Origin of the sequence: Staphylococcus sp. IVB6214 (genome assembly GCF_025558585.1) — a bacterium.
In the GTDB taxonomy this organism is placed as follows: domain Bacteria; phylum Bacillota; class Bacilli; order Staphylococcales; family Staphylococcaceae; genus Staphylococcus.
The window spans coordinates 115,344-1,038,089 of record NZ_CP094723.1 but is presented as its reverse complement, the minus strand read 5'-3'; the positions used below and the strand labels follow the sequence as shown (position 1 = coordinate 1,038,089).

Sequence of the window (922,746 nt, the reverse complement as noted above, 5' to 3'; positions counted from 1 at the left end):
ACCCAGATCGATGAAGTAAATTCTCATATTCTAAATGAACCTTAACATCCGCCAGCGCACGCTTATGTTCATAATAAAAGTTTAAAGAAGGAAGTGTCATATGGATATCATATTTTCTTAATGTCTCAAATTCACGTGTGGGATTCATTAAAAATATTGTCGCAGTAGGGGACAATTGTCGAATTTTTACCGCTTCATGCAATGAGGTTGTACTGAAACAACGAATACCCGCTTTCCAAAACTGTTCAACTGCAAATGACAAACCATAATTGTAAGCATTATTTTTCACAACAGCTATCAACGGTTGATCATTTTTTACCTGTTTAATATTTTTCTGAAAGATTTCACTGTCTACACGCCATATCGCTGTCATTCTATCACCTCACCATAATTAAATAGTAGGCGTTCATAATAATCTGCGACACGAATAAGTATTTGTTCATCAAAGTTTAATTTCGGCGTATGCAAACCATGTACAAATTCTTGTTCTTCATTTCTCGTTCCTACAAAAACAAAATAAGATGGGGCGATTTGTTGATAAAAACTGAAATCTTCCCCGAATAAGTACGGTGTTTTAGGTTCAATCACTTGTAAGCGATGATGTGTTAAACTTTCCACAACATATTTTTTTAAGTCTGGGTCGTTGATTGTTGGTGGATAACCTTCTTCAAATTTTACTTCACACGACACGTCAAATAACAGTTCGATACTTTGCGCAATTTTATTCATCTGCTGTTGTACCTGTTGTAAATCATGCATATCATATGTTCGAATTGTTCCTTCTAAATACCCATTACTTGGAACCGTATTGATTGCTTCTCCTGCATGAAAACGACCGATATGGACAATATTACGCTGTAAGCCATTTAGATGATATTGTTGAATTTGTGATAATTGTATCAACAAGTGTTGCATCGCTTCTCCCGTTGAGTGACCTTGCTCCTTGTTCGCAACATGACTTGATTGTCCTTCTAAATAGAAACGATACTCCGTTGCACTTGCTGTTATTTCTTCGTCACGTACAATCACTGATCCTTCATCAACAAATGGCATGATATGCACGCCATAAATCGCATCGATAGCATAGGGATCAAGTGCGCCTGTTTTTATTAATAAGTTTGCACCACCACCGGATTCTTCTGCTGGCTGGAAAATAAAAACGACATTATGAGGAAGTTTACCAGCATCATAAAGTGCTTTACATCTTTTTACATGTAACATTAGCGCCGTTGTATGACCATCATGACCACAAGCATGCATGACATCATCTATTTGACTACGGAAGGGGATCTCATTTTCTTCATCAATTGGAAGTGCATCAATATCTGCTCTAAATGCGATTGTTTTATCAGAATTTCCTTCTAGATAAGCTACAACTCCCGTTTCTAATGGTCTTTCGAAGGGGACTGCTTCAGATTCTAAAAATTCAACAATATACTCAGTCGTTTTATATTCTTGCAAACTTAATTCAGGATGCATATGTAAACATTGTCGATGTTGTGTGACAAACTCTAACTCACTCATTTTATTCACTCCTTGGTATTTAAACAAAAGAAGTGGGGCACAAAGCTTTTGACTTTTGTCCACCCACTTCGATCGTTGTCTACTACACAATACATGCTTTGTTAGGAAAAGCTATAAAACTCTTTCATACCGTTCACTTTATTCATCCAGTTTGCGTAATGCAGCTACAATTTCACGTTTTGTATCTGCTACATCACTCGCCTGTTTAATAACCTTAGCAGGTGTTCCTGCAACAACTGCACCTGCAGGGACATCTTGTGTCACAATTGCACCTGCAGCAACGATTGCACCTTCACCGACGCGCACGCCTTCTAATACGACTGCATTCGCACCGATCAGAACGTTGTCTTCGATCACAACAGGTGCAGCACTTGGTGGCTCGATAACACCGGCTAGCACAGCACCTGCACCGACATGTACATTTTTACCTGTCGTTGCACGGCCACCTAACGTCGCATTCATATCAACCATCGTACCTTCACCAACAATCGCACCGATGTTAATTGTTGCACCCATCATAACAACCGCACCGTCGCCAATCACAGCGTGTTCACGAATAAATGCACCCGGTTCGATACGTGCATTTGTATTTACTAAGTTTTTCAAAGGAATAGCCGAGTTGCGACGATCCATTTCAATCTCTAATTCTGTAATAACAGATTGGTTTTTATCACAAAAAGCTTGCCAATCATTTGCTTCGCAGAAAATGACTTTCGAATCGTCTGAACCAAAAACTTTGAATTGTTCTGGGAACGTAACATTTGAAAAGTCACCATTCGCATAGACTTTGAGAGGGGTTGATTTTTTTGCATCACTAATATATTGAATAATTTCTTCAGCCGTAAAATTTTTAACCATCTTTTCTTACACTCCTTATAAGTTATCAAATGTATAATATCCTGGTACTTTCTGAACAAGTTTTTCTGCTGCTTTTAATGCACCATTCGCAAAAATATCTTTAGATTGTGCACGATGTGAGAGTGTGATTGTCTCATCAACACCAGCAAATAACACATCATGTTCTCCGACAATTGTACCACCACGTAGAGAATGAATACCGATTTCGCTCTTTGTACGTTTTTCAGTATGTTGACTACGATCATAGACAGGTTGGACTTCATCTCGTAATTGTTCAATTACATCATATAGTTTAACTAATGTACCACTAGGCGCATCTACTTTTTGATTATGATGAGCTTCTGTCAACTCAATATCATATTGTTCGAGTAACGGAACTGCTACTTCTAATAATTTCGCAAGGACGTGTACACCGTAACTCATATTTGCACTGAAAAATACTGGCATTTTTTCAGCAAGTGCTTCAAGTTTTGTCGTAATTGCTTCTTTTTCTCCAGTCGTTGCAATGACTAATGGCAAGTTGAATGATTGATCAAGCACTGGCAATAATAACTCAGGATGTGAAAAGTCAATTGCAACATCTGCTTCAGTTGCTGCACTAATTTCGTTTACGATAGGATAGGGGATATCATCATGTTGTCGATTAGGAATCACCGCTACAATTTTATGACCTGCCGCTTCTGCTAGACGTGCCACACGCTGATTCATCGCTCCGTAACCAATTAATAATATGTTCATGCTTGAACCTCCGCTTTGAATTGTTCATACGCTGTTTTTAACGTTGCTTGTTCTTCATTGTTTAAAGCAACTAATGGTAATCGTACTTCATATTGGCCAAATCCTTCTAATGCTGCTAAATATTTAATAGGAATTGGGTTAATATCCACTGACATCGCTTCTAGCAGTTGGCCAATCGGTTTAAAGTGATCTGCTCGATTTTCAGCATCAGTAAAAACTCTTTGAAATGCTGCTGGGATGACATTTGCAGCCACAGAGATCAGTCCGTGACCACCTTCATCAAAATACTTAACAATATTTTCGTCATTCCCACTGTATAGTGCAAATTTTGACGTGTCGATGCGTGATTGAATTTCAGCCAAATAATCAAAATCATTTGTTGCGTCTTTTAAAGCAACAATATAAGGATTTTGACTCAATCGTTCCAATGTTTCCGGTTCAATCGTACTATTTGTTCGGGATGGCACATTATACAATACAACTGGCAACTCAACTGCATTCGCAATTGTTTCAAAGTGTGCAATGAGCCCACGCTGGCTTGTTTTCAAATAGTAAGGAGTAATCAGCATAATCGCATCAGCACCTAATTCTTTTGCACGCAATGACGCTTCCAATGAACGTTGTGTATTATTCGTGCCTGTTCCGACAATCACCGGTACACGTTCATTATTTTCATCAATCACAGTTTGGATGATTTGATCTTTTTCATCTTCTGTCAATGTTGGATTCTCTGCTGTTGTTCCATTTACAATGAGCGACTGAATGCCATTATCTATTAAAAAGTTGACTTGTCTACGAATCGCATCAAAATCTACATGATTATCATTAAAAGGGGTGATTAATGCTACACCGGTCCCTTCAAAAATATGTGTCATAACATTTATTCTCCTTTCAATTCTAGAACTTGTTCTAACACTTGTACTGCGTTTAATGCTGCACCTTTCAATAAGTTGTCTGAAGTCACCCAAATATGGAATGTATTGTCTAATGAATCATCTTTACGAATACGTCCTACAAAAACTTCATTTCGTCCTGTTGAATGAATTGCAAGTGGATACTCATTGTTTGATGGATTGTCTACGAGTACAACACGTGGGTCTTTATCGAACAATGATTGAATTTCTTCAACCGTTGCTTGTCGATCCAACGTCACATTGATATGCACACTATGGCTGTCCTGTACTGGCACTCGTACACAAGTCGCAGTTACATTTAATGTTGGTTCATTTAAAATTTTCTTTGTTTCATCAATCATTTTTTGTTCTTCTTTTGTATAGCCATCTTCTAAGAAAACATCGATATGTGGTAAGACATTATTATAGATTGGATGTGGATACGCTTTTGGCTCTGCACCGTGCACGCCATCTTCTAAATCTTTTTTACCTTGCATACCAGAACCTGAAACAGCTTGGTATGTTGTATATGCAACACGTTTCAATCCAAATTGTTCTTGTAAAGGTTTCAAAGGAACAACTGATTGAATCGTTGAACAGTTTGGATTCGCAATGATCCCACGAGTAAATGTCGGTTTGTTCACTTCAGGAACGATCAAGTCAACATCTTCTGTCATACGCCATTGACTTGAGTTATCTATGATAATCGCACCATGTTGTTCAAAAAGTGGGGCGAAGCGAGCACTTGTTGCGCCACCTGCACTCATTAATACGTAATCGAAGTTGCCATCCGTCGCTTCTTCAGTAAGTTCTTGTACAATATATGTTTTTCCTTGGAATTCAATTTCTTTTCCCGCTGATCGTTTTGAAGAAAATAGAACGAGTTCATCAAACTGAATACCTTTTCGATCAATTGTTTCTAAAATTTTAGAACCTACTAAACCTGTTGCACCTGCGACTGCTAATTTTACCATGTCATTCACTCCATCTTCTTTTGTAATTATTTTTAAATTGATTCATTTCTTATAATTCAGAAAATAAATGCGATTTTTCATGCTTGAATTCACAGATACCTTCTTTTCAACGAACGATTGATTCATCGTCATTTAAATCGACCTCCTCACAAAAGGGGAGTCACGTGATATATAAAAAAGCAAGTTCGGTGTGCGAACTTGCTTACTTTATATACAAGTGATGCACTCCATTATCTCTAGAATAATGACAGATTCTTAGCTCTTAACCTGTGAATCCAATAAACAGATTCTGCAATCTCTGTTTATTTCGGCATCGCACCCTTTGGATATAAGTTGTTTGCAGACAAATTCATTATATCTACTCATGATTGATGCGCCTCATCAATAATTATTAAATTAATATGTCTCATATTATACATACTGAAATACTAACTGTAAACACCAAATGCTTAATTTTTTAAATTCACAGATAATTCCTTCTTCAAAAACAAAAAGAGTAGGGCATGTTTATGATGAACGCATCACACCTATGTCCCACTCCGTCTGTCTAATATCACTATTTAGATTTCAAAATCCCTTTTTCTTGTAAATAACTTTCATAAGTCATTTCTTTTGATAATCCTGTCGGCACATCAAGATCAATGACACGATTTGCAATCGTATTGATAAACTCAAAGTCATATGATGTAAAGATAATTGAACCTTTAAATGATTTCAAGCCTTCATTGACTGATGTAATACTTTCTAGGTCTAAGTGGTTTGTTGGTTCATCTAAAAGTAATACGTTTGCACTTGATAGCATCATCTTACTCAACATACAACGTACTTTTTCGCCACCTGATAACACGCTCGCTTTTTTCTTCACTTCTTCACCACTAAAAAGCATACGTCCTAAGAAACCACGTAAAAATGTTTCTGTTTGTTCATCTTCTGGCGCGTATTGACGCAACCAATCAACAAGGTTCATATCGACACCTTCAAAAAAGGCTGAGTTATCTTTAGGGAAGTAACTTTGAGATGTCGTCACACCCCATTTAACTGTGCCTTCATCAGGCTCTAATTCACCTGCAAGAATTTTTAACAATGTTGTTTTTGCAATCTCGCTGCTGCCCATCAATACTGCTTTATCATTTGGATTCATCGTAAATGAAATATTGTCGAGTACTTTTTCACCGTCAACTGTTTTGGAAATACCTTCAACAAATAATAAGTCATTTCCAATTTCACGTTCTGGCGAGAACTTTACAAATGGGTAACGTCTCGATGATGGTTGAATGTCGTCTAATTCAATTTTTTCTAATTGTTTTTTACGACTTGTCGCTTGTTTCGACTTAGAAGCATTGGCAGAGAAGCGTGCAATGAATTCTTGTAACTCTTTAATTTTATCTTCTTTTTTCTTATTTTGTTCTTGCGCCATTTTTTGTGCAAGTTGACTTGATTGATACCAGAAGTCATAGTTTCCAACATAAATTTTAATTTTACCGAAGTCTAAGTCAGCGATATGTGTACACACATTATTTAAGAAGTGACGGTCATGTGATACAACAATCACTGTATTATCAAAGTTGATTAAGAAGTCTTCTAACCAGCTAATTGCTTGGATATCCAAACCATTGGTAGGCTCATCCAGTAAAAGAACGTCTGGAGCACCGAATAAACTTTGTGCTAATAAAACCTTCACTTTTTGATTGTTTTCTAGTTCAGACATTTGTTTGTCATGTAAGCTTGTATCAATGCCTAAACCAGATAATAAAGTCGCTGCATCCGATTCAGCATTCCAACCATCCATCTCTGCAAACTCTCCCTCAAGTTCAGCAGCACGAATACCGTCCTCATCGCTGAAGTCGGGTTTCATATAGATGGCATCTTTTTCTTGCATCACTTCGTATAAACGCTCATGCCCTTTGATCACAACATCGAGAACTCGCACATCTTCATATGCGAAGTGGTCCTGTTTTAACACCGCAAGACGCTCATCTTTTCCTAATGATACATGTCCTGTTTGAGAATCTAATTCTCCTGATAAAATCTTTAAAAAAGTCGACTTACCTGCACCATTTGCTCCGATTAGGCCATAACAGTTGCCTGGTGTAAATTTAATATTAACGTCTTCAAACAATTTACGATCACCAAATCGTAAACTAACATCCGTAACTTGTAACATGCACTTTCTCCTTTATATATATTCTTAACGCATGCATTATACCATATAACACACACTGTTTCGATATGTTGCGGTTGAAACCGATCTTACATTCAATCCTTTGATGCTTATCAAACTAACGCATGCTATAATAGAGATAACTAACAAACAAGAGGAGAACGTTATGTCTTTTAAAGAAAATGAAATCGTTGGCACAATAGAGTTTTTAGAAGTAAAAGCACTAGAAGGTTCAACATATATCCTTGAAGGCCCGAACAAAGAGGTCATCAAGCTGAATCAATCTGAAGTACAAGAATCTGACGAATTAGAAATAGGGGAATCTTATAGCTTTTTTATATATCCTAACCGCTCTGGGGATTTATTCGCCACTCAAAATATGCCTGATATAACAGTAGGGCGCTATGACTTCGTACGTGTATTAAGCACAGACCGTGACGGTGCACGCGTAGATGTTGGATTACCACGTGAAGTCTTAATTCCATGGGAAGACCTTCCTAAGTTGAAGTCTTTATGGCCAGAAAAGGGCGACTGCGTATTAAGTACGCTTCGTATTGACCGTGAGCGACAAATGTTTGCACGACTTGCTTCAGAAACAACGGTTCAACAAATGTTTACACCCGTCCATGATGATCAATTTCAAAACGAAGTGTTAACAGCACGCCCATATCGCTTGTTACGTGTAGGTACATTTTTACTGACTGGAGACGGTCATAAAATATTCGTACACGAATCCGAACGTCAGCAAGAACCACGTCTTGGCCAAGAAATGTCTGTTCGAATTATCGGTCACAATGACAAAGGTGAATTGAATGGATCATTTTTACCACTTGCACACGAGCGTTTAGATGATGATGGCGAAACAATTTTCCAACTACTTGTGGAGTATGATGGTACATTGCCTTTTTGGGACAAATCAAGCCCAGAAGCAATTAAAGAAGTATTTAATATGAGTAAAGGTGCATTTAAGCGCGCGATTGGACATTTATATAAACAACGTATTATCAATATTGAAACAGGACAAATCTCACTTACAAAAAAAGGGTGGGCACGTGCTCAAGATCAACAATAATAACTGCAAATAAAGGACGAATGGCATGTGGCCATTCGTCCTTTATCCTCTTATCCATTCAATTCATCTGTTAATGTTTCAAGTTGATCTACAAGTGAACCGATATATGAGATTGTTTCTTTTAACGGTTGCTCAGTTGTAATATCAATGCCTGCGATATGTGCCAATTCAATAGGTGAGACACTATCGCCAGCACTTAATGCTTTAAGCCAATCTTTTACTGCTGATTGACCTTCTTTTTGAATACGCTGTGCCATCATCGTACCAATTGTTAAGCCTGCTGAATATGTGTATGGATAAAGTCCCATATAATAGTGAGGTTGTCGCATCCATGTCAATTCAGCACCTTCTGTCAACACGATATCGTCACCCCAGAAGTCTTTAATAACTTGACGCTTAATATCATTTAAAAGTGAGGCAGTGAGTGATTCACCTTGATCCACTTTAAGATAAACTTCACGTTGATACGCAGCTTCAAGTAAATGCGTCACCATATTATGATAATATGTACGTGCAATAATCGAACCAATCGCCCAGCGTTGAAATGCTTTTTCTTCACTGCTTTCAAGTAGATAGTTCAGCATTAACATTTCATTCATAGTCGATGGCGCTTCGACAAAATACATCGAAGCATCTGCTTGTAAGTAATTTTGATGACGATTCGCTAAGTTAAAATGACCAGCATGACCTAATTCATGCGCCAACACAAACACTTCAGTCATTTTACCTGTCCAAGAAATAAAGATATAGCTGTGTGAAGCGTATGGCGATGCACAATAAGCACCTGTTTCTTTTCCTTTATTTTGAACAAAGTCAATCCAGCGATTATCATATGCTTGTTCAAGCATATTTTGATAATCTGAACCTAATATACCCAATGCCCCAAAAATATATTTTTTAGATTCTTCAATTGTAATATCTGGTTCATAATTATGATCAATAGATATCTTCAAGTCTTCAAAGCGCATTTCCTCTAATTGATTTGCACGTTGAATGACTTTGGCATAACGACGCATAATAGGAGCTAAGTCTGACATAATAACGTCTATTTGACGGTCATACATCTCACGTGTCACATCTTGTTCTGCTAATAGGAAATCTATCACTGAGTCATAGCCACGCATATCAGCTTCTAACTTTTCGCCTTGAACATGGGCATTATAGGCTGCTGCTGTTGTATTTTCATATTTGCGTAATGTATCACTAAAATGACGAAAGCTTGTACGACGAATGTCTGTATCAGCATGATCTTCGTAAATACCTTCAAAAGTCGTATAATCCATAGCATATTTTTTGCCATTCACTTCAAATTGTCCAAAATCAATATCCAACATTTTTGTCACACCATAGATATCACTCGGTGCTTCTAAGACAGGGGACAAACGTGCAAGTGTTTCTTCAGCTTGTGGATGTAGTTGATATGGTTTTAGTCGTTTTAACTTTGTTAGAAAATGACTGTATGTCGTTTTTTCAATTGCCTGATCTAACTGAGTATCATCCAATGATAATAGTTCAGATGTTAAGAAAGTTAAATAACCATTTATTTTACCGTATAAAGTTTGGAATAAAGCTGCAAGTCGTTGGCGCTCAGCATCCGTAACATCTACGCTTGCTTGTATTTCAGAAAAGTTATCGGCGCGATCAATATCAATTGCTAAAGTACAATAGTCATCTAAAGCTTTTTGAATTGATTCAGTATCCTTTAACTTACCTGAATACTGTTTTTTAAATGCTTGTGCACGATCAGGCAGAGCTTTTACAAAAGACTCATACACCTGATTATCTGTAAATAAATCTGTTAAATCCCAAGTTTCTTCCTGTGGTACAGCTGATCTTCCGACTAAAAAATCCTCCATCTAAAAACCCCCTTAAATTTCACTATTTATATCATATCATATATAGTATTGTAATTATTTAATGTCTGTTTGGTTAATTTCTAGTATAATGAATTGATATAACTAATGGATTAAGGAGCGTTATAAGAAATGAGTATTTTAGAAATGCCCAATTATTTGTGGATGACACTTGTTGCAATGCTTGTCATCACACTATTTTGTACACTTGTATTAAATAAATGGTTTGTAAGCGCCATTATTATGTTTGTTGTATTAGGTGTCTTATCATTTATTTTGCCGAATTTTTACCCAATCACGTATGAACCATTATTAGGTTACGCAGCATTCGTCGGAATCTTAAGCTTAATGATCAGTTTAATTGTATGGTATTTAACACGTGATATGCGCAAACGTCGTCAACAAAAGAAATACGAAAAAGAACTTGCACGATTTGAAAAACAACATGAACCTAAGTAACTTATAAATAACAAAAATGCCACTCAATAACGCGAATATTGAGTGGCATTTTGTTGATAAAATCATTGTCGTGAAAGTAGGCAAGAAACACATGATGTCATCTAAAATCTATATCACTATACAACTTCCTATAATATATATTATGTAAACTAATAAAACGATTTCTATTTATATAAGCAATACACCGTTAATTTAATTCATATAGCATTAGTTATTATCAATGGATTTATGAGTTGTGTTTTCTAGTTAGTGATTGGTGATTTAATCAGTTCAATTATCATAAACTATATTGTGAATGAAGCGTTTAGTATTTAGCGATGTGTAAAACCGATTTTTGATTTTATCGAATCATGAATTTCTACTTCTGGAACAATGACAATTGATTTCATAGAATGCGAATTTATATGTCTCAGACCTAAGTTGTGAATTAACTTTTACATAAGTTTTGCAACCATTAATTAGATTCCATTAAAATATCGACACATACCACTAAAAAATTGATACAAAGTTTTACACTTAATAGCACTAAAGCCACCAGTAATTATTTGCAATTAATGACTGTCGCTTTAATTTCAATCAATTAGCTAGTCATTCATGTTTAATTTGTTAATAGACAATAAAATATTCTCTCATACATTTACGTTCTATTAGAATCCTATATATCCTTATCTGATAACTCGTATTTAGCTGTAAGTTTACATAACATAGTTATACTCAATAATTGTTTCCTCAAACATTTAGATTTATTAATATTTATAAGTTTTTATTTTTGCATTTTAGTCACTTCTCAACGATTTTTTTAGTGTATTTTTACTATTCAAAAGTGATTGTTCTTGAAGAAAAGTTTTGCTAAGATGTCATTGTAGTGAAACACACCGTTCTATCACACTTATATTCCTTCTGTGAGTAATGCATTCTTCTTCTCCTAAGCAATCATTTCTTCACGATTGCAAAAAGTCATCAAAACATCGTTCAATCCACAGTGTTACTCATACCGAACTGTGTTCTCTTGATGACTTAAATTAATAAATGCAGAAATCCCTACTTGCATCATGGTTGGTATAACGACGATGTGTCTTTCACTACACATGGAGGTATGATTGAGTCATCATCTCCAACTGTGCAAAAAGCCGATTATTATAATCTAAAGGTTTCCAGCCGTGATTATAATAATCGGTTCATTTTTTGTATTATTTTTTAATTTTCGCTCTCAGCTTGTTCATCAATTCGAATAGCATATATTTAGGTTTATTAATTGGCTTGTAGAAGTCACCTATTAACTCTTCAATTTGTACATTGAAACCACGTTTAAAACGATAAACACCGTAATCTTCACCATTCTCTGTGAAGTCACCTGATAGTCCATAAAAATTATAACGTTCATAGCCATGCTCTAAGCAGTAGTTAATCATATGCCAATGCATCGCATATGGTCCCATAAACTGGTTATATTTCTCACTTGATCCACCAGAGAAATAGTTAATTTCATAAGCATTTGCGAAAAAGAGTCCTGATGCAAGGTTTAGTACTGTGCCATCGGTTTTTCTCAATTCGCTCGCTTTTAACATTTCTTGTTGATCGTGCGCAATTTGTTTATCAAGTTCTGCAATTTTTTTCAATTGCTTATCACTTTTTTGCTCTCTAGCCATCATCTGGTCACGTTTTGTTTCTTTATCATTGAGTCCTTCTTGTAAAGATGTAATATATTCGTCTAAGTCAATATATGCCATCGGTACAATAGCTTTGTCACCATAGTTATGGAAAAAGTTTTTCATATATTCATCCGTCTTGGAAACAAACCCAGCACGTGCTTCTGTTTCTCGATATAATTCTAAAAATTGATCATAGTCATCCGCTGTCAAGTAGCGTATTTTCACGCCAAAGTTGATTGCTTTGTTTACATTACGTTTACGTTGACTATCAAAGTTCTTTTTGATAGTTGCTGGTGTCTGTTCTTTCAAGTCTAAAACGCCCATCCATCTAACTTGACTTGATGTATCATATTTTGTTGTAAATCCATGATGCTTATAGCCATGTGATTTAAGCAATTGTATCAATCGCTCTCCTGCTTCTGAAGACCCTAATTTATTAATGTCTTTGTCGTAAATTTGATACATCCAGTATGGATCTAATTTCACGTATAAACATTTATTTTTCGCTAAATATTCATCTAATGATTTTAAGTAAAAATCTACAAGACCCAAGTCACTATAATCCATGACTGGTCCTCTATTTGAATAATATACATAACTTCCCATTGTTAGTATTTTTGAAAATAAACTTGCTGCAATCACTTGATTATTTTCATCTTTAACACCTAATAAAACAACTTTAAAGTCATCCGCCTCACGCACATCAATATTTTCCTTCACCTGAAAATAATGACTTTCTAAAGTCGGGTCTTGAACAAATTGATCAAATTCCTCAACCGTTAGTTCTGTGAATTTCATACGATAGTTCCCTTCTCTCTACGATAACTTCTTTTGGACTTTTTTCAACGTTGTATATAAAGCATAAGCTGGTTTATTGATTGGTTTTATAAAGTCACCAACATACTCTATGACATCCGCATTAAATCCTTTTTTAAACTTTATTACACCTGCATCTTCTGCATTTTCTGTAAAATCACCACTAATACCATAAAAATTATATCGGTCAATTTGATGATCGAGTGCATAATTAATCATTTCCCATTGAATTGCATAACTACCGGCAAAGTGACGGAATTCATTCGCTGTGCCACCTGCATAGTAAACCACTTCAAACGGATTGATAATAAAGAAGCCAGCAGAAATCGGCAATTCATTGCCATGTTTTTGTTGTAAATCGCGTGCTTCCGTAATTTTAGCTTGGTTTGCTTCCAATTGTTTTTCTAAATTTTGTTTTTTATTCACTGCTTTTTGATTTTCTGGTCGTTTCGCAATATCTTTTTCCGCTTTATTAATCTCTTTTTGCAGTTGCTTCTCTTCAACTTCTAGTTCAGCAATGTATTCTTCAAAATTAATATAAGCGAGTGGGACTAACACGCGATCTTTGTAGTGCTTCATACGATGATAGTAAAACGCATCTTCACGATCTACAAAATCTTTTGTTTCAGATGTTTGTTCCATGAATGATCTAAAAATTGGTAGTTCATCTTCATTCAAAAATCTAACTTTCACACCATTTTTTTGAACTTTTTTTGTATTTCTCTTCCGCAAACTGTCCATGTTATTCAGTACATCTTTCGCCGTTTTATCTTTTAAATCCAAAATAGAATGGAAACGGATTTGACGTGTTGTACTGAAACCTGTCGTGAACCCTTCATGTTCATAACCGAGTGCGGCAAACTTATCAAAGAGCCACTCTCTTTGATAATCTTCAAGTATGTTACCATCATGATCTCTTTTATACATTGGTAAGTAAGGGTCAATACGTAAATATAATGCTTTTTGTGTTTTAACATACTTTGACAATTCATTAAAAAAGAAATGGACTAATTCTTGATTTTCAAAGTCAATCACAGGTCCTCTATTTGTATAAAAATACTTGAAAAATTTCATTACAGGTACTGCAGTTAATAAACAAGCTGCTAACACTTGGTTATTCTTATCTTTTACGCCGACAAGGTGTGTTTCAACGCCTTCTGCAACTTTTAATTCATAGTTACCCGCCATCTGTGTAAAGTGACTATAAGGCATTTCATTCGCAAATTGTTCAAATTCTGCTGTTGTTAAATTTGTAAACTTCATATAAAAACTCCTAATTTCTCTATATTATTCCGTTAAATAACTACCGCTTATTTTATTTTGCTGTTTTTAATATGCATCGAACTTTTCCCTAATCATTCGAATCGCATTCATTTACGTGTCATGGAAAGACAAAGTTTGACAATATACATCATTGAAGTCCTTTTTCTCTTCAAAATAGAAAAACAATATCTTTCATCTTTATCATACCATTTTTCTTTAAATAAGTTGTTTATTTTCTAAGACGAAACCATGGTATATTTTAACGTATCACAGATAATTTAGCCATTCTCATGGTCAAAAATTATTTTTAATTTTTGATAGCCCTTACATTCTTTTTTTCTCATTTTCCATCAAGAGTCATTGCATGATAGCACTTTAAAATGTTAAAATGTCTGAAAATTAACTTTATTACACGAGGTGACTTCATGACAGATGTCTTTTTTATAGGTCTCGGCCTGATTGGCGGTAGCTTAGCAAGTAATATTAAAGCTGCACATCCTGAAATGGTCGTGTCTGCATACGATGCTGATCCAAAACAACTAGAACGCGCTTTATCTATCGGAATTATCGATAGACCCATTGCTTCTTTTGAAGAAGGTGCAAAGCAAGCAGATATTATGGTTTTTGCAACACCTGTTCAAACAACAGTGAAATTTTTAGAGTTACTACCGACAATTCAAACAAAACCCGGTCTTATTGTGACAGACACAGGCAGTACAAAGTCAACAATTCAAGCGCATGAACAGCGATTATTACAGCATGATATTCATTTGATTGGCGGTCACCCTATGGCGGGCAGCCATAAAACAGGTGTCTTAAATGCCAAAAAACATCTGTTTGAAAATGCTTATTATGTACTCGTCCATGATTTACAAGAAAACGACGCAGCACATCAACGTATGACACAATTATTAGAACCGACGCATGCAAAGTTAATCGAGATGACTGCCGAAGAACACGATTATGTCACGGGTGTTGTGAGCCATACGCCACATCTGATCGCTTCTAGTCTTGTTTCTTTAAATGCACATTACGCTCCTCACTCCCCACTTGTTCAAGAATTGGCTGCGGGTGGTTTCCGAGATATTACACGTATCGCAAGCAGTAGTCCCGAGATGTGGAGAGATATATCTTTGGAAAACAAATCACATATTTTGACCATTATGAAGCAGTTTCAATCTCAAATAAATGATGTCATTCATATTTTAGAAGAGGAAGACGCATCAAAGCTGTATCAGTTTTTTGCTGAGAGTAAGACTTATCGAGATGCATTGCCTATTCAAAGCAAAGGCGCACTGAGAAGTACTTATGACCTTTATGTCGACATTCCGGATGAAGCAGGAACAATTTCAAAAATCACACACTTATTAAGTTCACATAATATTTCTATTAGCAACTTGAGAATTTTGGAATTACGTGAAGATATATATGGTGCTTTACGCATTAGCTTTAAAAGCTCCGATGATCGTGAGCAAGGGCGTATGGTCCTTAATGACTATGAAACATATATCGAATAATATACGTATTAAATAGAATGAGCATGTGCGTGTGACAACAGTATTTAGGACTTGCAACATCCTTTATCAGTTTTCTAGAGTCACATTTATTCTCTCATCTTCACTGCTACATTTTATGACCGGCCATCAATCCCAATCTGCCATGTTTTGTTGCAGCAGACGTATAGGAGATAGCTTTAGAGACGATGCCTTTCCCATATTTTTGATGAAGGGCGTCAATCGTCTTGGCTAAGCGTATTTCACGCTCTTGTTGTAGTGGATCGACAAAAAGATTCAATTGTTGCACTTGTTCAGGAATGAAATGTGACGCCGACACACTCAAAGTGCGATACCATTCAGATTTGTCACAGAACTTATCAGCTAAATATTTAATGTCTTTCATCACAACACGTTCGAGATTCGTCCCTTCCTTCATGGTATATTGTTTAGATATACCATCTCCTGCGCTATAACCAAGAGAAAAGTGAATCGTTTTGGCTAGTAAACCTTTGACTCTTAAACGACTCATCACATCTTCTACTAATTCTTGCATCACCACCATTGCTTCAGAATATTGATAATCACGCATTAAAATTTGACTTTTACATATTGAAGGCATTCGTGTGATATATCGTTCACTGACTCTACTCTCATCAATTCCATGAGCATGCAGGTGGAGTTCCGTACCGATAATACCAAATTCACGTTTTAAGTTTGCATGTGGATACATCGCTAACTGACCAATATTAAAAATGCCGCGGCGATTTAATTTTTTGGCTGTACGATTGCTAATCCCCCAAAAATTTTGCAAAGGTGCAATCGGCCATAGTTTTTTAGGCACATCTTCATAGCGCCACTCTGCGATAAAAGTTGGGTTCGACTTCGCTTCATTGTCTAAAGCAACCTTGCTCAACAACATATTCGACCCGATACCAACTGCACAATGCACACCTGTCTCTTGATAAATTTCGGCAATTAAACGCTGACAAAATGCTTGAAGATCCGGCGCAAAAAGATGATAGCTTTTTGTTACATCCATAAAAAACTCGTCAATACTATATTGATGCAAATCCTCTGCCGGGACATATTTCAATGCAATTTTAGAAATTTTCAATGATATGTCTAAATAACGACGCATACTCGGATTAATAATATAAATATCACGTCTCTGTGGAATTTCAAATAGACGTGACCCTGTTTTGATTCCTAAAGCTTTCAAAGGGGGTGTTGCTGCAAGAACGACAGATCCCTGTCGCTTCGTATCTGCAACAACTGCTAATTTCGTCGTCATTGGATTCAGCCCTTTATCTATGCACGATACACTAGCAAAAAAACTCTTTTGATCAATGCACAATATATCTCGATCCTCTAACAAATGATAATCATACATTTGTATCACCTATTTCAATTATTCTACTTCCAATATACCGAACATACGTTCTGTTATCAAGTAGAATTTCTCGCTCGTTCACAAAAAGAAACAGATGACTGAAAATATATCGTACATCCATTCAGTCATCTGTATTCAAAGTAATTTTATCGCTGATACGGTACTTCCGCTTCTACCTCTTCATCAATACCTAAATCAATATAAACATGTGTATTTAAAAATACTTTACTTGTATTTGATCTAAAGTTTAATGACTCTGGTGTCAGCGTAAATGGTATTTTTTTCTGCTCTTTAACATCAATTGTGAATGATTCATCAATGACAAAGCGATCAAGTTCATTTGTTAAGTAAGTGAATTCACTTGTTTCATCATCATTCTCATACTTTTCTAGCAATTTTAATTCGATATGTGTCACATTTTGATCACTCATACCTGCTTTTAGTTTAATGTATCCTGTGATTTTCTCATCAACTGAATACGACTGTTGATCCAGATGAATCAATACTTTCATGCCTTCTATACCTAGTGATGTCAAGATGTTATCGAAGCCCATTGTAAAACCCTCCATATTTTTTCTATGATCTCCCTACTATCATACGAGTTTTTCATAATTCTCCGCAACCATTAACTAAAAATGCTATAATATAAGTGATTTTATACAGAGAGGAGCTACTCATATGCCAATTGTAACAGTCAAATTATTAGAAGGTCGTACAGATGAACAACTTAAAAACTTAGTTACTGAAGTAACAGATGCTGTCGAAAAAACAACAAATGCCAAACGTGATGCTATCTCAGTCGTTATTGAAGAAATGAAACCTACACATTATGGTTTAGGCGGTACACGTAAAGCAGATCAATAGAGACTCTCGGACATCGCTTATCAATTTCATGAAATACCAAGTGATGATGTCTCAAATTCATAAAAAAAGTAGTGAAGCTGTCTACAAATGTAGATTTGCTTCACTACTTTTTTCGTATCCGTTCGCTTATTCTTCGTTTAAAAACTTCTGAATACGTTTTTTATTTTCTTTTTTATCAATGCCTAATGCCGCACCACCATCATTAGTTGTAATATTTTCATAGCTTCCTTCAACAGGAACGCTCAATGTTTTGATATTTTTATCTCCACGAATGATAAAGCTCACCCCTGTCTGATAAATGGCTGAATCAGGCATATTCGTACTTACATACCCACGCATAATACCCGCAATTTTTGGTGCTTTTATGATGGAAGACGGTTCTGTTAACTGCTGTTTCAATGCTGCCATCACTTGTTGCTGTCGACGAACACGACCGAAGTCTCCTTCTTCATCATTTCGGAATCTTGCATATCCTAACAACTCTTTACCGTTTAAGTTATGCTTTCCTTTTTTTAACGATACGCCAATCTTTTCTGACATATCTTTTTCAACGTCAATTGGCACACCATCCGGGCTCAATTCGTCAATCATTGCTTCAAATCCCTTAAAGTCCAATGTTGCGTAATACTCTGGCTCAATGCCTAAGTTTTCTTTCAAAGTTTTGCGCATCAATTCTGCGCCACCAAGTGAATAGGCTGTGTTAATTTTATAACTATTATAGCCTGGAATATCTGCATAAATATCACGCATAATTGAAATAATCTTCATATCTTTCTTTATATAATCGTACTGTGCAATCATAATAGAGTCTGTGCGAGAAACACCGCCATCCTCTAAGTCTGCTCCTAAAATAAGCACTGTTGCTTTACCGTCATTTTTAGAAACACCATTAAACTTATGTAGTTTTGGGCTTTCGTTATGCTGTTTTGCAACTTCTAATCCTTTATGGTAGCTGCTCACACAATAAATAACCGCTACAACAATAAATAGAATCACTGCTAAAATAACAAATGGTAATTTACGTATACGTCTCTTTTTTCCACGCTTTAAATGTTGCTCGGATCTGCTTGAGTTTTTACGTTTAAAATTATTTTCCATTATCTGATCAACCTTATATCTTCAAAATTAGATAGCTATGTACTATAATAAACACATATTAACGGTATAGAAATTCAATTTAAAAAGCAAGTGAAAACATGTAAAATAATAAAAAATAATGCACTAGGAAGGGTGTTTGAATGAATATAAATACAGCTTACTTCGCTGGCGGATGTTTTTGGTGTATGGTGAAGCCATTCGATCAATTTGAAGGCATTGAAAAAGTCACTTCTGGCTATATGGGTGGACATGTTAAAAACCCAACATACGAAGCAGTGAAAACCGGTGAAACAGGTCATTACGAAGTGGTCAAAATAGAGTATGATGTGGCATTATTTTCTTATCAAAAATTATTAGAAATTTTCTTTTCGGTCATTGATCCTACCGATGCAGATGGTCAATTTCAAGACCGTGGTTCACAATATCGGACAGCTATTTTCTATACAAATGATGACCAAAAAGAAGTAGCAGAAGCACATATTGATCAATTAAAAAATACTTACGATCGTGACAAAGCCATTGCGACTAAAATCCTTCCTGTCTCTGAATTTTATGAAGCAGAAGCGTATCATCAAGATTTTTACAAGAAGCAACCAGAACGTTACGCACAAGAACAGCAACAACGTGCTGCAATCAAACAAGCACGCCAATAATATAAATTGGACAGCCACTTTGACGCATAACATCAAAGTGGCTGTCCATTTTTATACTTTATATCTTTTTCGAATAATGCGTGTCACTCTTAATAAAGAGAGCCAAACTGTTTGTGAGCGATGATAGATCAGATAGCGTGATTCCCACTCAGGGCCATACTTACTCTTGTATTGGCGTAACCCTTGAAAACTGTACAAGCCGTTAAAATGTTCATAAAAACGGCCGACAACCTTTTCCTTCGCATGGCCATACGGTACTTGACCGACATTAGATAACGTTGCCATCCCCATATTGAAACGTGCATAGCCCTCTGTCTGTGCCCACAGAATCATATGTAAGTATAGGCCATCCATAAATGGTAAATCAATCTCTCTATCCCAACGTATCAAATCGACAGAGACAGTTGTTTTTTGATCCACAGGCATCAATGTTGCAAATGCATCGATTTGTCCATTGCCATTTCGTAAAACAGCAACAGGTGCTGAATTCACATACGCTCTGTTAAAATGTCCAACCGAAAAGTAGAATTCTGACTGTTGACCGAGCCATTTATCACTTATTTTTCTTAAGCGCTGATATGTCTCTTCATCAAGTGGCGCATCTAATATTTCAAAAGTATAGCCTTGCGTTTCGAACTTATTAAGCGTTGCTCTAAAGCCACGCCTTTTCTTTCCAGCCACACTAAAGTTTTGAACATCAATTAATGCTTCTTCTCCGAGTTTGAAGAACTGGTTTCCAAAGTCATGATACAGCGGTAAATGTTCTTCAGATACTTGATAGAACATCACATCTGCACCTAGATAAGTTGCATGATTGTAAAAAGTTGTCAGCAGCGAATGGAACCCATCTGGATCACCCACCGGGTCACCGAGCACAATGAATGATTCTCTTGTATGACGATACATAAGAAACGCATTCTTTTCTTGATTTACAAAGACATTTTTGTCACCGCTATAAACTAAGTGACTGAGCAAATGCCCACCATGTGTTTTCAAAATTTCTTGTGCGACTGTTAAGTCATTAAACGCATTCGGACGGAGATGATGCCATTCGAAATATTTAATTATTCCAGCAATCAGCACAACCATTCCAAGAAATGATAACCAGAAAGAAGATCTTAATAAAAACAGGTCTATCTTTGGAATTTCAACACCTAATGCACTAATAAAGCTACTGACTAAAAACTGATTGAAATACAATACGATAAAAGTCATCAGCCCAAGACGTAGTAATGACTTCAATGTCACAGGACGCTTCAATATACGTGACTTGCGATAAGCAAAAACAAGTGCAGCAACTAATAAAATTGCAAGTACTAACGTAATAGACAAACCATATACATACGCATTTGAAGTGATAATAATCAGTGCAGCAACAATTGCAAACAGTATAGCACGTTTACTTCTCATAATGATGCCACTTATATTCAAAAATAACATCACCGTCGCACTGACATTCAAAATATACAGTGTAATATATAGCAGATGGTGTTTAGATGTCGTTGCATCAAATACAATACCGAAATTATTGATCAATGTGACAAAACTCATAATAAGCACTAAGAAACTTAAAGCGAAGGAAGGAATATAGCTCGCGGCATCCTTTTGAAAAGACATTAAAAATGCTGTAACTTCCTTCGCTGGTTGTATATATTTCGACTCATTAATAAATTTTTTGGCTGCTGTGCCAAATTCAAAAACCGTTAAGATGAGTGCAACGAAGAGTGGAAAGAAGTAGTATGCAATACGGTATAACAATAATGCTAGTACAACCTTCTCTTCCGGTAAACCAAAGTATTTAAACCCTAGTAATATCAACAAATCGAATGCACCAAATCCACCAGGTATGAATGAAAGCAGACCAGAAATGGCAGCTACGATAAATACGCCTAAAACGATAGAAAACGGCACAGATGCCCCTACTAAATGAAGTGCATAATAAAAGACGATCGTTGCCATTAACCATTCGACACTTGAAATAAGCGTGAAGCTTGCACCGAGCCATCGTGCTGTTTTGTCAATAGGCCATACCCATGAAACGATGATGAATACAGGTAATAACCCCGCAATCACATAGAGAAATACTGTTACCCATATGGTTGTCTGATTCAAAAAGCTGACATCTAAGACGTGTGTTACAACGAGTAAAGATAGGAAACTCAAACCAGTTAGCATAGATGTCAACATATAAGTGACAAACTGTACAAGCTTCTTCTTTTTATCCGTGTACTGTTGATAAAACCACAGTCGAACACTCGCACCAATAAATCCACCGAAACCAATAATATTATTGAAAGTATTGATAATATAACCGACACGTAATGCTTTAAACTTTGAAAGTGCTAGTTTAAAGCGCATCGTCAAAATCACATCGTACAGTGACAATAAGACAATAGAACTCGCTCCTAACAAGAAGAGCAACATCAGCTCTAAACTATTAATCTGATTAAATAATAAAAATGTTCTTTTAAAATCAATATGTGATAATTCTTTAACTAATACGAAGATAACAACGCTTAGTAATGCAATCACAAAAATTACTTTTAAGCCTTTTAATAACTGCTGTTTCGTGACACTCAATGGTCGGCTCCTTTCTATCCCTCAATTACACTAGCGATACGAGAATCATTAGACATTCACACATGACATCTTATTGATGTTCATCTTGAGCACTTGTATCCTTAATCACTTCACGATGATGTGTGCGCTGGTCTTCAATGATTTCATACGGTCCCGCATCATCTGCATAATATTTATTGTAGCGTCTTTTGAATAACATAAAGAGATGTGATACCCATACTTTAATAATGGCATAAGCTGGAATCCCTAAAATGACACCGACAATACCTAATAAGTTACCCGCACATAGCAAGACAAAAATGATCGTTAACGGGTGAATACGCATCGTTTTACCCATAATGTTAGGTGAAATGAAATGCCCTTCAATAAACTGAACTGCTGTCCAAACGAGAACCAATTTTACAAGCATGAATGGTGATGTAATGATTGAAATAATAATTGCTGGTGAAATCGCAATTGTTGGTCCTAAGTATGGAACAACACTTGTCACTGCTGCAATACTTGCAAGAATTAAGGCATAATCGAGACCGATAATTGAATAACCGATAAAAAGCAATACTCCGATGCAGAAAGATACGATGATTTGTCCTTGAATGTATGAACCGACTTGTTCGCTCATCTTATCCAACAAATCATGTACGTCTTTTCGATACTTTGGTGGGACGATTTGATTTGAAAAATCTTTGAAGCGGTGTCCATCTTTCAGCATGAAGAACAACACGAATGGCACTGTAACGATAACAACTGTTACGTTGACAACAGCTTCGGCAAAGATTTTAATTTTGTCACTAAAACCATTGGCAAAAGTTGGAATCTTCTGTTGTAATTCTTTTAGCCAGTTCACAATATCACTATAATAATCCGACACGAATGGGATGTGCATCATATTATTAATAAACCCTGTTAATTTATTAATATATGTTGGAAAATTATGCATTAAGCGATCGAATTGATACGAAACGACTGGGATGAGTAAGTTGACTGCTAGCGTGATAAGACCGACAATTGCTAAGAAAAGCAGCGTAATTCCCCACACTCGCTTAATATGATATCGTTCTAAAATATTAATGATAGGATTAAATAAATAATAAAGAATCAGTGCAATAATAATCGGTGCAGCAATCGTATTTAAAATGATAGTAAATGGTTGAAAAACATAAGAAACACGATCAAAAATAAAAATAACAACACCAATTAAAATAAATATTGTGAGCGCATATAATAAATCCTGACCACCAAAAAACTTCATAAAGCGGCTTTCATGAATTTCTACACGCTTTTTTTCTCCAGATTTAGGAGATATCTTTTCTGACATAGTATTCACCAAACCTTTAGGAAAGTAATTATAGTTTATACTTTTTCACTTAAAAATCAAACTGGAAACATATATCTACTAGGAAAATAGATAGCCAATCACTTCTGAAACTTATCTTAGCACCTTCATCCTAGAAGATGCGCAATCCCCAAAAAAGAGGGGCTGGGACATAATTCCCAGCTCTTTTACAAAAAAGGTCTGATTTAGTGTTTTTCGACACTAAATTAGACCTTTTTTATAGATATCATTTAAAAAAATAAAACACTTCCCGTATAATTGTTAATAACCACAAAAACAATGAAAGGAAGTGCCTTATATGTATAAAGAGTATAACATTTCTCAGCTTAGTCTGCCAATTGAAACTGAAATTTCTTTTCCCGAGAGTGATATTGCCCTCATTATTAATAAACTTGTAGAATCTATTCCCCAAGAAACTTTTAATCAATATTACAACCATAGAGGTCCTTCATCTTATCATCCTAAAATGATGTTAAAAATCGTTTTATACAGCTATACACAGTCTGTCTTTTCTGGTAGAAAAATGGAATTTCTACTTAAAGATAGTTGTCGTATGATGTGGTTAGCTCAAGGACAAGTCCCTTCATATCGTACAATCAATCGCTTTAGAGTTAATCCACACATGATGGATTTTATACAAGTTCTATTTGTGGGTCTTAGAGCACAATTATTAGAAGATAAAGTGATTACAGAAGACGTCCTTTATATAGACGGAACGAAGATAGAGGCTAATGCCAATAAATATACTTTTCAATGGCTAGGTAGCACTAAGCATTTTAGTAAAGGGGTTATTGAAAAATCCAATGCGGTGTATAAACAATTAATTTCAGAGAAGATCATTCCTGAAATTAAGAGAGAATCTTCTGATGAACTAACAAAAGAAGAATTAAATCGTATTGAGATGCATTTAGATGATAAAAATGAAACGCTCACTTCTAAAATTGAAGCATCCCAAAGTGTAGAAACGAGAAAGACATTAAGAAAACAAAGAAGTAAAGTTAGAAAATATAAAAAAGCAATCAAAGATTTTAAAGATCGTAAAATAAAATATGATGAGCAGATGGAAATTTATGGTGACAGAAAAAGCTATTCTAAAACAGATCATGATGCGACTTTTATGAGAATGAAAGATGATCATATGAAGAATGGACAATTAAAGCCTGGCTATAATCTGCAGATTGCGACGAACAATCAGTTCATTTTGGCATTTGGTGTGTATAGTAATCCGGGTGATACGCGAACACTTCCTTCTTTTTTAAAATCAATCAAAGAATTATACGGTGACATTCCAGAGTACATTGTAGCTGATGCGGGATATGGTAGCGAACAAAACTATACGATGATTCTTGATGAATTCGAGAAAACACCACTCATCACATATAGTATGTATTTAAAAGAGAAGAAAAGAAAATATAAAAATAATCCGTTCATAACAGCTAATTGGAAATATAATGAAATAGATGACTATTATGTATGTCCGAATAACAAAGAATTGCATTTCAAAAGTTATAGAAAAAGAAGAGACGGATATGGTTATCAGAGAGATTTCAAATTATATAAATGTGAAGATTGTGTTGGGTGTCCTTTACGAAATGAATGTATGAAGTACAGAACCAATCCAACTACAACAAAAAGCTTATATAAAAATCCAACTTGGGATTATTTTAAAGCATTCACAAATAAGCAGCTTTCAGATCCAAAAACGAAAGGCATCTACAAAAAACGAAAAATAGATGTCGAATCAGCATTTGGAAATCTGAAGGCTAATTTGGGTTTCCAAAGGTTATCAGTTCGCACTCAATCAAAGGTTGAATGCGAATTAGGAATCGCACTTATGGCAGTAAATATCAGAAAACTAGCCAGATAAGTGCTAGTTTTTTAGTAAATAATAAGAAAAAAGCCGTTAAAATCTTAAAAAAGAATTTTAACGGCTTTTTTTTGAAGGGAAATTGAGCGCCTATGTCTCAGCCCCTTTTTTTGGATGTTAAAGTTGATTATATCAACCTCATATGTTAATTTAACATTATAAAAAGGGCATGCGTCTACATGCCCCACTGAGCCCGTTAAAAAGACGGTGGCTTTCATTATTTTCAAACCATCTAATTACTTACCAAAGTTTATGATTAGATGGTTATTTTTTATGGTTGTTTTGATTCATCATTACTAAGCTAATAATTGTTAGTACAACCATAAGCATTTCATAATCTGTCATGCTATTCCTTCCTAGGAGTAACATCTATAACCATAGGCATCACCCCTTTTTCAAGAGATTAGCCACCATCTATCCAACTTGCTCATTCAATATATATTTTATTATATTAATATCATTTAATTTTATAGGTATCATTCAAGAGAACTTTATATTCGTCGTCCCCTTTTTTAATTTTCAAACTGTCTAGATGCAATGAGAGTTTATCAACGTCTGAAATATATACAACACGCCATCCCATAGCACTTATCCTTTTTTAAATACAAGCTGTGGTGTTTTTGGTCTTTGTTGCTTGTACATATTTCCTAAAATATCAGTGTGGTATTTTTCAATGCTAGTTACTTTTTTACCAATAGTTAGTAATAAACGTCCAGATTCTTTTACATTGTTACTCTTAACATAATCTGTTTGTCTAATATGAATTTTATCAACTTCAATCCGGTTAGTTTTATTATTATTCACACCAATAACTCTATATCTATCTCCATTAATTGCAATAATATCATTTGTATAGAAACTCCCAATAAAAATATCATTTTCAAAAATTTTCTTTTCTTTTTTCAGATGATTATAATATGTTTGGTCAATTACATAATAATTTTTTTTATTTTCCAAATCAATATATGGAATACTAATCATTTTAAAGCCCTTTTCGCCCTTATAGATATCAAATCTAAAAGAACTTTTTGAAAGCTGAACCACTTTATTTTTAGTTGAATTATAATTTTTAGTTATATCTAAATGCTCACCCAATCTATCGCCGTAATATTTCAACTTGTGAACAGCTGGACCATTGTCTTTTTTAGCATATTTTGTTAAATAGTGCCCTGTTTCTTCATAATATTTTGCGAGTGGATTTTTCTCATTACTATATTGATCCATAATAGTAGCTAGTTTTTTAAAAGTTTGTAGATCGTGATGATACATTAAAAAGTTTTCTGGATTCTTATTATAAAGTTTTTTCACTTTGTCATTAGACTTATCATATAGATTTTTCAATGTATTAATCACATATGTTTCATCATTCTTTGTTCTTGTTGAATATATAGTGTCATTTATTAATTGACGATTTGGTTTTTTATCTACACGATGTGAAAATTTAGTGATATTATAACTTTTTATATCTTCTATTTGATTGTATCCACCAAATACTTCTTCATACTGATCTTCACTTTTCACCTCTGAAGTGTTTTCTGCAACAGCCAATTCCGATACATCTTTAAGTTCTTTTAATAATTTATGTTCTTTAAAAAGGAAATCTGCTTTTGCGATGATAAGGGCATCTTCTGCATGATGTTTATATCCTTCATTTCGATTTTTCTTAAAGCGCCATCTTTTACGTAAAAAGTCAGTAAAGCTACCATTGATGGTCTTCACCTTCACATCAAGATTATTAATACTGAAATAAGCTTTTAACAACGTTGTCAGTTCTCTTGTCGTGTAACGTGTATCTACAAGATTTCTATTGACAAACTCTTTTTAAATATCGTATTTATTGATATTTCTTTCTTCCAGTAGATATTCTCGTTTTTTCTTACTCATCCTATCTTTATTCTTTGCAAGGTTTAACACATGTTGCTTAAATTCTGCATATCTGATATCTGCATCGGATGATGTTAAATATTGATATGGTGTACGATTATTCTTTTTTGCGTTTTGATCACTGCGCACCAACACTTTATTATGCATTGAGTCATCAAATGACACTGATCTTGGAATGATATGGTCTACTTCATAATTTTTAGGATTACGTAATAAATCCTCAAGAGGAATGGCTTTTAATGAATATAAACACTTTCCTTCTTGTGCGTCATGTAACCTAATTTTTTGAACAAGCCTTTTTGCATTTTCATTCCCATATTCTTTAATAATTGCTTCAATTCGTTTTCTTGTTTTTTCATTCTTCTTTTGAATGTCGTTTAAATATTTGCGTTGTTCAGCTGAGTTAGACTCTCTTGCTAATTCGATAACAATATCTTTTGGTAAACCATACTTTTTAATAACCGCGTTAACGACACCAATTGCTTGTTTAAAAGATCTTTTAACAACTGGTGATAATATCGCATCTTCAATCATATCAGTTGGAATGCGTTTCAAACCTTCTAGTTCAAACTTTTTAGGACGTATATTTAAGTATGTAAAAATTTCCATTTGGTTCATTGGAGAATGCCATAATTCCTCAATAATCATATTCATACATTTAAGTGATAAACGATGCGTACCTGTATAACCAGTAAACTCAGCAATTGCATGCTTATCACTTTCACTTAGTAAGTGATCCAGTTGTCCGAGTTCTTCAATAATAGAATCTTTATCTTGATAGATCGTTAGAATCTCAGCTATTTGATCCATTAAAGAAATATCTTCTAAAATTGACTGATCCTTTACAACATTTTTTAAGTCATGAAATAATTTAAAGCTTGTAAACTGCGGTTTTCCTGACTTAGTAATACGATATCCAGAAATATCAATTTCATCTACACCAATTTCTTTGGCAATTTGTTTTAATGATGGATTTTTCTTTTGTTTAAATACATTTTCAATAATATGATACTTTTCAAAATACTCTAGTTTGTTATTTTCATCTCTTGAAATCATTAAATTATTCAGGTCATTAAGCGCATTATATAAGTCAGCTGTATATGCATATTTAACACTTCGCAATTCTTCTGGAAAATAGGTACAACGTCCCATCATAAGTTGATACCATTTTTTTTACATCAGCATCCCAACCATATGGACTTCCTTTTCCTGGCCCTTCGAAATATTCACGACGCGTTTCTACTAGTGTTATATATTTATTTATAAAATCATCATCAATCTCTGAATGAAATTGTTTTTGCGTATCTAAAAGTTTTTTGACTTCGCGAATAATATCCTTAGTATGAAATCTATTTTCCACACCACGAACTTTTCCTTCAGTATCTAAACGCTCTTTTTGAAGCTCACATACATATCGATTTTCAAGTACTTTGGCATTTTTATTAAGCTGATCTTTAGTTGATAAACTATCTGAAGACGAATCATCATCACTCATTGCAATATTAATATTATGAATTCCACGACGTTTAGCAATATGTAATAAAGCTACTGCAAGTTCATCTTTAGATAATGCTTCAGTTAAACCTTTGACTCTTATATCATATGGCTTATTATTAACTGGTTGTTCTTCTGAAATGATTTTATATTCTGACAATAAATCTTTAATACGCTCTAAACGATGTATACGTCTTCTCTTCAAACGCCTAGCACCACGTTTTGCTCGACGCCCTAAGTTGTTATCTGCATTTGCTTCAGGAAATAAACGTACACCTGCGTCTATAATTTTTTGAGTCTCAAAATCGATTAATCCATAGCCTACTGAGCCAATCCCAATATCAAGACCTAATATGTATGGTTGTGACATCATATAACCTCCTAATTCAATATACAACTTTATTATAAATGAGTTGAATGCGTTTTCAAATATAATATTTTCCTGCCCTGAAATAGATTGTTAACTCTATATTCTAGAAAGAAAAAAATCCCATCTAAAAAATAGATGGGATAAACACGACATATAGTCTTGTTTTAGTAGGTTCTGTAATTTTTAGGTATAAGTATAGGCCGTCGCCTATACTTATACCTTACCAACTCATTAACAAATCGTCAATGTTTTCTTTAATAATTCTGAATATATTTTTAATGATGGTAAATAGTTCCATACATAAAATTAAGCATTAAACAACTTAGCTTCAATACACATGAATAAAAATCATTACACTCATACCTAAAATTACAGAGTACTAAAACTGGGTTTATGAACTATTTCGTAGATTTCATGTTTCACTTATACCTAAAATTACAGAGTACTAAAACGCCATTTTTAATGACTCTGCGAAGTAGTCTGTTTCACTTATACCTAAAATTACAGAGTACTAAAACCTCTAGCATCATTATAACGCACCTTTTTTATTAATTCAGCTTTAATTTATAGTAAATTCATAGAAATTTATCTACATTACTATAAATATGTAGTATTAATAGATTAAAACAATCAATACCGTTACGGATAAAATCTTATAATCAATTTAAAAATGGTTAGAAGGTGGATTTTATAATAACAAATAAAAATCGAGACATGTAGCACCTATACTATTTCGTGTTTATTATTAAGGCTTCTCTCTCCTTCTCTTTTTAAAGTATAGCTTAGCTGGTTGTAACATTGCTTTTGATAATAATGGAACATCATCTTACTGAGACGGTGGCGTTTTTGTGTATACAAATAATATTTCACACCTGAATGAAAGCGTATAGCATTTGAATTTTAGATTTCATGTCAGGTTTTCTAACATATTTTTGAAATGCAGAAAATTTTGTGCTAATGTTAAAACAGTTCAAAAGTTCAAGGAGATGGCGTAGATGAGCAATGATACAATTCGGCGTAATATGCCAGTCTTTCCGATGCGTGTTGTCAGTCAGTTGACGGAACTGTCACCAAGACAGATTCGTTACTATGAAACACATGAACTAATTCACCCCTTTCGTACAGAAGGCAGTAAACGGCTCTTTTCGTTAAATGATGTAGAGATATTACTATCTATTAAACATTTATTGGAAAAAGGGTTTAATATGAAAGGGATTAAGCAAATTATGTTAGCAGAAGAAAGCGAAGTATTAAATGATGAAGAAGAGCGTCTAAGAAAACAAATGATTGTGGATACGACGCAAAAACCGCAACATGAATCCATTCCACTCAATCGTGGTGACTTATCGCGCTTTTTTAAATAATTTTACTGGGGGACAGAACGCAATGACAAAGCAAAAGTTTACGAAGGATGACATTAGAAAGTTCGCAAAAGAAGAAGATGTACGTTATTTACGATTACAATTTACAGACATCCTTGGAACAATCAAAAATGTTGAAGTGCCTGTGAGACAATTGGAGAAAGTATTAGACAATGAGATGATGTTTGATGGTTCTTCTATTGAAGGATTTGTCCGCATTGAAGAATCAGACATGTACCTATATCCAGACTTAGACACTTGGGTAATCTTCCCATGGACAGAAGGTAAAGGCAAAGTTGCTCGTTTAATCTGTGATGTATACACAACAGAACATAAACCATTCTCTGGTGACCCACGTAGTAACTTGAAGCGCGTCTTGAAAGAAATGGAAGAACTTGGCTTTACAGACTTTAACTTAGGGCCTGAGCCAGAATTCTTCTTGTTCAAACTTGATGAAAAAGGCGAACCAACAATGGAATTGAACGATCATGGTGGATACTTTGACCTAGCACCAACAGATTTAGGTGAAAACTGCCGTCGTGATATCGTACTTGAACTTGAAGATATGGGCTTTGATGTTGAAGCATCTCACCACGAAGTTGCGCCAGGACAACATGAGATTGACTTCAAATATGCAGATGCTATCACAGCTTGTGACAACATCCAAACATTCAAACTTGTCGTAAAAACAATTGCTCGTAAGCACAACTTACATGCAACATTTATGCCAAAACCATTATTCGGTGTAAACGGTAGCGGTATGCACTTTAACGTGTCATTATTCAAAGGGAAAGAAAATGCTTTCTACGACGAAAATGGTGAAATGCAATTAACGAAAGATGCATATCACTTTATTGCAGGTTGTATGAAAAATGCACGTGGCTACACAGCAGTATGTAACCCACTTGTGAACTCATACAAACGTTTAGTCCCAGGATACGAAGCACCTAGTTATATTGCTTGGAGTGGTAAAAACCGTTCACCATTAGTTCGTGTTCCAACTTCACGTGGCTTGTCAACACGTGTTGAGATTCGTTCAGTCGATCCAGCAGCCAACCCATACATGGCACTTGCTGTTATTTTACAAGCTGGTTTAGACGGTATTAAAAATAAATTAGAAGTGCCAAAACCAGTAAACCAAAACATCTATGAAATGAACCGTGAAGAACGTGAAGCGGTTGGTATTGAAGATTTACCATCAACACTTTACACAGCATTAAAAGCAATGCGTGAAAATGAAGTAGTAAAAGATGCGTTAGGTGAACATATCTATAACCAATTCATCAACTCAAAATCAATTGAGTGGGATTATTACCGTACGCAAGTTTCTAAATGGGAAATCGAGCAATATATGAAGCAGTATTAATACTTTAAACCCTTGAGACTCTATGTCTTGAGGGTTTTAATTTATTGTTGAATCTGCACTATTGATCTCAGTGATGTGTTAAAAACATCTAAATCTTTGATATATTATTCAACATCGGTACATTTTTCAATCAATTTTGTCACTAATAATCACAAAAACGCCACCTTTTCACAAAGATGGCGTTCTTTCATTTATATCGTGATTAGCCCTGCATTCAACATTTTTTCTACGGCACGTGTCACTGCAATTTTCACGTGTTCATACGTTAATCCACCTTGTACATAGACTTCATATGGCGCACGTATTGGGCCATCTGCAGTAAGCTCGATAGAAGCACCTTGAATAAATGTACCTGCTGCCATGATCACATCATCTTCATATCCCGGCATGTAGCTAGGTTCTGGGTTAAAATGGGCATTGACAGGCGACGCTGCTTGGATACTCTGACAAAACTGAATCATCTGATCAGCATTATCAAAAGAGACTGTTTGAATTAAGTCTGTTCGTTGTGCATCATAACTCGGAGTTGTTTTCATATTGCAACGTTCTAATAACAAACTTGTAAATAAGGCGCCCTTCAAACTTTGACTTACAACATGTGGGCTCATAAAGAAGCCTTGATACATTTCATGTAAAGCGTTGAGTGATGCACCTGCTTCTTTACCAATACCTGGTGCAGTTAAACGATAGCCACAACGTTCAACCAAATCTTTACGTCCAGCAATATATCCCCCTATTTTTGCTAGACCGCCACCTGGATTTTTGATCAGTGAACCTGCAATGATATCCGCCCCTACTTCGATTGGTTCACGTGTTTCAACGAACTCACCGTAACAGTTATCTACAAATACAATCATCTCTGGATAAGCTGATTTGATTTCGGCAATAGCTGTTTCAATTTCTCCAACTGTAATCGACGGACGTTGATCATAGCCTTTTGATCGTTGGATTGCAATCACTTTTGTTTTAGGAGTTATCGCTTCAACAACCGCTTTCACATCAATTGTTCCTTGATTTAGCGGTACTTCTTGATAGTCAATGCCATATTCTTTTAGGCTTTCAACACCTGATCCATTTACACCAATTACTTCAAGCAACGTATCATAGGGACTGCCTGTGATATACATCAATGCATCCCCCGGTTTCAACAAGCTTTGAAGCGCCACCGTAATAGCATGTGTTCCAGAAATGATTTGTGGACGGACTAATGCATCTTCTGCTTTGAAGGTCTCTGCATAAACCGCTTCAAGGTGATCACGTCCAAAGTCATCATAACCATATCCTGTTGATCCTAACAAATCAGTTTCAGTAATTTTGACATGGTGAAATGCATCAAGTACTTTTGTTTGATTGTGGTAAGCAAGTTGCTCAATTTCTTTAAAGTATGGTACCAAAGTTTGTTCTACTTCTTCAATAATATGTGATAACTCTTTCATTTTTTCGCTACTTTCTATATTTTTTATATCCTTCAATTTTATATACATTTGCTTGTTCATCAAATGCAAGATATGTGACCAACGTCTGTTGCTTCAAGTCATACAATCGTTTTGCATCATGACTTGGTACTTCTAATCGATAGTATGTCATCTGTTCTTTCATTTGTGCGATTAAAATCGACTTAACTTTTTCAATATCATCATCATTTTTAGAAGAGACAAATACCATTGGTTTATTCGTTATTGGACGTGTCCCTGTATGTAGGTCTCGTTTGTTAAACAGCACAATTTGTGGGATATTGTCCATGTTCAACGTTTTAATCAAGTCATTCACCGTATCGTACTGTGCTTTATAGTCAGGATGACTTGCATCGACTACATGAAGTAACATATCAGCACGTTTGGCTTCTTCTAACGTTGATTTGAATGCTTCTATCAATGTCGTTGGCAGTTTTTGAATAAATCCAACTGTATCTGAAATCACAACTTCAAACCCGTCATTCAACTTCAATTGTCTTGTTTTTGGATCGAGCGTCGCAAATAATTGATCTTTTTCGTAAGTGCCTGCTTCTGTAAGTGTGTTAAACCAAGATGATTTGCCTGCATTTGTATAACCGACTAAGGCAATTTGAAAGACATCGTGTTGATCACGCTTTTGTCGGTAACGTTCACGATGTGCGGATACTTCTGACAATTTACGACGAATTTCTGTCATGCGTGTACGAATATGTCGACGATCCGTTTCCAACTTCGTCTCACCCGGACCTCTCGTTCCGATTCCACCACCGAGTCGAGACAAGCTTTTACCGTGCCCCATCAGACGTGGCAACAAGTAGTCCAATTGCGCATATTCCACTTGTAGCTGACCTTCTCGACTCTTCGCTCTTAACGCAAAAATCTCCAAAATCAGCTGTGTTCGGTCAATAATTTTAATGTTCAGTCTATCATTCAAGTTTTTAGACTGTGCCGTTGTAAGTTCATCATTTGTGATCAACACATCAATATCATGAAAATCAATATAATCTTCAATTTCTTGCAGTTTCCCTTTACCAACGTAATAGCGTTGATCAACGAAATTTTTACGCTGTGAAAAATGACCTTTCACGTCAAGCTCACATGTATTTGCCAATGCATCTAACTCTTGCATCGTGCTTTCAAAGTTGTATTCTGACTGGTAGAGATCTACCCCGATTAATACTGCTTTTTCTTGTATTTTTTCGGTTGAAATCGATTTTTGTTTTTGCATGCGTATCACCATTAATTATTAGACATAGTACACATCATTGTATCACAGTGTGCGTATTAAGACTATCCTACTGGAATGTGCTATATTTATAGTAAAGGAGTGGTAGATATGAGTTTATATGATATCGAAGTAACAAAAACAGATGGTACCACTTATCCTCTTTCACAATATAAGGGTGATGTTTTACTTATTGTGAATACTGCGAGTGAATGTGGATTCACATCTCAATTTGGTGGCTTAGAAGAACTATACCAAACGTACAAAGATCAAGGCTTTACCGTTTTAGGCTTTCCATGTAATCAATTTGGCAAACAGGAACCAGGCATAGGTCAAGAAGCAGAAACAAACTGCAAGTTGAATTATGGTGTCACGTTCACTATGCATGAAAAGATTGATGTAAATGGTGAAAATGCACATCCATTATTCGAACACTTGAAAAAACAACAATCAGGTATTCTTGGAGAAAATATTAAATGGAATTTCACAAAGTTCTTAATCGACCGTAATGGTGAAGTTGTCCATCGCTATTCTCCACAAAAAACACCTGAAAAATTAAAAAGTGATATTGAAAAGATATTATAATGGACACGATAAGCAAGTGATCCAACAGTCAATGTATTCTGTTAGGAGTGCTTGTTTTTTTGTTGCTGACTGAAAAGAGCATCACGCAATGGCGTGATGCTCTTCAATATGACATTTTTCATACTCACTTCAAATCATGATTTGAAGATGTGTGATGTGTTATCAGCGACATGGTCATTGTATTTTACACATGTCACGATTTTATGCTGTGATTCCTGCTCACCAGGTGTCTACGCCCCTTCTACAAACGTACTGATCGCATGTTTATAAATGATATGGTGTCGATCTTGTGAGTAAAAGTCAATGACATACTTATCGTAGTCATATAATGTGCCACGTAATTGGAAACCATTCGTCAAAAAGACTGTCAGCTCCTTCTCCTCATTCTTGAAAGTTTCAAGGTACTCATCTTGAATGTTTCTTTTCTCAACCATTTTAAAATCTCCTTTTGTTTATTTGGGTTGTGAGCTCAGATAACATTGAAGTAAGTGACATCTTCTCTCTATCTAACCAATGAACATCTAATTTGTTTTTGAACCAGGTCATCTGCCTTTTTGCATAGTTGCGTGAATGTTGCTTCAGCTGTTCAGTTGCAGTTTGAACATCCATATCTTCTGTTATTACAGGAATCATTTCTTTATATCCTATCGCTTGCATACTTTGACACGATATATACCCTTGATCAATCAGTTCTTGCACTTCATCCAATAAACCTTGAGACAACATGATATCGACGCGTTTATTTATTCTTTGATATAATGTTTCGCGCGACATTTCTATCCCTGCTATTAATGTATCATAATTTTCTGTTAACTGGGTACTTTTCTTGCGATTACTCATAAGTTTTTTTGTTTTATAGTAATATGCAATGGCTCGTTCGACTCTTTGACGATTGTTTGGGTGAATGGCTTGTTGAGATTCTGGATCAAAAGTTCCTAAATAGTCATGCAATGCTTCATTTGAATACGATGATAATGCTGCCATTTTATCCGCAACAATTTGCGCTTGTTCAGGCGTAACTGCTTCATCATCAAATTGATAGTCGTATAAAACAGATTGTATATATAAACCTGTTCCGCCTGCAATAATCGGCACTTTGCCACGAGCTGTAATCTCTTCAATTAATGGCTTCACACGTTTTTGAAAGTCAAAGGCAGAGAAGGTCTCATTCGGTTCTAAAATATCAATCAAATGATGTGGGATATCTGACATTTCTTCTTCAGTAATTTTTGCTGTTCCAATATCCATGCCTTTATATACTTGCATCGAATCGCCACTGATCACTTCGCCATCGATTGCTTTCGCCAATTCGATACTTAATGCAGTTTTACCACTTGCCGTTGGTCCGACAATGACAACGACGAAAGGTTTTTCTTCACTCATTCAATTCACTCACTTCTCGTTTTTTGTATAATTTGACGACTCATCCACTCAAGCATATGTTTCCATACCGTTTCATAATCTTGATCGAATAAGACTTCATGTCGTTTATGTGGATACAACTGAACCGTAATATGCTGAATACCACCCTTTTCAAATTGTTTGGCAAGTCGACGAATCCCTTTGCCATTCTCACCAAACGGATCATCTTTTCCTGAAACTAACAAGACTGGCATATATGGATCCATCTCTTGAATGTGTTTTAGTTCTCCAGTCTTCATCATCGCTTTAGTAACACTGTATACGAGTTGATTCGACACATTAAATCCGGCATACGTATCTGCGATGAACTTGTCGACTTCATGTGTATCTGTACTCAACCAATCACTTGGTGTTCGTGGCGGTTTGAACTGATTATTAAAACGTCCAGTAACAAGATGGTTGACCCAATCCATTCGTCTTTTGCCACCAAATACAAGCGTCACAAGCTTTAACAAGCCGACCGCAGGATAACCTTGCCATTTCGTATAATAACCTGTTCCACTCAAAATAAGTCCTTGAAAAGAATCGGGATAGGTTTGTGCATATTGACGTGCAATGATGGAACCCATTGAATGGCCTAAAACAATGCATGGAAGATGTGCATCGAAGTCTCCACGTAACGTTGTTTGTACTTCATAAGCATCTTTCACGACTTGTTCCATTGAGTCATAATGTCCTCGAATGCCTTCGATATCTTTGCCATGACCTCGATGATTATGTCGGATCACATGATAACCACGATCATTAAACTTCTCAACAAGTGCTGTATATCGATCCATATGTTCTGCCATACCATGAAAAATATGAACAATGCCAACTGCATCTCGGCTGGTACGATCAAGTTTTGTTTCCAACATCACACCATCTGACATCGTCATCTTCATTGATTCATGTTTCACCATTTTCCGTACTCCTTTCGCTTATGTTGTTACTTCTACTTTACCATATTGTAGGGTTTGACGGGAGTCTGATGGACTTCCAAACAAAAACCATCCGTCTGGAAATTACCAAACGGATGGTTTCAATATAAGTTCTATGCTTCGGCAGGTTGATGTTGTCCGAAACGTGCTTCATCGATTGCTTTTTCAAGTTCTGCTTTGTAGCTTGCTTTCGTTGCTTCATCATAACCGACTAAGTCAGCAAGACCATCTACAACGATATCTTTATAGCGAATTACAGCATCGATGTTGAAGTAAATATCTCCCGTACGACGAACGAAGAAGTCTGTTGGTTTCACGACTAATTCATGTTGAACACCATAAACAAGTTCAACATAGAGTGCTAATGGTAAGCCTGTATTTTGATGTTGTGCCATATGTGCAATTTCAAAGAGTGTATCTACGTTAGAACCGTAACGACGTGCAAAGAATTCAGCGTCTTCTGCGTCTATGTTGAACTTGCGTGCTGCTTCAACTTTTTCTTGAACGAAGTTTTCGAAGTTTGCACTGCCGCCTACGTCACCACCAGAAATAGTAATGTGTTTCGTATTCACATCTTTGAATTGATCACCATATTCTTGTTTCAATCTTTTTTCAACTAGATCCATAATGTCTGCAGCCATATGACGATAACCCGTCAACTTACCACCTGCGATTGTTAAAAGACCTGACTTCCCTTCCCAAACTTCATCTTTACGTGAAATTTCAGATGGATCCTTGCCTTCTTCAAGAATAAGCGGACGAATACCTGCCCAAGTTGATTCGATGTCATTATCTGACACATTCACTGTTGGGAACATGTAGTTAATCGCATCGATGAGATAGTCACGGTCTTCTTGATTCACTTGTGGATTTGCTTTGTCATTGTCATAGAACGTATCTGTTGTACCAACGTATGCTTTGCCATCACGTGGAATTGCGAAGATCATACGACCGTCATTTTCTGTGTCGAAATAAACCGCTTGTTGTAATGGGAATTTTGATTGATCAATAACAACGTGAACCCCTTTTGTAAGGCGTAATTGTTTGTTGTTTTTAGAGTAATCTGCACGACGCACTTCGTCTACCCATGGACCTGTCGCATTAACAACTTTTTTCGCATGGATTTCAAATGTTTCATTTTCTAATAAATCAGTGACTGCAACGCCTGATACTTTTGATTTATCGTTATATAAGAAGTTGGTTACTTTCGCATAGTTAATAATATCTGCACCTTGTTCAGCTGCTTTTTTCATAACTTCAATTGTTAAGCGGGCATCATCAGTACGGTATTCAACGTAGTAACCGCCACCTTTTAAGCCTTCTTGTTTCACTAATGGTTCTTTATCCATTGTTTCTTGTTTGCTTAACATTTTTTTACGTTCTGATTTTTTAACACCTGCAAGGCGATCATACATTCCTAATCCGATAGATGTTGAGAATTTACCGAAAGTACCACCTTTATGCATTGGTAACAACATCCATTCTGGTGTTGTTACATGTGGACCGTTTTCATATACGATCGCACGTTCTTTCCCTGTTTCTGCCACAACGCCCACTTGTAGTTGTTTCAAGTAACGCAAACCACCGTGTACAAGTTTTGTTGAACGAGAACTTGTTCCTTGTGCGAAGTCTTGCATTTCAACAAGTGCAACTTTCATGCCACGTGCTGATGCGTCAAGCGCGATACCTGCCCCTGTAATACCTCCACCGACTACGACAACATCATACACACCTTGTTTCATATTTTCTTTCACTGAATGACGTTTTACTGTTGATAAACTCATCTATAACTACCTCCTATTTTTACTAAAAAAAGAGAGACTCCTCCTACGACTTATTTTAAAGTTGTACGAAAAATCTCTCCAAATCTCGAGTGCTTCTATTAACTTAGCTTTAGTATAACAGAATTACTCTGCATCGTCTAACTTGAATACTTGAGTTGCTTCTACTGCTTTTTTCCAACCTTTATATAAATGTTCACGTTTTTCTTCTGACATCTTAGGTTCAAAAGCTTTTTCCAACTTCCAATGATTGCTGACATGTGATTGATCTTTCCAGAATCCTGTCGCAATACCTGCTAAATATGCAGCGCCTAATGCTGTAGTTTCCGCAACTTCTGGGCGTTCTACATCGATATTTAGTAAGTCTGATTGGAATTGCATTAGGAAGTTGTTTTGAACGGCACCACCATCGACACGAAGACTGTTCACATCGATACCTGAATCCTGAGCCATCGCTTCGATCACATCACGTGTTTGGTAACACAATGATTCTAATGTTGCACGGATGAAGTGTTCTTTCTTCGTACCACGTGTTAATCCAAAGATTGCGCCACGTGCTTCTGAATCCCAATACGGCGTTCCAAGACCTACAAATGCCGGTACAACATACACCCCTTCAGTATCATCTACACGTTTAGCATAGTCTTCTGATTGTGGTGCAGATTGAATCATACGTAACCCATCACGTAGCCATTGAATGGCAGATCCTGATACAAAGATAGAACCTTCCAACGCGTAATTCACTTTGCCATCGATACCGTATGCAATTGTTGTTAATAAACCATGATCTGATAATACCGCTTCTTCACCTGTATTCATTAACATGAAGCCACCTGTACCATACGTATTCTTCACGTCACCACGTTCAAAACATGCTTGTCCGAACAGTGCAGCTTGTTGGTCACCCGCAATACCCGCAATTGGTACATTTTGACCGAAGAAATGATAATCTTTCGTTTCGCAATAAATTTCACTTGAAGGGCGCACATCCGGTAACATTTGTTTTGGTACGTCTAATAACTTAAGCAATTCGTCATCCCATTCAAGATCATGGATGTTGTACATTAACGTACGACTTGCGTTAGAGTAATCAGTGACATGCGCTTTACCGCCTGAAAGTTTCCAAACGAGCCATGAGTCAATCGTACCGAATAATAAGTCGCCATTTTCAGCTTTTTCACGTGCACCGTCTACATTGTCAAGAATCCATTTCACTTTCGTCCCTGAGAAGTATGGATCTAACAATAAACCTGTTTTTTTACGGAATAATGCTTCATGCCCGTCTTTTTTCAATTGATCACAAATATGTTGTGTTTGACGTGATTGCCATACAATCGCATGATACACTGGACGACCAGAATTTTTATCCCATACAACTGTTGTTTCACGTTGGTTCGTAATACCGATACCTGCTACTTCTGAAGCTGAAATATCATTTTCATTTAATACAGCAGCCATTACTGAAATGACTGATGTCCAAATTTCATTTGCATCATGTTCTACCCAACCAGATTTTGGAAAGTGTTGTTTAAATTCTCGTTGTGAAATACCACAAATTTCTCCATTTTCATCAAATAAGATTGCTCTTGAACTTGTTGTCCCTTGGTCGATTGCTAAAATATATTTTCCCATAATTAAGATGCCTCCCTGACGCATTCGTCTTTATCTATTATTGTAATGTTAAATTTTACCGATGTCATCGCGTGACGACTTTTTATTCATTACTTGACCGAGAATCAATGTACATGCCACTAATACGATAGAGATGACTGACCATGCATTGAATACATTTTCAAATACAAGTAAGTAAATCGCTGCTCCAAGCATACCACCTGCGATTGGTCCGAGAATTGGTACGATGGCATATGACCAGTCACTGTTACCTTTGTTATGAATTGGTAAAATGGCATGCGCAATACGTGGACCTAAGTCACGAGCTGGGTTAATGGCATAACCAGTTGGCCCACCTAAGCTGACACCAATTGCAACAATCAATGCCCCAACAATTAGTGGATTCAAGCCATCAGTAAATTTATTCGCCCCAATGAATAACAAACCAGCAATTAGAACAGCTGTTCCAATAATCTCGGCTAAAAAGTTCGCCATATAGTTACGAATCCCAGGTGCTGTTGAGAACACACCTAGTTTTGAACCTTGATCATCTGTTGCACGCCAATGTGGTAAATATGTCAACCAAGTAAGGACAGCCCCAACAATACCACCCAATAACTGTGCAATGATATAACCCGGTACTTGAGACCAAGGGAAGTCACCCGTCATTGCAAATGCAACTGTAACTGCTGGATTCAGATGCGCTCCAGAAAATTGTCCAACTGCATAGACACCGAGTGTTACTGCCAGACCCCAGCCGACAGCGATAACAATCCAGTCTGCCGCCTCACCTTTTGACTTTCTTAATACAACGTTAGCAACAACGCCACCACCCATTAACAGTAAGAGCGCTGTCCCAAAAAATTCTGCTAAGTAAATATTCATTTCTCTTTTTCCTCCTTTAGCAAAAAAGAGATCGCCACAAGACGCACTACACCCAATAGATATAATACGAACGCAGAAATCTCTTAGTCTCTATTCTAATATTAACTTGTTATTTATAATACATGCATATGAAAACGCTGTCAAATTAAATTTTTGATATTTTGTAATCATTTTCAATCATTGCTTTGATACATTAAATAACAAAGTGGATTACCATAAATTTCGGTCCCTTGTTGTCACATGTGTTGCGCCATGTTTTACTGCACGCATCACTTCATCTTCTGTGTTAATCAAGCCACCCGCAATCACTTGCGCACCCGTCTCTTGTTGAATCTGTTGTATCACTTTATCCGCTATTCCCGGCAATACTTCAACATAATCAGGTTCCAAGCGCTGAATCAATTCGATACTACGCTCTAATGCATGACTATCGATAATAAATACACGGAAGATCGTTACAACGCCCAATGCCTTCGCTTTTTTGATTACTTTCATTTTCGTTGAGACGATGCCTTTAGGACGATATGTTTGAATGATATATTCACATGCAAATTCGTCATGGCTCATCCCTTTAATCAGATCAATATGAATATACGGTTGTAATTGGTGCTGGTGCATAAATTGCATCACACCTTGTAGATGACCGATATGTGTATCCAATAAGACACACGTTTGATAATCTGTTTTTACTAATTTTTCAAGGTCTTTCATCGATCGAATTGCTGGTAAGATGTGTGGTTTCACTCGGTCAAATTCCTTTCGAATCAATTTATTGAATGCGCTTAAATAAACGCTCTAATTCATAGTTTGTAAAGTTAATAATGATCGGACGTCCATGTGGGCACGTAAATGGATCTTCCATTTCTCTTAATTGGTTGATCAACGAAGTCATATCTTCTTTCGTCAAATAATGATTTGCTTTGATAGATTTTTTACAACTCATCATGATTGCGGCTTCTTCACGGAACTTAGCAATATTCATCGTTTTATGTGACAAAACATATTCGATAAGATCTTTGATAATCTCTTCCACTTCTTGTGGCGGGAACCAAACCGGATAACTATTGACGATATAATCATGCCCACCAAATGGCTCTAAGAAAATACCGACCTTTTCTAGCTCGTCACGAAATTGTTCAATCGTCAATTGCTCATCTTTTGAAAAGTTAAACGTCATCGGGATGAGTAAACTTTGGTTTTCATTCGTTACTTCACCAATTTTTTCTCGGAAGTATTCATACTTTATACGTTCTTGCGCCGCATGTTGGTCAATCAAAAACATTCTCGTGTCATTTTGTGCAACAATATACGTTCCATGTACTTGTCCAACAACTTCCATATAAGGCACACGTGGGGCTGATTCTTGTGCAGTTTGCTCGTATACAGCATTATCCTTGTGCTCATCCACTATATGATGTGTCTCCACTGATGTATCAGGTAGTTCAACATCGAATATGTCTTCGTTATCTTGTGGTTGTACATCAGACGATGCTGTTGCATTGTATATACCCGCAGTTTCTTCAACAGGCGTTGTTTGAGAAGTATCATCTGCTGTATCTGGTACAGAGTGTTCTTGACGTATACCTGTTGTATCAATGTTAGAATCAGTTCGGACATCCTCTTTATTGTATGCTTTCTCAGTAACTGGTTCATCTTGATTCATTTGCTGACGTTGTTCAAAAGCTATTTTTTGCTGTTCAAACTTTTCAAGTACTTTTTTGGGTTTGTTCTTATCAAAATCATTTTTAGGAATCAAAACTTTATCTTGAAAAGCTGCTTGTATTTTCTCCACGATTAAGGCATATAACTGGTCTTCTTTCGATAATCGGACTTCCAGTTTTGTTGGGTGGACATTGACATCGACTAATATGGGGTCCATTTTAATATTTAGGTATACAATCGGATAACGCCCAATCGTTAGTAGCGTATGATAGCCTTCTACCACTGCTTTATTTAAGACAAAGTTTTTAATATACCGGCCGTTAATAAACAGAGAAATATAATGACGATTGCTACGAGAATGTTCTGGTTTTGCGATAAACCCTTCGATTTGATAATCACTTGTTTCACCCGTAATGTGTAGTAAGTCACGTGCGACTTTCATACCATAAATCTCAGCCATTACTTCATTCGTACGCCCTGAACCATTCGTCTGAAGTATTTTTTTGCCATCACTCGTTAATGACATACGAATATCCGGATGACTCATTGCCATGCGATTCATAATATCTGTAATCTTGCCAAGTTCTGTGTACAGACTTTTAATATATTTGAGCCTTGCCGGCGTGTTGTAAAATAAGTTGCTGACTAAAATATCTGTCCCTTGACGTGCTTTGGCTGGTTTTTGGGATAGAATAGCTCCTTCTTCCGCATACACTTCATAACCATCAATACCATCTGTTGAAGTTTTTAATGTAACCTTGGCCACTGACGAAATACTTGCCAATGCTTCTCCACGAAAACCGAGTGTACGAATATGGAACAAGTCATCATCTTCGTATAGTTTACTCGTTGCATGTCGATGAAACACAAGTGGCAAATCATCTTCGCCTATCCCTGATCCATTATCTACGACACGGATGGCATTCACACCGGCTTCTTGTACTTCAACATTGATTTCGGTAGATCCTGCATCAATACTATTTTCAAGCAATTCCTTCACAACAGAACTCGGACGTTCGACCACCTCACCTGCTGCAATTTTATTGGCAAGTGACGTTTGTAGCGCTTTAATTTTTCCCATATTGTCACCTTCTAAATTAATCGATTTTGTAACTCACGTAGTTTATCAAATGCATCTAATGGGGTCATTCGCGACAAGTTTAATTGTTTAATCTCTTGCTCAACTTCACTTTGTTCAGCTGGATGAAACAAATCAAATGTAGGTTGTTCAAATTTTGTTTCTGATGACGTTTGAGATGACGTTGGTTCTGACACCGTTTCTTTCAACGCTTCATTTTCATTTATATCAGAAGTAGCAATCGCGGTTGGTTTATCGTTTGATTCAAATGCTTCGAGAATCACTTTGGCACGCGCAATCACTGGTTCAGGTAAGTCCGCCAACTGTGCGACTTGAATTCCGTAACTGTTTGCAACGGCACCTTCTTTCACCTTATGCAAAAAGATCAGTTCGCCTTTGTATTCGTTCGCTGCAACGTGTACATTTTGTAAACACGGTAATGACGTTTCTAGTGCAGTCAATTCATGATAGTGTGTCGAGAATAGTGTTTTTGCTTGTGATGTTTGTGCAACATATTCAATCATGGCTTGCGCGAGTGACAAACCATCATAAGTTGAAGTTCCTCGTCCAATCTCATCAAAGATAATCAAGCTATCTTTCGTCGCATAACGCAAAGCTTTTTGTGCTTCCAACATCTCAACCATAAAGGTACTCTTACCAGACACCAAATCATCTGCCGCACCAATACGTGTAAAGATCTGATCAAAAATGGGTAATTGCGCAGACTGACAAGGAACAAATGCCCCCATCTGTGCCATAATGCTAATAATCGCCACTTGTCTCATATACGTGGACTTCCCGGACATATTTGGTCCTGTGATCAAATAAATATACGTCTCATCATCTAAATGACAGTCATTCGGGACATAGTCATTATAGTCCATTACACGTTCGACAACCGGATGTCGAGAATCAACTAATGAAAGTGTGCGATCATCACTGAAAGTTGGACGTACATAGTTATATTGTTGTGCGATTTCCGCAAAACTTTGTAAACAATCTAACTCCGAAATAATTTTCGCTTGTTGCTGCAATCTTTCAGTAAATTGTTTCACATATTGACGCAGTTCCGTAAACAAGCGATACTCTAACTCAATCGCTTTATCTTGTGCACCAAGAATCATACTTTCCTTTTCTTTCAACTCATCTGTAATAAATCGCTCAGCATTTGATAATGTTTGCTTTCGTTCATAACCGAATGCTTGTGGATCGAATTGACTTAGATTTGCACGTGTGATTTCGATATAGTAGCCAAATACTTTATTGAAGCTAATCTTCAAAGATTTGATACCCGTGCGCTCACGTTCACGTGCTTGCAATTCTGCCAGCCATTGCTTGCCATTTCGTGAAGCATCTAAATAACTATCCAATTCTTCGTTAAATCCTGTTTTGAATAGTCCACCTTCTTTTACTGATAACGGCGGTTCATTAACTAAACTTTTTTCTAAGACAGCCAACAAGTCTTCCAACGGTTCTAACGCATTAAAATGTGCGATTGCTTCGTGATCAATGGTCTGTAATAAGCCTTTAATCGCTGGTATTTGAGCGATAGAATGTTTCAACTGCACAAGGTCTTTCGCATTGACATTTCCAAAGCTGACACGCCCGACTAGTCGTTCAATGTCATACACTTCTGTTAAATAATCTCTTAATGTAGATCGTTCGATAAAATAATTTAAAAATTGCGTCACTGCTTCATGACGTTTTTCAATTTCTGTTCGTTGAATCAACGGACGATCAATCCATTGTTTTAAGCGTCTTGCTCCCATTGGTGTCTTTGTCTTATCCATTAACCATAATAACGTCCCTTTTTTCGACTTTAATCGAATACTTTCTGTCAGTTCAAGGTTGCGTTTCGCATAAAAGTCCATTTTCATATAGTCTAATGCACGATAAACAGCCGCCGGTTCAATATGAGACATATCACGTTTTTGCGTATCATAGACATAATCTAATAATATTTGAACAGCTTTATGCATCATAGGCTGATCCAACTGATTCACTTGATATGTCGTGTCTGACACTACTTCACGTACTGTAATCGTTTCCGTTATCATGCTAAACTGGCGCTTCAATTGGTCTGGCAGTGGTTGTGTCACAACAATTTCATTCGGCTTAATCGTTGTCACTTCGTTAATTAACGTACTCTCATCTTCAAAATGCGTCACTTTGAGTTCACCAGTCGAAATATCACAATAACTTAAAGCATAGTCACCTTCATGTACAAAACTTAATATATAATTGTTTTGCGTTTCATCCACGCCACCTTGTTCCATCACTGTACCTGGCGTGACAATCCGAACGACTTCACGTTTTACCATTCCTTTTACTTGTCTTGGATCTTCCACCTGTTCACAGATTGCTACTTTGTAACCGTTTTGTATCAATGTTTCGATATAGCCATCTGCAGAATGGAACGGTACACCAGCCATCGGGATAGGGTTCGCTTTTTTGGCATCACGTTTCGTTAACGTTATCTCGAGAACACGTGCTGCTGTCACTGCATCTTCATAAAACAATTCATAGAAATCACCCAACCTAAAAAACAGCAATGCATCTTGATGTTGTGATTTGATTGAGAGATACTGTTTCATCATCGGTGTCACATTTGACATTTATATCACAATCCTTTAACTCTCTTTTTTAATATATGTATAAAGGCTAGACGATACGCAACATTCGATTCGCCTAGCCTATTCGTCATTTTAACTTGTGCTTCGTATATTTTTCCATCTTCGTTAATAAACCGCGTCGTTTTAAGACAATCAATAAGGCATAGCTAACAGTAGCACCGATCATACTTGAAACGATAAATGCCGCCATCAACGGCTTGATAAGGAAGTCGTCCATGTGTAAAATCCATGCAAGAGGAATACAAATGAGACTTCCGATGATACCCGTCCCAATTACTTCTCCAATCGCTGCAACGAACAGGTGACGATTCACATAATAGAACAAGCTAGCCAGTAACACGCCAATCATGCTACCTGGAAAAGCAAAAGCTGTACCTGTTCCAAACATCACACGAATACATGATGAAAGGAATGCTTGTGCTAATCCATACCATGGTCCTAACAGTACAGCGCTCAACACATTGACAAAGTGTTGTACAGGTGCCGCTTTTATAGGGCCAACAGGTATGATGATCATTGTACTTAATACAACATTGAGTGCGATTAGTAACGCAGTTAACGTCAACTTTTTATGGTTCATCGTGTATCCCCTTTTCATGTATTTTACAGACAGTCCATCTTATTCATCATCTTGTTGCGAGTCAAGTTGACTGATATCAATACCGTCTGCTAACGTTTCAATAATGAATTGGATCGTATCATTCGCCTCTCTCTGTGCTTGGCGAAATTCTGAGACAATTGGCATATCATCGATTTCTGCTTGAATCGCTTGAATAGTCGCTTCAGAACGTTGATACGCAATAGGTTTATCGTAATTTTGTAAGTTCACAGATTGCTTTTGTTGTTGTTTCAATGTTTTCATTTGTTTAGCAATATGCTCATTTTGATGAATTTGTGTCTCTACTTGCTTGTAATATTGGATTGTTTCCAAATCTTGAATCGACTGTTGCAGTTCACGTGCCTTACGCAACACATCTTCTTTATTGGTCATTATTGACTCACCAGTGTGGCATCGCTCACACCTACAAATTCACCATTCAATGAGTATTGCTTCGCTTCAACAATCTTCACATCTACAATCTTACCAATCATTGATTGTGGCGCTCGGAAGTTGACAAGTTTATTTCGCTCTGTATAGCCTGCTAACACTTCGTCATCTTTTTTACTTGCACCTTCACACAATACTTTGACTGTTTTTCCTTCGTATGCTTTTAATGCTTCTGCTGAATATTTACCAACAATTTGATTCAAACGTTGTAAACGTGCTTTTTTAACATCTGTTGGTACGTTATCTTTCATTTTCGCAGCTGGTGTCCCATCACGTTGTGAATAGAGATACGTATATGCATGTTCAAAGCCAACTTCTTCATATAACGTAAGTGTTTCTTCAAACTGCTCTTCCGTTTCATTTGGATAACCTACAATAATGTCTGTCGTCAATGCAACATTAGGAATCGCTGCTTTAATACGACTTACAAGATCCAAATACGCTTCTCTCGTGTATTTACGTCCCATGATTTTAAGGACTTGATTGTTCCCAGATTGAACTGGCAGATGAATATGTGGCACAATATTTCCACCTTGTGCAATCACTTCAATCATACGATCTGTGAAGTCCCAAGGATGACTTGTCGTAAAACGCACACGTGGAATATCAATTTTTGCGATATCTTCTAATAAATCACCAAGACCATATTCAATATCGTCTAAGTCTTTTCCATACGAATTAACGTTTTGACCGAGTAATGTAATCTCTTGATAACCTTGACGTGCAAGGTCTCTCACTTCATCAATAATGTCTTGTGGACGACGACTACGTTCTTTACCACGCGTAAATGGTACGATACAGTACGTACAGAACTTGTCGCATCCATACATGATATTTACCCAAGCTTTAATACGTCCTTCACGTACTTTTGGTAAATTCTCGATGACATCGCCTTCTTTGGACCAAACTTCGACTACCATTGCCTTAGAAAGATATGCCTCTTCTAAAATTTGTGGTAAACGATGAATATTGTGTGTTCCAAAAATCATATCGACATTTTGGTATGACTTTAAGATTTTGTTGACAACGGATTCTTCTTGCGACATACAACCACATACACCGATTAAACAATCCGGACGCTCTTGTTTAATGTGCTTTAAGTTACCAATCTCACCGAACACTTTGTTTTCAGCATTTTCACGAATCGCACACGTATTCAGTAAGATAACGTCCGCTACATTGACATCTTCCGTAGGGGTATAACCAAGTGCTGACAAAATACCTGCCATGACTTCTGTATCATGCGCATTCATTTGGCAACCATATGTTTTAATTAAAAATGTACGCCCTTTCCCCATACCACGATATTTTTCGTCGATTTGGAAGTCGCGATTATATACTGTTTCTTCTTTACCACGCTTTTTCGCCTCTTTCAAACTTGGCGGTTGGTAGACGTGATCAAAATACTTACTGTAATCTTTTTCTTCTTTATCTTTACGATTCGCTAGAACATCTAACGTCCCAGCTTTTCTTTGTTCTTCATTCACATGCAAAACCCTTTCTGCCCTTATATCATCTCTTCATTATATTAAAAAAATTAGTAAAGTGCAATTTGTCGATGGTTATAACTATACCCAAAACAAATGAAAAGCTGAAATCCTTTGTTAGGACTCCAGCTTTGGGTTGGTACTTTTATACAAATTGTTTTGTTAACGATTCAAATTGTTCGGACGTCAATTGAATATCTTTATGCGCTAAAGGTGTCTCACCTAAAGATTCAATTTGTGACTCGTATGATGGGGTTTCTGTATCTTGATATACAATGCCTTTTATGAGTGAATGGTGTTCAACAACCGTTTGAATTGCACGTTGTTTGTCAGATGTATCGTAGTCTTCAATATCATTCAAGTCAGTCAAATGTTCCTTGAACCAGTCGTAAGTATTCACCTTGTTATATGTTACACATGGTGAGAAGACGTTTACGAATGAGAAACCATCGTGATTAATCGCATCTTCAATCATTTTTGTCAATGCTTTAATGTCACTTGAGAATCCTTGTGCAACAAATGTCGCACCTGATGATAATGCTAATTCTAAAGGTGCAACATTTTGTTCAATATTCCCTTTAGGTGTTGTTTTTGTCACAAATCCAGGTGCTGATGAAGGTGATGTTTGTCCCTTTGTCAGACCATAAATTTGGTTATCCATTACGATGTAAGTGATATTCATATTACGTCGCAACGCATGAATTGTATGACCCATACCAATCGCATAACCATCACCGTCACCACCTGACGCAATAACCGTTAAATCACGATTTGCCATTTTCACACCTTGCGCAAGTGGTAATGCACGACCGTGAATTGAGTGAACGCCGTATGAATTCACATACCCTGACAGACGTCCAGAACAACCAATCCCTGTAATCAATGCAACTTCATCCGGTTCTAACCCGACGTTTGCAGCCGCTTTTTGAATGGCCGCCTGTACTGAGAAGTCACCACAACCTGGGCACCAGTTGGGTTTGACATTATTTCTAAAATCTTTGAAAGTAGCCAATTAGATTCTCTCCTTTTGTGAATTTAAAAGTGTTAAACCTTTTGATTCGATTTCATGTGGTAGGAATGGCGTTCCATCATATTTTGTTTGGTTTACCAATTTATCGCCTAAATTCACATTCATTTTAATGATATTTGCAAGTTGTCCTTGATAGTTATGTTCAACAACAACAACTTTTTGTGCACGATCAACCGCTTCTTGAATAAGATCTGTTGGGAATGGGTACAATTGACGAATTTGTAGATGTTCTACTTTGTGTCCAGCAGCTTCTAAACGTTCTACACCTTCTTGAATGGCACCTTTTGTTGAAATAAATCCAAGATATAGAACATCTGATTGTTCATGTTTCAACGATCCTTCTACTGGACTTTCAATGCGTAAGTTTTCTGTCTTACGCATACGTTTATCCATTTGATCTTGACGGTTTTGTGCCGCTTCACTTGGTTTACCTTGTTCGTTATGTTCAACACCCGTGACATGGTGAATACCACCTTTGACTCCTGGAATTGGTCTTGGTGATACACCTGACTCTGTCACTGCATAGCGTTTGTAGTAATCTTTATCTTCCGGATCACGTTCGATGTCTTCTGTAATTGTAGACCCTCGATTAATTTGAATTTTATTGAAATCTAAGTTTTTAACTGTTTGTTTACCAAGTGATAATTGTAGGTCACTTAATAAAATAACTGGGCATTGATACATTTCAGCTAAGTTAAACGCCTCAACTGTTAAGTAGAATGCATCTTCTGCATCAGTTGGTGCCAATACGATTTTTGGAATATCACCATGTGTGCCGTAAATCATTTGCATTAGATCAGACTGTTCTTGCTTCGTCGGAAGACCTGTTGATGGACCACCACGTTGTGTATTCATAATGACAAGTGGTGTCTCCGTCATACCTGACAAACCGATTGCTTCCATCATCAATGATAGTCCTGGGCCTGCAGAGGCTGTGAACGCTCTCACACCACCATAGTTTGCACCGATTGCCATCGTCGCAGCCGCAATCTCATCTTCTGTTTGAATCACAGTGCCGCCTACTTCTGGTAAATGATCAATCATATATTCCATAATTTCAGAGGCTGGTGTAATTGGATAAGCTGCCATAAAGCGAGAACCACCTGCAATCGCACCTAAACCAATCGCTTCATTTCCAATCATATATAGATGTGGTACGTTATCACTTTCAGCTAAATCAAAGTCCCCTTCAATATGGCTGAGTTCCTCATTCATTAAACGGTGTCCTTCATGTAATGCCTGAATATTTAAGTTAACTACTTTGTCACCCTTTTTCTCAAACATGCCTGTAATCAACGCTTCAAAAGGCTTGATATCTAATGACATTAAAGCAGCTGTCGCTCCAATTGCGACCATGTTTTTCATTAAAGTAGTACCAAGTTCTTTTGCTGTTTCTGTAAATGGCATAACAATTAATTGCGCTTTACAATCTTCTGGTTTTTCTGGTTTTGCTTTCGCATCTGCTAAAATCACGCTGTCTTCACGCATTTCATGATGATTGAGTTCAATCGTTTCTTGATCGAACGCAATTAATATATCTAAATCGTCACTAATCGCATGTACAGGTGTTGTCGACACACGAATTTTGTTGTTCGTATGGCCGCCCTTAATGCGGCTAGAAAAGTGACGGTAACCGTATAAATAATAGCCTTTGCGGTTCATCGCAGTCGCAAAGATTTCACCCGTAGATTCAATCCCTTCACCTTGCTGGCCTCCGACTTTCCACGATACTTGAGATTTCATTCAAATAGCCTCCTAGACGTTTATCTTCTTTGTTTATCATATCAAAAGAACCCACTATATGTGCAATAAAATAGTGGGTTTTATTAAAAATCATACTAATGGACGATACATCAATATTTCATCGGATGATCATCATTGATGAGTACACGTTCAATATGTTTTGCTGTCCCATCCGTGCGAAGTTCAACAAACACACCTGACAAGACACTTCGCCCTTCATCCGGAACAACATGACGTTGTGGTAAGCTCGTAATAAAACGTTCAATTACTTCATCACGATTAATACCTAAAATACCATCATAATAACCTGTCATACCAACATCTGTAATATACGCTGTGCCTTTCGGTAATATTCGCTCATCTGAAGTTTGAATATGTGTATGCGTTCCAACGACTGCGCCAACCCTACCATCTAAGAACCAGCCCATCGCATTTTTTTCAGAAGTCGTTTCAGCATGAAAATCAACGAAGATATAGTCTGTCTCTTTTCGTGCTTCAGCAATAAGTTGATCTGCTTTTTTGAATGGGTCATCAATATCTTGCATAAAGGCACGACCTTGCAAGTTAATGACTGCCAATTTTTTATCATTTAATTGGATTGTTCTCATACCGATACCTGGCGCTTCTTCAGGAAAGTTTGCTGGTCTCACCATACGTGTCGCATCATCAATAAATTCATATATTTGACGTTGACCATATGTATGGTTTCCCATTGTCATGAAGTCGACGCCTTCACGTAAAAGTTCTTTGTAGATTTTTTCAGTGATACCTTTTCCATGCGCTGCATTTTCTGCATTGACAATCGTAACAGTGGGACGATAATGTTGCTTCAATTGTGATAAATAATCACTGATCGCTTGTCGGCCGATTTTGCCCACGATATCTCCTATAAACAAAATTCTCATTCGAAACGTCCTCTCTTTATTAACACAAAGTCGTATCACAATGATTCATTTACAAAGTGATACTATGAAGTTCAATGTGACGACCTTGATTAAAATACTCACTTATCTATTTTAACGTGCCACTACCCGATGTCAATGCGATGTTACATCTTTCACATATAAAAGTCGCATCGCATTCAATGTAACGAGAAGTGTCGCCCCCATATCAGACATAATTGCAATCCATAATGTCAACCAGCCAGGGATCACTAATAATAACGCTAGAATTTTCAATCCGAGTGCAATGCCGACATTCCACTTAATCGTACGCATCGTGAGACGACTTAAACGCACTGCATAGGGTAATTTCGACATATCGTTACTCAACAGCGCAACATCTGCCGTCTCAAGTGCTGTATCTGCACTCGCACCACCCATTGCAATGCCAACGTTTGCACGGGCAAGTGCTGGTGCATCATTGACACCGTCTCCAACCATAGCAACCGGCTGTATTTCAGCTAGTTGTTCAATATATCTTAGCTTATCTTCAGGCATTAAGTTCGCATATACATCTGTGATTCCAACTTCATCACCGATTGTTTTCGCCGTAAATACATGGTCTCCCGTTAACATAACTCGTTTTGTGACGCCAAGTTTTGATAATTGCGAAATCACCTTTTTGGATTGTGGACGAACTTGGTCTTGCAATGCAATCAACATGCATAACATATCATCTTGTTTGACTAAAACAACAGTTCTTCCAAGTTGCTGTTGCATTTCTATTTGTTCATGAACATCAGTTGCGAGTTCTGTTTCAAATAATTGTGGCTGTCCAATCGTCATTGTGTGTCGTTTAAATACACCACGAATACCTTGGCCAGTGAGTGTTTGGACTTGCTTTACAGTCTGATTCATTGTGATACCTGCATCTTCTACATATGCAACAATTGCACGAGCAAGTGGATGCTGAGTCGTTTGCTCCAACGCAGCCACACGTGCCATCACATCTTCATACGCATAGCCATCTGTTAGCTGAACTACATCAACGACATTCGGTGAACCTTTCGTCAACGTGCCTGTTTTATCGAATGCCATAGTTTTAATCTTACTCAATTGTTCTAGGTGAATGCCGCCTTTGATGAGTACACCATTTTTAGCTGCCGTACTAATGCCTGATACAATTGAAACAGGCGTTGAAATAATTAATGCACATGGGCAACCGACAACGAGTACGGAAAGCCCTTGATACAGCCAATCAGACCAGTTTTCCCCCGTCACAAGTGGCGGTATGATAGCAACGCCTAACGCAATTAACATAATCAATGGTGTATAATAACGTGCAAAACGCTCGATAAAGGCTTGTGCCGGCGCTTTCTTAATCTGAGCCTCTTCCACTAACGCAATAACTTTAGCAATGGTCGTCTCATCTGAACCTTTTGTCACTTCTATTTCTAGGTGTCCATCTTGGTTTAAGGTCCCTGCAAACACTTCATCACCGTTCGTTTTTTCAACAGGGATAGATTCTCCTGTAATTGTTGCTTGATTGACTGTCGCTTGACCTGAACGTACAATACCATCCAACGCTATCTTTTGTCCTGCCTTTACATATAAGAGATCTCCAACATTTACATCTTCCACAGGTACATCAATCAGTTGTTCCTGACGTAGGATTGTAGCAGTGTCCGGTGCAATCTTCATTAGTGACGCCATCGATTCTCTTACTTTATCCATTGAAAAGCGCTCTAAAGCTTCACTTAATGCAAATAAAATAACAACAACTACAACTTCTCCCCATTCACCGATTAACACACCACCGGTAACCGCTATTGTCATCAAAGCGCGCATATCAAAGTCAAAATGTATCAAATTACGAAGTCCTTCTTTTATAAGCGACCAGCCACTCATCGCAATCGCTGTCACAAATAATAAAAGACTCAATCGTGTATCTACCGGATGCATCCATTGTGATAAGTAACCAAATACGATAAGTAGCGTTGAAAACCATAGCGTTTGATTATTTATAAAAAATTGTTTCACCATTTCAAACATTGTGAGATTTTCAGATGTTTCTTGCTGTTGCGTTTGTTGATGTGATTGATCATCATAAACCGCAATATTTTCAAATGCACCAGCAGCTTCAAGTTCTTCAATCGTTGGCGTACCTTCAACATAAATTTTTGACGCACCAAAATTCACAGTCGCAGATGTTACAGAAGGGAGTCCCGTAACATTCCTTTCAAATTTTGCTGCACAATTGGCACATGTCATTCCTTCTACATGATAAGTTTTGTTATTCTCTGTCATCAGTCATCACTTCTTCCTTATGCGCAATCGAAATCATCATTATTTGCCGGATATGTTCATCGTATATACGATAAAAGGCCCGCTTACCTTCTTTGCGATAAGTCACAACACCACTTTTATACAATAAACGTAAATGATGTGACGTATTTGCGACTGTGAGATTCAATACTTCAGCTAAATCACAGACACATAACTCATCATGCACACACAGCAGATAGGTCATCTTTGCACGATTGATATCTGCAATGCTTTTAAACATAAGACTGACATTCTCAATATTTGTTTTTGATAGTGATTTTTTCGCTTCTTGGACATGCTGCTCATCTATGATAAAAGCATCACATCTCATGTTATTCTCAGTCATTTAACATCCCACCTTCATTCAAATATCCACTTGAATATAATATATCGAATTGTGCTTTTTTATTCAAGTATTCACTTGAATGTTCATTATGTGTTTGTTTGGTAGAATAAACTTATAACTGATTAAAGGAATGGAGCACGTTAAGAATGAAGATTCTCGTCACAGCTTTCGATCCATTCAACAATGAAAAGATTAATCCCGCTTTAGAAGCAGTTCAACGATTACCAGACGTTATCGGTGAACACACCATTACTAAAATTGAAATACCGACCATTTTTCATGAATGTTGCACCGTGTTGCAACAACAACTGCAACTAGAATCGTACGATGCTGTGTTAGCAATCGGACAAGCAGGTGGTCGATATAATATAACGATTGAGCGCATTGGCATTAATGTAGATGATGCCAGAATTCCAGATAATCAAGGGAACCAACCTATCGATCAAGTCATACAAGAACATGGCGCACCTGCATATTTTTCAAACATGCCAGTCAAACGTCTCACACAAGCAATGATAGATGCTGGTATTCCCGCATCACTCTCAAATACTGCTGGCACGTTCGTATGTAATCATCTATTGTATCAACTTGGATATCTACATGCGACATCTTATCCGAAGATGCAGTTCGGTTTTATACAAGTCCCTTTTGTCCCCGAACAAGTGATAAATAAGCCGAATACACCTTCCATGTCATTAGATATGATTGTGAAAGGACTAAAAATTGCAATTGCCACCTTATCAAACGACTCTCGTGACGACTTAATCGCACTAGGTGAAACACATTAAATGCCAAAATAAAAACAACCCCACATTTAGTAGGGTTGTTTGTTTATTTTGCATATTCGACCGCTCTCGTCTCACGGACAACTGTCACTTTGATATGACCTGGATATTGAAGTTCGCCTTCAATTTGGTCTTTAATATCTCTTGCTAAGCGATGTGATTGTAAGTCATCAATTTCTTCTGGTGATACGATCACGCGAATTTCACGACCAGCTTGAATAGCAAATGCCTTCTCAACACCGTCATAATTCTCTGAAATTGCTTCTAAACGCTCTAATCGCTTGATATAGTTTTCTAATGTCTCTTTTCGAGCACCTGGACGTGCCGCTGACAATGCATCAGCTGCCGCCACTAGAATTGAAATAATCGAAGTTGGCTCTACATCACCATGATGTGAATGAATCGCATTAATAACAGTTGCTGACTCACCATATTTCTTCGCAAGTTCCACACCTATCTCAACATGACTACCTTCAACTTCATGGTCAATGGCTTTACCAATATCATGTAATAGCCCTGCACGTTTTGCTATCGTTACGTCTTCATTCAACTCTGCTGCTAGCATTCCTGAAAGATGCGCAACCTCAATTGAATGTTTCAAGACGTTTTGACCGTAACTTGTACGATAGTGCATGCGACCTAATATTTTAACAAGATCCGGATGCATATTATGTACATTCAACTCGAATGTCGCTTGTTCACCCGCTTCACGAATGATTTCATCGACTTCACGGCGTGCTTTATCAACCATGTCTTCTATACGTCCTGGATGGATACGACCATCTGATACTAAGTTAATCAATGCTGTTTTAGCAATTTCACGACGTATCGGATCAAAACCTGATAAGATAACTGCTTCAGGTGTGTCATCGATGATTAAATCGATACCTGTTAACGTCTCTAGTGTGCGAATGTTACGTCCTTCCCGACCGATGATACGTCCTTTCATCTCATCATTTGGTAAGTTGACAACGGAAACTGTTGACTCTGATGTGTGTTCAGCTGCAAATCTTTGTACCGTTGTCGCTAGCAATTCTTTCGCAGTTTGGTTCACTTTTTCTTTTGCTTCACGTTCTTTTTCTTTAACAAGCACTGCAATATCTTGTGACAATTCATTTTCAACACGCTGTAATTGCTCATTACGTGCTTCTTCTTGTGTGAGACCGGAGATGCGTTCTAATTCTTGTTCGTGTTTCATTATTATTGATTGAACACTACTCTCTTTTGCATCTACTTGTTGTTGTCTTTCTTCAAGTTTAGATTCTTTTTGCTCTAAAATCTCATCCTTCTTATCGAGTAAATCAGATTTTCGCTCCAAGTTTTCCTCTTTTTGAAGAAGTCGGGATTCTTGTCGTTGAAGTTCACCACGACGTTCTCTAAGTTCGCTTTCAACTTGTTCACGAATTTTTTGATTCTCTTCTTTCGCTTCAAGCAACTTCTCTTTTTTGAGATTTTCAGCGTCTTTTTTCCCCTGTTGAACAATATCTTCAGCAGTATTTTTCGCTTGTACCTGCTTCTGATATATTAAATTTTGAGCGATAAAATACCCCGCAACAACTCCTAGAATAATACCCAGCAAAATGAGTGAGAGGGTTAATAAATTCACACAAACACCTCCTTTTTCTAGGATTTGATTCTGTATATAAACACTTCTATATGATTATATGAATATCACTAAAAATCATACATACATAATTGTACGGTTTAAAATCGGAAAAATCAAGACTTGCGTCCGTATAAACTCTGCAATTATTCAGTTACTGTACATGCGTTATGATCAATTATTCAAATTTCATTCTAAATATGTAACACATCTATTTGTTCTAATTAAAACAACAAAAGATGGAATAGCCAGTGCTACTCCATCCCTTAATTCTATAAGCTATTATGCATCAAACAATGTGTCTGCATCTTCTGATTGTTCATCAGCTTCAGCGTCAACATCACCAGCAATGCCAAGTTTTTCACGTAATTTTTGATCGATTTCCGCTTCTAATTGTGGGTTCTCTTTTAAGAAAAGTTTTACATTTTCCTTACCTTGACCCATTCGTTCACCATTGTAAGAATACCATGCACCTGACTTATCAACGATATCATGTGCCACACCTAAGTCGATTAATTCACCTTGTCGAGAGATACCTTGACCATACATAATATCAACTTCTGCTACTTTGAATGGTGGTGCCACTTTGTTTTTTACAACCTTTATCTTAGTGCGGTTACCAACGATATCTTGTCCTTGTTTCAACTGTTCAGCACGTCTTACTTCTAAACGAACAGAGCTATAAAACTTCAATGCACGACCACCTGGTGTTGTTTCAGGGTTACCAAACATAACGCCAACCTTTTCACGAATTTGGTTAATAAAGATAGCTGTCGTTTTTGATTTAGAAATGGCTGCTGATAATTTACGCAACGCTTGTGACATCAAACGTGCTTGTAAACCAACGTGTGTATCGCCCATTTCTCCTTCAATCTCTGCCTTCGGTGTTAATGCTGCAACAGAGTCAACAACCACAATGTCAACAGCACCACTGCGTACAAAGGCTTCAGCAATCTCTAAGCCTTGCTCTCCGTGATCCGGTTGAGAAAGATATAAATTATTAATATCTACACCTAATGCCTCTGCATATACAGGGTCTAGTGCGTGCTCAGCATCAATAAATGCAGCAACACCGCCGTTTTTCTGTACTTCTGCAATCGCATGTAACGCAACGGTTGTTTTACCTGAACTCTCTGGCCCGTATACTTCGATAATACGTCCTTTCGGGTAACCACCTACACCTAATGCATGATCTAATGTTACAGATCCTGTTGAAATGGTTGAGACATTGCGGTCTTTGTTATCACCAAGCTTCATTACCGCGCCTTTACCGAATGACTTCTCCATATTTTTGATTACTGTATCTAATGCTTTCTGACGTTCATTATCCAATGATTGTACCTCCTAGAGTGAGTTGATTTATACGCATGCTCTATGCTTTATATGTGTGATTCGTTCTATTTGCCTGTCTTTATTTTTAGATTTATATATACTATACAAGCTTCAACTTAAAATTACAAGTAGTTTAGCGAATATTTGTTCGTATTTTTGTTGTATTATGATGTACATGCGAACAAACGTACTTTTTATTTCTGTAACCATCGCAACCATTCAATAAGTACATAATTTTGACTGCGGTCACGTATTAAGTTGCGATATGACGCCATTTTAAAATTTTTCATTTCAAATGATTGGCCATCTAAAAACCCAATATAAACTGTTTCGTTTTCTGCGAAGAGACTGACCGCTTGTGTCGTCTCAAATAGTGATTGGACGAACAATGCACTCGTGCGTACTTTGTCTTCAATGGAGACGTCCATATCAATATATGTTGAATGATGTAACATGTAGCCTTGCATGCGATTCTGCTGGTCTGCTTGTTTTAATCGTGCATTCAAATAGCCATCTGTCACTGCATCGTATACGGCTACTGTTTCTTGCTGGGCATGCATCACCGCTTCTTCGGGTTTAATATTATCTGAGCCATAATAATATGTGCCAATTCTAGATAGGATTTCTGTTTTAATAGGTGCGATAAGTTGTTGACATATTTCTGTATTTTTACCGCTTGCCGTTAAACGAATTGTCACTTCATGCTTCCCGGCTAAGGGCGCAATTGTAGGATTCGTTTGCGCATCGATTAAGTCCAAAAGTTCTGTTTCGGCTTGTGACTCCCCAATTCCACAAAAACGGAGTACTTCTGAGAATATCGTTTGATTCGATTGTACGAAGAATGGCATCATTTCATTGTCTACCATCGGCTTCATCTCACTCGGTGGTCCCGGTAACATAACAATATGTGTATCGTCATACACAATATACATACCTGGTGCCATGCCGACACGATTCGCCAACACATCAGAGCCTTCAATAACGAGCGCTTGTTGTTTATTGTTCGGTGTCATCACCTTGTCTTGTGAAGCGAAATAAGATTCAATAAATGCTAAAGCTTCATAATCCATAACTAACTGTCTACTCATTACTTCTGCAACGGTTTGCTTCGTTAAGTCATCTTTTGTCGGTCCGAGACCACCCGTAAAAATCACGGCATCATATTGCGCAATCGCACGTTCTGTCACACGTCTCAAACGATCCGGATTATCTCCCACTACAATATGTTCTAATACGTGATGACCTGCTTCGTTCAATACACGTGATATATACTGCGCGTTCGTGTTCGCAATCTGACCGAGTAGCAGCTCCGATCCCACACCAATAATACAAACTTTCATTCCCGTTTCCTCCTTGTTCAACTACTTAATACTATATGACGTCATAAACTTCTGCTCTAAGAACCTGATAATCCATGTCCCTACTTCTTGGCTTGTTTATTATACCTTACACTGGATGATACGACTAATATCAACTTACAATTTGTTGATTTCCAAATGAAAAAGGTATCCAAAACCTTTAATATGTATAGGTTTTGAATACCATATATTATATTCTATTTTCAGGACACAATTATTGTTTGTCTTGTAAAAAAACGTCTCGACCTTTGTAGAAATATTCGATACCTGATAAGATCGTGAAGAATACGCCGATATACAATAGCACTTGTCCGAGTGAGAAGCCAATCCATTGACTTAATGGCTCGCCTAGTAAAATAAACACTAAAGCAACCATTGTCACAGCTGTTTTAATCTTACCTAATTGTCCTGCTGCACTTACAAAACCTTGTTCAATTTGAAGTAATCGTAGGCCTGTCACCGCAAATTCACGTGCAATAATAATGATTGCAACGACCGAATTCGTTAGCCCTAGTTCAACAAGTACGATGAGTGCGGCAGAAACAAGTAACTTGTCAGCAAGTGGATCCAAAAATTTACCCATATTCGTCACAAGCTGCCATTTACGTGCTAAGTATCCATCTACAAAGTCACTGATTGATGCCACAATAAAAATCAATCCACTGATCAAAAATTCAATTCGTACCTCTTGTCCACCTAAAAATGTCATCTGTCCCATGCCAAAATCAACAAGTGCAAACAACATAAAGAGAGGAATTAATATCACTCGAAATAATGTGATCTGATTCGGTATGTTCATGATTCATCCTCTTTTCAATAATCTTTTTATATCGCTACATTATAACACAAGTGCTAAAACAGCCCAAAAAACACCAGATACTGCCATAAGACTTGCAATAATCATTGCCACTTGCTTTGTTTCTCGATCTCGGTTTTGAACTGTACCAAGTTGTGTAGAAGCAGAGAGTTGTCGTAATGCCTGTGATGCAAATTGGTTTGTTTCCGGCAATTCTTCTTGATGTTTTTCAAGGAGCAGAACACTGTCCGTATTTACTGCTTGTGCATACTTACGAATAAAACCAGCCACATATGCAGGTTGTTGTAAAGCATCAAATTGATTTTTTTCAATTGCAATCAATGTTTCGCGCTGGATGTGTGTGCGTGTTTCTAGTTCAGATAAAGTCATCCCTAAACGCTCTCTCTTACTCTGTAATACTTCACCAATCAATTTCAATGATTCAACCTCCTACTTAAAATCCACCAAAACCATCTCCGAATCCACCAAATGGATCGCCAAAGTCTAGGTTGTTTTTACTTTTCACTGTTTTTTGCTTCATTTCTTCATATGCAATCTCTTGATTCTCTTCTGCTCGTAGTTCGATAATATAGTCAAAATCTTCCATTTGATAGTCACTTGCTTCAACGAACAAGTCTGGATGCTCAACGACCTTAACGGATGGTAGGGTCATCACTTCCCGCACTAACTCTTGATGCTTAGGGTTTTGCTCTCGTGCTGTAACTGCACCATCGATGATATATACATGGTCTTTATCGTACTCACCTTTGATCAGTGAACTGCGTACGGTTTGTTTGATCAATGTTGAACTGATGAACAACCAACGCTTATGTGCAGATACACTTCCTGCTACAATCGACTCAGTTTTTCCAACACGTGGCATGCCACGAATACCGATTAACTTGTGCCCTTCTTCCTTAAACAATTCTGCCATAAAGTCTACAAGCAAACCGAGATCATCCCGTTCAAAACGGAATATCTTTTTATCCTGTTCATCCTGTTTTAAATAACGTCCATGTCGAACCGCTAATCTATCTTTCAATTCAGGTGGTCGCAAAACATTTAAAGAAATATCATCAATTTCTTTTAACAAAGTTTCAAATCGCTTCACCTTTTCTTCACTATCGGATTTGATAATGAATGCACGTGTTGACGTCTGAATCCCATTGATTGAACCAATGTTAATCCCCATCATACCGAGCAAACTTGAAACATCACCAAGCAAACCAGCACGGTTCTTATTGATATCATATTCCAAATACCATTCTTTTTTTTCAGTCATCGACATCCCTGCTCACCCCTTTAAGCAATCATCTCTTTTCTCATATTATAGCAATTATGTGTACCAGCCACCATTAATACGTTGAACTGTTCCTGTCACACTTTGTGCACGTGGAGACAACAAATAATTAACCGCATGTGCCACTTCTTCTGCTGTAACGAAACGATTCTGCGGCAATTCCTCTAGCAATGCTGTGCGCGTCTCTTCATCAAGCTGATTGGTCATATCACCTGACACGACACCTGGTGCTATTGCATTGACTGTAACAGATGTCAGTGCTAACTCTTGACTTAATGCTTTTACAAAGCCAATCTGTGCTGCTTTCATCGTTGAATAGATTGTCTCAAAACTTGCGCCTGTCTCACCCCATATCGATGACACAACGATAATACGCCCATGTGGCTGTGCCATCAGTTGACTGACAAAGTGTTGACAGAGCTTAATAAAGTTAAACACATGTATGCGGTATGTTTTATCTATTTGTGCGTCTGTCATATCTTGTAACATACCAAATAGACTACGACCACTTACATAAATGAGCGCATCTAAGTTGCGAATAAATGCTAATTGTTCAAAATCAATATTTTGAGACGTATCTAGTTGAACGAGTTGAACAGGTTGTCCTTCATATTGTTCTTGCAGTTGTTCATACGGCGCCGAATAATACGTAAGAATGACTTCGTAACCTTGTGATAATAAATCTTGTACAATCGCTTTACCAATTGTACCGGAGCCACCTACAACGAGTGCTTTCATGATGACTTAATCTCCAAACGACTATCCACAACATTCTCTATATCAAGACGTTCTCGAACCGTTTCATTCATTGAGTCTAATGTAATCTCATCAATGATATCTAACAGTTCAAACAATGCGACACCGTCAAAATAATATTTCGTTGCTTGATTTGCAATGTGTTCTGGTGAATTCAGACTTGAAATATATTCACCGATAAATTGACGTTTCAACAATTCAAAAGCAGTTTGATCGTCAACACGTCCGATTTTCTCTTGTAACTCAGCTAATAATTTTGTTTTTAACTTGTCTGGTTCATCAGTCGTAGATGTAACGAGTGAAAAACTATATGTCGGTTCTATCACAGTTTGATAACTAAATGTCGCATCAATCAAGTGTTCATTCAACAATGTTTGGTAGAATGCTGTTTCTTCACCAAATACTAATTCAAAGAAAAATGACATTTCGATATCTTCTTGTACACGTCGTCTTTGTGACACGTCTAATTGTTTGTTTTTAAATCCCAACATGAGTCTTTGTGATTGCACTTGTAACGCCTCTCGCATTTCTCGTTCGAGTACTTCATGCTTCTCATGTAATGGATCACGTACAATCTCCGGCTGTGCTTCAATATGTCGTGCATCTTCATGTGTTTTCACAAGATGATAGATATGTTCTGGGTCAACATCACCTACAACGAAAAGCACCATGTTCGATGGATGATAAAAGGTTTCATAGCATAAATATAAATCATCTTTTGTAATGTCATAAATACTTTCGACGCTACCTGCAATATCGACCTTTACAGGGTGCTCGTGATACATCCCACGCAACGTGTTAAACATCAAACGGTACCCAGGTTGTTCTTGATACATTTTGATTTCTTCAGCGATAATTCCTTTTTCTTTCTCGACTGTCTCTTCTGTAAAATAAGGTGATTCTACCATTTTTAATAGACGAATAATATTTTCATCTATATAATTCGTCGCACTGAATAAATAACTTGTGCGGTCAAAACTTGTAAACGCATTGACTTGTGCATCATATTCTGCAAAGTCTGTAAACAAGTCGCCCTCTTCTTTTTCAAATAATTTGTGTTCTAAAAAGTGCGCAACACCGTCAGGCACTGTCACAAATTCATCTGACTGATGCGGTTTGAATCGAGAATCTAATGAACCAAAGTTTGTTGTATAAGTGACAAAAGTTTTTTGAAAACCTTTCTTTGGAATGACAAATAACGTGAGCCCATTATCCAACTGCGCTTGGTATACAGTCTCATCAATTTGTTTATAATATGTTTTATTCACCTTGATCCACCGCCTTTGTCATAATGTATATCGTGTCAAGTTGTGCTTTCTGACATAGCTGTTGAATATCTTCCTTCGTCACCGCTTGAATACGCTCAACAAAAGATGATTCGGGTTCTGGGTTATCAACTAATATCTTATTATGTGTTAGCTCAATCATCTGTTTAGGACGATCTTTTAATTCTTTGCGATGTGATAAAATGATCTTCTTCGCAAGCGCCATTTTCTCTTCAGTAAAATCACCTTGTTTAAATTGTTCAAAAGCTTCGATAATCGTATTTTTCGCATCATCGAAGGCATCGCTAGAAACACCGCTTAATACGAAAAGAAAACCATTTTTGCCATCAATTTGTGAATGGATAGAATACGCTAAGCTTTTCTTCTCACGTACTTCATTAAATAAGACAGACGATGGATCCCCACCGAACATCATATTAAAAACGATCAAAGCAGGATAATCTGGCGCACCATACTGTGTTGGAAAGCGGAACCCCATATTTAACTTTGCTTGATCAATATCCGCCATTTCAACCACTTCATTAATGGCTTGTTGTGGATTCACAGCTTGCAATGTATCATCACGTTCATACACGAAAGGCTTGAGTTCAAATGCAGCTTGAATCTTATCTTTAGTCGTGTTTTCATCCACATGTCCTACGACGTAAACCGCACAACTATCTTGTTCAATCATTTGTCGATATGTATCATAAAGTATTTCAGGTGTGATACTTTCAATTTGTTCCAGTTGACCCACTGCTGGATAACTATAAGGATGGTCTCCAAACATATTTTTCAATAAATGCAAATAAGATAGTTGTGTTTTGTTATCTTCAATTGCAATTAATTTATTTTGTAAAAGACGTTTTTCTTGCTGTAAAAAGGTTTCATCAAAAGCCCCTTCATTAACAAGTGGGTTCAAAATGACTTCTTTAAGAAGATGAATCCCTTCATCCATTAAAGGCAATGAATCTTGTAAAAAGCGTTCATTGGCAATTTCCAAACTCATTGTAATGACGTGATGATCTTTAAACTTTGATACGTGACTATTCAAATAGGCACCATACAAATAGGATAAGTGCTGATTAAATGCTTTGTCTGTCGGATATTTCTTCGTCGCACGTACAAGCATCTTGCTGAGTAACGATCTCGCTGTCATTGACTCAACATCTAAGGGTGCCATAAATTTAAATGTTATCGTTGTTGTTTTAAATTTGTCTGTCGGTATCACTTTTATCGGTATATCTTCATATAAACTCATAATCTGCCTCCTTCTGTCATAGCATTATTGGCGTTTTCTCACCGTTTTAAACTTTACCAAGCTACTTTTAAAGTAATTCAATGAATAGAGTATCGGTTTACCTGCTGCTGTATAGTGGACTTGTTTTAGAAGCATTAAGCCATCTTGCGGGTGCGCATCAAGTGCTTCAGAGATATATGGTTCATAACTGATCGCTTCAATTTCCGTTTCAGCGTATGCAATTGTTTGTTGTGTTGCTTGTTCAATTGCTTTAAAAATAGAAGTCTGTTGATCGTGAGAACCGAAACATCCCAAAACATTCTCCGCTACCTTGTCCAAACAATACACGACAGGTTGATCATCAGCCGTTCGGATACGTTCGATGACTGTAACCGTTGCATTATCTTCCAACTTCATCACACGTCGGTCATCACGAGAAGCAGGTTCTTCATCTAAACTAATAAAAACCGTTCCTTCTCGATAGCCTTTATCCGTAATCATTCGACCAACACTCATCAATTCATCTAGCGGATAGAAGAAAGGCTGTGTTTTTTTAACACGGACGCCTTCCTCAAAGTTCTCCGTTACAATTTGTTCAGTGACAAGTTCGTGAATTGCCCCTTGAACATCATCTGTTTTGACATCACAGGTACGTGCCATTGTTAATAAACTTGGCAACATGTCACTCGGTTTCAACTGTCCGCTTTCTATTTCTGCTAATATCCATTCTTTTACTCTATTCACGTTAGGATTAATAGACATGTATTACACCTCTTTATCATTTAAATCTACTAATATTTGTCTCGGTTTACTTCCTTTTTGTGGTCCGATTACTTGGTTACGCTCCAAATCATCCATAATACGAGATGCGCGATTGTAGCCAATTCTAAATTGACGTTGTAAAAGAGACGTACTTGCTTTCTGCTGTTCAATAACAAATAGATATGCATCGTTATATAACGGATCGTCACTTTCTGCAGCTGAAGCATCTGTCTGAGCATCTGGTGTCATTTCTTTAACATAGTTGGCACGCTGTTGTGCAACGACGTAGTCAACTACTTTTTGCACTTCACCATCACTTAAAAACGCCCCTTGGACACGTGTTCTCGTTGAGCCACCGTTTTTAATGAATAACATATCCCCTTTGCCTAACAACTTCTCAGCACCACCACTGTCAATAATTGTACGTGAATCCGTTTGAGAACTTACTGCAAATGCAATGCGTGATGGAATATTGTTTTTGATGAGTCCAGTAATAACATCCACAGATGGTCTTTGTGTTGCAATAATCAAGTGAATACCCGCTGCACGCGCCATCTGAGTTATCCGTGTAATTGCTGTTTCAACATCTTTACCAGCCACCATCATCAAGTCAGCCAATTCATCCACAATAACAACGATATAAGGAAGTAAAGGGTGTTTTTCGCCTAACTCCTTATTTTGTCTTTCGATATATGCGTTGTAACCTTTAATATTACGTGTACCCGAATGTTGGAACAAGTCGTAACGACGTTCCATCTCACCCACTACTTTCTCGAGCGCTTGCGCCGCTTTATGTGGGTTCGTTACAACCGGTGTTAATAAGTGGGGAATACCATTATAAACATTCAACTCTACCATTTTCGGGTCAATCATCATCAATTTCACTTCATGTGGCTTTGCATTTAACAAGATACTTGTAATCATGCCATTAATACAAACTGACTTACCACTACCCGTTGAACCTGCAACAAGTAAGTGGGGCATTTTGTCTAACTCGGCTGTGATCGGTTCCCCTGAAATATCTCGACCAAGTGCAACTTCTAACTTATTTTTAGCCGGGAATTTCTCATCTAAAACTTCTTTCAACGTCACAAGTGAAATATGATCGTTTGGCACTTCGATTCCGACAGCTGATTTGCCACGAATCGGTGCCTCTATTCGAATATCCTTCGCCGCAAGTGCAAGTGCCAAGTCGCTGTGTAAGTTGACTATCCGACTCACTTTCACCCCTTGTGCTGGTTGAATTTCATATTGTGTGACTGCAGGCCCGATACGAATCTGCGTCACCTTCGCATTGACGCCAAAGTTTTTCAATGTTGTTTCGAGTAACTTCCCTTTGCGCTGAACTTCTGACTTAGCAACGGATTGCTGTTTTGTCGGCGCATTGAGTAACGAAATGGGCGGCAATTTGTATGCCTGATTCTCAATCTCACCTGCTTCAGATATGGATCCTTCTGCTTCGGTATCTTCACTGTCAGTTGGTTCACTTGGTGTTGGTGATGGTTTTGTCAATACTTCACGAGTTGGACGGGTCGATGTTTTCTCTTCATCATTCATATGTTGTGTCTGATTCGAAGTCTGATGTCTCAATATAGGAATAGATGGTATATCGTCTTCCTCATCTTCTTGGACTTCTTCAAAGTCAGAGACATCTTTTGGTTCATCCTTTTGTGCAGCAGCACGCTGTTGTTGCTTTTCACGTCTTCTCTCAGAGCGTTTCATGCGACTTTGTTCAAATCGTTTCGCCAATTTGAAATACACATTTCCAACAAACTGCTTTGTATTTTCAAACCATACTTTCAATACATCACGGTGACGTTTTTTCTTTAACAAGATACCCGTTGACACGATAAGCATCAAAGTAAGCAAAAACACACCAACCATAGAAATCAATGGTGCAAATAATTCTATTAAATAATACCCAAACACACCCCCACCAAAGTTAGGGAATGTATCTGTTTCATATTGTTGAAACACGTGTGATAGAACAGGCTCACGTCTTGCCTTCATACCTTCAGTGATACGATAACTGATCTGTGCCACAAATAGCAATGCCAATTGTCCAATAATGGATCCTGTTAAACGTCTTGTTTTTGGTAGTCTCCCATTATAAGCTAAAAACCCGGTAGCTAAGAGTATTAAGATATAAGTTACATATCGTGTCCAACCAAATAAGTAATTAAAAAAACTGTCTATTCCGACACCAATCATACCGAGCTGAAAAACCCCTAACATGATAATCACAACAGCTACAATTGCGAGAACAAAGCGAATGGGCGAGTCTTTTTGTTTTTTCTTTGGTGCTCGTTTCTTACTGCGCGACGTTTGTGTTTTACGCTTATTTGTTTGCGCCATACATCGTCACCTACTACTTTCTTTCAAATTATGTATTATGCAAAAAAGCGAACCCGCTCTTCAAAACGAGTGAACGTTTCAAAGAGTAAGATTCGTTTTTTTGAGTCGTTTTCATCGTATTTAACGCATTGTTACTTTAAATCTCAGAAATAACCGGAATAATCATTGGACGTCTGCGTGTACTTTCAAAAAGTAACTTACTAATTTGATCACGCATATTTTGTTTCATGTCTGACCATTCAATACGTTTTTCTTGTAATCCTGCTTCAACAATTTCACGCACTTTTTCTTCAGCTTCTTTTAGTAATGCTTCACTTTCACGAACATAAACGAAACCACGTGATTGAATTTCAGGACCTGCAGCAATACGACGGTTTTTCGGATCTAACGTGACAACAGCAATAAAAATACCATCTTCAGCTAATAAGTGACGGTCACGCAACACGATGTTCCCTACGTCACCTACACCAATACCATCAATCAATACATTACCTGCATTCACTTTTTCATTTAACGTCATATCGCTACCATCAAAGTTGATGACATCACCTGACTCGACTAAGAAGATTTTTTCTGCTTCTACACCCGCTTCGCTCGCTAACTTCGCATGGGCAATTTGCATTTTAAATTCACCTTGTACTGGAATGAAATATTCAGGCTTCATCATATTCAACATTAATTTGAGTTCTTCCATACAACCATGACTGGATGCATGAATCTTTTTGTTATTCGGAATGACAATCGCACCTGCACGAGCTAGTTCGTTTAATGTGTCTCCGATAATCACTTCCATATTTGCTGATGCTGTAATTGCTAAGAATACAGAATCACCACGCTGGATGTTCATAATTTTATGTTTGTTTTGGGCCATTTGACTCAATGCTTCTACGGGCTCACCTTGCATACCTGTCGCAATAATAATAACTTCGTTCTTCGGATAATTTTCAACTTCGTTAATTGGAATAAGCAAATCTTTCGGAATATCGAAATAGCCCATTTTACGTGCAATGCTAAATGAACTTTCAAGGGAGCGACCCAAGAATGATACTTTGCGGTTCAAACGGCTTGCAATATTCAACACTTGTTGAATACGAATAAAGTTAGACGCATAACAAGATACGATAATGCGACCTTGTGCATTTGTAAAGGCATCAAACATATGACTTTCGATAACATTCTCAGGCGTATTATAGCCTGGCTTTTCCGCTTCTGTTGAATCACTCAACAATGCGAAGACACCTTCGTCACCAATTTCAGCCATTTTCTTAAGGTCTGGCGCATAATGACCATGTAAACTTTGATCAAACTTGAACTCGCCTGTGTACACAATTGCACCGTATGATGTGTGAATACATACACCTAAACTATCTGGAATACTATGCGTTGTGTTGAAGAATGTAATATTCACACTCTTGAAACGCATAACAGATTCATTATTCACAACATAATAGCGTACTTTTTTATCAACTTGACGTGCACGCATATTTTCTTTTATCAGTCCTATGGTCAACTTAGAACCATACACTGGTGCATCAACTTGCTCTAGCACATATGAGACAGCACCAATCGCATGTTCATGGCCATGTGTTAAAAAGATTCCTTTTAATTTGTGTTTATTCTCAATCACATATTGGATGTCTGGAATAACGATATCAATACCGAGCATTTCATCTTCTGGGAACTTTAATCCCGCATCCAACATAAACATTTCATCGTCTACTTCTACGATATACATATTTTTGGCAATCTCACCAACACCGCCAAGCGGAATAATACGTATATTTTTATTTTTCTTTTTTACTAAATTCAAAATGTTACCTCCTAATAAATATAACCCGTCCATATTACAGTCATACTTCATTATAGTAGATATTCAGCACCGTGTACACTGTTTAAGGAATATATAGATGATAAATCTTGCTCTGGTGTTCAACAGAATCGATGACTTGTCCCAAATATTGTATAGATTTTGGGACAAAGTAATCTATAAAAGCGTCTTCAAAAATAAGTATTGTATTTGTTCATTATTTAGAATGTCAAACCGGTTGAGAAATTATCAATATACCATTAAAAAATGATAAATAGTATCTCAAAAGCTAGACTATCTGTAAAATTTATAAAACATTTTCAATCATCATTCGATTACACGTTATAATTAATCGTATTGTACTAGCCTTTAAAATTCACTTTGACTTTTTTAATATTTTATTGATTGAAATATATTATGGCGCTTTTACTCAATTAAGCAACATTAAATAGAATAATACCTTATTTAGTAATAATTTCCCTCTTCACTGAGTTTATAAAACCAAAAAACAGATGACTAAGGGCTTATGCCTTAATACATCTGCTTTTAAGATTATTATTTATCATAATTTATTAATTGTGGTTATAGTAAAGCTTTATGTGATGCGTTGACACGACCTTGTTTATCGATTTCAGTAACCTTAACTTTAATCACGTCACCCATCGCTAATTTATCTTCTACTTTTTCAATACGTTCTTTTGAAATTTGTGAAATGTGTACTAGGGCATCTTTACCTGGGAACAACTCAACAAATGCACCAAATTTTTCAATACGTTTGACTTTGGCATCATAGATTTGACCTACTTCTGCTTCACGTACGATACTTTCAATCCAAGCACGTGCTTGGTTAATCATTGCTTGATCAACAGAACCGATGTACACAGTACCGTCTTGTTCGATGTCTAATTTAACACCTGTCGCATCAATGATTTCATTGATTTGTTTACCACCTGGTCCAATGACATCACGGATTTTCTCAGGTTTGATTGTCATAATTTCAACTTTTGGTGCATATGCACTTAATTCAGCACGTGGTTGATCGATTGTTGATAACATGTGATCTAAGATAGCAAGACGACCTTTACGTGCCTGTTCTAATGCTTCCTCAATTACTTCTTTTGTTAGTCCATCAATTTTGATATCCATTTGAATTGCAGTGATACCCTCTTTTGTACCCGCAACTTTGAAGTCCATGTCACCTAAAGCATCTTCCATACCTTGAATATCCGTTAAGATTGTGTAGCTTTCTTCACGTGTCACTAATCCCATCGCAATACCAGCAACAGGTGCTTTGATTGGTACACCAGCATCCATTAATGCAAGTGTCGAACCACAGATTGATGCTTGTGAAGATGAACCATTTGATTCTAATACTTCACTCACAATACGTACTGTGTATGGGAATGTTTTCTCGTCTGGAATAATATATTTCAATGCACGTTCACCTAATGCGCCATGTCCAATTTCACGGCGCCCTGGTGCGCGTACTGGTCCTGTTTCACCGACTGAGAAGTTCGGGAAGTTGTAGTGATGCATAAAGCGTTTTTGTTCTTCTTCTCCTAAACCATCAATCAACTGATATTCTGAAATTGATCCAAGTGTTAAGACTGATAACGCTTGAGTTTGTCCACGAGTGAATAACCCTGAACCATGTGCACGAGGCAACAACCCAACTTCAGAAGATAACGGACGAATCTCATCCGGTTTACGACCATCTGGACGAATCTTTTCATCTGCAATAAGACGACGTACTTCTTCTTTGATCAACTTATTAATGATTGAATTGACTTCTTTAAGCAACGCTTCGTTCTCAGGGTCTGTTTCATCTTCAAATTGCGCAAGTACACGTTCTTTGATTGTATCTAAGTTCGCTTCACGTTCTTGTTTATCAAATGTTAAGATTGCTTGGTTCAGACCTTCTTGTTGTGTCAACTCTACAACACGGTCGATAAGTGCTTGATCCTTTTCAACAGGCACGAATTCACGTTTTTCCGGTTGTAATGTGTCGATGATTTGTTGTTGGAAGTCACATAAGCGTTTAATCTCTTCATGACCGAATAAAATCGCTTCTAGCATTTCTGCTTCAGTGATTTCACTTGCTCCTGCTTCAACCATGTTCACTGCATCTTTATGACCAGCCACTTCTAAGTCTAAGCGTGATACTTCTTTTTGCTCAAGGTTTGGATTGATTACATATGCCCCATCAACATAACCTACATTCACACCAGCAATCGGACCTTGGAATGGAATATCCGATACACTTAACGCCATAGATGAACCAATCATCGCCGCCATTTCAGGTGAGCAATTTGGATCTGCACTCAATACCGTATTGATAATTTGTACATCGTGACGGTAACCATCTGGGAACAATGGTCGAATTGGTCGGTCAATGAGACGTGCTGTTAATGTTGCTTCATCTCCAGGACGACCTTCTCTCTTTTTGAATCCACCTGGAATTTTCCCTGCAGCATACATTTTTTCTTCATAATTTACTGTTAATGGGAAAAAGTCGCCGTCGCGTGGTTCTTTTGATGCCGTTGCTGTTGATAAAACAACTGTGTCACCATAACGAACAAGTACAGCACCATTCGCTTGTTTTGCGAGTTGTCCCGTTTCAATTGTTAACGGTCGGTTCGCCCATTCCGTTTTAAAAACCTTTTTTTCTTGAGACATGATGAATCTCCTCTCCTACTGTTTAAACATTTCGTACCTTTTTTATCCATACAAACATTATAGCTTACATTTTTCTTATTTAATAGTTAAAAAAAGAAAGAAACCAAATCATTGGTCTCTTTCGATTTAACTTTATCTCTAAAGATATTTTGCGTAAAATTAACGACGAATACCTAAAGACTTGATAAGTTCACGGTAACGTTGAACATCTTTGTCACGTAAGTAGTTTAATAAGTGACGACGACGTCCTACCATTTTTAATAAACCACGACGTGAATGGTGGTCTTTTTTGTGTGTACGTAAGTGCTCGTTTAATGCAGTGATTTCTGCAGTTAAAACAGCGATTTGTACTTCTGGTGAACCTGTGTCTGTTTCGTGTGTGCGGTATTCTTTGATTAATTCGTTTTTGCGTTCTTGTGAAATTGCCATGTGTCAATTTCCTCCTTCAAATTTGTAATATGCCTTAATCTGAGTAAGGCGTCGGAGTCTCAACCTACCAAGACTAAGGTCTCTATCGATTTCAATCAATAGACTTTATATAGTATATGATACATCATCTTCAAAATCAACTGATAACAAGTATTTTGCACGTTCTTTGTCTTGATTGATTTGTGCAACTAACGGGTCAATCCCATTAAATTTCATTTCAGGGCGAATATAATGGTGCCAAGTCACTATGACACGTTCACCATAAATATTTTCTTCAAAATCAAAAATATTCACTTCAATGACAATTTGTGGCAGGTCATCATGAAATGTCGGTTTGACACCCACATTGCAGACTCCACGGTAAACTTTATCACTCGTTCCAATCTTCAAGCTCACAGCATACACACCTTTAGCAGGTAATACATAGTCATCACTCAAATGTATATTCGCTGTTGGGAATCCGATGGTACGGCCACGTTTTTCTCCTTGTACAACAGTTCCTTTCACTTGATAACGATAACCGAGTGCTTCATTGACTGCAGCCAAATTACCTTCAGTAAGATCACGGCGAATGGCTGTTGTTGAAATTTTTTCATCATTAATATCTTGTTTTCCAACTGTGATACATTCAATGTTATCTGTATATTCTTGTAGCATCGCCATATTGCCTTTGCCATATTTACCAAATGTAAAGTCAAACCCTGCGACTGCTACTTGTACATGGTTGTTTACGAGATATTCTTTTATAAATGCTTCAGGAGATACTTCGGCAAAACGACTTGAAAAGTTGACAACTAGGCAGTAATCAATACCTTTACAGCGCAATAATTCAAGCTTATCGTCCAGTGGTGTTAAATAAGTTGTGCGCTTCTGTTTAGGATTCAAAACGACAGATGGATGCGGATCAAACGTCATCACTGCCTTTTTTAATCCGCGTTCTGCCGCAACTTCATCCAGACGCTCAAACAACGCTTGATGTCCACGATGTAAGCCATCAAAAAAGCCCAGTGCGATGGCAATATCTTCTTGAATATATTGTTCACTTTGAATTGGATGTGTAATTTCAATAACTTGCATTTTACGTCATACTCCTTCTAGTTAAATACCTTTTTCGGTTTTATTTCATTATCACGTGACGGATGCACCTCGTATATCGCTAGTACTTTTTTTGTTTCAGCTTCCATCATAACTAGTGACTGTTCAAAAGCAACATCAAATTGCTTGCGTTCAAACTTCTGACCATTTTTAATTCTTGCAATAAGATTCGCATCCTTTACTTCATATGAAGGTAACGCTTTTAGCCCGTAGCGTAAAGGTAATAGCATTTCACTTAACGTTCCTTCATCATGGTGTAACTGAATATCTTCTAACGTAAGTGCTTGAGCCACATCAAAACCACCACTATTTGTGCGTGTCAATCGTGACATATGTGCTGGATAGCCAAGTGCTTTTCCGATATCTGTTGCAAGTGTACGAATATACGTCCCTTTACCACAAGTCACTACAATTTCAAATGATGCCTTTCCGTCAGAATATGCAACGTCCGACACCCGTTGTATACTTTCGATATACACTTGGCGTTCAGGTCTTTCTACTTCTATTCCTTGACGTGCATACTCATACAGTTTTTTACCTTTAACTTTCACTGAAGAATACATCGGTGGGATCTGTGTAATAACACCGATAAATTGCTTCAAAACATCATCAACCGTATCATTGGTCAGAGTAGCCACGTCAACTGCTCGTTGTTCAATCACGTCCCCTGTTTGATCTTCAGTTGTTGTAGAAACACCTATTGTAACTTCGGCGTGATAGGTCTTCCCCATATCCATGACATAGTCACTCACCTTAGTAGCTTGTCCAATACAAATAGGCAAAACACCATCTACTTCTGGATCCAAGGTACCTGTATGTCCTACTTTCTTTGTTTTGAGAATTTTACGCAGTTTAAATACAACATCATGACTCGTCAAACCACGTGGCTTAAAAACCGGTAATATACCATGATACATAAATATGGCTCCTTATCCGTATAAATTTCAAAAATATTTATAAAATAAAAGCTAGGATATATGATTCATCGGTTTAGACCGCATGACATATCCTAGCCTTATCACTGTTAATCTTGTTTGTGTAAACCTTGAATTAATTGTTCGATACGATTACCGTATTCAATCGATTCGTCATATTCAAATTGTAATTCAGGAATAATACGAAGACGCATACGTTGACCTAGTTCTGATTTTAAAAATCCTGTTGCTTTTTCTAGTCCTTTGAATGTATCTTGACGTTCTTTGTCATTACCAAGTACTGTGAAATACACCTTTGCTAATGACAAGTCATTCGTAGGTTGTACATCTGTAATTGTTAAAAATCCAACGCGCGGATCTTTTAATTTATTGTTGATGATATCCATTAATTCTTTTTTCATTTGTTCACCAACACGTTCAGCTCTCATGTTCATTTATTTCACCTCTTTATGTGTTGTTTCGCCGTTCACTTCAATATCTCATTATATATGACGGGGTGAGTCAACGTCAATCATTGGCGATTGACCTATTCTAATAACATTATGCAAGTAATTGATTCATGGGAGTGGGACAGAAATCCTTTTTGCTATAAAAGATTTCGTCGTCCCACCCCGGCAAGGGTGACTAGAAGTTTTGCAGTAGCTGATTGATATGTGACTACGTTTACTTAATAAACTTGTCACACATCTAATCATCTTTGCAGGGGCACTACTACAAAATCATTATAAATGTTTATGATTTTTGTAGTGCTCCCAAAGTTTGTAAAAATGCATTTTCACTTCATACACCTACTGCCATTACACTTATTTTTACATCTTAAAAGCGAGGAGCTGAGCACTATGTCCCAGCCCTTCTTCTTTCATAATTCAAAAATAGATACTCCGTTTATCAAAATCAATATTTTGTTTCTTAATATTCAACACTTCGTTAATTTTGCCGAATGTGTCCAAAAGAACATGTACTGCTACATACATTCTGAAATCTGTGTAGTATTGCTTATCTAACGAGTTAAGTAACTTATTAATGTCTTGCGGTGGAATTGTTTTGATTCTTTCGTTCTGTCTTTTTAAACATTTGATTGATTGATCGGATTCTCTTGAATGTATTCTAAGTCTACTAAAACCTGATATATCGTTTTGCATACCTTTATATAAGTGTTAATTGTGCTTGGTTTCAATCCCCTTTGTTCTTGTTTTTCTCGCAACTTGTCCCGATAATGCACATGCTCAAATTTTAAATATTTGATATACTCTCTAGCTTCTTTAGACGAAATATTGATAGAGTCGTCATAGTCGTAAAAAAATACTTTTAGTGAGTTAAACACTTTTTGGTAATTATCAATAGTTCTACGAGAAAGATTCTGCATTTCTTTTTCGTCAAAAACAATGCGCTCTATTGTGCTAAAATTATCAAGTTTCTTTTTGGATTTTAATCGTCTCGAATTTAATTTTTTCAAAATAAAAAAAACACCCCGTTATTTAATATTTTTAAATAACGAGATGATATAAAAAGTATTTACCATATATGTCTTCTTTGATAAGAAGAAGGGTATGAATTACCGCTTAGCAAAATTAGTTATAAACACGTGAATGTGTATTATTACAATGTGGTAACCCCCACTTCTTTCATAATTCAAAAATAGTTCAATCCCTAGATAATTCTATCTCTCAATTTCAACCATAATGAATGCTTCGATAACGTCGCCTTCCTTAAGGTCGTTGAACTTCTCGATTGTGATACCACATTCGTAACCTTGTGCAACTTCTTTAGCATCATCCTTGAAACGTTTTAATGAATCAAGTTCACCTTCAAAGATAACGATACCGTCACGGATAACACGTACGCCAGCATCTCTTGTAATCTTACCGTCAGTCACATAGCTACCTGCAATTGTACCGACTTTAGATACTTTGAATGTTTGACGAACTTCTGCTTGACCGATCACTTTTTCTTCGTATTCAGGGTCAAGCATACCCTTCATTGCTGATTCGATTTCTTCAATAACGTTGTAGATAACACGGTGTAAACGCATATCAACGTTTTCAGCTTCAGCTGCACGTTTCGCACCAGCATCTGGACGAACGTTGAAACCAATGATGATACCATTAGACGCGTTTGCTAATGTTACGTCTGATTCATTGATCGCACCTGTCGCTGTATGAATGATGCGGACATTTACGCCTTCAACATCAATCTTCATTAATGAGGCTGCTAATGCTTCAACAGAACCTTGAACGTCCCCTTTAATGATGACATTTAAGTCTTTCATTTCACCTTGTTTCATTTGTTCAAACAAGTTATCAAGTGAGACATTTTTGCTTTCTTGACGTTGTTGAATAATGCTTTCTTGTTCACGTGCTTCACCGATGCGGCGTGCTTTTTTCTCGTCTTTGAAGACTACAAAGCGATCACCCGCTTGCGGTACTGCACTCAAACCAGTGATTTCAACTGGTGTTGATGGACCTGCTGTTTTAATGCGTTTACCGAGATCATTTACCATAGCACGTACTTTACCATGTGTATTACCCACTACGATCGCATCTCCAACATGTAATGTACCGTTTTGAACAAGTAATGATGCTGCTGGTCCACGTGATTTATCTAATTCAGCTTCGATAACTGTTCCGACTGCTGCTTTATCAACATTGGCTTTTAATTCTTGTACTTCAGAAACAAGAACGAGCATTTCTAATAAGTCATCGATACCTTCACCACTTAATGCTGAAAGTGGTACGAAAATTGTATCGCCGCCCCAGTCTTCAGGGATTAAGTTATATTCAGCAAGTTCTTGCATGACACGATCTGGATTTGCTGTTGGTTTATCAATTTTGTTTACAGCAACGATGATCGGTACTTCAGCTGCTTTTGCATGGTTAATCGCTTCAATTGTTTGTGGCATGACACCATCATCTGCAGCAACAACAAGAATGGTAATATCTGTTACTTGCGCACCACGTGCACGCATTGTTGTAAACGCAGCATGTCCAGGTGTATCTAAGAAAGTAATTTTGTTACCTTTATTTTCAATTTGGTATGCACCGATATGTTGTGTGATACCACCCGCTTCTCCTTCAGTAACGTGCGTGTTACGGATAGAGTCAAGCAATGTTGTTTTACCATGGTCAACGTGTCCCATGATTGTAACGACTGCAGGACGTACTGTTGCGTCTTCGTCTTCTTCAACATCTTCAAAATATACATCTAAGTCGTTCGCATCAATGACAACTTCTTCTTCAATTTCAACACCATAATCTGATGCAACAAGTTCTAATGCTTCTACATCTAATGCTTGGTTGATGTTCGCCATAATACCAAGTAAGAATAGCTTTTTAATAATTTCTGATGCATCAACGCCCAACTTACCTGCAAGTTCACCGACTGTAATGCCTTCTGTGTATGTGATCTTAGATGGCATTTCTTTGGGTTCAGCTGGTTTTGGTTGTTGCTGTTGTTGTTTCTTCTGTTGATTATTTTTATTATTGCGTTTGTTTTTCTTGTTGTTTTGTTGATTACCTTTATTATTTTTCGGTTGTTGTTTGTTTTTACCTTGTTGATTATTATTAGAAGGCTTGTTGTCTTTCTTAGGTGCTGTTTCCTTTTTCTCACCTTCAGCTTTTTTATTGAAAGCTTTGTCTAAAATTTTCACATGATCCGCTTCTAACGTTTGCATGTGGTTTGACACATCAACACCATTTTTCTTTAATTCATCAATGGCATCTTTACTTTTGATGTTTAATGATTTTGCATATTCATAAATTCTTTGCTTACTCATTCAACCACTCCTTACTCTTCTTCATCGATCATTGCTATTAACTTCTTAGCAAAACCGTTATCTGTAATACCGATATTCACACGTGATTCTTTGCCAATCGCCACACCTAACTCATGACGACTACTCACAACGCGATAGGGTACTTTATAGGTTGTACATTTGTTCATTAACGTTTTCTTCGTATTCGCCGATGCATCTTCAGCAATCAGTACGAGTTTTAAACGCTTTTTTTTAATTTCTGCTAACAAGACAGATTCGCCTGTTTTCACTTTGCCTGCACGCATCGCAAGTCCTAAAAAGTTTAAAAATTGTTGTTGGTTCATTTCGTAGGTATCTCTTCCCGATAAATTAATCGAATAATCTCTTTATACACAGGTTCTAAAGTTTCTTGAGATGCTTTAAAGAACTGCTCAAGTTTTTGTGCTTGTTGTGCCTGTTCTACTAACGCAACATCTTTGCTGACATACGCACCACGACCTGGTAGTTTACCTGTCGCATCTGCAGCAATGTCACCTTCTTTATTTTGTACGACACGAATCATGTCTTTTTTCGGTTTCATCTCGTTGGACAAAATACATTTTCTCATAGGAATTTTACGTTTTTTCATGAAAATCCCCCCTATTTTTCTTCTGTTTCATCCTCTAATTCTGTGATGTCTTCATTTACATCTTCAACAACTGGTGTCTCATTGTTTGCTTCATCCACAATCTCTTCATCTTCAACAGCTTCTTCAACTTTAGGTTGTGGTTGATCAAGTCCAAGTGCTTTCGCATCCGTTTCAGACTTAATGTCAATCTTCCATCCAGTTAACTTCGCAGCTAAACGTGCATTTTGACCACGCTTACCAATTGCAAGTGATAACTGATAATCTGGCACAATAACAGTCGTTGATTGATTCTCTTCATCTACAATTACATCTACTACTTGTGATGGACTTAATGCGTTGCGTACGAATACTTTTGGATCAGCATCCCATTGAACGATATCAATTTTTTCGCCACCAAGTTCTTCAACAACTGCTTCAACACGTGCACCTTTTGCACCAACACATGCGCCGACAGCATCAACGTCATTATTTTCAGCGTACACACTGATTTTAGAACGATCTCCCGCTTCACGAGCAACAGACTTCACTTCAACCGTACCTTCGAAGATTTCAGGCACTTCTTGCTCAAATAAACGTTTCAATAAGCCTGGATGACTACGTGATACAAAGATTTGTGGTCCTTTTGTTGTTTGTTCAACTTTGTTCACATACACTTTAATGCGTTCGTTTGGCAAGTATGTTTCGTTCGGACTGCGTTCTGCTTCAGATAAGACAGCTTCAGTTCTACCTAAGTTTACATATACATAACGATGATCGACACGGTCAATAACACCTGTAACGATATCATTTTCTTTATCAATGAACTCTTCGTATAAGATTTCACGTTCTGCATCTCTTAAGCGTTGCATAACAGCTTGTTTAGCTGCTTGAGCCCCTACACGCCCGAAGTCTTTAGGCGTTACATCTTCTTCATAAATGTCACCGATTTCGTAGGCTGGGTTTTTGACTAATGCTGTTGATAAATCAATTTCTTCACGATCATCGAAAACTTCTTCAACGACTTCTTTACGTGCGATGACGTGGAATGTACCACTGTCCAAGTTCAATTCAACTCGTACGTTACGCGCGCTCTCATAATTCTTTTTGTAAGCTGTAATTAATGCTGCTTCAATCGCATCAACTAATACTTCTCTCGGAATTCTTTTTTCCTTTTCTAAATACTCAGTTGCTAATAATAGTTCGTTACTTTTCACGAATCTTCCTCCTTACATCATTAAAGCATGACTGCATGACGTGCTTTCGCTATTTTATCTCGTGGAATTGTGATGACTTTTGTTCTCGCTTTAATCTTCACGGTCATTTCAATTGATTCATCCGTTACTGCTGAGAGTGTACCGAGCCATTCTTTGTCACCATCAATAGGTGCATATAGCGATACGAAAACAGGTTGTCCAATTGCTTTTTGGAAATCTGCTTCTTTCTTAATCGGTCTTTCCGCACCAGGTGATGCAACATCTAAATAATAAGCTTGAGCAATCGGATCATGTGCATCCATGACTTCACTTATATGCTCAGATGCACGTGTACAGTCATTAAGATCTACGCCACCCGGTTTATCAATTGAAATACGCAAATAATGATCGCGTCCTTCTTTTACAAACTCTACATCTACTAATTCATACCCTAAGTCGTCAAGGACAGGTTGTATCAACACTTCTACTTGCTCTGTAATTTTACTCATACGTGCCCCCTATCAGTGACATACAAACAGAAAAGAGCGGGTAACACCCACTCTTTCTGCTTGAGTCCATTTTTATAAGCAACATTATTATAGCACATATCACGCGAGACGACAAATGCGAATCTACATGTCGAAAATCGATAGCTGTGCTTTATCTGGCATATTTGGTAATGAACCTAATTCATCCAGATATTCAATAATCTTCGCTGAAACACCCGCTTTTTTGTTCAGGTCCTCTTTTGATAAGAATGGACCTTCTTCACGTGCTTCAACAATACGTTTTGCGACGTTTTCACCTAATCCTGGTACTGCAATGAATGGCGGAATCAATGTATCACCCTCGATAATAAATTCAAAGGCTTGACTCTTCTCAAGGTTTACAGGCTGCATTTTATAACCACGATGTGCCATTTCATTCATGATTTCTAAAACAATTAAGATATCTTTCTCTTTTTTGCCTAAATCCATATAGCGACTATACATATCTTTTACCGTATTACGAATGCTATCCTTATCTTTGATCATCGTCAATAAGTCGAAGTCGGATGCACGGACTGTAAAGTAGCTTGCATAGTAATATAGCGGATGATGTACTTTGAAGTATGCGATACGTACGGCCATTAATACGTAGGCTGCTGCGTGTGCTTTCGGGAACATGTATTTAATCTTTTTACATGAGTCCAAATACCATTCGGGTACATCGTTATCTCGCATCGCTTGTTCAAACTCATCAGTCAGCCCTTTCCCTTTACGCACTGATTCCATGATTTTAAAGGCAAGTGCCGGTTCAAGTCCTGCATACATTAGAAATACCATAATGTCGTCACGACAACCGATACAACTAGACAGCGTACATGTACCGCTTCGTACAAGATCTTGAGCGTTACCGAGCCATACGTCTGTACCATGTGATAATCCTGAAATTTGAACCAGTTCTGAAAAAGTTGTTGGTTTCGTATCTTCTAACATTTGACGAACGAATCCTGTACCAAATTCAGGAACACCAAACGTACCTGTCTTAGCGAGGATTTCTTCTTCAGTTACACCCAGTGTTTCTGGCGAACTGAAAATACCCATCGTTTCTTTATCATCAACTGGAATCGTTTTAGGATCAATACCTGATAAGTCTTGTAACATACGAATCATAGTCGGATCATCGTGCCCGAGTATGTCGAGTTTCAATACGTTATCATGAATCGAATGGAAGTCAAAGTGCGTCGTCATCCATGCTGAGTTTTGTGCATCGGCTGGATATTGTATCGGTGTAAAATCGTAAATATCCATATAATCTGGCACAACGATAATTCCCCCTGGATGCTGTCCGGTTGTACGTTTTACGCCGGTACACCCTTTCACTAAGCGATCAACCTCTGCACCACGCTTATGCATACCTTGATCATTTAAATAACCTTTTACAAAACCAAATGCTGTTTTTTCGGCAACTGTACCAATTGTCCCTGCACGGAACACATAATCTTCACCAAAAAGTACTTTCGTATAGTTATGTGCATGTGGTTGATATTCACCACTGAAGTTCAAGTCGATATCCGGTACTTTATCCCCTTTAAAGCCTAAGAACGTTTCGAATGGGATGTCTTGTCCTTCTTTAATAAGAGGTGTCCCGCATTCACACGTTTTATCAGGAAGGTCAAACCCTGAACCAACCGAACCATCATTAAAGAATTCACTTTTCTTACACTTCGGACAAATATAATGCGGCGGTAATGGATTCACTTCGGTAATTTCCGTCATCGTGGCAACAAAACTTGAACCAACCGATCCCCGTGATCCTACTAAATAGCCATCTTCTAATGACTTTTTAACCAATCGTTGTGAAATCAAATAAATAACCGCAAAACCATTCCCGATAATACTGTCTAACTCTTTCTCCAAGCGGTCGATAACGATCTGTGGCAAATCTTCACCGTAAAGCGCTTTTGCATTGCGATAGCTCATCTCACGGATCTCTTCATTCGCACCATCCATATTTGGTGTATATAACTTATCTTTAATCGGTACGACTTCTTCAATACGATCCGCAAGTGCACGTGTATTTGTCACAACTAATTCCTTAGCACGTTCTTCCCCTAAGAAATGGAAATCTGCTAACATTTCATCTGTGGTACGGAAGTGTGCTTCTGGTAATGTCGAACGATTTAACGGATTCCCCGGTTGTGACGCAATCAAAATTTTACGAGCAATCCCATCATGTTCATGTAAGTAATGCACATTCCCAGTTGCAATGACTGGAATTTGATTCGTTTCACCTACCGCCAGAATACGCTCATAAATTTCTACCAATGTTTCATGATCTCGAATAAGCTCTCTGTCTAATAAGTCTTGATACAAGGCAGGTGGTTGTATTTCAATATAGTCATAATACTTCGCAATTTTTTCGACTTCTGCTTGATCACGTTGCATCACTGCTGTGAATACTTCACCTTCGTCACATGCTGTACCAACTAGAATGCCTTCACGATGCTCATCTAACACCGAACGTGGAATACGTGGTGTTCGATAGAAATATTTTACTAGTGATTGGCTGACAATCTTGAATAAGTTTTTCAAGCCGGTTTGGTTTTGTACAATAAGCGTCACATGTTGTGGACGTGCTCGTTTGTATGCATCTTCATTTGATAACTTTTGATTGATATCTTGATGATTATGAACTTCTAATTCTTTTAGCTGTGCTAACATTTTTACGAAAATATACGCCGTCGCTTCTGTATCGTAAATCGCTCTATGATGTTGTGTTAGTTCCACGCCATATTTTTTGGCTAAGAAGTTCAAGCCGTGTTTCCCGTAACTCGTATTAATCGTTCTTGAAAGTTCCAATGTATCGATCACACCGTTCGTCGATGGACCAAAGCCAAGGCGTTCATAGCCTGTATCGATGAAGCCCATATCGAATGATGCGTTGTGTGCAACAAATATCGCATCACCCACCCATTCTTTGAATTCTGTGAGCACTTCTTCAATTTCAGGCGCATCTTTCAACATGTCATCATTAATGTGCGTTAAGTTTTTAATCGTCTCTGATAACTTTTCATGCGGATTGCTGAAACGCTCAAACTTATCAATGATTTCGCCGTCTTTCACTTTTACAGCAGCAAGTTCAATAATTTTGTCATATTGATTAGAAAGCCCTGTGGTCTCAACGTCAAATACGACATAAGTTGCTGATTGAAGCGGAATATCCGTTGGTTTGTATGCAATCGGCACACCATCATCAACAAGCATGCCTTCCATACCATAAATCATCTTAATACCATGTTTCTTCGCAGCAGCATAAGCATCAGGATATGCTTGCACAACATTATGATCGGTCACTGCAATCGCATCGTGTCCCCATTTTGCAGCTTGCGCCACATAATCACCAATATTTGTTACACCATCCATCTGGCTCATCGCAGTGTGTAGATGAAACTCAACACGCTTCTCTTCAGCTTTATCTTGTTTTTCGCTATGTTTCACTTCTTCAATATCTGACATCATCATGACAAGGTCACGAATATACATATCTTCTTCGATACGCCCTTGTGCACGTACCCATTTCCCTTCTGATAATGCTTTGAAATGTTCTAAGTCATCTTTGTTTTTACGTGTAAACATTTTTAATACGAGTGAGTCCGTATAGTCTGTCACTTTCAATTCGACAATATGTCGGCCACTCTTCAATTCTTTCAAATTAATATCAAAGATAACCCCTTCAATCGCCACTTTGAACTCTTCTTCAATAATATCGGAAATAGGTCGGATATTTTCGACTTGAATCGGTTTTCCAATCTGGCATTTATCAATCGAAACACCATTTTCTTCTTGTTTCACACGTTGCTCTTTCATTTTTTCAATTTTTTCAGTTGCTTCACGTGCACTTTTCTCATCTTCTTGTTGAATATGCGCTTCTAATGATGCAAGATCATCATCTTGGCCTGACGTATCTGTTTCAAAAACTACCTTATAAACATCAAAACCACACTGTTTGAGTGCTTTTACAAGGCTACCGTTACATACTTTATCAAAATGATTACGTTCAATATCATTTTGGACGAGTACTTTAACGATATTCCCTGAAATAATGATACGCTTCTGACGCAATTGTCCTTTTACTTTTGGTGATAATGCTGTTTGATCAATACAATCACCAAAGTATTTTAACAAGTGTTCATCTTGATTTGCTGAAGACTGTACACGAATTTGCCAGTTTACTTCTACAATATCTTTAAAGGTTTCCTTCATCGCATGTGTAAATACAGCATAGTCTTCATAACGCATCACGTAAGGTAACGTGATATGAAATGTCCATTTACGTGTTTTTTCAGAAACATCCACTCGTGTTAACGCACTTTCAGCAACCATCTCTTCATCAAAATGATCAAGCATATTCAGTTGTTTGAGCAGAATTCTAAATTTTTCTTGGTTCTGTATGTCCATATTTCAATCCACCTTATTGATCGAATAGATAAAGCTACTATATGTATAAAAATATGAATAGGAGTGGGACAGAAATCTTCATATGAACAAGAGTTCGTGACCCACCCCAATTAGGATGCTTTCGTTCAAGATGTTTAAGCATGGTGTGAGAGATTACACCAAACTTATCCATGACATCTTACGTAACAATTATATTCTATTATAACAAACTCAAATCTTTGAAAGCTTACAATTGCTCATAAAGGTCTGCGATGTAGTCAACAAGTGCATCAACAGTAACTTCTTCACTATCACCTGTGTCACGACGTTTTACTTCAACAATCCCCTCTTCAGCGTTTTTACCTACTACAACACGAATAGGCAAACCGATTAAGTCGGCATCATTGAATTTAACACCTGCACGTTCTTGACGATCATCATATAACACATCATATTTTTCTTGAAGTGTAGCATAAAGTTTATCTGACAATTCGCTTTGAGCTTCTTTTTTCGGATTCACTGTAATCAAATGTAAATCATATGGTGTCACTGACTTCGGCCAGATAATGCCATTGTCGTCATGATGTTGTTCGATAACTGCACTCAATGTTCTTGACACACCGATACCATAACAGCCCATTGTTAAGTTTTGCTCACGACCTTGATTATTCAATACTGTTGCATTCATAGCCTCAGAATATTTTTCACCCAGTACGAATACTTGTCCGACTTCAATACCTTCTGCGAACTTGGCTGGTCCTGAACCGTCTGCAAGTGGTTCGCCTTCTAAGATGAAACGGAAATCACCAAAACCGTCTACGGTGAAGTCACGATCAATTACTGCATTTACAAAGTGATAACCGTCTTCATTCGCACCGACTGGAATATTGACTAAGTCTTGGACTGAATGATCAGCGTATACTTTAATGTCACGATCTGTGACGGGACCTAATGACCCTGGTGTAGCACCTAATAAGTTACGAATTTCATCTTCTGTTGCCATTTCAATATTATCTGTGTTGAAGTAATCTTTTAACTTCACATCGTTGATTTCATGATGTCCTCTAATAAGAATCATCACAAAATCACCATCAACTTTAAATACCATTGATTTTGTTGTTTGTTCTAATGGTAATTCCAACAACGCCGCAAGTTCTTTTACAGTCTTAATATTTGGTGTTGCAACTTTTTCTAGTGATTTTGGTGCTTCCTTGTCTTCAGAAGAAGGTGTATATACCACTTCTGCTTTTTCAATATTAGCAGCGTAATCACTATTTTCACTATAAACAATTGTATCTTCACCAATTGCACTTAATGCATGGAATTCATGTGTATAGTTACCGCCGATTGCTCCAGAATCCGCAACTACTGGACGCACATTTAAACCAACACGTTTGAAAATACGCTTATATGCATCATACATATCTTGATACGTCTTCATTAACGATGCTTCATCTGTATGGAAAGAATACGCATCCTTCATAATGAATTCACGACCACGTAATAATCCAAAGCGTGGACGTTTTTCATCACGGAACTTCGTTTGAATTTGGAATAACGTGAGTGGCAATTGCTTATATGAACGTAATTCATCACGAACCAAAGAAGTGATTACTTCTTCATGTGTAGGTCCTAATGCAAATTCACGTTGGTTGCGATCACGTAGACGCATTAACTCTGCTCCATACGCTTCCCAACGCCCAGATTCTTGCCATAATTCTGCATGTTGTAATACTGGCATAACGACTTCGACTGCATCAATGCGCTCCATTTCTTCACGAATGATGTCTGAAATTTTATGAATTGCTTTTGTAGCAAGGGGTAAATAGCTATATACACCTGCTGTATTTTGTTTGATCATACCTGCTTTCAACAGAAGTTGATGGCTAATTGCCTCTGCCTCTGCAGGAACTTCACGTAGTGTCGGTATAAAGACTTTCGATTGCTTCATCGATTATGTGCCTCCTTGATTGTGTATTATAAGAAATATCTTTGTATGTCATTCCATGTTACTAAAACCATAATAATCATCACGAATACAGCACCCGCTGCAATAATAACTGTTTCTGCTTTTTTATTTGCTGGCTTTCTAAAAATTGCTTCGTATAAAACGAATAAAATACGACCACCGTCTAACGCTGGAATTGGCAATAAGTTCATAATCCCCAAGTTGACACTTAATGCAGCTGTCCAACCAATTAAGTTAATGATTCCTGTTTTTACGACTGTGTCGACATTTTTATAGATACCCACTGGGCCATTGAGCATATCAAAGCTAAAATCACCTGTAAAAATGCTGCCAATCATGCTGACGACTGCAACGAAGATTAACTTTCCATATCGTAAAGTTTCTTCTCCTGCATAAATAATTGGATTGATTAAAGAATGCTCTTTTTTAGGCAATATCCCTAGCTTAAATTCTGTATGTTTTTTATTCTTTGATACTGCTACCTCATATTTTTCTGGTTTAAACGTTTTTGTGATCACTTTTCCATTACGTGTCACTTTTACTTCTGTTTCTTGTCCATCTGTTGCTTTTAATGCAGACTGCACATCACGAAAACGGTTGATTTTTTTGTCGCCTATTTCAGTGATTGTATCACCTTTTTTTAGACCGATTTGTTCTGCGGCCATCCCTTTCGCAACTTGGTCAATTGTTGTCGTTGGTGTGCCTTGGTAGTAGGCTAAACCAAGTAGTAACACAAATGCTAATATAAAGTTAAACAATGGACCTGCAAACAATGTCAAAAACTTTTGTAATGGTTTTTTATGTGTAAATTGACGGTCACGGGGTGCGATTTGAATCAAGCTCCCATGCTCGACATAGAAAGCTTTTTCAGCAATTGTATAGCGGTGACGTGTCTCATCATAGGCTGCAATGCCTTCAATGTACATATCATCTTCCAAATCGACTTTTTTCACTTCAAGTGCTTCAATTTGTTGAAACTTATGTTGATCGTCAAGAATCACATGTGTAATCTCATCTTGATCATTCAACTTAATGCGAATATGCATACCTGGTTGAACAGGTGCATCTTCTAATCCATCTCCTGCCATGCGGACGTACCCACCGACAGGTAATAGACGGATTGTGTACAATGTTTCATTTTTACGAAAAGATAGTATTTTCGGCCCCATACCGATGGCGAATTCTGGACACATAATGCCTGCACGTTTTGCAAAGAACATATGTCCATATTCATGCACTGTTACAAGCAAACCGAAAACAATAATAAATGCAATAATGGTTATTAACACAGGTTGCTACACCTCATATTCCTTAGTTTTATAGTGATGATCCACTGCTAATATTTGTTCAAGTGTCGGCTGTTGAATCACTTGGTGTGCGTTCATTTCTTTTTCTATGAGGCGTTCAATGTCTAGAAAGCCTATTTCGCTATTTAAGAACTTCGCAACAGCCACTTCATTGACCGCATTCAACACGACTGGCATTGTACCGCCTATTTTCAATGCATCATATGCGTATTTTAAACATTTATAGCGTTCTAAGTCCATTTTTTTGAAATTTAATTGTGCCACTTCTGCTAAGTTTAGTGCAGGTGCATCGTGTTCAATACGGTTAGGATATGTAAATGCGTATTGAATCGGCATGCGCATATCTGGTGTACCCAATTGCGCCATCACACTTGTATCGACAAATTCAACCATCGAATGGATGATGCTTTCTTTATGCAAAATCGTTTCAATTTGATCGATTTCTAAGTCGAATAACCATTTCGCTTCAATCACTTCAAACCCTTTATTCATCATCGTAGCAGAATCAATCGTAATCTTCTGACCCATTGACCAATTCGGGTGATTCAATGCATCTTCAACTGTCACATTCTCGAGTTGATCACGTGTAAGGTCTCTAAAGGATCCGCCACTCGCTGTGATTGTTATTTTTTTAACTTGGCGTTGATCTTCACCGTTCAAACATTGAAAAATCGCAGCATGTTCAGAATCAACAGGTAAGATATTCACACCATGCTTTTTGGCATGTGCCATTACAAGCTCTCCCGCAACAACAAGTGTTTCTTTGTTTGCAAGTGCAATGTCAATACCGTGTTCAATTGCAGCTATCGTTGGTGGCAGACCCACACTACCGACTAGCGCATTCAACACAAGATCATTGTGTGAAGCAGTTGCTACTTTTTTTAAGCCTTCATCGCCATAAACTACCTGTACATCTAAATGTGAAAAACGCTCTACATCTTTCTCATATTGGACAGATACAATGCGAGGTTTGAGACGTGTCGCAATTGCAACAGCGTCGTCAACACGTCTGCCAACTGTTAGCCCAACTAAGTTAAAGTGTTCTGGATGGCGTTCAATGACATCAATCGCTTGTTGACCTATTGATCCAGATGCACCGAGAATTGCAATATTTTTCATTGATTTCACTTCACTTTACATTTGAATTAAAAGAATGTTCATTAACGGCAATACGAACATAAAACTGTCAAATCGGTCTAGAATTCCACCGTGTCCTGGCAATAAACGACCCGAATCTTTGACACCGAAGTGACGTTTAAAACCGGATTCCACAAGGTCTCCAAGTTGTCCGAAAGCACTTAAAATAACTGTTAAAACAAGGATCCATACCATGTGCAAGTTAAAGGGTACAAAGAACATAAAAGTTAATGGTACGAGTAGACTACATAAGAGCCCCCCAATAAAGCCTTCCACTGTTTTATTCGGACTGATGACTGGCCATAACTTGTGTTTACCAAAAGAACGACCAAATATGTATGCACCTGTATCCGTCAACCAGACAATTAAAAGACCGAATAAAATGAAATGCAATCCTGCCTCACGTGTTTCGTAAAAATACATAAACCCGATACCTACGTATGCAACAGACATCAAACAAAATGCAGAGTCTATGAAGCTGAATCGGTTTTTAGACATGACCGTATAACTTAAAATAACAAAACTTAAAATAATGAGCCCTTTTTGTTGTAGTACCGGAACCCATGTGCCAAATTCTTCAGGCAGCATAATAATACTTAGCCCTACCGCACTAATCAATCCTGGAATTGATAAAAAGCGAATTCGATTCATATTTAACAATTCTTTCAAGGCAATTAATGAGAGTGCGAACGTAAAATACATTAACGCTCTACCACCTAGTAACAAAATAGGCAAAAACACAATAAGTGCAATTATTGTTGTAATCGTTCTAACCTTCATCTCAATGCTCCTATCTACAATCCTCCAAATCGTCTTTGGCGCGATTGATATGTTTTTATACACGCTTGTAAATCTTCTGCGTCAAATTCTGGCCACATCTTTTCATTAAAAATAAATTCACTGTAAGAAAGTTGCCAAATCAAAAAGTTACTAATACGTTGTTCACCCGATGTACGAATAAGCAAGTCAGGATCTGGAAAGTCAGCTGTCATCAAAAAGCGTGAAAAATCTTTTTCAGTCAACTGTGCAATCTCACTCTCTGAGGCATGTTTAAAATGATTGATTGCATTTTGAATGCCGTGCATAATCTCTGCACGTCCGCCATAGTTAATTGCAAAAATGAGCGTCAGACCCGTATTATCTGCTGTTTTCAACTTCGCTTCTTCAATGGCTTGTATTGTTTTCGTCGGCAACTCATCCACAAAACCAATTGTTTCTACTTTGACATTTTTCTCAATGAGTTCTGGTAAAAATGTATTTAAAAAGTTTACAGGAAGTCCCATAATATAATTGATTTCTTCTTGTGGACGCGACCAATTTTCTGTTGAGAATGCATAAAGCGTCAAATATTTTACACCTAATGTACTCGCTTCTCTCGTGATTGTTTTGATCGTTTCCATACCTTGAAAATGACCTTTTATTCTTGGCATTTTTCGCTGTTTCGCCCAACGTCCATTGCCATCCATAATAATCGCAATATGCTCTGGTATATGTTGTAAATCTAATGTATCACACTGCGGTTGATTGTTGTCATTCTTTCTAAATTTCTTAAACATGCGTGTTCCTCCGAGCGTTTAGTGTCTCTTAAATATATCATCTTACAAGTAAACATTCATCTATCATTCTACCACACTCATTTAGCTCGTTAAATAAACATTAAAAAAACTGTACCAAAGTCTGATTCGGTACAGTTTAAGCATTTTCATTCCTATTGATGACCTGTACAACCGTGTTGATACCCATTCGTATCTTACAGTATGAATAGTATCTCACGTCGTTGGAAACCCTTATACATCATTACGATGTTTATTGGCAATCACAGATCAATAACCACACTACATTTTATCTATACAGATAGAATATCTTTTTCTTTATCTGCAACGAGTTGATCGATTTCTTTGATTGCGTCATTTGTAACGTCTTGAACTTCATCTGAAGAAACACGTAATTCATCTTCTGAGATTTCACCATTTTTCTCTTGCTTCTTCAATGAGTCGTTGGCATCACGACGAATATTACGAACAGAAACTTTCGCATTTTCCCCTGCTTTTTTCACATCTTTAACGAGTTCTTTACGTCGCTCTTCTGTTAAAGCTGGGATTGTGATACGAATAACTTCCCCGTCACTTGTAGGGTTCACACCTAAGTTTGCAGCAATAATTGCGCGTTCGATTTCTTTCAATGATGTTTTGTCATATGGAGAAATCACTAATAAACGTGCTTCAGGTACATTAATGCTCGCCAATTGTTGAACAGGTGTTGGCGCACCATAGTAATCTGCGTTCACGCCTGCTAATAAGTTAGAATTTGCACGACCTGCGTTAATTTGTGCTAATTCTCGTGATAAGTTCTCAGCAGATTTTTTCATACGATCTTTTGCGTCTTTAATAATTGCATTCATTAATAACTCACCTCTAAATTATTTCGTAATGATTGTTCCGATATCTTCACCTAATACAGCACGTTTGATATTTCCTTCTTCCATAATAGAGAAGACTTTTAATGGAATATCATTGTCCATACAGAATGAAGAGGCTGTAGAATCCATTACTTGCAATCCTTCTTGTAGTAATTGAATATAAGTTAAACGCTCATATTTTTGTGCGTTAGGATCTACCTTTGGATCTGCAGAATAAACACCATCTACGTTATTTTTACCCATCAAGATTACTTCAGCTTCTACTTCAGCCGCACGCAATGCAGCAGTAGTATCTGTTGAGAAGTATGGGTTACCGATGCCGGCAGCAAAAATAACAACACGTTTCTTTTCTAAATGACGAATTGCACGACGACGGATATATGGTTCTGCGACTTGTTTCATCTCAATTGATGTTAATACACGTGTATCGCAGTCAAGTTGCTCAAGGCTGTCTTGTAATGCTAATGCATTCATTACTGTTGCAAGCATTCCCATATAGTCCGCTGTTCCACGATCCATACCTAAGTCACTGCCTGTTTTACCACGCCAAATGTTTCCACCACCGACAATTACAGCAACTTCTGTGTCTAGTTTGGCAACTTCTGCAACTTGTTGCGCAATACTTTTAATAATGATTGGATTGATACCAAATCCTTTTTCTCCTGCCAATGCTTCTCCACTAAGTTTTAAGACTACACGCTTATATTTTGAAGTTTCAGTCATCATTCATTAACCTCTCTATTCGTATTATATGGAACAATACAAGTAAAGAAGACACAATAGGTATCTTCCTTACACACGGCTTCAATATCAATGCATTGAAGTCATGCAAAGGAGGACACAACAGGTGCCTTCTTTCTTATACAAAACCGTGTTGATTATTTCATTTGTCCTTTTACTTCGTCAGCGAAGTTTTCTTCACGTTTTTCTAAACCTTCACCTACTTCGTAACGAACGAAGTCAACTAATTTACCACCTTTAGCTTTAAGGAACTGCTCAACTGTTTGGTCTGGATCTTTAACGAAATCTTGGTTAACTGCACAGATTTCTTGTAAGTATTTACGTAAACGACCTTCAACCATTTTTTCTACGATATTTTCTGGTTTACCTTCGTTTAATGCTTGTTGTTTCAATACTTCTCTTTCGTGTGCGATTTCTTCTTCACTTACTTGTTCAGAAGAAACATATTTAGGGTTGATTGCTGCGATGTGCATTGCAACATCTTTAGCAGCTTCTTCATCAGTTGAACCTTCAACAACTGAAAGTACACCGATACGTCCACCCATGTGTAAGTATGCACCGAATGCATCATTATCAGTTTTAGTTCTTACTTCAAAACGACGTAAGCTTAATTTTTCACCGATTGTTGAGATTGCTTCTGTCATATGTTCAGATACTTTTTTACCATTTGGTAATGTTGTATCGTTTAACGCTTCAACTGTATCCACTTTTGTATCAAGGATTTGGTTAGCGATTTCTTTAACAAGTTGTTGGAAACCTTCGTTACGTGCAACGAAGTCTGTTTCAGAGTTGATTTCAACTACAACAGCGTCGTTACCTTTAACTTCTACATGTGTAATACCTTCTGCTGCGATACGGTCTGCTTTCTTAGCAGCTTTTGCGATACCTTTTTCACGTAGGTAGTCAATCGCTTTATCGATGTCACCTTCAGTTGCTTCAAGCGCTTTTTTACAGTCCATCATACCAGCGCCAGTTCTTTCACGTAATTCTTTTACAAGTTTAGCTGAAATTGCCATTCAGTATTCCTCCAATATCGATTGATTGTTTATTTTAAAAAAAGGGAGATAAGCATCAATATCTTATCACCCATTTTAAGATTCTACTTACTTAGATTCAACAGATGCTTCAGTTGATTCTGCTTCAGTTGTTTCTGCTTTTTCATCTTCGTTTAAGTCGATGTTTTGTTCAGCAGCTACTTCGTCGTTAGATACGCCTTGTTGACCTTCTAAGACAGCGTCTGCCATTTTACCAGTTAATAATTTAACCGCACGAATCGCATCGTCGTTCGCTGGGATTACGTAGTCGATTTCATCTGGGTCACAGTTTGTATCAACAATACCAACGATTGGGATGTTTAATTTACGTGCTTCTGCAATTGCGTTACGCTCTTTGCGTGGGTCAACTACAAACAATGCTTGTGGCATTGATTTCATATCACGAATACCGCCTAAGAATTTGATTAAACGGTCATATTCTTTTTTAAGTTCAACAACTTCTTTTTTAGGAAGTACATCGAATGTACCATCTTCTTCCATTTTTTCAATTTCTGAAATGCGGTGTACACGTTTAGAAATTGTTTTGAAGTTTGTTAAGATTCCACCTAACCATCTTTGGTTAACGTAGAATTGTCCAGCACGTTCTGCTTCAGCTTTCACTGATTCTTGTGCTTGTTTTTTAGTACCAACGAATAAGACTTTGCCGCCTTCTTCAGATACTTGTTTCACAAAGTTGTATGCTTCTTCAACTTTTTTCACTGTTTTTTGTAAGTCGATAATGTAGATACCGTTACGCTCAGTGAAGATGTACTTTTTCATTTTTGGGTTCCAACGGCGTGTTTGATGACCGAAGTGAACACCAGCTTCTAACAATTGTTTCATTGAAATAACTGCCATAATAAAATTCCTCCTATTGGTTATCATCCTCCACGTTAACTCATATAAAAACGATCTTGTGAATCGCACCCATTTATATGCGCGTTAAACGTGTGTGTTTTGGCTTTTAATAGCCGCATATAAATATACCACATTGACACTTTATATGCAATAGTTAAAATTGACTATTCCATGCGTTCCAATTCATCAAGAAATGCATGTTTTTTTACCTTGATAAATGTCCCTTTCATACCAAGTGAACGTGATTCGATAACGCCTGCACTTTCCAACTTGCGCAATGCATTTACAATAACTGAACGTGTGATACCTACACGATCTGCTACTTTTGATGCAATCAATAATCCTTCTGTACCACCAAGTTCTTCAAAGATATGATCAATCGCTTCTTTTTCTGAATATGATAAAGAGTTAATCGCCATAGAGATTGCTGCTTTATCACGAGCTTCTGCTTCAATTTCAGAATGCTTTTCACGCAAGATTTCCATACCGATAACGGTAGCTGCATATTCACCAAGTACAAGATCATTTTCCTCAAATGGATCAGTCAAACGACCTAACACTAATGTACCTAAACGTTCTCCACCACCGATAATTGGGAAAATCGTCGTTTTTGAATCTTCAAATAAGCTTCTGCTCTCTAATGGGAACACCGATAATGGATCTTCAATATCAATATTAGATGTCGTTTCATAAACATGCATCAATTTTTCAGTATAAGCATCTGGAATATGCTTATCGTCTAACATTTTGATAATACGGTCATTTTTTAATAATTCATTTAAACATGATCCTAAAATTTTCCCTCTTCTCGAGACAATAAATACATTTGTAACTGTTACTTTACTAATCGTTTGTGCAACATCTTTAAAATTAACTGAAATTCCTTTATGTTTTTGTAATAAGCTACTGAGTTCTCTAGTCTTTGTTAATAAGCTCATATTTCTACTCCTTTTTATAATATAAATTCGCTAAGATCTTTATTCGTTGAAATTGTCTTCAATTTATCATCGACATATTGTGGTGTAATATCTACATGCGCATGTGGCATATTGGCTGCTTCAAATGATAAATCTTCTAGCATTTTTTCTAATATTGTATGCAAACGTCTCGCACCGATGTTATCCGTTTCTTGATTCACATGGTACGCCATTTCAGCCAGACGTTGAATTGCCTCATCTGTAAAATTCACAGTAACCTCTTCTGTCTTCAGCAATAATTCGTATTGCTTAATGAGTGAAAGTTTTGGTTCTGTAAGAATTCTTACAAAGTCATCGACTGTTAAGCTTTCTAATTCAACACGAATCGGAAAACGCCCTTGTAATTCTGGGATAAGATCACTAGGTTTCGATACGTGGAAAGCACCCGCACCAATGAATAGCACGTGTTCAGTACTCACCGTACCATATTTCGTTTTGACCACGCTACCTTCAAGAATAGGTAGGATATCTCGCTGAACACCTTGACGTGATACGTCTTGTCCGCCGCCGTGACTACTTGACGTCGCCACTTTGTCAATCTCATCGATAAAAATAATGCCCATTTGTTCTGCTAACTCCAACGCTTCTTGGTTTGCCGTTTCATGGTCAATCATTTGATCTGCAAATTCATCCGTCAAAATTTTACGTGCTGTTTTTACCGGAACTTCTTTTTCAACCTTTTTCTTAGGCATCAGTTGATTCATCATTTCTTGCATTTGCTCATTTTGTTGCGTCCCTAACATACCGAGTGCACCAGGGTCTTGCTCAACCTTCACACGCACTTTTTCTTCTTCCAACTGTCCTGCTAACAATTGTCGTCGGATTTCAGAACGCTTCGTTTTAATTTCTTCTGTTGGTGGCTCTTCCTCTTCTTCTTGCTGTTGACCAAAATTAGGAAGTGAACCACCAAACAATGACTCTAATGGGTTGTTCATATTTTGTGCTGCTTTTTTCTTCATGCTTGGAACAAGTAACTTTACAAGCTTGTCATTAGCCTTTTCAGATGCTTCATCTTGAACTGCTGCTTTCTTCTGGTCTTTAACAAGACGAACAGCAACGTCTACAAGATCACGCACCATACTCTCGACATCACGACCAACATAACCCACTTCTGTAAATTTTGTTGCTTCTACTTTGACAAATGGTGCACCGACAATTTTAGCCATACGTCTTGCAATTTCAGTTTTACCCACACCTGTCGGCCCCATCATCAAAATGTTTTTAGGTGCAATCTCTTGCTTCGTCTCGTCATCTAATAAGCTGCGACGATATCTGTTACGCAATGCAATTGCAACCTTCTTCTTCGCTTCATCTTGTCCAACAATATACGTATTTAATTCTGAGACAATATCTTTCGGCGTTAACTTGATACCGTTTGTATCCATCAAATAAAAACCTCCATTATAATTCTTCAACGATGATATGATCATTTGTAAATACACAAATCTCAGATGCAACTTTTAAACTTTCGTAAGCCATTTCACGTGCAGAAAGATGTGATGCATGGCGTTTTAACGCACGACCAGCACTTAGTGCAAAGTTACCGCCTGACCCAATCGCAATCAAGTCGTCGTCAGGCGCAATAACTTCTCCAGTCCCACTAACAACTAGCAGATTGGATTCGTCCATTACGATTAACATCGCTTCTAATTGACGTAATTGTTTATCGCCACGCCATTCTTTTGCAAGTTCTACTGCTGCTCTTTCAAGATTGCCACTGTATTGTTGTAACTTCATTTCGAATTTTTCAAACAATGTGAATGCGTCTGCCACACTACCGGCAAACCCAGCGACAACTCTACCATTATAAAGCTTCCTCACTTTTTTCGCTGTATTTTTCATGATGACCTGTTGACCTAATGTCACTTGACCATCCCCAGCCATTGCAGCTTGTCCGTTATGTCTTACTGCATAAATTGTTGTTGCATGAATTGATGAACTCATAAATCATTTCTCTCCTTTTGTTGCACGTGGATGTGCTTGTAAATAAACATGCCGTAGTTGTTGATTCGTTACATGTGTATACCGTCCTGTCGTCGATAGGTTCACATGCCCTAACAAGTTTTGTACAGTTCTGAGATCGGCTCCTGCATCTAGTAAGTGTGTGGCAAACGTATGGCGCAACTTATGTGGGTGAATTGAAGTGACGCCTGTCGTTCGTTTTACAATATCATTCAATAGATAGCGGATACCTCTTTCTGTAATTGGCTTACCTTGCATATTCACAATGAGATAATCATGTGAGGCGTGTTGTATCGGACCGAAAGAAGAAAAATAGTCAATGATACTTTGACGACAAAACTCTCCAAACGGTATGATGCGTTCTTTCTGTCCCTTCCCCATTACTTTGAGTAAAGACATTGACAAATCAACATCTGACTTTTTAAGTCCTACGAGTTCAGATACACGTATGCCTGTCGCATAAAGCAACTCTAGAACAACGCGATCTCTTAAACCCTTTTTTGAATCTTGAATCACTGTTTGAAATAGCGATTCCATCTCTTCCGCATAAAAAAATGATGGTAAGTATCGTTCTTTCTTCGGGTGTACTAGTTGTACAAATGGATTTGTGATATGCTCGTCTATCGTCATCCAATACGCATAGAAGCTACGCAACGTCGAAATTTTACGTGAAACTGTCGTACGTTGCAACCCCATGTCATATAACAATTGTAAAAAGCCCCTTGCCTCTTGGTAACTGAAAGATCGCAATGTCAGTTGCTCTTGTGCCAAGAAGCGATTAAATTGAACGATATCATCACGATATGCTTTTAAAGTATGTTCTGAGAATAGGCGCTCATATTTGAGCATATTAAGAAATTGTTGTTGGATTTGTTCCAATATAAAAACCCCTCCATCATTTGCATTGTAGCACAATGATAAGGGGTCCTGCATAGATAAACCATAAAATATTCACATTTATCTAAATTTTAGTATTTTTCAAGAGTGACGCTACGATTTATTTTGAAATAGCAGCGTTTATCCACTCCTAACAGGTGATTCAGAAGCGAAAGCTCTATTCACTTCTATCACCTTCTGACCTCTCTATGACTGTGCTTTATCTGTTACAAATTATCAGTTTCATTTAATTCAATGTTTTTTTAAAGCTATCAAGATAAGTCAATGCGCGATCTGCTAGTGCTTCATAACGTTCTTTCTTATCTTTAATGCGTTCAGGTAATGTAGGCACTAAACCAAAGTTTGCATTCATCGGTTGGAAGTTTTTGTTGTTCTCTGCATGAGAAATATAGTAAGCCATACTTCCTATCATCGTTTCTCTCGGGAAGATAACATCACCTTTGCCCAGCATACGATGTGCCATGTTAATACCTGCAATCATGCCACTTGCTGCACTCTCAACGTAACCTTCAACACCCGTCATCTGACCAGCAAAGTATAAGTTTGGACGTGACTTGAACTCATAAGTTTCTGATAAGACACCCGGCGAGTTGATGAAAGTATTTCGATGCATCACACCATATCGGACGATGTCTACATTTTCGAGTCCAGGAATAAGACGTAACACTTCTTTTTGTTCGCCCCACTTCAGTCGTGTTTGGAACCCTACAATGTTATACAGTGTTCCCGCTGCATCATCTTGTCGCAACTGTACCACTGCGTATGGGCGCTTCCCTGTCTTTGGATCTTCAAGCCCGACTGGCTTCATCGGTCCAAATAACAATGTTTTTGGCCCACGACTTGCCATCACTTCAAATGGCATACACCCTTCGAAATACTTTTCTTTTTCAAAGTCTTTCATCGGTGCTGCTTCAGCTGCCAATGTCGCTTCATAGAAACGTTCAAATTCTTCTTTTGTCATTGGGCAGTTAAGATAAGCTGCTTCTCCCTTGTCATAACGAGACTTCAAGTATACTTTATCCATATCTATTGAATCTTTTTCGATAATTGGCGCTGCTGCATCATAGAAATATAATTGATCTGCACCTGTCAATGAGACAATCTCTTCTGCCAGTCCTTCCGTTGTTAAAGGACCCGTCGCAATAATCGTTGGTCCTTCTGGAATCTGCGTTATCTCTTCATTTTTAACGGTTACATTCGGATGATTTTTTAATGTATCTGTAATATAGCCAGCAAAGTCATGACGATCAACTGCAAGTGCCCCACCTGCTGGGACACGTGCCTTATCCGCTGCTGCAATAATCAATGAATCCAAACGACGCATTTCTTCTTTTAGAACTCCGACTGCATTTGTGAGTGCATTCCCTCTTAAAGAGTTGGAACACACAAGTTCCGCAAACTTATCAGTATGATGCGCTGGCGTTTGCTTCACAGGACGCATCTCATATAAATTCACTTTCACGCCACGTTGAGCGAGTTGATAAGCTGCCTCCGACCCTGCCAGTCCGGCACCTATAATGTTGACTGTTGTCATTGAAATGCTCCTTTTCTCTTCGTTATTTTACTGCTTCTTCTTTATAGTCACAGTTCGAACAAACGACTTGCGTTGTACGACCTTTTTTCTGTTCTACTAAATAATGATTACATTTCGGACAATCACGTCCTACCGGTTTATCCCATGAAACAAAGTCACATTCTGGATAGTTTGAACAACCGTAAAATAGACGATTCTTCTTAGACTTACGTTCTACGACATCGCCGTCTTTACATGTTGGGCATTTCACACCGATTGGCTTAACGATTGCTTTCGTGTTTCGACAATCCGGAAAGTTTGAACATGCCATAAACTTACCATAACGTCCCATTTTAATAACCATTGGTGATCCACATTTTTCACAATCTTCGCCTGCTGGTTCATCTTTAATTTCAATCTTTTCCATCTCTGACTCAGCACGTGCCACATCTTGTTTGAAACTATTGTAAAAATCACCGACCACTTTTCGCCAAGCAATGTCGCCATCAGCAATTTTATCCAGCAGTGTCTCCATGTTCACCGTAAAATCGACATCGATAATTTCTGGGAAGTACTCCTTCACTTGCTCATGTACAATTTCCCCCAGTTCAGTTGGTACGAAACGCTTACTTTCACTTTTAACATAGTTACGTTTTTGAATCGTATCAATCGTTGGTGCATATGTCGAAGGACGTCCAATCTTCAACTCTTCTAAAGTTTTAACAAGTCGTGCTTCCGTATAACGTGGTGGTGGCTGTGTGAAGTGTTGCGCAGGATCGATATTCGTCGCAATCACTTCATTGCCTTCTTCAAGTTTAGGAAGACGGTTTTCTTTCTCTTTCGTCGCATCATCGTTTGCTTCAACATACAATGTCATGAAACCTTTGAACTTAATCGTTTGACCGTTTGCACGGAACTTGATGTCACCTTGCTCTAAATCAACGGCTACTGTATCAAGAATAGCTGGTGCCATTTGACTTGCTACGAAACGTTCCCAGATCAATTTGTACAAACGAAATTGATCACGTGTTAAATAGTTCTTTACATCGTCAGGCGTACGCAATGTACTCGTTGGGCGAATGGCTTCATGGGCATCTTGGTCGCCTTGTTTTCCTTTGTTGACTGACTTAGAAATATATTCGTTACCGTATTGGTTTTCAATGTATGATTTCGCTTCAGCTTGAGCATCTTTAGAAATACGTGTTGAGTCCGTTCTCATATACGTGATTAAACCAACTGTTCCTCCACGTTTTAAATCGATACCTTCATACAACTGTTGCGCAATCATCATTGTTTTACGTGCTTTGAAGTTCAGTTTACGTGCAGCTTCTTGTTGCAACGTAGATGTCGTAAATGGGTTCGCAGGTTTGCGCGTACGTTCCTTCTTCGTCACCTTCGTCACTTCGAATCGATCACCGTCTAAGGCATTCGTAATCAACTTCACATCATCTTGATTCGTCAGCTTAAATGGTTTCCCTTTATAATGAAGAAACTTTGCTGTAAATTTTGATTTTTGATATCGGAATGCCCCTTCAATCGTCCAGTACTCTTCTGGTTTGAAGTTCCTAATTTCGTTTTCACGATCAATGACTAGTCGAAGTGCCACTGATTGCACACGACCTGCCGATAAGCCCTTTTTAACTTTTTTCCATAATACTGGTGAAATGTTATATCCTACTAATCTATCCAAAATACGTCGTGCTTGTTGAGCATCAACGAGCTCCATTTCGATACCACGTGGGTTTTTGAAACTTGCCTTTACTGCGTCTTTTGTAATTTCGTTGAATACGACTCTATTATCTGTTTGATCTTGTAATTCAAGTATATTTGCCAAATGCCATGCAATTGCTTCACCTTCGCGGTCAGGGTCACTTGCAAGGAAAACTTTTTTTGCTTTCTTTGCATGTCGTTTTAATTCTTTTACGACCGGTCCTTTGCCTCGAATTGTAATATATTTAGGCTCATAGTTATCTTCTACGTCCACACCCATTTGACTGCGCGGTAAATCTCGCACATGTCCCATAGAAGCGATGACTTTATATTTTTTCCCTAAATATTTTTCGATTGTTTTAGCTTTTGCAGGCGATTCAACAATGACAAGATTCTCTGCCAATGGAGATCCCCCCTTGCAATTTCTGATTACAAATGTAAATGATAAATGCTCAATTTTGTTTTTGTCAATGTTTTACCATTATTTTGCAAGGCTTTTCCAAAATTACTGACAATAATCCTTCAAAATATCATTTTCTGACAAGACGACTTCTGCTCCTTCTTGAATTCTCAACATATTCCCTTTTGTAAATGGATTATACATATCACCCGGCAATACATATACGTTGCGATTTTGTTCAAGTGCGTGATCGACCGTAATCAGTGCACCACTCCGTTCTTTTGCTTCAGTGATAAATACACCCTTGGAAAGCCCACTAATAAGACGATTCCTTTCGGGAAAACGAAAAGCTGCTGGTGATACAAATGGTGGATATTCACTTATCGTTAAATGGACACGATCCATATAGTCCCGTATGGACTTCGTTTCTTTCGGATAGTGATGATGATGCCCGAATCCTAACACACCAATCGTCGAACATCCATGTCGAATCGCCAATTGATGTGCACATGCATCTGCACCTTTAGCAAGCCCTGATACAATCGTTAAATGTGCTGAAGCGAAATGTGGCATGATATTATTTAATACTTTGTTCGTATATTGAGTATGCTTGCGCGAACCCACAATGGCAAGTGTTTGAGTATGTGTTAAAAGTTGCAGTTGTCCACGACAAAAAAGAATAGGTGGAGGATCATAAATGTGTTTTAAATGTGGCGGATAATTCGGAGCGTTTAAACTGATGATACTGATATATTCATTTTGTAGTTGTTGCTCAATCATTCGTAAGTCTATATCACGTAATTGATTGATTTTTCCTTGAATGCTTTTATCTCGATGTGACTCTAGTGTGTCAATTAATGTCGATTGGTTCCCCTTTATTGACTCTACGTTCGGGAAAAATTTGTGGATTTGTCGTGTCGTAAATCCACTATATACTAAGAGCAAAAGCAATTGTTCTAATGTTAAGTTATTTGTCATATGTTACCTCCAATCACAAAATACAAAAAAGCAGGGCTTATCCCTAATGCAAAAGGATAATGCCCCACCCAAATATTTGTTACATGTGTTAATATATCTTATTTTTTAACTGTTAAAAGTGATTCGTAAATACCCGCTTCTTTTGCAGCATCGATTAATGTTGCACCAATTTCAGATGGTGTTGCTGCTGTCTTAATACCACAGCTATTTAAAGTTTTAATCTTTTCTGCTGCTGTTCCTTTACCACCAGAGATAATCGCACCGGCATGACCCATGCGTTTTCCTGGAGGTGCTGTTTGACCACCGATGAAGCCAACAACTGGTTTAGTCATGTTTGCTTTCACCCATTCTGCTGCTTCTTCTTCAGCAGTACCACCGATTTCACCAATCATAACAACAGCTTTTGTTTCTTCATCATTATTAAATGCTTCTAATACATCGATGAAGTTTGTACCGTTAACTGGGTCTCCACCGATACCAACCGCTGTTGATTGACCAATGCCTTCTTCAGTTAATTGATGAACCGCTTCATAAGTTAATGTACCAGAACGAGATACAACACCTACGTGACCTTTTTTATGGATATACCCTGGCATAATACCAATCTTCGTTTCATCAGAAGTAATGACACCTGGGCAGTTAGGTCCGATAAGACGTGTCTTTTTACCTTCTAGGTAGCGTTTTACTTTCACCATATCTACAACCGGAATGTGTTCTGTGATACAGATTGCTAAATCTAACTCTGCATCCGCACATTCTAAAATTGCATCTGCAGCGAATGGTGCTGGTACGTAAATAACAGAAACTGTTGCACCTGTTTCATTTTTAGCTTCTTCAACTGTGTTGAATACAGGCACACCTTCTACCACTTGTCCACCTTTACCTGGTGTAACACCTGCTACGATTTGCGTGCCATATTCTAACATTTGTTTAGTATGGAAAAGGGCAGTTGACCCTGTAATACCTTGTACGATAACTTTCGTATTCTTATCTACAAATACACTCATTTTAGTTGTCCCATCCTTTCCTTACGCTTCGTTTACAAGTTTAACGATTTTTTGTGCACCTTCAGCCATTGTGCTTGCAGGTTCAATCGCTAAGCCTGATTCTTCCAAGATTTGTTTACCTTGTTCTACGTTTGTACCTTCTAAACGTACAACTAATGGTAATGTAAGGTCTACTTCCTTAACAGCTGCTACAATACCTTCAGCGATGACATCACAACGCATGATACCACCAAAGATATTTACGAAAATACCTTTAACATTTTCATCACCTAAGATGATTTTGAATGCTTCAGTAACTTTTTCTTTTGTAGCACCGCCCCCTACGTCTAGGAAGTTGGCTGGCGTACCGTTGAAATGGTTGATTGTATCCATTGTCGCCATTGCAAGACCTGCACCATTTACCATACAACCGATGTTCCCATCTAAAGCGATGTAAGAAAGGTCATATTTTGATGCTTCGATTTCTTTTGGATCTTCTTCTTCTAAGTCACGTAATTCTTGAATGTCTTTATGACGGAATAATGCATTATCATCAAAGTTAATCTTAGAGTCTAATGCTAATACGTCTCCTTCACCTGTTAAAACAAGTGGGTTAATCTCAACGATTGAGCAGTCTTTTTCAATGAACACATTGTATAGTGAAATTAAAAACTTAACTGCTTTGTTGACAGATTCTTTAGGAATATTGATGTTGAATGCGATACGACGTGCTTGGTATGGTGCAAGACCTACCACTGGATCGATTGTTTCTTTGAAGATCTTCTCTGGAGACTTCGCAGCTACTTCTTCGATCTCAGTTCCCCCTTCTTCAGACGCCATTAAAGTTACACGATCTGTTGCACGGTCGATAACAAAACCAACATAGTATTCTTTCTTGATGTCTGCGCCTTCTTCAATGTAAAGACGTTTCACTTCTTTACCTTCTGGACCTGTTTGATGTGTTACTAAAACTTTACCTAATAACTCATTCGCATAAGTTTCCACTTCTGATAAAGACTTGGCAATTTTAACACCGCCTGCTTTACCACGGCCCCCTGCATGGATTTGTGCTTTAACAACATAAACATCTGTGTCTAATTCTTTTGCCTTTTCAACAGCTTCTTCAGCCGAGAAAGCAACACGCCCCTCTGGTACTGCTACGCCCATTGAGCGAAAGATTGCTTTTCCTTGATACTCATGGATATTCATACTCCATCCTCCTGTTTCTTAAGGTTAAGTTCATAATCAATTATAAAAAATGTAAGCGCTATTGTAAACAGATACATACTACTTTCATATGATTCGTTTTTTGTATCCCCAATCATTCAAAACACAAATCTTCCTAAGTATTATGTCCTACATGACATTGCACAAATAAAAACAACACCTTGTTATGTTGTTCACAAAGGTGTTGTTCATCATTCATGTTTATTTTTCAGTTTGGAATGTCACTTGTGTATCTTCATCCATAGGAACACTTACGATTTTTTGATCGTCTTCGGCAGACTCTACGACAAAGTTGTGTTCTTTTAATACACGAATAAGATCTAGTTGTGACAACTCTTCTACTGATACATTTAAATTTTCTTCAATTTCATTTTTGATTTTTGCTAATGCTGATTCATCTTCAGTAATCTCAGTTTCTTTCTCTTCAAAGTGTACTAAGACTGAATAAAGCTTTTGTAATGTTTCATCCATAAATTAACATATCCCTTTCTTTTTGGCATGTATATATTTAGTAAAACATAAAATGACTTGTTTGAAAACTATTTAACATGATAACTTATTCAGCAATTTCCACTCGACCGTGATGGTATTGCACTTTTTGGCCTTTTTGTATTTTTTCATAATCTGACTTTAGTAACACAATTAATCTTTATCCACAACTTCACCTTTCAAACTATCATCACCAAATGTCATGTATGGGGACGATATACGTGAATATCTTTACCGTCTTTGACAAAGAATGGTGTCATCTCATCTTCAATAATATGTTCATATACATCATCTAAGTTGGTATAGGTATGTTTCAGTTCTCCTTTTTCTTTGTATGCGCTATCTACTTTCGGATAATCTTCGTCTCCATTGTTTAACACTTCATAATACACGAGTTCATGTCTGTGTTTTTGATATGCTTCATCATCTGGTGCAGAAACAGGCGCTTCTCTCCCACATGCACGCTATAAATAAAATGCCAATTGTTGTAATTTTTTCATTATATCTAAATATGGTTCAAATTTCGAAAAACAAAAAGATCCTATCTCTCTGTGTTTAGATACAAAGAAACAAGACCATTTAAACATAATTATTTATTGATACTTTGATTTGATTGGTTCAAAAGACAGTCGATGAATTGGGCAAACACCTTGAGTTGCTAAGCCGTCCAAATGCTTTGCTGTGCCATAGCCTGCATTGTGTTCAAAATCATAACCGGGATAAGTTTTAGCATATTCGACCATCATTTCATCTCGATAGACTTTGGCAATGATACTCGCCGCAGCAATAGAGACACTATTCGCATCTCCTTTTATAATATTTTGCTGAGGTGCGTCAAGATTCTCCAATGTCATCGCATCAATTAAAAAATGCGTAGGTTGCACTGATAGATCATTGATTGCACGATACATTGCAAGTTTTGTTGCTTCATAAATATTGAGCGCATCAATTTCTTCAACTGTCGCAATACCCATTCCCCACGCACAAATATTATCTTTCAATGATTGGTTCAATGCTTCACGTTTCGTTGCATTCAACTGTTTGGAATCATTAATCCCAATATGTTGATGGTTCGGCTCCAAAATGACAGCACTCGCTACAACTGGACCTGCCAAGGGGCCGCGTCCCACTTCGTCAATGCCACATATCAAAGCATTTGGATGTTTTTCTAGAATATCTTGTTCATATCGCGACATTCTTTCATACTGTTCCAACAATAGCGCTTGCTTCTCTAATTGTTTTCGACGAGATCGAAACGCTGCTTGCACACCTTTTCGTGTATCTTGAGCATCAGGGTGATTAGCTAACCCTTCAATTGTTTGCACATTTGCAAGTAACTGTTTAATTTCTTGAATTGTTTTCTTATGATTCGCCGTCATCTTGTGTATCCTTCATTTTGTCATATAAGTCAAAACAATAAGCACCAATTTTCGCATTTCGGATATCATTGATAATCAATTCAATGACCGCTTCATAATCCACTTCATTTCCACGTTGTAAAAGACCACGTTTACGGCCGATTGCATCAAACCATTCTAAGTTTTCTGCATCTCTCGGTATATCCACTTTATAATGCTTAATCAAGCTGTCATAATCATGTTCAATCAAAAAGTTTAAACCATATATCGCCACTTCATCTAAATGCACGATGCTATCTTTAATCGCACCAGTCAGACTGAGTTTTTTACCGATCAATTGGTCTTCAAACTTCGGCCATAAAATCCCCGGTGTATCTAACAATTGTAATGATTTCCCAACCTTAATCCATTGTTGTTGCTTCGTCACACCCGGTTTATTTCCCGTCTGTGCAATAGAGCGATTCGCTAACTTGTTAATTAATGTTGATTTCCCTACGTTTGGAATCCCAACAATCATTGCACGAATCGCACGGGGTTTCAGGCCTTTTGCCTTTTCACGTTCAAACTTCTCTTTTGTCGCTTCGATTGCAGCTGCTTCGACTTGTTTTAAACCTTTCCCATGCTTAGCATCTACCGCAACTGAAAGTGCACCTTTCTCCTTGAAAAAAGCAAACCATTTGGACATTTCACTTTCTTTAGCCATATCTTTTTTATTTAAAATCACAACACGTGGTTTCTGTTGAATCACTTCATCTATCATAGGGTTTCGTGAACTATATGGAATACGTGCATCCACTAATTCAAATACGACATCAACTTTTTTTAGTTGTTCTGTCACTTCACGTCTTGCTTTTGCCATATGTCCAGGGAACCATTGGATTGTTGCCATGATATATCTTCCTTTCATTTTTAAAACTAATATATCTAATTCATCTCAATATTTTAGTTCATATAAAAACTGTTTACACTACCATAATATGCTATAAATCCCCAATAACAGTTTCTATTAACTTAGATTATATTGTATCATGATTTGATTCATCATTCTTTGCAATTTATAGACATATCGGAAGTTTTTATTTCAATTATTCATAGCACGCTCTCTCTTAATATGTAGAGGCAATTGTGTCGACGATTATCCATTGTGATTCATGCTTTTCCAAATGTAACACTAATTGTAGTGGCCATGTATGTCGGCTACCATATATACGAGCATCAACTAGATTTCTAGAATGGACTGCTGCTTGATCAGCATCCATCATTATTTTTACGTCTTCTTCTTTTGCTGAAAAATACCTCATTCTTTCATTATTAATTTCAGACAACCATTCCTTCTTCGGCTGTGTATAACCTGTCATATGAACGAGATAATAATCATCCGATAATATTTTATTTAAAGTATTTGTATCTTTATCAATCATACTTTTATAAAATTCTTTATAAAGTTTTAAAATATTTGTTCGTTCTTCAGACATGATAGACTCTCCTTCTGTTTATTCTGGTCTATGAATACCAACACTATCATTAATATAACTCTCCGGATTCTTGAGCAATTCTAATACAAAATTTGCAATTGCTTGACGTGAAATATTATGACCTTCAAACAACTGACCCTTTGTTGAAATAGTATATGTATCACTTCCATTATCAAACCATCCTGGACGTATAATCGTGTAATCTAATCCACTTTTTTCGATGATATCTGCCGCTTTACGATAAGGGGTTAAAAAAGAGTTAAATTTTAAGTTACCATTACTTCCAATATGGTTAGGAATTTCATTATAAATACCCATTGAAGAAATAAAAATGATACGTTTCACATGTAGTTCATACATCGTATCAGCGATCACTTTTGCCATTTCATCTAATCTTCCTGATAAAGCTACAAATACAGCATCTTGCCCTTCAATCGCTTTACGTAATTCTTTTTTATTCAATACAACGCCATGCATTGCAATTTCTCTAGTTGTATCAATATTGAGGCGATCTGAATGTCTTGAAAATAATGTAAGCTTCCAATTTGTTTTTTCAATCAATGTTCTTCTCAATTGTTAACCTAGCGATCCTGTTGCACCAATGATTGCTATTTTCATAAAAACATCACCTTTCAAAAATAATTTACTTAATGTATATATTTATTGTAAAATAGCTTTATAAAAAAATCTAATCGATATATTTGATTACCGATAAAATATTCTTATTAGGATGAGCATAATGAATTCCAAACAAATTGATTGTACTTTAGAACTTGCAAAAACCAAAAATTTTAATCAAGCAGCTAAAAATTTATTCATCACACAACCTGCACTCTCATATCAGATTAAAAGTTTAGAAAATGAAGTTGGCTTCTTGATTTTTGAACGTTCTACAAAAGGGGTTCAATTGACGTTGGCGGGTATTGAATTTTGTGAGCGAGTCGCCTATATCAAGGAGGAAGTTAAAACATGTATTGAAGATTGTTTAAATATTAATCATAATTACAATGATGTTATAAGAATATGCGTACCATATCGAACAGCCATTCATTTTCTTTCAGATGCTATAGAAAGTTTCAAAATATCACACCCAAATATTTTTATTGAGGTAACAATAGATCCTCAACCATATCAATACCAACAATTCATTGAAGGTAAATATGATTTATTTTTTGGAATACAATCTACTTTAACTTCACATAAAGAGATTAATATCATTCATTTATATGACAGTCATATATTTTTAGTTGTAAATAAGGACGATACATTAGCACAATTTGAAAGTGCGTCTAGTCGTGATCTTATTAATCATACCTTACTCGTAGGGGGTGGAAGTCCTCCCGAATTAAGACAGCTTCAAAATAGCATTATGTCACAATTCCAAATATCTACATTAACAAGCGCTAATCATGAAACAACGCTAATTAATATTGCAGCAAAACGTGGTGTTTGTTTGATACCTGGACTGCTGAATGATTTTAATCAAGAATTTTCTTGGATTCCTTTTGAAACTTCAACTACAATTCCATGTGTCTTATGTCGACATCAAAATGATTCAAAGGAACACATCACAGACTTTATTGCATTATTGCAAGATTTCTATATAAATCACAAAACAACTAAATTTTAAATGAAAGTATAAAAGCAACGACTATCACATTTTTTATGCAAGTCGTTGCTTTTATATAGATTACATTTTGATTAAAGAAACGAAAAATTATATTACTTATTAGTCATTCATATCTATCGTAAGATTATATCAAAATACAATATCTTAAAATTTAAACATGACTTACTACTATTTTGTTAGCTTTTAGCTATGTTTTATGTTTGCTTCCTCATATTCTTTATTGCTAACTGATTCATAAAATTCACTTGACCCTGCTGTAATAGCAATATGGCTAAACCAAGCATCATTTGTTGCACCATGCCAATGTTTAACACCTTTTTCTGTTACAACGACATCCCCAGCTTTTAAAATGCGTGCTGTTTTACCTTCTTCCTGATACAATCCTTCTCCACCTGTTACCAATAAAATTTGATAACCATCTAAATGTACATGCCAATTATTACGACACCCTGGCTCAAAAGTAACATTTCCAACACTTGTTGAATCATCTGGAGATTGTGCCAATAACGCTAGATAGGATTGGCCAATAAAATAATCACCGTATGGATTATCTTCTCCTAGATTAAATAATGGCTTATTTTTAACTTCTTCATGTTTCATGACTCATCATTCCTTATATTTATATTTTTAGGTGTTATATGATTGCGTTACTAACATTTCCTCTGACAAAACTTGTAGTTCTTTATAATGAACCAGATCTTTACTTTTCTGGATATACGCTTTAAATTGGGCTGTTTCTAAATGAGCATCATATGCCTCATCATTTTGATATATCTCAAAGAAATACCATGTATTTGGGTTTTGGTTATCAATTCCTGCATATAATAAAAGTGTTCCTTTTTCAGCCGCAATACTCCATTTCATAAATGGTAAAACCATATCAGCAAACTGATGATTATTAGAAACTTTAACCGTCGCAAGTCGAACTGACAAATCTGTTTGTTCATATATATTTAATGGTTCAGACTTTTGAAGAAAAACTTTCGGATTTAACGTAATGACTTCACTGCTTTTAACTGCTACTTTGGCTAAATCACTGAACACTTTAAAGTGAGATGAATTTATATGTTTTTGATATGCTTTATCACTTTCATAACGTTCAACGACAATTTTTTGATTAGATTCAGTTGGTAAGTGTGCAGTAAACATACCAAGTGTACCTTCTTCTAACTGTATAGATTGTTTAAAATTATTTTTTCCAACTTCAAAAAATTCATCTTGATAGCTATCTTTTATTTCCAATTTGAACACTCTAAATATTTCTGTCATATCCATCACCTAATTTTAAAGTTTCGGACTGCTCATATTTTTTAACAATAATCTAATTTTTATAGAACATTTAAGATAATTCATTTAGACGTTTAACATATTCTTTTGAAGCTTTTTCTAAGTCATCATCTGCCAAATTGGAAGTACCTGCTACCACAAACGGTGCTTCAAATTCTAAACCTGTTAGGTACTTGATTGTAAAAATAGGTTTTAAAAGTTCTTCTGTTGTCGCTTCAACTCGTCCACTTTTTGTATAACTTTCAGCAGGAGAACCTTGAGAAACTGCTAGTATCACCTTCTTACCTTGTAACGCATTGCCTTCCGAGCCATAAGCCCACCCATACTCTAAAACTTGGTCAAACCATTCTTTCATTAATGATGGTGTTGAATACCAATACATTGGAAATTGGAAGACAATACGGTCAACATCTTTTAACACTTCTTGCTCTTTTTTAACATCAATTTTCCAATCTGGATAAAGGTCATAAAGGTTACGCACTTCAATTCCTGCTTTTTCAGCTGCTGTTGATAATGCGCGATTCACACGAGATACATTTATATTTGGATGAAATAAAAAAATTGTCGTTTTCATAATATGCCTCCTTTGTATGTATATCTTCACTTTACTAATTATAGTTAAATATACGTCAATCATCTTATATTTTAATATATTTATATTGAAATTATTAATGTTTTGTTTTCAAATTCAATCTTGTTCTCAGACTATAATTTTAAGACGCTAAAAAAGATGTCATAACCATTCACATATACTTTGCAAAGGTTTTGACATCTTTAATCAGTTATTCATATATTTTCAAGTTCTTCTACATCTACAATTGAAATGTTGCGCCCTTTTCTTTTGATACAACCGAGTTGCTCCAAATACTTTAACTTTCGAGATAACGTTTCGGGTGTTGTTCCTAAAAATGTCGCAAGGTCTTTCATCGACATCGGAATAACCACCTTATCACTCTCTTCAGCAGTCATAAGATCTATCAGATATGATGCCAACCGTTCTTCTACCTTCTCCATTGAAAGGAATTGCGTTTGTTGCTCTAATTGAAGGACTTTCTGCATATTAAATTCTAATAGTTTCATTGAAAGTTGTGGATAGTCTACTAATATCTCATTAAAATCTTGTTTACTAATTGAACAAATTGTCGTTTTGTTTAATGCTTCACCAAAGCGCGTATCATTCTCTACACCAAACAGTTGGCTTTCTCCTTCATAACTCCCCGGTTCTACAACGCGTAATAGTTGTTCTTTACCATTACTCGATAACTGGTAAATTTTCATATTTCCATCAGCAACAATATATAATTGTTCATCACCTGGCTGGAAAATGACATCTCCTTTTTCATAATACGATACCTTTGCACGTGCATTAATCTTCGCTAAATCTTCATGATCGAGTTGATGGAATAATGGGACCAATGATACACATAGATGTTCTGACATCAAATCCCTCCTCTGAGCTTGTTTATCTATCTTTAGTCTACCGCACTCAAACTTTAAATTGAAACATTTGATATCAATGACTCATGTATACACATGTGGTTATTTTTCAGTTGCTTTTAAAACTTCATATCCCATTGATTCGATCGCATTTACAATTTGATCCAACTTCAATATTTCTGCGTCAAAGTCTGCTTTTACTTTGCTTGCATTGAACATTACTTTTACAGTTTCTGCATGAACACCTTCTAATCGTTTCATTACAGCTTCTATTTTCTGAATACATGATGGACAAGTTAGCGTTTCTAATTTTATTATTGCTTTTTTCATAATAATCTCCCTCTCATATTTGTTATATTTATCGTATCAATTCTTCATCAATATAAAATTGATATCTATTAAGTTTTCATTATTTTTGTTTAAAATTTAATAATCGCATTCCATTTAATATTACGACCAATATACTTGCTTCATGAACAAACATCCCAATTGCCATATTCATCCAACTACTGAAAATAATACTCAAAAGAAGAACGAGTACGACGAGTAGTGCAATAATAATGTTCTGTATCATATTTCTTCTAATGGCTTTGGCTAATCCAATCGCATGCGGTAAGTGCTGAAAGTCTTCATTCATTAGGACAACGTTTGATGTTTCAATCGCAACGTCCGTACCCGATCCCATTGCAATACCAATATCAGCGACTGCAAGAGATGGGCTATCATTAATCCCATCACCAATAAATGCAACTGTTTCACCACTATCTTGCAACTGACGTACAACGGCTGATTTTTCATCAGGCAGCATGTTGCCGTATCCATCTGTTAAGTTCAACTTTTCAACTACACGATCAACAGTTCCTTGATTATCCCCTGACAGAACAATACGTTTTTTTACACCTAGTTTATTTAATCGTTCCAAATCTTTTTGAAGACCTTCACGAACTTGATCTTGTACACCATTGATTAATGCGATGTGTCTATCAATCACTGTGATAATAATTGTATGTCCTTCATTTTCAAGTCGTTTTATGTCTAACTTGATTGATTCCGGTATTGTTATTTCATATTGTTCTAAGATTTGACGATTTCCAATGATAACTTGTTGTCCATTGATAGTTGCAGTCATACCGCCACCTTTTACAACAGTTAAATCATCGATATCATACTTTTTAGCTGAACCATATTGATCTATAATGGCTCTAGCAAGCGGATGATTAGATGAGGCTTCTATACTCACGAGATATGACATGGCTTTCTCTGGGTCATCAGTATAAAAGATTTCTTCGTTTACACGTGGCATTCCATAAGTCAAAGTACCCGTTTTATCAAATAAAATTGTATCAATATGACTCAAGCGGTGAATCACTTCACTACCCTTTAACAGCACACCATTTTTAGCACCGTTTCCGAGTCCAGCAACATTTGATACAGGAACACCGATAACGAGTGCACCCGGACAGCCAAGTACAAGAATTGTAACAACTAATTCTATATTTCTTGTCATTATCCAAATAACCATTGCCAAAATTAGAATGAACGGCGTATAGTATTTCGCAAAATGATCGATAAAACGTTCTGCTTCTGATTTTGAATCTTGTGCCTCTTCAACTAACTCAATAATTTTTCCAAATGTTGTTTCTTCTCCTATGCGTTCTGCTTCCACATGTAACATACCGTCTTCTAAGATTGTACCTGCAAAAACTTTTGTACCAATTTTTTTCGTGACAGGTATTGACTCTCCTGTAATACTCGCTTCATTAACTGTGCCGTTTCCGTATGTGACAACACCGTCTACGGGCACACGCTCACCTGTTTTAACAAGTAACGTATCTGTTACATCTATCTCATCAATATCTGTCTCGACAAACTCTCCGTTTGACTCCTGTCGAAGCGCTGTTTCAGGTGATAGTTCTACAAGATTTTGAATGGCAGAACGCGTTTTATTTAACGTTCGTTGTTCTAGATATGATCCGAGCAAGAAAAGAAATGCGACTACTGCCGATTCTTCAAAGTTCTTAATAAAAAGTGCACCAATAATAGCAATTGAGACAAGTAAGTCAATACTGACTATTCGTACTTTCAACGCCTGAATGGCTTGTACGAATATCGGTGCACCTCCAAGTAGCGATGCAATAATTAATAGTATCTGAACGATAGTCTTATATCCTGAGACCAAATGAATGAAAATTGCTAAAGCAAGTAAGATTGTCACAATAAGTAGTAATTGATATTTGTATTTCAAAATAGCCTTTTGCATATGATGACCTCCTTGTTATCTCAAGGATAATCAATTGCGCGATGAAAATAATTGTTTAGTATCAAGTTTTAAATAATTTAACAAAAAAAGGGAGTGGGACAGAAATCCTTTTTGCTATAAAAGATTTCGTTGTCCCACCCCGGCAAGGGTGACTAGAAGTTTTGCAGTAGCTGATTGATATGTGACTACGTTTACTTAATAAACTTGTCACACATCTAATCATCTTTGCAGGGGCACTACGACAAAATCATTATAAATGTTTATGATTTTTGTAGTGCTCCCAAAGTTTGTAAAAACGCATTTTCACTTCAGACGCCTACTGCCATTACACTTATTTCTACATCTTAAAAGCAAGGAGCTGAGCACTATGTCCCAGCCCCTACGAGTTAATCGTTTATATATCATAAATGTGTATCCTGAACAATGATGTTAAAAACACGATTCTATTCCTTTAAAACTTCCCATTTTTAATTCGATTAAAAAGCGTAATAATCATTAAAACAAAAGTACTCATTAAAAATTCTTGAAAAAACAGACCAATGATATTGATTAGTGTTGATTTTCCACAACCAGACGTTCCAACAATCGCCACAAAGTCCTCTTTTGCAATTTCCAATTGGATACCTTTTAATACTTCTGTTTGTACTTGTCCTTGAGTATATGTCTTGATCACATTACTTAATTTAATCATCATACATCACCAATCAATTTCTCTTATAACAATGAGTTAACCCGAAATGTAAACGTTTACAATATTATTATATATTTGCCTTCATTATACGAAAAGGGTATGTTTTACAACCTAGAAGAAGCATTACAATATAAACTAAGTTTATATAGACATTATATTTTATTATATACGTAAATCACATGCTACTTCTTTATTCAAACACAACATAAGATATTTGAACAATAATACCGTCAAGATGACAATATATAGCACATAAATAATACCCCTTTTAGTATGGTTTATGTTATATTTTATCAGTAGGTTTCGATTCTTTAACGCATTGATATATCTACTATTCTTTATGAAAGCAGGATTTTTGAATATGACTTCAGAACGTTTTTTTGAAATCATTCGTTTTGTTATTGTAGGTGGTATTAATACTGTCAATTATTATATCGTCTACCTGATTTTATTACATATATTCCACATCCAATATTTAATCAGTCATCTTGTTGGATTTGTTGTAGCTTTTGTTATTTCATACTATTTAAATTGTTATTTCGTCTACAAAGTGAAACCAACACTGAAAAAGTTTTTCGCATTCCCGTTTACACAAGTTGTCAATATGAGTGTACAAACACTACTCATATATGTGTTTGTAGATGTTTTCAATTTCAATGAGTCTATCGCACCATTTGTCGGTCTCATTGTGACAATTCCAATTACTTACCTGTTATCAAAGTATATCTTAACGAATCGCATTTAATTTTAATGAATGAAGAAAGAGTGAACAAATTTGAAGATTAATACTCGTATCCCACATTGGGTAAAGATTATACTGATTGCTTGTTGTGTCGGCGCCATTGTGTATGCGCCTGTCGTTGGTCGTTTTATATTACACGGTGCGATACACAGTGGTGAAGGTGACGGCTTTAAACAAATGATGCCGTTCCAATTATTTCTCTATGAACGCATGTCTAATTTTTCATCTTTTTATGACATCGGTTTAGGGTTAGGCGGAGATTATTTCACAGATTTATCCTATTACTACACGACTTCTCCTATTATGTACATTAATTTTTTATGCATTAAACTTTTACAATTATTTACCTCTATTGATCCATCTCACATTGATTTTTGGCCTGCAAATCAAATTATCGTTGCATATTTCAAATGTGTTCTAACATTCCTAATCACTTATGGGATGTTTAAAATGTTTAATATTCGTAATCCCTATCGCTTTTTAGGTGCGATGCTATACAGTACATCAACGATTCTATATTATTTTAATTTTACATGGTCATTTTTTGGGGACATCATGCTCTATCTCCCACTATCAATTTGGAGAATAGAACGTTTCTTTAAAACACGAAAGATTGGATTATTTATAGTTGCCATCGCGCTTACATTGTTTTCTAACTTTTATTTTAGTTATTATGAAGCATTGGCTTTGGGTGCCTATTTCATTTATAGGATGATTTTCACACATCCAGACGATATTATCTCACGTTGGAAAAAGCTATGGTTACTTGTACCAGCTGTTATGATCAGCTTTTGTATCGCATCATTTGGTTTTTTAACAGGTGTTCGTTCATTTCTCAATAACGATCGACAACTCAATGATTTTGATATTGCACCATTGATTGATTTTACACAGAAATATCATATTTTTTCTAACGGCTTTTACTTTACGATTACATTTATCGCACTCGTTGCATTATTTTCGTTCAAGTTATACCGTTACTATTACTATCGCATGTTTTCAATTTTGACTTGGATTCTGTTAATTGGTGCCTTAACCCCATATTTCGATAGCCTTTTTAATGGCTTTTCTTATCCACAGAGACGTTGGGGCTACCTTCTCGTCCTATCAACGAGTATCTTGATTTCAATTTGGTTGAAACATATTACTGAATTGACATGGCAAGATTATATGATTTCATTGCTTCCATTGATACCTCTAGCCATTGCAACTGTGCTATTATCAGAGGGACGGATGTGGTGGATGATTGCAAGTAGTTTGATCTTAGTCATTCTTGCATATTTTGTTTATCATCAAAAGCCACTCACACAACGATTAACTTATATGATCGTAGGATTGTTTATCATCCAGCAGTTTGTATTATTGTTGAATTATCATTCAAACAATATTATTCCGCACCAAGCCGGCACTGATCGCTTACAGTCCGCAAAGTACCATAGTCATGAGCTACAAAAAACAATTGACACTATTACAAATAGACAATCACCACTTGAACGTATTGACTATATGAGCAACTACGCAGTCAATTCCAATATGATTTATGGCTTTAATGGTGTGGCGCTCTATTCTAGTATATTTGATGGGGAAATATTAAAGTACTATGATAAACAAATGCAGATTAATATGGAGTACGACAGTAACAGTACGTACCGTTTACTTGGAAATCGTGCCAACTTATATGCATTATGGGGTGTTTCAGATCGTATCAAAAAAGATGACGACCCATCTATCCCTTATGGTATGCATAAAGAAAATACCATTCATCATGGCAATACAACATGGACACATAGCCGTAATACCATTGATTATCCTGCTGCACATCTGACATCTAAAGTTTATGATGCGTCAGATTTGAAGTCACCTTTAGATCGTGAACACGCAATGCTTCAAGGTGTCGTACTAGATGATGTAAAAGGTAATACCTCTTTTCAATCAAACCCAAATCTTGTGAAGTCTGCGAAGATTACACCACGTGATGCAGTGCAACATGGAGATCGCCTAACCGTTAAGAAACAATTCGGTGGCCTTGATATATCAGTGCCATCTTCTGCACAAAAACAATATAAAGACTACTATTTAGAAATGGATGTAGAATTGTTACATCCAGATCAACCACATTATTTAGAAGTGGATGATTTTCACCAGCGACGAACAAGACTTGACTACAAGTATAAACGCTTTGTGACACCTATAACTGTTCGTGTTCCAGCGAATGATCCAATGCAACTGAAGCTAAAAAAAGGGACATATCGTGTGAAGATAAAAGGTATCTATGGTGAAGATTATGAGACGGTAAAAAAAGCAAAACAAGATGTAACACCAGTTAAGGTAACAAAAGCAAATCGGCATATGAATGTTGAGATGAGACCAAGTAAAGATTCATACCTTGTACTTCCTATTCCGTATAGAGACGGAATGAAAGCAGAAGTAAATGGTGAGTCACGCGTTGTTAAGCAAGGTAATGGCTTACAATCTGTAATTCCAGTTCATAAAGGAGATCATCACCTTACATTAAGTTATGAATTACCTTATTGGCGACTCTACACTGCCATGACAGTCCTTGGTCTAATCAGTGCATTCATCTATCGATGGTGGTTACGTCGCAATATTTAATGGAAGTCCATTTTTTGTGGTGGGCAGATAATAAAAAGTAACTAATTTTATTTTTAACTTAATCATAACATGTAGTCATCTCTACATTCATTTAAGCGTACAGTTTAATTATTAATTGTGCGCTTTTTCTATACCATCATTTCTTTAATACTCGCTTGCCAAGGCGCCTCACTTCAACTAATTTTGGCTTTATTGAATAAAAGAAGCCAAAATGGATTTTCCGTTCGGCTTGTTGCCTTAGGCGTCTCGTATTAGAAATGATTTTAGATACACATCTCTAAGTGTGTTAGGACATATTAGATAGCGATTACTACGTAATATATTTATGCAGCGTTATTTATTAGTAAACTATCCTTTTTACGTCGTTGATATAGCTTAAAAATAATCAGTATCCTTGCCTTGAAGTTATTAAAGTTTCGATAGCCATATGATACACGTTTAATAAGCTTAATTTTATTATTGATACCTTCAATCGCTCCATTGTTTAACTTAGGGTGTTTAATTGTTGAATAAAGGATATACTCGTATTTTTTATAGAACCGAATGACACGCCAAACACCACGTGATACATGCTTCTTTTCAACACTCATTAAAGTTTCTTTGAAACGTAACCAATCACATTGTTTTAATGCTTCTCGAAGGTGATGAACTAACATATATGTGTCATAGAGCTGCTGATCAAGATTTAATAGATACTCTAAAATATCTCTTGATGTCGTATACGTTTTGAAGGACTTCGACCAAAAGTATTCATAGCTGTTGATATCTTGTCTGTCAGAAAGGAAAAGTTTCCAGTGTTTTTTCATTTTCGTGTAATCTGTTGATGACTTATAGCGACAAGTATTCATTATAGAAATACGTTGCTTATTAAGTTCACGGTTAAGGTGCTGAACAATGTGAAAACGATCAAAGATTAAAATCGCATTCGGGAATACTTCATGAATGAAGTTAATGTAGGGTTCATACATATCGGCTGTGACCGTTTTGACAGCTAATCGTTCACGACGATCAAAACGATAGAAGTACTCTTTAAGTTTGTGAATACGTCTATCTTCTAAGATATCGATAATCTGATTCGTTTCATTATTTATAAACAGAAAACTCATCGCTGTTGTCACATTTTTAACGCTTTTAAATTCATCTATGGAGAGATGTTTAGGCAATCCAGATGAAGGTTTTACTATTAATGATTGTGAGATATGGTGAATACATCTCTTAACTGTGCTTGGTGAAACACTACAATCATTAGCAATGTCTATCTCAGACTGTACACGTGTGAGTTTGTCCTGAATCGCTAATTTCACACGGTTAGTAATAAAGCAATTACTATCAACAATGTTTGTTTGAGCCGTAAAAGTCTTTAAACAATGTAGACACTTAAAGCGTTCTTTCGCTAAATTAAGATAAACATTAGACTCTTGAGATTTTAATAGTGTTAAACGCGAAACACGTTTACCGTGCTTATGTATTTGTCCGTCATTGACACAACCACACTTCATACATGCCTTTGGTGTATAAGAAAGTGTTCCATAAACAACCGTAGAAAGCTGACCACGCACTTCTACATCTTCTTCCACTTTAAGAACTTGAATATTTTCATCTTTTATTTTTAATAGTTTTAATATATCATTACACATAGGCGCATCATGTCTCCTCTCATTTTTTGTTTAGGCACTTAAAATTATAGAGGCATGAGCGCTTTTTTTGTATCAAAATGATTTAAAAAACAAAAAAGGGCGGGACAGCAGTTCATGCCATCCCACCACAAAAGATTAAGACCCTATTTAATCGATATAACAAGCCATGACAATTCTGAATCAACATGAATTGTCATGGCCTTTTTACGCAAAAAAACAGGCTTGATACCTGCTGTACAGATATCGAGCCTGTTTTATGTGAGTATCGTACTGTTTGCGTACGATATGATTAACGAATCTCTTGGATACGTGCTGCTTTACCACGTAAGCTACGTAAGTAGTAAAGTTTTGCACGACGTACTTTACCACGACGTTTCACTTCGATTTTCTCGATTTTTGGTGTGTGTACAGGGAATGTACGTTCAACACCAACACCTGAAGAAATTTTACGAACTGTGAAAGTTTCTGAAATACCGCCACCGCGACGTTTGATTACAACACCTTCGAATACTTGGATACGTTCGCGAGTACCCTCAACGATACGTACGTGTACACGTAAAGTGTCACCAGGACGGAATGATGGGATATCATCACGTAATTGTGATTGTGTTACTGCTTCGATTAATTTGTGGTTTGTCATTATTTATTCTCTCCTTCAACCTATGTTCTTGCCTTGACAACTGATTAGCAGCGGATCATAGTGATATTTGTGCTTTCACACTTAGACTATACTAGCATACTTCTATTAATATTTCAATTACCTTTTGAAGTGTTCAATTACTTTTTTGTCTGCTTCAGTGAGTGGATAAGACTCTAATAGATCTGGACGTTTTTGATACGTGCGATATAGCGATTGTTCATGGCGCCATTTTTCAATATTTGCATGGTTTCCTGATAACAACACATCTGGGACATCATGTCCTTCGAAAGAACGAGGACGTGTATATTGTGGGTACTCTAACAACCCACTTGAAAACGAATCATCTTCATGTGACACTTGATTGCCAAGTACATCTGGTAGTAATCGGACAATCGCATCAGTCATCACCATAGCAGGTAATTCTCCACCTGTTAAGACATAGTCACCAACTGAGATTTCATCAGTGACTAATTGTTCTCGAATGCGTTCATCATAGCCTTCATAATGTCCGCATATGAAGACGAGATGCTCTGCTTCAGATAATGATTCTGCAAGCTTCTGGTTAAATGGTTGACCTTGTGGCGTCATCAAAATAACACGTGTCTCTGAAGTAGTATCAAGATCACGCATCGCATTGAATATCGGTTCTGGCTTTAATACCATACCTTGTCCACCGCCAAATGGATAGTCATCCACTTGATTATGCTTGTTGTTTGCGTAATCCCTGAAGTTAACCGTCTGTGTTGTCAACTGCCCTTTTTCACGTGCACGTTTTAATATCGATTGATTCAGTACCCCTTCAAACATTTCTGGAAATAATGTTAAATAATCAATTCTCATTCATTTAACAATCCTTCCATCGGTGTAATCACAATCTTTTTCCCATCCACATCAACACTTTGAACAACATCTGCAATATACGGAATCAAATGTTCTTTTTCACCTTTGACTACCCATACGTCATTCGCGCCTGTTTCAAATATTTCTGTTACGCGACCAATCGCTTCCTCTCCATTAAACACCGTACATCCGATAATATCAGAATAATAAAATTCATGCTCTTCCAGTTCAATGGCTTCATGGTCACGTTCTTGTGTCAGCTTTGCACCTTTAAGATGCTCAATATCGTTAATATTATGAATCCCTTCAAACGTGAGCATGTGCAAGCCTTTATGCATGCGATGTCCTCTGACAGTTAGATCTGTTGTTTTTCCGTTTAATTCTGCTTGTAGGATCTCCCCCGGCTGAAAACGAACATCTGTAAAGTCAGAATCAGATTTTACCTTTACTTCGCCTTTAATCCCATGCGTATTAACAATTGTTCCTACTTCGATTTTCACACAAACAACCTCCTTACAATCTTTCTATTACGAATGCGCTTCTTTATGTCCGTATTCCAGAAGCAAAATTCTCGGCAGAACTTCTCAATTCAACAAAATAAAATACCTATTTTGCGCATTGCTTCTGTTCTGTTCGAATTTAAAACGCTTCTTTCATATCTTCTTTATCTTCTTTATGTCTAATAAAAACAGTGAGACAAAACCACTATTTGATTTGTCCCACTGTTAAAGTGTTCTTCGTATTATTTTGAACGTTTTTGTTCGTCGAATGTTTTTAAGATACCTTCACGAGATAAGATGTTGTGAACTGTATCAGTTGGTTTCGCACCGTCTTTTAACCATTTTAAAGCTAATTCTTCGTCGATTTTAACTTCTGGTGCGTTCACTGCTGCTGGGTTGTAAGTACCGATTTGCTCGATAATACGACCATCACGTGGTGAACGTGCGTCTGCTACAACGATACGATAGAATGGGTTTCTTTTTGAACCTAAACGTGTTAAACGAATTTTTACTGCCATTTATAATTCTCTCCTTCAAAGTCATAAGTTTTGTTATCTACAAGAAATAATAATAACAGGTATAAGGATTTTTGTAAAGAGAAAATACTTTACCTTTTTATTTTCTTTTCAATATCTGGTTAGAACGGTAAGTTCATGCCCTTTAACATGTTTTGTAATTGACCTTGTTTACCTTTCTTGCCTTTTCCGCCACCTGTAAATTGTTTCATCATTTTCTTCATATCATTGAATTGTTTGATGAGACGATTCACTTCTTGCAATGAACGTCCTGAACCGTTAGCGATACGGCGTTTTCTTGAAACATTTAATTTCTCAGGATGTTCACGTTCATCCAATGTCATTGATTGGATAATCGCTTTAATATGATCGATTTGTTTGTCGCTCATATTTAGTTGGTCTAAGCCTTTCACCTTGTTCATCCCAGGAATCATTTTCATAATATCATCCAATGGACCTAAGTTCTTCACTTGATCCAATTGTTCCAAAAAGTCATCCAATGTGAACGATGATGTTCGCATCTTTTTCTCAAGGTCTTTCGCTTTCTCTTCATCCACGTCTTGTTGTGCTTTTTCAATCAAACTCAAGACATCACCCATACCGAGAATACGTGATGCCATTCGTTCTGGATGGAACAATTCCAAACCGTCCATCTTCTCGCTCATACCGACAAACTTGATTGGTTTCTGTGTCACGGCACGAATTGACAATGCCGCACCACCACGTGTATCACCATCTAATTTTGTTAAAGTAACACCTGTTACATCAAGTTGTTGGTCAAAAGACTCAGCAACATTGACAGCATCTTGACCTGTCATCGCGTCTACAACGAGCATAATTTCGTTCGGTTTTGCAATTTCTTTTACTTCTTGTAGTTCATTCATCAATGCTTCATCAATGTGTAATCGACCTGCCGTATCGATGATTACAAAGTCTAAATGTTCTTCTCTTGCATGCTTCAGAGCATTTTCAACGATTTGTTGAGGCTTGACTTGGTCTCCTTCTGAATAGACCGGAATGTCAATTTGCTTACCAACTGTTTGTAATTGATTAATGGCAGCTGGACGATAAATATCTGCAGCAACTAGCATTGGTTTTTTATTGTATTTCTTGCGCATTAATAAGGCTAACTTACCTGCTGTTGTTGTTTTACCTGCCCCTTGCAAACCAACCATCATCACAACTGTTGGTGGCTTTTTGGCCATCGTAATCGCACTGTTGTCTCCACCCATTAGCGTTGTCAATTCTTCTTGAACAATCTTGATGACTTGTTGTCCAGGTGTAAGTGATTTCATCACATCGGAGCCGAGTGCACGTTCTGAAACTGTCTTTACAAAGTTTTTCACGACTTTGAAGTTAACGTCTGCTTCGAGTAACGCAAGACGTACTTCGCGCATCATCATTTTGATGTCAGCTTCAGTCACTTTACCTTTACCTTTAATTTTTTGCATAGTCGCTTGTAAACGATCGGATAATCCTTCAAACGCCATAAAGTGACCCTCCTTATTCTAATTCTTCCAATTCTTGTATATATTGATCGAGTCTTTCTGGTTCATGAATATGATCACGCAGCGCGCGATATAACTCTTGGCGCCGAGTAAAACGACGGTATAAGCCGAGCTTTTCTTCATAATCTTCGACAAGCTCACCCGTTCTTCTTATGTTATCATACACGGCTTGACGGCTCACATCAAATGTATCTGCAATTTCACTCAAAGCATAATCTTCCAGATAATACAGACGCAAATAATTACGCTGTTTTTCTGTGAGTAATGATTGATAGAAGTCATACAAATAGTTCATGCGTAATGTTTTGATTAAATCATTCTCTGCCATCAGTGTCTGCCTCTTCATCCGATACATTTTCTTCAATCATATCTGCGAACAATCCGTAAACGTAGCTTTCCGCATTAAATGGTTGTAAGTCGTCCATTTGTTCACCAAGACCGACATATTTTACTGGAATGTGCATTTCATTACGAATTGCGAGCACAATACCACCTTTTGCAGTTCCATCTAATTTTGTAAGCACGATACCTGTTACGTTAGTCACTTCTTTAAATGCTTTTGCTTGTGCTAAAGCATTTTGACCTGTTGTTGCATCTAAACATAACAACACTTCATGTGGCGCATCAGGCATTGCACGGCCGATCACTCGTTTTACCTTTTCAAGTTCGTTCATTAAGTTTTGTTTGTTTTGTAGACGACCTGCTGTGTCACAAATCAAAATGTCTGCACCTTTATTCTTCGCCGCATTCATCGCATCGTACATGACAGCTGCAGGGTCTGCGCCTTCACCTTGTCGAACAACTTCTACACCGACACGTTCACCCCAAACTTCGAGTTGCTCAATCGCACCAGCACGGAAAGTATCTCCAGCTGCTAACATCACTTTCTTACCTTGAGATTTATAGCGATGTGCCAATTTACCGATTGTTGTTGTTTTACCAACACCGTTGACACCTACCATTAATATGACGTTTAAACGCCCGTCTTCAATCGCCATTTCTTCTGATTTGTCATCTTCTTGATGATAAATTTCAACGATTTTTTCAACAATTGCTTCACGTAGGTCTACTGTTTCTGTAATGTTGCGACGCTTTGCTTCCATGCGCAATTCATCAACAAGTTCCATCACTGTATTGAATCCAACATCTGCTTGAATTAACATTTCCTCTAATGCTTCAAAGAAATCTTCATCAACTTTTCTGTAATGTGCCAATAAGTTGTTCAACTGATTTTGAAAATTCTCACGTGATTTTTCAAGTCCATCACGGAACTTCGCACCGATTTTTTGTGATTCAAGTTCTTCAAATTCTTCAATCGAAATTAGATCATCATCAAAACTTTGATCTAACCATTGATTATCCGTTGATTGCGTTGGCTCAGACTCTCTTTTGTCGGACTGTGGCTCTCCTTCTGTTGTTGAATCTGATTGGGGCTCAATCTGTTCTTCTTGTGGTTTTACTTCTTCAGATTTTGCAAATTTATCTTTTAGTTTTTTAAAAAAGCTCATGTTATTGTTGCTCCTCCTTCATCACTTCATCAATTGTATTCAAATTCACACTGACTAGCTTTGAAACACCGAGTTCCTGCATTGTGACACCATACAGTCTATCACACATCTCCATTGTTCCTTTGCGGTGTGTAATAACGATAAACTGTGTTTGTTCGGATAGCGTCTTTAAATATGATGCATAACGCATCACATTTGCTTCATCGAGTGCTGCTTCAACTTCATCGAGTATCACAAATGGTGCTGAGCGCACTTGTAATATCGCAAATAATAAGACAATCGCACTGAGTGCACGTTCACCACCACTTAGTAATGACAAATGTTGCAGTTTCTTTCCTGGTGGTTGCACTTTAATATCTACACCTGCTGTCAAATAGTCATTTTCAGTAAGTAGCAGTTCTGCTTGTCCACCACCGAACAATGTCTGAAAAACTTCTGAAAAATGCTTTTGTATCGCATGGAATGTTTCACTAAATCGTGATACTACTTCTTGGTCCATCTCATTAATCAACTGTTCAAGTGTGGCTTTTGCTTCACGTAAGTCATCACGCTGTGCACTTAAAAATGTATAGCGCTCATTGACTTCTTCATATTGAGTGATTGCATTCATATTCACTGGTCCGAGTTCGTCGATCGACATTTGCGTCAATTTAACCTTTTGTCGTAACGCATCTATGTCTTGATCACCTATCGGATATGCTTTTGCTGCATGTTCATAAGTCATATGATAACGTGTTGACAGATGGTCCATCGCATGATCAATCAATACATCCAAACGTGATTGTGCACCCTTTATTTCTTGATATTGGTTCTCAAGCATTAACAATTGCTGATGTGTCTCTTCTAATGCATGCTCATTTGCTTCTATCAATTGTTCAACCGATTGGCGTTTTGTACGCAACGTATCTTGTTCACTCATCAGCGTCTCTTTTTGTGTTTGTGCCGTATGGATCTCAGTCTCTAATTTGCTCAAAGTCGTATCATCATTTACTTCATCTGAATTGATAATAGACAACTGCATCTCTAACTTCTGCTCTTGATCTGATATTTGATCAAGTGTCTGCTTCAAACGTGTCTCCGATTGGCGTTGAGTACGTAATCTTTCATTCAATACTGCTAAGTCGGATTGTTTTTGGTGGAGTTGTTGTTGGCATTCAGCAAGTTGTGCTTTGCCTTCTTTACTCTCAGTCGTCAATTGCTTAATTTGACGATCCAAAGTTGCTAATTGGTCTGCAATTTCTGATTTTCTTCGTTCTTGTGCAGCCAACGTTGCTTCACCTTTATCACGTTGATAACCATCATTTTTCTCGAATTCAAATGCTTCATGGTCATTTTGCAGTCTTTGAACAACCTCTTCATAACGGTCATATTCCAAATCCAAGTCATGTAACACTTGTTTCAAATGATTATATTGCTGTTGTAATTTGACATACTCATCACTATGATGTGTCTGTTCCGCTTTCTTTTCAGCACAAAAACGCTCAAGTTGTTGTGTCTTTTGTTGATAATCTGCCAATTGTACTTCCAACTGTTGTACTTCGTCTTTTTGTCGTAACAATGATTGACGTTGTGCTGTACCGCCACCTGTCATTGAACCACCTGGGTTTACGACATCTCCATCTAGCGTAACAATACGTACTTTATATCCAATACTTTGTGCCACTTCATTCGCATGTTTCAAATCATCAACAATCAAGATGCGTCCTAACAAGTAATCAATGATGTGCTGATATGACTGTTCTGTCGATACAACTTGATTAGCGACTGCTATAAATCCTGCATGTTGTTGCGCCTTCTGAATTAAGTACTGATCTACTTGTTTCGGTTGGATAACAGAAAGTGGTAAAAATGTCGCACGTCCAAGTCTTTTCGCCTTCAAATATTGAATTGCTTTGCGTGCTGCAGCTTCATCCGTTGTAATGATGTGTTGCATACTTGCACCGAGTGCTGTTTCAATGGCTGTCGTATATTTGGACGGTACATCAATTTTTTGTGCGACTGCACCGTGTAACCCAGTCAAAGTGTCTGTTGCTTTTAAGACTGCTTTTACCCCTTGATAGAAAAAGCTCAAGTCATCTTCTCGCATTTTCATACTATCAATGCGTGATTTCAACTTATCGTTATATCGATATGCTTGGTGCAACTTCTCTTCTGATTCAGCATGCAATTGTTTCACTTCTGTTAATGCGACTTCTGTTTCTTTGCTTCGTGAGATGACACTTTCAAGTTGCTTTCGCTTCTCTTGTCGTTCTGATTCAACATGTGTCAGTTGCTTTTTTGCTTCATTCAATTTCGCATAGGATTCAGACATACGTGAGTCCAAGCGTGTTTGTTTTTTCTCATGCTCTTCAAGTGTTCTCGTTAGAAAACGAATCTCATTATTAATGTCTGACTGCTCTGTCATCAGTTGATAATATTGATCTTTCAACTGTTCCACATCTTCATCCGTAATAGATTGAGATGTTTCAAAAGTTGTTTCCAATTCATGAACTTCTCGTGTCAACTGTTGTTTTTGCTGTTTTAATGATTCAAATTGCGCCTTAACCTCTGTTAATTCGTTATTTACTTTTGTACGTTGCGTCAACAAGTCTGCTTGTTCTTCTTCTATTCGGGCATTTGTTTGAGATTGGTTTTTTTGACGCTCTTCAATCAAATGATATTGTCCAGTCAACTTTTCAACTTGCTCAGTCACTTCAATCAGCTGCGCATTCAAACTTTCTAATTGGCTATCAATATCAAAACGTTCACCTTTATTCGTTTTGATTGTACGCATCATTTGATGTTTTTTAGTTTGTGTGCGTTCTTGTTCGCTTTTCAAACGATTCAATGACACATCATGCTCTGCAATTTGTGACTGATAAGATTTTATGTCGTGAACCGTCACACTCACATCACTTTCCTGTAAAATATCAGAAAGCGCTGTGTATTCTTTCGCAATCGCCGCTTCTTCTTTTAACGGTTCTACACGTGCTTCTAAGTCCACCAAAATATCTTCGACACGCATCAAGTTATCTTCTGTCTGTTCCAACTTATCAAGTGATGCTGCTTTGCGTTTTTTATACTTCAAAACACCTGCAGATTCTTCAATGATTTGACGTCGGTCAATTGGTTTTGCATTTAATACTTCATCTACACGTCCTTGTGAAATGATACTAAATGCTTCTTTTCCCAACCCTGAATCAAGAAACAATTCGGTGATATCTTTCAAACGTTGTTGATCATTATTTAAAAAATACGCACTTTCACCACTGCGATACAACCGACGTGTTACAACGACTTCGTCCGCATCTATATTCAACTGACGTTTCGTGTTATCAAGCTTCAATTGTACTTCCGCATAGTTTTGTGCATTTCGATGCTTGGCACCTGAGAAAATAATGTCTTCCATCTTACTACCACGCAATGAACGTGCAGATTGTTCTCCTAGCACCCATTTGATCGCATCTGTAATATTACTCTTACCACTACCATTCGGACCAACAATAGCTGTAACACCTTGATCGAATTGTATTTGCGTTGGCTCTGCAAAAGACTTAAAACCATGTGCATCAATAGACTTTAAATACACCATCGCTTACTCCTTATCGTTCATTTTTACATAGGCACGCTCTGCAGCCTTTTGTTCGGATTCTTTCTTCGTTCTACCATCACCAATCGCAATTGCTTTGTCATTCAATAACACTTGTGATGTAAATTGCTTGTTATGTGCAGGGCCTTCTTCTTTGGCAATGCGATAAGACAATGCACCTAAATGATGTTGATGGATATATTCTTGTAGCTTTGTTTTGAAATCTACAACACCCATCAATGTCTCATCTTCAATGTGTGGGAATATCGCATATTCTGCAAATTGTCGTACCGCTTCTAACCCTTGATCTAAATACAATGCCCCAACAAACGCTTCAAAAGCATCAGAAACTAACGCAGGTCGTGTACGCCCTCCTGTCTTCTCTTCTCCATTCCCTAACAGGATGAGTGGATTCAAATCAATATTCGTCGCAAATATCACAAGTGAGGGTTCACACACAATGGTTGCACGCATCTTTGTCAAATTCCCTTCCGGTAGATGTGGATATTCATCATATAAATAGCGTGATACCGTCAATTCTAATACCGCGTCGCCTAGAAATTCTAAACGCTCATTATGCATCAAACGTGGCATATTAAAGTCGTTAATAAAACTCGAATGTGAAAATGCCTGTTGATAAATTTCAATCTGGTTGTATGACAATCCAAGTTCTTTCATCTTGTCGTCAAATCTTTCTCTAAAAATACGAACTAATGTCTCTTTACTCAACTTAGCCATATTGCTTGCCTCCTTAACCTTGTTGTTTAATTATTTCACTTGAATCTTATTGCACCATAACTCCCCTACATAATTCAAAAACATATAGTAAAAAATCTGAGCCGATACATATCGGCTCAGATGAAAATAGTTATTTTTCAAGTGTATTAATGAAATTAACAGCGTCGCCTACTGTATTGATTTTTTCCGCTTCTTCATCCGGAATTTCTGTACCGAATTCATCTTCTAATTCCATCACTAATTCTGCGATGTCAAGTGAATCTGCGCCTAAATCGTCTTTGAATGATGCACCTTCAGTGACCTTGTCAGCATCTACGCCTAAACGGTCTACGATGATGTCTTTTACTTTATCGAAGTTTTCCACAGTCTGTCACCTCCTTTAAAAATTCAAGGACTCTCCCTTGGTCGACTGTAGTGATACTTGTAATTGATCATACCCGACTGTTATATTTTGCCATGATATTGTCAGAATTACAAGCCACGTCATCATTGCCTTTTCACACGGGGAGCTTCCTGTATATTATAGCATGGTTCCTGCAACAACGCAGGTTATTCCATGTGCATACCACCATTAACATGAATCGTTTGACCGGTAATATAGCTTGCCTTTTCTGAAGCTAAAAATGCGACTGTATGTGCGATGTCAGTATCTTGACCGAAACGACCGAGTGGAATTTGTCCTTTCATCGTTTCTTTCAACTCATCGCTAAGTGCATCGGTCATATCAGATACGATAAAGCCTGGTGCAACAGCGTTTACTGTAATATTACGAGATGCCAATTCACGCGCTGCCGTTTTGGTCATCCCAATAACACCTGCTTTGGTCGCAACATAGTTGATTTGTCCTGGATTTCCTACTGCACCCACAACACTTGTTAGGTTGATAATACGACCTTGACGTTGTCTTAACATTTGTGGCGTCACTTTTTGAATGCAGTTAAAGACACCTTTTAAGTTCGTATCAACTACATCATCCCATTCATGCTCTTTCATACGCATGAGCAGATTATCTCGTGTGATTCCCGCATTATTTACTAGAACATCAATAGATCCAAATGTTTGAACGACTTCCTTCATCATCGCTTTCACTTCATCACCATTTGCGACATTCGCTTGGATCGCAATACTCTCTTGTCCTTTTTCTTGAATTTCCGCTACAACTGCTTCAGCCTTCTCCTTATTGCCAGCATAGTTTACAACTACATTATAGCCTTCTTCTGCAAGTTGCAATGCGATGCTACGACCAATACCACGTGACGCACCTGTTACTAATGCTACTTTAGTCATTATTTAACCATTCCTTTACATCTTCGAGTGTTTGAATCGAAGTAATTTTCACATCTCTATCGATTTTCTTTACAAGTCCTGAAAGCACCTTGTTAGGCCCAATTTCTACAAAGTGTGTAACTCCTTGTGCAATGAGCCATTCGACCGAATCAATAAATTGTACTGGTGAATATAACTGTTGAATCATGTGTGCCTTAATTGTTTCAGCAGATGTTTCTCCTTGTGCATGGACATTCTGTACAACGGGAACTTTGGCATCATGCCAATCAAATTGATGAATATACGATGAAAAATCATCGGCAATCACCTTCATCATTGATGCATGGAATGGACCCGAAACTTGCAAAGGCATCACACGTTTTGCCCCTAATGATTTCCCTTCTTTGACAAGTTGATTAATCGCAGTCGCATGTCCAGATACGACAATTTGTCCGGGACAGTTAATATTTGCAGGTTCAACCACTGCTTCATCTGTTGAGATTTGTTGACAAATGTCACGAACTTCTTCAATTGTTAAACCAAGCACAGCCGCCATGCTTCCAACACCACTTGGGAATGCTTGTGCCATCAGTTCCCCACGACGACGTACAATTTTGATTGCGTCTTCAAATGCCAATACACCATTTGCGACGAGACTTGAGTATTCGCCAAGACTATGTCCGATAACGTAATCAGCAGTCGGTTCCCCCATTGCTGTATAAAGTGCCATACTATGTGCTAACAGTGCCGGCTGTGTATTTTCTGTTTGTGATAAGACACCATCAGCATCGTTAAACATTGTTTCCAATAAGTCAAAGTTGACACTTGACTGGGCATTTTCTAAAACAGCTTTCGCTGAAGCGTCTCCTTCATACAAGTCTTGCGCCATTCCAACTTTTTGTGCCCCTTGACCCGGAAACATAAAAGCTGTTTTACTCATCCGCATCACCAACCATTTCTCGCATATTATCAACAATTTGTGTTTCACAAGCAATCTTAGCTTGACGAATAGCTGAATAGAAAGCTTTAGCACTTGAGCTACCGTGTGCTTTTACAACAACACCGTCTAAGCCAAGTAACACAGAACCGCCATATTCCGAATAGTCCATTTGTTTTGCTATACCTTTTATATCCTTCTTCAAGACAAGTGCTGCCAACTTATTTTTGGCACTTGATAAAATGTTTTGCTTAATCACTTTGCCGAATGACTTTGCAACGCCTTCTAGGTTTTTCAAGATCATGTTACCCGTAAAACCGTCCGTCACAATAACATCTGCTTCATCTTCTAAGATCGACTTCGCTTCAATATTTCCAACAAAATTGAACTGATCTGTTGCTGCCATCTGTTTATAAGCTGCTTTTGTTAGATTATTTCCTTTTTGAGCTTCCGTTCCAATATTCAACAATGCCACTTTTGGATTTTCAATCCCACGCAACTTTTTAGCATAGACATGTCCTAAAATAGCATTTTGATACAGATGTTCTGCTTTTGCATCTGCATTTGCTCCTAAATCTAATAACACCGTTCCTTTACCACTCACAGAAGGAATCGTCGCAACAAGTGCTGGTCTGGCAACTCCTGGTAATCGGCCTACTACAAATAATCCAGCTGACATCAATGCGCCAGTATTTCCAGCTGACACACACCCTTCTGCTTCACCGTTTTTGACAGCTTCTGCCATGCGTACCATAGAACTGTCTTTTTTTCTTTTGATAGCACGAACAGGCTCGTCTTCCATTGTAATCATCTCTGAAGTATGACGGAATGTAATACGTGGGTGATTCAACGTATATTCTTCTTCATCGCCAAACAATAAAATCTCTAGATCTTCAAAGTCATTGATTGCTTTTTCTACTGCTTCCAAGACGATTTGTGGTGCATCGTCCCCACCCATCATATCTACAGCTATTTTTACCATGTTATTCATCCTCACTTATATAGTACATTTTGAATAATCCTTCAAAAACTTTTTCTTCACCTACGTATGAACTTACAGTCATTTCATAATATTTATCATCGCGATGTGCAACTTCCGCCTCAGCCACGACACTATCCCCTAAATGAACAGGTTTTACGAAATGAATGTGGCTTTCCTTCGTTAAGACAAAACCATGTTTAATCATTGCAACACACAATGAATTGGCCTGCGCAAACACAATATGTCCACGTGCAATGTTATTCCGAGAAAAGACATCATTTCCTGATATCACTAACAAAGACTTGGCGGAGTGATTAGGTTCGAGTGCAATAATATCACCAATGATATCTTGATTCTCCAACGAACTAATATGTGGATATTGCTCTTCTGCGACCTGCTTCACACGTACACGTAGTTCAGGAATATGTAATTGATTTCGATCAAGGCGAATGGTCTGAATGCTCACTTCGTACATCTCGCTCAAAGCTTGATCGGTAATAAATGGATTTTGTTCTATCGTTTGTTGTATTAACTTACGTCTTTCATTTTTGTTCCTTTTCACTTCATCGCCACCATCATTTAGTACCAAGTCTTAATTGGTTCTTGTATATTCTAACATGTTCTAACTTATCTTCAAAATGATTTAACAGATGTACATAAAAGGTATGCATTACTTTTCATTACTTGCGTGTAAAACTAGGTAAACGCTTCTTTCACAACATCGTCATGCCGGGGCACTACGAACCAGTCTCAGACATATTCATTTTATGTACTGAGAAACTGATAAACGGTGTCCCAAAAGCAGGATTTTCGGCAGAACTACCACGGTTTCAACAAAATTTGAAAAGCAATTTTGCTCATCGTTCTCTTCTACTCAAATCCTAAGCGCTTTTGTCCCAACCTAGCCCCTAATCAAAGCTTTGATGTAACATGTTTCGTTCTATAAATTCTCTCAAACGAGCAAATTCTTCTGTAAAGAAACGACCGGATTGAATCATTTCTGCTGCTTCATCCCTTGCAACTTCCAACATGCGATAATCTTCAACAAGATTAGCGACTAAAAAGTCTGGCAAGCCACTTTGTTTTACACCGAAGAAGTCACCCGGTCCACGCATTTCCAAATCACGCTCACTCAATTCAAAACCATCTGTTGTTTGTGTCATAATTGTCATTCGCTCGATACCCGTTTCTGTTTTAGGAGAAGCGATTAATACACAATAACTTTGATGATCACTTCGTCCAACACGACCACGCAACTGATGAAGTGTTGATAGACCAAATCGATCTGCATCGTAAATCATCATGAAAGTTGCATTTGGTACATTAACCCCTACTTCAACAACAGTTGTTGAAACGAGTATGTCCAATTCATGCGAACTGAATTGCTGCATCACTTCATCTTTTTCGTCCGATCGCATTTTACCGTGTAATATCCCGATACGACGCTTCGGCAACTGCATTTTCAAACGCTCATATAACGCAATTACGTTTTGTACGTCTTCTAGATGTTCTGAGCTCTCAATTAACGGAGAAATTACATAAGCTTGTCGCCCTTTTGTCAACTCTTGTTCCATTTGTGCAAGAACGTGATCGTACCCTTCATGTTTAACCCAATGTGTGATAATCGGTTTTCGTCCTTTTGGCATACTCTTAATGGATGATACATCCATCTCGCCAAACACAGAGATGGCTAATGTACGCGGTATTGGCGTAGCTGTCATAAACAAGACGTTACTCAGCGCCCCCTTCTCACGCAACGTTTGCCGTTGTGCAACACCAAAACGATGTTGCTCATCTGTAATGACAAGACCGACATCATGAAAGACAACATCATCTTGGATAAGTGCATGCGTCCCAATCAAACAGTCGATTTCACCATCTGCCAGCTGCTCTAAAAGCAATTGTCGTTTTTTTCCTTTAACAGATCCTGTTAAAAGTGCCACATTCATTCTGTCACCAAACAACTCGGACAAACTTTCCGCATGTTGTTCTGCCAAAATTTCTGTCGGTACCATTAAAGCTGATTGATACCCCGCTGTTTTAAGTGCATACATGCAAATAGCGGCAACTACTGTTTTACCAGAACCTACATCACCTTGGAGCAAGCGGTGCATGCGAATCGGCGCTTTCAAATCACGAAAGATTTCATTGATGCTTTGTTTTTGTCCGTCTGTTAATTCAAAAGGAAGATCAGCAATAAACGCTTTGACCGCTTCGATATCGTATTGAACTGCGACTGCCTGATCAGAACTTTTTTCCAAACGATTCAACCATTGCATCCGTAGTTCAAACATGAAAAATTCAGTGAAAGCAAAAGTCCGTCGTGCTTTTAAAATACTTTCCTGATTCGGTGCATCATGTAATGCATGAAGTGTATCATGGAGTGTCTCCAACTTGTATTTTTGTCGAAGTGCTTCTGGTAGCCACTCATGAATCGTGACATCTTTTAAGGTTGTTTGAATCATATCTCGTAAGTTTTTCTGTTTGATGCCTTCTTTGACACGATAAATTGGCGTGAACTGCGCATCAGCCAACTGTGTCACATCTGTAAACATCTTTTGTCCATTAATTTCTTGTTTACGTCGTGACCATCTCCCCTTCACTACAACGGTGTCATGCAACTGTACTTTATTTTTAAGATAGTGCTGATTGAAAAAGACAACTTTTACAGCGATATCGTTGACCATCATATGAACAGTTAATTTTGACCGATTACGCCCTAAAAATGCCACTGTTGGTGTTGAATAGATTTGCCCTTGTACGGTTACTACGGATTCATCTTCAGCTTGGGTCAAATCTATCACCGAATTATCCTCATAACGTGTTGGTAAATGCAATATCAAATCTTGCACAGTGTGAATATTCATTTCATTGAGTAATGTTAAGCGTTTAGGTCCTAAACCTTTAATTGCCTTCAACTCGTATGGATTTTCAATTATCGCTATTTTTGTCATGTTTAATCACCAAATATTTGTTGTTTTAAACGTTGTCCTGTTGGCGTACCGGCCAATCCACCACGTCCTGTTTCACGCAATTCAACTGGCATTGTTTGGCCGATACGGTGCATTGCGTCAATCACTTCGTCTGTCGGAATACGTGAAGTGATTCCTGCGAGTGCCATATCCGCCGACACAATCGCATTGGATGCACCTGCTGCATTACGTTTGACACACGGGACTTCAACAAGTCCAGCCACAGGATCACATACGAGACCAAACATGTTTTTCATACAAATCGCAAACCCTTCTGCTGATTGTTGTGGAGTCCCACCAGCAGCTTCAACAATTGCTGCAGCTGCCATTGCACTCGCTGAACCCACTTCGGCTTGACACCCACCGGCAGCACCAGAAATAGATGCATTATTCGCTACAACAAAACCAAAAGCACCTGCTGTTAGTAAGAAATTCAACATGCCTTGTCGATCAAGTTGCAACTTGTCCTTGAGTGCAAACAATACTCCCGGTACAACTCCTGCTGAGCCCGCAGTAGGTGTTGCGCATATTTTTCCCATTGCTGCATTGACTTCATTCGTTGCAACAGCTTTACTGATAGCATCAAGCACGAGATTGCCAGCTAACGCATTGCCACTTGCAATGTATTGTTGCATCAAGACGGCATCGCCACCTGTCAATCCAGTCTTAGATGTAACGCCGTTTAACCCCTCTGCCACGGCGTTTTCCATCGTTGTTAAGTTTCGATCCATATGTGCATATACATCTTCTTTCGACATTCCTGTTACGGACATCTCTTGTTCAAGCATAATTTCATAGATTGCTTTATTTTCTGCTTTACATTTTGAAATTAATTCTTTCACACTTTTAAACATTAGTACCCCTCCAATCAACTTTCTCCCATGAGTGACACAGTAATAATCCCCGGTATCTTGCGTATCTCTTCAATCATTGCAGGACTGACAGATTCATCTAGTTCGCATGTCATTAATGCTTGGTCTCCCTTTTCTTTTCTCGAAACATGCATGCTACCTACATTGATACTATTCTCGCCCAAGACATTCGCTACTTTCCCAATTGTACCGAATGTATCTTTGTGAAAAACGAGCAACGTTGGATAATTTCCACTAATATTGATTGGGAAGCCATTTATTGCGACAATTTCAATCTTACCGCCACCAATCGATACGCCTTCAACTGAAATGGTCGTTGCACCATCAGTCATATCAATAATTGCTGTATTAGGATGTGAACGCTCTTCAGACATTTCAATAAAGTTCACACGCATGCCAAGTTCTCTTGCCGTTTCAAGACTATATTCGATGCGACTATCGTCGGTATCATAGCCGAGCAGTCCACCTACTAGTGCGACATCGGTACCATGCCCCTTATAAGTTTCCATAAACGATCCGAACAAATAAATATCGACTTGCGTCGGCTGACCACCGAATAAAGAACGTGCTACAAGTCCGATACGAACCGCACCTGCTGTATGCGATGATGATGGGCCAACCATTGTTGGTCCAATAATGTCGAATACACTTTTAAATTTCATAGTATCCCCCCTGAATCTCCCCATAAAATATAATGCTATTATAACAATTCTAATTTTTATATTGAAACTTTTGTCACCGATTTCTAAATAATATGAATTTAAATAATAATAACCTACAAAAAATGGGACATTTCCTCAATATCATTAAGAAAATGTCCCACTTGTTTATCTCACATCATCCTATATTTATTACTCAACTGAGAATAAATAAGGATAAATTGGTTGTTGTCCATCTTGAATTTCAATTTCAACATCTTCATAGTGTTCTTCAACAAATGACTCAATAAATGTTGTATGTTCATCTGTTGCTTCTTCACCTGCAATGACTGTTAAAATTTCACTGTCATCATCTAACATCGCTTCTAAAGTTTGTTGTAACGTTGCTTTTGCATCACGATCACTGACAACAATTTTGTCTTCAACTAAGCCCATGTAGGCATCTTTTTCAATCTTGATACCGTCAATTTTTGTATCACGTACGGCATACGTAATAGAACCTGACTTAACATTAGATAGCGCATCTGTCATGGCTTCTGCATTTTCTTCCAATGATGCCGTTGTATCATAACTGAACATTGCAGCAATACCTTGTGGCACTGTACGTGTTGGTACAACTACCGCATCAACATCGACGATTTCCGCAGCTTGTTGACTCGCCATTTGAATATTTTTGTTATTCGGTAAGATAATTGCACGTTTGCATCCACTTTCTCGAATAACCGTCACGATATCTTCTGTCGATGGATTCATTGTTTGACCACCGCTAATGATATGTGTCGCACCCATTGATTTGAAGAGCTTCGTGATACCGTCCCCCATCGAAATCGTAATGATTGCTGTTTCTACTTTTTCAGTTTCTGCAGGCGCAGTTGCTGACTTCTTATCAGCACTACCTGCTTCTTTTCTCAATACTTCACGGTGTTGTTCACGCATGTTTTCAGCTTTTACCTTAATCAATTCACCATACTTTTGACCAAAAGTGAAAACTTCACCCGGTGTTTCAGTATGTACGTGAACTTTAACGATTTCATCATCGCTAATCACAAGTAACGAGTCACCAAAACGACTCATATCTTCTCTGAAAGTTGCTTCGTCAAATGGTGCTTTGCCAGATTGGAAGCGTACCATCATTTCAGTACAGTATCCATAGATGATATCTTCTGTGTTAATGACACCATGGAAGTCATGGTCATCATTGAAGAATTCTTCCTTGTCTACTTTCGGCGTTTTCGCTTCAATTGTTTCGCCTTTCATCGCTTTAATAAAGCCTTCGTATACTAACGTTAAACCTTTACCACCGCTGTCTACAACGCCTACTTCTTTCAATACAGGTAATAAGTTCGGTGTATTCTCTAAAGATTTTTGTGCCGCTTCATATACAGCTGTCATTACTTCTAAACAGTCATCCGTTTTTTCGGCTGTATCGACCGCTGCTTTGCCGGCATCTTTTGCAACCGTTAAAATTGTCCCTTCAACAGGTTTCATAACTGCCTTATATGCTGTTTTAACACCAGCATCAAAACTACGTGCAAATTTCTTAGCGTCAATTTCACTTTCATCTTCAAGCGCCTTTGAGAAGCCGCGGAAGATTTGTGACAAGATGACACCTGAGTTACCACGTGCTCCCATCAACAATCCTTTCGAAAATGACTTACCTAAGTCACCAATATGGCTCGTCGGATTGTTTTGTACTTCTTCTTTCCCTGAAGTCATCGATAGATTCATATTCGTTCCCGTATCCCCATCTGGTACTGGATATACGTTCAATGAATCCACTAGATCAGCATTGTTTGATAAATTTTGAGCCCCTTGTATAATCATATCGGCAAATAGATTACCGTTGATTTTCGTAACCATGCGAATGTCCTCCTATTTGTCGTTCCCGTCATTGTTAAAACGTACGCCTTGTACGAATATATTAACTGAGTTTACTTTTAATTTAAGTGTATGTTCTAATGTATATTTCACAGTTGATTGGACGTTTTGTGCAACTTCTGAAATTTTCACGCCATAGCTAACGATAATATACATATCTACGTCTAAAGTGCCGTCATTTTCTCTTACAACAATCCCTTTTGCGTAATTTTCATGACCTAATATTTCAGCAATACCATCGCGTACTTGTTGACGAGAAGCCATGCCGACAATCCCGTAACATTCCACTGCTTTACCGCCTACAACAGAAGCGATCACCTCATTTGAAATATCGATACTACCGTAATCATTTGTAATTTCTAATGCCATATCGTTACGCCTCCTATTCTAATAATTGCTTATCGTTACATCTCGTTGTTAAGTTAGTTGTTCAAATCAATAGTTCTAATTAAACATACAATTGCACATATTACAATTAGTTATATTTTACTATGTAGAGAATATGTACGCTACTATAATGAATAAACTAAGACAGTTTAACCGCTAAAATCAAGCGCTTAACTACCTTATATGTAATCACAATAGTAAATTATAACAGAAACTTAAAAAGACACAAAGTGATTTATAAAATTGTGCCGATCTTTTTATTGCACACACACTTATATTATGGTATATTACCTTAGTATGTAGTAGCAAAGTGTATTTGTATTTCTTAAAGGAGGTACGATGATGGGTAAAGAATGTTTCGTAACAGGACGTAAAGCATCAACTGGTAACAGACGCTCACACGCATTAAACTCAACGAAACGTCGTTGGAATGCGAACTTACAAAAAGTGAGAATTCTTGTTGATGGTAAACCTAAAAAAGTTTGGGTTTCAGCACGTGCTTTAAAATCAGGTAAAGTAACACGCGTATAATTTTAATATTATAAGAAATAGAACGAGACTATATGTGGCAGTCTCGTTTTTTTTTTGTAAAAAAACGACTCGACATCACAATGTAGTGAAATCAAGTCGTTTTCTTTGCATTTTATGAGTCAGTCATATCTCGACTGCGTATTTGATATACATCTCCTTTATGTACCTTAACGTAGGCACATTCATGATGAAGCTCATTGGATATAGTCAGAGTCGACCCCGTTTCTAACACTTCTTGTTCCAAATCATATTTAAAGCCTTCTAAAGATAACGTTACTTGATCACTCGCAGGTACGAATGAAATATATGGATACTTAGGATTACATACAACTTCATGTTCTCCCTCAGTTAGTAACAAAATCTCATTCTGTATATCAATCAATTCAATGCGTTGCGATTGATAAGCAGGTGCCTTCAATAATTGCATGGCGCCCATAAAATGATCTAGTCGACCACCAGTCGCCCCGTAAATTGCAATTTCTTGATATCCAAGTGCTACTGATTCTGCAACAGCAAGTCCCAAATCTGTGTCTGCTTTTTCTGCTGGAACAGGTGAAATGTCGATGCGTTCCGATATCCATGCACGCTCTTCATCGGTAACCGAATCAAAGTCCCCTACTGTAAAAATAGGTTGAATCCCTTGTTCTAAAAGAATTTTTGTGCCACGATCGACACCGCCCCATTCTGCATCTTTTAGTGTTTCAAAGAGTCCTTCAGGCAGATAACGATCACTACATAATAAATGAATACGTTTAGACATTAAGATAAAGCCTCACCTTTTAACGTCGCAACAGCTTGTCCATAGTGATCTTGATTGAAGAAGTATGAACCTGCTACGAGCCAATCTGCACCTGCATCAACAACTTGTTGTGCTGTTTTCGCATTCACACCACCGTCTACTTCTATGCGAAACGACAACCCTAACTCCTCACGCAATAATTTAAGTTCACGAATCTTATCAAGACTTGATGGTATAAACGCTTGTCCACCAAAACCAGGATTCACTGACATGATTAATACGAAGTCGATATCTTCAATGATGGGGCGTATCGCTTCGATTGATGTACCTGGATTCAGCACAACACCTGCTTCTTTACCATATGCATGAATTTTTTGAATGGCACGATGAATATGTGGCGTCGCTTCAACATGAACAGAAACTTTATCGGCACCTTTCTCACAGAAGTCATCAATGTATGATTCTGGATTATCAATCATTAAATGCACATCGATTGGCAATGATGTCCCACGTCGAACTGCTTCTAATATCGGGAATCCAATTGAAATATTTGGCACAAACTGTCCATCCATTACATCAAAATGGACACCGTCGACACCTGCTTTCTCTAGTGCTTGCAATTCATCTTGTAACTTTAAAAAATCTGCAGATAATAAAGAAGGGAAAACTTTTGTCATTAGTATCGTACCTTTCGATTAGAAATTTCTTGTAGTAATTGTTCATAATGCTGGTATCTGAAATCAGCAATCTCACCAGAATCTACCAATGCTTTTACGTGACATTTTGGCTCATTCGTGTGCGAGCAATCACGGAACTTGCACTGCTCACTTGCCTCACTGATTTCAATAAAATAACGATCTAACTCATACTTTTCAATGTGATCAAAATCCAGCGCACTAAATCCAGGCGTATCCGCTATATAACCATTGGAACGTGGATAGAGTTCTACATGTCGCGTCGTATGGCGTCCACGATTCAAAGATTGTGAAATACTATTCGTTTCAAGCGCCAATTCTGGTCGATAACTATTGAGTAGTGTTGACTTACCAACTCCTGATTGACCGCTCAGCACCGCTATGCCTGACTCCCACGTACCAAATACCGCTTGAACATCATCATCCTTGCCAATAAATTGTGTTTGATAACCAATGTTTTGATAAATCGCTAACAAACGTTCAATGTCTGCTTGTTGTGTATCAGTTGCCAAATCTTTCTTCGTAATGACAATACGTGGTGACAAACCATAAGAGTGAGCAATCACAAGAAAACGATCTAACAATTGTGTTGAAAAGTCCGGCTCTACCGCACTCATCACAATAACAAGTACATCAATATTACTCACTGGCGGTCGTTTCAGTTCATTTTTCCGTTCATGCACATGTTGTATATAGCCTGATGCATGTGTTTCAAAGTCGATATCTACAATATCACCGACTACTGGTGTTATTTGTTTTTTTCTAAAGAGTCCACGTGGCTTCGCATCAAATTGTTCCCCTTCCACGTCAACTCGGTATACACCACTGATAGACTTTATAATCTGTCCTGTTTTCAAATTCACACCTCATCTTAATCTTCTTTTTTCAAATTACGTTTATTATACCAAAATACGTCATCTCATAACAGTTACGCATGTCATATTGCTATACATTAATCTTTATTATATATTATGTTTTAAATATAACTTAGTTTATGCTGAAGCATTGTACTTTTTGCCTACTAAAATTTTTGTCACTAACTACTGGAATCGTAAATTTAAGAATCTCTAAAAAATATCCAGTGTTTCAAAATATGGAATAGATTTATGACTAAAGGGGCGACTATCTATGATTACTATTAAACAAATTGCTACGATTATCGGTGGCAATACGATTAACATTGGCACTCATAACGAACACAATGTGATTAATGATTTTGAAATGTTTTTTTCACGTATTCACTCTAAACAAACAGCTTATTTTTCTCCTAATAATGATACTTGGGAGAAATATTTAGGCAGACCAAAGGGTTCACCTGATGGTAACGAATTAATTGATCCGTCTCATAAAGATATAGGCTTAATTATTACGGAACATGAAGCAAAGCATCTCGAACACCCTATCCCTCAAATCATTGTTGATGACTCAATTAGCGCATTAAAAACTTTAGCAATACACATCCGCAATCAATATACGAATCCTATCATCGCAATTACCGGATCGATGGGTAAAACTTCCACAAGGACAATGTTGACATCACTGTTAAGAGATTACAACGTATTAGAGACTTATGGTAACAACAATGTTCGTACCGCAACATACATCAATATGCTGAAGTTAATCAAAAACCCTGATTTTGCGGTGATTGAAGTATCACTGAATGTCATTGATTATATTGAAGATACGATGCTAAACTTACGCCCTGATATTGCTGTTGTAACTGGGATCGGTGCTGCACATATGCGACCAAAGAAAACAATTGAAGACATTGCAAGATTAAAATCAAGAATTTTTCATGGGATGAGTGAAAACGGCATTGCTATTATTAATGATGATACGTTATGCGCAGATTATTTGATCGAGAAAGCAAAAAATCATACACAAAACGTTTATACGTTCTCAATTGCTACATCGTCTCATGCAGATATTGCACCTGAATATATACAGTATCAAAAAGGACATATCCAAATAGGTATACATAAAAACGGAGAGATACAAACCTACAACCTTAATACAATCAGCTCTGGTATGGTATCTAACCTACTAGCGGCACTTCTCGTATTGAAAAAGTTAAACATCACAATACATGGTGAATATTTGAAAGACTTTCAACCATTTTCAAAAGTATTGAAGATGAAAGAAGTTCAAACAACTCACCACAAACTCACACTCATCGATGATACATACAATGCATCGTTACCTGCCATGATGAATGCAATACGCGCTTTTGATACACAAGTTCGTTTTTTCAAAGGAAACAAAATTATTGCACTTGGCAAAATCAATGATTTAGGTGAAAATTCACAAGTTATCCATCAAGCACTTATTCCAGTATTGGAAGAATCTCAAGCAGATTATATTTTGTGTCTTGACGGTGATTTACGCTCTGTTGCTAGCAAAGTAAAGCATAAGCACATCACTTGGTACGCTAGTATAGAGATGATGATGAATGATTTGAAAATTTTATGTAACGCAGATTCACTGACGCTTTTGAAATCATCTAGTGGTGGGACAATGTTTCCTGATCTTGCCAAAAGACTGCCAGATGCTTTGGCGTCAAATACGTTAAAATACGAAGAATCTACGTTATTCGATGAGATTCGCCACATAGGACAAAGTTTTTTAATTATTGATAATGAGACACTGAGTATTGATAAAGCAGTCAATACAGAACACTCTATGACGACGGATGGTTTAGGTCCACTCATTTACTATACATATGCAATGAATGAACATGTGACGAATTCAGTTCGTGATCTCAACGAATGGCCAACAAACAATAAACAATATTTTACGGGTAGAGAGATGGAAACATATGAACTTTTAAAACACATCACACATAGTACGCACCCATCCGTTTTATATGAATTAGCCGATCGATTGTTTGAAAACTTTATCAATCGAAAACGATACGTGCGAGCATTTATTAAAAAATACGAACTTGATCCATCAGTTGCGGTCAATTTGACAGGACGTTCTATGATGCGAGAACGTCAAAGTTATTCAGTACATGACTTATATAAAATTTTCAAAGATTATCAATTTGAGTTATTCCGCTTCAACAATTCTTTTATAATTGGAGACAAATCTAAAAGTGGCTACATCCGTGGTCGTGATAAAACAATTATTTTCACATCATATGATAATCCAGCTGTACTCAAAGCGTATATGACATTCTAATTGAATCCTATTTGACATTGTCTTATACCTGTTTATACTATATTAGAAAAGTATTTTCACAAAAGGAGCTCTTTATGAATTGAAAAAACAACCTTTCCTTATATTTATAGGCTTGTTATTTGTTTGTTTCGTCGCATTTTTCACGATTACCAATCGGCCACAGTCAAGCAATGTTCAAGTTCATCCGACAAATGACCCTAACGATGCCTATGTCACGAATAATGCAATGAATAAACAATCCGGGAGTCAAAAGGCATTCCAGTTGGCACAACGTATCGATGATGATGCTGTGACAATCAAAACAGTTCCATCACCTATACCCAAACCGTATCAATCTATTGGAAGACTCATTAATCATAAAAGAGATATTGCAGGAACAGCCGTAGCAATAGATGATCACACATTATTGACGAATAACCATGTCGTTGAAGATTCAAAAACTCAACCTGGAAAACGAAACTATCGTCCTGCCAAGCCACAATTTTTACGCTTCAAACCGATGCAGACACCGAATCAAACGCCCTATACTTTTAACGTGCGTTCAGTTCATATGATAAAAGGTGTCGACTTGGCCGTTGTTCATACTCATGAAAACCTTAGTGATGTTATGACACCGATGCCAATTGCAAGTGAACATAGTATTAAATCTATGTCATTCAAGGAACGTATTAAGATTGTTGGTTATCCTGATCCTAAATACTTCGAATCACGGTACCCATCACTTGCGAAGATCCCCAGTCAGCAAATGTTTATCACACAAGGCTATTATTTAAATAAAGCAACCACGAAAGAACCTCAGATTTATTTCAATGCAGTTACGAGAAAAGGTAATTCTGGGAGCCCTATTATGAATCAAAATAATGAGTTAATTGGCATTTTCCCAAATGGCTTCAATAATTCAGGTCATTCTACTTTCAAATACAACAAAGAAGAAATGGGTTATGGCGTTGCAATGACAAAACATGTAAGAAAAGAGATAGACAACTTAACTTATTAAAAATGATTATTAATGAAACATCACCTATGTAAAAAGCACGTGCCGTATATTTTCGAATATACATCACGTGCTTTTCGTCAGTTAGAAGTCATCATATTTAATTTCTTGACTCTCCACTTCTTTACCGTCTACAACAACACGATAACTTGCGCTTCCACCATCTTCAATTGTGAAGTTTAACACTTGAGGTGTGCTGTTTTTAATATGGAATGTACGTGGTTTTTTGCCATCATTATTTTTGTCTTTAATATAGACTTCAACTTTTTGCGGCTTTTTATCTTTACCAGTATATGGAATTGTTAATGATTGTGTATATGTCTTATCATAAGAAGGTTTGTCATCTGAGTTGTCATCTTCATCACCTTTGTCATCGTCTTTCGGTTTGTTTTTCAGCTTATCTTCTTCTGAGGCCCCTTTAGAAACAATGAACTTAACTTCGGAACCTTCATCAACTTCTTTGTTTTTAGGTGACTGTCGGATAATATGATTTTCTTTCACTTTATTATCTTCACGTCGTTCAATCACTGTCACTTTCAAACCTTCTGATTCTAGATCTGAAGTTGCTAACGCAATATCTTTGTACGTATAATCACTGACATATACTTGGCGTTTACCGAGTGATTCCGTAATCTCAATCATTTCTTTTTTCACAGAAACTTCCGTACCTGGCGAAACATTTTGTGCTTCAATATGACCTTTCGGAATGTCATTTTGCGTATAAGACGTTGTATAATGCACCTTCTCAAAGCCTAATTCACCGAGTTCTTTTTCAGCTTCTTCACGTGATTTACCCACTAAATCTGGCATTTTTTCACGATGTTCCCCTTTTGATATCACAAGATTAACTGTGCTATCTTGTTTTACTTTTTCGCCTTCTTTCGGGCTGAGTGAAGCGACTTGACCTTCTTCATATTGATCATTATATGTTTGTGAAACTTTGCCTACTTTGAGATTTTTCTCAGCAAGCATCTCTGTCGCACGCTCTTCCGTTTGACCGAGTACGTTTGGAACTTGGCTATACTTATTCCCCATCATTGCTGCAGTCACGAAGAAAAATAAACTGACAAATAGCAACAACAAAATCAATCCTGCAATGATTTTCTTCTTGCGTGAACGTTTCGGTTTACCCGTATACGCACTTGCCATTGCCGCACGATGCGTTCTCGGCGGTGGTGTTGGTCGTGTGGTCTTTTGTTCTGTTTGGACAACTGGAATACTCGCAGTCTCATTTGTTGTAACTGATTCTTGTTGTTGTTTCAGCGCATTTTTATCCACTGCGACTGTTTTCGTGATAGATTCATCCGCTTGGTAAATCGGTTCATCCGCTCGGCTATCATCAAGCGCTGTTGCGACATCATGTGCCATTTCAGACACAGACACATAGCGATTTACAGGCTCTTTTTCCGTTGCTCTTAAGATAACATTACTCAAAGCTTGCGGTATGTCTGGATGATGTTCTGTTATGTTGGGGATAGGTTCTTGAATTTGTTTAATCGCAATACTGACTGCGGTTTCACCGTGAAATGGTGCTGACCCAGTCAACATCTCATACAAAACAATCCCAATCGAATAAATATCTGTACGTTCCCCCGTTTTTTCACCTTTTGCTTGTTCGGGTGATAAATATTGTACAGTCCCAATCACATGATTTGTTTGTGTCATCGTTGACTCACTCAATGCTTTCGCAATACCAAAATCCACAATTTTCAATGTGTTATTGGGATCAATCATAATATTTTGTGGTTTAATATCACGATGTACAATACCTTGTTCATGCGCATGTTGAATCCCTTGCATCACTTGTTCAATATAGCTGATCGCTTTCTCAGGAGTAATCGGCCCATGCGTTTTAATATATTCGGACAACGTTGTGCCTTCAATGAATTCCATCACAAGATAGAAACAATCGTCTTCTTCTCCGACGTCTAAAACACTGACAATGTTTGGATGCGATAATTGCGTCGTATTCTGAACTTCTCTCTCAAAACGATCAATCGTTGCCTGCCTCTCACTTGCAGGTACCTGTATCATTTTGACTGCAACTTTGCGATTCAAGATTGTATCCATCGCTCCGTACACTTTCGACATGCCTCCGCCGCCTAAAACATCTTGAATCTCATAACGTTCATCGATGATTCGCCCAATCATACTGGATCACCTGCAATTTCTGCCAGGATGAATGAAACGTTATCTTTAGCTGCACGCGCTTCTGCACGTGCTAACAAGTCATCACCTAATTCACGCAGTGCTTTGGGTTCAACAAGTAATTCTTGAATTTCTTGTTTTGTGACATAATCTGTTAGGCCATCAGTATTTAATAATAAATATTGATAAAACTGAGTACGTCTCGTATAAACATCTGGGCTCACAAGTTTATCTGTTCCCATGACTTTCGTAATAAGATGTCGTTTAGGATGGTTAAAAGCTTCTTCTTCGGTAATCTGCCCAAGCATTACGAGTTGGTTGACAAATGTATGGTCCATTGTGACTTGATCACATGTTCTGCTGTTCACCAAATAAGCACGTGAATCACCGATATTCGCAACGATGATATGATGATCATACACAAGCGCACAAACACAAGTTGTTCCCATACCTGTGTAGGCTACATTTTCTTGAGCCAAAGCATACAGCTCAAGATTCACTGCTTGTAATGTATCTTTCAACCACGCTTCTGCTTGTTTTTCTTCAATGAAATTTTCCTGTTCAAAACGTGTTTGAAGTGCATCTACAACGAATTGCGATGCTACTTCACCCGCCAAATGACCACCCATACCATCACACATGACAAGTAACTGTTGATCTGTCTGATTGTAAAAGACACCAGCCGCATCTTCGTTCTGATCACGGTAATCTCCTGTTATCGAATAAAGTTCTGCATTTAACATCACTCTCTACCTCGTTTCTGCTTCTCGTTCCTTCGCGCGCAACTGTCCACATGCTGCATCGATGTCAGCACCTTGTTCACGACGAATCGTCGCATTGATACCAAGACGTTTTAATTCTTTTTCAAACTTAAAGATATCTTCTTTCGGTGTTTTCACATAGTTACGTTCAGGCACATGATTGACTGGAATTAAGTTCACATGACAGTTCAAATGTTTGATTAACGCTGCCAGTTCACGTGCATGTGTCAATTGATCATTCACACCACCAAACAAACCATACTCAAATGTAATACGACGATTCGTTTTCTCTTGATAGTATTCAATTGCTTCAATTAATTTGTTTACATCATAAGCACGGTTGATCGGCATGAGTTGTGATCGAATATCATTGTTCGCTGCGTGTAGACTAATCGCAAAGTTGATTTGTAATGATTCATCCGCAAAATCATAAATACGTGGAATAATACCTGATGTCGATACCGTAATGTGACGTGCACCAATATTGAGACCGTTATCATCATTAATGATTTTTAAGAAATCCATCATCTCATCATAGTTTTCAAATGGTTCACCAATTCCCATGATAACAATTGATGAAACACGTTCATCTGTCTCATCAAGTGCTTTTTGCACCGTTAATACTTGAGAGACAATTTCCCCCGCTTCTAAGTTACGCTTCAACCCACCTAATGTTGAAGCACAGAATGTACAACCGATACGACAACCAACTTGTGTTGTCACACATACTGAGTTGCCATATTCATGGCGCATTAAAACAGTTTCAATAGTATAACCATCTTGCAACTCAAATAAAAACTTAATCGTACCGTCACGACTTTCTTGTCGTACAACCGTTTCTAATGTCGTCATTGTAAAGTTATCTTCAAGTAGTTGGCGCAAGTCTTTCGATAAGTTCGTCATCTCATCGAATTGGTTGACACGTTTGTCATATAGCCATTCAAATATTTGCTTTGCTCTAAAGCTTTGTTGTCCATGTGTTTTCAACCAATCTTTCATCTCGTCAAAGCGAACAGAATAAATTGATTGTTTCTCAAAGTCAGGCAAGAATTTATTTTTTTTCTTCTTTTCTGCTGTAATCATCTCACTGATCCTTTCTTCTTATCTTCGTTATAAAAAAGCCATCTGCATCAAAATCTTGTGGTAACAGTTGCAATGTTTTCACTTGTTCTTTCGTTCTTGGATCTTGTATTGTAACAAATTCAAATTCAGGATGTGCTTTTAAAAAGGTATAAATCACATTCTCATTTTCCATTTGTTCTATTGTACAGGTTGAATAGACAAGCTCGCCACCTATTTTTAAATTTTGCGCAACATTGTTAAGGATTTGTAATTGAATTTTAACTAATTGATCGACCGTTTCTTGGGTCATCGTATAGCGAATTTCTGGTTTGTGTCGCAATACGCCAAGTCCACTACATGGTGCATCGACTAATATACGATCAAATACCCCATCATAAGGTACTGTCGCATCATGTTGCTCAGCTTGAATACCAGATAGACCTAACTTATCAATATTATGTTGAATCAATCCAATTTTATGATCATGGATATCTGTCGCTAGAATATTTCCTGCTCCATCTAATATCTCTGCCATATGACACGACTTACCACCGGGTGCACTGCAACAATCTAACACTTGATGTCCCTGTTGTAAGTCCATCATTTCTGCTACAAACATTGAACTTTTATCTTGAATGCTTATCTTACCTTCTCTAAAGAGTTGTGACTGCATCACACCTATGCCTTCAACAATCAAACAGTGTGCAATATCGTTATCTTGTTCGACACGGTATCCTTCTTGTTCTAGCTGTTTAATCGCTTCGTCAGGTGTTATTTTCGTACGATTTACACGCACCGTCTGTATAGATGGGCGCAACATCTGAGCGGCTATTTCTTCTGTTGTTTCAAGTCCATAGTGCGTTTTCCAATGACGAATTATCCATGTTGGTAGGCTATATCGAATGGACAGCTGTTCTTCCTTGTTTTTAATACTATCGATACTTCTTAACGGTTGCGTGGTTGCTTGGCGAAGAATCGCATTCACCGTATTCCCTGTTTGTTTACCACCTCGTTGTTTAGCGATTTCAACTGCTTCATTGATAATCGCATGCGTAGGAATTTTGTCCATATAGACATATTGGTATAAACTCATCCAAAGTAATCGTCTAACCCATCCTTTGATTTTTGTTTTGACAAACGGCTTCAAATAAAAATCTAAAGTGAGTTTTCGTTTTAATGTTCCATAAACCAACGCTGTATATAGACCCCGATCAGCAGGACCCAATGGATATTCCTGCAACACTTCATTCATTTTTAAATTACTATATGCGCCATCTTTTAATACCGCTTCTAGTGTTTGATAACTCAGTTCACGCACAGTTGTCATGAGTGTAATTCCTTTCCAACAAGTGTTTCTTGATAACCACTCAAGAAGTTTGCAACGGGCATTCTTTTCTTCCCTGCAAGTTGAATTTCTGTCAATGCAATCGCATCTTCAGAACCCGTTCCGACAATGATTTGTTTTTTTGTCGTTTCAATAATTTGTCCCGGTGCACCTTGCTTACCAATCACAATGTGTGCATCGTATAGCTTCATGACTTTATCATCTAGCTTAGTATATGCCACTGGCCAAGGTGATAAACCACGAATATGGTTAAAAATTGCACGTGCATCTTTCGTCCAATCAATACGCTCGTCTTCACGTTGAATGTTCGACGCAAATGTCGCCTTCTCACCCTCTTGTGGTGTACGCGTATTTGTCCCATTCAACAAGCTTGGTAATGTTTCACGCAATAATTGTGTACCGAGCGTGCTTAACTTGTCATGTAATGTTCCGACATTGTCCGTATCTTCAATTGGAATAGCACGCTGTGTAATGATGTCACCTGCATCTAACTGCTTCACCATGTACATGATTGTTACACCCGTCTCTGATTCACCATCAATAATTGATTGGTGGATCGGTGCACCCCCACGATACTTTGGTAATAAGGATGCGTGGACATTGACTGCCCCATAAGTTGGGTAAGTCAATAACGATTCAGGGAGTAATTGACCGAAAGCGGCTGTCACAATTAAATCACAAGGCAGCGTCATTAAAGTTGCCAGTTCTTCAGAGCCCGATAGTTTTTCTGGTTGATATACTGGAATATCATGTGCCAAAGCTACTTGTTTCACCGGCGGGGGGGTCATCGTTCTTTTTCTTCCAACAGGTCTATCTGGCTGTGTTACAACTGCAACGACTTCTTCCTGTTCGATTAACATTTCTAAAATTTGCGTTGAAAAATCAGGTGTTCCCATAAATATGATTTTACTCATCTTCCAAATACGCCTCCAATTCTGCTTCTGTCACTTCTTTTTTCATTTTATCAATAAATAAAATACCGTTTAATGTATCAATCTCATGCAAAATCATACGTGCAATATCATCATATGCTGTAAGTTCCACTTCATTGCCATGCAAATCGTGGCTTTTCACAACAATCATGCGACTTCTTTCAACTTCACCATAACGACCTGGCACACTCATGCATCCTTCTAACTCGATCGCTGTTTCCGAACTTGAAGAAATAACTTCCGGATTGATCAATTGCAACAAACCATCTGGTCCCATATCAATTAAAGCTACTTTTTGATTGACGCCAATTTGAGGTGCTGCAATTGCCTGACTGTCCATTTCATACATCGTATCTTCAAGATTTTCTATTAAAGTTGTTAGCTTTTCATTAAATATTGTTACCGGTCGCGTCTTTTGTCGCAAATTAGACGTGCGATAATTTAAAATTTTTTTTACCGCCATGATGCCCACTCCTCATACAAAATTCATCATTTCATTATAGCTTAAATCTCAGTCAAACGATAGTTCTGTGTCATGCGCTAACGTTGAAACCCTTTCATATCAACTGTTTAAGACCATTTCTTTCTTATTACTTTGAAACATCAAAAATCAACATATTAAACACTTCATAACATCAATTATCAATATCTTAAAATAGTTATTAGGTTTTTATTTTAATTAAATTTCGATGTTGTTTTTATAAAAATCTTAGCATATAATCTCCTTAGCAGTATGAATATACGCTAAATTAAACGTATAGGGGTGTAAATATGAATAAGAAGTACGATTTTATTCCAAATCGGCTGAATAAGTACTCTATTCGAAAGTTTACCGTGGGTGTTGCCTCCATATTAGTCGGCTCCACATTGATTTTCGGATTAAGTGATGACGCCAAAGCGGATGAAATTGAAACGCAGGAATCTGCTACTGCGATCCAAAGTGATGATGATTCTGACCCTACCGAAGGCTCTTATGATACTTCAACGCCTGTCAATGATGAAGTATCTGATAGCAGTCAGACTTCTCCATCACCACAAGCAGATCCATCACTTTTAGAAAGTGATACAACAACAAATGTTCAACCAGAAGAAGTCACACCAGTGACAGACAATGCAACATACTCTTCACTAGAAGCAACGGATGAAACAGCTGAAGAAGATGTTGCAACATTATCAAATGACGTTGATGAAGCAACAGAATCTACGACGGATGATATTTCCACACCAAACACTTCACCTACTCCAACAGTTGATGTCCCTCAAGCAATCGACGAAGCAGCAACTCCAGAACATCGACTTCCTACACCAGAAGAAAACCACTTAACAGAACTTACACCACAATCAGAAGATATTAACAGAAACTCAAATATCGTAGGTACAGACGTTCCAGCAATTGTAAGAAATTCATGGCCACTTGGTAATATTCCGACAAACGACAACTTTATTGCGCATACATTGAATACGGGCGCTGTTTTCCGTTCAGCCAATCAAGTGCATTCTATTGGTGACAAAGTTTGGGAAGATACAAACAAAGACGGTATTCAAGATCCGGATGAACCAGGTATTCCAAATGCAACTGTTATCTTATACTCATATTACCCAGGTGGTGAATCAACTGAACTTCGTCGTACAACGACAGATGAAAACGGTCATTACTCATTCGACAACGTAGAACAAGGTGTCTACAGAATCGGATTCGTCACACCTGATGACTATCTGACTTCACCAACGCGTGTAGGTAGTGATAGAAATATTGATTCCGATGGACCTAATGGATTCGTATCAGTATATTTTAGAGATTTAACAGATATTGATGCGGGATTTTACAAAAAGCCAACGTACACAGTTGGTGATCTTGTGTGGGACGATGCGAATATCAACGGTATTCAAGACGAAGGCGAAACAGGTATTCCGAACGTCACTGTTGTCCTTCATGAATATGTAGGCTCTGAAACATTCGAAGTCGCACGTACGACAACAGATGAAAATGGTCACTACCATTTCGACAATGTTTTTGATGGACTCTATCATGTAGAATTTGTCACACCTGACGGTTATCTTCCTACTGAAGCGAGAGCTGGCGATGATGAATCGATTGACTCTGAAACTTTCAATAATACGGTCAGTGTTAGTGGTGACGATGTGACAGTAGATGGTGGGTTCTATAAACCTTTAAGTCAAATCGGTGATAAAGTATGGGATGATACGAATCACGATGGTATTCAAGATGAGAATGAACCTGGTTTAGCGGGTGTCACTGTTATTCTTCATGGTAGTGTTAACGGTGTCACAACTGAGATTGCCCGTACAACAACAGATGAGAATGGTCATTATTTATTTGATCACCTCAATCACGGTAACTACACGGTGGAATTTGTGACACCTGACGGTTATCTCCCTTCTCCTAAAAATGTTGGAGATGATGATAATGTCGACTCTGATGGTAAAAAGGTCTTTGTAATCGTTACTGCTAACCAACCTGTTGTATCTGTTGATACCGGTTTCCATCTCCCACCGACTTATTCTATCGGTGACAAAGTTTGGGAAGATACAAACAAAGACGGCCTTCAAGATGAAGGGGAAACAGGTATTCCGAATGTCACTGTTATCTTATCTTCATACAAAGATGGTGAGGCGACAGAACTTCGTCGTACAACGACGGATGAAAACGGTCATTATTCATTCGACAACGTCGATCCTGGTATTTACCGTATTGAATTCCTTACACCTGATGGTTACCTTAGATCGCCACAACGTGTTGGTAAGAATAAGCACATTGACTCTGATGCCCCACTCGGTTTTGTTGGCGTAAACTTTACTGACGAATCACATGTTGACGCTGGCTTCTACAAAATACCGACATACACTATTGGCGACTATGTATGGGATGATGCGAATATCAACGGTATTCAAGACGAAGGCGAAACAGGTATTCCGAACGTCACTGTTGTTCTTCACAAATATAAAGGTACTGAAACATTTGAAGTCGCACGTACGACAACAGATGAAAACGGTCACTACCATTTCGACAACGTTGTTGATGGACTTTACCATGTAGAGTTTGTCACACCTGATGGTTATCTTCCTACGGAATCGAAAGCTGGCGAAGATGAATCGATTGATTCTGAAATTTTCGATAATACGGTCAGTGTTAGTGGTGACGACGTCACAGTAGATGGTGGGTTCTATCAACCTTTAAGTCAAATCGGTGATAAAGTATGGGATGATACGAATCACGATGGTATTCAAGATGAAAATGAACCTGGTTTAGCAGATGTCACTGTCATTCTTTATCAGAGTGTCAACGGTGAAAAAACTGAGATTGCCCGTACGACAACAGATGAGAATGGTCATTATTTATTTGATCACCTCAATCACGGTAACTACACGGTGGAATTTGTGACACCTGACGGCTATCTCCCTTCTCCAAAAAATGTTGGAGATGATGATAATGTCGACTCTGATGGTAACAAGGTCTTTGTGACTGTTACTGCTAACCAACCTGTTGTATCTGTTGATACTGGTTTCCATCTCCCACCGACTTATTCTATCGGTGACAAAGTTTGGGAAGATACAAACAAAGACGGCCTTCAAGATGAAGGTGAAACAGGTATTCCGAATGTCACTGTTATCTTATCTTCATACAAAGATGGTGAGGCGACAGAACTTCGTCGTACAACGACGGATGAAAACGGTCATTATTCATTCGACAACGTCGATCCTGGTATTTACCGAATTGAATTCCTTACACCTGATGGTTACCTTAGATCGCCACAACGTGTTGGTAAGAATAAGCACATTGACTCTGATGCTCCACTCGGTTTTGTTGGCGTAAACTTTACTGACGAATCACATGTCGACGCTGGCTTCTACAAAATACCGACATACACTATTGGCGACTATGTATGGGATGATGCGAATATCAACGGTATTCAAGACGAAGGCGAAACAGGTATTCCGAACGCCACTGTTGTTCTTCACAAATATAAAGGTACTGAAACATTCGAAGTCGCACGTACGACAACAGATGAAAACGGTCACTACCATTTCGACAACGTTGTTGATGGACTTTACCATGTAGAGTTTGTCACACCTGATGGTTACCTTCCTACGGAATCGAAAGCTGGCGACGATGAATCAATTGACTCTGAAATTTTTGATAATACGGTCAGTGTTAGTGGTGACGACGCCACAGTAGATGGTGGGTTCTATCAACCTTTAAGTAAAATTGGTGATAAAGTATGGAATGATATAGACCAAAACGGTATGCAAGATGACATCGAGCCTGGTTTAGCGGATGTCACTGTCATTCTTTATCGTAGTATCAATGGTGAAAAAACTGAGATTGCTCGTACAACAACAGATGAGAATGGTCATTATTTATTTGATCACCTTAAACACGGAAACTACACGGTTGAATTTGTGGCACCTGACGGCTATCTCCCTTCTCCTAAAAATGTTGGAGATGATGATAATGTCGACTCTGATGGTAACAAGGTATTTGTGACAGTTACTGCTAACCAACCTGTTGTGTCTGTTGATAGTGGTTTCTTCCAACCAGTAGGACAAATCGGTGATAAGGTCTGGGTAGATACGAATAAAGATGGCATTCAAGATCCAGAAGAAATAGGACTTCCAGATGTTACTGTAATTTTGAAAGATGAGAATGGCAATGAAGTAGCACGTACAATAACAGATCCAGAGGGTCATTATTTATTCGATAAGCTTGCGAAAGGTATGTATATTATCGAGTTTATTCCACCAGAAGGATATGCACCTTCTCCAATTGAACAAGGTGATAATCGTGAAATTGACTCAGATGGCGACAAACTTGCTGTATTCCTTGACGAAGATCATTTATCTATTGATTCTGGTTTCTATCGTACAAAATTCAAAATAGGAGATTTTGTATGGAATGATATTGAAACATATTATACTGCAATTGAATACTATGATTTATCTCTAGGTTACCAACTTGATTATGAATTTGAAGGACCATTGCCAAATGTCACTGTTATCTTAAAAGATGCAGAGAATCGCGAAATTACTCGTACAACGACTGATTCAGATGGTCACTATGTATTTGATAATTTGGATTCTGGAGACTATTTTGTAGAATTTGTGACACCTGATGGCTACATTCCAACATTAGTACACCATATCCCTAATTCTGAGCAACGACCAGGTAATTCAATTCCACCAAACGAAGATCCTTTAGATCCAACAGTAGACTCTGATGGCTTAATCGTTCCTGTTCATCTGACTGATGATGACTTCACAATTGATTCTGGTTTTATCAAAGATGACTTCTTGATTCACGGTAAGATCGTTTCAGATGGCAATGATGATGGTAAAACTATTTACTATGAAGACTTCGTTGGTGAACGTAAAGATGGTGATGACAATATGGAAGGTGTAACGGTTATCCTAAGAGATGAAAACGGTGTAGAAGTTGCACGTACCGTTACAAATGGTCCAAACAATCAAAATTATACTGGAGATTATGACATAGATCGCTGGAGAGGAACAGGAGAATATTCCTTTGATCATTTAAAACATGGTCATTACACAATTGAAATTGTACCACCTGAAGGCTACCGTGTAACATCGTATCAACCTATTAACACTTATGATAGTTATTCCGACAGTGAAGATCGATCATTCCCAATTGATCAAGATGGTATTTCTATTCCAGTGAACTTAGATCGAAGTAGTTTGTATCATTATACTGTTCTTACACCTGCTGTTAAGATCGGTGATAAAGTATTTGAAGATACGAATAAAGATGGTATTCAAGATGCAGATGAAGCTGGAATTGCAAATGTCACTGTTATCTTAAAAGATGCTAATGGTACAGAAGTATCTCGCACAACGACTGACTCAGATGGACAATATCTGTTTGATAAACTTGCGAAAGGTCGCTACACTGTTGAATTTGTGACACCTGATGGCTACAAACCTTCTCCATCAAACCAAGGTGATGATGATCAAATTGATTCAGATGGCACTTCAGTTGACGTTGATTTACAAGAAGATAATTTGACAGTTGATTCTGGTTTCTATAAAACGCCTACTTCACTTAGAATCGGAGACCGTGTATGGAACGACTTAAACAAAAATGGTATTCAAGATGATGACGAATACGGTATCTCAGGTGCTGTTGTTCGATTGATTAACAGCAATGGTGAAGTTGTTGCTGAAACAGTAACAAATAGCAATGGTAATTATGAATTTAATGGTGTACAACCTGGAGATTACACAATTACATTCTCTGTACCGTCTGAATACAAACCAACATTGACTAATCAAGGTGATGACGACGGTGTTGATTCTGATGGTTATGAAATAAATGTTACTCTTGAAGAAGATGATTTAACAATTGACTCAGGTTTCTATGTAGAACCACCTGATGATAATGATGCCGATGCTGATGCAGATGCTGACAGCGATTCGGATTCCGACAGCGACTCTGATTCCGACAGCGACTCTGACTCGGACAGCGACTCGGATGCAGATAGCGACTCGGACTCAGACAGCGACTCGGATGCAGATAGCGACTCTGACTCGGACAGCGATTCGGATGCCGATAGCGACTCTGATTCCGATAGTGACTCTGACTCAGACAGTGATTCGGATTCGGACAGCGACTCGGATTCGGACAGCGACTCGGATTCTGACAGCGACTCGGATTCAGATAGTGACTCGGACTCAGATAGCGATTCTGACTCTGATAGTGATTCTGATAGCGATTCGGATTCTGACAGCGATTCGGATTCTGACAGTGATTCTGACTCAGACAGTGACTCTGACTCGGATAGCGACTCGGATTCCGATAGTGACTCGGATTCCGACAGCGATTCTGATTCCGACAGTGATTCTGACTCGGACAGCGACTCGGACTCTGATAGCGATTCGGACTCGGATAGCGACTCTGATAGTGATTCTGACTCTGACAGTGATTCGGATTCCGATAGCGACTCGGATTCTGACAGCGACTCGGATAGCGATTCGGACTCAGATAGTGACTCTGATTCGGATAGTGACTCTGATTCTGACAGTGATTCTGACTCCGATAGCGACTCTGACAGCGACTCTGACTCGGATAGCGACTCGGATTCCGACAGCGACTCCGACTCGGATAGTGACTCTGACTCAGACAGCGATTCTGATTCGGACAGCGACTCTGATTCCGATAGCGACTCTGATTCTGACAGTGATTCTGACTCCGATAGCGACTCTGACTCCGATAGCGACTCTGACTCCGACAGCGATTCTGACTCCGATAGTGACTCTGACTCAGACAGCAACTCTGACTCAGACAGCAACTCTGACTCCGATAGCGATTCAGATGCTGACAGCAAAGCTGGTACAAGTTCGAATGATACGTCATCAGATGACAGTCACGATAAGAAGGCGTTACCTGACACTGGTCAAGACGATGCAAACACAGCTGCACTCGGTACATTGTTTGGTGGATTAGGTTCATTACTTCTATTCGGTCGTAAAAAGAGACGTGAAGAAGAATAAATTTAAGCATTAAAAAAGAGGGGTGCTCCCCTCTTTTTCTTTTTAAAACGATAAAAAGCTACAATTCATTACAAAATAGTAATCAATTGTAGCTTTTTTGTTCTATCTTTTTACATCATCATATATGGACCGATATCAATGCGTAATGCGAGTTTATCTTGTTCATAGCGCTCATGATAGTAATCATCTAAATAGCGTAAGGCATCAATCAATCCTGGCTCATGTTTGTATTTCAATAATATTTGGAATCGGTACTCGTTATTAATTCGAGATAGTGCAGCGGGTGCCGGCCCAAGAATAAATGACTTTTCTGTGACATGTTGTAACAATGTTTGATGGACATGTGTTGCTGCTTGCAATGCGACCTTCATCTTTTCATGCGTCACCGTAAAATTAATCAAAAAGAAGTATGGTGGATACTTGGCTAACTGACGGAATTGCATTTCTTTTTTATAAAATGCCAGATAATCATTGGCTTGTACGTCTTGAATAGCATAGTGATCTGGATTATATGTTTGTATAATCACTTCCCCTGTTTTTTCATGACGTCCCGCACGACCTGCGACTTGGGTCAACAGTTGGTATGTTCTTTCACTTGATCTAAAATCAGGCAAGTTTAACATCGTATCTGCGTTTAATACGCCGACTAAAGTAATATTGGGAAAATCTAACCCTTTTGCAATCATCTGAGTCCCCAGCAAAATATCACCTTTGCCATCACCGAATGCCTTTAATAACTTTTCATGACTCCCTTTCTTACTCGTCGTATCCACATCCATCCGAATAATTCTTGCAGATGGAAAGCGCTCGTGAATCAACTCTTCAACACGCTGTGTTCCTGTCCCCATCTGTTGAATATGTTCACTCCCACAACTTGGACATTGGAACGGGGCTGGTTCATGGTGTCCACAGTAATGACACTTTAATTCATGTGTCGTCTTGTGATATGTCATAGAAATATCACAGTTTGGACACTGTGGCACGTGCCCACAATCTCGACATAACATAAACGAAGCGTAACCTCGACGGTTCAAAAACAATACAACTTGTTCCTGTTTTTGTAAACGCTCTTCAATTGCTGTCGCTAAATCTTCAGAGAATATTGAGCGATTGCCATTAGCGAGTTCATCTCTCATATCACGAATTTTAACTTCTGGAAGCTGTTGATTGTTGACACGTGTTGGCATGGATAACAATGTATAGACGTTTCGAGTTGCTCGTGCATAACTTTCTAGGCTCGGTGTTGCACTCCCTAACACGAGCGGACAATGATGATAACGACTCCGCCATTCTGCGATTTCTCTCGCATGATAACGTGGATAATCTTCCTGCTTATATGTTGCTTCATGTTCTTCATCGATAATAATTACACCCAGATTTTTAAATGGGGCGAAAACACTTGAACGGGCGCCTACACTCACACGAGCACGTCCATCACGAATCTTTTGCCATTCATCGTAGCGTTCGCCATGTGACAAGCCTGAGTGAAGCACTGCCACTTCATCACCAAAACGACTTTTAAATCGCTGTACCATTTGTGGTGTCAAGGCAATCTCAGGGACGAGCATCATCGCTTCTTGCTGACGTTCAAGAACTTGATCGATGATTTGTAAATATACTTCTGTTTTTCCTGAACCTGTCACACCGTGTAATAAGAATGTCTCTGCTTCTTGCGCCATTGCTGCACTGTTAATCTGATCATATGCGACTTGTTGTTCATCTGTAAGTTGACGCTTATCTTCTTGTTCGAATATGCGTCCTTCATATGGATCACGTGCAACAACGATATCATATTTCTCGATGATACCGTTTCGCTCTAGCGTATTGATGGCAGACGTAGAAAAGTTCATATCTTTTAATTCTCGTAACAATACGGGGCGATGCTGTTCATCTAATAAAAAGGCTAACAGTTCATATTGTTTCTGCTTTTTTTCTAAGTCCATCAATAGACTATCACCCATTTCTGGATCAATCACACGCACCGCACGTTGCTTCTTCCTCGTCGTGTGTTGTGACAACAACGTTACTTCTTCCACAATACCTTGTTTCATCAGCGCTAACAATGTCGCAACGTCTTCTTGATTTTGGGCGGCTTTATAAGGATACAGGCCATCTTGATTAAAGCGTAACCGCAAATACTCAGGGAGTTGTTCTGGATGTTTGACTGAGAAAGCTTTCGTATATTTTGCTTTAATCGCACTCGGTAACATTGCCTCTAATATCGATATCCGCTTCGACACGAAATAATGGCTATACCATTCACTTAACTTCACAAGCTCTTCCGTTAATTCTGGTTGAATATCCTTTACTTCAAAAATTGGTTTTAAACGATGTAACTCAATGTCCGACTGTTCATCGGGGACAATTCGCATCACGTAGCCTTGAATTTTACGTGGACCGAATGGGACGAGTACGCGAACGCCCGATTGAACCACATCTTTTAAATCATCTGGAATAAGATAATCAAACGTACGATCAACACTTTTGGCTGCAACGTCTACGATGACTTGTGCAATCATTCATGCCATCTACTTTCCAATGCATTTAAAATTTTGTAGGCAAGTTCTGTTTTCGGTCCTTTTTCGATTGGTTGCACATCCCCATCTTTGAAATACATCGTTACTTCATTTTGATCAGAACTGAACCCGATTGTCCGATCCCCTACATTGTTCGCAATGATGACATCCGCATTTTTACGTGCCAGTTTTTCCTGCGCATAATGTGCCACATCACGTGTCTCCGCCGCAAATCCAATCAACCTTTGATGCGTCTTATGTTCACCTAAGTATTTCAAAATATCCTTCGTACGCTTGAATTCGACTGTCAAGTTACCTTCTTTCTTTTTCACCTTATGTTCCAACTTCGTGACAGGTGTATAGTCAGAAACTGCAGCAGTTTTGAATACAAAATCTTGTTCATCATATCGTGAAACAACCGCTTCAAACATATCTTCAGCACTGTTTATTGAAACACACGTCACACCTTCAGGAACATCTAAATGCGTCGGTCCTGATACTAATGTAACGTCGGCACCTTGACTGACGAGTGCTGCTGCCAATGCATAGCCCATCTTGCCTGATGCACGGTTTGATACGTAGCGTACTGGATCGATCTCTTCTATTGTTGTTCCAGCTGTAATTAAAACCTTTTTCCCCGTAAAGTACGAATGAACCAATGGTGCTTGATTCTCCGGTTGAAGTTGTTTGAGTGAAGCGATGATATCTAATGGTTCTGCCATACGACCTTTTGCGACATAACCACACGCTAGGAAGCCTTCTCCGGGTTCGAGAAATTGATAGCCATCCCCTTTTAATATCGCCATATTATCTTGAATACGTGGATTTTCATACATATGTACATTCATTGCAGGTGCAATTAGTTTTGGAACTGTCGTCGCTAACACAGTCGTCGTCACCATATCGTCCGCAATCCCATGACTTAGCTTAGAGATCGTATTGGCTGTTGCTGGCGCAATAATTACTGCGTCTGCCCAATCCCCCAACGTAATATGTTGAATCTCCTTTGGATTCTGTTCAATAAACGTATCTGTATACACAGCATTCCTACTGATTGCTTGAAACGATAACGGCGTAACAAATTGTTGTGCATGTTCTGTTAACATGACACGTACATCATAACCTGCTTGCGTAAGTTTGCTCGTCAAATCTATCGCTTTATACGCTGCAATCCCACCTGTCACCGCTAATAATATGTTTTTCATAGTTTCACTCCTGATTTTTATACTCTTATGTGCATTATAATATATTTACTCTTACTTTTGCTAAATCAACATATCAAAAAAGACTCAGTCTCATTCAGAGCCAAGTCTTCATACGTTTTATCTTAATAATCTTTTAGGTCTACATTCGGCTTAACTTTGCTTGAAGCCATCTCTTCCAAGGCACGTCCCACCGTCTTCTTGCTCGTGTAATCATCGAGCAATAATCCTTCAGGGTCTTCTTGAATCTCTCTCGCACGTTTTGCTGCAGTAGTTGCAATTAAGTATTTAGAGTTAACTTTATCTTGTAAATGATGTAACGGTGGATATAACATTACTTTTTGGCCTCCAATAACATTTTTCGATATTTTGCTTCGATGCGTTCACGCTTTAGATGTTCTGCTTCCACAATTGATTTTATACGATCTTTCGCTAAGTCTACTTCGTCATTCACAACGACGTAGTCATACAAGTTCATCATTTCGACTTCTTTACGTGCTTCATCCACACGACGTTGAATCTTTTCAGATGACTCAGTACCACGACCAATCAATCGCTCTTTAAGATGGTCCAGACTTGGTGGTGCTAAAAAGATAAACAATGCATCAGGAAACTTCTTACGCACTTGTTTCGCACCCTCTACTTCAATCTCAAGAAAGACATCATGTCCTTCATTCATTGTATCTTTTACATATTGAACAGGTGTCCCATAGTAGTTCCCTACATATTCTGCGTACTCAATAAATGCATCTTGTTCAATTAATTGCTCAAACTCATTACGTGATTTGAAGAAATAGTCCACGCCATCTTGCTCGCCTTCTCGCATATCACGTGTCGTCATTGAGATTGAATATTTGTAAGATGTATGGGGATCATCAAAAATACGTTTTCTCACAGTTCCCTTCCCTACACCAGACGGGCCTGAAAGAACGATAAGTAAGCCTTTTTCAGTATCCATGCCTAACGACCTTTCTACGATATTCTTCTAGTTATTTACATATCTTAACATAAGTTGATTTCCCTTGTATAGGGCGAGTATTACAACACTTCATATTTTACACTACCTAAAAATAATTAGAAACACATTTTATTAAAAAGCACGCGACTTAAAATGAAATTCAATCAAAATGTAAGTAACTTAGATTTGAACATATCGTAATAGACTTACGAAGTGTCATGCATACGTTCCATTCCATCGATATGTTATAATGATGTGACGAAATAATAGAAAGGTGGCAATATTTTATGGCTTTTGACGGCCTCTTTACGAGAAAAATGGTCGCTGATTTACAGAGCTTAGTAAGTGGGCGTATCCATAAAATTAATCAACCTGAGAATGATACAATCCTGATGGTTATACGACAAAATCGTAAAAATCATCAATTACTATTATCCATCCACCCTAACTTTGCACGTATTCATCTCACATCTAAAAAGTACGATAATCCTTTTGAGCCACCTATGTTTGCACGCGTATTCCGTAAACATCTCGAAGGCGGGATTATTCGTGCGATACGCCAAATCGACAACGATCGTCGTGTCGAAATTGATGTTGAGAGCAAAGATGAGATTGGCGATACGATTCATAGAACAGTCATCTTAGAAATCATGGGCAAACATAGCAATCTCATACTTGTTAATGAATCATATAAAATCATTGAAGGCTTTAAACATTTGACGCCGAATACGAATCAATATCGAACGGTCATGCCAGGCTTTCAATATGAGGGTCCCCCTGCTCAAAACAAACACAATCCTTTTGAATATTGTGGACAAGAGATATTACAATTTATTGACTTTAACGCAGGCCGCATTGATCGCCAATTGTTACAATCCTTTGAAGGTTTTTCACCATTGATTACGAAAGAGATTGTATCGAGACGTCACTTTATGACTGCGCACACTTTGCCTGAAGCTTTTGATGAAGTCATGGCAGAAATCGATGCGCCAGATACACCTGTATTTCATAAAAATCATGATACAGGCAAGGAAGATTTTTATTTTATGGCGTTGTCGCAATTCGATGATGATATTGTACGTTACGAATCACTTCATGAGTTACTCGACCGTTTCTACGATGCACGTGGAGAACGTGCGCGTGTAAAACAACGTGCAAACGACTTGGTAAAACTTATACAGCAGTTATTACAAAAATATCAAAATAAATATAGTAAGTTATTGGAAGAACAACAAGGGACACAAGAAAAAGAACTACAACAGTTGTACGGTGAGCTGATTACCGCAAATATTTATCAGTTAAAACAAGGAGATAAAACACTCAATGCATTGAATTATTATACTGGAGAACAAGTAACGATACCGTTGAATCCGACGAAATCTCCGGCTGAAAATGCACAGTACTACTACAAGCAATACAACCGTATGAAGACACGTGAACGTGAACTGACGCATCAATTGGCATTGACGGAAGAAAACATCCAGTACTTTGAAAATATCGACCAGCAACTGGCACATATTACGGTAGATGATATCGACGACATTAGAGAAGAATTGGCTGAGCAAGGTTTCATTCGCCAACGTAAGCAGCATAAGAAGAAAAAAGCAAGCATGATTAAGTTACAAGCATATCAATCAACAGATGGCGATACCATTCTCGTAGGTAAAAACAATAAACAAAATGACTATTTGACGAATAAGCGTGCCCAGAAGTCCCACTATTGGTTCCATACGAAAGATTTCCCTGGCAGTCATGTTGTTATTTTAAACGACACCCCATCTGATCAAACAATAGATGAAGCCGCAATGATTGCAGCCTATTTCTCTAAGGCGGGGCAGTCAGGTCAAATCCCTGTTGACTTTACACAAATAAAACACGTGCATAAGCCGAGTGGTGCAAAGCCTGGATTTGTCACATATGATCATCAACAAACACGCTATGCCACTCCGGATTATGACAAGATACAAGCATTAAAACAAACAGAATCTAAATAAGCATTATCTCAAATACCAACGAACAAAGAGCCATCCTAATCCAAGAATTGCTAACATTGCAAGTATCGGAATCACTAAGTGCATACTAATCATAAACAATAACCTCCATATATGATTTATTCTTATTGTAACTGGTTATATTGAGAAGTGAAAGGATTTCAAATGATATGATAAAGGAGTTAAGACGATGCAAATTCCAAAAATAACGACGTTCTTAATGTTTAATGGCGATGCAGAAGCAGCGATAAAAAAATACACATCTCTTTTTGAAGACAGTGAGATCGTGACGATGGTCAAGTATGACGAGTCTGTTCCTGAACAAGCAGGCAAAGTACAACATGCTATCTTCACATTAAACAACCAAGTCTTTATGGCGATTGACAACATTAATGGGACGCCAATCGAAATGACACCTGCAACATCACTTTATGTCACTGTTAAAGATGTCTTTGAGATGGAACGACTATTTAATGGCTTAAAAGACGGCGGCGCTATCCTGATGCCGAAAACATCTATGCCGCCCCAATACCGCGAATTCGCATGGGTGCAAGATAAATTTGGCGTCAACTTTCAACTAGCCTTACCAGAAAAACAAAAATAATAACAAAACCCGCTCAACAAGTTCTTATGCTGAGCGGGTATTTTTATCCGTATTATAATTCGTTACGCCATGACACTAATGTATCAATATCTTCTGAAGTAATCTTACCTTGTGCTTCTGCTACTTCAATCAATTCGTCGTAGTTACTGATTGTATAGAATGGTACTTTTGCGTCACCAAACATATCATCAGCTTTTTGTAAGCCATAAGTGAAGATGGCAACAACACCTAATACATCAGCACCTGCTTCACGCAGTGCTTCTACTGCTGTAATTGAAGAACCACCTGTTGAGATTAAATCTTCAATTACAACGACCTTTTTCCCTTTGCTATTAGCGCCTTCTATTTGATTTTGTTTCCCGTGACTCTTACTTTTTGAACGCACGTAGTTCATCGGCAAGTTCATCTTTTCTGATACGTATGCTGCATGTGGAATACCTGCTGTTGCAGTACCCGAAACAATCTCTACTTCTGGAAAATGTTGCTCAATTAATTCAACGAGTCCATCACGAATCGCTTCACGCACTTCAGGAAATCCTAACGTGACACGGTTATCACAATATATCGGTGACTTGATACCTGAACTCCATGTAAACATGTCGTTCGGTGATAATGAAACTGCTTCAATGTCTAATAATGATTGTGCAATTGCTTTTACCATTTACCTAACCAACTTTCTGTAATTTGTTGATAACTTGCGACCGGATCGTCACTTTGTGTAATCGGTCTACCTACCACGATGTGTGTCGACCCAAGTGCTCTCGCCTGTTGGGGTGTCGTCACTCGTTTCTGATCGTTCACAGCGGCATTTGCAGGTCGCACACCCGGCGTTACCTTCAAAAAGTCTGCCCCGCAGTGTGCCGTAATCGGTGCCGCTTCCAGTGGTGAACACACCACACCGTCCAATCCTGAATCCTGTGCCAATTTTGCGTAATGACATACCGCTTCTTCCATCAACATGTCAATCTTTTGCTCATTATGAAGCTGTTGTTCCGTTGTCGATGTCAGCTGTGTCACCGCAATAATTTTCGTATCAGGATTGGTACGTCGCAACCCTTCGACCGCACGCTGCATCATCACTGAACCACCCGCAGCATGAACATTCACAAGATCAACGTTCAAGCGACCAAGTCCCTCCATCGCCTTTCCGACTGTATTCGGAATGTCATGGAGCTTCAAGTCTAAGAATATATCATGACCTTGTTGTTTGATTACATCGAGTAATGTCGGACCCGTTTGATAGAACAGCTCCATACCTACCTTCACAAACAACGGCGTGTCGAACTTCGCCAAAAATGCCATTACTTCATCTTTCGTCGCAAAGTCCAATGCGATAATCGGTGTATTTTTCATCTATGCACGTCCTCCTTGTGTACGACCTTTCAATTCATGGATATGTGTCACACCCAACTCATCTAAGCGTGCTGGCAATGCATCAATGATATCTTTACATACCGTTGGATTTTGGAAGTTGGCTGTACCGACTGCGACCGCATCTGCACCGACTGAAACGAAGTCAATGACGTCTTGTACATCTTGTACGCCACCCATAGCGATAATTGGAATATCTGGCAATGCCTTACGCACTTCGTACACCATGCGCAGTGCGACAGGTTTGATTGCAGGACCACTCAAGCCACCCACCACGTTATTGATAATAGGTTGACCCGAATTGGCATCAATACGTAAACCAACAAGTGTATTAATCATCGTTAAACCATCTGCATATTCCGCAATTGCAGTCGCCATTTCAACGATATTCGTCACATTCGGAGACAATTTCACATACACTGGCACAGAAGAGACAGCTTTCACTTTGCGTGTCAATTCGGCTGCTACTTGTGGATCCACACCAAACTGCATGCCTCCTTCTTTTACATTCGGACATGAAATATTTAGTTCGAGTGCCTTTACATTCGGTGCTTTTGAGATGTGCTCTGCGACATAGACATAGTCATCTTCAACAGAACCTGCCACATTAGCGATAATCGGTACATCATATTGCTCCAAGGCTTTCAATTCATGCTCCAAAATGTGGTGAACACCTGGATTTTGCAACCCGATTGCATTGATCATCCCACTATCTGTTTCCGCAACACGTGGTGTTTCATTCCCGAATCGCACTTCTTTTGTTGCGGCTTTAATCATGATGGCTCCTAACTCCGATAAGTCATAAAACTGACTATATTCTTTTCCAAAGGCGAAACAGCCACTTGCAGGCATGATTGGATTCTTAAGTGATAAACCTGGTATTTCTACATTCAGTCGACTCATAGTACCACCGTTCCTTTTTCAAATACTGGCCCATCCGTACATACTTTGACATAGTCTGTCGGGCTATCAGGCACATGACAAACACATGCAAAACAAGCCCCTATACCACAGCCCATACGCTCTTCCAATGAGATATAACCCGGCACGTCTTTTAATGTGTACAATTCTGTCAATGCTTTTAACATAGGTTTCGGTCCACATGTGTAATAGATATCGTAATCGACAGGTAGTTTATCAATAACTGTTGTCACAAAGCCTTGCGAACCAAGTGACCCATCTTCTGTTACGATGTGTGTATCTCCTAAAGCCTCGAACTTTTCTTGGTAGAACACATCTTTTTTAGAACGAAATCCGAGTACATGTACCGTTTCTATCCCTTGCGCATTAAGTTGTTTAGAGAGTTCATAAAGCGGTGGCACACCAATACCGCCACCTACAAGCAATGCTTTTTTCTTCGCTTTTTCGACTGGGAAGCCATTGCCAAGCGGTGCAAGAATATCTAATGCATCCCCTTCACGCAATGCTGCTATTTTTTGTGTCCCTGCCCCTTCTGCACGAAACAACATCGTAAAACTTTGATTCGCTGGATCAATCTCACAAATTGATATCGGGCGTCGCAACATATGTTGTGACCCTTGGCCTGCTTTGATGTGTACGAACTGACCCGGTTGCTTTAATGATGCAACAACCGGTCCAGTCACCTTCAATTCATAAATACGATCTGCTATCTGTTCATTCGAAATGACTGTTAATTTTTCCACCGCTTTCGTCCCTCCTACATATTACGCATTGAGAATGTCATACTTTCAATAACGTTCGTTAATGCATTCGCTGTATCTAATGATGTTAAACATGGTACGCCGTTTTCTACTGATGTACGTCGAATTTGGAAACCATCTCGTGCAATTGCCTTACCTTTTGTCATTGTATTGATCACAATTTGGACATCACCGTTTTGAATTTTCGAGATCAAATCATCTTGACCGCCAATTTTGCCAACCGTTTCAACTTTAATACCATGATCTGCTAATTTTTGTGCTGTCCCTGCCGTTGCAATAATTTTATAACCAACCGCATTGAGTCGTTGTGCAATTTTCACCATTTCGTCTTTGTCTTTATCACTCACTGTAATCAGTGCTGTACCGTAGTCTTTCACAGTCATTCCTGCCGCTGTTAATCCTTTGAACAATGCTTTTTCAAGTGTTAAATCACGACCCATGACTTCACCTGTTGATTTCATTTCTGGTCCGAGTGTGATATCTACATTTTTCAACTTGTTAAAGCTGAATACTGGTGCTTTAACGAAGACGCCTTCTTGATATGGTTGAACGCCTTGTTCAAAGCCAAGTTCTGCTAATTTTTCACCCATAATGGCACGCATTGCAAGTTGTGCCATTTGGATACCTGTAATCTTACTTAAAAACGGCACTGTACGACTAGCACGTGGATTTACTTCTAGAACATATACACCATCATGCGCTAATACAAATTGAATATTGATTAAACCGACAATGTTTAAACCTTTTGCTAACTTCACTGTGTACGCTTCAAGTGTGTCGATCTCATCTTGTGTCAATGTTTGTGGTGGGTATACGGCAATTGAGTCACCTGAGTGCACACCTGCACGCTCAATATGTTCCATAATACCTGGAATAATGACTGTTTCACCATCACAAATGGCATCGACTTCAATTTCCTTACCTGTTAAGTAACGGTCTACAAGCACTGGATGATCTGGGCTTGCTTTTACCGCTTCAGTCATATAGTTATGAAGTTCATCATCATTGTAAACAATCTCCATCGCACGTCCACCAAGTACATATGACGGTCTTACGACAACTGGGTAACCAATTTCACGCGCATTATCTAACGCTTCTTGTGCGGATGTTGCTGTTTTACCTTTTGGTTGTGGCACATCGATGTTACGCAATAACGCTTCAAATTCTTTACGGTCTTCTGCTCGGTTCAAGTCTTCTAATGATGTACCAAGAATTTTCACACCGTGTTGCGCTAACTTATCCGCTAAGTTAATCGCTGTTTGTCCACCGAACTGTACGACCACACCTTTAGGTTGTTCAAGATTGATGATGTTCATTACATCTTCTTCTGTCAGTGGCTCGAAGTATAATTTATCAGAAATTGAGAAGTCAGTTGATACCGTTTCTGGGTTATTGTTCACGATAATCGCTTCGTACCCTGCATTTTGAATTGCCCATACTGCGTGTACTGTCGCATAATCGAATTCTACCCCTTGTCCGATACGAATAGGACCAGAACCTAGTACAATGATTTTCTCTTTGTCAGTAACGATAGATTCATTCTCTTCTTCATATGTGCCGTAGTAATACGGTGTTGCCGATTCAAATTCCGCTGCACACGTATCCACCATTTTGTAAACTGGGTGAATGCCATGTTCTTGTCGTAGCTGCGCAACCGCTTCTTCAGTCATTTCAAAACGATGTGCAATCGTACGATCACTGAATCCGTAGCGTTTCGCTAGTCTCAAGTAATCAATGTCATTTTTGTTCTCTTTAAGCGTGTGTTCGATATCAATGATGTTTTTGAATTTATTCAAGAAGAAGTAATCGATTTTTGTCATCTCATGAAGTTCTTCTAATGTTGTACCTCGACGAATCGCTTCTCCGATGAAGAAGAGACGTTCGTCATCTTGTGCTTCGATACGCTTTTTAATGTAATCTAGGTCGAATGATTCACCATTTGGTAATCCAAGATGATGTACACCATATTCAAGTGAACGAATGGCTTTCAATAATGATTCTTCATACGTGCGCCCCATCGACATGACTTCACCCGTCGCTTTCATCTGTGTGCCGAGTTCACGTTCACCTTTTTCAAACTTATCGAATGGGAAACGTGGAATTTTAGAAACGATGTAGTCTAAGCTTGGTTCAAATGCCGCATAGGATGTGCCTGTCACTGGGTTTTTCATCTCATCCAATGTTAAACCGACTGCAATTTTCGCTGCTAACTTCGCAATTGGATAACCTGTTGCTTTTGATGCAAGGGCTGATGAACGTGATACACGTGGATTTACTTCGATAATGTAGTAATTCATTGAGTGTGGATCTAATGCAAGTTGCACGTTACAACCACCTTCAATACCTAAGGCACGAATGACTTTTAATGACACGTCACGCAACATTTGGTATTCGACATCTGACAATGTTTGGCTCGGTGCAACAACAACTGAGTCACCTGTATGAATACCAACTGGGTCAATGTTTTCCATGTTACATACAACAATTGCATTGTCGTTCTTATCACGCATCACTTCATATTCAATTTCTTTATATCCAGCGATTGATTTTTCGATTAAACATTGTGTTGCTGGGCTGTATTTCAATCCGTTCGAGACAACTTCATGAAGTTCTTCATCATTGTGACAAATACCGCCACCTGTACCACCCATTGTGAATGCAGGGCGTACAATCAATGGATAACCCACTTGTTCTTTGAATGCAAAGGCTTGTTCCAATGTATTGACAATGTCACTTTCAGGTACTGGCACGTTAAGTTCGTTCATCAACGTACGGAACAACTCTCTGTCTTCCGCTTGGTTGATTGATGACAGTTCTGTTCCAAGTAATTGCACATTGTTTGATTCTAGAACGCCACTTTCGTGCAATTCAATCGCCATATTCAAACCAGTTTGTCCGCCTAACGTTGGAAGGAGTGCATCTGGTTGTTCTTTACGAATGATACGTGCGATAAAGTCATGTGTTAATGGTTCGATATATACTTTATCTGCAATTTCTTTATCTGTCATAATCGTTGCAGGGTTTGAGTTGACTAAGATGACACGATATCCTTCTTCTTTTAAAGCGAGACATGCTTGTGTACCTGCATAGTCAAACTCTGCTGCTTGACCGATAATGATTGGACCCGACCCAATTACAAGAATTGTTTTAATATCATTTCTTTTAGGCATTATGAACGCGCTCCTTTTGTTTATTTTCTTCCATCATGTCAATAAATTGATCGAATAGATAGTTAGAATCTGTTGGACCCGGACATGCTTCTGGGTGATATTGAACTGAGAATGCAGGCAATGTTTTATGTTTCAAACCTTCTACTGTTCCATCATTCAAAGCGATATGTGTAATTTCAAGATCCGTATTCGCAATCGATGCTTCATCAATCGCATAACCATGGTTTTGACTCGTTAAAGCGATCTTGCCAGTTGCTAAGTCCTTTACAGGATGGTTGGCACCACGGTGACCGAACTTCATTTTGAATGAAGTGGCTCCTTGAGAGAGTGCAAACAACTGATGTCCTAAGCAAATACCGAAGAATGGAATTTTGCCAAGAATACCGTTAATCATGTCTAGCGCAACTTTGACATCATCTGGATCCCCAGGTCCGTTTGATAACATCACCCCATCCGGAGACATTTTCAAAATTTCTTCTGCCGATGTGTCATAAGGTACAACTGTGACTTCACAACCACGTGCATTTAATTCACGAACGATATTTTGTTTCTTACCGAAGTCTACAAGTACCACACGCTTGTCAAAACCTGTTGAGACATATGGCGTTTTCGTTGATACGGTCGGCACCTCTGTTCTTGGAAGCTTCACTGCTTTTAGTGTCTCAACCATTTCATCAATTTCATCTTTGTTATCAACAAATGCTGCTTTCAGTACACCATGCTCACGAATTTTTTTCGTAATGCTACGTGTATCTACACCGCTAATACCCGGAATGTCATATTCTTTAAGTACTTCATCAAATGACTTTTGCGCACGGAAGTTACTTGGGTATGCACACGCTTCTTTCACGACAACGCCATTTAATGTCGGAGTCAGTGATTCGAAGTCGTCGTAGTTCACACCGTAGTTTCCGATTAATGGATACGTGAATGTGATAATTTGTCCTGTATAAGAAGGATCCGAAATCGTCTCTTGGTATCCTGTCATTGCTGTGTTAAATACAATTTCACCTTTTGTTAAGTTATCTGAACCTAACTTAAAACCTGAATAAAATGTACCGTCTTCTAGAACAATATAACGTTTCTCAAACATTATGCGTGTTCCCCCTCATATCGAATGTCGCCTTCTACCATTGTTAATACTGGGTTACCATAAACCTTCTCACCTAAAAATGGTGTGTTTGTTGCTTTTGATAAGAAGTCTTCTGCTTTAATCTCATATTCATCTTCCAAGTTGATTAATGTTAAGTCAGCGAGTTCACCTTCTGCCAAACGACCGTATGGTAAGTTGAATGTTTCCGCCGGTTTGATGGTTAAGTAATCAACCAATTGTTGTAATGTCCACTCTCCTGTTTTCACATAATGTGTATACAATAATGGGAATGCTGTTTCACTACCGACAATACCGAATGGTGCACGTGTCATCGTTTGTGCTTTTTCATCTGCCGCATGTGGTGCATGATCTGTTGCGATACAATCAATCGTGCCATCCAATAAGCCTTCGATCAATGCTGTTTTATCCGCTTGACTACGTAACGGTGGATTCATTTTATACATCGCATCATCACCCGGTACATCATCTTCTGTTAATAACAAGTGGTGTGGTGTTACTTCTGCCGTCACATGAATACCTGCACGTTTTGCATCACGAATCACACGCACACTTTCCTTTGTAGAAACGTGACAAACATGATAATGACAGCCTGTTGCTTCACTGAGTAAGACGTCACGTGCAATTTGGACTGACTCACAAATATTTGGGATACCTGGAATGCCTAATTCTGCACTGCGTTTCCCTTCGTGCATTGCGCCACCGTAAATCAAGCTATTATCTTCACAGTGTGCCACGATTGCTTTACCTTGTTCTTTCGCTTTTTGCATTGCCTCATACATCATTGCCGCTTCTTGTACACCGACACCGTCATCTGTAAACGCAAATGCTCCTTCTTCAGTTAAAGCTTTGAAGTCTACATGTTGTTTTCCTGCTTGACGTTCTGTGATCGCTGCGTATGGTAATACACGAACATGTGCATTATCTGATATTAATTGATTCAATCGTTCCATATTCTCTATTGAGTCTGGGACAGGCTTTGTATTTGGCATTGGACATACCGTTGTAAAACCACCACGTGCAGCTGCTAAAGTTCCTGTTTCAATCGTTTCTTTATGCTCGCCACCCGGCTCTCTTAAATGAACATGAACATCGACAAATCCTGGTGCTAAAAATTGCCCTTTTGCTTCAATCACTGTCATCTCATCTGTCACTTCGATCTCTGGTGCAATTTGTTTTACCTTTTTACCTTCGATTAAGACATCTACCTTTTTCAATGATCCTGCTTCTAAAATTTGTGCATTTTTAATTAATTTCATCTTGTCTCGCTCCTTTAAGATTGTATTGTTTCAGTTAATACAGCCATACGAACGTATACGCCGTTTTCCATTTGCTTAAAAATTCGTGACTTCGGTGCTTCTACAAGGTGATCCGCAATTTCAACACCTCTATTAACCGGTGCTGGATGCATGATGATCGCCTGCGCCTTCATTTGATCATAGCGTGCTTGCGATAAGCCATACTGTTCGTGGTATGCATTGGCTTCAAAACCTTGTTCACCATCACCGTGTCGTTCGTGTTGTACACGTAACAACATGACAATGTCTACATCTGATATCACTTCATCTAATGCAACATACTCACCCGGCATGTCATCATCTTGCCAAATTTCAGGGCTAGAGAAGACTACGTCAGCCCCAAGTGACGTTAGGCTATGATAATTGCTACGTGCTACGCGTGAATTTTTAATATCACCACAAATAACTACTTTCAAGCCTTCAAAACGTCCAAATTCTTCATAAATTATCATCAAGTCAAGCAAACTCTGTGTTGGATGTTGTCCGCTGCCGTCTCCAGCATTAATAATCGGTATCCCCATTTCTAACAGTTGATTGTAGTAATCATTTTCCTGGTGACGGATAACGAGCGCATCACAACCGATGCTTTGTAACGTACGACATGTATCATACAGTGATTCCCCCTTATTCACAGATGAAGTTGCTGTATCAAAGTTGATACGTTTCATATCCAATCGTTGCTCTGCCATCTCGAAACTACATTTTGTGCGTGTAGAATTTTCGAAAAACAGATTGGCAATATATGTGCCATTTAAACTTGGTTGAACGGCACCTGTTTTATATTGTATTGCCGTATCGATTAGATGCTGCATTTCTTCAATAGATAAGTTTGCCATTGAGACAAGATGCTTCATGATGAATCCTCCTCTAATTCTTACCCTTTGGTAGTAATAAGTTTAAGATGATACCTGCTGTTGCCGATAATGCCATTCCTTCAATCGTCAAGTTCACACCAACATCTGATAAGTTCAACATCATGTTACCAATACCGATGACTAAGATAACTGATGCTATGACTAAGTTACGGTTTTTCGCAAAATCAACTTGGCTTTCAACAATCATGCGTAACCCACTTGCTGCAATCGTACCGAACAATAGGATGGACACCCCACCCATAACCGGCGTAGGAATAGAAGATACGAGCGCCGTGAACTTGCCAACAAATCCCAAGATGATAGCAATAACTGCCGCTCCACCGATAACATAGATACTGTAAATTCTCGTGATTGCCAGTACTCCGATATTTTCACCATACGTCGTGCTCGGTGGTCCACCTATAATACTTGAGAACATCGTAGATACACCGTCACCAATGATTGAACGATGTAACCCAGGATCTTTGAAGAAGTTACGTCCAACAATTTTGTTAATAACCATTTGGTGACCGATATGTTCACTTACTGTAACGAATACGATTGGTAACATAACAGCGATAAGTCCAAGGTGCAATGATGGTTGATAGTCTGCGAATGGAATGTAAATATCTGGGAATTGGAACCATTTTGCTTCTGCGACTGGTTTGAAGTCAACAATTCCGAAAAGGATCGCTGTGATATAACCTGTGACAATCCCAATCAAAACTGGGATAAGTGAGAAGAATCCTTTTGCAAATCCTTGTACAAGTAATGTCACAATTAATGTGATCCCGGCAACTGCAACATACGTTAAGTTATAATCTTTCATTGCACTTGAATTTTCAAACATTGCCATATTAACGGCAGTTGGTGCCAAGCTCAAACCAATAACCATAATCACCGGTCCTACAACAACTGGTGGTAACAAATGCATCAACCAGTTCGTACCACTGAAGCGGATTGCAATCCCGATAATGATGTACATCACACCACTCATGAAGAGTGCCACTAACATATCGCCAAGACTATTCGTACTCAAGCCTGTGATAATCGGCGTAATAAATGCGAAACTTGATCCGAGATACGCAGGAATTTTCCCTTTTGTGATTAAAATATATAACAGTGTCCCAATCCCTGATGCGAGCAACGCAGATGACACAGGTAATCCAGTTAAGAATGGTACTAATACCGTCGCTCCAAACATTGCAAATAAATGTTGTAAGCTTAAAAACGCCCATTGCCCTGCTTTCGGTTTTTCATTCACATCGAGTACAGGTTGTACTGTACGTTTAAACATTTGTTCATTTTCCATGTTGTTCTTCCTTTCGTTATAAAAAAAGTCCCTTAACTTGATTCGTTAAGAGACTGGTGGCGTATGACATACTGAAGGGAGTCGAATCATATGAGAGAGGCAGCGTAACACCCCTATCAGCTTATCGACTTGTCGTTCTTTCCTTCTTCAATTATCATACAATACCTTTGCCAGTCTCTCGTACTGAATTAAAAGGTTTTATGTAATTTCAACCGCATTGCGATCGTCTGTTTCTGTTAAATACACATTCACGGATTCATCACGTGACGTCGGGATATTCTTCCCTACGAAGTCTGCGCGGATTGGTAACTCACGATGTCCACGGTCAACCAAAGTTGCTAATCCAATCTTCTTCGGACGACTGTGTAACAAAATCGCATCTAATGAAGCACGTACAGTTCTTCCAGTATATAGTACATCATCCACAATAATCACTACACGATCCGTCAAATCTGTATCAATTTGATACGTCTTGTCATTGACAACATGACGTGTATGCTTATCATCACGAAAACTTGTAATATCAATTGTTCCCGTTGGCACTTGCACATCTTCAATCTGCTGAATTTTTTGTTGAATGCGTTTTGCCAAAAATTCACCACGTGTTTTCACACCGAGTAACACAAGATTTTCAGAGCCTTTGTTGTATTCTAAAATTTCATGCGCAATGCGTGTGACTGTACGATTGATTGCAGATTCATCTAAAATAATACGACTTGTCAACGTAATCCCTCCTTCACATACAAAAAAACTCACGTCTCTAAGACATGAGTTTACTTAAATTACAATCAAGTTCACCATATAGGTGGACGTCTCTCGTACGTCAAACCAATATGCACTGATTGCTTCATCTCGTATATTTCATGTCTTTTGAGCCTCTCTGGACTCCCTATTAAAGACGATATCGTTTTGTTCGTTGTGTTGATAATATCTTACCTTTTTTTTACGTACTTGTCAAAAAAATTTAAGTACCTGCTATGAATCATAATTGTACATGCAGAATTAAATCTCATTCTGACCTCATCATTACACTATATTTCTTCACGTCGTGCTTGTTCAATCACGGATTCAAATGACTCAGGTAATGGTGCTGTACGTTCAATGTATTCGCCCGTACGTGGATGTTCAAAACCAATCACACCTGCATGAAGTGCTTGTCCACCAATATCCGGTGTTTTCTTCGGACCATATTTCGGATCACCCACTAATGGATAGCCAATATACTTCATATGTACACGAATTTGGTGTGTACGACCTGTTTCTAATTGGCAAGATACCAACGTATGGTTTTTAAAGTTTTCCAAAACATTGAAGTGCGTTACAGCTGGTTTACCATCATCTTCAACAGCCATTGATTGGCGATCATTTTTATTGCGTCCAATTGGCGCATCGATTGTACCGAATTCATGCGGAATATGCCCGTGTACAAGTGCAGTATACTTTCGTGTGACTGTTTTTGCCATTAATTGTTCTACGAGTGCACGGTGTGCGACATCGTTTTTCGCAATCATCAGTAAACCTGACGTATCTTTATCAATACGATGAACAATACCTGGTCGAATCTCACCGTTGATCCCTGACAAGTCTTTAATTTGATACATCAAGCCATTTACAAGTGTTCCTGAGTAGTGCCCTGCTGATGGGTGTACCACCATACCTTTTGGTTTATATACGATGGCAACATCTTCATCTTCATAGTAGATATCTAAGTTTAGATTTTCTGGTTGAATATCTGCTTCGATAACTTCTTTTTCTGTGACAACCACTTGGTCATCTAACTTTAATTTATAGTTTGATTTGACTGGTTTGCCATTCACTGCAACCAAGCCTTCTTTGATCCAATCTTGAATCTGACTGCGTGACCATTCACTATTGAATCCGGGTAAAACCTTATCTATACGTTGTAGATGATGTGCTGCATCTTCTATTGTAAATTGATGTTGTTCCATAAATTACACCTTTCTCTTATCGTTTGTTTTATCTGTTAATAGGAGAATAACAAGAATCGCTACGCCAATTGTTAAACTTGCATCTGCAATGTTAAAAATTGGAAAATCATAGCCAAAAATAACGGTATCGACAAAGTCAACAACTTCTCCATTTAATACACGATCTATAAAATTCCCCATTGCTCCAGCAAGAAGCAATGTAATCGCAACTTGCATCGTCATATGATTCTGAGCTTCTTTGATATAAAAAATAATCAATGCAATGATAATCACAATCGTAATCAAGTAGAAAAAAAACATTTGTCCACTTAAAATACCCCATGCTGCACCATCATTACGATGTGATGTAATATTTAGGAAGTGCGGAATGACATTGAACGATTCACCAATCGTCATCTGTGTCGCAATGACCCACTTCGTTAATTGATCTGCAATGACTACGATGAAAAATATGATAAGTGATAACCCGATATAATATTGTCGTTTCATCCAAATTAATCCTTTCTATATGGATTCATTGCTACATTATACCATTTGAAACGTCAGAAAGGTACTTATCATATAGAAACATGCATCTGAAAACATACAATCAGATATTTTTACTTTCTTTGTGATTCACAATGAATACGATGTTGTCTTGGAATTAATGTATGTGGATGACGCTTTTTATGCTTTTGATACGTGTAATCTACAATTTTGTCTCTAATTTGACTTAACCACGAATCATCCGTATTCTCAGGTAAATGTATCATATCCAGCGAATTATTAGGTTTCTGCACATAAATACTTCCATCCATATCATCGACAATTTCACATCCTCCATGAACTGCATATTGCGGTGTATCATGGAACATAATATAAGCGATATAGATGATTACTAGTAACAAAACAATAAATGAAAAACATCCTTTTCTCATAATCTCATCCATTTCGCCTTGTCATCAATTCAAATTATAATGGCATCTAAATCAATTTCTTTACTACCAATATCAAAATACATAGGCTCATGTGTCGCTAATACAACCGTAACACCTGATGCATTCAATGCTTTAAATATCTCAATCACGGTATCGCTGTTGCGGTCATCTAAATTACCTGTCGGCTCGTCAGCGATAATAACACTCGGATTTTTTAAAATTGCACGTGCAATAGCAATGCGCTGTTGCTCCCCACCACTACACGTATAAACTTTTGTATTGAGTGGTAAGTTTGCTAATCCTACACGTGTCATCACTTCTTCGATACGTGCTTGATCTTTTTTATGCACATTCAAAGGCAACGTTAAATTCTTCAACACAGATTCATTTTCTAACAGGCCATAGTGTTGATACACATAAGCGATATCATCACGTTTAAAGGGTAACTTATCTTTCTCTTTTTGTATCACTTTATCTTTAAACGTAATTGTACCTGAATCAGGATTTTCCAATAAGCCAATAATATTCAATAACGTTGACTTTCCTTTTCCACTGGCACCATGTATAACAACAAAGTCGCCTTGTTGAATTGTTAAATCAAAATTTTCAAAAATGCGCTTGTGACCGAACGACTTATTAATATTTTGTAACTTAATCATCTTTCTTCCCCTTCAATACGAGATTGACATTTTCACGGTTTAACTTCATAAATGTGTACACGACAGATAACAATTCAATCATAGTGATTGCCCAAAAGACGGAAATCGCAATGATATTATGACTCGGCAACAAAAGAACTCCCATGAACACATGTAAAGATACAATAAAAAGTATCATCCACTTATGAATCGACCAGTAGCTATACCCCAAAGTTCGTTTGAGAAAAATTAAAAATTGGAATGACTTGAAGTAGATTTGAATAAAAGTCAATGTCGTAAGTATGAAGGTAATACTTGTTAACAAAGCTAGTCCTGTGTATTTGTATATTTCCTTCTGCAACTCTTTTACAATATCTACTTTCGTGTCGTAAACAGAAGTTACGCTTCTAATCACACCATCAAGTTTATGTTTTTTCAAACCTTCATGGATTGTTTCATACGGATTATCTAAATAACTTTTAAAATAATAGTCATTTGAATAATAATGCTCATAATCTAATGGATCTAAATTTCCTGTTTCAATCACAGCAATTGGTGCAACAACTGTATTCTTAGCCCCACCAATTTCAGCATTATACGTAAAGTAATCTGTATCATTTTTTACCCATATAATGTTGATATTTAATGATGGATCTATGCCTTTACGCCTATGTTCAATATTTTTTTTGAATGTAAAATATTCCCTAAAGTTTGTTTTAATTTTTTGTTCATACCGCTTTAATTTAATAGGAACAAGTATATTTAATGTTTTGTCTTCTTTCTGCATATATCGCATAACATTATCACCTTGATTCGTTTTAATAGGATGTCTTTTTAAATAATGCATATCAATAACAATAGTTTTACCATTGGATTCAATATCAGCATTCTCTTTTGCATTCAATTGATATAAAAAGTAATTACCATCAAAATAAAAATTTTCAATATCGACAATGAACCCTTGGCTATCTGAGCTTAAAAAATAGTTCTTAGTTTTAACACTGATAGCTTTATCTATACTTCGATTTTTAACTTGCCCTACTTCATACATATTTGTTGTATAGATATTTTGTGTAATGTCCCAATGTTTTAAAGAAACTATTTGTTTTTGATAGTCTTTGTAGTTAGAAATAATCTGCAATGTTGACATTGTGACCAAAACAATCGCAATTACTGAAATCATCATATACATGGTTATCAATACATATTTACTGAAACTATGGCTGTTTCTAGCGTAATGAATCACAAAAAAATGAACAATTACTGTGATAAAAATAGACAACAATACAATTAATAACACTTCTATCAATATAACAATAAATAATGCAATATGAATGTAGGTATCTTTGTATATCATAATATAACTTAATAGTGCCAAAATCATACTGGATACTATATATATCCATATATATTTAGATAAGCCATGAATTATAAATTTTACAATTTGAGATTTTCGGTATCCTAAATCATAAAGAATCTTTAATTGTTCTTTTTGATTTAATAAATCATGCAACAGTACAGCGAATAATAGCACGATTAAAAACACTGTTAAAAAAGTACTAAAGAAGTCTAAGGACAAGCTATCAAAAAATGAATGATCCATAATATATGTCGATCCTACATTTTGATTTATGAGTGTATTTACTTGTCGAACACCATCCTCATTCCCTTTTAAATAATATATTCCTTCTTCGGTAAGATTCGTTTTATTTAAAGGGAAAACTTTAATCTGTAATTCACTATCAAAAAGTTTTAAATTTTTATTTTTGCCTGCTTCTTGTCTTAATTGATGATCTGTTGTATTAATCAATATTTTATAATCATTAACATATGTAACTTTTGTTATTTCGACATTATATTTCTTTGATAAATATGTAAAATATGACCATGCATCTTTAGCATGTTTTTTAGGGACAGTATCAAAATAAAAGTTAATCTTTTTAGTGTCTTTCTCAATATGATTATAAAAAGCATTCGATTTAGCCGAATCTATCACTATCAAACTCAATGTCAATGAAATTGCCACACATAAAAATAAAATGATTTTTTTCATACAATCCACCTCAAATCTATCAGATACACCATTTTTATGTAGATGTATGAATAGAAAGCGATACTAAATATGCTTTCTATTCATTACATCTAACCTGTTAATTACTCATTACAATTTCAAATTGTTTTTTCCTTTATTTATGATCATAATATGCTTTGTTGCCATGTTTTGTTTTCTTTAGTTTTGCAGTTGCTAAAGAACCTGGTTTATGCCAAGGAGTACCATTATAGCCTCCTTTACCATTAACAACAGATGCTCTTGCCTCTTTTTTATAATGTTTATATCTGGAAATGACATACGCGCTATTAGTGCCACGAATCCAATAACCACCATTCACCGGTCCAGCCGCAATATACTTGAAAACTGTGCTGTCTTGGTTTGAAGGTTGATCTAAAATTTCTGAGCGAACTAAACCGTTATAGTTGTCTACATTTTCTGAACCACCATTGCTACTTCCTTCATCTGCATTTGCAATGCTACCAAGTCCTGAAATGCCAAGTGCTAAGAGTGAAGATAAAAGAATTGATTTTTTCATAAAAATCTTCCTTTCAGAGTTTAATACGACAATTGTCTGTAAAGAAAGAACTTTCTGAAAGTATTGTATATCATTATAAATTTAGTTTCAAATGATATCAAGATTTATGATTACTAGGTTATTGAAGAATTTTTATCATTTCAATATACAAATCTGAATTTCTGATATTTATTGCCATACCTCACGTAATTTTAGTGTAAAATTATATTTAAATGGTTAAAGATACGTATAAAGCCCATAAAAAAAGACAGATAAGTGTTTTTTTACATCCACTTATCTGTCTCAATTCAATATTATTTCATGTATTTAAGGTTACTATTTTTACTTTTCTTCAAAAATTTGGGCGTAAAAGTCATCAATAAATAATTGTAATATGTGTTGAGCAAAGCGATTCGCATAATTCTCGCTTTGAACTTCATCTTCAAACCACATACCATTAATATATTCATGGTAGTGTCTATTTCATGGGCTAAAATTTCCAATATATTTAATTTAACACAGCAGCATAAATTCCTTGTGATTTCTTTATGCGTTGATAGTCTTGTAATGATATTTTTATTTTAGGGTACATTGTTAAACGATTTGGTAATTCTATATAGCCATCACAATTTTTTAAAGTTTTCTTTGTGAATGTAACTGTCAAACGAATTGGGAACTTCAATTGTTGGTGCAAAATGTTTCAAACAATTGCATCACTTTAAAAATTCTCTTAGGAAGGTCTTTTTTATACTTAATTTTCAACCCATGTTTTAAGTGTCTTTGATACATAGGTATCATAAAGATATATTGATGAAACATTGCTTCTTTTTCTTGATACATTCTTTTTTCATATTGTGAATACTGACGAATGTATTCTTGAGCATCACAATCTTCTTGATCCATCACATAAAACTTACTAATTTGTAAAGCTAAGTCTCCTAGTACATCAAAAATAATTGATTTGAATACATCCTGCCCTAACTTTTTTTTCATTTTTATATCTCGTTCTATATCATATAAAGAATAATAAATTTTTCTATCTTTCATATCTACATGACAATCATATAAATAACCGTATGACAGAATAGGATGGTCATGAACAATTATTTCTATTGTTTTTTTGAACTGACGATGACGATTGAGCCACTTGATATAGTCATCTATTCGATTAATAAAATGTACATGTTTTTTTTCTACATGTTTGGTTAAAGTGATCATCTATTTCCCCTTTCTATCGGATTTTATTACTTTTTAACAAATTGTTTTTCTAATTCAAAATTTTATTGATTAACTCCCTATCGTGTAACTCCAATATTTTGTATTAATAGCCGATCTATATGTGTTTACAAAGATAATATACTAAATTATTTTATGTGTAAATATTCATTCATAGATGTTATTAACACAATACATTGCCAATTTTTATGCCATAGAAAATGATAGGCGAAAATAATTCTATGAATCCTAAAAAGGAGCCACCCTTTAAACAATACTTTGTTTAAAAGGTGGCTCGCTTATTAATCTTTAATGCTAATATTTCTTAGCCAAGTGTTTTTACAACTTGTTGACAGCGTGGACATAAGTTTGTTAACTCGCCTACTGTACCTAAGCTATCGCTGTAATTCCAGCAACGTTCACATTTTTCACCGTCTGCTTTTGCAATTTCAACTGTTGCATGTTGATATGCTTGACCTGTCGGAGCATCAACAACTTCAACTTGAGAAACGATGAACAACTGATTCAAGTCACTGAAGTCTTTTAAGAATTCGACTGTATCGAATGATTCGCTGTTACCGATTCGTACTTTTGCTTCTAATGATTTACCGATAACTTTTTCATTACGTGCTGCTTCTAATGCACGGTTTACATCGTCACGTAATGCCATGAATTGTGACCATTTGTCTAATAAAGCTTGGTCTACTTCTTCTGCTTTTGGCATATCTGTCAAATGAACACTTTCTACTGTTTCTTGTTCGATGTGTGACCATACTTCGTCAGCTGTATGTGGAATGATTGGTGCTAATAATTTTGTCATATTGACTAAGATTTCGTATAACACCGTTTGCATACTGCGACGTTTGTGTGCTGATTGTGCTTCGATATATAGGATATCTTTACCATAGTCTAAGTAGAAGTTACTTAATTCCACGTTGATGAAGTTTTGGATTTCTTGGTAGATATCTAAATAATCGTAGTTATCAAAGTGTTCTAAAGTACTGTTTGTGAACTCACGTAGACGGTTTAAGATGTAACGATCAACTTCTAATAAGTCACTTTCAGCCACTTTATCTGTTTCAGGATTATAGTCACTAACGTTACCAAGTAAGAAACGTAACGTATTACGGATTTTACGGTATACATCTGCAACTTGCTTTAAGATTTCTTCAGAGATACGAACGTCAGCAAGGTAATCTACTGAACTCACCCATAAACGTGCAATGTCTGCACCTTTCTGTTTCACAACTGTATCCGGAACGATAACGTTACCGAGTGATTTACTCATTTTTTTACCTTCGCCGTCCATTACGAAACCATGTGATAATAACATTTTGTATGGTGAAACGTTACGTGTCGCAACAGAAGTTGTGATTGATGAGTTGAACCAACCACGATATTGGTCACTACCTTCTAGGTACATATCTGCCGGGAAGCTTAACTCTGGTCGTGTTTCTAATACACCACGATGTGAAGAACCTGAGTCGAACCATACATCCATGATGTCTTCTTCTTTTGTGAAGATACCGTTCGGGCTACCAGGATGTGTGAATCCTTCTGGTAATAAGTCTTTTGCTTCACGTTCGAACCAAATATTTGATCCATGTTCTTCAAATAAATCTGCTACGTGATAGACTGTTTCTTTCGTCATGATGATGTCACCATTTTCAGCGTAGAATACTGGAAGTGGTACACCCCAAACACGTTGACGTGAGATTACCCATTCGCCACGATCACGGATCATGTTGTAGATACGTGTTTTACCCCAATCGACCTTGAATTTTGTTTGATCGATCGCATCAAGGATATCTTGACGAACTTTTGAAATTGAAGCAAACCATTGTGGTGTTGCTCTGAAAATAACTGGTTTTTTCGTACGCCAGTCATGTGGGTAACTATGCGTGATGAAGTCTAGTTTTAATAACGAACCTTTCTCAGTTAATAACTCAGTAATTGCTTTGTTTGCTTTATCATAGAACATACCTTCGAATTGACCCGCTTCTTCAGTGAATACACCTTTCGCGTCAACTGGGCTAATCACTTCTAAGTCGTATTTTTGACCCACGATATAGTCATCTTCCCCGTGTCCAGGTGCTGTATGTACACAACCTGTACCTGCATCTGTTGTAACATGTTCACCATTGATCACTAATGAAACACGATCGATGAATGGATGTTGTGCTTCTACATATTCAAGTTCTGAACCTTTGACTTCTTTTTCACGCACAATTGTTTCCTTATCCCAGCCAAGTTGTTCTGCAACTTCATCTAATAATGCTTCAGCAACAATATATTTTGTGCCTTCCACATTCATTTGTACATAGGTTAACTCTGGATGCACACTGATAGCAACGTTTGCTGGTAATGTCCATGGTGTTGTTGTCCAAATAATGAACTTCGCATCTTCATCTACAACGCCTTTTGCATCTTTGATATCGAATGCAACGTAAATAGACGCTGATTGTTTATCGTGGTATTCGATTTCCGCTTCTGCAAGTGATGATTCACTTGATGGTGACCAGTAAACAGGCTTTTTACCTTTGTAGATTAAGCCACGATCAGCCATCTCACCAAACACACGGATTTGTGCGGCTTCATATTCTGGTTTCAACGTGATGTATGGATTATCAAAGTCTCCATTTACACCTAAACGTCGGAAGTCTGCTTTTTGATTTTCGATTTGTTCCATCGCAAAAGCTTCACACATTTTACGGAACTCAGCTGTTGACATTTCTTTACGCTTGACGCCCTTTTTCGTCAATGCTTGTTCAATCGGTAAGCCATGTGTATCCCAACCTGGTACATACGGTGTGTAAAAACCTTGCATCGTTTTATAACGTACGATAAAGTCTTTTAAAATTTTGTTTAGCGCATGTCCCATATGTAAGTTACCATTCGCATAAGGTGGGCCATCATGCAAAATGAAGTGTGGTTTCCCTTCATTTTTTGCTAAAAGCTTGTTGTATAAATCTTGCTCACGCCACTTTTCCTGAATTTGAGGTTCTTTGTTCGGTAATCCCCCACGCATTGGAAATTTTGTTTTTGGCATTAATAATGTATCCTTGTACTCCATATTCTATACACTCCTTTAACTAGAAAGAACTCTAAGCTCAATAACAGGGACGGCTATACCGCGGTACCACCCTGATTAACTCAGCTTAGAGTTCTCTCGTAAATATATATTCATCTTAAAAGCCAGTGATACAAGAAAAGGTCCTCTACTAGGCTCCCACCAACCCTAGCTCGCTGTCATCATGACTTATTTCTCTTGCTTGTCTGTCTCTTTTTGTTCTTTTTGTTCTTTTTGTTCTTTGGATTCTGAACTTTTTTCTTTGTCAGCTTCCGTAATATCTTGTTCACTTAAATGTGCAAAGTTTTCCTCAGTGACTTGTTGTGCATCCAAATCATAATTGAGTAAGTAATCCCAATCATCATTTTTTAACAAATCTAACTGCGCTTCAACAAGCATCTTGAATCGTGAACGAAAGACTTTTGATTGACGCTTCATATCTTCTGTTTGGAATGAAATACGACGTGCCTTTTCAAGGCTATCATTCACAATACGGTCACCCTCAGCTTGTGCTTTGGCAATGATTGCTTCTTGTTCTTTTTGTGCAGCGGCTTTTGTTTCATCTGCAGCACGCTGTGCACTCACAAGTGCTTCCCCGACTGACTTTTCAACTTCTTTGAATGATTGAATGTGTGAATCACGCTCAGCTAAAAACTGCTCCAATTGCTTTTTGTCTTCTTTTAAGCGTTCAATTTCACGAGATAATTCACTCAAATATGATTCGACTTCTGTCGGTTCAAAACCATTTTTAATTCGTGTGAATGATTTATTTTTAATTTCACTTGGTGTATAAGCCATGATAAGTGTCCTCCTCCATCATACACTATTTAAATAATGTTTGATAGGTTATTCTCAATTTATCTTTTTTTGTACGATCACCAACTGCGGTAATACGTGCTCTCCCAAAACCTTGTATGGATAATAAGTCACCTTGTTCCAATTGATAATCAACTGCTTCAATCACAGTGTGGTTCACTTTTACACGTTTACGCTGTATCAGTTCTTTTGCAATCGACCGAGATTTATGTATCATTTCTTTCAATACAACATCAAGACGCAGTGCGCTTACAGTCGCATCTACTGTTTGCCAGTATGCTTTAGATTGTACCATATCTTGCAAGGAAACGATATGAAGTTTAACTGTTGCCCCTTTAATCTTTCTTAATTCCATCATAATATAAGATTCTAGCTGATTTGTCAAAACAAACTGAATTCGATCTCCTACAATAATATCTCCTACTTGTTCTCGCTCAATTCCAAGTGACATGATTGTCCCTAATATATGACGGTGTTCGAGTGTCACAAACTTTTCAGGATAATCTACTTCAATCACTGTCAGTTCAAAATCCGCTTCTTGTGGAACATAGTAGTCAGGCGCAATAACTGCACGACAACGTTCTGCATTTTGTCCTCCATTGAAGTGAACATTCATCTCTGGAAAACTCCCCACAATCACTTCTAAAATATATTGACTTCTTGGATCTAAAAAATATGTTAGAACAGGGGCATATTGTTGTGATGCAGTACGTACTTTATCTAACAAATTATCAATAATCGGACGTTCTTCCACCCTAAAATGTTGATATATATCGATTTTAGACACTCCTTATTCAACATGATGTTATCGTCATACGTTATGTGAAAAATCCCGTAATAAGACAAAGTGTCCTAGTACGGGATCAATCGTTTAAGCAACTTTACGAAAATATTTAGACAAATATTCATCTTAATATAACATTACTGTTATATTAATAAAATTGATTGATAATAAAATAATATATCGCAATGATACCGCGAGAAAATAAATTCAAGACGATAAAAGCGACAACCGGTGATAGATCAAGCATGCCTCCTAATGGCGGAATAAAACGACGGAAGATTCCTAAGTATGGCTCATATAATTTTGCCATATATTGTCCGACAATACTTTCCCTTGCACCAGGTATCCATGACATGAAAATATAAATAATCATCCCGATTGAGTATATACGTACAACAAATAGAATGAATTGTACGATCGTTTGTAATAATTCTACACTCATGTTTATCTCCTTATTCGTATTGCGTCTCCATTGATTCGATTTGATCCGTAATACTACCAGCAACTTCTACATTGTCAGGTGTACATAAGAAAATATCCGCACCTACGCGTTGAATATCGCCACCAATCGCATAAACAGTCCCGCTAAGGAAGTCGATAATACGCTTCGCAGACACTTGATCAATACGTTGCAAGTTTACTAAAGTGGCACGACGATTTTTAAGTTCGTCTGCAATGTCTTGCGTGTCAGAAAACACACGTGGCTCAAACAAGCACATTTTCGAGCTACCATTTTGTTCCACTTCTTGAGACTGATTCATACTTACCACGTTCCCCTGTCCTTGATTATTCGATTGCTGCGGCACTTGATGTAAACGTTCGTTCTTCGGTGTTTTGATACGTGTTGGTTGCTTTTTAGGCACTGATTGAATCGCACGTGGACGTTCATGTGCTGGCTTCGACGCTTGTGCCGTCTCAGACGCTTTACGCTGTTGTTGACGTGCTTCTTGTTCTTCTACAAACGTATCCTCTTCTTCTTCAATTGTAAAAAAACCGTTGAACAAATCTTTAATTGCCATGAGTTCACTCCTCTTTTCCTACTAGACGCGTGCCGATCCTAACAAATGTTGCGCCTTCTTCTGTTGCAAGAGCATAATCATTACTCATTCCCATAGACAGTTCTGTACATGGGGCATGAGATAAATGTTGTGCTTGGATCTCATCACGTTTATGTTTAAGTTGTTTAAATATTGACTTCAAATATGCTTCATCATCCGTATAAGGTGCCATCGTCATTAACCCTACAACACGGATGTGTTCATACGTCTCCAGCATCTCAATAAACGGCAAGACTTCGTCGAGGCTGACACCGTGTTTTGATGCCTCACCTGATACGTTAACTTGTACAAAGCATTTAATTTCATGTTCCGCGCGTTTATTGATTTCTTTCGCTAAACTTTTTCGGTCTAACGCATGTAAGTAATCGATCTCATTGATGACATCTTTTACTTTTCGTGATTGTAATGAACCGATAAAATGCATCGTTACATCATCTGGTAATGCCGCCTTTTTCTCTAAAAAACCTTCCAGACGATTCTCACCAAAGTGACGTAGCCCTGCATCATAAGCTTCTTGAGCTCGCTCTATTGTAACATATTTTGTAACGGCAATCACGTTTGGCAATGTGCCGTCACCATCATGTGAAATATGTTGTTTCAATGTGTTTTCAATTTCATTAAAGTTCTCTTTAACTGACATTTTGATTCATCGCCCCTTCGCTAGATTGTGATATGAAGGCAAGCATGCGTCCGGTATTTCCTTTTTCAATACGATATGAGAAAAACCGATCTAACTCCTCTGATGTCGCATGCTCTGTACAATAAATATTGGATTCAGATACCCCATAATACATACACAGTTGTTTGTTAATATGCTTCAAGTCAATCCCATGTCTATCGTCATCACGTGTATCGATCATCGGTGTGACATCTATTGGAAGTTGTTTGAACTTTGACAGGATATCATCATTAATCTCATAAGAATTTGATGTAGCTGGTCCAATGACAACATGTAAGTCTCTCGCATCATATGAAAACTGTTTTATCAATTCATAAACAATTTGCTGAACTGTACCACGCCAACCTGCATGCACAAGTCCGATAAAATGATGTTTGGGACTGTAAAAGTAAATAGGAACACAATCGGCATAGCACATTGTTAATACTGTATCTGTATCAAAGGTATACATACCATCGACACCATACAGTACATCATCTGACAATTCATGAATATTTTTACCTTGGTCAGCCGCTGTAATTTCAACAACTGTATGACCGTGTGTTTGAATTGGAAAGACCCACTGTTGACGAGAAATACCTATCTCTTCAGCCAAAACATTTTGATGGTGTGTAATATTCTCTGGTGCATCGTCTATATAACGTGCCATATTAAACGCATCTTTTGGATATGGACTAACGCCACCATGACGTGTCGTAAACCCAAGCGTGATGCCTTGTGTAAGTGCCGGTTCATAAGATAAGTAATGTCCACGTTGAACAAATGCTTCCATACATATCACTCCCTTCTGATCATTGATGTCGTGAAAAACGAAATGCTAGGACAATGAAGTAATGACATTTGCCCTAGCACTTTCGTACGTAAATTCTGTATCGATTGCCAAAGAATATTCTTCGCAATCTCATATTTATATTGACGTTAAAGATTAGCGACGTGTTCTTCTTGAGCGTCGTTCTTCTCTGTTACGGATGAAGCTTGGAATATCATCTTCAGCAGTGCTGTGTGAACGTGTTGTGTCAGCTTCTTTATCTTGAACTGATGTTGAACCACCAAAGTTAGATTCTTTAGCTGGAGTTTGTGTCGCACTCGCTCCGAAACCAGAATGACCTTGTTTGCGTGCTTGTGAAGATGGTTTATCTTCAAAACCAGTCGCAATAACAGTCACAACAATCTCATCTTGTAGCTCTGGGTTAATTACAGTACCGAAGATCATGTTCACATCTTCATCAGCTGCATCTTGTACGATATCAGCCGCTTCTTGTGCTTCGAATAATGACAATGATTCGCCACCTGTAATGTTCATCAGCACACCTTGTGCACCTACGATAGATGTTTCAAGCAATGGTGATGAAATGGCTTTCTTCGCTGCTTCAACAGCACGGTTTTCACCAGAAGATACACCGATACCCATTAATGCTGAACCTTGGTTAGACATGATTGTCTTAACGTCTGCAAAGTCTAAGTTTACTTCACCTGATACAGCGATTAAGTCAGAGATACCTTGTACACCTTGACGCAATACATTGTCTGCTTCTTTGAACGCTTCCATCATTGGTGTTGACTTATCAACGATGTCTAATAAACGGTCATTAGGGATTACGATTAATGTATCCACAGCAGCTTTCATAGATTCTACACCTGCAGCTGCTTGTGTTTGACGTTTACGACCTTCAAAGCTGAATGGACGTGTCACAACACCTACTGTTAATGCGCCCATTTCTTTTGCGATTTTGGCTACAACTGGTGCTGCACCAGTACCAGTACCGCCACCCATACCAGCTGTAACGAATACCATATCAGCACCTTGAATGGCATCTTCAATTTGTTCACGTGATTCTTCTGCAGCTTTTTTACCGATTTCAGGGTTAGCACCTGCACCTAATCCACGTGTTAATTTTTCACCGATTTGAATTTTCGACTCAGCTCTAGATAAGTTCAAAGCTTGGCCGTCTGTATTAATTGCGATAAATTCAACATTGTTCATACCGTGATCGATCATACGGTTTACAGCGTTGTTACCGCCACCACCGACACCAATAACTTTAAGTGTCGCTAAATGATTAAACCCTTGTTCAAATTCTAACATTTAATTTTCCTCCTAATCTTTGTAGCCAATCAATCAAACAGAGATTTCATAATTTTTTTGAATTTACTTTCTTCTTGCTTCGGTTCACCGTTTTCAGCGTCTGTATGTTCTACATGTGTATCAGCACTTGTATCATCTTCAGCTAGATCTGATGATGCTTGCTTTTTCGGTTTTCTTTTAAAGAATGATTCAAATCCATTTGGTTTTGCTTCGTGAGATTTTACGTCATTTTCAATAACTTCTTCTTCGATTTCCTCGTTATCATGATTACTAATTGTAACATAATCTAATAACTCGTCAAAAGCAATACTGCTAGAAATTGTTGAAATCGCTGAAGAAAATTCTGGTTTACGTACACCCATTTGAGATGGTGTATGAATACGTACCTTCTCACTTACCATATCTTGTAAAAGTTCCTTCACACCTAATAAGTTGGCTGAGCCACCTGTAACGACAAATCCGCCGTTAACCTTCTTCAAGTCGAGCGCTTCTAAAATATCGAATACGGCGAAGAAGATGTCTTCAACACGTGCTTCGATCACATCACTTAACTCTTTCTGTGTATACTGTGCGACTTCATCCGAATCGAGCGGTTCAACAGTAAACACATCTTGGTCGGATGCTGAATCGTAAAATGCATGTCCATATTGTTGCTTAATCTTTTCAGCTGAATCGTGCGTCGTATTTAGGAATTGCGCAATGTCATCTGTAATGTGACGTCCTGCCATCAATACAACGTCTGCATCTAACAATTCACCACGCTCGTAGTAAGAGATTTGTGTTAAATCTTCACCAATATCAATCACACATGCACCGAGTTCTCTTTCTGTCGGTGTCAAAATTGAGCGATAATTGTAGGCGTCAGAATAGACATCAAACACATCTACGCCACTTGACTCAACACATTTAATCATGTTGATAAGATCAGATTTGTTGATGGCGATCACACCTGCATCGACTTGTAAAGAATGACGGGCAACAAGTTCTTTTGGATCTGACACTTCATTTGTTTCGTCAACTACAAAGCGAAGTGGATATACGTTAACGACTTCTGTGTCTTCAACATCGTTCTTATTGCGAATAGCTTCTAGAAGTGTTTCAATATGTGTTCCTTCGATTTCCGTATCTTGATGAAATTCCATTGTGTGTGTTTCATCGTATACTTCTGTTCTTACAATTGGTAACTTCAAAAATACTTCTTTAATATCTATGCCTGAAGCAATAGATGCTTTTTTAATTGTGTCTTTAATCGCTTGTTTCGCAATATCAAAATCATCGATCAAGCCATTTTTTATTCCATTCGTATAGGTTTGCCCTGTACCTATCACGTTAATTCCGTTATGAAATTTTTCACCAACGATTACTTTCACGCTTGATGAGCCGATATCTACACTCACATAATAATGCTCTTCCATAGATAGGCACCTCCTGACAGTTGTTTACATATTTACACTATTATAAGTTTACAATAACACTCTACTAATGTGAACTATAAACCTATTGAAAATCTAACTTTTTTCCGGCAATAAGCGACAATAAAATGATATGTACACTCATCATCAGAATGAGATGAAAGATTGCATTGTTGAACTTCATCAACTATCGTCCAAATCGAGTGGTGATACACCCGACCTTATTGCGCATCTTCATCGCGCTCTTTAATCTTATTCAAAGCTTTTTGCAGTTCATTTTTCGCTTCATCTTCTAATTGCGTTTTGTTCACTACTTGTTGTGAACTTGCTGAATCATCATTATCCTTCTCATCGTTGTCATATGGGATAAATGTGGCACCTACTGATAAATCAATATAGCCTGATCGTTTTAACTGTCCTGAATCATACTTATCTAACGCTTGAGACATGCTCGGATAATACTTTAACTTTTGTGCGATTGTTTTCGTATTACCGAGCACTTCAATGCCATCACGCATATACAAACGAATTAAGTGTGGCTGATTCTTCTTTGGCTCATAAACAATTTCTGAGATTTGCGCACGTGTTGTACGATCCATTTTTTCAAGTGCTTCAACAAGTTTTTGTTTTTCTGTACCTTTGAAGCCCTGAAGATATGGTGCTTCATTCGGAATTGCTTCGTTATAAGACTTCAATATCCGTCCATTTTCAACAACAGGCACATCTTTGCCTTTTACATTAACAATACCGACAATGGTATGTTCTGTAATTTGAATATCTAACGAATCAAATAATCCTTTCCGAATGTTTGCTTCCTTGATGAGTGGATGTTTTTCAATACGTGTTTCAGCTTGTCCGCTATCGTACGAATAAACTCTCGTCTCTTTGTTAAGCTTTAAGTCTTTTTTAATTCGCTCTGTTGCAACATAATGATTGCCGTGTACATTCACCTGTTTAACGAGACTTATCGGCGTATACATATAGGCTAAAATAATAATGACAATTAAAATCAAGCCTAACACGACACCTAATTGAATGCGACGGCGCTTTTTCAATTGACGAAGGCGCTTTTCTTTAAGAAACGTTTGATCAACTTTTGGGATTTTTTCAGTCATTTCATCCACATCCTTAATGTGATGGCAAATGACTGCGGAATGCAGCCGTAAACATGTCACCACGTTGCTCAAATGTATCATATTGATCCCAGCTTGCACACGCAGGAGATAGTAGCACAACATCATTCGGTTCGATGACATCTTGAATCTTCTCGACAGCATCGACGACATCAATTGCTCGAATGACAAGTTTACCTTGACTCTCACCTAACTTCACAAATTTATCTTGTGTTTCACCGAATGCAACCATGACACGAACGTTGTTCATGTATGGTATCAAGTCGTCAAAGTCATTGCCGCGATCCAATCCACCACACAACCAAATAATTGGCTGCGTAAATGACTTTAATGCAAATTGTGTCGCTAACGTGTTTGTCGCTTTTGAATCATTATAATATTTGTTCGTTTTGTTATTACCGATATATTGAAGGCGATGCGCAATACCAGAAAATGTCGTTAATGATTGAATGATCGCACCTACTGATACCCCTGATAAAATGGCTGCCAATGTCGCTGCTAAAATGTTCTCTAAGTTGTGCTTGCCTGGTAAAACAATATCATCTAAGTGAATTAAATGAATACCTTTGTAGACGATATAATCATTTTCAACATAAATGCCATCGACTGGTTGGTCTGTTGAAAAATATAAAATATTAGATTTAATTTCAGCAGGATTAATTAAATGACGTTGCTGATAATTAAAAATTAAATAATCACTTTCTGTTTGATTACGGAAAATTTGCTTTTTAGCATCCTGGTAAGCTTCCACAGAACCATGATAATCAATGTGGGCTTCGTAAATGTTTGTCACAATCGCAATGTGCGGTCTGTAATGTTCAATACCCATTAATTGGAATGATGATAATTCTGTGATCAAATATTCATCCGCACGTACATCTTGAGCTACTTTTGAAGCAACATAGCCAATGTTACCTGCTAAGTGACCTGTTTCTCTACTCTTATTAAACATATCTCCAAGCAGTGATGTCACTGTTGTTTTACCATTTGTTCCTGTAATCCCAATGATAGGTGCTTCAGAAATTAAATAACTCAACTCAACTTCCGTTAAAATTTTCAATCCTCTTGCTTTTGCTTCTTGTAATAAAGGGACGCTATAAGGTATTCCAGGATTTTTCACGATAACGGGACTTTCATCTAACAATGCAATAGGATGCGAACCACTTACTACATTAATACCTAGTGCTTCCAAATCTTTTGCATGTGGATCTTGAGACAGATCTTTACCATCATTTATCGTTACGTCTGCACCGAGTCGATGCAATAGCTTCCCTGCTTCGTATCCACTTTTCGCCATGCCGAGTACAAGTACTTTTTTATCTTTTAAGCCAGTATAGTTAATCAATTAGCTCACTCCAATCCACAATCCGATAAGACCTGTAATCAAACCAACTGTCCAGAATACAGTCACAACTTTCCATTCACTCCATCCTTCAAGTTCAAAGTGGTGATGTAAAGGGCTCATTTTGAAGACACGTTTTCCTGTCAACTTGAATGACGTCACTTGAATCATCACTGAAAGTGTCTCCAATACGAAAACAAGACCAATGAATAATAATGACAACTCTTGGTTCAACATAATTGAGATTGTCGCAAAGATACCACCGAGTGCCAAGCTACCCGTATCTCCCATAAACACTTTTGCGGGATTGATATTATACGGTAAAAACCCTGCAAGTGCAGCAACCATGATAATACAGAATAGCCCGATTGCTGGCTGATCTAGCACAAAACTCATAATGGCATACATCGTAAAACCAATGATAGATAACCCTGTTGCGAGACCATCTAATCCATCTGTTAAGTTAACCGCATTTGAAAAACCAACTTGCCAGAATACAATAAATACCACATAAGCATATGACAGCGGAATTGTTACATCTGTAAATGGTAAGTTAATATTTGTTGAAAATTCAACTGCATTAAATCCTTTGGCAACAATAAAGAAAATAACTGCAATCGCAATTTGTGCCAAAAACTTCTGTTTACTCGTTAACCCTTGATTGTTCTTTTTAACAACAATAATATAATCATCGATAAAGCCGATAAGTCCGAATCCAATCGTTACAAAAAGTAACAGTAACAACGGACTTGCGGGTTCAACAAAAATACTTGCAATGATAGTTGTCACAATCGCACCGATAAGGAATGTTAATCCGCCCATTGTCGGTGTTCCTGTTTTCTTCATGTGACTTTGCGGTCCTTCTTCACGAATACTTTGTCCAAACTTCATTCTTTTCAATGTTGGAATTAAGATTGGCACTAAAACTGCTGTGATTACAAATGCAATAATTGCGCTAATAATAGCCATAATAGTCTCCTTTTTGATATGTCATATTTTCACTCAACTGTGGGAGTAGAACAATCAATATCACCGATGTCCCACTCCCCTAGCTGTTTTATTCTTCTTCCTGAGATTTCATCTTCACTTCAATCTCTGTCTTCTTATCTATTGCTGCTTGTGCACCCACTGATTGTGACGTCACAAATCCGCTTCCCGTTACTTTTAATTTCACACCTGTAAGTGATTCAAATGCAACGAGATCATCTCGTGTCCATCCAGTCATGTTCGGCATCGTCAAATCACCGTCTGTCAGTAACAACACATGGCTGTTCGGTAATAATCTAGTACGAGATGAAGGACTTTGGTTTACGACTTTTTCACCTTGCCCGATAACGACTGGGTTTAATGACTTATCAGCCAGCGTTTTTTCTGCCTTATCAACTGATTTATCTGTCACATCAGGTACTTTTTTAATCGTAACTTTATCATCCAGTTTTTCTTCACCTACGTTTAAATATTGTAGTGTATTTTTCATAATTGGGATAAATGCACGGCTCACACCCATCTCATACGCTTCTTGATCGCGTTTTTGAGCAAGGCTCATACCTGCATAGACGACAACACGCGGATTTTTACTTGGCGCATGTCCCATAAAACTTACAAAGTACGGATTAGGACCTTTTACATAACCACCATTTTCAGGGTCAGCCACTTGTGCTGTTCCTGTTTTACCAGCAACTCGATAACCTTCCACCTTATAGTTCGAAGCATGACTTTTTTTACTGTTTACAACCTTATCTAATTCTTCCTTCACTTTGTCAGCTGTTTCAGGGGTGATTGGTTTCCCTGTCACTTTACGCTTACCTTCAACAAACTTTTCATCAGTCACTGGATTCATGACAGAAGAGATAAAGTAAGGTCGTACCATCTCTCCTTTATTGAAGAATGCTGACTGTGCTTGTAACATTTGTGCCGGCGTTACAGTTGTTGATTGTCCGAAAGCACTTGTTTTTTGCATCAGTTCATTTTCCCATGCAATATTCCCGCTTTGTTCACTATCAAACAAACTTCCTGTTGATTTACCAAACCCAAATTTTTCATACCATGATTGCATTTTATCTGCACCTACAAGGTCTTGAAGTTTCATCATCAATGTATTTGAAGAATAGGTAAAACCTAAACTCATTGGGATGTCTCCCCACCCTTTTTTGTTCCAGTCGTAGATGCGTGACCCTTGAATATCACGGTAGCCCGATTCATATTCTTCTTTCGGTTTGAACTTCCCTTCTTGTATCGCCGCAGCAAGACCGAACGACTTGAAGGTTGATCCCGGTTCATATAAGTTTTGATACAAGTTGTTTGCCCATTTTTTACCGAAGTCCTCTCCTGTTTCAGGATTAAATGTCGGTCTTTGACTGTATGCTAAGATCTCACCTGTTTTCGCATCCATCACTACCGCAAATAGATCTTTAGGTTCATATTGTTTTACCATATCATCTAACGCTTCTTCCACAAACACTTGAATGTTTGAGTCAAGTGTTAGATGAACGTCATCGCCCCGTTTTGGTGCTACTTCATTTTTAGAATTTGGAATAATATAGCCCCAAATATCTTTCGTATAGGAAGCATGTCCTTTTTCTCCAGACAGATAGCTATCAAAGATTTTTTCAACACCGAGTGCGCCCTTTAACTCTCCCGTTTCTGGATCCTTTTGTGCCATTCCTATTAAATGGGAAGCAAAGTTACCATTTGGATAGAAACGCTGCACTTCTGGATACATCGTAATCCCAGGTAAATTCATATTTTCAATTTTTTCTTTATCATGATATGTCAAATTTTGACCGGCTTTACCAAACTCAACTTGGAAAGCTTTTTTCATTTTCAAGCGTTTTTTAATATCTTTTTCTGACATATCAATCACTTTTGCGAGTTGTTTGGCTGTTTTCTTCTTATCAACGACATGTCTTGGTTCTTTTGACTCTTCGCTTGCACGTTTATCAATCACTGCTGCAAGACGAAAACGGTCAACATCTTCTGCTAGAATTTTACCGTTTCGATCATAAATCTTCCCACGTTCCGCAGATTGATCTAATTGTGCCAAATATTTCTGATTGGCGCGCATGATCAAATCTTCTCCGGATGACTGTCCAGATAACATCACATAACCGTACCTTAAAACCAATGAAAAAAAGAGCAGCCCAAGTACAACTGTCAGGAGGACTGCTCCTAGTTTATTTTTTTTAATTTTAATTTTTCGCTTCGCCATTATTACGCACTACCTTTACATTCTCATTCTGGAGACTCATGCCTTGCTTTTGAGCTTTGTTATAGATGCGTTCATAAGATGCATTCTTCATCGTTTCAGACTTCAATGCACTATTTTGACTTGATTGCTGTTCAATTTTTTGATCTAATTCTGCAATTTTCCCTCTCGTATCATACGCGTCCATTTTAAGAGACAACATAAAAATACTGATTGCAGCAATTAATGCTACCATCGATATGTATAGTAGTTTTTCAAAGCGTGTAAACTTAACAACGACTTGCTTTTTGATCGTTTGTTTCTGCGGTGTAGTCGCTGGTTCGCTTTGTGGTTCTGCCATGTGCTGTTGGTACGGTTCATAAATATTTTCTACAGCCATAATAATCTCCTTTATTTTAATATTTCTGCAACGCGCAGTTTGGCACTTCTTGCTCGATTGTTATCTAGCAAGTCTGAATCGCTCGCTACGATTGGCTTGCGATTGACACGTTTCAATTTCGGCGTATAAGCTTCAGGAAGTACAGGTAACCCTCTTGGAACATCTGGCCCCTTCTCATACTCTTGAAACATCTGCTTACACAAACGATCTTCTAACGAATGGAACGTGATCACTGAGATACGTCCCCCCACCTTCACACATTCAATCGCTTGCTCAAGTGAATCTTCAAACGCTGCCAACTCATCATTCACCGCAATACGAATTGCTTGGAAAACACGTTTTGCTGGATGACCACCTTTGCGTCTTGCTTTGGCAGGAATGCCTTCTTTGATGCACTCCACAAGTTCTAACGTTGTTGTGATCGGTTGCACTTCACGTTTTGCTTCAATTTTCCGTGCGATTTGTTTAGAAAACTTCTCTTCTCCATATCGGAAAAAGATTTTGACTAAGTCTTCATAAGACCATTCATTCACAACTTCATATGCTGAAAGCGCCTGTGTTTGATCCATTCTCATATCGAGCTTGGCATCGTGATGGTAACTAAAACCACGTTCTGGCACATCAAGTTGCGGACTTGAAACGCCCAAGTCGTATAAAATGCCGTCAACTTTCTCTATCTCTAAATCAACTAATATTTGATTTAAATGTCTAAAATTACTGTGTACAAAAGTCACTTTATGCAAGTGATCTTGCAACTTGTCTTTTGCATGTTCTATGGCTGTTGTATCTTGATCGATGGCGATTAAACGCCCTTCATCAGACAGTTGACTCAAAAGGTATTGCGAGTGTCCAGCACCACCTAGCGTACAGTCAATATAGACACCATCTTCTTTGATATTTAGTTGATCGACTGTTTCTTTAAGTAAAACGCTAATGTGATGAAACACGCCAAAACCTCCGTTGTATTAAAAATCAAAATCAATTAAATCTTCTGCGATTTCTTCAAAATTCTCTTCAGATTCATCGTAAAAATCATTCCAAGTTGCACGATCCCAAATCTCGATACGATTGGAAACACCAATAACGGTACATTCCTTATCAAGATTGGCATATTCGCGTAATTTCGCTGGAATATTTATACGTCCTTGCTTGTCTATTTCCACTTCGACAGCACCTGAGAAGAACATACGCATAAATTTACGCGCATCACGTTTTGTCATAGGTAAGGTTTTCATTTTGTCTTCTATCGTTTGCCATTCTTCAAGTGTGTAACCAAACAAGCATTTATCAAGGCCTCTTGTGATAATGAAACGTTCATTTAAGTCATAACGAAACTTAGACGGAACAATCATTCGCCCTTTAACATCAAGCTTATTTTCATATTCGCCCATGAACATTTCTTCTCACCTCACCTTATTTATAATTTACCACACCTCACCACTATCCACCACTAATTCTGTAAAAATCGTCAAATTTTATCTAAAAAACCAAAAAAAGAGGATGAAACGCATTTAGCGAATCACCCTCAAAAGGTTGCTATATCTAGAGTTTTATAATGATTTGATCAAAAGTGTAGTGAAGTGGTGGGAAAGTGGAGGACGCATACACATCTAACCCATTTTCATTCAAGATTTGTAATGGATTCCAAACACGTTCTTGTAATCCACCCATTGGATGGAGTGTTTGTGTCAACACTTCAAAATGACGCATACTAATTTTATTTTCTCGTGCAATATTATTTAAATAACGAGATTTCAGAAATTCTAACTGATACATTTGAATTTCTTGATTTTTCTTCACTAGATTTTTGTTATCTTCAGTATCAGACATCTCTTGCGTCAATGTCTCATAAAAAGCTTGATGCTGATCTTGCATCGCTTCAATTTGCTCAAGTACAACTTCTGATGCGTTCGCACGAATAAAGCGTTCTCGTGCTGGTTGCGTTCCTGCTTCCATTACTTCTTCCAATGCCAAATCATATTTCTCGAGTAACTTCTCAGTATTTGATGTCAAATAAGTCATTCTCATACGTGGTAAAACAATTGGCATTTGAACATCAAACAGTTCAAAGACACCTTGTAACTCTGCCCAGTATTTAATCTCACTTGGTCCCCCTACAAACGCTACCGTATTAAATAACCACTCTTGCATCAGCGGACGTGTCACCACGTTGTTAGAGAAACGCTCCGGCGATTCTTCGACAAGTGCTATCAATGCTTCCATTGAATAAGTATTCTCACTCTTACTCAACTTAAAGACCCCATCAGCATATGTGAGCAATTGACGTTGATCATCTTCGTGCAAGAATAGATGCACATTCGTATCAGTCTGAATCATCGCTGTCAATCCCGCTTCAGTAGTCTTACGCTGTACATCACGGAAAGCTTGGTCTACCAATGCATGTCGTTGAATAATCTCTTTAAACAATGTTTTTTCAATATTTCTCAGTTGCATATCTTGTGCATCGATTAATAGAATCCCGCGCTCACCAAAACACATTTGTATCATTTGTTTGAAAACATCTATCCATGTCGTCGACTGTTGAATCATATCATCAACTTGATCAAATAAACGTTTTGAATACGCCGTTTCAGGCATTGATTCAAAAAATTGAACGAGTGTTTGATGTAATACTTCACGATCCGGAGCATAACGAGAAACCGTCGTTTCTGGTGGTGTCATCGTATGATATTTAACCTTATTAAGATGCCCCGTACGCTGATTCATCACATACGTATGATTCACTTCGTCAAAGTCGTGATCTTCCCCAGCAATCCAAAACACAGGTACAACACGTTCATTATATTCTGATGATAATTCATCTGCTTTCGTTAATATCGATAAAATTTTATGAAATGTATAGAGCGGCCCCGTAAACAATCCAGCTTGTTGTCCCCCAACGACAACCTTTGCACCTTCAGATAATGCTGTCATATTATCCAACTGTGTTTGTGTCAATGATAAGTCTGACATATAATCACGCACAACTTCTGCAACCGCCTGTTCACGTCCATTATTATGGTGCGCCATACGCTGTTTATAACTTTCCACTCTATTCGGATCATATGTGAAAAATTGTAGGATGTCCGCATTGTGATTCGTATATTCCTTAATAAATGAATCATTTTCCTTCATCGTGATATTTAAACAATCCATGCTCGTATCTCCTTATACTGTAATCATTACCAGTATAATAGTTACATGTCTGTCTGACAATTTTACGGCTTACTTCAATAACTTTCAGAATTGCGTTATAATAGAAGAAAGTCAACGGAGGGGGTCATCCTATGGCAAAAGTTACACATCTTGATATCAACTATAAAACAGAAGAATTATTTGCAGCATTTCGTGAAAACTTTGGAAATAAAGACTTATACTTAGTGGATGAATTACATGGAGAAATGATTGATGCAAGTTCCGATTCGCCGTTTTACGGCATCTTTGTCGGTGAAAAGCTTGTAGCAAGAATGGCACTTTATCGCAAAGGAGAAGTTGAAGAAACTTACTTCCCAGAATATGATGATTATCTTGTTATTTGGAAAGTAGAAGTGTTGAAACCATATTGGGGTAAGGGCTATGGTTCTGACCTACTCGAATTTGCAAAATCATTCGGTCATCCAATCAAAGCCATCGCTCGCTTTGAATCAAAAGGGTTCTTTGTGAAAAATGGTTTTGAAGACTTAGAAGCACAAAATGATGATGGACATGATATTCTCGTCTGGTCACCCAAAAACAGTTAATGATCAACACGAGGTTATGAAAAGTACAGTTAGAATTTAAGCAGAACTAGAGCAGCGATCAAAATCGCTTTTTGATTTTGGAGCATTGCGACGTTCTGTCGAAAGCCTTGCTTCTGGGATGCCAAATTGGGTTTCCCAGAATATATATTTATGATGTCTCAGCTCGTTTTTTGTAAAACGGGAGAAGGCTAGGAACACATCTACATGTATTCCTAGCCCTTTTTATGTTCATTTAGATAAAACTCACTAATACGCAACACTTTTCTACTGCAACGATGCCAGCATTGTCATCGTATGATAATACTACTTCAGTTCAAGATTCGACAATATGAATTCAACTGAAACCTAGCCAAAGAAACCAGAGATAAGACCAATACCTTGTGCAACGATATCCGCAATACCTGTTCCCATTGTTACCCAGTCTTGATCTAATCCTGCTTGTACCGTATCTTTAATTGCATTAATAAATTCTGACATAAGTATGTACACTCCTTAAATAAGACTATTTCAAAACCAAGCCGTCGTGTTTGATGACTTCGTTTTGTTAACTACACTGTATCGCATCTTTTACAATATCAGGTCGTTTTTCCCCAACTCGTCAGATTTTATGCGTAAGTGTTGAATCAACTATTATTTTTAACAGTTACGTTGCCCAACTGTTAAAATTAGCGAAATATCGCTTTTCTTTTATGCGTCATCATGTAGAGACTACACTTGGGCATGCCTAACTGTTTATCATTAAGAAAAATTGTACGGATATGCATGCATTCTATTAAGTTACGCAAAACCTCACTTTCAATTAAATGAATCCGTTAAACTAGTATTAAATTAACAAAGAGGAGGTCACTATCATGACTTGGGCGAGTATCATTCTAGGTATTGTAAAATTAATCAAAGGTTTGGTAGACATATTTGCGAAATAAGATATTGACTTAGCGTTGAGATGTAACGAACATGTCTCAGCGCTTTTTTGATATTAATGAAAAGCTTCATATTAGGTATATAATAACTGAACAATAAGTATCTAGATAGTAGTCACTGAATTACACACTTATTTAGCAGAATGTAAAATTTCTACATATAAGTTAAATGGAAAGAAAATTCCCTAGTAATCTGTTGCTTTATTCAACAGACTTGGTTATAATAAGTTTTGTGTTAAAAAGTCCTGGTAGCTCAGCTGGATAGAGCAATGGCCTTCTAAGCCATCGGTCGGGGGTTCGAATCCCTCCCAGGACGTTACTTATAGAAATTTAAAGACATTTTAATTTTAAGAATCCCGTAAACACGGGGTTCTTCTTTATTTTGTTTAGAATTACATGCCATATCTCACTAATTTTTAGGGACTTTTTAGGGACCCAAACTTGTATAATTAACCCCACCCAAATTAATGAGTGGGGTGCCGCTACAACTTCATTTTTTCGTTCAATAGAATCTTTAAAATCTACCTCATGTTGACTATCATGGGCGATTACTTTAGACGGAATACATCCTACATTAATACATGTCCCGCCATACAGAGAATTCTTCTCTACTACAGCTATCTTTTTGCCACTTTGCGCTTCTTCTTTTGCGAACATTTTGCCACCTTGTCCAAAACCTAAAATAACATAGTCAAAATTCTTCATGATCCATTCTCTTTTTCAATAATGTACACATTAATTAAAGTAGAAAAGAGATACAAAGTAAAATATTCTGCTTAAATTATCTATAATAAGTTTTATCGTGTTATAATTAGTGAATAATATCACAAATAGAGAGGCTGTATGTCATGAAAATCCCCAAAACACCTTTAGTAACAGCTGCCCTTATTTTAGGTTTATTAGGGCTAGGAAATCTTTTAAAAGATGTATCCATAACACTAAGCTTTATATGTGGCACATTAGCTATTTTAGTTTTCATTCACCTCTTATATAGTGTAATCATTGACATTAACGGCGCAAAAGATCAGTTAAACAACCCTTTAGTTTCATCAGTGTTCACAACATGCTATATGTCTGGTTTTTTAGGAACAACGTATTTGTATTCGTTTTTTAAAGATTACACTTTCATACATAAACTTGCAGTATTTATTTGGTTCTTCTGCCTTGTAGCAATCATTTTTCATATGACAATTTTTTCGTTTAAATATTTGAAAAATTTTTCTATTGAAAATGTTGTTCCATCATGGACTGTACTATATATAGGAATTGCTATAGCAGGTTTAACAGCACCAATAAGCGGTCAGTATTGGATTGGGAAGATAACGGTTATTTATGGTTTTATAGCAACTTGTTTGGTTTTACCTGTTTGTTTCAAACGATTAAGACTATATCCTTTACAATCATTAATCAAACCTAATACTAGTACTATTTGCGCACCTTTTTCTTTAGTTTCTGCAGCTTATGTTGTAGTTTTTCCTAATACAAATCTATTAGTTCTTATTATCTTGCTGATATTATCACAGTTTTTTTATTTTTATATTATTATTCAGCTGCCCAAATTAATAAATAGACCTTTTTCACCAGCATTTTCGGCTTTTACATTTCCATTGGTCATTTCAGCAACTGCTTTAAAAAATAGTATGCAAGTATGGACATCCTTTGAATTTTTGAGAATCCTTTTATTTTTTGAAATTTCGTTAGCAACACTAGTAGTAACAGGTGTGTACTCAGGTTACGTCTATACCTTTTTTAATGATTTGAAAAATCAAAGAAACTCTATTTAATTGATAAATAAAATTTATTGCACAAAAATAACCGCACCAGTTAAGGTACGGCTTTAGAATAAATCCATTGTGTAAGTCTCAAAAATAGATTTAATTTCATCAAAAACATCAGGTCTTAATTTACTTAAATCACTAATAGTATTCTTACTAACTTCACTACAATGGGCGGTCCCCACTTTATGACATCTTATAAAAGAGGGGGTATGATGTAAGTTTAGATGACTGCCATTATTTTCATCAATTTCAAAGTCATAAAATAAATGCCTATTAGATTCACTAGTAACTTTTGAAATGGGTAAATAGGTAAAATCACAAGGGAATTGCTTCTTCTCACAGCCAATTATTAAAGCTGGTCTACTTTTGTATGACACCTGGTTCGTTTTTGAATTGAAATATGGCAGTCTTATCTTAACAATTTTCCCTACATACTCTTGAGGAGAATTAATACGCACTAACAAAATCCTCCTCTTCAAAATCTTCAAACTCATCTAAATACATATCATATTGGAAATCGTACAATCTAACCTTACTTGCATCGACTCTAATATCTTCAATTGAAAGTTCTCTGTGGCCTCTCTCGCCTTCTTTCAATCCTTTTCGACTATTTATCCATGAAACTTCTTCATGAGATTTGTCTCGTAACGCCCATGTTGCATATTGACCATATTGATATATAGTATTCTCAATTATGAAAATGTCGGTATCACTTAAGCCTTCTCTATAGGTATCATCTTCAACAAAATAATCAAATAATCCTCTTAAAGACGGTAACACAGGACCATGAACCCACCCCTCAAACTTTTCATCAATCATGGTTTTTCCAGTTAGAGCTAAAGATGTCTTTTGAATATAATACATCAATTTTTGTACTTTCATCTCATCGCCCATTATACTATTACCAGTAATTTCTTGATACATAGAGATTAGAGTTTGGGCAATAACAAGACTTTTATCAGGTTGTCTCATATGGAAATACCTCCTTTCACAAGCTAGTAAAATGCAATAAACTACTCACTGCAAGACACTAGTTTATTCCTCTCTTTTCTTCTTTCAACACAATAATAATACTTTCTACTATATACTCGCAATAGAAAACGACTATGAACTTTAAATTTTTGTTAGGTTTCTTTAGTTTTGTTGGCGCTAGTTAGCATCTACTATTAGTTTTCCTACTATATTTCTGCACAAAAAACAGGGCGACCATTATGGCCGCCCTAATATATTTAAATCTATTTAATTGTTCCCCACAGTTTACCAACCTCTCCAGTTTTAGCGTTCCATGTGCGTACCGGCATATATACCGTTTCGCCCTCAAACGTTTCCCAAGAAACCCATACGTGACCATCAAATTTTTGAACTTCATCATATTTAATCGTTTGACCTTTTTGTAATATGCCTGCTTGTGGGTGACCAGTCCAAGGACCTTTGTAACGAGTAATAATCCCCTCGCTTGCTGTCACTGTAAATGAAGCGTGTTCAGCTTTGTACCAAATACCGTCTTTATTTTGTTTCCAATCTGACGCTTTAACAACTTGCTTAGCTTCTTGCTTTTTAACTTCTTGTTTAACGTCAGATTGTTTGATAGTTGCTACTTTGCTTACTTCTAGCTTTCCACCATCATAATAGTGTTTAATACGTTTAATAAAGTAGTCCTTCATCTTATTAATATTTACAGTAGTGTACGGTGCATTTTTTCCAACATGTAACTCCCACGATCTATGCGGACATGAAGTGCCAAAGAATTCATTGTGCAATCTTACTGTCGTTCTGTTTACCGGTAATCCATATGATTTCATCACATCTGCTGCAACTTTTAACGTTGCTTCTTCGTTCTCTAAAAATAAAGCATCTGAAATACGTCCCGGATAGCTTTCACACACTTCAAAGCCGATTAAGTTAGCATTTGCCCATTGATTACCACAATGCCACTCTACGTAATCTGTCGGATGATACCAAAGCACTTCGTTTCTATTTGCATAAACACTAGCCCAACCGTTAACGTGTGTGCCGTTATTCTCACGTGCATATAACCATGGTAAGTATTGACTAGGTGTCATACTACCATAATCATTGTGAATGACTACGCCTTGAATACTAGGCTTTGGTGCTGTAATCTTATTACCTTTAATATGGTTTGAATAAATATGTTTCAATTCTTTTCCACTTCCATTCTTAGATTTATCTTGTTTTGCATTTAATTTTGAAATATCGTATTTCTCCATAGGTAAACCACTACACACTTGTGACTTCTCATCTTTAGGAGCATCTTTAGGACGTAATTGTAAATGAAGATGTGCAGACATTGGATTGTCATAATAGTTACTGCTACCTTGTAGCCCTACAATGTCACCTTGATTGACTTTATCGCCCACAATAAACCTCATTGAACCACGTTGTAAATGACCATATATCCACTCGTTACCGTTAGCGTCTTTTATTACTAAAGTACCGCCAAAATTACCATAATCATTTGATTCTACGACTGTGCCACTTGTGACTGATGGAACGTCATTCGTTTCATTTGAATACAAGTCAAAAGCTCTGTGATACCCGTCACAAAAGCTATCATAGTTAATACCATTAGCTTGATAATTACGATAGCCATAATTGTTTGGATAACCATTGTATGTGCGTGGGTCTGACGATATTTTCCAACCTTTTTTAGTTAAATAATCAATAGCTGTTAACACTTATTTCCCTCCAATAAAAAAAGAACCGACATAAGTCAGTCCTTTTTCTCGATTTTGATATTCATTTCTGCTGTGTCACCTTCAAGATCACGAGAATGCTTGCTTGAAAATTCTTCTTTGATTTCAGTTGTGACAGATGTGCCTTTTTCTTTTTTGATAACCGCTAATTTTTCAGCTATTTCTTGCGGTACAAAAACGCCCATTTCAGCACAGTTTTCCACAATGGATAAGCCTTCGTTGGCAATGTAGAAAAAGATTGTAATTACTAAAATCCCACCGTTAGTCCCTAAAATTTGATCGATGATATTAGCCAATACAATTATGCAGAAAATCAATAACTTCCGAGCATAACCGAATAATGATTTACGGCTCCATAACTTTTTGTTTTTGATAGCTTTTGCGATACCTGTGATGATATCTAAACACATCAATATCATCAAGAAGTATAGAAGCTTAATCTCTCCTGCGTATATAAAGGTTCTGAATGCTTCACTTTCTGTAAAACTCACTATGACTGCTCCCAACATTATTCGCTAACTCCTTCAACTTCATGGTCAACTTTAGGTTTAACGTATGGTTCACCAGATTCATCAAACTTAGTACGTTCAATCGTCTGTTTAACGTAGTAAGTGGTTGTATTGTTTTTAAAGATTTTAGCCAACATGTTTTGTAAGTGACATGCTTCTTTTGCTTGATCTTCTGAATCAAATTTAAAAGCGCTATCTACCGTCGCACCACGTGTAAAACCATTGCTAAAATTCCGCATAAGTGGGCTTTCTTCCCCATTTTTGTTTACTTCTACTAAATAAAATTCTTTTAATTGTTCCATCTAAAACATCTCCTTTTTTATTGTTGTATTAAAAAAACGCCTAACCTATTTGTTAGACGTTTGATTATTAAGTTTAGCCATTCTTTCTTGTGTCTCATAATTCGATACTTCTAATGTGAGTCGAGCGTTTTTGTTAAGTATGGTTTGTAATAGCTCGTTCAAATATTTAACTTCGGTAATAAGTTCTTCTTTGCTTAATGATTCTAAGTCTTGCATCATTTTATCATCTCCAATATCATTTGTAGTTTCACTTGCATATCAGATAATTGTTTTTTTAATTGATCATTTTCCGTAGCGAGTTCTTGAATGGCTTTTGTATTCCACCATAAAACTTCATTCCCATCAAAACCGTCGCCATTTCTCCACTCAACTGGGAACGTTTCTTTACTACTGTCATATCTAATAATAATTCCGTGTCGATATCTGTCGTATTGTGTGTCCAAATCATTTTTAACTTTATATTTGTGTAACTTTAAGTCATTTTTAAATATGTCTAATACTTTATAGTCCCACTCTTTAATGTCGTGTTTATATTTTTCGTGCGACATTGAGTGCCATTCGCTAAATCTAATCGGCATATAATTGTTTGTTGTGCCTGGCTTAACAATTCTGGCTTCGTAGTTAGTTTGGATAAATACAAATCCGTTTCCTGCACGTAACGTTAAATATCCACCAGATGTTCTGATTTGCTCATTAGACGGGAGTAGTATGTTACCACGTACATCTATCCCAGTTCGCATAATAATAGATGAGTAGCTGTGTGGTATTAACTCGTCCACATAAAGTCCACTCATACGTGCGTTCCCATAAACTTTTCTTGATGATGTCACATCTCTAACTACTTGTACTTCTCCGTTTAACGACCCGAGATATAAATTTGTTCCAGGGTTCGCACCGCTAGAATTTACTTGTAATCCATGCACAAAACCTATCGATCCTCTAAATCTGTTATAAATGGTGTTTCCGTCGTTGTAAAACTCACGGTTAGTAAATCTAAATTCATTTTCAAAACCTGCATATAGATTTGTTGTTTCTCTCGGCATTAGTATGTGACTTTCAGTATATCCGTCACCAGCACCCTGTGATACTTTTAAAACACCTACTGTTGTCACTTGAACGTTTCCTGATGATTTTAGAAGTATATCTTGTGCTGATGTTCGAGTTTCTAAAGCGACAACACCTGTGTTTGATACGAGAGTCACTCCACGAGCGTTGTTAACAGAATGTGTAGTGTCAAAGAAAGATAACGTACCTGACGAAGTACCTTCGCCATCTCCGTCTTTGAACGTTGATACACCGAAGTCGGAAAACCATAATGAGCGGTTATCCACTGAATTAATGAAGTTTATACCACCGTCAAATAATTCTGTTTTTATTTGTCTAGTTGATCTAATTCCGCGCCACGTTCTGTCATATGTTCCTGATAGTTCGATTTTGTCCGACACGATTTTTAAGTAACTGCTCCCGTTATTCCCATATGCACTCGCTCTATTAAAGTCAATATCTACTGCTTTTAAATTCTCGATAAAAGCCGTCTTAGAAAATAATTTATCAATATAAGCATCTTTGATAGTGGTACGACCATTTTGTACGATTACGTCACCATCATTGATATTAATAAGTTGAGAATTTAATGAAATGCCTTGACTGTTTAAAGTAAAATCTGATACCGCTCCATTATTTTCATACGTTAGCGCAACTCCCGATGTTACACTTGTAACAATCTCTGCTAACGTTTTGTCGAGTAACTTTTTAGAAGCATTGTACTCTTGTTTTGTTGCTCTCTGCTGAATCTTTTGGCCATTTTGAGATATACGCGTATCGTAAGTCGTAAGCACTTTTTCCTGGTCTGTTTTTAACTTATCAGCATAACCTTTTGCATTTTGTTCTGCTGACTCTATGTTGCTTTGAATATCAAGTGGATTAGGTGTCCAATCAAGCGCTTTAGTACCTTTATACAAACTTATTTTGCCGACCAATTGGTTATCAGCCTTCGCCAAAAATGACATTCTGAAATTTTGATGATCTTGAGTATTAAACTTAATAATCCTATCGGTTGTATATCTTTGAATCACGTTTTTTCCAAAATCACTTACAACTGCCATAATAATACCTTCATCAGCTTCATGTAGCTGTAAAACATAATCAGTGTTAGGTTCTAATTGTTTCGCAGAGTCTTCATACATATAAAAGTGAATTGTTTTGCCTTGAGATAATCTAGTTGCATAATCACTTTCAACAGTTCCGCCATTCCAGCCAATTTTATGCTTGAAACTTCTAATTAGGTTAACATTACCAATCTGTAAAGCTTCTACCTTATCATCAGCGTATTGTTTTGAATTATCAATGCCATTATTAAACACCGATAAAGTAACGCGATCACTTATCTGATTAGCCAACTGCTCTCGTGCGGAATCTGCATTGTTAAGACGTCGTACAATGCCGTTTTTATCCGTTGTGTAATCAGACTTACTGACTTTTGAATCAATAGAATCTGACATAACTTTTAACTGCGCCTTTTGATTATTCACGTCTGTTTTAAGGGGCGTCAGTGCATCAGTTAATAAACGATTTACTTCTGTTTTAGTAGCAGACAACAACAAACTATCTTGTAACTGTTGTAAACCACTTTCAGCTGTTGTCATGCGTATTTTCAGGGGGTCTGCCACATTATTGATAACATCTTCTTTTACTGCGTTGATAGAATTAGATAACTCATCTTCAGTGAGTTTTAACTTATTTGTTACTTCATCACGTAAATTCAAATTGACGGTATCCACATACTGCCTAATATTTACTCTTTCATTGTTTATCCTTTCAATTAAATCCCCGTTAACAGTGTTTAGCCTTTCCCCGACTTCATTAACTGAATTCTGGAGACTTTCAACTGCACTTTCCGTAATACTAGCTACAATCTCGTTTATTCTAGCTTCGTTTGGCACTTCGGATGTAAGCACTTGGTTAGCAGAATCCCAATTACCACCAGGAATTGATGAAGCTACCTTATTCATAGCATCATTAAACTTTGCATCAGTGTATTGTGATTGTAATAGTTTAAAGCGTGCATTAATCGCACGTTTAGCAGTTTCTACTGATGTGTATAAAGATTGCAACTTCTCACGATACTCTAAGAAAAAAGACTGCGTATCAATCAACTTACCAATTGTTGCGGTTTCAGACGTCATGCTATCCAAGTTCGTTTTAATTTTGTTATAGACCGTGATAGTCTCATCTAAATTATTTTGCACATTTGCTTTCAAAGTAGTACTTACAAAGAATTCGGAATTAAGAACTCCGAGCACTTCTTTTAGCAACTTTGCATGTTGAATAGTTAGATTGGTAAATGCATTTGTAAGTTCGCTATACAACGCTTGTTCTCTTGTGATGGCTCCTACATCGCTTGCTTTTTCAGCAGTGGCATTATGCCATTCTCCGTTAAAATAACGACGTAACACAGCTACATTAGGATTACTTGTGTCTAGCCACATCGTGTCATTGACGGGGTTATCAGGGGCAGTTTCACCTTTAAAAATCTTACGTTCAAAATATTGTAGTTCAGAATCCAAACTGTCACGTACAATCGTATTAACGTTTGTCAGATTGTCATTTAATTTTTGTTGAATATAACCCAGCTTGCTTTCAAAATAGCGACGTAAATCACTTTCTTTATACTCAACAATCTTACCGAATGTGTACGTACAATCGCCACTGATTAAATCTAAGTCAAAGCCAATCACTTCGCTTTCTGCATACAAACTAGGTGTGAAGTCAGTGTTTTTAATTCTAACCAAGTCACCAAAATGGATAGTCTCATGTGGGTATTCTTTTTCGATGTTAACAACACTTACTTCATATGAAATCGCAGCCGATTTATGCTTGTTCAGTTCTGTTCTGGCAAGTGTTTCTAGCCTTTTTTGTGTCATGTCGTTATCTTCTGTTTCAGGCTCATAGACACCCCAAATATAGCGCTGTGGCAAGCCTAATTGTTGTTGTGCCTCATCATCATGTACAACCAAACTGATACGCTTACCATTCTCGTTTTCGGGGCCAAAAGCAAAAAGCGCCGTTTTAACTTCTGAAAAGTCAACTGTGCGCTTCATACTTAGTAAGTCTTTACCATATTCTATTTCCTTACCTTTAAATAAAGGCGTTGGTTTACGCATATTAACTAAACGCTTTACCACTTCATAGCCATCAATGATGATTTCATAATCGGCAACAACGTCATGCGCTGTTTCAAGTTGACTAATCATCTCCAAAGGCGTTCTGACGGATGTCCACGAATTTGTTTTAATACCTGCATAATCACAATCACCAACTGTCCAACCACTATCACGTAACGTTTCTGACAGTTTTTGATTGACTGTCATTTTTTCGTATTTCCCAGCTGGTATAGGTTTAGACGAACTAATATCAACTAAATATGAAGCTGTACATTCAACTTCAATATATTGTCCGCTATCTCCCACATGGTCTACAATAAATTCACGATAATTTTCGTTTTTATCTTGGATCAAAATACGATTACGTTCTTTAAAGGGAACCCCACGACTACTTAATACAATAAGTTCCAACGTTTCGGATTCAGACGTACGGCTATACATTGCTTTGATAATCGAACTATCATCTTGACTAAAAAAATCAATAATCTGCCCACTGTAATTTAAAACATGAATCAAGTTATTCCCCCCTTCCTATAAAAATCTATCTTGCCATTTAACTGTTGTGTCAAAAGTTTCAGGTGGATATATGACTAGTTCAGATGTGCCCGCATCAATATTAAGATAATTTGAACCCAAATCTTTGAGATGTAATGCGTTTTCATCGTTGATTGTTACTAACTTCTGACGTGTATCAATCATAATATCATCGCCACTTCGGATTACGATAGGCGTAATATCTTCGCTGTTCGGTAACAATTCTTGTATGCTAAACCCTAACAAAGAAGCATATAAACTTTTAGCGTATTTAGCATATTTCCCGGAATACAAACGTGCTATGCGTACTTTACGTTGGTACAAATTACCACGATCAATAATCACACGTTCATCTTTCCCGAGTGGTTTTTTTCGTTTGGGATCTTTGTATAAATCATAAAAAAAGCTAGTAACCTTCAAATTATTGCCTTTTCTTTCTAAAAACATAAACGGATGAATATATTTACGTTTTTTGTATGTGATAGGCACGTCACGTGTGTATATCTTTCGGGCGCTTCCATGCTCATCATAAGCGAAAACAACAATTTTTGAGTTATTACTATTTGCCCTTGTGTTAACATACACAACACTAAATTGCGTTCTATTGTTCTCATCAACTAAATATGCAACTGATTTACTTGTGCCAATACCTAAATATTGACGTACCGACAGTTTGAACCGAATTCTAAAATCTTGAATTGATCGATTAAGTGACTTGTATATAGCCGCTCCGTGCCAACCTGTTTTAGTGTTGTTCCCCCACGTATATGGGTAAATACTTTCATTTCCTTCCATTACTTTTAGACGACCACCCATTGCATCACCACCATCTAGGTATGGACCAAAGCTTGTGTCATTTGGCATATACGCCCAGTTACCAATGCCATTTTTATTAAATTCATCGTTAAAAAGGTAAGGTGATACATCTTTTGTCGTTTTTTCAGCATCTTCTGATTTACCAATCATAAAATAATCTTTATCCCCATTGGCAATCATAAAGTTCGTGCTATCTTTTAATGCTCTAGCTTCGACGGTAATTGGTGTTGGTGCAGTACCTAAATTTACAACAGATACTGCGTCACCAATTGCTGTATTGGTGTTACCAGTTGCAGAATATTTGTAGGGATCTGTTAAAACTACTTTGACATTCACAACATTGATGTTGTTTTCTGTCTTATTGTTGATTTCAAAAGGACCTTCGAATCGTGCATTCCAGTACCAATCTTTAGATTTAAACTGTAACTTAACCGCTTCATCGTAATCAAAAAACTTAGTAAGTGCGTTGTTGATGTCGTCATATGATTTGATGCCTTCTGACGCTAATTTATCGTTGTGAATAACCAATGGTAATTCAAACCGATATTCAGATAATTGGCGTCTTTTAAAAACTGAACCTGCACGGCCATCTACCTTTTCTGTTTCAATTTCAAAATTAAAAGAGGGGATTTGGAACCCCCTTTGAACATAAAGCCAAGACAGTGCCTTGTTATTAACTTTGATAGTATCATTCATTAAATTAAAGCACCCCCACTTTTGAATTTATTTTGTCGTGCATTTGTGCGCTCACGCTTATCTATTGTTAAATTGATAAAGTCCGCTAAACCAAAGGTATCGATCACTGGTGTGTAATCTTTATCAGCAATGTTTTCGTTAGAACCTACTAATTTAGTAAGCAGTGCTATCATAACGTCTAACTTACTTTCGAGTTTACTAGTGCCACTTTCATTACCAATTGCACTATTACTAAAGTTTTTAGGACGTTTATTCTTACTGATGTCTTTACTAGCCAAAGCTAGTAGTTTAGCTGCGTCACTTGCACGTGCGGGATCAGTTGGAATTACCCACTCAGGGTAACCTTCTTCACCCAAACGATATAAGCCGTTATGCACTAAGCCACCAGTAGCATACTTTTTACCGCGTAAAAAGACTTCTGGGTTTATAGTGTTACGGTTTGTTAAAGATGCAGAAGGCGGTGATTCAACTTGGTAATGTAAGTGCGGACCCGTCGTCCACGCGCCACTGTTACCCGTTCTAGCAAACGGCTGCCCTTTTCTGACACGTCCTGTTTTAATAATACTTGATAGATGAAGAAAATATTCAGCAAACTTCCCAGCAACCAACCTAGCAACTAGTCCGCCGCCGTGATTGTATTGTCTGCTTACAGTACCACTACGAGTCGCTCTTAGTACTGTACCCACTGGAGTTGCATAGTCGATACCATAATGTCGACCACCATTAAAACCATATCCTGGTACGGGACCACCTGGTGAGTAAGGCGTTGTCTTTGTATATTTTGTGAATGATGAGCCGTCGCCACCCATTTCTCCTTCTTCGAGAGCCTTTTTGAAAATACCTGTAATAGACCTTGTCAAAGTTCTTAAAGCGGCATTCATAAAATCTCTGAATAGCGAACCTTTCAGGTGATTGAAACTAACACCAAATTTATCAAGCATTAATTTTACTAATCTACCTGGTGACTTAGCAAATTCAAAAATATCTCTGCCAAACGCAGTTGCGTTGTCTATCACATCAGTTACTCGATCTAAAATACTACCTGCACCAGTTCCTTTAGAAAATCTTGGAAGTCCTTTAGGAATTTTGCTGTTAGTAGGGCTTAAAAATTCTTGGGTTTGCTTACCGCTGTACACTTCACTACCTTTAGGTAACATTGTCAGTGTGTCAGTATCAGGCGTAACAACCATATTACCATTTGGGTAACGAATCATTTCATGTCTAAATCCATTTGATCCATTACCACGACCTTTGTCGCCAACAACCGCTAACGTATCATCGTTAACTTTGCCGTTAGTAACAACATTGTGCGTTGTCGTGTGTGTAGTACCAGTTGAGAAACGAGGTATTTTAGATAACCCTACTTTACCTCCAACCCAGTTAATACCATCTATTAATTTATTCAAACCACGTTTAACAGCATTGACCATGCCAGTAATATGACCTTTGATTCTACCGATGATTGATTTCAAACCACTGGCCATATTATTGAACGTTCGACGCACACTTCGCCATAAATTCCCTGCTATACCTGTTACAGAACGATAAATAGCGTTCCATGTGTTAATTAACCATGACCTTACACTTCTAAAAATAGAACGTGTTCTGCTCCATAAAGCATCCCAAGTACGTCTAACGCCGTTCCAAAGCCTTGAAGCTTTACCAGTGACTGAACGTCTGATATTTTCCCACGTATTAGCCAACCATGACCTTACACTTCTAAAAATAGAACGTGTTCTGCTCCATAAAGCATCCCAAGTACGTCTAACGCCGTTCCAAAGCCTTGAAGCTTTACCAGTGACTGAACGTCTGATATTTTTCCACGTATTAGCCAACCATGACCTTACTCTGCTAAAAATAGAACGTGTTCTGCTCCATAAAGCATCCCAAGTACGTCTAACGCCGTTCCAAAGCCTTGAAGCTTTACCAGTGACTGTGCTTTTTACATTTTCCCAGACGTATGCAGTATAGTCTTTTATGGCTTTCCATTTATCGCTAATAGACTTCCAGATGTTGTTGACAGATGTCGTAAACCATATCGTAAAAACATCCCATAAGAGCCTTGTTTGACCCCACAGGTTTTGTAAGAAGAATAGCGTTCGGTTCCACCATTTTTCAGAGTTAGAATAAACCCTGCCATTTGATAGATCCATTTCAGTCTCAATTTCTTGGTTATTCTTCTTAACCCCACCAATAATTTTCTGATGGTTCTCATCAGCCTTTTGATTTGCCTGATCATATCTATCTTGAGCATTTTGAAGAAGACGTTTCTTCTCATCTTCAGATAATCCGACCATCTGGTTAATGTTATCTACTTCTTGGTCATAGCGTTTCTGATTTTCTTTCTTGGCTACATCTCTTGCTTTCACTGCATTTTTTACGATAGATTCTGCTTCTTTCAGACCATAAGCTTCTCTGTTAGCTGACATTACCGATAAAATACGCTCTTGCTCTTTATGTGTTGAACTTAATGTGCCAACAGCTAAGTCTCGCTGTTCGTCATATAACTTGTTCAACTCTTTCATTTCTCGGGCAGTTAATTTACCATCTTTAGCTTGCTTATCTACAAGTTCTTGTATACGTGCGCTGATTTCTCTAATCCTAGCTTCGCTTGTCGCAAATTGCTTTTTAGAGCGCTCCATAATTTCTCGTTCATGTTTTGCGGTCAATCCGTTATTCTGTTTAAAAACTTCCACTTGAATATTCCGTTGCTTTTCAGCTCGGATGTTTAACTGGTTAACGAGTTCATCTGTCATACTTTTTTGGATGTTAATCAGTTCTGTTTTCTCTTCAGAAGTAATACGACCATGGTTGTTTTTAATCTTAGCTAAGATTTTATCCGAGTCTTCAGAGTACTTCACAAAACCTTCTAGTGCTTTTTTAGTGCTTTTTGAAACCCCTGAACCTAGAGCATCACTAACATCTGTAGCCTTATCTTTAGCCGAAGCGAGCACCTTCATGAATTTTTTAAATCCAGATTTATATACGTCTAGTGCAACAGCGCTCTTTTTCAATGAGTCATCTTTAGGTAGACTATCTCGCCAGTCTTTGAAGTGTTTGACAGCACCTTTCACTGTATTCGTCAATCCTGACAGAATTTTACCCCCAAAGACTTTGATAACATCTACAAGACCGTCTATCCCCTCTCTAAACCAGTCAACTTTTTTATAAGCGACTACGAATGCTGCACCAATAGCAACTACTGCTGCAATAGCCCAACCAATTGGACCGGATAAAGCTGTAACTGCTCCGCCAATCATTGGTATTTTAGTGATTAATTGCCCTATCTTAGGCAATGCGGATTTGATACCCCCATTAAACAGTCTAAAAAAGGTTGCCCCACCTTTTGTGCCATTTAAGAAAATAGCTGCTTGAGCTATATTAGTAATCGCACTTCCTAGTAAACCTGCACCGATGAGTAACGGGGGTATTGCAGCAGCCATTAAAGTAAAGGCTGTAATGACAATCTTAGTAATGTCGCTTGTATTCTGGAGACGTTTAAACAGCGCGGTAAGAGCATCTGATACTTTTATGATAATTGGTGCGAAAGCATCGCCAATTGTTCTTAAGAAGTTGATAAAAGTGTTTTTTAGAATCTTTAATTTAGAGCCCATTGTCTCGTAACGGACGCCTGCTTCTTTAGTTAAGGCGGTGTTCTTTTTCCAACCTTCAGCGCCTGTCTTTAAAGCGTTATCAAGCACTTTGTGATTGTTTGCCATACGACGAATTGTATCTGCTTCACGAATACCTTTAATTCCGACGTCATCAAGAGCTTTTAATACTCCTTTAGCTCCGCCTTCTGTTTTAGATAAACCTTCAACAAACATCGATAAGGCTTTAGATGGGTTGTTTTCCCATGCTTGTGCAAACTGTTCTGCACTTACGCCTGAAGTCTTAGCAAAACTGTCTAACGTGCCTCCACCTTCAGCAATAGCCTTAGTCATCTTATTGAAAATTTGAGTCATAGCTGTCCCGCCGGCTTCTGACTCAATACCTACACTACTCATAGCAGCCGATATACTCATAATTTCATCAGCACTAAAACCTGCTTGTGCACCCGCACCTGCTAAACGTTGCGCCATTTCTACAATCTCTTTTTCAGTTGTAGCAGTCGAATTACCAAGAGCTGTTACCGTACTCCCCAGTCTGTCGACATCTTTGATAGGCATTTTTGCAGCATTAGCGAATCTTGCGAATTCAGTGGCCGCTTCTTCTGATGTAAGGTTAGTCGCTACGCCTAAATCAAGCATGGTTTTAGTAAAGGCTGTTATATCTTTCTTCTTCACACCTAATTGCCCTGCCGCTTCAGCTACTCCAGCAACTTCGCTAGCAGCAAATGGCAATTTGTTACTCATGTCTGTAATTTCTTTGCCCATATTGTTCAATTCGCGACCGGACAAATTAGTCGTCTTAGCAACACCTGCTAGAGCTTGTTCCCATTCAATTGAAGATTTAATAGCTCCGCCCATCGCTGCAACTGCAGGTAAAGTCATATAGATAAATGCCCCTGAACCTACAGAACGCATTGTACTGCTGATACTGCTAATAGAGTCCTTATATTTGTTAACGGATTGAACTCCTCTGCCAAAAGCTGTAGCGCTTAATCTTTGTGCTCTTTGCTGCTCAACAGAAAGACGTTTATACTCCGTAGAAGTCTGTTTGATTTCAGACTCTAATTCATTCATCTTAATTTTCTGCTGTGTAATAGCGCTCGCTAATTCACGTGCTTCTTTGCTATTTTTTCCTTGAGATTTCACTATGAAATCATACTGTCTATTTAGATTCTGCACGATTAGCTGTTGTTTCTTCATAGTGTTATTTAATTCAGATATATGTGCTTCATAAGCTTGTGTAGTTTTTCCAGCTCGTGACAAATTGCTTCGAGATAAAGAAAGAATGTCATTAAAACTTTGCATCTTTGCACGTATTTCTGCCATTGTTGAAATACCTTGTTTTTGCCGCAGCGTAAATCGACGTAGCTCATTATCAGTTTCGGTCAGTTGGCGTTTGTACATATTCAAAGCTCTATGATGTTTACTATACTCGGTTCGTAAACGTTCTGCGTGAACGCTCGTCTGTTGCTCTTCTTTAGACATCTTCTTTAACTGAGCTTCGATATCCTTCATGGAGTTTTCTGTAACCTGAATACCTTTAGCCAATTCTTTAGAGCGTTGTTTCAAACTAGCCATAGACTTATCTGTATGTGCAAAATCATTGGAAGATCGTCTCATTTCAGTACTCAAAGTTCTAAATTGAGATTTGATTTGGTTTAAGGTTCTCTTTACGCCAACGTCTTCCATATCCATTAAAATAGAGAAACCTCTAACGTCATTAGTCATATGTCTTTAACCTCCTCTCTCAAAAAAAAATAAAGGAGCTTGTAGCCCCTTATAGTGCACTTAGTATCGCATCAGCTTTAGTATCAGATATAACTTTATTAGTATGTCGTTCATCGAGAATTTGCAGTACATAGTAGAAAGGCATTTTTAACACATCATTTATATCTTTGCCTTCCTTAATCAAATCTCTTATGACAATATCTAAATTTTTTAGCATACCTTGATAAGTCAAATCTTCGTCTTTAATTTGCTTTAACTGATGCTCCGAATAAACTTTTTTGTTTCTTCATCTTGTTGACCATTAGCAATAAACTCAACTTGTTTTTGTAGTGAATCTAAAGCATCAGGTGCATGTAAACGTGTTTTAATGTCTTTTTTCGTCAATTGTTTTCCGTAAATCTTTACGACAATATCAATCAACTTATCAAGTTGCTCTTTAAATGACATTTCTTTCTCGCCTGTCTCGACTTGCTCTAATTCTGCCATGATGTCGATGGCTTCATAAAGTACATCTAACGGAATAAAGTGAGGTGTTAAAAATGTTTCTAATTTGATTTCTTCTGCGTTTGGATTTTCTACTAATTGGATGTAATTACGTTTTAATTTATTAGCCATTTTGGCACTCTCCTTATTTATCTAATCTTTCAAAAAACGGCAGTTCGTATCCCGCTTCTTGTATCTTCTTCTCATGTTCTTTAATGTATTTAACAGTTTTTTCGATTGTTTCGCCTTGTTTGAACAATTCCTGTGTCTTCTTGTCCTTGCTAGATTTTAAAACTTTAAATTTTGCCATATTAATACTCCTTCACTGTCAATATTTTTGTATACAAAATAGGCGACTGTGCAAAAGTCGCCTATTGATCCTATTATACAGATGGCACTTCTTCTGTGTCAGAAGCTTCTTCAACTTGGTCCAGACCATTTTCATTGCCTAGTAAACGTTTGAAAAACTCTTTTTCGTCAGCACCTTCTAGCGCTGAATCAAACATAATTTTACGCTTACCGTCAGCAATACGGTGCATTGCAACGCCTTCAGATTCCTCTGAACTGAATTCCCAGTTTTCTTCTGCAGTTTTCCCTTCAACTTGTGGGTCAGAGAACATAACTTTTGTTAAACCTACACGTTGGAATGTGCCGTCTCTGCGTTCACGTTTGAACCAAACAGCAACATAGTTGTTCTGTTTACCTTGTTCTTCTGAATATACCCCTTTTTCATCGTAAATTTCATTAAAGATCAATTCACGAATTTCTTTCGGGAAAGCATGCATTGTCATACTGATTTTGCCTTCGCCATCAGTATTACCAGATTCAATAATACCTCCATCAGCGTATGCGTTCTGCACTTCTCCGCCTGTTTCTACCGAAATCTCTTGAAGACCTCGTGTCTGTGTAATCTTTTCATACTTGATTGTGCCGTCAGGCTCATCTTGTTTCAACAAAGCAAATCCTAAATCTTTGATATTGATATACGCCTTAGGCGTTTTTGCATAGTTTACCATTAAAATTCCTCCTAATAATTTTCATCATAAAAAATAGCCTCATACCGTCTAGTAGAGCGGTATAGGCCGAATTTTTCATCATATTCATTTCCTAAATTTGAAGTAAGCTTAATCTTGTCTGACTTCCACAGGATTTCACTAATCAAATTTGAAAGTTCATTGCGCAGCGTTCTCGCATTATGTTCAACAGAGACATTAACATACACGTCTACTTGAAAAGCATAATTATAGGCAATCCTTTCGCCATCTGAGTGCGTTTCAGGGATTGGGTCATCATATTCATCCAGAACTATAGTAGGGCGTGTTATATTTTGGGCATCAGGCGTCTTGGTAAAATGTATATCCTGACTGACAACCTTTTGAGATAAGGATTCATCAGATATAAGTAAATCCCGCACATGTGTTAACACGTCAATCATATGTGTTTCTCAATTTCTTCTTTGATTTTTTTATAATAACTCTCCCTAGCAGAGCGCATAGCTCTATCAATAGAACCAAAGCCTTTTGGTTTGAAGAATTTACCATTTACCATCCTAAATCCTTTCTCATTTAAATGGACTACTTTATAACGGTCTTTTTCACCTTCCCAATAAATGGAAACTGCTCTTTTATCGCCTTCCCATTTCGGTTTAGACAGTTTTACCTCTCCGTGTTCGGCTCCTGTATATCGAAAGTGACGTATGTTTGATTTAACTGTATCTAGCACGATTTGACCTGCTTCTTCTAATGCTAAATCAAAAATTTTGCGCATTTTTGTCGGTCCAACTTTACGTGTTAAGTAGTCCATAACTTCTTTGTCGTCAAAATGCACGCCTGATTTTCTCCCTGCTTTACTAAACTTTACTGCCATTCTGATTCACCTACAATTTTCAAATAGTTATCAAATGTCCTACCTACATGCTTGATGTCAAAACGTTGGTTTTTATACATACCTGTCTTCAACTCTAAAAAATTAGCAGTATGAGCATTTATACCTTTGGGTGGCTGTCTTAGAATAAGAGTTACAACTTTATTAGATAGCTCTAAATTACCCAGTCTGTAATCTTTTTCTGTCGGATCATAAACTAAACATCTTGATTTATAGAAAGATATAGTACTTTCATCAAACGTTTCAGGTCCGTTAGACATCGTAGTAAAAAATTCTACTTGGTCTTTAAACTCATTGAATTTCAAAATACCGCCACCTTACCAATTCTTTAACTTCAATATCATACTTTTCAATGCTTTTTCATTGAATTGTTTATTATAAGAATTGCTTTCAATGAAACCTCGTGTTTCAAAATCTCGCGCAATAATGTATCTGATAGCAATGCAATAAAGCGGGTACCCCTTATCATCTTTCGAATATTGTGGTACTCCGCTCAATTCTAATTCAGATTCTGCTGATGCTATCAAAGTTTCAATCAATTTATCATCTAAATTGTGGTCAATATACAACCATTGCTTGATTTCTTCTAAACCCATATGATAGCCCCCTATACTTCAGGAACGTCATGCGTATCATCGCTCTCTGTTTCTGGAGCGCCTAATACCTCACTGTTCTCTTCAGCTTTTGGGGGTTTAGCTGGGATTTACTTTAGCAATACGGAATGCACTATCAAGTGTGCGTTGTTGATCGTACCAAGCAGTTAACACAAATAGGTATTCTCCTTTTTTGACATCTTTATCAGTATCGTAAGTTGTACCATCATAGTTAATGCCAAAGTAGTTAAAATCTCCAACAATTGGCTTGACTGCCGCATCTGTAAATACAACAGGTTTGCCAAACACTTTTTCAGCCGGAGCATCAAAGAAGTTTGTAGTCCCGTTTGATAAGATTTTTACAATTTTCAAATAGTCCGTGTAACGCATGTAAATAGTTGCATTCTCACGATAATCTTCATGTAAGTCTGCTAAAGCATTTAAGATTGCTTCATAAACATCCGTGCCTTCTACCTCTTGGATTTTACCATTATAGAATGACATGTGTTCTAACCCCGAAGCTGGAGAAGTAGCAAAAGCATCTTTACGCTCTTTTGCAGCTAAACCTGACTGTAATGCATTTTCAACCCAATTGACTAAATCTACATCTGAGCCGTGAATAACAGTATCAGAAATAGCAGAAAACACTTTAAATTTGTTTGTACCAAACTTTACAGTATCGCCTTTCAACTTCAATTCTTTTGCAGTTTCAACGTCTGTAATAAAGTTATCATCGTCCAATGTGAACGAGATACGTGGGATTTCTAACCCTTTGATATTTGTCAGACGAGCTTTCTCACGTAATTGGTTTTTAGCAAACGGTTCAGACACAATTTCTTTTGATAACGTTTTTGGCAGTAATTTATCTCCGCCTGAATCATTGCCAGTTGGTAAGGCATGCAATAAACGTTGTGCTTCTGTTGAAGGCTTTGAGAACTCGTTTGGTAATAAAGCATGACGATAGAACTCAGCTTTTGCTTTTACGAGTTGTTCGTCTTTATTCAAAGATTGATATGCATTTCCTTCTCCTTGTTTTTGGGCTTTTGCCTTTTCCTTTTGCTCAATGCTGTCCACTTGACGCTCAACAATAGAAAAACGGTCTTGTAAACTCGTTTTTTCAGCTTCTAATTGTTTAATATCATCCATGCTTACATTTGGGTCTGTCGCTTTTCGGCTTAGTTCGTCATTTTTAGCTTTTAATTGCTGTCCAATCATTCCTAGAGATTGTTTTAATTCGTACAATGTTGTCATTAAATGTTCCTCCTAAAAGTTCATTATAATTTTTAAGCTTTCGCAGCTTTTTTTAATCTTTTCTCGTGCGTCTTTTTCTTCTTTTGACATAGTTTCTTTAGGTGTTTCAACCATAGCGTTTTTCTTCGCATCATCAATAGTCGTAATCTTATCAACGTCTTGTTCAATAGACTCAGGAACGTGTCTAAACAGCTTATATTGTTCTTTAGAGATACTTGCAGCAATTTCATTAGCCTCTAGTATTTCATCAACAAATCCTTTCTCTAAAGCTTCGTCAGCCGTCAGCCATGTCTCGGCTTCGAGCATTTGTTGTAGCTCTTCTTCTGAAAGTTTTTTTGCTTTAGATAAATAACTAGTGTTGCTTGCTTTGTCGGTTTTATCCAACAAATCAGCGGTCTCACGCAACTGTTTAGCGTTACCCATCGTCATAATCCAACTGTTGTGAATCATGAGAAGGCTATTTTTGTGCATAAAAATAGTGTCACCGCTCATTGCGATAACACTTGCAATAGATGCAGCTAATGCATCTACGTAGATATTTACTTTTGCTTTATGCATTTTTAGCATATTGTAAATTGCATGTCCCGCAAAAACATTTCCGCCTGACGAGTTGATATGGACGTCTATTTCAGATACGTCGCCAAAATCATCTAACGCTTTTTTGAAATCTGTTGCCGATACGTCGCTATCGTCCCATTTACTACTGACAATATCTCCATAAATGTAAATTTCAGCCTTATTATTTGCCTTCTTGTTCATTTGGAAGTATGTTTGATCGCTTTTCATTTGTATCACCACCTTTCAATGACTTACGCATCTCTAATGGCGTATCAATAGGGTATAAGTCCCCACTAATTAAAGGTTTGTCGCCGTTTTCAACTGGCGGTAAATCTTCCCACTCACGTATCTCATTAATTGTGTAATATCCACTTCTTAACGCTTTAAAATACACATCAGCCTGCGTTGCGCTGTCAGCACGTAAATACGATTTAACATTAAATTTAAAATATCGACCTTTTTTTCTATCGTCTATTGTCAATAATTTCCTGTTAAATTCTTCTTCATACTGTTTAATGATAGGCAATAAGGTGTGTTGTAGAAAGAATCTATTCAATTCCTCATTTTTGCTGAATGTAGTTTTTGAATCGGCATTTAAAAACACTGACGGTATTTGAAAAACGTTTGCTACGCGCTCTCTAGTTAAATTTTCAGATGCAACAATATCTTCTGAAACATATTTCCTAGGCAATTGATCTATTGTAACACCTGGTTCTTGGAATAAAATGCCTCCATTTTCTTGATAAAAAGCTTTGAAATCATTGATAACTTCGTTTCTTTTGTCTTTGTCTACATTACTTCCGTAAGTTAGGACGAAAGAGTCAGGTTTATCCATTTCTCTTAAATTGAAAGAGCGTAAGGCTTTATCGAAGTCCATTGTATTCTTAAGAACATCGATTGGACTAATTCCTTTAACCATATTAGAAGCAACAATATGTTTAAAATGCATCATATCTGTATTGTGCACATACAAATGTTTACCTGTTGCAGCGTGTATAACGAAATACAGCTCATTCGAATTGTTTTCAATTGCCATTTCAACAACATCAGGATTAAGCAAGAATAATTTTTTAGGTTGTGCAAAAATATCTCTTTCAATCAATACATATGCGTTTCCTTTTTCGTTTCTCACTGTTTCGATTTGATTTATAAAATCAAAACTACTTAGAGAGTTGTTAGGCGATGTTGTTAGCAAATCTGACACTTCAGTATTAATTATCTCGTAGTTTTCATACAATTTAATAGGCATACTTGCTAATGAGTTAGATAATTTAGTAACAGCAGCAAAGATGGTTTCGTTAGTCTCTAGGCTATTATTAATGACGCCCCAAAAACTCTTATTACGCCAAGGTGAGAAGTCATAAATGTTATCAACTGTTTTGTCTATCCAATTCCCAACAAGTTTTTGCTTGATTTTTTGAAAGATACTATCTGCGATTTCAGCCACCTCCTATCTTCTTAAATCTTTAACACTTATAAACTCAATGTTACCTTTTACATTTTCGTTAACAATTTTATGCATTATGTCTGTATGAGTGTTCAATAAAGCGGCAAAACCATCAATTTTACGATATCTACCTTGCTTAGAAGGTAGCCAGTTACCATTACGATCCATTTTGAGTTGGACATTATTGATATACCACTTCATTAACGGGTTATTGTTAAATACAACTTTGCCGTCAAGGAACATCTCTTTTAGGTCTTTTAAAGCAGGACTTAGCGTTAATGAACCTTGTCTTGTTTCTTCTGTAGAAAACCCATAATTTTTTAACTCTTGGTTCAACTTATAGGCGTTAGCTCTGTCATAACAAATTTTATCAACAGGATAATGTTTATTGATCTTTAGTATCCAATCAAAAACATCTTGATAATCTATATAAGGCTTATCTTGAATAGTTAGCAATCCTGCATCTTCCCACTCTCTGTATGGTATACGTTCATTAGACATTTCAACTTTGTGTTTTGGTATCCAGGAATGCGAAAGAACTGCTATCCTACCATCGTCTAACGCAAAAGTTGCGACAGCTGCTGTGAAGTCTTCTGTTTCAGAAAGATCGTATCCAATAGTACACGAACGCCCTTTTAGTTCATCGAAAGAGATAACATCATTATTCTTTTTCAACGTATCATAATCTATAAAGCCCATCTCGTCATTATTAGCGAATATATTAAAACGTTTAGTAATGAAATCTCCTCGTTCCGCAGGCACACGTTTCGCTTTTTTCCATTCTTCTTCCATATCATCTAAATTTATTGATACGCCTAAATTGGGATTAGCCTTAACCCAGTTAGTAGAATCGTCCAAGTTATCAGAGTCATCTAATGAAGCTAAATAGTAAAAAGTACGTTCGTCATCAATAACTCCATTCAATACATCTCTTCCTGCTTCGACCATAGTGATCAATGGACCATCTAACTGATATCCTGCGGTCGTGATATAAATCAATAAGGGCTGAATTCTTGCACCGCGTGAGTTTTTTATGACTGAAATTAATTTATAGTCTTTGAATTCGTGTATTTCATCAAAAATACCTATATGAGTGTTTAAGCCATCAAGCTTTTCACTATCTGATGCTTGTGGCATTATTTTAGAAAAAGTAGCTTTATGCTTTATCTCATCTCTTTGTGGTGTTAGATTCTTTGCAAGTTTAGGACTTGCTTGAATCATAGCTTTAGACTCGTCAAACAATAAACGTGCTTGTTTCATAGTATTGGCTAACATATGCACTTCAGCACCATTCTCCCCATCTTCAGCTACTCCATAGTTGGAAAGAGCAGATATGAGGGTGGTTTTACCATTTTTACGCCCAACAAAGACTAGCGCTTCTTTAAATCGACGGACTTTTGTTTCTTTATGAACCCACCCAAACAAACTGCCAATAATAAAATGCTGCCAAGGTTGTAATACTAATTGACGCTTAGCACCTTTAGAAGGCTTGCAAAACTTTTCAATGAACCTTATAGGACGATGACCTAACTCTTCATCAAATACCCAAGTACCCCCGTTTTCTAAATACCTTAAGTGCCTTTCACATTCTTTTTTTACGTATTCACTAGCTATCATTTTCCCTTCAACAACTTGCTTAGCGTACCAAGTAGTTAACAGTTTAGGTGAAGGCTCGTTTAAAATTTTAATAGTCACCAAATCCTACCTCCTGTTGTACAATTTTTTCACGTTGAGCTGCAGTTAATCCTAACGATTTAAGCAAATTATTTAAAGTTTGTACTGTTTTTGTAAGCTCAATGCTTAATGGGTTTTTGACGATGTTGCTGGCGCCAGCTTTATTTGTGTGTTCAATCATCAAATCTGATTTTTTCAATTCGTCACGTAATCGGCAATAAAATTCATAAGTTTCAATATAAAGATTAATTAATAAGTCATCAGATTTTTGGTAATCGTCTAAGTAACTAATCAATTCTTTTTTAGTCAATTTCATAGGTTCTTTACCCCCTTTCATAAAAGATGCTCTTGATTGCACAGGAGGACCCCGCCTCGCTCCCACTCAAATCCTTTTAAATGGGCATTGGTGGGGGGGCTTCTTTTACAATCATCCGTTTAAATCTCCAAAATACGAACTTTATATTTGTTTTTATTATTAAAGTTCGCATCTTTAGCGTGTATTTGATTGTGGCATTTTTGACAAACTGACATTAAATTGTCTAGATTCAAAGCTTTATTGAAATCTTGGTCGACATAAACTATATGGTGGACAATTTTTGCATCTGTTATCTTTCCATCTTCTAAACATTTTTGGCATAGATGATTATCTCTATCTAATGCAACCTCTCGAATCTTTCTCCATGCTTTAGATCGATAGAACCAGTCGTACTCATAAGTGTATCTCCCATTCTTATGAACATTGTCATGTCTTGTCATAAATATATGAAGCAGTTGTCATCACGCTTCATCTCCTTTCATCGTATATAAAAAGACACCGCACAAATTAATGTGTGATGTCTCAATAGAGTACATGTTGCTAAAACAATCTTATATGTTTAATTCTTCTTTCAATGCTCTCTGTAATGTCTGACTAAAGTTAATACCTTTCTGTTTACCCAATACTACCATGTACTGCGGCAATGTGACCATCTTATTGACAGTCTTGTTCTCTTCTTTTATCCTGACGAGTTTAGTATCGACAGCGACTAATTGTAACTGCTCGTTAACTTCTAGTTTATTGACGAGTTCCTTATATTCAGATGGCGTAGGTATATCATCACCGTCATCTTCCATCACTAGCAAGTGACCTTCTAACGCATCCTGTGCCATAAACACAGCGTCCTCAATGTCATTGCCAAATGTTATAGCACCTGGTAAGTCTGGAAAGTACACATTATAGTCATTACCTTCTTGCTGTAATACTGCATAGAAATGATATCTCATATTTATCCCTCCAAATCAAGAAGATGCAAGAGGACTATAACAGTCCTGCTTGCTTCAAGATTGAGCGCTCTGTTCCACGTGGTAAATCTTTCTTCGGATGCGGAACAGTGACTTTGCCTTTGCGTGTTGGATGTTTATAATGATGGTGGCTACCGACCACTCGTACAAGATACCATCCGTCTTGCTCAATCTTTTTAATAACTTCTTTTGATGAGCTCATCTTGATTTACCTCCTACATATATTATAACATATGTCTAAAAGCGAGGGAATGGTTTAATACAAAAAGACACCACTACATGTGATGTCTAAAGAATGTAGAGAATGAATATACGATTAAGGATCAAGAGATGACATGCGCTTTTCTTGCACACTACCATAATATCACGAAATAATACGCTCTATGCACACTGGATGCACATCGCTATTTCATACCGACCTCTAAAGCAACAGCTTTCACAAAGTTCTTGCGTATTTTACCTGCGGTGTTACGATGCATGTGACATTCATATGCAATATGTTCCATCTTCATTTTTCGGTTAGGTGACCAATACTTTAGTTGTACGACTCTCTTGTGATCGTCAGGTAACTTACTATACGCATGTTCAATGGCTTGCACCATTTCCTCCATGTTACGCAACATCTTATTTGTCATAAGCCTTGTTGCCATAATCTCTGTAGTACGTGTTGGTTCTCCGGATTGAAGCGGACCGTAGACTACATTCTCATCTTCGCTCTTTGTTGGATTGAGTATCTCTAAACGCAATCGTTTAATCTCTCTCTTTGTAGCTTCTAAATTGTATATCTCACTTTCAATATATCTGAAAGTACCAGCTTTAATATCGGTCATCACTTACCTCCCTGATTAATCTATAAACTCAACCTCTGTATTGCCTGGCATGGTTATAATTCTGTACGATTTATACTTAGACTCTAAGTACTCTATAAATTCTGCTGTCGCTTGTTTAGATGGAAAATCCCTCGGTAAATCGTAGTTAAAAGGTGTCACAATAATCTCTTTTAGATTTGTTCTAAATATCACTTTAAACATTACTCACTCACCTCTGGTTTGATACTATTTAAGTCGAATTGATCTAACATACTGAAGCTTTCATCCACTTCATCATTCGCAGTAAGATGAATATAAAACTCGTATACCAAGCAAGATAATACAGTCTCCTCCGTAATTTCTTCCTCAACCTCTACTTCAAAAATTTCGTCAGGTTCTATTAAATCAGTCCGCACCCATCCTCTAAAGTCAAATTCCACTATTCCGTTTCTACTTCCAGTAAACTCCTTATGCTTAATACTGTTCTCCCACGCCCATTTGATTAATTCGTGTAAGTTCATTTCTTTTTTAACTTTAATCTTCATCATCGTTCCTCCCCAAAGCTTTCTCTCCAGTTGCATACAGAAGCAATGTGGTACATTACATCTTGTAAATTATCCAATATTTCACCATCTTCATCGATATAACTTTCGAATTCCAGATACTCTGTTGAATTGCTCCCCTCAAAAGTAGCGCCAAAACCATTTTTAATACATTGAAATTTAAAATCATACCCCGCATATTTCACATGGCATTCTAGTTCCTCGTTCTCATTTTTATAAATTTTAATCATTTTCGTTCCTCCTTGTTTTTTATATCCCAATTTTCTTGCATATCCTTTACTTGATTAGTTACCTTATCCAAAACTTTTTGCTCACGTTTCAAATCTAGTTCACTAGCATTCGGACGGTTTATATAATATTGCAGTGCATGCTTTACTATTTGCACGTCTCTGTACTCGTTAGACATCTCATACACTCCTTATTCCGTTTTACATCGCGTCTGTCTACTAACATCGTTACGCGATTGTGATTTACGTTTACGACAAAACCTTTTACGCCACGTTTGCGTAACTCCTGATTAATTTCTGTCGGCGTTTTGCCTGTTGTATTTACACGATAGCGTTGTTTTACGTTATTAGTTAAATCACGCATTGTACTGCTCCAACTCTTCCGCTGTGTATAAGTCGTGTTTATTTTTAAATCTCTCGAATTTTCCCTCAATATATAGACCATTGTGTTTAATATACGAACCATAACCTATGACATTTACCCGTCCCTTTGCTGGTATAACTAACAACGCTGGATGACCTTCTCTATCATATAAACGGTAACTACTTACCGATGAATAATTACTTCTCATTTGTTTCAGCCACCTTTTTTAAGTGATCACGATAACGTGTTGAATAATCTATAATCTTGTCTAGTTCATCGATCTCATCATCTTTGTAACCTAATCGGTCAGCGTATTTTGATAATTGAGATTTAAATGCCCCACGCAACTCTTCTTTTGAGTATCGTGCACACCAATAATCAATTAGATCAAATTCAGCATCTCCGTAATGCTTAGGGCGCTTCTTATTTTCTAGTTTTTTACTGGATGGAATCTTTTCCCATTCTGAACTATATGGAACGTACGCTGAGAACTTCTCATCCGTACGTATCAAAAATGTCTCAGGATACAAGTTTACAATCTCTCCAACCATGAAGCCGTTTTTAACATTAACCTTTACTTTATTTCCGATTTTCAATCCGTGCATATCCATCACTCCTTTAAATTAGTTGTGTGTTACCGTACATATCAGTCTTCACACGTGCTATAAGTGGTTGATCCATTAGGTATCTACCGTAGTGGCTCAACTTTACTTGTTGTGGTATGCCTTTGATTCTATTCATTTTCTCTTGCGCTTTTTCTTCTCTATATCGTCTTAAAGCTTCGGCGCACTTCAATTCTTCAATGCTTTGCGCATATTCAAAATTAGTATTTAAACCTTCTAAGGGTGTGTGCATCGCATCGTCCAGCGACATACCTTTACCTACTCTCACACAAATAGTTCTAGCCGTAATCCCCATTTCTTCTAACTCCAATAGCTTTGTATAAGGGATCTCAATATCAATCCCCCCCGCTTCTGTTTTATAGACAATATTGTCTGCGGGACCTACATATTTTTTACTTAGACTCAGTGCTAAATCCATATCCCAACCGTTATTTAATCGACTCTCAATTGTCTGAGTCGTTAACTTAAGGGTATCTTTCTTTAGCGTTTGGGCTTTGGTAAGTTTTAATCTTGGGCGTTGGTTCAAAATATCCCCAACAGGCACGCCGTTTCTCAACTTATGTCTAATTAAAGGTGTACCCAACCCTGTAATTGCTGCCAGCTGATTCACGCTAATCTCTTGTTTTCTATATTTATATTTTCTTGATTTATCATTTTTAATTACCGGCAGTTCCATGTTATCCCTCCAATTCTTCGATGATTATGACTGTTCGTGGTATACTTTCGTATTTTTTGAATGTTCTGATTTCCACAATTTGATTATCGTCTTTCCACAACTTACCGTTACCTGCATCTAATACAGTTTTAAGTAAGTTATCTAGGTCTGGTTTAGTGCGCTTATATGAAAACAACCTTTCTCTCAATCGTTTTTCAGACCAACTTCGCAATGGTGGGAAGTAAAGCTCTACCGTCAATTTAATAGGGGTCTCAATCTGTAAATCAGGCATTTGCTCTGCTATAAAGTGTTTATGCTTTGTGTAACTGTCAGGCATATACGTTCTGACAAACCGTCCTGCTCTAGTAAAACGAGGACGTGGAGAAGCCATTGGTTTGTTTAAGTGTTTTTCGTCTTTATAAAAGATTTCGATTCTCGTCTCTTTCATATGCCCCTCCTTAAATAAAATCAAAAATTGTCGTTTGACTTTTTGGTGCTATATTGTATTTTTGTTTGACTCGCTCAAATTCTGTTGCGCTTAATATATATTCGCTGAACCCAAATGAGTTTTGTAGACCATAAACTCTAAAGCGATTACCAAATAATTTGACGTACGATCCAACTGCATTGCCGTTCGCATCATAAAGCATGATTTCTTTGCACATCATTTAAACCACTCCGTAAAACGTCACGGCGGGTCGTGTACGACGTTCTTCCAATTTCTGACTAATTATATTAACCAGCTCTTTTTCGTCGCCCTGAGCGTACTCTATGAGTTTCTGGGCGTATATATCGCTACATTCTAAAATTTGTTTGATATTTTCGATTGTCACCAGGCCCCACGCTCCCTATAATCATCACCAATTACTTTTACAGTCCTAGCATTATGCTTCATTCTAGAATTGATACGTTGCCAACTCACATTCTGATTTAACTCTTTATTGCTAAAATTCGTGGTGAATATGTTATTCTTACCAACACGATTGTCCACAATGCTAAATAGCTTGTTTAATGTATGTTCGGTATTCTCTACTCCCATGTCGTCAAGTACAAGTAAATCAATATTGCTCAAAAGATTTACAAGCTCATCTGTCGTCTCACCCGCATTTTTGTTGTAAGTCGCTTTGATACGATCCATTAACATCGGTATATGCATAAACGCAACTGAGTATCCTTGATTTTTAATCGCCTTAGCTATTGCATATGCTAGATGTGATTTACCTGTACCATAAGACCCTTGTAAAATTAGTGATTTAGGTTGTTTAACTGAAAACGACTTTACATATTCAACTGCCGTCTTTTTCGCTTTATCTTGTGCTTCATTTTGAGGCTGGTAGTTGTTGACCGTTGCATCTTTTAAAGATGCATTCACATTAGACTGATTAAATATATTGTTGATTGCCTGTTGTTTACGTTTTTTCTCAGCTTCTTTACCTGCTTCAATCATTTTGCAATCACAACCATGCTTGAACACTTGACCGTTGCTAAACTTGTAATAGTCATAGATGTTGCCACATCTTTCACATTTAAGGTTATGTTCTTCTTCTACAATGTTTCGATTAGGTTTGATATTACGTGCTAGACTTCCCATTGATTGCATCTAATCACCTCAATCCCAGTAACTTTCGTCGTACTTCATTCTTTCTAGTTGATCCATGCCACTCGGTTGTAATTCTTGATTAAGGTAACCCTCAAATTTTGTACCGAATAGCGTTTCAGGGCGTAGGTACTTCTCCATATCTGTGCCTTTCCATTCGGCTACTTTGTTATCAATAACCTTCTTAAAGTCGTCTAGTTTAAAACCTTCATCAGTTCTTGCACGTATGACTGTTTGGTTTTTCTTAGTCGTAGATTTGTAGTGCTTATCTGTCTGTTGGTTAAGATAATTAATTACATCACGGTAAGGGTACGCAGTCGACGAAGGAGACAATATATTCTCGTCATTATAAGTACCATCATTTTTATTTAAATCATTATAAGTTCTATTATTATTAGTAGTTTGCCCTTTTCGGTTTTCCGATTTTCCGTTTGCCGAAAACCCGTTTGCCGAAAATCCGTTTGCCGAAAATCCGTTTGCCGAAAATGGCATTTCGGTTGGTTTCTCATAAACATGATATTCATAACCACTAAACACTCCAGCTTTAGTGCGTTTTTGAATTCTATGCACATATTTATTTGCCATAAGTTCTTGAATGCCACTGTTGATTGATTTTTGTCCATCATTCATATGTTTAACTACTTCAGATGTGTATATCTGCCAATTATCTGGTCTACTAAGGAAATACAGTAATATACCTTTTGCTTTAGCGCTTAAATTGGAGTCATAAATAAAGTTTTTGTGTACCGTGACGAAGTCGCCACTTTCTTTTATTGTTCTAAAGGTTGCCATTATTGCATTCTCCTTTCTGGTATAATCTTTCTGAATGCTTTTGCAATAGCTTATTCACTTTGTTCAGTAACTGAGCAAAATGAATACAATCATTACTTAACTACTCTTAAACATCTATCAGCTTCAATAACAATAATGCATGAAAAGATTATTAGTTATAGAGGCTATGAAAAGTATTTAGAATTTTCTTTGAAATCACAATAATTTATTCAGGTGTGTAAAGAGGCTCCATCTCACAATAACCAAGTAAAGCTTTACGAGTTTTTCGAGCGTCTTCTCGATACTTTCGAAGAATTACCGATTCCAGATTCCTTTCGTTCACATTGATTAAGTTACCTAACAATATATTTTCTTTTGCAATCGCAAATCTAAAAAAGCTCCACGCATCCGCTGTAGGATGTTCCAACATCTTTTCATAAATTTTTGTGCTGATTAATTCAACGTTAGAATCTGTTATTTTAGTGTTACGTAATCCGAAGAGGAGATTCAGAACTTCTTTTTCGGATTCTAATTTTTTAATCGCTTCCATTTTTTCTCTCCTATCTATTTTTAGAACGGTAAGTCATCATCACTAATATCTATCGGGCCATTCGCATTGCCAAATGGATTACCACCAATTGGTTGCTGTTTTTGTTGATAGCTATTAGTTTGTGGTGGCTGATTGTATTGATATGTGTTACTTGTTTGCGTGTTCTCACTGTTTTTAGGCTCTAAAAACTGAACATTATCACAAACAACTTCAGTAACATAGACGCGTCGGCCTTCTTGGTTTTCGTAACTGCGTGACTGTAAGCGACCATCAACACCAGTCAAATTACCTTTTTGTAGATAGTTGTTGACGTTCTCTGCTGTTTTTTTGAACGCTATGCAGTTGATAAAGTCTGCTTGACGTTCACCTTGCGCATTTGTGAATGTACGATTGACTGCTAATGTAAAATTAGCTATTTGTACGCCAGACTGTGTCATACGCATTTCTGGGTCTTTTGTCAATCGCCCTGTTAAAACTACTCTATTGATCATCTATAAACCTCCTACATAAACAGGTACACCACTAACACGTTGTACCTCTTCTTTTATTGTTTGTGCATTTGAATTGCTACTACTCAAATGAATCAAATGTATTTCTTGTAACTTTGATAAGTCATTAGCTTTTAAAAATTGAAGTGCATATTCCAAACTAAAATGCGACTCCATAATTCTGTTTGCCAATGCTTGGTGGATCGTGCCATTTTTAACGTTCTCTTGCATTTTTTCGTATATATAATTCACTTCAAGCAACATGTGTGTTACCCCAGTAAATTTGTACTTAACGTATTTTGTATCTGTCACATACAAGACTTTATAGCCATTATCACTCTTCATCAGAAAGCCCACTGGCTCAGCTACATCGTGTTCAATCTCAAAAGGTAGTATTTCCCATGAACCTAACTTAAACGCTCTCTTAGCCTTTATTACGTGTAATCTATGACTAGTAATACCTAGTTGATTTAAAGTACCTAATGTCGCATAACATTCCACACCGTTTTCCACAAATTGTTTTGTGTATTTGGCATGGTCGCCATGTTCATGCGTAACGAGACAGCCTGCAATGTCTCTAGTTTTAAATTTCAAAGCTTTTTGTACCTTTTGATAATTAACACCTGTTTCGATTAGTAGAGACGTACTACCGTCATTCAAACGGTAGCAGTTTCCACTGGATCCTGTTGCAATGACTTCTATGTTTAAAATGGTTCTTCTTCACTTTCTGTTTGTTGTGTTTGTACAGGCTCTTGTTGAACTTCGACAAAGTTATCTACTTCTTTGACCTCTTCAAAATGCGCATCTTCTACGTCAGAATCTTGGAAGTCTAATATCTCTTGATTTGCATTTTCTTGAACTTCTGCATCAAATACTTCTTTTCGTTGACGTTGTTCAGATTCTTTGGCAAATTGTAGTAATCCCTCATCAGTTGATGAATTGATATAACGTTTAGCTGCACGATTAATCACAGTCTTCTTGGCCATCTCTTCTTTAAAGTTGTTATGTGTTTTTGAACGTTCTAATGCCGTTTCGTCTTTGATCATTGATGATTGCAACCATGCTTGTTTAATTTGGTCGATAGTCATTATTTCAATATAGTTTTCACGATTGTCATCAAAAACAATTGTGCAGTATGCACCAATGATTTTATCTTTACTGATATTGAAAAAATCTTGTTCGTGTTTAATCGATTTAACGCGACCAACACTGTCTAATTCTTGCTTGAATGAATCACCTTCATAAATAACTTGTGCCACAACATCTTTTGCTCCAGCATCACGTTTTAACATCATGATATTCCCGTGATAACTACGTTGAAGTTGCATTTTATTACCATATGGAATGAAGTAACACTGTTTTTTGGCTGGGTTTAACCCTTGTGTTACCATGTCTAATAATGCATTAGCTTTGCTAGTATCATTACAAGCCATTAGTTTATTATCTTGACTGATTTGTAGCCATGCTTGTTTCATAGCGTTACTTGGCGAATAATCATTAGGTAACTCTAAATTCCCTTGCGCTTCCAGTACTTTCACTTTGTTCAGAACGTTGTCACTGACGTTTTTCTCTTCTAATAATTGTTGTTCGACCTTTTGTAATTGGTTACTTGTCATCCCTAATTCCTCCGTTATTTCAATAATTTGTATGCTTCTATCTCTAACTTGTTTGCAATACGCTCAAGCATTGCGATAGATACCTCTTTCTGACCTCTTTCGATACAGCCCAGATGTTGGCGAGTTGTATTAACTCTTTGCGCCAACTCTTTTTGCGTCCATTTTTTGTGACATCTATTCGCTTTGATATTAGCGCCAATTGTTTTGCTAAGACTCATGCGTCATCATCAAATTTTTATGATTTTCTGAAACGATCAACTGGATTTGTTGCGCTTCTGTTTCAATCACATCAGTTACCGATTCTGCATTATCTATGAAGATTGGTGCTGTTACGTTGTAGTGTTTAGACAGTGTGTTAATAATGTCTAAACCAACATTGATACGTGCTGCATTGTTTAACCCAGAACCATATTCAACGCCGTCATACGTCACAACACACGTTTCTTCATGCTCTCCGTTAACCAACTGGTTGAACAATTTAAAGCTAGCCATTTCGAACTTGTCATTGACGTTGCCTTCCAACGCTTTAATTTTCAATTGAGTGAACAAATTCAACTGATAAAGCTGATAAGACAATGTCTCTTTCTCATTAAGCAACTCGTCCTCTTTATTTCGAAGTTGCTCAATACGTTCTTGCGCTCGTTCATTTGACTTAATAAGCATCAACTGTTCGTCGTACGACCCTTTTTGCTTTTGTAGACCTAAAATTTTATTATCAATATCGTCTAAGCTTTCTTGGATAGATGCTGTAATGTTTTGGCGTTCTGTTTCGATTTTGCCAATTTCTGATTCAATCGATTTATATAAGTCAGTTGCTGTAACGTCAGTCTTATCAGCTTTTAACTGGTCGATTTGACGTTGAAGTTTTTCGGACTTATTATTTGCATCTTCAACAAGCTTTTGATACTTATTGATTTCTTTGTTTATATCTTCAATAATAGGCTTGATTTTTTTGCCGTCTTCCAACATCGAAGATCTACGTTTTGCTAGCGTCTCAAGTTCAATTGATTTGTCTTTATTGAATTTTTCTAAAGCACGTTGTTTCATGGACTCAATTTCGTCATCTGGTAACTTCTGACCGCAACATACACAAGTATCACTTTGTGTATACTCGAACTGCTTTTCTTTTAGTTCGTTGTAATTAGCATCAACTGACTTATAATCAGCCAGCAATACTTTGCGTCTTTTCTCTTCGTGTTCAACTTCTTGTTGTTTAACACGAATTTTGGATGTGTAGTTCAATACTGTACTTTGTTCAGCGTTGAACTCATTTGTTAAACTGTGTATCTTGTTATCTGTTTCAGCGTCATGATTTGCTTTCAGACGCTCCAATTCGCCTTTCTTATCAGCCAATTTGTTTTTGAGCTCAATCTCTTTACCGCCATTTTGTAATTCAATTTTCTGTGCTTTTAACGACTCAATTTCATTTTCAACCCTATCTAATTCTTCTTGGTTGATTGGCTCAACTTCTTGTAGCCCTAAAACTTCTTGATTTATACGTGTGGGAATATCCTTGATTTCTTTGTTTATTTGCTTGATTTTATCCCCGACAATCTTCTTTTTTGCCTCAATATCGTGATCAACCAACAAATCTTTTAAACCTTTTAATTCATCGCTACTATTGATAATATCGTCATCAGAAATTGGGTCAGCGATGTCAAACAGAATTTCACGTCGCTTCTTCCAATCTAATTTATTGAAAGTAGACGGATTAGTGATGAGTTTGAACACATCTTCATCGACCAGATTTTCAATATAGGCTTTGAAATCTGTAACTTTTACCGATTCTTCGTTGATGAATTGTTTTTTAGTACGACTTCGGTTGTATTCTTTACGGTTTGTCTTCTGATTAGTTGTGTACTTGGCATGACTCTCTTTTTTCAAAGTCAGCGCCTTACCATCAACTTCAAATACCGCTTCTACTGTTGGAACAAGTTCGTATTGCTCTTGATTTTCCGAATCTACAGGAACTGGATTAAGCGATTTCCCTTCAAGATTTTTATCGAACAAGAGCCACTGCAATGCCGTAGCAGTAGTTGTTTTACCACTGGCATTAGCTCCGTAAATTTTCGCATTTTGGCCATTAAATTCGAATATCTCTTGTTCAGTACCAGCAAAGTTCTCAATTCTCAACTTATTCAATTTAATTTCCAAAACTACCCACTCCTTTCGTGTAATAAGCCATGATTTTATCCAATTCATCGGCATTGCGTTCAATATAGTTATAAATTGACTGACTCAATAGTTCGTCTACTTGCTCAATAAAATAAATGTCTAAAACCGTCATCTCATCAACAAGTTGACCATCTAAAGTTTTAATTTTTACGGACACTTCATACTGACATCTCGTTACTTCTTTTTTAAATTTGAACCCATCAACTTCAAAAGTTGATGCATATTTCTGCCCTTCTTTAAAAATCATTTGTACATCTCTCCTAATTTGTTATAATTAGGGTTGAAACTATTTCCAACATTTCAACCCTTGACTGTTTGCTAATTGCCGTTAGCATTCAGTCTTTTTTATTGCATTTAACATGTAATGTGTGCCGTGATAAGTCACTGCACTACTGATTAGTACTGATGCTATCAGTGTGGTAAAATACGCTCCGCCGAATATTAATATGGTCGATAATATGGCGCTTACTGCTACAACCATTGCGTACGCAACTAATTCTTGTCTCATGTTAACCACCTCCTTTTGATTTGATGATTTCCGAAAAGTTGTCATCTATAAATCGACTCATCTTCCTAGCATTAAAACGCCACCGATTAAAACTGTCGTCAGGATAATGCGCAATCCCTAATTTTTTAAGTTGCTTTTCAAATTTTGGATTGTATAAGAGTTTATTTTTTATTGTGTCATCAGAAGACATCTTTAATTTCTTTTTCAAATCGTTCATATTCCAAACTGGATTTAACGTCATCTCTAATAACTCGAGATATTCCGATTTTTCTATTAAAACGTGAGATTCAGGGATTGAAACTGAAACTTGTATAGTTTGTGTCATTCAAACACCTTCTTTCTAAAAGTCCTTCATGTAATCCATGTCTTTGCCTAGACCGGTAACTTCCCAATCGTTAGCCGTTAAGTCATCTGCTGAAGGTTGCCACCTCTGCGCGTAAGTCTTTTTTTCTGGAACGGTGTACAACATTCCGTGATGTACATCGTTTGTAGGTAATAGCTCCCCTCTTAACCCCTTTTCTCTCATGTCTCTTCTATAAATAGCTTTACCTTTCTCCATCGCTAATTTTGTTGCTTCTTGAATGTTCATTGTGCGTTTCCTCCTTTTAATATTTAATTAAAGTCAAGTAACTTTTACACCTAGTGGTTGTTACAGCAACTGCTAGGTATTTTAATCTCAAGAATTACTTCAATTGCTCGGGTCAAATCTAAAATCGCCTCAGCATCATCAGTTTGTTGTACCTTTTCCAATAATGAGATTACTGTTTCTTCTTTTGCTTTTTGTAATTCATTCATGGATAAGTCCTCCTTAAAATCTTTAATCTGGCTCTTTAAAGACTTGGCCGCTTTAGAGAGTAATGCCATAGCGTCATCTTCGTAATTCGTTTCTGATGGAATGCTAAACTTTAAATGTGATCCTTCAAATTTACCTGTATTTTGTCCTTGCATATTTTGTATGCTCCTTTCTGCTATAATCACCTTTAAGGAGGTGAATTAATATGAAATTAAATCATGATTGTGTAAGGTTATTATTGTTAGAAATTGAGTCTAATAAAAAACTTGGAGAACCACTTACCGAACATAATTTCAAAGATAATATTGTCTTTGAAAAATATGGTTTTGATACCGTCATGTACACGCTTTTAAAACTAAAAGAGGCTGAATACATTAATGTTCAGTTGCTTTGGGAGTCCGGTTCTGTTGAAAGTTTTTTAATCAATGACATGACTTGGGAAGGTCATGAGTTCTTAGACAATATCCGAGACAATAATACTTGGAAAGAAGTTAAAAGAGTTGCAAGTAAAACCTCTAGTGTGTCATTGACCCTGATGAGTAAACTAGCTGTTCAATACCTTTCGCAAAAATTTAACTTAACTTAAACTCATAACCATCAACTAACGCATATAAGTTGTTATCTAAATTAGGATTGTTTTTTAGAATATGTTCAATGAAATGGTTTTGAGTCATCAATCCATGACCGTCATTAATTTGAATGTCAATTGGTCGTCTATTTCCTGCTTTATCATAGTAGTAATAGATGACTTTTTTATTTTCTTCTTGCATTGTTCGTCCTCCTTTAAGTTGGTTGTTCGATTGTGGGTTTTGTTAATAAATTTTTCTGCTATACTCCTGTTAAGGAGGTGAATAGCTATGGGTGTAATTGCAATTTGTGTATCTATTTTCAGCTTTGTGTTAACTGCTCTGAAATACTATTTGGATTATATGAAGGACACACTTAACATCGAAGTCGTGCCTACTAGAAGCTCTACATATCTTCAAGCTGATAAATCTAGTTATAACGATATGACTTTTGTCAACTTCACAAAATTCCCGATTTCCATAATCGATGTTGAATTTGATATTGAAAACACAATTGGAGAGCGGAAAACTTTTAAAATTGTTCCTTATGAAAATAAAAACTATTCAATGCCATTTACTTTAGGTCCTTACGAAAGCTTAGAATGTAAGTTTTTACTTGATGAATATTCCGTGATATGGCAATGGGATGTAACTATTAGAGTCATAACCAATAAAGGTACTTACACAAAACCTGTTGTTATAGAATCATTGAGAGAATTCCGAGAATCAAACCAATTAGTGACAGAGATAACATCAATAAATAAGGTAAGTGCTCTTTCCAACCCCAAGGGTGGTTTTCTAAAGAAGTTTTTACATCATTTAAAAACTTGAACATCTATAACTCTCCTCTGTGCCACTCTTGAATTGGGGTGGCATCAATTTTTTTCTCAAGTATTTCTTCTGCTTCTTTGTAAATAGCGATAAGCGGAATTTTGTCTCTAATCATACCTGAATGTACTCGAAGTTCTTTTAACTTTTCTTTCGCTTCTTTGAGCGTTTTGCTTCTTGAAATAACTTCGTTAAGTACATTGTCTATTAAACAATTTAACTGATTAAGATGAGCTTTTTGTACTGAATTTAATAACTCTAGTTCTTCTTTGGCTAATGTAATTCGTTGCATTGTTAAATGCTCCTTTCGTGTATAATTTAGTTATCAACCTAAGGAGGTGATAAAGTATGGATATAAAATTCTTACAATCTTTAGATTTTTTAATTCAAACAGCGGATAAAAATCCTGAAACGGAAAAATTGAGTATCGTTTTCGAGTTAAACAAAGAGCTGTTTACTGCCAACTTCATCAAAGGTTCTTCTAGAGAAAATGCTATTTTTAATAGCATTAAATCCTATGAGGATGAAGAAGAGACAATACCTTTAATGTCTGCAATTTCCTATCGCAAATTACGTATTGGTGACAATTCAGAAGGTGTTGAGGCGCCTTTAAAGAAAATAGCTCGATATTTAGAAACAAAAGATTCTTTTGACACATATAGACTGTTAAAGTTTTACATCAAAAAGTTTGACATTGGCTCACCACAATTGGGTAATTTCGCTTTCAACGTTAAAAATCTAAAAACAGGAGAGTATTTTCCGTTTGTAGAATTTGGTGAATCTTCAAGAGTACAATTCGTCACATTGGCTACTGATGAAGATTTACAAACTCTGACTCATGCTTCAAAGTAATATGAACTAATTGAAGGGCTGCGTATGCTTCTCTATACGTAAGTTCTTCTTTTTTTAGTTCGTTTAAAATTTTGTCATGTATTTCAAATGTTCTCGGTGTATTTTCTTTTCTTGCCGCTTTAATTGCTTTTTCATAATCAGATTTCAGACCGTAAATTCTCCATTCAGCATCATTCATATATTCTTGGTTTTCTTGCATTGTTCTCCTCCTTAATTTGGTTGTTTTTCTATCATCGGTAGGATGTTGTTGTCCTTTAACAAGTTATATAAAAAGATACGACCTTTCTGTGTCCACTTAGTATGCAATCTGAAAGATTTAGAACCGTCTTTTTTGACATACTCTTGTGGTTCTGAATGTGTGTAACCTTTGTCATGATATCTTGCGTATAGTAGCCATTGACCCGATTGTTTAAATTGCACTTTTAAATCATGAAGTATTTTGTTTAATGCTTGTGCTGACATTCCGTAATCTTTAGCAATTGCGCTGATTGTTATCAACTTTTTATTTTTTAAGATTTGGTCGTAGTAGTCTGCTTTAGGTTTCAGTTCTCCAATTTGTTGTTGAAGTAGCATTCGCGTCTCTTTTTCTTTCTTATATTCTGTAAGAACGTTGATAATGTAATCTGGATTTTGTAATGTCTGCTCAATTACACTATCTGTTGCGTAGATACCATGTTTGCGAATGGATGGTAGTACTTCTGATGTGACAAATCGTTTGAATCGTTTAGCTTTAGCTTTAATCTCTTCACTTTTACTTTGCTTAGATGCGTCAAATATTAAACTGTACAACCCAGATTCGTTAATAATTATTACGTTTCTATTCTGACCTGATAGAACAACTCGTTCAGTCAGCTTATCTTCATTGTCTATGTGGTCGCGTATCGCTTTTTGTGGATTTGAATATCCTAAAATCTTCGCCACATCCGAACCTACGAAAAATTGTTCTCCTTCAATTTCTAACTTTCTTACTGGTAGCTCTTCAAAATTGAAAGTTTGTAAATCTTGCATTGGTTATATCTCCTTTAAATTTTTATTTCATTTCTCATTTTTGAGACATTATCCACAAAAAAATAATCGTCCATTGAAACATTTAATGCATCGCAAATCATACTTGCTTCTTGTAATGTGAAATCACTTTTATTGCGGTTAATTTTCTGGCTAAATTTAGACGGTTTCATACCTATCATTTCTGCTACTTCACGGTGCTTTAACCCTCTATCTTCAATCAGCAATCTCAATTTCTTGTGACGTTTCTCACTCATTTAAGCACCTCCTAGCGTCTCATTTATGAGATTGCAAAACTTATTCTACATTCTCATTTATGAGATGTCAACAATTTTATTCTTGTTTTTGAGAAAAAGTTTGTAAAATACGTTGCAAAAATGAGAACAAACTTATATAATAAGTTTGTAAAATACAAACAAGGAGCGGTGAAAATGTCTGATTTTAGTCAAAACCTAGCATCTTTACGTCAAAGCAGGAACTTATCTTTAGTTGAATTAACTAAGCAACTTAACAATAGATATGATGTTGTATTTTCAAAAGCGACTATTGATAGATGGGAAAAAGGTTTAACCTCGCCTTCTGTTGCACACGCTTCTGCCCTATCTCATTTTTTCAACGTTAGTCTTGACGAACTGAGTGGTCGTACCGAAATGAAACAACCACAACAAGATACTCTTGCTGCACATTTAGATGGCGATTATACAGAAGAAGAGCTAGCAAAAATTAGAGAGTATGCCAATATGGTAAGAAAATCAAGAGATAGATAGGATGATTTTATGGGGAAGTACGAAGATACGTTAATCTATTATGATGACCTAGACATCAAAGATACCTTTGCCCTTCCTGGAAAGTTTAAAGGTTTTTATGATAACGGTGTGATATTAATAGATAGAGATTTACCAACTTCTATTAAGTACGAAACTCTAATTGAAGAAGTTGGCCACCATAAATATACATATGGAAACATTGTAGATCAAAGTAGTATTTCTAATAAAAAATACGAAATGAAAGCCAGACGATACGCTTTTGAAAAAATAGTGAGTCTACAAGGGTTGGTTGATGCCTTTAATCATGGTGTGCAAAACCTTCATGAGCTCGCTGAATTTTTTGAAGTATCTACTACTTTCGTACAAGATAGTTTAGAACACTATAAAACCAAATATGGTTTACAGGTTAAATATGGTGATTATCTAATCAGATTTGAGCCGTTAACAATATATAAAGGGTATGAAAAATTTGAAAAAGTATGACATTGCAGTTTTAGACTTTGAAACTATGAATGAACACACTAACAGTCCATGCGAAGTTGGTATTTCACTTATTAAGGGTTTATCAATTAAAAAAGTATATAGCTCCTATATTAACCCACCTAATAACAGATACAGTAATGAAAACGCTAAAATTCACAATATTCCTAAAGATAAAATTTTGAAAGCTTCTAATTTTGAAGCTGTATTCAAAGAAATTGAAATTTTACTAGAAGAAGCTTTTTTTGTGATAGCACACAATGCTAATTTCGACATATCCGTTTTAAATTATACGGCAGAAACCTGTAACCTAGCCTCGAAGAATTACATGTACATTGACAGCGTTAATATTTTCAGGTACTACCATAATGAAAACTCTATTAGTATGAACAGTTTATGCGATGTATACAATATTGATAAATCTAACTTACACTCTGCAAAAGGTGACGTTATTGCACTTTCAAGAATGTTAATCGCCTTAGTTGAAAATAACGGTTTTTCTAATTTTTTAGAACTCATTCAAAATATAGATGAGCAGTATGTCAGGTTCAGTCATTTGACAAACGTATATCGAACTATCCCTAAACGAAAGCCTGCTTTTGATAAAGTTTCTTTAAAAATTACGGATATCAATAAACTACCTATTGAATATGACAATTTAATGCTAAAAAACAAAAACATTGTTTTTACTGGTATGTTTGGGATTTCAAAAGAAAAATTGATGCTCTTATCAAGAAAAAATGGGGCTAATATCAAAAGCGGAGTTTCAACTAGAACGAATATTTTAGTTGAAGGCTCTCAAGATGATAGATATACAGATGAAAATGGTTTAGTCTCAAAACAGAGAAAAGCAAGAGCTTATATTCGTCAAGGGGCGGATATTCAAATTATTGATGAAAAGACTTTATTATCTTATTTGAAAGGAAATATAGACGATGATTAAAAAAATCACTACTAATAATCATGTGTTTTTGGTCGAAGAGACCCCAACAAAATATAATAAAGACGCCATATATGGGAGATCGCTTCTCCTTTCTATTTACATCGGGATTAATATTAAGAGTGGAACTAAAACAGGTCAATATTATTTTTCTGACACTCCTGTTAGAATAGCTGGTAAATCATCTGTTTTATCAATTACAGAACCGACAAAAAAAGAAATTGAATTTTATAATCTTGTGAAAAAATGTAAAACTATTAACTATTCTAAGAAACTAGTTACACGGTATAACATTAAACATTATTTACGTTCTTATTTTGTTGTTCCAAAAGAAGAAAGAAACGATAGCCCTAAATGTGTTCTTTATTTTGATTCCAGCATTTTGTGAAGATGAAGTACCAAAAGGTGCTGACTTACTTCTGCGTGTTGGTCAATGGCGATTCAATGGAGCCTGTTTTTAGAAACGGAGAAATCATCTTCGTTGAGAAAAGCCACGAAATTAAGAACGGTCAAATTGGTGTATTTATTATCAATGGGGAAGCTTATGTCAAAAAAGTGCGTGTAGAAGATGATAGGTTAACCTTAATATCATTAAACAAAGATTATGAAGACTTACACTTCTACCAAAATGAAGGTGTTCAAATTGTTGGAAAAGTGATTTTGTAAATATATAAATTAATAGGATAAACACATATGCTGAACTTTATGGAAACATAAAGAAACCACGGATAAAAAGCCGTGGTGGTAACAATATGAGTAACGGAACTACTACTAACGTTAAGTCAGATTATGCTTCAGAGATTTTAAATAAATATACTAATGAAATTGGAGAGATGCCATCAATGAAATTCAACTCAGAGCTTTCTGATTTCACTATCTCTCGTATAAAACCTGCTGAATTTAATACGCGTAATATTTCGCTACCTGGTAAATTTACTGCCCTTCTATACAGTAATGTATAGTTTGCATCGGGTGAATTCAAAGAAAGCCTAAGTCATATGATATGGTAACTTTGAGCCAAACCTTAACTAAGGAAGGTGCAACGCATAGTTTCTGAAATAATGAAACCACGAGCGCCCGATATCCTATTAATTATATTCTAACATATATTGTGATTACCTTATCAGATTTGAGCCATTAACAATATATAAAGATGTATAACTGATTAAACAGCTTTATGCGTTTAATATAACTTAAAAAAATAGGGAGAGATTTATTATGAAGAAACTAATTGGCATGGCGTTAGCTAGTACTTTAATTTTAGGTGCGTGCGGAAATGATGAAGGTCCCGAGAGTTCTAACTCTGAAAAAGAACTAAAGAATCAAGAAGATACGGCTAACAAAACTTTTAAAGTTGGTGACACTATCAAAGGTGACGGCGTATCGTATACTTTAGAAAGTGTTGAATACGCAGATACTTCAGGTGAATTTTCAACAGCAACAGATAATGGTGTGGCACTTAAAGTCAATTTAAGCTTTAAGAATGAAAATGAAGAGCAAGTTTTAGTCACTGACACAGATGTAACTATGAAAGTTAACGGCCAAAACTACCAACAATGGTATGGCTGTGATGATGTTAGAGGAAATTTCGCTCATCAATTAAATAAGGGCAACACAGCTACTGCTTATGTTTATTTTGATGTTCCTGAAGCAGATGAATACACTTTAGAATTAAATGCAATGCCTGTATTTAAGGAAGTAAAAGGTAAATGGCAAATTAAATCTTCGGATATAAAATAGTTAAGCTATTCGGGCACACCACGTGCCCTTCTTCGTATGAAAGTTATCGGCAAGGTAGTTTTGTAGTAATTGATTAAATTAGGAAGTGAATGTATTGAAAAATTTAAATTCGATAGAGTTATTTGCAGGTGCTGGTGGATTAGCTTTAGGAATTGAACAATCTGGATTTAAACACAAAGCTTTAATCGAAATGGATAAATACGCTTCAGCTACACTGAGAAAAAACTTTACATCAGACATAGTATGGGAAAGCGATATTACAAAACTCGACCCAGCAAGTTTAAAGCTAGAAGATACTATAGACTTAATTTCGGGTGGGTCTCCTTGTCAAAGCTTCAGCTATGCAGGTTTAAAGAGAGGCATAGAAGATGCGAGAGGCACTCTTTTTTATGACTATGCAAGATTTGTAAATTATTTCCAGCCTAAAATTTTTGTTTTTGAAAATGTTAGGGGCATCATCAATCATGATAATGGCGCTACTTTGAAAACAATTTTAAAAGTGTTTGAAGAAATTGGCTACAAGGTTACTTGGAAGCTTTTAAAAGCTGTAGATTATGAAGTGGCACAAAAAAGAGAACGTGTTTTTATCGTGGGTATAAGGCAGGATGTTTATCAAAATTTAGGCGAGTATACGTTCCCTTCTCCTAAAGATAAACGTCTAACTTTAAAAGATGCTTTGAAAGACGTGCCCAAAAGCGAGGGAGCTAAATACCCTGAATCGAAAAGAAAAGTACTTGAATTGGTACCTCCAGGTGGGTATTGGAGGGATTTACCAGAAGATATTGCAAAAGAGTACATGGGAAAAAGCTATTTTTCAGGTGGGGGTAAAACTGGAATGGCGAGACGTATGAGTTGGGAAGAACCTTCTTTGACATTGACTACCTCTCCACAACAAAAACAAACGGAACGATGCCACCCAGATGAGACTAGACCCTTCACAACTCGCGAGTATGCAAGAATCCAAACTTTTCCTGATGATTTTGTTTTTGAAGGTTCTATCAATAATGTTTACAAACAGATTGGGAATGCGGTACCTGTAAACCTTGCACGTTATGTGGGAATGAGTCTTAAGGAATACCTGTGTAAGGAGGCGTTTAATGATGGTTCGGGAACAGATTGAAAAAAATTGGGACCTTGAGTTCATATCTTGCTCGGATTTCTTTGCTCATGTTGACGACACTCTTAATAAGATGTACAAGAAGCAAGTTATAAAAGATTTATCTCAATTCAACAAAAGCATTATAGATCCAACTAAGATGATTTTCGACTCGTTCACTAATAATTTTTCTAAAGAAGAACTTATCGATGCTGAGATTTATCGTCAAGTAGACAAAGGGATTAATAATGATATAGGTTATTTCCATCAAAATTTATTCAATTATATAGATAATTGGACTGTGCCTAATTCAGGATTTGATTTAGAAAACCCAGAGCACCATATATATGCAGAAATGAAAAATAAACACAACACAATGAATTCTTCAAGTAGTCAAAAAACATATATGAAGTTACAGCAAAAGATACTAGAAGATTCTAATGCAACATGTTACTTGATTGAAATAATAGCAAAACAAAGCCAAGACACTAATTGGAAATGCAAAGTTGATGGTACAAATTATAGCCATGATAAAATAAGAAGAATTTCTATCGATAAATTTTATGCTTTGGCAACTGGAGATGACTTAGCATTCAAAAAAATCTGTGAGTGGCTACCTATTGTAATACATTCTTTGAATAGTGAGAAGAATGTAGAAAGTACAACGATGAATATAATAAAAGAGTTAGAGATAATAGACAAGTCATTTATAGAAGCTATTTATAAGTTAAGCTACCCTACTTATGAGGGTTTTTCAAACCTAAATATCCGATTCAAAGAATTATTGCCTGATATATAAGTTCTGATTAGTACGATTTGATATAAATAAAACGCCTACTATGCGTAGACGTTCACGGGAGGTGATATTGTGAGTGAAAACAAATCTGACACACAAGAATTTAGAAATCAAGAAACGGGAAAGTTGCAGTCTAAGCCCGTAAAACCGCCAACACCACCAAAGAAAAACTAAAAATGAATTAATATCATTTTGATCTTTCTTTCAAAATCAATATACACATCTCTGTTTAAATTAGAAGTTGCATTGTACACACTAATAGCTTGTTCATATGTGGTTGTAGCGTCTATTTCATTTTCTATGGATATTTCAGGCGCATTATACGAGAATTTACCGATACACCCTTCTAACACCAAATCATTGTTAAAGTCAAAAATGTAGGCTTGTGTATACTGCTTGTCGTCCGGTCTTTCATGTAAGATTCTTGGTAGCACTTTGTAATTTGATTTTACTGAATTGACTCTGTTAACTCTTTTTTCAATTATGTGTTTTTGCATTATCATAAATACAAAGGGGTAAAAATAAACAGATAAAATGAATATTACAACTACGCTAACTATAAAAGATATTAGTAACTCTAATAAAGATGTACTGGTTAAAGATAAACCTATTACTGACAAGCAAATGTACACAACGAATATATTTAATAAAGACAATGAACTCAACAAGATTGTTTTTTCAGATTTCTGGTTATTATTATAGTAGACGATATCTAATTGGGATAAGACCCAATAAGAGAAAAGTCCTGGAAACCCTACTGCAATAATTTGAACTACAATATTTGAAATCAATTTAACACCTACTTTTCTTTTATTATATCATATTTAGTACCAGGTGTTAAATGTATAAGCTACCATCAAATCTGGTTATCAATATATTCATTCAATCAGATTTGCTTAAATAAACTTGTTATAATATACTTAAAGCACAGGAACTGAAAGCCCTCAACAAAGTGGGCCGAATATTTAGATTCAGCCCGAATCACCCAAGTGCTTGTATTAGCATTTGGGGTTTTTTCGTTTTAACATAGAAAAAGCGTCATCTTCCGCTGACCAAAGCAAAGATAACGCATAAACAATATATAAAATGGAGGGATTGCCCATGTTCGACCTCGAAAACGATGACGAACTTCTTATTTTAAAAAGATAACCCCAGGGTCATAGGAATTCTCAGCTTTCGCCTACCCCCATTCGGGGACCCAAAGCTAATCCTTCTCGAGTTATCTTAATGTCATTGTAATTCATATTGTAACGAAATTCAATAAAAACATACTGGGTAGCCCGCCTACCCTTTTAAATTGGAGGTTGAGAGATGGAGAAACTTGATTTACACAATCTTAATGATGAGCATGTAAAATTAATAATAAATGAATTGAAATATCCAACAACTCATATTGATGAAAATGAACTAAAAACATTGGTAGCTAGTAGAATTAACGAAAGACAAGAAATAGTAAGTTTTAAATTAGGTATAAAGTATTTTTTGACGATAAAAAGAGGAAATGTAGAAAGGGATAGATTTTCAATTTCAATTATTTTTGAAGATACTTATCATACACTAGTTAGAGTAGATGTCAACGGTGGTAAACACGAGAACCCAGACGGAACAGTTGCTCCTAAAAGTCATATTCACATTTACAATAATTCATTTGATAAAAAAGACAAGTTTGCTTATGAAATCAATCTCGCAGACTTTCCAGATATTTATAACGTTTATAGTGCTTATATATCTTTTTTAGACTATAATAATGTAAAAGAACTAGAGTAAAAGGAGGGATATCATGACTGCATTTGATGCAAATAAATTGAAAAAAGAATACCTCGATTGGTACAATGAAGAATTAGAGTTTTCTAATTTGTCAAATAATGTAGTTAGAATAGACTCTCCTTTTAAAGATAACACTTTAGATAATTTGATTATATATGCTATATATGATCAGACTCGTGATTTTATTACTTTAACAGATGACGGTTATACTATTTTTGGTTTGGAAAATAATGGTATTTTCATAAATAAATCGAAGAAACGTAAGAAAATATTCGAAGAACACCTTTCGGCTTATGGTGTTAAATATAATGATATAACACATGAAATTTATGTTAAAACTAATTTTAAAAACTTTAATAAATCTAAACATAGCCTATTACAATGTCTTATATTCGTTAATGATATGTATATACTATCTCAACCTAAAGTTCAAAACATATTTTCAGAAGATGTTGCTAATAAACTAGATGAGCATAATATTTCTTATGGAAGAGATTTACCAATTGTAGGTACAAGTGGTGTCGTTCATAGTTTTGACTTTTTTATAAGCGCTAGAAAGAACCAAAAGGAAAAATTTATTAATGCTATTTCGAACCCAAATAATCCTATGATTATAAAATCGAAAGTAACAGACGCTATACAAGCTAAAAAAATCAAAAGACATCGACCAAATAAATTTATATTCATTTTAAATGATTCTAATAAAGAAATTAACGAGCATCACAAAAATCTTCTTCACGAAAATGATATTAGCACTATAGATTTTAGTGAATTAGATGAACAAATTGATTTATTAACTTAATAACCAAGGGTACTCCCACGTACCCTTACTAATATGCCATGGTTTGCTGAGGAATATATGTCGAACAATACCTATGACCTTTCAGAGTTAAAAAGCACTATTTATATAAAATCACCAGGAAAGCAAGAATTTGAGGGGAGTGGCAAATTTTTGAGATAGATATATTTGAGGTTAATATAATGTAACGCCAATATCCCTAGATGATTCGAAAAGGGGCAAATAGGGATATTTCAAACATAAAATATCTTATCTTTTTATGTTATTTATAAAATGTTCTTGCCAACACAGTAATTATTAATGTAATTTAAATATAAACACTAAAACATCTAAGGAGATTGCTTATGAAAAATTTAAAATTATTATTTGAAGATAACCACTTAGTCAACAATGATGTATACTGGAAGGCTATTTTAAAAGCTTTATTTCTCTCTTATATCTTTTATAATGCATTCGCATTAAGTGATTACGTTACAAAAAACTATATATTTGCAATCATTGCAATTATTATAATTATAATAGGAGTGTGGGCTACTAACAGATTAAAATTTAATTTATTGCAACTTAAAACATTAAACAGAAAAGAGATATTAATTACTATACTAGGTTTCATTCTATTGTACTCTTTCGATGAAATATTTGAATATTTGAAACCCGGACTATCCCCTAACGACACATTAATTGTTCATGAATTCTCAGGAACACCTTTTATACTGCTAATAATTAGTATCGCAATTATTCCTGCGATTGTAGAAGAAATTATTTTAAGAGGATTTCTACTCCGAGTAGTTTTTAGAGGACATTTATTTATAGGGTTAATTATTTCAAGTATTATTTTCGCGTTATTACATGAAGGGAATACTTTTATAGACTATATCCCTTATTTTTATTTTGGTCTTATTGTTGGTATATCTTATCTTATTACTAAAAGATTAGAAGTTGCTATAATTATTCATTTCTTAAATAACTTTATAACTCTTTTTGAATATTTCAACTAATCTAATTGGATACAGGGTACCTTCCACGTACCCTTATTATTTTTTACTTTTTTTGAGGGAGGGATAGTATGCAAACACGATGTTATGACGGGAAAAAGTGGCAATATGAGTTTAAATACGAGGGTAAAAGATATCGTAAGAAAGGTTTTAGGACCAAACGTGAGGCTAATTCAGCGGGATTAGATAAGTTAAATGAGTTGAGGCAAGGCATTGAATATGAGCCTAATTTAACACTTTACGACTATTTCAAAACATGGTGCGAAACGTTCAAGAAATCCACTGTGACACCTAAAACTTATAAGTCTTACGCTTCTGCTATAGAACATATCAATAACCACCCTATCGGAAAGAAAAAATTAAAAGACTTATCTAGGTATCACTACCAAGATTTTATTAATGAATTTTCAAAAACGCATTCTAAAGAATCTATCAGAAAGCTAAACGGCTATATTAGGACATCTTTAGACGATGCTGTTTATGAAGGACTTATAGCAAAGAACCCTACTTTTAAAATAAGTTATCGAGCAAATAACCCCAATAAAAGCGAAGAGAGTAAGTATATCAGTCTGAAAGACTATGAATCGTTAAAACAATATTTAATAACTAAAAACAATGCATCATCACTCGCATTATTCATTATGATTTGTACTGGTTGTCGAATTAGTGGCGCTTTAAATTTAAAACGTGAATATATCAATCAAGTTAAAAATGAAATATATATTGACGAACGTAAAACAGATTCATCTCCACGTTATGTTTCTGTTAGCTCAAAAGATATGCAACATATAGTTAAATCAATTGATCAATTACCTAGAGCAATAGACGGTTCTATATTTGGTCATCTGACAAATAATGCGGTTAACAAACGGTTGAAAATCTATTGTAACAATCTAGGTATGAAAGAAATAACTTCACACGCACTACGTCATACACATTGTTCGTATTTATTAGCAAAAGGTGTTTCAATTCACTACATTTCAAAAAGATTAGGCCATAAGAATATATCAGTAACTACCGAAGTTTATTCACATTTACTTGAAGAGACATACAAAGAAGAAGATGAAAAAGCAATTCAAATAATTAGCGCCATGTGATTTTAGGGACCCATTAGGGACTCTAAACCCTATAAAAGCCATTGTTATAAGCTTTATAGTATCCCTCCCAGGACGTTAATAGGCTATATTTAGTTGATACACCGTTATACCTCGTGAACATAAACGTTGATATGACGGTGTTTTGTTGTATTTCGTTGATTTTAGTTAAAACTGGTATTTTGACCTGAACGTCCCCGAAACGTCCTTGAATTTTCTATTAAACACCCCACGATGAATACATCTTATGGAAGAAGAATCTACTCCATTATTTCTCTCACTAGTGTTTGTATCAATACTTAGTGCTATTAGTTTTTTGTTCATTATTATGATTCGTATGATCAACTTGAATTTTCATTTAACTAATCAAATCCCCCCTTACTTTTCATTCAATAATTTAAATTATAATGCTATAATCAAATAATAATGAGTTCATTCATGTGAGCTTAGATTTATAAAATAAAGGGGGAGGGCAAAATTGAAAAGAGAAAAAGCACACGAAATAATAGACGAAACTAATATCAAATATAAAAAGATTTTTGACAGTAACAAAGAAAAATATACTTCTCTACCATACTGGTTACGGTCTCATTCTAATATTTTATACAAAGAGATAACAGGGGAAATAAGACCAAATTATAATCTTTTTAAAAGAGGAACCATCGTTTATGTTGATTTTGGAGTAAATATTGGTAGCGAAATATCAGGCGGACACTTCGCAATTGTATTAAATCATTCAGATAGTAAAAAAAGTAGTACTATAAACGTCGTACCGCTTAGTTCAAAAAACAAAAAACATTATTTACCTATCGATAAAACAGTTTTTGATAATGCTGCTAATACATTATTAGAGTCTGAAAAATCATTATACAAAAAAGAACAAGAAATAGATGGATTAAAATCAACAATAGAGTCTCTATTAATAGATATTGAAAAAAAACAAGCAAAAATAGATGAGACTATCCACCTTAATGAAAAAATCTCTAACGAAAAAGAACTTGAGAATACAATAATAGAAATGAACATATTTGGCAAAACGGTTGATGAACTAGAGAATTTTGTTGAAAAACATGATAAATTAATTAATGAAATTAAAAAAGATAGAGAAGATATCTCAAAAGTATTTGCAAAGTACTCCAAATATAACAAGCAAACATTTGTCTGTTATAAAGCCATTCAAAATATTAGCAAATTAAGAGTTAGAAAAATAAATAAGTTTGACCCTTCCGGAACCATAAAGGTTGATAATAACACTTTAGATAAGTTAGATACAAAAATTATAGAAGAATATACAAACAAAAAGGTTGATTAATCTTCTTCTAATTATTATACTTATAGTACAAGGGTCTAGCACCCAGTTAAAACAGATTTAAAAAGGAAATTAAATTTTCCATAACGGGCAAATTATTGCCCGTTTTTTATTGTTCTGACTAAGTAAAACTAAGCTAGTGAAAAGATCGGGTCTTAATCTTTTGTGGTGGGATGGCATGAACTGCTGTCCCGCCCTTTTTTGTTTTTTAAATCATTTTGATACAAAAAAAGCGCTCATGCCTCTATAATTTTAAGTGCCTAAACAAAAAATGAGAGGAGACATGATGCGCCTATGTGTAATGATATATTAAAACTATTAAAAATAAAAGATGAAAATATTCAAGTTCTTAAAGTGGAAGAAGATGTAGAAGTGCGTGGTCAGCTTTCTACGGTTGTTTATGGAACACTTTCTTATACACCAAAGGCATGTATGAAGTGTGGTTGTGTCAATGACGGACAAATACATAAGCACGGTAAACGTGTTTCGCGTTTAACACTATTAAAATCTCAAGAGTCTAATGTTTATCTTAATTTAGCGAAAGAACGCTTTAAGTGTCTACATTGTTTAAAGACTTTTACGGCTCAAACAAACATTGTTGATAGTAATTGCTTTATTACTAATCGTGTGAAATTAGCGATTCAGGACAAACTCACACGTGTACAGTCTGAGATAGACATTGCTAATGATTGTAGTGTTTCACCAAGCACAGTTAAGAGATGTATTCACCATATCTCACAATCATTAATAGTAAAACCTTCATCTGGATTGCCTAAACATCTCTCCATAGATGAATTTAAAAGCGTTAAAAATGTGACAACAGCGATGAGTTTTCTGTTTATAAATAATGAAACGAATCAGATTATCGATATCTTAGAAGATAGACGTATTCACAAACTTAAAGAGTACTTCTATCGTTTTGATCGTCGTGAACGATTAGCTGTCAAAACGGTCACAGCCGATATGTATGAACCCTACATTAACTTCATTCATGAAGTATTCCCGAATGCGATTTTAATCTTTGATCGTTTTCACATTGTTCAGCACCTTAACCGTGAACTTAATAAGCAACGTATTTCTATAATGAATACTTGTCGCTATAAGTCATCAACAGATTACACGAAAATGAAAAAACACTGGAAACTTTTCCTTTCTGACAGACAAGATATCAACAGCTATGAATACTTTTGGTCGAAGTCCTTCAAAACGTATACGACATCAAGAGATATTTTAGAGTATCTATTAAATCTTGATCAGCAGCTCTATGACACATATATGTTAGTTCATCACCTTCGAGAAGCATTAAAACAATGTGATTGGTTACGTTTCAAAGAAACTTTAATGAGTGTTGAAAAGAAGCATGTATCACGTGGTGTTTGGCGTGTCATTCGGTTCTATAAAAAATACGAGTATATCCTTTATTCAACAATTAAACACCCTAAGTTAAACAATGGAGCGATTGAAGGTATCAATAATAAAATTAAGCTTATTAAACGTGTATCATATGGCTATCGAAACTTTAATAACTTCAAGGCAAGGATACTGATTATTTTTAAGCTATATCAACGACGTAAAAAGGATAGTTTACTAATAAATAACGCTGCATAAATATATTACGTAGTAATCGCTATCTAATATGTCCTAACACACTTAGAGATGTGTATCTAAAATCATTTCTAATACGAGACACCTAAGGCAACAAGCCGAACGGAAAATCCATTTTGGCTTCTTTTATTCAATAAAGCCAAAATTAGTTGAAGTGAGGCGCCTTGGCAAGCGAGTATTAAAGAAATGATGGTATAGAAAAAGCGCACAATTAATAATTAAACTGTACGCTTAAATGAATGTAGAGATGACTACATGTTATGATTAAGTTAAAAATAAAATTAGTTACTTTTTATTATCTGCCCACCACAAAAAATGGACTTCCAAAAGATCCCAGGTTATAAAAACCTGAGATCTTTTTTGTTATTTTTCAATTGAATTACGACGGAAAGTACGGAGAGTTACAATTCCTATTAGCATTGTTATAAGTCCTGTAAACATCGTTGTTTGTTGTTCTTGACCTGTATTTGGTAATGCCTTCACATTCTTATTTGATTTATCTTTATTTGTTTCCGGTATATTATTTGAAAGCTTTTCTGTTTTTGGTTGCGTTGTACCTACAATATTACTAACTGGTTTGGCAATTAGATTCGTTCTATCTGCTTTCTTCGGAATTGTCACTTTGTCACCTGTTGGTAATGTCACTTGAATACCCTTTGTTCGCACTTCAGATTTATTTACTTTAGCCACTTGATTTGGTTTATCGTATTTTGGTGTTACGCCTGTTTTAGTCTTACTTGGTGCATGAGCACTCAGTTTATGTTGCTCCGTTTTAACTTTAATTGTTTTTTTACTATTAGCCTTAACTAGCTTTGATGTTGTCGGTTTAGTTGATTTTGACGGCTTTACTGGCTTTGATGTCGTCGGTTTAACTGATTCTGACGGCTTAGATGGTTTTGATGTTGCTGGTTTCCCTGGCTTTGACGGCTTTGCTGGTTTTGATGTTGTCGGTTTAACTGGTTCTGACGGCTTTACTGACTTTGATGTCGTTGGTTTCTCTGGCTTTGACGGCTTTGCTGGTTTTGATGTTGTCGGTTTAACTGGTTTTGACGGCTTAGCTGGTTTTGATGTTGCTGGTTTAACTGGTTTTGACAGCTTAGCTGGTTTTGATGTTGCTGGTTTCCCTGGCTTTGATGTTGTTGGTTTAACTGGTTCTGACGGCTTAGCTGGCTTTGACGTTGTCGGTTTAACTGGTTTTGACGGCTTTGCTGGTTTCGATGTTGCTGGTTTCCCTGGCTTTGATGTTGTTGGTTTAACTGGTTCTGACGGCTTAGCTGGCTTTGACGTTGTCGGTTTAACTGGTTTTGACGGCTTTGCTGGTTTCGATGTTGCTGGTTTCCCTGGCTTTGACGGCTTTGCTGGTTCATCACCTTTTGTTAATTGATCCAATGCTTTTTGTGCAACTACTTTATTCTTCTTAGCATCCGCAAGTTTCTTTTCTGCAGCAGCTAATGCTTTCGTATTTTTCTCAACTAGTTTTTTCGCATCGGTAATTGCTTTTTGTTTTGATGTTATAAGCTGATGCTGTTTTTTTAATTTACTTATTGTCGTTTCAATATCAGTGATTTCATTATTATAATGACTCACTTTAGAATCTAAAGCAGCTTTCTCTTTCTTCAATTGTGCGAGTTCCGTTTTTAATTTATTTGAATGATCCACTATTTCTTCACGAACATATTTGAATAACGTTTTAGGTAAGAACTTAATCTTTTTCCCATCGATGCGATACGTTACTTTACCATCTGGCGTCTCTGTTTCAACAGGTGTATAAAAGTCCTCATAACGCATGCCAGATGTATTATAAATGTACATAAACACCTGATCATCATGAAAAATATCACTTACAAGTCCTAATCCAAATTCACCATTGTGTTGAATCATGTTAGTTCTATGTCCATAGCTTCTATACAGATTGTTGTATTCAGCGAACCAACCTAACACAATTTTGTAAGCAAGTTCTTCATCGGAAATCAGCAAAGTTTGTGTATCAAACGAATATCCAGCATTCTCAGTACCTTGTAATCGATCACTATTCGGCAAGTTTGTGTCGTGCGAAAACACTTGATTTGTGAAAATCTCTTTTACTCGATCCATTGAGTATTTTTGCAATTCTTTGTTAGTCGTGAATGTGACTTTTCCTGATAAACCATTAATGCGTTTAATTTCATTAATATATTTTTCAACGAACTTCCCAACACGTTGGACATTTGGTGTATATTTCCCTTTTGGCTCTTTTAATGTCACTGTTTTAGGTGTCCCACTGTAAACGACATCTTCAGTCCATTCATTAAAACGATGTTCTTCTACATATTTTACTGGATCATTTGTATAAGATTTTGTGACTTTAACTGTCGGTTTATATTTTTTTAGTTCTTGTTCTTTTTTATTAACTTCAGCTGTCTTTTGATCTAATTGTGATTGTGTTGTTTGTACCTTTGACTTTGTATCATTTAATTTCTTTGTATTATCAACAATTTTTTGATCTACTTGTTTGGTTGATGTCGTTTCCACTGATTGTGCTTCTTTTAATTGCTTGTCTGCTAACGCTTTATCATGAGCTGCTTTCTCTCGATCTGCTTGTGCTTTTTTAATTTGTTCATTTGCCACATTCAAATTGTTTTTGGCATTTTCAATTTCTTGTTTTTTTGATTCATTATTAAATTTAGGATTTGAAGCTAGTTCATCCGTATTTGGTTGTTCTGGATGATCTTCTAAAATGGGTGGTTTTTGAGATGTTTCAGTTGTAGGTTGTTTTTCATCGGAAGTAGGTGTTTCTGTGGATTCTGGTTGAGTAGGATCATCATCCGTTGATTCTGATGTTGTAGGCTCAGTTTGAAGTGTATCTGGTTTCGGTTGATCTGAAGTTTGAGTGTGTTCTTGGTTTTCCGTGACAGGAGTGGTTTCTTCTGCAGCTTTAGCAACATGACCACCTGCTAACAAAGCTGAAGTTGCTAAACCCGTAATTAACGTTCTTACAAATAATTTCTGCGACATTGACATGTCCCCTTTCGTCTGAGAGTTTTATTTTTAACAACCAACTTATATTTCTCTCTAACAGTCGACTGGAAAAATCATTATAATCACGTGTCTAATAGAATGATTTAAAAACATGTTGTCGAATACTATTTAATTGAAGTAAAATCCTACTATTCACATAGCTATTAACACTTACATTTTAACATAATTTTATATCGTTATAAATATTGTTATATTTTTTACTTTGTTGCTGTAAGCTTTTCTCAAGCACTTTTTCTATATAATTGATGCACTTTTATTTGGTTAAAATGACATTCAATATTTAACAAAAAGAAAGATCCCTAAGTCATGAGATCTTTCTTTAATGTGTGTTGATAATACCAAACACTTTTGGGTAGAAATGATTCATAAAAGACTACTCGCTTTGATCTGGTAATATCATCTTTCTGAAATATTTTAGACCTTCTATACCAATAGGTTCTTCTATAACTTTACTATTTTCAGATGTGAAATGATATACATTGCCTTTCGTAATGTGCCCCTTGGTTAATTTAAAGTCATTATCAATTGATGTAAATGTATAAAAGAAGTGAATTCTTAAATAACCTAAGACTTTATCTAATTCATTTTCAGAAAATGAATAGTCATCTAACAATACTTTTTTCAATGAGTCTTCCCAAACATCATTGAATCTTCTAAAAATAAATGATGGTTTTTCATTCTCATCTTTACCGCCATTTATATATAAAGCAATTCGTCTCATAATAATTCGGGAACTAAATAAAATGATATCGTTTTTCGTTCCCAAAATTTCATCTCCAAGTCCATCACCTTTATTACTTAAATTAGGATTTGTAGAACGATACGGAAAACTTTCTAGATTACATGTTTTGATGTTCTGAAAATGTTTTATTATACCTTCTCTATCATTTAAGTGATTCAAAATATATTTTTGAAGCCCCTTTACTTCATCATTGTGAAGTACCCATTTATAATAACTTTTTAAATAGTAATAATTGTCAAATTGATTTTCAACTTCTTTTTTAATTAGATTATCATCATTTTTTTCATCTAATAATCTAATGATTTCATCTTCAACTTCAGATTTACCATTATTAACAATGTGTTGATATACTAGATCTTTTGTCACATCATTATCATACGATTGAAAATTTTCAAGATGTGCACTTGGATCAGGGTTCACTATGACTTTATTTTTATCAATAATTTTTAGAAAAGCTTCATGAAAATTTAAGATATTATTTTGATAACTCTTGTCATCTACCGCAAACTTTCCAGCAATACTAGGATTTGTCAAACACAAAAATAGGTTGGCTGTTTCAATATTTCCTTGCACATGATTAGGCATGGCATAGTGCATTTTATTTTTATCAATATCAGTAGTGATTTTTGGTATTATGTTTGACATTTTTTCATCATAATCTAACCAAGAAAATGTTTCTGCATTTTTATCACCATCTTCAAGTGGTAATTTATTAATAATTCGACTGAAGTTACCAATCAATTTTTGACCTGCTTCTTTTTGCCATGGATTATATTGATTTAAAAATGCTTCTTTATTTAACAATGCTTTAGATAAAATCTTTTCTTCAAACGCTTTTTCAGTTGATTCATCAAGTGATTCAATCGCCTTAATAATTTCTTCACTTTTTAATGTTTTTTCAGTCATAAAATACCCTCCTGTTAATCAAAAATAAATTCTTTAAAAATAAAACGGAACACAACTAACTACATTGTGATGGATACAGTAAGTATGATCTAATAAATTTGTACTAATTATACACGAAGTCAATTACTGTTCAATTTCTAGAAAGTCATGTCCCATTCTAATGTTTTTATTATTTTTGTGATGATTTACGACGGAAACCGAAGCATGTCGCAATACCAGCTAGTAAAGCTACAAGTCCTGCAAAAATACCTGTCTTTTGTTCTTGACCTGTATTTGGTAACATCTGCATATTGTCATCAGATTTATCATTACCTTTTGTTGAGTTCATAGCCTTTGGCGCTTGTGCATTGGTTGATACCATTGTGACTTTTGATTGTGTTGTAACTGACATATTACCCATTGGCTCTGCCGTCAAAGTAGTGCCAACTGCTTTATTTGGAATTGTCACTTTTTCACCTGATGGCAATGTGACTTTGATCCCTTTTGATGGCATTTCAGTAGCACCTAATGTTTTATCCATAGTAGGTTTATCTTGTTTTGGTGTAGCAACTGGTTTTGTTACTGCAGCTGTACTCGTGCTAGGATGCGCTGTTTTACCTGGTTTAACATCGCCTTTAGGTTGTTCAGGTGCTGGTTTAGACGGGATTGTTGGTTGTTCTGCTGGTTGTTCTGCTGGTTGTTCAGGTTTATTTGGTTCATCAACTTTTGTTAATTTGTCCAATGCTTTTTGTGCAACTGCTTTATTCTTCTTCGCATCGGCAAGTTTCTTTTCTGCATCAGCTAATGCTTTATTGTTTTTGGCAACAAGCGCCTTCGCATCATTGATCGCTTTTTGTTGTGTTGCGTTGTTTGATGAAATCAATTGACGTTGCTTTTTCAAATTACTAATTGTCTTTTCAATTTTAGTAATTTCTTTATTATATTGATTTAGTTTAGAATCTAATGCTGTTTTCTCTTTCTTCAACTGTGCAAGTTCAGTCGCTAATTTACCTGATTTGTCAATTGTTTCTGTTGTAATATATTGGAAGACTTTTTTAGGTACGAAGTGAACTTCCTTGCCATCTAAACGATATTGTAATTTATCTCCAACTTGAGTTTCTGTTACTTTGTTATAAACATTTTCTCTATCCCAACCTTGAGCGTTCATAACTGAAAGTAAAGTATAAATCTCGTCGCCTTCGTCACCATATCTTACTGTCGCAAAACCAATTTCACCATTAGCCGCTAATAAGTTTGAGCGGTGACCATAACCTTTTTGATAATTATTGTAATCTGAGAACCAAGCTAATAGCATCGTATAAGCAACTTCTTCATCAGATAAAGGCAGTGATTCATAAGCGAAATGACGAGCCAAATTTTCTGCTCCTTGATATTTATCAGCATCAGGTAACTCAGTGTAATGCGCTCGGTAGTTAGCTGCCGATTCATCTGCTCGGGCTTGAGAGAAGGCTTGTACAGCAGGGTTAGTTGATAATGTTACATGCCCTGGGAGATTGTTAATACGTTTTAATTCATTAAGATAATCTACAAAAAATTGACTAATTCGTTCGTTGTTAGGAATATATTTTCCTTTATTAGCTTTTAATTTTACAACTTGAGGTGATCCTGTATATTTCACGTCTTCTACCCATTCATGATAGCGTTGACTCTCTGCCTCTTCAGGTACGTTACTAGTATGAACAACTGGTTCTTTAACTCCTGGTTTATAGTTTTTAAGTTGTTGTTCTTTATTTGCAATCTCAGCTTTTTTCTTATCCAATTGTGATTGCGTTGTTTGAACATTAGATGTTTTGTTTTTTAATTTTTTAGTTTCATTAGCAATTTTTTGATCTACTTGTTTAGTTGATGTTGTTTTTACCGATTGTGCTGCTTTTAGTTGTTGATCCGCTGCAGCTTTTTCTTGAGCTGCTTTATCTCGTTCATGTTGAGCAGCTTTAACTTGTTGATTCGCAGTATTTAGATTAGCTTGTGCATTTTCAATTTCTTGTTGTTTCAACTCTTCTTCTGATACTTCAGCTGGTTTAGTATCTGAAACTAAATTCTCTTCTCCCGCATTAGGCTGTTCAGGTTGACTTTGTATCGGTTGTTCTTCAGCAATAGGTGTTTCTTCTGGTGCATCTGTTGTAGGTTGTGTTTCTTCTGGTTCTGTTGAATCGGTAGTTGTTGGTTGATCAGACGTAGTGTCAGTTTGAGGAGTATTGGCTTGTGTTTGATTTGAAGTTTGAGGCTGTTCTTGATTGTCCATAACTGGAGCTGTTTCTTCTGCAGCTTTAGCAGCATGCCCTCCTGCTAATAAAGCTGATGTTGCTAATCCAGTAATTAATGTGCGTACAAATAATTTCTGCGACATTGAAATGTCCCCTTCCATGATTGTTTTATTATTTAAATCGATACAATTGATCGAAAAAATGTTCTAGTTCATCATCTTATATCGTATATACTTAACAGCAATAAAGATTTACTATTCTACTTTTGTAAGTTCGTCTTCAATCCCTAATTCTTCGCTGACTAACTTCACTTTATCTTTTTCAACTTTGTAATCCATTTTGACTATTTCATCTTGTTCACGAATGATGATTTTATTTTCTTTTTTATTAATTTTCCCTTCAAACGATACATTTTCCTTAGTAAAAAAAGAAAAACCAGTATCTTCTAACTTAAATGTTAATTCGACTTTTTCTGTTTCATCATTTGCATCAAGAATCACTTTATCATTTTCGTATGTTCCGTCTAGTTTGTTCCCACATGCGGCTAATAATACGACCATGAATAATGCGAGTGTAAGTAATTTTTTCATTAAAATGTGCCTCCTAATTGAATTATCTATTATTTATTTTTAAATAAATTATCCAGTGATGAGATCGTTGCTGGGTTACTTGTAGGATAAGAAACGCCTTGGCCGACAATATCCAAATCTTTAGTTTCTGTAAGATCTAATTTTGTTACCTTTGCGATATTTTTGTTATATGTCAACATTTTACCGAGTTGATACGTTGCAATGACAATTTGTTGATATAGTACAACGACGTATTTGACATCGTTTAATCGTTTAGGTGATATTTTCCAACCGCTACTTGCACGCTCTATTATTTCTTGTTTATTTTTCGGTTTTTCCCCCGTCAACTTTATAATTAGTAAATTATTCATGCTTCTCCACTCCTTAATCCTTCTCCCTCATTACTAATTATCTAATTTACATTTTCAATCATTCAATGTATCATTGTATTTTTATATTATCACAGATGTGAAATCAAGAATATAGTATTTCTCAAATTTGTATTTTGTGACAATTTTAGGAACTTTTACAAAAACCCCTTTGAGAGTTTTACCTATAACCTTAAAATCACTTTACTCTTTAACAAATTTATGCTTATTTTTTTAAAAAATTTTTTGTAGTGCACAATTATCTTGACTTATGCTTTGAGTCTAAACGAAATTATTTCTAACAAAACGCAAAAAAAGTGTAATACGAAATCACCCTTAAAACTAGGATCATTAAGTATTACACTTCGATTTTTATAATATTAATTGTTATATTTCTCTTATTTTCTATTGTGCAAACAAGTTGCTTTCAGATGATAGCGTAGCAGGATTACTTGTTTTATAGTCTACAAATTGTCCAATATACTTTTGATATGTGTCATCTTCTATTAACTCTAAGTCTTCTACTCTACCCGTAGAACGATTATATTTAAATTCGTCACCTAAACGATACGTTGCAACAACCTCTTGTAATATGAGTACGACAACAAATTCTACGTCATCTAATCTTTTAGGAGATATTTTCCATTTTCCTGTTACTCTGTCTTTGAGTGCTTTGTCACTCTCGTCATGTTCTTTTGATAACTTGATTACTAAGATATTCTTCTTATCGTCCAATGCTATCCCTCCTTTTATCAACAAATATACGTAGAATGAATTAGTGATTTACACAATTAATTCATATGAATATTATCATAAAATTGATGGAATGTAAAATAATTCAAGAAAACGACAACTTCGATAACAGCAACCTTTGAACTGTTGATTTCTAAAATGAAAGAGAGTGAGATATCAAGCATCATAGTAACGCTTGTGTCCCACTCTTGTTATAGTTTGAATGTAAATTTTAGTCTTCTACTACAATGTCATACGTTTAATAATTTGATGTTGACGATTTCGAAAATTCAATTGATATATTTGCTTTTCTTCAATAATTTCTGCATATGTCTCCTCTATATTACTGCGAGATTGAGAGATACTGCCTGGATTGATGACATGCACACCGTTAATATTTTCATAGCGAGCAACATGTGTATGTCCATAAAACGCAAAATCCGCCTCATTTTGGATAGCTTGTTGTGCTAATGTCTGTCTGGATCCATTCACACCGAAAAGATGTCCATGTGTAAAAAAGATTCTGTCCCGACCTGATATCGCAATTTGTGTTTCTGGAAATTCTGGATAAAAGTCCATATTACCTTTGACACGCTGATACAAACTTAACTCCGTATCGTCGTATTTAAATTCAGAATCGCCGAGATGGAAAAACGCATCAGCATCTTCGTGTTGTTGATAAATATCATATAAAATGCCTGTTTCTGAATGATTATCACTGACTAGAATCCATTTTTTCATTGTTACACTTCACTTTCAATAAATGCTTGTAGTTGATCAATCGCTTTACGTCTGTGACTGATTTCCGCCTTTTCTGATGCTGTCAGTTGTGCCATTGTTTTTTGCTTATCAGGTACATAGAAGACTGGATCATATCCAAACCCATTCTCTCCTATACGTTGTAATGTGATCTCACCGTCAACTGTACCTGTAAACGTGTGTGTCATACCTTCTGCTGTTGTCATACTGATAACACAGACAAATCGGGCTGTGCGATCATCGTACCCTTCTAACTTCTCTAATACTTTATCAATATTTGCTTCATCATCCTTTGCTTCCCCAGCGTATCGTGCGGAGTAGATGCCAGGCTCTCCGTTTAATGAAGTAACTTCTAAACCACTGTCGTCTGCAATAACTGTTTTTCCAAGCGCTTTCGCTGCTGCTTCAGATTTCAAACGTGCATTCTCTTCAAATGTTGTTCCTGTTTCTTCAACATCGAAATCAGCGATTAATTCATTAATTCCTATGACCTTCGCTTCTTTAAAAATTGTTTTAAAATCATTAATTTTACCTTGATTTGATGTGGCGATTACTATTTCAGTCATCGAACATCCCCCTAACTTAATGTGATTTGTTCAACTTCTGTATCTATCTTCAACCATTCTTTAATAATATATGTCATATGTGTAACGTCCCCATTCGCAAAGAAACGGTGCTGTGGTGCTGGGTTATAGTGTGCATGCCCTTGACTAAATGTCAAAAGTGCACTCACTTCTCTTGCTGTTTCAAGCCCTGATGAAATGACAACTTTGCGCTTATCAAAATAGTCATATATCGGCTGATATAGCAATGGATAGTGCGTACAACCTAAAATCACAGTATCCGCATCGTGTTGACGCCAACGTTTCAATGTTTGATGAATGACAATATTTGTGATCGTAGGATCTTTATATTTCATCTCTTCAACGAGTGGTACAAATCCAGGACACGCCACACCACTCACTTCAACATGCGGGTTAATACGCGTTATCTGGTGGCGATACGCTTCTGATTTGATTGTTCCTTCTGTGCCAAGTACGAGTACTTTTTGATTATTCGTTGTCATAATGGCTGTTCTCGCACCGGGTTCAATCACACCGATAACTGGTATTTTCAATTGTTGTTGGAGTGGTTTTAACGCTACTGCAGTCGCTGTATTACATGCGATGACTAACATTTTTATGTTGAACTTTGTGAGATATTCCGCCATTTGAATGGTGAATTTCTTGACCTCATCCCCACTTCTTGGTCCGTATGGGCAACGTCCAACATCTCCTAGATAATAGATTGTTTCATTTGGAAGTTGTCGCATGATTTCTTTTGCGACTGTGAGTCCACCCACGCCTGAGTCCATGACACCGATTGGTCTTTCCATGGCTTTCAACCTCTTCTCTATGTTTATTACTGACCATTTTAACATGTGTGAAGAAATATATGCTAGAAACTCACTTTGTATATGGTATGCTTCCACTTTCAGGCATAAAAATAGAGCTGAAACAGCATTCTGTTCCAGCTCTATCTTATATGATTAGTCCACTAAATGATCAGAACCAAAGAATGATTTGAACATATGGAATGATGTTTCTCTGTTTAATGCTGCGATTGATGTTGTCAATGGAATACCTTTAGGACATGCTTGTACACAGTTTTGTGAGTTACCACATGCTTGTAATCCACCCATATCCATCAATGCATTCAAACGCTCGTCTTTCGTCATTGAACCTGTTGGATGTAGGTTGAATAGACGAACTTGTGAGATCGCTTGTGCACCAACGAAACTATTGTTGCGTGTCACGTTAGGACAAACTTCTAAACATACACCGCATGTCATACATTTTGACAACTCGTATGCTGTTTGACGTTTTTTCTCTGGCATACGTGGTCCAGGACCTAAGTCATACGTACCGTCAATTGGTACCCATGCTTTCATACGTTTCAAGTTGTCAAACATACGAGTACGGTCAACTTGTAAGTCACGAATAACTGGGAATGTACTCATTGGTTCAAGACGAATTGGTTGTTCAAGTTGATCGACAATCGCTGAACATGATTGACGTGCACGACCGTTGATAACCATTGAACAAGCACCACATACTTCTTCTAGACAGTTCATATCCCAAGTTACAGGTGTTGTTTTTTCCCCTTTGTCATTGTATGGATTACGTTGAATTTCCATCAAACATGCAATGACGTTCATATTGTCACGATATGGAATAACGAATGTTTCTTCGTACGGTTGTGACGTTTCATCTTTTTGACGTTTGATGATTAATTTCACCGTTCTATTTGCATTCTTGTTGGGTTGTTGTTCTGTCACTTGCTCTTTAGTGCTAGGCATTATTTTTTACCCCCTTTTGACTTACTTGTGTAGTCACGTTTACGAGGTGGGATTAAGCTCACATCAACTGGCTTATACGTAAAGGCTGGCGCTTCATGTCGACCTTTGTATTCTGCCAATGTGTGTTTTAACCACTCTTCATCGTTACGATTTGGGAATTCTGGTTTGTAGTGTGCACCACGTGATTCGTTACGATTATATGCCCCGATTGTAATAACACGTGCTAACACAAGCATATTCCACAATTGACGTGTGAAGAATACCGCTTGGTTACTCCATTTAGAAGTATCTTCCATATCAATATCTTCATAGCGTTGCATTAACTCAACGATCTTCTTATCAGTTTCTAATAAACGCTTGTTATCACGTACAACAGTTACGTTCGCTGTCATGATTTCACCAAGTTCACGGTGTAATTTATAAGCATTTTCTGTACCCTTCATGTTCAGCAACTTATCGAAACGTGCTTGTTCTTCATCAACACGTTGTTGATATAAGCTATCGTCGATATCAACATATGATTTTTCAATGTTTTGAACGTACTTCACAGCGTTAGGACCTGCTACTGTACCACCGTAGATAGCTGATAACAATGAGTTGGCACCAAGACGGTTACCACCATGTTGTGAGAAGTCACATTCACCTGCTGCAAATAGACCGTCAATGTTTGTCATTTGATCGTAGTCTACATATAAGCCACCCATTGAGTAGTGAACTGCTGGGAAGATTTTCATTGGAACTTTACGTGGGTCATCCCCAGTAAACTTCTCATAAATTTCAATGATACCGCCAAGCTTAACATCAAGCTCATGTGGATCTTTATGTGACAAGTCAAGGTATACCATGTTTTCACCATTGATACCTAACTTTTGGTTCACACAGACATCAAAGATTTCACGTGTTGCGATATCACGTGGTACTAAGTTACCATAATCTGGATATTTCTCTTCTAAGAAATACCATGGTTTACCATCTTTATATGTCCAAATACGTCCACCTTCACCACGTGCTGATTCAGACATCAGACGTAACTTGTCATCACCTGGAATTGCTGTTGGGTGGATTTGGATAAACTCACCGTTCGCATATTGTACACCTTGTTGGTATACGATAGATGCAGCTGAACCTGTGTTAATCATAGAGTTCGTTGTTTTTCCGAAGATGATACCAGGACCACCTGTCGCCATGATAACGGCATCTGATCCGAATGATTTGATTTCAGATGTTGTGATGTTTTGTGCTACGATACCACGTGCTGCGTTGTCATCATCTTTAACAACACCTAAAAATTCCCATCCTTCATATTTTGTAACAAGTCCATCTACTTCGTAACTACGCACTTGTTCATCAAGCGCATATAACAATTGTTGTCCAGTTGTCGCACCTGCGAATGCAGTTCTATGATGTAATGTACCGCCGAAACGACGGAAATCTAATAATCCTTCACTCGTTCTGTTGAACATAACACCCATACGATCTAACAAATGAATAATCTTAGGTGCTGCTTCAGTCATTTTTTGTACAGGTGGTTGATCCGCTAAGAAGTCTCCACCGTATACTGTGTCATCAAAGTGAATCCAAGGTGAGTCACCTTCACCTTTCGTGTTAACTGCCCCGTTGATACCGCCTTGCGCACATACTGAGTGAGAGCGTTTAACTGGAACGATCGAGAACAAGTCAACATGTGCACCTTGTTCTGCTGCTTTAATTGTTGACATGAGACCTGCTAGGCCACCACCGACAACAATAATTTTCTTCTCTGCCATAAAATAGTCACTCCCCTGAAATGATTAAACCGCTTATAAGAACGCTAAGATCGCACTTACACCGATGTATGATACTACTAAGAAAATTACTAATGAAACCCAAGTAAAAATACGTTGTGACTTCGGAGATTGTAAGATACCCCAAGTCACTAAGAATGACCATAAGCCATTCGCGAAATGAAATACAACTGCGATGATACATACGATATAGAAAATCAACCAGAATGGGTTCGTAACGATATCATGGATCATATCGAAGTTGACTTCATGTCCTAAGAATTTTTGGATACGTGTTTGCCACATATGCACCATTACAAAGATGAATGTTAATAAACCTGATAAACGTTGGAATAAAAACAACCAGTTACGTGTATATGAGTAATGACCAATGTTGTGGCTCGCTGTGAACGCAATATGCACACCATAAACCGCATGATATAAAATCGGAATGTAAATCATAATGATTTCCAAGGCGTACAAAAATGGTAATGAATCCATAAAGCCTGCCGCTTTGTTAAATGCTTCTACCCCTTGCGTCGCTTGATGGTTGACCATTAAATGTACTAATAAGAAAGCACCTAATGGCACAACACCTAATAACGAGTGTAGACGTCTAAGGTAGAATTGGTTCTTTGATTGTGTCAAAGGAAGTCCCCCCTGCGATACTTTTTAATTTTTGATTTCTTTTATATTTGCCCTATTATAGAAAACGTTTGCATCGACGTTTAAAAAAAAGAAATCAATTCACTATTATTGTAACACTAATTGTGACAAATTTGGGTATGAGAATGATTCTCACACCAAATTTATCATGAAGACTCGTGAAGTGCTTGATAGACATTGTTTGCCGCCTGTTTTGGTAAGCCCGCAGCTTGGATTTCTTCCACAGTTGCTTCTCGCATTTTCTTGATTGAGCCGAATTTTTGTAAAAGATTGGATTTGCGCTTCGGTCCGATACCTTCAACTTCATCAAGCACAGATTGTAAGCCAGTCTTACGTCTGGTTTGACGATGAAATGTAATCGCAAATCGATGCACTTCATCTTGGATGCGATGCAGTAAATAGAAAGCTTGACTATTTTTCTTGAGTGGGACGATGTCCGCTTCCTTACCATATAAAAGCTCTGCCGTTTGGTGCTTATCATTTTTGGCCAGACCAGCGACTGGAATATCCAACCCAAGTTCATTTTCGAGAACATCAATGACACCCGACATATGACCTTTACCACCATCAACGATAATTAAATCAGGCAATGGCAATCCTTCGTTTAGCACGCGTGTATATCGCCTGCGCACAACTTCACGCATCGTCTTGTAATCATCAGGGCCTTCTACCGTTTTAACCTTGTATTTCCGATACCCCTTCTTATCCGGCTTTCCATCAACAAATGTAATCATTGCAGAGACAGGGTCGACACCTTGAATGTTCGAGTTGTCAAAAGCTTCGATGCGAATCGGTGTTTGAATGCCCATCGCTTCACCAAGTTCGTCAATCGCATGGATCGTTCGTGATTCGTCTCGTGCAATCAATTCAAACTTGTTTTCCAATGCGATACGGGCGTTTTTATTTGCTAGATCGACCAATTGTTTCTTTTGACCTCGCTGTGGCGTTAAAATCGTTGTATCGACAACCGACTGAATCATATCAATATCCAGTCCTTTCGGCACATGTACTTCTTTAGGTAAAAAGTGCTGGTTCACTTGATAGAACTGACCGATGAATGTATAAAACTCTTCTTCCGGCGTTTGTTGTAGTGGGAACATTGTTGCTTCTCTTTCAATGAGATTTCCTTGTCGCACGAAGAATACTTGGATACACATCCAACCCTTGTCTACACTATAACCAAACACATCTCGTATCGTCTGGTCTGTCGAAATCACTTTCTGTTTGTTCGTTAAGTTTTGAACGTGTTGAATCAAATCACGATATTCTTTAGCTTGTTCAAATGCCATCTGTTCACTTGCTTCTATCATACGTGTCTCCAAATGCTTCAAAATGGTTTTATCTTCACCATTCAGAAAGTCTGAGATTTCACGTGACATGCGTTCATATTCTTCGTTCGCAACGGGATAGACACATGGACCTAGACATTGACCGATGTGGTAGTACAGACAGAGACGGTTCGGCATTTTATCACATTTGCGAAATGGATAAATACGATCGAGTAACTTTTTCGTTTCATGTGCGGAGTATGCATTGGGATATGGTCCAAAGTATTTGCCGCTTCCTTTACGCACAGTGCGTGTCACAATTAATTTTGGATGTCGCTCTTTCGTTATTTTAATAAACGGATAAGTCTTACCGTCTTTTAATAAAATATTGTATCTCGGTTGATACTTTTTTATTAGATTTAATTCTAACAATAGCGACTCTGTCTCACTTGATGTAACAATGTATTCAAAGTCCACGATTTCACTGACAAGTCGTGTCGTCTTCGTATCATGTGAACCTGTAAAATAGGATCGTACACGATTACGCAACCGTTTCGCCTTGCCAACATAGATGACTTGGTCTTGACGATCCTTCATCAAATAACAACCCGGTTCTGTCGGCAAAACACTTAACTTCTGTTTAATCTTTGATTTAACATCTTCCAACTCACTTCACCTCACTTGTTCCCACTTTTCTATACCCGACTTAACACATTTTTCAATGTATTTATAGAAAATAATGCGTTGAAAAGCCTACTCGCACAGATATACGAATAGGCTTTGTATGATGCATCTATACCACACAGATGATCGAATTCTTATAAGTGTTTATCTAAAACTTGTGCTAAGTTTTCTTTAGGTTGGAATCCAACAATTTTGTCAACAGGTTGACCGTCTTTAAAGACGATTAATGTTGGGATACTCATTACTTCAAATTTTGCAGCTGTTGCTTGGTTTTGGTCAACATCTAACTTTAAGATGTCTACTTTACCTTCGTAGTCTGCTGCTAGGTCTTCTAAAACTGGTGCAATCATTTTACATGGGCCACACCAAGTTGCCCAGAAATCTACTAATTTAACGCCTTCTTCTATTTGTTGATCGAATTTTGCATCTGTTGCTTCAATAATAGCCATAAGTTATAGCCTCCTCGTTTTTAATGATGAACAAATTATAACAAATCCATTCTGGCCTTTCACTATTAATGCTCATTAGCGTAATGTTGCTACTGTCACACCAAATCCGCCTTCACTTGGCATCCCCATGCGGAAGTCGGCGACACTTTTATGTCGTTTCAAATGTTGTTGCACACCTTTTTGTAATGCGCCTGTTCCTTTACCATGAATAATATAGACATCTTCATAATTACTCAATACTGCTTGGTCTAAATATTGATCAAGTGCAACCATCGCTTCATCATAGCGATAACCACGCAAATCTAACTCCATTTTTACAGTTGAACGATTCGTACGTGTGACCATCTTGCTTGGTTGTTGTTTCGTCTTCTCTTTCTTCTCTAGGTCTTTCAATGGGAGTTTCATCTTGATAATTCCCATTTGGACAACTGCTTCTTCGTCATCAAGAAGTTCTAACACTTCACCTTTTTGACCGTATGATAAGACCTTCACTTCATCGCCTGCTTTAATCTCATCCCATCGCTGCTTCTTCACATCTTGCTTGATTGACTTCGCTTCATACTGACTCTCAAGTTGTTTTTTCTTATCAATCAGTTCATGCTCTTTTACTTCTGCACCCTTTTGCTCTCGCATTTCACGCAATGATTTCACAATGTCATCCGCTTCTTGCGTTGCTGCTTTGACATGCTGATTCGCCTTTTCCTTCGCTTCTTCCATTAAACGCGACTCAAAGTTTTGATATTTCTCGTATTGTTGCGTTAAATCACGATGAATTGTTTCTGCTTCCCGTACTAGACGTTCCCATTCGATGCGTTGATCATCTACACGTTTGGCATTATGTTCCAATGATGCAATCATCTCATTGATTTCTTGTTCATCCTGTCCAATCATCGTTTTCGCATGATTAATAATTTTCAAACCAAGTCCTAGTCGTTTTGAGATCTCAAAAGCATTTGATCGTCCTGGTACGCCCATTAATAACTTATACGTTGGACTTAGTGTATCAACATTGAATTCAACACTCGCATTCATTACGCCTTCACGATTATAGCTGTATGCCTTCAACTCTGGATAATGCGTTGTTGCCATGACTAATGACCCAAGCGATTGGACATGGTCTAAAATACTCATTGCTAAAGCTGCACCTTCACTAGGATCTGTACCTGCTCCTAACTCATCAAATAAAATAAGACTATTCGCATTCGCTTCTTCTATAATACCAACAATTGTTTTCATGTGGGATGAGAATGTTGATAATGACTGCTCAATCGATTGTTCATCTCCAATATCGCAGAAGACGTTATCAAAGACGCTCAATTGACTTCCATCCAGTGTTGGAATTAATAATCCAGACTGTGCCATCACAATAATCAAACCCAGTGTTTTTAATGTGACTGTTTTACCACCTGTGTTCGGTCCTGTAATAATAACCGTTTGAATATTATCTTCAAATTCAATTGTATTTGCAACGACTGTTTCTCTGTCTAATAATGGATGGAATGCTTTCGGTAAATACACTTTACGTGTTTCTGAAAAGGTTGGTTTCGTTCCTTTAATTTTTGCAGCATATCGTGCCTTCGCAATTAAGAAATCTAAATGCCCCATTATCTCTTCTGCAACAAGACAACCTTCCGCCTCTGCTGCCACTTCAGCAGTCAATGCCATCAAAATTCGATTGATCTCTGTCGCTTCTTCACTACGCAAGCGAGATACTTGGTTGTTCAATTCCACAACTGATGACGGTTCGATATAGAGTGTTTGACCTGAAGCTGATTGGTCGTGCACTATTCCATTAAAGTCTTGTCGATATTCCGCTTTTACTGGAATAACATGGCGTTCATTTCGCACTGTCACTATCGCATCAGACAGTTTTTTCTGGTTTCCTGTTGACTTTACAATACGATCCAATTGCGCTTTCACACGTTGGTTCGTCTTCGAAATACGACTGCGAATCGATTGTAGTTCCGTACTTGCCGAATCAAAGAGATCATGCGAATCACATGTCTGATGAATCGACTGATATAGCGGTGTTAAAATAGGAAGCCGCTGCATTTGTCCGTCTAAAATCTCATAATGAATACCTTCTTCATCTTCCACTAGTTGATTGTAAAACGTTTTGAATTGATTTTGTACTTGAATCAATAGCTTAATCGCATTCAGTTCAAGGACATTTAGTGTACCACCAATTTGTGCACGTTTCACATAGGTCGAAACACTTGATAAGCCACTCAAACTTGGTATGCGATATTGATTATAAATTTGACCAATTTCATCCATTTCATCCATTTGAAACGTGACTGTGTCAAAATCTGTCGCTGGTACAAGTGCCTGAACTTTCGCACGTCCAAGATCACTAACCGCTTCTTGTTCGATCGTTTCTTTCACTTTATTAAACTCTAATATCTCTAAAGTTTTCGTTTTCATTAAAAACCCCTCAATCTCTTGTTACCCTACTTAGGTTGTGTGACAAATGTATTGAATGCTTCACGTGACATCGCATTCAATACATTTTCTCGTTTGACCCATCCTTTTTGCGCCGTAGCAACACCATATTTCATAAATTCTAGATGATCGATATGATGGGCATCCGTATTAATTGTTACCATCAAGTTTGGGTGTTGACGTAACACATTTGCACTTAGATCCAATCGTTTCGGGTTAGCATTGATTTCTAACACCGTTCCCGTTTCACGACAGAGCGCAATAAGTTCGTCAATATTCGGTTCATATCCATTACGCTTACCGATAATTCTACCTGTTGGATGTGCAATATGTCGAACATATGGATTGCGACATGCATTTTCTAAACGCTTCATAATCTCAGCTTCACTTTGATTAAAGCTTTGATGTATTGCCGCAATGACATAGTCTAGTTGTGACAGAACCTCATCTTCATAGTCCAATGAACCGTCTGGCAAAATATCCATTTCGATCCCTGAATAGATATCAATTTCTTTATATTCATCATTCAACTTACGAATCTCTTCATTTTGTTTCAATAATCGTTCAACAGAAAGTCCATTTGCGACACGCAAGCTTTGAGAGTGATCCGTGATGCACATATATTCATAGCCTTTCGCAATGTTCGCTTCAATCATCTCACGCAAACCAAATGCACCATCACTCGCAGTTGTATGCATATGAATATCTCCACGCATATCTTCTAACTGAATAATTCCTGACAAATCTTTATCAAACTCTGAGCCATCTTCTCGCATACTTGGCATGATCCACGGTGTATTGAAATGTTCATAGATTGCTTTTTCACTTGCTAGCTGTAATAAAGTACCATCTGCTTGTTCGATACCATACTCACTAACTTTTTCATCGCGTGCCTTTGCGAGTTGACGTATGCGAATATTATGATCTTTAGAACCTGTAAAGTGCTGTAATGTATGATAAAAAGCTACCGGCTTAATCATGCGAAAGTCTACACCAATTGTCTCATCATCATAAGAAAGTGTTACTGATACTTTCGTTTCGCCCACTGCTACTTTTTCAACTAACTGTGGCATCGCAAGTAGCTGTGTTTGTACTTTTAATGGTGCTTGTGCACTGATAATATAGTCTAAATCTTTACTCATCTCTTTCATACGGCGGAAGCTTCCTGCTACTTCAAAACGCTCAATTTCTGGAATCTGACTCAAGTAATCTGCAATCAACTGGTTCAAACCAATCATTTGGTCGATTGGATAGCGATCCTTTTTAGCGCCTAATTCCTTCACTGCCACTAAATATTTTTCTTCTGTTTTTTTGCCAAATCCACTTAAAGCTGACACCTGACCTGCTTCACAAGCAGCTTGAAACGATTCCTTATCTGTAATGTTTAATTCTTTATAAAGACGTGCAATGCGCTTGCTACCAAGTCCAGGAATTTTCAACAAAGGAATCAGACCGTTTGGGACTTCTTCCTTCAATGCATCCAATACCGGTGATGATTGGGTTGCAATATACGTATTAATCACTTCACCGACACCTTTGCCGATATTCTTTAACGTTGTCACATCATCAATTTGATCAAGCGGACGCTCGTCCGTTTCTAAACTTTGAGCTGCTTTTCGATATGCCGAAATTTTGAATGCATTTTCTCCTTTTAATTCCATATATGTCGCAATCTCTTCTAATAAACGTATAATTTCTTTTTTCGTTAACACTTTTCCACCTCATTAAAAAAGGAATGGGACAGACATCATCTTCATAAAAAGATGTCATCTCGTCCCACCTGAGTAATTATGACACAATGAATCGGTCATTGATTACTTTTTCCGTTATGAAAACCATTCGGTGACGAATGATTTATGTTTATAAATGTAATGTCATCTGTGATAAAAATGGTACTTTCATTACAAACCAATAGCCCATTTGTGTTTCTGCAACATGTGTTTGTAATTGTGAATCTGGAATTAACACAGCAATATATGTAACAAAGTGTAACATGATAATAACAGCGATCATGCTGATGCCAACACCCATGCCACGTGATACGATATTCGGCCGTTTCGCAGCGAGTAACGACCCAAAACTGCTTAATACCATATACATCATCGTTTTGACGATTAATAGTATAAAAATAAAGCCACACACACGATCAAATCGCAATTCTGGTTGATGCAGCGTAAAGACATAATGTGCATCATATGCCAATGTTTTTGGAAAGGGTAAAAATAATCGTAAATAATCGCTAAACGGTTGATAATACTGCTTGGCAACCCATATTCCAAATAATGTACTACTCAGATGTAGCACACTTACGATGAAACCACGATAAAAGCCGACCATCATAAATATCAGACTCACAATACAAACAAAGAGAAAAAACATCCTATTTACCTCGATGTTTTAATCGTTGAATTTCTTCTCTAAGACGTGCATTCTCCTCTTCTAACAACACTAACTCATGCATGACATTCACTGCTGTTAAAACTGACTTTCTCACTGAGTCTAGTCCTGCATTGCGACTACCAAGCTCTCGAATTTTACCATCTACCAGATCCGCAACATAGCGGATGTGTTCTGGATCATCTTCACCAACAATTGTATAGTGCTGGTCATTTATCGTTACATTGATTCGGTTTTTGAACTCACCCATCTACATTCACCTAGCCTATTGTCAATAAATTTAGTTATCACGGTACATTATACACGACTTCATTTATTTTGTGTATGATTCCTTTGTCAGTTCATTTATTTTCTATTTATATGTTACTATTTGTAAGGATACAACTAGAAAGCGGTGAAAACAATGTCAAATCTTGTAATGGAACTATCAACAGAAGAAGTCATTCTACTACGTGGCAAATTAAAAGCAGCTCGCGGCAACTACCCACCCGGTATGATTTTCCGTTCTAAATATCAAGGTGTTACGATCAGTATATATAACTCAAAAAAAGCGATGTTTCAGGGTGCAAACAATGAAAAAGTAGCGTTGGAACTTCTAGGCAGAGTGTCACCTTCGCCATCTAAAAAGTCAAAAAATATATCGAGTCAAAGTACAAATATTAATTACAATACGCATAGCTGTATTGGGAGCGATGAAGCAGGCAGCGGGGATTACTTTGGCCCGCTCACCGTTTGTGCATGTTACGTATCAAAAGAACATGTTGAAGTATTAAAAACTTTAGGCGTCGATGACTCTAAAAAACTTACAGACACTAAAATTGTAGCACTTGCAGAACAACTTGTGACATTTCTCCCCCACTCACTCCTCGTGTTAGACAATCCAAAATACAACGAGCGCAAAGCAATGAATTGGTCGCAAGTGAAAATGAAAGCCGTCTTGCATAATGAATGTATTAAGAATGTCTTACAAAAAATAGATAACAAAGATTTAGACTATATCGTTATCGATCAGTTCACACCGAGACCAACATACGAACGTTACGCAATGGGCGACGTCCCTTTGAAAAACAAGACATGTTATGAAACGAAAGGTGAATCCAAATCACTTGCTATTGCAGCTGCAAGTATCATTTCTCGATATGCATTTGTAAAACATATGGCTGGCCTTTCCAAGCAATATCATACAACCATTTTAAAAGGTGCAGGCCCTAAAGTAGATGTCGCTGCCGCCAAACTCATCGCCAAACACGGAATTGATGTAGTTGATAGTATTACCAAAAAAGACTTTAAAAATCGAGAGAAAGCATTGAAGATACTGGAACAACGCAATAAGTAATAAAAGACGCAATGAAATCAGAAATTGGATTTCATTGCGTCTTTTGAAAGCAACTGAGTTGTTCTAACTCGTTCATTTATATCAGTCTATCGATTACTATGAAATTAATAAATAAGTTACTAATTATTTTCTTTCATTTATAAAAAATAACCATTCCCAACTTTTGACCGAGTAAAGGAAATGGTTATTACTATCAAATTGAAAAGTCACCGTCTTTTTAACGGACTCTGATAGGCATGCAGCAACATGTCTCTCTTTTTTATAAAATAACACACTAACGAAAGGTATTCAATATTGCTAGTATAAGAAAGCACAATCTACAAATACCTAATTAAATGTGTAAAATAAGACCTTTCATTCATTTCGGCATGCTATACGCTCAATGAATAAGAACACAGGAAATATAATTATAATCGAAACTTAATTGTGATAGAATGATAACTGAGCAAGTTGGATAGATGGTGGCTAACTCTTTTAAAAGGGGTGATGCCTATGATTATAGTTGTAACACCCAGAAAGGAACAGCATGACTGATTACGAAATGCTAATGGTTGTTCTAACAATCATTGGGATTGTATTCGTTTCAATTAATAGTCAAAAAAAATAACCATTCCCAACTTTGATACAGTAGGTAGAATGGTTATTAATTTTTTACCGAAAAGTCACCGTCTTTTTAACGGGCTCTGAGAGGCATGCAGCAACATGTCTCTCTTTTTTTATAATATAACATACTAACGAAAGGTATTCAATATTGCTAGTATAAGAAAGCACAATCTACACATACCTACTTAAATGTCTAAAATAAGACCTTTCATTCATTTCGGCATGCTATACGCTCAATGAATAAGAACACAGGAAATATAATTATAATCGAAACTTAATTGTGATAGAATGATAACTGAGCAAGTTGGATAGATGGTGGCTAACTCTTTTAAAAGGGGTGATGCCTATGATTATAGTTGTAACACCCAGAAAGGAACAGCATGACTGATTACGAAATGCTAATGGTTGTTCTAACAATCATTGGTCTAGTAATGATAAGTCAAAATAACTATAAAAAATAACCATTTCCAACTTTTGACAGAGTCGAAGAAATGGCTATTTTTTCATTTTATCGCAAAGTCACCGTCTTTTTAACGGGCTCTAGGAGACATGTTAGTGCATGTCTCTCTTTTTTTATAATATAACATACTCATGAAGTCTATTCAACGTTGTAAGATTAAAAAGCCCGTTCGACAAACACCTGAATATGTGTCTGTTGAACGGGACTTTCTATCCTATCCTCTTAATGTTGCACCTTCTGCTTCAAGTGCAGATAAGATTTTACTGTGAACTTCTGTTACTTGTTCTTCAGTTAATGTTTGTTCTTTATCTAAATATGCTAAACGGATGGCCACTGATTTTTTACCTGCTTCCATATGTTCACCTTCATACACATCGAATACTTTAGCATCTTGTAGTAATTTACCACCGTTTTCACGAATTGTTGAAACTAATTCTGCTGCTTGTACTTCTGAATTCACGACAAGTGCAATATCACGTGTCACACCAGGGAAACGTGGGATTGGTTGATAGTTAATATATCCAACTGCTTGTTTCATGACACGGTCATAGTTTAATTCGAATACATACGTACGTCCGAGATCGTAATCTTTCGCAACGCTAGGATGTAGTTCACCGATAAAACCAATACGTTCACCATTTAATAAAACAAAAGCTGTACGTCCCGGATGTAATCCATCCACTTGTCCTGTTTCATAATCAAACGAAAGCGCTAATTTATCTGCAACACGATCTATAATGCCTTTTGCCAGATAGAAATCAACATCTTCTTTTTTACCTTGCCAAGCGTTCGCAGTATATTCACCTGTCATAATACCGCTTAAATATTCCACTTCATCAGGCATCGCACTATCAGCTCTACCAAAGAAGACATTCCCAATTTCGTAAAGGGCAATATCATTATTTTTACGTGCAACATTATATTGTGTTGCATCAATTAAATGTGGAATCAAACTTTGTCGTAATGTTGCATAACTCTCACTCATTGGCATTAATAATGAAATCGTATCACGTTGCTCTGTCGTGAATGCTGTTGCACGTGCTTGATCAACAAGTGAATACGTAATAGCTTGTGAAAGACCTGCCCCTTCTAGCGTATTACGAACGACACGTGTTTTACGCTGACGGTCTGTTAACGCACCACTTGTCACATCTTCAAATACTGGTAAAGATGATGGAATGTTATCATAACCATAAATACGTGCCACTTCTTCGACTAAGTCCGCTTCAATCGTAATATCTCGGCGGCGTGATGGCACACGTACTGTTAATGATTCACCATTTTCTTTAGTTTCAAAGCCCAATTGTTCAAAAATCGCAATGATATCTGTTTGTGGTAAGTCAAAACCAATTGTACGGTTAATGCGGTCTGCCGTAATATCAATTTCTGTTACAAACTCACCTAAATCTCCACTCGCAACACGACCTGCCAGTGTCTCACCTTCTGCTAGTGTTTCTAATAAGTAGCATGCACGATCAACGGCTTCGTCAACAAACTCTGTCGCAATGCCCTTTTCGAAGCGGCTTGATGCTTCACTACGTAAGTTCAAACGACGTGATGTATGACGAATTGAAGCTGAATCAAAGATAGCACCTTCTACAACAACATTTTGTGTGTTTTCAGTGACTTCAGAGAAATCTCCACCCATCACACCACCTAAGGCAATTGGTGCTTGTCCATTCGTAATGACAATATCTGATGCAAGCAATGTACGTTCTTGATCATCAAGTGTTGTCATTTTCTCATCTGCTTGTGCTTGTCGCACTAAAATTTCTTTTGAGCCGATTTGATCTTGGTCAAACATATGCAATGGTTGACCATATTCCAATAAGATATAGTTTGAGATATCCACGACATTGTTAATCGGACGAATGCCTGCTTTCATCAAACGTGCTTGCATCCATTCAGGAGATGGTGCGATTTTTACATTTTTAACAACACGTGCGCTATAATATGGTACTTTATCTTCATTTTCAACTGTGACTTTTAGTTCATCACTAGCTTGAGTCGATTGTTCAGTTGGTGTTGCAGTAGGACGTTGTACAGGCAAGTTATATAATGCCCCTACTTCATATGCTGTACCAATCATACTTAATGCATCTGCACGGTTTGGTGTCAGATCAAATGACATTAACTGGTCTTCTAAATGAAGTGCTTCAAGTGCGTTTGTACCTGGCTGAACAGCTGTTGCAAAGTTATAAATACCCGCTTCATATTCTTTTGGTACCACATTACCTGATAAACCAATTTCTTGTAACGAACAAATCATCCCTTCTGATACTTGACCACGTAGTTTGGCACGTTTAATTTTAATGCCACCTGGTAAGCGTCCGCCTACCTTCGCAACGATAACCGTTTGACCTTGGTCTACATTCGGTGCGCCACATACGATTTGTACAGGTGCTTCTTCACCAATATTCACTTGACAAATATTTAGTTTGTCAGCATCTGGGTGCTTTTCGATATGCTCAACAAAACCAACGACTAGGTTTTTAATACCTTCTGTCAAGTCAATCACTTCATCGACTTCAATACCTGTGCGTGTAATTCTCTCTGCTAATGCATCGATGGGTGCATCAATTGTCACATAATCTTGTAACCATTCTTTAGAAATTAACATGTTGTTTCACCTCTATCTTCTACACCTTTAAATTGATTTAAGAATCTTACATCATTTGTATAGAAATGACGAATATCTTCAATACCATATTTCAACATTGCAATACGATCAGGTCCCATACCAAATGCGAAACCTGAATATTTCTTAGAATCGAATCCTGCCATTTCTAAGACATTTGGATGTACCATACCAGCGCCTAAAATTTCAATCCAACCTGTTTGTTTACATACGTTACAGCCCTTACCTTTACATTTGAAGCAAGAGACATCGACTTCAACAGACGGTTCTGTAAATGGGAAGTAACTTGGACGTAGTCGAATTTCACGATCTGCACCGAAAAGTGACTTCGCAAGTAATTCCAGTGTCCCTTTTAAGTCACTCATTTTAATATTTTCATCTACAACAAGTCCTTCAATCTGAGTGAATTGGTGACTGTGTGTGGCATCATCTGAGTCACGACGATATACTTTACCTGGACAAATAATTTTCACTGGTCCTTTACCATTACGCTGTTCCAAAGTTCGCGCTTGAACTGGCGATGTATGTGTACGCATTAAAATATCTTCAGTAATATAGAAGCTATCTTGCATGTCACGTGCTGGGTGTGATTTTGGTAAGTTTAATGCTTCAAAATTGTAATAGTCTTGTTCCACTTCGTAGCCAGTCACGATTTCATAACCAAGACCTAAGAATAAGTCTTCAATCTCTTCAATCGTTCTCGTCAACGGATGTGCTGCACCATTCGCAACAGGTCGTCCCGGCAATGTAACATCAATTGATTCTTGTGCCAATTGTTCGTTTAAAGCTGCTTCATTTAAAGTCACTTGACGTGTTTCAATCGCCGCTTCTATCGCTTGGCGTACTTCATTCACTTTTTGACCGTAAGCTGGCTTTTCTTCTTTCGGTAAATCTTTCATATGTTTCATCAAGCCAGTGACAAGCCCTTTTTTCCCTAAATACTGAACTTTCACTGCTTGTAGTGCTTGTGCATCTTGTGCTTGTTCAATTGCTTCCAATGCATCTTGTTTGATAGTTGTCATCTCATCTGTTTGCACCATTACAATGCCTCCTTATATCCATTCATTACATGCTGCTTTAGATTCGTTACATATCTTTTACGAAAAAAAAAGACTCCGCCCTCAAATATGGGACGAAGCCTTGCCGTGGTACCACCCAGTTTTATGCATAAAAATATACATACACTCTGAAGATATGTTGATAACGGATCATAACACCCGACTTAAATCTCTTTAAGTAGCCAAAAAGGTGAACAAAACTATGTAAGTTGAGGCCGACTCTCAGTCATAATCGTCCTTCCCTGAACAAACTCCAATAATAGTTTTCGTCTTTTTATTAGCACATGTTTAATTATTAACAAATCTATTATATACATCTCAAATGTATGGGTCAACCTTTTAAATGGAACATGAGTATCCCTGCTGCAATCGCTACATTTAAACTTTCTGCACGTCCATAGATTGGAATTGTCACATTTTGAGTTGTTGCAGCAAGTAGTTCTTTAGACATGCCCTGTCCTTCATTACCTAGCACAAGTGCAAAGGATTGTTGTTTTGAAGATACATCATGATAAGAAACTGCATCTTCTAGTGAAGTACCATAAACCGGGCCTGAAAAGTTTTGTACATAATCAACGACATCTTCCACTTCAATGGTTGGAATGTGAAAGACACTTCCTTGACTCGCGCGTAATACTTTTTCTTGATAGACGTCTGCTGTTCCCTTTGCTAATACAACTAAGTCTAGTCCGGCTGCATCTGCTGTACGCATGAGTGTTCCTAAGTTTCCAGGATCTTGGATACGATCTAAAATCAGGACTTGTTGTGCCTTGTCAATCGTAGCTGTTGCCTTTTGAATCACCGCAAAAATTCCTTGCGGTGTCACCGTCCCAGACAATGTCTCTGCTACTTTTTGATTAATGATATAACATTCAACGGCAGCATCTTGTAGATTTTCAGATACACGTGATGGATCCATCATAAATAACTGTTCTACGACGATATCGCTTGCAACTGCTTCTTCAATCAGATGAAATCCTTCGATAATGGCACGACCTTGTTTGTCACGCTCTTTTTTCTTTTTTAACTTATTATAATTTTTAACTTTTGCATTCTGTATCGATGTAATTGCTTCCATAATCGACCTCTTCCCAACAACAGCATAAAGATGTTTGTTCTATAAGCATATTCAGTATGCAAATAACATATCCTTTGATACTGTCATTTTTATCCATATAATAAAAGACTCAAAGTCACCATGTAAACATGTATGATTTGAGTCTTAAACATAAAACAGCTATTCAAATATCGAAAAGTGTTTTCTATTATTTAGAAACGACTTCTTCGCCTTTGTAAGAACCGCAGCTTGGGCATACGCGGTGAGCTAATTTTAATTCACCACAGCTTGGGCATTCTTGCATACCTGGTACTGCTAATTTGAAGTGTGTACGACGTTTGTTTTTTCTTGTTTTAGAAGTTCTTCTTTTTGGTACTGCCATGATTAATCCTCCCTTTTATTCGATTCCTTATGACGCATTGCTGCTAAAGCTAGTGTGCGTTATCATTTTTCATCGTATAATTGTTGTAATTTTTGAAGCCTCGGATCGACTTGCACCTTTGAGTCATCTTGAGATGGGTCATTATCCAAATCATCTTCGTCAATAACTTCCCAACCTCGACCACCAGTCAACATCTCATCGCTATTTTCAGCGACAACACGCATTGGTTTTTCAAGCATAACAATCTCTTCCGCAATACTGCGTAAGTCAATCATGCCATCTGAGACAAGATGATAATGTTCATCGTCCTCATCTTCGTACAAACCATCTAAATCAAACACTTCTGTTGTTGTTGTGTCGAAGGGAACTTCAACCGGAACTAGCGTACGTGCACAAGGCATTGTGTACGTTCCACGCAAACGCATATCCGCTACAACTTCAGTTGATTTAACGTTCAGTACGCCATCAACTTGTACTTCTGACAAATTGATAATATCTAACTGACGTGCCAAATCATTAAATTCAATTCTTTGATCAAATTTAAAAGGTTGTCCTTGGTATTTTCTCAATTGTGTTATTGACCATTTCATATGGCTTCACCTCTAACAAGCACAAAATTTATTTTAACTTTTGCTGAGCAAGTTGTCAAGATTTTTTCTTAACATGTTAAGTTTTGGTACAATACTCATAATGATATATGAGAGGACAGAATGCAAATGAAAAGTGTTGCTTTAATCACAGAATATAATCCGTTTCACAACGGGCACTTATACCATGCACATACTGCCAAACAAATGACACAATCTGATGTCACAATTGCGATCATGAGCGGACACTTTGTCATGCGAGGCATGCCTGCGATGTTTAATAAGTTTCAACGGGCACGAATGGCGCTTGCTGGAGTTGATCTCGTCATTGAACTTCCGGTGATTGGTTCACTTTCGTCTAGTGATTACTTTGCCAAAATGGGTGTTTTAATGGCAGATTATTTATCTGCTGACGCATTATGCTTCGGTAGTGAGTCCGGAAATATTGATCATTTGCAACAAGCTGCGACACAGTTATTATCTTTTGAAGAAACTGCTGCTTATCATCAAGCAATCAAAGAAGGCAAGTCATATGCACGAATTGTATCTGAATCCATAGGTAGTACAATGATGCGTGAACCTAATAATATTTTAGGAATCGCTTATTTAAAGCAACTCCAATCATTAAATAGCTCGATGATACCGTATACGGTTCAACGTCAACATACGCAACATCATCAACAACATATCGACCATGAAACATTTGCAAGTGGCTCTGCGATTCGTGAATCACTTATAAACAACGACACAACATGGCACAATATGATTCCAGCTTCAAACCGTCATCTTCTCAATAAGCCCTTCCATGATCAACAACGCTTGTTTGAGTTTTTGAAGTTGACAATTTATCAACAAAACACACATTCTCTTAGTCGTATATATACGATGAGCGAAGGATTTGAACATCGTCTGATTAACTGTATAAAAACTGCAACGTCCTATGATGATCTGATGCAGCAACTGAAGACGAAGCGTTATACTTATACGCATATACAACGTGTATTGATGAATGTCCTTTTGAATATTTCTAAAGATGATGTTACACATACGATTGATGCTGCACGAGTGCTTGCAATGTCGAAGCAAGGTCAAGCATATCTCAAATGGCTAAAACAGACTGCTCCTGATCGCCAAATAATTACGAATATCAATCAAAGTAATGCCTCACTATTTACAAATGAAGTCAAAGCAACAAACATATACAATGTCTTAACTGGGCATACAGAAACTGACTTCAATACACCGGTAATTATTGATACTAACAACAAAGTGTGATGTGATGATTGTTGTTTTCATCACACCACACTTTACTTTGTTTTATGATTGTTGGAACTTGGCAAGCAGTGCCTTCTCTACATTTTTCGGTACAAACTCAGAAATATTAGCATCATATTGTGCAACTTCTTTTACGACACTCGAACTAATAAATGAATACTCTGTTGAACTCATCATATATAGCGTTTCAACACGACTGTTTAACTTTTTATTCATTGAAGTCAGTCGAAGTTCATATTCAAAGTCACTGACTGCACGCAGTCCACGAATGATTGTAGTGGCCCCTATTTTGTCACAAAAATCGACGAGTAGACCACTGAAGGAATGGACGTGAACATTGGGCAAATGTGATACAGAATCTTTAATCATCTGTATGCGTTCTTCCACACTAAATGTCCCGCTTTTCTTCATGTTTCGCAAGACGCAGACGTGAAGTTCATCGAATCGATCGGAACTTCTCTCAATAATATCAATGTGACCGTACGTAATAGGGTCGAAACTTCCTGGGATGACCGCTTTTGTGTTAACCATGACTTTCCTCTTTTCGTAAAATACATGTATCAGTCAAACCATAGTGATAACGTTTCACTTCTTGAAATGGGGCTGTTTTAATGTCTTCACGATGGCTAAACTCACACACGATGATACCATTGTTTTTCAATAAATCAAATGCATGAATTTGTTCGAGTGCTTTATCGATTAATCCTTTCTCGTAGGGAGGATCAAGAAAGATGATATCGAATTGAATTTCACGCTTACTTAATGCTTTGAGTGCACGGTCTGCATTGTTGCGATACACTTCAGCTTGTGATTCTAAGCCAAGTCGCTGCAAGTTATTATGAATGACCTTGACTGCACGACTATTTTGATCGACAAAAATAACCTTTTCCATACCGCGTGATAATGCTTCTATTCCGAGACTACCGCTTCCCCCGAACAAATCTAAGCCGAGCCCATCAATATTTTGTAGGCTGTTAAAGATACCTTCTTTTACTTTATCCATCGTAGGACGTGTATTGCGACCTTCGAGTGTTTCTAAAGATTTACTCTTATGCTTGCCTGCGATGACACGCATTCTCTGACACTTCCAATCTCATTTTATTTTTACTATACTTTAAAGTAAGGAGGCTGAACCATGCAACAATCTTTTATCGTATTAGGCAATGGTCTAACTGATTTATATGAATTCCAAGCATTGATTGATTACAATCATGAACGCATCGCACGACTTGTATTTTTCCATACACCAAAATCTAAACAACAACGCTCATCAGTCGCCATCATTATGCAACCAACACCGAATCGAAAGTTTCAAGCGATATATATGATGTTGGATGCGATGAATTATCCGTATCCTGACGGCAACAAAAAATATACGATGATTCAATCATTCGCAACGCCATATGATATTGAAATGGTGGGTATCGATGTGCACGCACCTGATGACTATCCGGAATTGGATTTATATTTCAATTATCTAAAAAGCGTTCTTAGATTGCAGCGCTGGATTCCCCCATTAGAATAGTTAGTTCAGTTCTTCATGTTTTTCTTTATCATATACTTTTTTCAAAGTTTTATATGGAGAACCCATAATGTTTGTCACATATTTTAATCTATTGAGCTTATCTACAATTTCATCGACACGTTCAGTGTCAACGTACATGTAGACATATTTAAGTTGTTTATTACTGTATACAATATGGCCATATTTTCGAATATGACGTTCATGCTTCATGTTTTTTAAATAGACAATGAGTTTTTCTCGTTGTACGATTTCCAACTTTTTCACCTCGCACTCTATCTCTTATCGTACCATGAGTTCAAGTGTAGAGAAAAGCAGTAATATTTGTTTTATGACAGATTTTAGGGAGAGATTTTATGACGAAAACACGACGTATCTTAACAGGATCTATGATCGGTATTGCAAGTATACTGAGTGGCACCCTGTATGCAACAAAAAAGAACAAAAGTGAACAAACGCGAGACATCAAGCCATTTTTCCAACATAAAGCACCTTATGTTTTTAGTCATCGTGGCGGAATGCAAGAACGCCCAGAGTCAACTGAACTTGCCTTTGATCACTCTGTCGCTATGGGATTAACAGGTTTTGAAACAGATATTCGTCTGACAAAAGATGAACAAGTGATTGTCTTTCATGATGCAACGGTCGACCGCACAACGAATGGTTCGGGACTTGTTGCAAATCATTCATTATCTGAGCTCCAACAATTGGATGCTGGCTATCGTTTCAGGGATATTAATGGACATAAGCCATACCAGAATCACCCACAAGCAAAAATTATGACGATGGATAATCTATTACAGCGCTATCCTAATCAACTCGTTAATATCGACATTAAGGATCATCCTGATAGCTATGAAGGTCAAATTGCAGCACAACGCTTATATGAAGTGATCAAGCGCAATCATGCAGAATCACGTGTACTGGTGACAAGTTTTTACAAAGAACAGATTGAACGTTTTCATGCGTTAGACCTTCAAAATGAGATTGCAATCGGTGCCAGTCAACCAGAAGTCACTGAAGGCATTTTGAAATGTTACAGTGGTTTAGGTCATCTCTATCAAGGGACAGCTGATACGTTCCAAATGCCAACCGTCCATAAAGGCATTCCATTGACACACCGTAAGCTTGTCTCATGGTTAAACCAACAAAATATTGCACCCGGATTTTATGGCGTCAATAATGTCGATCATATGGTAGACTTGGCTCAAATAGGTGTCCATACATTAGTAACAGATCGTCCGACAATCGGCAGACAATTTTTAAGTTTTTATACGCAATAATTAACTATCAAATCATTTGGATAAAAAAGAGAGGGAGTTGAACATTATGTCCGCCTCCCTCTCTTTGTATGCGTATTCAATCAATATCATCATGCATGACATTGACAACCGCCACCTGAGCCACATCCACAACTCTCCTGATTGAAGAGTGGCGTACCAGCATCGACCTTCACATGCTCAGAAACACTAGAAGCGAGAATAGTCACCACTTCATCCAACAACAATTGTAGATCATGCTCGCATTGCTTAAATGTCACGACTGTTTCATGTGTATCATAAGCGCGTTTTTGACGTCTTGTATCGAGCATAATTTCCTGATAATCGGGATGATAACGACCGAAGCGTTGTACTTCTTCATAACGTTCTTTCGCCTTCATAAATGTACGATAATAAGCACTTGCCACTTCGTCTTGATCGAGTTGGCGTTTCGCTTCCAGATAGTTTTGAAAAATATCTGACTGACGAATCATGTCTGCTAATGCATCTGTTTCGTCTAAGACATCGACAACCGCTTCATCAAACATCATTTTGATCGTCACCTCGCTCTAAAAAGATTAGTAAAAAGTAATTGTCGTCTATTTTACCACCCATCTCATCATATTTTCCACTAAGTAATCTCGATCGATGTGTATCAGAATTCATCCAACTATTGACAAGTGTTGGGACATCATTAAAGTTATAACCAACGTTTTGTGAAATAGACTGATAAGTGAGCGGTGTTTCATCAATAAGGCTGATTAAATTATTCTCTGTAAATTCTACCGAGCTATCATCAACAGATTGGAAAAGATTGACTGTTGCAACATTTTCAAGAGTTGTATTGACTTCCAAAGCTTCACGTTGATGCAAGGTTCTCATTTCATTTGTCACTTCATACAATGTTAATAATTGATTCGCATTTTGATCTGGACTTCTCTTTGCCGACATATCTTGAGATGAGGGACTTTCTTCGTCCGATTCATTATGCGAATATGGATTAATGTCTACCAATGCTTCTTTATCTAAATATCGAACACCCATAATTTTATTACTTTGTTGATCAATAAACACTTGTGCAAAAACTTGATCAAATTGGATAAGTGCCTGCGTCTTAACATCTATATCAGACAGTTCAAAGTGGTAATGTCTGTTATTGAACTCAAATTGTGGTTCTGTTGTTAACGAATACGCATTGTACAAATTAGTCGCATCATCCCCAATCTTAATTGGGCCACTTTGCGATTCCGTTTTTTCTCCTGTCACATAGGCTGATTTTACAACGTTATCCTTAATCGTAATAAGCATGTATGCATGATCTCTTTTAAATACATATGTACGGTAACCATTAAGATAGTGATAGACACGATCAGCCTGTCCATATTTTTTTGTCACATCTGACATTGGTTTGCCGATAAGCAATCCTAACCCCTTCTCTAATTTTGGGTTTTCCGAAACGGTAGATTGTGTTGGTTGCTTAGCTTTTTCGTATTGATGTTCGGTTTTTTTATTCGGGTTTTCTATGACGTCAAATTCCAAACGAGGTGCATAAAACAAATAAACTAAAAAACCGATTAATATGAATACACCTATAATTTTAATAATTAAACGTTTCATCGCACACTCCTTTACAGAAATTGACTATTTGAATCCTATTGTATCGCATTTTAGTCCAGATAGTAACACGATTACTTTTATATTGTTAAGATAGCCATTTCGTTATATTTTTAAACTAAAAAAGCTGACTAATCACAATCAATGTGTTAGCCAGCTGCTAGGTTAAAGAAATTATAAACCAAATGTTGCCTTGATTAATGATGTTGTTTCTCCACCTGGATATAGAACGTATAACAGAACATACACTGCTACGCCTGTAATAGCTGTGAAGAACCAAATAACAGAGGCAATTGGGCCTGTTTTACGGTGTACTTCATATTTGTCTTTAATACCTGTAAAAATTTGAATTAAGCCAAATACCGCACCGATTGTTGCAAGTATAATGTGGAAAATCAAGAAAAATGTATAATAGATGCGCACGGAATCCGGACCACCGAATGCAGTATTACCGATAAAAATCGTACGGCTGGCATAAATCGCAAAAAATAGTACAGCAAAACATGCTGCCCACAACATTACTTTCTTATGCTGTTCAAATTGACGTTTCCATATAAGGCGCCAACCGATTGCTACAAGAATGGCACTTATCACGATGCAGGTTGTACTAATAGTAGGTAAAATAGGTAAGCTCATCTTCTCATCCTCGCTTATTTGTCATTTAAATCCATTTTATTAATGATATCACTACCACAAGTGCAAAAAATACGACAAGATAGTTCAATGAATAAACAAACATTTTCGTTGCCCATTTTGATTCATCTGTTGATGCTTTAAAACTTGTTAGTCCTAACCCGATCCATCCGAGGTTAAGCAAAGTTGCTAAAACAACAAACGTCGTACCAAGTTCTTGCATCAAAAATGGTAGTGGTAAAAGTGCGATTAACCATAGGAACATGCCAATTCGCGTTCTATTAAATCCTTTAACTGATGGTAGCATTGGGATGTTGGCAACACGGTATTCGTCACTACGCTTGATAGCAAGTGCATAGAAGTGAATAGGTTGCCATGCGAATACGACAGCAAATAATGCTAAAGCCATCACACTTAATTGGCCATCTATTGCAGCCCAGCCAATGAGTGGTGGCACGGCACCTGGAAAGCTACCTACAACTGTATTCCAAGTCGTATGTCTCTTAGACCATATCGAATAGAATGAAACGTATCCAACAATACCAGCTAAACCAATGACGCCAGCTGGGACATTGATCATAAATAAGAGCAATTCACCGAAAATCATCATGCCCATACTTAGCATAATAAGGTTTCGGTCTGATATGCGATCGTTCACTGTCGGGCGATTTTGTTTACTTGGCATTAACTGATCGATATCTTGATCATAATAGTTATTAATAGCACAAGCACCACCCATCACAAGCGTAGACCCAATCATCATCACAATCAATTCTGGTATTGATGATAAAAACGATCGATTCGTCATCACAATTGCGAGCCAACCACCTGCAAATGCTGGAATTAAGTTGCCTTGAACAAGTCCTAACTTAACGATTGCTTTAAGCTCTTTATATGAAATTCGTCCAGTAGTTTCGGGAACTACTTCTGATTTCGACATTGATTTACCCCCCTTTTTTTGTCATATATATCAATGATATATGAAAGTCCTATCATTGACTAGCTTTATTCCGAATTTTTTGTGACACTTTATCGACATTCAACAATTCATCATGAATTGTTTCACAATAACAGAGTGCTTTTTGCTATAATATAGAAGAATTCTTAACAGGACGGTAAACTATTTTCATACAGCAATGCATCCGGCCGCCGTCCTGTAAAATAAAAATATATTGAGGTGTTTAGCATTGTTTAAAAAGCGCAACCTGAAGTGGTTATCAGTATTAGCGACACTCATGATGATATGGGTACAGCTAGGTGGCGCACTCGTTACAAAAACAGGTTCAGAAGATGGTTGTGGATCAGACTGGCCGTTATGTCACGGTGCATTACTGCCCGAGAATCTTCCTATTGAAACAATCATCGAATTAAGTCATAGAGCTGTCTCTGGTTTATCACTCTTAATTGTAACTTGGCTCGTCATTACGGCGTGGAAAAATATTGGCCACATCCGTGAAGTCAAACCACTCTGTAAAATAAGTGTTGGTTTCTTATTAATTCAAGCATTAGTAGGCGCTGCTGCAGTTATGTGGCAACAAAATGATTATGTTTTGGCATTACATTTTGGTATCTCACTCATCAGTTTCGCATCGGTATTTGTTTTAACACTCATCATTTTTGATCTTGATCAAAAATATGAAGCAAATATTGTACACATCAAAAAGCCATTGCAAATTTATACATTTATGATGACAGCCATTGTATATGTCACAATTTATACAGGTGCACTTGTTCGTCATACTGAGTCTAGTCTCGCATACGGTGCATGGCCGTTACCTTTTGGTGACCTTGTTCCACATGGCGTTCATGACTGGGTACAGCTCGCACATCGTATTATGGCGATACTTGCCTTCACTATTATTTTATTAACATATATCCATGCTGTTAAAAACTATCGAGATAATCGTACGATTCATTATGGTTATACAGCGAGCTTTATCTTGATTATTTTACAGGTTACGACTGGTGCTTTATCAATCATCACTGAAGTAAATCTTATCATTGCGTTGTTACACGCATTGTTCATTACGTTACTCTTTGGATTGATCAGCTACTTCATCTTACTGATTATCAGATCGAATCGTGGCGAACAATAATTTTAAAAACCCGCTTGTCATGCATAATACAATGACAAGCGGGTTTCTTCTATCCATCAAGCTTTTCTATTTCAATTAATAAATCTCCTGTTTCAATAGCATCATTGTTTTGGACGTGTATTGATTTAATCGTCCCTTTAAATGGTGCTTGAACAGTTGTCTCCATCTTCATCGCTTCAGTAATAATTAAAGATTGTCCTGCTTCAACTACATCATTTTCTGACACTTTTACATCAATGACCGTACCTGGCATTTGTGCGCCGATATGGTTCGGATTGTTTTTGTCTGCTTTTGGTTTGGCAAGATGTACCGCTTGAATATTTTCATCTTTCACTTGGATACGTCGTGCTTGACCATTCATTTCAAAGAAAACTGTACGCATACCATTATCATCAGGTTGCGTAATTGTTTGTAATGTGATGACCAATACTTTTCCTTTGTCGATTTCAATCTTAATCGTCTCATTATCACGCATGCCAAAGAAGAATGTTGGTGTGTCTAACAGTGACACATCTCCGAATCGTTCAAATGTCTGCATATATTGCTCATATACTTTCGGATAAAGTGCATAACTCACCACATCTTGTTCCGTCACTTCACGCTGTTGCTTTTCCTGAAGTTCTACTTTCAATTGATCAAAATCAACAGGTGCTAGATGTTCACCCGGACGATCAGTGAGTGCTTTTTGTCCTTTCAAAATAACTTCTTGTAATTGTTTGTTGAAACCATTCACCGGTTGACCGATTTCCCCCTTGAAGAACGAGACGACTGAATCAGGGAAGTCCAGTTTATGTCCGTCAGATAGTACTTGTGCTTCATCCAAATCATTTTGAACCATGTACAGTGCCATATCTCCGACAACTTTTGAAGACGGTGTTACTTTAACGATATCACCAAACAATAAGTTCACACGGCGATACATCTCTTTCACTTCGCCAAATCGTTCACCCAATCCGAGACTTTTGGCTTGTTGACGTAAGTTAGAGTATTGTCCACCCGGCATCTCGTGTTGATAGATTTCTGTATGTGGAGACTTCATGTCACTTTCAAAGTCTTGGTAGTACGGACGAATCGCATCCCAATAATGTGATAAACGTTCGTGACCTTCAATATCCATACGAATGTCACGGGAGAAACCACTCATCGCATAGTAAAGCGAGTTGCTGCTCGGTTGACTTGTTAATCCTGACATCGCTGCAACAGCGGTATCAATCACATCCACACCTGCATTAATCGCTTGGTTATATGTCAATATTCCGTTACCACTCGTATCATGTGTATGCAAGTGGATTGGTAAGTCCACTGCTGCCTTTAACCCACCGATTAATTCGTATGCAGCTCGTGGTTTCAAGAGACCTGCCATATCTTTGATTGCCAGCATATGGAAGCCTTCTCGCTCCAATGTTTTCGCTAAGTCAACATAATATTCTAATGTATACACATTCGAACGCGTTGTATCTAAAATATCACCTGTATAACAAATCGTTCCTTCTGATATTTTGCCCGCTTCCTGTACCGCCTCATTGGCTACCTTCATCTGTTCTACCCAGTTCAACGAATCAAAAATTCTGAACACATCTACGCCTGCTTTTGCACTTTCTGAGACAAACTTCTGTATGACATTATCCGGATAGTTTTTATAACCAACCGCATTCGATGCACGTAATAACATTTGGAAGAGTACATTCGGAATGGCTTTTCTTAATAATTTGAGTCGATCCCAGGGGTTTTCTTTCAAGAAGTTGTATGCCACATCAAACGTCGCACCACCCCATAACTCTAGTGAAAAGTTATCTTGCATCACACGTGCTGTTTCTGGTGCAATCTGTAACAAGTCATGTGTACGGACACGTGTCGCTAATAATGATTGATGTGCATCACGAAATGTCGTATCCGTGATCAATACTTCATCTTGCGCTTTCACCCATTCCGCCACAGCATTAGGTCCTTGTTCATCTAACAATTGCTTCGTACCACGTAATTGTGTAATCTCTCTCTCTTTTACCTTTGGCACATCTGCAGCTTCAAAATGTGGTTTAGGACGTTTCTCTACACTTGGGAACCCATTGATTGTCACATTGCCGATATATTCCAATGTTTTCGTTCCACGGTCTCTTGAAGGCTGAATGATGAATAACTCAGGTGCTTCTTCTAAAAACTTCGTTGAATAATCACCCGAAGCAAACTGTACATGTTGAATGACATTATATAAAAATGGAATATTCGTTTTTACGCCACGAATACGCATTTCTTGTAGTGAACGTGCCATTTTTTCTCTTGCTTCTTTGTAACTGATGGCATGCGTTGAAATTTTTACTAATAAAGAATCATAGTAGGGTGAAATTTCAGCACCTTGGAAGGCATCTCCTGCATCGAGACGTACGCCAAAACCACCGCTTGAACGGTAGGCAACAATACGTCCTGTATCAGGCATGAAGTCCTGAGTTGGGTCTTCTGTTGTAATACGACATTGAATCGCATATCCCATCGATTGTATATCTGCTTGTTGTGGTAATCCGACGCGATCACCATGTAATAGTTCCCCATCAGCAATGAGTAACTGTGTTTTAACGATGTCAACACCGGTAATCATTTCTGTAATCGTATGTTCAACTTGAATACGTGGGTTTACTTCAATGAAATAATAATCATCACCGGATACTAAAAATTCAACTGTTCCTGCATTGACATATTTTATTTGTTGCATTAAATCAACAGCGGCACGACAAATCTCTTCACGCATTGCTTCAGACAAACTCACAGATGGTGCCACTTCAACAACCTTTTGATGACGTCGTTGAACAGAACAATCACGTTCATATAGGTGGATGATATTGCCCTCTTTGTCCCCTATCACTTGGACTTCGATATGCTTCGGTTCATCGATAAACTTCTCTATGTAAACCTCACTGCTACCAAAAGATTTCTCCGCTTCTGATTTTGCACGAGTAAAAGCTTCGGACAACTCAGAAGCATCTCGAACAATTCGCATCCCTTTACCGCCGCCGCCACTCGTCGCTTTGATCATCAAAGGGTAACCTGCTGTTTCAGCAAAAGCTGCTGCTGCTTCGATATTGTCTACGGGGCCGTCTGTTCCCGGTATGACTGGTAAGTTCCAACGTATTGCTGTTGTACGTGCTTTGACCTTATCACCAAACATATCAAGATGTTCAAGTTCTGGCCCGACAAAAATAATGCCTTCTTCTGCACAACGTTTCGCAAACTGCATATTTTCACTTAAAAAACCGTAACCTGGATGGATGGCATCTACATTTGCTTCTTTCGCAATTTGAATAATACGTTCGATATTCAAATATGATTCAGCGGGTCCAAGATCTTCTCCTACCAAATAAGCTTCATCTGCTTTATAACGATGTAAAGCACGCATATCTTCTTTAGAATAAATTGCGACAGTTTGAATCCCTAATTCTGTTGCTGCTCTAAAAATTCGAATTGCAATTTCACCACGGTTAGCAACTAAGATTTTTTTTATACGTTGCATGCTATCAGCCCCCTATTTTGTGTGTTTTCTACACATCTTATCCAATGTTGATTAAATATGATTATCTATTTGATAAGATTTTGTTATCTTTTTCAATAACATCAGGTAATCAATACTTATATTCTAAAACGCAAAAGTGCTATTGTCAAAAAAATTTGACGGAGGTGAGTAATAGTGCTCAGCTCTTTTTTTTGATGTAGAAATAAGTGTAATGGCAGTAGGTGTCTGAAGTGAAAATGCATTTTTACAAACTTTTTCACTTCTAGTCACCCTTGCCGGGGTGGGACGACGAGGTTGGGACAAAAGCGCTTAGGATTTGAGCAGAACCGAACGATGAGCAAAATTGCTTTTCAAATTTTGCCGAAATCGTGGTAGTTCTGTCGAAAATCCTGCTTTTGGGACACCGTTTATTAGCTTTCCAGAGCACAAATTTATTATGTCACACTCCCTGTCCCACTCCCAGGTTTTCATAAATAATCGTACACTAAAAAAAACAAAAAAACACGATATTACAAAATGTTTAAACTTTGTAATATCGTGTGAATCATTTATCTTAGCGTCGTCTTTCATAATAACGTTGTCGTGCTTCTTCATATTTAATTTGTTTACCAACAAGAAGTAGTAGCCCGATCGCCATACTCAAACTCATCATGGAAGATCCACCGAAACTGATGAATGGTAATGGCACACCTGTTAATGGGATAAGTCCAGAAATACCACCTAAGTTGACGAATGCTTGTATGCCGATGTAACTTGCAATACCAACACAGACTAACTTATAAAAATAAGAATCTGTACGAGATGCCATTACAAGCGCACGGTAAACAATCGAATATATCAGTATCAGTACAACTAATGCACCGATAAAGCCAAGCTCTTCACAAATAATCGCAAAAATAAAATCAGTATGCGGCTCTGGTAAGTAACCAAGCTTCATCACACTATTACCGAGTCCACGACCAAACAATCCACCATTCCCAATTGCCAATAATGAATTCGCCAGATGATAACCGATACCCGACTCATAATTGAACGGATTCTCTAACGCACTGAAGCGTGCCGTTAAGTATGCTGGTAATATATTGATTCGGAAAACAACAATAATGATAATCCCTACGACCAAACCTAAGAAGGGTGCCGATAATAATCTCAAAATATTTTTCATACCGATTCCAGTATAGATAAAAATACAAATCAATATGGCAGTAAGTAGCATCGTCTGTCCAACGTCTTTTTGGAATAAAACGAGTACAATGATGAAACCTACAAAGAACAATGGTCCGTAGACAACTTTAGGATTCTGTTGTATTTGTATCCATTTTCTATCAATAATATATGGGACATATAAAATGATACCTACCTTGAGCAACTCGGATGCTTGTAAATTCATAAATCCTAAGTTCAACCAACTCTTAGAACCATTGATTTCGCTACCGAAAACAAGTGTCGCAAATAATAAGAGTAGCAAGACAGCCATCATACCTTGTTGGACATTACGATTTTTTAAAATACGAATATCCATTATATACGCCATAAAGAAAACGATACTAAACCCAACGATGACATAGATGAGCTGGCGCATATAAAAATATGTGCCAGATACAGCAATACCCCCAGTTAGTGTCCCACGTGTGGCAGGTACCATACTCGCACTATATACCATCGTGAGCCCGATTAAACAGAGCGCAATATAAGTGAGTAATAACGGAAAATCGATATATTTAGAGGTACCCAAAATATATCGAAAAAAATTTTTTATTCGGTTCATAGATTTAAAACATCCAATTCATAGCATTTAAACAGCATACATGATAATGGGACAATCGTCATTGAAATGAACGGCATTGTCCCACCTACTCTATATACGTAAAAATGCTTCGTGTAATTTTGATAATTCCTTCTCAAGACGTAACATTAATGCCTTGCCATCTTCCTGATCCACTAAACCTAGATTTACAGCAAAATTGACTTCCTTCTGTAAACCATACATCTGTGTATCCAATACTTCTTCGTATAATGGACACTGTGGTAACGTTAAATTATCTATTTGAACTTTGATAAGTTGTAAAATGCGATCTGCATCTTGGTTCAATTGGTCATATGCAGCAGTTCTATAATCATGTTGCTTGCTCATGACAGACTCCCCCTATTGATTTATCTTCATGTAAAAAGTTTATCTTATCCCATAGTAAAAAGCAAGTAAATTCCAAAGCTCCCTACTTTCATATATGTTAGAATAGAACTAGTCAAAACAAGGGAGTGCATAAGCTATGATTCAAATTAAAGGTGCTGTTAAATTTCCAATTACACTTGATAGTACAACTTGGATATTTGATGACCGCAAAGTAACAATTGAAGATTTGGAGAAAGGTGTTTTTGAAGGAGAAAAGCCAATCAAGTTTGAAGACAATCGTGAGTGGAACAGAGCTATACTTGAAGGCCAAACAAACCCACCAACACTTAACTCCGAAATTGAATACAAAAAACGCGCTGTCTTAAAAGGTTCTTTCGTCATTAACATGACGCCGTTTTTCAAAAATGCAGAACCACATGCGTCAGCAACGACAATTCGTTTATCAAATGCGTCAGAACATATCGATGTGCCGTTTACACTTTTACCATATCTCTTCTTCCAATTCGCAAAAGACGGTAAACGACTATATGAAGATGACGGTGTGGACAGCTTCATCTATACACAAGATGAAGGGTATCAATACGAATTCAAACACGTCACACACATTGAGGTGCTATAATTCATGCGAAAAGTGACATGTGTCATCTGTGATACGGAGGTATTACTAGACGAAAATACCCTGTTATCAAAACGCTTGAAAAACAATCCAATTCGCACATTTATGTGTGACGAATGTAAGAGCCGCTTGGATACACCACGACAACGCCCTGCTCAATCGTTGTCTACAGAAAAAAGTCATGATGCGTAATGTCGCATCATGACTTTTTTAGTTTAACGTTCGTTTTTCTTCGGTGATGCATAATGTTCGGTCGCAAATGACTCCCATAATTCATCTGGCAGTGAATGCTTATCTTCTCTTTCAGCATCAAAATAATCGATAATTTCAGATTCACGCCCTGCTTCTATCTTTTGAACAAATTCTGGATCAAACAACAGTCCACGACCCAACGCAAGTAATGGTGTTCCCGTTTCTTGTGCAGCCATAACGTCTCTCGCATTAAATATCGATCCAACACCGATTAATGGCATACGCCCATCAATCCAATCTAACAAGAGTGAAATACGTTTTTCCCCTGCATATTCCCCTTCTCTTGTGCGTGATTGAATATCACCTAAAGATACATGTAAGTAGTCGAGTGATTTTTCAATTAATGTATCGACTAAACATTTTGTACGCGACATTGTAATACCTGGTGTTTCTGCTTCTTCTGGTGAGAAACGATATCCCACAATAAAGTTTTCTGGCCCTTCTTCTTCAGCAACACGTAGCACTTCATCAACAACAGCTACTGGGAAGCGCAATGGCTCACCCCACATATCATGTCTGCGATTATAATAGGGTGAGAAGAATTGATGGATCAAATAGTGATTGGCACCGTGAATTTCAACACCATCAAATCCCGCCTTAATCGCGAGTGATGTCGCACGTCCAAAATCTTCAATTGCTTGATAGATTTCTTCTCCTGTCATCTCACGTGCGCTATGCGGTGTTTTTTCACCCCAACCACTCGTTTCTACTTCACTTGGTCCCTTCACATCACCGTTCGGCACTAAATTTGGTAACGACTTCACACCACCGTGGTGAATTTGAACAATCGCTGTTGCACCATTCTCTTTAATCGTCTCTGCAACACGACGCAAGCCTTCGATATCCGCATCCTTCGAAATAGAAGGCTGTCCTGGAAATGCTTTACCTTCTACATTCGTATAACTCGCCGCCGTAATCGCAAGGCCGACACCTTTCGTACGAGATGACATATACGCCACTTCTCTATCCGATACCGTACCATCTTCATTTGATATCGTATGCGTTAACGGCGCAAGTACGAAACGATTCTCAATTGTTTTCCCATTAGGAAATGTCAATGGTTGGAACAGTGGTGCAAATTTCTCATTCATGCTAAACATCCTCCTATTTATCTAACATACAATATGCAATATAGTAAATGAGACTTATCTCTAAATCAAGATTTTAACTCAACTTGATTGAAATAAGTCTCATTCTCTTTATCAATTATTCATCGGATACGCTTATGCGTTCTCTTCCATCATTTGCTTAATACGTTTTGCTTCTTTTTCACGTTGACCTTTATTCAAGATTTTCTTTCTTAAACGAACGTTTTCAGGTGTTACTTCTACAAGTTCGTCATCATTTATAAATTCAAGTGCTTCTTCAAGAGACAAAATACGCGGTTTTTTCATTGTTTCTGTTTGGTCTTTTGTCGCAGAACGGACGTTTGTTTGATGTTTTACTTTTGTAATGTTAACTGTTAAGTCATTTTCACGGTTGTTTTGTCCAACAATCATACCTTCGTACACTTCTGTACCCGGTTCCATAAAGTTGATACCACGATCTTCCAATCCTAAGATTGCATATTCGCTTGCACTACCTTGGTCCATTGATACAAGTACACCGTTACGACGACCGCCAAGACGTCCTTTGATACGTGGACGGAACTCATCAAATGTATGGTTAATGATACCATAACCACGTGTCATTGACATAAATTCTGTTGTATAACCAATCAAGCCACGTGCTGGCACATTAAAGATTAAACGTGTTAATCCGTTATCCGTTGTTACCATATCGACCATTTCACCTTTACGTTGGCCAAGTGATTCAATAATTGCACCTGCATACTCTTCAGGTACTTCCGCTTGAACACGTTCAAATGGCTCATGTAACTCTCCATCAATATCTTTCAAAATAACTTGTGGTTTTGATACTTGTAATTCAAAACCTTCACGACGCATATTCTCGATTAAGATCGATAAGTGTAATTCACCACGACCTGCAACAGTCCATGCATCTGGTGAATCTGTTGGTGTAACTTTAAGTGACACGTCTGTTTCAAGTTGCATATCTAAACGCTCTTGAATTTGACGTGCTGTAACGAATTGACCTTCACGACCTGCGAATGGTGAGTTATTGACACGGAATGTCATCTCTAAAGTTGGTTCGTCGATACGCAATACAGGTAATGCTTCTTGGTTATCTTGTGGTGTGATTGTTTCACCAACGTTGATATCCTCCATACCTGATACAGCAATCAAGTCACCCGCATACGCTTCTTGAATTTCTTCACGTTTTAAACCGAAGAAACCAAATATTTTCGTTACACGGAAGTTTTTCACTGAACCGTCTAACTTCAATAATGATACGCTATCGCCAACCTTAATCGTTCCACGGAATACACGACCAATCCCAATACGTCCAACATAATCGTTATAGTCTAATAATGCTGGTTGGAACTGTAAAGGCTCATCACGGTTATCAATTGGTGCTGGTACATATTCCATAATTGTTTCATACAAGCATTGCATGTTTTCATCTTGCTTATCTGAATCAAGACTAGCTGTACCATTTACCGCTGATGCATAGACAACTGGAAATTCTAATTGCTCATCATTTGCATCAAGTTCGATAAATAAGTCTAATACTTCATCAACAACACCTTCTGGACGTGCAGATGGCTTGTCAATCTTATTCACAACTACAACTGGTTTCAAGTTTTGTTCCAATGCTTTTTTCAATACGAAACGTGTTTGTGGCATTGTGCCTTCATATGCATCAACAACAAGGACAACCCCATCCACCATTTTCATAATACGTTCTACTTCTCCACCAAAGTCGGCGTGACCTGGTGTATCTAAGATGTTAATTCGTGTTCCTTTATAATCGATCGCAGTATTTTTTGCTAAGATTGTAATACCACGTTCTCTTTCAATGTCATTCGAGTCCATTGCACGTTCTTCAACATGCTCGTTCTCACGGAAAATACCTGATTGTTTTAATAATTCATCGACCAATGTTGTTTTCCCATGGTCTACGTGAGCAATAATCGCAATGTTGCGCACATCTTCTCTTCTACTTGTCATACTGTAATTCCTTTCATGAGTAAATTGCCACTTTCTTTTGTAACTTGTTTATTATATCATAGAAATGCACAGATGAAACTATGAGGTGGGGTTAAGAATGCAAAAATCTAAAACTATTTTTCTTGTTTTGGCGATTATTGCCGTTTTCTTTCTAACAATGTTTAGTTTTGCCATTGCTGCTGGCAGCTTATTATGGATGATCATTACATTCGCATTGATGATGGCAACATTCGGCTATGGCTTTACATTAAAAAAGAAATATCGTGAGAACGACTGGTTATAACATCTTCAACGCACCACATCAAATAACGAGCGGGATATGACATGTCATATCCCGCTCTAACTTTAACTTCGATAATTCGTATGCCACGGTGCTAAGAAATCATGATGCGGTTGCATATATTGCTTCATAATCGTCTCATGAACCGCTTGATTCCCTACAACGACAGAATCCGGATGTGTGATTGTGAGTGGATCTCCCATAAAGTTCGTCGCTACACCACCCACTTCATGTAAAATAATCATACCACCTGCAAAGTCCCACGGTTGTAGTCTTGGTGTAATATATGCAGCCAATTGACCCATTGCCACATAAACAATCTCCAATGCCGCAGATCCATAAGCACGCGCTGTTCTTGAATCACTAATAATCGGCGCTAATACAGGTGTGATTTTTTTCGCAGCTAACCAATTTGGATTCATTCCGATGATACTTTTATGTAACTCCGTATCTGCAATCGGTTCAAGTAAGTGCTCATTTCGATAAGCTCCAAAGCCTGCTTTAGCATGATATAACGTATCTGCCATCACATCATAGACAAATCCCGCATAAGCTTTTCCATCCTTAAAAATACCAATTGAGATCGCAAAGTTTTCGCTTTGATGCACAAAGTTTAATGTTCCATCAATTGGATCTATCACCCAAACAGTCCCTTGCAAGTCATTCAGATCGTGTCCATGTCCTTCTTCTCCGATGATTTGATGACTTGGATACGTCGTTTTTATCTCATCGAACAGGAATTGTTCCACCGCTTTATCAACATTTGTTACGAGATCGTTAGGATTTGATTTCGTTTCTATATCTATCGCTTCACTCATCATCTTGCGCAAATGATTGCCTGCTTCTAACACAAGCTGTTTTGCATAATCGTATAAATGCATATATCTCACTCCTAATGCTTCTATTATACATGAAAATGGTTTGATTTAAATGTGACATGATTTGAGATGTGCTACAATATAGTCATTAAAATGCGATTTAGGAGGTATCATATGGTACGTTATACATTCAAACAAGATGATTTTAAAGTTTTTGAAGTTGAAGGATTAGCTGAACGCATGGCAGCACTTGATGCACATATTCGGCCACAACTTCGTGCACTCGGTGATTATTTTTCTGAATATCTTGAAAGCGTGACAGGAGAAACATTTTATCCGCACGTTGCTAAACATGCACGTCGTACAGTCAATCCTCCTAAAGATACATGGGTTGCCATTGCGACAAATCCACGTGGATATAAGATGCTTCCACATTTTCAAATAGGTTTATTTGAAGATCATCTTTTCGTAATGTATGGCATGATGCACGAGAACCCAAATAAAACGAATGACGTTCAAGTGTTTGAAAAAAATTGGGAGACTTTGATTACATTACCGCCTGACTTTCAAATATCTCTGGATCATACAAAACCAGATAAATCTAAAATCAGTCATTTATCTGAAGCAGATGTTGAAAAAGGCATTCAACGTGCTAAAAATGTTAAAAAGGGCGAATTTTTCGTTGCACGTTCTCTAACCCCTGATGCACCTGAACTTGCAGATGATGACACATTCATCGCATTTCTTGAAGAAACGTTTGACTATCTCATTAAGTTTTATCGCTAAAAAAGACGATACACATCCAAAATGTGTATCGCCTTTTTTATTATATATTATTTAAAATGTACGATGTTCATCATTAGACACGACATATTTCGAGTCTTTCGGCTTGCGAACAAATAACATGATTGCTGCCACAAACCATAACAGTGCAGCGATAAAGCTACCACTCATCACAACACCTAATACAGCCGCCAAAATAAGTAAAATACCTGCTAGAACAGATTTTTTGAATAAAAAGACGGCAATTAAAGCTAAGATAAACGGAATGACCGTCATCACAATCGCTATGATAATCATTGATGTTGGATCAATTTTATTTAATAACTCTGGATCATACCCTTCTTCAATCAATGCTTTACGTAACTCTGGGCTTTCTGATTGAATTTTTGGGAGCATTGATGTGCCAAATGCAATTAACAATCCCCAAATAAGATGCAATACAAGTCCGATCCAAGTTAATGATTTTTCAATCGTTCTTTTAAATGGTTTGTTTGGTGGAATGGGATGTTTCTCTTGTACTTGTTGTTGTTCAGGTGCTTCGTATGACTGATATGTATAGTTCTCTGACATGCTAATTCCTCCTTCAAAGTATCTTTGATATTGTTTACCCGAAAAAACAAGCTGAAAACCTCAATCGCTTAATTTTTGAGATTTTCAGCTTATTTTGTTTAAGACTGGTCTTTATTCGTTTCATCTTGTTCCGTACGTTCCTGTTGTTTCTTCATACGGTCTTCATAATTTTGACGACGTTGTGATGAGGCGCTCGGTCTGTTTTGACGTTGCTCCTTCTCATAAGCTTTTTTCGCTTTGCGTGCTGCTTTACGTTCTGCCTTCAATTGTGCTTTTTCTTCTTTTTTCTGTTGTTTCACTGCCTCTTTCGACAATGGTACCGTATCTTCAATCGATTCATACGTATATGGTGCATCGTCATTTTGTGATATATGATCCGTATTATACGAGTCTTCAACGTTCGTGCTATCTGTACGGAGTTCGTCTTCAGTTGTTGCTTGCACATCGGATTGTTTGTGATGATACTTCGCTGTTCGAGACATGTTAGACGGATCTGTAGGTTGCTCCATCTTTTCCTCATGTGCATCATAATAATCGACTTCTCGTTGTGGTGGGACTGGTTCTCTTTCTGTTTCAACATAAACAGGTCGTTGTGGTTCAAATTCGTATGCATCATACATAGGTACAGATTCAATACGTTCTTTACGACCAAACATCATCAAAGCAATGATGAAGAAGAATATTGGAACGAGCATCACAATCAATGGCAATGTGATGAAAGAGACAATCAAAAATAATATACCTGAAAGAATGCGATGATTCATTGAAATCAATGCTAAAAATGAAATCAATAAGCAGACAATTAAATAAACAATAAATGCCCATACACCATTTTGTAATTGGATTACTAATTCTGTTGCTGTTAAATTATAATTTGCTAAAATCTCCTGTACTGTTGGATTATTTGCGAGTTCAACTTCTAATCTCTGAATGGAGTTCTCATTACTGAATAAGACAAGTCCAAAGAACATAGCAATGACGGTTGCCCCTAATATTAATAACCAACTTAACCAGCCTAATATTTTTTCAGCTAGTCGATTCACAGGTCGTCTAATTTGTGTATACATCTCACCTGTCATAATGTCACTCCTTATTATTTTCCTTATATTATATCGTATTATATTAAATTATAAAGCCATCTTGAAATTCAAGAATCGCTCATTGTATTCACTCAGTACATCTGTACCAAGATTCTCGTACACTTCTAAGCGCTTTTGCGTTTCTTCACTAGGATAGACACGTTCGTCATTCTTAATCTCTTCCGGTAACAGATTTCTCGCTGTTTTATTTGGCGTCCCATATGCAACCCATTCCGCATTTTGACGATTCACTTCTGGATCATGCATAAAGTTAATAAACTTATGCGCACCTTCAACATTCTGTGCTGTTTTTGGGATGACCATATTATCAAACCATAGATTAGATCCATCTTTGGGAACAACATAATCAAATCGATCGTCTTCTTGGAACAACGGAGCAGCTGAACCACTCCACATGACAGCAACACTTGCCTCATGCTGCTCAAGCATCATTGTCACTTCATCTCCAACAACACCTCGTATATTTGGGACGTATGTTTTGAGATGTTCTTCTGCTTCACTTAAATGTTTCGAGTCCGTGTCATTCAAACTATACCCAAGACTATTCAAACCTAACCCCATCACTTCACGAGCACCATCGACAAAAATTACATCATTGGCCAATCGTGGGTCTTTAAGATCTGACCAATGTTCGAACTTCATATCAGGATACTTTTCTTGATCATAAAGAATTCCGACCGTACCAAAAAAGTATGGGACTGAATAAACATTCTTTCGATCAAAAGGTTGATTCATATAATGTGCGTCTAAATGTTTCATGTTCGGAATTTGTTCGTGATCCAAAGGTATCAATAAGTTTGACTGTTTCATCTTCTCTATCGTGTAATCACTTGGAAATGCAACATCATAATGCGTCCCGCCATTTCTGATCTTGGCTTCCATTGCTTCATTTGAATCAAATGTTTCATAAATAACCTTAATTCCCGTCTGTTTTTCAAACTTTTGAAGCAATGCCGGATCAATATACTCTCCCCAGTTATAAACATATAACTCTTCTTGTTCTTCTTTGACGTTATCATGACTGATCCAATAACCAATCGCAAGACTTAACATACCAAATAGGAGGGCCCCGCCTATCAATTGTACAAATTGCTTCATTGTGCCACACCTCGTCTCTTTAACTGTTGTTTACGCTGTCGTCTCTGCATCAGTTGATAACCAATTAACCCCATCATTATTACCACGAACAACAAGGTTGATATCGCATTGATTTCCATGCTGACACCACGTCGAGCCATTGAATACACTTCAACAGATAACACACTAAAACCATTCCCTGTAACGAAGAAGCTCACTGTAAAGTCATCAAGCGAATATGTGAGTGCCATAAAAAATCCACCTACAATGCCGGGCATCAATTGTGGAATTAATATTTTCGTAAATAACTGCCATTCCGTTGCACCTAAATCTCTTCCAGCGTTAATAATTGAGTGATTCATCTCATAAAGTTTTGGTAAAATGACAATCACCACAATAGGTATACAAAATGCAATATGCGAGATCAAGACAGATGTAAATCCTAAGCTAAATCCTGTATAGTGACCGATTGCTGTAAACATAATTAAAAATGAAGCACCAATCACAACATCAGATGATACCATGAGTACATTATTCAGCGTGAGCAATGATACTTTAAGCATCTGTTGACGTATATGGTACAAAGCCAGTGCACCAAACAACCCAATGATTGTAGATATCGCTGCGGCAATCAATGCTACTGCAATCGTATTAAACACAACTTGAAGTAATCGTTTATTTGCAAATAACGTTTCATAGTGTTCCAATGTAAACTTTTCAAAGTGAATCATATTTCCCGCACTGTTAAAGGAGTACAACATCAAGAAAAAGATTGGCAAATATAATACGACGAGTAGGATATATAGATATGTTTTACCGTACCATTTCATCGTGATATTCCCCCTTGATCTTTCGTCCGTGTGAAAATGAGCGTAATCATCATAAACAATACGAGAAATAGTGCAATAGTTGCACCCATTCCAAAGTTTTGAATCACTAAGAACTGTTCTTCAATCGCTGTACCGATATTGATGACTTTATTTCCTGCGATTAAACGTGTAATCATGAATAATGATAACGCTGGGATAAAAGTCACTTGAATACCTGTTTTAACCCCTTCAATGGATAGCGGAAAGAGTACTTTTCGCACAATGGTGATTGGGCTAGCGCCTAAGTCTTGAGCAGCATAAAATAACTGATCAGGGATATCTTTCATACTGTTATAAATAGGTAGTAACATAAATGGTAAATAAATATATGCTGCGACTAGAACAAATGCTGGTGCTGTAAATAAAATTGTTTGTGTGGGTATATGCAAAAATCTCAACAATTGGTTGATAACTCCATCATGACTGAAAATGCCAATAAATGCATATGTCTTTAGTAGTAGATTCATCCACGTAGGAATAATCATGACTAATAACCAACTTGCTGCATGCTTTGATTGACGAATAAAGTAAGCAGCTGGATAACTAAACAATAAACAGATCAAAGTAATCATCGCTGCGTATATAATCGATTCTAGTAACATGCGCATATAACGCCATGATAAAAATTGTGCATAGTTCGTTAATGAAAAGTGTCCTTCTATATCTATAAAAGAAAAGTAGATTAACATTGCCACAGGCACAATAATAAAACCAATCATCCATAGCCAATATGGAATGGCTAACCATCGATTAAGATGTCTCATCGTTACCATCTCCATATCCTTCTATACGTGCATCAAATTCTTCTTCAGTTTCACCCGGTACCATAATATGGATCGCTTCCGGTTCAAAGTCGAGACCGACACGTGAACCAATTTCTGCATTTTTCGTTGATTGAATCGTCCATTCATATCCTTTGTGGTCTTCACAAATAATTTCATAGTGTACACCGCGAAAAAGTGTTGACGTAACTGTTGCTTGAAACAGCCCTTGCGCTTCTGGAACGAGTGAAATATCTTCTGGTCGAATGACTACATCTACTGCTGTATTCGCTGGAATATCTTGGTCGACACAGTCAAAATCTTGTCCGTAAATATTTACGACAAAGTCCTCAATCATTGTCCCTTCAATAATATTAGACTCACCAATGAAGTCTGCAACATAACGATTCACCGGTTCATCATAAATATCTGTCGGCGTTCCGAATTGCTCGACTTTACCTTTACGCATCACAAAAATATAATCACTCAGGGCTAATGCCTCTTCCTGATCGTGTGTTACGAATACAAATGTGATCCCTAATCGAGATTGAATCTCTCTCAGTTCATATTGCATTTCCGTTCGCAATTTGAGATCCAAAGCAGATAGCGACTCATCTAACAATAGAATTTCTGGTTCGTTCACAATCGCACGTGCAATTGCAATACGTTGCTTTTGTCCGCCACTCAAAGCTTGTATAGGACTATGAATATAAGATTCCAACTTCACAAGTTTCAACGCATCTTTCACTTTGGCGTCAATCGTCTTTTTGTTTAGCTTTTTTAGCTTCAGTCCAAATGCGACATTATCATACACATTCAAATGCGGAAATAATGCGTAATCTTGGAATACTGTATTAACTTGACGTTTGTTAGCAGGAAGATCATTGATTGTTTTACCAAGATAAACAATCTTTCCTGCATCCGGTGATTCAAAGCCTGCAATGAGTTTGAGCATTGTTGTTTTACCACATCCAGAAGGACCTAGTATTGTATAAAAATAGCCTGATTCTATTTCAATATCGATACCGTCTAAAATGGTTGAACCATCATACACTTTGGTAACCTGTTCAAATGTTAATAAAGGTGCCACGTGCGTTTCCTCCTATAAGTAAGATGATGTTGCGACAAGTAGTAGACGTGCTTCAACATCTCCATGATTCGATAATTTATGTGCATGTGTTGCTTTAAAATAAAGCGCATCACCTTGTTGGGCTTCAAAGAATTCATCTCCCAATGTCAAAGTCACTGTACCTTCTAAGCAGTAAATAAATGTATCCGACATTGAAGCTTCAAATGTCTTATACGAGGCTTGTGGTTGTAACTTTAGAATGAGAGGCTCCATGTCAAATTCGTTTGATGTTTTCACTGGCCATTGCAGAAAATATCCTTTGTCACTTTCGTCATATGTGAGTTGTTCATGCTTAGGGTAATGCACCTTCGTTACTTCTTGCTGTTCAAAAAAATCACGAGGTGTTGTACCCAGAACCTCTAGGATATTGAGAAATGTCTCCATGCTTGGAGAAGTTTTATTGCTCTCTATTTGTGAGATATACCCTTTAGACAAATCAGTTCGTTCACCTAATTCTTCTTGCGTCAAATTCTTAAGATGGCGCAAATTTCTTATCTTTTGACCAATTTCCACAACTTCACCTACTTGTCCTAATAAATACTTACATAAAAAAAGCTGCATTAAGTTTACTTTTACTAAACATTTTGTTTAACGCTTAATAAAAATAACAAAATACAGCTCGAATTACAACCATTTTTTAGCGATTACGCAAAGTTTTCTGCTCTGTTTCATTCTTTGCTTTTTTCACTACGAGATAGCTATCATAACCGCTGCTCGATTTAAATTCAGAGAAGATATTTTTCTCGTCTGCTTTACCTGGAACAACCTTTTTAAACGCACGATAACGCGCCATCAATGTCTCACGTTCGACTGAAGATTCATAGTATGATTCGATCGCATTGAAGAATGAGATCACATCAACCATTTCTTCTTGCGTCCAATCAACATCAATTGGATATTGATATTCCATGTTGTACACCCCTCCTTCAAACAGAAAAAGAGACTGAGCATGAGAGCTCAGCCTCCTTTTGATATATCAACACAAAATGATTACATTGTGTGAATTGGTAAACCGATTGCTTTTTCAGCAGCTTCCATGCTCATTTCACCTAATGTTGGGTGAGCGTGAACTGTTAATGCGATATCTTCCGCATTCATACCTGCTTCAATAGCAAGACCTAATTCAGAGATAACGTCAGAAGCACTTGTACCAACTACTTGTGCACCGATTAATGTGTCGTCTTCTTTAAGTGTGATTAACTTAACGAAACCGTCTGTATCATTTAATGATAACGCACGACCATTTGCTTGGTAAGGGAATTTAGAAGCTTTGTACGCAATACCTTCTTCTTTTGCTTGAGCTTCTGTGTAACCTACTTGTGCAAGTTCAGGCTCAGTGAAGCATACAGCAGGCATACCAATGTAGTCTACTTCTGCATTTTGTCCTGCAATTGCTTCTGCTGCTACTTTTGCTTCATAGCTTGCTTTATGTGCTAATGGAAGACCCGGAACAATGTCACCAATTGCAAAGATACTGTTTACTGAAGAACGACCTTGTTTGTCAACTTCAACTAAACCACGATCTGTAAGTTTAACGCCAGCTTCTTCTAAGCCGAGTTCATCAGTGTTTGGACGACGACCAACAGTAACTAATACGTAGTCAGCTTCGATTGTTTTCTCTTCGCCTTTTACTTCATAAGTTACTTTTACGCCGTTGTCAGTTTCTTCAGCTGATTTTGCTAAAGCTTCTGTTTCAATTGTCATACCTTTAGCTTTCATTTTCTTCTTAACTGGTGCAACCATTTGTTTTTCGAATCCACCAAGGATTTCTTTTGCACCTTCAAGAATTGTTACTTCAGTACCGAAGTTAGCGTAAGCTGTACCTAACTCAGAACCGATGTAACCGCCACCGACTACAACTAATTTTTTAGGTACTTCTTGTAAGTTTAATGCACCTGTTGAATCTAATACACGGCCACCGAATTTGAAGTTAGGAATTTCAATTGGGCGTGAACCAGTTGCAATAATCGCGTTTTTGAAGTTGTAAGTTTGTGCACTTGACTCGTCCATAACACGTAAGCTGTTACCGTCAACGAAGTAAGCTTCACCTTTAACAATTTCAACTTTGTTACCTTTAAGTAACCCTTCAACACCGCCTGTTAATTTGTTTACAACAGAACCTTTGAACTCTTGAACTTTACCAAAGTCTAAAGTTACGTTTTCAGCTGTAATACCTAACTCTTCACCGTGTTGTGCGTGATCATAACGATGAGACGCATTTAAAAGTGCTTTTGATGGGATACACCCAACGTTAAGACAAACACCACCAAGGTTGCCTTTCTCAACGATTGTTACTTTTTGTCCTAATTGTGCTGCACGAATTGCGGCAACATATCCACCAGGACCTGCTCCGATGACAATAGTATCTGTTTCAATTGGAAAATCTCCGACTACCATGTTTTACCCCTCCATTAATAATAGTTCTGGATTGTTTAATAAACGCTTGATGTGGTTCATTGCGTTTTGACCAGTTGCACCATCAATTTGTCTGTGGTCAAAGCTTAATGATAATGATAATACTGGTGCTGCAACAATTTCACCGTCTTTAACGATAGGTTTTTGTGCGATACGACCAATACCTAGGATTGCAACTTCTGGGTGGTTGATAACTGGTGTGAACCATTGTCCACCTGCAGAACCGATGTTACTGATTGTGCATGTAGCACCTTTCATTTCATCAGAAGTTAATTTACCATCACGTGCTTTAACAGCAAGTTCATTGATTTCATCAGAAATTTGGAACATTGATTTACGGTCAGCGTGTTTCACAACAGGTACTAATAAACCTCTTTCAGTGTCAGCTGCGATACCGATATTCCAGTAATGTTTATGAACAACTACACCTTCTTCTTCATTGAATGAAGTGTTAAGTGCTGGATATTTTTTCAATGCTGAAACTAATGCTTTTACAACGTATGGTAAGAATGTAAGCTTCGTACCTTGCTCAGCAGCAACTTCTTTGAATTTTTTACGGTGATCCCATAATGCTTGAACATCGATTTCATCCATTAATGTTACGTGAGGCGCAGTGTGTTTAGAGTTAACCATTGCTTTCGCAATCGCCTTACGCATTGCAGGAATTTTTTCAGTTGTTTCTGGGAATTCACCTTCAGCTGATGCCGCTGGTGCTGCAGACGCTGCTGGTGCGCTTGCTTCTGTTGATTCAGCTGATGCTGTTTCAGTTGCAGCTGCTTGGCCACCGCCGTTTAAGTATGCATCAACATCCTCTTTTGTAATTCTACCATTTTTACCGCTACCATTAACAGCCTTAATGTTCACATTGTTGTCACGTGCATATTTACGCACTGAAGGCATTGCTTTAATCATGCGGTTTTCGTCAACTTCTACATCTGCTTGAGGGGCTGCAGCAGGTGCTTCTTTTGCTTCTTCTTTTGCTTCTTCTTTTACTTCTTCTTTTGGCGCTTCTTCTTTAGGTTCATCATCATGTCCTCCTTTGAACTGGATGTCACCTGCATCTGGAGCGTCGATTTTTACAATTGTGTCACCAACGACTGCAACTGTACCTTCTTCTAAAACTACTTCTTCAATTGTTCCTGTTACAGGAGATGGAATCTCAACAACTGATTTGTCGTTTTGTACTTCACATAGAATATCATCTTCTTCAATTGTATCTCCAGCTTTAATAAACCATTTTACAATTTCACCTTCGTGGATACCTTCACCAATATCTGGTAATTTAAATTCAAATGCCACGTTGTTTCCTCCTATTTTTACATCATTTTTTTGTCTAATTAAAGACGTTGATTTAATATCTCAAAAGCAGCTCGCCAAATGTAAATCACTCAACTAACATCGAATGTTTTTACAAAGCGAGCTTACTTTTATGCATCATTGCTCAAAAGAGACAACTCACCTAACAATTAAACAGTTATTAGAATTCTAATGTTTCTTTTACTTTTTCAATGATATCATTTTTATTTGGTAACCATACATTCTCAGCTTGTGTGAATGGGTAGATTGTGTCTGGTGCTGCAACACGTCCGATAGGTGCTTCTAATGATAGAATTGCACGCTCTGATAATTCAGAAACGACGTTAGCGCCTACACCAGCTTGTTTTTGTGCTTCTTGAACGACTACAACACGTCCAGTTTTTTCTGTTGAAGCAACTAAAGTATCAACATCTAATGGTTGAACAGTACGTAAGTCAATAACTTCTATTGAATGACCTTCTTTTTCAAGTTCTTCAGCAGCTTTCATTGCTTCTTGAACCATTGCACCATAAGTGATGATTGTTAAATCAGTACCTTCACGTTTAACGTTGGCTTTGCCAAGTTCAATTGTGTACTCTTCTTCAGGTACTTCTTCACGGAATGAGCGGTATAATTTCATGTGCTCAAGGTATGCAACAGGGTCGTTGCTACGGATACTTTCGATAAGTAAACCTTTCGCATCATATGGGCCTGAAGGAATAACTACCTTAAGACCTGGTGATTGCGCAAGAATACCTTCTAAGTTATCTGCGTGAAGTTCAGGTGTGTGCACCCCACCACCGAATGGTGTACGGATTGTTACTGGTGCAACTTTTGAGTTACCGCTACGGAAACGGTGACGTGCAATTTGTCCAGCTACTGAGTCGAATACTTCGAATACGAAGCCTAAGAACTGGATTTCCATGATTGGACGGTAGCCTTGAGTCGATAAACCTAATGCTAATCCACCAATACCTGATTCAGCTAAAGGTGTGTCGAATACACGGTCTTCACCGAATTCTTTTTGTAAACCTTCAGTTACACGGAATACACCACCGTTAACACCAACGTCTTCACCAAAGATCAAAGTGTTTTCGTCGTTTTTAAGTTCAGTTGCTAGCGCATTGTTAATCGCTTGAACCATTGTCATTTGTGCCATGGCTTACTTCGACTCCTTCTCTTTGTAAATTTCATATTGTTCAGCAAGGTTTTGAGGCATATCTTCATACATGATTTCCATCAATGAAGTCACTGTTTGTTTAGCAGTGTTGTCTGCTTCTTTGATTGCTTTTTTAATTTCATCTTTAGCTTGTTCGATGACTTCGTTTTCTTTTTCTTCAGACCATAACCCTTTATTTTCTAAGAATTTTCTGAAGCGAACAAGTGGGTCTTTTTTCTCCCATTCAGCATCTTCATCAGAAGTTCTATAACGTGTTGGGTCGTCACCAGCCATTGTATGTGGACCATAACGATAAGTCATTGTTTCGATTAACGTTGGACCTTCACCAGCAACCGCACGATCACGTGCTTCTTTTGTTGCTTGATATACAGCTAATGCATCCATACCATCAACTTGGATACCAGGGATACCTACTGCAACTGCTTTTTGAGCTAATGTTTCGGCAGCAGTTTGTTTTGAACGCGGTGTTGAAATCGCGTAGTTATTGTTTTGAATTACAAAGATAGCTGGTAGTTTGTAAGCTGACGCAAAGTTAATACCTTCATAGAAGTCACCTTGTGAAGAACCACCGTCACCAGTGTAAGTAATTGCAACAGCTTGTTTACCACGTTTTTTAAGACCGAATGCGACACCCGCAGCTTGGATATATTGTGCACCGATAATGATTTGTGGGCTTAATGCATTCACATCTTCCATTTGGTTACCTACGAAGTGTCCACGTGAGAATAAGAACGCTTTCGTTAATGGTAAACCGTGCCAGATTAATTGTGGTACGTCACGGTATCCTGGAAGAATGAAGTCTTCTTTCTCTAATGCAAACTGTGAAGCAAGTTGTGATGCTTCTTGACCAGCAGTAGGTGCGTAGAAACCTAAACGTCCTTGTCTGTTTAATGAAATAGAACGTTGGTCTAAAATACGTGTCCATACCATTCTTCTCATTAATTCAACTAATTCTTCATCTGATAAATCTGGAAGCAAATCTTCGTTAACTACATTACCATCTGCATCTAGGATTTGAACCATTTCAAACTTCGATTCAGTATCTTTCAATACTTGTTCTGCATCGAATTGGGCTTTTAACTTAGCAGCCATGCAATTCACCATACCTTTCCCGTTTATATATATTTCATCTTCATACATAGTAACATAAAACTGTGTAACTTTTAAGTAGTTTGATGCAAGTTCTGTAATAGTTGATAACATTACAGTTTCAGAAACTGTTATAGTCATTCATTCAAACTGTTACAGTCTAATTATTGATCACTTCTTCTACATCGCGTCTCTCTGATTGCATCTTGCGAATTGATTTTGAATACGCTTTAACTTTGTCATTCATTTCTTTTTGAGCAGACTGTATTGCTTTTGAACGTTCATCCACCCCTTCTTGTGTACCAGACTCATCTTGGAAATATCCGAATAAATCTTTTTCTTTATTGACTAAGTTTTTGTACCCGTTGATAAATGCTTCATGCTTTTTGTACTTATCTGCTAACGCATCATTGAATTCTTTGAGTTCTTTTTTATTTGCCTCATCTTCAATTTTATTTGTTGTTTTCTTCATCTTTTCAAAAACTTTTTTAGACTCATTCATTGCAGCTTCTTCTTTTTCTAACTGCTCTTGACGTTTATCTGCATTATCTAAAAATGTTTTTACTTTGTCCTGAACTTGTGAAATGTCTTTTCCAGTGATTTCTTTAGAGATTTTTTCTTTTTCTTTCTCTAACTTGTTCATTTCATTATTAACCTTTTGAATAGGCGCTTCTAATCTTTGAAGGTTACTCAAATGTTCATTATAATTATCTATCTGTTCTCCATCTTTGTTACATCCTGCTAATAATACTGTCGCTGCTAATGCGATTCCGGCTGTTTTCTTCAATTTCATAAGCCAATAAACCTCCTTCATTGTCACTCGTCATTTTAGATAAAACACGGAGATAAAGCAAACAATAATAAGGAAGGTCAATGAATTGAAACCATGATAGCAAGATTAAATGATGCACACATAGACAGATTTTTGATATATTGTTACATAAGGAAGGTGTCAATATGTTAACAATGAAAGATATTATACGTGATGGACATCCAACGCTTCGTCAAAAGGCAGAAGCACTTACATTTCCACTCACAGAAGAAGAAAGACAAACACTATTAGATATGCAAGAATTTTTGCATAACAGTCAAGACCCTGAAATGATTGAAAAATACCAACTGCGCAGTGGTGTCGGACTTGCTGCACCGCAAATCAACGTACCTAAACGTATGTTTGCCGTTTATCTCCCAGATGATGGCAATGGCAAGTCTTATGATCTCGGTATTGTCAATCCCAAAATCGCCAGCCACAGTGTACAAGATGCATACCTACCAACTGGTGAAGGTTGCTTGAGCGTGGATGAAGATATTCCTGGCCTCGTGCATCGCCATCATCGCATTACATTAAAGGGCTTCGATATTGACGGCAATGAAGTGAGTTATCGTCTAAGTGGTTACGCTGCAATTGTCTTCCAACATGAGCTCGACCACTTGAATGGCGTAATGTTTTATGATCATATCGACAAAGAAAACCCACTTACACCTCGTGAAGGTGCCATTGAAGTATAAGCGCTCGTCACAAGTCTAGACTACAACGCTTTGGATTTGAGCAGAACTAAGCGATAAACAAAATTACTTTCTCTATTTTATTCAAATCGTGACAGTTCTGCCGAAATCCTGCTTTTGATGATATCTCATCCTACTTCTTATATACCCTACTTTTATATAAATACAACGTGGCATTCATAGATTTATAAACGTTTCCTTTCCTATGTATTTACTTTTCTTACATTCTGCTTTATTTATTGGCTAAGTTCATGTAAAATAAAACTAACTGGGTCGAGGTTTAGTACTCAATGTATCAGTTATCTAACTCTCGCACATCAAGTACGGAATTGAATGATCGACAGCATACGACAACGGTATGATCGTAAACCATGAATTGAATTCTGTTAAACAGCGGTTTGACATTCATTCGATTCATATTTTTTATTTATGCTTACATTCTATACAGAACGTATTTAGTAAAGTTATCGTATAGTTGTCACAAATATAAACAAAGTAATATTTAGGAGGCATTTATTAATGGCAATTTTTAAAGTATTTTATCAACATAATCGTGATGAAGTGATTGTTCGTGAAAACACACAATCAACATATGTTGAAGCACAAACAGAAGAACAAGTACGCCGCTTCTTGAAAGAGCGTAACTATAACATTGAATTCATAACTAAATTAGAGGGCGCACATTTAGAATATGAACAGCAATCAGAACACTTTAATGTGGAGCGCGCAGAATAATGAAACAACTTCAAAAGAATGAGGTTGGCGTATATGCCCTTGGCGGTTTAGGTGAGGTTGGTAAGAACACTTATGCCGTTGAATATAAGGATGAAATCTTAATCATTGATGCAGGTATTAAGTTCCCTGACGATAATCTATTAGGGATTGACTATGTCATTCCTGATTACACGTATCTTGAACAAAACCAAGATAAAATTGTGGGACTCGTTATCACACATGGTCACGAAGATCATATCGGTGGTGTGCCCTACCTGTTAAAAAAGATTAATGTACCTATTTATAGTGGTCCGCTTGCATTAGGTTTAATCCGCAACAAGTTGGAAGAACATAAACTATTGCGTACTGCTTCTTTAAATGAGATTACAGAGGACAGTGTTATTGAATCTAAGCACTTTAAAGTAAGCTTTTATTTAACGACGCATAGTATTCCTGAAGCTTATGGTGTCATTGTTGACACACCCGAAGGTAAAATCGTACACACAGGTGACTTTAAGTTCGACTTCACACCAGTTGGTGCACCTGCCAATATGTCGAAGATGGCGCAACTCGGTGATGAAGGCGTCCTTTGCCTACTATCTGACTCTACTAACTCTCTCGTTCCAGACTTTACACTCAGTGAACGTGAAGTCGGCCAAAACGTAGATAAGATATTCCGAAACTGTACAGGACGTATCATCTTCGCAACGTTTGCATCAAATATTTATCGTGTGCAACAAGCCGTTGAAGCTGCAGTGAAATATAACCGAAAAATTGTGACGTTTGGTCGTTCAATGGAAAACAACATTAAGATTGGAACAGAACTGGGTTATATTAAAGCACCCCCTGAGACATTTGTAGAACCAAGCAAAATCAACAGTATTCCAAAGCACGAATTATTGATTTTATGTACGGGATCTCAAGGTGAACCGATGGCAGCACTTTCACGTATTGCGAACGGTACACATAAACAAATCAAAATCATCCCAGAAGACACGGTTGTATTTAGTTCATCACCTATTCCAGGTAATACGAAGAGTATCAACCGCACAATCAATGCACTATATCAAGCAGGTGCTGAAGTCATTCATAGTAAAATCTCTAACATCCATACGTCAGGTCACGGTTCTCAAGGTGACCAACAATTGATGTTACGCCTTATTCGCCCGAAATATTTCTTACCGATTCACGGTGAGTATCGTATGCTCGTGGCACACGGTCAAACTGGTGTTGACTGTGGCGTAAAAGAAGAGAATGTATTCATTCATGATATTGGCGATGTACTTGCACTTACACGTGATTCTGCACGTACAGCAGGACGTATTCCTTCTGGCAATGTACTTGTTGACGGTAGTGGTATCGGAGACATTGGTAACGTCGTTATTCGTGACCGTAAACTACTATCTGAAGAAGGTCTTGTCATTGTGGTTGTCAGCATTGACTTCAATACGAACAAGTTATTATCAGGTCCAGACATTATTTCACGTGGATTTGTTTATATGCGTGAATCTGGACAATTGATTTACGATGCACAGAAGAAGATCAAACAAGAAGTTATCCAGAAGTTAAATCAACAACCTGATATTCAATGGCATCAAGTAAAATCATCCATTATCGAAACGTTACAGCCGTATCTCTATGAACAAACGGCACGTAAACCAATGATTTTACCAGTTATAATGAAAGTTAATGAAACGAAATAGATATAAAGAAAGCGGTCATCCCCTACTGATAGAGTTTGACCGCTTTCTTTATGTTTTAATGTGCTATTTTCTTTTCATAACGTGTCAAATCATTGTCATGTCCAATCATAATCAAGATATCGTCAAATTCCAATGCCAAATCTGGATCAGGGGATACGATAATTTCTTTGCGGCGTTTAATAGCAATAATATTGATACCGTATTGTGCACGAATGTCTAAGTCAATCAAGGTCTTACCGGCCATTGATTCCGTTGCTTTCATCTCAACAATTGAATGCTCATCTGATAGTTCGAGATAGTCTAATACGGTTGCACTCGCTACATTATGTGCAATACGGCGTCCCATATCACGTTCCGGATGTACCACTGTATCTGCACCGATTTTATTTAGAATCTTCGCATGATAGTCATTTTGTGCTTTCGCTGTAACTTTTTTAACACCCAGTTCTTTCAAAATAAGTGTTGTCAACGTACTCGCCTGTATATTTTCTCCAATAGACACAATAACATGGTCGAAGTTACGGATCCCTAGACTTCTCATCACTGCCTCATCTGTTGTATCTGCAACGACCGCATGAGTTGCAATATCACTATATTCATCAACACGATGCTCGTCTTTGTCAATTGCCATAACATCCATATCTAATGCATTCAATTCACGAACGATACTTCCACCGAAACGACCTAAACCAATTACTACATATTCTTTATCCATGATAGAACCTCCATCATTTATGTACATATTTTTAAAAACTGGGCATTACTTTTTGTTGTTTATCCCTTTCATGGGATACGTAGTTTATAGAACATATTTATTTTCCACCCTGAGTATCAACTTGTCAAATGTGGTTACTATTTTAGCAGTTCATATGTCGAGATTTTTTATCTCTTTCCCTATCATATACGTCATTCTATTTAATCACTGTTTTTATGGCAAGCTGATCTATATGCAACGATCCACGTGAATTTGTGTTTTAAAGTATTATATGATGATTAAGCAACATCAATTGACGTCCTTTTATTATCTGTGCTAAATTATCTTCATTGATTCAAAAAAATGATATGAGGTGCACTATGACGAATGTAATTATCTATACACAAAATGATTGCCCACCCTGTACATTTGTTAAAAATTACTTAACAGAACACAATGTTGCTTTTGAAGAACGAAACATTAAAGACGCCACATACCGCAATGAGATGATTGCGCATGACGCCTTTGCGACACCATTTATTCTACTTGACGATGAACCAATTTATCAAGTTGACATGGACAAGCTGAACCAAACATTAGGCCTGTAAATAACCAAAAAACCTGAGATGATTAACTCATCTCAGGTTTTTGTCATATGACTATGCTTTCGCAGTAGCATCATTCACAAGTGTGATTACTTCATCAACTGTCGCACAGTTCATCGCACGATCAGCTAATTGCGTCATCTCAGTTGTGCTTAAACCTTTAATTTGACGGCGTGCTTTTAAGATAGATGTTGCGCTCATTGAGAACTCATCTAATCCTAAACCAAGTAATAATGGAATCGCCGTTTCATCGCCAGCCATTTCACCACACATACCTGTCCATTTACCTTCTTTGTGAGACGCATCGATGACTTGTTTCACTAAGCGTAAAATTGATGGATTGTATGGTTGATATAGGTATGATACACGTTCAGACATACGGTCAGCTGCCATTGTGTATTGGATTAAATCATTTGTACCGATACTGAAGAAATCAACTTCTTTTGCGAAAATATCAGCTAATGCTGCAGTTGATGGGATTTCAACCATGATACCTAATTCGATATCATCGCTCACTTCCACACCTTCGTTTTTCAAGTTTTCTTTCTCTTCCAGTAATAATGCTTTCGCATCACGGAACTCTTGAACCGTCGCAACCATTGGGAACATAATGTTCAATTTACCGTATACAGATGCACGTAATAATGCACGCAATTGTGGACGGAAAATATCCGGTTGATCTAAGCATAAACGAATCGCACGATATCCTAAGAATGGGTTCATTTCTTCAGGTAGATTTAAGTATGGTAACTCCTTATCTCCACCGATATCAAGCGTACGTACAACAACACGCTTGCCGTCCATTTCTTCTAATACCTTTTTGTAAGCTTCGAATTGCTCATCTTCAGTTGGCATGTTGTCACGACCCATGTACAAGAACTCTGTACGATATAGGCCGATGCCTTCTGCACCGTTATTTTTAACACCTTCTAAGTCGTTTGGTGTACCAATGTTAGCGGCTAACTCAACATGTTTACCATCAATTGTCGTTGATGGTTCATCACGAAGTTGTTTCAATGCTTCACGATCTTCAAAGTACATATCACGTTTTTGTTGATACGCACGTACTTCATCTTGTGATGGGTTGATAATGACATCACCTGTTAATCCATCCACAATAATCATGTCGCCTTGTTTTACAGATTCTGTAATTGTTTTTGTTCCAACAACGGCCGGAATTTCTAATGAGCGACTCATAATCGCTGAATGCGATGTACGGCCACCGATATTCGTAACAAATCCTTGCACATATTGCTTGTTCAATTGTGCAGTATCAGAAGGTGTTAAATCGTGCGCAACGATAACAACACTTTCATCAATGATACTTGGATTTGGTAATTCAACACCTAAAATATGTGCGAGTACACGCTTAGAAACATCACGGATATCCGCTGCACGCTCTTTCATATACTCATTATCCATAGATTCAAAAATAGTAATAAAGTTTTGCGTCACAGCTGTTAATGCGTGTGGTGCACTTGCTTTATCATCTTTGATCATGCTTTCAATAGGGTTGATTAATTCTGGATCATCTAATACTAATAAATGCGCATCGAAAATAGCGGCCTTGTCTGGCCCTAATTGTTCTTCCGCATTATTTCTAATCTTTGTTAATTCAATTTTGGCATTGTTTAATGCGTTATTGAATTTTTGAACCTCACCAGATGGATCTTCTGTTGTCTCTTGACTATAACTTAAATCGGGTTCTACGAGCATATACGCTTTGGCAATAGCAACACCCTCAGAAGCTGCAATTCCCTTATTTAATGTTGACATTATTTTGTTAAACCTTCTTTTGATAACACTTCAGTAATTGCTGCAATTGCTTCTTTTTCGTCGCTACCATCTGCGTAAATTGTAATTTCAGCGTCTTTACCAACACCTAAGCTCATAACACCCATGATTGATTTTAAGTTTACTTTTTTTGCATTGTATTCTAATTGTACATCTGATTCAAATTTTGAAGCAGTTTGTACTAGCATAGTCGCTGGACGTGCGTGAATTCCTGTTTCGTCAATAATTACATATGATTGTTGTTCCATCTTACATCTTACTCCTTCTATTTCTTTTATTTTTAGCATAAGCTATTTAACTTCGCTACATGCCTTAACATTACCAAAATTAACAATTAAATTCAATTGTGAAACCACTATCATGTCGCGACTCCACCGTTTTTTTACAAATTATCGAACAATTTACAAAAGTGACTTGACAACATTCTCACATTTCTGAATGTGATCTTTTCCTACCTTATTCATAAAGTAATAACTTAGAGATGCAGAAACCGCTTGTCCGACAATTGGGAACCATCTTGTTTGTTTTGCGGCAGTTCTTTTGGCTACATCTCGAATTAAAACTTTCATCAAACCATCCGAAACTTTTTTCCCAATCAATTGGCTTCCTTGCATACCAGCCGCCATAACAATACGATCTTTCATGTCATCACTCATTCTGTTCACTTGCTTATGATCTAAACCATACAATTTGTTGATATCTTCAATAATATCTTTCATCAACTTCATATCTACACCAAAGTCAAATCCTGGAATCGGTACAATTGTTGCCCCTGACGATAACATCGCTTTCTTTTTGACGATGTTTTCTGCTTGTTTACGGCGTTCTGCCACCTCTTCCTGATTGTTTGGTAAAATATTTTTATTCTCGATTTTTTCAATCTTTAATACTTTATTTCCAACTACTTCTGTGATTTTATTTGTAAATTTCATCGTTCATCCACCTTTCTCGTATAAGACGTTATCTTATACCCTTTTCTCCATCATTTAATCCATCAATGTGACAAAAACGACTTTTAAATATTTAGATGGTTTGTAGTGTGGATGTGTTTTGAAGTCTTTTGGCAATCCCATTACTTCATCAATTTGGTAATTGATACCCTTATCAGAAAGTGTTTTTTTGATCATATTCTTGAAAGCTTTTAATGTATACATACTGTGGTTCGTACTTAAAACAAGCGTACCGTGTTCTTTTAATATCGGTAATGCTCCCTCAATCAACTTGTCATAATCTTTCATGACCGAGAATGTTTTCTTTTTATTTCTCGCAAAACTTGGGGGATCAATCACAATCGTGTCATACGACAACTGATGACGTTCTGCATATTTGAAATAATCAAATGTATCCATTACATATAGTGATTGTGTCTTCGGATCGATTCCATTCAATCCAAAGTTTTCTTCTGTCATTGGACGTGAACGATTTGCTAAATCAACGCTTGTCGTTTGTTCTGCTTGTCCAGCTGCTATAACCGAAAATGCACCTGTATAACTGAACAAATTCAACACTTGTCGTTCTGCACTGTAATAATCACGAATCTTTTTACGTACTTCTTTCTGATCTAAGAAAATACCGGTCATTGGGCCATCATCAAGATGCACATTGTAGAAAGTAAAGTTTTCCTCGATAATAATTGGAAATTCAGGTGCCTCACCTATCACAAAACCACCTTGAATATCCGCATCTTTAAAACGTGTTTTTTCATAAATAGATGTGTATTCAAATACTTGTGTCATGGCAGAGATGATGTCATCACGAAATGCATAGATGCCTTGTGAGTACCACTGAATCAACAGGTGTCCATTATAATGATCAATTGTTAAACCACCGACACCATCTCCTTCTCCGTTGAATAAACGAAAAGCATTCGTCCCATCAATGTGATAATAATATTCACGTTCTTGTTTTGCCGCTTCAAATAACCGTTCAAAAAACTGTTGATTGATCTCTTCATCCGCATTATATGATAACACCCATCCGAGTCCTTTATGCTGATGACCGACATAACCTGTTGCGATATACATACCTTTGTCCGTTTTCAAATGGAACAGATCACCACTTTTCAGTGCGCTCTGTTGATAGATATCTTCTTCTTCAATCAACGGATAGCCATTGAAATATTTCGCTTCTTTCCCACTATTTAAAATTGCTGTTTTCATTTTATCAGCCTTTCCTTGATTAGTTCTTTTCTATCTTAACACGGGAGTCTGACAGAAATCGATTTTGGCGTCGTTTCCTCGTATGCCTTATAAACAAAAAGAGCGAGAGACAATGCTCTCACTCTCAATATTCCTATTCTTTTATAGCTGGTTGACGTAATTGTAGTACAAATGCAACGATAGCTGGGATAAGCATCAGTACAAGGATTGGCGTAATAAATATCGACAATAATAAACCATGAAAGAGAATTACAACATACTCTGTCATCAACTTAAAGAACAGAATGCTGATCATAAAGAGTTGAATATAGTAATGCTTTCCTCTTAGCATGAATGTAATCGTCGTTACGATATAGGCGATCGCAATAAACAATAAGAGTAATAAACTAATCCATTCATAGACATACTGTGTTTGCGATAATTGCCAATCTCCAGAAGCGAACAATGCATTACGATTGTTAAATTCTAGTAGTATGAAGAACAATAGAATGACACCACATGCTATATTCACATGTGCACGTTTAAACCATTTTGGACGTTTGCGTAAAAATGATGGAATATCATCTTCTTCTAACTTCGCCCAACCAAACCAGTTTTCTTTGATGTAATCACGTTTTTTACGTAACTTTTCAATATTAATACTGCGTCGTGTACGATGTGTAATATCCTGTGTCAATTCAGATGTACGGTTCTGTATATCCTTAAACTGCACTTTAGATTGGTCGCTGTATTGATACTTTTTACTTCTTAAATACTGACTAGCAGCTTCATCCAATTGTTCATGAAAAACAGGTAATGAACGACGTAAAAATAAGAAGTTCCAGATTGCCATCTGACCGAGTAACCACAACACTACGAAAAATGTATTGATACTCAATACATCGATCGGTGCTACTTCACGTGCTTCAAGTCTTGAATATAAGGCTAATTGTGTAAATAAATAACTCATTCCATATCCAAAAATTAGCCATAGATAATGTTGTTTACGATGTAACGGATTCAGTTCATCTTTAAACGTAATATAACCAATATGCATTAAAAATGGAATAACAAAAATAAACGCCAAAATTCCGTATACTTGTGACATAAAAATCAGTGTAAGCACAAAGAAAATGATACCGATTAATAAAAAGAACATCGAGATATCATAGTCAAATCGTGTTGTGTTGGTTAATACACGTGCAATCACAATCAGCAGAACGCCGAATGCTAAAATGATAAGTCCACTAATGAGTGGGAAGTCTCCGATGTACTTACTCATCACACGGATAATCTCATTAAAAAACGCCATGATAAAATCCCATACATTGTGGATTTGTGGCACATGGTGTTTGCCTGATTTGAGTTGTTCAATGAGCGGAATATTGATAAAAATAACGATACTCAACAATATCGCAACCGCACCTATAATATAGGAATAGATCACTTCGGTGTACTTGTTAAAAAAGGACATCCTCTCACCTCACAATTATTATATATGAACAATTGTCTTATGTCTTGATAATTGATTAATTTCAGTCTCTAGTATGAAAGATTTAACACCCAAAGACAATACATTCCATCATATGTGTTATGTTTAGCCCTTTCCAATATTTTATATCATCTTTATAAATATTTTTCCAAATGATGTTTAAGAAAATATAGAATGGATATAGAAGAGTAACAACATAAATGAAGGAGTGTTTTATGATGTCAGAAAAAGATCTAAAACAAGCTGCAGAGCAAGCAAAAGAAAAAGAAGAAACATTAAAAGATAAAGCGCAAGAAGCAAAAGATGGTATCGATAAAACAAAAGACGATATCCAAAGCACTTTAGATTAATCAGCAAAATCATGTCAAGAGGCGATTCGTCTCTTGACTTTTTAATGTAAGACATGTACATTGTGTATATCAATTAAATACGCACGCACTAGGGGTGTGAGAACTGAGATGAGGAATATCCTCAAACCCTTTGTACCTGATCTAGGTGATACTAGCGGAGGAAAGTGTACGACGTTTCGTTTATACGTAATATTTGCGGCAATAAATAGCACGCTTATTTTGAGTTGCTTACATAATATAAACATTAGCGCTTTGTTCATATATCGACGCACATCCCTATTTCCAGGATGTGCGTCTTTTATTATTAGGAGGTTCTTTACCATGAAAAAAGGCTTAACATTGTCAGACATACTTGTGACAGTTTTAGTTTCTGTCATCTTCGGTGTGGTGTATAACATTTGGTGGGTTGTTACAAAGACTATCCAACCACTCGGTTTACAAATCGATCAACTTTTATACGGCATGTGGTTTGCAGCAGCGGTTGTTGCATATCTCATCATTCCTAAAATGGGGATTGCTTTACTTGCTGAATTTGCAGCGGGTGCAGGTGAGACAATTATGATGGGACGTTTCGATATTCCAACGATTATCTATGCACTTTTACAAGGACTTGCGTGTGAACTCGTATTCGCCTTATTCCGTTATCGTTCTCGTGCATTTATGGTCGCTGTTTTAGCAGGTCTTGCTGCTGCACTTATCAGCTTACCAATCGATTGGTACTATGGTTACTTAGGCGAAGTCGCACAGTGGAATCTGATCTTGTATATCGTTTTCCGCATGATCAGTGGTGCTGTTCTAGCGGGTGCCTTCCCATATTATCTCGTCAAAGCACTCGATCAGACCGGTGTCACGAAATTATTCAGACCTGCGTCAAAAGACGATTATGATTCACTATAAGGAGAGAACTGACATTGCTTAAAGCAAAAAATTTACGCTTAAAGTATCCAAGTACTGACCATAAAATATTTGATGGTCTTGATATTGAAATAAAGGATAAAGAAAAAGTACTTTTACTCGGACCATCAGGGTCTGGTAAAAGTACACTGTTAAACGTCTTAAGTGGCATCGTCCCTGATCTCATTGATCTTCCAATGAAATATGATGACTTAGAAGTTGCGCATCATGCCGGTGTCATCTTTCAAGATCCTGATTCACAGTTCTGTATGCCTCAAGTGAATGAAGAACTCGCATTTATATTAGAAAATCAACAAGTACCACAAGACGAGATGGATCGTCGCATTCAAGATGCACTTAGCAAAGTTCAGCTCGATGTAAATCCTAAACAAGCAATCAACAAACTAAGCGGTGGAATGAAACAAAAATTAGCAATTGCAGGTACCTTACTCATGGAAGCTGATACGTTATTTTTAGATGAACCTACCGCGATGCTCGACATTGAAGCAACGCAGAATTTGTGGGACTTACTCAAAGATTTATGGACAGATCAAACGGCACTCATTGTCGAACATAAAGTAGCACATGTATGGGATTATGTTGACCGTGTTGTTCTTATGAATCATGAAGGTCAAATCATACAACAAGGATCTCCAGATATGATATTAGCCAATTATGAAGAGACATTGACAGAATATGGCGTTTGGCACCCGAATGCATGGGCGTCCGCTCCACTTCCAAAACAAGCACATGATATGTCATCACAAAAATTTCTTTTTACTTATCGAGAAGGTGCCATACAGAGAGGTCGACGTACACTTTACCAAGTGCCTGATCTAACAATAGCACCAGGGCAATGGATAACGATTACAGGAAAAAATGGTGCTGGCAAAACTACATTGTTTGAGTCGATGATGCAACTCATCCCCTACCAAGGAACAATGCAATGGAATAATCAAAAACTCAAAAAGGTACGTGATGCTGCGAGTTATATGTACTTGGTATATCAAAATCCTGAACTACAATTTATTCAAAATAGCGTATACGATGAAATCTTTGTGAACTACGACTATATGGATTCACAATGTGCTGGTGAACAAACGACAGCTATGTTGGAGTTGCTCGATCTAGCACATGTATCTAAACAACACCCTTTTGAACTTTCGATGGGTCAGAAAAGACGTTTAAGTGTTGCGACGGCATTAAGTACGAATGCTGATGTCATTTTACTTGATGAACCAACATTCGGCTTAGACAGCCATAATACATTTAAACTTATTACGTTATTCCAAGAACGCATTGCAAAAGGGCAAACGATTGTCATGATTACCCATGATTCTCACATTATTGAACGCTATCCATCACGTCATTTTGAAGTTTTAGACGGTGTATTGTACGAAGTGGAGGTGCCAACAAATGATTGAATCGTGGAAAACACGTCGAACGTTTATGGATCAAGTGAATATCGTGACGAAGCTCTTTCTAGCAGTCGCACTCTTCTTCTTTATCATCTTCATTCATAATTTTGATATGATGTTGTATTTGGCGCTTTTCATGCTTGTATTTTTACTCTGTGTAGCAGGAACCAAATGGAAAGTTGTTGCATCATTTGTAACGATGGCAACTTTCTTCGCACTCACATCTTCATTATTTATGATTTTTTATGGGAATGGTACACGTGTTTTATTAGAATTTGGTTTTGTAAAAATTAGTGTTGAAAGCCTTGTAAGAGGTTTACACCTTTCCTTAAGAACGATTGTTATTAGTTACTTCGGTTTATCGATTGCATTCACATCGCAAGTCATTATGATTTTTTATAGCTTAATGCAACATTTGAAGGTGCCACCAAAAGTTGCTTATGCCTTTATGGCAGCCTTTCGAATGATCCCATTGATGATCGAATCTGTATTTCAATTGCGTAATTCACTTAAAATGCGTTACCAAATGATTAGCAATAAAAATTACAGTGGTTTTAAGCGATTCAAACATCTTTTGATTCCACTACTCAGTCAAAATATCCGAAAAGCGCATCGCCTTTCTGTCGCAATGGAGAAAAAAGGGTTTCACGATGGGACGCGAACATATTATTACCATGTTCCATTCAGTTATCGTGATATTTTGTTAATTGTCATTATCATCGTGCTTATTGCACTTGCTTTTATGAGTGCCAATTATTTACCAATCACAGGTATTTTAGATGCACGTTAAACATTGAAGCAACCGCATATATTGCGTTTTCATGATCTCGACGATATGAAAAGGCATGCATACTTTCCCGTTTATGTATGCGATAGACATAAAAAGATGATTCGAAAACTTACCACTTCCGAATCATCTTTTCTATTACAATGCTTTATTTGCTATATCTTTACGATAAAATAAACAATCACTTTCTATTTGATCAACACGCTGATATGCTTCACGCTGTGCTTCTGCAATCGAAGTACCTTCTCCAATCGCTAATATGACACGCCCACCCGCATTGACATAACGGGTACCATTATACTTTAAGCCGCTGACAAAATAATGATCTAAGTCTGATTCAAAACCTGTCACGGAAACCCCTTTTTCATATGCGTTTGGATATCCTTTTGATGCTAGCATGACACCAACGACCGCTTCTTCTTTCCATCGCATATCTATCGGCTCTCGTGCTTTCAATTGTAATATGTGTGCCATTAAGTCACTTTCCATACGTGTCAGTAATACTTGTGCTTCGGGATCACCAAATCGTGCGTTAAACTCAATTACTTTCGGTCCTTCTTCTGTTAAAATTGCACCGATATAGAGTAAACCGAAGAAGTCATACCCTTCTTCTTTCATCGCACGTGCAATCGGTTGTGCAATACGTTCATTCGTAACATCCAAAACATCTTGACCGATATGTGGTACGGGACAATACGCCCCCATACCACCCGTATTTGGCCCTTCATCATTGTCATAGGCACGCTTATGATCTTGCGCAATCGTATCAAATGGGACAGCGTAATCTCCATTAACGAAAGTCATTAAAGAAAATTCTTCCCCTTGTAAAAATTGCTCGAATACCACTTTACCGACTTCTTCAGAATAAAGTGTTTCAACCGCCGCTCGAGCTGCTTCTCGTGTCTCGGCAATAATCACACCTTTCCCTGCTGCTAAGCCATCTTTTTTCAACACAACTGGCAAATCACATTGTTCAACATATGCAAGTGCTTCTGTTTTTGAATCGATTTCTTGATAATCAGCTGTTGGAATGTCATATTTTGCCATTAATTGTTTTGCAAAGGACTTTGAACCTTCGATCTGTGCTGCTGCTTTATTCGGTCCAAATACTTTGATACCTGCTTCACGCAATCGATCTGCAAGGCCTTCTGTTAAAGGTTGCTCTGGACCAATGACAACCCATGATACGCCGTGTGATTCTGCAAAGGCAACAATTTTATCATGCTCATTTTCGTCAATTTCTGCATGTACTTCAGCAACATGCGCCATCGCATCATTGCCAGGAATAGCAAATACACGTTCAACAAGTGGTGATTGGTTTAACTTTTTGGCAAGGACATGTTCACGGCCACCGCCACCGACAACTAAAATATTCATATGCACTGCCTCCTTAATGTTTGAAGTGACGCATACCTGTCGTCACCATTGCGATGCCATATTTATTCGCCATATCTATTGAATCTTGGTCTTTAATTGAGCCACCCGGTTGAATAATCGCTTTAATCCCTGCTTTAGCTGCTGTTTCGACCGTATCATCCATTGGGAAGAATCCATCTGATGCAAGTACAACATTGTCATTCATCTCAATCGCTCGTTCAATTGCAATTTCTGCTGACCCGACACGATTCATTTGTCCTGCGCCAACGCCCACTGTTTGCTTGTTATTTGCTAACACAATTGCATTACTCTTCACAGCTTTTACGACTTTCCAGCCTAGAAGAAGTGCTTCCCATTGCTCATCTGTTGGGGCGACATCTGTTACAACCTTCATCTCAGATTGTGGGACATCAAATGTATCTTTATCTTGTACAAGGTAGCCACCTGATACAGAGACAAATTCTTGTTCAGATGCGTCACTCGTCATTTCTACTTCTAATAAACGAATATTTTTCTTTTGTTGCAGTACTGCCAATGCTTCCTTCTCAAAACTTGGCGCAATGACTACTTCTAAGAAAATTCTGTGCAATGATTCAGCTAACGCCTGTGTTACTGGTCGGTTTAATGCTACAATTCCACCAAAGATGGATTGACTATCTGCTTCATATGCATTCAAATACGCCTGGTGAATGTTTTCTCCGATTCCAACACCGCACGGGTTCATATGCTTCACCGCCACTGCCGCTGGCCCTTCAAATTGTTTTACCAATGTTAGTGCGGCATCTGCATCTTTAATATTGTTATAACTTAACTGCTTGCCGTGATGTTGTGTTGCGCCTGCAAGTGTATTAGCCGCATGAGACGTGCGAACAAATGTCGCTGCTTGTTGTGGATTTTCACCATAACGTAACACTTCTTCATTGTCGCTAAAATAATTCGTAATTGCCTGATCATACTCAAATGTATGTTTAAAAACCTTAATCATCAATGCTTTGCGGTAGGCTTCATCCAATGTATCCGCTTGTAATCTTGAAATCACTTCGTCGTAATCGTCAGGATCTACAATTGTTACAACGTGTTTAAAATTCTTGGCAGCTGCACGCAACATTGTTGGTCCGCCAATATCAATATTCTCAATTGCGTCCATTTCAGTCACATCTGGATTTTTGACTGTTTCTTGAAATGGATATAAGTTCACCACAACCATATCTATCAAATCAATATTTTGTGCTGCTAACTGTTCAAGGTGCTCAGGTTTATCACGATCTGCAAGAATACCGCCATGTACCGCTGGATGTAATGTTTTGACACGTCCATCCATAATTTCATCAAACTGTGTTAAGTCAGAAACGGATGACACCGGTACACCCGCTTCTTCAATCGCACGGTATGTTCCACCTGTTGAGTACAATTCAAAACCTTCTGCTACAAGTTTTTTCGCAAATGTTGCAATACCAGTTTTATTAGAAACGCTCAATATCGCTTTTTTCATCCTATTTCAAGCTCCTTATCGAATAATCTGTTTTATGACTTCTGGATATAATTCATATTCCAAACGCTTAATGCGGTCTTCTAATGCTGCTTTCGTATCGTCCTGATATATCGGACACGTTCGTTGTGCAATAATTTGTCCTGTATCCATGCCTGCATCGACATAATGAACGGTTGTTCCCGTTTCAATTTCCCCATTGTTTAACGCCTGACCGATTGCATCGATACCTTTATATTTCGGCAAAAGTGAAGGGTGAATATTTAAAATCTTACCTTCATACGCATCTAGTAACGTATTACCGATTAAACGCATATAACCTGCAAGCACAATCCATTCCACATGTTCTGTTTTTAATTGTTTCAACACTTCTTGCTCATATACTTGTTTATCAACATAGGATTTCGGCGTATAAGTATGTACCGGTAACCCATGTTGTTGTCCAAGTTGCACACATGGTGCTGTTGGTTGATCTGTATATAATGCCGTCACTTCAATATTGCTTAATACCCCTTTTTCCACATGTTGCATGATGTTATCAAAGTTCGTTCCAGAACCTGATGCAAAAATTGCGATTTTAACCACTTTTACGCCTCCACCAAACGAATCGCTGCTGCTTCTTCAGTAATTGTTCCAATTGAATAAGCTGCAATATTTAACGTTTTTAAAATTTCATGCACACGCTCTTCATCATCCGCATCGACTACTAATGTATATCCAATGCCCATATTAAAAATGTGATACATTTCATCTAAATCAATACGCCCTACTTCTTGAAGCCAGTCGAACACTTTAGGCGTTGGGAATGAAGTGATATCGATGACAGCCGTTTTTTCTTCTGGCAAAGCACGAGGGATATTTTCATAAAAACCGCCACCTGTTATATGTGTCATTGCTTTAATACGCACTTGCTCTTTAACTGCTAATACAGGTTTTACATAAAGTGCTGTTGGCGTAAGAAATGTTTCAAGATATGAACGTTCACCGTCAAATTTTTCATGAACATCAATACCTGATTGATCAATTAGTCGACGTACTAAGCTAAAGCCATTTGAGTGAATCCCGTGAGAGGCTAATCCAATCACCACATCACCCCCTTTAACTTCTGAGCCATCGATGTAATCTTCTTTTTCGACAGCGCCCACGGCAAATCCTGCTACATCATATTCACCTTCATGATACATCTCTCCCATCTCGGCTGTTTCACCACCGATGAGAGCCGTATTCGTTTCGACACAACCATCACTAATTCCTTTGACAATTTGTGCAATGACTTCTGGTACCACTTTGTTTGTCGCAATATAATCTAGGAAATAAAGTGGTTCGGCACCCGTTGTTAAAATATCATTGACGCACATTGCCACCGCATCTATTCCAATTGTGTCATGTTTATGATGATCAATGGCTAGTTTTAATTTTGTTCCAACACCATCTGTGCCTGATACAAGTACTGGCGCTTTCATGTTCAGTTGCGAAAGATCGAACGTAGCACCAAAGCCTCCGAGTCCTCCTAAAACTTCTCGACGCATCGTACGTTCTACGTGACTTGACATTTGTTTCACTGCTTCATACCCTGCTTCAATATCAACACCGGCTTGTTTATATGACTCAGCCATTGACTACACTCCTCTTCTTTTCAATTCTTTAACTTCTGGTAATAGATTATCGACAATTTCTATTGGGTAGTTTCCTGTAAAACAAGCATTGCATTCCCCTTTTGAACCATATTGTTTGAAGACATCATGCATGCCTTCAACAGATAGATACGTTAATGAGTCTGCACCAATCATGTCTTTAATCGTTTCAACAGAATATTGGGCTGCCATAAGTTCTGCATGTGTGGAAACGTCAATACCGTAATAACAAGGATTTTTTAACGGTGGTGATGAAATACCCATATGTACTTCGCGTGCCCCCGCAGACTTCAATGCTTTTACAATATATTTACTCGTTGTTCCACGTACAATCGAATCATCAATAACAACCACACGCTTGCCTTCTACAACATCACGAATAGGTGAATGTTTCATACGTACTTGTCTCTCACGTACGGTTTGATCAGGTGTAATGAACGTTCGGCCTATATATCGATTTTTTAGCAAACCTTGTTCATTCGGAATTCCCGTCTCTTCTGAAAAACCTTTCGCAGCTTGTAATGAAGAGTCCGGAACACCAATCACGATATCCGCTTCAATCCCCATTTCTTTTGCCAACTGACGTCCTAATGCTTTACGAACTTGATAAATCGAATGCTTTTGAAACTCAGAGTCAGGTCGTGCGAAGTAAATATATTCCATAGCACACATATGTTGATGCGTGTCGGGCGTGTATGAATCATAATCCACGTCGTTGTCACCTGAGAATGTAATCAACTCTCCCGGCTCAATATCACGAATATATTCTGCACCAATCGCTGTAAAGGCACATGTTTCGCTGGCAATACAATATGCGCCGTCTACTTTCCCTAACATAAGTGGACGTACACCACAGTTATCACGAGTTGCTGTTAATTGCTGTTCATTTAATATGACACAACTAAATGCACCTTTCACTTGATTTAACGCTGCTTTTTGGTTCGCTTTAATATGTTTTGACTTCCCCTTGATCAATAAATGGGCAAGTACTTCTGAATCGCTCGTCGTTTGAAAAATACCACCTTCTGATTCAATGGCACGACGTATTTGGTGCGCATTTGTCAAGTTCCCATTATGCGCCAACCCTAAATCACCTTTCGAATGTTTGAACAAAAACGGCTGTACATTCGAAATTTCACTGGCACCTGTCGTTGCATAACGGACATGGCCGATTGCACTCTGATAGCCTTCCAGCGACTTGAGTTGCTCATCTGATATAGCTTCGGTAAGCAATCCCATACCACGTGCACCGAATAATTGTTCACCATTGGAGCACACGATACCCGCACCTTCTTGCCCGCGATGTTGAAGACTGTGTAGCGCCAGATACGTTAAATGCGCAGCGTAAGGATGATTCCATATGCCAAACACACCACATTCTTCATTTAGTCCACGGATGTCATACATGCTTCGATTGCTCCTTCCCATGCTTCTTTCAATTCAGATGTACGACGGTGTAATGTTTTATTTTGTGCTGTTACTTTAAAGTCATCGTTATCTGTGAGTGTTCCAATTTCAACGGCATTATCGTGCGTGAATGTTTCGCCTTCTTTCACAACAACGACGTATCGACCTTGTGTCTCACTAAAAAGCTGTGCATTGCTCAGGTCAACTGTCGCATCTAACCCTAAATTGTAGAATGCACTCATACGTGCCAATGTGATGAGCAAACCACCTTTTCCGACTGTTTGTACATGCGAAAGTACACCAGCTCTTACCGCTTCACGAATTGCTTCACCCTTTGCTGCCTCTTCTGTCAAATCTACTGTTTCTGTTTCATGATTTACGTCACCATGTAATAGTTTCTCAATTTGGCTACCACCAAAGCTGTCTGTTGTTTCACCTACCACATACACTTTGTCACCAGGTGTTGGCGCAAAGTCACGAAGGTAATCAATATCTTCAATCAGTCCAACCATTCCGACAACAGGCGTTGGGAAGATAGATGATGTACGTGTTTCGTTATAAAGTGACACGTTACCTGAAACAACAGGTGTTTCTAACACATTACATGCTTCTGCCATACCACGTGTCGAATCAATGAGCTGTTGATAAATATGTTTCTTTTCAGGTGAACCGTAGTTCAAGCAATCCGTCATCGCAAGTGGTTTTGCCCCTACTGCGATTATATTACGATATGCTTCTGCCACAACCATTTTGCCACCCTCGTATGGATCATTAAACACATAACGTGCCTCACCATCAATCGTAGACGCAACCGCTTTGTTCGTACCTTCCACACGTACAACAGACGCTTGCAGACCTGGCTTAACAATCGTATTTGCTCCAACTTGTTGATCATATTGGCGATACAAATATTGTTTTGAAGCAATTGTCGGATGTGTCAACAAACGATCAAATACCTCTTCAACATCAATGCCACTATAATCATTAGCTGGCTGATCATGTTTTAATGGTTCGCCTTCTAACACATATACAGGTGCTTCATGGTCTAACGGTTTGACAGGAATATCTGCGAATACTTCTCCTTCATAAGTTAAAACAAAGCGATCTGTATCAGTTACTTCACCGATAACTGCACTATCCAACTCATGCTTATCAAATAAATCTAAAAACTTTTGTTCCGTACCTTTCTCTACAACTAACAACATGCGTTCTTGTGTTTCAGAAAGCATCATTTCATATGGAGAGATACCTACTTCACGTACAGGTACTTTTTCGAGTTGTAGATGAATACCACTGCCACCTTTTGCAGCCATTTCAGATGATGATGACGTTAAACCAGCCGCTCCCATATCTTGAATACCCACAAGTTCTGGGTATGTGATCGCTTCAAGTGTTGCCTCCATCAATTTTTTACCTACAAATGGATCGCCGATTTGTACAGATGGTCGTTTGCTTTCACTTTCTTCTGTGAGTTCTTCCGATGCAAATGTTGCACCATGAATGCCGTCACGACCAGTTTTCAAACCAACGTAAATCACTGAGTTACCAACACCTTGTGCAAGCCCTTTTTGAATCATATCGTGATCAATGACACCTACACACATCGCATTGACAAGTGGATTGCCGTCATAACGGTCATCAAATTCAATTTCACCTGCAGTCGTTGGAATACCAATACAGTTACCGTAGCCACCGATACCTGCAACGACACCACGCAATAAGCGGCGATTTGTTTTTTCCGTCAATTCACAAAAACGCAAACTATTTAATAAATTAATTGGACGTGCACCAATTGATACGATGTCACGAATAATACCGCCGACACCTGTCGCAGCACCTTGATATGGTTCAATCGCAGATGGATGGTTATGTGATTCAACCTTGAACACAACCGCTTGGTTATCGCCGATATCAACGACGCCTGCACCTTCTCCCGGTCCCATCAAAACATGTTCACCTGTTGTTGGAAATTGCTTTAAAAATGGTTTTGAATGCTTGTAAGAACAATGTTCACTCCACATTACAGAGAAAATACCTGTTTCTGTATAATTTGGCTGTCTTCCTAAAATTTCTTCTACTTTTTCAAACTCCGCATCACTCAATCCCATTTCACGATAAATTTTCTCATTTTTAATGTCGTCTGCAGTTGGTTCTAAAAATTTAGGCATTTTGTTCCCTCCAGCTTTTCACCATAGATTCAAATAATTTCACACCACTGTCTGTTCCTAATATTTGCTCTAATGCACGTTCTGGATGTGGCATCATACCACACACATTGCCACGCTTGTTGATGATACCTGCAATATCATCATGTGAGCCATTAGGATTATCCTGATATTTCAAAATAATTTGATTATTATCGACCAATTCTTTATAAATTTCATCTGTACAATAGTAATGCCCTTCACCATGTGCAACTGGGTATACAACTGTTTCACCCGCATCATAAAGCGATGTAAAAGGTGTATCATTATTCACGATTGTGAGTGACTCGTTACGGCTAACAAATAAGTGAGAGTCGTTGTGTAATAAGGCACCTGGTAATAAGCCAATTTCTGTCAATATTTGGAACCCATTGCAGACACCCAGTACAGGTTTGTCTTCATCAGCCAAACGTTTTACTTCTTCAATCACTGGTGCGACGGCCGCAACGGCACCTGATCTCAAATAATCACCGAATGAAAAACCACCAGGTATCAACACACCATCAAATCCATCTAATGACGTTTCTCGATAATCAACATATTCTGCATCTACTCCCGCTTTGATTGCTGCGTTATACATATCTCTATCGCAGTTTGATCCTGGGAATCTGAGGACAGCGAATTTCATATTATGCATTCTCCTTTTCATCCAAAACATGATAGCTATATTCTTCAATCACCGTGTTCGCAAATAGTTTTTCACTCAGTGTTGTCACAACATTGTGTACTGCTTCATCTGATGCTTCATCCACTGTGAGATAGAGTACTTTCCCTACACGGATATCATTTACTTGTTCGTAACCTAAGTCATGCACTGCGCGTGTTAATGCTTGTCCTTGTGTATCTAAAACTTGTGGTTGTAATGTGATGTGTAACTCGATTGTTTTCATAATTTATAATGCCTCCAATTTTGTTAAAAATGCTTGATATGTGTCGATTAGTGAACCGGTGTCTTCACGGTAAACATCTTTATCGAAGTTTTCTTTTGTTTCCTTATCCCAAATGCGACATGTATCTGGTGAAATCTCATCAGCTAATAGGATTGCCCCCGCCGAATCTTTACCAAACTCTATTTTAAAATCAACGAGTGATAAACCCATCTGATCCATGAGTTGAACTAAAGCTTTATTGACTTGTAATGCTTGTTGTTTCAATTGTTGAATTTCATCTGTCGTTGCAATGTGCAGAAGTCGGATATGATCATCTGTAATCAGTGGGTCATTCAAGTCGTCATTTTTGTAGAAGAACTCGACGAGCGGTTGGTCAAACGAATGCCCTTTCTCGAACCCGAGTCTTTTTGTAATAGATCCTGCCGCAATGTTGCGCACGACGACTTCTAGAGGGATAATATCAACGGTTTTAACCAGTTGTTCTGTTTCTGAAATTTGGCGTATAAAGTGACTGTCAATACCTTGTTCATTTAAACATTCAAAAATACGTGCAGTAATTTGATTATTTAAACGGCCTTTACCCGTCATTTTATCTTTTTTTGCACCGTTGCCTGCTGTCACTTCATCCTTATATTCAACTCTCACAGTATTCGGCTCATCTGTATCATATATACGTTTTGCTTTACCTTCGTATAAAAGACTCATCTTAGTCGTTTCTCCCTTCAAATAATGTCAACATCGCTTGCTCTGTCTTCGTTGTATCATCTGTCAATATCGTCATGTGTCCCATCTTACGTGCAGGTTTACGTACTTCCTTGCCATAAATATGAACATGCCACTCTGGGTGTGCATCAAACTGTGACTCTAATGCATCGAGATCCTTTCCAAGTAAATTCATCATCACAGCTGGTTTTAATAGCGCAATCTCTTTCGGCAAATCATGGCCTGTCACTGCCAAGATATGCGTATCAAACTGCGAATAGTCACACGCTTCAATTGAATAATGTCCTGAATTGTGCGGCCTTGGCGCAATTTCATTCACGTACAATGCACCTGACTTATCGATGAAAAATTCGACAGTAAACGTTCCAACGAAGTGAATAGCTTGTGTTATCTTTTCTATCTCTTGTCGTGCTGCCGTCGTTTGATCAATCCGAGATGGTACGATTGTTTTGAAAAGAATTTGGTCTCGGTGTTCGTTTTCTTGAAGTGGGAAATATACAATCTGCGCATTATTCCCTACTGTCGCCGTCAATGACACTTCACGTTCTAAAGTTAAAAATTGTTCTGCCACACATTCTTGTTTTTTTACTAATTCATAGGCTTCATCTATATCTTTATGAGAACGCACGAGCAATTGTCCTTTTCCGTCGTAACCACCAAAACGTGTTTTCAAAATAAATGGATAACCGAGTGATGTGACAACGTCGTCCAACGCTTCAACGTTTGGTACATGCCTGAACGGAACGACCTTCACACCTGCATCATTTAATGATGTTTTCTCTGCTAAGCGATCTTGCAGTATTGTTATCGCTTGGTCACCTTGTGGTACATGATACGAATGCGTCAAAGCCTTTAATTGCTGTGCATCAATATTTTCAAATTCATACGTAACCACATCTGATAAATGTCCAAGTCTTTCTAGCGCTTCCATATCATCATACGCAGCATGTATAAATTGATGTGCCACATATTGGCAAGGACATGTTTCATCCGGATCTAACACAACGACACGAAATCCCATTTTTTGTGCTGATTGTGCCATCATCTTCCCAAGCTGTCCGCCACCAATAATGCCAATTGTTTGACCTATTTTTAACTTATCGAAGGTCATCTTGCATCGCCTCAACTTTCTCAATCAATGATGCTTCATAAATTTCAAGCTTCTTCTGTACTCGATGGTCTGTCATTCCTATCATACGTGCCGCCAATATTCCCGCATTTTTTGCTCCAGCCTTGCCAATTGCTGTTGTTGCCACCGGTATACCACCTGGCATTTGAACAATTGATAATAAAGAATCAAGACCTTTCAAACTTTTAGATTCAATAGGAACGCCGATGACTGGCAATGTTGTCATTGAAGCAACCATGCCCGGTAAGTGTGCTGCACCCCCTGCGCCAGCAATAATTGCCGAGTAGCCATTTTCACGTGCTTTCGTTGCGAATTCAACCATCATGTGTGGCGTACGATGTGCAGAAACAACCTTCTTATCATACGGAATATCAAAGGTTGTTAACATGTCGCATGCTTCACGCATAATATCCCAATCTGAAGAACTTCCCATTATGACAGCAACTTTCAATATGAACACCCTTTCAAAAATTTGAAATCAGAATCGTTTTAGTTGTATATTACAGGTATAGCATAACAATAGTACATGCAGATTTCAACGCAAAAATCGAACTTTATCGTTAAATTTACAAATAATTTACGTGTTTTGTTCGTTTTTCGCTGGAATATAGTGTTTTATTTAGTTTTAAAGTTCGAATTAATCGAAGGAGGATTTTTGTTATGAGTGCAAAAATTTTAGATGGGAAACAAATTGCGAAAGATTACCGTCAAGGATTACAAGATGAAGTTGAAGCATTAAAACAACAAGGCTTCACACCGAAGTTATCTGTAATATTAGTTGGTAATGATGGAGCAAGTCAGAGTTATGTTCGATCAAAAAAGAAAGCAGCTGAAAAAATTGGAATGATTTCAGAAGTGATTCATTTAGCTGAAGAAACATCTGAAGAAGATGTATTAAAAGAACTCGATCGTCTTAACAATGATGAATCAGTGAGTGGTATTTTAGTTCAAGTACCCCTACCAAAACAAGTCAATGAACAAAAGGTATTAGATGCCATTGATCCAGCTAAGGATGTCGATGGTTTCCATCCAATTAATATCGGACGTTTATACCTTGACGATGCAAAATTAATTCCTTGTACACCACTTGGCGTTATGGAATTATTAAAACATGCCGATATTGATCTAGAAGGGAAAAATGCAGTAGTTATTGGTCGTAGTCACATTGTCGGTCAGCCAGTAGCAAAACTTCTCACACAACAAAATGCGACAGTAACTGTTTTACATTCACGTAGTAAAAATATCCACGATCATCTCATCAATGCAGACATTATTGTCAGTGCGGTTGGACGTCCAGGTATGGTCGCAAAAGACGACGTTAAAGAAGGGGCTGTTGTGATTGACGTTGGAAACACACCTGATGAAAATGGTAAGTTAAAAGGTGACGTGGACTATGAAGCAGTTAAAGAGATTGCAGGTGCGATTACACCTGTTCCAGGCGGCGTTGGTCCTATGACGATTACAATGGTATTAAACAATACACTGATCGCTGAAAAAATGCGTCGTGGTTTAGAATAGAATGAAATAATAAAAGCGTGCAATGATTTCGTTGCACGCTTTTATTTGATAACAGAATGAGTGATAAAGTCTTTACATATAATCAAAAACTACATCAATTAAAAGATAAATAGACATCTATTAACAAAGCATATTTCTTATTCTTATGTGAATCAATCGGAATAAGGTTCGTGTATTTCACAGATAAGTATCGATAAACGAGTCTTCACTATTCCCTTAAAACATGAAAAAGCACATACGCATGGCGTATGTGCTTTCTCTTTGGCACCACCTTATAAGTGATGACCGTGTGCACCTTGCATAACCCAGTATGAACCGATAACTGTAACAAGTGTGATAATAATGGCGAAAATAACTTTTGCAAGTTGTAAACGACCATCTTTACCTTCAGTTAAGTGCATGAACATAAGGAGTTGTAAAAATGCTTGAATAAATGCAAAACCAAAAATGATTGTGATTTTAGCATTTAAAGCTAATGATGTGTAAAGTGTTACAAAAACTGCTAGTAACGTTAAGATAATTGAGGCGATAAAGCCTATTGTATGTTTTACTAAAGTACTCATCCGCTAAACACCATCCCTATCATATACACGGCAGTGAAGATGAAGATCCAAACAACATCTAGGAAATGCCAGTATAAACTTGAAATAAATAACTTCGGCGCATTGTACTTATTCAATCCACGTTTTACAACTTGGATCAGTAATCCTGTAATCCACACGATACCTAAAGATACGTGAAGACCATGTGTACCAAGTAAGATAAAGAAACTTGACCAGTAAGAACCAATTTGTGGCGTAGCACCTTCATGTGCATAGTGTGAGAATTCAAAGATCTCGAATCCAACGAATCCAACACCTAACAATACAGTGATTGCCATCCAAATTAGAAGTAAGTTTTTCTTTTCTTGGCGCATGTAGTAGATTGCAATACCACAAGTATATGAACTTGCTAAAAGTAAGAATGTCATGATTAATACGAGCGGAAGTTCAAACAATTCTGTTGTCATCATACCGCCGTAACTACCACCATGTTGCAAGATTAACAATGTCGCGAAAAGCGTACCGAAAAGTGCAAACTCAGCAGTAAGGAAGATCCAGAAGCCTAGCTTGTTTAAATTTCCCTCATGCGTACGTGAATCAATTGTAGTGACATTATTATTACTCATGACTCATAGCCTCCCTTTCTTCCTGACGTGCTTTTCTTAAACGTGCTTCTGTTTCAGCAACTTCGCTTGCAGGAATATGGTAACCATGATCTTCTTGGAAACTTCTCCAAATCATTAATCCACAAATACCAACTAATGAAAGAATCGCTGGAAGTAATGTTTCAAAGATTAAGAAGAACCCTCCAATTGTGAAGAATACACCCATCCAGAAACCAATATGTGTATTATTCGGCATATGAATATCAGTGTAATTATGGTCATCTAAATAATGCTTACCATGTTGTTTCATTTCAACGAATGTATCGATGTCATCCCATTCAGGCGTGATAGCGAAGTTATATTTTGGTGGGATTGCAGATGCCGTAGACCATTCTAAGCCACGACCTAAGCCGTCCCAGTTGTCGCCAGTTGCTTCACGTGGTGCTTTAATATGACTGTATACAATGTTTCCTACGAAGATAAGGAATGCCACTGACATCATAGCTGCACCGATTGTAGAGATAAGGTTCAATAAGAACCAACCTTCTTCTGGGCCATAAGTGTATAGACGACGTGGCATACCATCAAGACCTAAAATGAATTGTGGTAAGAATGTCACGTTGAAACCAATCATGAAAATCCAGAAGAACCATTTGTTTGGTTTTTCAAATAACTTGTATCCCATTGCTTTCGGATACCAAAAAATCATGGCAGCGAAACAAGCGAATACAACACCCGCTACGATTGTGTAGTGGAAGTGAGCTACTAAGAAATATGAGTTATGGTATTGGAAGTCCGCAGACGCCATTGATAACATAACCCCTGTTACCCCACCGATTACGAAGTTCGGAATGAACGCAAGTGAGAATAACATTGGTGATTCGAATGTAATACGACCTTTGTGAAGTGTGAATAACCAGTTAAACATCTTCACACCTGTTGGTACAGAGATTAACGCTGTACTGATTGAGAAGAATGAGTTAACTAATGCACCATTACCCATTGTGAAGAAATGGTGAACCCATACTAAGAAACTTAAGAACGCGATACCGCCTGTCGCCCATACCATGCTTTGGTGACCGAATAGACGTTTACGTGCAAATGTTGGAATAATTTCTGAGTAGATACCGAATGCTGGAAGAACAAGAATATATACCTCAGGGTGCCCCCATACCCAGAAGAAGTTTGCCCATAGCATTGGCATACCACCATTGGCTACTGTAAAGAACGCTGTATCGAAAATTCTATCAGTAGTCATTAATGCAAGTGCTACTGTAAGTGGTGGGAATGCTAATAAAATAATTAACATTGTAATGAATGTTGTCACAACAAACATTGGCATTTGCATAAATTTCATACTTGGAGATTTACATCTCATAATTGTTACAAAGAAGTTGATACCAGTAATAAGTGTACCAAGACCAGAAATTTGGATTGCAACTAAGTAATAGTTTACACCCGGTCCTGGACTAAATTCACCAGCTAATGGTGCATAGTTTGTCCAACCTGCAGCAGGTGATCCACCCACAATAAATGAAAGGTTGAATAATAACATACCTGCTACGAATAACCAGAAACTAATGTTGTTTAGTACTGGGAATGCAACGTCACGTGCACCGATTTGTAATGGAATGATGATGTTCATTAAACCAATTACAAGTGGCATCGCCATGAAGATAATCATGATTACACCGTGCGTTGAAAAGATTTCGTTATAGTGATTTGAATCTAAGAATGGATTGTCCGGAATTGTTAATTGGATACGTAGTAGGATCGCATCAATACCACCACGTACAAACATTAACACGGCACAGATTAGGTACATTAAACCAATCTTCTTGTGGTCGACTGACATGAACCATTCCTTGTATAAATATCCCCAAAGCTTAAAGTACGTAATTGCAGCAATGACACCAATTACTAAGAATGGTGCACTAATTTGAGCTAAGGTAATCATCCAGTTACCACGTACGAGAAGCTCATCCCATGGAAAGTTCATCATTAATGTCCACCTCCACTTTTATGATCTTTGTGTGCCTTAGCATCTTTGGCACCTTTTTGAATTGATTCCATTTCATCCATTGTATGTTCTTCGTCCTTCTTGAACTCATTATCATATTTTTCATCGTTCTTAAGGATTGCAGGTTCCATACCATGGCGTGGGTAGTTTTCATTCGTAACCGTCACTTCACGTGCTGGTTTGTTTGGTTCGCTTAAAACACCTGTTGTTTGATCATGAGTGAAGTTTAAGTCCTTCTGAACAAAGTTGAAGCGTTTATATGCATGGAAGATGTATTCCGGATCTGCAGCCGGGTCTACGAATGCCATGTGCGTACCGCTGAATGTTAACTGTTCATTTTTCGTGATAGGTAAAAGTTGTTTGTCGAAAGTATCTTGATCGATAACTTTCTGTGATTGCGCTTTTTTCACCCATTCATCGTATTTTTCTTGACTTACAGCATTCACTTGGAAAGTATGACGTGAGAAACCTTCACCGTTGAAGTTTGAGTTACGTCCACGGTAAGTACCTTCCTCGTCTGCTTGCATTGTCCATTCCATTGTCATTCCAGTCATCGCATATTTTTGACCGTGAAGTTGTGGAATCCAGAAACTTGTCATTGTGTCCATCGCTTGAAGCTTGAACGTAATTGGTCGATTTGTTGGAATTGTTAAATGGTTCACTGTTTCAATTTTTTCATCAGGATATGCGAAGAACCATTTGTAACCACCACTGACTGCGTAAACAACGATTGGATCGTCTTCAGCTTTAGGTGGCTCCTCAAAATCGTAAAGTGATTTAACAGTAGGAATCATTAATGCAATTAAAATAAATACAGGAATGATAAACCAAACTGTTTCAAGAATTGCGTTGTGGTGTACTTTTCCAGATTCTGTTGTTTTCGTGTAACGGTATTTCCAAGTGAAAACAGCAAAAAGGATACATACAACCGCAACAATGCCAACCATGAAGATAATTGAGTAGATAATCAAAAATCTCAATTCACTTGCTTGTGGCCCTTTTGGGTTTAAGACTTCCATATTAGAACAACCTGTTAATAGAAACAGTGTTCCAAACGTTAGAAGCAAAGACTTTAATTTTGACACTTTTTTAACCTCCTAATTGTACTATTGTAGGGCTTATATCAATTTTAAAATAATATGTAATATTTACAAGAGGCTTTTTGTTATTTTAGCAAATAAAAAAACGTGCTGACCTTGCCAGTCTAGACGTGGCACGGGATGAGAGCACCTCAAAAAATATGTGTACATTTTGTGAAATGGCTTAAAAAGTAGAAATCGACTAAAAATGCGAGTAGTTATAAGCAGGGCAAGGTTTGGAAACGTTTTCTAGATTCCGGTAATTGAAAATGTTTATCATTAAAAGAAGGGGATTTGCTATATAGATATAGGGAATTTGCTAATAGCTTACATTTTCTCTCATTTGTAAAATGAACATGTATTATCAAGTGAGATATTATAAAAAGAAAAAGACTCGTCGATGTAAGCGCTTATATTGCGCCGACGACCAGCCTTTTCATCTCACCTATTGCGGTGCATCAACAACTTGTATGACACGAGAAGATGTTTCAATGGCACCATCAGAGTCAATGACTTGGTACTCCAGTTGGTACGTCCCTGCTTTTGACGTATCAAAATGACCATTGACCTTGATTTTATCAGTCAAATCACCGTCTTCTTTATCGTATGCAGTTACACCAGCTAATGGGTTGTATGTTTTGCCCACTTCAACAATAGCATCTTCTGTTCCTTTAATAGAAGGAATTGTGTTGGAAGTTGCTTCTACACTGAGGTTAGGTGTGACAAGTGTTGCTGATACACCAATAGCTGATAACGATTGAAGTAATTTGTTCATATTTGGTGTGGTCCTCCATTCTGTATGTACTGTCACAAACTATTATACATTTTTTTGAACAAGATGGAATCCTACTATGGACTTACATGCTTTATTTTTGTGAATGCTTGTTATCTCACTCGCTATTACATGCGTTTTTGTTTACGCATACATATAGTTAGTGAATAATATAAAGAGTAAATACCTTTAAGGAGTGATTGTTGTGTTAACACAAGAAGAAAAAGGGATTATTTTAGAAACAGTTCCCGTATTAAAAGAAAAAGGTACGGAAATCACATCACGATTCTACAATAGAATGTTCAGTCAACATCCTGAACTACGCAATATGTTTAACCAAACAAACCAGAAAAAAGGTTTTCAATCAACAGCTTTAGCGCAATCTGTACTTGCTGCTGCTATGAATATTGAAGACTTTACACCAATTGTGCCAATCGTAAAAGAGATTGGATACAAGCACTGTGCACTAGATGTGCGTGAAGAACACTACCCTATCGTTGGTGAAAACTTGTTAGCTGCAATCCAAGACGTTGTAGGCGTAGACGAAAACCACCCAATCATCAAAACTTGGGCAAAAGCTTACGGTGTTATTGCAGACGCATTTATTTCAATTGAAAAAGACATTTACGCAGGAATGGCTTGGGAAGGTTTCAAACCTTTCAAAATTGAAAAAATTGAAGAAGTAACGCACAATATCAAGGCTTTTACAGTTGTATCAAGTGACCAAGACTTAAGCCAATTTGTACCTGGTCAATATATTACAGTTGATGTTGAAAGTGAAAAGTTACCTTACCGTGCAAAACGTCACTACTCAATCGTTGACGGCGGCAAAGACTTCATTACATTCGGTGTACGTCGCGAAGTAAGTGAAGGTCATGAAGGTGAAGTTTCAACAATTTTACATGATGAATTCAAAGAAGGCGACATGATTAACTTGTCTGCACCAGTGGGTGGTTTCCAAGTGCATAATGCAGAAAAACCACAATTATTCTTAGGTTCTGGCGTTGGTGTCACACCATTAGTGTCAATGTACCGTCACGCTGCACAACAAGGTGCAAATACAAAATTCATCAATGTTGCTGCTTCAGAGAAAGATGTTGCATTCAAAGCTGAACTTGACAAAATTACTGAAGAAGCAAAAGATGCGAAGTTACACACACACTTACGTGATCAAGAAGGTTACCTAAAAGCTGCAGAACTTAAAGATTATTTAACAGATGACACAGAAGTATACATCTGTGGTGGTACACCATTCTTACAATCAATGATTCAAGAATTACAAGAATTAGGTGTCGATGAAAACAGAATCCACTTTGAAACATTTGTACCACGTTTAAGTGTTGAGATTTAATACAAGTATAACGATGGGGCTGGGACATAGTGCTCAGCTCCTCGTTTTTAATATGTAGAAATAAGTGTAATTGCAGTAGGTGTCTGAAATGAAAATGCGTTTTTACAAACTTTGGGAGCACTACAAAAATCATAAACTTTTATAATGATTTTGTCGTAGTGCCCCTGCAAAGCTTCTAGTCACCCTTGCCGGGGTGGGACGATGAAATCTTTTATAGTAAAAAAGATTTCTGTCCCACCCCCATTTTTTTTGATTATATAAAAAAACGGGGCATCGCCCCGCTTCATCTATTATTATCTATCTTCACCGATTAACTTGCCTGATTTTGCATCAATTAAATACTCTCTATCATCATTCTGATCTGCAATTTTTACTTCATACACTAATTGACCATCATCTTCATTTAACTTCCATTGCTTCAAGTCACCTTTAGTTTCTTTTTGAGCCGTTTTTACTGCCTCATCATAAGAAATCATCTCTTTGTAGTCGATCGTTTTGTTATCTTGGTTGTCACTTTCTGTTTCTTCTTCAGTTTTAATGGCTTTATTGTCTTTATCCGATACTTTGACTTCAGCTTCTTTATTTCCATTCACTAAGTCAATTTTATAAATCCATTCGCCATTATCTTGCTTATATTCAATTTTTTTCATTTTACCGTCAAATGCTTTTTGTGCTGTTTTAATTGCTTCTTCTGGTTCAGTTTGAATATCTTTTAACTGGACTGTTTTATCATTCATTTTATCAGTTTTTTGATCATCACGATCGTTTTGGTCGTCCATATCATCTTGATCATTCGTATCGTTTGAGTCTTTGTCCATCTTATCATTTGATGATTGTGTTGTTTGTTGGTTGTCTTCTTTTTTATCCATGTTGTCGTCACTATCATTGCCACAAGCTGCTAAAACAATACCTGCCGATAATAATAATGTTAAAATTTTAAATTTCATTTGTTTCCCTCCACAATTTATATGTTTGTTTCTTTTTATGTAATACCCATTTATTTGAACCTGTATGCACCTTTTTAATATTTCAGTCTAAAGTATGAGAGCGGGGGTGAGACATATTACTTAGCTTCTCGCTTTTAAAATGTATAAATAAGTGTAATGGCAGTAGGTGTCTGAAGTGAAATGCGTTTTTACAAACTTTGGGAGCACTACAAAAATCATAAACATTTATAATGATTTTGTCGTAGTGCCCCTGCAAAGATGATTAGATGTGTGACAAGTTTATTAAGTAAACGCAGTCACATATCAATCAGCTACTGCAAAACTTCTAGTCACCCTTGCTGGGGTGGGATGACGAAATCTTTTATAGCAAAAAATTTCTGTCCCACTCCCTAGTTTCATTGACTCTATATTTCATATGACTTCAATAAATTTCAATATATCGTGCATATCTTTAGTCACAAATCATTGAAACTAGCCAGTAAAATACATTACAATAAAGTATGATTTGTGATTCAACACTTTTTTAGGAGCAATAACCTATGAATAAAGGACTAAAAATATTATTAACCGTATTAGCATTAATGCTCATCGTTGTTCCTACTATATTTGGTTTCATGTTATTACATTCATCAAAAGGTGCGTTTAATGATTCTTTTTCAAAATCTAATGAACGACAATCCAATTTGAGAGATGCACCCGTAAAGGTAGCTTCAGATCCCGTTACTATTCTATTTCTAGGGATTGATGATAGTAGTTCAAGACGTGAAAATGGCCAAAGTACTGAACAATCAAGAACAGATGCTATGATACTTACAACACTTAATCCAGAAACAAAAAATATTCGTTTATTAAGCATTCCGCGTGACACACTAAGCTATATTCCAGAAGTCGGCTACTTCGATAAAATAACACACGCACATGCTTATGGCGGCCCCCAAGCTTCGATGGATGCACTTGAATCAACACTTAATGTACCTGTCGATTACTATATCCGCATTAACATGGAAGCTTTTGTCAAAACAGTAGACGAACTCGGCGGAATTGAATACGATGTTCCTTATGATATCGATGAACCGAATACGACAGATCAAGGTCGTATCAAGATTAAAAAGGGAAAACAATTGCTGAATGGTGATCAAGCGTTAGCAATTACACGTACGCGAAAACAGGATTCTGACTTGAAACGTGGTGAGCGTCAGATGGAAGTATTGAAGCTCCTTTTTAAGAAAGCGCAAGACACACAATCATTGCGAAAATTAGATGATATTATTGAAATTGTCGGGAAAAATGCTAACCATAACTTATCTTATAAAGAGGTGCGCTCACTCGCTACTACTTATCTAACAGGCAACACAGCAATTAAATCTCAACAGTTAAAGGGCGAGAATGAAATATTGAATGGTTTATATTACATTTTGCCTGACGAAGTTGAACTTGTTAAAACAAGTAATTTATTGAGAAAAGACTTAGGGTTAGCACCGAATAAAGACGATGACTTTTTAATGAATCGTGTCATCTCTTTGTACGGTGGTATCCCACCTTTGACTAACATCGATCAAAGTTTAATAGACGAAGCTTTCCAATCTTCCAAAAATGAAGAAACATCATCTGATGAAGAAAATCAAGAATTCGAACAAAACGAAACTCCTTTGTATGATCAAGTGGAACCTGATCCGTATGCAACGCAAGATCCATATGCCGATCCATCTGCAGCAGACGGTACACAATTTGATCCGAACACATACTACTAATGGCAATAGGAGGTCCTTACATGACACGCCATACACATGAAAAAATAAATCAAATTAACGGGATGTTCAACATGCTTGAACAACAGATTATTCATAGTAAAGACCTTGCACATTTTCGCAATCAATTATTTTATGTCAATCATGCACATAGAGAGAATTACGAAGCGCTATTACTTTATTACAGCGAAAGCGAGCATAATCCCATTATTGATGGTGCATGTTATATCGTTGCACTTCCAGAAATATTCGATGCAATCGATGTATTCAATGCCCCACTTCCATTCTCATGGGTGTATAACGAAGAAGGCTTAACGCCTGAAATGACGAACTTGAGTGTACCAATTCAATATCTTGTCGCTGCAGCATTGGAAGTGACGGATGTCCACATCTTTAAGCCCTCTGGATACACGATGGGATTGAACAACTGGAACCTTGTACAGATGCGTATTTTTTGGCAGTATACAGCACTTGTTAGAAGAAATGCCGCATAACTGAATATCACTACAAAGTGAGATTGTGCATTTACTGATGTACATCTCACTTTTTTGATTCAATACGCACTTCTATTTGCACTGCACGCTCATCTTCTATACGATAGTATCATTCCACTAATCAAGGAGTGATGATATGTTTAAACAAGTAAATAATGATTTAGATTATCAACATATACGTACAATACGTGAAGAAGTATTTGTGAAAGAACAAGGCGTTTCCCCTACTGAAGAATACGATGAACATGAATTAACTGCGCAACACGTTATCGGGTATGATACATCCGGACACCCTATCGCAACTGCTCGTTATCGTGGTGTTGGAGACACTGCAAAAATTGAACGTGTTGCAGTGTTGAAAAGTCATCGAGGACAAGGCATCGGAAAGCAACTGATTCAATATGTCGAAGCAGTCGCTTCTGAACAAGGTTATCAACACTTTAAACTCGGTGCACAAACCCATGCCATCCCCTTTTATGAGTCATTAGGATATGTCGCATATGGTGATGTCTTTATAGATGCAAATATTCCCCACAGACATATGAAAAAATCTATTAATTAATTTTTCCCATCCTACAAAACGTAAGATCGTGTCATTCACTCTTTCTATCTTACGTTTTTATTCAAATTCACTCTTTGTACTGACTTTTATCACAATTTATATATTTCAAAAATACTATTGAAAACAGACCACTTTAATATACATGACTAACAATATTAAAGTTAAATTACAATCTAATTAAAAAACACTATTTATGATTTTAAAGGCATATAATAGTAGTAATCATCTTATATTTAAAGTTCTACAAGTTCAAAGGAGAAATGAAATGGTTAAAAAATTTGGGTATAAAACACCTTCTATGATTGCATTAACACTCGCTGGAACTGCACTCACTGCACAACACGTTGATGCAGCAGAAACATCACAAAAATCCGAAGTCGTCAATGTATTAAACGACGAAACTGCTAAGCAACAAGGGGAAGTTGCTAAACAGCAAACAACTGAAAGCCAACAAGCGATTGCTGGCACTCAAACATATCAAGATCCAGCACAAGTAACACTTGATTCAGAAGCGAAGCAACCTGCGGAACAATCAGTAACTTCAACAACTCCACAAGCAAACCAGACTGATGAAACAGTTCAAGCAACACCGGTAGACGAGACAGAAACAACACAAGCTAACGAAGAAAATTCATCTCTTACTAAAGAAGAAGCACCTATTCCTGAAAGTGAAATTGACTTGCATAGTGACGCAGAAGATACGCCACCTGCCGCTCAAACTGCACCAGCACCAAGCACGGTAGAAAATTCAACATCTAATGTGGCTAACAATGAGATTGCTAACGCACCTGTCAACCAAACAGCTACTAATGATAAAGTAACTGCGCCTGCCAATCAAACAGCTACTAATGATAAAGTAACTGCGCCTGCCAATCAAACAGCTACTAATGATAAAGTAACTGCGTCTGTCAATCAAACAGCTAGCAAGGCACCAACAGTGAACGCTGATGCACCTACCCCACCACGTATTGGTGGCAAAGGCGGACCAGCTACACCAGTTGAAGCAACAACATTTTTCCGCTCTGCAACTGCTGCACCTAAAATGTCAGCACCGACTTACAAACCTAAGGTCAAATCATCAATTAACACGTATATTCGCAATAAAAACTTTACAGTTCCAAAGTATGAAGAAGACTACTCTCGTCACATTCCTAGATATGGCTATCGTGGTGGTGTCGGCAAACCTGAAGGAATTGTTATCCACGATACAGCAAATGATTCATCAACAATTGATGGCGAAATTGCTTACATGAAACGTAATGCACACAATGCATTCGTACATGGCTTTATTGATGGTAAACGCATCGTTGAAACGCAACCGACAGACTACCTTGCCTACGGTGCAGGATATGCTGCGAACCAACGTTTCATTCATATGGAACTCGTACACGTTCATGATTACGATTCATTCGCACGTCAGATGAATAACATGGCGGACTATGTTGCAACAAACTTGCAATATTACGGTTTAAAACCGGATAGTGCTGAATACGACGGTAGAGGTACAGTGTGGACACACCTTGCTGTAACAAGACATTTAGGTGGTACAGATCACGTTGACCCACACGGTTATTTACGCGCGCACAATTACAGCTACAATGAGTTGTATGACCTAATCCAAGAGAAATATCAAACGAAGATGGGTATTACAACACCTGCTGTTAGTAAAGCTACTAAAAAACCGGTTGTGAAAAAGCCAACTGTCACTAAAAAACCGGCAACGAAACCAGCAACAACTGCTGCAAATAATACCTTAAAAGTATCCGGTGATATGGGATACGGACGTATTAATACAACAAACAAAGGACTATATACAACTGTTTATGACCAAAAAGGTGTTAAAACAAATAAAACAAACCAAACGTTGAAAGTAACGAAAAATGCAAGTTTGAATGGTAAACAATTCTACTTAGTTACTGATTCAAAAATAAATGCATTAATCGGTTGGGTTAATAAAGGTGATGTTCAGTATCAAAAAGCACAAGCCGTGCAATCAGTGCGTAAAAATGTCACATTGAAACCTGGAACAACTGTGTATGATGTACCTTGGGGCACAAAAACACAAGTTAAAGGTCAATCTTCAAAAACTGCAAAACAAACATTTGCAGTACAAAAACAACAAAAAATTGGTACAACACAATGGCTCTACGGCACAGTCAATAAATTAACTGGTTGGGTAAACTCAAACAGTATTGTTACAACACCAGTCGCTAAGCCGACTGTTAAAAAACCGGTCGCTAAGCCTGCTGTTAAGAAGCCGGCCGTTAAAAAACCGGTCGCTAAACCTGTTGTTAAGAAGCCGGCTGTCAAAAAACCGGTCGCTAAGCCTGCTGTTAAGAAGCCGGCTGTCAAAAAACCGGTCGCTAAGCCTGCTGTTAAGAAGCCGGCTGTCAAAAAACCGGTCGCTAAACCTGTTGTTAAGAAACCAGCTGTCAAAAAACCGGTCGCTAAACCTGTTGTTAAGAAACCAGCTGTTAAGAAACCAGCTGTTAAAAAACCGGTCGCTAAACCTGTTGTTAAAACAGTTTCAACTGCTAAAAAACCAGCATCTAAGGTTGTTGTCAAAAAACCAGTTGCTAAAAAATTAACAAAAACGCCTGTAAAAGCTGCAACAGCATCACCATTAAAAGTATCAAACGATACAGGAATGGGACGTATCAATACAAAAAATAATGGTTTACGTGCAACTGTTTTCGATAAGCAAGGTGTTAAAACTGCTGCGACAGAACGATCAATGCGTGTATCGAAAAAAGCTTCTTTAAATGGGCAAGACTATTACTTAGTGACTGACTATTTATCAGGAACGCATATCGGTTGGGTGAAAAAACAAGATGTAAACTACCGTAAAAGTGAGTATGCACAGGTTATCAATAAAAACTTCACAATTAATGCCGGTACGAAGTTATATGCTGCTCCTTGGGGTTCAAGCCACCAAGTAGTTGGAACAGTAAAGGGTAAAAATAACCAACCATTCAAAGCAATCAGACAGCAAAAAGTTGCCAACACTGTATATTTATACGGTACAACAAACAATTTAGCTGGTTGGGTGAATCAAAGTGCCCTATCACTTCCTAAAGCTGTTGCGCATGTAACATCAAACGTCTCACGTTTAGGTCGCTTAAATGCTAATAACTCTGGCTTAAAAGCACCTGTTTATGATAAAACGAGTCAGAATGCAACACAGTTCGCTGATAAAACTTATAAAATCACTAAAACTGCGACAGCTAACAATCAAAACTATGTATTGTTACAAAATACAAATGGCAAAACGCCGCTTGGTTGGGTGAATGCAAAAGATGTTTTCAGTCAATCACTCGGTGCAACAAAAGCGGCTAAAGCAACATACACTGTCAATAAAAATACATCCGGTTTATATGCGATGCCTTGGGGTACGGCAAAACAACGTATCGATACATTAAAACATTTGGCAAACCGCACATTTAATGCGACGAAAACAGTAGCAGTTGGTAAAGACACTTTCCTATATGGTAACGTTAACCGTAAAACAGGATGGATCAACAAAAATGATTTAACTGCTTTAAAAGTGGCACCTAAAGCAACTGCAGCAAAAACAGTGGCGCCTAAGAAAGCGGCTGTATCTAGACCTGTAACATCACAAACTCTAAATCATTCAAATCATTACTTTGTTTATAACAACAATGGTTACTTCTATAATCATGCAGGTGACAAAACTGCTGCTGGACAATTGAAACGCTATTACCAAAATGTGTTTAAAGTTAATAAATCAACAATTGTAAACGGAATAACTTGGCATTATGGCGCATTCAAAGATGGTAAAAAAGGATGGGTGAAAGCTTCAGATCTTCGTTCACAATTAACGAAACAGTATCAATCAGCTTATACACTCGATCAAGCAGCACGTAAGCAATATGCTTTGACACATAAACCACAAGTACAACATATCCCTGGTAAATGGCAAAACGCTACATTTGCTGAAGTGCGTAGAGCAATGGATACAGAACGTATTGCCAAAGATCCACGTCAAAAATATCAATTTTTAAAACTAAACCAATATCAAGGTTTAGAAGCGAGTGACTTAGATAAGTTATTGAAAAATAAAGGTATTTTGAACGGTCAGGGTCAAGCTTTTAAAGAAGCAGCCATGACACATAACATCAATGAAATTTATTTAATCTCACATGCCCTACTAGAAACAGGTCATGGTACATCTAAACTTTCAAATGGTGGTTATGTCAATCGCCAAAATCAAATTGTGAAAAATCCAAGCAAGAAATATTACAATATGTTTGGAATTGGAGCATACGATCACGATGCAGTACGCAGCGGCTTTAAAACAGCACAAAACTATGGTTGGGATTCAGTTCGAAAATCAATCGTTGGTGGTGCGAAATTTATTAAAGAGAGATATATCGGCTCTGGTCAAAACACACTCTACCGTATGCGTTGGAATCCACATAATCCAGCTGTTCATCAATATGCAACGGACATTACTTGGGCAAGTCATAATGCAAATCGCATGAAAAACTTCTACGATCAAATTGGTGAATCTGGTAAATACTTCGACGTTGACAAATACAAAACAAAATAAGATGCATTCAAAAACAGTTGCAATTCAATTTGCAACTGTTTTTTTATAAGTCCAATAAAAAGACATGGTAGCGATACGCAAAATTACGTATGACTACCATGTCTTATATGCTTATGTTTCTGATTGATTTTCTTTAATGTGCTTGTCTAATTCTTCTACAAGTCTTTGAATACCTGGATGTTCCAAATGAATGCCGTCATAAGCAAAGTATTCTGTATGTCCGACACCGACAGCATACCAATCTACCAATGTGACATGTTTGTATTTCTTTGCCGTCTCTTCAAGTAAATTGTTTACATGACTACGATAATCTCTTGGAACTGTCGTATTCACGAGATAGACATCTGCCTTATCGTAAGCTTTCACCAGTGCTTCAATTTGTTCTTTATTAAAGTCACCGTTTGTTCCAATTTGTATAACAACAATTTGGCCTTCCTTGTTATATGATGCATAGTTTGGTGCGACATTCAGCGCATCACTAATAGAACGTCCAACTTGTGCATCAATTGTAGGTGTTTCATAATGTTCATCCAAATAATATCCCATACCGACTGTCAATGAATCTCCAATAAACAATGGTGACAACTTCGAAGGATCGAAAGCTTCTTCCTTCTCTTTCGGTTTCTCCACAGGCGTTTTTGCTTCTTTTGGAATCTCTTTCTTTTCCGTTTTATATTCAGTCATTTTTTGTTCTTGTTTTGCATAATGGTCTAACTTTCCAGCCAGAACCATTCCAACTGTCACAACGGCTGCAAAAATGAGTAACGTTCTAACAAGTGACAATAAGCGTGCTTCTTTCATATAGAATGCACGTATCCCATATCTTCTAAATGGTGTTTCAATATAGCGATATGATATTTCAGCCATCATTATTGTGAGTACGACATCAATGATATAGACATAAGATGGATACTGACCTGCTACGAAGTTTTTATGAACAAATGTAATAATTACAAAATGCCATAGATACAAGCTATATGACCGTTTCCCAATGTATAAAAAGAGCGGATTCCCCATCGCTTTTGCGACAAGACCTTTTGGTTGAACAACACTCGCAATAATGATTAATGTGAGTAATGATATTGCATAAAACCCACCTTGATAAAGCCAAAACTGCTGCTCATTCACAGTGGCAAACAACGCAAGTAGCGCTACTATTGCAATGCTTCCTAATGTATCAATAAACATCCGACTTGCTTTAGCTGGATTTGCTTTTAACTTAAATGCCGGCCAAATAAATGCAAAGATGACACCTAACAATAGTGTTTGTAACCGTGTATCCGTTCCGAAATAAGTTCTTGAATTATTTGCATCTGGCATCGATAGATAAAACATCCAAAATGCGGAAAAGATTGAAATCACAAAAAATGTCATGAGTACCCATTTCTTGTTCTTAAAAATTTTCAAAAATGCCCACAAGACGAGTGGATAAAAAATATAAAATTGCTCTTCTACTGCTAATGACCAAAGATGTTTGAGCGGCATCGGTTTAAATTGATCAAAATAGTCAATATCTTGAAAAATATACCACCAGTTCGAAATATATATTAATGCTGCAACAGCATCACCTTTTATTTCTTTTAATATCTCTGCTTCAAATAATACAACATAAATCACTGAAAACAACACGACAAACAACATGGCCGGAATTAAACGTTTAAACCGCTTAAGCCAAAAACTCACTAAGTCAATGCGTCCATAATTTTCATATTCAAATAATAATAGCGATGTGATCAAATATCCTGAGATAACAAAAAATGTATCAACACCTAAAAAGCCACCCGATAACCATTGGACATTGAGATGATATATAATAATACCAATTACCGAAATGGCACGTAAACCATCTAATCCCGGCAAATACCTAGGCGGATGCTTTAAGCGTTCTAGCTCTGAGAAATTCCTATTAGTCATAGCTATGTATCCTCTACTCTTCTTTTAATTTGATATTTTAAAAAAGGGTCTGTATATTTTTCCAATTTATCATATCTCCTTTTAAAAGAAAACAATTTATATGCTACGACTTTCCCGATAAAATCAAGAATTATGCACAATACAAGTATAATTAACATCACTTTTTAATTGCATTCATCACTTTATTTGTACTACATTAAATATGATGTTTATAAAAGGAGTACACAAAAATGGCTAACATTCAAGGAAGAGATGCATTTTTTGATAATGCACGTGCAGCATTGATTTTTTTAGTGGTATTCGGTCACTTGATACACCCTTATACTTCTGAGCAACCATTTGTAACAGCAATCTACCTATTAATTTATAGTTTTCATATGCCTGCTTTTTTATTTATTTCTGGTTATTTTGCCAAAAATGTTGGCAGAGAAGGCTACATTGAGAAAGTCGGTAAAAAACTATTAGGACCTTATCTCATTTTTTATGCATTCTTCTCTGTTTATTATTTTTTAACTGGTCAAAATAGTTCGGTGGATTTAGATGTATTTTCACCGGTTTTTGCCTTATGGTTTTTATTAACATTGTTTTCTTTCAATGTCATTTTGTTAGTCGTTCGTCAATTTAAACCTAGATATGTTTTACCGATTGCAATATTAGTCGCAATTTTATCTGGATTTTCAACTAATATTGATGGTTATTTAAGCTGGTCACGGACGCTTGTCTTTTTTCCTGTATTTTATATCGGCTATTTGCTGAACAATAACTTTAGCTATATCATACGTCAAAAGAAATATATGCCTGTATCCTTAGTCGTCATGGTGAGTTTTCTCATCCTCTATTATTTCCATCCAATTGATTCAAGTTGGTTACTCGCAAGCTCTCCTTATGTACAGATGGCAGGTTTTGATATCATTTTAAGTCCATTAAAGCGCTTATTATTTTATGGTGTGATTTTTGCAGCAATGATGGCTTTCCTTAATTTAACACCTGAAAAGCATTATTGGTTTACGTATATTGGTTCACGTACGATGTATGTCTACCTGCTACACGGGATTTTCATCGGCTTAATTCGTGGTCAACATATCTATCCATTTATCGATGCACATCCAGCACTCGGACTCATCTATAACTTTGCGCTATCGTGCTTCATCGTGTGGATATGGTCAACCGACGTTGTCGCCAAGTGGACAAGTCCGTTTGTACAATTGAAATCCCCTGCTTCGTTCACAGCCTACAAAAAATAAGAAAATATATTGCGTAAGTAATGCATCTTTTAATAAAATCGGTGCATACTTACGCTATTTTTTTAATGTCATTCTGCACAATATGTTATCATTAAAGACAATTCTTTCTTTATTTAGGACGTGATTGTATGAAACTTGAACTTAACGAAAATAGTAAATATTTAAAAGCACCGAGCATTCGACAATTTTCTAGTAAAATCAGTCAAATGACCGATGTAGTTAATCTCACGGTAGGGCAACCGGATTTTCCAATGCCTGAAATTGTTAAAGAAGCATATCAAACTGCCATTGCGAATAACCAAACAACATATTCACATAACAAAGGTTTACTTGAAACACGTCAAGCTGTTTCAGATTACTATCGCACACGCTTTAACATTTCATATGACCCAGAATCTATTATTATCACGAATGGTGCTTCGGAAGCATTAGATACTGCACTTCGTTGTATTATTAACCCGGGCGATGAAATTTTACTACCGGGACCGGTCTATGCGGGATATATACCACTGATTCAATCTCTCGGTGGCGTTCCTATTTTTATCGATACACGTAATACTGATTTGAAGATAACACCAGAATTAATCGAACAACATATGACTAACCGAACACGTGCTATTATTTTAAACTATCCATCCAATCCGACCGGTATGACACTCACTGAAAATGAAGTTTCAGCACTCGTTGACTTATTGAGAACTTTGCCTATTTTTGTTATCAGTGATGAAATTTATGCAGAGAATACGTTCAACACAACACATACATCATTTGCACGTTTTCCAGCTATTCACGATCAGTTGCTACTGATCAATGGTCTGAGCAAGTCGCACTCAGCAACTGGAATTCGAATCGGGTTCTTATCTGGCCCACAATATTTGATTGATAAACTGACATTTATGCATGCATACAACTGCATTTGTGCCAACGTACCCTCACAGGTGGCAACAATTACTGCATTGAATGAAGCGATAGATGCACCGAAAGAAATGAACAGTGCTTACATTGAACGTCGTAATTATTTAGTATCAGAATTAACAGATATGGGCTTGTCACTCACTTCAGTCCCACAAGGTGCGTTTTATATTTTCCCTAATATACAACGCTATACAGATGATGATATGCAATTTTGTGTCGATGTCCTAGAGAAAGCACACGTTGCAATGGTCCCTGGCTCTGCTTTTACGGATTGTGGACATGGACATATTCGTATCTCTTATGCGTATGATATGGCACAACTTAGAGAAGGTATACGTCGACTTCGCGCGTATCTATTAGAAACATATCCTGACAAATTCTAAAAAAAACTAAAAAAACGGTACCTGATGTGTCTCTTGAACACATCGGGTACCGTTTTCGTATTCTTATGGGAATTTAGGGAATTGATCGAAGTCCGGGTCGCGTTTTTCTTTAAAGGCATCGCGTCCTTCTTTTGCTTCGTCAGTTGTATAGTAAAGTAATGTTGCATCCCCAGCAAATTGTTGTAAACCAGCTAAACCATCTGTGTCTGCATTCATTGCTGCTTTTAAGAAGCGTAGTGCAGTTGGTGAGTGACGTAAAATCTCTTTACACCATTGTACTGTTTCATCTTCTACTTTATCGAGTGGCACAACTGTGTTTGCCATGCCCATCTCTAATGCTTGTTGCGCATCATACTGACGGCATAAGTACCAGATTTCACGCGCTTTTTTATGACCAACGATACGTGCTAAGTAACCTGAACCATATCCCGCATCAAATGAACCTACTTTCGGTCCTGTTTGTCCGAACTTGGCATTGTCTGCTGCAATTGTAAGGTCACATACGACTTGTAATACATTACCGCCACCAATAGCATAACCTTTAACCATCGCAATAACAGGTTTTGGAATGACACGAATTAATCGTTGTAAGTCTAATACATTCAGACGTGGAATTTGGTCGTCACCAACATAACCACCGTGACCACGTACTTTTTGGTCACCGCCTGAACAGAATGCTTGGTCACCTTCACCTGTTAAGATAATCACGCCAACACGTTCATCATCTCTTGCACGTGAAAATGCATCAATCATTTCTTGCACTGTATTCGGTGTAAAAGCATTGTGTACGTGTGGACGATTGATTGTTACTTTCGCAATTCCTTCAAAAAATTCATATTTAATCTCTTTATATTCTTTTAGTGTTTCCCATTGTCTCAACTGGGTCAACCTCCTCTAGTTAGCTAATATAAATGCTAGTATTATTGTATCAAATTTTTCATATTCTTCCACATGAACTGTATGTCCAACTTCAGGGACAATGTTGATATTTGCTTGTACAAAGTGCTGTTTCATCGCTTCAGCAATCGAGACGAACTTCTCATCCCACTCCCCAACTATGATTTGTACTGGGCATGGAATATCTGCTAATCGCGGCCATAGATTCGGCATGTTGCCTGTGCCGTAATCTACTAATGCTTTTGCAAGTCGTTCTGGTTGCTGTGATAAACGCATCTGTCTAATACGTTGTTGCACTTGTGATGGTAAAAATTGTTGCGATTGAAATAATGGTAATCGCTCCCAATCATTGACGAATACTTCAAGATTTGCCAACTCTAATACACGTGCACGTGCACGATCCACTTGTTGGCGTTCGACACGAGCTTCTTCATCTCGAAGTCCAGGTGACCCGCTTTCTAGGATTAGCCCAGATAACATCTCACCGTACTCTGTTGCATAACCAAGTGCTACACGTGCTCCCATTGAATAACCGTGTAAGTATAAGTCATATTCACTATATCGTGACAATAATTCATGCAACTGTGTGATAATCCATTCAAAATCCCAAATGACTGCTGTCGACGATGTATCCTGACCGTGTCCCGGTAAGTCTACGAGCAGCAAATTAATGTCCTCTGTCAATGGTTCAATATGTTGCCCAAAGGTCGTTTGATCACTAATAAATCCATGCAACATCACCAGCGTCTGTTTCGTCTGTCGTTGTGATGGATACCAATTATAATGTAACATTGGCTACCTCACCCAAACATTGATAAAGTTGTTGATGCATCTCATGATTCATCTCTCGATTCGTCTTCACTTCCATTAAATGGGATGTCATTTTAGGTAACTTCATATAAGACATCGTATCCAAGTCGGTTATCTGCTGGTAACCAAAACCATATAACAAAGCAACATGTTCAAAATCCAGATGCATCGGCGTTCCAAACAAACGTTCAAAGTGTTCAGGTGCCTGCTCTTTTTGTGGTAAATATGAGAAAATCCCACCACCATTATTGTTTAGTAAAACAATGTTCATTTGAATATCATTCAGTTTTGACATGAGTAAGCCATTCATATCATGATAAAGTGCCAAGTCACCGATCAATAACGTCACGGAGCGATGAACTGCCATACCAAGCGCTGTCGATACAATACCATCAATGCCATTCGCCCCACGGTTAGCATAAATACGTGCTTCATTATCAAAATATAAGTTATCAATATCACGAATTGGCATACTGTTGCTGACAAATAAACAATCATCTTTGCCAAGCTTCTCCAAAAGACGACTGACATAAGCCGCTTCTCCTGTCGCATGTCTCTGTATTGCTGTTACTTCAGCACGTGCCTGTTGTTCTAATGTTTGCCAATCGTTCAACCACTTTTTACGATATGCAGTTGGTATCGTTTCTAACGACCTGAAAAAGTCATTCGCTGACATCTCAAAGAAGTAGTCTGGCTTTTTCGGGAAAGCATCTCTATCCGCACCATTTTGTACTAGAATTTGTTCTGCTGATGTTTGTTTGAGCCACTGATTCAACTTTTTAGAAATAACAGGTTTGCCAACTCGAATGACAAAGTCAACATCTAGAGAAAGACCAGATCTTAGCAATAAATCATAAGTCGCAATGACATTAGGATGTTTTGTGCTGCGTATGCTATTCAAAGGATCTGCCAAAATCGGCAAGTCATATACTGTTGAAAATGTTAAAACCTGAGAAATATCTTGATGTTGCATATCCCCCACAATGATTAAGCCTTTAGGTTGTCGTAACGTCTTCTCTAACACTGTTGGATCCATTGTTTTTTGGTAATGTGTCGGGACATATGTGTGCGTCGTCAATAAATCTTTACGTGACAAGTCAGGCGTCAATGGTTCTGCGAATGGTAAGTTGAAATGAACCGGTCCTTGCTGTGGTCCATCAAAGTATTGACTCGCACGTTCTAATTGATATTGATTGGTTTCAATACATCCGATTGTACCGTCTGCCAGTGGCATATCAAATTGATATCGGACATAATTTCCGAACATATTCACTTGATTAATCGCTTGTGGTGCACCGATACCACGTAACTCATGTGGGCGATCACTTGTTAAGACAACGAGTGGCAAGCGACTAATATCACTTTCTGCTACTGCCGGCACATAGTTAGCACTTGCTGTTCCTGATGTACAGAGTAACGCAACCGGTCTGTCACTCCCCTTAATCAAACCGAGCGCAAAGAATGCAGCGCTACGTTCGTCCGGATGTACCCAAGTTTTAATTTCTGGATGACATTCAAAAGCGATTGCTAATGGTGTAGAACGTGACCCTGGACTGATCACGACTTCACGAATGCCATATGCATATAATTCAGAAGCAAAATGAAAGACTTGTTCTGTGAGATTTTGTTGGTGTTTATCCAATATCTGTCACTCCTAACGCGTCCATCATCGGACTGAATTTCAAAGCTGTTTCCGCAACTTCGGCAGCTGGATCTGACGCTTTGACGATACCAGCACCTGCATAAAGTATTGCTTCGTCTCCCTTCAATAACATCGATCGAATCGCAACAATAAATTCACAATCATCATATGCATCAATCATTCCAACTGGTGCACCGTACAAACCACGTGCCGCATGCTCATGTTCATCAATATAGGCCATTGCCATCGACTTTGGATATCCGCCTAATGCAGGTGTTGGATGTAATCCATCCACTAATGACATATGCGAATGGCCTTCGAGAGGGCCACCTATCTCAGTGAATAAATGATAGAGATGATCATTTTTTAAAATTTTAGGTGTTGCATCGTATGTTGCTTCTTTAACAAAAGGTTGGATGTCTTCAAGAATACTATTCACAACAATTTGATGTTCTCCTAGATTTTTCTCATCTTGCAAAAATGCTTGCAGACGTTTGGCGTCTTCTGCACTATTTTGCGTACGATGAAGCGTTCCTGCAACCGCCTTTGTTGATAACATTCCGTCTTGCACACGAAAGAGCTGTTCTGGCGTTTGTGAAATAAATGTATCTGTTCCTGCCTCTATCACAAATAAATAACTATTTTTCTCATTGCGCAGTGCGTTTTGTAAAATCGTATCGATATGTATTTGTGATGAAAACTTTATTTTTCGTTGGCGTGATAACACAATCTTTTCATCATTTGCTAACTGTTCCACTGTGCGTTCAACTAAATCTTGCCATTCTTGTTGCTGAACATTTTCAATATGCAATACTTCCGGCATGTCATTCGTTTCTCGTAGTGGTGTTAACCCTTCAAACCGTTCGATTAAGCGCAGGAACATATCCATCGAAAATGTGTTGCGTTCTACTGTATAAGTTAAAAACGTTTCACCGTCTACTTGTGAAATAAGTACTTCCGGCAAAATAAAATGATGCTGGTCAAATGCTTGCCACACATCGTCTGTCCGTTGATCTGAAAATTGAAAACCACCACAAAGTCTCAGGTGATGTCTTTCATTTTCAGGATTTACAAATAATATATTTTGTCTAAGCTTTTGCCATTGCTTAAAAATCGCTTGCTTATCTACTTGCTTATTTTTAATTTGAGTTGCAATACGATACCCAAAAAATGCAGTTTTATTATCATTTAAACGAAAATAAAATCGACTTCCTGCTGCTTCTTTCGTCGCATCAAACAATGTCATCGGATCAATGGCATGCGATAATTTAACTTCAACAGAAACCCATTGTTCGGTCGCTTGCTTGATGGCTTCTTTGATTGCCTGTTCACGTGCGTCAACAGTCATCTCTTTCTCACTTCTTTCGTCATAATCATCTAATTTTTTTCATCATTTTATTTTAACATTTTTATGACGTGTTGTGTGCTTAAGAACTTGAAACATTAAAGTTTGCATTGATTTAAAATGTAATCTTTTCTATACTAATTCTGTATCATAAATACTAATAATCGAGGTTTTAATCTATATGGGCACGCAATTTAAGCAACATTCATCTTTACACAAATATTGGTTATTAATGCGTCCACATACGCTAACAGCATCTGTTGTTCCTGTACTAGTCGGAACAGCTACTGCTAAGCTGTTTATGTTGGGAAGTGAGGATCATCTCTCGCTCTTACGCTTAATCGCTATGTTATTGGCTTGTCTACTCATTCAAGCTGCAACGAATATGTTCAATGAGTACTATGATTATCAAAAGGGACTAGATGATCATGAATCAGTCGGTATTGGGGGTGCTATCGTACGTCACGGTATGTCATCGCAATCCGTCTTCAACTTGGCAATCGCGTTTTACGTTATCGCTGCTTTGCTCGGGCTGCTATTAGCCGCTCAAACATCATTCTGGTTAATTCCGGTAGGTCTGCTTTGTATGGCTGTTGGCTACCTTTATACAGGCGGTCCTTTTCCGATTTCATGGACACCTTTAGGCGAGTTATTTTCAGGTGTTTTTATGGGTATGTTTATTATTTTAATCACCTTCTTTATCCAAACGGGTAACGTCCAAGGCTATGTTGTATGGATCAGTATTCCAATCGTCATTACAATCGGACTCATCAATATGGCAAATAATATTCGTGATAGAGTAAAAGACCAACAAAGTGGCAGACGTACTTTGCCTATCCTTTTAGGCAAACAAGGTTCACTATACTTTTTAGCGGCTTGTTACGTATTTGCTTATTTATTTGTTATTTTTACAGTATTCTTCAAAGACGGCGGCTCACTTTTCTATTTATTAGTGCTTTTGAGCTTCCCAATGCCAGTCAAAGTATATCGTCGTTTCAGTAAAAATGATACGCCACAGACAATGATGCCAGCGATGGCGGCTGCAGGTAAGACCAATACATTCTTCGGACTACTATATGCACTTGGTATTTATATTAGTGCATTACTCGGTGGTGTTTAATACTCAAGATGTCAAAGAGACACATCCTATTCTCATCATAATAGGATGTGCCTCTTTTTTATGTGACTTTATTCATTTGTATCAATTGATGACGATGATTGAAAAATTGGCGATAACTCAAATATGTACTCACAAATGCAGAGATAATCGTTGCTGTTGTATGGATGAATACAACCATCAATTGAAACTTTATCGCTTCTAACGGTGGCACACCTGCAATAATTAATCCAGTCATCATTCCGGGAATGGACACTAACCCATAAGTTTTAACTGAATCAATCGTTGGAACAATTGCTACTTTGATACTTTCACGAATAGCATCTTTAGCTGCAAGAATTGGTTCTGCACCCAATGACAACTTCGCTTCAATAGCTGCCGTCTCTTTTGTAAAAATACGATCCAAGTTTTGATAACTTAAATTAATTGCAATCATTCCATTACTTCCAACCATTCCTGCAATAGGAATCAATTCATTCGGTTTCATACTAATTGCACCCGTCAATAACACGCCTCCTAAAGAGATGAGTGCCCCCGACATAATCGCAGTAAATGAAATCCAGAAAACATGCTTCATAATAGATGATGCGCGTTTAATCGTATTCGCTGCTGCATTAATCATAATGACAAGAATCAATCCCAATACAATCCAAGTTGTTTCCAGTTTGAATACGAACTCTAACATATAGCCAATAATGACAAGCTGGATTACAGCACGGACGGCTGCAATGATTAAATCTTTCGCAATAAACAATCGTTCTTTATAAGAAATTGTAATAGGTACTAACAATAATAGCGCTGTTAAGACAAGCGAAGTCGTACTCATCATGTGAGCGCCACCTCCTTATGTAATACCCCGTTTTTTATTACAACCTGTCTATCAAAATGGCGATGGCTTTGTTCATCATCATGTGTAATCCACAGAACAGTTGTCCCTTTTGCAACATAATCAAAGATAAGTTGTTCAACACGAATACTATTTTGATGATCCAATGCACTTGTTGCTTCATCTAGTAATAAAACATCAGGTTGATACATGAGCTGTCGTGCGATAGTGATACGCTGCTTTTCACCACCGGACATTCGCTGCACACGATCTGACAATTGATAATGACCCAATCCTACTGCTTCCAAAAGTTCCTGTGCACGCTGCTTATCGAAATGCTCTTTTCGCACAATGGATGGGAAACTCAAATTATCAGCAATTGTCTCACCAAATAATGCAATACTTTGTGATAAATAACTCACTCGAGTCCTTAATACTTCTGGTGTATACGTGTCATAGGGCTGATGATTAAAATACAATGTTCCTTTCGTCGGACTAATCAAGTCAGCAATGAGTCGTAATAACGTACTTTTCCCACTACCAGACGGTCCAGTAACAGCAATAGCTTCTCCTTTTTGCACTGACATCGATAAGTCTTGAATGATTGGCTGTTTATCAAATTCATAACTTATATTTTTAAGTTCTAACATTCAACGATGCCTCGCTTACATATGTCATATAGTAATAATGATGATGATAAAGTTTCTTTTCAGACTTTACTTCAAATCCTAGTTTTTTATAAAGAGAAAATGCTCCTTTATTATCATGGTCACAATTTAAGCTCCATATTGTCCCTGGTTCACTTTGCACCAAATATTTGAGAAGCTTACTAGCAACACCACGTCCACGAAATTGTGGAAATGTCGCTACTGACTCTATATACGTGTCCGTCACATCCGCTTCCATAACCGGTAAAGGCGTTGTCGTTGATAACGGGAGTTTTTGCGCAGCTTCAAGTGTTTCCCAAGCAGCTTCATATGCCTGTTCATGGCGACCAGGATATGCAATAATCATGCCGGCCACTTCATCTTCTATTTCATAAACATACACATGGCTAAAATGATTGCGATAGTGTGCTTTTACTGTACTCTCTTCAATCGCTGCAATCACTTGCGGTTCTGAGTAACGTGTTACAATTTCTAACTCCATATCTTTCCAAATCATATATGTTAACTTTGCAATAGCATGTCGGTCTTTTACTTCTGCCGATCGAATCATTTGTATACACTCCGTTTCTAAATAACAATACGTCTTTATTGTAGCCTAATTCCCTCCATTTTTTAAATAATTGTTTCAACATAAAGCGAATATACGTTCTTTCACTTCACAAAATAGGAACATGCGTTCTATAATGGTGATTGAGGTGACAGCTATGAAAGATAAAACTCTACCCCAACATTATCAATATGAGACAGACTATCGTAAAATACCGAGAGAATATTTGAATACGAACATTCCTAAAGGACGTGGTATCGTAAAATGGGTGCCTTTTGCTACCTTAACCGAACAATTCGAATGCTTAAAAAAAATTGAACAATCACAGCACAAACAGCCACAACCTATTCTCAGTGAGGACCAGCTATATGAATTGAATTACATGTTACACCTTAAGTTATCTACTCATACATCTGGTGTCTTTCAGTACTGGTCAGAGGGTGCCATACATACAATCGAAGGATCTATTCTAAGTATTCATTCACAAAATCAAACTTTGACAATTACGGGCACACAGACCCATCAACCCGTGACACTCCATTTCAATCAACTCTGTCACATTGAATGAAATGGAGAGATAAAAATACGGATTTTTGAACACCTGACTCGGGTTCAAAAATCCGTATTTATAAATTAAGATAAAGTAAATGGTTGGCATATGCCCCATTAACCATGAAATATTAATAAAATAACAACCGCTACAATTTGCGCAACTGTAGTTGTTGCAATACGTCTTGTGTAAGTATAACTCACACCTAATACGAGTTGACATACAAAAATAAAGGCAACAATCCACCAACGATCTAAGTATATAAAGAATGTACTAGACACAATGGCACAGATTAAAATACTGATCCATGCATGATGGAATCTTCGGTCCAACTCTTTATGAAGAATTGAGCGCAAATACAGTTCGTGACATGGCATGACGAATAGCAAAGTCACCAACATTTGCCATTTAAAGTACACGCCTGTACGCGACAACTGTTTGATCAACGATAAATACGTTAAATCTTTCGTCATGAGAGAGAATACGACTTGGATGAGTACGAGTATCACACCTGTTACTAAGCCTATTGCAATCGACGTAAGAAGTCTTTTTGAAGTAATATCACGCTGATAGAACACATAACTAATACCCGCAATTAGCATGATGCCTGTATACAATTGCCAGTAGACGTTATGTTGTCCCCACATAATCATTAATATGATGTGAAAAGCAATAAAACTTGAAATAAACCATAGTAGCGGCTTGTTAATTGTTTTCATAATACCTTATCCTTTTTGCTCTACAATTTTATAACGTTTGTGATTGATGACTGTTTTTTCAGGTAAGTCTAGTGTCGCAAAGTTATCCATAATTGTTAAATCAACAATGACAGAGTTATCATTGATCTTTTCGACTTTACCTTTCAGACCATCATGAAATTCTACAATGTCGCCTACTTCTGCTATTGTCATCACATTCGCCCCCTTAGAAATTAACTAGACTATATTGTACTAAAGTTTACATCTTAAATAAACTATTTCCGTCATTTTTTATGATTTAGCCATAATATTACAACATCAAAGTTCAATTATTGGAAAAAAGTTGGAAAATGGTGCATAACTATATTTAAGGGCATAATGGGAGTAAAGGAGAGGTAAAACGATGAAATTTATCAGCAACAATAACAATACAGATCCCACGCTGAATCTTGCTATGGAAGAATACGTACTGAAAAATGTACCGATGGATAATGATGAAAGTTATTTTTTATTCTATATAAACAGACCATCTATCATTGTCGGAAAAAACCAAAATACCATTGAAGAAGTCCATCAATCTTATATTGATGAAAATAATATTGATGTTGTACGTCGCATATCTGGAGGCGGTGCTGTATACCATGACTTCGGCAACTTAAACTTCAGCTTTATCACAAAAGATGACGGCCAAAGCTTCCATAACTTTAAAAAATTCACACAACCCATTGTTGATGCATTGAATAAAATGGGCGTTCAAGCAGAAATGACAGGTCGCAACGACATCCAAGTCGGACAAGCAAAAATTTCTGGTAACGCAATGGTAAAAGTGAAAGACCGTATGTTTAGTCACGGAACATTGATGTTAAACAGCGAACTAGATGAAGTACAAAATGCATTAAAAGTAAATCCTGCGAAAATACAATCAAAAGGTGTCAAATCTGTACGTAAACGTGTCGCAAATATCGTCGAATTTTTAGATGAACCTATTGATATTGATACATTTAAAGAAATTATCTTAAAACAACTATTTGGTGACTCGGACGTTGAAACATATCCATTAAGTGATGAAGATTGGAAAAACATCGAGCAGTTAGCAAATGAAAAATATCGTACGTGGGATTGGAATTACGGTAAAAATCCAAAGTATAACTTTGAACGTGAACATAAATTTGAAAAAGGCTTTGTTCAAATTAAGTTAGATGTGAAAAAAGGCCGAATTGAGCATGCTAAAATTTTCGGTGACTTCTTTGGAGAAGGAAATATTGAAGAATTAGAACGCGCACTTGAAGGCGTTACACACCAAAAGCCAGCAATTCATGAAGCTTTAAGAGATTATGATATCCATCATTATTTCGGTGCGATTCCAAAAGATGAATTGATTGATTTAATGGTATAAAAATAACAGGACGATTCATCAATAACGTGGTGAATGGTCCTGTTTATTTTTTCATGGAATGACTCGAGGAATTAGACAATGTTTTGCGCCTCCAACTCATTATATTCATTAGTATACATCATAAAATCTGCTTCATTTTTATTTAATAAAGCCTTGTCAATCAACTGCTCTAATTCTGCCTTTCTGTGATGTCTAAGTGCCGCCTCAATAACGAGTTCTGCACCTAATCTGTTAACTGCTTGCATCGGGTTGACGAGTATTTGTTCCTTTACATCAATTTTATGTTTCATGATGACTCCTCCTCAAATTGTTGTTTTGTTTTTGATAATACACAGTATACCGAAAGCAAATTCAAAATGCAATAAGTTTTCTGAATTTTTTCAAGTTTAGAAACAATAAAAATAAAATATTCTTATTTAAAATTTTCTGACTCCTTTGTTGACAAACCGCCCTTACGTTTTATAATTAATTTTATAAAGAAAGAGCAATAATTTGAAAGGATGATACCTTATGAATCAACAAAATCAAATAAGTCATGTCATTGATCCAAACGTTATGGTCATCAAACCGATTAGTGGATCGGACGGAATGTTCACACGAACTGAACTTCTATATAGCAATGGCAAGCGAAAAACTAAAAACATGCGCCCACTACGTTTAATAGAATTGGCATGTCGCTATCGTTACAATACTTATTCACATATCAAAGCTGAAGTTAAAACACTGACCGGTATTTCAAGCAAGCCCCCTTTCTTTCTTCCAGAAGCCAAGACTGTTACTTTTTTCTCCACACACTCTGACCGAGTTCAACAAAGCTGTTGGTTTAATGTCGAGTATGTTCGTCGAATTGAACACTACAAAACGGGTAAATCAAAAGTTTATCTGCATGGCGGTCATACACTTATCGTGAATGTCTCTCAATACACCCTACTTCATCAATATCAAAATGGCATACATCTTGCTTATATTCTGTTACGTCAAGAGATTGAAGCAGGTGAACTTGTTAAAAGATACACTGAAACACAACGAGAAGAATTAATAAATATTGTGAGTGAATTTGTTAAGACACTTAAAGACATACGTCTCGCTCTCAATGCTGAACAACGTTATTACCCTCAAAAGATTGCAGAAGATCCCCCTTTTAAAAGCTATTAGTCATCAACTACACTTTTTCAACATCATTCAAATTCCCTACAAAACTTCTTTTTTCTATTTTTCTAAACATTATTTTTTATAGGCGCATCATGTCTCCAGTTTATTTTAATTTAGTATTTTAAACGATAGAGACATATGCGCCTTTTTAGCATTTAAAAAGTGAGACAGCACATAATACCATCCCACCACAAAAGATTAAGACTCTATAAAGTTGTCTCTATTTCACTGAATACAAAAAAGCACTATCATACGATAGTGCTTTTTTTAACGGAAACGGAGGGATTTGAACCCTCGCGCCGCTCTCGCGACCTACACCCTTAGCAGGGGCGCCTCTTCAGCCAACTTGAGTACGTTTCCATGGCTCCACAGGTAGGACTCGAACCTACGACCGATCGGTTAACAGCCGATAGCTCTACCACTGAGCTACTGTGGATTAATATGAACTTTTCTTAACACAAATATTATTATAACAATATCATGATAGAAATCAAGGGATAAATAAAAAAAGTTAGCAGAACATTTACACCTTGAAGGTAGATGTTCTGTTAACGTAACTGATTTGTGTGTGATGTGGCTTATTTTCATTATACAAAATGACTTTAATCAAAAAATTTTTAGTACAAAATACTATTTACGAAATTTTTACAGATATATATACTAAGTATATGACTATATTAATAAAGGAGCGAATTATTTTGAGAAGTAAATGTATTAAACGAGCAAGTATTGTAGCAGGTATGGTTGCAACAACTCTTTTATTCACAGCGTGTAGTAATAATGATAATTCGGCTGAAAAGACAGAACAAGCTGACCAAACACAGCATGCGATGACAAAGCAAGAATTCAAAGAACTTCCATATAGTGAGTTTTACAAAATGGAAGATCTCTCTGAACAAAGCTTGGAGAACTATGAGAAAGGAAATAGTGTTCATTTAAAAGATAAAGATAAAGTCATAAAGGCACTTGAATCAGCCAATCATAGTGGATCACACAAATTCACAAAAACCTACGATGATAAAAATGATAAATACTTACCACAATACACTAACGAGCAAGATCCTGATGATGAAAACATCAAAAGACATTATGCATTCAATGTAGAAAACATCAAAATTGGCGAAACATATAAGAACCCCAATTTAGAAATTAGCGTCAAATCTGCTAAAAAATATTCTGCGGAAGATATTGAGAAAAAAGCAGTTAATGGTTTAGAGTATCAAGTAGAGACCTTTGACTCTGATGGTATAAAGAGCGTTGGCATAACCAAAACTGATAGAAATGGTCAAAAATTATCTTTAGGAAACTATCGAACTGGCGTCTCACCAGAAGGTAAAAAACTTGATGATGGTATTCTTAAATTAACCATACACTATAAAAATAATTCCTCTATATCTAAACAAGCGCCTTTCAGTAAAGATTTAGAATCAATTATTCGAAAGAAGCCAACTACTGATAGTGGTTACAGCTCAGATATGAACATTTTAGATATAAACAACGTTAAAAAAGATGGCAAAAAAATATCAGAAAGCTATGAGACGAATCCATTAGGCGTGTTAGAAACAAAGCCAGGAGAAACAATTGAATTCGATGCGTATGTAAGCGTATTAGATATACATGATGGTTTACTTTATGTGTTTGAGTGGAAATATGAAGATCCATTAAATTGGGATTGGATTGCCGCACCGCCTTTTAAAGGTGCAATCGATTTGGATAAATAATTGAACAACGAGCAATTTTATTTTAATTGAAAACTTAATATTTTTAGATGCTTTCATTTTTATTCTTTAATAGTCGATTCTCCAAATAAATAACCATGCAATATCTGTCAACAGAACGGATATCACATGGTTATTCCTTTTTATTGTATTTCTAATTACATTTTAAAATAAAACCGCAACCTATTAAGATGATGGTTAAGACTGATGATATAAATTCAAAATATGAAGTGGGACATGCATCAACATGCCCGATAAGACCGTTAAAAAGACAGTGACTTTTTGTTCTACCTACTCTGCCAAAAGTTGTGAATGGTTATTTTTTGTCGTCTAATTTAACAATTTCAATGACTAAACCGATGAACGTAACGATAAAAGTACAAAAAGCTTCTCTGTTCTACATTTATTCCTATACAGGTCTAAAATCGTTTAATCAATATAATCCACCTTTTCTTCATAAAAAAACCACACCTATGTAGATGTGGCCCAAAATACGCTCTTTCAATAAGACGACTCAAGGATATTTTCAAACTACTTGATAAAGACAAAATAGATGCTCAGTGCAATAATACTCCATGCAACCAAACCTTTTACTGCTTCTTTACGTGTAGCTTTTCTTACTGTAACAGTTACATTCATCTTCAATTACACCTTCTTATTCGTATCCTATAATAGATACATTATTTTCTTCTACTAACAAAGATTTATCTTGACGCAATATTTCATTAATAAGTTCTGGCATTGTCATCATTGCACTCTGATGAATGGTAACATCCTTCAACTGTTTGCGATAGTGGCGATAACAATAATCAGTCATTGTCACACGATATGAATGAGATTCGTTCAAGCCAAATGCCACTACTCTTTGATATTTTGGTTGTGACATGTCAATTGTATAGTCAAAACCAGTCCAAAATTGATAAAGTGTTGGATCTTGTTTTGCGTCTATGGTCACTTGTTTTTGATTAACAATCAACTTTGCTGCTGAATACTCGATCATTTTTTTAATATCTGCTCCTGATAAAGCAATATCTAATGGTTTATCAGGATGTGGATACGTGTGGTAAATATCTTGATGTGCCACGATACCTTCTAGTTGTGCAGATGTTGGTAACGGCACATGAACACATGTGATGTCATTAGGAATGGCATACTGGATTGCATCACTCAACAACTGTATGAAGGGATGGCGCTCTTGTAACAATACGGAAAATGATGGATAGGAAAATTGAAAGTTTTTCGATTCAATTGCTTCATTACTCCATTTTCGAATGGCTTTGCGATCATAATGTGTGATTTTCAACAGTTCCTGACTTTCTTCATATGCTTCTAACTCTACCACTTTAGGTGTAATTGCTAGGAGTTCGTTCGTGTTACGGCGCTTACGAAACTTAACGTCTATATGGATAAGTTGATCTGAATTCTGTACAGCTTGCACAAAGGCTGTTCGACCTTCATCATCTGACATCGTTTCAAACTGATGTCCAGTAATCATTAAATCAACCATTCCCGCTTCTTTCACAATTGCTTGTGCTTGGTTCTCAACGTCTCCTTCAACTGCATATCGTTCTCTTGTACAGTCTCCATGATACAACACAATTAACAAGTCTGGTTCCGCCACTTCATGAATATAGCGAATCCATCGTTTGGATGCTGTAACTGCATGTTCCACTGCAATATCCTGTTCCATCTCAATATTCTCATGACGTACCATCTTATCAGATGTAAGACCTACGACTGCCACTCGAACCCCCTCAAATGTCTTTACCAGATAAGGTGTTGAAAAGTATGGCTCTTTCGTCATCGCATACGTTATATTTGCAGACAGCCAAGGGAAACGTGATAATGCAACAGATCGGTTCAAAAAATCTAATCCGAATTTAAAGTCATTTGCACTGATACCACTTGCATCATAGTTCAATGCATTCATCAATTTAATCATTGAGTGGCGTTTGTATGGCGCAACAATTGCATAGTAAAAAGAAACAATACTTCCAGCTAAGCTCCCACCATTGTCTAATAACAGTACATTTGGATTATGCGCACGCACATCGTTAATATATGTACCTGCTCTATAAATATAGGCACCTTCTTCGCCTTCTAGTATACGACTGTGCATATCAGATGTAGCTAATATTTGAATTCGTACTTCATCATTTTGACGCATTACGCAACACGCACCTTTTATTAATATCTTATCATCCATTTCATGATTGCTTTCATTTTACCATAAGCATTTCAACTGAACATATATGGATTGCAAAAAGAGTCGTACCCTTGTTGACTAAGCACTATCGCTTCGTGTAACAATTGCACAACTCTCTCTGTGTCTGTTTATCGTTATCCAATTTGTATGTGTTCTTTCGGATAATGGTATTTCGTTACTTCTCGATTACCACTAATCATAATGATAAATGAAATCAAACCAACACGACCGACAAACATCAATATCATTAATACAACTTTAGAGATATTGCCCAGTTCGGAAGTAATGCCTGTTGACAACCCACATGTTCCAAAGGCTGACATGATTTCAAAATAAATTTGAATAAACTGAATGTGCCCAGCTTCATTCAACATGATTGTGAATATCCCAACAGTCGTGAAGAACACTGCAAGAATAAACACAGCAAACGATCGGTGAATATCTTGTACATGTATTTCTCTATTAAAGACTTTAATCGCAGAGCGTTCAGCATTCGGCTTATAGTTCAAAATAAACAATACCAAGATCGCAAATGTTGTCGTACGAATCCCCCCACCGACTGAACTTGGTGAGGAACCGATAAACATCAAACCACCCATTAACAAGTTCGTAGCATCAGAGAACTGTGCGACATCCACCGTTTGCAAGCCTGCACTTCTCGTTGTAACGGACTGGAATAGCGCATAAAAGAACGTTTTGTGCCACGATTCTCCTTTGAATACTCCATTTGTTTCGATTAACAAGATACCAAGTGTTCCTAAGATAAGAATACCGAGATATGTCACTGTTGTTACTTTCGTAAAGAGTGAAAATCGGAAGTTAGGAATTCTATTTTTAATATAAGCTTTAATCTCTAATAAAACTGGGAAGCCAATAGACCCTAAAATAATGAGAAACATAACGATTGTTTGAACGAAATAATCATTGGCATAAGGGATAAGTGAGTCTCCCGTGATATCTAAACCACCATTGGTCGTTGCAGAGATGGAGACAAAGAGACCTTGCAAGATGGCTTCTTGTATATTGTTCAAATCCCGATAGAAATAAAATGTCAGTAGCAGTGCACCAACAAATTCAATCACCAAAATTGCTCGGATAATATCAAAAATTAATCGAACTGTCCCACTCATTGAGTCTTTGTTGTTATCTAACATAATCAACTGACGCTCACGGATACCGATATGTTTCCCTAGAACTACCCATAGTAAAGTACCAATCGCCATCACACCAATACCACCTGTATTCAATATGAATAATATGACGATGTACCCAAATGCTGAATATGTTTCAGAGATATTAACTGGCGTCAAACCTGTCACACTCACCCCCGATACAGCGACAAATAACGTATCGATGGGTGCGACGTGAACGCCTGGTTTGTGGACACCTGGCAAGTTCAATAATAAGAATGCCACAACAATTGCAAAAAGATAGTACATTACAATCCCCTGTTGTGGACTGGATTTTTTGAACAATTGGTTAATAATTGACATTGTCATTCACTCCAACGTTTTACAGATCAAATGAGATTTGCTTATCTTCACCATCACGTATTACTTTTAATTTTACTGGTTTATCTTTAACAACATGTTGATACAACTTCTGACGATAAACAAGTCTATCTTTCGTTGGTTTACCATCCAATGCGACAATCACATCTCCTGTTTTCAAGCCAGATTGACGGGCTGGACTATCTTTGGCAATGTCTTGTACAACAGCGCCTTCTTTTACTTTGTCGTCAATTTGATATGATGCGCGTTCTCCTTGTGAAAGGGTTGAGACATCTTTTAAGCTGATTTTTGAATTTGGATAATCTATTTTACCATCTTTTTCGAGTTTTTTTGCAATTTTTTCAGCATCATTGATTGGGATGGCGAATGCCATTCCTTCGACATTAGGCATTGAAATTTTTAATGAAGCAATTCCGATTAACTTTCCATCTTGGTCAATCACAGCACCACCTGAATCACCCGGATTTACTGGTGCATCTACTTGAAATGCATGAACGAGCATGTCATATTCATTATCTTTGTCAATATCAATTGGAACATTACGATCTAAACCTGAAACAATCCCTTGACCTACTGTATTTCTAAAGTCCATACCTAAAGGGTTCCCAACGACAAGCACAGATTCACCTAATACAAGCTTCTCTGCATTTCCTCTCTTAAATGGTTTGAGTTGTTTTTCATCCACCTTAGATGCTTTTACAGTCATCAAGGCGATATCTGACCATTTATCTTTACCAATCACAGTCCCTGTTACGGTCTTGTCATCACCATATGTCAAAGTATGATCTTTTTTATCTCCAACAACATGTGCATTCGTTAAAATATAAAGTAAGCCGTCTACTTTTTTGCAGACGACACCTGAGCCACTTTCATTTTGGACTTGTGCTTGTTGTTCTGCATCTTGGACTGTTTCCGGTGTTGCTTCTTGATTATTTTCAACAGCTACAACAGACTTAGTGGCATCATTAGCATATTTCATGGCTCCAACAAGTTGTTTATGTGATGCTGATTGCGATTCTTCCATCGCACCTGTCGATTGATTGCCATTGCTGTTCACAATGTTGAAAATAGAAAATAATAAAATTAAAATGAGCAGTGCACCTAGAACGACTAAGATTTTTGCCCATTCACGTGAAATAAATTGAATCACCTTCTCAAGCCACCCCTCCTTTTCACTAGATACACGTTGTGGTGTTTTCGAATCTGTTGATGTTGTCTCATCTACTGTTGTGTCTTTTGTATCTTTTTCCTGTTGTTCTTGTTTTTCACGTTGAATATCGTTTGCTTGTTGCTTATACAAGTCTTGTTGAATACGCAACTGTTCATTAGACGGTTGTTCTTCTTCAACTTGTTGTTGATTTGAATCAACATTGACTGATTCCGCAGACTTACTTGTTGGGTTCACTTTATAAATCTTTTTACTCGTCTTTTTCTCCTCATGTGTCAGCTTTTCAATACGGGCTTTCCGCAAGTTATCTTTCACACGTTCTTCATTATTTTTGGCTTGCGCTTTTTCTTTCTCAGCTTTTAATGCATCTGCCTTTTGTTGTTCTTTAATTCTTGCTTCACGCTCTTCATTATGGAAAAATTCACGACGTTTTCGCCTATAAGATCGTCGCGGGATCACCTGTTTTTTTTCTTGATCCATTGCGCGCCCTCCTTTAATACCTTTGTTACTATTATGCCACATACACCTTCAAAATTCCGTAATATTTCCTTATCTCTCATAAAAACTTAACATAAAAAGGCACGATATTGAATTATTTTTTTAATCTAATCACAAAGATTTAAGAAATACACTTTTAACCTAAAAAAACACACGCATCTATTTAGGATACGTGTGTTAAAATCACATACTTAATTTTCTTTTTTGTTCTTCACAACTGATGTGAACCAGCCTAAAACAACAAGTCCAATCATAACAACCCAGAAAATGATTTGCCATGTTGCTGAGTGTGGGAAGTCATGTGGGATAAGTGCGATATCTTCGTGTGCTAATACAAGAATCACTAACTTGATACCGACCCAACCAACAATGGCAAAAGCTGCTCCTTCTAATCCTGGATATTTATTCAAGAATTCAACAAAGAATGTCGCAGCGAAACGCATTAAGATAACACCGATTAAGCCACCAGTCAGCATCACACCAAACTGTCCGGCATCCATACCGCCGAAATGAATACCGATCTCAGGCAATGTCACTGCGATTGCAAGTGCCGCAAGCATTGAGTCAATTGCAAATGCAATATCCGCAAATTCAACTTTTGCTACTGTGCCCCAGAATTCTTTTGGACTAACTTCTTTGTCAAAATTAAAGGCGTCATCACTGATATCGTCACCCGAATGATCGGCACCTTTTTTACTAAAGAATTGGTATAGGTTCTTGGCTGACATGAATAATAGATATGCTGCTCCTAGCGCTTGGATCCACCAGAAATTTGCTAAAATACTGATGAGGAACAGTGCCAAAAAACGAAATACAAAGGCACCTAATAAACCATAAAACAGTGCTTTTTTACGTTGTTTCGGTGGTAAATGTCTTACCATAACCGCCATTACGATGGCGTTATCCGCTGCGAGTAAACCTTCTAAGAAGACTAACACGAGGACAACCCATCCATAAGATAAAATTAAACTTGGATCCATCAAAGATCCCTCCTCTTTTTCATCGACATTATGATGTCACTTTTTACAAAATTAAAGAGACCTATGCTAAATAAATAGCAAAGGTCTCACTTAGCATGTGCCATGCCCACTTTACCGGAAGTCCATACTTCGTAATGACGATAAAGTGCTATTAACGTATATCTACGTTAACCAAGTTACTCCCCTCTGACATAAGCTGTCATAGGTATTCAATTTATGCTTTAGTAGTATAACAGACTTACTCAACAAATCCTAGTTAAAAGTTTTGCACAAGAGATTGAGACTCAAGCTTTGAGATAGGTTTCTCAGAACACAAATGAATGATGACTTAGCTCATTACAATAAGCTATACAATTTAATGTTTGGGAATTTCTCCTCGAACCAACGTGTCGCAAAGTCATTTTCAAATAAGAAGACTTTATGATCATAGCGGTCTCTTACAAGAATGGAACGGCTTGAGTTCATTTTATCTTCCACGTCTTCTTCATTTTCGATCCAACGTGCGATTTTCTTGCCAACTGGTTCCATAATGACATCAACGTTGTATTCATTATTCATGCGATGCTCAAACACTTCAAATTGTAACTGTCCAACAGCACCAAGAATAATTTGATTCGTGTGCAGCGATTGATAATATTGAATTGCTCCTTCTTGTACGAGCTGTTCAATTCCTTTATGGAAGTGCTTCTGCTTCATCACGTTCTTCGGTGATACTTTCATAAAAATCTCCGGTGTGAACTGTGGCAGTGATTTGAAATGGAACTTCTGGTTGCCACCTACAAGCGTATCTCCGATTTGGAAGTTACCCGTATCATATAACCCAATAATATCTCCAGCAACCGCATGGTTCACTGTTTCTTTGTCATCCGCCATAAAACTTGTAGATCGGGTAATTTTAGATTTCTTACCTGTTCGCTGTAACTTCACGTCCATACCACGTTCAAATGCACCACTTACGATACGCATAAATGCAATACGATCACGGTGTTTTGGGTCCATATTCGCTTGAATTTTGAAAATAAACCCAGAAAATTGTTCGTCGAATGGCGTCACTTCCATATCTTCTTCTGTTTGACGTGAATGTGGCATAGGTGCATGGTCTACATATGCGTTCAAGAAGTTCTGGACACCAAAGTTTGCAAGGGCTGACCCGAAGAATACGGGTGTTAAGTCACCATTTTTTAACGCTTCTTCATCGAATGATTCACCCGCTTCATCAACAAGCATTAATTCTTCAATCGCTTGTGTAAAGGCACTATCATCTGCAATCTCATGTGACTCTTCCAATTCATAATCTTCATTGATGTGTAAAATATTTTCTTCGTCACGGAATGGTTCAATTGTACGCTCATGGCGATCAATAATACCGAAGAAGTTTTGACCCATACCAACCGGCCAATTCATCGGATATGTTTCGATTCCTAATGTTGTTTCAATCTCGTCCAATAATTCAAAAGGTTCTTTACCGACACGGTCTAATTTGTTAATAAACGTAAAGATTGGAATCCCACGCATTTTACAAACTTTGAATAGTTTCAATGTTTGTGGCTCAATCCCTTTTGCACAGTCAATCACCATCACTGCACTGTCGACCGCCATTAAAGTACGGTATGTGTCTTCCGAAAAATCTTCATGCCCCGGTGTATCCAAAATATTAATTTTGTAATCATCATAATCAAACTGCATGACAGAACTCGTTACAGAAATCCCACGTTCTTGTTCCACCTTCATCCAGTCACTTGTCGCAAACTTACCTGTCTTTTTCCCTTTAACTGTTCCCGCTTCACGAATCGCACCACTAAAAAATAGTAGTTTCTCTGTTAAAGTTGTTTTCCCAGCATCGGGATGCGATATAATCGCAAAGGTTTTACGCGCTGATACTTCATCTTTGATACTCATCTCAAAACTCCTTCTAATCTATGTTTCTTGTATCCATTGCGTCATGCGTAACGCTAATATTTCTGCTTCATCTTCATCAAGTACATTGAATAAGTGCATCATGAGGTGCTCTGTCAGCGCTTCGCCAAATAACGTATCATCAATCATCATAGACCAATGTAAGTCTGGCACTGCAACGACAAAATAATCTTCCTTTTTGTTCTCATAAATAAACACTTTCGCTGAATATCCTTCACTGTGACTTTCTCTAATCTTCATCTGGACGACCTCCAAACTTATCATAGGCCGCTTCTAAACCAATCAAATCATCACGATGTGGTACCTTCACATGGCCAGCCATAATTTGGAAAGGTTCGCGCCCTTTGGATGCCAAGACAACCGTATCGCCCGGTTCTGCCATTTCAATAGCGTGTTGGATACCTTCTGCACGATCTGTAAATTCTACATAGTTATCATGGGTCATTCCCTTTGCCAACTCAGCCGTCAGCATTTTAGGATCATCGTTTGCTGGGTTGTCAGGCGTTAAAATGACATAGTCTGCACGTGAAGCAACACGACCCATTTCTGGCGTTTTCGTCAAATCACGTTCTCCCGCCATACCAATCAAAAAGATTAACTTCTGTTTCACGAATGGTTGTACTGCGTCGATTAGCTTTGTCATGCCATCTGCGGTATGTGCATAATCAATGATTAAATCAATTGGTAATGATGGGTCAAGTACCTCTAGTCGCCCTTCAACAGGCTCTAGCGTTTCAACAACTTGTGTCACTCGCTCTAAACTTTCGCCACTTGCCCATACACCGAGCATCGCGGCCATAAGGTTTGCGATATTGAATTCACCAACATAAGGTGATTTAACAACATACGTCCCAAAAGGCGTAACAAAGTCAAAAGTAACACCTTGTAACGTTGCCTTAATATTTTTCGCCATAAATTGTGCATCTTGTTCAATTCCATATGTAAATATTTCATATGGTGTGACCGACTGTAAATACTCAGAAAAGGCATCATCATTGTTCACAATCGCATATTTAGCTTGTGACACATCTTGACCTAACTGGCTAAATAACAACGATTTCGCATGACCATATGCTTCCATTGTCCCATGAAAGTCTAAATGATCTTGTGTTAAATTTGAAAATATCGCAACATCAAAAGTAACACCACTCAACCGCCCTAAGCTCAATCCATGCGATGAAACTTCTAATGTCATCGCAGTTGCATCTGCTTGCACCGCTTCATGTAGTTTTTTAGTAAGGGATACCGTCTCTGGTGTCGTATTTTGCCCTTTTGTGACATGCTCATTTATTTGAAAGCCGTTTGTCCCTAAATAAGCACTGCCTTTATTCAGTTTGCGGAATATATGATGAATCATCGTAGCGATTGATGTTTTACCATTTGTTCCCGTCACGCCGATTGTTGTCATCTTTTTACTTGGGAAGTCATACAAGCGATGAGCAAGATGACTTGCCACTCGCAATGTATCAGTCACAATCACTTGTGTTACATCACCTGTTAATTCCAGTTCACGACTCACAACAATCACTTTACAACCTTGTGCTACAACATTTTGTGCAAAGCGATGACTATCCACTGTATAGCCTTTAGACGCTACAAAGATACTTCCTTCTCTAGCCGTGCGAGAATCTGTTGTGATATCATCTATTTCTCTATCTAATGTTCCAACTACTTGTTTCATTAATATATGTTGAAAAAGTTCTTGCGCATTCACACATATCTCTCCTTTTTTATACACTCATTCATTATACACGTTTCACCATAAAATTATATAAGTTGTACATCATTTTTTCATCTGACATTATTTCTCTATGTTGTATCCGTTGCGTCAATATATTAAGATAATAGAATACATTATAACGTATACGTGTCTAATTGAAATTGACGTTTTCTTTTCACAATTTTTTGGGGATACTGTAAACTATGGTTAAATGACGAGATGTTAAAGGATTTTACCCTATCTTACATCGATATAACTTATATACATGAGATTTCGATTGCGCTAGGCAGTCATTTATATTGATGCACCTATGCTCAAGCGATCCCTTGGCATCTCAATAATATTGGAGGCTACTCATATGAGTACTCAGAAGAAAAAAATATTAATACTGACTGGTTCCTTTGGTAATGGTCATATCCAAGTCACAAATAGTATTGTATCGCATTTAAATAAGATGCAACTGGATGATCTAACGGTTATCGAGCATGACTTATTTTTAGAAGCACATCCTGTGATTACAACTATTTGTAAACAATGGTATATTAATAGTTTTAAATATTTTCGTCGCATGTATCAAGCATTCTATTACAGTCGTCCAGATGAAATAGACAAATGCTTCTATAAATACTATGGACTGAACAAACTATTAAATCTACTTTTGAAGGAAAAACCTGATTTAATCTTATTAACTTTTCCTACGCCTGTTATGTCGGTATTAACACAACAATTTAATATGAATATACCGATTGCGACAGTAATTACAGATTACCGTATGCATAAAAACTGGATTACACCAAATTCATCACGCTATTATGTCGCAACTGATGATTTAAAAGCTGAATTAACAGATATTGGTATCCCGAATGATCACACCAAGGTGACTGGAATCCCAGTGTCTGCACAATTTGAAGCACCTATTGATCATATACAGTGGTGCCATCAACACCATTTGGATCCAGCTGCACCTACCATTCTAATGTCGGCCGGTGCTTTCGGTGTGTCAAAAGGTTTCCAAACAATGATAGAACGGATTTTAGCCGATACACCACACGCACAGGTTGTGATGATATGTGGACGTAATAAAGACTTAAAACGACAACTCTCAACTGCGTTCAAAAACAATAAAAACGTCTTCATTCTAGGCTATACCAAAGAAATGAATGAATGGATGGCTGTCAGTCAACTTATGATTACGAAGCCGGGTGGCATTACGATTTCGGAAGGATTAGCGCGTCGAACGCCGATGATCTTCTTAAATCCTGCCCCCGGTCAAGAGCTGGAAAATGCACATTATTTCGAGTCAAAAGGTTTTGGCAGAATAGCCGATACACCTGATGATGCGATTGATATCGTGACACATTTATTACAACATCCTGATGCATTAAATCAAATGGTGCAACACATGACTGATGCACGTATTGAGAATGCGACACAAAAACTTTGTAACGACTTACTTCATTTACTTTATGATTCGACTGCATATCAAAATGTTTATGGAAGGGTTCCTTTATATGCAAGATTACTCGTTAAATAATAAAGACTACACGAAAAACTTTTCTTTATTAATTATCATATTATTTCTTATGGAGTTTGCACGTGGCATGTACGTGCTCAGTTATTTACCTTTGTTACCAACAGCGACTTCTATTGCTGTTGGTATTACTTCTGCGGCCATTTCTGTGCACTTTATTGCCGATGCAGTTTCTAACTTCTTTATTGGATTCATTTTAAAACGATGGGGACCACGCATTGTACTCACATTAGGGTTTGTCTTAGCATTGTTCAGTTTAATACTCGTTATCTTTATGCCTACTTCTCCTATCGTACTCATCGTAAGTGCGCTTATGTTAGGGATTGCAGTATGTCCAATATGGGTCATTATGTTGGCAAATGTCGATGAGAGAACACGTGGAAAACAGATGGGCTATGTATATTTTGCGTGGCTAGCTGGACTGCTTGTCGGGATGATTGGAATGAACCTTATCTTCAAAAGTCATCCGATTACGTTCAATTTCTTGATGCCACTTATTGTTGCAGTAGCATTTGTACTCTACTTTTTTGTAAAAGTCCGACTCACTGACTATCACACGAAAAATGTACGAGAACAATTCAAACAAATTGTGGATGTATCTCGACGTCATATCATTCTGTTCCCCGGAATTTTATTGCAAGGGATTGCGATTAGTGCATTGATTCCAGTTTTACCGCAATATGCGATTGATATCGTTGGCGTGACGACTGTTGAATACACAGCTGCGATAATTATTGGGGGAATTGGTTGTACGATATCAATGCTCGGACTTTCTAAGCTCATTGACCACTTCGCACACCGCTTTATGTACAGTATGATTTTCGTCGGTTTTCTTTGTTATGGTATTGCAATGATTTCATTCACAATGATTACAAATATTTTTATCGTTTGGGGAATCGCACTGCTTGTCGGACTCATTTATGGTCTACTTCTCCCGTCATGGAATACATTCATGGCTGGCTTTATTCATCCTTCTGAGCAAGAAGAAACATGGGGTGTGATAAACAGTATTCAAGGTTTTGGTGCAATGGCTGGCCCGATTATTGGTGGCCCACTGTCACAATTTTTTGGAAGTCCCATTTATACATTTTACTTTTCAGCAAGTCTTATCTTCTTTTTAACTTGTTTTTATGGCTTTTACTTTTTAAAACAATTACGTCGTACCACATAAAAAACGCCCAGTGAACTGGGCGTTTTTTTATTAAGCTAATGGATACGTTTCGATGACTTGCCATTTATCAGCTGCTTCATCAAATTGTAATAATGATAATTGATCGATTGTTTCTTTGTGATCAACACCTGCTAGACGAACTTGTCCATAGATATCTTCAAACTCTTGACTTGTCAAACCTTGTGCAATTGTGAAGTGTGGTACAAATGGATGCTCTGCTTCGCCGTAGAATGCTTCCCCATCGAAGCGCTTGAATAAGTCATCTAATGCTTCTGTTTTTTCTACTTTGAAATAAATCACATTCGTTGTAGGTGCAAAATTAGAAGCTTTTGTCGCATGAATTTCAACAGGTTGTGTGCCTTCTATACGTGTTTTGATATCTGCTTTCACCGCTTCTAGTTCTGCATCATCCACTTCAAAATGACTTTTAATCGTGATATGAGGCTGAATTTTAATATATTGTTTATCGTAACGCTTACGATAAGCATTGACCTCATCTTGAAAACTTTTTGATGGAATTAACGCTAATCCTAAAATCATGGAAATTCCTCCTTTGTTTATGTTTGTTTCCATTATAGCAAAATTTTAAGTTATTGGTTACTCAAAAAGTATTTTAACATGTCAGGGAGTACAGTTTTCCATGTTTTCCAATTATGTCCCCCATCTAATTCTTTATAAAAATACTGTGCTTCAGAATTTTCAATACGTGTGCTTAACGTCCGATTCGGTGTCAAAAAGTCAGCACGTTTTCCATTTGTTGGCAATTGAAAGTCAATCTCTTCTTTACCAATTACATGCCAAACATTGAGTAATTCTTTAAACTGACAGCGCTCGAATAATTGTAGCACGACTTCGTCACTGTGTGGACTCAGCATCCCTACTTGATTGACGACACGTGGAAATGAAAGTGCACTTAACAATGCAATACTACCTGCCAAGCTGTCTCCGAGAAGACAACGTCCTTCTGGCTGACCATCTGTCGAAAATGTTTGCTCAATCCATGGAATGATCTCTTGTACCGTTGCTTGGACGGTTGCTGCTGCTTTATCACCTTGTGGATGAAACTCTATACGACGATTGTCGACATTTTCATAGTGAAAACCAACAAATATTGCACGTGAGACTTCATTTCGTTGTCTTAATCTTTCATACACACGATGAATTTGACCAAACTGTAAAAAATCTCTACCATCAAAACAAAAAATAATCTTAGCACGTTCCTGTTCTGAATAATCTTCTGGTAAATAAATAGACAACGTGATGTCACGTGCCAAATATTGACTCGTAAACTGCGTCTTGTTAACGACGCCCACTTGAAATTCTGACATAAAAAGCGCCTCCCCTTACAAATTACTTCAATTGTAACAGGAGACGCCCATGATATACAGTTAAGTTATATTTTCAATGCATACGATTATTTTTTCGGCAATTCTATACCTTCTTCACGCAAACGTTTTGGGTAGTCCTCTAACCAGAATGTTGCATTTGGTACATCTTTTGGATTTGGTTGATAGATTGCTGTTTTTGCCGTACCATGTTGTTTTTTATGTGCCTCAAAATCTTTCAATGAGTGCATTGCCGGCTTGATTAATAACCAAATTGCGATAATGTTAAGCCATGCCATCATACCTACACCGAGATCACCCATCGCCCATGCTACATCCGCTGTTTTGATTGCACCATATCCTGTTGCACCAATTAAAACAACACGAATGACATTACGCCATAACTTGTTTTGATTTTTTGCCAAACGATTGGTAATAAAACTTACATTCGTTTCGGCAATATAATAGTATGCCAGTATTGTAGTAAAAGCGAAGAAGAACAATGCGATTGCAATGAAGTATGAACCGAACCCTGAGAACATAGGATCAAAATGATAATGAGATCCTTGAAGGGCTTTATCGATACCTGCCTGCGCGTACATGGCAGTTCCTGAGTAGTCCTTGCTACCGTCTGCACTTTGAACATATACACCTGCATCATGTATCAGACGTGGTGAACCATCTGACGTCGTTGTTCCATCTGTTGTATTGTATGTACCCGAAATTAAAATAATTAACGCTGTTGCTGTACAAACGAATAGTGTATCGACATACACTGAAAATGCTTGTACGAGTCCTTGTTTTGCAGGGTGAGATACTTCCGCTGCAGCTGCTGCATGTGGCCCTGTTCCTTGACCAGCTTCGTTTGAATATAAACCACGTTTTACACCAATTTCAATCATTGCACCGATGATACCACCAAATGCGGCTTCCATACCGAATGCTGATTTGAAGATAAGTGCGAACAATGCTGGTACTTGTTGAATATTTAATACGATAATGATGACAGCCATCAAAATATAAATAATTGCCATGAAAGGTACAACTGCTGTTGCAACCGTGGCAATCCACTTAACACCACCAAAAATGATGAGTGCCAATATAATAATTAATACCACTGCGATAACCCAAGTTGGAATACCAAAAGCATTGTGCATTGAACTTGCAATTGCGTTTGATTGTACACCTGGCAGTAAGAGTCCTACTGAAACGATTGTCACAAGTGCGAATAGCAACCCGTATACCTTACCGAACTTCCCTTGAATCCCTTGTTCAATGTAGTAAGCAGGTCCCCCGCGATACTCGCCTTCTTCTTCTCGCTTGAATATTTGACCAAGTGCTGACTCAACATATGCTGTACCTGCACCTAAAAATGCGGTAATCCACATCCAGAATACTGCACCAGGGCCCCCGATGAATATCGCTGTTGAAACCCCAACGATATTACCTGTTCCGACACGACCCGCCAACGATAAGGCAATGGCTTGGAAACTTGAAATTCCGGTCGGTGACTTCTCCCCCTGGAACATTAACCGAATCATTTCTTTAAAATGTCGTAATTGCAAAAACCGTGTCATTAAGCTAAACGAAATACCTGTAAATAACAATCCGAATACAAGTGGTTTACTCCAAACAATTGTATTCAGCCATCCCACAATTGTCTCTACCATACACATACCCCCGTTTATTTTCACTCTATCCAATTTTCTGATAAATCTGACACAAGTATACCCATAAAATTCAGTTCCGTGCAACTTAAAATTTTTTGCAGCATATAAAATAACATTCAATTTTTTTCATCACTATGTACGCAACTCCCTAAAAATAAGTATATTTCACATTTCATTATTCTTTAATCAATCCCAAATTTTTGTTCATTTGTCAGCATTTTGTCTTAGCATTTCTTTTTGATCTTTCAATCGAAAAAAACTTTCTTTATTTATGTTGTATTCTACCTTTTACACAAGTTACTTTTAGATTATAATGGTTATATTCTATTTTTAAGGGAGGTTCAAGAATGACTAATAAAGCCTGGTTTCGAACTGGTGTAGCTGTTTTACTACTATTTTTAATCATAAAATTATTTATAGAAGTCAACTTTATATTCAAACCAATTATTGTTATCGTTCAATCAATTTTACTACCACTGCTCATTAGTGGATTTTTATTTTACATCTGTTTGCCATTCCAAAAAATGATGGAAAAACGTCGCGTACCAAGATGGGCAAGTATCACAATTATTTTATTAGCCCTCACTGCAATTGGTGGCGCAATTTTTGGTGTTGTAGGTCCAGTTATCGCAACACAAATCGAAAACTTGATTCATCAATTACCATATTTGCAAAAAGAAACACAAAATCTCATCAATTTTGCGTTAGATCAACGTGATAAGTTGCCAAATGAGATTACTGAGAAGATTAATGAGATGATTTCTAAATTTGGTGCAATGACATCAGAAATTTTATCAAATTCATTAAATATTGTTACAAGTGTTATCTCAACACTGTTCTTATTGATTTTAGTGCCATTCTTCTTAATTTATATGTTAAAAGATCACGAACGCTTTATTCCTGCTGTTGCACGTTTTTTTAATGGCGAACGCAAAATTTTCGTTGTGAACTTATTAAAAGATTTAAACCAAACATTAATGTCATATATTCAAGGACAAGTAACTGTCAGCCTAATTTTAGGGGCAATCTTATATGCCGGCTATACAATTATCGGTTTGGAATATACATTATTACTTGTTATGTTCGCTATTTTCGCTAACATGATCCCGTTCCTCGGACCGTGGATGGCATTTTTGCCTGCTGGTATTCTTGGTATTATCCAAAGTCCAACGACATTCATTTGGGTCTGTGTCGTGACATTAATCGCTCAACAATTAGAAGGAAATGTCATTACACCTAATGTTATGGGTAAATCATTGAACATTCACCCACTAACAATTATCGTTGTCATTTTAGCTTCTGGTAGTCTTGGTGGCTTTGTTCTTATCTTAGTTGCTGTGCCACTTTATGCTGTATTAAAGTCAATTGCACGTAACATCTACAAATATCGTCATCAAATTATTCATGCAGCACAAAAAAATGTTAATGATCACTAATATTTAAGCCATTGCGCCTTTTCGGCCAATGGCTTTTTTAATATCTACATATCTCGTACACAATGGTTTATCATTGTCATATTTTAGTACCAGATGTTAAAATTAAGCTAATCAATCGATATTTTGAAAAGGAGCTTTTGATAGTGATGAATTTAGAAAATAAAACATTTGTAATCATGGGCATTGCGAATAAACGTAGTATCGCTTTTGGTGTTGCAAAAATATTAGACCAACTCGGTGCAAATCTCGTTTTTACATACCGTAAAGAAAGAAGTTTCAAAGAATTAGACAAATTGATCGACCAACTCAATCAATCAGCAAAGCGCGTTTATCAAATCGATGTTCAAAGTGATGATGATGTCATTAAGGGCTTTGAACAAATCGGCAAAGATGTCGGTCATATCGATGGTGTCTTTCATTCAATCGCTTTTGCAAACGTTGAAGACCTTCGTGGTCGCTATTCAGACACATCACGTGAAGGATTTCTACTCGCACAAGATATCAGTTCTTATTCACTTACAATTGTTGCGCGTGAAGCACGTAAAATTATGAATGATGGCGGCAGTATCGTTACATCAAGCTATATCGGCGGTGAATTCGCTGTACCTAACTACAATGTCATGGGTGTCGCAAAAGCAAGTTTAGAAGCTTCCGTCAAATATTTAGCTGCTGATCTCGGTCAAGACAACATTCGTGTTAACGCCATCTCTGCTGGCCCAATCCGAACATTGAGCGCACGTGGTGTTGGCGACTTCAACACCATTTTAAAAGAAATCGAAGAACGTGCCCCATTGAAACGCAATGTGGACCAGGAAGAAGTCGGTAAAACAGCTGCATATCTACTCAGCGACTTCTCATCAGGTGTGACAGGGGAAAACATCCATGTCGACGCAGGCTTCCACGCTATTCGCTAACCTTTCATGTTACAGGTTATGATCATCATAACCTGTTTTTATTTGTCGAAAAAAAGGACTGACAGCATCTGCACTGTCAGTCCTTTACTCGTTAAAACATTTCTAATTCAATTTTCAGTTGATCCACATATTCTTTCGTACCTGTCACAATGAGACGGTCACCGTATTGTAACTGCGTATCACCATGTGGCACGATCGATTCATTATTTCGTATGATACGTACAAAAATAATGTCTCCGCCAAATGGGAAGTTACGCAACTGCATTTGGTCGAATGCGTAATTGTACATTCCAATTTCGTATAACGATGTCTCCACATTGCTTAACAAGTTCAGCATGTTCGGCGTCTCAATCATGCCTTTAAGTAAAATTTGGTTACTTTGGAAATTACTGAATAACTCAATATTTTTACTGCGCAATGCCTGATCTGCATCATTCGTTTCAAGACGACAGATGACACGTTCTACGCCATAATCCTTCGCCATTAACGCTACTTTACGGTTAATCTCATCATCATTCGTTGAACATACGACAATGTCGCTATCAAATAAGCCAAGTCGTTTTAGCATTTCAGATTCATAATCCGAAATCTCAACCATTGTAATATCATTCGAAAGCGTACGGTGATCAGTTAAATCTTTGCGATAGTACAATGTCACATCATATAACTGTGAACTCAAGTTCTGTGCAATAGGAATAGACAGTTGGTTTTTCCCAATCATCGCCACCTTGATTGTTCTCTGCATCTCATCTGGAATTGGAATGAGACGTTTAAATACAATCGGCACAAAGACACATGTGATGACGGCACTTAAAATCATAATGCCTGATATTTCTTCACTGATTGTTCCCAGACTTTCAGCAATTTTGGCTGCTGCGATGACAAGTGACAATGTCGATGTTAATAAAAATCCTGATGCAATCGTCGTTTTCATATCAAACCAACGTCGAATAACCATCACTGGGATAAGCTTAGATATCACAAACGTAACAATTAAGATTGGAATGATAATTAAGAGCATTGGCTCTTTGATCAATGACGGAATATCTAAGTCAACCCCAACCATGATGAAGAAGATTGGAATGAAGAACCCATAACCGAATGAGTCTAACTTCTCGACTAAGTCTTGCTCTGGACCGAGTAAAGACACTACGACGCCTGCTAAAAATGCGCCTAGAATATTCTCGGCTCCAACGCCTTCTGCAAGCGCAACTAATAAGATAATCAGTGCAAAGACTGCACGAATGCCTATTTGTGTTGTACCGTCCATCAATTTATTAATCAATGGTGCGCCTTTAAATAATCCACCGAGAAAATAGAATAAGATAGTAAACACGACAAGAATACCGATCAGCCAGATTGTTCCACCGCCGGATGCATTGATAGCACCATAAAGTGTCAGTAACAACATTGTTCCTAAATCAGCTAGGACAGCGACTAATAGAATAAACTGACCAATCGTTGTACGCATTAAATTCATTTCTTTCAATGTTGGAACAACGACACCAAGAGAGATTGTTGAGATAATAATCACCATCAACAATACATCATCAATGAGACCCACCCATTTGAATGCGTATGCCAGAATGATCGATACAATCATGATAAGCATAAAAACATACATCGCTAACTTCAAATGGCTAGGTTCTTTGCTCGCTTCTTGATTTTTTTTCGATTTATCTTTTTTAAAGGCATTGAAGTCAATTTCAAGACCACTCAAAAACATTAAAAAGATAAAACCAAGTGTCGATAGAATATTCAATACTTCATCTCGATGCACAAGATTTAAAAAAGAGTTTCCAATGATAATTCCCATTAAAATCTCAGCAACAACGACTGGTAAAAACGCGATTTTTAACTTACTGAGCAATATAGGTGTTAGTAATGCCGCAATTATGACGACGACAAGTGACACAAATTCCATAGATGTCCCCCTCAGATAAGATAGTTCATGAATGATGTTGCTAAACCAAAGTAGATCAACATACTCACGATATCATTAATTGTTGTAATAAATGGTCCACTCGCTACGGCCGGGTCAATCCCTAATTTGTTCATGAACAGAGGAATAACTGAACCAATTGTTGTCCCTACTGTCATGGCAATTGTTAAGCTCGTTCCTACAATCAATGCAAGAAACGGCTGTTGATAAATAATGATGATAATCAAACAGAGTGACACTGCACATGTGATACCTGTTAAAAATCCACTTCCAGATTCACGCAATGCCAACTTAAACTTACTCTTCTCATTGATTTCACCCGTTGAAATATTACGGACTGAAACGGCTAATGATTGTGTTCCAGAGTTCCCTGACATCCCGCTAATAATCGGAATAAAAGCAGCCAATAATGCAACCTTCTCTAATGTTTCTTCAAATGATCCAAGTATAGATGCAGTAATCATACCAAGTACAGTTAAGATCAATAACCATGGCAGACGTTTAAGTGCTGTTTGGAAGATTGTATCATCCGTAGAATCGATGTCTGACACCCCGGCTAAACGTGAGTAGTCTTCGCTTGCTTCTTCATCGATAACGTCGACGATATCATCGATTGTGATAATACCGAGTAGATGATTTTGATAATCTACTACTGGCATAGCGATAAAGTCATAGTCTCTCATCATTTGCGCAACGTCTTCTTGGTCATCCGCAACATTTGCGCTAATGATACGCTCGCTCATAATATCTTCAATATATGCGTCATTTTCAGCGATAATCAAATCTCTGAGCGATAAGACACCTACAAGTTTTTTCTGTTCATCGACGACAAAAATGATATAGATTGTTTCGGCATCTGGTGCTTGTGCCTTAACATGCATTAATGCCTCGTGAACTGGCGTATTAATTGTTAACGAAATATATTCCGTTGTCATAATACCGCCGGCAGTGTCTTCATCATAATGAAGCAATGCTTTGATTTCTTTCGCTTCATCACGATCCATTAACATTAAAAGACTTGCCACTTTACGCTTCGACAACTCATTTAATATGTCTACCGCGTTATCGTATGACATGTGTTCTAAAATGTGACTGGCATATGTCGCATTCATCTCTTCAAATAAATCTTCATAATCAGACTCATCAATTTCTAAGTGTTCAAAGAAATCCGCAACCTCTTCTGGTGATAAGTACTGATACATTTTCTGACGTATCTCTGCATCACTTTCTTCAAAGTATTCGCTCTGATCGTACGCATGCATTGATAAGAATTCTTCTCTAAAACCATCAATATCATCTTTTTGAATCAAATCATCTAACAGTGGCTTATTGTATTGTTCTTCATCATCTTGGATTAACATTTCATTTTCAACTGACATATGCGTCACCTCCAATATGTAATTTTACAGCGTTGTAAGTATTTGTCCAAAATCGGGTGTTTCCGATTTTACATGGACGATGTCATCAGTGATAGGATGTATAAATTTAATTTCTGCACACTTTAACAATTGCGTATCATAGTGATGGTGTTGCACACCATATAAACCATCCCCTACAATACTGTGTCCAATATGTTGAAAATGCACACGTATTTGATGTGTTCTCCCGGTCAATAATGTGACACGACACCAAGAATAATCGCCCGTTGTTTGTATGGGTGTGTACAAAGTTTTCGCATATTTTCCCTCTTTGGTCACGATGCGATTGATAATACTGTCTGATGCACGACCAATCGGTGCTTCAATCACACCCGATGCTGTTATTCTTCCGACACACAGGCATTCATATATTTTTTCAATCGCAGTCAATGTCATAACATGATGGACATGACGTGATTTTGCTATCACTACAATTCCCATTGTATGACGATCTAAACGTGTCACGATATGCGGAATGCCCGTTTCTTTTCGCCGTTGCATATGCGCTAACGCCTGCTCGACTAGACTTTCATGTGGATGCTCACGTGATGGCGCACTATTCTGATGCGCTGGCTTAGCAACGATTAACAACCACGTATCTTCGTATAAAATACGCAGTGGCTGATTAAAAGGAATAAGTGTTGTACTAGGAATCTCATCAGGTAACCGCACGATAACTTCATCACCAACTTGTAACAGATGTCGCACTGTTCGTGGTTGTTGATTCACAAGTAAAGCGCCATGTTGTTTTATGGCGCTAATCGTCTTTTTCGAAAAACGTTGTTGGTATAAAAAGGTTTTAAGCGTCTGAACTTCTGTGACACAATACGAAAATATCACACATCTTCACCACTTGAAATGAATGAATCGTGGACACGCTTCCAGAATGGGAATGGACGGAATCGTGCAAAGCGTATCTTTTCATTCGCAACACGATATTGAATCGCATTGACGTTTTTATGTTTCACACTGACATGGTCAATTGTCGTTAAGATGACATCATGATTGACAGGTTTAATATGACATGTGTGGTGCTTAGGTAGTACGAGCGGTGATCCAACTGTTCGGAACACACGGTTGTTAATCGATGCAATTTCCGCAATTTGGATTGCTTCTAAGGACGGATGTATGAGTGCCCCACCTAGTGCCTTATTGTATGCGGTTGATCCTGATGGTGTTGACACGCAAAGACCATCCCCACGAAAGCGTTCAAAGTGTTGACCACGAATATCTAGATCGACGACAAGTGTTGTCCCATTCTCAGTTTTCATCGTTGCTTCGTTAAGTGCCAAATAGCGCGTTTCATAGCCGTCATCATTATAACGGACAATGATTTCTAACAATGGGTATTCGATCACTTGGAATTCTGAGTTGTGAATTTCGATGATGAGTTTTTCCACTTCGTGTGGTAACCAGTCAGCATAAAAGCCTAGGTGGCCGGTATGTATACCTACAAATGCACATCGAGATAACATATGACTATATTGATGGAATGCCTGTAATAATGTTCCGTCTCCTCCGACAGAGATGACAATTTCAGGATTCTCTTTATCTTCTATCATCTTAAAATCTTGCATATGTCTCATCATCTTATGTTTGAGTGCTTCTGACTTAGCATCTCCTTTGGAAAGGATCGCATAGCGCATCGTTACACCTCACTGTCTTCATGCTTATGTGCACGTTTTTTTGAATAATATTTCTGTGCTTCTTGAATCTCATCCTTAATCTCAGACATTTCTTCGTCTAAAGAGAAGGCTGCTTCTGCTGCACGCTCAAGTCGATTTTGAATTTCCGGTGGATAATCACCGTCATACTTGTAACGCAATGTATGTTCAATCGTTGCCCAAAAGTTCATCGCCAACGTACGAATTTGAATCTCTGCAAGGATTGTTGTTTTCCCATTCAATGTTTCGATAGGATAAGCAATAATGACATGATATGAACGATAACCACTTTGTTTTGTATTGCTGATATAATCACGTTCCTCTACCACTTTGAAGTCTTCACGTTGACGCAACAGTTCTACGACTTTATCAATATCTTCTACAAATTGACACATCATGCGTAAACCTGCGATGTCATACATCTCTTCTGCCAAGTGATCGAAAGGAATGCCCCTTTTGTTTGCCTTATCGATAATACTCGTAATTGGTTTGACACGGCCTGTCACAAACTCTATCGGTGAGTGATGTTCCGTCACTTCATATTGCTTTCTCAAACCTTTGAGTTTAATTTTCAACTCATCAATTGCTTGACGATAAGGTGCTAGAAAAATATCCCATTGATTCATAATGCTTCACTCCGCTTCATACTAGTTCAAACGTTTGCTCTACCGCCTCAACGAATGACTTACCATAATTAGAGTTACCTACAATATTATCTAATAAGTACTCTAATTCATTCTTAAAGCTTGGTAACTCCAATGTATCATTGATTATGACTTTTTTATCACGATGTTCGTGTAACATGGACCATGTCTCTTGTACAAATATTAAATAGGAAAAGGCTGATCCATCATCTAAAAGGTGAACAAATGCATAATTGTCACTATCGACAATCATCTGTCCTGCATCTGTAAATCCTTCCGTTGATTCTTCTGTATAACATAAAATACGATCATCTTTGATTTTAATTTCATTGACATATATACGCATTGGTACTCCTCCTTATCATGTTATAGTTTAACACAATTTGCCCATCGACTCATCGGTCAATTATTGCATTTGTAAAATCCTTTCCATCCTTTGAAAACTACTGCATAATGAACAAAAAGGAGTGACATATCATGGCGATTGAGCAAGAAATTGAATTCAAGCAACTATTAGATAAAAATACTTATATAACGATGAAAACTGCTTACTTTTCTGATACCCAACCTTTTAGTCAAACAAACTATTATATCGACACACCCGACTTCCAATTGATGTCACATAAAATGGCATTACGTATTCGTGTGCGATCAGATAAAACAAATGAATTAACACTGAAAGTTCCCGGTGAAATTGGATTAACAGAATACAATTATCCAACATCATATGCGCCAAAAACAGATGCACAACTGCCAGAACAAATCATCCCAAACGATATCCGTGATGTTTTTGTGCAGTATCATATTGATGCATCAAAGCTTATGATATTAGGATATCTTACGACACATCGGCTTGAAACAGCCACGCCTTCAGGACTAGTTGTATTAGATCATAGCGAATATTTAGGCACTGAAGATTTTGAATTAGAATTTGAAGTCGCTGATTATCATGAGGGTTACAAGGCATTCATTCAAATATTAGACACTTATCACTTAAGTCACAAAGCTCCCTTGAATAAGGTGCAACGTTTCTTCAAAAGACGCCAAAGCATGTAATAAAACTTTAAAAGGCGCTGAGTATCATAAATTCGACCTTGGGGTCATCAATATACGGTGCGCCCCAGAGATCGAATTCTAAACGCTTCATTCACAACCTCGTTCCTATTTTTTATACTTAATACCGTTAAAATAGATGCAACGTATATTTTCCACCGATTTTTAATGACTTATTTCATAACCTTGTCGTTATAAGTGTTTTTACTTTGAAATGGAAAATTTCGTGTTATTATTTATATATATAACAAAATTAAAAGGTGATACGCATGAAACAAACGCCTTACGAAATCATTGGACAAGAAGCGCTTTATCGCATGATTGATCATTTTTACACTTTGGTTGAAAATGATGATCGCATTAACCACTTGTTCCCAGGTGATTTTGCCGAAACAGCACGTAAGCAAAAACAGTTTTTAACACAATTTCTAGGTGGCCCTGATTTATATACGCAAGAACATGGTCATCCCATGCTTAAAAAGCGACATATGCCATTTGTCATTGATCATCATGCCAAAGATGCATGGTTAGAAAATATGCACACAGCCATTGAGACAGCTCAATTTCCAGACGGTGTTGGCGATTATTTGTACGAAAGACTTCGATTAACTGCAAACTATATGGTTAACACAGAAAACTAATTGTAGGTGAACAAAATGACGGAAGAATTAAAGGTTATAGCGAGTAATAGGGATTATCAGAACAATGCAGACCTTACTCCTGTAAGCAAAATTGAGATCTATTCCTTTTTTGATCCTTTTTGTAAAGACAGCTTTAAATTATCCGCTATCTTAGCTAAATTAAGAATTGAATATCATCAATATATCTCTATTCGTCATATTTTGAACCCATCTTTACGTGTACTGACAAAATGCCAAGCACAAAGTACATCAGATCGAGATAATATTGCGCTCGTCTTCAAAGCAGCTGAATTACAAGGTCGTTCACGTGCCCATCGTTTTATGCATTTGTTACAAAATGAGATTATACCGAATTGTGATATTGTCACTGAAGATATGATTGCGAAGTGTATCGTTAACGCTAGTCTTGATTATGACGTTTTCCAAGAAGATATCAATAATGGTAAGTTACGTGACAGTTTGAAGGTCGACTTGCACATTGCTCGTGAAATGGATATTGATATGGCACCCTCACTTGTCTTTTTTAATGAAGATGTTCATGAAGAAGGTTTGAAGGTCGAAGGGTTATATCCGTATCATATTTACACGTATATTATTAATGAAATGATTGGGACAACGATCGAGAAAAGCTTACCACCAGCACTTGCTGATTATATTCAACAAAAGCAATTAGTAACAGAAGAAGAACTTTTAACAATCTATGAATGGCCTGAACGTACATTACGTAAAGAATTGAAAAAGCTTGCTTTACAGCGCAAAATTGAAAAGCTCAAATACCCTGAAGGAGAATACTGGAAGTCTCGTGTCTAATATGTGTATTATGAATAAAACATCACCACAATTTTTAAATAGGATTGTGGTGATGTTTTTTGGGTCTTAATCTTTTGTGGTGGGATGGCATGAACTGCTGTCCCGCCCTTTTTGTTTTTTAAATCATTTTGATACAAAAAAGCGCTCATGCCTCTATAATTTTAAGTGCCTAAACAAAAAATGAGAGGAGACATGATGCGCCTATGTGTAATGATATATTAAAACTATTAAAAATAAAAGATGAAAATATTCAAATTCTTAAGGTGGAAGAGGATGTAGAAGTGCGTGATCAGCTTTCTACAATTGTTTATGGAACACTTTCTTATACACCAAAGGCTTGTGTGAAGTGTGATTGTATCAATGATGGACAAATACATAAGCACGGTAAACGCGTTTCGCGTTTAACACTATTAAAATCTCAAGAGTCTAATGTTTATCTTAATTTAGCGAAAGAACGCTTTAAGTGTCTACATTGTTTAAAGACTTTTACGGCTCAAACCAACATTGTTGATAGTAACTGCTTTATTACTAACCGTGTGAAATTAGCGATTCAGGACAAACTCATACGTGTACAATCTGAGATAGACATTGCTAATGATTGTAGTGTTTCACCAAGCACAGTTAAGAGATGTATTCACCATATCTCACAATCATTAATAGTAAAACCTTCATCTGGATTGCCCAAACATCTCTCCATAGATGAATTTAAAAGCGTTAAAAATGTGACAACAACGATGAGTTTTCTGTTTATAAATAATGAAACGAATCAGATTATCGATATCTTAGAAGATAGACGTATTCACAAACTTAAAGAGTACTTCTATCGTTTTGATCGTCGTGAACGATTAGCTGTCAAAACGGTCACAGCCGATATGTATGAACCCTACATTAACTTCGTTCATGAAGTATTCCCGAATGCGATTTTAATCTTTGATCGTTTTCACATTGTTCAGCACCTTAACTGTGAACTTAATAAGCAACGTATTTCTATAATGAATACTTGTCGCTATAAGTCATCAACAGATTACACGAAAATGAAAAAACACTGGAAACTCTTCCTTTCTGACAGACAAGATATTAACAGCTATGAATACTTTTGGTCGAAGTCCTTCAAAACGTATACGACATCAAGAGATATTTTAGAGTATCTATTAAATCTTGATCAGCAGCTCTATGACACATATATGTTAGTTCATCACCTTCGAGAAGCATTAAAACAATGTGATTGGTTACGTTTCAAAGAAATTTTAATGAGTGTTGAAAAGAAGCATGTATCACGTGGTGTTTGGCGTGTCATTCGGTTCTATAAAAAATACGAGTATATTCTTTATTCAACAATTAAACACCCTAAGTTAAACAATGGAGCGATTGAAGGTATCAATAATAAAATTAAGCTTATTAAACGTGTATCGTATGGCTATCGAAACTTTAATAACTTCAAGGCAAGGATACTGATTATTTTTAAGCTATATCAACGACGTAAAAAAGATGGTTTACTAATAAATAACGTTGCATAAATATATTACGTAGTAATCGCTATCTAATATGTCGCTAACACACTTAGAGATGTGTATCTAAAATCATTTCTAATGCGAGACGCCTAAGGCAACAAGCCGAATGGAAAATCCATTTTGGCTTCTTTTATTCAATAAAGCCAAAATTAGTTGAAGTGAGGCGCCTTGGCAAGCGAGTATTAAAGAAATGATGGTATAGAAAAAGCGTACAATTAATAATTAAACTGTACGCTTAAATGAATGTAGTGATGACTACATGTTATGATTAAGTTAAAAATAAAATTAGTTACTTTTTATTATCTGCCCACCACAAAAAATGGACTTCCTGTTTTTTGAATATAAAGACTCATAAACATAGAGACAATCGACTAAACGATTGTCTCTTTTATATTGGAATTTTGGAAAGGGTTGTTTAATTTCAAGTTATAGCTTAATGATTATCTTGCTTTCTACGACGTTGACCAATTAAGAACAATGAACCAAGTGCTGCAATCAATGAACCAATTAATGTACCATTATTTGATTCATTACCTGTATCCGGTAAACCTTTACCATGGTCTCCTTCACCATGTTTACCTTCTTCATTATCCCCATCTTTGTCAACTTCTGCGTCTGAATCTGAGTCAGAATCGCTATCTGCGTCTGAATCGCTGTCTGCATCTGAGTCTGAGTCGCTATCTGCGTCTGAATCGCTGTCTGCATCCGAGTCTGAGTCGCTATCCGCATCTGAGTCACTGTCTGCGTCTGAATCGCTGTCTGCGTCTGAATCACTGTCCGCATCCGAGTCTGAGTCGCTATCCGCATCTGAGTCACTGTCTGCATCTGAGTCACTGTCTGCATCCGAGTCAGAGTCACTATCTGCGTCTGAATCGCTGTCTGCATCCGAGTCTGAGTCGCTATCCGCATCTGAGTCACTGTCTGCGTCTGAATCGCTGTCTGCGTCTGAATCACTGTCTGCATCTGAATCACTGTCTGCATCTGAATCTGAGTCGCTATCCGCGTCTGAATCGCTGTCTGCATCTGAGTCAGAGTCGCTATCTGCATCTGAGTCAGAATCGCTATCTGCATCTGAGTCAGAATCGCTATCTGCATCTGAATCTGAATCGCTATCCGCATCTGAATCTGAATCGCTATCCGCATCTGAGTCAGAATCGCTATCCGCGTCTGAATCACTGTCTGCATCTGAGTCTGAGTCCGCATCCGAGTCTGAGTCACTGTCTGCATCTGAGTCACTGTCTGCATCTGAGTCACTGTCTGCATCTGAGTCACTGTCTGCATCTGAGTCACTGTCTGCATCTGAGTCACTGTCTGCATCTGAGTCACTGTCTGCATCCGCATCTGCGTCTGCATCATTTTCATCAGGGTCTTCTAATTCACAAAGTGTAACGACAGCTATATCTGCTAAGTCTTCATCAACAGGGGCATAATAGGTAACAGCTAAATTAGCTTCTAAATTAAATCTTTCTTTGTAATTAAAAGTTGAATGAGAAATATCTGGACCAATTTTACTCCAATCACCCATATTTCTTGTTACAGCTACTCCTGGTTGACCATAAAAACCATGTTCGTCAAAGTCACCTAAATCAATTTCTTCTGGATGTTCAATATAATAATACGCAGAACTATTATACCTACCATCCGGTTTTTGCTCTGTATTTGTACTTGTTGATGATACTCTATAATTATCTAAAGCTTGAGAACCTTCTTCATAACTATCTATATAATGATAGGGTTCACTAAAAGCTCTCCAACCTAATCTAGCATCAAGCGGTAAATATGGTGTTTTCTCATATTGGTCTTTTGAAATATCAAATTCTACTTTCAGACCAATCGCACCATTAATCAATGTGTTCACTGAAAATGAACGTACCAAATCTTCCAACAATTGACCACTTGTTGTTGTTAGAACACCATCTTCATTAAATTGAACATTATGTTCCACTACTGAAATAGGGGTCTTACCTTGTTTTTGCAGTTCTAAAAATTCTTCATAAGTCGGGATGCCTTGAAAGTTAGGATTTTGGTCTTTCTCGTTGAATCCAGCTTTATATTCTTCATAAGTCATTTGATCTAATGGCATATTAACATTATGTGGATTGCCATTCTCGTCACGTGTACCAATTAATGAGAATTTTACATTTTCTGCAAATTTAGGAATTGTTATGTTAAATGTACTACCAGTTTGAATGTGATCACTAGAAAGAATAGGGTTTAATGACACTTCATAATCATATTTTACACGACCATCCTTTTGAATTTTAGCACAGCCAGGAGTAACATTTACGCCCCCACCAGTAATCGATACTACATTTTGTGGTGATTCACCATCTGGAATAGACCCTCGAAATGCCGTACCAATCGGGATAGGTGCAGCAGTTGATTTTAATGGTGTATTTTTGTCTGTTGTCTCTTTTTCAGGTACTTCAGCTGCTTTTGTGCGTGGTTTTGAAGACGTAATATATTTAACTTTTTTACCTGTTTCAGGGTCAACACGTTCTCCGATTTCTGCATTAGGGACATTTACAGTTGGATAATCATTACCACCTACTGAATAATGTTTTTCAGATTTTTTTGAAGATGACTCTACTTCTTCAGAGACGAGTTGTTCAGTTACTTGTTCTTTTTCTGAACGTGCTTCTTCAACAGCAGGTTCGTTTTTTTCAACTTCTGTTGTTTCTGCAGGATTTTCTGCTGATTCTGATGATGTTTCAGGATTTACTTGAGTTGTTTCATCTGTCACTTCAGATGTTGTCTTTTCTTCTGAAATGTTTTCATTAGCTATTTCAGTGTTTAACGTTGGAGATGGTTGTTCGTCAGAAGTTGCGACGTTTTCAGTTTCTTGAGCAGCCGCTTCAGCAGTTGGTTCAGTCACTTCTGATGCTTCTGCTGATTGTGTGATTCCTAAAAATAATAAAGTTGTCAATAAAGCAGAGCCAGTACCATAAGACAGTTTACGAATACTAAAAACTTGTTTTTGACGATCATATTTCTTGTACTGTGAATATTTTTTCATACTCATTTCCCTTTCTATTCGTTATTAATTAGATAAGTATTTTGCAGAACAATTTTTTGCTCATACTTATTAGACTATAAATATGTTTTAGAATGTGTATGACTTTTTGGAAAATTGTATTTAAAATATGATTTGCTTCAATTCATATAAAGTTATGTAGGGTGAAAATATCTCATTCTATTAAAAATATAAAATATGAGTATATGTTTTGAGACTATATTTGAATAAAGTAAAACTTAAGTAGATTTTTTACGTAATTAGTAGAAATATTAGTGGGTGAAAATATTAATAAGGATTAGTACGAAATAAGAAAAAAATTATAATTAATTGCAGGCAGGTTGCAGTGAATAATCTTTTACTGCTTATCATGATTGTCTTAGAAGAAGTCTTTATCTCACGCTCAAATTTGTATTAAGAAAGTGTATGAGAATTTTGAAGGTAACATATTAAAATCATGTTAATTCACTAACTTTTAATTAATTTAAGTCACCGTATAGCAATATATTCCCTATTCCCTAGAAAGAATAGTTATTCATTAATCATCTTGACAAATCAATTGCTTTTATATGAAACCAATTACATCACCAGAATACCATGACCTTATTCCTAATTAATGTATGGGGCTGAGACATAGGCGCTCAATTTCCCTTCAAAAAAAGCCGTTAAAATTCTTTTTTAAGATTTTAACGGCTTTTTTCTTATTATTTACTAAAAAACTAGCACTTATCTGGCTAGTTTTCTGATGTTTACTGCCATAAGTGCGATTCCTAATTCGCATTCAACCTTTGATTGAGTGCGAACTGATAACCTTTGGAAACCCAAATTAGCCTTCAGATTTCCAAATGCTGATTCGACATCTATTTTTCGTTTTTTGTAGATGCCTTTCGTTTTTGGATCTGAAAGCTGCTTATTTGTGAATGCTTTAAAATAATCCCAAGTTGGATTTTTATATAAGCTTTTTGTTGTAGTTGGGTTGGTTCTGTAATTCATACATTCATTTCGTAAAGGACATCCAACACAATCTTCACATTTATATAATTTGAAATCTCTCTGATAACCATATCCGTCTCTTCTTTTTCTATAACTTTTGAAATGCAATTCTTTGTTATTCGGACATACATAATAGTCATCTATTTCATTATATTTCCAATTAGCTGTTATGAATGGATTATTTTTATATTTTCTTTTCTTCTCTTTTAAATACATACTATATGTGATGAGTGGTGTTTTCTCGAATTCATCAAGAATCATCGTATAGTTTTGTTCGCTACCATATCCCGCATCAGCTACAATGTACTCTGGAATGTCACCGTATAATTCTTTGATTGATTTTAAAAAAGAAGGAAGTGTTCGCGTATCACCCGGATTACTATACACACCAAATGCCAAAATGAACTGATTGTTCGTCGCAATCTGCAGATTATAGCCAGGCTTTAATTGTCCATTCTTCATATGATCATCTTTCATTCTCATAAAGGTCGCATCATGATCTGTTTTAGAATAGCTTTTTCTGTCACCATAAATTTCCATCTGCTCATCATATTTTATTTTACGATCTTTAAAATCTTTGATTGCTTTTTTATATTTTCTAACTTTACTTCTTTGTTTTCTTAATGTCTTTCTTATTTCTACACTTTGAGATGCTTCAATTTTAGAAGTGAGCGTTTCATTTTTATCATCTAAATGCATCTCAATACGATTTGTTAGTTCATCAGAAGATTCTCTCTTAATTTCAGGTATGATCTTCTCTGAAATTAACTGTTTATACACCGCATTGGATTTTTCAATAACCCCTTTACTAAAATGCTTAGTGCTACCTAGCCATTGAAAAGTATATTTATTGGCATTAGCCTCTATCTTCGTTCCATCTATATAAAGGGCGTCTTCTGTAATCACTTTGTCTTCTAATAATTGCGCTCTAAGACCCACAAATAGAACTTGTATAAAATCTATCATGTGTGGATTAACTCTAAAGCGATTGATTGTACGATATGAAGGGACTTGTCCTTGAGCTAACCACATCATACGACAACTATCTTTAAGTAGAAATTCCATTTTTCTACCAGAAAAGACAGACTGTGTATAGCTGTATAAAACGATTTTTAACATCATTTTAGGATGATAAGATGAAGGACCTCTATGGTTGTAATATTGATTAAAAGTTTCTTGGGGAATAGATTCTACAAGTTTATTAATAATGAGGGCAATATCACTCTCGGGAAAAGAAATTTCAGTTTCAATTGGCAGACTAAGCTGAGAAATGTTATACTCTTTATACATATAAGGCACTTCCTTTCATTGTTTTTGTGGTTATTAACAATTATACGGGAAGTGTTTTATTTTTTTAAATGATATCTATAAAAAAGGTCTAATTTAGTGTTTTTCGACACCAAATTAGACCTTTTTTGTAAAAGAGCTGGGAATTATGTCCCAGCCCCTTTTTCTTACTTAACACAGTGTATAAGTTATTTCATACTTTTGATATCTTTTAACCTCTTGGTTTTGCAGAAATTATCCCCATGAATTCGCCAGTTTTGGCATCAATAAACGTTGTTACATTACCTTCTTCAATTTTAAGTAAAGATGGATTGCCTTCAACCGGTACTGCATTGGCTGGAATATGATATGCTGCAGCTTGTACATTATGTGCAGAACCAAATAACACAGCAGTTGACACACCTAATATACCAATTCCTAACACTACTTTGTTAAGTTTTGATCGTAATTGCATCTTCAAACACTATCCTTTCATATTGTATGTGTCTATTTAATCATATTAAAAGTTTCTTATGTATAAAAGTTTTATAAATTAAATACTGCATATTACAATTCTCTCACGTAAAAGAATTATCTTAATTATTATATATCCATAATCAATAAAAATATTCTTTTTCGTTAACTACAAGAACAGTAGGCACTTTGGTATAGAACACAGAACAAATAATAAAAGTGAATAAAAAACGCCGTGCTCTAACACGGCGCTAAACAAAGGGGATGGGAGAAATTTTTCACTTCAAACAAAGGGGTATGTTTGTTATGTGATTAATTTCATGCTCATAATATATCATGCTCATACCAAGGTTTCAACCCTTTAACTTGCAAAAATTAAACTTTTCACAAATCTGTCAAATTGTAAACGAATTCATTTTATAATGATTCCATAAGTGCTTCAAATGCGTCTAATTTTTGTTCAAATACATGCAATGCATCTTCAATTGGTTGTGGTGTTGTCATATCCACACCAGCATTTTTCAGTAGTTCAATTGGGTAATTTGAGCTACCTTTTTTCAAGAACTCATTGATGTATCTCTCTACTGCCGGCTCACCTTCTGTTAAGATTTGATGGCTTAAACTTTGAGCTGCACTATACCCTGTCGCATATTGGTAAACATAATAATTCATATAGAAGTGTGGAATACGTGACCACTCTTTACTGATAAAGTCATCTGTTTCTACGACATCACCAAAGTATTGACGATTTAATTGCGCATATTCTTGGTTCATACGTTGTGCAGTTAAAGGCTCCCCTGCTTCTTCAATCGCATGAATTTTGTGTTCAAATTCTGCAAACATTGTTTGTCGGAATAACGTTGCTCTGAAGCGCTCTAACTCTTGGTTCAATAACAATAAGCGACGTTTATCGTCAAGATGTTGCTCCATATAATGACTTAATAATGCTTCGTTACATGTTGAAGCAACTTCAGCTACGAAGATCGAATAGCCACTGTATGTTGATGATTGGTTTTCTCTACTGAAATAGCTATGCGCTGAGTGACCAAATTCATGTACCAATGTAAACAAATCTGAAACGGTGTCTGACCAGTTCAACAAGATAAATGGATTTGTTTGATGAGAACCTGAAGAGTACGCACCTGAACGCTTCCCTTTATTTTCATAGACATCTACCCAACCATTATCCAAACCTTCTTTGATGACATTCAAGTAGTTTTCACCCATTGGTGCTAATCCTTTTAACATCCATTCAACTGCTTCGTCATACGGCATATCAAACTTAATATCCTTCACAAGCGGTGTATACATATCGTACATTTTCAAATCATCAATACCTAATAACTTCTTGCGTAATTCGGTATATCTGTGAAGTAATGGTAAGTATTTGTGGACCGTTTTAACAAGATTATCGTATACCGCTTCTGGTATGTAGTTGTTGCTCAGTGCCTGCTCACGAGCTGTTTTATAGTTATGAGAACGTGCATTAAAAACATGCTTTTTCACTTCTCCAGCTAGAGTAGCACTTAAAGTATTATTATATGCACCATATGCTTTATAAACATTCTCATATGCTGACTGACGTAATTGACGATCATCTGACTCTAGATATTTGATGAATGTTCCTTGAGTTAATGGATGTTTGTTTCCATCTTTATCTGTCACATCTTCAAATGTTAAGTCGGCATTATCGAACATACTAAATACATTACTTGATGTTGATAGTGCATCTTGTGCTTCCGTCAACAATTTTTCTTTATCTGCATCTAAGACATGCGGACGTTTATGATTAATCATTTCAAGTGCAAAAGCATAATGTTTTAACCCTTCATGTGATGCTAAAAATGATTGAATCTTCTCTTCTTCAATTTGTAACAACTCGGGAACTAAGAAGCTCCACGCCGAACTGAATCGAATGATTAATTGATGCGCACGTGATTCTAATCCAGTATAGTGATCATTCGCTGTATCTTGGTCTTGTTTTAAATGTGAATAAACATAGACAGCGCCTAAGTCCGCTTCAATTTCATCTTGCAATTGCAGTGCCGCATACAGAGTTTCTGCATCATCACCGAGATGTCCTTTGAATTTTTCTTCCTCCCCGATACGGTTTGCTACCTGATCATAGGCCGCTTCCCAAGCCGCATCATCTTTAAAAATCGTTGTTAAATCCCATGTGTGTTGTGGAAATTTTTGTTCTTGTTCTGCACGCGATCTTTGATTCGTCATACTTTTCCTCCTTGATTTATGAGATGATTTATACTATTTTCTCATTCTAAGTTTATTTTTGTCAAAAAATAGACATAATTTTCTTATAATTTTATGATTTTCCTATATCGCTCTACTAATTGTTCAATGATAGCCCGCGATGAATAGGTTCTTGTTGCGAATTGACGCAGTTTAATACAATGTGCAAGTGCATGATAAGGGTCATGTTGATATCTCAAAGCAGCAAATACTTTTAACTGCCATAACACCGGATGCGTATGCACATGAATTTGTTCTGGAAATATAAACCCTGTCAACTGAATGACTTGCGCTTCTGTTAATTTCATCTGATAGATCAGCGACAACACTGGATCATGGACACTTTTTTTGCGACGGCATTGTATAACATATTGTATGATACGTGCTGTTGCCAGTTTGCGCACCGTTGTCATACCTACACAACTTCGTGCATCGTCTGCAAGTAGTTGTTCATAGGCAATTGGCTCACAATCCGCATGAAAATGACGGGCTGTAAGACTCATCATGTTGTTCAAACGATATAATCGATAGTTAATCGGATGAATCCCATACATCACGCAATGTACTGGGTCGATGCAACTCTGTTGTAGTTGGTTCAAATGATAAATACCTTGACGATATTTTGGTAATGTTGTTAGCCATGTAACACGATAACCGGCACACTGCAATCCTTCTGTTCTTTTACGCATCTGTTGAACTGGCAAAGGACTCAACTGTACTTCGATTGCGTTGTCACCCACTACAATATCTGGTATTTGTTGGATGCCCGACAAATATGGTTCGAGTTGTACATCATTATAATAATTTGACAGTATATGAAATAGCAATAATTTTAACTTATAATGTAATAAAGTCTCTCCACTGGAATGGTGCGCACATTGACGTCCATGTGCAAAATGTGCGATGTTTTTATTGCCTTGCTTTAATATCAGTTGTTCATGACAGATAGGACAAAAATACAATGCGTCTCTCAACGCATTGCGTGCTAGCACACGTTCTTGCTTTTCGTTATAAGCTATTAACATTCAATCACCTCAACTTATAACACGCTTATGTCCGGTCATTTACTTCTTATGATTGATTCACACTTTACACAAATAAAAAGCACACTGCCGCACTTTGATAAAAGTGGCCTGCAATGTGCTAGTTCTTATGATATTTATAATGTGAAATAACGTTTCACTTGCTCTGTTACGTTATAACTCATCACAATTTTACCGTAATCATTCAGATATACTTCTGTTTTGTCACTCAATGATGCAAATTCTAACATTTGACTGTAAAAGTCGTGAATTTCATCTTCTGTCACACGTGCATCAAAATGAACAACATAATAGTATTGTTGATCCAACATGTACAACAAGTCTTCAAACTGTGTTAATTGTTGATTATGACGATGTGCATAAGTAATCACCGACTCCAAATCATCAAATTTGAAAACAGCTGTTGGTGCTAATGGTACATTGCCACTTGATACACTTCTTTGTGCTTTTTGTTCTTTCTTTGTCGCATGATTTTGTGATTCAGCACCATCATGCTCTTTGAATGACTGTGATAAAAGATCACTTAAATGATTATCGATTTCTTCAAAGGCATTCATGTCCTCTGACATTTCCATCTCTGATTCATTTTTAGATTTTGAAATCGTCACTTCCACACCTTTTTCAAAAGCATGAACTTGAATCCATAACGGACCTTCGACAACAAAATCTTCTTCTTCATTAACTTCTTCCATGACTGACCAGAAGAACTCTTCTCCGCGTTTACGATTCGTCCACAAATCTTCTCTTCTGAAGCCACGTGCCTCAATATCCGTATATGTGATAAATAATTTAACAGTCATATCATCAATGCGCTCTATTCTCATATCATCACACTCCCTTACAGTTGATGAATAGTATACCTATTGTATGAAATCAACTTCAAAAATACAATTTTTTTGTTTACTGCTTATTTATGTTACTCATTTTTACATCTTTATTATAACATATTGAATATTTTTCTAAATGATAATGCTTGTGTGTTCATCCATAGAAACATCACCTTAAAACCCTGTACTTTATAAAAAAAGATACAAAAAAACAGCACGCATGCGACGCACTGTTTCGTGTCTATTCACGGACGCAATCAACCATGAACAGTCAGATATTTAAATTAAAAAAGTGTCTTCAAAATTGTGTTAATCTACCATACGTTGTGCTTCAAGCAATTGGAACGTACGCACTTTGCGTGGTAGGAAACGGCGAATTTCATCTTCGTTGTAACCAACTTGTAATCTCTTCTCGTCTAGGATGATTGGACGACGTAAGATACCTGGGTTATCTTGAATGATTGTGTATAAATCTTGAAGTGGTAATGAATCAATATCAACATTCAACTTTTGATAAGTTTTTGAACGTGTTGAGATAATCTCATCTGTTCCATCTTCAGTCATTTTTAGAATCTCTTTGATTTCATCTAATGTTAAATGCTCAGAGAAAATATTTCGCTCCGTATACGGAATGTCATGTTCTTGTAACCATGCTTTCGCTTTACGGCAAGATGTGCAACTTGGTGAAGTAAATAATGTTACCATACATCTCACTCTCCTAGTTTAATGAATTTACATTCATCATCATTTTTAACGTTTCATGTTTGACTGCACAATATATGTCAAAACGTTTTAAAACTTTAGCCCTTGTCTTCTAACGTTATGATTTTATTATATGTGGTCAACATTAAAATTAAATGAGAAAATGCAATTAAAAATTTTTTATTCAAATAATCAGACTTTAGTCGTATGAACTTGTCTAACCAATTGATATTTATACCTTATCACAAATTACAAACAATTAAAATACTGTTATAATAGGAAAAAGAATATACATGATAGAAAGTAGGCTTTTTAATAATGAAAACTTTATTTTCCGGCATTCAACCAAGTGGTATTCCTACATTAGGAAACTATATCGGGGCACTGAAACAATTTGCAGAGATTCAAGATGATTATAACTGTTTCTTCTGTATTGTTGATCAACATGCGATTACAGTACCTCAAGATCGTTTGAAGTTACGCAAACAAATTCGTCAATTAGCAGCCATTTATCTTGCATCAGGACTAAATCCAGATAAGATTACTTTATTTATTCAGTCAGAAGTTCCTGCACACGTCCAAGCCGGGTGGATGTTAACAACGATTTCATCTATCGGTGAATTAGAACGCATGACACAATATAAAGATAAAGCACAAAAACAAAATGATGGTATTCCAGCTGGTCTTCTTACATATCCACCACTCATGGCAGCTGATATCGTCCTGTACAATACAGACATTGTGCCAGTCGGCGATGACCAAAAACAACATATTGAATTAACACGTAATCTCGTTGACCGCTTCAACAGTCGTTATAACGATGTCCTTGTTAAACCTGAAATTCAAATGCCTAAAGTAGGCGGTCGTGTGATGAGTTTACAAGATCCGACTAAAAAAATGAGTAAAAGTGATGACAATCAGAAAAACTTCATTTCATTATTAGATGAGCCACGTCTCGCTGCGAAAAAAATTAGAAGTGCAGTTACAGACTCTGACGGTATCATTAAATATGATAAAGAAAACAAACCTGGCATTTCTAACTTGTTGACAATCTATTCAAGCTTGACAGGCACATCAATCGCTACATTAGAATCTCAATACGAAGGCCAAGGCTATGGTGTTTTTAAGGGTGATTTAGCAGATATTGTTGAGAAATTCCTAGTTGATTTCCAAGAAAAATTTAACACATTCTATGAATCAGATCGATTAGATGAGATTTTAGACGAAGGTCGTGACAAAGCGCAACGCGCATCATTCAAAACATTGAAAAAGATGGAAAAAGCGATGGGCCTAGGTCGTAAAACAAAATAAGATCCAAAAAGAGAGACTAACTGTCACATATCGACAGCCAATCTCTCTTTTTTAGATTTTAAGAATACCTCGAAATCCTCTCGCACCGTAATATGATTCTGCACCATTATGGTATGTAAATACAGTGCCATATCTATAATCACAGAACAAAGCCCCGCCTAATTCACGGATATGATCAGGGGTCACAACCCAGCTCGATGTTTTCTTGTCAAAAATACCAAATGACTGAAGATATCGATACTGTGATTCAGTTAACATCTCAATCCCCATTTCTTTTGCCATTGCAACGGCACTTGTTTCAGGCTTATACTTCTTACGTGATTCTAATGCTGCCTGATCATAACATACACTTCTACGCCCTTTAGGACTTTCAGCTGAACAATCTACAAATGCGTACTGGCCATCTTCTAAAACAATAACATCAGGTTCTCCCTCAGTACGTTCCATTTCATTCAGTGACCATAACGTTGATTCAGCTTCATGTAATTTTTGTTCTATTTCATCCCAAGTGATATCTTCATGACGTTCTGGGTACTTCTCAAAACGTTCTTTTAATGTGGTTAATAAAATCTCTTTATCTGTTTCAGTTATTTTGGTCATTTAGTTTCTCCTTATACAGTTATATTGATATCATAACAAGTCTATCAACAAAAGGCGACAGCAAAAAGAAGGAGCTAAGCACGATGTCTCAGCTCCTATCCCCATATTATTTCTCTTTTTTCTTACCTGTTTCTCGATCAATACGCTTATCAATATATGCATATTTCAATGTTGTGTCGCCACCGATATTATGATACTGCAAGTTTTTCACTTGAGGGTTTGTCAAATGCGCTTCCCCTTTTTGATAAATCGGTGTAATTGGTGCATTCTCCAATAAAAGTTCTTCTGCATCAATTAATGTTTGATTACGCTCTTCTTCTTTTTGTAATAACGCACCATTCGCATCTTTCAACATCTTATCGTATTCTTTGTTACCCCAACCTGTATTGTTTGATGAGTTACCAGTTGTCATGATGTTTAAGAATGTTAATGGGTCCGGATAGTCAGGTCCCCAACCAGAGAGTGAAATATCATAGTTTTCACTTTGTTCTCGTGCAATACGCTGTTTAAATGGTAACTGTTGAATTTTAATTGTAACACCAGGTAAGTTTTTCTCAATTTGCGCTTTAATAAACTCTGCTGATATTTTTGAAGACGGCGTATCTTCCGTATTCAACTTAAATGTGAATGTATCTTCACCTAAAGCTTTTTTCGCTTTTTCATAGTTCTCTTTCGCTTTTTCAGGATTATAAACTAATGGTGAGTTAATTTGATCTGCAAAGTCTGAATCATCAGGTGCTTTAGCTGTTGCCTTAGACGTAAAGCCATCACTTGGTGCTGATCCATTATTTAATACCGCATCGACATAAGCTTGTTTATCCACTGCTTGTGCCAAAGCAAGACGCATATGTCGATCTTTGAACGCTGGCACTGTACCTTGATTGAGTTTTAAGTAGAATGTTGCGGCTAATAGACGTTTTTTGAGTGCTGGATCATCTTTATATTTCTCAACTTGTTCAGATGTAATAATTGTATCATCTACTGAATTCGTATCATATAAAGACGCCCCTGCTTGACCATCTTTTAAGACTTTATAGTTTACTTTATCTAACTTCACAACATCTTTATCCCAATATTTATCATTTTTTACTAATAAAATTTTATCTTCTACTGCCCACTCTTTTACTTTAAATGGTCCATTATATACTGCTTTATCTTCATTCGTGCCGTAACGATCACCATATTTTTTTACGACTTTTTCATTTTGTGGCATGTATGTTCCAAAAGCGAGCATCTCTTTAAAGTATGGAATAGGTTTTGTCAGTTCAAATTGTAATGTATGATCATCTAATGCCTTCACACCAAGTTCGCTTGGTTTCTTTTTGCCTAAGTTGATTTCTTCCGCATTTTTCAAGTCATACATAATATAGGCATACTCTGAAGCAGTATCTGGATCGACGACACGTTTCCATGCGAATTCAAAGTCATGTGCCGTTACTGGATCACCGTTTGACCATTTCGCATCTTCCCTTAACTTCACAGTCCATGTCTTACCATCCTCAGAAATTTTAGGTTCCCCTTTGGCGACACCTGGTTGTGCTTTATCGTCACCGTCTAGTACATAAAGTCCTTCATACACTTGATTGAACGTATCAAAACTAACAGTATCTGTTACTTTCGCCGTATCTAGTGATGACATATCTTGTGGAATTACTTTACGAAAGACTTGTCCTTTATCATCATAAATCCCTTCGCCGCTGCCACATGCTGAAAGAACGAGTGTAGCAGCCAAAAGTGGCGCGAATATTTTCAATGTTCTCCGTGTCTTCACTTGACATTCCCCTTTCAAAAATTATACACGTTCTTTTTGATAATCTGCCTGAAACTTTTCGAGTTCTTCTTCTGTCGCAAATACAAAGTGATCAGGTGCCACTTCACGCAAGGTACGCGCATCATTTTGGCTTGGATCATGTTGATAAGCAATACGCTTTCGTGTTCGTTCTGTTTCTGGATCAGGCTGTGGTACGGCTGATAACAATGATTGTGTATATGGATGCACTGGATTGTTGTAGATATGATCTGCTGTACCAATCTCAACAATACGACCAAGGTGCATCACCGCAATACGATCTGATATGTACTTCACCATTGATAGGTCATGCGCGATAAATAAAAATGTAATATTGCGTTCACGTTTTAACTTCTGCATCAAATTGACAACTTGTGCTTGAATCGATACGTCTAGCGCAGAAATCGGTTCGTCCGCAATGATAAACTCTGGTTCAACAGCAAGCGCACGCGCAATACCGATACGCTGACGCTGACCACCCGAGAATTCATGTGGGTAACGATTGGCGTGACTTTTTCGCAATCCCACCGTTTCTAATAAGTCATACACACGTTTTTTTCGATCTCGACGATCCGATGCAAGTCCATGTATATCGATTCCTTCCGCAACAATATCCATGACCTTTAATCGAGGATTCAATGATGCGTACGGATCTTGGAAAATCATTTGAATTTTTTTATTAAACTTCAATAACTCTTTACGATTTTTAATTTCTTGTATATTAACCCCTTCGTATAGCACCTTGCCATCTGTGACATCATTTAATTTAATGATTGCTTTTCCTGTTGTAGATTTCCCAGAACCTGATTCGCCAACAAGTCCAAATGTTTCCCCTTTATAAATATCAAATGAAATATCGTCAATTGCACGCACTTCATTTGGCTTGCCTACATTAAAGTATTGTTTCAAGTTTTGTACTTCTACAAGTTTCTCCCTGTTTCCCATTTAAAACGACACCCTTTCTACACGCTCTGGTTTGTCGAAATTATTCGGCATTTCACGTTGTTTTCGCTTTACAATCGGTGGTGGATCAACGACTGGTGCGCGCTCATCCAGCAACCATGAACGTACAAAATGTGTTGGAGAGACACTAAACCATGGCGGTGCCTCTTTAAAATCAATTGCTAATGCATATTCACTTCTCGCTGCGAATGCATCTCCCTTAGGTGGGTGTACTAAGTCAGGCGGTGTCCCAGGGATAGCTAATAATTCCGTATCCCCTTCTGTTTCTAAATCAGGCATTGATGATAATAAACCCCAAGTGTATGGATGACGTGGATCATAGAAAATTTCATCGACATTGCCTGTTTCAATCATTTGTCCACCATACATCACAGCAACTCGATCAGCGACATTGGCAACAACACCTAAGTCATGTGTGATGAAAATTATTGCTGTATCAATTTTTTGCTGTAACTCTTTCATCAAATCTAAAATTTGTGCCTGCATTGTTACATCAAGTGCTGTTGTCGGTTCATCGGCAATTAAGATTTTAGGCTCACACGCTAATGCTAATGCAATAACGATACGTTGACGTTGCCCACCCGAAAATTGATGTGGATAAGCATTGAATCGTTTTTCAACATTTTTTAAACCTACTAACTTCAGGAGTTCAATCGCACGTTTTTTAGCCTCTGATTTGCTTAAACCGATATGCTTAATAATTGGCTCCATCACTTGTTTGCCAATTTTCATTGTAGGATTTAATGATGTCATCGGATCTTGGAAAATCATTGAAATTTCTTTCCCACGTAATTTCATTAATTCTTTTTCTGATTTCTGCGTTAAATCTTCACCATCGAATATAATTTGTCCTTTTTTTATCTTGCCAGTTGGACCTTGAAACAACTTCGTGATGGCTTTCGTTGTTACTGACTTACCTGATCCAGATTCACCTACAATGGCAAGTGTTTCCCCTTTATCTAAATAGAAATCCACGCCACGAACTGCTTGCACTTCCCCTGCTGTAATATCAAAGGAAACATGCAAGTCTTTCACTTCTAAAATATGTTCAGACATGGTACCATCCTCCTTTTATGAGTGTTCAAGGAGCCATTTGATGATTGCTCAAATTTTGCCCAGTTCTTAAATGCTCCTAACACAAGTTCGTTATTTGTCAGTGATTAAGCGCAAAACTGTCAACAGAACGCTCAATTAAAAAGTAGTTTTTCTCATTATTTGAATTCTGCTTAATTCCTAAACGCTTCTCTCACATCTTCGTTTATTTACGCATTTTAGGGTCGAATGCATCGCGTAGACCGTCACTGAATAAGTAGAAAAATAAGATCAATAAACTCAAAATGAGTGCTGGAATAAATAATTCATGAGGGTGGATAAGTAACATCGCACGACCTTCATTTACTAATGAACCGAGTGAAGATTGTGGTGCCGGAACCCCAATACCGATAAAGCTTAAGAATGCCTCGAAGAAGATCGCATTTGGTACTGTAAACATTGATGTTACGATAATTGCACCTAATGTATTCGGTAAAATATGTTTAAAAATTAATTTTAAGTCTGATGTACCAAGTGTGCGTGATGCTAATACGAATTCTTGGTTTTTCAATTTTAAGAATTCTCCACGAACAACACGGCTCATACCAATCCATCCTGTAATGGTCATCGCTAAAATAATTGTCCAAATCGATGGTTCAAAGATTAATACGAAAAGAATTACAACAATCAATGTCGGAATAGATGAAATAATTTCAATAACACGTTGCATGACATCATCTACACGGCCACCGAAGTATCCAGAAATCGCGCCGTATATCACTCCGATAAAGATATCAAGAACAGCTGCGACAAAACCGATAAATAATGATACTTGCGCACCTTTCCATGTACGTGTCCAAAGATCACGACCTAATTGGTCTGTCCCAAACCAGAAGTTTTCTTTTACTTTTGCATTCTCATATGCATTTCCTTCTACACCTGAACCATCAAATGGAAGGAATGGCACCTTATCAAGAACCGCTACTTTAGGTGGTAAATTACGACGTTCTACATCTTGTTCTGCATAACCATGACTGTTCAATAAAGGACCAATCAAAGCCAGTAGTAAGATAATCAATAGTCCAATCATACCTACAACTGCGAGTTTGTTATGCGTTAGTTGTGTCCATGCATCTTGCCAAAACGTACGTCCTTCACGCTGCAACGCTTGTTGATTAAGGTCTGGCGTGCCTGTACGTACGAAATCTTCATGCATCACACCTGTTGTTTGTGCCATCGTTGCACTTGATGGGTCATCTTTTGGTAAATGATGTAAGTCTTTCGTCATTATTTTTTACCCCCTTGTACGCGAATACGTGGATCAATTAATCCATAAAGTACATCAACAAGGAAAATTGAAACAATAAATAATGTACTGAACAATAACGTAATCGCCATAATTACAGAAAAGTCATTCGTTGTAATCGAACGAACGAATTGATCCCCTAATCCAGGTACCCCGAAGATATTTTCAATTGTGAGTGTCCCTGTTAAAATGCTCGCTAACATTGGAACTAGGATTGTTACGACTGGAATCAATGCATTTCTGAGTGCGTGTTTAAACAAGACTGCGTATGTTGAATTCCCCTTTGCTCGCGCCAATAATATGTAATCTGAACTCAACACTTCTATCATTTCTGCTCGAATATAACGTGCGACTGTTGCCAGAACAACCGCTGATAATGCAAGTGATGGTAAGACTGCTGTTGATACACCTTCCCAACCTGCAACCGGGAACCATTGTAACTTCACTGCGAAAAGATATTGCAATAACACAGCCAGTACGAATGATGGTACTGAAATTGCGATAACTGAGATCAATGTTGCTAAATAATCGACCCAGGTGTTTTGCCTAGTTGCGGCTATTACTCCCAATACAACACCTAGCACGACACCAATGACCATCGCTATCAGACCCATTTGGAATGATGGAATTAACCTTGGTTGAATCAAATCCCATACAGGTTGTCCATCGTATTGGAATGAATTTCCAAAATCCCCTTTCACAACATTTGCCATATAATTTGCGTATTGCACAGGTAGCGGATCATTCAGTCCGTATTTCTCATTCAGGACTATTTTTTGCTCTTCACTCAATTTTTCATCATTGAATGGCGAACCTGGCATTAATTTCATCAGGAAAAAAGTAATTGAAATGATAATCACTAATGAAATCACCATATACAGCAAGCGCTTAAGTGTATATTTAAGCATATGTATTTCCCCCTTTGTTCAATTAACATTCCCTTCAAAATTTTCAGAAATATTAATGTCATTATAATCTTTCAATATTTTATATTCAATAAGTTTTTTTAATATAAATATATTGAATTATAAAGAATGTTATTACAGCAACATTTCAAGCAATTCATTTTTAACATAAAACTTTTGAATTGTTGATGATTATAAAAAGTTAGCTTAAAATATTGTATAATTAGATTGACATTCTAATGAAGGAGAAAACAAATGAATCGTATTAATTTGAACACGATAATATATATTTTTTTGACGCCTATCATTACATTTTTTGTTTGGCTAGCAGGCGCCCACTCATGGATTAATCTCATTAATATCTTTTTCACAGTATCCATTATTATGATCATCATGCTCTTTATGTTATTGCTCGTTCAAGAAGGCATATTTGATGTAACAAGTTATGGTTTTAGAAAATTTCGTTATCAATTAATGCGTAAAAAGAACCGTAAAATGTATGAAGAAGATGAATTCTATAATCCTAAATCTCCAAAACGCGATAGCTATTTCGTTCAACCGTGGATTAAACCAGCATTACTCGTAAATGTTTTATATCTAATTATTTCCTTTATACTTGCATTTACCACAGCTTAAAAAAAAAGCGCGCACCTTCATAAACATTCAAAGGCACTGCACCCTTAATATGGGACTCACATAAAAACACTTGAATTAGGCTGCTAATTTTCTGTATTGCACAGGGGATAAGTAGCCTAATTTTTGTTGAATTCGATTATTATTATAGTTTTCAATGTACTTTTCGACAATATCCTTTACAATGAAATTAGAGTTATTTAACTCATTGTTAAGATAAAATGTTTCACACTTTAGCGAGGAATGGAAACATTCTATCGGGGCGTTATCAGCAGGTGTACCTTTGCGAGACATACTTCTGATAATGCCCTTTTCTTCGCATAATTGGTAGTAAGCATGCGATGTATAGACGCTTCCTTGATCGCTATGAAGTAGACATCCTTCTGGAATATCAATTTGGTTTAAGGTGTCATTTACCAAACTTTGATCTTGTGTATCGCTAATCTTATAAGCCACAATTTCACCGTTATATAAATCGATGATTGAAGATAAATACAACATTGAATTACCAAAGGGAAGATACGTAATATCAGTAGTCAGTACTTGTAGAGGTTGATTTGCTCTAAAGTTACCATTCAGTTTATTGCTTGTAAGATAATATGCCTTCCCTCGACGTTTAGATTTCTTAATTCTAACTCTACAATTCAAATTATTTTCTCTCATAATTCTTTGTACACGTTTATGGTTTATCGGTTGTTTAGAGGCCTGATTCATCAGAGCAGTTATCTTGCGATAGCCGTACGTGTAATGATTATCTTCACATAATTCCTTAACCTTTTTAACTGTTGTATCTTCCGTTTTCTTCTTATTTTTCCAACGGTAGTAATTTGATTTAGGGACATTCAACACTTCCAAAATCAGCTTCACAGGATGCCTGTGCTTTAACTCATCCACTAATTCTATCACTACTTCAGGTACCACTTCCTTTCCAATTCCTTGTACTTTTTTAAAATATCTATTTCGGCTTGATTTCTTCTATTCTTTAACTTTAATTGTTCCAGTTCAGAAAGTTCCACTAATCCTTTATTATAGGAGTATTGTTTGCCTACTTGTTGACTAAATCGATATGTTTCACCCTTTCTATACCATCTCCACCATGTTTTTACCTGTGTGCTATTTCTAATATTTAATTCACACATAATTTCTTTAGTTGTATAACCTTCTGCTTTCATCTTCACTGCTTTAAACTTTGTTTCAACTGAATACGCCACTCTGCGCATAGAAAAAACACCTCCGTAAATTCATTTTAACTGAATTCAACGAAAGTGTTTTTATAAAGTTCCCACTATATGGGGTCAGCTCACAAACATGTTTACGAAAGTACGCGCTTTTTATGCTATTTATTGTTCAAACTTTTTAAACACGAGTACTGCATTATGACCACCAAATCCTAAACTATTACTCATCGCATAAGTAATATCATGATCCACCGCTTCATTCGGTGTAATATCTAAGTCAATTTCTGGATCCATCGCATCTGCATGAATGGTTGGTGCAATTTTGCCATCACGTATAGACAGTACGGAAAAGATTGTTTCAATTCCTCCTGTTGCACCTAACAAATGACCTGTCATTGATTTCGTAGAACTAATTTTCAACTGGTATGCTGCATCACCGAAAGTTGATTTAATCGCTTTAATTTCAAACAAATCACCAATCGGCGTACTCGTACCGTGCGCATTTAAGTACTGCACTTGATCTGGTGTAATATTCGCATCATCCAACGCCATTTTCATTGCACGCGCACCACCTTCGCCGTCTGGTCCAGGTGCTGTAATGTGATGTGCATCGCCTGTTGAACCATAACCAACGACTTCAGCATAAATTTGTGCACCACGTGCTTGTGCGGACTCTAATGATTCTAATACAACGATACCCGCACCTTCACTCATAATAAAGCCATCGCGTCCTTCTTGGAATGGACGACATGCGGTTTCTGGATCGTTATTTGTTGATAACGCACGGCTCGCACTGAAACCTGCAATTGACATATTCGTAATAGGTGCTTCCGTCCCCCCTGCAATCATTGCATCTGCATCGCCACGTTCAATGAACTTAAAAGCCTCTCCAATAGAGTTTGTTGCTGTGGCACAAGCTGTTACGGTAGAACCATTCGGCCCTTTAGCACCTAAATCAATCGACACTTGTCCTGTCGCCATATCAGGTATTAACATCGGTACAAAGAACGGGCTAACACGTCTTGGTCCACGTTTTTTCAATTGTTCATATGACTCTTCAAATGTCTCCATACCACCAATTCCTGAGCCAATCCAAACACCGATGCGTTCAGCATTTGACTCATTGATGTCAAGTTGTGCATCTGCCACAGCTTGGCGAGCTGCTACCACTGCATATTGTGTGAAGCGAGACATTTTTCGTGCTTCCTTTTTAGGAATATGATCTTCAATATTAAAATCTTTCAGTTCTCCACCGATATGAACTTGAAATGGCTCAGTATCAATACGAGTAATCTTATCAATACCATTCACACCATTTAATGCATTTTGCCACATTGTAGGAACATCATTTCCGATAGGTGATAACGCACCAAGTCCTGTGATTACCACTCGTTGTTTCTTTGTCATTGCGTTTCCTCCTCATTTATTTCCCCCAGCGAATAACCATTGAACCCCATGTGAGTCCACCACCAAATCCAACTAGAACTAAAATATCATCATCTTTAATGCGACCATTCTTTAGTTCTAAATCAATGCTAAGTGGAATCGATGCTGCAGAGGTATTTCCATATTTATCCACTGATACGCTCATTTTTTCTTTTGATAAACCTAATCGTTGTCGTGCTGATTCCATAATACGAATATTCGCTTGATGTGGAATAAACATATCAATATCGTCCGCAGTGAGTTCTGCCTTTTCTACAACTCGTGCCGAAGATTCTCCCATCACACGTACTGCAAATTTGAAGACTTCACGTCCGTTCATACGAATCATGTCAGTTTCTTGTTCTTGATATAAGTACTTTCCACCAATACCATCTGAACCTACTTCATAGCTTAGAATACCACGATTTCCAGACACTTCGCCAATAATAGCGGCTCCCGCACCATCTCCGAATAAAATGGCAGTGCCACGGTCATTCAAATCTGTAATTTTAGATAACTTTTCTGCACCAACAACTAAAATATTTTTATAATCTCCTGATAGTATAAACGCTCTTGCAGTCACAATGCCATACATAAAACCTGTACATGCCGCAAGTTGATCCATGGATGCCACTTTTGACAATCCTAAACGTTCTTGCAACATATTCGCTACGGTTGGAAAACGATGGTCTCCTGTTGATGTAGCAACAATGACCATATCCACTTCTTCCGGTTGAATGCCTGCATCCTCTATCGCTCTCACACTCGCTTCATATGCGAGATCTGATGTTTCTTGTTCTTTATCTGCCCAACGACGTTCTTTAATACCAGTCATTTGTGAAATCCATTCATCTGATGTATCAAGATATGCTTCAAAATAACGATTATCAACCACACGTTCTGGAACATAAGCGCCAAATCCTTTAATTCCTACATTCATGGTTTGAACACCTTCTTTTAATTTTTAATACCAGGTATTAATTTAACACAAGGTACTAAAAATTGACAAGCCATACACTTGACGACACTATACAATTGCACAAAAGACCTTTATAATAACACTATCAGCAAAAATGGAGGCGTGTACATAATGAAATATATCATTACGTTTATCTGGGCTGTTGTATTATTTGAGATGGTGAACTTCGTGCTAAATAGCTTAGGCGGTGGCGGACCACTTAACGTAGTCACACCTATCGCATTAGCAGCTTTTGTTTTTGTCATTATCTTAATCTTAGATGCAGCTGGATCAACACCAAATAGCCATTCAACTGAATCACATTAACGGTAAAAAGCCATTGCGTACTGTATTTCTACGCAATGGCTTTATTTTTTAGTCTATTTGATCTAAATCAATTTCTTTACTACCAATATCAAAATACATAGGCTCATGTGTCGCTAACACAACCGTAACACCTGATGCGTTCAATGCTTTAAATATCTCAATCACGGTATCCCTGTTGCGGTCATCTAAATTACCTGTCGGCTCGTCAGCGATAATAACACTTGGATTTTTTAAAATTGCACGTGCAATAGCAATGCGCTGTTGCTCCCCACCACTACACGTATAAACTTTTGTATTGAGTGGTAAGTTTGCTAATCCTACACGTGTCATCACTTCTTCGATACGTGCTTGATCTTTTTTATGCACATTCAACGGCAACGTTAAATTCTTCAACACAGATTCATTTTCTAACAGGCCATAGTGTTGGTACACATATGCGATATCATCACGTTTAAAGGGTAACTTATCTTTCTCTTTTTGTATCACTTTATCTTTAAACGTGACTATACCTGAATCATGATTTTCCAATAAGCCAATAATATTCAATAACGTTGACTTCCCTTTTCCACTGGCACCATGTATAACAACAAAGTCGCCTTGTTGAATTGTTAAATCAAAATTTTCAAAAATGCGCTTGTGACCGAACGACTTGTTAATATTTTGTAACTTAATCATCTTTCTTCCCCTTCAATACGAGATTGACATTTTCACGGTTTAACTTCATAAACGTGTACACGACAGATAGCAATTCAATCATAGTAACTGCCAAAAAGACGGAAATCGCAATGATATTATGACTCGGTAATAAAAGAACTCCCATGAACACATGTAAAGATACGATGAAAAGTATCATCCACTTATGAATCGACCAATAGCTATACCCCAAAGTTCGTTTGAGAAAAATTGAAAATTGGAATGACTTAAAGTAGATTTGAATAAAAGTTAATGTTGTAAGTATGAAAGTAATAATTGTGAAAAGTACTAATCCTGTATATTTATAAATTTCTTTTTCGAGTTCTTTGACAATATCTATTTTAGTATTATAAATTGACGTGATACTTGGAATTACACCATCTAACCTATACTTTTTTAAGCCTTCATAGATTGTTTCATAAGGATCATCTAAATAACTTTCAAAGAAATAAGTACCACAATAATACTTTTCATAGTTCAGTTCGTTTGTATACCCTAATTCTACAATTGCAATAGGATGTGTGATCGTGTTTTTTTTACCACCTATTTCTGAGTCGTACGTAAAAAATTGTTCGTTACTTTTCATCCAAATTATATTTACTTTTTGATTTTTTCTAGGCATCTCACTTGCCTTATTTAAATATTTCATATTCATAAGTTCTTCCAAATAATTTTCAATAAGTTTTTTCTCATACTTTTTAAATTGGATAGGAACTAATATATTTATTGTATTTTTATCATTTTTTAGTTTATCAATCACTTTTTCACCGTAAATCGTCCGTTTAGGATGACGTTCTAAATAATGTTCATCTATTGTTATCGTTTTACCAGCTGGATTTATATCGGGGGTTTCTATTTTCTCCAAAACATATAATGGGGTTTCATCTAATTCAAGAAAGTTTTCCGAATCAATAACAAAACCATGATTGTCTTCACTATTATAATATTTTTTCATTTGACGATTAACAGCAGCATTAAAACTCTTGTTTCTAACCTGTCCAATATCAAGTTCATTAGTTCGGTATATATTTTTAGTCGTATTCCAATATTTTAATGATTCTTCCTGCTTTTGAAAAACTGTAAAATTTCCAATGATATTCTTAGTTGAAATCACAATAGCAAAAACAATAACAATTGATAACAACATGTAAATATACATCATTATAGAATTGTTTGATTGCCCATTATTTTTAGCATAGCTTTTCAAAAAATGACGAATCACTGCATAAAAAAACATACTAATTAGCATGAACAACAATATGAAAGTAACTAACATTAACAAAATTACCTTAAAAAAATAATAATCACGGTAAATAAAAAAATATATAACACAAGTGAATACAATAGACAATAAACCGTAGCTCACCAAATAATTTCGATGCTGTTTGATTATGTATCTAGAAATTTGTGACTGACTATATCCCAAATCATAAACAAGCTTAATATCACTTTTTCTATTTTTTAAAAAATGAAGAAAGACTGCAGTAAAAATAAGTAACAAGAGCAATAGGTACGGTATTATTGATAAATTCTCAGGCAAAAATGTAAAAATTGAATTATCCACCTCTACTGCTTTGCCAACATCTTGATTAATAATATCAATAACTTGTTGAATATTTTGTCCTTTTAAATAATAGATTCCTTCGGCAGAAAACTTCGACTCTTTTAATGTATACACTTTTATATTTAAACTGCTATCAAATAACTTTAATTCTTTATCCTTATTTACTTTTTGTAATAGTGTTTTATCATTTGAGTTCACAACCACTTTATTTTCACGGACATACGTCACCTTAGTAAAAGTTACATGATATTTTGAGGCTAGTTTTTCAAAATATTTTAATGCATCTTTACTATGTACCTTAGGTGGACCCTCAAATGATAATTGAATTTTATGACTATCTTTTCCAATATCATTATACATAGATAATGATTTTACTGTATCGATCAACAGTATATTTAAGACAAGTGTAACTATCAATCCAAGCGTTAAAATAATTTTTTTCATAACCCCCACCTGTTAAAGATGATCCATCTCTATCCTTTCAAAATTTGATAAATTATGACAAAGTGGGGATAAGATTGTTTATGAAATCCTATCCCACACAGTTGTCATACTTATTAAGGCAATTTTCTCGGACTATTATTTGTAATCATAAAAAGTTTGATTGTTACTCCATGTTTTAACTACTCGTCCTTTTGATAAAAGACCTGGTTTCTTCCACCCTCCCGATCCTACGAATCCATTACCATTAATAGCTGTACCTTTGCCATACTTTTTATAGTGCTTATAATCAGAGACAACCAGATTTCCTCGAATACCTCTAATCCAAAAGCCTCCAGCTTTTCTGCTTGATACTACATTTCTAAATGTTGCACTCTCTTGCGGTGTATTCTGATCTGCTACTTCTGATCGAACTAGACCGTTGTAGTGATCTACATTCTCTGAACCGCCGTTGATATTCGTTTCATCTGCATTTGCAATACTACCAAGTCCTGAAATACCGAGTGCTAAGAGCGAAGATAAAAGAGTTGTTTTTTTCATACATATCACCTTTTTAGAGATTAATATGACAATTGTCACTGAAGAAAGAACTTTCTGAAATCATTATATACAATTGTAAATTTAGTTTCAAACAATATTAATAATGAGGATTTGTTAATTATTAAAATATTTTTATCATGTTAGTCCATATATCTAAATTCTTGATAATTTTTAGCTAATTCTACAACATTCTTGGTGTAAAATTGCATTTAAATAGTTAAATATGTTTGTTCAGCACCTAAAAAAAGTGCCCATATTTTTCAACACTCGCCTTATCTGCTTCATAACATGGTAATTCCTTTATTATTTCACGGTATTGAAGTAACTGTTTATTCTATTCTTCAAAAAATAATTCATAAATTACATCAAAAATTAATTTCACTTTGTATTAACCAAAGCGCTTCCATAATTCTTACTTTGAAGTTCATCTTCAACCACTTCTTTTTATGTTCTAAATAACGTCAAAATTCATCGTTTAAAATCTTCAATGTATCTATAACAGCTTTTTAAATACCCTATATTTACTTTATATTCTAGAAAACGAATATACGATGTCCTAAAAACAGTGTTCTGTTCTAACTTCTTCCTTTTCCACTGGCACGTATAATTCTCTTATTAAACTCCTATCAGTGCATCAAAAAAGACGTACACGATGTACGCATACGTCTTCGTCTAATTATTCAATTTCTGTTGTATTCTCTATGTCAAACTGTATCACACCATCTTGCAAATAACCATGCACATGTGTACCTTCTTGCAAGTTATCTTTAATAATTAAGCGTGCTAATGGTGTTTCAACATGACGTTGTACGAAACGTTTTAATGGACGTGCACCATATTCTGGTTCATACGCTGTTTCACCCATCCATTTTTTCGCTTCATCCGTTAAATCTAGCGTAATGCGTTGATCCATTAAGCGCATATTTAAGTTTGTTAAGATTTTATCGACAATCATTTGCATATCATCAACAGATAATGGACGGAATAGCACGATATCATCCATGCGGTTTAAAATTTCTGGTTTGAAATAATCATTTAAGCTTTGCATCACTGCTTTTTCCGTTTCTTCTGTAATAGCACCTTCATTTTTGACATTTTCCAGTAGGATTTGTGAACCAATATTACTTGTCATAATGATAATGGTATTTTTAAAGTCTACACTGCGTCCTTTAGAGTCTGTTAAACGACCTTCATCTAAAATTTGTAGCAACACATTAAACACATCAGTATGTGCTTTTTCAACTTCATCTAACAAGATAACAGAGTATGGATTACGTCTAACTGCTTCTGTTAATTGACCACCTTCATCATGGCCCACATATCCCGGAGGCGCACCTATTAAACGAGAGACAGCATGTTTTTCCATGTACTCACTCATGTCGATACGAATCATATGTTTTTCAGAATCGAATAACGTTGATGCGAGAGATTTAGCAAGTTCGGTTTTACCGACACCTGTTGGTCCTAAGAATAAAAATGAACCGATTGGACGACTTGGATCTTTAATCCCTGCTCTTGCACGTACAACAGCGTCTGATACAAGATCGACGGCACGGTCTTGACCAACTACACGCTGATGAAGGATGTCCGATAAGTTCAGCAGTTTTTCACGTTCTGTTTCAACTAATTTAGACACTGGAATGCCTGTCCATTGGCTGACAATTTCTCCTATTTCTTCATCTGTTACGACTTCTCGAATGATACGATCACTATCTTCCCCTTGTGATTCTTGGAAAGCTGCTTCCAGTTCTTTTAATTCTTTTTCTAATTGTGGAATTTTGCCATGTTGTAATACTGCTGCTTTTTCAAGGTCATAGTTATTTTCTGCATCTTCCAATGCTTTACGGCTTTCATCTAACTCTGCACGCTTCTCTTGAACTTTTGAAATTTTTTCTTTTTCTTGTTCTACACGTGCTTGCAATTGTGCTTGTTTTTCTTTCTCTTCAGCAAGTTCTTCTTGTAATTCTTGGAGACGTACACGACTCGCTTCATCAGATTCTTTTTTCAATGCGTTTTCTTCAATTTCCAACTGCATCACCCGACGATTTGCTTGGTCGAGTTCTGTTGGATTGGATCCCATTTCTGTACGAATCGTTGCAGATGCTTGGTCAACAAGGTCGATTGCCTTGTCTGGTAAAAAACGATCGGTAATATAGCGATCTGATAATTCTGCGGCCGCAACCAATGCACGGTCTTGAATACGTACCCCATGATGCACTTCATATCGTTCTTTCAAGCCACGTAATATTGAAATCGTATCATCAATATTTGGCTCTTTGACATTTACTTTTTGGAAACGACGCTCTAACGCTGAGTCTTTCTCAATATATTCACGATATTCGTTTAACGTTGTTGCACCGATACAATGCAATTCACCACGCGCAAGCATTGGTTTCAACATGTTTCCGGCATCCATCGCACCATCAGTTTTCCCTGCGCCAACGAGCATGTGGATTTCATCAATGAATAATAAGATACGGCCGTCTGAGTCTTTGACTTCTTTCAAGACTGCTTTGAGTCGTTCTTCAAATTCACCACGATATTTTGCACCCGCAACTAATGCACTTAAATCTAGTTCAAAAACAGTTTTGTCGAGTAATGAATCCGGCACGTCTTTTTTTACGATACGTTGTGCCAATCCTTCAACAATGGCAGTTTTACCCACACCCGGTTCACCAATTAAAACTGGGTTATTTTTTGTTTTTCTGCTTAAAATACGAATCGTGTTGCGAATCTCTTCATCCCGACCAATAACTGGATCCATATTACCTTTGCGTACTTCTTCTACTAAGTCACGACCATATTTTGCTAATGCTTCATAGTTCACTTCAGGATTTTGTGTTGTCACATGGTTTCCTCCTCTGACTTTTTTGATGATTTCTTCAATGACTTGTTCTTTATACTGTACAAATGATGATGTCGTTTCATCCACGTCAATTGCTGCACGTAAGATGTGTTCCATTGATATAAATTGATCATCATAATCTTTCATATACTGTTCTGCTTTATTAAATAATGTGTTCGTTTTCGGCGACAAATATTGTCCATATTGAACATTATCACCGGTCACTTTAGGATACTGATTTAACTTTTTCTCATATGATTTCGCAAGTTCTTCAATATCGACTTCTGCTCTTTCTAGTATTGTTTTATATAAACTATCATCCATTTCAAGAACTGCTTTTAATACCGCTTCAATTTCAATATTTGTAAGTTGATACGTTTGTGTAGATTCAATTGCTTTTTGTAAAGCGTTTTGAATAGAATGCGTCATCTGATTAATATCCAAAATGAGTCACTCCTTTATTAAGAATAGGTCTTTTTTGACTTTGACTTTCTTTGACCTTAACTATATTATACGCTCGCTCATTTTAAAAATCAACAAAAAAGGATAGCGTTTAAGGCGAGATTTTCACCTTATATTCTATCCTTCTCTATACTTATTTTTGATGTGTTTTTATCGTTTTAATGATTTCATCAATTAATGCTTTCACACCGTCTGCTTCTAAGTGAATACCATCTGGCGCAAAATATTCTGTATGCCCTTGAGACCTTGCGTGCCAATCAACAAGATGGACATTATCTCGATCTTTAGCTGCCTGTTTGAATAGTTCATTTACATGTGCCTGATAGTCCCGAGGAACACTTGTATTCACGAGATATATTTGAGACTCCCCTAAAAGATCTAACAGTGTATCAAGCTGCTCGTCAGTAAAGTCTCCATTAGTGCCAAGTTGTAAGACAACCATATCATCTTTTTCTCGATAATCGGGATAATCTTCACGAATGAGCGGGATTGCTTGTACAAGTTGACGACCTATCAATCCATTGATACTCGCATTCGGCACTTGTTCCTTGAACGTATCGCCGATGTCTACCATAACAGAATCACCAATGAGTAGTGGTTTCCAATTAGCATATGGTGAACTATGACCTTTTACTTCAAATCCATCTATTTTCATATCACCCAAAGGGATTGGAACGGTCACGTATTGTTTCATATCTTCTGTATTAATCGCAGTCGTGTGTGTTTTTTCTTTAGCCAATCCGTTAAACACGCCTGATAGTATTACGACAGATGGGACAAATAAAATAATCATAAGCCAAGCACGTTTCACGTTCAGCAAGCGCCATTGCTTCAAATGACGGAAATCAAATATTTTGAACCCTGAATGACGGAAAGGTGTTTCTATATACCGATATGACAACTCTGCCATCATCACGATCAATAGTGCGTCGATAACATATACAAAGGTGGGAATTTGTCCTTGCACAAAATGATGGTGCATTAAGACAATAATAGGATAATGCCAAAGATACAGGCTATATGACCTTGAACCGATATATATAAATAAAGGATTCGCCAATGCTTTTGCAAAAAGACCACTTGGCATTACTGCACTTGCAATGATGAAAAGTGTCAACAAACTAATCAGTCCAAATCCACCGTAATAGAGTGCACTTTGTGATTCATTTACGAATCGAAAACAAAGGAACAGACCAGCTAACGACAAGACACCTAAACCGTCGATAATCATTTTAGATTGCCATGCCGTTTGAACACGTAGCTTAAATGCTGGCCAAATGAAGGCCAGTATAACACCGAGCAACATTGTTTGTAACCGTGTATCTGTTCCGAAATAAACGCGTGCAACATTACCTTGTGGTTCGTATAAAATGCCCATTGTGATAATAGAAATTACAACAAGCCCGATTATAGAGTAAAGTATAGGCTTGAGACGTTTCACATAGCGAAGCAAAATAAATAGCACTATCGGGAAAAACAAGTAAAATTGTTCTTCAATTGCCAAAGACCATAAATGTTTGAGCGGTGCGACTTCAAACTGCGCAAAGTAGTCGACATCTTGGAAGATATACCACCAGTTACTCACATAAAAGAGTGCCGCAAATGCATCGCCACGTACGGCTTTGATTTCGGAAGGGACTGTGATTAATGTCAATATTAAAACAGACATAATCAAGAAAATAACTGCTGGCAACAACCTTTTTAACCGTCTCATCCAAAATGATATGAGATCGATACGTTGTGTGTTGTGATACTCAGTCAATAATAAACTTGTAATCAAATATCCTGAAATGACAAAGAAAGTGTCCACACCTAAAAAACCACCTGGTAACCATTGTGGATTGAAATGGTAAATAATAACTGCGACTACTGCAATGGCACGCAAACCGTCAAGACCTGGCATGTACCTTGTAGACAGCTGTTTTTGAGGTATTTTGGAAAAGTTCCACATGTTGATCATTCTTTCTTCTTATAATTTTAATCTATTCATACTTTATACGATCTTACAATTGTCGGTGATTAAGGTCATGAAAAATGAGATGGTGCTATTCCTAAAAAAAGAACTGAAACTTTTTTAAGTTCAGTTCTTCGCCAAGATTGTGATGAATTATTGAGTTATATTAACTATTAGCTAACACCTAATGCAATTTTAGCGTAACGAGACATCATATCTTTGTTCCATGGTGGGTTCCATACGATATTAACTTCTGTTTCTTTAATCTCAGGTAACTCACCTAATGCTGTTTTTACTTGGTCCACGATTTGTGGTCCCATTGGGCAACCGATTGATGTCAATGTCATTTCAACTGTACATAATCCATCATCGTTTAAATCAACTTTATAAACAAGGCCAAGGTTCACGATATCGATACCAAGCTCTGGGTCAATAACGTTTTCTAATGCGCCTAAAATGCTATCTTTTAATGCTTCTTCCATGCCTATTCACCTCTTTTTTTATCACTACTATCAATATATCAAAATCATTACATTTCTACAATAAAATGCTATGATATTCATAAACTGAACTTTAGAATTTAGGAGCATAATATGAAAAAACACTTAATTTGTTTAGATTTAGACGGGACTTTATTAAACGACCAAAAAGAAATCCCATCTTATACATTTCGCGTATTAAAAGCATTACAATCACAAGGACACGTCTTAATGATTGCGACAGGTCGTCCTTATCGTGCAAGCAAGCTCTATTACGATCAATTAGAACTGGATACCCCTATCGTCAACTTTAATGGGGCGTATATCCATCATCCAGGTGATCAAAACTTCCCAACTTATCATGAACGCTTAGATGAAGGCATCGCAACAAGTATTATTGAAACTTTGAAAAAAATGGATATTCAAAATATGATTGCCGAAGTCGGTGATCAAGTCTTTATCGACCGCCCAGACAATCGCTTATTCGATGGTTTTAGCATGGGGAACCCTAACATCAAAGTTGGCGATCTCGAAACATTATTACACGAAGATCCAACGAGCCTCTTAATTGAAGCTGAAGAACATATGATTCCCCGTGTAAAACAGGTTTTAACACGTTTTTATGCTGAAAATATTGAACACAGACGCTGGGGCGCCCCTTTCCCAGTCATTGAAATTGTTAAACGTGGTATTAGTAAGGCGGTAGGTATCGATATCGTGCGCAAACATCTCGGCATTGAACGCAACGAAATCATCGCATTTGGAGATGAAGATAATGACCTTGAAATGATTAAATATGCAAAACATGGCATAGCAATGGGCAACGCCATCTATGACCTTAAAATTATTGCCAATGACACAACACTTTCGAACAATGAAGAGGGTATTGGTATTTATTTGAATGAATTTTTCCAATTAAATATTCCTAGAAAAGATATATAAGGAGGACGAAGAGATGTCAAAACAAAAAATTATCGTTGTCGGCGCTGTTGCCGGTGGTGCAACGAGTGCCAGTCAAATTCGTCGATTAGATCCAGATAGTGATATCACTGTCTATGAGAAAGATCGATATATGAGCTTTGCTAATTGCGGACTTCCATATTACCTTGGAAATGTTGTCGAGTCACGTGATCAACTGCTGCCGATGACACCTGAGAAATTTAAAGAAAAGAAAAACATTACGGTGAAACTACAACATGAAGTGGTTAGCGTTAACACAGAATCACAAACAATCGAAATCAAAGACCATACGACCGGCAGATTAATACAAGATCATTATGATATTTTAGTGTTAAGTCCGGGAGCTCGAGCACGACGTCTTGACTTCGATGCCCCACACCTTTTCACATTGCGTAATATGGAAGATACAGATGCGATTGAAGACTATATCACTACCAACCAAGTGCAACATGTCTTACTCATCGGTGCAGGATATGTCAGTCTAGAATTACTTGAAAATATGTACGAACGCGGCTTATCACCAACACTCATCCACCGTTCAGAAGCTATCAATAAGCTGATGGATCAAGATATGAACGCAACTATATTGTCTGAACTCGATAAGCGCAATATTCCTTACCGATTGAATGAAGAAGTCGTATCAATCGATGGTCATACAGTGACATTCAAATCTGGTGCAGTAGAAGATTATGACATGATTATTGCCGGTGTCGGTGTATTACCTAACTCAGAGTTTTTACAATCATCGCGTATTGAAATAGATGATAAAGGCTACGTTCCCGTCAACAATCGTTTTCAAACGAATATCCCCAATGTATACGCTGTTGGCGATATAGCGACAAGTCATTATCGTCATGTTGATCTTCCCGCACACGTGCCACTTGCTTGGGGTGCACATCGCGGCGCAAGTATTATCGCTGAACAAATTGCAGGTAACAAAGATGTTGTCTTTCAAGGTTTTGTCGGCGCAAGTATTGTAAAATTCTTTGACTATACATTAGCGAGTACTGGCGTGTCACTGAAAGAGCTAGAACAGTTTGACTATGACATGGTTGAAGTGAAAAATGGGACACACGCTGGCTACTATCCGAACAACACATCCGTCCATCTACGTGCATATTATGATAAAACATCACGTCGTCTCTTACGTGCTGCAGCTGTTGGCGTATCTGGTGTTGATAAACGGATTGATGTTTTATCGATGGCGATGATGCATCGCGCAACAATTGATGATCTCACTGCTTTTGAAGTTGCATACGCTCCACCGTACAGTCATCCAAAAGATTTAATCAACATGCTTGGTTACAAAGCACGTCAATAATCATAAAAAAACGTCATTTCATTCGTTCTTTCAAGAAGACCGACTAAATGACGTTTTATTTTTTAGTGGAACAATGCAGTAATAGGTCCCCAAGGTAAAATTGTACCTAAAATTGCTGTTATCAAAACAATGACCCATGTCCAAACAAATAGTGAGCGGTTTGAAACTTGTTTTTTCTTACGTGCAATCGTTACTTCCATCAAACCGATGATGCTAAGTCCACCTACCATTTTCAATGTCAATAGCATGTGACTTGCATCTGCACTCGTAAATGCTTTAGCAATAAGCCAGAAGCCTGTAATCAACACAAAAATCATAAATAAACGCATTGTCATATGCAATGATTTAAATAATGGTGTCGGTCCCTGTTTGTTAGAAAAGTTTTCATACGTTGCATAAAATAATATCAATAGCATAACAAAACTAATAATGTGCAAGTTAATTAATACCATAAAAATATCCTCCTATTATAAATCGACTTACATATCATAACATATCCTTTTTAACGCAGACATTGGAATGCTTGAAATATGATGATTTATTAAGAATTTAACAAAATTATTTACTTTTCTTTGTACGCTAAAGCACACCCCATAATCGCCCCCGCTGCCAAATATCCTAATGGTCTAAAAATAGAATCTCCCAATTCAACTTTGAAATAAAACATTGCAACAAATAGTAGTATACCAATCAAAAATAAACTTTTGTATTTGATATACAACATACAATCACCCCCTGTTTTGTGATACAAAAAATAGGGCAAAATCCCTTTGCCCTATTTTTATAAACTGTATATTATTCTTCGATAAATGTCGTTAATGTACCGATATTATCAATTGTTACTTTTACTTCGTCACCCGGTTGTAAGAATTTCGGTGGGTTCATACCTGCACCTACGCCTGCTGGTGTACCTGTCGCAATGATATCACCTGGGTGTAACGCAACATATTTCGAAATTTCTTCAATTAATTCGTCAATTTTTAATATCATTTGTGATGTATTGCCATCTTGACGAATTTCATTATTGACTTTTGTTACGATATTTACATTTTCAGGTGTTGGCAATTCATCTTTTGTAACGATGTAAGGTCCCATTGGGCAACCACCTGTTAAACTTTTAGACAAGAATGCTTGATCGTGTCCTTTTTGTGCTGCACGGTCTGTAATATCGTTGATAATTGTGTAACCATACACGTAGTCAAGTGCTAAACCTTTAGGAATCTTCTCACCTGACTTACCAATTACAACACCTAACTCACCTTCATAGTCTAATTCATCTGTAATATCTTTATGATTTGGAATTGTTGCTTCATCGCCTGTTAATGAAGATGCCGCTTTTGTAAAAACATATAGGCGATCTACACCATGGTTTAACTCTTCAGCATGCGCTTTGTAGTTACGACCAAATGCGATCACATTATTTGGTGGTGTAACTGGTGGTAAAAATTCAATATCTGCATATTGCACTTTATAGTCAGCTGCGTTACCACTTTCTTCTGCCGCCACAACTGCCTTTCTTACTTGCTCTTGAAATTCTAATGTTTGATTGTGTTGCAATCCTTCTAATAATGTTTTCGGTTGGAATTCTGCTTCGCCAAAGTCAGCAAATACTTTTCGTAAATCCCAAGCTGCTTCTTCTCGCTTAACTTTAACACCGTATGATGTTTCATCATTATGTTTGAATGATAAAAATTTCATTCACTATCAGCTCCTAACGTATATCTTATAGCCATTATAACGAAAATTTTAGATAAATCACAAATTTTTATCATTATCTGATTAAATTGTAATCTCACCAAATTTAAAGAAATATAATGAACCGGATACTTTTTGCTTCAATATAACTTCTAGTGCCTGTTGATAGTACTTCATTTGAATACGGTACTTCTCTTTCAATTGTTGACCAAGTTCTTCATCCGTCATGCCTCTTCGTCGAACGAAAACATCTGTCTTATAATCAACGAAGTAATAATGACCATCTTCTTCAAATACAAGATCAATCATCCCTTGAATAATCGCATCTTCTCTGTCTTTCGATTCGACAGCATTTTGATTCACGATAAAGGGTAACTCACGATAAATCGCATCACTTTTTGCTATGCGTAAGTATAAGTCACTATCTACAAATCGTTTCACTTCATCAATGTTGATATCTTGAATTGCTTCTTCATCAATAATTGCCTGTGCGACTAACTGATCAATGTAGGCATACAATTCTGGTTCTGTCAGTCGTGCTTCTTTAAACGGCAAATGCTGCATCACCGTATGCATTAATGTTCCGACTTCAGCAGCATTTCGCTGTTGTTCCTGCATAAAAATAGGGCGTTCATATGTGACAGCACCAAGACGATATTGACGGACACGTTCATAGTTTGTATCTGCTTGTTCTGTTTCTAACTGACGTTTTAGTTCAGAAACTGACTGTTTTGACGGATGTGTCACAGCCACTTGATTTGGATATTCAAACAGTAAACGTTCTTTTATCTCTTCTGCTTCTTTCGATGTGATAGTTGCATTTTGAAGACGCTCTTTTAACAATGTTACGGATGGTGTTGATGTATCAGATATCTCATCATCTATTGAAATAATATCTTGTGCTTCCACATGCTGAATCTCGACCGTTGGCTTTAAGTAATTCGGTAACGCATCTATTGTTTGATCAAATCGTTGTTTAGGTAACAAGTGCGTTGCCTTCTGCTTACTCAATACACTATAAATAAGTTGAAAAGGACTTTTCGCTGTAAAACGTTCAATCGTACCAAGTCGATTGTCGGTCACTGACCATGCCGTCAGTTGATCTAGTGTATCAGTATCATCCACTGTTCCAATGAGATATAACTGCTCTTTTGCACGCGTCAATGCAACATAAATCAAACGCATTCTTTCTGAAATCAGTTCTTTCTGATTGATCAACTCAATAGTCATTGATATTAACGATGGATAGAACAAACTATGTTCTGTATCGTAATATTGGAGACCTAACCCTTCATATTGATTTAATATAACAGGTTTTTGTAAATCTTTCTTATTAAATTCTCTGCTCAAACCCGAATAGATGACAAATGGAAATTCCAATCCTTTACTGCTGTGTACTGTCATCCATCTTACTACATCATCATTTGGACCAATGACATTTTCTTCCCCAAAGTCTTGGCCGCGATCTATCATTTCATCAATGAAGCGAATAAATTGGAACAGACCACGATAACTTGAATGGTCAAACTCAATCGCTTTATTAAATAGCCCATGTAAGTTTGCACGACGACCTTCTCCACCAACTAAGCCACTAAAATATTGTGGAATATAATGATCATTAAAAAGTTTATCAATCAATTGATAGACTGGGTGTGATTGACTGTAACGACGATAGACATTTAAGTCGTGTAAAAATTGTCTTACCTTGCCTTGCAATTCCGGGGACGCATCTTCTGATTTCAAATATTGTTGCATTGTTTGATAGAAGTAATCTTCATTCGGCGCAACCACGCGAATTTGTGCTAATTCGGCTTCGCTAAATTGATAAATCACTGAACGCATTAAGCCGACAAGATAAACATCTTGTAATGGATTGTCTATCGTTCTTAAAAATGACAACATCAAACGCACTTCTGTTTGTTCAAAGTAGCCTTCTTTGCTTTTCGCATAAAACGGAATGTTTTTATCCTTGAATACTTGTTGAATATTTCTGAGATTCGATGTACTTGATTCTAAGACGACAATATCTTTATAAGTCGCTGGACGATAACCTTTTAAATCAAAATCATATACTTTTTGTGTTTCAAGAATTGTCTCTACTTGTTGTGCAATGAGCGCTGCTTCTTGTTCTCCTTTATTCAAATCAAGTGAACTATCTTTCAATAATGTTGTTAAATGTACAGGATAGGTCATATCATCAAATGATGCACCATCATATAAACTCGCCGCTTCATCGTAATCTATTTCACCAATTGCTGGATCCATCATATGTTTGAATATATAGTTTGTTGTCGCTAATACTTCTTTACGAGAACGGAAGTTTTGTGACAAATCAATGCGTTTCCCACTCGATTGATTTGGTTGATTAAATCGCTCATACTTCTCAATAAAGAGGCTTGGGTCAGCTTGACGGAACTTATAAATCGATTGCTTCACATCACCAACCATAAACAAATTGCCATTCGACTCATTGCCACGTTTAATGCTTGAAATAATCGCCTCTTGTACACGGTTCGTATCTTGATATTCGTCGACTAATATTTCATCAAACTGCGCACGATATGCATCCGCAATTTGAGAAGGTGTGCCATCTTCGTTTAACAAAATACGCAATGCCATATGCTCATAATCGGCAAAATCAATAATATTACGTGCACGTTTTTCCGATTCAAACTTTACTATGACATCTTTCGTTAGTTCCGCAAGATACGCAACACGAGGAGCCAAGTCTGCCAATTCTTGTTTTAACGTTTGACGATCACGCCCAACAAACTGTTTGACTCTCTCAACATATGCTTTATAACGTTTGAATGTTTTTTCAAAAAATTTATACGCGTCTGCAAGCTGTGGGTCTTCTTTCACTTCAGCAGGTCTATTCGGCATTCTTCCGTACTTAAACGCTCTGATTTTGTCTCGATCGATGATAGCTTCAGACAACAGTTGACGGAAAAAGTCACGATGTTTATTGATCAAGTCAATATGAGCTTCACAAAATCCTATCAATTCCAATTGTTCATACAGTTGATCCAAAGTATCTCGTGCCGCTTCTAAGTATAATTGGATATATTCATCGAGTATCGCAATATAATGTTCTTGTAACTCACTATTACGATAAGGTTCATCCAATCTATTTAACCATGCAAACGGTTGTGGATTGGCGATACTAAAGTAATACATCTTTTTAACAATCTCTCTCAAGCTTTCATCGCTTCTATCTGATGATAAATGCTCTGTCAGTGTAATAAACTGAGGATCTAAGCGTTTATAATGATCTTCAAACACATCATCTATCGCTTGATTGAGTAACAATACATTTTCAACTTCGCTTGCAGTTCGAAAGTTTGGATCCAATTCAATTTGATCATAATGTTGTTGAATTAACTTCAAACAAAAACTATGCAATGTTGAAATTTGTGCTTGGTGAATTTTAGCACGCTGATTTTTCAAATGTTGATTGCCCGGATCCTCAAATGAAGCTTTTTGAATACTCGCTTCAATACGATGTCTCATTTCTCGTGCACTGGCATTTGTGAAGGTTACAACAAGTAGGCGGTCAACATCAATGTCATCTCGTAATATACGTTGAATGATTCGCTCAACTAAGACTGCCGTCTTGCCAGATCCAGCCGCAGCTGCTACTAGAATATCCTGATCTTTCGCATAAATACTTTCCCACTGCGCATCTGTCCACTGTACATCTTTTGGTTTTGTTGGAATCATCGTGTCCCCTTCCCTTCTTCACTTGTCGCAAGAATCTCTAACGGTTTAATTTTTTCATCCACTTGACGATATTTCGCACTATCAATCAAACTATCTACATGACACACTGATTTGTATTGACAATAGCTACATGGTAGCGCTTCTCTATATTTCAACGGTGCCACTTCAGTATGTCCATCCATAATTTGTGAAGCAGTACGCACAAAGTTTTCTTTGTTTCGTTCTATCAGTTTGTATATCATCTCTTCATCAATAACCTTACTGTCTCTTTTATTAAAATCACCTTTTTTAGTAAGTGCCACAGGGACAATATCTGAACCAACGCCATTTTCTAAGCGACAGTCATAACCTTCTATCACATCTGGATCACTATTTAAGAAACCATTCAGTTTGTATGATTTTAAAAATTTAGCTTCATAATCATCTGGATTTACTTCATCCCATGCACGTTTTTTATCTTTAAATTTATGGACATGCATATATAAAAATCCACCCGGTTTGACTTCATCTTTTAAACCTAACCGTACTTTATTTTGTAATGCAATATCCATATATGTCATCATTTGCATTTGTAATCCATAATACACTTTCACTAAGTCCAACTCTGAACTTGATTCAGACGATTTATAATCAATAATATTAATAAAACTTTTACCATTATGATTGAAGGTATCAATTCGGTCGATTTGTCCACGTATATTAATCGGTACCCCTTGTGTTGTCATTAAGGTTGACGCAATTAACTCTTCATCAGAATGCGGCTTCTTGCGGAAAGATTTCTCAAATGCAATTGGTCGAAACTTTGAATACTCCGCTTGATAACGTAAAGCTTCAAGCGTTGTTTGAACAATTTCACCGATACGCTGTGACAAATATTGATAATAAGACGTAGCATTTAAAAGATTAAACTGTACTTTTGGTAAGTATTCATCTAACGCTTGTTTCGTTAAATTTTGAATCTCATCAGGTGTTAATGTTTGGAAACTACCTCCAATTTGTTCAGCAATATATCGTAAAACATCATGGAATATCGTTCCAAGTTCAAAATTCTGCAACTCATACTTCGTACGCTCGTTCAACTTCAAGCCATGCGATACATAATGTTTAAACGGACAATTATTGTAACTTTCAAAACGTGACACACTCGCATTGATTGTTTTCCCATACAATGCAAACGTCAAATCTTGGTCTAATTGTATCGTCTTATTACGGTAATCTAATGCTGTTGTTAAGTGTGCCATACCTGACTGCAACGATGGCTCTTTTGACATCACATCATATGCTGTAAACCATGTATCTGAAACCGGTTGCCCCTCCATCCAAGTACGAAGTGATTCAAATAAATGAACTTTCGTCTGATGCGGATGAACGATACGACGCATTGCTTCTTCAGAGTTACGGTGTGCGATATTTTGAATTTCTACAGATTGTAAAATCTTTTTCACGTCATTCAAATAAGGACTACCTTCTTTTTCTGATCCACTACTATCCATTAAACTATATGTCATCGTTAGTCGTTCACATGCTCGTGTCATTGCAAAATATCCAACAAAGGCTTCATCCATTTGTAAAACATCTGCTGTTGGGCTTAACTGCATACCCGTATGTGTTTCGAATTGCTTTTTCTCTTCATCAGACATCAAGCTCTTGCCACTGATGGGTTGTGGTAGCACGCCATCATTCATACCGATTAAATAGACATGACATTTATTGTCAACTTTTGCTAGATCCATTGAACCGATTGTCACTTGATCCATTGTTTGCGGAATCATTGAAAATTCCAAACCATTCAAGCCAACATCTAGCAGTTCTAGAAAATGTGAATATGTCATTTCTTTTTGACCAAATACAGAAACAATTTCGTCTAAGATACGGATAAATCCTTTCCAGATTTGATCTAATTCTTCCGCTTTTTCATGTTTCCCATTTGACTCTAATGTATCACGATAGGTCATGAGTTGAGAGGGAAGTTCAAATGATTCTAACACATCATAAAACGCTGTCGCATGATCAACTGCATGTTTGCCTTCTTTCAGTTTGTTGCCCAAATGTGCAATCTTTTGTAACACCGAATCCTTCAACGATATGACACGTCGAAATGTTTCTTCTTCGTCGTCAGTGCGCGTACGATGTCGTTTGATGCCCATCTTTTTAAAACTATCAAGTTGGAATTTGCCATCGTCAAACCAATTTTGACCTTGAATACCACGTTCCAACGCATAGTTTTCCAGTAAATCTATTAAGTAACGACTGTTTTCAATATTTTGTGTGAGTACATTTGTTTTAAACAAGCGCATCATCGGTTCAAATCTCCAACCGGTTCTTAAAGCTTCAATCATACTGACAAACATTTCCATAATAGGATGATGCGCCATTGAGCGTTTCACATCTATATTATATGGAATATCATACTGTGCAAAAATTGATTCTAATAAATATGCATAGTGAGGATCACGATATAAAACAGCAATATCACGATAGCGATATCGATGGTCTCTCACATCTGCCAAAATTTGTCGTGCAACTTCATTCACTTCTTCACGTGTTGATGTCGCTTCAAATATTCTCACTGCCCCATCGTTTGACTGTGTTGGTGTTGGTTGTAAAGCATCGAACTCTGACGCTAATACTTTCATGGTTGTCTGTTTAAAACGATACATATCGTTAAAACGTTCAATCTCTAACGTTACATTTAGATTTTCTGCAATTTCATGAAGATGTGTGAGTGATTCTGATGGCTTACGAAACATACTTAATGGATCCATATCGCCATTTGTTGTCAGCAAGACTGTCATTGACTTCGCATGTTGCACCAGTGCTTCTATCACCTGATATTCCTGTGTCGAAAAGTTATGAAAACCGTCGATATAAATATCCGCTTTGCGCAACCACTCAGACTTCGGGATCATCGATATGAAACGGTGCATCAAACCTTCCGCTGTTAGATAATCAGAGCCCATACGTGTTTGTAATGTCTCATAGACTAGTCCCATATCATGTAGCTTATCTTGAGTTCTTTTAGATAATTGCGTGTTCTTTGCACTGTTTATAACAATTTCTGGTGTCACTGCATACTTTTCAAAATCTTGAATTTGTTCGCGTACTTTTGAACTAAACCCTAAATACTTCACTTGAGATTGATACAACTTCAACTGTGTGCGAACATCCTCTAAAATATGATAGATCATCATCTCAATGGACGTCGTTGATAAACGTGTTTCACGCACACCACCTACTTCTTGAAACACACGATGGCTAAGTCTATCGAAATGTAACACTTCCGCTCGCAAACTGCCTTGTAATGACGAATCACTGATAAAAGCTTGTTCATATAAATACGTTCCTTGCATCGGTGTCACAACAACAATCGGCTCTCCTAAGGGTGCTTCTTGTATCTTATGTTTAATCTCATTCATCATTGCTGTCGTCTTACCAGTGCCTGCCTTTCCTATATAAGCACGAAACATACAATTCCCCCTCACTGTTAAATAGCGTTATTTCCATTATATATGCTTCCTAAAAATAACTAAAATGTTTTATTTATATTTATGAAGCTGAAATAAACAGTCAAAAAAAGCCTAGCAAGTAGCACTTACTACTCACTGGCACTGCACCCTTAATATGGGACTCACATAAAAACACTTGAATTAGGCTGCTAATTTTCTGTATTGCACAGGGGATAAGTAGCCTAATTTTTGTTGAATTCGATTATTATTATAGTTTTCAATGTACTTTTCGACAATATCCTTTACAATGAAATTAGAGTTATTTAACTCATTGTTAAGATAAAATGTTTCACACTTTAGCGAGGAATGGAAACATTCTATCGGGGCGTTATCAGCAGGTGTACCTTTGCGAGACATACTTCTGATAATGCCCTTTTCTTCGCATAATTGGTAGTAAGCATGCGATGTATAGACGCTTCCTTGATCGCTATGAAGTAGACATTCTTCTGGAATATCAATTTGGTTTAAGGTGTCATTTACCAAACTTTGATCTTGTGTATCGCTAATCTTATAAGCCACAATTTCACCGTTATATAAATCGATGATTGAAGATAAATACAACATTGAATTACCAAAGGGAAGATACGTAATATCAGTAGTCAGTACTTGTAGAGGTTGATTTGCTCTAAAGTTACCATTCAGTTTATTGCTTGTAAGATAATATGCCTTCCCTCGACGTTTAGATTTCTTAATTCTAACTCTACAATTCAAATTATTTTCTCTCATAATTCTTTGTACACGTTTATGGTTTATCGGTTGTTTAGAGGCCTGATTCATCAGAGCAGTTATCTTGCGATAGCCGTACGTGTAATGATTATCTTCACATAATTCCTTAACCTTTTTAACTGTTGTATCTTCCGTTTTCTTCTTATTTTTCCAACGGTAGTAATTTGATTTAGGGACATTCAACACTTCCAAAATCAGCTTCACAGGATGCCTGTGCTTTAACTCATCCACTAATTCTATCACTACTTCAGGTACCACTTCCTTTCCAATTCCTTGTACTTTTTTAAAATATCTATTTCGGCTTGATTTCTTCTATTCTTTAACTTTAATTGTTCCAGTTCAGAAAGTTCCACTAATCCTTTATTATAGGAGTATTGTTTGCCTACTTGTTGACTAAATCGATATGTTTCACCCTTTCTATACCATCTCCACCATGTTTTTACCTGTGTGCTATTTCTAATATTTAATTCACACATAATTTCTTTAGTTGTATAACCTTCTGCTTTCATCTTCACTGCTTTAAACTTTGTTTCAACTGAATACGCCACTCTGCGCATAGAAAAAACACCTCCGTAAATTCATTTTAACTGAATTCAACGAAAGTGTTTTTATAAAGTTCCCACTATATGGGGTCAGCTCACACTAGACTGTTGTTCACATTATGGTGTTTCTTCTGTATGATCTGGGTTAAAGTTGACTTTAAACTCACTTACCGGCCAGTATCTTAAAGAAACCTTACCGACGATTTGGTCTTTATCAATCAAACCAATCGTACGACTATCTTTACTGACTTCACGATTATCCCCTAACACCAAATATTTGTCTTTTGGTATTTGATATTTTCCATCGCTCCCCTGTAAATCTTGAGAATTCACAGGTCCAGTAATTTCATCATATGACTTATGTTTTAAGTTATAGTCAAGATATGGTTCATGTACTTTCTTTCCATTTAAATACAATTGATCATTTTTATATTCTACATGATCGCCTGGTTTTCCGATAATACGTTTTACATAGTCTGCTGATTCGTCAGCATGGAACACAATCACATTCCCATTGTCCAAATGTCCTAACGTCTTACCAATCTTATTCACAATTAAACGGTCTCCATCTTTTAATGTAGGATGCATTGAGTCACCTTGCACATTATAAGGTTTAATTACAAATGTATAGAGTAATCCAACGATAAGGAGTGCTAATCCTATCGAAATAATCCATTCTATCGTTTCTTTTTTCACTATTGACACCTCTTAAAGATAAAATATCAGATGCAACTATTATACAATAAACAACCTGCGTTTTTGTGCATCTTTTATACCCTCGTTATGATTTCGTATAGACTGTACTTTTTATCATATCACATAACCAAAATGAAAGGTTAATGATTTCTATATCACTTATATTTCAAAAATGTAACGACAACACATATAATAAATAGCGGTCAATGTCTGTATTTTGATGTTTTTAGCATCTGACTATTTAATAGAAATCATTCAAAATGATCGCACAAAACCCCCACAAAGCTTTAGACCGCTGTGGGGGTTTTGTACAGATATAGTTGTGTTCTATAACGATAAAATCATTTAACTCCTACTACTAGTCAAATCAATCATACAATTATAAACGAGCTTCTAAATCTTTTTTCTTATCTTCAAATCCTGGTTTACCTAGCAATGCAAACATATTTTGTTTGTATGCTTCTACACCAGGTTGGTTGAATGGATTTACACCTAATTGATAGCCACTCATTGCAACAGACAATTCAAAGAAGTAGACAAGATAGCCGTATGTTTCTGCATCTAATTTTGGTAATGTGATCACTAAGTTTGGTACGCCACCATCTGTATGAGCTAATAACGTTCCTTCAAATGCTTTAGTATTCACTTCGTCAACTGTTTTACCCGCTAAATAGTTAAGACCATCTAAATCATCCGCGTCTTCTTCAATTGTAATATTGTGTTTTGGTGTATCTACTTTTAAAACTGTTTCAAATAAGAAGCGACGTCCTTCTTGAACATATTGACCTAATGAATGTAAGTCTGTTGTAAAGTTAGCACTTGATGGGTAGATGCCTTTCAAGTCTTTACCTTCTGACTCACCAAACAATTGTTTCCACCATTCATTGAAATATTGTAATGATGGTTCGTAGTTAATTAACATTTCAGTTGTATAACCTTTGTTGTACAACACATTGCGGATTGATGCATATTGATATGCAATATTTTGTGATAAATCATCTGATGACAATTCTTCACGTGCTTTTGCTGCACCTGACATCATTGCTTCAATATCAATACCAGCGACTGCGATTGGTAATAGACCTACCGCTGTTAATACAGAGAAACGTCCACCGACATCATCAGGTACGACAAATGATGCATAACCTTCATTTGTCGCAAGTTGTTTTAATGCACCTTTTTCTTTATCTGTTGTCGCAAAGATACGTTTTACCGCTTCTTCTTTTCCGTATTTTTCTTCTAATAATTGTTTAAATAAACGGAATGCCACAGCTGGTTCTGTCGTTGTTCCTGATTTTGAAATAACATTCACAGAGAAATCTTTACCATCTAAATAATCAATTAATTCTTGTGTATAAGATGAAGAAAGGTGATGACCAGCAAAAACAATTTCTGGTAAGTCGTCATTCTTTTTAAATGCTGGTGTCAACATTTCAATCGCTGAACGTGCACCTAAATAAGAGCCACCAATACCAATGACAACAAGTACATCTGAATGGGACTTAATCTCTTCTGCTGCTTTTAAAATGCGATCAAATTCATCCTTATCATAATCAACTGGTAAATCAACCCATCCTAAAAAGTCATTGCCAGCGCCTGTTCCTTCGTGGATTGTGCGATGAATCAGTTTCACTTGATCTTGTTGTTGTTCTAATTCATGCTGTCCAAAAAATTGTAATGCCTTTTTGTAATCAAACTGGATATGTGTCATGCACTTTGCCTCCTAATTTAACTGAACTCATCTTTATTTTACTAACATATATTGCGAAATTCAATTAAGGTGAATAGTACGAAAAGTAATATAAATCAGTTATGTATATTTATTTAAATACTTGCATAATAACTCATAACGTGCTAGTATACTAATTAAGCAAAAACATTAAAACACGAGGTGACAGTTTTATGAAACAGAAGGTAGTATTAGCATATTCAGGTGGATTAGATACAAGCGTAGCTGTGCAATGGCTGATTGAACAAGGATACGATGTTGTTGCATGTTGCTTAGACGTTGGTGAGGGAAAAGATTTAGACGTTGTATATCAAAAAGCTTTAGATATGGGCGCAATTGAGTCACATATTATTGATGCGACGAAAGAATTTGCAGAAGAATACGTAGGTTATGCCATTAAAGGTAACTTAATGTATGAACAGACGTACCCACTCGTATCTGCTTTGTCACGACCTTTAATTTCAAAAAAACTTGTCGAAATTGCACATAAGACAGATGCGGTTGCGATTGCACATGGATGTACTGGCAAAGGGAACGACCAAGTACGCTTTGAAGTAGCAATCAAAGCATTAGACCCTAGCTTAAAAGTGATTGCTCCTGTCAGAGAATGGGGCTGGAGTCGTGAAGAAGAGTTAGAATATGCAAAGAAACACAACATTCCAGTACCCGTTGGCAAAGATTCTCCATATTCAATTGACCAAAACTTATGGGGTCGTGCAAACGAATGTGGTGTATTAGAAGATCCGTACGTTGCACCCCCTGCTGACGCATATGACTTAACAAATGAATTAGAAGATACACCAGATGAAGCAGACGAGATTATTATTACATTCACTGAAGGTATTCCAACACATATCGATGGCAAGGCATACGCATTAGATGACATGATTTTACATTTGAATGATATGGCAGGTAAACATGGCATCGGACGTATCGATCACATTGAAAATAGACTTGTAGGTATCAAATCGAGAGAGGTTTATGAAGTGCCTGGTGCTGAAGTAATCTTAAAAGCACACAAAGGTTTAGAAACCATTACACTTTCTAAAGACGTCGCACATTTTAAACCAGTTGTTGAAAAACAATTATCAGAAATGGTCTATAACGGCCTATGGTTCTCTCCACTTACAGATGCACTAAAAGCATTTATTGATCATACTCAAAAATTTGTAACAGGTGATGTAAGAGTCAAACTATTTAAAGGTCATGCAATTGTAAATGGTAGAAAGTCAGACTTTACACTTTATAATGAAAAATTAGCAACTTATACAAAAGAAGATGCATTCAATCAACAATCAGCTGTTGGATTTATCGACATTTTCGGTCTACCAACACAAGTGAATGCGATGTTACACGGAGGTTATGCAGATGAGTAAAAAAGCATGGGGCGGTAGATTTGAAGAGAAACCTGAAGATTGGGTAGATGCATTTAATGCATCTATCCATTTTGATAAAAACTTAGTAGATGAAGATATTCAAGGAAGTATCGCCCATGCCACGATGCTTGCGAACCAAGGCATTTTGACAAAAGATGAAGCTTCTACGATTATCTCTGAACTTAAGGTCATTCAACAAGACATTCATGATGACAAAGTGCCTTTACAAGAATCACTCGAAGACATTCATCTCAATATTGAGCATGAACTGATTCAACGCATTGGTTCTGTCGGTGGTAAGTTACATACAGGACGTAGCCGTAATGACCAAGTTGCGACAGATATGCACTTATATACAAAGAAAGAAGTTCAACATATCATTAAAAGTATTACTTCGTTTCAGAAAACAATCGTTGAATTAGCAGAACAACATGTGGATACGATTATGCCTGGCTATACACATTTACAACGTGCTCAACCTATCTCTTTTGCACATCATATCATGACTTATTTTTGGATGTTAGAACGCGATAAGTCAAGATTTACAGATGCATTAAAGCGTATTGATTTGTCTCCATTAGGTGCAGCAGCATTAAGTGGTACAACTTATCCAATTGATCGTCATGAAACACAATCCTTACTTGGATTTGAAGGTATCTACGAAAATAGTCTAGATGCGGTTAGTGATCGTGATTACATCGTAGAAACATTACACAACATTAGCTTAACAATGGTTCATCTTTCACGTTTCGCAGAAGAAATTATTTTCTGGTCGTCCGAAGAGGCAAAGTTTGTCACATTGTCTGATGCATTCTCAACAGGATCTTCCATAATGCCACAGAAGAAAAACCCAGACATGGCTGAACTCATTCGTGGGAAGGTCGGCCGAACAACTGGTCATTTAATGAGTATGTTGATGACGCTTAAAGGATTGCCACTCGCTTACAATAAAGATATGCAAGAAGATAAAGAAGGATTATTTGATGCTATTCATACATTAAAAGGTTCTTTAAAAATCTTTGAAGGCATGGTCGCTAGCATGACTGTCAATACAGATAGATTGGCTGCAACAGTCAGACAAGACTTTTCAAACGCAACAGAACTTGCAGACTATCTCGTGATGAAAGGTATTCCATTCAGAGATGCACATGAGATTGTTGGTAAAATCGTTCTCTGGTCAATCCAAAAAAATCTCTATTTGTTAGATGTACCATTAGATGTTTATAAAGCTCAAGCACCAGAAATTGATGAAGACATATACACATACCTTCAACCTGACGAAGCAGTCAAACGTCGTAAAAGTTATGGCGCAACCGGTCAAGATGCAGTAAAACACCAGATTGACGTTGCAAAACAGTATTTATAGATCACTACAAAGGGATAAGACAATTGTATAAAGTCGCCAATGCTTAGGAAACTTTATATTCAACAGACTTATCCCCTTTTTTATTATCTCATTACTCAAAGCTTCTATTGGGATAATCACCAGGCTGAGACATCATAAATTTGCGTTCTGAAAAACCAATTGTCAGTGTTCATAAAGCAAAATTCTCGATAGAACGTCGCAATTCTACAAATTTAAAAAGCTATTTTGTGAATTAATTATTGGATCTACCTATACCACTTCTTTTCAGAATATTCTATATATATTGGCGCGACATCGGTGAAAGGAGAAACAACATGAAAAACTTAAAAGGCAGGAACTTTTTATCTCTATTAGACTTCTCTCAAGATGACTTAAAATTTTTGCTTGATTTATCAGAAACTCTGAAACATGCAAAATATGCGGGATTAGAACAACAGAAATTAAAAGGTAAAAATATTGCACTTATTTTTGAGAAAGACTCCACACGTACACGCTGTGCATTTGAAATCGCAGCATATGACCAAGGAGCACATGTCACATATCTTGGTCCAACAGGCTCACAAATGGGAATAAAAGAATCTATCAAAGATACAGCTCGCGTATTAGGTAGCATGTATGACGGTATTGAGTATCGTGGGTTCTCACAGCGAATTGTTGAAGAGTTAGCGGAATACTCTGGCATACCTGTATGGAATGGGTTAACAGATGAAGACCACCCTACCCAAGTGCTTGCAGACTTTTTGACAGCTAAAGAAGTATTAAACAAGCCTTATGATAAAATCAACTTTACATACATTGGGGATGGACGTAATAATGTAGCAAATGCCTTAATGCAAGGGGCTGCGGTAATGGGAATGACCTTCCATCTTATATGTCCTAAAGCTTTAAATCCCACAGACGAACCATTAAAACAATGTAAAAATATTGCCGAAAAAACTGGTGGTAACATTCTTGTTACAGATGATATCGATGAAGGCGTAAAAGGTTCTGATGTTATTTATACAGATGTTTGGGTATCTATGGGTGAACCTGAAGAAGTTTGGGAAAAGCGTATTAAATTATTAGAACCCTATCGTGTGACTCAAGCATTAATACAAAAAACTGGAAATCCAAACGTTATTTTTGAACATTGCCTCCCCGCATTTCACAATACGGATACAATTATTGGGAAAGAAATTTACGAGAAATATGGTCTTACAGAAATGGAAGTAACAAATGAAGTATTCGAAAGTGCGTACTCTGTCGTTTTCCAAGAAGCAGAGAATAGAGTACATACAATTAAAGCGATGATGGTCGCAACATTAGGAGAATAGATGAAAGGTTGCGTTGCTTTACGACAATCATCGAAAAACCACTTGTACGGTGACTCTCCTTATTTTAAGCCAGCGTAAATATTGTAAAAATTCAGAAAAATCTCTTGAATTTAATGATACAACTTTTTACTTTAGTAGTATATTCCCATTTTAAGGAGGCATTTTAATGAAATATACTTCGAAAGTTCTTGTATCAACTGGATTAACTGCTTCACTATTAGTATCATCACTGACTACTTCATCTTTTACTCATGCAAGTGCAATGGAAAATGAGCATAACAATCAACAAGCATCATATCTTTCTCCAAGCCATAAAAATGTTCTTAATAAGTCACATGTCAATATTGGACATCGTGGCGCAAGTGGTTATGCACCAGAACATACATTTTCGGCATACGATAAAAGTTTGCATGAAATGGGTGCAGATTATTTAGAAATTGATCTTCAAGTGACAAAAGACGGACACTTAGTTGCGATGCACGATGAAACGGTTGACCGTACGACTAATGGATCAGGTCGTGTATCTGAATATACGCTTAATGAACTAAAACAACTAGATGCTGGTTCATGGTTTAATACAGCACATCCAAATCTTCAAAATCAAAATTATGTTGGTCAAAAAGTACCGACGTTAGATGAAATTTTTTCCCGCTATGGTACACAAACGAACTATTATATCGAAACGAAGTCTCCTGATGTCTATCCGGGAATGGAAGAAAAACTGTTGTCAGCGCTTAAAGATCATGGATTAGATAAGAAAAACCACCTGAGTAAAGGTAAAGTTATCATTCAATCATTTTCTCAAGAGAGTTTATTGAAATTGCATCATTTAAATCCTAACATACCGCTTGTTCAATTGATGGATGTTGGTGAATTGCAACAATACAATGATAACGACCTTGAACACATTAAGCATTATGCGATTGGTGTCGGACCAGACTACAAAGACTTAACAGCACAAAATACACAACAATTACGTCGATACGGTTTTCATATTCATCCATATACCGTTAATGATGTCGAATCGATGAAACGCTTAAATGATTATGGTGTGACAGGTCTATTTACAAACTATCCTGATATTTACAACAAAATCATCAATGAATCTTAAAAAATAGAGACACCACATTGGGTGTCTCTATTTTAAAAATTTATTATTTTATGCCCAACCACGATATCTTGCTGCTTCTGCTGTACGTTTAATACCTACAATATATGCTGCAAGTCGCATATCGATTTTACGGTTTTCTGCTAAGCTGTAAATTGTATCAAATGCTGTTACAAGTTTTTCACGTAACTTTTCATTTACTTCCTCTTCAGACCAGTAATAACCTGTATTGTTTTGAACCCACTCGAAGTATGATACTGTTACACCACCCGCACTCGCAAGTACGTCTGGTACTAATAAAATACCACGGTCAGTCAAGATTTTTGTCGCTTCTGGCGTTGTTGGTCCATTTGCTGCTTCTACTACGATGTCTGCTTTAATATCCCCAGCGTTATCTGCTGTGATTTGGTTCGCAATCGCTGCTGGTACTAAAATGTCACAATCCAATTCAAACAATTCTTTGTTTGTGATTGTTTCTTCGAATAAGTTTGTTACTGTACCGAAACTATCGCGACGATCTAGTAAGTAGTCGATATCCAAACCTTCAGGATCATGTAACGCACCGTAAGCATCAGAGATACCTACAATCTTAGCACCTGCATCATTTAAGAACTTCGCTAAGAAACTACCCGCATTACCAAATCCTTGAATCACGATACGTGAATCTTTAATTGTCTTACCACGGCGTTTCGCAGCTTCTTCAATTGCAATAACAACACCTAGTGCTGTTGAGCGGTCACGACCTTGTGAACCACCTAACACGATTGGTTTACCTGTGATAAATCCTGGAGAGTTAAATGCATCCATTTGGCTGTATTCATCCATCATCCAAGCCATGATTTGAGAGTTTGTGAAAACATCTGGTGCTGGAATATCTTTCGTTGGTCCTACAATTTGTGAAATCGCACGAACGTAACCACGTGATAAGCGTTCTACTTCATGAATGCTCATTTGACGTGGGTCACAGATAATGCCCCCTTTACCTCCACCGTATGGAAGGTCAACGATCCCACATTTTAACGTCATCCACATAGACAATGCTTTTACTTCTTCTTCATCTACATCCGGGTGGAAACGAACGCCACCTTTAGTTGGTCCAACAGCATCATTGTGTTGTGCACGATACCCTGTGAAAGTTTTAACAGTTCCATCATCCATTCTTACTGGAATACGCACTGTTAAAAATCTTAATGGTTCCTTGATTAACTCATACATTCCATCATCAAAGCCCAATTTGTGCATCGCTTCCTTAATGATACCTTGCGTTGACGTCACTAGATTATTTTTTTCAGACATGATCCATCTCGCCTCTTTTTCCTACTTTTGTTTTCGCTTACATGAGTATTGTAACATATGCCAATCTTTTTTAAAGTCTTTTATTTATAATGATTCTCGTTGATTATTTAGATTGTGAAAAGACCTTTTTCACTTTTTCAATCGCGTAATCTAACTCTTCTTTAGTAATGACTAATGGTGGTGCAAAACGAATCACTGTGTCATGCGTTTCTTTACATAAAATCCCTTCTTCTTTCAAGCGTTCGCAATATGGACGTGCATTTTCATGTAACTCTACGCCAATAAATAATCCACGACCGCGAACTTCCTTGATTGAAGGATGCTCAATTTCAAGCAGTGCATTTTTGAAATATTCACCAAGCTCTTGTGAACGTCCTGGTAAGTCTTCATCCACAATGACATCCAATGCTGCAATTGATGCCGCACATGCAAGTGGGTTTCCGCCAAATGTAGATCCGTGAGATCCCGGCGTGAAGACATCAAGCACTTCCTTATCTGCTAATACAACAGAAATCGGGAAGACACCGCCACCAAGTGCTTTACCTAAGATATACACATCTGGCTTCACATTATCCCAATCAGTCGCAAACAACTTACCTGTACGACCTAAACCAGCTTGAATCTCATCCGCAATAAATAGAACATTATGTTCATCACACAATTCACGCACTTGTTTTAAATACCCTTCTGGTGGGATGTTAATCCCTGCTTCACCTTGAATTGGTTCAATTAAAACAGCTGCTGTATTTTCATTAATTGTTTCTTTTAAAGCTTCGATATCACCGAATGGTACATTTTGGAAACCTTCTAACAATGGACCGTAACCACGTTGATATTCTTTTTCCGATGAAATGGAGACTGGTGCCATCGTACGACCATGGAAGTTACCCACCATCGCAATGATTTCTGCTTCATTCGGCTTAATACCTTTCACTTCATACGCCCAACGACGTGCTGCCTTTAAGGCTGTTTCAACAGCTTCAGCGCCAGTGTTCATTGGAAGTGCTTTTTCCTTACCTGAAAGTTTACAAATCTTTTCATACCATTCCCCTAAGTTGTCACTATGAAATGCACGAGACACAAGTGTTACTTTGTCAGCTTGATCTTTGAGTGCTTGTACAATCTTCGGATGACGATGCCCTTGGTTTACTGCAGAATAAGCAGCTAACATATCCATATATTTTTTGCCTTCTGGATCTTTTACCCATACACCTTCCGCTTCTGAAATGACAATTGGCAATGGTAAATAGTTATGAGCACCGTAATGATTTGTTAACTCAATAATTGACTCTGATTTGTTTGTCACGTGTCTTCTCCCCTTTACTTGTAAATCTATATAAATGTAGGGTATATCATTCACAGCTCAAAAACGTCTTCATTCGTTTTAAATATTCTGTAAAGACATACCCTCATTTCATATCATCAACATCGGTTTAAAACATTCGTTATTGTCGCATGAAACGCACTGTCACATCTTTGAACAGCATTCGAAACGCCAATCACTTCATCTTAGACCGTTGACCTTTTTTATAAATGTTCAGAAACTGTGCGACCTTGCATATGAAGTACTAAGTAGTCTGGTCCACCTGCTTTTGAGTCTGTACCTGACATTTTGAATCCGCCAAATGGTTGGTAGCCAACAACAGCACCTGTACAACCACGGTTGAAGTATAAGTTACCTACCATGAAATCACGACGTGCTTGCTCTAACTTCATTCTGTTGTTAGAAATAACGCCACCTGTTAAACCATATTCTGTATCGTTAGCCACTTGAATTGCTTCATCAAAATCTTTAACTTTTGTGAATCCAACCACAGGTCCAAAGATTTCTTCTTGCATGATGCGAGAGTTTGGATCTAAGTCTGCAAAAATAGTTGGGTGTACAAAGTTACCTTTTTCTTCGTCAGTGTTACCACCTGTTACAAGACGACCTTCTTCTTTACCAATTTCAATATACTTTTTGATTTTGTCTAAAGATTTTTGATCAATAACTGGCCCAACATAAGTATCTGGTTCTGAAGCGTTACCTACTTTGATTTTTTCAGTTTCTGCTTTTACACGTTCTAATAATTCGTCATAAATATCTTGGTGTGCAATAACACGTGAACATGCAGAACATTTTTGTCCTGAGAAGCCAAACGCTGAGTATACAATTGCATCTGTCGCAACTTGAAGATCTGCTTCACTATCAACTACAAGCGCATCTTTACCACCCATTTCAGCAATGACACGTTTGATGTGATTTTGACCTTCTTGAATAACAGCTGCTTTTTGAATGATTTCTTTACCGACATTTTTAGATCCTGTGAATGAAATCAAGCCGACATCTTTGTTTTCAATCAAGAAGTCACCAATTTCGCTAGATGAACCAGGAATCCAGTTTACAACACCTTTTGGAAGACCTGCTTCTTCTAAGACTTCCATAAATTTATATGAAATAATTGGTGTGTTTGATGATGGTTTTAATAATACTGTGTTACCTGTTACAACTGGAGCAACCGTTGTACCCGCCATAATCGCATATGCAAAGTTCCATGGTGAGATAACAACACTCACACCTACTGGAAGATAATCGAATTGGTTGTATTCACCTGGACGGCTATTTACTTGTTTGCCATCTTTCAATTCAAGCATTTGGCGACCATAATATTCCATGAAGTCGATTGCTTCTGCTGTATCCGCATCTGCTTCTTTCCAAGGCTTACCGCCTTCTTTAGATAATAATGCCGAAAACTCATGCTTGCGTTTTCTAGTGATTGCAGCCGCACGGAATAATACATTCGCACGTACCTTTGGATCAACATTTCTCCATGTTTTAAACGCTTCTTTTGCCGCTTCTAATGCTTGTTCAGCATGCTCTCTTGATGCTTTAGAAACATAACCAATTGTTTCTTCTCTGTTTGATGGGTTATACACACGTGTCGTATCGTCTGTGTATACGCGTTCCCCACCAATAATAAGTGGATACGTTTTGCCTAACTCACTTTCCACTTTTTCAAGAGCACGATAATAGGCAGTACGGTTCTCCTCTTTTGTGAAATCTGTAAATGGTTCATGTTTATATGGAATCATTCAAAATCCTCCTTTGTTTTTAAGAAAGCTATACACTTATCATGACATATTTAATGTTTGTTTGTAAAAGAATATTCAGTCTTTACAGAATAATCTTAACAAATTATTTTAACCATCGTTTTATGTCAATCAAAATCCTTGCTTCCATGATTATAACCATCATATAAAAGCGCTTTCATTTACAAGCATTATAGCCATAATTTAGACAAAATTCAACTATTAGTGACCTTATTTTTGAAAAAACATTTTCCGTACTTTTTATCTGCATATCATTGATCATTTATAACGAAGTAACTTTCGATTAGGATTGAGAGATTTATAAAAAATTGATCTTTAGCTTTTATAGACAGACGTTTGTATAACCCTTTTTGCTTAAAACTTTTTTTATTCATTTTGATCCCACAGCGATTGCAGAAAATCTATTGACAATCGGCTCAGCAAATTAGGCAGAACATCATTTATTTGGATTTAAACCCTCTATCTTAAAGGCTTGGATGATGCACCATTGCACTAAGTTTTTATTTCAAATTATATGTCCTATAATTAGGATAATTTTCAGAAATATGCTATTATAAATATGTTAAATTTTAATCATATAAGGGGTTATGCATGTTGAAGAAACAGTATCGTGTCGGTCAACATATCAAGGTGCGTGTGACTGGTATTCAACCCTACGGCGCTTTTGTTGAAACCCCTGACAATACTGAAGGCTTGATTCATATATCTGAGGTCATGGATGATTATGTCCATAATTTAAAGAAGATTTTAGCCCCCGGTCAAATCGTCAAAGCAAAGATTATTTCAATAGATGAGACTGGTAAGTTAAACCTATCACTGAGAGACAATGATTATTTTAAGAATTATGAACGTAAAAAAGTGAAACGTTCAGTATTGGATGAGATTAAAGAAACTGAGAAATATGGGTTTCAATCTTTAGCAGAACGGTTGCCAACTTGGGTGGAACAATCTATGAACCGAATTGAAGATTCATCTAAGTAAACACGTACATAAAGAGCCTAGATGCCAATGAGCGGCACCTAGGCTTATTTTATGCCAACGATGAGCGACATCATATGACATTTCAACTTTCCCAAATTGCTTCCTTAGTTATCTTGTAACTCCTGCACCATCGAAAATCGCATATCAGATTTGATTTTACTTGCTAAAACTTGTAATTCCGGGAAATAATTATTCGCAAAACCAATGATAATCTTATTTTTTACAAATGTATTTAATGTTCTATCTTCAGGAATTGTGTCATCTATAATATTTAAGAGTTCATCATGCTTCACTTCTTCTATCTTCACTTTGTCTACATATTTCAAAAATGCCAGGAACAATGCATCAAACACTTCATGTTCAAAGTCAAAATCCAACAGTAATAAACTAATTGAATTTGTTTCCATAGGGTCATCATTGATACGATCTGATAATTCTTTAATTGATTGATAAAGTAATCGAAAGCTTTCATTATCCGTTAGCATATGACCTCTCCCCATTATTTGATTTAACAAGCTCTCACAAGAAATAAACGCAAAAGATGTTGTCCCGCTATACACAAACTGTTTTTCTTCGTTTTTATCTCAATTAAGAGAGATAGTTTCTCAAAAATTGATGCGCATCTACTTAATAGTATGTGTATTCAATTTTTTTAAAGCTGTTCTCAACACGGTCAATTCTTCATCACTTAGATTAGAAAAAGCTTTTTCAATCGTTTGCGCGTGTTGTGGAAAAGTTTGATTCATTAACTCGTACCCTGTTTCTGTTAAAACTGCATATGTTATGCGTTTATCTTTTGGATTTTGTCGACGAATGACATAACCTTTCTTAACAAGTTGATCAATCACATATGTCGTACTACTGCTAGCAATGAGTATACGCTCTTTAACTTTTTGAATCGGTTGATCACCTTTGTGATACAAAAGTTCCATAACTGCAAATTCAGTCACATTTAAACCATAGTTCTTCACATCTTGTTTGACAATACTGTCCAGTGTATCATTAGTGCGTTTAATACCTACAAAGGCTTTTAATGATGCTGCTACTCTATCCACATTTTCACCTAACTTACTATTATTTCAATTTCGAGGTAATTATAGTTTGGTTAAAAATTAAAGTCAATCACTGCGATTAAATATGACCCTGAACTATAATATATAGCCCCAGACACTTGATTATGTCTGAGGCTAATCTTAAATTACTTCACATGATTGTTGTAATTGCACCGCTTCTCTTCTTTTTGTAAGCATGCATCTTTTGGAAGTGTCACTTCAAATGAAAACTGAAAGATTTGCTGAAAAGCATCTGCAATTTCAGTCGGTTCACCATAGTGATGCACGGCATCCATCATTTCATAAACTTCTGCATCCCCCATTGTCGGATCATCAAAATTCATCGGGTTCCAAGCCGCCAATAGTTGATATAAGTGAATATTCAATTCATTGTTTGACATGATGCATACTCCTTATCAATTCTTATTCTTCGATATCGATTGATTCAATCACAACGTCATACATTGGTTTGTCTTGTGGCCCAACTTTAACGCTTGCGATATCTTCTAATGTGTCTTCCCCTTCAATCAGTTGACCAAAAACTGTGTGTTTTTGATCTAACCAAGGTGTACCACCTTTTTCACGATATACTTCAGCAATCTCTTTAGGCCAACCACCATCTTCTAATTGATCTGCCATTTGTGCTGGAATATCTTTCATTTGTACGATAAAGAATTGTGATCCATTCGTACCAGGACCAGCGTTCGCCATTGATAATGCACCATAGATGTTAAAAGCTTGCATTGAAAATTCATCTTCAAATGGTCCACCATAGATGCTTTCACCGCCCATACCTGTTGCAGTTGGGTCGCCACCTTGAATCATAAAATCATTGATAACACGGTGGAATGTAATACCATCGTAGTAGCCTTTTTTAGAAAGCTCAACGAAGTTTTTTACCGTTTTTGGTGCGATATCTGGGAATAGCTTTAAAGTCATATCCCCTTTATTTGTATGCATAACTACTTTAACTTCGTTATCTTGTATTTCTTTCGTTAATTGTGGATAGTTTGTCATTTTAATGCTCCATTCATGATAAAATTAAATATACTCTATATTTTAACATATTTAAGAAAGGATGGAATTAACATGCTTTATCGTTTTGCACATAAATCTGGTGTTTATGCTGTGGAGGTAGTCGATGATACAAATGACCAAGTATTAGTCAAGGTCGTTCAAGTCATCAAACATCCTAAACAAGGGGATTTACACAGCCCAAATGAAGTAGAAGGCGTATTCTTCCATGAGCGCAAGGCATTAAGCCTATATGAGAAACGTTTCACAACACAAAGTAAATTAAAGCCGTTTGAAGGAGAAGTACAAGACTATACTGTTTCACTTCAACAAGCATTGACAAAGTTAGAAAGTGATCTACAAGAATCTAATACAGCTTATTCACGTGCGGCGTTACAATGTCTGAATAATTTAAAAGTTGATTATACACGACAATACAAAGTTGATTTTAAATAATATTTTCTGTCTTTCTTCTTATTTAAAAGCAACGGAAACATGCAAGTATATGCGACCTGTCATGTTTTTCACACTATTCATAATCATGTATAATAAGCATATCGTATTATTTTTTAAGGAGGACAATTTATGAGTTGGTTACATATTGCGGTGCTGTTACCGCTGATATCTGCACTACTCATCCCTGTCTTGTATCGCTTCTATAAGCGGATCCATTTGGGATGGTTTGTGTTACCGATTCCTTTTGTGTTGTTTATATACTTTTTATCGTATATCAAACCTACTATGTCCGGACAATATACAGAACAGTCCGCTGCATGGATGCCACAAATCGGTATGAACTTTGACATTTATGTAGATGGGCTCGGCCTTTTATTCAGTTTGTTAATAACTGGTATTGGTAGTCTCGTCGTGCTCTACTCTATCAGCTATCTTAGCGAAAAAGAGCAACTTGGTAACTTCTATTGTTACCTTTTGATTTTTATGAGTGCGATGCTAGGTGTCGTTCTTTCAGATAACCTCTTAGTTTTATACTTTTTCTGGGAGTTGACATCATTTTCTAGTTTCTTGCTCATCTCATTCTGGCGCCACAAAGAAAAGTCATTGTACGGTGCAATGAAATCAATGATGATTACTGTTTTCGGTGGATTATCATTACTCGGTGGGTTTATCCTATTGCATCAAGCATCAGGAACTTGGCGTATTCGTGAAATCATCACACAAGTTTCTGACATTCAATCATCGCCTTTCTTCGTACTCGCAATGGTATTTATTATCCTTGGTGCGATGACAAAATCTGCACAGTTTCCATTTTACATTTGGTTACCTGATGCAATGGAAGCACCAACACCAGTCAGTGCTTACCTTCACTCAGCAACGATGGTTAAAGCGGGTATCTATTTAATTGCACGCTTAACACCTATTTTTGCAGTATCACAAGGATGGATTTGGACAGTTACAGCATTTGGTCTCGTAACACTTTTCTGGGGCTCGCTCAATGCGACAAAACAACAAGACTTAAAAGGCATTCTCGCATTTTCAACCGTTTCACAACTCGGTATGATCATGTCTATGCTCGGTATAGGGGCTGTAAGTTATCACTTTGAGGGTGCAGATAGTCAACTTTATGTCGCAGCTTTTAGTGCAGCAGTATTCCATTTAATTAACCATGCCACTTTCAAAGGGGCATTATTCATGATTACTGGTGCGGTTGACCATGCGACAGGAACACGTGATATTAAAAAATTAGGCGGTCTTATGACAGTAATGCCTATTTCATTTACATTATCAATTATCACATCACTCAGTATGGCAGGTGTTCCACCATTTAATGGTTTCTTATCAAAAGAACAATTTTTAGAATCAATGATTACTGTTACTGAATCAGGTATTTTTAATCTAAGTTCAGTTGGTTTATTGTTACCAATCGTTGCGATTGTGGGGAGTATGTTTACGTTCGTCTATTCATTTAAGTTTATCTCTGAAATCTTCCTTGGAGAATATACGCCTGACAAGTTACCACATAAAGCACATGAAGCATCGATTTTAATGAATGTATCACCAACTATCTTAGCTACTTTAGTTATCGCAATTGGTTTATTCCCTAGTCTAGTATCTGCACCATTTGTAGAACCGGCAGCGAAAGCTATTGCAAATGTCGATACAGTACATGCAGAATTTCATATGTGGCACGGTTTTACACCAGCATTTTTTGCTACATTACTTATCTATATCGTCGGTGCGGTTCTATTACTGACATTCAACAAATGGGTGCCTGTATTACGCAAATTACCAACATCGATTACTTTAAATCATTGGTATGATCAAACAGGTCGTTATACACCATACTATGCAACACAAATCACACGCACGTATATGACGGGCTTTATCCGTAATAATCTTGTCATTATTTTCTTTACGATGATTGCTATTACATTTGTGACACTCATCTTTGTACCGTTCTCACTCGATTTTGTGAAAGTCTCACCGGTACGTCTCTATGAAATGATTTCAGTGATTACGATTATTGTTGCAGCAACCATGATTATGTTTGCGCGCTCTCGTTTGTTCAGTATCATCATGTTAAGTGCGGTTGGCTACTCAATGGCAATCTTCTTCATCTTCTTCAATGCACCTGACTTGGCATTGACACAATTCGTCGTTGAAACAATCTCAACTGCATTGTTCTTATTATGTTTCTACCACTTACCAAATATGAGTCGTTATAACGAAACGACATCATATAAAGTGGGGAATGTTTTAATTTCAATTGGTGTCGGAACTGTTGTAACAATTTTAGGATTGATTGCATACGGCAACCGTCACTTCGAATCAATCAGTCATTTCTACAAAGAACACGTATATGACCTAGCAGAAGGTAAAAATATGGTTAACGTTATACTCGTTGACTTCCGTGGTATGGATACACTATTTGAGTCTTCAGTGCTCGGTATCGCAGGAATGGGTATTTACACGTTGATTAAATTACGTGCGAAACACAAAAATGGTTATGAAAGGGTGGAGAAAATTGAACAGGCAAAAAAATGATTTGATATCTCAATATTCAGCGCTGATTATCTTTTTCTTAATCATGATGTTCGGTTTCTCACTTTTCTTAGCCGGTCATTATACTCCTGGTGGTGGCTTTATCGGTGGCCTTCTCGTCTCGAGTTCACTCGTCATCATAGCTGTGGCTTTCGATGTGAAGACGCTACGTAAAGTTTTCCCTTGGGATTTTAAAAAGTTAATCGCACTCGGTTTGACGTTTTGTGTTATTGCACCAATGTTAAGTTGGACATACGGTAAAAACTTCTTTACACATACGTCTGTTGACATTCCCCTTCCCCTATTAGCACCGATGCACCTGCACACAGCCGTTATATTTGATACAGGGGTGTTATTCGCAGTTGTGGGAACTGTCATGACAATAATTCTAACGATTGGAGAGAATGAGTAATGGAAATAGTATTGATCTTTGTTTGTGGCTTCTTAACTTCTATTAGTGTTTACCTCATTCTGTCTAAAAGTCTCATCAGAATTATTATTGGAACCGCTTTGCTATCTCATGCCGCAAACTTATTTATTCTAACTATGGGTGGATTGAAGACAGGTCGCGTCCCTATTTATGAAAAAGGCGTAAGTAATTATGTCGATCCTATCCCACAAGCTTTGATTTTAACAGCAATCGTTATTTCATTTGCTGTCACTGCATTCTTCTTAGTATTAGCCTTTAGAAGTTATAAAGAACTTGGCACAGATAACGTAGAACGTATGAAGGGGGTACCACAAGATGATGATGAATGAGAACTTACTTGTCATGGTACTCGCCGTGCCAGTTATTACAGCAATATTATTAATTTTTATCGGATTACGACCTTACATTAAGCGATATGTTGCATTAACAGGTACACTTGTAACATTAGGTTTTGCTTTGTTGAATTTATACAATGTATGGCATGCTGGACACCCGATTGTATTGGAACTCGGTTCATGGAAAGCACCATACAGTATTGTGTTTGTACTCGACCTGTTCAGTGCTTTACTTGTAACAACCAGTGTGATTATTACACTATTAATCATTTTATTCTCATATCAATCTATCGGACTACACCGTGAAACGTATTACTATTACTTTACGGTTATGTTCATGTTGACAGGTATTAATGGTGCTTTTATTACAGGCGACATCTTTAACTTGTTCGTCTTTTTCGAAGTCTTCTTAATGGCTTCATATGGATTGATGGTGATTGGCGGAACGAAGATTCAGCTTCAAGAAAGTGTCAAATACTTACTCGTTAACGTTGTTTCATCTGCATTTTTCGTCATGGCTGTTGGTATTTTATATTCAGTCGTTGGAACGTTAAATATGGCAGATATTAGTGTCAAATTGAACGAAGTCTATCAATCACATCCTGGACTTGTAAGCATCGTCTTTATTTTATTTATTTTTGTTTTTGCAACAAAAGCCGGTGCATTCCCAATGTACGTTTGGTTGCCAGGGGCGTATTATGCACCACCGTTTGCGATTATCGCATTCTTCGGGGCATTACTTACAAAAGTTGGTGTCTATGCAATCGCACGTACAATGAGCTTGTTCTTCCATGACACATTGACATTCTCTCACTACACGATTCTTGCACTCGCCTTATTAACAATTATTTTTGGCTGTGTAGGAGCCGTTGGTTTTAGAGACACAAAACGCATCATTTTATACAACATCATGATTGCGGTGGGTGTCATTCTTGTCGGTGTGGCAATGATGAATGAAGCAGGTATCGTAGGGGCCATCTACTACACGCTTCATGACATGCTTGTAAAAGCTGCACTGTTCTTCTTAATTGGGATTATGTATAAGATTACTAAAACAACCGATTTACGTGACTTTGGTGGGTTAATCCACCACTATCCAGTACTCGGGTGGACGTTCTTTATTGCTGCATTAAGTTTAGCCGGTATTCCACCATTCAGTGGTTTCTATGGCAAGCTATACATCGTCCAAGCGACGTTTGAACAAGGCTTTTATGTCAGTGGTATTATCGTGTTGTTATCGAGCCTTGTTGTTCTATACTCAGTGATTAATATCTTCTTAAAAGGCTTTTTCGGTAAGAGTTACGGTTATATTTATAACCCTCACCTGCATCACAGAGGGTTACTTGCTGTATCAATCCTAGCAGTTGTGATTACAGTTGCATTCGGATTATTTGCAGGCGAACTTTATCCGATTGTTGCTGAAGCAGCGAAGTCATTCTATCAACCAGAAACGTACATCAATAGCGTATTGGAGGTGAAATAATATGGCAGTACAAATCGTTGTCAACTTAGCACTTGCTATCTTTTGGTTATTTCTATCAGGTAGCTACACGATGAACTCATTCGTACTTGGTTACTTATTCGCAATGGGGCTTGTCTTTCTCATGCGGAAACTACTACCAGGTCGCTTTTACGTCATCACACTTTACAACGTAATCAAGCTCGTCTTCGTTTTTATCTCAGAACTCATTAAGGCGAATATTGGCGTATTGCGTATTATTCTTCAACCTCAAATCAAAAACGAATCAGCATTTTTTGTCTATGAAACAGACTTGAAACATAAATGGGAAGTCGCATTACTTTCTAACTTGATCACTTTGACTCCAGGAACTGTTGTTATTGGTGTCAACGATGATATGAAACGTCTGTACATTCATTGTTTAGATTTTTCGACGAAGGAAGAAGAAGTCGCTGCAATTAAAGGATCCCTTGAAAAAGCAGTGAGAGAGGTCGGTGAATATGATGAACTATGATATTTTTATAATTATTGCACTTGTCATTGTCGTACTCTCTATCTTAGCCATCCTTGTACGTGTCATCATCGGGCCTTCGTTGCCTGATCGTGTTGTCGCACTAGATGCTATCGGTATCCAATTAATGGCCGTCATCGGTCTGTTCTCAATTATTTTAGGGACACGATATATGATCGTTGCGATCTTATTGATTGGGATCCTTGCCTTTTTAGGAACAGCAGTCTTTGCGAAATTCATGGATAAAGGAGAGGTGATCGAACATGACAGAAACAATCGTGATTAGTATTGGCCTTATCCTTGTTATGACTGGTGCATTGTTCAGTGCACTTGCCGCAATTGGTATGTTGCGTTTAGACGATGTCTATTCTCGTGCACACGCAGCAGGAAAAGCAGCAACACTTGGTACAATGTTGTTGCTCACTGGTACATTTATTTACTTTATCGGTAAAGAAAGCTATGTGAACTTCCATCTGTTGATTGGAATTGTGTTCGTATTCATTACGGGGCCTATCGCCAGCCACATGGTACTGAAAGCTGCTTATAATCTTAAAACACCTGCTTCCAAACGATTAAAATTGGATGAGGTCAAAGAAGACCTTAAAGGAATGAAACTATAAAAAAACGTACAGCCTACGAGGTTGTACGTTTTTTTGCTATCTTATGTTTCTTGCTTTATTCACATAATACAGCATTTTATCCTATCGAAAACTAAAAAATTTTACCGTTTTAATTGATGATATATTATTTTTCTTTATTAAATTGATATACATAATTAATAATTGTTATGACAAATTCTTTTCTCGTGTTGTAAGTTGCAACTATCGAATAGCTCACTTGTTATTTTTTAGCCTAATATATAATAAACAAATCTACCTGATCAAAAGAAAAAGGAACAGCTTATCGCTATTCCATTTTTTGTGTGTTCTATTTATTGAGTTTCTTAATCAAAATCGTCCCGCGCATCACACTGATTAAACGTTTCTGATCATCCATCATACGAATATCCCATACATGTGTTGTTTGTCCTTGATGTAAAAGATTGGCTTCTGCATAAAGAAAACCATCTGTTGCTGACTTGATATGGTTCGTATTCATTTCTAATCCAACAGGAACTTCTTTCGTCGTATCGACAAGATTCGCTGAACCAATCGAACACGCCGTCTCACCTAATGCCATCGTTGCTCCACCATGTAAATAACCGTATGGCTGTTTCACTTGATCTTTGACTGGCATTGACATCTTGATGTAACCCTCTCGCTGTTCGAGTACTTCCATTTCTAATAACTCTAATAAGTTAGTCATCTCTCATCCCTACCTTCACTTGTATTATAATACAAGTGCTGCGATTGTTCCCATCACGATCAGTGGGATATTATAAAATACGAAGTTAGGGACACACGTATCTCGAATGTGATCATGTTGACCGTCTATATTTAATCCTGCTGTCGGCCCTAGTGTTGAATCACTGGCTGGTGATCCAGAGTCACCCAATGCACTAGCTGTTCCGATTAAAGCGATTAAAGCCATCGTGCTTAAACCAATTGATTCACCGAACGGAATAAATAAAGCTGAAATAATTGGGATTGTTGCGAAAGATGAACCGATACCTAACGTCACAATCAACCCTATTACATACATTAAAACGATACTAATAAATTTATTGTCGCCGGCAATAGTTGTAAGTCCTTCAACAAGCTTTTGTACATCACCTGTTTCATTCATCACGCCTGCAAAGCCATTTGCCGTTAAGATGACGACACCAATATAGGCCATAATTTTAATTCCATCAACAAATTGATCATCTAAGTTTTTCCATCCATATGCACCTGATAGGAAGAAGACGAGCACACCCGCTAACGCCCCGAATATCATTGAGTCGGTTGTTGTTTGCACAATGAATGTTGCCAAAATGGCGATAACTGTCACAACAAGAACGTAAGGTTTTAATTCTGTTGTATTTTCATCTTCATTCATTTGAATCATTTTGTATTCTCGTGGCTTACGATAGTAGAACATAGCTAGAACTAAACCGATAATATAACCACTAGCTGGAATCAACATTGCTTTCCAAATCATTGAAAACTCAATTGAGTGATTCGCTTTTTCAAATCCTTTTTGAATGATTTCATGGAAGATGTGTCCAAATCCAAACGGAAGTAATACATATGGAAAACACAGACCGAAGCCAATAATGATGGCAATCAAACGACGATCCATTTTCAATTCATTAAATAAGCTAAGTAACGGTGGGATAACAATCGGAATAAATGCAATATGCACAGGGATGAGGTTTTGGCTCATCACACTTAATGCAAGTAAACTGATAATAATCACACTTTTAACTTTAATACGAGAAACTTTCGTATCTTCTGCACGAATCGCACGAATGACCTTTTGTACGAGATAGTCTGTAATACCACTATATGAAATCAGTGCCGCAAAGCCACCTAATAAAGCATAACTAAGTGCGACTTCTGCTCCGTCTACAATATTTGCTGTAAACACTGAAATTGTATTTGCTAACGATAGCCCTGATACTAAGCCACCTACAAGTGCACTAATAAATAAACTGATGACGACATTGAGTCGACATAAACATAAAACAATCATTAATAATACTGCGATTAATACAGCATTCATTCCACCCACCCCTTTAGTTCGCTACCAAATTAAAGTATTGTCTATACAATATAACAATTGTCATATCCTAAGTCAATATGTCTTTTCAAAATTGTACAAAAACATATTCTATATGAAAAAGAACGAGCCGTCATCTTTATTTTCCAAAGATTTCACTCGTCCTTTTAGCCTATTTCATCCATTTACGCATTATATTCTGATATTAACCAATTCACAATCGTTGGTATCATATAGCCTGTCGGTCCTTTTGGCCCCTTATAAGTTTTTTTCATTGTTGTCGCCGGACCCGCAATATCCACATGTAGATGTGGTGTTTCTCCACTAAAATGTGTCACAAACGCTGCGGCAAACAATGCTTTACCATGCGCATTCACATGATTCGTCAAATCAGCAACATCCGATGCTTTAATGTTACGACGTTCCGTCTCTGTAATCGGCAATTCGTATACCGCTTCATCAACACGATGAGCTGTCTCTAATATCGCTTGAAGTACGTCTCTATCAGCATTTTTATTGAATATAGCTGCTTTATCTTCACCTAACGCAACTACCGCTGCACCTGTCAATGTCGCAAAATCAATGATTAGTTTTGGCGCAAATTGATTGGCATAAAACGATGCATCCCCTAGTACGAGACGACCTTCCGCATCTGTATTCGGTACTTCAACTGTTTCTCCACTCAACGCTGTAAAAACATCATCTGGTTTCATTGCATTGTTGGCAATCATATTTTCTGCTGCAGCAATTACTGCAACAATATTCACTTTCAATCCTAACTGAGCAACTGCATCTACCATGCCAATAACGTTTGCTGCACCACACATATCAAACTTCATCGTCGGCATACCCGTTTTCGACTTAATCGAATAACCACCTGAATCATATGTAATCCCCTTACCGACTAATGCAATCACATCATCAGCATGTTCCGGATCACCTTCATATTTCAGTGTAATCACGCGTGGTGGATTGATAGATCCTTTGCCCACTGCATGAATTAAACCGAATCCTTCTTGTTGAATGGCATGCTCATCTTTTACCGTAACACCCACTGTTGTATCTTTGAAACGTTCTTGAACAAGCGTAGCCAAGTAGTTGGGCGTCAAAATATTTGGTGGGATATTTCCTAAAGTTCTCGCATAATTAATGCCTTCTCCAATTTTTTGACCTTCAATAAATGCTGTCTGAATATGCGCGTGATCAGCGCGCCATTGGATTTGGAGTTCAAATGGTGCGACTTTATCTGATCGATAACTATCAAATTCATATGTTGCTTGTTCATACTGTAAGCCCATCGTTTGAAATACTGTATGTAGATCAACTGCTTTTGACAAAAATGTCTGTTCATATAATTGAATTTCTGTAATATGTTCTGCTTGTAAATACTGAAATAAGCGACCCCAAATTTTTAAATAATCCCGTTGTTTTTGTTGGCTAATATTGCCGAGCCCAACTGTTATAAACTTGTAATGGACATCACCTACTGTTACAGGCACTGATGACACTGTTCCAATATGACTTTTGATGAACTTTTGCTTCTTTAATATTTGTAATGCTTCAAATAGTGCATCATTTGGAATTGCACCCGTCACATACTGATTGAATTGATCCGGAACGCCTATGACATGAATTTGTTCTTTTTCTTTGTTCATTGACATTGATGTAGCCCCCTTATTTTTTCATTAACTCTATTGTATCAAAGATTACATTCTTTACTCTATTAGTGTGTTTTTAGTAAACATCACAGGTATTCAGCAGAAACGTCTACTCTCGTAACAATTAAAAAAATCGAGCATATGCACGAAGCATTGCCCGATTTCTCTTATAGATACTGTTTAGAATTTACCTTTTTTGTAAGCTAAACCTAATCCACCGATTTTGAAGATTGCACGTGTATCGATCACGCGTTTCATGAATGCTGCTTTTTTACCAGTGATTTCACGACCGTATACAATACCGACACCGTCATGACGACCTAAAGAACATACCGTACCACGATCAACATACTTGAAGTTTTCAGTTGATTCGCCTTTTAAGATATGTGCAATATTTGTCGCTGTTTTCTCACCTTGTTGCATTGCGATTTGTGCTGTTGTTGGTAATGGACGTTCTCCACCTTCTGGAATAAACGCTGAAACATCACCGATAACGAAAATATCATCGTATCCTTCGATTGTTAAGTCTTGTTTCGTAACGATACGACCACGTTTAACACCTTCGAATGATTTTTCCATTAAGTTGCTACCGCGAACACCCGCAGCCCAAACAACTGTGTTAGCTTCAAGTTGTTGTTCTTTGTCGTCTACTTTTACAACGAATCCTTTTTCGTTTGCAGCAACGATTGGTGTCCCTACTTTGAACTCTACGCCACGTTCTTCTAAGTAGCTTACTGCATGGCTTACTAACTCATCTGAGAACATTGGTAACATTTTTGGAGCGGCTTCAACGCAAGTGATTTTCACTTTGCTTTGATCAACGCCATATTTATTTGCTAATTCTGGAATACGGTCTGTTAATTCACCTAAGAATTCAACACCTGTAAAACCAGCACCACCAACTAAGATTGCTAAGTCTTTGCTGTCTTTTGTTTTTGATGCAGCATAGTTCGCAAACTTGTCTTCAATATGACGTGAAATTTGACGTGCTGTATGAACGTTCTCAATTTGGAAAGCATGTTCTTTCATACCTTTAATGCCAAATGTTTCTGATTCGAAACCTAATGCAACAACTAAGATATCAAAGTCAAAAATACCTCTTGTTGTTTCTACTTTTTTCGCATTGCGATCAATTTTTGTCACTTCTGCAGTCACAAATTCCACATGGCTCTTAAGTACACTTTCAATTGGATATAATAAATCTTCGTAGTTGATTGTACCTGCTGACGCTTCGTGTAACCATGTTGATTCGTAGTGATAATCATTTTTGTTAATTAACGTAATTTGTGCATCTTCTTCTGAAAGTTGCTTTTGAAGTTTCGTCACAGTTTGTAATCCTGCATAACCAGCACCTAAAACAAGTACTTTTTTACGTTCTGCCATTCTCATTCACCTATTCCTTCATTATTTTATTAATACATTTGATACTGTATACCCACTATGCTTAAACAGTACACAATTTCTTAAAGTTAGTCATCTATTAGTTTATAGTTTTTTAGAACTGAATTCAAGCGTTCATGCCATTTCTTTCCTATTTATTAATGAATACTTTATCAGATCATTACAGATAACGAGAAGTAATGTAAGCGCTTTAACTTTGTTGTAAAAAAATAACCGCATCTGATGATATCCATGCGATTATTTCTTAAGTATGGGTATGAAATGTCAATAATGTTTAATCAATTAACACTCTTCTGGTGTACCTGCTACTTTGTCAGTGCGGAATGAACTACCACAACCACATGATGCAATGGCGTTTGGATTATCAATTTGGAAACCGCCACCCATTAATGATTGTTTGAAGTCAATTGTAGTTCCATTTAAAATAGGTGCATCTTCAGGATCTACTAGCACTTTCAATCCGTGGAATTCTAATACTTCATCTTGTTCACCCGGCTCAGCTTCAGCTGTCATACCATAAGTTAAACCTGTACATCCGCCACCATTTACTTTGACTTTCAAATAACCATCAGGCATATCATTTTGTTTTAACATATCTTTCACTTCGTAAGCTGCTGCTTCTGTTAGTGTTACTGTCGACATCTTATTTCCTCCTTAAAATAACCAAGTTTCTTCTATATGCTTATAAATATTTTTTAATAATTCATCAGGTGTTTCACCTTCAACAATGTCCCCATTCACAAGTGCATAAAGTCCCGAACTACAAATACCACAATTCTGTAAACACCCATAGTCTAATACATCCACATTAGGATCCTTATCTAATGTATCAAAAACGACTTGGGAACCTCTTGCCAAATTAGAAATACAGAACTCGACAATTGGATTCATCCTACACCTTCTTCATTCAATTTAATGATGTCATTATAGCAAAAATGAGAGTGATTCGCTATGTAATGGCTCATATGACAGAGAATGCCTGTACTGTTGAAAACAAATCTATTTGTCTTATAGGCGATGATTGTAAGGTTTTAAAAAAAAGTCTATAATTAAATATGAACAATTATCAAACTTTTAAGTTATTGTATGTGACTTGGCTATTTTTTAAGGGGCATTGATAAGATACCATCTCACATTTTAAATCTTCATGGGTAAAGGGGAGTACAAAATGAAAAGTTTAGTTTTATTAGGTGGCGGATACGGGAATATGCGCATATTGTCAAAGATATTGCCGGATGCTTTACCGGATGATTATCGTGTGACACTGATTGATCGCATGCCATATCATGGTTTGAAAACAGAATTTTATGCTTTGGCTGCCGGATCAAAATCTGATAAAGAAGTCCGTGTAAACTTTCCAAAAGATGAGCGTATTAACACCGTTTATGGAGAAATCACAAATATTGATTTGGACAATCAAATCATCTCAGTCGGTCAAACACGTGTCGATTATGATGATCTTGTTATTGGACTTGGTTGTGAAGACAAATATCATAACGTGCCGGGTGCCAAAGAACATACATATAGTATTCAAACACTCGCTGATGCACGAAAAACTTATCACGATATTTCTGAACTGCCGAGTGGCGCACAAGTAGGCATCGTCGGCGCAGGTCTGAGCGGTATTGAACTAGCAAGTGCACTTCGTGAAAGCCGTGATGACTTGGATATCTTCTTGTATGATCGTGGGGATCGTATTCTCAATCAATTTCCTGAAAAACTAAGCAATTACGTAAAAAAATGGTTTGATCAACACAATGTGACGGTTGTTCCAAACTCAAATATTGTAAAAGTCGATCCGGGTATACTGTACAACAAAGATACGAAAAACGAACATGATTTGATTGTATGGACGGCTGGTATTCAGCCCGTTTCTCTCGTACGTAATTTACCTATTGACTTGAGTAGAAGTAATCGTGTGATGGTCAATCAATATCATCAAATTCCAACCTATCCAAATGTTTATGTTGTGGGGGATTGTGCGAACTTACCGTTTGCGCCAAGTGCACAACTTGCAGAGGAGCAAGCAGACCAAATCGCTGATGTGTTGAAGACACTTTGGCAAGGCAAGCCCCTGCCGGAAAAAATGCCAGAAATTAAAATTCAAGGCTTTTTAGGTGCATTAGGAGAAAAGAAAGGCTTTGCTTACCTAATGGATACAACCGTAACAGGACGTCTTGCATCTATTTTAAAATCAGGGGTTCTATGGCTTTATAAACATCATAACGGTTAAAACGAGTGAAAGCCTGTGGCATCTACAACGCCACAGGCTTTCTATCTATGTTATTAAAATACTTGTTCGACCTCAATCACACCAGGTACTTCTTCTACAAGTGCACGTTCAATACCTGCTTTCAAAGTAATCGTACTACTTGGGCATGTACCACAAGCACCTAACAATTGAAGTTTTACAATTCCATCTTCTACATCAACAAGTGCACAGTCACCACCATCACGAAGTAAAAATGGACGTAACTTTTCGATAACCTCTGCGACTTGATCATACATTGTTGTATCTTCAGTTGGCATATACAATGCCTCCTTTCAAGTTAAATGGTTCATATTCTTCCTTTTTCTTATTATAATAGAAATAGTATGGAAAATCTATTGTATTAACTAGGGGGATTATCAAATGACAAAAGTGAGCGTAGTGATATATGGGGCGGAAACGGTATGTGCCAGTTGTGTGAATGCACCGAGTGCACGCAATACTTATGATTGGTTACAAACGCTCTTACCAAAAAAATACCCAGAACTCGACTTTAAATTCACCTATATCGATATTGAAAGTGACACAGAAAACTTAACAGATCATGATGAACAGTTTATAGAACAAATTAAAAACGACGAACTCTTTTACCCACTTGTAACGATGAATGATGAATATGTCGCTGATGGTTATATTCAATTGAAGCCACTCAAGCGCTACATGTCAGAGCGATTTGGAGTAACTGATACGCCAAATTAGTATTCACATATAAAACAGGAATGACACTTGATCATCATTCCTGTTTATTTTGATATACTATTACGCAAACACTTGATTACGTGCATTTTTGCCTTGCACGACATCTTCAATATTCAACACACATGTTTGTATCATCTGATCACGTGTCAATACTGTTGCACTACCGATATGTGGCGTCACAATCGCATTCGGCAATGTTAGTAATGGATGATCCATACGAATCGGTTCATCGCGTACAACATCCAATGCACAACCAGCAATTTCGCCTGTTTGAAGTGCTTCAACTAGATCTTCTTCGACAACAATATCTCCACGACCGATATTCACAAAAATCGCATCGTTCCGCATCATTTTGAATACATCTTTGTTAAATTTATTGCGTGTCTCTGGTGTTGACGGTGCTGTACAAACAATAAAATCACTTTCACGAACGAGCGTCTCAAATGATGTGTAAAATGCGCCCAGCTCATGTTCTGCCTTCGTATTGCGTGAACGATTATGATATAAGATATCTGCATTAAATCCTTTTAAACGACGTGCGAAAGCTCTGCCAATCTCACCCATACCGTAAATACCCACTTTGGAACGATAGATGTCTTTACCTGCAAGCAGGTAAGGTCCCCAACTCTCCCACTTGCCATCTTGAACGTAATCAATCGCTTCAGACAAACGTCTTGATGCTGCCATCATCAATGTAAAACCAAGTTCTGCAGTTGTTTCACTTAAAACATGCGGTGTATTCGAAATGATGACATCATGTTGTTCCGCTTCAACAAGATCAATATTGTCGTATCCTACTGCCATATTGGCAATGATTTTAACATGCGGTGCTTGTTCAAGTAATGTACGATCAATCTTCTCACTTAACGTCACAAGTAAAATTGTCTTATCTGCCACCGCTTCTAAAAACTTTTCACGTGGCATCGGTGTCAAATGGTGATCCCACATCTCAACTTCACCCATTAACTCTAGACGCTGTTTAAACTTTTCTGGAATTCGACGTGTAACTAAAATTTTCTCCATATGATCACTGTCCTTTTTCTATTTCTTTCAACAGTACTGTTAAGTTTTCAATACTAACAGTTGGCGGGATGTCTTTTGATAGTGCTTCTTCTTTAGACGTTACACCCGTTTGCACATGAATCGTATCGATACCGATATTGATACCTGACATGATATCCGTATCATATAAGTCACCAATCATCGCCACTTCCGACTTGTCTAACTGCAATAAATCTAAAGCCTTTTGCATAATCGGTGTTTCAGGTTTTCCTATAAATGTTGGCTCTTTTTTTGAAGAAACGGTCACAACACTCGTTAAAGAACCATTTCCTGGTAAGAAGCCTTGTTCTTTCGGAATTGATGGGTCTTTGTTCGTCGAAATGAACGTCGCACCACGCTGAACTGCCAACGTCGCTTTTGTCAACTTTTCATAATTAATATTTTCATCCAAGCCGACAACGACGAAATCAACTTCAATATCATCTTTTAAGTCTAATCCAGCCGAAGTCAATGCTGATCTTAGGCCTGTATCACCAATCATATAGACAGATGCGTTCGGTTTTTCACTGCTGATATAATCTGCTGTTGCCATTGCTGAAGTCACGACTTCTGCCGGACGTGCTTCAATACCAATTGAAGCTAACTTTTCAACCACATCTTCAGGTGACTTGGTTGAATTATTTGTCACGTATAAGTGTGGAATCTCATATTTATTCAATCCATTTATAAATTCAACGGCACCTTCAATGACTTGACTCCCTCTATATAACGTACCGTCTAAGTCAATCAAATAGGCTTTGTAAGTTTTCATTTATGCTTGTTCTCCTTTACCAAATGCTGTTACAGGTACATTTTCATTTTCTAAAAAATGCAAGATTTCTTTGATAAATTGTTGATAATAAGGAATGGCACGATCAAACAATGGGACTAATGTTTGACTGTCCAATTCATCATATAAGTGTACGAATTGACGACGTACATCGATTGTTTCATGCAGTACTTTTTTTGTCTCTTTTGAAATCGCACCTTCTAATTCCAAAATATCTACAACATCTTTGTAGTTACCAGGATCTCGCAATATAAATGCATCGATGATCATGTTGCCGATATCGACTGATGACTCTATCAACATCTGTGCCACACGCTCAAAGGCATAGGCATTGGTCTTAATCGATTCATAATCTTCCGTTAACTGCTTTAAATATGTGAGTTTTTTTGATAACTGTTCTTTGTCTACAAAATACATATTTGTCACCCCTATTCCTATCTATCATATCACAATTTTGCGTGTCACTTCATTTCTCGATATACTGAGCATATACGATTTTTAAAGGAGTTCTTAATATGATAGATATGTTTTTATATGATGACGTCGAACCATCACAAATCCGTTTTGTTGGCTTTATCGGCGAAGAGACACGTTATGACCTTATCTTGCTTCAAACAAATCGTCATTATGGAAAAACGTTAGTGTTGAACACACAAACGAATAAATTCGGTATTATTGGCACAGATGACTTAGATGAAGAAGGCTATATTGCCTACATCCTCGGTGTCAATGAAGCAGAAGGCGAAGAACTCACAGACTATTTACGCGATGTCATTCGTTAACAAGAGAAACCCCATGAACGTTGAAATGCATGCATTTCAACATCATGGGGTTTCATCATATATTAACTTTGAATTGTAGGCTGGATTTTGACATTTTTCAACTTATCTTCTTCATCAATTTCAACGTCTTCACCCAATAACTGTTGATCAACTTCTTGTTTGGATAAACGTCTCACAACAAAATACGCACATCCAAAATTACAGTACTCTAATATATAATCTTGAATGGTAGAAAAACGTTTATTAAAATCTGCTTTTTTATAAGTATCTCTATAAAAGCCCTTTAAGCGAAGTTGGTCATAACCATAATCGCCAACTACAAAATCATATTTATCTAGAATTTCAGAATAACGTGATACAAAATCTTCTTCGTTAAAAGCATCTCGATACGACTCTATCAATTCAAAATAGTGATTGCCTGCTTTGATCATATCTGCCTCACCTAATTATTACGAATTAAGTTGTTCATCACCAAGACGCTGTTTTGCTTTAGCCGCTTCGTTTACTTGCTCATCTGCATGATATGAACTTCTTACAAGTGGGCCTGCTTGGCAATGTTTGAATCCTTTTTCCATTGCAACTTTGCGTAACTTACCAAATTCTAATGGTGTGTAGTATTTTTGTACTTTTAAGTGTTTACGTGAAGGTTGTAAATATTGACCGATTGTTAAAATATCCACATCATTCGCTCGTAAATCATCCATTGTTTCATGAAGTTCTTCGATTGTTTCACCTAATCCAACCATAATACTAGATTTCGTTGGGATATCTGGTTGTAATTCTTTAGAACGGCGTAAAAATTCAAGTGTACGATCGTATGTCGCACGTGCACGAACTCTTGGTGACAAGCGACGCACAGTTTCGATATTATGATTTAAAATATCTGGACGTGCAGCCATTAATGTTTTCAACGCTTCATAATCTCCACCCATATCTGAAGGTAAGATTTCAATCGTTGTATAAGGGTTGCGTTCACGGACTTTACGAACCGTTTCTGCATATACGTTAGAACCTGCATCTTTTAAATCATCACGTGCAACAGCTGTGATAACAACGTGTTTCAAGTTCATCAATTCGACAGATTCTGCAACACGTTCTGGCTCACCTAAGTCCAGTTCGTTCGGTAAACCTGTTTTAACCGCACAGAAACGACAAGCACGTGTACAAACATCTCCTAGAATCATGAATGTAGCTGTACGACGTGCACCCCAACATTCGTGAATGTTTGGACACTTCGCTTCTTCACATACAGTATGCAAGTTCTTCTCTCGCATCATCTTCTTAAGACCTGTATAGTTCTCGTTCGTGTTTAACTTTATTTTCAACCAATCTGGTTTGCGTAAAATTTCTTCGTTTTTCGTAGCCATAGCAGCGGATACCCTCCTGTGAAATTTAACTCTTCATTTATTATAACGGACTTTATTCAAAATTAAAATGGACTTGTTTTATGTTTTAAACTCCTTGTAAATACGCTTTAAAAATATCTCGTAAAAATGCCGGCATGATATAATCCATTGACTGCCCTTTTAACATCGGGAAATAACGACCAAACGTATACATATCTACTGTTCCGAGCAAGTACGTCTCATCATCTTGAATCTCTATTCCATTAACGAAGTAACGATTACTCGAGTCGATATAACCTGCATTGTAAAGAATGTATCCACCATATATATCGCCACGAAAACCTAATCCTTGGGCATGCTCATACATATATGCTTGTTCCCGTGCTGTCATCAAGATGTCTTTGAGCACACGACCCGACACCCTTGCCCTTACCGTATTGATGGGATGGGGCAACATTTGATGAATATCGTATTCCGTCAATTTTTTATGTTCATAGCCTTTAACCATCAGGCCAGCATTAATAATCGTACAATCTGCACCGATATAATCATGTACACTTTGGGCCAATCGATATGTTGCTTCGGTAATAAAGTTCGTTTCTCGTTGTAATGTCATCGGTTTTGTGACAACAGGCGAATTGAGTAGCGTACGTCCTTCTTGTTCAAAGTCTGTCGTTACTACTGGCAATGTGTCCAGTGCATGCAGTGTTGCTCGTTTACTCACGACTTGTTGTGCTTCAATTTCTAAGGTCACTTCTCCAAGATAGTGGCCATATTTACCTGCTGCTGCCATAAGCACACCGTTAGAAACCTTTCCTTCCAAGAAATGATGGTGAGTATGTGAGCCAAGTATCACATCCGCTTCTGGTAGCAACTTGCATAATTCTTCATCAAAAAAGATACCAGCATGACTCATTACGATAAGGACATCATATTGCCCTTTTTGCTGACGCACCACATGTTGTATGGCTGCAAGCGGATCTGTCACGAGCCAGTCTAGCGCACGGTAAAAAGGCGTAAATGCTGCTGTGACACCTACAAAGAGAAATCGAACGCCAGCGACTTCTTTTATATGTGATTCTACAAAATTGTTCGGCAGTTGACCTGATTCATCAAATACATTTGCACACGTTACAGTGAAGTCCGCCTCATCATATAACGTATTCAACACATCATGCGATATCGTCATACCTTCATTATTACCAATTGTCGCAACATCACAATTCGCTTCATTCAATAACTGGACATTTCGTTTTCCCATCGTTCCTTCTGTGACGGGTAACGATAAATCGACATGATCTCCTATATCTAAATAAAGCGATGGATGTTCAAGTTTTGGGCGTTGCTCCGCCATATACGCCTTGATACGTGAAAACGCATCAAGATGACTATGTATATCATTCGTATGGTACAGTGTTACACGCATCTATATCCACCTTCCTTTAACTAAAAAACGATCTTGTGATCAAGTATATTCCTAACACAAGCATCACTATGCGTAGTATTAAGACAACCGTATCTGATTTGACTGCACGATTAATTCTCACACCTAATTTTGCACCAATCCAACTTGCCACAATCAATATCAGACTGTATCCCCAAACAACATGACCGAGCACAACATGTCCAACCGATCCTGTAATACTCGAAAAGAATATCATCATCATACTCGTGCCAACTGCCACATGTGGTGAAAAACGGAAAACAAGTAACATCAATGGTGTCATCAACGCACCCCCACCAATACCAAAAAGGCCTGATGTCATACCAATTAAGAACGACAAAACAACCGCAACAGAAGGTACGACACCATAACGATATGTTTCACCATGTGCATCTGTAAATGTCTTCATATAACGCTCTTGTTGAAATGCTTGAATCGGTGGTATTTTATGACGAATCATTAATAAAATAGATACAAATATGAGGAAGATACCAAAATATCTGTTGAACGAATGAAGTGTTAAAAATTGACTAAGATATGCTCCAATCAGTGCGCCCGGAATAATCCCAATTAAAAAAATCATTCCATTTTTAACATCCACTTGTTTTTGTTTTAAATATCCAAGACTTGATGTAAGTCCTGTCACAATTAATATGATCGACGATGTACCAATAGCAGTTTGTGGTGTAATGCCTTGTAAGACATCCAGTGTAACGCCGAAATAGATGAGTGTCGGTACAATAATAATCCCTCCGCCAATACCAACAATAGAGCCAATGACGGCGGATAAAAAACCGACTAATAATAATATGATGATACTCATGATTCTATCTCCTTAAAATAACTTTAACTGTTGTGGTGCGAGTCCTTCATAATCAATACCTAAAAAACGTTGTAATGTTTTCGCATTTTGTGCGGCATGTCCACCTGAATTATTGTTAAAGACGACATAGACTTTATCAGCTTTTTTCTCAAGAATTTGCAGATATACTGCTAATTGTCGTAGCTCGTTATCGTTGTAGTCATATAAATAACGTACATCACGCCATTCTTGATCTGTCATATCTTTTTTCGTCCAGCCATATACATTTCGCCCATGCAAGCGTACGAGTGCAGTGGCTTGTGTTATACGATTCACGAAAGGAACAGAACCCTCACCTGCCTGTGGCTCATCACAAACAGCATGTATCAATTGATGCTCTGTTAGAAATGATAACGTATGTTCCTTCATTTCATCTGAAAACCATGATTGGTGCCGAAACTCTATGCATACAGGAAGCTGTTCTAACTGGGCACGCACATAACGAATATAATTTATGTTTTTAGCGTTGCAATCGAACCACGGTGGAAATTGAACTAATACCATCGCCAATTTGTCTGCTTCAACCAGTGGTTGTAACATTTGACGAAAATCATTGAACAGTTCTGCAATTGATTCAGCATAATCCCGATAATCAGCATGCAACGTCAATGCTTGATGTATCTTGACAACAAACTTGAACCTTTCAGGTGTTTCCTTGATCCACTTGATGATATTGCGCTCTGGCTGAATCGCATAATAGGAAGCATCGAGTTCTACAATTGGAAAGTGACTCGCATAGGTCTTCAACTTGTCAGATTTTCGTTCCATATCTTCATACAAACTATCATGATCTCCCCATCCTGTTAGACCAATCTCTATCATTCTATGTCTTCCCTTCTATTTTAGCACATTCATCGTATCACACTGCCGTCTTGCCTTACAGTATTCTGTCTATCAAATTAGCATCTCAAAACAACAAGCAGGCACAACTACAAGTTGAGCCTGTCTACTTGCTGTTGTGCCTCTGTTAACAATGTATTCATGAGTGTTTTTACATCTGTATCTCTCGCCAACCGTGCCCCTTGTCCACTCCATATATGTGTCCAATCAGCGTTCCCTTCTTGAGCAGCTGTCGCACGTATTTGTTTCGTTACATCATTTTGAATTGGATACGGCAACACTTGATGACGTATACTTTCCAAATCATCAATCAAACCATTGCGAATCCCTCTTGCTGCCTTTCCACTCAACACTTTCGTCACAACAGTATCTGTTTCCACACTGTTCAATATCGCTTGTCTGCGGACTGATTTTGACGCACTTTCTTTTGTCGTTAAAAAGGCTGTCCCGAGTTGTACACCTGCTGCACCTAACACATGACTCGCTACCCATCCACGACCGTCCATAATTCCACCTGCCGCTATCACTGGAATCTTCACATGATCTACGATTTGTGGAACAAGTGCCATCGTTCCAACAAGTGCTGACGCTCCGTCTTGTTGGAAGGCCGCACGATGACCGCCGGCTTCACTTCCTTGAGCGACAACCGCATCCATACCCATACGTTCTACTTCCTGTGCTTCCGCCACTGTCGTCGCACTTCCGACAACAACAATTCCTGCATCATGCAATTGTGATACAACGTCAATCGTTGGCACACCAAATGTAAACGCACATACAGCCACGCTCTGTTCAACAACAACGTTTACCAACTGTTGAAATATTTCTGGGTCGTGTGCGCCCGGTTTAGGCGTTGTAATCGACAATGCCTCACGATACGAATGAAGATGCGCATTCATCGTATCAACATCCGCTTCCGTATATGTAAATGATTCAGGCACAAACAGATTCACTGCAAATGGCTTCGACGTCAGCTGCTTCACTCGTTGAATCTCTTGAGTAAGCTTTTCTGGTGTCATGTAGCCTGCGCCAATCGTTCCAAGCCCTCCTGCTTCCGACACACTCGCCACAAGTTCAGGTGTCGTTGAGCCAGCCATTCCGGCTTGAATGATAGGTAATTGAATACCACATTGTTCTGTTATCGCTGTTTGATACCACATAACTTCATCCCCTTTTTATCTTTATGAATTATCGAATGCGATTCAGCTTATCTTGTTCTTCTCGATCCATTTCGTCTTCAATTTCCATACCTAACATTTCTTCTATTAAATCTTCATGGGTCACAATCGCATCTGTTCCACCATATTCATCCAAAACAATCGCCATATGTTTTCGTGTGATTGTCATTTTTCGAAGTACCCATTCTGCACGGTTATGTTCATAAACGAATAACGGCTCTGAACTGTAATCCATCACCTTTTTGTCAGGTGCTTTACTCCACGCCAATAAATACTTAGAGTGAAACACACCGACTACATTGTCTATATCCCCTTCATAGACTGGGTAACGTGTGTATGGATGATTCATCACAATATCATAAACTTCATCGTAAGTATCATCGACTGATAAGGACGTCACATTCACACGCGGTGTATTACTGATATCATCAATCTTCAGCCGGTCAAAGTCCATCACACCTTGAATGCGATTACGTTCCATTTCGTTAAATGCACCTTCTGTTCCGGCAATCGCAACCATCGTACGCACTTCTTCTTTCGACATCTTCTCGACTTCACGTCCTCTCGCAAGGAAGTGTGTCAAACCATCTGTAATCGCATTTAAAATCTTCGTAATCGGTTTAAATATGATGACGAAAAATCGAATAATCGGAAATACAAGTCGTGCAATTTGATCTGCAAAAGTAGCTGCAATTGACTTTGGAATGACTTCTGCAAACATAATGATGACAACTGTTAGAATTGCTGAGGCAATCCCGACATTGACACCCATATCTACAGCAAGAATCGTCACAAGTGTTGGTAATAAAATATTCGCAATGTTGTTACCGATAAGAATCGTTGTAATAAACTCACTTGGTTTTTCTAATAACTTTAATAGCTTGGCAGCTTTCGAATTTCCATTATCTGCTTCTGCTTTTAATTTAACTTTGTTCGCTGCGGTCAGTGCCGTCTCGCTTCCTGAAAAGAAGAATGATACAAAGATTCATAAAATGATCGCAATGATCACTAAGCAGCGCCTCCTTGTGATAGTAAATAAAAGGGTCTGTAACGTAATGCTCAGCTCTCCCCTTTAAGATGTAGAAATAAGTATAATAGCAATAGGTGTCAGAAGTGAAAATGCGTTTTTACATACTTTTGGAAAACTTCTAGTCACCCTTGCTGGAGTAGGACGACGAAATCTTTTAGCCAAAAAGAGTTCTTTCCCACTCCCAATCAAATATATTTTCTAATAAGCCTGCTTGAAAAGCAAGTTACAGATATTGAGAATGACAGACAATTTATCTAACTGAAATGATTCTTATCTTTTTTTATTTCTTTTGCTAGTTTTATTGCATCATAACTGCCTTTTTTAATCAATTCAGTAGCTATGCGTTCTTTATCTACATTACTACGTGTTTGACTCAATTTATATGCTGCTTCAATTTCTGTTATCTTGATTTCAAAACCTTCAATGCCATGAATCTGTTTTTTCGTCTGCTCCGACAACTGATCCCAAGTTGCTCCGTTTTCACGATGTCCTTCATAATGATCTAGTAGTTTTTCTAACGCCTCAGCCAGCTCATCATGAGACTGTAAACGACTCGAGCCATAAGCATGAACGCTTTGATAATCCCATGTAGGTACATCTTCTGTTTCATACCATGAAGATGAGATATAATCATGCGGACCATGGAAAATAGCAAGTACTTGATCATTGTCATTTAACGTTTCAACTTGAGCATTACCTTTTGCGAGATGACCTACTAAATACAGAGCTTCTTCGCGTTCTTCCACCATCACTGGAATATGCGATGCGATAGGTCTCCCTTCAGAAATCGTCACCATTGTAATAAAAGGATATTGTTTCATAAATGCTTTAATCTCTTCATAATCATGCATTTGATAATATTTTGGAATATACATTAACATACCCCCTATAATTCTGTTTTCATAATAAAGTCTGTTTGCGGGTCATCTCCCATATAGAAAGTATGTGCCCCAATTTTTTCGAAGCCTTTTTTCTTATAAAACGCAATGGCATTCTCATTTTTCTCCCAAACACTCAGCCATATGTATCGACAATCTAATGATCGTGCAACTTCAACAGCCTTCTCATATAATTTCGCTCCAAGACCTTTCTTTTGAAATGCATTCAAAAGATAGATGCGTTCAATTTCAAAATGTTGTTCATCAAAAGGCTCAGTTTGTGCATCGAATGCATTCAACTTCAAATATCCAGCAAGTTCATTTTCTGCATAAATAAAATAAAAATATGAATTTGGATTCTGAAGTTCCTTTGTTAATTTCTCATCTGTATACGCAGTGGCTAAATGTTGATCCATATGTTCTTTTTTATTGTATGGGCCGAATGTTTCATCAAACGCCTGGCAAGAAATCGCTTGCAATACTTTCAAATCTTCTAATGTACATGGTCTAATCATTTATAACACATCCTTATCTCTATCAAACGTGTAATACTTTTTGTTATCTGAATTATCTGTTAATTGTCTATACATTTTTCATAACAATTTTCTCCTACCATATGCTCATCATAATATGCAAACTTTACTATTTCAAGGGAATTTTCTACAGAGTTATTAAATAAAAAAGCAGGACAGCATATCATGCCATCCCACCACAAAAGATTAACACCCATTAAATGGTATCAAACCACATAAGTAAATACTTAAATAGCTTGATACCATTGGGTTTAAGCCTATCCGATTGATCCTTCCATCTCGAATTTGATGAGACGGTTCATTTCAACGGCATATTCCATTGGTAATTCTTTAGTAAATGGCTCAATGAAGCCCATTACGATCATTTCTGTCGCTTCTTCTTCAGAAATACCACGTGACATTAAGTAGAAGAGTTGTTCTTCTGATACTTTAGAAACTTTTGCTTCGTGCTCTAAAGAAATATTGTCATTGAAAATTTCGTTGTATGGAATTGTATCTGATGTTGATTCGTTATCTAAGATTAAGGTATCACATTCGATGTTAGAACGTGCGCCTTTTGCTTTACGTCCAAAGTGTACAATACCACGGTATACTACTTTACCGCCATCTTTTGAAATTGATTTTGATACAATCGTTGAAGATGTGTTTGGTGCTTTATGAATCATTTTAGCACCCGCATCTTGAACTTGTCCTTTACCAGCAAATGCGATAGATAATGTGCTACCTTTTGCACCTTCACCAACAAGAACACATGCTGGGTATTTCATAGTCAGTTTAGAACCCATGTTACCGTCTACCCATTCCATGTTACCATTTGCATGAACAAGCGTACGTTTTGTTACAAGGTTGTAAACGTTGTTCGCCCAGTTTTGAATTGTTGTATAACGAACATGTGCATCTTTGTGTACGATAATTTCAACAACCGCTGAGTGCAGTGAGTTTGTTGTGTACACAGGTGCTGTACAACCTTCAACGTAGTTTACTGATGCCCCTTCGTCCGCAATAATTAATGTACGTTCAAATTGACCCATATTTTCAGAGTTAATACGGAAGTAAGCTTGTAAAGGTGTTTCTACCTTCACATTTTTTGGTACGTAGATAAATGATCCACCTGACCAAACTGCTGAGTTCAACGCCGCAAACTTGTTGTCACCTGCTGGAATAACAGATGCAAAGTACTCTTTGAATAAGTCTTCATTTTCTCTTAATGCTGTATCAGTATCTTTGAAAATAATCCCTTGTTCTTCAAGTTCTTTTTCCATGTTGTGATATACAACTTCTGATTCATATTGCGCAGATACACCTGCTAAATATTTTTGTTCTGCTTCTGGAATCCCTAATTTATCAAATGTTCGTTTGATTTCTTCAGGTACTTCATCCCATGAACGCTCTGAACGTTCAGATGGTTTAACGTAGTAAGTGATATCATCAAAATCTAATTCTGACAAGTCTCCGCCCCATTGTGGCATTGGCATTTTGTAGAATAATTTTAATGCTTTGAGACGGAAGTTTAACATCCATTCCGGCTCACCTTTCATATTTGAGATTTCACGTACAATGTTTTCTGTTAAGCCACGTTCTGATCTAAAAATCGATACGTCTTCATCATGGAAGCCATATTTATAATCGCCCACATCAGGTGCTTTTTTAGCCATCAATCATCACTCCTTCATATTCTTAACGTACTAGGAGCGGAATGACATTCCACTCCATTCTATCATTTAATAGGCACTTACTCGTCTTCTGTTGTGCCTTTACCTTCTTTTTCAACAGTTCCTTTTTCCAATGCTTTCCACGCAAGTGTTGCACACTTAATACGCGCTGGGAATTGAGAAACACCTTGTAGTGCTTCAATATCACCCATGTCTTCAGTGATCGTATAGTCTTCACCAAGCATCATTTTTGTGAACTCTTGGCTCATCTCCATAGCTTCTTTCAAACTGTGTCCTTTGATTGCTTCCGTCATCATTGAGGCACTTGACATTGAGATAGAACAACCTTCACCTTCGAACTTTGCATCATGCACCATACCATCGACAATATCAAAAGTTAAGTGGATTCGATCCCCACACGTCGGGTTATTCATATCAACCGTCATCGTACCATCTTCAATCACACCTTTGTTACGAGGGTTTTTATAGTGATCCATAATAACAGAACGATACAATTGGTCTAAGTTATTAAAATTCATATGAGAAAAACTCCTTCGTTCTCTTTAATCCTTCGACAAGTTGATCGACATCTTCTTTCGTGTTGTAAATATAGAAGCTTGCTCGTGCCGTAGATGATACATTCAACCACTTCATCAACGGTTGTGCACAATGGTGACCTGCACGCACAGCAACACCTTCCGTATCAAGCGCAGTTGCGACATCATGTGGATGCACACCATCCATATTAAATGTGATGACACCTGCACGTTTATCAACAGCAGGACCATAGATATCAATGCCCTCAATTTGAGACATTTGTTCATAAGCATATTGTGTTAACGCTTGTTCATGTGCATGAATCGCATCAAAACCAATTGCTTCAATATACTCAATCGCTGCTTTTAAGCCAATCGCTTGGGCAATTAATGGCGTTCCCGCTTCGAACTTCGTTGGCAAGTCTGTCCATGTACTTTCGTGAAGACCTACAAAATCAATCATGTCACCGCCGAATTCGATCGGTTCCATATTTTGTAAGTGTTGACGTTTACCGTACAAGACACCAATACCTGTTGGACCTAACATTTTATGCCCACTAAAGCTGTAGAAGTCTACATCAAGATCTTGAACATCCACTTTCATATGTGGTGCAGATTGCGCGCCATCTACTGAAATAATCGCTCCGTGTGCATGTGCGACTTCTGCAATGGCCTTCACATCGTTGATTGTACCTAAAACATTTGAAACATGTGCCACCGCAACAATTTTCGTCTTATCCGTCACAGTTTCTTTTACTGCTTCTATCGTTAGCTCTCCATCTTTTGTCATCGGAATGAACTTCAATGTCGCACCTTTACGCTTCGCTAACTGCTGCCAAGGTACAAGGTTTGCATGGTGTTCCATTTCCGTCACAACAATTTCATCGCCTTCTTTGATATGGGCATCACCATAACTGTGTGCAACGAGGTTAATAGATGCTGTCGTACCACGAGTAAAGACAACTTCTTCAAAGTATTGCGCATGGATAAATTGTCGCACTGTTTCACGTGCACCCTCGTAACCATCTGTCGCTAATGAACCAAGTGTATGCACACCACGATGTACGTTTGAGTTGTAGCGTTTATAATAATCATCGAGTGCGTCAATCACTTGTTTAGGCTTTTGGCTTGTTGCTGTTGAGTCCAAATAAGCAAGGCGCTTGCCATTTACTTGTTGTTCTAAGATGGGAAAGTCTTGAATGATTGCTTTTACATCTAACTGAGTATCAGCCACGTCTATCACAGACCTTTCTAAAGATATGTTATTTACCTACTTTTAGCTCGATAACTTCACGTAATTGACGTTGAACGTCTTCGATTGGCAATTCACGTACTACTGGGTCTAAGAATCCGTGGATAACTAAGCGCTCCGCTTCTTCTTGTGAAATACCACGACTCATCAAGTAGTAAAGTTGTTCAGGGTCTACACGTCCAACTGATGCTGCGTGACCTGCTTCTACATCATCTTCATCGATTAATAAGATTGGGTTCGCATCGCCACGTGCATTTTCAGACAACATTAATACACGAGATGATTGGTTTGCAGCTGAACCTTTACCACCGTGTTTGATATGACCGATACCGTTAAAGATTGATGATGCATTTTCTTTCATTACACCATGTTTTAAGATATAACCATCTGTTTCTTTACCGTATTGAACAATTTTAGACGTTAAGTTAATTGTTTGATCTCCACGACCTACGACAACTGACTTCAAGTCTGATGTTGAACGGTCACCGATAAGATTTGTCGTGTTATCAATGATTTGGTCACCTTCGTTCATTAGACCTAATGACCAGTTAATCGTTGCATCTTCTGCTGTGATACCACGGCGGATGATATATCCTGTGAAACCTTTATCTAAGAAGTCTACAGAACCATATGATACCTTTGCATTTGGTGCTGCAATGACTTCAGAAATAATATTGATTTGATTCCCTTCACCACTTGTTGTAGAAAGGTAGTTTTCAACGTATGTCACTTCTGCACTTTCTTCAGTCACGATTAATACATGATTGAAGAAGCTTGCGTTCTCATCATCGTGTAACACAACGTATTGAATTGGATCTGCAACAACAACATTTTTAGGTACATACACGAATACGCCACCGTTCATCAATGCTGTGTGTAATGCAGTTAAACGATGCTCATCTACAGTTACCGCATCTTTCATGTAATACTTTTCAACTAAGTCGCTGTGATTTTTCAATGCATCACTGATATGTTCGATAATCACACCATTTTGTTGTGCTTTTTCATTTACTTTCGTGAAAGCAAGTGAATTGTTATGTTGGATGATAAGATTTTCAGTGTTATCTACATTGATAATACGATCGATTTCAGTTGGTAATGCATTAAGATCTTCAAAAGCAACACCTGTTGTATGATGTTGTTTGAATGAATCAAAGTTCCATTTGTCGATCTTTGTTTTATCTGGTTTTGGCATTTCTAAAGACTCAGCTTGTGCTAACGCGTCTTTTCTTAGCGCTGTCATCCAAGAAGGTTCGTTTTGAGCCTGTGAATAATCAACAAGTTGCGCTTCAGAAATATTTAATGTTTCAGTCGTCATAATTATTTCCTCCTATATTGATGATTATTACTTCGCTTCTAACGCTTCGTATTCTTCTTTAACCCACTCGTAACCTTCTTCTTCAAGACGTTTCGCTAATTCAGCACCACCTGATTTAACAATAACACCGTTATACATAACATGTACGAAGTCAGGCGTGATATAGTCTAATAGACGTTGATAGTGTGTGATGATTAAAGAACCGAACTCTTCTCCGCGCATTTCGTTGATACCTTTAGATACAACTTTTAATGCGTCGATATCAAGACCTGAGTCGATCTCATCAAGGATAGCGAACTTAGGTTGTAACATCATTAATTGTAAAATTTCGTTACGTTTCTTTTCCCCACCTGAGAAACCTTCGTTCAAGTAACGTTGTGCCATGTCTTTATCCATTTCTAAGAAGTCCATGTGCTTGTCCAATTGTTTAATGAATTGCATCAAGTTAATTTCTTGGCCTTCCTCACGTTGCGCATTGATTGCTGAACGTAAGAAGTCGGCATTTGTTACACCTGTGATTTCAGATGGATATTGCATTGCAAGGAAAAGACCTGCTTTGGCACGTTCGTCTACTTCTAACTCAAGTACGTTCACACCGTCTAATAACACTTCCCCTTGTGTAATTTCAAATGATGGGTGACCCATAATTGCTGAAGATAAAGTTGACTTACCTGTACCGTTTGGTCCCATGATTGCATGTATTTCATTCGTGTTAATTGTTAAGTTAACACCTTTTAAGATTTCTTTATCGTCAATAGATACGTGTAAATCTTTAATTTCTAATACTGATGGCATTGATATTCCCTCCAAATAAATGATTGATTCCTTGTACTAGTTTATAATAATTTTAATGTAACGTCAAAACCATTCTTTGAATCTACATGCCTATTATAACTGAATTAATCAGTTTTATAAACCTTTTAGAATCGTAAATACATCCATAATTTTTCCCTAAAATGAGTGAGATATTCCCTAAGTTATTGATAATAAAGGGCACTCTGTTCTCAATCACGCTCGATACGACTTAGGGCCTATGGTGAAAGGATATCAGATGTGGCAATATTGTGTTATGATAAGATGACTTATGACGAAAGGAATCATTTTTTATGTCTAAATTTAAACTTTCAAATATCCCTCGAGGGTTTGCCATGGGCATTAGCGACCTTATCCCAGGTGTTAGCGGCGGAACAATTGCGCTGTTACTCGGCATATACGACGACTTTATCGCTTCGGTGAGTGGCGTTTTCTCTAAAAACTTCAAACAAAGCATTGCATTTTTGATACCTATCGTAATTGGGATGGGATTGGCAATCGGTGGTTTAAGCAGCCTGATTAATTACTTACTAGCTGAACATACAATGCCAACGATGTACTTTTTCTTCGGATTAATTATCGGTATCGTTCCTTTTCTAGTCCGTATTTCAAAAATCAAACAAACATTTACAATGAAACATTGGATAATCTTAGTAGCTGCTGTTCTATTTTTAGCTGTCATGGCATTATTCAAAGGCAGCACAACACACGGCGCCCCTTCATATATCGATTTATCAGCACCTATGTTGATCAAATATTTCATCGCAGGCATATGTGCATCAAGTGCTATGTTGCTACCAGGTATTTCTGGATCATTCATCTTACTTGTATTCGGTGTATACAGTACTGTGACGTATTCAATTTCAGAAATCGTACACTTTCACTTCCAAGCACTCCCAGTTATTGTTACTGTTGGCTTAGGCGTACTTGTCGGCTTTCTTATTGCAAGTAAGCTCATCACATATTTGCTGCAACATTATACATTTATGACGTATGCAGCAATACTTGGTCTTGTGATCGGATCACTTTTTTCCGTTTTCCCAGGTCTACCAACAAGCGGCCTCACATGGTTCGTCTCATTTATCACACTGATAGTAGGATTTATCGTTAGCTATGTATTAGGACGCTATACAGAAGCGTAAACACTAAAAAAGCAGTATTTTAAGTATTGAATCACAAACTTAAAATACTGCTTTTTATTATTTTGCAGGGATCACTGCACCATCGTATTCTTTCTTAATGAAGTCTCTCACTTCATCAGATTGTAATGCTTTGATTAAATCTTGAAACTTCTTGTCACCTTTATGACCTTTTTGTACAACTAGTACATTCGCAAATGGTGATGATTCATCTTCCACTGCAATTGAATCTTCAAGTGGTTTTAACCCATTATCAATCGCATAGTTAGAGTTCAAAATCACTGCGTCACCCTCGTTGTTATTGTATGTTTTCGGTAAGAATTCAGCACCTTGCTGATTATCAAATTCGATATGCTTTTTGTTTTCTACAATGTCATCAAACTTTGCGTCTTCAATTTTAACACCGTCTTTGATTTTGATCAGACCTTCTTTAACGAAAAATGATAAGAAGCGCCCTTCTTCGGCAGGATTATTAGAAACGTAAACTTTGGCACCATCTGGTAAGTCTTTTAAACTTTTATGCTTCTTACTGTATACGCCCATCGGAGTCGTTAATACCTTACCTACTTCTTCAAGCTGATAGCCATGTGATTTTTGTTCTGCTTTCAAATATGGAACATGTTGGAACATATTAGCATCAACATCTCCTTTATCAAGCAACTTATTCGGAATTTTATAATCATTCACTTCTCTTACTTCGACATCATATCCGTCTTTCTTCAAAATGTCTCCCGCTTTTTTCACAACTTCTCCATGTGGTGTTGGTGATGCTGCAACGACAATTTTCTTATCTTCTTTTGACGACTCTTTTTGTTGACCACAAGCTGTTAATACGATTGCTAATGCAACGACTAATAGTGCGAATAGTCTTAATTTTTTCATTGGAATACCCCTTCCTTATTTTCTCCACTTTGAATTTGATGATAAAAAAACGATATTTATTCAGCTGGTGTTACGACACCGTCATATTTCTTGTTGATAAAATCTTGGATGTCTTTTGATTGTAAAACTTCAATTAATGCTTTGATTTTTGCATCGTCTTTATGTCCTTCTTGAACTGCGACTAAGTTTGCATATGGATTATCTTTGCTGTTTTCAACTGCAATAGAATCTTTTTGTGGATTTAATTTTTGCTCAAGTGCAAAGTTAGAGTTAATGATTACCGCATCACCTTCATTATTTTGATACGTTTTTGTTAAGAACTCACCAGCTTGTTTGTTATTGAACTTAATATCTTTCTTGTTTTCTACAATGTCATCAAAAGTTGCATCTTGGATTTTAACGCCGTCTTTAATCTTGATTAAGCCTTCATAAACGAAGAATTTCAAGAAACGACCTTGTTCAGATGGATTGTTAGAAACAAATATTTCTGCATCATTTGGTAAGTCTTTCAAGCTTTTATATTTTTGAGAATACACAGCCATTGGTTCTAAGTGAACATTACCTGCTGATTCGATTTTATATTTTTTATTTTTCTTTTCAGTCTCTAAGTATGGTGTGTGTTGGAAGAAGTTTGCATCAAGCTCTCCTGCATCTAACAATTTGTTAGGTGTTGTGTAGTCATTGATTATTTTTACTTCTAAGTCATAACCTTTGTCTTTTAATAACGGTTTGGCTTCTTCAAGGATTTCTGCATGTGGCGCAGGAGATGCTGCAACAACAATTTTCTTATCTTCTTTTGACGACTCTTTTTGTTGACCACAAGCTGTTAATATGACTGCTAATGCAACGACTAATAGTGTGAATAGTCTTAATTTTTTCATTGGAATACCCCCTTACCACTCTGAATTGAGTGATAAAAAAAGACGGGGTCACGCTATCATGACAATAGCATGCTCCCATCTTATTATTAAATTCTCAAAGTTACGCTTATTTTGCTGGTGTTACGGCACCATCATATTTCTTGTTGATAAAGTCTTGGATGTCTTTTGATTGTAAAACTTCAATTAATGCTTTGATTTTCGCATCATCTTTATGTCCTTCTTGAACTGCGATTAAGTTAGCATACGGGTTGTCTTCACTCTTTTCAACTGCGATAGAGTCTTTTTGTGGGTTTAACTTTTGCTCAATCGCGTAGTTTGAGTTGATGATAACTGCGTCACCCTCATTATTTTGGTAAGTTTTTGGTAAAAACTCTGCAGCTTGTTTGTTGTTGAATTTAATGTCTTTTTTGTTTTCTACAATGTCATCAAAAGTTGCGTCTTGGATCTTAACGCCATCTTTAATTTTGATTAAGCCTTCATCAACGAAGAATTTCAAGAAACGGCCTTGTTCAGCTGGGTTGTTAGAAACGAAAATTTCCGCCCCATCTGGTAATTCTTTTAAGCTTTTATATTTTTGAGAATACACAGCCATTGGTTCTAAGTGAACGTTACCTGCTGATTCGATTTTGTACTTTTTGTCTTTCTTTTCAGTATCTAAGTATGGTGTGTGTTGGAAGAAGTTTGCATCAAGTTCTCCCGCATCTAACAATTTGTTAGGTGTTGTATAGTCATTGATTACTTTTACTTCTAAGTCATAACCTTTGTCTTTTAACAACGGTTTTGCTTTTTCAAGAATTTCTGCATGCGGCGCAGGAGATGCACCTACAACAACTTTCTTATCATTTTTGTCTTCTTTGTTACCACATGCAGCAAGTGCGACTGCTAAAACAAGAACTAATGCAATGGATAAAATTCTTTTCATGATTATATGCTCCTTTTTATAAATTATCGTTTATCTATTTTATTTGTAAACCAATCCCCTAAGAATTGAATTACAAAAACGATGATTAAAATTAAAATCGTTGAAACTAAGATGACATCATTTTGGTTACGTGTAAAACCTGTTAAATATGCTAAGTTACCTAATCCACCTGCACCGATAACACCGGCAACCGCTGTTGAACCAACCAATGCAATGGCTGTTACAGTAATACCTGAAATCAATGCTGGTAATGATTCTGGAATGAGTACTTTCAATATAACTGTCCAAGTATTTGATCCCATTGATCGTGCGGCTTCAATAACACCTTTATCAATTTCTTTCAGTGCAATTTCGACAAGTCGACCGTAGAATGGTGACGCACCAATGATTAACGCTGGTAGCGCACCTGTTGGACCACTGATTGTTCCAAGAATTAAGCTTGTAAACGGAATTAAAAGTAAGATTAAAATGATGAACGGAATAGCTCGGAATAAGTTTACAAAGAATGATACGATGCTATAAAAAACACGTCCGGCCTTTGACTTACTCTTGGACGTTAAGAATAAAATAACGCCTAGAACCAAACCTAAAACAAATGAAAATACTGTTGAAATCACAGTCATATATAGTGTTTCATACGTTGCAATCCAAACTTCTGGCCAACGAACATTCGGCATTGTGATCATCTCATTCAAGATTTCACTAAAACTCTTACCCATGTTTAATCACCTCAACTTGAATGTTTTGCAACTCTAAATCATGTTGTAAATGATTAAAGTTTTCCTGTGAAATAGCCGGGATATGTAGGAGTAAAAATCCTGCCGCTCCCGTTTTGGCTTGCTTGATATTACCTTCTAAAATGTTCACAGTTACATTATGTTTTCTTGCAATATATGAAACGACTGGTTGTGTCGTATTTTCACCTGAGAATGTTAACTTGATGACCTTATCATCTTTCTCAAGTTGTAATGCATTAGCTATACTTTCGAAGTCATGTTCTGGCTGTAAATCTTCTTGTACAAAACGTCGTGTCACTTGATGTTGTGGATTTTCAAATACTTCTGATACCTTACCTTCTTCAATGACACGTCCATTTTCCATGACAGCTACTTCATCACAAACACGTCGAATCACGTGCATTTCATGTGTGATGATAATAATTGTAAGATTCTGCTCTTTCTTTAACTGCAAGAGTAAATCTAAAATTTCATCAGTTGTTTGCGGATCGAGTGCGCTTGTCGCCTCATCACATAACAGTACTTCTGGATCGTTGGCAAGTGCTCTTGCAATCCCAACACGTTGCTTTTGCCCACCTGACAACTCTGATGGATATGCATGTTCTCTGCCAGCCAAACCAACACGTGCAACCAGTGACTTGGCTTTTTCAGTTGCTTCAGCTTTCGGGACACCTGCAATTTCAAGTGGAAATTTAATATTTTCCAAAACAGTTCTCGACCAAAGTAAGTTGAAGTGTTGGAAAATCATACTCACTTTTTGTCTTTTCTGACGCAATGCTTGTTTACTCAGTTGACCGATATTGTCACCACCAATAATGACATCGCCCGAAGTCGGTGTTTCCAAGTAGTTGAATAGTCTTACTAACGTACTTTTACCTGCTCCAGAGAATCCAATGATTCCGTATATTGTCCCCTTGTCAATGTTAAGATTGACGTGGTCGACTGCTGTGACAGATTTGGATTTGCTCTCGTATTTTTTTACAATATTTTTCAGCTCAATCATATTGCTCCTCCTTGTGCTAAGCATCTCTTACGCCAAATAAAAATTGCCTTCTCTTTTTTTAATGAAAGAGAAGGCAATGTGTTAAAGATACCTTTCTCTCATCTTCAAAAGTTGTTTACAACTTTATGTGACTTGGCACCATTTCTATAACTAGACGGTTGCCGGGCTTCAAAGGGCACATCCCTCCACCACTCTGGATAAGAGTTTTCTGAATATTGAATTGTTTAAATCATACCATCGCAATCAAGATTCGTCAATAAGTTTTTTTAACTTTTCTAACAAAAAAGATACTGATCGAAAAGCGTACAATCTCTCAATCTCTTGATCTTTACGCATAATCAACAGAATTGGAACCGACATAATCTTATTTTCTTGATTAAATTCTGGATAATAATTTAAGTTTATTTTTGTTATAGGTAACTGCAAGATATCATTCACAATATCCAACATATGTTCAGATACTTTACATGTTCCACACATTGTTGTGTAACCAAAAATGAGATGTAGCTCTTCATCGAAATGTTTTGTCAGCATCTCATCTTGTGCATCATTCTGTGTCATTTCGTACAACCCTTCACCTTATTATTCTAGGATGAGCGTAGCACCTTACACAAAGATATGCTACTATATCGGCTTGTTACACAAAAAATCTCGAAATGAAACTGCAAATTACAGCTTCATCTCGAGATTATGATACATTATTCACCAATCATTTCTTCGTAAGCAGCTGCATCTAATAATGCTTCTAACTCACTTTCGTCTGATAATTCTACTTTTACCATCCATGCATTTTCGTATGGTGATTCGTTGACAGCTTCTGGTTCATCTTCTAAGTTTTCATTCACTTCAACAACTTTTCCTGAAACAGGAGAATATAGTTCAGAAACTGTTTTTACAGATTCTACGCTACCGAATGTATCGCCTTCTGATACTTCATCGTCAACTTCAGGAAGCTCAACGAATACGATATCGCCTAATTCATTTTGTGCGAAGTCTGTAATACCGATGATTGCTGTATTACCTTCTACTTTTACCCATTCATGCTCTTTTGAATACTTTAAATTACTTGGCACTGCCACTTGAATCCCCTCCAATTGTTAATGTTATATTTATTCTGACACATTGCAGACTTTCTATCAACTATTTTCTTAAAGCCATGTATCGCGATACGTTTCTTCTTTAAATCCAACAGTAATTTTATCTCCAGAAACTGCTAATGGACGTTTAACAAGCATGCCATCTGTTGCTAACAATGCCAGTTTCTCGTCATCAGACATATCTGCAAGTTTATCTTTTAAGTTTAATTCACGATATTTTGCACCATGCGTGTTGAATAGTTTTTTTACTTCTATACCTGTTGATGCCACAATTTTTTCAAATTCTTCTTTTGTTGGATTATGCTGAATAATATCAATCGGTTCAAAGCTCACACCTTGTTCCGTTAAAAATTTTGCTGCTTTTTTGCATGTTGTGCAATTTTTATATTGATAAAACTTGATCATATACATACCTCCAGTAATCATATAACTTAAATATAACAAACATTTAAAAATATTGCTCTTTTTTATAAAATTTTGTTCAGTTACATTGTACAAAATACATTTGTATCAGTCATCGTACACATTGCAATTTGAATGACTTCCACTTACAAATTCGATATAATAACGTTACGAAACAATAAGAGGAGGTATTTTCATGCAAGCAATTAAAGATACGACACAATTCAACGAGGTCATCCAAAGTGCGGAACCAGTCATCGTTAAATTTGAAGCAGGCTGGTGCCCTGATTGTAAAGTAATGGATATGTGGATTGATCCGATTGTTGAAAAATATAATGACTACACATGGTACGTTGTAGATCGTGATGAAGTAGAAGAAGCTGCTACCGAGCACGAAGTAATGGGTATTCCAAGTATTTTAATCTTCCAAAACGGTGAAAAACTTCACCACTTACATTCTGCAAACGCAAAATCACCTGAACAAGTTGAGTCATTCTTAGCTGAAAGTTTTGGTAAATAGATGTATTAAAATAACGCGTATGAAACGGGCGAATCCAATTTCATACGCGTTATTTTTAAATAAAGTCTGTGATAAGACCTCTGTTTTTTCTTTCACACTTCTTCATCTTATCTTCTTCCTTGAGATCGGTTAAATAAATGAACCCTACTAAACGCTCATCAGGTAGGACGCCAAATGCTTGGCGCACTTTCGGGTTGAAAATATATTGTGGCGTTTTCCAACATGTTCCGATGCCTTGTTCATAAAGCAATAATAATAAATTCTGTGCAAATGCCCCAACGGCAAGATAATTCTCATTTTCTTCACGTTGCCGTGCATCACACTTCATAATCATTGCGACAAAACCACCAAGGTTCGTCACCGCATCATAATGACTCTGCTGCTTCTCAGGCTCCCTTGGAAAAGCATAACGAGAAATTTCTCGGCTCATCTCGCCAAGTTTATGCTTCGGTACATAAACTGTACGCCACGGTTCACGCATACCATGATTCGGTGCATCTGCAGCATCGGTAATTGCTTGGTGTACTGCAGCTTCATCGATATGCATATCGTGTTTGAACTTCTTGATACTTCTACGATTTTTTATAGCGTCTTGAAGTTCCATCTCTATCTACCCCTTATAGATTTATTGATAATTATTATCAATTATACGCAATTTTCCGGAACTAATCAATCGTATAGCTTAACCGCTTCAAAGAGTTGTTTTACTGAGATTTGACCGGGTGCGACTGCTTCTTCCAATGCACCAAACGATAAACAACCGCCAAAGGTAGATTGTGCTGTACGCGTAATGAGTCCTAAATGAGACATAGCAATACCTGTTACCCATTGTGTGAGCGCATCGCTCGCTTCTGCGACAGCTTGTAATACACGAAGAACGTCTTCTCGACTTTGTGGCATAACTGCGATTTTCAAATGACTTGCACCCATTTGAGATAAATGAAAATAGGTTTTTTTCATCACATCAACAGATGGCGTCTCATGAAAGTTATGATATGAAGCCACAATCATCGCCCCGTGTGACAAAATTTTACGACAAGCTTCTGTGCGATTCACTTCAGGTGTCCATTCCACATCTATCCAATCAATTTGAGAAATCTCACTCAAATCAATTAACAATTGCTGATATGCTCTCTCATCCAAACTACCCGCTCCACCTTGAGACTTGGTACGATATGTGACAAGTATTTGGAATGATCCACCGATGTTTTTGAGTGCTGTGATCATTTGTCGAACCGCCTCAATATCACAATTCGGCATCGCATCAATGCGCAGTTCCAAAATATGAAAATACATCATATTTTCATCGACCATTTCTAGATCTTGTGCCGTTAAGCACTGTGATTTCGGCATGAGACTAGCAACTATTTGAGATTTCACTTCATTCACCTTTTCTATCTATGGATTGACTATATGATCTGCTGTCTGAGTCTTAATATATGATAATACGTCATCCAGTGGGATATCAACTAAGTTTTGCACTGCTTCATCTGTATAAAATGCGACATGTGGTGAGATTAACACATCATCTCGCTCCAACAAATGGCTAAGTACTGGATCTTCTAAAGGTTGATTCGTCCAGTCATTTTTGAAGTAAGGGCCTTCATTTTCATACGTATCGAGCGCTGCTGCTGCAACCGTTCCATCATCTAACTTACGAATTAGTGCATCTGTCTCCAATACAATTCCACGCGCTGTATTAATTACAAGTAATCCTGGCTTGGCTTGGTTTAGCACCGACTCATTGACAACATACTTATTCTCAGGTGAACCCGGAATATGTAACGTCAATACATCGACATCTTTCACTAACGCTTCCAATGAGTCAACATAAGTAAGTATATTTTCTAGGTCTGGATTCGGTGCCAAATCATATGCAAACACTTGGGCTCCAAAACCCTTGAATATCTTTGCCACACGACTGCCGATACGTCCTGTTCCAAGCACACCCACCTTCAGCGACTCAATCGTGCGACCTTGTACGTCCAAATCCCATGTAAAATCTTGAACAGCAACATTTCGATCAATGCGATCGGTGTGACGCACCAATGCTAATGTTCTCGTCACAGCAAACTCAGCAATCGATTGCGGTGAGTAACTTGGAACGTTAGAGATTTTTATGCCCGCTTCATTCGCTGCCGGCAAATCATACATATCAAATCCAGCAGAACGTTGTGCAATATGATAAATACCGTTGTCCGCAAGTACTTTAAAATGATTCGGATCAAATGTTGTTGTTTGAGAGATTGTAATACCGTCAATATCTTCAAGTTGTTCAAGATGTTCTCCTTCTAGACTATCTTCTGTTAACACAACTTCTACTTCACCTTCATGGTTTTCAATCCATTGTTTCAGCGCCGCTTGTTCATCCACTCTGACATCAAATACTTTAATCTTCTTCATAACATCACCCTTAATTATCAGTTTTTTCAGAATAAAGTTACTATATCGTATATTTTCTGATTTGAAAAGCTAAATTATTTGAATCATAACAAATCGATAGTATAATGTAAGAACATTTGAAGGAGGCATCAATTATGTCAATTATTTATGAAACAACTGCAACTAACACAGGTGGCCGTAAAGGTACCGTTCAAACTGATGATAAAGCATTAGATTTACAAATCACACCACCAGATAATACTGATACAGATTCAACAAATCCTGAGCAATTATTCGCTGCAGGTTATGCATCATGCTTTAACGGTGCATTCGATCTCATTCTTAAACGCAACAAATTCCGCAAAGCAGAACCTGTTGTAGCTATTACAGTTCGTTTAGTGGATGATGCTGAAGCTGAAAGTCCAAAACTTGAAGTGGATATCCACGCAAAAGTTAAGAATATGAGCCAAGAAGACGCTGAAAAATCTCTTCAATAAGCACACGAATTTTGCCCTTACTCAAAAGCGATTAACGGTAATGTTGACGTCGCATTAAGTGTAGAAGTTGTAGAATAATCATATTGAAAATGGGTATGTCGATCACTTTTAAGATCAGCATACCCATTTTTTAAACTATTTATTTTTAACTATATCTGAAGTCATATCTAGAACTGTTATAACAATCGCAAATAGAAAGGCGAACATGAGCCAGTTATCAAAAATACGATTTTCAAAAAAGTGTGTGAATGTAATATGATCAACTATATTAAATATACGTGGATTAGGTGGTACATAGCCAATCAGTTTCACCACTAATATCAAACCAACACCGACTAAGAATTGAGCTGACCCCATATAGTGGGAACTTTATAAAAACACTTTCGTTGAATTCAGTTAAAATGAATTTACGGAGGTGTTTTTTCTATGCGCAGAGTGGCGTATTCAGTTGAAACAAAGTTTAAAGCAGTGAAGATGAAAGCAGAAGGTTATACAACTAAAGAAATTATGTGTGAATTAAATATTAGAAATAGCACACAGGTAAAAACATGGTGGAGATGGTATAGAAAGGGTGAAACATATCGATTTAGTCAACAAGTAGGCAAACAATACTCCTATAATAAAGGATTAGTGGAACTTTCTGAACTGGAACAATTAAAGTTAAAGAATAGAAGAAATCAAGCCGAAATAGATATTTTAAAAAAGTACAAGGAATTGGAAAGGAAGTGGTACCTGAAGTAGTGATAGAATTAGTGGATGAGTTAAAGCACAGGCATCCTGTGAAGCTGATTTTGGAAGTGTTGAATGTCCCTAAATCAAATTACTACCGTTGGAAAAATAAGAAGAAAACGGAAGATACAACAGTTAAAAAGGTTAAGGAATTATGTGAAGATAATCATTACACGTACGGCTATCGCAAGATAACTGCTCTGATGAATCAGGCCTCTAAACAACCGATAAACCATAAACGTGTACAAAGAATTATGAGAGAAAATAATTTGAATTGTAGAGTTAGAATTAAGAAATCTAAACGTCGAGGGAAGGCATATTATCTTACAAGCAATAAACTGAATGGTAACTTTAGAGCAAATCAACCTCTACAAGTACTGACTACTGATATTACGTATCTTCCCTTTGGTAATTCAATGTTGTATTTATCTTCAATCATCGATTTATATAACGGTGAAATTGTGGCTTATAAGATTAGCGATACACAAGATCAAAGTTTGGTAAATGACACCTTAAACCAAATTGATATTCCAGAAGAATGTCTACTTCATAGCGATCAAGGAAGCGTCTATACATCGCATGCTTACTACCAATTATGCGAAGAAAAGGGCATTATCAGAAGTATGTCTCGCAAAGGTACACCTGCTGATAACGCCCCGATAGAATGTTTCCATTCCTCGCTAAAGTGTGAAACATTTTATCTTAACAATGAGTTAAATAACTCTAATTTCATTGTAAAGGATATTGTCGAAAAGTACATTGAAAACTATAATAATAATCGAATTCAACAAAAATTAGGCTACTTATCCCCTGTGCAATACAGAAAATTAGCAGCCTAATTCAAGTGTTTTTATGTGAGTCCCATATTAAGGGTGCAGTGCCGAATGTCCCGAGAAAAGTTTTTATCTATTCCTTCATAGAAATCCCCCTTTGTCGATGATGATCATATCATACAAAATTCAACTTTTTATTAATATTAAATTTAAAATGGTGGATTTTTTAGAAATTCGGAAGGTGTTAGATCAAAGGTCTTTTTAAAATTTTTCAAATAAGATTCATATGTTTTAAACCCATAATCTTGCCAAATATTCTGGTCAGTTTTTAAGCTGATAATATCAATCGCAATACTGTACATTTTGATTTTACGAATATAATTAAGTAGAGATATATTTAATGTCTCTGAAAAAATTCTAGATAAATAACTTGCATTCACATAAAAGTGATCTGCAATTTTGTTCACTGATAATTCACTTTTATAATGCGTATTCACATAATGTAACACATTGATAACCAATTCATTGTTCACATTGGCAACATTATCGATATATCCTGCTAAGTCAATATAATTAATTAAACGTATGATATGTAAATCAGAATTAAATAACGTTGGTTCAGATTGTGCATCCATGATATGTAGTATTTCATCTTTAATCGCTGCATCAACGTCTTGGATATGATGCGCTTTTTGATAAATTTTTTCCGAATTTAATAACGAATATCGATTGAAGCTTCTTTTATCAATCATTAACTCTAAAACTTCTCCACCACTATTTAAAATAATAGGAGCTGAAAATGGTTTTACAAAAAAGAATGCATCTTTTGCGTATATTTTTATTTCTTTCCCTTGTTTAATACGCACTTCCCCAGACAGAACATAATAAATAATGATCCGTTCAAAACTTGATTGAATATTTACATGTCCATTCAAAACCCTTAGTTTATAATCCATAATAACCCTCTTTATTAAATAACTTCTTTTATACTTTCAACATCACAAGATATCACTCTATTTTAATATATCATTGATGGCTTTTCATAGAAATTTATAACACATAAAATTTAAGACACATTAACTTCTTACAGTTTGTCATTATAGCTTTTCAATAAAATTTTGGTGCGAAATTGGGGCAATATTGTGCACTTTAAAAAAAATAAAAAGCCCACAACCACGCGGGTTGCGAGCTATATAGTGGAGACGGCGGGATTTGAACCCGCGTCCAAAGGTCCTGATACAAATGTTTCTACGTGTGTAGTCTATCGATAAGTTTCACATCATGCAAGGTGACAGACAACCAACATGATGCTAGCTTGATTAATCTCTCCACGTCAGACTTCAAACGGCAGTGACGTGTGTAGCCTACTTCAGTTGAATCACGTTAACCGCACATAGGCGATGCGGTTAGGTGATGCAGAGTGCGCTTAGGCAGCTACTGCGAAATTGTTGTTAGTTTTGCCAGTTATTATAAACTGAGTGTGTTGATGACGAAGACAACCCTCCGACACGCTTCATAAGCTCGGGGGACCCCTGTCGAATCCATAAACGTCCCCATAATCGTATAATGTGCCTTGTTTTTACATCAAAGCACATTATATCTTATCAAATATTAGCATGCAGTGCAATGTTTAGTACTTTTGCTTCATGGCACGTGCCATATCGCGTTTGACTGCTTTTTCTTTTAAAGACTGACGCTTGTCGTACTTTTTCTTACCACGTGCGACACCTAACAAGACTTTACAATGACCTTGTTTAAGGTAAAGTTTGAGTGGCACGATTGAGTAACCAATCTCGCGTGTACGATCGCCAAGTTTTACAATTTCACGCTTATGCAGTAGCAGTTTGCGTGAACGTAAAGGATCATGATTGAAACGATTCCCTTCTTCGTATGGTGCGATGTGCATATTTTGTAAGAATATCTCACCATTTTTCACTTGTGCATAACTGTCTTTCAAATTGGCACTTCCACGTCGAATAGATTTAATCTCAGTGCCTTGTAATACAATGCCTGCTTCAATCGTATCTTCAATCTGATAATCATGTCTTGCTTTACGATTTTCTGCTAAGGTACCTTTGCCTGACTTTTTCGCCATACGGTCTCACCTCAACTTATTTTTTCTTTCTTCGGGCTTTCTTTTTGATGCTTTTATCTTTATAAAACGGCTTGTGTTTCGTTTTTTGACGTTCGTTCTTACCTTTACGTTGTTTACGCTTCTTCTTACCGTCGTTTTTGCCTTTGAATTGATTGCCCTTCGTTTTGATCTGAATTGTTTTACCTTGTTGTTTCTTATCACGACTGCCTTTTAAGTCAATCGGCATGCCAACAACTTGGAAGTCAATTTGGCGTTCATCTACATCAACATGTACAACTTTTACTTTGACAGTATCTCCTATGCGATAGACCTTCGCCTTATGCTCACCAATCAATGCCATATGATGCTCATCGAAGTTGTAATAGTCATCGGTCATATTTTGAATGCTCACAAGCCCTTCAATTGTATTCGGTAACTCGATAAACATACCAAAATTCGCAACAGAACTAATGACACCTTCAAATTCATCACCAATGTGTTGAATCATGTACTCTGCCTTCTTCAACTCATCCGTATCTCGCTCCGCTTCAATCGCACGACGCTCACGGTTAGACGTATGCGTTGCAATCTCTGGCAACGTATCTTCCCATCGACGCATCGCTTTGCCATCCATTGATTGTTCAATCAAATATTTTCGAATTAAACGATGTACAATCAAGTCAGGATAACGTCTGATTGGTGACGTGAAATGCGTGTAGTAGTCCGCAGCTAGTCCAAAGTGTCCAAGATTATCCGCTTCATAACGTGCTTGTTGCATAGAACGTAACATCATTGTTGAGATGACACGATCTTCTGGTCGTCCCGTTGCTTCTTCAGAAATTCTCTGTAACGTACTTGGATGAATTGCTTCACCTGTTCCTTTTATCATCATACCGAAGTTCGTGATAAAATCGAAAAATTGACGAAGACGTTCTGACTTCGGTTGCTCATGAATACGATATAAAAATGGTACATCTTTTCGATTAAAATGTTCAGCAATTGTCTCATTCGCTGCAAGCATGAACGACTCAATTAAACGTTCACCTTCACCACGTGTACGAATGACAACATCTTCTGGAATTCCATCGCTGTTTACTTGTACTTGAGCTTCTGGAATATCAAAGTCAATCTCACCACGACGTTTACGCATAGAAATCAGGCGATTCGATAACGTCTGTGCCATATCTAACATCGGTGTTACTTCTGCGTATTGTTGACGTACGGCTGGGTTATGTTCGGTAATAATTTCATTAACTGCATCATACGTCATACGTGCATCGGAATGGATGACACTATCAAAGATCTCATGCTTAACAACTTCACCATGTTCATTAATCTCCATGCGACAACTCATTGTGAGTCGATCCACATTCGGATTCAATGAACAGATACCATTGCTGAGACGATGGGGAATCATTGGGATTACTCGGTCAACAAGGTACACACTCGTCGCACGGTCATATGCTTCACGGTCGAGCACACTACCTTCCGTCACATAATAACTTACGTCGGCAATACTCACTGTCAGTTCAATATGGCCATTGTCTAATTGCTTCAAGGCAATCGCATCATCAAGATCTTTCGCATCTGCACCATCAATCGTAATCGTCAAGTCATCTCTTAAATCACGACGTCCTTTGATTTCTTCTGGCTTGATTGACTTAGGTACAGCTTCCGCTTCTTTTAACACATCTTCTGGAAATTCAATTTCGATTCCGTGTTGGTAGATGATTGATAAAATATCGACACCCGGGTCATTTTTATGCCCTAAAATGGCAGATACTTGTCCTTCTGGGTTGTTCGTACCATCTGAATATTGTGTAATCTGCACTAATACTTTGTGGCCTTCGACAGCGCCTAAGTCTTGTCCTTTCGGGATGAAGATGTCTTGCATGATTCGTTTATCATCTGGAATCACAAAGCCGAAATGACGTGCTTCAGAGAATGTCCCAACGACTTGTTGAACGGCATGACGTTCAATTGACTTGACCTCACCTTCAAACTTGCCTTTTCGATAATCACCACGAGCCTTTTGTACTTCAACAACGACAGTGTCACCATCCATTGCATAGTTCACTTTGCTTGGTGGGATAAAAATATCCTCCATTGTTTCATCTTCAGGACGTAAAAATGCAAATCCTTTTTTATTTTGACTGAGCGTCCCTCGTACGAGCCCCGGCTTAGGCCCCTTTTTTTGATATCGATCTTGCTTCGTACGTGTCACAATCCCAGTCTGTTCCAATTCGTTTAAGACTTTGATCAAGTCACGAAATGATTCTGCACTACTTAAACCGAGTGCATCTTGAAAGTCAGAAACCGACATCGCACGATAATCCTCTTCTTGAATTAGCTTTAATATTTCTTGTTTTAAATTCATTATTTGCCTCCTTTCCTATTAAACTTTTATCTGTCACTGATCTTAATCGTTCCAATCCAGCGATTCTAAAAATTGATAGACTTCTTCAAAAACTTGTTCTTTTTCTTTATCTATTGTAATGACGTGTCCTGAATTGTGATACCATGACAAGGATTTATTGTCAGAAATCGCAGTATCGTGAATCACATTGGCAGAGTCCGGATTAATCATCTCATCATGTTCAGATTGAATGACTAATAATGGATCCATCACTTCATCAAGGCTATCACGAACACCTTGAATTGTATCTTGTAGTTCTTTCAACGTCTCAGTTGGATGAAATACATCCATTTCACTATCAATCGTTGCTTCATCTTTTCCTTCATATTTCTTAAAGTTACGGGCATAGTCCAAAAATCCTTCGAACATAGCACCCTCTGTCTTAATGTAAGCAGGTGTACACATCGTAACAATTCCCTTTACATCACGGTTTAAACTTAACTTTAATGCAAAAACACCACCCAATGAAAGTCCTGCTACGGCAATCTCATCATATCCTTGATCAATCAAATAGTCGTATCCATCGAGTGCATCTTTGTACCAAACATGTGGACTCGATTTCAAAATTTCTTCTGGTGGTGCGGCATGCCCTTCATAGTGTGGGGCATGAGAAGTGTAGCCTTTTTTCTGAAGATAACGACCCAATTGTCTCACATCAGAACTGTTACCAGTAAAACCATGTAATAATAATACTGCACGTTTCCCACCTTCAAACAAAAATGGCTTTGGAAGTTGAATTTTCATATTAAAATCGTGTCCTTTCTTCGTCTGTCATATAACTTTATTTTAGCGATTCGTATATTCCGGCTCAAATAAAAAAGTCCGACTACACAACTGTCGGACTCTACATATCAAAGTAACTGATACTTAACATTAATACAAAGAAAATAATTGATAGTACAATTGTCAATCTATGCAAAAATAAATCTATACCACGTTGTTTTTGTTTACCGAATAATTGCTCAGCTCCACCACTAATGGCACCTGATAAGCCATTACTCTTACCTTCTTGCAATAAAACAACAGTGATGAGTGCGATACAGTCAATAATCAGTAATACAACAATAAAAGTATGCATCAGATTGTCCTCCATTCATCATATACGAAAGCTATTTTATCACATTATTCCATTGACGACAATGCTGACTATCGATTGAACGTCGTTTTACGCTTAATACTTGTCGTAATCATAAACGCTGCAACAGCGATTGAACCTAATACAACAATACCGTATGGGACTAATGCAAAAAATCCTTTCACATGGAAAATCGCACTGTAAAGAATCGGTGGGTTTAACAATGCGTTAAAAACTTGTGATATGAATACAGCAACCATAAACCACCATAAATATGGGTGTTGAAATTTTATTGCGACAACGCCTGCTGAATACGCAAGAATATACAAAATACCTGTGTAACGTAAACTATTGCTTATCGATTTGATTGCGTTCTCGCTCACTTTGTTTCCAGATTGTTCGAGCATATGACTGATCACATGACCGTCGACAATCATGACTTGATGTACCACAAGACAAACTGCAAATAAGAATGAGACGTAAGCTAATAACCTACCTGTGTGATTAGCACGTATCTCTGCATCCGTATGTTGAGACATAGTGTTTTCCTCCAAAATGATTTAATCTCACTATACCAAATATACAGCACAATGAAAACATAGAGCATCACCATTACAAGAAGGAGACTAGAATTGAAAAACATCTCTAACAGCCGTTTTATGGAAGTCATTGACTCAAAACCTTTATTGTTCCTTAATATAATGTAAAATGGTATGCGCAAAGATGATGACAGCAATGAAGGCACCAACATAACCAACAAATGGATAAATTGTCGCAACGAGTGAACCGAATGGCAATGTACCACCAAGCATGAAGATGATACCTAACACAACCGTCACGAATATGTCCAAACGTGGATTGACAAAGCGCATCGCTTCATTTTTAACGAGCCAATACATCGGTGCGGTTGTCGAATAGATACCTAAAATGATACACACCGCAAAGAATAACGCGATCACTGGGTGAATAGTATTACCAATATAAAGTAATGGCACTTCTAACTTGATGACTTCATTGTAATGAACAAGCATTGCAACAATCATCATTACAACTGTGATCATCAGACCTGACGCCCCACAGATAGCTGTTGCAACGGCTTCTTTTTTGTTATCCACTTCACTACCAAGCTGTGTAAAAAATACCGTACCCGCTAACATGTTATAGCAAAAGAATAGAATGGCTGACTGCCAAAAATGGCCAACTGGTTGTAATTTTTGAGCTGCTTCTGGTAGTGTTTCAAAAGATGGAATGTCCCCAAGATGTGTTAAAAATACATAACCACAAATGCCAATGGTTAAAACAACGATGACCGGTCCAATCAGTCCAATGATATCTATCAGTTTATTCAATCCTAATATAACCGTAATCATCGCTAACAATCCCATACCGAGATATCCAACGGCAGAAGGCAACTTAAAATGTTCTGATACAACAGCCCCCGTCCCTGCTATCATGATCACAACAATGCTAAATAAAAAGAGCAATGCGAAATACTCAATGATTCGACCTAGAATCTTACCGCAATAAACTTTGAAAATATCTCCTGGTTGTTTAAGCTTTAATTCGTATCCTTTCAACATAATCATTGAACCTAATATGCAGAATAAAACCATTGATATCAATGCGCCCATAATACCAACAGGTCCGTATGAAGCGAAGAATTGCATGACTTCTTGCCCTGTCGCGAACCCTGAACCGATTAAGTATGCAATATATGCACCACTTAGCTTTAAAACTTTTTGCCAATTAATTGTATTTGTCATTGTTCTTACCACCCTTGTCCTTCTACTTGATAGTCATCAAGTGTCCCTTTTTCTAATGCTTCAATTGCTTACTCTATAACGTTCAATGCCTGATTCAACGCTTCATCTGTAATCACAAGTGGAGGCTGAAATCTCAGAACACTACCTGCAATTGCAATGATAACGACCCCTTGTTCAAAACATGCATTACATATCTTCAACGCAGCTTCCGCATCTTTCGTTTTATCAATCTTATTCGATACAATATCAATACCAATCGATAACCCTTCTCCTCTCACATCACCGACACATTGATATTTCGTTACCCATTGTTGCATACGCTGTTTTACTCGTTGTCCTTTTCTTGCTGTTTCATTGATGAGATTCTCTTCTTCTAAAATATCAAGTGTCGCAATCGCCGCTTCACAACATACTGGATTGGCACCTGTTGTAAATAGATGTGCAGGTGCATCAAGTGCATCCATCACTTCGCTACGACCAACAATTGCTGACATCGGCATGCCGCCCGCAATTGACTTCCCATATGCAATCAAATCTGCTTCAATATCAAAATGTTCAATGGAACTGAACTTACCTGTTCTACCAAATCCTTGTTGAATATCATCAACTGCCAACAAAATACCATGTGATCGACATAAGTCAGCCAGTGCCTCGAAATAACCTTGTACGGGTTCTAATAGACCACCATCCCCTTGGAAAGTCTCAATCAAAATACACGCCACTTCCTCTGGTGGCACAAATGTTCTAAACATTTCTTTCAACGGTGCTAAATATTCTTCTACGGTATTCGATGTCACTGACCCGTACATACCACGATAAGCATCTGGATACGGAACATAGAAAAATCCTGGAAGTAACGGCCCTATTTTACGTCTCATATTTAACGAAATCGCTGATGCAGTGATTGAACCATATGTTGAACCATGGTATGCATTTGTAAAACTAATCACATCAGGTCTCCCCGTATACCCTCTCGCAAACTTGATCATGCCATCCACCGCATCTGACCCGGTTAAACCAAACAACACCTTTTTATCGAAATCCCCCGGTGATAATCGACAAAGTCGTTCTGCCAACTTAGAAAGCGGCTCGTGATGCATGTATGCAGGTGTATAGTGCACCATCTTCTCAGCTTGTCTCTGTATCGCTTCAACGACCTTTTTAGGCGTGTGTCCCACATTTTGTGAACTCGCACTTGATAACAAGTCAATATATTCTTTGCCATTGACATCAATCAATGTCGCCCCATGTGCAGAATCAATAACTAGCGGATAGTAAGGTATTCGCCCTGCTTTTGCAAAATACTTTTTATCACATGCCATAACCTTCGTCACTTTGTCTTCTATTGTCATTTCAACATCCCCTTTCGAATTATAAAATGCTTAATAATAATGAATATTACCAATTTAGAGGCATAATGTAAATGTTTTATCTGATTTTTCTGACTATTTTTATTCTAATTATATTTTATTAACAAAAAATATTTTGCGGAGAAGCAAAAAAGACTACCCGTTATGTAACGGATAGCCTTTGATCAGTTTCAAATCTTATTTATCTAAGTTATAGAAAGATTTGATACCTTCGTATTTTCCTGTTTCGTATAATTCATCTTCAATACGTAATAATTGGTTGTATTTCGCAATACGGTCTGTACGAGATAATGAACCAGTTTTGATTTGACCCGCATTTGTCGCAACAGCGATGTCAGCAATTGTTGTATCTTCTGTTTCACCTGAACGGTGTGATACAACTGCAGTGTAACCAGCTTTTTGAGCCATTTCGATTGCTTCAAAAGTTTCAGTTAAAGTACCGATTTGGTTCACTTTGATTAAGATTGAGTTACCGATTTTGTTTTCGATACCTCTTTGTAAGATTTCAGTGTTTGTTACGAATAAGTCGTCACCTACTAATTGAACGCGGTCACCGATGCGCTCAGTTAATAATTTCCAACCATCCCAGTCATTTTCATCCATACCGTCTTCGATAGAGATAATAGGGTACTTGTTAACTAATTCTTCTAAGTAGTCAACTTGTTCTTCAGCTGTACGTTTCGCACCTTTTTCACCTTCGAATTTCGTGTAGTCATATACACCGTCTTCGTAGAATTCTGATGATGCACAGTCAAAGCCTAAGAATACATCTTTACCTGGTTCGTATCCAGCTGCTTTGATTGCTTCTAGAATTGTTTCAACACCGTCTTCTGTACCTTCAAATTTAGGTGCGAATCCACCTTCGTCACCTACCGCAGTTACAAGTCCACGTGATTTTAAGATTTTAGCTAATGCGTGGAATACTTCTGCACCGACACGTAAAGCTTCTTTGAATGTTGGCGCACCAACTGGTAAGATCATGAATTCTTGGAATGCGATTGGCGCATCTGAGTGAGAACCACCGTTTACGATGTTCATCATAGGTGTTGGTAATACAGTTGCGTTGAATCCACCTAAATATTTGTATAAAGGTTGACCTAAGAAGTCAGCAGCTGCACGTGCAACAGCAATTGAGACACCAAGAATAGCGTTGGCACCTAACTTACCTTTGTTTGCTGTACCGTCTAATTGGATCATCATTTTGTCAATTGAATTTTGATCTAATACTTCAAATCCACCTTCGATTAATTCAGGTGCAATAATTTCGTTGACATTTTCAACGGCTTTTTCTACACCTTTACCAAGATAGCGTGATTTGTCACCATCGCGTAACTCAACTGCTTCGTGTTCACCTGTTGATGCACCTGATGGTACTAGCGCGCGACCGAACGCACCGCTTTCTGTTAATACTTCTACCTCTACTGTTGGATTACCACGTGAGTCTAGGACTTCGCGAGCGTATACATCTGTAATAATTGGCATAATGATTAAATCTCCTTTTTGTTAAGATACATGCCTGCCATAAGCTTAAACAGGACATCTATCTTTCATATTATCTTCTTATTTTTATTATAACGATTGTGCATCGTTTCTCAAAATTATTTAGTGCTGAATCAAAGTTTCTCCTGTCATATCTGCAGGTTGTGTCACACCTAGTAAATCAATTAACGTTGGTGCTAAGTCACCAAGACGACCTGTTGGACGTAATGACACGCCTTCTTTTGTCACAATAACAGGTACTGGGTTTGTTGTATGTGTTGTCATTGGTTGATCATCGTCTGTTAACACTTCATCAGAGTTACCGTGGTCAGCTGTAATAATTGCTGTACCATTCATGTCGATAATTTTATCAACAACTGCACCTAAACATTCATCTACCGCTTCAATCGCTTTGATTGTTGGTTCTAGCATACCACTGTGACCGACCATGTCAGGGTTCGCAAAGTTTAAGATGATTAAGTCTAAATCACCCTTATCCAACTCTTCTAACAAAGCATCACGCACTTCATACGCACTCATTTCAGGTTTCAAGTCGTATGTTGCTACCTTTGGTGATGCGATAAGACGACGACGCTCACCTTTGAACTCTTCGTTTTGACCGCCACTCATAAAGTAAGTTACGTGTGGATATTTTTCAGTTTCGGCAATACGCAATTGTGTCAAACCATGATCTTGTGCAACTTCACCAATTGTATTTTTCAAATCAACTTTTTCAAATACAATATGTGCATCTACATTATCGTTGTATTTTGTGAAAGTCGCATAGTATAAATCATTCACTTGTTCTACTGGGAAACCGTCGAATGCTTTATTTGTAAACACTTCTGAAAGTTGTGCTGCTCTATCAGGTCTGAAGTTGTAGAAAATAACAGCATCTCCATCATTCACACCTTCATTTTGACCTGTTACAACAAATGGCTCAACGAACTCATCTGTTAAACCTTCAGCGTAGTTTGCTTCAACACCTTCACGTGCAGTTGCATATTGTGTGTCACCGAAACCTCTGATAGCATTGTATGCTTTCAATTCGCGTTCCCAACGTTTATCACGGTCCATTGAATAGTAACGACCAGATACTGAAGCAAATTGACCCACACCAAGTGCTTTGAATTGTGCTTCTGTTTCATCAATATACGTTAATGCTGATTTTTGATCGACGTCACGACCATCTAAGAATGCATGTACGTAAACTTTATCAAGACCTTTGCGTTTCGCTAATTCTAAAATAGCAAATAGGTGTTTATAGTGACTGTGCACACCACCATCTGATAGAAGTCCAAAGATGTGCAATGCCGCTTCATGGTTTTTTGCATGATCAATGGCATCATTTAAAACACCATTATCATAGAAGTCACCATCTGCAATAGACTTATTAATACGTGTCAAACTTTGGTACACAATACGGCCAGCACCAATATTCATATGACCAACCTCAGAGTTACCCATTTGACCTTCAGGAAGACCAACGTCTAATCCACTTGCTTCAATTTGTGTCGTTGGATATTTTGCAGCATATCGATCAAAGTTCGGTTTATGCGCTAACTTAACAGCGTTACCGTGCTCTTCTTCTCTATTTGCAAAACCATCTAAAATAATAAGGGCTGTCGGTTGTTTCGTCATATTACTTTGCACCTTCTAACAATTGAACATAGTCTTCAACTTTTAATGAAGCGCCGCCGACTAATGCACCATCGATATCTGTTTCTGCCATGTATTCTTTGATGTTGTTAGGTTTAACACTTCCACCATATTGAATACGTACGGCTTGTGCTACTTCATCATTCGTTAACTTCTCAACTGTTGAACGTACTGCTGCACACATTTCGTTTGCATCTTTAGCAGTTGAAGATTTACCAGTGCCAATCGCCCAAATTGGTTCATAAGCAATGACAAGTTCTTTTACTTGTTCTTCTGATAAACCAGCTAAAGCTTTTTCTACTTGTCCTTCAACAACTGCATTCGCTTTGCCTTGTTCACGTTCTTCATCTGTTTCACCAACACAGATGATTGGTGTCATACCGTGTTTGAATAACGCATGTGCTTTTTTGTTAATTTCTTCATCCGTTTCATGGAATAAGTCACGGCGTTCAGAGTGGCCAATCACAACGTAACTTACGCCTAAATCAGCTAGTGCAACAGGTGATGTTTCGCCTGTGAACGCACCGCTTTCTTCAAAGTAAGTATTTTGTGCACCGATTTTCAAACCAGGTGCAACGCCTTCTTTTGTCAAAGTCACTAATGCGTCTAATTGAATTGTTGGTGCACAGATCACTGCTTCTACTTCATTTGTATCTGGAAGTGCTGGAAGCGCATTGACAAAGTCTTTTGCTTCTTGCACTGTTTTGTTCATTTTCCAGTTACCTGCAATAATTGGTTTTCTCACTTAAAACACTCCTAGTTTGTTAATAATATTTTCGTGTTTCCTTATTTATTCGCAATTGCTTTGATACCAGGTAATTCTTTACCTTCTAAATATTCAAGTGATGCGCCACCGCCAGTTGAAATATGTGTGAAGTCTTCTTCAAAGCCTAATTGCATTGCTGCAGCAGCTGAGTCGCCACCACCGATAATTGTTGTTGCATCTTTCAACTCAGCAATCGCTTCACATACACCGATTGTACCTTGTGCAAAATTACTGAATTCGAATACTCCCATAGGACCATTCCATACAACTGTTTTTGCACCTTCAAGTTGTTTTTTGAACAACTCAACTGTTTCAGGACCGACATCAAGAGATTCTTGATCTACTGGAATGTCGTCTACTGATACTGTTGTAATTTCAGCATCATTAGAAAATTCTTTCGCTACTTTACCATCAACTGGTAAGACAATTTGATCGCCTGCACGTTCAAGTAAGTCTTTTGCAAAATCAATTCTGTCTGCTTCCAACAATGAAAGACCGATTTCTTTGCCTTGTGCTTTTAAGAATGTGTACGCCATACCGCCACCAATTAATACTTTGTCAGCAATATTAAGTAAGTTTTCAATGACACCAATCTTATCTGATACTTTCGCACCACCCAAAATTGCAACAACAGGTTTATCTGGGTTTTCAACAACGCCACCGATAAATTTGATTTCTTTTTCCATTAAGAAACCAGCAACTGTTTCAAGGTGTGTTGAAATACCTACGTTTGATGCGTGCTCGCGGTGTGCTGTACCGAATGCATCATTGACAAATACATCACCTAATGACGCCCAATATTTACCAAGTTCAGGGTCATTTTTAGACTCTTTCTTACCATCAACATCTTCAAAACGTGTGTTTTCAAACATTAATACGTCGCCTTCGTTCAGCGCTTGAATTGCTGTTTCTAACTTTTCACCACGTGTTTCAGGGATGAAAGTGACTTCTTTGTCTAATTTTTCAGACAAACGTTTTGCAACAGGAGCTAGAGATAACTTTTCTTTGTCGCTTTCTTCTTTCACTTTGCCTAAGTGTGAGAATACAACGACCTTCCCACCTTGCTCAAGAATGTATTGCAATGTTGGTAATGCTTGAACAATACGGTTGTCGTTTGTAATTTCGCCATCTTTCATTGGTACGTTAAAGTCTGCACGTACAAGTACTACTTTACCTTTTAAGGCTACATCAGTTACATCTTTCTTTGCCATGTTTAAAATCCTCCTCAAAACAATCGTTTCTTTCAGTTTAAACCAAAACTTGCTTTTTATTAAGAATTTTACTACTTACTTTCTATTCTTCCTTTTAAAATAGGCGGAGAAGCGTTTGTGCTCCCCCGCCTAGTATCAAGCTACATTTAGTTAGAAGCACGTATCGTCATTACGTCCTTAACTTATAGTATCACACGCTTATTTTGCGTGGTCTGCTAAATATTCTAAAGTACGAACTAATTGTGCAGTATAAGACATTTCGTTATCGTACCATGAAGCAACTTTAACTAATTGACGGTTACCAACAGTCATAACACGTGTTTGAGTTGCATCGAATAATGCACCGAAAGTCATACCTACTACGTCAGATGATACGATTTCATCTTCAGTGTAACCGAATGATTCGTTTGTAGCTTCTTTCATTGCTTGGTTTACTTCGTCTACAGTTACTTCTTTTTCAAGAACAACTGTTAATTCAGTTAATGAACCTGTTGCAACTGGTACACGTTGCGCACCACCGTCCAATTTGCCAGCGATTTCTGGAATAACAAGACCGATTGCTTTAGCAGCACCTGTTGAGTTAGGAATGATGTTTTCAGCTGCCGCACGTGCACGACGTTTGTCGCCTTTACGGTGTGGTGAATCTTGTGTATTTTGGTCACCAGTGTATGCGTGAATTGTAGTCATAAGACCTTCAACGATACCGAATGAATCTTGTAAAGTTTTTGCAACTGGTGCAAGTGAGTTAGTTGTACATGACGCACCTGAAACAACTGTTTCAGAACCGTCTAATAATTCGTGGTTAACGTTGTATACGATTGTTTTCAAGTCGCCAGTACCTGGTGCTGAGATTAATACTTTTTTAGCACCTGCTTCGATGTGTGCTTCAGCTTTTTCTTTTGAAGTGAAGAAACCAGTACATTCAAGTACTACATCTACGCCTAAGTCAGCCCAAGGTAATTTTGATGGTTCTGGTTCAGAGAATGATTTTACTTCTTTACCATTCACACGGAATCCACCGTCGATTACTTCTACTTCTTCAGTAAAACGTCCTTGCATTGTGTCGTATTTTAATAAGTGTGCAAGCATGTCGTCATCTGTTAAGTCGTTTACTGCTACAACTTCGATATTTTCAACATCTTGAATTCTTCTAAATGCTAAACGTCCAATTCTACCAAATCCGTTAATTGCTACTTTTACTGCCATGTGAGTGGCCTCCTTGAAATAATTATATTTTTTTATTGTTTTAATAAATCTTGCGTAATAATCTTTGCTGCTGCCTCGTCAGTGACAAGGATCGTGTTCTTCGGTGCAACTTCTAAATATGCCTTAATCGCATTGCCTTTAGAATTACCGCCTGCCACAGCAAAAATATGTGCTTTTGATTGCACTTCTTCTAATTGAAGTCCAATCGTTTTAACCTTGTGAATAATCTCGCCTTGCTGGTTAAAATAATAACCAAAAGCTTCTCCAACGGCATTGTGATGTTGAAGTTTTTCAATGACTTCTGATGATGATTGTCTGCGATTCGCCATTTTCAGCGCATCACCTATGCCGTGTATAATAAATTGTGATTGTCTAATTCTATTCAATGTGTTTACAACAGATGGTTCATGCATTAGGTTTTGATACGTTTGCTCGCTTACTTGATCTGGCACATAAAGCGTTGTGTAATGTCCACCCGTACGCTGTGCCATTGTTGAACAAATTGTATTCGCTTGAAAAACAACATTCTCTCCAAGTCCACCGCGCGCTGGTACAAACAGTACGTTGAACGGTAGTTCTGACATCGCGTTACTTACTGATGCCATCGTGGAGCCTCCAGTCACTGACACAATCGCTTCATCAAACAACTGCTTCTCTAGTAACTGTCCCGTAATACGACCCAACTCAACTTTGACATTTAAATCTGTATCACTATTACCAGGAATGACATGGACTTCACTTATGTTGTAATGATCTCGGATGAATTTGGCTAAATGATGTTCATCAGAATAATGTGAAAAATATTCTTTTAATTGATACATCACATCAACACCTTCAGATGTGATTGTCATACCTGTTGGTTTTACCAAAATGAGATCTTGAAGTTTCAGCAAGTCCGTTTCTGATCTTAGTACTCTCTCAGTTAGATTTAAAATTTCACTCAAAGTACGTCGACCAACCGGTTGATATTTCTGTATTGCTGTCAAAATTGAAAACCGTCGATACATTTTATCTATCAAGTCAGGCACAATTTTTTGTTGCACTTGAATCATACGTTTCAAGAGTGACGCCTCCTTAATAGTCAACAGGGGTCATATTTGAGCCAAGAGTGTGACATTTTAAGTCCCGACGACTCTAAAAAATATATCACCTGTTCTACAATTACATCATACTATGTTTTTCTATAAAACGCAAGTCAAAATTCATCCCAATTTTATTTTTAACGGGTCGATTTACGTCCATGTAATTGTTAATACTATCATAGCACATGATAATCTTTATTGTAAAAGATTTCACTTTGAACATTCTATATCTCAGTTTTATTTATGATATTAATCAAGCTTCTTTCAATATGTTATGTAGATGTTTTATAGTTGATATGAGGTGAAGTTACGATGAATCAGAAACAACAACCCGAAGTCATAGACCCTAATGATCCACGCTATAAACGTCCTGAGCATTTTGATCAATCAAAAGATACCTATCACACTACAACAGGTGGATATCAAATCTATACTCGTTCATTCGGGTGTACACCAGTTGGTTGCCTCCCAGGCTGTTTATTGTCTATCATTTTGTCTATTGTTTTAACACTATTACTCAACTTATTATTTTAATGTATAAAAACGGAATCACACATTTTTTTGTGCGATTCCGTTTTATATTTAATATTTCTTCTATTGTGCTGTGTTATTGTCTTTTGATTGTGTTTGTGTTGATTGTTGCGTATTAGGTTGCGCTTGTTGCGTTTGTGGTTTAGGTTGGTTTTGTTGTTGAGGCGCCGTTTGTTGCGGCTTATTTTCTGTTTGTGCCTGTTGAGAAGGTTGTGATGGTTTCGGTTTCGTTTCCGTTTTTTCCTCTTTTGGTGCTTCTTCTGATTTTTTCTCTTCCTGCTCTTTATCATCCTCTTTATCTTCTTTAGGTGTCTCTTTTTTAGGTTGGGCCTTCTGATATTGACTGCGCTGTTGTGCCGCTGCACGTTCTCTTGCAATTGCCGCTTCTCTCTGCTGTTGCTCAATAAGTGCACGTTCTTCAGCTGCTCGTTTTTCTGCTTCCATTCTTTGCTTTTCTTTTAATTCTTTTTTCTTCTTTTCTTCTGCTTTACGTTTTTCCTTCTGCTCTTCCATTTGCTTGTCTTTCAATCGTTGATCTGACTTTTGCGATTGATCAACAAAAGCAAAGACAGAGAAAACCAATGTACCAACTAAAAACAAAACAACTGCAATACTCAAACATCCTGCTAACTTTTTCTTACTTGTTCCTTTGCCATCGTCTCTATATCTAGGTCCTTGATTACTACGTTGTGGTGCTGCCATATTTATAACTCCTTCTCTTTACTATCTCCAGTTACACAATATTACCAATTATTTCTTATTTATAATAGTAAATTATCTCTATTTGATTATCATACCCTATTGCAAGAAAATCAACCTTTCAACTTAAAATAGCGACAAGTTTATTGAAAATAAATATTTGCTCCCTTAAATAATTACTTTTCTTTGAATGACATCGCATGTGTAAGAGGTGTATTGTAAGTTTGAAAATCATGGGGCTGGTACATAGAGCTCAACTTCTCTCTTTTAAGATGTAGAAATAAATGTAATGGCAGTAGGTGTCTGTTTTTACAAACGTCTTTCACTTCTAGTCACCTTTGTCGGGGTGGGACGACAAAATCTTTTATAGCAATAAAGATTTCTGTCCCACTCCCTATGAATATAAAAAAATAGACTGGAATGCTGCATCATTCCAGTCTCTACTAAAGGGAGTCAAAATAACCTTCGCTTGTATATTATGGGGTATACTGTTTAATTAAGAGATGTATTAATTTTTTCGAAGGTAATTTCATTATATCGCACTTTGTGAAAAAACAAACATATATCATATGAATATTATATGACTGTTTCATGTCTAAAACTTGAACAATATCTAGCGAAAGGATGTTTTATAATGACAACATATTTAATAAGTGGTGGTACAGGTCTTATTGGACAACAATTGATCAATAAGCTTTTAACTTCAAAAACGCATCATATTTATATTTTGACCCGTACAACGCATCATTCGGACAATCCACAAATCACATATATTAATTGGAATGAGGAGAACTGGCAACATCAAGTCCCAAACATCGATATCGTAATCAACTTAGCAGGAGCAACACTCAGTCGATATTGGACGAAGACCTATAAACAAAAAATGATGACGAGTCGTATTCAATCGACACGTGCATTATTCGATCTATTCAGTACACGCGAAAAGATTCCTAGTGTCATGTTCAATGCGAGTGCCATTGGTTATTATCCCCCTTCAAATACAGCGGTGTATACAGAAGAGACCCAGACTTCACCTCACGACTTCTTATCAGAAATTGTTTACCAATGGGAACGACAAGCAAATCTCTTTAATCAATTAAGGACACGTGTCATTATTGGGCGTTTTGGATTAGTTCTTTCCAACCAAGGTGGTGCATGGCCGTCCATGTCTTTACCTTATCGTTGTTTTATCGGTGGTAAGTTAGGAAACGGAAAACAACCCTATTCATGGATACACATTGATGACCTTGTGAATGCGATTGTCTATTTGATTCATAAACCTGAAACAACAGGCGCCTACAATTTAACTGCACCAAATCCAGTCACACAGCATGTCCTTGGACTCCAAGTACAACAAGTATTGAAACGTCCCCATTATACACGTGTCCCAAAAGGCGTTTTGCGTCTATTTTTAGGTGAAATGGCTACTTTGCTCATCGATACACAATATGTCTTACCTGAACGGTTAATGAAGTCAGAATTTCAATTTCAATACCCACATTTAACACAAGCTTTAGAAATACTTCATCATGAAAAAAAGCATACGGCTAGAACATAATAAATTTATTTTCTGGGAAAGCAATATACGGTGTCACAAAAGCAGGATTTTCGGCAGAACTGCCATGATTTCGGTAAAATTTGAAAAGCAATTTTGCTCATCGTTTGGTTCTGCTTAAATTCTAAGCGCTTCCCTCACAACCTCATGATGTCAGTGTTCAAGAAGCAGAATTTGCGACAGAACTTCGCAGCTCTTCAAAATCAAAAAGCGATTTTGATCGCTGCTCTGGTTCTGCTTAAATTCTAAGCGCTTCTCTCACAACCTCGTTTGCTTACTCAGTTACTTTAATTGCTTTTGATAAAATGCCAAATCCAGCCATCGATCAAACTTGTAACCTACCTTGTCAAAGGTTCCTATATGTTTGAATCCATGCTTTTCATGTAATAACTTGCTACCACTATTGAAGTCATCAATACCTGCAACTACTGTTTGATAACCTCGCTCTATCAAAGTATATTCGATTTGTTCAAGTAAACGTGAAGCAATACCTTTACGATGATATTCAGGATGAACATAAACCGAATGTTCAACAGTATATTGATACGCTGGCCAATTACGAAATACACCATATGTTGCAAACCCTACTACTTTATCATGTTGTACATAGACATAGACAGGAATGCCTTCCTTTTGTTTGGATTCTAACCATTGTTGGCGTTCAGATAATGTCACTTCATCATATGTGTAAACCGCTGTTGTTTCACGGATTGCATAATTATATATCCCCAAAATTGCTGACAAATCTCGAATCGTCGCTTCTCTAATCATGATATATCGTCTCCTTTTTAGACTTATCATATCAAATACAGTTAGAGCGCAGCATTAATTGTCATCTCAAATCCTTCTGGTGTTATCACAGTATCTTGATCTAACGCATCACTCACAAGATTAAAAGCAACTAACCCATATGTTTCCCGAATATTTTGCCGAACATTTTTCGATTGCCACGCATTTACTGCAAGATGATGATGATACGTACCATCAGACATAAATACCGCACGTGGCATTTGCGCAACACGTTTAAATGTGAATTGTTGATAGAATTCAGATGACCCTTCTACATCATGTGATTTCAAGTGTAAATGACCGATCTTTGCGTCATTTGGCATTCCTTGCCATAATGTATCACCTGCTATCTCCAATAAACGATTACCATCCAATTCAAGTGTATCCATTACAACTTGATCCCCTTGCCACGTCCATGTTGCTGAATCTCGATCTGCGTATACTTCAATGCCATTCCCTTCAGGATCATTGAAATAGATTGCTTGACTGACTATATGATCTCCACCTGATACCATCACTTGATGTTTTAACAAATGATGAAGCAATTGACCGACTTGCCTTTTATCAGGTAGCAATATCGCCACATGAAATAGCCCTGCTTCACTCACACTGGCATGACGTCCATTCTTTAATGCCCTCAAAATAAGCTGATGTCCGTTTCGACCTATATTTAACACTGCTTGCTCATCTGTAACCACTGACGGTTCTAAACCAACTACCTCAGTGTAAAACTTTACTTGTTGCTTTATATCATTCACATTCAATACAATTCGTGATACATGTGCAAAATGATTTTGATGGAAATTCATAGACTCACTCTTTTCTTTTTAAGTATAATTAATATACTAGATATGTGATACTTTGTCATCCATTCTGTCTAAAACTTGATCAAAATAAAAAGGCATATCACATCATATGCGATACACCTTTATGATTAAAAATATTATGCGTGTTCTGGCACCATTACTTCATCAATTAAGCCGTATTCTTTTGCTTCCTCGGCTGTTAAGAAGTTATCACGGTCAGTATCTTTTTGAATCTTTTCAATAGATTGACCTGTACGCTCAGATAAAATTTTATTAAGTTTCTCACGTGTTTTTAAGATATGATTTGCGGCAATTTCAATTTCTGTTGCTTGACCTTGCGCGCCACCTAGTGGTTGGTGAATCATGACTTCAGCATTAGGAAGTGCGAAACGTTTCCCTTTTGCACCAGCAGCAAGTAAGAATGATCCCATTGATGCAGCCATACCGATACAGATTGTTTGTACATCCGGCTTGATGTGTTGAATTGTATCGTAAATTGCAAAACCAGCAGTTACACTACCACCTGGTGAGTTAATATATAAATAGATATCTTTCTCAGCATCTTGTGCTTGTAAAAATAAGAGTTGTGATACAATTGAATTTGCAACGTTATCGTCAATTGCTGACCCTAACATGATAATACGGTCTTTCAGTAGACGTGAATAAATGTCATACGCACGTTCTCCACGATTTGTTGTTTCTATAACTGTAGGAATTAAATTCATAAGTCCTGCCTCCTATATTCTTGTTTATTTGTTTATAGTTTAACCCAAAAGTCAAACATGGTCAAAACTTAAGCATTCCCTTATTTCATGTTATAATGTATAAGGTTCAAATAATCTTATTGACTCCTCGTAGTGTAATGGATAACACTTAAGATTCCGGTTCTTACAATGAAGGTTCGATTCCTTCCGAGGAGGTTAAAAGTATTGATATGACAGGCTTTTCATGTACTTTGTGATCAATACAATTCAGAAATCCCTATTTATTTTACTCTAATCTATGCTAAGTATGTTGGGAAAACAAACATTTAACTATTGTTTCTTATCAAGTGTTTGGCATAGTGCGCGTTAATATAACGTAAGCCTATACTCGAAAATTAGCGTACAGGCTTTTTCTTCACTTTAAAAGTGATATTTTTGTATACGCTTCGACCGTATATGTTCTAGCTAGAATGAGATTAGTATTTCATCTTATTAACCTTTTAAAATCTATGCCGAAAGTGTATTTTATTACTTTTATGGCACTTAAACCATTGTTTTTCACTTTTTAAAAGTTTTTATTAAAATTCTCTTTACTTTTACTCAAATACCCTGTATAGTTTAATTTATCGTAATAAAAGCTCGTGTAATTGAATTGTAGTTTATTTTGAAGAATATACTCCTTTTGATGAAAGAATTTTTTTACAGAAATAAAAACGTGCAATATGCACACGGAGGTATTCTTATGTATAACGGTACAGTAAAATGGTTTAACGCAGAAAAAGGTTTTGGATTTATCGAACGTGAAGAAGGAAACGACGTATTCGTTCACTTCTCAGCAATCGAAGGTGAAGGCTACAAATCATTAGAAGAAGGTCAACAAGTGGAATTTGATATCGTATCAGGTGACCGCGGTGATCAAGCAGCTAACGTTATCAAACGTTAATTCGTTATTATAATTAAAGAATCGAGACATTTCTTGAATGAAGTGTCTCGATTTTTTTATGCTAAAAATAAAATGCTAATCAGTGTAACGATCGGTAATGTACCTTGCTTGAAGAAGATACTTTTATCACTTGAGATACCGCCATATAGTGCCACACCTACAATATACAAAAGTAACATAGTACAAACTTCTTTTGGATCCCCCGAGAAAAATACACCATATAACAATAATATACCGATTATACCGTTATAAATGCCTTGGTTTTTCAACAACATTTGTATGTGATGATCACGTAATTTGTCCTTTGAGATATTAAACACACGACTCGTTTGATCTGAAACTGTTTTAAACGTTTCGAGATACATAATAAAAAAGAACTCTAAAGCCACTAATACAACTAGAATTGTCGATATAATAGACATTTTCTTCTCTCCTTTTTAATAATTTAAGTCACTTAAACACAGATGACTCCCATACTTTATGCCATTTCCAGTAAAAAATACAAATAATTAAGCTTAAAAATAAATTTTTATATCTCACACTTACTAAATATGTCTTGTTTTTGTCTAGACAACGAAAAAGAGTGGGACACCGAAATGCCCCACTCTAAATCTCTATCAGTTACTTGTGTCGCAGTTGTTAATAACTTAACAACAAGCTATACACTTTTGCCCCATAGATTTTCTATTGATTTCTTTAGCGAATAATTAATGTTAATTATTCTTTATCATTTTTTCTGCGACGTGATCTGAATAAGAATACAGAACCCATTGCTGCAAATAATGAACCAAGAAGTGTACCTTCATAGTTTGTTTCATTACCTGTATCAGGAAGATGTTTCTTACCATCTTTGTCTTTGCCATCATGGTCTGCAGGCTTGTCACCATCTTTATCCATTTCTGTCTCAGCGTCTGAATCTGAATCGCTATCTGCATCTGCATCTGCATCTGCGTCCGCGTCCGCATCTGATTCTACATCTGAATCCGAGTCAGAATCGCTATCTGCGTCTGCATCACTGTCTGCATCCGAGTCAGAGTCGCTATCTGCGTCTGAATCACTGTCTGCATCTGAATCAGAGTCGCTATCCGCGTCTGAATCTGAGTCCGCATCTGAGTCAGAATCGCTATCTGCGTCTGAATCACTGTCTGCATCTGAGTCAGAATCGCTATCCGCGTCTGAATCGCTATCTGCATCTGAATCTGAATCAGCATCCGAGTCAGAGTCGCTATCTGCATCTGAGTCAGAGTCGCTATCTGCGTCTGAATCTGAGTCTGCATCTGAGTCAGAGTCGCTGTCTGCGTCTGAATCGCTGTCCGCATCTGAGTCTGAATCGCTATCCGCGTCTGAATCGCTGTCCGCATCTGCGTCAGAGTCGCTGTCTGCGTCTGAATCTGAGTCTGCATCTGAGTCAGAATCGCTATCTGCGTCTGAATCGCTGTCCGCATCTGAGTCAGAATCGCTATCTGCGTCTGAATCTGAGTCTGCATCTGAGTCAGAGTCGCTGTCTGCGTCTGAATCACTGTCCGCATCTGAGTCAGAGTCGCTATCTGCGTCTGAATCTGAGTCTGCATCTGAGTCAGAATCGCTGTCTGCGTCTGAATCACTGTCTGCATCTGAGTCAGAGTCGCTATCCGCGTCTGAATCTGAATCCGCATCTGAGTCAGAATCGCTATCCGCGTCTGAATCGCTGTCCGCATCTGAGTCAGAGTCGCTATCTGCGTCTGAATCTGAATCAGCATCTGAGTCAGAGTCGCTATCTGCGTCTGAATCGCTGTCCGCATCTGAGTCAGAGTCGCTATCTGCGTCTGAATCTGAATCCGCATCTGAATCAGAGTCGCTATCCGCGTCTGAATCTGAGTCTGCATCTGAGTCAGAGTCGCTATCTGCGTCTGAATCTGAGTCTGCATCTGAGTCAGAATCGCTATCTGCGTCTGAATCGCTGTCTGCATCTGAGTCAGAGTCGCTATCCGCGTCTGAATCACTGTCTGCATCTGAGTCAGAGTCGCTATCTGCGTCTGAATCGCTATCTGCATCTGCGTCTGAGTCAGAGTCGCTATCTGCGTCTGAATCTGAATCAGCATCCGAGTCAGAGTCGCTGTCTGCGTCTGAATCTGAGTCCGCATCTGAGTCAGAATCGCTGTCTGCGTCTGAATCTGAGTCTGCATCCGAGTCAGAGTCGCTATCTGCGTCTGAATCACTGTCTGCATCTGAAATAGACCCATCTGCATTACCAGATCCTTCGTATATGAAGTTCTCATTGTCCCAATAGTATGAACTTCTGTTACCTGTATAAACATCTTCTGTATCCATTCTAACACGTGTTTTTACGTTCCCCTGAACATCACTATAATGTCCATCAACAACAACAACATATGTTTTATCAATTTTCCCAAAATTGATTGTCGCTGTATTATCATTGTTGTAAGTAACATAAGGTAATACATCATTTGTTACATCTTTGTAATTAGGGTTTTGAGGATCGATATAATAACTCTCTGTAATCTTTGATGAGTCTACAACTTCATAAATTTTTAAATTTGTTTGATCTTTTGAAATTACTGTACTACTTTTAGTGATATCATCATGGTAACCTTGTAATGTTACAATTGTATTTTGTAAATTTCGTTTCATTGGGTTTACATAAACTGTTTGTTTGTATTCGTTTTTACCAGAATCAACATCAATTTCTGTAATTGTAGATGTAATATTAGCACCATATTCATGTCCTTGTGCCGGATTACCATAATCAATATCTACAGTACCTCTATATGTTTGGTTTGCCATACCAAACTCAACATCATAACGACCACTTTTAGGTGTGTTTTTACGATCTGTAAAGATTGGTAATGTGAAGTTTCCTGACACTGCATCTTTATCATTTACATAATCAGTAAATACATAAGTACCTTGTTTTGTTTTTGTGTTATAAGTACCTGTTGCTACAACTTCACCTGTCTTACTCAATAAATCTGGTAAAACTTGTGTATCATTAACATTTGAATAGTCAATATCACCATCTAATGTTAAATTGTGTGGCACCATAAAGTTGAAATAATCATTTTCACGAACATTTCCTTCTACTTTAAACGCACCACTGAAGCTTAACGACTCTCCTTGGTTAGGATATAAACGTCGATTCTCCAAAACTAAGCTTTCCATGATAACATTTTCATTCACTGATTTACCTGTTCCGCTTTGAGCTGGTTCACTCGCTGCTCGGAAACCTGTTCCTGGTGTGATTGTTTCAGCATTTTCTACTTTGTTTGCTACTTCTTTATTTTCTGATACTTCTACATCATTATGTTCAACCGTTGCTTGGTTTTCTTCTGCCGTTTCATTTACTGCTTTTTTATCATCAGTTGATTTTTCTTCTGTATTTTTCACTTCTTCAGTTGCTTCTGTCACTTCTTCAGTTGCTTCTGTCACTTCTTCAGTTGTTTCTGTCACTTCTTCAGTTGCTTCTGTCACTTCTTCAGTTGCTTCTGTCACTTCTTCAGTTGTTTCTGTCACTTCTTCAGTTGCTTCTGTCACTTCTTCAGTTGTTTCTGTCACTTCTTCAGTTGCTGGAGCTTCTTCTGTTTCAGAAACAGTTTCTTCCGTTGCTGGAACTTCTTCTGTTTCAGAAACAGTTTCTTCCGTTTGTGGTATTTCCTCAACGTTTCCTTCTTTATTTTCTAATAATGATTGGTCTGCTGTTTCAACAACACTTTCATCATTATTTGGTGTATTATCTAGCTGATCATTTGTTACTGATGTCTCTGTTGACTGATCTTGTTCCGCAGCTTTTACTTCTCCATTTGCAATCCCTAATGCTAATGTCGCACCAATAAGAATAGATGCAGTACCTACTGTGTACTTACGAATAGAGTATCTATTCTTTCGAGTGGGATCAAAATTCGAACCTTTCTTCAAATTAAACAACTCCTTTTCCAAATGTATTGTATTACTATTACAATATTCTATATCAAAATACTATTTTGCACAATAGTATTTATCCCATTTCTTCTTTAATTTCAAATCCACAATTTTAGAATATAATATATAGAAATATGCAAAATAAAGGATATTTTTAATCGAATAGTTGCTATTATAAAAGGCTACTACATGATTATTTTATATTTTCATCGTATTAATGATGTATTCTAACGTTTTATTTTCCCTATCTATAATCAAATTTTATAAATATTATTATAAACAAGTGATTTATAATAATATAAAAAGATTAAAATGGAGTGAATGCGGTTCATTTACACAAAAAAACACACATGTTAGCAATTAAGCTTTCATGTGTGTTGTATTTACTATTTTATAAATATATTCAAATGATACTATATATCAAATTGCTCACCATTTCGGATTTTGTCAGCAAGTTCATTAAGTTTACGTAAACGGTGGTTTACACCTGACTTAGAAATTGTACCTGTGCTCACCATTTCTCCAAGCTCTTTTAATGAAACATCTTGGTTCTCGATGCGCAGTTTCGCAATTTCCCTCAATCGGTCTGGTAGATTGTCCAGTCCAATCTCTTCATCTATGAGTTCAATGCTTTTCACTTGTTTCATTGCAGCACTGACTGTTTTATTTAGATTGGCTGTTTCACAATTCACAAGTCGGTTGACGGAATTTCTCATATCACGTACGATACGCACATCTTCAAACTTCAATAATGCTTGATATCCACCAATTAAGCTTAAAAATTCTGCAATACGTTCTGCTTCCTTCATATACGTGATCCAGCCTTTTTTACGTTCTAACTTTTTGGCATTCAATCCGTATTGATTCATCAGTTCTGTTAATCCTGCCGAATGACTTTCGTACAATGAAAATATTTCGAGATGATACGAAGAAGTTTCCGGGTTATTGACGGAACCACCTGCCAAGAAGGCACCACGTAAATAGCTACGTCGCATATCATCTGTTGCTACCATTGATGCATCGATGTCATGTGTGAAACTTCCTTCTTTCAAAATACCTAATTCATCAAGTATCTCTCTTGCTTTCATCTTAATACGGCAAATATAAATATTATTCTTTTTGAGTTTCATTTTTTTACGTACTAATATTTCTACTTCTACATTAAAAACTTTTTTAATTAATGAATAAATACGTCTTGCGGTTGTCGCATTTTCTGTTTGAATATTGATGACAAATTGTTGATTAGACAGGCTGAGTGCACCATTCATTCGTATCAACGCACTGAGCTCTGCCATGGCATCATCATTATTCACTTCAACTCTTGTTAATTCATTCTTCATGTCAGATGCAAAGCTCATATGATTGACATCCTCTCTTTCTAATATCTGTCACCATGCTCTTTCGATTTTAATTGATCTGGGTCGAACTCGATGGCGCTAATTTCTTGCAGGGCAATTTCATAAATCATCTCTGCAAGTATCTCTGTACGATGACGGACATAATGGTTTTCTGATATTAATGCCAGGTCTTTCCCGGTTACTAATTGCACACCACGTTCTTTTAAAGCCGCTTCATCATACAATACAGGCTGGGATCCTTTTTCTTTATACTTCTCTAATACTTTATTATCAAATGTTAATTCATTAGCGATCACAAAATCCAATACATTTCGATTCAATTGTTGATGAATCGCATCAATATGATCAACAACAGAATAATAATCGGTTTCACCAGGTTGTGTCATAATATTAGAAACATAAAGCTTTTTGGCTTCACTTTCTACAAGTGCGTGACTAATACCTTTTACACAAAGCGTTGAAATAACACTTGTGTACAGTGAACCTGGACCTAATACAATTAGGTCCGCATCCAACAAAGCTTCAATCGCTTCATCCATCGGTTGCGCATCTTCCGGTTCTAAATAAACACGCTTAATTTTCTTATGTTTTTTAGGAATATTTGACTCACCTGCAACAATCTCACCGTCTTCCATTTCTGCACACAGTTGTACGCTGGAAACAGTAGAAGGGATGACACGGCCTTTAATATTTAAAATTTTACTCAATTCTTTAACAGCATGTCCAAAATCTTGTGTAATATTTGTCATTGCTGCTATTAATAAGTTGCCGAGTGAATGGCCACTAATTTTATCTTCTTCAAAACGATACTTAAATAATTGTTCCAATGTTGGTTCTGCATCACTCAAAGCTGCTAACACGTTTCTAATATCCCCGGGTGCCGGAATGTCCATCTCATGTCGAATTTTGCCCGTACTACCGCCATCATCTGCGACTGTTACAATGGCTGTAATATCTATCGGAAACGATCTTAACCCTCTCGCTAATACGGATAGGCCTGTTCCACCACCTATAAGTACTAATTTGAGCTGTTTCATTATTTATCTCCACTTTCGATATGTGCATCTCGATGGTACACATAAATATTATAGTCAAATATACGCTGAAGTTCGTCTGCCAGACGTTGTGCTAAAGCAACAGATCGATGTTGACCACCTGTACATCCGATAGCGATCACCAATTGTGATTTTCCTTCTTTTTGATATCCTGGAATAGTAAAACGCAATAAATCTAACAATTTGTTGTAAAATGTCTCTGTTTCTTCCCATTTCATCACATAGTCATACACAGGTGCATCCATACCTGTTAAAGGTCGTAGTGCTTCAATGTAATAGGGGTTCGGTAAAAAGCGCACATCAAAGACGATGTCAGCATCAATTTGAATACCATGTTTGAACCCAAAACTTGTCACATTAATTGTGAACGAAGGACCTTCATTTTGATTAAAATATTCCCCAATGCGTTTCTTTAGTTGCTTCGGTGTGAGCTTAGTTGTATCCACAATAAAGTTGGCAATGCTTCTCACTTCGGTCAATAACTGGCGCTCTTCAGTGATTGCTTCCATTAAAGTTAAGCCTGTCTTTTTTTGTAATGGATGTTGACGACGTGACTCTTTATAGCGTGAGATCAGTTTTTTCGTTTCAGCATCGGCGTATAAAATATTTAATTCTACTTGTCCATCTCGTTTAATTTTATCTATTTCTTCAATGAAATTTTGAAAAAACTCACGACCACGCAAGTCAATTCCAATCGCCACTTTGTGAAGTGACGGGGTTCTTTCAGCCATTAATTCAATAAATTTTGGTAATAAAATCGGCGGTAAATTGTCCACGCAAAAGTACCCCAAGTCTTCGAGGCTTTGAATTGCAACAGACTTCCCTGCGCCTGATAAACCAGTGACAATAATCAATTCTCGCTTTAATAACTCTTTATTTTCAATCTCATGCATATACATAACCACCATTCATTCTAGTCTCTATCAGTGTACATGAAAACCGTCTTAAGTAGTAGCTGTTATATAAAATTTCCTGACATATACATAATGAAAGACTGAACAACTATCCTTTTTTTGTTCAGCCTTTCTGCTATGTGATATATAGTGAAGATATACGGGTGCTTAATCTTCTAATGATTCGATATATGCTTGAACACTTTGTGCTGCAATACTTCCGTCACCTGTTGCTGTGACGATTTGACGCAATCCTTTTTCACGTACGTCTCCTGCAACATAAATACCAGGAACTGCCGTACTCATGTCTTCATTTGCGATGACATAACCTGCTTCGTTCGTAATACCTAAGTCTTCAAATGGCTTAGTGTTAGGTTGTGTACCGATGTAGATGAATAGACCATCTGCTTCCACCGTTTGCTCTGAACCGTCTACTGTTGAAGCCAATGTTAATGAACCAACCTTACCGTCTTTCGCATTGACTGATTTCAATGTATGATTCCAGATAAAGTCGATTTTTTCATTTTTGAATGCACGATCTTGTAAGATTTTTTGTGCACGCAATTGATCACGTCGGTGAACAATAGTCACTTTGTCTGCGAATTTTGTTAAAAATGTTCCTTCTTCTACCGCAGAGTCTCCGCCACCGATAACGTATACGTTTTTATTTTTGAAGAATGCGCCATCACATACTGCACAGTAGCTGACACCACGACCCCCTAGTTCTTGTTCGCCAGGGACGCCCATTTTTTTATGTTCTGCACCTGTTGCAATAATGACAGCTGTTGCTTCAACTTGGCTTGAACCTAAGTCAATAATTTTGTAATCACCTTTATCTTCAATGCCTTTGATGTCACCATATTTGTATTCTGCACCGAACTTTTTCGCGTGATCGAACATTTTATTTGAAAGATCTGGTCCGGAAATCATCTCGAATCCCGGAAAGTTTTCAACTTCTTCTGTGTTTGCCATTTGTCCACCTGGCATTCCACGTTCAATCATCACTGTATTTAAGTTAGCACGTGATGCGTATACAGCAGCAGTCATACCTGCTGGCCCCGCACCAATAATCGCGACATCGTAGCGTACTTGTTCTGTCATGGATAGTTCCTCCTCTTGTATTCCATATCGTTCTTTTTATCATTGTTATTTTACGATATTTGTCAATATGGCTAAACTTATATGCTCATTAGTTCATCCAACGCTTCTCTGAATATCGATTCAGAGACATTAAACAACTGACAAATTTGTTCGTAGGTTTGTGGTTCATTCGTAGTACTAAAATATAAAAAAGTCACTGCTGCTACATAAGGGATCACCAAGTCACGCGCGTTATCTACCGCTAAAAGATCTTCCGCATAAGCAATCCATCTCAAAAATAGTGCTGACTCCTCTCTCAAGTCTGTTATCTCGTATAATCGCAACATACCACGATGTATGAAGTCCAACTTTGTCAAATGAAGGTTTTGAATCAAATAAGACAAATATAGTTTTTCATAATCACCTAATGATTCCAATAACGTCCACACATCACGAGTCATTAATACTTCTTTTCCGTTTAATTGATTCAATAAAAACAATCCATATATACGGCGATGTTGATCTTCACTCGTTAATAATGGTGCAATATGCTCATCGAAATAGGTCACACGTGCATCAATAACCCATGGTGGTAAGCCGGGATATGCACGATTAAATGCTGAAAGTTTATTCCAAAAATATTCACTTTGTTCTTTATTTCCCAGGTAATAATAGTTTACAGAAAGTGCGTTAAATAATTGGAAAGTTTGTGACTTACCCTTTCTATGGAGTGGTACAAGTAACTGTTGGGAAGCTTCATATTGTTTGAGGTAACTTAAAACAATCCCTAGCTTAAAAGTCTCATCATCATTCATCGGCATAATTTTGTTCAAACGCTTCAAATAATGCTCAAACAAATATTGTTCATTCATGTTGTGTAACAGTAACGTATAGTGGCACAACGCATAGACATCTGACGAATCTTCTTTTAATAGACGCTCATACATTTCTTTCGCTGCTTGATTCTCATTCAAATATAAGTAGCACATTGCAAGCAAGTTACGGACAATTCGATTTTCTTGAATTTCGTCATCTTGTCTTAAAATAAATGCACGTGCTTCAAGTAAGCGACCTTCTCCAAACAAATATTGAAAAACGACTTGGACTGTGAACAGCTGACTCTCTTCTCGCAAAGTATCTTCTTCATGATAAGATACATCAAACATACTTTCTAACTCTTCACGATAATCAGCATCCCCCGAAGAAAAAGCATAATTCAAACCGAATAAATATGACTTATTAGGGTCGTTCGCTGCCATATTTAATTGACTGAGCGCATAATACGCATCTTCTAAGTTTCGCCCTTCACTAATTTCATCATAATATAATGCTTCTGCCTTACGTACATTGCGAAGCTTTTCATAACATGTCGCAAGTGACTGCCTTGCTTCAAAATGATCCGGTGACAATTCCAACACTTTTTCTAAGTAGTAGCGTGCTTTGTCATAAGCTTGTTGACGTAACTTCTGCATTGCGATCTTGTAATACAGTGTTACATCTTGATTAAACGGAATAATTTTCTGTTCATGTGTCATCCTTGTCACCTCTCTCTATTTGTTCGGATATATTTGTATAGGTGCACCATATGCAGTAGTATTGTCAGGAATGTCCTTAGATACAACACTTCCTGCTCCGATGCGCACGTTGTTGCCAATTGTGACTCCTGGTAATATGGTGACATTCGCCCCGATAAGCGTATTATCACCTATATTCACATCCCCCACACGTAGTGCACCTTGAATGAATTCATGTGTTAATATTGTCGCATTATACCCAATTATTACGTGATTGCCAATCGTAATACGTTCTGGATACAACAAGTCTGGCAGTGCTTTGAACGCAAAAGCAGACTGCGTACCTATCGTCATGTGTAAAAGACGGCGATAAATTGTGCATTTCCAACTAACAAATGGTATGTAACGCGATACTTCAATAATCAAAGTATTTTTAAACATTTTCGTAAAGCGAATATATCGATATAAGTACCATAATGGATTGCGGTGCTCTGAGTGAATTGTCGTTAACTTCCGTGCCATCTTATCGACGCCCCTTATAAGATGCACGTCCTGGCCAAGTTAATACAGAAGCTTGACGATAATATATAACCTTCTTTGACAAGCGTTGAATGATAATCAATATAATACCAACGACTATCAATACAATCGACATCATCTGTGCGACACGTAAAGTATCTGCTATCATCAAACTATCCGTTCTTAACCCTTCAATGAAGAAACGCCCTACGGAATACCATATAAGGTATAGCGCAAATGTCTCGCCAATTCGTAAGTGACGACGTAATGCGATAAGTAAAACAAAACCAATCACATTCCATACTGATTCGTATAAGAACGTTGGATGATAATATTGTCCATTAATATACATATTATCAATAATAAAGTTCGGTAGTGACAGATTCTCAAGAAACGTTCTTGTGACTGGGCCACCGTGCGCTTCATGGTTCATGAAGTTGCCCCATCTGCCAATACCTTGCGCCAAAATAATACTCGGCGCAACAATATCAGCCACTTGTAATGGATGCCAATTTTTGCGGTAACAATAATAAATGCCCATACCGAAAGCACCGATTAAGCCACCGTGTATTGCAATACCACCATGCCATATCATCGGTATTTCTGCTGGATACTGACTGTAATAGTCTAGGTTGAACAGCACAAAATACAAACGTGCAGTAATAATTGCTACAATCACACAAGTAATCAATAAGTTGATTAAGTCATCTTCATGAAAGCCTACCTTTTTCGCACTCCGCTGTGCAATAACATACCCTAACAATATCGCTGATGCAATGATAATACCATACCATCTGATCGATAAGCCGCCGAGTTGAATCGCAACAGGATCGATATAACCTATCATGATCTTTCACCTTGCTTCAACTGACTATTTTTCATAATTTCGGCATTCAAGCGTTCATTGAACTCTTCTGCTGTATTAATACCCATCACATTCAGACGATAGTTCATTGCAGCGACTTCAATAATGACTGCGACATTACGCCCTGGACGAATAGGTACCGTCTTTTTCGTAATATCGGTATCGAGAATTCTCAATTTTTCTTCATTCAGACCGACGCGATCATACATCTTGCCTTCACGCCACGTCTCAAGATTAATATTAAGTTGGATACGTTTTTTTAATAAAATTGAACCCGCACCAAACAATGTCATCACATTGATAATACCCAGACCACGGATTTCTAATAGATGACGAATAATATCTGGCGCTTTACCGATCAATTCATCTTTGACAACTTCTTTGATTTCGACATTGTCATCCGCCACTAGACGATGGCCTCGTTTCACAAGCTCAAGAGCTGTCTCACTCTTACCAACCCCCGAGTCACCCGTGATGAGCACACCAACACCATAAACATCGACAAGTACGCCATGAAGGGATGTTGTATTTGCAAGTTCATGTTCCAAATAAGTTGTCAGACGTCCCATCACACGTGTCGTTGCTTCTTCAACATAGAGTAATGGAGTGTCCGTATCTCGTGCCGCTTCAACCAATTCGTCTGGCGCTTCATGTCCACGTGTAATAATAATGGCTGGTGTATCTGGACGACATAGCTTACGCATACGTCCTTGACGTTCTTCATCTCGCAATAAATTATAAAAAGACAATTCAGTCGTACCTAATACTTGGATACGGTTTGAAGAATAGTGGGAGAAATATCCCGCCATCTCTAAACCAGGTCGTGAAATATCCGTGTTATATATCGGTCGGCCTAGCCCATCTTCACCTGCAACGACCTTCATGTCAAAACGTTCGATGACATCTTTTGTAGTTAACATCTCTTCACCTCTTTTTTGTAACTCCACTCTATCATATCAAATTGCATGCAGAACTGGGAACATAATTATATCAGTCATAATAGATTCATATTTTACGAGGTTGTGATAGAAGCGTTTTGGGATTGAGACAACATCATTCCAAACAAAAAGTCATTGGGTATTACGTTAGTAGTGAGACAAAACCAATATATGCTCTCCCAACTTCTTCGTCATCCTAGATCGGCAAGGTTGGCTAGAAGTAAAAAATGGATTTCAACTTCAATTACCTACTCCTATTATCATTATTTCTACAATCTAAAAAAGGAACTGAGCACTATGTCTCAGTTCCTGTCTCACGTAACTTTCCAATGACTGTTATTTTGTGATCAACAAATTATTTCTTCTTCAATTCGTCTGTCAATTGTTGTAATGTCTTCTCAAGTTGTTGAAATGGATTGACTGCTTCACCATTGTTTTCTTTTACTTTCTTCAATTGGTCATCAGCAGTTTGTACACCTTTACGTACAGTTTCTGTTACATTTTGCATTGCTTCTCGTACAAAATCTTCAACATTTAATTCTGTTTCTTTAGCAATTTCTTCATGACGGTCTGCCGTAGCTTCTCTTTCTACTTTCGCTGAGGCTTCGTCTTGTTTCATCGCATCTAATAACAACGTTGCATCTTCAACACTAATTTTGCCATCTGCTAAAAGTTCTAACACTTTGACTTTTGCTGTATCCATTGCCTATTCCTCCATTCGTAATCGATCTCGTTCTAAAATACGTTTTAAATACTTGCCTGTATAAGATTGTTCGTGCTCTGCAATCTCTTCTGGTGTACCAGTCGCAATAATTGTACCGCCACCGTCACCACCTTCAGGGCCTAGATCTATCAAATGGTCTGCCGTTTTAATGACATCTAGGTTATGTTCAATAATAACAACTGTGTCGCCATTTTCCACTAATTTGTTTAATACTTTCAATAATCGTTGAATATCATCGACATGTAAACCGGTTGTCGGCTCATCGAGAATGTAAATAGAACGACCTGTGGAACGTTTATGCAGCTCTGACGCCAGTTTCACACGCTGTGCTTCACCACCAGACAATGTGGTTGCTGGTTGTCCTAGTGTAATATACCCTAAACCAACGTCTACTAATGTTTGTAATTTACGCTTAATTTTAGGGATGTTTTCAAAAAAGTGTGTCGCATCTTCTACCGTCATGGCCAAAACATCCGCAATACTTTTGCCTTTATAAGTTACTTCAAGTGTTTCTCGGTTATATCGCTTACCTTCACACACTTCACACGGCACATAGACATCTGGTAGAAAGTGCATTTCTATTTTGATGATACCGTCCCCTTTACACGCTTCACAACGGCCACCTTTCACATTGAAGCTAAAGCGACCCTTTTGATAACCACGTACTTTGGCTTCATTTGTTGATGCAAACACATCACGAATATCATCAAACACACCTGTGTATGTGGCTGGGTTAGAACGTGGGGTACGTCCAATTGGCGATTGATCGATATCGATAATTTTATCGATTTGTTCCATACCCGTGATCTCATCATGATCACCAGGACGCACTTTCGATTTGTTGATTGCTTTCGCTAATGACTTGTACAACACTTCATTCACGAGTGAACTTTTTCCTGAACCAGAGACGCCCGTCACGACGTTCATCACTGATAATGGGAAGTCTACATCGACATTTTTCAGATTATTGCTGCGTGCACCTTTTACTGAGATTTTGCGTTCCGTGACTTCTCGACGCTGTTCAGGCAATGGAATATACTTCGCACCGCTTAAATATTGACCAGTCAAAGACTTTTTATTCTTCATTACTTGTTTCGGTGTACCGCTTGCGACAACTTCACCACCATGAACGCCTGCACCCGGTCCGATATCAACAAGATAATCCGCTTCGTACATCGTGTCTTCATCGTGTTCGACTACAATGAGAGTATTGCCTAAATCACGCATTTCTTTCAATGTCTCAATCAAGCGGTCGTTATCACGTTGATGCAGCCCGATAGACGGCTCATCTAAGACATACAGCACACCAGATAGACGTGAACCAATCTGCGTTGCTAAACGAATACGTTGTGCTTCTCCCCCTGATAATGTTCCTGACGCACGATCTAACGTTAAATAATCTAATCCGACGTTATTTAAAAATGTTAAACGTGCTGTAATTTCTTTTAAAATTAAGCGTGCGATTTGCGCATCTTGCTCAGAGAGTTCGATATTCTCATAATAATCGAGCGCTTCACGAATAGATTGTGATACGACTTCTCCGATATTCTTACCTGCCACATAGACAGAAAGGGCTTCCTTGCTGAGACGTTGACCATGACATGTTTCACACGGCTGTTCCGCCAAATATTTGCGCATCATTTCACGCGTATATTCTGATGGCGATTCATTGAAACGACGTTCAATGTTCGGTACAACACCTTCAAATGGCATCGTACGCTTGCGCTTTTCGCCAGAGCGAGAATTGAATGTGAACGTGATTTCTTTTTCGCCTGAACCGTAAAGAATAATGTTTTGTTGACGCTCTGTTAGCTTGCCAAATGGTTTGTCCATATTGATTTTGTATACTTCGCAGACACGTTTCAACAAAGTTGGATAAAAATCAGAACTTTTCGGTTCCCACGGTAAAATCGCACCTTCTGCCAATGTTTTCGTACGATCAGGAATGGCAAGGTCAACATCTACTGTTAATTTTTGTCCCAATCCATCACACGTTGGACATGCACCAAAAGGACTGTTGAAACTAAACATTCTCGGCTCTAATTCACCGATTGTGAAGCCACAAATCGGACACGCATGTTTTTCGGAAAATTCAAGTGCTTCGCCTCCAATAACATCCACTACAAGACATCCTTCTGATAGTTCAAGTACTGTCTCGATGGAATCGGCGAGACGTGTTTCAATGCCTGATTTTACTACGAGACGATCAACGACAATTTCAATGGTATGATTTTTGTTTTTGTCGAGTGCTGGAACATCAGTAATATCCATAATTTCACCGTTCAAACGCACACGTACATAACCCTTTTTACTAATATCTGCCAACAATTTTTCATGTGTCCCTTTACGGTGATTCACAACAGGGGCTAACAGCTGAATCTTTGTACGTTCTTCCAATTCCATAATGCGATCAGCCATCTGTTGAACTGTTTGTGATTCTATTTCTACTCCATGCTCTGGACATATCGGTTTTCCAATTCTCGCATACAATAAGCGAATATAATCATAAATTTCTGTTACTGTGGCCACGGTAGAACGTGGGTTTTTACTCGTTGTCTTTTGATCGATTGAAATCGCTGGTGATAAACCCTCTATCGTATCCACATCTGGCTTATCCATCTGCCCTAAAAATTGTCGTGCATAAGCGCTCAAAGACTCAACATAGCGTCTTTGTCCTTCAGCATAAATTGTATCAAATGCTAACGATGATTTGCCTGACCCCGATAGGCCTGTCATCACAATAAATTTATCTTTAGGCAACGCTATATCTACATTTTTTAAATTATGGGCGCGTGCCCCTTTCACTACTATTGATGGTCCTTTCATGTACGTCACCCTTCTGATTTAAGTTCAAATAATAAATCTCTCAATTCTGTTGCTTTCTCGAAATCTAATGCTTTCGCTGCTTCTTTCATTTGTTTTTCGATATTTTGAATAGTCTTTTGACGCTCTTTCTTCGTCATTTTCTTCGGTACTTCTTTACGTTCCGCTTCATTCGTCTCGTCTGTTTCCACAGTCGCACTAATAACATCATGTATCTTTTTATTAATCGTTTTCGGTGTAATACCATGTTTTTCATTATAGGCCATTTGAATTTCTCGACGGCGTTCTGTTTCGTCAATCGCTACACGCATCGAATCAGTGATCTTATCTGCATACATGATGACTTCACCTTTGTCATTACGTGCCGCACGTCCAATTGTTTGAATCAGCGAACGTTCTGAACGTAAGAATCCTTCCTTGTCAGCATCCAATATAACGACTAGCGATACTTCAGGAATATCGATCCCTTCTCTCAACAAGTTAATACCGATTAATACGTCAAAAGTTCCCATGCGCAAGTCACGAATAATTTCGATACGTTCTAACGTCTTAATCTCAGAGTGTAAGTAATTCACCTTCACGCCTGCTTCTTTCAAATAAGTCGTCAAATCTTCACTCATTTTTTTCGTTAATGTTGTAATTAAGACACGTTCATTACGTTCTACTCGTGTTTGAATCTCACTCAACAAGTCATCAATTTGATTTTTTGATGGGCGCACGTCAATTTTAGGATCTAATAGACCCGTAGGACGGATAATCTGTTCGACCATTTCATCTGTGTGTTCCATCTCATATGGTCCAGGAGTTGCAGAAACGTAAACTAACTGATGTGCCTTCTCTTCGAACTCTTCAAACATCAATGGTCGGTTATCCAGTGCACTTGGCAAACGGAAACCATGTTCCACAAGAACGCCTTTTCGTGCTTTGTCTCCGTTATACATCCCACGGATTTGTGGCAACGTTACGTGAGATTCATCAATCATAATCAACCAGTCATCGCCGAAATAATCGAGTAATGTGTATGGTGTTGAACCGAGTGGACGTAACGTAAGATGCACTGAGTAGTTCTCAATCCCAGAACAGAATCCCATTTCACGCATCATTTCAAGGTCGTAATTTGTGCGTTGTTCTAGGCGTTGTGCTTCTAAAAGTTTATTTTCACTGCGCAATTTTTCAAGTTGTTCAGCTAATTCTTTTTCAATTCTTTCAATTGCGACCTTCATTTTCTCTTCACGTGTAACGAAGTGAGATGCCGGAAAGAGTGCAAAATGTTCACGTTCTCTTAGCACTTCCCCTGTCAAATAGTTAATCTCGCTGACACGATCAATCTCATCTCCAAAAAATTCAACTCGAATACACAGTTCATCTCGAGATGCCGGGAAGATTTCCACAACGTCCCCACGTACACGGAATGTCCCACGTTGGAAGTCAATGTCGTTACGTGTATATTGTACGTCCACCAACTTGCGCAACAGTTCACTACGATCCATCTCCATACCTGCACGGATACTCACGACTAAGTCCTTGTACTCTTCTGGATTACCCAAACCGTATATACAACTAACACTTGCGATAATGATGACATCATCACGTTCGAATAACGCACTTGTTGCTGAGTGACGTAACTGGTCAATCTCATCGTTGATTGATGCATCTTTTTCAATAAATGTATCCGTTGATGGTACGTACGCTTCTGGTTGATAGTAATCATAGTAGCTGACAAAATATTCGACTCTATTTTCGGGAAAGAATTCTTTAAACTCACTATATAATTGACCTGCAAGGGTCTTATTATGTGCAATGATCAGCGTTGGTTTCCCTGCGCGTTTGATGACATTACTCATCGTAAAAGTTTTGCCTGTTCCTGTTGCACCTAACAATGTCTGATGACGCTTGCCATCTTTAATCCCTTGGACTAACTCATCAATGGCCCGTGGCTGGTCACCTTGTGGGTCAAACTGAGATACCACTTTAAAATCATGATGCTCCATGCATACTCGTCCTCTCGTCACATAATCGTACTGTTATTTTAACAAATCTCAATATAAAAATACAAACATCTGTTCGTTTTTAACATTTTATTGCTCTATACCCTTTTCGTATTATCTTTTAAACGATGACTTAGACACAAAAATACCGTCTAAAACGTATAAACAGTTCTAAACGGTATCAATCATGAGCACCTATTCATCTCATCTAAAGTCATCATGCTGATGTGTTTGTAGTGAATCTACTATGATATAACCTGCCAATATGGATGCAACATCTATAAAGATAATCCATTCATCATGAAAAAAGCCTTTATATACTGAAGCCCCTATCAAAACAAGCGTCACACACGTACCAATCCATTTGCTGCGTGTGATTGTGCTAAGTATTACAACTAACACACATGGAAAAAAAGCGGCTAACGCATACCATATCACTTCAATCACTGCTTTCTATTATTTAATATGTGCATCGTCGTTTCACGTAACTCTGCACGTGGGATGAATTTTTCAGTGAGCATTTCAGGAATAATATTATCGATAAAGTCTTGGACAGAATGTAAATGATCAAACTGCATAATCGTCTCTAAACTCATCTCATAAATTTCAAAAAAGAGCGGTTCTGGATTACGCTTTTGAATTTCACCAAATGTCTCATACAGCAAATCAATTTTGTCGGCAACAGATAATATTTGGCCTTCTAATGAATCATCTTTGCCTTCTTGCAAGCGTTGACGATATATGTCTTGATAGTTCTCAGGGATTTCCTCTGAGATAAACGTCTCGACCATTTCTTCCTCAACTTGCGAAAAGAGTCGTTTCAACTCGCTACTCGCATATTTGACTGGCGTTTTAATATCACCTGTAAACACTTCTGCAAAGTCATGATTCAATGCTTTTTCATATAGACTTTTCCAATCTACTTCTTTGCCATGATGTTCTTCAACTGTCCCTAAATATTGGGCAATCTTCGTCACTTTAAAAGAGTGCGCAGCAACGTTATGCTCAAAATATTTGAACTTTCCAGGCAAACGAATGAGTTTTTCTAAATCTGATAGTCTTTTGAAATATTGGTGAACACCCATAATTTTGTTCCCTCCTTCATGCGCATCGTTATAGTTTATGATACTATAACACATTTTTTCACCTTCTCGCACATGGAATTTGTAGAATAGCCTATTTCGTTAATAAATATATTGATAGTCACCATCATTTGAAATAAGACGCTGACTAACGATGCCTTCTCCCTGCCAATTCATCTCTGAAATACGTATTGTGGATCCGTGGCACGCTTCAACAATTGCAACATGACCATAAGGACCCTGTTGTGAGACAAGTATCGCATTTACACGTGGATGCCTAGAAACCGTATAGCCTGCTTCCTGTGCATGAATCGCCCAATATTTCGCATCTCCCCAATCATTCGAAATAGGTAGATGTCGTTGTAACCGTTGTTCAAATACATAGGACGTACATTGACCCGGTATGTAGGTGTTTTTGATTGGTTGAGAAGCTGTTGTCATTGTTTGTAGCGAAGATGTGTATTTTGTAGGATTTGGTAAAAGATCAACTAAGTGTGGTAACGACAGATGTGCCATGCCTTTATTCGAAATCGCAATATATTGTACATCATCTTGAAGATTATAGGGGTTGAACTTCTGGAATGCATCGTAAGAAATATGGTGTGTGTGTAAAAAATATGTGAGTGTTTGATGAGGGGGTTTTAATAAAATGTGATCAGCAGGTAACTTGATTGTTTCATGTTTTTTTAATTGTTGGGGAGTTTTTAACATGGGATTCAGCTGTTTAATTCGTTCCAAAGTCGTCGCAAACTTTTGGGCTAATTGATAGATTGTCGTATCGTTAGGTAACGACACTTGTTGCGTCATTTCTGAAGATCGGGATAACAATGTGGCAACCATAAATATATGAGATATGATCATTTTTTCATCTCCTTGAAAAAATATGGATTCAGTATAGCATGTTATCTATACAAAAATAGATCCATTAAGCACTTGTGACACAAATGAAATAACAAGACGATTACTGAGATTCTGGCTGAAATATTATAAACGAATTTGTGAGAGAAGCATTTTAGGGATTAAGCAGAACCAGTGTCGTAAATTCCACTTCTCGAACACTGACATCACGACGTTAGGACACCCTTCCTAGAAAACAATAGACGGTGTCTCAGCTCCGTTTCTCCAATTTATTTCACGGATTCATTGACCCAGTACTTCTCTCTACTACTATTTCATAAACTCAAATAATGCGCTATTAGCAAGTATAAGTAAATAAAAAAAGTAGTGAAGTTACCTACGATCGTAAGTTTCTTCACTACTCATCTTAGTATGTTTGCTTCTTTATGATTACATTGTTTCAGAAGTATCGTTCATTTGACTGCGCAAAAAGGCATCGATAAACATACTGATATCGCCATCCATCACTGCATTAACGTTGCCTGTTTCCACATTTGTACGATGATCTTTCACCATTGAATAAGGGTGGAAAACATATGAGCGAATTTGACTGCCCCAACCAATTTCTTTCTGTTCACCACGGATTGCCGCAAGCTCTTGTGCTTTTTGTTCCAACTCAAGTTGATACAACTTCGCTTTCAACATTTTCATCGCAGCTTCACGGTTTTTAATCTGTGAACGCTCATTTTGGTTATTGACGACAATGCCTGTTGGATGGTGAGTAATACGGATAGCAGATTCTGTCTTGTTAATGTGCTGCCCACCTGCACCAGATGCACGGAATGTATCCACCGTGATATCATCCGGGTTCACTTCAATTTCAATCTTCTCATTGTTGAACTCTGGAATGACATCACATGATGCAAATGAAGTGTGCCTTCTACCTGATGAATCAAATGGAGAAATACGCACAAGTCGATGGACACCTTTTTCTGCTTTCAAGTAACCGTATGCATTATGACCTTTGATGACGAGTGTCACACTTTTGACACCCGCTTCATCTCCCGCTTGATAGTCTACTACTTCAACTTTAAAGCCTTGTTGTTCACAAAAACGTTGGTACATACGCAACAGCATATTCGTCCAGTCTTGTGACTCTGTGCCCCCTGCACCCGGATGCAACTCTAAAATGGCATTGTTCGCATCGTGGTCACCATTTAATAACAGTTGCAACTCAAAACGATCCAGCTTAGGTGCATAATCACTTACCGTTTCTTCAAGATCTATTTTGATGTCTTCATCAAACTCTTCTTGTAATAGTTCATGCGTCGCATCCATCTCTTCAATATCTGATGCAATATCATAATAAGTCGTTACAACTGCTTTCAACGCATTGTTTTGATCAATCACTTCTTGCGCACGTTGTTGATCATCCCAAAACGTTGGTTCCGCCATCATCTCTTCATATTCTTGGATATTGGTCTCTTTGTTTTCTAAGTCAAAGAGACCCCCTAAGTTGTTCTAGCTTTGTTGCATAGTCATCAATATGTCGCTTGATTTCAGATAGTTCCATCCGCTATCGCTCCTTTACATCTGTCCCCTATCATCTATTTACCGTGACAGTTTTTATATTTTTTACCACTGCCACATGGACATGGGTCATTACGCCCAACCTCATCTTTTTTAACGATTGGTTTCGCCTTGACTTTCTCTTTACCATCATTTGCTGAAAGGTGTTGACCTTCAAGCTCTTTTGTTTTTTCACGTTGTACGTCATCGTCAATAGAAACAATTGTTTTCAATACAAACTTGCTGACATCTTCTTCAATGCTTTGCATCATATTATCAAACAACTGATGCCCTTCATTTTGATAGTCACGCAATGGATTTTGTTGGCCGTATGAACGCAAGTGAATCCCTTGTCGCAATTGATCCATCGTATCGATATGTGACGTCCAATGATTATCGATTGTACGTAAAAGAATCATCCGTTCGAATTCTGGCATTTGTTCACCAAGAAGTGCTTTTTGACCTTCATAAACACGCTCGATTTTTTGCCATACAAGTTCATAAATATCTTCACGGTCTTTACCGTTTATTTCGGCAACTTTCAATTCACCTTCATGCAAGAACACATCTTCAATATAGTGAATGAGTGGCTCATAATCTGGATTCTCTTCATCTTCATTGATAAAGTATGAAATCGTACGATCCAATGCTGATTTAATCATTGAAATGACTAATTCTGAGCTTTGTGGTTCATCGATAATCTTGTTGCGTTCCTCGTACATGATCTCACGTTGTTTTCGAAGTACTTCATCGTACTCTAATATACGTTTACGTGCATCGAAGTTATTTCCTTCTACACGTTTCTGTGCAGATTCAACGGCACGTGACACCATCTTAGACTCGATTGGTGTTGTATCATCCATGCCGAGTCGGTTCATCATAGACTGCATGCGGTCAGAACCGAAACGTACCATCAAATCATCTTGAAGTGACAAGTAGAAACGACTATCGCCCTTGTCCCCTTGACGACCTGAACGTCCACGCAGCTGATCATCGATACGGCGTGATTCGTGACGCTCTGTTCCGATAACAGCCAAACCGCCAAGATCTTCTACACCTTCTCCGAGTTTGATGTCGGTACCACGACCTGCCATGTTTGTCGCAATCGTTACAGCCCCTTTTTGACCTGCACCAGAGACAATTTCCGCTTCTTTTTCATGGTTTTTCGCATTTAGGACACTATGGCGAATCCCACGTTTTTTCAACAACTCAGAAATATATTCTGATGTTTCAACCGCTACTGTACCGAGAAGGACAGGTTGACCTTTACGGTGCTTTTCAATCACTTCTTCAACCACCGCATCGAACTTCCCTTTTTGACTAATATAGATTAAGTCACTACGGTCGACACGTTGTACAGGGCGGTTTGTCGGGATTTGTGTCACGGTCATATTGTAAATGTTGCGGAACTCTTCTTCTTCCGTCTTCGCTGTCCCAGTCATACCTGCAAGCTTATGATACATTCTGAAATAGTTTTGGAATGTGATTGATGCCATCGTTTTTGATTCGTTTTGAACTTTTACACCTTCCTTCGCTTCAATCGCTTGGTGTAAACCTTCAGAGAATCGACGTCCAGGCATTGTACGACCTGTAAATTGATCGACGATTAAAATTTCGCCTTCTGATACCATGTAGTCCACATCGCGTTGCATCGTATAATTCGCACGTAATGCAAGGTTTATATGGTGAATGACATCAACATATTTCAAATCATATAAGTTGTCGATTTTGAAAAAGCGTTCCGCCTTATCAATACCTTGTTCTGTCAGTTGAATATTACGTGTTTGAACATCGTAGTTATAGTCTTCTTCTGACTTCAACATTTTTGCAAAGACATTCGCTTGTGTATACATCGTTGTGGACTTTTCAGCTTCACCAGAGATAATCAATGGTGTACGTGCTTCGTCAATCAGGATCGAGTCCACCTCGTCAATGATTGCAAAATGCATCGGACGCATTACACGATCTTCTTTGTAGTTCACCATGTTGTCACGTAAGTAGTCAAAACCTAACTCATTGTTCGTACTATATGTGATGTCTTGTGCGTAAGCTTCACGCTTCGCTGTCGTATTCAGGCTGTTCAAGTTAAGCCCTACTGTTAATCCTAAGAAATTGTATAATTCCTTCATTTCTTCACATTGTACAGAAGATAAGTATTCATTGACCGTAATAACGTGTACACCTCTACCCGTTAAGGCATTCAGATAGGTTGGCATTGTCGCTGTGAGTGTTTTACCTTCACCCGTTCTCATCTCAGCAATATCGCCACCGTGAATGGCAATACCACCCATGACTTGTACTTTATATGGCGACATATTAAAGACACGTTTTGAAGCTTCACGTACTAATGCAAATGCTTCAGGCAAAATTTCGTCTAATTTGTTATTTTGTTTTTTGATATCATCTATTTTTTGTAATTCTTCTTGAAAGTTTTTCGTTTTTTGTCTTATTTCATCGTCAGTTAAAATTGCCATATCCTCTTCTAACGCAAGGACTTTATCAGCAATTTTACCCAGACGTTTGATTTCTCTTTTGTTACCGTCAACCAGTTTGGATAAAATACCCATTTCGTTCGCTCCTTTAGCTTAAAACTCTGTCGCTTACAACAACTCATCATAACATTATTTAGTATACATTTATATCAATATACCTTTACAAATTACCATTATAGCATGATATGTATGTTTACTACATACTCGATGCATTTGTCCTATCCATTCCAATACTCAAAAACAAAGAGCCAAGGTACGGTACGCGCCCTGACTCTTTCTGTATACAATACGTATAGTTACGATTGTTTCACTATTCAGTTTCGATTAAACCGTACTTACCATTCTTACGACGGTAAACAATGCTTGTTCCGTCAGTGTCACGGTCATTGAAAACGAAGAAGTCATGTCCTAAAAGGTTCATTTGTAATACGGCTTCTTCTGGATCCATTGGTTTTAAGTGGAACGTTTTAGAACGAATGATTTCGATATCAGAATCTGTTGCTTCTTCTACCTCTGGTTGCGTTGGTTGTGCATCTACGAAGATATCTTCTTCGCTACCACGATCACGGTGTTTACGGTTGACACGTGTTTTATATTTGCGCACTTGACGCTCTAATTTGTTAGTAATTAAATCAACGCCCGCATATAAGTCATCATGACGTTCTTCGGCACGGAGTGTTACATTTTTGAGCGGAATTGTCACTTCAATCTTTGTACCATTGTTTTGATACGTTTTCACTTTTACATGTGCTGTTGCATTCGGTACATTTGTGAAGTAACGTTCAAGTTTACCGATTTTCTCCTCAATGTAATCTCTCATAGCATCTGTGATTGTGAGGTTGTCCCCATGAATTTCAAATTTAATCATAGTGCTCGCTCCTTTCAACCTCTTTTTATTATATTTCTTACTTATATTTTAACATGTTTATGCTATCGTGCAAACGTTAACATATCTAATTTTCTGACTTTTGCTGAAAATAGCTTAATAGCAGCATTATGCGCAGTTTTACCTGTTGTGTAAATGTCATCTACAAGTAAGATACGTTTGTTTTCGAGATTTTTTTCATTGGTTGTTTTTATCGAATTTTCAATACAAAACCGCTCCTTTTTCGATAAATCAAACTGCTTGTGCCGATTTTCCATCACTAACAGTTCATGAAACTGCATACCTTTTGATTGCAAGACATATTTCACAGGATTAAATGTACGCAACGCATCATTTTGTGGAGATGATGGCATTGGGATAACGATATCATACTGTGCTTTTGGCCATTCTATATATCGTGCAAGCACTTCTGCAAGGGCGACATCTTTCATGAATTTATATCTTTGAATGATTTCCTTCATCAAGCCATCATAACAATATGACGCATAAATATGATCAAAACGAGTTGTATAGTCACTGAGATGTTCACAAGTCATACAATTCCCTTCGATTAACCAACCTTTGCAATACGAACATCGTGCATCATCGTTCAATCGACAACTAAGGAGTTGGGCACGACATGTTTCACACAACAATTGTGGTGCTTCAAACAAATTGCTAAATGCAAAAGGTTCGACAATCTTCGCATCACATATGAAACAATTCATACATCAATCCACCCTTTCTGTGCTGCCAATACATTCATACGTCTAATTTCTTTACGCGCGTGATACATTGCTCTTGTGCGCCCTTCATGAAAAAACAACACGTCTCCAGTCGGACAAACACTTTTACGTCCAACACGTCCAGCAATCTGAATCAAAGCGGTCGACAAATAACGATGGCTTTCCATCACCCAAGCATCAAGTGACGCCATCGTAAATCCCCTTTCCAAAATTGTTGTTGTTAACACGACAGAATAGTGGCCGTTACGCAGTGCTTCTACTTTTGTCAGCCGTTCAGAATCTTCACTATACACATAACACATATCGGACACATGATGTCGGTACGTTTCATAAAACTGGCACATCGCATCGATATGACTGAAAAACAACAAAGTCGTCCGCCCTGCTGCTTGTTGTGCATGTATTCGCTGCAATAAGTTGTGTTGTATGCGATGATACCGGACCTTAAAATATTTGAATACCGGCACGACAAGTGGTTGCCGATGAAAGCGTGCCGGTAGTGTAACCATTCGCTCTCGCCCGACTTCTGCGATGAGCGAATGCGGCGGTGTTGCCGTCATATAAATGATACTTTTTCGTTGTTTACTCGCTTGTTGCAACGCATTCATAAGTGTCTCATCCATCGATAATGGAAAGGCATCAACTTCATCGACAAATATCACATCAAAATGTTGCTTAAACCGATAGAGTTGGTGTACCGTCGACACAACTAAATGCCCATCGTATTGTTGACAACTCGCTTGATGCAATATATCAATCGCTTCATCAGAAAATGCCTCACATAATCGTCTACTCACTTCAACAACAACATCAACTCGGGGTGATACAACCGCTACATTATCGCCCCGTTGACGTGCATATGAGATAGCTTCAAAAATCATTTCTGTTTTACCGGCACCCGTGACTGCATGCAAAAGTAATGTCTCATAATGCATCACTGCTTTTAACACCTTGTCAGACGCATACTGTTGTTGTTCGGAAAGATCGAACGGCAATTCATAATAAGCGTCAGACCGAACATTCACGCTTTCAGTTCGCCATACACGATCCAACGTTGACATGCGCCCCATCTGTATACATTTACGACAATAAGTCACTCGCATATCAGTCGTACTGGCAGTATACGTATAAAAATCACTTGATCGTTGTGTGCCACATTGTATACAACGGTGCACGCCATTAACAGTAACTACACCAAAAGACACGTCTGCAATCTGTTCAGATGTGAGATGTGTCGGATCATGAATCAATTGACCGTATCGCATGCACTTCCCCCTTTCACAACTATTACACGCTTCACTTGCACAAAATACTTTTACAACGAAAAAAACGACTAAAACTCATGAAAGAATTTTAGTCGTTTATATTTTTTATTTTGTATTATGTTCATCTTTTAAATATTTGATATGACGGTCTGTAACACCGATACCGAATCCACCTAAGCCTAGATGTGATGAAATAACTGGACCGAACTCCGAAAAGACGATGTGTTTGTCTGGATGACGTTCAACCATCTCGTCAAAGACACGGCGCGATTCTTCTTTATGATCTCCACCAATAATCATAATTGTTGGATTATCCATTTGATCAACAAGTTCTAGTGCTCTTTCTTCAATCATTTTTAAGGCACGTTTTTTCGTACGAACTTTTTCGTGTGGGACGATCAACCCATCATCAAACGTTAAGACAGGTTTCATTTTTAATAAGTTTCCAATCCATGCTTGCGCACCAGTAATACGTCCACTTTTATGCAAGTTTTTCAAATCATCAACGACTAGATATGCTCCCGTCTTGTCTCGCATATCTTCAAGGTCTACTAATATTTCTTGAACATCTTTGCCTGCTTCGATCAACTCAAGCGCACGTAACACAAACGCACCTTCCGGCAAACAAGCGATTTTTGAATCAAATGGATGTACGTTAATGCCATCAACCATATCAGCCGCTTGAATGGCTGTTTGGTATGCACCACTGATTCCGCTTGATAAATGGACAACGATAACATCCGTATAACCTTCATCTCTGTATGCTTCGTATGCACGAATCATTTCGCCGATCGCAGGCTGACTTGTTGTTGGGATTGTTTCAGAATTTGCTAAAATCGTATAGAATTCATCAGCAAAAATTGTTTCATTTTCTTTATAGTTTTCACCATTTTCCAAAGTAATGCTCAACGGCACTGTACGAATATGGTATTTTTCTAAGATAGGTTGAGGTAGATAGCTTGTTGAATCTGTCATCACAGCTATTTTCATCTCATCGTCCTCCTCTATAAGTTAAAACGTGCTCACTTCACGCTCTTTTTCAAATAAGATACAAATTACAGTGTACTACAATTCACAATGAAATGCCTATTTTTAATTCTTTTCACATGCTCTTTTGTGTCATCATTGTTACACACTGTATCGCAAAACTTAAAACAACACTTTCAATTTTGTCTTCTATTATCATACATGCTTTCAAGTCAAATTTCATGTATTATTTACAAATTAACAATCTCGTCTGCTTTTTTCTAATTAACAATCTCGTCTGCTTTTTTCTAATTAACAATCTCGTCTGCTTTTTTCTAATTAACATGCTTCTCTATTCTTTCCCTTACGTTATATAGTATAATTGTAAACAAGAAATTATGAAGTAAAGGATGACAGAGATGACACGTTCAGTCGTTACAATTAAAGACGAACATGAAATTGAAAATATCATTAACAAATCTCGATTTATTGCTCATATCATGCCTGTGGAAACTGAAGATGATGCGAAAGATTTTATCGCACAAAAGAAAAAAGAACATCGTGAAGCGACTCATAATTGCTCAGCCTACACAGTTGGAGATACTATGCATATTCAAAAAGCGAGCGATGATGGCGAGCCAAGTGGAACTGCTGGTGTCCCAATGCTCGAAATGTTAAAAAAACACGATGTACATAACGTTGCCGTTGTTGTGACACGCTATTTTGGAGGCATCAAGCTTGGAACAGGCGGATTAATCCGTGCATACGGTGGCGCCGTACGAGATGTCATCCGAGATGTCGGGCGCATCATTCTTCGCCCTGCCATTCCGATGAAGGTGACAATTGATTACGACTTAACGGGCAAGTTCGAATATGAACTCCAATCAACAACATTTTTCTTGCGGGACACCGTCTATACTGACAAAGTAACCTATCATATCGACGTAATTGAAGAAGAACGTGATGCGTTCATTACCTTCTTAAATACGCATACACAAGCCAAATATGACTTAGAAGAATCAGATGTGAAACGACTCCCGTTTGATTTGGAAGACGATTAATATCAAAATTTAAAGGACTGATCGCTCGAACTTGGCGATCAGTCCTTCTCTTTTCAATGATTATTGTTCAAATTCTGTCTCAGTTGCTTTTTGTGCAATACCGATAATCACTTGTGTTGCCAATGCCATCACATCAATTGACGCATATTCATAGGGTCCGTGGAAGTTATCACAGCCTGTAAATATATTAGGTGTCGGCAATCCCATATATGACAATTGAGATCCATCTGTCCCACCACGTATCGGTTCTGTATTTGGCGTTATCTCTAAATCAGCAAATACCGCTTTTGCTAAGTCAATAATATGTGGATGTGGCAGTATTTTTTCTGCCATATTATGATACTGGTCTTTAATCACAATATTGACGGGTTGGTAATGATAGCGTGCATTAATTTCTCGCTGAATATGAATCATCTGTTGCTTACGCTTTTCGAACAACTCACGATCATGATCTCTAATAATATACTGCGCTGTCGCTTTTTCAACATTGCCTTCTAATTGCACTAAGTGATAGAAACCCTCATAACCTTCTGTATGCTCTGGCACTTCTTCAGCCGGTAACAATTGATTGAAGTATGTCGCCAAGTTCAACGCATTAACCATTTTATGTTTGGCAGAACCCGGATGTACGTTAACTCCTTCAAATGTCACAACCGCTTCAGCAGCATTAAAACTTTCATATTGTAATTCTCCGAGTTGACTGCCATCCATTGTGTATGCAAAGTCTGCATCAAAACGTTCAACGTCAAAGCGATGTGGCCCTCTACCAATCTCTTCATCAGGTGTAAATGCCACACGGATACGGCCATGTGGGATATCTGGATGCGTCGTAAAATAATGCAATGCTTCCATAATTTCTACAATACCCGCTTTGTCATCGGCCCCTAACAAGGATGTTCCATCCGTTGTCATCAGCGTGTGTCCCTTTACTTTTTGCATATCTGGAAAAACTGCCGGATCAATCTCACGCCCAGAGTCACCAAGTTGAATCACACCGCCATCATACTGTTCAATGACTTGAGGTTTCACATGAGCTGCATTGAAATCAGGTGATGTATCGACATGTGCTAAAAATCCAATTGTCGGGACATCTTTATCTACGTTCGACGGCAATGTTGCAAATAGATAACCAAATTCATCCATATCTGTCTCAAGTCCCATTGCCTTGAGTTCCTCTTCCAACAAGCGTAACAAGTCCCATTGTTGTAACGTAGAAGGTGTCGTCTCACTATAAGGGTCTGATTGTGTGTTGATTGTGACATAACGCGTTAATCTTTCTATAATTGCTGCTTTCATTCTCATCCACTCCTTATATGCGGTTATTCATATGATAACCTTTACGGTATGTTTTACCTTTAAGTTTACCATAAGCCTGTTTTATCCGAGTGTAAATATAGTAAAAAATCTCCGCACATAAAATGCCAAATGCGATGGCTCCAGAGTTCAATGTTACTTCTAAAAACTGGTTCACCGCAGCTGTATATGAATTCGTTACTAACAATCGTGTTGCTTCGTATGCTGCGCCCCCAGGAACGAGTGGAATAATACCCGGCACAATAAAGATGATAACAGGGCGTTTGTAATGGCGACTCATCGTGTGACTCATCATACCTAAGATAAAGCTTCCGAAAAAGGCAGCCATTACGGTCCCGTAGTTCAAGTCGAGCGTAAATTTATAAATAATCCATCCTGTCGCACCTACAAATCCTGACGCTAATAACAGACGTTTCGGGGCATTAAACAAGATAGAAAATAACATTGTTGAAATAAAACTAATTACATATTGTGCTGCATAATACAATACCGTCGTCAATCATGCTCCCCCTCTCTAAAAAATAAGTAAAACAATCGCAACACCTGCGCCGATTGCGAATGCTGTCAGTGCCGCTTCAACACCTCGTGACATACCTGCAAGTAATTCCCCTGCCATTAAGTCACGAATTGCATTTGTGATGAGAATACCGGGTACGAGTGGCATAACACCTGCAATCGTAATAATATCTTGATTGATTGCCCAACCGATTTTGGTGAAAAATGCCGCAATGACAATCACCACCGTTGAACTGATAAACTCTGAAAAGAACTTAATCTGTATAAATCTCTGCACGATATCGAATGTCAAAAACGCCCCTGCACCTGCTAATACTGCATACGGGAAGTCATGACGAACGCCACCAAACATAAACATGAAGAATCCTGATGCAATGGCTGCAGATAAAAATTTCACAATAAAAGAATACTGTAATGATGCCTGTTCTAAATGAATCAATTCTGACTTCGCTTCATCTAATGACAATTCATTGCGTGAAATTTTACGTGAAACATTATTCGCAATGGCAATCTTCTCCAGGTCTGTTGTTCGTTCACGCACACGAACAAGTCGCGTATTTGTACGATCATTGAGTGAGAAGATAATCGCAGTCGACGTCACGAAAGAATAAGTATCTTCTAAACCGAAACTCGCCGCAATACGCCCCATCGTATCTTCTACACGATAGGTTTCGGCGCCACTTTCAAGTAACACTTTACCCGCAAGTAACACTACATCTATGACTTTATTTTCATCTATAATCGTCAATGCTTCGGGCATGAAACATCCTCCTTTTTTTATCCATCAAATCAATTGTCAGTCTACCTTGTAATAACGGGCGTTGCAATACAAAAAGTCAAATCAATCAAACTTTTTTCATCAGATTTTCAATATCATAAGATTTACTTATGTCACATTTCATTTCTTCACTCTAATAATTAATAATAATAATTTAATTAGTTAAAGGTATTTTGACAACTTTAAAGATTATTTATACAATATTTTTCACAAAGAGGATGATTCAATGAAATGTATATTGTTCGGATTTGGTAAACAAGCCGAGAATCTCTATCATCACTATCTCAATGATGCATCAAAATTTGAAAAGATAATCATTGTAGATTTATACTCGGCAAAAGCTAAAATCAATAAGTTACTCACACACTGCGCTGTTGATTACGAAACCTATTTTTTAGATGATGCTATTCAACATATGCGACAGTTGCCACCTGATATCTACAAAGCATTACAACACATCGTTAAAAATTATGACATCACACATGCAGTCATTACAACCGAATCACGTAGCCATGATGTTTACATCGATTTTTGTTTAAACATGCATCTCAACATTTTATGTGACCCACCACTTACATTACCGATGTATACCAATACATTAGTAGGTGCTTATTCAATCAAAGAAAACTACGAAAAAATTATTGAAAAATGGCAAGCAAGTACACCGCATTTATTTGAAATATATTCATTAAAACGTGCACATATGGGTTATCAATATGTGTATCATCTACTCGAACAAATTGTTTCAACCTACCGTGTACCAATTCAACACATTCATATGTCTTATTCAAACCATATGATAGAAAGTTCAAACGATGTCGTATTGAAAGAATCAAATCCTTATAAGTATGGATATGGTAAGCTTATGCATGACGGTTATCATTTAATAGACTTACTCACATTCTTTACTGACATCAATAAAAAACACGGTTTTATAGAACATGAGAAGGTTTTCCACGTGTCAGATTATCGACCGAGTGACTTCTATCCCTATTACGGCAAAGTACTCAATGACAAGTTAAGTATTCCAACTGATGAGAAAATCTACCAAAACTTGAACATACTTAAATACTTCGGTGAATTCGGTCTCAACACCTTCATTGATTATATCGATGCATCAGGTCATAAAATAACGACCGCAAGCCTTCATATATCACAGTCGGCACACGCTGAAGAAGTGATAGAAATTAATATGGGGCCGTTATTGACGATTAAAATCATCAGTAATCCGAGGCATCAGCTTTTCGACATACACCTTTACAAAAATACACAACTTTTAGACGGTGAACCGTTTGAAGTCATTCAGTTAAAAGACATTGATGTCTCATCATCTAAATACCCATATGAAAATCAACCACTTATCAATAGAGATATACTTGATAAGTTTTTTATTCATAACCAATCACACACAAACATTCTCGATTATCAGGAACAGATAGAAATTCTTGCACACATTCATCATCAAATGGCACAAGATATAGATATGTCATCATTCCGCTTTGCTGTTGAATTGATAATAGAACATAACGGCAAATTTCTAATATGTCGACGACGTCCTGATGTAGAAGTCGCACCGGGTTTATGGAACGTTCCAGCCGGTAAAGTTCAGTATAATGAGAGTATGGATGCTGCAATCATACGTGAAGCCAAAGAAGAAACGAATCTCGATATTTCTGAATTTCAATGTTTAGGTTACGAATTTATTAATAAAGCTCATCAACGTTGCGTCTATACATATCATGTAAAAATTAATGATATCTCTCATTTGCGTATCGATACGGGTGAATTTGATCAATACGTATGGGTTGACGCAATGGATGTAAACCAATACGAATCATTAAATCCACACATTCGAGATGCTATCGTTCGTTTGCATCAAGCATAAATCACAAAAGACCTCAAAATCCATCTCGAATTTTGAGGTCTTCCTATCACTATTGTAACTTGATAATCGGGTTAAACATCACTTTGTTGCGCCCTTCATTTTTCGCAACATGCAACATATCATCTGCATCTTTGAAAACTTTGCGCTGTGATTTGTATACGTCGTCTGTGAGATACCCAACACCAATCGATACAGATAACTTAATGACTGTTTTGTTAGGTAAGTGAAAACTTGACTTCTCAACAGCAACACGAATGCTTTCTGCCAGTTTTACGCACGCATCTAAAGAACAATCGCGTAATACAATTGAAAACTCTTCTCCACCATTACGGAAAATCTTCGTATCTTTTGGCACATAGTTTTCAAGTAAATGCGCCATTTGTTTTAAAACGGCATCCCCTGCTTCATGTGAGTGCGCATCATTGACGTCCTTGAAACCATCAATATCAATTAAAAGTAACCCTAAGCTTTGATTTCGTTGTTGTGCTTCATTCGATATCTCATTCAGGTGTCTATCAAACTCTTTTACATTTCCAAGACCTGTCAGATAATCAATCTTCTCTTCATTCTCATAGCGGTCAATGAGACGGAAGAATCGATGGACATCCATATAAAAGAATGCTGTTATTAAAGTGGTCACAATGGAAAGTGGCACTAAGTAAAGAACCGCTTCCGTATCATAGTTCGGCGCAAACCATGCGATAACGAGTAAAATAATAATACTGATGACATTTAAAATTTGAATAGCAATGATATGATTATATTTAATAAATGGCCCAATCGTACTTGCCACACCAGCTATGATAATTAATGCAATCGCAAATATCAGTGGCATTGATAAGACGAAATAGCCGACAAGTGCTAAAATAATTGCTGACAAAAATGTATAAATGGCATTTGTATAACGGCCTAAAAAGAGCACCGGTACAAATGATAAAAGAATTGCATAGCCCGCAATAGGTACTGGATAATATGTGAGTAGTAATCCAACAATTGTCATTAAAACGGTCATATAACTTTTTGAAAAACGAAAATCATGTGATTCTGCATATTGCAGACGATGAAATACATATATACCTGCAATTGTAACAGAGATATTATAAATAATTGCTTGAATCATAAGCGTCGTCTCCTTTGCATCAACATCTATTGTATTTGAAAAGTCACTTTTTGTCATCAGCAATGTTCAGAAAGCTTTTACAAAAATGATATGATTTTTAGAGATATAATTGGTTAACATGTGATAAGATAAGTAAAGCTAGAAATTAAAATGTATTTTAATCTACATTTATCGTAGTTTCCATAAACGAATCATCTATTTTGATGATATACATAATACACAAAGTTTCAAAAATAATTACATTTATTGACGAGGGTGACCTGATGTATACATTAACACTCATTGCAGTCTCTATGATTGTCAGTTTGATCGTGACACCTGTTGTGATCGCTGTATCAAAAAAATTAGATATTGTTGACAAACCGAATTTCCGAAAAGTACATACAAAACCGATTTCTATGATGGGTGGCGCCGTCATACTCATCTCTTTCTTTATCGGTATTTGGCTTGGCCATCCGATTGAGCGGGAAACAAAGCCATTACTATTAGGTGCCATTATCATTTATCTTGTAGGATTAATCGATGACTTATATGATATAAAACCCATCTTGAAACTGCTTGGTCAAACCTTTGCTGCTTCGATAGTTGTTATGTACGGCGTTACAATTGATTTTATTTCATTGCCAATCGGTCCGACAATTCACTTCGGTTGGTTAAGTATTCCTATTACAATCATTTGGTTCCTTGCAATTATTAACGCTATCAACTTAATTGATGGCTTAGATGGACTCGCTGCCGGTATTTCAACAATCGCTTACGTAACAATTGCATTTATCGCTATTTTGCAAGGTAACATTTTTATCATTATGATTTGTAGTGTTCAAATTGGTGCTTTACTTGGATTTTTAGCATTTAATTTCCATCCAGCAAAAATATTTTTAGGTGATAATGGTGCATTGTTACTCGGCTTCATTATTGGCTTTGTCTCTCTACTCGGGTTCAAGAACATCACATTTATTTCACTGTTTTTCCCGGTGGTCATTTTAGCCGTACCATTTATCGATACATTATTTGCGATGATTCGACGTGTAAAAAAAGGACAACATATCATGCAAGCAGATAAATCTCACTTGCATCATAAGTTGCTTGAATTAGGCTATACACATCGTCAAACGGTTATATTAATTTATGCCATTGCAGTGATGTTCAGTGTCGTAAGTGTCATTCTATATTTATCGCAACCATGGGGCGTCTTTTTAATGATTATCTTAATTATTGTCACAATTGAACTTATTGTTGAATTTACAGGATTGATCGACAACGAATACCGCCCACTTTTAGATATGATTGCACGACGTCGTTAATATAAAGTAAGCCGTAAACTCAAAAAGTCTAAAGATACTTTTGGTTTACGGCTCTTTTTTAGTTAGCGATGAATACGCTGATAGAGTTTATAGATGAATGGTTTGATTGGTTTGATGAAGTCACCGATGTATTCTTCTACATGTGCGTTAAAACCTTCTTTAAAACGCTGCACACCTACATCTTCTGCAGTGTCACTAAAATCACCTGTAATGCCATAGAAATTATAACGATCAATATTATGTGCTTTCGCAAACTTAATCATTTCCCATTGTAAACGATACGCTCCCATATACGCATTGTATTTTGGATTCGATCCACTCGATAAATAATACATTTCATGTTCATTGTAGATATAAAGTGCGGCTGCTAAGTCTAGCACAGGTCCATCTGTTTCAATGAGTTGTTCTGTTTCTATTCGCTTTTTCTCTTGTTTTTCCAATTGTTGCTTTAGTTGTTGATGCTTTGTTTTACTTTTTTTAGAATTCGGGTTTTCTTGTAGTTTTTGTTCAGCTTCCTTAAGCGCTTGTTATAACGAAGCTATATTTACTTTTTGCTTTTTTAACAAATGATTCAAATCAATATAAGCTAATTTCAACATACTATTTCCTGAATAGATACGTTGCATCTGCTCAAAATAATCTTGATCACGGAACTTGAATCAGTGTTTTTCTTCAGCCATTCTGAATAGCTTGAAAAAACGACCTGTTTCATCAATCGATAATGTACAAACTTGTACATCCATTTCGTAAGTTTTTTTGATATTACGTCTCGTTTGATAATCCATTTCTTTCAATAGTTGGTCTTCTGATTTCTCCGCCATATCTAAGACTGACAACCAACGAATCTGGCTCGTTTGAGAATAACCAACTGAATATCCTTGATGTTGATAACCGAGTTGTGCCATTTGTTTGATAAATAAGTCGTTGTCATGATGCTCTAAAATGTTGCCTTTCGCATCGCGTAAATTCTCTAATAAGTATGGATCCGTTAATAAAAATAAACACCGATTCTTTTTCAAATATTCTGTCAAATTATCGTAAAAAAACTTTACAAGATACAAATCAGTGTAATCAATGACAGGACCTCTATGTGTATAAAAATATTTGAAAAACTTCAAACTTCTTGCTTCTGTGAGTAAGCATGCTGCTAACACAGTGCCATCTTCATCCTTCACTCCAACTAAATGTACATCTTTTTGATTCGCATCACGGTATAAAAAATGATCCACACTCTGTGTATAATGTGAGAAATGCGCCTTTACAAAAGCTTGATACTCTTGTGGTTTTAAACAACTAAACTCCATTAATCAAACAACCCCTTATGTCTAATACGTGCATTACTATTCTACCATATAATATATCTATTATATATGAAATAGCAAAGTTATTAGAGTTCTAATAAAAAAACTAATTTTAAACTCTTTAAAAATAATGAGTTATTACAAATAATTATTTTATTATAATATAAGTCCTGCGCTACCCACATTTTGCATTGAAAAACCAGACATTCTCATCATGCCTGGTCTTAAACGCTTATTATAATTCTTACTTCGTTAATAACAACTTAATCGCTTGTATCGTATAGTTACGTAACTGAATGCCTAACTTGAAGTCTGTATATGTTTTCGGCATTTCAATGAATGTATTAAACATGCCTGTAACATCTAATGCTTCAAATTGAGCGAACTTATCTGTTGTGCCACATATCGCAATGCTCTTCTTATCATACTGTTGGGCAAGTTCTGCAATGCGCAATGAAGATGTTTCAATTAATTGATCTTGTTCATTCAATCCTTCACCGAATATAATCAAATCAGCTTGTTGCACCAATTGTTCTAAATCCATAATTTGATCGACAAGTATGTGGCTTGTCACAATTTCAGCGCCTAATAGTGCTTTTGAGATTGCGGCTATACCTCCGCCTGCACCTCCACGTTCAATCGGTACCAAAGCAATGCGTAAGTTACTTTTGAATAATTCACTGAAATACCATAACAAATTATCAATTTCCACAGCTGCTTCACGTGTGATACCTATTTCTTTATAGCGCTGCAATACCTCACTTTTCTTTCCATATAAATGACTATCAAAATCACTCAAAATTTGAATGCGTGCATCATAAAGATCATCACGCAGTTCTGACACATCGATATGGCGAACACGTTTCATCTGACCGACACCTTGTCGCATATCGACTTCTTCTCCGTCATCGTCATAAAAATGCACACCTAGCGCTTGAAGCATTCCTGCGCCACCGTCAAAGACACGTGTCCCTCCAACAGAAATTGCCAAATGTTTCGCTCCTTGATTTAATGCCGCATTGATCATTTCACCCAGTCCATAACTTGTCTGTTGGGTGAGTGATACATCTGCTGTAAGAAACTGACTCGCTTCTATCACAGTCAAACCTGTATCAGTTTGGCCATATGTTGCAGTTACAGGACGCATTTGTGCATCATGAACATCTATTTGATACTGAGTTCCTGAATGCCAAGTTAGAGTGGCTTCTAATAACTCATGGCGCCCATTAAATAATGGCACCTGTACAATATCCGCACCTTCAATTTGACTTGCCACCGCTTCTTCAACATAACGATTGGCGTCGTAACTAGACATGATTCCTTGATATGCATCCACGGCTACTAGTACTTTCATTTCGTCACCTCATTCGTTCAATCATTGTCTCATTTTACCACAAAATACCACAAAAAAAGAACGTGCCCGCTCCTAAATATGACTATTAGGACGTCTTATCACGTTCTTCTTTTAATTATCCTTCTGCTTCAGCGAGCGAAGATACATTAATATTTTGATGGCTGTCATGCCATACAACATCCCCTTCTACAAAGTAAAGGGCTTGTGGTGTTTCATGTTTAATGCCTGTCTTTTCTTCGATATAGTTAGAGAGTGCTCTGTCTTGTTGTACAACTACATAAAAACCATCCATATCTCGTTCATACAAAAATTTGTTAAATTGATCCAATGCACTTTCTGAAATTGGACAAGTATCACTATGTTTCAAAATAAAAATATCATGATTGTCATGAATGACTTGTTCGAATTGGTCTATCGAAGTTAGCTTAATCGCCATGTTATTCTTCACCTCTAAGTAAAATTTCAATTCGTCTCTTAGGCAAACTTTCCATCTTACATTCGTTTCGTAACGTTTACCATTATACACATTATCATTCTTATTGTTAACCATTAATTTATGTTGTGTTTTTGTACGATATTGATATGTTTGTTCGTCACACGCTTTGATGCAAACTGACTGTCTCCTGATGTTCGTCATCCGCTATCTATTAACCATACCCCTTTTGGCACCTATTCAATCACTTACAAGTCTTGATGTGCTTGTTGAAATGCACGATCGTAATGTTTGAGATCTTTAGAATTTGTCATCAAGGTATTCACATCTGCTTTCTCAAGTGACGTACTATATGCGATAGACTTCGTGCGTTCCTTGTAATAATGTTCAAGATTATAATACATCTCAATCGCACTCTGACGGGCATGACTCACCGAATTGTTGTGCAGTTGTTTTTGATTCAACGCACGAATTTGCTGTTGTATTAATGGAATTGTCTTTGTCTTAAATACTTGGGCATCTGGATTCTCTCCTGCATCTTCTACACTTTTTTTAATCTCATCATTATTTTTCTTTAGTACTTCTTCCAAAGCAGCCGCTTCTTTTGTCCCTGCTTCTGATGTTTGTGCATCTGCAATATAGCTTTCTACTTGTGCACGATGTGATTCAAATGATTGCGTATCATTCAAAATATTTTCATTCGTCTCTATTGATTTGATATATTGTGATACAAATTGTTCAAGACGTTCAATCTCTTGTTCCTTTCCCGCTAATCCCTTCATATAAAGTCGTTTTATCTCTTTTAACTTGTCATTAGATGTTGGCAATTTCTCTGCTTCTTGCTGATAATCATTAAATTTGGGTATTAATTCTTTACGAAGGTTTTCTTCTAAGTCTTGAAATGATTCTTTATGTTTATCCGTGGTTTCTCCTTTAACCCACTTATTCAATTTTTGTAGCTCCAAATTATCTAATGTTTCATTAAATGCTTTTTCTTTTGCTTCAACACGTGATAGTTGTGCATCAAACACTTCTTTATCCCGATCGGATTGTCCGCCACATGCCGTCAACATCATGATACTTACCATACTTAATGTTAATAGCTTCTTTATCTTTTTCATGTTAGCCCCCTTAACATTTCGTATTATACCGAAACATATTTAACTTGAAAATAATATGTGTTATAGTAATGCAGAATTATTGTACAACATAATGAGGAGGCCACTATGTACCCATATGTTCAACCCTTCGTCACCAATCTAATAAAAGCTGAAACGGCACGTCAATACGAGTCATACAGTGCACTACTATTTGAGTTGTTAGACTCTCCGATAAAGTCCACTCAACATATTGGCGGAACTAAACATTTAAATTATCCGACTGAACCAATCTTGGATATTTTAGTCGGCGTTGATAACTTACACGATATTACGTCATTAGATGAGAAACGACTTAACTACGCAGGGTTTTATCGCTTGCATCACACGTACCATAAAAAAGTAATGATGGCACGCTTCCATAATCTATCCGACTTGAAGCAACAAGTACGCTTACATATCATACAGCGAAACACGCCTTTGTTTGACGAGTATGTTGCAATTGATCAGCTACTAACAGAATCATCAGAAGCACGTGCATTTTTTGCGGAAAAGAAGCAAGCACTATTGACAGATAGCCAAAAAATTAGAGATTACGAAGAAGGAAAACAATCACTTTTTGCACAACTACGTACGCTGTTATAAGGCTGATACATGACTTTCCATAGCGAGAACAGTTAAAATAGAGATAATGATAATAGAAAGGATGTTACACAGAATGAATTCGAACATCTTGCAAGACCTTAAACAACTGATCCCCTCAGACATTATTAAAGTTGATGAGCCATTGAAAAAATATACGTATACAGAAACAGGAGGCATTGCTGATTTTTACATCTCACCGAAACATTACGAAGATGTTCAACAAGTGGTGAAGTATGCTTATAACAATGACATTCCTGTGACATATTTAGGTAACGGGTCAAACATCATTATTCGTGATGGTGGCATTCGTGGCATCGTCTTGAGCTTACTTGAACTCAATCATATTCAATCTTCAGATGCCAATATTATTGCAGGCAGTGGTGCCGCAATTATTGATGTATCTCGTAAAGCACGTGATCTGTCACTCACAGGTCTTGAATTTGCATGTGGGATTCCCGGATCAGTCGGTGGTGCTGTATACATGAATGCTGGTGCATACGGTGGCGAAATCAAAGATGTGATTGATTATGCACGTGTCATCGATGAAAAAGGGAACATGCTTCAACTCACACACAATGAACTGGCTCTGGACTACCGCAACAGTATTATTCAAAGTGAACATTATGTCGTACTTGAAGCTGCTTTTACACTAACACCTGGCAAACAAGAAGACATACAAGCCGTGATGGATGACCTTACAGAACGACGTGAATCAAAACAGCCACTTGAATACCCTTCATGCGGTAGTGTTTTCCGACGTCCACCGGGTCACTTCGCTGGCAAACTGATCCAAGATGCAGCACTACAAGGTCACCGTGTGGGTGGCGTTGAGGTGTCTAAAAAACATGCCGGTTTCATGGTTAATGTCGATCACGGTACAGCGACTGATTATGAAAATCTCATCAAACACGTCCAACAAGTTGTTAAAGAAAAGTTTGATGTCACGCTCGAACGTGAAGTTCGTATTATTGGTGAACCACTTGATGAAACATCAAATGAAGGATAAATCAGATGGTATACGTTTATGGCACAACTGTCGACAACGAAACACGGTGTACGCATTATCACACTGAACTTGATATCATCGCTATCAAGTTCAAGTGTTGTGACAAGTACTATCCCTGTATTCATTGCCATAATGAAGCGGAAGCACATCCTGCTGAACAGTGGCCAGCAAACAGCTTTGATGATACGAAGGCTATTCTTTGTGGTGTTTGTCAGCAAGAAATGACCATTCAAAGCTATATGGACCATACACAGTGTCCCAACTGTCATGCCCTGTTCAACAGCCGATGTCAACTTCATTACCATCATTATTTTGAAGTATAGCAAAGAAGCGGTGCGCACATATCTACATATGTACGCACCGCTTCTTTTATTTGTTCATTAAAATAAAAAGTCTTCATCACGTAATGCTTCAACATTCAAGGCTAACGTATAACCGTCACCTTTTACTGAGAAGAAATCATGGTTTTTCGTTGTTGTATCCAACGCATTCTCAATGATTGGATTGAATTCTCTCTCTTCAAAATACGGCTCAAAACCTAAGTTTGACAACGCTTTATTCCCATTATATCGAACGTAATTCAAGACATCCTCAGTTAAGCCAATTGGATCATACAAACTACGTGTATATGATTCTTCATTCGCATAAAGTTCTTCTAACATCTTGTACATTTCACGGTCAGCTTGTTGCTTTTCGCTCTCAGATAATTCATTGCGTAAACTTTGTGCATCTAGTCCTGTGAACACACCGTGAATGGACTCATCAAGTAAAATTTTACGAATAATCTCACCAGATGTTGTCATACGACCTTGTCCTGCTAGATATAGCGGATAGTAAAAACCAGAGTAGAACAAGAATGTTTCTAAAAATACACTCGATACACGTGCCATATATTGATCATAAATAGAGGCTTCTTTTTTCCATAATTTATGATAGTTACCGACAATTTTTTCAGATTTGAACTTCAAATGTGGTTCTTCTAACACCCATTTATCTAACAATTCGTTCGTCTCTTTAGACGGTAACAATGTCGTAAAAATGTGTGAGTAACTTTTCGCATGAATTTGTTCCATCATTCCCATGAACGAATAAACTGCTTTTTTACGTAAATCCTTTGTGTGCATCATAATGAGAGGCATGCCGTCATCTGCTTGATGCGTGTCTAAACCTGTTAAACCTGCCAATGCCTTTTTAAACGCATCTTGTTCGGCTTCTGTTAATGTCTTCCAGCTTGCAATGTCTTTAGAAACCTTGAATTCCGTTTCTACCCACATTTGTGCGATGTTTTGGCGCCAAAACATATTCGTCATGTCTTCTTGTGTATTCCAATTAACAGCAATCATTGACATAAAAATCTCCTATCTATCATTTTTCACATATGAATCATTTAAACATCAGCGATGTTGGCGTGACAATCGTTCATTGATCACACATAGTCACGCATCGTCCATCGCTCTATTACGTCATTCCTTCTATATCGCACAGCTTGTACATTCTTCAACACTCAACAATTTGTTACGCGTATAGTAGAGTGATTTAAGCCCTTTATGATGTGCATAAACATAGAGTCGTGCCAATTCTCGTGTTGAAATATCTGAGTTAACATATAAAATTGTTGAGATGCCTTGGTCAATATGTGTTTGAATCGTTGCAATCAAGTCGATCAACTTCATTTGATCTGTATTGAATGCTGACTTGTAGTACCACATTGTTTGTGGTGACAAGAATGGCATTGGGTAGAACGTCTCTGCATTTCCGTACGTACGTCGTTCGATTTGATCGACAATCGGCATAACAGAACTTGTTGCGTTTTGTACGTAAGAAATACTTTGCGTTGGTGCAATTGCCAAACGATACGCATGATACAGACCATACTTTTTAACATCCGCTTCTAATGCACGCCAATCTTCTTGTGTTGGAATCTGATGCGGTCCAAACAATGCTTTTACTTTATCAGATTGTGGTAAAAAGTCTTCAGACGTGTAACGTTCAAAATAACGACCACTTGCATAGTCAGATTGTTCAAAGGCTTTGAAAGCTTCTCCGCGCTCTTTCGCAATTTGCATTGAACGTTCAATTGAATAGTAGTTCATCATCATAAAGAACACATTCGCAAAATCTTTCGCTTCTTCAGACTCATAGTTGATTTGGTTTTTAGCCAAATAGCCGTGTAAGTTCATCACACCAAGACCTACTGAGTGAAGTTCGCTGTTTGCTTTTCTCACACCCGGTGCATTCTGAATATTCGCTTCATCACTTACAACTGTTAATGCATCCATTCCTGTATGAACTGAGTCACGGAACTTATCAGATTCCATCACATTAACGATATTTAGTGAACCTAAGTTACATGAAATGTCACGTTTAATTTCATCTTCAATACCATAATCATTAATAATAGATGTTTCTTGAAGTTGGAAAATCTCCGTACATAGGTTACTCATCTTAATTTGACCGATATTGCTATTCGCATGCACCTTGTTCGCATTGTCTTTGAACATCAAATACGGATATCCTGATTGTAATTGTGTTTGTGCAATCATATTCAACATTTCACGTGCATCTTTACGTTTCTTCATAATATTTGGGTTTTCAACAAGACGATCATAGTATTCATCGATGTTGATATCATCTAATGTAATGCCATATTCTTGTTCAACCGTATGTGGTGCAAACATATAGAAATCTTTGCCCTCTTTCGCCAAGTCAAAAAACTTAGATGGTACGATTAAACCTGTTGAAATTGTTGATAAACGTAAATCTTCATCGGCATTTACTTTTTTCGTATCTAAAAATTCTTCTACGTCGTAATGGAAAATATTGAGATACACCGCACCTGCACCCGGACGTTGACCGAGTTGGTCGGCATAGCTGAAGCCACCTTCAAGTGCTTTAGCAACAGGTAATACCCCTTTTGCGACACCTTTGATACCTTTGATTGCTTCACCACGTGCACGCAACTTAGATAAGTTAATCGCAACACCACCACCAATTTTACTCAATTGCTTCGCTGTCGAATCGATGAAGTTGATCGAGTTCAAACTGTCGTCTACTTCTAACAAGAAACATGACACCAACTCACCACGTCTCGCACGACCTGCATTTAAAAATGTAGGTGTTGCTGGCTGATATCGTTGGTCAATCATCGCTTGAACAAAGCGTTTCGCTAACGCAACGTCACCTTTTGCCAAGTACAACGATACAATCGTCACGTGTTGGTGATAGTTTTCTAGATATTGCGACTTATCATTTGTTTTTAATGCGTAATCTTTGAAAAACTTACTTGCAGACATATAACTCGCAAACTCAAATGATAATTCGTTCGCAAAGTCGATAATCTCTTGTAGCTGTTCTTCTGTATAGTCATTAAATACATTGTAGTAAAACTGATTTGCAACTAAGAAGTGAAGGCGGGCTAATTCGCTATCAAAGTGGACGGTTTTGTCATGAATCTCTTCCAAGTAAACACTCAATGCTTCTTTGTCTTTCTCCAAATTAAAAAAGCCATTCTCGTTTCTTTTCGTCACTTCATTGTTTAACTCAATATGATTGTACTGCTTCTCTTCCATAGCTTTCATCAAAATTAACCACCTTCTCTTTAAATTCTAGCGTATCCTTCAAAGTTCCGTGTAATTCAAACTTCATAAGTAACGGCACTTGATACGTTTCTGAAATTGTGACCCCTGCTTTCGCAAAATTATTGCCCCAATTACGGTTACCACTTGCTGCAACACCTTTCAACAGGTGATGGTTTTCCGCCAAAAATTGCATTACAGGTGCTGGCACTTCACCAAATCCAATTGTGCCTGTAACTAAAATAAATGGCTCTGAAACTAGTTCAGAGGCATTTTTTTCTGTAATCTCATATAAATTATTTAATTCTGTGCGTTTGAGAAATCGTCTAACATTGCCAGTAAAAGAATAATATACCACTTTCATGAAACGACCACCTTTCACACACGCTTCCCAAGGTTGGATTAGCGTTTATCGATTTCTAAGCGTACATATTATAATGTCTTAATCCCTATCAATAGAAAGCATGATATGTATTTCATTATGCCTTGATAACGAACATACATTCCCTGTCTATAAAAAAAGAATTTGTACATAAGAATTCATGATAAAACTAAAAATCACAAAGTACTTAGAACACTTTCAATTTTTGAATTTGATTCACGCATTATATCTTATTCGTTACGAAGCAATAAAATATAATACAGTGTATTCAAATAATACAAAACACAATATGTAGTGTGCGTTGTATTATTTGAATACAACATTCTGTGCTTCATTATACCTAACTCGTACTATAAAGTGAAGAAAAAAATGATGAACTTTTACATCACCATACCAGCACTATGCATCAAAAAGCGATGGTATCAACATGTAGGACTTTTTAAAAATTCTTTGAACATCTCTCCACATTTTTTGAATTGGAATTTGAAAGAATTTATACAGAACGTACGTTCTATTATCGTTTATTTATCATTTAAAATCAACGAACCTAATGTATCATCATTTCAATCTCAAAAGCAAAAATTTGAAATGTAGCACAACCCTTCCTTTTGTGCTACGATAGTAACGTTGAAAATTAAGTTAATGTAGAGGCGATTGCATGAATGCAAAAATGAAAGGCATCATCGCAATCTTAATTTCTGCGATTGGTTTTAGCTTTATGGCAGTTTTTTTTCGTCTTGCTGGCGACTTACCTGTATTTCAGAAATCATTAGCACGAAATTTTGTAGCGATGTTTATCCCCTTGTTTTTCATCTTAAAATATAAACAACCTTTTTTTGGTCAATTAAGTAGCCAACCACTGTTAATCACGCGATCAATGCTTGGCTTAACAGGTGTTTTGCTCAATATCTATGCCATCGATCATATGGTACTAAGCGATGCAGACATCTTAATGAAGCTCAATCCTTTTTGGACGATTTTACTCAGTTTAGTCATCTTAAAAGAACATATTGAACGCTATCAATTCATTGCTATGATTGTCGCTATTATCGGGATGTTCTTTGTCGTTCAACCTGAACTTTCGTCTGACGTAATACCTGCTGTCATTGGACTGTTATCCGGTATCTTTGCAGCTGCCGCCTATACTGCAGTGCGTGCCCTTAGCACACGAGAAGCACCCTATACAATAGTGTTTTATTTCTCGTTTTTTTCTGTTGTCGCCCTTTTACCATTCGTCTTGTTCACTTATGAACCTATGACAGGTATGCAAATCACTTATTTAGTCTTTGCTGGGTTGTCAGCTGCTGTGGGGCAAATTGGTGTGACAGTTGCTTATAGTTATGCACCTGCCAAAGATATTTCTATTTTCACTTATGCGTCAATTTTATTTACTGCACTTATCGGCTTTATCCTTTTCGGTGAGTCACCAGACTTCTATGCGGTGATTGGTTATGTCATCATCCTAACTGCAAGCTATTATATGTTTGAAGTCGCACGACGTTCAACGTCACCTCATCGACGTCAGTCACAATCAAAAACTTAAATGATAAAGGAGGTCTTGTGATGTCTGAAGGACGTTCAAAAGAAGACTTACAAGATATTACATTACTCGGTAACCAAAACAACACTTACAACTTTGACTATCGCCCGGATGTACTCGAGTCATTCGATAATAAACATCAAGGGCGAGATTACTTTGTCAAATTTAATTGCCCAGAATTTACATCACTTTGCCCGATTACTGGACAACCTGATTTTGCGACAATCTATATTTCATACATCCCAAATGTTAAAATGGTTGAATCAAAGTCACTGAAACTTTACTTGTTCAGTTTCCGTAATCATGGAGACTTTCATGAAGATTGTATGAATATCATTATGAATGATCTCATCGACTTAATGGACCCGCACTATATTGAAGTATGGGGTAAGTTCACACCACGTGGTGGTATTTCAATCGATCCATATACAAATTATGGGCGCCCAAATAGTAAATATGAACAAATGGCTGAATATCGTATGATGAATCACGATCTCTATCCAGAGACGATTGATAACCGATAAGTTCAGCCTTCCATACGTATTTAAGTGATGATTGCTGCATGATCAAACAGTAATCATCACTTTTATTAATAATTTGTAACAACAAATCTGACATATTATTTTTTCAGAATTTTCTTGTTAAAAACAGTTAATAGGTATAAAATAGTATTTATTCTCACGAAAGGAAAGGGGAATTATTATGAGCAAACATTACACGAGAGAGGAAATCCTTAATAGTACACCGCGTACAGGTTTCTTCGGACATCCAAAAGGACTAAGCACCCTGTTCTTCACAGAGTTTTGGGAGAGATTTAGTTATTATGGTATGAAGGCCATTTTAGCTTATTACATTTATTACTCTGTCGCAAAAGGTGGCTTTGGTATCGATCAAGGTGTCGCTCTTCAAATCGTATCAATGTATGGGGCGTTAATCTATATGAGTGGTGTTATCGGCGGTTGGATTGCAGACCGTATTATCGGTACACGACATGCGCTGTTCTACGGTGGTATTTTAATTATGGTGGGGCATATTTTATTATCACTACCGAATAACTTTACACTCTTATTAATCGCATTACTTTTCTTGATTATTGGTACAGGTTTATTAAAACCAAATATTTCTTCAACAGTCGGCTTATTGTACGAAAAGAACGACCCACGTATGGATTCAGCTTTTACAATTTTTTACATGTCAATCAACTTAGGTGCATTAATTTCACCATTAATCATCGGTTGGACACAAATTAATGTTGGTTTCCATGCCGGATTCTCAATTGCAGCTGTCGGAATGTTCTTTGGACTACTTACATATTTCTTAACGAACAAAAAGTATTTAGGTTTAGCAGGGTTAGAAGTACCTGACCCATTGACTAAAGAAGAACGCGCAAAATTCATCAAAATTTTAAGCATCATTGCCATTGTTGTCGTTATTGTATGTGTGACTCTTGGTATGTTAGGTCAACTTACAATCGCCAACTTCGCTAACTTTGTTACATTCTTAGGTGTTGGTTTACCACTGTTCTATTTCGTAAAAATGCTTACAAGCAAGAAAACAGCAGACTATGAACGTAAACGTGTCTATGCATACATTCCACTGTTCATCGCATCTGTGGCATTCTGGATGATTCAAGAACAAGGTTCAACCGTATTAGCACAATTTGCGGATACAAAAACGCAACTTGACTTAGCAAAAGTAACAGGTGGTTTAATTGACTTCCACATTCCACCAGCATGGTTCCAATCATTGAATCCATTGTTCATTGTCGCTTTTGCACCTTTATTCTCAATATTATGGGTAAAACTTGGCCGCTTTAATCCACCAACTGTTATTAAATTTGCAATCGGTGTATTGTTAGCAGGTGTTTCATACTTAATCATGGTTATTCCATTGTCTGCAGGTGTAGAATTAATCAACCCATTCTGGTTAGTAGCAAGCTTCTTAATTGTAACATTAGGTGAGCTATGCTTATCACCAATCGGTTTATCAACAACAACAAAATTAGCACCTGAAGCTTTTACAGCACAGATGATGAGTGTTTGGTTCTTATCTAATGCTATGGCACAAGGTATTAACGCACAGATGGTGACAGTTTATACAGCGATTAGCTCAAATCAATACTTCCTATATTCAGGCAGTATTGCCCTTGCAATCGGTGTGTTACTATTCGTCGCATCACCATTCATTAAAAACTTAATGCAAGGTGTTAAATAATTAATATATGATAAAAGAAGGAGTTGAGACATAGTGCTCAGCTCCTTCTTTTAAGATGTAGAAATAAGTGTAATGGCAGTAGGTGTCTGAAGTGAAAATCCGTTTTCACAAACTTTGGGAGCACTACGACAAAATCATCATAAATATTTATAATGATTTTGTCGTAGTGCCCCTGCAAAGATGATTAGATGTGTGACAAGTTTATTAAGTAAATGTAGTCACATATCAATCAGCTACTGCAAAACTTCTAGTCACCCTTGCCGAGGTGGGACGACGAAATCTTTTATAGTAAAAAAGATTTCTGCCCCACTCCCTTCTTTATATTTTTTTGTCTTCTCAAACTAACAGCCACCCTTCCTAGATAATGGAATAGGTGGCTATCTATACGTTTATTTCAAAAAGTATGCTTCTACTTCACGCCAATTTTCAAGGCGTTCGAAATCGGTATTCCCCTGATTGTGTGGGGCACCAAACATCAACGGCTTCCCTTTAAAAATACTGAGTTGTTTTGGATTATCATCTATTAGATAATCAGTAGCTGCAATATTTTTACGTCCACAGAACACGAAATGTTGTGGATCTAAAAATGGGAAAAATTCGCGTAGCCATTCATACTTATCGTGGAATGAAGTCGGTACATCCATCGCTGCTGTCACGATATATACATCGTATTTTTCAGTCAACTTCTCTACAACTTCTTGGGCGTCTTTGATGACAGGTAAACGACCGAAGAAACCGTCTGCTTCTAATATCTCACGAATCACTTTCTTATGTTCTGGCATAATATCATATATCTTCTTACCCATAATTTGTTCGATTGTGATGCCGAGTTGTGTACGTTCATTGAATTCATCTAAAATTGCACCGAACGTATCTGCCAAAACTTCATCCATATCAATTCCGATTGACTCTCTCATGCTATCGCTCCTTGTGACTGTCGTAACTCTGTCTTTATTATAGCAAAATGCGCTCTCTACGTCCTTTGGGATAGCCCTTAAAATTCAGAAAGCACTTGTCGAATCACCTCATTTTGTTCAGGGAATCCAAACGTAATACGCACACCATTTGGAAAGGCACGTGCAATGATACCAGCTTTCAACAATGCTTCGTCTAACTCAGCCACACGATCGGTTTCTACAAAGATAAAGTTTGTTTGTGTTGGGTATAATTTCAAGGTTGTATTCAGTTTTACAAACTTTTCACGTTCTATTTGATTCAAGGCGACTGTTTCTTTTAAATATGCTTGATCTTTGAAGGCAGCAAGTGCCGCTTGTTCAGATAATCGTGTAGTGTTGAACGGTGGACGAATAACATTAAGCTGCTCTGCTAAAGGCGTCGCTGCAACAATATATCCAATACGCAGTCCTGCTAAGCCATATGCTTTAGAAAATGTGCGTAACATCGCAATGTTGTTATACTTCTTCATAAACTCAATCGTATCTGGATAGTCATCTGCTGTCACATACTCCGCATAAGCTTCATCAAACAAAATGGTCACATGAGATGGTACTTTTTGGATAAATGCTTCAATCGCTTCTGCATTGTGATACGTTCCTGTTGGGTTATTCGGATTACAAATCCACACAAGCGCTGTCTCTTCATCAACGACATCCGCAATTGCATCTAAGTCAAATGCCCCATCTCGTAATGGCACTTGAACAAAATTCGCATCTTCAACAACTGCATTATGGAAGTATTGACCGAACGTCCCTTCACTTGTGACTACCTTGTCTCCTGAACGAATCACAGTTCGAGAGATGATGACAATCATTTCATCTAAACCCGAACCAAACACAACTTGTTCTGGTGCAACATCATAATGTGCCGCAATCGCTTCTTGTAAGAGTGGTGCATTGGGTTCTGGATATAAAAATAAGTCATCCACATGCGCTTTGACTGCCTCTTTCGCTTTTGGTGATGGCCCATAGACATTCTCATTTGAAGCGAGTTTATGTAATTCACCCGTAATTCCTAATTTTTTCTTCAAAGCCTCTGGTGATAAGCCCGGCGTGTATGCACGTAACTGTGATATTTGTGACTTCATAATCAAGACCTCCATTTTATCTGAAAATTTAAAATATGTTAATTATTATAACGATTAAAAGTCGAAATATCTAGTGTCGATTATATATATCATCAAAAAACGTAGCAGAATTTCAAAATAGATTCTGCTACGTTCTGAATTTAATCAATTAAATGTTGTTTTTTCAAATAAGCTTTTGCAACATCATAAGGGCGCTCCCCTTTTTCAGCAACACGATAATTCATGTCTTGCATTTCTTCATCTGTAATTTTACCATCAAGTTCATTTAATGCAGAAGCCACTTCAGGATGTTCATCAAGAAATGCTTGTTTAAATAACGGCGCTCCTTGATAAGGAGGGAAGACTTGCTGATCGTCTTCTAAGACTACCATATCATACTGTTTTAATTCTGCATCCGTTGAGTAAGCATCAATCAAGTTAATGTCACCTTTTTCTACGGCTTGATATCGTAACTTCGGTTCCATCGTTTTTACTTGATTAAAGTTCAAATCATAGGCTTTCTGCACTTTAGGGTAGCCGTCTTCACGGTCATTAAATTCTAATGTAAAGCCTGGTTTAATTTCATTTTCAACCCGCTTCAAATCACTGATTGTTTTCAAGTCATGTTCTTCAGCAAATGATTTTTTCACTGCTAAAGCATACGTATTGTTATATTTCATAGGTTTGAGTAAAGTCATATCATGCTTCGACTCTAAGCTTGTTTTCGCTTGATTATAGACTTCCATCTCGTCATTTGATTTCGGTGATTCTTTTGTCAACTCACCTAATACAGTACCAGTAAATTCTAGGTAACCATCAATTTCATCTGCATTTAACGCATTAAATAAGAATGTTGTTTTTCCCATGCCATCTTTAACATCAACTGTATAATCCGTTTTTTCTTCAATCAACAATTTATACATATTCGTAATAATTGACGGCTCTGTTCCTAACTTTCCTGCAATGGTAATCTTATCATCTTTTTGTGCAAACATCGGTGCTAATGACACACTTAACATCACGACAAGTATTGCTGCAAGTGTAATCATCATTCGACGATAAGAGACTTGACTCAGCACACGTAAAATAATGTCAAATGCAATCGCTAATAATGCAGCTGGAATGGCACCTATTAAGATGAGTGATGTATTGTTACGGTCAATACCAAGCAAGATTAAGTCACCTAATCCACCCGCACCGATAAGTGCAGCTAACGTTGCCGTTCCGATGATTAAGACCATCGCTGTACGCACACCAGCCATAATGACAGGCATCGCAAGTGGGAGTTCAACACGTAGTAACCGACGTGCTGGCTTCATACCAATTCCCTTCGCTGCTTCTATAAGAGATGCATCTACACCGACAATCCCAGTATACGTATTGCGAAGAATTGGCAATAACGCATAGATCACTAATGCAATCACTGCTGGTACGGTACCAATCCCAAACAATGGAATCATTAAGCCGAGCAAGGCCAGTGATGGAATCGTCTGAAGAACTGCCGCTACATTGATAATTGGCTCAGATAACTTTGGCGTCTTCGTCAATAAAATACCGAGTGGTACGCCAATAAGCACAGCGATTAATAACGCAATAAATGACAGTTCAATATGCTCAAGCAATGCTCCGAACAGTTCACCTTTACGTTCGGACAGTGTTGTAATAAATGTATTCATCGTGCGTCACCTACCTTGTTCTGAGATAGGAAACGGAAAATATCCTCTCTCGTGAGACGCCAATACTGACCGTCCATCTCAATCATTATCGCTTCATGTGTCGCTAATTCACGATAAACATCACTCACTGCATCGCCACGATGGACGAGTGGTAGGTTGTCTTCATTTCCTGCGACTGGTGTACCTGCCAATTCGACAATCTTGCCAATAGAGAAGTGATTTAGTACGACACTTGTGAGATTTCCAATAAATTGACGCACAAACTCATTTTTCGGTGCTTTGACAAATTCATTCGGCGTACCAATTTGTTCTACACGCCCTTGATTCAATAAGCATATACGATCACCAAGTTTGAACGCTTCTTCAATATCATGCGTCACAAAAACGATCGTTTTTTTTATTTTACTTTGTAATGCCAATAAGTCATCTTGAAGTTTTTCTCTCGTAATGGGATCTAACGCGCTAAACGGTTCATCCATAAGAATCACAGGTGGATCGACTGCCAAAGCACGCACAACACCTACACGTTGACGTTGTCCGCCTGACAATTCACTTGGCATACGATCTCGAAACTGCTCGGGTGGTAACCCAACCATATCTAACAGCTCATCAACTCGTGCATCAATATCCTGTTTGTGCCATTGTTTCATCAATGGTACTTGTGCGATATTATCACGAATTGTCATATGTGGGAAAAGCGCAATTTGTTGTAGCACATAACCCATGTCCCAACGCATCTCATATACTGAGTAGTCACTGATCGGTTTTCCTTTGAAGTAAATATAGCCTTCAGATAAGTCAATTAAGCGATTAATCATCTTCATCGTTGTCGTCTTGCCCGAACCAGAAGGACCGATGAGCACGAAAAATTCGCCTTCTTTCACTTCTATATTGACGCGATCAACCACTGTTTTGTTACCATATCTTTTTGATACATTTTCAAACTTTATCATCGTCTCACTTCTTTGTCTTTTTTTAATTACTCAAACATATCATACCCACATCATTAAATCTTACCCATATTTAAACATATTTTTTCAAAGTTTTATTCTTATTTGCTTGTTTTTTGCAAAAAGAAACACTGGTAATTACAGAAAACTTTTCTGATTACCAGTATACTTCGTCTCTACTATATATAATTGTCATACTTTATACGTTTGTATCGCTTCCAAAAAAACTGGACAATAATGCTTCAGCTTGTAACTTCCCACACCTTCTATATGAATCATTTCTTGTTTGGAAGTAGGCTTTCTTTTCGCAAATTCTTCTAAAGTATAATCTGTAAAAATATTGATAGGTGGTACATTCAGCTTTTCGCTTAATTGCTGACGTACTGCCATTAGTTGTTCTAGAAGTTTACGGTCCACACCTTCTACCGTATTAATCTTCACAATTTCTTTTGATTTTCGGCGGAATGGTGATGTATAGACGCGCGTCTCATTCTTTAATATTTTTTTGACACTATCATCGCACATTAAAACATCATCTTGCGCATTCAAAAAACCTTTGAATCGCATTTCATCTATCAAATGATGTAACTCACCAGTGGTATAATCTTTCATAATGCCGTATGTCGACAAATCCGCAAATCTTTGGTGTTGAATATAATCCGATTGTTCACCACGTAAAACTTGTATGACCGTTTGGTGTGTTTCTTGTTGATTTAAACGTGCCACACCACTGATAATCATCTTAGCTTCTTTTGTCATATCATATGTTTTATTTTTGGCGATACAATTGCTACAATGACCACACTCTTCAAGACGTTCATTCGGCTCAAAGTAATGTACGAGCGTTGCTTCTAAGCATTGTTTTGTCTTAGTGTATTGAATCATTTTCGTCAGTTTTTCACCCATCTTATCTTGGTAGTCTTCATCCGCCTTAGATGATGTGATGAAATACTCATGCAGCCCGATATCACGCTCACTAAATAATAAGATACAATCACTTTCTAAACCATCTCGTCCCGCACGACCGGCCTCTTGATAGTAAGATTCCAAATCTCCTGGCATATTGTAATGAATGACGAAGCGGACATTTGACTTGTCGATTCCCATACCAAATGCATTTGTCGCCACAACCACGCGTGTTCGATCGTACAAGAAATCATTCTGTGCCGCTTCTCGCTCTTTCGCTGTACGTCCTGCATGATAATAAGTTGCAGAAATACCCGCATCTTCTAATGCATTGTACAATGTTTCAACTTGTTTTCGAGTGGCACAATACACAATGCCAGCATTTTGTTCATGTTGCTTAATATAGCGAATCACAAACTTTTCTCGCTGATAAGTTGGATTCACTTCAAATATAAGGTTGCGCCGTTTAATACTCGTTTTCACCACATGATTCGGATGAATATGTAGACGTTGCATAATATCCTGCTGCACTTCAGTTGTAGCCGTTGCTGTCAATGCCACAATTGCAAATTGTTGTGGTAAGGCAAGGACTGTATCAATCACCGCTTGATAGCTTGGGCGAAAGTCATGTCCCCACTTGGAAATACAATGCGCTTCATCAAATGCAACGAGTGCGATAGAAAGACGACGTAATAAAGCGACAAAACGTGGTTGTTCCAAACGTTCTGGAGCGACATATAAAAACTTAATCACTCCAGCTCGTAACTGTGCTTCAATCTCTTGTTGTTCCTTCATACTTTGACTACTATTCAAGTAGGCTGCAGAAACGCCCATTGTTTTAAGTTGATCCACTTGATCTTTCATCAATGAGATCAACGGGCTAATCACCAATGTCGTACCAGATTGTTTAAGCCCTGGTACTTGATAGCAAAGAGATTTACCGCCACCAGTTGGTAAAACACCTAATGTATGTTGTCCATCCAAAACATAAGAAATAATCTCTCTCTGCCCTGGTCTAAACTTCTGGTATCCGAAATAATGCGATAATACCTCTTCCATGTAGATCCCTCTTACTGTTCCATAATTTCTTCTAATTCGCTCCAACGCGCAATATCTGCTTCATATTGCGTTTCCAATGTTACTTTTTCTTCATTTAATGTATGAATCTTCGTATAATCTGCCTGCGCTGCAATCATCTCTTCATCAATCTCTGCTAAACGTATTTCTGCTTCATCGATTCTCGTCATTAACAGTTCATATTCACGTTTCTCTTTATAAGATAAACCACGTTTTTTAGGTTTTTTAACTGGTGTATCAACTGGCTTTTCTTGTACTTCAACAGCTGTTTCTTGTTCTTTTTTGTATGCTAAGTAGTCTTCAAAACGTCCAAGTATCATATCTACTTGACCATCATGAATATACCAATAATAGTCAACAACTTTATCCAAAAAGTAGCGGTCATGACTGACGGTAATCACTGTGCCACCAAAGGTCTGAATATAATCTTCTAATATCGTCAATGTCTCAGTATCCAAATCATTCGTCGGTTCATCTAACAACAACACATTCGGCTGATGCACGAGCAAGCGCAGTAAATACAGTCGCTTTTGTTCGCCGCCCGACAACTTATAGACCTTCTTGCCATGTGTTTGTGTTGGAAATAAAAATTGCTCTAACAACTGAGTGACAGAAATGGTCGTACCATCTTTTTGTTTTGCCACTTCCTGTTCTTCACGTAAAAAGTCAATCATACGAACATCTTGGTTTAAGCGTTCATCCGTTTGCTTAAAATAAGCAACCTTGACCGTTTGTCCTACTTTTAACACACCATCGAAGTCAGTATCTTCCCCCGCTAGAATATTGAGCAGCGTTGTTTTACCTGCTCCGTTTTCTCCAACGATACCGATTTGTACCCCTTTTTGAATAATTGTTGTTAGACCATCAAAAAGCTTACGCCCATTAATTGACTTGCCAACTTGATCCAATTCAAACACTTGTTTTCCTAGTCTTGAATGCGCCAAATTCAATGAGCCTTTTTCTTGTGTATGATGTGACTTCACCTGTTCTTCCAGCTCTTTGAAACGGTCTTGGCGGGCTTGTTGTTTCGTTGTTCGTGCTTTAACACCTGCACGCATCCACGCCAATTCTTGTTTGAATAACGCACGCTGTTTTGTTTGTTGTTTAACCATTACCGCTTCTTGTTCTGCACGCATCTCTATATACGTCTCATAATTACCTGGATACGAAGACAGTTTACCATTTTGTAACTCAACGATGCGGGTAGATACTTCGTTTAAGAAATAACGATAATGTGTCACAAATACAACCGTTTTCGGATACGACTTTACAAAGTTAATCAGCCAATGGATTGATTCGAAGTCCAAATGGTTAGTCGGCTCATCTAACAACAGTAAGTCAGGTTGTTCAATAAGGGTTCTCGCTAGAACCACACGCTTTTGTTGTCCACCTGATAGTTCGCCGATACGCTTCGTCGTATCATGTATACCTAACTTTGATAAAATGGTCTTAATTTCCGCACTATAATCCCATGCTGCTAACATATCCATGTCCGATTGTGCTGCCATCATTTCATCTAACGCTTTGTCTGTTTGTTGTTCAGCATATTGTACAGTTGCCAACTCATATCGCTTAATCGCTTTTAGCGTCTCAGTATCAGCACTATAAACCACATCGTACACAGTCATTTCTTCATCTAAATAATGCTGTTGAGATGCATAGCGAATGCGATACTGTTTTGGATGTGTCGCTTCCCCATCAAAGTCTTCATCCATGCCGGCAATCACTTTTAGTAAAGAACTCTTTCCCGTCCCATTGATGCCTACTAAACCGACACGTTCTTTATCAGAAACTGCAAATTCTAAGTCGTCAAATATCACTTTGTCAGCAAATGATTTATTTAAATGCTCAATTTTATACGCCGCCATCCAACATACTTCCTTTTACCTTATAGATTTGCTCCAATATATCTGTTAATCTTAAATCAGTTCTATCTATTATACCTTTTTTTCTATTCAAATGATACAAGGAGACAAGGAGACAATCGCTATGTTGAATTACATTGCCGACAGCCCACCGTTTATTCAGGCACTTGTTGCTGGACTTATCACTTGGTTATTAACTGCACTAGGGGCTGCTACGGTATTTTTATTTAAAACCGTCAACCAGAAAATACTTAGTTCTATGCAAGGATTTGCAGCAGGTATTATGATTGCAGCCAGTTTCTGGTCATTATTACAACCCGCTATCGAAAGCAGCTCGGATAGTACATATCCATGGCTACCTGCTGCAATCGGCTTTTTACTCGGCGGTGTGTTTATCCGTTCATTAGATTACGTTATTCCCCACATGCACCGCAATGCGCAAGACCGCTCACAAAAAGTAGAAGGTGTCGAAACAGGGCTCAGTAAGAATACATTACTTTTTCTAGCAATTACACTGCATAATATCCCTGAAGGGCTTGCCATCGGCGTTGCTTTTGGTGGCGTCGCAACAGGCAACGAACATGCAACGTTACTCGGTGCACTTGGACTTGCCATCGGAATTGGGATTCAAAACATTCCAGAAGGTGCTGCACTCTCACTTCCAATGCATGCTGCAGGACAGTCGAAATGGAAATCTTTTAACTATGGACAAGGATCTGCACTTGTCGAGCCTGTCTTTGCTACCATTGGTGCAGCAGCCGTGTTAATCGTCACACCTATGTTACCGTATGCGCTCGCATTTGCGGCAGGTGCCATGATATTCGTTGTTGTTGAAGAACTTATTCCCGATTCACAATCAGGGGAAAATACCGACCTTGCCACTTTAAGTTTGATGCTCGGTTTTACGATTATGATGATATTAGACGTTGCCTTAGGATAAGAAAATTATCAAAAAAGCGACTAGCCATACACATGATTAATGTGTAAAGCCAGTCGCTTTTTATCGTTCTATTTTTCAGCTTTAGATCCTGCTTCATATTTATATTTCGTTGGGTCTACTTTGTTAAAATCAGGATTTTTGTAGAATCGGAATAAGTCACCATTCAAAATCTTGTCCGAAACTTCAAGATCTGATTGAACTTGTTGTTTCACTTCTTCCAAGTTCGACGGTGGTGTCGTCATCGGTTCATTATCTTTGTTATGATACACTTTACCATTCACATACTTGTAATCTTTCGTTACAAAGTCACCGTTACGGAATGGTACGACCTCTTGATGATCTTTCGATAACATATCTGTTCCTAACATCAAGTAGTTTGACGTATCGATACCGAGTAAGTGAAGTAATGTTGGCATGACATCAATCTGTCCTGCATATGTTTCATCTACTTTCGGCTCAACACCTGGTGCTTTAATCCAAAAGCCTGTTTTGTTCAAGTCATTGAACTTTGCCGGTGTAATCGGCTCTTCTAGCAACTCACTCATCGCTTTGTTGTGATTTTCTGAAATACCATAGTGGTCACCGTAAAGGATAATCACTGAATCTTCATATAAACCACGTTCTTTCAAATCATTGATGAATGCTTCAACCGATTCATCTAGGTAACGTGCTGTTTGGATGTAACCATCCACCGTATTGTTACCCGTATCACTCTTTTCAATCGTTGCATCTTCTTCACTCAACGTGAATGGATAGTGGTTCGTTAAAGTTACTAAGTGTGAATAAAACGGCTCTTTTTCTTTGTCGAGATATTCTGCTGACTCCTTAAAGAATTCCTTATCTTTCAAACCTAAGTTTTCTAAATTCTCTGGTGACATATCATAATACGTTGCATCATAAAACTTATCGATACCGAAGTGACGATACACTTGATCACGGTTCCAGAATGTTTTGTAGTCACCGTGCATCACGTTCGTTGTATAATCTTGTTGCTGATGCAAGATAGCTGGTAATGATTGGAATGTGTTATCGCCTTTTAATGAAAAGGCTGATCCTTGTGGAAGACCATATAAACTGTTATCCATCGTAAACTCAGCATCCGAAGTCTTCCCTTGACCTGTTTGGTGGTAGAAGTTTGGATAATATCTAAAGTCATCTTGTCCTGAAGATAACTTATTCAAAAACGGTGTCACTTCTTCACCATTTACTTTTTTATTGATTAAAAATGTTTGGAAACTCTCCAAATGAATTTTAATAACATTTTTTCCTTTGGCTTTACCATAATAGGCTGGGTTCGGCTCTGTATTTTTTTGTTTAGAGTAATTCAATACTTCTGTCAAATCATCTTCAGAAGCAAGCGCTTTTTGTTGATTATTTTCAATTGTTTTGACACCGTCATATACTGTGAAGTTGTACGGTCCCAAATATTTTACTAAATATTTATGGTCAAATGTACGTGTTAATAACTCCGGACGGTCTGCTTCTGCAAATGCCAAGTTTAAGAAGAACAAAGCAATCGCAGTCCCCATAACAACTGGCACAAACTTTTTTTGGAAGACTTGTTTGTCTAACCACTTCTGTTTAAACGCCAATATAAATAAATACACAAACGTATCTATGAAGTAGACAAAGTCATACCATTGGAAAGATGCACTAAGCGCACCACCCATTGAATCGACATTGTTCACTTGGTTCAGCGTACTAAACGTAATAAAGTCTGAGAAAAAGCGGAAGTAAACAACATTGGCATATAAGACAAATGTAATAAGGAAGCCACCAATGAACATCAACCAGAATGCCTTTCTACCTTTGAATAGTAGAAACACACTCAATATCAATGCAACCAAGCTATATGGATTCATTAGAAGTATTAAGTTTTGTACGAGTCCCTTAACACCGAGTGACAAGTCTACATAATAGGCAAAATATGTTTTCAGTGAGATGGTCAAAACCATCAATAAGAAAAACATAAAAATTCCTATTTTTTTATTTCCTTTTTCCATGTATGTTCCCCCGTTAATGATACATCTCTTCTCTTTATTTAGAGTGACCTCCATGACAAGACGTCTGTTCAATATAAAAACACAACATGTCTCATGGATTTAAAACTTTAAATTAATCTATTTGTAATCATTTTGTAATATTCAATATAAGTTCAGTATAACAATATATACGAATAAGTGACAAATTTCAAGCAAAAACCAAAAGATCACTTGGAATACTTACATAAAGTCGCTCATATCTATCATTATATAAAATCATCTTATTTTTGTATTCAGACTCCAGTTGTAGAAAACGACACATTCATTATACTTAAATTCCGCTCAATCCCTAAGCGCTTCTTTCACAACCTCGTTCTGTCAGTGTTCCAGAAGCAGGGCTTTCGACAGAACGTCGCAATTCCCCAAAATAAAAAAGCTATTTTGAGAATTGCTTGGGTTCTGCTCAACCCCTAAACGCTTCTTTCACAACCTCGTTCTACCTATACATTTCTTCGTTCATGTGATATGTAATCCCTGCAAAGAGATGGCGACACCATTTGTGATACTTCAACAAATTCTGTTCTGCTTGTGCAATATCAATCAGTTGAAACTTCACTTTCGAACCTTGACGTTTTTGTGCAATTTTTGATAAATGATATGTCGCAATCGTGCCCACTTGTGGATAACTTCCTAACGTATAATGATCATTCAACAATATCACTGGTGCCCCTTCTTTTTTTACCTGTATCGTTCCTCTTTTTACTGAACGATGCGGTGGCATCCCATCGTAATGCGCTTTAATAGGTGTGCCATCTAATACAATTCCCATACGATTTGCTTTACTTGTTACAGAATACTCATGCTGCGTAAATGCACGCAGGCTTTCAGCGTCAAAGTCTTCTGTCCCTTTGTTCGGCAACACGTGGATGACGTCAGACAGATAGTTGAATGATAGCGTATAACCATCTACTCCCCATGAAGTCGTACCTGTTTCTTTGAGTCGCTCGAATAGTTTTCGTTGTCCTTGATGATAGTTACGCTTCAAATTCACTTTATCACCCGCCTTCAAAGCACGACCTTGATAACCACCCATTGTAGAAATAACATCAGTAGACACAGAACCTAACCACGAATCGAGTTCATAACCACCTGCAACAGCTAGGTAGACACGAGCGCCTCTATGCAATTCGTTAAAACGGAGTACATCCCCTTTATTCATTAAATATAGTTTGTTCATTTTTATTTGTCTGTCATCGGTATGTGCAACCGCAATTGCACCTGACATCGCGATTAAAGTCGGCTCTGTAAAACGGATGCGAGCCATACGATTGGTCATTTCTAATGTTGCTTCTTTCGGATTGTTACCAACAAGACGATTGGCAATTTCATGCGCAACAATGTCCAGCGCACCACTGCGAATCACTCCTAAATGTTCATGACCTTGTCGCCCGAAATCTTGAAAGCTTGAAAATAATCCGCTGTCTTCAATAATTAATGTCATCACATGTCACGCCCTTTTTGTAGCACATCGAATTTTACGTGGTCCCCTAATGAAATAAGCGCAAAATCTTTCTTCATTGGATCAAATAGTTGTAATGGCGTCCACCCTATCACAAGCCAGTCTTCATATGTATCCGTTGTCGTAATCCCACATTTATTATTTTCTAAAATCACAGACCCAGCGGGAATAAATCGCTTTTCCGGTGCTGTGTGATTAACGATAATGTGCTTATCTCCACCTGATAAATACGGAAATCCCGGTGAATAGCCCATCATTGATACGAAATAGTCACTCATTGTATGGTGTTGAATAAACGTTTCTTCCGATATCCCTAACTCCGTTAAAATATGATTCAAATGCGGACCATATTCGCCGCCATAATACATTGGTACTTTGACACAACGACGTTGCTTTTTCCATTTTTCTTCTGAGAGGTCAATTTGTGCAATCAAGTTTTTCATATATAAAAATGGCGATGCGATATCCATCTGTTCCATCATCATATGCGCATCGTAAGAGATCAACATGTCCGTTTCTGTTGGCACAATCTCTGTGATGAATGGTTCATTCTGTTCAATTAAATAATGTCTTAATACGAGCAAACGCTGTGTCGCAGTGGGTGTCACCTGATCGCGTAAAGACACGACAATCGCTTGGTCTCCTTGACTATAAACTTTCATTCGTTCCACCTCGTTTACGTTTCATTATAAAACAGTTTTAATAATGTCGTCATTTGATCTATGATTGTACCTACAAAATAATAAATCACAATCGCCTGCAATAGAATAACAATTATCATACATAAAAATGCATAACCTTTGTGTTGATTTCGCACACAACGCATACAAATTTTTTGTCCTAACCACATCAACAAAAGAAATACAATTAAATAACCTATTATTATCATTATTATTCACTCAACCTTATCGAAATTGTACAGGCATCCATTCTCTCAAACTATTAATCATCCATATATTTTCCTGTGCTACCATAGCTGCTTTTAACGATTCCACAGTCAAATCTGCTTCGATAACTTCACCGTGATCTAACAATGCTTGTCTCATACAACCACATAAAAAGTCGTTCTCATAGCGCGGTGTCAGTTGTTCACCTTGATTAGATATTACCAAATTGCCAATATCAAACTCTAACAGTTTTCCTTCTGCATTATGGAACAAAACAATATCCGTCTGATGACGGTGCTGCAAATGTGAGCGTTCAGACGTTTTGTTCGTTCGTTGCCAACAGGGTGTTTCTTCATCTATTTCTCTCAGACAAGCAGTTAAAAATGGTTTGTCTGTCAGCGCCCCTATTTCAGTTGCGAGTTTTCCTTCAGCTGATAAGATGACCTTCAAACGATATATATGTTCGGTATAAGTATTTTTTACATCCGTAAGTCGTTGCGCCCAATCGTGTTGAGAGAACGGCAATCCCAACTGTTCTGCTGAACGTGTCATACGTTGAAGATGATATGTTTCACGTGGAATCTTACCTGCCTCTAACCGCATAGTCTCAAATAATTGCATAACTATATCCCCTTTAAAATCCTTGTCTTATCTTGAAACTCTTTGTACTCCTGTTCAGGATTTGAATCAATTGTGATACCCGCACCGACACCATAGATGAAACGATCCCCTAGTTGTTGAACTGTTCGTATTGGGACATTGAATACCGCATTCCCTTCCGGACGTAGTAATCCAATTGTGCCGCAATAACTATGTCGTGGTGTTGTCTCTAATCGATGAATGATTGACATCGTATTTACCTTAGGCGCACCGGTAATGGATCCACATGGGAAAAGTGCCGCTAATAGTTTGTTTAATGACGTATCATGAGTGATTGTTCCCATTACCATCGTTGTCATTTGGTAAACCGTCGGATATGCTTCAATCGCACACAACGGGCCAACACGAACCGTTCCTTGTTGCGCAATCCGAGCTATATCGTTACGCAACAGATCAACAATCATAATATTCTCAGCTCGATCTTTCATTGACCGCTCCAACACTTCACAGTTCTCTTGATCTTCTTGCGGTGTTGTACCACGTGGCATTGTCCCCTTCATCGGTTTACTCATCACCGTTCGTTCTGATTGACCGAATAACCCAACCTGAAAGAACAGTTCAGGAGATATCGACGCAATTTTCAAATCATCTGTATCAATCAACGCTGTGTAATTACCGTTTGCCTGTTGTGTTAGTTGTGAATAAAGTGCGTGGATAGGCGTCGAAACACTTGCTTCAAGCCGTGTCGTATAGTTCACTTGATACGTCCAGCCATCAACAATTTCCTGTTGTATCGCTCGAATATTATCCGTAATTGTCTGTGGTGTTTCTGTAAAACGAAATGACGGATACTTCTTTTGTTCAAACATCTCTGTGTTAATAACTTCTTGTAGCGGTGATTCAAATGCATAACATAACGCATAGATACCATCTTCCGGCGTATATGTCTGAAAGTCAGCGTTATAATAAGCTGCTGCTTCATAAGGTAAATACAATGCAACGTAATAACCTGCTTGTTGTAAACGTTCCGCTTCTGCAACAACCTGTCCGACTTCTGAAATGTTGTGTGCAATGGATGAAACAACTGGGTTATGAAATGTATACCGGTACGTCTCTTTATTTTGTTCATCTGTGTAGTAAGTATAATTAAACTTCACAACCATTTATAGACCCTACCTTCTCAAGAAAGTTTCGTATCTGGCTATGTCCATGCTCTGACATAATTGACTCTGGATGATATTGAACAGCGTAAATCGGCAAGTCTTCATGTGCGACCGCCATAATCATTTGCTCTGTATTGGTAGCTGTCACGATGAGTGGCGCTTGTATAGTTGATGGATCCGCCATTAAAGAATGATAACGCATCACATTAAAAGCAGATGGCAGCCCTTTGAATAACTGCGAACCATCATGCGTAATTCGGGTCGTATGTCCGTGAACAGGATATGGCGCATGAACAATCTTGCCACCGTAGTAAGTGACAATCAATTGAAATCCTAAACACACGCCGAGTATCGGAACATGCTTTTCAAAATAGCGTAAAACATCTTGTAATATCGGGTAATCAGTTGGCGCACCGGGACCTGGCGAAATCACAATGGCTGTTGGATGATATGATGCAATCTTTTCAATAGATACATCATCCACATCAATGACTTCAATATGACTTTTACTTTCTGTCTTTAAATAATCCACAATATTATATGTAAATGAATCTTTGTTATCAATCATTATTATCATCAGTTTTGCCTCATTTATATTGAATTAACTCTATTATCACAAATGTCTCTATAATTGACAAAAATGAGTGTCATTATAGAAAAAGAATTGAATATGTTTTTCATGCTTCTTCAATAGTTGATTTCTCTTATTATATAGGTTACATTTAACAACGTAAAATATTCATTCAGAGGTTCCTAGCGTATACTCAACCCTCTATAAAAAACTAGACTTCTTTTTCCGTCTGTTTTTATGGAGACGGACTTTTTTTATGCTTTTTAGCACCAAAACTGTCCATCGTCCGACTCCGGCATGGGTGACTAGAAGTTTGTAAAAACGTATCTCCACTTCAGACACTTACTGCCATTACACTTATTTTTGTATCTTAAAAGGGAGAAACTAAGCATTATATCCCAGTCTCCTTTTTTAATTCGCTCGGAATGCTCTCAATCAAAAGGAGCGACATCAACATGTCAAATGCACTGAATCAAGAAAAAGCCCTCGTTGTTTTCAGCGGTGGTCAAGACAGTACGACTTGCCTTTTCTATGCTAAAAAACATTTCAAAGAAGTAGAACTTGTCACATTTGAATATGGACAACGTCATGCAAAAGAAATTGAAGTTGCCAAATCAATTGCCGAAGATCAAGGATTAAAACATCACATTTTAGATATGTCACTGTTGTCACAGCTTTCACCTAACGCTCTGACATCATCAGATATCGCCATTGATACTTCTGACGATATTCCAAACACATTCGTCCCAGCACGCAATCTACTCTTTTTATCATTTGCTGGTGCGTTGGCTTATCAAATCAATGCCAAACATATCATTACTGGCGTGTGCGAGACGGACTTCTCTGGTTACCCAGATTGTAGAGACCAATTTATTAAATCAATGAACGTCACAATGAGCTTAGCAATGGATCGAGATTTTGTCATTCATACGCCTTTAATGTGGTTAGACAAAAAGGACACTTGGGCACTAAGTGATGAACTGGGTGTATTAGACTACGTACGCAATCAGACTCTCACATGCTATAACGGTATCGTAGCTGATGGATGTGGCGCATGCCCTGCTTGCCTACTTCGACAACGTGGTTTAGACCAATATCTTAATGAAAAAGGAGGACGTCTATCATGATGCAACAAATTTATCCGAGTATCGATCACCCCTACACATTTGAATTAAATAAAGACTTTAACTTTTCAGCAGCACACTACATCCCTGCACCAGAAGCGGGCAAGTGTATGCGCACACATGGTCATACGTATTTCGTCAATCTAACAATCGGTGGTGATGCGCTTGACGACACAGGCTTTTTAATCAACTTCAGTCATCTGAAAGCACTCATTCATGATCAATTCGATCATTACTTGTTGAATGACTTACCTTTATTTGAAGGTAAAAGTCCTTCTACTGAAGTTGTTGCACAAACTATTTATGAAATTGTCGCAAACCATCTCGCTGAATTGCCACACGCACCTAAGTGTCTACAAGTATTTCTACGCGAGACACCATCAAGTTATGTTGTCTATCGTCCAAAACATATGAAGGGGCAAATGTAAATGACTGCGAAAATACCTGTACTCGAAATTTTCGGCCCAACAATTCAAGGAGAAGGCCAAGTCATCGGTCGCAAAACGATGTTCGTGCGAACGGCTGGATGTGACTTCCGATGTAGTTGGTGTGACTCTAAGTTTACATGGGATGGTTCAATGCGTGATGAGATTCAAATGCTGACAGCTGAAGAAATCTGGCAACGTTTAACCGACATTGGTGGTGATTGTTTTGATCACGTAACCATTTCAGGCGGGAACCCTGCACTTATTAAAAATCTGCAAGCTTTCGTCGATTTATGTGAAATGAAACATATCCAACTCGCTTTAGAAACACAGGGAACAAAGTTTCAACCATGGATGTCTCAAATACACGATTTGACTATCTCTCCAAAGCCACCCAGCTCAGGCATGGATCAAGATTTATCACAGCTGGACACTGTCATTGCACAATGTCAACCAACATCATTAAGTTTAAAAGTAGTAGTATTTGATGAAGCAGACCTAGCATTTGCACAAACAATACACGAACGTTATCCTGACATATCATTCTATCTTCAAGTTGGTAACCCTTATCTTGAAGACACCGTTGAACATCATACAGAAAGGCTGTTGAGTCGCTATGAATGGCTAATTCAACATGTCATGACCAATCCAGCATTGAATCGCGTTTACGTTTTACCTCAATTACACACATTGTTGTGGAGTAACCTTAAAGGAGTGTAAAATAGAAAGTAGCACGAGTTGTGAGAGAAGCGTCTAGGGATTGAACAGAACCAGAGCAGCGATCAAAATAGCTTTTTTATTTTGGAGAATTGCGACGTTCTGCCGAAAGCCCTGCTTCTCGAACACTGACACAACATTGGGACACCTTATACTGCTTTCTCAGAAAACAAATTTATTATGTCCCGTTCCCATCTGATTCCAACATATAGGAGTGATACAATGCGACGCAGAGAACGTTCTGATGTTTATCCAAGAGTCGAAAAAGTTTTAGAAGATGGTACGATTATCGCTTATGACAAACGCAATCAACTGAATACTGATCTCAATATTCATACTTTAACCGATCAGCAACAATACGATATTTTTGGCGGCATTCTAATTAAAAACACTGCGCAACAGCCACACACACATACTCAAGATTATGAATATTTACGTCAAAAAGATATAGAACTTCAAAAGACAAACCGTAAAAATAAGTGGTTGCTCGTTATCATGGTCATCTCACTCTTCGTCATCGCACTGTTTTTATTTAATTCATGTACAAATGATACGGATCATACGATGAATCCAGAAGAACAAAATCAAGTGACAAATGAAGAACTGTTACAACAAAAAGATAATGAATTACAACAGCAAATTAAAGACACACAAGACAGCATTGCTTCCAATGATGCAGAATCTCAAAGTAAAATCGATCAATTGAAACAACAAATTCAAGAACTACGAGATGACATCGATAGCAAAAAAGCAGATCAAGTTGCCAATCAATATGACGATACAGTCGATAACTTACAAAATGCTGAAGATGAACGACAAAGTGGTAATCTAGAAAAGATGCAAGAACAACTCAACCGCGTTAATACTAAACTCGATGAAATCACACAAAAAATTAGTGATTGGTTTAATAATTAGCATAAAAGATGAAGTTTCCCGTTCGAGAAACTTCATCTTTTTTTGTACGCTATTGCATCTATATGTTCAAAATTATTACCAGTTATCTCCACTTTTTACATGCCAACTTATATTTACATTGTTATAATATAGAAATGAAATGTAATGAGTTAGGAGAATAACATGGCCGCTTTTGTCATTATAAATAGTATCGTTGTAATTGCTATACTCGTTTTTGACTTATATCGACACCGATTTCAGTCATTACACTTTAGTAGTGTCTTGCTTGCTATTACAATAAATGGTTTTATTAATTTAATTTTACTGGGTAAACTTAGTTTTATATCTATATTTACTGTACTAATGTATTGTATCTGGACGATTTTACAATATTATTTAAACCATTACTATCACCCTTTTGTTATGACACAACAAAAGTTTTTGACAGGGATACTAACGATTATGATAAGTATCTCCCTTGTTGTGGTAGATCAAACAGCTGATCAGTCGTTCTATATGTCTGTCCCATATCTTGCACCTGCTATTTTTGCATTTGGTGCGATTCTGTTGTTTTCAAGCACTTTCAATTCAGCTTGGTTCCACCAATTATATCGCCGTCTCAAAATTAAACAACCACTTTGGATAGGAACACTGCTCATACTTATCGCAATGATTGTCATCGTTGCACTAACACCTTTTTGGTATATATTTATCTTGCTATACGGTGGGTTCGCCTTCATCTTATACGCAGAAAAATTATTTATTTTATAATTTAATGATTAAATCTATGACAACCGGGTATATCAGTATTATCACAAAGATTTAAATACAAAGGAGGCTATTATAATGGGCTTTATTGTCATGTTAATAGTTGGTGGTCTCATTGGTTGGGCTGCCGGAGCAATTTTAGGTAAAGATATCCCAGGTGGGATTTTAGGTAATATTATCGCTGGTTTACTCGGTTCTTGGGTAGGCGGCATGTTCCTAGGCGCATGGGGACCATCATTCGGTGGCATCTATGTATTCCCAGCATTGATCGGCTCAATTATCTTTATCGCAGTTGTGTCACTTATCTTAGGTGCACTTCGCGGTAAAAAATAAGTGATAACGTAGTAAAAAACGGTTTGCAATTGCAAACCGTTTTTTTATTGACGTAAACTTTTGATAATTTGGGAGGCTACCATTTGTAATTCTGTTTCTGCATCACCTGTTTTAATCGAAAAAATTTGCGTTTGTAATATATACATGAACAGTGGTGCGATAATTGTTCGTATACGATCTACTTTTGTAAGACTTCTATCTAGCTTCGCGTCACTTTCTAAAACGCTATTAATATGATGAAATAAGTTTGGCATTAACTTTTTAGAGTTGGTTATCAATGCTTCTCTTAACTTAGGTGAAATCATCGCTTCTTGAAAGATAATTTTGAGAAAATCTCCATTTGCTGAAAAGAAAGCATACCGATCTGTAACGATGAAATGAATTAAGCTTTCCAAGTCTTGATGTTGAGTCAAATCTTTGATAAATGTCTTGCCTACAATCTCTTTTAAAGGCTCAAGTAGTCCCATCAATAATTCTTCTTTCGTACTAAAATATTTAAAGATTGTTGCTTGACTGATTCCGGCTTCTTTCGCAATTTGGGCTGTCGATGTCGCATGATATCCTTGCTCTGAAAAAAGTTTGATTGCTGCTAACATGGCTTTTCTTTGTCCAGGTGGCATAGACGCACTTTCTAATTGTTCTTTAAATGTTGGAAATTGATTTGTATTCATATGCTCATTATACCTTACGATAACGTTTTAAAACAATGATATTCAATGCTGTCAAAACAATTAAGAAGAGCATTAAAATACCTAAATCACCTATAATTTCATTCCATCCATTACCCCAAAGAATAATTTGTGACAAGGCATGTCCTGAATACGATAACGGCAATATTTTTCCAATGACTTGAACCCAATTCGCCATATTTTCTAAAGGAATCAACCCTGAGAAAAACAGCTGTGGCATTACAACTAATGGGATAAATTGCATCATTTGGAATTCTGACTTAGCAAGTGTTGACATCAAAATTCCAAATGCCAATGCAACCATTGCAAGTACAAAATTAACCAATACAACATAAGCAATACTTCCAACCACTTCAATTTTCAATAAATTAATCGTTGCAATAACAATAACTAATGTCTGGATAATCGCTAAAAATCCATAACTGAGCATATAGCCAAATACGATATCCGCTCGGCGTACCGGCGTTGCTAGTAAGCGATCTAAAGTTCCAGATGTTCGCTCCTTCAACAATGCCATTCCCGAAATTAAAAAGACAAAGAAGAAGACCATAAAGCCCATCAATACTGGAATCATCTTAATGAAAAATCCAGAATCTTCATCACCGTAATCATAATATTCGTCTAAAGAAATAGACGGTTTTTGTAACTGATCTGATGCTTTCGGATTTGGACTTGCTTTTACAAGTGCCTGTACATTTTTTGTCATCTCTTTTACTTGTGAAGATGTCACTGCTTGTTTAAACACTTGCTTACTCATCGCAGTTTTGGAAGCATCTCTATTAGCATAAATAATGCTAAAGTTTTCATTATCATCTGTTGATACAATCGCATCCACTTTTTCTTTGCTAAGTGCTTTTTCAGCTGCATCAATACGTTCATAATTTTTAGCTGACACATGTTTGACATCATCCATTGTGGATACGATGTTTTGGTCAACACCCACTACCGCCATGTTCACTTCTGTTGTATTGTTTGCTGTGAACATGACATTCATGAGCCACATAATAAAAATGGGCGCAACAAACATTAATGCAAGTGTGCGTTTATCTCGAATTAATTCTTTAAATACTTTTTTAGCAATCGCAAATGCTCTCATGTTATTGCCCTCCTTCTGCTTTCAAAAATGCTTCTTCAACAGTGTTTACTTGATACAGTTCCTTTAATTGTGCGGGTGTATCAAATGCAATGACGTCACCACGTAATAACAATGCAACTTTATCTGTCAATTCCGCTTCATCCATAACATGTGTTGTAATCAAAATGCCGCAACCTTCTTGACGTAATGCATCTAACTCTCGCCATATCTTTTTTCTTAAAGACGGGTCTATACCAACGGTCGGTTCATCTAAAATCAATAATCTCGGTTTTCCTAGCAAAGCGATCGCTAAGGATAATCGACGTTTCATCCCTCCAGAATAACTTCCCACTCTTTTATTCAACTGGTCTGTTAATTCTACAACTTCTGAAACATGTTGAATTTGTTGCTTCAGATCTTCTTTGTTAATTCCTTTCATTTGACCGAAAAATAATAAATTTTCTTTCGCTGACAATGCTTCGTAGAGTGCATCCGACTGTGCCATATAGCCAATGTCTGCAAGTATTTTTCTGTTAGGCATCGATATATCTAATACAAATGCTTCGCCACCATCTGCCTTTTCCATGCCTAAAACTGTTTTAATTAACGTTGATTTACCAGAACCTGATGGACCAATCAGTCCAATAATCTCACCACCTACTACATCAAGTGAGACACCATTCAATACAACCTGAGAATCGAATGATTTCTTTAAGTGATTGATTTCAATCATCTTTTCCATTATTATCACCTCATTTTATTCGAGTGAGTACTCACTCACCTATTAGCTACTTGTATTATAGTGAGTACTCACTCACTTGTCAATGCTTTTAAAACTGAAAAAATAAAAAGCGATGTTTCTTCTTTTTACGTCTAATTTTATACAAAGTATATTTAATGATAATAGTGCATTACGACTTCTATACATCATGCGGTTTTAACAAGTACGAGTGAGCATGACTATACTTACAGCAATCACCTGCAAATACTAATTGCTAAGTTCAATCTATTTCAGAAGTAGAAAAAGTCTCCAGCACAATGGTGCATTATATGGTGACACAAAATCTCTAAATAAAAATTTTACAGGGAGATCGTATTTTTTGCTAAGTTTTTAAAGCATCAATTATCATTTAAGTATTCTTGAACGATTTACATTTTAAATTCAAATTTATCATATCTACTCATAAAAAATACACCCCATAAAGTTAGATTTTTAATCCAACTTTTGGGATGCACATCACAAACGAGGTTGTGAAAGAAGCGGTTAGGGGTTGAGCAGAACCCAAGCAATTCTCAAAATAGCTTTTTTATTTTGGGGAATTGCGACGTTCTGTCGAAAGCCCTGCTTCTTGAACACTGACATCACGAGGTTGTGAAAGAAGCGCTTAGGGGTTGAGCAGAACCCAAGCAATTCTCAAAATCGGTTTCTTATTTTTCAAAGTTGCGAATTTCCGACAAAAGCTCTGTTTTAGAGATACCATATATTAGTTTCCCGGAACATAAATGTAATATGTCTCAGCCTCTTCAATATTATTTAGAAATACTATGTTGTTTCTCTTCCATATGATTCGTATATGAGGCGTCATATGAATCTTTAGAAGGTCGGTCAACATTTGCAGCACGAACAATATAGTTTGGTCGTTGTTTTACCTCATAATAAATACGTCCGATATATTCACCAATTACTCCGATAGAAATCAGCTGGATACCACCCATAAGCAAGATTGCAGCAATCATTGTGACATATCCAGGTACAGAGACGCCATGTAAAAGCGTATCAATCAACAGATAGATAATATACAGAAGACTAACACCAAAAACCGATACACCTAAGTATATCATCATGCGGAGCGGCTTATTGTTAAAGGAGATTAGTCCATCAATAGCATAGTTAAGCAAGCTTCTAAATGACCATTTAGATTCACCTGCTTCTCGCATCACGTTGTCATAACTGATAATTTTTGTACTATAACCAATCCATGCAAAAAGACCTTTTGAAAAACGATTATACTCACGCATACTAACGAGAGAACGTACTGCACGTTGACTCAACAGACGAAAGTCTCCAATACCATCTACCAATTCAATATCTTCAACCCAGTGATTTATCATCTTATAATACAAGCGTGTCATCCACTTGCGACTTGCTGTTTCACCGTCACGATTGCGCTTTGCAACTACTTGATCATAACCGTCAGCGTATGCTTTGATCATATCGGGAATCATTTCTGGGGGATGTTGTAAATCTGCATCAATCATCACGACTGCATCACAATCGACACTATGTTCAAATCCTGCAATCATAGCAGCTTCTTTGCCAAAATTACGGCTAAAAGATATAAACTTCACAACGGGGGACTGTGTTGCTGCTTGTTGCAAAATATCGATTGTCGTATCTTTACTACCATCATCTACAAATAATAAGTCATATGTGTAACCTTGTTTTATCGCATCCTCATCTAAAATTTCCTGTAACTTATCGATCGTACGTTGTAAAACAGCTGTTTCATTATAACAAGGTACAATTACTCTTACTTTCACTTTCAGTACACCTACTTTATTGTTCAATTATCAATTCAATGTATTACCAGTTATCTTTATTTCAATTTTTACTCTACCCAATTTATTCAACATTATAACTTGTATTCAAAAATTTACATAGAAAATACCTGTCAAACAAAAAAACATCACTTTTGATTCTTATTACAAAAGTGATGTTCTCTGTTTCTATCGGTTAATGCTCATCTTGATCATCTTCATCCATATTTTTAGGGCGTTCTGCATTATATTCATAACGTAATAAAACATGAATAATTTGGTGGTTTTCAATCTCCGAAATAACCCAACGATCAAATACGGTATCTACAAAATCATCTTGCTCTAAGTTTGTATTTTGTGCTTGCAACCAGCCACCAATTGTATCGATATCTTCCGAGTCTTCAAATTCAATGTCGTACTGTTCTTCAAGATCACTTAATAAAACACGTCCATTGATTTGATATGTCTTTTCATCTAATTGTACAATGTCGTTGACTTCATCATCATCAAACTCATCTCGAATTTCGCCAACGATTTCTTCTAAAATATCTTCCATCGTTAAAATACCAGCTGTTCCGCCATATTCATCGATAATCAAACTGATATGGACATGTTCTCGTTGCATACGAACGAGTGCATCACTAATACGTGTTGTTTCAGAGATCATCGGTAACTCATGGATATAGTCACTCGTTTTAATTGGAACACCTGAAGCATACTCTGTTAAAAATTCTTTTACATTGATAAATCCTTTAATATGGTCTTTGTCGCCATCTTCAGTAATTGGATAGCGTGTAAACTGATGTTCTTTGACGGTTTCCAACAGGTCATCCACATTGAATGGCTCGTTTAATGTCACCATTTGTGTTCGTGGTACCATGATGTCTTTAGCATGTCGCTCATCAAATGAAAAGATATTTTGCATGTATGCGAGTTCTGTCTGGTTGATTTCTCCACCGTGATAGCTATTATTCATAATGATTTTAAGCTCTTCTTCTGACATTGCTTCATTCGAGTCATTTGGATCTACACCAAACATACGAATAATCAGGCGGGCTGAACCATTCATCAACCAGATGAGCGGCTTCATCACAAACCCAAAATAATAAAGTGGACGTGCATAAAGTAGTGCGATGCGTTCAGTATATTGAATTGCCAATGTTTTAGGTGCTAGCTCACCGACAACGACATGAATATACGTCACAATCGTAAATGCTGTGACGATTGATATCGTTGTTACAAGTGCATCAGGGATATTAACCAGTTCAATGATTGGATGTAGAAGACGTTCAAACAATGGTTCCCCTAACCAACCAAGTCCTAATGACGTGACTGTAATCCCCAACTGACACGCTGAAAGATAATAATCCAAGTTGGAAATCATCTTTTTCACCACTCGGGCATTTCCGTTCCCTTCACCGATTAATTGTTCAATTCTCGTCGCACGCACTTTTACTAAGGCGAACTCCGAACCTACAAAGACGGTTGTCAATGCAATTAATATAAAAAATATGATTAAATAAATGATGGTCGTACTGTCCAATTAGTTCCCTAATAACTAGGGATTCACCTCCGTTAAATTAACACCACTCAATAGAAAGTGATGTCGTCATGTTTTTATTTGTGACAGATATTTTCTGATACATTAAACGTACTAAATCCTTCCCATTGAGCTACCTCCAGACATAAAAATATTAATTTTATCATACCACAACTTATTATGAATTTATACATAAGAATATGGCACGCGATTAAAAGTCTCACATCAGTGGTTGCCGACTGTGTAATATACCCGTAAGTAACAAATTAAAAACGAAAAATATATCGTAATATTTAAGACCAAAAAAAGAGACTGGTCAATGACCTAGCCTCTTTTGAAATAATCTTAAATTGTTGGTGTATCTGTTGGTTTTTTCTTCAATAAACTATACATCACTGCACCGACTAAAGAACCGATTAAGATTGCAATAATTGTAAACAATGAATGGCTCCAGTCTGTTCCAAAGATTACGACAAGTCCGCCGTGTGGGGCTTGAATTTGAGAACCGAAAAGTAATGCTAAACCACCTGCGATACCTGACCCAACCATCATTGAAGGAATCACACGTAATGGGTCAGCTGCTGCAAAAGGAATTGCACCTTCTGTAATAAAACTTGCGCCCATCACAAAGTTAGGAACGATAGAACCTTTTTGTGCTTTTGTAAATTTGTTACCGAAAATTAACATCGCAATTGCAAGTGCGATTGGTGGTACCATACCACCGACCATTGCTGCTGTAATTGGTTCTGGATTACCTGCTGTTAATGCTGCTGTACTAAATACATAAGCTGCTTTATTGAACGGTCCACCCATATCGATAGCCATCATGGCACCAAGCACAACACCAAGAATCACAACGTTTGTACCTGATAAACTATCTAAACCTGAAATCAATGCATTGTTCAACCATGCTGCTGGTGTATTAAAGATATAAATCATTGCTAAACCAGTAATTGTTACTGAAATCAATGGATAAATCAATGTTGGTTTTAAACCTTCAAGCATTTGTGGGAAGTTCTTTGTTGCTGCTTTAATAACTTCTGTTAAGTAACCTGCCAAGAAACCTGCGATAATACCACCGATGAAACCTGATCCACCTGATACTGCTAACATACCACCAACAAGACCAGCTGCGAAACCTGGTTTGTCAGCGATACTACGTGCGATGTAACCAGATAAGATTGGAATGATTAACGCAAAGGCACTCTTACTACCAATTTCCCATAATGATGCTGCGAATGCATTATAATGAGTACTTTCTGGATCAAAAGCATTCGGATGGAACATGAATACAATTGCCATTAAGATACCACCCGCGATAACAAGCGGTAACATATTTGATACACCATTCATTAAATGTTTATAGATTATTTTACCAATGCCAAGTTTTTCATCATTACCTGCTGATGTACTTGCACCTTTTTCTGCAACGAATGGTTTTCTACTTTTATCTAATGCTGTATTAATTAATGCTTCTGGTCGTTTAATTCCATCCGCAACAGGTACTTGTACGACATTTTTACCGTCAAAACGGTTTGTTTCAACATGTACGTCTGCTGCAACGATGATACCATCTGCTTTTTCGATATCTTCTGCTGTTAAATGATTTTTAATACCACCTGCACCGTTAGTTTCAACTTTAATTTGGACGCCCATTGCTTCTGCTTGTTTTTTCAAAGCATCACGTGCCATGAACGTATGCGCAATACCTGTTGGACAAGCTGTAACAGCAAGCACATAAGGTTCACTTGCGTCTAAGTCAGCTGGTGCTACTACTTCGTCCTCATCTGCTACTTCATCATCTGCTTTGTTAATAATTGCTAACACTTCTTCTGGTGACTCAGCATGTAATAAAGCTTCACGTACTTTGTCATCCATTAAAATCCCTGATAATTTTGCAAGTGCATCTAAGTGTGTTTGAGCCCCTGATGCTGGTGCTGCAATCATAAAGAATAAGTGTGCTGGTTGCATGTCAAGACTTTGATAGTCAATTCCTGCTTTAGATTTACCGAAAGCAATCGCAGGTGTGTCTACCGCTGCTACTTTCGCGTGTGGAATGGCAATTCCTTCACCAATTCCTGTTGAACTTTGTGATTCACGCGCGTGGATTGCTTCTTCAAAATCCGCTAAGTTATTCAATTTGCCTGCTTTATTCAATTGTTGTGCTAATTCTGAAATTGCTGCATCTTTTGAAGTTGCTGCAAGATCCATTGCAACGGTATCTTTTGTCAATAACTCTGTAATTCTCATATTACCCCTCCTCATGTAACTGCGTCATGCTAATATTTTCTAATAATGTATCAATCATAGAGCGTTCCGCTAAGTCATCATTAAATGCTGTCGCTGAACCTGATGCAATTGCTAATGCTAATGTTTCTTGTTGAGGCAATTCCTGTGTAAACCCAGCAACCATTCCAGCAACTGTGCTATCACCTGCACCAACCGTGTTGATGACTTTGCCCTTTGGCGCAGAAACTTTATATGCTTGAGATGCATCAATGTAGATTGCACCATCTCCACCAAGAGAAACCAATACTGATTGTGCCCCTTTGTCTAATAACTTACGTCCGTATTTCAGCACATCTACATCAGACGTAATTGTCGTATCAAACATTTCTTCCAACTCAACCTTGTTAGGTTTAATCAATCGTGGACCATACGGTAAAATCCCTTCTACTAAAGACTTCTCAGCATCTACAACGAATTGTGCACCTGTTTGTTGTACAATTTTTGCTATCTCTGCATAAATTGTTTGCGGTACACTACTTGGTACACTTCCTGCAATCACGACAATATCATCTGACGTTGTTTGTCGAAGTTGCGTTAATAATGCAGAGATGTTCTCTTCTGTAATCGTTGGACCTGTCGCATTGATTTCTGTTTCCGAACCACTTTTCAACTTCACATTAATTCGTGTATCTTCATCTACTTGTGTAAATGCTGTTTGAATGCCTGCAGAAGTTAATGTATCTTCTACAAACTTTCCTGGGAAGCCACCTACAAAACCAAGTGCAGTTGATGGCACATCTAATGTTTGTAACACACGCGATACGTTAATCCCTTTACCCCCTGCAAACTTTGCTGTTGCAGTTGTGCGATTTAACGCCCCCGCTTCAAAACCATCTACAAACATGACATAGTCAATCGATGGATTTAGCGTCACTGTATAAATCATAGTCATCCTCCTAGAAGTTCTATATTTGTTGTTTTTAATATCTCTTTGCCACGCTGACGACCAAATGCCGATGTAATCACAATAGGTGGTTCTACTGCCTTTACCGTTGCAAAATGCGTTTGATAAAACTTCGATGCATCTGCTAGCACATACGTTTGTTGACTTTGTTGTATTGCCACTTCTTTCATTAATGCTTCTCGCTCATCCGGGGTCGTTAATCCCGTTGCAACATCAATCCCATTAATACCAAGAAATACCTTATTGAAACAGTAGTTTCTTAAAAAGTTTACAGCACGTGTCCCAACAACTGCCATCGTAGTCGATTTCATTTCACCACCGACAATGTAAATACGAATCCCTTGTTTCAACAAGGACTCAACATGTGTTAACCCATTCGTTACTACTGTGATATCTGTTGCGCTAATAAAAGGAATCATTTCTAGCGTTGTTGAGCCAGCATCCAAATACACGCAATCATTATCATTGATCAGGCTAGCTGCTTGTTTTGCAATCTCAATCTTTTCTTCGATATGCTGCGTGCGTTTCATTGATAATTCCGGCTCCACTCCTGAATCTATCAACTTTGCACCACCATGTACACGTGTCAGTAATCCTTCTGATTGGAGCTTCGTCAAATCTCGACGAATCGTTGATGCGCTCGATCCCGTATAATCCATCAACTGCTGCAAACTTAGAAAGTTATGTTGACCTAAAACATCAATAATCAAAGCATGTCGCTTATCCGTTAGCATCTAACCACCTCAATTCTCTTACAGTATAATGTATTCGTTTTCAAAAATCAATCACAAACAATCATATTCATTCATATTCAATCAATAAAAGTCATAAAAAGGACACAGACCATTCAAATCCAGTCATATGTAATCCCATTTATTCACAAAGCACTTTCAAGAAATATATGACCCGTATATAAAACCATTGCTATACAATAGCAATACATTCAAAAATTTTATTACTGGTAGCAAATACTTAGAAACCGAATATGATTATGATCATTCAGTAGATAATGAGATATAGTAAAACAATTCGAGATTATCACTGTGAATCTCACCCCAATAAAAGGTAAAGAAAAAATTTATTAATCACACTTCCACTTTAAAAACTTGAATATTTTCATCTTTTATTTTTGGTAGTTTTAATATATCATCACACATAGGCGCATCATGTCTCCTCTCAATTTTTTGTTTGGTCACTTAAAATGATAGAGGCATGAGCGCTTTTTTATTTGAAAAAAAGCAGGACAGCATTTCATGCCATCCCACCACAAAAAGGCGAACTAACCCGTTCTCTTTTTTTATTATTCTGCAACTGTCGCAATCTGTGCTTCTGCTGCTTGAATTAAATCATCTGGTGCAACGCCCATTTGCACACCACGTTGACCAGCACTGACAAAAACTTGATCTATATGCTTAATCGATGCATCAACAACAGTTGGAAACTTAGTTTTCATGCCAATTGGCGAACATCCACCACGAATATACCCTGTTACTTTCTTCAAATCATCAAGCGGCATTAAGTTTAGTTTTTTCTCATGGACACTTGATGCAGCTGCCTTCATATCAAGATGACCCGAAACTGGAATGACAAACACAAAATAATCTCGTTTACCATTTGTAAGTACAAGCGTTTTAAACACTTGCGCATCGTTAACACCGATACGTTCTGCTACTTCCGAACCTTCAATATGCGCCGCATCCACTTCGAATGTGCGCATTTCGTAATCTATTTTAGCTCTGTCTAATATGCGCATTGCATTTGTTTTTTTCACTTTCATCTTTCACACACCTCTTACTCAATATCAAAGTTGCCAAATTTCGTTCGCTACTACGTCATCTGATGTCGCAGTATCATAAGTCATAAATTGTTCAATCAATGAGTGATGATCTACCGTTTCTATTTGTTGAATCAAGTCCGTCACTTTTTGCACATCTGGTTTTACGTGATGAATAGATGTTAATTGTGTGACATCAAAATAGAAGCCTACTTCTTGCCCATATGATACTGTATCTTCATCTAAAACTAAGATTGGACGCTGTAAATGTGCATAATCAAACATAGCTGAAGAATAATCCGTCATTAAAATATCTGCTAACAAATACAACTCTTGAATATCCACTAATGCATTGTCAAAACAATGAATGCGTTCATGCATTGCTCGATATGTCTGATATAGATGTCCTTCATTCGGATGTAGTTTGACGATAATTTCATAATGAGATGGTAACCTTTCTAACAATGACACCAAATCTAACTGAGATACATTACTCCGTGTTTCTTTACGCCATGTTGGACAAAATAAAATGTAACGCTTCGTATCATCTTTGTTAAATAAATACTTTTCTTGAATGGCTTCACGTTCTTTATCATCATGTCGATGACGAATCAAATAACTATTGCGTGGTGCACCGTATGGGAAAACACGCAATGATGGATGCACATTCAAATCAAACGCTGACGTAACATAACGCTCATATTGACGTGATACAGTCAAAAAAACATCCCACTTCAACATATTTGGTTTAAATCTTTCAGCTTGACGATGACGTTCTTCTGAATTCATCAGATCGTTCACCATTCGCTTCAACGGAAAACCATGCCACGTCTGAATCACTTGTTGGTCTTTTTGTTTAGATAGTTTGTCCCACAAGTTTCCATTAATAATCACATATCTGCACTGATTAAATGCTCGAATATATGCTCTAGATCCAAAACGAATAGGCACCATACCGTATGAACGTATTTCCATTTCTACGAGTTCATTTTGTGCACTCACAAAAATCCTAACGTTAGGATTTTGTCGTTGTAATGCTAAAGCAATATACTTAGGATCCCCCGAAAAGTTTTTGCCATGAAATGACTCAATAAATATAGCATCTTGTCGTACTGTTTGTTGGCGATAACTTTTCAGCTGACTTTCAACCAATAGGGCCACTCTTGCTGTTCTCTGTGTCCAAACATTATTACGTATTTTCTGCGGCACCGATACTGTACGCTTTAGTTTTCCTAGAAATCGTCGGCGTTGTCCTGACCTAAAATGTTGCTTCGCCGTTATTTTAGGTTGGGGCACATTTGATACATCAATCCTATGCAATTCCGCCAGTTGCATCACTTGTTGAACGAGTTGTTCACCGTAATGTTCTATTAAAAATTGTGATTCATATCTTTGCTGATCTTCTTGTTGCTGCAATGACGTATATCCTTGACTAAAAGCAGCCATCATCACATCAAAATCTGTTGATAAATCTTTTTCAATAAAGTCAATCGCATGATAATCTGCATATATATTATGTAACACCCCATCTTTTCCAGGATAGATCAATGCTTGATGACCTGCGGCTACTGATTCTAAAATAGAATAGCCGAGTGTTTCATATGGTGATGCAGACAAGTAAATATAATGCGCTGGCTCTTTTTCATTGATATGAACATGCTCATGTAGTTCATAATAATCAATGAGCTTTTCATATAAGGAGCGCGAAGGGCCATATCCTTCCAAATAGAAATGCAACGCTTTTTCACCTCGTGTATGAACAGCATAATGCACCAATTTCAATACATATGATACCCCTTTAATCTCATCTTCAAAGCGTACTTTCATAAATATATTTTTATTTGCTACATAAGGTTTCACTTCCCATGAAACATGCGATGTGTTCACATACATTGGAAAAACATATGGATAATCATAACGCTGTTTAAATTCTTCAGCGATTTGTTGCGTACTGACACGTATCACATCAATTGCTTCTAATGCAAGATCCGTTTGATCCGATATATAAGCAAGCGGGCCATGTACTTCTCCTAGAATTCGAATACGTGCATCACAATGCTTCACTTCACGTGCCATATTGAAAAAGCTCTCTCTCGTGAAAATTAACAAATCAGTATCAAGTAATGATTGGATACCACGGAATGCAGTGACTTTTGCACCTGCTAACGCACTACTGTCCGATGCTCTTAGGCTTTTCAACTGACGTTGCTGAAAGGCTATATAGTTCACATAAGTCACTTCAAAACCTTCCGCTACTAATGCTTGCACAAGGTTTAAGTTGCTTCGTGACGTTCCACCCTTTTGAAAGATATTGTACCCTAGTATTTTGATGCGCATCACTCAATCGCTCCTCTTATCTCATATTTGCACTCATTATACCATGAACTCATTTTATCGTGGTTTCTGACATATTCCATACAAAAAACGAGACAGAAAGCAATCGATTCCATTGCCTTCTCGTCTCGTTCTTTATACTTAATACTTATGAGATATATCGTTTTCTAATAACCTTCTCAATCATAATAACAACACACCCCATTAACATAAATAATATTGACATAATTAAAGGATATTCAATATTGACATCGTATAAGCTCCCTGCAATAAGTGGCCCGATAAAGTTACCCATACTCGTAAACGTCGAGTTCAAGCCTCCTGCAAATCCTTGTCGATTACCTGCAATATTCGAAAAGTAATTTGTCAGTGCTGGTCGAATCAAGTCGAAACCGATGAATACGATGAAACAAATTAACATAACATGCCAATATGAGTGGGCAAAAATTAATAAACCTAGAATCAGTGCAGAATAAACAAGTGAATACACAATAAGCGTGAGTTCATTTAAATAACGAACCATCTTATCGAATAAAAACACTTGGAAAATCGCCCCAAAAATACCTCCACCTGTTATCGCAATTGAGATATCTGCTGGTTGGAAATCTATTTTATCCGCTGTGTAAAGTGGAAATAATGTCTCAAATGCAGACAAACCAAACGCAAGTATTAACGTTAAAATAGCGGGTGTAATGAATTGTTTAACCTGTATTTTTTCAAGTTCAGACTTTTCAAATGACGCAAATCCTTGAGTTGTTTCATGTTTCGGTGACTGAACAAAAATAACCGTGCCGAAAAATGCCAAGACGCCAAGCGCTCCTGCAAAATAGAATGGCATCCGGTGTGAAATCTCTGCCAGAAAACCGCCCGCTCCCGGTCCAAGAATAAAACCGGCAGAAATAATTGCTGACATATAGCCAAAGTTTCTTGCCTTGTCTTGCATCGGTGATAAATCAGCGATTAATCCAGTTACACCCGGCATAATCATCCCAGCACTGAAACCACCAAGCACACGAGAAACAAGTAGTAAAGAAAATGTATGACTCACCGCAAATAAAAATTCTGAAATACTAAATAAAATAAGCCCGATACAAATAATTAGTTTCTTACCAAGCTTATCTGCCATCGCACCACCGAACGGGGAAATAATCATCTGTGCGAGTGCAAACGCCGCGACCATTACACCAAGGTCTGCACCTGTTAAACCTAAATCTTTCAGATAGACAGGGAGTACAGGAATGACGAGACCAATGCCAAGAAACACTAAGAAAATATTCATATATAAAATAATAAATTGTTTCTTCATATAAACCTCTCTCGTTATCAAAATTGTGCATTGAAATATTATATACTAACAAGAATACGTTATAAAGATGTTTGTTTGCTATTTTCAACTATTATATAATGCTTACTATAAGTATAAGAATGAATTATAGACATACATCTTCTAAGATTGTCATTATAGTATATTAATCCTTGTAAAACCACTGGAGGTTGAGCCATGTTTCACACATCAACAAAAGTAGTCTGGCGTGATTTGTGCGCCTTTGTGATTTACATATTAGGTCAGGTCACTTTGCCCTTCATGATTTTAACTGTGTTTACACATTTAAAACTCAATATGCCTGAACCGATTATGTTAATGATCGGTATCATACTGACTTCAATTTTTGTTATTCTGTTTCTAATCGTATCACACCGTCAGCAATTTCGTTCCAAACTCGTGATTCATCTCAAAGATTTACGTCAGCATATCAAATTGATTGTATTCACGTATATTGGATATCTACTGTCTAATGCTATTTTTATGGCTATCATGACACAATTACCCACCAAATGGCAGTTTAAAGATACAGGCAATCAAGACAGCTTGATGATTTTTTTCGAACAACCTATCTGGCTCCCCTTTGTATTTCTCGGTATCGTGATACTGACCCCGATGACAGAAGAATTGTTATTTCGACACGTTTTAATCGGCGAACTCGGCAAAAAGTTCGGTGTCGGTTTTATGAGTATTCTATCTGTTGTATCTTTTGCACTATTACATATGCAAACTGCACATTCTCCGCTCGAAATCATTCCATATCTTTTACTCGGAACAATGTTCACCATCACTTATGTAAAGAGTAACGGAAACATCATTGTTGCGATAGTAACCCATATCATGAATAACGGCATTGCATTCATCGCCATTTTGCAACAAATGACTTGAATGAAGCATATGAAGAAGACCAGCAGTAAATTCACACTTACTGCTGGTCTTCTTCCTTATCCCTAACTTACATCATTACTTTTGACGCAATGTCGCTTTTACCTTTTCAACAGATGCTGCAGATTGCTCAAGTTGTGCACGTTCATCTTCATTCAATGATAGTTCGACGATACGTTCAACACCATTTGCGCCTAGGATGGTTGGCACACCAATGTACAAATCATCCAAATCGAACTGACCTGTACAATAAGCAATAGCTGGAATCAAGCGCTTCTTATCAAATAATATCGCTTCAATCATCTCATAAATAGCTGCCGATGGTGCGTAATATGCTGAGCCGTCACCGAGAAGTTTTACAATTTCTGCACCACCATTACGTGTACGCTCAACAATTGCATCGATATCTTCTTGTGACATCAACTCTGTCAAAGGAACCCCGTTCACTTGGCTGTGACGCACAAGTGGAACCATCGTATCACCATGTCCACCAAGTACGAGACCTGTAACATCTTTGACTGCCACATCTAACGCTTCGGCAATGAACGTACTGAATCGTGCCGTATCTAAGACACCTGATTGTCCGATAACACGTTCACTTGGAAAGCCTGATGCTTTATATACTGTATACGTCATCGCATCAACTGGGTTCGTTAAAACAATAATCGTACAGTCAGGCGAATAGCGGACAATCTTCTCTGTCACATCTACCATAATTTCTTCATTTGTTTGAACAAGATCATCACGACTCATCCCCGGACGTCGTGGTACACCGGCTGTAATCACAACAATATCCGAATTTTTTGTATCTGCATAATCAACAGTGGATGAGACTTTTGTGTCAAAGCCAAGAATCGGTCCACTTTGTAAAATGTCTAGTGCCTTCCCCTTCATTGATTGCTCATTCTTCTCACGGTCAACAATTAGCACATCTGCCATTCCCTGTGTTGCAATAATAAACGCCAAAGTTGCCCCTGTATGGCCAGAGCCGATAATTGATACTTTTTTACGTTTCATATGATGATTCCCCCTTACTTATCATTCAAGTTTATTATAACATTGTCATCTATGATATTTAACTTAAATTTGTAAGCGCTTACCCTTAAATTTAAATGCTCAAACATAAAAAATGCACATAGGTGATAAACTCATCGCCTACATGCATGTATATCTTAACTCAAACCTTTAAATAGTGTATTTATGAAGAAACCAAAAACACCCGTCATACAAAGGGTTAAAAATAATAAATATAGTGTTTCTTTACCATACTTAAACAAAAACGCTGTGAACGTCGCAATTACGTTATAAACCATGAAGACTCCGAATACTGTCACCAGCCATATCGGTTTAGGATCAAACATAAAAATAAGTGCGACGATCAAACCGAACAATCCGTACGGTAATGCAACAACATACAGTCTAAACTGATTACGCTGTTTGTATTCTTTTTCAGTCATAGTCACTGCCCCATTTCATTCACTTAATCTGCCATCTCTTATGGTATATCATATCCTTGAGCTGCTGTATAGATATCAAACCATTCCTGATCATGGAGTGTTACATCTAATCCTGCAATCGCTGCATCTACACGATCTAAACGTTGCGTTCCTAATATCGGCATAATCGTAGCGGGATGTCTTGTTAGCCATGCCACAACAATTGCTTCTACTGACGTCTCATGTGCTTTCGCAATACGTTGCAATACAGGTAACACACGCTGTGCCGTCTTATCATCTTTATCAAATAAACGACCTCCCGCAAACGGACCCCACGCCATAATTTTGACTTTATCTTTATACATATCATCTAAAGTACCATCATGAAACGATTGTAACATATACGGAGAAACTTCTACTTGATTGACTGCAATATGAAAACGATCATCTTTAAGACAATCATTCAATAACTCATATTGTGAACGTCTGAAGTTAGAAACACCGAACGCACGCACTTTTCCTTCATCGACTAATGATTTAAGTGCATCTGTAATCTGACATGGTTTCATTAGCGGAGATGGGCGATGAATCAATAGTGTGTCGATATAGTCTACTTGCAATTGTTGCAATGATCGCTCTACCGAACGTTTAATATGTGCCTCGCTCAAGTCATAGCGGTGCGCCGTTTGATCAGGATATATATCATTCGGCTGCACGATTCCACACTTTGTTACTAATTGGATTTGATCGCGTAGTTCAGGTGATAAAGCTAATGCCTCACCAAACATCTTTTCAACCGTATACTTTCCATAAATATCCGCATGATCCATCGTTGTAATGCCTCGATCAACAAGTTCATGCAAGAAACGGTTCATCTCTTGTGCGGACATCTGCCATTTATCTGCACGATAAAAGCCTTGTATCAAGTTAGAATATGAAACATGTTGATTAATTTTAATTTTTTTCATTTGTTTCACCTCAAGAATAATGATTGTTTAATTAAATTGTAACGAATGTCGTACTATATTGCATGTGTTGGCTGGACGTTAACCAAATTGTAACAGTTCCAACTTATTTTTCAGTGCAGGTTTGTCTAGTTTTTCACCAATGATAACAATGGTTGTCGGCAAGTGAACCTCTCCAACACTATCAAGAGAAGGCAAACCGCTTGAATATTGTAGTAAGAAGGTTTCGTTTGGCACATCTCGAAACTGAATATAGCCTTTCATTCTCAAAATAGCATCAGGCGTATTTAAAATAAATTGAATCAATTGTTCACGTGAAACAGGATGTGTAAAACGATAACTTAACACTTCATAATGCGCGTGTGGGTGTGTTGATGATTCATGTTGTACTGGTGATGAGAGCTCCCCTTTTTTGACTGTTTCTTGAATCTCACCATTAAGTGCAATATCAATCTGACTATGAGGTGCAATTTGAGCCACTTGATCTATCACTTGTGCACGCTGCGCATCAGAGTCCAGTAAATCTACCTTACTCAATACTAGGTGTTGGCTGGCTCGAATCTGATCATGCATCAGTGTCTCTGTTGCTTCCGTTGCATATTGAAATTTCAGCATACGTACGCTATCGACGACCGTAATGATTGTAGGTGGTTCATATAAATGTGCAATGACTGGATCTTGGCAAGCTGACAACATTTCAATCGGGTTGGCAATACCGGTTGCTTCTATCACTACGTGTGAGACATCTTGCTGAGACAGTTGATGCAACTGCGCAACAAGATCATCTTGTAAATCACAACAAATACACCCTTGTAGCATTGAAACTGATAGTGCTGTTTTATCTAAAATATGGCTATCGACGTCGAAATTGCCAAATTCATTCACAATGAGCGCTACTTGATTGGTTTTTTCTAATATTTTATTCATATACTGATTTAAGAAAGTAGTTTTCCCACTACCAAGAAAGCCACTGACAATCGTAATATTTGTATTTTTATTGTCCACAAATATCCCTCGCTTAAAAATTTTTATAAATCTGTTATAATATGTATGTTGTTTTAGATTTTTAGCTTGCAAATAGTTTGGCTATCTTCTAAAATGACCGGATACTATCATCTTACAATAGTATCAAACTTAGCACTACTGTTTCATATAAACTCACTAATACAGGCAGAACACAATCTAATAAATGAAAGAAAGCGGATAAATTATCTGGAGGAGAATGCTGATGTCTAACTATCTCAACTTGAAAGGTCAAGTGTGCTTTAATCTTTACAATGCACAACGACAAGTAAATCGATATTACTCGAATATGATTTTTAAAGATCACGGTATCACATACCCGCAATATTTAGTACTTGAAATATTATGGCAAGAATCACCTGTAAACGTAAAGAAAATCGTAACAGACCTTGCCCTTGATACTGGTACAGTGTCACCATTGCTTAAACGCATGGAAAACATGGATTTAATTAAACGTGAGCGTTCCGAAGTAGATCAACGAGAAGTTTTCGTTCATCTCACAGATAAAAGTAGTGCGATGGAATCACAACTCTGCGATGCTGCTACATTCGTAGCAAAAGCATCTTCATTAACACTTGATGAAATCCAAGAATTAAATATTTTGCTCGAAAAAGTGATTAGTGGCTTTAGTGAAGCAAACAAAAGTGAACACTAACGCCCTCTAGCAAAAAATTAGGCATCACCTAGCTTTATATATATTATATGATGCATCCATTTGAACATACCGTTTGAATGGGCGCATATTTCATACTTTGGTCTGAATGATTTAGTCTCAACAGACAAGTCACATTGTGGTATGCTATGATGTGCAAAGAAATTAAATAGAATGAAGAGGAATTTTTTATGCTTTTTTTTGAACTGATTAAAGCACTAATACTTGGGATTGTAGAAGGACTCACAGAATTTGCACCTGTTTCTTCAACAGGTCATATGATTTTAGTAGACGATATGTGGTTAAAATCAACCGAATTTTTAGGTTCTGAGTCGGCCTTTACATTCAAAATCGTCATCCAACTTGGCTCTGTTTTTGCGGCAGCATGGATCTTCCGCCATAAATACTTCGAAATGTTTCACATCGGAAAATATGCACCGACACACGAAGTAGGTCTTCGCTCAAAGCCAAAACGCTTAAAATTAACACATATTTTAGTTGGGATGATTCCTGCAGGCGTACTTGGCTTGTTGTTTGATGACTTAATCGAAAAGTATTTATTCAGTTTACCAACTGTACTTATTGGATTATTTTTAGGTGCTGTTTATATGATTATTGCAGATAGATATAGTCGCAATGTGCGTAACACAGTCTCTGTTGATGAGATTTCATACTTTCAAGCATTTGTAATTGGTCTTTCACAAGCCGTTGCAATGTGGCCAGGCTTTTCCCGTTCTGGTTCTACAATTTCGACAGGGGTACTCATGAAATTAGATCATAAATCTGCATCTGATTTCACATTTATTATGGCCGTACCTGTCATGTTGGCAGCCAGTACATTATCAATTGTGAAACATTATGATTATATTGACTTATCACATATTCCATTCTATATCATCGGCTTTTTAGCAGCATTTATCGTTGGTTTTATTTCAATCAAACTCTTCTTGAAATTAATTCAAAACGTGAAACTAATACCATTTGCCATCTACCGCATCGTACTCGTTGTGGTAATCGCAGTCGTTTACTACGTGATCTTATAATGATTGAAATAATATTTGGCATCGGCGTCATTTATAGGCGCTGATGTTTTTTATTATAAATACGCCACAAAATCAAAAAGCGATTTTGCTCATTATTCGAATTCTGCTCGAATGCTAAACGCTTCTTTCATATCTTCTTAATGGGTATATGTGTTTATTTTATGGTACATTGGGTATAAAGTAGTTATCAAATTAAACAAAATGGAGGCAACGAATATGAATAAAACAATCAAAATGATCATCACTGTACTTCCTGTCTTCTTAGTACCACTCATTTTAGAACGTAAAAAATTTAAAGAACATCCAGATGTTCAAAAAATAGCAGCGTCATCAAAAACAGCAGCAACTAAAACTGGCCATGCTGCAGTACATGTCAAAGATGGTGTCGTTGACCGCACACATAAGGTAACATCACATGTCAAAGCGAAAAAAGCGCAACATGATTATAAAAAAGCTGTAAAACAAGCTGAAGCAGCTGAACGTGCAATGCGTCCTGAAAATGTTCATGCTCGTGGTGAACAACTTGCTAAAGAAAATAATAAAGGGATTCAAAAGCTCGATAAAAAACTTCAAAAAGCGATGGATAAGCGTCATAAAGCTGAAGAAAAAGCACAAGCGCACCGTCAAAAGCAAATGAAGAAAGATTTACAACGCATGCAAAAATATTCTAAACAGGTGGGCTTTGAACCAAATACAGTTGAACCAGAAATAGAAGCACATGGTGACAAGATCGCTAAGAAAAATAAGAAAATAGTCAGTAAGTTAGATAAAAAACTTCAAAAAAACATTCAAAAACGTCATAAAGTTGAAGAGAAAGTACGTCAAAAACGACAAAAAGCATTGAAAAAACAATTAAAACAAACACAAAAAGAAGATAAGAAAAAGCAACAAACTGATTCAAACTTGCATTCGACTCAACAACCACAACGTATTAAGACTTTGTCAGAACGTCACCAAGCGAAAGAAACAACATACAGAAGTGATCAAGTACACAATCAAACACCTGATTTATAATGCAAATCACACGTATACTTATTGATGGAGATGCCTGCCCTGTGATTGACACGATTGTTCAATTATCAGAACGTGCAGGCGTCTCTGTTTGCATATTTCGTAGTTATGATCACTTTTCATATCAAGTGTATCCGTCGCACGTTCAAGTAAAATATTTGGATGGTGGACGTGATGCCGTTGACTTTGCACTTTTACGTGAAGTCAGCTCAACTGACATTGTTGTTACACAAGATTATGGTTTGGCAAGTTTAGCTTTAAATAAAGCAGCTTATCTTTTACATCATACAGGCTATCAATATACTACTGAAAAGATAGATGAACTTCTAGCACAACGTTATCACCATCAACAGTTACGCCAACAAACAAAGCGTCATCACAAGGGCCCAAAACCTTTTACTCAAGCACAACATCTTGCATTCAAACAAAAATTGATGCATATCCTTCTACAGTCACATTCATTTGAATAAACGACGCTTTTCCAATACGGATTGTTCAACAAAATGAAAAGACGTATACTACAATTAACAACTAAAGGAGATGTTACAATGACAATTAAACGAATTGCTGTATATTGTGGGGCGAGTAAAGGAAACCAACCAGAGTATGTTGAATCAGCTTATGAACTGGGTAAATATTTTGCGGAACAGGGTATCGAACTCGTATTTGGTGCGGGTTCTATTGGTATTATGGGGGCCATTCAAGATGGTGTTTTAGACCATGGTGGTACAGCCATTGGTGTAATGCCAAAGATGCTTGATGAGCGAGAGATTACAAGCCAACGGTTATCTGAACTCATACTCGTTGATTCTATGCACGAACGAAAACAAAAAATGGCAGAGTTAGCAGATGCTTTTGTGATGGCTCCCGGTGGTGCGGGATCACTTGAAGAGTTTTTCGAAGTGTACTGTTGGGCACAAATTGGTCTTCATCAAAAACCAATTGGCATTTATAATATTAAACAGTTTTACAACCCACTTCACCAATTAATTGCACATATGATTCAAGAAGGTTTTATCGACGCTAAATACGAAAATCTAGCACGCTTATATGAGACTCCAGAAGCATTATTAGCTGGGTTAAAAGATGCAAAACCTATTTCTACACGTACTTATAACTAACTCAATATACACAAAAAGACCGAGTCCCTGAATGTGGGTGCTCGGTCTTCTAAGTAGATGTGTCCTTCTTATGCGTTAAGTCGATGTGATAACGCACTTGCCGCTTGAGTGGGTGCTGTAAGCCGAATTGTCGAAACTCAAACTTATCATAACGATGCATGCCTATTTTTTCCATTACACGAATAGAGGCTTGGTTTTGTTCTGCTGCAATTGCGTACACTTCTTGTATCCCTAGATCTTTTGCATAGTCTAGCACTGCTTTTGCCGCTTCTGTCGCAATCCCATTATTCCATACGTCAGGTACAAGTCTCCAACCAATTTCATAAAAAGGCAGGTTGCGAAATGGATAATCATGCGTATCAGACAAGTAGTTAAGTCCTACCATGCCAATCCATTCTTTAGTCGCTTTTAGTTCTACTGCAAACAGGCCAATATGATGTGTGTCTAAATACGTACGAATCGCATCAAGTAACTGCTCTGTTCTTTGATAACTTAAGATACTCGGGAAAAACTGACGTGCTTGACGATGTGCATTCAATTGTTGTAGTGGTAATAAATCTGAGCGTTCCCAACTGCGCAAACGTAACCGTCCTGTTTCTATATAGACTGTCATCCTTAGCCCCCTCTCTATGTTTAAAACCAACTTATTCTCAATAAAGCTTAGCAGCAAATCAAAATAAATAAAACGTTCTAGAGCATAGCTTTAGAACGCCTTTAATCACATGTATTTTATGCTCTTGAAATATAACTCAATAATTGAATCTTAACTGGAACTTCTTTTATACGTTCTTTATTGTAGTCTTTTACGATTGTAAACACAGCATCAATGAAGTCATTGCGATGCTTTAATCGATAAGTTGCTCTGAACGTTTCCCAATCATGAGAAAAGTTTGGCTTCAATGCGATGACACGATCTAGTTCTCCTGTCGAATCATACAGTTCATAACCTGTAATGTTTTCAAGTTCTCTTCCCAATGTTACAAGTGACATTTCACGTCCTTCTAAAAGTGCAAACTCTTTTTCATACATTGTCGCTTTCCTCTTTTCTTTACATTCGTTTTATATGTATCTTTCAATACCCTACTGATAAGTTACTTAAACGCACCACACATCTCGTTATTAAGATGCTTTTGATGTCTCTTCCTTATTTGATTCACCTGTCGATGTGTCTTCTTTGTTTTGAGTCTCATCGGTTTTCGTATCTTTTGATTTGTGATCACTCGTTGACTGATTGATCTTCTCTTCTGCTTCTTTTATCTTATCATCTAACTTATCACTCTGATTTTTTAGCTTTTTATTTTCTTCTTTTAATATTTTTTGTTCTTTTTCTAATGACTGGATTTCATCTTGCAACTTGGCTTTTTCACTGTTGCCACACCCTGTTAAAAGGAATGTTGCTGTAAGCATGATGACACCTATTTTTTTCATTTTCGTCTCTCTCCAATTTTGAATCGCTACGTTTCTATTTTAGCATGTATGAGGGTTCTTCGCATGTGTTACACAATATTTCATAACGATTAAAATATCGAACGTTAATTGATTTATAATCGCAAAGTCGTCATAATAGAGCATAGTAAAATATGCAATGAATACTGAGGAGGTGCGACATGAAAACAACAAATGAACTGATGAAAGAAAACAATGTAAAGGCATTGCGCTTGAATAACACAGATCGTCAAATCTTTGAAAGCTATATGACCTATGTCCGTGCCGATATGCGTGTCAACGCTTATGACTCTGAAAAAGTATTGCAACAAATTCTAGCGCACCTACTCAAAGCTGAAAATAAAGGCATGCATGCGATGGATTTCTTCAATCATGACCCTAAACATCATGCGAACGAAACAATCAAAGCATTGCCCAATCATACATTTATAAATATTTGTCACTACATCTATCAACATATTGTCTTTTTACTAGGCTTATTTTGTTTTTTAAAAGGGTTTCTTGGTTTCTTTATTAATGACCCACGTATCTTTATCTATACATTTCCATTAACGCTCATCAGTGGCTTATTTGTCAGCTTTTTGTTTGTTTGGTCTTGTTTTAAAATGGTACAACTTCAAGCCTTTCACTATTCCCGATTGGCATGGCTCATAGGCTATATCGTACTGATTTGTCTTTTTATATTAATGTTCGAAATCTTCTTCTTTCCGCAGCAACTCTTTCAATTCGGACCTTATATACTCGTCAATAATTGGACCTTTGTTTTGATTTCTTTTGTTATTTTGCCAATCGGACTATATCTCAATGGCAAACAACAAACTAATCATCGTGCATCATGGCGTTAAAAAGAAACTAAGACGCATACTGGGAGACCAATATACGGTGTCCCAATGTTGTGATGTCAGTGTTCGAGAAGCAGGGCTTTCGGCAGAACGTCGCAGATCTACAAAATCAAAAAGCGATTTTGCTCACCGCTTGGGTTCTGCTCAATCCCTAAACGCTTCTTTCACAACCTCGTTTGATGTCAGTGTTCGAGAAGCAGGGCTTTCGGTAGAACGTCGCAGATCTACAAAATCAAAAAGCGATTTTGCTCACCGCTTGGGTTCTGCTCAATCCCTAAACGCTTCTTTCACAACCTCGTTTGATGTCAGTGTTCAAAGTACAGAATTTGCGACAGAACTTCGTGGCTCTACAAAATCAAAAAGCGATTTTGCTCACCGCTTGGGTTCTGCTCAATCCCTAAACGCTTCTCTCACAACCTCGTTTTGTCAAATTTTATATAACTAATGCATCGATAAAGAACCAAACAATCATGAATGTCATAATGAATGCTTGTACGATAGAACTTGTAAAAATGGCAGCAATCGTTCCGACACTTGCACGCATAGCCATCTGCACATTAACACCTTGCAATAACTCCACGACTAAAACAGCAATAAATGGCACGATAAGAATACCGAATGGCGGGAAGACAAAAGCGCCAACGATGACTGCGATAATCGCTGTACGCTCTGCGGTTTTTGAACCGCCAAAGCGATTTACAAAATAGCGACTGAGTAGTAAATCTGAGATAAAGATAAACAGCGTCCAAACAATCGCTGACCCCCAAAACCACCATGATAAGCTGTCGCTATTGATTCCCCAATGATAGATGAAGAATCCAATCCATAATAACAATACACCTGGAATAATCGGTTTGATCAAGCTAATAAATCCGAGTGCAAAAGCAGATAGAATCAATAACCATAACGCAACTTGTAAAGTATCCATTTGTCTCTCCTTCCATCATCTACACGGTTGTACGTGATGTTACTTCTTTTTTTGTAAATAAAATTAATATAAATCCACAAGTAAGTGAAAAAGCTGAAACATAAAAAACATTACCTAAACCGACCCAGTTACTCATCGCACCACCGAGTAAATTACCGAGCAGTTGACCGATGACCATTGCATTTGCAAAGAGTGTTGAAGCATAACCCGGGAAATGAGGCAAAATATCTTGGAAGTAACTAATCCCTATTCCTAATAACACCGCTAAAAATGCAGCTAATAGCACTTGTCCGACTAACATCATATGGACACTCTCAAAAAGACCAATGCTACCAAAGAAAGCACTTCCGCATACAGCTGCAATAGCGAGTAGTGTTCTCGTTGCTACTCTACTCGCAACAATTCCTAAAATAATCATAAATGGTACTTCTAGTCCTGCACATAAACTTGCCAAATGTCCAACATACTTTTCATCTTCGTGTAAATAGTTGGTCACGTATAATGGCATATTCAATGTATACATCCACTGTCCGATATGTAACAAGATAAATGCGAGAAATGGCACAATTAAGTATGTGTGTGTAAGCATTGATGGTGCATTTTGTTCCGTATGTGCTTGGTTGCTGACAGGTTTTGCTGCTTTAATATCTTTGAAGAAGAATAATTGTAAGACGAGTGTCGTTAAGATAATCGCAACGGTCCCACCAAATAAACCGTTATAACCCATTGACTGATTCAAAATATTCCCTACTAATGGGCCGAATAGAAAGCCGAATGAGAACATCGAACGCAGTACAGAATTGGCAAAGATGGCGCGACTACTTGATGTTGACTGATTAATAGACTCACGTGCTGAAGCATACAACTGAGGCATTGCAGGTGCAAAAAGACCTTGAAAAATAGCGTATAAAACAATGAATAAAATAATATTGTCTACAAAAAATGGTAATGAAAAGCTGATTGCCCCCATTAAAAGTGCGACAACAATAATAGCTTTTCGATTGATCGCATGGGTATCTGAAAAACGCGCAACAATAGTATTCATCGTAAATTGACTGATTGCTGCTAACGCAAGTAAAAGACCGAATTGATTCGTCGTCATACCGAGTTGATTCGTTGCAAATAACACAAAGAATGGAACAGTTACTGCAATCCCCATACCAATCAGCATCATATTTACAACAAATAATTTATAGTTCTTTATCGTTAATAGTTCACGAAACATAATTTTCTCCTTTTCTAATGTATCTAACGCAACAAAATAAGTGCGTTTAGGCCTTTCTTAAATTCACATAAGCAATCCGGGCTGCTCAGTGTATCTGTTAGCCTTAACACGCACCTATTATTATAATGGATGTCATCATTTATCCATCAACCGTCTGAGATAATATATTCACTTCTTTAATGTATGTCTTCAATACATTAATAAATGCACTGACTTGAGGGAGCTGCATCATACTCATATCATAACTCAAATAGGTTGCTCGTACGAGAGGGCGCTCCTCAATATCAACCTTAATCTTCGTAAATTGCGCATCATCCAAATCTTTTGTCATAATTTCTGGCAGGATTGTCACACCGACACCACTTAATAATAACGCTTTACATGTCGCCACTTGATCAACTTTAATTCGCGCATGATAATCTTGTGACATATGTTGATAATACCAAGACTTAATTTGATTAATATATACCGGGTCTGCTTGGAACTCTATAAACGGTAATTTATGTAATTCTGCCGTTCTGTTCGTTGGATATATAAAGTAATGTTGATCGTCCATCAAATGGTCATTATGCTTATTTAACAACTGGTTGCCACGAACAATCATAATGTGGTAATCATTGTACTGCTGCTTGATTTCATCACTTGACCCTACATGAAGCTTTACTTCGACATTCGGGTATTCTGATGTATATTGACTTAATACTTCTGGTAACAATGTTTGTCCGACAAGCGATGAGCAGCCGATGGATAAGCTCCCGTTAATTGCACCGATATGTGCTTTAATCTTATCTTTAAATAAATGTTCTTGATTGAGCATTTCTTTGGCATGTGCAATGACCATTGCACCTTCAGTTGTTGTAATAAGTTGTTTTTTTGTACGGATAAAAATCTCAACACCAAAATAACGCTCAATTGATTTTAAGCGTTGTGTCACAGCAGGTTGTGAGATATAGAGTTGCTCAGCTGCCTTACGCAACGTTCTTGTTTCATCCAATGTGATGAGCAAACGATAATCATCCATCTTCATCACGGTTCCTCCTCTACAAGTTCGCATTGTGTGATGATCTAGTTCAATCAAGGAACACAGCCTTGTCCCTTCCGATTGTACATCTTACTTATTAACAGTCAATATCTGCCTGAGCGTTCATGTTTCAGGTGTTTATGACGGATTTTATTGAAACAATACATTGCTTTTTCATGTATACTTTGAAAATCTTCATCAATTTGAATCATGAGCTGATGTGCAATAATATATGCTTCATGATACTGTTTTCGTGTAATCTTCTTCGCACGCAATGCACGCTCTAAGTCTTCTTGGTCGACCAGTTCATATCGACCATCAGGAAGCACAAGCACATCTAAATACAGATCAACTGTACGTACCTTCCCTTTTTGCGTAATATTTTTCAAATTGATATCAAAATAATATTGTAATGGTTGCCCATCTTCATTAAACATCACCGTCAAGCTGTAACGCTTTTTTTCCGGCACAATTTGTAACCATTGGTATTGTTCATCGGCAACAACCATCTTCTTCCCTATAACTGTTACTTCTAATGGCTCTCTCACTTTGTTAATCGTAATCAAGCCGATAATCCCCTTAAATTTATTATTGTTCACTTTTACTTCTATATAATCACGGTCTAAGAGGCGACGCCAGTGACGTTTATCGATATATTTTACTTTCACAGCAACCCTCCTCCTTTCGTTTATTATATAAAATTAATAGTTCTCTGTCACTCGTTCAGTTACACAGAGATAGAACGGCTAACCCTTTGAACACTAAAAATCGGCTCAAAGAGACACCCTATTCCTACCGACATCATGCAGTAGAAAAGGGTGTGCTTATATCATCTATTATTCAATTGATTGCTTCGCATATCGGAGAATCACCGCTTCATGTTCGGGATATTTTTGTAACAATTCTTGTTGTGTGTATAACTTAAACGTATCGAATTGAAAGGCTGGTTGAACCATACAGCCTACCACGGCAAAGGCTTGTGGTGTTTCAATCGACGAAGCGAATATTGTATTTTTTGGTACAACATATTGCAACACATCACCTTGATCTACATTCGGCCCAACTTTCACTGTTTCATACGTATGATCCGGATGAATCATATGAAGCGTCAAAGTTGCGCCTGCATGATAGTACCAAATTTCATCTGCATCGATTTGATGGAAATGAGAGATGTTCGTATCCTCTAATAAAAAGTATATACTCGAATAATTAGGGCGACCGTCCACAGCATCTGAACTCAGAATTGTTTGACGGTAATAACCACCTTCAGGATGTGGTGTTAATGATAAATGCTGAATCCAATCTTTAGCCTGCATACGTTGTCCTCCACACATTATAATGAAACGTTATGGAAAATGTGCTGTACATCTTCAAGGTCTTCCAACACGTCAACAAGCTTTTCAAAAGTTGCTAAATCATCACCTGATAATTCAACTTCTGATTGTGGTAACATTTCTAATTCTGCCACTTCGAAGTCTTGAACACCTAGGTCACGTAACGCTTGTTGTACAGATGCAAATTGATCTGGCTCTGCATAGACAATTGTGAGTCCGCCTTCTTCAATGACATCACGCACATCGATATCTTGCTCCATCAACTGTTCTAATACTGTATCTGCATCATAACCTTCAAATGCAAACGTTGCAGTGTGATCGAACATATATGCAACTGAGCCAGAAACACCCATGTTGCCGCCGTTTTTACCAAATGCCGCACGCACATCAGATGCTGTACGGTTTACGTTATTTGTTAAGGCGTCGACAATTAACATTGAGCCGCTTGGACCAAAGCCTTCATAGCGTAATGCATCAAAATTTTCATCGCCGCCACCTTTTGCTTTGTCAATCGCTCTATCAATGATATGGTTCGGTACAGAATATGTTTTCGCACGCTCTAAAACAAGCTTCAACGCTTGGTTAGATTCTGGATCTGGTTCACCAGACTTCGCCGCTACATAGATTTCTTTACCAAATTTCGCGTAGATACGGCTTGTATTTTTATCCTTTTGTGCTTTTTTCTCCTTAATGTTATTCCATTTACGTCCCATTCTTCCATCTCGCTTTCAATTGCTTTTTAGATTACCCTTTATTATACATGGTATTTTTATCTGAAAGCAACATGTGTCAATCATCATGTGCAACGAATAATTGATCACGCACGTTTTCAGCTTCTTCCGCACTGCTTGCACCGTAGATTAATAACCGTCCATCTTGATATAATGTCATATCGTAGTCATCTTTCATCAATCTTTTCACATATTGATTGGCAATGCCGACTGTAATATTTGAATGAAGTGTGGCGTCAAAAGCTTCTTGTGGCAATCGTATCTGAAACACACCGCCACATAACTCACGTATGTGATCAACATCATCATATGATAAGCGTCGATATTGTCCTTGCCCACAAACTGTACATTCAGATTCTTTCAATGCAGTAACATCAACCGTTCTCATCTTTAGTGTGTGTATATCTATCGTTGTCATCTTGCTCGTAAAATGACCGTGCATCAGATAGCGAAACACTTCTGCAACAATTAAGCTACAAGCCATATGAACAGCAGGAGGTAACACACCGTTGATTTCACAGCGTTCCATTGTTTTCGGTACTTCTGGTAAAATACAATGCAAACAAGGCCCTTCACCGTGAATAGGTAGAACACTGACTTGACTTCCTACAACCGCACCATAAATATAAGGAATCTGTAACTTCCGTGTTGCTTCATTCAACAAAAAACGCATTTCAAATGTATCCATACCATCTAAGACTATGTCTGGTTTGACCTGTTCGAGTATGTTTATAATATTTTGCGCTGTCACTTCTTCATTATATGTCGTTATTTTCACATCAGGATTAATAGCTATGAGATGCTGTTGTAAAGCAATGACCTTAGGTAGCATTGACTCTGCATCAGCCGTCACATAACAACTTTGACGATGCAGATTAGACATAGTCACAATATCTTTGTCGACAAGTGTGATATGCCCCACACCGCTTCGTACGAGTTGTTCTGCAACACCACTCCTAATGCACCAACACCCATAACAATCACGCGAAGGTTTCGAAGTTTTTGTTGCCCTTGCTGACCAAAATGTGCATATTTTATCTGTCTATCATAGCGTTCCATTACAAAAAGCCAAGTCCTTCTGATGGACTGGATTGTACGGCATTATATTTGATTGGAATACGTCCTGCTTCATAACTTAAACGCCCTGCTTCGATACCCTTCTTCATCGCTTCGGCCATTTTGACAGGATCTTTTGCACGTGAAACTGCAGAGTTCAGCAAAATTGCATCTGCACCGAGCTCCATTGCTTCAGCACAATCTTTTGCTGAGCCGATACCTGCATCAACAATTACTGGTACTTTACTTTTTTCAATAATATAACGTAAATTTAGCGGATTACTAATGCCTCTTCCTGTACCAATGGGTGACGCAAGTGGCATAATTGCATGAACTCCGAGTGCTTCTAAACGCTGCGCTAAAACAACATCATCCGAAATGTAAGGACACACAGTGTATCCCTTTTCCAATAAGATTTCACATGCTTTATACGTTTCAAAAGGATCAGGTAATAGTGTGTCATCATCACCGATTACTTCTACTTTGATCATATCGCACACACCTGCTTCATGTGCCAATTCAGCAATACGTACTGCTTCTTCCGCAGTTTTGGCTCCTGCTGTATTTGGGAAAGTTACAAACTGTTCTAAATCTACATTCGCAAGTGGATTCGGTAAATCACGATCGTATAAGTGCATGCGTCGTACGGCAAATGTTAATACTTCTGTTTCAGATGCTGCAATCGCTGCACTTTGAACTTGCTCATTATCAAACTTTCCTGTTCCCAAAAATAATCTTGAATGAAATGTTAAATCTCCAATGTTAAACATATTATCCGCCTCCTACAAATTCTAATAACTCTAATCGATCATCAGGGCGCAAATAGGTAGATGCCCATTCTGAACGCTTCACAACTGTTTCATTATGCTCAACCGCCATTCGTTTTGCTTCAATTCCAAAATGATTCAATACATCTTGAATCGTTGTATCTGACTGAAATTGCTGACGCTCCCCATTTACTTGTATCTCAATCATGTCATTCCTCCTTATTCATTCTCCATTTTTGTACCATCTCATCAAATACTTTTATCGGTGTATCAAAGACACTGCGAATACATGCAATACCGATGAACTTTGGGTCAACACGCATGACAGTGTTCTGATCAATACCCCCAATCGCAATGAGCGGTAAATGCTCTGATAACGCTGCACACACCTCTGTACTTGTACGCGGTGGTGTTCCCTCTTTTGATGCTGAAGGGAAAATATGTCCAAATAGACCGAAATCTAATCGATGATTGTGTGCCTTGATAATTGATTCAACACAATGCACAGACATGCTTACACTGTATGAAGGGTGTGTGGATTTCAAGTCAAACGCCTGTTCATCACCTTCTCTGAAATGTAAACGTTGAATTCCCATATCCTTTGCTAATGTAATGTCTGTATGTATAATGACCTTTGACTTAGGGAATCCTTCTCGCAACAGAACATGGAGCCATTCAATGAGACGCTGTTGTCTCATCGGTGTTCGCAAAAGGACACCGTCAATATGTGGCTCTATCAAATTCAGACGTTGAATATGTTGCTCAGTTAACAATTCATAAGGTGTCACTGCAATAATCATGTAACCCCCCTTTCCAAACACCACTTGAGATAAAAATAAAAAGCTACTCTTCTACACACTGCAGAAAAGTAGCTTCACATTTTATACGTAAGCAAAACCACTTTCCTACGCCAGTACTAACTGGATCAGGTTCAGGAATTTTGAAATACGTTTCAATCTCAGCCAACGGTTCATATGGCACTTCCAGTGGATATTTAACCATTTAATTGTTCTCTAGTATCATCATATTAAAAACTGACCATCGAATCAAATCTTTATGATCTTTTTACTTTTTGGGCTAAGTTTAATGCGTGGCGAATGATGCGGAATAAGTTTAGAAATAAATTAAACCCCATCTCTCTTGGCGCAAAGGCACCCCGCTTCAATCGGTTAAAATCATATAACGTGTAAAGTAAGAACAGACCTAACCCAACAACTGAAATAACTGTATAAAGCATAGGGATATGAACAAACCAGCCAACAATACTCATACAGATTAGCGCGATAAGTGTCACAAATAAATATTTCCCCATACTTGATGCGTCACGAATAACAAAAAAGCCAACGACACCAAACACGACAAACCCTGTAATTGCTAATAACACAATCATGAAAAAGGTGTGTGCACCTAGATTTGCAAATGAATACATGAATGTTGCATAAGATAATAATCCTGCAACGATAGTGTAAATATGTGAAATGATTGGACCACTAAAACGCGCACGTTGCACGACCATCGTAATAAGAATGAGCATCGCTAACCCGATAGACATTGGTTGACGCCATTCCGCTGGTAAATACTGACCAAAATATACCGAAATACCAAATATTAACCAATAATACATAAAGAATAACCATACTTGTCCATATCGTTTATAGTCTGATGACTGTTGTTCTGTACTTGAACTCATAAAAATCTCCTTTATATTTCATCTTTCTTGTTGATTGTAACATTTACTTTAACATACGTATGTCACATCTCACAGTACTTTACCCTAAATCACATTGAGTACAACATGTTAAATTCATTACAGATTCGTAACATTCCACAAATTTAAAATAATCTTTGATATTATGTAAAAGATAACATTTCGAAACAATCAACGATAAAGTTTTAATACATAAGGAGGCAACACTTTGAAAAAATTCGCATTCGCACTGACAGTGACTTCTGGGGCTGCCGCAGTGCTTACTCATCAAGATGCACAAGCATCAACACAACACGCCGTACAGTCAGGTGACTCTTTATGGACAGTTGCCGAACAATACGGCACAACAGTAGATGCCATTAAACAAGCAAATGGTCTTTCTAACAACATGATTTTCCCTGGTCAAACATTGACAATTGGTGGTAGTGCGAGCAATGAGACAGCACAGTCTAATGCTCAAACACAAAATACAACATCATACAATGTAACGACGACTCAAACTTCAGGCAACGGTCACAAAGTGGTTGCAGGTGAATCATTAGATATCATCGCAGCACAATACGGCGTTACCGTTCAAGACTTAATGAACGCTAATGGGATGAGCAGTTATCTTATCCACCCTAATCAGACATTACAAATTCCAGGACAATCTGGCGCTGTATCAACATCAAATGTCAATACAGCTGCTGCAGGAGGTAATGGTGTTCAAACAGTACAAACAAGTACACAAACACAAACACCCTCTGTGAACCAAAGTAATCTTTACACTTGGGGACAATGTACATGGCATGTATTCAATCGTCGTTCTGAAACAGGTCAACCGATTAGTACATATTGGTGGAACGCAAGCAACTGGGCAAGTGCTGCATCTTCTGACGGATACACTGTCAACAATGCGCCACAAGTAGGTGCCATTATGCAGACGACAGAAGGTCCTATGGGGCATGTTGCATATGTTGAACGTGTCAACCCAGACGGTAGTATTTTAGTATCAGAGATGAACTACAATACTTCACCAGGACAAGTAGGATACCGTACAATTCCAGGTTCATTAACAAGTAGCTACAACTATATTCATTAATACAACTCATAACTAAAGCAAAAAGGATTGCGTACACGCTTTGTGTACGCAATCCTTTTGTATTAGAAAAATAAATTTAAAACAATATAAATTAACGCTGCAAGTAAAGCAGATATTGGTAATGTAATAAACCATGTTACGATCATACGTTTTGCAGTATTCCAATGCACACCTTTAATACGGTTGGCAGAACCTACACCTAGGATAGAAGATGATACCACATGTGTTGTAGAAAGTGGGAAGTGCAATGATGATGCAACGAAGATCGTTAAAGCAGATGATAAGTCAGCTGCTGCACCATTTGCTGGACGGATTTTCATAATATTACCCCCCACTGTTTTGATGATTTTCCAACCACCGACTGCTGTACCAAGACCCATTGCCGCCGCACAGGATACTTTTACCCATAATGCAGGTTCAACACTTGTTTGCATGCCCGCAACGATTAACGCCATTGTAATGATACCCATTGATTTCTGTGCATCATTTGTACCGTGTGAGAATGATTGCAATGCTGCTGTAAAAATTTGAAAAACACGGAAGTTACGATTTGTACGTGCGAGATTCGCATTTTTAAAAACAATCTTCACAATTGAATACATTGTAAAACCGACAGCAAACGCAATTAAAGGTGACAGAATTAATACAAGGACAATTTTAGTAAAACCTTGTAAATGTAAGACACTAATTGAGCCGGCTGATGCAATGGCTGCACCGGCTATCGCACCAATTAATGCATGTGATGATGAACTCGGAATACCGTAGTACCAAGTGACTAAGTTCCAGATAATCGCTGCTAAAATGGCCGCAAGTACGACAACTAATCCATTATCAAGATGGAATGGATTGACAATCTCTTTCGTAATCGTTGACGCAACACCTGTGAAAGTCAACGCACCGATAAAGTTCATAATCGCCGCTAAAAAGATCGCGTGTCGTGGTGACAATGCACGTGTTGAAACAGCCGTAGCAACTGCATTCGCTGTGTCATGAAATCCATTGATAAAGTCAAAAACCAACGAAAATATAACGATCGCAATCGTTACAAATATCAAATACTCCATAAGTGAGGACTCCTTAGCTATTTTTCATGATAATTGTTTCAAAGTTGTTTGCGACTGTTTGACAACGGTCAGCAATATTCTCCAAGCTCTCATAGATATCTTTGATTTTGACCAAAGTAATCGGATCTATCTCACTATTGAAGATATGTTTAATTGATTGACGCAAAATACCATCACAATTCGTTTCATATTCTTTAATATTAATAGAATGTACACGCATGTGTGATAATTTCTTTTCAGTTAATAATCCAATGGCTAACTTCATCTCACCAATGGCTTTTTGGATATTTTCTACAAATTCTAACATGTATTCATCTGAATATTCGATAGAGTACATTTCAAACATGGCAGACGTTTCTTCCATCGCATCTAACACATCATCAATCGCATTACATAGTGCCATGATATCCTCACGTTCGATTGGTGTAATAAATGTTTGGTTCAAGTCTGTAATTACTTGATGCATCAAATCATCACCGTGCGATTCATACGTCTTAATATTTTCAGCATAAGTTCTTAAATCAAGGTGCGTCTTAAAGTCCATCTTCCCGAACTCTACTGCCGCTCGATCTAGGTTGAAGATCATATCTTCCAATCGCTCCATGAACTTATCCTTTTTTTTCTTAATCATGTTAAATCCTCCGTTCAGCAAGTCGGGCAATCACTCTCATTGTGATGATCGTTACCAAGTTGCCGTTTATTTATTCAAATGACTAAAAGCCACTTGTTTTCATTCAGATTTTTTACCTATATTTGAAAATATCACATATTACGTCAGCCGACAATCGAATTTACAAAACCTTAACATTTTATTTACTTATATAACAAAAAGTCAAAATAAATAAGACTAGGAAATATGCACCTCCCAGTCTTATTGTTACAAAATACTGATAATCTATTGTTCCATTGGCTAAATTGTGAATTTAATCGTTCTTTTAGCATGTATAAAGGCAATCAATGCAAACACTGCATAAATACCAGAATAAATGGCCATCATAATATATGCAGGTACCAAGTTCGGGCTGTCCATTAAGACATTAAAAGCTTTAGCAGCAAAGTATGCATGACATAATCCGACAATAAGCGGTAAGCCAAAGTTAAAGAATGTTTTAAGTGCCAGACCTTTCGTCATATCTTGATGTGTGTAACCGATTTTACGTAAGATTTGATAGTTCTGCATCTCATCGTCCGTCTCATCCATTTGCTTAATGTAAATGATACAGCCAGCTGCTATAAGGAAAACAATACCTAAGAAACTACTCACAAAAATAAACATACCTGCAAACGCTAAAGACTCTTTCTCAATAGCAGAACGCGGTGATGGATTTGTTTTATTGAACTGCCCATTCAATTCATTCGCCAAATGCTTAGCCTTATCTTGTTTTAATTCAAAACCTATTTGCAAACGTTTTGGCATTTCTTTGTTATTTGCATTCGCTGGCTCAAGTTCTTTATACGTTGCATCATCTACAACGGCAACAGGCGAACCAAACAGTAAGTCGTTAGCAATATAGTTCTGACTTGTCATCTTATCCACTTTTAATGTCTTTTGGTGATTCTCTTTACCTAAGATGACTTGATTCCCTTCTTCAACCTTTACAGCCTTTTGCGTAATTGAAAACATATTGACAAATTGCACTTCTCCTGCCGCAACATCAATTTCTTCTAGTTCTGAATCACGCATAAGAGGTGTCACATCAAAGTATTCACCTAATTTATGTTTTTTCCCTTTAATAGGCATTTCAATAAGGTGTTGTGTATATTTCTTGTATGGAATGTTTTTCTCTTTCAAAGCATCTTCAAATTTCTCTGCTGAATTTGTATCAAAATATGTGTATTCATAAGGTGATGTTAGATTTACATTTTTTTGCACACTTGATTGACCTAATGCTGCAAATGATAGAATGGTAATTGTAATTGCTGAAATAATCCCAATCAGTGTTAACGAAAAGGCATTTTTCTTCATACGATGCATAATAGATGATGTGAACACGACATCTGTTACTGTCACATTTCCTTTTTTGAATTTCTTCAATGTTTTAAAGACAAGCGACACAAAACTTCTAAAGAAAAAGTAGGCACCAAATACTGTTAAGAATAAAATGACAAGTGCCACAAAAAAGACCGCACCTATTAAGTATTTCGATTCAAACATAACTGTTGATAAATAATAACCTGATCCAATCATCCCTATACCAAGTATACCGAAAATAACTTCCCACAATGTGATGCGGAATGTCGTTGCTTCTGATTTTTGTACATCACTCATTAACTGGACGATAGAACGGCGTCTAATAAAGGTGAAGCTTTGAACCATAATTAACAACCATGCGCTTATCACAAGCACTAATGTTGCAACAACCGCTTCAGATTGAATCCCCATTTTAATATCGATGGGTATGTGAATAAATTTTTTAACAATAAGTTGAAGTAAACGAGAACCAAAAATACCGATGATGATACTGACAAAGGTTGTTGAGACAAAAATAGCCAGTTGCTCAATACCCAACATACGCATGAGATCTTTACGAGAAAGACCAATCAATTGGAATAGGGCAAAACTTTTTGCACGCTTTTTAATAAACAAACGATTGGCGTACATTAAAAAGAAAAGAATAATGATAAATAAGAACTTGTCACCAATACTTGCTGCTTTCGCTAACATCTCTGTACCATCTGATTCCGTCACTTCGTCTGTATATTTTAACGTTACAAAACTAAAATACATACTAATGCTTATGATTATGGAGATAAGGTATATGGCATAATGTCTAAGATTTTGTGCTAAGTTTTTAAAAATAATTTGATTAAAGCTCATAAGTGACACCACCTAATACACTTTGATTGTGAATAATTTCTTGATAAAAGTGTGCGGTTGTCTTATCTCCTTGAAAGAGTTCCGTATGGATTTGACCGTCTTTCAACATAATGACACGATCTGAATAGCTTGCTGCGACAGGATCATGCGTAACCATCACAATCGTTGTTCCCATATCACGATTGATTTGTTCAAGACGAACTAACAAGTCTTGTGCACTCTTTGAATCGAGTGCTCCCGTCGGCTCATCAGCAAAGATAATGGCTGGTTTTCCGATGAGTGCACGTGCAGCTGCTGTTCTTTGTTTTTGTCCACCTGATATTTCATTCGGATACTTATTACCCATTTCTTGAATTCCCAATGCTGCTGTAACCTCTTCATAACGACGTTCTTTTTCAGAGCGACTCAGATTCATAATTGAAAGTGGCAACATAATGTTTTCACGAACTGTTAATGTATATAGCACATTATAATCTTGAAAAATAAACCCTACTTCTTGCTTGCGGAAGTTTGATAATTGTTTATTCGACATACGTGTAATATCTTGACCATTTACTTCAATCTGGCCATTTGTTACATAATCGATGGAACTGAGTACATTAAGTAAGGTCGTCTTACCTGACCCTGAAGGCCCCATAATTGATACAAAGCCACCACGCTTCACCTCGAGATTAATATCTTTCAACACTTCAAATGATTGATGATGATTTCCATATACTTTTGTCACATGTTTGGCATTTAAAATAGACATGTGGCTTCACTTCCTTTTCGTATTTGTTACATTTATCATACCGGTTCCCACTGTTTATTGCGTTTGAATCATATAACAAAACGCACGGCTCATGTGACAATTTTGTCACTTCGACATGCGTTGTGTGTGTTGATTCTGTTTAGAAAAGAATAATGTCACAGTTGTCCCCTGACCAACTTCTGATTGTACATCAATTGTTAGTCCCAATGCCTCTTTGACACTATCTACAAGATACAATCCCATACCGGAAGCATTTTCTGATTCAGGTACATCTCCTGTAAATCCACGTGAAAAAATTCTCGGTAAGTCATGAGATGGAATACCACATCCTTGATCTTCTATCGTCAGTGAAACATGTGCATCATCTATAACGCCACGAATAACAATATCCCCTGACATCGTGTATTTGACCGCATTAGAAATAATTTGGCGTATCACCATTTTAAACCAACGTTTATCCGTATAAACTTCGATCTCAGGTGCTACGTCTATTTCAAATCCAATGCCTTTACGCATACTAATATGTCTTGTTTCTCGTACTTCATCAACAACTAATTGTCGCAATGAAGCGACTTCAAAAAACATATCATGTGCTTTGTGATTGAGTCGTGATAAAAACAGCTGCTGATCTAACATATACGCAATGCGAGACCATTCATACATTAATTGTTGACGTCTTTTGAAGTCCGGTTCCTGTTCAATGAGTAACTTCAATGCAGTCACAGGCGTTTTAATATCATGTACAAACTCTGTCATAGATTGTTCATTCACATTTAGCCAATGCCGTTGTGTTTCTAAGGTATGTTGCTGTATCTTCAAGTTATTTTCTAAGTAATCCATGACTACTTTTTCAAATGGACTTTCTGCATAATCACGATGTCGTATTTCACGAATACTCACGCCTTCATGCAACTTTTCATAGAATTTTATCTCTTTAATATATGTAAAAATCAAATAAAAAATGCCCACGATCACATGTAAGCCGAAAACAAACAAGACACTTTCTATTGACATACGTTCATCTAGATAGCTAGCACTGATTAATATCATATCTAATAAAATGAGTAGCCATATCCACACATGACGTTCACGCAACCAAATCGTTATCCATTTAAAGTGTTTCATGTGCCATGTAGCCCTTTCCTACTTTTGTTTCAATGGCTTGTTGCATATTAAATGCACGTAACTTTTTACGTAGACGATTGATATTCACAGTCAGCGTATTGTCACTTACAAAGGACTCATCTTCCCATAATGCTGTCATCAGCTCATCACGTGATACAATTTGATTCTTTTTAGACAACAAGACATCCAAAATTAACATTTCTGTTTTAGACAGTGTGATACATTGATCATTATATTCAATACAATCTCTCGTTAGGTCAACAACACACTCTTGCCACATCACTGTCCGTTTCGCTTCTTGATTGTATTGGTACACTCGTCGATAGATTGCTTGCAACTTCGCAACAAGTACAGGCATATGAAATGGTTTTTGCATGTAATCATCCGCTCCCAACTCCATACTCATCACCTGATCCATCGGGTTATCTCTCGATGATAGAAAAACAATCGGAACATTGGATTGATTTCTAATTCGTCTCGTCCAGTAAAAACCATCATATTTCGGCAATGTCACATCCATAATTACAATTTGTGGTGCAACATCTATGAATGTTTGTAAAATACTGCTAAAATCTGTCACAGCAATCACTTCAAAGTCCCACTGTACAAGTGCTTCAGTAATTTGTTGACACAGTGTTTGATCATCTTCAACTAATAGAATCTTCATCAGATCCCCCCTAATCACATCTATCACATACATTAAATATAGCGTGTTTATCGACAAATGTCTTACAAAATTATGCGATACATCCAAATAAATAAACACCCATTCGTACGAGGTTGGGACAAAAATGCTTAAGATTTGAGCAGAACCGAACGATGAGCAAAATTGCTTTTCAAATTTTGCCGAAATCGTGGGAGTTCTGCCGAAAACCCTGCTTTTGGGACACCGTTTATCAGCTTCCCAGAGCACAAATTTATTATGTCTCACCCCCTAGTAGAACAGGTGCATCCATTAATTCATATCATAAGGATTTAAATTAAGTTCCGTATGTGGTGTGCTATCTTCAGAAATATCACGCTGTGTTTGTTTCGTATGTCGACTTAAAAAACTCAATATACGTCGAATATTTTCCTTAGATTCGGGTTTCTCCAAATGGAACTGATACTGGTGTTTTAGATTATGTGACCCATCATAAAAATGTGTATCAACAGGGACATTGTGTGCGTGCAATGTCTTCACAAACGTATCATTTTGCGTTGTGAATGGATCCGCATCCCCCACAGAGAGATACGTAGCAGGGTACGCATTTGTCACCTGCTCTACCGTCGACATCTCAGTAATCTTTTTGAATTGGTTCTCCCAGTCTTTAACACCTGTATAACTTCTCATAAACAAATCAATACGTGGAAATTCTGTCTCCCGCACCGTTTCCATATCATAAAAACCACCTAAAAATATGGCACCTTTAATCTGTTGTGGTGTCAATTGTTGCGGGAAGTCCATTTGCTTTCTTAAATCTGCATTTGTTTGAATGGCTGCAAACTGACTGTTAATCTGTGCACCTGCAGAATCACCGCCAATAATCACTTGATTCATATCAACAGGCAAGTTACGTTCATTCTTCTTAATAAAGTCAACAGCATGACGCATCTGAATCAATGGTGTTGGATATTGGTACTCGGGTGCTAATGCATAGTTTATATTCACCACTACATACCCTCTCTCTACAATATGAGACAGTAGCGCATTCTTGTATTGCTTATCACCTGCGATAAAGCCACCACCGTGCGCCCAAAAAATAACAGGGAGCTTATCATTTGCGTTCACACGGTTCGGCATCAAAATATCTAATTGACTATTCGGTAATCCTGACATATATGTAATATCTGTATATGTCGCAACATTTTTATTTTGAACAGCTGCTTTATGTTTTGTTTGTTGGCCTTTTTGATGAATAAAAAAATAGCCGGCAACGAGACCGGCTATGACGAGCAAAATGATTAAAGACGCGATAAACCATCTCTTTTTTTGGTATGTCATAACGATCTTTCCTTTCACGGAAATTGTAACATACCTCAATCATTAAGCAATAAATTTCTTATCTTGAGATTTTCTATAAATGTATTTCACGATAACACCCGCAACGATAATTAAGCCAATTGCTCCCATCACCGGGTATACGTATTCGATTAATACTTCGAAACCTGCAAAGCTTAATGCATATGCAAGTGGTACGATAATAGAAATCATAATGTAATATTTTTTAGAATATGGTGTTGTGAATCGTGCAGCAAATGAATATGACAATCCTAAAATCGTATTGTACATAACAGCTAACATAACGATAGAAAGAATAAATGTAAGAATTGGTGAAATGTTGTTTGCTAAAACAAGTGTTGGAATGGCTGAGCCCTCAATGCTTGGATATTCAGATTGTAACGCAAAGTTAATCAATCCTAATAATACTAGGTAAACAATACCACCCATGAGTCCACCCATACCAGATACCATACGTTTTGATGCATCGCCACCAATAGCAACTAGTGTACTAAAACCAACGGCAAATGCTAAACCACCATAGTTGAATCCTTTCCAAATTCCCATCAATAAACTTGGTTCTTCTACGACACCATTGATTTGTGAGAATGAGATAGACCCTTTAAATAGATATGTAGCTGCGATAATGACAACAAGTACAATAAGTACTGGTGTTACAAGACCAAGTGCGCCTACAATTTTGTTAAAGTCCATCAACAATGTAAGGTAGACGAGAACACACATAATAAGTGCACCTAACCATACTGGAATGTTAAAACTTTCTTGGAACGTTGAACCCGCACCAGCAATCATCGTAATCGTAACAGCGAATAATGATAAAATCAGTACGTAGTCAATAATCAGTCCAAATTTCTTACCAAATAAATATTCAAGTGTTGTTTCGTGGTTGTCTGCATCGAACGCTGTTCCTATTTTGGCAACTTGGCGCCCAATAAATGTTAAAATAATCCCTGAAATAATCACGCCGATATAAGAGTAAATACCGTATTTACTAAAGAATTGTAATACTTCTTGTCCTGTTGAGAAACCGGCACCTACCACAACTCCGACGTATGCAAAAGCAATTTTGATTGCTTCTCTATATTTTTGCATCTGTTTTGACCTCCTCGATTTGCAAAACACGTTAAACATTAAACCATAATATACGATTTATTTCAAATTCATTCCATCACACAAAAACTCTAAAACCATTGATATCATAGGGATTAAAGCACTATTAAATGAATTTTAAGCGCTTTATTCATACACAAATATGTATATCAATACAAATAAAGACAACAATAACGCATAAAAATACATCATATCATTGAATTAATGAAATCACAGATTATTTTGCATCAATTTTTAATGTAATTTTTTATTAATATATTATTTGTATACTATACCCGTATTGATTTTTCTTAATCACTTTATTGAATTTTATCTTTAATAAAAATACCAAAGTTGGGACCGAACGCTTAGAATTCGAGTAGAACTCATGATTTACTCTGTTATTTGTTGTTTACTTTCATTCGCTGCGTTCGTCAAAGTTACCGCAATCACAATTCCAATGACAATCAATGCAATCGCAAACAAGTAAGCTGCGTGAAGACCAGAAGTCATCGCTTGATCCTGTACAGCTAGAGTCACTTCCCCGTGTTTACTCATTTCATTATTTTGAACGCCTGTCAAAATGCCGACAAATACAGAAATACCTGCAGAACCTGCGAGCGGCTGTAACACGTTAAATATAGCTGTACCATGTGGATATTTTTCAGCCGGTAGCGCATTCAATCCATTTGTACTTGATGGCATCATAATTGCTGCAACTGCTACCATAAGTAACATGTATGCTACGATAAATTGCCACACTGGCACACCGGGGTGAATGGTTGTGTAAAAGATCATAACAGCTAATAAAGTGACAAGGCCCGGTATAATCATTTTACGTGGTCCGATACTATCAAATATTCTTCCCATTACTGGTGATAAAAGTCCATTTAACAATGCACCCGGCAATAGAATGATACCTGCTAATTTAGCCGAAAAGCCCATTGGCCCTTGTAAATACATCGGCATCACAATTTCGGATGCGAATAAGCTCATGACAACGATGACAAAAATCAACATGCCACGACGATAATTGCGTACTTGTAAAACACAAAAATCTAAAATAGGTGTTGTAAGTTTTAGCTGACGACGAATAAAAGCAATGGCAGAAATCAGTCCGATAGTGAACGGGACAAGAATTTGTGCTGATAAAATATCTGCATCACTCGCCATTGATATACTATAAATGACACCCGTAATCCCCACAGTGGAAAGGATGACGGATAGAATATCAATCTTAGGGCGTGTTACTTCTCCAACATTTTCAAGATAACGCCACCCAAAGATAAATGCAAAAATCATAAACGGAACCACACTAAAGAACAACCAACGCCATCCTAAATAGTCCACAATCACGCCAGATAAGGTTGGACCGATTGCAGGCGCGAACATAATGATCAGACCGAAGAACCCCATCACACGTCCTCGAACAGAGACGTCAAACATCATTAACATGGTATTCATAATCAATGGCATGATAAGACCTGTTCCTACTGCTTGAATCATACGCCCTGTTAATAGCATTGGGAAGTTAACCGCCATCCCCGCAATGAATGATCCTGTTATAAAAACGACAATAATAAATAAGAATAAACGTCTTGTCGTAAACCATTGAATAATTAATGCTGATAGTGGTGATACAATAGCGATAACCATCATAAAGCCACTTGCCATCCACTGTACTGTCGCTCTTGATATATCGAATTGTTCCATTAACTCTTTTAACGCAATATTGAGCAATGTTTCATTTAAAATCATAAAAAAGGCACCAATTAAAAAGACTGCCATAATTACTTTTGTATGCTTCTGTTCTGCCATGTTCGTATTCTCCTTAAAATTAAAGTAACTTTGCTATTATACAAACCTGTTCGTTAAAAGAAAAGTTACATGCTTAGACTAAGAAATATAACTATGACAAAAAAACGAGCCTACTGATCACGTATGATTACATACGCAATAAGTAAAGCTCGTTCCTAAAAACATTCTATGTGGATATTACTTAATTAGCATCTTTATGCTCTGTTATCTGATTGAAGTCTACAACGACTTGATCCATTCGTTTTGCTGTTTCTTTAAGTACGTTACGCGCAACTTTATTATTCGGATCTAACTTTAGGATTTGTTTTGCTGTATTGAATGCTTGCTTATCAGAAATAACCGGCTCTGGAATTGCATGCAGTAACAACATCTGTAATAGACTTTTGACTTCTTGGCCGCCAGTCAGCTCAATCGATGCCTCTGCATGATAATAGGCTGCATCCAATGCACCTGGTACATCACTGAGGGGATAAACAAGTAGTAAGAAAGCCAAATCATGAATCTCAGATGTTTCATTCTCTTTGATCATATCGAGTAAACACGTGTAGTACATCACGCTTTCTTGCTCGTGTGCGCTTGAGATGAATGCTTCTTCAAAAGCTAGAAAATCCGTCGCAGCCATTAAATGTTTCACTGATTCAAATTCACCGTTTAACACATGGTTTTTAATTAAATCTTTCATGGCGCTCCTCCCAAACTTTATCCTGTCATTTTTAATACGTCTAGTGTATCACAAAATTGACTTTCACACTGCAATTTTTATTATAGCATGATGTATCTTCTTTCTAAAGTGCACGTGTGCGATACATAAGAAAGAGAAAGTATGGTGCACCAATAATTGCGACAACAACACCTGCCGGCACCCCTGTGGGTTGAAGAACAACCTTACCAATCGTATCTGATACGATTAATAAAAGCGCCCCTATCACTAAGGCTATCGGTAAAAAATACTGATGTCGTGGTCCGACAATTGATTTGGCAATGTGTGGCCCCATCAAACCTATAAACCCAATTGCACCCGCGACTGAAACCGCTGCTGAGGATAACATCACGGCAATGCATACAAGGACAAATCTTGTTTTATTCAATGACACACCTAAACTGATCGCTGTATGTTCATTTGTATGTAAGATATTGAGTGTTTCTGATTTGAAAAATAAGTATGGGACAAGCAATAATAGCCAAGGAAGAAAGACCCATACAAATGGCCAACTGTCTCCCCAAATATTTCCTGCCAACCACGTCGCTATAAATTCCGATTGATCACGATCAAATGTTGACATAATCGTCAGTGCGCCACCAGATAGTGCTGTTGAAATCCCGACACCCACTAAGACCATACTCGCTGGAGATAGACCTTTCTCACCGCTATAACTAAACACAAAAATAAAAAGTGCTGTTAGTAGGCCACCGATCATGCTGACAAACGGCAATATGTAAACAAAGTCATCTGCATGAATCTGTCCAACCGCAATAAACAATGCAATTGCAAAGCCACTGCCTGCATTAATGCCTAAAATCCCAGGTTCCGCCAATGGGTTCTTAGTGACACTTTGTAATACTGCGCCACTCATGCTTAATGCCAAGCCCGCAAGCAATGTAATAAAAATACGTGGCAAGCGAAAATCAATCAAAATTAATTGGTCTGCATAAGTTCCATTACCGAGCAATGTTTGAACAACTTGAGAGAAGGACATCGCATATTCACCTGTCGTCATACTCCAGACGATTGCAGCTGCTAACAATACAATGACAACCAAGAAGGTTAGACGCTGTTGTAACTTAAGCTTCGGATGCATCATATCGTACGCCCTCCTTTACGAATGAGATATAGAAAATATGGGACACCAATAAATGAAATAATGGCGCTCATCGGTGCTTCACCGAGCATACGTGCGAGCATGTCTGCGGCTAGAACGAGCGTTCCACCTAATACCGCTGCCATCGGTAATACTTTGACATAATCCGTTCCAACTAGAAAGCGGACAATGTGTGGGACGATGAGACCGACAAAAGCAATTTGACCGACCATTGCCACAGAAATACCTGCAAGTAACATTGTCAATAATAGGCTCACAAGACGAATGGTTTTAACATTTTGACCTAACCCTGACGCAAGCTCGTCTCCCAAGCTCAGTATCGTTAATTGTCTGCTCATCAGGATAAGTAAAATAATTGTGCAAAAGATGATAGGTGCGCTAATCCAAACTTGTTGCCAGTTTGTCCCTGAAACGCCACCTGCACTCCAAAAGTTAATCGATTGGTTGAGGCGGAATATTAAAGCGATACCTTGACTCAGTGCGGTAAGCAATGCACTAACGGCCGCTCCAGCTAGAATTAAACGCATTGGATGAAAGCCGTCACGTCGAGATGAACCAATCATAAGGACAGTCATACCACCAAAAACCGCTCCAACAAATCCTGTAAAAATTAAAATAAGAAAAGGTGCCCCCGGATAAAAGGCAAAAGTTGTTGCTAAGGCAAACGCCGCTCCTGCATTTAAACCAATCAAACTCGGGTCTGCTAAGCCATTTTTTGTAACGCCTTGAATGACTGCACCTGCTGTTGCAAGTGCCATACCGACTAACACAGCACCGATGTTTCGAGGGATGCGTATTTCAGCAATCACATTATGCACTTGGTTCGCAGCATCATAATGTAGAATTGCTTCTATAATTGTTGCAACATGGACATGTGCTTCGCCTAGAATGACGGAAAGCACAAATAATGTACATAGTACGATGATCGCAACGAGTAGTTGTATCGAAAAATTGAGATGACTTATTTGTTTTCTTCTCATAATGATTCCCTCTATGCACCTTTATAATTTGTCATAATGCTTACATAATAAGTTATACGTCACTAACATCGGTTTGCCCGTTCTAGGATCAGTACTTAACTCAGCATCAATATTGAATACTTCTTCTAATATTTCATTACTTAACACATCTTGTGTTTCACCCTGTTTAATAATATTTCCTTGTTTCATAGTAATCAAATGATCAGAAAAACGGATTGCTTGGTTAATATCATGTAATACCATAATAATTGTTGTCCCATGTTCTGCATTTAACTCTTGAACCAGTTCTAATATTTCTAACTGATGTGAAATATCAAGATAAGTCGTTGGTTCATCTAAAAAGATAATGTCTGTTTTTTGTGCCAATGCCATTGCAATCCATACACGCTGTCTCTGGCCACCACTGAGATCATTCACCGCACGATGTTTAAAGTCAATTGTTCCTGTTACACGCATTGCCCAATCAATTTCTTCTTTATCTTGTTCGCTCAATCGACCAAATCCTTTTTGATGTGGAAAACGCCCATATGATACCAATTCGCCAGCTGTTAACCCATCTGCAACATCTGGAGATTGTGGTAATATTGCGATCTTTTTAGCGACTTCTTTGGTAGGTTGCATCTGAATGTTTTTACCATCAAGTAAGATCTCACCATTTTTCGTTTGAAGTAATCGTGATAATGCTTTTAGTAAAGTTGATTTACCACAGCCGTTCGGACCAATAATTGACGTAATCTTACCGTCAGGAATTGTAACATCTAAATTATTAACAATGACACGATCTCCATAACCTATTGTAACTTCCTTCCCTGTCAATCTGCTCATTCTTCTCCCTCTTTCTGTCTGTCATACGTCTCTATATCATAATCTTTATTCTTATTGAGAATCATTATCATACTTGCGTATTATACCATCTTTTAAATCTTTTGCCTAACTGTATCTCATTGTGAAAATTGATATAAATAATGAAGAGATGCGTGTTCATACACACATCTCTTCATTATTTTCACAATCGCTAATCTTCTACCCAGAAGCCATTCCCGTATACATCACGTACATCATGGACGACAACGAATGCGTCCGCATCAATCTGACGAATCAACCGCTTCGTTCGAGATAACTGTGTTTTGCTGATTACCGCATAAAGTACATCTGTATCTCTTTTTGAAAAATAACCACGTCCATTAAGAATTGTAATGCCACGTCCAATATCTTCATCAATCATTTTCGCAATACGATCTGGTGATTTAGAAATAATCGTCACTGCCTTCTTAGGATTCAAACCTTCAATGACAAAGTCCATCACTTTCGTACCAATATATAAACTGATGACCGTAACAAGTGCTCGGTCTAATGGAATGACTGACAGTGAAATCAGCACAACGATCAGATCAAAGAATAACAAGGCATACGGCGTGCTAACGTCCAGATATTTATTAGCAATACGCGCTAAAATTGTTGTTCCAGCTGTTGTACCCCCAGCCAATACAATAACGCCTATCCCAAGTCCGACAGACAATCCACCAAATACTGCATTAATCATAATATTGTCTGTATGTACTTGCCACGTTTCAGTTAAACTTAAAAATACTGAAATTAGCACTGTTGCCACAATTGTTAAATACATACTGCGTTTACTTAAAAACTTATAACCAACGACGATGAGCACGGCATTGACTACAAAGTTCGTTATGGCAGGTGAGATATGAAATGCATAGTAGAAAATGATCGCCAGACCGGTCACGCCACCTTCACCTAAGTCACCCGAAATGATAAACGCATTGACACCCAATGCAAATATAAAAGAGCCCACTAGGACTAATATTAAATCTCTAACTGTTCGTTTCACCCAATCACACCCTTCCCTATATATCACTATCATATGTCATATTATCACAATATTGACACAAAACGAAATGCTATTAGATGACTTTTCAATTAAGTTATAAAAGAAGTGTTTAATTTTCTGATTTTTTAGTTTACTTATCATTCATCATTATGTATAATTAGAATTACCTTATTGGTTGTTTTATACAACAAATAGGATATCTCCTTTGTGTTGTTTATAGTGAGAATAGTTTTGCTCATAGGTAGGTATTGGCTCGAGTACCTACCTCTTTTATGTATTAAAATGAAAACACGCATGACGTTTCGACAAAATTCTGCTTGTGAGACACCCTATATTGGTCTCTCAGAACGCAAATTTATTATGTCTTAATCCCATGCGTGTTTTTCTATATATTGATTACCATGCAAATAATCCAACAAATCCTGCTGTTAATAATGATACTAAAATCCCTGCTAACAACATCATCGGTACATATTTAGACACAAAGTCTGACGTTGTCTCTTTTACAATCCCTTTTAATGTTCCAATAATCATTCCAATTGTTGAGAAGTTTGCAAATGAAATTAAGAATGTCGAAATAATCGCACGACGGTGCGGATCATAACCATTCACTTCTCCCGCGATCTCACCCATCACAACAAATTCGTTTGTCACAATTTTTTTAGCCATTTGTTGCGCAACCAACCATGCTTCATCAAACGGTAAGCCTAAAAGCAATGCAAATGGATACATGAATACGCCTAAAATTTGGTCAAGTCCAAAGCTGCCTTTGATGTGCATAAGTGATGCAAAGCCGCCTGTAATCAAGTGAATCAAGCGATCTGCTAGTTCAGCAAGTGCAACGAAACTGATTACAAACGCAATAATGATCAAGACAAGTTTTCCTGCGTTCAACACAGAATCTCCTAAAAATGAGAAGAATGGTTGACGTGCTTCATTTGAGCGCAAGTCATAAACAACATCTTCTTCTGGATCTAACTTAATAGGATTTAATATAGATGAAACAATCATTGCGTTAACAATATTTAACGGAATCGCTGTTAACACAAGTTCTCCAGGAATCATTGTTACGTATGCACCAACAATTGCACCTGATACAGAACTCATTGACATCATCGCAATCGTTAAGACACGCGCATCGTTCATACGTTTCAACTGCTCACTTGAAACCGCTAGTGCTTCTGTATTCCCTAAAAACATCATCTCAATACCGAAGAACGACTCAAACTTTGGTTGGCGTGTGATTTTAGCAAGCACCCAGCCAATGCCACGAATAATCCACGGCAAAATACCTAAATACATTAAAATATCAAACAATGGAACGACTAATAAAATAGGCATAAGTGCTGCAACAGCCATATCCATTTGATCGGTTTTTGTAAAACTATTAAATGCGAAGCCAATTCCCGAAAAAGCGGCATCTATTAACCATGAAATTGCAGCTGCCCCTTTTTCAACGACAAATGTCCCTGCTGGAAAATAAACAAAAAACCAAGCTAAAATTAAGTTTAATACGATTAAAACACCGACAGAACCCCACTGAATGTTTTTACGGTCACGCGAGAAGATAACAGCAACGCCTAAAAACACAAGTAAGCCTATGATATTAATTAATAAGAACATAACCGATACCTCTTACCCTTCTTTGAATTTAAATCAAAGCAATTATACCATGCAGTATAAATTGTGAAAATACAATTTGTAAACGCTACAATTATTTAATAGTTATATTAAAAAACTAACTATCTCTTTAGATTAAAATTCTTCAATGTCACATCATCAAACCAAAACAAATTACTAAAATCCACTTAGAAAACTCAGAATAACAATGACTCTCTTTATTTTTTAAAAATCAATGATTTTGCTTTCACTTTTCAATAATTTTACATATTTAAGTGTAAATACTTATTGCATCAAACTTAAAATAGACGTATCCTATAATTGAAAATGATTATCATTATATGTAAAAAGTAGGTGATCGTATGATTCATGTAGCAAATGCTGAAATCGGCACACAATATCGTATAAAGTCCTTAAACATGGATAATGCGCAATTAAAACATCGATTGCGTGCACTCGGTTGTATCGAAGGAAGTAAAGTCTCTATACATCAAAAAGGGCTTTTCAAAGGCCCTTGTACATTGAATATTAATGGCCAACAAATTTGCGTCCGAAATTGTGACGCTTGTAACATTCGATTGGAGTACCATTATGAGTAGCACGTATTGTATTCTCGGTAACCCGAATGTCGGTAAAACCTCACTCTTCAACGCACTGACAGGTTCATACGAATATGTGGGGAACTGGAGTGGTGTTACCGTAGAAAAAAAACTTGGAAAACTGAAAGACCAGGCGGGTCATTTAGTTGACTTACCTGGCATTTATGATCTTGTTCCTATTTCAAGAGATGAAACGGTCGTTACAACGTATCTACTCAATGAACAATTTGACGGGATGGTCAATATTATTGATGCCGCACAGATTGAGCGTAACTTCAACTTAACGATTCAATTGATGGAGTTCGGAGCCCCTCTACTCATTGGCTTAAACATGGTCGATGTTGCGAGTAAACGTGGTATTCGCATTGATCATCAGAAGTTAATGACACAACTACGAACACCGATTATCCCGGTGATTGCGCGTACTGGAAAGGGAAGTAGTGATGTTCTCAAAGCACTCAGTGACCACCATGTGTCAACGCGACGTCCGCTCGTCATTGATTATGGCGAAGATATTGAAAACTTGATTCGCGCACTTGTTGCAAAACTTCCTGATACGCTAACACTTGCGAATAAACATTATCGCTTTTTAGCTATTCAATATTTGCTTGGTAATCCAGCTGTCAAAACCTATCTTGGTCTAGAACTATGTGAAAAACTTAATACGACGATTGCTGCCACAACATCACTGTCAGACGCAGACATCGTAAAGCAGATCCAAACATGTCGACAAGATTATATCCAGCATATTCTCTCAGATGTTGTTTCGTATCCAGATGCACGCAAACACCATTTTACAGAGCGTGTCGATGCATTACTGACACATAAAATACTCGGAATTCCGATCTTTTTAGGCATTATGTGGTTGATTTTCCAAACCACTTTCACATGGGTTGGGACACCACTATCAGATCAATTAGATGCATTCTTTGGTGGACCACTCACAGACTTTGCCAAACAAACAATGACAAGCATCGGTATTTATCCGGCATTGCAGGATATGGTAACAGACGGTATTATTGCCGGTGTCGGCGGTGTACTTGTTTTCGTTCCACAGATTTTAGTCCTATTCTTCTTTATTTCTCTATTAGAAGACTCAGGCTATATGGCACGTATTGCAGTTATTATGGACCGCATTATGGAAGGATTTGGTCTTAACGGAAAATCTTTCATTCCAATGATTATCGGTTTTGGCTGTAATGTACCTGGTATTATGGCAGCACGTAGTATCGAAGAAGAGAAAGAACGCTTAACTACGATCTTGATTGCACCATTTATGTCATGTTCCGCACGACTACCTGTGTATGCTTTATTTGTAGGAATTTTCTTTGCACAACATCAAGCACTTGTAGTTTTAAGTTTGTATGTACTTGGCATTATCGTAGCATTGATTGTCAGCTGGATCTTATCCAAAACAGTGCTAAAAAAAGATACGTCTATTTTCGTCGTAGAACTCCCACCTTATCGGTTACCATCTCTAAAAACGCTATGGCGTAGCACATGGGAAAAAGGGAAAGGCTTTGTAAAAAAAGCAGGTACATTTATTTTTGCTGGTTCTGTTATTATCTGGTTGCTCAACTATGCAGGTCCAAATGGCATCGATGTACCAATTGAAGAAAGCTTCTTACACATGATTGGCGCTGCTATTGCACCGATTCTTATTCCACTCGGTTTCAGTTCATGGCAAGCAGCTGCAACACTGATACCAGGTTTCTTAGCTAAAGAAGTCATCGTCAGCGCTATGGCCATCATTTATGCTGTAAATGATGATGCGCTAGTATCAATGGTATCAACGCATTTCACTGCATTGTCTGCCTATTCATTTATGGTATTTATTTTGCTTTATGTTCCATGCTTAGCAACAGTTGCTGCGATTCGTAAAGAAACAACTTCATGGAAATGGACACTATTTGCAGGAACATACCCATTTGTCATCGCGTACGTCATTTCGATGGCAATTTATCAAATCGGCTCGCTTTTCATATAAGGAGGTATCATGTGATGACACTTTTGATTAACTTAATACTTCTGGCACTTATCGTTGGCTATTCCATCTTTGTACTCGTTCGATATTTCAAACGTTCAAAACAAGGAAAATGTAGCGCATGCGAAAGCAATCAACAATGTCCAACAGAGAACCTTCCAAAACACCTACAATAATGATGAGCCCCCTTATGCGAGATGCATAAGGGGGCTTTACTATTTATTGATTTTGTTGGGTTAAACTTTGCGTTTCTACAAACTGTTGATATTTTTCATGTGTTGCCATCAATGTTTCGTGACGGCCTACGCCTGTAACACGTCCTTGATCTAAGAAAATAATTTGTTCTGCTTTTTTTATTGTAGATAATCGATGCGCGATCACAATCGTCGTTCGGTTCATCATGAGTGTTTCCAAAGCTTCTTGAATTTTGCGTTCACTCTCACTATCGAGATTAGCAGTTGCTTCATCCAACAGTAATATGTCTGGATTTTTCACAAAGCTACGTGCAATATCTATTCGTTGCCTTTGTCCACCTGACAACTTCAAACCACGTTCACCAACTAACGTATCATAGCCTTGATCAAACGCCATGATAAAGTCATGACAATGTGCTAAGCGTGCATAATGAATCAGTTCTTCATCTGAGACTTCACGATCGATACCGTATAATATATTATCTCGAATCGATCCATTCATCATTGCATTACTTTGCATCACATAGCCGATTTTACGACGCCAATCAGTTAAGGAGAGATCGTATATAGATGTACCACCGTATGTAATGGTTCCATGCGAGACATCATACATTCTTTCAATCAGACTAAATACCGTGCTTTTTCCTGACCCAGATGGCCCAACAAATGCTGTTACTGCACCTGGTTTAATGCGCAAAGATACGTCTTGTAGCACAGGCTGCGCATCATATCCAAAGTCAACATGATCAAATACTAAATCACCTGTAAAAATACGATTGTTTTCATCAGGTAACGTAATATGTTCCAAAGGTTCATGCAGTATTTCATCAATTCGACTACTTGCACCTACTGCCTTTTTATAATCTGTAATCAATGTTGATAAATTAATCAACGGCATAGATAAATTCAAAACGTAGAAAATCATTGCAACAAGTGTCCCGGCAGAAATAGCACCCGATGCAATACGCAAACCACCAAATCCTAAAATAATACCAATCGTTGCGAGCATAATAATACCAGAGATTGGTTGAATCACCGCAGCAATTTTTGCTTGTTTTAAGCCGAGACGGTAAATCTCTGATAAGTTATCATGTGCTTTTTCTAACTCTAACTTTTCCGTGTTTGATACTTTTACTAAACGCATCTCAGTCAACACACGCCCAAGCAACCCACTGAATTCCGCAATTTCACTTTGTGTATTTTTGGATATTTTTTGCATAATTCTTCCGAGTGGTATCATCACAATAATAAATAATGGAATTGTAATAAACGTCATCAAAGTCATTTGCCAATCAAGGATGAATAACATAATAAATGAGCCTATTAAAGTAATAACAGATGGGAGCAAGTTAGGAAGCTTTTGAGAAATAAAGTCATTGATAACTTTGGTATCATCTGTCAATCGACTCATCAATTGCCCACTTTCATTTTGATCAAAAAAAGGCATTTTCAAATGAATAATATGCTGCCATAAAACCGAGCGAATGGCATAGATCATCTTCTCCCCAATTTTATTGAGTAAATAATATCCAATACCACTTAACAGGGCATTCAATAAAAAGACTAAGATTAACGCCCCTATAAACCATGGATTAATGGATGACAGAGTAAACTTATCAACCATTTGACCCGTGAATAGAGGCACAAGAAGGCCGCTCAAACTGCCTAATGATGAGATTACTACTGCTGTTATAATCAATCCGACAGGCCATGTGATTTTTTTTAATAAATAAACTAATGGATTATTTGATTTCATATTTTGTCATACCTCATTACATCATAATTTCTCCCAAGACCCCTCGCATTTTCACGTCAGTGTGCGGGTTGTCTGACCGCTTTATTTTCATTTCATATCCTTATACATCCATCATCATTGAATCTTTTACTACAATAATTCATATTCAAAATAAAAGTACCATACAATTACTAACATAATTATGCTAATATAAATATGTTATTTTTGCATTTTTAACGTATTAAAAGGGAGTTTCATATGAAAAAGATATTTTACACGATCATTGTCGTATTCTTCGCTACCATCAGTATATCACCTTTTGCGAAGGCAAACACACTGACACCTGTCGATATTTCACAACAAGCAGGTTATTCTGTTGATAACCGGTTTCAACCAGTAGGATATGTTGGTATAAGTCATACTGGGCAAGTGCTCTATAACTTCGAAGACCATCAACAATGGGATCCAGCATCAATGACGAAGCTAATGACAATGTACCTTACATTAAAAGCCATTGATGATGGGAAATTCAAATTAACAGATACCGTGAAAATTACAGATGATCATTATCGTATGTCTACATTACCAGAGTTGAGCAATACAAAACTTTATCCGGGCGAAACATATACCGTAGCAGAACTTTTACAAATTACTGTATCAGCTTCAAGCAATGCGTCTTCACTCATTTTAGCTAACTTAGTATCTGATAGTACTTCTGATTTTGTAGATTTAATGAACCAAACAGCCAAAGATCTTGGTATGAATAACACACATTATGTCAATCCAACAGGTGCAGAGAATAGACTTCTCAAAGATTATGCCCCCGAGCGATATCGCTCTGAATCTGCAACCGTCAGTTCTGCTCATGATTACGCTATTTTGGCACAACATACCGTGAATGATACGCCAGATATTTTAACCTTTACCAAGCAAGTGGCACCGACACAGCATGGTGTAACATACTACACTTTCAACAACCTTTTAGAAGGTGCAGATATGAGCGTGCCGGGAACAGATGGTTTAAAAACGGGTTCAAGCGATGTGGCAGATTATAACAGCACCGTGACAACGAAGCGTGGTCAATTTAGAATTCATAGTGTCATTATGGGAGTCGGAGATTACTATCGCATTGGCGGCGAAGAACAGCGTGACATGATCAATGCTAGCATGATTAACTATTTATTTGATCAATACGAATATCGCCAAATCCTTTCAAAAGGTGAGCATGAAATCAACGGAACAAAATACCACGTTACCCAAGATTTTTACGACGTTGTTCCTAAAAATATGAACGACGATTACAAGTTCGTTGTTGAAGACGGCAAAGTCCATATTGATTATGATCGAAAATTCATCACATCTTCATATGGTCCACCAACTGTCAAAGTCGAACGCCCTTTGATTCATACGTCTAAGTCTATTGTAGAGTCAAGTTGGTCTGCACATCCCGCCTTAACTTTATTCGTTCTCTTCTTTTCAGTCTTATTATTGAGCATTCCAATATACTATGTACTACTGCGTTTTCGTAAGTAGAAAAAACGTTCTTTTCGAATGATCGAAAAGAACGTTTTTTTATTTGGCATCTTTACCGTACAACTCTTGTTTAATTTGCGTAGTAGAAATACCTTCTGTTCGTTTTAAATAAATCACTTCACATTTGTATTTTAAGAAGTCGAATTCACCTTCCCAGTCATGTCCCATCACAAATGTATCGATTTCATACTTTTCTACATCTTTGACCTTCTGTTCCCAATCATGCTCAGGGATAACTAAGTCAACATATCGGATAGATTCTAACATCATCTTACGTTTCTCATAATCATAATAAGATTTTTTGTTTTTTATTTGATTAAACTCATCACTAGATAACGCTACAACTAGATAATCTCCTAATTCGCGTGCGCGACGTAACAATTCAATGTGTCCATAGTGTAATAAGTCGTACGTTCCATATGTAATTACGCGTTTCATATCTTTAACTCCTTTAATTTATTCATATATTATTAGTCAAATTATAGCATACCGGTTTTCCCCACTCAAAACCACTGTTATAAAAATATGATTTCATCCATATAATTTATTAGTTTTTCTAAATTTTCTTTTGTATTAAATACATGCCAGTCTTCAAATAATGGTTCAAGATTGCCTTCTCTAATACGTTGATGCAACGCCACTTCATGATAGACTTTGTATCGTTTTGGAATATCATAATAATAATTATTAAGCCCTCTTATCTGTTCATAGGCCATTTCGTCATAGACATAGAAAATAGCGGGTTTTCCATATAAACTTGCTTCAATAGCAAGTGAACTATAATCCGTAATCACTACATCTGCAATCATTAATAGCTCACGTGTACTGAGTGATAAAGGTTGTTCAGTCTCCGGCGCTTCAACAGCTGGGTGGTATTGACTTAATAATATATAATCTGGCAATGCTTGGTTGAAAGCTTGTTGATCAATGACACGATTCAATTGGCCTTCTTCACGATATGTCGGTAAATATACTGCTACTTTCCCTTGAATTCCCATTTTCTGTTTCAGCTGGTGTTGCTCTGCTAGAATATCAACATTCAAATGACCCGTTAATCTCGGTACACCATAGTTAAGAAATTGATGATCTTCTGCACCAAAAGATTGTTTGAAGCATCGTGCCATTTGAGGACATCCAACTATATACTTATCTGTCGCATCATATACAGCTTGGTGTTGTGCCACTTCTCTTTTGTTGTCTCTATTTACCGCATGATCTTCTAATCCAAATTGCTTCAATGCACCTGCGGCATGCCAAGTTTGTATAACTGTTTGTTTTGATTGCTTTTTAAATGCTCCGAACAAATGATAGTAAGTGTCAATAAAAATAACTTTTGCCGAACGAAGTTCACGAATCTGCTGATAAAGATTGCGACGATTCATTGATACAATATGAATATTTTGAAGATGCTTCAATGCTTCAAAGTGAGATACTTTTGTAAATACGGTCACTTGATAGCCCTTTGCACTTAGTTTTTCAATAATGGGTAACAAGTCCTCTTTGAAAGTCATCATTACAACGACATGGTTCTCTTGTACACGTTGTCTACTACACAAACATTGCATCATAGTTACTAATATTAAATAGATTTTTTTTATTATCATACGAATCATATATGACACCTCATTAGATTTATCCATCTTATAAGCAAATCGCCTTCAATACACTATCGTTGTATTGAAGGCGTCTTTATAATGTTACATAAAATCAGCAAAGTGATCTCTGTAACGCATATGCAACATAGACCCAAGTACAAAGAATAACAGTATGACACACACATTATACAATGCCAATTCCCAATGCGTGATAAAATACCATTCTTTAAAAAGAATTGCTGAACGATAACTTTCTGCAATAAAATATACAGGGTTTAACATCATCAATTTTTCAGGAATTGATCCTGGTTGTGGTACCCATAAAATGGGTGATGCATAAAAAAGAATTCTTAGTATTGCTTGCATCGCCATTTGCGTATCGCGTATAAGGACGGCTAATGTTGATGTCAATAATGTAACAGACATTGTAAACATAAAAGCAAACGGAATATATAGCAACAATTGAATAATATAAATAGATGGCATAATGCCAAAAATAGTACATAAAACAATAATAGAACCAACTAATGCCAAGTGCCCGTATAATTTACTTGTAAGGATATAGGTGGGAATGATCGACAGTGGAAAATTCATCTTAGCCACTTGATTATACTTCATTGTAATAGCCTTTGTTCCTTCTAAGGCTCCTTGATTAATAAAGAACCACATGCTAATCCCGACAAGTAGCCAATAAATAAAAGGGACACCTTCAATAGGTTGGTTACTTCGAATACCAAACCCAAAAACAAACCAGTATACCAAAATTTGAATAGCTGGATTTATAAGTTCCCATGCTAAGCCTAGATAATTATTATGATTCGAAATTTTCAACTGGAATTGTGCTAATCTTTGAATTAAATAAAAACTTTTTAAATGTTCTTTTAACACTACTGCTACAGAATTCATTATTTACCACGCTTTCGTTTCGTATGCACGATATTATATATGTATTACGTTGCTTGAACAACTGTACAAACATCGCATCGTCATGTATTCTTTATATTGAAAAAACATTTCTTATGCAAAAAAATTAATGGGAAAAATTATCCCAAATTGAAGTGAATTTTTATCTTAATATACTTCTAGTTACTTAAATACAGTATAACTGTATCGGATGATACAACATTTCTAAAAATAAAGTACCTGACTTACTCACAAATTGAATATCCACTTAGTAATATATTATAATCTATATACATAACGATATGAAAGTAAAACCATGAATTTTTATATAAATTTTAAAGTAAGGACTGTAAAACATGAATCCAACCGTTAAAATTGATCACGTTACAAAGGAATACCGCATCTATCGTAACAATAAAGAACGTATCAAAGATGCCTTATTACCAAGAAATAAAAATAAAACATTTTACGCACTCAAAGATATTACGTTTAATGCGTATGCAGGTGATGTTATCGGACTTGTTGGGATTAATGGTTCAGGAAAATCTACGCTCAGCAATATTATCGGCGGATCACTTTCAGCAACTAAAGGCACTATAACTCGCAATGGTCAAGTAAATGTTATTGCGATTAATGCTGGACTTAATGGCAACTTAACTGGGATGGAAAATATTGAGTTCAAAATGTTGTGTATGGGATTTACTAAAAAACAAATTAAAGAACTCACACCCAAAGTTGTTGAATTTAGTGAACTCGGTGAATTTATTTATCAACCTGTTAAAAAGTATTCAAGTGGGATGCGCTCAAAGCTCGGTTTCTCTATCAGTGTAACTGTTGATCCTGAAATACTTGTTATCGACGAAGCTTTATCAGTCGGTGACCAAACATTTACTCAAAAAAGCTTGAATAAAATATATGAATTTAAAGAAGCTGAAAAAACAATTTTCTTCGTCAGTCACAACCTCAGTCAAGTGCGAGAGTTCTGTAATAAAATTGCATGGATTGAAGCTGGTCGCCTTAAAGCGGTAGGAACTGTCGACGAAGTACTACCACAATATGAGACATTTCTCAAAGACTTCAAAAAGAAATCGGCTCAGGAACAAAAAGCATTCAGACAACAACTTGATGAAAATCGCTTCATCGTTAAATAAAGTTCAACGCTGTGATAGTCATTGTCGCTATCACAGCGTTTTTATAGTGATTGATATCAAGATATTTACTTTTTCATTTTTTGCTTTAAAACTGCCCAAACAAACTTAGGAATTCTGTGAGATCGTTTGATACGTTTCACATCTTTTAAAATACGATAAAGCCATTCCAAGTTGAGTTGACGCCATATACGTGGTGCTCGTTTCACTGTACCACTGAAAACATCAATCGATCCCCCTACACCCATCATCAACGTATGTTCAAAGTGATTGCGATGCTGTTGAATCCATTGTTCTTGTTTCGGGTAGCCCATCCCTACAAAAACAAAGTCAGGCTGGAATGCACGTATTTCATCTACTACTGACGTATCATCTAAAGGTGCAAATCCATGATGCCCTTTTACTTCGCTATTAGGATATTTATTTTGAATGTTTAGTACCGCTCCCTTTACCACTTCATCCGTCGCACCTAACAAGAACACACGCAATCCTTCCTGTTGTGCAATCTCCAAACACTTTTCCATCACTTCTATACCTGGTACACGTTCCGGTAATGGTGTGCCTAACCATTTGGCAGCTTTTACAACACCTGTTCCATCAGGGATGATGTAATCGGCATTACGAATCAATTTTTTGTATGATGGGGTTTCAGCTGCATAATGTACAATTTCAGGATTGGCTGTCACAATAAATAAATTATGCGTTGTTCGTGTACGACTATATGTTAAAATTACTTGTCTCATGTCTGACATCGTCACAGGATCAAACGGAACCCCTAAAATATTTACTTGTGCTCCCGGTTTATAAGGTTGATATGTAGATGTTGATTGGTTAGTTGAAGGCGTTGATAAATGCATCAACAATCCTCCTCTCTTTTATTTTCTTTCATATTGAATTCACTTTACCATGTAATACAAAAAAATTCATCTTCATACGAATCATTTAGGATAGCATGTTATTTCTATGCTATACTTTTACATACTTTATGCAACAGGGCCGAGATATAATATATGAAGCCCTACTCCTATTAAACATTTATTACAATATAAGTCCTAAGTCGGTACTAAAATAACTTGCTTAGCGGTATACTTGGTTTCATGCATCAATTATTTAGAAAGGAATGCGACATATGAGTGAACAGACATGGCTTATTTCACCTATCCCTATATCTAGCATACTACTTTGAACGATCACTAGTATCTATTTGTTAAGTTACTATTACCGTAAACATCCTATCTTATCCATGCTGAGTATTGCACTCAATTACATTCCTGTACTCACACACGAATTCGGTCACGTATTCTTCAATCGTTTGAGTGGTGGTCGTGTTGTAGACTTCGTAGTCGTGATGACACGAAAAGAACGTCAACAAACGGGACAACAAGGTTATGCAGTTACTCAGAGCGAACATCGTCTCGGCCAAATATTTACAACAATTGGCGGCTATATTATGCCACCCCTGATGCTTAGCATTGGCTTAATTATGCAAAGTAAAGGGCAAGGTGTCATTTTTATTTTGTTATATGTCGGTATCTTTCTTTATTTTACCTACATCACATCAAGAAAAGTTGCACCAATCATTATCATGGTGCTGTTATGTCTCATCATTTATTTAGGATTACAGTCTGAAAATCTACATAACTATTCCATGATTTACTTCCTTGTTTACCATTGGTTACTCGGTACTTTGCTAGGCGAAGTGATACAATCGACGATTACGATTGTTCAACTGACATTTGCGCGTCCACAACCAAACTGGGATGGGACAGCATTGCGTAATATGACGCATGTCCCGACTATCGTCTTTTCAATGCTTTGGATTATTTTGAACTGTGCAACGCTCTACTTTTTATTTGACCAACTCTTTTCAGGTCCTTACACATTCTCGTTAATTTCAGTCATCACCTAATTTGAACATAAAAATGCGTATATAAGACATTGCGCAACACTCACTGTCTTATATACGCATTTTATATTATGCTCTTTCTCCAAAGATTACCATTGCATTAGAATAGCTCAAAATAACAGCTTCTTCGTTCGTTTGCATTTCTAACAATTGATTTGTCTCATCTTTGCACTTTATTGTCACAGTATCCCCAATAGACATCCCTTTACTCGATAAATAGACAAGTAAGTCCGTTTTATCACGTACACGTCGAATGACTACGGTATCCCTTTCGTCATACTCTAGTAACGATGTACGATAATACTCTTCAAACGACTCATCTCTTGGGATGACACCACCATGCGGGCATGTTTCTGGGTAGTTTAATAGTGCATCTAACCGGTCAACAAATAATGGTGAGACACGGTGCTCTAAGACTTCTGCTTCCGCATGTACTTCTTCCCACGTATAACCTAACACTTCTATTAAAAATAACTCGATCAAACGATGACGTTTAATGACATCTAATGTAAAACGCAGACCAAGTGGCGATAACTTCACACCTTTATACGGTATGATTTCAACATATCCCCCTTTTTCCAATCGTCCTAACATCTCACTCACTGATGGAGGTTTAATATTCAAAAACTGTGAAAGTGTTTTGTTTGATACGTATGTTTTCACACCATCATGAGCCAATATTGCTTTGAGATAGTCTTCCTTTTCTTCCGATAACATACCTTCACCTCTTGTATATATTATTTATATTGTATCATGAAATAGATTGACAATAGAAATCTTCAGTATATAATATAAATTAGTTAGGTAAACCTAAAGTTTTATTAAGAAGGTGAAAAAATGCTTTCAATAAATAACTTAGAATTGTATTTAGGTCGCAAACACATTTTAAAAGATATTACTTTACAACTCCCGCTTCGTGGAGAATTGATCGGGATCATGGGACCCAATGGTAGCGGAAAGTCATCACTCATCAAATCCATTATTGGGGAACTTCCAGCAGATGGTACGATCACGCTCAATCAACAACCGATCAAACACTGTTTAACAGATATTACTTATATTCCACAAAAGTCTCAACTTGATTTGGAATTTCCTATTAATGTTGAAGATTTGGTGTTGTCAGGTTGTTATCACGATGCGGGCTGGTTCAAACGAATACCTAAAGAAATGAAACAGCGACGTGATGCGCTTCTACATGAACTCTCTCTCTATGAATTGCGAAAACGCCCACTCAACGCTTTGAGTGGTGGTCAGTTACAGCGAGTGTTTATTGCACGTGCACTCATGTCTGAAAGCCAAATATATCTTTTAGATGAACCTTTCGTTGGCATTGATTTTAAAAGTGAAGCAATTATTTTAGAAAAATTAGAAGCACTAAAAGCACAAGGAAAGCTTATTCTCATCGTTCATCATGATTTGGCGACAGCGACACAATATTTTGATCGTATTTTACTATTGAATCAATCCGTACAATTTTTCGGTGAAAGTGCAGAAGCTTTGAAACCTGAGCATATCGAATCTGTATTTTTAAGCCAACAACCGATGACAGATTCAGACAAACGTACACAACATAGAAAGGAGTCTACACATCATGTCGTTCGTCCAACATCTCTTTGAGTATCAGTTTTTGTCACGTGCTATGTTGACCGCTATACTCGTTGGTATCGTATGCGGTGTAGTCGGTTGCATCATCATTCTTCGCGGTTTATCTCTCATGGGTGATGCGATGAGTCACGCTGTATTGCCGGGTGTTGCATTGTCTTTTCTATTCAACATTCCAATGTTCATCGGAGCGCTCATCACCGGGATGTTGAGTAGTATTCTGATTGGCTATATCTCTGATCGTTCTAAAACGAAAAAAGATGCTGCCATCGGAATTACTTTTACAGCATTTTTAGCATCAGGGATTATTCTGATCAGCGTCATTCATAGCGCAACAGACCTATATCATATTTTATTCGGTAATATTTTGGCGATTACACAATCTGCATTCTATACTACTCTATTTGTCAGCATCATTGTCGTTTCACTGATTGTTATCCTATATCGTCCGTTGAAAGTTTCAACACTCGACCCTGTTTTTAGCCGTATGAGTGGTTTGAATACGACAATGCTTCATTACTTCGTGATGCTACTATTGGCCCTTGTGATTGTAGCAAGCGTGCAAACAGTCGGCGTGATTCTCGTCGTTGCATTACTTGTCACACCTGCATCAACCGCCTATCTCATCACAAATAAGCTTTCAACAATGATGGTGACATCTTGTTTATTCAGTGTCATCAGTGCCACAGTTGGTATTTACTTGAGCTTCATATTCAACTTACCAAGTGGTGCTGTTATTGTATTAATCGCAACATTGCTATATGTAGCCACATTCATCATAGCAAAATTTATTCAATCTAATCACAAAGGAGCGTATCAAACAACATGATTAAACGAATACTTACACTATGCATCATTGCACTTTTATTAACTGCATGTAGTTTTAACAACCAATCATCTCATGATAAAGTGAAGGTTGTGGCAACAAATTCTATTCTAGCTGATATGGTAAAAAATGTAGCGGGAGACAAAGCTGAAGTTCACAGTATTGTGCCTATCGGTCAAGACCCACATGAATATGAAGTAAAACCAAAAGATATCCAAGCGCTAACAGATGCTGATGTTGTTGTATACAACGGTTTCAATTTAGAAAGTGGCAACGGCTGGTTTAAAAAGGCATTAAAACAAGCTGACAAATCATTAGATGATCAATCTGTCGTACGTGCTTCAAAATCAGTCAAACCTATCTACTTGAAGCAAGGTAACAAATCAGAAGATATGATAGATCCACACGCTTGGCTTAGTATTAAAAACGGCGTTCAATATGCTAAAAACATTCAACAAGCACTCATCAAGGCAGATGAGAAACATAAAGATCACTATATGAAACACGGTGATACTTACATTAAGAAATTAGAAGCACTTAGTGATAAGAGTCAAGACAAGTTCAATGATATTCCTAAAGAACAGCGTGCCATGATTACGAGTGAAGGTGCTTTCAAATACTTCGCACAACAATATGACATTACACCTGGTTACATTTGGGAAATCAACACAGAGAGCCAAGGAACACCCCAACAAATGAAACAAGCCATTGATTTTGTGAAGCAACACCACATTACAAATCTACTTCTTGAGACAAGTGTTAGCGATAAGAGTATGAAGAGTCTCGGAGAAGAAACAAATGCCAAAATCTTTGGTACTGTTTATACTGACTCTATTGGTAAAAAAGGCACTGATGGAGATTCATACTATAAAATGATGGAAAGCAATATCGATACAATCCACCAAAGCATGGTTAAAAATAATGAATAACATAAAAGAAGCACATGTCACGCAAATATGACATGTGCTTCTTTTATGTTGCGTTCTGAGAAAGCCATATACAGCGTTCCAGAAGTAAACCTTTCGATAGAACTGACGTGATTTTGGTCGCCGTTCGGGTTCTGCTCAAACTCTAAACGCTTCTTTCACAACCTCGTTGATACTATCTTATTATTTATCCAATCGAGAATAGACTTTTTTTCGTCGTTTGACACGTTTTTCAATACGCAATTGACGTTTCTTTTCTTCGTCAATATCATCTTCATTCAAGTCTGCATCCCCTGAGTTTGCATCTTTTTGATACATGTATGCCCCTGTTCGATAGGCAGCACGAGACACGAGATGTCCGCCAACGGGAGAAGTGATGTTAATGAATACAAGTGCGAGTAATGTGCGTACACCGACATAACCTTGTGCGAAGATAAAGTAAATAAAAACTCCTACGAGCGTTAGCAACACTGCTGCTGTCGATGCTTTTGTTGCTGCATGAATACGTAAAAATACGTCTCTAAATCGTACGACACCAATGGCGCTAATCAAGGCGATTAAACTCCCTGCAAATACCATAATTGCTGCAACTAACTTAAAAATTTCGTTTATTGTTGCCATTGAACACATTCCCCCCTTCGATAAAGCGAGAAATCGTTATGGAACTCAAGAACGAAATAATCGCAATTAAAAGAACTGAGTCTAAGAAAGAAACTGTCCCAAATAACACACTAAGCACCCCTACAATACACATGACAATTGCACTGATTGCATCGAAGGCAACGACTCTATCTGCAGTTGTAGGACCTTTAATAAGACGAAACAATGCTACGACTAATGATACTGCAAATAAAACAAGTGCAGATGATAAGAAAAATTCTGTCCATGCTGAAATCATTTCGTCACCTCCAAAATAAGTGCTTCATATTGTTTAATGCTCTTCAATAAGCTTTTACGTTCTTTATCTGTTAAATCAATTGCGTGAATTAAAAATATATTGGGATCTCGATTAACTCTAATAATCGTTGATCCTGGCGTAATAATAATCATAATCGTCAAGAATGTAATCGCCCAATCCGATTCTAGTTTTGTTTCATAACGCACTAATCCTGGTGCCATTTTATTCGTACGAAATAACACATAATTCGCAATTGAAAAAGTCGATGTGAACAATTGATATAAATAAATCATCAAAAACTTGAATGATACCCAGATTTTTTTCGGGTAGAATTCTTGTCCAAAAAACTTATGCAACAAATAGATGACAATTAATCCAATCAGATAGCCGAAGAAAAATGTAGGAAAACGAAAGGCATCTTCATCTTGAAATAGCACCCATAAGATAGCGATCATCATATTCAAGCCAACTTGTCTCATTTAATGACCCCCTCGTAAGTCAGGATTAACCATTTCTTCATACGTTTGTACATCCATGTTCATCTTCGTGGCTAAGTCTGTCACTTGGATAATGGCTGGTGCCATCAAGCCCAATAATAAAGTCACTGTTGTTAAAAACAGAATGATATGTTTGCGAACAGGTTTGATTGGTTTGTATTCAATCACTGCACCTTTTACTTCGTTACCTGTATACATATGGAAGAAGACACGGAAAAGACTAAACATCGCGATTAAACTTGTGATAATCATCAATGTTAATCCAATATAATGCTGATGCTCTACTGCACCTAGAAAAATTAATAATTTCCCGGGAAATCCACTGAATGGCGGTACACCACCAATTGCTAAAGTGACCACGACAAATGCAACACCAAGCCATGGTTCTTTCTTTGCGAGTCCTTTGAGATGACGATACTGACGATATCCTGTTGTATAAACAATAATTCCAATGACTAGGAATAGTAATGCCTTCACAACCATGTCATTCATAAGATAAAAAATTGCCCCGTTAATACCTTCTACGGTATTCGTTCCTAAACCAAATATTACGAAACCAATCGATAAAATAACTTGGTAAGCTGCTATTTTCTTAATATCTTTATATGCGATTGTACCAACTGCACCAATTACCATCGTTACACAGGACATAAAGACAAGTAACGGTTCAACAATATCGCCACTTTGGTTAAAGATTAACGTGAAGAAACGAATCAGCGCATAAGCACCTACTTTGGTCATCAGTGATGCGAACAGCGCTGCAAGTTCTGTGTTCAACACGGCATATGCTTTCGGTAACCACATAAACAATACTAATGCTGCTTTAGACCCAAACGCTACAATGAATGACATCGCAACAAGATGAATTGCGGTTGGATCATCCATCTCTTGAATACGTATCGCAATATGCGTAAAGTTCAGCGTGCCTACTTGTCGATACAACAAGCTAATTCCTACTAAGAAAATCCATGAACCAATCACATTCAATACAACATATATAATGCTCGCACGCAGCTGTTCAACAGATTGACCGAGTGTGACTAATACGAATGACGCAAGTAACATAATCTCAAACATGACATACAGATGGAACACGTCAGATGTTAAAAATGAACCGATAACACCTGTCGTTAAGAACAGAATAAATGTCGGTAAATAATAGCGACTGGCACGTTTTTCCCCACGTCCAAATCCGAACATCACGATGGACCAGACAACGAAAAAGGTTGTCGTCACAAGGAGTAAGCTCAAAGCATCTCCGACATATTGGATACCAAATGGTGCTGGCCATCCTGAGAAATCTAGCACGATAGGTTGATGGCGCATCACATAAACCAGCATATACAATGACACGACAAATCCAGAAAATAACACAAGCAGTGAAAAACGACGCGCTAGCTTCAATTGTTTGTTAAATAAGCCAACTAATAATGCTCCGACAAGTGGTATGAGAAGCGGTAAGGCTAGTAAGTTATCATTCATCATCTTCACCTCGCGTCAACACATCAATCTCATGTTCTTTCGTTACTTTAAAAGTACGATACACAAGTACAAGTAAAAAGGCGGTAATCGCAAAACCAATGACAATCGCTGTTAAGACGATTGCTTGTAATAATGGATCAACATAATTCTCATATCCTGATACAATCAATGGTTCCTTTTTATCAACTGTATATTCACCCATACTCATAATAATAATGTTGCCGGCATATGTGTAGATCGCTATGCCAATGACAATTCGTATTAAGTTGCGAGAGAGCACCATATAAGTGCCAATGAATACTAAAAAGCCGATAACGATAAGTAAGATAATATTCATGATCGCCCTCCACTTAATGATAAGATTGTTGTCACTACTGTACCGACAACGATAAGTAAAATACCAAATTCAAACAGCGTGATTGTCGATAAATGCACCTCTCCAAAATAAGGGAAAGCCACATACCAATCATGTTGATATAGTACATTTTTACCAAAGAAAACAGGAGCTATCGCTGTCCCTATTGCTGTTAGTGCTCCGACAAGGCTGATTAAGCGAAAATCAATAGGCAGTGACTCCAAGACTTGCGCAACATCATAAGCTAAAAACATTAAGATAAATGCCGAGCTAAGAACTAATCCAGCGATAAAACCGCCCCCCGGATTATTGTGACCGGCAAAAAACAGGTAGAAGCCAAAAGTTAAAATGATAAATACAACCACATGTGTCACTGTCTTCAAAACTAAATCATTCTCTTTCATCTTGACCTCTCCTATCTTTATAGTTTAGTAATGTATAAATACCGAAACCGGCGATCACGAGCACAATGCCTTCTGCCATCGTATCAAGTGCACGGAAGTCACCAAGAATTGCATTAACAATATTTTTGCCTCCAGATTTTTCATAGGCATCATGGTAATAAACAGAGATCGTTTCTAACGCATCTGCCTGTTGAATCACAAAAACAAGGCCAACTACTGTAATGGCTGTCATCAATGATATCGTAATTTTTACAGTTTCCCGCTTCAAATTAAATTGTCCACGTGGAATATTCGGAAGTCGTGAGAAACTGACGATAAAGAGCACCGTCGTAATTGTCTCCGTCACAAGTTGTGTCAGTGCCAAGTCTGGTGCACGCATTAAGATAAAGAACAATGCAACGGCATATCCAATACCTCCAGTTAAAATGACCATCGTTAATCGCTGACGAATAAAAATCAATGCGATTCCTATTAAAATAATCGTCAAAAGTAACAACACATGAAAGAGATGATAGTCAGTCACCTCAATGCGGTACAGTTCTGGCACACCGACACGATATAACCCATATAAGTTGATCGCAAAATAAAAGATAAATGTAACCACAATATAATAGTTCAATCGGTTATTCATCAATGCACGTAAGCCCCAACCTGAATATGATTCTACCGACTGACCTGAACGTTCTAATATTTTAGGAATCGTCCATTTTTCAGGTTTTGTTATCAAATATTGCTTCAAATCAACACGTAATACAACAACTGTCCCAATCACAATTACCGCTAGACTCATCATCAGAGGTATATTGAAGCCATGCCAAGCTGCAAGATGTGGTGCCATGGCGGCAGTTTCTGAATTTGCAACAACGCTCGAGAATGCAGGTTGAATCAGCTTCGTCCCTATCCAGTCTGGTATGAAGAATACAACCGGTAACAAGAGCGCTAAAACTACGGCTGGCACAATGAAACATTTCGGTTCGTGAACATGCTGCTTGCCTTGCACTTCTCCAAAGAAAGTTACTTTAATCATATTTAATGCATAAATAAATGTAAAAATACTTGCAATAAAGCCAATTGCAATAATGATAGCTGTCAAAATTTGATTGAATGCACTCAGTTCACTTGCATGAATCAAACCTTCAAAAAACATTTCTTTACTAATAAAGCCATTTAAAAGTGGAACACCTGCCATTGATAAAGATGCTGCGAACATCGCAACCATCGTCAATGGTAAATAGCGTCGCAACCCACCTAAATAACGAATATCACGTGTGCCCATTTCGTGGTCGATTAACCCTACTCCCATAAAGAGTGTCGCCTTAAACAAAGCATGGTTAAACAAGTGGAAAATCGCTGCAAACATGATATAAGCATATGTTTCGAGTATTGCACTATCAGTTGCTTTAGCGATACCACCACCTAAACCGACCATCGACATAATCATACCGAGTTGACTGATTGTAGAATAAGCGAGAATCCCTTTCAAATCACTTTGACGGATTGCTGTATAAGAACCGTAAATCATCGTAATCAAACCAACAAATGTCACACTGTACGTATAAAAATCACTATACCCAAGTATTGGTGTAAAGCGCATCAACAAGAAAATACCCGCCTTAACCATTGTTGCTGAATGTAGATAAGCACTGACTGGTGTCGGTGCTGCCATCGCTTTCGGCAACCAAAAATGAAACGGAAATTGCGCTGATTTTGTAAAAGCACCTAACAACATCAAAACAATTATTGGCATAAAGAGTGGATGCGCTGCAATCTCTTCACGCATCGCGATTTGTTTTGTTATCGTGTTCGTTCCTGTCACCACGTATAACATCATAAAACCGACAAACATGGCTAGACCACCAAACACTGTAACCATAAATGATGTCATCGCACCATTTTGACTTTCTGAACGATCATACCAATAGCTGATGAGTAAAAATGATGAAATACTGGTTAACTCCCAGAAAACATATAATATGATTGTATTGTTAGATAAAACAATTCCGATCATGCTAAACATAAATAATATAAGATAGGTAAAAAATCGAGGTAAATCATCGTGTTCATAAGATAGATACTGTGTCGCATAGAAGAATACCGCCACACCAATCAGAGAGATAAGTAGTCCGAAGAACAAACTCAAACCATCTAATCGTAATACTAAGTTAATATCATACGCTGGTAGCCACTGATATATTTCAGTGACATAATGTTGACGCCATACTTTGGGAATGTGATAGAGAAACACCCCAGAAGCAATTATTGGTGCAAACAATGCGATGTATCCTGGTAATTGCTTCGTTTGCCATTTCATCATCACGATTAAAAGTAGCATCACGATTAATAACGTGATGAGTAAACCAATCAGCATAACCATGCCTCCTTTTTCTTTATAAATTAAGTGCAATCATCGTATGTGCGCCCTCTTTCGGCACACCAATAAATTTTCTCGTTTCCTGTGCCGTTTGATGCCCCAAATATTTTTGGATAATTGAGACAGAGACACCCGAACGATATGTATGATAAGCAAATGTTTTTCGTAATGTTGTCAACCCTACATGGGGAATACCTGCACCTTGAGCGGCAGCATGTACGATGCGGTATGCTTGTTGACGGCTCAATCCTTTTTTCGTTCTTTTAGATTGAAACAATAAATCATGAGCAGCTAGCTTTTCCAATTCAATGTAATGTTTCATTTCTTGTCGTAATGTTTCTGGTAATACGACTTGTATTTCATGAGAGCCACATACTTCCCAGTGCGCGATCACTTCATATTGATTTTTCATCACATCTGAAACTGTCAAATTGAGTAGTTCATTCAACTTAATACCCGTATGAATGGCAAACTTAAACAGTAAATAATCTCTTTGCGACTGTGTTTTTAGAAACGTATACATCTTCTGTATATCTTCACAATTCGTAATCGGATTCACACATTTCATCATTATCACCCCACATACATGTTCCTTATATAATCATATAATATATTTATGTAACATTAAAGCATTTATTCTTATCCCATTTGAAAATATAAGTGGTTGCTCTGTTCTGAAAAATCTATCAATACTTATGTATCAAGTATGTATTCGGTTACAAAAAAATATCACTTTTTCACAAATTTTTATGTCCTTTTTTCATAAACATTTCGATATATAGATTGAAAGGAGGTTACAGTCATGAATACAAAACAAGTTTCTCTTATCTTGACGCAAAATATCATTACGCCAGAAGGCAAAACAAGTAAGGTCACACGTAAAATCAATCAACTCAACCCAGATGCAACAAATGATGATTTACGTCGTTTTGCCACAATTATCGAAACTTTAACTGGAGAACATTATGACCAAGTTGAAGTTGTAAAGACATCCATTATTTCAATGTAAAGGAGATTATTTTTATGAACAGTAAAACTCTGGATATCACATTCGACACACTGCAACAAAAACGCGTTCGATTATCATTACCAAACATTAAACTAAACATCGACAAAGAACTTGCAGCAGCACAAGCAGATAACCTTGTGAAACTTAATATTCTCTCCACACCTGCCCTCACCTGCCCTGCAAGTAACACATGCAAAAACCGCACAATTAATCGATAAAACGATCACCGTACTCTTCTAACTGAAAAAAGCGCAGTAAAGCACACTTTTGTGCTCCGCTGCGCTTTTTTTATCAATCGTAACGAGATCTAAATCGTACTTCGTCCGCATAAAAGACCTTTCGTCTACCAAGTTTTTCACAAATCGCATATTTGTCATAAACTTCTAGAACTCTCGCCAAAGTTTTATACGATTTTGAAGTATTTAATACTTCCACATATTGTCCAACACCTAGCTCGGTCGTACTTTTTACATTTACAAAAAACATTTGGTCGTCTAATACACGTACCACTTCATGTTTTGCCATTTATATCACCACACTTATGAAGTTCGGACATAAGCGCCCTTTTCCATGATCATTTTTGGAGACGATTCTAAGATGTATTACTATTATGTATGCTTGTCACAGCATATCAATACCTATCATATCTTACAAGCCAAAATTTTGTTACATATTTTTGAAATAATTGTATAATAATACTAATTGAGAAATTCATTAAAAGGATGCATCAACATGTTATTATCGTTTATTTTACTTGGACTCCTTGCTGGCGCTGTTGTTCCATTTCAAACTTCTATCAACACAAGACTCAGTCATTATACGCAATCAACCTTTTATGCTTCGACCATTTCTTTTTTTGTTGGAACACTCTGCCTCATCTTCCTTACCGCAGTTTTACATCCATATGCGTTCACATCAAGTTATTGGAACACAGTGACAATCAATGAAACATGGTTTATCGGCGGTGTGATGGGGGTCTTATTTCTAACTGGGAATTTATTGTTATTACCAAAGATAGGTGCGTCATTAACCGTCATCACAACCATCACAGGGCAAATCTTTATGGGATGTTTAATTGATACCTTTGGCTGGTTTTATGTTACACCTCAGCCCTTTACAATTGTGAAAGGTATTGGCTTATTACTACTTCTTTTGGGGATCATTTTAATGAACTTGCAACGACGTCACGCTATGTATAAACAATCCGACCGTTCGCTGGTGTTTTGGATAATCATTGGATTGATTTTCGGGTGTGCCCCTCCGATACAAGCGGCCACGAATAGTGCGCTTGGTCAGGCAGTTGGATCCCCTATTTTTGCATCACTGATTTCTTTCTCTGTTGGTACACTTACACTCTTAGTGATTACAACTGTTTTTCATCGCCGTTTTCACATCACACGTACACACGAGACTTATGGCCCACTTAAATGGTGGGTGTTTATTGGTGGCGCATTAGGTGTGATATTTGTTACAACAATTATTGTACTGACAGCACAAATCGGTGTCACTTATACATTGGTTGCTGTTATGATTGGACAAATTATCACAAGCCTTGCTATCGATCATTTTGGTTTGCTTGGTATCCCAGCACGTAAAATAAGTCAACAGCGTCTTTTCGGACTGATTGTAATCATACTTGCTGTTACACTCATTCAATTTGCATAGCATCCTTTATATAACTTAACAATAATACTCAAAATATCCCCCTTTACACTTTGCCATTATTGAATTAACGCAACTTGCTTATTAAAGGGGGATTTGTATAATGAACCTAACTTACAAAAATGAGGTGTTCATTATGACTAAAAAAACTAAACATATCCTTTTTGCTTTTGGTATTCTTACCGTGTGTACAATAATATGTATTACCATTCTTATCGTACAATATATGACACGATCGCCTATACAAACCATAGAAGCACGACTCACTCAACCTTATCAAACCACAGGCATTGTGCAATCAGACTATTACTATCCCGTGCGATATCAACCAGATTTTGGTCAAATACAAGAAATACACGTCAAAGATGGACAATTACTATCCAAAGATTCTCCTCTTCTCACATACTATAATCCCCTCATAGTACCAGAAATCAACGCTTTATCTGCTTTTACAAAGCAAGTGACAAATACGCAACAAGCTTATACGAGTTTACATGAACTTGTAAAACTTAAAACAAAACTATATACAACCATACAAACACCTGTTCAAGGAATCGTGCGTTTGCATGAAATTGTGCCGACTAAAAAAGATTCTATCATATTAGAAATACAATCAAAGACACAAAGTATTTTGTTAAATTTACCTGAAGATCTCTATTCAAAATTAGGAACAAATCGCACCGTCAAGTTGGAACAAAAAGCAACACACAAATTGGCTCAAGGTCACATTACGTCTGTATTAGCCCCATCTAATTCTTCCATTTCAAACTATCAAACTCCACACTATCAAGTGCGTATTAAGTTGAATAAAAAGTATCCAATCGGCACACAATTTATCATTTATTTAGGGGAACCAAAGATGATATTACCTTCTGATATTTTATTCCATAAAAATTATGTTGTAATTCATAAAAATGGGAAATATGTTAAACGTATAATAGATTATGATAAAATGAATAAGCAACTTACAATTAAAAGTGGGATATTTGCTGGTGAAAAAATTGTCCGAAATCCTAATGAAACAGTATTAAAAATTAAGTAGTGTCTATACGCTTTTGCTGTTTCTTATTGTTATTGCAATCACACACAAATATGCTTGTATGAATATAACAGTTTGACTGCATCCAAATTTGTTATATAGACCTTTCATCTAACTTCTTTCAGAGCAACACCTCTTTCATTACTAAGCACATTATTTTACATTCATTTACAATACTCAAAATAACAGATATTTTTACCGGACATCATCTATCATCTTGTAGGTTTAACTTACGTGATGAATATGAGCAAAATGTATTTGCTATAATATGTAGTAGATGTATATCTTTGTGCATCATTACGTTCATACGTTAAATTATTGAAGTAATGTGAGGGACGAAGACTTTGAATCTTTAGCCACCTAAGTCAAGGGAGACAGATATTACCTTTCCGCACGATGTTATACCGACAATACACTACGTATTATGCATGCACTCGATTGTATAAGTGAAGCAGTTTTTATCGATGTATTATTTAGGAGGCTATTGCAATGACTGTATCAAAAATTAAAAATTGTTTTGAACTTTTATCCATGGTAACTTATGCTGATAAATTGAAAACGATGATTAAAAAAGAATTTCATATGACTTTTGAAGAATTTGCAGTTCTTACACATTTAAGTCATACTGTTGAACCTGAATACTTTTTAAAAGACATTATTAACAATCTCAACTATAAGCAACCACAAGTTGTGAAGGCAGTAAAGAACCTTTCTCAAGATGGTTACTTTAATAAACGACGTAACGAACAAGACGAACGTACTGTCCTAATCTTAGTTGATGATAACCAACGTCAAAAGATTGATACACTTTTAGATCAAGTAAACACGAAGATTAAAGAATCAAATATTAAACCACATTAAAAGAACGTCATATATTGAAAAATACTTTTCAATATATGACGTTCTTCTTTTATTCAGCGTCGCTCTTTGTTTGATGATAAATCAATCGTATAGATAATAATCATTACGAGTAACATAATCCATAATGTAATAGACAAATATTGTGCAATCTGTGCGTCCGGGACAATAATATCAATAGTTTTCTGAAGTAATAATAAGCCAATGCCCGTATACTCATAATGTTGACGATACAATCCATACATCGTAATAATCATCCCTGCAATTGCAACAACCATGTGTGCATAGTGCGTGACAACATGAATGCCTAAAGTAACATCAAACGTATGCATAAGCATCAATACAAATGCGCCGACTGCAAGTAACACACCTAAATAACGTTCCGATTGATTATGATAGAGATAATTTTTATTCCGTACTCTATAATAGATCAGTATAGAGATAGGCAAAATAACGAATACATATACAACAAACAAACCGGTAACAGCTCCAAACGGCACGAGTTGTTTATTGTACAAATAAGCAATCATAATAAAATTAATCACAAAAAATACGACCGGATTAAAGTGCATAATAAATAGATTCTTTTGTATCGTCAAAAGAATTTCAGCTGTGGATTTTTGTCTATAAGCTGTATAGTCGATATTTTTTTGTTCGGATTTTTGAATGTCTCTCCGTAGAATTTCTTTGATATCACTAATGACATTCGGTGAAACACCTTGATCTGATAAATACGCTTCCACACGTTTCAATAATTCACGATCATTCTCTCTCATCAAAAGCCTCCATCTTACATTGCTCTTACACAAAAAGGCAAGCGCATATTCCGCACAATTAACAATTTATAACACTTCAATTGATTTTCAATTCTCACGGAATCCCAAGTTGAGAACTATTCATTTGGGTTTTAACAGAACCAGTCGATGTGCAAAGTCATATACATCATTACAGCAGTTAAGCTTCTATGTCTATACGATATAATTTTAAAGTTTTATCTTTTGGATGTTCTGTTGCAAATTGATAGGAATATTTATCGTCTGAAATATATCCCGTATTACCTGTTACTTTATTATAGTGTGCACGTTGAATTGCTGTATCACTCACATATTTTCGTACTTCTTGATAGGTAGGACCTTGAAGCTTGTCATAAGTCATGGAGATACGAATTACTTTGGCTAAAGCTTTTTTATGACTTGCTGTAATACGCAATAAACCTTGATCCGTGTGATACTCATAATATTGTTCATGACCAAATGCCGCACTCGTATGAATGCCTTTACCTTTTTTACGAAAAACATCCTTCATATTCTGTCCTATTTTGACACCTTCTAAAACCTGGTCTCCTTTTTGTAAGGATTGCACCGATTCAATGGTGTTTCCTTCTGCAGCTGAGACAGGTGCTATCGTAAAACTCAACACCATTAAACATGTTAAGAACCAAGCATACAAGTGTTTTCCCATGAAACATACACTCCTTTTTAGTGCTGTTGAAAATAACTTGCTATGCCCAGTATAGCGCATACATTAAAAAAATAACAGTAATGTTACAAAAGCATTACAATTCCATGCTTTCTGTCGTTTTATGCATAAATGATTTGACCGTTTTAAGAAAATGATCACGCTCTTCAACAAATGGATACACACCTGAACGTTTAAACAATGAAAACGTTGCATGAGACAATTGATCCGATACATCTTTCGCTTCTAACGGTGTGACTCTTTCATTCGCTTGTCCAGATATTACAAGCGTACGTGTGTGAATATTTGGAAATAGCAACTCTACATATGTGTTAAGAAATGCATTGTCTACTGCTGCCGCTTCATGGTCTGTTAATAATGAGGCCGAGTCGTTCACATTTTTTAAAAATTTACGTACTTTTCGATTAGAATAATATAAATGATTCTCTAAAAACTTGTCTTGATCTCGTTTATCCCACGTACGAATCTTTGCCGCATACTTTCTAAACAAACGATCGTGTGGCAATAAGTCATCTTGAACTGTTGGATTAACAAGAATTAATTCTTTCACCATTTCAGGATGACGTGCAGCTAGATCTAATGCAATCGAACTTCCTAATTCGTTAGCAATAACTGTGGCACTTTCAATATATAAATAATCCATTAATTCTTTAATATCTTGACTAAATTGTGTGAAGCTAATTTTAAGTGGTTTATCCGAATAACCATGACCACGCATGTCCATTAAGATCACTTGGAAATATCTTGATAAACGCTGCGCAATCTCTTCAAATACCGTATGATTCATATAAATAGAGTGGATCATTACGATTGGATAACCATCTCCCATTGAGCGATAATTAATCGCTGTTCCATCAGACGTTCTAAATAATTTCATGGCTTTCTACCTCCCTAGGTATGTCTAATATCTCTAATAATTGTTCCAATGATGTAATCTCATAGTCCATTTCTGAGTCTAATGGTGCAAGTTCGGCATCTTGATGTTCATGACGATACCAAACACTCGTCATCTCTAGCGCATGTGCAGGGGCTACATCGTTCAAAGCATCATCGCCAACATACAGTACTTCTTGTGGCTTCACTTCAAGTTTTTCCATAATATCTTCATATATGCGCGGGTGTGGTTTTCGAAATCCAACATTTTCCGACGTTGACAGGTGATTAATATAATCTTCTATCCCCAATGCATAAATACGATATTGCTTGATTTTCGACTTACCATTTGCAATGACACCAATTTTATATCCTGCCTTACGCAATTTTTTTAGCGTGTAATGTGTATCATAAAAAGGAAACACATAGCGATAAAAATGCATTTCAAAATCACGGAATAAATCTTTCCAACTGAGACGATCCACATTGAATTGCTTCAAAATCTCTTTATATAGATTCGGCTTGTCATGGTCTTCATCATCATCCAACTCTATAAACTTTTTACGAAAGTCTGCAAATTGTACACGTACAAAGTAATCATGAAACCTTTCGTATTGTTCCTCTATAAACTTCTCTCGTGATTTTTCACGATCTAACAATGTACCTTCTAAATCAAATATAATTGCTTTAATTTGCGATGTGTCCATCTATTAACCTCATTACTTTCTGTTAAATTCCTAGGCTTATATACTAATCAATCACTCGTCTTCCTTCAACTATCATCAAATAAAACATTAATGGAATTCCTAATAATGCTAGAACAATGCTAGCAGGCAGTTGAATGGGTGCTAAAAGTTGTGCACCTAATACATCTGCTAATACCATGACACTACCACCAACAATCAGATTCATCACCATTTTATAAAGTAATCCTGAACGTATCGTTCGTTGGATAAACTGTGGTACAACCATGCCTATAAACCCGATGACCCCTACATATCCGATGATGACAGTTGCGAGTATGGTTGCACACATTAATACTGTTAACGAGAGTCGTTGAACATTCAGTCCGAGTGAAGTACTGGTGTGTACATCTAGTTGTAGCAACTTAATTTGCGGTGTCAGTAAAAATAAGCAGACACACACAACAATCAATGTAACAAACACATAGACGACTTCACGATACTCTGCAGATGAAAAACCACCGAATAAATAACCAAGAATATTTTGTAGGCGTGTTGGATTTAATTGTACAAGTAGATAGAGCGCTGCATTGAGCAATGAACCCAGCAATATTCCAGATAATATTAACGATCTTGTTGGGTAACCAGATGACAAAAGTTGTGCAACAGTCATCACTAAAATAAGCGTCAATATGCCGAAAAGAATCGCAAAAGGTGCAACCCATACGAATGTTAATCCTGAAAAAATGGCGATAGCAGCTCCTAAAGTGGCACCATTGGCTAACCCAAGTGTGAAGCTATCTGCAAGTGGATTATTCAGAATCAATTGATACATTTGTCCTGCTATCGTCAATCCCATACCCGCAAACAAAGCAAGCAATACTCTTGGCAATCTCACCTGCCATATCAATGTCGAAGTAAGTGTGTGATGCCAATCCAATTGACTGAATAATGCATAACTGATGATGCCTATTAAAAAAAGACTCCATAAACTCAAGGTTATGAAGCCTTTCCATTTACAATTACTCATAAATAGCATCTCTCAATTTTTTCATACCATCATCTAAGCGTGGACCCGGACGTGATAATAAGTCATCATTCAAAGCCTTAATACGGTCTTTCTTAACTGCTGATACTTCTTCAAAGCCACCACGTTGAGATACTGCTTGTTGATAGTCTGCTGTTGTTACACCGGATGTCGCCAACATGACATCTGGATTCTTTTTAATGATTTGTTCTTTATCAACTTTCGGCCATCCTTCTTGATCATCAAATACATTTTTCGCTTTCAACTGATGCAACATATCGTTCATGAACGTAGCGTTTCCAGTTGTATATATTTCCGGTTCCGATGCAATTTCTACAAAAACTTTTGGTGCTGTCTTTTTATTCGGAATATCCTCAATCACTTTTTTTATATTTTTCTTTGTTTCTTTCACAAGTGCTTGCGCTTCTTTTTCGGTTCTAGTCGCTTCGCCTACTTGTTCGAATGTTTGATACATTTCATTCAATGACTTTGCATCTTTAATATAAACAACTTTAATGCCACTCTTCTCTAGGCCTTCTAACACTTTACCTTGTGAAGCTTTCTGTGTTTCGTGCGCCACAATAAGATCTGGTTGTGCTTTAATCAATGCTTCCTTATTCAAGTTCATAGCATCGAATTGTTCTTTATTTTTTACATCTTCTGGATAGTCATCAACCGTCGATACTCCTACCACCTTGTCACCTAAACCAAGTTCATACAAAATTTCTGTATTACTTGGCATTAAAGAAACGATACGTTTTGGTACTTTTCCTGATGATTTGCCCCCTTCATTTGGCTGGTTTGCATTGAAGCTACACCCAGCTACAAGAAGCATTAGCATCATTAATACGATAATATGCTTAATTTTCAACTTTCACACCCCTATTATTAAAATCAATCAATACTTTCAATTATGCTCACATACAGCTAGGTGATGTTTGTCAGTACTTATGATGCGTATGGGGGCGATGACTACTATGCGCCCCTACTGTATCTATGTCAGCTTTTAATACATTGACTACATACTTTCAGGTGCTGAAACACCTACAAGGTTTAATGCATTACGTAATGTAATACGTACAGCATCAATTAATGCTAAATGCGCTTGTGTTTTTACTACATCATCTGTTAATACTTTCTCAGCATTGTAAAACTTATGGAAATGTGCAGCAAGATCTTGAATATAGTTCGTAATACGATGTGGCGCTCTTGCTTCTGCTGCACCTTCAATAACTGTCACAAACTCCGCAACTTTCTTCAATAATTCAATTGCTTTTTCATGAGTGATTGCACTATAATCACTGCCTGCTTTCACTTCATAACCTTGCTCAGCTGCTTGACGCAAAATAGAACTAATACGTGCATGTGCATATTGTGCATAGTAAACAGGATTGTCTTGTGATTGTGTTTTTGCAAGCTCCATATCAAAGTCAAAGTGTGTATCCGGGCTACGCATCGTTAAGAAATAACGTGCCGCATCAATACCGACTTCATCCATAATTTCACGCAATGTGATCGCATTGCCTGTACGCTTACTCATCTTCACTTCCACACCATCTTGCATCAAACGAACTAATTGCATGATTTGAATTTCTAAACGCTCACTATCTACACCAAATGTTTCTAGAGATGCTTTTAGACGGTTGATATAACCGTGATGATCTGCACCAAAAAGGTTGATCAATTTGTCATTACCACGTTGAATTTTATCGTAATGATAAGCGATATCTGGTAAAAAGTATGTGTAAGTACCATCTTGTTTGATTAATACACGATCTTTGTCATCTTTAAAGTCTGTTGTGCGTAACCATGTTGCACCATCTTTTTCATATGTGTAGCCAAGTTCATTCATTTTTTCAAGAACTGCTTGAATGTCCCCTTTGTCATATAGACTTGTTTCACTAAACCAATTGTCAAAATGAATGTTGAAGTCTGCCAAATCTTGACGTAGCTTGCGCATTTCATAATCAACACCGAGTTTACGGAATATTTCAATACGTTCACTATCCGACATCTCTTGAAGCTCAGGACGTGTTTTTGCTAAGTCTTCACCAATACCTACAATATCTTTTCCGTGATAGCCGTCTTCTGGCATCTCCATCTCTTTACCTAAACTTTGCCAGTAACGTGCTTCAATGGACTTCGCTAGATTCGTAATTTGGTTCCCAGCATCGTTGATATAGTATTCACGTGTCACATCATATCCTGCCGCATCCATAATATTACTCAAAGTATCGCCCACTGCCGCATTACGCGCGTGACCGATATGCAAGTCTCCTGTTGGGTTTGCTGATACATATTCGATTAATACTGTTTCATTTTTCGGTGTTTCTACACGCCCATATTGTGTATCTTTGTTTAACACATCATCAATGACAACATGTAAATAACTTGAATCCAAATAAAAATTAATGAATCCAGGACCAGCAATGTCTATTTTTTGAACATGCGCCGCTTCGGTATCTAAATGCTCAACGATAAGCTGTGCAATCTCACGTGGATTACGCTTTGCAATTTTCGTTAACACCATTGCAATATTTGTTGAATAATCACCATTTTGCGTGTCTTTAGGAATTTCAACCTTTATCGCTGGAACTGTTTCAGCAAGTTCTGCTTTCTTGATGCTTTTTTCAATTTCTTCAATTAATGTTTGTTTCACTTGATCGATGATATTCATCCTAACACTCCTCATATGTCAATTCGTATTGATAGGTGCCGATTGGCTCTTCACCTTGATATAACTTGTAATGAACTTTTAACTTACCGCCAGATTCTGTTAAAAAGTGTAACACACGTAATGTTTGTACCTTAAACACCATCTTACCTTCTGGGATATGATAAAAAGCTGTCGTTTGCTGTCCTTCTAACAAGTGCAATGTCATATGAACATCGCCTTTACGAATAATTTTAACACCGTCATTCATCATCTTGACTGTCACATTGACGTTTGTATTTTCAATCGTCTCTTCATAACGAATGAACTCGGCATTTTTTTGAATACGCACACCCTGTGTCTTGTGCGTATATTGCGTTTTCGTATCGCCTTGCTTAACAACTTGATGTATTTGTATCGCTACCTGTTGTTCCACAGTGATATCCACCTAACTTTGCAAAATAATACAAGACATTATACCATACAATTGTTATAAAAAAAGTGTGAATCTGCAAAGCTGGTCACTCTCCAGCTTGCGTTCAACACACTCATTTCATTTATTCTATCCTTTCTAATGCCTGACGTAATTCTTCGCTTGAATTATGCCACATCTCTTCATTATGCGTCTTCAAGAAAGTCGCAAGGATTCGTTTATTCTCTGCACCAATTTGATCAATGATTACTTTGTGCTTCATCGACTTGTCCATCATATTGACATGCTCAGGCATACTTTTGAATCCACGACGTATTTGTTTGTTCACAAGTAAATATGCCGCCGTTAATCCTGCATAATAGGGACCTTGTTCGCCTCTTTCTGTCGTTACCCAACAAAGCCAGTAAGGTTTTGCCCCTTCCACATCTACTGTTTCTTTGTCTGCAATCCACTTTACGCCTTTTTCAACATCTGCACGGGCATGCATTGCGCCGATATCAATAAACGCCTCTTGCGCATCGATATCGATAAAAACAGGTGCAATGTTGTCTAAACTAATAGCACCGATATTCGTTCCTTTATGACCATCTAATGGATCATTTTTAATAATATTAAAGTTAAAACCTTTTTTCTGTGTCACGAAGATACCTCCATTCATCGTTGCATAATGATTTTACAAATTATTTCAATTCATCGAGTAAGTTAATGATTGAATCTTTCAACTGAGTATCTTGAATATTCAACACCCGCTCTTTCGGGTAGTAAAGTTTATAATCTTGACGTTTAATCCCTGTAATACTTGAAATAATGCGTGATTGACTGCTGATTTCTCGAATGTCTCCATTCGGTTTCAATAGATGGATTGACTTGCGATTAGATCCGGGTCTGTCATAATCGTACGGCAAGTCAGAGATAGAATCACTTACAAAGTAATAGGTAGGATCAATCCCTGCCTTTTCAAAAAGATCAATGAGTTCCGTCTTCGTAATATAGCTTCCGTCAAACGGTAAAAATTTAAACAAATCTCGTTGTATAAAACGGCGTGACAAATCAGTCAAAATAGGATCTGTCTCATTCATCCACTCTTTCAAATAAAACACGACATCCGTCTCGTCTAGCTTAATATATGATTCAAGCGTAACATTTTGTTCAAAAAATGGCACAAAATCTCGTGGTGCCGTTCGGAATTGATAACCATGCTCGTACAAGTACTTCGCTCTCTTAAAACAATTGTTCAGCAGTACTTCGCCGCCACGACTCACCGGATGGAAATATACTTGCCAATACATTTGGTAACGACTCATAATAAAGCTTTCCACCGCATGCATGCCACTTTCTTTGATCAATACTTCATCTGCTGATGGCCGCATCAAACGTAAAATACGCTCCATGTCAAACATCCCGTAAGACACACCTGTAAAATACGCATCTCGTTGTAAATAATCCATACGATCCGCATCAATTTGTGATGAAATCATAGAAATAACTAACTTATTGTCATGTGTTTTATTAATTACTTCCGCTACTTCTAGTGGAAATGTATCTGACACTCTGCGTAGTACAGTATTCACTTCCGTGTCTCCTGTTATAATCGCTTGTGTATACGCTTCATGATCTGTACCGAAAATCTTCTCAAAACTATGTGAAAATGGACCATGTCCTAAATCATGCAACAACGCTGCGCATAAAGCAAGAGGGCGATCACTATCTTGCCATTCCGCTCTTCCTCTGAACGTCTCGTCAATCATGCGTCTTACAATCTCGTATACACCGAGTGAATGCCCAAAACGACTATGTTCGGCAGTGTGAAATGCAAAGTTCAATGTCCCGAGTTGCTTAATGCGTCTTAATCGCTGAAACTCTTTTGTTTTGATTAAATCCCATATGAGCTGATCTTGGACATGTATATATCGATGTATCGGGTCTTTGAATACCTTTTCTTCTGGCAACTTGCGATTGACGTATACTTCTTCTATCAATCGACATTCCTCCTTTATGAGAACCTAAGCCAACTGCTTCTTCATCAATGCAAGTGACATTGTCTCGCCATACATAACATGTTCATATGTACGTATCACTTCAAAGCCTTCACCTTTATAAAAGGTGACAGCTTTTTCATTGTGCGTATCAACTTCTAAATAGATCGCATCATATTGGTCTTTATAATGTGCTAATCCTTGGTCTAACAATAAACGGCCATAACCTTTATTTTGAGAATGTGGACGCACATAGTGAGCAGAAAGATAGAGTTCGCTTCCTTGAATAAAGTTTGCAAACCCAACAACGGTCTCATCTTCTATTGCCACTAAAAATAATTGTTCATCTAATCTTTTAAGTAAATGTGCCTCATTATATGAAGCAGCGAGTAGTTCATTAACGGTACGCGCAGCATATATATTCAAATACGTGTTATACCATGCTTTTGTAGCTACATCGCGAATACCAATGACATCTTCGGGTGTCGCTCTTCTCACTTCATACGCCATATTCATCGCTCCTTATATGCTTTAGAATACCTTTGATTATACCACATTTCTACTTCATGTGAGGCTTATTTCATCCTTGTCATTACGCATGTTCAGCCGCATATTGTTCATTCCATCGAATCGCTTTATTTATCGCATAAGTGTCCTTATCGATTTCACCTGGTAACTTTGCATAGCCGATTAAATAATCTTGCAAGTGCGCTCCTAAAAATTGCAAGCTATAATCAACTTGTTGCACACAAGGCAATGCTTTGACACGTGGACTATCACCACCGATTAATATCAATCGGAAGTTAATATCCGACAAACGTGATTTCGTCGCTTTATCATTAGAGGCCTCTAACACTTCAGACCATTGTTCAATAAAGTGCTGCATCGTTGTGCTGATCGTATACCAATTAACAGGGGATACCAATATCACATCTTCACTTGCTAATATTTGTTCTGTTAATTGTTGATACTCTTGACACACCTGCTCATCGGTTGGCACGACATCATCATGTGATGTTTCGACTACGTCTTCTAAATGAATCCATCTATAATCTTGTCCTTCAAGCACTTGTTCAGTCAACTTGGCCGTATTCCCTTTTTCACGACCACCACCAAATAATACTGTAATCATTTTTAAACATCCCTTTTAATTCTCTCTTTTTATTATTGTATTGCTATTATTCCCATTTATGACGGACATTATTCATAGAAGTTGTGATTCATTGCAATATACAGCAATTTGAGCACATAAAAAACCCGCATTCAATGTAGAATACGGGTCTGTATATCTATATCAAGTCGTTACTGTTGTTTGCGTTTCGCTAACTTTTCTTTCAACTTGCGATCTTGTTCTTCTTTTCGACGTTTTCTTTCTTCGTTTCGCTTTCTTAAACGTTCCTCTTCTTCAGGATCACGTGGTTTTTGAAGTTGCTTCTCAACCTTTTCCATTAATTCGTCTTCTGTGAGTGCAGCGAGTGGACGGTTATTAACGAATGCGAAAGTTTTACGTCTTCCTGGTCCGCAATATGATTGGCAACCAATCTCTATTTCAGCATCAGGATCAAGTTTTTTTAGTTTATTCGTGACGCTTTTAAGATTTACTGCCTGACAATCATCACAAACCATGAATTTGTTTTTCACCTAGCTCCACCTCTCTTAGCATAATACCGCTACTCATTTTACACGTCTTTGAAATAATTTCAAGTTGATTGTCTAGTTTATCGTGTAATGTTCACAACTAAGAAAGGCACATACTCAAATCATTTTACGACTTATGCAGCGGAATACTTTGTGTCACATCAATACCTAATACAGGTGGTAACACGAAGTATACAATCACAATGATGACGATAATACTGATCAAGTTCATGATAAAACCTTTCACTGCCATTTCCTTGATCTCTATCTTACCTGTTCCGAAAACAATCGCATTCGGCGGCGTACCAACTGGTAACATATATGCACAGTTAGCAGCCATCACTGCAGGTGCCATCAATAGTAAAGGATGGACGTTAATCGCTACTGAAAGCGTTGCTAGAATAGGTAGAATCATTGTAGCTGTCGCTGTATTAGACGTAATCTCTGTTAAGAATAAGATAAAGACTGTAATCACGATGACAATTAATATTGGACTTACACCTTTGAGTGATGTCATTTGTAAGCCTAACCACGTTGCCAAACCACTCTCTTGAATCCCTTTTGCCAATGCCAAGCCACCACCGAAGAGTAAGAGTACGCCCCACGGCAACTCTTTCGCAACAGACCAATCTAAAATACGTTTATGCTGATCTTTAGCTGGGATTAAGAATAATAAAATTGACACGAAAATTGCGATAGTTCCATCCGCAACCATCTCTGTAAAATGCCAGTTAGATAACAAAAATTCACGTGAAATCCAAAGCGTTGATGCTAAGATAAAGATGCAGAATACAACCTTCTCTTCGTACTTCACCTTACCCAATCCGTCAAGTTTATCTTTGATGACTTTTTGCCCACCTGGCAATTCTTTCATATCATGTCTGAATGCAACAAATTGGAAATACAACCATGCCAAGAAGATCAAAATAATGACTGTCGGCACACCAATAATCATCCATTTCGCAAAGCTTAATTCTTCCCCAAAGTTTGCGGCATATTGCCCTTTTAAAATAATAAGCGGTGGTGTCCCAATCAATGTTCCTAATCCACCAATCGTACCTGCATATCCGATACCTAATACAAGTGAACGTTCAAACTTCGCAATACTCGAGTCATCCTCATGGTTCTCTTTTAACGCATGTGCCTCTTTAATAATCGCCAAACCGATTGGAATCATAATCATTACGGCTGCAGTATTAGAGACAAACATCGATAAACCACTCGTCGCAACCATGAATCCGAGTAGAATCCGTCCCGTACTCGTTCCAATTGAATTAATAATTGTTAATGCAATACGTGTATGTAAATCCCAACGCTCCATTGCAATTGCTAAAATAAAACCACCTAAAAATAAATAAATGATATCATTTCCATATTGTGCTGATACCGTTGCACTGTCCATTACATGACCGAGCGGCATCAAAATCAATGGTAACAAACTTGTTGCCGGTATTGGGATTGCCTCAGTAATCCACCAAATGGCAATCCAAACAGTAATCGCTAACACATATAACCCTTTAAAACTAAGGTCATCTGGTCGTACGAACAATAAGATAAGTCCAAACATAAGTGGCCCTAACACTAACCCAATCAGTTGTGCTAATGTGTACGATGGATTCTTCTTCTTGTCCGTAAAAAAAGTTAATAATCGAGATTCTTTTGGATTTGACATAATACTCCCCCTTGCTGACTTTGTTTCATTCCCTTTTAATGATGTATCACATTTTAAAATAGTATATCACAATAAATATATGTTATGATAGCGCTTTTTTACACCTTGTCATTTTGTTTAAAAGAAAAGACTGATGTGTCTCTCACACTAAAACATGAGACAATCATCAGTCTGTATATATTGCTCTAATTTATGCTTACGAACGTAATTTGTGTTGGCGTTTCGGCCGTATAATCGGTATAGGTTTTCTAATAAATGACTTCGCAAATTGATCTGACATAAGTAAACCAACTGCAATCGCACCTGCTATCAATGTTGCTCGGATAAAAATATCGTTCGCTTCATTAAATTCTAACGTCAGCAGTTTTTGTGCTGCCTTAAAGAAGATACTCCCCGGCACAAGTGGGATAATACCTGGAACCATAAAAAGAATCACTGGTGCTTTGTAACGACGTGCCATCATATGACTCATAATTCCAAGTATAAAACTCCCACATAGGCTCGCATAAATACTATCAATGCCGAATGACATATGCACAAGGTGGAACGTTAAATAACCAAAGCCACCACACAAACCTGCTGGCAAAAACAAGCGACGTGGTGCATCATAAATAAACGCAAAGCAAAATGAGGTTAAAAAACTACATATGAAAATAAGTGATATCGTCATCGTTCAACCTCCTATAACAGTATAAATGCAGTGGTAATGCCTGCACCAATCGCAAATGATGTCACGATTGCTTCTAAAAACTTCGCCGTAAACATCAACATATGTCGCTCGAATAAATCTTGAATTGCGGTCGTAATCAATACTCCTGGTACGATTGGCATCACACCTGCTGTAATGGTGGCTGCCAAATTCGGACTGCCAATCCAATGATTGAGCGGAATCGCAACTGCTCCAATAACAAATGCACCTAAAAAGTCTGGAATAAACAAGGTAAGTTGCTTGCCTTTCATATATTCTGTGACGAAGTATCCTAGCGCACCTGCAAGGACCGCAGGCAATAAGTCTTGCCAGCCGCCCCCTTGCAAATACAAAAATCCCATAGAAATCAATCCTGCAAACAACATCTTGTGCCATAACGCATAACGGTGAGACGTCTTATCAATCCGCTTCAAAGTTTGATATGCTTCTTCAAAAGATACCTTTTGTTGTGCAATTTGGCGTGATATATGATTGACTAAAAAGACTTTATGCAAGTTTGTATCATTCTTTTTTATCTTAACCATACGTGTATCATGATCAGGTGATAACGAGAAATTAATAAAGATATTGAGCGCATACCCTTGTGTTTCTTCATAACCATATGCAATCGCAATGCGCTGCATCGTATCTTCTACACGATTTGCCTCTGCCCCACATTCTAATAAAATGCGCCCAGCAAGCATCACAATATTCATCACGTCTTGATCTGACGGTCTAGATTGAACCAACGTTGTCACCTTCTTTTAAACAATCTTTATGTTCTCTTTACAGTGAAGAGATAGAGTGGCACACCAAGCAACAACCCTACAATGGCGATGCCCGACCCTAATGGATCTGAAATAAACGTATTAATAATAATAAATAAACCACCAGACATCGCAAGTATCGGTAACACTGGATAGAGTGGCACTGAAAACGCACGCTTTCGTCCTTTATTTTTACGTCTTAAAATAAACAAACCAACAAATGACGCCATATAGAAGAAATAGATAATAAAAATCGTAATCTCTGATAAATAATCTGCATCAAAAACTGTCGGGAAACAAATGCTTAAAGTTAAAATAATAACTGTTAGTACACTCATTACAATATGTGCACCAATCGGTGAACCGAAACGCTTGCTCACATACTGAACATGTTGTGAGTACGGTAATAAATTGTCTTGAGCCATCGCAAATGGAATACGTGGGAAAGTGATCAACTTACCATTCAACGTTCCAATAATGGATACAATTAACCCGATATTTACAATTTTCGCTCCAACACTACCAAATAAAATAACAGCCGCTTCTGCACTCACACTATTTCCAAACAAATAAACTTCTGATGCCGGTAATGTCTTAAAAATCGCCACATTAATCATCACATAAACAAGTGTGACGATTAAGATTCCAATTAACATCGCTAACGGCAAATGTTTTTGTGGATTTTTCATCTCACCAGACATCGTCGTCAACATGATCCAACCGTCATATGCGAACAATGTTGCCAAAACTGCACGTCCAAAATTGACCGTTCCATCATTATTCATGATTAATTGTGTCACATCACTGCCGAATACACCTTCTTGACCATACACTAAACCAAAAACAACAATCGCAAAAATTGGAATCAGTTTGGCGACTGTTGATATATTTTGCATCGCATTCGCATAATACGTTCCAATAATATTCAATAGAAGTAAAAATAGGAAGATTCCTGCCCCGATTGGAATGATCCAAAAACTACTAATCGCAAAGAATTTCGTAATTAAAATACCTAAAAAGAGAATGAGCGATACAATAATCGCTGGTCCATAAAGGACGGTTAATGTGTACCCTGTTAAAAAACCCCAAAATGAACCATAAATATCTTTAATATAAGCATACAAACCACCTGTTCGTGTGATCTGCGCACCGACTTCGGCAATCGTTAAGCCAGATGCTAACGTAAGTATACCCCCAAGTAACCATGCCAAAAGCGCTAAATTACTCGTTCCAGCGTATGCCAACACAGAACTTGGCTTTACGAATACCCCTGATCCTATAATTGTACCGACAATAATCGTAACAGCTGTAAACAAGCCAATGGTTGGCTTCAAAGTTTGCTTATCCGAACTCATTGCCACGCCTCCCCTTACAATTCTTTTTATATTGTTCCCTATACTATAACACGGGTATGCACAGAAATCTTATTTTTATAAAAATTTTTACACTTAAAATCATTGCATCTTAAATTTGAGAAGACATCGATATTTTATCTAATCGGCATACATTGTCATATTATGATCAAACATACAAAACTATTGAAAAATCCAATCAAAAAACTGGCTCACACATTGATGTAAGCCAGTCTTATGTCTATCATATTATTTATTTTTCAGGAAGTGCCATCATCGTATGAAGTGTCTCGCTGTCAAGCTTGTTGCCGATGAAGAAGCTACCAAACTCACCATAACGTGCTGTTGTTTCATCGAAGCGCATTTCATAGACGATTTTTTTGAATTGTAATACATCATCTGAGAAGAGTGTCACACCCCACTCAAAATCATCGAAGCCAACAGAACCTGTAATAAACTGCTTAATCTTACCAGCATATTTACGACCAATCATTCCGTGATCATACATTAACTTTTTACGTTCTTCCATTGACAACATATACCAGTTGTATGTTTCATTACGACGCTTGTTCATTGGATAGAAACAAATATAGTCTGTTTCCGGTAATTGTGGATATAAGCGTGCACGTACATGTGGATTTTCATACGGGTCTTCATCTGATTGACCTGCAAGATAGTTACTCAATTCTACAACTGACACATATGAATATGTTGGGATGAAGTGGTCCGCAATTGGTAACTTGTTGATTGCCGTCTCAATTGCTGTTAAGTCTTTCATTTCAGGGCGTAAGAACCAAAGTAAAATATCTGCCTTTTGACCCGCAACGTTATATGACACGTGATCTCCTTCGCCAGCTTCTTTTGCACCTTTCAGTTCTGTTAACAATCCTTCAAACTCTGCAAGCATTTGTTCACGTTCTGCTTGCGGTACTAAACGCCATGATGCCCAATCAACTGCATAAAATAAATGCAAGCTATACCATCCATCTAAAGTTTCTGCTGCATGACTCATTCAGAACACTCCTTATTATTAATTTACAAATAAATAGTACCATATTCCTTATGTAAAAACGAAAAAAACGGCGTTCAGTTGACGTCTTGGAAATCTCATAAAAAATAGCGTATAATAGTAAGCGGAAAATTATGCTATAACATGTCAAAGGAGGACATATTATGTCTAGCTTATTAAATGTATTAAAAGACAAATTGTCAGGCAAAAACGTTCGTATTGTATTACCAGAAGGAGAAGATGCACGTGTATTATCAGCAGCCGTTGAATTACAAGCATCTGACTATGTCGCACCTATCGTATTAGGTAACGAAGACAATATTAAAAAGTTAGCTGCAGATGAAGGTTTAAACATTGAAGGTATTGAAGTGATTCAACCTGATACAAGCGACCTTAAAGCAGAATTAGTAGAAAAATTCGTAGAGCGTCGTAAAGGTAAAGCAACTGAAGAACAAGCACAAGAGTTACTTAACAACGTTAACTACTTCGGTACAATGCTTGTTTATGCAGGTAAAGCTGAAGGACTTGTAAGTGGTGCTGCGCATTCAACTGCAGACACTGTACGTCCTGCACTACAAATCATCAAAACAAAACCAGGTGTGTCAAGAACATCAGGTGTATTCTTCATGATTAAAGAAGATAAACAATATCTTTTCGGTGACTGTGCCATCAACCCAGAACTTGGTGCATCAGACTTAGCTGAAATTGCAATCGAAAGTGCAAAAACAGCACAAAGCTTTGGTATGGATCCAAAAGTTGCAATGTTAAGCTTCTCAACAAAAGGTTCAGCGAAATCAGATGACACTGAAAAAGTTGTTCAAGCTGTTGAACTTGCACAAGAAAAAATTGACAGCGAAAACTTAACAGATGTTGTTGTTGATGGTGAATTCCAATTCGACGCAGCAATCGTTCCAGAAGTTGCGAAGAAAAAAGCGCCTGGGGCAAAAATTCAAGGTGATGCAAATGTATTCATCTTCCCTAGCTTAGAAGCTGGTAACATCGGATACAAAATTGCACAACGTTTAGGCGGTTTTGACGCAGTAGGTCCTGTATTACAAGGTCTTAACTCACCAGTAAACGACTTATCACGTGGCTGCTCTTCAGAAGACGTTTATAACTTATCTATCATCACAGCAGCACAATCATTACAATAATGGATCTCGCTTCTAAATATTTCAATGGTGTGACTTGGCGTTACATCGACCATACGACAGGTCTTGAACCAATGCAGTCTTTCGCATTTGACGACACTTTTTCTGAAAGTGTCGGAAAGGACTTGTCTCCGAATGTTGTCAGAACTTGGATTCATCAGCACGTCGTCATCTTAGGCATACATGATTCACGATTGCCTTATTTAAAAGATGGTATTTCATACTTAACAGATGAACAAGGTTACAATGCGATTGTACGTAATTCTGGTGGATTAGGTGTCGTACTCGATCAAGGTGTACTAAATATCTCACTCATCTTTAAAGGTAAAACTGAGATTACCATCGATGAAGCATTCACAGTGATGTATCTATTGATTTCTAAGATGTTTGAAGATGATCATCTCGACATCGACACCTATGAAATTGTACATTCTTATTGTCCAGGTAAGTTCGATTTAAGTATTAATGGTAAAAAGTTTGCAGGTATTTCTCAACGCCGTGTACGCGGGGGGGTTGCCGTTCAAATCTACCTTTGCGTAGAAGGTTCAGGTGCTGAACGTGCACAACTCATGCACGACTTCTATGAACATGCACTAAAAGGTGAAGTCACAAAGTTCAGCTATCCTGATATTCATCCAGACTGTATGGCATCATTGGAGACATTACTCAAACGTGATATCACCGTACAAGACGTCATGTTCAAGTTGCTCTATGCGATCAAAGACTTAGGTGGTACTTTGAACACAGACCCTATAACACCAGATGAATGGTCCCGCTATGAGCACTACTATGATCGTATGCTCGCACGTAACGCAAAAATTAATCACCTAATTGAAGATTAATATAAATTTTCCCCAATCAATGAATTTTCTCGTTGATTGGGGTTTTTATTTACGTATGACAGACGGTTAGATATCATATATATAATAAAACTGGAAAGCGATGTGAATAATAGCAATTATCTTGTATCAGTTGGTCTTTTCATCAGAGTTGGCTTAGGCAGCTTATTTGATTAACTTTTAGTGGGTGCCTGCCTAGGACTCGACATCGTCTTATTCATTAAATCATTTATGAAAGATAAATAATGATGACAAACCAAAAATCACAGCCTCTCCATCTTTATTGAAGAAACTGTGATTTTAATTATTCTTTCGACATGTAATATGATTTATCATGCAAGAAAAAGCTCATGATAAGGGCGAGTCCACTCAAAGCTGTCGCAACCCAGAAAGCACTATTCACACCATCAACTGCTGCAAGTTCATTCACAAACTGTAAAATAGCTGCTGTTGCTTGCTGTTCTCCACCTAGTTGTTGTGCCAAAGCTTGTAACTGATCTTGAATAAATGGTTGCGTTGTATCTAGATCTTGCTGGAATGTTGCAAGATGCGTATCTGTTTGCCGAGTCATAACAGTTACTAAAATAGCCGTACCAATAGAACCAGCTAATTGACGCATTGTATTGATTAATGCATTTCCATGTGAGATAAGTCGAGAAGGTAGTGCATTCATACCAGCTGTCATAATAGGCATCATAATAAAACTCATCCCGAAAGAACGTACAATATAAATCCATAAAATGGATGAATAGGGTGTATCCATCGTTAATTGTGTTAATTCCCACGTACCATACGTCGTAATTGTTAAACCAATAATTGCCAGAGGTTTAATACCAATTGTATCTAACAGTTTACCGGCAATTGGCCCCATAAAGCCCATAATAAGTGCACCAGGCAAGAGTAACAATCCAGAATCAATTGCTGAGAATCCACGTAAATTTTGTAAGTAAATTGGGAGTAAAATCATCCCACCAAATAAACTCATTGTGACAATCATATTGATAGCAGCTGTCAGTGTATATCCTGGATATTTGAGTACTTCAAAACTTAACATTGGTGCTCTCATCGTCATTTCACGAATAACAAATGCAATTGTAAAGACCACACCAATTACTAACATTACAATAATTTTTGTAGATCCCCAGCCATCGTTACCCGCTTCACTAAAGCCATACAATAAAGCACCAAAACCAATCGTACTAAATATCACCCCTGGCATATCTGCTTTCGGTTGTGACGTACGTTGATACATACCAAACCAAAAATATGCAAAAACTAATGAGATTAGTGCTATAACAAACATACCGATAAACATTGTATGCCAATCATAATGATCAACGATATAACCAGAAAGTGTCGGCCCGATTGCTGGCGCTAATATCATTGCGATTCCCAATGTTCCCATTGCCATACCACGTTTTTCTGGTGGAAAAATTGTCATAAAAACATTAGTTCCAAGAGGCATCAAAATACCCGCACCTGCTGCTTGCAATATACGACCTGACATCATGATTGGAAAGTTCCAAGCAATACCACAAACAAGTGACCCAACAGAAAAAATCAACATAGAGAATAAAAACAAACGTCGGTATGAATATTTCTCAAATAAGAAAGCACTGATTGGTATTAATATCCCATTCACCAACATAAATCCTGTCATTAACCACTGCCCTGTTGCAGCAGTAATATTAAAATCAGTATTAATTTTTGGCAATGCGGTATTCAATAATGTCTGATTCAATATGGCAATAAACATGCCAAATAACATCGCAGCCAACACTTTATTACGTGTAATTCCTTCTTTAAATCGATATTGTGTGACAGTTCCCTTCACTTGATCAGAAATAGGTTCATTTACGTCTACCGCATTATGTTCATCTATCAACTGTGCTTGGTGGACTTCTTTATTGAAATGTATCTGTTTTTTCTTACGTCTTTGAAGTAACGTGAGGTTCATCAATACAATCACGATGAGTGAAACAATACTATATATCATCACAAACATTGGATGACCTCCTATTTTAATTCTTATGAATACTCACTTCTGCGTTCATACCTGGTAGAACAGCCTTTGATGGCTGGCTATCAAACTCAATTTTAACAGGAATCACTTGTATCACTTTTGTATAGTTCCCATCACTATTAGATGAAGGCATTAAAGAAAAACTCGACGCTGTCGCTTGACCAACATGAACGACTTTCCCCTTCACTTTAGATTCTTGACCATCAATTGTAATATCAACCACTTGACCAGTTTCTACATCTTTCACTTCTGTTTCATCGATATTCGCCGTTACATAACGTTTATCCAAATTATACGCAAAAGCTAAAGGTTGTCCCGCTTGCGCCATACTCCCTTTTTGTGCAGACAATTTCACAATTGTACCTTCTACGGACATCGGGATATCCATTAATTGAACATCTCCAGTCTCAGATTTAACTTGTACCTTCGCAAAAATATCTCCTTCTTTTAATTTATCTCCTTCAGCTACTTTCAACTCTGAAATTTGACCTGAAGCAGGTGCTGCTATTTTAATTTGTTCACCATCTACTTGCGCATTTTCTGTTTTGACATAATTGGTTGATTGATTATAAAAATAAAACCCTCCAATTCCAATGATGACAAGTAATACAATGGTGATGACATTAATCATGACTAACTTCTTCATTATGACAAAGTTCCTTTCTTTCAAATTCAATATACTGTATTATAAAATCATCATTCTGCACATACCACAGACAATTTCAACAAATGTGTCGGATTTAAAAACACAAAACGCTGGTGATTTTATGAAAAAAACGAAAGCTTATTATCAAATATGTAAAGCACTACTTAAACTTCTTGAACATCATCCTTTTGAAGCAATTACTATTAAAGAAATTTGTGCAGAAAGTGGCGTACATCGCTCAACATTCTATGCACATTTTGAAGATAAATATCAACTGTTTGAAGTGATTAAGCAATTTCATATGAAGCGTTATGAGCGCTTGATGGAATCAACCACTTACATGATTGAACATAGTGACTTAGAAACGATTAAATCATACGTTTTAAAAGGCTTTCGATTATTGTTTAAATATATTCTACGCTACAAATCTTTTTTTCAAACTATTATTGTGACAAATACACAACCTGTCTTGATTAGAGATTATATGAAATTCACACAACATACTTATACTGCCATATTAAAATCATTGCCTGAGATGCATCGTTCAGATTATTTCATTCATTATACAATCGGCGGTGAATTAGCCATCATCTATAAGTGGTTGTCAAACGATTGTCAAGAGACGCCTGATGAAATGGCACATATTCTTAATGCTAATCTTATGAAGACAAAACGTTAGTTTGTCATAAAATATAGAATCCACCAAACATTAAATAACAATACACATTTATTTATATTTAAGAATTAATTCTCAGTTAATTAATATTTTATTAATTTTTATGTCCCAAAACACACAAAAACATGATACATTAATATTAAGCAAATATATGGGTAGGGATCCATATTCATTTGTGCTTTCATTTTCAAAAAAGTTCTCCAAACGAAAAAGCCTGTTTCTCTCGATAGCGTAGCGACTATCGTAAGAAACAGGCTTTTTTACTTTAATGACATAGTGAGAGCCGGACTCAGCTTCCTACGAGGTTGTGAAAGAAGCGGTTGGGGATTGAGCAGAACCAAAGTAATTCTCAAAATAGCTTTTTTATTTTGGGGAATTGCGATGTTCTGTCGAAAGCCCTGCTTCTTGAACACTGACATCACGAGGTTGTGAGAGAAGCGGTTAGAATTTAAGCAGAACCAAATCAATTCTCAAAATAGCTTTTCAAATTTTACCGAAATCGTGGTAGTTCTACCGAAAAACCTACTTTTGGGACACCGTATATTGCTTTACCAGAAAACAAATTTATTATAGAGAATTATTGTTTATTTCCCACACAAAAAATAAATAAATTTTTATATCCTTGTAAACTGATAGGGATTGTAGTATTATTTGTCTCATACTATTTTAGAGGGTATAAATTATGACATTATTTTTACTAGAAGCAAATGATTTAAGTATTTTTTCAACAAAGGCAGAACTAGAAAAACAGGCAGCAAACTTAACAACGGGAAAACTGCCCACACTTATAGAAGTACAAGCTACACCGAACTTGACGCACGGATACTTTATTGTCGAAGCAAATAGTCATGAAGATGCTAAACAATTTTTAGAAAATGCCTCAATCAACATCAATCTCGTAAAAGAAGTTCGATTAGTCGGTAAAGCATTAGATGATGTTAAAAAAGGCGATGCTCGTGTGGATTTTCTCGTTACTTGGAATATTCCTGAAAGCATCACAATGGATCAGTACTTGGCACGCAAGAAGAAAAACTCAGTACATTATGAAGAAGTACCTGAAGTACAGTTTCAACGTACATACGTGTGTGAAGATATGTCAAAATGTATCTGTTTATACGATGCTCCTGATGAAGATGCTGTTCGACGTGCACGTAAAGCGGTAGATACACCGATTGATGGTATCGAAAAATTATAATGCGCTTCATTTTCTGAAAAATCAGATATAAGGGTATGTATTATATGCATGCATAACCTTTAGAATATAGAACTCAGCGCAATAAGATTCGAGGTGTTTTAATGATTCACATTAACCATATCCAACATCAATTTCATCATAATCTTGTTATTAAAGATTTCGAGTTAAAAATAAAAAAAGGCAACATCATAACATTAATAGGCAAAAGTGGTTGTGGTAAATCCACATTGTTAAATATTATTGGCGGTTTTTTAAAGGCAACTTCTGGAAAAGTTACAATTGATGGCCAAGTTAAAGAAGAACCGTCACCTGATTGCTTAATGATCTTCCAACACCATAACTTGCTTCCGTGGAAAAATATTAATGATAATATACGTCTTGGCTTATCTCATCCCATTACTGATGATGAACTAAACAATCACTTAAAAACAGTAGATTTAGATCAAAAAGGGCTGTTATTTCCAGAAGCATTATCGGGTGGTATGAAACAACGTGTTGCACTCTGTCGAGCACAGGTTCATCAACCGAAAGTCATACTCATGGATGAACCTTTAGGCGCATTAGATACTTTTACGCGTTATAAATTACAAGATCAATTAATACAACTAAAAGAACGAACAACTGCAACAATCATTTTAGTGACACATGATATAGATGAAGCCATATATCTGTCAGATGACATTATATTGCTCGGAGATGGTTGTGATATTCTCGACCAATATCATATCACACAATCACATCCTCGAAATCGCAATGACAGCCATTTATTAAAAATTAGAAATGATATTATGGAAAAATTTGCATTAAATCATCATATGGCAGAACCAGAATATTATTTGTAAGGAGTTGAGAATGTTGAAAAATATCATTTTGCTCACTTTCATATTTCTTATTATCCTTTCTGGTTGTAACGTCAACACACCCAACAATAATGCAAAACCAACAATAAAAATTGGTTACTTACCGATCACACATTCAGCAAATTTGATGATGACAAAAGAAATACAACAGAATACGCACCATTCGAATTATAACCTGAAATTAGTACGTTTTAATAATTGGCCGGATTTACTGGATGCTTTGAACAGTGGCAAAATCGATGGTGCTTCTACACTGATTGAACTGGCGATGAAATCAAAACAAAAAGGATCCGATCTTAAGGCTGTCGCTTTAGGTCATCATGAAGGGAATGTTGTTATGGCAAGAAAAGATAAAAAGCGATCAGACTTCCACGATCATGAGCGCTATCATTTTGCGAGACCCCATCGTTATTCAACACATTACTTATTACTCGATGAAATGCGAAAGCAACTGAAACTCCGTTCAAATACCTTTAGCTATCACGAAATGCCGCCAGCTGAAATGCCTGCTGCACTTAATGAAGGGAGCATTTCTGGATATTCTGTTGCAGAACCATTCGGCGCACTTGGTAAAAAATTAGGAAGTGGTCACACTTTATTGCATGGCAGTGACATCATACCAGACGCCTATTGTTGTGTACTCGTACTTAGAAGTGATCTCATCAACCAACATCAGACAGTTATTCAATCATTTATGTCAGATTATAAACGAGCAGGTTTCCAAATGGCGGATAAAAATAGAAGTATAGAAATTATGAACAAAAACTTTAAGCAAGATAAAAAAGTTTTATCACAATCAGCTGAATGGACTTCTTACGGTAACTTAGCAATTGATAAACAAGGTTATAACAAAATCAAAAAATTAGTAGAAGAAAAAAAGCTTTTTCAAGCACCTGACTATCAAGATTTTGTTGATCCTACGTTATATAAGGAGTGATAAATGAAATGACAGTTAATAATATTAAAAAGTGGTCCTTACCCATCATTACTTTTATGATTTTTCTTTTAATATGGCAATGCGTTATCATCCTTGGTCACTACAAGCCCGTTCTTTTACCTGGCCCCTCTTTGGTATTAAAAAGTATGTGGCATTTCATAATCACTGGAGATATATTCACACATTTAAGTATCAGTTTATATCGTTTCATTGCAGGTTTCATATTGGCCATTATGCTAGGCATACCTATCGGCTTTTTATTAGGTCGTAGTTTTTCTCTATTTAATGCCATAGAACCATTATTTCAATTAATCAGACCTATCTCTCCCATTGCATGGTCTCCATTTGTTGTTTTATGGTTTGGTATTGGTAGCTTACCTGCCATTGCCATTATATTTATCGCTGCATTTTTCCCGATTGTTTTTAATACAATCAAAGGCATTAAGCATATCGAACCGCAATACTTAAAGATTTCATCTAATTTAAACTTAATAAACTGGTCATTATACAGAAACATTCTATTTCCCGGGGCTTTAAAACATATTATGGGCGGAATACATATGGCAGTCGGTACAAGTTGGATTTTCTTAGTATCTGGTGAAATCATTGGCGCACAATCAGGACTGGGATTCCTAATTGTAGATTCACGTAATATGTTAAATCTAGAAGATGTTTTAGCTGCCATATTTTTTATTGGTGTATTTGGGTTTTTAATTGATCGATTCATTAGTTACTTTGAAACATTAATCTTAATACGCTTTGGCGAATGAAGGAGTTGAATTTTATGAGTTTGAACACACATATTGAGAAAAAGCTAGAACCCTATTTAATAGAAATTGATGCAGGATCTTATTATCCAAAGGACTTTATTAGTACTTTGTTTAAAGAAGGCTATTTCAAAGATGATGATGTCAAAGGCAACTCAGAAATCATAGAAAAGGTATCCAAGTCTTGTTTGACCACTGCTTTTTGTTTATGGTGTCAATTGGCGTTTTCTACTTACTTAAAAAATGCAGAAGCACCCTATTTCAACCAACATCTACAACAGCAATTGTTATCAGGTAAAATTTTAGGTGCAACTGGATTATCGAATCCGATGAAGTCATTTAATGATTTAGAGACATTCAATTTGTCACACCACTATAATGAACAGCAACAGCTCATTGTGAACGGTAGACTGCCCGCAATTAGTAATATTGGACCTGACCATTATTTTGGTGCAATATCTAAAAGTACATCATCCGATGAACTTGTTATGTTTATTGTTCAGGCCAACCAAACTGGTATCACAATGACGGAAATGTCTCATTTTTTAGGTGTTAATGGTTCGGCAACATTTTCGATTGAGATGCATGACGTACTCATACCAGAAAAACACATTATCACACACGATGCCAAAACATTTGCAACACAAATACGACCACAATTTGTCGCATTACAGATTCCAATCGCATTGGGTGCAATTCGTGCATCACTAGATTTAATCCAACAATTCTCTCACGCACAAAATGGTATTAATCAATATCTAGAATATGATGTCCAAGCATTTGAAAATCAATACAATCAAATAAGACAACGTTTCTATGCTGTGTTAGATGAAGAGAACTTACAGAATCACTTTGAGACACTGATTACACTTAAAAAAGCAGCGGGATATTTGTTGCTTGACGTAAATCAAGCATCGATGGTGAATGGTGGTTCAAAAGCATACGGTTATCAATCACCACAAGTACGTAAATTGAAAGAAGGATTTTTCTTTGCAGCATTAACACCGACATTAAGACATCTAGGCAAACTACAAGAAGCATTAAAAGCTAGCAATGACTAGTCAGCAATCAAGATCTCAATGACAGGTATATTCTGAACAAATAAACATCCAGTTATACGATTCATTTTTCGAATCATATAACTGGATGTTTGATATTTATCTATTCATCTAACATTTTTTCGACGTCTTTTTTACGTGTATCTAGAATTAATTGTGACAATTCATCCTTATCCATACGACGAAGTTTCGGCAAACGGATAAAGAAGAAGACAAGTCCTAGCAATGTCCAGAAACCTAACGCAATGTGCGAAGGTAACGATAATGACGCTGGCGAAATCGGCAATAACAATAATGCTAAGAAAATAAACGAAATCACTGCACCGATAATCGCAAATGTTTTATAAACCGGACCATATGTCGTACTATTTTTATCATAACTGAACAATTTTGCAGCTGATAAACAAGTGACAAAATAAGCAATTGATACACCCGTTGAAGACATATCTACAATCCATGTTAAGGCTGTACGACCTAACCACGGTGCAATCAATGTTAGCGCAACTAAGAAAATAATTGCAACGTAAGGTGTTTTATAACGTGGATGTAACTTACTGAATACTGTTGGCATAATGCCTGAACGTCCCATTGAGAAAAGTAAACGACTTGCGCTTAATAAAAAGCCGTTTAGTCCTGTAAAAATCCCCATAATAATCGCTATCGCAAGTATGCCTAATCCAATATTTCCGAAAGCTTCACGTGTGACAGCACCTGTTGTCCAAAGGCTATCATTCTCTGAAGTAAGCCAACCTGTGTATAGAATCATCAAAATATATGTGATTGCAGCAGCTAATAAGCTATACACGATTAACTTGAATGTTTTGTTAGGTGAGAAGTTGAATTCTTCAGCTGTTTGTGGAATATTATCAAAACCAACATAAGCCCATGGTGCGACTGATACGATCATAATAATTGCAGGAAACCAATCATAAGTTGGTCCATGATACGGTTTCAAATTATCCAATGAAAAACTCGAACCAAAAAATGAACTAACAAACATTAAAACAACAACAATCACCATTGCAACACAGAAATAAAATTGTAATGATCCTGATACGCTTGCTCCATATATTGTGATCACCATAAAGACAAGCAGTAACACGGATGCGATAATAATTTCTGTAATATAAACATCCCAGCCAGCAACCGTATATAACTTACCTACTTCAATCACATCTGGAACTAAAAACTTAATTAACAAGCTAAACGCCGTCGCATTCAGTGCGACAACACAGACATAACCAAAAGTTAAAAACCATGATGAAAAGAAACTCACATATCTTCCAAATCCTAAGAAACTAAATGCAAATGCTCCACCAGAAACTGGAAAACGTTCAACTAATGCACCATAACTCACAGCGATAATCATCATCAGTAGTGCCCCAATAAAGATACCGATAGATGCTGCAATTGGCCCTGATGTTTGAATCCAATCTCCCGGCAGAATAAAAGAACCCCAGCCGATACAAGAGCCATATGCAATTGCCCATACAAACTTCTCAGACAAATTTTGTTGTAAATCGCCTCGATCTGGCTTTTTATTTTTCTTCGCCATAAATATATTTCACCTCTAATATCCTATATACCCTAGATTAATTATAAAAAACGATTTTTGAGTATTTGAGTCATTAATCATACATTAAAAGAAGAATCTAATCAAAAGTTTTTTCATGTAAGTAAAATTTGTCATACAATATACAAAAAAAGACCCCACATTTCATGGCGTCTTTTCTCTAAAATTAATCTACATAATATTACGATTCATCTTCATTAGAATCGTCTTTGTTCCCTTTCCATAATGCCGAAGCGAGCGCACCAAAAATATGACTCAAAAAATTAAAAATTGCTTCCATCGTACATCATCCTTATATTTTAAAAGATGCAATAATGAGCATAATCCAACCAACAATAAATAGCACGCCACCAATCGGTGTAATCGCACCTAGCACGCTGATTTGTGTCGTTGATAAGATATACAATGACCCACTAAAGAACACAATACCGAAGAACATCAACCATCCTGCCCAACTTACATTCAAGTCGAATGCGCCACCTATAATACCGATCAATATCAAGCCTAACCCATGATACATTTGATACATGGTAGCCTTCTCCCAAACAGACATGTAATGTTCAGAAAGCTTTCCGTCTAACATATGTGCACCGAACGCACCTGTACCTACTGCCATCATTGCGTTAAGTGCTCCTAAAATAATAAATATTTTCATCGTCTACTTCCTCCTTAGAAGTCAAAAATAGATTCACCGTTCCCAATTTCATCATCTGTTACTAAACGATTATCCGTTGTTTTCGGCGTCACGCTTGATTCTGTAACACGTCCACCCATCAAACGAATCTCTTCTTCCGACACTTTCGTTGATGTGACGGGCATATGCGTTGTTGTTGGAATACTTGTGTTTGGTGTTACTTGATCTGTATATAAAGCAGTTAATGTATGGATAGCATACATATGCTTATCAAACGCTGCATCTGTTGTCGCTTGATCCGCTTGCATTAATTCATGTTCTAACAATTGGATGAGCTTCTCTCTTTGCATGTTGTCACTCCTTTCTTTCACACCACTGAATTGGTTCAATCCCTCGCTCTGTCAAATAATCATTGGCTTTCGAATATGGTTTTGAACCAAAGAAACCACGATATGCCGACAAAGGACTCGGATGTGGTGACTTAATAATATAGTGCTTTGTTGTATCTATAAGACGTTCTTTTTGCTGTGCAGGTCTCCCCCATAGAATAAAAACAACGTCAGATTTATATGTTGAAATAGCTTGAATCACTTCATTGGTAAATGTTTCCCAGCCGATATCACGATGAGAATGTGCTTGTCCTTGTCGCACTGTTAAAACAGTGTTTAGCAGCAACACCCCTTCTCGTGCCCAGTCTTGTAAATGCGGTGATGTTCTTTGACACCCAATATCATCTGCCAGCTCTTGATACATATTGCGTAATGATGGTGGCATCTTCGCATCCGGTTGGACAGAAAAAGCTAAGCCATGTGCTTGATTCGGGCCATGATATGGATCTTGGCCTAAAATAACGACCTTCACCTGATCAAAGGGTGTTAAATCAAATGCTTGATAAATATTTTCACGTGCTGGATAAACAACATTTGTCGCATATTCATTCTCTAAAAAATCATGCATCTTTTGAAAATCATGCTTGGAAGTAATGTCATGAAAAATAGTAGCCCATTCCATCGTATTCACCTCATTCCACATTTTAACATAAAATGATAGGAGAATAGCATGACATCGTTTGAAATGTTTGCAGTCAGAAGCGACCATGATATGATAGTATTTAAGTAAGGATTCGCATTTGAAGTAGAAGTTAAATAAGGGAGTGGCTATTATATGGCATTAAAAAAAGTACTAACAATCGCAGGGTCGGATACAAGTGCAGGCGCAGGTATGCAGGCCGATCTTAAAACATTCCAAGAACTCGATACGTATGGTATGGTAGCACTTGCTGCAATCGTAACAATGGATAAAGAAACATGGTCACATGACGTTTCACCAATTCCATTCGATGTCTTCAATAAACAGCTTGCAACAGCTATACACGTTGGACCAGATGCTGTTAAAACAGGTATGCTTGGAACTGAAGAAGTTATCAAACGTGCTGGTGAAGCATTTGAAGAGTCTGGGGCAGAAATTCTCGTTGTCGACCCTGTTATGGTATGTAAAGGGGTAGATGAAGTATTAAATCCGGGTAACACAGAAGCAATGATTCAATATTTATTACCAAAAGCAACAGTTGTAACACCGAACCTTTTTGAAGCAGGTCAGCTTTCAAAATTAGGAACATTAAAATCTATGGAAGATATGAAAAAAGCAGCTGAAATCATTCATGAACAAGGTGCACAACACGTTGTCATCAAAGGTGGTAAAGCACTCGATCAAGATAAATCATACGACTTATACTATGATGGTCAAACATTCTATCAATTAACAACAGACATGTTCCAACAAAGCTATAACCACGGTGCTGGTTGTACATTCGCAGCTGCAACAACTGCCAATCTCGCGAACGGTCAATCACCAAAAGAAGCTGTTGTAAATGCTAAAGCGTTCGTTGCTTCAGCAATCAAAAACGGTTGGAAAATGAATGAGTTTGTTGGTCCTGTTGATCACGGTGCATACAATCGTATTGAAAAAATTGACGTTGAAGTCACTGAAATTTAATAAACAAGTCAAAACGCCATGAGTTATGATAACCCCATGGCGTTTCTTATATATATCTGCACGATTTTGATAATAATTAGAGATGACAGAAAACATGAGAAGTCCTACAAACAGTGCCATTCCAGTCATGAGAAGATAATCTCTTCATGAGATTGGGACACCGTATATTGCTTATCTCAGCCCCTTCTCAGTCTATTTACTACTCTTTTTGATTCTCCACATTGTAAACAATGCTAATAAAATAATTAAAAATAGACCTACGCTTATGATTAAAGCTACTCTTGGTTCATCACTAAACCATTCAAATCCCTTTTGTTCAATTTTTACACTAGGTGCATGATATCCTTGTAAAAATTGCCGCTCATAATTTAATGAAATACGTTCTTTTTCTTTATCTATTTTGAAGTTCTTATCTGAGAGTTTCATTTTTTTCGGTACGACATCGTACAAGTCCTGTTTCACTTCATACTTCTTGTCGTGAATGCGATGTTCGCCTTTTGATAAAACCTTCTTGTACGTATAGCGCTCAAACATCTCTTTCGTTATACCATTGGCCATAATATGACGTGCATGTTTTGCATTGTTATCATTAAACGGCTCCACTTGTAACACCGCTGTTTGAAGCCTTAAATGCTGCTGTTTCGCCGTCAACATAAAGTGATACGCCTCATCACTTGTTCCTGTTTTCAATCCATCAACACCTGACATACCATTGGCTTCACCCGGTAATGAATAGTTGGTTGTGCGCACTGCACCGTCTGCTTGATGAACCGTGCGCAGCTTTGTGATATTAAGAATTTTAGGGTGATCATTCACGAGACGTGTTGCTAATATTGATAAATCATATGCAGACGATGTCGGTTTACCTACATCCATAAAGTCTTTTGGCGCAAATTGATGCAACCACGCATTGTCCAAACCAGCTGGATTTGTAAAATATGTATCTTTCATGTTAAATGCTCGAGCTTTGTCATTCATTTGTTGCGTAAATGTAGACGTATCGCCGGAAACTTTATCAGCTAACACCATTGTTGCAGCATTACTTGATGTCATCATTGCTTGCTGCAGTAAAGCTTCTACTGTAATCTCTTGACCTGCTTTAATCGGGTATGTCGATACATTAGGTAACTGTGCCACCGCTTGATACTCTGGCGTAATCTTCACTTTATCAGTCAATTTAATAGTGCCATGATCAATTGCATCATAAACGAGATAGAATGTCATCATCTTCACAACCGATGCAGGGTAAAGTGTTTCTTCTCCATTATAATCATACAGTATTTGTCCTGTTTGTGTTGTTGTCATCGCAAATTTTGGTTGATAGTATTGCGAAGCTTGTGGCTCATGCTTTTTAGCAATTTCATACGGTGCCGTTTCTGCTTCAACAGTTCCAACCAATAATAACTGTAACATCGTAAAAACCATCATTACTTTTAAAAGCTTAATCCTCATACCCTTTTGCTCCTTAACTCCGTACGTAGTCAATAAATCAAGCATACGTCAATTAACCATCAATATCAACACTGGTTTATTGAATTATGAAATTACTTAGGTTTTCTAAAAGCATGCAAAAAACCTCGCACATTCTAAAAATGTGTCAAGGCTTTCCCACTTCTTATAAAATTATACTTATTAAAATGATAAATGTTTTAATAACAAAAACAATAGCAGTAAACTTTTTAGATTTACTAAAGAAATAATACAGTGATGTAAATGTGATAAGGTCTATAATAGGTATATAGTTCATAAAGATACTAAATGAAATATGGAACCAATCATTTAATATTAATGCTGTCATATTCGCAGCAGTATAACCCAGTATCAATGCAAAAAATAAATCCTCATTTTTACTTTCTTTGTTTCTATCAAATATTAGAAGTAATAACTTAATTAAAAAGAAGGTAAAGATAAAAACTAAAATATTGGAAAGTAACACAATGAGCGCTGTAAAGAAATGCATTTGTGTTTCTGTCATACTTAATGATTGCTGAATTGTTTCCATCTGTTTTTGTAAATTTGATTGATTAGAAGTATATGTGTAAAATAACATGATTGATGAAACTAAATAAGGTATCATACTAGCAATAAGAAGAAGTAATTTTTTTAATATTTTCATAATATTATCCACCTTCAACTACAAATTTATTTCTGTATATATGCCAAGATACGTCCTTAGCACATTATGATGAGACGTTATAATAATGCATGTGTTGTTCTGTTCACTTAACTTCTCAACTTTAGCCGTCTCCGCTATTTTATTAGACTTTTACAAGTAAGATGATTTCAAGGATCTGAGACATAGTACTCAGCCTCTATTTTTGAGATATAGGAATAAGTGTAATAGCATTAGGCGTCTGAAGTAAAATGCATTTTTGCAAACTTTTTCCACTTCTAGTCACCCTTGTTAACTACACAATATCTCATCTTTTTCATGGTGTATTAAATCATTCTTAACTTATCATATTTCATGCCTAATTGTATTTTCGGTGGTTTTTCTTAACAGTTACGCTGCCTATCTGTCATACACAATTAATAAGCAGTCACTATCAATCAATATAAAATATAACTTTTTAACACACTTCAATTACCTTCTCTTATATTCAATTTTGCTAACGTCACACTACTATTATCTTCACTTTCACTACGTCTTGCTCGTTCTTCACAACAAAACTGTCACTCTCCTGATACACGTTTAATGGCTCATTGATATACACGGGCTGCTTATAGCGTACGTTACAAGCCATATTTTGCATACCATAGTCCTGTAATACTTTTTGCACAATCATTTGACCTGGCACAACATGATCGTGTATCGGGTTGTCATCTCTGACTATTTTCAAATATTGTGCCACAGCGTCTGACGAAAACTTCATTAACTGTCCCTCCGTATAAAAGTTTGCTGAATGACATTTTGATCATTTAAAACGAGTTCAAATTGAAACCGTTCAAAGCCTTTAGCTCGTTTCGCAGATTTGTAAGTTAATGTTGCCTTGATATATTCATCACAAAAAAGTGGCTCTGCATCTTTTACTTCCGTCTCAACTAACATCACTTCCACGCTGACAAATGGTTGAAAAAGCGTAAAATCTTGCCAATAACGCGCAAAAAAGAGTAGTGGGATTTTCTGTGTCATCGGAATCTCGAACAATATTTGATACGCATGTAAATGTGATGCATCGACTTTAATGTGTCGTGTTTCCGTCTGACCAACGTTCAAATAATGCGGCATTCCCCATTCCACCTCCAATGCCCATCGTTGCAATTGTTCGATAATAATCTTTCATATGAAACAGTCTCGTCACTAAGATCGCACCACTCGCACTATACGGGTGACCAATCGCAATGGCACCACCGTATTGATTTAACTGTGATGCCTTAATATTCAACGCACGCTGTGAGGCGAGTACTTGGGCTGCAAAAGCTTCATTCAACTCTACGGCATCGATATCTGTGATATGTAAATCATGCTTGTCCAATAAATGGGATACTGCTGGCACAGGACCAATCCCTAATATGTTGGGATCCACACCCTTAATCGTATAATCAATAAACTTTAATCCTTCTGTTATACCTAACGACAGTGCATACTCCTTTGACATCACAACAACTAATGCTGCGCCATCATTTTTAGCACAACAATTTCCTACAGTCACTGTTCCATTTGAGTAAATGGGGTTTAATCGTTCCAATAGTTTAAGACGGATGTTGCGACGCATCCCTTCATCCTGTGCCATCCATTCACCATTTACTTTAAGTGGTAACATTTCTTCAGCAAAATAGCCTGCATCATATGCCTGCACTGTCTTCGCATAACTATCATACGCAAACTGATCTTGGTCTTCACGAGATATATCATAGATACGTGCAACATTATCAGCTGCTTCAATCATTGTTGGATCTTGTCCTTCAGGTGCAAAAGGAGCCCTTTCATAAAACTGCGGTGGTTCGTTTTCATAGAGTGACGTCGGCCGCTTCATCTTCCATGGTGCTCGACTGGTACTTTCCACGCCACCTGCGATATATAAATGTCCTGCCCCTGCTTCCACCATTCGACACGCATAGTGAATGGCTTCAAGTCCAGACCCGCATTGACGATCTACTGTAACACCTGGTATCGCTGCATTTAGACCCGCTTCCAATAAACTTTTTCTTGCGACATTACCACCATTCCCAACAATATTTCCTAAAATCACATCATCCAGTTGTTGCCAATCGACAAGTAAAGTCTCTTGAAAATACTGAATCAATGGTTTCACCAAATCTTCAGGTTCTAACTTCTGTAATTTACCACCATAACGACCAATGGGTGTACGTTTTGCTGCAACAATCACCGCTTCACTCATTGCCAAGCCCCCTGTTCATATAATAGTTGTGCTGCACGTCTTGAGATTTTCCCACTTGCTGTACGTGGTAATTTGGGCACACATATCAATTTAGAAGGAAATTCGTAGCGTGATAACGTATCTTCTAATTGACGACGTATTTCTCGATAAGTGAGCTGACGATCCCCTTCATAGAGACCCAATGCGAGTTCTCCAAACTTTTGATGTCTTTGAGATATGATTACCACTTCATCAATTCCTTTAATTGTTTTTAGTGCTTGTTCAATCATATAAGGAGAAATATTCTTCCCACCAATAATCATGCGATCTTGAGTGCGGCCATGTAAATATAAAATATCTTCTTTAATGGAGGCATAATCCCCTGTTTGTATCCATTCAGGTACGGGTTCATCAATATAACCAGAAAAGGTCATAGGACTTCTAACATATAGTTCCCCTATACCTTGCGCATCTTGATCATCAATACGTACTTCAACACTTGAAAATAATCGACCGACTGATTGAAGGGGTGCCATTTGATCTTCATTCACACTAATAAAGCTTGCCTCAGACGTTCCAAAAAACTCATAAATCGTCATTGCCGGGAATTTTGTTTTTAATTGATGATGCAATTTTACAGACAATTTATCTCCGGATACAAACACGTATGTCTTCAAATCATTCAATGATGATTGATACAACCAATCATGAACCATAGTCGGTACGAGAAAAAGACAGCTTGGTCGATAAAATTGCTGTATCGCATATTGGCATTGTTCCATATCATAATCATTTTGCCCGATAAATGTACGGCCATAAAACAACGCATACACCAGCACATATAATGTCAATGAGTGTGCATGAGGTCCTAAAGCAACCATTACTGGCATTTGTTGAATATCAGATTCTGGTAATAACGATTCATTTTCTTGAAATGAAGCAATCCATGATGGTTCGTTACGATAAAATGCTTTTGGCAAACCTGTCGTCCCCGATGTAAATCCAATATGTAATAAATCCAGCTTGTCATGTTGTACTCCTTGATAACCTGTTTGTTTAAAACCCTCATCATTCCAAACATAAGCAAAACCATATTTTCCACATAATGATTCGAGTCGGTTCTCTGACCAGTGTGGATCCATAACACATGGCGTTGCGCTTTTATATAACAATGCTAAATAAGATACAATAAACTTTTCCATTTTTTCAAATGATAGTACTACATCACATCCGATACATTCATCTGATAACAATGATGCAGCTTGTTGAACCTGTCTCCACAATCCTTCATACGTGACTGCTGTTTGATTAATATAAAGTGCCATTTCATATGGCTGATGCTCTGCATAATAGGCAATACGTTTTAGTAATTCCATTCGACACTCACTTCTTTGAATACGTTTTCTTATATTCTATCATAATGTTCAAAAGCAATAGAAAAAGCCACTGGTCACGACCATGTCGCTTCCAATGACTCCTACATGATTTATTCTAAATTTGCATGATTTTCTTGCATGATTTCTTCGCTGATGTCTAACTGTGCCTGCATATCTAAGACAAGACTATCTAATAACACTTGTGCACTCTGTTCAAATAAACTACCTAGTGGTTGTTGAGAACCTTCTACACGATGTTTCGTACTTGCTGGTAATACAACTGTTGTATCAGCGAGCTGACCAATCGGACTATCCGATACGGTTGATATTAATAACACACGTGCACCGAGTCCAACTGCTTTATCCGCAAGCAATTGTAAATGCGTCGTGGAACCTGATCCAGATACGATGATCAAACAATCACCTTTTTGAATTGAAGGTGTTGTTGTTTCACCTACAACATACGCTTGTTGCCCTAGTTGGTTCAAACGCATCGCAAAGCTATTCGCTACAAAGCCAGAGCGACCTTTACCCGACACGAAGACTTTATCTGCTCGCAAGATTTGTTTTACAAAATGATCTGTCGCTTCTGTATCTACTTGTTTCAAAGTTTGAGACAGTTCATCCAATATTAATTGATAATTGCGAGTAAACATCGAATCACCCTTCAAGCGCTTCACGACATTGCTTCGCCGCTTCACGTGGATCATCTGCATTTGCAATACCGCCACCTACAATAATCAGGTCTGGGTTTTCAGCCGCCACTTCTTTAATGGTATCTGGCTTAATACCACCCGCGACTGCTACTTTCGCATTATTAATCACAGACTTCACACGACGTAAGCTTTCTAATGGCGATTGTCCTTCTGCCTGCAAGTCATATCCTGTGTGTACAGCAATATAGTCTGCACCCATCTCATCTATTTCTTTGGCACGTTTTTCTAAATCTTGTACCGCAATTAAGTCTACTAACAATTCTTTGCCATGTTTATGTGCTTCTGCCACGGCATTCTTAATCGATGCATCTTCAGCAACACCTAAAATTGTGACGACATCTGCACCAAACTTCACAGCCTGACTGACTTCATAGTCTGCCGCATCCATGATTTTAAGATCTGCTAATACTTTAACATCTTCGTCCTTCACGTTATCTTTCAAATGTTGTACTGCTGGTAGCCCTTCATTAATTACAATAGGTGTACCGATTTCAATAATATCCACATAATCTGTCACCTGTTTAGCTAATTTTGCTGCATCTTCTTTATTTAACAAATCAATCGCTAATTGTAATTCCATCGTTCTACTCAACTCCTACATAATATTATCTTACGTGATACATTCATTGCTGTACCCGTATGTATTTTTGTTAAACATATCAAAGTCATCCAATCATAAAAAATGACCACAATACCCACCCTATTGTTCAATGTGTGTATTGTGATCGTTTGTTTCTAATTTATAGTTGATCTGGCATTGCGGCATCATCAACATACACTTCAACGTTTGGATGTAGATGTAGAATTGTCGCTGGTACATCTGTTGTGATGTTCCCTGTTGCCAGTTGTGTGATTGCTTCTTTTTTATGTTCTCCAAATGCCAACAAAATGATACGTTTTGCTTTCATAATAGAACGTAACCCCATCGAAATGGCTTGTTTCGGGACATCTGCTATATCATCGAAGTATCGACTATTTGCTTCGATCGTACTCTCTGTCAAATCAACACGATGTGTCGTACTATCAAATGCAGTACCTGGTTCATTAAAGCCGATGTGACCATTTTGACCAATACCTAATATTTGAAGATCCATGGGCCCTTTCTCATCTAACAATGCTTCATATCGATTTGCTTCCGCTTCCGGATCTTCTGCCACTCCATTCGGCAAATGGCATTTTTCTGAATCAAAGCCTTTATACTGAGCAAATAAAATCTGATTCATATATTGATGGTAACTTGTTGGATGACTTGCGTCTAACCCGATATACTCATCTAGATTAAACGTTTCAACGTGAGAAACATCTGGTTTGTTTTTCTCTAACAAATTCACCAATGCTTCATACATCTCAATCATCGTACCACCTGTCGCTAGCCCTAACTTACTTTCCTTTTTGTGTATCATTTGTTTGTATAGTTCTGTTGCGACATAGAATGAGGCTTGCTTCTTGTCTCCGATATTTGTAATTTTCATGCCAAACCTCCTATTGAATCATACTTACAAAGCGCTTCGTGATATCACGTGGCCGTGTGATCGCACCACCGACAACTGAAGCATAAACACCTTTGTCAAAAACTTGTTTTAACATTTCTGGCGTGATCACATTGCCTTCTGCGATGACTTTTTGTTTCACATTGTCCAATACATCTGTTAAAAAGGCAAAGTCATTCTGATAAAGTAACATTCCTTGTGTGTCTTCTGTATAGCCATGCAATGTCGTACCGATATAATCAAAGCCGAGTCGATCTGCATTTTTCGCTTCTTCCAATGTTGCGATATCTGCCATTAATTCAACTTCTGGTGCTTCATTTCTAATATACTGTACCAATTCTTCTAAAGTTTCTGCTGGGCGTTCACGCAATGTTGCATCCAATGCAATGACTTCGCATCCACTTTCTAACAGCTCATCTACTTCTTTTTTCGTAGCTGTTATAAATACAGAAGAATGATCATAATCACGCTTCACAATACCAATCACGGGTAAGTCAACTTCTTGCTTAATCGCGATAATATCTTCTTTTGAGTTCACTCTAATACCAACTGCACCGCCTTCTTTTGCCGCAAGTGCCATCTTACTCATAATGAAGGATGAATGTAATGGTTCATCTTCTAACGCCTGACAAGAGACGATTAATCCTTTTGGTAACTTCATAGTTCTTTCTCTCCTTTATAAAGCTTCTTCGACTTCATTTTTAATAGATGTTACATGGGGACCGTAAACAATTTGAATACCATTGCCTTTACGAATAATCCCTCTAGATTCAGTAGCCTTTAACTTCTCTTCATCTACTTGTGTACCATCTTTTAACGTGACACGCAATCGTGTTGCACAACAATCGACCAATTCGATATTGTCAGCACCGCCCAGACCTTCAATAATGGTTTGTGCACGTTCACTCTTCTCAACTGATTGCACAGTTTCTTCATCTTCACGTCCAGGTGTTTTAAAGTTGAACTTTGTAATTAAAAATCTAAAAATCACATAATACAATACGAACCAAACAAGTCCAATTGGAATAATCCATAAATAGTTGGTTTTAGTTTGACCTTGTAAAACACCGAATAAGATGAAGTCTATAAAACCTCCACTGAATGTTTGTCCGACTGTAATATTAAAAATATCTGCCATCATAAATGCCAAACCATCTAACACTGCATGAACGACATATAATAATGGCGCAACAAATAAGAAACTGAACTCAAGTGGTTCTGTAATACCTGTTAAAAACGATGTTAAAGCAGCAGAAAGCATTAATCCACCGACTACTTTTTTCTTTTCTGGTCTGGCAGTATGATAAATCGCCAATGCTGCACCTAACAAGCCAAACATCATCGTAATAAAACGACCTGACATATAGCGAGATACCCCTTCATAATAATGCTGTACATTCGGTTCTCCCAATTGTGCAAAGAAGATATTTTGTGTCCCTTGTACCAGCTTGCCATTGATTTCTAATGAACCACCCAATGCTGTTTGCCAGAATGGTAGGTAGAAAATATGATGCAAACCAAAAGGCCCCAACATACGTAAAATAAAACCATAAATTAACGTCCCAATGACACCTGTTTTATTAACTAAACCACCTGCTCCAAAAATAACTGCTTGTACCGCTGGCCATACGAAAAACATCACAACCCCTAAGAAAATCGCTGCAAATGATGTAACAATCGGTACAAATCGAGAACCACCGAAAAACCCTAAAAATTGCGGTAAGTTCACCTTGTTATATTTGTTATGCAAGACTGCCGTCAGTATCCCTACGATAATCCCACCAAACACACCTGTTTCTACTGTTTGAATGCCCAGTGCCATCCCTTGCCCTGCCTTAGCAAGTTGATCACTCGCAGCAAGATTATCTGTAATAGTTAGTAGTGCGTTCATTGTGGCATTCATAATTAAGAATCCCAACATAGCAGCAAGACCTGCCGTCCCTTTATCACTTTTCGCAAGTCCAACCGCTACGCCGATCGCAAATAACACTGGTAAATTTTGAAAGACGATATTACCAGCTGCACTCATTAACACAAAAATATGTTGTAAAAACGGAATATCCAATACCGGATATGCTTTAATTGTATTGGGATTACTGAGCGCACCACCTATTCCTAACAAAAGACCTGCTGCCGGTAAAATGGCGATCGGCAACATAAACGACTTCCCAAACTGTTGCGCTCTATCAAAAACCTTACTCATACTTTTCACCCACTTTTCTTCTATTAATCACCTTAAATATACCACTCTGAAAATTTATCTCAATATATAAAATTGAATTAGAATTTCTTTTCAAATATACTGAGAAAAAAGGGGGATTCCGATGAAACTTGAAAATCGCATTCAAAAATATCGTCATACTCTGACGAAAACCGATCAAAAAATTGCGGACTATATTCTGAAACTAGAAGACCATACAGATATTGGGGCAATTCATACAATTGCTATGGCAGTCGATGTCTCACCCTCCAGTATTACACGCTTCGTCTATAAACTCGGTTATGACGGCTTCCAATCCTTTCGTTTTGCAGTCTTACATGAACGACAAACTGAAAAAATTGATAACACTCCTTCGATACAAGTACTACACCAACACTATATGTCTATTCTGAATCACACAGGAGAATTTATTGTAGAAGATGACTTAATGTATTTAGTACGAGCGATTCAAGAAAGTGAAAAACTCATTTTTATTGGAATTGGCAGCTCTGGATTAAGCGCACAAGAATTTTATTTCCGCACTGCACGTATGGGCTTCAATACCATTGCGATAACAGATGCGCATTTGATGTCTATTATCGGTCAAATGTGTAGTGCACGTACGACCATTGTTGCACTGACCAATAGTGGTGCCACAAAGGAAATTATTACGAGCATTGCACATGGACAAGCAAGCGGAGCAAAGATTATCGCACTTTCCCATTTTGAAACTGAAGCACTAACACGTCATTGTACACGCATCATTACGACAGCAGACAAACGTCACACACATGATGCTTACTTCATCAATAGTCAACTCTCTAACCAATTCATTATTGACCTTGTCAGTTATCACCTATTACAAGACGCAACATGTTTAGAGCACTACTCAAGAAGTCATCATGAACTGATATCAAAACATAGTCATTCTAAAAATTCTAATGATTTTACGCAATAAAGTGAGCAGAGGTATATAAATTTCAATGAGTTTTTAGTAAAATAAACAGATAAACTGATGAGGAAGGCAGTGAAAGCTTTGCAACCGATTACCAATGAAGCCGTTCAAGCATTGTTAGATCAATTTGCGAATAAGCCTGTCTACTTACACGTTGAGACAACAAACGGGGCATACGCCAATCACTTTGATCAACGTGTTTTTAATGCAGGGACTTTTTTACGCAATATTCAAGTCACTTTTCAACATGCACAACTCAAAGGTGGCGACAAAGATCCATTTCGTGTAGGCTTAAAATTAAACAACAATGGCTGGGTCTATGTACAAGGACTCACGCATTACGAATTAAATGATAATGGTGAATTTTTACTTGCTGGTTTTAACTATGAAGGGCAGTTGGCAGCTGCACTCGAAATCAGCCATCATCCATTTGACACATAATAAGGGAGTTGACATTTTATGACATCTGAAAAACATGTACTCGTCATCTTTCCACATCCTGACGATGAGACATTCTCTTCAGCAGGGACGTTAGCACGCTTTGTTAACCAAGGTGTTCCAGTGACATATGCCTGCTTAACACTTGGACAAATGGGAAGACACTTAGGCAATCCCCCTTTTGCGACACGTGAATCACTGCCAACTATCCGTGAACGCGAACTGGAGCAGGCAATGAAAGAGATCGGGATTACAGACTTGCGCAAAATGGGCTTGCGCGATAAAACAGTGGAGTTTGAACCGTATGATGAAATGGATGCGATGGTGCAATCATTGATTGATGAGACACAACCGACTACGATTATTTCATTTTACCCGGGTTATGCTGTGCATCCAGACCACGAAGCAACTGCGGATGCCGTTGTTCGCACAGTGGGACGTATGCCAGAAGCGGAGCGTCCAAAGTTATGGCTTGTCGCATTTAGTAATGATGCCTATGACGCACTCGGTGAACCGGATATCGTGAACGATGTTTCAGCATACAAAGATCACAAGTTACGTGCTTTTAAAGCACACGCATCACAGACAGGTCCATTCCTAGAACAATTGGCGAATCCTGAGAAAGATGTCTCAGGTGCACCAAGTGATGCTGAAACGTACTTATCTAAAGAATTTTATTGGACTTATCGTTTTAAATAAATTGCACAGTGCCACATGACTGACTGTGACATTTTAGTGGAGGAATAACATGACTGAATTTGATTTATCAACGCGTGAAGGACGTTGGAAACACTTTGGTTCCGTGGACCCGATTAAAGGGACAAAGCCAACAACCAAAGCAGAGATGACGGACCTTCAAAGTACGCATAAAAACTTTTTGTTTGAAATTGAACAAGTAGGTATCAAAAACCTTGTTTATCCTGTATGGATTGACCAGTTTCAAACTGCCGGTAACTTCAGCTTTTCAACGAGCTTAAATCAAGATGAAAAGGGCATTAACATGAGTCGTATTCTAGAAGCAGTAGAATCAGAATACGATAATGGTATTCGCTTAGATTTTGATGCACTCACGTCACTTTTGCATACACTTAAGTCACGCATGAACCAACACAGTGCTGGAGTCGATGTCTCAGGCAAATGGTTTTTCAATCGACTCAGTCCTGTTACAGGTATCAAAGCAGTCGGTCATGCAGACGTGACATATGGCTTAGCTGTACAAGATGATAAAGTGGCACGTAAAACGCTCACTTTGACAGCTGCTGTTACAACACTTTGTCCGTGTTCAAAAGAAATCAGTGAATATTCTGCGCATAACCAACGTGGTATTATCACTGTCAAAGCTTATATTGATCAACATACGACACTACCGTCAGACTACAAGGAAGTCTTATTAGATGCGATGGAAGCCAATGCTAGCTCAATGTTATACCCTATCTTAAAAAGACCGGATGAAAAGAGCGTTACAGAACGTGCCTATGAAAACCCACGATTTGTTGAAGATTTAATTCGACTCATTGCAGCCGATTTGGTAGAAGTAACATGGCTCACAGGCTTTGATATTGAATGTCGTAATGAAGAGTCAATCCATCAACATGATGCTTTTGCAAAATTAACATATCGCCAACCGTAATAGAAATCATCTTTTGGTGTAGTAATTCTTATAAAAACACTTGTTTCCTATCCGTTATAGTAGTATAATATAAGTCAGTACTAAATCATTTTAAGCACCAAAGCCCCACACTATTTGCGGTAGTGTGGGGCTTTATTAGTGATGGCTATTATCGCCTTTATTTTTGCTTGTTACGATTACCTAGCCATTGAGCAAAAATCGCAACAATACAGCCGCTGATGATTCCGACTGCAATATTCTCCAGTACGCAAATCATTTTAGGCACCTCCTCTCAACGTCAATTTGACGCCAAAAGTTTTGGCGATGTTATGATATTATCATGTCAGTATTCTTTTCGTCACCTTTCATTTATTCGATTTTTTTACTGTTTTTCCTGCATTTTTTAGATATTTTAAACTGTTACCATCACTATTTTAATATAATATAAAAATCTTTTTCATTTTATGAGAAATCGTAATTTTTAACACTACACTACCTATTAGGTAAGTATTTACTGTTCAGACTATTTAAGTTTCACTTCATCACAGTTTCATATCATTGCCAACCTAAAAAACTTTATATCTCCTTCTATTAATTGTTACAAATTCTACAATGATATAACTCGCTTTCGTTTGTAAATATATTATGTTTAATCATCTCAAGTACCACCAATATATAAAGCCCCACACTATGTAAATAGCGTGGAGCCTTTTAATGTCTATTTCGTTTTATAACCAAAATCAGGAATTTCATGCCAACGTTCTTTGAAATAATGCGCAATCAATTTCGGTCTACGTTCACGTGTGAATATACCTTTTTTATTGCCTTGCGCTCGGAAAATACCATTGCTTGTTTCAAAGTCAGCAAAGTTCCAAGTTTGTTCTCCAACAAAGTTTGGATATCGATCGACAACTTCATGATTTGCTTTGTAATATGCTAATTGATACTCTTCCGTAAATACTTGGTCGTCAATTGCATGGAATCCTGCAATTGTATCTGCGCCATACTCTGTAAACATTATTGGTTTACCAGGTTGCTTCTCAGTCCATGTATCCAACTCTTTTGCCAGTGCTTCTTTTGCCCCTTCCAAATCACCTGTTTGTGTGTACCAGCCATAATAACGATTTAAGCAAATTACATCAATTAAGTCTTGTACTTCACAAGTTTCTGGACTAGCAGTTAATATTGTTACAATTGTCACAGGTCGTTGTTGTGGATCTAAGTCTCTTGCCAGTTGTACAAATGGCGCAAAGTATTCTTTAGCACCCGGTGCATTTGACTCAGGTTCATTCGCAATTGACCACATGACAACGCAAGCATGGTTTTTATCCCGCTGAATCAATCCTTCAATCACTTCTCGGTGTGCTTGATGTGTTTTTAACCCTTTCCAAGTATCATTGTCACTCGTGCCACCTAGCGTTGCCATAAAGTTCAAGTGTAAGCCAACTGCTGTCGTCTCATCAATCACAACAATACCTTGTTCATCTGCGAGTCGCATCATCTCTTCAGAATATGGATAATGTGATGTTCTAAATGAGTTTGCGCCAATCCACTTCATCAAGTTAATATCTAAAACATTGGCTGTTTCATTAAGACCACGTCCATGATAATACGTATCTTCATGCTTACCAAAGCCTTTAAAATAAAATGGACTTCCATTAATTAAAAATTGACCATCTTTCACTTCAACTGAACGAATACCGAAGCGCTCTTCATAAACATCAATACATGTGTCTTCATGATATAACGCAACTTCTAATCGATATAAATATGCATTCATCGGTTGCCATAAACACGGACTATCAATATGAATATCACCTGATTGACCTTCATCTTCTGCGACTACATGACCTTTGGCATCTACAACTGATATCTTAATACGATCAACTGATGCTGTGTCTCCTGCTACATCAATTTCATATCTTACATCACTTGTACCATTGTCTTTTACTGTTGGTACAATACGAATGTCTTGAATATAACATTTCGGTGTTGTGTATATTTTCACAGGACGATGCAACCCTGCATAGTTGAAAAAGTCAAAGTTCGGACTATTTTTTAAGATCGTCTTACCATTGCGTTCTACTTCTTCAAATGTACCTACTGGTAACGTCTCATACGTCAAAATATTATTGACTTTTACTGTCAGACGATGTGCACCTACTGCATATTGACTAATATCAACTTCAAATGGTAAAAAACCTCCTGAATGTGTCACTACTTCTTCACCATCGATATAGACAGTTGCATGATGTGTCGCTGAGCCAAATCGTAATACAATACGTTCATCTCTCATTTGTCTTGAAATAACAAAATGACGTTCATACCATACGTCTCCAACATGTTGTCGAATTTCTTGTATGATTCCTTGATCATTATATGAACCAGGAACTGCCATTACTTGGTCAGTATCTAAAGGTTTTTTGGGATCAACGACTTCATCTCTTTGTACAAGTTTAAACTGCCAAACACCTGAAAGATCAATCACTTGTCTAGATTCTGTATTTATTGGATATAACATTGATTAGAACTCCTCTCTCAAATTTTAAACGCCAGAATAGGCATTAAAACCACCATCAACCGGTAACACAACACCATTAATAAAGCTTGCACTTTGCGTATCAACTAAGAATAACAATGCACCTATCAATTCTTCTGGTTTACCGAAACGTTCCATTGGTGTTGCATTTAATATCTTTTCTGAACGTGCTGTATAACTGCCGTCTTCATTTAATAATAAACTTTCATTTTGTGCGGTAATTAAAAAACCAGGTGCAATTGCATTCACGCGAATATTCGTTTTTGAGAAGTAAACACTTAACCATTGTGTAAAGTTGCTAACAGCTGACTTGGCACCACTATATGCCGGAATTTTTGTAAGTGGCGTAAATGCATTCATAGATGAAATATTAACAATAGCTGCCTCTGATTTATCCACCATATCCGCACCAAACACTTGTGACGGAATAAATGTCCCTAAAAAGTTCAGATCCATTACAAATCCTACACTTTTAGCATCTAAGTCAAAAAATGTTTTGCTGCTCTTATCATTATCAGTATTGTATCTTTCATCATCTGTTGTACCACGTGGTGAATTACCACCAGCGCCATTCACTAAGATATCGACAGTCCCAAATGTATCATGTACTTCTGTTCTAACACGCTCCATCTCATCTTTGTTCGTTACATCACCTAAAAAGACTTTTGCTTCTCCACCCATCGCTTCTATATCAGAAACAAGGTCTTTTGAGTCATCTGTAATACCGACCATCGCTACTTTCGCACCACATTGTGCGAGTGCTTTAGACATCTCACTACCAATGACCCCGGTACCGCCTGTCACAACTGCAACTTTATTCTCTAAATTTATTTGAAAAGGTAATTTCATTGGCTCCATCTCCTATTTGTTAGACTTCCACACTGCTTCATACAAACCATTAAGATATGTGGCACCTAATGCTCGATCGTATAAACCATATCCCGGTTTACCCGTTTCTCCCCAAATCATACGACCATGATCTGGACGAATAGGTCCTTCATAACCAAAGCTATGCATTGCTTTAACCACTTCATACATATCAATAGAGCCTTTTTCAGATAAATGTGCAGACTCTTGGAATGACTTGTCTCCTATTAATTTCACATTACGTGCATGGACAAAATGGACACGTCCTTTGTCTCCAAAGTATTTCAACATATCTACAAAGTCATTATTACGATCAGCGCCTAATGATCCTGAACACATCGTTAAGCCATTGCTCTTAGAATCATATAGATTAATAAAACGCTCAAGATTTTCTTTTGTCGTAATAATACGAGGTAATCCAAAAATATTCCATGGTGGATCATCCGGATGAATAGCCATTAGAACATCTTCTTCTTCTGCAACAGGAATTACTTTGTTAATAAAGTAAGCAAGATTTTCCCATAACTGTTCTTCATCTACTTCGGCATAGTCATCGAATAACTGTTTCATATCTTCCTTCGTATAACTTGAATCCCAACCCGGTAATGATAATTCACCGCTCAATGGATTCATTTTTGCAATATCTTCTTCATCATAAATCAAACAAGTAGACCCATCTTCTAATCGATAATCTAATTGAGAACGTGTCCAGTCAAAGACTGGCATAAAGTTATAACATACTGTTTTAATGCCAGCTTTTCCTAAATTACGTAATGTTTGACAATAATTCTCAATCAAACGATCACGTGAAGGTTTCCCTAATTTGATATCTTCATGAACCGGTACACTTTCAATGACTGATAATTCCAATCCTGCCGCTTCTACTTCTTCTTTCAGTGCTGTAATTTTTTCCATCGGCCAAACTTCACCAACAGGTACGTCATAGATTGCACTAACAATCCCCTTCATTCCAGGTATTTGACGGATATATTCCAAACTAATTGGATCTTCTTTTCCGTACCATCTAAAAGTCATTTTCATTGCTTATTCCTCCTCTATTAATTTGAAATAATGAAATGCATTGTTATAGCATATGTCTTGAATTAAACGCTTTAATATCTCATCATTATTTGGAATTTCACCATTTTCTACTAAACCGCCTATCCATGTACACAAAATACGTCTAAAGTAATCATGACGTGAATAAGATATAAAACTTCTTGAATCTGTTAACATACCAACAAAGTGATGAATCAAACCTTGATCTGCCAATGATGACATCTGTCTTAACATGCCTTGTTTTGTATCATTAAACCACCATCCAGCACCATGTTGTACTTTGCTACGAATACCTGATTCAGTTTGGAAGTTAGCAATCGTAGAACCAACAATATCGTTATAAATTGGGTTTAAGTTGTACAAGATTGTTTTAGGCAAATGACCATCACGTTCCATCATGTCTAATGTATGATTCAAGTGATATGCTAAGTTCTCTTGATCTCTAATAGAATCAAATCCAGCATCTGCACCTAATTGTTCAAAAGCACATGTGTTATTATTACGAATCGCACCGAAGTGAATTTGCATCACCCATTGACGTTCATAATAAGCCTTACTCAATTCATACAACACAAATGTTTGAAATTGAAACTTCTCTTGTCTCGTAACAGACGCATTACTCAATGCTTTATCAAATATTTTTCGGATATCTTCTATCTCATATGATGCATAATGTATTTCTTCTAAACCATGATCAGCAAGGCGACCACCTCTTTCATGGAAGTAATCGATACGTTGAACAACTGCTTGTATCAACGCTTCTGGTGATTCAATTTTTCGCGTCAATTTTTCTAATTCAACAACGAATTCTTTAAAAATTGGCTGATCAACTTTAAATAAGTCATCAGGTCTAAAAGCTGGTAATACTGCCGTTTTAAAATCTGTTTGTTTCTTTATTTCTTCATGATATTGTAAATTGTCATTCGGATGATCCGTCGTACAAATAAGTGAGACATTTGATGACTCAATTAAAGTTTGTGTTGTGACATGATGTGTTTCTAGATACTTATTCGCATACTCATAAACTTCATCAGCATTGTCTCTCGTAAGCAATGTGTCAATATCAAAATACATCTTCAATTCTAAATGTGACCAGTGATATAAAGGATTGCCAATCGTGTTTTCCAATGTTTCTGCCCACTTGCGAAACTTCTCTTTGGGTGAAGCTTCACCAGTGATATAGTATTCTTCAACCCCTTGTGCTCGCATGGCACGCCATTTATAATGATCGCCACCTAACCACAAATCAGTAATATTATCAAAATGTCTATTTTCACTAATCTGTTTTGGATCTAAATGGCAATGATAATCATAAATCGGCATATTTTTAGCGTATTTCTCATACAAAGTACGTGCTGTTTCATTATGCAACATAAAATGATCTGTTATAAATTGCATATCAATCCCTCCTGATTATAGTTCGTCTCTTAATGCAAGTTCTTTAACAATTTTTTTATGTTTTTTATCTGTTAATGGATAGCCAATAAAGAAAATAATCAATGCTATTAAACTTGCTACGGCCGGAACCGCAAAGAATAATATTTTTAAACCGTGTATTGTATCAGCTGTTTGCTGAACATTTGGCTGATAACCAATCATCGTTAATGAAAGTCCGGGAATAAATCCTGCTAATGCCTGAGACACTTTTCTCGTAAAACTGTAACTAGAATAGATAATCCCTTCTGAACGGATACCTGACTTCCATTGTCCATATTCAACTACATCAGCGATAAACGCCCATGTCACTGTATTAGGAATCACTAAGAAGAATGCAGAAATAGTATTTACTATTAAAAATGTGACGTAGTTATCACCGAATAAGAAATAGTTAAGTGCCTCAAAGATAATAAATCCTGACACACCAATCATTGCTGTGTTTTTCTTACCAAACCATTTACTCAAATAAGTTGTTAAAAAGAGTGCAGGTAATAAAACTGCGAAGTTAAGCGCACTGACAACACCGACTAAATTTGATTTCCCCATAACGTATTCAAAATAATATAATTGTGCAGATTGTTTTAAGAACATTGCCATAATAGTTAATAGTGTGTAAATTGCTAGTGCAGCAAATGCTTCATTTTTAAGTAAGTTTAAAAATGCTTTTTTACCGAGTCCTTTTTGGTTACTTCTTTTTACTACATGTCGCTCTTTAACGCCTTTGTAACAAATGATATGAAGAATGACACCAACTGTTGCAAGACCAGCAACTACAACAGGATATCCAACAGCATGATTCGGAAATGCACTGACAAGTGGAATAACAACAATACCTGAAATAAACATTGCTGCTTGCGATCCTAAGTTACGGAATACAGACAATTGTGTACGATCATCCGAGTTTAAAGTCATTGATGCAGATAAAGAGCCATATGGAATATTAACAATAGAGTATGCCATGTTGAATGCCATATATGTGGAAAATGCCCAAATGACTTTGCCGGTATATTCCAAGTTAGGTGAAATGAAAGTCAGTACGGTTAGCAATGCAAGTGGCACTGTTCCATATAAAATAAACGGTCTGAACTTCCCTTTAGGCCCGATGTTTTGACGTGAGTCAACATATGTTCCTACACCTGTATCAACAAATGCATCAAATATTTTTGAAACTAAAAATACAAGACCACCATAAAATGCGGAAATTCCTAAAATATCTGTAAAAAACTTTAATAAATAAATTTGACCCATATCAAACATAAGTCCGTTTCCTAAATCACCAAATCCATAGGCTAGTTTCTCGCGGAATGGTAACTTTGGATTTTCAATTTCATTGAACTTATCAACTTTTGATTTTTGGTTTTTTGATTTAGCATCTACTGACGTCATGTCATCGCCCTCTCTCTAACGCTTAATATCGTGTCCGTTAGCTGTTAATTCATCAATTTGATTTTTTGATGTATGGCTATAATCTCCAGAAACTGTATGCTTGTAACACATGTTTTTGAGTCCAAAATCTACAATTTCTTGTAATGACCACTTGTTCATAAATCCATAAATTATGCCTACACTGAATGCATCACCTGTTCCTACTCGGTCTAAAATATCAATGTCTACTTTATGTGTTTGTACTATCTCTTGAGGCGATGACAAAAATCCTTGTAAGCGGTTTCTTTTTGTGTTAAAAATTTTTCGCTGTGTAAATGAGATATAAGATATTTCATATTTTTCATGTATTTCTTGCAAGATAGGTTTAAGCACTTCTATATCTTCATCACGTGATAATCCATCTTTTTTATCACACTTGTTATTGGTATTTTCATCTGGCAAAGCAACTGGCTCGTATCCAAATAACACATCTACGTAAGGTAGCAATTCAGACATCTCGATTCTTGCCGTGTCGAAATCCCACAGTAATGAACGATAATTCAAATCACAACTCACTGTTAATCCAAGCGCTTTAGCTTGTTTAGCAACTTCAATCATATACAGAAGGAGTTTCTTATCTAATCCAGCTGTAATACCTGTTATGTGGAACCAATCATAATCGTCCAAATAAGAAGGAATTTCGAAGTCATTGGCAGGTATTTTTGTAAACACACTGTCTTTGCGATCATAAATAATTTTGGGAGCACGTAATCCGAAACCGCGCTCTAAATAATAAACTCCTAATCTTCCCGGCTGTCGCATTATATGTGATGTATCAACACGGTGTTGCTCAAGTGTTTTTATCACACAGTCTCCTAATACATGGTCTGGTAGAGCTGAAACAATAGATGTTTGAATTCCGAACCCAGATAAACCAATCGCAACATTCATTTCAGCACCCCCGTAATGAACGTCTAATTGTTTAACTTGTGAAAACTGTTCATATTGAGGTGATGAAAGGCGCATGAGTATTTCGCCAAATGTGAGTAACTTCATCATTTCACCTTCTCACTTCTTCAAGTTTTTTTACAAATGCTTGTGTATTTTCTTTAATGACAGGATCGTTGCCATCATAAGCTCCTTTCAACAACGCACTTCCAATTCCTACAGCAAACGCACCTTTGTTTACCCATTCAGCAAGATTTTCTATTGATACACCGCCTGATGGCATCATTGCTACATTTGGAATAGGACCGTGGATGTTTTTAATAAAGTTAGGTCCTAGTAAATCACCAGGGAAGAGCTTCACAACATCGACACCGGCTTCCATTGCTTGTGTTACTTCAGTTACAGAACCACAACCTGGTAAGTAAGGTGTACTATATAAGTTGCATATTTTTGCAATTTCTTTGTCAAAGTGTGGACTCACGACGTAAGACGCCCCATTCAGAATTGCAATTCTTGCTGTAATCGCATCCATCACTGTTCCTGCACCAATTACCACTTTCTCATCATTGATTAGTTCAATTATTTCAGCAATCACAGTTTCAGCTTGTGGTGTTGTAAATGTTACTTCAATGTTATAAATACCACCTTCAATAATCTGTTGAATTGCTGAAATTGCATGTTCCTTAGATTTTCCGCGCACAACAGCGACTAAATAATTATCTTGTAACTTTTGAAGTGTTTGCCACTTATTCATTTTTATTTAATCCCTCCAGTCAATTTCCCTGCTTACCAACTCACACTCATTATATTTTTTGAATAGGAAAAATCAATTTAACACCCTATATGTATTGCAAAATATAATTTAAAAACAAAATAAAACACTATTTTATCAAACGCTGAAACGCTTGATATAACAGTGTTTTATAGAAAAATCAAAAAATTCTTTTTGAGACAGAACAAAGATAAACCGCTTTCACCACATTTGTGAAAATAATAACGAAAATAAACGATTTTTATGACTTTCTTGATTTTTTTATTACTATCTTTACTTAATTTTCTATTTTTTAAGGTTTTTGATGGTTTTCTTCAAAAGTTGAGTAGTGATTTCAAAAAAATTCTGTTAATTTTAAGATGTACCACACGGCATTACAAGGAAGATTTATATTGTTTTCGATATTGTGATGGTGTCTGACCATAATGGAATCGAAAACATTTCGTAAAATAACTCTGCTGATTAAATCCAACATATTGTGCTATTTCATCTATGTGCATTGATGTCGTTTTGAGCAAATTACATGCTGTTTCAAGACGCAATATTAAAATGTACTTTGAAATAGATTGCCCCACTTCTTTATTAAAAAGTCTTGACAAATATGCCGGTGCTAACGAAACATTCTCTGCTAACTGCTCAAGTAATATAGGCTGATCAATATGCATTTCAATATACTGAATCGTTTTACTAATTGCAGAGCTGTAATTTAAGGATTTTACTTTCATTGCAGTGACTGCATATTCATAAATTAAATCTTTATCAATTTGCTCTAATTCTTCTAGCGTATTTGCTTCATCAATTAATGTAGCAAATCTTTGGGAGATATGATCTACCGTTAACAAGTTGACATTTGCTCTCTCAATCGCTTTACGAGAAAGTGAATTCATTAAATAACTTTTATACTTTTGATTTAACAACTCATCTCGTACTCGTTGAAGACCAGACACTGATGCAACAATTTGTGTGTTTAATTGCAGAGCTTCTTCAACCATACCATTCTCAATTGCAATGAGCATTCGATTTTCTAGGTCATATCGTTGCTGTATTTGGGCAAGTGTGTAATCATATTGTGCTTTATTTTCAGCATGCGTTTCTGGTAATTCATGAAAGTTGAAGTCCACTGTTAGCACTTCGTCATAATGATATTTATTTTTTAAATATCGCATTGCTAATCGTGTCATTTTAAGCGCTTGATTATATGAACAGACTGGCACTTTCAACAAATACTGCTTCAACGTGTTCAGTCTCGATAATTTGATCTGCACGTTCTGAAGCATTTCTTGACATTGCTGTTCGTTTGGACGGCGCTGCAAAAAAGGTCCTAAAATAATCACTTGCTCAACTTTACAGAACTTAAACATTAGAAAATTCACATCAAATTGATTTGTATAGTGATAAATATGTTGACTATCCATCGATGCCAACAATTGTGTGAGTTCTTTTTTATACTTTTTTCTCTTGGTATTCGTAAACGGAGACTTCAGTTGCTGACTAACCCCTTTAATATCAGACCAATCATAACGATTGATTTCTAACATCAATAATTCAATCGCATGTGTTTTAAGCATATCAAATGTCTCTTGTTGATACATGATACCTCACCTCATTTATTATTATAAACAATGAAAGGAACGAAAACTATGAATACTTCATTGAGTAGTTTTAAACCTCGACATCAATATTTAATCTGTGTCGATTCTGACGGTTGTGGAATGGATACAATGACAATAAAACATGAACAAGCTTTTGGTCCTGCAATTATTGATATATGGCCTGAGCTTGCGCCTTATCGTGACAAAATATTACAACGTTGGAATGATTTTAACCTATATGAAATCACACGTGGTATTAACCGTTTTAAAGGATTAAGTAAAATATTGACAGAACTACATGAAACTGGTGTAACAGTTGATGGCTATATGGATATTAAACATTGGGTAGATACAACACCTGTATTTTCAAATCCTGAATTGACACGTGCCATTTTCAAAAATCCTGACCAAGAAGGTCTTAAATATATGCTGGCGTGGTCCAATAAAGTTAATGAACGAATTGAGAACTTACCAAGTATTGGGCCTTTTCCAAATGTCGACGATGCGCTCGCATATGCAAACCAATTTGCTGATATTGCAATTGTATCTTCAGCAAACTTATCAGCTGTTGATAATGAGTGGTCGACATACCATCTCACACAATATGTTACAGGGATGTTTGCTCAAGAATCAGGAACAAAAAAATATTGCATCGATGTCTTAAAATCCTTGTACCCTGAAGGGCAAGTGATGATGATTGGGGATGCTAAGGGAGACCTTGATGCCGCGACATACAATAACATCTATTTTTACCCTATTTTAGTTGGTAATGAAGCCGCATCTTGGCAATCTTTTAAAGAAACGTATGCAGAACAATTTCGTTTAAATCAATTTGATACAATCGTGCAAAAACAATTAATAAAACAATTTTATAATAACTTTCAATGAAAGGATGATCTTGATGGAAACTGTTGATTTAACCGCTAAACCTTATAATTTGAACAACACTCAAATTGATTCGGTAGAAAATACAATTAAAAATTTAACAGATGAAGAGAAAATTGGGCAACTATTTTTCAATTTATTTTCTCTAGAAGACAGCGGTGATTTTAACCAATCTGCATTAACGAATGAAGAAATTTTAAAAAAATACCATATTGGCGGTGCACGTTATCAAGGCGGTAATAAAGAACAAGTCCAACAACTCTTAAACCAATTACAAACGCACAGTAAACTACCGCTTCTCATTGCTGCTAACTGTGATTCTGGTGGTAATGGCGCATGTTCAGATGGCACATATATTGCATCAGCTGCACAATGCGAAGCTGCACAAGATCCCATCGTTGCCTATAACGCTGGACTTGTATCAGGTCGTGAATCAAAAGCGCTCGGAGTTAATGTCAATTTTGACCCATGTGTAGATATTCTAGAAAACTGGCGTAATACAATTGTTAATACACGTAGTTATGGGACAAAAGCTGATACTGTTATTAAATATACAAATGCTTTTATAAATGGCTTCCAACAAACATCTGATATGATTACTTGCATCAAACATTTCCCGGGTGATGGCACGGAAGAACGTGATCAACACCTTGTTTTAGGTGTCAATGAACAGTCTGTTGAGCAATGGGATCATAGCTTTAGAAAGGTGTATGAAAATCATATTAACAATGGTGTAGAGATGATTATGGCTGGTCACATTGCTCTTCCTTCATATTCTAAAAAGTTAAATCCATCATTAACTGATCATGACATTTTACCTGCTACGTTATCGCCAGAATTAATTACCAACCTATTGAAAGAAGATATGAACTTCAATGGTCTTGTGATAACAGACGCAAGTCATATGTTAGGTATGACAGCAGCTATGAAACGTGAAGATTATGTCCCACGTGCAATCGCTGCAGGCTGTGATATGTTCTTGTTCTTTAATGATATTGAAGAAGATTTTAACTTTATGCTGAACGGCTATAAAAAGGGTGTTATAACAGAAGAACGTCTGCATGATGCGTTACGCCGTATTTTAGGACTCAAAGCAAAAATACACTTACCAAACCGTCAAAATAATAATGAACTCACAGTTCCTGTCTCAGAACTTGAAGTGATTGGGTGTGAACAACATCGAAAAATGCAAAGGCAAGCAGCTGACCTAGGTATTACACTTGTTAAAAATACGTTGAATCAATTACCAATTCGCCCTGAAACTCATAAAAATATTCGCCTTTATATGATAGAAGGCGAAAAAGATGGTATTTATAAAGCAGATCAATCTGTTACGGATGAAATTGTTCATATTTTAGAATCTCGTGGCTTTAATGTGACTGTAAATGATGGATCTACAAGAATCAAAGGCAAAACATTAATGTATCGTGAACAAGTAGATGCTGCACTTGTCTTTGCTAACATAATTGGTTACGCTGCTGAAAATAACTATCGTATTCGATGGTCGACAGCAATGAGTAACGAGATTCCTTGGTATGTACACGAAGTTCCAACTGTCTTCGTCTCATTAAACTTCACCACACATTTACATGATGCAACAATGGTCAAAGCTTATATCAATGCATATCATTCAAATAAGACGAACTTAGAAGCAGTAATTGATAAAATTATGGGTGAAAGCACATTTAAAGGTATCCCAAATGATCTTGTTTGGACCGATAAATGGCAAGCACGGTTATAAGATATTTTGTAAATAAATACATTTTTATCGTTTATACACAAATCATATATTTCATAAAATAAAGGCGCTGATCAAATACATTAATCAGTGCCTTTAACATTACTTATTTTAAGTGTTCATATGGGCTATTATTAGCAAATGAAAGTATTTGATCAATGAATAATTTAGCTCGCAGCTGAAATTCATCATTTGATAAATACAATGAACCATCTTCTCGTTTATCATAATCTGAATCATGTGTTGCAATTTGTGTTGGTACCGCAATACCAAGTAATGAACGTACGATTAAACGTAAATGCGAAAGGGGTTCTGCACTAACAATTCCCCCACTGTTATTCACGAGTCCAACCGGTTTCATCTTGAAGTCATCCATTGTCAAATGGTCTAAAGCATTTTTCAAAATACCAGAGTATGAACCATGATAGTTGGGTGTTCCTAAAATAATGAAGTCTGCTTCACGTGCCAGATTTCTTAGACGCTCTGCATTATTTTGATAACTTTCTGGTACAGGGTTTTGTCCTGTAAAATCCAATGTATGCAGTGGCTGTTCTGCCAAATCAAAAATTGTTACTTCTTCGTTATGTGATTCAATTTGATCTTTCAAATATTGTGCGAGCGCATTCGTATGAGAACCGCGTTGTGCACTTCCTACAATAATAAGTCCTTTCATCTTTCAAAAACTCCCTTTATTTTTCTTCTTGATTTAATACATGATAAATGGCTTTTGCTACACCACTTTCTTCATTTGTATCTGTCGTAAATGTAGCCAGTGCTTTCACTGCTTCAACGCCATTCTCCATTGCAACTGGATGACCTACACGTTCTAGCATCGACGCATCATTCATATTATCTCCCACAGCCATTGCATCTTGCATATCAATATTTAGTTGATCTGCAATCGCTTGAAGTGCCATCCCTTTTTGTGCTTCAGCATGTGTCACTTCTATATTACCAATTGATGATGATGACACTGCTAGATTCGTATGTTGCGCAAGCACTTGTTTAACACGTGCTAACTTCTCTAAGTCTGTATCAAACGCTAATATTTTCATAATCAATTCACCTGGAACTGATTCAATTTGGTCATAGCTTGATACGACCTTCAACGTACCATTATCAATACGTGATTGAATATGCTGACGTATCACATCTACATCTGCATGCTGTCTTGCATGTTTAGCAATATCCACATAAATCTCCAAGTCTTTCTCAGGGTCTTCTGTATAAATGCCTCGATTCGTATAAACTTGATAATAAACGCCGGCTTGTTTCAATATATTTTGAATCGTATCAGACATTTCTTTATTCAAACTGGCTGTATGGACAATATTGAAACTTTCATCTCTGACTTCTGCACCGTTCAAACAAATATAAGGAACTTTTAACCCAGCTTCTGTCACAGGTCTACTCGCTTCATAAAATGCACGACCTGTCGCAATCACTACCGTCACACCTTGAGATTGTGCATATTTAATAGCTTCAATATTTTCAGGCGTAATTTCATGTGATGCATTCAATAATGTCCCGTCCATATCCGTTGCAATTAACTTGATCATCACTTTTCCTCACTTTTTAATTATTCTACTTTCCTATTTTTATGATAGAATTACTCAGACACCTTCAGTTTAACAAAATTTAACCGCTTTTTTTCAAAATTTGTTTGATTGATGTGACTTATTTTTACGTTGTCTTAATACTTTAAAAAAGTGTTTTAACTGTTGACTACATGAATATGCCAACACGCCACGTACTACTGTTGCTCGGTGATTCATACGGCTATCTTCTATGATATTCATTAAACTCCCACTACAACCCCCTTTAGGATCTTCCGCACCATATACAACTTGATCTACGCGACTCATGACAATTGTTCCCGAACACATCACACACGGTTCTAACGTAACATATAACGTACATCCTTCTAACCGCCATGTCCCCAACTCACGTGCTGCCTGCTCCATTGCGAGATGTTCTGCATGTGCAGTTGGTAGCTGTATTGTTTCTCTCAAATTATGTGCGCGTGCAATAACACGGTCATCTTTTACAACAACAGCACCGATTGGTACCTCACCCTTTTTGGCTGCTTGATATGCTTCATCAAGTGCAAGTGACATATAATATTCATGACTTCTCATACAGAAATAGCCTCACTTATGTTAAAATTTGTAATACTGACTACTATGAGATGGAGCGAAAACATATGACGAAACCTTTTATTGTTATTGAAGGACCGATTGGTGTTGGTAAGTCCTCACTCACACACAAGTTGAGTCAATCTTACCATTTTTATGAAGCAAAAGAAATTGTCGGGGAGAATCCTTTCCTCTCTGATTTTTATGAAGATATTTCCAAATGGAGCTTTCAAACAGAAATGTTCTTTCTCTGTAATCGATACAAAGCTTATCAAGATTTAGCAGAACTTCATGATGGTATTGTATGCGACTACCACATTTATAAAAACAAAATTTTCGCACGCAATACCCTTTCTGAAACGGAATATGAGAAGTTTTCACGTATTTATGATATCTTAACCGAAGACTTGATTACACCAGATTATACAATTATCCTTGATGCAGACTTGTCTATATTGAAAAAACGTATTGCAAAGCGTGATCGTAGCTTTGAAGCACACATTGAAGATAATTACTTGTTAAAACTTAAAGATGATTATGCAACATACTATAAGCAACTTTCTAATGAAGGTCATCAAGTACTATGGATTGATACAACAGAGATTGATTTCGTCAACAATCCAGAAGACTATGACCAAGTATTATCACGTATTAATGAATTAATCGGAGGACAAACACATGACACACTATAATATACCGTCAGACGCGGTCATTACAATTGCAGGGACCGTGGGAGTTGGTAAATCATCTCTCACACGTGCATTAGCTGATAAATTAAACTTCCGCACGTCTTATGAGAATGTTGATCACAACCCATATTTAGATAAGTTTTATGATGATTTTCGCCGTTGGAGTTTCCACTTACAAATTTACTTTTTAGCAGAGCGCTTTAAAGAACAAAAACGTATGTTTGAATACGGCGGCGGCTTTATACAAGATCGCTCTATTTATGAAGATGTTGATATTTTTGCAAAAATGCATCAAGAACAAGGAACTATGACGGAAGAAGACTTTGAAACTTATTCAAACCTTTTCGATGCAATGGTGATGACACCTTACTTTCCAAAACCTGATGTGCTCATTTATTTAGAATCTGATTATAACAATGTAATAGACCGCATCAATACACGTGGTCGTCAAATGGAAATGGACACAGATCCTGAATATTGGCAAATGTTATTTAAACGCTATGATGATTGGATCAACCAGTTCAATGCATGTCCTGTTGTACGTGTGAACATAAATGAATATGATCTATATGATGACCCAGACTCAATCGATAAGGTTATTGCGAAGATCGCACACATTATACAGACTCATCGACAAATCGACACACGATAGATATTGAACCCCCTTACTTTACAGAGCAAGGGGGTGTTTATTTAATATTTGATTTTATTAATCTCGTATACGACGCAATCACTAACAATATAAAGTTGCACTGATTAGACTCGTGATTGCCATAAATACAACAAGTTCGATATAAATAAAAATATCTCCCATTAAAGTTACAAATAGTCTATCACTTGTGTCACATCTTCCAATACAACATCCGCTTCTTCAAATGTTGCTTCTTGCCCTAAACCTGTTCGAACACCAATATTTTTAACACACTGTGCTTGTCTACCTGTTTTCATATCCAAGTCGGTATCACCGATCATCACCATTTCTTCTCCTTTGACACCAAGTGACCAAAGTGGTGTAAGAAGGCGTGGATCTGGCTTTTCATAATTGTCTCCGTTAGTTGAAATAACACACGCAAACATCTCTTCAAGTCCTGTTGTTGATAGAAAGTACGATACACCATGTGCATTATCACTCGTCACAATTGCCAAATGGAATCCGAGTGTTTTGAGTGTATTCAATGTTTCACGAACACCTGGAAATAACTCACTCTCAGGTATGCGTGTATCAATCAACTGTTGGCTACGCATACTCACCCAGTCATATGTATCTGTGTCTGTATACTTATTGAAGATACGTGCCATCTGTTCTAGTGAACCCGAAGCCATGATACTTCCTGATCGAAAAGCATCTCCTTCAATACCAATGGCATCATAAACCTCAGATTGTTGTTCAATTTCAAAGTGATTACACACATCTTCTACTAATCGGATTCCTAACTTCACCCAACTTTTATCGAACTGTATGAGTGTCCCGTCTTTATCAAATAATAACCATTTAATCGCCATCTCAGTCACCTATTCTAGTCCTTTTTCTTTAGCATAACATGATTTCGTTTTAAAACCTGATGCAAATGTTCACGTTAAAATCAAACAAGTACCTGTAATTATGCATGGCCTAGAAATCTCTGGCATATGTCATTCTTCCTTTGTTTGAATCAAATGTAAATGATCCTTTAGTTCACTCACAAAATGACTTCTCCCACTATTTTTTAAAATAACAAAAGGTTTTTCTGCCCTTTTAGCATATGCCTTTGCCTGTTCAGCCTTTACATGACTAACATGTGTTATAGGAATGACAATAATATCTGATTTATTCACAACTGCTTCCACACTGCTTTGACTGTCTGACTCTGTATGATGCACTTTCCCACCACGTTGTTCTACTTCTTCTATATAATTATTAATAAACTGACTCGCTCCAAATATACCGACTGCAATTCCTTTTAATATTGTGTCTTTCTTATCTTTCATCTCCGTTTGTTCTTGATATCCCTTATAATACGAAGCTTTTTTCTTTATGGGAGTTGGTAAAATTTCATCTGCATCATATTTCCATCTGATTCGTGAAGCGGTATGATGAGATGTGTGCGCAATACTAATAATATCTTCTTTATGTATGTTGAATTTTATAATATCTTTCTCATTCAATAGACAAATTGGAATATTCGTTAATTCTCCTTGCTTAAAATGTTTTTTACAAATGTATCGATGACTGCTTTCATCATATTCAACTATCGCATAGTCATAACTTATAATATCGAGCGCTGCAATTGTCTGATCCTTTTCACCACTAAGTTTATGGTATTTATGTCTTTGATAACCATTGCCATTTTCTTCAAAAGTAAGACGATCTCCATGCTCTAACATTTCATTTCGTACAACCGATTCAGGCACGAAAATTTTCTCCCCTGTTTCTGGGCGAATACCTTCTCCACCTAATAAATGTCTCACAAAAATAAAAGTATCTTCCTGACTTTCTTGCTCAATATTATCCGTACTTTCTTCGACCAAGCAATCTGTACAGACTGCTTCTGAAGGGACTAACCGTTCTAAATGCTTTAATATCTTTATATAATGATTATTTTGTTTTTCTATTAATCTAATCTCTCTGTTATTCTTAATATCTTCTATCCAAGCTTCTTTAATCAACGTTACAATTTGGTCTTTCATATCCTTGTTCATTTTGGAATCTCCAATCACGAGTATTTCATATTTGTATGCTTAAAGCATTGTTGATAAATCAGTTGCAAAGGTAACATAGAGATGCTTGTTATATCTATCTATAAATGAAAATCCCCCACATCAAAAGTCTATTCACCTTAGATGCGGGAGATATCTTCAATAACACATAATCTTATCTTTCGTAATGTGGTACAACCAAACGCCAGTTATGTGGATCGTCTAGCTTACCACTTTGAATACCTGTATAGTTATCATATAAAGCTTGTGTTATCTTACCTGTCTCATTGTTGTTGATGACAATCTTTTTATCTTTGAACTGTAATTCACCAACTGGAGAGATAACCGCTGCTGTACCTGTACCAAAGACTTCTTCTAGTTCACCTTTTTCATAGTGTTCGAATAATTCATCGATTGATACACGTCGTTCTTCAACTTCATAGCCAAGCGTTTCCGCTAAAGCAAGTACTGTTTTACGTGTGATACCTGGTAAAATACTACCATTCAATGAAGGTGTTACAACTTTACCATTAATCACGAAGAAGATGTTCATGCTACCTACTTCTTCCACATACTTCTGCTCAACGCCATCCAACCATAATACTTGGTCGAACCCGAGTGCATTGGCGTTGGCTTGCGCTAATAAACTTGCCGCGTAGTTACCGGCAACTTTTGCGAATCCGACACCACCACGTACAGCACGTACATATTCATCTTCAACATAAATCTTTGTAGGGCGTAGTGAGTCCCCGCCGTAGTATGAACCCGATGGTGATAGAAGAATTAATAATCGGTAATTTTTAGATGGGGCTACTCCTAATATACCTTGTGTCGCAAACACAACTGGACGGATGTAAAGTGATCGACCTTCTCCTTCAGGGACCCAATCACGGTCTACGTCTACTAATTGTTTTAAACCTTCTAATAATAAGTCTTCATCAATGCGTGGCATTTTTAATCGTTCTAATGAGACATTAATACGTTTGAAGTTCTCATCTGGTCTAAATAAGACCACTTCACCATTATGTTTATAAGCTTTTAACCCTTCAAATACAGATTGACCATAGTGCACGCTTTGTGCTGCTGGCGAAATCTCGATTGGCGCATATGGGACGATCTTCAAGTCATGCCAACCTTGGCCTTCTGTATATTCAAAGCTCAACATATAATCTGTAAATACCTCACCAAACGTTAAAGAGGATTCATCTGGTTTCTCTTTTAACGCCTGACGTTGTTCTAATTTTACTAAATCTGTCATAATAATTGCCCCCTGTAATTATGTAATACAAGCATTATATCAACTCAATCATCATAATTCAATGAGTTTTGCGAAAATTTGATATATTCTTAAATCCTTACTATCATAAAAAATAAGGGGCTGAGACATAGGCGCTCAATTTCCCTTCAAAAAAAGCCGTTAAAATTCTTTTTTAAGATTTTAACGGCTTTTTTCTTATTATTTACTAAAAAACTAGCACTTATCTGGCTAGTTTTCTGATGTTTACTGCCATAAGTGCGATTCCTAATTCGCATTCAACCTTTGATTGAGTGCGAACTGATAACCTTTGGAAACCCAAATTAGCCTTCAGATTTCCAAATGCTGATTCGACATCTATTTTTCGTTTTTTGTAGATGCCTTTCGTTTTTGGATCTGAAAGCTGCTTATTTGTGAATGCTTTAAAATAATCCCAAGTTGGATTTTTATATAAGCTTTTTGTTGTAGTTGGGTTGGTTCTGTAATTCATACATTCATTTCGTAAAGGACATCCAACACAATCTTCACATTTATATAATTTGAAATCTCTCTGATAACCATATCCGTCTCTTCTTTTTCTATAACTTTTGAAATGCAATTCTTTGTTATTCGGACATACATAATAGTCATCTATTTCATTATATTTCCAATTAGCTGTTATGAATGGATTATTTTTATATTTTCTTTTCTTCTCTTTTAAATACATACTATATGTGATGAGTGGTGTTTTCTCGAATTCATCAAGAATCATCGTATAGTTTTGTTCGCTACCATATCCCGCATCAGCTACAATGTACTCTGGAATGTCACCGTATAATTCTTTGATTGATTTTAAAAAAGAAGGAAGTGTTCGCGTATCACCCGGATTACTATACACACCAAATGCCAAAATGAACTGATTGTTCGTCGCAATCTGCAGATTATAGCCAGGCTTTAATTGTCCATTCTTCATATGATCATTTTTCATTCTCATAAAGGTCGCATCATGATCTGTTTTAGAATAGCTTTTTCTGTCACCATAAATTTCCATCTGCTCATCATATTTTATTTTACGATCTTTAAAATCTTTGATTGCTTTTTTATATTTTCTAACTTTACTTCTTTGTTTTCTTAATGTCTTTCTTATTTCTACACTTTGAGATGCTTCAATTTTAGAAGTGAGCGTTTCATTTTTATCATCTAAATGCATCTCAATACGATTTAATTCTTCTTTCGTTAGTTCATCAGAAGATTCTCTCTTAATTTCAGGTATGATCTTCTCTGAAATTAACTGTTTATACACCGCATTGGATTTTTCAATAACCCCTTTACTAAAATGCTTAGTGCTACCTAGCCATTGAAAAGTATATTTATTGGCATTAGCCTCTATCTTCGTTCCATCTATATAAAGGGCGTCTTCTGTAATCACTTTGTCTTCTAATAATTGCGCTCTAAGACCCACAAATAGAACTTGTATAAAATCTATCATGTGTGGATTAACTCTAAAGCGATTGATTGTACGATATGAAGGGACTTGTCCTTGAGCTAACCACATCATACGACAACTATCTTTAAGTAGAAATTCCATTTTTCTACCAGAAAAGACAGACTGTGTATAGCTGTATAAAACGATTTTTAACATCATTTTAGGATGATAAGATGAAGGACCTCTATGGTTGTAATATTGATTAAAAGTTTCTTGGGGAATAGATTCTACAAGTTTATTAATAATGAGGGCAATATCACTCTCGGGAAAAGAAATTTCAGTTTCAATTGGCAGACTAAGCTGAGAAATGTTATACTCTTTATACATATAAGGCACTTCCTTTCATTGTTTTTGTGGTTATTAACAATTATACGGGAAGTGTTTTATTTTTTTAAATGATATCTATAAAAAAGGTCTAATTTAGTGTTTTTCGACACCAAATTAGACCTTTTTTGTAAAAGAGCTGGGAATTATGTCCCAGCCCCTTATTTTATTCTATGCTATATTATGCTTTTTGATTCTCTTTCTCTCTGATACCTTCTAACATGCGCTTCGTCATCGCTGTCAAATCGTATTGTGGATCAAAGCCCCATTCACCACGTGCACAGCTTGTATCAATGCTATCAGGCCAGCTTTCCGCGATACCTTGACGAACAGGATCGACATCATAATCTACTGTGAAGTTTGGATCATGTTCTTGAATTGCTGCTTTCACCATTTCTGGTTCAATACTCATTGCACTTAAGTTGTAAGCGTTACGGTTAATCAACTTACCGCCATCTGCTTCCATTAATTTAATAATCGCATCAATTGCATCATCCATAAACATCATATCCATATAAGTTCCACGATCAATATAACTTGTGTACTTACCTTCACGAACTGCTTGGAAGTATATATCAACCGCATAATCTGTCGTACCGCCACCTGGTTCTTTGATGTATGAAATAAGACCTGGGAAACGAACACTACGCGTATCTACACCAAACTTTGTGAAGTAGTAATAACATAATAACTCTCCTGAAACTTTGTTCACACCATACATTGTGTTTGGACGTTGGATAGTAACTTGTGGTGTATTTTTCTTAGGTGTATTAGGACCAAATGCACCGATTGAGCTTGGTGTGAAGAATTGTAAATCATATTTACGTGCAGCTTCTAACGCATTGACTAAGCCACCCATGTTTAAGTTCCAAGCAAGCAATGGCTTTTGTTCTGCAGTTGCTGATAGTAAGGCTGCCATATGCATCATCGTATCAGGCTTGAAGTCAGCAATTAATTGTTCCATCTTTTCTGCATCAGTGACATCTAAAATTTCAAATGGACCTTTAGCTACAATAGACCCTGCTTCTGGTTCACGAATATCTGTTGCTAAAACATTGTCATTCCCATAAATTTCACGACATTTTGCAACAAGTTCTGTTCCAATTTGCCCCAATGCACCAGTGATAATTATTCTTTTCATAAATGATTACATCTCCTAACTGTCTCTCTGAGAAACACAAATGTTTTCTTGTTATGCTCATACTATAAACTATTTGTCTACATTATAACATTAAAGCGCTTACTTGTACACGTAGGGAAAACACTTAATATTACCATTTCTCTGTAATTAATCAAAAAAGCACAGCCACATATATAGATAATGACTGTGCTTATCATGATATTCGATTATGAAATGATATCTAATTCTTTACCAACACGTTCATACACAGCTAATGCTTCATCTAACATTTCTTTCGTATGTGCAGCTGTTGGCATATTACGTACACGACCTGTGCCTCGTGAAACTGTTGGAAAGACGATTGATTTAACATATACGCCTTCTTCCATCAAACGCTTACTAAATGCTTGTGTTTTCTTCTCATCGCCGATAATCACTGGTGTAATCGGTGTTTCAGACTCACCTGTATTGAAGCCTAATTTATTTAAGCCTTCTTTAAGGTAGTTGGCATTATCCCATAACTGGTCATGTAACTCCGTAGATGCCATCAACTTTTTCACCGCAGTTGTAATCGCCTTAGTATCTGCTGGTGCTAAAGAAGTTGAGAATAAGAATGGACGTGATTGGACCTTTAACCAGTCAATCAATTTTTGCGTACCTGCAACATAACCACCTACAACACCAATCGCTTTAGATAATGTACCGATTTGGAAGTCTACCTTATCTTGTAAACCGAAATGTTTCACCGTACCAGCACCTTTACCCATAACGCCTGAACCGTGTGCATCATCGACGTAAACCATAATGCCATATTCTTCACAGATTTCTACAATTTCAGGTAATTTTGCAACATCACCATCCATACTGAAAACACCATCTGTGATATACATTACTTTATTGTATTGACCTGACTCGACTGCATCTTTTGCTTTTTGACGCAAATCATCCATATCTGAGTGGTTTACACGAATAATTTTAGCTTTTGATAAACGACAACCATCAATGATTGAAGCATGATTAAGTTCATCTGATAAAATTGCATCATTTTTGTTCATTACAGCTGAAATTGCTGCCATATTACAGTTAAAACCTGATTGGTAAGCAATTGCTGCTTCTGTCCCTTTGAATTCCGCCAATGTTTTTTCTAATTCATCATGCAAATCAAGTGTTCCATTAATTGTACGAACTGCACCCGCACCGACACCATGCGAATCAACAGCTTCTTTTGCTGCTACTTTTAAATCTGCATCTGTCGCAAGGCCTAAATAGTTGTTTGATGATAAGTTGATATATTCTTTGCCTGCAATTTTGATTTTAGGACCATTTGCCCCTTCAATTGTGTCAATCTCGTTGTATAATCCATTATCTTTCAAATAATTAATATTCTCTTCTAGAAAGTCGTGTAGTCTTTGTACCACGATTTATTCCCCTTTCTTATTTCCTAATACTCCCTTATCATATCGCATTTTGAACAAACTTGAAAGCAAGTGTATAATTATTATCATAATCTTAAAAAGGAGTAGATGACCCATGACGGATTGGTTTCAACGTGCGAGCGAGAAGGAGAAGGAAACAATCGCTATTCGTCGACACTTACATCAATACCCAGAACGCTCATTTCAAGAAACGGAAACACATGCCTATATTCTTAATCGATTGAAACAGCTCAATTTCGATATTCGTGATCGGGTCGGTGACAATGGTATTGTCGCAAAGATTGGCAATGCAGAATCAGGACCTACAATTGCCTTGCGCGCAGACTTTGATGCATTACCTATTGATGATATGAAAGACGTTCCTTATCGGTCAAAAAATCCTGGCGTCATGCATGCTTGTGGTCATGATGGACATACTGCTATTTTATTAACAGTTGCTGAACTTTTACATGAACATCAGAGCGAGCTAAAAGGCGCAGTTGTTTTAATTTTTCAATATGGCGAAGAAGAAATGCCTGGCGGTGCAACGGGAATGATTGCGGATGATGCGCTGATCAGCGTGGATAAAGTGTACGGCAATCACTTATGGAGCGGTTACCCGACCGGTACCATTCATACACGTCCTGGCGCTATGATGGCACAGCCTGACGAGTTTAATATCACATTATATGGTAAGGGCGGACATGGGGCAAAACCACACGAAACCATCGACCCAATTGTCATTTTAGCCGAATTCATTTTAAGTGCCCAAAAGATTGTATCACGTACACTAGACCCTGTTAAACAAGCCGTTATTTCGTTTGGAAAAATTGAAGCTGGCGATGCTGACAATGTCATTCCAGATACCGCACATTGTCGCGGTACCGTTCGTACATTTGACCCAGAAGTACAAGAACATATTCAGACAAGATTAGAAAAACTACTGCAAGGCTTAGCTCTTGCTAATGATATTACTTATGATTTCGATTATCTTAACGGCTATTTGCCAGTGTACAACCATGAAGCTTCAGCAGAAATTGTAAAAACAGCAGCGAATCAATTAAATTTTCGCTATCATGATTCTGATTTAATGATGATTAGCGAAGACTTTTCATACTACTTACAAGCTTTACCGGGTGCATTCTTCTTCACAGGATGCGGTAATGCAGAAAAACAAACAGATTGGCCACACCATAGCCCACACTTTGATATTGATGAATCAGCTATGAAATATACAGTAAGTACATTTATGAAGATATTAGAATTAGAAAACGTACTTTAATGACAGAAAGACCTTAAATCTCAATAACTGAAATTTAAGGTCTTTCTTTAATTGTCGCAAGCATTAAATTAAACCATAAAAAATAACCACCACTTCGCTTTGACAAGAATTGGTAGTTATTTTTTAATTATTAATAATAGTCACCGTCTTTTTAACGGGCTCATGGGACATGTAAACGCATGTCCCTTTTATATAAAAATATTAACATAATTTATTTCGGAACACAATGTGCATGATGATTGCCTTACTAACTATAAATACTTTAAATATCATCTTTGAAATTAAAATTTTATCTCTAACCTAGAACTACAAGTAAATTCTTTATTGATGTATCTTCATAACTCTCTTTTAATAAAAATAAATATATAGTTTTAAAAATAAACGTTGTGCTAGAATAATATCGAGCAAGTTAAGTGGATGGTGGCTATCTGAGTATAGGGAGGTGATGCCTATGAATGGCATAACTGAAATCTTTAGAAAGGAGAAGCCCTTATGGTAAGTATTGCAGACACATTAACCTTAATGATTGCATTCGGCACTTTTGTCGTTTCATTATTAGGACTTGTTGTCGCAATCATTAAATTAAACCATAAAAAATAACCACCACTTCACTTTGACAAGAATTGGTAGTTATTTTTTAAGTACTAATGATAGTCACCGTCTTTTTAACGGGCTCATGGGACATGTATCCGCATGTCCCTTTTATATTTTAAATGTAGCATAGTTTACTTTTTTATGCAATACATCGTTAATTGGGATACATACAAAAAGGCTAGCGCAAACGCGCTAGCCTTTTCTATAATCTCAAAGATAAAGTTTTATCTTATTTGTGGATTTCAGTTACAACGCCTGATCCTACAGTACGTCCACCTTCACGGATTGAGAAACGAGTACCGTCTTCGATAGCGATTGGAGAAATTAATTCAACTTCCATTTCAACGTTATCGCCAGGCATTACCATTTCAGTACCTTCTGGTAAGTTAACAACACCAGTTACGTCAGTAGTACGGAAATAGAATTGTGGGCGGTAGTTAGAGAAGAATGGTGTGTGACGTCCACCTTCGTCTTTTGATAATACGTAAACTTCCGCTTTAAATTTTGTGTGTGGTGTAATTGAACCTGGAGCAGCTAATACTTGACCACGTTGTACATCTTCACGTGAAACACCACGTAATAATGCACCAATGTTGTCACCAGCTTCAGCGTAGTCTAATAACTTACGGAACATTTCTACACCAGTAACAGTTGTTTTAGCTGATTCGTCAGTTAAACCGATGATTTCAACTTCTTCACCAACTTTGATTTGACCACGTTCAACACGGCCAGTAGCTACTGTACCACGACCAGTGATTGAGAATACGTCCTCAACTGGCATCATGAATGGTTTGTCAGAGTCACGTTCTGGAGTTGGGATGTACTCATCTACAGCGTTCATTAATTCTAAGATTTTTTCTTCGTATGCAGCATCGCCTTCTAAAGCTTTTAATGCTGAACCAGCGATTACAGGTACGTCATCGCCTGGGAAGTCGTATTCAGATAATAAGTCACGAACTTCCATTTCTACTAATTCTAATAATTCTTCATCGTCAACCATGTCAACTTTGTTTAAGAATACTACTAATGCTGGTACACCAACGTTACGTGATAATAAGATGTGCTCACGAGTTTGTGGCATTGGACCGTCAGCAGCAGATACTACTAAGATACCACCGTCCATTTGTGCAGCACCAGTGATCATGTTTTTAACATAGTCAGCGTGACCTGGGCAGTCAACGTGTGCATAGTGACGTTTTTCAGTTTGGTATTCGATGTGTGAAGTATTGATTGTGATACCACGTTCTTTTTCCTCTGGAGCGTTGTCAATCATGTCGTATGATTGTGCAATGCTGTCACCGTGTTTTGCTAATACAGTTGCGATAGCAGCTGTTAAAGTAGTTTTACCATGGTCAACGTGACCGATAGTACCAATATTGGCATGTGTTTTTGAGCGATCAAATTTTTCTTTTGCCATTATGAAATCTCTCCTATTCAAATTAAGAATTATATTTTTTAATATGTCTCATGAAAGTTACTCACCTTCATGAGGCATATTTTCTTTATTACCTTTATAAATCATTTTGATGAAAAAATCAATTTATAAACAAGTGATAATTACATGTGTGAATTATTCACCTTTGTTCTTTTTGATGATTTCCTCAGAAATTGATTTTGGTACTTCTGCATAATGATCAAAGTACATTGTGTAAGTACCGCGACCTTGTGTATTTGAACGTAATGATGTTGCATAACCGAACATTTCTGAAAGTGGAACATAAGCGTTAACTACTTGTGCGTTACCGCGTGCTTCCATACCATCAACGCGTCCACGGCGTGCTGTTACGTCACCCATGATATCGCCTAGGTATTCTTCAGGCATTTCGATTGTAACTTTCATCATTGGTTCTAAGATGACAGGGTCACATTTTTTAGCAGCTTCTTTAAGTGCTAATGATGCAGCAATTTTGAAGGCCATTTCAGATGAATCGACATCATGGTATGAACCATCAAATAATTTTGCTTTTACATCGATTAATGGATATCCAGCTAATACACCGTTTTCCATTGCGTCTTTAAGACCTTGTTCAACTGAAGGGATGTATTCACGAGGAACAACACCACCAACGATAGCGTTTTCGAATTCGAAACCTTCACCAGTTTCGTTAGGTGTGAATTCGATGTGAACGTCACCATATTGACCACGACCACCAGATTGACGAGAGAATTTACCTTGTACTGCAGCTGATTGTTTGAACGTTTCACGGTAAGATACCATTGGCGCACCAACGTTAGCTTCTACATTAAATTCTTTCTTCATACGGTCAACGATAATGTCAAGGTGAAGCTCACCCATACCACCGATGATAACTTGACCAGTTTCTTCATCAGTATGTGCTTTGAATGTTGGGTCTTCTTCTTGTAATTTTTGTAAAGCTTGAGCCATTTTATCTTGGTCAGCTTTTGATTTAGGTTCAACTGACAAGTGAATTACAGGCTCTGGGAATTCCATTGACTCAAGGATGATGTCATTTTTCTCTCCACAAAGCGTGTCACCAGTTGCAGTGTCTTTAAGACCTACTGCAGCAGCGATATCACCTGAGTATACAGTGCTAATCTCTTCACGAGAGTTCGCATGCATTTGTAGGATACGACCTACACGTTCACGTTTGTCTTTAGTTGAGTTTTTAACATATGAACCTGAAGTTAATGTACCTGAGTACACACGGAAGAATGTTAATTTACCAACGTAAGGGTCAGTCATAACTTTGAATGCTAATGCTGCGAATTCTGCATCATCGTCAGCTTTAGCAATTACTTCTTCATCAGGATCATCGACACGGTGACCGATGATTGGTTTTACATCTAATGGTGATGGTAAGTAGTCAATAACTGCGTCCAACATTAATTGAACACCTTTGTTTTTGAATGCTGTACCACATAATACTGGGTAGAATTCAACATCTGTTGTTGCTTGGCGAATTGCCTCTTTAAGCTCTTCAACAGTTAATTCTTCTCCACCTAAGTATTTTTCCATTAAATCATCGTTTGTCTCAGCAACTGCTTCGATTAACGCTTCACGTGCTTCTTCAGCTCGCTCTTGGTAGTCAGCTGGGATTTCGATTTCATCAATTTCAGTACCTAAGTCGTTGTTGTATTTGAAACATTTCATTGTAACTAAGTCAATGATTGCTTCAAATTCATCTTCTGCACCAATTGGTAATTGGATTGGTGCTGCATTCGCTTGTAAACGATCATGTAAAGTGCTTACTGCATATTCGAAGTTTGCACCCATTTTGTCCATTTTGTTTACGAATACGATACGTGGTACACCGTAAGTTGTAGCTTGACGCCAAACTGTTTCAGTTTGAGGTTCTACACCTGATTGTGCATCAAGTACTGTTACTGCACCATCAAGTACACGTAATGAACGTTCAACTTCTACTGTGAAGTCTACGTGTCCAGGTGTATCGATGATGTTTACGCGGTGACCATTCCATGCAGCTGTTGTTGCAGCTGATGTGATTGTGATACCACGGTCTTGCTCTTGTTCCATCCAGTCCATTTGTGAAGCACCTTCGTGTGTTTCACCAATTTTATGAATACGGCCAGTGTAATAAAGAATACGTTCAGTAGTCGTCGTTTTACCAGCATCGATGTGAGCCATGATACCGATATTACGAGTGTTCTTCAACGAAAAGTCTCTTGCCATGGGTATTCTTTCTCCTTCCAGTATAATGGATTATATAGTCAGATATAGCATTACCCTAAGCAGACATAAGACAAACACCAAACTGCTAGGCAGCCTGTTGATAGATGTCTATACGATATGTGCTCAGGGGATTAGCGTTTATCTTACCAGCGGTAGTGAGCGAATGCTTTGTTCGCTTCTGCCATTTTGTGTGTATCTTCACGTTTCTTAACGGCACCACCAGTGTTGTTGGCTGCGTCTAAGATTTCGTTAGCTAAACGTTCCTCCATAGTTTTTTCACCACGAAGACGCGCATAGTTTACTAACCAACGTAAACCTAAAGTAGTACGACGCTCTGGACGAACTTCTACAGGTACTTGGTAGTTAGAACCACCTACACGGCGTGCTTTAACTTCAAGTACTGGCATAATATTGTTGATTGCTTCATCGAATACTTCCATTGCATCGCGACCAGAACGTTCTTGAACTAAGTCGAATGCTGAGTAAAGAATACGTTGAGCAGTCCCACGCTTACCATCTAACATAATTTTGTTGATTAATTTTGTCACTAATTTAGAGTTGTGAATTGGATCTGGTAACACATCTCTTTTAGGTACTGATCCTTTACGAGGCATAATACAAGTCCTCCCTTCCTATTATAATTAATTGTTGTTCTATTTGCGTTTAATGTCGATTAAACTTATTTTTTAGGTTTTTTAGTTCCGTATAATGAACGGCTTTGCATACGACCTTCAACACCTGAAGTATCTAATGCACCACGTACGATATGGTAACGCACACCAGGTAAGTCTTTTACACGTCCACCACGTACAAGTACAACACTGTGCTCTTGTAAGTTGTGTCCGATACCAGGGATGTATGCGTTGATTTCAATGTTGTTTGATAAACGCACACGTGCATATTTACGTAACGCAGAGTTTGGTTTCTTCGGTGTCATTGTACCCACACGTGTACAAACACCACGTTTTTGTGGTGAATTTAACTTAGTGAATTGTTTTTTCTGACTGTTGAAACCTCTATTTAAAGCAGGTGAGTCTGATTTTTTAGTTTTGCTCTGTCTTGGTTTACGTACTAATTGGTTAATAGTAGGCATTTTTCGTCCTCCTCTCTTATTCTCTTAATTCCACACATCCAGGTGGTTCATTTTTAAGTTAAATAAAATTTAGTAAGCATCACACTTACTAATCTCATTTCAGTAATGCAACGACTGTTGCCTTTACCTTTATACCAACATGTTCTCCAAGTGCTTGTCGACTCGGGAAGAACGTAATAGGTATCATATTTTGATTGGCAAAGCTTAACACGCGTGCTAATAAATGAATATTAACATCTTCACCGATAATCAATTGCTTGACTTGTTGTCTCTTCAACGCCTTGAGCGTTTGTTTGAGTCCAACAACATAAGATTCATTATCTAAGCGTGTGACTTTTTCATTAGACATTCTCATATCCTCCAAAGTACTGCTTGCATCAACCTTTACTATATTATCATCTCTATCAACAGTTCGTCAACACTTATTGCTAATAAAACATAGGTTTTTATAGCTTTGACAGTACCCGCTATTTCTTGTTCATACATAGAAGAAAAGAGAAGGGGCTGAAGTTGCCCCATTCTCTATTGCTATATAATTACTCAGTGATAAGTTCTGATTCTGTGTTTTCTGGTGCTACTTCTTTTTCGATAGATACGTCACTGTAACGTCTCATACCTGTACCAGCAGGAATCAACTTACCGATGATAACATTCTCTTTCAAGCCGAGTAAGTCGTCTCGTTTGCCTTTGATTGCTGCGTCAGTAAGGACACGTGTCGTTTCTTGGAATGAAGCCGCAGATAAGAAACTTTCTGTTTCAAGTGATGCTTTCGTGATACCGAGTAATACTGGTTTTGCAGTCGCTGGGCGTTTACGCTCTTTGAATGCATCACGGTTAGCATCTGTGAAGTGATGAATGTCTACTAATGAACCTGGTAATAACTTCGTATCGCCAGCTTCAATGATGCGGACTTTACGTAACATTTGACGCACCATCACTTCAACGTGTTTATCGTCAATTTCTACCCCTTGCATACGGTAAACTTTTTGTACTTCTTTAAGCAAGTACTCTTCAGTTGCCGTTAAACCAGCTACCGCTAAGTAGTTTTTCGGCTCAATTGAACCTTCAGTTAAGACTTCACCGCGTTCAACAGATTGTCCGATTTCTACTTTTAAGCGTGATGTACCTGATGCAAGGTAAGAACGTGTTTCGTTGGCACCTTTGATAACAATTTCTTGTTGTCTATCTTTACCAACTGTAATGTTGTCTACCACACCTTCGATCTCCGTAATCACAGCTTGACCTTTCGGATTACGTGCTTCGAAAATCTCTTGGATACGTGGTAAACCTTGTGTGATATCGCTACCGGCTACCCCACCAGTATGGAATGTACGCATTGTTAACTGTGTACCAGGTTCACCGATTGATTGAGCGGCAATTGTACCAACTGCTTCGCCCACTTCAACTTTTTCACCTGTCGCCAAGTTCTTACCATAACATTTTTCACATACACCATGACGTGTGTTACATGTAAATGCTGAGCGAATGTACATTTGTTCAATGCCTGCATCTGTGATTTCTTTTGCAATTTCAGCTGTAATTAATTCGTCTGGACGAATGATGACTTTGTCAGTCTCCGGATGACGAATCGTCTCTTTAGAGTAACGACCTTCGATACGCTCAATGAATGGTTCAATCATTTCTGTACCTTCTTTGATATCTGAAACGAGTAAACCACGGTCTGTACCACAATCTTCTTCACGCACGATAACATCTTGTGCAACGTCAACAAGACGACGCGTTAAGTAACCTGAGTCGGCAGTCTTAAGTGCTGTATCGGCAAGACCTTTACGCGCACCGTGAGTAGAGATGAAGTACTCTAATACTGTTAAACCTTCACGGAATGATGATGTGATCGGAAGTTCGATGATTTTACCAGATGGTGCAGCCATCAAACCACGCATACCTGCAAGTTGTGTAAAGTTAGATGCGTTACCACGGGCACCTGAGTCACTCATCATAAAGATTGGGTTTGTTTTATCAAGAGATTTCATCAGTTTTGCTTGAATTCTATCTTTTGCTTGTGTCCAAATTTCAATGACCGCATTATAACGTTCTTCTTCAGTTAATAAACCACGGCTGAATTGTTTTTGTACACGTTCAACAAGTTTTTCTGATTCATCTAAGATTTCTTGTTTGTCTGGTAATACAACGATATCAGCAACACCTACTGTAATACCTGCTTTTGATGAGTACTTGAATCCTAAGTCTTTCATCAAGTCAAGCATCATAGATGTATCTGTAATGCTGAAACGGTTGAATACTTCTGCGATGATGTTACCCAAGAATTTTTTATTGAATGGTGGAACAAGCTCTGTTTTTTCGAAGTATTCTTTTAATCCACCTTCACCTAGTTCAGTTGCATCCACAAAATATTTGTCTGGTGTGTTCTTCTCTAGGTTTGTCGCTGTTGGTTCGTTGATATATGCGAATGAATCTGGAATGATTTCATTGAAAATCACTTTACCAACAGAAGTCGTTAAGATTTTACGGTTTTGTTCTTCCGTAAACGTTGGGTTATTGAATGAACCTGCTTGTACACCGATACGTGTATGCAAGTGTACATAACCATTTGCATAGGCTTTAAGCACTTCATTCGTATCATTGAATAACAAGCCTGTATTCACAGCATCTTTACGCTCTAAAGTTAAGTAGTAGTTACCAAGTACCATATCCTGAGATGGTGTTACAACTGGTTTACCATCTTTAGGGTTCAAGATGTTTTGAGCGGCAAGCATTAACATACGTGCTTCTGCTTGTGCTTCTTTTGATAATGGTACGTGAACCGCCATTTGGTCACCGTCAAAGTCAGCGTTATAGGCTGTTGTAACGAGTGGATGTAGACGAATTGCACGACCTTCAACAAGTGTTGGTTCGAACGCTTGGATACCAAGTCTGTGAAGCGTTGGTGCACGGTTAAGTAATACTGGGTGTTCGATGATAACATCTTCTAAAACATCCCATACTTCGTCTTCCATACGCTCAATTTTACTTTTCGCATTCTTGATGTTTGTCGCAATTTCACGTTGAACTAGTTCTTTCATAACGAAAGGTTTGAAGAGTTCAAGTGCCATTTCTTTCGGCAAACCACATTGGTACATTTTCAAGTTCGGACCAACGGCAATAACCGAACGACCAGAGTAGTCAACACGTTTACCAAGTAAGTTTTGACGGAAACGTCCTTGCTTACCTTTTAACATGTGTGACAATGATTTAAGTGGACGGTTACCTGGACCTGTTACAGGACGACCACGACGACCATTGTCGATCAATGCGTCAACAGCTTCTTGTAACATACGTTTTTCGTTTTGAACAATGATACCAGGTGCACCAAGGTCTAATAAACGTTTCAAACGGTTATTACGGTTGATAACACGGCGGTATAAGTCGTTCAAGTCACTTGTCGCAAAGCGTCCACCATCAAGTTGAACCATTGGACGGATCTCAGGTGGAATGATTGGAAGTACATCTAAAATCATCCAAGCTGGATTGTTTCCTGAGTTACGGAATGATTCAACAACTTCTAAACGTTTAATCGCACGTGTTAAACGTTGACCTGTCGCAGATTCTAACTCATCGCGTAAAAGTCGAAGTTCTTCATCCAAGTCAATCTCTTCTAAAAGGTCTTTGATTCCTTCAGCACCCATTTTAGCTGTGAATTGACCTGGGAATTTATCGTAATAGTCACGATATTCTGCTTCAGAAAGTAATGCTTTCTTTTCGAGACCTGTTGGACCTGGATCTACCACAACGTATGATGCGAAGTAGATTACTTCTTCTAATGAACGTGGTGACATATCTAATAATAATCCCATGCGACTTGGAATACCTTTGAAGTACCAAATATGTGATACAGGTGCTGCAAGTTCGATGTGACCCATACGTTCACGACGTACTTTTGATTTTGTTACTTCTACACCACAACGGTCACAAATCATACCTTTGTAACGTACACGTTTGTACTTACCACAACTACATTCCCAGTCTTTTGTTGGACCGAAAATTCTTTCACAGAATAAACCATCTTTTTCTGGTTTTAACGTACGGTAGTTGATTGTTTCTGGTTTTTTAACTTCACCTCTTGACCATTTACGGATTTTTTCTGGTGAAGCGAGTCCTATTTTCATGTAATGGAATTTATTTACATCAATCAAGGAGCCTACCTCCTTTAGTTTAAATTAGCTATGCAAATTGATTGATAACAACATCTTATTTATATCGTTATAGCATGACTGAGATGTCATACTTAATACATCTATTATCGTAGACATGTTAAGTATGACTTTATCTCAATGCATCCTTGTCTATTTTTATAGTTTGTAATTATTCGTTCGTTTCGGCTGGTGACTCTTGAGCTGCAACAGGTTGTTGCGCGTTAATGTTATGGTCTGGCGCATCTTCGTCTTCGATATCGCTCATATCAATTTCTTGATCTTGTTCGTCCATCACCTTAACATCCAATCCTAAACTTTGTAACTCTTTCATCAATACTCGGAATGATTCAGGAACACTTGGTCTTGCGATGTTTTCACCTTTTACAATCGCTTCATATGTTTTCACACGACCGACTGTGTCATCCGATTTGTAAGTCAAGATTTCTTGTAATGTGTATGCTGCACCGTATGCTTCAAGTGCCCATACCTCCATCTCACCAAATCTTTGACCACCGAATTGTGCTTTACCACCAAGCGGTTGTTGTGTAACAAGTGAGTATGGACCAGTTGAACGTGCGTGAAGTTTGTCGTCAACCATGTGCGCAAGTTTCAACATGTACATCACACCGACTGAAATACGGTTATCGAATGGTTCACCTGTACGACCATCGTAAAGGACTGTTTTACCGTCACGTGCCATACCTGCTTCTTCAATTGTTGACCATACGTCATCATCGTTTGCACCATCGAATACTGGTGATGCAACGTGAATACCTAAGTTTTTAGCAGCCATACCTAAGTGCAACTCTAATACTTGTCCGATATTCATACGTGATGGTACACCAAGTGGGTTTAACATGATATCAATTGGCGTGCCGTCTGGTAAGTATGGCATATCTTCTTCAGGAACAATCTTAGAGATGACACCTTTGTTACCGTGACGACCACACATCTTGTCACCTACATGAATTTTACGTTTTTGAACGATGTAAACACGTACTAATTGGTTGACACCTGGAGAAAGTGAATCGTCGCCTTCTTCACGGTTAAACACTTTAACATCTAATACGATACCGCCAGCACCGTGTGGTACACGTAATGACGTATCACGGACTTCGCGTGCTTTTTCACCGAAGATGGCATGTAATAAACGTTCTTCCGCTGTTAATTCAGTCACACCTTTAGGCGTTACTTTACCAACAAGGATGTCACCATCTTTAACTTCTGCACCAACATAAACGATACCACGATCATCTAAGTTTTTAAGTGCACTTTCAGATACGTTTGGAATATCACGTGTGATTTCTTCAGGTCCAAGTTTCGTATCACGCGCTTCTGACTCGTACTCTTCGATGTGAATTGAAGTATACACATCATCTTTTACGAGACGTTCACTCATAATAACGGCATCCTCGTAGTTATAACCATCCCATGTCATAAATCCAACAACAACGTTGCGTCCTAGTGCCATTTCACCGAGTTCCATAGAAGGACCGTCAGCTAAAATTTCACCTTTTGATACGACGTCGCCAGCTTTAATGATTGGGCGTTGGTTGTAACAAGTACCTGAGTTTGAACGTTTAAACTTCGCTAATGGATAACGATCAAGTTCACCTTCGTACTCTTGACCATTCTCTTCAATCAAGCGTCTCACTAAGATTTCTTTTGATTGAACATGTTCAACACGGCCACGGTGTTTCGCAATCACTGCCGCACCAGAGTCACGTGCTGCTACGTGTTCCATACCTGTACCAACAAATGGTGATTCAGGGTTTAACAATGGCACCGCTTGACGTTGCATGTTCGCACCCATTAAGGCACGGTTAGAGTCATCGTTTTCTAAGAATGGGATACATGCTGTCGCAGCAGAAACAACTTGCTTCGGCGATACGTCCATGTAATCCATCTTTTCTTTTGCCATTGTTGTGTTGTTACCACGGAAACGACATACAATCTCATCATCAATGAAGCGACCATTTTCATCTAAACGAGAGTTCGCTTGTGCCACTACATAGCTATCTTCTTCGTCAGCAGTTAAATAGTCGATTTGATCAGTGATTGTATTCGTCTCAATATCAACTTTACGATATGGTGTTTCAATGAAACCAAACTCATTGACACGTGCATAACTAGATAATGAGTTGATCAAACCAATGTTTGGTCCCTCTGGTGTTTCAATCGGACACATACGACCATAGTGTGAGTAGTGAACGTCACGCACTTCCATTTGAGCACGTTCACGTGTTAAACCACCAGGCCCTAACGCTGAAAGACGACGTTTGTGCGTTAACTCAGCAAGTGGGTTCGCTTGGTCCATGAATTGTGACAATTGAGAACTACCAAAGAATTCTTTGATTGATGCAATCACTGGACGGATATTAATCAATTGTTGTGGCGTGATTGATTCAGTGTCTTGAATTGACATTCTCTCACGTACAACACGTTCCATACGAGATAAACCGATACGGAATTGGTTCTGTAACAATTCGCCAACTGAACGTAAGCGACGGTTACCAAGATGGTCGATATCATCTGTATAGCCAATACCGTGTAATAAGTTGAAGAAGTATGACATTGACGCAACAATATCAGCTGGTGTAATACATTTCACTTCAGAATCAGGGAATGCATTGCCAATCACTGTTGTTGTACGACCTTCTTCATCATTTGGTACATATACTTTGATTGATTGAATTTCAACCGGCTCGTCAACGATGCTATCTGGTAATTCGTATACCTGTGCATTCGCATTTGATTCAAGCACATCCATGATTTCGTCTAACTTACGACGATCAAGAACTGTACCTTCTTCAGCGACGATTTCGCCTGTTTCAGTATTAACGATTGGTTCCGCTAATTTTTGATTGAATAAGCGGTGTTTTAAATGTAATTTTTTGTTTGCTTTGTAACGACCCACGCTCGCTAAGTCATAGCGTTTTGGATCGAAGAAACGTGAATATAATAAGCTCTTCGCATTTTCAAGTGTTGGTGGTTCACCTGGACGTAGACGCTCATAAATTTCTAATAATGCTTGATCTGTATTTTCAGTGCTGTCTTTTTCTAACGTATTACGTAAGTATTCATTGTCCCCGATTAAGTCAATAATCTCTTGGTCTGTTGAATAACCTAAAGCACGTAATAATACTGTTAATGGAAGTTTTCTTGTTCTATCAATACGCACATAAACAATATCTTTCGCATCTGTTTCATATTCCAACCATGCACCACGGTTCGGAATTACAGTCGCATCATAGTTCACACGACCATTTTTATCTAACTTTTCATTGAAGTATACAGATGGTGAACGCACTAATTGTGAAACGATAACACGTTCCGCACCATTGATCACGAAAGTACCTGTTTCAGTCATTAATGGGAAATCACCCATAAATACTTCTTGATCTTTTACTTCGCCTGTTTCCTTAATAATTAAACGAACTTTTACACGTAATGGTGCTGCATACGTCGCATCACGGTTTTTAGACTCTTCTAAATCATACTTAGGTTCGCCTAGTCTGTAATCAACGAACTCTAAAGATAAATTACCTGTAAAGTCCTCGATTGGTGAGATATCTCTGAACATCTCTAAAAGGCCCTCTTCCAAGAACCAGTCATATGATTTTGTTTGAATCTCAATTAAGTTTGGTAACTCTAATACTTCTGAGATTCTTGCGTAGTTTCTACGTTTACGATGTCTTCCATATTGGACAAATTGACCTGCCAAACAGATTCACCCCTCAAATATTGTGTCGTACTTTACAGCTATATTACATATCAAGACAAAAAGAAAACGGTAGCACATATTTGATGACACCATTTTCTGTTCTAAATCCCGCTATTCTTCAATGTTACAATGAAACTTTACCCGTAAAAGTACACACTTGTTGAACATAAATTTTTCATCTTATTACTTTACCATACATATACTTCAAAATCAAGATTTAATGCTTTTTAATATATGATAGCCTTTACTGTTTTTAATCGACTCTGCATTTCCAAAAACGGACATCATCTTTTTCTTAGCAGAAGGCATACCTTGTTTCTTTTGAATGACTACATACAATGCACCATCATCTTTCAATTTATCATATGCATCTTCCAAAATTTGATGTACCACTTGTTTCCCTGCACGAATCGGTGGATTAGTTAAAATATAATGCTGTGAAGCATCTGCCACTTCAGCTAATCCGTTACTTTCTTGAATCGAAACGTTATCAATCTGATTGCGTTTCGCATTTTTACGCGCCAACTCTAAGGCTCTATGATTAACATCAAGCATCGTGAGTTGATCGTGTGGTGCTACCTTTGCTAACAACAGTCCAATCGGTCCGTATCCGCACCCTACATCAGCAATCAACTTCGCTTGACCAGGTGGATGCTCGCTTAAAAACGTTTGAATCAGCAAATCCGAACCAAAATCGACTTGGTCGCGTGAAAAGACCCCCGCATCTGTTGTTAAGATTAAACGCTGCTTATAACATTCATAAACAATGTCTCTCTCATCAGATTGCGTATCAGGATGTGCGTCATAATAATGACTCATAGACATTCACACCTTATCTTCATATAAAATAAATTTTGTTATTTACATATTCAAAAACCCGCTATTTTCATGAAATAGCGGGTTTTCACTTATCAATGAATTATTTTAATTCTACTGAAGCGCCAACTTCTTCTAATTGTTCTTTAAGTTTTTCAGCTTCTTCTTTAGGCATAGCTTCTTTGATGATGCTTGGTGCACCGTCAACTAATTCTTTAGCGTCTTTTAAGCCTAAACCAGTTGCTTCTTTAACTGCTTTAACAACTTTGATTTTTGATGATCCAGCTGAAGTTAATTCAACATCAAATTCAGTTTTTTCAGCTGCTGCGTCTCCGCCAGCTGCGCCTGCTGCTGCAACTGGTGCTGCTGCAGTTACACCAAATTCTTCTTCGATTGCTTTAACTAAGTCATTTAATTCTAAAACTGACATTTCTTTAATTGCTTCAATGATTTGCTCTTGATTAGCCATGTTAATATTCCTCCATTTTTTAACTGATTAATTTAATGTATTGATTACTCTGCGTTTTCTTCTTTGTTTTCACCAACAGCTTTAACTGCATAAGCGAAGTTGCGGATTGGCGCTTGTAATACAGAAAGAAGCATTGATACAAGACCGTCGTGTGATGGTAAAGAACCAACTGTCTTAACTTCTTCAGCAGTGATTACGCTACCTTCCATGACACCTGTCTTAATTTCTAAAGCTTCGTGTTCTTTAGCGAATCCAGCGATAACTTTTGCCGGTGCAACGACATCTTCAGTTGTGAAAGCAACTGCAGTTGGTCCAGTGAAATGTTCATCTAAACCTTCGATACCAGCTTGTTCAGCTGCACGACGTAACAATGTGTTTTTGTAAACTTTGTATTGTACGCCTGCTTCACGTAATTGTTTACGTAATTCTGTCACTTCAGCTACTGTTAAACCACGGTAGTCAACAACTACTGTAGAAACAGAAGATTTAAGTTGCTCTGCGATGATGTCAACTTGTTGTTTTTTCGCTTCAATGATTCCAGACATTTAGACACCTCCATAGATAATTTTTATGCTTTTAAATATCCAAGATGTCTCTCGAATAAAAAAAGCACTTTTTACCCTGGGCAAAAAGTGCTTGAAAGTTTTCACGTTCAAGTCAATTTAGCCTCGGTAGGATGAAGTATTAAGCATATCAATGCTCCTACTGTCTTAGGTAAAATATTCAACAAAGTTAAATATAACTGTTTTCCACTCAATAGTCAACATTTATTTCTAACTTTATTTGAAACAAAGCGCAAAACAATCAACTGATCATTTTGGGTCTTAATCTTTTGTGGTGGGATGGCATGAACTGCTGTCCCGCCCTTTTTTGTTTTTTAAATCATTTTGATACAAAAAAAGCGCTCATGCCTCTATAATTTTAAGTGCCTAAACAAAAAATGAGAGGAGACATGATGCGCCTATGTGTAATGATATATTAAAACTATTAAAAATAAAAGATGAAAATATTCAAGTTCTTAAAGTGGAAGAAGATGTAGAAGTGCATGGTCAGCTTTCTACGGTTGTTTATGGAACACTTTCTTATACACCAAAGGCATGTATGAAGTGTGGTTGTGTCAATGACGGACAAATACATAAGCACGGTAAACGTGTTTCGCGTTTAACACTATTAAAATCTCAAGAGTCTAATGTTTATCTTAATTTAGCGAAAGAACGCTTTAAGTGTCTACATTGTTTAAAGACTTTTACGGCTCAAACAAACATTGTTGATAGTAATTGCTTTATTACTAACCGTGTGAAATTAGCGATTCAGGACAAACTCACACGTGTACAGTCTGAGATAGACATTGCTAATGATTGTAGTGTTTCACCAAGCACAGTTAAGAGATGTATTCACCATATCTCACAATCATTAATAGTAAAACCTTCATCTGGATTGCCTAAACATCTCTCCATAGATGAATTTAAAAGCGTTAAAAATGTGACAACAGCGATGAGTTTTCTGTTTATAAATAATGAAACGAATCAGATTATCGATATCTTAGAAGATAGACGTATTCACAAACTTAAAGAGTACTTCTATCGTTTTGATCGTCGTGAACGATTAGCTGTCAAAACGGTCACAGCCGATATGTATGAACCCTACATTAACTTCATTCATGAAGTATTCCCGAATGCGATTTTAATCTTTGATCGTTTTCACATTGTTCAGCACCTTAACCGTGAACTTAATAAGCAACGTATTTCTATAATGAATACTTGTCGCTATAAGTCATCAACAGATTACACGAAAATGAAAAAACACTGGAAACTTTTCCTTTCTGACAGACAAGATATCAACAGCTATGAATACTTTTGGTCGAAGTCCTTCAAAACGTATACGACATCAAGAGATATTTTAGAGTATCTATTAAATCTTGATCAGCAGCTCTATGACACATATATGTTAGTTCATCACCTTCGAGAAGCATTAAAACAATGTGATTGGTTACGTTTCAAAGAAACTTTAATGAGTGTTGATAAGAAGCATGTATCACGTGGTGTTTGGCGTGTCATTCGGTTCTATAAAAAATACGAGTATATCCTTTATTCAACAATTAAACACCCTAAGTTAAACAATGGAGCGATTGAAGGTATCAATAATAAAATTAAGCTTATTAAACGTGTATCATATGGCTATCGAAACTTTAATAACTTCAAGGCAAGGATACTGATTATTTTTAAGCTATATCAACGACGTAAAAAGGATAGTTTACTAATAAATAACGCTGCATAAATATATTACGTAGTAATCGCTATCTAATATGTCCTAACACACTTAGAGATGTGTATCTAAAATCATTTCTAATACGAGACGCCTAAGGCAACAAGCCGAACGGAAAATCCATTTTGGCTTCTTTTATTCAATAAAGCCAAAATTAGTTGAAGTGAGGCGCCTTGGCAAGCGAGTATTAAAGAAATGATGGTATAGAAAAAGCGCACAATTAATAATTAAACTGTACGCTTAAATGAATGTAGAGATGACTACATGTTATGATTAAGTTAAAAATAAAATTAGTTACTTTTTATTATCTGCCCACCACAAAAAATGGACTTCCATCATTTTACGCTTGTGTTAATAAACTTATAGTTTGAAAGTTGCAGTATCTACTTTGACGCCAGGGCCCATTGTAGTTGTAACTGAAACTGATTTGAAGTAAGTACCTTTAGCTGATGCTGGTTTTGCTTTTGTTAAAACATCTAATAATGTTTTGAAGTTATCTACAAGTTTGTCAGTATCGAATGATACTTTACCGATAGATGCATGTACGATACCTGCTTTTTCAGCACGGTATTCTACTTTACCAGCTTTGATTTCTTCAACAGCTTTTGTAACATCCATTGTTACAGTGCCTGTTTTAGGGTTTGGCATTAAACCTTTAGGTCCTAATACACGACCTAATTTACCAACTTCACCCATCATGTCAGGTGTTGCAACAACTACGTCAAAATCAAACCAACCTTGTTGGATTTTGTTTACATATTCAGCATCACCAACGTAGTCAGCGCCTGCTGCTTCTGCTTCTGCAATTTTGTCGCCTTTAGCGAATACCAATACGCGTTGTGATTTACCAGTACCGTGTGGTAATACTACTGCGCCACGGATTTGTTGGTCATTTTTACGCGTATCAATTCCTAAACGGAATGCTACTTCAACTGAAGCATCGAAGTTAGCAACAGATGTTTCTTGAGCTAATTTAATCGCTTCTTCGATAGCATAGTATGCTTGGCGATCAATTTTGCTAACTGCTTCTTGATACTTTTTACCTTTTTTAGCCATTATTATTGTCCTCCTTTAGTGGTGTTATCGGAATGTCCTCCCACGTTTACTTGCCGTAATAGCAAGTTGAGCGCAGATAACCCGAGCGTCGTTACGCTTTAGCAATGTCATCTGTATAACAAAGGGGTCTATCTGCGTTCACTACAAAATTTATCATTTGTTCGTTTAAATTACGTGTTGACGTTAATACAATTACTCAACAACAATACCCATACTACGTGCAGTACCTTCAACGATACGCATAGCCGCTTCTTCGTCAGCAGCGTTTAAGTCTGGCATTTTTGTGTTAGCAATTTCACGTACTTGGTCTTTTGTTACAGTAGCAACTTTTGTTTTGTTAGGTTCACCAGAACCTTTTTCAACGCCTGCTGCTTTTTTAAGTAAAACTGCTGCAGGTGGTGTTTTAGTAATGAATGTAAATGAACGGTCTTCATATACATAAATTTCTACTGGAATAATTAAACCTACTTGTTCTTGCGTACGTGCGTTAAATTCCTTTGTGAAAGCCATAATGTTCACACCGGCTTGACCTAATGCAGGACCAACTGGTGGTGCTGGGTTTGCTTTACCTGCTGGAATTTGTAACTTAACTACTTTTTCAACTTTTTTAGCCACGATGTGCACCTCCTTGATATCGTGATGTGGTCACAGGGCTCATTTTTGCCCTCCCACTCTTAACATTTCGTGACGAAATGTAGCGCTATAAATGCGCGACTTCGTTATTATATCATCTAGATGTTTAGATTACAACACAAAACTTTATGATCTTTTTACACTACATTAAAGTTTTTCAATTTGATCAAATTCAACTTCCACAGGAGTTTCACGACCAAACATATCAACTAACACTGTTAATTTGAATTTATCTGCTTCGATACTTTCGACTTCGCCCACTTGGTTAGCAAACGGACCAGAAGTGACACGCACTTGTTCGCCCAATTCAACTTCAACGTCGATTGTTTTTTCTTTCATGCCCATCTGTTTTAAAATGAAGCGCGCTTCTTCAGGCAGTAATGGGTTCGGCTTAGATCCCGCACCCGCTGAACCAACGAATCCTGTAACACCAGGTGTGTTACGAACAACATACCAAGACTCATCCGTCATAATTAATTCAACTAAAACATATCCCGGGAATGTTTTCTTCATTGACTTCTTCGCTTTTCCATCTTTCACTTGTGTTTCCTCTTCTTCAGGAATCACAACGCGGAAAATTTGTTCAGTCATATTCATAGACTCAACACGTTTTTCCAAATTCTGTTTTACTTTATTCTCATATCCTGAATAGGTATGAACTGCATACCAATGTTTCGCACCGAAATCTTCAGACATGCTGACATCTCCTCACTCACTATTTTATCATTTTAATAACTTGACCAATTCCAATATCCAAACCGTAGAAAAATAGCAAGAAGAACACTACTGTACATACTACGATTGTCGTATATTTCACAAGTTCAGGACCCGTTGGCCAACTTGTCTTTTCCATTTCTGACTTAACACCTTGGAAGAAGCTCTCTTTTTTAGCCATAATCGTCTTTACCTCCAATTATTTGGATTCTTTATGAAGTGTATGTGTTTGACATGACGCACAAAATTTCTTCAATGTTAATCGATCGGTTTGATTCGTCGATTTTGGAAGATGGTAGTTGCGACTGCCACATTTTTCACAATTCAGTGGTACTTTTTTCACTTTAACTCACCTTAATCCTATAATACTCATTAACTATACATAAGGTCATGTTCAATTGTCAATCTACATTCATTTGCAGTGCCGCTTTCAACTTTTTGCGTACACGGTAAATTGTATTGTAGACCTTCTTCGGGGGGATATCCATTGTTTGTGCGATTTCTGCGGGTTTCCATTCTTGATATAAATACTGACAGACACGATATTCGACCGGTGTTAATGTTGCTAATGCTTCTTGAAATACTGCAAACAGCATTTCATTATGAATGACAATATCTAACGGGTCTCCATGTTTATCATCATAAGTGTGTTCATATTTAACAGACTGTGCATACCTGTCAAATATGCGCTGTCGATTCATCTTTTTCCGCCTGTAATCCAACTTACGCCGACGAATCGTTCGATTGATATAATGTTCAAATGGCGTAGTGTGCGGCTCTTCGGTATCTCGAATTTTTTGATACAAACGAATCACAGTCTCTTGGATCAAGTCATCACGATCATACTCATGAATACTATAATCAGCAAAAGACTGCGTCGCACGTTGTTTGATATCGTTCAATTGCGCTTCCATAAGGGGGACTTCATTTGTTGAGAAGGGTTGATTTTCAAAGTTGTTACGTTGTTCCATTCGCTGCATTGAATCGCCTCGCTTTGTTATGGGGTACTCAATAGCGTATGAATTCCCTTCTCAAAAATCAAATCGAGACTTGCCAATTATTGACGCTTACCACGTCTAATTTTTTCAAATTCTATCAAAACTTCTTCTGACAGATGCATTCTTGTGCGTGGTTTTTGTGCTTCAAATGACGATATCGTCTTGGAAACAGCTGTCTTGTTCTCTTTCAAATGACGCCACATTTCTCTAGATGAGATACGATAAGCACCCGTTCCAAAAATGGCGTGCTGTTCGCTCATATCACTCGTCACAACAGTGATATGTGTTAAGTGTTTATGATAGATATTATAAACATAGCGTTCAATAAAGCTATCTGCTGTTTCTCCCTCTTTGGTGAAAATGACCCTCACACCATGGTAGACCGTTTCTGATTGTGGTGTACCTTGTTCATACGCATCAAACACACAGATGATGTGACCTTTCACAATCGCATTATAGTTTGCAATCTCAATCAGCAATTGCTCACGTGCTTCTTCTAGATTTTCTTTTGCAAGGCGCATCAGTTCGGGTGATTGTCCAATCATATTATATCCATCAATAATCACATAATAATCTTTCATAGATTACTTGTCACCGCCAATAGGCTGACGCTTTCTCAACACCTCATACATCATCAAACTCGCTGCAACTGATGCATTCAAACTGTTAACATGACCAACCATCGGGATTTTAATATAGAAATCACATTTTTCTTTCACACGTCGGCTCATGCCTTGTCCTTCGCTACCAATCACAATAGCAAGTGGCATGTCCGCCTGCATTTGACGATAATCTGTCGCATGATTTGCTTCTGTGCCTGCTACCCAATATCCTTGATCTTTCAATACATCAATCGTTTGAGACAAGTTCGTAACTCGGATGACAGGAACGTGTTGAATTGCGCCTGTTGAAGCTTTTGCCACTGTCTGTGTAAGTGCAACAGAGCGGCGTTTAGGGATGATGATGCCGTCTACACCTGTCGCATCTGCTGTTCTAAGAATCGAGCCTAAGTTATGCGGATCTTCCAATCCATCGAGTATAAGTACTGTTGATAACTCATCCTTCTGCTTCTGCTGTTCTAGAAAATGCTCTAAAGTCTCATATTCGTACGGTGCAATATATGCTGCAACACCTTGATGAGGTGCTGTTGAGATCTGATCTAATTTTGATTTTGGAACAGTTTGAACGACTAATTTTAAATCTTTTGCTTGTTTTAAAATATCGTCAATTTGCTGTTTCTTAATACCTTCTTGAATTAATACTTTATTCACCGCATGTCCGCTCATAATTGCTTCACGAACGGCATGACGCCCAACTATTACTTCTGATTCCATTGCGTCTAACACCTCTTTTCTACTTGCCTTACAATCTCATTCAATAACGAGATGATACGTGCTTCTTGTTGAGTTAAATGCAAATAACCAATCACCGCTTCAAGACCTGAACTTTTACGATACGTTTGGATATCTGTATTTTTAGCTTTCGTATGACTTTTAGCATTGCGACCGCGCTTTACGATAGCCAATTCTTCTTCTGTAAACCACTCATCTGCTAACAATGCTTCCAAAGTTTGCGCTTGACTCTTAGCAGAAACGAACCGTTTGGCTTCTTGATGCAAACGGTTCGGTTTACTTTGATACTTTAAAATAATGTGCCCACGGACAAACTGATCCAAAACGGCATCTCCCATATATGCGAGTGTGAGTGGGCTTAATTGCTTAAAATCAATTGTGTTATACACGTTTAAATCTCACACCTTGTGGCGTATCTTCCAACAAGATATTCTGTGCTTTGAGCTGGTCGCGGATCTCATCTGCACGCGCAAAGTTTTTATTTTTTCGTGCTTCATTTCTCTCTTCAATCAATGCTTCTACTTCTGCATCAAGTAGTTCTTCAGCTTGTGCAGGTTGGAGTGGCACTCCTAATACATCACTAAAGATTTGGAACACTTCTTTAAAGCGTGTGATGACTGTTGTTGCTGTATTGTCTTCAAGCAAATATTTATTAGCTAGTTTCGCTAAATCATACCAAGCGGTAATCGCATTCGCTGTATTAAAGTCATCGTCCATCACTTTTTCAAACTGCGTTAAAATCGCTTCAATTTGATCGATATATTCTTGTGCCACAACGATATCTGTCGCTACTGATTCACGTGCAAGCAACGCTTCATAGCTATTGCGTATACGTGTTAAGCCACTTTTAGCTGCTTCAACTAATTCTAAATTATAGTTGATCGGACTACGATAATGAACGCTAATCATGAAGAAACGCAATACGTCTGGGTCTACTTCTTTGATAATATCATGTACTAAAATAAAGTTTCCAAGCGATTTACTCATTTTTTCATTATCAATATTGATGAAGCCGTTATGCATCCAATAATTTGCAAATGGCGCATGGTTATGACATTCAGATTGTGCGATTTCGTTTTCATGGTGTGGGAATTGTAAATCACTACCACCCGCGTGAATGTCGATCGTTGGTCCGAGTTTCTCAAATGCCATTACAGAACATTCAATGTGCCAGCCTGGACGGCCTTCACCGAATGGACTTTCCCAGCTGATTTCACCGGGTTTTGCACTTTTCCACAATGTGAAGTCTAATGCATCTTCTTTGTTTTCACCTTGTTCAATACGTGCGCCAACTTTTAGGTCATCCAATGACTGATGACTCAACTTGCCATACTCATCAAACTTACGTGTTCGGAAGTATACATCACCGCCACTCTCATACGCATAGCCTTCATCAACAAGCTTTTTAATAAACGCAATAATCTCATCCATATGATCCATTACACGTGGATTAGCAGTTGCTGGTTTGACATTCAAAGCACCTGTATCTTCATGAAATGCTTTAATATACCGTTCAGCAATTTCTGGAACAGTTTCGTTCAACTCTTGTGAACGTTTGATTAATTTGTCATCAACATCCGTAAAATTCGATACATAGTTCACTTCAAAGCCTTTGTATTCCAAATAACGTCTGACAACATCGTAATTGATCGCTGGACGAGCGTTACCGATATGGATGTAGTTATAGACAGTCGGTCCACATACATACATTTTCACTTTCCCAGGTTCAATTGGTTTAAACGGCTCTTTTTGGCGCGTTAATGTATTATATAATGTAATCATCTTTAATCTCCCCGTTTTTCGTTTGTTCCAGTTGTTTTTCAAGCTGTTTAATTTGTTCAAAGATTGGGTCTGGTAAATTCAAGTGATCAAAGTTTTTACCGATACGCTTACCATCTTGTTTCACGATTCGTCCTGGAATACCAACGACTGTTGTATAGCTAGGTACATCTCTTAATACAACAGAGTTCGCTCCGATATTAACATTTGAATGTACTTTGATGTTCCCCAATACTTTTGATCCTGCTGCAATCAGCACATTGTCACCAATGTCAGGGTGACGTTTTCCTTTTTCTTTACCTGTCCCACCTAAAGTGACACCTTGATAAATGGTCACGTTGTCTCCAATGGTACACGTTTCCCCAATGACCACACCCATACCATGGTCAATAAACAGACGACGTCCAATCTTGGCGCCGGGATGTATTTCAATACCTGTAAAAAATCGTGAAACTTGTGAAATCACACGCGCTAATATATAGTGCTTCTTTTGGTAAAGTTTGTGCGCAACCAAATGACTCCATACTGCGTGCAGACCAACATATGTGGTAATGACTTCAAACGATGAACGTGCAGCCGGGTCTTGTTCGAATACCATCTTCACGTCATCCACCATACGTCTTAACATATCTTTCCCTCTTTTCTCACGGTTTTAGTATTTATCTCGTAAAAATAGCACCTCTAACATCAAACTGTCAGAGGTGCTATTGCACGGTTCCACTCTTATTAACGTACACGCTGTCTTCACGTCATACGTTCACTCATTGGCTATATAAAACTGTTATCCTAAAGGTGCATTCGACTATACATGTGGTGTACTCGCAGCAACCGTACACTCTCTGAAACACTTGTTATAGTTTACTAATCCTTTATTCCAAATTCACCTTAATAGTAGTCGATTTAACTACCGATATCAAGTTAAACACTATAGTAACTTTTGAATTCGTGTCAATACTTTGTCTTTACCTAATACTTCAATCGTATTTGGTAACTCTGGCCCGTGCATTTGACCTGTCACAGCCACACGAATTGGCATGAAAAGATTTTTCCCTTTAATGCCTGTTTCTTTTTGTACCGCTTTGATTTCTTTTTTGATATCTTCAGCTTTAAATGATTCAAGTGCTTCTAGTTTCGCACTCAATACACGCATCAACTCAGGCACTTGTTCGCCATTTAGCACTTCTTGTGCTGCTTCATCCAATTCTTTTTCATCACGGAAGAACAATTCAGAAAGTGGTACGATTTCGCCTGCATAGCTCATTTGTTCTTGATATAGCGCCACTAATTTACGACCCCATTCAAGATCCGCTTCTGATGGAGATTCCGGTAACAATCCTGCCTTAATCATGTGTGGCAACGTCATTTCGAAGACTGTCTCCGCATCTTTTTCCTTCATGTATTGGTTGTTAATCCATTCAAGCTTTTGTTTATCGAAAAATGCAGGTGATTTTGAAAGGCGTTTTTCAGAGAAGATATCGATAAACTCTTGTTTTGAGAAGATTTCTTCTTCACCTTCTGGAGACCAACCTAACAATGCAATAAAGTTGAAAATCGCTTCAGGAAGATATCCTAAATCACGATATTGCTCGATAAATTGTAAAATTTGACCGTCACGCTTACTTAATTTTTTACGTTGTTCGTTAACAATCAATGTCATATGACCGAAAAGTGGTGGTTCCCAACCAAATGTTTCATAAATCATTAATTGTTTTGGAGTGTTAGAGATATGATCATCCCCACGAATAACATCTGTAATTTCCATATAGTGATCATCCACTGCTACGGCGAAATTATATGTTGGTACACCATCTTTTTTCACGATAACCCAGTCACCAAAGTTGTCTGATTCAAAAGACACTTCACCTTTAACCATATCATCAAACTTGTACGTGCGGTCTTGTGGCACACGGAAACGAATAGATGGTTTGCGCCCTTCCGCTTCAAATTGTGCACGCTCTTCTTCTGTTAAATGCGCATGCTTACCACCGTATCTTGGCATTTCACCACGTTCGATTTGTTCTTGACGTTCTGCTTCCAATTCTTCTTCCGTCATATAGCATTTGTATGCTTTATCTTCTGCTAACAATTGCTCGATTAGTGGTTGGTAAATATGTCCACGTTCTGATTGACGATAAGGTCCGTAACCTTTATCTTTATCCACTGACTCATCCCAATCAAGACCTAGCCATTGCAAGTTGTTAAATTGTGATGATTCACCATCTTCTAAGTTACGTTTTGAATCCGTATCTTCAATACGAATGACAAAATCGCCACCGTGATGTTTAGCGAATAAATAGTTAAATAATGCTGTACGTGCGTTCCCAATATGCAAATATCCCGTTGGACTTGGTGCATATCTTACTCTTACTCGTTCACTCATTGTATTCACTCCTGTTTTAATCTTCAATTTTTATATTATAACACGAGAGCACTCCAGAAATCTCATGTTTTACAAAGAATTCGTCGTAGTGCCAAGAGGTTGTGAGAGAAGCGATTTGAATTCAAGTAGAACCTAAGCCATTCTCAAAATAGCTTTTTTATTTTGTTGAATTGCGACGTTCTACCGAGAATTCTGCTTCTCGAACACTGACATCAAGAGGTTGTGAGAGAAGCGATTTGAATTCGAGTAGAACCAGAACAACGATCAAACTTGTTTTTTAAGTTTTGTAAAGCTGTGAAGTTCTACCGAGAATTCTGCTCCTGCCTCTCATTATCCTTGTTGCTTAATAATTGAAACAATTGCTTGTGCTGCAATACCTTCTTGACGCCCTGTAAAGCCAAGCTTTTCACTTGTTGTCGCTTTGACATTCACTCTTTCAACATCAATCTCGAATAAGTCTGCAATCACTTGACGCATTGTATCAATATGCGGTCTGAATTTTGGACGTTCCGCAATAATCGTCGCATCAACATTATTAATGACATATCCCAATGCTTTCACTTCTTTATAAGCTTCTGTCAATAATACCTTTGAGTCTGCGTCTTTAAATGCCATATCTGTATCTGGAAATAACTTGCCAATATCACCCAGTGCGCTTGCACCTAACATCGCATCTGTAATTGCATGTAATAAAACATCTGCATCACTATGTCCTTTTAATCCGTGTGTATGCGGTACTTCAATACCCCCGATAATGAGCGGGCGGTCCGCATCAAAGGCATGGACGTCATACCCTAAACCGACTCTAAACATGTTTTGTTTCACTCCTTTTTGCAATAATTGCTTCTGCATTTGTTAAATCTTCTTCCGTCGTTACTTTTATATTATCGTAGTTGCCTTCTACCATAAGCACGGAATGTCCTGCGTGTTCAAGTAGTGACGCATCATCTGTACCCACAACATGATTGGCTAACGCTTGATCATACGCATCTTTTAGTACACGATATGTTGCGCCTTGTGGCGTTTGTACTTGCCATAAATATTGACGATCTAACGTTTCAGTTACAAATTGATCATGGACGACCTTAATCGTATCTTTTGCTTTAACTCCTATCACTGCAGCACCATGTTCATTGATCGCATCTGCTAAATCATGGATAGACGATGCTGTAATAAATGGACGGGCACCGTCATGGACTAAAACGACATCATTGTCAGGTACATTCAATTGTGCAATCACTTTATGAATACTTTCTTGACGTTCTCGACCACCTTCAACAAGCTGTTTCACTTTATCGAAACGTGTAAGAAGATCTGTCAACTGCTCACGATCATCAGGTTGAATTGCCAAGTAAATCCCTTGGCAAGCTGGGTCTTGTTGAAAAACATTGACGGTATGTTCAATGATCGTTTGCTGAGAAAGTTCAATGAATAATTTATTGTAAGTACGTCCCATACGTGTTCCTTTTCCCGCTGCTGGGATAATCACGTGATAATCTGTCATTCACTTAGCCACCTTTTTACTTGATTACAACTCGTTATCATTATGATTTTAAAGCATACTTCAATGCTTCATGAACCGATGTCACACCGATCACTTCTATGCCTTCTGGGAATGTCCATCCACCAATATTGGTCTGTGGAATAATGACACGCTTGAAGCCTAACTTTGCCGCTTCTTGTACACGCTGTTCAATACGTGACACACGTCGTACTTCTCCTGTAAGACCTACTTCACCTATAAAGCAATCCAATCCATCAACCGCACGATCTTTGAAGCTTGTCGCTGTGGCAATGATAATACCTAAGTCTACGGCAGGCTCTGTCAACTTCACACCGCCCGCAACTTTAATATACGCATCTTGTTGTTGTAACAAGTACCCTTCTTTCTTCTCGAGTACTGCCATTAACAAGCTTAAACGATTGTGATCGATACCTGTCGCCATTCGACGTGGATTATTGAAAGTCGTCGGCGTCACAAGCGCTTGTACTTCGATGAGTAATGGACGTGTCCCTTCCATCGTAGCAACAATCGTTGAGCCTGGAACGTTGGATGAACGCTCTTCTAAAAACATCTCTGATGGGTTGACGACACTGTGTAAACCAGACTGTTTCATCTCAAAAATACCCATCTCATTCGTAGAGCCAAAACGGTTTTTCACTGCACGTAAAATACGATACGCATGGTGCTCATCTCCTTCAAAATACAGTACAGTGTCTACCATATGTTCTAATAAACGCGGACCTGCAATCTGACCTTCTTTCGTCACATGTCCAACAATAAACGTCGCAATATTCATCTGCTTGGCGATATGCATCAAACTTTGTGTACTTTCTCGCACTTGTGACACAGATCCTGGCGCCGATGTAATGTCAGGATGAAAAATTGTCTGAATCGAGTCAACGACAATTAACTCTGGTTCTAACTTCTTCACTGCTTCATGAATGATTTCTAAGTTTGTCTCTGCAAAGACATTCAAAGCACTGGCATCTTCTTCTAGACGATCAGCACGCAGCTTCGTTTGATTCAAAGATTCTTCACCCGTAATATATAAAATCTTGCGCTCCTTAGATAATGCTGCACACATTTGTAGCAATAACGTCGACTTACCAATACCTGGATCTCCCCCGATCAGTACGAGTGAACCTTGTACAATCCCGCCACCGAGCACACGATTCAGTTCTCGGCTTTTTGTTAAAATGCGCGGCGCTTGCTCTTGTTTGACATCATTCAGTTTTTGCACTTTAGCTGTCGATTCTGTACGAACACTATGTTTTGAGTGTGACGTTTTTTGTTCAATCGTCTCTTCCATACTATTCCACGCACCGCAGTTAGGGCATTTCCCCATCCATTTCGGCGTTTGATAGCCACATGCCGTACACTCAAAAGTCACTTTCTTTTTTGCCATGTCGTTAACACCCCCATCTCATTTATCTTCTCATCTATTTTATACTGGTGACCGTCACTTGACAACGACGACGCCATCATTCGTCCAAACAAAAAAAGATTGAGTGCGGAACCTTTATACCAAAGATTCCGTCATCCCAATCTTTACAAATGATTATGCAGTTGGTTCCGTAGACGGACGCTCTGTCACATCATATTGGAACGTTTCGCCATCATAATCAACAGTCACTAACTTACCATCTAATTCTTTGCCTTCAAGAATCAACTCACTCAAGTTATCTTCTACTGTTTTTTGGATGGCACGAACGAGTGGACGTGCACCATATTCTGGGTCGTAACCTTCTGAAGCGATCTTCTCTTTCGCTGCTTCTGTCACGCTCACATGAATATTTTGTTCAGATAAACGTTTTGTTAATTGATTTACCATTTTTGTGACGATTTCTTTCAATTCGTCTTTATCTAACTTGTGGAAGACGATGATATCATCAACACGGTTTAAGAACTCTGGACGGAAAGCATTTTTAAGACTCTTCATCATCGTGTTACGAATTGTTTCATAATCGCTGCCTTCTGATTTGCCACCAAAGCCAGCAAAACGTTGATCTTGTAATTCTTGTGCTCCAACGTTAGAAGTCATGATAATCACGGTATTTCTAAAGTCAACACGACGTCCTTTTGTATCTGTTAAATGGCCATCATCTAGCACTTGTAACAATACATTGAAAATATCTGGATGTGCCTTCTCAATCTCATCAAATAAAATAACTGAATAAGGTTTACGACGTACTTTTTCAGTCAATTGACCACCATCGTCATGACCAACATATCCCGGAGGCGCTCCGACTAAACGACTCACCGCATGTTTCTCCATGTATTCACTCATGTCAACACGAATCATCGCATCTTCTTCGCCAAACATTGATTCTGCAAGTGCTCGTGCAAGTTCTGTTTTACCGACACCTGTTGGTCCTAAGAAGATGAAGCTACCGATTGGACGTTTTGGATCTTTAAGGCCAGCACGTGCACGACGAACAGCTTTAGAGATTGATGTAACAGCATCTTTTTGTCCGATAACACGTTCATGTAATGTTTCTTCAAGGTTCAACAAACGATCAGATTCCGTCTCATTCAATCTTGTCAACGGAATACCTGTCCAACCTGCAATAACTTCAGAGATGTCATCTGCTGTCAATTTCGTATGTTGATCGTCTTGATTGTTTTTCCATTCATTTTTTGCCGCTTCATATTGTGACTCTAACTTTGTTTGTTTATCACGTAAATTAGCTGCACTTTCAAATTCTTGCGCATGAACTGCCGCATCTTTTTCATTTTTTACTTGTTCAATTTGTTGTTCAAGCTCTTTCAAGTTCGTTGGTGTTGTATGATGTCTCAAGCGTACTTTTGAACTTGCTTCATCAATTAAGTCAATTGCCTTGTCAGGTAAGAAGCGATCTTGAACGTAACGGTCACTTAACTTCGCTGCAGCTTCAACCGCTTCGTCAGAAATATTAATGCGATGATGTGCTTCATAGCGATCTCTTAATCCTTTCAAGATTGAAATCGTATCTTCAACACTTGGTTCATCCACTTGGACTGGTTGGAAACGACGTTCAAGTGCCGCATCTTTTTCAATATGTTTACGGTACTCATCTAGAGTTGTCGCACCGATGCATTGAATCTCACCACGTGCCAATGCTGGTTTTAAAATATTTGAGGCATCAATTGCACCTTCCGCACCACCGGCACCGATTAATGTGTGCAATTCATCAATAAAGAGAATCACGTTACCCGCTTGATGAATTTCTTCCATTACTTTTTTCAAGCGTTCTTCAAACTCACCACGATATTTTGTACCTGCAACAACAGTCCCCATATCTAATGACATCACACGTTTGTTCTTCAATGTTTCTGGTACTTCGTTCTTCACGATTGCTTGTGCTAAACCTTCTGCAATCGCTGTCTTACCAACACCCGGTTCACCGATAAGTACTGGGTTGTTCTTCGTGCGACGGCTCAATACTTCAATCACACGTGTAATCTCTTTACTGCGTCCAATAACTGGATCCAGTGTGCCATCTTTTGCGATAACCGTTAAGTCACGTGCTAAGCTATCTAATGTTGGTGTATTGTCTGATTTTGAAGCTTGTCCATTATGTGATGCCATTTCTGGACTGCCAAGTGCTTTGACAACTTGTGCGCGTGCTTTCGTAATATTCAAGTCTAAGTTCGCAAACACACGTGCTGCAACACCTTCATTTTCACGAATTAAGCCTAATAAGATATGTTCTGTTCCAACAAAGTTATGCTGTAACTTACGTGCTTCGTCCATTGATAATTCAATGACCTTTTTAGCACGTGGTGTGTAGTGTAGTGTACCGATATGCTCTTGACCATGTCCGATCAATTTTTCAACTTCATTAACGACCTTTTCTTCAGTAATATCAAAGCTTTCTAATACCTTAGCAGCAATACCTTCTGGTTCTTTCATCAAGCCTAATAATAAATGCTCTGTTCCAATATTTGAATGGTTGAAACGAATTGCTTCTTCTTGTGCATGTGCTAATACGCGTTGTGCACGTTCTGTCAATCTACCAAATAACATAAGTGACCCTCCAATTTATAAATAATGTCTTAATATGTCTGCACGTTTTGCTTCAATGGATTGTGCGCTTTCTTCATCTATTAAAAATGGTGATTGTATCGCAATCATCATGGCATTAAAATCAAACGCTGGCATATCGAGCACACCTAAATCAATACCGAGCTTAATATCACTCAAACGATATGAAGCTTCATCTACCGAAATACGGCGGCTATATTTTAAAATACCGAGCGATCGATAAATGCGATCTAATGTCTCATTCTCTTTGTGTGCCAATAAACGCTGGCGCACCTCTAACTCTTCATGAATAATCTGTGTCACGAGTTCAGTCAACGCCTCGATAATCTCGTGTTCCGACTTCCCAAGCGTCAGCTGGTTCGACACTTGGTACACATGACCATACACTTGTGACCCTTCACCGTAAATACCACGAATCGTAAATCCAAATCGATTAATCGATTGTGCAATACGATTCATGCGCTTCATAATCGACAACCCCGGCAGATGCAACATCACACTTGCACGCATCCCCGTTCCGATATTCGTCGGACACGTCGTCAAATAACCGAGTGTCTCATCATAACTAATATCAACTTCGGCATCCAGTTGATCATCAATTTCCGAAGCCCGTTGATACAGAGCATCCAGCGACAAGTCTTGTCCCATGACCTGAATGCGCACGTGATCTTCCTCGTTGACCATCACACTGACCGTCTCATCATCGTTCAGCAACACTGCTGCTGCAGGTTGCTTCGTCAGATCTGGACTGATCAAATGCTTCGCTACAAGCTTGTATGCACTTTGTTGATCCATATCGGACAATCGCTGTACCTTCAAGTCCGTCAGCGCATCTTGTACTTCGTTGACGACGCGATGTCCCTCATCTTCGTTTGGAAACATCAATGGATGCACATAATTTTCAAGATTACGTGCCAAACGAATGCGTGAAGACATCACGACCGGTTGCGTCGCCGTTTGTTGGTGACCATTCGTCAACGGTGCATCATGTTCATTCGTCATCGTGTCTCGACACCTCGCTTTGTTGCGTTTCTTCCAACGCTTGGATTTCATCTCGAACAATAGCCGCTTCTTCAAACGCTTGTTGTGCAACCAGCGTTTCTAAATAGGACCGTTTTTCTTCGATTTGTCGTTTCAAAGCACGCTTTGTATGTGACGACTTCGGATACTTGCCGGAATGTTCCAAGTGACCGCCTTGCACACGACGTACAATGTCAGCCACGTCATCACGAAACGTCTCATAACAATCATGACAACCAAACTTGCCGACATGTGCAATATCTTTTAACGTCATCTGACAAGTTGGACAGCGCTTTGCTTCACGAAACATCATTTGATCGACATTTATGCCGTGTTTCGCTGCGAGATGTTGTAAAATCTGTTGAATGACAAAAGTCCCTTCAACATCATCACCTTCGTGCCATTGCGCATCCGAATGCCCTTGCGAATATTCATGAGACAGATGGATGCCCGTTTGTTTATCTGCGTTTGATTTTTTCAGTTGTTGCTCTTCTTCATGACGATACATGACGCATCACCTTCTCACCTTTAATAATAATTAATCACTGGTAACAGCCGTTTCATGATATTGGCACGAATAATATCTCTCGCTGCCACATCTAACTTCAATGTTTCACGATCAATAACTGCCGCAATCATTTTTGCTTCCCGTTCCGTAATCAAATCATTCTCGAGCAAACCATCAATAATATAATAGGCTTGCTGCTGTGATAAGGATGTCCCAATCAGTGACAACAAGTGTTTAATATAACTCGCATGATCTTTCGTTTCTATCTTAGTGATGCGAATATAACCACCACCACCACGCTTACTCTCTATTTCATATCCATGTTCATTCGTAAATCTTGTCTTTATCACATAGTTGAGCTGAGATGGTACGCAATCGAAACGTTCAGCAATATTCGCGCGTTGTATCTCTACAACATCGGCTTGTGCTTCTTCAAACAACTGCTTAATATATTGCTCTATGATATCTGACATATTGTGCATCATATCACCCCTTTTGACCATCTTTGACTATATTATATGACCCCCTTTGACCTTTTTCAACCAATATGTTTTCCAATTTATCAATTTGTTATGTTATTGCTTTCATTTATGTTGTATTATAGAGTTAGTGAAAATATTAATAAATTTGAATAAGAGGTGTCATGCATGCATATTATTATTGGGATTGTCGGCATCATTGTTTTCTTAGCGCTCGCGCTACTTGCAAGTTCTGACAGAAAAAATGTGCGCTGGCAATACATCGGTCTTATGCTTGCCATCCAAGTCGTTTTAGCCTTTTTCTTACTTAAAACGAGCATCGGGATTAAAATCGTTGGTGGCGTAGCATCAGGGTTTGGATACTTGCTTCAACAAGCATCTGAAGGGATCAACTTTGTATTCGGCGGCTTAATGAATGAAGGGGAATCTACTTTCTTCATTAACGTGTTATTACCGATCGTGTTCATTTCAGCATTAATCGGTATTTTACAATATTTAAAGATTTTACCAGTTATCATTAACGTACTTGGTTTCTTGATTTCTAAAGTAAACGGTATGGGGCGTTTAGAATCATATAATGCTGTTGCTTCAGCGATCTTAGGTCAGTCTGAAGTATTCATTTCATTGAAAAAACAATTGCCGTTTATTCCGAAACACCGCTTGTACACATTGACAGCATCTGCCATGTCAACAGTTTCTGCGTCAATCGTTGGGGCATACTTCACAATGATCAAACCAGAATTCGTTGTAACAGCTGTTGTCTTAAACTTATTTGGTGGTTTCATCATCGCATCAATCATCAATCCATACAAAGTGGATGAAGAGAATGATAAATTACTGATCGATACAGACGAGAAAAAACAATCATTCTTTGAAATGTTAGGGGAATACATTTTAGATGGTTTCAAAGTTGCTGTTATCGTAGGTGCCATGTTAATTGGTTATATCGCATTGATTTCATTATTAAACGGAATTGTTGGCGGTATTATCGCAATGGTTTCAGGCGGTTCATTAGACTGGAACTTCCAAACATTAATCGGCTTTATCTTCGCACCACTTGCATTCTTAACAGGGATTCCATGGAGTGATGCAGTTGACGCTGGTTCAATCATGGCAACAAAATTATTATCAAACGAATTCGTCGCAATGACAGAACTTGGAAAAGTAGAAGGGTTATCAGATCGCGCAGTTGGTGTCGTATCTGTCTTCTTAGTATCATTCGCCAACTTCAGCTCAATTGGTATCATCTCAGGTGCCATCAAGTCATTAAACGATGAAAAAGGTGACGTTGTTGCTCGCTTCGGATTAAAACTTTTATTCGGTGCAACACTTGTATCATTCATCTCTGCAACAATCGCAGGATTCTTTATTTAAATAGGAAGTCCATTTTTTGTGGTGGGCAGATAATAAAAAGTAACTAATTTTATTTTTAACTTAATCATAACATGTAGTCATCTCTACATTCATTTAAGCGTACAGTTTAATTATTAATTGTGCGCTTTTTCTATACCATCATTTCTTTAATACTCGCTTGCCAAGGCGCCTCACTTCAACTAATTTTGGCTTTATTGAATAAAAGAAGCCAAAATGGATTTTCCGTTCGGCTTGTTGCCTTAGGCGTCTCGTATTAGAAATGATTTTAGATACACATCTCTAAGTGTGTTAGGACATATTAGATAGCGATTACTACGTAATATATTTATGCAGCGTTATTTATTAGTAAACTATCCTTTTTACGTCGTTGATATAGCTTAAAAATAATCAGTATCCTTGCCTTGAAGTTATTAAAGTTTCGATAGCCATATGATACACGTTTAATAAGCTTAATTTTATTATTGATACCTTCAATCGCTCCATTGTTTAACTTAGGGTGTTTAATTGTTGAATAAAGGATATACTCGTATTTTTTATAGAACCGAATGACACGCCAAACACCACGTGATACATGCTTCTTTTCAACACTCATTAAAGTTTCTTTGAAACGTAACCAATCACATTGTTTTAATGCTTCTCGAAGGTGATGAACTAACATATATGTGTCATAGAGCTGCTGATCAAGATTTAATAGATACTCTAAAATATCTCTTGATGTCGTATACGTTTTGAAGGACTTCGACCAAAAGTATTCATAGCTGTTGATATCTTGTCTGTCAGAAAGGAAAAGTTTCCAGTGTTTTTTCATTTTCGTGTAATCTGTTGATGACTTATAGCGACAAGTATTCATTATAGAAATACGTTGCTTATTAAGTTCACGGTTAAGGTGCTGAACAATGTGAAAACGATCAAAGATTAAAATCGCATTCGGGAATACTTCATGAATGAAGTTAATGTAGGGTTCATACATATCGGCTGTGACCGTTTTGACAGCTAATCGTTCACGACGATCAAAACGATAGAAGTACTCTTTAAGTTTGTGAATACGTCTATCTTCTAAGATATCGATAATCTGATTCGTTTCATTATTTATAAACAGAAAACTCATCGCTGTTGTCACATTTTTAACGCTTTTAAATTCATCTATGGAGAGATGTTTAGGCAATCCAGATGAAGGTTTTACTATTAATGATTGTGAGATATGGTGAATACATCTCTTAACTGTGCTTGGTGAAACACTACAATCATTAGCAATGTCTATCTCAGACTGTACACGTGTGAGTTTGTCCTGAATCGCTAATTTCACACGGTTAGTAATAAAGCAATTACTATCAACAATGTTTGTTTGAGCCGTAAAAGTCTTTAAACAATGTAGACACTTAAAGCGTTCTTTCGCTAAATTAAGATAAACATTAGACTCTTGAGATTTTAATAGTGTTAAACGCGAAACACGTTTACCGTGCTTATGTATTTGTCCGTCATTGACACAACCACACTTCATACATGCCTTTGGTGTATAAGAAAGTGTTCCATAAACAACCGTAGAAAGCTGACCACGCACTTCTACATCTTCTTCCACTTTAAGAACTTGAATATTTTCATCTTTTATTTTTAATAGTTTTAATATATCATTACACATAGGCGCATCATGTCTCCTCTCATTTTTTGTTTAGGCACTTAAAATTATAGAGGCATGAGCGCTTTTTTTGTATCAAAATGATTTAAAAAACAAAAAAGGGCGGGACAGCAGTTCATGCCATCCCACCACAAAAGATTAAGACCCTTTAAATATGACAAAAGCCATTCAACAATGACGTTGAATGGCTTTTTCTTATATATTATGAAGCAATCACGTTTTCAATAAAGTAGCGCATCATGGTTGTATCTTCTGTGAGTTCTGGGTGAAAAGATACGCCTAGATAGCGTCCTTGTTGCACGGCAATGATCTTGTCATCAATTGTACCGAGTACAGCAACACCTTCACGTACGGATTGGATGTGCGGTGCACGGATGAAGACACCTTCTACCGATTGTTCAATCCCTTCAATGTCGAGCATTGATTCAAAACTATCCACTTGGCGACCAAATGAATTACGTGCAACCGTAATATTCAGCTTTTTCAAGTAACCTTCTTCACCTTCAATATCATCTGCAAGTACAATCAACCCTGCACATGTTCCATACATCGGTAATGATGATTCACGTAATGCCTCTCTGAAGCCATATAACGTCATCAGACGGCGTAACGTCGTAGATTCACCACCGGGTATCACTAAACCATCTAACGTCTCTAGCTGTGCGACTGTCTTCACAGCGACTGCTTCATGACCACATGCCTCAATTTGTCGCATATGTTCACGAACGGCCCCTTGTAATGCTAATACACCGATTCTCATCTTACCAACCACGCTCTTGCATACGTTCTTCTAATGAAAGTTGGTTGATATCCAAACCTTTCATTGCCGCACCTAAATCTTTCGCAAGGCGACCGATTAATTCGTAATCTTGATAATGCGTAGTCGCTTGTACAATCGCTTTGGCAAATGTCTCAGGATCCTCAGACTTAAAGATACCTGAACCAACGAAGACACCATCCGCACCAAGTTCCATCATCAATGCGGCATCTTGTGGCGTTGCAACACCGCCTGCCGCAAAGTTTACGACTGGTAAGCGGCCATGCTTTTTAATATCTTGTAAGATATGGTATGGTGCGCCTATGTTTTTCGCTTCCGTCATCAACTCGTCGTCACTCATCACTGTAATGCGCGCGACTTCTTGATTCACTTGACGCATATGACGTACCGCCTCAACGATGTTTCCTGTTCCCGGTTCACCCTTCGTACGTAACATTGCTGCACCTTCACCGATACGACGTGCAGCTTCACCTAAGTTACGGCAGCCACATACGAATGGAACCGTATAGTCGCTTTTCTTCAAATGGAACACTTCATCCGCTGGTGTTAATACTTCTGATTCATCTATGTAGTCGACACCCATTGCTTCTAATACACGTGCTTCTGTAATATGACCGATACGGCATTTCGCCATCACTGGAATGGATACAGCATTCATTACCTCTTCAACAATCTTTGGGTTGCATGCACGTGCCACACCGCCTGCTGCACGGATATCTGATGGTACACGTTCAAGCGCCATCACTGCTACTGCACCTGCTGCCTCCGCAATCTTTGCTTGTTCTGCATTCACGACGTCCATGATGACACCGCCTTTTTGCATTTCTGCCATCCCACGTTTTACACGTTCTGATCCAACTTGTTTCGTCATAATTTATTTCCCCCTTTATAGTTGTTTAGATGTAGCTTATACTAATAACTGAACTGGTTAAAGTATCAAATTAACAAAAAATAAAAGGGTCAGATTGGAGAATACCAAATGGAAATGCTCATGTTTCATATCGATAAGTCACAAAAACAACCGATTTACATGCAATTATATGAAAATATTCGCAACAGCATTATTAACGGACAACTACAAGAAGATGAGAAATTACCATCAAAACGTTTATTAGGAGACTATCTATCCATCAGTCAAACAACCATTGAAAATGCTTATGCACAATTATTGGATGAAGGATATATTTATAGCAAACAGCGTTCAGGTTATTTCGTAAGTGATATTGATACATTACCACTCATTACACCACAACGACATATTGTAACCAAACCAAAAATGGCACAATCATCACGTTACAACTTTCAATTAGGTGCTATTGATAAAGCTTATTTTCCATTTGAACAATTTCGTAAATTTTCCAAAGAAGCATTCGATACGTCGCAAGATAACTTGATTGAGTCTGGAGATCCACAAGGTGACTTCACTTTACGTCAACAAATCAGTCATTACCTTTTTCATAGTCGGGGCGTCCAATCAACACCTGAACAAGTCATCATTGCCTCATCGACGGAACAACTGTTATCTATCATTACAGATTTATTGCCTAAACAACACACATTCATGCTGGAAGACCCAATCTATCCACAAGTGCCACAGTTATTGACCCGAAAACACATTCCGTTTCAATTTGTTCCCGTACAAGATGATGGTATTCACATTGACCATATTGAACGATGTCAACATAACATTGTTTACATCACACCCAGTCACCAGTTTCCGACAGGTGTGACCATGAGCCTACAAAACAGAGTCAAATTGCTCAAATGGGCCAGTCAACATACCGAACGCTACATTATTGAAGATGATTATGATTCTGAATTTCGCTATGAAGGAAAGCCAATTCCTGCACTCCAAAGTTTAGATAAGGCAGAGCGTGTCATATATGTCAGTACCTTTTCAAAATCCATTGCACCAAGTATTCGTATTGCTTATGCTGTTCTCCCTATTCATTTAGCAGAGCGATATCAGAACACAACAAATATAGAGGGGGGGACGGTTCCACGTCATACCCAGTACATGGTCAGTCAGTTTATGGAAAGTAATCAGTTTGAACGTCATCTCAATCGCATGAGAAAAATCTATCGTCAAAAACGTGATATACTCATTCATCATCTATCACAATACCCATCCGTATGCCAAATCGATGGCGCACAAACAGGGATGCATTTCATCATTACCATTACAAATGGATTAAGTGAACAAGCGTGTTTAGAACGCTTCAAAGCATTCGATATCAACTTACAACCATTATCATATTATCGTTTTCAACAGCTCGATACTCCCCCAAGTTTTGTCATAGGATTTGGTGGTATTGATGATAACGCACTCCAATGTCATGCTGAACAACTCATTCAAGCATTACAAGCGACATCATAAACAAACCTCCTTACCAAGCCACAGAAGACTTGATAGGAGGTTTTCATTCAATCTGCTAATAAATGTGGGTTCCGTTGATCACCCTTGTCATACAATGCAATCTCTTGCAACTGCATCAATGCTCGTCGTATTTGCGCATAATTATTCAACATGGGTAATGTCATCATTTCATCTTGTGCAATCCCCTGCTCAAAGTGTTTAGCAATATTTTCAAATACAAGCAAGTACGTCCCCATTGTATCTGTATTCAACAAATCTTTTGGTGGGAATTGAAAACACTGAAGTAACTTAAAATGAATCTGTTGTAACAAAAACATAGCTGGATAATAATACTGTGTTCGCTTGCGGTTAGAAGACCATTCCCCATACGCATGTCGGTAGAGCGTCTCCATATTATCCAACATCACCTTTAATCGTAAAATATCCCGTCGTGCTGTTATCTCAACAGGATACCCATTATTCGAGAATAAATAATGAAACATTTGACTTTCAATACGTGTCACATGCCCCATCATTTCAGGTAGACGCTTACTTGCTAAACGTCTACCAATTAACAGCACACCGAGAACCGCAATAAAAATACCCACCGTCGTATCAAGAAAACGCGGTAACGCAATCATCATCGTTAAATGACCTTGTGCCAAACCACCAAGCAAAATGACCTGCACCGTAATCACACTCATCGCCAAAGCATAATTTGCTGCAATAAACATCTCAGTCAATGCGCTACAAATACACATGACGAACACAACCACTATGAGACTCGGTTCAAACCATAAAAGTCCAATAGCCATCACGATACCAATCAATGTACCAATCCAACGACCACCTGCTCGCTCTATACTCGCAATCGTCGTACCACCGATCAATACCGTGTGGGCACTTAACGGGATCCAATAAGCCCGTTCAAAGTCAAAAGCTAATGCCACAACAATCGCACACCCTACAATGACTGTGTATTTCATCGTCGCAATAAAATTCATTGATTCTGGTGTTAAATTGTATCGCAACCTTGCTAAATATTGCGGAGACTTTACCTTTACTTGACGTTTTACTTGATCATCTGGCATATGCAATACTTCATCTATCTTATAAATCAGTTGAATCAAACTATCATATTTATCTGGAATATCTATACGCTTACGCCAAGGCTCGTCTGGTGAAACACCTTCAATAATACTCGAAGTCAGATAATCCATCATTTCAAATACAATTGGAGGTAATGGACGATAACCCTTCGCATTTAACTCCAGCAACTCAGAATAGATACCTTCAGCTACATGATGTAACAAAATAAGGCGCTGATATGCGGGTGACTTTCGTTGTAAAGCTGAGCGCGTCGTACTTAGAATATCCGATGACATCATCAATGTGTTCACTGCCGATTTGGTTAAATCATTAAATGTCACTTGATCATTAAAATGGTACACTAATTGTCGAACATGTACAAAATCTTGTTGCACCGCTGCTTGTTCAGGTTGTTCACCTTTCAACTTACTTTCGACATATACCAATAGCATACCTAGTAACCCACCACAGCCAACCAAAGCACCTCGATATAAAAAAGCATTCGGGTCTTCAGGCATCACACTCGATAAACTGTATGCAATAATAAAAAATGTTGAAGATGGTCCTGGAATATGTAAAGTTGTAAAAATATAATAAGGAATTACTGCTACACATAATAAACCGATACCGAATAAAATAGGATAACTGACTGTGAGCGTTCCTATCATCATCGCAACAACCAAACCACAGGTTGCGAAAGTGACTGCGCGCATGCGAGATGTAAAAGTACCTTTGAAAACATAAATATGCGCAAACGTACCAATTGAAACGAGCAGTGCTAACGGCATCTGATTCATGTAGACACCAAATAAGAACGGAATCAACATCAATAATCCTTGACGTATCCCTCGATTTATATCAATCTTATCAGTCGCAACAAAAGTGACATTCTTCAAATACCCTTTCATCTTAATCTCCTTTCTTAAACGCAAAAAAAGAGAAGTCATAATGACCTCTCTTAGAAGAATTACCTGGCACCGTCCTACTCTAGCGGAACGTCAGTTCAACTACCATCGGCGCTAAAGAGCTTAACTTCTGTGTTCGGCATGGGAACAGGTGTGACCTCTTTGCCATTGGCACCAGATAAAATTGAATGTTATACATTCAAAACTAGATAGTAAGTATATCATTTACACAAACAAAACCTTGTGAAAAAATTTTGATTAAGTCTTCGATCGATTAGTATTCGTCAGCTCCACGTATCACTACGCTTCCACCTCGAACCTATTAACCTCATCATCTTTGAGGGATCTTATAACCGAAGTTGGGAAATCTCATCTCGAGGGGGGCTTCATGCTTAGATGCTTTCAGCACTTATCCCGTCCATACATAGCTACCCAGCTATGCCGCTGGCGCGACAACTGGTACACCAGAGGTATGTCCATCCCGGTCCTCTCGTACTAAGGACAGCGCCTCTCAAATTTCCTACGCCCACGACGGATAGGGACCGAACTGTCTCACGACGTTCTGAACCCAGCTCGCGTACCGCTTTAATGGGCGAACAGCCCAACCCTTGGGACCGACTACAGCCCCAGGATGCGATGAGCCGACATCGAGGTGCCAAACCTCCCCGTCGATGTGAACTCTTGGGGGAGATAAGCCTGTTATCCCCGGGGTAGCTTTTATCCGTTGAGCGATGGCCCTTCCATGCGGAACCACCGGATCACTAAGTCCGTCTTTCGACCCTGCTCGACTTGTAGGTCTCGCAGTCAAGCTCCCTTATGCCTTTACACTCTTTGAATGATTTCCAACCATTCTGAGGGAACCTTTGAGCGCCTCCGTTACTCTTTAGGAGGCGACCGCCCCAGTCAAACTGCCCGCCTGACACTGTCTCCCAGCACGCTAAGTGCTGCGGGTTAGAAATCCAATACAATTAGGGTAGTATCCCACCAATGCCTCCACGTAAGCTAGCGCTCACGCTTCTAAGGCTCCTACCTATCCTGTACAAACTGTACCGAATTTCAATATCAGGCTACAGTAAAGCTCCACGGGGTCTTTCCGTCCTGTCGCGGGTAACCGGCATCTTCACCGGTACTATGATTTCACCGAGTCTCTCGTTGAGACAGTGCCCAAATCGTTACGCCTTTCGTGCGGGTCGGAACTTACCCGACAAGGAATTTCGCTACCTTAGGACCGTTATAGTTACGGCCGCCGTTTACTGGGGCTTCGATTCGTAGCTTCGCAGAAGCTAACCACTCCTCTTAACCTTCCAGCACCGGGCAGGCGTCAGCCCCTATACGTCACCTTACGGTTTAGCAGAGACCTGTGTTTTTGATAAACAGTCGCTTGGGCCTATTCACTGCGGCTCTTCAGAGCGTGAACCCTAAAGAGCACCCCTTCTCCCGAAGTTACGGGGTCATTTTGCCGAGTTCCTTAACGAGAGTTCGCTCGCTCACCTTAGAATTCTCATCTTGACTACCTGTGTCGGTTTGCGGTACGGGCACCTATTTTCTAGCTAGAGGCTTTTCTCGGCAGTGTGAAATCAACGACTCGAAGAAACGTGTTTCTTCTCCCCATCACAGCTCAATCTTTACGAGTGCCGGATTTGCCTAACACTCAATCTCACTGCTTAGACGTGCACTCCAACAGCACGCTTCGCCTATCCTACTGCGTCCCCCCATCGCTTAAAACGAATTTAGGTGGTACAGGAATATCAACCTGTTATCCATCGCCTACGCCTTTCGGCCTCAGCTTAGGACCCGACTAACCCAGAGCGGACGAGCCTTCCTCTGGAAACCTTAGTCAATCGGTGGACGGGATTCTCACCCGTCTTTCGCTACTCACACCGGCATTCTCACTTCTAAGCGCTCCACATGTCCTTGCGATCATGCTTCAACGCCCTTAGAACGCTCTCCTACCATTGTCCTACGGACAATCCACAGCTTCGGTAATATGTTTAGCCCCGGTACATTTTCGGCGCAGTGTCACTCGACTAGTGAGCTATTACGCACTCTTTAAATGATGGCTGCTTCTAAGCCAACATCCTAGTTGTCTGGGCAACGCCACATCCTTTTCCACTTAACATATATTTTGGGACCTTAGCTGGTGGTCTGGGCTGTTTCCCTTTCGAATATGGACCTTATCACCCACATTCTGACTCCCAAGTTAAATTATTTGGCATTCGGAGTTTGTCTGAATTCGGTAACCCGAGAGGGGCCCCTCGTCCAAACAGTGCTCTACCTCCAATAATCATCACTTGAGGCTAGCCCTAAAGCTATTTCGGAGAGAACCAGCTATCTCCAAGTTCGATTGGAATTTCTCCGCTACCCTCAGTTCATCCGCTCACTTTTCAACGTAAGTCGGTTCGGTCCTCCATTCAGTGTTACCTGAACTTCAACCTGACCAAGGGTAGATCACCTGGTTTCGGGTCTACGACCAAATACTCATTCGCCCTATTCAGACTCGCTTTCGCTACGGCTCCACATTTTCTGCTTAACCTTGCATCAGATCGTAACTCGCCGGTTCATTCTACAAAAGGCACGCCATCACCCATTAACGGGCTCTGACTACTTGTAAGCACACGGTTTCAAGTTCTCTTTCACTCCCCTTCCGGGGTACTTTTCACCTTTCCCTCACGGTACTGGTTCACTATCGGTCACTAGAGAGTATTTAGCCTTAGGAGATGGTCCTCCCAGATTCCGACGGAATTTCACGTGCTCCGCCGTACTCAGGATCCACTCAAGAGAGGTCACGTTTTCGACTACAGGATTATTACCTTCTATGATTAACCTTTCCAGGTTATTCGTCTAACATGTCCTTTTGTAACTCCGTACAGAGTGTCCTACAACCCCAACAAGCAAGCTTGTTGGTTTGGGCTCTTCCCGTTTCGCTCGCCGCTACTCAGGGAATCGATTTTTCTTTCTCTTCCTCCGGGTACTAAGATGTTTCAGTTCTCCGGGTCTGCCTTCTTACATGCTATGTATTCACATGTAGATAACACGACATAACTCGTGCTGGGGTTCCCCATTCGGAAATCTCTGGATCACAGCTTACTTACAGCTCCCCAAAGCATATCGTCGTTAGTAACGTCCTTCTTCGGCTTCTAGTGCCAAGGTATTCACCGTGCGCCCTTAATAACTTAATCTTTGTGATGTTTTGGTAATCGCTACTTTACGACACCAACATCCACCAGTTATTAATTATGTGAGTCGTCATTTGACGACTAGCGATAATTTTTTAGTTTCAAGCTTTCGCTATTCACTCGGTTTTTGCTTGGTAAAATCATTTATACTTACTTATCTAGTTTTCAATGTACAATTTGCATTAAATGGTGGGCCTAAGTGGACTCGAACCACCGACCTCACGCTTATCAGGCGTGCGCTCTAACCAGCTGAGCTATAGGCCCATTTAAAATATTGAATCCTCAAATATGAGCATTCAAAACTGAATACAATATGTCACGTTAATCCGCTTATCACCTTTAGGTGATATTCCGTATATTATCCTTAGAAAGGAGGTGATCCAGCCGCACCTTCCGATACGGCTACCTTGTTACGACTTCACCCCAATCATTTGTCCCACCTTCGACGGCTAGCTCCAAATGGTTACTCCACCGGCTTCGGGTGTTACAAACTCTCGTGGTGTGACGGGCGGTGTGTACAAGACCCGGGAACGTATTCACCGTAGCATGCTGATCTACGATTACTAGCGATTCCAGCTTCATGTAGTCGAGTTGCAGACTACAATCCGAACTGAGAACATCTTTATGGGATTTGCTTGACCTCGCGGTTTCGCTGCCCTTTGTAATGTCCATTGTAGCACGTGTGTAGCCCAAATCATAAGGGGCATGATGATTTGACGTCATCCCCACCTTCCTCCGGTTTGTCACCGGCAGTCAACTTAGAGTGCCCAACTTAATGATGGCAACTAAGCTCAAGGGTTGCGCTCGTTGCGGGACTTAACCCAACATCTCACGACACGAGCTGACGACAACCATGCACCACCTGTCACTTTGTCCTCCGAAGAGGAAAACACTATCTCTAGTGCGGTCAAAGGATGTCAAGATTTGGTAAGGTTCTTCGCGTTGCTTCGAATTAAACCACATGCTCCACCGCTTGTGCGGGTCCCCGTCAATTCCTTTGAGTTTCAGTCTTGCGACCGTACTCCCCAGGCGGAGTGCTTAATGCGTTAGCTGCAGCACTAAGGGGCGGAAACCCCCTAACACTTAGCACTCATCGTTTACGGCGTGGACTACCAGGGTATCTAATCCTGTTTGATCCCCACGCTTTCGCACATCAGCGTCAGTTGCAGACCAGAAAGCCGCCTTCGCCACTGGTGTTCCTCCATATCTCTGCGCATTTCACCGCTACACATGGAATTCCACTTTCCTCTTCTGCACTCAAGTTTTCCAGTTTCCAATGACCCTCCACGGTTGAGCCGTGGGCTTTCACATCAGACTTAAAAAACCGCCTACGCGCGCTTTACGCCCAATAATTCCGGATAACGCTTGCCACCTACGTATTACCGCGGCTGCTGGCACGTAGTTAGCCGTGGCTTTCTGACTAGGTACCGTCAAGACGTGCACAGTTACTTACACGTTTGTTCTTCCCTAATAACAGAGCTTTACGATCCGAAGACCTTCATCACTCACGCGGCGTTGCTCCGTCAGGCTTTCGCCCATTGCGGAAGATTCCCTACTGCTGCCTCCCGTAGGAGTCTGGACCGTGTCTCAGTTCCAGTGTGGCCGATCACCCTCTCAGGTCGGCTACGTATCGTCGCCTTGGTAAGCCGTTACCTTACCAACTAGCTAATACGGCGCGGGTCCATCTATAAGTAACAGCAAGACCGTCTTTCACTATTGAACCATGCGGTTCAATATGTTATCCGGCATTAGCTCCGGTTTCCCGAAGTTATTCCAGTCTTATAGGTAGGTTACCCACGTGTTACTCACCCGTCCGCCGCTAACGTCAGAGGTGCAAGCACCTCGTCTGTTCGCTCGACTTGCATGTATTAGGCACGCCGCCAGCGTTCATCCTGAGCCAGGATCAAACTCTCCATAAAAGAAGTAAGCTTGATTAGCTCGTTTTGATTGTTTAAGTCAATCACTCTTGAAAGTACTACTCTGAGTACTCAAATTATCGGAATTAACGTTGACATATTGTCATTCAGTTTTCAATGTTCATGTCTTTCTTTTGACTCGACAAAAAATAATTATAAACACTTCTTAGTCAAAAGTCAACTCTTTTATTAGATTTTTTCAAAAGAAAAATGACCGTATGGTCATAATAAAATAATTACCTGGCACCGTCCTACTCTAGCGGAACGTCAGTTCAACTACCATCGGCGCTAAAGAGCTTAACTTCTGTGTTCGGCATGGGAACAGGTGTGACCTCTTTGCCATTGGCACCAGATAAAATTGAATGTTATACATTCAAAACTAGATAGTAAGTATATCATTTACACAAACAAAACCTTGTGAAAAAATTTTGATTAAGTCTTCGATCGATTAGTATTCGTCAGCTCCACGTATCACTACGCTTCCACCTCGAACCTATTAACCTCATCATCTTTGAGGGATCTTATAACCGAAGTTGGGAAATCTCATCTCGAGGGGGGCTTCATGCTTAGATGCTTTCAGCACTTATCCCGTCCATACATAGCTACCCAGCTATGCCGCTGGCGCGACAACTGGTACACCAGAGGTATGTCCATCCCGGTCCTCTCGTACTAAGGACAGCGCCTCTCAAATTTCCTACGCCCACGACGGATAGGGACCGAACTGTCTCACGACGTTCTGAACCCAGCTCGCGTACCGCTTTAATGGGCGAACAGCCCAACCCTTGGGACCGACTACAGCCCCAGGATGCGATGAGCCGACATCGAGGTGCCAAACCTCCCCGTCGATGTGAACTCTTGGGGGAGATAAGCCTGTTATCCCCGGGGTAGCTTTTATCCGTTGAGCGATGGCCCTTCCATGCGGAACCACCGGATCACTAAGTCCGTCTTTCGACCCTGCTCGACTTGTAGGTCTCGCAGTCAAGCTCCCTTATGCCTTTACACTCTTTGAATGATTTCCAACCATTCTGAGGGAACCTTTGAGCGCCTCCGTTACTCTTTAGGAGGCGACCGCCCCAGTCAAACTGCCCGCCTGACACTGTCTCCCAGCACGCTAAGTGCTGCGGGTTAGAAATCCAATACAATTAGGGTAGTATCCCACCAATGCCTCCACGTAAGCTAGCGCTCACGCTTCTAAGGCTCCTACCTATCCTGTACAAACTGTACCGAATTTCAATATCAGGCTACAGTAAAGCTCCACGGGGTCTTTCCGTCCTGTCGCGGGTAACCGGCATCTTCACCGGTACTATGATTTCACCGAGTCTCTCGTTGAGACAGTGCCCAAATCGTTACGCCTTTCGTGCGGGTCGGAACTTACCCGACAAGGAATTTCGCTACCTTAGGACCGTTATAGTTACGGCCGCCGTTTACTGGGGCTTCGATTCGTAGCTTCGCAGAAGCTAACCACTCCTCTTAACCTTCCAGCACCGGGCAGGCGTCAGCCCCTATACGTCACCTTACGGTTTAGCAGAGACCTGTGTTTTTGATAAACAGTCGCTTGGGCCTATTCACTGCGGCTCTTCAGAGCGTGAACCCTAAAGAGCACCCCTTCTCCCGAAGTTACGGGGTCATTTTGCCGAGTTCCTTAACGAGAGTTCGCTCGCTCACCTTAGAATTCTCATCTTGACTACCTGTGTCGGTTTGCGGTACGGGCACCTATTTTCTAGCTAGAGGCTTTTCTCGGCAGTGTGAAATCAACGACTCGAAGAAACGTGTTTCTTCTCCCCATCACAGCTCAATCTTTACGAGTGCCGGATTTGCCTAACACTCAATCTCACTGCTTAGACGTGCACTCCAACAGCACGCTTCGCCTATCCTACTGCGTCCCCCCATCGCTTAAAACGAATTTAGGTGGTACAGGAATATCAACCTGTTATCCATCGCCTACGCCTTTCGGCCTCAGCTTAGGACCCGACTAACCCAGAGCGGACGAGCCTTCCTCTGGAAACCTTAGTCAATCGGTGGACGGGATTCTCACCCGTCTTTCGCTACTCACACCGGCATTCTCACTTCTAAGCGCTCCACATGTCCTTGCGATCATGCTTCAACGCCCTTAGAACGCTCTCCTACCATTGTCCTACGGACAATCCACAGCTTCGGTAATATGTTTAGCCCCGGTACATTTTCGGCGCAGTGTCACTCGACTAGTGAGCTATTACGCACTCTTTAAATGATGGCTGCTTCTAAGCCAACATCCTAGTTGTCTGGGCAACGCCACATCCTTTTCCACTTAACATATATTTTGGGACCTTAGCTGGTGGTCTGGGCTGTTTCCCTTTCGAATATGGACCTTATCACCCACATTCTGACTCCCAAGTTAAATTATTTGGCATTCGGAGTTTGTCTGAATTCGGTAACCCGAGAGGGGCCCCTCGTCCAAACAGTGCTCTACCTCCAATAATCATCACTTGAGGCTAGCCCTAAAGCTATTTCGGAGAGAACCAGCTATCTCCAAGTTCGATTGGAATTTCTCCGCTACCCTCAGTTCATCCGCTCACTTTTCAACGTAAGTCGGTTCGGTCCTCCATTCAGTGTTACCTGAACTTCAACCTGACCAAGGGTAGATCACCTGGTTTCGGGTCTACGACCAAATACTCATTCGCCCTATTCAGACTCGCTTTCGCTACGGCTCCACATTTTCTGCTTAACCTTGCATCAGATCGTAACTCGCCGGTTCATTCTACAAAAGGCACGCCATCACCCATTAACGGGCTCTGACTACTTGTAAGCACACGGTTTCAAGTTCTCTTTCACTCCCCTTCCGGGGTACTTTTCACCTTTCCCTCACGGTACTGGTTCACTATCGGTCACTAGAGAGTATTTAGCCTTAGGAGATGGTCCTCCCAGATTCCGACGGAATTTCACGTGCTCCGCCGTACTCAGGATCCACTCAAGAGAGGTCACGTTTTCGACTACAGGATTATTACCTTCTATGATTAACCTTTCCAGGTTATTCGTCTAACATGTCCTTTTGTAACTCCGTATAGAGTGTCCTACAACCCCAACAAGCAAGCTTGTTGGTTTGGGCTCTTCCCGTTTCGCTCGCCGCTACTCAGGGAATCGATTTTTCTTTCTCTTCCTCCGGGTACTAAGATGTTTCAGTTCTCCGGGTCTGCCTTCTTACATGCTATGTATTAACATGTAGATAACACGACATAACTCGTGCTGGGTTTCCCCATTCGGAAATCTCTGGATCACAGCTTACTTACAGCTCCCCAAAGCATATCGTCGTTAGTAACGTCCTTCTTCGGCTTCTAGTGCCAAGGTATTCACCGTGCGCCCTTAATAACTTAATCTTTTTTGATTGACAAGCGCTCGCATTCTGCTTCATCATTTCACAATCGCTCGATTACTTACGAATAGTAAGCGCACTCGCTCTTGCTTATGATTCATAGACTGACAAGCGTTTTCAATTCAAAACTGTGTTATTAATTATGTGAGTCGTCATTTGACGACTAGCGATAATTTTTTAGTTTCAAGCTTTCGCTATTCACTCGGTTTTTGCTTGGTAAAATCATTTATACTTACTTATCTAGTTTTCAATGTACAAGTTTATTAAAATGGCAAGCCTTCGCATTCTGCTTCATTTCTCTCTTCACTTGCTCAGTTACGCTTAGTAATCTTCGCTGCGCTCATCAAGAAATTCATAGACTGACAAATGCTTTCATTTTAATTTTTATTTTGTTGAATCCTCAAATATGAGCATTCAAAACTGAATACAATATGTCACGTTAATCCGCTTATCACCTAAAGGCGATATTCCGTATATTATCCTTAGAAAGGAGGTGATCCAGCCGCACCTTCCGATACGGCTACCTTGTTACGACTTCACCCCAATCATTTGTCCCACCTTCGACGGCTAGCTCCAAATGGTTACTCCACCGGCTTCGGGTGTTACAAACTCTCGTGGTGTGACGGGCGGTGTGTACAAGACCCGGGAACGTATTCACCGTAGCATGCTGATCTACGATTACTAGCGATTCCAGCTTCATGTAGTCGAGTTGCAGACTACAATCCGAACTGAGAACATCTTTATGGGATTTGCTTGACCTCGCGGTTTCGCTGCCCTTTGTAATGTCCATTGTAGCACGTGTGTAGCCCAAATCATAAGGGGCATGATGATTTGACGTCATCCCCACCTTCCTCCGGTTTGTCACCGGCAGTCAACTTAGAGTGCCCAACTTAATGATGGCAACTAAGCTCAAGGGTTGCGCTCGTTGCGGGACTTAACCCAACATCTCACGACACGAGCTGACGACAACCATGCACCACCTGTCACTTTGTCCTCCGAAGAGGAAAACACTATCTCTAGTGTGGTCAAAGGATGTCAAGATTTGGTAAGGTTCTTCGCGTTGCTTCGAATTAAACCACATGCTCCACCGCTTGTGCGGGTCCCCGTCAATTCCTTTGAGTTTCAGTCTTGCGACCGTACTCCCCAGGCGGAGTGCTTAATGCGTTAGCTGCAGCACTAAGGGGCGGAACCCCCCTAACACTTAGCACTCATCGTTTACGGCGTGGACTACCAGGGTATCTAATCCTGTTTGATCCCCACGCTTTCGCACATCAGCGTCAGTTGCAGACCAGAAAGCCGCCTTCGCCACTGGTGTTCCTCCATATCTCTGCGCATTTCACCGCTACACATGGAATTCCACTTTCCTCTTCTGCACTCAAGTTTTCCAGTTTCCAATGACCCTCCACGGTTGAGCCGTGGGCTTTCACATCAGACTTAAAAAACCGCCTACGCGCGCTTTACGCCCAATAATTCCGGATAACGCTTGCCACCTACGTATTACCGCGGCTGCTGGCACGTAGTTAGCCGTGGCTTTCTGATTAGGTACCGTCAAGACGTGCACAGTTACTTACACGTTTGTTCTTCCCTAATAACAGAGCTTTACGATCCGAAGACCTTCATCACTCACGCGGCGTTGCTCCGTCAGGCTTTCGCCCATTGCGGAAGATTCCCTACTGCTGCCTCCCGTAGGAGTCTGGACCGTGTCTCAGTTCCAGTGTGGCCGATCACCCTCTCAGGTCGGCTACGTATCGTCGCCTTGGTAAGCCGTTACCTTACCAACTAGCTAATACGGCGCGGGTCCATCTATAAGTGACAGCAAGACCGTCTTTCACTATTGAACCATGCGGTTCAATATGTTATCCGGCATTAGCTCCGGTTTCCCGAAGTTATTCCAGTCTTATAGGTAGGTTACCCACGTGTTACTCACCCGTCCGCCGCTAACGTCAGAGGTGCAAGCACCTCGTCTGTTCGCTCGACTTGCATGTATTAGGCACGCCGCCAGCGTTCATCCTGAGCCAGGATCAAACTCTCCATAAAAGAAGTAAGCTTGATTAGCTCGTTTTGATTGTTTAAGTCAATCACTCTTGAAAGTACTACTCTGAGTACTCAAATTATCGGAATTAACGTTGACATATTGTCATTCAGTTTTCAATGTTCATGTATAATAAATAATGGTGGAGACTAGCGGGATCGAACCGCTGACCTCCTGCGTGCAAAGCAGGCGCTCTCCCAGCTGAGCTAAGCCCCCATATATATTTAAGAAGTCGGGAAGACAGGATTTGAACCTGCGACCCCTTGGTCCCAAACCAAGTGCTCTACCAAGCTGAGCTACTTCCCGTTATTAAAATGGCGCGCCCGATAGGAGTCGAACCCATAACCTCTTGATCCGTAGTCAAACGCTCTATCCAATTGAGCTACGGGCGCTTATTGTACTACTAGATGGTGCCGAGGACCGGAATCGAACCGGTACGGTAATCACTTACCGCAGGATTTTAAGTCCTGTGCGTCTGCCAGTTCCGCCACCCCGGCAAAATAATGGAGCAGAAGACGGGATTCGAACCCGCGACCCCAACCTTGGCAAGGTTGTATTCTACCGCTGAACTACTTCTGCTTTATAAAAACTGATATGATGAGCCATAGAGGATTCGAACCTCTGACCCTCTGATTAAAAGTCAGATGCTCTACCAACTGAGCTAATGGCTCAAAGAATGGTGCCGGCCAGAGGACTTGAACCCCCAACCTACTGATTACAAGTCAGTTGCTCTACCAATTGAGCTAGGCCGGCAAAAATGGTGGAGAATGACGGGTTCGAACCGCCGACCCTCTGCTTGTAAGGCAGATGCTCTCCCATCTGAGCTAATTCTCCATTATGTAACAGACCGGCAATGTCCTACTCTAGCGGAACGTCAGTTCAACTACCATCGGCGCTAAAGAGCTTAACTTCTGTGTTCGACATGGGAACAGGTGTGACCTCTTTGCCATTATCACCAGACAATTTAATTGTGTAGTGCGTGATGACTACTTTATTAATGATACTAGCTTTGCAATAACTTTTCAACAGTTAATTTTACACTTTATTGATGTTTTTCGCAAATGTTTTGTTTCTTTTGTCGGTTGATTTCAGCGACTTTTATATAATAAACAATCCAATAATAAAAGTCAACACTTTATATAATGTTTTTATTAATTTCTTTATCCAATAAAGAGTTTCTTTGTAATAGGATCTCTTCGTATTGATTCACTTAAAAGAAGAAACAGCAAACGCAAGTATTCGCACTGCATCTGCTGTTCAATTCTATTCATTATTATTTTTGACGCATGTATGGGAAAAGTAATACATCTCGGATTGAAGGCGCATCTGTTAATAACATAACAAGACGGTCAATACCAATACCGAGTCCACCTGTTGGCGGCATACCGTATTCTAAAGCTTCGATAAAGTCATCATCCATTTCGTGTGCTTCATCGTTACCTTGTTCTTTTTCTACAAGTTGTGCTTCAAATCGTTCACGTTGATCGATTGGGTCATTAAGCTCTGTGAATGCATTCGCATGTTCACGTCCTACGATAAATAACTCAAATCGGTCTGTAAAACGTGGATCTTCTGGATTCTTTTTCGCTAATGGTGAGATTTCAATTGGGTGACCATAGATAAATGTTGGTTGAATAAGTGTTTCTTCCACTTTTTGTTCAAAGAATTCATTTAAGATATGACCATATTTCATGTGCTTGTCTACTTCAATGCCATGTTCTTTCGCTACTTGATGCGCTTCTTCGTCTGATGAGATATCAAAGAAGTTTACACCTGTTGCTTCTCTAACTGCATCTACCATATGTAGACGACGCCATTGTGGTTCTAAGTCAATCGTTTCTCCAGCATATTGGATTGACGTTGTACCTAATACTTGGCGTGCGATATGTGCAACCATTTCTTCTGTAAGAGACATGATGTCTTTATAATCTGCATATGCTTCATATAATTCAATCATTGTGAACTCTGGGTTATGACGTGTAGAAACACCTTCATTACGGAATACACGACCGATTTCATACACTTTTTCAAGTCCACCAACGATCAAGCGTTTCAAATGTAGCTCAATCGCAATACGCATGTAGAGTGTTGCGTCTAATGCATTGTGATGTGTAACGAATGGACGTGCAGCCGCACCACCAGCGATTTGGTGCATCATTGGTGTTTCAACTTCTAGAAATCCTTTACTATTTAAGTAGTTACGCATTTCTTGAACGATACGACTACGGTTGATAAATGTTTGTGTTGATTCTTCATTTGTAATCAAGTCTAAATAACGTTGACGATAACGTTGTTCAATATCTTGAAGGCCGTGATGTTTATCTGGTAATGGACGTAATGCTTTAGACAAAAGTTTGAATGATTTCGCCTTAACTGACAATTCGCCTGTATTTGTTTTAAACATTACACCTTCAATACCTACGATGTCACCTAAGTCTGCTGATTTCCAGATATCAAATGCTTCGTCACCAACTTGGTCTTTTCTCACATAAATTTGTAACTGTCCTGTTAAATCTTTAATATGTGCAAAGCCCGCCTTACCTTTACCACGTTTTGTCATAATACGACCTGCAATAACTGCGCGGCTTTCATCTTCTTTTTCTGCGAGTTCTTCTTTAGAATATTGATCCCAATCTGCTTTTAAGCTTTCTGCTGAGCCTGTGCGTTCAAACTTCTCACCGAATGGGTCAATTCCTAAGTCACGTAATTCTTGTAATTTTTGACGACGCACCTGCATCTGATCATTCATTTCTTCTGTCATTCTTACCTCTCCTTTTTCTTCTTATACTTCTACTTTTTGTTGTGAGTTCATTTCATCTCGAAAATTCGTAAGTATCTCAATCATTTCCACTTCCGTCTCGGCTTGGTTCAAAGCTTTACGTGCCTTTCCGTTACCACGCACTCCTTTGAGGTACCATGATGCATGTTTACGCATTTCCATAACGCCTACTTTTTCACCTTTTAATTCTACTAGACGGCGCAAATGTAATAAAGCAATATCAACTTTTTCATCGATTTTTGGTTCTTCAATGAGTTCACCTGTTTCAAGATAATGAACTGTTCGGTAAATCATCCACGGGTTGCCGAGTGCTTCACGACCGATCATTACAGCGTCTACACCTGTTTCATCGAGCATTTTTTTTGCAAGCTCTGGACTTGTGACATCACCGTTACCGATGACTGGGATCGACACCGCTTCTTTCACTTGGCGAATGATATCCCAATCCGCTTCGCCTTCATACATTTGTACACGTGTTCTACCATGAATTGAAATGGCCGCTGCACCTGCCCTTTCGGCTGCTTTTGCATTTTCAACAGCGAAGATATGATCTTCATCCCAACCAATACGCATTTTGCATGTTACAGGCTTGCTGACACGTTCTGTTACAGCTGAAACCATTTCATATATTTTGTTCGGGTCTAGCAACCAACGTGCACCCGCCTCGCATTTAATGATCTTAGACACTGGACATCCCATATTGATATCAATAATGTCTGCAGTTGTATGTTTATCCACATATTCTGCTGCTTCAACAAGCGTTTCTTTTTCTCCACCAAAAATTTGGAGTGAAAGGGGACGTTCGTTTTCATCTATATATAACATTTTCATCGTCTTAGGGTTGTTAAACAAAATAGCTTTGTCACTCACCATCTCGGCGCATACAAGCCCTGCCCCAAACTCCTTCACCGTAAGACGAAAAGCCGCATTACATACGCCTGCCATCGGGGCAAGAACGACTCTGTTCTCTATTTCAACATCTCCAATTTTCCACATAAATATGGATTCCTCCATTCATTCCATTCTATCTATTCAACGTGCGATTATTAGCCGTAGCGTATAACCGTTTCGTCAGGCTTCACGAGTGTGCGAATTGCCTTCCCTGATCTCGGTTCAATCACATCTGGTGCAATATCATTAAGCGGAATCATTACAAAAGCACGTTCTGTCATTCTAGGATGCGGGACTGTCACGCGTTCTGTTTCAATCACATCCTGCCCATACAAAAGTACATCAATATCAATTGTACGCGGCCCCCAACGTACATCACGCACACGATGAAGTGCCGCTTCAACTTCAAGTCCTACGTCTAGTAGTTCTGTCGCTGACAATGTCGTTTGCACATGCACGCACACATTGAGAAAGTCTGGTTGCTCTACATAACCAACTGGCTTTGTTTCGTACATCGGCGATACGGCAACAACGGCAATCTGCGCATGTTGATCCAATCGGGCAATTGCTTCGTTTATCTGCATTTCACGGTCCCCGATATTCCCACCGAGTCCTAGATACGCGTCTATCATTTATTTCATCCTTACTATCTCAATCCCAACACCTTGGTAATGACCTGGTATGGGCGGATTTTTCTTAGTGATTCTTACTTTCGTTTCCATTACACGATTATAGTGTGAATTTATACGCTTTGCAATACGTTCCGCAAGATGTTCTAACAAATTAACTGGGTCACTCTCCATGATTGCTTTCACATCTTCATAAACCTCACCATAATGCACCGTATCTTCTACACGGTCTGAATGCCCTGCCTCTTCAAGGTCCACTTTCATTTCAATATCGACTGTAAAAATTTGACCGATATCATTTTCAGCGGGTAATGCCCCGTGATAGGCATAAAACTCCAATCCTTGTAAAAATATTTTATCGTTCATCTTCATAACCTCTCAAACTATCCATCGCTGTTGCTAAACGTGCGTTCATCAATACATTATGCACTCTTACACCATGTACACCTTTCATAATGCCATAGGCTGTTGTTGCCGCAGTGCCTTCATCACGTGCATCAACCGGACTGTCGCCACCGAGAATCTCGTTGATAAATCTTTTACGACTTGTCGCTAACAATACTTTAAACCCTGTCGCAACAAGTGCATCGAGTTGTGCCATCACTGCGCGTTCTTCTTCACGTGTTTTAGCAAAACCAATACCGGGATCGAGCCAAATTTTTTCTTTCGGGATACCTGCCAGTACAGCCTTGTTCGCTTGTTTCAATAACGTCACGAGCATTTCATCCATCACTGGTTCATCACGTTGACCGTCACCATTGTGCATCAAAATAATCTCAGCATCATGTGCAGCAACCACCTTGAAAATATCTGGATCATAAAGTCCTGCCCACTGATCGTTAATCATTGTCGCTCCCGCTTGAAGTGCTGCTTCCGCTACTTCACTGCGATATGTGTCCACAGACAATGCCGCTGATATATCTTTCAACGCTTCAACAACAGGGACGACACGTTTTCTTTCTTCTTCAACTGATATCTCTTCAAAGCCCGGACGTGTTGAAATCCCTCCAACATCAATAATGTGTGCACCATCATGAATCATTTGCTCAGCGTGCGCTACTGCCTTGTTAACATCATTATATTGACCGCCATCAGAAAATGAATCTGGAGTGACGTTTAAAATACCCATAATCTGTGTTTCACGCATTAAAAAACTTCCCTTCATCGTTATCACGAAAACGTCATTTAATTCAATGGCTTTATTATAACAAAATTTGACGAATACAACTGATTTGTAAGCTTAACAAAATACGATATATCTACAAAAAACAAAAAATCCCGTTAATGACATGTTGTCGCATTAACGGGATAAAAGTATTCATTAGTCAAAGTTGTAAAGTGGTGTAGAAAGGTAACGTTCACCGTTACTTGGTAAAACAGTTACAACTGTCTTGCCTTTACCAAGTTCTTTTGCTTTTTGGATTGCTGCATGAATTGCCGCACCTGAAGAAATACCACCTAAGATACCTTCTTCTTTTGCAACACGTCGTGATGTTTCCATCGCTACCTCGTTACCTACTTTGATAACTTCTTCATAAATGTCAGTGTTCAATGTACCTGGTACAAAGCCAGCACCTAAACCTTGTAGTTTGTGTGGTCCTGGTTCTCCACCGCTCAATACTGGTGAATCTTCTGGTTCAATCGCAACGATTTGAATATCTGGGTATTTCTCTTTCAAGACTTTACCGACACCAGATAATGTACCACCTGTACCAACTCCTGCTAAAAAGGCATCAATTGTTTTTCCTTCGAATTGTTCAACAAGTTCTGGACCTGTTGTTAACTCATGTACACGTGGGTTTGCAAGGTTTTCAAATTGTTGTGGTTCGAAATAACCGTGTTCTTCTTTTAATTCTTTTGCCTTCTTGATTGCACCTTTCATCGCTTCTGATCCAGGTGTTAAAACAAGTTCTGCACCGTAAGCTTTTAATAAGTTGCGACGCTCTTGGCTCATTGTTTCAGGCATTGTGAAAACTGCTTTGTAACCTTTTGCAGCACATACGAACGCAAGACCGATACCAGTGTTACCGCTTGTTGGTTCAACAATCGTATCACCCGGTTTAATTTTACCTTCTTTTTCGGCTTGCTCAATCATTGCTAATGCGATACGGTCTTTTACCGAACCACCCGGGTTTTGGTATTCTAACTTCACATAAATGTCTGCTGCATCTTCACCTGCTTGATGGCGTAACTTCACAACAGGTGTTTGACCAATAATTTGCGTAATGTTTTCTACGGGTTTTCTTACCATAATCGACAACCTCACTTTTAATATATAATTTACTCGAATGCTTAGTTAATATATCGGATATAAACAGTGTATCATTGTTCAGACAATTTCAAAAGTAAAATCTTACATCTCACACAAAAATTTCACATTATTTCATCGATACAAGCAATTCTTCTAAGTCAGCTTCAGAATAATGGTATTTCGTACGACAGAAGTGACATTCCGCTTCTGCACCATGATCTTCACGAATCATGCTTTCAATTTCCGCTTCTCCCAATCCTTTAATTGCTGTTAAAAATTTATCGTGCCCACAGTTACATTCAAATTCAACTGGTAACGTTTCTAGAAATTCAACGTTATCCGCGCCTAAAATTTCTTGTAACATACTCTCTGGCGTGTGACCTTGGTCGATTAATTTTGAAACAGGCGTCATGTTGTTAATTGCTGCTTCTAACTTAGCAATTGTTTCTTCTTTGGCACCTGGCATCACTTGGATAATGAAACCACCTGCCGCCTTAATCGTATTATCTGGATTCACAAGTACGCCGACACCTACTGATGATGGCACTTGTTCACTGTTGGCAAAATAATAAGTAAAGTCTTCACCGAGTTCTCCAGAAATAATTGGGCTATTACCCGTATAGTAATCACGTAAACCTACATCTTTGACAACATTGATATAACCTTCTGTTCCTACTGCACGTCGCACATCTAACTTCCCTTGTTCATTCAATGAGAAGTGTGTTTGTGGATTTGTCACATAACCTCGCACTTTCCCTTGTGCATTCGCATCTGCAACAATTTTACCAATCGGACCGTCGCCATTGACTGTCACTGTTAATTTTTGTTCACCTTTGAGCATCGCACCCATCATTACTGTCGCTGTCATTGTACGACCTAGCGCTGCTGATGCTGTCGGCCATGTATAATGATGTGTTTGTGCTTCCTGAATCGCATCGGTCGTTTTCGCACTATATGCACGAACTTCCCCACCATATGCGAGTGCTTTTACAATATAATCTTGCGTCATGTTCTATTATCTCCTTTTTTATATGATACCTATACGATACGCATGTCAACGTACTTCTTTCATTTCACGTGAATATCACCATCGCAAAAAGACGTAGACTTCGTCCAAATCTGATCATCATATTTTCTCTATGTTGCATTATCATACTCGCGTCATCACATAAGTACAACTGAAATGACTTACCCAACTATTTCAAGCTACTTTCTCATAAAAAAGACTTCCCCAATAGCTGGAATCACTCCATCTATGAGAAAGTCTTATACGCCAAATCAATTATTGACGTGGTGGTGTTTGATCATCACCCGGTTTATCTATCTCCGGTGCTTGATCGTAAGCTGTTGTATCTTCATCGTCTGATGCCGCTTCATCACGATCTGATGTACTTGTATGTGCACGGTTCGTCATTTCTTCTTGTTCACGACGAATCTCTTCGTATGACTTACCATACTTTCCTTCGTTGAATGCGTCATCTTCAGAACGATCAACAACTTTTGCATCATCATAGTTCACTTCAGGCAGATGCCCTTCATGGAATAATGATTGAATTTGTTCAGCAACTAACGTCTCTTCTGTTAATAATGTCTCAGCAATTAAACGCAATTGCGATTCGTGTTCTAATAAGATTTGTTTACTACGCTCATACTGTTCTTTGATGATGCGCTGTACTTCTTTGTCAATCTCATATGCAATTTGTCCTGAGTACTCAGGTTCACCTGACATATCTTTACCTAAGAAGACTTGACCGCCACCATGCGAGAACTGTAAAGGTCCAAGCTTTTTACTCATACCATATTGCGTCACCATTTCACGTGCAATTTGCGTCGCACGTTCAAAGTCATTTGAAGCACCCGTAGATACCTCATTGAAGATAATATCTTCTGCAACGCGGCCACCTAATAGACCACTAATTTTGTCTAATAACTCTGGCTCCGTCATTAAGAAACGATCTTGTTTTGGTAACATCATCGCATAACCACCTGCTTGACCACGTGGTACAATTGTTACTTTATGCACGACTTCTGCTTCATCGAGCACCATACCAATCACAGTATGACCCGCTTCGTGGTGTGCCACAATGTTACGTTCTTTCTCAGAAATAACACGTGATTTCTTCGCCGGACCTGCGATAACACGGTCTGTTGCTTCTTCGATATCACGCATATCAATTTTCTTCTTACCACTACGTGCCGCAATTAACGATGCTTCGTTCAACAAGTTCTCTAGGTCTGCACCTGAGAAGCCTGGTGTACGTTGAGCGATTGCTTTAAGATCAACCGTCTCATCTAACGGTTTATTTTTCGCATGTACATGTAGTACCGCTTCACGACCTTTAACATCCGGACGACCGACTTGGATTTGACGGTCAAAACGACCTGGACGTAAAAGCGCTGGGTCTAGAATATCAGGACGGTTCGTTGCAGCGATCATGATGATGTTTTCATTCTCACCGAAACCATCCATCTCTACTAACAATTGGTTCAATGTTTGCTCACGTTCATCATGTCCGCCACCAACACCTGCGCCACGTTGACGACCCACTGCATCGATCTCATCGATAAAGATAATACATGGTGCATTCTTCTTGGCGTTTTCGAACAAGTCACGCACACGACTCGCACCGACACCAACGAACATCTCAACGAAGTCTGAACCACTGATTGAGAAGAATGGTACGCCTGCTTCACCTGCGACAGCACGTGCAAGCAATGTTTTACCAGTTCCCGGTGGTCCGACTAAGAGGACACCTTTCGGGATACGTGATCCCATTTCTTTGAATCGTTTGTTGTCTTTTAAGAAGTCAACAATTTCTACTAATTCTTGTTTCTCTTCATCCGCACCTGCTACGTCTGAGAAACGTACGCGACCTTTTTGACTATCGTACATTTTTGCTTTGGATTTACCAAAGTTCATCATACGACCGCCACCACCGCCGCCTCCTTGTACTTGACTCATAAAGAACAGGAAGAGTAGTGCGATCACTAAGACAGGGATTAATGTTGAAATGATGCTTACAAAAACACTCTGTCCTTCTTCTTCTTTAACTGTGAATTCTAATCCTTTTTGGTTCTGAGCTGTATCAGTGATTTTATCGAGCTCTTTATCATTATTAAATAATACCGTTGACGCAAAGTCATCGTTATTTTTCAACTTACCGCTCACTTTATACACATTATTCTCTGGTTGAATCTCTAATGACTTAAGGTCACCCTTCTCCAACTTTTGCATAAATTGATTATAGGTAAGTTCTTTTGGAATGTTCCCATTGCCATTCACCCATGAGAATAAACCAAAGATGACGACGCCTATCAGTGCTATAAAAAGCACATTACGAAAAGCTTTCTGCATGCGACGTTTCCTCCTACTCCAAATATAAAGCTAACAAAAATTTTACCATAATCTCAAGACATGTTGCTAGTAATTGCGCTTGCTATCAATGGTATATAACAAAAGACAGATTCCCACGGTTTTCCACATCATTTTCGAAGCTTCGTACGGGCCATCTGTCTCTCGTCATACGACTATCCCTGTGTATAAATTTCAGGTTTTAACGTACCGATGTACGGTAAGTTACGATATTCTTCTTTGTAGTCCAAACCATAGCCTACAACAAACTCGTCTGGAATAACTTTTCCAACATATTTGGCTTGAATATCTGCTTTGCGACGATTCGGTTTATCTAACAATGTCACAATTTCTAATGAGTTAACGCGACGTGATTGCAACAACTCTGTAATCGACTTCAATGTCGTACCTGTTTCAAGAATATCTTCAATAATCAACACATCTTTATTTTCAATCGATGATCCCAAGTCTTTCAAGATTTGTACTTCACCTGTTGATTCCATACCACCGTGATAACTTGACACGTCCATAAAATCAATCGCAAGTGGTGTATCAATACGCTTAATCAAGTCTGTCATGAACAGAATAGACCCTTTTAAAATACCGATACAGAATAAGTTTTTACCTTTGTAATCTTCTGTTAGCACACGCCCAAGTTTCTCACAAATTTCTTGGATTTCCTCTTCTGTTAATAAAATTTCTTTTAAATCATTTCTCATTTATGTCATCTCCCAAATATTGAATGTGAATGTATTGTTCGTATGTCCTGTGATGATAACACGTCCCAACTGCTAAGATATTACCGTCAACCGTACTGATTACCGGCATATGTGAACGCTGTGCTTGTGGGACTTTGTGGTCAATCATCAAACGTGTTACTTTTTTATGTTGGCCGTTCGCAAGCGTGATACGATCGCCTGTCTGTCGCGTTCGAATATGTAGCCTTTCATGTGAGCGAAAGACATACTCTGCAATTTCGATACGATACGCTCCGAATCGATAAACACCTGCCGTTGTGACAACTTGTTGTGTCGGTATCATTTCCATCAATGCAGGCGCTATGATTAATTTATCATACACGATATCGACATGCCATTTGTTTGTATGCATGAGCGCACTTTGTGCCACATCACTGCAAATTTTGACAAACCAATCTTGGTATGTACGCTCACTTACTGTCACAACTGGCTCGAAATATGCCAATATAATGTCCAAGACTTTCATTTTAACATGTGTCGACAATTGATTGAATGCCTTTCTTGGTATGTGCCATTGTTTTCCGTTTTTTTGAATCACTTCTTGCTCAATGAATTGCTGTGCGCGTTGTGTAAAAAGCATCAACGCTTCCGCGTGAACATCCATCAACTTAAGTAATTGTTGCCCTTGTAACTGTGGATTTTGTTCAATATCAGGCAGCAGACGATTGCGAATATCGTTGCGTACATACGCATTACTAGCATTGCTTTCATCTTCAAAGTAAGGTACTGCGTACTGTTGCTGATACGTACGAATTTGCGCCTTGGCCGTAGTCAGCAGTGGACGAATGAGATGGTAGGTACCCCGTTCTTCACAAGTTTGAATGCCTAACGGTCCACGGTCAACACGTCCTGTAAAGATACGATAAAAGATGGTCTCTAGTTGATCGTCTTGATGATGCGCAGTAAGTAAACAGTCTGCTTGGAGATTGTGCATCATTTCATCAAACCAAGCATAACGCAAGCGTCGAGCTTCGTTTTGAATACTTCGCCCTGCTTCAGCAACGTCTGTAAGATCTAAGTGGTGGATATGCAATGGAATCTTTCGTTCCTGACAGTACGCTTGCAAAAATTGTGCTTCATTATCAGATGCCTCACGCAAACCATGATGCACATGCAAACAAGTGAGTTGATGATATGTATCAGCGTATTGCGTCAATAATTGATGTAACAACACCATACTATCTATTCCAGTCGACACAGCTACTACGATATGGTCAGTTGTTCGCCAGAATGGTTTCATTACATAGACACTCCTTCATCTGCTTCGTATCTTCCACGCTTTATTTTAACAGTGAAAAAGAGGTTGAGATTCAAAGTTCCCTTCGTTTCTCAACCCCTAGATTGTGATGACTTATCGACGTGAACCTCGGCCACCACGTCTTGACTCTGCTTGACGTTTTACAGAATTAAGTTTATCTTCACTATCTTTTAAGAAGTTTGATAGTTTTTTCTCAAAGTCTTCCGGTTTTTGTGCTGGTTTTTGTCGACGTGGACGTTCTTTTGCTTTTTTGATAGATAAGCTAATCTTACCATCATCTGCAATAGAAAGTACTTTTACTTCAACTTCATCGCCTAATGACAGATGATCTTCCACGTTCTCAACGTAATTATCAGCCACTTCACTGATATGCACAAGCCCGCTCTTTCCTTCTGGCAACTCCACAAATGCACCAAATTTTTTGATACCAGTGACTTTACCTTTGACTTTACTTCCTACTTCGATTGCCATTGTTATAATGAATCCTCCCGAGTTCGATATTTAACTCTATTATACGGTTGTTTGACTATTTACACAACGACAAAAACCGATTTAATCCTTTTCTTTAATATTTTTATAACGAGGTTGTGAGAGAAGCGTTTAGAATTCGAGTAGAACCCGAACATTGATCAAAATTGATCCTCAAATTTTGTAGAGCTGTGAAGTTCTACCGAGAATTCTGCTTCTCGAACACTGACATAACGAGGTTGTGAGAGATGAGGGACTGACGCTCATATATTTACACAAAAAGACATTATACTGATTTCTAATTCAGTAAATGCCTTTTTATGTGCTTTATTCTTGTTTTTTATTTTTCTGATCTTCAGGGAGTTTGAAGATGACTTCACCATCATTGCTCAAGTAATACTCATCTCGTGCAATTTTTTCGATATATTCTTCATCGTTCAGGTTGTTCAACCGTTCTTTTAATTCAATCTCTTCGTCTTGTATTTTCTGGTATTCTTCTTCCTTCGCTTGCCGCTCTTGAGAGGCTTGTTGATTGTTGTGCATTTGCACCCCGACCATGATTAGCAAGACGAGAATTATTGCAAAGAGTCCACCACCAAATACGAGCATTCGCTTCTTAACGACTTTTTTTAATCGTGCATGACGCTGACGTTTCGCATTTTCTTCAGATGTGTATTGGTTGCCAATCCCTTGCACTTTCTTACTCATGTGGTCTCACCTCTCTCAACGTCAATTACTGTAATCGTTCTTCTTTAACAAGCTCGTACATCCCTTTAGCATTTTCTTTCGTCGCATGTTCATTCAATGCTGTCACTTTAATCGTTACCACTTTTTGACCAAATCGAATGACGAGCTCATCATCTACTTTTACAGTCGTGCCCGCCTTAGCTGTTTGACCGTTTACCGCAACACGTCCCTGATCACTTAATTCTTTCGCAAGTGTACGACGTTTGATGAGCCGCGATACCTTTAAATATTTATCAAGTCTCATGGCTACCTCCTTGTGCCAAATATTGGTCTAATGTTTCTTCCGTAAAGTCCTTATTTTTGACTTCATCATACAGTTTTAAGAAATGACGTGCAAATACTTTCTCAAACTTTACACGTGTTTTTTTACCTTCTGCTGCCTTTTCTGTTTGCCAGATTGACATCACATCTTCTACATCATCTGCCTGTGCCCCGTTAAACACATGAGGATGACGACGAATCATTTTATCTGATAAGCTTGCGACAACTTCTCGAATATCCATATAACCCGACTTCTGACCGATATGTGCATGGAGTAACACTTGAAGTAAGATATCCCCCAGCTCCTCTATCATATGCCAATCATCTTCATTATCAATTGCTTCAAACAATTCAAATGTTTCTTCCAATAAATAACGTTTTAACGTATCATGCGTTTGTACTTTATCCCACGGACATCCCGTCTCATCATCAACAAGTTGTGCAATGACTTGATTGGCAAAGTCGAAATCTCCATACAATGCCACTTCATCTGTTACGGCTGGTATAAAGACGCTCGTCAAATTTGTAAAAATCGCTTGGTGGTCCAGTTCATATAACGGAACTTGCGTCACTGTCGCACCCGATTGATTTGCACCATCAACAATATACACTTCAAAGTCATCTGGATAACGTTCCATCAAACTGAGTTTCAACTCACCCGCAACCATATCGCTATACACTTGCGTCAAGATTGTCGCTGTTCTTGGATTCAATGCAGTGATGTCCAATGCCGTTGCATCAAGCATTGTAAAGCCATCATTCGGATCTACATTAACTGCTGCAAAAATGTCGTCAATAAAACTTCGTCCACCTTTCACTACAACATGAACGTCATAGTCAGCTGCACGTGTCAATAGTAACTGTGTCGTCGTTTCTGCAACACGTGGATGTCCCGGTACCGCATAAACAATATCTTCATGTTGCGCACGTTCCAATAATTGCGTCGTAATCGCTTCATAAACGGGTTCAAATGTGTCATATTGCTCATAGACTTCATCAAATGATTGAATGTCCATTTCCGGTAGTTCTTGAATTACCGGATGATCTGATGTTCTTACATACAACTGCTTCTGTTGTGTGATCAAACGATAAATCCCCATCGGCAACTCATCTAATCCATAGTTACCGAGACCAATGATTATTAATTGATGTGTCATCCTTTTCTTCCCTTCTTCCAATGATACATTTTATCTCCAAACGGTAAATGCGACCATTCTTCTTCGTCTAAAATATTCAGGCGCACGAGCATCCAACCAATCGTTAAGACGCCCACGAGTGTTGCGATAAGTAGTTCGAATAAGCTGCCAAACCGTGATGTAACGGGTATCAGCCATTGGCAGAGTTGGACGCTCGCCGTCATCACAAGCAGCGCAAGGACTAACTTGCTGTAAAACTTTCGCAATCGCTTAAGTTGATAACACTGTACGACACCTTCATGTAATATGATAACTGCGATGACAAGCGATAATACCGTCGCAAGACTCGCACCTAACATTTCAAAATATGTGATAAGCAAAATGTTGAGAAGCAGCTTACTCACTAGCCCCGCAACAACAGCTCCGATAATCAAACGGTAATAACCATAAATCTCCAACAATGCCATATACATCATCATCATTGAAACGCAGATGACCGTCAACATGTATACGGTCAATGTCGCTGTCAAAGCATTACTCTCGAAAAAGACACGGTTCAAATTAGGCAACAAGTTCATCAAGCCGATACCACTCGCACTACTTATCACAATCGTAATCTTCAATGAAGCATTCGCATAACTGTTCATCTCATCAATTGCACCACGTCGTTTCGTATCCGTCAGTAACGGCACAAGTACAAAACAAAAAGTCGTCGTAACAATGAGTCCCATTTGGATGAAAGAAGCCCCACGGTCGTAAATACCTTTTTGTACGATCGCATCTTGGAATACAAAACCTGCCCCTGAACGCAACATATTCACAATCGTAAAGCTATCCACCACTTGCCATAATATGACGATTAAGTGACTTACCGCAAAAATGGCGATCGCAATAAAAAATTGTCGGAATGAGATGCTGTTAATTCGTTCATGCTCAAACGACTCCATATCACTGCGCCACCACAAGTACAGCGTAGACATAACAAAGCCTGCTGTCGATGCATAAATCGCCCAAGTTCCTGCGGTATAAATGGACAGACCATGGCGAATGAAATAGACGATAACTATACCAATAATGCCAACTCGTATTAATTGTTCAATAACTTGCGAGTAGGCAGGATAGACCATCTGATGTTGTGCTTGAAAGTGTCCACGTAATAGACCTAAAAAGCCAACGACTAAAAAACTAATACTTGCCGCCTGCAACATCGGTGTTAATTGTGGATCTCCCATCCATTGTGCTACTTGTCTCGAACCGACATACAGCATGCTCCAACAAACCACGCCAATCATTTCAATCGTCATAACTAAGCGACGAAATGTAGGACGGCTCGGTTGCCGACCGTCTAAAACTTGTGTGAAGGCGCTCGGGATTGCATTGCTTGATAGAACAACGCCTAATGCAACGATTGGATATATTTGTTGATACGCATATAACCCTTCATCGCCCAATACGTTCTGATACGGTACACGGTACAGCGCACTAAGCACTTTCACCGCAATGAGTGCAATCGTTAAAACAACGACACCATTAAATGCCGCTTTCGATTTCATCTTCTAACCTCAAACTTTCTGCTAGAATTTTTGCTAGAAATTTTAGTGATTCAAGCCATTGATTCCCTTTCTTCAATGTCACTTTCATACACCCATCTTTCACGCCGAGTGTCATGCTGCGCCCAAGCGGCTCAGATTGTCGGAATAATTCCTCACCGTTAATACGATTGGTCCCGGCTTGTGTCAGCAAGACTTCGATCGCTTTTCCAGTGTCCTTCACATGTTGCACACCTACCTGCAATAAGTATGTTTTAATTTCTACGGAATCTAACAAATGTGACACTTCTGTTGGGTATTCATTAAAGCGATCTAGCAATTCATCTTTAATATCCATCAATTGTGTGTGCGTCTCTGTGGCACGCAGCTTTTTGTAAATTTCAATTTTAGCTTGTTCATTTTGAATGTATGATGCCGGTAAATAAGCATCTAATCGCAAGTCCATTTCAAGTTCTGGTGCTTGTGTTTCGACCTTGACACCACGCTTCTCATTAACCGCTTCTTCTAGCATTTGTGCATAGAGATCATAACCAACAGAATCAATGAAACCGTGCTGTTGCTTTCCTAATAAATTCCCAGCACCACGAATATTTAAGTCACGCATTGCAATTTTAAAGCCACTGCCGAGCTCTGTAAACTCTTTGATTGCTTGTAGACGATCTTCCGCTGTTTCTGTTAACACTTTATTTTGTGGATGCAAGAAGTAAGCATAGCCGATACGACTTGAACGCCCGACACGGCCTCGCAATTGATACAACTGACTTAAACCAAAGCGATCTGCTTCTTCAATAATCAATGTGTTTGCATTTGGTACATCGACACCCGTTTCAATAATTGTTGTTGTGAGAAGGATATCGTATTCACCGTTGATAAAGTTAAGCATCGTTTCTTCAAGATCTCGTTCTGTCAGCTGTCCGTGTGCCACACCAATTTCAGCTTCTGGCATGAGCATGCGTAACTGTTCTCGCTTTTCATAGATAGATTGGACTTTGTTGTACAAGTAGAATGCTTGCCCTTCTCGAGATAATTCACGCTCCAACGCCTCTTTAACGAAGTTCGCATTTTGTTCGAGCACATATGTCTGAACAGGGAATCGGTTCTCGGGTGGTGTTTCAATCACTGACAAATCACGGACACCTAACATACTCATATGCAACGTTCTCGGTATCGGTGTTGCTGTCAACGTTAGGACATCCACGTTTGCTTTGAGTGCTTTAATTTTCTCTTTGTGACGCACTCCAAAACGCTGTTCTTCATCGACAATTAGCAAGCCTAAGTCTTTGTATTCAATCGTCTTGCCTAATAACTTGTGTGTTCCAACAACAATATCGACAAAACCAGATTTCAAACCTTCTTTTGTCGCTTTGATTTCTTTGGCTGTACGGAATCGACTCATCAACTGAATCTCTACTGGGAAGTCACGCATTCGTTCAATCAGCGTTTCATAGTGTTGTTGCGCTAAAATAGTCGTTGGTACAAGGAATGCTACTTGTTTACCTGACATAACCGCTTTAAATGCGGCACGGACAGCAACTTCCGTCTTACCATAACCCACATCACCACAAAGTAGACGATCCATTGGACGTGCACTTTCCATATCCGCCTTGATTTCACGTATCGACTTGTCTTGATCTTCCGTCAGCTCATATGGAAAGTCCATTTCAAAGGCATGTTGCTCTTCTGTATCAGGCGCAAACTGGTAGCCGACAGATTGCTCACGCTCTTTGTATAACGCAATCAACTCATCTGCAATATCTTCAACATTGCTTTGTACTCTCGCTTTCGTTTTCTTCCACTCACTGCCACCTAACTTGTAAAGCTTCGGCGTTTTATCTTCCGAACCGACGTATTTTTGAACTTGATCCATCTGGTCAACAGGGACAAACAATTGATCCGTCCCTTTATATTGTATTTTCATGTAATCACGATGCACATCGCCAACTTCGAGTGTTTCAACACCGAGATAACGCCCCACACCGTGATGGACATGAACAACGTAATCTCCTACATTCAATTCTTGATATGACTTAATCTTCTCGGCATTCGTCAATGTTTTACGACGTTTTTTGGACGTTTTCTTCTGTCTTGACTTGAACAATTCTCGCTCCGTGATGACGACGAGAGACATGTATGGTAGTTCAAAGCCTTCTGACAAGCTGCCTTCAACAATCGCCGCATGTCCTGGCAACATCGCTTCAATATCTGGCTCTAATAAGGTCGGTACATGCATCTCACTCAACATTGCTTGAATGCGCTCTTTTTTCGTTTCCGTCTCCGCAACAACTACAATGCGATAATCTTGGCGCATAAATCGCTGAAGTTCAGACGTCATAATATCGTACTGACCATAATATTGTTGGACTGGTTTACATGAAAACTTAAAAATCTCATCTAACTTCACAGGCATCGATGACGTAAACAATGTGAAATACGTAACCTGTCGCTGACGGATCAGTGTTTCAAAAGCATCATCATCCATAAAGCGCTGACCGAGAAAACCTTTCCCACTTTCCACAAGGTTTTGTAAAAAATCTGTCGTTTCGGCGGTCAATGTATCTTCAGTTTCTTTTACTCGTTGGTATTCATCAACGAGCACAACCGCATTGTCTTTAAAATAATCCATAAGCGTTTCAGACTTATCATACATAAACGCAATCAGTCGTCTTAAAACTTGTGGATCGAATCGTTCTTCATCAGTAATATGGAAGGCATCATATGTGTCTTTCAAATCTTGACGTACTGATTTTTCGATTTTTGGTCGTGTTTGTTCATACGCAGCCGTTAACTGTTGCACCGTATGTTCTCGCACTGCTTCCGTCATAATAAAATCATGTGCTGTTGTAATTTCAATTGTATCGATATTTTCCAGCGAGCGTTGTGTCTCAACATCGAATAAGCGCATCGAGTCTACTTCTGTGTCAAACAGTTCAATACGCACAGGTTCTCCAAGTAACGGATAAATATCGATAATACCACCGCGTACGGAAAAGTCACCAATATTCGTTACAACAGATTCTCGACGATATCCCATACTCACAAGTTTTGTTAGAAAAGACTCAAGATCTAAGTCATCACCAATATTCAAAACCATCTGATGAGATTGCCATAACGCTTTCGGTGTGAGTAGCTTCTTCAAGCCATTCAACGGGACGACAAATAACCCGCGACGTTCATGTGCGAGTGCCGTCAACGTACGGACACGCTCACTCATAAACTCTGGGCTTTGTGTTGAAAATTCTTCTGTCATCATATCTTGTACTGGATATTTGTATAACTCATCATCTGGTACAAATTGTAGTAAGTCTGCTTCTAACTTGTCCGCTTGATACAAGTTGTTTGTCACTAATAAAACTTGTTCGTGACCCGACTGATAGACTTCCGCAATCATCGCTGCTTTAGCTGAAGGTGTTAAGCCTGTAACCAATACATTGCGATTACCAATATGTTCCGTTAAATTTTGAAACTGTGTATCTCTATGAATGATTTCGTTGATGATTGGTTTCAATGAATTTCACCGTTATATTGTGTCATGACGTTCTCAAACGTTTCACCATCAATAAATGCTTCAACTGCTTTCGCAACATGTTCAATGACAGGTTGCATCGTTTTCATTTCCGCATCCGAAAACTTTTGCAAGACATAATCCGGAACAGACATGCCATTAGTCGGGCGGTCAATACCGATGCGAATGCGTTTAAAATCACTCGTTCCTATATGTGCAATAATCGACTTCATCCCATTGTGTCCACCTGCACTCCCTTTTTGTCTCAAACGTACTTGACCTTGTGCCAAATCAAGATCATCATACAGTACCAACAAATCTTCAATTTCAACATTGTAATAATCCATTAATGAGCCGACCGCTTCACCGGACAGATTCATTAAAGTTAGGGGCTCGATTAGCATTACCTTCTCCCCATTTATACGGGCGACTGTATATGCACCTCGAAACTTTTGTTTATCCAATGTTATTTGATGTTGATCCAACAAATAGTCAATGACTTCAAAACCAATATTGTGTCTTGTGCGCTCATAGCGTTTGCCAATATTTCCTAAACCCACAATACATTTCATCACATGTTCCTCCGTTACTTTTATTACACGTACATTTTGTGTTATTAATCTATGGTTATTTTATAAATAATGACCGGAAAGGAGGAAAATACTGTTTATATAAACTTTCGTTTTCCACACTTACTGCCATATTCCTATCTCAATTTACAATCAATACCTGCTATGTCTCAGATTATATCGTAACACAAAAGCGCCCTTTCTCGCTCTCTCAAACACCGTCGTATATAACAAAAGAGCATTACCCATCGAGATGGATAATGCCCTTAGAAGATATCTTATGCTTCTTCTTCAGATTCTTCTTTTTCTTCGCCTACAACTTCAGGCTCTTCAGTTGTTGCTTCGCCTTCCATTGCTTCGATTTCTTCTTCAGTTGGTTCTTCTGTTGGTGCAACAACAGATACAACTGCTTCTTCAGCATCGTTTTCGATTGTGAAGTCGCCTGATACTTTAATGTCTTGTACGCTTAAAGTATCGCCAATGTTTAATTCGCTGATATCAACTTCGATGCTTTCAGGAATGCTATCAGGTGTAGCAGTAATGTTTAAGTCGAATAATGGTTGTTCAACTACGCCACCTTCTTTTGCACCAGGTGCTTCACCGATTAAGTGAACTGGTACTTCAACAGTACGCTCTTCGCTCATGTTGATTGCTAAGAAGTCGATGTGTGTAATTTGGTTTTTAAGCGGATCAAATTGGTAATCAGATACCATTACTTTGATTTCTTTTGAACCCACACCTAAAACGATAACACCGTTACGTCCTACTTCACGGATTACTTTGATGAATTCTACTTCATCAACTTTTACTGATACGTTTTTAGTACCGTAACCATATACTACTGCTGGTACTTTACCTGATTCACGGATTTTACGTAAGTCTCCGCGTGTTTGTTTACCTTGACGAATAATAGACTTTAATGAAGTCATATTCATTTTCCACCTTTCCGTTGCACGTCTCTCGTGCAGCATTTGCCCATCAGCCATTTCGCTGCTTGCAAATGTGTATTTGTCCGTCATGACACGAACAGAGTTATTCTACACAGATTTTGACAAGAAGTCAACCTATCTTAGACAAATAGTACACTTACTGATTCGCGCTCATACACACGAATAATAGCTTGTGCTAGTAATTCAGCAACAGATAGTTCTTTAATATTTTTCGGTTTTTGCTCATCTTTTAATAAAATTGAGTTCGTTACAATCAATTCTTTAATTGCTGAGTTTTCGATACGTTCTTTTGCAGGACCTGATAATACAGGGTGTGTACAACAAGCATATACTTCTGTTGCTCCCTTGTCTTTCAGCGCCTGAGCAGCTAATGTAATTGTACCTGCTGTGTCGATAATGTCATCAATAATAATCGCTGTACGTCCTTCAATCTCGCCGACAATGTTCATCACTTCTGCAACATTTGGTTTCGGACGGCGTTTATCGATGATCGCAATTGGTGTTTTCAAAATATCGGCAAGTTTTCGTGCACGTGTCACGCCACCGTGGTCTGGAGATACAACGACACATTTTTCTGGGTCGATTTCTTTGTTATTTAAGAAATAATCTGCTAAAATCGGCACACCCATTAAATGGTCGATCGGAATGTCAAAGAATCCTTGAATTTGTGGTGCATGTAAGTCTAAAGCGATCATGCGATCTGCGCCTGCTGTTTCAAATAAATCGGCAACAAGTTTTGCAGTGATTGGTTCACGACTACGTGCTTTACGGTCTTGACGTGCATAACCGTAGTAAGGTACAACAATTGAAATTGTTGCTGCAGAAGCACGTTTACATGCATCAATCATAATTAATAATTCCATCAAGTGAACATTCACTGGATTTGAAGTTGGTTGAATAATAAAAACGTCACAACCACGAATACTTTCTTCAATATTGATTTGAATCTCACCATCGCTAAAACGCTTAACCGTACATTTTCCAAGCTCTACGCCCACATGGTCTGCAACTTCTTTTGCGAGTGGTTCATTACCTTTCAACGAGAAAATCTTCAGAGACGAATTTTTATATTCGGTGTTTAACATGATAAATCCTCCATTAATTGTTTTGATCACTAATTTATTTAAATTTTAATTTCACTTACTTCATGCTTATGATTCTTTTGATTCCTTGTTTAAGTATCCTTCTTTTGTCACTTGTCTTGCACGCCCTAATGCCAAACTATAATCTGGCACATTGTCAGTAATCGTTGACCCTGCTGCTACAAGTGTTCCATCTCCAATTGTAACCGGCGCAACTAAGTTTGCGTTGCAACCGACAAAGACATCTTTGCCAATCGTTGTTTTAAACTTATTCACACCATCATAATTCACCGTGATTGCGCCACAGCCAATATTCGTGCGTGCCCCCACTTCTGCATCACCGATATAACTCAAGTGTGATACTTTCGCACCATCATCGATACGTGCTTTTTTAACTTCAACAAAATTACCAATTTTTGTCTCTTGTCCAAGATCTGCACCCGGTCGTAATTGTGCAAAAGGTCCAATTGCGGACTTGGCACCGACAACCGCTTCGACGATTACAGATTGTTTAATGACTGCACCATCGTCAATCTGACTATCACGTATCTCAGAATATTGACCGATACGCACATCGCTACCAATCGTTGTTTTACCTGTAATTCTAACACCCGGTTCAATCACCGTATCTTCACCAATCGTCACGTCAGGACCGATATACGTTGTGTTAGGGTCAATGATTGTAACGCCTTCACGCATGTGATATTCGTTCATACGTATGCGATAAACTTGTTCCGCACGACTCAATGCGACGCGATCGTTCACTCCCATAATCTCATCAAAATCATCAGTATGATACACGCCAATATGACCTTGTTGTTGCAAGATGAGTGTCAACACTTGCGGAAGATAGTACTCACCTTGTGCATTGTTGTTATCCACTTGATCTAACAATGCAAATAACGTTGCATTATCAAAAGCAAAAATGCCTGAACTGATTTCTTGAATCATCTTTTGTGCTTCTGTTGCGTCCTTCTCTTCAACAATTTCTACTAAGTCGCCTTGTTCATTCCGAACAATACGTCCATACCCATATGGTTGTGACGTTGTTGCTGATAACACTGTTGCTTGCGCTTGTGACGCCTCATGATGTGCCATCAAGTTCGATAACGTATCAGACGTAATCAGTGGCATGTCCCCGCATACAACTAATGTTGTTCCTTGTTGTGCTGCTAAATGCTCAGCTGCTTGCTTAACTGCGTGTGCAGTGCCTAATTGCGCTTCTTGAAAACTATATTGTGATGCCGTGCCAAGTGTTGCTTTCACTTGTTCAGCACCATAACCCACAATCGTAACAATGTCCGCGATACCAGATTGTTGCACCTGATCAATCACGTGTACAATCATTGGTTTCCCTGCGACTTCATGAAGCACCTTGTATTGCTTTGATTTCATCCGCGTGCCTTTGCCAGCTGCTAAAACAATCGCATGTCTCTGCATGGTAATGAACCTCCAGTATTTTTGCACTTCTCTATAATTATAATTTAAGGAGTCATACACTTTCAAGAAGTAAAAGCATATTCCTACTTTTACTTCATCTTCTCCAAACAAAAAAGGCTAAGATAGGACTTTGCTTAAAAGTCTGCGTCTTAGCCTCTTTTGTAGACAACGATACGTATATGATTGCATCGATTGTCTACGTTTCAGTGTTATTATTCTTCTGTTTCTTCTTGCTGCACTGGAAGTACTTCGTCTGTCTCTTCATATACCTTCATTACCGCATCTTGAATCTCTTGTCTCATGTCTGAGTTGATTGGATGTGCAATGTCACGGAATTCACCATCTGCTGTACGCTTACTTGGCATCGCGACAAAAAGGCCTGAATTCCCTTCAATGACGCGTAGATCATGAATAACGAAAGCATCTTCAAGTGTGATAGATACTAACGCTTTCATTCTCCCTTCCGTTTGTATTTTTCTAAGTCTAACATCTGTCACTTTCATAAGTGCGCCCCCCCATAGTTTTGTATATAATTTTTTAGAAGTTCATCTTGAGTTAAAGATGATTATTCTTTAATCTCAGCAATCACTTCAATTTCAATCTTTACATCTTTCGGTAAACGTGCAACTTCTACCGCACTTCTCGCAGGTTTATGCGCATCGAAGTACGAACCATATACTTCATTTACCTTTTGGAAATTTTCCATATCAGATAAAAAGATTAAAGCTTTGACAACGTGATCTAAGTCAGATCCAGCTTCTTCAAGTACAACCTTCAAGTTTTCAATCACTTGTTTCGTTTGCTCTTGAATACAGTCACTGACAATTTCACCCTCTTGATTGAGTGGGATTTGACCTGACGTAAACACCATACCGTTTACGATTGCTGCATGTGAATAAGGACCAACTGCTGCTGGTGCTTTTTGTGTGTTAATTAATTTCATGTTGTTTCCTACTCCTTTTTAAAATTTAGATAAGCTATTGCCTGGCTCTACCTTGAAATCTTGATTGTATTCATCGACATCAGATAGGCGGACAAGAGAAGTATAATCTTCAATCAATCGCTGCTTAACTTCTTTAGACTCCACAAGTACAGATACCCCTTTTACTTGTGCTTTAAACTCTGCCATCAAATTCATCACGCCGTTGATTGAACCACCCGCGCGCATAAAATCATCTACAACAAGTACATTTGAGTGTTCTTTCAACGTTCGTTTCGATAATACCATCGTCTCTATCTTTCTAGAAGAACCTGATACATAGTTAATCGACACGGTAGACCCTTCAGTCACCTTGTTGTCTTTTCGTATCACAACTACTGGCAGATTGAGTACACTTGCAACGGCATTCGCAAGGGAAATACCTTTCGTTGCAATCGTCACAATTGCGTCAAGTTCTTCATCCATATAGATGGTTGCAATGAGCTTTCCTACCTTCTTCAACAGTGTAGGATTCCCCATCAAATCAGACAGAAAGAGATATCCACCAGGTAGCAGTCTATCCTTCTCTTGCAATAGCATCGTGACTTCTTGTACAACCGCCTCAGCTTCTTCGCGCTGCATTTGCGGTCGATACCTAACGCCACCACTCGCGCCCGCAACCGTTTCAATCGAGCCGAGCCCTTCTTTAACAACCGTGTCTTTAATAATTTGGACATCTTCGCTAATCGATGACTTTGCTTGTTTGAACTTCTCTACAAAGTATGTCAGCGGTACGAGTTTATTTGGATTGCTGATTAAATATTGAGTCATGTAAACAATTCGTTCACTTCTTTTATATCGCACCTTTATTATTCATCCTTTCTCTTTATGTCAACCAAGTGTTCTCACAAGGTAAACATCATTGCAACAACCACTTACAGCATTGTAAATATGACGTGCTTGACGCTCTCGTTGTGCGAATCCGTAAACAGTCGGCCCACTACCGCTCATCAATGCACCATCCGCACCACTGTTCAACATCGTTCTTTTGATCTTCTCAATTTCTGGTTGTAAACGCATCGAGACTGGTTCAAGTCGGTTGGAGAGACTTTTGCACATCTGTGCATAATCCTCATTCTCAATCGCCATCAAACATGCTTGTGTATGAACTTCAAACGGCTGTGTCAAATCAAGCCCACCATAAATATCTGGTGTAGATAATCCCGCTTGTGGTTTCGCAATAACCACCCAAGCAGATGGTGGTCGCTTCAAAAGCTCAATCTGTTCTCCGCGCCCCTTACACAAAGCTGTCGTACCGTATACACAGAATGGAATATCTGAACCGATCTCTGCAGACAGCGTGCTGAGTTCTTCCAACGATAAACCTAACTCAAATAAACGATTCAGTCCACGCATGGTTGCAGCGGCATCACTAGAGCCACCTGCTAAACCAGCCGCCACAGGAATATTTTTATCTAAAGTAATCGTCACACCTTGTTGAATATGATATGTCTCTTTCATCAACTGTGCTGCACGATAAGCCAAATTACGTTCATCTGACGGGATGAAACTCTCATCCACCTTCAAAACAATCTTATTATCACGACGCTTCTGAAACGACAATCGATCATTCAAATCAATCGTTGTCATAATCATCTCAACTTCATGATAACCATCATCTCTCTTGAACAATGTGTCTAATGTCAAGTTAATCTTAGCTGGCGCTGTTTCATAAATCATCACAATTTCCTCTTTCAAGTTGGTATTAAAGTGATTTTACCATAATTAGCCACATAACTCGAAAGTAAATTTCAGGATGACGAAAAGTACATACAAAGTTTTATAAAATATTACATGAATCTCATATTCGTATGATAACTCCATTCAACAACGAAAACAACCGCCATTCTAAAAGTTCTTTTAATATTATGAAAAAGTTTAATCATCGCTAATTAATGTAGGGAACAACCAAAATTTTTATATTTTTAGTCAATTAGCTATGGCAATTAAAATAGTCTTCCATATATCCTAAAAAATACCGTTAAAACGACTAAAAACCACCCAACCTGAAGATTGAATGGCTTTCTCGTAAATATGAATGCTGTTACGCACAGTTTATTTATCTCGTGCTAATTTCTTAGATGGCATCTTCATCAACAAATGAGACGTGTACATTTTGTGTTAGCACGTCAGCATATGTATAAGATACACGCTCAAAGTTGTGTTTATCCGGATCAAGCTCAACAACGAACACTGATGGGTACGTCTCTGTTAAAACGCCACAACGTTCAATTGTTTTCTTTCGTCCCCCGTTAGCTTTAAGTACAATACGATTCCCTAACTGACAATCAAGTTTATTTTTGATGTCTACAATAGATTTTGGCATATCGCTCCACCTCGCTATGAGTGTATTATAACACAAAATATGCGAAGAAGTCAATAGAAATCTTTAATTTTAACAATGTGATTTTGCAATGTCAATCATTTTAAAACGTTAAATCCGGGAAATTTTTCAACTCGTCATACAATCGTGCATATTCTTGTATTGACAGCGCTTCCCCACGCCTTTTAGGGTCAATTCCTGCTTGTTCCAGCCAGACGTGAATTTCTTGTTTGTGTGCTTTGCCATCTACAAATAAATTTTGATAATTATTTAAAATGGTTTTACGTCTTTGTGCAAATGCACCTTTCGTCATTTTGAAGAAGCTAGCCGAATCATCAACTTCAACGAGTGGCTGAGGTCGTTTCATCAATTTAACGACAATAGAGCCTACATTAGGCGGTGGCATAAAGACTGTCTTCGGCACCGTCATCACTGTTGATGTTTCTGTATAATACTGTGTCACAATAGACAGGGAGCCATACGCTTTTGTCCCAACTTGTGCATTCAACCGTTCTCCTACTTCTTTTTGCATCATCACAACATAGCCATCAATTGGTAAGTTTTGTTCTAAGAGTGTTAATAAAATAGGTGTTGTAATGTAATACGGTAGGTTGGCAACTACCATAATTTTGTCGCAGTCTTGTAGATGCGCTGCAATCTCACTGGCAACATCTGCTTTTAAAATATCTTGATTTATCACTGTGACATTGTCATAAGGTGAGAGTGTCTCACCAAGTACTGGAATCAAGCGTTGATCAATTTCAAACGCAAGCACACGCTTGGCATGCTTTGCTAATTGTTGTGTTAAAGACCCCATGCCCGGACCAACTTCGATGACACCTGTATGCTCATCAATACCTGATGCATCAATAATTTTGTGTATAATATTAACATCGATCAGAAAGTTTTGTCCTAAACTTTTCTTAAAACTAAATCCATACTGATTCAACAACGCTTTCGTTCTCGATGGCGTCGCAATATCTTTTTCGAACATATCTGTTTACTCCTCTATTTCCAATGCGCGTCGCACATCTTCTTCTGTATAACCAAACGCATTCAGCTTCTTCAACAATTGTTTACCATTTGAATGTCCTATATGAAGCTTTCTACCTAATATTTCACGTCTACGTCTTGCATCTGGCCCAATAATCAATCCTAAATCAATCAAGACAGCTTTGTCGATAGTTTCCTCACCTTCTGACAAAGGAGTCGCAACGTGCATTAACGCATCTCGAATATCTTCCAGAGCAGCGTGCTCTACACCAATCTTTCCACGCTTACTTTTAGCCGCTTCACGATCAATAAATGCATGTTTCACACCGGGAACTGCATTGCGAATTGTTGTGCGTATTTTATCACCCGGGAAATCAGGATCGGTTAACACTATAACACCTTTCGTCTCATGTGCTTGTCGTATCACATCGAGCACATTCTGATCAATGGCACTCCCATTCGTCTCAATCGTTTCACATGTCACTGCACTTTTCACACGTGCTGTATCATCACGACCCTCCACGACGATAAATTCATTAATTTTCATGGCGATACCTTCTTTTTATCGTTTTTTCATACGTATCATAAGTTAAAGAGACGTTCAGCGTTCGCTGTCGTTTGTCTCGCAACTTCTTCATACGTGATGCCACGTAATTCTGCAATTTGTTCAGCCACAAGTGTCACACGTGCAGGCTCATTGCGTTTACCGCGATAAGGATGCGGCGTTAAATATGGTGCATCCGTTTCTACTAACAACCGTTCTAACGGCACATGCTTGGCGACTTCTTTCGGTTGTTTCGCATTTTTGAATGTCACTGGTCCACCCAATGAAATATGGAAGTTAAGCTTGTTGATAACAACATCGGCAATTTCTGGTGAGCCACTAAAACTATGCATAATACCGCCAACTTCTTCTGCATGCTCTTCCATTAAAATATCAATACAATCTTGCGTTGCTTCACGATTATGAATCACAATCGGTAGTTTTACGCGCTTTGCCAATGCAATCTGTTTACGAAATACTTCTTTTTGGACATCTTTCGGGGATTTGTCCCAATGATAGTCAAGCCCCATCTCTCCAATACCAATCACCTTTGGATGCTCTGCTAACTTCTCAATCCAAGCTAAACGCTCTTCTGTAAAGTCAATCGCATCAACAGGATGCCAACCAATAATGGCGTATATAAAGTCATAGTCTTCAACCAACTTCATCGCTCGTTCAATCGTCTTCGTATCAAAACCAACGACAAACATTCGATCGACACCTGCTTCTAACGCACGGTCGATCACTTCTTGTAAGTCTTCATCATATTGATCTGCATTTAAATGCACATGTGTGTCAATTAACATGACGCTTCCTCCTTCAATGTTGAACTTATAGAAAAGAGGTGAGTCTCCAATACACGGCCTCACCTCTTTATACATCATTATTTAATCACTGCACCATTTGGCACGGCATTCGGTAAGCTGATCAAAGTCAGCACACCGTCTTTTTCAGCTGATAAAATCATACCTTCAGATTTTTGGCCCATTAATTTCGCTGGTTTTAAGTTTGTAACAACCGCTACTTTTTTACCAATAATATCTTCTGGTTGATAAAATTTTGCAATACCAGAAACAATTTGGCGTTTTTCATTGCCTAAATCAACTTGAATTTTTAACAATTTATCTGATTTTTTAACATTTTCCGCATCAATGATTGTTGCAGCTTTCATCTCTACCTTATCGAATGACTTGATGTCGATTTGCTCTTTGCTTGGCACAGCATCCGCTTCTGCTGTTTTAGGCTGCATAGACGTTTTAATATGGTCTACTTCAGCATCTACATCTAAACGAGGGAAGATCGGTGTTGGTTTGTCAATCACTGTTATCGGCGCTGTCAAATGACCGTATGTTGTCAGACTATCTAATTCAAACAATGATGCCTCATTAATGTTCAGTTGTTCAAAAATTTGCTTCGGTGCATTTGTTAAGAACGGACGTAACAATACAGCAGCAAAGCGAATGTTTTCAACAAGATGCGCCATTACATTGCCAAGCATATCTTGTTGTTCAGGATCTTTCGCTAAAATCCATGGTGTTGTTTCATCGATATACTTATTCGTACGACTGATGAACTTCCATACTGTTGATAATGCCACTGAGAATTGTAAGTTTTCCATGTTTTCATGGTACGCTTTAACCGTATCAAGTGCCATCTGTTCCATCTCAGCATCCAACTCATGTTTTGGACCTGCATAAGCTGGTAACTCACCATCGAAATATTTGTTAATCATTGAAATGGTACGATTCACAAGGTTACCTAAGTCGTTTGCTAAGTCGTAGTTTGTACGCTCAACAAATGCCTCTGGTGTAAATACACCATCAGAACCGAATGGGAGTTCACGCATTAAATAATAGCGTGTTGCGTCTAAACCATAACGATCGATGAGTACATTTGGATCTACTACATTCCCTTTAGACTTACTCATCTTACCGTCTTTCATTAGGATCCAACCATGTGCAAAGACTTTCTTAGGTAATGGCAAGTCGAGCGCCATTAAGATGATTGGCCAAATAATAGAGTGGAAGCGAACGATTTCCTTCGCCATTAAATGAATATCTGCTGGCCAGTATTTACGGAACAATGTATCATCGTCCGTTAAATAACCTAATGCAGAGATGTAGTTCACCAATGCATCTAACCATACATATACAACATGTTTCGGGTCTGATGGGACCTTTACACCCCAGTCGAATGATGTACGTGACACAGCTAAGTCAGCCAATCCAGGCTTGATGAAATTGTTGATCATCTCATTTTTACGTGACGGTGGTTGGATAAACTCTGGATGCTCATCATAAAATGCGAGTAGACGATCTGTATAATTCGACAACTTGAAGAAGTAACTTTCTTCTTTAACAAGTTCCACTTCATGTCCTGAATCTGGACTTTTACCGCCGATGATTTTACCATTTTCATACACAGGTTCAACGAGTTGTGTTTCTGTATAGTATGTCTCATCTGGTACAGAATACCAACCTTCATATTCTCCAAGATAGATATCACCTTGTGCTAATAGTTTTTCAAAAATCTTTTCTACAACTACCTTATGACGTTGTTCTGTCGTACGAATAAAGTCATCATTGGAAATATCTAACTTCTTCCAAAGGGCTTTAATATCCTTAATCATACCGTCTAAATAGTCAATTTCAGATTGACCTGCTTTTTGAGCCTTTTCTTGAATTTTTTGACCGTGCTCATCTGTTCCTGTCAAATAGCGTACATCATATCCTTGCATTCTTTTATAGCGGGCAATCACATCTCCAGCTACTGTTGAATACGCATGACCGATATGCAAGTTACCGCTTGGATAATAGATAGGTGTCGTAATATAAAATGTCTCTTTCACCATCAGCGCTCCTCCTCATTTCTTATCTTATCTAATATATCTAAATTCCCTTGTATTTTCAATATATGCCTACGATTGTGCTTCTATATCATGGTAGATGTTGTAGATTGTTTTAGATGGCATTTCTCGTTCTTGCGCCACCTGCTTAATCGCTTGTTTAGGCTTCATTTGTTGTACAATATAATGCTCGACGTGTTCTTTGATGGTCAGTGATTCAAACCATGCCGTTGTCGCTTGCGGCGCAGCCCCTTCGATCAAAATAACAAACTCCCCTTTTAATGGGATAGATGTCTCCAACTGTGACATCAGTTCCGTCACAGAGTTTGTTTCAATCTGTTCAAACTTCTTCGTTAGCTCACGACCTAATGTTACATTTCTCTCAGAATCTATCTCTGCAATCGCTTGTAACGTATCTTTTACACGAAATGGCGACTCATATAAGATGAGTGTACTTTCTTGAAACATTCTCATTCTCAAGACTTCTAGTTTTTCACGTGCTTTACGTGGTAAAAATCCTAAAAAAGTATAGGTGAACGACGGAAGACCACTCGCCATAAGTGCTGTGAGTCCTGCATTGGCACCTGGAATGGGAACGACATGAATTCCTTCTTCTCTCGCACGTACAACTAGTTCATACCCCGGATCAGATATGAGCGGCAATCCGGCATCTGAAACGAGCGCCACATCTTGCCCTTCTTCTAGCAACGCAATCAACGCATCTGTCATCTGCTCCTTATTATGCTCATGGTATGACTTCAAGGGCGTCTCAATATCGAAATGATGACACAACTTCCGTGTCACACGTGTGTCTTCACATGCAATGGTAGACACTTCTTTCAACGTACGAATCGCACGAAACGTAATATCTTCCAAGTTTCCAATCGGCGTCCCTACTAAATATAACTGTGCCATGCTATCGCTCCTCAATTAGCGCTATTTTTTGTTGACGTGTCAGCTGTTTGATTGCATATTCACGCTTTAGCGCTTCTGACTTCGTCTCGTAAATTTCATAATATTTAAGACGTACGGGACGTCTTGTTTTTGTATATTTGGCACCTTTGCCCTCATTGTGTTTGTGTATGCGTGCCGTCAAATCTGTCGTGTATCCTGTATAAAGCGAACGATCAGCACATTCCACCATATATGTATAATGTTTAACCATAGTATACACGTCGCATTTCTGATGTGTAGGTATCATCGTCATCATACATATAAAAAGGTGGTGCAATATGTAAGCCTTGATTGCCACCTTTGCGCGCTTCAACTACAATCGTTTGCGCATCTTTTCCTGGCTTGCTGTAAATCATCTGCAATTGCTTCGGCTCAAGTTGATAGTGCCGCATAGAAGTAAACACATCTAATAGCCTTTCAGCTCGATGCACCATCACCATCCGCCCCCCTTGTTTCAAGGCATGATTTGCCACACGTAAACAGTCATCCAACGTACAATAGATTTCATGTCGCGCAATTTTATGTGCTTCCAATTGATGCTGATGCACTTGATTCGCCTTAAAATAAGGTGGATTACATGTGATTAAGTCAAACTGTGCAGGTTTAAACTGCCGGGGTATCGCATTGATATCCATTTCTCGAATTGTAATACGATGTGATAGGTTATTTGCTGCAACGCTTCTTTGAGCCATACTGACAAGTTGCGGCTGTATCTCTACCCCTGTAATCTCGTTCTGCCCTTTATCTGACAAGAGTAATGGAATAACACCATTCCCTGTACACATATCTAAAATACGATCACGCTTGCGGACATTTGTGAAGTGTCCAAGTAACAGTGCATCTGTTGAAAAAGAAAAGACCGCATCATTTTGAATAATGCGCAGATCTTCTTTCAATAAATAATCGAACCTTTCATCGCTTTGTAGCATAACACCCCACCTATCACAGCTTATCATTGAGAATATTCATACAAAAAATACAATCCTGACCGTTACGGTGCTTTCCGAATACATCATGACAAATATGGAAGCCTTCATGATATAACGTCGCAAAATATTCTCTACTTTGAAGCTGTTTCTTTTGCGGTGTTTTTTTCTCTTCCGGTTCATCTGACACACGTTCAACCGGTGTTGCATCAGGCTCTTGATTCATCAATGTCTTCAAGTTATCATTCTCTATTTGCAACGCCACATTCTCTTCCACAAGTGCAACAGTCAAAGATTTAAGCGCCTGCATATCTTCTTGGATACGATTCACATTGTTCTCAAGCTGTGTCAAATGGTTGAATAGTTCATTTCGATCCAATAGGCTGCCTCCTTACTTTAATAACTCTAATTCTTCAATATGATATTCCATCAATTGATTATCACACTCTAAACGAACTTGCATCGTTACATCTATAATATTGAGTCCTACAACTTCTCCCGTACCTTCTGGTGTTTCAACAGACGCACCGATATCTGGTAAGCTTGCACGTGCGGACTCATAAAAATCATTTTCATATTTCAAACAGCACATCAAACGTCCACATGCACCTGAAATTTTCGTTGGGTTTAATGACAAATTTTGATCCTTTGCCATTTTGATCGAAACCGGCTCAAAGTCACCTAGAAATGTCGCACAACAAAGCGAACGTCCACACGGTCCGATACCACCGAGCAGTTTCGCTTCATCACGCACACCAATCTGACGCAGTTCGATACGTGTTTTAAGTTTTTGTGCTAACATACGTACTAGTTTACGGAAATCAATACGCTCATCCGCTGTGAAATTAAAAATCACTTTGGCACGATCTAACGTATATTCACAATTGACCAATCTCATATCTAAACCAAGTGTTTGAACGTACTCTCTGCACAACTCAAACGCCTGCGCTGCCTTTTCTTCATTGTAGCGGTATGCTTCCATATCTTTCTCAGTTGCTACACGCAGAATCTCTTTTAGTGGCAAGACAACATCTGCTTCATCGACCCATTTCGGCGCATATTTAATCACACCCATCTCGATACCACGATGTGATTCCACTACCACGTGTGCTCCTTCAGTCATCACGTCATCGATTGGTGCATAATATTCCAATGTATTTGTCTTTTCAAAGTATATTCCAACAACAAGGTACACTTGCGTCACCCTTTCATCTTAATAACAATTTGCTCAAATACGAGCGTTGGATTAACGTTTTGCGTTAACTTTTTGTGGGCTTCAGTTATGATCTCAACGACATGCGTGAGTTGACGATAATTTAATTGATGCACCATCTCTTGATAACTTTCTTCTAGTTCTGTAAAAATTACTTTTTCTGGCATACCTACTTTGGTATACAGAATATCTTGAAAATAAGCATTTACAGCAGCTAATACTAGTTGTTGCAACTGTCTATTCTTGGCCTGTTTCAATAGGTCAATCACACCAATCAACGCCATATCTGGTTGTCTAACAAGCTTATCACACCACTGTATCGTCGCTTGTCTGAGCGGTGCCAATTCATAGTTTTCTGCCAATTGACGTGCCACCTCGACTTGTGTCGTATACGTACTCATCAACGCTGCTATTGGCCTTGAAAAGTCTGCATGCGTCTCCAAATATGAGACGAAATCTGTACGTGACATCGGTTTAAAATAAACATGTTGGCAACGTGAATGGATCGTGTCCAATATTTGTTCTGGCTTGGTTGATAACAGAATGGCCACTGTCTTTTCGGGTGGCTCTTCTAAAAATTTCAAAATGCTATTTTCACCTTGCACCGTTAATTTTTCAAAATCTTGAATGACATAAACTTTATAGTCACTTTCTATCGGTAGGCGATTCATATGGTGGACCAATGCTTCAATCTGATCCTTCTTGATATTCGCTTCATCTGTTTGCACATAATGAAAATCAGGATGATTGCGCATCTCTACCTTCATACGACACACTTCATGATCTTGACACAAAATGAGTTGTGCAAACGCTAAAGCTGTTGCTGACATCGCTTCTGCATCATTGCCTTCAAACAAATAAGCATGCGACAATTTCCCATTGCGATGCGCCGCCGTCAAACGTTCTATTTCTGTCATTGTGCACAACCCTCCTTATTGCCAAATTGATGCACGTATTATTTATCAAATTGAAAAAGGTTGAGACAGGCTGCTATCCTAAGACGTGCATACACTGCCACAACCTTTGCGATCGTTTTTAAAATTGATGAAAGGCATCTACTGGCATCACAAAAACTGTTGCCCCGCCTACTTCCACTTCAACAGGATATGGAATATAGGAATCTGCACTTCCGCCCATCGGTGTAATTGGAGAAACAAGCTGTTCTCTGTTACCACACGTCGCATTAATCAAATCTAAAATCTCATCAACGCGTGCATCGTCTACACCACATAAAAACGTTGTATTTCCTGCACGTAAAAAGCCACCAGTCGTCGCTAATTTTGTTGCACGAAAATTATGTTTTACAAGTTGATCCGAAAGTTCTTGGCTATCTTGGTCTTGAACAATCGCTATAATCATTTTCATTTTTTGTCACACCTCTTACACAGTATTATAACATATCTTAGTATGTGGCTATATGAACATCCATCTAATTTTCTAATGATTTTCTCTCAATTTGTTGACGAATTACCGTCACCACATCTGTTACAACTTCATCTACCGATCGACTCGCGTCAATGACCGCAAAACGTTCTGGATTCTGTGCAATCAACTGTTTATATCCTGCAATAACCGCATCATGAAATGCGACATCTTCCTTGTCCAATCGGTTCTGTTCACGCTCATTGATTGCAATACGTTCGCGTCCCAGTTCAGCTGGAATATCTAAATAAATTGTCATATCTGGATGATGATGTTCTACTGCAAAGTCATTGATGCGTTGTACACCTTCAACACCGATTTGACGTGCATACCCTTGATATGCAAGTGAACTATCTACAAAGCGATCACACAATACAATACAGTTCGTTTCAAGAGCCGGAAGAACCTTTTGTACAAGGTGCTCACGTCTTGCTGCTGCAAACAGCAAAGCTTCTGTTCGACCATCCATCCCTTCTCCATCTAACAAAATATTGCGGATTGCTTCCGCCGTTTCGACACCGCCCGGTTCACGTGTTGTCACAACAGCATGTGCTTTTTCAAGCTCTGCTGCAACCGCATGTAACACCGTTGTTTTCCCTGATCCTTCTGGACCTTCGAACGTAATAAATAATCCCATGTTAGTCATCCTTCACTTTTATTTTGCCGTCTTGCAACCCTTCAACTCTCAAGTTAGCGTCACACCATTTTGTCATTAATTCTATCATAGGTGCCGTCACTTTTTCGCCTTTAAGCATACTCGGAATACCTGGTGGATACAACACCAAATGTTGCGCTAACACTTTTCCTTCAGTCTCTTTAATAGGAACCCAATGACTGTGTGCTATGGGTTGTGGTTCGTAATATCCACTACCCGTATATAACGTATGCCCTGTCACTGTGTCATCTTTCATGTCTTCTTTGAGCGTCATTCGACTGATGCGTGTAATCAATAAGTCAAACGGATACATATCTCCTTCATGCCACAATGGCAACACCCATAACACATGCTCACTATCTGATAATTCTACATATATTCCAATCTTTTCCATCACTTGTTGTAATGTTCCACCCGTCATATTCGGATGATAGATTAACAACTTCAATGGATCATCCATCTCTTTAAAAGATAACCCTTGATTGCTTAAAACATCTAATAACTGCTGACGACGTTCAAAAAATAACTGACTATCGTATCCTTCATAAAAGTCATTTGCAGCCTCTAAACTTGCCATTAACAAATAGGACGGACTCGATGATTGGAACGTTTGAAGTAAGCGAATGACTTCATCACGTTGCGGTGCATTTTTATGTATAAATAACACCGAACTCATCGTTAAACTCGGTAATGTCTTATGAAATGACTGCACCACAAAATCTGCACCAAAATTTAACGCTGATGATGGAAAGCCTTTTAAGTCAAAGTGTGCACCATGTGCTTCATCAACTAAAACAGGACAGCTATTGGCATGAAGCTGCTGAATCACTTCCAAAACATCAAAAGTTTGCCCATAATAGTTCGGGTATGTCATAACGCCCAACTTGGCAGATACTCCTTGTATATCAGTCGCATCAGGTCGAATATATTGGTACGTCGTCTTATCTATCTTCGTCGGTAAAATCATCGCCTGTTGTCCACCCAAATCTAACGCATTAAAGACAGACTTATGTACATTGCGCCCTAAAACGATACGCCCTTCTAATGATCGAAAAGCATGAATAACAGACAAAATACCACTCGTCGTCCCATTCACAAGATAAAATGCATCATAGTCTGGATGGCGTGTCACAGATGACATACTCTCTTTGAGTACTGCTTCAGGTTGGTGTAGATCATCAAAACCTGTAATTTCCGTAACATCATACTTCGCTTGTAAAAAGGACATATTGCCAATCGTTCCATTTTTATGACCTGGTACATGCATTGATATCGGTTCTTTATCTGCCCAGTCAATCATTTGTTGCCATAATGCACGCTTCATATGCGACGCCTCCGTTTCTCACTCTTTAATATGATAGCACAGACACATTTCTCTATAAACGCAAAAAAAGAGAAGTCATAATGACCTCTCTTCGTAAATTACCTGGCACCGTCCTACTCTAGCGGAACGTCAGTTCAACTACCATCGGCGCTAAAGAGCTTAACTTCTGTGTTCGGCATGGGAACAGGTGTGACCTCTTTGCCATTGGCACCAGATAAAATTGAATGTTATACATTCAAAACTAGATAGTAAGTATATCATTTACACAAACAAAACCTTGTGAAAAAATTTTGATTAAGTCTTCGATCGATTAGTATTCGTCAGCTCCACGTATCACTACGCTTCCACCTCGAACCTATTAACCTCATCATCTTTGAGGGATCTTATAACCGAAGTTGGGAAATCTCATCTCGAGGGGGGCTTCATGCTTAGATGCTTTCAGCACTTATCCCGTCCATACATAGCTACCCAGCTATGCCGCTGGCGCGACAACTGGTACACCAGAGGTATGTCCATCCCGGTCCTCTCGTACTAAGGACAGCGCCTCTCAAATTTCCTACGCCCACGACGGATAGGGACCGAACTGTCTCACGACGTTCTGAACCCAGCTCGCGTACCGCTTTAATGGGCGAACAGCCCAACCCTTGGGACCGACTACAGCCCCAGGATGCGATGAGCCGACATCGAGGTGCCAAACCTCCCCGTCGATGTGAACTCTTGGGGGAGATAAGCCTGTTATCCCCGGGGTAGCTTTTATCCGTTGAGCGATGGCCCTTCCATGCGGAACCACCGGATCACTAAGTCCGTCTTTCGACCCTGCTCGACTTGTAGGTCTCGCAGTCAAGCTCCCTTATGCCTTTACACTCTTTGAATGATTTCCAACCATTCTGAGGGAACCTTTGAGCGCCTCCGTTACTCTTTAGGAGGCGACCGCCCCAGTCAAACTGCCCGCCTGACACTGTCTCCCAGCACGCTAAGTGCTGCGGGTTAGAAATCCAATACAATTAGGGTAGTATCCCACCAATGCCTCCACGTAAGCTAGCGCTCACGCTTCTAAGGCTCCTACCTATCCTGTACAAACTGTACCGAATTTCAATATCAGGCTACAGTAAAGCTCCACGGGGTCTTTCCGTCCTGTCGCGGGTAACCGGCATCTTCACCGGTACTATGATTTCACCGAGTCTCTCGTTGAGACAGTGCCCAAATCGTTACGCCTTTCGTGCGGGTCGGAACTTACCCGACAAGGAATTTCGCTACCTTAGGACCGTTATAGTTACGGCCGCCGTTTACTGGGGCTTCGATTCGTAGCTTCGCAGAAGCTAACCACTCCTCTTAACCTTCCAGCACCGGGCAGGCGTCAGCCCCTATACGTCACCTTACGGTTTAGCAGAGACCTGTGTTTTTGATAAACAGTCGCTTGGGCCTATTCACTGCGGCTCTTCAGAGCGTGAACCCTAAAGAGCACCCCTTCTCCCGAAGTTACGGGGTCATTTTGCCGAGTTCCTTAACGAGAGTTCGCTCGCTCACCTTAGAATTCTCATCTTGACTACCTGTGTCGGTTTGCGGTACGGGCACCTATTTTCTAGCTAGAGGCTTTTCTCGGCAGTGTGAAATCAACGACTCGAAGAAACGTGTTTCTTCTCCCCATCACAGCTCAATCTTTACGAGTGCCGGATTTGCCTAACACTCAATCTCACTGCTTAGACGTGCACTCCAACAGCACGCTTCGCCTATCCTACTGCGTCCCCCCATCGCTTAAAACGAATTTAGGTGGTACAGGAATATCAACCTGTTATCCATCGCCTACGCCTTTCGGCCTCAGCTTAGGACCCGACTAACCCAGAGCGGACGAGCCTTCCTCTGGAAACCTTAGTCAATCGGTGGACGGGATTCTCACCCGTCTTTCGCTACTCACACCGGCATTCTCACTTCTAAGCGCTCCACATGTCCTTGCGATCATGCTTCAACGCCCTTAGAACGCTCTCCTACCATTGTCCTACGGACAATCCACAGCTTCGGTAATATGTTTAGCCCCGGTACATTTTCGGCGCAGTGTCACTCGACTAGTGAGCTATTACGCACTCTTTAAATGATGGCTGCTTCTAAGCCAACATCCTAGTTGTCTGGGCAACGCCACATCCTTTTCCACTTAACATATATTTTGGGACCTTAGCTGGTGGTCTGGGCTGTTTCCCTTTCGAATATGGACCTTATCACCCACATTCTGACTCCCAAGTTAAATTATTTGGCATTCGGAGTTTGTCTGAATTCGGTAACCCGAGAGGGGCCCCTCGTCCAAACAGTGCTCTACCTCCAATAATCATCACTTGAGGCTAGCCCTAAAGCTATTTCGGAGAGAACCAGCTATCTCCAAGTTCGATTGGAATTTCTCCGCTACCCTCAGTTCATCCGCTCACTTTTCAACGTAAGTCGGTTCGGTCCTCCATTCAGTGTTACCTGAACTTCAACCTGACCAAGGGTAGATCACCTGGTTTCGGGTCTACGACCAAATACTCATTCGCCCTATTCAGACTCGCTTTCGCTACGGCTCCACATTTTCTGCTTAACCTTGCATCAGATCGTAACTCGCCGGTTCATTCTACAAAAGGCACGCCATCACCCATTAACGGGCTCTGACTACTTGTAAGCACACGGTTTCAAGTTCTCTTTCACTCCCCTTCCGGGGTACTTTTCACCTTTCCCTCACGGTACTGGTTCACTATCGGTCACTAGAGAGTATTTAGCCTTAGGAGATGGTCCTCCCAGATTCCGACGGAATTTCACGTGCTCCGCCGTACTCAGGATCCACTCAAGAGAGGTCACGTTTTCGACTACAGGATTATTACCTTCTATGATTAACCTTTCCAGGTTATTCGTCTAACATGTCCTTTTGTAACTCCGTACAGAGTGTCCTACAACCCCAACAAGCAAGCTTGTTGGTTTGGGCTCTTCCCGTTTCGCTCGCCGCTACTCAGGGAATCGATTTTTCTTTCTCTTCCTCCGGGTACTAAGATGTTTCAGTTTTCCGGGTCTGCCTTCTTACATGCTATGTATTCACATGTAGATAACACGACATAACTCGTGCTGGGTTTCCCCATTCGGAAATCTCTGGATCACAGCTTACTTACAGCTCCCCAAAGCATATCGTCGTTAGTAACGTCCTTCTTCGGCTTCTAGTGCCAAGGTATTCACCGTGCGCCCTTAATAACTTAATCTTTGTGATGTTTTGGTAATCGCTACTTTACGACACCAACATCCACCAGTTATTAATTATGTGAGTCGTCATTTGACGACTAGCGATAATTTTTTAGTTTCAAGCTTTCGCTATTCACTCGGTTTTTGCTTGGTAAAATCTTTTATACTTACTTATCTAGTTTTCAATGTACAAGTTTATTAAAATGGCAAGCCTTCGCATTCTGCTTCATTTCTCTCTTCACTTGCTCAGTTACGCTTAGTAATCTTCGCTGCGTTCATCAAGAAATTCATAGACTGACAAATGCTTTCATTTTAATTTTTATTTTGTTGAATCCTCAAATATGAGCATTCAAAACTGAATACAATATGTCACGTTAATCCGCTTATCACCTAAAGGTGATATTCCGTATATTATCCTTAGAAAGGAGGTGATCCAGCCGCACCTTCCGATACGGCTACCTTGTTACGACTTCACCCCAATCATTTGTCCCACCTTCGACGGCTAGCTCCAAATGGTTACTCCACCGGCTTCGGGTGTTACAAACTCTCGTGGTGTGACGGGCGGTGTGTACAAGACCCGGGAACGTATTCACCGTAGCATGCTGATCTACGATTACTAGCGATTCCAACTTCATGTAGTCGAGTTGCAGACTACAATCCGAACTGAGAACATCTTTATGGGATTTGCTTGACCTCGCGGTTTCGCTGCCCTTTGTAATGTCCATTGTAGCACGTGTGTAGCCCAAATCATAAGGGGCATGATGATTTGACGTCATCCCCACCTTCCTCCGGTTTGTCACCGGCAGTCAACTTAGAGTGCCCAACTTAATGATGGCAACTAAGCTCAAGGGTTGCGCTCGTTGCGGGACTTAACCCAACATCTCACGACACGAGCTGACGACAACCATGCACCACCTGTCACTTTGTCCTCCGAAGAGGAAAACACTATCTCTAGTGCGGTCAAAGGATGTCAAGATTTGGTAAGGTTCTTCGCGTTGCTTCGAATTAAACCACATGCTCCACCGCTTGTGCGGGTCCCCGTCAATTCCTTTGAGTTTCAGTCTTGCGACCGTACTCCCCAGGCGGAGTGCTTAATGCGTTAGCTGCAGCACTAAGGGGCGGAAACCCCCTAACACTTAGCACTCATCGTTTACGGCGTGGACTACCAGGGTATCTAATCCTGTTTGATCCCCACGCTTTCGCACATCAGCGTCAGTTGCAGACCAGAAAGCCGCCTTCGCCACTGGTGTTCCTCCATATCTCTGCGCATTTCACCGCTACACATGGAATTCCACTTTCCTCTTCTGCACTCAAGTTTTCCAGTTTCCAATGACCCTCCACGGTTGAGCCGTGGGCTTTCACATCAGACTTAAAAAACCGCCTACGCGCGCTTTACGCCCAATAATTCCGGATAACGCTTGCCACCTACGTATTACCGCGGCTGCTGGCACGTAGTTAGCCGTGGCTTTCTGATTAGGTACCGTCAAGACATGCACAGTTACTTACACGTTTGTTCTTCCCTAATAACAGAGCTTTACGATCCGAAGACCTTCATCACTCACGCGGCGTTGCTCCGTCAGGCTTTCGCCCATTGCGGAAGATTCCCTACTGCTGCCTCCCGTAGGAGTCTGGACCGTGTCTCAGTTCCAGTGTGGCCGATCACCCTCTCAGGTCGGCTACGTATCGTCGCCTTGGTAAGCCGTTACCTTACCAACTAGCTAATACGGCGCGGGTCCATCTATAAGTGACAGCAAGACCGTCTTTCACTATTGAACCATGCGGTTCAATATGTTATCCGGCATTAGCTCCGGTTTCCCGAAGTTATTCCAGTCTTATAGGTAGGTTACCCACGTGTTACTCACCCGTCCGCCGCTAACGTCAGAGGTGCAAGCACCTCGTCTGTTCGCTCGACTTGCATGTATTAGGCACGCCGCCAGCGTTCATCCTGAGCCAGGATCAAACTCTCCATAAAAGAAGTAAGCTTGATTAGCTCGTTTTGATTGTTTAAGTCAATCACTCTTGAAAGTACTACTCTGAGTACTCAAATTATCGGAATTAACGTTGACATATTGTCATTCAGTTTTCAATGTTCACACGTTTTGTCTTTCGACTCGACAAGAATTAATTATACACAAGTTATCAATCGAAGTCAACAACTTTTTTAATTCTTTTTTTGTCATTTGATTGAGTGATTTATTTGTCGCTCAACAAGATATAACTATACAGCCTTTTAGATACCTCTACAATACTAAAATTTACACTCTTTAAAGCCTTTTATCTTTTTCAATATTTATTACCCATTTTAATTGCGATTATTTAATAACAGCTGAGACAGATATACATCTGTGCCTCAGCTGTAAAATATCTCGGGTGTCTGATTCCGACGTCATCTCGAAATACATCTCCCTTTTTATCATGTTACATTTCTGTTCGTCCTGAAATAGCTTTTGACAAAGTAACTTCATCTGCATATTCTAAGTCGCCACCAACTGATAGTCCTTGCGCAAGACGTGTGACACGAATACCGAGTGGTTTCACAAGTCGTGAAAGGTACATAGCTGTCGATTCACCTTCTAGATTCGGATTCATCGCGAGTATCAATTCTTGAACACCTTCGTCTTTCAAACGCTCTACAAGTGACGGAATATTAATATCTTCCGGTCCGATACCATCCATTGGGGATATCGTGCCATGTAAGACATGATACAGTCCTTTGTATTCTTTCATTTTTTCCATTGCAATCACATCTTTATCATCTTCAACGACACAAATAATTGAACGATCTCGTTGCTTATCCTCACAAATATAGCACGGATCTTGTTCTGTAATATGACCGCATGTACTACAATAGGTAAGTTCTCGCTTTACATCTACGAGTGCTTTGGCAAACTGTACAACGTCATCTTCTTTCATCTCTAATACATGAAAAGCCAGACGTTGAGCCGTCTTGGGGCCAATGCCTGGCAATTTCATAAAGCTATCAATTAGCTTCGATATCGGTTGTGGATAATGCATCTTACATCAATCCTGGAATGTTGAGACCTTTAGTATGTTTGCCAAGACGGTCTGCTGTCAGTTCGTCTGCTTTGTTCATTGCTTCATTTGTCGCAGCAAGTACTAAGTCTTGTAACATTTCAACGTCTTCTGGATCCACTACTTCTTCATTGATGATGACATCTACTACTTCTTTATGACCTGTTACAACCACTTTGACCATGCCACCGCCAGCTGATCCTTCAATTTTTTCTTCTTTTAATTTATCTTGTTCTTCTGCCATTTTCTTTTGCATTTTTTGCATTTGCTTCATCATTTGTTGCATATTACCGCCACCGCGCATAATCTAGTTCCTCCTTTATTAGCTATCGAGCTCGGACATTTTGTCTCAACTGCTCTTCAACATTTGTTTCCAATTATACATGCCTTTTTTTCAGTTGTCATGTCTCGCTATCCACTTCATGCACAATGTCTGCACCAAAAATATCTCTTGCCGCTTGGACGGCACTTGGCTGTTCTTGTGATGGTTGAGATTGTACAGGTTGTTCATTGCCATTGCGCTTCAAACCTTCTATATAATCACTGCGCACTTGCATCCATTTATCTGCCGGTACGCCAACAACTTCGACAGATTTGTTAATGATGTCTTTCACGACTTTCTCAACACTTTGCCGTTTCTCTTCGTCTTTTTGCAAAATTTCACAGTGGATTTCTTCTTCAAACTTAATCAACACTTTATCTTCACTCGCTGCAACGGGTTCAGAATTTTGTAACAAGCTAACCAATGCTTTTTGTTCTCGGTCTTTGGCATACTGAATCACATCAAGCCAACGTGCTTTAATGCTCGCAATATCTTCCTTATTCGCATTGTCTAACACCTTCGCAATACGTTGCACCGAGTACGTCATTGCGCTACCACGACGCTTCATCGGTTGTGTCTTTGGAGGTGTTGGGCGACTCGTACCTTGTGATTTGAGTGTTTTGAGTTCTGATTCCAGCTGGTCTATACGCGCAACAAGTGCTGTATCCACCTGCGCAGGTGCTTGCGTTGGTGTCGCATCCATCGTCACACTCGTCAACTTGATCATCTCGGACAACTTCACAAGTAATACTTCAAAATGTACATTTTGATTGACACTAAATCGTATCGATACAAGTGTATCATTGATGACATCTATCATTTGATACAAAACACTAAGGTCCAAGCTGCTCAAGGCATCATATTCGACCTCTGCATGGGTTGTCTTAGCCATAATGGTATCTCGAACGAAGTAAATCATGTCGTTGATCAAACGATTGACTTCCTTCCCTTGACTTACAAATGTATGATAACGTTCGAAAGCAGCGTGAACATTGCCTGATACAACATCCGCCATCAGCATGTTCAAGTCTGCATCAGCAAGACTTCCTGTCACATCTAACGCATCTTGAAGTGTTAAATGGTCATCTCCAAATGCAATGGCTTGGTCCATAATACTGAGCGCATCACGCATCCCACCTTCTGATACCTTAGCAATAAAATCTAATGCCGCTTCATCGTATCCAATCTCTTGTGTTTCAGCGACATACTTAAGTCTGGATACAATTTGTGACTGATTAATCGCCTTAAAGTCAAAACGCTGCGCACGTGAGATGATTGTTGGAGGGATTTTATGTGGTTCTGTCGTTGCCAAAATAAAAATGGCATGTGCAGGGGGTTCTTCAAGTGTTTTTAAAAGTGCGTTAAAGGCACCTGTCGTCAACATATGTACTTCATCAATGATATAGACTTTATAACGTGACTCACTCGGTGCATATTTCACTTTATCACGGATATTTCGTATCTCATCAACTCCGTTATTACTTGCAGCATCTATCTCGATGACATCTGAATTTGTTCCCAGCGTAATCCCTTTACAAATTGCACAAGTGTTACATGGTTCACCATCGTGATTCGTTTCACAGTTAATTGCTTTCGCAAATATCTTCGCAATACTCGTTTTACCTGTCCCTCGAGGCCCGCTAAAAATATATGCGTGTGATTGTTTCCCTTTTGCAATAGCATTTTTTAATGTTTTCGTCACATGCTCTTGACCCACGACGTCTTCAAAACTCTGTGGTCGAAACATACGATATAGCGCTTGATAGTCCACTGTTGCACCTCCGAATATACAATGTTCTTATTATATCATGTTCCCTTCATTTTGTATGTGATGATCGGTCACCATACAAAAAGTTTGAACCATCCTAACAACTGACTGTTATCATTACCACGTCTTATTGTCAAATTCAGTTCAAACTTCACTCCTACTATTTATATTGTAAAAAAGTGATCCGGATAATGGACTACTCCATGCGGCGGATCTTCTAATGAATCCCACAAAAACTTCACACGCACTGCTTCATTCGGCACATCGAATGGCACCGTAATATCATGGTCATCTGCTACTTCATAATCCAGCTGTTCATAGAAGTCAGGATATCCAACAACAACAATTGTTGTATACTCTTGTGCATAAGCACGCTCTTCTAAAGCCTGTACCAATGCCTGTCCAATACCTTTATGCTGGTATGCCTGTGTCACAGATAGTGGTGCGAGTGCAAGTGCAACATATTCATGATCATCACTTTGTATCGTTACTTCACTACACATCGCATGCCCAATAATGTCATCATCTGCAGTTTTTGCGATCACTTCTAATTCATAACGATAATCCGGTGCCATACGCAACCCTTTCACAAGTTGTGCTTCATTTTGGTTGGACTCTGGTACATCTTTAAAGGCATCTTCAATCATTTGTAAAGATGGCTCGTAATCCATCTCCGTTAATGTACTAATAAAAATCGACATCTTAGCGCCCCCTTATTCGTTTCAGTTAAATATGACTTAATCTCATCATTGAAAGCAAATTTCTTCCAATCTACCATTTCTATTATAACATTTATTCAACATACGATGATGCATACAACCAAAAAAGAGAGTTGAAACAATCGCTTAACGCGCATCATCCCAACTCTCTCTATATCAATATATCTTATATTTAACTATTAAAAAAACGTGCACCTTTGTGTTGAATGTGCATCACAAGCGTTACCAAAGTCGATAGCTAAACCTCGGCTACCCTACGGCACATATGAGAATCCACTTAATGCTGCTTCCGTCAGGACCTGACATGGTTCATGGGTTCATATTGCATAGGACCGAAGTCTTCAAACACCTCGTGCTTTGGGCAGACCTCACAAATACACACCCGTGACAAAGGAATTCAGCCTCGCATAAAGCGGATTTCGAGTCTAGGGAACCGCTACCTCCCCGCTTAGCACGGTACGATTAATATTACTATACATCCTTATCATTTTGCAAGCGTAATCCTATATGGACCACATTATTTTTGTCGACGTGAAAAATCCACAAAACAAAACTCCGTAGCTAAGTGCTTCGAGATGTTGTATTGGAACTTTGTTGTATCTCTCAGATGTACTATCCCTCTCACTGTTGCTGTGTAATTCGGCGTCACATCTCCAAAAGCCTCGTATTCTTGTGCGCCAAACGCTTCAAATGTAATTGATTTACTTGAAAAGCTAATATCATACCCTTTAATTCGTTCGATATATGCATATAAAGAGTCTAACAAGTGACTTTGCGATAAGTCAGGGAACAAGTCATATAACAAATAATCTTCATCAATAATTTTAGTGTGACCATCCATTTTTCGATGACGAACGATATGCCATAAAGGTGTATTCAACGAAACATTTAACGCCTGTTGGATAGTAGGGACATCCCCTGCAACTATCTTTTCAAAGACATGCAATTCTGTATGATGTGCCTTACCTTGCCTTTGTTGTACTTCTTTATAACTCACTAGATCGGCGAAAGGAAATTCTGTAATCCCTTGATAAATCACAACAGATCCTTTGCCACGTATCTTTTGAATCATGCCGTCAGCCACCAACATATTTAAACTTTTCCGGACTGTTTCACGTGACACATCGTATTGTTCCACAAGTCGATTTTCTGATGGAAGTTGTGTTCCATATGCGTATGTGCCTTCAAGAATACCTCTTCGCAATTCTTCATATATTTGCTTAAACTTATTTTGTTTGATCATGACATATCTTCGCCTCTTGCTTTGATTCTATGGACAAAACGTACGCCGCATATGGTTCAAGATAACCGTCTACCACTGCGCCATTCTCTACAATCATGTCACCTTCTCGCTCAATATCCTCTGGCAACTTAGCAGGTTCATTCGTCATATTCGCTACTACTAACCAAGCCTGTCCTTCGTAGTTCCGCTCATACACAAATAATTGTTCATGCTCCATATAGCGTGGCACGATATTCCCATACGTGACAATATCATGTGAATGACGCAATTCAATCAATTTTTGATACATATAAAAAATTGAGTTCCGATCTTCCAACGCCGCTTCAACATTAATCATTTCATAGTTTGGCGCCACATCAATCCATGGCGTTCCCGTCGTAAAGCCAGCATGCGTCTCTGCCGACCATTGCATCGGTGTACGAGAATTATCACGAGATTTCTGTCCGAGAATCGTCAGGATTTCTTGTTCATCATATCCTTGATCCTTCAATGAATGATATGCATTCAATGACTCGACATCTCGATATTGTGCAATCGATGTGAAGTGTGGGTCTGTCATCCCAATTTCTTCGCCTTGATAAATGTACGGTGTCCCTTGCAATAAATGTAGCACAATCGCAAGTGTTTTTGCACTCTGTTGTCGCATCGCTTCATCTAAATCTGTCCCAAAGCGTGACACGACACGTGGCTGGTCATGGTTACACCAAAAAATGGCATTCCATCCACCACCTTCATAGATGCCCGTTTGCCAGTCCATCAAAATAGTTTTCAACTGTTGTAAATCTAACTTTTGGTTCGTCCACTTCTCACCATCTTTATAATCTACTTTGAGATGATGGAAGTTAAAAACGCTGTTAAGTTCTTGTCGTTCAGGACGTGTATACTGAATACAGTGGTCAATTGTTGTAGAAGACATCTCTCCCACTGTCATCAATCCTTTTTCGCCAAATGTTTCTCGATTCATTTCGTGAATATATTCATGGACATGTGGCCCATCCGTATAGAACTCTTTGCCGATTGCTTCGGAGTCTTCAAACGCCCCTTTGGAAATCAAGTTAATCACATCAAAACGAAAACCATCTACACCAAAATCTATCCAGTAGTTTAAGATTTTGTACAATTCTTTGCGCACATTTTCATTGTCCCAGTTTAAGTCTGCTTGCGTTACATCAAACAAATGTAAATAATATTCGTCTGTTTGCGCATCGTATTGCCAAGCATTCCCACCAAACTTCGACATCCAATTTGTCGGTGGTCCATCTTGAGATTCCTTGAAAAAGTAATAATCTCGATACGGACTCTCTTTAGACTGTCTCGCTGATTGGAACCATTCATGTTCTGTTGATGTATGATTAATCACAATATCTATGATAACTTTAAGACCACGTACATGTGCGGCATCAAGTAGTTCACGAAAGTCTGATTTATTACCGAATCGTTCATTGATTTCATAATAATTACTGATATCATAGCCGTTGTCATTCATTGGTGAATCATAAATCGGTGTCAGCCATAAGTAATCGACACCTAAAAATTGTAAATAATCCAACTTATCGATAATCCCACGCAAGTCACCTTCTCCATTACCAGTTGTATCGTTAAATGACTTGGGATAAATTTGATAAACGACTGATTTTCTCCAATCTTGTTCTTTCATCATTCTGTCACCTTCCAAACGTTGTATATACATAAAAAAACAATAGGAAGGGGCTGAAACACAAGTATTCAGCTCCTCCCCTTTATTATATTTGATTCACTTACACTTCTTCAGATTTGTCTACCATCTTTTTTGTTTTTTCTCGACTGAATTTTGATAAAATGATCGTTAAAATAGCTGGCACAATCATTGAAATCACTGTTGCAATCGCAAAGATACCCCAGAATTCACGATTAATTGAAATAATTGCTGGTACTCCGCCGACACCAACCTTACCAAGTACGCCAGCGCCGCCAATCAACGCACCTGTGAACATTGTTGTAATGATACCTGCAAAGAATGGATATTTCAATGGTAGGTTGACACCAAACATCGCTGGTTCCGTCACACCTAAAAAGCCTGATAAACTCGAAGTTGCTGCCAAACCTTGTTCTTTTGCCATTTTACGCTTTTTGAAAATATACCAAGCACCTAATGCCGCAGAACCTTGCGCAATATTAGATTGTGCGAGTATCGGCCACAAATAAGTCCCTTGTAATTCACTGCCGATTAATTGGAAGTCCACTGCTAAGAACATGTGATGCAACCCTGTAATTACTAGCGGTGCGTAGAAAAGACCATAAATGGCACCACCGAGCCAACCGGCACTTTCGAATAATGCTATGATAGGAACAGTAATACCTCTACCAATCCATAAAGCAGCTGGTCCAATGACTAAGAATGCTAAGAATCCTGTCACTAACAATGCAACCGGAGCTACGACCAACAATTTGATTGAATCAGGAGTAATCTTGTTCATTCCCTTTTCGATTTGAGCAAGGACATAAGCAGCGATTAATACTGGCAACACTTGACCTTGATAGTTCAATTGCTCAATAGCCAGACCGAAAATATGCCACTTCGGAATCTCATCAGCTGTTCCTAATTCATATTGAGACAATAACTGTGGATGCATTAAGACAAGACCTAACACAATCCCAAGTACTGGACTACCGCCAAATACACGCATTGCACTCCAACCTACTAATGCAGGAAGGAAAATGAACGCAGTCGTCGCAATCACGTTAATAATATTCGCAACATCTGCAATTTCTGGGAAGCGCTCAACAATCGATGGCGCACCTTTTGTCCAATTCATCGTTAAGACATTATTGATTCCCAATAACAGACCCGCTGTAACGATTGCTGGCAAAATAGGAATGAAGACATCACCTAACAGCTTAATTAATCGTTGTAACGGATTCCCTTTCTTCGCTGCTTGTGCTTTTGCTTCATCTTTAGATACCGCTTCAGTACCTGTCTCGCTAACAAAGACTTTGTATACCTCATCCACTGTTCCTGGACCAATCACAATTTGGTACTTATTGTCAGCTTTAAACTGCCCTTTGACCAACGCATTGTCACTCAATCTTTCTTTATCCACTTGACTATCATCATGCAATACCAATCTGAGTCTCGTCACACAATGCGTCGCAGATTGTACATTTTCCGCACCACCAACAGCTTCAATAATATCTTGTACATCTGTTCGCTTAACCGCCATATCCTTCACTCCTCATCTCTCTATCTTGTATAGACAAATTATAACTTGTATGTACAAGTTATGCAAAGGCTTTCATAATTATTGGATTTTTATTTTTTTGAAACAACAAAAAACAGAGTGAAAATCTATTCCCTAAAGATTTTCACTCTGCTAATATTCAATATTTATGACGTTACTAGAAAAAGAATGTTGCCATAATCAATGTACTCATACCTACTAATATACAGTACAACATAGCAGGACCGAGTGTTTTACTAATCACACTGCCTTCTTTACCCGGCATATTAACAACCGCACATACCGCAACAACGTTATGCACACAAATCATATTCCCTGCTGCAGCACCAATCACTTGTGCACCGAGCACTGTGTAAACATCCGCACCAATCGCTTGGGCAATGTTTGCTTGAATTGGTGAGAACGTCAAGGTAGATACTGTCGCACTACCTGTAATGAAAGAACCGAGTGCACCTAAAAACGGCGCGATGACCAGCCAAACACCACCAAATGTATTGGCCATACCGTTAGCGATAAATTCCGGCATACTCAACAATTCATGACCGTTTAGTCCTGAGTTGCTGAATACGTGCACCATTGCCAATGTTGCAATCAACGTAATGGTTGTAATCCGAATTGTTCTGATAGAATCACGACAAGCTTTTGTAAAGTTGCGCATTGATTTGCGCTGAATAAGTACCGCTAAAAATGCTGATAACAGTAAGATCGTACCAGGCGAGTAGAGCAATTCCCAACTAGAAGAGATACGCTCATATCCTAAGATTTCATTCCATGACAGGTTGAATACAGATGTCGTAAAATGTTTAACTGGTGCGACCACACGTGTTAGTAACAAGAGTGCCACAACAATGAGATAAGGTGACCATGCAGACAACAGACTCATCTCATGTTTCCCTGATACAGCTGTTGTATCATAGCCATCTTCAAGTACATCCTGCCAAATCGTTTTCGGCATCAAAATACCTTTTCTCGCTGTCAAAACAGCCACTACAAGAACTGTGAGCGGTGTTAAGATTGATACAAACTCTGGACCTGTCAACATCGCATAAATCCATGCAGTGACTACGTAAACAACACCAATTAACATTGTCCATGGTACGATTTCTAGCACCGACTTGAGTCGATTGCCTTTCCCGAAGAAGATTACCATTGTTGCAACAATAATGAGTGGAATAAACACACCGCTTAACAAGTCAATTGCTGTAATGCGCAATGTTGTCATATTGAATAGTGTTTCATTCGCATCTTTCAACGTACTGAGTCCTACTATGATTGGCGTCCCTACTGCCCCGAATGATACAGAAACACTGTCTGCAATCAAGGCTGTTACAACACTTGTCAATGGCTTGAACCCGAGTGCAACCATTAACGGTGCCGTTACCATTGCAGGCGTACCAAAGCCTGATGCACCTTCAATCAATGACCCAAATAGAAATGCTACGATAATCACTTGTACACGCATATCATGTGATACATTTTGAAACCCCGCATTAATACGTGCAACTGCGTTTGTTTCACGCAATGTGTTAAGTAATGCCAAAGCACCAAATAAAATTAAAATAATCGTCAGTGTTTTATGTACACCTTGCAGGAATGAGGCAGCAATCACTCCACCTTCAATTCCCCAGACGAAGTAACCTAATATTGTGACAACGATCGTGCTAATCGTCATCCCAACGAGTGCAGACATACGTAAAACAACTAAACAAATGAATGGTACAATTACTGCACTTAACGCTACAAGCATTAATAAGGCATTCATCTAAATTCCCCCAATAACTTAATAAATTTGTCATAGTCATCAGATGACCTTATGACTTATTTAATCAAATTGTAAGTGCTACGATATATTAATTCAATATTTATCTTATTAACTTTGCATTCATTTTAAGGATGAATTTAGCAATCATTTATTTTATATAAATAGACACTCCTCAAACCCTTGATATGACTATTCTCAAAAAGTTTTTTACTCTGCCAATTATCTCCATAATTTTGCCATTTTTTGTACGCATTTTATCGGATGATTTTTAATAGATACCATCCTCTTCAAAAAGGGCACAACACGAAAAGTGCCGATATACTCATAATTATTCTCATACACCCTTTTTATGTTTTAATACTCCCTTTGAAAGCGACAACACCCGATTAATTATGACAGTTATATGATATTTTTTAATATCATTAAGCATATAGCATTTAAAATGAAAAAAGACTGGTATATAATAGAGCATAACAAGGTAAACCCCATGCCTTGCTCTTAAGCCAAACAGAAAGGTGATCGTTATGACAAGCAAACACAGCAAAGATATTATTATTATTGGAGCAGGTGTACTCAGCACAACGTTCGGTTCATTGATCAAAGACCTTGAACCTGACTGGAACATTAAGCTTTACGAGCGTTTAGATCAGCCTGGTGAAGAAAGTTCAAATGAGAACCATAACGCAGGTACTGGACATGCCGCACTATGTGAGCTTAACTACACAGTACAGCAACCTGATGGCTCTATTGATATTGAAAAAGCGAAAAGTATCAATGAAGAATTTGAGATTTCAAAACAATTCTGGAGCTATCTTGTAAAAAGCAAAAACATCGACACACCAAGAGACTTCATCAATCCACTTCCACACATTTCATTCGTACGTGGCGTAAACAACGTGAAGTTCTTGAAAAAGCGTTACGAAGCGATGAAACAATTCCCTATGTTCGATAATATCGAATATACAGAAGATATCGAAGTAATGAGAAAATGGATGCCATTAATGATGAAAGGTCGCAGTGCAAGTGACATCATGGCAGCAAGCAAAATTGATGAAGGTACAGACGTAAACTTCGGTGAGTTAACACGTAAAATGGCACGCAGCATTGAAAAACACCCGAATGCAGCAGTTCATTATAACCACGAAGTAACTAACTTCCACCGTCGTGAAGATGGCAAATGGGAAGTAAAAGTACGCAACCGTAAAACAGGTAACGTTCAAACTGAAATTGCAGATGTTATCTTTATCGGTGCTGGTGGCGGAGCGATTCCGTTATTACAAAAAACAGGTATCCCTGAAAGTAAAAACTTGGGTGGATTCCCAATCACAGGTCAATTCTTAGCATGTACAAACCCATCTGTTATTGAAGAACACGGGGTGAAAGTTTACGGTAAAGAACCACCTGGCACACCTCCAATGACAGTCCCTCACTTGGATACACGTTACATCGATGGTAAGAAAACAATCTTATTCGGACCATTCGCAAGTGTTGGACCTAAGTTCTTGAAGAACGGTTCAAACTTAGACTTATTCAAGTCTGTGAAACCTTACAATATCACAACATTGTTAGCATCAGCTGCGAAAAACCTACCGTTAATCAAGTACTCTTTTGATCAAATTTTAATGACAAAAGAAGGTTGTATGAACCACTTACGTACGTTTGTGCCTGAAGCACGTGACGAAGATTGGGAATTATACACTGCTGGTAAACGTGTTCAAGTTATCAAAGATACTGAAGAATACGGCAAAGGATTTATCCAATTCGGTACAGAGGTTGTGAACTCTGAAGATCATACTGTTATTGCATTACTTGGCGAATCACCAGGAGCATCAACTTCAGTATCAGTTGCATTAGAAGTAATCGAACGCAACTTCCCTGAAGAATTATCAGCTTGGAAAGCTAAAATCCAAAAAATGATTCCTTCATACGGCAAATCATTAATCGATGATGAAGCATTAATGCGCAAAACACGTGAACAAACTTCTAAAGACTTAGAATTGAACTATTACGAATAAAAGGAGTGCACACCGGTATGAAAAAATTAGTTGTTATTTCAATTATTCTTGGTGGAGCAGTAGCTGCGTTAAAACGTTATCAACAACATGTTAACAAAATGCCAAATATCGAATATTAATCTATAAAATAAACCTCTCCCCTTAGGACATTACGCCTTAAGGAGAGAGGTTTATTTGTTTATCTAATAAGAAAGAAGCAGCAGACCTGTTAATGGTTCTGCTGCTTCTTGTAGTTAGTGCCTATTTACTTTCTTTTTCTTTTTTACGTCTTCTGAAGAACAATAGTCCACCTAAAGCAGTGATTAATCCACCAAATAATGTAATTGGTTGCTGTGAATCTTGTCCTGTTTTTGGTAATTCATGAAGTGTTTGTTTTTTACCTTCTGAATCTATTTGAGACGGTGTTTCTTTCTCAATTGTCTCTCCATCTTCAGTGATTGTATCATTGTCTTTTTCTGTTGGCTTCATTGGTGAAGAGATAGTGCCATCTGGTTTTTCTTGCTTGTCACCTGATTTAGTGTCTTTACCTGGTTTATTTTCTGTATCTGAATGATCACCCGGTTTATCACTATCACCGATATCAGTTACTTCTGGGACTTTAATACCAGTTAACTTATCAAGTTCTTCTAGCAAGTCACCTTTTTGATCGGCTGGTAATGCTTCTACTTTTTCTGTTGCTGTTGCTTTCTTCACTTGCGCATCTTTTTGAAGTCGTTCTAACTCAGCTCTTTCTTCCGCTGTAATGATGCCATCTGCTTGCGCTTTTGCCAATGCATCTTTTGCTGCTTTATCCGCTTTCTTCGCTTCTTCTACCGCTTTTTCCGCATCTGCACGTTGAGCATCTACATTATCAGCGATACCATTTTCGTCAGAATCGTTTACTTCTGGAATTGTAATTCCGTCTAGCTTATCTAATTCTGATGGTAAATTACCTTTTTGATCTTCTGGTAACGCATCGACTTTTTCTGTTGCCGCAGCTTTCTTATCCGCCGCATCTTGTTGGAGTTTTTCTAGCTCAGCTTTTTCGGTTGGCGTGATTAATCCATCTTCATTTGCTTTAGCTAATGCGTCTTTTGCTGCCTGGTCTGCTTTCTTAGCAGCTTCAACCGCTTTTTCTGCATCTGCTTTTTGGGCATCTGTATCATCAGCAATTCCATTTTCATCTTTATCATTAATCTCTGGAATTGTAATTCCGTCCAACTTATCTAATTCTGATGGTAAGTCACCTTTTTGATCGGCTGGTAACGCATCGACTTTTTCTGTTGCCGCAGCTTTCTTATCCGTCGCATCTTGTTGTAGTTTTTCTAGTTCAGCTTTTTCTGTTGGCGTGATTAAGCCATCTTCATTTGCTTTCGCTAACGCATCTTTCGCAGCTTGATCCGCTTTCTTCGCTTCTTCCACTGCTTTTTCCGCATCTGCACGTTGCGCGTCTGTATCATCATCAATGCCATTTTCGTCGGCATCTGTTACTTTTGGAATTTCAATGCCGTCTAGTTTGTCTAACTCTGATGGTAACTCACCTTTTTGATCTGCAGGAAGTGCTTCTACTTTTTCTGTCGCCGTTGCCTTTTTGTCAGCAGCTTCTTGTTGAAGTCGTTCTAATTCTGCTTTATCAGCTGGCGTAATTAAGCCATCTTTACTTAATTCTGCTAATGCTGTTTTCGCAGCTTCATCTGCTTGTTTCGCTGCTTCCACTGCCGCTTCCGCTTCTTTACGTTGCTCATCCACTTCGTCAGCTACGCCGTTGGCGTCATTATCATTAATGTCTGGAATTTCTATACCATCCAACTTAGACAACTCTGTTGGTAACTCACCTTTTTGATCAGCTGGTAACGCTTCAACCTTATCTGTTGCTTCGGCTTTCTTCGCTGTTGCTTCTTGTTGAAGTCGTTCTAATTCTGCTTTATCAGCTGGCGTAATTAAGCCATCTTTACTTAATTCTGCCAACGCTGTTTTCGCAGCTTCATCTGCTTGTTTCGCTGCTTCCACTGCCGCTTCCGCTTCTTTACGTTGCGCGTCCACTTCGTCAGCTACGCCGTTAGCGTCATTATCATTAATGTCTGGAATTTCTATACCATCCAACTTAGACAACTCTGTTGGTAACTCGCCTTTTTGATCGGCTGGTAACGCTTCAACCTTATCTGTTGCTTCGGCTTTCTTATCTACTGCAGCTTGTTGGAGTTTCTCAAGTCCTTTCTTCTCTTCTGGTGTGATTAATCCATCTTTACTTAATTCTGCTAAAGTATCTTTTGCGGCTTGGTCTAACACTTTTGCCGCTTCCACTGCCGCTTTCGCTTCTTTACGTTGTTCATCCACTTCGTCGGCTACGCCGTTAGCGTCATTATCATTAATGTCTGGAATTTCTATACCATCCAACTTAGACAACTCTGTTGGTAACTCGCCTTTTTGTTCGGCTGGTAACGCTTCAACCTTATCTGTTGCTTCGGTTTTCTTATCTACTGCAGCTTGTTGGAGTTTCTCAAGTCCTTTCTTCTCTTCTGGTGTGATTAATCCATCTTTACTTAATTCTGCTAACGCATCTTTCGCGGCTTGATCTGCCACTTTCGCTTCTTCTACTGCTGCTTTTGCTGCGTCTCGTTGCGCGTCCACTTCGTCATCTACGCCGTTGGCGTCTGAGTCGTTCACTTTTGGAATTGTAATTCCCTCTAGTTTCTCTAACTCTGCTGGTAAGATGCCTTTTTGATCTTCTTGTAAGGCATTGACTATTTCTTCTGCTGCTGCTTTCTTGTCTACTACATCTTGTTGTAGGCGTTCTAACTCAGCTTTCTCTGTTGGTGTGATTAAACCATCTTCATTTGCCTTCACTAATTCCGCTTTCACGTCTTCGTCTGCTGTCATAGCTGCTTCCACTGCTGTCAAAGCTGCTTCGAAATCATCAGCAATACCATTTTCATTTTGGTCCGTTACAGACGGTATATCAATACCTGTTAAACCTGCTAATGTTGTTGGCATATCACCTTTTTGCTTCTCTGGTAATACGTTGACTTTTTCCGTAGCTGCTTCTTTCTTCTCTACTGCTTCTTGTTGAAGTCGTTCTAATTCTGATTTTTCCGTTGGCGTAATTAAGCCATCTTTACTTAATTCTGCTAACACATCTTTTGCGGCTTGGTCTGCCACTTTTGCCGCTTCCACTGCTGCTTCCGCTTCTTTACGTTGTTCATCCACTTCATCATCTACGCCGTTGGCGTCATTATCATTAATGTCTGGAATTTCTATACCATCCAACTTAGACAACTCTGTTGGTAACTCGCCTTTTTGATCGGCTGGTAACGCTTCAACCTTATCTGTTGCTTCGGCTTTCTTATCTACTGCAGCTTGTTGGAGTTTCTCAAGTCCTTTCTTCTCTTCTGGTGTGATTAATCCATCTTTACTTAATTCTGCTAAAGTATCTTTTGCGGCTTGGTCTAACACTTTTGCCGCTTCCACTGCCGCTTTCGCTTCTTTACGTTGTTCATCCACTTCGTCGGCTACGCCGTTAGCGTCATTATCATTAATGTCTGGAATTTCTATACCATCCAACTTAGACAACTCTGTTGGTAACTCGCCTTTTTGATCGGCTGGTAACGCTTCAACCTTATCTGTTGCTTCGGCTTTCTTATCTACTGCAGCTTGTTGGAGTTTCTCAAGTCCTTTCTTCTCTTCTGGTGTGATTAATCCACCTTTACTTAATTCTGCTAATGTATCTTTTGCGGCTTGGTCTAACACTTTTGCCGCTTCCACTGCCGCTTTCGCTTCTTTACGTTGTTCATCCACTTCGTCGGCTACGCCGTTAGCGTCATTATCATTAATGTCTGGAATTTCTATACCATCCAACTTAGACAACTCTGTTGGTAACTCGCCTTTTTGATCGGCTGGTAACGCTTCAACCTTATCTGTTGCTTCGGCTTTCTTATCTACTGCAGCTTGTTGGAGTTTCTCAAGTCCTTTCTTCTCTTCTGGTGTGATTAATCCATCTTTACTTAATTCTGCTAACGCATCTTTCGCGGCTTGATCTGCCACTTTCGCTTCTTCTACTGCTGCTTTTGCTGCGTCTCGTTGCGCGTCCACTTCGTCATCTACGCCGTTGGCGTCTGAGTCGTTCACTTTTGGAATTGTAATTCCCTCTAGTTTCTCTAACTCTGCTGGTAAGATGCCTTTTTGATCTTCTTGTAAGGCATTGACTATTTCTTCTGCTGCTGCTTTCTTGTCTACTACATCTTGTTGTAGGCGTTCTAACTCAGCTTTCTCTGTTGGTGTGATTAAACCATCTTCATTTGCCTTCACTAATTCCGCTTTCACGTCTTCGTCTGCTGTCATAGCTGCTTCCACTGCTGTCAAAGCTGCTTCGTAATCATCAGCAATACCATTTTCATTTTGGTCCGTTACAGACGGTATATCAATACCTGTTAAACCTGCTAATGTTGTTGGCATATCACCTTTTTGCTTCTCTGGTAATACGTTGACTTTTTCCGTAGCTGCTTCTTTCTTCTCTACTGCTTCTTGTTGAAGTCGTTCTAATTCTGCTTTTTCCGTTGGCGTGATTAATCCATCTTTACTTAGTTCTGCCAACGCATCTTTTGCGGCTTGGTCTGCCACTTTTGCCGCTTCGACTGCTGCTTCCGCTTCTTTACGTTGCGCGTCCACTTCGTCATCTACGCCGTTGGCGTCTGAGTCGTTCACTTTTGGAATTGTAATTCCCTCTAGTTTCTCTAACTCTGCTGGTAAGATGCCTTTTTGATCTTCTTGTAAGGCATTGACTATTTCTTCTGCTGCTGCTTTCTTGTCTACTACGTCTTGTTGTAGACGTTCTAACTCTGCTTTCTCTGTTGGTGTGATTAAACCATCTTCATTTGCCTTCACTAGTTCTGCTTTCACGTCTTCGTCTGCTGTCATAGCTGCTTCCACTGCTGTCATAGCTGCTTCCACTGCTGTCAAAGCTGCTTCGTAATCATCAGCAATACCATTTTCATTTTGGTCCGTTACAGACGGTATATCAATACCTGTTAAACCTGCTAATGTTGTTGGCATGTCACCTTTATATGCTGCTGGTAATTGATTGACGATATTTGTTGCTGCTGTTTTCTTAGCTACTGCATTTTGTTGTGCTGCATTTAATGTCTCTACTTCTGTTGGGGTAATTAAGCCATTGTTATTCGCTTTAGCTAATGCATCTTTCGCAGCTTGATCCGCTTTCTTTGCTTCTTCCACTGCGGCTGCAGCTTCATCAATTCTACGCAACGTATTTTTAATATCGTCTGAAACATTCATCACCGCATGGCTTTTATCTGTTGTGAGATTATCCCACTGCTCTGCACTATTATCAAATGTGTAAGTAAGTGGTACTTTTAAGACTTCTTCGTCTTTATCATAGTACTTTTGAAATGTTTACCATTTTGTCGTGTTGTTCTCAATATCCGCTAAAGTCAAGTCATGACTTGCTGTGATTGGTAAGTCATAAATCTTGTTATAGTACGTTGCATTTTTCAATAAACTTAAATCTTTATTGCCGTTTCTACCAGGAACAATTTTTAAGTTATTGTCCGTGCTCGCACTCTTGTCTGCTGTAAACAATGATGTTGTATTTTCTTTTAACGTCAGCTTAACGCCTTCTGGTGCTTGAACACCTAACGTAAGATCTGTTGGTAATGTGTTCGTTTTTCTTACATCACGCATTGGAACTGTTTGATGTATGACGAATTGGTCGTCTTGCCCTGTTGTTATCGATATATCTTCCACATGATATGGTGGTACTTGTAATAATAAAAGACCATCAGGGTGGAATGCAGGGCCTTCATCCCCTGAACCTGTGATTGTATAGTTCAATTGACTTTGGTTTTCAAATGTCACTGTCACACGTTTATTGTTATCATAAGTACCCCCTCTTCCATCAGGCCCTGATGTAATGGTTAAATTGTCTCCAGTTAGCTCCATTAAAGCTGATGCTTTTTGTCTTGCTTCATTACTTACATAAAGATTACTTACTTGATCACGTTCAAACGTAATTGACTTTCTCGATTCTTTACTCTTAATTGCACTGTAATCATCTAAGTCATAGACGTTTAATAGACCACTGACTGGTGTTTCTACTCCTTTGATATTATTCAGTTGTTGAAGTAATACATCTTTAGTCGTTTGTGATGTTTGAACTGTATTATATAAGTTATCAAACTCACTTTGATCTTTGTGTTCTACAAACGTTAAGTCTACTTTTGCACCTCCACCATTTTTTGAAGCAAGAGAAAGATAGTCTCTACCTGACATAAAGAAATATCGCGTATTCGCCGCATCTCCGTCTTTTGATGGGATGACAGATACTTTCGCAATGGCATCTACAATATGACCATCCGCAATACCGACATTACTCAAATATACATATGCTTCTGGTGTATTAGTATTCAACTCAACATATGTCCCCCTGTATGCAACTACACCACCACTACTTGTTGTTGCAAGCTGTTTCTTCGTAATCGTACCATCTGGATTTACTAAGAAGGCATACGACTTACTTTTTCCGTCTACAAACCTTGGAGAAAAGTTAATATTACCTGGCGCAAGTGCTGTCGATGGATCATCTATTTTTTGAACTAAGTCACCTGGGTAATCAATGATTTTCCCTGTATAAGTTTCCGCTGCACGTGTTGTTGGAGCGCTGCGGAAAACTGAACGGAATGCTGTACCACTTGTTGTTGCATATGATTTATTTTTCTCTAACTCTTCAGATAGCGCCACTGCCGCATCATATCGTGTCGCTGGCACGTCTGGTGTTTCTACTGTTTCATTAGATTGAACAGTTTCACCCGCTGTCACTACTTCTTCTGGTGTTGTAGTTTCATTCGCTACTTGATTCTCAGCAGGTTGTTTTACTTCTGAAATTGCTTCTGACACTTCTGAGATTTCTGTCGCACTTTCTTGTTTACTTTCTTCCGTTGATTGCGTTACTTCTTGCGATTCAATAGACTTTTCTTCTGTTGTTGATTCTTCTTTTTTTGCTACTTCAGTTTGTTCTTCAGTTGCTTTCTCTTCCGGTACTGCTTGCGTATAATTTTCATCTGTCACTACATCTGTTGTTTCAGAATCAGACGTAACGGTTGTTTCTTGTTCTGATAAGGCCTCTGTCGTCTCAGTTCCCGTTGGTTCTGATTGTACGTCTTCTGGCGTTTCTGTTTGTTCAGAAACGTCTGGTGTTTCTACGTCAGATGCGTCTAAACTGTCAGCTCCCATTTGACCTTCTGAAACGGCGCTATTTGTCATCTTTTCAGATGCTTGTACATCGTTGTTGACACCGAATAGTAATGTTGCACCGATGAGTAGTGATGCTGTTCCAAAGTTGACTTTTCTAATCGAATATTTATTGAGACGATTAGATAAAAAATTATTCTTGTTATTCATTAAATAAAACCTCCTAATATAAGTGACCTATGATGACTGTGATTAAATTATGTTTCGATAATTACATGAGCAAATGTGTTGGATATTGTTAATAAATGGGAATAGTCGTTAATAACTTCTAAATTGATGTATACAAATGAGAAACGAATCGAAAGTGGTGTCTTGAGTTGGTATGAAACTATATTTCTATCTATAAGTTCTTTTCTATACGATCTGCAGAGATACAATTTTTTAATTTTAGTTATATTATTTAACAATAAAGGTGATTTTATTAACATGCAACTTTTATCCTACTTTATATTTTAGACTATTACATAATTTTATAAACTCAATATATAAATTTAAGTCATTTGCACAAAACAAAATAAAAAGCAATAACCTTATTATGATAAGATTATTGCTTTTAAAACTTATTTAATTGTTAATACATCACAACTTATTCAAGTTGATCATCCATATAAAATGCCAATAAGATCCCCATTGGAATTGCTAGAAAAGGTGTGAACAATATACTTAAAATAAATGCGAACAGGACACTATAAAAAATAACATTTATATTGACTTCTAGTTCAAGTATTTTAGATATAACTTCTTTTATTTTCATAATTATCCCTACCTTACTTATAAAATTTGCGCACTCTTAAGAGATAGCCAAATATATTGTACGCGAATAAGAACACTAAGATGATAAGTCCTAAAGATTGATTGACGCCTGATTCAATGGAAAAGAAACTAAGTAATAAAATACCAATCATTAGAAAAGCACTATTCATCGTATACACTTTATACATAGATACTAGTGTAATATGTCGTTCTCCTTCATCCATTAATGCTAATACTTTTTCAGTGTACTGTTTCTCACCTACTTTTGGAAATCGTACATCATACTTTCTAACGAAGAGACTGTATGGTATGGTACTAAAACTTGCAATGACGAAGATGATCATCATTAATACTGACATAATTGAGCTGCTGTTATTCAGTACTGCAAATATCATGAAAATAAAACTCAACAACACGTTGAACTGATTGATGGCTCCAACACGCCAAAATAACAATGATAAACGAGACTCCATCTGATCTGTTTCTGTACATACATCAGTCATTGTTTGTGTCATTTCTTTCTTCTTTTTTAGAATGTGTTTTTGTAACCATAGTTGATAGAGAAATAATCCTGCAATCACAGCTAGAACCATATATCCGATGATTGACATCGTCCAATCGTCTACAAAATGAAACTCTGTTAAAAAGCGAAATCCTTTTGTATCAGCGAAAAACAAACCGACAAAGCCACCAATGAGACCACCGAACAACATGGATAATATGAAACGCATCACCTTCATAAAATATCTCCCTTCTCTCTTTTTCGATATCTATCATTTATATAAAGCGTATAATAAATAGGTCAAAAAGACAAGTATATTTGTCAAATCATGCATAAAAAAGAGTGATATTTTGAAAACACCACTCTTTTAAAGATGCTTATTAAGGAATCACACGTGTCATCACTTGATTGAAAGCTTTATCAGTGATTTCATGTGCATGTGCTTTTTGATAATTGTGTCGTACTTTGAAGTAACGTTTCTTTCTTTGAATGTCTTTCAATGCTTCAATCAGATGCGCTGCATGATTATCTTTATCAAAGAGATTTTCCGGTGCCGTTACATTCATATTATGTGCGTTGACTCGATAGCCTAATATGAGCATGTCATGATCGAATGCCCGTTGTACAGCGTCAATAATCTCGCCACCTTCATTGATGTCTAAATAGACGTCACACTCGTGATATAACTTATCGACCGTAGCGCGCTCAATCGCTGGGTACAGACGTACATTCGGATATTGATCCATCGCCATCAGAACGTCAGACATCTCGGTCACTGCCCCGATATGAAAGGTCGCCTTTGGACATGCTTGCACAATGTCTGTCAAATGATGAATTTGACCCGAGTTCGTCATCGTTAAAATATTAGCTGTATATTGGTTCGTTCGTGCATATTCATAAAGGTATCCAGCGCGTAACAGTCGCTGTTGTGCCTGTGTATCTAATTGTTGTGATAATATGTCATATTCTCGTTGATCCGGCACAATGACATGGTAGTCACGTATGTTCTCTTCTTGTAGCATTAACGACATATTACCCGGCATATGGCCACCACTCTTTTCTTGCCAGAATAACAAATCATGCCCTGGCTCATTCAAACGATATAGGATAGAAAATGGGAGCCCTAGTGAATTGATGACAAACTGATTCATAGCGATTCCTGCTTCACGTAGAAAAAAGTGAATGAACGCAATTTTATGATTGAAGTGATGTGATTGTCCTTGCCAGTTCACGATAACAGATTGCGCAACAAAGTTTTCATAAATCACTTCATGGCCTTGCTGATCTAAATATTTGCGAAAGATTTTGTTTCCTGTCAAATCATAAACTGTTTGTGCAAAACGGACACCGTGTTGTGTATAGTGATCGACATACTGTAAACGCCCAGCATCATCTAACCATTCGACGTGACTCACAATACGTGGTTTCGAACCACGGTAATAGCGAATGTATGCACGGACCTTGCCCATATCATTCACTGTTGCTTCGGTATTATTGCCGATAATTTCCCAATAACGCGGTACTTGTACTTGATTGAAATAAAGTGCCTTGTGATGACCTCGCACCTGATACTGTGAAAAAAAGCGATACGGTGTCAAAATCTGTTCTGGCAAAAAGCCGTCATCTTCTAATACAATCGTTTTATTATTGTGCCCAGCAAGTTTGAGCGTTTGATACAATGTGCGCGCTGCTTTATCAAAGTGTTCAAATAAATTAATCATGCCATACCTCCGAAATCAAATCTTGCCATTTTTGTTGGATTTCTGTCGTTAAATAAGGACGTGCCAATCGATAAGACGTACGATGCGGTTGGTTGGGGCCACGTTCAAAAAACCGAACAATATGTGCTGCATACGTTGTGATGATATGTTGTGTGCTGTCTTCTTTTGGGTTGACTGGTATTAAGTAGCCATTTTTTTCATGTTGAATAAAGGTAGGATTCCCATAGTTGACGTCGAACCCAATCATACCCAATCCTGAACCGACAGCTTCTAACAATGTTAAACCGAACCCTTCACTCGTTGATGCAGAAACAAACAACTTATAGTTGGCATACACTTTTTCAAGATGCACATGCCCTTTCAAATGAATATAATCTTGAGCATCTTGTTCTTCGATAAGCGATGCTAGTGCTTTTCTCTGTCCACCCTCTCCGTATATATCAAATTGTAATTCTGGTAATGATTGCTTGGCGATTACTACCGCACGTATCAACCAATCGATATGTTTTTCACTCGCTAATCGAGACGCTGTAATCAATGTATAGGGCACTCTTTTTTTATCTGGGTATCTCAACTCTGGTAGACTTCCAACAGGGATTGTGACGATTTTCGGCTCTGCATCCAAATATTTTTTAAATTGTGCAGTTAAGATTTGATTTTGTCGTTCTGTCGCAGTGATATAAAAATCAATCTCTTTATGTTGTGCAAAGGGATATTCATAATAATTATTCCACAAGATATGATCATCATCTGTTGCGTGCTCACTGAAATGTTCGGCATGTACAACGATACCTACTTCACTGTCCCCTTTGTTCTGAAGAATTGCTTGTCCAACATCTGTCGAACGATCAATGATAATGATATCTTCTGACGTTAGATTAAGTTGTTGAAAGAAGTAAGACACGAATGCTTCTCGACTATAAAACTTTTGATCTGGAAAGACATATAAGTTTGTGTCACCATCAATATATTCAGTAAATGCAATCGTCCCTGCTTCATTGTAAAACTGACGCATATAAAGCTTTGCAACGTTATTACTCGGCGCATAGTATTCAGAGAACGTGCGTACATAGCTATAATAATCTTTACGTACAAGCATGCCATTAATAACAAATTCTGCACGATCAACAATTTCTGATCCTTCATTTTTTAAGTAACAGGTGATGAAGCTTTGTTGACCTTCGAAATACAAACGTCTCACTTTTCCTTCTTGCGTTTCATGTACGACTGGTTCCGCTACATCTTTGAGAATGTCTTGTACCGTAAACGTTGTCGGTGCAATGCGTATGTCTGTGAAATATTGATAAAGCCATATGACTTCATCGTCTTGAAATCCTATATTTTCCGTCAATGTTTGAATATTTTCATTGCTGATAAACTCTAAAAATACAAACTTCATCGGTGCACTGATTGCACGTAGTAGCTTGGCTCTGTACATTTGTGCATATTCGACACCACTACTCGCCCAACCGATACCAAAGTTAATATTATAAATTGTCACCTTTTCTTTCACCTCTTATTTTGGAAAGTGTACGAAGAGTTTGCCTTTTTTATCAAACGTCGGCACACTTTGACATAAATTGTTTACAACTTGTGCTTTTATGGCATCACACATCATTTCAAAAGATGTTAATGCGACTCTATGATATTCAAAAATAGCGTTACGTGAACCATTTTGCCTGTTGTTAATATTACTGCGGAGTTGTTGCAACGTATCTACTTGATCAATCCAATGGCTGTCAATTGCTTTGAGAATAACCTTTTGCATAAATCGGACATACATGTAATGATTGCCAATAACTCGTTCTTGTTCAACTAAGCGATCTTCAAATAATGCCACTAGCATGTCTACTACTGCTTGCTTATTATGTAAGTTCATGCCATTCAGATCACCGTCATATTGAAAACTGATATGTTGGTAAATATATGTTCTCAATGCTGTATGTTTATGTAATTGATGTTGATAGTACGCATCTTGAAACACCTCTCGTGCCAGCATGCTCAATGTCTCCATACTAAATGCTTCTTGTTGAAGTACGCGATTACGCTCAGCATAGACAATGTCTCTTTGTGCACTAATACTTTTCTCATATTCATTCGCCATCTCTCGAACTTGCTCTCCTTGTTCTTCCGACACACGTTGTGCCCGTGTGACAATCTGCTTCACACGTTGTTGAAACAACCGACTCTCTCGTAACATTTCGTCATCCACTCGGTCTAGTTTCCCATCTTCTAACAACTTGTGCTTGCCCCATCGTTCGACGATATAATCTTCTAGTGAAATGTAAAATTGAGACGTTCCTGGATCTCCTTGACGTCCAGCACGTCCTCGAAGCTGTCGATCGACACGACTATTCTCCATATGTTCACTCACAATAACCGCAAGACCGCCTAATGCCTTTACACCGTCCCCTAGTTTAATATCTGTTCCACGTCCGGCCATGCTCGTCGCAACAGTCACTGCTCCAAGTTGTCCCGCTTCCGCAATCATCTGTGCTTCTTTCGCCACGTTTTGCGCAATCAACAAGTTATTCGGAATATGGCGTTCAAAAAACTGCATAGAAAAATATTCTGCTACTTCCGCAGTGCGTGTGATTAATAACACCGGACGTTTTTGCTGATGAAGTGTACACACACGTTCAACAATCGCTTCGTTTTTCATTTCAATGTCTTTAAACACACGATCAGACATATCCACCCTTTCAATCGGCTTATCCGTTGGAATTTGCACAACGACTTTACTATATAGATCCAAAAACTCTTTCTCGCCAAGTTTACTCGTTGCTGACATTCCAGCAAACACTTCAAATTGCTTGAATAAGTTTTGAAATGTAATTGTCGTCATGGCACTCATGTCCTCCGATATGTCGACACCTTCTTTCGCTTCAATCGCTTGATGTAGACCGGATTGTAGCTTTGTCCCTGGCAACATACGTCCTGTGATACGATCAATCAATACGACTTCACCGTTGAATAGAAAATAATCTAAATTCGCCTCGAAAAGATGACGCCCTCTTAACGCCAAATTGATATTACGCACGAGATCAAACAGTTCTTTTTCATAAATATTTTCAACACCGAAGTAGTGATTAGCTTCTGTCACCCCTTTTTGTGTTAGCCATATCGCCTGTTCATCTTTCTTAACTTCATAGTGAACATCTTCTTCCAATGTCTCTACAAACGCCTTTGTAATTCCGAAAAGATTCGACTGCAGTCGTGGTGGTGCACCTGATATGACTAACGGTGTTTGCGCCGAATCTAAAACGATCGAATCGACTTCATCAATAATTCCATAGTAGAGCGATGGTAAAAACTTCGATTCGATACCATCAGCAAGATTATCAATCAAATAATCAAACCCTAAGCGCCCATTCGTTGTATAAATAATGTCATGCACATAGATCGCCGCTTTTTCACCTGGTGCATACTCATAATCAGGTTCATCGACAAAACCGAGAGAAATAGATAACCCAAGCCATTCAAACAATGGCGTCATCTCTTCACAATCACGTCGTGCTAAGTAATCATTCGTCGTGATTAGATACGCTCCCCGCCCCGTCAAACCATTCAAATAGAGAGGCATCGTTGCAGTGAGCGTCTTTCCCTCACCCGTCTGCATCTCAGCAATATGTCCTTCATGCAATACAATCGCACCTAGCACTTGTACATCTTTCGGATACATCCCGAGCACACGCCAACTCGCTTCACGTATCACCGCGTATGCTTCTGGCAACAGAGATGTGAGTGTCTCTCCATCCGCAAGTCGTTTACGAAATATTTGCGTCTGGCGTTTCAACGTCTCATCACACGCTTGTCGAAACGTATCCTGATAATCATTGATTTGCTTCAACGTCTTCTTTAGTCGGGATAATCGTCGTTTATTGACGATCCTATCCATCTGTCGTCTCATCATACGTCCCTCCATTCAACTGTTCCATATCCAAATATTGCAGCTGATGACTTGGTTGCAACAAAGGTGTGACAATCGACATCGGAAAATCAAATACAGTTGTTCGTCCGTATTGTCTTACTTCCACTGTTGCCACCTTTTCGGACACACTTTCTGTCACCCAAGCTGTCTCTCCCATAGCTGCTGCTAAATCATATGCCATTCGATTCGATTGCTGATCATATCCGATAAAATTAAGATGATACCCTTGTTGTAATGGACGTAAGCAATACACAATCGTATCTCTCACATCAAGGTCCCAATGCTCAATGAGAATCACATTGTCCCATCCTGCAATCACATCTCGTGACAGTCCATCAGATTCCTGAAAAATGACATTCATCACTGTACTATGTCCACTTTCTTGATATATGCGAGAAATATAAAGTTCTGGTTTATCCCCATCATTCTCATCGTACGCACTGACTTCAATCGATCGAAAATGTACTCTAGTCGCAGCCGCATTAATCAGTTGTAATTCATATGTAAAGGCCTCTGTTGGGTAGGTCACTACAATCTCTTTACTTTTAATGATGACCGGTTCTAATTCCGAACCATTTCGTCGTTTGAAGATCATTTTCGCATAAAGGTGTCCTTCAGGGATCACATCATAGTCAAAGCGAAAACGATATGTTTTTCCATGCTTCAAAATAGGTAACTGCGGTACCATTTTCTCCGCTGTATAATCTGTTATCATCTTCCATGTGTGCATGATAACTCCCGAAGGCATGCGTTCATTTTCAAACACTGTTTCATTCTCATGAAATGTCAACCGTGTTCCATACATAAACGTATCGGAGGTAATCTCTGTCCATCGAATGACATGACTTTTATTTTGCATGTTTCCGTCCCCTTCCAAACTGTTGCGCCAGAATCATATGAAAAAAATTTACAAACCAACTTGTAATCGTTGATGAATCATCATTATGACGGCCTGGAACACCACGACTCATCACACGCGCATGCTGTCTGCTTAAAATGGGAAGCATCATATCAAATGCTTGTCGGTCATAATCATCATGAGCCATATATGAAATCGCAAATGTTGTCTTTGATAGGTCAGCCTGATTAAACTGATCCCAAAATTTTTGATTCATCATTGTGAGCGATTCATCCGTCAAGTTACCTTGATTCTTATAAATCACATCAAGAGCTGTTCCGAAATCTTCTGGACGTACAAGTGCCATATTTTCCGCAATGGTTCCGAGATTTACTAAAGGCTTTCCAACAACTACTGCGGCAGGTTGTATTTGAGCACCATAATACAAAGCACCGAAAGAGCCCATCGATAATCCTGACAAGATAAGATCCTCTCTTTGAAAACCAAGTTCGTCCAACCGCTTCTGAATAACATCTTTAATCGCCTGTTCATATGAATCTGAACCGAGATAAAAAGCACCACCTTCTGTTCGTGGATCTCCAATCAGCATGAAGGGAGACTGGAGTTTATTCATCATAAAGTAACCTTCAAATCCCTCCGCAGAGCGATAACCACTAAAATATACATTGAGTGGTGGTTTGCGATCCCCCGGGTTAAAATAGTGAATAAATTCATCTGTATTCTCATTCACGTAGCGTTCGCCACCTAAAATAAACTGCCCCATATCAAGCCGAGACCATCGTTTGTGGACGGCACCTACACGGATAACACCTTGTCCTTTTGCATGCATGCTGACAACAATATACGCATCTTCTTCTCTCGGTGGAATCTCCAGTGGGACTTTCAAATCTTCTTGCCGACGAACAAACACCGTATCTACTTCGTTGTTTGAATTAAATGGTACAAGATGGAAACGATACTCAACTTCGACACCTTCCGACACTGTATACTGGGGCCACACTTGTATGATTTTGTGATGATCATAGATGAGATTTTGTTTCCATGAGAGTAGTGGTCGCATCTCTTGACCGAACACTCCTTGAACAACCAATACATCGTTGCCCTCGTAATGACTGTTCCCTTTGAAATTAGCATTCACCTGACATTGAATAGGCGAGATTTTATCCCCATATTGCCCGGGAAACGCGACAGCTCTCAACTTACAATGTCTATCACGCTCATCTAGATAAACGAACGGACGAATGATCTTTTGTTGAATAAGTGAATGATTGTCGAACTGTTCATCCCAATATATTTGATCAATATATGTTGAATAAGGTTCACTATAACGCTCTAAAACGGTCATTAACGTCTCTGAATAGGGCGCTTGAACATAAATGAGGTCGAATGGCCCCGACTCTTCCAAGGCATCAATGTCACTCACCCCTTCTATCGACGGTCTAAAATGCCATTCTGTATCCTTTTGTGGCGTAAAATACGTCGTCTCATCTATACCACCGATTTGTAACACTTTAAATTGTCGTGCCATCTGTTTCACCTTCTATCAATACATCTAACTGCGCAATAATCTTATCTGATGTATATTGCTTTGCTAACTTCATCGCATAGGCATAACTTTGATTCCAATTTTTCAGATGTTTTAAATACACATCTAATGCCGTCACAAGCTCCGTCTCACCAGCAACTATATATCCATTCATTCCATGCATCACATAGTCTGTCGCACAACGATTGATTTGTGGAAGCCCCGCACTCAAACAACAAATTTGTAAATACAAATCAGGTTCTTTCGATAAATCCACCACAACACGTAATGTTGAAATTGATTCAACCAAGTCAGATTCGAATGGTAAATACTTCATTTTGACATACTCAATCGGTTCCGGCTGCTCCATTAAATCTGCTTCTGTTTCCGAAACCGTATTTTCTGTGTTCAACTGTGTATTCACACGTGCAATTGCTTCATGTATCCATTGTGGATGTGCATGTGGTTTCTTTTCCGTTAATAGCGTTAAGCGTAAAGTGTCATCTTGTTCAAGATAACTAACTAGTTGTGACCACATCTTTTGACACATTGTTTCATCTTCAATATCTAACCAGACACCAATATATGTTTCGTGTAGTTGACTACTAATGTTCGACATCGTCTGCACATCAAAAGGTGTCACTCGCATCACAGGGTGTCCCCCTTGCACAACTGCCTGATGCGCTGTTAATATTCGCTCATTCTCAAGGGTATCCACTAACCAGTAAATGTTGGAAGCAGCAGGAGGTAATGCACGTTCGTCTAGATAATCCCGCTGTTGAAATACAGAAAAACAGAGCTTATGTAATTCAAAAAGCGATACAACCATCTGTTGATGTCGCTTATCCGCAGCTGCAATAACGACATCATCTGCTTCAAGTACCGTTGTACAATATGACTTCAAATACTCATGAATCACTGATGTCATCGACTGATATTGATTGTGTTTAAAATAATCTTGATATCGGGCATTCACTAAGACACTACCTGACTTCAAGCACTCCTGTATAATCCAATCACCTTCACCTGTCAGGTAACGTTGTTGCACTTCATCACCAAACGCATCAAAAAATATCACACTCGATACAAAACCACGATCATCAATCAAATACCGATACCGTAGAGTATTTTGTTGAAATACCTCTATCCATATCACATAGCCATCTTGGTTAAAGTGGATATTGGCATACATCTCATTCGGCATACACGCACGTATCATTTGAGACATTTGTAAAAACGCTGTCCCCTCTGGCCAATTCAACTCACGATAGTCCACTGCACGAGGTGTGCGATGGGTAAATCCTTGAATATCATCGAAGACAGACCAATACTCCACATCATAAAGGTCATATCGATGCAGAAAAGTACGTAAATCCGGTGCATAATTGAGTATGATTAATTGAAATGGGCTTTTATTTTTACGATGCATAGACATGAGACTGATCATATCATCAAAGGCGGTTACCGTACGTCTATGAATCAGTGGTTTCGCATTACTCTGCCACCATCGCTGTGCATCATACCAAGCCGGTACAAAATACTTCATCCTAATCTCCTTACCAATATTTTGTTAAAAACTGTCGATATTTATCAAAATAGAAATAGGTACGCATCGTCTCTGCGATATTCATACCGATATATATTAAGATCATCAATTGAATTGCAATATAAACTTGTTGTGACAAATGCGGCAACATCAACGACAAATAGAGTGGCACTCCCATAATCATGCCAACAATGAGTGTTCCCATCCAACAGATAATACGTGCCTTTTGATGAAGATATGTTTCAGTTTCTACGCCCGGTGAAATGCCATCAAAATAATGCCCTGCTTTCAAAAACTCCTTTGCCTTGAGCTTTGTATTAATGAGCAATCGTGAAAGTCCGTATCCCAACAAGATCTGTACAACAATATATAAGGTAACTCCTACTGGATGACTCAACTGCGTAACAGATATCGTTTTAATTGTGCCAGTCAAAAAATAAATCCCCATATTAAACAAGCTATTCAGCAAAATATAAACAGATAAGCTCATCATAATCGCAATACTCCCAGCTGGGTTCAGCTTCCAAGCAACAAATGATGTCACTTGCGTTTGTTCCACCTGCATGATGTTAAAGTATCCCAATCGATACTCTACCAATTCTAAAAATAATAAAATAACCATAATCATCACAATAGCACCCATAACGATAGCCATCGTACGACCATCCATTGAAAAGGAAGGCATCTTTTGATAAAAAAGTGTCCTAATAATGCTTAACAAAACAATAGGCATTGCACCTGCTATGCCATACCGCACATTTTGATCTGCCAACCAAATAAGCAACATTGTTCCTGTGACAAGAACAAGTAACAACATCCATATATTGACCTTCTCAAGTTGTTCCATTCGTATATATTGATGAATAACGAAGTATCCCTGTATGAGACTGAAAACAACCGTTAAACACTTCTCTTGACGATGACGTTCTCTACGTGTCTGTCGCAACATCTTCTCACTATTGCGATAGCGCCATAGCATTAGAATCACCAAAGCTGTCAACCACGGACCTAAACCCAATGTAAATACATTCAAGGTATTAATATTTCCACCTACATTTGAAACAGCTAGACGATAAAATGTCTCGTCATGCATCCGCATATCTGATTGATCTACAATCGTCATGTGGCTGCCTAATATGTATATCAATAAAATAAACAACGTAAACGCTGCTCTTTTATAAACAATTTTATATTCGTACTGATAAAAAATACGATGTAATAAATTTTTCTTCACTTTAGACCTCTTTTTCACATAATGCCAAAGAGACAATAGGAGAAGGGATAGCACTTGATCATTCGCTGAGTCCCTGCCCCATGTCTCTCTAACACATGTTTTATTACTTATAATCGTGTCTATTATTCTTGATGTTTGTCTTTTCTAGATCGTTTCATGAAACCTAATCCACCGAGTATTGCAGTAATTGCTCCAATCATACCCACATTATCAGAAGGTGACGATTGACCTGTATCCGGAAGTTGTCCTTTAGCATGTGTAGCTATTCTCGGCACATCCTTCATCACAATACTGTCTAGTGTTGGCGTATGTGATAACGATTCACTTGTATAAACCGAGTCACTTGTCGACTTAGGCTCGCTCGCATGTACTGTACTTGAATCAGATTGACTGATCGATGTCAACGATGGCGCATGTGGTGCTTTTCGGAATCCAGCCAAAGGCGCCAATGAATTCGCAGTGATATCACTAATCAATACCGATGTGCTTAATGATTCACTTGTCGATACTGAACTACTTACTGATAATGATTCGCTGAATGATCTTGAAGTACTTTCGCTTATCGATTCTGAATCACTGATTGACGTCGATTCACTCTCACTTGTTGAAACTGAAGCGCTCAGTGACATTGACTCGCTCTCACTTGTTGATGCTGATTCACTCGCTGACATTGATTCACTCTCGCTTGTTGATGCTGATTCGCTCGCTGATATTGACTCACTCTCACTTGTTGATGCTGAGCCACTCATTGATGTCGATTCGCTTTCACTTGTTGATGTTGAGCCACTCATTGATGTCGATTCGCTCTCACTTGTTGATGTTGAGCCACTCATTGATGTCGATTCGCTCTCACTTGTTGAGATTGAAGCGCTCAGTGACATTGACTCGCTTTCACTTGTTGATGCTGATTCACTCTCGCTTGTTGATGCTGATTCGCTCGCTGATCCAGAGTCTCTTTCTACATTTTCCGAGTTACTTTCTGATGTTGATGTACTTTCGGAAATTGATACACTTTCACTCACCGATTCTGAATCACTGATTGATGTCGATTCGCTTTCACTTGTCGAGGCTGATTCACTCAGTGACATTGATTCGCTCTCACTTATCGATGCTGATTCGCTTGTTGAGACTGAACCACTCAATGATGTCGACTCGCTCGCTGATCCAGAGTCTCTTTCTACATTTTCCGAGTTACTTTCTGATGTTGATGTACTTTCGGAAATTGATACACTTTCACTCACCGATTCTGAATCACTGATTGATGTCGATTCGCTCTCACTTGTTGAGACTGATTCACTCAGTGATGTCGACTCGCTCTCACTTACTGATACTGATTCACTCAGTGATGTCGACTCGCTCTTACTTACTGATACTGATTCACTCAGTGATGTCGACTCACTCGCTGATTCAGAGTCTCTTTCTACATTTTCTGAGTTACTTTCTGATGTTGAGATACTTTCTGATATCGATGTACTTTCACTCACTGATGTCGATTCACTCTCGCTTACTGATACTGAGCCGCTTATTAATGTAGACTCGCTTTCACTTGTCGATACTGAAGTGCTTAATGATATAGACACTCTTTCACTTAATGATGCCGACTCACTCGCTGATACAGAATCTCTTTCTACGTTTTCCGAGTTACTTTCTGATGTTGATGTACTTTCGGAAATTGATACACTTTCGCTCACCGATTCCGAATCACTGATTGACGTTGACTCGCTTTCACTTGTTGATACTGATTCACTCAGTGATGTCGATTCGCTCTCACTTGTTGATACCGACTCACTCTCGCTTGCTGATACTGATCCACTCGCTGATGTCGATTCACTCTCGCTTACTGATACTGATTCACTCAGTGATGTTGACTCGCTCTCACTTGTTGATACCGACTCACTCTCGCTTGCTGATACTGAATCTCTTTCTACATTTTCCGAGTTACTTTCTGATGTTGATGTACTTTCGGAAAGTGATACACTTTCACTTGCTGATTCTGAATCACTCAGTGATGTTGACTCACTCTCACTTGTTGATACTGATTCACTCAGTGATGTCGACTCGCTCTCACTTATTGATACTGATTCACTCAGTGATGTTGATTCTCTTTCACTTGTCGATGTTGATTCACTCGCTGATACTGAATCTCTTTCTACATTTTCCGAGTTACTTTCTGATGTTGAGATACTTTCTGATATCGATGTACTTTCGCTCACCGATTCAGAATCACTGATTGACGTTGACTCGCTTTCACTTACTGATATTGAATCACTCAGTGATGTCGATTCACTTTCACTTGTCGACACTGAGCCACTTATTGATATCGATTCGCTCTCGCTTGCTGATGCCGACTCACTCGCTGATTCAGAGTCTCTTTCTACATTTTCCGAGTTACTTTCTGATGTTGATGTACTTTCGGAAATTGATACACTTTCGCTCACCGATTCGGAATCACTTATTGACGTTGACTCGCTTTCACTTGTTGACACTGAGCCACTCACTGATGTTGATTCGCTTTCACTTGTTGATACTGATTCACTCACTGATGTCGATTCGCTCTCGCCTACTGATACTGATTCACTCAGTGATGTCGACTCACTCTCGCTTGCTGAGACTGAATAACTCGCTGATACAGAATCTCTTTCTACGTTTTCCGAGTTACTTTCTGATGTTGATGTACTTTCGGAAATTGATACACTTTCGCTCACCAATTCGGAATCACTTATTGACGTTGACTCGCTTTCACTTGTTGACACTGAGCCACTCACTGATGTTGATTCGCTCTCGCTTGTTGATGCTGATTCACTCTCGCTTGTCGATACTGAAGTGCTCAGTGATGTTGACTCGCTTTCGCTTACTGATATTGATGTAGATTCACTTGCGCTTATTGAGTTTCGTCTTACATTTTCTGAGTTACTTTCTGATGTTGAGATACTTTCTGATGTCGATTCACTTTCACTAATCGACGTTGACGTACTTTCACTCTCTGATAATGACTGACTCTCACTCACCGATCTACTTCCTGAAACCGATGTACTTTCGCTTTCAGACAATGACTGACTTGCACTCGCCGATCTACTTCCCGAAACTGACATGCTCTCGCTTTCGCTGATTAATGTTGACGTACTTTCGCTTGCTGACTTGCTTCCTGATACCGATGCACTCTCACTAATTGATGTCGATTCACTTGCACTTATTGAGTTTCGTCTTACATTTTCTGAGTTGCTTTCTGATGTTGAAATACTCTCTGATATCGACGTGCTTTCGCTCTCTGATTCGGAATCACTGATTGATGTTGACTCACTTCCACTTACTGATAATGAATCACTCAATGATGTCGATTCGCTCTCGCTTACCGATACTGATTCACTTGCTGATTCTGATTCGCTTATTGATGTAGACTCGCTTTCACTTGTCGATACTGAAGTGCTTAATGACGTTGAATCAATTTCACTCACTGATATTGACTCGCTCTCACTTAACGACACTGAGCCACTCACTGATGTCGATTCGCTTTCACTTGTTGATACTGATTCACTCAGTGATGTCGACTCGCTTTCGCTTACTGATACTGATCCACTTATTGATGTAGATTCACTTGCGCTTATTGAGTTTCGTCTTACATTTTCTGAGTTACTTTCCGATGTTGAAATACTCTCTGACGTTGATGCACTTTCACTTTCAGACAATGACTGGCTTTCACTCACTGATCTGCTTCCCGAAACCGATGTGCTCTCACTTTCGCTGATTGATGTCGATGTACTTTCACTCTCTGACAATGACTGGCTTTCACTCACTGATCTGCTTCCTGAAACTGATGTACTTTCACTAATTGAAGCTGATTCACTTGCGCTTATTGAGTTTCGTCTTACATTTTCTGAGCTACTTTCTGATGTTGAAATACTCTCGGACGTTGATGCACTTTCGCTCACTGATCTACTTCTCGAAACCGATGTGCTCTCACTTTCGCTCACTGACGTCGACGTACTTTCGCTTTCACTAATTGAAACTGATTCACTTGCGCTGATTGATGCCGACGTACTTTCACTCTCTGACAATGACTGACTTGCACTCACTGATCTACTTACTGAAACTGATGCGCTCTCACTTGCGCTGATTGATGTCGATGTACTTTCACTCTCTGACAATGACTGGCTTGCACTCGCTGATCTGCTTCCCGAAACCGACATGCTCTCGCTTTCGCTTACTGATGTCGATGCACTTTCAGACAATGACCGGCTTTCACTCGCTGATCTGCTTCCTGAAACTGATGTACTTTCACTTTCACTAATTGAAGCTGATTCACTTGCGCTCACTGACGTCGACGTACTTTCACTTTCTGATAACGACTGACTTTCACTCGCTGATCTGCTTCTCGAAACCGATGTGCTCTCACTTGCGCTCACTGACGTCGATGTACTTTCACTCTCAGATAATGACTGACTTGCACTCACTGATCTACTTACTGAAACTGATGCGCTCTCACTTGCGCTGATTGATGTCGACGTGCTTTCACTCTCTGACAATGACCTACTCATACTCGCTGATCTACTTCCCGAAACTGATGTACTCTCACTTGCGCTGATTGATGTCGACGTACTTTCACTTTCAAACAATGACTGGCTTGCACTCACTGATCTACTTCCCGAAACTGATGTGCTCTCACTTACACTTGATGATGCCGATGTACTTTCACTCTCTGATCTACTTCTCGAAACCGATGTGCTCTCACTTGCGCTCACTGACGTCGAAGTACTTTCACTCTCGGATAATGACTGACTTGCACTCGCTGATCTACTTCCCGAAACTGATGTGCTCTCACTTGCTGAGTGACTCACGGATGTCGATGTGCTTGTGCTCACTGAGCGACTGATTGAATCACTTGTGCTTGCACTTACAGAACGACTCACGGATTCCAATACGCTAATGCTTTCCGACGTTGATTGACTCTCGCTTAATGACGTCGATGTGCTTACGCTTGTACTCAATGATGTTGATGTACTTGCACTTGTCGACAATGATTGACTTCTGCTCGTTGAGATTGATGCGCTTTCCGACGTTGATGTACTTTCGCTCTCTACCAACGACTGGCTCAAGCTTGCTGATTGACTAGCGGATACCGATGCACTTGTGCTTTCGGACAATGACGTGCTTGTACTTGTTGAAGCACTCTGACTGTTGCTTTGACTGATTGATTGATCACGTTCACTCACAGACTGAGAGTTTCTAGTTGAAACGCTGTTTATTATTGATTGTCTCTCAGATTGACTTCTTGACTCTATTTCACTAAAACGACGACTTGCTGATTCCGATTCACTCTCTTCAGCAAGAATGGATCTAGACTCCGAAACAGAATTAGAATAGTCTGCATTTCGTGAATCAATTTCACTATATAAATCACTGAGCGATGCAGAACGACTATTGGACGCATCATTGCTCGTAGACTCTCTAGTAGAAATACTTTGTGATCTTGAAATGCTATCGTGTTCTTCTATTTCAATCGATCGACTACAAGAATCACTTATTGACCCCTCAATATACGCACTTTCTGATGCACTTCTTGATGCTGAATCATCACCAAGACTACGTGATTCACTCTCACTGAGCCTTTGACTTTGCCATTCTGATTCACTTTGCTCCTCGGATCTTCTAATAGACAAGCTTTCTGATTCTTCTGCTCTATGTCCTGCACTGCTATTTGGTGTGAGGATATCGTGATAATAGTTCACACGCCCTTGTGACGGATCATCTTGTGTTGCATGTGGTATGAAGCAATAATCTAGCTCTTGAGATGGATCAGAAATTGGGACTGTTACGATTGATGTCAAACCATAACCTTCATTTGCAATTGGTCCTGTTAAAACACCGGATGTCCAAGTGTAGTCCTGATTACCAGTCCACTCATGAACCGCAACATTTTGTGATTTGCCATTCCTAAAAACATCCGTATTATACCCTGGTAATGTCAAACCAATTCTCGCTGGCACTGGTGCACCAAATCCTGGACTTAGCTTCAATAACGGGTATGTCCCCTGTCTCGTACTTGTAATCGTCACGTCTTTAGGTAGATTTGGCGTTTCAATATTTGGTGTATCTGGATTGTCATAAGATACCGTATAGATAAATGTAAGTTGGTGACCATTGTTGAGTACTTTCAATTTATAGTAAATTGGTAAGTCTACTTTTGTATCTCGTCCAGAACCAGTAAATACTTCTTCTGCTGGAATTCTTGAAGCAGCACTATAATACGAATGATGTACTGAACGAAAAGCTGCGCCACCTAAATGTTGTAAATCATTTTTAATTGTTTTTGAAATAAATGCTGACTGTGAATGTGTCATTTTAGCCGTTGATGTATGTGCAGGGGTGTCATTATCCTTCGCTATGAGTGATGCAGACTGTTCGTGATGTAAGCTTTCCGAAGTTGTCGTACTTGTAGAAGTATCTGACTGTTCGTGTCGTGATGATGTTGATGTTTCAGTATGAGACAATGATGTAGAAGTATGCTCCGTTGACGTTTCTGAAACAGATTGGCTATCTGATACTTCAGAAGTTGATGTAGACTCACTGTTAAGTGTGAGTGACGTTGTACTATCTTCTGATTGTGATGTGTCACTACTATTTGTTAATTGATCTTCGCTTGATACAGAAGTTTCACTTACAACTTGTGATTCATCGAGAGTTGATGATTCACTCTCTATTGTTTGCTATTGATCAATTGCCACTGAAGTTTGATCTCCAATGGTTTGACTATGTACTGTAATTTCCGATGCGATGGGCGTTTCTGAAGCTGCTAAAGCATGTTGATCGTGCAACATGTTGAAAGTAAATAAACCACCCGATATGGCAGTGGTTTTCAACGCATTGTCTTTGATTCGGCTACCGATCGTTGCTGTATCGTCATTTGTTTTCTCAACCGTATCAGTTAACAACGACAAGCCTAGCATCTTTAGCAACTGAAATTCTCTAATACCTGCTTTGACCCAGTTTTTACCAGACTTATACAAACGCACTCTGGCTTTTTCTTCACTGAGACATTTTTTGAATTCTCTCATTTTTCTCGTCATTGCAAATCTCCCGTATATAATTTTGATATCAACATAACGTATATCTTTCATTCTTTAATCTATCGAAATATATAGCTATTCTGATATTCTACACACAAGTGATTCTCTTACACAACTAAATAATTATTTTTATTTAAATGTTCCTAAGACAAAGTATCAATATAAACGCAATGAGAATTCATTAAATAACAAGGCGGCGGAAACCTTGTATTCCCACCGCCATGCATGTAATCTCTCTTAAAATATAGGCAATTGCACAATAAAAACCATATAAGAAATTGGGGCATAATAAGTTTGTTTTCTGTGAAAGCAACAGTCTCCCAACGTCGTGATATCAGTGTTCAAGAAGCAGGGCTTTCGGCAGAACGTCACAATTCTTCAAAATAAAAAGCTATTTTGTGAATTGCTTGGTTTCTGCTCAATCCCTAAACGCTTCTTTCACAACCTCGTCCCTACGATTAGTTAATTATTTATTCGTAACATTTGATGCGCTAATTGTCAGATACCCTAACTTTTTATACTCTATCTGAATTCTCTTGAAGAATGCTTTTCAGTTTTTCTAAAAAGAATTGAGCACTGTTCGATAAAGGTTTGCCGCGTTTCCAAATGATACTCAATTTGGATGTTATCTTAGGTTCAAGCGGAAGAAATATCAATTCGGTACCGGTTGTATTGATAATTCCATCTAGTGTCACTGCATGTCCAACATTTTCCTGTACGAGTAGCGATGCATTATATAGCAAGTTATATTGCGCTACAATATCTAACGATGCTTCATCCAGTTCTAGTTGGTTTGCAAGCATCCGCGTTGTTCCTTGTTGTGCCGATACGATCAAAGGTATCCCAATTAATTGTTCCGCAGTGACACGCGTACAATGTGCGAACGGTCCATTTTTCTGTGTTAACACCCCCCATATATCTTCGTCATTCAATGACAGGGTTTCATACTCCACTTTGTTAATGGGTTCCACTATCACACCGTAATCTAACAAACCACTGTCTAACTGTTCTAATACTTGTTGTGCGTTGCCACTCTGTATATGAAATCGTGTGTTCGCATACGTTTCTTGAACCTCTTTTATCGCTTTGGCAATTGAAATAACCGCTCGAGATTCTGCTAATCCAATCGTGACATTTCCATACATATCATGGCTTTTGGCTAAGTTTGATGTTGTCGCATCAACAAGGTTTAAAATATTCTTCGCTTGTTCCGCTAGATAACGTCCTTCTTGTGTTAATGTCATATGTTTTCCTTTTCTCTTGAACAATATGACACCTAATTCTTCTTCTAATCCTTTCAGTTGACGAGACAACGTTGGTTGGGTGACATGTAATAACTGTGCAGCTGCACTGATATTCCCTTCTGATACAACGGTTAAAAAATAACGTAAGACTCTATTTTCCATCTGCTCACTCCTATGCTTATAAGGCATAATTATACATTCATTATAGGTATTGGTAATATCATTCTCTTCATTATACGATAAGGTTACATACTTTTTATACTGATTGGGGTGAAATAAATGGTTCATTATTTGTGGGACGACATACTCATCGATACTCCGATACATGTCGACAATCCACTTTTTACAAAAATTCATGAAGTCGTTGATGAGAATGCACCACACGTCATGCAATTGAACACACAACTACATTCAGAAGATGAGAAGCGCAACAGACTTGAAGAGATAACGGGACATCCCATCGATTCTTCAGTTCATATCAACTTGCCTTTCAATACAGACTTTGGCAAACATATCTCAATCGGCAAACATGTGTTCATCAACAGTAATGTCATGTTTACAGATCTCGGTGGTATTACTCTAGAAGATCACGTATTGATTGGTCCTCGTGTCAACTTGATAACGGTCAATCATGATATCGATCCACAAACAAGGCGATCGCTCATCTTGAAACCCATTACGATCAAGCGCAATGCATGGATTGGGGCTGCTGCAACCATTTTACCCGGTGTAACGATTGGTGAAAATGCAGTCGTTGGTGCCAATGCTTTAGTCACAAAAGATGTGCCGCCTAACACCATCGTTGGTGGCAATCCTGCACGTATACTCAACACTATTGAATCATCATAGGAGGCATTATTATGACATACACAACACATTCAAATATCACACAGACTTGGGACAAAGTATTTCCAAAAAGCGATAAAGTGACCCATTCAAAAGTCACATTTCCAAACCGCTTCGGCATTACACTCGTTGCGGATTTGTACCTTCCTAAAAATACTGGTAACGAACAATTGCCTGCACTTGCAGTAAGTGGCCCATTCGGTGCAGTCAAGGAGCAATCTTCTGGGTTATATGCTCAACAAATGGCCGAGAAAGGATATCTCACGATTGCCTTTGACCCATCTTATACGGGGGAAAGTAGTGGTGCACCACGTTATATGGCTTCACCAGACATCAACACAGAAGACTTTCAAGCTGCCGTTGACTTCCTAAGCAACTATCACCTTGTCGACAAAGAACGCATCGGACTGATTGGCATATGTGGTTGGGGTGGCCTATCATTGAACGCCGCAGCAATTGATACACGTGTCAAAGCAACCGTTGCGACAACAATGTACGATATGAGCCGAGTGAATGCGAAAGGCTACTATGACTCAGAAGATAGCGCTGAGCAACGTTTAGACAAGAAAAAACACCTGAACGCGCAGCGTACACAAGACTTTGCCTCTCAAGATCCCGAACTTGGCGGTGGTGTTGTTGATCCGTTACCGGACGATGCGCCACAGTTCGTGAAAGATTACTACGCTTACTACAAGCAACCACGTGGCTATCACGCACGTTCACTGAACTCAAATAGAGGTTGGTCTATCACAATGCCGCTTTCATTTATTAATACACCTTTATTGCACTATATAGAAGAATTAGAGAGTGCCGTACTACTTATTCACGGTGACGCTGCACACTCTTTCTATTTCAGTGAAGATACTTATAAACGTCTGAAAGGTAACAACAAATCATTCCATAAGATTCCAGGTGCTTCTCATGTTGACTTGTACGATCGTCTCGATATCATTCCATTCGATACGATTGATGAATTCTTCCAAAAACACTTAAAATAAACACACAAAAGCCGTATCGTTCAAGCAACTTCTGCTTGTGATACGGCTTTTACTGAAGCTATTTAAAAAGTTGTGACATCATACAAAACTAAGTTTCATCATGTTATACAAAAACACTTATTTTTATAATATCTCACAGTTCTAGATAAAAAAATATTCTTATATGCGAATAAACAAAGTGACTTCGCGCCTTTTATTAACATATGTTACGATGAATATATAATCATGATTCACTAAAATGGAGTGATAGAAATGGATAATATAATCAGACAGCTAAAAGAAATTGTAGACGCTTCTGAACGGATTGTATTCTTTACAGGAGCTGGCGTCTCTGTCGCAAGTGGCATTCCTGACTTTCGATCAGCAGGTGGTTTGTATGATGCAATTGAACAAAAAGGGGCATCACCGGAGTATTTGTTGAGCCATGATTATTTAAAGGCAGATCCTGTTGGTTTTATGGAATTTTGTCATCAATACTTACTCTTTGCGGACAAAAAACCAAATCCTGTACACGAATGGATGGCACACCTTGAAGCAACAGGACGCTCACTTGGCGTTATTACGCAAAATATCGATGGTTTACACTCAGATGCAGGTAGTCAAAAGGTCGATGAACTGCATGGGACATTGAACCGTTTCTACTGTATACAAGATAATCATTCGTATACAAAGTCTGAAGTTATCAATCAGCATTTACTGCGTTGTCCAGAGTCCAATGGCCCTATTCGTCCGGACATTGTTCTATATGGTGAGATGCTGAACGAACAAACCATTTTCAGTGCATTGAACAAGTTACAAAAAGCTGACACACTCATCGTGTTAGGTTCTTCACTGCTTGTACAGCCAGCTTCTGGTATCATCTCAAACTTTACTGGTCAGAATCTCGTCATCATCAACCGAGATCCAACACCTTTCGATCGCGACGCACAACTCGTCATTCACGATGATATGGTCTCTGTCATCAAACAACTACAAAACTATCAATAAACGCAAAAAACCTCTATCATTAGCGTGATAGAGGCTTTCTTATATTATTTCAATTCAGCTAAATAACTGCGTCCAAATTCTGGTAATTCAACACCGAAGTTATCAGCAATCGTCGCGCCGATTGAACTGAACGTTGTGTCGCCTTCAAGCGCTGCGCCACCTTTAAACTTCGGACTGTAAAACAATACCGGAATATATTCACGTGTATGGTCTGTACCCTCCGCTGTCGGGTCATTACCATGGTCAGCGGTAATGATCAACAAGTCGTCTTCACGCATGTTGTCCATCAGTTCAGGCAAACGTTCGTCGAAATCCTTCAACGCTTGCGCATAGCCTGGCTTGTCTCTACGGTGACCGTAGAGCGCATCAAAGTCTACCAAGTTCAAGAAACTCAAGCCTTTGAAATCCTTCTTCACAACGTTCATCAGCTGATCCATACCGTCCATGTTACTCTTCGTACGAATCGCTTCCGTCACACCTTCACCGTCATAGATGTCATTGATCTTACCAATCGCAATGACATCATGATCGGTATCCTTCAATGTATTCATCACCGTACGACCGAACGGTTTCAACGCATAGTCGTGACGGTTACTCGTACGTGTGAAGTTGCCCGGTTCACCGACATACGGACGGGCAATAATACGTCCAATCAAGTACTTCGGATCTTTCGTTAACTCGCGGACTTTCTCGCAGATATCATACAGTTCTTCGAGCGGGATGATATCTTCGTGTGCCGCGATTTGTAGCACAGGATCCGCAGATGTGTAGACGATCAAGTCGCCTGTCTCCATCTGGTGGGCACCCCACTCATCGATGATTTGTGTGCCTGACGCTGGACGGTTCGCCACGACTTTACGTCCAGTGAGACGTTCAATTTCCGTAACGAGTTCGTCTGGGAAGCCGTTCGGGTACACTTTGAAAGGCTCGTTAATGTTTAAGCCCATGATTTCCCAGTGACCTGTCATCGTATCTTTCCCAACAGATGCTTCACTCATCTTCGTATAGTACGCCGCTGTCTCGTCTACACGACCGATGACGGGTAAGTCATCGATATTACCGAGTCCAAGACGTTCCAAGTTCGGTAGCTTTTGGTCGAAGCCTTCTAATGTATGTTTTAACGTATGTGATCCTTCATCGTTGAATGCCTTCGCATCAGGTGCTTCCCCGATGCCGACTGAGTCCATCACGATCAAATGAACACGTTGAAATGGTGCTGTCATCACAATCACTCCTCGTATGATTTGTCTCTCTTAGTAATCCGTGTCTGCTTCTAATCCTTGCATAATTTGTACGCCTGCACTTGCGCCTACACGTGTTGCGCCTGCTTCTAACATCGCTTGGAAGTCTGCCAAGTTACGCACACCACCTGAGGCTTTCACTTCAAGAGCATCACCGACTGTGTCTTTCATCAACTTCACATCTTCCGGTGTTGCGCCACTGCCTGCGAAACCTGTTGATGTCTTCACGAAGTCTGCGCCTGCTGCTTTAGATAATTCACATGCTTTTACTTTTTCTTCGTCTGTTAATAACACTGTTTCGATAATCACTTTCACTGTTTTATCGCCAGATGCTTCTACCACTGCGGCGATATCTGCTTTTACATCATCGTAACGTCCATCTTTCAATGCGCCGATGTTGATCACCATGTCAATTTCATCTGCACCTTTTGAAATAGCATCTTTCGTTTCACATGCTTTCACTTCAGATGTTGAAGCACCCAATGGGAACCCGATGACTGTACATACGAGTACATCTGAATCTGCTAATTTCTCTGCTGCATATACCACATGTGTTGGGTTGACACATACTGATTTGAAGTGATATTCCTTCGCTTCTTCAATAATTTTATCAATTTGTTGACGTGTTGATTCTGGTTTTAATAATGTGTGATCAATATATTTTTCGTAGTTCATGTTATAACTCCTTTTACGCTTCTGTTTTTGTCCAACGGTTTAAGATAATAAATAATACAAGTCCAACAATACTCATCACGCCTAAGATGGCTAAGATGATACCAAAGTGTGATGTGAGCGCTGTATTACCCGGGAAATTAAGTGCTTTGAGATCGATTAAAGCTGCCGCAATCGCAATACCAACTGATACTGCAACGTTGATGATTAAGTTGTAGAACCCAATCGCTACACCTGTCATGTTCACGTCGATCGTACGAATGGCTTCGTTTAGTAACGGTGCATACATTAACGCAAAGCTACCTGCGAAGAAGATCATTGAGATAACAAAAATTGACACATGTTGTCCAACTGCGAATGCTGGTAAGAATAAGCTCAAGGCAATTAATGCAATCGCCGTAATAATGGCTTGTTTTGAATTTAAGAAGTTCGCAATTTTACCACTCAATGCACCGACAACTACAGCCACTAAGTATCCTGGAATCAGCAATAATGATGTTGTATCTAACTCAAAGTGGTAAATCTGTTCCATAATGAATGGGAACGTGAAAATATAGCCAAGTTGTATCATATACATTACAAATACAATAAATAAGAATGATGCGTAACGTTTGTTTTGGAAGAATTTCTTATCAACCAATGGGTGTTTCGCATTTTTGATATATAGTGCGAAGATCGCGATGACAACCAATGCAGCTGCTAAGTACCACCAGTTAAAGTTCGTGATAAATAACATCACTGTTGTTGCAATTGTAGACACTAAGACTAAACCAATGAAGTCAAGATGCGCTTTGTTCTCTGACTCTTCTTTTGGTAACAGTTTGAATAAGAACGGTAACGTAAACACAACGATCAACGCGATTAAGAACATATTTGTCCAGTGCAGATACGTTGAAATAAAGCCACCTGATAACGTTCCGATAACAAGTGATAATGAATAACTACTTGTACTCAAACCAAGATATGTCTTCTGGTCTTCTTTAGACAAGTACTTCGCTACATAAATAACATATAACGTTTCTGCCGCTGCAAGTCCTGCTGTTTGAATAATACGTCCTGCTAATAACAGTGGGAAGTTGCTTTGGAAAATATAACCAATAATAGAACCAATAATGATTAAAAATACGCCATAAATAAACAATGTACGAATACTGATCGCATCAGACAGTGATGAGTACACCACTGCTCCGATACCAATCACAAGACCTGCAAGAGTTGCTTGCCAGCTTACTGTTGTTACAGAAATATTTAAATCATTGGCAATTGCCACTGAGATTAATTTGAATGAATTATCAATAACTAAACTAAATACGAATAGAAAGAGTAAAATTGGTACAGCTTTTTTAATTTTGTCATATGATGCTGTTGTCATCGTCCCCACTCCTTAAATGAGAGACAGTGCGATTTCAATCATATCCGTAAACGCACGTTCTCTTTCTTCTGGTGTTGTTGCTTTGTTATGAATGATATGGTCACTCACTGTGAACACACCTAACGCTTCAACACCTGCATATGTTGCATTCATGTATAATGCTGCAGATTCCATCTCAACGCCTAAGATACCCATACGTTGCCAACGCTCGTTCGCTGTCTCATCAGCATTGTAGAAAATGTCACTTGATAAGATGTTACCTACGTGATAGTTAACTCCTTTTTCACGCGCTTTGCTTACCGCTCCCTCTAGTAAGTTGTATGATGCAATAGGTGCGTAGTGTCCTGGTAAGTTGTATTGCTTCACATAGTCTGAATCAGTAGATGCCCCTTGTGCAATGATGACATCGTATAAGTCGATATCTTCTTGCATTGCGCCACATGAACCGACACGGATTAACTTCTTACATCCAAATGTGTGAATCAATTCATATGAATAAATACCGATTGACGGAATCCCCATACCTGAACCCATAACAGATACTTTTTGTCCTTTATATGTTCCTGTGTAACCGAACATGTTACGTACACCATTGAACTGTTGTACATCTTCTAAATACGTCTCCGCAATGAACTTCGCACGTAATGGATCACCTGGTAATAAAACTGTCTCTGCAATTTCAACGCCATTCATTGGCTTAATATGTGGTGTAGCTTTCATAAATAACAACCTCCAACTTGTATAGTAATTTGTCTATTTGTCTAACCACTTATATCTTACATCTTGTAGATAGCGCTTTCAAGATGTAATTTGTGACAAATTAACGAACAGCATCAAAATAGTAAAAAAGCCATACAAGGACATATGTTTCAAACATATCTCATCGTATGACTTTCATTTGTTTTCTATTAGACAACTCATCATTATTTTAGACAACTTCACTTTTCTATATGAATTTGTCTATGTCGTTTCTTTCATTCGTGTGACATTAATATCGGCTTGAGTATTTGGCACATACCACTTATTAATCATTACAGGACTCTCGTGTCCATTGTACAATGTCTCTATAATAAGCCAGCAGTGGTCACCACCATCAAACGAATGCGTGTCATGTGCAAAGTGTGGTTTTTGCGTCATTGAAAACTTCAAATCAGATTGCGCCGCATATTGATATACCTGTTGCTCCACAAACTGACGTACTGACAATTCATTCTGTGTTGATACTTCATACAGATCAATCACATTAATGGGGATGAACGTGAAACACATCGCATCTGCTTGTTGCGTTGAATTGCCTTCTCGTACATAATAACGCTCCATCGCCACAACCGCTGAAGGGTGGTCGGGAAACAGATGATTCGTATATTCACTTTCTAAGTCCACACGGTAGTGAATCGCTTCTAACGTCATCTCTTCACGCGCCATTTGTTGGAGCGGATGCGCCAAGTGCGCCATGCTGGACGTACTGTGATCCCGATGTTGTGACACGACAAAATGTCCTTTCCCACGAATACTCTCAACAACACCATCTTCCGTCAATAACTTAATCGCCTGACGCAACGTCATGCGACTCACACCAAAGCGTTCACACAGTACCTTCTCCGTCGGCAATGATTCACCACCTGGAAATTTACCCATTTGTATTTCTTCATAAAGTGTATTATAAATTGTTAAAAATTTTGGCTGTGCTTGCGTCACCAAAATAACCCCCAGTATCTTCATGCTTATATCTTCATCATACACCAATTTCATTCACAACATAATGGCAATATTGAGACAGTCAAAGTCAAGACTTCCCTCTGAGTGACGGAAGTGTGACGGTAGTCTGACCTACAATCTTAATATACACTTTAACAAGGTCCAACCCTCAAAAGGTATATCGAAATTAAAAATTGGGAGCTGTATGATCTCTATATCTCTAAGTTATTGTGGCAATTATGAATGATAAAAGCCGTACAAAAAAGTGTTTTCTCACTTCTGTACGGCTGTTGTTTATGATTTTTTAGGTGGTTTCCCTAATAAAAATATAATAAGTGCACCAACTAATAGTCCGTATACTAAGGAAAAGATAAAGATGTGTTCATGGACAACTGACGATGGCACGATATACCGCATCGTACATTGAACAAGCATCGCAATGATTCCAATTTTTAACATATACATAAATCGTTCCATAGCCTCACCCTTTTTCATTAGTATAACAAAAGGGAGATCGTCATACATTTCTCATAACACGAGAGATTGTAATGTCTTGTAACTTTCTGCACATTATAATATGTACTGTCTCTAATAAGGAGATCTAAACATATTAAGTAGAAACTTAAGCCCTTTAATGACAAAGTATAGATATATCACAACTTCCATAATGAGCAATATGATTGACCCTGGTATATGTAGTGACTCAGGGAGTAGTTCATGTAATCTTGAAGATGTGAGCATCATCATGAATGGCACGAAAGCAAACGTAAACCCTATCAATGGAACACCCAAAATTATAAAAATTATAAAACTCCCAAATAAATCATCTTTATCAAATCTTGAATAGCGCATTCTTTTTCTCCCTTTACTATTAACTAATTTTTTCAATCTTACTGACATGAATAATCCCCCCTTTTTTCAACATGTTGTTATCTTAAACGTATATAAAGTATTCAGTTAGAATTTTATTTTTACTGATTCATAAAAGACATTGTCGTTGTGAAATTTGACAAAGACAAATAATTAAAGATTTTCTATATCAAAGTCACACTTTTCCTTTAAGAAGGAAGACTAAGATTTAAGATATTTAATAAACTTAATCACCAAATATATAAAGACACATGGTACAAGGAATAACAAAATGGTAGGAAGTATGTCAAAAACAAATTTGACAATCGCCATCTGAATAAATCCAAAAACAATTATGAAAAGAATAATTGCAACGAAGCAACCACATCCCGCAAGAATTGCGCCCCCATCACCAGATGATACACTTTCATATTCTTTGTAAATTTTCCCCGTTGGTTTATAACCCATGAATACACTCTCCTTGATTCACTATATACTTTCAAAACAATATCGCATTGATGCGCGTCAATTACGACTTTTAATATATTCAACCAGTCTCTTCACCAAATATGTCACTGCAATTCCTGCAACGATGAACAAAATAATCGGAAGCATCACTATGACAAAAAATTCAAATAAAGTCTTCAAAATTGCAAATAGAACCATACCAGCTATAATGATAGCGCCTATCCAAAATAAACACCCTTCACCATCATTTACTTCTTCATACTCGACTAATATTCTTCCTGTTTCTCTTAATGCCATAATCATGTTCTCCTTAATTGAATTGGTTTTAGGATATCTCTATTCTTCAATACCTTTTTCATCATATTTTGTTACGGTGCCATCTTTACTCACAATATATGAACCTGCTAGATTTCCTGCTTTATTTAGAAATGAAAAGCCCCAGTTACCATCATCCATCTGTTCTGGTTCTCTATATGTGTATTTCTCTGTATCTAGTGCATGCCCTTCGTATTCTTCCACTATGTCAATTACATTCTCACGTGTCACTGTTGTATCTGATGAGCTTGACGTGTCCGTATTTGAGCTGCTTTCTTCTGAATCACTCGTAGTTGACGATTGTGTCGGTTCATCGCTAAATTGTCTTTTGGCTTGTGGTGGCTCTGGACCAAATGCAATCTTACTTGCAAGTTCCTTATAGTCTTGATCACTGTGCTTGTTATATAAATCTTTTATATTGTATACATTGGCTGCATCACTACTTGTCTGATCTAAAAGGTCTTGATATCTTGGCGCATGTTGCGTCGCATATATCATAATTTGATCATTCGAGATTGCAACATAGCCAGTCGACCCGCTCGACTTTTGAGGATATGGTTTATACAGTTTCAAATCACTTGGTGCACCTGGAATTGTCGCTACTGTTTCGGGTGTCAATATGAGTTGAGATACTGGCAAAACTCTGTCTGAAGTTCCCGGTGGACCATATCGTTTCTGTGTATATTGACCACTCATCAATTCATCCTTTGAAATACTCACTTCACCTTGTATGATACCTACTTCGCCAAGAGAAAGTTCATATAATGCGAGGGCAACTTTTTCTTCATCCGTTAACTTTTCAACCGCTTCATCTGCCGATATTTGTTTTTCAGATGATTGATTGGATGATTGATTCTCTTCTTTTTTCGTTTGTTCATTTGATTTATTTTGAACTGTTTCTTTCTTATTGCTCTTGTCTTTTTCTTGATTATCTTGTTCATGATTTCCATTTGAACAAGCTACTAATGCTATCGCTAATACTGTTGTCGTGAAAATGCCTAGTACTTTTTTCATAGCTCTATCACCCTTATCCTTTAAATCTTTATGATTATGTTCAAACTATTATCTCACAAATAAATCTATTATTAAAGTACTATTTCAATGATTTACTATATTAATTTCAAGGAAATCATTTTATAATCTCACTTAAAAAACACTACAATGATATTTTTATTTCTACCATTGTAGTGCTCGTTTATCACATTATATTCAATTTAACGTACATTTTGTGTATTATTCTACTTTGTCAACATATTCATCATCTTTAGAGTCCAAAATAGACTTTTCAACCTTGTCTCCTACTTCAGTCACGATATATCTTCCACGATTACTATAAAGTCCTGCGTATCTCTTTTCATGAACATCAACTGGATCAATAGAACCTATTAATGTTAAATCATGTTCCTTCTCTTCAGAGTCTGAAAAAATATTTGATTTTTTAAATACAAACATTTCTTCCCCTGTCTCATCTTCAGAATCACCTGCAAAACCTGTATACAATACTAATTTCATTTTTTTAAATTCAGGGTCTTCATAGTGCGTTCTCTGAGTTTTAATAAGCGCTTGATTTAATTCATCATATTCCGCATCAGTTTCTTCAATTTCATATTCAACCAAAGGATCACCTGCATCCTTATGTAGTTCATGTAATTCATCTTCTGTGCTTTCCATTTGATCTTTTATAGAACTTATCACTTCTCGCTTCTGGGTATTAAACGCCTTTTTGTCAGCTTCTAATGCTTTATCTTCAATTTTTCTATCTTTCATTTTTGCAAAATCACCTAACGCATACTCACCTTCATACACATTATATAACTTTGTTTCACCTTTTTTAGAGACAATCACAAATTCTACTGGTGCATCTCCTTTAGATTCTTTCGGGTCATACGTTGTAATGTAACTAATGTGTTCTTTACCACTATTAAAAACTTCTCCCATTTTCAATTCTTTTGAGTTTGTTTCATTTGAACATCCGGTTAATAGAAACATTGCAGTAATTCCACCAAGCAAAATTTTTTTCATGTGCTTATCTCTCCATTTCATATAATGATTCGACTAAATCTTATGTTGCTTATATTCTCTCATATAAAATTAAATAACTAAAGTACTAATTTAATATTTCATATATAAAAGTGCGGAACTTTTTTTGTTAAGAATGTTACACTTGCTTTGTAGATTTAACGATAAAACAAAAGGAGGACATGTTGATGCCTTCATATATCACCATTCTCATCATTATATGTATTCTGGCACTTCAATATTTTATGGCAAGTCGTAGATCAATCATATGGGGAGCTATCCTTCCAGTACTATACGTCATAGCAATGATCTATTTATATGTGATACACCACTTTCCTAGTTTCCTATCATTCTTCCTATTCTTAATTTTAGGTGAAATTTTTCTCATTCAAGAATGGCTTCATGGTCGTAAAAATATCAAAAAATAATACAAAAAGTGTGAGCAAGATATCGCCGTATCTCGTTCACACTTTTCGTTTTTGTTATTAAAATTTTATTTACTCTTCAATGCCTTTTTCATCATATTTTGTTACGGTGCCATCTTCACTCACAATATATGATCCCGCTAGATTCCCTGACTTATCAAGGAATGAGAATCCCCAACTACCATCGTCCAATTGTTCAGGTTCTTTATAAGTGTATGTGTCTTTATCTAATTGATGGCCTTCATATTCTTCTACTAAATCAATGACATTTGCACGTGTCACTGTTGTACTTGATGAACTTGATTCGTTTTCGTCTGAATCACTCGAGTCTGATGAAGAAGTCGATGATCCTTGATCTACTGCTGGTGCAGGGCCAACTACAATTTTACTTGCTAACCCCTTATAGTCCTGATTACTGTGTTTACTATATAAATCTTTGACATCAAATACCATCGTATATTCCTGATTCATAACGTAGTCATATGTTACTGGTGATTGCGTCGCAAAAACTATTACTTGATCGTTAGTTACCACAATAAATGGGACAGCATTAATTCTTACTGGAGATACCCCATAAACCTTGAAATCGCTTGGTGCACCTGGAAGAATTGTCTGAGTATTTTTCGGTGTTAATGTAAGTTGTTCTACGGATCTCATCTCAAGTGACATGTGAGTCATAGGTTGGTACTTATATTCACCACTTGCCAATTCATCAGCAGTAATGATTGTTGGATCTACACTCGTTTCATAAAGAACCAACGCAACTTTTTCTTCGTCTGTTAAGTTTTGGATTGCTTCTTCTTCAGATTGGCTTTTCTGAGCCGATTTGTTTGTATTACCATCAGTTTGACTATTTTTGTCACTATGATTGTCATTTGACTGACTTTGACTTGCTTGATTTTCATTACGTTTCCCTGAATGATTCTCTTGTTTATCTTGTCCATTGTCCCCATTTGAACATGCAGCCAACGTTGCAACTAAGGCAGTTGTAGTTAAAATACCCAATATCTTATTCACAGTCATATCACCCTTATTTTTATATTGATTACAACTATATTATCTCATAGGCTTTTTAGACATTAAAGGTCTATATCCTTTGATGACTTATATATAGAATGTTAGTTACACAAAAACGCCATATTCCCTAATAAGAGAATATATGGCGTAACATTAAAATTTTATTCATTTACGATAATATCACCGGGCTGGCACTCTAAATAATTACAAATAGCTTCCAATGTACTGAAGCACACAGCCTTAGCCTTCCCTGTCTTTAAAATTGATAAGTTTGCGATCGTAACATCCACCGCTTGTGACAATTCGGTCAGTGACACATTGCGTTCTTTTAACACTTCATCTAGTTTAATTTTGATCATCACTGCACCTCTAAATCGTTAAATCATGTTCTTCTTTAATATCTAAAGATTTTTTGTACAAGGAAATCCCCTTTAAACACCTTAGTTAGCTTTATCGAAAAACAATAATTTTTATTGATAAACAGTAAAAGTTAGGTTGTAAGTAATGACTCAATAAAGCGATCGCTTAATTCATAAACGGCAGGATTTCTTTTTAATTGTACAAGTTGACCTTCATATTTTTGAATAACATCATTAATTTTATTTCTAGAAAACTCTGTAACGTTTTCAATCTGTTTCAATGGAATACGCGAATAATGACTTCCGAATATTTTGTCTTGTAATAATATAAATAGAACGCCATATTCATATTTGTCTGATGTCATATTTTCTAATGCGTTACTTAACTTTTCTAATAACATGTTATTGTGTTCGAAGCGTTCTAGGACTTGTTGTTGTCCTTCAATCAGTAAATCTAACATTTCTTCGATAAAGGTTGTTAACTCTCCTTTATTATAAAAGTGAGAGGTGTTTTCAAATGCCTTGTTATATTTTGATTTATTGCGATTGACTGTGTATGAAAAAGTGAGGGCTGTGAATGGATCGAGTGTATCGTGCAAGAGTTTAGCTAAGATATATCTTCCAACACGACCATTTCCGTCATAAAATGGATGAATATATTCAAAGATAAAGTGACTTGCCATCATCTTAAATAGTCGAGGTGCCTCATCATATTTAATAAATGTAAGCATCCCTTGTAAGTACTCAATGATTTCTTGTTCACTCGCCACATTTCTATGTACCCATCTATCTCTAGATCCATCATGTACACCAACAGGGGTTGTCCTAAACATAACACCATCTGGCATATCTTTCTCTTTGATCTCAGTTGACACTAATTTGTCAAAGAGCCGTCTAATATCTGAAACCACATTTATTTCTCCATCACCATCGTTCATCATCATGTATTGGCTAACCAACCCATCAAATCGTTTATGGCTGGATTTAACCTTATTAATTGATGCCGCAATTTCTTGTTTTGTACTTCTGATATTCTCAGTTTCGTTCGTACTTTGTAATTCGTTAATTAATAAATGTTTCATGTATGCATGATTCGCTACGCCTGGTAATAATGCAGATAAAGTCTTAATTTTTTCAGTATTCAATAGTACAGTTTCTAAATGAGAAGTCAGCTTCTTTGTCATAGTAAAGAACAGTGGATATGATATCGAAGTTTTTTGCTTCTCATCCTGAATTGGATGAATTTCTAAATCTATTAAATAAGTTGAAAAGCTATTAATTCTCGACTTATATTCTTGTTCTACTCCCTCTAACCCATACATATGAAAAATCGTTTTTAATGATTTATAAGACATGACAATCACCCTTATATTTATCATATTTAAAGAATATGATGTTTATGTTTACAAATAGTATATATGTATTTCTCATCATACGGAAGTTTTTTGTAAGTCATTTAAAAATATTGTATAGCCACTATCTATAAACTGATCTATGCAAGAAAAAGTTACGTGTAAGTTAAACAACGATTTCTCATCCCCATCTCTTTTCTCCCTTTCACGACACGTGACACTATTTAGTGCTATACTTATGGCAGACATTTATATCTACCTGCCGAACGTCTAAACAGTAAGAACATATTAAAGGGGTACGCACAATGAAACACATGCAACACTTAGCCTTTACTGCCAATGAACAGATGGTGTTGAAGGCAATCTTTAATCATAAACCCATTTCGATGACGGAAATTGCACGGCTGACGGAGACGAATAAGGCGACGATATCAGGTGTCGTCAATGGTTTAAAGACACAAGGCGTCGTTCGAGAAGCAGGACAAGGTGAGAGTACGAAAAAGGGCGGGAGAAAGACCATTTTGCTGGAGATTAATCCAGATTTTGGCTATACCGTATCGCTAGATTTCACGTACGACTCTGTGGATATGATGATCAATGCGTTTAGTGGCAAGATGATGGATTATCATTCATATCCCCTACCAGAGAAGACGATGGCACATGCCTTGTCGATTGTAGAGACAGCACTCAATCCACACGACCAACGCGACACGCAACATGGCTTGCTCGGGATTGCGGTGTCTATTCACGGGATTGTAAACCAAGACCAATCGATTCGTACGCTGCCATTCCTTGAACTAGGTAATATCTCAGTCACTGACCGATTGGAACAATATGCTGAAGTGCCTGTACTTGTTGAAAATGAAGCAAACTTGGCTGCGCTCTATGAACATGCACTACGCAATCATACGTGTACGGGAAGTTTGGCAACGCTCAGCATTCACAAAGGGATTGGAGCGGGTCTCATATTGAACAATCAACTGTATCGTGGTGCCGATGGTAGTGCAGGGGAAATTGGACAGTCACTTGTACGTGTCTCAGGAACGCACTATGACAAAATTGAAAATATTTGTTCTCAAGATGCGTTGATATCACATCTTTCCGACCGTCTAGATGAGTTACTAACGCTTGAAACGATCGCAACCTATTACAAAGATCAACATCCGATTGTTTGTGAAGAAGTCGAAAAGTTTATTGAACGTATTACTGTACTGATTCATAATTTTTCAATTCAACTGAACCCAGCACATATTTTCATCAATTGCCCTATTATGAACGAAATTCCAAACATCTTAATTCAAATTCAAGACAAGCTTCACGCTTATTCTCAGGATGCAACGATGATTCGCCTCACTTCCAATGTCCAATATGCAACGTTCTTTGGTGGTACATTGGGGATTACACAACGTATTCTCGACATCGACAACATCAAACTTGATTTTTCATCATAAAACAATCCAAAGTTTGGGTTGTTTTTTTATTTACGAAAACGTTTACAAAATTTTAAAAAGGTGCTATATTCTAGTTAGTTAATTTATTAAACAAACTAACATGTAGGAGGTTTTCTCTATGACATATTTCAATATAGACAAAGTAACTTATGAAGGACCCACTTCAACAAACCCATTTAGCTTCAAATATTACAATGCGGATGAAAAGATTGGCGACAAAACGATGAAGGAACATCTTAGATTCAGTGTTGCTTACTGGCATACATTCACTGCTGACTTATCAGACCCATTCGGTACAGGTACTGCACAACGTGACTGGGACAACTTAGACGAAATGGATAAAGCGAAAGCACGTGTAGAAGCTATTTTTGAATTTATGGACAAAACTGGTATTGAATACTTCTGTTTCCACGATGTCGATATCGCACCTGAAGGCAAAACATTAGCTGAAACAAATGCCAACTTAGACGTCATCACAGACTTAATCAAAGAAAAAATGGACGCTACTGGTAAGAAGTTATTATGGAATACAGCGAATAACTTCACACATGAACGCTTTGTTCACGGTGCAGCCACTTCATCACATGCTGATGTTTTCGCATATACTGCCGCAAAAGTTAAAAAATCATTAGAAATTGCGAAAAAGTTAGATGCGGAAAACTTTGTATTCTGGGGCGGTCGTGAAGGTTACGAAAGCTTACTCAACACAGACATGAAGTTAGAGTTGGATAACTTAGCACGTTTCTTCAAAATGGCAAAAGCTTACGCAGATGAGATTGGCTTTACAGGTCAGTTCTTAATCGAACCAAAACCAAAAGAGCCAACTTCACATCAATATGATACTGACGTTGCGACAGCACATGCGTTCTTACAAAAATACGGCTTGGAGGATGTCTTCAAATTCAATATTGAAGCGAACCACGCAACACTTGCAGGACATACTTTCCAACACGAATTACGCTATGCACGTGACAACGGCATGTTAGGTTCAGTCGATGCCAACCAAGGTCATCCATTGCTCGGTTGGGATACAGATGAATTCCCATCAGATGTTTATGAAACAACACTTGCGATGTATGAAATCTTGAAAAACGGCGGTTTGACTCCGGGTGGTCTTAACTTCGATGCCAAACCAAGACGTACATCATTCGCACAAGAAGACTTAGTCTTAACACACATTGTTGGTATGGATGCCTTTGCACTTGGCTTACGTGTGGCACATAAAATGATTGAAGATCGTTTCTTTGAAGACATTGTCGACAATAAATACGCATCATACAAAGATGGCTTAGGGGCTAAAATTGTGAATGATACAACATCATTTGCAGAGTTAGAAGCACATGCATTAGAACTTGGCGATATCAAGTTAGAATCTGATCGCTTAGAAGTCATCAAGTCACGCATTAATCAATATATTTTAACGATTAACAACGAAGGATGATCCATATGAACTATGTTATTGGCATGGACATCGGTACGAGCGGCTTGAAAAGTCTCAAAGTCAATATGGAAGGAGACGTTGTAGATCAATACAGCGTCTCTTATCATACAGACCACCCACATTCTGGATATAGTGAAATGGATCCAGAAGTATGGTATCAAGCCACGATCGAGAGTCTCTCATACTTTTTCAAACAGGACGATGCACAGCATATCGTTGGGATTAGCTTTTCCGGACAAATGCATGGTCTTGTAACGATTGATGATCAAGGCAACGTGATTCGCCCTGCTATTTTATGGAACGATACACGTACAGCAGATGAAGTTCACACGTTACTAGATACAGTTGGGTTAGAGACGTTCTTAAAGGAAACCCAAAACACGGTCTTAGAAGGCTTCACTTTACCAAAGTTGATGTGGGTACGTCGTCATGAACCAGATCATTACAATCGTATTCATAAGATCATGTTACCGAAAGACTATATCGCCTACCGTCTCACAGGCAACGTCTTCAGTGAATCGTCTGATGCATCAGGAACGTCACTGTTTAATGTCAAAGAAGGCGTATGGTCAACACCTTTATTACAACAATTAGACATTCGTGCTGATATTTTACCGGATATCATTCCGTCACATGGTAAAAATGGTTCGTTGACGGACGCTATCAAGCAACAACTTGGCATTTCACATGATGTTGCCATTTATCAAGGCGGTGCTGACAACGCATGCGGTGCGCTCGGTTCTGGTATTACAGACGACAAAACACAAATGGTCAGCATTGGCACATCTGGTGTCGCACTATCTATCCAGAACGATCCAAAGTTTGAAAATGACGGCAGTGTACACTACTTTAATCACTGTGTGCCTAATCAGAACTACATGATGGGTGTGACACTGTCGGCAGGCTACAGCTTGGGCTGGCTCAAAAAACTTTTACGCCCTGATGAAGACTTTGAAGCATTTCTGAAAGGTCTTACAGAAACGAAAGCGGGCGCGAACGGTTTATTGTTCACACCGTATCTTTTAGGTGAACGTACACCTTACAACGACACGACGATACGTAGTAGCTTCATGGGTCTTGATGCGACAACAACAGATAACGACTTAAAACGTGCCGTCATTGAAGGCATCACCTTCTCGATTCATGAAAGTGTCAACATCATTCGTCAGAGCGGCACACCGATTACACAAATTGTCTCAATCGGTGGCGGTGCGAAAAACGCAGATTGGCGTCAAATTCAAGCGGATATCTTTAACGCACAGATTATTACGCTGACACAAGAACAAGGCCCTGCTTACGGTGCCGCTATCCTTGCAGCGATGGGCGCAGGTTGGTTTGACGACTTCCAAGACATTCGTGAACAATGGATCAGTTACCGAGACACCGTTCAACCGAACACAGAACAGCACCAGATTTATCAAAAACTGTTCCCAATCTATCAGTCAGTTTATCAACAAACACAAGCCATTTCTCAACAATTACTGTCATTCAAATAAACGAGGGGATGCATTCAATGAGAAACTATGATAATAAAAAGTTCATTTTCACCATTGCCTTAATTGCCACGCTCGGCGGTTTATTATTCGGTTATGATACAGCCGTAATCTCAGGTGCCGAGCAATCATTACAAAAATACATTACAGCTGACTATAACGACCTCATTCATGGCCTTACCGTTTCCAGTGCCTTAATCGGATGTGTCATCGGTGGGATCCTGTCATCGTCACTTTCTAGCCGATTAGGTCGTAAACGTACATTGCAAGTTGCAGCGATTCTTTTCGTCATTTCAGCATTACTGTCAGGCTACCCAGAATTTCTATTCTTCACACCTGGCGAACCGACACTTGCGTTATTGATTATGTTCAATATTTATCGTGTCATTGGCGGAATTGGTGTCGGACTGGCATCTGCGATTTCACCGGTATATATCAGTGAAATCTCACCTTCCAGCATTCGTGGACGCCTCGTATCATTCAACCAATTCGCGATTATCTTCGGGATGCTTGTGGTATACTTCGTCAACTACGGCATTATTTATGGCGAAACAGCACAGTGGATTCAAACAATTGGATGGCGTTATATGTTCGCCACAGAAGCCATTCCAGCTGCTGTCTTCTTCTTCCTGTTGTTCTTCGTGCCAGAAACACCACGTTACTTAACGTTGATCAACAAAGAACAAGAAGCATTATCTGTACTGAACAAAATCTATACATCCGCAAACCATGCACAAAAAGTCTTTAACGACATCGTATCAACAAAAAATAAAGAAACAGACATCAAAGCGCCACTTTTCAGCTTTGGTAAAACGGTAGTGATTGTTGGAATTTTCCTATCAATTTTTCAACAATTCATTGGTATTAACGTCGCATTGTATTACGCACCGCGTATCTTTGAACAACTCGGTGCCGGTGGTAATGCAGCTATGGTTCAAACCGTTGTGATGGGCTTAGTCAACGTTATCTTTACCGTTGTCGCTATCTTGTATGTTGATAAATTTGGACGTAAACCATTACTTATCATCGGTTCAACAGGTATGGCTATCGGTATGATCGGTATGAGTGTTCTTACAGCCAACGGAACATTCGGTATCATCACACTATTATTCATGGTCATCTACACAGCGTCATTCATGATGAGTTGGGGTCCGATTACATGGGTATTACTCTCTGAAATCTTCCCGAACCGTATTCGTAGTGGTGCCATGGCCATTGCCGTTGCAGCACAATGGCTTGCCAACTTCACAATCACATCAACATATCCATCTATGATGGCATTCAGCGGTACATTCACATACGGATTCTACGCATTGATGTGTATCTTATCTGGCCTCTTCATCTGGAAATTCATTCCAGAAACAAAAGGCAAAACACTCGAAGAACTCGAAAACGTATGGCAAAAATAACAACAATCCCCCAGCGATACACCGTGAAGTGTTCGTTGGGGGATGTTTATTTGGAAGCTCTTTTCGATACACTTGTCGTACTAAAAATATCAGCATTAAAAGACCGTGTATGATTGTTAATCCTTTGAAAACGGGTGAGCTGAATGAAATAAAGGCATAGTTAAGACTGCTCTTTTTGATTAATATCATCTAAGTATGACTTTTTGAACTGTTTATTAGCTGTTTGAAATTTAATCACTTTCTGTGTTTGAAGCGCTACTGTAAAGACTACTATCAACCCTAAAACAATTATTTTTAAAATATCGTTAGGGATATGATCATAGAAAATAGTATAAATGACTAGTAATAATGGCAATACGACATTAAGAATAGAAACAATCCAACCATTTAATTTAAACCAAGGTCTGATGAGATGCTTTCTTTCTAGCATTTGAATGTCAAGCGCAGTACCATCTTGATTGTACAACAATTTGTCTCGGCGCACATAAAGCTTTTCAATTGCTTTGTAGTCACATCCTTCAATCTTTAATTTTCTATTAAAATAATCTTTATTTGCCACTTCAATTCTATCTTTACGCAATTCACTATATCCCTTTAAAACAAGAGCGTATTCTTGATTTTGTTCGCACTTATAAATATAGAACTTATTAATCAATAAATAGTAAATTTGTACATGTGTCATATAAATATAAATAAGACCAAATATAATTATATATGCTATAAACTCAATTATTGATTGAACATTATCACTACTTTTCATTATTACTGTACTAATTGTAAAAACTGAGATTATAGCGGGTATTAATATAATAAATAGACTAACCAAGCTTGCTAATATCATTCTGATTATAAGATCTTTGTCACTAGTATGGAACTTAGTAAAATAATACAAAAACACACCCACTAAGATAGGCGCACCAATCACTCTAGCTAATGGTTCTATATATTCCAAAATCTCATTAAGCATCACTATCACCCTACCTTACAGTAAATATTCACTTATTACACTTTAGTTCTTCTAAACTATAATAACCATCATAATTATTAATCCAGCTTTCTATTTACTCGCCAATACACCACAATAAAAAGAACTAAAAAGACAATAACCTGAGAAATAGTAGATCTGATAAACACCGTATCATTCTTCATAATTAATAATACGATATCAATAATAAGTGGTACAACTGCGACTATTAATGCATAACGACAGACTTTTACAAATAGTTCTGTATAAAGCTTTTGTGCACGTTCCCAATTCTTTTGACTCTTCATCTCCTTCTTAGAGCGAAATCCAGAAAAATAGTTCATATGTATTGGGGGGCACCCACGAATAGACGTGTGATCATTAAACTAATGAAACTACATATGAGTAAAGTCATTGGTAAACTCCTTTGTATCGTTAACATAATGTAGTAAAAAGTCGATATCAGTAGTAATATAAATATAGAAAGTTTCATAGTATAACGTTTGGTCTTTATTTTTATGATAGTTTTTTTAATCAACTTTAAAAATTAAGTTTCAGTCATTCAAATAAATATTTTAAAATAATGATTTCAACAACCAGAGTCTACTCTAAGATTGGAGAGTGAATAATGTCTAAACTAAATCGTATCCAGCATGAAATCAAACAACTGGAAGGAGGTAAATTTCAAAAGCTATGTGATTCTTACTTGTTCAAAAAAAGAGGTCTGAGTAATATAACGTCTTTAGGTTCTATGGACAGGACTGACAAGACTACTAAAGGAATTCCAGACGCATACTACCATAATCAAGACACTGATAAGTATACACTAATTATGTACGGGACACGAAAAGATTCTAAAACAAAAATTTTAAAGGACATTAAAGATGCAATTATGAAACCTAAAATCAGACCCATGTATATAGAAGAAATAATTTGTTGTCATACTTCTTCAAATATTGATGTTGATCAAGATAAGTCTCTAAGAGAATATGCAGGTGCTATTAAATTAACTTTGATAGGAATAGATACTTTGTCACAAGATTTATTAAATTTTAATTACCAAGATATTGTAAAAGACCATCTTGGTATTCAAAAATCTACAGATCAAGTATGGAATTTAAAAAGTTTTATTGAACTTCATGACAAAAGTAAGACTAATGCACAACTGACGACTAAATATATCGACAAAAATCAATTGGTTTATAAAATGATTGAAAAATTAAATGAAAATCAAATATTAATATTATCTGGAATTCCAGGTGTAGGAAAAACAAAATTGGCAATAGAAATACTTAAAAAATTAGAAATTGAAAATAATGTTATATCTGTAAAAAGTAACTCATTACCTGTTTACCAAGATATAAAAGATGCATTGAATGAAAGCAAAATAAATTATTTACTATTAGATGATGCGAATACTGTCAGTAACTTGGAACCTATTGTAAACATATTACAATTAAAGCCATTTGAAAGAAATTTAAAAATAATAATGACTGTTAGAGATTATGCCTTCTCAGATATAAAGAAGTATATTATGGAATATACTTCTTTTCATCAGAATATAGAAAAAATGAGTGATAAAAATTTAGAAGAACTTATAATTAGTATAGTAAATCCCTTAACAGTCCAGTTGAGAAAAATTTTAGATATTTCAAACAATAATCCTAGAATAGCAGTATTAGCAGCTAATATGTTAAAAAATAAAGATTTGGACTTTGTTTCAAGTAAGAAAATGATAATGGATTTTTATTATAGTAAAGTTTTAGAGGATAATTCATTATCAAATGAAGAGTTATTTAGTATATTTATTTTGAGTTTTTGTAATAAAATAAATCTCTCGCAAAGAGAAAGATTGGAAAGCTTGCTAAAGGTTTTTGACATTGATTTCATCACTTTTCATCAATCATTACTTCAACTACACGAAAAAGAATTGTGTGACATTTATTTTGATAAAGCAGCTAAAGTCAGTGATCAAAGCTTGTCTGATTTCATAATAGTACGATTTATTTTTACAAATAGAACTATAAAAATCAGAGAAATTTTTAAAGCATTATACCCACAATTTCAAAATGAGATAATAAGCGCGTTAAATATAGTCAATAATTTTACTGTAACGCACGAATGGAAAAATTATCTAAAAGAAGAAATAAAATATGTATATAGTGATGTCATTTCTGATAAATACAAAACTGATTTCTTAATACAATATGGAAAAATAATTCCCACACAGTCCCTTAAATATTCAAACTATGCTATTAAAACTTCAAGGGCAGAAGTATTCGAATGCAATCAAAAAGAATTTGAAAAGAAAAAAAGAAATATCATAGTTAATGATGAGATTGTGCAAATACTTTCATCCCTATTAGATAGCGATGAATATAAGAAATCCATTATATTGCTATTAAAATATCTCAAAAAAAATCAAAAAATGATTTTTGAAGTTTTTTCAGCAATTAAAGATAATGTTAATATAGATTTAAATTCTGTAAATTATCTTCACAAAAGATCTACACTTATAGAGCTATTTTTAGAAGAAAATTATATTGATGAAATTAGTGGATTACTGATGGTTAATATTTGTGAAGAATTTTTAAAACCTTCGACTGAAACCCTCACCACAAATGGGAATCATGGGGTTCTTACAAGATATAAATTAGTAGATTCACAATATTTGATTAAACTACATGAGAGTATATTTAATTTACTTTCAGTAATTTATAACTTTGAATATGCAAATGTTAATTTGTTCATTGACAGATTACTCCTTGATTATCCAATACACAAAGTCGATAAAGACTATCAAAATACTGTTAAAGCAGACTTAAAAATAATTTACGATCTGTTTCTTAATGATACTAATAATTTAACTTTAAGGAGAGAAGCAATATTATATAAAATATCATTAGCTTCAAAAAAACATTCTTTAATAATAAAGAAATGGGATAAATATAAACCTACAGAACATCAAAAGGCACTGCACCCTTAATATGGGACTCACATAAAAACACTTGAATTAGGCTGCTAATTTTCTGTATTGCACAGGGGATAAGTAGCCTAATTTTTGTTGAATTCGATTATTATTATAGTTTTCAATGTACTTTTCGACAATATCCTTTACAATGAAATTAGAGTTATTTAACTCATTGTTAAGATAAAATGTTTCACACTTTAGCGAGGAATGGAAACATTCTATCGGGGCGTTATCAGCAGGTGTACCTTTGCGAGACATACTTCTGATAATGCCCTTTTCTTCGCATAATTGGTAGTAAGCATGCGATGTATAGACGCTTCCTTGATCGCTATGAAGTAGACATTCTTCTGGAATATCAATTTGGTTTAAGGTGTCATTTACCAAACTTTGATCTTGTGTATCGCTAATCTTATAAGCCACAATTTCACCGTTATATAAATCGATGATTGAAGATAAATACAACATTGAATTACCAAAGGGAAGATACGTAATATCAGTAGTCAGTACTTGTAGAGGTTGATTTGCTCTAAAGTTACCATTCAGTTTATTGCTTGTAAGATAATATGCCTTCCCTCGACGTTTAGATTTCTTAATTCTAACTCTACAATTCAAATTATTTTCTCTCATAATTCTTTGTACACGTTTATGGTTTATCGGTTGTTTAGAGGCCTGATTCATCAGAGCAGTTATCTTGCGATAGCCGTACGTGTAATGATTATCTTCACATAATTCCTTAACCTTTTTAACTGTTGTATCTTCCGTTTTCTTCTTATTTTTCCAACGGTAGTAATTTGATTTAGGGACATTCAACACTTCCAAAATCAGCTTCACAGGATGCCTGTGCTTTAACTCATCCACTAATTCTATCACTACTTCAGGTACCACTTCCTTTCCAATTCCTTGTACTTTTTTAAAATATCTATTTCGGCTTGATTTCTTCTATTCTTTAACTTTAATTGTTCCAGTTCAGAAAGTTCCACTAATCCTTTATTATAGGAGTATTGTTTGCCTACTTGTTGACTAAATCGATATGTTTCACCCTTTCTATACCATCTCCACCATGTTTTTACCTGTGTGCTATTTCTAATATTTAATTCACACATAATTTCTTTAGTTGTATAACCTTCTGCTTTCATCTTCACTGCTTTAAACTTTGTTTCAACTGAATACGCCACTCTGCGCATAGAAAAAACACCTCCGTAAATTCATTTTAACTGAATTCAACGAAAGTGTTTTTATAAAGTTCCCACTATATGGGGTCAGCTCAATAATCATGCAGGTCTTTTGATTGTCGATTTTAGTAGAGAAATACCTAAAATATATACATGCACAGACGAACTCAAGCAAGATAACCTAATTGAACAAGAATATTCACTAGAATTGGCTGAGATTTCACCCATAGACTTACCCTATAAGTTATTAAAAGAATATAAAACTTTTCATGATGAAGAATACATTTTGAGATAAATCACTAAGAAAAATAAAAAGCGTTTATCATTGGCAAACCACAAAACGGTGAACACTAAGAAGCATATAAACGGACATGGCAAGCAATGTTAGAAGACTTTGATTTACATGACTTACCCCGTCTTCTATAACGCAAGCTTCGGTCATAACGAACCAAAATGTATCATTCCATATGGTGCAACCGCTTCTCTTGATGTCGCTAACAAAACCTTTACCATCCATAACAACGCCTGCATCTAAATAAACAGCATGCCATCTACACATTTGTTGTACATGACATGCTGTTTGATCTACAAACCTAATATTGTGGCCCATTCTCTACGGCAACGACGTATCCATTTCTCGTATGGACGTAAATACTGAAGCCGTTATTCGGGTTGTTGTCATATAACATCGGACTGGCCCCACCGATTTTAGGATCACCATGGAAGTTGGTGAATGCCTGTGTTGTGACATTATCCGGTGTAACGTAAACAGAGATGACCTTGTTATCAGCACCGTACAGTACACCGATGTTATTGTACCTTATAAGGCGTTTGTCTCTGAGTTGTACTGTGCCGGTAGACTGTCCAGTCGACAGTTCAACTTGGTGACGTGTCATACCAACATCAACCCCGTTATATCCACCAACATGGGGTTCGTTCATAAAGTTCGCACTAAAACTATCTGACAAAACATCTATGGTTGTTAGGCGTTCTGCCCGTTGCTGCTCGTTTGGTCCCGTAATCAATGCCGTAGCGGGCGTATCCGAACCATCCTGTGCTTGTTGGAGAGACTGTGCACCTTGGTTCGACCCCATGTTGTGATAGATTTGTAGTCCCGCAAAAATTAATCCCGCTAACAGTATCAAGACGCCAAGAATACCGAATATCCACGGCCATGCACTGCGTTTTTTCGGCTCATTGTACGCAACCATTCTACCAGCAACAGGTTGCCCACATCGATTGCAGAATCTCTGATTTTCTGTTAGCTGATTCCCACATTTTGTACAATACTTCATGTTTATCTCCACCTATATTTATTACTCTGGATCACCGTTCTCATCATATTTTGTTACTGTACCATCTGAATCAATAATATACGAACCTGCTAGCTCTCCTGTTGCTTTATCAATAATTGAGAAGCCCCAACTACCGTCTGATTGCTGTTCTGGTTCTTTGAATGTATATGTGTCTGTATCTAAATATCCTCCTTCATAGTCTTCCACTAAGTCAATGACGTTGTCACGTGTCACTGTTGTGTCGGAGTCATCACTTGATGAACTTGAAGGTCTCTCTACATCAAAGCCTTCAAATGCTTCGGCTGAGCTTGGTTCGGGTGTACTATGTGTGATGTACTGTGCGACATAATTGATATCTGACTGTGCTGAATCTTTAATCGGTACTGTACGTCCTTGATCGATTATTTTTTGTGACTCTCTTAATGAAAAATCATCTTCAAACCAACCATCATCGTGAAAATGATCTGGTGCATCAAAAAATGTCACCGTCCCATCATTGTTATCTCTAAACGTCACACTACCCGCCGCTGTTACTGATGGACCTAACACGATTGTGCCATCAGGATAATTCACTGTTGCATCTGGATTATAAGGATTGACAAGTGTGCCTGATGCATCTATCGGTGTATATGACACATCATTCATACTCGTAAATACCGATAAGTTGTCTCTGTCTGTCAACCAAATTTGCGCATAGTATTCTCGTGTGTTTTTGTCGTAAATGTATGACTCTTGATCATTCGTATTTTGTTGATGATTTTGATTGCTTTGTCCGTTTTGATTACTGTTTTGACTGTTCGTACTATTTGTCGACTGATTGTTATTTTGATTGTTTGGCGTCAACAAGTTGCACCCTGTCAACAATAGCGTACTTGCGATAACACCAACGAGAATGGATTGTTTTTTCATAAGGGCCTCCCACAAATCTTTTTATAAATTAATTATACATTGTACACAGCAAATAAATAAACTGCCTTTTGTGATGTTTTCGTCAAATATTAAAAAACTGCCGATATGGAGTGCGTCCATATCGACAGTTTTTAATTTTATATGTGATGTATTTGTGCTTACACTGGTTGTCCTTTTTCATCATACTTCGTTACAGTACCGTCTGTATCAATAATGTATGAGCCTTTCAGGTTACCGGCCTTGTCTAAAATCGAAAAGCCCCATCGGCCGTCTGACATTTGTTCTGGCTCTTTATACGTATATGTGTCTGTATCTAACATATGGCCTTCATAGTCTTCTACTAAGTCAATGACATTGTTACGTGTGACAGTTGTGCTGGATGAAGATGAACTGGATGACGCATTACTTGAAGACTTCGTTCCTGATGAAATGGGTGTGCTGTTTTCAATATGTTCCGCCACAAAATCAATATCTGATTGTGACACATTCTTAATTGGGTACGTCTGACCGCTGTTTATCATTTTTTGTGTTTCACTTAATGAATAATTGTCATCTTCAATCCATTGAAGGTCTTGGAACTTAGTTGGGACATCGTAAACTGTGATTGTCCCATCACCGTTATCTTTAAATGTAATTGAACCACCTGCTGTTGGTGTTGGCATTAATTGCATCGTGCCTTGTGGGAATGTTGCTGATGCATCTGCATTATTATAATTCACTGATTCCCCTGAACGGTCATAGACACCATATGACAATGACAAGTCATCAAAGCTATCGATATCATTTCGCACACTCAACCAAATTTGCGCATAGTATTCTCGTGTGTTTTTTTGATACACATGGTCAGTTGAACTACCTTTGCTTTGTTGGGCTTCGTTGTTTTTAGTTGTGTTATTTTTTTCTGTTTCGCTATTATTTTGGGTTTCATTTTTCTTATTCTGATCTTGTTGTGTCTTTTCTTTATCTTTTTGACTCGTTGTTTGTGTCTCAGATTGTGATGGTTTTTCTGAGTTATTATTTAAGAAACCACATCCTGCAAGTAACATCGTACTGGCCACGACTCCGATGAACATATTTTGTTTTTTCATGATAAACCTCCGTCTACTATTTCACTGATTTAATTATACACTATTTCATTCAGTTTTGTGACTTTTATGACATAACAATGAAATTTCATATTTTTAATTATTGACGGATTGTAAGAAGAATTTTGCGTGTTTGTAGTGATACACCACTTTTGAATAATCGAACGGTGTACCTGTCGCTAAATAAACGACTTGTTCCATATAGAGACCGGGTGATAATGGCGGTAAGTCTAACGTGTCTGCTTCCGATTCATTCAATTGATCGATGACTAAGTAGACATCCGCAAAGCTAATGTTCATCTTATACGCCGTTTCCAAATAATGGAAAATTGATTGTTCAGCAATTTCTTTATTCAAATATGGAACGACTTGGACGGGAAAGTACGACACTTCCTTACACAACTTTTCTTCGTCCATATATACAAGACGTTCGACTAAGTAAACGGCTGCTCCTACTTCAATATGCAAGTTGTTAGCGACTTCTTCGTCCGCAACGGTCTTTTCAACCTTCAATACGTCATAGCGAATATTACTGTTTTGGAAGTTGGCGCTGAAACCACTCGTAACGAGCAAACTCATATACCCTTCACGGCGTTGACGTCTAACGAAAATGCCACTACCACGTTGTTGGAATATCGCACCACGTTTCTCAAGCGTATCCAATGCCTTACTAATCGTACTTCTGCTGACATTGTAACGCTTCGTCAATGTATCTAAGCTATCAAGTTTCGTCCCTTGTGCTAAGTTGTGTTCATGAATATATTGTTCAATTTCATAGGCAATTTGTTGGTATTTGTTCATGCGTACGACTCCTTTATTAAACCTTTCACTTATTATACACAATTCACAATAGTTACGCACTTGAATAATTATACCGGTACAATTATAATGTTAATTAATAATAAGAACGTCAACGTATGAGGAGGCAATATCATGGCATTACCAAAAGATTTCCTATGGGGTGGCGCATTCGCTGCACATCAATTTGAAGGCGGTTGGGACAAGGATGGCAAAGGTCCTTCAGTAGTAGACGTCTTAACTGCAGGAGCACACGGTGTTCCCCGACGTATTACTGAGAAAGTGGAACCCAATGAATTTTACCCAAACCATGAAGCTGTTGATTTTTATTCAAACTATAAAGAAGACATCGCATTATTTGCGGAAATGGGTATCAAAGTTTTAAGAACATCTATCGGATGGACACGTATTTTTCCAAAAGGTGACGAAGCAGAGCCAAACGAAGCAGGTCTTCAATTTTATGATGATGTTTTTGATGAATTGTTGAAATACGGTATTAAACCCGTCATCACGTTAAGTCACTTTGAAATTCCCCTTCACCTAGCACGAGAATACGGTGGTTTCAGAAGTCGTAAGGTTGTTGACTTCTTTGAACACTTCGCAAAGGTTGTATTTGAACGCTATAAAGACAAAGTAGAATACTGGATGACATTCAATGAAATCAATAACCAAATGGACGTTAACAACCCATTATTCTTATGGACGAATGCGGGCATTGAAGTTCAACCGGGTGAAGATGCACGACGTGTGATGTATCAATCAGCACACCACCAATTACTAGCAAGTGCAAAAGCTGTCATTGCAGGCCATGAAATCAATCCAAACTTCAAAATTGGTGCGATGGTGTCTCACGTGACGGTCTATCCATACTCATGCCATCCGAAAGACATTATGGCGGCAGAAATCGCAAATAGAGAGCGTTTCTTCTTCCCAGACGTGCAAGTGCGTGGGAAATATCCAATGTACGCATTGAAAGAACTCGATCGTCTTGGCATAACACTACCTATTGAACCGGGTGATGAAGAGATTCTTGCGCAAGGTACCGTAGACTATCTCGCATTCAGTTACTACATGTCTACAACAGTGAAGCACGACGTTCAAAGCAATGAAACAGACAACATTGCGAATGGTGGCTTATCAAACGGGGTGAAAAACCCATATATCGGCGCCTCTGATTGGGGTTGGGAGATTGATCCGGACGGCTTACGTTACGTCTTAAACACATTGTATAACCGTTACCAAATCCCACTATTCATCGTAGAAAATGGCTTCGGTGCAGTCGATGAATTAACGGAAGACAACACCGTACACGATGTATCTCGTATTGATTACTTTAAAAATCATATCCAAGCGATGAAAGATGCCGTGGATCTAGACGGCGTCGACTTACTCGGCTACACACCATGGGGCATTATGGACATCGTGTCATTCACAACAGGGGAGATGAAAAAACGTTACGGTATGATATACGTAGATCGTGACAATGAAGGTAACGGAACAATGAAACGCTATAAGAAAGATTCATTTGATTGGTATAAGAATGTCATTGCGACAAATGGAGAGTCGTTATAATGCAAGATTGTGGGATGTGTTGCTATTCGAGCAACCATCCCATTTTTTGAAGGGATCCAGCTATGAAAAATATACCTGCACATTAGTTGGCATTCATCTGGTCAACATCACACGCACAAGTGCCTCTGTCTCTATTGATACAATAACGCCAGGCATTCAAAATCATTGTAAAGAAAATTTTATACAATTCGTTCGATACCTTTTTCACTGCTTAACTGTTGTATAAAGACTTCTCTTCTAACAAATATATAGTTTGGAGATGTCCCACTCAACATTATTCAATGAAAATAATATAGAGTTGACAGGTATAAGTAAGCTGCGAACAATTTCAGATCTATTCCACAATAAAACCGTGGTCTTGCCACTCTTTCATCCTTAAATATAAGATAACAGTTAAGCAAAATTCCATTGCCTTACTGTTATTTGAAATTACCTAAATTTACAGATAAGCACCTATATCGATAAAGTAAGGATTTTAAATCACATTGTATGTAAGGCATGATAACATGTAGTCAATCAATTAAAGGATGGTGTAAACGATGAAAGAATTATTCGAATCAACTAACGGTATTGTTACTTCAGCTATTAATCACGAATGGGTAGACTTAGGTACATCAATTGTTGGTACTGTTGAACATGGTGTTGGTTTACTTACTAGTATCTTAGGCTTAGGTTAAGATATAACTTATTAAAAACGGGTAAAGTACTACCCGTTTTTTTTCGTTTAAACAACTTCCATAATACTCTATGTCTCTACAAAAATTTCTTATCTCAAAATTTTTCTATAAATATATTAATATCCATCAATAATTCTATAAATTATTCTTTCAAAGCATTTCTCTATTTCTTTTATTAAAGTATCATCCTTCGATTTAAAATATCACATTACACTTATGCATGTTTTTCATTGCCTATTTGTTATTTAAAAGTTTCTATTTAGACAGATAGGCACTCATAACAATAATCTAGGACACTTTCGACACAATATATCTTACTAATGATAACATGTAGTTAACAAATCAAAGGAAGGTGAAAACAATGGCAGATTTATTCCAATCAATCAACGGTATTGTCACTTCAGCTATTAATCACGAATGGACAGACTTAGGTACATCAATTGTTGGTACTGTCGAAAACGGTGTTAGCCTACTTACTAGCATTTTAGGATTAGGCTAAAATCTATCACTTAATAAGTAATGGAGGTGTTCACTATGTTTATCATTGATTTAATCAAAAAAGCTGTTGAATTCTTCAAAGGCTTATTCCAAAAATAATTAATAGTCATTTAAAGAGGGTTGAGACAAAATTCTACCTTGGGACATTGTTTATCAGTTTCTCGCTGTACAATTCAATATGTCTCAACCTTTTATGTTTTTCAATACGTAAAAAAAAGCAACTTCTCACAAGGGAAGTTGCTTTTTACGGTTTGATTAGTCTTCTACAACGAATTCAACAGATGCTTCGAATTTTACATCTTTGCCTAGCATTACGCCGCCTGTTTCTAAAGCTTGGTTGAATGTAATATCGTATTCTTCACGATTGATTTTGCCAGTTACGATAAAACCAGTCACTTGTGAACCGTCTAATGGGTTTTTGCTTACGCCATTGAATTCAACATCGAATGTTTCTTCGCGTGTAACACCTTTGATTGTTAAGTCACCTGTCACACTATCTTCGCTCACTTTTTTAGTCACAAATGTAATTGCGCTGAAGTCATCAGTTGCGAAGAAGTCACCTGATCTTAAGTGATTGTCACGGTCTTCGTTGCCAGTGTTAATTGATTTTGGATCAATCGTTACATTTGCTTGAAGTGTGCTTAAATCATTGATGTCTCCTTCAACATTTACTGCGAAATCATCGAAGCTCCCTTTTGTACGTGATACCATTAAGTGTTTAATTTGAAAATTTAAATCGCTGTGTGCTTTATCGAAAGTAAATTGTGTCATGTTCATTCCTCCAAATAGTTAAGTATATTTTTTATATTAGAGTTAGTTTATCAGTTTTAATTGTATCGTGCAATGATTTTATCTCGAAATCGTAATATTTTTTTATTATTTAAAAAGAGATCGCTTTACACGATCCCTTTTCACTTCAGATTAAACGGTTATTTTACCATTGTCAGATGGTTTGAATACAGCAATAATTGCTTCAATAATAGCAATCACACCTGGAATACCTGTCCAACAAAATAGCAAGTACACGACACCCCAGCCTGTTTTTTTCGCATAAAACTTATGTGCACCAAGACCTCCTATAAAGAATGCAAGTAGTACATATGCAAATTTATCCACTACCATACGATCAACTCCTTCTATCTTTTATCATATATATTTTATTTGATTTGATCTCACATATCAATTCTGTACTTCTTCCAGCACACCATCTTCCATGTGATATACTTTGTCGCAATATGATGTCAGGCGCTCATCATGCGTCACAACGATACACGTTTTATTTTGTTCTTTAGACTGCTCCTTTAAAATACGCATGACTTCCATCGCATTTTCTGTATCCAATGCAGCAGTAGGCTCATCTGCCAAAATAATTGATGGTTTCGTATACAATGCTTTCGCAATCGCAACACGTTGCTTTTGACCGCCTGATATCTCACTCGGAAGTTTGTTTTCAATCGCATCCAAATTCAACTGTTTCATCAGCTTTTGATACGCTTCTTCACTCAAGACATCCTTCTTCTGTTTTGCCAACAACTTGAATTGTTGTTTCACGGTTAAAAATGGCACCAAGTTCGTTGCTTGTAGAATAAAACCAATCTCCTGCATACGTGTTTGTGCGAGCGCTTTTTGAGACATTTTGGAAATATCTTGATCATTAATTAAAATATCACCAGAAGTCGGTGTTTGTAGCGCACCTGCCATCGTCAAAAATGTACTCTTACCAGAACCTGAAGGCCCAATAATCGCAATTAATTCATTTTTTTCAAACTTTAAAGATGTCGGCTTCACCGCTTGTATAGTTTGATTTCCATCTTTAAAATCCTTCGTCACATTTTTAAATTCTAACATGTCGTTTTCACCTTCCTTTACCCGATTGCTTTCAGTGGATCTACTTTTCGAATTGTTAATATTGAGAATAAGCTACCGATAAGTGAGACAACGATTAAAACAACACCGTAGATAATGAGTGTTACCACGTCGAACTTAATAGGAACCGCACTTGGTAAAAATGCGCCTGTCAGTATCGTTAGACCTAAACCAATCAACGTTCCAATTAATGAAATAATGAAGGTTTGTGATAATACAACTTTCGCTAAATAACCATTTGTGAAACCTTGTGCCTTTAATACACCAAACAAACTTGTTTTTTGTAGCGTCATGACATATAAGAAAATACCGATAACCGTCGCAGATATCACAAACAAGAATGAAATCATAAAGTTCAATGTTAAATTTTGCGCTTGATAACCAGGTAGATTTTCAATAAAGCTTTCAATTTCAATTGCTTCCAGGTCACTCTCTATTGTTTTCTTCTCCCAATTGCTACCTTTAACAACCACTGCATTCGTCATTTTTTCGTTTAAAGAAGGATTCAGTTTTTCAATTGTAGCATCATTCGCAAACAGCACCGGTGACGCATTGTACTTCGCACTCTCGCTAAAGCCTACAATTTTAATGGTTTCATCAGATTGTGAAAGCGACAGCGTATCCCCAACTTTGAAGCCTTTTTCTTTTAATGTTTCATCCGCAACCACTTCATTATTCGATTTAAAAGGCTTCCCTTCTATTAGTTTCGGAATTAAAAATGATTGTTTTTCCACGCCGAATAATAAAGCATTCTCTTCTTTATCGCTATTCGATACGATAACTCCGACTTGTTTTAACGTAGCTTGTTTGTCATAGACGTCCGTCACATCTTCTTTTTCAAACAATGATTGTTGTACAGTTTGATTGGCGTCTTTATTTAGAATAATCGCATCTGCTTGCCAGCGATCAATCCCTTCTCTATTCATATTCATCAACCCACTTGCCAGACCAGATAGCAGAAAGAGCAAATAACTGATCATGATCAGCACACCGATAATGAGACCAAACTTTAATTTGTTGCGTTTAATTTCATTCCAAGCTAAAAACATAAACACCCTTCTTTCTTCTTAACATCTTGTTATATTCCCGAATATAAGCAAAATCATGTAGAGATTTCACTTTAAAATGATACACGTTTTAGGATCTTAATGTTTTATATCTTATCAACAATTATAAACAGGTGCAGTAAAACCACCTTTATCCAAGTAAAAAACACTCATATTTCCGAGAATTTACTATTTTAATATAACAAATAGATGGTGACTACAAAATCTTACTTTTTTAACTTCCCTTTTTCTACACAACATGTTATAATGCAATAGAAGTATACATTGTGCATTTTCAGCACCAAAACCCCCACACTAGTCTCGTAGTGTGGGGGTTTATTGGGTTTGGCTTCATTGTCTATTTTTTCTCGTCTCGTTTACGTAGCCAATGCGCAAACAAGGCTACCATACAACCACTTATAGCTGTGGTCATTACATGAAGTAATACATCATGCATCTTCAACTCCCCCTTTCTACGTCATTTGACGTCTAAAGGATAGACGACTTACTTTTATATTAAACTATTTAATCATTTTTAGTCGAACTCCAGTTTTTCTGATTTTGTTATGTTTTAATAATGATTTGTTTACACGGTTATACTTGTACCTATCATTGATATCACAACGATTCTGTTAAATGATAGTTATTTTATACCATTACTGTTTTCAATATCCTGACTAAAAATTGTCTACAGAATCTTAGCATTTCTAAATTTCGCTAATTTAACATAACGTATTTTTTATCAGTTAACGCGCTTTATTCGTATAACAAGTATGCTGTCAGTCTAAATTTTTGACTCCCATCAATTACAAGACATCTTTACATCATTGATAAACTTAAAAAGCGTGCAAAAACTAATTTTTTACACGCTTTTTGTTTTTTATTTATGTGTTTCTTTGATTTTTGTATTAATCTGCTCACTTTGTTTTATATTAATCATGAAGAATACAAACCAGATAGCAAGAAATATCAATGTGAAAATGATTGCTGCACCTATCAATGATTCTACTTTTAATGGTACCCAATGATTGATACTAGATATCGTGAAGAAAGCGATGATGCTACCACCAAAATGAACAAGTAATTTTAGCGGCAATGGTAAACGATCGGTTGCATAAACAATGGGTAAAAATCCACAAACCGCTCCGAACAAATACAGACCAAAGACGTCTTGAAATCCCATTTGAATATTGAATTTGGCCACAAATAACAACATAATACTACTTGCAATTCCAATACCGATAACAATTGATTTTAATATATTCATAACAATTCCCCCTTATATTCCTAAGATATTCATCAAATTTTTAACATATCTTCTAGATATCGTGACTTTTTGTTGGTTAGTCAGTGTCGCATACAGATTTCCAGAAAATGAAGGTGCAACTTTTGTAATATAGTCAATATTGACAAGAGATGACTTACTAATTTGGACAAATTGACGATCGGTTAACGATTGTTGTAGTCGTTGAAGTGTCATTCTCGTCGTATAAGTGTGCGCTGTTGTTACAATCGTCAGCTGTTTTTCAAATATCTCTGCAAAAATAATATCTGATTTAGATACAAGGTGGACACCCTGCTCTGTTTTTACACCAATTTTACTGCGTGGGACTTCATATTGTTCTATGTACTTCAACAAGTCAGTTCCCAGTGTAGAATCATTTGTGTTAATCGTTACATCCGTTGCTGTTGCTTTTGTATCTAATTTCAAATGAACTTTGAGTAGTTCTTTCATCATCATCACCCCTTCATATATATCGTATGCCTTATACATACTATTGTCAGTAGTTATGTCATAACCGGTTGGATTATCGGTATAAGTGGTTATTCCTTGCTTTCAATACAAAAAAAGAAGCATATCTCTATGCCCCTTTTTGTTATGGGCGGTCATAGCTTAACAACAGCCCTTATTATTTTGTTGTTGTTCTTTTTTAGTGTTATCTGCTTTTTGTTCTTTATTTTCTTCAATTTCTGCAGAACAACATGCTTGTTTTTTAGGCTTTAATTTAGAAATTGCTTTTTGGAATGCATTTTTTTCCATTTTAAACACCTCCTTTAATCTTGACCTAACAATTACATGATGGGCCACAACAGTCGTTTACACTCACGGTTGCTTCATCGACATCGATAAATTCAAAAAGTGCTTTATAAGGTTCTTGTTGTAAAATATGAAAAACTTTTTCGCATACAAAAGTTCTTTCTCCACGTTCAAAAATATGGTTATCATCGTCTTCAATATGTTTGAATGGTCCTTTATAAATAACGGAGTGACCTTTATCAATACACGGTCCTTCTTTGCCTTTATATGCGATAATCGTCATGCTTCTAAAATCAATCGCTTCAATCGTTTGCCATGTGTTTGCACGCTTATCAATTGACACACCATAAAATCCTGCATTTTCAAAAGCTTCGACAAATG

Annotated in this window: 858 protein-coding genes, 12 tRNA genes, 10 rRNA genes, 2 other RNA genes, 7 pseudogenes, 5 riboswitches and 1 other annotated feature (2 of these 895 running past the window's edge); of the genes and pseudogenes, 183 read left to right on the top strand and 706 right to left on the bottom strand. The window is 37.7% G+C overall.

From position 1 onward, the window contains the following. The 7 genes from alr to MUA51_RS04960 form a co-directional block, all read right to left on the bottom strand. A protein-coding gene (alr, locus tag MUA51_RS04990; RefSeq protein ID WP_262560775.1) for an alanine racemase crosses the window boundary here: on the bottom strand, positions 1-373 show its 5' end (the start). Its footprint begins 698 nt before the window's first position; only the first 373 of its 1,071 coding nucleotides appear in the window; its start codon is at positions 371-373; the stop codon falls past the left edge of the window. Beyond that, positions 370-1,524, bottom strand: a complete 1,155-nt coding sequence (locus MUA51_RS04985) for a M20 metallopeptidase family protein (protein WP_262560774.1) — start codon at positions 1,522-1,524, stop codon at positions 370-372. Before MUA51_RS04985 ends, alr begins: the two co-directional genes overlap by 4 nt. A 138-nt stretch (positions 1,525-1,662) precedes the next feature. Then, entirely contained in the window at positions 1,663-2,382 is a 720-nt protein-coding gene (gene dapD / locus MUA51_RS04980) for a 2,3,4,5-tetrahydropyridine-2,6-dicarboxylate N-acetyltransferase (RefSeq protein WP_262560772.1), read from the bottom strand. A gap of 15 nt (positions 2,383-2,397) precedes the next feature. Next, on the bottom strand, positions 2,398-3,120 hold the full coding sequence (gene dapB, locus MUA51_RS04975) for a 4-hydroxy-tetrahydrodipicolinate reductase (RefSeq protein WP_262560771.1): 723 nt from the start codon (positions 3,118-3,120) through the stop codon (positions 2,398-2,400). Then, on the bottom strand, positions 3,117-3,995 hold the full coding sequence (gene dapA, locus MUA51_RS04970) for a 4-hydroxy-tetrahydrodipicolinate synthase (protein WP_262560770.1): 879 nt from the start codon (positions 3,993-3,995) through the stop codon (positions 3,117-3,119). Before dapA ends, dapB begins: the two co-directional genes overlap by 4 nt. 5 nt (positions 3,996-4,000) lie before the next feature. Then, positions 4,001-4,987, bottom strand: coding sequence for an aspartate-semialdehyde dehydrogenase (locus tag MUA51_RS04965; protein ID WP_262560769.1), 987 nt, complete (start codon positions 4,985-4,987; stop codon positions 4,001-4,003). Positions 4,988-5,199: 212 nt separating this feature from the next. Next, positions 5,200-5,377, bottom strand: a riboswitch (Lysine riboswitch). A gap of 166 nt (positions 5,378-5,543) precedes the next feature. Continuing rightward, complete coding sequence (locus MUA51_RS04960; protein WP_262560768.1) at positions 5,544-7,151, bottom strand: ABC-F family ATP-binding cassette domain-containing protein; 1,608 nt, start codon at positions 7,149-7,151, stop codon at positions 5,544-5,546. A 163-nt stretch (positions 7,152-7,314) separates the two neighbouring features. Here MUA51_RS04960 and MUA51_RS04955 point away from each other — a divergent pair, with 163 nt between their 5' ends. Next, positions 7,315-8,220: a CvfB family protein gene (locus MUA51_RS04955; protein ID WP_262560767.1), complete on the top strand. Its 906-nt coding sequence runs from the start codon at positions 7,315-7,317 to the stop codon at positions 8,218-8,220. 50 nt (positions 8,221-8,270) lie between these two features. Here the strand turns inward: MUA51_RS04955 and pepF (MUA51_RS04950) are convergent, their stop codons facing one another. After that, a complete protein-coding gene (pepF, locus tag MUA51_RS04950; RefSeq protein ID WP_262560766.1) occupies positions 8,271-10,076 on the bottom strand; it encodes an oligoendopeptidase F in 1,806 nt (601 codons plus the stop codon). Positions 10,077-10,205: 129 nt separating this feature from the next. Here pepF (MUA51_RS04950) and MUA51_RS04945 point away from each other — a divergent pair, with 129 nt between their 5' ends. Further along, the gene (locus tag MUA51_RS04945) at positions 10,206-10,532 is read left to right on the top strand and encodes a hypothetical protein (protein ID WP_262560765.1); all 327 of its coding nucleotides are present in this window, start codon (positions 10,206-10,208) and stop codon (positions 10,530-10,532) included. Between the two features lie 1,190 nt (positions 10,533-11,722). Here MUA51_RS04945 and MUA51_RS04940 read toward each other — a convergent pair. Both MUA51_RS04940 and MUA51_RS04935 read right to left on the bottom strand, forming a co-directional pair. Further along, positions 11,723-12,982: an aminoacyltransferase gene (locus MUA51_RS04940; RefSeq protein WP_262560764.1), complete on the bottom strand. Its 1,260-nt coding sequence runs from the start codon at positions 12,980-12,982 to the stop codon at positions 11,723-11,725. Between the two features lie 18 nt (positions 12,983-13,000). Next, positions 13,001-14,263, bottom strand: a complete 1,263-nt coding sequence (locus MUA51_RS04935) for an aminoacyltransferase (protein WP_262560763.1) — start codon at positions 14,261-14,263, stop codon at positions 13,001-13,003. A 425-nt stretch (positions 14,264-14,688) separates the two neighbouring features. Between MUA51_RS04935 and MUA51_RS04930 the strand changes: the two genes are divergently transcribed. Next, on the top strand, positions 14,689-15,780 hold the full coding sequence (locus MUA51_RS04930) for a prephenate dehydrogenase (protein ID WP_262560762.1): 1,092 nt from the start codon (positions 14,689-14,691) through the stop codon (positions 15,778-15,780). Positions 15,781-15,886: 106 nt separating this feature from the next. On the opposite strand, the gene MUA51_RS04925 is transcribed toward MUA51_RS04930, so the two are convergent. Both MUA51_RS04925 and MUA51_RS04920 read right to left on the bottom strand, forming a co-directional pair. Further along, positions 15,887-17,149 carry a Y-family DNA polymerase gene (locus MUA51_RS04925; RefSeq protein ID WP_262560761.1) on the bottom strand — a complete coding sequence of 421 codons (1,263 nt, stop codon included), beginning with the start codon at positions 17,147-17,149 and terminating at the stop codon, positions 15,887-15,889. Positions 17,150-17,295: 146 nt separating this feature from the next. Beyond that, positions 17,296-17,703: a sporulation protein gene (locus MUA51_RS04920; RefSeq protein ID WP_262560760.1), complete on the bottom strand. Its 408-nt coding sequence runs from the start codon at positions 17,701-17,703 to the stop codon at positions 17,296-17,298. Between the two features lie 124 nt (positions 17,704-17,827). Here MUA51_RS04920 and MUA51_RS04915 point away from each other — a divergent pair, with 124 nt between their 5' ends. Further along, positions 17,828-18,013 carry a 2-hydroxymuconate tautomerase gene (locus MUA51_RS04915; RefSeq protein ID WP_095117072.1) on the top strand — a complete coding sequence of 62 codons (186 nt, stop codon included), beginning with the start codon at positions 17,828-17,830 and terminating at the stop codon, positions 18,011-18,013. Between the two features lie 126 nt (positions 18,014-18,139). Here MUA51_RS04915 and MUA51_RS04910 read toward each other — a convergent pair whose 3' ends face one another. After that, complete coding sequence (locus MUA51_RS04910) at positions 18,140-19,114, bottom strand: LCP family protein (protein ID WP_481906620.1); 975 nt, start codon at positions 19,112-19,114, stop codon at positions 18,140-18,142. 137 nt (positions 19,115-19,251) lie between these two features. Here MUA51_RS04910 and msrA point away from each other — a divergent pair, with 137 nt between their 5' ends. Continuing rightward, entirely contained in the window at positions 19,252-19,764 is a 513-nt protein-coding gene (gene msrA, locus MUA51_RS04905) for a peptide-methionine (S)-S-oxide reductase MsrA (RefSeq protein ID WP_262560758.1), read from the top strand. Between the two features lie 51 nt (positions 19,765-19,815). Here the strand turns inward: msrA and mprF are convergent, their stop codons facing one another. Both mprF and MUA51_RS04895 read right to left on the bottom strand, forming a co-directional pair. Further along, a complete protein-coding gene (gene mprF, locus MUA51_RS04900; RefSeq protein WP_262560757.1) occupies positions 19,816-22,344 on the bottom strand; it encodes a bifunctional lysylphosphatidylglycerol flippase/synthetase MprF in 2,529 nt (842 codons plus the stop codon). 70 nt (positions 22,345-22,414) lie between these two features. After that, the gene (locus MUA51_RS04895; protein WP_262560756.1) at positions 22,415-23,659 is read right to left on the bottom strand and encodes an AI-2E family transporter; all 1,245 of its coding nucleotides are present in this window, start codon (positions 23,657-23,659) and stop codon (positions 22,415-22,417) included. 316 nt (positions 23,660-23,975) lie between these two features. On the opposite strand from MUA51_RS04895, the gene MUA51_RS04890 reads away from it, so the two are divergent. Continuing rightward, complete coding sequence (locus MUA51_RS04890) at positions 23,976-25,544, top strand: IS1182 family transposase (RefSeq protein WP_262558959.1); 1,569 nt, start codon at positions 23,976-23,978, stop codon at positions 25,542-25,544. A 588-nt stretch (positions 25,545-26,132) separates the two neighbouring features. Here MUA51_RS04890 and cas9 read toward each other — a convergent pair. After that, positions 26,133-29,292: pseudogene (cas9, locus tag MUA51_RS10820) on the bottom strand (type II CRISPR RNA-guided endonuclease Cas9). A gap of 995 nt (positions 29,293-30,287) precedes the next feature. On the opposite strand from cas9, the gene MUA51_RS04870 reads away from it, so the two are divergent. Beyond that, on the top strand, positions 30,288-30,656 hold the full coding sequence (locus MUA51_RS04870) for a MerR family transcriptional regulator (protein ID WP_262560751.1): 369 nt from the start codon (positions 30,288-30,290) through the stop codon (positions 30,654-30,656). A 22-nt stretch (positions 30,657-30,678) separates the two neighbouring features. After that, on the top strand, positions 30,679-32,019 hold the full coding sequence (gene glnA / locus MUA51_RS04865; protein WP_262560749.1) for a type I glutamate--ammonia ligase: 1,341 nt from the start codon (positions 30,679-30,681) through the stop codon (positions 32,017-32,019). A 191-nt stretch (positions 32,020-32,210) separates the two neighbouring features. On the opposite strand, the gene MUA51_RS04860 is transcribed toward glnA, so the two are convergent. Together MUA51_RS04860 and hflX are read right to left on the bottom strand one after the other, a co-directional pair. Next, complete coding sequence (locus tag MUA51_RS04860) at positions 32,211-33,455, bottom strand: methionine gamma-lyase family protein (protein ID WP_262560748.1); 1,245 nt, start codon at positions 33,453-33,455, stop codon at positions 32,211-32,213. 7 nt (positions 33,456-33,462) lie between these two features. Then, the gene (hflX, locus tag MUA51_RS04855; RefSeq protein WP_262560747.1) at positions 33,463-34,701 is read right to left on the bottom strand and encodes a GTPase HflX; all 1,239 of its coding nucleotides are present in this window, start codon (positions 34,699-34,701) and stop codon (positions 33,463-33,465) included. A 108-nt stretch (positions 34,702-34,809) separates the two neighbouring features. Between hflX and MUA51_RS04850 the strand changes: the two genes are divergently transcribed. Continuing rightward, positions 34,810-35,283, top strand: coding sequence for a glutathione peroxidase (locus MUA51_RS04850; protein WP_262560746.1), 474 nt, complete (start codon positions 34,810-34,812; stop codon positions 35,281-35,283). A 230-nt stretch (positions 35,284-35,513) separates the two neighbouring features. Here the strand turns inward: MUA51_RS04850 and hfq are convergent, their stop codons facing one another. The 17 genes from hfq to MUA51_RS04765 all read right to left on the bottom strand — a co-directional run bounded on the left by hfq (position 35,514) and on the right by MUA51_RS04765 (position 56,135). Beyond that, complete coding sequence (gene hfq / locus MUA51_RS04845) at positions 35,514-35,717, bottom strand: RNA chaperone Hfq (RefSeq protein WP_095116474.1); 204 nt, start codon at positions 35,715-35,717, stop codon at positions 35,514-35,516. Between the two features lies 1 nt (position 35,718). After that, on the bottom strand, positions 35,719-36,666 hold the full coding sequence (miaA, locus tag MUA51_RS04840; RefSeq protein WP_262560745.1) for a tRNA (adenosine(37)-N6)-dimethylallyltransferase MiaA: 948 nt from the start codon (positions 36,664-36,666) through the stop codon (positions 35,719-35,721). 5 nt (positions 36,667-36,671) lie between these two features. Next, positions 36,672-37,604, bottom strand: a complete 933-nt coding sequence (locus MUA51_RS04835; protein WP_481906527.1) for an alpha/beta hydrolase — start codon at positions 37,602-37,604, stop codon at positions 36,672-36,674. A 134-nt stretch (positions 37,605-37,738) separates the two neighbouring features. Then, entirely contained in the window at positions 37,739-39,409 is a 1,671-nt protein-coding gene (locus MUA51_RS04830) for a glycerol-3-phosphate dehydrogenase/oxidase (protein WP_262560743.1), read from the bottom strand. Positions 39,410-39,532: 123 nt separating this feature from the next. Then, positions 39,533-41,038, bottom strand: coding sequence for a glycerol kinase GlpK (gene glpK / locus MUA51_RS04825; RefSeq protein WP_262560741.1), 1,506 nt, complete (start codon positions 41,036-41,038; stop codon positions 39,533-39,535). 48 nt (positions 41,039-41,086) lie between these two features. Continuing rightward, on the bottom strand, positions 41,087-41,902 hold the full coding sequence (locus MUA51_RS04820; RefSeq protein ID WP_262560739.1) for an MIP/aquaporin family protein: 816 nt from the start codon (positions 41,900-41,902) through the stop codon (positions 41,087-41,089). 210 nt (positions 41,903-42,112) lie between these two features. After that, positions 42,113-42,646, bottom strand: coding sequence for a glycerol-3-phosphate responsive antiterminator (locus tag MUA51_RS04815; protein ID WP_262560738.1), 534 nt, complete (start codon positions 42,644-42,646; stop codon positions 42,113-42,115). Between the two features lie 25 nt (positions 42,647-42,671). Then, positions 42,672-44,645 carry a DNA mismatch repair endonuclease MutL gene (mutL, locus tag MUA51_RS04810; RefSeq protein WP_262560737.1) on the bottom strand — a complete coding sequence of 658 codons (1,974 nt, stop codon included), beginning with the start codon at positions 44,643-44,645 and terminating at the stop codon, positions 42,672-42,674. Positions 44,646-44,656: 11 nt separating this feature from the next. Next, positions 44,657-47,257: a DNA mismatch repair protein MutS gene (mutS, locus tag MUA51_RS04805; RefSeq protein ID WP_262560736.1), complete on the bottom strand. Its 2,601-nt coding sequence runs from the start codon at positions 47,255-47,257 to the stop codon at positions 44,657-44,659. An 85-nt stretch (positions 47,258-47,342) separates the two neighbouring features. Further along, on the bottom strand, positions 47,343-47,855 hold the full coding sequence (gene thiW, locus MUA51_RS04800) for an energy coupling factor transporter S component ThiW (protein ID WP_262560735.1): 513 nt from the start codon (positions 47,853-47,855) through the stop codon (positions 47,343-47,345). A gap of 39 nt (positions 47,856-47,894) precedes the next feature. After that, the gene (locus tag MUA51_RS04795; RefSeq protein WP_262560734.1) at positions 47,895-48,266 is read right to left on the bottom strand and encodes a YlbF family regulator; all 372 of its coding nucleotides are present in this window, start codon (positions 48,264-48,266) and stop codon (positions 47,895-47,897) included. Next, positions 48,266-49,810, bottom strand: coding sequence for a tRNA (N6-isopentenyl adenosine(37)-C2)-methylthiotransferase MiaB (gene miaB, locus MUA51_RS04790; protein ID WP_262560733.1), 1,545 nt, complete (start codon positions 49,808-49,810; stop codon positions 48,266-48,268). Before miaB ends, MUA51_RS04795 begins: the two co-directional genes overlap by 1 nt. Positions 49,811-49,955: 145 nt before the next feature. Then, on the bottom strand, positions 49,956-50,822 hold the full coding sequence (locus tag MUA51_RS04785; RefSeq protein WP_262560732.1) for a 2-oxoacid:ferredoxin oxidoreductase subunit beta: 867 nt from the start codon (positions 50,820-50,822) through the stop codon (positions 49,956-49,958). Next, complete coding sequence (locus MUA51_RS04780) at positions 50,823-52,583, bottom strand: 2-oxoacid:acceptor oxidoreductase subunit alpha (RefSeq protein WP_262560731.1); 1,761 nt, start codon at positions 52,581-52,583, stop codon at positions 50,823-50,825. It lies immediately after the preceding gene. A 110-nt stretch (positions 52,584-52,693) separates the two neighbouring features. Continuing rightward, complete coding sequence (locus MUA51_RS04775) at positions 52,694-53,488, bottom strand: TIGR00282 family metallophosphoesterase (protein ID WP_262560730.1); 795 nt, start codon at positions 53,486-53,488, stop codon at positions 52,694-52,696. 132 nt (positions 53,489-53,620) lie between these two features. After that, positions 53,621-55,771, bottom strand: coding sequence for a heavy metal translocating P-type ATPase (locus MUA51_RS04770; protein ID WP_262560729.1), 2,151 nt, complete (start codon positions 55,769-55,771; stop codon positions 53,621-53,623). After that, complete coding sequence (locus tag MUA51_RS04765) at positions 55,758-56,135, bottom strand: ArsR/SmtB family transcription factor (protein WP_262560726.1); 378 nt, start codon at positions 56,133-56,135, stop codon at positions 55,758-55,760. Before MUA51_RS04765 ends, MUA51_RS04770 begins: the two co-directional genes overlap by 14 nt. A gap of 146 nt (positions 56,136-56,281) precedes the next feature. Between MUA51_RS04765 and pcp the strand changes: the two genes are divergently transcribed. Then, a complete protein-coding gene (pcp, locus tag MUA51_RS04760; protein WP_262560725.1) occupies positions 56,282-56,923 on the top strand; it encodes a pyroglutamyl-peptidase I in 642 nt (213 codons plus the stop codon). Between the two features lie 43 nt (positions 56,924-56,966). On the opposite strand, the gene rny is transcribed toward pcp, so the two are convergent. From rny to MUA51_RS04520, 48 genes are all read right to left on the bottom strand, one after another. Next, a complete protein-coding gene (gene rny, locus MUA51_RS04755; RefSeq protein WP_262560724.1) occupies positions 56,967-58,526 on the bottom strand; it encodes a ribonuclease Y in 1,560 nt (519 codons plus the stop codon). Between the two features lie 279 nt (positions 58,527-58,805). Further along, complete coding sequence (gene recA, locus MUA51_RS04750; RefSeq protein WP_262560722.1) at positions 58,806-59,855, bottom strand: recombinase RecA; 1,050 nt, start codon at positions 59,853-59,855, stop codon at positions 58,806-58,808. A 194-nt stretch (positions 59,856-60,049) separates the two neighbouring features. Beyond that, on the bottom strand, positions 60,050-61,195 hold the full coding sequence (locus MUA51_RS04745; RefSeq protein WP_262560721.1) for a CinA family nicotinamide mononucleotide deamidase-related protein: 1,146 nt from the start codon (positions 61,193-61,195) through the stop codon (positions 60,050-60,052). Positions 61,196-61,427: 232 nt separating this feature from the next. Next, positions 61,428-62,012: a CDP-diacylglycerol--glycerol-3-phosphate 3-phosphatidyltransferase gene (gene pgsA, locus MUA51_RS04740; protein WP_262560720.1), complete on the bottom strand. Its 585-nt coding sequence runs from the start codon at positions 62,010-62,012 to the stop codon at positions 61,428-61,430. 39 nt (positions 62,013-62,051) lie between these two features. Next, positions 62,052-62,447, bottom strand: coding sequence for a helix-turn-helix domain-containing protein (locus tag MUA51_RS04735; protein ID WP_262560718.1), 396 nt, complete (start codon positions 62,445-62,447; stop codon positions 62,052-62,054). A gap of 16 nt (positions 62,448-62,463) precedes the next feature. Further along, positions 62,464-63,297: a YmfK family protein gene (locus MUA51_RS04730; RefSeq protein ID WP_262560717.1), complete on the bottom strand. Its 834-nt coding sequence runs from the start codon at positions 63,295-63,297 to the stop codon at positions 62,464-62,466. Positions 63,298-63,345: 48 nt separating this feature from the next. Further along, on the bottom strand, positions 63,346-64,047 hold the full coding sequence (gene ymfI, locus MUA51_RS04725) for an elongation factor P 5-aminopentanone reductase (RefSeq protein ID WP_262560716.1): 702 nt from the start codon (positions 64,045-64,047) through the stop codon (positions 63,346-63,348). Then, a complete protein-coding gene (gene yfmH, locus MUA51_RS04720; RefSeq protein WP_262560715.1) occupies positions 64,044-65,333 on the bottom strand; it encodes an EF-P 5-aminopentanol modification-associated protein YfmH in 1,290 nt (429 codons plus the stop codon). The genes ymfI and yfmH overlap by 4 nt, the downstream gene beginning before the upstream one ends. Next, the gene (yfmF, locus tag MUA51_RS04715) at positions 65,326-66,591 is read right to left on the bottom strand and encodes an EF-P 5-aminopentanol modification-associated protein YfmF (RefSeq protein ID WP_262560714.1); all 1,266 of its coding nucleotides are present in this window, start codon (positions 66,589-66,591) and stop codon (positions 65,326-65,328) included. The genes yfmH and yfmF overlap by 8 nt, the downstream gene beginning before the upstream one ends. A 24-nt stretch (positions 66,592-66,615) precedes the next feature. Further along, a complete protein-coding gene (locus MUA51_RS04710; RefSeq protein WP_262560713.1) occupies positions 66,616-67,332 on the bottom strand; it encodes a GntR family transcriptional regulator in 717 nt (238 codons plus the stop codon). Between the two features lie 3 nt (positions 67,333-67,335). Further along, the gene (locus MUA51_RS04705) at positions 67,336-69,687 is read right to left on the bottom strand and encodes an FtsK/SpoIIIE family DNA translocase (protein ID WP_262560712.1); all 2,352 of its coding nucleotides are present in this window, start codon (positions 69,685-69,687) and stop codon (positions 67,336-67,338) included. Between the two features lie 136 nt (positions 69,688-69,823). Beyond that, positions 69,824-71,497 carry a ribonuclease J2 gene (rnjB, locus tag MUA51_RS04700; RefSeq protein ID WP_262560711.1) on the bottom strand — a complete coding sequence of 558 codons (1,674 nt, stop codon included), beginning with the start codon at positions 71,495-71,497 and terminating at the stop codon, positions 69,824-69,826. A gap of 579 nt (positions 71,498-72,076) precedes the next feature. Then, entirely contained in the window at positions 72,077-74,170 is a 2,094-nt protein-coding gene (gene pnp / locus MUA51_RS04695; RefSeq protein WP_262560710.1) for a polyribonucleotide nucleotidyltransferase, read from the bottom strand. Positions 74,171-74,329: 159 nt separating this feature from the next. Further along, on the bottom strand, positions 74,330-74,599 hold the full coding sequence (rpsO, locus tag MUA51_RS04690; RefSeq protein WP_095116414.1) for a 30S ribosomal protein S15: 270 nt from the start codon (positions 74,597-74,599) through the stop codon (positions 74,330-74,332). Positions 74,600-74,704: 105 nt separating this feature from the next. Next, on the bottom strand, positions 74,705-75,676 hold the full coding sequence (locus MUA51_RS04685; protein WP_262560709.1) for a bifunctional riboflavin kinase/FAD synthetase: 972 nt from the start codon (positions 75,674-75,676) through the stop codon (positions 74,705-74,707). Positions 75,677-75,693: 17 nt separating this feature from the next. Further along, positions 75,694-76,611, bottom strand: a complete 918-nt coding sequence (truB, locus tag MUA51_RS04680; RefSeq protein ID WP_262560708.1) for a tRNA pseudouridine(55) synthase TruB — start codon at positions 76,609-76,611, stop codon at positions 75,694-75,696. Between the two features lie 107 nt (positions 76,612-76,718). Continuing rightward, positions 76,719-77,063, bottom strand: a complete 345-nt coding sequence (rbfA, locus tag MUA51_RS04675; protein WP_095116408.1) for a 30S ribosome-binding factor RbfA — start codon at positions 77,061-77,063, stop codon at positions 76,719-76,721. Positions 77,064-77,695: 632 nt separating this feature from the next. After that, the gene (locus MUA51_RS04670) at positions 77,696-78,085 is read right to left on the bottom strand and encodes a phage integrase SAM-like domain-containing protein (RefSeq protein ID WP_262560706.1); all 390 of its coding nucleotides are present in this window, start codon (positions 78,083-78,085) and stop codon (positions 77,696-77,698) included. Positions 78,086-78,289: 204 nt separating this feature from the next. Then, the gene (infB, locus tag MUA51_RS04665; RefSeq protein WP_262560705.1) at positions 78,290-80,401 is read right to left on the bottom strand and encodes a translation initiation factor IF-2; all 2,112 of its coding nucleotides are present in this window, start codon (positions 80,399-80,401) and stop codon (positions 78,290-78,292) included. A gap of 11 nt (positions 80,402-80,412) precedes the next feature. Beyond that, positions 80,413-80,724: a YlxQ family RNA-binding protein gene (locus MUA51_RS04660; protein WP_262560704.1), complete on the bottom strand. Its 312-nt coding sequence runs from the start codon at positions 80,722-80,724 to the stop codon at positions 80,413-80,415. Beyond that, positions 80,721-81,008 (bottom strand): RNase P modulator RnpM, encoded by a 288-nt coding sequence (rnpM, locus tag MUA51_RS04655; RefSeq protein ID WP_262560703.1) that lies wholly within the window; start codon positions 81,006-81,008, stop codon positions 80,721-80,723. Before rnpM ends, MUA51_RS04660 begins: the two co-directional genes overlap by 4 nt. Before the next feature lie 11 nt (positions 81,009-81,019). After that, positions 81,020-82,201, bottom strand: a complete 1,182-nt coding sequence (gene nusA / locus MUA51_RS04650) for a transcription termination factor NusA (protein WP_262560702.1) — start codon at positions 82,199-82,201, stop codon at positions 81,020-81,022. Between the two features lie 20 nt (positions 82,202-82,221). After that, a complete protein-coding gene (rimP, locus tag MUA51_RS04645; protein ID WP_262560701.1) occupies positions 82,222-82,689 on the bottom strand; it encodes a ribosome maturation factor RimP in 468 nt (155 codons plus the stop codon). A gap of 123 nt (positions 82,690-82,812) precedes the next feature. Beyond that, positions 82,813-87,123: a PolC-type DNA polymerase III gene (locus tag MUA51_RS04640; RefSeq protein ID WP_262560699.1), complete on the bottom strand. Its 4,311-nt coding sequence runs from the start codon at positions 87,121-87,123 to the stop codon at positions 82,813-82,815. Between the two features lie 226 nt (positions 87,124-87,349). Then, positions 87,350-89,053 (bottom strand): proline--tRNA ligase, encoded by a 1,704-nt coding sequence (locus MUA51_RS04635; protein WP_262560698.1) that lies wholly within the window; start codon positions 89,051-89,053, stop codon positions 87,350-87,352. 26 nt (positions 89,054-89,079) lie between these two features. Then, positions 89,080-90,360 (bottom strand): RIP metalloprotease RseP, encoded by a 1,281-nt coding sequence (rseP, locus tag MUA51_RS04630; protein WP_262560697.1) that lies wholly within the window; start codon positions 90,358-90,360, stop codon positions 89,080-89,082. Positions 90,361-90,366: 6 nt separating this feature from the next. Further along, entirely contained in the window at positions 90,367-91,497 is a 1,131-nt protein-coding gene (locus MUA51_RS04625) for a 1-deoxy-D-xylulose-5-phosphate reductoisomerase (protein WP_262560696.1), read from the bottom strand. 15 nt (positions 91,498-91,512) lie between these two features. Continuing rightward, a complete protein-coding gene (locus MUA51_RS04620; protein ID WP_262560695.1) occupies positions 91,513-92,295 on the bottom strand; it encodes a phosphatidate cytidylyltransferase in 783 nt (260 codons plus the stop codon). Positions 92,296-92,309: 14 nt separating this feature from the next. Beyond that, the gene (locus MUA51_RS04615) at positions 92,310-93,071 is read right to left on the bottom strand and encodes an undecaprenyl pyrophosphate synthase (protein WP_262560694.1); all 762 of its coding nucleotides are present in this window, start codon (positions 93,069-93,071) and stop codon (positions 92,310-92,312) included. 290 nt (positions 93,072-93,361) lie between these two features. Next, positions 93,362-93,916: a ribosome recycling factor gene (gene frr, locus MUA51_RS04610; protein WP_262560693.1), complete on the bottom strand. Its 555-nt coding sequence runs from the start codon at positions 93,914-93,916 to the stop codon at positions 93,362-93,364. 18 nt (positions 93,917-93,934) lie between these two features. Beyond that, positions 93,935-94,657: a UMP kinase gene (gene pyrH / locus MUA51_RS04605; protein WP_095116382.1), complete on the bottom strand. Its 723-nt coding sequence runs from the start codon at positions 94,655-94,657 to the stop codon at positions 93,935-93,937. A 155-nt stretch (positions 94,658-94,812) separates the two neighbouring features. Next, positions 94,813-95,691 carry a translation elongation factor Ts gene (gene tsf / locus MUA51_RS04600; protein ID WP_262560692.1) on the bottom strand — a complete coding sequence of 293 codons (879 nt, stop codon included), beginning with the start codon at positions 95,689-95,691 and terminating at the stop codon, positions 94,813-94,815. Between the two features lie 87 nt (positions 95,692-95,778). Beyond that, entirely contained in the window at positions 95,779-96,567 is a 789-nt protein-coding gene (gene rpsB / locus MUA51_RS04595; RefSeq protein WP_095116378.1) for a 30S ribosomal protein S2, read from the bottom strand. Positions 96,568-96,731: 164 nt separating this feature from the next. Further along, a complete protein-coding gene (gene codY, locus MUA51_RS04590) occupies positions 96,732-97,505 on the bottom strand; it encodes a GTP-sensing pleiotropic transcriptional regulator CodY (RefSeq protein ID WP_262560690.1) in 774 nt (257 codons plus the stop codon). 14 nt (positions 97,506-97,519) lie between these two features. After that, positions 97,520-98,929 (bottom strand): ATP-dependent protease ATPase subunit HslU, encoded by a 1,410-nt coding sequence (gene hslU, locus MUA51_RS04585; protein ID WP_262560689.1) that lies wholly within the window; start codon positions 98,927-98,929, stop codon positions 97,520-97,522. A gap of 16 nt (positions 98,930-98,945) precedes the next feature. Further along, complete coding sequence (hslV, locus tag MUA51_RS04580) at positions 98,946-99,488, bottom strand: ATP-dependent protease subunit HslV (protein ID WP_262560687.1); 543 nt, start codon at positions 99,486-99,488, stop codon at positions 98,946-98,948. Between the two features lie 3 nt (positions 99,489-99,491). Next, a complete protein-coding gene (gene xerC / locus MUA51_RS04575; RefSeq protein ID WP_262560686.1) occupies positions 99,492-100,385 on the bottom strand; it encodes a tyrosine recombinase XerC in 894 nt (297 codons plus the stop codon). Positions 100,386-100,629: 244 nt separating this feature from the next. After that, the gene (gene trmFO / locus MUA51_RS04570; protein WP_262560685.1) at positions 100,630-101,937 is read right to left on the bottom strand and encodes an FADH(2)-oxidizing methylenetetrahydrofolate--tRNA-(uracil(54)-C(5))-methyltransferase TrmFO; all 1,308 of its coding nucleotides are present in this window, start codon (positions 101,935-101,937) and stop codon (positions 100,630-100,632) included. 22 nt (positions 101,938-101,959) lie between these two features. Next, positions 101,960-104,029 carry a type I DNA topoisomerase gene (gene topA / locus MUA51_RS04565; protein WP_262560683.1) on the bottom strand — a complete coding sequence of 690 codons (2,070 nt, stop codon included), beginning with the start codon at positions 104,027-104,029 and terminating at the stop codon, positions 101,960-101,962. A gap of 102 nt (positions 104,030-104,131) precedes the next feature. Beyond that, entirely contained in the window at positions 104,132-105,004 is an 873-nt protein-coding gene (gene dprA / locus MUA51_RS04560; protein ID WP_262560681.1) for a DNA-processing protein DprA, read from the bottom strand. Between the two features lie 98 nt (positions 105,005-105,102). Further along, positions 105,103-106,011: a succinate--CoA ligase subunit alpha gene (gene sucD / locus MUA51_RS04555; RefSeq protein WP_095116363.1), complete on the bottom strand. Its 909-nt coding sequence runs from the start codon at positions 106,009-106,011 to the stop codon at positions 105,103-105,105. Between the two features lie 21 nt (positions 106,012-106,032). Continuing rightward, positions 106,033-107,199: an ADP-forming succinate--CoA ligase subunit beta gene (gene sucC, locus MUA51_RS04550; RefSeq protein WP_262560679.1), complete on the bottom strand. Its 1,167-nt coding sequence runs from the start codon at positions 107,197-107,199 to the stop codon at positions 106,033-106,035. A gap of 219 nt (positions 107,200-107,418) precedes the next feature. After that, the gene (locus MUA51_RS04545) at positions 107,419-107,688 is read right to left on the bottom strand and encodes a hypothetical protein (RefSeq protein WP_262560678.1); all 270 of its coding nucleotides are present in this window, start codon (positions 107,686-107,688) and stop codon (positions 107,419-107,421) included. 218 nt (positions 107,689-107,906) lie between these two features. Further along, positions 107,907-108,098: a hypothetical protein gene (locus MUA51_RS04540; RefSeq protein ID WP_262560677.1), complete on the bottom strand. Its 192-nt coding sequence runs from the start codon at positions 108,096-108,098 to the stop codon at positions 107,907-107,909. A 201-nt stretch (positions 108,099-108,299) separates the two neighbouring features. Next, positions 108,300-109,085, bottom strand: a complete 786-nt coding sequence (locus MUA51_RS04535) for a ribonuclease HII (RefSeq protein WP_262560676.1) — start codon at positions 109,083-109,085, stop codon at positions 108,300-108,302. Continuing rightward, the gene (ylqF, locus tag MUA51_RS04530) at positions 109,069-109,953 is read right to left on the bottom strand and encodes a ribosome biogenesis GTPase YlqF (protein ID WP_262560675.1); all 885 of its coding nucleotides are present in this window, start codon (positions 109,951-109,953) and stop codon (positions 109,069-109,071) included. Before ylqF ends, MUA51_RS04535 begins: the two co-directional genes overlap by 17 nt. Positions 109,954-110,170: 217 nt before the next feature. Continuing rightward, positions 110,171-110,539: a nuclear transport factor 2 family protein gene (locus MUA51_RS04525; RefSeq protein ID WP_262560674.1), complete on the bottom strand. Its 369-nt coding sequence runs from the start codon at positions 110,537-110,539 to the stop codon at positions 110,171-110,173. A gap of 18 nt (positions 110,540-110,557) precedes the next feature. Continuing rightward, complete coding sequence (locus MUA51_RS04520; protein WP_262560673.1) at positions 110,558-111,100, bottom strand: NAD(P)H-binding protein; 543 nt, start codon at positions 111,098-111,100, stop codon at positions 110,558-110,560. Positions 111,101-111,278: 178 nt separating this feature from the next. Between MUA51_RS04520 and MUA51_RS04515 the strand changes: the two genes are divergently transcribed. Beyond that, complete coding sequence (locus MUA51_RS04515; protein ID WP_262560672.1) at positions 111,279-112,169, top strand: LysR family transcriptional regulator; 891 nt, start codon at positions 111,279-111,281, stop codon at positions 112,167-112,169. 183 nt (positions 112,170-112,352) lie between these two features. Here MUA51_RS04515 and MUA51_RS04510 read toward each other — a convergent pair whose 3' ends face one another. The 7 genes from MUA51_RS04510 to MUA51_RS04480 all read right to left on the bottom strand — a co-directional run bounded on the left by MUA51_RS04510 (position 112,353) and on the right by MUA51_RS04480 (position 117,844). Beyond that, positions 112,353-112,769, bottom strand: coding sequence for a cupin domain-containing protein (locus MUA51_RS04510; RefSeq protein WP_262560670.1), 417 nt, complete (start codon positions 112,767-112,769; stop codon positions 112,353-112,355). A gap of 27 nt (positions 112,770-112,796) precedes the next feature. After that, positions 112,797-113,438: a putative quinol monooxygenase gene (locus MUA51_RS04505; RefSeq protein ID WP_262560669.1), complete on the bottom strand. Its 642-nt coding sequence runs from the start codon at positions 113,436-113,438 to the stop codon at positions 112,797-112,799. Positions 113,439-113,508: 70 nt separating this feature from the next. Beyond that, positions 113,509-114,030, bottom strand: a complete 522-nt coding sequence (locus tag MUA51_RS04500; protein ID WP_262560668.1) for an NAD(P)H-dependent oxidoreductase — start codon at positions 114,028-114,030, stop codon at positions 113,509-113,511. Between the two features lie 212 nt (positions 114,031-114,242). Further along, positions 114,243-114,896: a Crp/Fnr family transcriptional regulator gene (locus MUA51_RS04495; protein ID WP_262560667.1), complete on the bottom strand. Its 654-nt coding sequence runs from the start codon at positions 114,894-114,896 to the stop codon at positions 114,243-114,245. Positions 114,897-114,995: 99 nt separating this feature from the next. Next, positions 114,996-115,223 carry a heavy-metal-associated domain-containing protein gene (locus MUA51_RS04490; protein ID WP_262560666.1) on the bottom strand — a complete coding sequence of 76 codons (228 nt, stop codon included), beginning with the start codon at positions 115,221-115,223 and terminating at the stop codon, positions 114,996-114,998. Between the two features lie 79 nt (positions 115,224-115,302). Next, a complete protein-coding gene (locus tag MUA51_RS04485) occupies positions 115,303-117,153 on the bottom strand; it encodes a heavy metal translocating P-type ATPase (protein WP_262560665.1) in 1,851 nt (616 codons plus the stop codon). Positions 117,154-117,604: 451 nt separating this feature from the next. Then, positions 117,605-117,844 carry an ATP-binding cassette domain-containing protein gene (locus MUA51_RS04480; RefSeq protein ID WP_262560664.1) on the bottom strand — a complete coding sequence of 80 codons (240 nt, stop codon included), beginning with the start codon at positions 117,842-117,844 and terminating at the stop codon, positions 117,605-117,607. A 361-nt stretch (positions 117,845-118,205) separates the two neighbouring features. On the opposite strand from MUA51_RS04480, the gene MUA51_RS04475 reads away from it, so the two are divergent. Next, the gene (locus MUA51_RS04475) at positions 118,206-118,589 is read left to right on the top strand and encodes a GtrA family protein (protein ID WP_262560663.1); all 384 of its coding nucleotides are present in this window, start codon (positions 118,206-118,208) and stop codon (positions 118,587-118,589) included. Between the two features lie 30 nt (positions 118,590-118,619). After that, the gene (locus MUA51_RS04470; protein ID WP_262560662.1) at positions 118,620-121,199 is read left to right on the top strand and encodes a YfhO family protein; all 2,580 of its coding nucleotides are present in this window, start codon (positions 118,620-118,622) and stop codon (positions 121,197-121,199) included. Between the two features lie 323 nt (positions 121,200-121,522). On the opposite strand, the gene MUA51_RS04465 is transcribed toward MUA51_RS04470, so the two are convergent. From MUA51_RS04465 to MUA51_RS04370, 20 genes are all read right to left on the bottom strand, one after another. Continuing rightward, on the bottom strand, positions 121,523-122,836 hold the full coding sequence (locus MUA51_RS04465; protein WP_262559359.1) for an ISL3 family transposase: 1,314 nt from the start codon (positions 122,834-122,836) through the stop codon (positions 121,523-121,525). Between the two features lie 289 nt (positions 122,837-123,125). After that, positions 123,126-123,476: a 50S ribosomal protein L19 gene (gene rplS, locus MUA51_RS04460; protein WP_044360991.1), complete on the bottom strand. Its 351-nt coding sequence runs from the start codon at positions 123,474-123,476 to the stop codon at positions 123,126-123,128. Positions 123,477-123,593: 117 nt separating this feature from the next. Further along, the gene (gene trmD, locus MUA51_RS04455) at positions 123,594-124,316 is read right to left on the bottom strand and encodes a tRNA (guanosine(37)-N1)-methyltransferase TrmD (protein WP_262560660.1); all 723 of its coding nucleotides are present in this window, start codon (positions 124,314-124,316) and stop codon (positions 123,594-123,596) included. Further along, positions 124,313-124,816, bottom strand: coding sequence for a ribosome maturation factor RimM (gene rimM, locus MUA51_RS04450; protein ID WP_262560659.1), 504 nt, complete (start codon positions 124,814-124,816; stop codon positions 124,313-124,315). The genes trmD and rimM overlap by 4 nt, the downstream gene beginning before the upstream one ends. A gap of 242 nt (positions 124,817-125,058) precedes the next feature. Beyond that, positions 125,059-125,334 (bottom strand): 30S ribosomal protein S16, encoded by a 276-nt coding sequence (gene rpsP / locus MUA51_RS04445; RefSeq protein WP_262560658.1) that lies wholly within the window; start codon positions 125,332-125,334, stop codon positions 125,059-125,061. A 119-nt stretch (positions 125,335-125,453) separates the two neighbouring features. Next, positions 125,454-126,821, bottom strand: a complete 1,368-nt coding sequence (gene ffh, locus MUA51_RS04440; protein ID WP_262560657.1) for a signal recognition particle protein — start codon at positions 126,819-126,821, stop codon at positions 125,454-125,456. Positions 126,822-126,834: 13 nt separating this feature from the next. Beyond that, positions 126,835-127,167, bottom strand: coding sequence for a putative DNA-binding protein (locus MUA51_RS04435; RefSeq protein WP_262560656.1), 333 nt, complete (start codon positions 127,165-127,167; stop codon positions 126,835-126,837). Next, positions 127,154-128,347 carry a signal recognition particle-docking protein FtsY gene (ftsY, locus tag MUA51_RS04430; protein WP_262560655.1) on the bottom strand — a complete coding sequence of 398 codons (1,194 nt, stop codon included), beginning with the start codon at positions 128,345-128,347 and terminating at the stop codon, positions 127,154-127,156. The genes MUA51_RS04435 and ftsY overlap by 14 nt, the downstream gene beginning before the upstream one ends. Before the next feature lies 1 nt (position 128,348). Beyond that, positions 128,349-131,918, bottom strand: a complete 3,570-nt coding sequence (gene smc / locus MUA51_RS04425; protein ID WP_262560654.1) for a chromosome segregation protein SMC — start codon at positions 131,916-131,918, stop codon at positions 128,349-128,351. Between the two features lie 3 nt (positions 131,919-131,921). After that, on the bottom strand, positions 131,922-132,653 hold the full coding sequence (rnc, locus tag MUA51_RS04420; RefSeq protein ID WP_262560653.1) for a ribonuclease III: 732 nt from the start codon (positions 132,651-132,653) through the stop codon (positions 131,922-131,924). A 130-nt stretch (positions 132,654-132,783) separates the two neighbouring features. Beyond that, the gene (locus MUA51_RS04415; protein ID WP_044361001.1) at positions 132,784-133,017 is read right to left on the bottom strand and encodes an acyl carrier protein; all 234 of its coding nucleotides are present in this window, start codon (positions 133,015-133,017) and stop codon (positions 132,784-132,786) included. A 185-nt stretch (positions 133,018-133,202) separates the two neighbouring features. Next, positions 133,203-133,940: a 3-oxoacyl-[acyl-carrier-protein] reductase gene (gene fabG, locus MUA51_RS04410; RefSeq protein ID WP_262560652.1), complete on the bottom strand. Its 738-nt coding sequence runs from the start codon at positions 133,938-133,940 to the stop codon at positions 133,203-133,205. Then, the gene (gene fabD, locus MUA51_RS04405; RefSeq protein WP_262560651.1) at positions 133,933-134,859 is read right to left on the bottom strand and encodes an ACP S-malonyltransferase; all 927 of its coding nucleotides are present in this window, start codon (positions 134,857-134,859) and stop codon (positions 133,933-133,935) included. Before fabD ends, fabG begins: the two co-directional genes overlap by 8 nt. Continuing rightward, a complete protein-coding gene (gene plsX / locus MUA51_RS04400; protein ID WP_262560650.1) occupies positions 134,852-135,838 on the bottom strand; it encodes a phosphate acyltransferase PlsX in 987 nt (328 codons plus the stop codon). The genes fabD and plsX overlap by 8 nt, the downstream gene beginning before the upstream one ends. 1 nt (position 135,839) lies before the next feature. Continuing rightward, entirely contained in the window at positions 135,840-136,400 is a 561-nt protein-coding gene (fapR, locus tag MUA51_RS04395) for a transcription factor FapR (protein ID WP_262560649.1), read from the bottom strand. Between the two features lie 346 nt (positions 136,401-136,746). Further along, a complete protein-coding gene (recG, locus tag MUA51_RS04390; protein WP_262560648.1) occupies positions 136,747-138,792 on the bottom strand; it encodes an ATP-dependent DNA helicase RecG in 2,046 nt (681 codons plus the stop codon). A gap of 2 nt (positions 138,793-138,794) precedes the next feature. After that, positions 138,795-139,664: an L-serine ammonia-lyase, iron-sulfur-dependent, subunit alpha gene (gene sdaAA, locus MUA51_RS04385; protein ID WP_262560647.1), complete on the bottom strand. Its 870-nt coding sequence runs from the start codon at positions 139,662-139,664 to the stop codon at positions 138,795-138,797. 14 nt (positions 139,665-139,678) lie between these two features. Next, positions 139,679-140,344, bottom strand: a complete 666-nt coding sequence (gene sdaAB, locus MUA51_RS04380; RefSeq protein ID WP_262560646.1) for an L-serine ammonia-lyase, iron-sulfur-dependent subunit beta — start codon at positions 140,342-140,344, stop codon at positions 139,679-139,681. A gap of 189 nt (positions 140,345-140,533) precedes the next feature. After that, positions 140,534-142,201 (bottom strand): fatty acid kinase catalytic subunit FakA, encoded by a 1,668-nt coding sequence (gene fakA, locus MUA51_RS04375; RefSeq protein ID WP_262560645.1) that lies wholly within the window; start codon positions 142,199-142,201, stop codon positions 140,534-140,536. 12 nt (positions 142,202-142,213) lie between these two features. Then, complete coding sequence (locus tag MUA51_RS04370; protein ID WP_095116302.1) at positions 142,214-142,588, bottom strand: Asp23/Gls24 family envelope stress response protein; 375 nt, start codon at positions 142,586-142,588, stop codon at positions 142,214-142,216. Positions 142,589-142,948: 360 nt separating this feature from the next. Between MUA51_RS04370 and rpmB the strand changes: the two genes are divergently transcribed. Then, positions 142,949-143,137, top strand: coding sequence for a 50S ribosomal protein L28 (gene rpmB / locus MUA51_RS04365; protein WP_086429264.1), 189 nt, complete (start codon positions 142,949-142,951; stop codon positions 143,135-143,137). Between the two features lie 112 nt (positions 143,138-143,249). On the opposite strand, the gene MUA51_RS04360 is transcribed toward rpmB, so the two are convergent. The 3 genes from MUA51_RS04360 to rsgA are packed head-to-tail and all read right to left on the bottom strand — an operon-like array spanning position 143,250 to position 145,428. Then, positions 143,250-143,897, bottom strand: coding sequence for a thiamine diphosphokinase (locus MUA51_RS04360; protein WP_262560643.1), 648 nt, complete (start codon positions 143,895-143,897; stop codon positions 143,250-143,252). Further along, the gene (rpe, locus tag MUA51_RS04355) at positions 143,897-144,553 is read right to left on the bottom strand and encodes a ribulose-phosphate 3-epimerase (RefSeq protein WP_262560642.1); all 657 of its coding nucleotides are present in this window, start codon (positions 144,551-144,553) and stop codon (positions 143,897-143,899) included. Before rpe ends, MUA51_RS04360 begins: the two co-directional genes overlap by 1 nt. Further along, on the bottom strand, positions 144,553-145,428 hold the full coding sequence (gene rsgA, locus MUA51_RS04350) for a ribosome small subunit-dependent GTPase A (RefSeq protein ID WP_262560641.1): 876 nt from the start codon (positions 145,426-145,428) through the stop codon (positions 144,553-144,555). Before rsgA ends, rpe begins: the two co-directional genes overlap by 1 nt. A gap of 271 nt (positions 145,429-145,699) precedes the next feature. On the opposite strand from rsgA, the gene MUA51_RS04345 reads away from it, so the two are divergent. Together MUA51_RS04345 and MUA51_RS04340 are read left to right on the top strand one after the other, a co-directional pair. After that, a complete protein-coding gene (locus tag MUA51_RS04345) occupies positions 145,700-147,751 on the top strand; it encodes a Mur ligase family protein (protein WP_262560640.1) in 2,052 nt (683 codons plus the stop codon). Between the two features lie 79 nt (positions 147,752-147,830). Continuing rightward, positions 147,831-148,748, top strand: a complete 918-nt coding sequence (locus MUA51_RS04340; protein WP_262560639.1) for a trypsin-like serine peptidase — start codon at positions 147,831-147,833, stop codon at positions 148,746-148,748. Between the two features lie 81 nt (positions 148,749-148,829). Here the strand turns inward: MUA51_RS04340 and pknB are convergent, their stop codons facing one another. The 6 genes from pknB to def (MUA51_RS04310) are packed head-to-tail and all read right to left on the bottom strand — an operon-like array spanning position 148,830 to position 155,456. Next, a complete protein-coding gene (gene pknB / locus MUA51_RS04335) occupies positions 148,830-150,896 on the bottom strand; it encodes a Stk1 family PASTA domain-containing Ser/Thr kinase (protein ID WP_262560638.1) in 2,067 nt (688 codons plus the stop codon). After that, the gene (locus tag MUA51_RS04330) at positions 150,893-151,636 is read right to left on the bottom strand and encodes a Stp1/IreP family PP2C-type Ser/Thr phosphatase (protein WP_262560637.1); all 744 of its coding nucleotides are present in this window, start codon (positions 151,634-151,636) and stop codon (positions 150,893-150,895) included. The genes pknB and MUA51_RS04330 overlap by 4 nt, the downstream gene beginning before the upstream one ends. Before the next feature lie 6 nt (positions 151,637-151,642). After that, positions 151,643-152,737 carry a dual-specificity RNA methyltransferase RlmN gene (gene rlmN, locus MUA51_RS04325; RefSeq protein ID WP_095116287.1) on the bottom strand — a complete coding sequence of 365 codons (1,095 nt, stop codon included), beginning with the start codon at positions 152,735-152,737 and terminating at the stop codon, positions 151,643-151,645. 1 nt (position 152,738) lies between these two features. Next, positions 152,739-154,043, bottom strand: coding sequence for a 16S rRNA (cytosine(967)-C(5))-methyltransferase RsmB (gene rsmB / locus MUA51_RS04320; protein WP_262560636.1), 1,305 nt, complete (start codon positions 154,041-154,043; stop codon positions 152,739-152,741). Continuing rightward, complete coding sequence (gene fmt / locus MUA51_RS04315; RefSeq protein WP_262560635.1) at positions 154,040-154,975, bottom strand: methionyl-tRNA formyltransferase; 936 nt, start codon at positions 154,973-154,975, stop codon at positions 154,040-154,042. The genes rsmB and fmt overlap by 4 nt, the downstream gene beginning before the upstream one ends. Beyond that, a complete protein-coding gene (gene def / locus MUA51_RS04310) occupies positions 154,968-155,456 on the bottom strand; it encodes a peptide deformylase (RefSeq protein ID WP_262560633.1) in 489 nt (162 codons plus the stop codon). Before def (MUA51_RS04310) ends, fmt begins: the two co-directional genes overlap by 8 nt. 308 nt (positions 155,457-155,764) lie before the next feature. Here def (MUA51_RS04310) and MUA51_RS04305 point away from each other — a divergent pair, with 308 nt between their 5' ends. Beyond that, positions 155,765-162,520: an SdrD B-like domain-containing protein gene (locus MUA51_RS04305; protein WP_262560632.1), complete on the top strand. Its 6,756-nt coding sequence runs from the start codon at positions 155,765-155,767 to the stop codon at positions 162,518-162,520. A gap of 110 nt (positions 162,521-162,630) precedes the next feature. Here the strand turns inward: MUA51_RS04305 and priA are convergent, their stop codons facing one another. From priA to gmk, 4 genes are all read right to left on the bottom strand, one after another. Further along, the gene (gene priA, locus MUA51_RS04300; RefSeq protein ID WP_262560631.1) at positions 162,631-165,039 is read right to left on the bottom strand and encodes a primosomal protein N'; all 2,409 of its coding nucleotides are present in this window, start codon (positions 165,037-165,039) and stop codon (positions 162,631-162,633) included. Then, positions 165,036-166,241 (bottom strand): bifunctional phosphopantothenoylcysteine decarboxylase/phosphopantothenate--cysteine ligase CoaBC, encoded by a 1,206-nt coding sequence (gene coaBC, locus MUA51_RS04295; RefSeq protein ID WP_262560630.1) that lies wholly within the window; start codon positions 166,239-166,241, stop codon positions 165,036-165,038. The genes priA and coaBC overlap by 4 nt, the downstream gene beginning before the upstream one ends. Positions 166,242-166,363: 122 nt before the next feature. Further along, complete coding sequence (gene rpoZ, locus MUA51_RS04290; RefSeq protein ID WP_262560629.1) at positions 166,364-166,573, bottom strand: DNA-directed RNA polymerase subunit omega; 210 nt, start codon at positions 166,571-166,573, stop codon at positions 166,364-166,366. Beyond that, a complete protein-coding gene (gmk, locus tag MUA51_RS04285; protein ID WP_262560628.1) occupies positions 166,573-167,196 on the bottom strand; it encodes a guanylate kinase in 624 nt (207 codons plus the stop codon). The genes rpoZ and gmk overlap by 1 nt, the downstream gene beginning before the upstream one ends. Before the next feature lie 287 nt (positions 167,197-167,483). On the opposite strand from gmk, the gene MUA51_RS04280 reads away from it, so the two are divergent. Further along, the gene (locus MUA51_RS04280; RefSeq protein WP_262560627.1) at positions 167,484-169,190 is read left to right on the top strand and encodes an Rqc2 family fibronectin-binding protein; all 1,707 of its coding nucleotides are present in this window, start codon (positions 167,484-167,486) and stop codon (positions 169,188-169,190) included. A gap of 187 nt (positions 169,191-169,377) precedes the next feature. After that, positions 169,378-169,791, top strand: a complete 414-nt coding sequence (locus MUA51_RS04275; RefSeq protein WP_262560626.1) for a VOC family protein — start codon at positions 169,378-169,380, stop codon at positions 169,789-169,791. Positions 169,792-169,843: 52 nt separating this feature from the next. On the opposite strand, the gene pyrE is transcribed toward MUA51_RS04275, so the two are convergent. From pyrE to bshC, 34 genes are all read right to left on the bottom strand, one after another. Next, positions 169,844-170,452, bottom strand: a complete 609-nt coding sequence (pyrE, locus tag MUA51_RS04270) for an orotate phosphoribosyltransferase (protein ID WP_262560625.1) — start codon at positions 170,450-170,452, stop codon at positions 169,844-169,846. After that, on the bottom strand, positions 170,446-171,144 hold the full coding sequence (pyrF, locus tag MUA51_RS04265; RefSeq protein ID WP_262560624.1) for an orotidine-5'-phosphate decarboxylase: 699 nt from the start codon (positions 171,142-171,144) through the stop codon (positions 170,446-170,448). Before pyrF ends, pyrE begins: the two co-directional genes overlap by 7 nt. Beyond that, complete coding sequence (locus MUA51_RS04260; RefSeq protein ID WP_262560623.1) at positions 171,145-172,065, bottom strand: dihydroorotate dehydrogenase; 921 nt, start codon at positions 172,063-172,065, stop codon at positions 171,145-171,147. Beyond that, positions 172,062-172,826 (bottom strand): dihydroorotate dehydrogenase electron transfer subunit, encoded by a 765-nt coding sequence (locus MUA51_RS04255; protein ID WP_262560622.1) that lies wholly within the window; start codon positions 172,824-172,826, stop codon positions 172,062-172,064. Before MUA51_RS04255 ends, MUA51_RS04260 begins: the two co-directional genes overlap by 4 nt. Positions 172,827-172,840: 14 nt before the next feature. After that, positions 172,841-176,014: a carbamoyl-phosphate synthase large subunit gene (gene carB, locus MUA51_RS04250; RefSeq protein ID WP_262560620.1), complete on the bottom strand. Its 3,174-nt coding sequence runs from the start codon at positions 176,012-176,014 to the stop codon at positions 172,841-172,843. Beyond that, complete coding sequence (locus MUA51_RS04245) at positions 176,007-177,107, bottom strand: carbamoyl phosphate synthase small subunit (protein ID WP_262560619.1); 1,101 nt, start codon at positions 177,105-177,107, stop codon at positions 176,007-176,009. Before MUA51_RS04245 ends, carB begins: the two co-directional genes overlap by 8 nt. Then, a complete protein-coding gene (locus MUA51_RS04240; RefSeq protein WP_262560618.1) occupies positions 177,107-178,384 on the bottom strand; it encodes a dihydroorotase in 1,278 nt (425 codons plus the stop codon). The genes MUA51_RS04245 and MUA51_RS04240 overlap by 1 nt, the downstream gene beginning before the upstream one ends. Positions 178,385-178,398: 14 nt before the next feature. Continuing rightward, positions 178,399-179,277, bottom strand: a complete 879-nt coding sequence (locus MUA51_RS04235) for an aspartate carbamoyltransferase catalytic subunit (protein WP_262560617.1) — start codon at positions 179,275-179,277, stop codon at positions 178,399-178,401. Positions 179,278-179,290: 13 nt separating this feature from the next. Further along, complete coding sequence (locus tag MUA51_RS04230; RefSeq protein WP_262560616.1) at positions 179,291-180,589, bottom strand: uracil-xanthine permease family protein; 1,299 nt, start codon at positions 180,587-180,589, stop codon at positions 179,291-179,293. Between the two features lie 198 nt (positions 180,590-180,787). Continuing rightward, positions 180,788-181,312, bottom strand: coding sequence for a bifunctional pyr operon transcriptional regulator/uracil phosphoribosyltransferase PyrR (gene pyrR, locus MUA51_RS04225; protein WP_262560615.1), 525 nt, complete (start codon positions 181,310-181,312; stop codon positions 180,788-180,790). A gap of 308 nt (positions 181,313-181,620) precedes the next feature. Further along, positions 181,621-182,538, bottom strand: a complete 918-nt coding sequence (locus MUA51_RS04220) for an RluA family pseudouridine synthase (protein WP_262560614.1) — start codon at positions 182,536-182,538, stop codon at positions 181,621-181,623. Between the two features lie 3 nt (positions 182,539-182,541). Next, the gene (lspA, locus tag MUA51_RS04215; RefSeq protein WP_262560613.1) at positions 182,542-183,027 is read right to left on the bottom strand and encodes a signal peptidase II; all 486 of its coding nucleotides are present in this window, start codon (positions 183,025-183,027) and stop codon (positions 182,542-182,544) included. Between the two features lie 110 nt (positions 183,028-183,137). Continuing rightward, a complete protein-coding gene (locus MUA51_RS04210; protein ID WP_262560612.1) occupies positions 183,138-183,455 on the bottom strand; it encodes a hypothetical protein in 318 nt (105 codons plus the stop codon). A 29-nt stretch (positions 183,456-183,484) separates the two neighbouring features. After that, positions 183,485-184,114 (bottom strand): ABC transporter ATP-binding protein, encoded by a 630-nt coding sequence (locus MUA51_RS04205; protein WP_262560611.1) that lies wholly within the window; start codon positions 184,112-184,114, stop codon positions 183,485-183,487. Then, positions 184,107-186,146 carry a DUF1430 domain-containing protein gene (locus tag MUA51_RS04200; protein ID WP_262560610.1) on the bottom strand — a complete coding sequence of 680 codons (2,040 nt, stop codon included), beginning with the start codon at positions 186,144-186,146 and terminating at the stop codon, positions 184,107-184,109. Before MUA51_RS04200 ends, MUA51_RS04205 begins: the two co-directional genes overlap by 8 nt. A gap of 133 nt (positions 186,147-186,279) precedes the next feature. Next, positions 186,280-186,681: a lactococcin 972 family bacteriocin gene (locus MUA51_RS04195; protein ID WP_262560609.1), complete on the bottom strand. Its 402-nt coding sequence runs from the start codon at positions 186,679-186,681 to the stop codon at positions 186,280-186,282. 657 nt (positions 186,682-187,338) lie between these two features. Further along, complete coding sequence (locus tag MUA51_RS04190) at positions 187,339-187,878, bottom strand: hypothetical protein (RefSeq protein ID WP_262560608.1); 540 nt, start codon at positions 187,876-187,878, stop codon at positions 187,339-187,341. A 322-nt stretch (positions 187,879-188,200) separates the two neighbouring features. Continuing rightward, positions 188,201-190,948 (bottom strand): isoleucine--tRNA ligase, encoded by a 2,748-nt coding sequence (gene ileS, locus MUA51_RS04185; RefSeq protein WP_262560607.1) that lies wholly within the window; start codon positions 190,946-190,948, stop codon positions 188,201-188,203. 186 nt (positions 190,949-191,134) lie between these two features. Next, positions 191,135-191,743: a DivIVA domain-containing protein gene (locus tag MUA51_RS04180; protein WP_262560606.1), complete on the bottom strand. Its 609-nt coding sequence runs from the start codon at positions 191,741-191,743 to the stop codon at positions 191,135-191,137. Between the two features lie 25 nt (positions 191,744-191,768). Further along, on the bottom strand, positions 191,769-192,539 hold the full coding sequence (locus MUA51_RS04175) for a YlmH family RNA-binding protein (protein ID WP_262560870.1): 771 nt from the start codon (positions 192,537-192,539) through the stop codon (positions 191,769-191,771). 154 nt (positions 192,540-192,693) lie between these two features. After that, entirely contained in the window at positions 192,694-192,987 is a 294-nt protein-coding gene (locus MUA51_RS04170) for a YggT family protein (RefSeq protein WP_262560605.1), read from the bottom strand. A 10-nt stretch (positions 192,988-192,997) separates the two neighbouring features. Next, on the bottom strand, positions 192,998-193,564 hold the full coding sequence (locus MUA51_RS04165) for a cell division protein SepF (RefSeq protein WP_262560604.1): 567 nt from the start codon (positions 193,562-193,564) through the stop codon (positions 192,998-193,000). Between the two features lie 4 nt (positions 193,565-193,568). Then, complete coding sequence (locus tag MUA51_RS04160; protein WP_262560603.1) at positions 193,569-194,243, bottom strand: YggS family pyridoxal phosphate-dependent enzyme; 675 nt, start codon at positions 194,241-194,243, stop codon at positions 193,569-193,571. Beyond that, positions 194,233-195,054: a peptidoglycan editing factor PgeF gene (gene pgeF / locus MUA51_RS04155; RefSeq protein WP_262560602.1), complete on the bottom strand. Its 822-nt coding sequence runs from the start codon at positions 195,052-195,054 to the stop codon at positions 194,233-194,235. The genes MUA51_RS04160 and pgeF overlap by 11 nt, the downstream gene beginning before the upstream one ends. Before the next feature lie 153 nt (positions 195,055-195,207). Continuing rightward, positions 195,208-196,368 carry a cell division protein FtsZ gene (gene ftsZ, locus MUA51_RS04150; RefSeq protein ID WP_262560601.1) on the bottom strand — a complete coding sequence of 387 codons (1,161 nt, stop codon included), beginning with the start codon at positions 196,366-196,368 and terminating at the stop codon, positions 195,208-195,210. Between the two features lie 29 nt (positions 196,369-196,397). Further along, positions 196,398-197,783, bottom strand: coding sequence for a cell division protein FtsA (ftsA, locus tag MUA51_RS04145; RefSeq protein WP_262560600.1), 1,386 nt, complete (start codon positions 197,781-197,783; stop codon positions 196,398-196,400). Positions 197,784-198,001: 218 nt separating this feature from the next. After that, positions 198,002-198,895: a cell division protein FtsQ/DivIB gene (locus MUA51_RS04140; protein WP_262560599.1), complete on the bottom strand. Its 894-nt coding sequence runs from the start codon at positions 198,893-198,895 to the stop codon at positions 198,002-198,004. Positions 198,896-198,908: 13 nt separating this feature from the next. After that, the gene (gene murD / locus MUA51_RS04135) at positions 198,909-200,258 is read right to left on the bottom strand and encodes a UDP-N-acetylmuramoyl-L-alanine--D-glutamate ligase (protein WP_262560598.1); all 1,350 of its coding nucleotides are present in this window, start codon (positions 200,256-200,258) and stop codon (positions 198,909-198,911) included. After that, the gene (gene mraY / locus MUA51_RS04130) at positions 200,259-201,224 is read right to left on the bottom strand and encodes a phospho-N-acetylmuramoyl-pentapeptide-transferase (RefSeq protein ID WP_262560597.1); all 966 of its coding nucleotides are present in this window, start codon (positions 201,222-201,224) and stop codon (positions 200,259-200,261) included. An 88-nt stretch (positions 201,225-201,312) separates the two neighbouring features. Then, a complete protein-coding gene (locus MUA51_RS04125; RefSeq protein ID WP_262560596.1) occupies positions 201,313-203,463 on the bottom strand; it encodes a penicillin-binding protein in 2,151 nt (716 codons plus the stop codon). Beyond that, complete coding sequence (gene ftsL / locus MUA51_RS04120) at positions 203,444-203,839, bottom strand: cell division protein FtsL (RefSeq protein ID WP_262560595.1); 396 nt, start codon at positions 203,837-203,839, stop codon at positions 203,444-203,446. Before ftsL ends, MUA51_RS04125 begins: the two co-directional genes overlap by 20 nt. Positions 203,840-203,850: 11 nt before the next feature. Further along, on the bottom strand, positions 203,851-204,786 hold the full coding sequence (gene rsmH / locus MUA51_RS04115; RefSeq protein WP_262560594.1) for a 16S rRNA (cytosine(1402)-N(4))-methyltransferase RsmH: 936 nt from the start codon (positions 204,784-204,786) through the stop codon (positions 203,851-203,853). A gap of 18 nt (positions 204,787-204,804) precedes the next feature. After that, positions 204,805-205,236: a division/cell wall cluster transcriptional repressor MraZ gene (mraZ, locus tag MUA51_RS04110; protein ID WP_262560593.1), complete on the bottom strand. Its 432-nt coding sequence runs from the start codon at positions 205,234-205,236 to the stop codon at positions 204,805-204,807. 145 nt (positions 205,237-205,381) lie between these two features. Further along, a complete protein-coding gene (gene bshC, locus MUA51_RS04105; protein WP_262560592.1) occupies positions 205,382-206,995 on the bottom strand; it encodes a bacillithiol biosynthesis cysteine-adding enzyme BshC in 1,614 nt (537 codons plus the stop codon). 131 nt (positions 206,996-207,126) lie between these two features. Between bshC and MUA51_RS04100 the strand changes: the two genes are divergently transcribed. Continuing rightward, positions 207,127-207,579, top strand: coding sequence for an N-acetyltransferase (locus tag MUA51_RS04100; RefSeq protein ID WP_262560591.1), 453 nt, complete (start codon positions 207,127-207,129; stop codon positions 207,577-207,579). Between the two features lie 345 nt (positions 207,580-207,924). Here the strand turns inward: MUA51_RS04100 and MUA51_RS04095 are convergent, their stop codons facing one another. Then, a complete protein-coding gene (locus MUA51_RS04095) occupies positions 207,925-208,056 on the bottom strand; it encodes a beta-class phenol-soluble modulin (RefSeq protein WP_262560590.1) in 132 nt (43 codons plus the stop codon). 685 nt (positions 208,057-208,741) lie between these two features. Here MUA51_RS04095 and MUA51_RS04090 point away from each other — a divergent pair. Then, positions 208,742-208,815, top strand: a tRNA-Arg gene (locus MUA51_RS04090). Between the two features lie 14 nt (positions 208,816-208,829). Here the strand turns inward: MUA51_RS04090 and MUA51_RS04085 are convergent. Further along, positions 208,830-209,204, bottom strand: coding sequence for an FAD-dependent oxidoreductase (locus tag MUA51_RS04085; protein WP_262560589.1), 375 nt, complete (start codon positions 209,202-209,204; stop codon positions 208,830-208,832). A 143-nt stretch (positions 209,205-209,347) separates the two neighbouring features. On the opposite strand from MUA51_RS04085, the gene MUA51_RS04080 reads away from it, so the two are divergent. Continuing rightward, positions 209,348-210,283 carry a TDT family transporter gene (locus tag MUA51_RS04080; RefSeq protein WP_262560587.1) on the top strand — a complete coding sequence of 312 codons (936 nt, stop codon included), beginning with the start codon at positions 209,348-209,350 and terminating at the stop codon, positions 210,281-210,283. 53 nt (positions 210,284-210,336) lie between these two features. Here MUA51_RS04080 and MUA51_RS04075 read toward each other — a convergent pair whose 3' ends face one another. The 48 genes from MUA51_RS04075 to MUA51_RS03840 form a co-directional block, all read right to left on the bottom strand. Next, positions 210,337-210,735: a type II toxin-antitoxin system PemK/MazF family toxin gene (locus tag MUA51_RS04075; protein ID WP_262560869.1), complete on the bottom strand. Its 399-nt coding sequence runs from the start codon at positions 210,733-210,735 to the stop codon at positions 210,337-210,339. Further along, the gene (locus tag MUA51_RS04070; RefSeq protein WP_262560586.1) at positions 210,725-211,249 is read right to left on the bottom strand and encodes a Panacea domain-containing protein; all 525 of its coding nucleotides are present in this window, start codon (positions 211,247-211,249) and stop codon (positions 210,725-210,727) included. Before MUA51_RS04070 ends, MUA51_RS04075 begins: the two co-directional genes overlap by 11 nt. Before the next feature lie 263 nt (positions 211,250-211,512). After that, positions 211,513-212,973 (bottom strand): SH3 domain-containing protein, encoded by a 1,461-nt coding sequence (locus tag MUA51_RS04065; RefSeq protein WP_262560585.1) that lies wholly within the window; start codon positions 212,971-212,973, stop codon positions 211,513-211,515. A 35-nt stretch (positions 212,974-213,008) separates the two neighbouring features. Further along, entirely contained in the window at positions 213,009-213,500 is a 492-nt protein-coding gene (locus MUA51_RS04060) for a phage holin family protein (RefSeq protein ID WP_262560584.1), read from the bottom strand. Next, positions 213,500-213,802 (bottom strand): hypothetical protein, encoded by a 303-nt coding sequence (locus tag MUA51_RS04055; protein WP_262560583.1) that lies wholly within the window; start codon positions 213,800-213,802, stop codon positions 213,500-213,502. The genes MUA51_RS04060 and MUA51_RS04055 overlap by 1 nt, the downstream gene beginning before the upstream one ends. A 45-nt stretch (positions 213,803-213,847) precedes the next feature. Next, complete coding sequence (locus MUA51_RS04050) at positions 213,848-214,021, bottom strand: hypothetical protein (protein WP_262560582.1); 174 nt, start codon at positions 214,019-214,021, stop codon at positions 213,848-213,850. Next, positions 214,018-218,481 (bottom strand): phage tail spike protein, encoded by a 4,464-nt coding sequence (locus MUA51_RS04045; protein ID WP_262560581.1) that lies wholly within the window; start codon positions 218,479-218,481, stop codon positions 214,018-214,020. Before MUA51_RS04045 ends, MUA51_RS04050 begins: the two co-directional genes overlap by 4 nt. A gap of 15 nt (positions 218,482-218,496) precedes the next feature. After that, a complete protein-coding gene (locus MUA51_RS04040; RefSeq protein ID WP_262560580.1) occupies positions 218,497-220,011 on the bottom strand; it encodes a distal tail protein Dit in 1,515 nt (504 codons plus the stop codon). After that, complete coding sequence (locus MUA51_RS04035; protein WP_262560579.1) at positions 220,011-225,350, bottom strand: phage tail tape measure protein; 5,340 nt, start codon at positions 225,348-225,350, stop codon at positions 220,011-220,013. Before MUA51_RS04035 ends, MUA51_RS04040 begins: the two co-directional genes overlap by 1 nt. Before the next feature lie 49 nt (positions 225,351-225,399). Continuing rightward, positions 225,400-225,567, bottom strand: coding sequence for a phage tail assembly chaperone GT (gpGT, locus tag MUA51_RS10865; protein ID WP_481906619.1), 168 nt, complete (start codon positions 225,565-225,567; stop codon positions 225,400-225,402). A gap of 35 nt (positions 225,568-225,602) precedes the next feature. After that, complete coding sequence (gene gpG / locus MUA51_RS04030) at positions 225,603-225,965, bottom strand: phage tail assembly chaperone G (protein WP_262560578.1); 363 nt, start codon at positions 225,963-225,965, stop codon at positions 225,603-225,605. Positions 225,966-225,978: 13 nt separating this feature from the next. Beyond that, on the bottom strand, positions 225,979-226,143 hold the full coding sequence (locus MUA51_RS04025) for a hypothetical protein (protein ID WP_262560577.1): 165 nt from the start codon (positions 226,141-226,143) through the stop codon (positions 225,979-225,981). Between the two features lie 73 nt (positions 226,144-226,216). Beyond that, entirely contained in the window at positions 226,217-226,849 is a 633-nt protein-coding gene (locus MUA51_RS04020; protein ID WP_262560575.1) for a major tail protein, read from the bottom strand. Between the two features lie 11 nt (positions 226,850-226,860). Further along, positions 226,861-227,268: a hypothetical protein gene (locus tag MUA51_RS04015; RefSeq protein ID WP_262560574.1), complete on the bottom strand. Its 408-nt coding sequence runs from the start codon at positions 227,266-227,268 to the stop codon at positions 226,861-226,863. Continuing rightward, the gene (locus tag MUA51_RS04010; RefSeq protein ID WP_262560573.1) at positions 227,265-227,699 is read right to left on the bottom strand and encodes a hypothetical protein; all 435 of its coding nucleotides are present in this window, start codon (positions 227,697-227,699) and stop codon (positions 227,265-227,267) included. The genes MUA51_RS04015 and MUA51_RS04010 overlap by 4 nt, the downstream gene beginning before the upstream one ends. Then, complete coding sequence (locus tag MUA51_RS04005) at positions 227,690-228,022, bottom strand: hypothetical protein (protein ID WP_262560572.1); 333 nt, start codon at positions 228,020-228,022, stop codon at positions 227,690-227,692. The genes MUA51_RS04010 and MUA51_RS04005 overlap by 10 nt, the downstream gene beginning before the upstream one ends. 12 nt (positions 228,023-228,034) lie before the next feature. Next, positions 228,035-228,313: a head-tail connector protein gene (locus MUA51_RS04000; protein ID WP_262560571.1), complete on the bottom strand. Its 279-nt coding sequence runs from the start codon at positions 228,311-228,313 to the stop codon at positions 228,035-228,037. 96 nt (positions 228,314-228,409) lie between these two features. Beyond that, positions 228,410-229,561, bottom strand: coding sequence for a phage major capsid protein (locus tag MUA51_RS03995; protein WP_262560570.1), 1,152 nt, complete (start codon positions 229,559-229,561; stop codon positions 228,410-228,412). 12 nt (positions 229,562-229,573) lie between these two features. Further along, positions 229,574-230,347: a head maturation protease, ClpP-related gene (locus MUA51_RS03990; protein WP_262560569.1), complete on the bottom strand. Its 774-nt coding sequence runs from the start codon at positions 230,345-230,347 to the stop codon at positions 229,574-229,576. After that, complete coding sequence (locus MUA51_RS03985) at positions 230,301-231,566, bottom strand: phage portal protein (protein ID WP_262560568.1); 1,266 nt, start codon at positions 231,564-231,566, stop codon at positions 230,301-230,303. Before MUA51_RS03985 ends, MUA51_RS03990 begins: the two co-directional genes overlap by 47 nt. Before the next feature lie 3 nt (positions 231,567-231,569). Then, positions 231,570-233,261 carry a terminase large subunit gene (locus tag MUA51_RS03980; RefSeq protein WP_262560567.1) on the bottom strand — a complete coding sequence of 564 codons (1,692 nt, stop codon included), beginning with the start codon at positions 233,259-233,261 and terminating at the stop codon, positions 231,570-231,572. Then, the gene (locus MUA51_RS03975; protein ID WP_262560566.1) at positions 233,251-233,556 is read right to left on the bottom strand and encodes a P27 family phage terminase small subunit; all 306 of its coding nucleotides are present in this window, start codon (positions 233,554-233,556) and stop codon (positions 233,251-233,253) included. The genes MUA51_RS03980 and MUA51_RS03975 overlap by 11 nt, the downstream gene beginning before the upstream one ends. 119 nt (positions 233,557-233,675) lie before the next feature. After that, positions 233,676-233,996, bottom strand: a complete 321-nt coding sequence (locus MUA51_RS03970) for an HNH endonuclease (RefSeq protein WP_262560565.1) — start codon at positions 233,994-233,996, stop codon at positions 233,676-233,678. Between the two features lie 111 nt (positions 233,997-234,107). Continuing rightward, entirely contained in the window at positions 234,108-234,503 is a 396-nt protein-coding gene (locus tag MUA51_RS03965) for a type II toxin-antitoxin system HicB family antitoxin (protein ID WP_262560563.1), read from the bottom strand. Between the two features lie 34 nt (positions 234,504-234,537). Beyond that, complete coding sequence (locus MUA51_RS03960) at positions 234,538-234,723, bottom strand: type II toxin-antitoxin system HicA family toxin (RefSeq protein ID WP_037567940.1); 186 nt, start codon at positions 234,721-234,723, stop codon at positions 234,538-234,540. A 202-nt stretch (positions 234,724-234,925) separates the two neighbouring features. After that, entirely contained in the window at positions 234,926-235,351 is a 426-nt protein-coding gene (locus tag MUA51_RS03955) for a transcriptional regulator (protein ID WP_262560562.1), read from the bottom strand. A 15-nt stretch (positions 235,352-235,366) separates the two neighbouring features. Further along, positions 235,367-235,552, bottom strand: a complete 186-nt coding sequence (locus MUA51_RS03950; protein WP_262560561.1) for a hypothetical protein — start codon at positions 235,550-235,552, stop codon at positions 235,367-235,369. Next, positions 235,552-235,875 carry a hypothetical protein gene (locus MUA51_RS03945; protein ID WP_262560560.1) on the bottom strand — a complete coding sequence of 108 codons (324 nt, stop codon included), beginning with the start codon at positions 235,873-235,875 and terminating at the stop codon, positions 235,552-235,554. The genes MUA51_RS03950 and MUA51_RS03945 overlap by 1 nt, the downstream gene beginning before the upstream one ends. Next, on the bottom strand, positions 235,875-236,123 hold the full coding sequence (locus MUA51_RS03940) for a hypothetical protein (RefSeq protein ID WP_262560559.1): 249 nt from the start codon (positions 236,121-236,123) through the stop codon (positions 235,875-235,877). Before MUA51_RS03940 ends, MUA51_RS03945 begins: the two co-directional genes overlap by 1 nt. Beyond that, a complete protein-coding gene (locus MUA51_RS03935) occupies positions 236,120-236,299 on the bottom strand; it encodes a hypothetical protein (protein ID WP_262560558.1) in 180 nt (59 codons plus the stop codon). Before MUA51_RS03935 ends, MUA51_RS03940 begins: the two co-directional genes overlap by 4 nt. Beyond that, a complete protein-coding gene (locus tag MUA51_RS03930) occupies positions 236,269-236,484 on the bottom strand; it encodes a hypothetical protein (RefSeq protein WP_262560557.1) in 216 nt (71 codons plus the stop codon). The genes MUA51_RS03935 and MUA51_RS03930 overlap by 31 nt, the downstream gene beginning before the upstream one ends. Positions 236,485-236,681: 197 nt before the next feature. Further along, positions 236,682-237,089 carry a DUF3310 domain-containing protein gene (locus tag MUA51_RS03925; protein ID WP_262560556.1) on the bottom strand — a complete coding sequence of 136 codons (408 nt, stop codon included), beginning with the start codon at positions 237,087-237,089 and terminating at the stop codon, positions 236,682-236,684. Between the two features lie 13 nt (positions 237,090-237,102). Continuing rightward, positions 237,103-237,783 (bottom strand): hypothetical protein, encoded by a 681-nt coding sequence (locus MUA51_RS03920; RefSeq protein ID WP_262560555.1) that lies wholly within the window; start codon positions 237,781-237,783, stop codon positions 237,103-237,105. Position 237,784: 1 nt separating this feature from the next. After that, positions 237,785-238,210: a RusA family crossover junction endodeoxyribonuclease gene (locus MUA51_RS03915; protein ID WP_262560554.1), complete on the bottom strand. Its 426-nt coding sequence runs from the start codon at positions 238,208-238,210 to the stop codon at positions 237,785-237,787. Between the two features lie 10 nt (positions 238,211-238,220). Continuing rightward, positions 238,221-238,430 (bottom strand): hypothetical protein, encoded by a 210-nt coding sequence (locus MUA51_RS03910; RefSeq protein ID WP_262560553.1) that lies wholly within the window; start codon positions 238,428-238,430, stop codon positions 238,221-238,223. Between the two features lie 161 nt (positions 238,431-238,591). After that, positions 238,592-239,362, bottom strand: a complete 771-nt coding sequence (locus tag MUA51_RS03900) for an ATP-binding protein (RefSeq protein ID WP_481906617.1) — start codon at positions 239,360-239,362, stop codon at positions 238,592-238,594. 9 nt (positions 239,363-239,371) lie between these two features. Next, positions 239,372-240,151, bottom strand: coding sequence for a conserved phage C-terminal domain-containing protein (locus tag MUA51_RS03895; protein WP_262560552.1), 780 nt, complete (start codon positions 240,149-240,151; stop codon positions 239,372-239,374). A gap of 205 nt (positions 240,152-240,356) precedes the next feature. After that, entirely contained in the window at positions 240,357-240,680 is a 324-nt protein-coding gene (locus MUA51_RS03890; protein WP_262560551.1) for a hypothetical protein, read from the bottom strand. Positions 240,681-240,700: 20 nt separating this feature from the next. Next, a complete protein-coding gene (ssb, locus tag MUA51_RS03885; protein ID WP_262560550.1) occupies positions 240,701-241,171 on the bottom strand; it encodes a single-stranded DNA-binding protein in 471 nt (156 codons plus the stop codon). Further along, complete coding sequence (locus MUA51_RS03880; protein ID WP_262560866.1) at positions 241,172-241,861, bottom strand: MBL fold metallo-hydrolase; 690 nt, start codon at positions 241,859-241,861, stop codon at positions 241,172-241,174. It lies immediately after the preceding gene. 11 nt (positions 241,862-241,872) lie between these two features. Next, the gene (locus MUA51_RS03875; protein ID WP_262560549.1) at positions 241,873-242,784 is read right to left on the bottom strand and encodes a recombinase RecT; all 912 of its coding nucleotides are present in this window, start codon (positions 242,782-242,784) and stop codon (positions 241,873-241,875) included. A gap of 14 nt (positions 242,785-242,798) precedes the next feature. Beyond that, positions 242,799-243,002 carry a helix-turn-helix domain-containing protein gene (locus MUA51_RS03870; RefSeq protein WP_262560548.1) on the bottom strand — a complete coding sequence of 68 codons (204 nt, stop codon included), beginning with the start codon at positions 243,000-243,002 and terminating at the stop codon, positions 242,799-242,801. Further along, complete coding sequence (locus tag MUA51_RS03865) at positions 242,992-244,932, bottom strand: AAA family ATPase (RefSeq protein ID WP_262560865.1); 1,941 nt, start codon at positions 244,930-244,932, stop codon at positions 242,992-242,994. The genes MUA51_RS03870 and MUA51_RS03865 overlap by 11 nt, the downstream gene beginning before the upstream one ends. Then, positions 244,928-245,206 carry a DUF1108 family protein gene (locus tag MUA51_RS03860; protein ID WP_262560547.1) on the bottom strand — a complete coding sequence of 93 codons (279 nt, stop codon included), beginning with the start codon at positions 245,204-245,206 and terminating at the stop codon, positions 244,928-244,930. The genes MUA51_RS03865 and MUA51_RS03860 overlap by 5 nt, the downstream gene beginning before the upstream one ends. Positions 245,207-245,287: 81 nt before the next feature. Beyond that, the gene (locus MUA51_RS03855) at positions 245,288-245,467 is read right to left on the bottom strand and encodes a hypothetical protein (protein ID WP_262560546.1); all 180 of its coding nucleotides are present in this window, start codon (positions 245,465-245,467) and stop codon (positions 245,288-245,290) included. A gap of 1 nt (position 245,468) precedes the next feature. Next, a complete protein-coding gene (locus tag MUA51_RS03850) occupies positions 245,469-245,792 on the bottom strand; it encodes a DUF771 domain-containing protein (RefSeq protein ID WP_262560545.1) in 324 nt (107 codons plus the stop codon). 15 nt (positions 245,793-245,807) lie between these two features. After that, positions 245,808-246,056, bottom strand: a complete 249-nt coding sequence (locus tag MUA51_RS03845; RefSeq protein ID WP_262560544.1) for a DUF2829 domain-containing protein — start codon at positions 246,054-246,056, stop codon at positions 245,808-245,810. A gap of 50 nt (positions 246,057-246,106) precedes the next feature. Beyond that, positions 246,107-246,415, bottom strand: a complete 309-nt coding sequence (locus tag MUA51_RS03840) for a hypothetical protein (protein WP_262560543.1) — start codon at positions 246,413-246,415, stop codon at positions 246,107-246,109. A gap of 50 nt (positions 246,416-246,465) precedes the next feature. On the opposite strand from MUA51_RS03840, the gene MUA51_RS03835 reads away from it, so the two are divergent. Then, a complete protein-coding gene (locus MUA51_RS03835; protein WP_262560542.1) occupies positions 246,466-246,846 on the top strand; it encodes a DUF2513 domain-containing protein in 381 nt (126 codons plus the stop codon). Here MUA51_RS03835 and MUA51_RS03830 read toward each other — a convergent pair. After that, complete coding sequence (locus tag MUA51_RS03830; protein ID WP_262560541.1) at positions 246,833-247,030, bottom strand: hypothetical protein; 198 nt, start codon at positions 247,028-247,030, stop codon at positions 246,833-246,835. The two genes, MUA51_RS03835 and MUA51_RS03830, sit on opposite strands and share 14 nt — an antisense overlap. A gap of 87 nt (positions 247,031-247,117) precedes the next feature. Here MUA51_RS03830 and MUA51_RS03825 point away from each other — a divergent pair, with 87 nt between their 5' ends. After that, the gene (locus MUA51_RS03825; RefSeq protein WP_262560540.1) at positions 247,118-247,657 is read left to right on the top strand and encodes a hypothetical protein; all 540 of its coding nucleotides are present in this window, start codon (positions 247,118-247,120) and stop codon (positions 247,655-247,657) included. Between the two features lie 4 nt (positions 247,658-247,661). Here MUA51_RS03825 and MUA51_RS03820 read toward each other — a convergent pair whose 3' ends face one another. After that, positions 247,662-247,946 carry a hypothetical protein gene (locus tag MUA51_RS03820; RefSeq protein ID WP_262560539.1) on the bottom strand — a complete coding sequence of 95 codons (285 nt, stop codon included), beginning with the start codon at positions 247,944-247,946 and terminating at the stop codon, positions 247,662-247,664. Between the two features lie 56 nt (positions 247,947-248,002). On the opposite strand from MUA51_RS03820, the gene MUA51_RS03815 reads away from it, so the two are divergent. Continuing rightward, the gene (locus tag MUA51_RS03815) at positions 248,003-248,506 is read left to right on the top strand and encodes a hypothetical protein (protein WP_262560538.1); all 504 of its coding nucleotides are present in this window, start codon (positions 248,003-248,005) and stop codon (positions 248,504-248,506) included. Here the strand turns inward: MUA51_RS03815 and MUA51_RS03810 are convergent. From MUA51_RS03810 to MUA51_RS03800, 3 genes are read right to left on the bottom strand one after another with little or no spacing between them, the layout of a single operon-like run. Further along, positions 248,463-248,705, bottom strand: a complete 243-nt coding sequence (locus MUA51_RS03810) for a hypothetical protein (protein ID WP_262560537.1) — start codon at positions 248,703-248,705, stop codon at positions 248,463-248,465. The two genes, MUA51_RS03815 and MUA51_RS03810, sit on opposite strands and share 44 nt — an antisense overlap. Before the next feature lie 11 nt (positions 248,706-248,716). Further along, entirely contained in the window at positions 248,717-249,514 is a 798-nt protein-coding gene (locus tag MUA51_RS03805) for a phage antirepressor (RefSeq protein ID WP_262560536.1), read from the bottom strand. A gap of 14 nt (positions 249,515-249,528) precedes the next feature. Continuing rightward, complete coding sequence (locus MUA51_RS03800; RefSeq protein WP_262560535.1) at positions 249,529-249,768, bottom strand: helix-turn-helix domain-containing protein; 240 nt, start codon at positions 249,766-249,768, stop codon at positions 249,529-249,531. A gap of 174 nt (positions 249,769-249,942) precedes the next feature. Between MUA51_RS03800 and MUA51_RS03795 the strand changes: the two genes are divergently transcribed. The 15 genes from MUA51_RS03795 (at position 249,943) to MUA51_RS03725 (ending at position 262,902) form a co-directional block, all read left to right on the top strand. Further along, the gene (locus MUA51_RS03795; protein ID WP_262560534.1) at positions 249,943-250,278 is read left to right on the top strand and encodes a helix-turn-helix domain-containing protein; all 336 of its coding nucleotides are present in this window, start codon (positions 249,943-249,945) and stop codon (positions 250,276-250,278) included. A 9-nt stretch (positions 250,279-250,287) separates the two neighbouring features. Beyond that, positions 250,288-250,761 carry an ImmA/IrrE family metallo-endopeptidase gene (locus MUA51_RS03790; RefSeq protein ID WP_262560533.1) on the top strand — a complete coding sequence of 158 codons (474 nt, stop codon included), beginning with the start codon at positions 250,288-250,290 and terminating at the stop codon, positions 250,759-250,761. Next, positions 250,748-251,701: an exonuclease domain-containing protein gene (locus tag MUA51_RS03785; RefSeq protein ID WP_262560532.1), complete on the top strand. Its 954-nt coding sequence runs from the start codon at positions 250,748-250,750 to the stop codon at positions 251,699-251,701. The genes MUA51_RS03790 and MUA51_RS03785 overlap by 14 nt, the downstream gene beginning before the upstream one ends. After that, positions 251,694-252,086 carry a hypothetical protein gene (locus MUA51_RS03780; RefSeq protein WP_262560531.1) on the top strand — a complete coding sequence of 131 codons (393 nt, stop codon included), beginning with the start codon at positions 251,694-251,696 and terminating at the stop codon, positions 252,084-252,086. Before MUA51_RS03785 ends, MUA51_RS03780 begins: the two co-directional genes overlap by 8 nt. A 2-nt stretch (positions 252,087-252,088) precedes the next feature. Further along, positions 252,089-252,364, top strand: a complete 276-nt coding sequence (locus MUA51_RS03775) for a S24 family peptidase (protein ID WP_481906616.1) — start codon at positions 252,089-252,091, stop codon at positions 252,362-252,364. Positions 252,365-252,450: 86 nt separating this feature from the next. After that, a complete protein-coding gene (locus tag MUA51_RS03770; RefSeq protein WP_262560530.1) occupies positions 252,451-252,660 on the top strand; it encodes a hypothetical protein in 210 nt (69 codons plus the stop codon). Positions 252,661-252,916: 256 nt separating this feature from the next. Continuing rightward, the gene (locus MUA51_RS03765) at positions 252,917-253,438 is read left to right on the top strand and encodes a DUF4352 domain-containing protein (protein WP_262560529.1); all 522 of its coding nucleotides are present in this window, start codon (positions 252,917-252,919) and stop codon (positions 253,436-253,438) included. Positions 253,439-253,532: 94 nt separating this feature from the next. Further along, on the top strand, positions 253,533-254,558 hold the full coding sequence (locus MUA51_RS03760) for a DNA cytosine methyltransferase (protein ID WP_262560528.1): 1,026 nt from the start codon (positions 253,533-253,535) through the stop codon (positions 254,556-254,558). Beyond that, positions 254,539-255,333 (top strand): Eco47II family restriction endonuclease, encoded by a 795-nt coding sequence (locus MUA51_RS03755; protein ID WP_262560527.1) that lies wholly within the window; start codon positions 254,539-254,541, stop codon positions 255,331-255,333. The genes MUA51_RS03760 and MUA51_RS03755 overlap by 20 nt, the downstream gene beginning before the upstream one ends. Positions 255,334-256,641: 1,308 nt before the next feature. Further along, positions 256,642-257,097, top strand: a complete 456-nt coding sequence (locus MUA51_RS03750) for a DUF6978 family protein (protein WP_262560526.1) — start codon at positions 256,642-256,644, stop codon at positions 257,095-257,097. Between the two features lie 13 nt (positions 257,098-257,110). Next, a complete protein-coding gene (locus tag MUA51_RS03745) occupies positions 257,111-257,899 on the top strand; it encodes a DUF1828 domain-containing protein (protein WP_262560525.1) in 789 nt (262 codons plus the stop codon). 341 nt (positions 257,900-258,240) lie between these two features. Next, a complete protein-coding gene (locus tag MUA51_RS10800) occupies positions 258,241-258,894 on the top strand; it encodes a CPBP family intramembrane glutamic endopeptidase (protein ID WP_276580950.1) in 654 nt (217 codons plus the stop codon). Between the two features lie 68 nt (positions 258,895-258,962). Further along, positions 258,963-259,988, top strand: coding sequence for a tyrosine-type recombinase/integrase (locus tag MUA51_RS03735; RefSeq protein WP_262560524.1), 1,026 nt, complete (start codon positions 258,963-258,965; stop codon positions 259,986-259,988). Positions 259,989-260,463: 475 nt separating this feature from the next. Then, positions 260,464-261,297, top strand: coding sequence for a type II toxin-antitoxin system PemK/MazF family toxin (locus MUA51_RS03730; protein ID WP_262560523.1), 834 nt, complete (start codon positions 260,464-260,466; stop codon positions 261,295-261,297). 291 nt (positions 261,298-261,588) lie between these two features. Further along, complete coding sequence (locus tag MUA51_RS03725; RefSeq protein ID WP_262559359.1) at positions 261,589-262,902, top strand: ISL3 family transposase; 1,314 nt, start codon at positions 261,589-261,591, stop codon at positions 262,900-262,902. 360 nt (positions 262,903-263,262) lie between these two features. On the opposite strand, the gene MUA51_RS03720 is transcribed toward MUA51_RS03725, so the two are convergent. From MUA51_RS03720 to zapA, 18 genes are all read right to left on the bottom strand, one after another. Continuing rightward, positions 263,263-265,893 carry an LPXTG cell wall anchor domain-containing protein gene (locus MUA51_RS03720; RefSeq protein WP_262560522.1) on the bottom strand — a complete coding sequence of 877 codons (2,631 nt, stop codon included), beginning with the start codon at positions 265,891-265,893 and terminating at the stop codon, positions 263,263-263,265. 397 nt (positions 265,894-266,290) lie between these two features. Continuing rightward, the gene (locus tag MUA51_RS03715; RefSeq protein WP_262560521.1) at positions 266,291-267,565 is read right to left on the bottom strand and encodes a hypothetical protein; all 1,275 of its coding nucleotides are present in this window, start codon (positions 267,563-267,565) and stop codon (positions 266,291-266,293) included. A gap of 169 nt (positions 267,566-267,734) precedes the next feature. After that, positions 267,735-269,915, bottom strand: coding sequence for an LPXTG cell wall anchor domain-containing protein (locus tag MUA51_RS03710; protein WP_262560520.1), 2,181 nt, complete (start codon positions 269,913-269,915; stop codon positions 267,735-267,737). Positions 269,916-270,026: 111 nt separating this feature from the next. Next, positions 270,027-270,362, bottom strand: a complete 336-nt coding sequence (locus MUA51_RS03705; RefSeq protein WP_262560519.1) for a lipoprotein — start codon at positions 270,360-270,362, stop codon at positions 270,027-270,029. A 29-nt stretch (positions 270,363-270,391) separates the two neighbouring features. Next, positions 270,392-270,712 (bottom strand): hypothetical protein, encoded by a 321-nt coding sequence (locus MUA51_RS03700; RefSeq protein WP_262560518.1) that lies wholly within the window; start codon positions 270,710-270,712, stop codon positions 270,392-270,394. 402 nt (positions 270,713-271,114) lie between these two features. Then, positions 271,115-271,444: a hypothetical protein gene (locus MUA51_RS03695; RefSeq protein WP_095116196.1), complete on the bottom strand. Its 330-nt coding sequence runs from the start codon at positions 271,442-271,444 to the stop codon at positions 271,115-271,117. Between the two features lie 240 nt (positions 271,445-271,684). Continuing rightward, a complete protein-coding gene (locus tag MUA51_RS03690) occupies positions 271,685-272,182 on the bottom strand; it encodes a metallophosphoesterase (protein WP_262560517.1) in 498 nt (165 codons plus the stop codon). 2 nt (positions 272,183-272,184) lie between these two features. Further along, positions 272,185-272,766 carry an XTP/dITP diphosphatase gene (locus MUA51_RS03685; RefSeq protein WP_262560516.1) on the bottom strand — a complete coding sequence of 194 codons (582 nt, stop codon included), beginning with the start codon at positions 272,764-272,766 and terminating at the stop codon, positions 272,185-272,187. 11 nt (positions 272,767-272,777) lie between these two features. Continuing rightward, complete coding sequence (gene racE / locus MUA51_RS03680) at positions 272,778-273,575, bottom strand: glutamate racemase (RefSeq protein WP_262560515.1); 798 nt, start codon at positions 273,573-273,575, stop codon at positions 272,778-272,780. A gap of 153 nt (positions 273,576-273,728) precedes the next feature. Then, complete coding sequence (gene sdhB, locus MUA51_RS03675; RefSeq protein WP_262560514.1) at positions 273,729-274,538, bottom strand: succinate dehydrogenase iron-sulfur subunit; 810 nt, start codon at positions 274,536-274,538, stop codon at positions 273,729-273,731. Then, positions 274,538-276,304, bottom strand: coding sequence for a succinate dehydrogenase flavoprotein subunit (gene sdhA, locus MUA51_RS03670; protein ID WP_262560513.1), 1,767 nt, complete (start codon positions 276,302-276,304; stop codon positions 274,538-274,540). The genes sdhB and sdhA overlap by 1 nt, the downstream gene beginning before the upstream one ends. A 33-nt stretch (positions 276,305-276,337) precedes the next feature. After that, a complete protein-coding gene (locus MUA51_RS03665; protein WP_262560512.1) occupies positions 276,338-276,949 on the bottom strand; it encodes a succinate dehydrogenase cytochrome b558 subunit in 612 nt (203 codons plus the stop codon). Positions 276,950-277,113: 164 nt separating this feature from the next. Further along, positions 277,114-278,901, bottom strand: coding sequence for an excinuclease ABC subunit UvrC (uvrC, locus tag MUA51_RS03660; RefSeq protein ID WP_262560511.1), 1,788 nt, complete (start codon positions 278,899-278,901; stop codon positions 277,114-277,116). 152 nt (positions 278,902-279,053) lie between these two features. Then, positions 279,054-279,368: a thioredoxin gene (trxA, locus tag MUA51_RS03655; protein WP_262560510.1), complete on the bottom strand. Its 315-nt coding sequence runs from the start codon at positions 279,366-279,368 to the stop codon at positions 279,054-279,056. A gap of 75 nt (positions 279,369-279,443) precedes the next feature. Next, the gene (locus MUA51_RS03650) at positions 279,444-281,792 is read right to left on the bottom strand and encodes an endonuclease MutS2 (RefSeq protein ID WP_262560509.1); all 2,349 of its coding nucleotides are present in this window, start codon (positions 281,790-281,792) and stop codon (positions 279,444-279,446) included. Positions 281,793-281,818: 26 nt separating this feature from the next. After that, positions 281,819-283,522, bottom strand: coding sequence for a DNA polymerase/3'-5' exonuclease PolX (gene polX, locus MUA51_RS03645; protein WP_262560508.1), 1,704 nt, complete (start codon positions 283,520-283,522; stop codon positions 281,819-281,821). A gap of 148 nt (positions 283,523-283,670) precedes the next feature. After that, positions 283,671-284,189 (bottom strand): CvpA family protein, encoded by a 519-nt coding sequence (locus MUA51_RS03640; RefSeq protein WP_262560507.1) that lies wholly within the window; start codon positions 284,187-284,189, stop codon positions 283,671-283,673. Between the two features lies 1 nt (position 284,190). Then, positions 284,191-284,457, bottom strand: a complete 267-nt coding sequence (zapA, locus tag MUA51_RS03635; protein WP_095116172.1) for a cell division protein ZapA — start codon at positions 284,455-284,457, stop codon at positions 284,191-284,193. A 153-nt stretch (positions 284,458-284,610) separates the two neighbouring features. Here zapA and rnhC point away from each other — a divergent pair, with 153 nt between their 5' ends. Continuing rightward, a complete protein-coding gene (gene rnhC / locus MUA51_RS03630; protein WP_262560505.1) occupies positions 284,611-285,543 on the top strand; it encodes a ribonuclease HIII in 933 nt (310 codons plus the stop codon). Positions 285,544-286,820: 1,277 nt separating this feature from the next. On the opposite strand, the gene pheT is transcribed toward rnhC, so the two are convergent. The 5 genes from pheT to MUA51_RS03605 form a co-directional block, all read right to left on the bottom strand. Then, positions 286,821-289,226: a phenylalanine--tRNA ligase subunit beta gene (pheT, locus tag MUA51_RS03625; RefSeq protein WP_262560504.1), complete on the bottom strand. Its 2,406-nt coding sequence runs from the start codon at positions 289,224-289,226 to the stop codon at positions 286,821-286,823. Then, on the bottom strand, positions 289,220-290,284 hold the full coding sequence (gene pheS, locus MUA51_RS03620; protein ID WP_262560502.1) for a phenylalanine--tRNA ligase subunit alpha: 1,065 nt from the start codon (positions 290,282-290,284) through the stop codon (positions 289,220-289,222). The genes pheT and pheS overlap by 7 nt, the downstream gene beginning before the upstream one ends. Positions 290,285-290,633: 349 nt before the next feature. Then, positions 290,634-291,380 carry a TrmH family RNA methyltransferase gene (locus tag MUA51_RS03615; protein ID WP_262560501.1) on the bottom strand — a complete coding sequence of 249 codons (747 nt, stop codon included), beginning with the start codon at positions 291,378-291,380 and terminating at the stop codon, positions 290,634-290,636. 187 nt (positions 291,381-291,567) lie between these two features. After that, a complete protein-coding gene (gene rpmF / locus MUA51_RS03610; RefSeq protein ID WP_044359826.1) occupies positions 291,568-291,741 on the bottom strand; it encodes a 50S ribosomal protein L32 in 174 nt (57 codons plus the stop codon). A 62-nt stretch (positions 291,742-291,803) separates the two neighbouring features. Further along, complete coding sequence (locus MUA51_RS03605; RefSeq protein WP_262560500.1) at positions 291,804-292,331, bottom strand: YceD family protein; 528 nt, start codon at positions 292,329-292,331, stop codon at positions 291,804-291,806. Positions 292,332-292,457: 126 nt separating this feature from the next. Between MUA51_RS03605 and MUA51_RS03600 the strand changes: the two genes are divergently transcribed. Next, positions 292,458-293,603: a nucleotidyltransferase gene (locus MUA51_RS03600; protein WP_262560864.1), complete on the top strand. Its 1,146-nt coding sequence runs from the start codon at positions 292,458-292,460 to the stop codon at positions 293,601-293,603. A 42-nt stretch (positions 293,604-293,645) separates the two neighbouring features. On the opposite strand, the gene coaD is transcribed toward MUA51_RS03600, so the two are convergent. Continuing rightward, positions 293,646-294,134: a pantetheine-phosphate adenylyltransferase gene (gene coaD, locus MUA51_RS03595; RefSeq protein WP_262560499.1), complete on the bottom strand. Its 489-nt coding sequence runs from the start codon at positions 294,132-294,134 to the stop codon at positions 293,646-293,648. Next, on the bottom strand, positions 294,127-294,678 hold the full coding sequence (gene rsmD, locus MUA51_RS03590) for a 16S rRNA (guanine(966)-N(2))-methyltransferase RsmD (RefSeq protein WP_262560498.1): 552 nt from the start codon (positions 294,676-294,678) through the stop codon (positions 294,127-294,129). The genes coaD and rsmD overlap by 8 nt, the downstream gene beginning before the upstream one ends. 60 nt (positions 294,679-294,738) lie before the next feature. Between rsmD and MUA51_RS03585 the strand changes: the two genes are divergently transcribed. Further along, a complete protein-coding gene (locus tag MUA51_RS03585; protein ID WP_262560497.1) occupies positions 294,739-295,128 on the top strand; it encodes a DUF7147 family protein in 390 nt (129 codons plus the stop codon). Here MUA51_RS03585 and MUA51_RS03580 read toward each other — a convergent pair whose 3' ends face one another. After that, the gene (locus tag MUA51_RS03580; RefSeq protein WP_262560863.1) at positions 295,129-295,383 is read right to left on the bottom strand and encodes a DUF2129 domain-containing protein; all 255 of its coding nucleotides are present in this window, start codon (positions 295,381-295,383) and stop codon (positions 295,129-295,131) included. A 98-nt stretch (positions 295,384-295,481) separates the two neighbouring features. On the opposite strand from MUA51_RS03580, the gene MUA51_RS03575 reads away from it, so the two are divergent. Then, complete coding sequence (locus MUA51_RS03575; RefSeq protein WP_262560496.1) at positions 295,482-296,408, top strand: lysophosphatidylglycerol phospholipase D; 927 nt, start codon at positions 295,482-295,484, stop codon at positions 296,406-296,408. 89 nt (positions 296,409-296,497) lie between these two features. Here the strand turns inward: MUA51_RS03575 and MUA51_RS03570 are convergent, their stop codons facing one another. The 4 genes from MUA51_RS03570 to cyoE all read right to left on the bottom strand — a co-directional run bounded on the left by MUA51_RS03570 (position 296,498) and on the right by cyoE (position 299,571). After that, a complete protein-coding gene (locus MUA51_RS03570; protein WP_276580949.1) occupies positions 296,498-296,935 on the bottom strand; it encodes a YlbF/YmcA family competence regulator in 438 nt (145 codons plus the stop codon). Beyond that, a complete protein-coding gene (locus tag MUA51_RS03565) occupies positions 296,925-298,001 on the bottom strand; it encodes a CAP-associated domain-containing protein (RefSeq protein WP_262560495.1) in 1,077 nt (358 codons plus the stop codon). The genes MUA51_RS03570 and MUA51_RS03565 overlap by 11 nt, the downstream gene beginning before the upstream one ends. Before the next feature lie 171 nt (positions 298,002-298,172). Beyond that, positions 298,173-298,634 carry a DUF420 domain-containing protein gene (locus MUA51_RS03560; protein ID WP_262560494.1) on the bottom strand — a complete coding sequence of 154 codons (462 nt, stop codon included), beginning with the start codon at positions 298,632-298,634 and terminating at the stop codon, positions 298,173-298,175. Positions 298,635-298,659: 25 nt separating this feature from the next. Beyond that, complete coding sequence (gene cyoE / locus MUA51_RS03555) at positions 298,660-299,571, bottom strand: heme o synthase (RefSeq protein ID WP_262560493.1); 912 nt, start codon at positions 299,569-299,571, stop codon at positions 298,660-298,662. A 247-nt stretch (positions 299,572-299,818) separates the two neighbouring features. Here cyoE and MUA51_RS03550 point away from each other — a divergent pair, with 247 nt between their 5' ends. Next, positions 299,819-300,727, top strand: coding sequence for a COX15/CtaA family protein (locus MUA51_RS03550; protein WP_262560492.1), 909 nt, complete (start codon positions 299,819-299,821; stop codon positions 300,725-300,727). Positions 300,728-300,776: 49 nt separating this feature from the next. Here the strand turns inward: MUA51_RS03550 and MUA51_RS03545 are convergent, their stop codons facing one another. The 3 genes from MUA51_RS03545 to MUA51_RS03535 all read right to left on the bottom strand — a co-directional run bounded on the left by MUA51_RS03545 (position 300,777) and on the right by MUA51_RS03535 (position 306,363). After that, positions 300,777-304,229: a pyruvate carboxylase gene (locus tag MUA51_RS03545; protein ID WP_262560491.1), complete on the bottom strand. Its 3,453-nt coding sequence runs from the start codon at positions 304,227-304,229 to the stop codon at positions 300,777-300,779. Between the two features lie 553 nt (positions 304,230-304,782). Then, complete coding sequence (locus MUA51_RS03540; RefSeq protein WP_262560490.1) at positions 304,783-305,997, bottom strand: FtsW/RodA/SpoVE family cell cycle protein; 1,215 nt, start codon at positions 305,995-305,997, stop codon at positions 304,783-304,785. A 90-nt stretch (positions 305,998-306,087) separates the two neighbouring features. After that, positions 306,088-306,363, bottom strand: a complete 276-nt coding sequence (locus MUA51_RS03535) for an Fpa/YlaN family protein (RefSeq protein ID WP_262560489.1) — start codon at positions 306,361-306,363, stop codon at positions 306,088-306,090. Positions 306,364-306,499: 136 nt separating this feature from the next. Between MUA51_RS03535 and MUA51_RS03530 the strand changes: the two genes are divergently transcribed. Together MUA51_RS03530 and MUA51_RS03525 are read left to right on the top strand one after the other, a co-directional pair. Further along, complete coding sequence (locus MUA51_RS03530; protein ID WP_262560488.1) at positions 306,500-306,982, top strand: hypothetical protein; 483 nt, start codon at positions 306,500-306,502, stop codon at positions 306,980-306,982. Positions 306,983-306,985: 3 nt separating this feature from the next. Continuing rightward, positions 306,986-307,171, top strand: a complete 186-nt coding sequence (locus MUA51_RS03525; protein WP_262560487.1) for a YlaI family protein — start codon at positions 306,986-306,988, stop codon at positions 307,169-307,171. 23 nt (positions 307,172-307,194) lie between these two features. Here MUA51_RS03525 and MUA51_RS03520 read toward each other — a convergent pair whose 3' ends face one another. Together MUA51_RS03520 and typA are read right to left on the bottom strand one after the other, a co-directional pair. Next, positions 307,195-308,322, bottom strand: a complete 1,128-nt coding sequence (locus tag MUA51_RS03520; protein ID WP_262560486.1) for an NADH-dependent flavin oxidoreductase — start codon at positions 308,320-308,322, stop codon at positions 307,195-307,197. A 132-nt stretch (positions 308,323-308,454) separates the two neighbouring features. Next, a complete protein-coding gene (gene typA, locus MUA51_RS03515) occupies positions 308,455-310,302 on the bottom strand; it encodes a translational GTPase TypA (protein WP_095116132.1) in 1,848 nt (615 codons plus the stop codon). A gap of 97 nt (positions 310,303-310,399) precedes the next feature. On the opposite strand from typA, the gene MUA51_RS03510 reads away from it, so the two are divergent. Continuing rightward, positions 310,400-310,585 carry a DUF5325 family protein gene (locus MUA51_RS03510; RefSeq protein ID WP_262560485.1) on the top strand — a complete coding sequence of 62 codons (186 nt, stop codon included), beginning with the start codon at positions 310,400-310,402 and terminating at the stop codon, positions 310,583-310,585. 62 nt (positions 310,586-310,647) lie between these two features. Here the strand turns inward: MUA51_RS03510 and MUA51_RS03505 are convergent, their stop codons facing one another. Continuing rightward, positions 310,648-311,463 carry an inositol monophosphatase family protein gene (locus MUA51_RS03505; RefSeq protein WP_262560484.1) on the bottom strand — a complete coding sequence of 272 codons (816 nt, stop codon included), beginning with the start codon at positions 311,461-311,463 and terminating at the stop codon, positions 310,648-310,650. A gap of 111 nt (positions 311,464-311,574) precedes the next feature. Here MUA51_RS03505 and MUA51_RS03500 point away from each other — a divergent pair, with 111 nt between their 5' ends. Continuing rightward, on the top strand, positions 311,575-312,186 hold the full coding sequence (locus MUA51_RS03500) for a YktB family protein (protein ID WP_262560483.1): 612 nt from the start codon (positions 311,575-311,577) through the stop codon (positions 312,184-312,186). 51 nt (positions 312,187-312,237) lie between these two features. Here the strand turns inward: MUA51_RS03500 and MUA51_RS03495 are convergent, their stop codons facing one another. From MUA51_RS03495 to MUA51_RS03435, 13 genes are all read right to left on the bottom strand, one after another. Continuing rightward, positions 312,238-312,753: a DUF4064 domain-containing protein gene (locus MUA51_RS03495; RefSeq protein WP_262560482.1), complete on the bottom strand. Its 516-nt coding sequence runs from the start codon at positions 312,751-312,753 to the stop codon at positions 312,238-312,240. A gap of 98 nt (positions 312,754-312,851) precedes the next feature. Beyond that, on the bottom strand, positions 312,852-313,832 hold the full coding sequence (gene auxB / locus MUA51_RS03490; protein WP_262560481.1) for a lipoteichoic acid stability factor AuxB: 981 nt from the start codon (positions 313,830-313,832) through the stop codon (positions 312,852-312,854). A 48-nt stretch (positions 313,833-313,880) separates the two neighbouring features. After that, positions 313,881-314,951, bottom strand: a complete 1,071-nt coding sequence (locus MUA51_RS03485; RefSeq protein ID WP_262560480.1) for an ABC transporter substrate-binding protein — start codon at positions 314,949-314,951, stop codon at positions 313,881-313,883. Then, a complete protein-coding gene (locus tag MUA51_RS03480; RefSeq protein ID WP_262560479.1) occupies positions 314,948-315,760 on the bottom strand; it encodes an ABC transporter permease in 813 nt (270 codons plus the stop codon). Before MUA51_RS03480 ends, MUA51_RS03485 begins: the two co-directional genes overlap by 4 nt. Then, positions 315,757-316,563, bottom strand: a complete 807-nt coding sequence (locus tag MUA51_RS03475) for an ABC transporter permease (RefSeq protein ID WP_262560861.1) — start codon at positions 316,561-316,563, stop codon at positions 315,757-315,759. The genes MUA51_RS03480 and MUA51_RS03475 overlap by 4 nt, the downstream gene beginning before the upstream one ends. Further along, positions 316,550-317,650, bottom strand: a complete 1,101-nt coding sequence (locus MUA51_RS03470; protein ID WP_262560478.1) for an ABC transporter ATP-binding protein — start codon at positions 317,648-317,650, stop codon at positions 316,550-316,552. The genes MUA51_RS03475 and MUA51_RS03470 overlap by 14 nt, the downstream gene beginning before the upstream one ends. A 12-nt stretch (positions 317,651-317,662) precedes the next feature. After that, positions 317,663-318,202, bottom strand: a complete 540-nt coding sequence (locus MUA51_RS03465; RefSeq protein ID WP_262560860.1) for a helix-turn-helix domain-containing protein — start codon at positions 318,200-318,202, stop codon at positions 317,663-317,665. Between the two features lie 124 nt (positions 318,203-318,326). Next, the gene (locus MUA51_RS03460; RefSeq protein ID WP_262560477.1) at positions 318,327-318,599 is read right to left on the bottom strand and encodes a UPF0223 family protein; all 273 of its coding nucleotides are present in this window, start codon (positions 318,597-318,599) and stop codon (positions 318,327-318,329) included. A gap of 80 nt (positions 318,600-318,679) precedes the next feature. Beyond that, on the bottom strand, positions 318,680-320,086 hold the full coding sequence (gene lpdA, locus MUA51_RS03455; RefSeq protein ID WP_095116110.1) for a dihydrolipoyl dehydrogenase: 1,407 nt from the start codon (positions 320,084-320,086) through the stop codon (positions 318,680-318,682). Between the two features lie 3 nt (positions 320,087-320,089). Continuing rightward, on the bottom strand, positions 320,090-321,403 hold the full coding sequence (locus MUA51_RS03450; RefSeq protein ID WP_262560475.1) for a dihydrolipoamide acetyltransferase family protein: 1,314 nt from the start codon (positions 321,401-321,403) through the stop codon (positions 320,090-320,092). A 178-nt stretch (positions 321,404-321,581) separates the two neighbouring features. Next, entirely contained in the window at positions 321,582-322,559 is a 978-nt protein-coding gene (locus MUA51_RS03445; RefSeq protein WP_262560474.1) for an alpha-ketoacid dehydrogenase subunit beta, read from the bottom strand. 3 nt (positions 322,560-322,562) lie between these two features. Continuing rightward, positions 322,563-323,672, bottom strand: coding sequence for a pyruvate dehydrogenase (acetyl-transferring) E1 component subunit alpha (gene pdhA / locus MUA51_RS03440; RefSeq protein ID WP_262560859.1), 1,110 nt, complete (start codon positions 323,670-323,672; stop codon positions 322,563-322,565). Positions 323,673-323,829: 157 nt separating this feature from the next. Then, positions 323,830-324,462 (bottom strand): YkyA family protein, encoded by a 633-nt coding sequence (locus tag MUA51_RS03435; protein ID WP_262560473.1) that lies wholly within the window; start codon positions 324,460-324,462, stop codon positions 323,830-323,832. A 164-nt stretch (positions 324,463-324,626) separates the two neighbouring features. On the opposite strand from MUA51_RS03435, the gene def (MUA51_RS03430) reads away from it, so the two are divergent. The 3 genes from def (MUA51_RS03430) to rnjA all read left to right on the top strand — a co-directional run bounded on the left by def (MUA51_RS03430) (position 324,627) and on the right by rnjA (position 327,592). Beyond that, positions 324,627-325,178 (top strand): peptide deformylase, encoded by a 552-nt coding sequence (gene def, locus MUA51_RS03430; RefSeq protein ID WP_262560472.1) that lies wholly within the window; start codon positions 324,627-324,629, stop codon positions 325,176-325,178. A 516-nt stretch (positions 325,179-325,694) separates the two neighbouring features. Beyond that, a complete protein-coding gene (locus MUA51_RS03425) occupies positions 325,695-325,910 on the top strand; it encodes a DNA-dependent RNA polymerase subunit epsilon (RefSeq protein ID WP_095116104.1) in 216 nt (71 codons plus the stop codon). Further along, positions 325,910-327,592: a ribonuclease J1 gene (gene rnjA, locus MUA51_RS03420; protein ID WP_262560471.1), complete on the top strand. Its 1,683-nt coding sequence runs from the start codon at positions 325,910-325,912 to the stop codon at positions 327,590-327,592. The genes MUA51_RS03425 and rnjA overlap by 1 nt, the downstream gene beginning before the upstream one ends. Before the next feature lie 55 nt (positions 327,593-327,647). Here the strand turns inward: rnjA and MUA51_RS03415 are convergent, their stop codons facing one another. Next, complete coding sequence (locus MUA51_RS03415) at positions 327,648-328,307, bottom strand: potassium channel family protein (RefSeq protein ID WP_262560470.1); 660 nt, start codon at positions 328,305-328,307, stop codon at positions 327,648-327,650. Between the two features lie 359 nt (positions 328,308-328,666). Between MUA51_RS03415 and MUA51_RS03410 the strand changes: the two genes are divergently transcribed. Continuing rightward, entirely contained in the window at positions 328,667-328,894 is a 228-nt protein-coding gene (locus MUA51_RS03410) for a glutaredoxin family protein (RefSeq protein ID WP_262560469.1), read from the top strand. A 51-nt stretch (positions 328,895-328,945) separates the two neighbouring features. Here MUA51_RS03410 and ptsP read toward each other — a convergent pair whose 3' ends face one another. From ptsP to auxA, 5 genes are all read right to left on the bottom strand, one after another. Next, the gene (gene ptsP, locus MUA51_RS03405) at positions 328,946-330,667 is read right to left on the bottom strand and encodes a phosphoenolpyruvate--protein phosphotransferase (protein ID WP_262560468.1); all 1,722 of its coding nucleotides are present in this window, start codon (positions 330,665-330,667) and stop codon (positions 328,946-328,948) included. Further along, positions 330,667-330,933 carry a phosphocarrier protein HPr gene (locus tag MUA51_RS03400; RefSeq protein WP_095116095.1) on the bottom strand — a complete coding sequence of 89 codons (267 nt, stop codon included), beginning with the start codon at positions 330,931-330,933 and terminating at the stop codon, positions 330,667-330,669. Before MUA51_RS03400 ends, ptsP begins: the two co-directional genes overlap by 1 nt. A 153-nt stretch (positions 330,934-331,086) precedes the next feature. Continuing rightward, on the bottom strand, positions 331,087-331,617 hold the full coding sequence (locus MUA51_RS03395) for a DUF697 domain-containing protein (protein WP_262560467.1): 531 nt from the start codon (positions 331,615-331,617) through the stop codon (positions 331,087-331,089). A gap of 54 nt (positions 331,618-331,671) precedes the next feature. Continuing rightward, the gene (locus tag MUA51_RS03390; protein ID WP_262560466.1) at positions 331,672-332,844 is read right to left on the bottom strand and encodes a class I SAM-dependent rRNA methyltransferase; all 1,173 of its coding nucleotides are present in this window, start codon (positions 332,842-332,844) and stop codon (positions 331,672-331,674) included. 133 nt (positions 332,845-332,977) lie between these two features. Then, complete coding sequence (auxA, locus tag MUA51_RS03385; RefSeq protein ID WP_262560465.1) at positions 332,978-334,297, bottom strand: lipoteichoic acid stability factor AuxA; 1,320 nt, start codon at positions 334,295-334,297, stop codon at positions 332,978-332,980. A gap of 236 nt (positions 334,298-334,533) precedes the next feature. Between auxA and graF the strand changes: the two genes are divergently transcribed. The 4 genes from graF (at position 334,534) to MUA51_RS03365 (ending at position 337,767) form a co-directional block, all read left to right on the top strand. Beyond that, positions 334,534-334,665, top strand: coding sequence for a glycopeptide resistance-associated protein GraF (gene graF / locus MUA51_RS03380; protein WP_481906514.1), 132 nt, complete (start codon positions 334,534-334,536; stop codon positions 334,663-334,665). 80 nt (positions 334,666-334,745) lie between these two features. Further along, a riboswitch (TPP riboswitch) is annotated at positions 334,746-334,845 on the top strand. Positions 334,846-334,986: 141 nt separating this feature from the next. Further along, positions 334,987-335,562 (top strand): ECF transporter S component, encoded by a 576-nt coding sequence (locus tag MUA51_RS03375; RefSeq protein WP_262560463.1) that lies wholly within the window; start codon positions 334,987-334,989, stop codon positions 335,560-335,562. A 14-nt stretch (positions 335,563-335,576) separates the two neighbouring features. Next, positions 335,577-336,983, top strand: a complete 1,407-nt coding sequence (locus MUA51_RS03370) for an ABC transporter ATP-binding protein (protein WP_262560462.1) — start codon at positions 335,577-335,579, stop codon at positions 336,981-336,983. Then, positions 336,976-337,767: an energy-coupling factor transporter transmembrane component T family protein gene (locus tag MUA51_RS03365; protein WP_262560461.1), complete on the top strand. Its 792-nt coding sequence runs from the start codon at positions 336,976-336,978 to the stop codon at positions 337,765-337,767. The genes MUA51_RS03370 and MUA51_RS03365 overlap by 8 nt, the downstream gene beginning before the upstream one ends. A 135-nt stretch (positions 337,768-337,902) precedes the next feature. Here the strand turns inward: MUA51_RS03365 and purD are convergent, their stop codons facing one another. The 11 genes from purD to purE are packed head-to-tail and all read right to left on the bottom strand — an operon-like array spanning position 337,903 to position 349,068. Further along, entirely contained in the window at positions 337,903-339,141 is a 1,239-nt protein-coding gene (purD, locus tag MUA51_RS03360) for a phosphoribosylamine--glycine ligase (RefSeq protein ID WP_262560460.1), read from the bottom strand. Positions 339,142-339,154: 13 nt separating this feature from the next. Continuing rightward, complete coding sequence (gene purH, locus MUA51_RS03355; protein ID WP_262560459.1) at positions 339,155-340,633, bottom strand: bifunctional phosphoribosylaminoimidazolecarboxamide formyltransferase/IMP cyclohydrolase; 1,479 nt, start codon at positions 340,631-340,633, stop codon at positions 339,155-339,157. A gap of 15 nt (positions 340,634-340,648) precedes the next feature. Further along, positions 340,649-341,215: a phosphoribosylglycinamide formyltransferase gene (gene purN, locus MUA51_RS03350; protein WP_262560458.1), complete on the bottom strand. Its 567-nt coding sequence runs from the start codon at positions 341,213-341,215 to the stop codon at positions 340,649-340,651. A 2-nt stretch (positions 341,216-341,217) separates the two neighbouring features. Next, positions 341,218-342,246: a phosphoribosylformylglycinamidine cyclo-ligase gene (gene purM, locus MUA51_RS03345; RefSeq protein ID WP_262560457.1), complete on the bottom strand. Its 1,029-nt coding sequence runs from the start codon at positions 342,244-342,246 to the stop codon at positions 341,218-341,220. A gap of 3 nt (positions 342,247-342,249) precedes the next feature. Next, a complete protein-coding gene (gene purF / locus MUA51_RS03340; protein WP_262560456.1) occupies positions 342,250-343,671 on the bottom strand; it encodes an amidophosphoribosyltransferase in 1,422 nt (473 codons plus the stop codon). Beyond that, positions 343,650-345,839, bottom strand: a complete 2,190-nt coding sequence (gene purL / locus MUA51_RS03335; protein ID WP_262560455.1) for a phosphoribosylformylglycinamidine synthase subunit PurL — start codon at positions 345,837-345,839, stop codon at positions 343,650-343,652. The genes purF and purL overlap by 22 nt, the downstream gene beginning before the upstream one ends. After that, complete coding sequence (gene purQ, locus MUA51_RS03330) at positions 345,832-346,503, bottom strand: phosphoribosylformylglycinamidine synthase subunit PurQ (RefSeq protein WP_262560454.1); 672 nt, start codon at positions 346,501-346,503, stop codon at positions 345,832-345,834. Before purQ ends, purL begins: the two co-directional genes overlap by 8 nt. Before the next feature lies 1 nt (position 346,504). Then, positions 346,505-346,765 (bottom strand): phosphoribosylformylglycinamidine synthase subunit PurS, encoded by a 261-nt coding sequence (purS, locus tag MUA51_RS03325; RefSeq protein WP_262560453.1) that lies wholly within the window; start codon positions 346,763-346,765, stop codon positions 346,505-346,507. 3 nt (positions 346,766-346,768) lie between these two features. Next, positions 346,769-347,470, bottom strand: coding sequence for a phosphoribosylaminoimidazolesuccinocarboxamide synthase (purC, locus tag MUA51_RS03320; protein WP_262560452.1), 702 nt, complete (start codon positions 347,468-347,470; stop codon positions 346,769-346,771). 1 nt (position 347,471) lies between these two features. Further along, the gene (gene purK / locus MUA51_RS03315) at positions 347,472-348,599 is read right to left on the bottom strand and encodes a 5-(carboxyamino)imidazole ribonucleotide synthase (RefSeq protein WP_262560451.1); all 1,128 of its coding nucleotides are present in this window, start codon (positions 348,597-348,599) and stop codon (positions 347,472-347,474) included. Next, positions 348,586-349,068 (bottom strand): 5-(carboxyamino)imidazole ribonucleotide mutase, encoded by a 483-nt coding sequence (gene purE / locus MUA51_RS03310; protein ID WP_262560450.1) that lies wholly within the window; start codon positions 349,066-349,068, stop codon positions 348,586-348,588. The genes purK and purE overlap by 14 nt, the downstream gene beginning before the upstream one ends. Before the next feature lie 209 nt (positions 349,069-349,277). On the opposite strand from purE, the gene folD reads away from it, so the two are divergent. Beyond that, a complete protein-coding gene (gene folD, locus MUA51_RS03305; RefSeq protein WP_262560449.1) occupies positions 349,278-350,135 on the top strand; it encodes a bifunctional methylenetetrahydrofolate dehydrogenase/methenyltetrahydrofolate cyclohydrolase FolD in 858 nt (285 codons plus the stop codon). A gap of 272 nt (positions 350,136-350,407) precedes the next feature. Here folD and qoxD read toward each other — a convergent pair whose 3' ends face one another. The 5 genes from qoxD to MUA51_RS03280 all read right to left on the bottom strand — a co-directional run bounded on the left by qoxD (position 350,408) and on the right by MUA51_RS03280 (position 355,156). Then, positions 350,408-350,698, bottom strand: a complete 291-nt coding sequence (gene qoxD, locus MUA51_RS03300) for a cytochrome aa3 quinol oxidase subunit IV (protein WP_262560448.1) — start codon at positions 350,696-350,698, stop codon at positions 350,408-350,410. Further along, positions 350,695-351,303, bottom strand: coding sequence for a cytochrome aa3 quinol oxidase subunit III (gene qoxC, locus MUA51_RS03295; protein ID WP_262560447.1), 609 nt, complete (start codon positions 351,301-351,303; stop codon positions 350,695-350,697). Before qoxC ends, qoxD begins: the two co-directional genes overlap by 4 nt. Beyond that, entirely contained in the window at positions 351,296-353,281 is a 1,986-nt protein-coding gene (gene qoxB, locus MUA51_RS03290) for a cytochrome aa3 quinol oxidase subunit I (RefSeq protein ID WP_262560858.1), read from the bottom strand. Before qoxB ends, qoxC begins: the two co-directional genes overlap by 8 nt. A gap of 2 nt (positions 353,282-353,283) precedes the next feature. Then, on the bottom strand, positions 353,284-354,387 hold the full coding sequence (gene qoxA / locus MUA51_RS03285) for a cytochrome aa3 quinol oxidase subunit II (RefSeq protein WP_095116061.1): 1,104 nt from the start codon (positions 354,385-354,387) through the stop codon (positions 353,284-353,286). A gap of 439 nt (positions 354,388-354,826) precedes the next feature. Beyond that, entirely contained in the window at positions 354,827-355,156 is a 330-nt protein-coding gene (locus MUA51_RS03280) for an immunoglobulin-like domain-containing protein (protein WP_095116059.1), read from the bottom strand. Positions 355,157-355,358: 202 nt separating this feature from the next. On the opposite strand from MUA51_RS03280, the gene MUA51_RS03275 reads away from it, so the two are divergent. Further along, positions 355,359-356,504: a globin domain-containing protein gene (locus MUA51_RS03275; protein WP_262560445.1), complete on the top strand. Its 1,146-nt coding sequence runs from the start codon at positions 355,359-355,361 to the stop codon at positions 356,502-356,504. Positions 356,505-356,797: 293 nt separating this feature from the next. Here the strand turns inward: MUA51_RS03275 and MUA51_RS03270 are convergent, their stop codons facing one another. Next, positions 356,798-357,451 (bottom strand): PepSY domain-containing protein, encoded by a 654-nt coding sequence (locus tag MUA51_RS03270; protein ID WP_262560443.1) that lies wholly within the window; start codon positions 357,449-357,451, stop codon positions 356,798-356,800. A 539-nt stretch (positions 357,452-357,990) separates the two neighbouring features. Between MUA51_RS03270 and MUA51_RS03265 the strand changes: the two genes are divergently transcribed. The 4 genes from MUA51_RS03265 to MUA51_RS03250 all read left to right on the top strand — a co-directional run bounded on the left by MUA51_RS03265 (position 357,991) and on the right by MUA51_RS03250 (position 364,825). Further along, on the top strand, positions 357,991-359,202 hold the full coding sequence (locus MUA51_RS03265) for an LCP family protein (protein ID WP_262560442.1): 1,212 nt from the start codon (positions 357,991-357,993) through the stop codon (positions 359,200-359,202). Positions 359,203-359,222: 20 nt separating this feature from the next. Next, the gene (locus MUA51_RS03260; protein WP_262560441.1) at positions 359,223-359,693 is read left to right on the top strand and encodes a DUF2538 family protein; all 471 of its coding nucleotides are present in this window, start codon (positions 359,223-359,225) and stop codon (positions 359,691-359,693) included. 136 nt (positions 359,694-359,829) lie between these two features. Next, a complete protein-coding gene (locus MUA51_RS03255; protein ID WP_262560440.1) occupies positions 359,830-360,255 on the top strand; it encodes a GNAT family N-acetyltransferase in 426 nt (141 codons plus the stop codon). Positions 360,256-360,520: 265 nt separating this feature from the next. Next, positions 360,521-364,825: a GW dipeptide domain-containing protein gene (locus tag MUA51_RS03250; protein ID WP_262560439.1), complete on the top strand. Its 4,305-nt coding sequence runs from the start codon at positions 360,521-360,523 to the stop codon at positions 364,823-364,825. Between the two features lie 111 nt (positions 364,826-364,936). On the opposite strand, the gene MUA51_RS03245 is transcribed toward MUA51_RS03250, so the two are convergent. Then, positions 364,937-366,739: an acyltransferase family protein gene (locus MUA51_RS03245; RefSeq protein WP_262560438.1), complete on the bottom strand. Its 1,803-nt coding sequence runs from the start codon at positions 366,737-366,739 to the stop codon at positions 364,937-364,939. Between the two features lie 230 nt (positions 366,740-366,969). Here MUA51_RS03245 and MUA51_RS03240 point away from each other — a divergent pair, with 230 nt between their 5' ends. Next, complete coding sequence (locus MUA51_RS03240) at positions 366,970-367,983, top strand: acyltransferase family protein (protein ID WP_262560437.1); 1,014 nt, start codon at positions 366,970-366,972, stop codon at positions 367,981-367,983. Positions 367,984-368,111: 128 nt separating this feature from the next. Then, positions 368,112-369,281: an aminotransferase class I/II-fold pyridoxal phosphate-dependent enzyme gene (locus MUA51_RS03235; RefSeq protein WP_262560436.1), complete on the top strand. Its 1,170-nt coding sequence runs from the start codon at positions 368,112-368,114 to the stop codon at positions 369,279-369,281. Positions 369,282-369,344: 63 nt separating this feature from the next. Here MUA51_RS03235 and menB read toward each other — a convergent pair whose 3' ends face one another. The 4 genes from menB to MUA51_RS03215 are packed head-to-tail and all read right to left on the bottom strand — an operon-like array spanning position 369,345 to position 373,978. Next, positions 369,345-370,160 (bottom strand): 1,4-dihydroxy-2-naphthoyl-CoA synthase, encoded by an 816-nt coding sequence (menB, locus tag MUA51_RS03230; RefSeq protein ID WP_371866989.1) that lies wholly within the window; start codon positions 370,158-370,160, stop codon positions 369,345-369,347. Between the two features lie 15 nt (positions 370,161-370,175). Continuing rightward, positions 370,176-370,970, bottom strand: a complete 795-nt coding sequence (gene menH / locus MUA51_RS03225) for a 2-succinyl-6-hydroxy-2,4-cyclohexadiene-1-carboxylate synthase (RefSeq protein ID WP_262560435.1) — start codon at positions 370,968-370,970, stop codon at positions 370,176-370,178. Next, the gene (menD, locus tag MUA51_RS03220) at positions 370,957-372,630 is read right to left on the bottom strand and encodes a 2-succinyl-5-enolpyruvyl-6-hydroxy-3-cyclohexene-1-carboxylic-acid synthase (RefSeq protein WP_262560434.1); all 1,674 of its coding nucleotides are present in this window, start codon (positions 372,628-372,630) and stop codon (positions 370,957-370,959) included. Before menD ends, menH begins: the two co-directional genes overlap by 14 nt. After that, entirely contained in the window at positions 372,623-373,978 is a 1,356-nt protein-coding gene (locus tag MUA51_RS03215; protein WP_262560433.1) for an isochorismate synthase, read from the bottom strand. Before MUA51_RS03215 ends, menD begins: the two co-directional genes overlap by 8 nt. Before the next feature lie 178 nt (positions 373,979-374,156). Between MUA51_RS03215 and MUA51_RS03210 the strand changes: the two genes are divergently transcribed. Next, positions 374,157-375,095, top strand: coding sequence for a 1,4-dihydroxy-2-naphthoate polyprenyltransferase (locus MUA51_RS03210; RefSeq protein ID WP_262560432.1), 939 nt, complete (start codon positions 374,157-374,159; stop codon positions 375,093-375,095). Positions 375,096-375,153: 58 nt separating this feature from the next. Here the strand turns inward: MUA51_RS03210 and MUA51_RS03205 are convergent, their stop codons facing one another. From MUA51_RS03205 to MUA51_RS03195, 3 genes are read right to left on the bottom strand one after another with little or no spacing between them, the layout of a single operon-like run. Beyond that, complete coding sequence (locus tag MUA51_RS03205; protein ID WP_262560431.1) at positions 375,154-375,921, bottom strand: ABC transporter permease; 768 nt, start codon at positions 375,919-375,921, stop codon at positions 375,154-375,156. After that, the gene (locus tag MUA51_RS03200; protein ID WP_262560430.1) at positions 375,918-376,568 is read right to left on the bottom strand and encodes an ABC transporter ATP-binding protein; all 651 of its coding nucleotides are present in this window, start codon (positions 376,566-376,568) and stop codon (positions 375,918-375,920) included. The genes MUA51_RS03205 and MUA51_RS03200 overlap by 4 nt, the downstream gene beginning before the upstream one ends. Further along, the gene (locus tag MUA51_RS03195) at positions 376,555-377,136 is read right to left on the bottom strand and encodes a GNAT family N-acetyltransferase (protein WP_262560429.1); all 582 of its coding nucleotides are present in this window, start codon (positions 377,134-377,136) and stop codon (positions 376,555-376,557) included. The genes MUA51_RS03200 and MUA51_RS03195 overlap by 14 nt, the downstream gene beginning before the upstream one ends. Before the next feature lie 154 nt (positions 377,137-377,290). Between MUA51_RS03195 and MUA51_RS03190 the strand changes: the two genes are divergently transcribed. Next, on the top strand, positions 377,291-377,701 hold the full coding sequence (locus tag MUA51_RS03190) for a YolD-like family protein (RefSeq protein WP_262560428.1): 411 nt from the start codon (positions 377,291-377,293) through the stop codon (positions 377,699-377,701). Positions 377,702-377,799: 98 nt separating this feature from the next. Here MUA51_RS03190 and MUA51_RS03185 read toward each other — a convergent pair whose 3' ends face one another. Next, positions 377,800-378,402: a CPBP family glutamic-type intramembrane protease gene (locus MUA51_RS03185; protein WP_262560427.1), complete on the bottom strand. Its 603-nt coding sequence runs from the start codon at positions 378,400-378,402 to the stop codon at positions 377,800-377,802. A 6-nt stretch (positions 378,403-378,408) separates the two neighbouring features. Beyond that, positions 378,409-378,594 carry a YkvS family protein gene (locus MUA51_RS03180; RefSeq protein WP_095116015.1) on the bottom strand — a complete coding sequence of 62 codons (186 nt, stop codon included), beginning with the start codon at positions 378,592-378,594 and terminating at the stop codon, positions 378,409-378,411. 190 nt (positions 378,595-378,784) lie between these two features. Here MUA51_RS03180 and lplA point away from each other — a divergent pair, with 190 nt between their 5' ends. After that, positions 378,785-379,777: a lipoate--protein ligase gene (gene lplA / locus MUA51_RS03175; protein WP_262560426.1), complete on the top strand. Its 993-nt coding sequence runs from the start codon at positions 378,785-378,787 to the stop codon at positions 379,775-379,777. Positions 379,778-379,848: 71 nt separating this feature from the next. On the opposite strand, the gene MUA51_RS03170 is transcribed toward lplA, so the two are convergent. Then, entirely contained in the window at positions 379,849-380,067 is a 219-nt protein-coding gene (locus tag MUA51_RS03170) for an IDEAL domain-containing protein (protein ID WP_262560425.1), read from the bottom strand. 220 nt (positions 380,068-380,287) lie between these two features. Here MUA51_RS03170 and MUA51_RS03165 point away from each other — a divergent pair, with 220 nt between their 5' ends. Next, the gene (locus tag MUA51_RS03165; RefSeq protein WP_262560424.1) at positions 380,288-380,932 is read left to right on the top strand and encodes a competence protein ComK; all 645 of its coding nucleotides are present in this window, start codon (positions 380,288-380,290) and stop codon (positions 380,930-380,932) included. A gap of 268 nt (positions 380,933-381,200) precedes the next feature. Here the strand turns inward: MUA51_RS03165 and MUA51_RS03160 are convergent. Then, positions 381,201-381,289, bottom strand: a tRNA-Ser gene (locus MUA51_RS03160). Position 381,290: 1 nt separating this feature from the next. Further along, positions 381,291-381,365, bottom strand: a tRNA-Asn gene (locus MUA51_RS03155). Between the two features lie 262 nt (positions 381,366-381,627). On the opposite strand from MUA51_RS03155, the gene MUA51_RS03150 reads away from it, so the two are divergent. Further along, positions 381,628-382,650: a hypothetical protein gene (locus tag MUA51_RS03150; RefSeq protein WP_262560423.1), complete on the top strand. Its 1,023-nt coding sequence runs from the start codon at positions 381,628-381,630 to the stop codon at positions 382,648-382,650. A 313-nt stretch (positions 382,651-382,963) separates the two neighbouring features. Here the strand turns inward: MUA51_RS03150 and MUA51_RS10860 are convergent. The 8 genes and pseudogenes from MUA51_RS10860 to MUA51_RS03115 all read right to left on the bottom strand — a co-directional run. Then, positions 382,964-383,029 (bottom strand): annotated as a pseudogene (locus MUA51_RS10860) (putative holin-like toxin); the annotation flags it as partial. Positions 383,030-383,302: 273 nt separating this feature from the next. Continuing rightward, complete coding sequence (locus MUA51_RS03145; RefSeq protein WP_262560422.1) at positions 383,303-384,814, bottom strand: bifunctional metallophosphatase/5'-nucleotidase; 1,512 nt, start codon at positions 384,812-384,814, stop codon at positions 383,303-383,305. Between the two features lie 173 nt (positions 384,815-384,987). Then, a complete protein-coding gene (locus MUA51_RS03140) occupies positions 384,988-386,346 on the bottom strand; it encodes a TrkH family potassium uptake protein (protein WP_262560421.1) in 1,359 nt (452 codons plus the stop codon). A 19-nt stretch (positions 386,347-386,365) separates the two neighbouring features. Further along, a complete protein-coding gene (locus tag MUA51_RS03135; RefSeq protein ID WP_262560420.1) occupies positions 386,366-388,012 on the bottom strand; it encodes a S1C family serine protease in 1,647 nt (548 codons plus the stop codon). A gap of 209 nt (positions 388,013-388,221) precedes the next feature. Next, on the bottom strand, positions 388,222-389,010 hold the full coding sequence (locus MUA51_RS03130; RefSeq protein WP_262560419.1) for a TerC family protein: 789 nt from the start codon (positions 389,008-389,010) through the stop codon (positions 388,222-388,224). Between the two features lie 92 nt (positions 389,011-389,102). Then, a riboswitch (yybP-ykoY riboswitch) is annotated at positions 389,103-389,207 on the bottom strand. A gap of 139 nt (positions 389,208-389,346) precedes the next feature. Beyond that, positions 389,347-390,909 (bottom strand): peptide chain release factor 3, encoded by a 1,563-nt coding sequence (locus tag MUA51_RS03125; protein ID WP_262560418.1) that lies wholly within the window; start codon positions 390,907-390,909, stop codon positions 389,347-389,349. 18 nt (positions 390,910-390,927) lie between these two features. Continuing rightward, positions 390,928-391,167, bottom strand: coding sequence for a YueH family protein (locus MUA51_RS03120; RefSeq protein ID WP_262560417.1), 240 nt, complete (start codon positions 391,165-391,167; stop codon positions 390,928-390,930). Beyond that, positions 391,157-392,641 (bottom strand): UDP-N-acetylmuramoyl-L-alanyl-D-glutamate--L-lysine ligase, encoded by a 1,485-nt coding sequence (locus MUA51_RS03115; protein WP_262560416.1) that lies wholly within the window; start codon positions 392,639-392,641, stop codon positions 391,157-391,159. Before MUA51_RS03115 ends, MUA51_RS03120 begins: the two co-directional genes overlap by 11 nt. Positions 392,642-393,005: 364 nt before the next feature. Between MUA51_RS03115 and MUA51_RS03110 the strand changes: the two genes are divergently transcribed. Together MUA51_RS03110 and ltaA are read left to right on the top strand one after the other, a co-directional pair. Then, complete coding sequence (locus MUA51_RS03110; protein ID WP_262560415.1) at positions 393,006-394,181, top strand: diglucosyl diacylglycerol synthase; 1,176 nt, start codon at positions 393,006-393,008, stop codon at positions 394,179-394,181. Continuing rightward, positions 394,159-395,349 carry a lipoteichoic acid biosynthesis MFS flippase LtaA gene (gene ltaA / locus MUA51_RS03105; RefSeq protein WP_262560414.1) on the top strand — a complete coding sequence of 397 codons (1,191 nt, stop codon included), beginning with the start codon at positions 394,159-394,161 and terminating at the stop codon, positions 395,347-395,349. The genes MUA51_RS03110 and ltaA overlap by 23 nt, the downstream gene beginning before the upstream one ends. Before the next feature lie 30 nt (positions 395,350-395,379). Here ltaA and MUA51_RS03100 read toward each other — a convergent pair whose 3' ends face one another. The 3 genes from MUA51_RS03100 to MUA51_RS03090 form a co-directional block, all read right to left on the bottom strand. Further along, on the bottom strand, positions 395,380-395,889 hold the full coding sequence (locus MUA51_RS03100; RefSeq protein WP_262560413.1) for a 2'-5' RNA ligase family protein: 510 nt from the start codon (positions 395,887-395,889) through the stop codon (positions 395,380-395,382). Positions 395,890-395,939: 50 nt separating this feature from the next. Then, positions 395,940-396,677, bottom strand: coding sequence for an alpha/beta hydrolase-fold protein (locus tag MUA51_RS03095; protein WP_262560412.1), 738 nt, complete (start codon positions 396,675-396,677; stop codon positions 395,940-395,942). An 86-nt stretch (positions 396,678-396,763) separates the two neighbouring features. After that, a complete protein-coding gene (locus MUA51_RS03090; protein WP_262560411.1) occupies positions 396,764-398,344 on the bottom strand; it encodes an alanine/glycine:cation symporter family protein in 1,581 nt (526 codons plus the stop codon). Between the two features lie 347 nt (positions 398,345-398,691). Here MUA51_RS03090 and cozEa point away from each other — a divergent pair, with 347 nt between their 5' ends. Continuing rightward, positions 398,692-399,780, top strand: a complete 1,089-nt coding sequence (gene cozEa, locus MUA51_RS03085) for a lipoteichoic acid biosynthesis protein CozEa (protein WP_262560410.1) — start codon at positions 398,692-398,694, stop codon at positions 399,778-399,780. Between the two features lie 143 nt (positions 399,781-399,923). After that, complete coding sequence (gene fabI / locus MUA51_RS03080; RefSeq protein ID WP_262560409.1) at positions 399,924-400,694, top strand: enoyl-ACP reductase FabI; 771 nt, start codon at positions 399,924-399,926, stop codon at positions 400,692-400,694. A 91-nt stretch (positions 400,695-400,785) separates the two neighbouring features. Here fabI and MUA51_RS03075 read toward each other — a convergent pair whose 3' ends face one another. Genes MUA51_RS03075 through MUA51_RS03050 form a run of 6 tightly spaced genes read right to left on the bottom strand, consistent with a single transcriptional unit; the run spans position 400,786 to position 406,708 of the window. Continuing rightward, positions 400,786-402,618 (bottom strand): monovalent cation:proton antiporter family protein, encoded by a 1,833-nt coding sequence (locus MUA51_RS03075; RefSeq protein WP_262560408.1) that lies wholly within the window; start codon positions 402,616-402,618, stop codon positions 400,786-400,788. A gap of 11 nt (positions 402,619-402,629) precedes the next feature. Beyond that, entirely contained in the window at positions 402,630-404,015 is a 1,386-nt protein-coding gene (mgtE, locus tag MUA51_RS03070) for a magnesium transporter (protein ID WP_262560407.1), read from the bottom strand. 24 nt (positions 404,016-404,039) lie between these two features. Further along, positions 404,040-404,894, bottom strand: a complete 855-nt coding sequence (locus tag MUA51_RS03065; RefSeq protein ID WP_262560406.1) for an RluA family pseudouridine synthase — start codon at positions 404,892-404,894, stop codon at positions 404,040-404,042. After that, positions 404,891-405,700, bottom strand: a complete 810-nt coding sequence (locus MUA51_RS03060) for an NAD kinase (protein WP_262560405.1) — start codon at positions 405,698-405,700, stop codon at positions 404,891-404,893. Before MUA51_RS03060 ends, MUA51_RS03065 begins: the two co-directional genes overlap by 4 nt. A 2-nt stretch (positions 405,701-405,702) precedes the next feature. Then, positions 405,703-406,344: a GTP diphosphokinase gene (gene yjbM, locus MUA51_RS03055; RefSeq protein WP_095115971.1), complete on the bottom strand. Its 642-nt coding sequence runs from the start codon at positions 406,342-406,344 to the stop codon at positions 405,703-405,705. 16 nt (positions 406,345-406,360) lie between these two features. Then, positions 406,361-406,708 carry a UPF0738 family protein gene (locus MUA51_RS03050; protein ID WP_262560404.1) on the bottom strand — a complete coding sequence of 116 codons (348 nt, stop codon included), beginning with the start codon at positions 406,706-406,708 and terminating at the stop codon, positions 406,361-406,363. A 131-nt stretch (positions 406,709-406,839) separates the two neighbouring features. Here MUA51_RS03050 and MUA51_RS03045 point away from each other — a divergent pair, with 131 nt between their 5' ends. The 4 genes from MUA51_RS03045 (at position 406,840) to MUA51_RS03030 (ending at position 410,383) form a co-directional block, all read left to right on the top strand. Then, positions 406,840-407,418: a CYTH domain-containing protein gene (locus MUA51_RS03045; protein WP_262560403.1), complete on the top strand. Its 579-nt coding sequence runs from the start codon at positions 406,840-406,842 to the stop codon at positions 407,416-407,418. A gap of 266 nt (positions 407,419-407,684) precedes the next feature. Next, on the top strand, positions 407,685-408,056 hold the full coding sequence (locus tag MUA51_RS03040) for a truncated hemoglobin YjbI (RefSeq protein ID WP_095115965.1): 372 nt from the start codon (positions 407,685-407,687) through the stop codon (positions 408,054-408,056). A gap of 15 nt (positions 408,057-408,071) precedes the next feature. Then, positions 408,072-408,866, top strand: a complete 795-nt coding sequence (gene yjbH / locus MUA51_RS03035) for a protease adaptor protein YjbH (protein ID WP_262560402.1) — start codon at positions 408,072-408,074, stop codon at positions 408,864-408,866. A 203-nt stretch (positions 408,867-409,069) separates the two neighbouring features. Further along, a complete protein-coding gene (locus MUA51_RS03030) occupies positions 409,070-410,383 on the top strand; it encodes an ISL3 family transposase (RefSeq protein ID WP_262560401.1) in 1,314 nt (437 codons plus the stop codon). A 427-nt stretch (positions 410,384-410,810) separates the two neighbouring features. On the opposite strand, the gene MUA51_RS10855 is transcribed toward MUA51_RS03030, so the two are convergent. From MUA51_RS10855 to spxA, 7 genes are all read right to left on the bottom strand, one after another. Next, a complete protein-coding gene (locus MUA51_RS10855) occupies positions 410,811-413,393 on the bottom strand; it encodes an LPXTG cell wall anchor domain-containing protein (RefSeq protein WP_481906615.1) in 2,583 nt (860 codons plus the stop codon). 723 nt (positions 413,394-414,116) lie between these two features. Beyond that, positions 414,117-415,673, bottom strand: coding sequence for an IS1182 family transposase (locus MUA51_RS03015; RefSeq protein ID WP_262560400.1), 1,557 nt, complete (start codon positions 415,671-415,673; stop codon positions 414,117-414,119). A 208-nt stretch (positions 415,674-415,881) separates the two neighbouring features. Beyond that, positions 415,882-416,124 carry a hypothetical protein gene (locus MUA51_RS03010; RefSeq protein WP_262560399.1) on the bottom strand — a complete coding sequence of 81 codons (243 nt, stop codon included), beginning with the start codon at positions 416,122-416,124 and terminating at the stop codon, positions 415,882-415,884. Positions 416,125-416,540: 416 nt separating this feature from the next. Next, the gene (gene pepF / locus MUA51_RS03005; protein WP_262560398.1) at positions 416,541-418,352 is read right to left on the bottom strand and encodes an oligoendopeptidase F; all 1,812 of its coding nucleotides are present in this window, start codon (positions 418,350-418,352) and stop codon (positions 416,541-416,543) included. Between the two features lie 83 nt (positions 418,353-418,435). Then, positions 418,436-419,395, bottom strand: a complete 960-nt coding sequence (locus tag MUA51_RS03000) for a competence protein CoiA (RefSeq protein ID WP_262560397.1) — start codon at positions 419,393-419,395, stop codon at positions 418,436-418,438. A 134-nt stretch (positions 419,396-419,529) separates the two neighbouring features. Then, a complete protein-coding gene (locus MUA51_RS02995; protein WP_262560396.1) occupies positions 419,530-420,237 on the bottom strand; it encodes an adaptor protein MecA in 708 nt (235 codons plus the stop codon). Positions 420,238-420,549: 312 nt separating this feature from the next. Beyond that, positions 420,550-420,945, bottom strand: a complete 396-nt coding sequence (gene spxA, locus MUA51_RS02990; protein ID WP_044360477.1) for a transcriptional regulator SpxA — start codon at positions 420,943-420,945, stop codon at positions 420,550-420,552. Between the two features lie 315 nt (positions 420,946-421,260). On the opposite strand from spxA, the gene trpS reads away from it, so the two are divergent. Further along, positions 421,261-422,253, top strand: a complete 993-nt coding sequence (gene trpS, locus MUA51_RS02985) for a tryptophan--tRNA ligase (RefSeq protein ID WP_262560395.1) — start codon at positions 421,261-421,263, stop codon at positions 422,251-422,253. A gap of 51 nt (positions 422,254-422,304) precedes the next feature. Here trpS and MUA51_RS02980 read toward each other — a convergent pair whose 3' ends face one another. From MUA51_RS02980 to opp3b, 6 genes are all read right to left on the bottom strand, one after another. Continuing rightward, positions 422,305-422,853 (bottom strand): DUF4256 domain-containing protein, encoded by a 549-nt coding sequence (locus MUA51_RS02980; RefSeq protein ID WP_262560394.1) that lies wholly within the window; start codon positions 422,851-422,853, stop codon positions 422,305-422,307. Between the two features lie 106 nt (positions 422,854-422,959). Next, positions 422,960-424,624, bottom strand: coding sequence for a peptide ABC transporter substrate-binding protein (locus tag MUA51_RS02975; RefSeq protein ID WP_262560393.1), 1,665 nt, complete (start codon positions 424,622-424,624; stop codon positions 422,960-422,962). A gap of 21 nt (positions 424,625-424,645) precedes the next feature. Beyond that, positions 424,646-425,587, bottom strand: a complete 942-nt coding sequence (locus MUA51_RS02970) for an ABC transporter ATP-binding protein (RefSeq protein WP_262560392.1) — start codon at positions 425,585-425,587, stop codon at positions 424,646-424,648. Next, the gene (locus MUA51_RS02965) at positions 425,588-426,661 is read right to left on the bottom strand and encodes an ABC transporter ATP-binding protein (protein WP_262560391.1); all 1,074 of its coding nucleotides are present in this window, start codon (positions 426,659-426,661) and stop codon (positions 425,588-425,590) included. A 202-nt stretch (positions 426,662-426,863) separates the two neighbouring features. Then, the gene (opp3C, locus tag MUA51_RS02960) at positions 426,864-427,925 is read right to left on the bottom strand and encodes an oligopeptide ABC transporter permease (RefSeq protein ID WP_262560390.1); all 1,062 of its coding nucleotides are present in this window, start codon (positions 427,923-427,925) and stop codon (positions 426,864-426,866) included. Then, positions 427,925-428,851, bottom strand: a complete 927-nt coding sequence (opp3b, locus tag MUA51_RS02955) for an oligopeptide ABC transporter permease (RefSeq protein WP_262560389.1) — start codon at positions 428,849-428,851, stop codon at positions 427,925-427,927. Before opp3b ends, opp3C begins: the two co-directional genes overlap by 1 nt. 252 nt (positions 428,852-429,103) lie before the next feature. Between opp3b and MUA51_RS02950 the strand changes: the two genes are divergently transcribed. Continuing rightward, positions 429,104-429,484 carry a DUF3899 domain-containing protein gene (locus MUA51_RS02950; protein ID WP_262560388.1) on the top strand — a complete coding sequence of 127 codons (381 nt, stop codon included), beginning with the start codon at positions 429,104-429,106 and terminating at the stop codon, positions 429,482-429,484. A gap of 75 nt (positions 429,485-429,559) precedes the next feature. On the opposite strand, the gene MUA51_RS02945 is transcribed toward MUA51_RS02950, so the two are convergent. The 3 genes from MUA51_RS02945 to MUA51_RS02935 all read right to left on the bottom strand — a co-directional run bounded on the left by MUA51_RS02945 (position 429,560) and on the right by MUA51_RS02935 (position 433,024). Beyond that, a protein-coding gene (locus tag MUA51_RS02945) for an IS3 family transposase (protein WP_262559450.1) occupies positions 429,560-430,701 on the bottom strand; the annotation gives its coding sequence in 2 pieces (ribosomal slippage) (positions 429,560-430,431 and positions 430,431-430,701; 1,143 coding nt in all). Between the two features lie 120 nt (positions 430,702-430,821). Continuing rightward, on the bottom strand, positions 430,822-432,066 hold the full coding sequence (gene fabF / locus MUA51_RS02940; protein WP_262560387.1) for a beta-ketoacyl-ACP synthase II: 1,245 nt from the start codon (positions 432,064-432,066) through the stop codon (positions 430,822-430,824). 16 nt (positions 432,067-432,082) lie between these two features. Next, the gene (locus MUA51_RS02935) at positions 432,083-433,024 is read right to left on the bottom strand and encodes a beta-ketoacyl-ACP synthase III (protein ID WP_262560386.1); all 942 of its coding nucleotides are present in this window, start codon (positions 433,022-433,024) and stop codon (positions 432,083-432,085) included. Positions 433,025-433,174: 150 nt separating this feature from the next. Here MUA51_RS02935 and MUA51_RS02930 point away from each other — a divergent pair, with 150 nt between their 5' ends. Next, on the top strand, positions 433,175-433,369 hold the full coding sequence (locus MUA51_RS02930; protein ID WP_262560385.1) for a DUF2929 family protein: 195 nt from the start codon (positions 433,175-433,177) through the stop codon (positions 433,367-433,369). 48 nt (positions 433,370-433,417) lie between these two features. Here MUA51_RS02930 and MUA51_RS02925 read toward each other — a convergent pair whose 3' ends face one another. From MUA51_RS02925 to MUA51_RS02900, 6 genes are all read right to left on the bottom strand, one after another. Then, the gene (locus MUA51_RS02925) at positions 433,418-434,044 is read right to left on the bottom strand and encodes an ATP-binding cassette domain-containing protein (protein ID WP_262560384.1); all 627 of its coding nucleotides are present in this window, start codon (positions 434,042-434,044) and stop codon (positions 433,418-433,420) included. After that, positions 434,037-436,070: a DUF1430 domain-containing protein gene (locus MUA51_RS02920; protein WP_262560383.1), complete on the bottom strand. Its 2,034-nt coding sequence runs from the start codon at positions 436,068-436,070 to the stop codon at positions 434,037-434,039. Before MUA51_RS02920 ends, MUA51_RS02925 begins: the two co-directional genes overlap by 8 nt. 135 nt (positions 436,071-436,205) lie before the next feature. Continuing rightward, positions 436,206-436,646, bottom strand: a complete 441-nt coding sequence (locus MUA51_RS02915; protein ID WP_262560382.1) for a lactococcin 972 family bacteriocin — start codon at positions 436,644-436,646, stop codon at positions 436,206-436,208. Between the two features lie 637 nt (positions 436,647-437,283). Beyond that, positions 437,284-439,896 (bottom strand): ATP-dependent chaperone ClpB, encoded by a 2,613-nt coding sequence (gene clpB, locus MUA51_RS02910; protein ID WP_262560381.1) that lies wholly within the window; start codon positions 439,894-439,896, stop codon positions 437,284-437,286. 151 nt (positions 439,897-440,047) lie between these two features. Then, a complete protein-coding gene (locus MUA51_RS02905; RefSeq protein ID WP_262560380.1) occupies positions 440,048-441,865 on the bottom strand; it encodes an acyltransferase family protein in 1,818 nt (605 codons plus the stop codon). 176 nt (positions 441,866-442,041) lie between these two features. After that, on the bottom strand, positions 442,042-442,350 hold the full coding sequence (locus MUA51_RS02900) for a metal-sulfur cluster assembly factor (protein WP_044360495.1): 309 nt from the start codon (positions 442,348-442,350) through the stop codon (positions 442,042-442,044). 111 nt (positions 442,351-442,461) lie between these two features. Between MUA51_RS02900 and MUA51_RS02895 the strand changes: the two genes are divergently transcribed. Beyond that, complete coding sequence (locus MUA51_RS02895; RefSeq protein WP_262560377.1) at positions 442,462-443,289, top strand: Cof-type HAD-IIB family hydrolase; 828 nt, start codon at positions 442,462-442,464, stop codon at positions 443,287-443,289. A 13-nt stretch (positions 443,290-443,302) separates the two neighbouring features. Then, complete coding sequence (locus MUA51_RS02890) at positions 443,303-444,628, top strand: CoA-disulfide reductase (protein WP_262560376.1); 1,326 nt, start codon at positions 443,303-443,305, stop codon at positions 444,626-444,628. 62 nt (positions 444,629-444,690) lie between these two features. Here MUA51_RS02890 and MUA51_RS02885 read toward each other — a convergent pair whose 3' ends face one another. The 8 genes from MUA51_RS02885 to MUA51_RS02850 all read right to left on the bottom strand — a co-directional run bounded on the left by MUA51_RS02885 (position 444,691) and on the right by MUA51_RS02850 (position 457,224). After that, on the bottom strand, positions 444,691-445,080 hold the full coding sequence (locus MUA51_RS02885) for a YisL family protein (RefSeq protein WP_262560375.1): 390 nt from the start codon (positions 445,078-445,080) through the stop codon (positions 444,691-444,693). 110 nt (positions 445,081-445,190) lie between these two features. After that, complete coding sequence (locus MUA51_RS02880; RefSeq protein WP_262560374.1) at positions 445,191-445,352, bottom strand: hypothetical protein; 162 nt, start codon at positions 445,350-445,352, stop codon at positions 445,191-445,193. A gap of 71 nt (positions 445,353-445,423) precedes the next feature. Next, on the bottom strand, positions 445,424-446,326 hold the full coding sequence (locus MUA51_RS02875) for a fumarylacetoacetate hydrolase family protein (protein ID WP_262560373.1): 903 nt from the start codon (positions 446,324-446,326) through the stop codon (positions 445,424-445,426). Positions 446,327-446,407: 81 nt separating this feature from the next. Further along, the gene (gene addA / locus MUA51_RS02870; RefSeq protein ID WP_262560372.1) at positions 446,408-450,043 is read right to left on the bottom strand and encodes a helicase-exonuclease AddAB subunit AddA; all 3,636 of its coding nucleotides are present in this window, start codon (positions 450,041-450,043) and stop codon (positions 446,408-446,410) included. Further along, positions 450,040-453,510, bottom strand: a complete 3,471-nt coding sequence (gene addB, locus MUA51_RS02865) for a helicase-exonuclease AddAB subunit AddB (RefSeq protein WP_262560370.1) — start codon at positions 453,508-453,510, stop codon at positions 450,040-450,042. The genes addA and addB overlap by 4 nt, the downstream gene beginning before the upstream one ends. A 180-nt stretch (positions 453,511-453,690) precedes the next feature. Further along, positions 453,691-454,832, bottom strand: a protein-coding gene (locus MUA51_RS02860; RefSeq protein WP_262559995.1) for an IS3 family transposase whose coding sequence is annotated in 2 segments (ribosomal slippage) — positions 453,691-454,562 and positions 454,562-454,832 — 1,143 coding nt in all. Because the reading frame shifts where the segments join, the coding sequence is not laid out codon by codon here. 102 nt (positions 454,833-454,934) lie between these two features. Beyond that, complete coding sequence (gene lepB / locus MUA51_RS02855; RefSeq protein ID WP_262560369.1) at positions 454,935-455,513, bottom strand: signal peptidase I; 579 nt, start codon at positions 455,511-455,513, stop codon at positions 454,935-454,937. A 379-nt stretch (positions 455,514-455,892) separates the two neighbouring features. After that, the gene (locus tag MUA51_RS02850) at positions 455,893-457,224 is read right to left on the bottom strand and encodes a glucose-6-phosphate isomerase (RefSeq protein WP_262560368.1); all 1,332 of its coding nucleotides are present in this window, start codon (positions 457,222-457,224) and stop codon (positions 455,893-455,895) included. Positions 457,225-457,415: 191 nt separating this feature from the next. On the opposite strand from MUA51_RS02850, the gene MUA51_RS02845 reads away from it, so the two are divergent. The 4 genes from MUA51_RS02845 to MUA51_RS02830 all read left to right on the top strand — a co-directional run bounded on the left by MUA51_RS02845 (position 457,416) and on the right by MUA51_RS02830 (position 462,408). After that, the gene (locus MUA51_RS02845) at positions 457,416-458,618 is read left to right on the top strand and encodes an argininosuccinate synthase (RefSeq protein WP_262560367.1); all 1,203 of its coding nucleotides are present in this window, start codon (positions 457,416-457,418) and stop codon (positions 458,616-458,618) included. Next, complete coding sequence (argH, locus tag MUA51_RS02840) at positions 458,611-459,984, top strand: argininosuccinate lyase (protein WP_262560366.1); 1,374 nt, start codon at positions 458,611-458,613, stop codon at positions 459,982-459,984. The genes MUA51_RS02845 and argH overlap by 8 nt, the downstream gene beginning before the upstream one ends. A 314-nt stretch (positions 459,985-460,298) precedes the next feature. Next, positions 460,299-461,297 (top strand): ornithine carbamoyltransferase, encoded by a 999-nt coding sequence (gene argF / locus MUA51_RS02835; RefSeq protein WP_262560365.1) that lies wholly within the window; start codon positions 460,299-460,301, stop codon positions 461,295-461,297. A 166-nt stretch (positions 461,298-461,463) separates the two neighbouring features. Beyond that, positions 461,464-462,408 (top strand): glycerophosphodiester phosphodiesterase, encoded by a 945-nt coding sequence (locus MUA51_RS02830; RefSeq protein WP_262560364.1) that lies wholly within the window; start codon positions 461,464-461,466, stop codon positions 462,406-462,408. A 48-nt stretch (positions 462,409-462,456) separates the two neighbouring features. Here MUA51_RS02830 and MUA51_RS02825 read toward each other — a convergent pair whose 3' ends face one another. From MUA51_RS02825 to pruA, 3 genes are all read right to left on the bottom strand, one after another. Then, complete coding sequence (locus tag MUA51_RS02825; RefSeq protein WP_262560363.1) at positions 462,457-463,701, bottom strand: Glu/Leu/Phe/Val family dehydrogenase; 1,245 nt, start codon at positions 463,699-463,701, stop codon at positions 462,457-462,459. 103 nt (positions 463,702-463,804) lie between these two features. Further along, the gene (locus tag MUA51_RS02820) at positions 463,805-465,007 is read right to left on the bottom strand and encodes an ornithine--oxo-acid transaminase (RefSeq protein WP_262560362.1); all 1,203 of its coding nucleotides are present in this window, start codon (positions 465,005-465,007) and stop codon (positions 463,805-463,807) included. Positions 465,008-465,228: 221 nt separating this feature from the next. Continuing rightward, positions 465,229-466,773 (bottom strand): L-glutamate gamma-semialdehyde dehydrogenase, encoded by a 1,545-nt coding sequence (gene pruA / locus MUA51_RS02815; RefSeq protein ID WP_095115900.1) that lies wholly within the window; start codon positions 466,771-466,773, stop codon positions 465,229-465,231. Positions 466,774-467,382: 609 nt separating this feature from the next. Here pruA and ygs point away from each other — a divergent pair. Then, complete coding sequence (gene ygs / locus MUA51_RS02810; protein WP_481906512.1) at positions 467,383-467,772, top strand: S1 domain-containing post-transcriptional regulator Ygs; 390 nt, start codon at positions 467,383-467,385, stop codon at positions 467,770-467,772. Positions 467,773-467,876: 104 nt separating this feature from the next. Here ygs and MUA51_RS02805 read toward each other — a convergent pair whose 3' ends face one another. From MUA51_RS02805 to MUA51_RS02790, 4 genes are all read right to left on the bottom strand, one after another. Then, positions 467,877-468,257 carry a hypothetical protein gene (locus MUA51_RS02805; protein WP_262560361.1) on the bottom strand — a complete coding sequence of 127 codons (381 nt, stop codon included), beginning with the start codon at positions 468,255-468,257 and terminating at the stop codon, positions 467,877-467,879. Positions 468,258-468,395: 138 nt separating this feature from the next. Continuing rightward, positions 468,396-468,827, bottom strand: a complete 432-nt coding sequence (locus MUA51_RS02800; RefSeq protein WP_262560360.1) for a MarR family winged helix-turn-helix transcriptional regulator — start codon at positions 468,825-468,827, stop codon at positions 468,396-468,398. A 143-nt stretch (positions 468,828-468,970) separates the two neighbouring features. Further along, a complete protein-coding gene (locus tag MUA51_RS02795) occupies positions 468,971-469,225 on the bottom strand; it encodes a DUF1871 family protein (protein WP_262560359.1) in 255 nt (84 codons plus the stop codon). Positions 469,226-469,247: 22 nt separating this feature from the next. Beyond that, positions 469,248-469,841 (bottom strand): peptidylprolyl isomerase, encoded by a 594-nt coding sequence (locus MUA51_RS02790; protein ID WP_262560358.1) that lies wholly within the window; start codon positions 469,839-469,841, stop codon positions 469,248-469,250. A gap of 72 nt (positions 469,842-469,913) precedes the next feature. Between MUA51_RS02790 and kapB the strand changes: the two genes are divergently transcribed. From kapB to MUA51_RS02750, 8 genes are all read left to right on the top strand, one after another. Continuing rightward, on the top strand, positions 469,914-470,294 hold the full coding sequence (gene kapB / locus MUA51_RS02785) for a sporulation phosphorelay system protein KapB (protein ID WP_262560357.1): 381 nt from the start codon (positions 469,914-469,916) through the stop codon (positions 470,292-470,294). A gap of 129 nt (positions 470,295-470,423) precedes the next feature. Further along, positions 470,424-472,841, top strand: coding sequence for a Na+/H+ antiporter subunit A (locus tag MUA51_RS02780; RefSeq protein ID WP_262560356.1), 2,418 nt, complete (start codon positions 470,424-470,426; stop codon positions 472,839-472,841). Next, positions 472,804-473,250: a Na(+)/H(+) antiporter subunit B gene (locus MUA51_RS02775; RefSeq protein ID WP_276580951.1), complete on the top strand. Its 447-nt coding sequence runs from the start codon at positions 472,804-472,806 to the stop codon at positions 473,248-473,250. Before MUA51_RS02780 ends, MUA51_RS02775 begins: the two co-directional genes overlap by 38 nt. Continuing rightward, positions 473,250-473,597, top strand: a complete 348-nt coding sequence (mnhC1, locus tag MUA51_RS02770; protein ID WP_095115882.1) for a Na+/H+ antiporter Mnh1 subunit C — start codon at positions 473,250-473,252, stop codon at positions 473,595-473,597. Before MUA51_RS02775 ends, mnhC1 begins: the two co-directional genes overlap by 1 nt. Continuing rightward, positions 473,587-475,086 (top strand): Na+/H+ antiporter subunit D, encoded by a 1,500-nt coding sequence (locus MUA51_RS02765; protein WP_262560856.1) that lies wholly within the window; start codon positions 473,587-473,589, stop codon positions 475,084-475,086. Before mnhC1 ends, MUA51_RS02765 begins: the two co-directional genes overlap by 11 nt. Position 475,087: 1 nt before the next feature. Further along, positions 475,088-475,576, top strand: a complete 489-nt coding sequence (locus tag MUA51_RS02760; protein ID WP_262560354.1) for a Na+/H+ antiporter subunit E — start codon at positions 475,088-475,090, stop codon at positions 475,574-475,576. Then, entirely contained in the window at positions 475,566-475,859 is a 294-nt protein-coding gene (locus tag MUA51_RS02755) for a Na(+)/H(+) antiporter subunit F1 (protein WP_262560855.1), read from the top strand. Before MUA51_RS02760 ends, MUA51_RS02755 begins: the two co-directional genes overlap by 11 nt. Beyond that, a complete protein-coding gene (locus MUA51_RS02750) occupies positions 475,837-476,193 on the top strand; it encodes a Na+/H+ antiporter subunit G1 (protein ID WP_262560353.1) in 357 nt (118 codons plus the stop codon). Before MUA51_RS02755 ends, MUA51_RS02750 begins: the two co-directional genes overlap by 23 nt. Positions 476,194-476,500: 307 nt before the next feature. On the opposite strand, the gene MUA51_RS02745 is transcribed toward MUA51_RS02750, so the two are convergent. From MUA51_RS02745 to MUA51_RS02720, 6 genes are all read right to left on the bottom strand, one after another. Further along, the gene (locus tag MUA51_RS02745) at positions 476,501-476,878 is read right to left on the bottom strand and encodes a PaaI family thioesterase (protein WP_262560352.1); all 378 of its coding nucleotides are present in this window, start codon (positions 476,876-476,878) and stop codon (positions 476,501-476,503) included. A gap of 24 nt (positions 476,879-476,902) precedes the next feature. After that, the gene (locus MUA51_RS02740; protein ID WP_262560351.1) at positions 476,903-478,216 is read right to left on the bottom strand and encodes a Na+/H+ antiporter family protein; all 1,314 of its coding nucleotides are present in this window, start codon (positions 478,214-478,216) and stop codon (positions 476,903-476,905) included. Between the two features lie 182 nt (positions 478,217-478,398). Beyond that, on the bottom strand, positions 478,399-479,874 hold the full coding sequence (locus MUA51_RS02735; RefSeq protein WP_262560350.1) for a leucyl aminopeptidase family protein: 1,476 nt from the start codon (positions 479,872-479,874) through the stop codon (positions 478,399-478,401). A gap of 177 nt (positions 479,875-480,051) precedes the next feature. After that, a complete protein-coding gene (locus tag MUA51_RS02730; protein ID WP_262560349.1) occupies positions 480,052-481,254 on the bottom strand; it encodes an NAD(P)/FAD-dependent oxidoreductase in 1,203 nt (400 codons plus the stop codon). A 300-nt stretch (positions 481,255-481,554) separates the two neighbouring features. After that, positions 481,555-481,914, bottom strand: a complete 360-nt coding sequence (locus MUA51_RS02725; RefSeq protein ID WP_262560348.1) for a HesB/IscA family protein — start codon at positions 481,912-481,914, stop codon at positions 481,555-481,557. 12 nt (positions 481,915-481,926) lie between these two features. Then, positions 481,927-482,163: a YuzB family protein gene (locus tag MUA51_RS02720; protein ID WP_262560347.1), complete on the bottom strand. Its 237-nt coding sequence runs from the start codon at positions 482,161-482,163 to the stop codon at positions 481,927-481,929. Positions 482,164-482,440: 277 nt separating this feature from the next. On the opposite strand from MUA51_RS02720, the gene MUA51_RS02715 reads away from it, so the two are divergent. After that, a complete protein-coding gene (locus tag MUA51_RS02715) occupies positions 482,441-483,505 on the top strand; it encodes an NAD(P)/FAD-dependent oxidoreductase (protein ID WP_262560346.1) in 1,065 nt (354 codons plus the stop codon). A gap of 53 nt (positions 483,506-483,558) precedes the next feature. Here MUA51_RS02715 and MUA51_RS02710 read toward each other — a convergent pair whose 3' ends face one another. Further along, entirely contained in the window at positions 483,559-483,801 is a 243-nt protein-coding gene (locus tag MUA51_RS02710) for a NifU family protein (protein ID WP_044360536.1), read from the bottom strand. Between the two features lie 103 nt (positions 483,802-483,904). On the opposite strand from MUA51_RS02710, the gene MUA51_RS02705 reads away from it, so the two are divergent. Next, positions 483,905-484,240, top strand: coding sequence for a YuzD family protein (locus tag MUA51_RS02705; protein ID WP_262560345.1), 336 nt, complete (start codon positions 483,905-483,907; stop codon positions 484,238-484,240). A 60-nt stretch (positions 484,241-484,300) separates the two neighbouring features. Here MUA51_RS02705 and MUA51_RS02700 read toward each other — a convergent pair whose 3' ends face one another. The 3 genes from MUA51_RS02700 to MUA51_RS02690 are packed head-to-tail and all read right to left on the bottom strand — an operon-like array spanning position 484,301 to position 486,488. Further along, on the bottom strand, positions 484,301-485,263 hold the full coding sequence (locus MUA51_RS02700) for a 2-hydroxyacid dehydrogenase (protein ID WP_262560344.1): 963 nt from the start codon (positions 485,261-485,263) through the stop codon (positions 484,301-484,303). 4 nt (positions 485,264-485,267) lie between these two features. After that, positions 485,268-486,053: a TIGR01457 family HAD-type hydrolase gene (locus tag MUA51_RS02695; RefSeq protein ID WP_262560343.1), complete on the bottom strand. Its 786-nt coding sequence runs from the start codon at positions 486,051-486,053 to the stop codon at positions 485,268-485,270. Continuing rightward, the gene (locus MUA51_RS02690; protein ID WP_262560342.1) at positions 486,054-486,488 is read right to left on the bottom strand and encodes a DUF86 domain-containing protein; all 435 of its coding nucleotides are present in this window, start codon (positions 486,486-486,488) and stop codon (positions 486,054-486,056) included. A gap of 98 nt (positions 486,489-486,586) precedes the next feature. Here MUA51_RS02690 and MUA51_RS02685 point away from each other — a divergent pair, with 98 nt between their 5' ends. After that, on the top strand, positions 486,587-486,853 hold the full coding sequence (locus MUA51_RS02685) for a DUF3055 domain-containing protein (RefSeq protein WP_262560341.1): 267 nt from the start codon (positions 486,587-486,589) through the stop codon (positions 486,851-486,853). A 62-nt stretch (positions 486,854-486,915) separates the two neighbouring features. Here the strand turns inward: MUA51_RS02685 and MUA51_RS02680 are convergent, their stop codons facing one another. The 14 genes from MUA51_RS02680 to sufC form a co-directional block, all read right to left on the bottom strand. Beyond that, positions 486,916-487,284 (bottom strand): YutD family protein, encoded by a 369-nt coding sequence (locus tag MUA51_RS02680; RefSeq protein ID WP_262560339.1) that lies wholly within the window; start codon positions 487,282-487,284, stop codon positions 486,916-486,918. An 18-nt stretch (positions 487,285-487,302) separates the two neighbouring features. Further along, on the bottom strand, positions 487,303-488,220 hold the full coding sequence (gene lipA, locus MUA51_RS02675) for a lipoyl synthase (RefSeq protein ID WP_095115846.1): 918 nt from the start codon (positions 488,218-488,220) through the stop codon (positions 487,303-487,305). An 85-nt stretch (positions 488,221-488,305) separates the two neighbouring features. Continuing rightward, complete coding sequence (locus tag MUA51_RS02670; protein WP_262560338.1) at positions 488,306-489,625, bottom strand: bifunctional metallophosphatase/5'-nucleotidase; 1,320 nt, start codon at positions 489,623-489,625, stop codon at positions 488,306-488,308. 16 nt (positions 489,626-489,641) lie between these two features. Continuing rightward, positions 489,642-490,466, bottom strand: coding sequence for a sulfite exporter TauE/SafE family protein (locus MUA51_RS02665; protein ID WP_262560337.1), 825 nt, complete (start codon positions 490,464-490,466; stop codon positions 489,642-489,644). Between the two features lie 12 nt (positions 490,467-490,478). Beyond that, the gene (locus MUA51_RS02660; RefSeq protein ID WP_262560336.1) at positions 490,479-491,327 is read right to left on the bottom strand and encodes a DUF72 domain-containing protein; all 849 of its coding nucleotides are present in this window, start codon (positions 491,325-491,327) and stop codon (positions 490,479-490,481) included. 107 nt (positions 491,328-491,434) lie between these two features. After that, the gene (locus MUA51_RS02655) at positions 491,435-492,505 is read right to left on the bottom strand and encodes an NAD(P)H-dependent flavin oxidoreductase (protein WP_262560335.1); all 1,071 of its coding nucleotides are present in this window, start codon (positions 492,503-492,505) and stop codon (positions 491,435-491,437) included. Between the two features lie 28 nt (positions 492,506-492,533). Beyond that, positions 492,534-493,508, bottom strand: coding sequence for a hemolysin family protein (locus MUA51_RS02650; protein WP_262560854.1), 975 nt, complete (start codon positions 493,506-493,508; stop codon positions 492,534-492,536). A 299-nt stretch (positions 493,509-493,807) separates the two neighbouring features. After that, positions 493,808-494,428, bottom strand: a complete 621-nt coding sequence (locus MUA51_RS02645; protein WP_262560334.1) for an FMN-binding negative transcriptional regulator — start codon at positions 494,426-494,428, stop codon at positions 493,808-493,810. Positions 494,429-494,439: 11 nt separating this feature from the next. Beyond that, positions 494,440-494,946, bottom strand: coding sequence for a GNAT family N-acetyltransferase (locus tag MUA51_RS02640; protein WP_262560333.1), 507 nt, complete (start codon positions 494,944-494,946; stop codon positions 494,440-494,442). A gap of 275 nt (positions 494,947-495,221) precedes the next feature. Next, a complete protein-coding gene (gene sufB / locus MUA51_RS02635; protein WP_262560332.1) occupies positions 495,222-496,619 on the bottom strand; it encodes a Fe-S cluster assembly protein SufB in 1,398 nt (465 codons plus the stop codon). Positions 496,620-496,696: 77 nt separating this feature from the next. Next, positions 496,697-497,155 carry a Fe-S cluster assembly sulfur transfer protein SufU gene (gene sufU / locus MUA51_RS02630; RefSeq protein ID WP_262560331.1) on the bottom strand — a complete coding sequence of 153 codons (459 nt, stop codon included), beginning with the start codon at positions 497,153-497,155 and terminating at the stop codon, positions 496,697-496,699. Next, positions 497,145-498,386: a cysteine desulfurase gene (locus MUA51_RS02625; protein WP_262560330.1), complete on the bottom strand. Its 1,242-nt coding sequence runs from the start codon at positions 498,384-498,386 to the stop codon at positions 497,145-497,147. Before MUA51_RS02625 ends, sufU begins: the two co-directional genes overlap by 11 nt. Before the next feature lie 28 nt (positions 498,387-498,414). After that, positions 498,415-499,722 carry a Fe-S cluster assembly protein SufD gene (gene sufD, locus MUA51_RS02620; RefSeq protein WP_262560329.1) on the bottom strand — a complete coding sequence of 436 codons (1,308 nt, stop codon included), beginning with the start codon at positions 499,720-499,722 and terminating at the stop codon, positions 498,415-498,417. A 27-nt stretch (positions 499,723-499,749) separates the two neighbouring features. Continuing rightward, complete coding sequence (gene sufC, locus MUA51_RS02615) at positions 499,750-500,517, bottom strand: Fe-S cluster assembly ATPase SufC (RefSeq protein WP_095115816.1); 768 nt, start codon at positions 500,515-500,517, stop codon at positions 499,750-499,752. 311 nt (positions 500,518-500,828) lie between these two features. Between sufC and popT the strand changes: the two genes are divergently transcribed. Then, on the top strand, positions 500,829-501,677 hold the full coding sequence (gene popT / locus MUA51_RS02610) for a polyprenyl-phosphate transporter PopT (protein WP_262560328.1): 849 nt from the start codon (positions 500,829-500,831) through the stop codon (positions 501,675-501,677). Positions 501,678-501,734: 57 nt separating this feature from the next. Here popT and MUA51_RS02605 read toward each other — a convergent pair whose 3' ends face one another. The 8 genes from MUA51_RS02605 to MUA51_RS02570 all read right to left on the bottom strand — a co-directional run bounded on the left by MUA51_RS02605 (position 501,735) and on the right by MUA51_RS02570 (position 507,601). Then, a complete protein-coding gene (locus tag MUA51_RS02605; protein WP_262560327.1) occupies positions 501,735-502,556 on the bottom strand; it encodes a MetQ/NlpA family ABC transporter substrate-binding protein in 822 nt (273 codons plus the stop codon). Positions 502,557-502,612: 56 nt separating this feature from the next. Next, complete coding sequence (locus tag MUA51_RS02600) at positions 502,613-503,437, bottom strand: MetQ/NlpA family ABC transporter substrate-binding protein (protein ID WP_262560326.1); 825 nt, start codon at positions 503,435-503,437, stop codon at positions 502,613-502,615. Between the two features lie 106 nt (positions 503,438-503,543). Further along, positions 503,544-504,359 carry a MetQ/NlpA family ABC transporter substrate-binding protein gene (locus MUA51_RS02595; protein WP_262560325.1) on the bottom strand — a complete coding sequence of 272 codons (816 nt, stop codon included), beginning with the start codon at positions 504,357-504,359 and terminating at the stop codon, positions 503,544-503,546. A gap of 23 nt (positions 504,360-504,382) precedes the next feature. Beyond that, positions 504,383-505,078 carry a methionine ABC transporter permease gene (locus MUA51_RS02590; protein ID WP_262560324.1) on the bottom strand — a complete coding sequence of 232 codons (696 nt, stop codon included), beginning with the start codon at positions 505,076-505,078 and terminating at the stop codon, positions 504,383-504,385. Next, positions 505,071-506,099 (bottom strand): methionine ABC transporter ATP-binding protein, encoded by a 1,029-nt coding sequence (locus tag MUA51_RS02585; protein ID WP_262560323.1) that lies wholly within the window; start codon positions 506,097-506,099, stop codon positions 505,071-505,073. Before MUA51_RS02585 ends, MUA51_RS02590 begins: the two co-directional genes overlap by 8 nt. 95 nt (positions 506,100-506,194) lie before the next feature. After that, positions 506,195-506,303, bottom strand: a riboswitch (SAM riboswitch). A 39-nt stretch (positions 506,304-506,342) separates the two neighbouring features. Next, positions 506,343-506,660: a thioredoxin family protein gene (locus tag MUA51_RS02580; protein ID WP_262560322.1), complete on the bottom strand. Its 318-nt coding sequence runs from the start codon at positions 506,658-506,660 to the stop codon at positions 506,343-506,345. A 137-nt stretch (positions 506,661-506,797) separates the two neighbouring features. Next, entirely contained in the window at positions 506,798-507,178 is a 381-nt protein-coding gene (gcvH, locus tag MUA51_RS02575; protein WP_262560321.1) for a glycine cleavage system protein GcvH, read from the bottom strand. Between the two features lie 69 nt (positions 507,179-507,247). Next, positions 507,248-507,601: an arsenate reductase family protein gene (locus tag MUA51_RS02570; protein ID WP_262560320.1), complete on the bottom strand. Its 354-nt coding sequence runs from the start codon at positions 507,599-507,601 to the stop codon at positions 507,248-507,250. A 193-nt stretch (positions 507,602-507,794) separates the two neighbouring features. Here MUA51_RS02570 and MUA51_RS02565 point away from each other — a divergent pair, with 193 nt between their 5' ends. Then, entirely contained in the window at positions 507,795-508,118 is a 324-nt protein-coding gene (locus MUA51_RS02565; RefSeq protein WP_262560319.1) for a thioredoxin family protein, read from the top strand. A gap of 55 nt (positions 508,119-508,173) precedes the next feature. Here the strand turns inward: MUA51_RS02565 and MUA51_RS02560 are convergent, their stop codons facing one another. The 3 genes from MUA51_RS02560 to MUA51_RS02550 all read right to left on the bottom strand — a co-directional run bounded on the left by MUA51_RS02560 (position 508,174) and on the right by MUA51_RS02550 (position 510,521). Then, complete coding sequence (locus tag MUA51_RS02560; RefSeq protein ID WP_262560318.1) at positions 508,174-508,722, bottom strand: nitroreductase family protein; 549 nt, start codon at positions 508,720-508,722, stop codon at positions 508,174-508,176. Between the two features lie 65 nt (positions 508,723-508,787). Next, positions 508,788-509,498, bottom strand: coding sequence for a type I 3-dehydroquinate dehydratase (aroD, locus tag MUA51_RS02555; protein ID WP_262560317.1), 711 nt, complete (start codon positions 509,496-509,498; stop codon positions 508,788-508,790). A gap of 18 nt (positions 509,499-509,516) precedes the next feature. Beyond that, positions 509,517-510,521 (bottom strand): D-2-hydroxyacid dehydrogenase, encoded by a 1,005-nt coding sequence (locus MUA51_RS02550; protein ID WP_262560316.1) that lies wholly within the window; start codon positions 510,519-510,521, stop codon positions 509,517-509,519. Positions 510,522-510,655: 134 nt separating this feature from the next. On the opposite strand from MUA51_RS02550, the pseudogene MUA51_RS02545 reads away from it, so the two are divergent. Continuing rightward, positions 510,656-511,075 (top strand): annotated as a pseudogene (locus MUA51_RS02545) (Ohr family peroxiredoxin). A gap of 57 nt (positions 511,076-511,132) precedes the next feature. Here the strand turns inward: MUA51_RS02545 and MUA51_RS02540 are convergent. Next, the gene (locus MUA51_RS02540; protein WP_262560315.1) at positions 511,133-511,354 is read right to left on the bottom strand and encodes a hypothetical protein; all 222 of its coding nucleotides are present in this window, start codon (positions 511,352-511,354) and stop codon (positions 511,133-511,135) included. A 69-nt stretch (positions 511,355-511,423) separates the two neighbouring features. On the opposite strand from MUA51_RS02540, the gene MUA51_RS02535 reads away from it, so the two are divergent. Continuing rightward, positions 511,424-512,565, top strand: a protein-coding gene (locus tag MUA51_RS02535) for an IS3 family transposase (RefSeq protein ID WP_262559995.1) whose coding sequence is annotated in 2 segments (ribosomal slippage) — positions 511,424-511,694 and positions 511,694-512,565 — 1,143 coding nt in all. Because the reading frame shifts where the segments join, the coding sequence is not laid out codon by codon here. 143 nt (positions 512,566-512,708) lie between these two features. On the opposite strand, the gene MUA51_RS02530 is transcribed toward MUA51_RS02535, so the two are convergent. The 15 genes and pseudogenes from MUA51_RS02530 to MUA51_RS02460 form a co-directional block, all read right to left on the bottom strand. Further along, entirely contained in the window at positions 512,709-513,455 is a 747-nt protein-coding gene (locus MUA51_RS02530) for an AraC family transcriptional regulator (RefSeq protein WP_262560314.1), read from the bottom strand. A gap of 238 nt (positions 513,456-513,693) precedes the next feature. After that, positions 513,694-514,054: a transfer-messenger RNA gene (gene ssrA / locus MUA51_RS02525) on the bottom strand. Between the two features lie 75 nt (positions 514,055-514,129). Next, on the bottom strand, positions 514,130-514,594 hold the full coding sequence (smpB, locus tag MUA51_RS02520; RefSeq protein WP_095115671.1) for an SsrA-binding protein SmpB: 465 nt from the start codon (positions 514,592-514,594) through the stop codon (positions 514,130-514,132). 16 nt (positions 514,595-514,610) lie between these two features. Then, the gene (gene rnr, locus MUA51_RS02515; protein ID WP_262560313.1) at positions 514,611-516,950 is read right to left on the bottom strand and encodes a ribonuclease R; all 2,340 of its coding nucleotides are present in this window, start codon (positions 516,948-516,950) and stop codon (positions 514,611-514,613) included. A 42-nt stretch (positions 516,951-516,992) separates the two neighbouring features. Continuing rightward, positions 516,993-517,733 carry an alpha/beta hydrolase gene (locus MUA51_RS02510; RefSeq protein ID WP_262560312.1) on the bottom strand — a complete coding sequence of 247 codons (741 nt, stop codon included), beginning with the start codon at positions 517,731-517,733 and terminating at the stop codon, positions 516,993-516,995. A 100-nt stretch (positions 517,734-517,833) separates the two neighbouring features. Further along, positions 517,834-518,067: a preprotein translocase subunit SecG gene (secG, locus tag MUA51_RS02505; protein ID WP_095115665.1), complete on the bottom strand. Its 234-nt coding sequence runs from the start codon at positions 518,065-518,067 to the stop codon at positions 517,834-517,836. A gap of 68 nt (positions 518,068-518,135) precedes the next feature. Next, the gene (locus tag MUA51_RS02500; protein ID WP_262560311.1) at positions 518,136-518,603 is read right to left on the bottom strand and encodes a hypothetical protein; all 468 of its coding nucleotides are present in this window, start codon (positions 518,601-518,603) and stop codon (positions 518,136-518,138) included. A gap of 144 nt (positions 518,604-518,747) precedes the next feature. Further along, positions 518,748-519,827 (bottom strand): YkvI family membrane protein, encoded by a 1,080-nt coding sequence (locus MUA51_RS02495; RefSeq protein ID WP_262560310.1) that lies wholly within the window; start codon positions 519,825-519,827, stop codon positions 518,748-518,750. Positions 519,828-519,832: 5 nt separating this feature from the next. Continuing rightward, positions 519,833-521,179: pseudogene (locus tag MUA51_RS02490) on the bottom strand (aspartate aminotransferase family protein). 195 nt (positions 521,180-521,374) lie between these two features. After that, on the bottom strand, positions 521,375-522,679 hold the full coding sequence (gene eno, locus MUA51_RS02485) for a surface-displayed alpha-enolase (protein WP_262560309.1): 1,305 nt from the start codon (positions 522,677-522,679) through the stop codon (positions 521,375-521,377). Between the two features lie 120 nt (positions 522,680-522,799). Then, the gene (gene gpmI / locus MUA51_RS02480; protein WP_262560308.1) at positions 522,800-524,317 is read right to left on the bottom strand and encodes a 2,3-bisphosphoglycerate-independent phosphoglycerate mutase; all 1,518 of its coding nucleotides are present in this window, start codon (positions 524,315-524,317) and stop codon (positions 522,800-522,802) included. 1 nt (position 524,318) lies between these two features. Continuing rightward, complete coding sequence (tpiA, locus tag MUA51_RS02475) at positions 524,319-525,080, bottom strand: triose-phosphate isomerase (protein WP_262560307.1); 762 nt, start codon at positions 525,078-525,080, stop codon at positions 524,319-524,321. 41 nt (positions 525,081-525,121) lie between these two features. Further along, positions 525,122-526,312 carry a phosphoglycerate kinase gene (locus tag MUA51_RS02470; protein WP_262560306.1) on the bottom strand — a complete coding sequence of 397 codons (1,191 nt, stop codon included), beginning with the start codon at positions 526,310-526,312 and terminating at the stop codon, positions 525,122-525,124. A gap of 198 nt (positions 526,313-526,510) precedes the next feature. Further along, positions 526,511-527,518: a type I glyceraldehyde-3-phosphate dehydrogenase gene (gene gap, locus MUA51_RS02465; protein ID WP_262560305.1), complete on the bottom strand. Its 1,008-nt coding sequence runs from the start codon at positions 527,516-527,518 to the stop codon at positions 526,511-526,513. A gap of 32 nt (positions 527,519-527,550) precedes the next feature. Next, a complete protein-coding gene (locus MUA51_RS02460; protein WP_262560304.1) occupies positions 527,551-528,579 on the bottom strand; it encodes a sugar-binding transcriptional regulator in 1,029 nt (342 codons plus the stop codon). A gap of 333 nt (positions 528,580-528,912) precedes the next feature. Between MUA51_RS02460 and MUA51_RS02455 the strand changes: the two genes are divergently transcribed. Next, positions 528,913-529,134: a hypothetical protein gene (locus MUA51_RS02455; protein ID WP_262560303.1), complete on the top strand. Its 222-nt coding sequence runs from the start codon at positions 528,913-528,915 to the stop codon at positions 529,132-529,134. A gap of 60 nt (positions 529,135-529,194) precedes the next feature. Here the strand turns inward: MUA51_RS02455 and MUA51_RS02450 are convergent, their stop codons facing one another. Then, complete coding sequence (locus tag MUA51_RS02450; protein WP_262560302.1) at positions 529,195-529,833, bottom strand: DUF4887 domain-containing protein; 639 nt, start codon at positions 529,831-529,833, stop codon at positions 529,195-529,197. Between the two features lie 631 nt (positions 529,834-530,464). Between MUA51_RS02450 and MUA51_RS02445 the strand changes: the two genes are divergently transcribed. Further along, on the top strand, positions 530,465-531,388 hold the full coding sequence (locus MUA51_RS02445; RefSeq protein WP_262560301.1) for a TIGR01777 family oxidoreductase: 924 nt from the start codon (positions 530,465-530,467) through the stop codon (positions 531,386-531,388). A 279-nt stretch (positions 531,389-531,667) separates the two neighbouring features. Here MUA51_RS02445 and MUA51_RS02440 read toward each other — a convergent pair whose 3' ends face one another. From MUA51_RS02440 to clpP, 3 genes are all read right to left on the bottom strand, one after another. Further along, positions 531,668-532,156 (bottom strand): GNAT family N-acetyltransferase, encoded by a 489-nt coding sequence (locus tag MUA51_RS02440; RefSeq protein WP_262560300.1) that lies wholly within the window; start codon positions 532,154-532,156, stop codon positions 531,668-531,670. A gap of 41 nt (positions 532,157-532,197) precedes the next feature. After that, the gene (locus MUA51_RS02435; protein WP_262560299.1) at positions 532,198-532,983 is read right to left on the bottom strand and encodes a VOC family protein; all 786 of its coding nucleotides are present in this window, start codon (positions 532,981-532,983) and stop codon (positions 532,198-532,200) included. 134 nt (positions 532,984-533,117) lie between these two features. Then, positions 533,118-533,705, bottom strand: a complete 588-nt coding sequence (gene clpP / locus MUA51_RS02430; protein ID WP_262560298.1) for an ATP-dependent Clp endopeptidase proteolytic subunit ClpP — start codon at positions 533,703-533,705, stop codon at positions 533,118-533,120. Positions 533,706-534,426: 721 nt separating this feature from the next. Between clpP and MUA51_RS02425 the strand changes: the two genes are divergently transcribed. After that, complete coding sequence (locus MUA51_RS02425) at positions 534,427-534,627, top strand: cold-shock protein (protein WP_044360936.1); 201 nt, start codon at positions 534,427-534,429, stop codon at positions 534,625-534,627. Positions 534,628-534,683: 56 nt separating this feature from the next. Here MUA51_RS02425 and MUA51_RS02420 read toward each other — a convergent pair whose 3' ends face one another. The 22 genes from MUA51_RS02420 to fakB1 all read right to left on the bottom strand — a co-directional run bounded on the left by MUA51_RS02420 (position 534,684) and on the right by fakB1 (position 562,145). Beyond that, on the bottom strand, positions 534,684-535,049 hold the full coding sequence (locus tag MUA51_RS02420; RefSeq protein WP_262560296.1) for a DUF1304 domain-containing protein: 366 nt from the start codon (positions 535,047-535,049) through the stop codon (positions 534,684-534,686). A gap of 295 nt (positions 535,050-535,344) precedes the next feature. Next, positions 535,345-538,539, bottom strand: a complete 3,195-nt coding sequence (locus MUA51_RS10795; RefSeq protein WP_276580948.1) for a fibrinogen-binding adhesin SdrG C-terminal domain-containing protein — start codon at positions 538,537-538,539, stop codon at positions 535,345-535,347. A gap of 416 nt (positions 538,540-538,955) precedes the next feature. Next, positions 538,956-539,900, bottom strand: a complete 945-nt coding sequence (gene whiA / locus MUA51_RS02405; protein WP_262560295.1) for a DNA-binding protein WhiA — start codon at positions 539,898-539,900, stop codon at positions 538,956-538,958. A gap of 20 nt (positions 539,901-539,920) precedes the next feature. Continuing rightward, positions 539,921-540,937 carry a gluconeogenesis factor YvcK family protein gene (locus tag MUA51_RS02400; protein ID WP_262560294.1) on the bottom strand — a complete coding sequence of 339 codons (1,017 nt, stop codon included), beginning with the start codon at positions 540,935-540,937 and terminating at the stop codon, positions 539,921-539,923. After that, on the bottom strand, positions 540,937-541,848 hold the full coding sequence (rapZ, locus tag MUA51_RS02395) for an RNase adapter RapZ (RefSeq protein ID WP_262560293.1): 912 nt from the start codon (positions 541,846-541,848) through the stop codon (positions 540,937-540,939). The genes MUA51_RS02400 and rapZ overlap by 1 nt, the downstream gene beginning before the upstream one ends. A 168-nt stretch (positions 541,849-542,016) precedes the next feature. Continuing rightward, entirely contained in the window at positions 542,017-542,949 is a 933-nt protein-coding gene (trxB, locus tag MUA51_RS02390; RefSeq protein ID WP_262560292.1) for a thioredoxin-disulfide reductase, read from the bottom strand. A 77-nt stretch (positions 542,950-543,026) separates the two neighbouring features. Next, positions 543,027-544,463, bottom strand: a complete 1,437-nt coding sequence (locus MUA51_RS02385) for a tetratricopeptide repeat protein (RefSeq protein WP_262560291.1) — start codon at positions 544,461-544,463, stop codon at positions 543,027-543,029. A gap of 15 nt (positions 544,464-544,478) precedes the next feature. After that, positions 544,479-544,964: an acyltransferase gene (locus MUA51_RS02380; RefSeq protein ID WP_262560289.1), complete on the bottom strand. Its 486-nt coding sequence runs from the start codon at positions 544,962-544,964 to the stop codon at positions 544,479-544,481. 1 nt (position 544,965) lies between these two features. Beyond that, the gene (gene lgt, locus MUA51_RS02375; RefSeq protein WP_262560288.1) at positions 544,966-545,808 is read right to left on the bottom strand and encodes a prolipoprotein diacylglyceryl transferase; all 843 of its coding nucleotides are present in this window, start codon (positions 545,806-545,808) and stop codon (positions 544,966-544,968) included. After that, on the bottom strand, positions 545,805-546,746 hold the full coding sequence (gene hprK, locus MUA51_RS02370) for an HPr(Ser) kinase/phosphatase (protein WP_262560287.1): 942 nt from the start codon (positions 546,744-546,746) through the stop codon (positions 545,805-545,807). The genes lgt and hprK overlap by 4 nt, the downstream gene beginning before the upstream one ends. Positions 546,747-547,119: 373 nt before the next feature. Next, positions 547,120-547,467, bottom strand: a complete 348-nt coding sequence (locus tag MUA51_RS02365) for an SHOCT-like domain-containing protein (protein ID WP_262560286.1) — start codon at positions 547,465-547,467, stop codon at positions 547,120-547,122. 3 nt (positions 547,468-547,470) lie between these two features. After that, a complete protein-coding gene (gene uvrA, locus MUA51_RS02360) occupies positions 547,471-550,314 on the bottom strand; it encodes an excinuclease ABC subunit UvrA (RefSeq protein ID WP_262560285.1) in 2,844 nt (947 codons plus the stop codon). Between the two features lie 5 nt (positions 550,315-550,319). Continuing rightward, positions 550,320-552,302, bottom strand: a complete 1,983-nt coding sequence (gene uvrB / locus MUA51_RS02355) for an excinuclease ABC subunit UvrB (protein WP_262560283.1) — start codon at positions 552,300-552,302, stop codon at positions 550,320-550,322. A 201-nt stretch (positions 552,303-552,503) separates the two neighbouring features. Continuing rightward, entirely contained in the window at positions 552,504-552,737 is a 234-nt protein-coding gene (locus tag MUA51_RS02350) for a CsbA family protein (protein ID WP_262560282.1), read from the bottom strand. Positions 552,738-552,742: 5 nt separating this feature from the next. Beyond that, complete coding sequence (locus MUA51_RS02345) at positions 552,743-553,384, bottom strand: HD domain-containing protein (RefSeq protein ID WP_262560281.1); 642 nt, start codon at positions 553,382-553,384, stop codon at positions 552,743-552,745. A 99-nt stretch (positions 553,385-553,483) separates the two neighbouring features. Beyond that, a complete protein-coding gene (locus MUA51_RS02340) occupies positions 553,484-554,242 on the bottom strand; it encodes a CHAP domain-containing protein (protein ID WP_262560280.1) in 759 nt (252 codons plus the stop codon). Positions 554,243-554,668: 426 nt separating this feature from the next. Next, positions 554,669-555,791, bottom strand: a protein-coding gene (prfB, locus tag MUA51_RS02335) for a peptide chain release factor 2 (RefSeq protein ID WP_262560279.1) whose coding sequence is annotated in 2 segments (ribosomal slippage) — positions 554,669-555,718 and positions 555,720-555,791 — 1,122 coding nt in all. Because the reading frame shifts where the segments join, the coding sequence is not laid out codon by codon here. 34 nt (positions 555,792-555,825) lie between these two features. Next, positions 555,826-558,354 carry a preprotein translocase subunit SecA gene (gene secA, locus MUA51_RS02330; RefSeq protein WP_262560278.1) on the bottom strand — a complete coding sequence of 843 codons (2,529 nt, stop codon included), beginning with the start codon at positions 558,352-558,354 and terminating at the stop codon, positions 555,826-555,828. 235 nt (positions 558,355-558,589) lie between these two features. Then, a complete protein-coding gene (gene hpf / locus MUA51_RS02325; RefSeq protein WP_095115598.1) occupies positions 558,590-559,147 on the bottom strand; it encodes a ribosome hibernation-promoting factor, HPF/YfiA family in 558 nt (185 codons plus the stop codon). 62 nt (positions 559,148-559,209) lie between these two features. After that, entirely contained in the window at positions 559,210-559,872 is a 663-nt protein-coding gene (locus MUA51_RS02320) for a ComF family protein (RefSeq protein ID WP_262560277.1), read from the bottom strand. Next, positions 559,869-561,155: a DEAD/DEAH box helicase family protein gene (locus tag MUA51_RS02315; RefSeq protein WP_262560276.1), complete on the bottom strand. Its 1,287-nt coding sequence runs from the start codon at positions 561,153-561,155 to the stop codon at positions 559,869-559,871. Before MUA51_RS02315 ends, MUA51_RS02320 begins: the two co-directional genes overlap by 4 nt. Positions 561,156-561,260: 105 nt before the next feature. Continuing rightward, positions 561,261-562,145: a fatty acid kinase binding subunit FakB1 gene (gene fakB1, locus MUA51_RS02310; RefSeq protein WP_262560274.1), complete on the bottom strand. Its 885-nt coding sequence runs from the start codon at positions 562,143-562,145 to the stop codon at positions 561,261-561,263. Positions 562,146-562,540: 395 nt separating this feature from the next. On the opposite strand from fakB1, the gene MUA51_RS02305 reads away from it, so the two are divergent. Further along, positions 562,541-563,182, top strand: a complete 642-nt coding sequence (locus MUA51_RS02305; RefSeq protein WP_262560853.1) for a YigZ family protein — start codon at positions 562,541-562,543, stop codon at positions 563,180-563,182. A gap of 60 nt (positions 563,183-563,242) precedes the next feature. Here MUA51_RS02305 and pepT read toward each other — a convergent pair whose 3' ends face one another. The 3 genes from pepT to MUA51_RS02290 are packed head-to-tail and all read right to left on the bottom strand — an operon-like array spanning position 563,243 to position 565,772. Next, positions 563,243-564,478 (bottom strand): peptidase T, encoded by a 1,236-nt coding sequence (gene pepT, locus MUA51_RS02300; protein ID WP_262560273.1) that lies wholly within the window; start codon positions 564,476-564,478, stop codon positions 563,243-563,245. Between the two features lie 13 nt (positions 564,479-564,491). Beyond that, the gene (locus MUA51_RS02295) at positions 564,492-564,983 is read right to left on the bottom strand and encodes a threonine/serine exporter family protein (protein ID WP_481906523.1); all 492 of its coding nucleotides are present in this window, start codon (positions 564,981-564,983) and stop codon (positions 564,492-564,494) included. Between the two features lie 27 nt (positions 564,984-565,010). Next, complete coding sequence (locus MUA51_RS02290) at positions 565,011-565,772, bottom strand: threonine/serine exporter family protein (RefSeq protein WP_262560271.1); 762 nt, start codon at positions 565,770-565,772, stop codon at positions 565,011-565,013. 244 nt (positions 565,773-566,016) lie between these two features. Here MUA51_RS02290 and MUA51_RS02285 point away from each other — a divergent pair, with 244 nt between their 5' ends. After that, entirely contained in the window at positions 566,017-567,675 is a 1,659-nt protein-coding gene (locus MUA51_RS02285) for an NUDIX hydrolase (protein ID WP_262560270.1), read from the top strand. Positions 567,676-567,724: 49 nt separating this feature from the next. Here the strand turns inward: MUA51_RS02285 and gdpS are convergent, their stop codons facing one another. Then, on the bottom strand, positions 567,725-568,795 hold the full coding sequence (gene gdpS, locus MUA51_RS02280; RefSeq protein ID WP_262560269.1) for a GGDEF domain-containing protein GdpS: 1,071 nt from the start codon (positions 568,793-568,795) through the stop codon (positions 567,725-567,727). Positions 568,796-569,058: 263 nt separating this feature from the next. On the opposite strand from gdpS, the gene MUA51_RS02275 reads away from it, so the two are divergent. Further along, entirely contained in the window at positions 569,059-570,099 is a 1,041-nt protein-coding gene (locus MUA51_RS02275; RefSeq protein ID WP_262560268.1) for a glycosyltransferase family 4 protein, read from the top strand. 62 nt (positions 570,100-570,161) lie between these two features. Here MUA51_RS02275 and MUA51_RS02270 read toward each other — a convergent pair. From MUA51_RS02270 to MUA51_RS02255, 4 genes and pseudogenes are all read right to left on the bottom strand, one after another. Next, positions 570,162-571,403 (bottom strand): annotated as a pseudogene (locus MUA51_RS02270) (aminoacyltransferase). A gap of 241 nt (positions 571,404-571,644) precedes the next feature. Then, complete coding sequence (locus MUA51_RS02265; protein ID WP_262560267.1) at positions 571,645-572,754, bottom strand: glycerate kinase; 1,110 nt, start codon at positions 572,752-572,754, stop codon at positions 571,645-571,647. Between the two features lie 115 nt (positions 572,755-572,869). Next, positions 572,870-573,190, bottom strand: coding sequence for a bacillithiol system redox-active protein YtxJ (gene ytxJ, locus MUA51_RS02260; RefSeq protein WP_262560852.1), 321 nt, complete (start codon positions 573,188-573,190; stop codon positions 572,870-572,872). Between the two features lie 245 nt (positions 573,191-573,435). After that, on the bottom strand, positions 573,436-574,308 hold the full coding sequence (locus MUA51_RS02255; RefSeq protein ID WP_262560266.1) for an EMYY motif lipoprotein: 873 nt from the start codon (positions 574,306-574,308) through the stop codon (positions 573,436-573,438). 105 nt (positions 574,309-574,413) lie between these two features. On the opposite strand from MUA51_RS02255, the gene MUA51_RS02250 reads away from it, so the two are divergent. The 3 genes from MUA51_RS02250 to MUA51_RS02240 all read left to right on the top strand — a co-directional run bounded on the left by MUA51_RS02250 (position 574,414) and on the right by MUA51_RS02240 (position 576,258). Beyond that, the gene (locus MUA51_RS02250) at positions 574,414-574,929 is read left to right on the top strand and encodes a GrpB family protein (protein ID WP_262560265.1); all 516 of its coding nucleotides are present in this window, start codon (positions 574,414-574,416) and stop codon (positions 574,927-574,929) included. 73 nt (positions 574,930-575,002) lie between these two features. Then, the gene (gene murB / locus MUA51_RS02245) at positions 575,003-575,935 is read left to right on the top strand and encodes a UDP-N-acetylmuramate dehydrogenase (RefSeq protein ID WP_481906511.1); all 933 of its coding nucleotides are present in this window, start codon (positions 575,003-575,005) and stop codon (positions 575,933-575,935) included. 5 nt (positions 575,936-575,940) lie between these two features. After that, positions 575,941-576,258: a CHY zinc finger protein gene (locus MUA51_RS02240; RefSeq protein ID WP_262560263.1), complete on the top strand. Its 318-nt coding sequence runs from the start codon at positions 575,941-575,943 to the stop codon at positions 576,256-576,258. Between the two features lie 57 nt (positions 576,259-576,315). On the opposite strand, the gene nrdF is transcribed toward MUA51_RS02240, so the two are convergent. The 3 genes from nrdF to nrdI all read right to left on the bottom strand — a co-directional run bounded on the left by nrdF (position 576,316) and on the right by nrdI (position 579,874). Continuing rightward, complete coding sequence (nrdF, locus tag MUA51_RS02235) at positions 576,316-577,278, bottom strand: class 1b ribonucleoside-diphosphate reductase subunit beta (protein WP_095118108.1); 963 nt, start codon at positions 577,276-577,278, stop codon at positions 576,316-576,318. 129 nt (positions 577,279-577,407) lie between these two features. Further along, positions 577,408-579,513 carry a class 1b ribonucleoside-diphosphate reductase subunit alpha gene (gene nrdE / locus MUA51_RS02230; RefSeq protein WP_262560262.1) on the bottom strand — a complete coding sequence of 702 codons (2,106 nt, stop codon included), beginning with the start codon at positions 579,511-579,513 and terminating at the stop codon, positions 577,408-577,410. Beyond that, entirely contained in the window at positions 579,476-579,874 is a 399-nt protein-coding gene (nrdI, locus tag MUA51_RS02225) for a class Ib ribonucleoside-diphosphate reductase assembly flavoprotein NrdI (RefSeq protein WP_262560261.1), read from the bottom strand. The genes nrdE and nrdI overlap by 38 nt, the downstream gene beginning before the upstream one ends. Positions 579,875-580,550: 676 nt before the next feature. Here nrdI and MUA51_RS02220 point away from each other — a divergent pair. The 3 genes from MUA51_RS02220 (at position 580,551) to MUA51_RS02210 (ending at position 583,646) form a co-directional block, all read left to right on the top strand. Next, positions 580,551-581,435 carry a DMT family transporter gene (locus MUA51_RS02220; protein WP_262560260.1) on the top strand — a complete coding sequence of 295 codons (885 nt, stop codon included), beginning with the start codon at positions 580,551-580,553 and terminating at the stop codon, positions 581,433-581,435. Between the two features lie 20 nt (positions 581,436-581,455). Then, positions 581,456-581,956 carry a preQ(1) synthase gene (queF, locus tag MUA51_RS02215; RefSeq protein ID WP_262560259.1) on the top strand — a complete coding sequence of 167 codons (501 nt, stop codon included), beginning with the start codon at positions 581,456-581,458 and terminating at the stop codon, positions 581,954-581,956. Positions 581,957-582,134: 178 nt separating this feature from the next. Further along, positions 582,135-583,646 (top strand): peptide MFS transporter, encoded by a 1,512-nt coding sequence (locus MUA51_RS02210; protein WP_262560258.1) that lies wholly within the window; start codon positions 582,135-582,137, stop codon positions 583,644-583,646. 389 nt (positions 583,647-584,035) lie between these two features. Here MUA51_RS02210 and MUA51_RS02205 read toward each other — a convergent pair whose 3' ends face one another. The 6 genes from MUA51_RS02205 to MUA51_RS02180 form a co-directional block, all read right to left on the bottom strand. Beyond that, entirely contained in the window at positions 584,036-584,563 is a 528-nt protein-coding gene (locus MUA51_RS02205; RefSeq protein ID WP_262560257.1) for a 5' nucleotidase, NT5C type, read from the bottom strand. A 77-nt stretch (positions 584,564-584,640) separates the two neighbouring features. Continuing rightward, entirely contained in the window at positions 584,641-585,690 is a 1,050-nt protein-coding gene (hisC, locus tag MUA51_RS02200; protein WP_262560256.1) for a histidinol-phosphate transaminase, read from the bottom strand. Between the two features lie 140 nt (positions 585,691-585,830). Beyond that, positions 585,831-587,345, bottom strand: coding sequence for an ABC transporter permease/substrate-binding protein (locus tag MUA51_RS02195; protein WP_262560255.1), 1,515 nt, complete (start codon positions 587,343-587,345; stop codon positions 585,831-585,833). After that, entirely contained in the window at positions 587,342-588,298 is a 957-nt protein-coding gene (locus tag MUA51_RS02190) for an ABC transporter ATP-binding protein (protein WP_262560254.1), read from the bottom strand. Before MUA51_RS02190 ends, MUA51_RS02195 begins: the two co-directional genes overlap by 4 nt. A 189-nt stretch (positions 588,299-588,487) precedes the next feature. Further along, positions 588,488-590,260: a DNA helicase RecQ gene (recQ, locus tag MUA51_RS02185; protein ID WP_262560253.1), complete on the bottom strand. Its 1,773-nt coding sequence runs from the start codon at positions 590,258-590,260 to the stop codon at positions 588,488-588,490. A gap of 11 nt (positions 590,261-590,271) precedes the next feature. Beyond that, positions 590,272-592,146 carry an ABC-F family ATP-binding cassette domain-containing protein gene (locus tag MUA51_RS02180; RefSeq protein WP_262560252.1) on the bottom strand — a complete coding sequence of 625 codons (1,875 nt, stop codon included), beginning with the start codon at positions 592,144-592,146 and terminating at the stop codon, positions 590,272-590,274. Positions 592,147-592,267: 121 nt separating this feature from the next. Here MUA51_RS02180 and MUA51_RS02175 point away from each other — a divergent pair, with 121 nt between their 5' ends. Beyond that, positions 592,268-593,083, top strand: coding sequence for a ZIP family metal transporter (locus MUA51_RS02175; RefSeq protein ID WP_262560251.1), 816 nt, complete (start codon positions 592,268-592,270; stop codon positions 593,081-593,083). A gap of 68 nt (positions 593,084-593,151) precedes the next feature. Here the strand turns inward: MUA51_RS02175 and ltaS are convergent, their stop codons facing one another. The 6 genes from ltaS to MUA51_RS02145 all read right to left on the bottom strand — a co-directional run bounded on the left by ltaS (position 593,152) and on the right by MUA51_RS02145 (position 599,811). Beyond that, positions 593,152-595,086, bottom strand: coding sequence for a polyglycerol-phosphate lipoteichoic acid synthase LtaS (gene ltaS, locus MUA51_RS02170; RefSeq protein WP_262560250.1), 1,935 nt, complete (start codon positions 595,084-595,086; stop codon positions 593,152-593,154). Positions 595,087-595,561: 475 nt separating this feature from the next. Beyond that, entirely contained in the window at positions 595,562-596,566 is a 1,005-nt protein-coding gene (locus MUA51_RS02165) for a 5-oxoprolinase subunit C family protein (RefSeq protein ID WP_262560249.1), read from the bottom strand. Continuing rightward, positions 596,566-597,246: a 5-oxoprolinase subunit B family protein gene (locus MUA51_RS02160; RefSeq protein WP_262560248.1), complete on the bottom strand. Its 681-nt coding sequence runs from the start codon at positions 597,244-597,246 to the stop codon at positions 596,566-596,568. Before MUA51_RS02160 ends, MUA51_RS02165 begins: the two co-directional genes overlap by 1 nt. A 243-nt stretch (positions 597,247-597,489) precedes the next feature. Further along, on the bottom strand, positions 597,490-598,092 hold the full coding sequence (locus tag MUA51_RS02155) for an aminotransferase class IV (RefSeq protein ID WP_262560247.1): 603 nt from the start codon (positions 598,090-598,092) through the stop codon (positions 597,490-597,492). Positions 598,093-598,094: 2 nt separating this feature from the next. Further along, positions 598,095-599,234: an aminodeoxychorismate synthase component I gene (gene pabB / locus MUA51_RS02150; protein WP_262560246.1), complete on the bottom strand. Its 1,140-nt coding sequence runs from the start codon at positions 599,232-599,234 to the stop codon at positions 598,095-598,097. Next, positions 599,218-599,811, bottom strand: coding sequence for an anthranilate synthase component II (locus tag MUA51_RS02145; protein ID WP_262560245.1), 594 nt, complete (start codon positions 599,809-599,811; stop codon positions 599,218-599,220). Before MUA51_RS02145 ends, pabB begins: the two co-directional genes overlap by 17 nt. 449 nt (positions 599,812-600,260) lie before the next feature. Here MUA51_RS02145 and queC point away from each other — a divergent pair, with 449 nt between their 5' ends. The 6 genes from queC (at position 600,261) to MUA51_RS02115 (ending at position 604,066) form a co-directional block, all read left to right on the top strand. Next, positions 600,261-600,932: a 7-cyano-7-deazaguanine synthase QueC gene (gene queC / locus MUA51_RS02140; protein ID WP_262560244.1), complete on the top strand. Its 672-nt coding sequence runs from the start codon at positions 600,261-600,263 to the stop codon at positions 600,930-600,932. After that, on the top strand, positions 600,929-601,357 hold the full coding sequence (gene queD / locus MUA51_RS02135) for a 6-carboxytetrahydropterin synthase QueD (protein ID WP_262560243.1): 429 nt from the start codon (positions 600,929-600,931) through the stop codon (positions 601,355-601,357). The genes queC and queD overlap by 4 nt, the downstream gene beginning before the upstream one ends. Beyond that, entirely contained in the window at positions 601,358-602,074 is a 717-nt protein-coding gene (queE, locus tag MUA51_RS02130; RefSeq protein ID WP_262560242.1) for a 7-carboxy-7-deazaguanine synthase QueE, read from the top strand. 219 nt (positions 602,075-602,293) lie between these two features. After that, positions 602,294-602,986 carry a hypothetical protein gene (locus MUA51_RS02125; protein ID WP_262560241.1) on the top strand — a complete coding sequence of 231 codons (693 nt, stop codon included), beginning with the start codon at positions 602,294-602,296 and terminating at the stop codon, positions 602,984-602,986. Between the two features lie 441 nt (positions 602,987-603,427). Beyond that, positions 603,428-603,736 carry a hypothetical protein gene (locus tag MUA51_RS02120; protein WP_262560240.1) on the top strand — a complete coding sequence of 103 codons (309 nt, stop codon included), beginning with the start codon at positions 603,428-603,430 and terminating at the stop codon, positions 603,734-603,736. A gap of 72 nt (positions 603,737-603,808) precedes the next feature. Then, positions 603,809-604,066: a GlsB/YeaQ/YmgE family stress response membrane protein gene (locus MUA51_RS02115; protein WP_095115509.1), complete on the top strand. Its 258-nt coding sequence runs from the start codon at positions 603,809-603,811 to the stop codon at positions 604,064-604,066. Between the two features lie 44 nt (positions 604,067-604,110). Here the strand turns inward: MUA51_RS02115 and MUA51_RS02110 are convergent, their stop codons facing one another. From MUA51_RS02110 to norA, 11 genes are all read right to left on the bottom strand, one after another. Further along, a complete protein-coding gene (locus MUA51_RS02110; protein WP_262560239.1) occupies positions 604,111-604,737 on the bottom strand; it encodes a TetR/AcrR family transcriptional regulator in 627 nt (208 codons plus the stop codon). 7 nt (positions 604,738-604,744) lie between these two features. Beyond that, positions 604,745-605,851: an ABC transporter permease gene (locus MUA51_RS02105; RefSeq protein ID WP_262560238.1), complete on the bottom strand. Its 1,107-nt coding sequence runs from the start codon at positions 605,849-605,851 to the stop codon at positions 604,745-604,747. Between the two features lies 1 nt (position 605,852). Further along, complete coding sequence (locus MUA51_RS02100; protein WP_262560237.1) at positions 605,853-606,572, bottom strand: ABC transporter ATP-binding protein; 720 nt, start codon at positions 606,570-606,572, stop codon at positions 605,853-605,855. A 788-nt stretch (positions 606,573-607,360) separates the two neighbouring features. Beyond that, positions 607,361-608,371 carry a glycosyltransferase family 2 protein gene (locus MUA51_RS02095; protein WP_262560236.1) on the bottom strand — a complete coding sequence of 337 codons (1,011 nt, stop codon included), beginning with the start codon at positions 608,369-608,371 and terminating at the stop codon, positions 607,361-607,363. Positions 608,372-608,564: 193 nt separating this feature from the next. Then, positions 608,565-609,911 (bottom strand): hemolysin family protein, encoded by a 1,347-nt coding sequence (locus MUA51_RS02090; protein ID WP_262560235.1) that lies wholly within the window; start codon positions 609,909-609,911, stop codon positions 608,565-608,567. 342 nt (positions 609,912-610,253) lie between these two features. Further along, the gene (locus MUA51_RS02085; RefSeq protein ID WP_262560234.1) at positions 610,254-612,158 is read right to left on the bottom strand and encodes a PTS fructose transporter subunit IIABC; all 1,905 of its coding nucleotides are present in this window, start codon (positions 612,156-612,158) and stop codon (positions 610,254-610,256) included. A gap of 1 nt (position 612,159) precedes the next feature. Further along, positions 612,160-613,083: a 1-phosphofructokinase gene (pfkB, locus tag MUA51_RS02080; protein WP_262560233.1), complete on the bottom strand. Its 924-nt coding sequence runs from the start codon at positions 613,081-613,083 to the stop codon at positions 612,160-612,162. A gap of 2 nt (positions 613,084-613,085) precedes the next feature. Continuing rightward, on the bottom strand, positions 613,086-613,835 hold the full coding sequence (locus MUA51_RS02075; protein WP_262560232.1) for a DeoR/GlpR family DNA-binding transcription regulator: 750 nt from the start codon (positions 613,833-613,835) through the stop codon (positions 613,086-613,088). Positions 613,836-614,401: 566 nt separating this feature from the next. After that, the gene (ybaK, locus tag MUA51_RS02070; RefSeq protein WP_262560231.1) at positions 614,402-614,878 is read right to left on the bottom strand and encodes a Cys-tRNA(Pro) deacylase; all 477 of its coding nucleotides are present in this window, start codon (positions 614,876-614,878) and stop codon (positions 614,402-614,404) included. A 24-nt stretch (positions 614,879-614,902) separates the two neighbouring features. Continuing rightward, positions 614,903-617,212 carry a CDP-glycerol glycerophosphotransferase family protein gene (locus tag MUA51_RS02065; RefSeq protein WP_262560230.1) on the bottom strand — a complete coding sequence of 770 codons (2,310 nt, stop codon included), beginning with the start codon at positions 617,210-617,212 and terminating at the stop codon, positions 614,903-614,905. A gap of 145 nt (positions 617,213-617,357) precedes the next feature. Beyond that, positions 617,358-618,515 (bottom strand): multidrug efflux MFS transporter NorA, encoded by a 1,158-nt coding sequence (norA, locus tag MUA51_RS02060; protein WP_262560229.1) that lies wholly within the window; start codon positions 618,513-618,515, stop codon positions 617,358-617,360. Positions 618,516-618,710: 195 nt separating this feature from the next. Between norA and MUA51_RS02055 the strand changes: the two genes are divergently transcribed. Continuing rightward, positions 618,711-619,421, top strand: coding sequence for a CPBP family intramembrane glutamic endopeptidase (locus MUA51_RS02055; RefSeq protein WP_262560228.1), 711 nt, complete (start codon positions 618,711-618,713; stop codon positions 619,419-619,421). 75 nt (positions 619,422-619,496) lie between these two features. Here MUA51_RS02055 and mdh read toward each other — a convergent pair whose 3' ends face one another. The 4 genes from mdh to MUA51_RS02035 form a co-directional block, all read right to left on the bottom strand. Then, entirely contained in the window at positions 619,497-620,435 is a 939-nt protein-coding gene (mdh, locus tag MUA51_RS02050) for a malate dehydrogenase (protein ID WP_262560226.1), read from the bottom strand. 155 nt (positions 620,436-620,590) lie between these two features. Beyond that, positions 620,591-620,875, bottom strand: a complete 285-nt coding sequence (locus tag MUA51_RS02045) for a hypothetical protein (protein ID WP_262560225.1) — start codon at positions 620,873-620,875, stop codon at positions 620,591-620,593. Positions 620,876-620,913: 38 nt separating this feature from the next. After that, on the bottom strand, positions 620,914-621,822 hold the full coding sequence (locus MUA51_RS02040; RefSeq protein ID WP_262560224.1) for an aldo/keto reductase: 909 nt from the start codon (positions 621,820-621,822) through the stop codon (positions 620,914-620,916). Between the two features lie 78 nt (positions 621,823-621,900). Continuing rightward, positions 621,901-622,824 (bottom strand): CobW family GTP-binding protein, encoded by a 924-nt coding sequence (locus MUA51_RS02035; protein ID WP_262560223.1) that lies wholly within the window; start codon positions 622,822-622,824, stop codon positions 621,901-621,903. Positions 622,825-623,047: 223 nt separating this feature from the next. Here MUA51_RS02035 and MUA51_RS02030 point away from each other — a divergent pair, with 223 nt between their 5' ends. From MUA51_RS02030 to MUA51_RS02010, 5 genes are all read left to right on the top strand, one after another. Beyond that, on the top strand, positions 623,048-623,497 hold the full coding sequence (locus MUA51_RS02030; protein ID WP_262560222.1) for a MarR family winged helix-turn-helix transcriptional regulator: 450 nt from the start codon (positions 623,048-623,050) through the stop codon (positions 623,495-623,497). 188 nt (positions 623,498-623,685) lie between these two features. Next, complete coding sequence (locus MUA51_RS02025) at positions 623,686-624,537, top strand: undecaprenyl-diphosphate phosphatase (protein WP_262560221.1); 852 nt, start codon at positions 623,686-623,688, stop codon at positions 624,535-624,537. Positions 624,538-624,753: 216 nt separating this feature from the next. Further along, on the top strand, positions 624,754-625,551 hold the full coding sequence (locus MUA51_RS02020; protein WP_262560220.1) for a hypothetical protein: 798 nt from the start codon (positions 624,754-624,756) through the stop codon (positions 625,549-625,551). Continuing rightward, positions 625,551-626,018 carry a YaiI/YqxD family protein gene (locus MUA51_RS02015; RefSeq protein ID WP_262560219.1) on the top strand — a complete coding sequence of 156 codons (468 nt, stop codon included), beginning with the start codon at positions 625,551-625,553 and terminating at the stop codon, positions 626,016-626,018. Before MUA51_RS02020 ends, MUA51_RS02015 begins: the two co-directional genes overlap by 1 nt. Before the next feature lie 84 nt (positions 626,019-626,102). Next, on the top strand, positions 626,103-626,669 hold the full coding sequence (locus MUA51_RS02010) for an LOG family protein (protein WP_262560850.1): 567 nt from the start codon (positions 626,103-626,105) through the stop codon (positions 626,667-626,669). A gap of 49 nt (positions 626,670-626,718) precedes the next feature. Here MUA51_RS02010 and MUA51_RS02005 read toward each other — a convergent pair whose 3' ends face one another. The 3 genes from MUA51_RS02005 to MUA51_RS01995 form a co-directional block, all read right to left on the bottom strand. Further along, positions 626,719-627,282 (bottom strand): GNAT family N-acetyltransferase, encoded by a 564-nt coding sequence (locus tag MUA51_RS02005; protein WP_262560218.1) that lies wholly within the window; start codon positions 627,280-627,282, stop codon positions 626,719-626,721. Between the two features lie 116 nt (positions 627,283-627,398). After that, entirely contained in the window at positions 627,399-627,698 is a 300-nt protein-coding gene (locus MUA51_RS02000; RefSeq protein ID WP_262560217.1) for a hypothetical protein, read from the bottom strand. A gap of 90 nt (positions 627,699-627,788) precedes the next feature. Beyond that, a complete protein-coding gene (locus MUA51_RS01995) occupies positions 627,789-628,097 on the bottom strand; it encodes an SA0632 family lipoprotein (RefSeq protein ID WP_262560216.1) in 309 nt (102 codons plus the stop codon). A 179-nt stretch (positions 628,098-628,276) separates the two neighbouring features. Here MUA51_RS01995 and MUA51_RS01990 point away from each other — a divergent pair, with 179 nt between their 5' ends. Both MUA51_RS01990 and MUA51_RS01985 read left to right on the top strand, forming a co-directional pair. Then, positions 628,277-628,960, top strand: coding sequence for a hypothetical protein (locus tag MUA51_RS01990; protein WP_262560215.1), 684 nt, complete (start codon positions 628,277-628,279; stop codon positions 628,958-628,960). After that, positions 628,920-629,402 carry a hypothetical protein gene (locus tag MUA51_RS01985; protein WP_262560213.1) on the top strand — a complete coding sequence of 161 codons (483 nt, stop codon included), beginning with the start codon at positions 628,920-628,922 and terminating at the stop codon, positions 629,400-629,402. The genes MUA51_RS01990 and MUA51_RS01985 overlap by 41 nt, the downstream gene beginning before the upstream one ends. Here the strand turns inward: MUA51_RS01985 and MUA51_RS01980 are convergent. The 11 genes and pseudogenes from MUA51_RS01980 to MUA51_RS01930 form a co-directional block, all read right to left on the bottom strand. Beyond that, on the bottom strand, positions 629,391-629,885 hold the full coding sequence (locus tag MUA51_RS01980; protein ID WP_262560212.1) for a DUF456 domain-containing protein: 495 nt from the start codon (positions 629,883-629,885) through the stop codon (positions 629,391-629,393). The genes MUA51_RS01985 and MUA51_RS01980 overlap by 12 nt on opposite strands. A gap of 19 nt (positions 629,886-629,904) precedes the next feature. Further along, entirely contained in the window at positions 629,905-631,110 is a 1,206-nt protein-coding gene (locus MUA51_RS01975) for a sugar efflux transporter (protein ID WP_262560211.1), read from the bottom strand. A gap of 139 nt (positions 631,111-631,249) precedes the next feature. Continuing rightward, positions 631,250-632,137: a LysR family transcriptional regulator gene (locus MUA51_RS01970; RefSeq protein ID WP_262560210.1), complete on the bottom strand. Its 888-nt coding sequence runs from the start codon at positions 632,135-632,137 to the stop codon at positions 631,250-631,252. A 98-nt stretch (positions 632,138-632,235) separates the two neighbouring features. After that, positions 632,236-632,799 (bottom strand): ribonuclease FAU-1 family protein, encoded by a 564-nt coding sequence (locus MUA51_RS01965; RefSeq protein ID WP_262560209.1) that lies wholly within the window; start codon positions 632,797-632,799, stop codon positions 632,236-632,238. A gap of 168 nt (positions 632,800-632,967) precedes the next feature. Next, a complete protein-coding gene (locus MUA51_RS01960; protein WP_262560208.1) occupies positions 632,968-633,447 on the bottom strand; it encodes a cupin domain-containing protein in 480 nt (159 codons plus the stop codon). A 17-nt stretch (positions 633,448-633,464) separates the two neighbouring features. Beyond that, entirely contained in the window at positions 633,465-634,178 is a 714-nt protein-coding gene (locus MUA51_RS01955; protein ID WP_262560207.1) for a YebC/PmpR family DNA-binding transcriptional regulator, read from the bottom strand. A gap of 76 nt (positions 634,179-634,254) precedes the next feature. Continuing rightward, positions 634,255-635,255: pseudogene (locus MUA51_RS01950) on the bottom strand (ThiF family adenylyltransferase). Beyond that, a complete protein-coding gene (locus MUA51_RS01945; protein ID WP_262560206.1) occupies positions 635,255-636,022 on the bottom strand; it encodes a thiazole synthase in 768 nt (255 codons plus the stop codon). Before MUA51_RS01945 ends, MUA51_RS01950 begins: the two are co-directional and overlap by 1 nt. Before the next feature lies 1 nt (position 636,023). After that, positions 636,024-636,227 (bottom strand): sulfur carrier protein ThiS, encoded by a 204-nt coding sequence (thiS, locus tag MUA51_RS01940; RefSeq protein ID WP_262560205.1) that lies wholly within the window; start codon positions 636,225-636,227, stop codon positions 636,024-636,026. Between the two features lies 1 nt (position 636,228). Next, positions 636,229-636,819, bottom strand: a complete 591-nt coding sequence (locus MUA51_RS01935; RefSeq protein ID WP_262560204.1) for a thiamine phosphate synthase — start codon at positions 636,817-636,819, stop codon at positions 636,229-636,231. An 85-nt stretch (positions 636,820-636,904) separates the two neighbouring features. Continuing rightward, positions 636,905-637,014: riboswitch (TPP riboswitch) on the bottom strand. Between the two features lie 59 nt (positions 637,015-637,073). Then, on the bottom strand, positions 637,074-637,709 hold the full coding sequence (locus MUA51_RS01930; protein ID WP_262560203.1) for a Bax inhibitor-1/YccA family protein: 636 nt from the start codon (positions 637,707-637,709) through the stop codon (positions 637,074-637,076). Between the two features lie 226 nt (positions 637,710-637,935). Between MUA51_RS01930 and MUA51_RS01925 the strand changes: the two genes are divergently transcribed. Continuing rightward, entirely contained in the window at positions 637,936-638,808 is an 873-nt protein-coding gene (locus MUA51_RS01925) for a LysM peptidoglycan-binding domain-containing protein (RefSeq protein WP_262560202.1), read from the top strand. A gap of 62 nt (positions 638,809-638,870) precedes the next feature. Here MUA51_RS01925 and MUA51_RS01920 read toward each other — a convergent pair whose 3' ends face one another. From MUA51_RS01920 to MUA51_RS01850, 15 genes are all read right to left on the bottom strand, one after another. Then, positions 638,871-639,872, bottom strand: coding sequence for an inorganic phosphate transporter (locus tag MUA51_RS01920; RefSeq protein WP_262560201.1), 1,002 nt, complete (start codon positions 639,870-639,872; stop codon positions 638,871-638,873). Positions 639,873-639,885: 13 nt separating this feature from the next. Next, a complete protein-coding gene (locus tag MUA51_RS01915) occupies positions 639,886-640,503 on the bottom strand; it encodes a DUF47 domain-containing protein (RefSeq protein WP_262560200.1) in 618 nt (205 codons plus the stop codon). A gap of 279 nt (positions 640,504-640,782) precedes the next feature. Then, complete coding sequence (locus MUA51_RS01910; RefSeq protein ID WP_262560199.1) at positions 640,783-642,690, bottom strand: ABC transporter permease; 1,908 nt, start codon at positions 642,688-642,690, stop codon at positions 640,783-640,785. Next, positions 642,680-643,441 carry an ABC transporter ATP-binding protein gene (locus tag MUA51_RS01905; RefSeq protein ID WP_262560198.1) on the bottom strand — a complete coding sequence of 254 codons (762 nt, stop codon included), beginning with the start codon at positions 643,439-643,441 and terminating at the stop codon, positions 642,680-642,682. Before MUA51_RS01905 ends, MUA51_RS01910 begins: the two co-directional genes overlap by 11 nt. A gap of 105 nt (positions 643,442-643,546) precedes the next feature. Beyond that, positions 643,547-644,566: a sensor histidine kinase gene (locus tag MUA51_RS01900; RefSeq protein ID WP_262560197.1), complete on the bottom strand. Its 1,020-nt coding sequence runs from the start codon at positions 644,564-644,566 to the stop codon at positions 643,547-643,549. After that, a complete protein-coding gene (locus tag MUA51_RS01895) occupies positions 644,553-645,233 on the bottom strand; it encodes a response regulator transcription factor (RefSeq protein ID WP_262560196.1) in 681 nt (226 codons plus the stop codon). Before MUA51_RS01895 ends, MUA51_RS01900 begins: the two co-directional genes overlap by 14 nt. Positions 645,234-645,521: 288 nt before the next feature. Beyond that, positions 645,522-646,550 (bottom strand): alpha/beta hydrolase, encoded by a 1,029-nt coding sequence (locus MUA51_RS01890; RefSeq protein WP_262560195.1) that lies wholly within the window; start codon positions 646,548-646,550, stop codon positions 645,522-645,524. A 42-nt stretch (positions 646,551-646,592) separates the two neighbouring features. Further along, complete coding sequence (locus MUA51_RS01885) at positions 646,593-647,660, bottom strand: YkvI family membrane protein (protein ID WP_262560194.1); 1,068 nt, start codon at positions 647,658-647,660, stop codon at positions 646,593-646,595. Positions 647,661-648,050: 390 nt separating this feature from the next. Then, the gene (locus tag MUA51_RS01880; RefSeq protein WP_262560193.1) at positions 648,051-649,475 is read right to left on the bottom strand and encodes an MDR family MFS transporter; all 1,425 of its coding nucleotides are present in this window, start codon (positions 649,473-649,475) and stop codon (positions 648,051-648,053) included. Between the two features lie 181 nt (positions 649,476-649,656). Further along, positions 649,657-650,157, bottom strand: coding sequence for a hypothetical protein (locus tag MUA51_RS01875; RefSeq protein WP_262560192.1), 501 nt, complete (start codon positions 650,155-650,157; stop codon positions 649,657-649,659). Between the two features lie 103 nt (positions 650,158-650,260). Then, positions 650,261-651,277, bottom strand: a complete 1,017-nt coding sequence (locus MUA51_RS01870; RefSeq protein WP_262560191.1) for a FecCD family ABC transporter permease — start codon at positions 651,275-651,277, stop codon at positions 650,261-650,263. After that, positions 651,274-652,275, bottom strand: coding sequence for a FecCD family ABC transporter permease (locus MUA51_RS01865; RefSeq protein WP_262560190.1), 1,002 nt, complete (start codon positions 652,273-652,275; stop codon positions 651,274-651,276). The genes MUA51_RS01870 and MUA51_RS01865 overlap by 4 nt, the downstream gene beginning before the upstream one ends. Positions 652,276-652,296: 21 nt before the next feature. After that, positions 652,297-653,100, bottom strand: a complete 804-nt coding sequence (locus tag MUA51_RS01860) for an ABC transporter ATP-binding protein (RefSeq protein WP_262560189.1) — start codon at positions 653,098-653,100, stop codon at positions 652,297-652,299. Positions 653,101-653,290: 190 nt separating this feature from the next. Then, on the bottom strand, positions 653,291-654,124 hold the full coding sequence (locus tag MUA51_RS01855) for a YitT family protein (protein WP_262560188.1): 834 nt from the start codon (positions 654,122-654,124) through the stop codon (positions 653,291-653,293). 396 nt (positions 654,125-654,520) lie between these two features. Further along, a complete protein-coding gene (locus MUA51_RS01850) occupies positions 654,521-655,747 on the bottom strand; it encodes a NupC/NupG family nucleoside CNT transporter (RefSeq protein ID WP_262560187.1) in 1,227 nt (408 codons plus the stop codon). A gap of 359 nt (positions 655,748-656,106) precedes the next feature. Between MUA51_RS01850 and MUA51_RS01845 the strand changes: the two genes are divergently transcribed. The 3 genes from MUA51_RS01845 to MUA51_RS01835 are packed head-to-tail and all read left to right on the top strand — an operon-like array spanning position 656,107 to position 658,503. Continuing rightward, the gene (locus tag MUA51_RS01845; RefSeq protein ID WP_262560186.1) at positions 656,107-656,343 is read left to right on the top strand and encodes a FeoA family protein; all 237 of its coding nucleotides are present in this window, start codon (positions 656,107-656,109) and stop codon (positions 656,341-656,343) included. Continuing rightward, a complete protein-coding gene (gene feoB / locus MUA51_RS01840) occupies positions 656,336-658,330 on the top strand; it encodes a ferrous iron transport protein B (protein WP_262560185.1) in 1,995 nt (664 codons plus the stop codon). Before MUA51_RS01845 ends, feoB begins: the two co-directional genes overlap by 8 nt. Positions 658,331-658,344: 14 nt before the next feature. Continuing rightward, positions 658,345-658,503: a FeoB-associated Cys-rich membrane protein gene (locus MUA51_RS01835; protein WP_262560184.1), complete on the top strand. Its 159-nt coding sequence runs from the start codon at positions 658,345-658,347 to the stop codon at positions 658,501-658,503. 43 nt (positions 658,504-658,546) lie between these two features. Here the strand turns inward: MUA51_RS01835 and MUA51_RS01830 are convergent, their stop codons facing one another. Then, positions 658,547-660,277 carry an ABC transporter ATP-binding protein gene (locus MUA51_RS01830; RefSeq protein ID WP_262560183.1) on the bottom strand — a complete coding sequence of 577 codons (1,731 nt, stop codon included), beginning with the start codon at positions 660,275-660,277 and terminating at the stop codon, positions 658,547-658,549. 237 nt (positions 660,278-660,514) lie between these two features. On the opposite strand from MUA51_RS01830, the gene pbp4 reads away from it, so the two are divergent. Further along, positions 660,515-661,789 carry a penicillin-binding protein PBP4 gene (gene pbp4, locus MUA51_RS01825; RefSeq protein ID WP_262560182.1) on the top strand — a complete coding sequence of 425 codons (1,275 nt, stop codon included), beginning with the start codon at positions 660,515-660,517 and terminating at the stop codon, positions 661,787-661,789. A 39-nt stretch (positions 661,790-661,828) separates the two neighbouring features. On the opposite strand, the gene tagD is transcribed toward pbp4, so the two are convergent. From tagD to MUA51_RS01810, 3 genes are all read right to left on the bottom strand, one after another. Then, a complete protein-coding gene (gene tagD, locus MUA51_RS01820; protein WP_262560181.1) occupies positions 661,829-662,227 on the bottom strand; it encodes a glycerol-3-phosphate cytidylyltransferase in 399 nt (132 codons plus the stop codon). A 77-nt stretch (positions 662,228-662,304) separates the two neighbouring features. Further along, positions 662,305-663,402, bottom strand: coding sequence for a teichoic acid glycerol-phosphate primase TarB (gene tarB / locus MUA51_RS01815; protein ID WP_262560180.1), 1,098 nt, complete (start codon positions 663,400-663,402; stop codon positions 662,305-662,307). An 84-nt stretch (positions 663,403-663,486) separates the two neighbouring features. Next, the gene (locus MUA51_RS01810; protein ID WP_262560179.1) at positions 663,487-664,290 is read right to left on the bottom strand and encodes an ABC transporter permease; all 804 of its coding nucleotides are present in this window, start codon (positions 664,288-664,290) and stop codon (positions 663,487-663,489) included. Between the two features lie 353 nt (positions 664,291-664,643). On the opposite strand from MUA51_RS01810, the gene tagH reads away from it, so the two are divergent. Next, positions 664,644-665,438, top strand: a complete 795-nt coding sequence (gene tagH / locus MUA51_RS01805) for a teichoic acids export ABC transporter ATP-binding subunit TagH (protein ID WP_262560178.1) — start codon at positions 664,644-664,646, stop codon at positions 665,436-665,438. 65 nt (positions 665,439-665,503) lie between these two features. Here tagH and tarA read toward each other — a convergent pair whose 3' ends face one another. Beyond that, positions 665,504-666,292 carry an N-acetylglucosaminyldiphosphoundecaprenol N-acetyl-beta-D-mannosaminyltransferase TarA gene (tarA, locus tag MUA51_RS01800; RefSeq protein ID WP_262560177.1) on the bottom strand — a complete coding sequence of 263 codons (789 nt, stop codon included), beginning with the start codon at positions 666,290-666,292 and terminating at the stop codon, positions 665,504-665,506. Between the two features lie 347 nt (positions 666,293-666,639). Here tarA and MUA51_RS01795 point away from each other — a divergent pair, with 347 nt between their 5' ends. Continuing rightward, positions 666,640-667,344, top strand: coding sequence for a M50 family metallopeptidase (locus MUA51_RS01795; protein ID WP_262560176.1), 705 nt, complete (start codon positions 666,640-666,642; stop codon positions 667,342-667,344). Positions 667,345-667,410: 66 nt separating this feature from the next. Here MUA51_RS01795 and MUA51_RS01790 read toward each other — a convergent pair whose 3' ends face one another. Further along, a complete protein-coding gene (locus MUA51_RS01790) occupies positions 667,411-668,058 on the bottom strand; it encodes a metal-dependent transcriptional regulator (protein WP_262560175.1) in 648 nt (215 codons plus the stop codon). 120 nt (positions 668,059-668,178) lie between these two features. Between MUA51_RS01790 and MUA51_RS01785 the strand changes: the two genes are divergently transcribed. From MUA51_RS01785 to mntC, 3 genes are read left to right on the top strand one after another with little or no spacing between them, the layout of a single operon-like run. Next, on the top strand, positions 668,179-668,958 hold the full coding sequence (locus MUA51_RS01785; RefSeq protein WP_262560174.1) for a metal ABC transporter ATP-binding protein: 780 nt from the start codon (positions 668,179-668,181) through the stop codon (positions 668,956-668,958). Then, positions 668,930-669,772 carry a metal ABC transporter permease gene (locus tag MUA51_RS01780; protein WP_262560849.1) on the top strand — a complete coding sequence of 281 codons (843 nt, stop codon included), beginning with the start codon at positions 668,930-668,932 and terminating at the stop codon, positions 669,770-669,772. The genes MUA51_RS01785 and MUA51_RS01780 overlap by 29 nt, the downstream gene beginning before the upstream one ends. Then, complete coding sequence (mntC, locus tag MUA51_RS01775; RefSeq protein WP_262560173.1) at positions 669,769-670,698, top strand: manganese ABC transporter substrate-binding lipoprotein MntC; 930 nt, start codon at positions 669,769-669,771, stop codon at positions 670,696-670,698. The genes MUA51_RS01780 and mntC overlap by 4 nt, the downstream gene beginning before the upstream one ends. 180 nt (positions 670,699-670,878) lie before the next feature. On the opposite strand, the gene MUA51_RS01770 is transcribed toward mntC, so the two are convergent. Genes MUA51_RS01770 through MUA51_RS01735 form a run of 8 tightly spaced genes read right to left on the bottom strand, consistent with a single transcriptional unit; the run spans position 670,879 to position 677,270 of the window. Next, entirely contained in the window at positions 670,879-671,316 is a 438-nt protein-coding gene (locus MUA51_RS01770) for a Na+/H+ antiporter subunit G (RefSeq protein ID WP_262560172.1), read from the bottom strand. Continuing rightward, the gene (locus MUA51_RS01765; RefSeq protein WP_095118103.1) at positions 671,291-671,593 is read right to left on the bottom strand and encodes a monovalent cation/H+ antiporter complex subunit F; all 303 of its coding nucleotides are present in this window, start codon (positions 671,591-671,593) and stop codon (positions 671,291-671,293) included. The genes MUA51_RS01770 and MUA51_RS01765 overlap by 26 nt, the downstream gene beginning before the upstream one ends. Beyond that, positions 671,590-672,072, bottom strand: coding sequence for a Na+/H+ antiporter subunit E (locus tag MUA51_RS01760; protein ID WP_095115383.1), 483 nt, complete (start codon positions 672,070-672,072; stop codon positions 671,590-671,592). The genes MUA51_RS01765 and MUA51_RS01760 overlap by 4 nt, the downstream gene beginning before the upstream one ends. Then, complete coding sequence (locus MUA51_RS01755; RefSeq protein ID WP_262560171.1) at positions 672,073-673,572, bottom strand: Na+/H+ antiporter subunit D; 1,500 nt, start codon at positions 673,570-673,572, stop codon at positions 672,073-672,075. It abuts the gene before it with no gap. Then, complete coding sequence (gene mnhC2, locus MUA51_RS01750; protein ID WP_095115379.1) at positions 673,565-673,909, bottom strand: Na+/H+ antiporter Mnh2 subunit C; 345 nt, start codon at positions 673,907-673,909, stop codon at positions 673,565-673,567. Before mnhC2 ends, MUA51_RS01755 begins: the two co-directional genes overlap by 8 nt. After that, entirely contained in the window at positions 673,906-674,331 is a 426-nt protein-coding gene (locus MUA51_RS01745) for a monovalent cation/H+ antiporter subunit B (RefSeq protein WP_262560170.1), read from the bottom strand. The genes mnhC2 and MUA51_RS01745 overlap by 4 nt, the downstream gene beginning before the upstream one ends. Beyond that, positions 674,318-676,705 (bottom strand): DUF4040 family protein, encoded by a 2,388-nt coding sequence (locus MUA51_RS01740; RefSeq protein ID WP_262560169.1) that lies wholly within the window; start codon positions 676,703-676,705, stop codon positions 674,318-674,320. The genes MUA51_RS01745 and MUA51_RS01740 overlap by 14 nt, the downstream gene beginning before the upstream one ends. A 13-nt stretch (positions 676,706-676,718) precedes the next feature. Continuing rightward, positions 676,719-677,270, bottom strand: coding sequence for a tyrosine-type recombinase/integrase (locus MUA51_RS01735; RefSeq protein WP_262560168.1), 552 nt, complete (start codon positions 677,268-677,270; stop codon positions 676,719-676,721). Between the two features lie 234 nt (positions 677,271-677,504). Here MUA51_RS01735 and sroA point away from each other — a divergent pair, with 234 nt between their 5' ends. Beyond that, a complete protein-coding gene (gene sroA / locus MUA51_RS01730) occupies positions 677,505-677,711 on the top strand; it encodes a sigS mRNA-stabilizing protein SroA (RefSeq protein WP_262560167.1) in 207 nt (68 codons plus the stop codon). 14 nt (positions 677,712-677,725) lie between these two features. Further along, positions 677,726-677,929, top strand: coding sequence for a DUF2922 domain-containing protein (locus tag MUA51_RS01725; RefSeq protein WP_262560166.1), 204 nt, complete (start codon positions 677,726-677,728; stop codon positions 677,927-677,929). A 73-nt stretch (positions 677,930-678,002) separates the two neighbouring features. Here MUA51_RS01725 and MUA51_RS01720 read toward each other — a convergent pair whose 3' ends face one another. After that, positions 678,003-678,236: a hypothetical protein gene (locus tag MUA51_RS01720; protein ID WP_262560165.1), complete on the bottom strand. Its 234-nt coding sequence runs from the start codon at positions 678,234-678,236 to the stop codon at positions 678,003-678,005. 207 nt (positions 678,237-678,443) lie between these two features. On the opposite strand from MUA51_RS01720, the gene MUA51_RS01715 reads away from it, so the two are divergent. The 3 genes from MUA51_RS01715 (at position 678,444) to sarA (ending at position 681,273) form a co-directional block, all read left to right on the top strand. Beyond that, complete coding sequence (locus tag MUA51_RS01715; protein WP_262560164.1) at positions 678,444-679,376, top strand: DMT family transporter; 933 nt, start codon at positions 678,444-678,446, stop codon at positions 679,374-679,376. Between the two features lie 133 nt (positions 679,377-679,509). Then, the gene (locus MUA51_RS01710; RefSeq protein ID WP_262560163.1) at positions 679,510-680,415 is read left to right on the top strand and encodes an efflux RND transporter periplasmic adaptor subunit; all 906 of its coding nucleotides are present in this window, start codon (positions 679,510-679,512) and stop codon (positions 680,413-680,415) included. Positions 680,416-680,901: 486 nt separating this feature from the next. Beyond that, positions 680,902-681,273: a global transcriptional regulator SarA gene (sarA, locus tag MUA51_RS01705; RefSeq protein WP_095115363.1), complete on the top strand. Its 372-nt coding sequence runs from the start codon at positions 680,902-680,904 to the stop codon at positions 681,271-681,273. A 53-nt stretch (positions 681,274-681,326) separates the two neighbouring features. Here the strand turns inward: sarA and MUA51_RS01700 are convergent, their stop codons facing one another. From MUA51_RS01700 to hemQ, 18 genes are all read right to left on the bottom strand, one after another. After that, positions 681,327-682,046, bottom strand: a complete 720-nt coding sequence (locus MUA51_RS01700; RefSeq protein ID WP_262560162.1) for a hypothetical protein — start codon at positions 682,044-682,046, stop codon at positions 681,327-681,329. Positions 682,047-682,224: 178 nt separating this feature from the next. Continuing rightward, positions 682,225-682,731, bottom strand: coding sequence for an SA0570 family protein (locus tag MUA51_RS01695; protein WP_262560161.1), 507 nt, complete (start codon positions 682,729-682,731; stop codon positions 682,225-682,227). A 94-nt stretch (positions 682,732-682,825) separates the two neighbouring features. Next, positions 682,826-683,626, bottom strand: a complete 801-nt coding sequence (locus MUA51_RS01690; protein WP_262560160.1) for an alpha/beta fold hydrolase — start codon at positions 683,624-683,626, stop codon at positions 682,826-682,828. Next, a complete protein-coding gene (locus MUA51_RS01685; protein WP_262560159.1) occupies positions 683,613-684,329 on the bottom strand; it encodes an HAD family hydrolase in 717 nt (238 codons plus the stop codon). Before MUA51_RS01685 ends, MUA51_RS01690 begins: the two co-directional genes overlap by 14 nt. A gap of 43 nt (positions 684,330-684,372) precedes the next feature. Further along, positions 684,373-685,335, bottom strand: a complete 963-nt coding sequence (locus tag MUA51_RS01680) for a FecCD family ABC transporter permease (RefSeq protein WP_262560158.1) — start codon at positions 685,333-685,335, stop codon at positions 684,373-684,375. After that, a complete protein-coding gene (locus MUA51_RS01675; RefSeq protein ID WP_481906522.1) occupies positions 685,328-686,176 on the bottom strand; it encodes an ABC transporter substrate-binding protein in 849 nt (282 codons plus the stop codon). The genes MUA51_RS01680 and MUA51_RS01675 overlap by 8 nt, the downstream gene beginning before the upstream one ends. 174 nt (positions 686,177-686,350) lie before the next feature. Continuing rightward, complete coding sequence (argS, locus tag MUA51_RS01670; RefSeq protein ID WP_262560156.1) at positions 686,351-688,009, bottom strand: arginine--tRNA ligase; 1,659 nt, start codon at positions 688,007-688,009, stop codon at positions 686,351-686,353. Between the two features lies 1 nt (position 688,010). Next, positions 688,011-688,421, bottom strand: coding sequence for a YwiB family protein (locus tag MUA51_RS01665; protein WP_262560155.1), 411 nt, complete (start codon positions 688,419-688,421; stop codon positions 688,011-688,013). Between the two features lie 121 nt (positions 688,422-688,542). Beyond that, positions 688,543-689,076: a YwhD family protein gene (locus MUA51_RS01660; RefSeq protein WP_262560154.1), complete on the bottom strand. Its 534-nt coding sequence runs from the start codon at positions 689,074-689,076 to the stop codon at positions 688,543-688,545. Positions 689,077-689,098: 22 nt separating this feature from the next. Further along, positions 689,099-690,394, bottom strand: coding sequence for an HD domain-containing protein (locus MUA51_RS01655; protein ID WP_262560848.1), 1,296 nt, complete (start codon positions 690,392-690,394; stop codon positions 689,099-689,101). A gap of 27 nt (positions 690,395-690,421) precedes the next feature. Continuing rightward, entirely contained in the window at positions 690,422-690,904 is a 483-nt protein-coding gene (locus tag MUA51_RS01650; RefSeq protein WP_262560153.1) for a GNAT family N-acetyltransferase, read from the bottom strand. 82 nt (positions 690,905-690,986) lie between these two features. Continuing rightward, entirely contained in the window at positions 690,987-691,526 is a 540-nt protein-coding gene (locus tag MUA51_RS01645) for a flavodoxin family protein (RefSeq protein WP_262560152.1), read from the bottom strand. A 170-nt stretch (positions 691,527-691,696) separates the two neighbouring features. Further along, positions 691,697-692,035, bottom strand: coding sequence for a YuzB family protein (locus tag MUA51_RS01640; RefSeq protein WP_095115334.1), 339 nt, complete (start codon positions 692,033-692,035; stop codon positions 691,697-691,699). Between the two features lie 124 nt (positions 692,036-692,159). Beyond that, on the bottom strand, positions 692,160-693,704 hold the full coding sequence (locus tag MUA51_RS01635; protein ID WP_262560151.1) for an SLC13 family permease: 1,545 nt from the start codon (positions 693,702-693,704) through the stop codon (positions 692,160-692,162). A gap of 196 nt (positions 693,705-693,900) precedes the next feature. Beyond that, entirely contained in the window at positions 693,901-694,374 is a 474-nt protein-coding gene (locus MUA51_RS01630; RefSeq protein ID WP_262560150.1) for a threonine/serine exporter family protein, read from the bottom strand. Positions 694,375-694,385: 11 nt separating this feature from the next. Beyond that, complete coding sequence (locus MUA51_RS01625) at positions 694,386-695,108, bottom strand: threonine/serine exporter family protein (RefSeq protein WP_262560847.1); 723 nt, start codon at positions 695,106-695,108, stop codon at positions 694,386-694,388. 59 nt (positions 695,109-695,167) lie between these two features. After that, positions 695,168-696,514 (bottom strand): APC family permease, encoded by a 1,347-nt coding sequence (locus MUA51_RS01620; RefSeq protein ID WP_262560149.1) that lies wholly within the window; start codon positions 696,512-696,514, stop codon positions 695,168-695,170. Positions 696,515-696,764: 250 nt separating this feature from the next. Then, positions 696,765-697,523 (bottom strand): hydrogen peroxide-dependent heme synthase, encoded by a 759-nt coding sequence (gene hemQ, locus MUA51_RS01615; RefSeq protein ID WP_262560148.1) that lies wholly within the window; start codon positions 697,521-697,523, stop codon positions 696,765-696,767. A gap of 161 nt (positions 697,524-697,684) precedes the next feature. Between hemQ and pta the strand changes: the two genes are divergently transcribed. Together pta and MUA51_RS01605 are read left to right on the top strand one after the other, a co-directional pair. Beyond that, positions 697,685-698,674: a phosphate acetyltransferase gene (gene pta, locus MUA51_RS01610; RefSeq protein WP_262560147.1), complete on the top strand. Its 990-nt coding sequence runs from the start codon at positions 697,685-697,687 to the stop codon at positions 698,672-698,674. Next, positions 698,674-699,513 (top strand): lipoate--protein ligase family protein, encoded by an 840-nt coding sequence (locus MUA51_RS01605; RefSeq protein WP_262560146.1) that lies wholly within the window; start codon positions 698,674-698,676, stop codon positions 699,511-699,513. Before pta ends, MUA51_RS01605 begins: the two co-directional genes overlap by 1 nt. Positions 699,514-699,814: 301 nt before the next feature. Here MUA51_RS01605 and MUA51_RS01600 read toward each other — a convergent pair whose 3' ends face one another. Together MUA51_RS01600 and MUA51_RS01595 are read right to left on the bottom strand one after the other, a co-directional pair. Continuing rightward, positions 699,815-701,515, bottom strand: coding sequence for a DHA2 family efflux MFS transporter permease subunit (locus MUA51_RS01600; protein ID WP_262560145.1), 1,701 nt, complete (start codon positions 701,513-701,515; stop codon positions 699,815-699,817). Positions 701,516-701,531: 16 nt separating this feature from the next. Next, the gene (locus tag MUA51_RS01595; protein WP_262560144.1) at positions 701,532-702,179 is read right to left on the bottom strand and encodes an HlyD family secretion protein; all 648 of its coding nucleotides are present in this window, start codon (positions 702,177-702,179) and stop codon (positions 701,532-701,534) included. Between the two features lie 121 nt (positions 702,180-702,300). Between MUA51_RS01595 and MUA51_RS01590 the strand changes: the two genes are divergently transcribed. The 6 genes from MUA51_RS01590 to MUA51_RS01565 all read left to right on the top strand — a co-directional run bounded on the left by MUA51_RS01590 (position 702,301) and on the right by MUA51_RS01565 (position 707,675). Next, positions 702,301-702,858: a TetR/AcrR family transcriptional regulator gene (locus tag MUA51_RS01590; RefSeq protein ID WP_262560143.1), complete on the top strand. Its 558-nt coding sequence runs from the start codon at positions 702,301-702,303 to the stop codon at positions 702,856-702,858. A gap of 679 nt (positions 702,859-703,537) precedes the next feature. Continuing rightward, entirely contained in the window at positions 703,538-704,050 is a 513-nt protein-coding gene (locus MUA51_RS01585) for a DUF4242 domain-containing protein (protein ID WP_262560142.1), read from the top strand. Positions 704,051-704,151: 101 nt separating this feature from the next. After that, a complete protein-coding gene (locus tag MUA51_RS01580; protein ID WP_262560141.1) occupies positions 704,152-704,892 on the top strand; it encodes an ABC transporter ATP-binding protein in 741 nt (246 codons plus the stop codon). 13 nt (positions 704,893-704,905) lie between these two features. Continuing rightward, entirely contained in the window at positions 704,906-705,847 is a 942-nt protein-coding gene (locus MUA51_RS01575) for an ABC transporter substrate-binding protein (RefSeq protein ID WP_262560140.1), read from the top strand. 8 nt (positions 705,848-705,855) lie between these two features. Further along, a complete protein-coding gene (locus MUA51_RS01570; protein WP_262560139.1) occupies positions 705,856-706,617 on the top strand; it encodes an ABC transporter permease in 762 nt (253 codons plus the stop codon). A 14-nt stretch (positions 706,618-706,631) separates the two neighbouring features. Then, positions 706,632-707,675: an acyl-CoA dehydrogenase gene (locus MUA51_RS01565; RefSeq protein WP_262560138.1), complete on the top strand. Its 1,044-nt coding sequence runs from the start codon at positions 706,632-706,634 to the stop codon at positions 707,673-707,675. Positions 707,676-707,775: 100 nt separating this feature from the next. On the opposite strand, the gene MUA51_RS01560 is transcribed toward MUA51_RS01565, so the two are convergent. From MUA51_RS01560 to MUA51_RS01545, 4 genes are all read right to left on the bottom strand, one after another. Continuing rightward, positions 707,776-709,227: an APC family permease gene (locus tag MUA51_RS01560; RefSeq protein WP_262560137.1), complete on the bottom strand. Its 1,452-nt coding sequence runs from the start codon at positions 709,225-709,227 to the stop codon at positions 707,776-707,778. 310 nt (positions 709,228-709,537) lie between these two features. Then, positions 709,538-709,900, bottom strand: coding sequence for a DUF423 domain-containing protein (locus MUA51_RS01555; protein ID WP_262560136.1), 363 nt, complete (start codon positions 709,898-709,900; stop codon positions 709,538-709,540). 14 nt (positions 709,901-709,914) lie between these two features. Then, positions 709,915-710,229 (bottom strand): YwdI family protein, encoded by a 315-nt coding sequence (locus MUA51_RS01550; RefSeq protein ID WP_262560135.1) that lies wholly within the window; start codon positions 710,227-710,229, stop codon positions 709,915-709,917. Between the two features lie 4 nt (positions 710,230-710,233). Further along, positions 710,234-710,890: a uracil-DNA glycosylase gene (locus MUA51_RS01545; RefSeq protein ID WP_262560134.1), complete on the bottom strand. Its 657-nt coding sequence runs from the start codon at positions 710,888-710,890 to the stop codon at positions 710,234-710,236. A gap of 153 nt (positions 710,891-711,043) precedes the next feature. Between MUA51_RS01545 and thiD the strand changes: the two genes are divergently transcribed. Beyond that, positions 711,044-711,874, top strand: coding sequence for a bifunctional hydroxymethylpyrimidine kinase/phosphomethylpyrimidine kinase (thiD, locus tag MUA51_RS01540; protein WP_262560133.1), 831 nt, complete (start codon positions 711,044-711,046; stop codon positions 711,872-711,874). 192 nt (positions 711,875-712,066) lie between these two features. On the opposite strand, the gene MUA51_RS01535 is transcribed toward thiD, so the two are convergent. From MUA51_RS01535 to MUA51_RS01485, 11 genes are all read right to left on the bottom strand, one after another. Beyond that, entirely contained in the window at positions 712,067-713,326 is a 1,260-nt protein-coding gene (locus MUA51_RS01535) for a DUF1958 domain-containing protein (RefSeq protein WP_262560132.1), read from the bottom strand. Positions 713,327-713,489: 163 nt separating this feature from the next. Beyond that, on the bottom strand, positions 713,490-713,990 hold the full coding sequence (locus MUA51_RS01530) for a hypothetical protein (protein ID WP_262560131.1): 501 nt from the start codon (positions 713,988-713,990) through the stop codon (positions 713,490-713,492). Between the two features lie 499 nt (positions 713,991-714,489). Further along, entirely contained in the window at positions 714,490-714,747 is a 258-nt protein-coding gene (locus MUA51_RS01525; RefSeq protein WP_262560130.1) for a hypothetical protein, read from the bottom strand. Continuing rightward, complete coding sequence (locus tag MUA51_RS01520) at positions 714,747-715,103, bottom strand: hypothetical protein (protein ID WP_262560129.1); 357 nt, start codon at positions 715,101-715,103, stop codon at positions 714,747-714,749. The genes MUA51_RS01525 and MUA51_RS01520 overlap by 1 nt, the downstream gene beginning before the upstream one ends. Further along, positions 715,057-716,217 carry a thiolase family protein gene (locus MUA51_RS01515; protein WP_262560128.1) on the bottom strand — a complete coding sequence of 387 codons (1,161 nt, stop codon included), beginning with the start codon at positions 716,215-716,217 and terminating at the stop codon, positions 715,057-715,059. Before MUA51_RS01515 ends, MUA51_RS01520 begins: the two co-directional genes overlap by 47 nt. Further along, positions 716,214-717,572 carry an AMP-binding protein gene (locus tag MUA51_RS01510; RefSeq protein ID WP_262560127.1) on the bottom strand — a complete coding sequence of 453 codons (1,359 nt, stop codon included), beginning with the start codon at positions 717,570-717,572 and terminating at the stop codon, positions 716,214-716,216. The genes MUA51_RS01515 and MUA51_RS01510 overlap by 4 nt, the downstream gene beginning before the upstream one ends. Before the next feature lie 110 nt (positions 717,573-717,682). Continuing rightward, positions 717,683-718,228 carry a 6-phospho-3-hexuloisomerase gene (gene hxlB, locus MUA51_RS01505; protein ID WP_262560126.1) on the bottom strand — a complete coding sequence of 182 codons (546 nt, stop codon included), beginning with the start codon at positions 718,226-718,228 and terminating at the stop codon, positions 717,683-717,685. 4 nt (positions 718,229-718,232) lie between these two features. Further along, entirely contained in the window at positions 718,233-718,868 is a 636-nt protein-coding gene (hxlA, locus tag MUA51_RS01500; RefSeq protein WP_262560125.1) for a 3-hexulose-6-phosphate synthase, read from the bottom strand. Between the two features lie 160 nt (positions 718,869-719,028). Beyond that, a complete protein-coding gene (gene nagB, locus MUA51_RS01495; RefSeq protein ID WP_262560123.1) occupies positions 719,029-719,760 on the bottom strand; it encodes a glucosamine-6-phosphate deaminase in 732 nt (243 codons plus the stop codon). 10 nt (positions 719,761-719,770) lie between these two features. Then, on the bottom strand, positions 719,771-720,439 hold the full coding sequence (locus MUA51_RS01490) for an N-acetylmannosamine-6-phosphate 2-epimerase (RefSeq protein ID WP_262560122.1): 669 nt from the start codon (positions 720,437-720,439) through the stop codon (positions 719,771-719,773). Positions 720,440-720,454: 15 nt separating this feature from the next. Then, the gene (locus MUA51_RS01485; RefSeq protein ID WP_262560121.1) at positions 720,455-721,981 is read right to left on the bottom strand and encodes a maltose/glucose-specific PTS transporter subunit IIC; all 1,527 of its coding nucleotides are present in this window, start codon (positions 721,979-721,981) and stop codon (positions 720,455-720,457) included. A 121-nt stretch (positions 721,982-722,102) separates the two neighbouring features. On the opposite strand from MUA51_RS01485, the gene MUA51_RS01480 reads away from it, so the two are divergent. From MUA51_RS01480 to folE2, 4 genes are all read left to right on the top strand, one after another. Beyond that, the gene (locus tag MUA51_RS01480) at positions 722,103-722,936 is read left to right on the top strand and encodes a MurR/RpiR family transcriptional regulator (RefSeq protein ID WP_262560120.1); all 834 of its coding nucleotides are present in this window, start codon (positions 722,103-722,105) and stop codon (positions 722,934-722,936) included. Between the two features lie 78 nt (positions 722,937-723,014). Further along, a complete protein-coding gene (locus MUA51_RS01475) occupies positions 723,015-723,374 on the top strand; it encodes a YojF family protein (RefSeq protein WP_262560846.1) in 360 nt (119 codons plus the stop codon). 18 nt (positions 723,375-723,392) lie between these two features. Further along, positions 723,393-724,070, top strand: coding sequence for a bacillithiol biosynthesis deacetylase BshB2 (gene bshB2 / locus MUA51_RS01470; RefSeq protein WP_262560119.1), 678 nt, complete (start codon positions 723,393-723,395; stop codon positions 724,068-724,070). A 49-nt stretch (positions 724,071-724,119) separates the two neighbouring features. After that, positions 724,120-725,001, top strand: coding sequence for a GTP cyclohydrolase FolE2 (gene folE2, locus MUA51_RS01465; RefSeq protein ID WP_262560118.1), 882 nt, complete (start codon positions 724,120-724,122; stop codon positions 724,999-725,001). Between the two features lie 157 nt (positions 725,002-725,158). On the opposite strand, the gene MUA51_RS01460 is transcribed toward folE2, so the two are convergent. From MUA51_RS01460 to MUA51_RS01420, 9 genes are all read right to left on the bottom strand, one after another. Beyond that, positions 725,159-725,257, bottom strand: coding sequence for a type I toxin-antitoxin system Fst family toxin (locus MUA51_RS01460; RefSeq protein WP_262560117.1), 99 nt, complete (start codon positions 725,255-725,257; stop codon positions 725,159-725,161). Between the two features lie 441 nt (positions 725,258-725,698). After that, positions 725,699-727,501 carry a beta-glucuronidase gene (gene uidA, locus MUA51_RS01455; RefSeq protein WP_262560116.1) on the bottom strand — a complete coding sequence of 601 codons (1,803 nt, stop codon included), beginning with the start codon at positions 727,499-727,501 and terminating at the stop codon, positions 725,699-725,701. Positions 727,502-727,525: 24 nt separating this feature from the next. After that, positions 727,526-728,368 carry an SDR family oxidoreductase gene (locus MUA51_RS01450; RefSeq protein WP_262560115.1) on the bottom strand — a complete coding sequence of 281 codons (843 nt, stop codon included), beginning with the start codon at positions 728,366-728,368 and terminating at the stop codon, positions 727,526-727,528. Between the two features lie 12 nt (positions 728,369-728,380). Then, the gene (gene uxuA, locus MUA51_RS01445; protein ID WP_262560114.1) at positions 728,381-729,427 is read right to left on the bottom strand and encodes a mannonate dehydratase; all 1,047 of its coding nucleotides are present in this window, start codon (positions 729,425-729,427) and stop codon (positions 728,381-728,383) included. A gap of 3 nt (positions 729,428-729,430) precedes the next feature. After that, entirely contained in the window at positions 729,431-730,843 is a 1,413-nt protein-coding gene (gene uxaC, locus MUA51_RS01440; RefSeq protein WP_262560113.1) for a glucuronate isomerase, read from the bottom strand. Positions 730,844-730,858: 15 nt separating this feature from the next. Then, entirely contained in the window at positions 730,859-732,268 is a 1,410-nt protein-coding gene (locus MUA51_RS01435) for a glycoside-pentoside-hexuronide (GPH):cation symporter (RefSeq protein WP_262560112.1), read from the bottom strand. Between the two features lie 15 nt (positions 732,269-732,283). Then, positions 732,284-733,303 carry a sugar kinase gene (locus tag MUA51_RS01430; protein WP_262560111.1) on the bottom strand — a complete coding sequence of 340 codons (1,020 nt, stop codon included), beginning with the start codon at positions 733,301-733,303 and terminating at the stop codon, positions 732,284-732,286. Positions 733,304-733,307: 4 nt separating this feature from the next. Continuing rightward, positions 733,308-733,949, bottom strand: a complete 642-nt coding sequence (locus MUA51_RS01425) for a bifunctional 2-keto-4-hydroxyglutarate aldolase/2-keto-3-deoxy-6-phosphogluconate aldolase (RefSeq protein ID WP_262560110.1) — start codon at positions 733,947-733,949, stop codon at positions 733,308-733,310. A gap of 392 nt (positions 733,950-734,341) precedes the next feature. Continuing rightward, positions 734,342-735,559, bottom strand: a complete 1,218-nt coding sequence (locus MUA51_RS01420; protein ID WP_262560109.1) for a helix-turn-helix domain-containing protein — start codon at positions 735,557-735,559, stop codon at positions 734,342-734,344. Positions 735,560-735,607: 48 nt separating this feature from the next. Between MUA51_RS01420 and MUA51_RS01415 the strand changes: the two genes are divergently transcribed. Further along, positions 735,608-736,447: an HAD family hydrolase gene (locus MUA51_RS01415; protein WP_262560108.1), complete on the top strand. Its 840-nt coding sequence runs from the start codon at positions 735,608-735,610 to the stop codon at positions 736,445-736,447. Between the two features lie 13 nt (positions 736,448-736,460). Then, positions 736,461-738,185 (top strand): glycoside hydrolase family 3 protein, encoded by a 1,725-nt coding sequence (locus MUA51_RS01410; protein ID WP_262560107.1) that lies wholly within the window; start codon positions 736,461-736,463, stop codon positions 738,183-738,185. 103 nt (positions 738,186-738,288) lie between these two features. Here MUA51_RS01410 and MUA51_RS01405 read toward each other — a convergent pair whose 3' ends face one another. The 3 genes from MUA51_RS01405 to tadA form a co-directional block, all read right to left on the bottom strand. Then, entirely contained in the window at positions 738,289-738,855 is a 567-nt protein-coding gene (locus MUA51_RS01405) for an NADPH-dependent FMN reductase (protein WP_262560106.1), read from the bottom strand. A 16-nt stretch (positions 738,856-738,871) separates the two neighbouring features. Then, on the bottom strand, positions 738,872-739,741 hold the full coding sequence (locus MUA51_RS01400) for a Cof-type HAD-IIB family hydrolase (protein WP_262560105.1): 870 nt from the start codon (positions 739,739-739,741) through the stop codon (positions 738,872-738,874). A 93-nt stretch (positions 739,742-739,834) separates the two neighbouring features. Beyond that, positions 739,835-740,320, bottom strand: coding sequence for a tRNA adenosine(34) deaminase TadA (tadA, locus tag MUA51_RS01395; protein ID WP_262560104.1), 486 nt, complete (start codon positions 740,318-740,320; stop codon positions 739,835-739,837). A gap of 65 nt (positions 740,321-740,385) precedes the next feature. Here tadA and MUA51_RS01390 point away from each other — a divergent pair, with 65 nt between their 5' ends. Then, positions 740,386-741,009, top strand: a complete 624-nt coding sequence (locus MUA51_RS01390; protein WP_262560103.1) for a deoxynucleoside kinase — start codon at positions 740,386-740,388, stop codon at positions 741,007-741,009. After that, positions 740,996-741,658 (top strand): deoxynucleoside kinase, encoded by a 663-nt coding sequence (locus MUA51_RS01385; RefSeq protein WP_262560102.1) that lies wholly within the window; start codon positions 740,996-740,998, stop codon positions 741,656-741,658. Before MUA51_RS01390 ends, MUA51_RS01385 begins: the two co-directional genes overlap by 14 nt. Before the next feature lie 167 nt (positions 741,659-741,825). On the opposite strand, the gene MUA51_RS01380 is transcribed toward MUA51_RS01385, so the two are convergent. The 6 genes from MUA51_RS01380 to MUA51_RS01355 all read right to left on the bottom strand — a co-directional run bounded on the left by MUA51_RS01380 (position 741,826) and on the right by MUA51_RS01355 (position 749,264). Then, positions 741,826-742,509 (bottom strand): HAD family hydrolase, encoded by a 684-nt coding sequence (locus MUA51_RS01380; protein WP_262560100.1) that lies wholly within the window; start codon positions 742,507-742,509, stop codon positions 741,826-741,828. A gap of 129 nt (positions 742,510-742,638) precedes the next feature. Further along, entirely contained in the window at positions 742,639-743,685 is a 1,047-nt protein-coding gene (locus MUA51_RS01375; RefSeq protein ID WP_262560099.1) for a DUF2325 domain-containing protein, read from the bottom strand. 172 nt (positions 743,686-743,857) lie between these two features. Then, on the bottom strand, positions 743,858-744,940 hold the full coding sequence (locus tag MUA51_RS01370; RefSeq protein WP_262560098.1) for a branched-chain amino acid aminotransferase: 1,083 nt from the start codon (positions 744,938-744,940) through the stop codon (positions 743,858-743,860). 220 nt (positions 744,941-745,160) lie between these two features. Beyond that, positions 745,161-746,729 (bottom strand): IS1182 family transposase, encoded by a 1,569-nt coding sequence (locus MUA51_RS01365; RefSeq protein WP_262560097.1) that lies wholly within the window; start codon positions 746,727-746,729, stop codon positions 745,161-745,163. Positions 746,730-746,907: 178 nt separating this feature from the next. Next, the gene (locus MUA51_RS01360; protein WP_262560096.1) at positions 746,908-747,867 is read right to left on the bottom strand and encodes an NAD-dependent epimerase/dehydratase family protein; all 960 of its coding nucleotides are present in this window, start codon (positions 747,865-747,867) and stop codon (positions 746,908-746,910) included. Positions 747,868-748,073: 206 nt separating this feature from the next. Beyond that, positions 748,074-749,264 (bottom strand): glycine C-acetyltransferase, encoded by a 1,191-nt coding sequence (locus MUA51_RS01355; RefSeq protein ID WP_262560095.1) that lies wholly within the window; start codon positions 749,262-749,264, stop codon positions 748,074-748,076. Between the two features lie 112 nt (positions 749,265-749,376). On the opposite strand from MUA51_RS01355, the gene MUA51_RS01350 reads away from it, so the two are divergent. Next, a complete protein-coding gene (locus MUA51_RS01350; protein WP_262560094.1) occupies positions 749,377-750,543 on the top strand; it encodes an amidohydrolase in 1,167 nt (388 codons plus the stop codon). Between the two features lie 492 nt (positions 750,544-751,035). Then, positions 751,036-751,143, top strand: coding sequence for a putative holin-like toxin (locus MUA51_RS01345; RefSeq protein ID WP_262560093.1), 108 nt, complete (start codon positions 751,036-751,038; stop codon positions 751,141-751,143). Between the two features lie 223 nt (positions 751,144-751,366). On the opposite strand, the gene tuf is transcribed toward MUA51_RS01345, so the two are convergent. From tuf to rplJ, 10 genes are all read right to left on the bottom strand, one after another. After that, complete coding sequence (gene tuf, locus MUA51_RS01340) at positions 751,367-752,554, bottom strand: elongation factor Tu (RefSeq protein ID WP_262560092.1); 1,188 nt, start codon at positions 752,552-752,554, stop codon at positions 751,367-751,369. Positions 752,555-752,707: 153 nt separating this feature from the next. Beyond that, positions 752,708-754,789, bottom strand: a complete 2,082-nt coding sequence (fusA, locus tag MUA51_RS01335; RefSeq protein ID WP_262560091.1) for an elongation factor G — start codon at positions 754,787-754,789, stop codon at positions 752,708-752,710. A 143-nt stretch (positions 754,790-754,932) separates the two neighbouring features. After that, positions 754,933-755,403, bottom strand: a complete 471-nt coding sequence (rpsG, locus tag MUA51_RS01330) for a 30S ribosomal protein S7 (protein ID WP_014614746.1) — start codon at positions 755,401-755,403, stop codon at positions 754,933-754,935. 65 nt (positions 755,404-755,468) lie between these two features. Continuing rightward, complete coding sequence (gene rpsL / locus MUA51_RS01325; protein ID WP_044359258.1) at positions 755,469-755,882, bottom strand: 30S ribosomal protein S12; 414 nt, start codon at positions 755,880-755,882, stop codon at positions 755,469-755,471. A 94-nt stretch (positions 755,883-755,976) separates the two neighbouring features. After that, positions 755,977-756,231, bottom strand: coding sequence for a ribosomal L7Ae/L30e/S12e/Gadd45 family protein (locus MUA51_RS01320; RefSeq protein WP_095115232.1), 255 nt, complete (start codon positions 756,229-756,231; stop codon positions 755,977-755,979). 187 nt (positions 756,232-756,418) lie between these two features. Next, positions 756,419-760,036 carry a DNA-directed RNA polymerase subunit beta' gene (gene rpoC, locus MUA51_RS01315; RefSeq protein ID WP_346657953.1) on the bottom strand — a complete coding sequence of 1,206 codons (3,618 nt, stop codon included), beginning with the start codon at positions 760,034-760,036 and terminating at the stop codon, positions 756,419-756,421. 169 nt (positions 760,037-760,205) lie between these two features. Further along, the gene (gene rpoB, locus MUA51_RS01310) at positions 760,206-763,760 is read right to left on the bottom strand and encodes a DNA-directed RNA polymerase subunit beta (protein ID WP_262560090.1); all 3,555 of its coding nucleotides are present in this window, start codon (positions 763,758-763,760) and stop codon (positions 760,206-760,208) included. A 210-nt stretch (positions 763,761-763,970) separates the two neighbouring features. Continuing rightward, positions 763,971-764,579: a class I SAM-dependent methyltransferase gene (locus MUA51_RS01305; protein WP_262560089.1), complete on the bottom strand. Its 609-nt coding sequence runs from the start codon at positions 764,577-764,579 to the stop codon at positions 763,971-763,973. A gap of 100 nt (positions 764,580-764,679) precedes the next feature. After that, positions 764,680-765,045 carry a 50S ribosomal protein L7/L12 gene (gene rplL / locus MUA51_RS01300; protein WP_095115225.1) on the bottom strand — a complete coding sequence of 122 codons (366 nt, stop codon included), beginning with the start codon at positions 765,043-765,045 and terminating at the stop codon, positions 764,680-764,682. 44 nt (positions 765,046-765,089) lie between these two features. Further along, positions 765,090-765,590 carry a 50S ribosomal protein L10 gene (gene rplJ, locus MUA51_RS01295; RefSeq protein ID WP_095115223.1) on the bottom strand — a complete coding sequence of 167 codons (501 nt, stop codon included), beginning with the start codon at positions 765,588-765,590 and terminating at the stop codon, positions 765,090-765,092. Positions 765,591-765,639: 49 nt separating this feature from the next. After that, positions 765,640-765,778 (bottom strand) — a sequence feature (ribosomal protein L10 leader region). A 230-nt stretch (positions 765,779-766,008) separates the two neighbouring features. Here rplJ and MUA51_RS01290 point away from each other — a divergent pair. Further along, positions 766,009-767,322 carry an ISL3 family transposase gene (locus tag MUA51_RS01290; protein WP_262560088.1) on the top strand — a complete coding sequence of 438 codons (1,314 nt, stop codon included), beginning with the start codon at positions 766,009-766,011 and terminating at the stop codon, positions 767,320-767,322. 348 nt (positions 767,323-767,670) lie between these two features. Here MUA51_RS01290 and rplA read toward each other — a convergent pair whose 3' ends face one another. The 19 genes from rplA to MUA51_RS01195 form a co-directional block, all read right to left on the bottom strand. Then, positions 767,671-768,366, bottom strand: coding sequence for a 50S ribosomal protein L1 (rplA, locus tag MUA51_RS01285; protein ID WP_095115221.1), 696 nt, complete (start codon positions 768,364-768,366; stop codon positions 767,671-767,673). Between the two features lie 192 nt (positions 768,367-768,558). Continuing rightward, complete coding sequence (gene rplK, locus MUA51_RS01280; RefSeq protein ID WP_044359250.1) at positions 768,559-768,981, bottom strand: 50S ribosomal protein L11; 423 nt, start codon at positions 768,979-768,981, stop codon at positions 768,559-768,561. A gap of 165 nt (positions 768,982-769,146) precedes the next feature. Beyond that, a complete protein-coding gene (nusG, locus tag MUA51_RS01275; protein WP_095115219.1) occupies positions 769,147-769,695 on the bottom strand; it encodes a transcription termination/antitermination protein NusG in 549 nt (182 codons plus the stop codon). A 19-nt stretch (positions 769,696-769,714) separates the two neighbouring features. After that, a complete protein-coding gene (gene secE, locus MUA51_RS01270; protein WP_262560087.1) occupies positions 769,715-769,894 on the bottom strand; it encodes a preprotein translocase subunit SecE in 180 nt (59 codons plus the stop codon). Between the two features lie 18 nt (positions 769,895-769,912). Further along, complete coding sequence (gene rpmG, locus MUA51_RS01265; RefSeq protein WP_262560086.1) at positions 769,913-770,056, bottom strand: 50S ribosomal protein L33; 144 nt, start codon at positions 770,054-770,056, stop codon at positions 769,913-769,915. Positions 770,057-770,114: 58 nt separating this feature from the next. Then, entirely contained in the window at positions 770,115-770,693 is a 579-nt protein-coding gene (locus MUA51_RS01260) for a sigma-70 family RNA polymerase sigma factor (protein WP_262560085.1), read from the bottom strand. 77 nt (positions 770,694-770,770) lie between these two features. Beyond that, positions 770,771-771,292 carry an NYN domain-containing protein gene (locus MUA51_RS01255; RefSeq protein WP_262560084.1) on the bottom strand — a complete coding sequence of 174 codons (522 nt, stop codon included), beginning with the start codon at positions 771,290-771,292 and terminating at the stop codon, positions 770,771-770,773. Positions 771,293-771,295: 3 nt separating this feature from the next. Then, positions 771,296-772,045, bottom strand: coding sequence for a 23S rRNA (guanosine(2251)-2'-O)-methyltransferase RlmB (gene rlmB / locus MUA51_RS01250; protein WP_262560083.1), 750 nt, complete (start codon positions 772,043-772,045; stop codon positions 771,296-771,298). 5 nt (positions 772,046-772,050) lie between these two features. Continuing rightward, positions 772,051-772,401, bottom strand: coding sequence for a Mini-ribonuclease 3 (locus MUA51_RS01245; RefSeq protein ID WP_262560843.1), 351 nt, complete (start codon positions 772,399-772,401; stop codon positions 772,051-772,053). A 43-nt stretch (positions 772,402-772,444) separates the two neighbouring features. After that, the gene (gene cysS / locus MUA51_RS01240) at positions 772,445-773,845 is read right to left on the bottom strand and encodes a cysteine--tRNA ligase (RefSeq protein WP_262560082.1); all 1,401 of its coding nucleotides are present in this window, start codon (positions 773,843-773,845) and stop codon (positions 772,445-772,447) included. Further along, positions 773,829-774,470, bottom strand: a complete 642-nt coding sequence (gene cysE / locus MUA51_RS01235) for a serine O-acetyltransferase (protein WP_262560081.1) — start codon at positions 774,468-774,470, stop codon at positions 773,829-773,831. Before cysE ends, cysS begins: the two co-directional genes overlap by 17 nt. Positions 774,471-774,767: 297 nt before the next feature. Beyond that, entirely contained in the window at positions 774,768-776,222 is a 1,455-nt protein-coding gene (gene gltX, locus MUA51_RS01230) for a glutamate--tRNA ligase (protein WP_262560080.1), read from the bottom strand. Positions 776,223-776,552: 330 nt separating this feature from the next. Beyond that, positions 776,553-777,035, bottom strand: a complete 483-nt coding sequence (gene ispF, locus MUA51_RS01225) for a 2-C-methyl-D-erythritol 2,4-cyclodiphosphate synthase (protein WP_262560079.1) — start codon at positions 777,033-777,035, stop codon at positions 776,553-776,555. Beyond that, entirely contained in the window at positions 777,028-777,726 is a 699-nt protein-coding gene (gene ispD, locus MUA51_RS01220) for a 2-C-methyl-D-erythritol 4-phosphate cytidylyltransferase (protein ID WP_262560078.1), read from the bottom strand. Before ispD ends, ispF begins: the two co-directional genes overlap by 8 nt. Before the next feature lie 40 nt (positions 777,727-777,766). Beyond that, entirely contained in the window at positions 777,767-779,131 is a 1,365-nt protein-coding gene (gene radA / locus MUA51_RS01215; protein WP_262560077.1) for a DNA repair protein RadA, read from the bottom strand. Positions 779,132-779,284: 153 nt separating this feature from the next. Continuing rightward, positions 779,285-781,732, bottom strand: a complete 2,448-nt coding sequence (locus MUA51_RS01210; protein WP_262560076.1) for an ATP-dependent Clp protease ATP-binding subunit — start codon at positions 781,730-781,732, stop codon at positions 779,285-779,287. A gap of 15 nt (positions 781,733-781,747) precedes the next feature. Next, positions 781,748-782,752 carry a protein arginine kinase gene (locus MUA51_RS01205; RefSeq protein WP_262560075.1) on the bottom strand — a complete coding sequence of 335 codons (1,005 nt, stop codon included), beginning with the start codon at positions 782,750-782,752 and terminating at the stop codon, positions 781,748-781,750. Further along, positions 782,742-783,278 (bottom strand): UvrB/UvrC motif-containing protein, encoded by a 537-nt coding sequence (locus MUA51_RS01200; RefSeq protein ID WP_481906510.1) that lies wholly within the window; start codon positions 783,276-783,278, stop codon positions 782,742-782,744. Before MUA51_RS01200 ends, MUA51_RS01205 begins: the two co-directional genes overlap by 11 nt. 20 nt (positions 783,279-783,298) lie before the next feature. Further along, positions 783,299-783,760 (bottom strand): CtsR family transcriptional regulator, encoded by a 462-nt coding sequence (locus tag MUA51_RS01195; RefSeq protein ID WP_262560074.1) that lies wholly within the window; start codon positions 783,758-783,760, stop codon positions 783,299-783,301. Positions 783,761-783,925: 165 nt separating this feature from the next. Here MUA51_RS01195 and MUA51_RS01190 point away from each other — a divergent pair, with 165 nt between their 5' ends. Further along, positions 783,926-785,131, top strand: coding sequence for a NupC/NupG family nucleoside CNT transporter (locus MUA51_RS01190; protein ID WP_262560073.1), 1,206 nt, complete (start codon positions 783,926-783,928; stop codon positions 785,129-785,131). Positions 785,132-785,456: 325 nt separating this feature from the next. Here the strand turns inward: MUA51_RS01190 and MUA51_RS01185 are convergent, their stop codons facing one another. From MUA51_RS01185 to pdxS, 3 genes are all read right to left on the bottom strand, one after another. Beyond that, on the bottom strand, positions 785,457-786,770 hold the full coding sequence (locus MUA51_RS01185; RefSeq protein ID WP_262559359.1) for an ISL3 family transposase: 1,314 nt from the start codon (positions 786,768-786,770) through the stop codon (positions 785,457-785,459). Between the two features lie 199 nt (positions 786,771-786,969). Further along, positions 786,970-787,527: a pyridoxal 5'-phosphate synthase glutaminase subunit PdxT gene (gene pdxT, locus MUA51_RS01180; protein ID WP_262560071.1), complete on the bottom strand. Its 558-nt coding sequence runs from the start codon at positions 787,525-787,527 to the stop codon at positions 786,970-786,972. A 1-nt stretch (position 787,528) separates the two neighbouring features. Further along, positions 787,529-788,416, bottom strand: coding sequence for a pyridoxal 5'-phosphate synthase lyase subunit PdxS (pdxS, locus tag MUA51_RS01175; RefSeq protein ID WP_262560070.1), 888 nt, complete (start codon positions 788,414-788,416; stop codon positions 787,529-787,531). A gap of 108 nt (positions 788,417-788,524) precedes the next feature. Here pdxS and pdxR point away from each other — a divergent pair, with 108 nt between their 5' ends. Further along, on the top strand, positions 788,525-789,922 hold the full coding sequence (pdxR, locus tag MUA51_RS01170; protein WP_262560069.1) for a MocR-like pyridoxine biosynthesis transcription factor PdxR: 1,398 nt from the start codon (positions 788,525-788,527) through the stop codon (positions 789,920-789,922). Positions 789,923-789,969: 47 nt separating this feature from the next. On the opposite strand, the gene MUA51_RS01165 is transcribed toward pdxR, so the two are convergent. The 67 genes from MUA51_RS01165 to MUA51_RS00835 form a co-directional block, all read right to left on the bottom strand. Beyond that, a complete protein-coding gene (locus MUA51_RS01165) occupies positions 789,970-791,898 on the bottom strand; it encodes an FUSC family protein (RefSeq protein WP_262560068.1) in 1,929 nt (642 codons plus the stop codon). Positions 791,899-791,959: 61 nt separating this feature from the next. Next, positions 791,960-792,074: ribosomal RNA gene (gene rrf / locus MUA51_RS01160) — 5S ribosomal RNA — on the bottom strand. 75 nt (positions 792,075-792,149) lie between these two features. Then, positions 792,150-795,074, bottom strand: a 23S ribosomal RNA gene (locus tag MUA51_RS01155). A gap of 184 nt (positions 795,075-795,258) precedes the next feature. Then, positions 795,259-795,335 (bottom strand) — tRNA-Ile (locus tag MUA51_RS01150). A 104-nt stretch (positions 795,336-795,439) separates the two neighbouring features. Beyond that, positions 795,440-796,990: ribosomal RNA gene (locus tag MUA51_RS01145) — 16S ribosomal RNA — on the bottom strand. A gap of 235 nt (positions 796,991-797,225) precedes the next feature. Beyond that, positions 797,226-797,340: ribosomal RNA gene (gene rrf / locus MUA51_RS01140) — 5S ribosomal RNA — on the bottom strand. Positions 797,341-797,415: 75 nt separating this feature from the next. Further along, a 23S ribosomal RNA gene (locus MUA51_RS01135) occupies positions 797,416-800,340 on the bottom strand. A gap of 482 nt (positions 800,341-800,822) precedes the next feature. Beyond that, a 16S ribosomal RNA gene (locus tag MUA51_RS01130) occupies positions 800,823-802,373 on the bottom strand. Positions 802,374-802,508: 135 nt separating this feature from the next. After that, a tRNA-Ala gene (locus tag MUA51_RS01125) sits at positions 802,509-802,584 on the bottom strand. 16 nt (positions 802,585-802,600) lie between these two features. After that, a tRNA-Pro gene (locus tag MUA51_RS01120) sits at positions 802,601-802,674 on the bottom strand. 9 nt (positions 802,675-802,683) lie between these two features. Next, positions 802,684-802,760: transfer RNA gene (locus MUA51_RS01115), tRNA-Arg, on the bottom strand. Positions 802,761-802,776: 16 nt separating this feature from the next. Then, positions 802,777-802,865: transfer RNA gene (locus MUA51_RS01110), tRNA-Leu, on the bottom strand. Between the two features lie 7 nt (positions 802,866-802,872). Beyond that, positions 802,873-802,947 (bottom strand) — tRNA-Gly (locus MUA51_RS01105). Positions 802,948-802,966: 19 nt separating this feature from the next. Then, positions 802,967-803,039, bottom strand: a tRNA-Lys gene (locus MUA51_RS01100). Between the two features lie 6 nt (positions 803,040-803,045). Further along, positions 803,046-803,121: transfer RNA gene (locus tag MUA51_RS01095), tRNA-Thr, on the bottom strand. Between the two features lie 5 nt (positions 803,122-803,126). Next, a tRNA-Val gene (locus tag MUA51_RS01090) sits at positions 803,127-803,202 on the bottom strand. Positions 803,203-803,213: 11 nt separating this feature from the next. After that, positions 803,214-803,328: ribosomal RNA gene (gene rrf / locus MUA51_RS01085) — 5S ribosomal RNA — on the bottom strand. Together the 16S, 23S and 5S rRNA genes with 9 tRNA genes alongside form the textbook arrangement of a ribosomal RNA operon. A gap of 313 nt (positions 803,329-803,641) precedes the next feature. Continuing rightward, a complete protein-coding gene (gene lysS / locus MUA51_RS01080) occupies positions 803,642-805,129 on the bottom strand; it encodes a lysine--tRNA ligase (RefSeq protein ID WP_262560067.1) in 1,488 nt (495 codons plus the stop codon). Positions 805,130-805,150: 21 nt separating this feature from the next. Next, complete coding sequence (gene dusB, locus MUA51_RS01075; RefSeq protein ID WP_262560066.1) at positions 805,151-806,143, bottom strand: tRNA dihydrouridine synthase DusB; 993 nt, start codon at positions 806,141-806,143, stop codon at positions 805,151-805,153. Positions 806,144-806,193: 50 nt separating this feature from the next. Continuing rightward, positions 806,194-806,670 (bottom strand): 2-amino-4-hydroxy-6-hydroxymethyldihydropteridine diphosphokinase, encoded by a 477-nt coding sequence (folK, locus tag MUA51_RS01070; protein WP_262560065.1) that lies wholly within the window; start codon positions 806,668-806,670, stop codon positions 806,194-806,196. Then, positions 806,671-807,033, bottom strand: a complete 363-nt coding sequence (gene folB, locus MUA51_RS01065) for a dihydroneopterin aldolase (RefSeq protein WP_262560064.1) — start codon at positions 807,031-807,033, stop codon at positions 806,671-806,673. It abuts the gene before it with no gap. Then, entirely contained in the window at positions 807,023-807,814 is a 792-nt protein-coding gene (folP, locus tag MUA51_RS01060) for a dihydropteroate synthase (protein WP_262560063.1), read from the bottom strand. Before folP ends, folB begins: the two co-directional genes overlap by 11 nt. A 174-nt stretch (positions 807,815-807,988) precedes the next feature. Continuing rightward, the gene (cysK, locus tag MUA51_RS01055) at positions 807,989-808,918 is read right to left on the bottom strand and encodes a cysteine synthase A (protein ID WP_262560062.1); all 930 of its coding nucleotides are present in this window, start codon (positions 808,916-808,918) and stop codon (positions 807,989-807,991) included. A 127-nt stretch (positions 808,919-809,045) separates the two neighbouring features. After that, complete coding sequence (gene hslO, locus MUA51_RS01050; RefSeq protein WP_262560061.1) at positions 809,046-809,927, bottom strand: Hsp33 family molecular chaperone HslO; 882 nt, start codon at positions 809,925-809,927, stop codon at positions 809,046-809,048. Positions 809,928-810,200: 273 nt separating this feature from the next. Continuing rightward, complete coding sequence (gene ftsH, locus MUA51_RS01045) at positions 810,201-812,273, bottom strand: ATP-dependent zinc metalloprotease FtsH (RefSeq protein ID WP_262560060.1); 2,073 nt, start codon at positions 812,271-812,273, stop codon at positions 810,201-810,203. Between the two features lie 173 nt (positions 812,274-812,446). Continuing rightward, positions 812,447-812,989, bottom strand: a complete 543-nt coding sequence (hpt, locus tag MUA51_RS01040) for a hypoxanthine phosphoribosyltransferase (RefSeq protein WP_095115160.1) — start codon at positions 812,987-812,989, stop codon at positions 812,447-812,449. Then, positions 812,979-814,268, bottom strand: a complete 1,290-nt coding sequence (tilS, locus tag MUA51_RS01035) for a tRNA lysidine(34) synthetase TilS (RefSeq protein WP_262560058.1) — start codon at positions 814,266-814,268, stop codon at positions 812,979-812,981. The genes hpt and tilS overlap by 11 nt, the downstream gene beginning before the upstream one ends. A gap of 111 nt (positions 814,269-814,379) precedes the next feature. Then, entirely contained in the window at positions 814,380-814,757 is a 378-nt protein-coding gene (locus MUA51_RS01030) for a S1 domain-containing RNA-binding protein (protein ID WP_095115156.1), read from the bottom strand. A 324-nt stretch (positions 814,758-815,081) separates the two neighbouring features. Continuing rightward, positions 815,082-815,462: an FtsB family cell division protein gene (locus MUA51_RS01025; RefSeq protein ID WP_095115154.1), complete on the bottom strand. Its 381-nt coding sequence runs from the start codon at positions 815,460-815,462 to the stop codon at positions 815,082-815,084. 25 nt (positions 815,463-815,487) lie between these two features. Then, entirely contained in the window at positions 815,488-815,745 is a 258-nt protein-coding gene (locus MUA51_RS01020) for an RNA-binding S4 domain-containing protein (RefSeq protein ID WP_095115152.1), read from the bottom strand. Continuing rightward, a complete protein-coding gene (locus tag MUA51_RS01015) occupies positions 815,735-816,919 on the bottom strand; it encodes a MazG nucleotide pyrophosphohydrolase domain-containing protein (protein ID WP_262560057.1) in 1,185 nt (394 codons plus the stop codon). The genes MUA51_RS01020 and MUA51_RS01015 overlap by 11 nt, the downstream gene beginning before the upstream one ends. Then, the gene (locus MUA51_RS01010; protein ID WP_262560056.1) at positions 816,916-818,451 is read right to left on the bottom strand and encodes a polysaccharide biosynthesis protein; all 1,536 of its coding nucleotides are present in this window, start codon (positions 818,449-818,451) and stop codon (positions 816,916-816,918) included. Before MUA51_RS01010 ends, MUA51_RS01015 begins: the two co-directional genes overlap by 4 nt. After that, positions 818,429-821,953 (bottom strand): transcription-repair coupling factor, encoded by a 3,525-nt coding sequence (gene mfd, locus MUA51_RS01005; RefSeq protein WP_262560055.1) that lies wholly within the window; start codon positions 821,951-821,953, stop codon positions 818,429-818,431. Before mfd ends, MUA51_RS01010 begins: the two co-directional genes overlap by 23 nt. Continuing rightward, positions 821,950-822,522: an aminoacyl-tRNA hydrolase gene (pth, locus tag MUA51_RS01000; RefSeq protein ID WP_262560054.1), complete on the bottom strand. Its 573-nt coding sequence runs from the start codon at positions 822,520-822,522 to the stop codon at positions 821,950-821,952. The genes mfd and pth overlap by 4 nt, the downstream gene beginning before the upstream one ends. A 275-nt stretch (positions 822,523-822,797) precedes the next feature. Then, a complete protein-coding gene (locus tag MUA51_RS00995; protein ID WP_262560053.1) occupies positions 822,798-823,448 on the bottom strand; it encodes a 50S ribosomal protein L25/general stress protein Ctc in 651 nt (216 codons plus the stop codon). Positions 823,449-823,588: 140 nt separating this feature from the next. Then, positions 823,589-824,554, bottom strand: coding sequence for a ribose-phosphate diphosphokinase (locus tag MUA51_RS00990; protein ID WP_095115140.1), 966 nt, complete (start codon positions 824,552-824,554; stop codon positions 823,589-823,591). Positions 824,555-824,620: 66 nt separating this feature from the next. Then, on the bottom strand, positions 824,621-825,991 hold the full coding sequence (glmU, locus tag MUA51_RS00985) for a bifunctional UDP-N-acetylglucosamine diphosphorylase/glucosamine-1-phosphate N-acetyltransferase GlmU (protein WP_262560052.1): 1,371 nt from the start codon (positions 825,989-825,991) through the stop codon (positions 824,621-824,623). Between the two features lie 212 nt (positions 825,992-826,203). Next, entirely contained in the window at positions 826,204-826,494 is a 291-nt protein-coding gene (gene spoVG / locus MUA51_RS00980) for a septation regulator SpoVG (RefSeq protein ID WP_095115136.1), read from the bottom strand. Between the two features lie 62 nt (positions 826,495-826,556). Further along, on the bottom strand, positions 826,557-826,934 hold the full coding sequence (locus MUA51_RS00975; protein WP_095115134.1) for a RidA family protein: 378 nt from the start codon (positions 826,932-826,934) through the stop codon (positions 826,557-826,559). An 18-nt stretch (positions 826,935-826,952) separates the two neighbouring features. Then, positions 826,953-827,774 carry a pur operon repressor gene (gene purR / locus MUA51_RS00970; protein WP_262560051.1) on the bottom strand — a complete coding sequence of 274 codons (822 nt, stop codon included), beginning with the start codon at positions 827,772-827,774 and terminating at the stop codon, positions 826,953-826,955. Positions 827,775-827,801: 27 nt separating this feature from the next. Continuing rightward, the gene (gene ispE, locus MUA51_RS00965) at positions 827,802-828,650 is read right to left on the bottom strand and encodes a 4-(cytidine 5'-diphospho)-2-C-methyl-D-erythritol kinase (RefSeq protein ID WP_262560050.1); all 849 of its coding nucleotides are present in this window, start codon (positions 828,648-828,650) and stop codon (positions 827,802-827,804) included. Between the two features lie 397 nt (positions 828,651-829,047). Then, positions 829,048-829,296 (bottom strand): Veg family protein, encoded by a 249-nt coding sequence (locus MUA51_RS00960; RefSeq protein WP_262560049.1) that lies wholly within the window; start codon positions 829,294-829,296, stop codon positions 829,048-829,050. A 100-nt stretch (positions 829,297-829,396) separates the two neighbouring features. Further along, positions 829,397-830,287: a 16S rRNA (adenine(1518)-N(6)/adenine(1519)-N(6))-dimethyltransferase RsmA gene (gene rsmA / locus MUA51_RS00955; RefSeq protein ID WP_262560048.1), complete on the bottom strand. Its 891-nt coding sequence runs from the start codon at positions 830,285-830,287 to the stop codon at positions 829,397-829,399. Positions 830,288-830,293: 6 nt separating this feature from the next. Further along, a complete protein-coding gene (rnmV, locus tag MUA51_RS00950; protein WP_262560047.1) occupies positions 830,294-830,833 on the bottom strand; it encodes a ribonuclease M5 in 540 nt (179 codons plus the stop codon). Between the two features lie 35 nt (positions 830,834-830,868). Continuing rightward, complete coding sequence (locus MUA51_RS00945) at positions 830,869-831,636, bottom strand: TatD family hydrolase (protein WP_262560046.1); 768 nt, start codon at positions 831,634-831,636, stop codon at positions 830,869-830,871. 77 nt (positions 831,637-831,713) lie between these two features. After that, positions 831,714-833,681 (bottom strand): methionine--tRNA ligase, encoded by a 1,968-nt coding sequence (gene metG / locus MUA51_RS00940; protein ID WP_262560045.1) that lies wholly within the window; start codon positions 833,679-833,681, stop codon positions 831,714-831,716. A gap of 66 nt (positions 833,682-833,747) precedes the next feature. After that, positions 833,748-834,590, bottom strand: a complete 843-nt coding sequence (gene rsmI, locus MUA51_RS00935; protein WP_262560044.1) for a 16S rRNA (cytidine(1402)-2'-O)-methyltransferase — start codon at positions 834,588-834,590, stop codon at positions 833,748-833,750. A gap of 1 nt (position 834,591) precedes the next feature. Beyond that, the gene (locus tag MUA51_RS00930) at positions 834,592-834,840 is read right to left on the bottom strand and encodes a GIY-YIG nuclease family protein (protein ID WP_262560042.1); all 249 of its coding nucleotides are present in this window, start codon (positions 834,838-834,840) and stop codon (positions 834,592-834,594) included. Further along, positions 834,833-835,558, bottom strand: a complete 726-nt coding sequence (locus tag MUA51_RS00925; RefSeq protein ID WP_262560041.1) for a tRNA1(Val) (adenine(37)-N6)-methyltransferase — start codon at positions 835,556-835,558, stop codon at positions 834,833-834,835. Before MUA51_RS00925 ends, MUA51_RS00930 begins: the two co-directional genes overlap by 8 nt. Positions 835,559-835,571: 13 nt before the next feature. Then, positions 835,572-835,934: a DNA replication initiation control protein YabA gene (yabA, locus tag MUA51_RS00920; protein WP_262560040.1), complete on the bottom strand. Its 363-nt coding sequence runs from the start codon at positions 835,932-835,934 to the stop codon at positions 835,572-835,574. A 12-nt stretch (positions 835,935-835,946) separates the two neighbouring features. Further along, the gene (locus MUA51_RS00915; protein ID WP_262560842.1) at positions 835,947-836,750 is read right to left on the bottom strand and encodes a PSP1 domain-containing protein; all 804 of its coding nucleotides are present in this window, start codon (positions 836,748-836,750) and stop codon (positions 835,947-835,949) included. A 5-nt stretch (positions 836,751-836,755) separates the two neighbouring features. Continuing rightward, positions 836,756-837,685: a DNA polymerase III subunit delta' gene (locus MUA51_RS00910; RefSeq protein WP_262560039.1), complete on the bottom strand. Its 930-nt coding sequence runs from the start codon at positions 837,683-837,685 to the stop codon at positions 836,756-836,758. 118 nt (positions 837,686-837,803) lie between these two features. Further along, a complete protein-coding gene (locus tag MUA51_RS00905) occupies positions 837,804-838,133 on the bottom strand; it encodes a cyclic-di-AMP receptor (RefSeq protein WP_262560038.1) in 330 nt (109 codons plus the stop codon). 64 nt (positions 838,134-838,197) lie between these two features. Next, entirely contained in the window at positions 838,198-838,827 is a 630-nt protein-coding gene (gene tmk, locus MUA51_RS00900) for a dTMP kinase (RefSeq protein WP_262560037.1), read from the bottom strand. Position 838,828: 1 nt separating this feature from the next. Further along, positions 838,829-840,169, bottom strand: a complete 1,341-nt coding sequence (locus tag MUA51_RS00895; RefSeq protein ID WP_262560036.1) for an aminotransferase class V-fold PLP-dependent enzyme — start codon at positions 840,167-840,169, stop codon at positions 838,829-838,831. 100 nt (positions 840,170-840,269) lie between these two features. Beyond that, positions 840,270-840,384, bottom strand: a 5S ribosomal RNA gene (gene rrf, locus MUA51_RS00890). Between the two features lie 75 nt (positions 840,385-840,459). After that, a 23S ribosomal RNA gene (locus MUA51_RS00885) occupies positions 840,460-843,384 on the bottom strand. Between the two features lie 401 nt (positions 843,385-843,785). After that, positions 843,786-845,336, bottom strand: a 16S ribosomal RNA gene (locus tag MUA51_RS00880). 446 nt (positions 845,337-845,782) lie between these two features. Further along, positions 845,783-846,379 carry a recombination mediator RecR gene (gene recR, locus MUA51_RS00875; RefSeq protein ID WP_262560035.1) on the bottom strand — a complete coding sequence of 199 codons (597 nt, stop codon included), beginning with the start codon at positions 846,377-846,379 and terminating at the stop codon, positions 845,783-845,785. Position 846,380: 1 nt separating this feature from the next. Next, a complete protein-coding gene (locus MUA51_RS00870; protein WP_095115100.1) occupies positions 846,381-846,701 on the bottom strand; it encodes a YbaB/EbfC family nucleoid-associated protein in 321 nt (106 codons plus the stop codon). Positions 846,702-846,798: 97 nt separating this feature from the next. Further along, a complete protein-coding gene (gene dnaX, locus MUA51_RS00865; protein ID WP_481906521.1) occupies positions 846,799-848,466 on the bottom strand; it encodes a DNA polymerase III subunit gamma/tau in 1,668 nt (555 codons plus the stop codon). A gap of 185 nt (positions 848,467-848,651) precedes the next feature. Then, the gene (locus MUA51_RS00860) at positions 848,652-849,188 is read right to left on the bottom strand and encodes a GNAT family N-acetyltransferase (RefSeq protein ID WP_262560033.1); all 537 of its coding nucleotides are present in this window, start codon (positions 849,186-849,188) and stop codon (positions 848,652-848,654) included. Positions 849,189-849,393: 205 nt separating this feature from the next. After that, positions 849,394-849,663: signal recognition particle sRNA large type (gene ffs / locus MUA51_RS00855), an RNA gene on the bottom strand. A 60-nt stretch (positions 849,664-849,723) separates the two neighbouring features. Continuing rightward, positions 849,724-850,449: a trehalose operon repressor gene (gene treR, locus MUA51_RS00850; RefSeq protein ID WP_262560032.1), complete on the bottom strand. Its 726-nt coding sequence runs from the start codon at positions 850,447-850,449 to the stop codon at positions 849,724-849,726. Next, positions 850,433-852,106 carry an alpha,alpha-phosphotrehalase gene (gene treC, locus MUA51_RS00845; RefSeq protein ID WP_262560841.1) on the bottom strand — a complete coding sequence of 558 codons (1,674 nt, stop codon included), beginning with the start codon at positions 852,104-852,106 and terminating at the stop codon, positions 850,433-850,435. The genes treR and treC overlap by 17 nt, the downstream gene beginning before the upstream one ends. Before the next feature lie 100 nt (positions 852,107-852,206). Continuing rightward, positions 852,207-853,649 carry a PTS system trehalose-specific EIIBC component gene (gene treP / locus MUA51_RS00840; RefSeq protein WP_262560031.1) on the bottom strand — a complete coding sequence of 481 codons (1,443 nt, stop codon included), beginning with the start codon at positions 853,647-853,649 and terminating at the stop codon, positions 852,207-852,209. Positions 853,650-853,824: 175 nt separating this feature from the next. Beyond that, positions 853,825-855,429: an L-lactate permease gene (locus MUA51_RS00835; protein ID WP_262560030.1), complete on the bottom strand. Its 1,605-nt coding sequence runs from the start codon at positions 855,427-855,429 to the stop codon at positions 853,825-853,827. Positions 855,430-855,953: 524 nt separating this feature from the next. On the opposite strand from MUA51_RS00835, the gene lqo reads away from it, so the two are divergent. Both lqo and MUA51_RS00825 read left to right on the top strand, forming a co-directional pair. Continuing rightward, positions 855,954-857,444 (top strand): L-lactate dehydrogenase (quinone), encoded by a 1,491-nt coding sequence (gene lqo, locus MUA51_RS00830; RefSeq protein WP_262560029.1) that lies wholly within the window; start codon positions 855,954-855,956, stop codon positions 857,442-857,444. A gap of 17 nt (positions 857,445-857,461) precedes the next feature. Then, positions 857,462-857,563, top strand: coding sequence for an SE2200 family small protein (locus MUA51_RS00825; protein WP_262560028.1), 102 nt, complete (start codon positions 857,462-857,464; stop codon positions 857,561-857,563). A gap of 121 nt (positions 857,564-857,684) precedes the next feature. On the opposite strand, the gene MUA51_RS00820 is transcribed toward MUA51_RS00825, so the two are convergent. From MUA51_RS00820 to MUA51_RS10840, 13 genes and pseudogenes are all read right to left on the bottom strand, one after another. Further along, positions 857,685-862,712, bottom strand: a complete 5,028-nt coding sequence (locus MUA51_RS00820) for a GA-like domain-containing protein (protein WP_262560027.1) — start codon at positions 862,710-862,712, stop codon at positions 857,685-857,687. A gap of 117 nt (positions 862,713-862,829) precedes the next feature. Next, positions 862,830-864,833 (bottom strand): YSIRK-type signal peptide-containing protein, encoded by a 2,004-nt coding sequence (locus MUA51_RS00815; RefSeq protein ID WP_262560026.1) that lies wholly within the window; start codon positions 864,831-864,833, stop codon positions 862,830-862,832. A gap of 436 nt (positions 864,834-865,269) precedes the next feature. Beyond that, positions 865,270-865,437 (bottom strand): VraH family peptide resistance protein, encoded by a 168-nt coding sequence (locus MUA51_RS10850; RefSeq protein WP_481906509.1) that lies wholly within the window; start codon positions 865,435-865,437, stop codon positions 865,270-865,272. 13 nt (positions 865,438-865,450) lie between these two features. Then, the gene (locus MUA51_RS00810) at positions 865,451-866,176 is read right to left on the bottom strand and encodes a DUF3169 family protein (protein ID WP_262560025.1); all 726 of its coding nucleotides are present in this window, start codon (positions 866,174-866,176) and stop codon (positions 865,451-865,453) included. A 142-nt stretch (positions 866,177-866,318) separates the two neighbouring features. Further along, positions 866,319-867,659 (bottom strand): accessory Sec system glycosylation chaperone GtfB, encoded by a 1,341-nt coding sequence (gene gtfB / locus MUA51_RS00805; protein WP_262560024.1) that lies wholly within the window; start codon positions 867,657-867,659, stop codon positions 866,319-866,321. Further along, entirely contained in the window at positions 867,652-869,160 is a 1,509-nt protein-coding gene (gene gtfA, locus MUA51_RS00800; protein WP_262560023.1) for an accessory Sec system glycosyltransferase GtfA, read from the bottom strand. The genes gtfB and gtfA overlap by 8 nt, the downstream gene beginning before the upstream one ends. Before the next feature lie 15 nt (positions 869,161-869,175). Beyond that, positions 869,176-871,569 (bottom strand): accessory Sec system translocase SecA2, encoded by a 2,394-nt coding sequence (secA2, locus tag MUA51_RS00795; protein ID WP_262560840.1) that lies wholly within the window; start codon positions 871,567-871,569, stop codon positions 869,176-869,178. Further along, complete coding sequence (gene asp3, locus MUA51_RS00790; protein WP_262560022.1) at positions 871,550-872,449, bottom strand: accessory Sec system protein Asp3; 900 nt, start codon at positions 872,447-872,449, stop codon at positions 871,550-871,552. Before asp3 ends, secA2 begins: the two co-directional genes overlap by 20 nt. After that, positions 872,439-873,977, bottom strand: coding sequence for an accessory Sec system protein Asp2 (asp2, locus tag MUA51_RS00785; RefSeq protein ID WP_262560021.1), 1,539 nt, complete (start codon positions 873,975-873,977; stop codon positions 872,439-872,441). The genes asp3 and asp2 overlap by 11 nt, the downstream gene beginning before the upstream one ends. After that, positions 873,961-875,520: an accessory Sec system protein Asp1 gene (asp1, locus tag MUA51_RS00780; RefSeq protein ID WP_262560020.1), complete on the bottom strand. Its 1,560-nt coding sequence runs from the start codon at positions 875,518-875,520 to the stop codon at positions 873,961-873,963. The genes asp2 and asp1 overlap by 17 nt, the downstream gene beginning before the upstream one ends. Before the next feature lie 10 nt (positions 875,521-875,530). After that, complete coding sequence (gene secY2, locus MUA51_RS00775; RefSeq protein ID WP_262560019.1) at positions 875,531-876,754, bottom strand: accessory Sec system protein translocase subunit SecY2; 1,224 nt, start codon at positions 876,752-876,754, stop codon at positions 875,531-875,533. 122 nt (positions 876,755-876,876) lie between these two features. Next, positions 876,877-877,038: an LPXTG cell wall anchor domain-containing protein gene (locus tag MUA51_RS10845; RefSeq protein ID WP_481906618.1), complete on the bottom strand. Its 162-nt coding sequence runs from the start codon at positions 877,036-877,038 to the stop codon at positions 876,877-876,879. 180 nt (positions 877,039-877,218) lie between these two features. Beyond that, positions 877,219-881,289: pseudogene (locus tag MUA51_RS10840) on the bottom strand (hypothetical protein); the annotation flags it as partial. On the opposite strand from MUA51_RS10840, the gene MUA51_RS10775 reads away from it, so the two are divergent. Continuing rightward, positions 881,258-881,530, top strand: a complete 273-nt coding sequence (locus tag MUA51_RS10775; protein ID WP_276580944.1) for a hypothetical protein — start codon at positions 881,258-881,260, stop codon at positions 881,528-881,530. The pseudogene MUA51_RS10840 and the gene MUA51_RS10775 sit on opposite strands and share 32 nt — an antisense overlap. 1,928 nt (positions 881,531-883,458) lie before the next feature. Here the strand turns inward: MUA51_RS10775 and MUA51_RS00760 are convergent. Both MUA51_RS00760 and MUA51_RS00755 read right to left on the bottom strand, forming a co-directional pair. After that, positions 883,459-883,818 (bottom strand): KxYKxGKxW signal peptide domain-containing protein, encoded by a 360-nt coding sequence (locus MUA51_RS00760; protein ID WP_262560018.1) that lies wholly within the window; start codon positions 883,816-883,818, stop codon positions 883,459-883,461. 515 nt (positions 883,819-884,333) lie between these two features. Then, positions 884,334-885,224 carry a LysR family transcriptional regulator gene (locus tag MUA51_RS00755; RefSeq protein WP_262560017.1) on the bottom strand — a complete coding sequence of 297 codons (891 nt, stop codon included), beginning with the start codon at positions 885,222-885,224 and terminating at the stop codon, positions 884,334-884,336. Between the two features lie 117 nt (positions 885,225-885,341). On the opposite strand from MUA51_RS00755, the gene MUA51_RS00750 reads away from it, so the two are divergent. From MUA51_RS00750 to MUA51_RS00740, 3 genes are all read left to right on the top strand, one after another. Next, entirely contained in the window at positions 885,342-885,911 is a 570-nt protein-coding gene (locus MUA51_RS00750; RefSeq protein ID WP_262560016.1) for a sugar O-acetyltransferase, read from the top strand. An 11-nt stretch (positions 885,912-885,922) separates the two neighbouring features. Further along, positions 885,923-886,906, top strand: a complete 984-nt coding sequence (locus MUA51_RS00745; protein ID WP_262560015.1) for an alpha/beta hydrolase — start codon at positions 885,923-885,925, stop codon at positions 886,904-886,906. 252 nt (positions 886,907-887,158) lie between these two features. Then, positions 887,159-887,893 carry an NAD-dependent protein deacylase gene (locus tag MUA51_RS00740; protein ID WP_262560014.1) on the top strand — a complete coding sequence of 245 codons (735 nt, stop codon included), beginning with the start codon at positions 887,159-887,161 and terminating at the stop codon, positions 887,891-887,893. Between the two features lie 44 nt (positions 887,894-887,937). Here MUA51_RS00740 and deoB read toward each other — a convergent pair whose 3' ends face one another. From deoB to MUA51_RS00675, 13 genes are all read right to left on the bottom strand, one after another. After that, positions 887,938-889,116: a phosphopentomutase gene (gene deoB / locus MUA51_RS00735; protein ID WP_262560013.1), complete on the bottom strand. Its 1,179-nt coding sequence runs from the start codon at positions 889,114-889,116 to the stop codon at positions 887,938-887,940. 30 nt (positions 889,117-889,146) lie between these two features. Next, entirely contained in the window at positions 889,147-889,809 is a 663-nt protein-coding gene (deoC, locus tag MUA51_RS00730) for a deoxyribose-phosphate aldolase (protein WP_262560012.1), read from the bottom strand. Between the two features lie 13 nt (positions 889,810-889,822). Next, a complete protein-coding gene (locus MUA51_RS00725) occupies positions 889,823-891,178 on the bottom strand; it encodes an MFS transporter (protein ID WP_095115041.1) in 1,356 nt (451 codons plus the stop codon). 12 nt (positions 891,179-891,190) lie between these two features. Continuing rightward, on the bottom strand, positions 891,191-891,898 hold the full coding sequence (gene deoD, locus MUA51_RS00720) for a purine-nucleoside phosphorylase (protein ID WP_262560011.1): 708 nt from the start codon (positions 891,896-891,898) through the stop codon (positions 891,191-891,193). Positions 891,899-892,138: 240 nt separating this feature from the next. Continuing rightward, a complete protein-coding gene (locus tag MUA51_RS00715; RefSeq protein WP_262560010.1) occupies positions 892,139-892,876 on the bottom strand; it encodes a GntR family transcriptional regulator in 738 nt (245 codons plus the stop codon). 294 nt (positions 892,877-893,170) lie between these two features. After that, the gene (locus tag MUA51_RS00710; protein ID WP_262560009.1) at positions 893,171-893,353 is read right to left on the bottom strand and encodes a hypothetical protein; all 183 of its coding nucleotides are present in this window, start codon (positions 893,351-893,353) and stop codon (positions 893,171-893,173) included. Between the two features lie 594 nt (positions 893,354-893,947). Beyond that, the gene (locus tag MUA51_RS00705) at positions 893,948-894,193 is read right to left on the bottom strand and encodes a hypothetical protein (protein WP_262560008.1); all 246 of its coding nucleotides are present in this window, start codon (positions 894,191-894,193) and stop codon (positions 893,948-893,950) included. A gap of 57 nt (positions 894,194-894,250) precedes the next feature. Beyond that, positions 894,251-894,490 carry a hypothetical protein gene (locus MUA51_RS00700; protein WP_262560007.1) on the bottom strand — a complete coding sequence of 80 codons (240 nt, stop codon included), beginning with the start codon at positions 894,488-894,490 and terminating at the stop codon, positions 894,251-894,253. A 39-nt stretch (positions 894,491-894,529) separates the two neighbouring features. Next, complete coding sequence (locus MUA51_RS00695; RefSeq protein WP_262560006.1) at positions 894,530-895,522, bottom strand: hypothetical protein; 993 nt, start codon at positions 895,520-895,522, stop codon at positions 894,530-894,532. A gap of 219 nt (positions 895,523-895,741) precedes the next feature. Further along, positions 895,742-896,530: a membrane lipoprotein lipid attachment site-containing protein gene (locus tag MUA51_RS00690; RefSeq protein WP_262560005.1), complete on the bottom strand. Its 789-nt coding sequence runs from the start codon at positions 896,528-896,530 to the stop codon at positions 895,742-895,744. 494 nt (positions 896,531-897,024) lie between these two features. Continuing rightward, positions 897,025-897,969: a hypothetical protein gene (locus MUA51_RS00685; RefSeq protein ID WP_262560004.1), complete on the bottom strand. Its 945-nt coding sequence runs from the start codon at positions 897,967-897,969 to the stop codon at positions 897,025-897,027. 161 nt (positions 897,970-898,130) lie between these two features. Next, entirely contained in the window at positions 898,131-898,328 is a 198-nt protein-coding gene (locus MUA51_RS00680) for a helix-turn-helix domain-containing protein (protein WP_481906508.1), read from the bottom strand. Positions 898,329-898,459: 131 nt separating this feature from the next. Next, complete coding sequence (locus tag MUA51_RS00675) at positions 898,460-899,683, bottom strand: Fic family protein (protein WP_262560002.1); 1,224 nt, start codon at positions 899,681-899,683, stop codon at positions 898,460-898,462. A 302-nt stretch (positions 899,684-899,985) separates the two neighbouring features. On the opposite strand from MUA51_RS00675, the gene MUA51_RS00670 reads away from it, so the two are divergent. The 4 genes from MUA51_RS00670 to xylE all read left to right on the top strand — a co-directional run bounded on the left by MUA51_RS00670 (position 899,986) and on the right by xylE (position 905,474). Then, positions 899,986-901,131 (top strand): ROK family transcriptional regulator, encoded by a 1,146-nt coding sequence (locus tag MUA51_RS00670; protein ID WP_262560001.1) that lies wholly within the window; start codon positions 899,986-899,988, stop codon positions 901,129-901,131. Between the two features lie 118 nt (positions 901,132-901,249). Next, on the top strand, positions 901,250-902,572 hold the full coding sequence (gene xylA / locus MUA51_RS00665) for a xylose isomerase (RefSeq protein ID WP_262560000.1): 1,323 nt from the start codon (positions 901,250-901,252) through the stop codon (positions 902,570-902,572). Positions 902,573-902,577: 5 nt separating this feature from the next. Next, positions 902,578-904,068 carry a xylulokinase gene (xylB, locus tag MUA51_RS00660; RefSeq protein ID WP_262559999.1) on the top strand — a complete coding sequence of 497 codons (1,491 nt, stop codon included), beginning with the start codon at positions 902,578-902,580 and terminating at the stop codon, positions 904,066-904,068. Between the two features lie 17 nt (positions 904,069-904,085). Then, positions 904,086-905,474 (top strand): D-xylose transporter XylE, encoded by a 1,389-nt coding sequence (xylE, locus tag MUA51_RS00655; protein ID WP_262559998.1) that lies wholly within the window; start codon positions 904,086-904,088, stop codon positions 905,472-905,474. Between the two features lie 160 nt (positions 905,475-905,634). Here the strand turns inward: xylE and MUA51_RS00650 are convergent, their stop codons facing one another. After that, positions 905,635-906,441, bottom strand: coding sequence for a hypothetical protein (locus MUA51_RS00650; RefSeq protein ID WP_262559997.1), 807 nt, complete (start codon positions 906,439-906,441; stop codon positions 905,635-905,637). Between the two features lie 77 nt (positions 906,442-906,518). Beyond that, positions 906,519-906,782, bottom strand: a complete 264-nt coding sequence (locus MUA51_RS10835) for an SdpI family protein (protein ID WP_481906507.1) — start codon at positions 906,780-906,782, stop codon at positions 906,519-906,521. Positions 906,783-907,066: 284 nt separating this feature from the next. Here MUA51_RS10835 and MUA51_RS00645 point away from each other — a divergent pair, with 284 nt between their 5' ends. Continuing rightward, positions 907,067-909,424, top strand: a complete 2,358-nt coding sequence (locus MUA51_RS00645) for an nSTAND3 domain-containing NTPase (protein ID WP_262559996.1) — start codon at positions 907,067-907,069, stop codon at positions 909,422-909,424. Between the two features lie 27 nt (positions 909,425-909,451). Here the strand turns inward: MUA51_RS00645 and MUA51_RS00640 are convergent. Continuing rightward, positions 909,452-910,593 (bottom strand): IS3 family transposase gene (locus MUA51_RS00640; RefSeq protein WP_262559995.1). Its coding sequence is split into 2 segments (ribosomal slippage): positions 909,452-910,323 and positions 910,323-910,593, totalling 1,143 coding nucleotides; the frame shifts between segments, so codons are not numbered across the junction. 391 nt (positions 910,594-910,984) lie between these two features. Between MUA51_RS00640 and MUA51_RS10815 the strand changes: the two genes are divergently transcribed. After that, a complete protein-coding gene (locus MUA51_RS10815) occupies positions 910,985-911,116 on the top strand; it encodes a hypothetical protein (RefSeq protein ID WP_346657952.1) in 132 nt (43 codons plus the stop codon). Between the two features lie 58 nt (positions 911,117-911,174). Here MUA51_RS10815 and MUA51_RS00635 read toward each other — a convergent pair whose 3' ends face one another. The 4 genes from MUA51_RS00635 to MUA51_RS00620 all read right to left on the bottom strand — a co-directional run bounded on the left by MUA51_RS00635 (position 911,175) and on the right by MUA51_RS00620 (position 914,671). Further along, entirely contained in the window at positions 911,175-911,876 is a 702-nt protein-coding gene (locus tag MUA51_RS00635) for a zinc-ribbon domain-containing protein (RefSeq protein ID WP_262559994.1), read from the bottom strand. 21 nt (positions 911,877-911,897) lie between these two features. Then, complete coding sequence (locus MUA51_RS00630) at positions 911,898-912,785, bottom strand: hypothetical protein (RefSeq protein ID WP_262559993.1); 888 nt, start codon at positions 912,783-912,785, stop codon at positions 911,898-911,900. A 158-nt stretch (positions 912,786-912,943) separates the two neighbouring features. Further along, on the bottom strand, positions 912,944-913,873 hold the full coding sequence (locus MUA51_RS00625; protein ID WP_262559992.1) for a hypothetical protein: 930 nt from the start codon (positions 913,871-913,873) through the stop codon (positions 912,944-912,946). Between the two features lie 93 nt (positions 913,874-913,966). Then, positions 913,967-914,671: a GntR family transcriptional regulator gene (locus MUA51_RS00620; protein WP_262559991.1), complete on the bottom strand. Its 705-nt coding sequence runs from the start codon at positions 914,669-914,671 to the stop codon at positions 913,967-913,969. 132 nt (positions 914,672-914,803) lie between these two features. Here MUA51_RS00620 and MUA51_RS00615 point away from each other — a divergent pair, with 132 nt between their 5' ends. The 4 genes from MUA51_RS00615 to MUA51_RS10830 all read left to right on the top strand — a co-directional run bounded on the left by MUA51_RS00615 (position 914,804) and on the right by MUA51_RS10830 (position 917,514). Beyond that, on the top strand, positions 914,804-916,240 hold the full coding sequence (locus tag MUA51_RS00615; RefSeq protein ID WP_481906506.1) for a 6-phospho-beta-glucosidase: 1,437 nt from the start codon (positions 914,804-914,806) through the stop codon (positions 916,238-916,240). A gap of 539 nt (positions 916,241-916,779) precedes the next feature. Further along, entirely contained in the window at positions 916,780-916,917 is a 138-nt protein-coding gene (locus MUA51_RS00610; protein WP_262559990.1) for a beta-class phenol-soluble modulin, read from the top strand. Positions 916,918-917,278: 361 nt separating this feature from the next. Next, positions 917,279-917,416, top strand: a complete 138-nt coding sequence (locus MUA51_RS00605; RefSeq protein WP_262559989.1) for a beta-class phenol-soluble modulin — start codon at positions 917,279-917,281, stop codon at positions 917,414-917,416. A gap of 20 nt (positions 917,417-917,436) precedes the next feature. Further along, positions 917,437-917,514 (top strand): epsilon family phenol-soluble modulin, encoded by a 78-nt coding sequence (locus MUA51_RS10830; protein ID WP_481906520.1) that lies wholly within the window; start codon positions 917,437-917,439, stop codon positions 917,512-917,514. 156 nt (positions 917,515-917,670) lie between these two features. On the opposite strand, the gene MUA51_RS00600 is transcribed toward MUA51_RS10830, so the two are convergent. The 9 genes from MUA51_RS00600 to MUA51_RS00560 form a co-directional block, all read right to left on the bottom strand. Then, the gene (locus MUA51_RS00600) at positions 917,671-918,186 is read right to left on the bottom strand and encodes a YceI family protein (RefSeq protein WP_262559988.1); all 516 of its coding nucleotides are present in this window, start codon (positions 918,184-918,186) and stop codon (positions 917,671-917,673) included. A 150-nt stretch (positions 918,187-918,336) separates the two neighbouring features. Continuing rightward, positions 918,337-918,537 (bottom strand): TM2 domain-containing protein, encoded by a 201-nt coding sequence (locus MUA51_RS00595; protein ID WP_262559987.1) that lies wholly within the window; start codon positions 918,535-918,537, stop codon positions 918,337-918,339. A gap of 57 nt (positions 918,538-918,594) precedes the next feature. Then, entirely contained in the window at positions 918,595-919,263 is a 669-nt protein-coding gene (locus tag MUA51_RS00590) for an ABC transporter ATP-binding protein (RefSeq protein ID WP_262559986.1), read from the bottom strand. 17 nt (positions 919,264-919,280) lie between these two features. Next, complete coding sequence (locus MUA51_RS00585) at positions 919,281-920,330, bottom strand: ABC transporter permease (RefSeq protein ID WP_262559985.1); 1,050 nt, start codon at positions 920,328-920,330, stop codon at positions 919,281-919,283. 355 nt (positions 920,331-920,685) lie between these two features. Continuing rightward, positions 920,686-920,784, bottom strand: coding sequence for a type I toxin-antitoxin system Fst family toxin (locus MUA51_RS00580; protein ID WP_262559984.1), 99 nt, complete (start codon positions 920,782-920,784; stop codon positions 920,686-920,688). A 423-nt stretch (positions 920,785-921,207) separates the two neighbouring features. Beyond that, a complete protein-coding gene (locus tag MUA51_RS00575) occupies positions 921,208-921,594 on the bottom strand; it encodes a DUF3021 domain-containing protein (protein WP_262559983.1) in 387 nt (128 codons plus the stop codon). A gap of 12 nt (positions 921,595-921,606) precedes the next feature. Continuing rightward, a complete protein-coding gene (locus MUA51_RS00570; protein WP_262559982.1) occupies positions 921,607-922,062 on the bottom strand; it encodes a LytTR family DNA-binding domain-containing protein in 456 nt (151 codons plus the stop codon). A 159-nt stretch (positions 922,063-922,221) separates the two neighbouring features. Beyond that, complete coding sequence (locus MUA51_RS00565; protein ID WP_262559981.1) at positions 922,222-922,368, bottom strand: hypothetical protein; 147 nt, start codon at positions 922,366-922,368, stop codon at positions 922,222-922,224. Between the two features lie 25 nt (positions 922,369-922,393). Beyond that, positions 922,394-922,746 carry the 3' portion of a methyltransferase domain-containing protein gene (locus MUA51_RS00560; protein ID WP_262559980.1) on the bottom strand. The gene runs 703 nt beyond the window's last position, so 353 of the gene's 1,056 nt are visible here — the last part of the coding sequence; its start codon lies beyond the right edge, outside the window; the stop codon is at positions 922,394-922,396.

Bases quoted from the DNA above. Each gene is read 5' to 3' on its own strand.
- MUA51_RS04985 (WP_262560774.1), bottom strand. From the start codon at position 1,524: ATGAGTGAGTTAGAGTTTGTCACACAACATCGACAATGTTTACATATG.
- dapD (WP_262560772.1), bottom strand. From the start codon at position 2,382: ATGGTTAAAAATTTTACGGCTGAAGAAATTATTCAATATATTAGTGAT.
- dapB (WP_262560771.1), bottom strand. From the start codon at position 3,120: ATGAACATATTATTAATTGGTTACGGAGCGATGAATCAGCGTGTGGCA.
- dapA (WP_262560770.1), bottom strand. From the start codon at position 3,995: ATGACACATATTTTTGAAGGGACCGGTGTAGCATTAATCACCCCTTTT.
- MUA51_RS04965 (WP_262560769.1), bottom strand. From the start codon at position 4,987: ATGGTAAAATTAGCAGTCGCAGGTGCAACAGGTTTAGTAGGTTCTAAA.
- MUA51_RS04960 (WP_262560768.1), bottom strand. From the start codon at position 7,151: ATGTTACAAGTTACGGATGTTAGTTTACGATTTGGTGATCGTAAATTG.
- MUA51_RS04955 (WP_262560767.1), top strand. From the start codon at position 7,315: ATGTCTTTTAAAGAAAATGAAATCGTTGGCACAATAGAGTTTTTAGAA.
- pepF (WP_262560766.1), bottom strand. From the start codon at position 10,076: ATGGAGGATTTTTTAGTCGGAAGATCAGCTGTACCACAGGAAGAAACT.
- MUA51_RS04945 (WP_262560765.1), top strand. From the start codon at position 10,206: ATGAGTATTTTAGAAATGCCCAATTATTTGTGGATGACACTTGTTGCA.
- MUA51_RS04940 (WP_262560764.1), bottom strand. From the start codon at position 12,982: ATGAAATTCACAGAACTAACGGTTGAGGAATTTGATCAATTTGTTCAA.
- MUA51_RS04935 (WP_262560763.1), bottom strand. From the start codon at position 14,263: ATGAAGTTTACAAATTTAACAACAGCAGAATTTGAACAATTTGCGAAT.
- MUA51_RS04930 (WP_262560762.1), top strand. From the start codon at position 14,689: ATGACAGATGTCTTTTTTATAGGTCTCGGCCTGATTGGCGGTAGCTTA.
- MUA51_RS04925 (WP_262560761.1), bottom strand. From the start codon at position 17,149: ATGTATGATTATCATTTGTTAGAGGATCGAGATATATTGTGCATTGAT.
- MUA51_RS04920 (WP_262560760.1), bottom strand. From the start codon at position 17,703: ATGGGCTTCGATAACATCTTGACATCACTAGGTATAGAAGGCATGAAA.
- MUA51_RS04915 (WP_095117072.1), top strand. From the start codon at position 17,828: ATGCCAATTGTAACAGTCAAATTATTAGAAGGTCGTACAGATGAACAA.
- msrA (WP_262560758.1), top strand. From the start codon at position 19,252: ATGAATATAAATACAGCTTACTTCGCTGGCGGATGTTTTTGGTGTATG.
- MUA51_RS04895 (WP_262560756.1), bottom strand. From the start codon at position 23,659: ATGTCAGAAAAGATATCTCCTAAATCTGGAGAAAAAAAGCGTGTAGAA.
- MUA51_RS04890 (WP_262558959.1), top strand. From the start codon at position 23,976: ATGTATAAAGAGTATAACATTTCTCAGCTTAGTCTGCCAATTGAAACT.
- MUA51_RS04870 (WP_262560751.1), top strand. From the start codon at position 30,288: ATGAGCAATGATACAATTCGGCGTAATATGCCAGTCTTTCCGATGCGT.
- glnA (WP_262560749.1), top strand. From the start codon at position 30,679: ATGACAAAGCAAAAGTTTACGAAGGATGACATTAGAAAGTTCGCAAAA.
- MUA51_RS04860 (WP_262560748.1), bottom strand. From the start codon at position 33,455: ATGAAAGAGTTATCACATATTATTGAAGAAGTAGAACAAACTTTGGTA.
- hflX (WP_262560747.1), bottom strand. From the start codon at position 34,701: ATGCAAAAACAAAAATCGATTTCAACCGAAAAAATACAAGAAAAAGCA.
- MUA51_RS04850 (WP_262560746.1), top strand. From the start codon at position 34,810: ATGAGTTTATATGATATCGAAGTAACAAAAACAGATGGTACCACTTAT.
- hfq (WP_095116474.1), bottom strand. From the start codon at position 35,717: ATGGTTGAGAAAAGAAACATTCAAGATGAGTACCTTGAAACTTTCAAG.
- miaA (WP_262560745.1), bottom strand. From the start codon at position 36,666: ATGAGTGAAGAAAAACCTTTCGTCGTTGTCATTGTCGGACCAACGGCA.
- MUA51_RS04830 (WP_262560743.1), bottom strand. From the start codon at position 39,409: ATGAGTTTATCAACAGTAAAACGTCATTCAGTGAAAGAAAATATGAAA.
- glpK (WP_262560741.1), bottom strand. From the start codon at position 41,038: ATGGGAAAATATATTTTAGCAATCGACCAAGGGACAACAAGTTCAAGA.
- MUA51_RS04820 (WP_262560739.1), bottom strand. From the start codon at position 41,902: ATGAATATTTACTTAGCAGAATTTTTTGGGACAGCGCTCTTACTGTTA.
- mutL (WP_262560737.1), bottom strand. From the start codon at position 44,645: ATGGGAAAAATTAAAGCGCTACAAACGTCACTTGCCAATAAAATTGCA.
- mutS (WP_262560736.1), bottom strand. From the start codon at position 47,257: ATGTCAAATGTGACACCGATGATGAAACAGTATCTCTCAATCAAATCA.
- thiW (WP_262560735.1), bottom strand. From the start codon at position 47,855: ATGAACCATAAAAAGTTGACGTTAACTGCGTTACTAATCGCACTCAAT.
- MUA51_RS04795 (WP_262560734.1), bottom strand. From the start codon at position 48,266: ATGACCAATAAAGAAGATGTGTTGCGTAAGGCACGTGAACTGCAACAG.
- MUA51_RS04780 (WP_262560731.1), bottom strand. From the start codon at position 52,583: ATGAAATCTCAAGTATCGTGGAAAGTCGGAGGCCAGCAAGGTGAAGGG.
- MUA51_RS04775 (WP_262560730.1), bottom strand. From the start codon at position 53,488: ATGAGAATTTTGTTTATAGGAGATATCGTGGGCAAAATCGGCCGACAA.
- MUA51_RS04770 (WP_262560729.1), bottom strand. From the start codon at position 55,771: ATGACAGAGAATAACAAAACTTATCATGTAGAAGGAATGACATGTGCC.
- MUA51_RS04765 (WP_262560726.1), bottom strand. From the start codon at position 56,135: ATGACTGAGAATAACATGAGATGTGATGCTTTTATCATAGATGAGCAG.
- pcp (WP_262560725.1), top strand. From the start codon at position 56,282: ATGAAGATTCTCGTCACAGCTTTCGATCCATTCAACAATGAAAAGATT.
- MUA51_RS04745 (WP_262560721.1), bottom strand. From the start codon at position 61,195: ATGAAAGTTTGTATTATTGGTGTGGGATCGGAGCTGCTACTCGGTCAG.
- pgsA (WP_262560720.1), bottom strand. From the start codon at position 62,012: ATGAACATACCGAATCAGATCACATTATTTCGAGTGATATTAATTCCT.
- MUA51_RS04730 (WP_262560717.1), bottom strand. From the start codon at position 63,297: ATGTCGATGACTGAAAAAAAAGAATGGTATTTGGAATATGATATCAAT.
- ymfI (WP_262560716.1), bottom strand. From the start codon at position 64,047: ATGAAAGCACTCGTTGTAGGTGGCTCCGGTACAATTGGTAAAGCGATT.
- yfmF (WP_262560714.1), bottom strand. From the start codon at position 66,591: ATGAGTTTATATGAAGATATACCGATAAAAGTGATACCGACAGACAAA.
- MUA51_RS04710 (WP_262560713.1), bottom strand. From the start codon at position 67,332: ATGTCTATTAATCCTAACGTGAATAGAGTAAAAGAATGGATATTAGCA.
- MUA51_RS04705 (WP_262560712.1), bottom strand. From the start codon at position 69,687: ATGGCGCAAACAAATAAGCGTAAAACACAAACGTCGCGCAGTAAGAAA.
- pnp (WP_262560710.1), bottom strand. From the start codon at position 74,170: ATGTCTCAAGAAAAAAAGGTTTTTAAAACGGAATGGGCGAACCGACCG.
- rpsO (WP_095116414.1), bottom strand. From the start codon at position 74,599: ATGGCAATTTCACAAGAACGCAAAAACGAATTAATCAAAGAATACCGC.
- MUA51_RS04685 (WP_262560709.1), bottom strand. From the start codon at position 75,676: ATGCAAGTTATTGAAATTACACATCCAATTCAAAGTGAACAATATATT.
- truB (WP_262560708.1), bottom strand. From the start codon at position 76,611: ATGTATCATGGTATATTACCGGTTTTTAAGCCACGTGGTTTGACGAGT.
- rbfA (WP_095116408.1), bottom strand. From the start codon at position 77,063: ATGAACATGAGAGCTGAACGTGTTGGTGAACAAATGAAAAAAGAATTA.
- infB (WP_262560705.1), bottom strand. From the start codon at position 80,401: ATGAGTAAGCAAAGAATTTATGAATATGCAAAATCATTAAACATCAAA.
- MUA51_RS04660 (WP_262560704.1), bottom strand. From the start codon at position 80,724: ATGAACCAACAACAATTTTTAAACTTTTTAGGACTTGCGATGCGTGCA.
- rnpM (WP_262560703.1), bottom strand. From the start codon at position 81,008: ATGAAAAAACGTAAAATTCCTATGAGAAAATGTATTTTGTCCAACGAG.
- rimP (WP_262560701.1), bottom strand. From the start codon at position 82,689: ATGAGTAAAATTACAGAGCAAGTAGAAGTGTTGATACAACCTGTCCTT.
- MUA51_RS04640 (WP_262560699.1), bottom strand. From the start codon at position 87,123: ATGGACATACAGAACCAAGAAAAATTTAGAATTCTGCTCAAACAACTG.
- MUA51_RS04635 (WP_262560698.1), bottom strand. From the start codon at position 89,053: ATGAAGCAATCGAAAGTCTTTATACCGACACTACGTGAAGTTCCTGCA.
- MUA51_RS04625 (WP_262560696.1), bottom strand. From the start codon at position 91,497: ATGAAAAATATTGCAATTCTCGGTGCATCTGGATCAATAGGTCAACAA.
- MUA51_RS04620 (WP_262560695.1), bottom strand. From the start codon at position 92,295: ATGAAGGTTAGAACGATTACAACAATAATTGCACTTATTGTGTTTTTG.
- MUA51_RS04615 (WP_262560694.1), bottom strand. From the start codon at position 93,071: ATGTTTAAGAAATTTAGAAAGAATGACAACAATCAACCGCAGTGTGAT.
- frr (WP_262560693.1), bottom strand. From the start codon at position 93,916: ATGAATGCAATTATTAAAGACGCAAAAGATCGTATGAAAAAATCTGCT.
- pyrH (WP_095116382.1), bottom strand. From the start codon at position 94,657: ATGACTGAAACTTCAAAATATAAGCGTGTAGTCTTAAAACTTAGTGGA.
- tsf (WP_262560692.1), bottom strand. From the start codon at position 95,691: ATGGCAATTTCAGCTAAACTTGTAAAAGAATTACGTGAAAGAACTGGC.
- rpsB (WP_095116378.1), bottom strand. From the start codon at position 96,567: ATGGCAGTTATTTCAATGAAACAATTGTTAGAAGCTGGTGTTCACTTC.
- codY (WP_262560690.1), bottom strand. From the start codon at position 97,505: ATGAGCTTATTAACAAAGACTAGAGAACTCAGTAGCTTATTACAAAAA.
- hslU (WP_262560689.1), bottom strand. From the start codon at position 98,929: ATGGATACAAACGGTATCAAGTTAACGCCGAAAGATATTGTCTCAGAA.
- hslV (WP_262560687.1), bottom strand. From the start codon at position 99,488: ATGAGTTCATCAATTCATGCAACAACAATTTATGCAGTAAGACATAAC.
- trmFO (WP_262560685.1), bottom strand. From the start codon at position 101,937: ATGACAACAGTCAACATTATAGGTGCCGGACTGGCAGGGTCGGAGGCA.
- dprA (WP_262560681.1), bottom strand. From the start codon at position 105,004: ATGACAAATAACTTAACATTAGAACAATTGCTTTTGCTCTTAGTATAT.
- sucD (WP_095116363.1), bottom strand. From the start codon at position 106,011: ATGAGTGTATTTGTAGATAAGAATACGAAAGTTATCGTACAAGGTATT.
- sucC (WP_262560679.1), bottom strand. From the start codon at position 107,199: ATGAATATCCATGAGTATCAAGGAAAAGCAATCTTTCGCTCAATGGGC.
- MUA51_RS04545 (WP_262560678.1), bottom strand. From the start codon at position 107,688: ATGGATGAAACATTACAAAAGCTTTATTCAGTCTTAGTACACTTTGAA.
- MUA51_RS04535 (WP_262560676.1), bottom strand. From the start codon at position 109,085: ATGACGGCGAATCATAAGAAAACAATTCAAGAAATTAAACAGTTACTT.
- ylqF (WP_262560675.1), bottom strand. From the start codon at position 109,953: ATGGCAACAATCCAATGGTTCCCTGGACATATGGCAAAAGCAAGACGT.
- MUA51_RS04525 (WP_262560674.1), bottom strand. From the start codon at position 110,539: ATGTCTGAAGAACGAACAAATATTTTAAAACTTTATAAAGAATTTTAT.
- MUA51_RS04515 (WP_262560672.1), top strand. From the start codon at position 111,279: ATGAATTCCAAACAAATTGATTGTACTTTAGAACTTGCAAAAACCAAA.
- MUA51_RS04510 (WP_262560670.1), bottom strand. From the start codon at position 112,769: ATGAAACATGAAGAAGTTAAAAATAAGCCATTATTTAATCTAGGAGAA.
- MUA51_RS04505 (WP_262560669.1), bottom strand. From the start codon at position 113,438: ATGACAGAAATATTTAGAGTGTTCAAATTGGAAATAAAAGATAGCTAT.
- MUA51_RS04500 (WP_262560668.1), bottom strand. From the start codon at position 114,030: ATGAAAACGACAATTTTTTTATTTCATCCAAATATAAATGTATCTCGT.
- MUA51_RS04495 (WP_262560667.1), bottom strand. From the start codon at position 114,896: ATGTCAGAACATCTATGTGTATCATTGGTCCCATTATTCCATCAACTC.
- MUA51_RS04490 (WP_262560666.1), bottom strand. From the start codon at position 115,223: ATGAAAAAAGCAATAATAAAATTAGAAACGCTAACTTGTCCATCATGT.
- MUA51_RS04485 (WP_262560665.1), bottom strand. From the start codon at position 117,153: ATGCAAAAGGCTATTTTGAAATACAAATATCAATTACTACTTATTGTG.
- MUA51_RS04480 (WP_262560664.1), bottom strand. From the start codon at position 117,844: ATGATTAAATTAAGTAATGTGATCAAGACATATACTCAAGGACAAGTA.
- MUA51_RS04475 (WP_262560663.1), top strand. From the start codon at position 118,206: ATGACTTCAGAACGTTTTTTTGAAATCATTCGTTTTGTTATTGTAGGT.
- MUA51_RS04465 (WP_262559359.1), bottom strand. From the start codon at position 122,836: ATGTGTAATGATATATTAAAACTATTAAAAATAAAAGATGAAAATATT.
- rplS (WP_044360991.1), bottom strand. From the start codon at position 123,476: ATGACAAACCACAAATTAATCGAAGCAGTAACACAATCACAATTACGT.
- trmD (WP_262560660.1), bottom strand. From the start codon at position 124,316: ATGAGAATTGATTATTTAACATTATTTCCAGAAATGTTTGAAGGGGTA.
- rpsP (WP_262560658.1), bottom strand. From the start codon at position 125,334: ATGGCAGTAAAAATTCGTTTAACACGTTTAGGTTCAAAAAGAAACCCA.
- ffh (WP_262560657.1), bottom strand. From the start codon at position 126,821: ATGGCGTTTGAAGGATTATCCGATCGTTTACAAGCGACTATGCAAAAA.
- MUA51_RS04435 (WP_262560656.1), bottom strand. From the start codon at position 127,167: ATGGCAGAGAATGATTTAATCAAAACATTACGCATGAACTATTTGTAT.
- ftsY (WP_262560655.1), bottom strand. From the start codon at position 128,347: ATGAGCTTTTTTAAAAAACTAAAAGATAAATTTGCAAAATCTGAAGAA.
- smc (WP_262560654.1), bottom strand. From the start codon at position 131,918: ATGGTGTATTTAAAGTCTATTGATGCACATGGTTTTAAGTCTTTTGCA.
- rnc (WP_262560653.1), bottom strand. From the start codon at position 132,653: ATGGCTAAGTTGAGTAAAGAGACATTAGTTCGTATTTTTAGAGAAAGA.
- fabG (WP_262560652.1), bottom strand. From the start codon at position 133,940: ATGACTAAAGTAGCATTAGTAACAGGTGCGTCACGTGGTATTGGTCGT.
- fabD (WP_262560651.1), bottom strand. From the start codon at position 134,859: ATGAGTAAAACAGCTTTTATGTTTCCGGGTCAAGGGGCACAAAAAGTT.
- plsX (WP_262560650.1), bottom strand. From the start codon at position 135,838: ATGGTAAAAATAGCTGTAGATATGATGGGTGGGGACGATGCACCACAA.
- recG (WP_262560648.1), bottom strand. From the start codon at position 138,792: ATGACAAAAATAGCGATAATTGAAAATCCATACGAGTTGAAGGCAATT.
- sdaAA (WP_262560647.1), bottom strand. From the start codon at position 139,664: ATGTTTAAAAGTGTGAAAGAATTAATTTCAAAATGTAAAGCAGAAAAT.
- sdaAB (WP_262560646.1), bottom strand. From the start codon at position 140,344: ATGAAATTTAAAAGTGTATTCGACATTATTGGACCAACAATGGTTGGC.
- fakA (WP_262560645.1), bottom strand. From the start codon at position 142,201: ATGGTTACGAAAATCAACGGTAATCTATTTGCCGATATGATTATACAA.
- MUA51_RS04370 (WP_095116302.1), bottom strand. From the start codon at position 142,588: ATGGCATTAGAAATTACAAATGATTACGGTAGTATCGATATTTCAAAT.
- rpmB (WP_086429264.1), top strand. From the start codon at position 142,949: ATGGGTAAAGAATGTTTCGTAACAGGACGTAAAGCATCAACTGGTAAC.
- MUA51_RS04360 (WP_262560643.1), bottom strand. From the start codon at position 143,897: ATGTCTAAACGTATTCATTTATTATGTAGTGATCGTTATCTGCCTGAA.
- rpe (WP_262560642.1), bottom strand. From the start codon at position 144,553: ATGACAAAAGTTTTCCCTTCTTTATTATCTGCAGATTTTTTAAAGTTA.
- MUA51_RS04345 (WP_262560640.1), top strand. From the start codon at position 145,700: ATGATTACTATTAAACAAATTGCTACGATTATCGGTGGCAATACGATT.
- pknB (WP_262560638.1), bottom strand. From the start codon at position 150,896: ATGATTGGGCGAATCATCGATGAACGTTATGAGATTCAAGATGTTTTA.
- MUA51_RS04330 (WP_262560637.1), bottom strand. From the start codon at position 151,636: ATGTTAAATGCAGAACTTTATTCGATAACAGGAGATTACCGTGATCAG.
- rlmN (WP_095116287.1), bottom strand. From the start codon at position 152,737: ATGATTACAGCAGAAAAGAAGAAAAAAAATAAATTCTTGCCTGACTTT.
- rsmB (WP_262560636.1), bottom strand. From the start codon at position 154,043: ATGACAACTGTGCGTGAACTGAGTTATCAAACACTAGAAGCGGTATTA.
- fmt (WP_262560635.1), bottom strand. From the start codon at position 154,975: ATGAGTAAAATCATATTTATGGGAACACCTGATTTTTCAACGCAAATT.
- def (WP_262560633.1), bottom strand. From the start codon at position 155,456: ATGGCGGTAAAAAAAATTTTAAATTATCGCACGTCTAATTTGCGACAA.
- MUA51_RS04305 (WP_262560632.1), top strand. From the start codon at position 155,765: ATGAATAAGAAGTACGATTTTATTCCAAATCGGCTGAATAAGTACTCT.
- priA (WP_262560631.1), bottom strand. From the start codon at position 165,039: ATGATTGCACAAGTCATCGTAGACGTTGCAGCCAAAAGTGTTGATCGT.
- coaBC (WP_262560630.1), bottom strand. From the start codon at position 166,241: ATGAAAAACATATTATTAGCGGTGACAGGTGGGATTGCAGCGTATAAA.
- rpoZ (WP_262560629.1), bottom strand. From the start codon at position 166,573: ATGTTATATCCACCGTTACATCATTTACAAGATAAAGTTAACTCTAAA.
- gmk (WP_262560628.1), bottom strand. From the start codon at position 167,196: ATGGATACTGAAAAAGGCTTACTTATCGTTCTTTCAGGCCCGTCTGGT.
- MUA51_RS04280 (WP_262560627.1), top strand. From the start codon at position 167,484: ATGGCTTTTGACGGCCTCTTTACGAGAAAAATGGTCGCTGATTTACAG.
- MUA51_RS04275 (WP_262560626.1), top strand. From the start codon at position 169,378: ATGCAAATTCCAAAAATAACGACGTTCTTAATGTTTAATGGCGATGCA.
- pyrE (WP_262560625.1), bottom strand. From the start codon at position 170,452: ATGGTAAAAGCAATTGCACAATCATTATTAGACATTGAAGCAGTTTCA.
- pyrF (WP_262560624.1), bottom strand. From the start codon at position 171,144: ATGAAAAATACACCGATTATCGCATTGGACTTTGCGACGAAAGATGAA.
- MUA51_RS04260 (WP_262560623.1), bottom strand. From the start codon at position 172,065: ATGAGTCGACTGAATGTAGAAATACCAGGTTTATCACTTAAGAATCCA.
- carB (WP_262560620.1), bottom strand. From the start codon at position 176,014: ATGCCTAAAAGAAATGATATTAAAACAATTCTTGTAATTGGGTCGGGT.
- MUA51_RS04245 (WP_262560619.1), bottom strand. From the start codon at position 177,107: ATGTTTGAGAAACGTTATATTGTTCTAGAAGACGGTACATTTTATTCA.
- MUA51_RS04240 (WP_262560618.1), bottom strand. From the start codon at position 178,384: ATGAAATTAATTAAAAATGCACAAATTTTAGAAGCAGGATCATTGAAA.
- MUA51_RS04235 (WP_262560617.1), bottom strand. From the start codon at position 179,277: ATGAAGCATCTTGTCTCAATGGCAAACTTATCTATTGAAGAAATGCAG.
- MUA51_RS04230 (WP_262560616.1), bottom strand. From the start codon at position 180,589: ATGGAAAATGAACAAATGTTTAAACGTACAGTACAACCTGTACTCGAT.
- MUA51_RS04220 (WP_262560614.1), bottom strand. From the start codon at position 182,538: ATGGAACAACATCAATTTACAATAGAAGATGCAGCACATCATCTACAA.
- lspA (WP_262560613.1), bottom strand. From the start codon at position 183,027: ATGAAACGACAATATTATATCGGGTTATCACTTATCATATTTTTCATC.
- MUA51_RS04210 (WP_262560612.1), bottom strand. From the start codon at position 183,455: ATGAGAAAAGGATGTTTTTCATTTATTGTTTTGTTACTAGTAATCATC.
- MUA51_RS04205 (WP_262560611.1), bottom strand. From the start codon at position 184,114: ATGATTAAGTTACAAAATATTAATAAGTCGTTCGGTCACAAGCGCATT.
- MUA51_RS04200 (WP_262560610.1), bottom strand. From the start codon at position 186,146: ATGAAAAAAATCATTTTATTTTTATGTGTGGCAATTTCATTGACATTG.
- MUA51_RS04195 (WP_262560609.1), bottom strand. From the start codon at position 186,681: ATGAAAAAATCAATTCTTTTATCTTCACTCTTAGCACTTGGCATTTCA.
- MUA51_RS04190 (WP_262560608.1), bottom strand. From the start codon at position 187,878: ATGATCACTTTAACCAAACATGTAGAAAAAAAACATGTACATTTTATT.
- ileS (WP_262560607.1), bottom strand. From the start codon at position 190,948: ATGGAGTACAAGGATACATTATTAATGCCAAAAACAAAATTTCCAATG.
- MUA51_RS04180 (WP_262560606.1), bottom strand. From the start codon at position 191,743: ATGGCTTATACACCAAGTGAAATTAAAAATAAATCATTCACACGAATT.
- MUA51_RS04170 (WP_262560605.1), bottom strand. From the start codon at position 192,987: ATGAGTGTAGAATTATTACAAACGATCGTACAATTCATTCTATTTGTT.
- MUA51_RS04165 (WP_262560604.1), bottom strand. From the start codon at position 193,564: ATGGCAATTAAAGATTTGTTCAACGGTTTTTTTACAATTGAAGAAGAA.
- MUA51_RS04160 (WP_262560603.1), bottom strand. From the start codon at position 194,243: ATGTCAGTTAAAGAGAACTTTAATGAAATTGAAAACACATTGAAACAA.
- pgeF (WP_262560602.1), bottom strand. From the start codon at position 195,054: ATGGAAGCATTTGTTCAACGTGGACATTACTTATCTTATGAACCGGCA.
- ftsZ (WP_262560601.1), bottom strand. From the start codon at position 196,368: ATGTTAGAATTTGAACAAGGGTTTAATCATTTAGCGACACTTAAAGTT.
- ftsA (WP_262560600.1), bottom strand. From the start codon at position 197,783: ATGGAAGAGCATTATTATGTGAGTGTAGATATCGGCTCATCAAGCGTG.
- MUA51_RS04140 (WP_262560599.1), bottom strand. From the start codon at position 198,895: ATGACTGAAAAAATCCCAAAAGTTGATCAAACGTTTCTTAAAGAAAAG.
- mraY (WP_262560597.1), bottom strand. From the start codon at position 201,224: ATGGCTATTATTAGCGCAATTATTGCATTTGTAATCACAGCAGTTTTA.
- MUA51_RS04125 (WP_262560596.1), bottom strand. From the start codon at position 203,463: ATGGCGAAGCGAAAAATTAAAATTAAAAAAAATAAACTAGGAGCAGTC.
- ftsL (WP_262560595.1), bottom strand. From the start codon at position 203,839: ATGGCTGTAGAAAATATTTATGAACCGTACCAACAGCACATGGCAGAA.
- mraZ (WP_262560593.1), bottom strand. From the start codon at position 205,236: ATGTTCATGGGCGAATATGAAAATAAGCTTGATGTTAAAGGGCGAATG.
- bshC (WP_262560592.1), bottom strand. From the start codon at position 206,995: ATGGATTGTTTAAATATCACGATGAAGGAAAATGATTCATTTATTAAG.
- MUA51_RS04100 (WP_262560591.1), top strand. From the start codon at position 207,127: ATGGCAAAAGTTACACATCTTGATATCAACTATAAAACAGAAGAATTA.
- MUA51_RS04095 (WP_262560590.1), bottom strand. From the start codon at position 208,056: ATGTCAGAATTTATTAATGCAATTAAAGATACGGTACAAGCAGGATTA.
- MUA51_RS04085 (WP_262560589.1), bottom strand. From the start codon at position 209,204: ATGAAGAATTTTGACTATGTTATTTTAGGTTTTGGACAAGGTGGCAAA.
- MUA51_RS04080 (WP_262560587.1), top strand. From the start codon at position 209,348: ATGAAAATCCCCAAAACACCTTTAGTAACAGCTGCCCTTATTTTAGGT.
- MUA51_RS04070 (WP_262560586.1), bottom strand. From the start codon at position 211,249: ATGAGACAACCTGATAAAAGTCTTGTTATTGCCCAAACTCTAATCTCT.
- MUA51_RS04060 (WP_262560584.1), bottom strand. From the start codon at position 213,500: ATGTTGGGAGCAGTCATAGTGAGTTTTACAGAAAGTGAAGCATTCAGA.
- MUA51_RS04055 (WP_262560583.1), bottom strand. From the start codon at position 213,802: ATGGAACAATTAAAAGAATTTTATTTAGTAGAAGTAAACAAAAATGGG.
- MUA51_RS04050 (WP_262560582.1), bottom strand. From the start codon at position 214,021: ATGATGCAAGACTTAGAATCATTAAGCAAAGAAGAACTTATTACCGAA.
- MUA51_RS04040 (WP_262560580.1), bottom strand. From the start codon at position 220,011: ATGAATGATACTATCAAAGTTAATAACAAGGCACTGTCTTGGCTTTAT.
- MUA51_RS04035 (WP_262560579.1), bottom strand. From the start codon at position 225,350: ATGACTAATGACGTTAGAGGTTTCTCTATTTTAATGGATATGGAAGAC.
- gpGT (WP_481906619.1), bottom strand. From the start codon at position 225,567: ATGCTAAAAAATTTAGATATTGTCATAAGAGATTTGATTAAGGAAGGC.
- gpG (WP_262560578.1), bottom strand. From the start codon at position 225,965: ATGGCTAATAAATTAAAACGTAATTACATCCAATTAGTAGAAAATCCA.
- MUA51_RS04025 (WP_262560577.1), bottom strand. From the start codon at position 226,143: ATGGCAAAATTTAAAGTTTTAAAATCTAGCAAGGACAAGAAGACACAG.
- MUA51_RS04020 (WP_262560575.1), bottom strand. From the start codon at position 226,849: ATGGTAAACTATGCAAAAACGCCTAAGGCGTATATCAATATCAAAGAT.
- MUA51_RS04015 (WP_262560574.1), bottom strand. From the start codon at position 227,268: ATGATTGACGTGTTAACACATGTGCGGGATTTACTTATATCTGATGAA.
- MUA51_RS04010 (WP_262560573.1), bottom strand. From the start codon at position 227,699: ATGGCAGTAAAGTTTAGTAAAGCAGGGAGAAAATCAGGCGTGCATTTT.
- MUA51_RS04000 (WP_262560571.1), bottom strand. From the start codon at position 228,313: ATGGGTTTAGAAGAAATCAAGCAATGGTTGTATATTGACCACAATTTA.
- MUA51_RS03995 (WP_262560570.1), bottom strand. From the start codon at position 229,561: ATGACAACATTGTACGAATTAAAACAATCTCTAGGAATGATTGGACAG.
- MUA51_RS03990 (WP_262560569.1), bottom strand. From the start codon at position 230,347: ATGAAAAGCGATCAAACATACTTCCAAATGAACAAGAAGGCAAATAAT.
- MUA51_RS03975 (WP_262560566.1), bottom strand. From the start codon at position 233,556: ATGAAATTGACTAAAAAAGAATTGATTAGTTACTTAGACGATTACCAA.
- MUA51_RS03970 (WP_262560565.1), bottom strand. From the start codon at position 233,996: ATGACAAGACATGACAATGTTCATAAGAATGGGAGATACACTTATGAG.
- MUA51_RS03965 (WP_262560563.1), bottom strand. From the start codon at position 234,503: ATGAGATATCATTTCTATGCAGTATTACAGCAAGAAGGTAATGACTAT.
- MUA51_RS03960 (WP_037567940.1), bottom strand. From the start codon at position 234,723: ATGAGCTCATCAAAAGAAGTTATTAAAAAGATTGAGCAAGACGGATGG.
- MUA51_RS03955 (WP_262560562.1), bottom strand. From the start codon at position 235,351: ATGACCGATATTAAAGCTGGTACTTTCAGATATATTGAAAGTGAGATA.
- MUA51_RS03950 (WP_262560561.1), bottom strand. From the start codon at position 235,552: ATGTTTAAAGTGATATTTAGAACAAATCTAAAAGAGATTATTGTGACA.
- MUA51_RS03945 (WP_262560560.1), bottom strand. From the start codon at position 235,875: ATGAAGATTAAAGTTAAAAAAGAAATGAACTTACACGAATTAATCAAA.
- MUA51_RS03940 (WP_262560559.1), bottom strand. From the start codon at position 236,123: ATGATTAAAATTTATAAAAATGAGAACGAGGAACTAGAATGCCATGTG.
- MUA51_RS03935 (WP_262560558.1), bottom strand. From the start codon at position 236,299: ATGTCTAACGAGTACAGAGACGTGCAAATAGTAAAGCATGCACTGCAA.
- MUA51_RS03930 (WP_262560557.1), bottom strand. From the start codon at position 236,484: ATGCGTGATTTAACTAATAACGTAAAACAACGCTATCGTGTAAATACA.
- MUA51_RS03925 (WP_262560556.1), bottom strand. From the start codon at position 237,089: ATGCACGGATTGAAAATCGGAAATAAAGTAAAGGTTAATGTTAAAAAC.
- MUA51_RS03920 (WP_262560555.1), bottom strand. From the start codon at position 237,783: ATGGAACTGCCGGTAATTAAAAATGATAAATCAAGAAAATATAAATAT.
- MUA51_RS03915 (WP_262560554.1), bottom strand. From the start codon at position 238,210: ATGAAAGAGACGAGAATCGAAATCTTTTATAAAGACGAAAAACACTTA.
- MUA51_RS03910 (WP_262560553.1), bottom strand. From the start codon at position 238,430: ATGATGTGCAAAGAAATCATGCTTTATGATGCGAACGGCAATGCAGTT.
- MUA51_RS03900 (WP_481906617.1), bottom strand. From the start codon at position 239,362: ATGCAATCAATGGGAAGTCTAGCACGTAATATCAAACCTAATCGAAAC.
- MUA51_RS03895 (WP_262560552.1), bottom strand. From the start codon at position 240,151: ATGGCAACCTTTAGAACAATAAAAGAAAGTGGCGACTTCGTCACGGTA.
- MUA51_RS03890 (WP_262560551.1), bottom strand. From the start codon at position 240,680: ATGGAAGCGATTAAAAAATTAGAATCCGAAAAAGAAGTTCTGAATCTC.
- ssb (WP_262560550.1), bottom strand. From the start codon at position 241,171: ATGATCAATAGAGTAGTTTTAACAGGGCGATTGACAAAAGACCCAGAA.
- MUA51_RS03875 (WP_262560549.1), bottom strand. From the start codon at position 242,784: ATGACAAGTAACCAATTACAAAAGGTCGAACAACAATTATTAGAAGAG.
- MUA51_RS03870 (WP_262560548.1), bottom strand. From the start codon at position 243,002: ATGAGTCTTAGCAAAACAATTGGCGCTAATATCAAAGCGAATAGATGT.
- MUA51_RS03860 (WP_262560547.1), bottom strand. From the start codon at position 245,206: ATGATTTTTAAAGAAGGGCAGAAATATGCATCAACTTTTGAAGTTGAT.
- MUA51_RS03855 (WP_262560546.1), bottom strand. From the start codon at position 245,467: ATGAGACAAGAATTAGTTGCGTACGCAATGGTTGTAGCAGTAAGCGCC.
- MUA51_RS03850 (WP_262560545.1), bottom strand. From the start codon at position 245,792: ATGACACAAACTATACAAGTTTCAGTTTCAATCCCTGAATCTCACGTT.
- MUA51_RS03845 (WP_262560544.1), bottom strand. From the start codon at position 246,056: ATGAACATTCAAGAAGCAACAAAATTAGCGATGGAGAAAGGTAAAGCT.
- MUA51_RS03840 (WP_262560543.1), bottom strand. From the start codon at position 246,415: ATGCAAGGACAAAATACAGGTAAATTTGAAGGATCACATTTAAAGTTT.
- MUA51_RS03835 (WP_262560542.1), top strand. From the start codon at position 246,466: ATGAAATTAAATCATGATTGTGTAAGGTTATTATTGTTAGAAATTGAG.
- MUA51_RS03830 (WP_262560541.1), bottom strand. From the start codon at position 247,030: ATGCAAGAAGAAAATAAAAAAGTCATCTATTACTACTATGATAAAGCA.
- MUA51_RS03825 (WP_262560540.1), top strand. From the start codon at position 247,118: ATGGGTGTAATTGCAATTTGTGTATCTATTTTCAGCTTTGTGTTAACT.
- MUA51_RS03820 (WP_262560539.1), bottom strand. From the start codon at position 247,946: ATGCAACGAATTACATTAGCCAAAGAAGAACTAGAGTTATTAAATTCA.
- MUA51_RS03815 (WP_262560538.1), top strand. From the start codon at position 248,003: ATGGATATAAAATTCTTACAATCTTTAGATTTTTTAATTCAAACAGCG.
- MUA51_RS03810 (WP_262560537.1), bottom strand. From the start codon at position 248,705: ATGCAAGAAAACCAAGAATATATGAATGATGCTGAATGGAGAATTTAC.
- MUA51_RS03805 (WP_262560536.1), bottom strand. From the start codon at position 249,514: ATGCAAGATTTACAAACTTTCAATTTTGAAGAGCTACCAGTAAGAAAG.
- MUA51_RS03800 (WP_262560535.1), bottom strand. From the start codon at position 249,768: ATGAGTGAGAAACGTCACAAGAAATTGAGATTGCTGATTGAAGATAGA.
- MUA51_RS03795 (WP_262560534.1), top strand. From the start codon at position 249,943: ATGTCTGATTTTAGTCAAAACCTAGCATCTTTACGTCAAAGCAGGAAC.
- MUA51_RS03790 (WP_262560533.1), top strand. From the start codon at position 250,288: ATGGGGAAGTACGAAGATACGTTAATCTATTATGATGACCTAGACATC.
- MUA51_RS03780 (WP_262560531.1), top strand. From the start codon at position 251,694: ATGATTAAAAAAATCACTACTAATAATCATGTGTTTTTGGTCGAAGAG.
- MUA51_RS03775 (WP_481906616.1), top strand. From the start codon at position 252,089: ATGAAGTACCAAAAGGTGCTGACTTACTTCTGCGTGTTGGTCAATGGC.
- MUA51_RS03770 (WP_262560530.1), top strand. From the start codon at position 252,451: ATGAGTAACGGAACTACTACTAACGTTAAGTCAGATTATGCTTCAGAG.
- MUA51_RS03765 (WP_262560529.1), top strand. From the start codon at position 252,917: ATGAAGAAACTAATTGGCATGGCGTTAGCTAGTACTTTAATTTTAGGT.
- MUA51_RS03755 (WP_262560527.1), top strand. From the start codon at position 254,539: ATGGTTCGGGAACAGATTGAAAAAAATTGGGACCTTGAGTTCATATCT.
- MUA51_RS03750 (WP_262560526.1), top strand. From the start codon at position 256,642: ATGGAGAAACTTGATTTACACAATCTTAATGATGAGCATGTAAAATTA.
- MUA51_RS03745 (WP_262560525.1), top strand. From the start codon at position 257,111: ATGACTGCATTTGATGCAAATAAATTGAAAAAAGAATACCTCGATTGG.
- MUA51_RS10800 (WP_276580950.1), top strand. From the start codon at position 258,241: ATGAAAAATTTAAAATTATTATTTGAAGATAACCACTTAGTCAACAAT.
- MUA51_RS03735 (WP_262560524.1), top strand. From the start codon at position 258,963: ATGCAAACACGATGTTATGACGGGAAAAAGTGGCAATATGAGTTTAAA.
- MUA51_RS03725 (WP_262559359.1), top strand. From the start codon at position 261,589: ATGTGTAATGATATATTAAAACTATTAAAAATAAAAGATGAAAATATT.
- MUA51_RS03720 (WP_262560522.1), bottom strand. From the start codon at position 265,893: ATGTCGCAGAAATTATTTGTAAGAACGTTAATTACGGGTTTAGCAACT.
- MUA51_RS03715 (WP_262560521.1), bottom strand. From the start codon at position 267,565: ATGACTGAAAAAACATTAAAAAGTGAAGAAATTATTAAGGCGATTGAA.
- MUA51_RS03710 (WP_262560520.1), bottom strand. From the start codon at position 269,915: ATGTCGCAGAAATTATTTGTACGCACATTAATTACTGGATTAGCAACA.
- MUA51_RS03705 (WP_262560519.1), bottom strand. From the start codon at position 270,362: ATGAAAAAATTACTTACACTCGCATTATTCATGGTCGTATTATTAGCC.
- MUA51_RS03700 (WP_262560518.1), bottom strand. From the start codon at position 270,712: ATGAATAATTTACTAATTATAAAGTTGACGGGGGAAAAACCGAAAAAT.
- MUA51_RS03690 (WP_262560517.1), bottom strand. From the start codon at position 272,182: ATGAAAAAATGGATTCTAGTCAGTGATAATCATTCAGAAACAGGCATT.
- MUA51_RS03685 (WP_262560516.1), bottom strand. From the start codon at position 272,766: ATGACTGAAATAGTAATCGCCACATCAAATCAAGGTAAAATTAATGAT.
- racE (WP_262560515.1), bottom strand. From the start codon at position 273,575: ATGGAAAGACCAATCGGTGTCATGGACTCAGGCGTGGGTGGACTCACA.
- sdhB (WP_262560514.1), bottom strand. From the start codon at position 274,538: ATGCCTAGCACTAAAGAGCAAGTGACAGAACAACAACCCAACAAGAAT.
- sdhA (WP_262560513.1), bottom strand. From the start codon at position 276,304: ATGGCAGAGAAGAAAATTATTGTTGTCGGTGGTGGCCTAGCAGGTCTC.
- trxA (WP_262560510.1), bottom strand. From the start codon at position 279,368: ATGGCTATTATTGAAGCAACAGATGCAAAATTCGATCAACAAATAGAA.
- MUA51_RS03650 (WP_262560509.1), bottom strand. From the start codon at position 281,792: ATGAAAACGAAAACTTTAGAGATATTAGAGTTTAATAAAGTGAAAGAA.
- MUA51_RS03640 (WP_262560507.1), bottom strand. From the start codon at position 284,189: ATGTTTTTTCTCTTTGTTTGTATTGTGAGTCTGATATTTATGATGGTC.
- zapA (WP_095116172.1), bottom strand. From the start codon at position 284,457: ATGGGTGAGTTCAAAAACCGAATCAATGTAACGATAAATGACCAGCAC.
- rnhC (WP_262560505.1), top strand. From the start codon at position 284,611: ATGTCAAATCTTGTAATGGAACTATCAACAGAAGAAGTCATTCTACTA.
- pheT (WP_262560504.1), bottom strand. From the start codon at position 289,226: ATGTTAATTTCTAAAGAATGGTTACAAGATTATGTGACAATTGATGCA.
- pheS (WP_262560502.1), bottom strand. From the start codon at position 290,284: ATGGTGCAAACAGATGAGATGACAACTATCAAACAAGATGCATTGGAA.
- MUA51_RS03615 (WP_262560501.1), bottom strand. From the start codon at position 291,380: ATGGAAGCAATTACATCGATACAGAATGCAAAAGTTAAAAATTATAAT.
- rpmF (WP_044359826.1), bottom strand. From the start codon at position 291,741: ATGGCAGTACCAAAAAGAAGAACTTCTAAAACAAGAAAAAACAAACGT.
- MUA51_RS03605 (WP_262560500.1), bottom strand. From the start codon at position 292,331: ATGAAATGGTCAATAACACAATTGAGAAAATACCAAGGACAACCTTTT.
- MUA51_RS03600 (WP_262560864.1), top strand. From the start codon at position 292,458: ATGAAAAGTGTTGCTTTAATCACAGAATATAATCCGTTTCACAACGGG.
- coaD (WP_262560499.1), bottom strand. From the start codon at position 294,134: ATGGTTAACACAAAAGCGGTCATCCCAGGAAGTTTCGACCCTATTACG.
- rsmD (WP_262560498.1), bottom strand. From the start codon at position 294,678: ATGCGTGTCATCGCAGGCAAGCATAAGAGTAAATCTTTAGAAACACTC.
- MUA51_RS03585 (WP_262560497.1), top strand. From the start codon at position 294,739: ATGCAACAATCTTTTATCGTATTAGGCAATGGTCTAACTGATTTATAT.
- MUA51_RS03575 (WP_262560496.1), top strand. From the start codon at position 295,482: ATGACGAAAACACGACGTATCTTAACAGGATCTATGATCGGTATTGCA.
- MUA51_RS03570 (WP_276580949.1), bottom strand. From the start codon at position 296,935: ATGATGTTTGATGAAGCGGTTGTCGATGTCTTAGACGAAACAGATGCA.
- MUA51_RS03565 (WP_262560495.1), bottom strand. From the start codon at position 298,001: ATGAAACGTTTAATTATTAAAATTATAGGTGTATTCATATTAATCGGT.
- MUA51_RS03560 (WP_262560494.1), bottom strand. From the start codon at position 298,634: ATGAGCTTACCTATTTTACCTACTATTAGTACAACCTGCATCGTGATA.
- cyoE (WP_262560493.1), bottom strand. From the start codon at position 299,571: ATGTCGAAATCAGAAGTAGTTCCCGAAACTACTGGACGAATTTCATAT.
- MUA51_RS03545 (WP_262560491.1), bottom strand. From the start codon at position 304,229: ATGCAACGTATAAAAAAAATCTTAGTTGCTAACCGTGGTGAAATTGCA.
- MUA51_RS03540 (WP_262560490.1), bottom strand. From the start codon at position 305,997: ATGAACCGAATAAAAAATTTTTTTCGATATATTTTGGGTACCTCTAAA.
- MUA51_RS03535 (WP_262560489.1), bottom strand. From the start codon at position 306,363: ATGAGCAAGCAACATGATTATAGAACTGCTGCATATGACCAATTGAAC.
- MUA51_RS03530 (WP_262560488.1), top strand. From the start codon at position 306,500: ATGATTCAAATTAAAGGTGCTGTTAAATTTCCAATTACACTTGATAGT.
- MUA51_RS03525 (WP_262560487.1), top strand. From the start codon at position 306,986: ATGCGAAAAGTGACATGTGTCATCTGTGATACGGAGGTATTACTAGAC.
- MUA51_RS03520 (WP_262560486.1), bottom strand. From the start codon at position 308,322: ATGAATGAGAAATTTGCACCACTGTTCCAACCATTGACATTTCCTAAT.
- typA (WP_095116132.1), bottom strand. From the start codon at position 310,302: ATGACAAGTAGAAGAGAAGATGTGCGCAACATTGCGATTATTGCTCAC.
- MUA51_RS03510 (WP_262560485.1), top strand. From the start codon at position 310,400: ATGCAAAAATCTAAAACTATTTTTCTTGTTTTGGCGATTATTGCCGTT.
- MUA51_RS03505 (WP_262560484.1), bottom strand. From the start codon at position 311,463: ATGCATTTATACGATTATGCAAAACAGCTTGTGTTAGAAGCAGGCAAT.
- MUA51_RS03500 (WP_262560483.1), top strand. From the start codon at position 311,575: ATGGTACGTTATACATTCAAACAAGATGATTTTAAAGTTTTTGAAGTT.
- MUA51_RS03495 (WP_262560482.1), bottom strand. From the start codon at position 312,753: ATGTCAGAGAACTATACATATCAGTCATACGAAGCACCTGAACAACAA.
- auxB (WP_262560481.1), bottom strand. From the start codon at position 313,832: ATGACAGGTGAGATGTATACACAAATTAGACGACCTGTGAATCGACTA.
- MUA51_RS03485 (WP_262560480.1), bottom strand. From the start codon at position 314,951: ATGAAGCAATTTGTACAATTGATAGGCGGGGCCCTCCTATTTGGTATG.
- MUA51_RS03480 (WP_262560479.1), bottom strand. From the start codon at position 315,760: ATGAAATGGTACGGTAAAACATATCTATATATCCTACTCGTCGTATTA.
- MUA51_RS03475 (WP_262560861.1), bottom strand. From the start codon at position 316,563: ATGAGACATCTTAATCGATGGTTAGCCATTCCATATTGGCTATGGATG.
- MUA51_RS03460 (WP_262560477.1), bottom strand. From the start codon at position 318,599: ATGGAATATCAATATCCAATTGATGTTGATTGGACGCAAGAAGAAATG.
- lpdA (WP_095116110.1), bottom strand. From the start codon at position 320,086: ATGGTAGTCGGAGATTTTCCAATTGAAACAGATACTATTGTCATCGGA.
- MUA51_RS03445 (WP_262560474.1), bottom strand. From the start codon at position 322,559: ATGGCACAAATGACAATGGTTCAAGCGATTAACAATGCGCTAGCAACT.
- pdhA (WP_262560859.1), bottom strand. From the start codon at position 323,672: ATGGCTGCTAAGTTAAAAGCCCAATTCGATGCAGAACAAGTATTGAAA.
- MUA51_RS03435 (WP_262560473.1), bottom strand. From the start codon at position 324,462: ATGAAATTGAAGAAAACAGCCGGAATCGCATTAGCAGCGACAGTATTA.
- def (WP_262560472.1), top strand. From the start codon at position 324,627: ATGTTAACAATGAAAGATATTATACGTGATGGACATCCAACGCTTCGT.
- MUA51_RS03425 (WP_095116104.1), top strand. From the start codon at position 325,695: ATGGCAATTTTTAAAGTATTTTATCAACATAATCGTGATGAAGTGATT.
- rnjA (WP_262560471.1), top strand. From the start codon at position 325,910: ATGAAACAACTTCAAAAGAATGAGGTTGGCGTATATGCCCTTGGCGGT.
- MUA51_RS03415 (WP_262560470.1), bottom strand. From the start codon at position 328,307: ATGGATAAAGAATATGTAGTAATTGGTTTAGGTCGTTTCGGTGGAAGT.
- MUA51_RS03410 (WP_262560469.1), top strand. From the start codon at position 328,667: ATGACGAATGTAATTATCTATACACAAAATGATTGCCCACCCTGTACA.
- ptsP (WP_262560468.1), bottom strand. From the start codon at position 330,667: ATGTCAACATTAAATAAGGGAATTGCAGCTTCTGAGGGTGTTGCTATT.
- MUA51_RS03400 (WP_095116095.1), bottom strand. From the start codon at position 330,933: ATGGAACAACAATCATATGTAATTATTGACGAAACAGGAATTCACGCA.
- MUA51_RS03395 (WP_262560467.1), bottom strand. From the start codon at position 331,617: ATGAAATTTACAAATAAAATCACAGAAGTAGTTGGAAATAAAGTATTA.
- MUA51_RS03390 (WP_262560466.1), bottom strand. From the start codon at position 332,844: ATGAAAACAGCAATTTTAAATAGTGGGAAAGAAGCGAAATATTTCAAT.
- auxA (WP_262560465.1), bottom strand. From the start codon at position 334,297: ATGTCCTTTTTTAACAAGTACACCGAAGTGATCTATTCCTATATTATA.
- graF (WP_481906514.1), top strand. From the start codon at position 334,534: ATGTCAGAAAAAGATCTAAAACAAGCTGCAGAGCAAGCAAAAGAAAAA.
- MUA51_RS03375 (WP_262560463.1), top strand. From the start codon at position 334,987: ATGAAAAAAGGCTTAACATTGTCAGACATACTTGTGACAGTTTTAGTT.
- MUA51_RS03365 (WP_262560461.1), top strand. From the start codon at position 336,976: ATGATTGAATCGTGGAAAACACGTCGAACGTTTATGGATCAAGTGAAT.
- purD (WP_262560460.1), bottom strand. From the start codon at position 339,141: ATGAATATTTTAGTTGTCGGTGGCGGTGGCCGTGAACATGTCCTTGCC.
- purH (WP_262560459.1), bottom strand. From the start codon at position 340,633: ATGAAAAAAGCGATATTGAGCGTTTCTAATAAAACTGGTATTGCAACA.
- purM (WP_262560457.1), bottom strand. From the start codon at position 342,246: ATGGCTGAGTCATATAAACAAGCCGGTGTTGATATTGAAGCAGGGTAT.
- purF (WP_262560456.1), bottom strand. From the start codon at position 343,671: ATGTATGACATCCGTGGACTAAATGAAGAATGTGGTGTGTTTGGCATA.
- purL (WP_262560455.1), bottom strand. From the start codon at position 345,839: ATGCCTAAATTTTTAGAACCAACTGCAGACGACATTAAAAATGAGAAA.
- purQ (WP_262560454.1), bottom strand. From the start codon at position 346,503: ATGAAATTCGCTGTCCTCAGATTCCCAGGATCAAACTGCGATAGAGAT.
- purS (WP_262560453.1), bottom strand. From the start codon at position 346,765: ATGAAAACAATCGAGTTACACATCACATTACAACCACAAGTTTTAGAT.
- purC (WP_262560452.1), bottom strand. From the start codon at position 347,470: ATGAGTCTTTTATACGAAGGTAAAGCAAAACGTATATATGATACAGAT.
- purK (WP_262560451.1), bottom strand. From the start codon at position 348,599: ATGACCTTCGATAAGTTAAAAATAGGTCAAACAATTGGCATTATTGGT.
- folD (WP_262560449.1), top strand. From the start codon at position 349,278: ATGAGTGCAAAAATTTTAGATGGGAAACAAATTGCGAAAGATTACCGT.
- qoxD (WP_262560448.1), bottom strand. From the start codon at position 350,698: ATGAGTACTTTAGTAAAACATACAATAGGCTTTATCGCCTCAATTATC.
- qoxC (WP_262560447.1), bottom strand. From the start codon at position 351,303: ATGAGTAATAATAATGTCACTACAATTGATTCACGTACGCATGAGGGA.
- qoxB (WP_262560858.1), bottom strand. From the start codon at position 353,281: ATGAACTTTCCATGGGATGAGCTTCTCGTACGTGGTAACTGGATGATT.
- MUA51_RS03280 (WP_095116059.1), bottom strand. From the start codon at position 355,156: ATGAACAAATTACTTCAATCGTTATCAGCTATTGGTGTATCAGCAACA.
- MUA51_RS03270 (WP_262560443.1), bottom strand. From the start codon at position 357,451: ATGAAATTTAAAATTTTAACATTATTATTATCGGCAGGTATTGTTTTA.
- MUA51_RS03265 (WP_262560442.1), top strand. From the start codon at position 357,991: ATGAATAAAGGACTAAAAATATTATTAACCGTATTAGCATTAATGCTC.
- MUA51_RS03260 (WP_262560441.1), top strand. From the start codon at position 359,223: ATGACACGCCATACACATGAAAAAATAAATCAAATTAACGGGATGTTC.
- MUA51_RS03255 (WP_262560440.1), top strand. From the start codon at position 359,830: ATGTTTAAACAAGTAAATAATGATTTAGATTATCAACATATACGTACA.
- MUA51_RS03250 (WP_262560439.1), top strand. From the start codon at position 360,521: ATGGTTAAAAAATTTGGGTATAAAACACCTTCTATGATTGCATTAACA.
- MUA51_RS03245 (WP_262560438.1), bottom strand. From the start codon at position 366,739: ATGACTAATAGGAATTTCTCAGAGCTAGAACGCTTAAAGCATCCGCCT.
- MUA51_RS03240 (WP_262560437.1), top strand. From the start codon at position 366,970: ATGGCTAACATTCAAGGAAGAGATGCATTTTTTGATAATGCACGTGCA.
- MUA51_RS03235 (WP_262560436.1), top strand. From the start codon at position 368,112: ATGAAACTTGAACTTAACGAAAATAGTAAATATTTAAAAGCACCGAGC.
- menH (WP_262560435.1), bottom strand. From the start codon at position 370,970: ATGTTACATTATAATTGGTATCCATCACAACGACAGACGAAACAGACG.
- MUA51_RS03215 (WP_262560433.1), bottom strand. From the start codon at position 373,978: ATGACTGTTGACGCACGTGAACAGGCAATCAAAGAAGCCATCAAGCAA.
- MUA51_RS03210 (WP_262560432.1), top strand. From the start codon at position 374,157: ATGGGCACGCAATTTAAGCAACATTCATCTTTACACAAATATTGGTTA.
- MUA51_RS03205 (WP_262560431.1), bottom strand. From the start codon at position 375,921: ATGATGAGTACGACTTCGCTTGTCTTAACAGCGCTATTATTGTTAGTA.
- MUA51_RS03200 (WP_262560430.1), bottom strand. From the start codon at position 376,568: ATGTTAGAACTTAAAAATATAAGTTATGAATTTGATAAACAGCCAATC.
- MUA51_RS03195 (WP_262560429.1), bottom strand. From the start codon at position 377,136: ATGATTCGATCGGCAGAAGTAAAAGACCGACATGCTATTGCAAAGTTA.
- MUA51_RS03190 (WP_262560428.1), top strand. From the start codon at position 377,291: ATGAAAGATAAAACTCTACCCCAACATTATCAATATGAGACAGACTAT.
- MUA51_RS03185 (WP_262560427.1), bottom strand. From the start codon at position 378,402: ATGAAAACAATTAACAAGCCGCTACTATGGTTTATTTCAAGTTTTATT.
- MUA51_RS03180 (WP_095116015.1), bottom strand. From the start codon at position 378,594: ATGACAATAGCAGAAGTAGGCGACATTGTAGAATTTCATGATGGTCTG.
- lplA (WP_262560426.1), top strand. From the start codon at position 378,785: ATGAAATTTATCAGCAACAATAACAATACAGATCCCACGCTGAATCTT.
- MUA51_RS03170 (WP_262560425.1), bottom strand. From the start codon at position 380,067: ATGAAACATAAAATTGATGTAAAGGAACAAATACTCGTCAACCCGATG.
- MUA51_RS03165 (WP_262560424.1), top strand. From the start codon at position 380,288: ATGAATCAACAAAATCAAATAAGTCATGTCATTGATCCAAACGTTATG.
- MUA51_RS03145 (WP_262560422.1), bottom strand. From the start codon at position 384,814: ATGCGTCAAAATGATGAAGTACGAATTCAAATATTAGCTACATCTGAT.
- MUA51_RS03140 (WP_262560421.1), bottom strand. From the start codon at position 386,346: ATGTCAATTATTAACCAATTGTTCAAAAAATCCAGTCCACAACAGGGG.
- MUA51_RS03135 (WP_262560420.1), bottom strand. From the start codon at position 388,012: ATGGATCAAGAAAAAAAACAGGTGATCCCGCGACGATCTTATAGGCGA.
- MUA51_RS03130 (WP_262560419.1), bottom strand. From the start codon at position 389,010: ATGGATCCAAGTTTAATTTTATCTTATGGATGGGTTGTCCTCGTGTTA.
- MUA51_RS03125 (WP_262560418.1), bottom strand. From the start codon at position 390,909: ATGAGTATCAAAGATGAAGTATCAGCGCGTAAAACCTTTGCGATTATA.
- MUA51_RS03120 (WP_262560417.1), bottom strand. From the start codon at position 391,167: ATGAAGATTAGAGAAAGTCACAGTGAAGGATATTCAGCGAAAGTGTTT.
- MUA51_RS03110 (WP_262560415.1), top strand. From the start codon at position 393,006: ATGAGTACTCAGAAGAAAAAAATATTAATACTGACTGGTTCCTTTGGT.
- ltaA (WP_262560414.1), top strand. From the start codon at position 394,159: ATGCAAGATTACTCGTTAAATAATAAAGACTACACGAAAAACTTTTCT.
- MUA51_RS03100 (WP_262560413.1), bottom strand. From the start codon at position 395,889: ATGATTTTAGGATTAGCGTTAATTCCATCAAAAAGTTTTCAAGATGAG.
- MUA51_RS03095 (WP_262560412.1), bottom strand. From the start codon at position 396,677: ATGTCAGAATTTCAAGTGGGCGTCGTTAACAAGACGCAGTTTACGAGT.
- MUA51_RS03090 (WP_262560411.1), bottom strand. From the start codon at position 398,344: ATGGTAGAGACAATTGTGGGATGGCTGAATACAATTGTTTGGAGTAAA.
- cozEa (WP_262560410.1), top strand. From the start codon at position 398,692: ATGACTAATAAAGCCTGGTTTCGAACTGGTGTAGCTGTTTTACTACTA.
- MUA51_RS03075 (WP_262560408.1), bottom strand. From the start codon at position 402,618: ATGGAATTTGTGTCACTTGTCGTCGTCATAATTGCGGCATTACTAACA.
- mgtE (WP_262560407.1), bottom strand. From the start codon at position 404,015: ATGTCAGTTGAAAATGAAATGTTAATCCAAGATGATGAAGAACAATAC.
- MUA51_RS03060 (WP_262560405.1), bottom strand. From the start codon at position 405,700: ATGCGCTATGCGATCCTTTCCAAAGGAGATGCTAAGTCAGAAGCACTC.
- yjbM (WP_095115971.1), bottom strand. From the start codon at position 406,344: ATGAATCAATGGGATATTTTTCTAGCACCTTATCGTCAAGCAATTGAT.
- MUA51_RS03050 (WP_262560404.1), bottom strand. From the start codon at position 406,708: ATGCGTATATATGTCAATGAAATTAAAATCAAAGATGATCGTATTTTA.
- MUA51_RS03045 (WP_262560403.1), top strand. From the start codon at position 406,840: ATGGCGATTGAGCAAGAAATTGAATTCAAGCAACTATTAGATAAAAAT.
- MUA51_RS03040 (WP_095115965.1), top strand. From the start codon at position 407,685: ATGAAACAAACGCCTTACGAAATCATTGGACAAGAAGCGCTTTATCGC.
- yjbH (WP_262560402.1), top strand. From the start codon at position 408,072: ATGACGGAAGAATTAAAGGTTATAGCGAGTAATAGGGATTATCAGAAC.
- MUA51_RS03030 (WP_262560401.1), top strand. From the start codon at position 409,070: ATGTGTAATGATATATTAAAACTATTAAAAATAAAAGATGAAAATATT.
- MUA51_RS10855 (WP_481906615.1), bottom strand. From the start codon at position 413,393: ATGAAAAAATATTCACAGTACAAGAAATATGATCGTCAAAAACAAGTT.
- MUA51_RS03015 (WP_262560400.1), bottom strand. From the start codon at position 415,673: ATGTATAAAGAGTATAACATTTCTCAGCTTAGTCTGCCAATTGAAACT.
- MUA51_RS03010 (WP_262560399.1), bottom strand. From the start codon at position 416,124: ATGCAATTACGATCAAAACTTAACAAAGTAGTGTTAGGAATTGGTATA.
- pepF (WP_262560398.1), bottom strand. From the start codon at position 418,352: ATGACGAATCAAAGATCGCGTGCAGAACAAGAACAAAAATTTCCACAA.
- MUA51_RS03000 (WP_262560397.1), bottom strand. From the start codon at position 419,395: ATGTTAATAGCTTATAACGAAAAGCAAGAACGTGTGCTAGCACGCAAT.
- MUA51_RS02995 (WP_262560396.1), bottom strand. From the start codon at position 420,237: ATGAGAATAGAGCGCATTGATGATATGACTGTTAAATTATTTATCACA.
- spxA (WP_044360477.1), bottom strand. From the start codon at position 420,945: ATGGTAACATTATTTACTTCACCAAGTTGCACATCTTGCCGTAAAGCG.
- trpS (WP_262560395.1), top strand. From the start codon at position 421,261: ATGAAAACTTTATTTTCCGGCATTCAACCAAGTGGTATTCCTACATTA.
- MUA51_RS02980 (WP_262560394.1), bottom strand. From the start codon at position 422,853: ATGACCAAAATAACTGAAACAGATAAAGAGATTTTATTAACCACATTA.
- MUA51_RS02970 (WP_262560392.1), bottom strand. From the start codon at position 425,587: ATGGGAAACAGGGAGAAACTTGTAGAAGTACAAAACTTGAAACAATAC.
- MUA51_RS02965 (WP_262560391.1), bottom strand. From the start codon at position 426,661: ATGTCTGAACATATTTTAGAAGTGAAAGACTTGCATGTTTCCTTTGAT.
- opp3C (WP_262560390.1), bottom strand. From the start codon at position 427,925: ATGACGAAAGACTTACATCATTTACCAAAAGATGACCCATCAAGTGCA.
- opp3b (WP_262560389.1), bottom strand. From the start codon at position 428,851: ATGCTTAAATATACACTTAAGCGCTTGCTGTATATGGTGATTTCATTA.
- MUA51_RS02950 (WP_262560388.1), top strand. From the start codon at position 429,104: ATGAATCGTATTAATTTGAACACGATAATATATATTTTTTTGACGCCT.
- fabF (WP_262560387.1), bottom strand. From the start codon at position 432,066: ATGACAAAGAAACAACGAGTGGTAATCACAGGACTTGGTGCGTTATCA.
- MUA51_RS02935 (WP_262560386.1), bottom strand. From the start codon at position 433,024: ATGAATGTAGGAATTAAAGGATTTGGCGCTTATGTTCCAGAACGTGTG.
- MUA51_RS02930 (WP_262560385.1), top strand. From the start codon at position 433,175: ATGAAATATATCATTACGTTTATCTGGGCTGTTGTATTATTTGAGATG.
- MUA51_RS02925 (WP_262560384.1), bottom strand. From the start codon at position 434,044: ATGATTAAGTTACAAAATATTAACAAGTCGTTCGGTCACAAGCGCATT.
- MUA51_RS02920 (WP_262560383.1), bottom strand. From the start codon at position 436,070: ATGAAAAAAATTATTTTAACGCTTGGATTGATAGTTACACTTGTCTTA.
- MUA51_RS02905 (WP_262560380.1), bottom strand. From the start codon at position 441,865: ATGTGGAACTTTTCCAAAATACCTCAAAAACAGCTGTCTACAAGGTAC.
- MUA51_RS02900 (WP_044360495.1), bottom strand. From the start codon at position 442,350: ATGGAAGAAGCATTAAAAGATAGCATTTTAGGCGCATTAGAAAACGTT.
- MUA51_RS02895 (WP_262560377.1), top strand. From the start codon at position 442,462: ATGAAAAAACACTTAATTTGTTTAGATTTAGACGGGACTTTATTAAAC.
- MUA51_RS02890 (WP_262560376.1), top strand. From the start codon at position 443,303: ATGTCAAAACAAAAAATTATCGTTGTCGGCGCTGTTGCCGGTGGTGCA.
- MUA51_RS02885 (WP_262560375.1), bottom strand. From the start codon at position 445,080: ATGGTATTAATTAACTTGCACATTATTAGTTTTGTTATGCTATTGATA.
- MUA51_RS02880 (WP_262560374.1), bottom strand. From the start codon at position 445,352: ATGTTGTATATCAAATACAAAAGTTTATTTTTGATTGGTATACTACTA.
- MUA51_RS02875 (WP_262560373.1), bottom strand. From the start codon at position 446,326: ATGAAATTTTTATCATTCAAACATAATGATGAAACATCATACGGTGTT.
- addA (WP_262560372.1), bottom strand. From the start codon at position 450,043: ATGATTCCAACAAAACCAAAAGATGTACAGTGGACAGATGCGCAGTGG.
- addB (WP_262560370.1), bottom strand. From the start codon at position 453,510: ATGTTTCGTGCTTATATAGGAAAGGCAGGCACTGGTAAGACGACAGCA.
- MUA51_RS02850 (WP_262560368.1), bottom strand. From the start codon at position 457,224: ATGACACATATCCAGTTTGATTACAAAAAGGCATTACAATTTTTTGGA.
- MUA51_RS02845 (WP_262560367.1), top strand. From the start codon at position 457,416: ATGAAACAGAAGGTAGTATTAGCATATTCAGGTGGATTAGATACAAGC.
- argH (WP_262560366.1), top strand. From the start codon at position 458,611: ATGAGTAAAAAAGCATGGGGCGGTAGATTTGAAGAGAAACCTGAAGAT.
- argF (WP_262560365.1), top strand. From the start codon at position 460,299: ATGAAAAACTTAAAAGGCAGGAACTTTTTATCTCTATTAGACTTCTCT.
- MUA51_RS02830 (WP_262560364.1), top strand. From the start codon at position 461,464: ATGAAATATACTTCGAAAGTTCTTGTATCAACTGGATTAACTGCTTCA.
- MUA51_RS02825 (WP_262560363.1), bottom strand. From the start codon at position 463,701: ATGTCTGAAAAAAATAATCTAGTGACGTCAACGCAAGGTATCATTAAG.
- pruA (WP_095115900.1), bottom strand. From the start codon at position 466,773: ATGATTCCATATAAACATGAACCATTTACAGATTTCACAAAAGAGGAG.
- ygs (WP_481906512.1), top strand. From the start codon at position 467,383: ATGTTGAAGAAACAGTATCGTGTCGGTCAACATATCAAGGTGCGTGTG.
- MUA51_RS02805 (WP_262560361.1), bottom strand. From the start codon at position 468,257: ATGCTAACGGATAATGAAAGCTTTCGATTACTTTATCAATCAATTAAA.
- MUA51_RS02795 (WP_262560359.1), bottom strand. From the start codon at position 469,225: ATGTCAAACAATGAATTGAATATTCACTTATATCAACTATTGGCGGCT.
- MUA51_RS02790 (WP_262560358.1), bottom strand. From the start codon at position 469,841: ATGACAAACTATCCACAATTAACGAAAGAAATACAAGATAACGAAGTT.
- kapB (WP_262560357.1), top strand. From the start codon at position 469,914: ATGCTTTATCGTTTTGCACATAAATCTGGTGTTTATGCTGTGGAGGTA.
- MUA51_RS02780 (WP_262560356.1), top strand. From the start codon at position 470,424: ATGAGTTGGTTACATATTGCGGTGCTGTTACCGCTGATATCTGCACTA.
- MUA51_RS02775 (WP_276580951.1), top strand. From the start codon at position 472,804: ATGAAAGGGTGGAGAAAATTGAACAGGCAAAAAAATGATTTGATATCT.
- mnhC1 (WP_095115882.1), top strand. From the start codon at position 473,250: ATGGAAATAGTATTGATCTTTGTTTGTGGCTTCTTAACTTCTATTAGT.
- MUA51_RS02765 (WP_262560856.1), top strand. From the start codon at position 473,587: ATGATGAATGAGAACTTACTTGTCATGGTACTCGCCGTGCCAGTTATT.
- MUA51_RS02760 (WP_262560354.1), top strand. From the start codon at position 475,088: ATGGCAGTACAAATCGTTGTCAACTTAGCACTTGCTATCTTTTGGTTA.
- MUA51_RS02755 (WP_262560855.1), top strand. From the start codon at position 475,566: ATGAACTATGATATTTTTATAATTATTGCACTTGTCATTGTCGTACTC.
- MUA51_RS02750 (WP_262560353.1), top strand. From the start codon at position 475,837: ATGACAGAAACAATCGTGATTAGTATTGGCCTTATCCTTGTTATGACT.
- MUA51_RS02745 (WP_262560352.1), bottom strand. From the start codon at position 476,878: ATGACTAACTTATTAGAGTTATTAGAAATGGAAGTACTCGAACAGCGA.
- MUA51_RS02740 (WP_262560351.1), bottom strand. From the start codon at position 478,216: ATGAATGCTGTATTAATCGCAGTATTATTAATGATTGTTTTATGTTTA.
- MUA51_RS02735 (WP_262560350.1), bottom strand. From the start codon at position 479,874: ATGTCAATGAACAAAGAAAAAGAACAAATTCATGTCATAGGCGTTCCG.
- MUA51_RS02730 (WP_262560349.1), bottom strand. From the start codon at position 481,254: ATGGCAGAACGTAAAAAAGTACTTGTTTTAGGTGCTGGTTATGCAGGA.
- MUA51_RS02725 (WP_262560348.1), bottom strand. From the start codon at position 481,914: ATGTCGACAGTAACACTAACAGAAGCAGCAGCTTACGAAGTGAAAGAT.
- MUA51_RS02720 (WP_262560347.1), bottom strand. From the start codon at position 482,163: ATGAATCCAATTGTCGAGTTCTGTATTTCTAATTTGGCAAGAGGTTCC.
- MUA51_RS02715 (WP_262560346.1), top strand. From the start codon at position 482,441: ATGAAAAGTTTAGTTTTATTAGGTGGCGGATACGGGAATATGCGCATA.
- MUA51_RS02710 (WP_044360536.1), bottom strand. From the start codon at position 483,801: ATGCCAACTGAAGATACAACAATGTATGATCAAGTCGCAGAGGTTATC.
- MUA51_RS02705 (WP_262560345.1), top strand. From the start codon at position 483,905: ATGACAAAAGTGAGCGTAGTGATATATGGGGCGGAAACGGTATGTGCC.
- MUA51_RS02700 (WP_262560344.1), bottom strand. From the start codon at position 485,263: ATGGAGAAAATTTTAGTTACACGTCGAATTCCAGAAAAGTTTAAACAG.
- MUA51_RS02695 (WP_262560343.1), bottom strand. From the start codon at position 486,053: ATGAAAACTTACAAAGCCTATTTGATTGACTTAGACGGTACGTTATAT.
- MUA51_RS02690 (WP_262560342.1), bottom strand. From the start codon at position 486,488: ATGTATTTTGTAGACAAAGAACAGTTATCAAAAAAACTCACATATTTA.
- MUA51_RS02685 (WP_262560341.1), top strand. From the start codon at position 486,587: ATGATAGATATGTTTTTATATGATGACGTCGAACCATCACAAATCCGT.
- MUA51_RS02680 (WP_262560339.1), bottom strand. From the start codon at position 487,284: ATGATCAAAGCAGGCAATCACTATTTTGAATTGATAGAGTCGTATCGA.
- lipA (WP_095115846.1), bottom strand. From the start codon at position 488,220: ATGGCTACGAAAAACGAAGAAATTTTACGCAAACCAGATTGGTTGAAA.
- MUA51_RS02670 (WP_262560338.1), bottom strand. From the start codon at position 489,625: ATGCGTGTAACACTGTACCATACGAATGATATACATAGTCATCTTGAT.
- MUA51_RS02665 (WP_262560337.1), bottom strand. From the start codon at position 490,466: ATGAGTATCATCATATTATTATTAGTCGGTTTTTTATCCGCCGTCATT.
- MUA51_RS02660 (WP_262560336.1), bottom strand. From the start codon at position 491,327: ATGATAGAGATTGGTCTAACAGGATGGGGAGATCATGATAGTTTGTAT.
- MUA51_RS02655 (WP_262560335.1), bottom strand. From the start codon at position 492,505: ATGTGGTATCAAACAGCGATAACAGAACAATGTGGTATTCAATTACCT.
- MUA51_RS02645 (WP_262560334.1), bottom strand. From the start codon at position 494,428: ATGTATATTCCAAAATATTATCAAATGCATGATTATGAAGAGATTAAA.
- MUA51_RS02640 (WP_262560333.1), bottom strand. From the start codon at position 494,946: ATGATTAGACCATGTACATTAGAAGATTTGAAAGTATTGCAAGCGATT.
- sufB (WP_262560332.1), bottom strand. From the start codon at position 496,619: ATGGCTAAAAAAGCACCTGATGTGGGCGATTATAAATATGGCTTCCAT.
- sufU (WP_262560331.1), bottom strand. From the start codon at position 497,155: ATGAATTTTAATAACTTAGACCAATTGTATCGTTCTGTTATTATGGAT.
- sufD (WP_262560329.1), bottom strand. From the start codon at position 499,722: ATGACGACTGAAACATTAAATATTTCTGAAGCGCAACTTGTTGATTAT.
- sufC (WP_095115816.1), bottom strand. From the start codon at position 500,517: ATGCCATCAGTATTAGAAATTAAAGATTTACACGTATCTATTGACGAT.
- popT (WP_262560328.1), top strand. From the start codon at position 500,829: ATGTCTAAATTTAAACTTTCAAATATCCCTCGAGGGTTTGCCATGGGC.
- MUA51_RS02605 (WP_262560327.1), bottom strand. From the start codon at position 502,556: ATGAAAAAATTAAGACTATTCGCACTATTAGTCGTTGCATTAGCAATC.
- MUA51_RS02600 (WP_262560326.1), bottom strand. From the start codon at position 503,437: ATGAAAAAATTAAGACTATTCACACTATTAGTCGTTGCATTAGCAGTC.
- MUA51_RS02595 (WP_262560325.1), bottom strand. From the start codon at position 504,359: ATGAAAAGAATTTTATCCATTGCATTAGTTCTTGTTTTAGCAGTCGCA.
- MUA51_RS02590 (WP_262560324.1), bottom strand. From the start codon at position 505,078: ATGGGTAAGAGTTTTAGTGAAATCTTGAATGAGATGATCACAATGCCG.
- MUA51_RS02585 (WP_262560323.1), bottom strand. From the start codon at position 506,099: ATGATTGAGCTGAAAAATATTGTAAAAAAATACGAGAGCAAATCCAAA.
- MUA51_RS02580 (WP_262560322.1), bottom strand. From the start codon at position 506,660: ATGACACAGAATGATGCACAAGATGAGATGCTGACAAAACATTTCGAT.
- MUA51_RS02570 (WP_262560320.1), bottom strand. From the start codon at position 507,601: ATGATCAAGTTTTATCAATATAAAAATTGCACAACATGCAAAAAAGCA.
- MUA51_RS02565 (WP_262560319.1), top strand. From the start codon at position 507,795: ATGCAAGCAATTAAAGATACGACACAATTCAACGAGGTCATCCAAAGT.
- MUA51_RS02560 (WP_262560318.1), bottom strand. From the start codon at position 508,722: ATGGAACTTCAAGACGCTATAAAAAATCGTAGAAGTATCAAGAAGTTC.
- MUA51_RS02550 (WP_262560316.1), bottom strand. From the start codon at position 510,521: ATGAAGAAGATTAAAGTATTTGATGTCAGAGTGGATGAACAAGCGGCG.
- MUA51_RS02540 (WP_262560315.1), bottom strand. From the start codon at position 511,354: ATGGGGTCAGCTCAATTCTTAGTCGGTGTTGGTTTGATATTAGTGGTG.
- MUA51_RS02530 (WP_262560314.1), bottom strand. From the start codon at position 513,455: ATGGATTATAAACTAAGGGTTTTGAATGGACATGTAAATATTCAATCA.
- smpB (WP_095115671.1), bottom strand. From the start codon at position 514,594: ATGGCGAAAAAGTCAGGCAAAGGTACCTTAGCAGAAAATCGTAAAGCA.
- rnr (WP_262560313.1), bottom strand. From the start codon at position 516,950: ATGAATTTAAAACAAGAAATATTAAAGCTAATTCAAGAAGAGGATTAT.
- MUA51_RS02510 (WP_262560312.1), bottom strand. From the start codon at position 517,733: ATGAAAATTCAACTTCCAAAGCCATTTTTGTTTGAAGGTGGGAAACGT.
- secG (WP_095115665.1), bottom strand. From the start codon at position 518,067: ATGCATACTTTTATTGTTGTATTACTGATTATTGACTGTATCGCACTC.
- MUA51_RS02500 (WP_262560311.1), bottom strand. From the start codon at position 518,603: ATGTCTCAACATACGGATGCAGAGATACGTGCTAATCACACAGGTAGG.
- MUA51_RS02495 (WP_262560310.1), bottom strand. From the start codon at position 519,827: ATGACAAATACAATTAATTGGCAAAAAGTTTTAAAGCTAAGTGGTGCA.
- eno (WP_262560309.1), bottom strand. From the start codon at position 522,679: ATGCCAATTATTACAGATGTATACGCTCGCGAAGTCCTAGACTCACGT.
- gpmI (WP_262560308.1), bottom strand. From the start codon at position 524,317: ATGACGAAACAACCGACAGCCCTTATTATTTTAGATGGTTTTGCAAAT.
- MUA51_RS02470 (WP_262560306.1), bottom strand. From the start codon at position 526,312: ATGGCAAAGAAAGATGTAACTGATGTAGCCTTAAAAGGTAAAGTAGTA.
- gap (WP_262560305.1), bottom strand. From the start codon at position 527,518: ATGGCAGTAAAAGTAGCAATTAACGGATTTGGTAGAATTGGACGTTTA.
- MUA51_RS02455 (WP_262560303.1), top strand. From the start codon at position 528,913: ATGAATCAGAAACAACAACCCGAAGTCATAGACCCTAATGATCCACGC.
- MUA51_RS02450 (WP_262560302.1), bottom strand. From the start codon at position 529,833: ATGGCAGCACCACAACGTAGTAATCAAGGACCTAGATATAGAGACGAT.
- MUA51_RS02445 (WP_262560301.1), top strand. From the start codon at position 530,465: ATGACAACATATTTAATAAGTGGTGGTACAGGTCTTATTGGACAACAA.
- MUA51_RS02440 (WP_262560300.1), bottom strand. From the start codon at position 532,156: ATGATTAGAGAAGCGACGATTCGAGATTTGTCAGCAATTTTGGGGATA.
- MUA51_RS02435 (WP_262560299.1), bottom strand. From the start codon at position 532,983: ATGAATTTCCATCAAAATCATTTTGCACATGTATCACGAATTGTATTG.
- clpP (WP_262560298.1), bottom strand. From the start codon at position 533,705: ATGAATTTAATTCCTACAGTTATAGAAACAACAAATCGTGGAGAACGT.
- MUA51_RS02425 (WP_044360936.1), top strand. From the start codon at position 534,427: ATGTATAACGGTACAGTAAAATGGTTTAACGCAGAAAAAGGTTTTGGA.
- MUA51_RS02420 (WP_262560296.1), bottom strand. From the start codon at position 535,049: ATGTCTATTATATCGACAATTCTAGTTGTATTAGTGGCTTTAGAGTTC.
- whiA (WP_262560295.1), bottom strand. From the start codon at position 539,900: ATGAGCTTTGCATCTGACATGAAGAATGAATTAACAAGAGTTGAAGTG.
- MUA51_RS02400 (WP_262560294.1), bottom strand. From the start codon at position 540,937: ATGAAACAGCTCAAATTAGTACTTATAGGTGGTGGAACAGGCCTATCC.
- rapZ (WP_262560293.1), bottom strand. From the start codon at position 541,848: ATGCATGAGATTGAAAATAAAGAGTTATTAAAGCGAGAATTGATTATT.
- trxB (WP_262560292.1), bottom strand. From the start codon at position 542,949: ATGACAGAACAAGTACGCTACGATGTCGCGATTATTGGTGCGGGGCCA.
- MUA51_RS02385 (WP_262560291.1), bottom strand. From the start codon at position 544,463: ATGACACATGAACAGAAAATTATTCCGTTTAATCAAGATGTAACACTG.
- MUA51_RS02380 (WP_262560289.1), bottom strand. From the start codon at position 544,964: ATGGCACGGAAGTTAACGACAATTCACTCAGAGCACCGCAATCCATTA.
- lgt (WP_262560288.1), bottom strand. From the start codon at position 545,808: ATGATAGGTTATATCGATCCTGTTGCGATTCAACTCGGCGGCTTATCG.
- hprK (WP_262560287.1), bottom strand. From the start codon at position 546,746: ATGTTAACTACAAAAGATGTCATCGAACGTTTTGACATGAAGGTCGTT.
- MUA51_RS02365 (WP_262560286.1), bottom strand. From the start codon at position 547,467: ATGGATACAGCAAAAGTCAAAGTGTTAGAACTTTTAGCAGATGGCAAA.
- uvrA (WP_262560285.1), bottom strand. From the start codon at position 550,314: ATGAAAGGACCATCAATAGTAGTGAAAGGGGCACGCGCCCATAATTTA.
- uvrB (WP_262560283.1), bottom strand. From the start codon at position 552,302: ATGGAGCATCATGATTTTAAAGTGGTATCTCAGTTTGACCCACAAGGT.
- MUA51_RS02345 (WP_262560281.1), bottom strand. From the start codon at position 553,384: ATGGGTGTTCACCAATATTTCAAAAGACTATCAGATTTAGAAAAACTC.
- MUA51_RS02340 (WP_262560280.1), bottom strand. From the start codon at position 554,242: ATGATCATATCTCATATATTTATGGTTGCCACATTGTTATCCCGATCT.
- secA (WP_262560278.1), bottom strand. From the start codon at position 558,354: ATGGGTATTTTATCCAAACTGGTTGACGGTAACAAAAGAGAAATCAAA.
- hpf (WP_095115598.1), bottom strand. From the start codon at position 559,147: ATGATTAAATTTGAAATTCATGGGGACAACCTCACAATCACAGATGCT.
- MUA51_RS02320 (WP_262560277.1), bottom strand. From the start codon at position 559,872: ATGAATTGTTTCATATGTGATGCGAAGATTGTCGAACCTTTTGCATTT.
- MUA51_RS02315 (WP_262560276.1), bottom strand. From the start codon at position 561,155: ATGCGATACGGTCAATTGATTCATGATCCGACACATCTCACATCTGAA.
- fakB1 (WP_262560274.1), bottom strand. From the start codon at position 562,145: ATGAAAATAGCTGTGATGACAGATTCAACAAGCTATCTACCTCAACCT.
- MUA51_RS02305 (WP_262560853.1), top strand. From the start codon at position 562,541: ATGACACGTTCAGTCGTTACAATTAAAGACGAACATGAAATTGAAAAT.
- pepT (WP_262560273.1), bottom strand. From the start codon at position 564,478: ATGAAAGCAGCAATTATAGAAAGATTAACGCGTTATGTCACAATCAAC.
- MUA51_RS02290 (WP_262560271.1), bottom strand. From the start codon at position 565,772: ATGCCCGAAGCATTGACGATTATAGATGAAAATAAAGTCATAGATGTA.
- MUA51_RS02285 (WP_262560270.1), top strand. From the start codon at position 566,017: ATGAAATGTATATTGTTCGGATTTGGTAAACAAGCCGAGAATCTCTAT.
- gdpS (WP_262560269.1), bottom strand. From the start codon at position 568,795: ATGATTCAAGCAATTATTTATAATATCTCTGTTACAATTGCAGGTATA.
- MUA51_RS02275 (WP_262560268.1), top strand. From the start codon at position 569,059: ATGTATACATTAACACTCATTGCAGTCTCTATGATTGTCAGTTTGATC.
- MUA51_RS02265 (WP_262560267.1), bottom strand. From the start codon at position 572,754: ATGAAAGTACTAGTAGCCGTGGATGCATATCAAGGAATCATGTCTAGT.
- ytxJ (WP_262560852.1), bottom strand. From the start codon at position 573,190: ATGGCGATTAAGCTAACTTCGATAGACCAATTCGAACAAGTCATTCAT.
- MUA51_RS02255 (WP_262560266.1), bottom strand. From the start codon at position 574,308: ATGAAAAAGATAAAGAAGCTATTAACATTAAGTATGGTAAGTATCATG.
- MUA51_RS02250 (WP_262560265.1), top strand. From the start codon at position 574,414: ATGTACCCATATGTTCAACCCTTCGTCACCAATCTAATAAAAGCTGAA.
- murB (WP_481906511.1), top strand. From the start codon at position 575,003: ATGAATTCGAACATCTTGCAAGACCTTAAACAACTGATCCCCTCAGAC.
- MUA51_RS02240 (WP_262560263.1), top strand. From the start codon at position 575,941: ATGGTATACGTTTATGGCACAACTGTCGACAACGAAACACGGTGTACG.
- nrdF (WP_095118108.1), bottom strand. From the start codon at position 577,278: ATGATTGCTGTTAATTGGAATACACAAGAAGACATGACGAATATGTTT.
- nrdE (WP_262560262.1), bottom strand. From the start codon at position 579,513: ATGAAAGCTATGGAAGAGAAGCAGTACAATCATATTGAGTTAAACAAT.
- nrdI (WP_262560261.1), bottom strand. From the start codon at position 579,874: ATGAAAGTGGTATATTATTCTTTTACTGGCAATGTTAGACGATTTCTC.
- MUA51_RS02220 (WP_262560260.1), top strand. From the start codon at position 580,551: ATGAATGCAAAAATGAAAGGCATCATCGCAATCTTAATTTCTGCGATT.
- queF (WP_262560259.1), top strand. From the start codon at position 581,456: ATGTCTGAAGGACGTTCAAAAGAAGACTTACAAGATATTACATTACTC.
- MUA51_RS02210 (WP_262560258.1), top strand. From the start codon at position 582,135: ATGAGCAAACATTACACGAGAGAGGAAATCCTTAATAGTACACCGCGT.
- MUA51_RS02205 (WP_262560257.1), bottom strand. From the start codon at position 584,563: ATGAGAGAGTCAATCGGAATTGATATGGATGAAGTTTTGGCAGATACG.
- hisC (WP_262560256.1), bottom strand. From the start codon at position 585,690: ATGAAGTCACAAATATCACAGTTACGTGCATACACGCCGGGCTTATCA.
- MUA51_RS02195 (WP_262560255.1), bottom strand. From the start codon at position 587,345: ATGAATACATTTATTACAACACTGTCCGAACGTAAAGGTGAACTGTTC.
- MUA51_RS02190 (WP_262560254.1), bottom strand. From the start codon at position 588,298: ATGATAAAGTTTGAAAATGTATCAAAAAGATATGGTAACAAAACAGTG.
- recQ (WP_262560253.1), bottom strand. From the start codon at position 590,260: ATGGAAGAGGTATTATCGCATTATTTCGGATACCAGAAGTTTAGACCA.
- MUA51_RS02180 (WP_262560252.1), bottom strand. From the start codon at position 592,146: ATGGCGGCGTATAAAATTGAGCATTTAAATAAATCATTTGCTGACAAA.
- MUA51_RS02175 (WP_262560251.1), top strand. From the start codon at position 592,268: ATGTTGAATTACATTGCCGACAGCCCACCGTTTATTCAGGCACTTGTT.
- ltaS (WP_262560250.1), bottom strand. From the start codon at position 595,086: ATGGAAAAAGGAAATAAAAAAATAGGAATTTTTATGTTTTTCTTATTG.
- MUA51_RS02165 (WP_262560249.1), bottom strand. From the start codon at position 596,566: ATGACATTAATTATTGAAGACAGCGGATTATTTTCAAGCTTTCAAGAT.
- MUA51_RS02160 (WP_262560248.1), bottom strand. From the start codon at position 597,246: ATGAAAGTTTATAGTCAAGGAGACCAAGCGATTGTCGTGTCTTTACGC.
- MUA51_RS02155 (WP_262560247.1), bottom strand. From the start codon at position 598,092: ATGCAATTATTTGAGACTATGCGGTTAGAGGCAGGTAAGATTCCACGT.
- pabB (WP_262560246.1), bottom strand. From the start codon at position 599,234: ATGGTTGTGAAGTTTAATTATACTTACTACACAGATGAACAAAATAAA.
- MUA51_RS02145 (WP_262560245.1), bottom strand. From the start codon at position 599,811: ATGATAATAATGATTGATAACAAAGATTCATTTACATATAATATTGTG.
- queC (WP_262560244.1), top strand. From the start codon at position 600,261: ATGTCAAATGCACTGAATCAAGAAAAAGCCCTCGTTGTTTTCAGCGGT.
- queD (WP_262560243.1), top strand. From the start codon at position 600,929: ATGATGCAACAAATTTATCCGAGTATCGATCACCCCTACACATTTGAA.
- queE (WP_262560242.1), top strand. From the start codon at position 601,358: ATGACTGCGAAAATACCTGTACTCGAAATTTTCGGCCCAACAATTCAA.
- MUA51_RS02125 (WP_262560241.1), top strand. From the start codon at position 602,294: ATGCGACGCAGAGAACGTTCTGATGTTTATCCAAGAGTCGAAAAAGTT.
- MUA51_RS02120 (WP_262560240.1), top strand. From the start codon at position 603,428: ATGATAAGTATCTCCCTTGTTGTGGTAGATCAAACAGCTGATCAGTCG.
- MUA51_RS02110 (WP_262560239.1), bottom strand. From the start codon at position 604,737: ATGAATACAAATCAATTTCCAACATTTAAAGAACAATTAGAAAGTGCG.
- MUA51_RS02105 (WP_262560238.1), bottom strand. From the start codon at position 605,851: ATGAGAGCATTTGCGATTGCTAAAAAAGTATTTAAAGAATTAATTCGA.
- MUA51_RS02100 (WP_262560237.1), bottom strand. From the start codon at position 606,572: ATGGAAAAGATGATTGAAATCAATCACTTAAAGAAATCATTCGATTCT.
- MUA51_RS02085 (WP_262560234.1), bottom strand. From the start codon at position 612,158: ATGAGAATTACAGAGTTATTGACAAAAGATACCGTTGCAATGGATCTT.
- pfkB (WP_262560233.1), bottom strand. From the start codon at position 613,083: ATGATTTATACAGTGACGCTAAATCCATCGATTGACTATGTCATGTTT.
- MUA51_RS02075 (WP_262560232.1), bottom strand. From the start codon at position 613,835: ATGCTAACGGATAAGCGACATGCTTTGATTATTGATGTTTTAGGTCAA.
- ybaK (WP_262560231.1), bottom strand. From the start codon at position 614,878: ATGAAAGTGAAAAAAACAAATGCAATGCGCATATTAGACAGAGCTAAA.
- MUA51_RS02065 (WP_262560230.1), bottom strand. From the start codon at position 617,212: ATGCGCATCAAAATACTAGGGTACAATATCTTTCAAAAGGGTGGAACG.
- norA (WP_262560229.1), bottom strand. From the start codon at position 618,515: ATGAAGAAACAATTTATTATTTTATATATGAATATTTTCTTAGTGTTT.
- MUA51_RS02055 (WP_262560228.1), top strand. From the start codon at position 618,711: ATGTTTCACACATCAACAAAAGTAGTCTGGCGTGATTTGTGCGCCTTT.
- mdh (WP_262560226.1), bottom strand. From the start codon at position 620,435: ATGAAACGTAAAAAAGTATCAATTATCGGCTCTGGCCATACAGGGGCA.
- MUA51_RS02045 (WP_262560225.1), bottom strand. From the start codon at position 620,875: ATGACTGAAAAAGAATACAAACAGCGTAATCAGTTTAGACTGTATGTT.
- MUA51_RS02040 (WP_262560224.1), bottom strand. From the start codon at position 621,822: ATGAAAAAAATTAAAATTAATCAACATGTTTCATATTCTAACTTGATA.
- MUA51_RS02030 (WP_262560222.1), top strand. From the start codon at position 623,048: ATGTCTAACTATCTCAACTTGAAAGGTCAAGTGTGCTTTAATCTTTAC.
- MUA51_RS02025 (WP_262560221.1), top strand. From the start codon at position 623,686: ATGCTTTTTTTTGAACTGATTAAAGCACTAATACTTGGGATTGTAGAA.
- MUA51_RS02020 (WP_262560220.1), top strand. From the start codon at position 624,754: ATGAATAAAACAATCAAAATGATCATCACTGTACTTCCTGTCTTCTTA.
- MUA51_RS02015 (WP_262560219.1), top strand. From the start codon at position 625,551: ATGCAAATCACACGTATACTTATTGATGGAGATGCCTGCCCTGTGATT.
- MUA51_RS02005 (WP_262560218.1), bottom strand. From the start codon at position 627,282: ATGACAGTCTATATAGAAACAGGACGGTTACGTTTGCGCAGTTGGGAA.
- MUA51_RS02000 (WP_262560217.1), bottom strand. From the start codon at position 627,698: ATGTATGAAAAAGAGTTTGCACTTTTAGAAGGACGTGAAATGTCACTT.
- MUA51_RS01995 (WP_262560216.1), bottom strand. From the start codon at position 628,097: ATGAAAAAAATAGGTGTCATCATGCTTACAGCAACATTCCTTTTAACA.
- MUA51_RS01990 (WP_262560215.1), top strand. From the start codon at position 628,277: ATGAAAACAACAAATGAACTGATGAAAGAAAACAATGTAAAGGCATTG.
- MUA51_RS01985 (WP_262560213.1), top strand. From the start codon at position 628,920: ATGGCAAACAACAAACTAATCATCGTGCATCATGGCGTTAAAAAGAAA.
- MUA51_RS01980 (WP_262560212.1), bottom strand. From the start codon at position 629,885: ATGGATACTTTACAAGTTGCGTTATGGTTATTGATTCTATCTGCTTTT.
- MUA51_RS01975 (WP_262560211.1), bottom strand. From the start codon at position 631,110: ATGTTTCGTGAACTATTAACGATAAAGAACTATAAATTATTTGTTGTA.
- MUA51_RS01970 (WP_262560210.1), bottom strand. From the start codon at position 632,137: ATGAAGATGGATGATTATCGTTTGCTCATCACATTGGATGAAACAAGA.
- MUA51_RS01960 (WP_262560208.1), bottom strand. From the start codon at position 633,447: ATGCAGGCTAAAGATTGGATTCAGCATTTATCATTAACACCACATCCT.
- MUA51_RS01955 (WP_262560207.1), bottom strand. From the start codon at position 634,178: ATGGGACGTAAATGGAATAACATTAAGGAGAAAAAAGCACAAAAGGAT.
- MUA51_RS01945 (WP_262560206.1), bottom strand. From the start codon at position 636,022: ATGTTTAACATTGGAGATTTAACATTTCATTCAAGATTATTTTTGGGA.
- thiS (WP_262560205.1), bottom strand. From the start codon at position 636,227: ATGATTGAGATACAAGTAAATGGGGAGCGTCAGCAATTTCAGTCAGAT.
- MUA51_RS01935 (WP_262560204.1), bottom strand. From the start codon at position 636,819: ATGATTATTGCAGTGACACCTTATGAATTGTTAACTGAGCAACATATT.
- MUA51_RS01930 (WP_262560203.1), bottom strand. From the start codon at position 637,709: ATGAGTTCAAGTACAGAACAACAGTCATCAGACTATAAACGATATGGA.
- MUA51_RS01920 (WP_262560201.1), bottom strand. From the start codon at position 639,872: ATGGAGTATTTGATATTTGTAACGATTGCGATCGTTATATTTTCGTTG.
- MUA51_RS01915 (WP_262560200.1), bottom strand. From the start codon at position 640,503: ATGATTAAGAAAAAAAAGGATAAGTTCATGGAGCGATTGGAAGATATG.
- MUA51_RS01910 (WP_262560199.1), bottom strand. From the start codon at position 642,690: ATGAGCTTTAATCAAATTATTTTTAAAAACTTAGCACAAAATCTTAGA.
- MUA51_RS01905 (WP_262560198.1), bottom strand. From the start codon at position 643,441: ATGTCTATTTTAAATGCCAAACATGTGACAAAAGTATATGGAAATCAT.
- MUA51_RS01900 (WP_262560197.1), bottom strand. From the start codon at position 644,566: ATGAAACACTTTAAATGGATAACGATTTGGTTGCGTGAACGTCATGTG.
- MUA51_RS01895 (WP_262560196.1), bottom strand. From the start codon at position 645,233: ATGAAGATTCTATTAGTTGAAGATGATCAAACACTGTGTCAACAAATT.
- MUA51_RS01890 (WP_262560195.1), bottom strand. From the start codon at position 646,550: ATGACATACCAAAAAAAGAGATGGTTTATCGCGTCTTTAATCATTTTG.
- MUA51_RS01885 (WP_262560194.1), bottom strand. From the start codon at position 647,660: ATGCAAAAATATAGAGAAGCAATCAAAATTGCTTTTGCATACGTCGGA.
- MUA51_RS01880 (WP_262560193.1), bottom strand. From the start codon at position 649,475: ATGGCAGAACAGAAGCATACAAAAGTAATTATGGCAGTCTTTTTAATT.
- MUA51_RS01875 (WP_262560192.1), bottom strand. From the start codon at position 650,157: ATGAAAGATTTAATTAAAAACCATGTGTTAAACGGTGAATTTGAATCA.
- MUA51_RS01870 (WP_262560191.1), bottom strand. From the start codon at position 651,277: ATGATGCATCCGAAGCTTAAGTTACAACAGCGTCTAACCTTCTTGGTT.
- MUA51_RS01865 (WP_262560190.1), bottom strand. From the start codon at position 652,275: ATGAGAAGAAAACAAATAAGTCATCTCAATTTTTCGATACAACTACTC.
- MUA51_RS01860 (WP_262560189.1), bottom strand. From the start codon at position 653,100: ATGAGCAGATTGACAGGGAAGGAAGTTACAATAGGTTATGGAGATCGT.
- MUA51_RS01850 (WP_262560187.1), bottom strand. From the start codon at position 655,747: ATGTTCTTATTAATTAATATCATAGGCTTACTTGTGTTTTTAGGCGTT.
- MUA51_RS01845 (WP_262560186.1), top strand. From the start codon at position 656,107: ATGATTCATGTAGCAAATGCTGAAATCGGCACACAATATCGTATAAAG.
- feoB (WP_262560185.1), top strand. From the start codon at position 656,336: ATGAGTAGCACGTATTGTATTCTCGGTAACCCGAATGTCGGTAAAACC.
- MUA51_RS01835 (WP_262560184.1), top strand. From the start codon at position 658,345: ATGACACTTTTGATTAACTTAATACTTCTGGCACTTATCGTTGGCTAT.
- MUA51_RS01830 (WP_262560183.1), bottom strand. From the start codon at position 660,277: ATGAAATCAAATAATCCATTAGTTTATTTATTAAAAAAAATCACATGG.
- pbp4 (WP_262560182.1), top strand. From the start codon at position 660,515: ATGAAAAAGATATTTTACACGATCATTGTCGTATTCTTCGCTACCATC.
- tagD (WP_262560181.1), bottom strand. From the start codon at position 662,227: ATGAAACGCGTAATTACATATGGAACGTACGACTTATTACACTATGGA.
- tarB (WP_262560180.1), bottom strand. From the start codon at position 663,402: ATGATTCGTATGATAATAAAAAAAATCTATTTAATATTAGTAACTATG.
- MUA51_RS01810 (WP_262560179.1), bottom strand. From the start codon at position 664,290: ATGAATTCTGTAGCAGTAGTGTTAAAAGAACATTTAAAAAGTTTTTAT.
- tagH (WP_262560178.1), top strand. From the start codon at position 664,644: ATGAATCCAACCGTTAAAATTGATCACGTTACAAAGGAATACCGCATC.
- tarA (WP_262560177.1), bottom strand. From the start codon at position 666,292: ATGCATTTATCAACGCCTTCAACTAACCAATCAACATCTACATATCAA.
- MUA51_RS01790 (WP_262560175.1), bottom strand. From the start codon at position 668,058: ATGTTATCGGAAGAAAAGGAAGACTATCTCAAAGCAATATTGGCTCAT.
- MUA51_RS01785 (WP_262560174.1), top strand. From the start codon at position 668,179: ATGCTTTCAATAAATAACTTAGAATTGTATTTAGGTCGCAAACACATT.
- mntC (WP_262560173.1), top strand. From the start codon at position 669,769: ATGATTAAACGAATACTTACACTATGCATCATTGCACTTTTATTAACT.
- MUA51_RS01770 (WP_262560172.1), bottom strand. From the start codon at position 671,316: ATGGCAACAATAAACGAAATTTTTAAGTTAGTTGCAGCAATTATGGTA.
- MUA51_RS01765 (WP_095118103.1), bottom strand. From the start codon at position 671,593: ATGATTTCAGCATGGACAGAATTTTTCTTATCATCTGCACTTGTTTTA.
- MUA51_RS01760 (WP_095115383.1), bottom strand. From the start codon at position 672,072: ATGAGACAAGTTGGCTTGAATATGATGATCGCTATCTTATGGGTGCTA.
- MUA51_RS01755 (WP_262560171.1), bottom strand. From the start codon at position 673,572: ATGAATGATAACTTACTAGCCTTACCGCTTCTCATACCACTTGTCGGA.
- mnhC2 (WP_095115379.1), bottom strand. From the start codon at position 673,909: ATGAATATTATCTTACTTATCGTTATCGGCTTTTTAGTATTCATTGGC.
- MUA51_RS01745 (WP_262560170.1), bottom strand. From the start codon at position 674,331: ATGAAAGAGAATGATTTAGTTTTGAAGACAGTGACACATGTGGTTGTA.
- MUA51_RS01740 (WP_262560169.1), bottom strand. From the start codon at position 676,705: ATGGTTATGCTGATTGGTTTACTCATCACGTTATTAATCGTGATGCTA.
- MUA51_RS01735 (WP_262560168.1), bottom strand. From the start codon at position 677,270: ATGAAATGTGTGAATCCGATTACGAATTGTGAAGATATACAGAAGATG.
- sroA (WP_262560167.1), top strand. From the start codon at position 677,505: ATGAATACAAAACAAGTTTCTCTTATCTTGACGCAAAATATCATTACG.
- MUA51_RS01725 (WP_262560166.1), top strand. From the start codon at position 677,726: ATGAACAGTAAAACTCTGGATATCACATTCGACACACTGCAACAAAAA.
- MUA51_RS01720 (WP_262560165.1), bottom strand. From the start codon at position 678,236: ATGGCAAAACATGAAGTGGTACGTGTATTAGACGACCAAATGTTTTTT.
- MUA51_RS01715 (WP_262560164.1), top strand. From the start codon at position 678,444: ATGTTATTATCGTTTATTTTACTTGGACTCCTTGCTGGCGCTGTTGTT.
- MUA51_RS01710 (WP_262560163.1), top strand. From the start codon at position 679,510: ATGACTAAAAAAACTAAACATATCCTTTTTGCTTTTGGTATTCTTACC.
- sarA (WP_095115363.1), top strand. From the start codon at position 680,902: ATGACTGTATCAAAAATTAAAAATTGTTTTGAACTTTTATCCATGGTA.
- MUA51_RS01700 (WP_262560162.1), bottom strand. From the start codon at position 682,046: ATGAGAGAGAATGATCGTGAATTATTGAAACGTGTGGAAGCGTATTTA.
- MUA51_RS01695 (WP_262560161.1), bottom strand. From the start codon at position 682,731: ATGGGAAAACACTTGTATGCTTGGTTCTTAACATGTTTAATGGTGTTG.
- MUA51_RS01690 (WP_262560160.1), bottom strand. From the start codon at position 683,626: ATGAAATTATTTAGAACGTCTGATGGAACAGCGATTAATTATCGCTCA.
- MUA51_RS01685 (WP_262560159.1), bottom strand. From the start codon at position 684,329: ATGGACACATCGCAAATTAAAGCAATTATATTTGATTTAGAAGGTACA.
- MUA51_RS01680 (WP_262560158.1), bottom strand. From the start codon at position 685,335: ATGAGTAATTGTAAATGGAAAGGCTTCATAACCTTGAGTTTATGGAGT.
- MUA51_RS01675 (WP_481906522.1), bottom strand. From the start codon at position 686,176: ATGATGCTAATGCTTCTTGTAGCTGGGTGTAGCTTCAATGCAAACCAG.
- argS (WP_262560156.1), bottom strand. From the start codon at position 688,009: ATGAATATCATCGATCAAGTGAAACAAACATTAATTGAAGAAATTGAA.
- MUA51_RS01660 (WP_262560154.1), bottom strand. From the start codon at position 689,076: ATGAATGGAGGTATCTTCGTGACACAGAAAAAAGGTTTTAACTTTAAT.
- MUA51_RS01650 (WP_262560153.1), bottom strand. From the start codon at position 690,904: ATGGCGTATGAAGTGAGAAGAGCGACACCCGAAGATGTCATTGGTATT.
- MUA51_RS01645 (WP_262560152.1), bottom strand. From the start codon at position 691,526: ATGATTACAGTATTATTTGGTGGTGGTCGTGAAAAAGGGAATACGGCC.
- MUA51_RS01635 (WP_262560151.1), bottom strand. From the start codon at position 693,704: ATGTCAAATCCAAAAGAATCTCGATTATTAACTTTTTTTACGGACAAG.
- MUA51_RS01630 (WP_262560150.1), bottom strand. From the start codon at position 694,374: ATGACGATATCACTTATTTTCATATGTAGTTTTTTAACCTCATTTTGC.
- MUA51_RS01625 (WP_262560847.1), bottom strand. From the start codon at position 695,108: ATGAATATTGTGATGCTTGCTGGGCGCATTTTATTAGAATGTGGGGCA.
- MUA51_RS01620 (WP_262560149.1), bottom strand. From the start codon at position 696,514: ATGAGTTCGGATAAGCAAACTTTGAAGCCAACCATTGGCTTGTTTACA.
- hemQ (WP_262560148.1), bottom strand. From the start codon at position 697,523: ATGAGTCATGCAGCAGAAACTTTAGATGGATGGTATAGCTTGCATTTA.
- pta (WP_262560147.1), top strand. From the start codon at position 697,685: ATGTCTAGCTTATTAAATGTATTAAAAGACAAATTGTCAGGCAAAAAC.
- MUA51_RS01605 (WP_262560146.1), top strand. From the start codon at position 698,674: ATGGATCTCGCTTCTAAATATTTCAATGGTGTGACTTGGCGTTACATC.
- MUA51_RS01600 (WP_262560145.1), bottom strand. From the start codon at position 701,515: ATGTTTGTGATGATATATAGTATTGTTTCACTCATCGTGATTGTATTG.
- MUA51_RS01595 (WP_262560144.1), bottom strand. From the start codon at position 702,179: ATGAAGAAGTTAGTCATGATTAATGTCATCACCATTGTATTACTTGTC.
- MUA51_RS01590 (WP_262560143.1), top strand. From the start codon at position 702,301: ATGAAAAAAACGAAAGCTTATTATCAAATATGTAAAGCACTACTTAAA.
- MUA51_RS01585 (WP_262560142.1), top strand. From the start codon at position 703,538: ATGACATTATTTTTACTAGAAGCAAATGATTTAAGTATTTTTTCAACA.
- MUA51_RS01580 (WP_262560141.1), top strand. From the start codon at position 704,152: ATGATTCACATTAACCATATCCAACATCAATTTCATCATAATCTTGTT.
- MUA51_RS01570 (WP_262560139.1), top strand. From the start codon at position 705,856: ATGACAGTTAATAATATTAAAAAGTGGTCCTTACCCATCATTACTTTT.
- MUA51_RS01565 (WP_262560138.1), top strand. From the start codon at position 706,632: ATGAGTTTGAACACACATATTGAGAAAAAGCTAGAACCCTATTTAATA.
- MUA51_RS01560 (WP_262560137.1), bottom strand. From the start codon at position 709,227: ATGGCGAAGAAAAATAAAAAGCCAGATCGAGGCGATTTACAACAAAAT.
- MUA51_RS01555 (WP_262560136.1), bottom strand. From the start codon at position 709,900: ATGAAAATATTTATTATTTTAGGAGCACTTAACGCAATGATGGCAGTA.
- MUA51_RS01550 (WP_262560135.1), bottom strand. From the start codon at position 710,229: ATGCAAAGAGAGAAGCTCATCCAATTGTTAGAACATGAATTAATGCAA.
- MUA51_RS01545 (WP_262560134.1), bottom strand. From the start codon at position 710,890: ATGGAATGGGCTACTATTTTTCATGACATTACTTCCAAGCATGATTTT.
- thiD (WP_262560133.1), top strand. From the start codon at position 711,044: ATGGCATTAAAAAAAGTACTAACAATCGCAGGGTCGGATACAAGTGCA.
- MUA51_RS01535 (WP_262560132.1), bottom strand. From the start codon at position 713,326: ATGAGGATTAAGCTTTTAAAAGTAATGATGGTTTTTACGATGTTACAG.
- MUA51_RS01530 (WP_262560131.1), bottom strand. From the start codon at position 713,990: ATGAAAATATTAAAAAAATTACTTCTTCTTATTGCTAGTATGATACCT.
- MUA51_RS01525 (WP_262560130.1), bottom strand. From the start codon at position 714,747: ATGAAGTTTTCGTCAGACGCTGTGGCACAATATTTGAAAATAGTCAGA.
- MUA51_RS01520 (WP_262560129.1), bottom strand. From the start codon at position 715,103: ATGCCGCATTATTTGAACGTTGGTCAGACGGAAACACGACACATTAAA.
- MUA51_RS01515 (WP_262560128.1), bottom strand. From the start codon at position 716,217: ATGAGTGAAGCGGTGATTGTTGCAGCAAAACGTACACCCATTGGTCGT.
- MUA51_RS01510 (WP_262560127.1), bottom strand. From the start codon at position 717,572: ATGGAATTACTAAAACGTATTGCCTATTATGCAGAGCATCAGCCATAT.
- hxlB (WP_262560126.1), bottom strand. From the start codon at position 718,228: ATGTTTACTCGCAATTATCAATTAATATTGGATGAACTGTCTCAAACT.
- hxlA (WP_262560125.1), bottom strand. From the start codon at position 718,868: ATGGAATTACAATTAGCGATTGATTTGTTAAATAAAGAAGATGCAGCA.
- nagB (WP_262560123.1), bottom strand. From the start codon at position 719,760: ATGAAAATTACAAATATCGGAGACAAGAAGCAAGCCTCATTCTATGTC.
- MUA51_RS01490 (WP_262560122.1), bottom strand. From the start codon at position 720,439: ATGAAGTTACCAAAAGGATTAATCGTCTCTTGTCAGGCGTTAGAAGAT.
- MUA51_RS01485 (WP_262560121.1), bottom strand. From the start codon at position 721,981: ATGAGTAAGGTTTTTGATAGAGCGCAACAGTTTGGGAAGTCGTTTATG.
- MUA51_RS01480 (WP_262560120.1), top strand. From the start codon at position 722,103: ATGAAACTTGAAAATCGCATTCAAAAATATCGTCATACTCTGACGAAA.
- bshB2 (WP_262560119.1), top strand. From the start codon at position 723,393: ATGACATCTGAAAAACATGTACTCGTCATCTTTCCACATCCTGACGAT.
- folE2 (WP_262560118.1), top strand. From the start codon at position 724,120: ATGACTGAATTTGATTTATCAACGCGTGAAGGACGTTGGAAACACTTT.
- MUA51_RS01460 (WP_262560117.1), bottom strand. From the start codon at position 725,257: ATGATTTGCGTACTGGAGAATATTGCAGTCGGAATCATCAGCGGCTGT.
- uidA (WP_262560116.1), bottom strand. From the start codon at position 727,501: ATGTTATATCCAATAAATACAGAATCTAGACAAGTGATTGATCTTTCA.
- MUA51_RS01450 (WP_262560115.1), bottom strand. From the start codon at position 728,368: ATGAAATTACCTTTTCAAATAAATTTAGAGAATAAAGTTGCAGTTGTG.
- uxuA (WP_262560114.1), bottom strand. From the start codon at position 729,427: ATGAAAATGACTTTTAGATGGTACGGAAAAGAAGATCCAATTAGTTTG.
- uxaC (WP_262560113.1), bottom strand. From the start codon at position 730,843: ATGCAATTTATAACAGATCATTTTATGTTGCATAATGAAACAGCACGT.
- MUA51_RS01435 (WP_262560112.1), bottom strand. From the start codon at position 732,268: ATGACGTCAGTAGATGCTAAATCAAAAAACCAAAAATCAAAAGTTGAT.
- MUA51_RS01430 (WP_262560111.1), bottom strand. From the start codon at position 733,303: ATGAAGTTACTCACATTTGGCGAAATACTCATGCGCCTTTCATCACCT.
- MUA51_RS01425 (WP_262560110.1), bottom strand. From the start codon at position 733,949: ATGAATAAGTGGCAAACACTTCAAAAGTTACAAGATAATTATTTAGTC.
- MUA51_RS01420 (WP_262560109.1), bottom strand. From the start codon at position 735,559: ATGTATCAACAAGAGACATTTGATATGCTTAAAACACATGCGATTGAA.
- MUA51_RS01415 (WP_262560108.1), top strand. From the start codon at position 735,608: ATGAATACTTCATTGAGTAGTTTTAAACCTCGACATCAATATTTAATC.
- MUA51_RS01410 (WP_262560107.1), top strand. From the start codon at position 736,461: ATGGAAACTGTTGATTTAACCGCTAAACCTTATAATTTGAACAACACT.
- MUA51_RS01405 (WP_262560106.1), bottom strand. From the start codon at position 738,855: ATGAAAGGACTTATTATTGTAGGAAGTGCACAACGCGGTTCTCATACG.
- MUA51_RS01400 (WP_262560105.1), bottom strand. From the start codon at position 739,741: ATGATCAAGTTAATTGCAACGGATATGGACGGGACATTATTGAATGCA.
- tadA (WP_262560104.1), bottom strand. From the start codon at position 740,320: ATGAGAAGTCATGAATATTATATGTCACTTGCACTTGATGAAGCATAT.
- MUA51_RS01390 (WP_262560103.1), top strand. From the start codon at position 740,386: ATGACGAAACCTTTTATTGTTATTGAAGGACCGATTGGTGTTGGTAAG.
- MUA51_RS01385 (WP_262560102.1), top strand. From the start codon at position 740,996: ATGACACACTATAATATACCGTCAGACGCGGTCATTACAATTGCAGGG.
- MUA51_RS01380 (WP_262560100.1), bottom strand. From the start codon at position 742,509: ATGGCGATTAAATGGTTATTATTTGATAAAGACGGGACACTCATACAG.
- MUA51_RS01375 (WP_262560099.1), bottom strand. From the start codon at position 743,685: ATGAACAAGGATATGAAAGACCAAATTGTAACGTTGATTAAAGAAGCT.
- MUA51_RS01370 (WP_262560098.1), bottom strand. From the start codon at position 744,940: ATGACAGATTTAGTAAAATTAGAACAACGTCAGGCGTTAAAAGAGAAA.
- MUA51_RS01365 (WP_262560097.1), bottom strand. From the start codon at position 746,729: ATGTATAAAGAGTATAACATTTCTCAGCTTAGTCTGCCAATTGAAACT.
- MUA51_RS01360 (WP_262560096.1), bottom strand. From the start codon at position 747,867: ATGAAAAGAATAATTATCACTGGTGCATTGGGGCAAATTGGAACAGAA.
- MUA51_RS01350 (WP_262560094.1), top strand. From the start codon at position 749,377: ATGACGGATTGGTTTCAACGTGCGAGCGAGAAGGAGAAGGAAACAATC.
- MUA51_RS01345 (WP_262560093.1), top strand. From the start codon at position 751,036: ATGGTAAGTATTGCAGACACATTAACCTTAATGATTGCATTCGGCACT.
- tuf (WP_262560092.1), bottom strand. From the start codon at position 752,554: ATGGCAAAAGAAAAATTTGATCGCTCAAAAACACATGCCAATATTGGT.
- fusA (WP_262560091.1), bottom strand. From the start codon at position 754,789: ATGGCAAGAGACTTTTCGTTGAAGAACACTCGTAATATCGGTATCATG.
- rpsG (WP_014614746.1), bottom strand. From the start codon at position 755,403: ATGCCTCGTAAAGGATCAGTACCTAAAAGAGATGTGTTACCAGATCCA.
- rpsL (WP_044359258.1), bottom strand. From the start codon at position 755,882: ATGCCTACTATTAACCAATTAGTACGTAAACCAAGACAGAGCAAAACT.
- MUA51_RS01320 (WP_095115232.1), bottom strand. From the start codon at position 756,231: ATGTCTAATGAAAAAGTCACACGCTTAGATAATGAATCTTATGTTGTT.
- MUA51_RS01305 (WP_262560089.1), bottom strand. From the start codon at position 764,579: ATGAGTCATTATTATGACGCACATCCTGATACGCAATCTGATGAGAGA.
- rplL (WP_095115225.1), bottom strand. From the start codon at position 765,045: ATGGCTAATCAAGAGCAAATCATTGAAGCAATTAAAGAAATGTCAGTT.
- rplJ (WP_095115223.1), bottom strand. From the start codon at position 765,590: ATGTCTGGAATCATTGAAGCGAAAAAACAACAAGTTGACATCATCGCA.
- MUA51_RS01290 (WP_262560088.1), top strand. From the start codon at position 766,009: ATGTGTAATGATATATTAAAACTATTAAAAATAAAAGATGAAAATATT.
- rplA (WP_095115221.1), bottom strand. From the start codon at position 768,366: ATGGCTAAAAAAGGTAAAAAGTATCAAGAAGCAGTTAGCAAAATTGAT.
- nusG (WP_095115219.1), bottom strand. From the start codon at position 769,695: ATGTCTGAAGATTTCGGTGCGAAACATTGGTATGCAGTTCATACCTAT.
- secE (WP_262560087.1), bottom strand. From the start codon at position 769,894: ATGGCTAAAAAAGAGAGCTTCTTCCAAGGTGTTAAGTCAGAAATGGAA.
- MUA51_RS01260 (WP_262560085.1), bottom strand. From the start codon at position 770,693: ATGCAGCGAATGGAACAACGTAACAACTTTGAAAATCAACCCTTCTCA.
- MUA51_RS01255 (WP_262560084.1), bottom strand. From the start codon at position 771,292: ATGAAAGATTATTATGTGATTATTGATGGATATAATATGATTGGACAA.
- rlmB (WP_262560083.1), bottom strand. From the start codon at position 772,045: ATGGAATCAGAAGTAATAGTTGGGCGTCATGCCGTTCGTGAAGCAATT.
- MUA51_RS01245 (WP_262560843.1), bottom strand. From the start codon at position 772,401: ATGGGAGATGCCGTTTTGGATCAGTTTGTCCGTGGGCACATTATTTTA.
- cysS (WP_262560082.1), bottom strand. From the start codon at position 773,845: ATGATTACATTATATAATACATTAACGCGCCAAAAAGAGCCGTTTAAA.
- cysE (WP_262560081.1), bottom strand. From the start codon at position 774,470: ATGTTAAGACGTATGGTGGATGACGTGAAGATGGTATTCGAACAAGAC.
- gltX (WP_262560080.1), bottom strand. From the start codon at position 776,222: ATGAGTGAACGAGTAAGAGTAAGATATGCACCAAGTCCAACGGGATAT.
- ispF (WP_262560079.1), bottom strand. From the start codon at position 777,035: ATGTTTAGAGTCGGTTTAGGGTATGACGTCCATGCCTTTGATGCGGAC.
- ispD (WP_262560078.1), bottom strand. From the start codon at position 777,726: ATGACAGATTATCACGTGATTATCCCAGCAGCGGGAAAAGGAACACGT.
- radA (WP_262560077.1), bottom strand. From the start codon at position 779,131: ATGGCAAAAAAGAAAGTGACTTTTGAGTGTACGGCATGTGGCTATCAA.
- MUA51_RS01210 (WP_262560076.1), bottom strand. From the start codon at position 781,732: ATGTTATTTGGTAGATTGACAGAACGTGCACAACGCGTATTAGCACAT.
- MUA51_RS01205 (WP_262560075.1), bottom strand. From the start codon at position 782,752: ATGACGAATGAACATGATGCACCGTTGACGAATGGTCACCAACAAACG.
- MUA51_RS01200 (WP_481906510.1), bottom strand. From the start codon at position 783,278: ATGTATCGTCATGAAGAAGAGCAACAACTGAAAAAATCAAACGCAGAT.
- MUA51_RS01195 (WP_262560074.1), bottom strand. From the start codon at position 783,760: ATGCACAATATGTCAGATATCATAGAGCAATATATTAAGCAGTTGTTT.
- MUA51_RS01190 (WP_262560073.1), top strand. From the start codon at position 783,926: ATGCATATTATTATTGGGATTGTCGGCATCATTGTTTTCTTAGCGCTC.
- MUA51_RS01185 (WP_262559359.1), bottom strand. From the start codon at position 786,770: ATGTGTAATGATATATTAAAACTATTAAAAATAAAAGATGAAAATATT.
- pdxT (WP_262560071.1), bottom strand. From the start codon at position 787,527: ATGAGAATCGGTGTATTAGCATTACAAGGGGCCGTTCGTGAACATATG.
- pdxS (WP_262560070.1), bottom strand. From the start codon at position 788,416: ATGACGAAACAAGTTGGATCAGAACGTGTAAAACGTGGGATGGCAGAA.
- pdxR (WP_262560069.1), top strand. From the start codon at position 788,525: ATGGAAATGCTCATGTTTCATATCGATAAGTCACAAAAACAACCGATT.
- MUA51_RS01165 (WP_262560068.1), bottom strand. From the start codon at position 791,898: ATGAAAGGGTATTTGAAGAATGTCACTTTTGTTGCGACTGATAAGATT.
- lysS (WP_262560067.1), bottom strand. From the start codon at position 805,129: ATGACAGAAGAAATGAATGATCAGATGCAGGTGCGTCGTCAAAAATTA.
- dusB (WP_262560066.1), bottom strand. From the start codon at position 806,143: ATGTGGAAAATTGGAGATGTTGAAATAGAGAACAGAGTCGTTCTTGCC.
- folK (WP_262560065.1), bottom strand. From the start codon at position 806,670: ATGATAGACGCGTATCTAGGACTCGGTGGGAATATCGGGGACCGTGAA.
- folB (WP_262560064.1), bottom strand. From the start codon at position 807,033: ATGAACGATAAAATATTTTTACAAGGATTGGAGTTTTATGCCTATCAC.
- folP (WP_262560063.1), bottom strand. From the start codon at position 807,814: ATGCGTGAAACACAGATTATGGGTATTTTAAACGTCACTCCAGATTCA.
- cysK (WP_262560062.1), bottom strand. From the start codon at position 808,918: ATGGTAAGAAAACCCGTAGAAAACATTACGCAAATTATTGGTCAAACA.
- hslO (WP_262560061.1), bottom strand. From the start codon at position 809,927: ATGACGCAAGATTATATTGTAAAAGCACTCGCATATGGTGGGGAAGTT.
- ftsH (WP_262560060.1), bottom strand. From the start codon at position 812,273: ATGCAGAAAGCTTTTCGTAATGTGCTTTTTATAGCACTGATAGGCGTC.
- hpt (WP_095115160.1), bottom strand. From the start codon at position 812,989: ATGAGAAATGATTTAAAAGAAATTTTATTAACAGAAGAGGAAATCCAA.
- tilS (WP_262560058.1), bottom strand. From the start codon at position 814,268: ATGAAACCATTCTGGCGAACAACTGACCATATCGTAGTAGCTGTGTCG.
- MUA51_RS01030 (WP_095115156.1), bottom strand. From the start codon at position 814,757: ATGGCAATCGAAGTAGGAAGTAAAGTCAAAGGTAAAGTCACTGGTATC.
- MUA51_RS01025 (WP_095115154.1), bottom strand. From the start codon at position 815,462: ATGAGTAAGAAAGTGCAAGGGATTGGCAACCAATACACATCTGAAGAA.
- MUA51_RS01020 (WP_095115152.1), bottom strand. From the start codon at position 815,745: ATGAGACTTGATAAATATTTAAAGGTATCGCGGCTCATCAAACGTCGT.
- MUA51_RS01015 (WP_262560057.1), bottom strand. From the start codon at position 816,919: ATGACACATCAATTAATAATCATTGGTCTCGGTAACTATGGATTAGAT.
- MUA51_RS01010 (WP_262560056.1), bottom strand. From the start codon at position 818,451: ATGAAATCGAAAGCGGCATTTAATGGTGTCGTTGTTTTAACGATTGCA.
- pth (WP_262560054.1), bottom strand. From the start codon at position 822,522: ATGAAATGTATTGTGGGTTTAGGAAATATTGGCAAACGCTATGAGCGC.
- MUA51_RS00995 (WP_262560053.1), bottom strand. From the start codon at position 823,448: ATGACTTCATTAAAGTCTATTATTCGTCAAGGTAAACAAACACGCGGA.
- MUA51_RS00990 (WP_095115140.1), bottom strand. From the start codon at position 824,554: ATGTTAAACACCGAATATAAAAATTCGTCTCTGAAGATTTTCTCGTTG.
- glmU (WP_262560052.1), bottom strand. From the start codon at position 825,991: ATGCAGAGACATGCGATTGTTTTAGCAGCTGGCAAAGGCACGCGGATG.
- spoVG (WP_095115136.1), bottom strand. From the start codon at position 826,494: ATGAAAGTGACAGATGTTAGACTTAGAAAAATACAAACGGAAGGGAGA.
- MUA51_RS00975 (WP_095115134.1), bottom strand. From the start codon at position 826,934: ATGAAATTAATTAACACACAAAAAGCACCAGCAGCAGTTGGTCCTTAT.
- ispE (WP_262560050.1), bottom strand. From the start codon at position 828,650: ATGATTTATGAAACAGCGCCAGCTAAGATTAACTTGACATTAGACACA.
- MUA51_RS00960 (WP_262560049.1), bottom strand. From the start codon at position 829,296: ATGCCAAAATCTATTGTAGACATCAAAAATAAACTTGATTGTCAGTTA.
- rsmA (WP_262560048.1), bottom strand. From the start codon at position 830,287: ATGTTCGAAAAAGATATTGCGACGCCATCGAGAACGAAAGCGTTGTTG.
- rnmV (WP_262560047.1), bottom strand. From the start codon at position 830,833: ATGAAAATTAATGAATTTATCGTCGTGGAGGGTCGTGATGATACAGCA.
- MUA51_RS00945 (WP_262560046.1), bottom strand. From the start codon at position 831,636: ATGTTAATTGACACACATGTGCATTTAAATGCAGATCAATATGATGAA.
- metG (WP_262560045.1), bottom strand. From the start codon at position 833,681: ATGGTGAAAGAGACATTTTATATTACGACACCTATCTATTATCCAAGC.
- rsmI (WP_262560044.1), bottom strand. From the start codon at position 834,590: ATGGCACAGTTATATTTAGTAGGGACGCCGATTGGAAACTTGGAAGAT.
- MUA51_RS00930 (WP_262560042.1), bottom strand. From the start codon at position 834,840: ATGGTTAAACATTATACATATATGGTGGAATGTGCTGATCGTTCGCTT.
- MUA51_RS00925 (WP_262560041.1), bottom strand. From the start codon at position 835,558: ATGCTACAAAGCGATGAAAGGTTCGATTATTTATTGAAAGAAGATCTG.
- MUA51_RS00910 (WP_262560039.1), bottom strand. From the start codon at position 837,685: ATGACAGAAATAGAACGTTTGACGGCGGCGCATCGCAATGGGAAATTG.
- MUA51_RS00905 (WP_262560038.1), bottom strand. From the start codon at position 838,133: ATGAAAATGATTATAGCGATTGTTCAAGACCAAGATAGCCAAGAACTT.
- tmk (WP_262560037.1), bottom strand. From the start codon at position 838,827: ATGGGATTATTTATTACGTTCGAAGGTCCAGAAGGATCAGGGAAAACA.
- MUA51_RS00895 (WP_262560036.1), bottom strand. From the start codon at position 840,169: ATGAAGCGTGCATTATGGCAACAAATGATTGACTGGGCAGATAAAGAA.
- recR (WP_262560035.1), bottom strand. From the start codon at position 846,379: ATGCATTATCCACAACCGATATCGAAGCTAATTGATAGCTTTATGAAA.
- MUA51_RS00870 (WP_095115100.1), bottom strand. From the start codon at position 846,701: ATGCGCGGTGGCGGTAATATGCAACAAATGATGAAGCAAATGCAAAAA.
- dnaX (WP_481906521.1), bottom strand. From the start codon at position 848,466: ATGTTTCGACCACAGAGTTTTGAAGACGTCGTGGGTCAAGAGCATGTG.
- MUA51_RS00860 (WP_262560033.1), bottom strand. From the start codon at position 849,188: ATGTCGATTTTTATTAGTACATTAACGGAGATGGATTACGAGCCATCT.
- treR (WP_262560032.1), bottom strand. From the start codon at position 850,449: ATGATCAAACAAAATAAGTTTAAGCAAATATATGAAGAATTGCGAAGA.
- treC (WP_262560841.1), bottom strand. From the start codon at position 852,106: ATGAAAGAACAAGATTGGAGAAAATCAGTCGTTTATCAAATTTATCCC.
- treP (WP_262560031.1), bottom strand. From the start codon at position 853,649: ATGGCGGTTAAGCGAACAGATGTACAAGATATTATTGAAGCTGTTGGT.
- MUA51_RS00835 (WP_262560030.1), bottom strand. From the start codon at position 855,429: ATGAATGCCTTATTAATGCTTGTAGCGTTAAGTGCAGTAATTGTACCA.
- lqo (WP_262560029.1), top strand. From the start codon at position 855,954: ATGACAAGCAAACACAGCAAAGATATTATTATTATTGGAGCAGGTGTA.
- MUA51_RS00825 (WP_262560028.1), top strand. From the start codon at position 857,462: ATGAAAAAATTAGTTGTTATTTCAATTATTCTTGGTGGAGCAGTAGCT.
- MUA51_RS00820 (WP_262560027.1), bottom strand. From the start codon at position 862,712: ATGAATGTTTCAGACGATATTAAAAATACGTTGCGTAGAATTGATGAA.
- MUA51_RS00815 (WP_262560026.1), bottom strand. From the start codon at position 864,833: ATGAATAACAAGAATAATTTTTTATCTAATCGTCTCAATAAATATTCG.
- MUA51_RS10850 (WP_481906509.1), bottom strand. From the start codon at position 865,437: ATGAAAATAAAAGAAGTTATATCTAAAATACTTGAACTAGAAGTCAAT.
- MUA51_RS00810 (WP_262560025.1), bottom strand. From the start codon at position 866,176: ATGAAGGTGATGCGTTTCATATTATCCATGTTGTTCGGTGGTCTCATT.
- gtfB (WP_262560024.1), bottom strand. From the start codon at position 867,659: ATGATTAATTTATTTGAACACTTTGATAAAGCAGCGCGCACATTGTAT.
- secA2 (WP_262560840.1), bottom strand. From the start codon at position 871,569: ATGAGACGACAGATGGATAGGATCGTCAATAAACGACGATTATCCCGA.
- asp3 (WP_262560022.1), bottom strand. From the start codon at position 872,449: ATGCAAAATAAAAGTCATGTCATTCGATGGACAGAGATTACCTCCGAT.
- asp2 (WP_262560021.1), bottom strand. From the start codon at position 873,977: ATGGCACGACAATTTAAAGTGTTACAAATCGGTGGTATAGATGAGACG.
- asp1 (WP_262560020.1), bottom strand. From the start codon at position 875,520: ATGAAGTATTTTGTACCGGCTTGGTATGATGCACAGCGATGGTGGCAG.
- MUA51_RS10845 (WP_481906618.1), bottom strand. From the start codon at position 877,038: ATGAAGGATGTGCCGAGAATAGCTACACATGCTAAAGGACAACTTCCG.
- MUA51_RS00760 (WP_262560018.1), bottom strand. From the start codon at position 883,818: ATGACGAGAAAAATGAGAGAATTCAAAAAATGTCTCAGTGAAGAAAAA.
- MUA51_RS00755 (WP_262560017.1), bottom strand. From the start codon at position 885,224: ATGGAAAATAGAGTCTTACGTTATTTTTTAACCGTTGTATCAGAAGGG.
- MUA51_RS00750 (WP_262560016.1), top strand. From the start codon at position 885,342: ATGGTTCATTATTTGTGGGACGACATACTCATCGATACTCCGATACAT.
- MUA51_RS00745 (WP_262560015.1), top strand. From the start codon at position 885,923: ATGACATACACAACACATTCAAATATCACACAGACTTGGGACAAAGTA.
- MUA51_RS00740 (WP_262560014.1), top strand. From the start codon at position 887,159: ATGGATAATATAATCAGACAGCTAAAAGAAATTGTAGACGCTTCTGAA.
- deoB (WP_262560013.1), bottom strand. From the start codon at position 889,116: ATGACAGCACCATTTCAACGTGTTCATTTGATCGTGATGGACTCAGTC.
- deoC (WP_262560012.1), bottom strand. From the start codon at position 889,809: ATGAACTACGAAAAATATATTGATCACACATTATTAAAACCAGAATCA.
- MUA51_RS00725 (WP_095115041.1), bottom strand. From the start codon at position 891,178: ATGACAACAGCATCATATGACAAAATTAAAAAAGCTGTACCAATTTTA.
- deoD (WP_262560011.1), bottom strand. From the start codon at position 891,898: ATGAAAGCTACACCACATATTAAGCCAATGAATGGCGTTGAAATTGCA.
- MUA51_RS00710 (WP_262560009.1), bottom strand. From the start codon at position 893,353: ATGGAACGATTTATGTATATGTTAAAAATTGGAATCATTGCGATGCTT.
- MUA51_RS00705 (WP_262560008.1), bottom strand. From the start codon at position 894,193: ATGGGTTATAAACCAACGGGGAAAATTTACAAAGAATATGAAAGTGTA.
- MUA51_RS00700 (WP_262560007.1), bottom strand. From the start codon at position 894,490: ATGGCATTAAGAGAAACAGGAAGAATATTAGTCGAGTATGAAGAAGTA.
- MUA51_RS00695 (WP_262560006.1), bottom strand. From the start codon at position 895,522: ATGAAAAAAGTACTAGGCATTTTCACGACAACAGTATTAGCGATAGCA.
- MUA51_RS00690 (WP_262560005.1), bottom strand. From the start codon at position 896,530: ATGAAAAAAATTTTGCTTGGTGGAATTACTGCAATGTTTCTATTAACC.
- MUA51_RS00680 (WP_481906508.1), bottom strand. From the start codon at position 898,328: ATGATCAAAATTAAACTAGATGAAGTGTTAAAAGAACGCAATGTGTCA.
- MUA51_RS00675 (WP_262560002.1), bottom strand. From the start codon at position 899,683: ATGTCTTATAAATCATTAAAAACGATTTTTCATATGTATGGGTTAGAG.
- MUA51_RS00670 (WP_262560001.1), top strand. From the start codon at position 899,986: ATGAAACACATGCAACACTTAGCCTTTACTGCCAATGAACAGATGGTG.
- xylA (WP_262560000.1), top strand. From the start codon at position 901,250: ATGACATATTTCAATATAGACAAAGTAACTTATGAAGGACCCACTTCA.
- xylB (WP_262559999.1), top strand. From the start codon at position 902,578: ATGAACTATGTTATTGGCATGGACATCGGTACGAGCGGCTTGAAAAGT.
- xylE (WP_262559998.1), top strand. From the start codon at position 904,086: ATGAGAAACTATGATAATAAAAAGTTCATTTTCACCATTGCCTTAATT.
- MUA51_RS00650 (WP_262559997.1), bottom strand. From the start codon at position 906,441: ATGCTTAATGAGATTTTGGAATATATAGAACCATTAGCTAGAGTGATT.
- MUA51_RS10835 (WP_481906507.1), bottom strand. From the start codon at position 906,782: ATGAACTATTTTTCTGGATTTCGCTCTAAGAAGGAGATGAAGAGTCAA.
- MUA51_RS00645 (WP_262559996.1), top strand. From the start codon at position 907,067: ATGTCTAAACTAAATCGTATCCAGCATGAAATCAAACAACTGGAAGGA.
- MUA51_RS10815 (WP_346657952.1), top strand. From the start codon at position 910,985: ATGACTTACCCCGTCTTCTATAACGCAAGCTTCGGTCATAACGAACCA.
- MUA51_RS00635 (WP_262559994.1), bottom strand. From the start codon at position 911,876: ATGAAGTATTGTACAAAATGTGGGAATCAGCTAACAGAAAATCAGAGA.
- MUA51_RS00630 (WP_262559993.1), bottom strand. From the start codon at position 912,785: ATGAAAAAACAATCCATTCTCGTTGGTGTTATCGCAAGTACGCTATTG.
- MUA51_RS00625 (WP_262559992.1), bottom strand. From the start codon at position 913,873: ATGAAAAAACAAAATATGTTCATCGGAGTCGTGGCCAGTACGATGTTA.
- MUA51_RS00620 (WP_262559991.1), bottom strand. From the start codon at position 914,671: ATGAACAAATACCAACAAATTGCCTATGAAATTGAACAATATATTCAT.
- MUA51_RS00615 (WP_481906506.1), top strand. From the start codon at position 914,804: ATGGCATTACCAAAAGATTTCCTATGGGGTGGCGCATTCGCTGCACAT.
- MUA51_RS00610 (WP_262559990.1), top strand. From the start codon at position 916,780: ATGAAAGAATTATTCGAATCAACTAACGGTATTGTTACTTCAGCTATT.
- MUA51_RS00605 (WP_262559989.1), top strand. From the start codon at position 917,279: ATGGCAGATTTATTCCAATCAATCAACGGTATTGTCACTTCAGCTATT.
- MUA51_RS10830 (WP_481906520.1), top strand. From the start codon at position 917,437: ATGGAGGTGTTCACTATGTTTATCATTGATTTAATCAAAAAAGCTGTT.
- MUA51_RS00600 (WP_262559988.1), bottom strand. From the start codon at position 918,186: ATGACACAATTTACTTTCGATAAAGCACACAGCGATTTAAATTTTCAA.
- MUA51_RS00595 (WP_262559987.1), bottom strand. From the start codon at position 918,537: ATGGTAGTGGATAAATTTGCATATGTACTACTTGCATTCTTTATAGGA.
- MUA51_RS00590 (WP_262559986.1), bottom strand. From the start codon at position 919,263: ATGTTAGAATTTAAAAATGTGACGAAGGATTTTAAAGATGGAAATCAA.
- MUA51_RS00585 (WP_262559985.1), bottom strand. From the start codon at position 920,330: ATGTTTTTAGCTTGGAATGAAATTAAACGCAACAAATTAAAGTTTGGT.
- MUA51_RS00580 (WP_262559984.1), bottom strand. From the start codon at position 920,784: ATGCATGATGTATTACTTCATGTAATGACCACAGCTATAAGTGGTTGT.
- MUA51_RS00575 (WP_262559983.1), bottom strand. From the start codon at position 921,594: ATGAATATATTAAAATCAATTGTTATCGGTATTGGAATTGCAAGTAGT.
- MUA51_RS00570 (WP_262559982.1), bottom strand. From the start codon at position 922,062: ATGAAAGAACTACTCAAAGTTCATTTGAAATTAGATACAAAAGCAACA.
- MUA51_RS00565 (WP_262559981.1), bottom strand. From the start codon at position 922,368: ATGGAAAAAAATGCATTCCAAAAAGCAATTTCTAAATTAAAGCCTAAA.